This window comes from Amycolatopsis sp. cmx-4-61 (assembly GCF_046548775.1).
GTDB lineage: Bacteria > Actinomycetota > Actinomycetes > Mycobacteriales > Pseudonocardiaceae > Amycolatopsis.
On sequence record NZ_JAEBEI010000001.1, the window covers coordinates 560,887 to 1,455,260 of the forward strand.

Annotated in this window: 860 protein-coding genes, 10 tRNA genes, 1 other RNA gene, 7 pseudogenes and 3 riboswitches (2 of these 881 only partly in view); of the genes and pseudogenes, 459 read left to right on the top strand and 419 right to left on the bottom strand. The window is 71.2% G+C overall.

Going from position 1 to position 894,374, the window contains the following annotated elements:
• The 3 genes in view from ACLJOU_RS02785 to ACLJOU_RS02795 are tightly spaced (each overlapping or abutting the next) and all read right to left on the bottom strand, a layout consistent with a single transcriptional unit that may run on beyond the window.
• Positions 1-460, bottom strand: partial view of a hypothetical protein gene (locus tag ACLJOU_RS02785; RefSeq protein ID WP_410562753.1) — the 5' portion only. The gene continues 182 nt to the left of window position 1, outside the view; only the first 460 of its 642 coding nucleotides appear in the window; its start codon is at positions 458-460; its stop codon lies off the left edge, out of view.
• Positions 448-1,239 (bottom strand): ATP-binding cassette domain-containing protein, encoded by a 792-nt coding sequence (locus tag ACLJOU_RS02790; RefSeq protein ID WP_410562755.1) that lies wholly within the window; start codon positions 1,237-1,239, stop codon positions 448-450. The genes ACLJOU_RS02785 and ACLJOU_RS02790 overlap by 13 nt, the downstream gene beginning before the upstream one ends.
• Positions 1,236-1,880, bottom strand: coding sequence for an aminodeoxychorismate/anthranilate synthase component II (locus ACLJOU_RS02795; RefSeq protein ID WP_410562758.1), 645 nt, complete (start codon positions 1,878-1,880; stop codon positions 1,236-1,238). The genes ACLJOU_RS02790 and ACLJOU_RS02795 overlap by 4 nt, the downstream gene beginning before the upstream one ends.
• Before the next feature lie 112 nt (positions 1,881-1,992).
• Here ACLJOU_RS02795 and ACLJOU_RS02800 point away from each other — a divergent pair, with 112 nt between their 5' ends.
• Positions 1,993-3,321, top strand: coding sequence for a pyridine nucleotide-disulfide oxidoreductase (locus ACLJOU_RS02800; RefSeq protein WP_410564682.1), 1,329 nt, complete (start codon positions 1,993-1,995; stop codon positions 3,319-3,321).
• Here ACLJOU_RS02800 and ACLJOU_RS02805 read toward each other — a convergent pair.
• Together ACLJOU_RS02805 and ACLJOU_RS02810 are read right to left on the bottom strand one after the other, a co-directional pair.
• Complete coding sequence (locus tag ACLJOU_RS02805; RefSeq protein WP_410564683.1) at positions 3,318-3,920, bottom strand: LuxR C-terminal-related transcriptional regulator; 603 nt, start codon at positions 3,918-3,920, stop codon at positions 3,318-3,320. The two genes, ACLJOU_RS02800 and ACLJOU_RS02805, sit on opposite strands and share 4 nt — an antisense overlap.
• Positions 3,917-5,797, bottom strand: coding sequence for a histidine kinase (locus ACLJOU_RS02810; RefSeq protein WP_410562761.1), 1,881 nt, complete (start codon positions 5,795-5,797; stop codon positions 3,917-3,919). Before ACLJOU_RS02810 ends, ACLJOU_RS02805 begins: the two co-directional genes overlap by 4 nt.
• Positions 5,798-5,989: 192 nt before the next feature.
• On the opposite strand from ACLJOU_RS02810, the gene ACLJOU_RS02815 reads away from it, so the two are divergent.
• The 3 genes from ACLJOU_RS02815 to ACLJOU_RS02825 all read left to right on the top strand — a co-directional run bounded on the left by ACLJOU_RS02815 (position 5,990) and on the right by ACLJOU_RS02825 (position 7,932).
• A complete protein-coding gene (locus ACLJOU_RS02815; protein ID WP_410562763.1) occupies positions 5,990-6,703 on the top strand; it encodes an ABC transporter ATP-binding protein in 714 nt (237 codons plus the stop codon).
• Positions 6,700-7,434, top strand: a complete 735-nt coding sequence (locus ACLJOU_RS02820) for an ABC transporter permease (RefSeq protein ID WP_410562766.1) — start codon at positions 6,700-6,702, stop codon at positions 7,432-7,434. Before ACLJOU_RS02815 ends, ACLJOU_RS02820 begins: the two co-directional genes overlap by 4 nt.
• Positions 7,435-7,530: 96 nt before the next feature.
• On the top strand, positions 7,531-7,932 hold the full coding sequence (locus ACLJOU_RS02825) for an SCO5389 family protein (RefSeq protein ID WP_410562768.1): 402 nt from the start codon (positions 7,531-7,533) through the stop codon (positions 7,930-7,932).
• On the opposite strand, the gene ACLJOU_RS02830 is transcribed toward ACLJOU_RS02825, so the two are convergent.
• The 4 genes from ACLJOU_RS02830 to ACLJOU_RS02845 are packed head-to-tail and all read right to left on the bottom strand — an operon-like array spanning position 7,901 to position 10,603.
• Positions 7,901-8,890, bottom strand: coding sequence for an LLM class flavin-dependent oxidoreductase (locus ACLJOU_RS02830; protein WP_410562770.1), 990 nt, complete (start codon positions 8,888-8,890; stop codon positions 7,901-7,903). The genes ACLJOU_RS02825 and ACLJOU_RS02830 overlap by 32 nt on opposite strands.
• Entirely contained in the window at positions 8,887-9,381 is a 495-nt protein-coding gene (locus ACLJOU_RS02835; RefSeq protein ID WP_410562772.1) for a protein phosphatase, read from the bottom strand. The genes ACLJOU_RS02830 and ACLJOU_RS02835 overlap by 4 nt, the downstream gene beginning before the upstream one ends.
• A 53-nt stretch (positions 9,382-9,434) precedes the next feature.
• Entirely contained in the window at positions 9,435-9,590 is a 156-nt protein-coding gene (locus tag ACLJOU_RS02840; RefSeq protein WP_103338171.1) for a hypothetical protein, read from the bottom strand.
• The gene (locus ACLJOU_RS02845) at positions 9,590-10,603 is read right to left on the bottom strand and encodes a class E sortase (protein ID WP_410562774.1); all 1,014 of its coding nucleotides are present in this window, start codon (positions 10,601-10,603) and stop codon (positions 9,590-9,592) included. Before ACLJOU_RS02845 ends, ACLJOU_RS02840 begins: the two co-directional genes overlap by 1 nt.
• Before the next feature lie 240 nt (positions 10,604-10,843).
• Here ACLJOU_RS02845 and crgA point away from each other — a divergent pair, with 240 nt between their 5' ends.
• Together crgA and ACLJOU_RS02855 are read left to right on the top strand one after the other, a co-directional pair.
• On the top strand, positions 10,844-11,110 hold the full coding sequence (gene crgA / locus ACLJOU_RS02850) for a cell division protein CrgA (RefSeq protein WP_043787021.1): 267 nt from the start codon (positions 10,844-10,846) through the stop codon (positions 11,108-11,110).
• Positions 11,111-11,180: 70 nt separating this feature from the next.
• Positions 11,181-11,600 carry a PH domain-containing protein gene (locus ACLJOU_RS02855; protein WP_410562778.1) on the top strand — a complete coding sequence of 140 codons (420 nt, stop codon included), beginning with the start codon at positions 11,181-11,183 and terminating at the stop codon, positions 11,598-11,600.
• On the opposite strand, the gene ACLJOU_RS02860 is transcribed toward ACLJOU_RS02855, so the two are convergent.
• Both ACLJOU_RS02860 and ACLJOU_RS02865 read right to left on the bottom strand, forming a co-directional pair.
• On the bottom strand, positions 11,597-12,550 hold the full coding sequence (locus tag ACLJOU_RS02860; protein WP_410562780.1) for a rhomboid family intramembrane serine protease: 954 nt from the start codon (positions 12,548-12,550) through the stop codon (positions 11,597-11,599). The genes ACLJOU_RS02855 and ACLJOU_RS02860 overlap by 4 nt on opposite strands.
• Positions 12,551-12,588: 38 nt before the next feature.
• Positions 12,589-13,107, bottom strand: a complete 519-nt coding sequence (locus tag ACLJOU_RS02865; RefSeq protein WP_051736233.1) for a peptidylprolyl isomerase — start codon at positions 13,105-13,107, stop codon at positions 12,589-12,591.
• 90 nt (positions 13,108-13,197) lie between these two features.
• On the opposite strand from ACLJOU_RS02865, the gene ACLJOU_RS02870 reads away from it, so the two are divergent.
• Complete coding sequence (locus tag ACLJOU_RS02870; protein WP_410562784.1) at positions 13,198-13,734, top strand: hypothetical protein; 537 nt, start codon at positions 13,198-13,200, stop codon at positions 13,732-13,734.
• A gap of 79 nt (positions 13,735-13,813) precedes the next feature.
• On the opposite strand, the gene ACLJOU_RS02875 is transcribed toward ACLJOU_RS02870, so the two are convergent.
• Complete coding sequence (locus ACLJOU_RS02875) at positions 13,814-14,266, bottom strand: DUF6918 family protein (RefSeq protein WP_176173818.1); 453 nt, start codon at positions 14,264-14,266, stop codon at positions 13,814-13,816.
• Between the two features lie 147 nt (positions 14,267-14,413).
• Positions 14,414-14,950 carry a DUF2020 domain-containing protein gene (locus tag ACLJOU_RS02880; protein WP_410562787.1) on the bottom strand — a complete coding sequence of 179 codons (537 nt, stop codon included), beginning with the start codon at positions 14,948-14,950 and terminating at the stop codon, positions 14,414-14,416.
• A gap of 69 nt (positions 14,951-15,019) precedes the next feature.
• Between ACLJOU_RS02880 and ACLJOU_RS02885 the strand changes: the two genes are divergently transcribed.
• The 3 genes from ACLJOU_RS02885 to ACLJOU_RS02895 are packed head-to-tail and all read left to right on the top strand — an operon-like array spanning position 15,020 to position 17,748.
• Entirely contained in the window at positions 15,020-15,667 is a 648-nt protein-coding gene (locus tag ACLJOU_RS02885) for a hypothetical protein (RefSeq protein WP_410562789.1), read from the top strand.
• 1 nt (position 15,668) lies between these two features.
• A complete protein-coding gene (locus ACLJOU_RS02890; RefSeq protein WP_410562792.1) occupies positions 15,669-16,307 on the top strand; it encodes a pyridoxal 5'-phosphate synthase in 639 nt (212 codons plus the stop codon).
• 52 nt (positions 16,308-16,359) lie between these two features.
• Positions 16,360-17,748: an alpha/beta fold hydrolase gene (locus ACLJOU_RS02895; protein WP_410562794.1), complete on the top strand. Its 1,389-nt coding sequence runs from the start codon at positions 16,360-16,362 to the stop codon at positions 17,746-17,748.
• On the opposite strand, the gene ACLJOU_RS02900 is transcribed toward ACLJOU_RS02895, so the two are convergent.
• A complete protein-coding gene (locus ACLJOU_RS02900; RefSeq protein ID WP_410562796.1) occupies positions 17,726-18,943 on the bottom strand; it encodes a cytochrome P450 in 1,218 nt (405 codons plus the stop codon). The two genes, ACLJOU_RS02895 and ACLJOU_RS02900, sit on opposite strands and share 23 nt — an antisense overlap.
• Positions 18,944-19,042: 99 nt before the next feature.
• On the opposite strand from ACLJOU_RS02900, the gene ACLJOU_RS02905 reads away from it, so the two are divergent.
• A complete protein-coding gene (locus ACLJOU_RS02905; protein ID WP_410562799.1) occupies positions 19,043-22,138 on the top strand; it encodes a BTAD domain-containing putative transcriptional regulator in 3,096 nt (1,031 codons plus the stop codon).
• Here the strand turns inward: ACLJOU_RS02905 and ACLJOU_RS02910 are convergent.
• From ACLJOU_RS02910 to ACLJOU_RS02920, 3 genes are all read right to left on the bottom strand, one after another.
• Positions 22,122-22,865: an ABC transporter permease gene (locus tag ACLJOU_RS02910; protein ID WP_410562802.1), complete on the bottom strand. Its 744-nt coding sequence runs from the start codon at positions 22,863-22,865 to the stop codon at positions 22,122-22,124. The two genes, ACLJOU_RS02905 and ACLJOU_RS02910, sit on opposite strands and share 17 nt — an antisense overlap.
• Positions 22,862-23,794: an ATP-binding cassette domain-containing protein gene (locus ACLJOU_RS02915; RefSeq protein WP_410562804.1), complete on the bottom strand. Its 933-nt coding sequence runs from the start codon at positions 23,792-23,794 to the stop codon at positions 22,862-22,864. Before ACLJOU_RS02915 ends, ACLJOU_RS02910 begins: the two co-directional genes overlap by 4 nt.
• 355 nt (positions 23,795-24,149) lie before the next feature.
• A complete protein-coding gene (locus ACLJOU_RS02920; RefSeq protein WP_410562807.1) occupies positions 24,150-24,419 on the bottom strand; it encodes a hypothetical protein in 270 nt (89 codons plus the stop codon).
• 99 nt (positions 24,420-24,518) lie between these two features.
• Here ACLJOU_RS02920 and ACLJOU_RS02925 point away from each other — a divergent pair, with 99 nt between their 5' ends.
• The gene (locus ACLJOU_RS02925) at positions 24,519-25,556 is read left to right on the top strand and encodes a hypothetical protein (protein ID WP_410562809.1); all 1,038 of its coding nucleotides are present in this window, start codon (positions 24,519-24,521) and stop codon (positions 25,554-25,556) included.
• A gap of 129 nt (positions 25,557-25,685) precedes the next feature.
• Positions 25,686-26,651: a tyrosine-type recombinase/integrase gene (locus tag ACLJOU_RS02930; RefSeq protein WP_410562811.1), complete on the top strand. Its 966-nt coding sequence runs from the start codon at positions 25,686-25,688 to the stop codon at positions 26,649-26,651.
• Positions 26,652-26,716: 65 nt separating this feature from the next.
• On the opposite strand, the gene ACLJOU_RS02935 is transcribed toward ACLJOU_RS02930, so the two are convergent.
• A tRNA-Ala gene (locus ACLJOU_RS02935) sits at positions 26,717-26,789 on the bottom strand.
• Between the two features lie 31 nt (positions 26,790-26,820).
• Entirely contained in the window at positions 26,821-26,988 is a 168-nt protein-coding gene (locus ACLJOU_RS02940) for a DLW-39 family protein (protein WP_003100602.1), read from the bottom strand.
• A gap of 432 nt (positions 26,989-27,420) precedes the next feature.
• On the opposite strand from ACLJOU_RS02940, the gene ACLJOU_RS02945 reads away from it, so the two are divergent.
• The 3 genes from ACLJOU_RS02945 to ACLJOU_RS02955 all read left to right on the top strand — a co-directional run bounded on the left by ACLJOU_RS02945 (position 27,421) and on the right by ACLJOU_RS02955 (position 30,356).
• Entirely contained in the window at positions 27,421-28,578 is a 1,158-nt protein-coding gene (locus tag ACLJOU_RS02945) for an oxygenase MpaB family protein (protein ID WP_410564684.1), read from the top strand.
• A 70-nt stretch (positions 28,579-28,648) separates the two neighbouring features.
• The gene (locus ACLJOU_RS02950; RefSeq protein WP_410562813.1) at positions 28,649-29,425 is read left to right on the top strand and encodes an SDR family oxidoreductase; all 777 of its coding nucleotides are present in this window, start codon (positions 28,649-28,651) and stop codon (positions 29,423-29,425) included.
• Between the two features lie 58 nt (positions 29,426-29,483).
• A complete protein-coding gene (locus ACLJOU_RS02955; RefSeq protein WP_410562815.1) occupies positions 29,484-30,356 on the top strand; it encodes a helix-turn-helix domain-containing protein in 873 nt (290 codons plus the stop codon).
• A 67-nt stretch (positions 30,357-30,423) separates the two neighbouring features.
• Here the strand turns inward: ACLJOU_RS02955 and ACLJOU_RS02960 are convergent.
• The 9 genes from ACLJOU_RS02960 to dnaA all read right to left on the bottom strand — a co-directional run bounded on the left by ACLJOU_RS02960 (position 30,424) and on the right by dnaA (position 42,580).
• Positions 30,424-30,497 (bottom strand) — tRNA-Ile (locus ACLJOU_RS02960).
• A gap of 49 nt (positions 30,498-30,546) precedes the next feature.
• Positions 30,547-31,188 (bottom strand): DUF3566 domain-containing protein, encoded by a 642-nt coding sequence (locus tag ACLJOU_RS02965; protein ID WP_410562816.1) that lies wholly within the window; start codon positions 31,186-31,188, stop codon positions 30,547-30,549.
• A gap of 52 nt (positions 31,189-31,240) precedes the next feature.
• Positions 31,241-33,841 carry a DNA gyrase subunit A gene (gyrA, locus tag ACLJOU_RS02970; protein WP_410562818.1) on the bottom strand — a complete coding sequence of 867 codons (2,601 nt, stop codon included), beginning with the start codon at positions 33,839-33,841 and terminating at the stop codon, positions 31,241-31,243.
• A 52-nt stretch (positions 33,842-33,893) separates the two neighbouring features.
• Positions 33,894-35,861: a DNA topoisomerase (ATP-hydrolyzing) subunit B gene (gyrB, locus tag ACLJOU_RS02975; protein WP_410562820.1), complete on the bottom strand. Its 1,968-nt coding sequence runs from the start codon at positions 35,859-35,861 to the stop codon at positions 33,894-33,896.
• Positions 35,862-36,058: 197 nt separating this feature from the next.
• Positions 36,059-36,667, bottom strand: a complete 609-nt coding sequence (locus ACLJOU_RS02980; protein WP_410564686.1) for a DciA family protein — start codon at positions 36,665-36,667, stop codon at positions 36,059-36,061.
• A 106-nt stretch (positions 36,668-36,773) separates the two neighbouring features.
• Positions 36,774-37,928 carry a DNA replication/repair protein RecF gene (gene recF / locus ACLJOU_RS02985; protein ID WP_410562824.1) on the bottom strand — a complete coding sequence of 385 codons (1,155 nt, stop codon included), beginning with the start codon at positions 37,926-37,928 and terminating at the stop codon, positions 36,774-36,776.
• Between the two features lie 24 nt (positions 37,929-37,952).
• A complete protein-coding gene (gene gnd / locus ACLJOU_RS02990; protein WP_410562826.1) occupies positions 37,953-38,843 on the bottom strand; it encodes a phosphogluconate dehydrogenase (NAD(+)-dependent, decarboxylating) in 891 nt (296 codons plus the stop codon).
• 90 nt (positions 38,844-38,933) lie between these two features.
• Complete coding sequence (gene dnaN, locus ACLJOU_RS02995) at positions 38,934-40,067, bottom strand: DNA polymerase III subunit beta (protein WP_191308555.1); 1,134 nt, start codon at positions 40,065-40,067, stop codon at positions 38,934-38,936.
• Between the two features lie 878 nt (positions 40,068-40,945).
• On the bottom strand, positions 40,946-42,580 hold the full coding sequence (gene dnaA, locus ACLJOU_RS03000) for a chromosomal replication initiator protein DnaA (RefSeq protein WP_410562828.1): 1,635 nt from the start codon (positions 42,578-42,580) through the stop codon (positions 40,946-40,948).
• Between the two features lie 608 nt (positions 42,581-43,188).
• Between dnaA and rpmH the strand changes: the two genes are divergently transcribed.
• From rpmH to ACLJOU_RS03040, 8 genes are all read left to right on the top strand, one after another.
• Complete coding sequence (gene rpmH, locus ACLJOU_RS03005) at positions 43,189-43,332, top strand: 50S ribosomal protein L34 (RefSeq protein ID WP_091288857.1); 144 nt, start codon at positions 43,189-43,191, stop codon at positions 43,330-43,332.
• Positions 43,333-43,352: 20 nt separating this feature from the next.
• The gene (rnpA, locus tag ACLJOU_RS03010) at positions 43,353-43,862 is read left to right on the top strand and encodes a ribonuclease P protein component (protein ID WP_410562831.1); all 510 of its coding nucleotides are present in this window, start codon (positions 43,353-43,355) and stop codon (positions 43,860-43,862) included.
• Positions 43,863-43,867: 5 nt separating this feature from the next.
• Positions 43,868-44,185 (top strand): membrane protein insertion efficiency factor YidD, encoded by a 318-nt coding sequence (gene yidD / locus ACLJOU_RS03015; RefSeq protein WP_410564688.1) that lies wholly within the window; start codon positions 43,868-43,870, stop codon positions 44,183-44,185.
• A gap of 5 nt (positions 44,186-44,190) precedes the next feature.
• Positions 44,191-45,348, top strand: a complete 1,158-nt coding sequence (gene yidC / locus ACLJOU_RS03020) for a membrane protein insertase YidC (RefSeq protein WP_410562834.1) — start codon at positions 44,191-44,193, stop codon at positions 45,346-45,348.
• Between the two features lie 30 nt (positions 45,349-45,378).
• Positions 45,379-45,939 (top strand): protein jag, encoded by a 561-nt coding sequence (locus ACLJOU_RS03025; RefSeq protein ID WP_410562836.1) that lies wholly within the window; start codon positions 45,379-45,381, stop codon positions 45,937-45,939.
• Positions 45,940-46,192: 253 nt separating this feature from the next.
• Positions 46,193-46,876, top strand: coding sequence for a 16S rRNA (guanine(527)-N(7))-methyltransferase RsmG (gene rsmG / locus ACLJOU_RS03030; protein ID WP_410562838.1), 684 nt, complete (start codon positions 46,193-46,195; stop codon positions 46,874-46,876).
• Between the two features lie 77 nt (positions 46,877-46,953).
• Positions 46,954-47,880 (top strand): ParA family protein, encoded by a 927-nt coding sequence (locus tag ACLJOU_RS03035; RefSeq protein ID WP_410562840.1) that lies wholly within the window; start codon positions 46,954-46,956, stop codon positions 47,878-47,880.
• A complete protein-coding gene (locus ACLJOU_RS03040; RefSeq protein ID WP_410562841.1) occupies positions 47,877-48,878 on the top strand; it encodes a ParB/RepB/Spo0J family partition protein in 1,002 nt (333 codons plus the stop codon). Before ACLJOU_RS03035 ends, ACLJOU_RS03040 begins: the two co-directional genes overlap by 4 nt.
• A gap of 167 nt (positions 48,879-49,045) precedes the next feature.
• On the opposite strand, the gene ACLJOU_RS03045 is transcribed toward ACLJOU_RS03040, so the two are convergent.
• Both ACLJOU_RS03045 and ACLJOU_RS03050 read right to left on the bottom strand, forming a co-directional pair.
• Positions 49,046-49,990: a D-alanine--D-alanine ligase gene (locus ACLJOU_RS03045; RefSeq protein ID WP_410562844.1), complete on the bottom strand. Its 945-nt coding sequence runs from the start codon at positions 49,988-49,990 to the stop codon at positions 49,046-49,048.
• A 22-nt stretch (positions 49,991-50,012) separates the two neighbouring features.
• A complete protein-coding gene (locus ACLJOU_RS03050) occupies positions 50,013-51,350 on the bottom strand; it encodes a PLP-dependent aminotransferase family protein (protein WP_410562846.1) in 1,338 nt (445 codons plus the stop codon).
• A gap of 211 nt (positions 51,351-51,561) precedes the next feature.
• On the opposite strand from ACLJOU_RS03050, the gene ACLJOU_RS03055 reads away from it, so the two are divergent.
• A complete protein-coding gene (locus ACLJOU_RS03055; protein ID WP_410562848.1) occupies positions 51,562-52,206 on the top strand; it encodes a GNAT family N-acetyltransferase in 645 nt (214 codons plus the stop codon).
• 210 nt (positions 52,207-52,416) lie between these two features.
• Here the strand turns inward: ACLJOU_RS03055 and ACLJOU_RS03060 are convergent, their stop codons facing one another.
• The 7 genes from ACLJOU_RS03060 to murJ all read right to left on the bottom strand — a co-directional run bounded on the left by ACLJOU_RS03060 (position 52,417) and on the right by murJ (position 60,249).
• Positions 52,417-53,568 (bottom strand): N-acetylmuramoyl-L-alanine amidase, encoded by a 1,152-nt coding sequence (locus tag ACLJOU_RS03060; RefSeq protein WP_410562850.1) that lies wholly within the window; start codon positions 53,566-53,568, stop codon positions 52,417-52,419.
• Between the two features lie 272 nt (positions 53,569-53,840).
• A complete protein-coding gene (gene trxA / locus ACLJOU_RS03065) occupies positions 53,841-54,164 on the bottom strand; it encodes a thioredoxin (protein WP_072475336.1) in 324 nt (107 codons plus the stop codon).
• A 36-nt stretch (positions 54,165-54,200) separates the two neighbouring features.
• A complete protein-coding gene (gene trxB, locus ACLJOU_RS03070) occupies positions 54,201-55,193 on the bottom strand; it encodes a thioredoxin-disulfide reductase (protein WP_410562853.1) in 993 nt (330 codons plus the stop codon).
• 78 nt (positions 55,194-55,271) lie between these two features.
• Positions 55,272-56,108, bottom strand: coding sequence for a hypothetical protein (locus tag ACLJOU_RS03075; RefSeq protein ID WP_410562855.1), 837 nt, complete (start codon positions 56,106-56,108; stop codon positions 55,272-55,274).
• Positions 56,105-56,728 carry an RNA polymerase sigma factor SigM gene (sigM, locus tag ACLJOU_RS03080; RefSeq protein WP_410562857.1) on the bottom strand — a complete coding sequence of 208 codons (624 nt, stop codon included), beginning with the start codon at positions 56,726-56,728 and terminating at the stop codon, positions 56,105-56,107. The genes ACLJOU_RS03075 and sigM overlap by 4 nt, the downstream gene beginning before the upstream one ends.
• 31 nt (positions 56,729-56,759) lie before the next feature.
• Entirely contained in the window at positions 56,760-58,352 is a 1,593-nt protein-coding gene (locus tag ACLJOU_RS03085; protein ID WP_410562859.1) for a hypothetical protein, read from the bottom strand.
• A gap of 79 nt (positions 58,353-58,431) precedes the next feature.
• A complete protein-coding gene (murJ, locus tag ACLJOU_RS03090) occupies positions 58,432-60,249 on the bottom strand; it encodes a murein biosynthesis integral membrane protein MurJ (protein WP_410564690.1) in 1,818 nt (605 codons plus the stop codon).
• Positions 60,250-60,684: 435 nt separating this feature from the next.
• Here murJ and ACLJOU_RS03095 point away from each other — a divergent pair, with 435 nt between their 5' ends.
• A complete protein-coding gene (locus ACLJOU_RS03095) occupies positions 60,685-61,764 on the top strand; it encodes a hypothetical protein (protein WP_410562861.1) in 1,080 nt (359 codons plus the stop codon).
• A gap of 125 nt (positions 61,765-61,889) precedes the next feature.
• Here the strand turns inward: ACLJOU_RS03095 and ACLJOU_RS03100 are convergent, their stop codons facing one another.
• Complete coding sequence (locus ACLJOU_RS03100) at positions 61,890-64,040, bottom strand: DUF6049 family protein (RefSeq protein WP_410562862.1); 2,151 nt, start codon at positions 64,038-64,040, stop codon at positions 61,890-61,892.
• Entirely contained in the window at positions 64,037-64,591 is a 555-nt protein-coding gene (locus tag ACLJOU_RS03105; protein ID WP_410562865.1) for an NUDIX hydrolase, read from the bottom strand. The genes ACLJOU_RS03100 and ACLJOU_RS03105 overlap by 4 nt, the downstream gene beginning before the upstream one ends.
• Before the next feature lie 101 nt (positions 64,592-64,692).
• Here ACLJOU_RS03105 and ACLJOU_RS03110 point away from each other — a divergent pair, with 101 nt between their 5' ends.
• The 3 genes from ACLJOU_RS03110 to ACLJOU_RS03120 are packed head-to-tail and all read left to right on the top strand — an operon-like array spanning position 64,693 to position 68,304.
• Positions 64,693-66,129 (top strand): CCA tRNA nucleotidyltransferase, encoded by a 1,437-nt coding sequence (locus ACLJOU_RS03110; protein WP_410562867.1) that lies wholly within the window; start codon positions 64,693-64,695, stop codon positions 66,127-66,129.
• 3 nt (positions 66,130-66,132) lie between these two features.
• Complete coding sequence (locus ACLJOU_RS03115) at positions 66,133-67,440, top strand: sensor histidine kinase (protein WP_410562868.1); 1,308 nt, start codon at positions 66,133-66,135, stop codon at positions 67,438-67,440.
• Between the two features lie 12 nt (positions 67,441-67,452).
• The gene (locus tag ACLJOU_RS03120) at positions 67,453-68,304 is read left to right on the top strand and encodes a class I SAM-dependent methyltransferase (protein WP_410562871.1); all 852 of its coding nucleotides are present in this window, start codon (positions 67,453-67,455) and stop codon (positions 68,302-68,304) included.
• Here the strand turns inward: ACLJOU_RS03120 and ACLJOU_RS03125 are convergent.
• From ACLJOU_RS03125 to ACLJOU_RS03150, 6 genes are read right to left on the bottom strand one after another with little or no spacing between them, the layout of a single operon-like run.
• Complete coding sequence (locus ACLJOU_RS03125; protein WP_410562873.1) at positions 68,291-70,198, bottom strand: TNT domain-containing protein; 1,908 nt, start codon at positions 70,196-70,198, stop codon at positions 68,291-68,293. The two genes, ACLJOU_RS03120 and ACLJOU_RS03125, sit on opposite strands and share 14 nt — an antisense overlap.
• 33 nt (positions 70,199-70,231) lie before the next feature.
• The gene (locus tag ACLJOU_RS03130) at positions 70,232-73,297 is read right to left on the bottom strand and encodes an ADP-ribosylglycohydrolase family protein (RefSeq protein WP_410562876.1); all 3,066 of its coding nucleotides are present in this window, start codon (positions 73,295-73,297) and stop codon (positions 70,232-70,234) included.
• Between the two features lie 16 nt (positions 73,298-73,313).
• Positions 73,314-75,557, bottom strand: coding sequence for an ADP-ribosylglycohydrolase family protein (locus tag ACLJOU_RS03135; RefSeq protein WP_410562879.1), 2,244 nt, complete (start codon positions 75,555-75,557; stop codon positions 73,314-73,316).
• Positions 75,558-76,973, bottom strand: a complete 1,416-nt coding sequence (locus ACLJOU_RS03140; protein ID WP_410562881.1) for a TNT domain-containing protein — start codon at positions 76,971-76,973, stop codon at positions 75,558-75,560.
• Positions 76,970-77,428 carry a hypothetical protein gene (locus tag ACLJOU_RS03145; protein WP_410562884.1) on the bottom strand — a complete coding sequence of 153 codons (459 nt, stop codon included), beginning with the start codon at positions 77,426-77,428 and terminating at the stop codon, positions 76,970-76,972. Before ACLJOU_RS03145 ends, ACLJOU_RS03140 begins: the two co-directional genes overlap by 4 nt.
• Positions 77,428-81,330, bottom strand: coding sequence for a toxin glutamine deamidase domain-containing protein (locus ACLJOU_RS03150; protein WP_410564691.1), 3,903 nt, complete (start codon positions 81,328-81,330; stop codon positions 77,428-77,430). Before ACLJOU_RS03150 ends, ACLJOU_RS03145 begins: the two co-directional genes overlap by 1 nt.
• Here ACLJOU_RS03150 and ACLJOU_RS03155 point away from each other — a divergent pair.
• Positions 81,262-81,525, top strand: coding sequence for a hypothetical protein (locus ACLJOU_RS03155; protein WP_410564802.1), 264 nt, complete (start codon positions 81,262-81,264; stop codon positions 81,523-81,525). The two genes, ACLJOU_RS03150 and ACLJOU_RS03155, sit on opposite strands and share 69 nt — an antisense overlap.
• Before the next feature lie 3,543 nt (positions 81,526-85,068).
• Here ACLJOU_RS03155 and ACLJOU_RS03160 read toward each other — a convergent pair.
• From ACLJOU_RS03160 to ACLJOU_RS03170, 3 genes are all read right to left on the bottom strand, one after another.
• Positions 85,069-85,392 carry a WXG100 family type VII secretion target gene (locus ACLJOU_RS03160; protein WP_410562886.1) on the bottom strand — a complete coding sequence of 108 codons (324 nt, stop codon included), beginning with the start codon at positions 85,390-85,392 and terminating at the stop codon, positions 85,069-85,071.
• Entirely contained in the window at positions 85,392-85,931 is a 540-nt protein-coding gene (locus tag ACLJOU_RS03165) for a YbaB/EbfC family nucleoid-associated protein (RefSeq protein WP_410562888.1), read from the bottom strand. Before ACLJOU_RS03165 ends, ACLJOU_RS03160 begins: the two co-directional genes overlap by 1 nt.
• A 142-nt stretch (positions 85,932-86,073) precedes the next feature.
• On the bottom strand, positions 86,074-87,366 hold the full coding sequence (locus ACLJOU_RS03170; RefSeq protein WP_410562890.1) for an MFS transporter: 1,293 nt from the start codon (positions 87,364-87,366) through the stop codon (positions 86,074-86,076).
• Between the two features lie 295 nt (positions 87,367-87,661).
• On the opposite strand from ACLJOU_RS03170, the gene ACLJOU_RS03175 reads away from it, so the two are divergent.
• Positions 87,662-88,243, top strand: a complete 582-nt coding sequence (locus ACLJOU_RS03175; RefSeq protein WP_410562893.1) for a YqgE/AlgH family protein — start codon at positions 87,662-87,664, stop codon at positions 88,241-88,243.
• A gap of 12 nt (positions 88,244-88,255) precedes the next feature.
• Here ACLJOU_RS03175 and ACLJOU_RS03180 read toward each other — a convergent pair whose 3' ends face one another.
• Complete coding sequence (locus ACLJOU_RS03180) at positions 88,256-88,675, bottom strand: SdpI family protein (protein ID WP_410562895.1); 420 nt, start codon at positions 88,673-88,675, stop codon at positions 88,256-88,258.
• Between the two features lie 65 nt (positions 88,676-88,740).
• Here ACLJOU_RS03180 and ACLJOU_RS03185 point away from each other — a divergent pair, with 65 nt between their 5' ends.
• The 3 genes from ACLJOU_RS03185 to ACLJOU_RS03195 all read left to right on the top strand — a co-directional run bounded on the left by ACLJOU_RS03185 (position 88,741) and on the right by ACLJOU_RS03195 (position 93,738).
• Positions 88,741-89,901 (top strand): esterase-like activity of phytase family protein, encoded by a 1,161-nt coding sequence (locus ACLJOU_RS03185; RefSeq protein ID WP_410562897.1) that lies wholly within the window; start codon positions 88,741-88,743, stop codon positions 89,899-89,901.
• Positions 89,902-90,070: 169 nt separating this feature from the next.
• Positions 90,071-92,911 carry a leucine--tRNA ligase gene (gene leuS, locus ACLJOU_RS03190; protein WP_410562899.1) on the top strand — a complete coding sequence of 947 codons (2,841 nt, stop codon included), beginning with the start codon at positions 90,071-90,073 and terminating at the stop codon, positions 92,909-92,911.
• Between the two features lie 89 nt (positions 92,912-93,000).
• Entirely contained in the window at positions 93,001-93,738 is a 738-nt protein-coding gene (locus ACLJOU_RS03195) for an SDR family oxidoreductase (protein ID WP_410562901.1), read from the top strand.
• Here the strand turns inward: ACLJOU_RS03195 and ACLJOU_RS03200 are convergent.
• Complete coding sequence (locus tag ACLJOU_RS03200; RefSeq protein WP_410562903.1) at positions 93,735-94,472, bottom strand: TetR/AcrR family transcriptional regulator; 738 nt, start codon at positions 94,470-94,472, stop codon at positions 93,735-93,737. The two genes, ACLJOU_RS03195 and ACLJOU_RS03200, sit on opposite strands and share 4 nt — an antisense overlap.
• Before the next feature lie 146 nt (positions 94,473-94,618).
• Here ACLJOU_RS03200 and ACLJOU_RS03205 point away from each other — a divergent pair, with 146 nt between their 5' ends.
• From ACLJOU_RS03205 to ACLJOU_RS03240, 8 genes are all read left to right on the top strand, one after another.
• Positions 94,619-95,140, top strand: a complete 522-nt coding sequence (locus ACLJOU_RS03205; protein WP_410562904.1) for a YbaB/EbfC family nucleoid-associated protein — start codon at positions 94,619-94,621, stop codon at positions 95,138-95,140.
• Positions 95,141-95,163: 23 nt separating this feature from the next.
• The gene (locus ACLJOU_RS03210) at positions 95,164-95,478 is read left to right on the top strand and encodes a hypothetical protein (protein ID WP_410562906.1); all 315 of its coding nucleotides are present in this window, start codon (positions 95,164-95,166) and stop codon (positions 95,476-95,478) included.
• A 3-nt stretch (positions 95,479-95,481) separates the two neighbouring features.
• Positions 95,482-96,636 carry a WXG100 family type VII secretion target gene (locus ACLJOU_RS03215; protein WP_410562907.1) on the top strand — a complete coding sequence of 385 codons (1,155 nt, stop codon included), beginning with the start codon at positions 95,482-95,484 and terminating at the stop codon, positions 96,634-96,636.
• Complete coding sequence (locus ACLJOU_RS03220) at positions 96,633-97,721, top strand: hypothetical protein (RefSeq protein ID WP_410562909.1); 1,089 nt, start codon at positions 96,633-96,635, stop codon at positions 97,719-97,721. The genes ACLJOU_RS03215 and ACLJOU_RS03220 overlap by 4 nt, the downstream gene beginning before the upstream one ends.
• A gap of 301 nt (positions 97,722-98,022) precedes the next feature.
• Positions 98,023-98,892 (top strand): ribokinase, encoded by an 870-nt coding sequence (locus ACLJOU_RS03225; protein ID WP_410562911.1) that lies wholly within the window; start codon positions 98,023-98,025, stop codon positions 98,890-98,892.
• A gap of 28 nt (positions 98,893-98,920) precedes the next feature.
• A complete protein-coding gene (locus tag ACLJOU_RS03230; protein WP_410562912.1) occupies positions 98,921-99,658 on the top strand; it encodes a hypothetical protein in 738 nt (245 codons plus the stop codon).
• A complete protein-coding gene (gene ptsP, locus ACLJOU_RS03235; protein WP_410562914.1) occupies positions 99,651-101,300 on the top strand; it encodes a phosphoenolpyruvate--protein phosphotransferase in 1,650 nt (549 codons plus the stop codon). Before ACLJOU_RS03230 ends, ptsP begins: the two co-directional genes overlap by 8 nt.
• A 461-nt stretch (positions 101,301-101,761) precedes the next feature.
• Positions 101,762-103,192: an MFS transporter gene (locus tag ACLJOU_RS03240; RefSeq protein ID WP_410562917.1), complete on the top strand. Its 1,431-nt coding sequence runs from the start codon at positions 101,762-101,764 to the stop codon at positions 103,190-103,192.
• A gap of 71 nt (positions 103,193-103,263) precedes the next feature.
• On the opposite strand, the gene ACLJOU_RS03245 is transcribed toward ACLJOU_RS03240, so the two are convergent.
• On the bottom strand, positions 103,264-103,929 hold the full coding sequence (locus ACLJOU_RS03245) for a DUF1707 domain-containing protein (protein WP_410562919.1): 666 nt from the start codon (positions 103,927-103,929) through the stop codon (positions 103,264-103,266).
• Between the two features lie 87 nt (positions 103,930-104,016).
• On the opposite strand from ACLJOU_RS03245, the gene ACLJOU_RS03250 reads away from it, so the two are divergent.
• Positions 104,017-105,024, top strand: a complete 1,008-nt coding sequence (locus ACLJOU_RS03250) for a hypothetical protein (RefSeq protein ID WP_410562920.1) — start codon at positions 104,017-104,019, stop codon at positions 105,022-105,024.
• 3 nt (positions 105,025-105,027) lie between these two features.
• Here ACLJOU_RS03250 and ACLJOU_RS03255 read toward each other — a convergent pair whose 3' ends face one another.
• The 3 genes from ACLJOU_RS03255 to ACLJOU_RS03265 are packed head-to-tail and all read right to left on the bottom strand — an operon-like array spanning position 105,028 to position 108,091.
• Entirely contained in the window at positions 105,028-105,696 is a 669-nt protein-coding gene (locus ACLJOU_RS03255; RefSeq protein WP_410564693.1) for a response regulator, read from the bottom strand.
• Positions 105,697-105,716: 20 nt separating this feature from the next.
• The gene (gene macS, locus ACLJOU_RS03260; RefSeq protein WP_410562923.1) at positions 105,717-106,853 is read right to left on the bottom strand and encodes a MacS family sensor histidine kinase; all 1,137 of its coding nucleotides are present in this window, start codon (positions 106,851-106,853) and stop codon (positions 105,717-105,719) included.
• Entirely contained in the window at positions 106,850-108,091 is a 1,242-nt protein-coding gene (locus ACLJOU_RS03265) for an AI-2E family transporter (RefSeq protein ID WP_410562924.1), read from the bottom strand. The genes macS and ACLJOU_RS03265 overlap by 4 nt, the downstream gene beginning before the upstream one ends.
• Before the next feature lie 218 nt (positions 108,092-108,309).
• Here ACLJOU_RS03265 and ACLJOU_RS03270 point away from each other — a divergent pair, with 218 nt between their 5' ends.
• Together ACLJOU_RS03270 and ACLJOU_RS03275 are read left to right on the top strand one after the other, a co-directional pair.
• Positions 108,310-109,296, top strand: a complete 987-nt coding sequence (locus tag ACLJOU_RS03270; RefSeq protein WP_410562926.1) for a hypothetical protein — start codon at positions 108,310-108,312, stop codon at positions 109,294-109,296.
• A 204-nt stretch (positions 109,297-109,500) separates the two neighbouring features.
• On the top strand, positions 109,501-113,100 hold the full coding sequence (locus ACLJOU_RS03275; protein ID WP_410562929.1) for a beta strand repeat-containing protein: 3,600 nt from the start codon (positions 109,501-109,503) through the stop codon (positions 113,098-113,100).
• Between the two features lie 225 nt (positions 113,101-113,325).
• Here ACLJOU_RS03275 and ACLJOU_RS03280 read toward each other — a convergent pair whose 3' ends face one another.
• Together ACLJOU_RS03280 and ACLJOU_RS03285 are read right to left on the bottom strand one after the other, a co-directional pair.
• A complete protein-coding gene (locus tag ACLJOU_RS03280) occupies positions 113,326-114,096 on the bottom strand; it encodes a dioxygenase (RefSeq protein ID WP_410562931.1) in 771 nt (256 codons plus the stop codon).
• Positions 114,097-114,160: 64 nt separating this feature from the next.
• Positions 114,161-114,553, bottom strand: coding sequence for a helix-turn-helix domain-containing protein (locus ACLJOU_RS03285; RefSeq protein WP_410562933.1), 393 nt, complete (start codon positions 114,551-114,553; stop codon positions 114,161-114,163).
• 66 nt (positions 114,554-114,619) lie between these two features.
• Here ACLJOU_RS03285 and ACLJOU_RS03290 point away from each other — a divergent pair, with 66 nt between their 5' ends.
• The gene (locus ACLJOU_RS03290) at positions 114,620-115,072 is read left to right on the top strand and encodes a MarR family winged helix-turn-helix transcriptional regulator (protein ID WP_410562935.1); all 453 of its coding nucleotides are present in this window, start codon (positions 114,620-114,622) and stop codon (positions 115,070-115,072) included.
• Here the strand turns inward: ACLJOU_RS03290 and dnaB are convergent.
• The 12 genes from dnaB to ACLJOU_RS03350 all read right to left on the bottom strand — a co-directional run bounded on the left by dnaB (position 115,069) and on the right by ACLJOU_RS03350 (position 124,945).
• The gene (gene dnaB, locus ACLJOU_RS03295; protein ID WP_410564694.1) at positions 115,069-116,481 is read right to left on the bottom strand and encodes a replicative DNA helicase; all 1,413 of its coding nucleotides are present in this window, start codon (positions 116,479-116,481) and stop codon (positions 115,069-115,071) included. The two genes, ACLJOU_RS03290 and dnaB, sit on opposite strands and share 4 nt — an antisense overlap.
• A gap of 506 nt (positions 116,482-116,987) precedes the next feature.
• On the bottom strand, positions 116,988-117,779 hold the full coding sequence (locus ACLJOU_RS03300; RefSeq protein WP_410562938.1) for an ESX secretion-associated protein EspG: 792 nt from the start codon (positions 117,777-117,779) through the stop codon (positions 116,988-116,990).
• Between the two features lie 131 nt (positions 117,780-117,910).
• Positions 117,911-119,284 carry a hypothetical protein gene (locus ACLJOU_RS03305; RefSeq protein WP_410562941.1) on the bottom strand — a complete coding sequence of 458 codons (1,374 nt, stop codon included), beginning with the start codon at positions 119,282-119,284 and terminating at the stop codon, positions 117,911-117,913.
• A gap of 1 nt (position 119,285) precedes the next feature.
• A complete protein-coding gene (locus tag ACLJOU_RS03310) occupies positions 119,286-119,882 on the bottom strand; it encodes a DUF3558 domain-containing protein (protein WP_410562943.1) in 597 nt (198 codons plus the stop codon).
• Complete coding sequence (locus ACLJOU_RS03315; RefSeq protein WP_410562945.1) at positions 119,879-120,235, bottom strand: hypothetical protein; 357 nt, start codon at positions 120,233-120,235, stop codon at positions 119,879-119,881. The genes ACLJOU_RS03310 and ACLJOU_RS03315 overlap by 4 nt, the downstream gene beginning before the upstream one ends.
• A 143-nt stretch (positions 120,236-120,378) precedes the next feature.
• The gene (rplI, locus tag ACLJOU_RS03320; RefSeq protein WP_410562947.1) at positions 120,379-120,840 is read right to left on the bottom strand and encodes a 50S ribosomal protein L9; all 462 of its coding nucleotides are present in this window, start codon (positions 120,838-120,840) and stop codon (positions 120,379-120,381) included.
• Positions 120,841-120,855: 15 nt separating this feature from the next.
• Entirely contained in the window at positions 120,856-121,104 is a 249-nt protein-coding gene (rpsR, locus tag ACLJOU_RS03325) for a 30S ribosomal protein S18 (protein WP_003098744.1), read from the bottom strand.
• 43 nt (positions 121,105-121,147) lie between these two features.
• Positions 121,148-121,663 (bottom strand): single-stranded DNA-binding protein, encoded by a 516-nt coding sequence (locus ACLJOU_RS03330; RefSeq protein WP_410562952.1) that lies wholly within the window; start codon positions 121,661-121,663, stop codon positions 121,148-121,150.
• A gap of 17 nt (positions 121,664-121,680) precedes the next feature.
• Positions 121,681-122,007 carry a 30S ribosomal protein S6 gene (gene rpsF / locus ACLJOU_RS03335; protein WP_200876551.1) on the bottom strand — a complete coding sequence of 109 codons (327 nt, stop codon included), beginning with the start codon at positions 122,005-122,007 and terminating at the stop codon, positions 121,681-121,683.
• Between the two features lie 115 nt (positions 122,008-122,122).
• Positions 122,123-122,980: a hypothetical protein gene (locus ACLJOU_RS03340; RefSeq protein WP_410564696.1), complete on the bottom strand. Its 858-nt coding sequence runs from the start codon at positions 122,978-122,980 to the stop codon at positions 122,123-122,125.
• Positions 122,981-123,082: 102 nt separating this feature from the next.
• Entirely contained in the window at positions 123,083-123,922 is an 840-nt protein-coding gene (locus ACLJOU_RS03345; RefSeq protein WP_410562955.1) for a hypothetical protein, read from the bottom strand.
• A gap of 183 nt (positions 123,923-124,105) precedes the next feature.
• Positions 124,106-124,945 (bottom strand): hypothetical protein, encoded by an 840-nt coding sequence (locus ACLJOU_RS03350; protein ID WP_410562956.1) that lies wholly within the window; start codon positions 124,943-124,945, stop codon positions 124,106-124,108.
• A gap of 114 nt (positions 124,946-125,059) precedes the next feature.
• Between ACLJOU_RS03350 and ACLJOU_RS03355 the strand changes: the two genes are divergently transcribed.
• Positions 125,060-125,833 carry a deoxyribonuclease IV gene (locus tag ACLJOU_RS03355; RefSeq protein WP_410562958.1) on the top strand — a complete coding sequence of 258 codons (774 nt, stop codon included), beginning with the start codon at positions 125,060-125,062 and terminating at the stop codon, positions 125,831-125,833.
• Here ACLJOU_RS03355 and ACLJOU_RS03360 read toward each other — a convergent pair.
• Both ACLJOU_RS03360 and ACLJOU_RS03365 read right to left on the bottom strand, forming a co-directional pair.
• Complete coding sequence (locus ACLJOU_RS03360; protein WP_410562960.1) at positions 125,830-127,392, bottom strand: glycosyltransferase family 87 protein; 1,563 nt, start codon at positions 127,390-127,392, stop codon at positions 125,830-125,832. The two genes, ACLJOU_RS03355 and ACLJOU_RS03360, sit on opposite strands and share 4 nt — an antisense overlap.
• Positions 127,393-127,440: 48 nt before the next feature.
• A complete protein-coding gene (locus tag ACLJOU_RS03365; protein WP_410562962.1) occupies positions 127,441-128,499 on the bottom strand; it encodes an ROK family transcriptional regulator in 1,059 nt (352 codons plus the stop codon).
• 54 nt (positions 128,500-128,553) lie between these two features.
• On the opposite strand from ACLJOU_RS03365, the gene ACLJOU_RS03370 reads away from it, so the two are divergent.
• Positions 128,554-129,600 (top strand): Gfo/Idh/MocA family oxidoreductase, encoded by a 1,047-nt coding sequence (locus ACLJOU_RS03370; protein ID WP_410562964.1) that lies wholly within the window; start codon positions 128,554-128,556, stop codon positions 129,598-129,600.
• Between the two features lie 76 nt (positions 129,601-129,676).
• On the opposite strand, the gene ACLJOU_RS03375 is transcribed toward ACLJOU_RS03370, so the two are convergent.
• From ACLJOU_RS03375 to ACLJOU_RS03385, 3 genes are all read right to left on the bottom strand, one after another.
• Entirely contained in the window at positions 129,677-132,028 is a 2,352-nt protein-coding gene (locus ACLJOU_RS03375; protein WP_410562967.1) for a transglycosylase domain-containing protein, read from the bottom strand.
• A 125-nt stretch (positions 132,029-132,153) separates the two neighbouring features.
• The gene (locus ACLJOU_RS03380; protein WP_410562969.1) at positions 132,154-134,787 is read right to left on the bottom strand and encodes a transglycosylase domain-containing protein; all 2,634 of its coding nucleotides are present in this window, start codon (positions 134,785-134,787) and stop codon (positions 132,154-132,156) included.
• Between the two features lie 67 nt (positions 134,788-134,854).
• On the bottom strand, positions 134,855-135,250 hold the full coding sequence (locus ACLJOU_RS03385; RefSeq protein ID WP_410562970.1) for a DUF5318 domain-containing protein: 396 nt from the start codon (positions 135,248-135,250) through the stop codon (positions 134,855-134,857).
• 245 nt (positions 135,251-135,495) lie between these two features.
• On the opposite strand from ACLJOU_RS03385, the gene ACLJOU_RS03390 reads away from it, so the two are divergent.
• From ACLJOU_RS03390 to ACLJOU_RS03405, 4 genes are all read left to right on the top strand, one after another.
• Positions 135,496-136,098, top strand: coding sequence for a PadR family transcriptional regulator (locus tag ACLJOU_RS03390; RefSeq protein WP_410562971.1), 603 nt, complete (start codon positions 135,496-135,498; stop codon positions 136,096-136,098).
• 13 nt (positions 136,099-136,111) lie between these two features.
• Positions 136,112-137,200, top strand: coding sequence for an inositol-3-phosphate synthase (locus ACLJOU_RS03395; protein WP_410562973.1), 1,089 nt, complete (start codon positions 136,112-136,114; stop codon positions 137,198-137,200).
• 89 nt (positions 137,201-137,289) lie between these two features.
• A complete protein-coding gene (locus tag ACLJOU_RS03400; protein WP_410562975.1) occupies positions 137,290-137,820 on the top strand; it encodes an RNA polymerase sigma factor in 531 nt (176 codons plus the stop codon).
• Entirely contained in the window at positions 137,817-138,515 is a 699-nt protein-coding gene (locus tag ACLJOU_RS03405) for a hypothetical protein (RefSeq protein WP_410562977.1), read from the top strand. Before ACLJOU_RS03400 ends, ACLJOU_RS03405 begins: the two co-directional genes overlap by 4 nt.
• On the opposite strand, the gene ACLJOU_RS03410 is transcribed toward ACLJOU_RS03405, so the two are convergent.
• A complete protein-coding gene (locus tag ACLJOU_RS03410; RefSeq protein ID WP_410562979.1) occupies positions 138,508-139,146 on the bottom strand; it encodes an HAD family hydrolase in 639 nt (212 codons plus the stop codon). The genes ACLJOU_RS03405 and ACLJOU_RS03410 overlap by 8 nt on opposite strands.
• A 66-nt stretch (positions 139,147-139,212) precedes the next feature.
• On the opposite strand from ACLJOU_RS03410, the gene ACLJOU_RS03415 reads away from it, so the two are divergent.
• The 5 genes from ACLJOU_RS03415 (at position 139,213) to ACLJOU_RS03435 (ending at position 145,439) form a co-directional block, all read left to right on the top strand.
• A complete protein-coding gene (locus ACLJOU_RS03415; RefSeq protein ID WP_410562982.1) occupies positions 139,213-139,671 on the top strand; it encodes a MarR family winged helix-turn-helix transcriptional regulator in 459 nt (152 codons plus the stop codon).
• On the top strand, positions 139,661-140,878 hold the full coding sequence (locus tag ACLJOU_RS03420; RefSeq protein WP_410562985.1) for an MFS transporter: 1,218 nt from the start codon (positions 139,661-139,663) through the stop codon (positions 140,876-140,878). Before ACLJOU_RS03415 ends, ACLJOU_RS03420 begins: the two co-directional genes overlap by 11 nt.
• A 98-nt stretch (positions 140,879-140,976) precedes the next feature.
• Positions 140,977-143,040 carry a PhoX family protein gene (locus ACLJOU_RS03425; RefSeq protein ID WP_410562987.1) on the top strand — a complete coding sequence of 688 codons (2,064 nt, stop codon included), beginning with the start codon at positions 140,977-140,979 and terminating at the stop codon, positions 143,038-143,040.
• A gap of 88 nt (positions 143,041-143,128) precedes the next feature.
• Complete coding sequence (locus ACLJOU_RS03430) at positions 143,129-144,748, top strand: SdrD B-like domain-containing protein (RefSeq protein WP_410562989.1); 1,620 nt, start codon at positions 143,129-143,131, stop codon at positions 144,746-144,748.
• Between the two features lie 13 nt (positions 144,749-144,761).
• Positions 144,762-145,439 (top strand): SDR family oxidoreductase, encoded by a 678-nt coding sequence (locus ACLJOU_RS03435; RefSeq protein WP_410562992.1) that lies wholly within the window; start codon positions 144,762-144,764, stop codon positions 145,437-145,439.
• Between the two features lie 121 nt (positions 145,440-145,560).
• Here ACLJOU_RS03435 and ACLJOU_RS03440 read toward each other — a convergent pair whose 3' ends face one another.
• The 3 genes from ACLJOU_RS03440 to ACLJOU_RS03450 are packed head-to-tail and all read right to left on the bottom strand — an operon-like array spanning position 145,561 to position 149,365.
• Complete coding sequence (locus ACLJOU_RS03440; protein ID WP_410562995.1) at positions 145,561-146,868, bottom strand: amidohydrolase family protein; 1,308 nt, start codon at positions 146,866-146,868, stop codon at positions 145,561-145,563.
• 23 nt (positions 146,869-146,891) lie between these two features.
• Entirely contained in the window at positions 146,892-147,545 is a 654-nt protein-coding gene (locus ACLJOU_RS03445) for a response regulator (protein WP_410562997.1), read from the bottom strand.
• Positions 147,542-149,365 (bottom strand): sensor histidine kinase, encoded by a 1,824-nt coding sequence (locus ACLJOU_RS03450; RefSeq protein ID WP_410562999.1) that lies wholly within the window; start codon positions 149,363-149,365, stop codon positions 147,542-147,544. The genes ACLJOU_RS03445 and ACLJOU_RS03450 overlap by 4 nt, the downstream gene beginning before the upstream one ends.
• Positions 149,366-149,538: 173 nt before the next feature.
• On the opposite strand from ACLJOU_RS03450, the gene ACLJOU_RS03455 reads away from it, so the two are divergent.
• Entirely contained in the window at positions 149,539-150,240 is a 702-nt protein-coding gene (locus ACLJOU_RS03455; protein ID WP_410563001.1) for an ABC transporter ATP-binding protein, read from the top strand.
• A complete protein-coding gene (locus ACLJOU_RS03460; RefSeq protein WP_410563003.1) occupies positions 150,237-152,480 on the top strand; it encodes an FtsX-like permease family protein in 2,244 nt (747 codons plus the stop codon). The genes ACLJOU_RS03455 and ACLJOU_RS03460 overlap by 4 nt, the downstream gene beginning before the upstream one ends.
• 105 nt (positions 152,481-152,585) lie before the next feature.
• Here the strand turns inward: ACLJOU_RS03460 and trmB are convergent, their stop codons facing one another.
• From trmB to ACLJOU_RS03490, 6 genes are all read right to left on the bottom strand, one after another.
• Positions 152,586-153,281 carry a tRNA (guanosine(46)-N7)-methyltransferase TrmB gene (trmB, locus tag ACLJOU_RS03465; protein ID WP_410563005.1) on the bottom strand — a complete coding sequence of 232 codons (696 nt, stop codon included), beginning with the start codon at positions 153,279-153,281 and terminating at the stop codon, positions 152,586-152,588.
• 62 nt (positions 153,282-153,343) lie between these two features.
• Positions 153,344-153,895, bottom strand: a complete 552-nt coding sequence (locus ACLJOU_RS03470) for a hypothetical protein (protein ID WP_410564698.1) — start codon at positions 153,893-153,895, stop codon at positions 153,344-153,346.
• Positions 153,896-154,068: 173 nt separating this feature from the next.
• On the bottom strand, positions 154,069-154,824 hold the full coding sequence (locus tag ACLJOU_RS03475; RefSeq protein WP_410563006.1) for a hypothetical protein: 756 nt from the start codon (positions 154,822-154,824) through the stop codon (positions 154,069-154,071).
• A complete protein-coding gene (locus tag ACLJOU_RS03480) occupies positions 154,821-155,735 on the bottom strand; it encodes an ABC transporter ATP-binding protein (RefSeq protein ID WP_410563007.1) in 915 nt (304 codons plus the stop codon). The genes ACLJOU_RS03475 and ACLJOU_RS03480 overlap by 4 nt, the downstream gene beginning before the upstream one ends.
• A gap of 97 nt (positions 155,736-155,832) precedes the next feature.
• Complete coding sequence (locus tag ACLJOU_RS03485) at positions 155,833-156,582, bottom strand: ABC transporter permease (protein WP_410563009.1); 750 nt, start codon at positions 156,580-156,582, stop codon at positions 155,833-155,835.
• 17 nt (positions 156,583-156,599) lie between these two features.
• Positions 156,600-157,538 (bottom strand): ABC transporter ATP-binding protein, encoded by a 939-nt coding sequence (locus ACLJOU_RS03490; RefSeq protein WP_410563011.1) that lies wholly within the window; start codon positions 157,536-157,538, stop codon positions 156,600-156,602.
• A gap of 198 nt (positions 157,539-157,736) precedes the next feature.
• Between ACLJOU_RS03490 and ACLJOU_RS03495 the strand changes: the two genes are divergently transcribed.
• The gene (locus ACLJOU_RS03495) at positions 157,737-158,324 is read left to right on the top strand and encodes a TetR/AcrR family transcriptional regulator (protein ID WP_410563013.1); all 588 of its coding nucleotides are present in this window, start codon (positions 157,737-157,739) and stop codon (positions 158,322-158,324) included.
• A complete protein-coding gene (locus ACLJOU_RS03500) occupies positions 158,321-159,265 on the top strand; it encodes an SDR family NAD(P)-dependent oxidoreductase (RefSeq protein ID WP_410563014.1) in 945 nt (314 codons plus the stop codon). The genes ACLJOU_RS03495 and ACLJOU_RS03500 overlap by 4 nt, the downstream gene beginning before the upstream one ends.
• Here the strand turns inward: ACLJOU_RS03500 and ACLJOU_RS03505 are convergent.
• Positions 159,262-159,918 (bottom strand): response regulator, encoded by a 657-nt coding sequence (locus tag ACLJOU_RS03505; protein ID WP_410563017.1) that lies wholly within the window; start codon positions 159,916-159,918, stop codon positions 159,262-159,264. The genes ACLJOU_RS03500 and ACLJOU_RS03505 overlap by 4 nt on opposite strands.
• On the bottom strand, positions 159,915-161,069 hold the full coding sequence (locus ACLJOU_RS03510; protein ID WP_410564699.1) for a sensor histidine kinase: 1,155 nt from the start codon (positions 161,067-161,069) through the stop codon (positions 159,915-159,917). Before ACLJOU_RS03510 ends, ACLJOU_RS03505 begins: the two co-directional genes overlap by 4 nt.
• A 219-nt stretch (positions 161,070-161,288) precedes the next feature.
• Between ACLJOU_RS03510 and ACLJOU_RS03515 the strand changes: the two genes are divergently transcribed.
• The 13 genes from ACLJOU_RS03515 (at position 161,289) to ACLJOU_RS03575 (ending at position 174,105) form a co-directional block, all read left to right on the top strand.
• Positions 161,289-162,803, top strand: a complete 1,515-nt coding sequence (locus tag ACLJOU_RS03515) for a dynamin family protein (protein ID WP_410564700.1) — start codon at positions 161,289-161,291, stop codon at positions 162,801-162,803.
• Between the two features lie 60 nt (positions 162,804-162,863).
• The gene (locus ACLJOU_RS03520) at positions 162,864-163,511 is read left to right on the top strand and encodes a hypothetical protein (protein WP_410563019.1); all 648 of its coding nucleotides are present in this window, start codon (positions 162,864-162,866) and stop codon (positions 163,509-163,511) included.
• Positions 163,512-163,555: 44 nt separating this feature from the next.
• Complete coding sequence (locus ACLJOU_RS03525) at positions 163,556-164,032, top strand: hypothetical protein (protein ID WP_410563021.1); 477 nt, start codon at positions 163,556-163,558, stop codon at positions 164,030-164,032.
• Positions 164,029-164,643: a TetR/AcrR family transcriptional regulator gene (locus tag ACLJOU_RS03530; protein ID WP_410563023.1), complete on the top strand. Its 615-nt coding sequence runs from the start codon at positions 164,029-164,031 to the stop codon at positions 164,641-164,643. Before ACLJOU_RS03525 ends, ACLJOU_RS03530 begins: the two co-directional genes overlap by 4 nt.
• A gap of 18 nt (positions 164,644-164,661) precedes the next feature.
• Positions 164,662-165,048, top strand: a complete 387-nt coding sequence (locus ACLJOU_RS03535; protein WP_410563024.1) for a nucleotide exchange factor GrpE — start codon at positions 164,662-164,664, stop codon at positions 165,046-165,048.
• Entirely contained in the window at positions 165,045-166,883 is a 1,839-nt protein-coding gene (locus ACLJOU_RS03540; RefSeq protein ID WP_410563026.1) for a dynamin family protein, read from the top strand. The genes ACLJOU_RS03535 and ACLJOU_RS03540 overlap by 4 nt, the downstream gene beginning before the upstream one ends.
• 100 nt (positions 166,884-166,983) lie before the next feature.
• Positions 166,984-167,679: a hypothetical protein gene (locus ACLJOU_RS03545; RefSeq protein WP_410563029.1), complete on the top strand. Its 696-nt coding sequence runs from the start codon at positions 166,984-166,986 to the stop codon at positions 167,677-167,679.
• A 293-nt stretch (positions 167,680-167,972) separates the two neighbouring features.
• On the top strand, positions 167,973-169,793 hold the full coding sequence (locus tag ACLJOU_RS03550; protein ID WP_410563030.1) for a phosphoenolpyruvate carboxykinase (GTP): 1,821 nt from the start codon (positions 167,973-167,975) through the stop codon (positions 169,791-169,793).
• Positions 169,794-169,872: 79 nt separating this feature from the next.
• The gene (locus tag ACLJOU_RS03555; protein ID WP_410563032.1) at positions 169,873-170,715 is read left to right on the top strand and encodes a TIGR03621 family F420-dependent LLM class oxidoreductase; all 843 of its coding nucleotides are present in this window, start codon (positions 169,873-169,875) and stop codon (positions 170,713-170,715) included.
• Positions 170,716-170,729: 14 nt separating this feature from the next.
• Positions 170,730-171,605 carry an LLM class F420-dependent oxidoreductase gene (locus ACLJOU_RS03560; RefSeq protein ID WP_410563034.1) on the top strand — a complete coding sequence of 292 codons (876 nt, stop codon included), beginning with the start codon at positions 170,730-170,732 and terminating at the stop codon, positions 171,603-171,605.
• A complete protein-coding gene (locus tag ACLJOU_RS03565) occupies positions 171,602-172,207 on the top strand; it encodes an ATP-binding cassette domain-containing protein (protein WP_410563035.1) in 606 nt (201 codons plus the stop codon). The genes ACLJOU_RS03560 and ACLJOU_RS03565 overlap by 4 nt, the downstream gene beginning before the upstream one ends.
• A 7-nt stretch (positions 172,208-172,214) precedes the next feature.
• A complete protein-coding gene (locus ACLJOU_RS03570; RefSeq protein ID WP_410563037.1) occupies positions 172,215-173,495 on the top strand; it encodes a hypothetical protein in 1,281 nt (426 codons plus the stop codon).
• A gap of 31 nt (positions 173,496-173,526) precedes the next feature.
• Complete coding sequence (locus ACLJOU_RS03575; RefSeq protein ID WP_410563040.1) at positions 173,527-174,105, top strand: EndoU domain-containing protein; 579 nt, start codon at positions 173,527-173,529, stop codon at positions 174,103-174,105.
• On the opposite strand, the gene ACLJOU_RS03580 is transcribed toward ACLJOU_RS03575, so the two are convergent.
• Positions 174,102-174,374 carry a helix-turn-helix domain-containing protein gene (locus tag ACLJOU_RS03580; RefSeq protein ID WP_410563043.1) on the bottom strand — a complete coding sequence of 91 codons (273 nt, stop codon included), beginning with the start codon at positions 174,372-174,374 and terminating at the stop codon, positions 174,102-174,104. The genes ACLJOU_RS03575 and ACLJOU_RS03580 overlap by 4 nt on opposite strands.
• Before the next feature lie 172 nt (positions 174,375-174,546).
• Positions 174,547-176,166, bottom strand: coding sequence for an alpha/beta hydrolase (locus ACLJOU_RS03585; RefSeq protein WP_410563046.1), 1,620 nt, complete (start codon positions 176,164-176,166; stop codon positions 174,547-174,549).
• A 189-nt stretch (positions 176,167-176,355) separates the two neighbouring features.
• Here ACLJOU_RS03585 and ACLJOU_RS03590 point away from each other — a divergent pair, with 189 nt between their 5' ends.
• Both ACLJOU_RS03590 and mctP read left to right on the top strand, forming a co-directional pair.
• A complete protein-coding gene (locus ACLJOU_RS03590; protein ID WP_410563047.1) occupies positions 176,356-176,634 on the top strand; it encodes a DUF3311 domain-containing protein in 279 nt (92 codons plus the stop codon).
• The gene (gene mctP, locus ACLJOU_RS03595) at positions 176,631-178,286 is read left to right on the top strand and encodes a monocarboxylate uptake permease MctP (protein ID WP_410563050.1); all 1,656 of its coding nucleotides are present in this window, start codon (positions 176,631-176,633) and stop codon (positions 178,284-178,286) included. The genes ACLJOU_RS03590 and mctP overlap by 4 nt, the downstream gene beginning before the upstream one ends.
• 4 nt (positions 178,287-178,290) lie before the next feature.
• On the opposite strand, the gene ACLJOU_RS03600 is transcribed toward mctP, so the two are convergent.
• Positions 178,291-178,890: a hypothetical protein gene (locus tag ACLJOU_RS03600; RefSeq protein ID WP_410563052.1), complete on the bottom strand. Its 600-nt coding sequence runs from the start codon at positions 178,888-178,890 to the stop codon at positions 178,291-178,293.
• 96 nt (positions 178,891-178,986) lie between these two features.
• Here ACLJOU_RS03600 and ACLJOU_RS03605 point away from each other — a divergent pair, with 96 nt between their 5' ends.
• The gene (locus ACLJOU_RS03605; protein WP_410563054.1) at positions 178,987-179,562 is read left to right on the top strand and encodes a peroxidase-related enzyme; all 576 of its coding nucleotides are present in this window, start codon (positions 178,987-178,989) and stop codon (positions 179,560-179,562) included.
• Here ACLJOU_RS03605 and ACLJOU_RS03610 read toward each other — a convergent pair.
• The 4 genes from ACLJOU_RS03610 to ACLJOU_RS03625 all read right to left on the bottom strand — a co-directional run bounded on the left by ACLJOU_RS03610 (position 179,559) and on the right by ACLJOU_RS03625 (position 183,200).
• Positions 179,559-180,461, bottom strand: coding sequence for a GNAT family N-acetyltransferase (locus ACLJOU_RS03610; protein ID WP_410563056.1), 903 nt, complete (start codon positions 180,459-180,461; stop codon positions 179,559-179,561). The two genes, ACLJOU_RS03605 and ACLJOU_RS03610, sit on opposite strands and share 4 nt — an antisense overlap.
• A 248-nt stretch (positions 180,462-180,709) precedes the next feature.
• Positions 180,710-180,871: a hypothetical protein gene (locus tag ACLJOU_RS03615; protein WP_364246035.1), complete on the bottom strand. Its 162-nt coding sequence runs from the start codon at positions 180,869-180,871 to the stop codon at positions 180,710-180,712.
• 249 nt (positions 180,872-181,120) lie between these two features.
• Entirely contained in the window at positions 181,121-182,311 is a 1,191-nt protein-coding gene (locus ACLJOU_RS03620; RefSeq protein ID WP_410563058.1) for an AAA family ATPase, read from the bottom strand.
• 154 nt (positions 182,312-182,465) lie between these two features.
• Positions 182,466-183,200: a MerR family transcriptional regulator gene (locus tag ACLJOU_RS03625; protein ID WP_410563061.1), complete on the bottom strand. Its 735-nt coding sequence runs from the start codon at positions 183,198-183,200 to the stop codon at positions 182,466-182,468.
• Positions 183,201-183,371: 171 nt separating this feature from the next.
• Here ACLJOU_RS03625 and ACLJOU_RS03630 point away from each other — a divergent pair, with 171 nt between their 5' ends.
• Positions 183,372-183,917: a DoxX family membrane protein gene (locus ACLJOU_RS03630; protein WP_410563062.1), complete on the top strand. Its 546-nt coding sequence runs from the start codon at positions 183,372-183,374 to the stop codon at positions 183,915-183,917.
• A gap of 45 nt (positions 183,918-183,962) precedes the next feature.
• On the opposite strand, the gene ACLJOU_RS03635 is transcribed toward ACLJOU_RS03630, so the two are convergent.
• Positions 183,963-185,252: an acetyl-CoA C-acetyltransferase gene (locus ACLJOU_RS03635; protein WP_410563065.1), complete on the bottom strand. Its 1,290-nt coding sequence runs from the start codon at positions 185,250-185,252 to the stop codon at positions 183,963-183,965.
• Positions 185,253-185,345: 93 nt separating this feature from the next.
• Here ACLJOU_RS03635 and ACLJOU_RS03640 point away from each other — a divergent pair, with 93 nt between their 5' ends.
• On the top strand, positions 185,346-186,680 hold the full coding sequence (locus ACLJOU_RS03640) for a 3-oxoacyl-ACP reductase (protein ID WP_410563067.1): 1,335 nt from the start codon (positions 185,346-185,348) through the stop codon (positions 186,678-186,680).
• A gap of 1 nt (position 186,681) precedes the next feature.
• Entirely contained in the window at positions 186,682-187,524 is an 843-nt protein-coding gene (locus tag ACLJOU_RS03645) for a MaoC family dehydratase (protein ID WP_410563068.1), read from the top strand.
• On the opposite strand, the gene ACLJOU_RS03650 is transcribed toward ACLJOU_RS03645, so the two are convergent.
• Positions 187,516-188,172: a TetR/AcrR family transcriptional regulator gene (locus ACLJOU_RS03650; protein WP_043787198.1), complete on the bottom strand. Its 657-nt coding sequence runs from the start codon at positions 188,170-188,172 to the stop codon at positions 187,516-187,518. The genes ACLJOU_RS03645 and ACLJOU_RS03650 overlap by 9 nt on opposite strands.
• Positions 188,173-188,298: 126 nt before the next feature.
• Here ACLJOU_RS03650 and ACLJOU_RS03655 point away from each other — a divergent pair, with 126 nt between their 5' ends.
• The 4 genes from ACLJOU_RS03655 (at position 188,299) to ACLJOU_RS03670 (ending at position 191,337) form a co-directional block, all read left to right on the top strand.
• Positions 188,299-188,961 (top strand): SCP2 sterol-binding domain-containing protein, encoded by a 663-nt coding sequence (locus ACLJOU_RS03655; RefSeq protein ID WP_410564701.1) that lies wholly within the window; start codon positions 188,299-188,301, stop codon positions 188,959-188,961.
• A gap of 61 nt (positions 188,962-189,022) precedes the next feature.
• Positions 189,023-189,574: an SCP2 sterol-binding domain-containing protein gene (locus ACLJOU_RS03660; protein ID WP_410563071.1), complete on the top strand. Its 552-nt coding sequence runs from the start codon at positions 189,023-189,025 to the stop codon at positions 189,572-189,574.
• A gap of 6 nt (positions 189,575-189,580) precedes the next feature.
• Positions 189,581-190,084, top strand: coding sequence for a SitI3 family protein (locus ACLJOU_RS03665; protein WP_410563073.1), 504 nt, complete (start codon positions 189,581-189,583; stop codon positions 190,082-190,084).
• Between the two features lie 53 nt (positions 190,085-190,137).
• A complete protein-coding gene (locus ACLJOU_RS03670) occupies positions 190,138-191,337 on the top strand; it encodes a YDG/SRA domain-containing protein (RefSeq protein ID WP_410563076.1) in 1,200 nt (399 codons plus the stop codon).
• Here the strand turns inward: ACLJOU_RS03670 and ACLJOU_RS03675 are convergent.
• Together ACLJOU_RS03675 and ACLJOU_RS03680 are read right to left on the bottom strand one after the other, a co-directional pair.
• On the bottom strand, positions 191,324-191,791 hold the full coding sequence (locus ACLJOU_RS03675; protein ID WP_410563078.1) for an FxsA family protein: 468 nt from the start codon (positions 191,789-191,791) through the stop codon (positions 191,324-191,326). The genes ACLJOU_RS03670 and ACLJOU_RS03675 overlap by 14 nt on opposite strands.
• 41 nt (positions 191,792-191,832) lie before the next feature.
• Entirely contained in the window at positions 191,833-192,384 is a 552-nt protein-coding gene (locus tag ACLJOU_RS03680; RefSeq protein ID WP_410563079.1) for a TetR/AcrR family transcriptional regulator, read from the bottom strand.
• 81 nt (positions 192,385-192,465) lie between these two features.
• Here ACLJOU_RS03680 and ACLJOU_RS03685 point away from each other — a divergent pair, with 81 nt between their 5' ends.
• Entirely contained in the window at positions 192,466-193,362 is an 897-nt protein-coding gene (locus ACLJOU_RS03685) for a quinone oxidoreductase family protein (protein WP_410563081.1), read from the top strand.
• Here the strand turns inward: ACLJOU_RS03685 and ACLJOU_RS03690 are convergent.
• From ACLJOU_RS03690 to pdhA, 5 genes are all read right to left on the bottom strand, one after another.
• On the bottom strand, positions 193,359-195,305 hold the full coding sequence (locus tag ACLJOU_RS03690; protein WP_410563083.1) for an ABC transporter ATP-binding protein: 1,947 nt from the start codon (positions 195,303-195,305) through the stop codon (positions 193,359-193,361). The two genes, ACLJOU_RS03685 and ACLJOU_RS03690, sit on opposite strands and share 4 nt — an antisense overlap.
• 20 nt (positions 195,306-195,325) lie before the next feature.
• Positions 195,326-195,910 (bottom strand): TetR/AcrR family transcriptional regulator, encoded by a 585-nt coding sequence (locus ACLJOU_RS03695; protein WP_410564703.1) that lies wholly within the window; start codon positions 195,908-195,910, stop codon positions 195,326-195,328.
• Between the two features lie 146 nt (positions 195,911-196,056).
• Complete coding sequence (locus ACLJOU_RS03700) at positions 196,057-197,466, bottom strand: dihydrolipoamide acetyltransferase family protein (protein ID WP_410563086.1); 1,410 nt, start codon at positions 197,464-197,466, stop codon at positions 196,057-196,059.
• A 16-nt stretch (positions 197,467-197,482) separates the two neighbouring features.
• Positions 197,483-198,475, bottom strand: coding sequence for an alpha-ketoacid dehydrogenase subunit beta (locus ACLJOU_RS03705; protein WP_410563088.1), 993 nt, complete (start codon positions 198,473-198,475; stop codon positions 197,483-197,485).
• On the bottom strand, positions 198,475-199,680 hold the full coding sequence (gene pdhA, locus ACLJOU_RS03710; protein ID WP_410563091.1) for a pyruvate dehydrogenase (acetyl-transferring) E1 component subunit alpha: 1,206 nt from the start codon (positions 199,678-199,680) through the stop codon (positions 198,475-198,477). The genes ACLJOU_RS03705 and pdhA overlap by 1 nt, the downstream gene beginning before the upstream one ends.
• Positions 199,681-200,096: 416 nt before the next feature.
• On the opposite strand from pdhA, the gene ACLJOU_RS03715 reads away from it, so the two are divergent.
• Complete coding sequence (locus tag ACLJOU_RS03715) at positions 200,097-201,515, top strand: M20/M25/M40 family metallo-hydrolase (RefSeq protein WP_410563093.1); 1,419 nt, start codon at positions 200,097-200,099, stop codon at positions 201,513-201,515.
• 9 nt (positions 201,516-201,524) lie between these two features.
• On the opposite strand, the gene ACLJOU_RS03720 is transcribed toward ACLJOU_RS03715, so the two are convergent.
• Positions 201,525-202,097, bottom strand: coding sequence for a TetR family transcriptional regulator (locus tag ACLJOU_RS03720; RefSeq protein WP_410563094.1), 573 nt, complete (start codon positions 202,095-202,097; stop codon positions 201,525-201,527).
• A gap of 80 nt (positions 202,098-202,177) precedes the next feature.
• On the opposite strand from ACLJOU_RS03720, the gene ACLJOU_RS03725 reads away from it, so the two are divergent.
• The 5 genes from ACLJOU_RS03725 to ACLJOU_RS03745 all read left to right on the top strand — a co-directional run bounded on the left by ACLJOU_RS03725 (position 202,178) and on the right by ACLJOU_RS03745 (position 208,421).
• The gene (locus tag ACLJOU_RS03725; RefSeq protein WP_410563097.1) at positions 202,178-203,179 is read left to right on the top strand and encodes a saccharopine dehydrogenase NADP-binding domain-containing protein; all 1,002 of its coding nucleotides are present in this window, start codon (positions 202,178-202,180) and stop codon (positions 203,177-203,179) included.
• 183 nt (positions 203,180-203,362) lie between these two features.
• The gene (locus tag ACLJOU_RS03730) at positions 203,363-204,304 is read left to right on the top strand and encodes an ABC transporter substrate-binding protein (RefSeq protein WP_410563099.1); all 942 of its coding nucleotides are present in this window, start codon (positions 203,363-203,365) and stop codon (positions 204,302-204,304) included.
• 59 nt (positions 204,305-204,363) lie between these two features.
• Positions 204,364-205,266 carry an amino acid ABC transporter permease gene (locus tag ACLJOU_RS03735; RefSeq protein WP_410563100.1) on the top strand — a complete coding sequence of 301 codons (903 nt, stop codon included), beginning with the start codon at positions 204,364-204,366 and terminating at the stop codon, positions 205,264-205,266.
• The gene (locus ACLJOU_RS03740; protein ID WP_410563102.1) at positions 205,263-206,036 is read left to right on the top strand and encodes an amino acid ABC transporter ATP-binding protein; all 774 of its coding nucleotides are present in this window, start codon (positions 205,263-205,265) and stop codon (positions 206,034-206,036) included. The genes ACLJOU_RS03735 and ACLJOU_RS03740 overlap by 4 nt, the downstream gene beginning before the upstream one ends.
• Positions 206,037-206,117: 81 nt before the next feature.
• On the top strand, positions 206,118-208,421 hold the full coding sequence (locus tag ACLJOU_RS03745; protein ID WP_410563105.1) for an oxidoreductase: 2,304 nt from the start codon (positions 206,118-206,120) through the stop codon (positions 208,419-208,421).
• 28 nt (positions 208,422-208,449) lie between these two features.
• Here the strand turns inward: ACLJOU_RS03745 and ACLJOU_RS03750 are convergent, their stop codons facing one another.
• On the bottom strand, positions 208,450-209,022 hold the full coding sequence (locus tag ACLJOU_RS03750; RefSeq protein WP_410563107.1) for a hypothetical protein: 573 nt from the start codon (positions 209,020-209,022) through the stop codon (positions 208,450-208,452).
• A gap of 163 nt (positions 209,023-209,185) precedes the next feature.
• Here ACLJOU_RS03750 and ACLJOU_RS03755 point away from each other — a divergent pair, with 163 nt between their 5' ends.
• The 3 genes from ACLJOU_RS03755 (at position 209,186) to ACLJOU_RS03765 (ending at position 213,669) form a co-directional block, all read left to right on the top strand.
• Positions 209,186-211,003, top strand: a complete 1,818-nt coding sequence (locus ACLJOU_RS03755; protein ID WP_410564705.1) for an NHL domain-containing thioredoxin family protein — start codon at positions 209,186-209,188, stop codon at positions 211,001-211,003.
• A 1-nt stretch (position 211,004) separates the two neighbouring features.
• Positions 211,005-211,337, top strand: coding sequence for a GroES family chaperonin (locus tag ACLJOU_RS03760; RefSeq protein WP_013230909.1), 333 nt, complete (start codon positions 211,005-211,007; stop codon positions 211,335-211,337).
• Positions 211,338-211,425: 88 nt separating this feature from the next.
• Positions 211,426-213,669 (top strand): VanW family protein, encoded by a 2,244-nt coding sequence (locus ACLJOU_RS03765; protein ID WP_410563110.1) that lies wholly within the window; start codon positions 211,426-211,428, stop codon positions 213,667-213,669.
• Between the two features lie 4 nt (positions 213,670-213,673).
• Here the strand turns inward: ACLJOU_RS03765 and ACLJOU_RS03770 are convergent, their stop codons facing one another.
• Both ACLJOU_RS03770 and ACLJOU_RS03775 read right to left on the bottom strand, forming a co-directional pair.
• Positions 213,674-214,381: a leucine-rich repeat domain-containing protein gene (locus ACLJOU_RS03770; protein WP_410563113.1), complete on the bottom strand. Its 708-nt coding sequence runs from the start codon at positions 214,379-214,381 to the stop codon at positions 213,674-213,676.
• Positions 214,378-215,217 (bottom strand): helix-turn-helix transcriptional regulator, encoded by an 840-nt coding sequence (locus tag ACLJOU_RS03775; protein ID WP_410563116.1) that lies wholly within the window; start codon positions 215,215-215,217, stop codon positions 214,378-214,380. Before ACLJOU_RS03775 ends, ACLJOU_RS03770 begins: the two co-directional genes overlap by 4 nt.
• A 111-nt stretch (positions 215,218-215,328) precedes the next feature.
• On the opposite strand from ACLJOU_RS03775, the gene ACLJOU_RS03780 reads away from it, so the two are divergent.
• Positions 215,329-216,744 carry an MFS transporter gene (locus tag ACLJOU_RS03780; protein WP_410563118.1) on the top strand — a complete coding sequence of 472 codons (1,416 nt, stop codon included), beginning with the start codon at positions 215,329-215,331 and terminating at the stop codon, positions 216,742-216,744.
• Positions 216,745-216,835: 91 nt separating this feature from the next.
• Here ACLJOU_RS03780 and ACLJOU_RS03785 read toward each other — a convergent pair whose 3' ends face one another.
• The 5 genes from ACLJOU_RS03785 to ACLJOU_RS03805 all read right to left on the bottom strand — a co-directional run bounded on the left by ACLJOU_RS03785 (position 216,836) and on the right by ACLJOU_RS03805 (position 221,714).
• Positions 216,836-217,111 carry a GlsB/YeaQ/YmgE family stress response membrane protein gene (locus tag ACLJOU_RS03785; RefSeq protein ID WP_410563120.1) on the bottom strand — a complete coding sequence of 92 codons (276 nt, stop codon included), beginning with the start codon at positions 217,109-217,111 and terminating at the stop codon, positions 216,836-216,838.
• A gap of 139 nt (positions 217,112-217,250) precedes the next feature.
• The gene (locus tag ACLJOU_RS03790) at positions 217,251-219,086 is read right to left on the bottom strand and encodes an acyl-CoA dehydrogenase (protein ID WP_410563122.1); all 1,836 of its coding nucleotides are present in this window, start codon (positions 219,084-219,086) and stop codon (positions 217,251-217,253) included.
• Positions 219,087-219,235: 149 nt separating this feature from the next.
• On the bottom strand, positions 219,236-220,021 hold the full coding sequence (locus ACLJOU_RS03795) for a response regulator transcription factor (protein ID WP_410563124.1): 786 nt from the start codon (positions 220,019-220,021) through the stop codon (positions 219,236-219,238).
• A 266-nt stretch (positions 220,022-220,287) separates the two neighbouring features.
• Positions 220,288-220,848, bottom strand: a complete 561-nt coding sequence (gene mug, locus ACLJOU_RS03800) for a G/U mismatch-specific DNA glycosylase (protein ID WP_410563126.1) — start codon at positions 220,846-220,848, stop codon at positions 220,288-220,290.
• Positions 220,849-221,087: 239 nt separating this feature from the next.
• Positions 221,088-221,714, bottom strand: coding sequence for a VanZ family protein (locus tag ACLJOU_RS03805; RefSeq protein WP_410563127.1), 627 nt, complete (start codon positions 221,712-221,714; stop codon positions 221,088-221,090).
• 369 nt (positions 221,715-222,083) lie between these two features.
• Here ACLJOU_RS03805 and ACLJOU_RS03810 point away from each other — a divergent pair, with 369 nt between their 5' ends.
• The 3 genes from ACLJOU_RS03810 (at position 222,084) to ACLJOU_RS03820 (ending at position 225,367) form a co-directional block, all read left to right on the top strand.
• The gene (locus tag ACLJOU_RS03810; RefSeq protein WP_410563129.1) at positions 222,084-223,163 is read left to right on the top strand and encodes a Gfo/Idh/MocA family protein; all 1,080 of its coding nucleotides are present in this window, start codon (positions 222,084-222,086) and stop codon (positions 223,161-223,163) included.
• Between the two features lie 147 nt (positions 223,164-223,310).
• Positions 223,311-225,002 (top strand): bifunctional metallophosphatase/5'-nucleotidase, encoded by a 1,692-nt coding sequence (locus tag ACLJOU_RS03815; protein ID WP_410563130.1) that lies wholly within the window; start codon positions 223,311-223,313, stop codon positions 225,000-225,002.
• Between the two features lie 38 nt (positions 225,003-225,040).
• Positions 225,041-225,367 carry an MmcQ/YjbR family DNA-binding protein gene (locus ACLJOU_RS03820; RefSeq protein ID WP_410563133.1) on the top strand — a complete coding sequence of 109 codons (327 nt, stop codon included), beginning with the start codon at positions 225,041-225,043 and terminating at the stop codon, positions 225,365-225,367.
• Here the strand turns inward: ACLJOU_RS03820 and ACLJOU_RS03825 are convergent.
• On the bottom strand, positions 225,357-225,893 hold the full coding sequence (locus tag ACLJOU_RS03825; protein WP_410563135.1) for a GNAT family N-acetyltransferase: 537 nt from the start codon (positions 225,891-225,893) through the stop codon (positions 225,357-225,359). The genes ACLJOU_RS03820 and ACLJOU_RS03825 overlap by 11 nt on opposite strands.
• Positions 225,894-225,901: 8 nt before the next feature.
• Positions 225,902-226,279: a nitroreductase family deazaflavin-dependent oxidoreductase gene (locus ACLJOU_RS03830; RefSeq protein WP_410563137.1), complete on the bottom strand. Its 378-nt coding sequence runs from the start codon at positions 226,277-226,279 to the stop codon at positions 225,902-225,904.
• 86 nt (positions 226,280-226,365) lie between these two features.
• On the opposite strand from ACLJOU_RS03830, the gene ACLJOU_RS03835 reads away from it, so the two are divergent.
• Positions 226,366-227,016, top strand: a complete 651-nt coding sequence (locus ACLJOU_RS03835) for a hypothetical protein (protein ID WP_410563140.1) — start codon at positions 226,366-226,368, stop codon at positions 227,014-227,016.
• Here the strand turns inward: ACLJOU_RS03835 and ACLJOU_RS03840 are convergent.
• Positions 226,968-228,212: a cytochrome P450 family protein gene (locus ACLJOU_RS03840; RefSeq protein ID WP_410563142.1), complete on the bottom strand. Its 1,245-nt coding sequence runs from the start codon at positions 228,210-228,212 to the stop codon at positions 226,968-226,970. The genes ACLJOU_RS03835 and ACLJOU_RS03840 overlap by 49 nt on opposite strands.
• A 119-nt stretch (positions 228,213-228,331) precedes the next feature.
• On the opposite strand from ACLJOU_RS03840, the gene ACLJOU_RS03845 reads away from it, so the two are divergent.
• Together ACLJOU_RS03845 and ACLJOU_RS03850 are read left to right on the top strand one after the other, a co-directional pair.
• Positions 228,332-228,682: a YciI family protein gene (locus ACLJOU_RS03845; RefSeq protein WP_410563143.1), complete on the top strand. Its 351-nt coding sequence runs from the start codon at positions 228,332-228,334 to the stop codon at positions 228,680-228,682.
• Positions 228,679-229,908 (top strand): RNA polymerase sigma factor, encoded by a 1,230-nt coding sequence (locus ACLJOU_RS03850; protein ID WP_410563145.1) that lies wholly within the window; start codon positions 228,679-228,681, stop codon positions 229,906-229,908. The genes ACLJOU_RS03845 and ACLJOU_RS03850 overlap by 4 nt, the downstream gene beginning before the upstream one ends.
• On the opposite strand, the gene ACLJOU_RS03855 is transcribed toward ACLJOU_RS03850, so the two are convergent.
• Positions 229,900-229,970, bottom strand: a tRNA-Gly gene (locus ACLJOU_RS03855). The genes ACLJOU_RS03850 and ACLJOU_RS03855 overlap by 9 nt on opposite strands.
• 111 nt (positions 229,971-230,081) lie before the next feature.
• On the opposite strand from ACLJOU_RS03855, the gene ACLJOU_RS03860 reads away from it, so the two are divergent.
• The gene (locus ACLJOU_RS03860) at positions 230,082-231,275 is read left to right on the top strand and encodes an oxygenase MpaB family protein (protein WP_410563147.1); all 1,194 of its coding nucleotides are present in this window, start codon (positions 230,082-230,084) and stop codon (positions 231,273-231,275) included.
• 22 nt (positions 231,276-231,297) lie between these two features.
• Positions 231,298-231,879, top strand: coding sequence for a dCTP deaminase (gene dcd / locus ACLJOU_RS03865; RefSeq protein ID WP_003058109.1), 582 nt, complete (start codon positions 231,298-231,300; stop codon positions 231,877-231,879).
• Positions 231,880-231,914: 35 nt separating this feature from the next.
• On the opposite strand, the gene ACLJOU_RS03870 is transcribed toward dcd, so the two are convergent.
• The gene (locus tag ACLJOU_RS03870; RefSeq protein WP_410563149.1) at positions 231,915-233,105 is read right to left on the bottom strand and encodes an FAD-dependent oxidoreductase; all 1,191 of its coding nucleotides are present in this window, start codon (positions 233,103-233,105) and stop codon (positions 231,915-231,917) included.
• A gap of 73 nt (positions 233,106-233,178) precedes the next feature.
• On the opposite strand from ACLJOU_RS03870, the gene ACLJOU_RS03875 reads away from it, so the two are divergent.
• Positions 233,179-233,646 carry a MarR family transcriptional regulator gene (locus ACLJOU_RS03875; RefSeq protein WP_410563151.1) on the top strand — a complete coding sequence of 156 codons (468 nt, stop codon included), beginning with the start codon at positions 233,179-233,181 and terminating at the stop codon, positions 233,644-233,646.
• A 205-nt stretch (positions 233,647-233,851) separates the two neighbouring features.
• Positions 233,852-234,556: a CAP domain-containing protein gene (locus tag ACLJOU_RS03880; protein WP_410563153.1), complete on the top strand. Its 705-nt coding sequence runs from the start codon at positions 233,852-233,854 to the stop codon at positions 234,554-234,556.
• Positions 234,557-234,559: 3 nt separating this feature from the next.
• Here the strand turns inward: ACLJOU_RS03880 and ACLJOU_RS03885 are convergent, their stop codons facing one another.
• The 3 genes from ACLJOU_RS03885 to ACLJOU_RS03895 all read right to left on the bottom strand — a co-directional run bounded on the left by ACLJOU_RS03885 (position 234,560) and on the right by ACLJOU_RS03895 (position 238,587).
• Entirely contained in the window at positions 234,560-235,564 is a 1,005-nt protein-coding gene (locus ACLJOU_RS03885) for a cation diffusion facilitator family transporter (RefSeq protein WP_410563155.1), read from the bottom strand.
• 17 nt (positions 235,565-235,581) lie between these two features.
• A complete protein-coding gene (locus ACLJOU_RS03890; RefSeq protein ID WP_410563157.1) occupies positions 235,582-235,908 on the bottom strand; it encodes a DUF742 domain-containing protein in 327 nt (108 codons plus the stop codon).
• Between the two features lie 465 nt (positions 235,909-236,373).
• Complete coding sequence (locus ACLJOU_RS03895) at positions 236,374-238,587, bottom strand: (Fe-S)-binding protein (RefSeq protein WP_410563159.1); 2,214 nt, start codon at positions 238,585-238,587, stop codon at positions 236,374-236,376.
• A 156-nt stretch (positions 238,588-238,743) separates the two neighbouring features.
• On the opposite strand from ACLJOU_RS03895, the gene ACLJOU_RS03900 reads away from it, so the two are divergent.
• Together ACLJOU_RS03900 and ACLJOU_RS03905 are read left to right on the top strand one after the other, a co-directional pair.
• Complete coding sequence (locus ACLJOU_RS03900; protein WP_410564706.1) at positions 238,744-239,304, top strand: TetR/AcrR family transcriptional regulator; 561 nt, start codon at positions 238,744-238,746, stop codon at positions 239,302-239,304.
• A 22-nt stretch (positions 239,305-239,326) separates the two neighbouring features.
• On the top strand, positions 239,327-239,764 hold the full coding sequence (locus ACLJOU_RS03905; RefSeq protein ID WP_410563161.1) for a GNAT family N-acetyltransferase: 438 nt from the start codon (positions 239,327-239,329) through the stop codon (positions 239,762-239,764).
• Here ACLJOU_RS03905 and ACLJOU_RS03910 read toward each other — a convergent pair.
• The 3 genes from ACLJOU_RS03910 to ACLJOU_RS03920 all read right to left on the bottom strand — a co-directional run bounded on the left by ACLJOU_RS03910 (position 239,761) and on the right by ACLJOU_RS03920 (position 241,402).
• The gene (locus ACLJOU_RS03910) at positions 239,761-239,919 is read right to left on the bottom strand and encodes a DUF397 domain-containing protein (RefSeq protein ID WP_410563164.1); all 159 of its coding nucleotides are present in this window, start codon (positions 239,917-239,919) and stop codon (positions 239,761-239,763) included. The genes ACLJOU_RS03905 and ACLJOU_RS03910 overlap by 4 nt on opposite strands.
• Position 239,920: 1 nt before the next feature.
• A complete protein-coding gene (locus tag ACLJOU_RS03915; RefSeq protein WP_410563166.1) occupies positions 239,921-240,760 on the bottom strand; it encodes a helix-turn-helix domain-containing protein in 840 nt (279 codons plus the stop codon).
• A 108-nt stretch (positions 240,761-240,868) separates the two neighbouring features.
• Positions 240,869-241,402 carry a YbhB/YbcL family Raf kinase inhibitor-like protein gene (locus tag ACLJOU_RS03920; RefSeq protein WP_410563168.1) on the bottom strand — a complete coding sequence of 178 codons (534 nt, stop codon included), beginning with the start codon at positions 241,400-241,402 and terminating at the stop codon, positions 240,869-240,871.
• Between the two features lie 205 nt (positions 241,403-241,607).
• On the opposite strand from ACLJOU_RS03920, the gene ACLJOU_RS03925 reads away from it, so the two are divergent.
• The 6 genes from ACLJOU_RS03925 (at position 241,608) to ACLJOU_RS03950 (ending at position 247,085) form a co-directional block, all read left to right on the top strand.
• Positions 241,608-242,378 carry a DUF4097 family beta strand repeat-containing protein gene (locus ACLJOU_RS03925; protein WP_410563170.1) on the top strand — a complete coding sequence of 257 codons (771 nt, stop codon included), beginning with the start codon at positions 241,608-241,610 and terminating at the stop codon, positions 242,376-242,378.
• A 27-nt stretch (positions 242,379-242,405) separates the two neighbouring features.
• Positions 242,406-242,639: a hypothetical protein gene (locus ACLJOU_RS03930; protein WP_410563172.1), complete on the top strand. Its 234-nt coding sequence runs from the start codon at positions 242,406-242,408 to the stop codon at positions 242,637-242,639.
• Between the two features lie 227 nt (positions 242,640-242,866).
• Positions 242,867-244,747, top strand: a complete 1,881-nt coding sequence (gene dnaK / locus ACLJOU_RS03935) for a molecular chaperone DnaK (RefSeq protein WP_410563174.1) — start codon at positions 242,867-242,869, stop codon at positions 244,745-244,747.
• Positions 244,744-245,451: a nucleotide exchange factor GrpE gene (gene grpE / locus ACLJOU_RS03940; protein ID WP_410563176.1), complete on the top strand. Its 708-nt coding sequence runs from the start codon at positions 244,744-244,746 to the stop codon at positions 245,449-245,451. The genes dnaK and grpE overlap by 4 nt, the downstream gene beginning before the upstream one ends.
• A 30-nt stretch (positions 245,452-245,481) precedes the next feature.
• A complete protein-coding gene (gene dnaJ / locus ACLJOU_RS03945) occupies positions 245,482-246,654 on the top strand; it encodes a molecular chaperone DnaJ (RefSeq protein WP_410563178.1) in 1,173 nt (390 codons plus the stop codon).
• Positions 246,655-246,659: 5 nt separating this feature from the next.
• Positions 246,660-247,085, top strand: coding sequence for a heat shock protein transcriptional repressor HspR (locus ACLJOU_RS03950; RefSeq protein ID WP_191315887.1), 426 nt, complete (start codon positions 246,660-246,662; stop codon positions 247,083-247,085).
• A gap of 205 nt (positions 247,086-247,290) precedes the next feature.
• Here ACLJOU_RS03950 and ACLJOU_RS03955 read toward each other — a convergent pair whose 3' ends face one another.
• The 4 genes from ACLJOU_RS03955 to ACLJOU_RS03970 form a co-directional block, all read right to left on the bottom strand.
• Complete coding sequence (locus ACLJOU_RS03955; RefSeq protein WP_410563179.1) at positions 247,291-247,830, bottom strand: DUF305 domain-containing protein; 540 nt, start codon at positions 247,828-247,830, stop codon at positions 247,291-247,293.
• Positions 247,827-248,588, bottom strand: a complete 762-nt coding sequence (locus ACLJOU_RS03960) for a lytic polysaccharide monooxygenase (RefSeq protein ID WP_410563180.1) — start codon at positions 248,586-248,588, stop codon at positions 247,827-247,829. Before ACLJOU_RS03960 ends, ACLJOU_RS03955 begins: the two co-directional genes overlap by 4 nt.
• 240 nt (positions 248,589-248,828) lie before the next feature.
• Entirely contained in the window at positions 248,829-249,932 is a 1,104-nt protein-coding gene (locus ACLJOU_RS03965) for a globin domain-containing protein (RefSeq protein ID WP_410564709.1), read from the bottom strand.
• Between the two features lie 340 nt (positions 249,933-250,272).
• A complete protein-coding gene (locus tag ACLJOU_RS03970; RefSeq protein ID WP_410563182.1) occupies positions 250,273-251,448 on the bottom strand; it encodes a globin domain-containing protein in 1,176 nt (391 codons plus the stop codon).
• Positions 251,449-251,714: 266 nt separating this feature from the next.
• Between ACLJOU_RS03970 and ACLJOU_RS03975 the strand changes: the two genes are divergently transcribed.
• The 4 genes from ACLJOU_RS03975 to ACLJOU_RS03990 all read left to right on the top strand — a co-directional run bounded on the left by ACLJOU_RS03975 (position 251,715) and on the right by ACLJOU_RS03990 (position 257,118).
• Positions 251,715-252,206 (top strand): MarR family winged helix-turn-helix transcriptional regulator, encoded by a 492-nt coding sequence (locus tag ACLJOU_RS03975; RefSeq protein WP_410564710.1) that lies wholly within the window; start codon positions 251,715-251,717, stop codon positions 252,204-252,206.
• Positions 252,207-252,306: 100 nt separating this feature from the next.
• On the top strand, positions 252,307-253,494 hold the full coding sequence (locus ACLJOU_RS03980) for an MFS transporter (RefSeq protein WP_410563183.1): 1,188 nt from the start codon (positions 252,307-252,309) through the stop codon (positions 253,492-253,494).
• Between the two features lie 95 nt (positions 253,495-253,589).
• Entirely contained in the window at positions 253,590-256,184 is a 2,595-nt protein-coding gene (gene clpB, locus ACLJOU_RS03985; RefSeq protein WP_410563185.1) for an ATP-dependent chaperone ClpB, read from the top strand.
• A 166-nt stretch (positions 256,185-256,350) separates the two neighbouring features.
• Positions 256,351-257,118, top strand: coding sequence for a hypothetical protein (locus tag ACLJOU_RS03990; protein WP_410563187.1), 768 nt, complete (start codon positions 256,351-256,353; stop codon positions 257,116-257,118).
• Here ACLJOU_RS03990 and ACLJOU_RS03995 read toward each other — a convergent pair.
• Entirely contained in the window at positions 257,115-258,056 is a 942-nt protein-coding gene (locus ACLJOU_RS03995) for a hypothetical protein (protein ID WP_410563189.1), read from the bottom strand. The genes ACLJOU_RS03990 and ACLJOU_RS03995 overlap by 4 nt on opposite strands.
• A gap of 69 nt (positions 258,057-258,125) precedes the next feature.
• Between ACLJOU_RS03995 and ACLJOU_RS04000 the strand changes: the two genes are divergently transcribed.
• The 10 genes from ACLJOU_RS04000 (at position 258,126) to ACLJOU_RS04045 (ending at position 266,220) form a co-directional block, all read left to right on the top strand.
• Positions 258,126-258,893 carry an SDR family NAD(P)-dependent oxidoreductase gene (locus ACLJOU_RS04000; protein WP_410563190.1) on the top strand — a complete coding sequence of 256 codons (768 nt, stop codon included), beginning with the start codon at positions 258,126-258,128 and terminating at the stop codon, positions 258,891-258,893.
• Positions 258,894-259,002: 109 nt separating this feature from the next.
• Positions 259,003-259,758 carry an ABC transporter ATP-binding protein gene (locus ACLJOU_RS04005; RefSeq protein WP_410563191.1) on the top strand — a complete coding sequence of 252 codons (756 nt, stop codon included), beginning with the start codon at positions 259,003-259,005 and terminating at the stop codon, positions 259,756-259,758.
• On the top strand, positions 259,758-262,205 hold the full coding sequence (locus ACLJOU_RS04010) for an FtsX-like permease family protein (RefSeq protein WP_410563193.1): 2,448 nt from the start codon (positions 259,758-259,760) through the stop codon (positions 262,203-262,205). The genes ACLJOU_RS04005 and ACLJOU_RS04010 overlap by 1 nt, the downstream gene beginning before the upstream one ends.
• Before the next feature lie 27 nt (positions 262,206-262,232).
• Positions 262,233-262,796: an orotate phosphoribosyltransferase gene (gene pyrE / locus ACLJOU_RS04015; RefSeq protein ID WP_410563194.1), complete on the top strand. Its 564-nt coding sequence runs from the start codon at positions 262,233-262,235 to the stop codon at positions 262,794-262,796.
• A 105-nt stretch (positions 262,797-262,901) separates the two neighbouring features.
• Positions 262,902-263,453, top strand: coding sequence for an RNA polymerase sigma factor (locus ACLJOU_RS04020; RefSeq protein ID WP_410563196.1), 552 nt, complete (start codon positions 262,902-262,904; stop codon positions 263,451-263,453).
• On the top strand, positions 263,444-263,998 hold the full coding sequence (locus ACLJOU_RS04025) for an Asp23/Gls24 family envelope stress response protein (protein WP_410563198.1): 555 nt from the start codon (positions 263,444-263,446) through the stop codon (positions 263,996-263,998). Before ACLJOU_RS04020 ends, ACLJOU_RS04025 begins: the two co-directional genes overlap by 10 nt.
• Positions 263,995-264,366, top strand: a complete 372-nt coding sequence (locus tag ACLJOU_RS04030) for an Asp23/Gls24 family envelope stress response protein (protein ID WP_410563199.1) — start codon at positions 263,995-263,997, stop codon at positions 264,364-264,366. Before ACLJOU_RS04025 ends, ACLJOU_RS04030 begins: the two co-directional genes overlap by 4 nt.
• On the top strand, positions 264,363-264,674 hold the full coding sequence (locus tag ACLJOU_RS04035; protein WP_410563200.1) for a hypothetical protein: 312 nt from the start codon (positions 264,363-264,365) through the stop codon (positions 264,672-264,674). Before ACLJOU_RS04030 ends, ACLJOU_RS04035 begins: the two co-directional genes overlap by 4 nt.
• Before the next feature lie 491 nt (positions 264,675-265,165).
• Positions 265,166-265,555, top strand: coding sequence for a DUF2784 domain-containing protein (locus tag ACLJOU_RS04040; RefSeq protein ID WP_410563202.1), 390 nt, complete (start codon positions 265,166-265,168; stop codon positions 265,553-265,555).
• A gap of 14 nt (positions 265,556-265,569) precedes the next feature.
• On the top strand, positions 265,570-266,220 hold the full coding sequence (locus tag ACLJOU_RS04045; protein WP_410563203.1) for a TrmH family RNA methyltransferase: 651 nt from the start codon (positions 265,570-265,572) through the stop codon (positions 266,218-266,220).
• A gap of 3 nt (positions 266,221-266,223) precedes the next feature.
• On the opposite strand, the gene ACLJOU_RS04050 is transcribed toward ACLJOU_RS04045, so the two are convergent.
• On the bottom strand, positions 266,224-267,192 hold the full coding sequence (locus ACLJOU_RS04050; RefSeq protein WP_410563205.1) for a cellulase family glycosylhydrolase: 969 nt from the start codon (positions 267,190-267,192) through the stop codon (positions 266,224-266,226).
• Between the two features lie 68 nt (positions 267,193-267,260).
• Entirely contained in the window at positions 267,261-269,399 is a 2,139-nt protein-coding gene (locus ACLJOU_RS04055) for a molybdopterin oxidoreductase family protein (RefSeq protein WP_410563206.1), read from the bottom strand.
• 51 nt (positions 269,400-269,450) lie between these two features.
• Between ACLJOU_RS04055 and ACLJOU_RS04060 the strand changes: the two genes are divergently transcribed.
• On the top strand, positions 269,451-270,440 hold the full coding sequence (locus ACLJOU_RS04060; protein WP_410563208.1) for a glycoside hydrolase family 76 protein: 990 nt from the start codon (positions 269,451-269,453) through the stop codon (positions 270,438-270,440).
• A gap of 1 nt (position 270,441) precedes the next feature.
• Here the strand turns inward: ACLJOU_RS04060 and ACLJOU_RS04065 are convergent, their stop codons facing one another.
• Together ACLJOU_RS04065 and ACLJOU_RS04070 are read right to left on the bottom strand one after the other, a co-directional pair.
• Positions 270,442-271,308, bottom strand: coding sequence for a LacI family DNA-binding transcriptional regulator (locus tag ACLJOU_RS04065; RefSeq protein WP_410563211.1), 867 nt, complete (start codon positions 271,306-271,308; stop codon positions 270,442-270,444).
• 70 nt (positions 271,309-271,378) lie between these two features.
• Entirely contained in the window at positions 271,379-272,416 is a 1,038-nt protein-coding gene (locus ACLJOU_RS04070) for a LacI family DNA-binding transcriptional regulator (protein WP_410563214.1), read from the bottom strand.
• Positions 272,417-272,523: 107 nt separating this feature from the next.
• On the opposite strand from ACLJOU_RS04070, the gene ACLJOU_RS04075 reads away from it, so the two are divergent.
• From ACLJOU_RS04075 to ACLJOU_RS04105, 7 genes are all read left to right on the top strand, one after another.
• Positions 272,524-273,540: a substrate-binding domain-containing protein gene (locus ACLJOU_RS04075; RefSeq protein ID WP_410563217.1), complete on the top strand. Its 1,017-nt coding sequence runs from the start codon at positions 272,524-272,526 to the stop codon at positions 273,538-273,540.
• Positions 273,537-274,532, top strand: a complete 996-nt coding sequence (locus tag ACLJOU_RS04080; protein WP_410563220.1) for an ABC transporter permease — start codon at positions 273,537-273,539, stop codon at positions 274,530-274,532. Before ACLJOU_RS04075 ends, ACLJOU_RS04080 begins: the two co-directional genes overlap by 4 nt.
• Positions 274,529-275,338, top strand: a complete 810-nt coding sequence (locus tag ACLJOU_RS04085) for an ATP-binding cassette domain-containing protein (protein ID WP_410563222.1) — start codon at positions 274,529-274,531, stop codon at positions 275,336-275,338. Before ACLJOU_RS04080 ends, ACLJOU_RS04085 begins: the two co-directional genes overlap by 4 nt.
• A gap of 42 nt (positions 275,339-275,380) precedes the next feature.
• The gene (locus ACLJOU_RS04090) at positions 275,381-276,208 is read left to right on the top strand and encodes a PfkB family carbohydrate kinase (RefSeq protein ID WP_410563224.1); all 828 of its coding nucleotides are present in this window, start codon (positions 275,381-275,383) and stop codon (positions 276,206-276,208) included.
• Positions 276,205-276,840 carry a nucleoside/nucleotide kinase family protein gene (locus ACLJOU_RS04095; RefSeq protein ID WP_043787338.1) on the top strand — a complete coding sequence of 212 codons (636 nt, stop codon included), beginning with the start codon at positions 276,205-276,207 and terminating at the stop codon, positions 276,838-276,840. Before ACLJOU_RS04090 ends, ACLJOU_RS04095 begins: the two co-directional genes overlap by 4 nt.
• Entirely contained in the window at positions 276,837-277,577 is a 741-nt protein-coding gene (locus ACLJOU_RS04100) for an SDR family oxidoreductase (protein ID WP_410563227.1), read from the top strand. Before ACLJOU_RS04095 ends, ACLJOU_RS04100 begins: the two co-directional genes overlap by 4 nt.
• Positions 277,578-277,779: 202 nt before the next feature.
• Complete coding sequence (locus tag ACLJOU_RS04105) at positions 277,780-278,193, top strand: VOC family protein (RefSeq protein WP_410563229.1); 414 nt, start codon at positions 277,780-277,782, stop codon at positions 278,191-278,193.
• A gap of 1 nt (position 278,194) precedes the next feature.
• Here the strand turns inward: ACLJOU_RS04105 and ACLJOU_RS04110 are convergent, their stop codons facing one another.
• From ACLJOU_RS04110 to ACLJOU_RS04125, 4 genes are all read right to left on the bottom strand, one after another.
• A complete protein-coding gene (locus ACLJOU_RS04110) occupies positions 278,195-278,863 on the bottom strand; it encodes a DedA family protein (protein ID WP_410563232.1) in 669 nt (222 codons plus the stop codon).
• A gap of 131 nt (positions 278,864-278,994) precedes the next feature.
• On the bottom strand, positions 278,995-279,816 hold the full coding sequence (locus ACLJOU_RS04115; RefSeq protein WP_410563235.1) for a YceI family protein: 822 nt from the start codon (positions 279,814-279,816) through the stop codon (positions 278,995-278,997).
• The gene (locus ACLJOU_RS04120) at positions 279,813-282,395 is read right to left on the bottom strand and encodes an MFS transporter (RefSeq protein WP_410563236.1); all 2,583 of its coding nucleotides are present in this window, start codon (positions 282,393-282,395) and stop codon (positions 279,813-279,815) included. Before ACLJOU_RS04120 ends, ACLJOU_RS04115 begins: the two co-directional genes overlap by 4 nt.
• Positions 282,392-282,922 carry a MarR family winged helix-turn-helix transcriptional regulator gene (locus ACLJOU_RS04125; protein ID WP_410563238.1) on the bottom strand — a complete coding sequence of 177 codons (531 nt, stop codon included), beginning with the start codon at positions 282,920-282,922 and terminating at the stop codon, positions 282,392-282,394. The genes ACLJOU_RS04120 and ACLJOU_RS04125 overlap by 4 nt, the downstream gene beginning before the upstream one ends.
• A gap of 187 nt (positions 282,923-283,109) precedes the next feature.
• Here ACLJOU_RS04125 and ACLJOU_RS04130 point away from each other — a divergent pair, with 187 nt between their 5' ends.
• Together ACLJOU_RS04130 and ACLJOU_RS04135 are read left to right on the top strand one after the other, a co-directional pair.
• Positions 283,110-283,535 carry a PPOX class F420-dependent oxidoreductase gene (locus ACLJOU_RS04130; RefSeq protein ID WP_410563241.1) on the top strand — a complete coding sequence of 142 codons (426 nt, stop codon included), beginning with the start codon at positions 283,110-283,112 and terminating at the stop codon, positions 283,533-283,535.
• Between the two features lie 85 nt (positions 283,536-283,620).
• Positions 283,621-285,012 (top strand): FAD-binding oxidoreductase, encoded by a 1,392-nt coding sequence (locus ACLJOU_RS04135; RefSeq protein ID WP_410563244.1) that lies wholly within the window; start codon positions 283,621-283,623, stop codon positions 285,010-285,012.
• A gap of 3 nt (positions 285,013-285,015) precedes the next feature.
• On the opposite strand, the gene ACLJOU_RS04140 is transcribed toward ACLJOU_RS04135, so the two are convergent.
• From ACLJOU_RS04140 to ACLJOU_RS04155, 4 genes are all read right to left on the bottom strand, one after another.
• Positions 285,016-285,717 (bottom strand): DedA family protein, encoded by a 702-nt coding sequence (locus ACLJOU_RS04140; protein ID WP_410563247.1) that lies wholly within the window; start codon positions 285,715-285,717, stop codon positions 285,016-285,018.
• Between the two features lie 57 nt (positions 285,718-285,774).
• Complete coding sequence (locus ACLJOU_RS04145) at positions 285,775-286,170, bottom strand: hypothetical protein (RefSeq protein ID WP_410563249.1); 396 nt, start codon at positions 286,168-286,170, stop codon at positions 285,775-285,777.
• 24 nt (positions 286,171-286,194) lie between these two features.
• Positions 286,195-287,346 (bottom strand): N-acetylglucosamine-6-phosphate deacetylase, encoded by a 1,152-nt coding sequence (gene nagA, locus ACLJOU_RS04150; RefSeq protein WP_410564712.1) that lies wholly within the window; start codon positions 287,344-287,346, stop codon positions 286,195-286,197.
• Between the two features lie 91 nt (positions 287,347-287,437).
• Positions 287,438-288,010 (bottom strand): RNA polymerase sigma factor, encoded by a 573-nt coding sequence (locus ACLJOU_RS04155; RefSeq protein ID WP_163046624.1) that lies wholly within the window; start codon positions 288,008-288,010, stop codon positions 287,438-287,440.
• Between the two features lie 201 nt (positions 288,011-288,211).
• Between ACLJOU_RS04155 and ACLJOU_RS04160 the strand changes: the two genes are divergently transcribed.
• Positions 288,212-288,490, top strand: coding sequence for a YciI family protein (locus ACLJOU_RS04160; RefSeq protein WP_410563251.1), 279 nt, complete (start codon positions 288,212-288,214; stop codon positions 288,488-288,490).
• A 63-nt stretch (positions 288,491-288,553) separates the two neighbouring features.
• Here the strand turns inward: ACLJOU_RS04160 and ACLJOU_RS04165 are convergent, their stop codons facing one another.
• The 4 genes from ACLJOU_RS04165 to ACLJOU_RS04180 all read right to left on the bottom strand — a co-directional run bounded on the left by ACLJOU_RS04165 (position 288,554) and on the right by ACLJOU_RS04180 (position 292,473).
• Positions 288,554-290,023 (bottom strand): flavin-containing monooxygenase, encoded by a 1,470-nt coding sequence (locus tag ACLJOU_RS04165; protein WP_410563252.1) that lies wholly within the window; start codon positions 290,021-290,023, stop codon positions 288,554-288,556.
• 80 nt (positions 290,024-290,103) lie between these two features.
• The gene (locus ACLJOU_RS04170; protein WP_410563254.1) at positions 290,104-290,577 is read right to left on the bottom strand and encodes a pyridoxamine 5'-phosphate oxidase family protein; all 474 of its coding nucleotides are present in this window, start codon (positions 290,575-290,577) and stop codon (positions 290,104-290,106) included.
• A gap of 2 nt (positions 290,578-290,579) precedes the next feature.
• A complete protein-coding gene (locus ACLJOU_RS04175; protein ID WP_410563257.1) occupies positions 290,580-291,491 on the bottom strand; it encodes an SDR family oxidoreductase in 912 nt (303 codons plus the stop codon).
• Between the two features lie 55 nt (positions 291,492-291,546).
• Positions 291,547-292,473: an aldo/keto reductase gene (locus ACLJOU_RS04180; protein ID WP_410563260.1), complete on the bottom strand. Its 927-nt coding sequence runs from the start codon at positions 292,471-292,473 to the stop codon at positions 291,547-291,549.
• Positions 292,474-292,546: 73 nt separating this feature from the next.
• On the opposite strand from ACLJOU_RS04180, the gene ACLJOU_RS04185 reads away from it, so the two are divergent.
• The gene (locus tag ACLJOU_RS04185; protein WP_410563261.1) at positions 292,547-293,371 is read left to right on the top strand and encodes an LLM class F420-dependent oxidoreductase; all 825 of its coding nucleotides are present in this window, start codon (positions 292,547-292,549) and stop codon (positions 293,369-293,371) included.
• 152 nt (positions 293,372-293,523) lie between these two features.
• Entirely contained in the window at positions 293,524-294,555 is a 1,032-nt protein-coding gene (gene fbaA, locus ACLJOU_RS04190) for a class II fructose-bisphosphate aldolase (RefSeq protein ID WP_410563263.1), read from the top strand.
• Positions 294,556-294,607: 52 nt separating this feature from the next.
• On the opposite strand, the gene ACLJOU_RS04195 is transcribed toward fbaA, so the two are convergent.
• Positions 294,608-295,789 carry a hypothetical protein gene (locus ACLJOU_RS04195; protein WP_410563264.1) on the bottom strand — a complete coding sequence of 394 codons (1,182 nt, stop codon included), beginning with the start codon at positions 295,787-295,789 and terminating at the stop codon, positions 294,608-294,610.
• A gap of 274 nt (positions 295,790-296,063) precedes the next feature.
• Here ACLJOU_RS04195 and ACLJOU_RS04200 point away from each other — a divergent pair, with 274 nt between their 5' ends.
• Entirely contained in the window at positions 296,064-296,474 is a 411-nt protein-coding gene (locus tag ACLJOU_RS04200) for a DUF3151 domain-containing protein (protein WP_176174069.1), read from the top strand.
• A gap of 42 nt (positions 296,475-296,516) precedes the next feature.
• On the opposite strand, the gene ACLJOU_RS04205 is transcribed toward ACLJOU_RS04200, so the two are convergent.
• Entirely contained in the window at positions 296,517-297,740 is a 1,224-nt protein-coding gene (locus ACLJOU_RS04205) for a lipase family protein (protein ID WP_410563267.1), read from the bottom strand.
• A gap of 87 nt (positions 297,741-297,827) precedes the next feature.
• Here ACLJOU_RS04205 and ACLJOU_RS04210 point away from each other — a divergent pair, with 87 nt between their 5' ends.
• Positions 297,828-298,472, top strand: a complete 645-nt coding sequence (locus ACLJOU_RS04210; protein WP_410563269.1) for a TetR/AcrR family transcriptional regulator — start codon at positions 297,828-297,830, stop codon at positions 298,470-298,472.
• 13 nt (positions 298,473-298,485) lie between these two features.
• Here the strand turns inward: ACLJOU_RS04210 and ACLJOU_RS04215 are convergent, their stop codons facing one another.
• The 3 genes from ACLJOU_RS04215 to ACLJOU_RS04225 all read right to left on the bottom strand — a co-directional run bounded on the left by ACLJOU_RS04215 (position 298,486) and on the right by ACLJOU_RS04225 (position 302,694).
• The gene (locus ACLJOU_RS04215; RefSeq protein ID WP_410564714.1) at positions 298,486-299,649 is read right to left on the bottom strand and encodes a GGDEF domain-containing protein; all 1,164 of its coding nucleotides are present in this window, start codon (positions 299,647-299,649) and stop codon (positions 298,486-298,488) included.
• Positions 299,650-299,971: 322 nt separating this feature from the next.
• The gene (locus ACLJOU_RS04220) at positions 299,972-301,231 is read right to left on the bottom strand and encodes an MFS transporter (protein ID WP_410563271.1); all 1,260 of its coding nucleotides are present in this window, start codon (positions 301,229-301,231) and stop codon (positions 299,972-299,974) included.
• A 317-nt stretch (positions 301,232-301,548) separates the two neighbouring features.
• Positions 301,549-302,694 carry an LLM class flavin-dependent oxidoreductase gene (locus tag ACLJOU_RS04225; RefSeq protein ID WP_410563274.1) on the bottom strand — a complete coding sequence of 382 codons (1,146 nt, stop codon included), beginning with the start codon at positions 302,692-302,694 and terminating at the stop codon, positions 301,549-301,551.
• A 157-nt stretch (positions 302,695-302,851) separates the two neighbouring features.
• On the opposite strand from ACLJOU_RS04225, the gene ACLJOU_RS04230 reads away from it, so the two are divergent.
• Positions 302,852-304,732: an FAD/NAD(P)-binding protein gene (locus ACLJOU_RS04230; protein ID WP_410563276.1), complete on the top strand. Its 1,881-nt coding sequence runs from the start codon at positions 302,852-302,854 to the stop codon at positions 304,730-304,732.
• 59 nt (positions 304,733-304,791) lie between these two features.
• On the opposite strand, the gene ACLJOU_RS04235 is transcribed toward ACLJOU_RS04230, so the two are convergent.
• Together ACLJOU_RS04235 and ACLJOU_RS04240 are read right to left on the bottom strand one after the other, a co-directional pair.
• Positions 304,792-305,430 (bottom strand): HNH endonuclease family protein, encoded by a 639-nt coding sequence (locus ACLJOU_RS04235; RefSeq protein WP_410563278.1) that lies wholly within the window; start codon positions 305,428-305,430, stop codon positions 304,792-304,794.
• A gap of 91 nt (positions 305,431-305,521) precedes the next feature.
• Complete coding sequence (locus ACLJOU_RS04240) at positions 305,522-306,166, bottom strand: hypothetical protein (protein WP_410564716.1); 645 nt, start codon at positions 306,164-306,166, stop codon at positions 305,522-305,524.
• A 112-nt stretch (positions 306,167-306,278) separates the two neighbouring features.
• Between ACLJOU_RS04240 and ACLJOU_RS04245 the strand changes: the two genes are divergently transcribed.
• Positions 306,279-307,565, top strand: coding sequence for an adenylosuccinate synthase (locus tag ACLJOU_RS04245; RefSeq protein WP_410563279.1), 1,287 nt, complete (start codon positions 306,279-306,281; stop codon positions 307,563-307,565).
• 11 nt (positions 307,566-307,576) lie between these two features.
• Here ACLJOU_RS04245 and ACLJOU_RS04250 read toward each other — a convergent pair whose 3' ends face one another.
• Positions 307,577-308,074 carry an OsmC family protein gene (locus ACLJOU_RS04250; RefSeq protein ID WP_410563280.1) on the bottom strand — a complete coding sequence of 166 codons (498 nt, stop codon included), beginning with the start codon at positions 308,072-308,074 and terminating at the stop codon, positions 307,577-307,579.
• A gap of 144 nt (positions 308,075-308,218) precedes the next feature.
• A complete protein-coding gene (locus tag ACLJOU_RS04255; RefSeq protein WP_410563282.1) occupies positions 308,219-311,134 on the bottom strand; it encodes a BTAD domain-containing putative transcriptional regulator in 2,916 nt (971 codons plus the stop codon).
• Between the two features lie 207 nt (positions 311,135-311,341).
• Between ACLJOU_RS04255 and ACLJOU_RS04260 the strand changes: the two genes are divergently transcribed.
• Positions 311,342-312,250, top strand: coding sequence for a TIGR03564 family F420-dependent LLM class oxidoreductase (locus ACLJOU_RS04260; RefSeq protein ID WP_410563283.1), 909 nt, complete (start codon positions 311,342-311,344; stop codon positions 312,248-312,250).
• On the opposite strand, the gene ACLJOU_RS04265 is transcribed toward ACLJOU_RS04260, so the two are convergent.
• On the bottom strand, positions 312,231-313,865 hold the full coding sequence (locus tag ACLJOU_RS04265; RefSeq protein WP_410563285.1) for a cation:proton antiporter: 1,635 nt from the start codon (positions 313,863-313,865) through the stop codon (positions 312,231-312,233). The genes ACLJOU_RS04260 and ACLJOU_RS04265 overlap by 20 nt on opposite strands.
• Positions 313,866-314,011: 146 nt before the next feature.
• On the opposite strand from ACLJOU_RS04265, the gene ACLJOU_RS04270 reads away from it, so the two are divergent.
• Complete coding sequence (locus tag ACLJOU_RS04270; protein WP_410563288.1) at positions 314,012-315,286, top strand: MFS transporter; 1,275 nt, start codon at positions 314,012-314,014, stop codon at positions 315,284-315,286.
• Here the strand turns inward: ACLJOU_RS04270 and ACLJOU_RS04275 are convergent.
• The 3 genes and pseudogenes from ACLJOU_RS04275 to ACLJOU_RS04285 form a co-directional block, all read right to left on the bottom strand.
• A complete protein-coding gene (locus tag ACLJOU_RS04275; RefSeq protein ID WP_410564718.1) occupies positions 315,213-316,658 on the bottom strand; it encodes an amino acid permease in 1,446 nt (481 codons plus the stop codon). The genes ACLJOU_RS04270 and ACLJOU_RS04275 overlap by 74 nt on opposite strands.
• Positions 316,574-317,140: pseudogene (locus ACLJOU_RS04280) on the bottom strand (serine hydrolase); the annotation flags it as partial. The gene ACLJOU_RS04275 and the pseudogene ACLJOU_RS04280, both read right to left, overlap by 85 nt.
• Positions 317,141-317,251: 111 nt before the next feature.
• Positions 317,252-318,388, bottom strand: coding sequence for a glycerophosphodiester phosphodiesterase (locus tag ACLJOU_RS04285; protein ID WP_410563290.1), 1,137 nt, complete (start codon positions 318,386-318,388; stop codon positions 317,252-317,254).
• 392 nt (positions 318,389-318,780) lie between these two features.
• Here ACLJOU_RS04285 and purD point away from each other — a divergent pair, with 392 nt between their 5' ends.
• From purD to ACLJOU_RS04330, 9 genes are all read left to right on the top strand, one after another.
• Entirely contained in the window at positions 318,781-320,055 is a 1,275-nt protein-coding gene (gene purD / locus ACLJOU_RS04290; RefSeq protein ID WP_410563292.1) for a phosphoribosylamine--glycine ligase, read from the top strand.
• A gap of 222 nt (positions 320,056-320,277) precedes the next feature.
• Positions 320,278-320,619 carry a hypothetical protein gene (locus ACLJOU_RS04295; RefSeq protein WP_410563293.1) on the top strand — a complete coding sequence of 114 codons (342 nt, stop codon included), beginning with the start codon at positions 320,278-320,280 and terminating at the stop codon, positions 320,617-320,619.
• Between the two features lie 16 nt (positions 320,620-320,635).
• Complete coding sequence (locus ACLJOU_RS04300) at positions 320,636-321,202, top strand: DUF3558 domain-containing protein (protein WP_410564720.1); 567 nt, start codon at positions 320,636-320,638, stop codon at positions 321,200-321,202.
• A gap of 9 nt (positions 321,203-321,211) precedes the next feature.
• Positions 321,212-322,822, top strand: coding sequence for a hypothetical protein (locus ACLJOU_RS04305; RefSeq protein ID WP_410563295.1), 1,611 nt, complete (start codon positions 321,212-321,214; stop codon positions 322,820-322,822).
• A 2-nt stretch (positions 322,823-322,824) separates the two neighbouring features.
• Complete coding sequence (locus ACLJOU_RS04310) at positions 322,825-323,583, top strand: ESX secretion-associated protein EspG (protein ID WP_410563298.1); 759 nt, start codon at positions 322,825-322,827, stop codon at positions 323,581-323,583.
• A 133-nt stretch (positions 323,584-323,716) separates the two neighbouring features.
• Entirely contained in the window at positions 323,717-324,028 is a 312-nt protein-coding gene (locus tag ACLJOU_RS04315; RefSeq protein ID WP_410563300.1) for a hypothetical protein, read from the top strand.
• Between the two features lie 13 nt (positions 324,029-324,041).
• Positions 324,042-325,181, top strand: coding sequence for a transglycosylase SLT domain-containing protein (locus tag ACLJOU_RS04320; RefSeq protein ID WP_410563302.1), 1,140 nt, complete (start codon positions 324,042-324,044; stop codon positions 325,179-325,181).
• A gap of 9 nt (positions 325,182-325,190) precedes the next feature.
• Entirely contained in the window at positions 325,191-326,372 is a 1,182-nt protein-coding gene (locus ACLJOU_RS04325) for a pyridoxal phosphate-dependent aminotransferase (protein ID WP_410563304.1), read from the top strand.
• Positions 326,373-326,469: 97 nt separating this feature from the next.
• Positions 326,470-326,661, top strand: coding sequence for a hypothetical protein (locus ACLJOU_RS04330; RefSeq protein WP_410563305.1), 192 nt, complete (start codon positions 326,470-326,472; stop codon positions 326,659-326,661).
• A 1-nt stretch (position 326,662) separates the two neighbouring features.
• On the opposite strand, the gene ACLJOU_RS04335 is transcribed toward ACLJOU_RS04330, so the two are convergent.
• The 3 genes from ACLJOU_RS04335 to ACLJOU_RS04345 all read right to left on the bottom strand — a co-directional run bounded on the left by ACLJOU_RS04335 (position 326,663) and on the right by ACLJOU_RS04345 (position 329,182).
• Positions 326,663-327,478 carry an SAM-dependent methyltransferase gene (locus ACLJOU_RS04335; protein ID WP_410563307.1) on the bottom strand — a complete coding sequence of 272 codons (816 nt, stop codon included), beginning with the start codon at positions 327,476-327,478 and terminating at the stop codon, positions 326,663-326,665.
• Positions 327,479-327,563: 85 nt separating this feature from the next.
• Positions 327,564-328,142, bottom strand: coding sequence for an HAD family hydrolase (locus ACLJOU_RS04340; RefSeq protein ID WP_410563309.1), 579 nt, complete (start codon positions 328,140-328,142; stop codon positions 327,564-327,566).
• A 17-nt stretch (positions 328,143-328,159) separates the two neighbouring features.
• Positions 328,160-329,182: a threonine aldolase family protein gene (locus ACLJOU_RS04345; RefSeq protein ID WP_410563310.1), complete on the bottom strand. Its 1,023-nt coding sequence runs from the start codon at positions 329,180-329,182 to the stop codon at positions 328,160-328,162.
• A 136-nt stretch (positions 329,183-329,318) separates the two neighbouring features.
• Between ACLJOU_RS04345 and ACLJOU_RS04350 the strand changes: the two genes are divergently transcribed.
• From ACLJOU_RS04350 to ACLJOU_RS04360, 3 genes are read left to right on the top strand one after another with little or no spacing between them, the layout of a single operon-like run.
• Complete coding sequence (locus ACLJOU_RS04350; RefSeq protein WP_410563313.1) at positions 329,319-329,828, top strand: SigE family RNA polymerase sigma factor; 510 nt, start codon at positions 329,319-329,321, stop codon at positions 329,826-329,828.
• On the top strand, positions 329,821-330,537 hold the full coding sequence (locus ACLJOU_RS04355) for a hypothetical protein (RefSeq protein ID WP_410563316.1): 717 nt from the start codon (positions 329,821-329,823) through the stop codon (positions 330,535-330,537). The genes ACLJOU_RS04350 and ACLJOU_RS04355 overlap by 8 nt, the downstream gene beginning before the upstream one ends.
• 34 nt (positions 330,538-330,571) lie before the next feature.
• On the top strand, positions 330,572-331,165 hold the full coding sequence (locus ACLJOU_RS04360; RefSeq protein WP_410563318.1) for a TetR/AcrR family transcriptional regulator: 594 nt from the start codon (positions 330,572-330,574) through the stop codon (positions 331,163-331,165).
• Positions 331,166-331,175: 10 nt separating this feature from the next.
• Here the strand turns inward: ACLJOU_RS04360 and ACLJOU_RS04365 are convergent, their stop codons facing one another.
• Genes ACLJOU_RS04365 through ACLJOU_RS04375 form a run of 3 tightly spaced genes read right to left on the bottom strand, consistent with a single transcriptional unit; the run spans position 331,176 to position 333,542 of the window.
• Positions 331,176-331,880 carry a FadR/GntR family transcriptional regulator gene (locus ACLJOU_RS04365; protein ID WP_410563320.1) on the bottom strand — a complete coding sequence of 235 codons (705 nt, stop codon included), beginning with the start codon at positions 331,878-331,880 and terminating at the stop codon, positions 331,176-331,178.
• A 47-nt stretch (positions 331,881-331,927) separates the two neighbouring features.
• Positions 331,928-332,932: a lactonase family protein gene (locus ACLJOU_RS04370; protein WP_410563322.1), complete on the bottom strand. Its 1,005-nt coding sequence runs from the start codon at positions 332,930-332,932 to the stop codon at positions 331,928-331,930.
• A complete protein-coding gene (locus tag ACLJOU_RS04375; protein WP_410563323.1) occupies positions 332,925-333,542 on the bottom strand; it encodes a bifunctional 4-hydroxy-2-oxoglutarate aldolase/2-dehydro-3-deoxy-phosphogluconate aldolase in 618 nt (205 codons plus the stop codon). The genes ACLJOU_RS04370 and ACLJOU_RS04375 overlap by 8 nt, the downstream gene beginning before the upstream one ends.
• Positions 333,543-333,608: 66 nt before the next feature.
• Here ACLJOU_RS04375 and ACLJOU_RS04380 point away from each other — a divergent pair, with 66 nt between their 5' ends.
• The 9 genes from ACLJOU_RS04380 to ACLJOU_RS04420 all read left to right on the top strand — a co-directional run bounded on the left by ACLJOU_RS04380 (position 333,609) and on the right by ACLJOU_RS04420 (position 341,940).
• Positions 333,609-334,286, top strand: coding sequence for an SDR family NAD(P)-dependent oxidoreductase (locus ACLJOU_RS04380; RefSeq protein WP_410563325.1), 678 nt, complete (start codon positions 333,609-333,611; stop codon positions 334,284-334,286).
• Between the two features lie 40 nt (positions 334,287-334,326).
• Positions 334,327-335,472: a galactonate dehydratase gene (dgoD, locus tag ACLJOU_RS04385; protein WP_410563328.1), complete on the top strand. Its 1,146-nt coding sequence runs from the start codon at positions 334,327-334,329 to the stop codon at positions 335,470-335,472.
• Positions 335,473-335,518: 46 nt separating this feature from the next.
• Positions 335,519-336,946, top strand: coding sequence for an adenylosuccinate lyase (gene purB / locus ACLJOU_RS04390; RefSeq protein WP_410563330.1), 1,428 nt, complete (start codon positions 335,519-335,521; stop codon positions 336,944-336,946).
• A gap of 150 nt (positions 336,947-337,096) precedes the next feature.
• A complete protein-coding gene (locus ACLJOU_RS04395; RefSeq protein WP_410563332.1) occupies positions 337,097-337,948 on the top strand; it encodes a transporter substrate-binding domain-containing protein in 852 nt (283 codons plus the stop codon).
• A 1-nt stretch (position 337,949) separates the two neighbouring features.
• The gene (locus ACLJOU_RS04400; protein WP_410563335.1) at positions 337,950-338,717 is read left to right on the top strand and encodes an ABC transporter substrate-binding protein; all 768 of its coding nucleotides are present in this window, start codon (positions 337,950-337,952) and stop codon (positions 338,715-338,717) included.
• Positions 338,718-338,724: 7 nt separating this feature from the next.
• On the top strand, positions 338,725-339,507 hold the full coding sequence (locus ACLJOU_RS04405) for an ABC transporter substrate-binding protein (RefSeq protein ID WP_410563337.1): 783 nt from the start codon (positions 338,725-338,727) through the stop codon (positions 339,505-339,507).
• A 6-nt stretch (positions 339,508-339,513) separates the two neighbouring features.
• Entirely contained in the window at positions 339,514-340,278 is a 765-nt protein-coding gene (locus tag ACLJOU_RS04410; protein ID WP_410563339.1) for an amino acid ABC transporter permease, read from the top strand.
• Complete coding sequence (locus ACLJOU_RS04415; protein ID WP_410563340.1) at positions 340,275-341,015, top strand: amino acid ABC transporter ATP-binding protein; 741 nt, start codon at positions 340,275-340,277, stop codon at positions 341,013-341,015. Before ACLJOU_RS04410 ends, ACLJOU_RS04415 begins: the two co-directional genes overlap by 4 nt.
• A gap of 43 nt (positions 341,016-341,058) precedes the next feature.
• Positions 341,059-341,940: an MOSC domain-containing protein gene (locus tag ACLJOU_RS04420; protein ID WP_410563342.1), complete on the top strand. Its 882-nt coding sequence runs from the start codon at positions 341,059-341,061 to the stop codon at positions 341,938-341,940.
• Here ACLJOU_RS04420 and ACLJOU_RS04425 read toward each other — a convergent pair.
• Positions 341,823-342,629, bottom strand: a complete 807-nt coding sequence (locus ACLJOU_RS04425) for an S-adenosyl-l-methionine hydroxide adenosyltransferase family protein (RefSeq protein ID WP_410564721.1) — start codon at positions 342,627-342,629, stop codon at positions 341,823-341,825. The genes ACLJOU_RS04420 and ACLJOU_RS04425 overlap by 118 nt on opposite strands.
• 47 nt (positions 342,630-342,676) lie before the next feature.
• Here ACLJOU_RS04425 and ACLJOU_RS04430 point away from each other — a divergent pair, with 47 nt between their 5' ends.
• From ACLJOU_RS04430 to ACLJOU_RS04440, 3 genes are all read left to right on the top strand, one after another.
• A complete protein-coding gene (locus ACLJOU_RS04430) occupies positions 342,677-343,681 on the top strand; it encodes a phosphoribosylaminoimidazolesuccinocarboxamide synthase (RefSeq protein ID WP_410563345.1) in 1,005 nt (334 codons plus the stop codon).
• The gene (locus ACLJOU_RS04435; protein ID WP_410563347.1) at positions 343,602-344,066 is read left to right on the top strand and encodes an NADPH-dependent FMN reductase; all 465 of its coding nucleotides are present in this window, start codon (positions 343,602-343,604) and stop codon (positions 344,064-344,066) included. The genes ACLJOU_RS04430 and ACLJOU_RS04435 overlap by 80 nt, the downstream gene beginning before the upstream one ends.
• 74 nt (positions 344,067-344,140) lie before the next feature.
• Positions 344,141-344,836: a DUF2334 domain-containing protein gene (locus tag ACLJOU_RS04440; RefSeq protein WP_410563349.1), complete on the top strand. Its 696-nt coding sequence runs from the start codon at positions 344,141-344,143 to the stop codon at positions 344,834-344,836.
• On the opposite strand, the gene ACLJOU_RS04445 is transcribed toward ACLJOU_RS04440, so the two are convergent.
• Positions 344,833-345,468 (bottom strand): MBL fold metallo-hydrolase, encoded by a 636-nt coding sequence (locus ACLJOU_RS04445; protein ID WP_410563351.1) that lies wholly within the window; start codon positions 345,466-345,468, stop codon positions 344,833-344,835. The genes ACLJOU_RS04440 and ACLJOU_RS04445 overlap by 4 nt on opposite strands.
• 75 nt (positions 345,469-345,543) lie before the next feature.
• On the bottom strand, positions 345,544-346,476 hold the full coding sequence (locus tag ACLJOU_RS04450) for a DUF5937 family protein (RefSeq protein WP_410563353.1): 933 nt from the start codon (positions 346,474-346,476) through the stop codon (positions 345,544-345,546).
• A gap of 61 nt (positions 346,477-346,537) precedes the next feature.
• On the opposite strand from ACLJOU_RS04450, the gene ACLJOU_RS04455 reads away from it, so the two are divergent.
• Together ACLJOU_RS04455 and ACLJOU_RS04460 are read left to right on the top strand one after the other, a co-directional pair.
• Complete coding sequence (locus ACLJOU_RS04455) at positions 346,538-347,683, top strand: MFS transporter (RefSeq protein WP_410563356.1); 1,146 nt, start codon at positions 346,538-346,540, stop codon at positions 347,681-347,683.
• Positions 347,684-347,716: 33 nt separating this feature from the next.
• Positions 347,717-349,213 (top strand): aldehyde dehydrogenase family protein, encoded by a 1,497-nt coding sequence (locus tag ACLJOU_RS04460; protein ID WP_410563358.1) that lies wholly within the window; start codon positions 347,717-347,719, stop codon positions 349,211-349,213.
• A gap of 129 nt (positions 349,214-349,342) precedes the next feature.
• Here the strand turns inward: ACLJOU_RS04460 and ACLJOU_RS04465 are convergent, their stop codons facing one another.
• On the bottom strand, positions 349,343-350,917 hold the full coding sequence (locus ACLJOU_RS04465; RefSeq protein ID WP_410563361.1) for a GMC family oxidoreductase: 1,575 nt from the start codon (positions 350,915-350,917) through the stop codon (positions 349,343-349,345).
• A 155-nt stretch (positions 350,918-351,072) separates the two neighbouring features.
• Here ACLJOU_RS04465 and purS point away from each other — a divergent pair, with 155 nt between their 5' ends.
• Both purS and purQ read left to right on the top strand, forming a co-directional pair.
• Positions 351,073-351,312: a phosphoribosylformylglycinamidine synthase subunit PurS gene (gene purS, locus ACLJOU_RS04470; RefSeq protein ID WP_003056885.1), complete on the top strand. Its 240-nt coding sequence runs from the start codon at positions 351,073-351,075 to the stop codon at positions 351,310-351,312.
• Positions 351,309-351,986: a phosphoribosylformylglycinamidine synthase subunit PurQ gene (gene purQ / locus ACLJOU_RS04475; RefSeq protein WP_410563364.1), complete on the top strand. Its 678-nt coding sequence runs from the start codon at positions 351,309-351,311 to the stop codon at positions 351,984-351,986. The genes purS and purQ overlap by 4 nt, the downstream gene beginning before the upstream one ends.
• 91 nt (positions 351,987-352,077) lie before the next feature.
• Here purQ and ACLJOU_RS04480 read toward each other — a convergent pair whose 3' ends face one another.
• The 3 genes from ACLJOU_RS04480 to ACLJOU_RS04490 form a co-directional block, all read right to left on the bottom strand.
• The gene (locus ACLJOU_RS04480; RefSeq protein WP_410563366.1) at positions 352,078-352,506 is read right to left on the bottom strand and encodes a pyridoxamine 5'-phosphate oxidase family protein; all 429 of its coding nucleotides are present in this window, start codon (positions 352,504-352,506) and stop codon (positions 352,078-352,080) included.
• Between the two features lie 223 nt (positions 352,507-352,729).
• Positions 352,730-354,472, bottom strand: a complete 1,743-nt coding sequence (locus ACLJOU_RS04485; RefSeq protein WP_410563369.1) for an ABC transporter ATP-binding protein — start codon at positions 354,470-354,472, stop codon at positions 352,730-352,732.
• Positions 354,469-356,103 (bottom strand): ABC transporter ATP-binding protein, encoded by a 1,635-nt coding sequence (locus tag ACLJOU_RS04490; protein ID WP_410563372.1) that lies wholly within the window; start codon positions 356,101-356,103, stop codon positions 354,469-354,471. Before ACLJOU_RS04490 ends, ACLJOU_RS04485 begins: the two co-directional genes overlap by 4 nt.
• Before the next feature lie 389 nt (positions 356,104-356,492).
• On the opposite strand from ACLJOU_RS04490, the gene purL reads away from it, so the two are divergent.
• Complete coding sequence (gene purL / locus ACLJOU_RS04495; protein ID WP_410563375.1) at positions 356,493-358,799, top strand: phosphoribosylformylglycinamidine synthase subunit PurL; 2,307 nt, start codon at positions 356,493-356,495, stop codon at positions 358,797-358,799.
• Between the two features lie 35 nt (positions 358,800-358,834).
• Here the strand turns inward: purL and ACLJOU_RS04500 are convergent, their stop codons facing one another.
• From ACLJOU_RS04500 to ACLJOU_RS04535, 8 genes are all read right to left on the bottom strand, one after another.
• Positions 358,835-359,443, bottom strand: a complete 609-nt coding sequence (locus tag ACLJOU_RS04500; protein WP_410563377.1) for a response regulator — start codon at positions 359,441-359,443, stop codon at positions 358,835-358,837.
• Entirely contained in the window at positions 359,440-360,534 is a 1,095-nt protein-coding gene (locus ACLJOU_RS04505) for a sensor histidine kinase (RefSeq protein ID WP_410563380.1), read from the bottom strand. Before ACLJOU_RS04505 ends, ACLJOU_RS04500 begins: the two co-directional genes overlap by 4 nt.
• A gap of 47 nt (positions 360,535-360,581) precedes the next feature.
• The gene (locus tag ACLJOU_RS04510) at positions 360,582-361,010 is read right to left on the bottom strand and encodes a hypothetical protein (protein ID WP_410563382.1); all 429 of its coding nucleotides are present in this window, start codon (positions 361,008-361,010) and stop codon (positions 360,582-360,584) included.
• A gap of 141 nt (positions 361,011-361,151) precedes the next feature.
• Positions 361,152-362,237: a pentapeptide repeat-containing protein gene (locus ACLJOU_RS04515; protein ID WP_410563385.1), complete on the bottom strand. Its 1,086-nt coding sequence runs from the start codon at positions 362,235-362,237 to the stop codon at positions 361,152-361,154.
• A gap of 4 nt (positions 362,238-362,241) precedes the next feature.
• On the bottom strand, positions 362,242-363,207 hold the full coding sequence (locus tag ACLJOU_RS04520; protein WP_410563387.1) for a hypothetical protein: 966 nt from the start codon (positions 363,205-363,207) through the stop codon (positions 362,242-362,244).
• A 174-nt stretch (positions 363,208-363,381) separates the two neighbouring features.
• On the bottom strand, positions 363,382-364,251 hold the full coding sequence (locus ACLJOU_RS04525; protein ID WP_410563389.1) for a lysozyme: 870 nt from the start codon (positions 364,249-364,251) through the stop codon (positions 363,382-363,384).
• Between the two features lie 192 nt (positions 364,252-364,443).
• Positions 364,444-365,244 carry a lysozyme gene (locus ACLJOU_RS04530; RefSeq protein ID WP_410563390.1) on the bottom strand — a complete coding sequence of 267 codons (801 nt, stop codon included), beginning with the start codon at positions 365,242-365,244 and terminating at the stop codon, positions 364,444-364,446.
• 104 nt (positions 365,245-365,348) lie between these two features.
• Positions 365,349-366,053, bottom strand: coding sequence for a type VII secretion system-associated protein (locus ACLJOU_RS04535; protein ID WP_410564722.1), 705 nt, complete (start codon positions 366,051-366,053; stop codon positions 365,349-365,351).
• Positions 366,054-366,109: 56 nt separating this feature from the next.
• Between ACLJOU_RS04535 and ACLJOU_RS04540 the strand changes: the two genes are divergently transcribed.
• Complete coding sequence (locus ACLJOU_RS04540) at positions 366,110-366,490, top strand: sterol carrier family protein (RefSeq protein WP_410563392.1); 381 nt, start codon at positions 366,110-366,112, stop codon at positions 366,488-366,490.
• Positions 366,491-366,506: 16 nt separating this feature from the next.
• On the opposite strand, the gene ACLJOU_RS04545 is transcribed toward ACLJOU_RS04540, so the two are convergent.
• Positions 366,507-367,337 (bottom strand): SAM-dependent methyltransferase, encoded by an 831-nt coding sequence (locus ACLJOU_RS04545; protein ID WP_410563394.1) that lies wholly within the window; start codon positions 367,335-367,337, stop codon positions 366,507-366,509.
• 164 nt (positions 367,338-367,501) lie between these two features.
• Between ACLJOU_RS04545 and ACLJOU_RS04550 the strand changes: the two genes are divergently transcribed.
• From ACLJOU_RS04550 to arfB, 6 genes are all read left to right on the top strand, one after another.
• Positions 367,502-368,380 (top strand): helix-turn-helix domain-containing protein, encoded by an 879-nt coding sequence (locus tag ACLJOU_RS04550; RefSeq protein WP_410563396.1) that lies wholly within the window; start codon positions 367,502-367,504, stop codon positions 368,378-368,380.
• Between the two features lie 260 nt (positions 368,381-368,640).
• A complete protein-coding gene (locus ACLJOU_RS04555) occupies positions 368,641-368,880 on the top strand; it encodes a DUF397 domain-containing protein (protein ID WP_360272055.1) in 240 nt (79 codons plus the stop codon).
• On the top strand, positions 368,867-369,172 hold the full coding sequence (locus ACLJOU_RS04560) for a hypothetical protein (protein WP_410563399.1): 306 nt from the start codon (positions 368,867-368,869) through the stop codon (positions 369,170-369,172). The genes ACLJOU_RS04555 and ACLJOU_RS04560 overlap by 14 nt, the downstream gene beginning before the upstream one ends.
• Positions 369,173-369,290: 118 nt before the next feature.
• Positions 369,291-370,817, top strand: a complete 1,527-nt coding sequence (gene purF, locus ACLJOU_RS04565; RefSeq protein ID WP_410563400.1) for an amidophosphoribosyltransferase — start codon at positions 369,291-369,293, stop codon at positions 370,815-370,817.
• A 29-nt stretch (positions 370,818-370,846) separates the two neighbouring features.
• Positions 370,847-371,917, top strand: coding sequence for a phosphoribosylformylglycinamidine cyclo-ligase (gene purM, locus ACLJOU_RS04570; RefSeq protein WP_410563403.1), 1,071 nt, complete (start codon positions 370,847-370,849; stop codon positions 371,915-371,917).
• Between the two features lie 48 nt (positions 371,918-371,965).
• Positions 371,966-372,382 carry an alternative ribosome rescue aminoacyl-tRNA hydrolase ArfB gene (arfB, locus tag ACLJOU_RS04575; RefSeq protein ID WP_410564723.1) on the top strand — a complete coding sequence of 139 codons (417 nt, stop codon included), beginning with the start codon at positions 371,966-371,968 and terminating at the stop codon, positions 372,380-372,382.
• Here arfB and ACLJOU_RS04580 read toward each other — a convergent pair.
• Both ACLJOU_RS04580 and ACLJOU_RS04585 read right to left on the bottom strand, forming a co-directional pair.
• A complete protein-coding gene (locus ACLJOU_RS04580) occupies positions 372,379-373,128 on the bottom strand; it encodes a GNAT family N-acetyltransferase (RefSeq protein ID WP_410563404.1) in 750 nt (249 codons plus the stop codon). The genes arfB and ACLJOU_RS04580 overlap by 4 nt on opposite strands.
• Before the next feature lie 365 nt (positions 373,129-373,493).
• The gene (locus ACLJOU_RS04585; protein WP_410563405.1) at positions 373,494-374,402 is read right to left on the bottom strand and encodes a Gfo/Idh/MocA family protein; all 909 of its coding nucleotides are present in this window, start codon (positions 374,400-374,402) and stop codon (positions 373,494-373,496) included.
• A gap of 76 nt (positions 374,403-374,478) precedes the next feature.
• Between ACLJOU_RS04585 and ACLJOU_RS04590 the strand changes: the two genes are divergently transcribed.
• The 4 genes from ACLJOU_RS04590 to ACLJOU_RS04605 all read left to right on the top strand — a co-directional run bounded on the left by ACLJOU_RS04590 (position 374,479) and on the right by ACLJOU_RS04605 (position 379,038).
• Positions 374,479-375,105, top strand: a complete 627-nt coding sequence (locus ACLJOU_RS04590) for a hypothetical protein (protein ID WP_410563407.1) — start codon at positions 374,479-374,481, stop codon at positions 375,103-375,105.
• Positions 375,095-376,156: a CbiQ family ECF transporter T component gene (locus tag ACLJOU_RS04595; protein ID WP_410563408.1), complete on the top strand. Its 1,062-nt coding sequence runs from the start codon at positions 375,095-375,097 to the stop codon at positions 376,154-376,156. Before ACLJOU_RS04590 ends, ACLJOU_RS04595 begins: the two co-directional genes overlap by 11 nt.
• Positions 376,153-377,751, top strand: coding sequence for an ABC transporter ATP-binding protein (locus ACLJOU_RS04600; protein WP_410563410.1), 1,599 nt, complete (start codon positions 376,153-376,155; stop codon positions 377,749-377,751). Before ACLJOU_RS04595 ends, ACLJOU_RS04600 begins: the two co-directional genes overlap by 4 nt.
• Before the next feature lie 465 nt (positions 377,752-378,216).
• Positions 378,217-379,038, top strand: coding sequence for an ECF transporter S component (locus ACLJOU_RS04605; protein ID WP_410563412.1), 822 nt, complete (start codon positions 378,217-378,219; stop codon positions 379,036-379,038).
• On the opposite strand, the gene ACLJOU_RS04610 is transcribed toward ACLJOU_RS04605, so the two are convergent.
• Both ACLJOU_RS04610 and ACLJOU_RS04615 read right to left on the bottom strand, forming a co-directional pair.
• The gene (locus tag ACLJOU_RS04610; RefSeq protein ID WP_410563413.1) at positions 379,029-379,883 is read right to left on the bottom strand and encodes a 3-hydroxybutyryl-CoA dehydrogenase; all 855 of its coding nucleotides are present in this window, start codon (positions 379,881-379,883) and stop codon (positions 379,029-379,031) included. The genes ACLJOU_RS04605 and ACLJOU_RS04610 overlap by 10 nt on opposite strands.
• Before the next feature lie 123 nt (positions 379,884-380,006).
• Complete coding sequence (locus ACLJOU_RS04615; protein WP_308674317.1) at positions 380,007-380,195, bottom strand: DUF3073 domain-containing protein; 189 nt, start codon at positions 380,193-380,195, stop codon at positions 380,007-380,009.
• A 207-nt stretch (positions 380,196-380,402) separates the two neighbouring features.
• Here ACLJOU_RS04615 and ACLJOU_RS04620 point away from each other — a divergent pair, with 207 nt between their 5' ends.
• Positions 380,403-381,299: a hypothetical protein gene (locus ACLJOU_RS04620; RefSeq protein ID WP_410563416.1), complete on the top strand. Its 897-nt coding sequence runs from the start codon at positions 380,403-380,405 to the stop codon at positions 381,297-381,299.
• Between the two features lie 245 nt (positions 381,300-381,544).
• Here the strand turns inward: ACLJOU_RS04620 and ACLJOU_RS04625 are convergent, their stop codons facing one another.
• From ACLJOU_RS04625 to ACLJOU_RS04635, 3 genes are read right to left on the bottom strand one after another with little or no spacing between them, the layout of a single operon-like run.
• Positions 381,545-382,474 (bottom strand): asparaginase, encoded by a 930-nt coding sequence (locus ACLJOU_RS04625; protein WP_410563418.1) that lies wholly within the window; start codon positions 382,472-382,474, stop codon positions 381,545-381,547.
• Complete coding sequence (locus ACLJOU_RS04630) at positions 382,471-383,034, bottom strand: aerial mycelium formation protein (RefSeq protein ID WP_191315250.1); 564 nt, start codon at positions 383,032-383,034, stop codon at positions 382,471-382,473. The genes ACLJOU_RS04625 and ACLJOU_RS04630 overlap by 4 nt, the downstream gene beginning before the upstream one ends.
• A gap of 49 nt (positions 383,035-383,083) precedes the next feature.
• A complete protein-coding gene (locus ACLJOU_RS04635) occupies positions 383,084-384,223 on the bottom strand; it encodes a YgfZ/GcvT domain-containing protein (RefSeq protein WP_410563419.1) in 1,140 nt (379 codons plus the stop codon).
• A 133-nt stretch (positions 384,224-384,356) separates the two neighbouring features.
• On the opposite strand from ACLJOU_RS04635, the gene ACLJOU_RS04640 reads away from it, so the two are divergent.
• Positions 384,357-385,205: an aminodeoxychorismate lyase gene (locus tag ACLJOU_RS04640; RefSeq protein WP_410563421.1), complete on the top strand. Its 849-nt coding sequence runs from the start codon at positions 384,357-384,359 to the stop codon at positions 385,203-385,205.
• Here the strand turns inward: ACLJOU_RS04640 and ACLJOU_RS04645 are convergent.
• The 9 genes from ACLJOU_RS04645 to ACLJOU_RS04685 form a co-directional block, all read right to left on the bottom strand.
• Entirely contained in the window at positions 385,184-385,609 is a 426-nt protein-coding gene (locus ACLJOU_RS04645) for a hypothetical protein (protein ID WP_410563422.1), read from the bottom strand. The two genes, ACLJOU_RS04640 and ACLJOU_RS04645, sit on opposite strands and share 22 nt — an antisense overlap.
• A 97-nt stretch (positions 385,610-385,706) precedes the next feature.
• Positions 385,707-386,552: a biotin-dependent carboxyltransferase family protein gene (locus ACLJOU_RS04650; protein WP_410563424.1), complete on the bottom strand. Its 846-nt coding sequence runs from the start codon at positions 386,550-386,552 to the stop codon at positions 385,707-385,709.
• Complete coding sequence (gene pxpB, locus ACLJOU_RS04655) at positions 386,549-387,145, bottom strand: 5-oxoprolinase subunit PxpB (protein WP_410563427.1); 597 nt, start codon at positions 387,143-387,145, stop codon at positions 386,549-386,551. The genes ACLJOU_RS04650 and pxpB overlap by 4 nt, the downstream gene beginning before the upstream one ends.
• Positions 387,146-387,149: 4 nt before the next feature.
• A complete protein-coding gene (locus ACLJOU_RS04660) occupies positions 387,150-387,764 on the bottom strand; it encodes an FABP family protein (protein ID WP_410563429.1) in 615 nt (204 codons plus the stop codon).
• A 232-nt stretch (positions 387,765-387,996) separates the two neighbouring features.
• Entirely contained in the window at positions 387,997-388,308 is a 312-nt protein-coding gene (locus tag ACLJOU_RS04665) for a DUF1416 domain-containing protein (protein WP_410563432.1), read from the bottom strand.
• Positions 388,308-389,144: a sulfurtransferase gene (locus ACLJOU_RS04670; RefSeq protein WP_410563434.1), complete on the bottom strand. Its 837-nt coding sequence runs from the start codon at positions 389,142-389,144 to the stop codon at positions 388,308-388,310. Before ACLJOU_RS04670 ends, ACLJOU_RS04665 begins: the two co-directional genes overlap by 1 nt.
• A gap of 30 nt (positions 389,145-389,174) precedes the next feature.
• The gene (locus ACLJOU_RS04675; protein WP_410564724.1) at positions 389,175-389,606 is read right to left on the bottom strand and encodes a DUF4395 domain-containing protein; all 432 of its coding nucleotides are present in this window, start codon (positions 389,604-389,606) and stop codon (positions 389,175-389,177) included.
• A gap of 268 nt (positions 389,607-389,874) precedes the next feature.
• Positions 389,875-390,300 (bottom strand): TlpA family protein disulfide reductase, encoded by a 426-nt coding sequence (locus ACLJOU_RS04680; protein ID WP_410563436.1) that lies wholly within the window; start codon positions 390,298-390,300, stop codon positions 389,875-389,877.
• A gap of 11 nt (positions 390,301-390,311) precedes the next feature.
• Positions 390,312-391,211, bottom strand: coding sequence for a DUF2993 domain-containing protein (locus ACLJOU_RS04685; protein WP_410563437.1), 900 nt, complete (start codon positions 391,209-391,211; stop codon positions 390,312-390,314).
• A 152-nt stretch (positions 391,212-391,363) separates the two neighbouring features.
• Here ACLJOU_RS04685 and ACLJOU_RS04690 point away from each other — a divergent pair, with 152 nt between their 5' ends.
• From ACLJOU_RS04690 to pstB, 6 genes are all read left to right on the top strand, one after another.
• Positions 391,364-392,113 carry a winged-helix domain-containing protein gene (locus ACLJOU_RS04690; protein WP_410563439.1) on the top strand — a complete coding sequence of 250 codons (750 nt, stop codon included), beginning with the start codon at positions 391,364-391,366 and terminating at the stop codon, positions 392,111-392,113.
• Between the two features lie 69 nt (positions 392,114-392,182).
• On the top strand, positions 392,183-393,082 hold the full coding sequence (gene mshD, locus ACLJOU_RS04695) for a mycothiol synthase (RefSeq protein WP_410563440.1): 900 nt from the start codon (positions 392,183-392,185) through the stop codon (positions 393,080-393,082).
• Between the two features lie 226 nt (positions 393,083-393,308).
• Positions 393,309-394,439, top strand: coding sequence for a phosphate ABC transporter substrate-binding protein PstS (gene pstS / locus ACLJOU_RS04700; protein WP_410563442.1), 1,131 nt, complete (start codon positions 393,309-393,311; stop codon positions 394,437-394,439).
• Positions 394,440-394,634: 195 nt separating this feature from the next.
• Positions 394,635-395,558 (top strand): phosphate ABC transporter permease subunit PstC, encoded by a 924-nt coding sequence (gene pstC, locus ACLJOU_RS04705; RefSeq protein ID WP_410564725.1) that lies wholly within the window; start codon positions 394,635-394,637, stop codon positions 395,556-395,558.
• 2 nt (positions 395,559-395,560) lie between these two features.
• Complete coding sequence (gene pstA / locus ACLJOU_RS04710; RefSeq protein ID WP_410563443.1) at positions 395,561-396,481, top strand: phosphate ABC transporter permease PstA; 921 nt, start codon at positions 395,561-395,563, stop codon at positions 396,479-396,481.
• Between the two features lie 10 nt (positions 396,482-396,491).
• The gene (gene pstB, locus ACLJOU_RS04715) at positions 396,492-397,268 is read left to right on the top strand and encodes a phosphate ABC transporter ATP-binding protein PstB (RefSeq protein ID WP_410563445.1); all 777 of its coding nucleotides are present in this window, start codon (positions 396,492-396,494) and stop codon (positions 397,266-397,268) included.
• A 125-nt stretch (positions 397,269-397,393) separates the two neighbouring features.
• On the opposite strand, the gene phoU is transcribed toward pstB, so the two are convergent.
• Together phoU and ACLJOU_RS04725 are read right to left on the bottom strand one after the other, a co-directional pair.
• Complete coding sequence (gene phoU / locus ACLJOU_RS04720; protein WP_410563448.1) at positions 397,394-398,059, bottom strand: phosphate signaling complex protein PhoU; 666 nt, start codon at positions 398,057-398,059, stop codon at positions 397,394-397,396.
• 83 nt (positions 398,060-398,142) lie between these two features.
• Positions 398,143-399,525, bottom strand: coding sequence for an LCP family protein (locus ACLJOU_RS04725; protein ID WP_410563450.1), 1,383 nt, complete (start codon positions 399,523-399,525; stop codon positions 398,143-398,145).
• A gap of 1,437 nt (positions 399,526-400,962) precedes the next feature.
• On the opposite strand from ACLJOU_RS04725, the gene ACLJOU_RS04730 reads away from it, so the two are divergent.
• On the top strand, positions 400,963-401,289 hold the full coding sequence (locus tag ACLJOU_RS04730) for a hypothetical protein (protein ID WP_410563453.1): 327 nt from the start codon (positions 400,963-400,965) through the stop codon (positions 401,287-401,289).
• Between the two features lie 155 nt (positions 401,290-401,444).
• Here the strand turns inward: ACLJOU_RS04730 and ACLJOU_RS04735 are convergent, their stop codons facing one another.
• The 10 genes from ACLJOU_RS04735 to dusB all read right to left on the bottom strand — a co-directional run bounded on the left by ACLJOU_RS04735 (position 401,445) and on the right by dusB (position 410,168).
• Positions 401,445-402,119: a GGDEF domain-containing protein gene (locus tag ACLJOU_RS04735; protein WP_410564726.1), complete on the bottom strand. Its 675-nt coding sequence runs from the start codon at positions 402,117-402,119 to the stop codon at positions 401,445-401,447.
• Positions 402,120-402,239: 120 nt separating this feature from the next.
• A complete protein-coding gene (gene idi / locus ACLJOU_RS04740; protein WP_410563454.1) occupies positions 402,240-402,803 on the bottom strand; it encodes an isopentenyl-diphosphate Delta-isomerase in 564 nt (187 codons plus the stop codon).
• Positions 402,804-402,889: 86 nt separating this feature from the next.
• A complete protein-coding gene (locus ACLJOU_RS04745; protein ID WP_410563457.1) occupies positions 402,890-403,723 on the bottom strand; it encodes an alpha/beta fold hydrolase in 834 nt (277 codons plus the stop codon).
• 10 nt (positions 403,724-403,733) lie between these two features.
• A complete protein-coding gene (locus ACLJOU_RS04750; RefSeq protein WP_410563459.1) occupies positions 403,734-404,264 on the bottom strand; it encodes a cysteine hydrolase family protein in 531 nt (176 codons plus the stop codon).
• The gene (locus ACLJOU_RS04755; protein WP_410563461.1) at positions 404,261-405,694 is read right to left on the bottom strand and encodes a purine-cytosine permease family protein; all 1,434 of its coding nucleotides are present in this window, start codon (positions 405,692-405,694) and stop codon (positions 404,261-404,263) included. Before ACLJOU_RS04755 ends, ACLJOU_RS04750 begins: the two co-directional genes overlap by 4 nt.
• Positions 405,691-406,566: a PfkB family carbohydrate kinase gene (locus tag ACLJOU_RS04760; protein ID WP_410563463.1), complete on the bottom strand. Its 876-nt coding sequence runs from the start codon at positions 406,564-406,566 to the stop codon at positions 405,691-405,693. Before ACLJOU_RS04760 ends, ACLJOU_RS04755 begins: the two co-directional genes overlap by 4 nt.
• A complete protein-coding gene (locus ACLJOU_RS04765; RefSeq protein ID WP_410563465.1) occupies positions 406,563-407,558 on the bottom strand; it encodes an ADP-ribosylglycohydrolase family protein in 996 nt (331 codons plus the stop codon). The genes ACLJOU_RS04760 and ACLJOU_RS04765 overlap by 4 nt, the downstream gene beginning before the upstream one ends.
• Positions 407,555-408,247, bottom strand: a complete 693-nt coding sequence (locus tag ACLJOU_RS04770) for a GntR family transcriptional regulator (protein ID WP_410563468.1) — start codon at positions 408,245-408,247, stop codon at positions 407,555-407,557. The genes ACLJOU_RS04765 and ACLJOU_RS04770 overlap by 4 nt, the downstream gene beginning before the upstream one ends.
• A 32-nt stretch (positions 408,248-408,279) precedes the next feature.
• Positions 408,280-408,933, bottom strand: coding sequence for a VC0807 family protein (locus tag ACLJOU_RS04775; protein WP_410563469.1), 654 nt, complete (start codon positions 408,931-408,933; stop codon positions 408,280-408,282).
• A gap of 95 nt (positions 408,934-409,028) precedes the next feature.
• Entirely contained in the window at positions 409,029-410,168 is a 1,140-nt protein-coding gene (gene dusB / locus ACLJOU_RS04780; RefSeq protein WP_410563470.1) for a tRNA dihydrouridine synthase DusB, read from the bottom strand.
• Between the two features lie 162 nt (positions 410,169-410,330).
• On the opposite strand from dusB, the gene ACLJOU_RS04785 reads away from it, so the two are divergent.
• From ACLJOU_RS04785 to ACLJOU_RS04795, 3 genes are all read left to right on the top strand, one after another.
• A complete protein-coding gene (locus ACLJOU_RS04785; RefSeq protein ID WP_410563473.1) occupies positions 410,331-411,296 on the top strand; it encodes a Gfo/Idh/MocA family protein in 966 nt (321 codons plus the stop codon).
• 60 nt (positions 411,297-411,356) lie between these two features.
• Positions 411,357-413,207, top strand: coding sequence for a DUF2339 domain-containing protein (locus ACLJOU_RS04790; RefSeq protein WP_410563475.1), 1,851 nt, complete (start codon positions 411,357-411,359; stop codon positions 413,205-413,207).
• 182 nt (positions 413,208-413,389) lie between these two features.
• Complete coding sequence (locus ACLJOU_RS04795; RefSeq protein ID WP_410563476.1) at positions 413,390-413,872, top strand: DUF6328 family protein; 483 nt, start codon at positions 413,390-413,392, stop codon at positions 413,870-413,872.
• Here ACLJOU_RS04795 and ACLJOU_RS04800 read toward each other — a convergent pair.
• Positions 413,848-414,240 carry a VOC family protein gene (locus ACLJOU_RS04800; protein WP_410563479.1) on the bottom strand — a complete coding sequence of 131 codons (393 nt, stop codon included), beginning with the start codon at positions 414,238-414,240 and terminating at the stop codon, positions 413,848-413,850. The genes ACLJOU_RS04795 and ACLJOU_RS04800 overlap by 25 nt on opposite strands.
• Before the next feature lie 79 nt (positions 414,241-414,319).
• Between ACLJOU_RS04800 and ACLJOU_RS04805 the strand changes: the two genes are divergently transcribed.
• The gene (locus ACLJOU_RS04805; RefSeq protein WP_410563480.1) at positions 414,320-416,137 is read left to right on the top strand and encodes a LamG-like jellyroll fold domain-containing protein; all 1,818 of its coding nucleotides are present in this window, start codon (positions 414,320-414,322) and stop codon (positions 416,135-416,137) included.
• Between the two features lie 101 nt (positions 416,138-416,238).
• Entirely contained in the window at positions 416,239-418,443 is a 2,205-nt protein-coding gene (gene helR, locus ACLJOU_RS04810; RefSeq protein WP_410563481.1) for an RNA polymerase recycling motor ATPase HelR, read from the top strand.
• A gap of 44 nt (positions 418,444-418,487) precedes the next feature.
• On the opposite strand, the gene ACLJOU_RS04815 is transcribed toward helR, so the two are convergent.
• Entirely contained in the window at positions 418,488-418,964 is a 477-nt protein-coding gene (locus tag ACLJOU_RS04815) for an Lrp/AsnC family transcriptional regulator (protein ID WP_410563482.1), read from the bottom strand.
• Between the two features lie 262 nt (positions 418,965-419,226).
• Here ACLJOU_RS04815 and ACLJOU_RS04820 point away from each other — a divergent pair, with 262 nt between their 5' ends.
• Positions 419,227-420,774 (top strand): APC family permease, encoded by a 1,548-nt coding sequence (locus ACLJOU_RS04820; RefSeq protein ID WP_410563485.1) that lies wholly within the window; start codon positions 419,227-419,229, stop codon positions 420,772-420,774.
• Here ACLJOU_RS04820 and lysA read toward each other — a convergent pair.
• The 3 genes from lysA to ACLJOU_RS04835 all read right to left on the bottom strand — a co-directional run bounded on the left by lysA (position 420,752) and on the right by ACLJOU_RS04835 (position 423,837).
• Complete coding sequence (lysA, locus tag ACLJOU_RS04825; RefSeq protein ID WP_410563488.1) at positions 420,752-422,095, bottom strand: diaminopimelate decarboxylase; 1,344 nt, start codon at positions 422,093-422,095, stop codon at positions 420,752-420,754. The two genes, ACLJOU_RS04820 and lysA, sit on opposite strands and share 23 nt — an antisense overlap.
• A gap of 105 nt (positions 422,096-422,200) precedes the next feature.
• Positions 422,201-423,136, bottom strand: a complete 936-nt coding sequence (locus ACLJOU_RS04830; protein ID WP_410563491.1) for a dihydrodipicolinate synthase family protein — start codon at positions 423,134-423,136, stop codon at positions 422,201-422,203.
• Positions 423,133-423,837, bottom strand: coding sequence for a GntR family transcriptional regulator (locus ACLJOU_RS04835; protein WP_410564728.1), 705 nt, complete (start codon positions 423,835-423,837; stop codon positions 423,133-423,135). Before ACLJOU_RS04835 ends, ACLJOU_RS04830 begins: the two co-directional genes overlap by 4 nt.
• A gap of 62 nt (positions 423,838-423,899) precedes the next feature.
• Between ACLJOU_RS04835 and ACLJOU_RS04840 the strand changes: the two genes are divergently transcribed.
• The 5 genes from ACLJOU_RS04840 to ACLJOU_RS04860 all read left to right on the top strand — a co-directional run bounded on the left by ACLJOU_RS04840 (position 423,900) and on the right by ACLJOU_RS04860 (position 428,948).
• Positions 423,900-425,126 carry an extracellular solute-binding protein gene (locus ACLJOU_RS04840; RefSeq protein WP_410563493.1) on the top strand — a complete coding sequence of 409 codons (1,227 nt, stop codon included), beginning with the start codon at positions 423,900-423,902 and terminating at the stop codon, positions 425,124-425,126.
• Complete coding sequence (locus tag ACLJOU_RS04845; RefSeq protein WP_410563495.1) at positions 425,123-426,166, top strand: ABC transporter ATP-binding protein; 1,044 nt, start codon at positions 425,123-425,125, stop codon at positions 426,164-426,166. Before ACLJOU_RS04840 ends, ACLJOU_RS04845 begins: the two co-directional genes overlap by 4 nt.
• Positions 426,167-426,275: 109 nt before the next feature.
• A complete protein-coding gene (locus ACLJOU_RS04850) occupies positions 426,276-427,169 on the top strand; it encodes an ABC transporter permease (RefSeq protein ID WP_410563498.1) in 894 nt (297 codons plus the stop codon).
• Positions 427,166-427,993, top strand: a complete 828-nt coding sequence (locus tag ACLJOU_RS04855) for an ABC transporter permease (protein WP_410563501.1) — start codon at positions 427,166-427,168, stop codon at positions 427,991-427,993. The genes ACLJOU_RS04850 and ACLJOU_RS04855 overlap by 4 nt, the downstream gene beginning before the upstream one ends.
• Before the next feature lie 112 nt (positions 427,994-428,105).
• A complete protein-coding gene (locus ACLJOU_RS04860) occupies positions 428,106-428,948 on the top strand; it encodes a MerR family transcriptional regulator (RefSeq protein ID WP_410563503.1) in 843 nt (280 codons plus the stop codon).
• Here ACLJOU_RS04860 and thrS read toward each other — a convergent pair.
• Complete coding sequence (gene thrS, locus ACLJOU_RS04865) at positions 428,935-430,146, bottom strand: threonine--tRNA ligase (protein ID WP_410563506.1); 1,212 nt, start codon at positions 430,144-430,146, stop codon at positions 428,935-428,937. The two genes, ACLJOU_RS04860 and thrS, sit on opposite strands and share 14 nt — an antisense overlap.
• Positions 430,147-430,270: 124 nt before the next feature.
• Positions 430,271-430,738 (bottom strand): heme-degrading domain-containing protein, encoded by a 468-nt coding sequence (locus tag ACLJOU_RS04870; RefSeq protein WP_410563508.1) that lies wholly within the window; start codon positions 430,736-430,738, stop codon positions 430,271-430,273.
• Between the two features lie 87 nt (positions 430,739-430,825).
• Between ACLJOU_RS04870 and ACLJOU_RS04875 the strand changes: the two genes are divergently transcribed.
• A complete protein-coding gene (locus tag ACLJOU_RS04875) occupies positions 430,826-432,775 on the top strand; it encodes a phosphocholine-specific phospholipase C (protein ID WP_410563511.1) in 1,950 nt (649 codons plus the stop codon).
• Here ACLJOU_RS04875 and ACLJOU_RS04880 read toward each other — a convergent pair.
• Positions 432,736-434,001, bottom strand: coding sequence for a M20 metallopeptidase family protein (locus tag ACLJOU_RS04880; protein ID WP_410563513.1), 1,266 nt, complete (start codon positions 433,999-434,001; stop codon positions 432,736-432,738). The two genes, ACLJOU_RS04875 and ACLJOU_RS04880, sit on opposite strands and share 40 nt — an antisense overlap.
• A gap of 77 nt (positions 434,002-434,078) precedes the next feature.
• Here ACLJOU_RS04880 and ACLJOU_RS04885 point away from each other — a divergent pair, with 77 nt between their 5' ends.
• The 4 genes from ACLJOU_RS04885 (at position 434,079) to ACLJOU_RS04900 (ending at position 436,075) form a co-directional block, all read left to right on the top strand.
• Positions 434,079-434,561 carry a tRNA adenosine deaminase-associated protein gene (locus ACLJOU_RS04885; protein WP_410563516.1) on the top strand — a complete coding sequence of 161 codons (483 nt, stop codon included), beginning with the start codon at positions 434,079-434,081 and terminating at the stop codon, positions 434,559-434,561.
• 23 nt (positions 434,562-434,584) lie between these two features.
• A complete protein-coding gene (locus ACLJOU_RS04890; protein WP_410563519.1) occupies positions 434,585-435,013 on the top strand; it encodes a nucleoside deaminase in 429 nt (142 codons plus the stop codon).
• 66 nt (positions 435,014-435,079) lie between these two features.
• A tRNA-Ser gene (locus ACLJOU_RS04895) sits at positions 435,080-435,167 on the top strand.
• Positions 435,168-435,292: 125 nt separating this feature from the next.
• Positions 435,293-436,075, top strand: a complete 783-nt coding sequence (locus ACLJOU_RS04900; protein ID WP_410563521.1) for an NAD(P)H-binding protein — start codon at positions 435,293-435,295, stop codon at positions 436,073-436,075.
• Here the strand turns inward: ACLJOU_RS04900 and ACLJOU_RS04905 are convergent.
• Both ACLJOU_RS04905 and ACLJOU_RS04910 read right to left on the bottom strand, forming a co-directional pair.
• On the bottom strand, positions 436,068-436,640 hold the full coding sequence (locus ACLJOU_RS04905; RefSeq protein WP_410563523.1) for a hypothetical protein: 573 nt from the start codon (positions 436,638-436,640) through the stop codon (positions 436,068-436,070). The two genes, ACLJOU_RS04900 and ACLJOU_RS04905, sit on opposite strands and share 8 nt — an antisense overlap.
• Positions 436,637-437,011, bottom strand: coding sequence for a hypothetical protein (locus tag ACLJOU_RS04910; protein WP_410563526.1), 375 nt, complete (start codon positions 437,009-437,011; stop codon positions 436,637-436,639). Before ACLJOU_RS04910 ends, ACLJOU_RS04905 begins: the two co-directional genes overlap by 4 nt.
• Positions 437,012-437,320: 309 nt before the next feature.
• Between ACLJOU_RS04910 and ACLJOU_RS04915 the strand changes: the two are divergent.
• Positions 437,321-438,240 (top strand): annotated as a pseudogene (locus ACLJOU_RS04915) (TauD/TfdA dioxygenase family protein).
• Positions 438,241-438,256: 16 nt separating this feature from the next.
• A complete protein-coding gene (locus tag ACLJOU_RS04920; RefSeq protein ID WP_410563529.1) occupies positions 438,257-438,703 on the top strand; it encodes a limonene-1,2-epoxide hydrolase family protein in 447 nt (148 codons plus the stop codon).
• Positions 438,704-438,994: 291 nt separating this feature from the next.
• On the opposite strand, the gene ACLJOU_RS04925 is transcribed toward ACLJOU_RS04920, so the two are convergent.
• On the bottom strand, positions 438,995-439,933 hold the full coding sequence (locus ACLJOU_RS04925; RefSeq protein ID WP_410563531.1) for a CapA family protein: 939 nt from the start codon (positions 439,931-439,933) through the stop codon (positions 438,995-438,997).
• Positions 439,934-440,059: 126 nt separating this feature from the next.
• On the opposite strand from ACLJOU_RS04925, the gene ACLJOU_RS04930 reads away from it, so the two are divergent.
• From ACLJOU_RS04930 to ACLJOU_RS04950, 5 genes are all read left to right on the top strand, one after another.
• On the top strand, positions 440,060-442,519 hold the full coding sequence (locus ACLJOU_RS04930; RefSeq protein ID WP_410563534.1) for an endonuclease/exonuclease/phosphatase family protein: 2,460 nt from the start codon (positions 440,060-440,062) through the stop codon (positions 442,517-442,519).
• A 139-nt stretch (positions 442,520-442,658) separates the two neighbouring features.
• Positions 442,659-443,390, top strand: a complete 732-nt coding sequence (locus ACLJOU_RS04935) for a hypothetical protein (RefSeq protein ID WP_410563536.1) — start codon at positions 442,659-442,661, stop codon at positions 443,388-443,390.
• A complete protein-coding gene (locus ACLJOU_RS04940) occupies positions 443,387-444,589 on the top strand; it encodes a putative T7SS-secreted protein (RefSeq protein ID WP_410563537.1) in 1,203 nt (400 codons plus the stop codon). Before ACLJOU_RS04935 ends, ACLJOU_RS04940 begins: the two co-directional genes overlap by 4 nt.
• Positions 444,589-445,158 (top strand): hypothetical protein, encoded by a 570-nt coding sequence (locus ACLJOU_RS04945; protein ID WP_410563539.1) that lies wholly within the window; start codon positions 444,589-444,591, stop codon positions 445,156-445,158. Before ACLJOU_RS04940 ends, ACLJOU_RS04945 begins: the two co-directional genes overlap by 1 nt.
• A complete protein-coding gene (locus ACLJOU_RS04950; RefSeq protein ID WP_410563540.1) occupies positions 445,155-445,520 on the top strand; it encodes a YbaB/EbfC family DNA-binding protein in 366 nt (121 codons plus the stop codon). Before ACLJOU_RS04945 ends, ACLJOU_RS04950 begins: the two co-directional genes overlap by 4 nt.
• Here ACLJOU_RS04950 and ACLJOU_RS04955 read toward each other — a convergent pair.
• The 6 genes from ACLJOU_RS04955 to ACLJOU_RS04980 all read right to left on the bottom strand — a co-directional run bounded on the left by ACLJOU_RS04955 (position 445,517) and on the right by ACLJOU_RS04980 (position 450,600).
• Positions 445,517-445,924, bottom strand: a complete 408-nt coding sequence (locus ACLJOU_RS04955; RefSeq protein WP_410563542.1) for a hypothetical protein — start codon at positions 445,922-445,924, stop codon at positions 445,517-445,519. The genes ACLJOU_RS04950 and ACLJOU_RS04955 overlap by 4 nt on opposite strands.
• The gene (locus ACLJOU_RS04960; protein ID WP_410563544.1) at positions 445,921-448,650 is read right to left on the bottom strand and encodes an FtsK/SpoIIIE domain-containing protein; all 2,730 of its coding nucleotides are present in this window, start codon (positions 448,648-448,650) and stop codon (positions 445,921-445,923) included. Before ACLJOU_RS04960 ends, ACLJOU_RS04955 begins: the two co-directional genes overlap by 4 nt.
• Before the next feature lie 35 nt (positions 448,651-448,685).
• The gene (locus tag ACLJOU_RS04965) at positions 448,686-448,931 is read right to left on the bottom strand and encodes a hypothetical protein (RefSeq protein WP_003056173.1); all 246 of its coding nucleotides are present in this window, start codon (positions 448,929-448,931) and stop codon (positions 448,686-448,688) included.
• A 5-nt stretch (positions 448,932-448,936) separates the two neighbouring features.
• The gene (locus tag ACLJOU_RS04970; RefSeq protein WP_003056176.1) at positions 448,937-449,197 is read right to left on the bottom strand and encodes a hypothetical protein; all 261 of its coding nucleotides are present in this window, start codon (positions 449,195-449,197) and stop codon (positions 448,937-448,939) included.
• A gap of 530 nt (positions 449,198-449,727) precedes the next feature.
• Positions 449,728-449,812, bottom strand: a tRNA-Ser gene (locus ACLJOU_RS04975).
• A gap of 44 nt (positions 449,813-449,856) precedes the next feature.
• On the bottom strand, positions 449,857-450,600 hold the full coding sequence (locus ACLJOU_RS04980) for a PP2C family protein-serine/threonine phosphatase (RefSeq protein WP_410563548.1): 744 nt from the start codon (positions 450,598-450,600) through the stop codon (positions 449,857-449,859).
• A 77-nt stretch (positions 450,601-450,677) separates the two neighbouring features.
• On the opposite strand from ACLJOU_RS04980, the gene ACLJOU_RS04985 reads away from it, so the two are divergent.
• Both ACLJOU_RS04985 and ACLJOU_RS04990 read left to right on the top strand, forming a co-directional pair.
• A complete protein-coding gene (locus tag ACLJOU_RS04985) occupies positions 450,678-452,372 on the top strand; it encodes a class I SAM-dependent DNA methyltransferase (protein WP_410563550.1) in 1,695 nt (564 codons plus the stop codon).
• 8 nt (positions 452,373-452,380) lie between these two features.
• Positions 452,381-453,271, top strand: coding sequence for a serine/threonine-protein kinase (locus tag ACLJOU_RS04990; protein ID WP_410563551.1), 891 nt, complete (start codon positions 452,381-452,383; stop codon positions 453,269-453,271).
• On the opposite strand, the gene ACLJOU_RS04995 is transcribed toward ACLJOU_RS04990, so the two are convergent.
• A complete protein-coding gene (locus ACLJOU_RS04995; protein ID WP_410563552.1) occupies positions 453,261-453,758 on the bottom strand; it encodes a hypothetical protein in 498 nt (165 codons plus the stop codon). The two genes, ACLJOU_RS04990 and ACLJOU_RS04995, sit on opposite strands and share 11 nt — an antisense overlap.
• Positions 453,759-453,978: 220 nt before the next feature.
• Between ACLJOU_RS04995 and ACLJOU_RS05000 the strand changes: the two genes are divergently transcribed.
• A complete protein-coding gene (locus tag ACLJOU_RS05000; RefSeq protein ID WP_410563554.1) occupies positions 453,979-454,650 on the top strand; it encodes a L,D-transpeptidase in 672 nt (223 codons plus the stop codon).
• A 9-nt stretch (positions 454,651-454,659) separates the two neighbouring features.
• Here the strand turns inward: ACLJOU_RS05000 and ACLJOU_RS05005 are convergent, their stop codons facing one another.
• Both ACLJOU_RS05005 and ACLJOU_RS05010 read right to left on the bottom strand, forming a co-directional pair.
• Positions 454,660-456,189, bottom strand: coding sequence for a 3-hydroxyacyl-CoA dehydrogenase (locus ACLJOU_RS05005; RefSeq protein WP_410563555.1), 1,530 nt, complete (start codon positions 456,187-456,189; stop codon positions 454,660-454,662).
• 38 nt (positions 456,190-456,227) lie between these two features.
• On the bottom strand, positions 456,228-456,899 hold the full coding sequence (locus tag ACLJOU_RS05010) for a TetR/AcrR family transcriptional regulator (protein ID WP_410563557.1): 672 nt from the start codon (positions 456,897-456,899) through the stop codon (positions 456,228-456,230).
• Positions 456,900-457,025: 126 nt separating this feature from the next.
• Between ACLJOU_RS05010 and ACLJOU_RS05015 the strand changes: the two genes are divergently transcribed.
• A complete protein-coding gene (locus ACLJOU_RS05015) occupies positions 457,026-457,472 on the top strand; it encodes a nitroreductase family deazaflavin-dependent oxidoreductase (RefSeq protein ID WP_410563560.1) in 447 nt (148 codons plus the stop codon).
• Here ACLJOU_RS05015 and ACLJOU_RS05020 read toward each other — a convergent pair.
• The 4 genes from ACLJOU_RS05020 to ACLJOU_RS05035 form a co-directional block, all read right to left on the bottom strand.
• Positions 457,462-457,659: a hypothetical protein gene (locus ACLJOU_RS05020; RefSeq protein WP_410563562.1), complete on the bottom strand. Its 198-nt coding sequence runs from the start codon at positions 457,657-457,659 to the stop codon at positions 457,462-457,464. The two genes, ACLJOU_RS05015 and ACLJOU_RS05020, sit on opposite strands and share 11 nt — an antisense overlap.
• A 9-nt stretch (positions 457,660-457,668) precedes the next feature.
• The gene (locus ACLJOU_RS05025) at positions 457,669-458,334 is read right to left on the bottom strand and encodes a response regulator (protein ID WP_410563564.1); all 666 of its coding nucleotides are present in this window, start codon (positions 458,332-458,334) and stop codon (positions 457,669-457,671) included.
• Positions 458,331-459,485 (bottom strand): sensor histidine kinase, encoded by a 1,155-nt coding sequence (locus ACLJOU_RS05030; RefSeq protein WP_410563567.1) that lies wholly within the window; start codon positions 459,483-459,485, stop codon positions 458,331-458,333. Before ACLJOU_RS05030 ends, ACLJOU_RS05025 begins: the two co-directional genes overlap by 4 nt.
• A gap of 233 nt (positions 459,486-459,718) precedes the next feature.
• Complete coding sequence (locus ACLJOU_RS05035; RefSeq protein WP_410563570.1) at positions 459,719-460,333, bottom strand: hypothetical protein; 615 nt, start codon at positions 460,331-460,333, stop codon at positions 459,719-459,721.
• A 165-nt stretch (positions 460,334-460,498) separates the two neighbouring features.
• Between ACLJOU_RS05035 and ACLJOU_RS05040 the strand changes: the two genes are divergently transcribed.
• From ACLJOU_RS05040 to ffs, 11 genes are all read left to right on the top strand, one after another.
• Positions 460,499-461,248 (top strand): response regulator transcription factor, encoded by a 750-nt coding sequence (locus ACLJOU_RS05040; protein WP_410563573.1) that lies wholly within the window; start codon positions 460,499-460,501, stop codon positions 461,246-461,248.
• Complete coding sequence (locus tag ACLJOU_RS05045) at positions 461,226-462,731, top strand: sensor histidine kinase (RefSeq protein ID WP_410563575.1); 1,506 nt, start codon at positions 461,226-461,228, stop codon at positions 462,729-462,731. Before ACLJOU_RS05040 ends, ACLJOU_RS05045 begins: the two co-directional genes overlap by 23 nt.
• Before the next feature lie 81 nt (positions 462,732-462,812).
• Positions 462,813-464,699, top strand: coding sequence for a glycosyltransferase family 39 protein (locus ACLJOU_RS05050; RefSeq protein ID WP_410563576.1), 1,887 nt, complete (start codon positions 462,813-462,815; stop codon positions 464,697-464,699).
• Between the two features lie 367 nt (positions 464,700-465,066).
• Positions 465,067-466,080: an ABC transporter substrate-binding protein gene (locus ACLJOU_RS05055; RefSeq protein ID WP_410563578.1), complete on the top strand. Its 1,014-nt coding sequence runs from the start codon at positions 465,067-465,069 to the stop codon at positions 466,078-466,080.
• Positions 466,077-466,952: an ABC transporter permease gene (locus ACLJOU_RS05060; RefSeq protein WP_410563581.1), complete on the top strand. Its 876-nt coding sequence runs from the start codon at positions 466,077-466,079 to the stop codon at positions 466,950-466,952. Before ACLJOU_RS05055 ends, ACLJOU_RS05060 begins: the two co-directional genes overlap by 4 nt.
• The gene (locus ACLJOU_RS05065; protein WP_410563583.1) at positions 466,949-467,737 is read left to right on the top strand and encodes an ABC transporter ATP-binding protein; all 789 of its coding nucleotides are present in this window, start codon (positions 466,949-466,951) and stop codon (positions 467,735-467,737) included. The genes ACLJOU_RS05060 and ACLJOU_RS05065 overlap by 4 nt, the downstream gene beginning before the upstream one ends.
• Before the next feature lie 25 nt (positions 467,738-467,762).
• Positions 467,763-470,507 carry a nitrate- and nitrite sensing domain-containing protein gene (locus ACLJOU_RS05070; protein WP_410563585.1) on the top strand — a complete coding sequence of 915 codons (2,745 nt, stop codon included), beginning with the start codon at positions 467,763-467,765 and terminating at the stop codon, positions 470,505-470,507.
• A complete protein-coding gene (locus tag ACLJOU_RS05075; RefSeq protein WP_003061341.1) occupies positions 470,504-470,938 on the top strand; it encodes a roadblock/LC7 domain-containing protein in 435 nt (144 codons plus the stop codon). The genes ACLJOU_RS05070 and ACLJOU_RS05075 overlap by 4 nt, the downstream gene beginning before the upstream one ends.
• On the top strand, positions 470,938-471,291 hold the full coding sequence (locus ACLJOU_RS05080; protein WP_410564729.1) for a DUF742 domain-containing protein: 354 nt from the start codon (positions 470,938-470,940) through the stop codon (positions 471,289-471,291). The genes ACLJOU_RS05075 and ACLJOU_RS05080 overlap by 1 nt, the downstream gene beginning before the upstream one ends.
• A complete protein-coding gene (locus ACLJOU_RS05085; RefSeq protein WP_410563586.1) occupies positions 471,269-471,868 on the top strand; it encodes a GTP-binding protein in 600 nt (199 codons plus the stop codon). The genes ACLJOU_RS05080 and ACLJOU_RS05085 overlap by 23 nt, the downstream gene beginning before the upstream one ends.
• Before the next feature lie 65 nt (positions 471,869-471,933).
• Positions 471,934-472,028, top strand: an RNA gene (ffs, locus tag ACLJOU_RS05090) — signal recognition particle sRNA small type.
• A gap of 154 nt (positions 472,029-472,182) precedes the next feature.
• On the opposite strand, the gene ACLJOU_RS05095 is transcribed toward ffs, so the two are convergent.
• A complete protein-coding gene (locus tag ACLJOU_RS05095; protein WP_410563589.1) occupies positions 472,183-473,088 on the bottom strand; it encodes a spermidine synthase in 906 nt (301 codons plus the stop codon).
• 58 nt (positions 473,089-473,146) lie between these two features.
• Between ACLJOU_RS05095 and ACLJOU_RS05100 the strand changes: the two genes are divergently transcribed.
• Complete coding sequence (locus tag ACLJOU_RS05100; RefSeq protein ID WP_410563591.1) at positions 473,147-475,375, top strand: DNA polymerase III subunit gamma and tau; 2,229 nt, start codon at positions 473,147-473,149, stop codon at positions 475,373-475,375.
• Between the two features lie 112 nt (positions 475,376-475,487).
• On the opposite strand, the gene ACLJOU_RS05105 is transcribed toward ACLJOU_RS05100, so the two are convergent.
• A complete protein-coding gene (locus ACLJOU_RS05105) occupies positions 475,488-475,919 on the bottom strand; it encodes a TIGR03618 family F420-dependent PPOX class oxidoreductase (RefSeq protein WP_410563594.1) in 432 nt (143 codons plus the stop codon).
• Positions 475,920-475,968: 49 nt separating this feature from the next.
• Here ACLJOU_RS05105 and ACLJOU_RS05110 point away from each other — a divergent pair, with 49 nt between their 5' ends.
• On the top strand, positions 475,969-476,322 hold the full coding sequence (locus ACLJOU_RS05110; protein WP_410563596.1) for a winged helix-turn-helix transcriptional regulator: 354 nt from the start codon (positions 475,969-475,971) through the stop codon (positions 476,320-476,322).
• On the opposite strand, the gene ACLJOU_RS05115 is transcribed toward ACLJOU_RS05110, so the two are convergent.
• Positions 476,307-477,155 carry an N-acetylmuramoyl-L-alanine amidase gene (locus tag ACLJOU_RS05115; protein WP_410563598.1) on the bottom strand — a complete coding sequence of 283 codons (849 nt, stop codon included), beginning with the start codon at positions 477,153-477,155 and terminating at the stop codon, positions 476,307-476,309. The two genes, ACLJOU_RS05110 and ACLJOU_RS05115, sit on opposite strands and share 16 nt — an antisense overlap.
• A 78-nt stretch (positions 477,156-477,233) precedes the next feature.
• On the opposite strand from ACLJOU_RS05115, the gene ACLJOU_RS05120 reads away from it, so the two are divergent.
• Entirely contained in the window at positions 477,234-477,593 is a 360-nt protein-coding gene (locus ACLJOU_RS05120) for a YbaB/EbfC family nucleoid-associated protein (RefSeq protein ID WP_013230627.1), read from the top strand.
• Between the two features lie 5 nt (positions 477,594-477,598).
• The gene (recR, locus tag ACLJOU_RS05125; protein WP_191312794.1) at positions 477,599-478,195 is read left to right on the top strand and encodes a recombination mediator RecR; all 597 of its coding nucleotides are present in this window, start codon (positions 477,599-477,601) and stop codon (positions 478,193-478,195) included.
• Between the two features lie 211 nt (positions 478,196-478,406).
• Here recR and ACLJOU_RS05130 read toward each other — a convergent pair whose 3' ends face one another.
• Both ACLJOU_RS05130 and ACLJOU_RS05135 read right to left on the bottom strand, forming a co-directional pair.
• Entirely contained in the window at positions 478,407-478,961 is a 555-nt protein-coding gene (locus tag ACLJOU_RS05130; protein WP_410563602.1) for a glucosaminidase domain-containing protein, read from the bottom strand.
• Positions 478,962-479,017: 56 nt separating this feature from the next.
• Positions 479,018-480,115, bottom strand: coding sequence for a UDP-N-acetylglucosamine 2-epimerase (locus tag ACLJOU_RS05135; RefSeq protein WP_410563604.1), 1,098 nt, complete (start codon positions 480,113-480,115; stop codon positions 479,018-479,020).
• 85 nt (positions 480,116-480,200) lie between these two features.
• Between ACLJOU_RS05135 and ACLJOU_RS05140 the strand changes: the two genes are divergently transcribed.
• Entirely contained in the window at positions 480,201-481,220 is a 1,020-nt protein-coding gene (locus ACLJOU_RS05140) for a glycosyltransferase family 2 protein (RefSeq protein WP_410563606.1), read from the top strand.
• Positions 481,217-482,506 carry a lipopolysaccharide biosynthesis protein gene (locus ACLJOU_RS05145; protein ID WP_410563608.1) on the top strand — a complete coding sequence of 430 codons (1,290 nt, stop codon included), beginning with the start codon at positions 481,217-481,219 and terminating at the stop codon, positions 482,504-482,506. The genes ACLJOU_RS05140 and ACLJOU_RS05145 overlap by 4 nt, the downstream gene beginning before the upstream one ends.
• 50 nt (positions 482,507-482,556) lie before the next feature.
• Here the strand turns inward: ACLJOU_RS05145 and ACLJOU_RS05150 are convergent, their stop codons facing one another.
• On the bottom strand, positions 482,557-484,617 hold the full coding sequence (locus ACLJOU_RS05150; protein WP_410563610.1) for a DUF6541 family protein: 2,061 nt from the start codon (positions 484,615-484,617) through the stop codon (positions 482,557-482,559).
• 323 nt (positions 484,618-484,940) lie between these two features.
• Between ACLJOU_RS05150 and ACLJOU_RS05155 the strand changes: the two genes are divergently transcribed.
• The 8 genes from ACLJOU_RS05155 (at position 484,941) to ACLJOU_RS05190 (ending at position 492,764) form a co-directional block, all read left to right on the top strand.
• Positions 484,941-485,642, top strand: a complete 702-nt coding sequence (locus tag ACLJOU_RS05155; protein WP_410564731.1) for a glycosyltransferase family 2 protein — start codon at positions 484,941-484,943, stop codon at positions 485,640-485,642.
• 13 nt (positions 485,643-485,655) lie between these two features.
• The gene (locus ACLJOU_RS05160) at positions 485,656-486,090 is read left to right on the top strand and encodes a DUF2304 domain-containing protein (RefSeq protein ID WP_410563613.1); all 435 of its coding nucleotides are present in this window, start codon (positions 485,656-485,658) and stop codon (positions 486,088-486,090) included.
• Positions 486,091-486,142: 52 nt separating this feature from the next.
• Complete coding sequence (locus ACLJOU_RS05165) at positions 486,143-486,631, top strand: uridine kinase (RefSeq protein ID WP_410564733.1); 489 nt, start codon at positions 486,143-486,145, stop codon at positions 486,629-486,631.
• Between the two features lie 460 nt (positions 486,632-487,091).
• On the top strand, positions 487,092-488,639 hold the full coding sequence (locus tag ACLJOU_RS05170) for an ABC transporter substrate-binding protein (protein WP_410564734.1): 1,548 nt from the start codon (positions 487,092-487,094) through the stop codon (positions 488,637-488,639).
• Between the two features lie 86 nt (positions 488,640-488,725).
• Entirely contained in the window at positions 488,726-489,727 is a 1,002-nt protein-coding gene (locus ACLJOU_RS05175) for an ABC transporter permease (protein WP_410563614.1), read from the top strand.
• Positions 489,724-490,653 carry an ABC transporter permease gene (locus tag ACLJOU_RS05180; RefSeq protein ID WP_410563616.1) on the top strand — a complete coding sequence of 310 codons (930 nt, stop codon included), beginning with the start codon at positions 489,724-489,726 and terminating at the stop codon, positions 490,651-490,653. The genes ACLJOU_RS05175 and ACLJOU_RS05180 overlap by 4 nt, the downstream gene beginning before the upstream one ends.
• A 6-nt stretch (positions 490,654-490,659) precedes the next feature.
• On the top strand, positions 490,660-491,655 hold the full coding sequence (locus tag ACLJOU_RS05185; protein ID WP_410563619.1) for an ABC transporter ATP-binding protein: 996 nt from the start codon (positions 490,660-490,662) through the stop codon (positions 491,653-491,655).
• Positions 491,652-492,764, top strand: a complete 1,113-nt coding sequence (locus ACLJOU_RS05190) for an ABC transporter ATP-binding protein (protein ID WP_410563621.1) — start codon at positions 491,652-491,654, stop codon at positions 492,762-492,764. The genes ACLJOU_RS05185 and ACLJOU_RS05190 overlap by 4 nt, the downstream gene beginning before the upstream one ends.
• Before the next feature lie 48 nt (positions 492,765-492,812).
• Here the strand turns inward: ACLJOU_RS05190 and ACLJOU_RS05195 are convergent, their stop codons facing one another.
• Together ACLJOU_RS05195 and ACLJOU_RS05200 are read right to left on the bottom strand one after the other, a co-directional pair.
• Positions 492,813-494,009, bottom strand: a complete 1,197-nt coding sequence (locus tag ACLJOU_RS05195; protein ID WP_410563624.1) for an RNA polymerase sigma factor — start codon at positions 494,007-494,009, stop codon at positions 492,813-492,815.
• Positions 494,006-494,365: a YciI family protein gene (locus tag ACLJOU_RS05200; protein ID WP_410563626.1), complete on the bottom strand. Its 360-nt coding sequence runs from the start codon at positions 494,363-494,365 to the stop codon at positions 494,006-494,008. Before ACLJOU_RS05200 ends, ACLJOU_RS05195 begins: the two co-directional genes overlap by 4 nt.
• Positions 494,366-494,972: 607 nt before the next feature.
• Here ACLJOU_RS05200 and ACLJOU_RS05205 point away from each other — a divergent pair.
• The gene (locus ACLJOU_RS05205; protein WP_410563629.1) at positions 494,973-495,620 is read left to right on the top strand and encodes a DedA family protein; all 648 of its coding nucleotides are present in this window, start codon (positions 494,973-494,975) and stop codon (positions 495,618-495,620) included.
• On the opposite strand, the gene ACLJOU_RS05210 is transcribed toward ACLJOU_RS05205, so the two are convergent.
• The gene (locus tag ACLJOU_RS05210) at positions 495,617-496,507 is read right to left on the bottom strand and encodes an EamA family transporter (protein WP_410563631.1); all 891 of its coding nucleotides are present in this window, start codon (positions 496,505-496,507) and stop codon (positions 495,617-495,619) included. The two genes, ACLJOU_RS05205 and ACLJOU_RS05210, sit on opposite strands and share 4 nt — an antisense overlap.
• Positions 496,508-496,593: 86 nt before the next feature.
• Between ACLJOU_RS05210 and ACLJOU_RS05215 the strand changes: the two genes are divergently transcribed.
• Entirely contained in the window at positions 496,594-497,499 is a 906-nt protein-coding gene (locus tag ACLJOU_RS05215; RefSeq protein WP_410563634.1) for a LysR family transcriptional regulator, read from the top strand.
• Here the strand turns inward: ACLJOU_RS05215 and ACLJOU_RS05220 are convergent.
• Positions 497,489-498,091: a TetR/AcrR family transcriptional regulator gene (locus ACLJOU_RS05220; RefSeq protein WP_410563637.1), complete on the bottom strand. Its 603-nt coding sequence runs from the start codon at positions 498,089-498,091 to the stop codon at positions 497,489-497,491. The two genes, ACLJOU_RS05215 and ACLJOU_RS05220, sit on opposite strands and share 11 nt — an antisense overlap.
• Positions 498,092-498,149: 58 nt before the next feature.
• Here ACLJOU_RS05220 and ACLJOU_RS05225 point away from each other — a divergent pair, with 58 nt between their 5' ends.
• Both ACLJOU_RS05225 and ACLJOU_RS05230 read left to right on the top strand, forming a co-directional pair.
• On the top strand, positions 498,150-498,770 hold the full coding sequence (locus ACLJOU_RS05225) for a peroxiredoxin-like family protein (protein ID WP_410563638.1): 621 nt from the start codon (positions 498,150-498,152) through the stop codon (positions 498,768-498,770).
• Between the two features lie 86 nt (positions 498,771-498,856).
• Positions 498,857-499,759, top strand: a complete 903-nt coding sequence (locus tag ACLJOU_RS05230; RefSeq protein WP_410563640.1) for an SDR family oxidoreductase — start codon at positions 498,857-498,859, stop codon at positions 499,757-499,759.
• A gap of 107 nt (positions 499,760-499,866) precedes the next feature.
• Here ACLJOU_RS05230 and ACLJOU_RS05235 read toward each other — a convergent pair whose 3' ends face one another.
• Entirely contained in the window at positions 499,867-500,838 is a 972-nt protein-coding gene (locus tag ACLJOU_RS05235; protein ID WP_410563641.1) for a helix-turn-helix transcriptional regulator, read from the bottom strand.
• Positions 500,835-502,595 carry a 2-isopropylmalate synthase gene (gene leuA / locus ACLJOU_RS05240; protein ID WP_410563643.1) on the bottom strand — a complete coding sequence of 587 codons (1,761 nt, stop codon included), beginning with the start codon at positions 502,593-502,595 and terminating at the stop codon, positions 500,835-500,837. Before leuA ends, ACLJOU_RS05235 begins: the two co-directional genes overlap by 4 nt.
• Before the next feature lie 228 nt (positions 502,596-502,823).
• Between leuA and ACLJOU_RS05245 the strand changes: the two genes are divergently transcribed.
• Positions 502,824-503,192 (top strand): hypothetical protein, encoded by a 369-nt coding sequence (locus ACLJOU_RS05245; protein WP_410563644.1) that lies wholly within the window; start codon positions 502,824-502,826, stop codon positions 503,190-503,192.
• On the opposite strand, the gene ACLJOU_RS05250 is transcribed toward ACLJOU_RS05245, so the two are convergent.
• Complete coding sequence (locus ACLJOU_RS05250) at positions 503,187-503,777, bottom strand: nitroreductase family protein (RefSeq protein ID WP_410563645.1); 591 nt, start codon at positions 503,775-503,777, stop codon at positions 503,187-503,189. The genes ACLJOU_RS05245 and ACLJOU_RS05250 overlap by 6 nt on opposite strands.
• Positions 503,778-504,005: 228 nt before the next feature.
• On the opposite strand from ACLJOU_RS05250, the gene ACLJOU_RS05255 reads away from it, so the two are divergent.
• A complete protein-coding gene (locus ACLJOU_RS05255) occupies positions 504,006-505,271 on the top strand; it encodes an aspartate kinase (RefSeq protein ID WP_410563647.1) in 1,266 nt (421 codons plus the stop codon).
• A complete protein-coding gene (locus ACLJOU_RS05260; protein ID WP_410563649.1) occupies positions 505,271-506,311 on the top strand; it encodes an aspartate-semialdehyde dehydrogenase in 1,041 nt (346 codons plus the stop codon). The genes ACLJOU_RS05255 and ACLJOU_RS05260 overlap by 1 nt, the downstream gene beginning before the upstream one ends.
• A gap of 42 nt (positions 506,312-506,353) precedes the next feature.
• Here the strand turns inward: ACLJOU_RS05260 and ACLJOU_RS05265 are convergent, their stop codons facing one another.
• Positions 506,354-507,337, bottom strand: a complete 984-nt coding sequence (locus ACLJOU_RS05265) for a DUF4034 domain-containing protein (protein WP_410563651.1) — start codon at positions 507,335-507,337, stop codon at positions 506,354-506,356.
• A 98-nt stretch (positions 507,338-507,435) separates the two neighbouring features.
• Here ACLJOU_RS05265 and ACLJOU_RS05270 point away from each other — a divergent pair, with 98 nt between their 5' ends.
• Positions 507,436-508,614 (top strand): RtcB family protein, encoded by a 1,179-nt coding sequence (locus ACLJOU_RS05270; protein ID WP_410563653.1) that lies wholly within the window; start codon positions 507,436-507,438, stop codon positions 508,612-508,614.
• 15 nt (positions 508,615-508,629) lie between these two features.
• Complete coding sequence (locus ACLJOU_RS05275; RefSeq protein WP_410563655.1) at positions 508,630-509,019, top strand: hypothetical protein; 390 nt, start codon at positions 508,630-508,632, stop codon at positions 509,017-509,019.
• Positions 509,020-509,151: 132 nt separating this feature from the next.
• Here ACLJOU_RS05275 and ACLJOU_RS05280 read toward each other — a convergent pair whose 3' ends face one another.
• Positions 509,152-510,300 (bottom strand): MFS transporter, encoded by a 1,149-nt coding sequence (locus tag ACLJOU_RS05280; protein WP_410564735.1) that lies wholly within the window; start codon positions 510,298-510,300, stop codon positions 509,152-509,154.
• A 173-nt stretch (positions 510,301-510,473) separates the two neighbouring features.
• Between ACLJOU_RS05280 and ACLJOU_RS05285 the strand changes: the two genes are divergently transcribed.
• Both ACLJOU_RS05285 and ACLJOU_RS05290 read left to right on the top strand, forming a co-directional pair.
• Positions 510,474-512,000 carry a DHA2 family efflux MFS transporter permease subunit gene (locus ACLJOU_RS05285; protein WP_410563658.1) on the top strand — a complete coding sequence of 509 codons (1,527 nt, stop codon included), beginning with the start codon at positions 510,474-510,476 and terminating at the stop codon, positions 511,998-512,000.
• A complete protein-coding gene (locus tag ACLJOU_RS05290) occupies positions 511,981-512,580 on the top strand; it encodes a TetR family transcriptional regulator (RefSeq protein WP_410563660.1) in 600 nt (199 codons plus the stop codon). Before ACLJOU_RS05285 ends, ACLJOU_RS05290 begins: the two co-directional genes overlap by 20 nt.
• Before the next feature lie 40 nt (positions 512,581-512,620).
• Here the strand turns inward: ACLJOU_RS05290 and ACLJOU_RS05295 are convergent, their stop codons facing one another.
• Positions 512,621-513,673: an alpha/beta hydrolase gene (locus ACLJOU_RS05295; protein WP_410563662.1), complete on the bottom strand. Its 1,053-nt coding sequence runs from the start codon at positions 513,671-513,673 to the stop codon at positions 512,621-512,623.
• 150 nt (positions 513,674-513,823) lie between these two features.
• On the opposite strand from ACLJOU_RS05295, the gene ACLJOU_RS05300 reads away from it, so the two are divergent.
• The 4 genes from ACLJOU_RS05300 (at position 513,824) to ACLJOU_RS05315 (ending at position 516,914) form a co-directional block, all read left to right on the top strand.
• Positions 513,824-514,372 (top strand): NADPH-dependent FMN reductase, encoded by a 549-nt coding sequence (locus tag ACLJOU_RS05300; RefSeq protein WP_410564736.1) that lies wholly within the window; start codon positions 513,824-513,826, stop codon positions 514,370-514,372.
• 134 nt (positions 514,373-514,506) lie between these two features.
• Positions 514,507-514,929 carry an organic hydroperoxide resistance protein gene (locus ACLJOU_RS05305; protein WP_410563664.1) on the top strand — a complete coding sequence of 141 codons (423 nt, stop codon included), beginning with the start codon at positions 514,507-514,509 and terminating at the stop codon, positions 514,927-514,929.
• Between the two features lie 46 nt (positions 514,930-514,975).
• A complete protein-coding gene (locus ACLJOU_RS05310) occupies positions 514,976-515,452 on the top strand; it encodes a Dps family protein (protein ID WP_091389379.1) in 477 nt (158 codons plus the stop codon).
• 73 nt (positions 515,453-515,525) lie between these two features.
• Complete coding sequence (locus tag ACLJOU_RS05315; protein ID WP_410563667.1) at positions 515,526-516,914, top strand: glutamate decarboxylase; 1,389 nt, start codon at positions 515,526-515,528, stop codon at positions 516,912-516,914.
• Positions 516,915-516,924: 10 nt separating this feature from the next.
• On the opposite strand, the gene ACLJOU_RS05320 is transcribed toward ACLJOU_RS05315, so the two are convergent.
• On the bottom strand, positions 516,925-517,986 hold the full coding sequence (locus ACLJOU_RS05320; protein ID WP_410563669.1) for an NADH:flavin oxidoreductase/NADH oxidase: 1,062 nt from the start codon (positions 517,984-517,986) through the stop codon (positions 516,925-516,927).
• A gap of 73 nt (positions 517,987-518,059) precedes the next feature.
• On the opposite strand from ACLJOU_RS05320, the gene ACLJOU_RS05325 reads away from it, so the two are divergent.
• Both ACLJOU_RS05325 and ACLJOU_RS05330 read left to right on the top strand, forming a co-directional pair.
• Positions 518,060-518,686, top strand: a complete 627-nt coding sequence (locus ACLJOU_RS05325; RefSeq protein ID WP_410563671.1) for a TIGR03085 family metal-binding protein — start codon at positions 518,060-518,062, stop codon at positions 518,684-518,686.
• Positions 518,687-518,696: 10 nt separating this feature from the next.
• Positions 518,697-518,882 carry a tautomerase family protein gene (locus tag ACLJOU_RS05330; protein ID WP_176174273.1) on the top strand — a complete coding sequence of 62 codons (186 nt, stop codon included), beginning with the start codon at positions 518,697-518,699 and terminating at the stop codon, positions 518,880-518,882.
• A 39-nt stretch (positions 518,883-518,921) separates the two neighbouring features.
• Here the strand turns inward: ACLJOU_RS05330 and ACLJOU_RS05335 are convergent, their stop codons facing one another.
• The gene (locus ACLJOU_RS05335; RefSeq protein WP_410563673.1) at positions 518,922-520,772 is read right to left on the bottom strand and encodes a prolyl oligopeptidase family serine peptidase; all 1,851 of its coding nucleotides are present in this window, start codon (positions 520,770-520,772) and stop codon (positions 518,922-518,924) included.
• Between the two features lie 39 nt (positions 520,773-520,811).
• Here ACLJOU_RS05335 and ACLJOU_RS05340 point away from each other — a divergent pair, with 39 nt between their 5' ends.
• Positions 520,812-521,585, top strand: a complete 774-nt coding sequence (locus ACLJOU_RS05340) for a methyltransferase domain-containing protein (RefSeq protein ID WP_410563674.1) — start codon at positions 520,812-520,814, stop codon at positions 521,583-521,585.
• A gap of 41 nt (positions 521,586-521,626) precedes the next feature.
• Here the strand turns inward: ACLJOU_RS05340 and ACLJOU_RS05345 are convergent.
• Positions 521,627-521,700 (bottom strand) — tRNA-Pro (locus tag ACLJOU_RS05345).
• Between the two features lie 29 nt (positions 521,701-521,729).
• A complete protein-coding gene (locus ACLJOU_RS05350) occupies positions 521,730-522,710 on the bottom strand; it encodes a metallophosphoesterase (RefSeq protein WP_410563676.1) in 981 nt (326 codons plus the stop codon).
• Positions 522,711-522,892: 182 nt separating this feature from the next.
• On the opposite strand from ACLJOU_RS05350, the gene ACLJOU_RS05355 reads away from it, so the two are divergent.
• Positions 522,893-524,686 carry a protein kinase domain-containing protein gene (locus ACLJOU_RS05355; RefSeq protein ID WP_410563679.1) on the top strand — a complete coding sequence of 598 codons (1,794 nt, stop codon included), beginning with the start codon at positions 522,893-522,895 and terminating at the stop codon, positions 524,684-524,686.
• A gap of 79 nt (positions 524,687-524,765) precedes the next feature.
• Here ACLJOU_RS05355 and ACLJOU_RS05360 read toward each other — a convergent pair whose 3' ends face one another.
• Positions 524,766-526,940, bottom strand: coding sequence for a transglycosylase domain-containing protein (locus ACLJOU_RS05360; RefSeq protein ID WP_410563681.1), 2,175 nt, complete (start codon positions 526,938-526,940; stop codon positions 524,766-524,768).
• Positions 526,941-527,284: 344 nt separating this feature from the next.
• Between ACLJOU_RS05360 and ACLJOU_RS05365 the strand changes: the two genes are divergently transcribed.
• Positions 527,285-527,581 (top strand): WhiB family transcriptional regulator, encoded by a 297-nt coding sequence (locus ACLJOU_RS05365; RefSeq protein ID WP_410563684.1) that lies wholly within the window; start codon positions 527,285-527,287, stop codon positions 527,579-527,581.
• A gap of 77 nt (positions 527,582-527,658) precedes the next feature.
• Here ACLJOU_RS05365 and ACLJOU_RS05370 read toward each other — a convergent pair whose 3' ends face one another.
• The 3 genes from ACLJOU_RS05370 to ACLJOU_RS05380 are packed head-to-tail and all read right to left on the bottom strand — an operon-like array spanning position 527,659 to position 529,985.
• A complete protein-coding gene (locus tag ACLJOU_RS05370; RefSeq protein ID WP_410563686.1) occupies positions 527,659-528,780 on the bottom strand; it encodes an ArsA family ATPase in 1,122 nt (373 codons plus the stop codon).
• Positions 528,777-529,784, bottom strand: coding sequence for an ArsA-related P-loop ATPase (locus tag ACLJOU_RS05375; RefSeq protein ID WP_410563687.1), 1,008 nt, complete (start codon positions 529,782-529,784; stop codon positions 528,777-528,779). Before ACLJOU_RS05375 ends, ACLJOU_RS05370 begins: the two co-directional genes overlap by 4 nt.
• Before the next feature lie 21 nt (positions 529,785-529,805).
• Positions 529,806-529,985 (bottom strand): hypothetical protein, encoded by a 180-nt coding sequence (locus ACLJOU_RS05380; RefSeq protein WP_410564738.1) that lies wholly within the window; start codon positions 529,983-529,985, stop codon positions 529,806-529,808.
• Between the two features lie 277 nt (positions 529,986-530,262).
• Between ACLJOU_RS05380 and ACLJOU_RS05385 the strand changes: the two genes are divergently transcribed.
• The 8 genes from ACLJOU_RS05385 (at position 530,263) to ACLJOU_RS05420 (ending at position 535,721) form a co-directional block, all read left to right on the top strand.
• Complete coding sequence (locus ACLJOU_RS05385) at positions 530,263-530,424, top strand: DUF4177 domain-containing protein (protein WP_003068074.1); 162 nt, start codon at positions 530,263-530,265, stop codon at positions 530,422-530,424.
• Positions 530,425-530,428: 4 nt separating this feature from the next.
• Complete coding sequence (locus tag ACLJOU_RS05390) at positions 530,429-530,884, top strand: RidA family protein (RefSeq protein WP_410563689.1); 456 nt, start codon at positions 530,429-530,431, stop codon at positions 530,882-530,884.
• Positions 530,884-531,510, top strand: coding sequence for a hypothetical protein (locus ACLJOU_RS05395; protein WP_410563691.1), 627 nt, complete (start codon positions 530,884-530,886; stop codon positions 531,508-531,510). Before ACLJOU_RS05390 ends, ACLJOU_RS05395 begins: the two co-directional genes overlap by 1 nt.
• A 36-nt stretch (positions 531,511-531,546) precedes the next feature.
• Positions 531,547-532,671: a hypothetical protein gene (locus tag ACLJOU_RS05400; protein WP_410563694.1), complete on the top strand. Its 1,125-nt coding sequence runs from the start codon at positions 531,547-531,549 to the stop codon at positions 532,669-532,671.
• Positions 532,672-532,783: 112 nt separating this feature from the next.
• Positions 532,784-533,602, top strand: coding sequence for an NUDIX hydrolase (locus ACLJOU_RS05405; RefSeq protein ID WP_410563695.1), 819 nt, complete (start codon positions 532,784-532,786; stop codon positions 533,600-533,602).
• Positions 533,599-534,369 (top strand): MBL fold metallo-hydrolase, encoded by a 771-nt coding sequence (locus ACLJOU_RS05410; RefSeq protein WP_410563697.1) that lies wholly within the window; start codon positions 533,599-533,601, stop codon positions 534,367-534,369. The genes ACLJOU_RS05405 and ACLJOU_RS05410 overlap by 4 nt, the downstream gene beginning before the upstream one ends.
• Positions 534,366-534,617, top strand: coding sequence for a glutaredoxin family protein (locus ACLJOU_RS05415; protein WP_364278840.1), 252 nt, complete (start codon positions 534,366-534,368; stop codon positions 534,615-534,617). The genes ACLJOU_RS05410 and ACLJOU_RS05415 overlap by 4 nt, the downstream gene beginning before the upstream one ends.
• Before the next feature lie 141 nt (positions 534,618-534,758).
• Positions 534,759-535,721 carry a hypothetical protein gene (locus tag ACLJOU_RS05420; protein WP_410563700.1) on the top strand — a complete coding sequence of 321 codons (963 nt, stop codon included), beginning with the start codon at positions 534,759-534,761 and terminating at the stop codon, positions 535,719-535,721.
• Here ACLJOU_RS05420 and ACLJOU_RS05425 read toward each other — a convergent pair.
• From ACLJOU_RS05425 to ACLJOU_RS05440, 4 genes are all read right to left on the bottom strand, one after another.
• On the bottom strand, positions 535,711-536,772 hold the full coding sequence (locus tag ACLJOU_RS05425) for a DNA polymerase III subunit beta (protein WP_410563701.1): 1,062 nt from the start codon (positions 536,770-536,772) through the stop codon (positions 535,711-535,713). The two genes, ACLJOU_RS05420 and ACLJOU_RS05425, sit on opposite strands and share 11 nt — an antisense overlap.
• Positions 536,773-536,812: 40 nt before the next feature.
• Positions 536,813-538,066 (bottom strand): MFS transporter, encoded by a 1,254-nt coding sequence (locus ACLJOU_RS05430; protein WP_410563704.1) that lies wholly within the window; start codon positions 538,064-538,066, stop codon positions 536,813-536,815.
• A gap of 431 nt (positions 538,067-538,497) precedes the next feature.
• Positions 538,498-539,172: a Crp/Fnr family transcriptional regulator gene (locus ACLJOU_RS05435; RefSeq protein WP_003081747.1), complete on the bottom strand. Its 675-nt coding sequence runs from the start codon at positions 539,170-539,172 to the stop codon at positions 538,498-538,500.
• 149 nt (positions 539,173-539,321) lie between these two features.
• Positions 539,322-539,573 (bottom strand): hypothetical protein, encoded by a 252-nt coding sequence (locus tag ACLJOU_RS05440; RefSeq protein WP_003081722.1) that lies wholly within the window; start codon positions 539,571-539,573, stop codon positions 539,322-539,324.
• Positions 539,574-539,799: 226 nt separating this feature from the next.
• On the opposite strand from ACLJOU_RS05440, the gene nth reads away from it, so the two are divergent.
• From nth to ACLJOU_RS05460, 4 genes are read left to right on the top strand one after another with little or no spacing between them, the layout of a single operon-like run.
• The gene (gene nth / locus ACLJOU_RS05445) at positions 539,800-540,483 is read left to right on the top strand and encodes an endonuclease III (protein ID WP_410564740.1); all 684 of its coding nucleotides are present in this window, start codon (positions 539,800-539,802) and stop codon (positions 540,481-540,483) included.
• Entirely contained in the window at positions 540,480-541,079 is a 600-nt protein-coding gene (locus ACLJOU_RS05450; RefSeq protein WP_410563706.1) for a TlpA family protein disulfide reductase, read from the top strand. The genes nth and ACLJOU_RS05450 overlap by 4 nt, the downstream gene beginning before the upstream one ends.
• The gene (locus tag ACLJOU_RS05455) at positions 541,076-541,768 is read left to right on the top strand and encodes an NUDIX hydrolase (protein ID WP_410563709.1); all 693 of its coding nucleotides are present in this window, start codon (positions 541,076-541,078) and stop codon (positions 541,766-541,768) included. Before ACLJOU_RS05450 ends, ACLJOU_RS05455 begins: the two co-directional genes overlap by 4 nt.
• 4 nt (positions 541,769-541,772) lie before the next feature.
• Positions 541,773-542,957 carry a MarP family serine protease gene (locus tag ACLJOU_RS05460; protein ID WP_410563711.1) on the top strand — a complete coding sequence of 395 codons (1,185 nt, stop codon included), beginning with the start codon at positions 541,773-541,775 and terminating at the stop codon, positions 542,955-542,957.
• Here ACLJOU_RS05460 and ACLJOU_RS05465 read toward each other — a convergent pair.
• Positions 542,954-543,835, bottom strand: coding sequence for a GntR family transcriptional regulator (locus ACLJOU_RS05465; RefSeq protein WP_410563714.1), 882 nt, complete (start codon positions 543,833-543,835; stop codon positions 542,954-542,956). The genes ACLJOU_RS05460 and ACLJOU_RS05465 overlap by 4 nt on opposite strands.
• Before the next feature lie 110 nt (positions 543,836-543,945).
• Between ACLJOU_RS05465 and ACLJOU_RS05470 the strand changes: the two genes are divergently transcribed.
• The gene (locus tag ACLJOU_RS05470; RefSeq protein ID WP_410563716.1) at positions 543,946-545,034 is read left to right on the top strand and encodes an FAD-dependent monooxygenase; all 1,089 of its coding nucleotides are present in this window, start codon (positions 543,946-543,948) and stop codon (positions 545,032-545,034) included.
• On the opposite strand, the gene ACLJOU_RS05475 is transcribed toward ACLJOU_RS05470, so the two are convergent.
• Genes ACLJOU_RS05475 through nhaA form a run of 3 tightly spaced genes read right to left on the bottom strand, consistent with a single transcriptional unit; the run spans position 545,021 to position 547,736 of the window.
• Positions 545,021-545,947 (bottom strand): alpha/beta fold hydrolase, encoded by a 927-nt coding sequence (locus tag ACLJOU_RS05475; protein ID WP_410563718.1) that lies wholly within the window; start codon positions 545,945-545,947, stop codon positions 545,021-545,023. The two genes, ACLJOU_RS05470 and ACLJOU_RS05475, sit on opposite strands and share 14 nt — an antisense overlap.
• A 4-nt stretch (positions 545,948-545,951) precedes the next feature.
• The gene (locus ACLJOU_RS05480; RefSeq protein ID WP_410563721.1) at positions 545,952-546,437 is read right to left on the bottom strand and encodes a phage holin family protein; all 486 of its coding nucleotides are present in this window, start codon (positions 546,435-546,437) and stop codon (positions 545,952-545,954) included.
• A gap of 42 nt (positions 546,438-546,479) precedes the next feature.
• Positions 546,480-547,736, bottom strand: coding sequence for a Na+/H+ antiporter NhaA (gene nhaA, locus ACLJOU_RS05485; protein ID WP_410563722.1), 1,257 nt, complete (start codon positions 547,734-547,736; stop codon positions 546,480-546,482).
• 189 nt (positions 547,737-547,925) lie between these two features.
• On the opposite strand from nhaA, the gene ACLJOU_RS05490 reads away from it, so the two are divergent.
• Entirely contained in the window at positions 547,926-549,383 is a 1,458-nt protein-coding gene (locus ACLJOU_RS05490; protein WP_410563725.1) for a peptide MFS transporter, read from the top strand.
• On the opposite strand, the gene ACLJOU_RS05495 is transcribed toward ACLJOU_RS05490, so the two are convergent.
• Entirely contained in the window at positions 549,380-550,096 is a 717-nt protein-coding gene (locus ACLJOU_RS05495; protein WP_410563726.1) for a VIT family protein, read from the bottom strand. The two genes, ACLJOU_RS05490 and ACLJOU_RS05495, sit on opposite strands and share 4 nt — an antisense overlap.
• A gap of 118 nt (positions 550,097-550,214) precedes the next feature.
• Here ACLJOU_RS05495 and ACLJOU_RS05500 point away from each other — a divergent pair, with 118 nt between their 5' ends.
• Both ACLJOU_RS05500 and ACLJOU_RS05505 read left to right on the top strand, forming a co-directional pair.
• On the top strand, positions 550,215-550,568 hold the full coding sequence (locus ACLJOU_RS05500) for a cupin domain-containing protein (protein ID WP_410564742.1): 354 nt from the start codon (positions 550,215-550,217) through the stop codon (positions 550,566-550,568).
• Positions 550,569-550,587: 19 nt separating this feature from the next.
• Positions 550,588-550,857: a hypothetical protein gene (locus ACLJOU_RS05505; protein ID WP_410563729.1), complete on the top strand. Its 270-nt coding sequence runs from the start codon at positions 550,588-550,590 to the stop codon at positions 550,855-550,857.
• Positions 550,858-550,915: 58 nt separating this feature from the next.
• Here the strand turns inward: ACLJOU_RS05505 and ACLJOU_RS05510 are convergent, their stop codons facing one another.
• From ACLJOU_RS05510 to ACLJOU_RS05520, 3 genes are all read right to left on the bottom strand, one after another.
• A complete protein-coding gene (locus ACLJOU_RS05510; RefSeq protein ID WP_410563732.1) occupies positions 550,916-551,431 on the bottom strand; it encodes a DUF6319 family protein in 516 nt (171 codons plus the stop codon).
• A 143-nt stretch (positions 551,432-551,574) separates the two neighbouring features.
• Positions 551,575-553,557, bottom strand: a complete 1,983-nt coding sequence (gene acs, locus ACLJOU_RS05515; RefSeq protein WP_410563734.1) for an acetate--CoA ligase — start codon at positions 553,555-553,557, stop codon at positions 551,575-551,577.
• A gap of 100 nt (positions 553,558-553,657) precedes the next feature.
• Positions 553,658-554,260 (bottom strand): GNAT family N-acetyltransferase, encoded by a 603-nt coding sequence (locus tag ACLJOU_RS05520; protein ID WP_410563736.1) that lies wholly within the window; start codon positions 554,258-554,260, stop codon positions 553,658-553,660.
• 112 nt (positions 554,261-554,372) lie between these two features.
• Here ACLJOU_RS05520 and ACLJOU_RS05525 point away from each other — a divergent pair, with 112 nt between their 5' ends.
• The gene (locus tag ACLJOU_RS05525; protein ID WP_410563738.1) at positions 554,373-554,870 is read left to right on the top strand and encodes a phosphoribosyltransferase; all 498 of its coding nucleotides are present in this window, start codon (positions 554,373-554,375) and stop codon (positions 554,868-554,870) included.
• The gene (locus tag ACLJOU_RS05530; protein WP_410563741.1) at positions 554,863-555,585 is read left to right on the top strand and encodes an oxidoreductase; all 723 of its coding nucleotides are present in this window, start codon (positions 554,863-554,865) and stop codon (positions 555,583-555,585) included. The genes ACLJOU_RS05525 and ACLJOU_RS05530 overlap by 8 nt, the downstream gene beginning before the upstream one ends.
• Here ACLJOU_RS05530 and ACLJOU_RS05535 read toward each other — a convergent pair.
• Positions 555,582-555,887 (bottom strand): ArsR/SmtB family transcription factor, encoded by a 306-nt coding sequence (locus ACLJOU_RS05535; RefSeq protein ID WP_410563744.1) that lies wholly within the window; start codon positions 555,885-555,887, stop codon positions 555,582-555,584. The two genes, ACLJOU_RS05530 and ACLJOU_RS05535, sit on opposite strands and share 4 nt — an antisense overlap.
• Positions 555,888-555,948: 61 nt before the next feature.
• On the opposite strand from ACLJOU_RS05535, the gene ACLJOU_RS05540 reads away from it, so the two are divergent.
• Positions 555,949-557,142, top strand: coding sequence for an MFS transporter (locus ACLJOU_RS05540; protein ID WP_410563745.1), 1,194 nt, complete (start codon positions 555,949-555,951; stop codon positions 557,140-557,142).
• Here ACLJOU_RS05540 and ACLJOU_RS05545 read toward each other — a convergent pair.
• The 7 genes from ACLJOU_RS05545 to ACLJOU_RS05575 form a co-directional block, all read right to left on the bottom strand.
• On the bottom strand, positions 557,078-558,166 hold the full coding sequence (locus ACLJOU_RS05545) for a HoxN/HupN/NixA family nickel/cobalt transporter (RefSeq protein WP_410563747.1): 1,089 nt from the start codon (positions 558,164-558,166) through the stop codon (positions 557,078-557,080). The genes ACLJOU_RS05540 and ACLJOU_RS05545 overlap by 65 nt on opposite strands.
• A 108-nt stretch (positions 558,167-558,274) precedes the next feature.
• Positions 558,275-559,204 (bottom strand): N-acetylmuramic acid 6-phosphate etherase, encoded by a 930-nt coding sequence (locus ACLJOU_RS05550; RefSeq protein ID WP_410563749.1) that lies wholly within the window; start codon positions 559,202-559,204, stop codon positions 558,275-558,277.
• A gap of 23 nt (positions 559,205-559,227) precedes the next feature.
• Complete coding sequence (locus tag ACLJOU_RS05555; RefSeq protein WP_410563751.1) at positions 559,228-560,229, bottom strand: MurR/RpiR family transcriptional regulator; 1,002 nt, start codon at positions 560,227-560,229, stop codon at positions 559,228-559,230.
• 211 nt (positions 560,230-560,440) lie between these two features.
• The gene (locus ACLJOU_RS05560; protein WP_410564744.1) at positions 560,441-562,171 is read right to left on the bottom strand and encodes a serine hydrolase; all 1,731 of its coding nucleotides are present in this window, start codon (positions 562,169-562,171) and stop codon (positions 560,441-560,443) included.
• A 46-nt stretch (positions 562,172-562,217) separates the two neighbouring features.
• Complete coding sequence (locus ACLJOU_RS05565) at positions 562,218-563,474, bottom strand: exo-beta-N-acetylmuramidase NamZ domain-containing protein (protein ID WP_410563754.1); 1,257 nt, start codon at positions 563,472-563,474, stop codon at positions 562,218-562,220.
• Positions 563,471-565,228, bottom strand: a complete 1,758-nt coding sequence (locus ACLJOU_RS05570) for a glycoside hydrolase family 3 protein (protein WP_410564746.1) — start codon at positions 565,226-565,228, stop codon at positions 563,471-563,473. The genes ACLJOU_RS05565 and ACLJOU_RS05570 overlap by 4 nt, the downstream gene beginning before the upstream one ends.
• An 847-nt stretch (positions 565,229-566,075) precedes the next feature.
• Positions 566,076-566,906, bottom strand: coding sequence for an HAD family hydrolase (locus tag ACLJOU_RS05575; protein WP_410563757.1), 831 nt, complete (start codon positions 566,904-566,906; stop codon positions 566,076-566,078).
• A gap of 592 nt (positions 566,907-567,498) precedes the next feature.
• On the opposite strand from ACLJOU_RS05575, the gene ssd reads away from it, so the two are divergent.
• The 8 genes from ssd to ACLJOU_RS05615 all read left to right on the top strand — a co-directional run bounded on the left by ssd (position 567,499) and on the right by ACLJOU_RS05615 (position 574,084).
• The gene (gene ssd / locus ACLJOU_RS05580) at positions 567,499-568,566 is read left to right on the top strand and encodes a septum site-determining protein Ssd (protein ID WP_410563759.1); all 1,068 of its coding nucleotides are present in this window, start codon (positions 567,499-567,501) and stop codon (positions 568,564-568,566) included.
• Between the two features lie 277 nt (positions 568,567-568,843).
• The gene (locus tag ACLJOU_RS05585; protein ID WP_410563761.1) at positions 568,844-569,995 is read left to right on the top strand and encodes a TadA family conjugal transfer-associated ATPase; all 1,152 of its coding nucleotides are present in this window, start codon (positions 568,844-568,846) and stop codon (positions 569,993-569,995) included.
• A 64-nt stretch (positions 569,996-570,059) separates the two neighbouring features.
• Positions 570,060-570,818, top strand: a complete 759-nt coding sequence (locus ACLJOU_RS05590) for a type II secretion system F family protein (RefSeq protein ID WP_410563763.1) — start codon at positions 570,060-570,062, stop codon at positions 570,816-570,818.
• Positions 570,815-571,531, top strand: a complete 717-nt coding sequence (locus ACLJOU_RS05595) for a type II secretion system F family protein (RefSeq protein ID WP_410563764.1) — start codon at positions 570,815-570,817, stop codon at positions 571,529-571,531. Before ACLJOU_RS05590 ends, ACLJOU_RS05595 begins: the two co-directional genes overlap by 4 nt.
• Positions 571,532-571,559: 28 nt before the next feature.
• Positions 571,560-571,736 carry a DUF4244 domain-containing protein gene (locus ACLJOU_RS05600; protein WP_410563766.1) on the top strand — a complete coding sequence of 59 codons (177 nt, stop codon included), beginning with the start codon at positions 571,560-571,562 and terminating at the stop codon, positions 571,734-571,736.
• On the top strand, positions 571,733-572,092 hold the full coding sequence (locus ACLJOU_RS05605; RefSeq protein ID WP_410563768.1) for a TadE family type IV pilus minor pilin: 360 nt from the start codon (positions 571,733-571,735) through the stop codon (positions 572,090-572,092). The genes ACLJOU_RS05600 and ACLJOU_RS05605 overlap by 4 nt, the downstream gene beginning before the upstream one ends.
• The gene (locus tag ACLJOU_RS05610; protein ID WP_410563769.1) at positions 572,079-572,519 is read left to right on the top strand and encodes an Rv3654c family TadE-like protein; all 441 of its coding nucleotides are present in this window, start codon (positions 572,079-572,081) and stop codon (positions 572,517-572,519) included. Before ACLJOU_RS05605 ends, ACLJOU_RS05610 begins: the two co-directional genes overlap by 14 nt.
• A gap of 947 nt (positions 572,520-573,466) precedes the next feature.
• Complete coding sequence (locus ACLJOU_RS05615; protein WP_410563771.1) at positions 573,467-574,084, top strand: bifunctional DNA primase/polymerase; 618 nt, start codon at positions 573,467-573,469, stop codon at positions 574,082-574,084.
• Positions 574,085-574,182: 98 nt separating this feature from the next.
• Here the strand turns inward: ACLJOU_RS05615 and ACLJOU_RS05620 are convergent, their stop codons facing one another.
• Positions 574,183-576,597: a DEAD/DEAH box helicase gene (locus ACLJOU_RS05620; RefSeq protein ID WP_410564747.1), complete on the bottom strand. Its 2,415-nt coding sequence runs from the start codon at positions 576,595-576,597 to the stop codon at positions 574,183-574,185.
• Positions 576,598-576,946: 349 nt separating this feature from the next.
• On the opposite strand from ACLJOU_RS05620, the gene ACLJOU_RS05625 reads away from it, so the two are divergent.
• From ACLJOU_RS05625 to ACLJOU_RS05635, 3 genes are all read left to right on the top strand, one after another.
• Positions 576,947-579,247, top strand: a complete 2,301-nt coding sequence (locus ACLJOU_RS05625; protein ID WP_410563773.1) for a sodium-translocating pyrophosphatase — start codon at positions 576,947-576,949, stop codon at positions 579,245-579,247.
• Positions 579,248-579,393: 146 nt separating this feature from the next.
• Positions 579,394-579,984 carry a hypothetical protein gene (locus ACLJOU_RS05630; protein ID WP_410563775.1) on the top strand — a complete coding sequence of 197 codons (591 nt, stop codon included), beginning with the start codon at positions 579,394-579,396 and terminating at the stop codon, positions 579,982-579,984.
• A 51-nt stretch (positions 579,985-580,035) separates the two neighbouring features.
• Complete coding sequence (locus ACLJOU_RS05635; protein ID WP_410563778.1) at positions 580,036-580,686, top strand: hypothetical protein; 651 nt, start codon at positions 580,036-580,038, stop codon at positions 580,684-580,686.
• An 18-nt stretch (positions 580,687-580,704) separates the two neighbouring features.
• On the opposite strand, the gene ACLJOU_RS05640 is transcribed toward ACLJOU_RS05635, so the two are convergent.
• Positions 580,705-581,511 (bottom strand): serine protease, encoded by an 807-nt coding sequence (locus ACLJOU_RS05640; RefSeq protein ID WP_410563780.1) that lies wholly within the window; start codon positions 581,509-581,511, stop codon positions 580,705-580,707.
• A gap of 296 nt (positions 581,512-581,807) precedes the next feature.
• On the opposite strand from ACLJOU_RS05640, the gene topA reads away from it, so the two are divergent.
• From topA to ACLJOU_RS05680, 8 genes are all read left to right on the top strand, one after another.
• Complete coding sequence (topA, locus tag ACLJOU_RS05645; RefSeq protein ID WP_410563782.1) at positions 581,808-584,684, top strand: type I DNA topoisomerase; 2,877 nt, start codon at positions 581,808-581,810, stop codon at positions 584,682-584,684.
• Between the two features lie 118 nt (positions 584,685-584,802).
• Positions 584,803-585,411 carry a hypothetical protein gene (locus ACLJOU_RS05650; RefSeq protein ID WP_410563784.1) on the top strand — a complete coding sequence of 203 codons (609 nt, stop codon included), beginning with the start codon at positions 584,803-584,805 and terminating at the stop codon, positions 585,409-585,411.
• Between the two features lie 86 nt (positions 585,412-585,497).
• Positions 585,498-586,289, top strand: coding sequence for an ESX secretion-associated protein EspG (locus ACLJOU_RS05655; RefSeq protein WP_410563787.1), 792 nt, complete (start codon positions 585,498-585,500; stop codon positions 586,287-586,289).
• The gene (locus tag ACLJOU_RS05660; RefSeq protein WP_410563789.1) at positions 586,282-586,482 is read left to right on the top strand and encodes a hypothetical protein; all 201 of its coding nucleotides are present in this window, start codon (positions 586,282-586,284) and stop codon (positions 586,480-586,482) included. Before ACLJOU_RS05655 ends, ACLJOU_RS05660 begins: the two co-directional genes overlap by 8 nt.
• Entirely contained in the window at positions 586,475-587,269 is a 795-nt protein-coding gene (locus ACLJOU_RS05665; protein ID WP_410563791.1) for a hypothetical protein, read from the top strand. Before ACLJOU_RS05660 ends, ACLJOU_RS05665 begins: the two co-directional genes overlap by 8 nt.
• 304 nt (positions 587,270-587,573) lie before the next feature.
• Positions 587,574-588,173: a hypothetical protein gene (locus ACLJOU_RS05670; RefSeq protein WP_410563794.1), complete on the top strand. Its 600-nt coding sequence runs from the start codon at positions 587,574-587,576 to the stop codon at positions 588,171-588,173.
• Positions 588,174-588,321: 148 nt separating this feature from the next.
• Positions 588,322-590,460 (top strand): bifunctional MFS transporter/dTMP kinase, encoded by a 2,139-nt coding sequence (locus ACLJOU_RS05675; protein ID WP_410563795.1) that lies wholly within the window; start codon positions 588,322-588,324, stop codon positions 590,458-590,460.
• A complete protein-coding gene (locus ACLJOU_RS05680; protein ID WP_410563796.1) occupies positions 590,457-591,662 on the top strand; it encodes a DNA polymerase III subunit delta' in 1,206 nt (401 codons plus the stop codon). The genes ACLJOU_RS05675 and ACLJOU_RS05680 overlap by 4 nt, the downstream gene beginning before the upstream one ends.
• 52 nt (positions 591,663-591,714) lie before the next feature.
• On the opposite strand, the gene ACLJOU_RS05685 is transcribed toward ACLJOU_RS05680, so the two are convergent.
• Positions 591,715-593,382 (bottom strand): hypothetical protein, encoded by a 1,668-nt coding sequence (locus ACLJOU_RS05685; protein WP_410563799.1) that lies wholly within the window; start codon positions 593,380-593,382, stop codon positions 591,715-591,717.
• Positions 593,383-593,515: 133 nt separating this feature from the next.
• Here ACLJOU_RS05685 and ACLJOU_RS05690 point away from each other — a divergent pair.
• Both ACLJOU_RS05690 and ACLJOU_RS05695 read left to right on the top strand, forming a co-directional pair.
• Positions 593,516-593,589: transfer RNA gene (locus tag ACLJOU_RS05690), tRNA-Thr, on the top strand.
• 744 nt (positions 593,590-594,333) lie between these two features.
• On the top strand, positions 594,334-595,713 hold the full coding sequence (locus ACLJOU_RS05695) for a hypothetical protein (protein WP_410563801.1): 1,380 nt from the start codon (positions 594,334-594,336) through the stop codon (positions 595,711-595,713).
• Between the two features lie 471 nt (positions 595,714-596,184).
• Here the strand turns inward: ACLJOU_RS05695 and xerC are convergent, their stop codons facing one another.
• The 8 genes from xerC to ACLJOU_RS05735 all read right to left on the bottom strand — a co-directional run bounded on the left by xerC (position 596,185) and on the right by ACLJOU_RS05735 (position 603,413).
• Positions 596,185-597,390 carry a tyrosine recombinase XerC gene (gene xerC / locus ACLJOU_RS05700; protein ID WP_410563803.1) on the bottom strand — a complete coding sequence of 402 codons (1,206 nt, stop codon included), beginning with the start codon at positions 597,388-597,390 and terminating at the stop codon, positions 596,185-596,187.
• Positions 597,374-597,604 (bottom strand): helix-turn-helix domain-containing protein, encoded by a 231-nt coding sequence (locus tag ACLJOU_RS05705; RefSeq protein ID WP_410563805.1) that lies wholly within the window; start codon positions 597,602-597,604, stop codon positions 597,374-597,376. The genes xerC and ACLJOU_RS05705 overlap by 17 nt, the downstream gene beginning before the upstream one ends.
• On the bottom strand, positions 597,601-599,160 hold the full coding sequence (locus ACLJOU_RS05710; RefSeq protein ID WP_410563808.1) for a DUF3631 domain-containing protein: 1,560 nt from the start codon (positions 599,158-599,160) through the stop codon (positions 597,601-597,603). The genes ACLJOU_RS05705 and ACLJOU_RS05710 overlap by 4 nt, the downstream gene beginning before the upstream one ends.
• Positions 599,160-599,690, bottom strand: coding sequence for a hypothetical protein (locus ACLJOU_RS05715; protein ID WP_410563809.1), 531 nt, complete (start codon positions 599,688-599,690; stop codon positions 599,160-599,162). The genes ACLJOU_RS05710 and ACLJOU_RS05715 overlap by 1 nt, the downstream gene beginning before the upstream one ends.
• 27 nt (positions 599,691-599,717) lie before the next feature.
• Positions 599,718-600,002, bottom strand: coding sequence for a hypothetical protein (locus ACLJOU_RS05720; RefSeq protein WP_410563811.1), 285 nt, complete (start codon positions 600,000-600,002; stop codon positions 599,718-599,720).
• A gap of 138 nt (positions 600,003-600,140) precedes the next feature.
• Positions 600,141-602,300, bottom strand: coding sequence for a cell division protein FtsK (locus tag ACLJOU_RS05725; RefSeq protein WP_410563813.1), 2,160 nt, complete (start codon positions 602,298-602,300; stop codon positions 600,141-600,143).
• Entirely contained in the window at positions 602,300-603,088 is a 789-nt protein-coding gene (locus ACLJOU_RS05730; RefSeq protein ID WP_410563815.1) for an ABC transporter permease, read from the bottom strand. The genes ACLJOU_RS05725 and ACLJOU_RS05730 overlap by 1 nt, the downstream gene beginning before the upstream one ends.
• Before the next feature lie 91 nt (positions 603,089-603,179).
• The gene (locus ACLJOU_RS05735; RefSeq protein ID WP_410563818.1) at positions 603,180-603,413 is read right to left on the bottom strand and encodes a hypothetical protein; all 234 of its coding nucleotides are present in this window, start codon (positions 603,411-603,413) and stop codon (positions 603,180-603,182) included.
• Between the two features lie 143 nt (positions 603,414-603,556).
• Between ACLJOU_RS05735 and ACLJOU_RS05740 the strand changes: the two genes are divergently transcribed.
• Positions 603,557-603,910, top strand: a complete 354-nt coding sequence (locus ACLJOU_RS05740; RefSeq protein ID WP_410563821.1) for a GntR family transcriptional regulator — start codon at positions 603,557-603,559, stop codon at positions 603,908-603,910.
• Here ACLJOU_RS05740 and ACLJOU_RS05745 read toward each other — a convergent pair.
• Complete coding sequence (locus tag ACLJOU_RS05745) at positions 603,907-604,107, bottom strand: hypothetical protein (RefSeq protein WP_410563824.1); 201 nt, start codon at positions 604,105-604,107, stop codon at positions 603,907-603,909. The two genes, ACLJOU_RS05740 and ACLJOU_RS05745, sit on opposite strands and share 4 nt — an antisense overlap.
• A gap of 185 nt (positions 604,108-604,292) precedes the next feature.
• Here ACLJOU_RS05745 and ACLJOU_RS05750 point away from each other — a divergent pair, with 185 nt between their 5' ends.
• Complete coding sequence (locus tag ACLJOU_RS05750) at positions 604,293-605,708, top strand: hypothetical protein (protein ID WP_410563826.1); 1,416 nt, start codon at positions 604,293-604,295, stop codon at positions 605,706-605,708.
• Here ACLJOU_RS05750 and ACLJOU_RS05755 read toward each other — a convergent pair.
• The 5 genes from ACLJOU_RS05755 to ACLJOU_RS05775 all read right to left on the bottom strand — a co-directional run bounded on the left by ACLJOU_RS05755 (position 605,667) and on the right by ACLJOU_RS05775 (position 608,239).
• A complete protein-coding gene (locus ACLJOU_RS05755; protein WP_410563828.1) occupies positions 605,667-606,563 on the bottom strand; it encodes a phosphotransferase enzyme family protein in 897 nt (298 codons plus the stop codon). The genes ACLJOU_RS05750 and ACLJOU_RS05755 overlap by 42 nt on opposite strands.
• A 126-nt stretch (positions 606,564-606,689) precedes the next feature.
• Positions 606,690-607,484, bottom strand: a complete 795-nt coding sequence (locus tag ACLJOU_RS05760; RefSeq protein WP_410563831.1) for a Scr1 family TA system antitoxin-like transcriptional regulator — start codon at positions 607,482-607,484, stop codon at positions 606,690-606,692.
• The gene (locus tag ACLJOU_RS05765; RefSeq protein ID WP_410563832.1) at positions 607,481-607,747 is read right to left on the bottom strand and encodes a hypothetical protein; all 267 of its coding nucleotides are present in this window, start codon (positions 607,745-607,747) and stop codon (positions 607,481-607,483) included. The genes ACLJOU_RS05760 and ACLJOU_RS05765 overlap by 4 nt, the downstream gene beginning before the upstream one ends.
• The gene (locus tag ACLJOU_RS05770) at positions 607,734-608,030 is read right to left on the bottom strand and encodes a hypothetical protein (RefSeq protein ID WP_410563835.1); all 297 of its coding nucleotides are present in this window, start codon (positions 608,028-608,030) and stop codon (positions 607,734-607,736) included. Before ACLJOU_RS05770 ends, ACLJOU_RS05765 begins: the two co-directional genes overlap by 14 nt.
• On the bottom strand, positions 608,027-608,239 hold the full coding sequence (locus tag ACLJOU_RS05775) for a hypothetical protein (RefSeq protein WP_410563838.1): 213 nt from the start codon (positions 608,237-608,239) through the stop codon (positions 608,027-608,029). The genes ACLJOU_RS05770 and ACLJOU_RS05775 overlap by 4 nt, the downstream gene beginning before the upstream one ends.
• Before the next feature lie 133 nt (positions 608,240-608,372).
• Here ACLJOU_RS05775 and ACLJOU_RS05780 point away from each other — a divergent pair, with 133 nt between their 5' ends.
• Both ACLJOU_RS05780 and ACLJOU_RS05785 read left to right on the top strand, forming a co-directional pair.
• Positions 608,373-608,861 carry an NUDIX domain-containing protein gene (locus ACLJOU_RS05780; RefSeq protein WP_410563840.1) on the top strand — a complete coding sequence of 163 codons (489 nt, stop codon included), beginning with the start codon at positions 608,373-608,375 and terminating at the stop codon, positions 608,859-608,861.
• A 33-nt stretch (positions 608,862-608,894) separates the two neighbouring features.
• A complete protein-coding gene (locus ACLJOU_RS05785; protein WP_410563842.1) occupies positions 608,895-610,112 on the top strand; it encodes a helix-turn-helix domain-containing protein in 1,218 nt (405 codons plus the stop codon).
• A 77-nt stretch (positions 610,113-610,189) separates the two neighbouring features.
• On the opposite strand, the gene ACLJOU_RS05790 is transcribed toward ACLJOU_RS05785, so the two are convergent.
• From ACLJOU_RS05790 to ACLJOU_RS05805, 4 genes are all read right to left on the bottom strand, one after another.
• Positions 610,190-610,960 carry a DUF1828 domain-containing protein gene (locus ACLJOU_RS05790; RefSeq protein ID WP_410563844.1) on the bottom strand — a complete coding sequence of 257 codons (771 nt, stop codon included), beginning with the start codon at positions 610,958-610,960 and terminating at the stop codon, positions 610,190-610,192.
• On the bottom strand, positions 610,957-611,367 hold the full coding sequence (locus ACLJOU_RS05795) for a DUF6978 family protein (RefSeq protein ID WP_410563846.1): 411 nt from the start codon (positions 611,365-611,367) through the stop codon (positions 610,957-610,959). Before ACLJOU_RS05795 ends, ACLJOU_RS05790 begins: the two co-directional genes overlap by 4 nt.
• Before the next feature lie 168 nt (positions 611,368-611,535).
• A complete protein-coding gene (locus ACLJOU_RS05800) occupies positions 611,536-612,429 on the bottom strand; it encodes a hypothetical protein (protein WP_410563847.1) in 894 nt (297 codons plus the stop codon).
• A gap of 692 nt (positions 612,430-613,121) precedes the next feature.
• Positions 613,122-613,577 carry a GreA/GreB family elongation factor gene (locus ACLJOU_RS05805; protein WP_410563849.1) on the bottom strand — a complete coding sequence of 152 codons (456 nt, stop codon included), beginning with the start codon at positions 613,575-613,577 and terminating at the stop codon, positions 613,122-613,124.
• Between the two features lie 124 nt (positions 613,578-613,701).
• Between ACLJOU_RS05805 and ACLJOU_RS05810 the strand changes: the two genes are divergently transcribed.
• The 7 genes from ACLJOU_RS05810 (at position 613,702) to ACLJOU_RS05840 (ending at position 620,272) form a co-directional block, all read left to right on the top strand.
• Positions 613,702-614,289, top strand: coding sequence for a TetR/AcrR family transcriptional regulator (locus ACLJOU_RS05810; protein ID WP_013230483.1), 588 nt, complete (start codon positions 613,702-613,704; stop codon positions 614,287-614,289).
• A 106-nt stretch (positions 614,290-614,395) separates the two neighbouring features.
• The gene (locus ACLJOU_RS05815) at positions 614,396-615,601 is read left to right on the top strand and encodes a M14 family metallopeptidase (protein ID WP_410564749.1); all 1,206 of its coding nucleotides are present in this window, start codon (positions 614,396-614,398) and stop codon (positions 615,599-615,601) included.
• Positions 615,602-615,684: 83 nt separating this feature from the next.
• Positions 615,685-616,203 carry a gamma carbonic anhydrase family protein gene (locus ACLJOU_RS05820; RefSeq protein WP_410563851.1) on the top strand — a complete coding sequence of 173 codons (519 nt, stop codon included), beginning with the start codon at positions 615,685-615,687 and terminating at the stop codon, positions 616,201-616,203.
• 33 nt (positions 616,204-616,236) lie between these two features.
• Complete coding sequence (rplK, locus tag ACLJOU_RS05825; RefSeq protein ID WP_410563854.1) at positions 616,237-616,662, top strand: 50S ribosomal protein L11; 426 nt, start codon at positions 616,237-616,239, stop codon at positions 616,660-616,662.
• Between the two features lies 1 nt (position 616,663).
• Positions 616,664-617,068, top strand: coding sequence for a hypothetical protein (locus ACLJOU_RS05830; RefSeq protein ID WP_410563857.1), 405 nt, complete (start codon positions 616,664-616,666; stop codon positions 617,066-617,068).
• Positions 617,069-617,180: 112 nt separating this feature from the next.
• On the top strand, positions 617,181-618,449 hold the full coding sequence (gene glyA / locus ACLJOU_RS05835) for a serine hydroxymethyltransferase (protein ID WP_410563859.1): 1,269 nt from the start codon (positions 617,181-617,183) through the stop codon (positions 618,447-618,449).
• Between the two features lie 173 nt (positions 618,450-618,622).
• A complete protein-coding gene (locus ACLJOU_RS05840) occupies positions 618,623-620,272 on the top strand; it encodes an MDR family MFS transporter (RefSeq protein ID WP_410563861.1) in 1,650 nt (549 codons plus the stop codon).
• A gap of 52 nt (positions 620,273-620,324) precedes the next feature.
• Here ACLJOU_RS05840 and ACLJOU_RS05845 read toward each other — a convergent pair whose 3' ends face one another.
• Positions 620,325-620,837, bottom strand: a complete 513-nt coding sequence (locus ACLJOU_RS05845; protein ID WP_410563863.1) for an inorganic diphosphatase — start codon at positions 620,835-620,837, stop codon at positions 620,325-620,327.
• A 173-nt stretch (positions 620,838-621,010) separates the two neighbouring features.
• Here ACLJOU_RS05845 and dacB point away from each other — a divergent pair, with 173 nt between their 5' ends.
• The 13 genes from dacB (at position 621,011) to folK (ending at position 634,893) form a co-directional block, all read left to right on the top strand.
• Positions 621,011-623,668 carry a D-alanyl-D-alanine carboxypeptidase/D-alanyl-D-alanine-endopeptidase gene (gene dacB, locus ACLJOU_RS05850; protein WP_410563865.1) on the top strand — a complete coding sequence of 886 codons (2,658 nt, stop codon included), beginning with the start codon at positions 621,011-621,013 and terminating at the stop codon, positions 623,666-623,668.
• 91 nt (positions 623,669-623,759) lie between these two features.
• Complete coding sequence (locus ACLJOU_RS05855) at positions 623,760-624,770, top strand: zinc-dependent metalloprotease (RefSeq protein WP_410564750.1); 1,011 nt, start codon at positions 623,760-623,762, stop codon at positions 624,768-624,770.
• Complete coding sequence (gene tilS, locus ACLJOU_RS05860) at positions 624,767-625,744, top strand: tRNA lysidine(34) synthetase TilS (protein WP_410563868.1); 978 nt, start codon at positions 624,767-624,769, stop codon at positions 625,742-625,744. Before ACLJOU_RS05855 ends, tilS begins: the two co-directional genes overlap by 4 nt.
• 3 nt (positions 625,745-625,747) lie before the next feature.
• Positions 625,748-626,299, top strand: a complete 552-nt coding sequence (gene hpt / locus ACLJOU_RS05865) for a hypoxanthine phosphoribosyltransferase (protein ID WP_285986975.1) — start codon at positions 625,748-625,750, stop codon at positions 626,297-626,299.
• Between the two features lie 185 nt (positions 626,300-626,484).
• Complete coding sequence (locus ACLJOU_RS05870; RefSeq protein WP_364248485.1) at positions 626,485-626,850, top strand: hypothetical protein; 366 nt, start codon at positions 626,485-626,487, stop codon at positions 626,848-626,850.
• A 23-nt stretch (positions 626,851-626,873) separates the two neighbouring features.
• Positions 626,874-628,283, top strand: coding sequence for a hypothetical protein (locus ACLJOU_RS05875; RefSeq protein ID WP_410563871.1), 1,410 nt, complete (start codon positions 626,874-626,876; stop codon positions 628,281-628,283).
• A gap of 57 nt (positions 628,284-628,340) precedes the next feature.
• Entirely contained in the window at positions 628,341-629,117 is a 777-nt protein-coding gene (locus ACLJOU_RS05880; protein WP_410563873.1) for an ESX secretion-associated protein EspG, read from the top strand.
• A gap of 100 nt (positions 629,118-629,217) precedes the next feature.
• Positions 629,218-630,042: an ESX secretion-associated protein EspG gene (locus tag ACLJOU_RS05885; RefSeq protein ID WP_410563875.1), complete on the top strand. Its 825-nt coding sequence runs from the start codon at positions 629,218-629,220 to the stop codon at positions 630,040-630,042.
• Between the two features lie 201 nt (positions 630,043-630,243).
• A complete protein-coding gene (ftsH, locus tag ACLJOU_RS05890) occupies positions 630,244-632,637 on the top strand; it encodes an ATP-dependent zinc metalloprotease FtsH (RefSeq protein ID WP_410563877.1) in 2,394 nt (797 codons plus the stop codon).
• A complete protein-coding gene (gene folE, locus ACLJOU_RS05895; protein ID WP_410564752.1) occupies positions 632,615-633,220 on the top strand; it encodes a GTP cyclohydrolase I FolE in 606 nt (201 codons plus the stop codon). Before ftsH ends, folE begins: the two co-directional genes overlap by 23 nt.
• Before the next feature lie 35 nt (positions 633,221-633,255).
• Entirely contained in the window at positions 633,256-634,053 is a 798-nt protein-coding gene (gene folP / locus ACLJOU_RS05900) for a dihydropteroate synthase (protein ID WP_410564754.1), read from the top strand.
• Positions 634,046-634,405 carry a dihydroneopterin aldolase gene (gene folB / locus ACLJOU_RS05905; RefSeq protein WP_410563880.1) on the top strand — a complete coding sequence of 120 codons (360 nt, stop codon included), beginning with the start codon at positions 634,046-634,048 and terminating at the stop codon, positions 634,403-634,405. The genes folP and folB overlap by 8 nt, the downstream gene beginning before the upstream one ends.
• Entirely contained in the window at positions 634,402-634,893 is a 492-nt protein-coding gene (gene folK, locus ACLJOU_RS05910) for a 2-amino-4-hydroxy-6-hydroxymethyldihydropteridine diphosphokinase (RefSeq protein WP_410563882.1), read from the top strand. The genes folB and folK overlap by 4 nt, the downstream gene beginning before the upstream one ends.
• Before the next feature lie 284 nt (positions 634,894-635,177).
• On the opposite strand, the gene ACLJOU_RS05915 is transcribed toward folK, so the two are convergent.
• Entirely contained in the window at positions 635,178-636,113 is a 936-nt protein-coding gene (locus ACLJOU_RS05915; RefSeq protein WP_410563884.1) for a MerR family transcriptional regulator, read from the bottom strand.
• A 61-nt stretch (positions 636,114-636,174) separates the two neighbouring features.
• Here ACLJOU_RS05915 and ACLJOU_RS05920 point away from each other — a divergent pair, with 61 nt between their 5' ends.
• From ACLJOU_RS05920 to ACLJOU_RS05950, 7 genes and pseudogenes are all read left to right on the top strand, one after another.
• Complete coding sequence (locus tag ACLJOU_RS05920; protein WP_410563886.1) at positions 636,175-636,636, top strand: DUF3180 domain-containing protein; 462 nt, start codon at positions 636,175-636,177, stop codon at positions 636,634-636,636.
• A 69-nt stretch (positions 636,637-636,705) separates the two neighbouring features.
• Positions 636,706-638,985, top strand: a complete 2,280-nt coding sequence (locus ACLJOU_RS05925; protein ID WP_410563888.1) for a DUF6779 domain-containing protein — start codon at positions 636,706-636,708, stop codon at positions 638,983-638,985.
• Positions 638,986-639,409: 424 nt separating this feature from the next.
• Positions 639,410-640,513: a PrsW family intramembrane metalloprotease gene (locus ACLJOU_RS05930; protein WP_410564756.1), complete on the top strand. Its 1,104-nt coding sequence runs from the start codon at positions 639,410-639,412 to the stop codon at positions 640,511-640,513.
• A gap of 131 nt (positions 640,514-640,644) precedes the next feature.
• A pseudogene (locus tag ACLJOU_RS05935) lies at positions 640,645-641,562 on the top strand (Rossmann-like and DUF2520 domain-containing protein); the annotation flags it as partial.
• Positions 641,559-642,464 carry a pantoate--beta-alanine ligase gene (panC, locus tag ACLJOU_RS05940; RefSeq protein ID WP_410563891.1) on the top strand — a complete coding sequence of 302 codons (906 nt, stop codon included), beginning with the start codon at positions 641,559-641,561 and terminating at the stop codon, positions 642,462-642,464. The pseudogene ACLJOU_RS05935 and the gene panC, both read left to right, overlap by 4 nt.
• A gap of 9 nt (positions 642,465-642,473) precedes the next feature.
• Positions 642,474-642,971, top strand: coding sequence for an aspartate 1-decarboxylase (panD, locus tag ACLJOU_RS05945; protein WP_410563893.1), 498 nt, complete (start codon positions 642,474-642,476; stop codon positions 642,969-642,971).
• Positions 642,972-642,976: 5 nt separating this feature from the next.
• The gene (locus ACLJOU_RS05950; RefSeq protein ID WP_410563895.1) at positions 642,977-643,753 is read left to right on the top strand and encodes a type III pantothenate kinase; all 777 of its coding nucleotides are present in this window, start codon (positions 642,977-642,979) and stop codon (positions 643,751-643,753) included.
• 7 nt (positions 643,754-643,760) lie between these two features.
• Here ACLJOU_RS05950 and ACLJOU_RS05955 read toward each other — a convergent pair whose 3' ends face one another.
• Together ACLJOU_RS05955 and ACLJOU_RS05960 are read right to left on the bottom strand one after the other, a co-directional pair.
• A complete protein-coding gene (locus tag ACLJOU_RS05955; RefSeq protein WP_410563896.1) occupies positions 643,761-644,162 on the bottom strand; it encodes a DUF6640 family protein in 402 nt (133 codons plus the stop codon).
• An 83-nt stretch (positions 644,163-644,245) separates the two neighbouring features.
• Positions 644,246-644,308: riboswitch (guanidine-III (ykkC-III) riboswitch) on the bottom strand.
• 25 nt (positions 644,309-644,333) lie between these two features.
• Entirely contained in the window at positions 644,334-645,086 is a 753-nt protein-coding gene (locus ACLJOU_RS05960; RefSeq protein WP_410563898.1) for a methyltransferase domain-containing protein, read from the bottom strand.
• A 77-nt stretch (positions 645,087-645,163) separates the two neighbouring features.
• Between ACLJOU_RS05960 and lysS the strand changes: the two genes are divergently transcribed.
• Together lysS and ACLJOU_RS05970 are read left to right on the top strand one after the other, a co-directional pair.
• Positions 645,164-646,675, top strand: coding sequence for a lysine--tRNA ligase (lysS, locus tag ACLJOU_RS05965; protein WP_410563899.1), 1,512 nt, complete (start codon positions 645,164-645,166; stop codon positions 646,673-646,675).
• Between the two features lie 145 nt (positions 646,676-646,820).
• Positions 646,821-647,171, top strand: a complete 351-nt coding sequence (locus ACLJOU_RS05970) for a histone-like nucleoid-structuring protein Lsr2 (RefSeq protein WP_020641935.1) — start codon at positions 646,821-646,823, stop codon at positions 647,169-647,171.
• Positions 647,172-647,302: 131 nt separating this feature from the next.
• Here the strand turns inward: ACLJOU_RS05970 and ACLJOU_RS05975 are convergent, their stop codons facing one another.
• Positions 647,303-648,160, bottom strand: a complete 858-nt coding sequence (locus tag ACLJOU_RS05975) for a DUF6597 domain-containing transcriptional factor (protein ID WP_410563900.1) — start codon at positions 648,158-648,160, stop codon at positions 647,303-647,305.
• A gap of 34 nt (positions 648,161-648,194) precedes the next feature.
• Between ACLJOU_RS05975 and ACLJOU_RS05980 the strand changes: the two genes are divergently transcribed.
• The gene (locus tag ACLJOU_RS05980) at positions 648,195-648,776 is read left to right on the top strand and encodes a TIGR03086 family metal-binding protein (protein ID WP_410563903.1); all 582 of its coding nucleotides are present in this window, start codon (positions 648,195-648,197) and stop codon (positions 648,774-648,776) included.
• Positions 648,777-649,056: 280 nt separating this feature from the next.
• Here the strand turns inward: ACLJOU_RS05980 and ACLJOU_RS05985 are convergent, their stop codons facing one another.
• Complete coding sequence (locus tag ACLJOU_RS05985) at positions 649,057-649,881, bottom strand: (2Fe-2S)-binding protein (protein ID WP_410563906.1); 825 nt, start codon at positions 649,879-649,881, stop codon at positions 649,057-649,059.
• A 411-nt stretch (positions 649,882-650,292) separates the two neighbouring features.
• Here ACLJOU_RS05985 and ACLJOU_RS05990 point away from each other — a divergent pair, with 411 nt between their 5' ends.
• Together ACLJOU_RS05990 and ACLJOU_RS05995 are read left to right on the top strand one after the other, a co-directional pair.
• On the top strand, positions 650,293-652,851 hold the full coding sequence (locus ACLJOU_RS05990; protein ID WP_364278627.1) for an ATP-dependent Clp protease ATP-binding subunit: 2,559 nt from the start codon (positions 650,293-650,295) through the stop codon (positions 652,849-652,851).
• A 105-nt stretch (positions 652,852-652,956) separates the two neighbouring features.
• Complete coding sequence (locus tag ACLJOU_RS05995; RefSeq protein WP_410563909.1) at positions 652,957-654,639, top strand: Hsp70 family protein; 1,683 nt, start codon at positions 652,957-652,959, stop codon at positions 654,637-654,639.
• 1 nt (position 654,640) lies between these two features.
• Here the strand turns inward: ACLJOU_RS05995 and ACLJOU_RS06000 are convergent, their stop codons facing one another.
• The 4 genes from ACLJOU_RS06000 to ACLJOU_RS06015 all read right to left on the bottom strand — a co-directional run bounded on the left by ACLJOU_RS06000 (position 654,641) and on the right by ACLJOU_RS06015 (position 657,565).
• Positions 654,641-654,847, bottom strand: coding sequence for a hypothetical protein (locus ACLJOU_RS06000; RefSeq protein ID WP_410563910.1), 207 nt, complete (start codon positions 654,845-654,847; stop codon positions 654,641-654,643).
• 176 nt (positions 654,848-655,023) lie between these two features.
• Entirely contained in the window at positions 655,024-655,428 is a 405-nt protein-coding gene (locus tag ACLJOU_RS06005) for a hypothetical protein (RefSeq protein WP_410563911.1), read from the bottom strand.
• Entirely contained in the window at positions 655,425-656,066 is a 642-nt protein-coding gene (pcp, locus tag ACLJOU_RS06010) for a pyroglutamyl-peptidase I (RefSeq protein WP_410563912.1), read from the bottom strand. Before pcp ends, ACLJOU_RS06005 begins: the two co-directional genes overlap by 4 nt.
• Before the next feature lie 65 nt (positions 656,067-656,131).
• Positions 656,132-657,565: a M1 family metallopeptidase gene (locus ACLJOU_RS06015; RefSeq protein WP_410563915.1), complete on the bottom strand. Its 1,434-nt coding sequence runs from the start codon at positions 657,563-657,565 to the stop codon at positions 656,132-656,134.
• Between the two features lie 146 nt (positions 657,566-657,711).
• On the opposite strand from ACLJOU_RS06015, the gene ACLJOU_RS06020 reads away from it, so the two are divergent.
• Complete coding sequence (locus ACLJOU_RS06020) at positions 657,712-660,879, top strand: BTAD domain-containing putative transcriptional regulator (RefSeq protein ID WP_410563916.1); 3,168 nt, start codon at positions 657,712-657,714, stop codon at positions 660,877-660,879.
• 82 nt (positions 660,880-660,961) lie between these two features.
• Here the strand turns inward: ACLJOU_RS06020 and ACLJOU_RS06025 are convergent, their stop codons facing one another.
• Together ACLJOU_RS06025 and ACLJOU_RS06030 are read right to left on the bottom strand one after the other, a co-directional pair.
• Entirely contained in the window at positions 660,962-661,768 is an 807-nt protein-coding gene (locus ACLJOU_RS06025) for an ABC transporter permease (RefSeq protein ID WP_410563919.1), read from the bottom strand.
• Complete coding sequence (locus tag ACLJOU_RS06030) at positions 661,765-662,754, bottom strand: ATP-binding cassette domain-containing protein (protein WP_410563921.1); 990 nt, start codon at positions 662,752-662,754, stop codon at positions 661,765-661,767. The genes ACLJOU_RS06025 and ACLJOU_RS06030 overlap by 4 nt, the downstream gene beginning before the upstream one ends.
• Positions 662,755-662,858: 104 nt before the next feature.
• Between ACLJOU_RS06030 and ACLJOU_RS06035 the strand changes: the two genes are divergently transcribed.
• Positions 662,859-663,875, top strand: a complete 1,017-nt coding sequence (locus ACLJOU_RS06035; protein ID WP_410563923.1) for an endonuclease/exonuclease/phosphatase family protein — start codon at positions 662,859-662,861, stop codon at positions 663,873-663,875.
• On the opposite strand, the gene ACLJOU_RS06040 is transcribed toward ACLJOU_RS06035, so the two are convergent.
• The 3 genes from ACLJOU_RS06040 to ACLJOU_RS06050 all read right to left on the bottom strand — a co-directional run bounded on the left by ACLJOU_RS06040 (position 663,876) and on the right by ACLJOU_RS06050 (position 666,467).
• Positions 663,876-664,673 (bottom strand): SIR2 family NAD-dependent protein deacylase, encoded by a 798-nt coding sequence (locus ACLJOU_RS06040; RefSeq protein ID WP_410563925.1) that lies wholly within the window; start codon positions 664,671-664,673, stop codon positions 663,876-663,878.
• On the bottom strand, positions 664,666-664,977 hold the full coding sequence (locus tag ACLJOU_RS06045; RefSeq protein ID WP_410563926.1) for an antibiotic biosynthesis monooxygenase family protein: 312 nt from the start codon (positions 664,975-664,977) through the stop codon (positions 664,666-664,668). The genes ACLJOU_RS06040 and ACLJOU_RS06045 overlap by 8 nt, the downstream gene beginning before the upstream one ends.
• A gap of 83 nt (positions 664,978-665,060) precedes the next feature.
• Positions 665,061-666,467 (bottom strand): M1 family metallopeptidase, encoded by a 1,407-nt coding sequence (locus ACLJOU_RS06050; RefSeq protein ID WP_410563928.1) that lies wholly within the window; start codon positions 666,465-666,467, stop codon positions 665,061-665,063.
• Between the two features lie 75 nt (positions 666,468-666,542).
• Between ACLJOU_RS06050 and ACLJOU_RS06055 the strand changes: the two genes are divergently transcribed.
• On the top strand, positions 666,543-667,289 hold the full coding sequence (locus ACLJOU_RS06055) for an alpha/beta fold hydrolase (RefSeq protein ID WP_410563930.1): 747 nt from the start codon (positions 666,543-666,545) through the stop codon (positions 667,287-667,289).
• A 190-nt stretch (positions 667,290-667,479) separates the two neighbouring features.
• Here the strand turns inward: ACLJOU_RS06055 and ACLJOU_RS06060 are convergent, their stop codons facing one another.
• From ACLJOU_RS06060 to ACLJOU_RS06080, 5 genes are all read right to left on the bottom strand, one after another.
• Positions 667,480-668,436, bottom strand: a complete 957-nt coding sequence (locus ACLJOU_RS06060) for an N-acetylmuramoyl-L-alanine amidase (protein ID WP_410563931.1) — start codon at positions 668,434-668,436, stop codon at positions 667,480-667,482.
• A gap of 63 nt (positions 668,437-668,499) precedes the next feature.
• The gene (locus ACLJOU_RS06065; RefSeq protein ID WP_410563932.1) at positions 668,500-669,375 is read right to left on the bottom strand and encodes an A/G-specific adenine glycosylase; all 876 of its coding nucleotides are present in this window, start codon (positions 669,373-669,375) and stop codon (positions 668,500-668,502) included.
• 10 nt (positions 669,376-669,385) lie between these two features.
• Positions 669,386-670,327 carry a glycosyltransferase gene (locus ACLJOU_RS06070; protein WP_410563934.1) on the bottom strand — a complete coding sequence of 314 codons (942 nt, stop codon included), beginning with the start codon at positions 670,325-670,327 and terminating at the stop codon, positions 669,386-669,388.
• 45 nt (positions 670,328-670,372) lie between these two features.
• Positions 670,373-670,864, bottom strand: a complete 492-nt coding sequence (locus ACLJOU_RS06075; protein ID WP_378200233.1) for a beta-class carbonic anhydrase — start codon at positions 670,862-670,864, stop codon at positions 670,373-670,375.
• Positions 670,865-670,964: 100 nt separating this feature from the next.
• Positions 670,965-672,065: a LacI family DNA-binding transcriptional regulator gene (locus ACLJOU_RS06080; protein ID WP_410563935.1), complete on the bottom strand. Its 1,101-nt coding sequence runs from the start codon at positions 672,063-672,065 to the stop codon at positions 670,965-670,967.
• Between the two features lie 186 nt (positions 672,066-672,251).
• On the opposite strand from ACLJOU_RS06080, the gene ACLJOU_RS06085 reads away from it, so the two are divergent.
• Genes ACLJOU_RS06085 through ACLJOU_RS06095 form a run of 3 tightly spaced genes read left to right on the top strand, consistent with a single transcriptional unit; the run spans position 672,252 to position 674,890 of the window.
• Entirely contained in the window at positions 672,252-673,157 is a 906-nt protein-coding gene (locus tag ACLJOU_RS06085; protein ID WP_410563936.1) for a metal ABC transporter solute-binding protein, Zn/Mn family, read from the top strand.
• 2 nt (positions 673,158-673,159) lie between these two features.
• Entirely contained in the window at positions 673,160-674,005 is an 846-nt protein-coding gene (locus ACLJOU_RS06090) for a metal ABC transporter ATP-binding protein (RefSeq protein ID WP_410563938.1), read from the top strand.
• A 3-nt stretch (positions 674,006-674,008) separates the two neighbouring features.
• Positions 674,009-674,890 carry a metal ABC transporter permease gene (locus ACLJOU_RS06095; RefSeq protein ID WP_410563940.1) on the top strand — a complete coding sequence of 294 codons (882 nt, stop codon included), beginning with the start codon at positions 674,009-674,011 and terminating at the stop codon, positions 674,888-674,890.
• A gap of 34 nt (positions 674,891-674,924) precedes the next feature.
• On the opposite strand, the gene ACLJOU_RS06100 is transcribed toward ACLJOU_RS06095, so the two are convergent.
• Both ACLJOU_RS06100 and ACLJOU_RS06105 read right to left on the bottom strand, forming a co-directional pair.
• On the bottom strand, positions 674,925-676,133 hold the full coding sequence (locus ACLJOU_RS06100) for a DUF445 domain-containing protein (RefSeq protein ID WP_410563943.1): 1,209 nt from the start codon (positions 676,131-676,133) through the stop codon (positions 674,925-674,927).
• Positions 676,134-676,172: 39 nt separating this feature from the next.
• A complete protein-coding gene (locus tag ACLJOU_RS06105) occupies positions 676,173-677,345 on the bottom strand; it encodes a DUF445 domain-containing protein (RefSeq protein ID WP_410564757.1) in 1,173 nt (390 codons plus the stop codon).
• Positions 677,346-677,508: 163 nt separating this feature from the next.
• Between ACLJOU_RS06105 and ACLJOU_RS06110 the strand changes: the two genes are divergently transcribed.
• Entirely contained in the window at positions 677,509-678,468 is a 960-nt protein-coding gene (locus tag ACLJOU_RS06110; RefSeq protein WP_410563945.1) for a hypothetical protein, read from the top strand.
• A gap of 346 nt (positions 678,469-678,814) precedes the next feature.
• A complete protein-coding gene (locus tag ACLJOU_RS06115; protein ID WP_410563947.1) occupies positions 678,815-679,465 on the top strand; it encodes a class II aldolase/adducin family protein in 651 nt (216 codons plus the stop codon).
• Here ACLJOU_RS06115 and ACLJOU_RS06120 read toward each other — a convergent pair.
• From ACLJOU_RS06120 to ACLJOU_RS06185, 14 genes are all read right to left on the bottom strand, one after another.
• Positions 679,462-680,115: an HD family phosphohydrolase gene (locus ACLJOU_RS06120; protein WP_410563949.1), complete on the bottom strand. Its 654-nt coding sequence runs from the start codon at positions 680,113-680,115 to the stop codon at positions 679,462-679,464. The two genes, ACLJOU_RS06115 and ACLJOU_RS06120, sit on opposite strands and share 4 nt — an antisense overlap.
• A 73-nt stretch (positions 680,116-680,188) precedes the next feature.
• Positions 680,189-680,827, bottom strand: coding sequence for a hypothetical protein (locus ACLJOU_RS06125; protein WP_410563950.1), 639 nt, complete (start codon positions 680,825-680,827; stop codon positions 680,189-680,191).
• A gap of 2 nt (positions 680,828-680,829) precedes the next feature.
• Entirely contained in the window at positions 680,830-681,843 is a 1,014-nt protein-coding gene (locus ACLJOU_RS06130) for a hypothetical protein (RefSeq protein WP_410563953.1), read from the bottom strand.
• 183 nt (positions 681,844-682,026) lie between these two features.
• Positions 682,027-682,608: a transglutaminase-like domain-containing protein gene (locus ACLJOU_RS06135; RefSeq protein WP_410563955.1), complete on the bottom strand. Its 582-nt coding sequence runs from the start codon at positions 682,606-682,608 to the stop codon at positions 682,027-682,029.
• A 73-nt stretch (positions 682,609-682,681) separates the two neighbouring features.
• Positions 682,682-683,287 (bottom strand): histidine phosphatase family protein, encoded by a 606-nt coding sequence (locus tag ACLJOU_RS06140; protein WP_410563956.1) that lies wholly within the window; start codon positions 683,285-683,287, stop codon positions 682,682-682,684.
• A gap of 108 nt (positions 683,288-683,395) precedes the next feature.
• Entirely contained in the window at positions 683,396-683,749 is a 354-nt protein-coding gene (locus tag ACLJOU_RS06145; RefSeq protein WP_410563958.1) for a hypothetical protein, read from the bottom strand.
• Positions 683,750-683,775: 26 nt separating this feature from the next.
• Positions 683,776-685,209: an MBOAT family O-acyltransferase gene (locus tag ACLJOU_RS06150; protein ID WP_410563959.1), complete on the bottom strand. Its 1,434-nt coding sequence runs from the start codon at positions 685,207-685,209 to the stop codon at positions 683,776-683,778.
• Between the two features lie 52 nt (positions 685,210-685,261).
• Positions 685,262-686,218, bottom strand: a complete 957-nt coding sequence (gene rlmB / locus ACLJOU_RS06155; RefSeq protein WP_086848935.1) for a 23S rRNA (guanosine(2251)-2'-O)-methyltransferase RlmB — start codon at positions 686,216-686,218, stop codon at positions 685,262-685,264.
• A 28-nt stretch (positions 686,219-686,246) separates the two neighbouring features.
• A complete protein-coding gene (gene cysS, locus ACLJOU_RS06160) occupies positions 686,247-687,635 on the bottom strand; it encodes a cysteine--tRNA ligase (RefSeq protein ID WP_410563960.1) in 1,389 nt (462 codons plus the stop codon).
• A gap of 43 nt (positions 687,636-687,678) precedes the next feature.
• Positions 687,679-688,365, bottom strand: coding sequence for an HAD family hydrolase (locus ACLJOU_RS06165; protein WP_410563961.1), 687 nt, complete (start codon positions 688,363-688,365; stop codon positions 687,679-687,681).
• Positions 688,366-688,387: 22 nt separating this feature from the next.
• Complete coding sequence (locus ACLJOU_RS06170; protein WP_410563962.1) at positions 688,388-688,783, bottom strand: PPOX class F420-dependent oxidoreductase; 396 nt, start codon at positions 688,781-688,783, stop codon at positions 688,388-688,390.
• 330 nt (positions 688,784-689,113) lie between these two features.
• Positions 689,114-689,581 (bottom strand): 2-C-methyl-D-erythritol 2,4-cyclodiphosphate synthase, encoded by a 468-nt coding sequence (ispF, locus tag ACLJOU_RS06175; RefSeq protein ID WP_410563964.1) that lies wholly within the window; start codon positions 689,579-689,581, stop codon positions 689,114-689,116.
• The gene (locus tag ACLJOU_RS06180; RefSeq protein WP_410563967.1) at positions 689,578-690,192 is read right to left on the bottom strand and encodes a 2-C-methyl-D-erythritol 4-phosphate cytidylyltransferase; all 615 of its coding nucleotides are present in this window, start codon (positions 690,190-690,192) and stop codon (positions 689,578-689,580) included. Before ACLJOU_RS06180 ends, ispF begins: the two co-directional genes overlap by 4 nt.
• Before the next feature lie 53 nt (positions 690,193-690,245).
• Entirely contained in the window at positions 690,246-690,737 is a 492-nt protein-coding gene (locus ACLJOU_RS06185; protein ID WP_004559016.1) for a CarD family transcriptional regulator, read from the bottom strand.
• A gap of 287 nt (positions 690,738-691,024) precedes the next feature.
• On the opposite strand from ACLJOU_RS06185, the gene ACLJOU_RS06190 reads away from it, so the two are divergent.
• Entirely contained in the window at positions 691,025-691,744 is a 720-nt protein-coding gene (locus tag ACLJOU_RS06190) for a hypothetical protein (RefSeq protein ID WP_410563970.1), read from the top strand.
• Between the two features lie 39 nt (positions 691,745-691,783).
• On the top strand, positions 691,784-693,142 hold the full coding sequence (gene radA / locus ACLJOU_RS06195) for a DNA repair protein RadA (protein ID WP_410563973.1): 1,359 nt from the start codon (positions 691,784-691,786) through the stop codon (positions 693,140-693,142).
• On the opposite strand, the gene ACLJOU_RS06200 is transcribed toward radA, so the two are convergent.
• Together ACLJOU_RS06200 and ACLJOU_RS06205 are read right to left on the bottom strand one after the other, a co-directional pair.
• Positions 693,143-694,216, bottom strand: a complete 1,074-nt coding sequence (locus ACLJOU_RS06200; RefSeq protein ID WP_410563975.1) for a hypothetical protein — start codon at positions 694,214-694,216, stop codon at positions 693,143-693,145.
• On the bottom strand, positions 694,209-694,802 hold the full coding sequence (locus ACLJOU_RS06205; protein ID WP_410563977.1) for an RNA polymerase sigma factor: 594 nt from the start codon (positions 694,800-694,802) through the stop codon (positions 694,209-694,211). The genes ACLJOU_RS06200 and ACLJOU_RS06205 overlap by 8 nt, the downstream gene beginning before the upstream one ends.
• Positions 694,803-694,960: 158 nt before the next feature.
• On the opposite strand from ACLJOU_RS06205, the gene ACLJOU_RS06210 reads away from it, so the two are divergent.
• The gene (locus ACLJOU_RS06210) at positions 694,961-695,554 is read left to right on the top strand and encodes a C39 family peptidase (protein ID WP_410563980.1); all 594 of its coding nucleotides are present in this window, start codon (positions 694,961-694,963) and stop codon (positions 695,552-695,554) included.
• On the opposite strand, the gene ACLJOU_RS06215 is transcribed toward ACLJOU_RS06210, so the two are convergent.
• The 6 genes from ACLJOU_RS06215 to ACLJOU_RS06240 all read right to left on the bottom strand — a co-directional run bounded on the left by ACLJOU_RS06215 (position 695,551) and on the right by ACLJOU_RS06240 (position 703,744).
• Positions 695,551-696,828, bottom strand: a complete 1,278-nt coding sequence (locus ACLJOU_RS06215) for an alpha/beta hydrolase family protein (RefSeq protein ID WP_410564759.1) — start codon at positions 696,826-696,828, stop codon at positions 695,551-695,553. The genes ACLJOU_RS06210 and ACLJOU_RS06215 overlap by 4 nt on opposite strands.
• Before the next feature lie 48 nt (positions 696,829-696,876).
• Positions 696,877-697,443, bottom strand: coding sequence for an ArsR/SmtB family transcription factor (locus ACLJOU_RS06220; protein WP_410563983.1), 567 nt, complete (start codon positions 697,441-697,443; stop codon positions 696,877-696,879).
• Between the two features lie 93 nt (positions 697,444-697,536).
• Positions 697,537-698,064 (bottom strand): hypothetical protein, encoded by a 528-nt coding sequence (locus ACLJOU_RS06225; protein ID WP_410563985.1) that lies wholly within the window; start codon positions 698,062-698,064, stop codon positions 697,537-697,539.
• 87 nt (positions 698,065-698,151) lie between these two features.
• Entirely contained in the window at positions 698,152-700,686 is a 2,535-nt protein-coding gene (gene otsB, locus ACLJOU_RS06230; protein WP_410563987.1) for a trehalose-phosphatase, read from the bottom strand.
• A 33-nt stretch (positions 700,687-700,719) separates the two neighbouring features.
• Positions 700,720-702,162: a trehalose-6-phosphate synthase gene (locus tag ACLJOU_RS06235; RefSeq protein ID WP_410563989.1), complete on the bottom strand. Its 1,443-nt coding sequence runs from the start codon at positions 702,160-702,162 to the stop codon at positions 700,720-700,722.
• A gap of 82 nt (positions 702,163-702,244) precedes the next feature.
• Complete coding sequence (locus tag ACLJOU_RS06240) at positions 702,245-703,744, bottom strand: threonine/serine exporter ThrE family protein (protein WP_410563991.1); 1,500 nt, start codon at positions 703,742-703,744, stop codon at positions 702,245-702,247.
• 180 nt (positions 703,745-703,924) lie between these two features.
• Between ACLJOU_RS06240 and ACLJOU_RS06245 the strand changes: the two genes are divergently transcribed.
• The 6 genes from ACLJOU_RS06245 to ACLJOU_RS06270 all read left to right on the top strand — a co-directional run bounded on the left by ACLJOU_RS06245 (position 703,925) and on the right by ACLJOU_RS06270 (position 707,745).
• Positions 703,925-703,997 (top strand) — tRNA-Thr (locus ACLJOU_RS06245).
• A 252-nt stretch (positions 703,998-704,249) separates the two neighbouring features.
• Positions 704,250-704,318: transfer RNA gene (locus ACLJOU_RS06250), tRNA-Trp, on the top strand.
• Between the two features lie 56 nt (positions 704,319-704,374).
• Positions 704,375-704,446: transfer RNA gene (locus tag ACLJOU_RS06255), tRNA-Glu, on the top strand.
• A 277-nt stretch (positions 704,447-704,723) separates the two neighbouring features.
• Positions 704,724-705,590 carry an alpha/beta fold hydrolase gene (locus ACLJOU_RS06260; RefSeq protein ID WP_410563994.1) on the top strand — a complete coding sequence of 289 codons (867 nt, stop codon included), beginning with the start codon at positions 704,724-704,726 and terminating at the stop codon, positions 705,588-705,590.
• Positions 705,591-705,700: 110 nt separating this feature from the next.
• Positions 705,701-707,098: an MFS transporter gene (locus ACLJOU_RS06265; protein WP_410563996.1), complete on the top strand. Its 1,398-nt coding sequence runs from the start codon at positions 705,701-705,703 to the stop codon at positions 707,096-707,098.
• Between the two features lie 14 nt (positions 707,099-707,112).
• A complete protein-coding gene (locus ACLJOU_RS06270; RefSeq protein WP_410563999.1) occupies positions 707,113-707,745 on the top strand; it encodes a TetR/AcrR family transcriptional regulator in 633 nt (210 codons plus the stop codon).
• Between the two features lie 90 nt (positions 707,746-707,835).
• On the opposite strand, the gene ACLJOU_RS06275 is transcribed toward ACLJOU_RS06270, so the two are convergent.
• The 3 genes from ACLJOU_RS06275 to ACLJOU_RS06285 form a co-directional block, all read right to left on the bottom strand.
• Entirely contained in the window at positions 707,836-708,012 is a 177-nt protein-coding gene (locus ACLJOU_RS06275; RefSeq protein WP_410564000.1) for a hypothetical protein, read from the bottom strand.
• Between the two features lie 199 nt (positions 708,013-708,211).
• Entirely contained in the window at positions 708,212-709,918 is a 1,707-nt protein-coding gene (locus ACLJOU_RS06280) for an SMI1/KNR4 family protein (RefSeq protein ID WP_410564002.1), read from the bottom strand.
• Positions 709,919-709,977: 59 nt separating this feature from the next.
• Positions 709,978-712,176: a tetratricopeptide repeat protein gene (locus tag ACLJOU_RS06285; protein ID WP_410564005.1), complete on the bottom strand. Its 2,199-nt coding sequence runs from the start codon at positions 712,174-712,176 to the stop codon at positions 709,978-709,980.
• Positions 712,177-712,556: 380 nt separating this feature from the next.
• Here ACLJOU_RS06285 and ACLJOU_RS06290 point away from each other — a divergent pair, with 380 nt between their 5' ends.
• Both ACLJOU_RS06290 and ACLJOU_RS06295 read left to right on the top strand, forming a co-directional pair.
• On the top strand, positions 712,557-713,543 hold the full coding sequence (locus ACLJOU_RS06290; RefSeq protein ID WP_410564007.1) for a hypothetical protein: 987 nt from the start codon (positions 712,557-712,559) through the stop codon (positions 713,541-713,543).
• Positions 713,544-713,741: 198 nt separating this feature from the next.
• A complete protein-coding gene (locus tag ACLJOU_RS06295; protein WP_410564009.1) occupies positions 713,742-714,584 on the top strand; it encodes an ion transporter in 843 nt (280 codons plus the stop codon).
• Here the strand turns inward: ACLJOU_RS06295 and ACLJOU_RS06300 are convergent.
• Positions 714,573-715,274, bottom strand: a complete 702-nt coding sequence (locus tag ACLJOU_RS06300; protein WP_410564011.1) for a TioE family transcriptional regulator — start codon at positions 715,272-715,274, stop codon at positions 714,573-714,575. The two genes, ACLJOU_RS06295 and ACLJOU_RS06300, sit on opposite strands and share 12 nt — an antisense overlap.
• A 17-nt stretch (positions 715,275-715,291) precedes the next feature.
• Between ACLJOU_RS06300 and ACLJOU_RS06305 the strand changes: the two genes are divergently transcribed.
• The gene (locus tag ACLJOU_RS06305) at positions 715,292-716,284 is read left to right on the top strand and encodes an erythromycin esterase family protein (RefSeq protein WP_410564014.1); all 993 of its coding nucleotides are present in this window, start codon (positions 715,292-715,294) and stop codon (positions 716,282-716,284) included.
• A 116-nt stretch (positions 716,285-716,400) separates the two neighbouring features.
• Here the strand turns inward: ACLJOU_RS06305 and ACLJOU_RS06310 are convergent, their stop codons facing one another.
• Positions 716,401-718,728 (bottom strand): chitobiase/beta-hexosaminidase C-terminal domain-containing protein, encoded by a 2,328-nt coding sequence (locus ACLJOU_RS06310; RefSeq protein ID WP_410564016.1) that lies wholly within the window; start codon positions 718,726-718,728, stop codon positions 716,401-716,403.
• 259 nt (positions 718,729-718,987) lie between these two features.
• Here ACLJOU_RS06310 and ACLJOU_RS06315 point away from each other — a divergent pair, with 259 nt between their 5' ends.
• Positions 718,988-719,611, top strand: coding sequence for a hypothetical protein (locus ACLJOU_RS06315; RefSeq protein ID WP_410564018.1), 624 nt, complete (start codon positions 718,988-718,990; stop codon positions 719,609-719,611).
• Here ACLJOU_RS06315 and ACLJOU_RS06320 read toward each other — a convergent pair.
• Positions 719,600-722,404: an alpha-L-fucosidase gene (locus ACLJOU_RS06320; protein WP_410564019.1), complete on the bottom strand. Its 2,805-nt coding sequence runs from the start codon at positions 722,402-722,404 to the stop codon at positions 719,600-719,602. The genes ACLJOU_RS06315 and ACLJOU_RS06320 overlap by 12 nt on opposite strands.
• A gap of 441 nt (positions 722,405-722,845) precedes the next feature.
• Complete coding sequence (locus tag ACLJOU_RS06325) at positions 722,846-723,727, bottom strand: hypothetical protein (protein WP_410564021.1); 882 nt, start codon at positions 723,725-723,727, stop codon at positions 722,846-722,848.
• Positions 723,728-724,068: 341 nt separating this feature from the next.
• Here ACLJOU_RS06325 and ACLJOU_RS06330 point away from each other — a divergent pair, with 341 nt between their 5' ends.
• Positions 724,069-724,944, top strand: a complete 876-nt coding sequence (locus ACLJOU_RS06330) for a sigma-70 family RNA polymerase sigma factor (RefSeq protein ID WP_410564023.1) — start codon at positions 724,069-724,071, stop codon at positions 724,942-724,944.
• Here the strand turns inward: ACLJOU_RS06330 and ACLJOU_RS06335 are convergent.
• Entirely contained in the window at positions 724,913-728,020 is a 3,108-nt protein-coding gene (locus ACLJOU_RS06335; protein WP_410564024.1) for an RHS repeat domain-containing protein, read from the bottom strand. The two genes, ACLJOU_RS06330 and ACLJOU_RS06335, sit on opposite strands and share 32 nt — an antisense overlap.
• A gap of 199 nt (positions 728,021-728,219) precedes the next feature.
• On the opposite strand from ACLJOU_RS06335, the gene ACLJOU_RS06340 reads away from it, so the two are divergent.
• The 4 genes from ACLJOU_RS06340 (at position 728,220) to ACLJOU_RS06355 (ending at position 733,697) form a co-directional block, all read left to right on the top strand.
• Positions 728,220-729,845: a S8 family serine peptidase gene (locus ACLJOU_RS06340; RefSeq protein WP_410564026.1), complete on the top strand. Its 1,626-nt coding sequence runs from the start codon at positions 728,220-728,222 to the stop codon at positions 729,843-729,845.
• The gene (locus ACLJOU_RS06345; protein WP_410564029.1) at positions 729,842-730,417 is read left to right on the top strand and encodes an RNA polymerase sigma factor; all 576 of its coding nucleotides are present in this window, start codon (positions 729,842-729,844) and stop codon (positions 730,415-730,417) included. The genes ACLJOU_RS06340 and ACLJOU_RS06345 overlap by 4 nt, the downstream gene beginning before the upstream one ends.
• Positions 730,414-730,899, top strand: coding sequence for a hypothetical protein (locus ACLJOU_RS06350; protein WP_410564031.1), 486 nt, complete (start codon positions 730,414-730,416; stop codon positions 730,897-730,899). Before ACLJOU_RS06345 ends, ACLJOU_RS06350 begins: the two co-directional genes overlap by 4 nt.
• A 251-nt stretch (positions 730,900-731,150) precedes the next feature.
• On the top strand, positions 731,151-733,697 hold the full coding sequence (locus tag ACLJOU_RS06355) for a CHAT domain-containing protein (RefSeq protein WP_410564033.1): 2,547 nt from the start codon (positions 731,151-731,153) through the stop codon (positions 733,695-733,697).
• 267 nt (positions 733,698-733,964) lie between these two features.
• Here the strand turns inward: ACLJOU_RS06355 and ACLJOU_RS06360 are convergent, their stop codons facing one another.
• The gene (locus ACLJOU_RS06360) at positions 733,965-734,948 is read right to left on the bottom strand and encodes a small ribosomal subunit Rsm22 family protein (RefSeq protein ID WP_410564035.1); all 984 of its coding nucleotides are present in this window, start codon (positions 734,946-734,948) and stop codon (positions 733,965-733,967) included.
• Positions 734,949-735,096: 148 nt separating this feature from the next.
• Between ACLJOU_RS06360 and ACLJOU_RS06365 the strand changes: the two genes are divergently transcribed.
• Genes ACLJOU_RS06365 through ACLJOU_RS06375 form a run of 3 tightly spaced genes read left to right on the top strand, consistent with a single transcriptional unit; the run spans position 735,097 to position 737,177 of the window.
• Complete coding sequence (locus ACLJOU_RS06365; protein ID WP_410564038.1) at positions 735,097-735,522, top strand: YciI family protein; 426 nt, start codon at positions 735,097-735,099, stop codon at positions 735,520-735,522.
• Entirely contained in the window at positions 735,522-735,872 is a 351-nt protein-coding gene (locus ACLJOU_RS06370) for a YciI family protein (protein ID WP_410564040.1), read from the top strand. The genes ACLJOU_RS06365 and ACLJOU_RS06370 overlap by 1 nt, the downstream gene beginning before the upstream one ends.
• A 39-nt stretch (positions 735,873-735,911) precedes the next feature.
• Positions 735,912-737,177 (top strand): RNA polymerase sigma factor, encoded by a 1,266-nt coding sequence (locus tag ACLJOU_RS06375; RefSeq protein WP_410564042.1) that lies wholly within the window; start codon positions 735,912-735,914, stop codon positions 737,175-737,177.
• On the opposite strand, the gene ACLJOU_RS06380 is transcribed toward ACLJOU_RS06375, so the two are convergent.
• The 4 genes from ACLJOU_RS06380 to ACLJOU_RS06395 all read right to left on the bottom strand — a co-directional run bounded on the left by ACLJOU_RS06380 (position 737,174) and on the right by ACLJOU_RS06395 (position 741,320).
• Positions 737,174-737,725, bottom strand: coding sequence for an HD domain-containing protein (locus ACLJOU_RS06380; protein WP_410564045.1), 552 nt, complete (start codon positions 737,723-737,725; stop codon positions 737,174-737,176). The genes ACLJOU_RS06375 and ACLJOU_RS06380 overlap by 4 nt on opposite strands.
• A gap of 10 nt (positions 737,726-737,735) precedes the next feature.
• The gene (locus tag ACLJOU_RS06385; RefSeq protein ID WP_410564048.1) at positions 737,736-739,421 is read right to left on the bottom strand and encodes an L-lactate permease; all 1,686 of its coding nucleotides are present in this window, start codon (positions 739,419-739,421) and stop codon (positions 737,736-737,738) included.
• A gap of 23 nt (positions 739,422-739,444) precedes the next feature.
• Positions 739,445-740,227 (bottom strand): IclR family transcriptional regulator, encoded by a 783-nt coding sequence (locus tag ACLJOU_RS06390; protein WP_410564050.1) that lies wholly within the window; start codon positions 740,225-740,227, stop codon positions 739,445-739,447.
• A gap of 529 nt (positions 740,228-740,756) precedes the next feature.
• Entirely contained in the window at positions 740,757-741,320 is a 564-nt protein-coding gene (locus tag ACLJOU_RS06395) for a helix-turn-helix domain-containing protein (RefSeq protein ID WP_410564052.1), read from the bottom strand.
• A 77-nt stretch (positions 741,321-741,397) separates the two neighbouring features.
• On the opposite strand from ACLJOU_RS06395, the gene ACLJOU_RS06400 reads away from it, so the two are divergent.
• The 7 genes from ACLJOU_RS06400 to ACLJOU_RS06430 all read left to right on the top strand — a co-directional run bounded on the left by ACLJOU_RS06400 (position 741,398) and on the right by ACLJOU_RS06430 (position 747,999).
• Positions 741,398-742,291, top strand: a complete 894-nt coding sequence (locus tag ACLJOU_RS06400) for an NADP-dependent oxidoreductase (protein WP_410564054.1) — start codon at positions 741,398-741,400, stop codon at positions 742,289-742,291.
• A 104-nt stretch (positions 742,292-742,395) separates the two neighbouring features.
• Complete coding sequence (locus ACLJOU_RS06405) at positions 742,396-743,589, top strand: MurT ligase domain-containing protein (protein ID WP_410564761.1); 1,194 nt, start codon at positions 742,396-742,398, stop codon at positions 743,587-743,589.
• A complete protein-coding gene (locus ACLJOU_RS06410) occupies positions 743,582-744,304 on the top strand; it encodes a type 1 glutamine amidotransferase (protein WP_410564056.1) in 723 nt (240 codons plus the stop codon). Before ACLJOU_RS06405 ends, ACLJOU_RS06410 begins: the two co-directional genes overlap by 8 nt.
• Before the next feature lie 69 nt (positions 744,305-744,373).
• Positions 744,374-745,762, top strand: a complete 1,389-nt coding sequence (locus ACLJOU_RS06415; protein ID WP_410564059.1) for a sensor histidine kinase — start codon at positions 744,374-744,376, stop codon at positions 745,760-745,762.
• Positions 745,762-746,442 carry a response regulator transcription factor gene (locus ACLJOU_RS06420; RefSeq protein ID WP_354824604.1) on the top strand — a complete coding sequence of 227 codons (681 nt, stop codon included), beginning with the start codon at positions 745,762-745,764 and terminating at the stop codon, positions 746,440-746,442. Before ACLJOU_RS06415 ends, ACLJOU_RS06420 begins: the two co-directional genes overlap by 1 nt.
• Before the next feature lie 394 nt (positions 746,443-746,836).
• Positions 746,837-747,397 carry a GvpL/GvpF family gas vesicle protein gene (locus tag ACLJOU_RS06425; RefSeq protein WP_410564061.1) on the top strand — a complete coding sequence of 187 codons (561 nt, stop codon included), beginning with the start codon at positions 746,837-746,839 and terminating at the stop codon, positions 747,395-747,397.
• 74 nt (positions 747,398-747,471) lie between these two features.
• Positions 747,472-747,999 (top strand): NHL repeat-containing protein, encoded by a 528-nt coding sequence (locus tag ACLJOU_RS06430; RefSeq protein ID WP_410564064.1) that lies wholly within the window; start codon positions 747,472-747,474, stop codon positions 747,997-747,999.
• Here ACLJOU_RS06430 and ACLJOU_RS06435 read toward each other — a convergent pair.
• From ACLJOU_RS06435 to ACLJOU_RS06445, 3 genes are read right to left on the bottom strand one after another with little or no spacing between them, the layout of a single operon-like run.
• Complete coding sequence (locus tag ACLJOU_RS06435; RefSeq protein ID WP_410564066.1) at positions 747,996-748,397, bottom strand: CoA-binding protein; 402 nt, start codon at positions 748,395-748,397, stop codon at positions 747,996-747,998. The two genes, ACLJOU_RS06430 and ACLJOU_RS06435, sit on opposite strands and share 4 nt — an antisense overlap.
• Before the next feature lie 23 nt (positions 748,398-748,420).
• A complete protein-coding gene (locus tag ACLJOU_RS06440; protein ID WP_410564069.1) occupies positions 748,421-748,993 on the bottom strand; it encodes a hypothetical protein in 573 nt (190 codons plus the stop codon).
• 56 nt (positions 748,994-749,049) lie between these two features.
• Entirely contained in the window at positions 749,050-749,553 is a 504-nt protein-coding gene (locus ACLJOU_RS06445) for a VOC family protein (protein ID WP_410564072.1), read from the bottom strand.
• 139 nt (positions 749,554-749,692) lie between these two features.
• On the opposite strand from ACLJOU_RS06445, the gene ACLJOU_RS06450 reads away from it, so the two are divergent.
• Both ACLJOU_RS06450 and ACLJOU_RS06455 read left to right on the top strand, forming a co-directional pair.
• Positions 749,693-750,499, top strand: a complete 807-nt coding sequence (locus tag ACLJOU_RS06450; protein ID WP_410564074.1) for a 2-keto-4-pentenoate hydratase — start codon at positions 749,693-749,695, stop codon at positions 750,497-750,499.
• Positions 750,496-751,251 carry a 2-keto-4-pentenoate hydratase gene (locus ACLJOU_RS06455; RefSeq protein ID WP_410564076.1) on the top strand — a complete coding sequence of 252 codons (756 nt, stop codon included), beginning with the start codon at positions 750,496-750,498 and terminating at the stop codon, positions 751,249-751,251. The genes ACLJOU_RS06450 and ACLJOU_RS06455 overlap by 4 nt, the downstream gene beginning before the upstream one ends.
• 240 nt (positions 751,252-751,491) lie before the next feature.
• Here the strand turns inward: ACLJOU_RS06455 and ACLJOU_RS06460 are convergent, their stop codons facing one another.
• Together ACLJOU_RS06460 and ACLJOU_RS06465 are read right to left on the bottom strand one after the other, a co-directional pair.
• The gene (locus ACLJOU_RS06460) at positions 751,492-753,405 is read right to left on the bottom strand and encodes an ABC transporter ATP-binding protein (protein WP_410564079.1); all 1,914 of its coding nucleotides are present in this window, start codon (positions 753,403-753,405) and stop codon (positions 751,492-751,494) included.
• A gap of 41 nt (positions 753,406-753,446) precedes the next feature.
• On the bottom strand, positions 753,447-753,914 hold the full coding sequence (locus ACLJOU_RS06465) for a DUF1579 family protein (RefSeq protein ID WP_410564082.1): 468 nt from the start codon (positions 753,912-753,914) through the stop codon (positions 753,447-753,449).
• Between the two features lie 49 nt (positions 753,915-753,963).
• Here ACLJOU_RS06465 and ACLJOU_RS06470 point away from each other — a divergent pair, with 49 nt between their 5' ends.
• Positions 753,964-754,410, top strand: coding sequence for a MarR family winged helix-turn-helix transcriptional regulator (locus ACLJOU_RS06470; protein ID WP_410564084.1), 447 nt, complete (start codon positions 753,964-753,966; stop codon positions 754,408-754,410).
• A 1-nt stretch (position 754,411) separates the two neighbouring features.
• On the opposite strand, the gene ACLJOU_RS06475 is transcribed toward ACLJOU_RS06470, so the two are convergent.
• A complete protein-coding gene (locus ACLJOU_RS06475; RefSeq protein WP_410564087.1) occupies positions 754,412-754,867 on the bottom strand; it encodes a winged helix-turn-helix transcriptional regulator in 456 nt (151 codons plus the stop codon).
• A gap of 90 nt (positions 754,868-754,957) precedes the next feature.
• On the opposite strand from ACLJOU_RS06475, the gene ACLJOU_RS06480 reads away from it, so the two are divergent.
• Together ACLJOU_RS06480 and ACLJOU_RS06485 are read left to right on the top strand one after the other, a co-directional pair.
• On the top strand, positions 754,958-755,545 hold the full coding sequence (locus tag ACLJOU_RS06480) for a dihydrofolate reductase family protein (RefSeq protein ID WP_410564090.1): 588 nt from the start codon (positions 754,958-754,960) through the stop codon (positions 755,543-755,545).
• 18 nt (positions 755,546-755,563) lie between these two features.
• Positions 755,564-755,947 (top strand): PPOX class F420-dependent oxidoreductase, encoded by a 384-nt coding sequence (locus tag ACLJOU_RS06485; protein ID WP_410564093.1) that lies wholly within the window; start codon positions 755,564-755,566, stop codon positions 755,945-755,947.
• A 2-nt stretch (positions 755,948-755,949) separates the two neighbouring features.
• Here ACLJOU_RS06485 and ACLJOU_RS06490 read toward each other — a convergent pair whose 3' ends face one another.
• The gene (locus ACLJOU_RS06490; protein WP_410564095.1) at positions 755,950-756,519 is read right to left on the bottom strand and encodes a TetR/AcrR family transcriptional regulator; all 570 of its coding nucleotides are present in this window, start codon (positions 756,517-756,519) and stop codon (positions 755,950-755,952) included.
• A gap of 95 nt (positions 756,520-756,614) precedes the next feature.
• On the opposite strand from ACLJOU_RS06490, the pseudogene ACLJOU_RS06495 reads away from it, so the two are divergent.
• The 8 genes and pseudogenes from ACLJOU_RS06495 to ACLJOU_RS06530 form a co-directional block, all read left to right on the top strand.
• Positions 756,615-758,572 (top strand): annotated as a pseudogene (locus ACLJOU_RS06495) (glycoside hydrolase family 3 protein); the annotation flags it as partial.
• Positions 758,573-758,578: 6 nt separating this feature from the next.
• Positions 758,579-759,040 (top strand): fibronectin type III-like domain-contianing protein, encoded by a 462-nt coding sequence (locus ACLJOU_RS06500; protein WP_410564762.1) that lies wholly within the window; start codon positions 758,579-758,581, stop codon positions 759,038-759,040.
• 152 nt (positions 759,041-759,192) lie between these two features.
• Positions 759,193-760,095, top strand: coding sequence for a GNAT family N-acetyltransferase (locus ACLJOU_RS06505; RefSeq protein WP_410564096.1), 903 nt, complete (start codon positions 759,193-759,195; stop codon positions 760,093-760,095).
• A 98-nt stretch (positions 760,096-760,193) separates the two neighbouring features.
• Positions 760,194-760,619: a hypothetical protein gene (locus ACLJOU_RS06510; RefSeq protein ID WP_410564099.1), complete on the top strand. Its 426-nt coding sequence runs from the start codon at positions 760,194-760,196 to the stop codon at positions 760,617-760,619.
• A gap of 31 nt (positions 760,620-760,650) precedes the next feature.
• The gene (gene boxC / locus ACLJOU_RS06515; protein WP_410564101.1) at positions 760,651-762,270 is read left to right on the top strand and encodes a 2,3-epoxybenzoyl-CoA dihydrolase; all 1,620 of its coding nucleotides are present in this window, start codon (positions 760,651-760,653) and stop codon (positions 762,268-762,270) included.
• Positions 762,271-762,275: 5 nt separating this feature from the next.
• Positions 762,276-763,697, top strand: coding sequence for a benzoyl-CoA 2,3-epoxidase subunit BoxB (gene boxB / locus ACLJOU_RS06520; protein WP_410564104.1), 1,422 nt, complete (start codon positions 762,276-762,278; stop codon positions 763,695-763,697).
• Positions 763,698-763,705: 8 nt separating this feature from the next.
• Positions 763,706-765,253: a benzoate-CoA ligase family protein gene (locus tag ACLJOU_RS06525; protein WP_410564106.1), complete on the top strand. Its 1,548-nt coding sequence runs from the start codon at positions 763,706-763,708 to the stop codon at positions 765,251-765,253.
• Positions 765,250-766,103 (top strand): annotated as a pseudogene (locus ACLJOU_RS06530) (amidohydrolase family protein). The gene ACLJOU_RS06525 and the pseudogene ACLJOU_RS06530 overlap by 4 nt, the downstream one beginning before the upstream one ends.
• Before the next feature lie 112 nt (positions 766,104-766,215).
• Here ACLJOU_RS06530 and ACLJOU_RS06535 read toward each other — a convergent pair.
• Positions 766,216-766,662, bottom strand: a complete 447-nt coding sequence (locus ACLJOU_RS06535) for a MarR family winged helix-turn-helix transcriptional regulator (RefSeq protein ID WP_410564108.1) — start codon at positions 766,660-766,662, stop codon at positions 766,216-766,218.
• 100 nt (positions 766,663-766,762) lie between these two features.
• Between ACLJOU_RS06535 and ACLJOU_RS06540 the strand changes: the two genes are divergently transcribed.
• Positions 766,763-767,902: a dipeptidase gene (locus tag ACLJOU_RS06540; RefSeq protein WP_410564110.1), complete on the top strand. Its 1,140-nt coding sequence runs from the start codon at positions 766,763-766,765 to the stop codon at positions 767,900-767,902.
• 46 nt (positions 767,903-767,948) lie between these two features.
• Positions 767,949-768,380: a lipopolysaccharide assembly LapA domain-containing protein gene (locus tag ACLJOU_RS06545; protein WP_410564113.1), complete on the top strand. Its 432-nt coding sequence runs from the start codon at positions 767,949-767,951 to the stop codon at positions 768,378-768,380.
• Positions 768,381-768,427: 47 nt separating this feature from the next.
• Here the strand turns inward: ACLJOU_RS06545 and ACLJOU_RS06550 are convergent, their stop codons facing one another.
• On the bottom strand, positions 768,428-769,249 hold the full coding sequence (locus ACLJOU_RS06550) for a maleylpyruvate isomerase family mycothiol-dependent enzyme (protein WP_410564115.1): 822 nt from the start codon (positions 769,247-769,249) through the stop codon (positions 768,428-768,430).
• An 83-nt stretch (positions 769,250-769,332) separates the two neighbouring features.
• Between ACLJOU_RS06550 and ACLJOU_RS06555 the strand changes: the two genes are divergently transcribed.
• Together ACLJOU_RS06555 and ACLJOU_RS06560 are read left to right on the top strand one after the other, a co-directional pair.
• Positions 769,333-770,124, top strand: a complete 792-nt coding sequence (locus ACLJOU_RS06555) for an Abi-alpha family protein (protein WP_410564118.1) — start codon at positions 769,333-769,335, stop codon at positions 770,122-770,124.
• A gap of 4 nt (positions 770,125-770,128) precedes the next feature.
• Positions 770,129-771,365 (top strand): annotated as a pseudogene (locus ACLJOU_RS06560) (DUF445 domain-containing protein).
• Here ACLJOU_RS06560 and ACLJOU_RS06565 read toward each other — a convergent pair.
• Positions 771,362-771,472, bottom strand: a complete 111-nt coding sequence (locus ACLJOU_RS06565; protein WP_410564119.1) for a hypothetical protein — start codon at positions 771,470-771,472, stop codon at positions 771,362-771,364. The pseudogene ACLJOU_RS06560 and the gene ACLJOU_RS06565 overlap by 4 nt on opposite strands.
• 105 nt (positions 771,473-771,577) lie before the next feature.
• On the opposite strand from ACLJOU_RS06565, the gene ACLJOU_RS06570 reads away from it, so the two are divergent.
• From ACLJOU_RS06570 to ACLJOU_RS06605, 8 genes and pseudogenes are all read left to right on the top strand, one after another.
• Positions 771,578-771,862, top strand: coding sequence for an alcohol dehydrogenase catalytic domain-containing protein (locus tag ACLJOU_RS06570; RefSeq protein WP_410564121.1), 285 nt, complete (start codon positions 771,578-771,580; stop codon positions 771,860-771,862).
• Positions 771,863-771,928: 66 nt separating this feature from the next.
• A pseudogene (locus tag ACLJOU_RS06575) lies at positions 771,929-772,042 on the top strand (zinc-binding dehydrogenase); the annotation flags it as partial.
• Positions 772,043-772,135: 93 nt separating this feature from the next.
• Positions 772,136-775,195, top strand: coding sequence for a patatin-like protein (locus tag ACLJOU_RS06580; RefSeq protein ID WP_410564123.1), 3,060 nt, complete (start codon positions 772,136-772,138; stop codon positions 775,193-775,195).
• Positions 775,196-775,417: 222 nt separating this feature from the next.
• Positions 775,418-775,927 (top strand): diaminobutyrate acetyltransferase, encoded by a 510-nt coding sequence (gene ectA / locus ACLJOU_RS06585; RefSeq protein WP_410564764.1) that lies wholly within the window; start codon positions 775,418-775,420, stop codon positions 775,925-775,927.
• Between the two features lie 15 nt (positions 775,928-775,942).
• The gene (gene ectB / locus ACLJOU_RS06590; RefSeq protein ID WP_410564124.1) at positions 775,943-777,196 is read left to right on the top strand and encodes a diaminobutyrate--2-oxoglutarate transaminase; all 1,254 of its coding nucleotides are present in this window, start codon (positions 775,943-775,945) and stop codon (positions 777,194-777,196) included.
• Positions 777,197-777,207: 11 nt separating this feature from the next.
• Positions 777,208-777,594 (top strand): ectoine synthase, encoded by a 387-nt coding sequence (locus tag ACLJOU_RS06595; RefSeq protein WP_410564126.1) that lies wholly within the window; start codon positions 777,208-777,210, stop codon positions 777,592-777,594.
• A 30-nt stretch (positions 777,595-777,624) separates the two neighbouring features.
• Positions 777,625-778,527 carry an ectoine hydroxylase gene (gene thpD, locus ACLJOU_RS06600; RefSeq protein ID WP_410564129.1) on the top strand — a complete coding sequence of 301 codons (903 nt, stop codon included), beginning with the start codon at positions 777,625-777,627 and terminating at the stop codon, positions 778,525-778,527.
• Positions 778,528-779,054: 527 nt separating this feature from the next.
• The gene (locus ACLJOU_RS06605; RefSeq protein ID WP_410564131.1) at positions 779,055-781,802 is read left to right on the top strand and encodes a BTAD domain-containing putative transcriptional regulator; all 2,748 of its coding nucleotides are present in this window, start codon (positions 779,055-779,057) and stop codon (positions 781,800-781,802) included.
• A 283-nt stretch (positions 781,803-782,085) separates the two neighbouring features.
• Here ACLJOU_RS06605 and ACLJOU_RS06610 read toward each other — a convergent pair whose 3' ends face one another.
• From ACLJOU_RS06610 to ACLJOU_RS06635, 6 genes are all read right to left on the bottom strand, one after another.
• Positions 782,086-782,751: a DUF4190 domain-containing protein gene (locus ACLJOU_RS06610; RefSeq protein WP_410564132.1), complete on the bottom strand. Its 666-nt coding sequence runs from the start codon at positions 782,749-782,751 to the stop codon at positions 782,086-782,088.
• A gap of 306 nt (positions 782,752-783,057) precedes the next feature.
• Positions 783,058-783,939, bottom strand: a complete 882-nt coding sequence (locus ACLJOU_RS06615; RefSeq protein ID WP_086852001.1) for a hypothetical protein — start codon at positions 783,937-783,939, stop codon at positions 783,058-783,060.
• Positions 783,936-784,412: a DUF6932 family protein gene (locus ACLJOU_RS06620; RefSeq protein WP_410564135.1), complete on the bottom strand. Its 477-nt coding sequence runs from the start codon at positions 784,410-784,412 to the stop codon at positions 783,936-783,938. Before ACLJOU_RS06620 ends, ACLJOU_RS06615 begins: the two co-directional genes overlap by 4 nt.
• A gap of 57 nt (positions 784,413-784,469) precedes the next feature.
• On the bottom strand, positions 784,470-784,874 hold the full coding sequence (locus ACLJOU_RS06625) for a hypothetical protein (RefSeq protein WP_410564137.1): 405 nt from the start codon (positions 784,872-784,874) through the stop codon (positions 784,470-784,472).
• A 14-nt stretch (positions 784,875-784,888) separates the two neighbouring features.
• Positions 784,889-785,629: an OmpA family protein gene (locus tag ACLJOU_RS06630; RefSeq protein WP_410564766.1), complete on the bottom strand. Its 741-nt coding sequence runs from the start codon at positions 785,627-785,629 to the stop codon at positions 784,889-784,891.
• Positions 785,630-785,975: 346 nt separating this feature from the next.
• Complete coding sequence (locus ACLJOU_RS06635) at positions 785,976-786,791, bottom strand: SGNH/GDSL hydrolase family protein (protein WP_410564140.1); 816 nt, start codon at positions 786,789-786,791, stop codon at positions 785,976-785,978.
• A gap of 267 nt (positions 786,792-787,058) precedes the next feature.
• Between ACLJOU_RS06635 and ACLJOU_RS06640 the strand changes: the two genes are divergently transcribed.
• Entirely contained in the window at positions 787,059-787,718 is a 660-nt protein-coding gene (locus ACLJOU_RS06640; protein ID WP_410564142.1) for a DUF3159 domain-containing protein, read from the top strand.
• 110 nt (positions 787,719-787,828) lie between these two features.
• On the opposite strand, the gene ACLJOU_RS06645 is transcribed toward ACLJOU_RS06640, so the two are convergent.
• A complete protein-coding gene (locus ACLJOU_RS06645) occupies positions 787,829-788,800 on the bottom strand; it encodes an N-acetylglucosamine kinase (RefSeq protein WP_410564144.1) in 972 nt (323 codons plus the stop codon).
• On the bottom strand, positions 788,797-789,843 hold the full coding sequence (locus ACLJOU_RS06650) for an SIS domain-containing protein (protein ID WP_410564146.1): 1,047 nt from the start codon (positions 789,841-789,843) through the stop codon (positions 788,797-788,799). The genes ACLJOU_RS06645 and ACLJOU_RS06650 overlap by 4 nt, the downstream gene beginning before the upstream one ends.
• A gap of 148 nt (positions 789,844-789,991) precedes the next feature.
• Between ACLJOU_RS06650 and ACLJOU_RS06655 the strand changes: the two genes are divergently transcribed.
• Together ACLJOU_RS06655 and ACLJOU_RS06660 are read left to right on the top strand one after the other, a co-directional pair.
• A complete protein-coding gene (locus ACLJOU_RS06655) occupies positions 789,992-790,747 on the top strand; it encodes a GntR family transcriptional regulator (RefSeq protein ID WP_086846871.1) in 756 nt (251 codons plus the stop codon).
• A gap of 132 nt (positions 790,748-790,879) precedes the next feature.
• Positions 790,880-792,418, top strand: coding sequence for an MFS transporter (locus ACLJOU_RS06660; RefSeq protein WP_410564149.1), 1,539 nt, complete (start codon positions 790,880-790,882; stop codon positions 792,416-792,418).
• A 102-nt stretch (positions 792,419-792,520) separates the two neighbouring features.
• On the opposite strand, the gene ACLJOU_RS06665 is transcribed toward ACLJOU_RS06660, so the two are convergent.
• Positions 792,521-793,471, bottom strand: coding sequence for a threonine/serine dehydratase (locus ACLJOU_RS06665; RefSeq protein WP_410564150.1), 951 nt, complete (start codon positions 793,469-793,471; stop codon positions 792,521-792,523).
• Between the two features lie 147 nt (positions 793,472-793,618).
• On the opposite strand from ACLJOU_RS06665, the gene ACLJOU_RS06670 reads away from it, so the two are divergent.
• Positions 793,619-794,365, top strand: a complete 747-nt coding sequence (locus tag ACLJOU_RS06670) for a hypothetical protein (protein WP_410564153.1) — start codon at positions 793,619-793,621, stop codon at positions 794,363-794,365.
• A gap of 1 nt (position 794,366) precedes the next feature.
• Here ACLJOU_RS06670 and thiE read toward each other — a convergent pair whose 3' ends face one another.
• Positions 794,367-795,026: a thiamine phosphate synthase gene (gene thiE, locus ACLJOU_RS06675; RefSeq protein WP_410564156.1), complete on the bottom strand. Its 660-nt coding sequence runs from the start codon at positions 795,024-795,026 to the stop codon at positions 794,367-794,369.
• A gap of 31 nt (positions 795,027-795,057) precedes the next feature.
• A riboswitch (TPP riboswitch) is annotated at positions 795,058-795,163 on the top strand.
• On the opposite strand from thiE, the gene thiO reads away from it, so the two are divergent.
• The 4 genes from thiO to ACLJOU_RS06695 all read left to right on the top strand — a co-directional run bounded on the left by thiO (position 795,157) and on the right by ACLJOU_RS06695 (position 797,776).
• The gene (gene thiO / locus ACLJOU_RS06680) at positions 795,157-796,230 is read left to right on the top strand and encodes a glycine oxidase ThiO (protein ID WP_410564157.1); all 1,074 of its coding nucleotides are present in this window, start codon (positions 795,157-795,159) and stop codon (positions 796,228-796,230) included. (Overlaps the previous riboswitch by 7 nt.)
• Positions 796,230-796,430 carry a sulfur carrier protein ThiS gene (thiS, locus tag ACLJOU_RS06685; protein WP_410564159.1) on the top strand — a complete coding sequence of 67 codons (201 nt, stop codon included), beginning with the start codon at positions 796,230-796,232 and terminating at the stop codon, positions 796,428-796,430. The genes thiO and thiS overlap by 1 nt, the downstream gene beginning before the upstream one ends.
• Position 796,431: 1 nt before the next feature.
• Positions 796,432-797,190, top strand: a complete 759-nt coding sequence (locus tag ACLJOU_RS06690; protein WP_410564160.1) for a thiazole synthase — start codon at positions 796,432-796,434, stop codon at positions 797,188-797,190.
• A 160-nt stretch (positions 797,191-797,350) separates the two neighbouring features.
• Positions 797,351-797,776 carry a MarR family winged helix-turn-helix transcriptional regulator gene (locus tag ACLJOU_RS06695; protein WP_103351229.1) on the top strand — a complete coding sequence of 142 codons (426 nt, stop codon included), beginning with the start codon at positions 797,351-797,353 and terminating at the stop codon, positions 797,774-797,776.
• 107 nt (positions 797,777-797,883) lie between these two features.
• Here ACLJOU_RS06695 and thiD (ACLJOU_RS06700) read toward each other — a convergent pair whose 3' ends face one another.
• A complete protein-coding gene (thiD, locus tag ACLJOU_RS06700; RefSeq protein ID WP_410564161.1) occupies positions 797,884-798,711 on the bottom strand; it encodes a bifunctional hydroxymethylpyrimidine kinase/phosphomethylpyrimidine kinase in 828 nt (275 codons plus the stop codon).
• A gap of 105 nt (positions 798,712-798,816) precedes the next feature.
• Here thiD (ACLJOU_RS06700) and ACLJOU_RS06705 point away from each other — a divergent pair, with 105 nt between their 5' ends.
• Positions 798,817-799,827 carry a phosphatidylinositol-specific phospholipase C domain-containing protein gene (locus ACLJOU_RS06705; protein ID WP_410564162.1) on the top strand — a complete coding sequence of 337 codons (1,011 nt, stop codon included), beginning with the start codon at positions 798,817-798,819 and terminating at the stop codon, positions 799,825-799,827.
• Here ACLJOU_RS06705 and ACLJOU_RS06710 read toward each other — a convergent pair.
• Positions 799,824-800,747 carry an NADP-dependent oxidoreductase gene (locus ACLJOU_RS06710; protein WP_410564164.1) on the bottom strand — a complete coding sequence of 308 codons (924 nt, stop codon included), beginning with the start codon at positions 800,745-800,747 and terminating at the stop codon, positions 799,824-799,826. The genes ACLJOU_RS06705 and ACLJOU_RS06710 overlap by 4 nt on opposite strands.
• Positions 800,748-800,838: 91 nt before the next feature.
• Here ACLJOU_RS06710 and ACLJOU_RS06715 point away from each other — a divergent pair, with 91 nt between their 5' ends.
• Entirely contained in the window at positions 800,839-801,234 is a 396-nt protein-coding gene (locus ACLJOU_RS06715; protein WP_410564166.1) for a winged helix-turn-helix transcriptional regulator, read from the top strand.
• Here the strand turns inward: ACLJOU_RS06715 and thiD (ACLJOU_RS06720) are convergent.
• The 3 genes from thiD (ACLJOU_RS06720) to ACLJOU_RS06730 all read right to left on the bottom strand — a co-directional run bounded on the left by thiD (ACLJOU_RS06720) (position 801,231) and on the right by ACLJOU_RS06730 (position 804,754).
• Positions 801,231-802,034, bottom strand: a complete 804-nt coding sequence (gene thiD, locus ACLJOU_RS06720) for a bifunctional hydroxymethylpyrimidine kinase/phosphomethylpyrimidine kinase (RefSeq protein WP_410564167.1) — start codon at positions 802,032-802,034, stop codon at positions 801,231-801,233. The genes ACLJOU_RS06715 and thiD (ACLJOU_RS06720) overlap by 4 nt on opposite strands.
• A complete protein-coding gene (thiC, locus tag ACLJOU_RS06725; protein ID WP_410564169.1) occupies positions 802,031-803,680 on the bottom strand; it encodes a phosphomethylpyrimidine synthase ThiC in 1,650 nt (549 codons plus the stop codon). Before thiC ends, thiD (ACLJOU_RS06720) begins: the two co-directional genes overlap by 4 nt.
• Positions 803,674-803,795: riboswitch (TPP riboswitch) on the bottom strand. Its footprint overlaps the gene before it by 7 nt.
• Before the next feature lie 47 nt (positions 803,796-803,842).
• A complete protein-coding gene (locus ACLJOU_RS06730; protein ID WP_410564171.1) occupies positions 803,843-804,754 on the bottom strand; it encodes a S1C family serine protease in 912 nt (303 codons plus the stop codon).
• A 201-nt stretch (positions 804,755-804,955) separates the two neighbouring features.
• Between ACLJOU_RS06730 and ACLJOU_RS06735 the strand changes: the two genes are divergently transcribed.
• Positions 804,956-807,121: a glycoside hydrolase family 15 protein gene (locus ACLJOU_RS06735; protein WP_410564172.1), complete on the top strand. Its 2,166-nt coding sequence runs from the start codon at positions 804,956-804,958 to the stop codon at positions 807,119-807,121.
• 106 nt (positions 807,122-807,227) lie between these two features.
• Here ACLJOU_RS06735 and ACLJOU_RS06740 read toward each other — a convergent pair whose 3' ends face one another.
• Positions 807,228-807,806 (bottom strand): peptide deformylase, encoded by a 579-nt coding sequence (locus ACLJOU_RS06740; protein WP_410564174.1) that lies wholly within the window; start codon positions 807,804-807,806, stop codon positions 807,228-807,230.
• Positions 807,807-807,961: 155 nt separating this feature from the next.
• Between ACLJOU_RS06740 and ACLJOU_RS06745 the strand changes: the two genes are divergently transcribed.
• The gene (locus ACLJOU_RS06745; protein WP_003101701.1) at positions 807,962-808,270 is read left to right on the top strand and encodes a DUF3263 domain-containing protein; all 309 of its coding nucleotides are present in this window, start codon (positions 807,962-807,964) and stop codon (positions 808,268-808,270) included.
• A complete protein-coding gene (locus tag ACLJOU_RS06750; RefSeq protein WP_410564176.1) occupies positions 808,267-808,935 on the top strand; it encodes a LytR C-terminal domain-containing protein in 669 nt (222 codons plus the stop codon). The genes ACLJOU_RS06745 and ACLJOU_RS06750 overlap by 4 nt, the downstream gene beginning before the upstream one ends.
• Positions 808,936-808,984: 49 nt before the next feature.
• Here ACLJOU_RS06750 and ACLJOU_RS06755 read toward each other — a convergent pair whose 3' ends face one another.
• The 3 genes from ACLJOU_RS06755 to ACLJOU_RS06765 form a co-directional block, all read right to left on the bottom strand.
• Positions 808,985-811,249 carry an AAA family ATPase gene (locus ACLJOU_RS06755; RefSeq protein ID WP_410564178.1) on the bottom strand — a complete coding sequence of 755 codons (2,265 nt, stop codon included), beginning with the start codon at positions 811,247-811,249 and terminating at the stop codon, positions 808,985-808,987.
• Positions 811,250-811,552: 303 nt separating this feature from the next.
• Positions 811,553-812,506 carry a CDP-diacylglycerol--serine O-phosphatidyltransferase gene (gene pssA, locus ACLJOU_RS06760; RefSeq protein ID WP_410564180.1) on the bottom strand — a complete coding sequence of 318 codons (954 nt, stop codon included), beginning with the start codon at positions 812,504-812,506 and terminating at the stop codon, positions 811,553-811,555.
• Positions 812,507-812,509: 3 nt separating this feature from the next.
• Complete coding sequence (locus tag ACLJOU_RS06765; RefSeq protein ID WP_410564182.1) at positions 812,510-813,235, bottom strand: phosphatidylserine decarboxylase; 726 nt, start codon at positions 813,233-813,235, stop codon at positions 812,510-812,512.
• Positions 813,236-813,482: 247 nt separating this feature from the next.
• On the opposite strand from ACLJOU_RS06765, the gene ACLJOU_RS06770 reads away from it, so the two are divergent.
• Entirely contained in the window at positions 813,483-813,713 is a 231-nt protein-coding gene (locus ACLJOU_RS06770; RefSeq protein ID WP_410564184.1) for a hypothetical protein, read from the top strand.
• A gap of 39 nt (positions 813,714-813,752) precedes the next feature.
• Here ACLJOU_RS06770 and ACLJOU_RS06775 read toward each other — a convergent pair whose 3' ends face one another.
• Positions 813,753-814,037 carry a GlsB/YeaQ/YmgE family stress response membrane protein gene (locus ACLJOU_RS06775; RefSeq protein WP_410564186.1) on the bottom strand — a complete coding sequence of 95 codons (285 nt, stop codon included), beginning with the start codon at positions 814,035-814,037 and terminating at the stop codon, positions 813,753-813,755.
• A 73-nt stretch (positions 814,038-814,110) separates the two neighbouring features.
• Between ACLJOU_RS06775 and ACLJOU_RS06780 the strand changes: the two genes are divergently transcribed.
• Together ACLJOU_RS06780 and ACLJOU_RS06785 are read left to right on the top strand one after the other, a co-directional pair.
• Positions 814,111-814,671 (top strand): helix-turn-helix domain-containing protein, encoded by a 561-nt coding sequence (locus ACLJOU_RS06780; RefSeq protein WP_410564188.1) that lies wholly within the window; start codon positions 814,111-814,113, stop codon positions 814,669-814,671.
• Positions 814,668-815,921 (top strand): MFS transporter, encoded by a 1,254-nt coding sequence (locus ACLJOU_RS06785; protein WP_410564190.1) that lies wholly within the window; start codon positions 814,668-814,670, stop codon positions 815,919-815,921. Before ACLJOU_RS06780 ends, ACLJOU_RS06785 begins: the two co-directional genes overlap by 4 nt.
• Here ACLJOU_RS06785 and glp read toward each other — a convergent pair.
• Positions 815,875-817,065 carry a gephyrin-like molybdotransferase Glp gene (glp, locus tag ACLJOU_RS06790; RefSeq protein ID WP_410564191.1) on the bottom strand — a complete coding sequence of 397 codons (1,191 nt, stop codon included), beginning with the start codon at positions 817,063-817,065 and terminating at the stop codon, positions 815,875-815,877. The two genes, ACLJOU_RS06785 and glp, sit on opposite strands and share 47 nt — an antisense overlap.
• Positions 817,066-817,138: 73 nt before the next feature.
• Between glp and ACLJOU_RS06795 the strand changes: the two genes are divergently transcribed.
• The 5 genes from ACLJOU_RS06795 (at position 817,139) to groL (ending at position 822,169) form a co-directional block, all read left to right on the top strand.
• Entirely contained in the window at positions 817,139-817,816 is a 678-nt protein-coding gene (locus tag ACLJOU_RS06795) for a TIGR00266 family protein (protein WP_361103170.1), read from the top strand.
• A complete protein-coding gene (locus ACLJOU_RS06800) occupies positions 817,816-818,439 on the top strand; it encodes an AIM24 family protein (RefSeq protein ID WP_410564192.1) in 624 nt (207 codons plus the stop codon). Before ACLJOU_RS06795 ends, ACLJOU_RS06800 begins: the two co-directional genes overlap by 1 nt.
• Before the next feature lie 111 nt (positions 818,440-818,550).
• Positions 818,551-818,757 (top strand): cold-shock protein, encoded by a 207-nt coding sequence (locus ACLJOU_RS06805; protein ID WP_003085446.1) that lies wholly within the window; start codon positions 818,551-818,553, stop codon positions 818,755-818,757.
• Between the two features lie 64 nt (positions 818,758-818,821).
• Positions 818,822-820,297, top strand: a complete 1,476-nt coding sequence (locus ACLJOU_RS06810) for a serine/threonine-protein kinase (protein WP_410564194.1) — start codon at positions 818,822-818,824, stop codon at positions 820,295-820,297.
• A 243-nt stretch (positions 820,298-820,540) separates the two neighbouring features.
• Positions 820,541-822,169, top strand: coding sequence for a chaperonin GroEL (gene groL / locus ACLJOU_RS06815; RefSeq protein ID WP_043776303.1), 1,629 nt, complete (start codon positions 820,541-820,543; stop codon positions 822,167-822,169).
• 64 nt (positions 822,170-822,233) lie between these two features.
• On the opposite strand, the gene ACLJOU_RS06820 is transcribed toward groL, so the two are convergent.
• From ACLJOU_RS06820 to ACLJOU_RS06845, 6 genes are all read right to left on the bottom strand, one after another.
• Positions 822,234-822,554 carry a hypothetical protein gene (locus ACLJOU_RS06820; RefSeq protein ID WP_410564196.1) on the bottom strand — a complete coding sequence of 107 codons (321 nt, stop codon included), beginning with the start codon at positions 822,552-822,554 and terminating at the stop codon, positions 822,234-822,236.
• Positions 822,555-822,793: 239 nt separating this feature from the next.
• A complete protein-coding gene (locus tag ACLJOU_RS06825; protein ID WP_410564197.1) occupies positions 822,794-823,012 on the bottom strand; it encodes a PspC domain-containing protein in 219 nt (72 codons plus the stop codon).
• Positions 823,013-823,137: 125 nt separating this feature from the next.
• On the bottom strand, positions 823,138-824,067 hold the full coding sequence (locus ACLJOU_RS06830; protein ID WP_410564199.1) for an o-succinylbenzoate synthase: 930 nt from the start codon (positions 824,065-824,067) through the stop codon (positions 823,138-823,140).
• A gap of 56 nt (positions 824,068-824,123) precedes the next feature.
• Positions 824,124-824,969, bottom strand: coding sequence for a DUF72 domain-containing protein (locus tag ACLJOU_RS06835; RefSeq protein ID WP_410564200.1), 846 nt, complete (start codon positions 824,967-824,969; stop codon positions 824,124-824,126).
• A gap of 643 nt (positions 824,970-825,612) precedes the next feature.
• A complete protein-coding gene (locus ACLJOU_RS06840; protein ID WP_410564201.1) occupies positions 825,613-826,374 on the bottom strand; it encodes a DUF4253 domain-containing protein in 762 nt (253 codons plus the stop codon).
• Positions 826,375-826,574: 200 nt separating this feature from the next.
• Positions 826,575-828,221: a DNA repair helicase XPB gene (locus ACLJOU_RS06845; protein WP_410564203.1), complete on the bottom strand. Its 1,647-nt coding sequence runs from the start codon at positions 828,219-828,221 to the stop codon at positions 826,575-826,577.
• A gap of 72 nt (positions 828,222-828,293) precedes the next feature.
• Between ACLJOU_RS06845 and ACLJOU_RS06850 the strand changes: the two genes are divergently transcribed.
• Positions 828,294-828,905, top strand: a complete 612-nt coding sequence (locus tag ACLJOU_RS06850) for a hypothetical protein (RefSeq protein WP_410564205.1) — start codon at positions 828,294-828,296, stop codon at positions 828,903-828,905.
• A gap of 223 nt (positions 828,906-829,128) precedes the next feature.
• On the opposite strand, the gene ACLJOU_RS06855 is transcribed toward ACLJOU_RS06850, so the two are convergent.
• Positions 829,129-830,094: an ABC transporter substrate-binding protein gene (locus ACLJOU_RS06855; protein WP_410564206.1), complete on the bottom strand. Its 966-nt coding sequence runs from the start codon at positions 830,092-830,094 to the stop codon at positions 829,129-829,131.
• A 187-nt stretch (positions 830,095-830,281) separates the two neighbouring features.
• Between ACLJOU_RS06855 and ACLJOU_RS06860 the strand changes: the two genes are divergently transcribed.
• The 8 genes from ACLJOU_RS06860 to mdlC all read left to right on the top strand — a co-directional run bounded on the left by ACLJOU_RS06860 (position 830,282) and on the right by mdlC (position 840,405).
• Positions 830,282-833,578 carry a nitrate- and nitrite sensing domain-containing protein gene (locus ACLJOU_RS06860; protein WP_410564208.1) on the top strand — a complete coding sequence of 1,099 codons (3,297 nt, stop codon included), beginning with the start codon at positions 830,282-830,284 and terminating at the stop codon, positions 833,576-833,578.
• Positions 833,579-833,591: 13 nt separating this feature from the next.
• On the top strand, positions 833,592-834,269 hold the full coding sequence (locus ACLJOU_RS06865) for a copper homeostasis protein CutC (protein ID WP_410564209.1): 678 nt from the start codon (positions 833,592-833,594) through the stop codon (positions 834,267-834,269).
• 417 nt (positions 834,270-834,686) lie between these two features.
• Positions 834,687-834,899, top strand: coding sequence for a hypothetical protein (locus ACLJOU_RS06870; RefSeq protein ID WP_410564211.1), 213 nt, complete (start codon positions 834,687-834,689; stop codon positions 834,897-834,899).
• A gap of 44 nt (positions 834,900-834,943) precedes the next feature.
• A complete protein-coding gene (locus ACLJOU_RS06875) occupies positions 834,944-835,906 on the top strand; it encodes a hypothetical protein (RefSeq protein WP_410564213.1) in 963 nt (320 codons plus the stop codon).
• 167 nt (positions 835,907-836,073) lie between these two features.
• Positions 836,074-837,723 carry a protease pro-enzyme activation domain-containing protein gene (locus ACLJOU_RS06880; protein WP_410564214.1) on the top strand — a complete coding sequence of 550 codons (1,650 nt, stop codon included), beginning with the start codon at positions 836,074-836,076 and terminating at the stop codon, positions 837,721-837,723.
• Positions 837,724-837,803: 80 nt separating this feature from the next.
• A complete protein-coding gene (locus ACLJOU_RS06885; RefSeq protein WP_410564216.1) occupies positions 837,804-838,646 on the top strand; it encodes a helix-turn-helix domain-containing protein in 843 nt (280 codons plus the stop codon).
• Position 838,647: 1 nt separating this feature from the next.
• On the top strand, positions 838,648-838,809 hold the full coding sequence (locus ACLJOU_RS06890; RefSeq protein WP_410564218.1) for a DUF397 domain-containing protein: 162 nt from the start codon (positions 838,648-838,650) through the stop codon (positions 838,807-838,809).
• A 9-nt stretch (positions 838,810-838,818) separates the two neighbouring features.
• Positions 838,819-840,405, top strand: coding sequence for a benzoylformate decarboxylase (gene mdlC / locus ACLJOU_RS06895; RefSeq protein ID WP_410564220.1), 1,587 nt, complete (start codon positions 838,819-838,821; stop codon positions 840,403-840,405).
• Positions 840,406-840,416: 11 nt separating this feature from the next.
• Here mdlC and ACLJOU_RS06900 read toward each other — a convergent pair whose 3' ends face one another.
• From ACLJOU_RS06900 to ACLJOU_RS06920, 5 genes are all read right to left on the bottom strand, one after another.
• The gene (locus tag ACLJOU_RS06900; protein WP_410564221.1) at positions 840,417-840,992 is read right to left on the bottom strand and encodes a dihydrofolate reductase family protein; all 576 of its coding nucleotides are present in this window, start codon (positions 840,990-840,992) and stop codon (positions 840,417-840,419) included.
• Between the two features lie 112 nt (positions 840,993-841,104).
• Complete coding sequence (locus ACLJOU_RS06905) at positions 841,105-841,965, bottom strand: ABC transporter ATP-binding protein (RefSeq protein WP_410564223.1); 861 nt, start codon at positions 841,963-841,965, stop codon at positions 841,105-841,107.
• 21 nt (positions 841,966-841,986) lie between these two features.
• On the bottom strand, positions 841,987-842,820 hold the full coding sequence (locus tag ACLJOU_RS06910; protein ID WP_410564225.1) for an ABC transporter permease: 834 nt from the start codon (positions 842,818-842,820) through the stop codon (positions 841,987-841,989).
• Entirely contained in the window at positions 842,817-843,587 is a 771-nt protein-coding gene (locus ACLJOU_RS06915) for an ABC transporter permease (RefSeq protein WP_410564227.1), read from the bottom strand. Before ACLJOU_RS06915 ends, ACLJOU_RS06910 begins: the two co-directional genes overlap by 4 nt.
• A gap of 1 nt (position 843,588) precedes the next feature.
• Entirely contained in the window at positions 843,589-844,596 is a 1,008-nt protein-coding gene (locus ACLJOU_RS06920) for an ABC transporter substrate-binding protein (RefSeq protein ID WP_410564228.1), read from the bottom strand.
• A 725-nt stretch (positions 844,597-845,321) separates the two neighbouring features.
• On the opposite strand from ACLJOU_RS06920, the gene ACLJOU_RS06925 reads away from it, so the two are divergent.
• From ACLJOU_RS06925 to ACLJOU_RS06950, 6 genes are all read left to right on the top strand, one after another.
• Complete coding sequence (locus tag ACLJOU_RS06925; protein WP_410564230.1) at positions 845,322-848,474, top strand: nitrate- and nitrite sensing domain-containing protein; 3,153 nt, start codon at positions 845,322-845,324, stop codon at positions 848,472-848,474.
• Between the two features lie 20 nt (positions 848,475-848,494).
• Positions 848,495-848,956, top strand: coding sequence for a roadblock/LC7 domain-containing protein (locus ACLJOU_RS06930; protein WP_003085376.1), 462 nt, complete (start codon positions 848,495-848,497; stop codon positions 848,954-848,956).
• A 25-nt stretch (positions 848,957-848,981) separates the two neighbouring features.
• A complete protein-coding gene (locus ACLJOU_RS06935) occupies positions 848,982-849,761 on the top strand; it encodes a DUF742 domain-containing protein (RefSeq protein WP_410564232.1) in 780 nt (259 codons plus the stop codon).
• Positions 849,742-850,350: a GTP-binding protein gene (locus ACLJOU_RS06940; RefSeq protein WP_043776338.1), complete on the top strand. Its 609-nt coding sequence runs from the start codon at positions 849,742-849,744 to the stop codon at positions 850,348-850,350. Before ACLJOU_RS06935 ends, ACLJOU_RS06940 begins: the two co-directional genes overlap by 20 nt.
• A gap of 377 nt (positions 850,351-850,727) precedes the next feature.
• The gene (locus ACLJOU_RS06945; RefSeq protein ID WP_072476021.1) at positions 850,728-851,144 is read left to right on the top strand and encodes a roadblock/LC7 domain-containing protein; all 417 of its coding nucleotides are present in this window, start codon (positions 850,728-850,730) and stop codon (positions 851,142-851,144) included.
• 447 nt (positions 851,145-851,591) lie between these two features.
• Entirely contained in the window at positions 851,592-852,254 is a 663-nt protein-coding gene (locus ACLJOU_RS06950) for a DUF742 domain-containing protein (RefSeq protein WP_410564768.1), read from the top strand.
• Here the strand turns inward: ACLJOU_RS06950 and ACLJOU_RS06955 are convergent.
• The gene (locus ACLJOU_RS06955) at positions 852,251-852,835 is read right to left on the bottom strand and encodes a hypothetical protein (RefSeq protein ID WP_410564234.1); all 585 of its coding nucleotides are present in this window, start codon (positions 852,833-852,835) and stop codon (positions 852,251-852,253) included. The two genes, ACLJOU_RS06950 and ACLJOU_RS06955, sit on opposite strands and share 4 nt — an antisense overlap.
• A 55-nt stretch (positions 852,836-852,890) precedes the next feature.
• A complete protein-coding gene (locus tag ACLJOU_RS06960) occupies positions 852,891-855,128 on the bottom strand; it encodes a helicase-associated domain-containing protein (RefSeq protein ID WP_410564235.1) in 2,238 nt (745 codons plus the stop codon).
• Between the two features lie 90 nt (positions 855,129-855,218).
• Here ACLJOU_RS06960 and ACLJOU_RS06965 point away from each other — a divergent pair, with 90 nt between their 5' ends.
• The 5 genes from ACLJOU_RS06965 to ACLJOU_RS06985 all read left to right on the top strand — a co-directional run bounded on the left by ACLJOU_RS06965 (position 855,219) and on the right by ACLJOU_RS06985 (position 858,927).
• Positions 855,219-855,398: a hypothetical protein gene (locus ACLJOU_RS06965; RefSeq protein ID WP_191315889.1), complete on the top strand. Its 180-nt coding sequence runs from the start codon at positions 855,219-855,221 to the stop codon at positions 855,396-855,398.
• Positions 855,399-855,502: 104 nt separating this feature from the next.
• Complete coding sequence (locus ACLJOU_RS06970) at positions 855,503-856,891, top strand: NAD-dependent malic enzyme (RefSeq protein WP_410564237.1); 1,389 nt, start codon at positions 855,503-855,505, stop codon at positions 856,889-856,891.
• Between the two features lie 23 nt (positions 856,892-856,914).
• Positions 856,915-857,547, top strand: coding sequence for a hypothetical protein (locus ACLJOU_RS06975; RefSeq protein ID WP_410564238.1), 633 nt, complete (start codon positions 856,915-856,917; stop codon positions 857,545-857,547).
• A complete protein-coding gene (moaC, locus tag ACLJOU_RS06980) occupies positions 857,540-858,010 on the top strand; it encodes a cyclic pyranopterin monophosphate synthase MoaC (protein WP_086852742.1) in 471 nt (156 codons plus the stop codon). The genes ACLJOU_RS06975 and moaC overlap by 8 nt, the downstream gene beginning before the upstream one ends.
• Positions 858,007-858,927, top strand: a complete 921-nt coding sequence (locus ACLJOU_RS06985; protein ID WP_410564239.1) for a molybdenum cofactor biosynthesis protein MoaE — start codon at positions 858,007-858,009, stop codon at positions 858,925-858,927. Before moaC ends, ACLJOU_RS06985 begins: the two co-directional genes overlap by 4 nt.
• A gap of 196 nt (positions 858,928-859,123) precedes the next feature.
• On the opposite strand, the gene ACLJOU_RS06990 is transcribed toward ACLJOU_RS06985, so the two are convergent.
• From ACLJOU_RS06990 to moaA, 3 genes are all read right to left on the bottom strand, one after another.
• Entirely contained in the window at positions 859,124-859,777 is a 654-nt protein-coding gene (locus ACLJOU_RS06990) for a transglycosylase family protein (RefSeq protein WP_410564241.1), read from the bottom strand.
• Between the two features lie 1,027 nt (positions 859,778-860,804).
• A complete protein-coding gene (locus ACLJOU_RS06995; RefSeq protein ID WP_410564243.1) occupies positions 860,805-861,056 on the bottom strand; it encodes a MoaD/ThiS family protein in 252 nt (83 codons plus the stop codon).
• A gap of 10 nt (positions 861,057-861,066) precedes the next feature.
• On the bottom strand, positions 861,067-862,131 hold the full coding sequence (gene moaA / locus ACLJOU_RS07000; protein WP_410564245.1) for a GTP 3',8-cyclase MoaA: 1,065 nt from the start codon (positions 862,129-862,131) through the stop codon (positions 861,067-861,069).
• Between the two features lie 93 nt (positions 862,132-862,224).
• Here moaA and ACLJOU_RS07005 point away from each other — a divergent pair, with 93 nt between their 5' ends.
• The 5 genes from ACLJOU_RS07005 to ACLJOU_RS07025 all read left to right on the top strand — a co-directional run bounded on the left by ACLJOU_RS07005 (position 862,225) and on the right by ACLJOU_RS07025 (position 865,961).
• Positions 862,225-862,704: a MarR family winged helix-turn-helix transcriptional regulator gene (locus ACLJOU_RS07005; protein WP_410564246.1), complete on the top strand. Its 480-nt coding sequence runs from the start codon at positions 862,225-862,227 to the stop codon at positions 862,702-862,704.
• 33 nt (positions 862,705-862,737) lie between these two features.
• Positions 862,738-863,142: a molybdopterin-binding protein gene (locus ACLJOU_RS07010; RefSeq protein WP_310968721.1), complete on the top strand. Its 405-nt coding sequence runs from the start codon at positions 862,738-862,740 to the stop codon at positions 863,140-863,142.
• 122 nt (positions 863,143-863,264) lie between these two features.
• A complete protein-coding gene (gene modA, locus ACLJOU_RS07015; protein WP_410564248.1) occupies positions 863,265-864,071 on the top strand; it encodes a molybdate ABC transporter substrate-binding protein in 807 nt (268 codons plus the stop codon).
• Positions 864,072-864,132: 61 nt separating this feature from the next.
• Entirely contained in the window at positions 864,133-864,897 is a 765-nt protein-coding gene (locus tag ACLJOU_RS07020) for an ABC transporter permease (RefSeq protein ID WP_410564769.1), read from the top strand.
• Complete coding sequence (locus ACLJOU_RS07025; protein ID WP_410564250.1) at positions 864,894-865,961, top strand: sulfate/molybdate ABC transporter ATP-binding protein; 1,068 nt, start codon at positions 864,894-864,896, stop codon at positions 865,959-865,961. Before ACLJOU_RS07020 ends, ACLJOU_RS07025 begins: the two co-directional genes overlap by 4 nt.
• A gap of 73 nt (positions 865,962-866,034) precedes the next feature.
• Here ACLJOU_RS07025 and ACLJOU_RS07030 read toward each other — a convergent pair whose 3' ends face one another.
• Positions 866,035-867,810: a multicopper oxidase family protein gene (locus ACLJOU_RS07030; RefSeq protein ID WP_410564251.1), complete on the bottom strand. Its 1,776-nt coding sequence runs from the start codon at positions 867,808-867,810 to the stop codon at positions 866,035-866,037.
• Positions 867,811-867,999: 189 nt separating this feature from the next.
• Between ACLJOU_RS07030 and ACLJOU_RS07035 the strand changes: the two genes are divergently transcribed.
• Together ACLJOU_RS07035 and ACLJOU_RS07040 are read left to right on the top strand one after the other, a co-directional pair.
• Positions 868,000-868,794: an HAD-IIA family hydrolase gene (locus tag ACLJOU_RS07035; protein ID WP_410564253.1), complete on the top strand. Its 795-nt coding sequence runs from the start codon at positions 868,000-868,002 to the stop codon at positions 868,792-868,794.
• Positions 868,795-868,831: 37 nt separating this feature from the next.
• Positions 868,832-869,632 carry a metallophosphoesterase family protein gene (locus tag ACLJOU_RS07040; protein WP_410564255.1) on the top strand — a complete coding sequence of 267 codons (801 nt, stop codon included), beginning with the start codon at positions 868,832-868,834 and terminating at the stop codon, positions 869,630-869,632.
• Here the strand turns inward: ACLJOU_RS07040 and ACLJOU_RS07045 are convergent.
• The 11 genes from ACLJOU_RS07045 to ACLJOU_RS07095 all read right to left on the bottom strand — a co-directional run bounded on the left by ACLJOU_RS07045 (position 869,629) and on the right by ACLJOU_RS07095 (position 878,479).
• Positions 869,629-870,003 carry a YccF domain-containing protein gene (locus tag ACLJOU_RS07045; protein WP_410564257.1) on the bottom strand — a complete coding sequence of 125 codons (375 nt, stop codon included), beginning with the start codon at positions 870,001-870,003 and terminating at the stop codon, positions 869,629-869,631. The genes ACLJOU_RS07040 and ACLJOU_RS07045 overlap by 4 nt on opposite strands.
• A 105-nt stretch (positions 870,004-870,108) precedes the next feature.
• Positions 870,109-871,590 (bottom strand): hypothetical protein, encoded by a 1,482-nt coding sequence (locus ACLJOU_RS07050; protein WP_410564259.1) that lies wholly within the window; start codon positions 871,588-871,590, stop codon positions 870,109-870,111.
• Positions 871,591-871,592: 2 nt separating this feature from the next.
• Positions 871,593-872,075 (bottom strand): hypothetical protein, encoded by a 483-nt coding sequence (locus ACLJOU_RS07055; protein ID WP_410564260.1) that lies wholly within the window; start codon positions 872,073-872,075, stop codon positions 871,593-871,595.
• Positions 872,076-872,170: 95 nt separating this feature from the next.
• Positions 872,171-872,731, bottom strand: a complete 561-nt coding sequence (locus ACLJOU_RS07060; protein WP_410564262.1) for a DUF3558 family protein — start codon at positions 872,729-872,731, stop codon at positions 872,171-872,173.
• Between the two features lie 46 nt (positions 872,732-872,777).
• The gene (locus ACLJOU_RS07065) at positions 872,778-873,491 is read right to left on the bottom strand and encodes an ESX secretion-associated protein EspG (RefSeq protein ID WP_410564264.1); all 714 of its coding nucleotides are present in this window, start codon (positions 873,489-873,491) and stop codon (positions 872,778-872,780) included.
• Between the two features lie 23 nt (positions 873,492-873,514).
• Positions 873,515-874,720 carry a hypothetical protein gene (locus ACLJOU_RS07070; RefSeq protein WP_410564266.1) on the bottom strand — a complete coding sequence of 402 codons (1,206 nt, stop codon included), beginning with the start codon at positions 874,718-874,720 and terminating at the stop codon, positions 873,515-873,517.
• A complete protein-coding gene (locus ACLJOU_RS07075; RefSeq protein ID WP_410564268.1) occupies positions 874,717-875,160 on the bottom strand; it encodes a hypothetical protein in 444 nt (147 codons plus the stop codon). Before ACLJOU_RS07075 ends, ACLJOU_RS07070 begins: the two co-directional genes overlap by 4 nt.
• A complete protein-coding gene (locus ACLJOU_RS07080) occupies positions 875,157-875,732 on the bottom strand; it encodes a 4Fe-4S single cluster domain-containing protein (protein WP_410564269.1) in 576 nt (191 codons plus the stop codon). Before ACLJOU_RS07080 ends, ACLJOU_RS07075 begins: the two co-directional genes overlap by 4 nt.
• A complete protein-coding gene (locus ACLJOU_RS07085; RefSeq protein ID WP_410564271.1) occupies positions 875,720-875,917 on the bottom strand; it encodes a DUF2997 domain-containing protein in 198 nt (65 codons plus the stop codon). Before ACLJOU_RS07085 ends, ACLJOU_RS07080 begins: the two co-directional genes overlap by 13 nt.
• 8 nt (positions 875,918-875,925) lie before the next feature.
• Entirely contained in the window at positions 875,926-877,542 is a 1,617-nt protein-coding gene (locus tag ACLJOU_RS07090; protein WP_410564273.1) for an AAA family ATPase, read from the bottom strand.
• A gap of 37 nt (positions 877,543-877,579) precedes the next feature.
• On the bottom strand, positions 877,580-878,479 hold the full coding sequence (locus tag ACLJOU_RS07095) for a hypothetical protein (RefSeq protein ID WP_410564275.1): 900 nt from the start codon (positions 878,477-878,479) through the stop codon (positions 877,580-877,582).
• 103 nt (positions 878,480-878,582) lie between these two features.
• On the opposite strand from ACLJOU_RS07095, the gene ACLJOU_RS07100 reads away from it, so the two are divergent.
• Positions 878,583-880,241 (top strand): AMP-binding protein, encoded by a 1,659-nt coding sequence (locus ACLJOU_RS07100; RefSeq protein WP_410564276.1) that lies wholly within the window; start codon positions 878,583-878,585, stop codon positions 880,239-880,241.
• Positions 880,242-880,367: 126 nt separating this feature from the next.
• Here the strand turns inward: ACLJOU_RS07100 and ACLJOU_RS07105 are convergent, their stop codons facing one another.
• Positions 880,368-881,336: a R2-like ligand-binding oxidase gene (locus ACLJOU_RS07105; RefSeq protein ID WP_410564277.1), complete on the bottom strand. Its 969-nt coding sequence runs from the start codon at positions 881,334-881,336 to the stop codon at positions 880,368-880,370.
• Positions 881,333-881,932, bottom strand: a complete 600-nt coding sequence (locus tag ACLJOU_RS07110; RefSeq protein ID WP_410564279.1) for a TetR/AcrR family transcriptional regulator — start codon at positions 881,930-881,932, stop codon at positions 881,333-881,335. Before ACLJOU_RS07110 ends, ACLJOU_RS07105 begins: the two co-directional genes overlap by 4 nt.
• Positions 881,933-882,077: 145 nt before the next feature.
• Between ACLJOU_RS07110 and ACLJOU_RS07115 the strand changes: the two genes are divergently transcribed.
• On the top strand, positions 882,078-882,698 hold the full coding sequence (locus ACLJOU_RS07115; protein WP_410564281.1) for an HAD family hydrolase: 621 nt from the start codon (positions 882,078-882,080) through the stop codon (positions 882,696-882,698).
• Here the strand turns inward: ACLJOU_RS07115 and ACLJOU_RS07120 are convergent.
• Positions 882,695-882,931 carry a hypothetical protein gene (locus tag ACLJOU_RS07120; RefSeq protein ID WP_410564283.1) on the bottom strand — a complete coding sequence of 79 codons (237 nt, stop codon included), beginning with the start codon at positions 882,929-882,931 and terminating at the stop codon, positions 882,695-882,697. The two genes, ACLJOU_RS07115 and ACLJOU_RS07120, sit on opposite strands and share 4 nt — an antisense overlap.
• Positions 882,932-883,062: 131 nt before the next feature.
• On the opposite strand from ACLJOU_RS07120, the gene ACLJOU_RS07125 reads away from it, so the two are divergent.
• Positions 883,063-883,449: a cold-shock protein gene (locus ACLJOU_RS07125; RefSeq protein ID WP_086861937.1), complete on the top strand. Its 387-nt coding sequence runs from the start codon at positions 883,063-883,065 to the stop codon at positions 883,447-883,449.
• A gap of 20 nt (positions 883,450-883,469) precedes the next feature.
• On the opposite strand, the gene ACLJOU_RS07130 is transcribed toward ACLJOU_RS07125, so the two are convergent.
• From ACLJOU_RS07130 to ACLJOU_RS07140, 3 genes are read right to left on the bottom strand one after another with little or no spacing between them, the layout of a single operon-like run.
• Positions 883,470-883,946 carry a DUF2771 family protein gene (locus tag ACLJOU_RS07130; RefSeq protein ID WP_410564284.1) on the bottom strand — a complete coding sequence of 159 codons (477 nt, stop codon included), beginning with the start codon at positions 883,944-883,946 and terminating at the stop codon, positions 883,470-883,472.
• A gap of 11 nt (positions 883,947-883,957) precedes the next feature.
• A complete protein-coding gene (locus ACLJOU_RS07135) occupies positions 883,958-885,916 on the bottom strand; it encodes an MFS transporter (RefSeq protein WP_410564286.1) in 1,959 nt (652 codons plus the stop codon).
• 50 nt (positions 885,917-885,966) lie between these two features.
• Positions 885,967-886,734 (bottom strand): glutaminyl-peptide cyclotransferase, encoded by a 768-nt coding sequence (locus ACLJOU_RS07140; protein ID WP_410564287.1) that lies wholly within the window; start codon positions 886,732-886,734, stop codon positions 885,967-885,969.
• 51 nt (positions 886,735-886,785) lie between these two features.
• On the opposite strand from ACLJOU_RS07140, the gene ACLJOU_RS07145 reads away from it, so the two are divergent.
• Together ACLJOU_RS07145 and ACLJOU_RS07150 are read left to right on the top strand one after the other, a co-directional pair.
• The gene (locus tag ACLJOU_RS07145) at positions 886,786-888,723 is read left to right on the top strand and encodes a DUF3027 domain-containing protein (RefSeq protein ID WP_410564289.1); all 1,938 of its coding nucleotides are present in this window, start codon (positions 886,786-886,788) and stop codon (positions 888,721-888,723) included.
• A complete protein-coding gene (locus ACLJOU_RS07150) occupies positions 888,720-891,527 on the top strand; it encodes a sacsin N-terminal ATP-binding-like domain-containing protein (protein ID WP_410564290.1) in 2,808 nt (935 codons plus the stop codon). Before ACLJOU_RS07145 ends, ACLJOU_RS07150 begins: the two co-directional genes overlap by 4 nt.
• A gap of 33 nt (positions 891,528-891,560) precedes the next feature.
• Here the strand turns inward: ACLJOU_RS07150 and ACLJOU_RS07155 are convergent, their stop codons facing one another.
• Positions 891,561-891,788 (bottom strand): DUF2530 domain-containing protein, encoded by a 228-nt coding sequence (locus tag ACLJOU_RS07155; protein WP_410564771.1) that lies wholly within the window; start codon positions 891,786-891,788, stop codon positions 891,561-891,563.
• Between the two features lie 82 nt (positions 891,789-891,870).
• Between ACLJOU_RS07155 and ACLJOU_RS07160 the strand changes: the two genes are divergently transcribed.
• Positions 891,871-893,340 (top strand): NCS2 family permease, encoded by a 1,470-nt coding sequence (locus tag ACLJOU_RS07160; RefSeq protein WP_410564772.1) that lies wholly within the window; start codon positions 891,871-891,873, stop codon positions 893,338-893,340.
• Here the strand turns inward: ACLJOU_RS07160 and ACLJOU_RS07165 are convergent, their stop codons facing one another.
• A complete protein-coding gene (locus ACLJOU_RS07165; protein WP_410564291.1) occupies positions 893,341-893,934 on the bottom strand; it encodes a hypothetical protein in 594 nt (197 codons plus the stop codon).
• A gap of 107 nt (positions 893,935-894,041) precedes the next feature.
• Here ACLJOU_RS07165 and ACLJOU_RS07170 point away from each other — a divergent pair, with 107 nt between their 5' ends.
• Positions 894,042-894,374: the 5' portion of a MarR family winged helix-turn-helix transcriptional regulator gene (locus tag ACLJOU_RS07170; protein ID WP_410564292.1), read on the top strand. Its footprint extends 99 nt past the window's final position; 333 of the gene's 432 nt are visible here — the first part of the coding sequence; its start codon is at positions 894,042-894,044; its stop codon lies beyond the right edge, outside the window.

Here is an 894,374-nt window from a genome sequence, read left to right on the forward strand (position 1 = left end):
CGAGGACCGTCCAGCCGATGCGGTGAACCAGCAGCCGCGAGCACGGGAGCGCGATCGCGATGCCCAGCAGCGCGCACGCGAGATGGGCCAGCAGCCCGATGCCGAGCGCCGCCGGCTGGACCTTGACCGACTTGATCGCCGACCACACCTCGGTGATCACGGTCAGGACGAGCGAGCAGGCCAGCACGGTGCCGATCGCCCCGGTGATCATCCGCCGCCACTGGCGCGCGTGGCTCAACGTCACCAGGCGCTGCACCGGGTCTTCGATGTCGAGCAGGGCGATCGTCAGCCAGCACGACACGACCAGCAACCCGCCGGCGCTGACGCCGAACAGCGGCAGCGGCGGCGAATGCGGGTCGGCGTAGAGGATCACGCACAGCGCGAGGTAGGCCAGCAACGCCGGCAGGTACCGCTGGGAATGGCCGAGCAGCGCCAGGTAGTACCGCGTCAGGGCGAGCACGGCGCCACCTCCCGCACCGACCAGCCGTCTTCGAGCGCCCGCCGCAGCACCGCGTCGACGCTCGCGACTTCGACCGTGAGCACCACCTGCGGTCCTTCGGTGACGGCGTGCCGCACGCCGGGCTCGTCCGCCCAGCCGCGTTCGCCGCCGCGCAGCACGATCCGCGTGGTCGGTTCCGTGCTTTCCGCCGTCAGCCGGCCCTCGGCCATCAGGTGGACGACGTCGGCGTGGTCGTGCACCACCTGCGGCCGGTGGTCGGTGAACACGACGCTCGCCCCGCGCGCCCGCGTCTCGGCGACGAGCTCGCCGAGGATGGCGTGCGTACCGACGTCCAGCCCGGACCACGGCTCGTCGAGGATCAGCAGGTCGGGCCGGACCAGCACGGCCTGCGCGAGCCCGACCTTCTGCGCGTTGCCCTTGGACAGGGTGCGCAGCGGCGCCGTCGGACCGCCGACGAGGGCGAGCCGGTCGAGCAGCGGGTCGATGCCCGAGAGGTCGGTGAGCCCGCGGATGCGGGCCATGTGCCGCAGGTAGGCGCGGGCGCCCATGCGCTGGGCCGCCGGGAAGCGGTCCGGCAGGTAGCCGATCCGCGGGGTGCCGGTGCGGGTGCCGGTGGTCGCGTGCGAGACCCCGGCCATGATCCGCAGCAGCGTCGACTTGCCGGAGCCGTTGCTGCCGAGGATGCCGACGACGTGCCCCGGCTCGACGGTCAGGTCGACGTCACGGAGGACGAAGTCACCGCGCCCGTACCGCTTGCCGACCCCCGCGAGCCGGATCACGCAACAGCGGCCTTCTGGAGCGCCTTGGTCGCGCGCTCGAGCTCGTCGACCCGCGCCGGGTCGACGGGGTGGCCGGCCGCGGCCAGCCAGTTCGCCAGCATCCGGTGCCCGCCCTCGGTGAGCACGGACTCCGGGTGGAACTGGACGCCTTCCAGCGGCAGCTCGCGGTGGCGCATGCCCATCACGATGCCGGACTCGGTGCGCCCGGTGATCTCGAAGACGTCGTCGGAGATCGTGTCCGGCACCACGGTCAGGGAGTGGTACCGGGTGGCGGTGAACTCCTCGGGCAGGTCGGCGAGGATGCCGGCGCCGTCGTGGCGGACCTGGCTCGTCTTGCCGTGGAGCAGCTCGGGCGCGCGGTCGACGGTCGCGCCGTAGACCACGCCGAGCGCCTGGTGGCCGAGGCAGACGCCGAGCATCGGGGTGCGCGTCTCGGCGCACTTGCGGATGACGTCCATGCTCTGACCGGCGCGTTCCGGCGTTCCCGGGCCGGGCGAGACGAGCACGGCGTCGAACTCGGGCACGCGGTCGAGGTCCACGACGTCGTTGCGCCAGACCGTGCAGTCGGCGCCGAGCTGGGCCAGGTACTGGACCAGGTTGTAGACGAAGCTGTCGTAGTTGTCGACGACGAGAACGCGCATGGCGCCGAGCTTACCGGCTCCCAGTCCGTGGACCGTACGCCAAATCACATTTCGAGTAAGGTCACCCTAACTTACCGTGGAGGGGGTGAGCCGTTCTCTTCGTGTAGCCGTCGTGGGCGCCGGTCCCGCCGGGATCTACGCCGCCGACATCCTGGACAAGTCCTCCGACAGCGCTGGATCCGTCACGATCGACCTGTTCGAGCGGATGCCCGCGCCGTTCGGGCTGATCCGCTACGGCGTCGCGCCCGACCACCCGCGGATCAAGGGCATCGTGACGGCACTGGAGAAGGTGCTCGCGAAGCCGAACATCCGGCTGCTCGGCAACATCGACTACGGCACCGACATCAAGCTCGACGAGCTGCGCGAGTTCTACGACGCGGTGATCTTCTCCACGGGTGCGTCCGCCGACCGCGCGCTCGACATCCCGGGCATCGACCTCGACGGCAGCTACGGCGCCGCGGACTTCGTCTCCTGGTACGACGGCCACCCCGACGTGCCCCGCACCTGGCCGCTGACCGCCACTTCGGTCGCGGTCCTCGGCGTCGGGAACGTCGCTCTCGACGTGGCGCGGATCCTGGCCAAGACGGCGGACGAGCTGCTGACCACCGACATCCCGGACAACGTCTACCAGGGTCTTCGCACGAGCCCGGTGACGGACGTGCACGTGTTCGGCCGCCGCGGGCCGGCGCAGGCGAAGTTCACGCCGCTGGAGCTGCGGGAGCTGGACCACTCGCCGAACGTCGAGGTCATCGTGTACCCCGAGGACATCGAGTTCGACGAGGGCAGCATCGCCGCGCTGCGGGCGTCGAAGCAGATCGACATGGTCGTGAAGACGCTGCAGGAGTGGGCGATCCGCGAGCCGGGCACCCGGCCGCGCCGGCTGCACCTGCACTTCTTCCACTCCCCGGCCGAGATCCTCGGCGAGGACGGTCGCGTCACCGGCCTACGCACCGAGCGGACCGAGCTGACCGGCGACGGGAACGTCCGCGGCACCGGCGAATTCCACGACTGGGACGTCCAGGCGGTGTACCGCGCGGTCGGCTACCTGTCGTCGCACCTGCCGGAACTGTCGTTCGACCACGTGGCCGGCGTGGTGCCCAACCAGGCGGGCCGCGTGCTGGACCTGGACGAGAACCAGCTGCCGGGCGTGTACGTGACGGGCTGGATCAAGCGCGGCCCGATCGGCCTGATCGGCCACACGAAGGGCGACGCGGCGGAGACCATCGCGAGCCTCCTGGCGGACGCTTCCACCTTGGCGACCCCGAAGTACGCGTCACCGGACGCGATCCTCGACTTCCTGGCGGCCCGCGGCATCCCCTTCACGAACTGGGACGGCTGGGGCCGCCTGGACGCCCACGAGAAGGCGCTCGGCTCGGCGTCGGGTCGCGAGCGCGTCAAGGTGGTCGAGCGCGAGGAGATGACCCGGATCTCGCGCGGCTAGGTTCCCGCGCCGAGGTAGGTCAGCACGGCCAGCACGCGGCGGTTCGTGTCGTCCGACGCCGTGATGTCGAGCTTCGCGAAGATGTTCGCCGTGTGCTTGCCGACCGCTCCTTCGCTGAAGTGCAGCCGGGACGCGATCGCCGCGTTGGAGCAGCCTTCCGCCATCAGCGCGAGGACTTCGCGCTCGCGCGCGGTCAACGCGGCCAGCGGGTCCGAGGCGTTGCCCGCCACGAGTTTCGCGATGACTTCGGGGTCCATCACGGTGCCACCGGCGGCGACCCGGCGGACGGCGTCGATGAACTGCTCGGCGTTGAACACGCGGTCCTTCAGCAGGTAGCCGATCGCGCCGGTGCCGTCGGCGAGCAGTTCGCGCGCGTAGAGCTGCTCGACGTGCTGGGAGAGCACGAGGATCGGCAGGCCGGGGACCTCCCGACGGGCGGCCAGCGCGGCCTGCAGGCCCTCGTCGGTGTTGGTCGGCGGCATCCGGACGTCCACAATGGACACCTCGGGCCGGTGCTCGCGCAGGGCCGCCACCAGTTCCGGGCCGCTGCCGACCGCGGCGACGACGTCGAAGCCGTGCGCGGTCAGCAGGTGGGTCAGGCCGTCTCGGAGGAGGTACTGGTCTTCGGCGACGAGGGTTCGAGGTCGCCCACCTCGGGGGGTCCGGGTGGCGAAGCCCCCGGCTCGGGGCGAAGCCCCGGATGTATCTGACACGGGATCTCCAGGGTCGCCTTCGTCGGGCCGCCGATCGGGCTGGTCAGCGTCAACCTACCGTCGAAGCCGCCCAGCCGGCGCTCGATTCCCCGCAGTCCCGAACCCCGGGCCGGGTTGGCGCCGCCCGGGCCGTCGTCGGTCACGACCACCGTCAGCGACCCGTCGTCGAACCCCACGTCGATCGACACCCGTTTCGCGCCGTGCTTCGCCGCGTTGCCGAGCAGTTCGGACACCGCGAAGTACACGCACGCCTCCACCGGCTCCTCGACGCGTCCCGGCAGCGAGCCCGTGACCTCGGACTTCAGCGGGCTGTCCAGCGCCTGCGCGCGGATGGCGTCCAGCAGCCCGCGTTCGGACAGCACCGGCGGGTGGATGCCGCGGATCAGCACCCGCAGCTCCGTGAGCGCCTCCGACGACGCCGCGCGCAGCTCCGCCGCGAGCCGTTTCGCCGCTGCCGGATCGGTGTCGACCAGCGCCTCGACCGCCCCGAGCTTCATGCCCATGGCGACGAGCCGGGACTGGATGCCGTCGTGCAGGTCGCGCTCGATCCGGCGCAGCTCGGCGGCCTGCGTCACCGTGACGTCGGAGCGGGTCTGCTTCAGCCGTTCGACGCGCTGGGCCAGCCGCGTCGACTCGGTCGGCCCGAACCACACGCGGGCGAACCGGGCTTGCTGCCGCGCGAGCCACGGCGCCGCCGCCAGGCCGACGAACACCATCGCCAGCAGCACCGGGGTCTGCACGATGGCGCCCAGGTGCGTCGACACCGCGGGGAACGGGGCCCAGTCGATGCGCGGCGACACGAACAGCCGCCAGATCCAGAGCGCCCCGAGACCGCCGGCTCCCCGGCCGACCAACACCACCGTCGGCAGGATCATGACGAACGAGACCAGCGGGGAGAGCAGGCTGCCGGCGAGGTCGCGCCAGGTGGCTCGATCGCGGTAGACCCACCGCGTGCGAGCGTGCTGGACCGGCCAGAACGGCTCTTCGTACAACTGCCTGCCGACCTGGTAGAGCCCGTCGGCGCGGGGCACCGGCAGCCTGGGCGGCGGCAGGTACGGCCGCGCGATCCGCACCCCGGTCCACTTCCCGACCTCGCGGCGCAGGGTGTCGGTGATCGTCCGGTTCGCCAGCACGACTGGGGTGGCCAGCGGCCTGAAGAAGATCATGACGACCAGCTGGAAGGTCGAGAAGACCAGCTGCACCACCGAAACCGCGAACAGGCCGGCCTGGTGGCCCAGCGCTTCGGTGTGCCGGTGCAGCCAGTTCTTGCGCGTCGGATCGGCGGGCGGGCGGGGGCCGATCCACCAGCGCGTCCACCGGCCGTAGCCGCGCAGCGCCACCGGACCGCCGAGGAGGACGGCGACCGGCAGCAGCAGCGTGCACAGCGGGTTCACCAGCTGCCAGAGGAATTCCCGGCCCGCGGCCGGGTCTTCCAGCGCCCAGGTGAGCCGATGCTGCCAGCTGATCCAGAACGCCCGCTTGTAGAGCTGGTTGCCGTCGCGGTACCAGCCGTCGCGCTCGCGCACCGGCTCCGGCGGCTCGGGCCGGTACGGCGCCTCGATCTCGACCCCGCACCAGCGTGCGGCCAGCGCCCGGGCGACCGTCGAGCGACCACGCGCCCATTCGACCGCGGGGCCGAGGAAGAACACCAGCCCGACGCACAGCAGCGCGAACGCGATCAGCTCGACCAGGACGTCGAGCCAGCTGAGCAACGAAAACGCGGCCAGCGCCAGCGCCCGGCCCAGCGCACGCAGGTACGTCATGCGGCACCTCCTTTCCCCGAGCTTTCCCCCGAGCTTCCCCCGAGATCCTCGCCGACCGGCGCCGGACCGCGCACTGCCCCAAGCCCCCCGACCGGGGTGGGCCTACCCCCACCCCGGCTTCAGCAAAACGCTACCTGAGCTGGGGTTTCAGCGTCATTACGGACGCGGCCGCCGGTTCGTAGCTTTGTCGCCATGCCCCTCATCGAAGTCACCGACCTCCGCAAGCGCTACGGCACCCGGGTCGCGGTCGACGGCGTTTCGTTCACCGTCGAGCGCGGCGAGATCTTCGGCATCCTCGGCACGAACGGTGCCGGGAAGACCACCACCGTCGAATGCCTCCAGGGCCTGCGCCGGGCCGACGGCGGCACGATCTCCGTGCTCGGCCTCGACCCCGCGGCCGACCACGCGGCGCTGACCCGCCGCGTCGGCGTCCAGTTGCAGGAAAGCCAGTTGCCCGCGAAGCTGCGGGTGCGCGAAGCACTCGAGCTGTTCGCGTCCTTCTACCCCGACCCCGCCGACGTCGACGTCCTGCTCGACCAGCTGGGCCTGCGCGAGCACGCCCGCAGCTACTTCGGGAAGCTCTCGGGCGGCCAGAAGCAGCGCGTGTCGATCGCTCTGGCGCTGGTGGGACAACCCGAGCTGGCCATCCTCGACGAGCTGACCACCGGGCTGGACCCGCACGCCCGCCGCGAAACGTGGCAGCTCGTCGAAGGCGTCCGCGCCACCGGCGTCACCGTCCTGCTCGTCACCCACTTCATGGACGAGGCCGAGCGGCTCTGCGACCGCGTCGCGATCTTCGACGCCGGGCGCGTGGTCGCCACCGGCACCCCCGCCGAGCTCCGCGCCACCGCCGGAGCCTCCACTTTGGACGACGCGTTCGTCTCGCTGACCAGGAGCGCCCGATGAGCACCTTGACCAAGATCACCGCGACCGAAGCGAAGGTCTTCCTCCGGTCGCCGGTCATGGCGCTCGCCGGCGTCCTGCTGCCGCCGGTCCTGCTGCTGACGATCGGCGCGATCCCCGGCATGACCGAGCCCAGCGACAAGGCGGGCGGCTACCGGTTCATCGACGCCTGGGTGCCGTCACTGGTCGTCATCAGCCTCGCGATGCTGGCCCTGCAGTCGATCCCGGCCGCCGTCGCGACCTACCGCGAGCAGGGCGTGCTGCGGCGGCTGGCCACGACCCCGGTGCATCCGGCGAACCTGCTGGTGGCCCAGCTGGTGATCCACGTCGTGGTCGCGCTGGCCGGGATCGCGCTCGTGCTCGGCCTGGCCAACGCCGTCTACGACGTCCCGCTGCCGAAGCACCCGCTGACGTTCGCCGTGACGCTGCTCCTGGGCGTGCTCTCGACGTTCTCCCTCGGGTTGATCACGGCGTCGATCGCGCGCACGGCCAAGAGCGCCGGCGCGCTGGCGATGATCCTGTTCGTCCCGATCATGTTCTTCGGTGGCGTGTACCTGCCGCGGCCGCTGCTGCCGTCCGTGCTGCAGCGGATCGGCGACTACGTACCGCCGGGCTCGCAGCCGCTGCAGGACGCCTGGGTCGGCACCGGCGTCCAGCCGCTGCAGCTGGCCGCTCTCGCCGCCTTCGCGGTCCTCGGCACCGCACTCGCGGCCCGGTTGTTCCGCTGGCAGTGAGCCTTCCGCCAAAGTGGTGATGATCATCGTTTTCTCTTGTGGCCGGGCCACCCGGCCGGTAGCCAAGAGGGTGGCCCTGCTCAAACTGGAGGTTCGATGTCCCTGGACGTGTCACCCGCGTTGCTGGAGAAGGCCGAGCGCGGGGAGGTCACCGACGCCGAGTTCGTCACCTGCGTCAAGGAATCCCTGCCGTACGCCTGGGAGGTCATCACCGGCGTCATCGCCGACGCCGAGGGTGCGGCGGACGGGTTCGCCGACAACGAGACACCGCCGCCGAGCGAGGCCGCCCGCGGCCAGCTGCTGCGGGCCCTGGCCTCCGACGCCATCCGCGGCGGCCTCGAACGCCACTTCGGCGTCAAGCTGGCGTTCCAGAACTGCCACCGGGTGGCGGTGTTCCGGCAGTCCGACGACGGCACGGTGGACAGTGACCGCTACCGCGCGTTCGTCTCGCCGCGAGGCCAGCTGCTCAACCAGAGCCCGGAGCTGCGGGACTGCTAGCCCGCAGCGCGGGCAGCACCTCGGTGCCGATCCGCGCGATGTTCGCGAACGTGCCCTCCGGCGTACCCGACGCTTCCACGAGCATGAGCACTTGGGAGACGCCGGTGCGCCGGAGGCTCGTTTCCAGCGTCCGGACGCAGTGGGCCGCGTCGCCGACGGGGTGGATGGCGCACAGCCGTTCGGTGTACTCCGCCGGATCCCGGGACGGCCCCGGCCGCCCGTCGACGGTGACGTGCGCACCGAGCCCGTCCGCGAGCCACCCGGGCAGGGCTCGGCGCACCACGCCGGCGTCCCCCACCTGGCAGAGCACGGTCGAGACGTGGTCCGCGGGCTTCCCGTACGCCGCGACGGTCCCGGCTTTCTCCTCGTCGTCGGCGTGCAGGCCGAGCAGCAGCGGCAGGTCCCGCTCGGCGGCCTGCCGGACGGCGGCCGACTTCGGGCCACCGCACGCCACGACGACGTCCGGCCGCCGTTCCGGGGACGGCACCACGGGTACCTCCCGGAAGCCGAAGTGCCTTCCGCGAGCTCCGACGCGGCCGGTGGTCGCGCGCAGGAAGACGTCGAGGGTTTCCTCGAAGCCGCTCTCGTACCGCTCCAGCCCGGTCCCGAAGACCTCGAGGTCCTGCCACGGCCCGCCGCGACCGAGACCGAGCCGCAGCCGTCCCCCGGAGACGGCGTCGAGCATCGCCCACTGCTCGGCCAGTGCGACCGGGTGCGTGGTCGAGAGGACACTGACGGCGGTCCCGACCTTGATCCGCTCGGTACGCCCGAGCACGTGTGCGGCGAGGGTGATCGCGGACGGGCAGACGCCGTAGGGCACGAAGTGGTGCTCGGCGAACCAGACGTCGTCGAACCCGGCCGCTTCGGCCAGCTCGGCGGCCCGGACGGACCGGCGGAGGACGTCGCCGTCCCGTTGTCCCGGGAAACGGCCGCTGACCAGGAAGACGCCGAACCTCACGAACCGAGGCCCGCCAGCAGCCGCGCGGTCGGGAGCCCACTCTCGAGGTACTGCACGAAGAGCTCGTTGCTCAACGCCCACGGCGAGCGCCGCTGCCGGACCCGCTCGATCGCCGCCGGCACGCCGAGCCCGAGCTCGACCAGCGCCTGCGCGGCGACCAGCCCGGAGCGGTTGAGCCCGGCGTGGCAGCGCACGAGCGTCAACCGGCCCGCGCGGACCGCCTCGGCCGCCAGCACGGCGAACCGCTCGACGTCGGCGAGCTGCGCCGCCGTCAGCGGCCCGTCCGGCATCTCGGCGAAGTGGTGCTCGACACCGGGCGCCGGACCGTGGCCCTCGCACTGGTAGAGGCTCAGTACGAGGTCGAATTCGCGCCCGACGACGACCGGTTCCGCGCCCGCGCGGACGTGCCCACCCATCCACAGCCGGGGCCCGACCTCGTTCCATGGGTCTTCCGGCGGCCGGTTCTCCCGGTCCCTTTGACGTGTCTTCACGGCGTCCCCTCTCCCGAGAGGGGCAACGGCCCGCACGTCCGCCGGGTTCCGGCTCAGTTGACCGCGACCTCGTTGAACCACAGCCGCGGCTCCAGCCAGGGGAAGACCACGAACATCAGCAGCGCGATCACGCCGAGCGCCAGGACGACCGCGATCGTCAGCTTCGCCGCGAACGGACCGGGCAGCTTCCGCCAGATCCAGGCGTACATCAGGCCTCCCCGATCTTCGACAGCAGGTCGCCGTAGCTCTTGACCTGGTTCTTCGGCACCTGCTGGGTCAGCACCGACGTGATGATGAGCCGCTCGCGGGCGGAGAACTGCGGGTGGCAGGTGGTGAGCGTGAGCAGCGCGGCCTGCTGGGCCTTCGGCAGCACCTCCGGGCCCTTGTACGGGACCGGGTTCACCGCGGTGCCCTGGCTGGGCAGCACGACCTTGCGGCCGAACGTCTCGCTGTAGGCGCCACCGCCCTCGGCGTTCGTGTCACGGAGGGTCGAGACGCCCTTGCACTTCGGGTCGGCACCCTTGCCGGTGGCCCAGTCCTTCATCTCGTCGTCGTAGGGCAGGACCTTGTAGATGTAGAAGTCGGTGGAGGTTTCGATCACGATCTGGTCACAGGAGGAGAGGTTGTCCAGGTCGTTGAACGGGGCACCCTTGCCGACGCGGTGGCCGGCCACGGCGAAGTTGCCGGGCTCGCCGGGCAGCGCCGTGCCCTTGTAGTGGCCGGGGCCGACTTCGAGGGCGGCGTCGTCCGTGCCCTCCTGGATGGTGAAGTTGTAGTCGACGCCGAAGGTGGGGATGTGGATGCGGGCGAACGCCTTGCCGTCGACCAGCTCGGGGTGCAGCGTGCGGTCGTGCGCCCACTCGCCGTCGAGCTGGTCGCTCGCCTCGGACTGCTTGCCCGCCGAGAACAGGTCGGTCACGTACAGCTCGTAGACCATGAACAGCAGCACGACCAGGCCGAGCGTGATGAGGATTTCGCCGGCCGTCCGGATCGCGACGCCGCCCTTGCCGAGCGGGGCCGGGGCGGGCTTCTCCGCGGTCGCCGTGCCGCCCTTCCCGACCGGGGCGAAGACGACGGTCTCCTCGGCCGCCCCGGGTGGCGGGGGCGGGCTGGTGTAGCGGCGGGGCGGCGGGCCCGGCGACCGCCGCGGCGGCTGGCCCTGGGGGCCGCGCGGGGGCGGCAGCTGGCCGCGCGGAGGCGGGCCGGGACGACGGTGCGGCATGGGTTGACCGGGGTTCCTGCGCCGGTCGTCATCCGGTCCTTCGCGCGTAGCCACGCAAGCTCCTCTCAAGCCGCGTCGAACCCTGGGTGACGCCGTTGTCACGGTCCGGGAAATCCGACCACTCCTGGCCGCTGCTTTCCTGCGGTCGTTTACGTTAACGTGTGCACGTGGCGCTGGTTGCGCACCCTCAGCGGGACATCGCCACCAGACGAGCCCGAAGAGCACCGCGAGGAACACACGATGCCCAAGTCCAAGGTCCGCAAGAAGACGGCGTACACCCCGCCCGCCGACCGGCGCACGCCGGTGAAGGTGCGGGCGGCAGGCCCGACCGGCCTCGCCTGGAAGATCCCGATGTTCGGGCTGATGCTGCTCGGCCTGGTGTGGCTGCTGGTCAACTACATCGCCGGGGACAAGATCTCCTGGATGGCCGACCTGGGCAACTGGAACTTCGCCGGCGGGTTCGCGCTGATGATCGCCGGTCTGCTCATGACTATGCGGTGGCGCTGATCTTTACTCCGTTCGGCGGCTTGACGTCGAATTACAGCGGTGTGACTCATCCCCAGTGTGGATAACCCCTGTGGATAACTACCCCACCTCCTGGGCGCCCCGGCCGGCCGTTGTGGTATCGGCCTGGGCGGTCACCGCGTTGCTGCTGGCCGGGGTGGTGACCGACGCGCTGACCGGCGACCGCGGTGGGCTGGTGCTGTTCGCCCTGGCGGCCGTCGCGGCCGGCGCGTTCGCCGCCCACGCCACGCTCGTCCGCCCTCGGCTGGCCGCCGGCACCGAAGGCCTCGAGGCCCGGACGCTCGGCGGCACGCACCGGCTGCCGTGGGCGCAGACGCGCACCCGGCTCCGCACCACGCGGCGGATGGGCCGCGACGGCGTCACGCTCGAGGTCGAGCACGACGACCAGCTGTACGTCTTCGGCTGGCTCGACCTCGGCGAGGACCCGCGGGACGTCCTGGACGTCCTCAGCACGCTGCGGGCCCGCGGTTAGGCGCAGAAGTAGGTCGGGACGCCCCGGTACGGGACGAAGCCGCAGCTGACCGTCCCGAACCGGCTCGCCTGGTACGCGAGCAGGCCAACGATGGCGAGGGTGATGATCGTGAGGCCGATCGCCTGCCACCGCGCCTGGTTGACCTGCGGGGCGTAGAGCAGCGCGACGGTGACCAGCGCCCCGGTCACCAGGCCGCCGACGTGCGCCCAGATCGAAATGCCCGAGATGCCGAACGTGATGAAGGCGTTCAGCGCGAGGGTGATGATCAGCCCGGTCGGGTTCAGCCGCAGCTTCAGCACGAGCACCGCATAGGCACCCATCAGGCCGAACAGCGCGCCGGACGCCCCGACCGTCGGCGGGCTGTCCTGGTCGAAGACCAGCACCGCGGCGGACGCGCCGAGCATCGAGACGAAGTAGAGCGCGAGGTAGCGGCCCCGGCCGCAGACCTGCTCCAGCGCCCGGCCCATCATCCACAGCGAGAACATGTTGACCGCGATGTGGATCGGCCCGTAGTGCAGGAACCCGCTGGTCAGCACCCGCCACCACTCGTCGTGGCCCAGGGTGGCGCTGACGTAGAGGCTGCCGCGCTGGAAGGCGTTCGAGGCGTCGTTGTCGTTGAGGCTCTGCGCCTGGAAGACGGTGAAGAGGTAGACCAGGACGTTCACCGCGAGGATGACCTGGGTGACGAGCACCGACTGCGAGAGCCGGGCCCCGAAGACGGTCCGCTGACCGAAGCCGGCTTCCTGGTGGCTGCGGTGCTGACGGCGCTGCTCCTGGCCGCCGGCGTGCACGCAGTCGGTGCACTGGAAGCCGACGGGGGCTTCGCGGAGGCAGTCCGGGCACGCCGGACGCCCGCACCGGGAACAGCTCAGTCCGGTCGGGCGGTTCGGGTGCCACCAGCACCCGGGCAAGGCGGCTTGTTCGGCGGCGGGGTTCGGCGGTTGGTTCACGATGAGACCAACCTACCGAAACCCGCGCCGGCCAGCCGTCAGTGTTCGATGGTGACCTTCTCGATCACGATGTCGGTCAGCGGGCGGTCCGCCGGTCCGGTGGAGGTGCGCGCGATCGCGTCGACGACGGTGCGCGACTCCTGGTCGGCCACCTCGCCGAAGATCGTGTGCCGGAAGTTCAGGTGGGTGGTCGGCGCCACGGTGATGAAGAACTGCGAGCCGTTGGTGCCCGGCCCGGCGTTCGCCATGGCCAGCAGGTACGGCTTGCTGAACTGCAGTTCCGGGTGGAACTCGTCGCCGAACTTGTAGCCGGGGCCGCCGCGGCCGGTGCCGGTCGGGTCGCCGCCCTGCAGCATGAAGCCGTCGATGACCCGGTGGAAGATCGAGCCGTCGTAGAACGGGCCGGAGTTCGTCCCCGCCGCGTTCGGCTGGGTGTACTCCTTGGTGCCCTCCGCGAGCCCCACGAAGTTCGCCACCGTCTTCGGCGCGTGGTCCGGGAACAGGTTCAGGTGGATGTCACCCTGGTTGGTGTGCAGCGTAGCTTTCACGGACCTCATCGTGCCATCTGCGGGCGGGCGAGCGGAAAAAGGGGCACGATAGGTTACGGGTAACAGAGCAGTGCCAAAACGAATGATGAGGTGAAGCCCATGTCCCGGGCGACAGCCCAGGCCGTCGAGACCGCCGACAAACTCGTCACCGAGGGTGTCAAGCAGGGGCGGCGCGCGCAGCAGCAGCTCGCGAAGAAGACGGAACTGACCCGCAAGGAGCTCAAGAAGAGCTCGAAGGCCGCTCGCCAGGAGGCGCTCGCGCGCCTGTCCGAGCTGCGCAAGCCGGGTCGCAAGGCGAAGAAGGCCGCCATCAAGGCCGCGAAGGCGGCCGGCGACTCGAAGCGTCGCGGCAAGAAGGACTTCAAGGCGGCGAAGAAGGACTTCTACGCCGCTCTGTCCGAGGCCAAGTCGGCCGCCAAGGGCACGCGCAGCCGTCGCAAGTGGCCGTGGCTGCTGGGCCTGGTCGTGGTCGGCGCCGGCGCTGCCTACGCCCTCCGCTCGAAGCAGGAGCCGCCGGTCGCGCCCGCGCCGCCGAAGGCCACCCCGCCCGCGCCGAAGCCGGCCGAAGCGGCGAAGCCTGCTCCGCAGGCGAACGGCAAGGCGCCCTCTCCGGCGCCCGCCGAGAAGAAGAACTGAACCAGACGCGAAGAGGCCCCCGGGGGTGCAGCCGGGGGCCTCTTCAGTCGTGCTCGAAAGCAGTCGTGCCTGAACCCGATCAGACGGCAGCGGCGTGCTTGTCGATCAGCTGGCCGAGCCGCGGCAGCGCCTCTTCGACGTTCTTCTTGCCGTTCGGGCGCAGCTTCGAGTAGACCTTCTTGATGCTGTCGCGGCTGCTCTTCTCCGCGCGCGAGTCGGTGACGCTCAGCAGCGCGTCGGAAGCCTCGTCCGAGCGGCTGGACAGGTAGGCACCGAAGTCGTTGCCGCCCTTGGCGCGGTAGTCGCCGTAGAACGGCTCGAGCGCGGACGCGAAGTCCGGCAGCAGGGTGTCGACGGCCGAGGGGATGATGCCCGGCTTGATCTTCTTGACCGCGGCGAAGCCGGTCTTCACAACGGCACCCGAAACGCCGCCCTTGTCCGAGACCTCGGCGTCCACGAGGGTCTCGAAGTCGGAAACGACAGCCGGGCGACGGCTGGAGTCGAGCAGGATTTCCTTGAGGGTGTCAGCCACGAATCTTGTCCTTTGTCCTTGCAGAGTTGGTGCCCCGCCCCGGGGTGGGGGTTCCCCGGTGGCTGCGGTGCGCGAGTCCACGAAGCCTGCGCGTGACGCACAGGGTAATACAAGATCAACATCACTCACCCGTGTGGAGGTCGCTACCTAGAGCTTCAGGGCGGAGATAGTCTTCTTGACCACTGTGCGTGCCTTCACGCTCTGCTTCTGGTTCGTCGTCGCGATGACCGCCGTACCGCCCTTCGCGACCGCGTAGACGGCGCCCGTGTCGGCCGACAAATAGCCGCCCTTCCAGCCGGAAGGGTCGCTCGCCGGGTTCGAGGAATCCAGCGGCGCCGCCTTGTTGACCAGCGCTGTCGCCGTCTTCGCGTCCCCGACGTACACACGGACGGTGAGCTGGACCTTCCCGTCCGGGCGATAGAAGAAGCACGCAGGGTGCGGCTGGTCCGCGGACACGCGCACCTTCGACACGTGCTGGCCGTTCGAGTCGGCCACGAACTCGCTGTCGAGGTACGGGCAGTCCGCCGTCGCGCCCGGCTGGGGGTCCGGGGGCAGGCCGCCGGACGCCGTGCCCGCGGCGGTGGACGCGGACGGCGGGCTGGGCGTCGCGGTGCCGGTCACGATGGTGGCGCCGCAGCCGGCCAGCAGGGCCACGGCGGGCGCGAGAAGTACGAGTCGTCGCATAGCGCGGACAGTCAACCACGAAGCATGTGTGAAAACCGCTGGCTGACGGCGGCGTGAGACGATGGCCGCGTGCTCACCCCCGAGCAGTACCTCGGCGCGATGGCCGAGCGCATCCAGCGGTCCGGCGGCCGGCTGCACACCGTGCCGATCGGCCCCGCCACCGCCGTCGTCGGGTTGTTCACCGAGTCGGTCATGCTCTCGACGTTGAACTACTGCGTGGTCGCGGCCGCCGTTCCGGAGGTCAGCGCGGCCGCGCTGTACGACTTCACCGGCCGCGCCACGCAGCACGCCCGCGCGAACCTGGTCGGCACCATGGGCTGGACCGCGACTTCGGTGGTCATCGCCGGGCTCGTCGGCCAGCGGGTCTACCCGGACGCCGCGCAGGCCGCGTCGGCGAAGTCGGGCAACCAGTTCGGCGGCGAGACGCGGATGGTCGCGGTGGACCTTTCGGCCGGGCAGCTGCACGCGTTCGTCGGCGGCAAGTTCTGGGGCGCCGCGATGCACGGTTCGATCAACGCCAAGCTGACCTACTGCTTCCCGCAGCCCGCCGAGGTCTACCAGCAGGTCCAGTGGCAGCAGGCGCAGTGGCAGCAGACGCAGCAGCAACCGCCGATGCCGCAGGTACCGCCGCCGCCGGTCGTCGGCCCCGGCGGCCCCCAGCCGCCGGTGTACCCACCGCCCGGGCACCAGCCCCACCAGGGCCCGTACGGTTACTGACATGGTGCAGTTGCGCGGCTGGCCGTCGTTCCCCGAAGAACTTCCCGTGTTCACGCCGGAAACGGCGCCGGCGGACCCGCAGGCGTTGTTCCTCGAGTGGCTGACCGAGGCCGGCGAGCACGTGCTGGCACCGCACGCCGTCATCCTGTCCACAGTGGACGCCGATGGGGCGCCGGACGCGCGGGTGGTGATCCTCAAGGACGTCGGCCCGGCGGGCTGGGCCGTCGCGACCAGTTCGGAAAGCCCGAAGGGCATGCAGCTGCGCAAGGACCCGCGGGCCGCGCTGACGTTCTTCTGGCCCGGCCGCGGCCGCCAGGTCCGGCTGCGCGGCCCGGTCTCCCCCGCCGCGCCCGAGGTGTCCGCGGCGGACTTCCTCGCCCGGCCGCCGGCGTCGCGCGTCGAGGCGTTCATCGGGCACCAGTCGCAGGTGCTGCACGACCCGGCGGACCTCGACGCGGCGGCCGCGGAGGCGGAGCGCTGGGTCGCGGAGAACCCGGAAGCGGCCCCGGAAACCTGGACCCGCTACCTCGTCGACCCGGACGAGGCCGAGTTCTGGCAGGCCAGCCACGACCGGCGGCACGTCCGCCTGCGGTACCGGAAGTCGAGCGAAGGCTGGGTCCGCGAGCGCCTCTGGCCGTGACGAGCCGTTCGGGGGTATGCGAGCCCGGCCCGCGTGTGCGCATGATGCAGGTATGCGCTCGAAGATCCTGACCGCCGGGCTGGTTCTGACGCTTACCGCCGCCCTCGGGGGCGTGGCCGACGCGCGTCCCGGCCGGCCGCAGCTGGCCGACCCCCACCCGTGCCCGGGTCAGCCGGGGTTCACGTGCTCGACCCTGACCGTCCCGCTCGACCACACCGGCCGCGTACCGGGCACGCTCGCCCTGCCGGTGGCGACCGCGGACAACGTGACCGCGCCCAAGGGCGTGCTGTTGTTCCTCACCGGCGGGCCCGGCCAGGGCGGCGTCCGGACGATCACGCGGATCGCGACACAGCGGCTGCCGGAGGTCGCGAAGGACTACCGGATCGTCATGCTCGACCAGCGCGGCACCGGCCCGTCGGGGGCGCTGCAGTGTCCCGGCCTGCAGGCGGAGATGGGCAGTTCGGACATCGCCACGCCGTCACCCGACGCGGTCCGGGAGTGCGCGCGCATCCTCGGCGACACGGCACCGCTGTACTCGACCGACCAGACGGTGGCCGACTTCGACCAGCTCCGCCAGGCGCTGGGCGCGCCGAAGCTGGTCGTCGACGGCGTCTCGTACGGTTCCTTCACCGCGGCCCGGTACGCGATCGCGCACCCGGACCACGTCAGCAAGGTCATCCTCGATTCGGTGCTCCCGCACCACGCGACGGCGTCGGCTTCGCTGTACCTGACGGGCATGACGGCCGAAGCCCGAGTGCTGCGCGCGGCCTGCGCGGTGGCCCCGGCCTGCGGTTACGACCCGGCCGAGGACCTGGCGTGGGTGGTCCGCCACCGCGGCACCGCCGACGGCGTGCGGATCTTCGACACCGTGGTGTCGTACGAATTCTCGGACCCGACGTACCGCAACCCGGAAGCGGGCGACCTCATCGGCGCCCTGCACGAAGCCCGCACCGGCGCCCCGGCCCGGCTCGACGCGCTGCTGGAGGCGTACAAGTCCGGCGGGGACGACCCGGCGTCGTTCAGCGCCGGCCTCCACGCGGCGGCGCTGTGCGCGGACCAGCGCTTCCCGTGGGGCTCGGCGGCCACGCCGCTCCCGCTCCGGCAGCCGTTGCTGTCCCTGACGGCCCACACGCTGCCGGAGTCGGCGACGTGGCCGTACACGACGGGAGTCGCGACGCAGCAGGGGTTCATCCAGAGCTGCCTGCCGTGGCCGGCGGAACGCCCGGCTTCCAACCCCGCCGGCTCGCTGCCGAACGTCCCGGTCCTGCTGCTCAACGGCGACCGGGACCTGTCGACGCCGTTGGAGTGGGCCCGCGAGGAAGCGGCCAGGGCCCCGCGCGGCAAGCTGGTGATCGTGCCGGGCGAGTCGCACTCGATCCAGAACCGCGAGCGCGGCCACGCGGGCCGGGACGCGGTGCTCAGCTTCCTGTCGGCCACGTGACCGGGAGCTCGTGGACGCCGTAGATGTTCATGTCCGTGCGCAGCTTCACCTCCTCGGCCGGAACCGCCAGCGCCAGGGCCGGGAAGCGGCGCAGCAGGCCTTCGAACCCGGCGCGCATCTCGATGCGGGCCAGTTGCTGCCCGAGGCACTGGTGCACGCCGTGGCCGAAGGACAGCAGGCCGCGGGCGTTGCGGCGGATGTCGAGCGTGTCCGGGTTTTCGAAGCGCCGGGGGTCGTGGTTGGCCGCGAGCAGGGAAACGACGACCGTCGAGCCCTTGGCGATCGTTTCGCCGCCGAGCTCGAGGTCTTCGGTGGCGTAGCGGAAGAAGATGTCCGCCACGGACAGGTAGCGCAGCAGCTCTTCGACGGCGCCCGGCAGCAGGTCCGCGTCGGCGCGGAGTTCGGCCGCCTGCTCGGGGTGCGCCAGCAGCGCGAAGGTGCCCAGAGACAGCATGTTGGCCGTGGTCTCGTGGCCGGCGAGCAGGAGCAGGAACGCCGCGCCGGTCAGCTCCTCGATCGTCAGGTCGTCGTGGCGGGCGAGGTCGGAGAGGATGTCTTCGCCCGGCTCGGCGCGCTTCTTCGTGACCAGCTCGGTGAGGTAGGAGTTGAGCGCGAGGTACGCGCCCATCTTCTCCTCGATGGTCTGCTCGCGGACCATGAACTGCGCCGAATTCGCCTGGAAGCTCTCGCGGTCGGCGTACGGCACGCCGAGCAGTTCGCAGATCACCAGCGACGGCACCGGGAGCGCGAACTCCTTGACCAGGTCGACCGGCGGGGCCAGCCGCGCCAGGTGGTCCAGCTGCCGCTCGACGACGTCGGCGATGTGCTCCTCCAGTTGCTGCATCCGCTTGACGGTGAAGGCGCCGGTGAGCTTGCGGCGCAGCCGGCTGTGGTCCGGCGGGTCCATCGCGATGAACATGCCCGGCAGCTGCGGGGACGGCTCGGTGGCGGCGGGCATGCCCGTCTCGTACGGCACGTGGACGACGTCGAGGTCGAGGCGCGAGCTGAACCGCGTGTCGGCCATCAGCTGCCGGACCTCGTCGTAGCCGGTGACGAGCCAGCCCTCGTGGCCGTCGGGGAACACCAGCGGGCTGACCGGGCGGGCGTCGCGCAGCCGGGTGAGCGCGCTCGGCGGGTCGAAGGGGCCCGCGTCGCGGTCCATGGGGAGTCCGTGCGGGACGTCGGCCTGGCTCATCGGCGTTCCTTTCGTGGTGGGTGCCGACGACGATCGCCGAGCGGGCTGACACGGGCCTGACACGCCTCGGACACCGCCGATCGTGGCAAGATCGGCCGGGTGCAGATCGGGATCCTGGGGCCCTTCGAAGTGCGCACGGACGACGGCGCGCTCGCCGATGTGCCGGGTGCCCGGTTGCGCGGACTGCTGGTCGCCCTCGCGCTCGAGCCGGGCCAGGTGGTCCCGAAAGGCACGCTCGTCGACTGGATCTGGGGTGAGCAGCCGCCCGCCGAAGCGCCGAACGCGTTGCAGCGCCTGGTTTCCCGGCTGCGCAAGGCACTGCCCGAGGGATCGGTCGACGGACGGCCGACCGGCTACCGGCTGGTGGTGGCGCCCGACAACGTCGACGCCGTGCGGTTCGAACGCCTCGTCGGGCAGGCCCGCAAGGAGGAGGATCCGCGACGGTTGCGCGAGGCACTCGCCCTCTGGCGCGGGTCGGCGATGCAGGACGTCGAGCTGCCGGAAAGCGCGGCGTTCGCGGCCGCGGCCACCCGGCTCGAAGGGCTGCGCCTGGCCGCGCTGGAGGACCGGTTCGACGCGGAGGCCCGGCTCGGTCACGGCGCGGAGCTGGTCACCGAGCTGACCGACCTGGTCGCCGCGCACCCGATGCGGGAACGGCTGGTCGCCGCGTTGATGCGCGCACTGGTCGCCACCGGCCGCGACACCGAAGCGCTGCTCGTGTACGAGCGCACGCGGGAAACCCTGGCCGACACCCTCGGCGTCGACCCCTCACCGGAGCTGTCCGAAGTGCACGTCGCGCTGCTGCGCGGCGAACTGGGCCGGCGGGAAGAGACGCGGAAGACCAACCTGCGGGCGGAGCTGACCAGCTTCGTCGGCAAGGACGCCGACGTCGCCGCGGTCCGGGAGCTCGTCGGCGGGCACCGGCTCACCACCCTGATCGGGCCGGGTGGTTCGGGAAAGACCCGGCAGGCCACGGAAACCGCGCGCACGCTGCTCGGCGACTTCCCGGACGGCGTGTGGCTGGTCGAGCTGGCGGGGATCGGCACCGGCGACGACGTCGCCCAGGCCACGCTGGGCGCGCTCAAGCTGCGGGACGCGCTCGTCGGCGAGGCACCGGACGCCGAGCCGGTGGACCGGGTCGTCGCCGCTCTGCGCGAGCGGTCGATGCTGCTGGTCCTGGACAACTGCGAACACGTCATCGAGGCCGCGGCGGCCTTCGCGCACCGGGTGCTCGGTGAATGCCGGCGGCTGCGGATCCTCGCGACGAGCCGGGAACCGCTCGGCATCACCGGGGAGGCGCTCTGGCAGGTCGCGCCCCTGGTCCTGCCCGCCGAGGACGCGGATCCCGCGGAAATCGAGGCTGCCCCGGCGGTCCGGCTGCTGCGGGACCGGGCCGGTGCGGTGCGCACGGACCTCACGGTGGACGCCCGCACCCTGGCGCGCGTCTGCCGGGCGCTGGACGGGATGCCGCTGGCCATCGAACTCGCGGCGGCTCGCCTGCGCACGATGTCGCTCGACCAGCTCGCGCACCGGCTCGACGACCGGTTCCGCCTGCTGACCGGCGGCAGCCGGACCGCGCTCCCGCGGCACCGGACGCTGCGCGCGGTGATCGACTGGAGCTGGGAGCTGCTGTCCGGCGCCGAACGCGTGGTGCTGCGCCGGCTTTCCGTGTTCTCCGGCGGGGCGAGCCTGGACGCGGCCGAGCACGTGTGCGGCGGCGACGCGCTCGACCTGCTGACCGCGTTGACGGAGAAGTCGCTCGTCGTCATCGTCGGCGAGCGGTACCGCATGCTCGGGACCATCAAGGAGTACGCCGCACAGCGGCTCGCGGAGGCGGGCGAGACGGATGTCGCCCGGCGCGCCCACCTCGCGTACTTCACCGAGCTCGTCGAAACCGCGGAGCCGCACCTGCGTCGCGCCGAGCAGCTGACGTGGCTCGCCGCGCTCGAGGTGGAGCACGACAACATCACCGCGGCGATGCGCGGGGCACTCGCGGCGGGCGAAGCGGCCGAGGCGATGCGGCTCGCGGCGACCGCCGGCTGGTACTGGTGGCTCGGCGGGCACCGGGCGGAGGGCAACGAGCTGGTCATGGCGGCCACGGCCGTGCCCGGCGAAGTGCCGGACGAGATCCGCGGCGTGGTCTACACCTTCGTCGTCCAGTTCGTGGCGGCCGGCCAGCAGGGCGACGAATACCGGGCGGAGGAGTGGATTCGCAAGGCGCACGAAATCAGCCTGCGGGTGGACCGGCCCCGGCTGGCGTTGCGGTTCGCCGCCGCGCTGGAACGCTTGCTGCACGGACCGGACGCGGCGCTGTCGGCGTTCGAACCGCTGCTCGCCGACGAGGATCCGTGGGTGCGGGCGGTGGCCCGGCTGCAGCTGGGCAAGATGCGCGTCCAGACCGGCCACGGCGACCAGGCCGCGGACGCGCTCCTCGAGACGGCCGTCGCCGAGTTCCGCGCGCTCGGCGAACGGTGGGGCACTTCGTTCGCCCTGACCGAGCTGGCGGACCGCGTCGCCGTGCGCGGCCGGTTCGCCGAGGCGTGCGCGTCCTACGAGCAGGCGATCGAAGTCGTGACCGAGGTCGGCGCCATCGAGGACGTCGTCCGGATGCGGTCACGGCAGGCCCAGCTGTACTGGCTGCTGGCCGACGAAAAAGCGAGTGAAACGGCGTTGGCCGAGGCCCAGCGCGCCGCGGAGCGCGTCGCCTGGCCGAACGCACTGGCCGAGCTGGCGCTGGCGAAGGCGGAACTCGCGCGGTGGCGCGGCGACACCGCGGAAGCGCGGCGCCAGCTCGACGTCGTGGCGGTGACGATGGGCGACGACGCCCGGCGCGCGAGCGTGCAGGCGGTCGTCCGGGACCTGCTCGGTTACCTCACCGACGACCTCGCCGGGTCCCGCGCCCACCGCGCGGCGGCGTTCGACGCGGCGACCGAGGCGGGACACCCACTGACGATCGCGCAGGTCCTCATCGGACTGGCGGAGTTGGCGCTGCGCGGGGGAAACGACGAGCAGGCCGCGCGGCTGCTCGGAGCGGGCGCGGGTGTCCGGGGCCTGCCCGACCGGTCGCACCCGGACGCCGCCCGGATCGAGGAGACCGCACGGCGTCGCCTCGGTGACGAGCGGTTCACCGAGGCGACGCGGGAAGGGGCGCAGGCGAGCTGGCCCGAGCTGGCCGCGGTCACGCTCGCTTCTTGAAGGTGGACGAGGCCCACAGGTAGCCGACGACGGCGATCCCGGTGCACCACGCGAGGGCCGCGAGCAGGGTGCCGGTGGCCGGGGTTCCGTTGAGCAGCCCGCGCAGGGTTTCGATGATCGGCGTGAACGGCTGGTACTCCGCGAACTGCTTGAGGCCGGGCCCCATCTTGTCCGCCGGCACGATCGCGCTGCTGAAGAACGGCAGCATGACCAGCGGCACCGACGCCATGCCCGCCGTTTCCGGGGACTTCGCCGCCAGGCCCAGCGCTATCGTGAGCCAGCCGGTCGCGAACCCGAGCAGCACGACGACGCCGACCGCGCCGAGCCAGCCGAGGAAGCCCGCCGCCGGGTGGAACCCGAGCAGGAAGGCGACGCCGAGCAGGGCCGCGATGGCGATCAGGTTGGTCAGCACGCTGGCGACGACGTGCCCGGTCAGCACCGCGCCGCGCGAGACGTCCATGACCTTGAAGCGGTTGATGATGCCCTTGGTCATGTCGGAGCTCACCGCGATCGCGGTGGCGCCCAGGCCGTAGCAGACGGCCAGCAGCATCAGCCCCGGCGTCGCGTAGTCGACGTAGTCGACGCCGACGTTGAACGCGTCGCCGAACATGTAGACGAACATCAGCATGATGACGACGGGCATCAGGATCGCGTTGAACACCGACATCGGGTTCCGGGCGATGTGCTTGAAGTTGCGGCGCAGCATCACGATCGAGTGGGCGCTCATTTTGCGGGAACCTCCGAGGCGTGGCCCGTCAGGGCGAGGAAGACGTCGTCGAGATCGGGCGTGTGGACGGAAAGCTCTTCGGCACCGAGCGCGTATTCGTCGAGCCGGTCCAAAAGGGACCGGAGTGACTTCGTGCCGCCGTCACCGGGAACGCGCAGAGCCAGGGCTTCTTCGTCCCGCGTGGCATCGGTGAGCACCCGCGCGGCGGCGTCGAGCTCGGCGGCGGTGGTGAACCGGAGCCGGACGTGGGTGCCGGGGATCCGGCGCTTGAGTTCGTCGGCGGTGCCCTGGGCGACCAGGCGGCCCTGGTCGAGCACGGCGATGCGGTCGGCGAGCTGGTCGGCTTCCTCGAGGTACTGGGTGGTGAGGAAGATGGTCACGCCGTCGGCGACGAGCTCGCGGATGCTGCCCCACATGGTGCGGCGGCTGCGCGGATCCAGGCCGGTGGTCGGCTCGTCGAGGAAGATGACCCGCGGGCGGCCGACGAGGGTCATGGCGAGGTCGAGCTTCCGGCGCATGCCGCCGGAGTAGGTCGAGGCGGGTTTGTGCGCGGCCTCGGTGAGCTCGAACCGCTCCAGTAGTTCGGAAACGGCCCGCTTGCCGGCCCTCCGGTTGAGGTCGACCATGAGCTGCAGGTTTTCCTGCCCGCTGAGCAGCTCATCGACGGCGGCGAACTGCCCGGTGACTCCGATCGCGGCCCGCACGGCCTTGGCTTCGGTGACGACGTCATGCCCGGCCACGCGGACGCTGCCGGCGTCGGCCCGGATAAGCGTGGTGAGGACGTTGACGGTGGTGGTCTTGCCGGCACCGTTCGGCCCGAGCAGGGCGAAGATGCTGCCGGCTCGGACTTCGAGGTCCACACCGTCGAGGACGGTTTTGCCTTGGTAGGCCTTCCGCAGTCCGGAGGCCGTGATCGCCAGGTCTGTCATGGCCACGACTGTCGGGGGACGGCCTGACACCACCCTGACACGGACCTGACTCGGCAGAAACGGCCCGCACCCTGCGCGGGTGCGGGCCGTTCGGCGCTGTGGAGCTGAGGGGAATCGAACCCCTGACCCCCGCCTTGCAAATGTCCGTCGGCAGACCCCGGCCGACCTGCCGAGATCTCACGACGCATCTACCTGGGGTTTTGCGACACTGTTCCCCGTGAGTCCCCGCGTGCGCCCCGTTGATCGGGCACGTGAGGGGCACACGAGTGTCCGCTGGCGTCCGGCAGGGCGAAATCATCGCGTTGCTGCGGATACACGGCATCGGTGAGGCCTGTCTCCGCAGCAACGACACGCGCTAGAGAATGCCCAGCGCGACCAGCAGCCCAATACCGAGGGTCGCCACACCACCGAAAGCGGCTCCGCCGCGAAGTGCAGCGTTGGCAGGATTGGACCCACCCACCCAGCTCAGGAATCCGGTGATCAAGGCGCAGATGATCCCCACCGCGGCTACGAGAGCAAGGGCGAGCATTGTGATGGTCGGTGAACGCGACATGGTTTCGCTTTCCTGCCGTGGCTTACGACCGTGACGGTCGAGCCGATGGATCTGACTCAAACGACTCAACACGACAGCACGACATCTAAGCATCCGAGAATGGATCTATACGTCGGCCAGCACCAAGTTGCGTTCAAGGATCTAAGTCTGGACACTTAGACGTCGGACGACGTGGATAATGCCGTCAAACTTGACGTCGGGAGCGAACTGAAGATGAGTACTATTCTCTGGAACGGTAACCCGCCTCAGCCGGACCCCTTCGGCGGCGATGACATGCGATCGCGACTTGTTCGCGCACTGCGACGCACACTGGAAGAAGCCTTACCGGACGGCTTCGGTCCGAACTCCATGTCTCGTAGCTTCGTTTACGATCGACTCCTTGAACAGCCGGGCATTGGGCCGCGACTTCCAGCGCGGGCCAGCTTCTACAATGCTTTTGAACTGAGAACACGCGGAAAGACGGTCGCCCAGTGCTTGGAAGCCGCAGGGGTGGACCCCGACGTCGCGGACGCGCTAGGTCAGCAGGTCGACGAGGTCCGCAGAGGCAGCGGAATTTCTACGAATGTAGACAGCAAGAAACATTTTGCGGAAATCACAAAGAAGGTCCGCGAAGCGTATTGCAAGTGGGACACAGCCGAACCAAATGACGTGTCTTACCGCGATCCGGAGCTTGCTCTGGCGCCCGAGGATTTATCGACTGCCTATGAAGCGGCCTTGGCCGGAAGTCTCACAGCTGACGAGGTCGCATATTGCCTCTACTCGGCCATCAAACACTCTAAAAACTATAAGGCATGGGTTGAACTTTGCCCAGGTAGCGAATCTGCGGCCGAAGCGATGCTCGACCTGATCCTAATCCCGAAGGCTGGCCAGCAAGTTCGGCCTGTCCATCGAGCGGCGTGGACGATGCAGCAACTTGACCCCGTAATCCGCACAGCGGCAGCGGAGGTCGGCGCTTGCTTAGCGCACGGGCGACATGACGGAGTGCTGACCTTGCTTGAGGCGGCGAAAAACAGTCAAGTGGAGCAGTTGCTACAGACACGCCTTGAAATCGGATACTACTCGGCCGACGACGCTGGCAAGATACGAGCCCTCTTGGAGCAGGAGTGGGCGGACGTACAGCCCCGGCGCGGAGCGCGCGGAGTGGTCCGTGCTTTTCTGGAGAACAACACGGTTCGCGAATTAGAAGATGTTGGCTCAGACCAGAGCTGACCGCCCCGAGAAGGGTGGTTCAGCGCTTTCGGCGAATTCGAATCATGACGTCCGCTGGATCGCGCGCAGCTGGTCCAGGTACTCGGTCGCTTCGAGTTCGCCGGCGTACCGCTCTCGGAGCACTGCCGCGTGGCGGAACGGAAGCTCGCCGACTCGACGCGCGAGCGCTACGAGGGGATCGTGCGCAACCACTTCGCGACGACGCGGCTTGACGGCCTTTCGCTGGCCAAGGTCAAGGAAGCCACGGTGCGGAAGTGGCGAAGCGAATTGCTGGCGGCACAGGTCGGTGAGCCGACCGTGGCGAAGGCGTACCGCCTGTTGCGGGCGATCTTCAACACGGCCGTGGATGAGGACCGGATCGTGAAACGCAATCCGTGCCGGATCAAGGGCGCGGGCGAGGACAACTCGCCCGAACGTCCGGTGCTCACAATCGGCCAGGTCTACAAGCTCGCCGACGCAATGCAGCCGCGGTATCGGACGCTCGTGCTACTGGCGACGTTCGCGTCACCGCGTTTCGGTGAACTGGCCGCGCTGCGACGGCGTGACGTCGATTTGAAGCGCCGGGAAATTCGCGTGCTGCGCTCGCAGGCGGAAGTGAAGGGCGGACCGAAGCTGAAGGGGCCGAAGAGTGAGGCAGGGAAACGGCGCATCGCGATTCCCCGCGTGATCGTGGCGGACCTGCGCGAGCACATCGAGAAGTACGCCGAACCAGGCGCGGACGGCCTGGTGTTCGTCGGCCCCCAGGGTGGCCGGCTACGTCGGCACAACTTCCGGCGGCTGTGGGTGAAGGCGAAGAAGGCTGCGGGGATCCCGGACGACGTGCACTTCCACGACCTCCGCCACACCGGGAACGAGATGGCCGCGGAGGGTGGCGCGACGACGCGTGAGCTGATGGCTCGGATGGGCCAGTCCACCACCCGGGCTGCCCTGATCTACCAGCGGGCGCGGCGCGAACGTGACCACACGATCGCCGATTCAATGAGCCACAACATCGAGTCAGCCCGTCGGCGACCGCAGGGCAAGCGCACCCGTCGGCGGGCACGCGGCCGGGGCGAGGGGCACGCAGGGGGCACGGCGGGAGGTACGGCCGCCTGATACGACGAAGGCCAGGTGAGAGGAAATACCCCTCTGACCTGGCCTTCGTCGCGTCTACTGCGGTGTGGAGCTGAGGGGAATCGAACCCCTGACCCCCGCCTTGCAAAGGCGGTGCTCTACCAATTGAGCTACAGCCCCGGACGCGGGCGGCGGACCGCCCGCGTGGAGATCAGTTGTGGGAAGCGCCCGCCGGCTTGGCCGGGGTGGTGCCGTTGGTGGAGGGGACCGGAGCGGTCGCCTCGCGCCAGAGGTCGGCTTCGGCCTTGGCCGCCTTGTTGCGCTTGACGACGAACAGGACGCCGCCCGCGATGACGGCGAGTGCCAGCAGCTTCTTCACCGAAGCCCCCTTCTCAGCTTGCTTCCCTTACCCGGCGATGTTACTGCACCGCTGCGACGCGGGTGGCGGGTACTCGTGGTTCCACGTGGAACCACCGGTAACGCACGTCACAGACACGGGGAAATACCGCACCGGGTTGTTCGGTTGTACCCAGTGGTCGGAGTGCCCACCGTGTCCCCCGGGCCTCACCCATCGCCTTCGCGGAATACCGTTCGGCCGGAGCCGCGATGAGCCACCTCGCCGAGAGGCGACCGTGCGGCGCGCCGACCGTAACTGCTCAGCCCTGCCGGCCTTCTCTTCCCGGCAGGGCTGACCCGTATCCGCCTTCGTCACGCACTGTGCCCGTACAGATCATCCCGTAGTGGCGCTGACGTGCACGAACAGCGCTAGCGCGGGGTTCGCGGTCCGGCTGAGGCTGAGCGCGTGCCAGAAATGCAGAAGACGCAGTCCGCGATCGAAGCGCTGAAGTACCAGGGCGACCCACTCGCCGACGCCGTGATCGCCGATCTCGTGTCCAGCGGAACGACCCGCGCGGTCAACGAGGTGCTGGCCCGGTTCCGAGAGAACGACCAGGCCATTCCCGACGATCTGCCGGAGCCCGTGCGCCGCTATCTCATCGCCACGGACGCCCCACCGGCCTGGACCGACCTCGACCGGGTCGCCGGCGCGTACGAATTCTTCGTGGACGACGGCGTGCACGTGGCCTCGGTCCTGTCGTTCGGCGCGATGGTCAACTGCTACGCCCAGCCGCGGCCGTCGCGGATCCTTTCGCTGACGCACCGGCTCAACCAGCCTCACCGCCGTCTGTCGGAAACGTCGCAGTTCGTCCTGAACCTGATGGGCTGCAACCCGTTCGGGTCCGGCGGCAGTTTCGTGCCCACGATCCAGAAGACCCGGCTGATCCACGCGGCGGTCCGCTATTTCATCACACGTTCCGGCGAATGGGACGAGGCCGCGGACGGCGTGCCGTTGTGCCAGCAGGACATGCTGGGTGCGTTGCTGATCTTTTCCGTCCAGGTGATCGACGGAATGCGCCGGATCGGCATCTCGGTCACCGACCGCGAAGCCGAGGACTACTACTACGTGTGGCGGGTGACGGGCGCCCTGCTCGGCATCCCGGCCGAGGCCATGCCCGAGACGCTCGGCGAGGCCCAGGCGCTGAACGCCCAGCTGGTCGAGGCGAGTTACGGCCCCTCCGCCGAGGGGATCGAGCTGACCCGCAACCTGCTGCGCCTGTACGAGGATCTGGTCCCGGGCAAGGCTTTCGACGGCGTGGTCGCGGCGATGGTCCGCCAGGTGGTGACCCCGCAGGTCGCCGACTGGCTGGAGGTGCCGCGCTCCCGCGGCTGGACCCGCGCGGTGGACGCCGGCGTACGCGCGATGCGCCTGCTCGAGCGATCGGAGGACCGAAGCCGCCTGGCCACGGCCGTCCTCGACAAGGCAGGGAGCCTCCTGCTGGGCGGAAGCGTCCGGACGCTGACGAACGGCCAGCCGACCACGCTGACCATTCCCTCGGACCTGCGGGAGAAATGGCTCGCCGGCGGAGTCTGCCCGGTGGCCCCGCCACCCGCCGCGCGAAACGGCAGTTGAAGGGAGGCTCTCCCGGTACCTGTTTCACCAAGATCTCCCCGGCGTCTCGCATGCCTGCGAACCTTTTCCAGTGAACCTTTTCGATTTGAACGGGAAATACGCACTCGTCACCGGCGGTACCCAGGGCATCGGGATGATGATCGCGCGCGGCCTCCTGCAGGCGGGCGCCCGCGTGATCATCAGCTCGCGCAACGCGGACACGTGCGCGGAGGCAGCGCAGCAGCTGTCCGAATTCGGCGATGTTCGAGCAATTCCCGCCGATCTGTCCAGGCGCGACGAGTGCCGGCGCCTCGCTGAGCTCGTCGTGAACGGGTCGGAACGCCTGGACATCCTCGTCAACAACGCGGGAGCGATGTGGCGCGAGCCACTGGAGACGTTCCCGGACGAGGCCTGGGACAGCGTGCTCGACCTCAACCTCAAGGCGCCGTTCTGGCTGGTGCAGGCGCTGCTTCCCGCGCTTCGCAAGGCGGGCACCGCGGACGATCCCGCGCGGATCATCAACATCGGCAGTATCGCCGCGATCCACGTCGCCGAGTCGCCCAACTACTCCTACGCCAGCAGCAAAGCAGGACTCCACCAGCTCACCCGGGTGCTGGCCAGAGAACTAGGCCCCCAGCACGTCACGGTGAACGCGGTGGCGCCCGGGCCGTTCCCGTCGCGGATGATGGCGTCCACGCTCGACGCCGTCGGCGACACGATCGCGGCGAAGGCGCCGCTGCGCCGGCTCGGCCGCGACGACGACATGGCCGGTGTCGCCGTGTTCCTCGCCAGCCGGGCCGGGTCCTACCTCACGGGCACCGTCATCCCGGTCGACGGCGGCATCGCCACGACCGCAACAGGTACGTAAACGCCGGGGGTACCTGCAGTACCTCCCTTGGATTGCGGACACCGCCTACGGTGACGAGGTGGCCTCGACCGATCTGCGCACCGAGATCAAGGAATTCCTGAGTTCCCGTCGCGCGCGGATCACGCCCGAACAGGCCGGGCTGCCCGCCTACGGCGGCAATCGCCGGGTCAAAGGCTTACGTCGCGAAGAGGTAGCGCTCCTGGCCGGGGTATCGGTCGACTACTACGTGCGCATCGAGCGCGGCAGCCTCACCGGCACCTCCGACGGGGTGCTCGACGCGTTGGCCGCGGCCTTGCAACTCGACGAGGCCGAGCGCGATCACCTGTTCCACCTCGCGCGCCGGTCCCGGGCGCCCGGCGGTCCACGCCGCCGGCGCCCCGCCGTGACGGTGCGTCCGGCCCTCCAGCAGGTGCTCGACGCCATGACCGACGCACCGGCCTGGATTTGCAACGGCCGCTACGACGTCCTGGCCACGAACCAACTCGCCCGCGCGCTGTATTCACCGATGCCGGCCGACCCGCAACGCCCGGCGAACACCGCGCGGTTCGTGTATCTGCACCCGGAAGCGGCAGAAACGTTCTTCGTCGACTACGCCCGAATCGCCGGCGACGTGGCGGCCAAGCTGCGCATGGAAGCCGGCCGCAATCCGCACGATGAGGACCTGATCGCCCTGGTCGGCGAGCTGTCGACACGCAGCGAACCGTTCCGGCAGCGGTGGGCGTCCCAGGACGTCCGGCTCCACCGATCCGGCCGCAAGCGCCTGCGCCACCCGGCAGTGGGCCGGCTCGACCTGGACGTCGAGTCGATGGAGCTGCCAGCCGAACCCGGCCTGCTGCTGACCGTCTACACCGCGCCCCCTGGCACACCGACCGCGGACGGCCTGGCCCTGTTGGCGTCGTGGGCGGCCAGCCAGGAGAACCTGGTGCGCTGACCTCATGATGAGCACCCAAGTCACGCAAAAGCCCGGTCCGCGAAAAGCGGACCGGGCTTGATCTGCGTGGGCCTACCAGGACTTGAACCTGGGACCTCTTCGTTATCAGCGAAGCGCTCTAACCGCCTGAGCTATAGGCCCTCGAACGAGGAGAACTTTACAGGACCCCCGAAGGGGTCCTGCAACCGGGTCACTCTCGTTCGGACAGGGTGACTTCCAGGCCACCGGCCAGGTCCGCCGAGACGTTGTAGATGAACGCGCTCACCGTGGCCAGGGCCGAGACCAGGACGATGTTGATCGCGCCCAGGATCGCCGCGATGCCGAACACGCGGCCCGCGCTGATCAGGGGTTCCGAGGACGCGTTCGCGCCTTCGCCGCCGACCAGGGACGAGTACGTTCCGTTCAGCTTGTCCCAGACGCCCATTCCGTCGAGGACCGTGTACAGGACGCCGACCGCCACCAGCCAGACGAAGAACATCGCCACGCCCAGTACCAGGGACAGCTTGAGGACCGACCACGGGTCGAACCGCTTCACCTGCAGCGATGCCCGGCGCGGGCCGCGGCCGGGGCGGCGCAGCGCGCTCGGGCGGGCTCGCTGGGCCGACGCCGGGGGCACTGCCTCGCCGCTCGGTGGGGTGTCGCCCGATCCGCCGAACAGGCGGGGGGCGGCGCTGCCCGTCACCACCGGACGTTCGGCGGCGGCGGGCTGCGCCTCCTCCGTGGCCAGCTTGACTGTCGCTTCGGCGTCGCCTTCCTTGTCGACCCGCTGCCACGGCGGGCTGGCCGGCGTTCCGTTCGAACCCGCTGCCTCGGGATTCTCGGTCGGTGTCACGAAGAGTCAGTCCTTACCCGTGCCGTGGGGCGCTGTCCGTAGGGGTGAAAAGTTACTGCGCCGTCGTCTCGTCAGTCGCTTCCGGCGCTTCCGGCGCCTCGCCGGGAGCGACGTCCGGAGCTTCGCCGGTGGCGACGTCCGGAGCATCACCGTCGGCGACGTCCGGGGTGTCACCATTGGCGACGTCCGAGGGCTCGTCCGCGTTGCGTGCGACCGCGAGAAGAGTGGTGCCTTCGCCGAGGTTCATCAGCCGGACCCCCTTCGTCTGCCGCCCTGCCTTGCGCACGTCGCCCGCCGGTGTGCGGATCACGCCGCCGCTCGAGGTGATGGCGTAGAGCTCGTCCTCGGCGTCGACGATGAGTGCACCCACCAGCCTGCCACGTTTGCGGTCGTGCTGAATGGTGAGCACGCCCTTGCCGCCGCGGCCCTGGACCGGGTAGTCCTCGATCGCCGTCCGCTTGGCGTACCCGCCGTCGGTCGCGACCAGCAGGAACTTGCCCTCCTTGACGACGCTGATGCCGAGCAGCTCGTCGCCGTCGTTGAAGCGCATGCCCATCACGCCAGACGTCGGGCGGCCCATCGGCCGCAGCGCCTCGTCCGTCGCGTGGAAGCGGATGGACTGGCCCTCCGCCGACACCAGCAGCAGGTCGTCCTCGGCCGCCGCCAGCACCGCGCCGACCAGCTCGTCGCCCTCACGCAGGTTGATCGCGATCAGGCCGCCGGAGCGGTTGGAGTCGAAGTCGGTGAGCTTGGTCTTCTTCACGAGGCCGCGCTTGGTGGCGAGCACCAGGTACGGCGCGACCTCGTAGTTCTTGATCTCGATGACCTGGGCGATCTGCTCGTCCGGCTGGAACGCCATCAGGTTCGCCACGTGCTGGCCACGCGCGTTGCGGTTGGCCTCGGGCAGCTCGTACGCCTTGGTCCGGTAGACGCGGCCCTTGTTCGTGAAGAACAGGATCCAGTCGTGCGTCGAGCAGACGAAGAAGTGCTGGACGATGTCGTCCTGCTTCAGGGTCGCGCCCTGCACGCCCTTCCCGCCGCGCTTCTGCGAGCGGTACAGATCCGTTTTCGTCCGCTTGGCGTACCCCGTGCGGGTGATGGTGACGACGACGTCCTCGACCGCGATCAGTTCCTCGTCGGTGACGTCGCCGCTGAAGCCGATGATCTTCGTGCGCCGGTCGTCGCCGTACTTGTCGACGATCGCCATCAGCTCGTCGCGGATCAGCGCGCGCTGCCGCTCCGGCTTCTCGAGGATGTCCTTCAGGTCGGCGATCTCGAGCTCGATCTCGGCCAGCTGGTCGATGATCCGCTGGCGCTCCAGGGCGGCCAGCCGGCGCAGCTGCATGTCGAGGATCGCGGTGGCCTGGATCTCGTCGACGTCCAGCAGCTCCATCAGGGCCGGCCGGGCTTCGTCCGCCGAAGGCGACCGCCGGATGAGGGCGATGACCTCGTCGAGCATGTCGAGCGCCTTGACGTACCCACGCAGGATGTGGGCCCGCTCTTCGGCCTTCCTCAGGCGGAACTTGGTCCGCCGGACGATCACCTCGACCTGGTGCTTCACGTAGTGGCGGATGATCTGGTCGAGCCGCAGCGTGCGCGGCACGCCGTCGACCAGCGCCAGCATGTTGACCCCGAAGTTCTGCTGCAGCTGGGTGTGCTTGAACAGGTTGTTCAGCACGACCTTCGCGACCGCGTCCCGCTTGATCGTGACGACGATCCGCATGCCCGAGCGGCTGTTGGACTCGTCGGCGATGTCGGCGATGCCGGTGAGCTTGCCGTCGCGGACCAGGTTCGCGATGTTCTCGACCAGGTTGTCCGGGTTGACCTGGTACGGCAGCTCCGAGACGACCAGGATCGTGCGGCCCTTCGCGTCCTCCTCGACCTCGACGACCGCGCGCATCCGGACCGAGCCGCGGCCGGTGCGGTAGGCGTCCTCGATGCCGGACGTGCCGAGGATCATCGCCTTGGTCGGGAAGTCCGGGCCCTTGATCCGCACCAGCAGCGCGGCCAGCAGCTCGTCGTCGGTCGCGTCCGGGTTCTCCAGCGCCCAGACGACGCCCTCGGAGACCTCGCGCAGGTTGTGCGGCGGGATGTTCGTCGCCATCCCGACCGCGATCCCGGAACCGCCGTTGACCAGCAGGTTCGGGAACCGCGACGGCAGGACGTCGGGCTCCTGCGTGCGGCCGTCGTAGTTGTCCGAGAAGTCGACGGTGTCTTCTTCGATGTCGGCCAGCATCTGCATGGCCAGCGGCGCGAGCCGGGACTCGGTGTACCGCATGGCGGCCGCGGGGTCGTTGCCCGGCGAGCCGAAGTTGCCCTGCCCGTCGATCAGCGGGTACCGCATCGACCACGGCTGGGCGAGCCGCACCAGCGCGTCGTAGATCGCCGAGTCACCGTGCGGGTGGTAGTTGCCCATGACGTCGCCGACGACGCGCGAGCACTTGTTGTACCCGCGGTCCGGCCGGAAGCCGGAGTCGAACATCGAGTACAGGACCCGCCGGTGCACCGGCTTGAGCCCGTCCCGGACGTCCGGCAGCGCGCGCGACACGATGACGCTCATCGCGTAGTCGATGTAGGAGCGCTGCATCTCCTGCTGGATGTCGACCGGTTCGATCCGGTCGTGGTCCGGCGCCGGCGGCAGAGTTTCCGTCATGAGGTCCTTCTCGGGTGCAGGGGCCTAGCGGGGGCGAAGAACGGGGGGACGCTCAGACGTCCAGGAAGCGCACGTCCTTGGCGTTGCGCGTGATGAACGAGCGGCGGGCCTCGACGTCCTCGCCCATCAGGACCGAGAACAGCTCGTCGGCCTGGGCGGCGTCGTCGAGGGTGACCTGACCCAGCAGCCGGTTGGCCGGGTCCATCGTGGTCTCCCACAGCTCTTCGGCGTTCATCTCGCCGAGACCCTTGTAGCGCTGGATCGCGTCGTCCTTCGGCAGCCGCTTGCCCGCCTCGACACCGGCCTGGATGACGGCGTCGCGCTCGCGGTCGGAGTAGGCGTACTCCGGCTCGGACCGCGGCCACTTGATCTTGTACAGCGGCGGCCGCGACAGGAAGACGTGGCCGTGCTCGATCAGCGGCGTCATGAACCGGAACAGCAGGGTGAGCAGCAGCGTGGTGATGTGCTGGCCGTCGACGTCGGCGTCGGCCATCAGCACGATCTTGTGGTAGCGCAGCTTCGAGATGTCGAACTCGTCGTGGATGCCGGTGCCGAGCGCGGTGATCAGCGACTGGACCTCGGTGTTCTTGAGGACGCGGTCGATGCGGGCCTTCTCGACGTTGATGATCTTGCCGCGGATCGGCAGGATCGCCTGGTACATCGAGTCCCGGCCCTCCTTGGCCGAGCCGCCCGCCGAGTCACCCTCGACGATGTAAAGCTCGCACTCCTCCGGGTTGGTCGACCGGCAGTCCTTCAGCTTGCCCGGCAGGCCGCCGATCTCCAGCGCGCCCTTGCGGCGGACCAGGTCACGCGCCTTGCGCGCGGCCATCCGGGCCTGCGCCGAAGAGATCGACTTGTTGATGATCGTCTTCGCCTCGGTGGGGTTGCGCTCGAACCAGTCGGCCAGCCACTCGTTCGACGTCTGCTGCACGAACGTCTTGGCCTCGCTGTTGCCCAGCTTGGTCTTGGTCTGGCCCTCGAACTGCGGCTCGGACAGCTTGATCGAGACGATCGCGGCGAGCCCCTCGCGCACGTCGTCGCCGGTCAGGTTGGCGTCCTTCTCCTTGAGCAGCTTCTTGTCGCGCGCGTAGGAGTTGACGACCCGGGTCAGCGCGGCGCGGAAGCCCTCCTCGTGGGTGCCGCCCTCGTGGGTGTTGATCGTGTTGGCGAACGTGTACACCGACGGCGTGAACCCGGTGTTCCACTGCATGGCGACCTCGACCTCGAGGCCGGTGCCCTTGGCGTCGAAGGAGATGACGCTGGGGTGGATCGGGTCCTTGCTGCCGTTGATGTGCTTGACGAAGTCTTCGAGCCCACCCGGGTAGCAGTAGGTCTTCTCCTTGATCCGCGCGACCTTGCCCTCGGCGTCCGCTTCGGTCTCTTCCTCGGTGACGCGCTCGTCGCGCAGGGACAGCGTCAGCCCCTTGTTGAGGAACGCCATCTCCTGCAGCCGGCGGGAGATGGTCTCGAAGTTGTACGTCGTGGTCTCGAAGATGTCGCCGTCGGCCCAGAAGGTGATCGTGGTGCCGGTCTCCGACGCGGGGCCGAGGTCCTCGAGCGGGCCCGGCACCTGGTCCGTGTACTCCTGGCGCCAGCTGCGGCCGCCGTACTTCACTTCGGCGAGCAGCTTCTTCGACAGCGCGTTCACCACGGAGACGCCGACGCCGTGCAGGCCGCCGGACACCGCGTAGGAGTCGCTGTCGAACTTGCCGCCCGCGTGGAGCACGGTGAGCACGACCTCGAGGGTCGGCTTCTGCTCCTTGGGGTGCATGTCGACCGGGATGCCGCGGCCGTCGTCGACGACCCGGACCCCGCCGTCGGCGAGGAGGGTAACCTCGACCTTGGTGGCGTACCCGGCCATCGCCTCGTCGACGGAGTTGTCGACGACCTCCTGGACGAGGTGGTGCAGGCCGCGTTCACCGGTGGAACCGATGTACATGCCGGGGCGCTTGCGGACCGCTTCGAGGCCTTCGAGCACCGTGATCGATGACGCGTTGTACTCGTGCTGGTTCTCGGTCACAGGCGTTGTTTCTCCTCGTCTCGCCCGAGCGGACGCTCGCTCCCTCCCAGTGTACTTGGCCGCGTCCGCTGACATGCGGCAAGGACACCCCTGAACGCGTCACAGACGCACGAAATCGGTTCTGGCCGAGTCTTGACGTATCTCGGGAGGTCTGGGTGCGTTCTCGGCGCATTCAACCGAGCATCACGCAACCCGGTTCAGCCGTACGTGTCACGGGGTCCGCGGCCCGGCACGTGCCGGGGCCCTTTCCGCCAGCTCGGGGCGGTCGGGCCCTGGATCCGCATCCGCTTGACGACGCCGTTGCCGACCCCCGCCGCGATCTTGGCCAGCAGCTTTCCCTGCAGCAACCGCAGCTGGGTCGCCCACGCCGTCGAGCTCGCGCGCACGGTGAGCTCGCCGTCCTTCAGCGCGACCGGCTGCGCGTGCTCGGCGACGTCTTCGCCGACCAGCCGCGCCCACTGCGCGAAGACGCGGGCGCTGGTGACGCTCTCGTTCCAGCCGCGGTCGCTGACCAGCCGGGAGACCAGCCGGCCGAGCGGCTGCGGGTCACGCGCGTCAGCACCCGGTCCCGACCAGCGGCGACGCCGGGGGTTCTGGCCACCGCCCCCGGCCGACGGGCGACGGCGGCCCGGCGGGCCCCCCCGCTCCTTCGCCTTGGCCTTCGCGGCTTCGAGCGCGGCGTGCGCGAGGTCGCGCCCGGACGGCGGAGCCTCGTTCGGCCCAACGTCACTGTCACGGTCCGTACCGGCCGCTGGTTCGGCGCGGTCACCGGGCGTTTTGCGCCACCCATCCGGCCGCAGGGTCACGGGCAGCGATAACTCATTCACCGTGTTATCCACACTGTCCACAGGTTTGTCCCCAGATCGGGTGCGGTTTGTGGCGCCCGTCACCCGGGGTGTCCGGTCGCTCTGCTCAGCCACGCGTGATCTCACCGTCCGCCACCACGAACCGGCGGCCGGCCAGCTCTTCGGGCACGTCTTCGTCGACCGCGGCGGTCACCAGCACCTGTTCGGCGCTCGCGGCCACCTCGGCCAGCCGGGCCCGGCGCTTGCGGTCGAGCTCGGCGAACACGTCGTCGAGCAGCAGCACCGGCTCGCCCGCCTCCGCGCGCAGCAGCTCGTAGCTGCCGAGCCGGAGGGCGAGCGCGAACGACCACGACTCGCCGTGGCTCGCGTACCCCTTGGCCGGCGCCTGGCCCAGGATCAGCTCCAGCTCGTCCCGGTGCGGGCCGACCAGGCTGATCCCGCGCTCGAGCTCCGCCTTGCGGGCTTCACCCAGCGCCTTGAGGAGGACGTCCTTGAGGACGCCGGGTTGCGCCCGTTCGCCATCCGGTACGCCGTACGTTTCCGGCAGGGCGGCACCCAGCGACGACCGGTAGGCGATCTTCGCCGGCCGCGAGTCGGGCGCGACCCCCATGTACGCCGCAGCCGCGTACGGCGCGAGGTCGGCGACGAGGTTCAGGCGCGCGGCCAGCAGCTCCGCGCCCGCCACCGCAAGGTGGTCGTCCCAGACCTCGAGCGTCGACAGCGCGTACGGGTCTTCACGACCCGTACGCCGCTTCCCGGCCGTCTTGAGCAGGGCGTTCCGCTGCTTCAGCACCTTCTCGTAGTCCGCCCGCACCCCCGCGTACCGCGGCGCGCGCAGCACCAGGAGCTCGTCGAGGAACCGGCGCCGCTCGCCCGGGTCACCCCGCACGAGCGCGAGGTCCTCCGGGGAGAACAGCACCGTGCGCAGGATCCCGAGCACGTCCCGCGGACGGCCGACCGCACCGCGGTTGACCCGGGCGCGGTTCGCCCGGCCGGCGGTGATCTCGAGCTCGACGGTCAGTTCGCGGTCCTCGTTGACCACCGCGACCCGCACCAGCGCGCGCTCACAACCGTGCCGGATCAGCGGCGCGTCCGTCGCGACGCGGTGCGAGCCCAGCGTCGCGACGTACCCGATCGCCTCCAGCAGGTTGGTCTTGCCGCGGCCGTTCTGGCCGACCAGCACGGCCGGCCCCGGTTCGAGGGCGAGATCAGCCTGCGGCCAGGAGCGGAAGTCGGTGACCTGCAGGTGACGCAGATACACGGTGTTTGCCTTCGGGGGCCGTCCTCACCCGCCGACCTTCTTCACGGCGTGCCCGCCGAACTGGTTGCGCAGCGCGGCGACCGCGCGCATCGCGGCGGAGTGCTCCTGCCGCGAGGCGAACCGCGCGAACAGCGCGGCCGAGATGACCGGCGCCGGGACCGCGTTGTTGATCGCCTCTTCCAGCGTCCAGCGGCCTTCGCCGGAGTCCTCGACGTAACCCTCGAGGTCGTCCAGCTCCGGGTCCTCGTCGAGCGCGCGCACCAGCAGGTCGAGCAGCCAGGACCGGACGACCGTGCCACGCTGCCAGCCCTTGATCACCGCGGGGACGTCCTTGACGACCTTCGCGGCCTCGAGCAGCTCGAAGCCCTCGGCGAAGGCCTGCATCATGCCGTACTCGATGCCGTTGTGGATCATCTTCGCGTAGTGGCCGGCGCCGACGTCGCCCGCGTGCGAGAAGCCTTCCTCGCGCGGGCCTTCCGGACGCAGGGCGTCGAAGATCGGCATGGCCCGCTCGACGTCGGCGGCCGTGCCGCCCACCATGAGGCCGTAGCCGTTGTCCTTGCCCCACACGCCGCCGGACACGCCGCAGTCGACGTAGCCGATGTTCTTCGCCGCGAGCAGGTCGGCGTTCAGCTTGTCGTCGGTGTACTTCGAGTTGCCGCCGTCGATCACCATGTCGCCGTCGGCGAGCAGGTTGCTCAGCTCGGTGACGGTCTGCCGGGTCGGCTCGCCGGCCGGGACCATGATCCAGACGATCCGCGGAGCGTCCAGTTTGGACACCAGGTCCTCGAGCGACGTCGTGTCGCTGACGTCCGGGTTGCGGTCGTAGCCGACCACCTCGTGACCGGCCGCGCGCAGCCGCTCACGCATGTTGAAGCCCATCTTGCCCAGGCCGATCAGACCGAGCTGAACCATCGAGATCCCCTTACGTGCTCAGGCAGTGTCTTACGGGGCTTCGCCCCGGCCGGGGGCTCCGCCACCCGGAACCCCCATGGAGTGGGCGGGTCAGCCCGGGAGGCGGACCGGCATCAGGAGGTAGAGGTAACCGGGGACGACGTTGCCCTCGGCGTCGGCGGGCTTGATGAGCGCGGGCCGGTTCGGCGTGGTGAAGGTGAGCTCCGCGCGGTCGCTGTGCAGCGCGCCCAGGCCGTCGACGAGGTAACCCGGGTTGAACGCGATCGTCACCGGCTCACCTTCGTACTCGACCTGCAGTTCCTCTTCGGCGCTGCCCTCGTCGTCGCCACCCGCGGACAACCGCAGCGTGTTGTCCCCGAATTCCAGTCGTACCTGAGTCCCCCGCTCGGCCACCAGCGAAACGCGCTTGATGGACTCGGTGAGCGCGGACACGTCGATCACCGCACGCGAGGTGTGCGACGCGGGCAGCAGCTGCCGGTACGGCGGGAACTCGGCGTCGAGCAGGCGGGTCGTCGTGTAGCGCCCGGAGCCGGACAGGCCGAGCAGGCCCTCGCCGCTGGCGAGGGCGAGGCGGATCGTGGCGCCGCTCGCGCCGAGCGTCTTGGCCGCTTCGGCGAGGGTCCGCGCGGGGACGAGCACGGCGGCGTCGGCCAGGCCCTCGGCCGGCTGCCAGGTGAACTCGCGCATGGCGAGCCGGAACCGGTCGGTCGCGACCAGGGTCAGCGAGCTGCCGGAGATCTCGAGCCGCATGCCGGTGAGCATCGGCAGCGTGTCGTCCTTGCCCGCGGCGACGACGACCTGGGTGACGGCCTGGCCGAACGCGTCACCGGCGAGCTCGCCCGCGAAGGCGGGCTGGGACGGCAGCTGCGGGTAGTCCTCGACCGGCATGGTCGGCAGGGAGAACCGCGCGCTGCCGCACGTGATGGTGGCGCGCGCGCCGTCGACGGAGATCTCGACCGGCTGCGCGGGCAGCGCCTTGGTGATGTCGGCGAGCAGGCGCCCGGACACCAGCAGGCGGCCGCCGTCGGCGATCGTCGCGGGGACCCCGACCGTGGCGGAGACCTCGTAGTCGAAGCCGGAGACCGTCAGCGCGTCGGTTTCGCCGTCCGAACCGGCGTCGAGGAGGACACCGCCCAGCACCGGCACCGGAGGCCGGGAGGGGAGGCTTCTGGCCACCCACGCGACGGCGTCGGCGAGCCCGTCACGCTCGACGCGGATCTTCATGCGCGCATCCTTTCGACGATCGAGCCCCGTGCGGGCTCGGGCCAGGCCTCGTTCTCGCGGGGCAGTGACCGGCTGCCCCCTCCGGCCGGTCCGCCCTCCGCGTGAGCGGCCGGAGCGCGGACCAGGTGCAGGCGTCCACGTTAGGCCGTCGCGGGCGCCGCCGTCACCTCGGCCTCCCCTTGCCTTTGTCGACATGACGACTCGATCTCGCGGCTGTCCCCAACTTCGTCCGCCGCCTGTTTTTATCTTTTTCTCTCTTAGAAGAGATCTAAAGGCAGTAGCAGTAGTAAGCGTTGTGGATTGTGTGGATTGAGCTCGTTCGCGCAGGTCGGACGGCTCGCGGGCGTGTGGAGAACCCTGGTGGCGGACCTGTGGGCAGATCGGGGCGTCCGTGGATGGTTTCGGGCGTCCCCGGAACCATCCACAGTTGTCCCCGGTTGTCCCCACGGTTGTCCCCAGGTGTGGGGTGATTTGTACCCAGGGTCTGGGGGTGCCGGACGGGGTCCGAACCCCTCTTCCGAGTGATCGGGCCCGCCTGTGCACAGCATGTGGGCAACCTGTGGAATCAGCGTGGACAAGGGTGTGGATTCCCTGTGGACCGGCTGTGGGCGGGGTGTGGAGGAAATCCGGGTCGTCGCTGGTGGGAGATCCGTTGCCACTGTGGGCAATCCGCCCACACGGTGGGGAAAACCCCTTGTGTACAAACAATTTTCGCGAGTTTGGCGAAGCACGCGTACGCGCGCGAAGCAGCGAAGGCGCGTACGCGTGCTTAGGACACTCCAAAGACGACTGTGCCCATGAGGGGCTCCGCGCAAAGACGACGAAGGGGCGTCCACATTGAGCGGACGCCCCGAAGTCGTTGGGAGGTAAGGGATGTGCTACTGGCGGGCGCGCTGCTTGATGCGCGACGTCAGCTCCTGCACCTGGTCGTAGATCCGCCGGCGCTCGGCCATCTCCTTGCGGATCTTCTTGTCCGCGTGCATGACCGTCGTGTGGTCGCGGCCGCCGAACGTCTGCCCGATCTTCGGCAGCGACATGTCGGTCAGCTCGCGGCAGAGGTACATCGCGATCTGGCGGGCTGTGGCGAGCGCCTTCGTCTTGCCGGGGCCGCACAGGTCGTCGAGCGTGACGTCGAAGAACTCGGACGTGACGCCCATGATGGTCGGCGCGGTGATCTCCGGCGCGTGCGAGTCGGGGATCAGGTCGCGCAGCACGATCTCGGCGAGCGCGCTGTCGACCGGCTGCTGGTTCAGCGACGCGAACGCCGTGACGCGGATCAGCGCGCCTTCCAGTTCCCGGATGTTCGCCTCGACGCGCGAAGCGATGAATTCGAGGACTTCGCCCGGCACCGCCAGCCTGTCCTGCGCCGCCTTCTTGCGGAGGATCGCGATGCGCGTCTCGAGCTCGGGGGGCTGGATGTCGGTGATCAGGCCCCACTCGAACCGCGTCCGCAGCCGGTCCTCCAGCGTTTCGAGGCGCTTCGGCGGGCGGTCGGAGCTGACGACGATCTGCTTGTTCGCGTTGTGGAGGGTGTTGAAGGTGTGGAAGAACTCTTCCTGCGTCCCTTCCTTGCCCTCCAGGAACTGGATGTCGTCGACGAGCAGGATGTCGATGTCGCGGTAGCGCCGCTGGAAGGCGACCTTGCGGTCGTCGCGCAGCGAGTTGATGAAGTCGTTCGTGAACTCTTCGGTCGAGACGTACCGGACGCGCATGCCCGGGAAGAGCCGTTGCGCGTAGTGACCGACCGCGTGCAGCAGGTGCGTCTTGCCGAGCCCGGACTCACCCCAGATGAAAAGGGGGTTGTAGGCGCGGGCGGGCGCTTCGGCGACGGCGACCGCGGCCGCGTGCGCGAAGCGGTTGGACGCGCCGATGACGAACGTGTCGAAGGTGTACTTCTCGTTCAGCTTCGTCTTCGACGTCTGCGGCTGCGCCGGCGCGGTGTACGGCTGGCCGGCGATCGGCTGGCCGGAGAACGTCGGCCAGATCTCGTGGACCGCGGCGAGCGCCTCGCCCTCTTCGTCGACTTCCTCGTCGGTGTCGTCGCCCTCGTCCGGCTTGGCCGCGACGGCCTGGTGCGCCGGCATCGGCATCGGCGGCATCGGCGGCCGCGGCTGCGCGGGTTCGGGCCGCGGGGGCGGCATCATCGGCGCGCCGTTGGCCGGCATCGGCGGGGCCGGTTCGGCGCTCGCACCGTTTTCCACCCGGCCGGGTGACGGGGCGTAGCGGGGGACGGGCGACGGGACGACGGCTTCGGCGCTGTCGACCTTCACCGCGAGCGAGATGGCCCGGCCGAGCCGCCGGGAAAGCGCGTCGGTGATCGCGCCGCGCAGCCCGCGCTCGATCGCTTCCTTCGCGAAGTCGCTGGGCGCGGCGAGCAGCGCCGTGCCGTCGAGCAGGCCGATCGGCCGGGTCACGCGCATCCAGGCGCGCTGCTGCGGAGAGAGGGTCCCGTCGGACAGTTCGCGTACCACCTGTTCCCAGATGACACCCAGATTGTGCTGGTGATCCGACACCTGTCTGGCTCCCCTCCCCTCGTCGGCGTGGACGGCCGAGCCGGCCCCGGGAACACCCGGTCACTCCACCCGGCGATCACAGGAGACCTGTCGGCGCACCGGCACAGCGAATATCCACATAGTTGTCCACAGCTGTGCACTAATGTACGGCGGCCCGCGGGGTCGCCACCTGCGGGCTCGTCGTACGCCGGTGGGCACTCCACCACCTGGATACTCGTGCACCTGGAACCGGTGACCCGAGAGAGGCACGCTAACAAGCCCCGCTCGCGGCCACAAGGCATCCTGGGCGGCCAGCATTTCACGGTGCACGGCGAGTTGCCATTCGGTGCCGCCGCGTCGAACTCCCCAGGGGCGCCGGCCGGTCGCGTACCGTGGCCGAGGGGGTGCTTACCGACCGCCCGACGGGGGTGCGTACCCTCGTAAGGTCTCCCGTATGCGACGGGTGCGTTTCGCGTGCCCACGTTGTCGTTGCTCGTCGTGACGAGGCCACACGTTGGTAGGAGACACCAGAGACTGCCGTGCGCCCGCACGACACGCCAGGCGGAGGGAAACCTCTCCTCCTCAGGGCGGGTCAGGGGCAGACGACACAGCGACACACAGGAGAAGCAGTGAGCAAGGGTAAGCGCACCTTCCAGCCGAACAACCGCCGCCGCGCGAAGACCCACGGGTTCCGCCTGCGCATGCGGACCCGCGCCGGCCGGGCCATCCTGGCGGCCCGCCGTCGCAAGGGCCGCGAAGCGCTGTCCGCCTGATCTCACGATCGGGGCGCGCCGTGCTGCCGGCTGCCGCACGACTGCGGCGGAGTGAGGATTTCCGCGTGGTTCTCCGTCGCGGGTCCCGGGCAGGCAGGCGCCGCCTCGTCGTCCACGCGCTGACCACGGACCCGTCCGCGGCCGCCGACACGGTGCAGTCAAGCACTGCGCAGTCAAACGCTGTGCAGTCGAACACTGCGCAGCCCGAGACTGTGCAGTCAAACACCGTGTCGACGGCCAGGGCGGGTTTTGTGGTGAGCAAGGCCGTCGGCAATTCGGTGGTCCGCCACCGCGTCAGCCGCCGGTTGCGTCATCTCGTTTCGGCCAGGCTCGGAACACTGCCCGCCGGCACTGCGTTGGTCGTACGGGCATTGCCGCCGTCGTCGACCGCGTCCAGCGCCGAGCTCGGGTCCGATCTCGACGCCGCGTTGCGTCGGCTGGGGCTTCTGTCGTCGCGCCGTCCGGCCGGGGATGTCCCCCGCCCGACGCGTCCCGCGGACGCGGCCCCCGACCACGGATCAGCGGTGTGACCGGCATGCGAGCCACCCCCGAGCACGACCACGACGTAGCGCCCGAGCCGCCGAGGCCCGGTCCCGTCGCCTGGGTCCTCCTGCTCCCCGTCAAGCTCTACCGCAAGGCGATCTCGCCTTTCCTCCCACCGGCTTGCCGGTTCTACCCGAGCTGCAGCGCGTACGCAGTCGAAGCCCTCACCCGGCACGGTGCCGGCCGGGGCTCCTACCTCGCGCTGCGCCGGCTGCTGCGCTGCGGCCCGTGGACACCGCCCGGCCGCGACCCCGTGCCCGAGGAGTTCTCGTGGCGCCACCGACGACCTGAAACACCGATCGAGGAGTAGCAGCAGTGCTCGATTTCATCTACTACCCCGTGTCCTTCATCCTCTGGTGTTGGCACAAGGTCTTCGGGTTCGTCTTCGGCGAGTCGACGGCCATCTCCTGGATCCTCGGCATCATCTTCCTGACGTTCACCGTCCGCGGCATCATGTTCAAGCCGTTCGTGAACCAGGTCCGGTCGATGAAGAAGATGCAGGACTTCGCGCCGGAGATGAAGAAGCTCCAGAAGAAGTACGCGAACGACCGGCAGCGCCAGGCCGCGGAGATGCAGAAGCTCCAGAAGGAGCACGGCGTCAACCCGCTCGGCAGCTGCCTGCCGATGCTGCTGCAGATCCCGGTGTTCATCGGCCTGAACTGGGTCCTCCGCGCGTTCACGAACAAGCCGCTCGAGCAGAAGACCGAGAACTACTTCTTCAGCAAGCACGACGTCGAGTCGTACGTCAACGCGAAGCTGTTCGGCGTCAACCTCGGTGACGCCATCCACAACAGCATCACGGCGATCGGTGGCAGTGGCCAGAGCGGCTGGCACTGGAACGTGCTCCCGGTCGCGCTGCCCCTGATGATCGTCGCGTCGATCGCCACGCACCTCACCGCGCGTCACTCGGTGGCCCGGCAGAACGCCGCGTCGGCCACCCCGCAGACCGCGATCATGAACAAGCTGACGATGTACATCTTCCCGCTCGGTGTCCTCGTCTTCGGTGCGCTGTTCCCGCTCGGCCTCCTCTTCTACTGGCTGGCGAACAACGGCTGGACCCTGATGCAGCAGCGCCTCGTCTACACGAAGATCGACAAGGAAGAGGCGGCCCGCAAGGCGGAGGCCGCGGAGAAGCGCGCGTCGCTCGGCCCGAAGCCCGGGCAGAAGCCGACCGCGCCGAAGGTCGGCCAGAAGCCGGTTCAGCAGAAGAAGAACCAGCCCGCGCAGACCGGCGCGGCGAAGAAGGTCACGAAGGCGGGCTCGGCCCACGGCTTCGCCCAGACCACTTCGGCCGCCTCCGGTGCCACTGCCGCCTCCGGTGCCACTGCCGCATCCGCCGCCGCGGCCGCGTCCGTCGACGGCGACCAGACCCCGGCCGACACGAACGGCCAGAACGGTTCGAAGGACAACGGCACCGGCGTGCCGGGCCTTCTCAAAGACTCGACCAGGAAGTCGGGCCGGAAGCGCCGCTGAGGCGCGACCGGTTCGGAGAGGAGACGAATGATGTCGGAGACGATCGACACGATCGACGCCGATCAGGACGACGTGACCCCGGAGCCGGCCGCCGCCGAGGCGGGCGAGCAGAAGGCGGGCGGTGGCGACGACATCCTCGTGCAGGAGGGTGACATCGCCGGCGACTACCTCGAGCGCCTGCTCGACCTGCTCGACTACGACGGCGACATCGACCTGGACGTCGAAGCGGGCCGCGCGATCGTGAGCATCGACGGCGGCGAGGACCTCGAGAAGCTCGTCGGCCCGCGCGGCACGGTGCTCGAGGCGCTGCAGGAGCTGACCCGCTTGGCGGTCCAGCAGGAGACGGGCTCCCGCAGCCGCCTGATGCTGGACATCGCGGGCTGGCGCGCGGACCGCCGCGAGGAGCTCAAGGAGCTCGGCCGCTCGACGGCGGAGTCGGTCCTCAAGAGCGGCGAGCGGGTGCGGCTGCAGCCGATGAGCCCGTTCGAGCGCAAGGTGGTCCACGACGCGGTGGCGACCGTCTCGGGCGTCACGAGCGAGAGCGAGGGCGAGGACCCGAAGCGCCGCGTGGTGATCTTCCCGGAGTCCTGAGACCCAGTTCGCGTCAAGAGCGGCCCCATCCGACTGGTTCGGGTGGGGCCGCTTCGTTTTGCCCAGCGTCCGCACAAGGGGGCGCGGCGAACCGAATTACACGCTTGATGTTTCACGTGGAACCGGCCGCAGCGACGACTGGCCGAGTGGAGTTGTCCACATCTTCGGACTGTCGGCTCGTCTTCTCCGGTTCATCGGGGACAATCGAACGAGTGCGGTTTCACGTGAAACCGGCGGACGAGGAGTAGACGGAGTGAGCTTGGAGCAAGCCGCGGAGACGGTGCGGGCCGCGGCGGAGCGAGTGTTCGGTGCGCGCGTCGACCAAGCCGCCGGGTACGTCGAACTCCTGGAGCGCCACGGCGTGGAGCGCGGGCTCATCGGCCCGCGGGAAGTCGAACGGCTGTGGGAGCGGCACGTCCTGAACTCGGCGGTGATCGGTGAGCAGATGCCCGACGGCGCCCGGGTCGTCGACGTCGGGTCGGGCGCCGGGCTTCCGGGTGTACCGCTGGCGATCGCGCGACCGGACCTCGATATCGTCTTGCTCGAACCGATGGCCCGCCGGGTGGACTGGCTGGCCGAGATGGCCGAGAAGCTGGAACTCCCGATCACCGTCGTCCGTGGACGCGCGGAGGAGCGGCCTGTGCGTGAGCAGCTCGGTGGCGCCGACATCGTCACCGCTCGCGCGGTCGCCCCGCTCGCTCGTCTCGCGGACTGGTGCCTGCCGCTGGTCCGTCCCGACGGCTTCCTGGTCGCCCTCAAGGGCGCCAGCGCGGCGGACGAGATCGACCGGGACGGTGCCGCCATCCGCAAGGCCGGCGGGGCCGACCCCCTGATCGTCGAGTGCGGTGCGGCGGTTCTCGAGGTGCCCAGCACGGTCGTGAAGATCCGTCGCCTCCCACCGGCCAGCAAGCCGAAGGCGCGGAGCAGGAAGCGTTAACGGGCCGCCATGTTCCACGTGAAACGTAGCGACTCGACCACCGACCAGACGTCTAGATGGAGGAGGTGTCGAGACCGGTGAATCCCCCGCCGTCCGACTCCACGGAGACCAGCCACGACGTGGGCTGGACGCCGATCGCCGAAGAAGCCGCCCGCGCCGCGCGTCTGCTGCACCCGAAGGAGGGGGAACTCCCCCGCCCGGGCCGCCGTCGGGTGCTGACCGTCGCCAACCAGAAGGGCGGCGTCGGCAAGACCACGAGCACGGTCAACCTCGCCGCCGCGCTCGCCGTCCACGGGCTCAAGACGCTCGTCGTCGACCTGGACCCGCAGGGCAACGCGAGCACCGCGCTCGACGTCGACCACCGGTCCGGGACGCCGTCCATCTACGAGGTGCTTATCGGCGAGGTGACGCTCGCCGAGGCGGCCCAGCCGACCGAGCAGTCCCCCAACCTCTTCTGCGTCCCCGCGACGATCGACCTCGCCGGTGCCGAGATCGAGCTCGTCTCCATGGCGTCCCGTGAGTCCCGGCTCAAGGAGGCCATCTCCTCCGAGATCCTCGACGAGATCGGTGTCGACTACGTCCTCATCGACTGCCCGCCGTCGCTGGGCCTGCTGACGGTCAACGCGATGGTCGCCGCGCAGGAGGTGCTCATCCCGATCCAGTGCGAGTACTACGCGCTCGAAGGGCTCGGGCAGCTGCTGAGCAACATCGAGCTCGTGCAGCAGCACCTGAACCGCGAACTCCGCGTCTCGACGATCCTCCTCACCATGTACGACGGCCGCACCAAGCTGGCGGACCAGGTGACGAACGAGGTGCGGAACCACTTCGGCGACACCGTGCTCAAGACGGTCATCCCCCGCAGCGTGAAGGTGTCCGAGGCGCCCGGGTACGGCCAGACCGTGCTCGCCTACGACCCCGGTTCGCGCGGGGCGATGAGCTACGTCGACGCGGCCAAGGAGATCGCCGAGCGCGGCGCTCGGATGGAGAAGGGTAGTTCGACATGACGGAGCGTCGAGGAGGGCTGGGGCGCGGCCTCGCCGCCCTGATCCCGACCGGACCCACCGGCGGTGGTCCGCTGCCCGCGCCCACCGAGGGGGCAACGGCGGACAAGAAGGCGGCCGAGGACAAGGGATGGTTCGCGGCGAACGGACAGGCGCAGCAGCACGCCGGCGAAGTCGCCGGCGCCGTCTACCGCGAGATCCCGGTCGGCTCGATCAAGCCGAACCCGAAGCAGCCGCGCCAGGTCTTCGACGAAGACGCGCTCGCCGAACTCGAGCACTCGATCCGCGAGTTCGGGCTCATGCAGCCCATCGTCGTCCGCGAGCTCGGCAACGACGAGTACGAGCTCGTCATGGGCGAGCGGCGGCTGCGCGCGTCGCAGCAAGCCGAACTCGACGCGATTCCGGCGATCGTCCGGCAGACCGCCGACGAGTCGATGCTGCGCGACGCGCTCCTGGAGAACATCCACCGCGTCCAGCTGAACCCGCTCGAGGAGGCGGCGGCGTACCAGCAGCTGCTCGACGAGTTCGCGGTCACCCACGAAGAACTGGCCGGCCGGATCGGCCGCAGCCGCCCGGTCATCACCAACACGATCCGGCTCCTCAAGCTCCCCCTGCCGGTGCAGCGCCGGGTGGCCGCGGGTGTCCTGTCCGCCGGGCACGCGCGCGCGTTGCTGTCGCTGGAGGACGCCGAAAGCCAAGAGGAGCTCGCCGCGCGGATCGTCGCGGAGGGCATGTCGGTGCGGGCCACCGAGGAAGCCGTCACGCTCAAGAAGAGCGAGAAGCCGGCCAAGCCGAAGCCCGCGCCGCGCAAGCCGATCCAGGCGCCGGGGTTGCAGGAACTCGCGAACCGGCTCTCGGACCGCTTCGACACCCGGGTGAAGGTCGACCTCGGCCGTCGCAAGGGCCGGATCACGCTCGAGTTCGGGTCGGTCGACGACCTCGAGCGGATCGTCGCGCTCATCGACCCGAACGGGACGAATCAGACACCGAAAACCGATTAGGGATCACCCCAGGGTGTTTCGTCACGGTGATGATTGCTCCGCGCAGCTGTGACAAGCACAGTTAGTGATCAGATGAAAAAGGCTGTCTTGCGGGCTTCGCTCCCCCGCAGCCGCCGCAAAAAGGCCGCCACGGACGATCCGAGGCGGCCTTTCGCGTAGGTGAAGAGTCAGCGAGCGACGGCCCGCGCGATCAGTTCGGCGAACACCGCGCCGAGCGACTTGCCCGCCGCCTCGATCGCCATCGGCACCGTCGACGTCTCGGTGAGACCGGGCGACGGGTTCACTTCGAGGAAGTGAACCGTGCCGTCGGCCGCGACGACCGCGTCGGTCCGGGAGATGTCCCGCAGCCCGAGCACGCGGTGGGCGGCGACGGCCAGCTCGGCCACCGCCTTGGCCGCGGTGTCGTCGAGCCGGGCCGGGGTGAAGAAGTCAGTCAGGCCGGCCGTGTAGCGGGCCGTGTAGTCGTACACGCCGCTCTCCGGGACGATCTCGACCGCAGGCAGGGCCTCGGGCCCGTTCTCGCCCTCGATGACCGTCACGGCCACCTCGACGCCGTCCACGAAGCGCTCGGCGAGAACCGTGTCCCCGTAGGCGAAGCAGCCGACCATCGCCGCCGGCAGTTCCGCCGCCTCGCGCACTACCTGCGTGCCGAGCGCCGAGCCGCCCTGGTCGGGCTTGAGGATCAACGGCAGGCCGAGGCGCTCCACCATCGCGTCGAGCACCGCCTGGGCCCCGAGCTCGCGGAACGTGCTGTGCGGCAGGACAACCCACTCCGGCGTCACGAATCCGGCGTTCTGCAGCAGCGCCTTCGCGGTCGGCTTGTCCCACGCGCGGCGGCAGCCCTGGGAGCCGGTGCCGACGAACGGCACGCCCAGCATCTCCAGCACCGTCTGCACCGAGCCGTTCTCGCCCTCGCCGCCGTGCAGCGCGACGACCACCGCGTCCGGGCGCTGCGTGCGCAGCCGCTCCAGGAGGCCCGCGTCGGTGTCCCACTCCTCGATGCCCAAGTCCTCCGACTTCAGCGCCGCGGAGAGCCGCCGCCCGGACCTGAGGGAGACGTCGCGCTCGTGCGAAAGCCCGCCGGCGAGCACGGCAACGGTACGGTCGACCACCGTGGGAACTCCTTAAGAAGGTTTAAACCGTGTCCGGGGACGGGTTCTGCGGTCCCTGGATCTGGCGCGAGGTCACGCTACCGAAAGTGCGGGCGAGGTCCATTTCGGACTCCAGCACGGCCGCCAGCCGCCGGACGCCCTCGCGGATGCGTTCCGGCGTCGGGTAGCAGTAGGACAGCCGCATCTGGCGGCTGCCGAAGCCGTCGGCGTAGAACCCGGTGCCGGACGCGTACGCCACCCGCGCGGTCACCGCGCGCGGCAGCATCGCCTTCGTGTCGACACCCTCCGGGACCGTCACCCAGACGTAGAAACCGCCGTCCGGCTTGGTCCACGAGCAGCCCGGGGGCAGGTACTGGTCGAGCGCGGACAGGATCGCGTCCCGCCGGTCGCGGTAGTTCTCGCGGAACTTCTTGATCTGGCCCTTCCAGTCGTGCGTGGCCAGGTAGCGCGAGACGATCATCTGGTTGAACGTCGGCGGGCACAGCGTCGCCGACTCCGCGGCGAGCACGAGCTTCTCGCGCACGGCGTGCGGCGCGAGCACCCAGCCGACGCGCAGGCCGGAAGCGAACGTCTTGGAGAACGAGCCGAGGTACACGACGTTCTCGGGATCGGTCGAGCGCAGCGCCGGGTACGTCTGCCCGTCGAAGCCGAGCAACCCGTACGGGTTGTCTTCGACGACCAGGACGCCGTGCTCCCGGCAGATCTCCAGGATCTCCGCGCGGCGCTCGACGGCCAGCGTGACGCCGGCGGGGTTGTGGAAGTTCGGGATCGTGTACAGGAACTTGACCCGGCGGCCGGCCTTCTCCGTCCGGACCAGCGCCTCCCGCAGCAGCTCCGGCACCAGGCCGTTGTCGTCCATCGCCACGTGCACGACCTGCGCCTGGTAGGCGGCGAACGAGCCGAGCGCACCGACGTACGAAGGACCTTCGGCGATCACGACGTCACCCGGGTCGCAGAACAGCCGCGTGACCATGTCCAGGCCCATCTGGGAGCCGACGGTCACCACGACGTCGTCCGGGTGCGCCTTGATGCCCTCCAGGGCCATGATTTCGCAGATCTGCTCGCGCAGCACCGGGATGCCGTGCGCCGAGCCGTACTGCAGCGCGACGAGGCCGTCTTCGGCGATGATCTCGCCCACCTGGGCGGACAGCGTGTCGAGCGGGAGCGCGGCCAGGTTGGGCATGCCGCCGGCCAGGGAAACCACCTCGGGCCGGCTGGCCACCGCGAACAGCGCCCGGATCTCGGAGGCGGTCATCCCCGCGGTGCGGGCGGCGTACCGCTCGAGGTGCGGGTCGAGGTTCTGGCGGCCGCTGTGTTTCTGAAGACCACTCTGCGGCTTGCTGGGGCGGTTCTCGGTCATCGACGATTCACCCGGGGCTCGGTGGACACGGTCACTCCCGCGGGAGCAGGTAGATCCCATCGAGTGTAACCGGGCACCCATCAGGACCCCCTGGCCTTCCGGTGCTCGTCACATCGGCCTATCCTCGACCCTGGCTCCCGTTCGTGCCGTGGTTCTCGCGCGGCTTGACGACCGGGCCGCCGGTCGGGAGCGCAGGTCAGGGAGGTCGCGGGTGTCGCGTCGCGTCGTGGGCGTCACACTGGACAACCTCGAGCACCTGCCGAAGAGCTGCCGCAGGTGCGTGTACTGGGAGCTGGCCCCGCACCTCAAGCACCAGGCCGAGGAGTTCGGCGCGACCGAGGTCGAGAAGGAAGCCTGGGTGTCGAGCGTGCTGCTCGAGTGGGGTTCCTGCGGCCGCATCGTCTACAGCGACACGCTGCCGGTCGGGTTCGTGCTGTACGCCCCGCCGAACGCCGTCCCGCGCGCACTGGCCTTCCCGACCTCGCCGCCGAGCGCGGACGCCGTCCTGCTGACCGCGTTCCAGGTCCTCCCCGAGTTCCGCGGTGGCGGGCTCGGCCGGATGCTGGTCCAAGCGGTCGCCAAGGACCTGACCAAGCGCGGCGTCCGAGCGATCGAGGCGTTCGGCGACGCCCGCCCCGAAGAGGCCGACCCGGACGGCGGGCACAGCTGCGTGCTGCCGGCGGCGTTCCTGCAGAGCGTGGGCTTCAAGACCGTCCGCCCGCACCAGAAGTGGCCCCGCCTGCGCCTCGAGCTGCGCTCAGCGATCACCTGGAAGGAAGACGTCGAGGCGGCGCTGGAACGCCTGCTCGGCCAGGTGACGATCACGACGGCCGAGCCGAGCCTCGGCCGCGCCTGATTCCGCATCCGCAAACGTTTGCGGCACGGCTTTGGCGCGCCTGAAAGCACGTGTGCACAACTGTGGAAGAAGTGCCGAGTTATCCACAGAGCGCTGCTAGGAGCGGTGGACAAGCTGTGGAGAACTGCCCCAAAACCTGGGGACGCGCCGACCGCGTCCCCAGGTGTGGTGGGGTAGGTGAAGGAGAGCCGCTAGGGGTTGTGGTCGACCCTATTCAGCCTTGGCGAGCTCGTGCGCGAGGACGTCGGCGAACGTGAACGTTCCCGTCGGCTGGTCGCCTTCGCCGAGGAGGTACAGGCGCTTGACGGCGATCAGGATGCCCTCCGCGACGATGTCGCGGAACGCCGGGTCACCGAGCTTGCGGGCGTCGTCGGGGTTCGTCAGGTAGCCGATCTCGACCCGGACCGCCGGGCAGCGGGTGCGGGTGAAGATGTCCCACGACTTGTAGTGCGTGCGGCAGTCGAGCATGCCCGTGCGGGCCGCGACCTCGCGCTGGATGAAGCCGGCCAGCAGCTCGCCCACCGTGGACGTGGTGCCGTTACCGTTGCCGAAGTGGAAGCTCGCGACCCCCTGCGCGCGCGGCGAGGGGTTCTTGTCGCTGTGCAGCGAGAGGAACAGGTCCGCGCCCGCGTCGTTGGCGAACTTGGCGCGCTCCAGCTCGGTGGGGCTGTGGTTCGGGCCGCGCGAGATCAGCGCCTCCATGCCCGTGGCCTTCATCCGGCCTTCGAGCCGGCGGGCGAGGTCCCAGGCGATGTCGGCTTCGCGCAGGCCGCCGGCGACCACGCCGAGGTCGTCGCCGCCATGGCCGGGGTCGATCACGATGCGCTTGCCGCGCAGGCGCGGGCCGGCCTGGCGCACCTGCTCCTGTTCGCGCAGGAACACGGGGCGCCCGCCCCGGGCCCGCGGCGAGGACAGGCGGTGCAGCTCGCGGATGGTCGCCGGGCCGCACATGCCGTCCGGCGTCAGGCGCATGTCGCGCTGGAACGTCTTGAGCGCGCGCTCGGTCTGGGGCCCGAAGTAGCCGTCGGGGCGGCCGGCGTCGAAGCCGAGCTCGGTCAGCCGCTCCTGCAGCGTGAAGACGTCGTCGCCGTGGACCGGCGAGGCGATCATGTACGACAGCGGGCGGCTGCCCAGGTGGTAGCTGGCGCCCTTGAGCGCCTGGAACGTCGCCGGACCCACGATGCCGTCGGTCATCAGCCCACGACGCTGCTGGAAGGCACGAACGGCGTGCTCGACGGCGACGTCGAACGTGCCGTACTCCTCGTCGGTACCGGTGACCGGCGGGAGCAGGTCCATCCCGGCCAGGATGGACCTGATCTCGGCGACGTCCGGACCGGCGTCACCGCGGCGGAGTACCCGCATGCACTCCTCGCTCTTCCTAAGGCACCGATGGGGAGCTCGGTGCGTGGCAAGAAAACCTTCGCTGGGACGCGCCCAGGCCTTCTATTGTGCCTTGCCAACTCTCGGTGACAGCGTAGGCCCGGTAGGTCCGTCAAGGACCCGTTCGTGGAGTACCCAGGACGGCCGCCGTCACGCTCGATCAACTCACATCGGTGAGATTCGCCCGAACGCGCGCGAACCCGGGACCCGCAAGAGGATTCCTGCAGGCCCCGGGTTCGGCGAGGTGGTTCGATTCAGAGGACGTCGGCGAGGTCCGACAGCAGCGCGGCCTTCGGCTTCGCGCCCACGATCTGCTTCACCGGCTTGCCGCCCTGGAACAGGATCAGCGTCGGGATGGACATCACCTGGTAGTCACGCGGCGTGTTCGGGTTCTCGTCGATGTCGATCTTGGCGATCGTCAGCTTGTCGCCCTTCTCGGCCGCGATCTCCTCGAGCACCGGGGCGACCATCTTGCACGGGCCGCACCAGGTGGCCCAGAAGTCGACCAGAACGGGCTTCTCGCTGGTCAGGACCTCGTCGACGAACGTCGCGTCGGTCACCTTGACGGTGTTGGCCATGATTTCTCCTCCAAGGGGTGGTTGAACGCCGGAAAGTCAGTTGGTGCCCGCGCCGTAGCCGCCGCCGACGAGCTCGGCCGCTTCGTGCGCGTCCGATTCGCCGTGCTCCGCGAGCCATCGTTCCGCGTCGATCGCGGCGCTGCACCCGGAGCCGGCCGCGGTGATCGCCTGCCGGTAGGTGCGGTCCACCAGGTCACCGGCCGCGAAGACGCCGTCGAGGTTGGTGAAGGACGTCTTGCCCTTCGTCACCACGTAGCCGTCCTCGTCCAGGTCGACCTGCCCCTTCACCAGCTGGCTGCGGGGGTCGTGGCCGATGGCGACGAAGAAGCCCGACACGTCCAGCGTCGATTCGGAGCCGTCCTTGGTGTCCTTCAGCTGCAGGGCCTCGACCTTGCCGTCGCCCAGGACACCGGTGATCTGCGAGTTCAGCTTCCACTTGATCTTCTCGTTCGCGCGGGCGCGCTCGACCATGATCTTGGAGGCGCGGAACTCGTCGCGCCGGTGGACGATCGTGACGGACTTCGCGAACTTCGTCAGGAAGGTCGCCTCCTCCATCGCCGAGTCGCCACCGCCGGCGACCACGATGTCGTGGTCGCGGAAGAAGAAGCCGTCACAGGTCGCACAGGCGGACACACCACGGCCGAGCAGTTCCTGCTCGCCCGGCACGTTGAGGTACCGCGCCGCGGCCCCCATGGCGAGGATGACCGCGCGGGCGGCGTAGCGCTTGCCGTTCGCGACGACGTACTTGACGTCCCCGGTCAGCTCCAGCGACTCGACGTCCTCCGCGCGCAGCTCGGCGCCGAAGCGCTCGGCCTGCTTGCGCATCTCCTCCATCAGGTCCGGACCCATGATGCCGTCGCGGAACCCGGGGAAGTTCTCGACCTCGGTCGTCGTCATCAGCGCGCCGCCGAACTGCGTGCCCTCGAACACCAGCGGTTCCAGCTGGGCCCGCGCCGCGTAAACGGCAGCGGTGTATCCGGCAGGACCCGACCCGACGATGATCAGGTTCCTGATTTCCTCGGCAGCCACCCGTTGACCTCCGCTCGTAGTGACCTGTACCAGGCTCAACACGATCGTAGGTGGCCATGTTCCCAGCCGTGACAGCCGCTACTTCTCCCCGACGACCTTGTCGAACAGCACCGCCGGATTTCCCGGTCCGCAGTCCGCGCCGAAGGCCACCAGCCGGAACTGGGCCAGCTTGCCGGTGGTCAGGATGATCATCACCCCGGCCTTGCCGCCGACGTTGACCGGGCGGATGCCTTCCGGGCGCACCTTCGGGTCGAGGCCGGCGGCCGCGATGCACGCGTCGAGGCGGTCCTCGTTCTGCAGCGGGCCGAAGTCGCGGACGCCGATCGCCTTCCCGACCAGCGCCTGGGCGCCGGCGCCGTCGTTGCCGACCGAAGGGCCGGTCGGGGCGGGGGCGGCGACGTTCGGGGTGCCGGACTGCGGCGAGGTGTTCGGGATGGCGAGGGTCACGGCGACGACCGCCGCCGCGGCCGCGGTCAGGACGCCGGCGGCCCAGCCGAGCCGCTTGTTCCGCTTCCGCCGGGCCGCCGCGAGGTCCACCACCTGGGCGCCCTGCTGTGCGCTCGGCTGCGGACGTTCGGGCTGTACGGGTTCAGCCTGTGTTCGTTCGGCCTGTGCCCGTTCAGGCTGTGCCCGTTCAGGAAAGCGGGCCGCTGCTTCGGCGGCCAGCGCCGCGTCCAGCCGGGCGGCGAACTCCGCGGGCATCCGCGGGGCCGGTGCGTGGGCGAGCGCGGCCAGGTCGGCCTGCGTGGCGTCGAGGGCGTTCAGGATCGCCCGGGCCTCCGGGTCGGCGTTCACCAGCGGCCAGAGCTCGGCCGCCCGCGTGTCGTCCAGGACACCGGCGTGGAGGTCGGCGAGCACGTCGACAGACCAGGGCGGACCGATGGTCCCCCCGATCCCCCGGCTTTCGTCCGTCATCGTCCCTCCCCGCTACCCGGCTGCCGCCCGGCCCGTTTGCTTTCGTGAGTTGGGACGTTCGCAATCGCATCGGGGTTCCGCAGGTGCCCGAGAACCTTCGCGAGTTTCCCGCGGCCCCGCGCGCACCGGCTCTTGACCGTGCCTTCGGCGATGCCCAGCAGCTTGGCCGTCTCGGCGACCGAGTATCCCTCGACGTCGACCAGCACGATCGGGGCACGCTGCTCTTCGGGCAGCTGATCGAGGGCTTCGCGCACCAGCAGGCTGGTCTCCCGCTCGGCCATCGAGTCGCGGGGCGTGGCGGGCTCGTTGAACCCGGTCTCCGGCAGCGGCACGGTCGGGCGCGCCTGGCGACGGCGGATCCGGTCGAGGCAGGCGTTCACCACGATCCGGTGCAGCCACGTCGTGACCTGCGACTCCGCCCGGAAGTTCCCGGCCGCGCGGAACGCCGAGATGAACGCGTCCTGCAACGCGTCGGCGGCCTCCTCCGGGTCGCGGACCGTGCGCAGCGCCACCGCCCACATGCGGTCGCGATGTCGCTGGACGAGTTCGCTGAACGCATGGGGGTCCCCCGCGGCGTGAGCCGCTATCAGATCCGCATCCGTGGGAGCTGCAGCTGTCACCCGGCAGAGCCTACTGACCTCCCCGGGTGCGTCACCCCGCAGGCAGGAAGCTCAGATCACCGATCTGGGTGAGGAACGCACCGTCACCGCCACCCAGCTGGGTGATCCAGACGATGAAGTACTGACCCTGGGCCGGCTGCGCCAGCTGGATCGTCGTGTCGCCGTCCTGGAGGTCGCCGTTGCCGACCACCTTCGTGTCCGCGAGGTCGGGGTCCTTCTCCGTCGCCGAGCGGATCTCGACCTTCGTGCCCGCGGTACCGCCGCTGACCTTGACCTGGCTCAGGTTGATCGGGTCGTCGAACGTCGCGACCAGCCCGACACCCGGCTTGATGGTGGGGAACTGCTGCTTGTACTGCTCGGTCTTCCACACCGTGCCGGGGTCGCCGTCGATCGCGTTCTTCGCGCGACCGGGGTTGTCGCCCTTGCCCTCGGGGTTGTAGACCGTGATCGCCCGCGGCTTCACCGGCGCGCCCACGGTGGGCGACGGCGGCGGGGCCGGAGCCGACGACGAGCTGGGCGGCTGGCTCGCGGACTGGCTGGACGCCGGCGGCGCGGCGACGTTGATCGACGGCCCGCTCGCCTTGGAGTCACCCTGGAAGACGTTGATCAGCATCAGGCCGCCCCAGGCGAGGATGACGACCGTCGCGACCACCAGCACCGTGACGCCGAGGGCGAGCTTGCGCCGCCGGGCGACGTCCTTGACCGGCTTCTTCGTCGTCCAGATCGTGCCGTCGGGCTCGGCGACCTCGCCGCCGACGGCCTTGATCAGCTGGGTGCGCTCCTCTTCCTCGGCCACCTGGTCGAGGACGCGGAGGATGGCCGCGCTGGTGCGGATGCCGCCGTTGCCGCCGTCCTCGATCGTGCGTACGGCCAGCGACGAGAGGTCGGCCGGCACGGCAGGCACCAGCTGGCGCGGCGGGACGATCCGGCCCTGCGGCGTCATCGGGGCCGCCGGGATCGCGGGCGGGCCGCCGGGCAGTGCCCAGCGGCCGGTCAGCAGCAGGTACAGGACGGCGCCGAGAGCCTTGACGTCGTCGCGCAGCGTCGCCTCCGGCAGCGGGCCGGGGAACGCGAGCTTGAGCGCGCCGTTCGGCGTCAGCCGCAGGCGCTGGGGGTGGTCGAGGCCGAGGACGAGCCCGTTCTGGTGCGCCTGCTCGACGGCTTCGGCGAGCGCCTGCACCATCCGCGCGGCCGCGGCGGGGGCCACCGGCCGCTGCGCGACGAGGTCGACCAGGTCGCTGCCCTTGGTCCACTCGGCGACGACGACACCGAGCAGGCCTTCGCCCGAGGTGATGCCGCTGCCGAGGGCGAGCACGTCCAGCACGCGGGCGACGCCGCCGTGGCCGAACTTCGACGCGTGCGTCGCGCGCTCGAGCGTCCGCCGGGCCAGCCGGGCGGCTTCGGGATCCGCCGGGTCGCCGACCAGCAGCGTCAGCGCGACGTCCCGCTTCAGCTGCCCGTCCCGGGCACGCCAAAGGTGCGCATCGCCCCGCTCGTCCACGCCGAACTGCGCGAGGAGGCGGTACCGGCCGTCGCCGACCACACGCCCGGGGGCCAACGATCCGACCTGGGTCTTGCCCACGTGGTTCGCACCCCCCGCCTGTTCGCTCCGCCTCGTGTCCACGCGCCCTCTCCCGCTAGCTCCCCGCACCGAGGGTACCCAGAATACGACGCGGGAGTCGTCGCTTTCCGTACCGCAATCGTTACCCGCGCTTGATCAACCGGGTGAACCTGGAAGTGGCCGGCCTCAGCTCCTCCACCTTGAGCGCCACCAGCACGCCGAACGAGACGACGATGCCGACGGTGCTCTGCAGCAGAAGCTTCACCCAGGCACCGAAAGTGGGCCCGAACGAGTCCGGCACGAGCTTGCCGACGACCCACGCGGCGGCGACGCCGAGGACGCTCGCGACGACCGTGAACAGGATCACGCCGATGACCCGCTTGCTGCGCAGGTTGCCCAGCGTCACCCACAGCCAGACCTGGCCGAGGATCGCGCCGACCACGAACGTCAGCGCGTTGACCATCATCACGCCGAGCACGATGTTGTCCGGCGACAGCACGACCGGGCACAGGTACAGCAACGGCACCTTGACCAGCGTCATCACGATCATGATCAACGTCGGCGTGCGCGCGTCCTTCATGGCGTAGAACACGCGCATCTGCAGCATGACCAGCGCGTACGGCAGCAGCGCGAACGCCGAGATCGCGAGCGCGTCGCCGAGCCGCTCGGCCGTTTCGACGGTGCCCTTGCCGAAGGTGAACAGCGCGATGCCGATCGAGCCGCCGACCACGGTCATCACCGCGGAGATCGGCACGAGCATCACCGTGGAGATCCGGGACGCGTAGGAGAGGTCGCCGATCAGCTTCTTGTGGTCGCCGTCGGCGGCGGCGCGGCTCATCCGCGGCATGATCGCCGTCAGCAGCGAGACGCCGATGACGCCGTACGGCAGCTGGAAGAGCAGCCAGGCGTTGCTGTAGGCCGTTACCCCACCGGGCGAACCGCTGGTCAGCACGCGCGTGTTGATCGTGTAGCCGATCTGGCTCACCGCGACGTAGCCGAGGATCCACAGGGCGAGGCCGCCGAACTCCTTCATCTGCTTGTCGATGCCCCAGCGCCACTTGAACCGGAAGCCGGACCGCAGCAGCGGCGGGACCAGCAGCAGCGCCTGGGCGACGATGCCGCCGGTGACGCCGATGCCCAGCGTCAGCACCTTGGGGTCGGTGATCGAGACGTGCCCGGTGTCGATGTCGCCCGGCATGATCCAGACGACCAGGATCGTGAAGATCACGACCAGGTTGTTGATCACCGGCGCCCAGGCCGTCGGGCCGAAGATCTGCTTCGCGTTGAGCACGGCCGAAAGCAGCGCGAACACGCCGTAGAAGAAGATCTCGGGCAGGAGCAGGTAGGCGAACGCCGTGGTCAGCGCGGGGCTGGCCTTGCCGGACGAGTCGACGTAGAGGCTCGTGAACGCCGGCGCCGCGATCACCGCGACCACCGTCCCGACCAGCAGCAGCGTGAACGCCACCGTGATGAGCCGTTGCGTGTAGGCCGCGCCGCCGTCGGCGTCGTCCTGCGACCGCACCAGCAGCGGCACCACCACGCTCGCGAGCACGCCACCCATCAGCAGCTCGAAGATGATGTTCGGCATCGTGTTGGCGACGTTGAACGAGTCGTTCGCGATGCCCTGGCCGATCGCGCCGACCAGCAGCAGCTTCCACAGGAAGCCGGTGATCCGGCTGATCAGCGACGCGATGGCCATCCGCCCGGACGCCTTGGCCAGCGACGGCGCCTTGGCGGGGGCCTCCTCCAGCGCCTCGCCGTCCGGGCGCGGCTTGACCAGCGGGCCCTTGAGGGCGGGCATGACCTGCGTGGCCAGCGCGTCGTACGGCCGCATGACGTCGGGGTCGGCGACCGGCCAGCGCGAGTTCATCGGGACGCCGGCGGTGCGCGGGATGAACCGCGTCGCCTCCGGGTCCGGCGGGCGCTGGACCTGGGTGGCCTCCTCCTGCCACGGCCGCACGGGCGTCGGCCGCCGCGAGCCGCGCCCGCGAGGCGGAACGGGCGTGCCCGGCGGCGGGGTGCCGGGGCCGAGCGCCGGGTTGCCGGGTGGCGGGGTCAGGGGCGGGCTGGTGGGTTGCGGCAGCCGCCCCTGGGGCGGAGCCGCGCCCGGCTGCGCGCCGCCCTGCGGCGGCAGGCCCGGCGGGTTGCCCGGCGGTGCGACCGGCTGCGCGCCACTCTGCGGCGGCGAACCCGGCTGCGGCTTGCCCGGCGATACGACCGGCTGCGCGCCGCTCAGCGGCGTGCCCGGCGGCGGCACGGCCGGCTGCGCCCCGCTGTGCGGCGGGCCCGGCTGCGGGTGACCGGGCGGTACGACGGGCTGGGCGCCGCTCGGCGGCAGGTTGGGCGGGAGGTTGCCCGGCTGTGCCCCGTTCTGCGGCGGCGGGCCCGGTTGAGGGTGGCCTGGCGATACGACCGGCTGGGCGCCGCTCAGTGGCAGGCCCGGGGGCGGTACGGCCGGCTGCGCCCCGCCGTGCGGCGGCGGGCTGCCCTGGGGTGCGACAGGCTGCGCGCCGCCCTGCGGCGGCACGGGCTGGACCCGCGTGGGTGCCGGCCCCGCGTTGCGCGGCCGGCCACCCTGCGGCGGCGGAACCCGGCGCGGGGGCTGGTCATCCCGGAGGGCGCGGTCGTCGTAGGGGCCGCGGTCGTCCGGGGGCCAGTCGTCGCGCGGCCGTTCGCCACGGGGACCGCCCTCGTGGGCCGGGAAGTCCTCGGCCGCCGGGCGGTCGCCGCGTGCGGCGCGCTGGTCGCGGACCCGGCGGTCGTCGCCGGCGCCGCGGTCCGGGAAGTCCTCCCCGGCCGGGCGGTCACCGCGCGGGCCGCGGGGCGCGTGGTCGTCCGGGACGGGCCGTCCGCCGCGGACCGGGAAGTCTTCCCCGGCTGGCCGCGGGCCGCGAGGCGCGCGGTCCTCTGCCGCGGGCCGTTCGCCGCGGGAGGCGCTGCGGTCCGGGAAGTCCTCCCCGGCCGGGCGGTCGCCGCGTGGGCCGCGGGGCGCGTGGTCCTCCGGGACGGGCCGTTCGCCGCGGGCCGGGCGGTCTGCGTGGGGCGGGATGTCGCCGCGAGCGGGCCGCTCGCCCGGGGCCGGGCGGCCGCCCCGGGAGGCGCGCTTGTCGCGGGCCGGGCGGTCGTCCGGGGCCTGGCCGCCGCCGCGGGGAGCGCGGTCGTCGCGGGCCGGGCGTTCACCGCGGGGTGCACGGCCGTCCTGGGGTGCGCGGCCGTCCTGGGGTGCCTGGTCGCCGCGGCGGGGCCGGGCCGGGCCGTCGTCGCGGATCGGGCGCTGGTCGCGGACCGTTGCGTCGTCCGGGGGCGGCAGCTGCCGCGTGTGGCCGTTGCGGGGCGGCTGGCGGCGGCCACGCTCCGGGGGCGGAGGCGGCGGCTGCTGACGGCGGGCCGGCTGCGACGCCCGCGGGGGCCCGTCAGCCCGTTGCGGGGGCGGGGCGCCTTCGCGCCGAGGACGACCCGCACGCTCGGGTGGTAAGCCCGGCTCTCTCTCCAACGCGTGCCCAATCCTCGGTGCTCGTCTGACGGTGCCGCGGCCGGGTGCCGCGCACGTGCGGACCAAGGGTAATCGCGAACCGTCCGGAACACTCAGAGGCCGACTGATCAGCCCACGACGTCGCGGCCCGCGCGGGCGTCCTTCACCCGCCGGTAGATCCGCCGGGAAGCCAGCAGAAGCAGGGCCACACCTGCGGCGACGGTGGCGATGATGGTGATCGCGCCGTACTCGGTGGACGTCAGTTCGAACCGGGCGGATGACCCGAGCGGGGTATCGGTGGGCGTGCTCAACGACACATCGACGCTGAACCGGCCGGCCCGCAGCGCCTCCACCGGGAGGAAGTAGTTCTTGCCGCCGCTGGCCGGGAAGTACCAGTCCTTCGCGCCCTCGAGGCGCAGGCCGGTGTTGTTGTTCAGGGTGAACCGGGCGTTGATCCCGACCGGCAGGTCGTTGCTGACGTACACCGGCAGCGGCGAGTTGCCGGACGCCAGCGCGATCGTCTGCTTCGGCTGCGAGACGGTCACCCGCCCGCTGATCGCCGCCAGTTCGGCCTGGGCGTTCGTGGTCGCCGCGTCCGCGGGCAGCCCCCGCCACGCCGTCGAGGCACCCCGCAGCTCGGCCAGCCGGACCGGCTCGACGACGGCGTCCGGTTTCACCCGTTTGGTCGGGTCGAGCTGCATCGCGGACGCCAGCCCGGTGGCCTGGTCGTCGAGCCCGGCCAGCGTCGAGACGACGCCGGCGTCGACGCCGGTGGCCGCCTGCGGGCCGCCGTCACCGACCGAACCGGACGCCTCGGGGCTGGCGGCGAGCAGCGTCGGGAGGCTTGTCGCGGTGACCAGGCCCGCGTTCAGGAACTCGCCGACCTGCTGCAGGTACGTGGTGAACTCCTCGGCCGAGGCGTCCCAGCGCCGCGGCGGCGCGACCAGCAGGTGGTCCGGCCGCTGCTGCCCGGCGGCCAGGCCCAGCCCGGCGCGGAAGGCGAGGGCGCCGAGGCCGTTCTGGCTCGCGATCGCCCGCTCGGTCGTGGCGGCCACCGTGACCGAGCCGGGCGCGGCCGGGACGCCGGTCATCGCCGCGGAGATCAGCGAGTCGGTCGGCTGCACGCGCACGGTGCTGCCCTGCACGGTGACGCCGCCGCCGGCCGCGGCGGGCGCGAGCTTGCCCGCGTCGGTCAGCACGGTCCGCACGCCGGCCTCGGTCAACGCGGCGAGCACCGGCGCGCTCGGCGTGCCGTCCGGCCAGAGCACGCCGGTCTGCGGGGTGACGTCGGTCAGCTGCTGGATGGTCGCGGCGCCGCCCGCCGCCCGGGTGACCAGGCCGGTGTCGCCGGGCCGGATGCGGGTCAGCCCGTCGAGGTCGGCGTCGGCGAACGGCAGCGCCACCACGCAGCGGCCGCCGACCAGCGCGCGTACCTCGGTCAGCCACGTCTTCGCGGCCTCGACGCCCTTGCCGTCGACGTTCCCCGAGTCGGTGTGGACCTGGTAGCCGCGGGTCATCGCGTCGACCGTGGCGAGCAGGTCCGGGTCGAGCGCGAAGCACATCGACTTCGCGAGGTTCGAGCTGTCCCGCACGGCCGCCGCCGCCGACGTGACCAGCGCGTTCAGCCGGCCGTCCCCGCTGATCTCGGCGGCCAGCCGGTCGTCGGCCAGCACCATCGGGCTCCCGTACGGCGCCGCGTAGACGTGCGGGACGTTGCCGGTCAGCGGCCACAGCAGGGTCATGCTCGGCGCACCCGACCGGCCGGTGGACTGCTTGCCCGGCCCGGCCAGCACCGGCATCAGCATGCTCACCGCGCCCAGCCGCGCGGGGCCGCCGAACTCCGGGATGCCGTTGACGTTCACCAGCAGCGGGTAGACACCGGGGCGGAACCGGTCCGCCCGCGTGCCGGTCAGCGGCACGGTGATGTTCAGCGGCGCGCTCTGGCCCGGCTCCAGCACCTCGGCGACCGGCGCGAACTCGGTGAGCGGGGTGTCCTTGACCACCGCGCCGGACAGCACGTCACCGACCCCGCGCTCGGTCGTCGCCCGGTCCCCGACCTGCAGCCGGACCTGCGGCTTGGCGACCCGGCGGTCGCCGGTGTTGGTCACCGTGCCGGTGACCGTCAGCGTGGTCGTCGAGGTCGTGATCACCCGGGGGCTGAGCCCGGCCAGGTCGATGCGCAGGCGCGCGCCTTCCTGCGCCTGGGCCACCGAGGCGCCGGCGAGGGCGGGGACCGCCAGGAAGAGGACGGAAAGGAAGGTTGCGGCGAACCGCTTCACTCGGGGGCTCCCTCAGGGGCGTGCTCGTCTCGTCCGTGGACGTCCGGGCGCGCGAAAAGTTCCGTGAACAGCTGACTGGCCTTCCGGACGAGCTTGCGCTCGTCGGAGTAGGCGAGTTTGGTCTCCAGCTCGGCCAGCGGGACCCAGGCCACCTCGGTGACCTCGACGTCCTCGTCGGACAGCTCACCGCCGAGCGCTTCGAGCAGGAAGTGGTGCACGGTCTTGTGGATGCGCCGCTTCTCGGCCACGAACCAGTAGTCGATGGTGCCCAGTGGCTGCAGGACGCGCGCGGAGATGCCCGTTTCCTCCTTCACCTCGCGCACGGCCGTCTCTTCCACCGTTTCCCCGTCCTCGATGTGGCCCTTGGGCAGCGACCACAGCAGTCTGCCGTGCCGGTCGAGCCGGCCGATCAGCACCGCCTGTTCGCGCTCGGCGTCCACGACGAGGCCACCGGCCGACGTCTCGTCGACCGTGGTCAGGCGCCGGCCGCGCTGGCGCCTGCGCCGCCTGCGCGGCTTCGAGGCGCCGGGGCGGCCGGCTGATCCGGACATGCTGCGATGCTAGAGCAAACGGTTGCCCCGGTAGGCTGGCTCTCCGTGTCCGTGTCCGGCGGTGCCTAGAGCAATCGCACCTGGAACGTAGTGGGATTTTCGTGAACGACGTGGTCGACAAGCAGGTGGTGGAGCTCATGCAGGTCTCCCCACTGGCGGAGGAGCTGGCGGAACGGTTCGCCAGGGCGGGGCACCGCCTGTACCTCGTGGGCGGCAGCGTCCGCGACATGCTGCTCGGCCGCGACTCCGGCGACCTCGACTTCACCACCGACGCGCGGCCCGACCGGGTGCTGAAGATCGTCAGCGGCTGGGGTGACGCGGTCTGGGACGTCGGGATCGCCTTCGGCACGGTCGGCGTGACGAAGAAGGGCATGCAGCTCGAGATCACGACGTTCCGCGCCGACAGCTACGACCGCGTCGGCCGCAACCCGGAGGTCACCTTCGGCGACAGCATCGAGGGCGACCTGCTGCGCCGCGACTTCACGGTCAACGCGATGGCCGTCGAGCTGGCGTCGAAGACGTTCATCGACCCGCACGACGGGTTGAGCGCCCTGCGCGAGAAGGTCCTGGACACGCCGGCGACGCCGCAGGAGTCGTTCGCCGACGACCCGCTGCGGATGCTGCGCGCCGCCCGGTTCGCCGCGCAGCTGGGGTTCGCCGCCGCGCCGCGGGTGGTCGACGCGATGACGTCGATGGCCGAGGAGATCGACCGGATCACTGCCGAGCGGGTGCAGGCCGAGCTGTCGAAGCTGCTGCTGGCGGCCGACCCGCGGCCGGCCCTGGAGCTGCTGGTCGGCACCGGGCTGGCCGACCGGGTGCTGCCCGAGGTGTCCGGCATGCGGCTGGCGATCGACGAGCACCACCAGCACAAGGACGTCTACCAGCACTCCCTCACCGTGCTCGCCCAGGCGATCGACCTGGAGAAGACGCACGAGCCGACGTCGGGGCCGGACCTGATCCTGCGGCTGGCGGCGTTGCTGCACGACGTCGGCAAGCCGGCGACCCGGGAGTTCCAGCCGGGCGGCGGGGTGAGCTTCCACCACCACGAAGTGGTCGGTGCGCGGATGGCCCGCAAACGTTTGCGGGCGCTGAAGTTCTCGAAGGAGGTCATCGACGACGTCTCCCAGCTCGTGTTCCTCCACCTGCGGTTCCACGGCTACGGCAAGGGCGAGTGGACGGATTCGGCGGTCCGCCGGTACGTCACCGACGCCGGGCCGCTGCTGACCCGGCTGCACAAGCTGGTCCGCGCCGACTGCACCACCCGCAACCGCCGGAAGGCGGCCGCGCTGCAGGCGACCTACGACGACCTCGAAGCCCGCATCGCCGCGCTCAAGGCCAAGGAGGACCTCGACCGCGTGCGGCCGGACCTCAACGGCGAGCAGATCATGGCGCTGCTCGGCCTCAAGCCGGGGCCGGACGTCGGGAAGGCGTGGAAGTTCCTGAAGGAGCTGCGCCTGGACCGCGGGCCGCTGGAGCACGACGAAGCCGTCGCCGAGCTGAAGAAGTGGGCCGCGGAAAACGGCGTCGGGGACGTGTGAGCCGTGGCGGGCGGGGGCAGCTTCCTGGTCGCGCTGCTGCGGCGCGGCGCCCCCGCGATCGCCACCGCCACGAGTGAGCTGCCCGCCGAGATCGCCGACCCGGCGCCGATGCACGCGCTGCGGCGGATCTCGCGGATGTCGGGGCCGATCGACCCCACCGAGCGCGACGGTCTCCTGCTGCGCGCGACCCGGTACGTCGTGCTCATCCCGCTGGCGTACCGGCTGCTCGCGGTGCCGGGCCAGTTCGGCGTGTACGTCCTCCAGCAGGGCACGAGCGGGCTGCTGCCGGTCGGGCTCTTCACGCTCCTGTCGGTCGCGCTGAACGTCGTCGGCCTGCGCTGGATGTTCCGCTCGGCGCCGTTCCGCGGCCGGGACGCCGGCAAGCTGCTGGCCGTCGACCTGGCCTTCACGGTGCTTTCGCCGCTGGTCATCGCGCTGACCGTGCCGACGCCGGCGTACTTCGACGCGCTCGCGGTCACCAGCGTCCACCTCTACGGCGAGATCGGGCTGCTGACCCTCGCGCTGGGCCTGCCGAGCGGCGTGGTGTTCGGGCTGATCGGCTTCCCGCTGCGGATGCTGGCGAACTGGCTGAACACCGGCGAGTTCCGCGTCGGGGCCGCGTTCTCGACGTACTCCGTGCTGCTCGCGGAGCTGTTCCTGGCCACCGCCGCGCTGGTGCTGACCGGCCTCGGCACGCGCCTGGCGCTGGCCTACGGCACCCGCAACGGACGGCTGGCCGAGCGCGCCCAGCAGCACCGCAGGCTGCACGACACCGTGCTCCAGACGCTGGAGGCGATGGCGCTGTCCGGTCCCGGCGACCCCGAGGAACGGCTGGTGGAGATCCAGCGGCTGGCGCGGGCGCAGGCGATGGAGATCCGGCACACGATCGAGTCGGCGGCGTCCGAGCGGGCCGAAGCCGGCGCGCGGCCGCTGGGCGAGAAGCTCGCCGCGCTCGCCGCCGAGATGGCCCGCGACGGCCTGCGCGCGCAGCTCGTGGTGGCCGAACTGGACGACGACACGCTCTCGGAGGTCCGCCAGATCGCCATCCGCGACGCCGTGCGCGAGGCGATGCGCAACACCATGAAGCACTCCGGCACCGACCGGGTGGTGGTCCGCGTCGAGGAGCGCGACGGCGGCATCGCGGTGATCACCCGCGATCACGGGAGCGGTTTCAGCGCGGCCGATCACCCGGCCGGGTTCGGCATCAGCGAGTCCATCACCGCGCGGCTGGCCGAGGTCGGCGGGACGTCGCTGGTGGAGTCGGGACTCGCCGGGGGCGGCACGCGAGTGACGTTGTGGGTCCCGTTCTGATATTCCCTGAACATGACCTCGATCGAGCTGCTCGCCGACGCTCTCGCCGCCTACCGCTCCGGCGACCGTGAACAGGCCGCCGAACTCGCGGCACAAGCCGGGCGGGCCGGCTCCACGCTGGCCGACGAACTGCGGGCCTACCTGGGCGGCGACGGCTCGGCGCCGGTGTACGACCAGCCGAGCGCGTTCACCGCGTTCATCCGCGGCGGCGGCAACGTCGAGCTTTACCGGGCGCTGAGCGCCGAGCTGGCCGCCCGCTACGACGCCGCGAAGCCGGAATCCCTGCTCGACCTCGGCTGCGGGGACGGCCTCGCCGTCGTGCCCGCGCTGGAGCAGGCGGCCCACCTCCCGCCGCGGATCGACCTGGTCGAGCCGTCGGCCGCGCTGCTCGAAGGCGTCCACGAGCGGGTGCCGTCGGCGCAGTGCTGGCAGTCGACGGCCCAGGACTTCCTGGCCCGCGACGACCTCGGCTGGGACTTCGTCCAGTCGACCTTCGCGCTGCAGTCCATCGAGCCGGAGCAGCGCGCCGACGTGCTGCGGACGCTGCAGCCGCGCACCGGGACGCTGGTGCTCGCCGAATTCGACGTCCCCGAGTTCGAGGAGGGCTCGCCGGAGCACCTCCGCTCGCTCGTCGAGCGCTACGAGCGTGGCGTGGCCGAGTACGGCGAAGACGCCACCCTGGTCGCGCAGGGTTTCCTGCTGCCGGTGCTGCTCGGGATCGTCTCCGGGCAGCAGCGGACCAACTGGGAGCACCCGGCCGCGGGCTGGGCCGACCAGCTCAAGACGGCGGGCTTCACCGAGGTCGACGTCACGCCGCTCGCCGACTACTGGTGGTCGCCCGCCGTCCTGATCACTGCCTGCTGAGCGAGCCCGTCTCGAGGTGCTGGGCGAGCGGCCGGGGCAGCAGGTAGGCGACCGCGCCGCCGGGCAGCCCGCCCCACGGCACCGTCACGCCGGTCAGCACCCGCACCGCGCGCTGCACCCGGTAGAGCCGCTTCTCGCGTTCGCGCTCGAACGCCAGCGCCGTCTCGACGAACCGCGAGCCGTCGGCGTGCACCAGGTTGCCGGTCTCGTTGCCGAACCGGACGACCGTCGTCCCCGGCGGGAGCACGATCACGCGCTTGCCGCGGTAGAAGTTCAACGGCGGTTCGCCGCGCATCGGCAGGATCGGCCAGTCGGCGGGCTGGTCGGACTCCTCCGCGGGCCGCGGCGGCAGCATCAGCAGCACGCCGAGCAGGAACCGGGCCGCGTCGGCGAGCGAGCCGAACGCCACCGGCTCGTCGGACGGCGGCCGCGAGACCTCCCAGCCGTTCTCGGCGCGGCGCAGCGTCCAGACGCCCTCGGCCGGGATCTCCTTGGCGCCGATCCGGTACGCCGCCGCCGGGATGCCGTGCTCGGCGAGCCGCTGGTGGAGCAGCTCCAGGGTCTCCGCGCCCTTCAGGTTTCGCACCTGCTCACCGCGGGCGACCCGGGTGAGCGCGCGCTCGTCCGGCAGGTCGGCGGTCGTCTGCGGGGGCCGCGGCTGCCCGAGGACCTCCGCCTCCGCCGTCGCGCGGACCAGCTCCCCGACGAACGGCGGCCGGAACCCGGCCGCCCGGATGTGCTCGACCAGCTCCGGCTCCGGCGGGACCCCGTACTTGCGCAGGTAGTGCGGCACGGCGGCGGGCCAGATCCACGTCCCGTCGGTGTGGAACGCGTTGGGCACGTCCGGCTTCGCGCCCGGCGCGCCGAAGATGTCCGGCAGCGGCGCGGGCCGGTGCAGCGCCACCGACGCCCGGAACAGGTAGTCGAGCAGGCCGCGGACCTGGTCCGGCGGCACCGGCGGCCGGTTGACCACCGGGCGCTCCCCCTCGACGTGCGAGTCGGCGACCCGCGCCTGCCGGAACACGACGTCCAGCGGCAGTCCCGCCTTCGCCGTCAGCCACGCCGGCAGGTGCTTCGACGTCCGCGGGAAGTTCGCCAGCTCCAGCTCGTAGGCGGCGGTCGACGGGCGGCCGCCCTCGTTGGGCGGCACCCGCCAGTCCGGCTCCCGGTCGGCGTCGAAGTCGAAGTCGAACTGCGACTGCGCGTCGAGGGTGAACGTGCCCTGGAACCAGGTACCGGCCTCGGCCTGGTACATCGCCGCGCGCAGCCGCGCGAAGAGGCCGCCGAGCCGGGGCACCGCGGGCAGCGACACCGAGACCGGGCCGTCTTCGTCGCCGACCGCGCGAACCTCGATCTCGGCGTAGTCCCCGACCTGCCGGAACTGCGCGCCGACGCGGGTCCAGCCGCCGGGCACGGTGTGCAGCAGCGTCCGGCCGATGGCGCGCAGCAGCGCGTTCTGGTCGCCGGTGCCCGGCTGCGGCCGCGCCTGGAGCGTTTCGGTGAAGTCCAGCCGCGTCTGCCACAGCGCCGTGACCTGCTTGGCCGGCACGGTGACCGAGAAGTCGGTCAGGCCCAGCTGGGCCGCGCGGGCGGCGTCGTCGCGGACCCAGCGCAGGGTCAGCTCCGGCCGGTCGCCCGGCGCGACCTCGAAGACCTCGCCGTCGTACTCGGCGAAGGTCCGCAGCGTGAACGTCGACGGCACTTCGCTCGCCGGCACGACCTTCGCCGGGCGGCCCGCGAACTCCTTGTCGAAGCCCTCCGGCGCCTCTTCCTCCGGCAGCACCGACAGCAGCACCGTGCCGTCCGTGGTCGACCGCTGCGCGCGGAAGGTCCCCTCGCCCCAAGTCGCATAAAGGCCGTCCGGGCGTTCGGCCACCTCTACCCGGTAACGCACGTTTGTCCTCCCCGTCCCCAGTACACCGGAAACCTAGTCGACCGGGTACCGAGCGAACCACCGGTCGTCGTCCGGCGCATCCGGCCCGAACTCGGTGAGCGCGTCGTCCGCCAGGCCGACGATCACCCCGCGCAGTTCCAGCCGGTCCAGCCAGCTCGGCCGCAGGGCTTCCTCGCCGTACATGGCGCCGACGAGGTTGCCGCAGACCGAGCCGGTCGAGTCGCTGTCACCGCTGTGGTTGACCGCCGCGAGCAGCGCCGAGTCGGCGTCGGTGGTGGTGAGCGCGACGTACACCGACATCGACAACGCCGTCTCGCCGACGTTGCCCTGGCCCAGCGACGCCAGCTTCTCCGGCGTCGGCGGCCCGTCCAGCGCCAAGGCCGCGTCGAGGGCCGCGCTCTGCTCTTCGTGGCCGGGATGCTTCACGAGCTCGGCCCGCGCGGTCGCGACCGCGTCGAGCAGCGCTTTTCCGTGCAGCAGCTCGTGCACGACCACCGCGAAGCAGCCGGACGAGAGGTACCCGCTCGGGTGGCCGTGGGTCAGCGCCGCGCTTTCGGCGCCGAGCCGGAACACCTCGGCGAGGTCGTCCGACCACAGCGCGATCGGCGCCGCGCGCATCACCCCGCCGCAGCCCTTGGAGTTGTTCACCGGCCGCTCGATGGTGCCCCGCACGCCCGACCGGCCGTACGCCTCCAGCTCGCCGAAGCAGGTCAGCCCGGGTGCGCGGCGGCTGAACAGCTCCTGGTGGGTGATCAGCCAGCCGTCCGCCGCCTCGACCGCCGACTGCGGACCCCGGGCCCGGTCCCACGTGACACCCTGGGTGTGCAGCCAGCGCTGGTAGGCCAGCTGCAGCGAGTGCACGACGTCCGCCGAGCCGGTTTTGCGCCGCTGGGCGTGCGCCCGGATCAGTGCTTCGAGCGTGAAGAGCGTCATCTGCGTGTCGTCGGTGATCCGGCCGACGCCGCCGTACGCGGGGATGAAGTCGGTGATGCCGTCCGGCCCGGCGATCTCGCGGATCCGGTCGATCGAGTCGAACTCCGTCTTCGCGCCCAGCGCGTCGCCGATCGCCCCGGCCAGCAGGCTGCCCCGCAGTCGCGATCGCAAGTCGGGTCCCTTCGGTTGCGGGGCGAACCGGCCACTCGGGTACCGGCGCTCCCATCGGGCGTGTTCCGCGGTCTCCACCTGGAGGCCGTTGCGGTTGAAGTACCAGAAGGCGTCGCCGGCGACGTCTTCGACGAGGCCGAGGTCGGGCAGCGCCGACACCCAGGGCAGGCCGGGGACGCCGACGCGGGCGCCGACCAGCGCGCCGGCGATCGCCCCCGCCACCGGACCGGACCGGGCGGCCAGCCGGATCGCCGCCTCCGGGTCGTGGCCGCGCTTGGCCGCGGCGAACAACGCGCGGCCGAGCACCGACCGGACGCTCCGGCCGTCGCCGATCGTCTCCAGCTGCGTCACGTCGTCGGCGTCGCGGTCCGCGCGCAGCGCCAGCGTCGACGCCGCCAGGTCGCCGCCGACCTCGTGCAGGCGGACGTGCACCGGCAGCGCGAACGGTTCTCGCGTCAGCAGGGCCTGGAACAGGGAAACCAGCAGCTCGGTGACCTCGGTGACCTCGGTGACTTCGGTGCCGGCCGCGCTGCCGGTCAACTCGCGGGCGACGTCCTTGGCGTACTGCTCGCCGTCGACGTCCGCCAGCGCCACCGCGCTCGCGGGCGTGGCGGCCAGTGCCGTGGCCAGCAGCGCGGAGAACTCGGCGGGCGCGGGGCCCGCGTGCCGCGTGGCGACGGCGAGCCAGCCGGCCGGGTCCGGCTCGGGCAGCGTCGCCGGGACTTCGCCCGTCGGCACCGGTGGCAGGCCGCGCAGCACGGTTTCGGTGTGGAACAACAGGTGCCGCGTCAGGCCGCCGAGGGGCAGCGGACCCGCCGGGTCCGCGCCGCCACCCAGGGCGTCACCGATCGCGAAGCCGACATACGCGCCGACGATCCGGTGCCACGCGAAGCGGTCGGCCGGCGTTCCGAAGAACTTCCCGAACGTCCACGGCACCGGCCGCGGCCGGCCGTCCTCGCCGACGTGCGCGATCAGGCCGTTCGCGCCCAGGTCGGCCGGCCATTCCGGCGCCTGGCCGGCCCGGCGGCGGACGCCGTTGCGGTACTGCCAGGCGAACCCGCGCAGGTACCGGACGCACTCCTCCGGCGTCAGCTCGAAGTGCTGGTCGCGGGCCTGGCCGACGGCGTACCGCAGGTGCCGTTCCAGCAGGTCGGGTGGCTCGCCGCCGAACTCCGCGAATTCCGCGACCAGCGCGGGCAGCGCCGCGGCGACCTCGGGCCCGGCTTCCGGCGCGGGCTCCTCGACCGGGGCGCGCGGAGTGGTCTCGGCGCCGCGAACGGCGGCCAGCTCCGCCGCGGTGAGGCTGCGGACCAGCTCGGTGCCGGGGTCGAGCGTCAGCCCCGACGACGGCGGCAGCTCCCGCACCGGTGCCCGCCACCGGCGCGGGTACCGGCCGGGCACCTTCGCCGACGAGCTGTAGGCGATGACTTCGCGCCCGCCCGTGCCGGGGACCGGCCGCAGCAGCGGCTGACCCGTGTCGAGCAGCGGAACGAGCACTTCGCAGTCCAGCAGGGCACGGACGAACTCGGCGCGGCTGATCCAGTTGGCGGCCAGGTAGTTCAGCAGCTTCTCGGCGTCGGTCGACGGCACCGGGAACCCGCGCCAGACCGGGCCGGCGGTGTACTGCTCGTTGACGCGGTACTCGCCGTCCGCCCGGGTCCAGCCGCGGATCGCGCGCACGGGGAGGTCCAGCTCGGGGAACGCCTTCTCGTCGAACTCGGGGTCGACGTCCGGCCGCCACTCGGCCTCGGCGGGCGGACTCGCCATCGCCGCCTGGTCGTACCCGATTTCGCCGTCGTCCGGCACGACGACCACCGGGCTGGGGAACAGGCCGGCGCCGATGTCGGTGCCGTCCAGGTAGGCGGCGGTGTTGACCGGGAAGCTCCAGCCGTCCGGGCGGCGCGCGGCGAACTCCGGCCGGATCCGCAGCCGGTCGCCGCCGGGCCGCGTGCGCAGCCACTCCCGCGCGCGGGCGACGGCTTCCTCTTCGTCCATTCTCCCCATCCTCGCGCTAATGCCGCGGGTACCGCTCGATCCAGGCGTCGCCGAGCGCGCTCAGCGCCGAGTGCCGGTCGAAGTGCCAGTAAGCGTCCGAAGCGACCTGCTCGACGAGGTACCGCAGCTCCAGCTGATCGACCCACTTCTGCGGCAGCCCGGGGATCCCGGTGCGCGCGCCGAGGAGGGCCCCGGCGATCGCCCCGGTGAGCGCGCTGCGGCCGGAGTGGTTGACGGCGCGCAGCAGCGCCTGCTCCGGGTAGTTCTCGAAGCCCGACAACGCGGCGAAGGCGCGGCCGAGCACCGAAAGCGTCGTCTTGCCGTCGCCGATCAGCTCGGGAATCCGCAGGTCGGGCAGCCCGTGCTCGCCGAAGAACGGCACCGACTCGGCGACCATGTCCGCGATCGCCGTCCACTCCGGGCCCTGCTGGAACCGGTTGTCCGGGTTGAGCACCTCGCGGCTGGTGTTCCAGATCGGGAAGCTGAACGCGTCCTTGGTCAGCGCGTGCTCGAACAGCCAGGTCAGGTAGGTCGCGGCGGCCAGGTCGGACTCGTCCGGGTGCGTCACGCCGGCCAGCTCGCGCACCGCCTGCCGCGCCCCGCCGCTCAACCCGCTGCCGGGCCCGGCCATGGTGAGCGCGGCGGGCAGCGCGGGGATCAGCGCGGCCGGGCCGGTCATCGGCGGCGCCCCGGCGGCCCCGGTCACGAGCTGGTGGTAGGCGTTGAGCTCGGCGTCGTCGGCGTCGCGCCGGGCGTGCAGGTCCGGGACCTGCACGAGCCAGCCGTCCACGGCGTCCATCGGCGCGCCCTGCGTGCGCAGCCAGCGCTGCAGCGCCCCGCGGACGACGTCGGGGAAGAGCTGCTCGGCTTCGCGGGATTCGGGCTGCTCGCGGTGCGGGCTGCGGATCACGGCCTCGGTGTAGAACAGCAGCCGCTGCGTCAGCGAACCGATCCGGCCGGGCTGGTCGAACGCCGGGACGAGGTCGGTGACGCCTTCGATGCCGAACTTCGCGTGGATGTCGTGCAGCATCATCCGGTCGACGGCGGCACCGAGCGCCTCGCCGAGCGCGAAGCCGACGTACGCGCCCGTGACGCGCTGCCAGCCGTAGCGGAAGCCGTCGAGGTCCCGCTCGAAGTACTTGCCGAACGTGTCGAGCCGCGGCACCGGGCGGCCGGCGTTGTCGTACGCCGGGGCGAGGCCGTTCGCGCGCAGGTCGTTGGGCTTGCTGCGCGGCGGCTCCGGCATGCTCAGCCGCTTCACCCAGGACTCGCCGAGCACGGTCTTCGCACACTCCTCGGCCGTCAGCTCGAAGCCGCGCCGTCGCGCCTTCTCGGCCGCCAGGAGCGGCGGCTTCACCGGATCCGGCAGGCCCATCCGGGCCGCGGTCTCGGTGGCCACCCGGATCAGGTCCTCCTCCGCCTCCGGGCAGCGGCCGTGCACGTCGATGCGCGGCTCGTGGCGCGGGAAGCGCTGGACGATCTCGGCGAGCTCGCCGCTGGAGACGTCCTCGATGGTCGTCGGGCCGCCGTTGATGACCAGGTTCGGCGGATGCTCGAACTCGGCGAGCGTGGCGACGTCGACCTTCCACCAGCCGTGCTCGCGCGCGGGCAGGTGCCGGGTCGAGCTGAACACCTTGAGCTCGTTGCGCTCCTCGGCGAAGTAGAACCGGTCGGTCTTGCCGGTCTCCAGGTCGAGCGGGACGTAGACCTCGCACCGGATCAGCCCGATGAGCAGCAGCTCCCGGGTCAGCCAGCCGACGCTGCCGAACGACAGGAGCGTCTCCAGCGTGTTCTCCGGCTTCGGGTAGCCGCGGCGGATCGGGCCGGCCTTGTACTCGGGGTTCTCCCGCTCTTCGCCGGTCTGGTTGCCCTCGGCGTCGACCTTCACCCAGCCCGCGACGGCCTGCAGCGGCACGCCCAGCTCACCGAGCCCGGCCTTGACGTACTCGGGGTCGACGACCTCGCGCCAGTTCTCCTGGCCGGGGAAGGCCACCGGCACCGAGAGCCCGCCGGGGTGCGGGTGCGCCTGCCGCAGCTCGCCGTCCGGCTCGCGGACGACGACCGACGGCGGCGGGAAGATCTCCTTCTCCGGCCGGCCCTCGTCGAGGAACGCGATGGTGTTGTAGGGCACCGACCAGCCCTCGGGGATGCGCAGCACCTTCTCGGTGTCCACCCGCAGGCCCGCCGGGCCGGAGACGTCCGGACCGTGCACCGCGCGCAGCCACTGGCCGACCTTGGCAATCGCTTCCGCCGCTTCCACCTACTCGATCCTCTCCAGGCTTCCGTCGGACTCGTGCTCGGCGATCGTCTTCGGCAGCACGAAGGCCACCGCACCACCCGGCAGGTTCGCCCACGGAACCGTGATGCCGGTGATCACGTGCAGGGGGCGTCTGAGCCGGTAGCTCCGCCGCACCCGCTCCCGTTCGAGCGGCAGCGACGTCGTGGCGAACCGTACCTCGCCGTGGTGAACGAGGTTGCCGGGTTCCTCGCCGAAGCGCAGCACGACCGTACCCGCCACCAGCCTGGTGATGCGCTTGTTGCGGAGCAGGGTGAGGGGAGGCTCACCCGCCGCCGGGTGCACCGGCCAGTCGTCGAGCTCCTTCGCCGTTTCCCGCGGGGTTTCGTGCCCGGCGGTCATCCGGGCGGGGTGCAGCAGCAACGCGCCGAGCAGCTGCTGCGCGGCGTCCTCGAGCCGGGCGAAGTACTTCGGCGCGCGGGGCTTCCCCCCGGCGTGCGCGGCGACTTCCCAGCCGTCGGCGGTGTAGTTGAGGCACCAGGCGCCGTCCGCGCGTTCGCCGACCCGGTAGGCCTCGGGCCACACCCCGTGCTCGCCGAGCCGCTGCACCAGCACGATCAGCAGCTCTTCGTCACCGAGCCGCGGATCCGGCGTGGTCTCCAGCTCGGCGGCGACGTCCCCGGACGTCTTCTTGACGTCGGCGCGGCCCGGCTTCGGCCGCGGCCTGCCCAGCAGGTCGGCCTCCGCGGTCCGCCGGACGAGCGGCTCGACGTACGGCGGCTGGAAGTGGTGGCGGCGGATGTGCGCGACCAGGTCGGGCTCCGGCGGCACGCCGTGCTCCGCGAGCAGCAGCGGAACGGCGTCGGACCAGATCCACGTGCCGTCGGTGTGGAAGCGCTCGTCGCCGTCTTCGTGCACGACGGCCTCGCGCTCGAGGTACTGCAGCACGAGCGGCACCTCGGTGTCGGTCAGCGGCGGCCGCTCGACGTCCGGGCCGCCGACGTCGGCGTGCCGGAACACCACGCCCAGCGGCAGCTGCGCGCGCAGCCGCCACCAGTCCGGGATGTGCTCGTCGGCCCGCGGGAAGGTGGCGAGTTCCTCCGGGTAGGCGGCCGGCTCGGGTGCCTCGGTCCACAGCGGGTCGTCGTCGAGCGCGAAGTCGAAGTCGAAGCTGCCGTCGGGATTCAGGGCGAACCGGGCCTGCAGCCAGGTGCCGCGGCCCTCGGCGTACATGCCGGCCCGCAGCTCGGCGAAGAGGTCGGCCACCTCGTCCGGCACGGCCGTGTTGTGGCCCGCGGTCTCGGTGTGCTTCCCGACCTGCCGGAAGTCGGCGACGGCGGGCACGCCGGCGTTGACGCGGTGCTCGCGCACGAGCTTTCCCAGCCGCACCAGGAGAGTGCGCTGCTCGTCGGGCGAAAGTCGATGTTCCACGTGAATCATTGCCCCGCGTTGAACCGGCTCGTCACCGTGAACGACGGCGGCTCGCCGGCGTCGATCCGGGCAGCTTCGTCTTCCCACATCTTGAAGGTGCGAGTCTGGAGCGCGCGGACCAGCGCGGTCTCCTGAGGAGTCCGGCGGCGGCCCTCCCGGAACGCTGTGCCGTTGATCCCGTTGATCGTCTCGTAGAGCGCGAAGATCGGGCCGTCGCCGGACAGGTAGTGGTTCCGCTCGATTTCGGTCTCCTGGACGAACTTCTCTTCGCCGAACGGACCTCGGATGTTCGACTCCGTGGTCGACCAGATGAGCTCGCGGATGTGGCTGCTGCCGTCCTGGTCTTGCTCGAAGAACCCCGTCTGAAGATTGAGGATGGTGCCTTTCAATCCGCCATCGGGCGTCGAGTCGATCCGGTAGGTCTGGGCGTAGTACTTGTAGAACATGGGGGTTCGGAAGGCCATCAGCCGCTCTCCTCGGATGTCAGTCCCCGCCGGAACGCTTCCTCGAACCGACCTCGGACCTGTTCGGTCAGCGCCGCGGTGAGAGCTGCCTCCTCCGGCGAAGGGAGGCCTTCACGCCCGTCTTTCCTGCTGAGGGTCTCGAAGTCGCGGCGCACTTCGTAGAGGGCGTGCTCGTACGACGCCACCTCGTCGATGTGCGTCAGGTGGAGCCGCAGTTCGGCCACATGTCCGTTCGGCAGCCGCACGTTGAGCTGCAGGTCCCGGTAACCGCTGCCCTTCGGTCCGGCCAGACGGTCGGTGAAGTCGACGATCGTGAGCTCGGGATCGTTGCGCACCGCGTCCAGCGCGCGGTACATGTCCGCCACCCGCTCGAATTGGATCTTGGAGCCGACGAGGTCGTGCAGCAGGGAACCATCCCAACCGTACTTCGCGATCTTCGCCAGGGCCCGGACGTCGTCCTTGGGCTCCGGCCGGAATCCCGCATGGCCATCAGTCTCTCCGGCGATCCGCTCGGTGATGCGGTTCAGCGTCCCCTGCGTCTCGGGCCAGCGCTCGCGTTCCTCGGCAACCCATTGCCTGCAGTAATCCGGATCACCGGCTCGTGCCGGGTCGAAGCTGCCGTGCCGCAGCGCTTCAGGCGCGGCTTCGCCGGCGATCAGCGCCACGTCCGCGGAGATCTCCGCCTGCTCCGGAGTCGGGTCGAACGGCTCGACGCCCTGGTTCTCGACGTCGTCGATCACGCGGTAGCCGCGCTCGTTCACCTCGTGGACCGCGTCCTCGAGGATCGGGATCGCTTCGGGGTGCCTGAGCAGGCTGGCCAGCGTCTTCGGGTTGTCCAGCAGCGAGCGCGTCAGGTAGTCGTTGCCCGGGTCGGACAGCGCGCGCACCAGGCCGGGGTGTTCTCCCAGGTGCGCGCGGATGTAGTCGGCGTCCGCGTGCCCGTCGAGCGCCGCGGCGACGTCGTCCCTGGCCAGGAAGGCGTCGTGCGGTGCCGCCGTGCCGTAGCCGCCGTGGCTTTCCCCGGTGCCGTGCTCGGTGCCGACGTGCACCTCGTCCGGGGTGCCGACGTGCATCAGCTTGAGGCTCTTCGGCGGCTGCGGCAGGTGCATGAGGTCACCGGACTGCGGGTCGATGAACGCGACACCTTCGCGGGTGTGCACGACCATCGCCACGTGCCCGTACTCGACCCCGTTCGGGCCTTCGTACTTCACCGCGACCACGGCGTGGTGGTCCAGCGGCCGCTCCCGCATCTCGCGGATGACGTCGTCGTAGCTGCCGCGCGCGGAGAACGTCTCCCCGAACCGGCCCTCGAGGTGTTCGAGCGTGCCGCGGCTGCCCATCTCGTGCGGCAGGATCGGCTCGGCCGTCATGTCGCCGCCGCGCAGCCGGTCCAGGTAGGCCTCCGGACCGCGCGTGCAGTTCGTCACGTACCCGTTCTCGAACGCGCCCGGCTCGCGGAAGCCCGGGTTGACCTCGCGCAGGTGCGGGTGGCGGTCGTGCACGTAGGCCGCGCGCTCGGACGGCGTCGTCCCGCCGGCGTGGATGGCCGGTTCGGCGGGCGGGTTCGTCGCCCGGGCCAGCCGCGAGTAGTCGTGCACCGAGACCGGGGCCGGTGCTGCCGCGGGCGGCTCGGGCAGGTCGTGGACCGACGGCTGGTGCGACGTGACGTGCTCCGCCTCGCCGAGGCCGCCGAGCCGTTCCATGATCGCGGCCTGCTTGCGCCGTTCGAACTCGGCCGCGTTGTGCTCGTTTTCGGCGCGGCGCTCGGCCATCTTCTGCCGCGCGGCGTCGGGCTCGAGGTAGCGCGGGTGGCCGGGCCCGATCTCCTCGGCCTCGATGACCCACTTGCGGCGGCCCTCGGGCGTGAGCTCCAGCCGCTTCTCGTACACCAGGAGCTGGGTGCCGGGCGGTGAAAGGGATTCCCGCTCGCCCGGGTTCTCGGCGAGCTTCGAGATGTCGCGGACGTTGTCCGACCGGACGTGCAGCTCGACGTCGTCGCCGAACTTCGACGACGAGAACTCGCCGGTCTTGATCGAAGCGCTGGAGAACGCGGGCTCGACGACCACCGCACCCGGCTCGTACGGCGCGGCGACCAGCTCGGCCAGCCGCGGGTCGCCGCCGACGTCGTAGGCGCGGATGGTCTCGCCGGACTGGCGCGGGACCTGGTTGAGGCCGTCCGTGATCGCGCGGGTGTTGTGCTGCGCGAGGTCGAAGCCGGGGTGGCCGGGGCCGCGGCGCAGGGCTTCGTTGACGTCGTAGGCGTACTCGCCGCGGGTGTAGCCGTGCAGCGCGACGGCGCCTTCGTCGCTGATCGGCAGCCCGGCGGCGTCCCGGCGAGCCAGCGCGCGGTCGTGAATCTGCTGGTAGATCTCCTCGTTGCCGACCGCGTGGCGGATGCTTTCGTGGTCGGCCGGGGTGCCGCGGTGCTCGCCGTCGAAGAGGTAGCCCTCGTCGTGCCCGACGTGCTCGGCCGGCGGGTTGAGCCGGTCGCCGATCGGCGGATGTTCGACGTGCGGCGCGTCCCCGCCGCCGAGCGGCAGGGTGTGGATGCCGGTGGCGTCGTGCGGCAGCTCGGCGAGCCGCCCGGTGACGGGATCGGCGAACAGGACCCCGTGCTCGGTGTGCACGGCGGCGACCAGCCGCGACTCGCCGGTGGGCGTCTCGAAGGCGACGGCCGCCCGCGCGCCGACGGGCCGTTCGCCGAGGTCACGGGCGACGCCGTCGAAGCTGTCCCGGCTGTTCCACGTCCCACCGAGCTGCTCGCGGACGCTCTGCTGCCGAGCCGGCCCGGCAACGACGTCCTCCCCGTTCATCCGCCGCTCGAAGGCGGCCATCGACTCGGCGGCATTGGTCCGGTAGCCCTGCTCGAGGCCGTCCGGGCGGTAGTGGTTGCGGGTGTTGACCCCGCTGAGCTCGGGAAGAGCGTCCCGCACCAGGCGTGCGTGCTGCTGCGGCGTCTCGACGGACCCGGCGTGCAGGACCGGCGGGCCACCCGGCACGAGCGGCTCGGCAAGCTGCGCCCAGCCACCCTCCGGTTTCCCGGTGGCGGGCGGCCGCCGTTCGGGCGCGGGTGGCGCGTCGGGATCGTCGAAGGCGTTGAGCAGGGACGCCAGGTTGTTGGACGGCTTGTATTGCGGGTGCTCGGCGTAGAACTTCTCGAGCTCTTCGTCGGCTTCGCGCTGGAACCGGTCCTCGTCGGCGCGCTCACTGGCCCGGCGCCGCTCGACGGCATCGCGGGCATCGGACCCGCCGAGGTGCCCCGGCTCCCCGGGAGCAACCTCTTCGTCGTGCACGACGTAGTGCGGCTCGCCGGGCCGGCGCGGGTTGGCGTTCGGGTGCCCGGGCCCCTCCTCGATGCCGGTGATCTTGAACTGCGTCCCGGCCTTGAAGAGGACCTCCCGCTCGTGCCCGATGCTGGCCAGCGCTTCGACGTCCCGCCCGGTCTTGGACCGGATCCGCATCTCGACTTCGCCGGGGAAGTTGCTGCGCGGGTGCTGCGCGTCGACCTTGGAGGAGCTGAGGAACGACGGTTCGGTGATGTGCGCACCGTCGTGGAACCGCGCGAGGAAGGCCTGCAGCCGCCCGCCATCACCCTTGAAGTCCACCCTCCGCGAAACAACGCCTTCGTGCGGCGGCAGTTCGTTCAGACCGGAGACGAGCGCCGCGGCCTGCGGAGCGAGGTGCGGGAGTTCGGGACCACCGAGCCGAAGGGCGTGGTTGAGCGGCCCGACCAGCTCGTAACGGGTGTAGGCGTGCACGGCGACGGCTCCGGCATCGGACATGCCGGGGTGCGCCAGGTCCCGCCTCTCGAGCGCCTCCCGCCGGACTTGTTCGTGCCGCCACTCGCCATCGACCGGGCTGTGGTGCCCGGAGTCCAGGAAAGTGTCCTCGATCCGCTGGATGCCGAGTGGATCCTCGGTGTGGAAGCGCGGATCGGTGAGGTAGGGCTCGTCGTGGCCGGATGTCCCCGGCTCGGCCGGATGCTCGCCCGGGTGGTCGCGGCCGAAAGTGTGCTGATCGAGCTGCTCACCGGAACGGTCCTGGGCAGCCGAGTGTTCGTCGGGCGTTCGCTGTTCGGCGGAGTGCTCCTCGGATGAGACTTGCTCGTCGAGGCGTTCTTGGGTGCGCTCGGCCGAGTCCTCACTCGCCGGGCGTCCGTCCGCGGGCGTTGCCTGCTCGGCTGGGCGGTCCTGGGCAGGCTCGCTCCCGGCCGTGGGCGAACTCGCTTCGGATGGCGTTCGCCGGTCGTTGCCGAGCGCGCCCTGTTCCGCCGGGTGCGGCTCGGTGGGTGCAGGCGACCGCTCCGCACGGGGCTGCTCGGCCGCCGGCTGCCGCGGGGATTCGGCGGCCGGCGTGGGCTCCTCGAACGGGCGCGGCTGCTCCGGCCCACGGTCCCCCGGCCGCGGCGGCTCGAACAATCCGCGCGGCGGCAGCTGCTCCTGCGGCGGCCCGAACCGCGGCGGCGGAACCTGCGTGGGCCCGGCAGGCCGAGGCGGTCCCAGTCGCGGATCGTGCGGCGGCATGGGCGGCCGTCCACCCGGCGGAGGCGGCATCGGCGGCCGTCCACCGGGGTGCGGGCCGGGACCCTGGGGACCACGAGGCTGGTTCGGATACCCGGCCGGACGCTGCCCACCACCCATCGGCGCCCGCGGCGGACCCTGCGGAGGCACTCCCGAATGAGGCGCCATCCGTCGCGGATCCTGCGGAGGCAACCCACCCGGCGGCGGCTGGCCGTCAGCCGGGCCACCGTGCGGAGACCGCCCACCATGCGGACCCGGCCCCCCAACCTGCCCAGCATTCCCGCCCTGCGTCGGCTGCGCGCCGGCCGGGCCACCATGCGGAGCCGGTCCGCCGACCTGCCTGGGAGGCCCACCCTGCGGCGGCAACCCACCTTGCGGCAGCTGCCCGTCAGCCGGGCCACCATGCGGAGCCGGTCCGCCGACCTGCCTGGGAGGCCCACCCTGCGGCGGCAACCCACCTTGCGTCGGCTGCCCGCTGGTCGGGGCACCGTGCGGAGGCTGCCCACCATGCGGAGCCGGTCCGCCGACCTGCGCAGGATGACCGCCCTGCAGCGGTAACCCGCCAGGCTGAATCGGCGGTCCCCCCATCGGCGGCTGACCGGACGGAAGGGACCGCCCACCGTCCTGCGGCAGGTGGCCGCCGAGCTGCGGGCCGCTTGGCTGCCCTGGGCGGGCGCCGTGCGGTGGCCGGCCGCCCGGATGCGCAAGTGGCGCTCCCTGAGCGGGTTGGCCGCCAGCCTGGGGCGGCTGCCCGTTGTGTGGCAGCCAGTCGCCTGGCTGTGCACCGTGCGGTAGCTGTCTGGTGGGCGGCTGGGCGCTTGGCTGTCCACCGTGCGGAGGTTGCCCACCGGGTTGAGCCGGGTTTCCGGTGGGCAGCTGTCCGGCGTGCGGCAGAGCGCCTGGCCCACCGTGCAGCGGAAGCCCGCCGGGTTGAGCTGGGCTTCCGGCGGTCGGCTGCCCGCCAGGCTGTCCACCGTGCTGGGGACGGCCGCCAGCCGGGCCTCCCGGGCGATAGCCGCTCGGCGGCAGGGGCGGCTGACCGCCGTGCAGCATTCGGCGGGGGTCCTGCCGGGGGACTTGTCGCGGCTGCTCCGGCGTCGGGGGTTGGCCGCCCGTTCGTCCCGGGGCGCCGCCGGTCGATGGGCCGCTCTGGGGTGGGGGCGGGAACCCGCCCGGGGGTGGCGTCTGCGGTGACGGTCCGTTCTGGAACCCCGCCGATCCCGCGTCCGCCGCGAACGCCTGGCTCGGGCCGCCCGTGAAGCCCGCCGCTCCGACGTTGTCCTGGGGGCGTCCGCCGCCGCGGCCCGGTTCCGGGGCGAATCCCGGGGTTGGGGCCATACCGTAGCCGCCCTGGGGTGCGCCGCCCGGCGATGATGAATGGCTTGGTGCTGCGGCCGGCTGCGGGACCTGGTTCGTGCCTGGCCGTGGTGCCTCGGCGACCGGCTGCGAACGCTGCTCCGTCTCGGGCTCTCGCCGGGCCTCCGGTGCGGAGCTGCGTGATTCGGAGGCCGGTTCGCGACGCGGCTCCGGCTCGGACAAGGCTTCGCGTTGCTGCTCGGGCGCCGAGGAAGCCTCGTGACGAGGCTGTTTGCCCGCGGAAGATCCTTCGCCGCGTGATTCGGGTACGGAGGCCGGCTCGCGACGTGGCTCTTCACCTCGAGACTCCGGTTCGGAGGACGTCTCACGGCGCGGCTCTTCGTCCCGCGACGCCGACTCCGAGGAGGACTCACGACGAGCCTCCGGCTCCGGCGACGATTCCCGGCGGGACTCCGGAGACGACTCGGTTCGAGCCTCGGACTCCGGCGAGGACTCCCGGCGGAACTCCGGCTCCGGAGACGACTCAGCTCGAGCCTCGGATTCCGGCGAAGGCTCGCGGCGAGCCCCGGGCTCAGACGGAGACTCGCTCCGCGCCTCGGGCTCCGGCGAGGACTCACGACGTGACTCCGGCTCCGAAGCTGACTCAGCCCGAGACTCCGGCTCCGAAGCTGACTCTGCCCGAGACTCCGGCTCCGAAGCTGACTCTGCCCGAGACTCTGGCTCCGACGAGGGATCAGCCCGCGACCCAGGCTCGGAGCCCGCCCTGGACTCCCCCGCCCCAGCGGACTCACCGGCTCCACCTGACCCGCCATCCGAGTCAGCCCGCGGAATGTTCGCCTCGTGAACCGAGTGCAGCTGCTCCTTCGCACCCCCGACCGCACCCCCGGCTGCCCCGCTGGACGCTCCCATCAGCAGCTGCTCCGGCGTCAACGACCCCAGGTCCCCGGTCACCGCCGCCTGGGCGACCGTCTGTGCGACCCCCTCGACCGCTCCGCGCGCCCCCGCCCGCATTGCCGCGTCCGCGATCTGGCCGCCCGCGCTGTGCGAGAGTCCCTCGGTCGCCCCGCGGCCGATCGAGCCCGAAGCCGCCCCCACGACTCCGCCCACCGCGCCCGAGATCGCTGCGTCCGAGGTCTTCGACCAGTCCCAGTCCTTCCGGTCGCCCTTCGCCATCTGCAGGCCCTGGATGCCCGCGTCCATGCCGAGGTTGATCGCCTCGTTCTTGAGGACCTCCATGCCGATCTTCTTGATGCCCTGCTTGAGCAGCCTCTCCAGCAGCTCCTTCGCGACCTGCTTGAACCCCTGCTGAGCCAACTTCTCGAGCAGCTGCCGGAACAGCATCTGCACGGTCATCCGGGTCGCGATCTGGGCCGGCGCGATCCCCGCCGTCGAGCCGCCGAACGTCACCGCCGCCGCCGCGATCATCGCCGCGATCTGAGCCGCCAGGATGATCAGCGAGATGATGATCATGTACTTCGTGTACTCGACGTCCAATGCCGTCTGGTCACACGAATCGCCCAGAGCCTGAGCCGCGTCGGCCAGCTGCTTGAAGTACGCCTCGTCGCCCTCGACGAACTTCTTCCACTGCCCCGCGAACGCGTCGGCGCCGTCACCCGTCCAGTTGTCGCGGATGCCGGACGCCGCCTGGTTGCCCGTCTCCGAGACCGGTCCGATCGCCGAAGACGCCGTGTGCCACGCGTCGCGCAGCGCGCGCAGCTTGGTCTCGTCGCCCTCGGGCCAGCTCTCCCCGACGACGATCGGCAGCAGCCACTTGACCGCGTCGGGCATCTCCATACCCACGCGTCATTGCCCCTTGCCGAGCTGGGACGTCACGTCTTCGTCGGCGCCCGTAAGGGCCTTCATCGACTTGGCGACGTTCTGCTGCATGCCCCGCAACCCCTCGACGAGGTTGGTGAAGCCTTCGACGGCGCCCTGCGCGCCCGGGACGTAGTCCTTCGCGAACTCCTTGCCGGAGTCGTCGCCGCCCCAGCACTCACCCTGCGCCGCGAGCGCCGCCTGCAGGGCCTTCGCCGCGTTGTCGAGCGCGTCGGCCGCCATCACCAGGCCGTTCGACGCGCGCAGGACCGCGTCCGGCTCCGCGGTGAACCCGGAACCCTCGTCCGGCATCAGTCGCCCCTCGTCATCCAGGACGACGGCGGCTCTTCGTCCTCCTCACGCGGCGGGCGGACGCGCTTGGGGGTGGGCTTGGGGGCGGGCAGCGGCGCCTGCTCGTTGCGCAGGATCGAACCGCTCTCTTCGAAGGACTCGGGCCGCGGCGCGGGCGGCACCTCGGCGAAGTCGTCGAACGTGGGGATCGGCGGCACCAGCCCGGCCAGCGAAGGCGCGCCCTCGACCAGGTCGGCGAGGTCGGGCAGGCCTTCGGTGATCGGCGCCATGAGAGCGGCGATCTTCTGCTTGACCTGCAGCGATCCCTGGCGCACCAGCGACTGGACGGTGTCCGCGAGCTGCGCCGGCGTCGTGCGCTCGAAGGTGTTCAGGGCGAATTCGAGCTTCGCGAGGCTGCCGCCGGCGTCGATGGTCGCGCGGACCAGTCCGTCCGGTGAGCTCACCTGGGCCGTGGTTCCGGCGGCCGCGGCCTGGGCGTCGCGCAGCTGCGCCGTCTGCCGCTCGAAGTTCTCCAGGAGGGTGTCCATCTGGTCCTTCATCGCGGCATTCCGTGCTTCGAGCCGTGCACGGTCGTCGCCCGCGGTGGTCACAGGTGCCCCCGGTGTCCCTCGAACCTACTAATGCTTTCCGGTCACCCTAATGCCAATGGAGCAGTCATCGTGACCGGTTCGGGTGTTTGCGTCAGCGAAGCGTCCGGCGCCGGGCGAGCGCGTACCCGGCCCCGCCGACGAGGTAGCAGACCGTCGCGGCGATGAGCAGCCCCGGCGACCGGCCGTCGTCCGGGACGACCAGCGCGCCCAGCGAAACCGCCGCCACCTGCGTGATGTTGAACAGCGTGTCGTACAGCGCGAACACCCGGCCGCGGGCCTCGTCGGCGACGTCTAGCTGGATCGACGAATCGACGCACAGCTTCAGCACCTGCCCCGCGCCGGTGATGACGAACGACGCGAGCAGCGCGAGTGGCAGCACCATCGGCAGGCCGAACGCGGACTGCGCGATCGCCGCCAGCAGCAGTGAGCCGAGTACCGCCCGCAGCCGCCCGAACTTGCGGACGATCCGCGCGGTCAGCAGCCCGGCCAGGAGCAGCCCGGCTCCGGCGAGCACCGCCATCTGCCCCAGCCCGGGCAGGCCCGCGCGGAAGACGCCGTGGTCGGTGAAGTAATTGCGCATCAGCAGCACGGTGACCAGCAGCGACACTCCGAACGACGCCCGGTGCGCGAAGAGCGCGACGAACCCGGCGGTGACGCTGGGCGCGCGCCAGGCGTGGCGCGCGCCGTCCGCCAGCCCGCGCGCGACGGCCAGCACCGGGTTCGGCGGCTCGTCGACCACCGTCGGCCCGAGCACGCCGCGGGCGAAGCCGCGCGCGATGAACGCCGAGACCAGGGTCCCGAGCACCGCGAAGGCCGTGGTCTCGGCCGAGCCGACGTCGTTGCTGCCGAACAGCGCCCGCAACCCGATCGCGCAGCCACCGCCGACGACGGCGACGACCGAGCCGAGCGTCGTGGCGAAGGCGTTGGCCGTCACGACGCTTTCTTCCTCGACGACGTGCGGCAGCGACGCCGAGAGCCCCGAGCCGATGAAGCGGGAGATGCCTTCCGCGGCCAGGGCCAGCGAGAACAGGCCGATTCCGCCGAACCCGAGCCCCACGGCGGCGGACGCGCACACGATCGCCAGCCCGCGCAGGAGGTTCGCGAAGATGAGCACGCGACGGCGGTCCCAGCGGTCCAGCAGGGCGCCCGCGAAGGGACCGACCACGGAGTACGGCAGCAGCAGGGCGGCGAACCCGCCCGCGATGGCCAGCGGGTCGGCCGCGCGCTCGGGGTTGAACAGGACGGCTCCGGCGAGGCCCGCGCGGAAGACGCCGTCGCCCCAGCTGGCGGCGAAGCGCGTGAAGAGCAGGCGCCGGAAGTCGGGGTCCTTGAGCAGCTCCCGAGGGCCTCTGCGCGCGGTCGTCGACTGGGAGCTGATCACCATGTCAGCGTAGTGGGTGGCCGACGCACTCCGGGGGTTCCAGGGGGCTTGCCCCCTGGTCGGACACCCTCAGGGCGAGCGGGCGAAGGTGGCGCAGCCACCGAGCAGTGGGTGGCCGACGCACTGAGGTCGCCTCTCGGCGGCTATGCGCAGTGTGGCTCCAGCCGGACGGTATTCCACAAAGGCGGTTCTTCAGTGAGCCCGGGGGACACGGAGTGCGCCGGCCACATGTTTCAAACGAGGCTGTTGGGGCGATTGTTCCCGAGCCGAAGTCATTCGCCGGGCCAAGGGTGGGATCATGGGTCGCGTGCCAGCGGACGCCGAGGTTGAACCGGGAACGCTCCTGGTCGCCGCCCCCACGATGGTCGACCCCAATTTCCGCCGGACCGTGGTGTTCGTCATCGATCACCGGGAAGAGGGCACGCTCGGCGTGGTCCTGAACCGGCCGAGTGACGTCGCCGTGCACGACGTGCTGCCCAACTGGGGTGGGCACGTCGCCGAGCCGCAGGCGGTGTTCGTCGGCGGGCCGGTCGAGAAGAAGACCGCGTTGTGCCTGGCGGCGCTGCGCACCGGCGAGACGGCGGCGAGCGTGCCGGGCGTGATCGCGGTCCGCGGCCCCGTCGCGCTGGTCGACCTGGACACCGATCCCGAGGCGCTCGTGCCGAAGGTCCGCGGGGTGCGCGTGTTCGCCGGGTACGCGGGCTGGGACTCGGGGCAGCTGGCCGGCGAGATCGAGCGGGAAGACTGGGTCATCGTGCCCGCCCTGCCGAGCGACATCCTGGCCTCACCGGACGGCGACCTATGGAGCCAGGTGCTGCGCCGCCAGGGCATCCCGCTCGCGCTACTGGCCACCCATCCGGGTGACCTCCAGCGGAACTGAGACGACCGGAAACTAGGCCTCTTCCTTCTTGAAGACACCGCAGCCGCCGGCGCCGCACGCGCAGCCGCTGCAGCCGGCCGGTGCCGCCGGAGCCGGGGCGGGCACGGTCAGCGCGGCCCGGTTGCCGAGCACGCCGCCGCCCATGACCAGCACGAGCATCGCGAGCACGCCCGCGACCGCGGCCGAGACGAGACCGGCGGTCGTCGGCATGGCCAGCCCTGCCAGCCCGGTGAGCACGGAGATCGCGCCCCCGGCCATGGTCGGCAGGCCCGCGACGCGGTTGGCCAGCTTGAAGGCTTCTTCGCTGCGCAACGCCGCTTCCGTGCGCACCCCGGTGCCGCCTTCGCGCGTCAAGCGCTCACGGAACCCGAGGAACCCACCAAAACCGACGAGGAGACCCAGCACGACCGGAACCAGCGCGATAGCGAACACGGGTCAAGGATAAGCGTGACGTCCCGGCAACCTGCCGGATACCCTGATCGACTGTGCTACAGGCCATGTCACCGCGTGTACTGCCCACCGTCCTGACCGCTGCCCTGATCGGGGGAATCCTCGCCGCTACCCCGGCGAGCGCCACCGAGAGTCACCAGCGGCCGATCCGGCTGCTCGGCGAGAAGATCGTCCCCAACGCCCTGCAGTTCCAGGGCACGACGGTCGGCGGCCTGTCCAGCATCGACTACGACCCCCGGACCGGCGGGTACGCGCTGATCTGCGACGACCGCTCCGCGATCAACCCCGCCCGGTTCTACACGGCGACCTTCCCGGTCACCGCCCGCGGCGTCGGCGACGTCACCTTCACCGGCACGAAGCCGCTCCTGCGCCCGGACGGCACGCCGTACCCGCCGCTCGCGCAGAACGACCCCGCCAAGCCGCAGAACGAGCAGACGATCGACCCCGAAGAGCTGCGCGTCGACCCGTGGACCGGCGACTACTACTGGTCGCAGGAGGGCGAGCGGACGGCGACGACGTTGATCGATCCGTCCGTCCGCGAGGCCCGCCGCGACGGAAAGTACGTCCGTGACCTGCCGATCCCCGCGAACGAGAAGATGACGCCGACGGCCGGTCCGCGGCAGAACCTGGTCCTCGAGGGCATCACGTTCACCGGCTTCGGCTCGCTGCTGGCCAGCGAGGTCGAGGGCCCGCTGCTGCAGGACGGCCCCGAGGCGACCACGACGTCCGGTGCGCTCTCCCGGATCACGCTGCAGGCGCGGTTCGGGCCGGTCCTGGCCCAGTACGCCTACCCGCAGGAGCCGCTGTTCGCCGCGCCGGTGCCGCCGACGGCGTTCGCCACCACCGGCGTCTCCTCGATGCTGGCCGTCGACCAGGCCGACCCCACGAAGTTCCTCATGATGGAGCGCTCGTTCAGCACCGGTGTCGGCAACAAGGTGCGCGTCTACGAGATCGACACGAGCGGGGCGACGAACGTCCTGAACGTGCCGTCACTCGCCGGCGCCAAGCACGTCAAGCCGGTGCAGAAGCGGTTCCTCTTCGACGCGGCCGACCTCGGCTTGTCCACTGTGGACAACCTGGAGGGCATGACGTGGGGGCCGAAGCTGCCGGACGGCGAGCGCAGCTTGATCTTGGTCAGCGACAACAATTTCTCGGCGACGCAGGTCACGCAGCTCGTCGCACTGGCGGTCCCCTCCGAACGGCTTTGACCAGCAAGTTACGATGTGCACATGAACACGGCTCGGCTGATCCCGTTTTTCAAGGGTCTTAGCCTGCCGCGCTGACCGGGCCCGGCCCGGCCGGCGCGGCGACCCCTCATGCCCTGGTGGCTGAGGGGTCGAGTTGTTTCTGGAGTAGCTCCCACGGAGGAAGACGGCGATGACCGAGACAACAGGGACCGACGTCCCGGCGCACCGGTACACGGCCGCGCTGGCGGGTCAGATCGAGCAGCGCTGGCAGGACCACTGGGCCGACCAGGGCACCTTCCACGCGCCCAACCCCGTCGGGCCGCTCGCCGTCGAGGGGCAGTCCGTGCCCAGCGACAAGCTGTTCGTCCAGGACATGTTCCCGTACCCGTCGGGCTCCGGCCTGCACGTCGGGCATCCGCTGGGCTTCATCAGCACGGACGTCTTCGCCCGGTACCACCGGATGATCGGGCGCAACGTGCTGCACACGATGGGCTTCGACGCGTTCGGCCTGCCGGCCGAGCAGTACGCCGTCCAGACCGGGCAGCACCCGCGCAAGACGACCGAGGAGAACATCCGGACCTACCTGCGCCAGATCCGGCGCCTGGGCCTGGGCCACGACGAACGCCGGCGCATCTCCACGATCGACCCCGAGTACTACCGCTGGACGCAGTGGATCTTCCTGCAGATCTTCAACTCCTGGTACGACACCGACGCCGGCAAGGCGCGCCCGATCGCCGAGCTGGAGGCCGCGTTCGCGGACGGCTCGCGCCCGACGCCGGACGGCCGTGCCTGGGCGGCGCTGAGCGCGTCCGAGCGGAAGAAGGTGATCGACGACCACCGGCTGGTGTACATCTCCGAAGCGCCGGTCAACTGGTGCCCGGGCCTGGGCACCGTGCTGTCGAACGAAGAGGTCACCGCCGACGGCCGCAGCGAGCGCGGCAACTTCCCCGTCTTCCGCCGCAACCTGCGCCAGTGGATGATGCGGATCACCGCGTACGCCGACCGCCTGGTCGACGACCTGGACCTGCTGGACTGGCCGGAGAAGGTCAAGTCCATGCAGCGGAACTGGATCGGCCGCTCGCACGGCGCCCGCGTCATGTTCGCCGCCGGTGACCACGGCATCGAGGTCTTCACGACCCGGCCGGACACGCTGTTCGGCGCCACATACATGGTGCTGGCCCCGGAACACCCGCTGGTCGACGAGCTGGTCACCGAGAAGTGGCCCGAGGGGATCGACGAGCGCTGGACCGGGGGTGCGGCGACGCCCGCCGAGGCGATCAAGGAGTACCGCGTCGCCGCGTCGCGGAAGTCCGAGCTGGACCGGCAGGAGAACAAGGAGAAGACCGGCGTCTTCACCGGCGCGTACGCGACGAACCCGGTCAACGACAAGCAGATCCCGGTCTTCGTCGCCGACTACGTGCTGATGGGCTACGGCACCGGCGCGATCATGGCCGTGCCCGGCCAGGACGTCCGCGACTGGGAGTTCGCCGAGAAGTTCGGCCTGGAGATCGTCCGGACCGTGCAGCCGTCGGAGGGCTTCGACGGCAAGGCGTACACGGGTGACGGCCCGGCGATCAACTCGGGCTTCCTGGACGGGATGGACGTCGCCGAGGCCAAGAAGACGATCATCGACTGGCTGGCCGAGAAGGGTGCCGGCACCGGGACAGTCCAGTACAAGCTGCGCGACTGGCTGTTCTCCCGGCAGCGCTACTGGGGCGAGCCGTTCCCGGTGGTCTACGACGAGAGCGGTGAAGTGCACGCCGTTCCCGAGTCGATGCTGCCGATCGAGCTGCCCGAAGTCGCCGACTACTCGCCGGTGACGTTCGACCCGGAGGACCGCGACTCGATGCCGTCGTCGCCGCTGGCGCGCGCGACGGACTGGGTCGAGGTCGAGCTGGACCTGGGCGACGGCCCGAAGAAGTACCGCCGCGACATCAACACGATGCCGAACTGGGCGGGCTCGTGCTGGTACCAGCTGCGCTACCTGGACCCGACGAACGCCGAGACGTTCTGCGCGCCGGAGAACGAGCAGTACTGGATGGGCCCGCGCCCGGGCGAGTACGGCGCGGACGACACCGGCGGCGTCGACCTGTACGTCGGCGGCGTCGAGCACGCGGTCCTGCACCTGCTGTACTCGCGGTTCTGGCACAAGGTGCTGTTCGACCTGGGCCACGTGACGTCCAAGGAGCCGTACCGGAAGCTGTTCAACCAGGGCTACATCGAGGCGTACGCGTACACGGACGCGCGCGGCGTCTACGTCCCGGCCGAGCAGGTCGAGGAGCGCGATGGGAAGTACTTCTTCGAGGGCGAAGAGGTCACCCAGGAGTACGGCAAGATGGGCAAGAGCCTGAAGAACGTCGTCACGCCGGACGAGATGGCCGAGAACTACGGCGCCGACACGTTCCGGTTCTACGAGATGGCGATGGGCCCGCTGGCCATGTCCCGCCCCTGGGCGACCAAGGACGTCGTGGGCGCGCACCGGTTCCTGCAGCGGCTGTGGCGCCTGGTGGTCGACGAGACGACCGGCGAGCTGCGGGTGTCCGATGAGGACGCCTCCGAGGCGGACCGGAAGGTACTGCACAAGACCATCGCGGGCGTCCGCGAGGACTACGCGGAGATGCGGTTCAACACGGCCGGCGCGAAGCTGATCGAGCTGAACAACCACGTCACCAAGGTGTACGGCGCGGCCGCGTCGACGCCGCGTGAGCTGGCCGAGCCGCTGGTGCTGATGCTGGCCCCGCTGGCCCCGCACATGGCCGAGGAGCTGTGGCGCCGGCTGGGTCACGTGGATTCCCTGGTGCAGGGCCCGTTCCCGGTGGTGGACGAGAAGTACCTGGTCGAGGACTCGGTCGAGTACCCGATCCAGGTCAACGGCAAGGTCCGGTCCCGGGTGACGGTCGCGGCCTCCGCGTCGCAGGACGAGGTGCAGGCGGCGGCGCTGGCGGACGAGAAGGTCGCGGCGCTGGTCGGCGACGGCTCGCCCCGCAAGGTGATCGTGGTGCCCGGGCGGCTGGTCAACATCGTCCTCTAACGCGACGGCGAAAAGGCGCCAGTGTTCGGCGGCCATCCCCGATTTGATTGAACGGTCAAGGAATCCGTTCGATCGAAGGAGAACCGGGAATGACCCTCGACGGCAAGGTGGCGCTGGTGACGGGCGGCAGCCGGGGTATCGGCGCGGCCACCGCCCGGCGGCTCGCCGAGGACGGCGCGGACGTCGCACTGACGTACCAGCACAACGCCGCGCGCGCGGCCGAGGTGGTCGAGCAGATCAAGAACCTCGGCCGTCGCGCGCTGGCGATCCGGGCGGACTCGGCGGACGCGGCCGCGGTGTCGGCGGCGGTCCGGGCGGCGGTCGGCGAGTTCGGCCGGCTGGACGTCCTCGTGAACAACGCGGGGGTCGGCTTCGTCGGCGCGTTCACCGAGACGGCGATCGAGGACGTCGACCGCGTGCTGGCGGTGAACGTCCGCGGCGTGTTCGCCGCGACGCAGGCCGCGGCCGGCGTGCTGGCCGACGGCGGCCGCGTGATCACGATCGGCAGCTGCGTCACCGATCGCGTGCCCGGCCCGGGGATGGCGCTGTACGCGACGAGCAAGGCGGCGATGGTCGGCCTGACCAAGGCGCTGGCGCGTGAACTGGGCCCGCGCGGCATCACGGTCAACCTCGTCCACCCCGGCCCGACCGACACGGACATGAACCCGGCCGACGGCCCGTACGCGGCCGACCAGGCCGCCATGACGGCGTTCGACCGCTACGGCAAGCCGTCCGAAGTCGCGGCGGCGGTGTCCTACCTGGCTTCCCCGGCCGGCGCGTACGTCACCGCGGCGACGCTGTCGGTCGACGGCGGCCACGCGGCCTAGCCGGAGTAGAGCCCGATCTCCCTGGCCAGGTCGATGAGCATCGCCTCGAACAGGACGTCCGGTTTGGACATCGGGATCGGGTAGTTGCCGAAGACCTCGAGCGTGACGTGCCCGTAGAGCCGGGCCCAGAACTGGATCATCAGGTACGTCACGCCGAGGTCGATCTTCTCCACCGGCACGCCCTGGTCGGACTCGACGAGCACGGCGACCAGCGACTCCTGGAAGGTCTTCAGGTCGTCCCGCAGCTCGTCGGGTACGCCGCTGGCCGGCGGCAGCACGATGTCGTGCCGCGCGAGCACCCGCCCGGCGGCGGCCAGGAAGATCCGCCCGAACGGCTCGTCGACCCGGCTCAGCGCGCTGCCCGACGTCGACCCGACCCCGCCGGTCGGCGACGCGAAGACCAGCGTGAACTCCTTCGTGTGGGTGAGCGCCCACCGCCGGAAACCCTTGCAGATGGCGAACAGCTGCAGCACGCCGTCGTCCGGCAGCTCCGCGATCTCCTCGGCCAGCTCGTCGGCCAGGTCGGCGCAGACGTCCAGCCGCAGATTCTCGACGAGGTCGTCCCGCGACTCGTAGTACCGGTACAGCGCGGGCGCGGTGATCCCCAGCTCCCGCGCGATGGCGCGCAGCGTGACCGCCTCCGGCCCCTGCTCGACGAGCAGTTTCCGGGCGGTCCGCCGGATGTCCTGTTCGGTAGCCGCACGCGCGCGACCCCTCCGCGTGGGGTGGCTCATCCGGACAGTCTAGGTGCTCGGTACGACGGATCTTGCCGCAACGCGAATCCCCTGACGTGGGAAAACCGGAACTCCGCCGAAACTGTCGGACCCGTGTGCCACACTCGGTCGTCGTACGGTTACCGACGTGAACAGGGGAGGTTCGCGTGTCGAATCCCGAGCAGCTCATCGCGGGTTTCGAGGCTCGGATGGCGGAGTCGCAGCGCAAAGCCGATCGGATGGTCAGCGAGATCGAAGCGGTTTCGGTGACCGAGCGCAGCAAGGACGGCCAGATCGGGGTGCGGGTCGACCACGCAGGCAACCTCGTCGGCCTGGAGATCGGCCTGAGCGTTCGGGAGAAACCGGATCTCGCCGAGGAGATCCTCCGCACCGTCAAGTCCGCCCAGAGCAAGCTGGCCGGGGCGATGCGGGCGGGGGTCACCGACCCGGTCGGGCCCGAGGTGATGGACCAGCTGGTCAGCCGGCTCGAGCAGGCGTTCCCGGCGCCCGGGCCGGAGGGGTTCGCCCCGCCGGCGTCACCCCGCAACGAGGGTGACCGGTTCGTCCCGGAAGAGGAGCGGCAGCTGCCTTCCGCGCCGAAACCCCCGGAGCCGCCACGCGCGCCGCGGCCGTCGTCGGACGAGGGCCACGACGACGACTACTTCAGCGACGGTGACTACCTGCGCTGACGCGCGGGCGAGGGAGGAGAACCATGACCGGACCAGGCGGCCCGGGCTTCGCGGTCGACCCGCAGGAGCTGCAGCGGCACCGCGAGCACATCGAGGCGATCACCGACCGGCTCGGCCAGTGCAAGGAAGCCGCCCGCGCGACCGAGCACCCCGAGGCGTTCGGGCTGCTCGGCGTCCCGCTCGCGGCGATCTGCGCTGTTGCCCAGCAGGTGGCGGAGATCGCGATCGAATCGGCCTCGACGTCGTCGTACGACCACTCGACCCGGATCCAGCTCTGGCAGCAGCTGAAGGAAGCCGACGAGGCCGGGTTCGCGGACCTGTTCAAGGTGGCGGACTGAGCCGTGGCCGAAAACCCCTTGATCAAGACGGACGCGGCGGACGACCGCAGCGCACTCGAAGGCGCCGGCCTCTTCCAGGACTTCTGGGACGCGGGTGCCGCCGTCGCCGACGGCAACTGGACCGAAGGCCTGCTGAACGCCGCGTTCGGCGCCGGTGGCCTCCCGGAACTCGTCGCGGACCCGATCGGGACACTCGCTTCGGCCGCCGTCGGCTGGGCGATGGAGTTCTTCCCGTGGCTGTGCGAGCCGCTCGACTGGCTCACCGGCGACCAGACGGCCCTGGAGAACATGGTCGGGACCTGGGAGAACGTCGGCAAGGAACTGGAGAAGATCGGCACCGACCTCCAGGACACCGTCAAGAAGGACAGCGCCGCCTGGGAAGGCGCCTCCGCGGACGCCTATCGCGCCTTCGCCGAAGACCGCGCGGCCACGTACGCGGGGGTCGCGACCGGGGCCAACGCGATCGCGAAGCTGGTCGACATCTGCAAGACGATCCTGAGCGTCGTGCGCTCGATCGTGCGTGACCTGATCTCCGAATGCGTCGGCAAGCTGATCAGCATCGCGTGCCGGTACGTGGGTCCGGCGCTGCCGGTCGGCATGGCCACCGAGGGCACTGCGGAAGCCGTCAAGACCGGCAGCAAGTGCATGGAGTGGATCAAGAAGCTGGTCCGGGCGTTCAAGAAGGCCCAGGAGCTGTTCCACCGCATCACCGACATCTTCGGGCGGGTCAAGGGCGCGCTGAAGCGTGGCGCGGAAAGCCTGCCCGGTCCGCTGAAGAAGGTCGGCAAACTGATCAAGGACGAACCGCGCGACACGCGGACGTTCCTCGAGAAGGTCCGCGACGAACGTCCTGTTCGGAAGAAGCTGAGGGACACCGTCTCGTCGGACAAGTCGCTCGGCGAGAACCTGAAGGATGTCGGCACGGAGATCCGGAAGGACGCCCGGAAGGAGTTCGGCGAGAAGTTCGGGGAGGACTTCGGCAAGGAACTGTGGGACGACGCCAAGAAGGAGTGGCGCAAGGAGTCCCGGAAGAAGAAGGCCGAAGGGGTCGACGACTGGCTGGGTGGCGACGACGGTGAGGCCCCGGACGAGGAGAGCGGCCCGCCGCCGGTGTTCGAGCAACCGGGCACGCAGCGGATTTCGGGGTCGATCGAGTGACCGAGCCGCAGGGCGATCGGTTCGTCGTTTCGCGGACCGACGGGCCGCACTGGATCCAAGCCGGCTTTCTCCTGTGCGTGGCCGGCGGATTCGTCTGGGTGGCGTTGGCGGCCACGCAGGAGAGTCCGCGCGTGATGGGGTGGGTCTTCGGCGGCGCCGTCGGGCTGTTCGGGTTGTACCTGGTCGTGCGCTCGCTGCGGAAGCCGGTTCGCAACGAGCTCCTCATCGAACCCACCGGGCTGACGCGGGTGATCGGCGGCGTCGCGTGGGTGTTGCGATGGGGCGAGCTGCGGGCGGCTTCGGTCGTCCGGGGCACGCAGAAGAACGCCCGGCACCAGATCGTGCTCTGGCCGGCCGACGACCGGTTCGAAAGCCCGGGCCGGAGCCTCGTCCACGTCGGCGACGGGTTCCTGGTGGCCTGGCTGGAGCTGTACGAAACCGAAGTTCCGCGCGTGCGGGAGCTGCTGGCAAAGCACGTCGGGACCACGCCTGACCGGGTCCGCGAAACGCCGGTTCCCGGCCCGCCGCTGCCGGTCCGGCCGGCGCGGGCGGAGTGGGTGCCGCCGCCGGTGGAGCCGTCGGGTTCCGTCACGATCCATGTCAACGGCTGGAACCGGATGCTGCTGCGGTGGGTGCGGTTCTTCGCCCTCCTGATCGAGGTCGGGCTCGGGGCCGTGATCGAGTTCGGCCCGCACACCGGGTTCCGGACCGCCTGCGTCGTCGGGTTCATCGCCGTCTTCGTCGGCGTGTCCTGGTGGGCGGTGCTCGAACAGCAAAGCCGGTCCCGGAAGTCGCGGGTCCGGCTGGAGCTGTCGGCGGCCGGCCTCCGGTGGCGGACGTACTACCGCGAGTTCACGGTTTCCTGGCCGGAGATCGCCGAGCTCCGGCTCCCGTCCGGCCACCTCGAGTTCCGGCCCGCCGCCGACCGCTTCCCGCTCGACCGGCCGGACTTCGGCCCGCTGCGGCTGGGCGACGGCTGGTACCGGATGCCACGGGTGCTGAGCGCGACGGCGGTGCGGCAGTTCGAGTCGCACATCCGGAGCGTCCTGCCGGCCGGGGTGCCCCTGGCGCTCGGCCGAGGGTGAAGGGGGCGCCGCCGACGCCGATCACTCGGGGGGCTACGTGATCGACGCCGGCGACCCGATGCCCTGCCCGGCTCGCGCCGGTTGGGGCAACGCCACCACGTCGAGCGTGATGACGCACCAGGAGAGCGGGACCGGGGCCACGAAGTGACGGCCGGGGGACGGACATCCCCCGATCGAGTGACAGGCTTCCGCTGCTCGCATGATTGTCGCACTCAGCCCCGGATAAGTTACAAAAACCTTCACTTTCCTCTTCTTACCGGTGCTGACCTGGTCCGGACGGCATTCGTGACACAGTGCGGGCATGAACTCTGACGTGCTCGTTGTGGGATCCGCCAACGCCGACCTCGTCGTCGCGGTGGACCGGCGCCCGGGCGGCGGGGAGACGGTGCTGGGCGGCGACACCGTGCTCTCGCCGGGTGGGAAGGGCGCCAACACCGCGGTCGCGGCGGGCCGGCTCGGGGCCGACGTCGCGCTGCTCGGCGCGGTCGGCGACGACCCCTACGGCCGGCTGCTGCTGGACTCGCTGCGCGCCGCCGGTGTCGACACCGGGCTCGTGCGCACCAGCGACCGCCCGACCGGCATCGCCTACATCACCGTCACCCCGGACGGCGAGAACTCGATCCTCGTCTCCCCCGGCGCCAACTCCAGCCTCGAGCCCGCCGACGTCGACGCCGTCTTCGACGGGGTCGAGGTCATGGTCGTCTCGCTGGAGGTGCCGCTGCCGACCGTCGAGCACGCCGTCGCGCGGGCCGCCGAGAAGGGCGTGAAGGTGCTGCTGAACCTGTCGCCGGCGGCAAAGCTCTCCCCCGCCACCTTGGCCCGGCTCGACGTCCTGCTGGTCAACGAGCACGAGGCCGCCTGGCTCACCGGGCCCGGCGCGGACTTCCGGAAGCTGCTCGACCTGGGACCGCGGGCGGCCGTCGTCACCCTCGGTGCGGCCGGGGCCGTCGTCGTCGAAGCCGGTTCGGTGCGCCGGGTCGAGTCGCCGAAGGTCGAGGCCGTGGACACCACCGGCGCCGGTGACGCCTTCGCGGGCGCGCTCGCCGCATCGCTCGCCGATGGCACCGAACTGGTCTCCGCGGCGGAGCGGGCGGTGCGCGTCGCGGCGTTCAGCGTGACGCGGCCCGGCGCCCAGCCGTCCTACCCGACCGCGGCCGACCTCGGGGAATGATCACCCGGCAGGCCGTGTTGCAGCTCACATGGGCGATTCGTTCGACTCGGCCTGGTGGCGCGGCTACGCGGCTCAGCTGCGGGCGATCGCGGACGCCCGGCGTCCCGACCGGCTCGCGATCATGCCGCTCGACGAGACCCTCAAGGCGCTCGGCAAGCAGACCGAGCTGGACGAAGGCGTCTACGAGGTGCCGCTGGACGGCGTCGTCGGGACGGTCGCCCGGGCCGGGGACTTCGACCGCGAGTTCCGGCCGCGCAACCGCGCGCTGCGCGAGCGTTGGGAGTACCTGACGCGGACGTCGGCGGACCTGCCGCCGGTGCGGCTCGTGCGGCTCTCCGAGATGTTCTTCGTCGAGGACGGCCACCACCGAGTCGGCATCGCCCGCGCCCGCGGCGCCCGGACCATCCGCGCGCGGGTCCGCTGGATCGGCACGGTCGCCTGCGCGCTGCGCTGCCTCACGCTCGCGGACCTGCCGTCGAAGACCGCCGAGCGGATGTTCCTCGAGCGGGTGCCGCTGCCGGACGACGTGCGCCTCGGGCTGTGGCTCGACGACCCGGCCGACTGGTTCCGGCTCGCCGATTCGGCCGAGGCCTGGGGTTTCCGCCGTATGCTGGCCGGACGGCCCGTGCGCAGCCGCGACGAACTGGCCGGCTCCTGGTGGCACGAGGAGGTCCGGCCGGTGCTCGAACGGGTACGGCAACGCGGTTTGTGCCCGCCACCACGAGATATCCAGGCCTACCTGAGCTATGGTCTAGACCATGCCTGAGTTTGATGCCGCCGCCGCGGAGTCCCTGTCCGGGGTCGCCGTCAGCCCCGGCCGCGCGAGTGGTCCCGTCGTCCGTGTCGCGGAGCCGCTCGGCGAGCCCGCCGCCACCCCCGCCCCGGCCGATCCGGCCGCCGAGGCCGCCCGGATCGCGCCCGCGGCCTCTGCGGTCGCCGGCCGGCTGGAAAAGCAGGCCGAGACGGCCACCGGCGAGGCCGCGACGATCCTCATCACGACCGCGGCGATGGCGGCCGACCCAGCGCTCGCGTCACAGGCCGAAGCGTTGGTCAAGACGCAGGGACTGCCCGCCGCGCGTGCGGTCCACCAGGCCGCGGAAGGCTTCGCCGAGGCGCTGGCCGCGGCCGGCGGGTACATGGCCGAGCGCGTCCGCGACGTCCGCGACGTGCGGGACCGGCTGATCGCCGAGCTGCTCGGCATCGCGCCGCCGGGGGTGCCCGAGCTGGCCTCGCCGAGCGTGCTCGTCGCCCGCGACCTCGCCCCGGCCGACACCGCGGGCCTCGACCCGGCGAAGGTCCTCGCCCTGGTCACCGAGGAGGGCGGCCCCACCAGCCACACGGCGATCCTGGCGCGGGCGCTCGGCATCCCGGCCGTCGTCGCGGTGCGCGGCCTGCTGGCCCTGGACGCGCAAGCGCTTGCGGTCGACGGCGACACGGGCACGGTCGAGGTCGCGGACCCGGCCGCCCCGGTGGTCACGGCGACGGTGACGCAGCTCGCCGAGTGGAACGGCACGGGCGCGACGGCCGACGGCCACCGCGTGAAGGTCTACGGCAACGTCGGTTCGCCGGCCGACGCCCAGGCCGCGGCCGAGGCGGGCGCCGAAGGGGTCGGCCTGTTCCGCACGGAGTTCTGCTACCTGGACGCCTCGGACGAGCCGTCGGTGGCCGACCAGCGCGCCGCGTACACGGCGGTGCTCGCGCCCTTCCGCGGCAAGCCGGTGATCGTGCGGACGCTCGACGCGGGCGCCGACAAGCCCCTCGCGTTCCTGTCCCCCGAGGCCGAGCCGAACCCCGCGCTCGGCGTGCGCGGGCTGCGCGTGGCGTTCGACCGGCCGGAGGTGCTGGACCGCCAGCTCGAGGCCATCGCGGGCGCGGCGGAGGATTCGGGCGCGGAGGTCTCGGTGATGGCCCCGATGGTCGCCACGGTCGAGGAAGCCGCCTGGTTCGCGGAGCGGGTCCGCGCGGCGGGCATTGCCCGCGCGGGCGTGATGATCGAGATCCCGGCGGCGGCCCTGACCGCCCGCGAGATCCTCGACGCCGTCGACTTCGTCTCGGTGGGCACGAACGACCTGGCCCAGTACACGTTCGCGGCGGACCGCCAGCTGGGCGCGGTGGCGAAGCTCAACGACCCGTGGCAGCCGGGCCTCCTGCGCCTCCTGAAGCTGATCGGCGACGCGGCGAAGGCCACGGGCAAACCGGCAGGCGTCTGCGGCGAAGCGGCGGCGGACCCGCGCCTGGCCTTGGTCCTGGCCGGTCTCGGCCTGACGAGCCTGTCGATGAACGCCCCGGCCATCCGTGCGGTGGGCGCAAGCCTGGCGGCCACGACGCTGGCGGAGTGCGAAGCCCTGGCGGAAGCCACCCTGGCCACAGCGGACCCGGCAGCCGCCCGCGCGGCCGCTCGCCTCTGACCCGGACGTCGGCGTCGGCCAAGCCGGTCGACGCCGGCGCACTGGTTCGCGAGAGTCCCGCGGCGGCCGGGACATCGGGATCAGCCCTTCGGCACCTCGACGCGGTAGCGCGCCCTCGACGGGCGGCCTGCCCTTCGACGAGCGGCTGGCTTTCGACGGGCGGCCTGCCCTTTGACGATCGGCCCAGCGCGAATCACTCCGCCGCCGCAGGGGCGCCCCCCCACTTTCAGTCTATCGGTCATCACCGACAGTGCCTCCCTGTGCGAACCTGGTTCGGCGTGGTTGTCCACATTGATCGAGGGGTGTGGGCAACCCGCCCCGCGTCCGTGAAGGCCGTCCCGGCGAGCCCGGGGTGGCCTTCACGGACTTCGGCGGAAAACCTTCCGGGCCGGTGTCGATCCGGGCCTCGGCCGCTCGACGAAGAGGTGAGAACGGAACCAACCCGTCGAGAGGACCTCGCCATGACCGCCACCACCTCCGCCCCGGCCGAAGCCGGCGGCGTCGTATCCGGCGGAACAGGGAGCGTCCGGGCCGGGCGCCGGGCGTGGATCGGGCTCGCCGTGCTCGCGCTGCCCACCCTGCTCGTCTCGCTGGACGTCTTCGTCCTCGTGCTCGCCCTGCCGAAGCTCGCCGCCGGCCTGCACGCCGACGGCACCGAGCAGCTCTGGATCATGGACACCTACGGCTTCATGGTCGCCGGGTTCATGGTCACCATGGGAACCCTCGGCGACCGCATCGGGCGGCGGAAACTGCTGCTCATCGGGGCCGCCGCGTTCGGGGCCGCCTCCGTGGTCGCCGCCTTCTCCACCAGTGCCGGCATGCTCATCGCCGCGCGGGCCGCGCTCGGCATCGCCGGGGCCACGCTCGGTCCCTCCACCCTCTCGCTCATCGGCACCATGTTCGAGAACCCGCGGCAGCGGGCCGAAGCGATCGGGATCTGGGCCGGCTGCTTCACCGTCGGCGCCATCATCGGTCCGGTGGTCGGCGGGTTCATGCTCGAGCACTTCTGGTGGGGCTCGGTCTTCCTGCTCGGCGTCCCCGCCATGGTCCTGCTGCTGATCATCGGCCCGAAGCTGCTGCCCGAGTACCGCGACGAGACCGCCGGGCGCCTCGACCTGCCCAGTGTCGCCCTTTCCCTCGGCGCGATCCTGCCCGTCGTCTACGGCGTCAAGGAACTCGCCCGCGACGGCTTCCGCACCGTTCCGGTGCTCGCTCTCGCAGCCGGCCTGCTCATCGGCCACGTCTTCGTGAAGCGGCAGCGCACGCTCGCCGATCCGCTCGTCGACCTCAGCCTGTTCGCCGTCAAGGCGCTGCGGACCACCCTCGGCGGGATGCTGCTGTTCAGCATGCTCGGCGGCACGACCATGCTGTTCACCGCGCAGTTCTTCCAGCTCGCGCAGCACCTCTCGCCGGTCGGGGCCGCGCTCGGCCTGCTGCCGGGGATGGCCACCTCCACCGTCAGCTTCCTCGCCGCGCCCGTGCTCGCCCGGCGCGTCCGGCCGGGTGCGCTGATCACGGGCGGGGTCCTGCTCGCCGCGGCCGGCATGGCGATCCTCGTCTTCGCCGACTCCGCCGCCGGCCCGCTGTGGCCGGCCATCGGGCTGGCCGTGACGTCGGCGGGGGTCGGCCCGATGGTCGCGCTGGGCACCGACCTCGTCGTCGGCTCGGTGCCGGTGCGCAAGGCGGGCGCCGCCGCTTCGCTGGCCCAGACCGTCAACGAGTTCGGCTACTCCTTCGGCCTCGCCACCGTGGGCACGCTGGGCAACGCCGTCGCCCGCTCCTACGGCCTGCCCGCCGGGCTGCACGTCGTCGCCGGGCTCGCCGCCGTCGCGTTCGCCGTCCTGGCCTGGTTCGCCGCCCGGCACCTGCGGTCGATCCGGCCGACGGCCTGACGAGCGAAGGCCTCCCCACCCGATGCCTGGGTGGGGAGGCCTTCTTGACGCCGGGGGCAGAGGGGCCCCGGCTAGCCGAAGAGCCCGCGCCGCGGGTGCCGGATGACCAGCGACCCGCCGTGCACGCGCCCGCTCAGCACGTACCGAGGGTTGCCCAGCCGGCCGTTGCTGCGCGTCTTGTCCTCCATCGCGCCGAACTTGACGTCACTGATCGCGTTCAGGTCCACCGAGGCGTGCTCGGGGATGATGATCTCGACCGAGCCCCACTTGGCGTCCAGTTCGATGTGCACCACCGGCGACTGCACCTGGGCCTCGGTGAAGTCCAGCTTCGTCGAGCCGTACTTGTTGCGCACGACCAGCTCGGACGGCACCACCCACGGCCCCCCGCGGTGCAGCGACGAGTACTTCGCGTTGAGCTCGAAGCGCTGCCCGGTCGAGTAGCCGCCGCCGTAGCCCACCGGCGGCGCGTACGCCGGAGCGGCGGCCGGGGCCGCGGCCGGGTGGTAGAGGCCGGCGAGGTCGGCCAGCACCGCGTTCAGCTCGCCACGCGTCCTCGACGCGAGCGCGCGGTCGGTGCGCTCGGTGAACTCGTCGAGGTCGATCATCCCGCGGCCGATCGCCTTCTGCAGCACGCCGACGACGTGTTCGCGCTCGTCGTCCGACACCCGGAGATCGCGCTCGCTCAACGGCTTGGTTTCGGTCACCGGTTCCGCCGTCGCAGTCTCTTCCTCGCCCATGTCCACGATGGTAGAACTGGATTCCACCAGGGAGATCGGGGGAAAACCCTGAACACACCCGTAGTCCGCCTCGCCGTCGCCGTCGCCGTGGCCGCCGTCCTGGTCGCCGGCTGCACCGCCGAACCCCCGCCCCCGCCGCCCGCTCCGCTGACGGAACTCTCCGGCATCCGGGCGACCGGCGGCATCGGCGTCACCGCGCTGCTGCCGACCGCCGGACCCACGCTGTTCGACGCCGACCGCGGCCCCGCCGCCACGCCGCCCGGTTACCCCGGCGGGGAGGCCCAGCTGTCCGTCGTGCGGGCCGGGAAGCACGTCGTCCTGACGGTCGTCCCGCCGTACTCCCGGGACGCCCAGCCCCTCGAAATCCTCGAGTACACCGGGCCGTCGAGCCCGCCGCGGTCCCTCGGCCGCGCCTGGTCGGCGGGTCCGGACGCCGGCGGCGAAGGCGTCTGGCTGATCCGGCAGGACGGGCCGGACGACTGCCGGCTCCAGCACGTCTCGTTCGACGCGGGCGAGCTCGGCCGCGGCCAGCCCGCCAGCTGCCGCACCCAGGTGCGGACCGAGACCGCGCACGGCCTGCTGATCACGATCAACGCCGGCGCCGCCGAATCGACCGACGCCCTGATCGACCCGGCGACCGGCCGCACGATCCGGCAGGCGCCCCGCATCCTCGGCGTCGCCGGCGACTGGATGCTGCTCGACGGCCTGACCGACCTGACCCTGGTCGACCTGCGGGACAACAGCAGCAAGAAGCTCAGCAGGCCTTCGATCGGCGCGGCGCCGACCGTGGTGCCCTCGCGCGAAGGGACCCTTTGGGCCGTCGACTTCGCGAACCCCGCCTACCGCAACACCGCCACGCAGACGCGGGACATCTGGCTGCTGCGCCCGGACGGACCGACCTGGGACCACGCCCCGGGGATGCCGTTCGTCACCGAGCACCTCAAGCGAGGTGGCGGCTTCGACTGGTCGGACGCCGGTGACCTGGTGCTCGCCGACCGCGTCCTCGCCGCCTGGCACCCCGGCGAACCGCAGTGGCGGCTGAGCCAGGCCCCCTTGCCCGCCGGCACCTGGTCGGGCTTCGCGGTCCTGCCCTGAGGGTCACTCCCCGTCGAGGCCGTGCTCGATCGCGTACCGGGCCAGCTCGACGCGGTTGTGCAGCTGCAGCTTCCGCAGCGTCGACTGCACGTGGTTCTCCACCGTGCGGTGGGAGAGCACGAGCCGCTCGGCGATCTGCCGTGCGGTGAGGCCCTTCGCGACCAGGCGCAGGACGTCGGTTTCGCGCTCGGTCAGCCGCGGCGGCTCGGCGCCCGCGGTGCCCTCGGCGGACGCGTCGGCCATCCGCCGGTATTCGCCGAGCACCAGCCCGGCCAGGCCGGCGGTGAACACCGGGTCGCCGGCGGCGGTCCGGCGAACGGCGTCGACCAGCTCCACCGCGGACGCCGACTTGACCAGGTAGCCCGACGCGCCGGCCTTCACCGCCTCGAGGACGTCCTTGTGCTCGCCGCTCGCCGACAGCACGAGGACCTTCGTCGACGGCAGCGCCGTGGTGATTTCGCGGGTGGCGTCGACGCCGGACGTGCTGCCGAGGTTGAGGTCCATGAGGACGACGTCCGGCTGCACGGTCCGCGCGATCCGCACCGCCGCGTCGGCGTCCGGCGCCGTCGCCCGCACGTCGAAGCCGTGTTCGGTGAGGTCACGGGCCACCCCGTCGCGCCAGATCGGGTGGTCGTCGACCACCATCACCGAAATCCGCGGTTCCCTGTTCATCTCCTGGCTCATCTCGCGGCTCATCTCGCACCCCTCGTGCTCGGCACCCTGACCTCCCACTCCGTGCCCCGGCCGGGCCCGGTGTCGAGGGTCGCGCTCCCCCCGAGGTCGCGGACCCGCCCCCGGATGGATTCCACCACGCCGAGGTGCCCTTCGGCGGCGGCTTGCTCGAGAACGCCGTCCGGTATGCCCGGTCCGTCGTCGCGGATGCTGACCACGACCTCGTCGCCGAGGTCCTCCAGCAGCACCCACGCGTGCGCGTCCGGGCCCGCGTGCTTCTCGACGTTGGACAGGGCCTCGCGGGTCACGGCGACCAGTTCGCCGGTGACGTGCGCCGGCAGCTCGACGTCGTCTGCCGGGGCCGAGACCTGCACCGACGGCGTCGCGAGCACCTGCAAGGCGGCGCGCAGGCTCATCGTGCCGCTGTCGGAGGGCTGCACCGGCTCGGTCGTCACCAGCGACCGCAGCGCGATCTCCTGCTCGCCGGCCAGCCGGGCCAGCTCCGCCGCTTCGCCGCCGACCTCGTTGCCGCGCTTGCGGACCCGCGCGAGCACCTGCAGCACGCTGTCGTGGATCGACCGCGCCAGCCGCTCCCGCTCGGCCGTCGCCGCTTCCTTCCGCAGCGCCTGCTCCAGCCGCGCCGCGGATCGCCGCGCCATCGTCGAAGCCATGCCGACGAGCAGGCCGGCGGCGGCGAGCAGGACGCCGTCGCGGGCGACGTCGAGGTCGAACTTCTCCCGCGCCAGCCCGGTCGCCACCCCGACGACCAGCCCGGCGAGCACCCCGCCCACCGCGCCGAACCGCGCACCCGCGGCGACCGGCGCCACGGCCGCCCACACGGTGGTGATCAGCGGGACGTTCTGCGCGAACTGGGCGTCGCTGAGCACCCACGGCGAAGTCAGCAGCAGCCCGGTGCTCAGCACGACGTCGAAGATGACCAGCGACGGCGGCCGCGTCCGCTCACGCAGGTAGAGGAAGCTGCTCAGGGCCGACCACCCGGCCATCACGCCGAGGATTGCCCAGGCCAGCCACTCGCGCCGGTACTGCCCGCTCTGCACGATCACCGTGCCGCAGGCGAACGCCCAGGTGAGCACGCGGAACGCCAGCACACCCCGCCACATCGGCGTGACGGGGTCCGGCGTCCTCCTGACGGTCACGGCCTTTCGTCGCGCTTCGGCGGCTCCGCCGTGGAGGAGTCGGCTTCGGCCTCGGCGACCGTCGCGATCTCGGCCTTCGGCGACCCGGGCTCGGCGTCGTTCGGCTGCGCGGCCTGGTCCTTGAGGACGTCCACCTCGGCCGGGTCGGGGTCGGTTTCGTGCAGCAGCGACCGGACCCCGGCGTTCAGCACGGCCAGCAGCGGCACGGCCAGCAGCGCGCCGGCGATCCCGCCCGCGACCAGGCCGGCGGTGATGGCCAGGACGACGGCGAGCGGGTGCAGCTTCACCGCCCGCCCGAGCAGCAGCGGCTGCAGGATGTGGCTTTCCAGCTGCATCACGCCGATCACGATGGCCAGCACGATCACCGCGCCGATGAAGCCGTTCGTCACCAGCGCGATCAGCACGGCGACGCCGCCGGTGAGGACCGCGCCGATGATCGGGATGAACGCGCCGATGAACACCAGCGTCGCCAGCGGGATCACCAGCGGCACACCCATGATCCACAGGCCGACGCCGATGCCGACGGCGTCGACCACGGCGACCGCGGCCGTCGCCCGCACGTAGCTCACCAGCGACGCGAACCCGCGGCGCCCGGCGACGTCGACGCGGTTGCGGACCCGCTTCGGCACGGCGCGCACGAGGAACGACCAGATGCCCTCGCCGCCGCTGAGGAAGAAGATCGTGACGAACAGCGTCAGCAGGAAACCGGTGAGGATCTCGCCGACGGTGCTCGCCGTGGTCAGCGCGGTCGTCGTGAGGGACGCCTGGTTGTTCTGGATGAACCCGATCGCCTGGTTGATGAAGTCCTGGATCTGCTCCTGGCGCAGGTGCGGCGGGCCGTTGAGCAGCCAGTTCTTGATCTGGTCGAGGCTCGCGTTCACCTGCTGCTGCAGCTGCGGCAGGCCGGAGGAGAACTGCGTGATGACGAACGTCAGCAGCCCGCCCAGCACGGCCAGGCCGGCGATCAGCACGATCGCCGTCGCCAGTCCCCGCGGGAACTTCACCGCCACCAGCTTCTGCACCGCCGGCGCGAGCAGCGCGGACAGCAGCAGGGCGATGGACAGCGGGATGACGACCACGGAGAGGTAGCCGATCACCCAGACCACCGCGTACAACGCGGCGACCACCACGATGAACCGCCACGCCAGTGCCGCGCTGATGCGCAGACCCCGGGGGATCAGCCCGGTGACGTCCTCGTGCACCGGCAGGAACGGGTCTTCGCGTCGCGCGTGGGTCACCGGCTCACCGTAGCGGCTGGACTGCCCGATTCGGCCGTATTCCGGCCGCCGAATCCGACACGCGTGGCGGCCAGGCATGATCACCGACCGTCAAACCGGGCTACACGGGTTGTCTTTCACACGATGGGGGCATCAAGCCGTGTCGAGGGTGCGCGGCGCGGCGCCGGTTTGATTAGGTCGCTTCCGCAACGACCGGATCACGAACCAGGAGACGACGAGTGGCGAACACCGCGGCGAACGAGGGGCAGGGTGCCAAGCGCGCCGGCCGTCTCGTGTCGCGTGCGCTGCTCGTGCTCGGTGGCGTGGTGGCGGGTACTGCCGCCGCGTGGCTCGTCTCCGGTGCCACGGCTTCCGCGGACACCGCCACCGTCGAGGTGGGCACGGCCTCCGTCACCCCGGTCACCGACGCCACGGCGGCGGGGATCGGCGACGTGAACCACGGCACCGGCCACTTCGCGGGCGGAGTCGCCGGCGGAGCGGTCGACGCGGTCTGCCACCAGGACGCGACGACGTGGAGTGAGCCGCAGGTCCCGCGTCCGTGCGACCACACCGACACCCGCACCGTCGGCCAGGAGGTCTCCGAGCGCGTCAGCGACTCGGTGACGGGCCTCGCCGACGACGCGGTGCTGAGCCCGGCCCAGCGCACCCTCGGCGCGTTCGAGCACATCGCGCGCAAGCCGGAGGACACCCGCCAGGTCATCGAGCAGACCATGACCCCCGCGCCGGACGCGGACTTCGGCCGCCACGTGTGGCAGCTGCTCGACCCGGCCGGGCACGGCGACCTGGTCCCGCTCCCCGGCCTCCCGGGCCTCGCCCCGGTCGAGGACCACCCGGTGACCGGGGCCGGCCAGGCGGCGGGCACGCCCGCCGGTCCGGCCGCCGAACTTCCCGTCACGTCGCAAGCTGCGCTCGCGACCCTGGCGGGCGACCAGCACGACAACGGCACCGGTGCCGCGGGTCACTCCCGCGACGGGCACCGCGACCTGCCGTTGCCGCTGACCCCGGCGCAGCTTCCGATCGCGCCGGCCGTCCCCACCGCCCCGGGTGGCACCTCGGCCCCCGGTGGACACCTCGACGGCTTCAACTTCGGCGTCCCGTTCTGGACCACCGAAGCCGTCGACAACGCCGTCGCGGCGATGAGCCGCGCCGGCCTGCGCCACTCGCTGCGCACCCCGGGCGAGCAGCCCGGCGTCACTCCTGACTGAACACCTCCCGCCACGGGTCGCTGACGCGTCCACGTCCGTCGTTCGCTGACGGCTTCGCGTCCGCTCCGCACCCGTGACCCGGCGGTGCGCTTTCTCGCGCCCGCAAGAAGTCCACCCCTTCCCGGTGCGCTCGGACACATCCCTCTTCGACGGGCGCGCCCCCATGAACCCGCAAGGGAACCCGAAATAAAGGAGAAAAACCCCATGCAGACGTGGGCAAAGCGCGGACTCCAGACCGCATTTGTCACGGGTGGGTTGCTGATGCTGGGCACCGGCATCGCCTCGGCTGACGAGAACGTCAACCCCGACACCCCTGCCTCGCCGCTCGACCTCAACGCCACGGTTCCGTTCCAGCAAGCCAACAACGCGGTCGGCACCCCCTTCGGCCAGCTGGACCTGCCCGCCGGGCAGACGGAGCTGAGCACCAAGCCGGTCAGCCAGGCCGCGAACGAAGCTGCCAAGCAGTTCGACGACGCGAGCCCGATCAACGAGACCGCGTTCGGCGGCAGCAAGGCCGACGGCGCGGGCGGCTTCACCCCGAGCCACGACAACCTCAAGCGCAACAAGGTCACGGGCGACGTCGTCGTCCCGATCCAGATCGTCGACAACGCGATCGGCGCCGCCGGCGACGCGCACGTCGTCGGCGGCCACCACTCGCAGAACTGGACGCACGAGCAGGACGTCAAGACGGCCGGCAACGACTCCAGCCTCGCCGGCAACGCCGTCGTCCTCGACTGGGCGCTCCCCGTCCAGATCGCCGGCAACGGCGGCGGGGTCGCCGGCGGCACCGGCCGCGTGACCGGTGGGTCGGCCAGCCAGAGCACGACCGAGACCGGCGACGTCGACACCAGCGGCGACGGCTCCCCGCTCTCCGGCAACGTGGTGGCGGGCCAGTTCGCCACCCCGGTGCAGGTCACCGGCAACGCCGCTTCCTACCTGCTCGGCAACGGGCAGAGCCACGGCTACTCCGCCGACACCGTCGCCACCTCCGGCGGCTCGCTGCTGAGCTCCGGCGACCAGGCCGCCGAGGCGGGCAACGTGATCGGCGTGCCGATCGCCGTGCCGGTCAAGTTCAACTGCAACTCCGGTGCCGTGTGGGGCTCGCTGTCGAACTCCGACGGCTGCCACACCTCCGCTGACGCCAAGGCCGGGGACACCCGCAAGGGCAGCCTCGGCGGCATCCCGACCTACCTCGAGACCAGCGGCGACAACTCGTTCCTTTCGGGCAACGGCGGGGCCGCCGCGCTGTCCCCGATCGCGAACGTCGCGGGTGTCGCGGGCTCGTGGATCGGCAACGCCTCGGCGGGCGTCCCCTTCGCCGGCAGTTCCTCCAGCACTGCCGACTCGGGTGGCTTCGTCAAGACGACCGGTGACCACTCGAGCGGGTCGGGCAACGTCCTCAACCCGTCGGTCGCGCTGCCGGTCGAGGCCTTCGGCATCGGTGGCACCTACCTCGGCCAGGCCAACGCCGTCCACGACAACACGACCGACGCCAATGCCGGCAACGGCAGCTACACCAAGGGCAACGACGCCTTCCTTGGCGGCAACATCGCCAACACCCAGGCCGCGGGCGCGCCCGAGGTCTTCGGCATCGGCGGCAGCCACCTCGGCAACGCGACCGGCAAGGCGACCGAGGACAAGACGGTCACCGCCGGGGCGTACGACGGCACCCAGGGCGCCGACTCGTCCGGCTCGGGCAACCTCGTCCAGGTGCCGGTCGGCCTCCCCGCCGAGATCTTCGGCATCGGCGGCTCGGTCGTCGGCCAGGGCTCCGGCGCGGCCGACGAAACCAAGGTCGTCTCCGGCGGCGGCGGTGGCAGCACCGTGGACGACGGCGGCTTCCTCAGCTCCAACCTGGGCACCGTGCCGGCGTCCGTGCCGGTGCAGGCGGCCAACATCGGTGGCGCGCTCGTCGGCCAGGGCCACGGCAAGGGCTCGACCGACACGACGTCCAACGCGGGCGGCGCCGTCAAGGCCCAGGGTCCCGGCGGGGCCGGCGCGGGCAACATCGTCGAGGCCCCGGTCGCGCTGCCGCTGCAGGCGATGGGCGCCGGTGGCGCGCTCGGCGGCATCGGCACCGGCGAGAACAACAACATCACCGACGCGACGGCGGGCGGCAACGCCGTGACCGACGGCCGCGACGGTGCGGCGACCGGCAACATCGTCAAGGCCCCGATCGCGGGGGCCGGCTCGGTCTTCGGCGACGGGATCGCCGGGGCGGCGCTGGGCAGCGGCGTGGGCAGCAACGACGTCGAGTCCGTCGCGGGCGGCGACGCCACCACCAGCGGTGACCGCGGCAGCGTGGCCGGCAACATCGTCGGCGTGGACGCGCTGCCGGTGGCGCAGGTCTTCGGGGACGCCGTCAGCGCGGCGGGTGTCGCCAAGGGCGCCGGCGTCAACATGACCGACGTGACGAACTCGGGCAACGACACCACCTCCGGTGTCGAGGGCGCGATCTCGGGCAACATCCTCGACCTGCCCGTCACCGCGATCGCGCAGATGTTCGGCGACGCGGTGACCGCGGGCGGCGTGGCGAACGGCGTCGGCCAGAACACGCTGACCACGGAGAACGGCGGCAAGTCCCTCACCTCGGGTGACCGGACAGCGCTGTCGGGCGTCAACGGCTACCACGCGTTCGCGCTGCCGGTGCAGATCTTCGGCGTGCCGCTCGAGCTGCTCGGGACGGCCACCGCCCGCGCGACCGACGCGACGAGCATCGACGACGACGCCCTGGACCCGATCGCGTTCCCGGAGGAGGGTTCGGAGCTGGCGGCCGACGAGCTGCCGTCGCTGGTCGCGCTCCGCACCAACCTGCCCGTCCGGGCCGGCGTGCCGTCGGTGGACGGCCTGACCGGCAAGCTGCCGGCCGCCGGGCTGCTGCCGTCGCTGCACGGCCTGACCGGCGGGCTGCAGGACGGCCTGCTGCCCCTGCGGGTGCCGTCGCTGACGGGGCTGGCGAGCGCTCTGCCGGCCGCCGACCTGCCCACCGAGGTCCTGCCGGTGGTGCCGGTCGCGGCTCCGCTGGCCACCCAGCGCGCGGACGCGCCGGCGGCCGGCCTGCCCGCCGCGATGCCGGCGCTGCCGAAGGCGGGCCTGCCCGCGGTGAACAGCCTGTCGGGGCTGGGCTCCCTGGGTCACGGCGCCGAGCGTGCGGACGTGCCGGCTGCGGGCCTGCCCGCGTTGAACGGTCTGTCGGCGCTGGGTTCGCTGGGCTCGCTGGGTCACGGCGCCGAGCGTGCGGACGTGCCGGCCGCGGGCCTGCCCGCGTTGAACGGTCTGTCGGCGCTGGGTTCGCTGGGCTCGCTGGGTCACGGCACCGAGCGTGCGGACGTGCCGGCCGCGGGCCTGCCCGTCGCCGCCCCGGCGCTGCCGAAGCCGGCGCTGCCGGCGCTGCCGAAGGCGGCCCTGCCCGCGGCGAACGGTCTGTCGGCGCTGGGCACGCTGGGTTCGCTGGGCTCCCTGGGTCACGGCACCGAGCGTGCGGACGTGCCGGCCGCCGGCCTGCCCGTCGCGGTTCCGTCCCTGGGTGGCGTCCCGGCCCTGCCTAAGCCGGTCCTGCCGAAGCCGGCCCTGCCGGCTCTGCCGTCGGCGCTGCCCGCGGTGGACGGTCTGTCGGCGCTGGGCACGCTGGGTTCGCTGGGCTCCCTGGGGCACGGCACCGAGCGTGCGGACCTGCCGGCCGCCGGCCTGCCGGTGAACGCCAAGCTGCCGATGCTGGACGGCGTCCCGCAGGTGCCGGCGCTGTCGGGCCTGGACTCCACCAGCTTCCTCGGCAAGCTGGTGGGCCTGCTCAAGCGCAAGTAAGGCGGTGAAGCCGGCGGGTGCTCCGCAACCGGAGACCCCGCCGGCCCACGAACCCCGCTGTCACGGCGGCAGCGCTCCACCGCGCCGCGAGGGCGACCTCGCACGGAGCGCACCGCCGGCGTGACCGCGGATGCGGGACCCCCCGCAACACGGAAAGACCCTCCTTCCCTGGAGACGACGAGCCCCAGGAGCCACTCGGCTCCTGGGGCTCGTTCGCGTCCCGGATCAGGCGAACTGGAGGGAGCGTTTCGCCAGGCCGTGCCAGAAGCCGTCGATCACCGTGCGGCCGGATCCCTCGTCCGAGGTGGCGCCGAGGGACACGAACAGCGGCGCGAAGTGCTCGATGCGCGGGTGCGCGAGCGTCGCCGCCGGCGCCTTGTGGCGGAAGTCGAGCAGCGTGTCGACGTCGCCGCCGCGCAGGACCTCGGCACCCCAGTGGTCGAACTCGGCCGACCACGCCGGCGGTGTCCCGTCGGTGGCGCGGGCCATGCCGCTCAGGTTGTGGGTGAAGAAGCCGCTGCCGATGATCAGTACGCCTTCGTCGCGCAACGGCGCCAGCTTGCGGCCGAGGTCGAACAGCTCCTGCGGGTCGAGCGACGGCATCGAAACCTGCAGCACCGGGACGTCGGCGGCCGGGAACATCTCGACCAGCGGCACGTAGGCGCCGTGGTCGAGGCCGCGCTCCGGCGCGTCGTGCACCGGCGTCTGCGTCGAGCGGAGCAGCTTCCGCACCTTCGCCGCCAGCTCCGGAGCTCCCGGTGCGGCGTACTTCACCTGGTAGTAGCGCTCGGGGAACCCCCAGAAGTCGTACACGAGCGGCACGGTCGTCGTCGCCCCGATGGTCAGCGGCGCCTCCTCCCAGTGCGCCGACACGACGAGGATCGCGCGAGGCTTCGGCAGGTCGGCCGACCAGGCGGCGAGCTGGCGGGTCCACGTGGTGTCGTCGGCGAGCGGCGGCGCTCCGTGGCTGAGGTAGAGGACCGGGGTGCGGGTCATCGACGGCTCCAGTGATTGAAAGTTCAACAACTAGAGTGGACGCCGGCGTGCCCCGGGATATTCCTCAGGCGGCTTCGAGGTTCGCGGCGCAGCGGGCCAGCGTCCGGATCGTCGTGCGGTAGTCCTCGTCGCTGATGCCCTCGACGGCCTTCGCGCGGAACTGCTTGATCTGCTCTTCCACGCGCGCGTGGGCTTCACGGCCGTCGGCCGTCAAGGTGCCGTCCTCGGTGAGCCAGCCGCGGGCGCGCAGGTCGGCCACCTTCGGGGCCATGGAGCCCTCGCCGGTGACGAACGGGGCCATCGCCGCGTCGACCTCCTCCGGCGTGCGGGCGCCGAGGGCGATCGTGTTGAGTACCTGCCAGTGCCGGCGGGTCAGCGACTGCGCGTCGAGGGTCCCGGCCATGGAGGATTCGAGGAGCTCGTGGAGGTGGCGAAGCCACCAGCCGAGGGGTTTCATGAGTACTCCGATTTGTCCGTGAACAACTGCATGTAAAAGTACATGTAGTTCGGAGGTGGAGCAACCATGACCGACGCCGTGGCCGACGTCGAGCGCGCCATGATCGCGATCCGCCGCAGCCAGCAGCGGCGAGCTCTCAGCCGGATCGGCAAGGCGCGGGGACGTGGTGCGCACGACCCGGTGTTCGAGCTGCTCGACGTCGTCGAAGAGCTCGCCGAGCGCGGCGAGCCCAGCACCGTGACGGCCTTGAGCGCGGCCATGGGCGTCGACCAGCCCCGCGCCAGCCGGCTCGTGGCGCGCGCGGTCGAGCAAGGGCTGCTGCGGCGCGAAGCCGATCAGCGCGACGGACGGCGTGCGGTGCTCGTGCCGACTCCGGCCGGCCAGGCGCACCTCGACGAGCTGCACGCCTTCCGCCGCGGGGTGTTCGCGGAGGTCATGGCGGACTGGCCGGAGGAGGACCGCGAAACCTTCGGCAGGCTCCTCACGGCGTTCGTCCGCGGGTACAGCGCTCTCGGCTAGTCGTGCGAGAGGTCGACGAAGCGGCTGTAGTGCAGCTGGTGGGCGACGGTGATGGTCGCCGTCGGCCCGGCGCGGTGCTTCGCGATGATCAGGTCGGCCTCGCCCGCGCGCGGGTCGTCCCGCTCCCAGGCGTCGGGGCGGTTGACCAGGATGACGAGGTCGGCGTCCTGCTCCAGCGAGCCGGACTCACGCAGGTCGGACAGCATCGGGCGCTTGTCCGTGCGCTGCTCCGGACCACGGTTCAGCTGGCTGATCGCGATCACCGGGACCTCGATCTCCTTGGCCAGCAGCTTCATCTGCCGGGAGAACTCCGAGACTTCCTGCTGCCGCGACTCGACGCGCTTGCCCGACGTCATCAGCTGGAGGTAGTCGAGGACGACGAGCTTGAGGTCGTGCCGCTGCTTCAGCCGCCGTGCCTTCGCGCGGATCTCCATCATCGTCATGTTCGGCGAGTCGTCGACGAACAGCGGTGCCTCGGACACCTCGCTCATCCGGCGGGCCAGGCGCGTCCAGTCGTCGTCGGACATCTTGCCGCCGCGCATGTCGGCGAGGCGGATCTTGGCCTCGGCCGACAGCATGCGCATGACGATCTCGGTGCGGCTCATTTCCAGCGAGAAGATGACGCTGGTCATGCCGTGCCGGATCGACGCCGAACGCGCGAAGTCCAGGCCGAGTGTCGACTTGCCGACACCGGGGCGCGCCGCGACGATGATCATCTGGCCGGGGTGCAGGCCGTTGGTCAGCTCGTCGAAGTCGGCGAACCCGGTCGGGATGCCCTGGGACTGGCCGCCGCGTGAGGCGATGGCGTCGATCTCGTCCATCGTCGGCTGCAGCAGTTCTTCCAGCGCGACGTAGTCCTCGCTGGTCCGGCGCTCGGTGACGTCGTAGATCGCGGCCTGCGCGCGGTCGACGACCTCGTCGATGTTCGCGCCGTCGCCGGCCGCCGCGCCGTAGCCGTACTGCACGATCCGGGTACCGGCCTCGACGAGCCGGCGCAGCACCGCCTTCTCCGAGACGATCTCCGCGTAGTAACCCGCGTTCGCCGCCGTCGGCACCGTCGCGATCAGCGTGTGCAGGTACGGGGCGCCGCCGACGCGGCCCAGTTCCCCGCGCCGCTCGAGCTCGGCCGACACCGTGATCGGGTCGGCGGGCTCGCCACGGCCGTAGAGGTCGAGGATGCAGTCGTAGATCGCCTGGTGCGCGGGCCGGTAGAAGTCGTCGGGGCCGAGCGCCTCGATGACGTCGGCGACCGCGTCCTTGGACAGCAGCATGCCCCCGAGCACCGACTGCTCGGCCGCGATGTCCTGCGGCGGCTGGCGGTCGAACCCGCCGCCCCCGCCAGGGCCGGGGTCGCTCGGACCCGGGTCGGACTCCGCGTACATCGGACTGCGGTCGTCGGTCAGCGCCACCGCCCCGGACACCTCCTCATTGTGTCGAACACCCGTTCGATTATGCCGGATCTTCGCTCTCGAAGCACGCGGCCGGTGCTCGTGCACCCGGCCACCCGGACCTCGTCCCCCGATGATCGGCGACAACGCCGGCCAGCTGCCGCAGACACGCGGAGCGCCACCGTGAGTACAGGCCCGACCGGGCACGCTAGATCCCCCGGAAGGCCGATGGCAATTCAGGGTGGGGACCCTTCTGTGGACAACCTGGGGATGAACGGGGGTAACCAATCACAGGTGCCGCGAGAGCTGTGGACAAGCTGGGGACAAACCGGATCGGCTCTGCTGAATCCGCAGGTCAAAGCCTGTGTACAAGGTGTGGAGAACTTGCGGAAAACTCGTCCGGCGTGTCGCGGGAAGTCCGTTCTTCGGCGTGTCGTGGACCAGCTCGAACCCATTGGACCGCGCGGCCTGTGGATGGATATCACGGAGGGTAGACGCGGTTACCCGGTGGGCTGAACGGCCCGCGATCAGGCCGCGGTGAGCCGGCCCTGTGCGCTGCGTAACCGTTCGGCGAGAACGCGCTGGTCGGCCGGGGTGAAGGCGATCCGGTTCTCACCGCGCCCCGGAACCTCCTCGGTCAGCCACCGGCCTTCCGCCGTATCGATGTAGTTCACGGGGCGTTCGATCCGGTGCCGCGCACCGGTGCGGCCGCGGGCGGCGACGTAGAGGCTGCCGCTCCCGATCCGGCGCAACGCGAGGATCCGGCGGAGCTCTTCGACCTCCTGGGCACCCTCGGCCGGGCGGTCGCCGCGGAGCACCGCGAACCCACCCCCGTCATCGCCGCGGGCGGTCCCCTCGAGCTGGCTCTTCGGCACCGCGAGCGGCGTTCCGCGCCCGGGCGCGAGCTTCGGGATCTGGCCGAGGAAGTTGTCGAGCAGCTCACCCGGCCGCGAGGAGCCCAGCACGACGACGTCGAGCTCCTCGTGCTTGGCCAGCACGAACGCCTCGCCCCCGGCGCTGCCGCCGAGCAGCCGGTAGCTCACCGGCTTGCCCTGGAACCCGCCGTCGATCCAGCCGTAGTACTCCAGCTGCGGCCGCGCGATCGCCTCGATCGTCGCGACGAACCCGGGGTGCATGCCGCGCGGGCCGAACAGCCCGGCCTTGGCGAGCTCGGCGTTGGTCCGCTCGTCCTCGGCGCGCTGGGCTTCGTCGCTGTACCAGGTCGGCTTCTCGGCCAGCACCGTGTGCGGCTCGCCGCCTCGGCGCCGGACGAGGTTGATCAGGGTGCCGGTCGTGATGGTGACCTGCCTGTCCAGCACCGCTCTTCCCCCAGAAAAAGTCGAACGCGAAATCGAACATCCAAATCGAACAGCGAAATCGAACAGCGAAGATCGAACCGGCACGAGCCGGGCGCGCCCATCTTGGCACGCGCCCGGCGCTGCGGCGTGCGCTACTCGCCGATGACTGGCGGCGCGGTCAGCTCGTCGGTCCCGAAGATGTCGTTCGGGTCGTCGCCGAGCAGGTACTTCGAGGAACGTTCCTCGTCGCCGCCGCCCTGGCCCTTGGCGCCGTGGCCCATGCCGCCCATGCCACCCATCCCGGTGGCCCCGCCGCGGCCCGCCGCCGCGCCGCCCGCCGCCGCTCCGCCGGCACCCGCGCCGCCACGGCCGGCGCCGGCACCGGCCGCGTCGCCGGCACCGGGCAGGCCCGTGCCGGTCGAGCCGCCGGGCCCGAACCCGGCGCCGCCCGGTCCGAAGCCTCCCGACGGGTCGCCGATCCCGCCCGCGCCGCCCGGCCCGAAACCGCCGCCCGGGATGGAGAAGTCGCCCGCGCCGCCGGAGCCGCCGGGCCCGAAGCCACCGGCTCCGGGAATCTTCGGCGGGGTGAACCCGGACGAGTGGGTGCCATCGCCGAAGTTCGGCGGGGTGAAGCTGCCCGGGCCGGGGATCTTCGCCGGGTCGTAGCTGCCGCCCGGGACCTTCGCGGGGTCGAAGTTCGGCGGCCTCGACGGGTCGAAGCCCGGCACCTTGCCCGGGTCGAAGCTGCCACCGGGAACGTTCGGCTGGCCGGGGATCGACGGCACGCCGCCCGGACCGGGCAGGTTCACCCCCGGCACCGAGCCGGTTCCGGTGCCGGTTCCAGTTCCGGTCCCATTGCCATTGCCATTGCCGTTGCCCGAGCCGTCCTGGTCGCCCGGCTTCTTCTTGCCGTCCTGGCCGCCGTCGACGTTGACGTTCTCCTGCTGGCCCTTGAGCGCGGAGTACGTCGGCATCTTCTGGCCGTTGTCGTTGCTCGCCTTGTAGTAGGTGTTGAAGGCGTCGACGTTGGCCTGGCCCTTGGCGTTGTAGTCGCGGATCGCCCGGTCGGTGTCGGTCGTCCACGGCGTGACCGCGTTGAGCAGGTTGTTCTTCGGCGGGTCCTTCGGCACCTGCTGGACCTGCGCGTGCACCGTGGTGAAGGCGGTGTGCTGCTCGCCGAGGTACTTGTCGGAGTCGGTGAGCTTGGTGCCGGAGTCCTCCATCCACACCCGCAGCGGGTGGGCGCCGGCGTTCTGCGCCGCGTCGGCTCCGCCGCCCGTCCAGGCCGCGTCCATCTCCCTGGCCAGCTCGTCGATCGTGCCGAGGCGTTCCTGGTAGGCGCCCCTCAGCCGGCTCGCCGCCGCCTGCCCGTTTTCGATCGAACCGGCGCCGGGGCCGGTGGTGATCTTCTCCCAGATGTCGTAGCAGTCGATCTTGCGGTCGCCCTGCACCGACGTGTGGTCGTCGGAATGCGTGGTCGCCATGTTGTAGGCGGCGAAGCCGCCCAGGAGCACCAGTTCGAGCACGTCAGCCCTCCTTCAGCGTCTGCACCATCGCCTCGCCGAACTTCTGCGCCACCGGGCAGGGGTCCGACGCGCCGGCGCCGTGGTCGTACTGCACGAGGATGTTGACCGCCAGCTCGTCGGTCACCCCGACGAACAGGCCGCACTTGCCGCTCTTGCGCCCGTCCACCGCCGCGGCGTACACGCCCGGGTAGCCGCTGACCTGGGTTTCTTCCCAGTAGGCGTCGTTGGCCTTCGTGTCGTAGACGTCGCTGAGGCCGTTCTTGTTCGCCGTCACCGTCGTCACGTCGATCTGGTTGCCGGGGTCGGCGGCTTCCTGGAAGGTGCAGCTCGGGCCGTTGCCCGTGCTGCGGGAGGCGCCTTCGCCGAGGCTGAGCGAGGAGCGCGCGGACGCCGACAGCGTCGCGCAGGCGTCCGAGGTGATCGACGCGGTGTTCAGCGGGCTCGCCACCTTGGGCGCGGAGCCGCCGCCGGCCGCCTCGCTGCTCGATTCGGCCGTGGACGGCGCGGGGTTCGCGGTGCCGCGGGTCTGGCCGGCGCAGCCGGTGAGCGCGAGCGCGGCGAAGGCCAGCGCGGGAACGGCGATGAAACGTCGGTTCACGTGGCCTGGTTCCCCGTCTTCGAAAGGTCGGAGTAGGCCTCCGACTCCTTGGTGGTGATCTTCTGCTTCGCGGCGGTGAGGGCGTCGATGTAGTTCTTGACGTAGTCCTGCATCTTCTGGTTCTGCTCGAGGAACGCCTTGCCGGACGGGTTCGCGAGCTTCTCCCAGTCGCCGCTCGCGAACTCCTTGCCGGGCGCCTTCACGTTCGCCATCAGGTTGGCGTCGTCGTAGTCGCGCTTCAGGTCGGCCTGCAGGTCCTGCCACTTCTTGATGACGCCGTCGATCTTGTCGGCGTCGAAGGTGAAGCCGCCGCCACCGCCGGCCGGCGCGGACATGTTGACCTCGTTACCCATCCCGATCCACCCCTTCGCATCCGGCGCCCATTCTCCTCCGACGCCGCCGCGCTGTCCGGGGTTCCCCGGAAAGCGTGAAGGCGGGCCGCCCACCAGGGACGGCCCGCCTTCTCACGGTGTTGCTGCCTTGAAGTGTTGCTGCCTTACGGCGCGACGGCCTTGACCTCGAGCCGCACGTCGACCTTGACGTCCGGGTGCAGCCGGGCGCCGACCGAGTGCTTGCCCACGGTCTTGATGTGGTCGCGCAGCTCGATGACGCGCTTGTCGAGCAGCGGGCCACCGGCCGCCTTGATCGCGTCGACGATCTCGCCGGCGGTGATCGAACCGAAGAGCTTCTTCGAGCCCTCGGCCGCCTTGCCGGTGAGCTGGATGGCGCCGAGGCCCTCCAGCGTCGCCTTGATCTCCTTGGCGTGGTCGAGGTCGCGGATGCGACGGCTCTCCTGCGCGCGCTGGATGGTGCGCACGTTCTTCTCCGCGCCCTTGGAGGCCGCGATCGCGTAGCCCCGCGGGAGCAGGTAGTTGCGCGCGTAGCCGTCCTTGACCTCGACGATGTCGCCGGGGCCGCCGAGGTTGGCCACGTCCGTGGTGAGGATGATCTTCGCCATGTCTCCTGCCCTCCCTTAGCGCGCGGTCGAGGTGTAGGGCAGCAGCGCCATCTCGCGGGAGTTCTTGACCGCGATGGCGATGTCACGCTGGTGCTGGCTGCAGTTGCCGGTGACGCGACGGGCACGGATCTTGCCGCGGTCGGAGATGTACTTCCGCAGCAGGTTGGTGTCCTTGTAGTCGATCAGTTCCGGGCGGCCCTTCTTCTCGGCCTTGCAGAACACGCAGACCTTCTTCTTGGGCTTGCGGATGGGTGGCTTGGCCACTGGTCTACTCCTGGAATTTCAAATCTTGTGGATGTGTACGAGATCAGAACGGGGGCTCGTCCGAGAAGCCGCCGCCACCGCTGCTCGCGGCCGGGGCGGAACCCCACGGGTCGTCGGCCGGCATTCCGCCGCCACCGCCGCCGCCGCGGTTCCCACCGCCGCCACCGCCGCCGCCGAAGTCACCGCCGCCACCGCGGCTGACCTTGTTGACCTTGGCCGTGGCGTAGCGCAGCGAGGGCCCGATCTCGTCGACCTCGAGCTCGACGACGGTGCGCTTCTCGCCTTCCTTCGTCTCGAACGACCGCTGCTTCAGGCGGCCCTGCACGACGACGCGGGCGCCGCGGGTCAGGGACTCGGCGACGTTCTCCGCCGCCTGCCGCCAGATGTTGCAGCGCAGGAACAGCGCCTCGCCGTCCTTCCACTCACCCGACTGCTTGTCGAGCGTGCGCGGGGTGGACGCGACGGTGAAGTTCGCGACCGCCGCACCGGACGGGGTGAAGCGCAGTTCCGGGTCGGACGTCAGGTTGCCGACCACCGTGATGACGGTGTCTCCAGCCATCGGGGTTCCCCTCGGGCTCAGGCCTTGGCGGCAGCGGGCTTGGCCGCGGCGCGCTTGACCTCGCGACGCATGACCTTGGTGCGGAGCACGGTCTCCTGCAGCGACAGCTGCCGGTCGAGCTCCTTGACCGCGTCGGCCGAGGAGTTCAGGTCGAGCAGCGCGTAGATGCCCTCGGCGTGCTTCTTGATCTCGTACGAAAGGCGGCGGCGGCCCCAGACGTCGACCTTCTCCACGGAACCGCCCGAAGTGCGGATCACGTTGAGGAAGTTGTCCAGCGTGGGGGCGACCGTGCGCTCGTCGAGCGTGGGGTCCAGGATGACCATTACCTCGTAATGGCGTGACACAACCACTCACCTCCTATGGGCTCGCGGCCACGGACTGTCCGTGGCAGGAGGGTTTGTCCAGGTAAGGCTACCTGGGGGTACCGACAGGACCGGACAGTGGGTCTCTTCTCGGGGGTCAGGCAGCCCGGCGCAGCACCCAGGTGCGGACGAGCCCGGCGGTCACCCCGGCGAGCACGATCACCGCGAGCAGCATGGGCAGCTGCACGTCGCTCGACGCGCTGTTCGAAGCCAGCGACTGCGCGTTGCCGGCGTCGCGGACGTCCGCGCTCTGGCCGTTCTGGTCGCCCGCACCCGCCTGCGGGGCGGAGGCGTCACCGGGCAGGGTGCCGTTGGCCGGGTAGCGCACGCCGGGGGCGACGGCGGTGCCCGCGGTCGCCGCCGGGATGCCGCTGTAGTCGCGCATCGGGGCGCTGCCGCCCGTGCCGCCGGCGGTGCCGGGGTTCAGGTTCGAGAGGTTGCCCGACACGCCGGGGGCGGTGCCGGTGCCGCCCTGCTGGGTGCCCGGACCGCTCGCACCCGGCTGGCCCGGGGTGCTCGGCGCCACGTAGTTGCTCGCGAGCAACGTGAGACCGCAGCCCTTGGCGACCGTGCTCTCCACGCTGTTCAGCGTCTTGTTCCAGTCGAGGCCGAGGCCCCAGGTGCCGGAGTTGGCCAGCGCGGTGCGCACCGCCTTGCCGATCGCGGCACCGGTCGCCTCACCGCCCGCGGCGTCCGGCACCTGGCCGACCGGGATCGAGTGGATCTTGGCGACGGAATCGCCCGCCCAGCTGCCGACCGCGAGCGTGCCGGCGTTGTTGGCGCCGTTGGTGACGAGCGTCTTGACCGAAGCGCCGTCGATCGCGACCTGGTCACCCACCTGCCCGGTGACCGAGCCCGTGCAGCTGTTGCTGACCAGGGTCGTCGTGGCGGAGGCAGTGCCCGCGGAGAGGAACGCGCCCCCGGCCATGAACGCGGCAATGGCGGTGACGGTCATGATCTTCCGCACGAGCACAGTCCTCCAGCAGTCACGGGGGCGTCGGTCTAGGCGACACCAGGATGAACGAGGGAGATACGCGAAAGATACTCGGCAGTTGGCTCAATTCGCCGCGGCCATCCGGCGGATCACCCACGTGCGGACGAGCCCCGCGCTGACGCCGGAGAGCGCCAGGACCGCGAGCAGCAGCGGCAGGTTCGACCCGTTCGTGAAGCCGTCCGACGCAGAGGGTAGCGCTTCGGCCTGGCCCGCGGTCTGCACACCGGGATTGCCGTCGGCAGCGCCATCCGGACCGGTGAGGCCGTACTGCGGGGCGTAACCCGGGATCTGGCTGCCGTACCGGATGGCCGGCGAGGGCGTGAAGAGCCCGGCCGTGGCGAACGGGATGCCGCTGTAGTCGCGCATCGGGGCGTACCCCGTGCCGAGGGTGAACGGGAAGCCGCCGAACACGGGGGTGCTCGAGAAACCGGGCAGGAGCGGGCTGTTCGCGTCCGGGATCGGCGTGGTGCCCGCCGGGGTGCCGCCCTGCTGCGGCGCGCCCCCGGTCCCGCCCTGGGCGGGCGGCTGCTGCGGGCTGCCGCCCGTGCCGCCGGGCTGCTGCGGCGCGGGCTGGCCGCCGCCGCTGAGCGAGCGGAGGCCCTGCTGGGCGCCGCTGGTCACGCCCTGGACGCCCTGGTTGATCGCGCTCGCCGCGGGCGCACCGACGCCCGGGAGGGGCGCGACGACGGTGTCCACGACCTTCACGGTGACCGAGCAGACGGTCTTGAGCAGTCCGCCCACGGTGGCGGTCAGCACCGTGGTCGCCTGGGTGACGATGCCCAGGTCGATGAGCGGCAGGCCGAGCAGTGAGCCCTGGATGTGGTCGCCCGGTGCGGCCGAAACGGTGCTGCCGCAGGGCACGGTCTTCGTGTCCGCCGAGGCCGTGCCGGGCAGGCCGAGCACGGCCGAACCCGCGAGAACGACCGCCGCCGCACCGACCGCTGTAGCCCTCCGTGTCCGTTCTTGCATGCTCGCCGCCCCTGCTGTCGTCGCCTACTTAGCAGTACAACGACGCTAAGGCAGCCGGGTGACGCCCGCTGGCTCAGAAATGTCCGGCATTCGGGTGGAAGCGGACGTCACCGTGCGTCAGGCGGGGCTGCGGCGGATCCAGGCCCGGACGAGCGCGGCCGCGACGATCGCCAGCGCCAGCACCGCGAGCAGCATCGGCAGCTTCGCCGGCGGGGTGACACCGGGCAGCGCCTCCGCGGTGCCGGACCGCTGGGCGTCCACGGTCGGCGGCGGGACCTGCTGCCCGGGGATGATCTGGGCGATCACCGGCGCCTGCACCAGGGTGCCCGGCAGCAGGGCGGCGTTGGTGAAGATGCCCGAGATCGCGTCGCCCGGCAGGCTCGCGTTCCCCGGGCTGGTGACGATCGGGCCGGTGCTCGAGCCGGGCGGGTTCGGAACCGGCCCGGGCCCCGGACCGGGGCCCGGACCTGGCCCGGGGCTCGGCGGAGTCGGCGCGGGCGGGGCGGGCTGCGGCGGGTGGGGCCCCGGGGGGAGGGGCAGCGGCGGCAGGGGCAGTTGCGGCAGGTCACCGGCCACGCCCTGGGTCAGGTTGCCGACCGCGTTGACCGTGCTCTGGGCGGCCGGGCACACGCCCTTGGCCGCCGCGTCGCCGACCAGCGGCACCCGGCCGATGCCCAGGGCCTTGACGGTGTCGCCGACGGGCAGCGTGAGCAGGGGCGCCGACCCGTCCGTGTTCCGCGAACCCGAGTCGAGGCCCACCGTGAGCCGGTTCGGGGCGTTCAGCGGGGCGCCGGCGTCGAGCACCAGGCCGTTCGAACTCCCCTGCTGGAGGGTGGCTTCGCAGCTCCCGCCGAGCGTGGGGCTGGTGCCGGCGCTCGCCACGCCCGGCGCGCCCAGCGCCGCCGACGCCGCGAAGGTGAAGGCCAGTGCGGCGATCCGCGCGACGTGCTTCCCCATCGTTGCCCTCCGGCATTCGGACCAATATGGATCACGGAACGCGCTCACGGTACTCCACTTGCGTCACCAACCGGTCCCACAGGGGAAAGAAGCACCCGGAGTAGCGTGCTCGGCATGCTGATTGGCGCCCATGTCCGTGACGACGACCCGTTGACCGCGGTCGCCGACCGCAAAGCCGACGTCGTCCAGTTCTTCCTCTCCGACCCGCAGGGCTGGAAGGCCCCCAAGCCGCACCCGCACGGCGAGGCCATCGCGGCCGACCCGGTCGAGGTGTTCATCCATTCGCCGTACCTGATCAACGTGGCTTCGCTGAACAACCGGATCCGGATCCCGTCCCGGAAGAACGTCACGCAGCACGCGGACGGCGCCGCCGCGATCGGCGCGAAGGGCCTGATCGTGCACGGCGGGCACGTCGGCGACAACGACGACGTCGAGGCCGGCCTCGACAACTGGCGCAAGCTCTTCGAGCGCGAGCAGGAAAAGGGCGGCTTCAAGGTCCCGATCCTGATCGAGAACACCGCCGGCGGCGAGAACGCGATCACCCGCGACCTCGACGTCATCGCCCGGCTGTGGGACAAGGTCGGCGAGTTCGGCGCCGGGTTCTGCCTGGACACCTGCCACGCGTTCGCCGCGGGCTGGGACCTGGCGACCGCCGTCGAAAAGGTCAAGGCCATCACCGGCCGGATCGACCTGGTGCACCTCAACAACTCCCGCGACGAGTTCGGCTCGACCCGCGACCGGCACGCCAACGTCGTGCGGGGCGAAGGGACGATCGATCCCGAGGTCCTGGTCGCCGTCGCCCGCGAGGCGGGCGCCCCGGTCGTCGTCGAGACGCCTCCCGACGGGCAGGCCGCCGACATCGCCTACCTGCGGGAACAGCTGGGTTAGCCGGCTGGGTCGGCGGCGACGGCCGTCGGGCGGCGCCGGGTGGCGTTCGGGATGATCACGTCACGGGCGCCGTCCAGGAAGCCGCCGGCGGGGTCGTCGTCGCCGTCCATCCGCACCAGGTCGGTCGCCGGCCGGTAGATCTCCCGGACCACCAGCACGCACAGCGCGGCGACGGCCAGGTCGCGGACCACGACCGTGCCGAGGAACCAGCCCTCGGGCAGGCCCTTGTGATCGACGCCGAGGTAGTAGAACATCCGCGGCACCCAGACGACGGCGTCGAGCACCATCCAGCCGAGCAGCAGCCGCCACCGGGGGATCGCCAGCACCGCCAGCGGGACCAGCCACAGCGAGTACTGCGGGCTCCACACCTTGTTCGTCAGCAGGAACGCGGCCACCACGAGGAACGCGAGCTGGCCGACGCGCGGCCGGCGCGGCGCGGCGAGCGCGAGGTAGGCGATCCCGGCGCAGCAGGCCAGGAACAGCACCGCCACCGTGATGTTCAGGTACGTCGGCGTCTGGTTCTTCTCCAGCACACCGTCGAACCCGGCCCAGCCGGTGGTGTACGAGAAGACGTTGTACAGCGAATCCGGGTCCATCGGCCGCAGGGTGCTCATCCGGAAGAACTCCCACCAGCCGCGGGGCGCGGTGAGGACGAACGGTGCGTTGACCGCCAGCCACGTCACGACGGTGGCGCCCGCGGTCTTCCAGAACGGCGTCAGCTTGCCCGCGCGCAGGCACAGGACGAACAGCACGCCGAGCAGGAAGAGCGGGTAGAGCTTTGCCGTCGCCCCGAGCCCGAGCAGGACGCCGGCCAGCGCCGGGCGTTTGCGCGCCCAGGCGAGCAGGCCGGTGGCGGTGAACGCGGTCGCGATCGCGTCGAAGTTGGTGAAGGCGTGCACGAGCACCAGGGGCGAGACCGCCACCAGGACCATGTCCCACGGGCGGCGCCGGATCGTCCGGCCGGTCGCCCACACGGTGACCAGCCACGCGGCCGACAGGAAGAACGCCGTGATGTCGAAGTAGACCGCCACGGGCAGCGCACCCGGCAGCCAGCCGGACTGGGCGACGTTCAACCACCCCGCCGTGAGCTTCGCGTTGACCCACTGGAAGAGGCCGGTGAACACCGGGTACTCCATGTACCGGGTGTTGTCCTCGGCGGTCTGCGAGCTTTCCTGCCACGACGTGTAGTACGGGAAGGTGCCCGGCCGGTCGAGCCGTTCGGCGCCGTAGAGCGGCACGATGTCGGAGTAGCACATGGCGACGAACGGGCGGCCCGCGCGCCAGTCGAGCTGGGTGTTGCCGTTGGCGTCCTGGTACTGCTGGACGCACGAGCCCTTGCCGAACCAGCAGAGCATCAGCGCCAGCGTGGCCAGCAGCAGCCCGACGCGCTGGGGCGACCAGAACCAGTGCCTGCCGACCGCCGCGTGCTCACCGAGCGGGCCGCCCAGCGGTCTGGTGACCGCCGCCGCGAGGGGCTCGTTCCAGCTCGGGACGACCCGTTCCGCCCGGGTCAGCGTCACGGGGCCCGGTTCCGCCTCCCGCGTGGTCTCCTCTGGCACGAGGCGGATCGTATCGGTGATCGGGGTCCGCGGCGGTGAAGCCGGTGATCATGCCGGATTCGCGTAGTACGAGGCCAATACCTCCGCGGCCGCGCCGCGGGTGACGATCTCCTCGCCCGAGGCGTCTTCGACGACCTCGATGCGCTGCCAGTGCGGCAGCGGGAGCAGGTCCTCGAGCCGTTCGGAGACGGCTTCGCGGTGGAGGTCCGGCTCGTCCTGCACGGCCCGCCCGGCCAGCACGATCCGTTCCAGGTCGAGCACCTGGACGAGGTCGGCCAGCCCGATGCCGAGGAAGCCGGCGGCGGTCCGCGTGTCCGGCGCCTGCTTGGCCAGGATCTCGACGCAGCCGCGCCGCCCGCAGGCGCAGCGCGGCCCGTCGTAGGCGATGGTCGTGTGCCCGAACTCACCCGCGTTGGTTCGCGGGCCGCGGTAGAGGCGCCCGTCGATCACCAGCCCGACACCGATGCCGGTGCCGACGAGCACCACCGCGGTCGCCGTCGGCTCGCCGTGCGGCCAGAGCCGGGCGAACGCGGCGGCGTTGGTGTTCTTGTCGAGCGTCACCGGCAGCCCGGTGCGCTCCCGGAGCAGGTCGCGCAGGGGCACGTCGTGCCAGCCGGGCATGTTCGTCGCGTCGCGGACCAGGCCGGCGCGGTGGTCCAGCGGGCCGACCGCGCCCAGGCCGAGGCCGAGGACGTCGAAGCCGTCGGCGAGTTCGAGCGCGGTGGCCCCGATCGCGGCGACGGCCTGCTCGGGCGTGAAGCCGCGCGGCAGCGGACCGCCCGCCGTCTCCTCGACCTCGCCGAGGAGGTTCGTGCGCAGCACGTGGTACTCGTCCCGGTCGAGGCGCGCGCCGAGCGCGTGCTTGGCACCGGCCCGGATGCGCAGCGACGTGCGGGGCTTGCCCACCCCGGCCGACGGCTGCCGCTGCTCGTCGAGCAGGCCCGTGTCGAGGAGCTCGGGCACGATCTTCGAGACCGCCTGCTGGGTGAGCCCGGTGCGTTCGGCCAGCTCGACCCGGCTGAGGCCGCCGGCGCGCAGGATGTGCGAAAGCAGCAGGGCGCGGTTGTGCGCGCGCACGTCGCGCAGGTTCACCCCGGTGTCCGCCATGGACGGATCTTCGCACGTCTGGCCAATTAGGCAACACTGTTGTTTAATAGCGGCATGGCGGACGACTTGCGCGTGGGCATCCTCGGGTACGGCATCGGGGGCCGCGTCTTCCACGCACCCTTGGTGGCGGCGACACCCGGGCTCACCCCCGCGGTGATCACGACGTCCGGCAGCGCCGCGCAGGCACGCACCGACCACCCGGGCGCGGAGATCGTGCCCGACGCCGACGCGTTCTTCGAGCGGGCGGGCGACCTCGACCTCGTCGTCGTCAGCACGCCGAACCGCACGCACGTGCCGCTCGCGCTGCGGGCGATCGAAGCCGGCCTGCCCGTGGTCGTCGACAAGCCGTTCGCGCCGACCGCCGCCGAAGCCCAGCGGGTCGTCGACGCGGCGAAGGCCGCGGGTGTCGGCCTGACGGTCTTCCAGAACCGGCGGCTCGACTCCGACTTCCTCACCGTGCGGAAGGTCCTCGAGTCCGGGCGGCTCGGCGAGGTGTTCCGCTTCGAGTCCCGCTACGACCGCTGGGTGCCGAAGCCCAAGGACAACTGGCGCGAGTTCGGCGACCCGGCCGAAGCCGGCGGCCTGCTCTACGACCTCGGCGCGCACATCGTCGACCAGGCGCTGCAGTTGTTCGGCCCGGTCACGCGCGTCTACGCGGAACTGGACCGCCGCCGGGCCGGCGTCCAGGTGGACGACGACGTCTTCGTCGCCCTGCACCACGCGAACGGCGTCCGCTCGCACCTGTGGGCGACGGCCCTCGCGGCCACCCTCAACCCCCGGTTCCGGGTTCTCGGCGACCGCGCGACGTTCACCAAGTACGGCCTCGACGTGCAGGAACCGCAGATCAAGGCGGGCCTGCGGCCCGGCGACGCGGGCTGGGCCACCGAGCCCGCCGGGGACGCCGGCAAGCTCGGCGTCGGCCCGGAAATCGAGACCGTGCCGACCGAGGCCGGTCGCTACGAGCAGTTCTACGCCCAGGTGCGCGACGCGCTGCGCGGCGAGGGCGAGTTCCCGGTCGACCCCGCGTCCTCGGTCGAGGCCCTGCGCGTGATCGAGGCCGCCCACCGCTCCGGCGTCGAGGGAACCGTGGTCGAGCTCTGACCCCCTGAACCGGCCGTGACCTCGGTGACCCCCAGCTCCGAGGTCACGGCCACCTCCCCCGGCCGGACCGGCGCCGTCACGGGCCGAAGTTCGCCTGGCCGGTGTCGTTCCCGTTCCCGTTGCCGCGGCCGGGACCCCGGCCGTCGCGCCGCACGCGGTTCTGTTGCTGTTGCTGCTGTTTCTGCTGGTCCGGGTGGTCGCCGCGGCCGATGGTGAAGCGCTGCTCCTGCTGTTGCTGTTGCTCCTGCTGTTGTTGCTGGAACTGCTGCTGTTGCTGTTCTTGCTGGAGCTGCTGCTGGAGCTGGTCGTCCTGCGGCGAGGTGATCGCCTGCACCCGGTCGAAGCGCTCGGCCGGTTTCCCGGCCAGGTAGAGCTGCATGAACCGCTGCCACATCGGACCGGCCACGACCGACGGCGTCAGCGGCGCGCCGGTCGGGCCGCGCAGCGCCTTGTCGCCGTCGCTGCCCACCCAGACCGCGGCGGACACCGAAGGCGTGTAGCCCACCATCCACGTCTGCGAGTTCGTGTTCGCGGCGGACGCGGGTTCGCCGTCGCCGGGCGTGTGCTGCTGGGTGCCCGTCTTGCCGGCGCACTCGTGCCCGGGCGGGCAGGTCAACCGGGAGAACGGGATCACCGGTGCCAGTGCGGCGGTGACGTTCCCGGCGATCTGCCTGCTCTTGCCGCGGTCGTTGTCCGCGAACGCGTCCGTCGGGCGCGTGTCGGCCTCGTAGGCGGTTTCGCCCTGGGAATTCGTCACCTTCTGCACGAAGTGGCGCCCGCGCTGGACGCCGCCGGCCGCGAAGGTCGCGTACGCCGCGGCCATGTCCGCCGGTGTGACCGCGGTCTGGCCGCCGCCGATCGAGATGTTGTTGTCCCCGGTGAACAGCACGCTGCGGCCGCCGTTGTCCTTCGTGCGGATGCCGGCTTCCTGCGCGGCTTCGGCCACTCCGCCCGGCTTGGTCACGTTGAGCACCATGTCGTAGAAGACGGTGTTGGTGGACCGCTGCATCGCCTCCGCCACCGTGCACTGCTCGGAGCAGCTGCTGCTGGCACCGGCGTTGCGCACCGGCAGTGGCACGTCGGGGAACGTTCGCGGCGAACGGCCGTCGAAGACCGCGTTCAGCCCGCGGCCGCCCTTGAGGAACGCGGTGAGGTCGAACGGTTTCATCGACGACCCGGGGTTGTGCGGTTCGTCCGCCCAGTCGCGCCCGGCCTGGTCCTCGCCGTTCGGGCCCTTCACGATCGCCGCGCCGCCGTAGTAGGCGAGCACCCCGCCGGACTTCGGGTCGACGGCGACCAGCGCGTCGAGGATGCGGTCGTCGGTCTGCCCGGCCATGCCCTCGGCCACGGCCTTTTCGGCGGCGTCCTGCGCTCTCGAATCGATCGTCGTGAACACCTGGAACCCGCCCGAGTAGTACTTCTCCTCGGGGATCCCGGCCGCGGCGAGCTCGCCCTTCACCTGCTTCTTGACGAACGGGTTGATTTTGGTGCCCTGCCGCGATTCGACGAGCGGGACCGGCGTCGGGAACTTCGCCGCCTTCCGGTCGGCGGCGGTGAGGTAACCGGTGCGCTGCATGCGGTCCAGGGCCGTGCTCCACCGGTCGCGGGCCACCGCCGCGTTCTCCGACCGGCCCGGCTGCTGGATCAGCCCGGCGAGCAGGGCGGCCTCGGAGTAGTCCAGCTGGGCGGCGTCCTTGCCGAAGTACGCCTGCGCCGCCGCCTGGATGCCGTACGCGCCGCGGCCGAAGTAGATGATGTTGAGGTAGGCGGTGATGATGTCCGCCTTCTCGTAGGTCTGGTTCATCTTCAACGACTTCGCGAGCTCGACCCACTTGCGGGTCAGCGTCGGCGCGTCGTCGCCGGAGGAGACCTTGATGTACTGCTGCGAAATGGTCGACCCGCCGCCGGACCCGCCGGTGGCCTGGTGGTAGGCGGCCCGCGCGATGCCGGCGAGGTCGAAGCCGGAGTTGGTCTCGAAGGACGCGTCCTCGGTGGCGATCACGGCCTTCTTCACGACGTCCGGGATCTGCGCCGGGCCGAGGATCTGCCGGTTCCCGCCGGCGGGCACGTCCTTGCCCATCTCGGTGCCGTCGGCGTAGAGGTAGGTGACCGCCTGGCCCTGCGACTGCGCGACCTTGTCCGGCGAAGGCACGTCGACGGCGAAGTACGTGATCACGAAGGCGACCGCGGGGACGAGGAAGAACAGGCCGGACAGCACGTACAGCACCCGGCGGACCGTCTTCCAGCGACGTCTGCGGAGTTCGGCCCGCGGGTTCGCGGCGACGTCGTTGGTGGCGGGGTCGTTGGTGGCGGGGTCGGTGGCGGGGCCGTCCGGTTCGGCCGGCCGCGGGAGGGGCCGGCGTGGCTGGTAGCGACCACGCGGAACCGGCCGCCGGCCGGACCTCGAGCGATTTCGGTCGGTGTACACGGGCCGTCCTCCGGTACGCCGGTGGGCTGCGGGCGCAGACCCCTCGACACTCCACACGGACCACGGACGGCTGTGGTTCACCAGACGGCGAAGGCCCCACACCGGGAGCGGTGCGGGGCCTTCGGTCAGCCTTCTTCCGAGCCGGGTGGCCTGGCGAACCCGTCGCCCCCGGGCAGCGGCGGCGTGGACCCGCCCGGACCCGGCCGCGGCGTCCGGGTCGGCTTGGTCGAGGACGACTCCGTTTCGGTGGGCGTCGAGGTCGTCGTCTCCGGCGGCGTCGGGGTCGGCGTCTCCGACGGGGTCGGCGTGCTCGGAGGCTTCGACGGGGTCGTCGTGACCTCGTTGACGTCCTTGCCGATCGGGTCGACCTTGGCGAACTTCTCCGGCGGGGTCCCGTCCAAGTAGTCCTTCATGAACTTTTCCCAGATGGGCCCGGAGATCGTGCTACCGAAGATCGGCTTGTTCTTGTTGTCGTGCAGCGGGACGTTGCCGTCGCCGCCGACCCAGGCCGCGGCCGAGACCGACGGCGTGTAGCCGACCATCCAGGTCTGGGCGTTGCGGTCCCGGTACGCCGCGGGGTCGCCGTCGCGCGGGTCGTACTGCTGCGTACCGGTCTTGCCGGCGCACTGGTGACCGGGAGGGCAGTCCAGCTTGGAGTGGGCGATGACCGGGCCCAGCGCCGTGGTCACGTTGCCGGCGATCTGCGCGGTCTTCTGCGCGTCGCTGTCGAACGCGGGCTTGGCCTGGTACTTGCTCTCGTCGAACTCGACCTCGTCCTGGCCGTTGGTCAGCTTGGCGACGAAGTGGGCCTGACGCTGCATGCCTTCGGCGGCGAAGGTGGCGTACCCCGCGGCCATGGCCTCCGGCGTGGCCACGGTGGCGCCACCGCCGAGCGCGATGTTGATGTCCTGGCTCATCTGCGGCGACGTCGGCACGCCCGCTTCGTTGGCGGCCTGGGCCACCCGCGCCGGCTTCGTTATGTTGAAGACCATGTCGTAGAAGACGGTGTTCGCCGAAATCTCCATCGCCGTGGCGACGGTGCACTCGGTGGTGCAGCTGGAACTCTCGCCCGCGTTGCGGATCGTCTTCGGCGGGTTGCCGAACTTCCGGTTGTTGGTCCCGTCGAAGGTGTCGCCGAGGCCCTTGCCCATCTTGAGGTACGCGGTGAGGTCGAACGCCTTGAACGACGAACCCGGGTTCTGCGGAATGCTGGCCCAGTCCTCGGCGACCTTGTCCTTGCCGTTGGCGTCCTTCACCGTGTCCGGCCCGCCGTAGTACGCGAGGATGCCGCCGGTCTTCGGGTTCACCGCGACCAGCGCGCTCTTCAGCCGGTCGTCGCTCTGGCCCTTCATCTTGTCCGCGACCGCGTCCTCGGCCGCCTTCTGGGCCTTGGGGTCGATGGTGGTGTAAACCTTGGCGCCGCTCGAGTGCAGCTTGGTGCTGTCGTAGCCCTCGGCCGCCAGCTCGTCGTCGATCCGCTGCTGGATGTGGTACGGCATCGACTGGCCGGTGTCCTTGGCCTGCTTCGGGATCGGCGTCGGGAACTGCGCGGTCGCGCGTTCGTCGGCCCGCAGCCACTTGTTGGCCACCATCTGGTCCATCACGTACGTCCAGCGCTGCTGGGCGTACTTCTGGTTCTCCGAGCGGCTCGGCCCCTGGATCAGGCCGGCCAGCAGCGCGGCTTCGGAGGCGCTGAGGTCCTTGGCGTCCTTGTTGAAGTAGGCCTTCGCGGCCGCCTGGATGCCGTTCGCGCTGCGGCCGAAGTAGATGATGTTCAGGTAGCCCGTGATGATCTCTTCCTTGGACTCCTGGTTGTTCATCTTGAACGACTTGGCCAGCTCGGTCCACTTGCGGGTCAGCGTCGGGGCGTCGTTCTCGGTGGCCTTCTTGATGTACTGCTGGGAGATGGTCGAACCACCGCCCTGGCCACCGGTGGCCTGGTTGAAGACCGCGCGCAGGATGCCGGTGACGTCGAAGCCGGAGTTCGTCTCGAAGGTCGCGTCCTCGGCCGAGTACACGGCGTGCTTGACGACGTCGGGGATCTCGCCCGGCTTGAGCAGCTGGCGGTCGCCGCCCTTGGGCAGCGACTTGCCCATCACCGTCTTACCGTCGGCGTAGTAGTACGTGACCGGCTGGCTCTGCAGGGCCGCGACGCTTTCCGGTGTCGGCACGTCGACCAGGAAGTACGTGATCACGAACGCGATCGCCGGGACGATGAAGAAGACACCGACGCACGCGTACGCGACCCGCCGGATGATCTTCCAGCGGCGCTTCTTCCGCTGCGCCGGCGTGAGGACCTTCCGGCCCTTCTCGTCGAGCTCCTGCTGGGGCTCGACGTCGTCGGCGAACTCGTCGAACCGGTCGTCGTACGGCTCGTAGGCGTCCTCGGTCCCGTTGTGCACGTGGTGGGTGATGAGATCAGGCTCACGCGCGGGCTCCGGTTCCGGACGGCGCCCGCCGGGCGCCGGCTGCCGGAAGCCCTGCGGCGGCGAACCGGGCGGACCGCCGGGACGGCGGCCGGGAGGCGGCGGCTGGCGACGACCGCCCGCACCGTTGCCCTGCGGACGTTGTGGCTGGTCACCGGGCCACTGCTGGCCACCTTCGTCGCCGCTGGGCCAGGCCGGGCCGCCCTGCCGGGCCGGGTTGGCGCGCCGGGGCGACTCACCGGGCCACGCCGGGCCCGCCTCTTCACCCGGCCACTGGGCACGGCGAGGTGCGTCTGGCTCCTGGTTCGGCCAGGAGCGGTTGTCGTCGGTCACGGATGGGCCTCCCGGGTCGGCACCCGCAGGGGTGCTGACCTGCGTGTTTCGGTGGTCGTGCGGTGGCTCACCGGCCCGCGGTCCTTCGCGGACCCGCCGGTTCCCCTGTGCCCAGGACGTATGACCGGACCAAGTGGTTCCAGTGGCACGCCCGGCACACTTCGACGTCGTACACGGTGAACTCGGCGAACGAGCCGGCCATCCTGGCCAGCTCTTCGGGCGTCCTCGCCGAGCCCGCGACGTGCTTGAGTTCGTCGCCGTAGACCCAGGACACCAGGGTCAGCGGCTCCTGGCGGCAGATCGGGCAGGGCAGATCGCCGTCCCGGCCGTGGAACTTCGCCGCCCGCAGCAGGTACGGGCTCGCGTCGCAGGCTTCGTAGCTGCCGACGCGCCCGGAGCGGACTTCGGCCAGCAGCGCACGGCGCTGCAGCGCGTAATCCACGACCTGCCGCTGGTTAATCACGAGGACAGAGTACGGGCTCTTCCTGTGGCTTCAACGCCCCCTAGCGCCCGCAAGCCCCGGACCGGCGCGGACACGCCGGATGTTCGATAACTCTCCGGTGAATTTCGGCCTCGGTGGGTATCGGGTGGAGGTTACCTTCGCCACTTCGATGTATCGGCCCGATATAGTGGCTGAGTAGGTTGGATCGAGGCGCTCGTTCGGAGCAACGCGGGTCGTCTCGGTTTGTTCCCGGAAGGGGGTGCGGTGTGCTGGAGTTCGCGATCCTCGGTCTTCTGCACGAAGCGCCCATGCACGGGTACGTGCTGCGCAAGCGGCTGCACGAGACGCTCGGCACGTTCCGGACGTTCTCGTACGGCTCGCTGTACCCGACCCTGCGGAAGCTGCTGCGGGCCGGGTACCTGGTCGAGGAGCTGGACGAGGCCGACGACCGGGCGTGGTCCCGGCGCGGACGGCGGGTCTACAAGCTCACCGCGGAGGGCAAGGAGCGCTTCGGGGAGCTGCTCGGCGACGCCGGGCCGCAGACCTGGGACGACGAAGGTTTCGGCGTCCACCTGGCCTTCTTCTCGCGGACCCCGGCCGACGTGCGGCTGCGGATCCTCGAGGGTCGCCGCCGTCGCGTCGAAGAGCGCCGTGAGGGCATGCGGGCGGCACTGGCCAGGGCCGAGGAGAAGATCGATCGCTACACCCGCGAGCTGCACCGGCTGGGGCTGGAGACCAGCGAGCGGGAGGTGCGCTGGCTCAACGAGCTGATCGCGCACGAACAAGCCGAACGGCAGGGTCCGCCGGACCCGAGCCGGCCGGCCGGGCCGCAGCGTCGCGGCACCAGACCTACTGAACAGACGGATTGAAGGAGAAACCCCCATGGGCGAGAACCGCCGCGTACGGGTGGCCATCGTGGGCGTCGGCAACTGTGCGGCGTCGCTGGTCCAGGGTGTCCAGTACTACCGCGACGCGGACCCGGCCACCCGCGTCCCCGGTCTGATGCACGTCGACTTCGGCGGGTACCACGTCCGCGACATCGAGTTCGTCGCCGCGTTCGACGTGGACGCCAAGAAGGTCAGCCGCGACCTGTCCGAGGCGATCTTCGCCTCCGAGAACAACACGATCAAGATCGCCGACGTGCCGCCGCTCGGCGTCACCGTCCAGCGCGGTCACACCCACGACGGCCTCGGCCGCTTCTACCGCGAGACGATCGAGGAGTCCGACGAGACCCCGGTCGACATCGTCGCCGCGCTGCGCGAGGCGCAGGCCGACGTGCTCGTGTCGTACCTGCCGGTGGGCTCCGAGGTCGCCGACAAGTTCTACGCCCAGGCCGCGATCGACGCCGGTGTGGCGTTCGTCAACGCGCTGCCGGTGTTCATCGCCTCCGACCCCGAGTGGGCCAAGAAGTTCACCGACGCCGGCGTCCCGATCGTCGGTGACGACATCAAGTCCCAGGTCGGCGCCACCATCACGCACCGCGTGCTGGCGAAGCTGTTCGAGGACCGCGGCGTCCAGCTCGACCGGACGATGCAGCTCAACGTGGGCGGGAACATGGACTTCCTGAACATGAAGGAGCTCGAGCGGCTCGAGTCGAAGAAGATCTCGAAGACCCAGTCGGTGACGTCGCAGGTCGACCGCGACCTCGGCAAGGGCAACGTCCACATCGGGCCGTCCGACTACGTCCAGTGGCTCGACGACCGCAAGTGGGCCTACGTCCGGCTCGAGGGCCGCGCGTTCGGCGACGTGCCGCTGAACCTGGAGTACAAGCTCGAGGTGTGGGACTCGCCGAACTCGGCGGGCATCATCATCGACGCCGTGCGCGCCGCGAAGATCGCGAAGGACCGCGGCATCGGCGGCCCGATCCTGTCGGCCTCGTCGTACTTCATGAAGTCGCCGCCGGAGCAGTACGACGACGCGACCGCCCGCGACGCCGTCGAGGAGTTCATCCGCGGCGAAGTCGAGCGGTAAGCAGCCTTTCGAGGAGGCCGTCACCCCTGGTGGCGGCCTTTCTCGCGTGTTGCACTAAACCGGTGGGGCGGGGTGGGCGTTGGCGGGGCGTGAGTGCGAGTGTGGGCGAAAGCGCGCCGGGGGACCTGGGCGCGCCGACCTTCCACGACCTCTTCCGCGAGTACTTCGGCCAGATGACCCGGCTGGCCCACCTGCTCGGGGCGGACGACGCGGAGAACATCGCGCAGGAGGCCTTCGTCAAGCTCCACCAGCGCTGGGACTCCCTGTCGGACCACACCCGGGTGGTCGGCTACCTGCGCACGACCGTGGTGAACATGTCCCGGTCCCGCACGCGGCACCTGCGCGTGGTCCGGCGCGCCCCGCAGGATCGGCCGCCCGACGAGCTGTCGGCCGAGGTCAGGGCGGTGGCCAACTGGGAACACCAGCGGCTGCGCGGGGTGCTGACGAGGCTGTCCCGGCGCCAGCGCGAGGTGCTGGTGCTGCGGTACTGGCTCGACCTGAGCACGGCGGCCATCGCGGAAACGCTGGGGATCTCGCAGGGCACGGTGAAGGCGACCACGCACCACGCGATGGAGAATCTGCGCAAGCACCTGGGGGACGACCTGGGAGGTGAGCGATGACCGACTTCGAACGCAAGCTGGCCGAAGCACTGCACGAGCAGGCGGAAGAGGTCACGCCCAACCTCGACGCGGCCTGGGCGGAACAGCAGCGCAGGCAGCAGCGGCCCCCGAGACGGCGCCGGGCCGCGGTGTGGATCGCGCCACTGGCCGCGGTCCTGGTGGTGCTGACGAGCGTGCTCCTGGCGACCCGGCTGCACACAGCCCCCCCGGTGCAGCCCGGCCAAGAGTTGGTGCTCGCCAAGCCGGAGCACTTGGAGATGGCGGAGTTGCTCATGGTCGGCTCGCAGGTGGCGCTCACGGAGTTCCCCGGCCAAACCCACCGCTGGCGGGGGTGGGCTTTCTCGACCCAACTGAGGCAGGTGCCCGATGAGCCGCTGTTCTGCGTGGCCGCCATGCCCGCGGACCAGCCGTTCGACCGCGCCGCCTCCCAGTTCGGGATGTCCCCGCAGTGCGTCCCGTTCGCGTCGGCGGAGGGGAAGGCCGTCTTGGCCGGCTATGTCGGTGAGGCTCTGGGGCCGCTGCCGCCCGGCCAGGCGGTTTACCTGCTCAGTGCCACGGCGAACCAGTTGCGGCTCTACAGCGCGAAGGGCGATCTGAGCTTGGGCCGCTGGGTGGGCAGGCTGGCGAACTCCTACCAGGTGTTCCTCGCCGACGTGACCCCCGGCTCTCCGCCCGTGCGCGCCGAGGTCAGCTGAGCCCCAACGCCCCCGGCAGGTCGGTGATCTTCTCCACCACCGCCGTCGCCTTCCCCAGCACCTCGGGGTCCGGCGGGAAGTGCGGGTTCGGCACCGCGTACACCGCCATCCCCGCCGCCAGAGCCGACCGCAGCCCGTTCGTCGTGTCCTCCACCGCCCCGCACTCCGACGGCGCCACCCCCAGCAGCTCCGCCGCCCGCAGGTACACGTCCGGCGCCGGTTTCCCCGCGCCGACCTGCTCCGATGACACCGCCGCCCCGACCGGCAGGCCGGTCACGTCCAAGAAGCCCTTGATCAGGATCACCGGCGACGAGCTCGCGATCGCCACCGGCCACCGCGCCGACACTTGCCGGACGACGTCCACCGCGCCTGGGATCAGCGGCGGTTCGGCCGCGTACCGCGCCGCCATGCGCTTGACCACGCGCGTGGCGATCTCCGGTGGCGACAGCTTCGTGCCCAGCTCCTCCACCAGGTAGCGAGCCCACTCGGGGGTGCTCATCCCCTGCAGGGCCCGGGTCGCTTCCTCGCGCCACCTGCCGCCGTGCTCGGCGACGACCGCTCGCCGCACTTCGTCCCAGCTGCGCTCCGAGTCCACCAAGACGCCGTCGAGGTCGAAGATCACCGCTTCCATGCCTCGAGCCTAACCTGTGAGCGGAGTTACTTAGCTACCCTTACTAAATTTTGTTAGCCTAGCTAAGTGACTTCCGCGATCACCGATCTCGCCCACCGGCTGCGGCCGCTGGTCTTCCGGCTCTACCACCAGGTGCGCCGCCAGACCCCGCAGCTGACGCTGACCCTCACCCAGGGTTCCGTGCTGAGTGAGCTGGTCAACGGCGGTCCGCGGCGGATGAGTGCGCTGGCCGAGTTCGAAGGGGTCAAGCTGCCGTCGATGACCGACGTCGTCGGCCGGCTCGAACGGCTCGGGCTCGCGACACGCCGTCCGGATCCCGCCGACGGCCGGGCCGTGCTGGTCGAAGTCACCGACGAGGGCCTGCGTTTTTACGCCGAACTGGTGACGGCTCGCGAGGAGTTCCTCCGCGAGCGGCTCATCGCCATGGACGAAGCCGACCGCGCCGCGATCGAAGCCGCCTTGCCCGCTCTCGCCAAGTTGCTCGTTGACACGAAGAAGGAGGAACTGATCAGCGATGAGCGCTGAACACCACTCGAGCCTGCTGGACGCCGTCAAGGGCCAGCCCAAGCAGGTGTGGATCACCGCGTTCGCCGCGGTCATCGCCTTCATGGGAATCGGCCTGGTCGACCCCATCCTGCTGTCCATCGCCAAGGGGCTCGACGCGACGCCGTCCCAGGTCACCCTGCTGTTCTCGTCCTACCTCGGCGTCCAGGTCGTCGCGATGCTGGTCACCGGGGCGGCGAGCGCGAGGTTCGGCGCCAAGCGGACCGTGCTGGTCGGGCTGACGCTGATCGTCGCGGCCACCGCCCTCTGCGCGGCCGCCGGGTCGATCGAGCAGCTCGTCGGGCTGCGCGCGGTCTGGGGCCTCGGCAACGCGTTCTTCATCGCGACGGCGCTCTCCGTCATCGTCGGCGCCGCGACCGGCGGGCAGTCCGGCGCGATCCTGCTCTACGAGGCCGCGCTCGGCGTCGGCCTGTCGGTCGGCCCGCTGCTGGGCGCGCTGCTCGGCAGCATCTCGTGGCGGGGCCCGTTCCTCGGCACCGCGATCCTGATGGCCGGCGCGCTCGTGCTCTGCGCGGTGTTCCTCAAGAGCGACAAGGACGAACCGCGGACGCCGATCAAGCTGCTCGACCCGCTGCGCGCGCTGAAGCACAAGGGCTTGCTGCGCACGTCCGTCGCCTCGGCGCTGTACACCGCCGCGTTCTTCGCGGTGCTCGCCTGGTCGCCGTTCGTCCTCGGCTGGAGCGCCATCGCCGTCGGGCTCGTGTTCTGCGGCTGGGGCCTGTGCGTCGCCGTCGCCGGGGTCGCCCTCGCGCCGCGGCTGGCCGCCCGGCTCGGCGAGCGGCACGCCGCCGCGGCCGCCGTCTTCGGGTACGCCGTGCTGATGCTGGTCCTCGCCGTGCCGAGCAAGCCGGTGCTGGTCGCCGGGATCGTCGTCTCCGGGCTCGTGTCCGGCCTGCTGAACACGCTGTTCACCGGCACCGCGATGTCGATCAGCGACGCGCCGCGCCCGGTCGCCAGCGCGGGGTACAACTTCTGCCGCTGGCTCGGTGGCGCGGTCGCCGCGACGCTGGTCGGGCACGTCGCCGAGTGGTTCGGTTCGCCGCAGGCGCCGTTCCTGGCCTCGGCCGTGCTGTGCGTGATCGCCGGCGTGCTGCTCTCCCTGCGGGAAAAGAAGGCCGACCCGCACACCCTGCCGAAGGAAGCGGTGCTCGTCGGCGAAGAGTTCTGACCGGCGCCAGTACACCAGACGTTCACCTGAATGTCCGGAAAGGCTGGTTTTGGGAGTTTACGGTCGGTTCGTTCCCGAACTCCCCACCTGGAGGCCTCGTGCCCGACCGTCTGCTCCCGCTCTTCCCCGCCCACCCGGGCGGTCGCTCCCCGGTCACCTGCGAATACCGCTGCGGCAACGCGTGCGCCCACCCCGAGGCCAACGAGTCCGGCAACGCGTACTTCGGCGACGTCGTCAAGGACATCTCCCGCCGCCGGGTCTTCAAGGCGGGCGCCGTGATGGCCGCCGCCGCGGGCGGGTTCGCCGCGCTTTCCCCGGGCACCGCGGCCGCCGAGCCACTGCGGAAGCCGCGTCCCCGTCCGGTTCCCGGCACCGGCTTCACGCCGGTCCCGCCGAACAAGCTCGACGCGGTCAGCATCCCGGACGGCTACGCCCAGCGGGTCGTCGTCCGCTGGGGCGACCCGGTCGTCGCGGGAGCGCCGAAGTTCGACTTCGCCAAGCAGACCGCGGCCGCGCAGGCCCGGCAGTTCGGCTACAACAACGACTTCGTCGGCCTGATTCCGCAGGACCCGCTGGGGTGGTCGAACCTGCTCGTGGTCAACCACGAGTACACGACCGAGGTCCACATGTTCCCGGCCGGCCAGTACGACCCGGCCAACCCGACCGAAGAGCAGGCGAAGATCGCCTGGGCGGCGCACGGCCTCTCGGTGCTGCAGGCCCGCCGCGACCCGGTCCACGGCGGCCTCGAGGTCGTCCCGAGCCGGTACGGCCGCCGGATCACCCTCGACACGATCTTCGAGGTCCGCGGCCCGGCCGCCGGTTCGAAGTTCCTGAAGACGTCGGCCGACCCGAGTGGGCGCAAGGTCCGCGGCACGCAGAACAACTGCTCCGGCGGCGTGACGCCGTGGGGCACGGTGCTCTCCGGCGAGGAGAACTTCGACCAGTACTTCGCGAACTCCGACAAGGTCACCGACCCGGTCGCGGCGGCGCGGCTCAAGCGCTACTCCGTCGGGGCCAGCGCGAGCACCCGCAAGTGGGAGCGGTTCGACAAGCGCTGGGACGTCGCCCAGGAACCGAACGAGCCGAACCGGTTCGGCTGGGTCGTCGAGATCGATCCGCACGACCCGGACTCGACGCCGGTCAAGCACACCGCGCTCGGCCGCTTCAAGCACGAGGCCGCGAACATCAAGATCGCCGCCGACGGCCGGGTCGCCGTCTACTCCGGCGATGACAGCCGGTTCGAGTACATCTACAAGTTCGTCTCGAAGGGCAAGTACAAGCCCGGCAACAGCGCGCACGCCCGGCGTCACAACTCGGCGCTGCTCGACGAGGGCACGCTGTACGTGGGCCGCTTCACCGGCGACAGCCCGGCCGCGGAGATCGACGGCACCGGCAAGCTGCCCGCCGACGGCGAGTTCGACGGCCGCGGCGAGTGGATCCCGCTGGCCAGCGGCGACAAGTCCTTTGTGGACGGGTTCACCGCCGAAGAGGTCTACGTCTTCACGCGCCAGGCCGCGGACAAGGTCGCCGCCACGAAGATGGACCGGCCGGAGGACATCGAGCCGAACCCGGTCAACGGCCGGATCTACGCGGCCCTGACCAACAACAGCGACCGCGGCGCGGCGGGCAAGGCCGGCGTCGACGAGGCCAACCCGCGGGTGGGCAACAAGAACGGCCACATCCTGGAGTGGGAAGAGGACCGCGGTGACGCGGCCTCGACCCGGTTCTCCTGGCGGCTGCTGCTGGTCTGCGGCGACCCGAAGGCGGCGGACACCTACTTCGGCGGCTTCCCGAAGGACCAGGTCAGCCCGATCTCCTGCCCGGACAACGTGGCCTTCGACCGGCACGGCAACCTGTGGATCTCCACCGACGGCAACGCGCTCGGCGCGAACGACGGCCTGTTCTCGGTGCCGGTCACCGGGCCGGAACGCGGGCACGTCAAGCAGTTCCTCTCGGTGCCGGTCGGCGCCGAGACCTGCGGCCCGGTCGTGACCGACGACCTGGTGCTCGTCGCGGTCCAGCACCCGGGGGAGAACGCGGCGAGCTCGGCGAACCCGACGTCGCACTGGCCGGACGGCGGCACCGCGCAGCCGCGGCCGGCGATCGTCTCGGTGTGGAAGCAGGGCCGCTTCGGGCGGCCCGGCCGCATCGGCGAACGCTGACGCAACCGGGCCCGCACCGGCCGAGGTTCACTCTTAAGTGGACGGTTCTCGGCCGGTGCGGGCCCGTGCCGCGCGCCATAGTCGAAGGGTGACCTTCTCGCGACGGGCGACGGCGGTGGTGGTGGCGGTGATCGCCGCGGCCGTGGTGCCCGCGTCCGCGTCCGTCGCCGACGACGCGGCGCCGGTCTGCGGCGGGCTGGCGGCGAACCCGAGCGTCGAGCTGACCGCGCGCAACGGCGCCCCGGACGGGTACCTGTTCGCCCCCGCCGCCCCGGTCCCGCCCGGGACACCGGCCGCGAAGGTGCCCAAGCTGCTGACCGAGCAGGAGTACGCCGTCGACGGCCAGCGGGCGGCGGTCATCCAGACGCCGGACGGCAAGACGAGCACCGCCTACCAGACCGAGCGGTTCGTCCCCGGCGGCGTCTACACCCTCAGCGTCTGGACCGCCTCGCGCGCGCCGCGCTACGAACCGGCCACCGGCCTGCGGTTCTACGACGCCACCGGCACGCAGATCCAGGAGACGAAGCTCGTCGCCGACCACTTCGCCGGCGACGGCACCCTCGCCGAGCAGCACTTCCCGGCGGCGACGGCGCCGGCGAAGGCGGCCGCGGTGAAGTTCTTCGCCACGACCACCCTCGACCGGCTGCACTGGGACTGCGTCGACCTCCAGCTCGCGGCGTATTCGGTGAAGAAGGAAGTGCAGAACCCGGCGACCGGCGCATGGGCGTCGTTCGCGACGGTCACCGCGGGCGAAACCGCGCACTACCGCGTCACCGTGACCAACGAGGGCACGCAGGACCTCACCGGGATCACGGTGACCGATCCGTGGTGCGCCGGGTCGTTCGAGCCGTTCGCGCTGGCCGCGGGCGCGAACCGGCAGCTGACCTGCGACCACCCGGACCTCACGGTGGCCGACAGCGGGCACGTCAACACCGCGAAGGTGACCGGCGTGCACTACCCGGGCGGCACGCTGGGCGACAAAACGGCGTCGGCGACGATTACCGTCGACCCGCCGCCCGCGATCGCGAAGATGGGCGACTTCGTCTGGGCGGACCGCAACCGCGACGGCCTGCAGGACCCGGACGAGCCGGGCGTCGCGGGCGTCAAGGTGACGCTGAAGGACGGCGCGGGCGGCACGGTCGGCACCACGACGACCGACGACAAGGGCAAGTACGGCTTCGAGAAGCTGAAGGACGGCACGTACCAGGTCTGCTTCGCCGTCCCGGCGGACTTCACCGCGACCCGCCGGAACGCCGGCAGCGACGACCGCGACTCGGACGCCGGCGCGGACGGCTGCACCGCGCCGCGCACGGTGGGCGGCCCGTCCCACGAGGACCTGGCGGCGGACCTCGGGCTCCTCTCCCCGACGAACCGGATCGGCGACTTCGTCTGGACCGACACCGACGGCAACGGCCTGCAGGACCCGGGCGAACCGGGCCTCGCCGGCGTCAAGGCGGTGCTGAAGGACGCCGGCGGCAAGGAGGTGGCGAGCGCCGTCACGGGCCCCGACGGCTCGTACGGCTTCGACGGCCTCGAGGACGGCACGTACCAGGTCTGCTTCACCCTGGAGGAGCACCACCCGACGGCCCGCCACGCCGGCGACGACACCCGCGACTCCGACGCGGACCCGGCGTCCGGCTGCGCCGACCCGCGCACCCTCGGCCCCGGCAAGCGCGAAGACCGCACGGTGGACGTGGGCTTCGCGTAGTTACGGTGTGACCATGACGGATCTCCCCTTCGCCCTGGTGACCGGCGCCTCCCGCGGTATCGGCGCGGCCATCGCCCACCAGCTGGCCCCGACGCACCGCCTCCTCCTCGGCGGCCGCGACACCGAAGCGCTGGCCGCGCTGGCGAAGGAGCTGCCGGGTGCGAAACCGTGGCCGGTGGACGTGACGAACCCGGCGTCCCTCGCCTCGGCGGTCGCGGACATCTCGTCCCTGGACGTCCTGGTCCACTCGGCGGGCGTGGCGCGCCTGGGCCGCATCGAGGACGCCGGTGCCGAGGCGTGGCGCGACAACTTCGAGGTCAACACCCTGGCGGTGGTCGAGCTGACCCGCCTCCTGCTCCCGGCGTTGCGCGCGGCCCGCGGCCACGTGGTGGTGCTCAACTCCGGAGCGGGCCGCACCGCCCGCCCGGGCTGGTCCCCGTACGCGGCGAGCAAGTTCGCGGTCCGCGCGTTCGCCGACGCCCTCCGCGAGGAGGAGCCGGAGATCCGCGTGACATCGGTCTACCCGGGCCGCACGGACACGGAGATGCAGCAGGAGATCTTCGCGGGCGAAGGCCGCGAGTACGACACTTCGCACCTGCTGAGGGCGGACTCGGTGGCCACCGCGGTGGTGACGGCGGTGTCAGCCACCGCGGACGCCCACCCGACGGAGATCATCCTCCGCCCGCGCTGACCAAGGCGACCCCCACCCTCTCCGGGGGGCGTCCCAAGTCCAGTCTATCGGCCCCCACCGACGAACCGGCCGAATCGGCCCCGCGCGCCCGGAGTTGTCCACAACCTCGTGCCCCTGTGGATCAAGCCCGCAGCCGGGCCGCCGTCTCGGCCACCCCGGCCTGCACCTTCGCCCGGTCCACCTTCGTCGACTCCCCGTCCGCCACCACCTGCTCGCCGGCGACCCACACGTCCCGCACCCGCCGGGATCCCGCCGCCCACACCAGGTTCGACAGCAGCTGCACGTCCGGCACGTCCAGCCCGCACGCGAACGCCGGGTCGTCCAGGTCGACGTGCACCAGGTCGGCCCACCGGCCCGGCTCCAGCGCCCCGATGTCCGGCCGCCCGAGTGCGGACGCCCCGCCGCGTGTGGCCAGGAGGAACACGTCCGCCGCCGTCAGGATCGTCGAGTCGCCCGTGGCCAGGCGGGCGAACATGGCCGCGAGCTGGAGTTCTTCCCACAGGTCGATGTCGTCGTTGGACGCCGGGCCGTCGGTGCCCAGCCCGACGGCGACCCCCGCGGCCCGCAGGTCCGCGATCCGGGCGATGCCCGAGGCCAGCTTCGCGTTCGAGCCCGGGCAGTGCGCCATGCCGACGCCGTGGGCCGCGAACAGCGCGATGTCCGCATCCGACAGGTGGATCGCGTGCGCCGCCAGCACCCGGCCGTCCAGCATGCCCAGCTCGCGAAGAAGCGCCGGCACCGAACCGTGGGAAGCACGCACCGCAGTGTCTTCCGCGGCCGCCTCGGCCACGTGGATCTGCACCAGCGCACCGCGTGCGGCCGCCGACTCCGCCGTGGCGCGCAACCCGGCGGACGAGAGCATGTACGCCGAGTGCGGGCCGTAGCCCAGCTCGATGCGGTCGCCGTGGCCGAAGCGGAGGCCGTCCGTGTCGATCCAGCGCTCGATCGCCGCCAGCTGGGTCTTCCAGTCCAGGCCCGGCAGCTCCATCACCGGCGGCGCGACCAGTACGCGGCCGCCCGTCGTGAGGACCGCGTCGACCAGCTGCTCGCCTTCGAAGTACATCTCGGCACTGGTCGTGACGCCGTGGCGGAGCATCTCGACCGAGCCCAGCAGCATGCCGGTGCGGACGTCCTCCGGGCGCAGCTTCGCCTCGGCGGGCCAGATGATCTCGTTCAGCCAGGGCAGCAGCGGCAGGTCGCCGCCCATGCCGCGCAGCAGCGTCATCGGGCTGTGCGCGTGCGTGTTGACCAGGCCGGGGAGCAGGATGCCGGTCAGGGTGGTGACCGGTGCGGCGGATTCGGGGGCGGTGGCCGCCGGTCCGCAGTACGAAATGCGCCCATCGGCGTCGACATCGACGACCGCGTCACGAAGAAGGGAACAGGACGGGTCGGCGGGGAGAACGACAGGGGCGTGGAAACGGCGTTGCATCTCTGGATACTACGCACCCGAAATCACGAAACGACTCCGCTCCGCCACGCCCACGCGGCGGTCTCCACGCGGTTCCGCGCGCCGATCTTGCTCTGCACCGACGCCAGGTGCGTCTTGACCGTCGACAGCGACATGAACAGCTCCGCGCCGATCTCCGTGTTCGTCAGCCCGCGGGCGGCTGCCTTGACGACGTCCAGCTCCCGGGCCGTCAGCGGCTCGGACGGCGGCGGCACCTTCGCCTTCACCGCGCCCGAGCCGTCGAAGTGCTTGAGCAGCCGCACGGTGATCTGCGGCGACACCAGCGCGTCGCCGCGGTCGGCCGCGCGGACCGCTTCGATCAGCAGCGCCGGGCCCGCGTCTTTCAGCAGGAAGCCGGACGCGCCGTTGCGCAGCGCCGTGTGGACGTACTCGTCGAGGTCGAACGTCGTGACGACGACCACCTTCAGCGGGTCGGTCACGTCCGGCCCGGCCAGCTGCCGGGTGACCTCCAGGCCGTCGAGCCCGGGCATGCGGATGTCGAGCAGGCAGACGTCCGGGCGCAGTTCGCGGGCCTTCGAGACCGCCGAAACGCCGTCCGCGACGTCGGCGACGACCTCGATGTCGTCCTGGGCGTCCAGGATCATGCGGAAGCCCATCCGCACCATCTCCTGGTCGTCGGCGATCAGTACCCGGATCACTCGTCCCCTTCTCCGGCGGCCAGCGGCAGCCAAGCTTCGACGCGCCAGCCGCCGTCCGGGCCCCGCCCGGCCGACAACCGGCCCTTGAGCAGCGCGACGCGTTCGCGCATGCCGACCAGACCGTAGCCGCCCGAGCCGCCGGCCGGCCGGTGCGCCGTCTCGCGCCCGTTGTCCGTCACCCGGAGGTGCAGCTGGGAGCCCGCCGACGCACTCCCTCCCGCGGAGGCGGCATCGGACACGACCTCGGCGACGACGAACGCCTCGGTCGCACCCGAGGCGTGCTTGCCGACGTTCGTCAGCGACTCCTGCACCAGCCGCAGCGCCGAGCGGCCGACCTCGTGCGGCAGGTCCGGCGGCAGGTCCAGGTGCATCGACGTCGGCACGCCGTGGTTGGCCGACTCGACCAGTTTCCGCAGATCGGCGCCGAGGTCGGTGGTGGCCTGCTCGCTGAACTCGCTCATCCCGGCCGGTGCGTCGCCGCGCATCGAGCGGACCAGCCGCCGCATCGCCGCGAGCGCCTCGACACCGGCGTTCTCGATCCGGGCCATCGCCTCGACCGCGATCTCGGGCTTCTGCTCGGCCATCATCCGCGCGGCCTGCGCCTGCACGACGATCCCGGTGACGTGGTGGGCGACGACGTCGTGCAGCTCGCGGGCCAGCGCCATCCGCTCGGCGGTCTGCGCGTCGGCCACCGCCGACTGGACGACCGTCGTGCGCTCGGAGTCGCGCGACCGCAGCATCATGCCGATCGCGATGGAGACGCCCAGCAGCAGCGCCGCGGTGAACGCCAGGACGGAGAGGATTTGCGGATCGGTCGTCAGGCCGGAGGGCTTGTTCGAGTTGACGATCGCGCCGAACGCCACGACGGCCGACAGGACGCCGATCCGCGGCCACGACTGGCTCAGCCCGCGGGCCCGGGTCACGTTCACCACCACGCCCATCCCGGCGATGACCTGCACCGCCGGGATGCCGCCGGGCATCGGGTAGTCGTAGCGGAGCTGCAGGAACGGCGTCACGGCCGCGGACACCAGCATGATCCCCGCGACGCCGAGGAGCGCGTCGGCGGGCCGCCGCGGGGAGAGCACCGCGATCACGGCGGCGACGAGCGAGCAGAACAGGATCGGGAACCCGCGGGCGTTGCTTGAGTACGTGTAGCCGAACTCGAACAGCAGCGCGAACCCGAGCAGCCCGACCAGCGGCCACTGCCCCATGGCCAGCTCGTTCACCCGCTGCAGCGTCCGCGTCCGCGGGTCGGCCCTCGGGCGGCGGTCCCGCAGCGTGATGGCCGGCACCAGCGGGCCGGCGAGCAGCAGCAGGCCGAACAGCAGCGCCTGCGAGCCGGTGCCGCCGTCGATGTCGCCGACACCCGCGTACCGGCCGAACACGGCGACGAGCCCCGCGACGACCAGGAAGCCGACCACGCAGAAGGCCACGCCCGCCCGCGCCCGGCGGGCCACGTAGTAGACCATCAGCACCCCGGCCACGACCTCGGTGATCGTCACCTTCGGCAGCACGCTCGAGTACGGCGGGATGTGGAACGCGTGGATGAAGAGGGTGGAGAAGATCAGCACCCCGCCGCCGGCCACCCCGGCGACGGCGGCCCGCTTCTGGGCCCACACCGCGCAGGCGGTCATCGCGAAGATGCCCGGCAGCAGGCCGAAGTCGACGAAGCGGGGGCCGTGCTCGTCGAGCGCCGCCTGCGTCGTGAAGACGACGTCGAACAGCAGCGCGGCGAACAGGACGGCCAAGGGCACGCCGATGCGCCGCACCAGGGCGCTGGTGCGGGTGTAGAGCGTTTTCGGCAGGGGCGTGGCAGGCACGATGTGACGTTACGTGATTCCCCGGCACCGGCACCTTGGCCGAGTGGCCCGCGCTCCCTCGGCCGATCGGCCGAGGCCGGCCGGGGTGTGACTGGCCGTCTGCCCGAAGTGGCCGGCCCCCGGTCTCGGCGAAGCTCGTCGGCGGCAAGATCCGAACCGAGAGGGAGAACCTCGTGGACCCGAACACTCCACACGCGACGAACGGCCCGGTGCTCTCCGGCCGCGGGCTGGTGAAGCGCTACGGCAGCCAGTTCGCCCTGGCCGGCATCGACATCGACATCCAGCCGCGGGACGCCGTCGCCATCGTCGGGCCGTCCGGCTCGGGCAAGACGTCGCTGCTGCACGTCCTGGCCGGGATCCTGCGGGCCGACGACGGGCAGATCTTCCTGGCCGGGCAGCGGATCGACCACCTCGGCGAGAAGAAGCGCAGCGAGCTGCGCCGGACCGAGTTCGGGTTCGTCTTCCAGTCCGGGATGCTGGTTGCGGAGCTGTCGGCCGAGGAGAACGTCGCGCTGCCGTCGCTGCTGGCGGGGCTCGGGCGCAAGGAGGCCATCGACGCCGGCCGCGGCTGGCTTGCGCGCCTCGGCCTGGCCGGCAAGGAGAAGCGCCGTCCCGGTGAGCTCTCCGGCGGCGAGGCCCAGCGCGTCGCGATCGCGCGGGCGCTGACCCACCGGCCGAAGGTGATCTTCGCCGACGAGCCGACCGGCGCGCTCGACACGCGCACCGGCCGCGAGACGATGGACGCCCTCCTCGGCGCCGCCCACGAAACCGGCGCCGCGGTGATCGTGGTGACCCACGACCGCGAGCTGGCCGAGTCGATGCCGAAGACCGTGGCCATCCGCGACGGCCTGATCGCGACGAGGCTGGCGGCGTGAACTCCCTCCAGATCGCCCTGCGGGTGCTGCGGGTGGACCGGCGGACCCGGACGTCGGCGATCCTCACCGCGATCGGGGTGGCCGTCGCGACCGGGCTGGTGCTGCTGCTGGCGACGCTGCCGTTCGCCACCCAGAACCGCGAACAGCGCGCTCTTTGGCAGGGCGAACACCACGTCGGCTACCAGCTCGACGGCCCGCAGAAGCTGCTGTTCAACTCCGCCACGGACTATTTCGACGGGCAGCAGATCGTCCGCGTCGACATCGCGCCGGTCGCCGGTGCAGGGTCGATCGCCCTGCCGCCGGGCGTGCCGCAGCTGCCGGGGCCGGGCGAGACCGTCGTGTCCCCCGCGCTCGGCCGGCTCCTGCAGGCCAGCCCGGCCGCGCAGCTCGGGGACCGGTTCGGCAAGCCCGTCGGTGCCCTCGGCGAGGGTGCCCTCCGCTTCCCGGAACAGCTCGTCGCGCTCGTCGGGCACACGCCGGACGCGATGCCGGAGAACGCCTACCCGCTGACGGCTTTCCCCAGCGGCAAGGCGAGCCCGGACCCGCTGCTCATGCTGCTGTCCTGGGTCGGGATCATCGTGCTGCTGGTGCCGAGCCTGGTGCTGGTCGCGTCCTCGGCGCGGCTGACCGCCGCCCGCCGCGAACGGCGGCTCGCCGCGATCCGGCTGGCCGGCGCGACCCCCGGGCAGGTCACGAACATGGTGGCCGCCGAGACGACGTTGTCGGCGGGGATCGGGGCGCTGCTCGGCCTGCTGCTCAGCCCGGCGCTGCACGGCCTCGCGTCGTTCGTGCCGTGGGCGGGCGGCACCTGGCTCGCGTCCGACTTCGCGCTGCCGGTGGGCCTGACGGTGGCCGTCGTCGTGGCCATCCCGGTGCTCGTGGTGCTGGCCGGTGTCCTCGGGCTGCGCCGCGTCCTCAAGAACCCGCTGTTCGCCACCGGCGGCCACACGAAGAAGCCGCTGCACTGGTGGCGGCTGCTGGCCCTGCCCGCGGCCGGGGCGTTCTTCCTCGTCGCGGTGACGACGGCGAAGGAGTACGGCGGCATCGGGTTCGTCATGGCCGGCCTGTTCTTCCTGGTCGGCTCGGCCGCGATCGTCGGACCGTGGGTGACGTCGGCGGTCGGCGGCACGTTCGTCCGGGTCTGGCGGCGGCCGTCCGCGCTGCTCGCCGGCCGCCGCCTGCGTGACGACCCGAAGGGCGCCTACCGCTCGTCCGCCGGGATCGTGCTCGCGGTGTTCGCCGGGTCGATGGCGCTGACGCTGCTGCCGACGTTCGAATCGATGGCCGGCGGCGGGCGGTCCTTCACCGACTCCGTCCTCTACGTCGACGCCGACAGCCGGCACGCGAGCGCCATCGTCGAGCAGGCCAACGCCTCCCTGCAGAAGTACGGCCAGCAGGAGAAGGCGGTCGCCGTCGGCGAGGTCTACCTCGTCAAGGGCACGGGCAACGACCGCCACGGCCACCGCGCCCTGGTGATGACCTGCGCCGACGCCGTCAAGCTGACCCGCTTCGGCCTCACGCCGGAGAACTGCGCGGGCGGCCCCGCCGTCTTCGGCGACTCGGCCATCGACCTGGCGCAGTACCGGCTCGCGGACAACTGGGAGGGCCCGGCGGTGGCGGTCCGGTCGGGGACGCGGGCGGAAGTCGTCCACCCCGCCGACGCGGACCTGTCGAGCACGTCGATCGTCGACCCGGCCGCGCTGCCGGACGGATTCACGCCGAAGTACGTCACGGTCGTCGCGCCGACCACCGACGCGAACCGTGAAATCGTCCGGACGGCGCTCGCCGCGCCGGCCGCGGGCGTGGAGATCGGCAGCCGTGACCAGTACCTGTTCAACCAGCAGACCGAGCTCGGCGACCTGCGCCGGGTCACGGTGATCGGGCTGCTCGCGGCGGGGATCCTGGCCGGCTGCAGCGCCGCGGTCGCGACCGCGGGCTCGGTGATGGACCGCCGCCGCACGTTCGGGGCGCTGATGGCCGCGGGCACGCCGGTGCGGGTGCTGGCGAGGGCGTTGCGGATGGAGGCCGCGCTGCCCGCGCTGGTCGCGACCATCGGCGCGGGAATCGTCGGGGTACTGGTCGGTGTTGGGCTCTACAGCATGGTCGACGAGCGCGGCATCGTGCTCAGCCCGTGGCTGCTGGCGCCGGTGGTGCTCGGGGTCGGGGTGGCCCTGCTCGGCGCGTCGGTCTGCACGCCCGCCCTCAAGCGGGTCCAGGCGGAGCCGCTGGCCGACGAATAGGCGTTCGCCTCCCTGTCGGGGGAGGGGCGGACACCGGGGGTAGTGAGCTGAAGGGGACTTTCTCCGCAGGGGATCCGGGGAGAGTCCCCTTCAGCGCTTCTCGAATCAGCGCCGTTCGAAGATGAGGTCGTGCGAGACGCGGCCTTCGACGTCGGCGCGCTGCTCGAACTTCGTCACCGGCCGCCACTCGGGCCGCGGCGCCCAGCCTTCGTACCGGTTTTTCAACGCCGGCTCGGCGGAGCAGACCTCGAGCATCTGCTCGGCGTAGTTCTCCCAGTCGGTCGCCATGTGGAAGGTGCCGCCGGGCGCGAGCCGCGACGCCACGAGCGCGGCGAACGACGGCGACACGATCCGCCGCTTGTGGTGCTTCTTCTTCGGCCAGGGGTCCGGGAAGAACAGCCGGACGCCGTGCAGCGAGTCCGGCTCGACGTGCTCGGTCAGCAGCACGACGGCGTCGCCGTGCAGCAGCCGCAGGTTCTCGACGCCCAGCTTTTCGGCGCGCAGCATCAGCTGGCCGAGGCCCGGGTCGTAGACCTCGGCCGCGACGTAGTTCAGCTCCGGCGCGGCGGCGGCCAGCTGCGAGGTCGTCTCGCCCATGCCGGAGCCGACCTCCAGCATCACCGGCGCTTCGCGGCCGAACCACTCGGTGAAGTCCAGCGTCCCGGCGGGCAGCTCACCGACGGTGCGACCCAGTTTCGGCCACAGTTCGTCCCACGCGCGTTGCTGCCCGACGGTCATCCGGCCGCCGCGCTTGACGTAGCTGACCACGCTGCGCAGCCGGGGCTGGTCTTCGTTCTCCACCCATGGAATGTAGCTGGGCGCGCCGCGCCTCCGTCGAGGGTGGTGGCGGGGGCATGGATGGACTAACGAACGGCTTCGAACACCCCGAGCCGAGATCGCAGGCCCGCCAGCCCGGCGACCGGGATCGGGTCCGGCGTCCGGCCCGTGTGCGCGGGGAGGACGTCGATCCAGCCGGTGTGCCGGTCGGTGTTCATCACCGTCGTGGGAATCGCGTGCCCCGATTTCCCGCGTTCGGACGGCATGAACTCCCAGTAGCCGGATTCGCCGTCCGCGGCCCACGGGACGAATTCCCACCCCGGGCGCCGGCCGAGCAGTTGCGCGATCCGGTCCTCGACGCGGAAACCCTGTTCCCGCGAATCGAGCTTGCCGTCGGCGACCGCGCGCAGCCACCACGGCGCGGGGATCGGGCCCGCCATCCCGGCCGAAGCGCGGAACAGGGCCAGGACGCTGTCTTCGGGTGCGCGGTGCACCCACGCCCGCCGGAGCTCGGCGGGTGTCGCCGCCGTCATGGCGGCCTGCGGGAGTTCGATCGCCCGCGACCATTCGAGGTCCAGCATGGGTTCCAGCCGGGGAGCGTCGTCTTCGACGCGGGCCCGGGGAATCGTGCCGCCCAATTCTTGCCCGGTGTCCACCGTCAAGATTCACCTCCAGGGGAGCTCAGACGGTTCCGGTGCTCACTTCGAATATTGCCTGGTCGTAGCAGTATGTCCGGCCCCTGTGAGAGAAGCCACAGGTGTTTCACCTTTTGTTAACAAGGATTTGTGGAGTAATGAGACCGCGGTCACGCTCAGGCGTCGCGCCGAGCCGTCACGAGCACACCGGCCACGAACAGGGCCACGGCGATCGCGGCGAAGTAGCCGAGGTACCCCCAGGGGCCGAGCGGCGCGGCGGGCAGCTGGAACGCGCCGCCGGTGAACCCGCCCGCGCCGACGAACTGGTCGGCCGCGTGGAAGGGCATCCACTGGTAGATGTGCTTGCCGATGCCGGGGACGAAGACGAGGACGCCTTCCAGCACCTGCGTCCACACGAGGACCACCGTCAGCGCGAAGGCGACGCTGCGCAGCAGGAGGGCGACGCCGACCCCGGCGACCGCGGTGAACAGGAAGACCACGCTCTGGCCCAGCACCGAACGCCAGGCGGCGGCCGAATGCAGCGCGAGGTCGGCGTCCGGCTGCACCAGCGACGCCAGCCCCCAGGAACCGAAGCCGACGAGCAGCCCGAGCACCGCGCCCAGCACGCCGACGACCGCGACCTTGGCCACCAGCGCGGGCACCCGGCTCGGCACCGCCTGGAACGTCAGCCGCATGGTGCCCCAGTTGAACTCCGACGCGGTCGCGAGCACCGCGAGGACGAGCAGCACGGTCCGGCCGTTGCCGCTGGCGAGCTGGGTGTTGCCGACGGTCGCCGGGATCTCCGGGCCGGCCAGCGCGAAGAACAGCGCGGTGAAGCCGAGCGGCGCGGCGAGCGCGATGGCCAGGCACCACCACGGCGCCCGGGTGCTGAAGAGCTTGATGCGCTCGGCGCGGAGGAGGTTGGTGATCATCGGGAGGCCTCCGGGGACGACACCGCGAACTCGACGGCGTCACGGGTGAGGTCGAGGTACGCCTGCTCGAGCGAGCCGGTGATCGGGCTCAGCTCGTGCAGCGTCGCGCCGGCGTCGAAGGCGAGCTGCCCGATCCGGTCACTGTCCACTCCGGACACCACGAACGCGCCGCCGGTTTCGGTGAACTCGGCCTGCCCGGTCAGCGCCGTCCGCAGCCGGTCGGCGTGCGGGGTGCGGACGCGCACGCCGTGTGCACTCGTCTGCGCGACGAAGTCGGCCATCGTGCCCTGGTAGATCAGCCGGCCGCGGCCGATGACGACGAGGTCCTGCGCGGTCTGCGCCATCTCGGGCAGCAGGTGGCTGGACACGAACACCGTCCGGCCTTCGGCGGCCAGCGAGTGCAGCAGCTGCCGGATCCAGGCCATGCCCTCGGGGTCGAGGCCGTTGACCGGCTCGTCGAACAGCAGCACGCGGGGGTCGCCGAGCATGGCGGCGGCGATCCCGAGCCGCTGCTGCATGCCGAGGGAGTACTGCAGGACGCGCGTCTTGGCGACGCTGGTCAGGCCGACCAGCGCGAGCACCTCTTCGACGCGCTTGTCCGGGATGCCGTTGGTCGCGGCCAGCCAGCGCAGGTGGTCGCGCCCGCTGCGGCCGGGGTGGCGCCAGGTGGCGTCCAGCATCGCGCCGACCGTCCTCAGTGGATCTTTCAGCTGCCGGTACGGGACGCCGTCGACGAGCACCCGGCCCGCGTCCGGGGTGTCGAGGCCGAGGATCAGCCGCATGGTCGTGGACTTGCCGGCGCCGTTCGGGCCGAGGAACCCGGTGACGCGCCCCGACCGCGCGGTGAACGTCAGTCCGTCGACCGCGGTGGTGGCGCCGTACCGCTTGGTCAGTGCGCTGGCTTCGATCATGGGGCTCCCCGTCCGTCGGGGGAAGCCTACTGCGAAACGGGAATCCGGGTCGCCCCCCGACAGCGCGACCCGGATTCCCGTTTTCCCCTTTATCCCCTCAAGCGTCCCGCTTCTTCGCGACCCCGAGCGCGACGAGCAGGAACACGATCGCGATGCCGGCGAAGTACGCCAGCGCCCAGCCGGGGCTCAGCGGCGAGTCCGACGGCGCCGGGCCGTCGACGACCGCCGAGCCGCGCAGGAACTTGTTCGCCACGTTGAACGGCAGCCACTCGTGGATGTGGCTCCCGACCTTCGGGATCAGCTGCACCAGCTGCTCGGCGGCCAAGTAGTAGATGAGCAGCAGGGCGATGGCGCCGGCGCTGTGCCGGATCAGGACGCCCAGCGCGACCGCGAGCACCGCGCTGATCGCGAACACCGGCCCGAGCCCGGCGACGTTCAGCCAGTCCTGCGTGGTGTGCAGGCCGAGGTGGTCGTTCGGCCGCATGAGCATGGCCAGGCCCAGCGCGCCGAACGCGCCGATCTCGCCGATCACCAGTGCCATCAGCGCGACGACGACGGCCTTGGCGATCAGCGCCGGCGAGCGGTGCGGCACCGCCTGGAACGTCGTGCGGATGGTGTTGAAGCGGTATTCGGTGGTCACCGCGAGCGCGGCGAGCACCATGACGACGGCGATGCCGAACTGGGAGCCGCCGAACTGCGTGGCCGACACCGCGATGGGCGAGTCGGCGGGCGACGCGCCGGCCAGGATGGCCGCGAAGCCGATGGTCAGGGCCAGGGTGATGAGCGCGCACCACCACGGCGAGCGGGTGCTGAACAGTTTGATGCGTTCGACCGCGAGCAGGTTCATGATCTTGGTTTCCCCGGTTACTTGGCGGACTCGAGCACGTGCTGCGCCTCGGCGTCGAGGCCGGTGTGGTACTCGACGGAGTCGCCGGTGATCTGCATGAAGGCCTGCTCGAGCGAGCCGGTCTGCGGGCTCAGCTCGTGCAGCACGATCCGGTTCGCGGCGGCGATCTCGCCGATCTTGTCGCTGTCCATCCCGGACACCACGAGCGCCTTCTCGTCCCCGGTGACGCCGGCGCTGGCGCGCTGCAGCGCCTCGCGGAGCTCGGCCAGCTGCGGCGAGCGCACCTTGACCGTGTTCTCCGCCGCGCGGGCGACGAAGTCTTCGGTCGACGACTGTGAAATCAGCTGTCCGCGCCCGATCACGACGAGGTTGCTCGCCGTCAGCGCCATCTCCGAAAGCAGGTGGCTCGAGACGAAGACCGTGCGGCCTTCCTCGGCCAGCCGGTGCATGAACTTCCGGATCCAGAGGATGCCCTCGGGGTCGAGGCCGTTCACCGGCTCGTCGAAGAGCAGCACCTCCGGGTCGCCGAGCAGGGCGGCGGCGATGCCGAGCCGCTGCGACATGCCGAGCGAGAACCCACCGGCGCGCTTGTTCGCGACGCTGGTCAGGCCGACGATCTCGAGCACCTCGTCGACGCGGGCGGCCGGGATGCGGTTCGACTTGGCCATCCACAGCAGGTGGGCGCGCGCCGAGCGGTTCGGGTGCACCCACTTCGCGTCGAGCAGCGCACCGACGGTGCGCAGCGGCTCCTTGAGGTCGTGGTACTTCTTGCCCCCGATGGTGACCTGGCCGCCGGTCGGGTTGTCCAGGCCCAGGATCATCCGCATGGTGGTGGACTTGCCCGCGCCGTTCGGACCGAGGAAGCCGGTGACCTGGCCCGCGGCCACGGAGAACGAAAGGTTGTTCACCGCCAGCGTCTTTCCGTACCGTTTGGTGAGGCCGGTTGCCTCGATCATGACTGCTCCTCTTCCGCCCCTCGCTTACGACGCGTTCATCGTCGCGGGTCGAGGCCGGTTCGCGCGTCACCCTGTAGGCCGAACCGTTCCCCCTACCTGAGTAGTACCTTGCTGGCTCTTCGGCCGATGCGCGATCCGTGATGACCCTGAGCCGACCCTGATTCGCCACCCATTAATGAACTGTGGTTCAATAATGGCGTGGCCCGGCCGAGGAGCATCACCGACGACCGGCTGCTGAGTGCGGCCGAGACCGTGATCGGCCGGTTCGGCCCCGGGTTCACGCTCGCGCAGGTGGCTGCCGAAGCGGGCGTCTCGGTCGGCACGGTCGCGCAGCGGTTCGGCTCCAAGAGCGGCCTGCTGCAGGCGATGAGCCGGCGGGCCACGCGGCGGGCGGTCGAGCAGATGCGGGAGTGCGCCGAGCGGGCGGACGACCCGGTCGACGGCCTGCGCGCCGCGGCCGTGTCGGTCTACGCGGTGCTCGGCGACGCCGAAGAAGCGGCGAACCACCTGGGCCAGCTCGGCGTGGACATCGGCGACCCGGTGCTGCGGTCGCTGCTGGGCGAGCACTTCACGGCGGTGGAAGAAGAGCTGCGGCGGCTCGTGCGGGCGGCGGCTTCGTCGTTGCCGCACGCGCCGAGCGTGCCGCGCGCGGCCCGTGCGGTGCTCGGGGTGATCAACGGGGTGTCGTTCGACTGGTCGATCCGGCCGCACGGACGGCTCGCCGACCGGCTGGCGGAGGACGTCGACGCGGTGCTGTCCGCGTGGCGGGGACGGGAGGACGCATGAGTGAGCTCGCGAACGAAGCGAATCGGGCACTGAGCTTGGCAGGCAAGGTCGCGGTGGTCACCGGGGCGACGCGCGGGTGTGGCCGGGCGATCGCGGTGGAGCTGGGCCGCGCGGGCGCGACGGTGTACGTCACCGGCCGCACGACGCGCGAAACGGTGTCACCGATGCGGCGCCCGGAGACGATCGAGGAGACGGGCGAACTGGTCGAGGCGGCGGGCGGCAAGGCCGTCGTCGTCCGCTGCGACTTCACCTCGGTGTCCGATGTGGACGCGCTACGAGCGCGGATCGAGTCCGAAGTGGACGGCATCGACATCCTGGTCGACGACGTCTGGGGCGGCGACATGTACTTCCACTTCGACGCGCCGTTCTGGGAGACGCCCCTGGAAGACGCGCTCACCCTGACGCACAACGCCCTCGACACGCACTTGATCGCGTTGCACCGGCTCCTCCCGCTGGTGGTCGCGCGCCGGGGCCTGGTGCTGGAGGTGACCGACGGCGACAACGACGACTACGTCGGTGCGGGCCTCCCCTACTACCTGGCGAAGTGCGGCATCCGCGCCCTCGGCCGCGCGCTCGGCGTCGAGCTGAAGAAGAACGACTGCGTCGGCCTAGCCGTGACGCCGGGCTTCCTGCGCTCGGAATCGATGCTCGACCACTTCGAGGTGACCGAAGACAACTGGCGAGACGCGGTCGGCAAGCTGGCGCCGGTGGACTTCAAGATCTCCGAGACGCCGTACCTCCTGGCGCGCGGCGTCGCGGCCCTGGCCCAGGACCCGCAGGTCGCCCGCTTCGCGGGCCGGACGCTGGCGTCCTGGACGCTGATGAAGGAGTACGGCTACACCGACATCGACGGCGACCGCCCGGACTTCGGCCGCTGGCTCACCGAAGTCCGCAACGCGGGCAAGGACCCGGCCACCACCCCACCGGACGGCTACCGCTAAGCCAGGCCGGGGCGGGCGAGACCGGTTTCGTAGGCCAGCACCACCGCCTGCACCCGGTCCCGCAGCTCCAGCTTCGCCAGGATCCGCCCGACGTGCGTCTTCACCGTCGCCTCCGACAGGAAGAGGGCCTCGGCGATCTCCAGGTTCGACATGCCCTTGGCGATCAGGACCAGCACTTCGCGCTCGCGGTCGGTCAGCACGTCCAGCTCGGCCGTGTCGCGCATCGGTGAGCCGCCGGTGCCGACGAACCGGTCCAGGAGGCGGCGCGTCACCGACGGCGACACCACCGCGTCGCCCGAAGCCACCGCGCGCAACGCCGACACGAGGTGGTCGGGCTGGGTGTCCTTCAGCAGGAACCCGCTCGCCCCGCCCTGCAGTGCCGCGTAGACGTACTCGTCGAGGTCGAACGTCGTCATCACCAGCACCCGCGCGGTGCCGTCGGCGACGATCCGCTTCGTCGCCTCGACGCCGTCCAGCACCGGCATCCGGACATCCATCAACACGACGTCGGGCCGCAGCTGCGACGCCAGCTCGATGGCCTGCGCGCCGTCGCCCGCTTCGCCGACGACGTCGATGTCGGCCTGCGCGCCCAGCACCATGCGGAACCCGACGCGCATCAGTTCCTGGTCGTCGACGACCACCACCCGGATCACTTGTCCAACCTAACCGGCAGGGCCGCGCGGACCTGCCACCCACCGCCCGGAGCGGGGCCCACGTCCAACGTGCCGCCGTACAGGTGGGCGCGCTCGCGCATGCCGATCAGGCCGTTCCCGCCCGGCAGCCGTGGTTCGCGGCCGGCCGGGACCAGCTGCGGGACGCGGCCGGCGCCGTCGTCGGACACGAGCACCTCGACCAGGTCGCCGGTGCGCTGCACCCGCACCGACGCGGTCGCGCCGCGCCCGGCGTGCTTGAGCGTGTTCGTCAGCGACTCCTGCACGATCCGGTAGATGCCCAGCGAGACGCCGGCCGGCAGGTCGCCGAGGTCGCCGAGTTCCAGGTCCACCGGCACCCCGGCGGCGCGCATCCGGTCGGCCAGCTCGGCGACGGCGTGCGCGTCCGGCTGCGGCACCCGGGGTTCGCCGTCGGCGTCGTCGCTGCGCAGCACGTCCAGCAGGCGCCGCAGCTCGCCGAGCGCGCCGCGGCCGGTCTCGGAAATCGTTTGCAGGGCCCGCTGGGCGAGCTCGGGGTTGCTCTGGAGCGCGTAGGACGCGCCGTCGGCCTGCACCACCATGACGCTCACCGCGTGTGCGACGACGTCGTGCAGCTCGCGGGCGATCCGCCCGCGCTCCTCGGCCACCGCGATCCGGGTGGCCTGGTCCCGTTCGGTCTCGAGCAGGTGCAACCGGGCCTCCACTTCCACGTCGTAGGCACGCCGGGCCCCGACGAACTCGCCGAGGGTCCAGCACAGCGCGATCCCGAACGCGAGGAACAGCACCGAGACGACGAGTTCGTCCGCCGGGCCCAGCGCAAGCTGCACGGCCGACCCGGCGACGACGGCACCGACGTACACCAGCCCCTGCCGCCGCCCCGCGTAGACGACGACCGAGTAGATGCTCATCGCCAGGCCGGCGACGCTCGAGATGCCGAGCTGGAGCGTGCCGTGCACGACGCTGATCACCAGCACGACGTACGCCGACCACAGCGGCGACTTCCGCCGGAACACCAGCGGCGCCACCATGGCGAGGTTCACCGGCACGGCGATGTACCAGGGCGGCATTTCGGCGAATTCGGCGAAACCGTCGGCGACGAACAGCAGCAGGTCGACCAGGCCGAGCAGGACGGCGAGCACCGTGTCGCCCGCCATGGGGTGGGCACGCATCCAGAGGCTCAGCCGTCGCACCCTCCCAACAGTAGGTCGCGCGGCCGGGAGCGCGCGTCGGTCGCCGGTACCACCTTCGGTGCGACCTGGGGATGAGGCGCATGGCACGATTCAGGAGTTGTCCGCACGGGTTGTCCGCATGTCGGGGGAGGGCTGGGGGCCGTGACGTCACCGGAGCAGGGCCGGCTCGCCGGTCCGCTGTCGATGTCGGTGGCCAACCTGTGCCACCGCCTGCAGCCGCAGGTCTCCGCGCGCACCGCCGCCGGGTTCGCCGAGGTGCTGCGCCGGCTCGGGGCGCCGCTGCAGGTGGCCGTCGCCGGCCGGATCAAGTCGGGCAAGTCGACGCTGGTCAACGCGCTGATCGGGCGCCGGGTCGCGCCGACCGACATCGGCGAGTGCACCCGGCTGGTGACCCGGTTCCAGTACGGCACGGTGGACCGCGTCGAAATCGTCTTCACCGACGGCCGCAAGCAGGTGCTCCCGTTCGCCGCCGACGGCATGATCCCCGCCGAGCTGGGCGTCGACATCGAGCGGGTGTCGCACATCGAGGCGTACCTGACCAACGCCGTCCTGCAGGGCATGACGGTGATCGACACCCCGGGCCTCGGCTCGCTCGACGCCGCTTCGGTGTCCCGCACCGAGCAGCTGCTGGGCGCGGCGAAGCACCGCAAGGAAGCGGACGAAGAAGGCTCGGACGAGCTGGACGACACCTCGCGCAACGCCGTCGCCGGCGCGGAAGCCGTGCTGTACGTCGTCACCCAGGGCGTCCGCGCGGACGACCAGCAGGCCCTCGCCGCCTTCACCGCGGCCACGGCGAGCCGCGAGGCGGGCCCGGTCAACGCGATCGCCGTGCTCAACAAGGCCGACACCATCGCGCCGGAGTCGGTCGAGGGCTCCGGCGGCGACGTCTGGAAGGCCGCGACGCTGCTGGCCGAGAAGCAGGCGTCGACGCTGAAACCGCGGGTGGCCGACGTGCTGCCGGTGATCGGGCTGATCGCCGAGTCCGCCGAGTCCGGCGGGTTCACCTCCGCCGACGCCGAGGCGCTGCGGCAGCTCGCCGGCCTCGACGACGACGTCCTGCAGACCATGCTGATCTCGGCCGACATCTTCACCAGCTGGGAGTGCGACGTCCCGGCCGGCACCCGGCTGCGGCTGCTGGAGAAGCTCGACCTCTTCGGGATCTCGCACGCCGTCGACGCCATCCGCAAGGAACCCGAGATCACGGCGGGCGCGCTGCGGCGGGCGCTGCTCGACGCGTCCGGCCTGGAAGCGGTCCGCCAGCGGCTGGCGGTGGTGTTCGCCGCGCGCGCCGACGGCATCAAGGCGGCCGCGGCGCTGGCGTCGGTGACGGCGCTCGCGCACGCCTCGGCCGACCCGGCGGAACGCCAGCGCGTCCACGACGCCATCGAGGTGCTGCTCGCCAAGCCCGAGGCCCACCAGCTGCGGCTGCTCGAGGCGCTGACGCTGGTCGCCTCCGGCGCGGTCGACATGCCGGAGGACCTGTCGGAAGAGGTGCTGCGGGTCGGCAGCAACGCCGACATCGGCGCCCAGCTCGGCAAGCCCGGCGCCCGGCGGCCGGAACTGGCCGCGCACGCGCTCGAGCGCGCGGGCTGGTGGCGTTCCTTCGCCTCCTTCGGGGCGACACCCGCCCAGAGCCGCGTCGCGCACGTCGTGCACCGCGCGTACTTCTTGATCTGGCAACAGCTCCGGGAAGCTTGAGTTTGTCTCTCCTTGCCCGACTTCGCCTGGTGAGCGCCTTATCCCGCGTACTGTGAAAACGTGCGACTGGAAAACACGACATCGTGGCGAGCGGGTTGGAGCAGCGAGAACGAGATCGACGCCGCGCTGTACATCCGTGACGCCCTCGCGCTGTCCGTTTCCGAAGGACAGGTGCTGCCGCCCGTGGAGCCGCAGGTCCCGGTGCACGTCCCGGCCGGGATCGACCGCGCGGCCGTCCAGGCGCAGTGGGCCGACTGGTGGGTCGACCTGCTGGCCTTCCTGCGCAACCGCGAGGACCCGGATCCGCGCAGTTCGCGCTCCCGCTACGGCAGGCCCGCGCTCGCGGCGGGTTCGGCGATCCGGCAGGCCCTCGACTTCTTCGGTCCGGCCGCGGCCCGCCACTTCGCGAACGCGCGGGGCCCGGCCCTGCGCGGCGCGGGCGAGCCGTCGGGCGGCACCCCGTGGGCCCCCGGTTTCTACCGCCGCCAGATCGTCGCCGGCGAGCGGCTCGGCCAGCTGGTCCGCGAGGCCGAGGTCCGGCTGGGCCGGCGCGCGTACCCCTTCCGCCTCAACGTCATCGAGATCTCGGTCGCCGGTTCGATCTGGCTGCGCACGGCCGAAGACCAGCTGCTCGTCTCCTCCCGCCTCGCCGAAAACGGCCCGAACCTCGAAGCCGTGCTCCGCGAGGTGATCGACCAGCTCGCCTGACCCCGGCTTTCATAAACCGAGCGCGCGGTCTGATAATGAGCGGCATGGAGACGACCGTCGACGAGCCGTCGTGGCTGCGCACCGGGTCCTGGGTCGGCTGCCCGCTCATCGGGGGCGCGCTGGGCGTGGGGGTCTGGGCCATCGCGGCCTGGGTCAGCGACCTGCCCGCGTTCCCGTTCCAGGGCGTGTTCAAGGTGCTCACGAAGCTGCCGCAGCCGTGGGCGACGCTGGCCGCGGTCGCCGGCGGCCTCGGGCTCGGCCTGGTGTTCGCCGCGATCTGGGCCCACGATCGGCTCGTCGTCCGGGTGTCGCCGACCCGGGTCACGCTGGTCCGCGGCGACAAGACCCGGCGCATCGAGGCCGAGCTCGCGGCCGTCTACCTCGACGGCAAGGAGCTCGTCCTGCGCACCACCGACGGCCGGGAGATCGCCCGCGAGAAGACCGACCTCACCGGCCGCGAGCTGGCGCCCGCCTTCGCCGAGCACGGCTACCCCTGGCAGGACGAGCCGGTCGAGCGATGAGGACCGTCGACCCGGCCAAGCACGCGGCCAAGCGCCGCGCGATCGTCGACGCCGCCGCCGGCTGTTTCGCCGGGAAGGGGTTCGAGCGGACGACGACGGCGGACATCTGCCGTGCCGCGGGCATCAGCTCCGGCAGCCTCTTCCACTACTTCCCGAACAAGCGCGCGGTGTTCACGGCGATCTTCACCGACGACGCCACCGAGACGGCCGCGCGCCTCGAAACCGCCGCCGAGGCCGGCGACCCGCTGGCCGCGCTGCTCGACGTCGTCGCGGAACTGGCGGGCCAGGTCGCGCAGCCGGGGGTCGTCCGGATCGTGCTGGAAGCCGCCGCGCAGGCCGCCCGCGACGAGGAGTTCGCCCAGCTGATCCACCGCAACGACGCTGCCCTCCGCGACGGTCTGGCGGTGCTGGTCCAGCGAGCCGTCGACGCCGGGTCGATCGACCCCGGCGTCGCACCGCGGGCGGCCGCGGGCTGGGTCGCCGGGCTGGTCGACGCGATGATTTCGCGGGCCAGTCTCGACCCCGGCCTCGATCTGGCCGCCGAACAGGCGATCCTCCGGACGATCCTGATCCGGTTCCTCCGCCCGGTTGCGCTCCCGGACGGCGGCTGAGTCCGCCAGACTGTGGTCATGGCGTGGTTTCGCAAGGACGGAACCGACCGCGGCTCCGCCGCGTCGGACACCGATGTGCACCCCTTGCAGCAGGTGAGCGAGCTCGAGCGGGCCCTCGCCGATCGCCAAGCGCTGATCCGGATGTGCTTGTACGCCCTGGACCGCGCCCGCAGCGGCGGCGTGGTCGAACGCCTCGAAGAGGGGCTCGCCGCGATCGGCGTCCAGGCCCTGCGGCCCGACGGCGAGCGGTTCGACCCGGCCCGCCACGAAGCCGGCGGTGCGGTGCCGACCGAAGACCCGGCGCTCGACGGCATCGTCGCGGAAACTGAAGTCACCGGCTTCGCCGACCACGACCGGCTGCTGCGCGCCCCGATCGTCACCGTCTACGCGAAGAAGAACCCGTGAGCGCGCCGACCGCGCCGAGCCTGCCCGCGCAGGTCGCCGCCGCCCGGGACCAGCTGCTGACCGTCGTCCGCGACGCGGATCCGGCGGCCGCCAAGTGGGTCGAGGACATCCGGAAGACCCGGCCGAAGAAGCCGGCCGTCGTGGTCGTCGGCGAGACGAACCGCGGCAAGAGCTCCCTGGTCAACGCGCTGCTGGCGATGCCGGGACTGTCCCCGGTGGACGCCGACGTGGCCACCGCCACCTACCTGGTGTTCGACCACGCCCCGGCGTGGGGCGCGCAGGCCTGCTACCCCGGCCAGTTCGCGTCCGTGCCGATCGACCTCGGCCAGCTGATCCACTGGGTGTCCGCCGCGCACGAGCTGCCACCGGGCCAGCTCCCGCCGCGGTACGTCGAGGTCACCGGGCCGGTGCCGCTGCTCGAACGGCTTTCGCTGGTCGACACGCCCGGTGTCGGCGGGCTCGACTCGCTGCACGGCGAGCTCGCCAAGGAAGCCGCCGCGGGCGCCACCGCGCTCCTGTTCGTCGTCGACGCGTCGGCGCCGTTCACCGCCACCGAGCTGCAGTTCCTGCGTGACGTCGGCGAGCGCGTCGAGACCGTCGTGTTCGCGCTGACCAAGGTGGACATGTTCCGCGGCTGGCGCCAGGTCATGGAGGCCGACCGGCAGCTGCTGCGCGAGCACGCGCCGCGCTTCGCCGACGCCGTGTTCCACCCCGTGTCGGCGCGGTTGTTCGAGACCGCGGCGAAGGCGCCGAACGAGCAGATGGCCGCCATGCTGCGGGAGAAGTCGGGGGTCGCGGCGATCCAGACGGCGCTGCAGGAGCTGCTCGTCGGCCGCTCGGCCATGCTCGGCGAGGCGAACACGCTGCGCGCGCTCTCGACCGCGTTGGCCGAGCTCAAGGCGAAGCTGCAGGCCGAGAGCCGCGCGCTGTCCGCGGGCGAGGCCGAGGCCGAGCAGCTGCGCGAACGCCGTGACCGCCTGCAGGCGGAACGCCGGACGTCCACCCGCGGCTGGCAGCTGAAGCTGCGCGGCGAGGTGCAACGCACCCGCGTCGAGATCGGGCACGAGAGCGCCCGGCAGATGCGGGACGCGCAGACCCACTTCCGCCAGCTGATCGACGCCGCCAAGCGTGACGAGCTGGCCGCGCTGCCGCAGCAGGTCGACATCGCGCTGCAGACGACGTCGCAGCGGATTTCGATGCTGCTTTCGCAACGCCTGAACCAGGTCACCAACGTTTCGCTTTCCGAGCTGTTCTCGCCCGAAGAACTCGACGTCATCCGCGCGCAGTTCGCCCGGGCCGGCGGGCCGCCGGTGGTGCTGCGCCCGCCGGACAAGAAGCCGCCGACGGCCGAGGACAAGCTGCTCGTCTTCATGGGCATCTCCGGCGGTGTCGGCGCCGGGAAGGTGGCCGCGCTGCCGCTGGCGGGCGTCGCGATCCTGAACCCGGTCGTGCTGCCCGCGACGATCATCATCGGCCTCGGCGCCGGCTGGTGGATGGCCCGCACGCGCAAGCACGCGGCCGACAAGCAGCACATGAAGCAGTGGCTCGTGGAGGCCATCGCGGACGCCCGGTCCACGCTCGACCAGCTCGTCGCCGAGCAGCTCATCGAGGCCGAGCAGCAGCTGTCGATGGCCCTCGACGAGGCACTCGGCCGGCGCATCGACGCGATCGAGGCCGAGCTGAAGGAAGTCGACAAGACGATCAAGATGGGGGCGCAGGAACGCGCCAAGAAGATCGCCGTCGTGTCGAAGCGGCTCAAGGAGGTCAGCGACGGCCGCGAGCGCGCCGAAGCGTTCCTGACGCGGATCCGGGCGCTGCGGGACAAAACCGCCTGAGCACCCGTCCGGTTGTGGAGCGGAACCGAACGGGCCTACGGTGAGTCATACCCTCAGACAGCAGGTCGGAGCGTGTTACCCGGTTCGAAGGGGGAGTCCCATGTGGGTCGACGAGAGCGGCGGCAGCGACACCGACGCGAGCAGCCCGGACGCGATGACCGTCCACGTCGACGGCCAGGAGTACCAGGCCGAGGTCAACTACGACGTGAACGAAGACGGGGTGAACGACACCGCGATCATCGAGCACGACGACGGCACCGCCCAGGCCTTCATCGACACGAACCACGACGGCGAGGCCGACCACTACGCCGTGCTGGACGAGACCGGGCACGTCGTGCAGCAGGCCGTGTACGACGAGGCCAGCGGCCAGTGGGTCCAGGACGGCTCCGGCGGCCACGACGACCACTCCGACACCGGCGGCCGCGACGACAACTCCGGCGGCCACATCCACGCGGACCTGCCGGACGGCGAGGTGGACGCGGGGGTCGCGACCATCGACACCGACCACGACGGCCACAACGACACCGTCATCGTCGAGACGAAGAGCGGCGGCACCATCGCCTTCACGGACAAGGACGGCGACGGCGAAGCGGACATCGCGGTGCAGACCGAATCCGACGGCACGACCACGACGTTCGAGCACTCCGGCCCGGGCCAGTGGACGGAAGTTTCCAGTGGACTGAGGGACGAAGGCGACCCGGCCGCCGACGCCGCGTGGGGCGAAGCCGGCACGCAGACGCTGGAAGGCGTCGCGCGCATCGACTCCGGCACGGGGCAGTGGATTTCGCCGAACTAGGGGTGACCCAAGTCATAGTTTGAAAGCCCGGGGCTCTCGCCTCGGGCTTTCTTCATGTCGTCAATGAAAAGAAAGCCGGCTTCTGAATCGATTCCCTTATCGGTCCTGTGAGAGAACGTACACGTCAGCTCTCTGTTACCTGCCGGTCATGCGGTTACTCTCGAAGAATCCCAAATCCGCACACCGGTTCGCCAGCCGGTGTGCGAAGCCATTCGGTCGCCGGCAAAGACGCCCGCACCGGGACAACGTCGTTCCGGTGCGGGCGCATTTGTCGTCGGAAGTCAGGAGTAGAGATGACCGCAGTCGCCATCCCCGGACTGGACACCGCGCCGACGACGCACAGTGGCGTGCTGTCCTTCGTCCGGGAGGTCGCCGAACTGACCACCCCGGACCGCGTGGTGTGGGTCGACGGGTCTGACGAAGAAGCCGCCCGGATCAACCAGGAACTGGTCGAAGCGGGCACGTTCGTGCAGCTCAAGTCGAAGCCGAACTCCTTCTGGGCCACTTCCGACCCGAACGACGTCGCCCGCGTCGAAGACCGGACCTTCATCTGCTCGGAGCGTCCCGAGGACGCCGGCCCCACCAACAACTGGATGGATCCGGCCGAGATGAAGGCCACCATGACCGAGCTGTTCCGCGGCTCGATGCGTGGCCGCACGATGTACGTCATCCCGTTCTGCATGGGCCCGCTCGGTGACGACAATCCCAAGCTGGGTATCGAAATCACCGATTTCGCGTACGTTGTCGCCTCGATGCGCGTGATGACCCGCGCCGGCAAGGCGGCCCTCGAGAAGTTCGTCGCGCCGGACGGCAGCGAGCGCGAATTCGTGCCCGCGCTGCACTCGGTCGGCAAGCCGCTCGAGCCGGGCGAGAAGGACGTTTCCTGGCCCTGCAACGAAACGAAGTACATTTCGCACTTCCCCGAGGAGCGCGCGATCTGGAGCTACGGCTCGGGTTACGGCGGCAACTCCCTGCTGGGCAAGAAGTGCTACTCGCTGCGCATCGCTTCGGTGATGGCGCGTGACGAGGGCTGGCTCGCCGAGCACATGCTGATCCTCAAGCTGATCTCGCCTTCAGCCAAGGTCCACTACGTTGCGGCCGCGTTCCCGAGCGCCTGCGGCAAGACCAACCTCGCCATGCTGCAGCCGACCATCCCGGGCTGGCGCGCCGAGACCCTGGGCGACGACATCGCCTGGATGCGCTTCGGCGAGGACGGCCGGCTGTACGCGGTGAACCCCGAGTTCGGCTTCTTCGGCGTCGCGCCGGGCACCGACTGGCACACCAACCCGAACGCCATGCGCACGATCGAGAAGGGCAACACGGTCTTCACCAACGTCGCCCTGACCGACGACGGTGACGTCTGGTGGGAGGGCATGGAGAACCGGCCCGAGCACGCGACCTCGTGGAAGCACCAGGACTGGACGCCGGACTCGGCCGAGAAGGCCGCCCACCCGAACTCGCGCTACTGCACGCCGATGTCGCAGTGCCCGATCCTCGCGCCGGAGTGGGACGACCCGAAGGGCGTGCCGATCTCGGCGATCCTGTTCGGCGGCCGCCGCAAGACCACGGTCCCGCTGGTGAACGAGGCCCGCGACTGGCAGCACGGCGTGTTCATGGGCGCCACGATGTCGTCGGAAACCACCGCCGCGGCGGCGGGCGCGGTCGGCAACGTGCGCCGCGACCCGATGGCGATGCTGCCGTTCCTCGGCTACCACGCCGGTGACTACTTCAAGCACTGGCTGAACCTGGGCAAGAACGCCGACGCGACCAAGCTGCCGAAGATCTTCTACGTCAACTGGTTCCGCCGCGGCGACGACGGCCGGTTCCTGTGGCCGGGCTTCGGCGAGAACTCGCGGATCCTGAAGTGGGTCGTCGAGCGCGTCGAGGGCAAGGGCAACGCCGTCGAGACGCCGGTCGGGTTCGTGCCGCGCGCCGAGGACCTCGACACCGAGGGCCTCACCGAGCCGCTCGAGGACATCCAGGCCGCCCTGGACGTCAAGCCCGAGGAGTGGCGCGACGAGCTGCCGCTGATCGAGGAGTGGTTCGAAAAGATCGGCAAGGTCCCGACCTCGCTGCGTGACGAGCTCGACGCGCTGGCCCAGCGCCTGAGCTAGTCCCTCCGGCGAACGGGGACGCCTTCCGGCCGCATCCGGCAGGCGTCCCCGTTCTGTCTTTCCCGGTAGTTTCGCGGCCATGAGACCGTTCCGCTTCGGCGTTGCGATGTACGAGCCCGGCTCGCGGGCCGAGTGGGTGGCGAAGTGCCGCCGGGCCGAGGACCTCGGCTACGACGTCGTCGGCGTGGTGGACCACCTCGGGCGGGTCGCGCCGGTGCCCGCCCTGCTCCTCGCGGCCGAGGCCACCGAACGGATCCGGCTGAACACCTACGTGCTCAACGCGAGCTTCCACAACCCGGTGCTCCTGGCCCGCGACCTCGCCGCGCTCGACAAGTTCACCGGCGGCCGGGTGGAGATCGGGATCGGCGCGGGGTACGTCCGCGCGGAGTTCGAAGCCGCCGGGATCGACTGGGGGACGCCCGGCCGCCGGTTCGGCCGGCTCGTCGACGTGGTCGGCGAGATCGAGCGCGCGTTCGCCGACCGGCCGCGGCCGCCGCTGCTGCTCGGCGGCCGCGGCGACCGGATGCTGACCTTCGCCGCCGCGCACGCCGACACCATCGCCCTCACCGGCACGGCGCCCGGCGCGGCCGAAGGGCGGCTGGCCCTGGCGAGTTCCGCCGCGCTGGCCGAACGCGCCGCCTTCGCGCGGCGGGTGCTCGACGGCCGGGACACCGAGCTGAACCTGATGGTCCACTTCGTCCGGATCACCGGCGACCGGCGGGCGGCCCTGGAGGCGGCCCACGAGCTCGTGCCGCACCTCGGCGTCGACGAGCTCGGCGCGCTGGCCACGGTCCTCGCCGGCTCGGCGGACGCGGTGGCCGAGCAGCTGCAGGGCACCCGCGAAACCCTCGGTACCAGCTACTTCACCGTGCTCGAAGACGACCTGACCACCCTCGCCCCGGTGATCGAAAAGCTCCGCTGAGTACCTTGGGCAGCATGACTGGGGATTTCCGCTTCGGGGTCAACATGATCGTGCCGGACAGCCGCGCCGCCTGGGTCGAGAAGTGCCGCAAGGTCGAGGACCTCGGCTTCGACGTGCTGTCGGCGGCCGACCACCTGGGGATGGCGCCGCCGTTCCCGGCGCTCGTGCTGGCCGGCGAAGTCACCTCGCGCGTCAAGCTGAACACGTTCGTGCTCAACACGCCGTTCTACAACCCGGTGCTCCTCGCCCGGGACGTCACGGGCACCGACCAGTTCACCGGCGGGCGCCTCGAGCTAGGGCTCGGCGCGGGGTACGTCAAGGAGGAGTTCGAGGCCGCCGGGATGCCGTTCCCGTCCGCCCGCGAGCGCGTCGACCACCTCGAGCGGACGATCCTCGAGCTCAAGCGGTTGTACGCCGACCCGGAGCACAAGCCCGCGCCGGTCCGCCCGGAGGGGCCCCCGCTGCTGCTCGCCGGCCGCGGCGACCGGATCCTGACGCTCGCCGCCGAGCACGCCGACATCATCGGTTTCACCGGGACGACGAAGACGCCGGACGGCGCCGCGCTGGCCCCGGCGAGCGCCGAGGAGATCGAGGAACGCGTCAAGTTCGTCCGGGGGAAACTCGGCGACCGCGAAGCCGAGTTCAACCTGCTCTGCCACTTCGTGAGCATCACCGACGACCGCGCGGGAGCGCTCGAGGAGCTCGCCAAGCTGACCCAGGGCCTGCTGAGCGTCGACCAGCTGGCCGAGCTCCCGACCGCGCTCGTCGGCTCGCCCGCCGCGGTCGCCGAGCAGCTCCACGCGCACCGCGAGCGGTTCGGCCTGACCTACTACACCGTCCTGGAGCACAACGTGGACCAGTTCGCCCCGGTGCTCGAAGCCCTCCGATGATCGACGCGAAGGCGCTCGGCGTCCGGGCCGGCGAGCTGTGGCTGTTCGACGACCTCGACTTCTCCGTCGACCCCGGGGAGTGCGCGGCGATCGTCGGGCCCAACGGCGTCGGCAAGTCGACCCTGATGCGCTGCTTCTACGGCATGCAGAAGCCCCAGCGCGGCCGCGTGCTGGTCGACGGCAAGGTGCCGGACGAGCGGGACGTCGAGTTCCGGCGCAAGGTGTCGGTGCTCTTCGACGACTCCGACTTCTTCGCGGAGTTGACGCCGGTGCAGCACCTCGAGCTGCTGTCCGGGTCGTTCGGCGCCGATCTGGGCGACCACGAGGAACTGCTGCGCGACGCGGGGCTCGGTGAACGCATGCGCGTCACGGCCGGCCACTTCTCCGCGGGTCAGCGCCGTCGGCTGCTGCTGCTCGGCGTCACCGCGCGGCCGCACCGGGTGCTCCTGCTGGACGAGCCGGAACGGGCGCTGGACACCGCGGGCAAGGAGTGGCTGGTCGAGGTGATCGCCCGGTCGACGGCGGCCGGCGCGGCGGTCGTGGTGGCCACCCACCACCCGCCGCTGCTGGAGGCGGCGGACAGCGTGCTCGAACTGTGGTGACCGCGCTTTGATGACACTGGCACCGAGGCGGATGCGGATCCCGGGCCGCAAGCGGTTCGGCGGGATCTTCAGCGGCGACACCGCCACGTTCGTCTTCCTCTTCGGCTTCGGGTTCCTGTTCACCGCGTTCTTCCACGTCGACGGCTGGCGCCCCGCGCTCTACGGCTCGTCCGTCGTGGACTTCCCGGCGGTGCTGGGCCTGCTGACGCTCTGCTGCGCGGTGGGCTGGCGCGGCCTGCTGCGGCGCGGTTTCGCGTGGGTCGAACCGGCGGAGCTGACCTGGCTGGACTTCGCGCCGGTGGACCGCGGCCGAGTCGTCACCCTGCGGCTGCTCGGCGCGTGGACCGGCGTGGTCGCGGTGACCGGCTACCTGGCCGCGCTGCTGCTCGCCGTCGGCGGCGCCGGGCTGGACCAGTGGCGGGCGGCCGTCGCGATCGTCGCGGCGACCGGGGTGGCGGCCTTCGCGACGGCGAGGCGGACGTCGGTGCGCGTCGACGCGCTCGGTCCGCTCGTGCTCGCGGTACTGGGCCTGGGCATCGCCGCGCTCCGGCTCGGCCCGGCGACGGTCCAGTTCGTCGCGGCCGGGGTGCTGGCCGCGGCCTTGCCGCTGGCCTTCGGCGGCGAACCGGTCTCGCGCGCGGGCCGGGTGACGCTCCTGGCCGGGTGGGACGGGCGGGTGCTGCGCTCGGTCGCCGTCACCTTCCTCGACCCGATGATGCTGCTCCCGCCGTCCGCGCCGGTCGGCGGGCCTTCGCTGCGGCGCCCGACGCCGTTGCGGCTGGCCTGGGCGGGCACGCTCGGCCGGTCGCGGTACGCGGGCGCCGCGCTGCTGGTCGGTCTCGCGGTCGTCGTCGCGCACATCGCGGTGCCGACCGTGCCGGGCGCGGTCCTGATCGGCATCGGTGCGTACGTCGCGCTGACGCCGTTCGGCGCCGGGCTGGGCGAGCTCTGGCGCAACCCGGGACGCCGGCGGTGGCTCGGCTCGGCGGACCGCGAGCTCGTGCTGACCCACGGCCTGGTGCTCGCCGGAGCAGGATTGCTCTGGGCAGCGGTGCTGTTCGTGGTCACCCTCGCGGGTGGGACGTCGTTCCCCGCGAGCGCGTGGCTCGCCGTGCCGTTGTCGGTCCTCTCGATCGTGCGCACGGTGACCCGGACCGCCGTTGACTACGCGAATCCCGGGTTCGTCGACACCCCGGTCGGGCCGATGCCCGCCAACCTGACCCGCCAGCTCTTCCGCGGTCTCGACCTCCAGGTCCTCGGCATGGTGGTGCTCGCCGCCGCCGTTTGACCTACCCTCGTTGCGACGAAGGGAGCAGCGAGTGGGCGGCGGGCACGCACCGGGCGCCGGGCGCAGGGCGACCAGCGAGTTCCCGGCCGGCTGGACCGACGAGCAGATCATCGGCGTGGTCAAGGACGTCGCCAACGACCCCAGCGAGGCCCCGCGGCAGCAGCGCAACGGCCGGTGGCGCTGTGCCGGCGAGCGGTTCAACGTCCACCTGATCGTGCTGGTCGAAGAGAACGGGCACGTGCACACCGCGTACCCGGTGGCCGGGCCGGGCGTGGTCCGCAACCCGGACACCGCACGCGACCCGGCGAACCCGACGGTCGCCGACCTCAAGGGCAACCGGATCAGCTTCTTCGCCGACAGCGTGCTGACCACGATCGGCAACCGGCTCTCCCCGGAGGACTACACGCACTACCGCACGCTGCTGTGGGCCGGGGAGTGGGAGGAACTGGCCGACGTGCTGGCCGCGCACGCGTACCGGGTCGGCTTCGGCTTCTCCGCCGACGAGTTCTCCGACTTCGAGAAGCTGCTCAACAGCTACGACCTGCCGGTGCCCGGCTGCGTGTTCCTCAACGACCGCGAGCACATCCTGAAACAGCTGCGGCCGCTCTAACTCGCCTGGGAAAGCGAAGGTGACGCGGCGGGCGTGACGGCCGCGCGCAGCTCTTCCAGCGGCAGGCCGACGGCGTCGGCGATGGCCGCGACCGTGAAGAACGCCGGTGTCGGGATTCGGCCGGTTTCGATCTTCCGGAGCGTCTCGACCGAGATCCCGGCCTCCGTGGCGACGTCGACCATGCTCCGGCCGGCCCGTGCCGCCCGCAGCGCCTGGCCGAGGCGTTCGCCCCGTTCGCGCTCTTCGTCTGTCAGCGGCACTCGCACCATGAGTGGGATTCTAATACCACTGCGGCGCGTCGTGTCTCCGTTGCGGGTGGTGGCGGGGACATGGACGGAACACTCATCCAGTTGTCCACTGCCTGTGGACAACTCTGTGCACAGGTGTGGAAAAGGCCCCGCCGAACCGGAGTTCGGCGGGGCCCCACCACATCTAGTGCCCTCAGGCGCCCGCGGGCACCGGAAGTGGCATGCCGGACAGGCTCTGGTCGTTCGGCACGACGCCGTCGACCAGGTAGGCCTCCACGACCTTGTCCACACCCGCGTTGCCGCCCGCGTAGATGCCGTGGTCACCCTCGCCGGTGATCGTCAGCATCCGCGAGTTCTCGAACGCCTTGTGCGCGCGCCGCGCACCCTCGATCGGCGTCGCCGGGTCGTGCTCCGACTCGACGATCAGCACCGGCGGGACACCCTTGCCGTCCAGGACGGGCAGCGGGGACGGCGGCTTCTTCCAGAACAGGCACGGCTGGATGAACCAGCCCGCGCCGAGCAGGGGCAGCTGCTGGTCGATCAGCTTCTGCGACTGCTTGATGGCGCTCTGGGTGGAGCCGGTCCACGGACCCTCGTTGCACGGGATGGTCCAGAAGCTGGCGTCGTAGGCGTCGCCGTCGGTCGGGACCATCAGCGGCTGCGCGCCGGAGGTCTCGGTGCTCTTGTCCGCGGCCTTGACCTTCTGCGCGGCCGACGACTTGGCCTGCGCCGACGCGGTGCCCTGGGTCAGCGTGCGGACGCTGACCAGGTAGTCGGCCAGGCCCGGGAAGGACCGCTTCGAGTAGATGTTCGACGCGATGAAGGAGTCCAGGCCGTTCGCCGAGACGCTCGAACCGTCGGGCAGGGTGACCGCGCCCTGGGTCAGGGCGTAGCGGACCTGCTCGTAGGTCTGGCGGGCCGCCTCGCCGGTGGTGCCGAAGTGGTAGAGCTTGTCGTACTTCGCCACCCACGGGAGGAAGTCCTGGCGGAAGCGGCGCTCGAAGCCGAGCGGCTGCCAGTCGAACGACTTCTGCCAGGTCGTGGTGAACTCCGTCGAGGAGTCGAGGACGAACCGGCCGGTGCGCGTCGGGTAGGCCTGCGCGTAGTGCGCCCCCATCCACGTGCCCGCCGAGTAGCCGACCCAGTTGATCTTGTCGCGGCCGAGCAGCACGCGCAGCAGGTCGATGTCCTTGACCGTCTGGTCGGTGTTGATCAGCGGGCCCAGCTCGCCGGACTTCTGCTGGCAGGACAGCGCCGCGTACTTCGTCGCCTGGAGGATCAGGTTCAGGTTCTGCTTGCTGCGGTCGCGCGGGTCGAGGTCCGAGCCGGTGCCGATGGCGCCGCCGCAGGTGATGTTGGTGCTCTTGCCGGTGCCGCGCGGGTCGAACCCGACGATCTCCTGGTGCTCACGCAGCTTCGGCTGGTTGCGCAGGCGGGCCGGGAAGTTCCGCCCGGGCGCCCCCGGGCCGCCCGGGTTGGTGACGACGCTGGCCGTCGCGTCCTTGGTCGCCTTCAGCCGGCTGACGGCGATGGTGAGGTCGATCTGGGCGTTCGCCTGGTACCAGTTGCGCGGCGTCTTGTAGGTCGCGCACTCCATGTCCTCGGCGCCCGCGGGCGGAGCCGTCGGCAGCTCGGCGGGGACGGCGCACTTGTGCCAGTCCAGCTTCTGGTTCGCGTACTGCGACGGGATGTTCGTGGAGTTCAGCGGCTGCTTACCGGCCGCGACCTCCGGACCGGCGAAGGCAGGAGTGAACCCGGCCAGCAGGGTGCCCGCGATCGCCGGGATCACCACCGCGTAGCGGAGTCGTGTCATACAGTTGCCCCTTTTGGGTTTTGCGCGTGCGGAGTCGGGCTATTGATATCGGGCCGGTGGGGGCGGGGCAACCGACCTTGGTCGGCATCGCGGACCGTGGCGATCAAATCGATATCGGACAGACGTGACTCGCTGTCACCCAGGTTCTAAGGTCAGGCGGTCGGTTACGGGAGTGTTAGGTGAGGTCCGATGTCGACTGCGAAGCACGACGGAAAGGTGCGCGGGTTTCGATTCAGCCCGTGGAACCTGCTTCTGCTCGTCCCGCTGCTGGTCCTGGTCACGCCACTGTTCAACATGGACGGTCCGCGGCTGTTCGGGATGCCGTTCTTCTACTGGTTCCAGTTTCTGATGGTGGCGGTCGGGGTGCTGAGCACCTGGATCGTCTACCTGATGACGCGGGAGAAGCCGACCGTTGACGCACCGGACCGGCTGAGCGTCGACGACCTGGACGAGGGGAACGCTCGATGAGCAACCTGCAGTGGCCCGAGCTGATCATCTTCACGGTCCTGTTCGCCCTGGTCACCGTGCTCGGCTTCATGGCTTCGCGCTGGCAACGCGGCAGCACGCTGGACCACCTGGACGAATGGGGTCTCGGCGGCCGCAAGTTCGGCTCGTGGATCACCTGGTTCCTGCTCGGTGGCGACCTCTACACGGCGTACACGTTCGTCGCGGTGCCCGCGCTGGTGTTCAGCGCCGGCGCGCTCGGCCTGTACGCGCTGCCGTACACGATCGTCGTCTACCCGATCGTGCTGCTCCCGGCGCTGCGGATGTGGTCGGTCTCGCGGGTGCGCGGCTACGTCACCCCGGCCGACTTCGTGCGCGGCCGCTTCGGCTCGCCGATCCTGGCGCTGCTGGTGGCGATCACCGGCATCGTCGCGACCATGCCGTACATCGCGCTGCAGCTGGTCGGCCTCGAAGCCGTGCTGCGGACGATGGGCATCAACGGCGGCGGCATCGTCGGGCACCTGCCGCTGCTGGTGGCCTTCGTCATCCTGGCCTTCTACACCTACCAGTCCGGTCTGCGGGCGCCCGCGCTGATCGCGTTCGTCAAGGACATCCTGATCTACATCGTGATCCTGGTGGCGATCATCTACCTGCCCTCGAAGCTGGGCGGCTGGTCGCACATCTTCGACGCGGCGGCGAAGAAGCTCGGCACGCCGAGCCCGGCCACGGGCAAGCCGGCCGGCTCGATCCTGTTGACGGCCAACAACCAGCTGCAATACGCGACGCTGGCCCTGGGTTCGGCGCTCGCGCTGTTCCTGTACCCGCACTCGCTGACCAGCGTGCTGGCCTCGCGCGGCCGCAACGTCATCAAGCGGAACATGGTCGCGCTGCCGGCGTACTCGCTGGTGCTCGGTCTCCTGGCGCTCCTCGGGTACGTCGCGATCACGGCGGGCGTCAAGCCGCTGACGAACGCGGCGACCGGCAAGGCGGACGGCAACACGATCGTCCCGGTGCTGTTCGACAGCCAGTTCTCGTCGTGGTTCGCCGGCATCGCGTTCGCCGCGATCGGCATCGGCGCCCTGGTGCCGGCGGCGATCATGTCGATCGCCGCGGCGAACCTGTGGACCCGCAACATCTACAAGGAGTACATCCGCAAGAACGCGACTCCGCAGGAAGAGGCGAAGCAGGCGAAGCTGGCTTCGCTGGTCGTGAAGCTCGGCGCGGTGGCCGTGATCATCCTGATCGACCCGCAGTTCTCGATCGACCTCCAGCTCATCGGCGGCGTGCTGATCCTGCAGACTCTGCCGGCCGTGGCGCTCGCGCTGTACACGCGCTGGTTCCACCGCTGGGGCCTGATCGCGGGTTGGGTCGTCGGCATCGGCTGGGGCCTGATCATGCTGTACGGCATCCCCAACCCGGCCAACGGCAAGCAGCACTTCGGCGGCTCGGCGCTGTCGCTGGGCAACCTGTCGATCTTCGGCTGGCACCCGTTCGCGGGCTCGGCGGTCCAGATCTACGTCGGTTTCGTGGCCCTGATCGGCAACCTGGTGATCGCGGCCATCGTCACGGTGATCGCCCGCCGGCTGAAGGTGTTCAACGGCACGGACGACACCAACCCCGCGGACTACCACGCCGACGAGCACGACAAGGACCTCCGCCCGATCGGCGTCCACTAGTCCATCAAGGACGGTGGCGGAGGAGTGCCCGCGAAACGAGGTAGAGCACCACGCCGTTGAGCAGGTGCCAGAGGAAGTGCGTGCCGGCCGGGACGTAGTCGCACACGTCCCGGTCGAGCGCACGCAAGCTCAGCGAGAGCGCGAAGAGGGCGCCGGCGACGGCGAAGTGCGTCCAGAGGGCGTCACGCCGGAAGGCGAGCACCGCGGCGAAGACGCCGAAGCCGATGAGAGCGGCCAGGTAGAGCCCGCCGCCCAGCAACGCCGTGCCGGCGGTGAGCGCGAGAAACGCCGGCGCGGCCACCCACGCCCACCGCCGGCTCCAGTGCTCGCGCACGAACAACACCACGTACGCGAGTACGAAAACGAGAATGCTCACCGAGTCCGCGACGGCGGCCCAGCGCGTCGCGAGCAGGTGAAAAGCGGTGCCGGCGAGAAAGACGAGCCCGATCAGCCCGGCCAGCAACCGCCCGACGCGGTCCCCCGCGGCCAGGCGCCACACCAGCACCGCGGCGAGGAGAAAGGCGAGGTTGCTGAGGCTGTTGAGCGGCTCACCCCAGAGCCCGGGAGCGACGCGTTCGCAGTACCCGTCGACGTAGTCCGTCACGCAACCACCCAACCACGGCTAGCGTGAAGCGCAGCAACAACCGTGGCTTCGCCCCGGGCCGGGGGCGCCGCCACCCGGACCCCCGAAGGGGATGCGATGAGCGACGCGGTGAGCCGGTTCCCGGTCACGGAACTCGAAGACCTGCCCGAAGACCTGCGCGCGCGGGTCGGTGCGATCGCGGAGAAGTCCGGGTTCGTGCCCAACATCTTCCGCGCCCTCGGCCACCGCCCGGCCGAGCTGCGCGCGTTCCTCGACTACCACGACGCCCTGATGGAACGCGGCGACGGGCTCAGCAAGGCCGAGCGTGAGCTGGTTGTCGTCGCGACCTCCGGCGCCAACCACTGCACGTACTGCGTGGTCGCGCACGGCGCCATCCTGCGCATCCGCGCCAAGGACCCCGAGCTGGCCGACCGCGTGTCCAGCAATCCGTGGCAGGTGGAGCTGGACGAACGCGGCCGCGCGATCGTCGACCTCGCGCTGGCCCTCGCCCAGGACTCCGCCCTGTTCGGCGAAGGCGACCTCGAAGCCGCGCGCAACGCCGGCCTCACCGACGACGAAATCTGGGACGTCGGCGCGATCACCGCGTTGTTCGCGATGTCGAACCGCCTCGCCCACCTCACCGCGCTCCGGCCGAACCCGGAGTTCTTCCTGCTCGGCCGGGTGCCGCGCTAGAACTCCAGGCGCCAGGTCTCGTCGGTCAGCTTCGGCCCCCAGTCGGCGAAGTCGGCTTCGGCGACCAGTTCGAACCCGGCCGCGCGGTAGATCGACCGCGCGGCGTCGAGGATGGACACCGTCGACAGCTCCATCGCGCGGTAGCCGTGCGCCTTGGCGAACGAAACGCACTCGGTCACCAGCCGCTTGCCGACGCCGTGCCCGCGCGCCGACGGCTCGAGCAGCAGCAGCCGGAGCTTCGCGGTGTCGGCGTCCGGCCCGCGACCGCAGCCGATGCTGCCCACCCGCTCGCCGTCGAGCTCGGCGATCCAGAACGCCTGCCGCGGGTTGTCGCTGTTGTCGAGGAAGTCCGCGGCCAGCCGGGCGACGAGCGCCTCGAAGGCGGCACCGAAGCCGTACTCCCGCGCGTAGAGCGCACCGTGGCGTTCCACCACCCATCCGAGGTCGCCCGGTCGTGGCGGGCGCAGGACGAGGGCCGGGTCGCGACGGCGGTCGCCCACCAGGTCGCCGATCGTGCGCATCGCCGTCAGCAGGCGCTGCTGGTCTTCGTCGGCGAAGCGGCGGAGCAGGTCGCCGATCTGGTCGGTCGACCGGCGGTTCAGCACGGCGAAAGCCGCCCGCCCCGCCGCGGTCGGCCGCACGAGCTGGCGGCGGGCGTCTTCGTCCGAGCGTTCGCGCACGATCAGCCCGCGCGACTCGAGGCGGGCGAGCAGCCTGCTGGCGTAGCCGGCGTCGAGTTCAAGGCGTTTCCGCAGGTCGGTGACCGGAAGCGGGTCCTGGTGGGCGAGCTCGAACAGGACGCGGGCTTCCGGCAGGGAGTACTCGGCGTCCGCCGGTCCTTCGTCGAGCACGCCGATGACCGACGTGTAGAGCCGGTTGAAAGCGCGTACTGCGGCCACCGATCGGCCAGCTGAGCCTCGTTCATTGACCACCTCAACAAGTTCGTTGACGAAGTCAAAGATTACTGCGGAACGCGGCGCCGGCAAGGGGTTTTCCGGGAAATGGGAAACCCCGCGATGCTGCCAGGTCGGGGGTCCGCCAGCATCACGGGGTCGTACTGGGTATCGACGCCCCTCCGGGCGGCGTTACACCGCGAGCACGATGTGGCCTAGGTCACTCGAATGGGCGACCGCCACGGGGTGAGAGATCAGCGCATGTAGCCCGAGCGAGCCTGCGAGATCGCGATGAGTTCCTGACGGACCGTCGCGGTGGCGGCGGTGTCGATCGCCCGGTTCAGCGCCCGGCGAGTGCGAGCCTCGGCGCGACGGGCACGGAGCTTGGCGGCGATGTTGTTCATCGGTTTCTGCATCCCCTTCGAGGGTCTTGGTGGCTTGTGCCTCTAGTATGCGCCTTTTTTCACAAGGAAGCCAATGAATATCCGGTGACTTGGCGCACTAGCCGATGAATCATCGGCAAACGGGGGTATGCGCCGGAGAGATCTGGGGTGGCGGCGGTCACCAGGGAGCAACCCGGCTAGGGCTGTATTTGGTCGTCTAGCAGACGAGCTAGAAAGCCTTAGCGACGCTCATAGAGTGCGAGACGACGGGAAAACCGCAGGTCAGTCGCGTCCGAGCAGGTAGTGGCCGAAGTGCGGCACGGTGAAGGCGATCTGCCCCCGCTCGGCGGAGTACACGAGACCCTTCTTCATGAGGCTGTCGCGCGCCGGCGACAGTGACGACGGCTTCCGGCCGAGGAACACGGCGACGTCGGCGGTGCCGGCGGGCTCGTCGCGGCCTTGGGTCAGCGACGCCATCGCCTGCAGGTACTCCCGCTCGGCCGGCGTGGCCCGCTCGTAGCGCGAGCCGAAGAAGCCGACCGCCAGCTCCGATTCCGCCTCGGGCGCCGCGACCTGGACGTCCTTGACCGTGATCGGGTCGGACGGCGCCGCGTCCCAGGCCGCCTTGCCGTACGCCTGGATGAAGTAGGGGTAGCCGCCGGACGCGTCGAACAGCGCGTCGAGGGCTTCGGGCTCGATACCCGCGTCCTCGCGCTCGATCGGCGCCATCACGGCGAAGTCGGCGTCCTCGCGGCTGAGCCGATCGATGCGCGCGTACCGGAAGAGCCGCTCGGAGTAGGACTTCGACGCCGAGAGCACGGCGGGCACGTGCGGCAGCCCGGCCCCGACGACCACCAGCGGCGCGCCGGACTGCGAGAGCTCGTGGCAGGCGGCGCACAACGCCGAGACGTCGTCCGGCTGCAGGTCCTGGATCTCGTCGATGAGCAGCGCGACGCCGGTGCCGACGTCCGCGGCCAGCTCGGCGACGTCGGTGAACAGCTCGACGAGGTCGATCTCGATGTCCCCGGAGTCCGCGCGGCCTTGGGCGGCGGGCACGTCGATGCCGGGCTGCCACCGCTCGCGGAGCTTGGCGTCGGGTTTGTTGGACCGCAGTGCGAAGGCCTTGAGGACGCCGAGCACCTCTTCGACGCGGTCGGGCGCCCGGTGCCGCACGGCGAGGTCCCGGATGGCCCGGTGCAGCGCGGCCGACAGCGGCCGCCGCAGCTCGGCGTCCGGCCGCGCTTCGATCTTGCCTGCGCCCCACTTGTGCCGCACGGCCATCGCCCGCAGCTCCCCGAGCAGGACGGTCTTCCCGACCCCGCGCAGCCCGGTGAGCACGAGACTGCGTTCGGGTCTCCCCCGCGCGACCCGCTCCAGCACCACTTCGAACGCCTTGAGCTCACGCTCGCGCCCGGCCAGCTCGGGCGGCCGCTGGCCGGCGCCCGGTGCGAAGGGGTTGCGGATGGGGTCCACTCTGCCAAGCTATCGGCGTTTCTAGCGTGAGCCCGATATTCCGCCATAGACGCTTAGCGCGTGTCGCCCAGGTTCGACCGGATGGCCGTACATAGAGCCGAACAGGTCTGCAGCCCTGCTCGGCTCTACCCCCAGCGCGCACTACGACGCGCCACTACTCGCTCAGGTTCCGTTCCGCGTAGATCTTCATCGCGTCCCGGACGAAGTCCGCCGTCGTCCCCGCGAACCCGTAGCGCGGGTCGTCGACGTACAGCTGCCCGAGTCCCGCGAAGTAACCCGCCGACACCGACGCCACCGCCGGCCGGAGCCACTCGTGCAGCCGGCGCGTGATCGCCTGGACCTCGTCGGAGTCGGCGGCGAGCCCGGACTCGCGAGCCGCACCGAACGCCGCCGCGATGTCACGCTGCTCCTGCTGGTGCGCCTGCTTTTCTTCCGCCGACAACGACGACCACCACTGGTCACCACGCCGGTACGCGTCGGCGCCCCACCGCGAAGTCACCTCCTTCTCGTACTTCGTGTGGTCGAAGCCGTCGAAGACTTCTTCTGCCATCAGTCGTTCACCTCCCTTCAGTTTCCGGAGCGTCGTGCGGACCGACTCGATCTGCCGCCCGATCCGCCGCTGCTCCTGTTCGAGCAGCTCCAGGTGGGTTTCCAGCGCCGCGGCGCGGTCACGCTGCCCGTCGAGGACCTCGGCGATCGCCGGCAGGCCGAGACCGAGTTCGCGCAGCAGCAGGATCCGCTGCAGCCGGACGAGCGCCTGCTCGTCGTAGTAGCGGTAGCCGTTGCCGCCGATCCGGCTGGGCTCGAGCAGGCCGACCGCGCCGTAGTGGCGCAGCGTCCGGCTCGTGGTCCCCGCCGTGCGGGCCAGGTCCTGGATCGACCACTCCATGACTTCGACGATAGAAGTTGACGCAACGTCAAGGTCAACCGCTAAGTCTTTATAGGTCTATCTAGCGTTAGGACAATAAACAGCCAGAAAGACCGATGAGGATTCGAGGCCGAGCCGAGCGGGCACCCCGGGAGTAGGTTCGACCAGGCACCGGCCCGTACGAGGAAGGCTATGACCGTGATACTCCGTCGAGTGGCACGTCCCCTGCTCGCCACGATCTTCGTGACGGGCGGGATCAATGCGCTGAGGCAGGCCGAGGGCCACGCCAAGGCGGCGGAACCGTTCCTCAACAACGCGTTCGACAAGTTCGGCGACAAAGTCCCGGAGCAGGTCCCGCGGGACGCGGTGACGCTCGTCCGGATCGACGCCGCGGTTAAGGTCGGTGCCGGTCTCGCGCTGGCGGCCGGCAAGGCGCCGCGGCTCGCGGCGGGGCTGCTCCTCGGCAGCCTGGTGCCGACGACGCTGGCGACGCACAGCTTCTGGACCCTGAAGGACCCGGGCGAGCACCAGCAGCAGCAGATCCAGTTCTTCAAGAACGCGAGCCTGGCCGGTGGCCTGCTCCTCGCGGTCAGCGACACGCACGGGAAGCCGTCCGCGGCTTGGCGCGCGCGGCACGCCGCGAAAGACGTCAGCGCCGCGGCCGGGAAGCTGAGCCGCAAGGGCCAGAAGCGGGCCAACAAGCTCGCGAAGCGGGCCCAGAAGGCCCTCCCCAACTGACCGAAAAGGGCCGTCCCTCGCGAGGGACGGCCCTTCTTCGTGCGGTTACTTCTCCAGGATCGCGGTGACGCCCTGGCCGCCGGCCGCGCAGATGGAGATCAGGCCGCGGCCGGACCCCTTCTCGTGCAGCAGCTTCGCCAGCGTCGCGACGATCCGGCCACCGGTCGCGGCGAACGGGTGCCCGGCCGCCAGCGAGGAGCCGTTGACGTTCAGCTTCGCCCGGTCGATCGAGCCGAGCGGCTCGTCCAGGTCCAGCTTCTCCTTGGCGAACGCCGGATCCTCCCACGCCTTGAGCGTGGCCAGCACCTGCGACGCGAACGCCTCGTGGATCTCGTAGAAGTCGAAGTCCTGCAGGGAAAGCCCGGCGCGGGCGAGCATCCGCGGCACGGCGTAGGCGGGTGCCATGAGCAAGCCCTCGTCGCCGTGGACGTAGTCGACGGCCGCCGTCTCCGAGAACGTCAGGTACGCCTGCACCGGCAGCTTGTGCGCCTTGGCCCACTCTTCGGTGGCCAGCAGGACGGTCGACGCGCCGTCGGTCAGCGGCGTCGAATTGCCCGCGGTCATCGTGCCGTCCGGGCCGCCGAAGGCCGGCTTCAGCTTGGCCAGCTTCTCCGCGGTCGAGTCCGGCCGCAGGTTCTGGTCACGCGTGAGCTTGAGGAACGGCGTCACGAGGTCGTCGAAGAACCCGCGGTCGTAGGCGGCGGCGAGCTTCTGGTGGCTGCTCGCGGCCAGCTCGTCCTGCGCCTCGCGGGTGATCTCCCAGACCTTCGCCGTCAACGCGGCGTGCTCACCCATCGACAGGCCGGTGCGCGGCTCCTCGTTGCGCGGGATCGCCGGGACGATGTGCCCGGGCCGGATCTTCGCGACGAGCTTCAGGCGGTCGCCGAGCGTCTTGGTCGCGTTGAGCTGGATCAGGATCTGGCGCAGGTCTTCGTTGACGGCGAGCGGCGCGTCGCTGGTCGTGTCGACACCGCCGGCGATGGCCGAGTCGATCTGGCCGAGCGCGATCTTGTTGGCGACGTTGATGATGGCCTGCAGACCGGTGCCGCACGCCATCTGGACGTCGGAGGCGGGTGTCGCGGGCGACAGCTTGCTGCCCAGCACGCTCTCGCGGGCCAGGTTGAAGTCCTTCGAGTGCTTGAGCACCGCGCCGGCGGCGACCTCGCCGATCACCTCGCCCTGCAGCGAGAACCGGCTGACCAGGCCGTCGAGCGCCGCGGTGAACATGTCCTGGTTGGCGGCTTTCGCGTACGGGCCGTTGGACCGCGCGAACGGGATCCGGTTGCCGCCGATGATCGCGACCTTGCGCACGGCGGGCGTTTTCTTCGGCGGCATGAACTCCACCTCTCTGGTCGGCTCCTGCACACTGTAACCTACTCAGGAGTAGGTTAGACTGCGACGTGACGCAGACGGCACGGGAGGCAACCGATGGCTGACAGGTACCAGCAGTTCACGAAAACCCCGCTGGGGAAGTTCGTGGTGCCGAAGCTCGGCCTGCCCGATCCCGCGACGCTGCGCCGGTACCAGCCCGGGCAGCCCGCCCTCGAGGGTCCCGCACTTCTCGGCGCCGCGCCCGGCGGGCGGCTGGAGAAGACCCTGCGCGACCAGCTGGCCGACGCGGGCATCGAGGTGATCGCCACCCCGGCCGACCGGCACGCGGCGTTGGTCTTCGACGCCACCGGCGTCACCGACCCCGCCCGCCTGCGCGAGGTCTACGACTTCTTCCACCCGGTGATCCGCAGCGTCGGCCCCTCCGGCCGGGTCGTCGTGCTGGGCACCCCGCCCGAGCAGGTCGAGGGCCGCGAGCGGATCGCGCAGCGCGCTCTCGAAGGGTTCGTCCGTTCGGTGGGCAAGGAGCTGAAGCGCGGCGCGACCGCCCAGCTCGTGTACGTCGCCGACGGTGCCGAAGAGGCGACGGAGTCGACGCTGCGGTTCCTGCTCTCGGCGAAGTCGGCCTTCGTCGACGCGCAGGTGATCCGGATCGGCACCGAGGGCAGGACGGCGTCCGCGCCCGCCAGCTGGGAGAAGCCCCTGGCCGGCAAGGTCGCGCTGGTCACCGGCGCGTCCCGCGGCATCGGCGCGGCGATCGCCGAGGTGCTGGCCCGCGACGGCGCGCACGTCGTCGCCCTCGACATCCCCGCCCAGGGCGGTGACCTGTCGAAGGTCGCCAACCAGGTCGGCGGGTCGTCCCTGCAGCTCGACATCACTTCGCCGAGCGCACCCGCGAAGCTCGCGGAGTACCTGAAGGAGCGGCACGGCGGCGTCGACATCGTCGTGCACAACGCGGGCATCACGCGCGACAAGACGCTGGGCAACATGAGCGAGAGCGCGTGGGACTCGGTGATCGCCGTCAACCTGGCCTCGCAGCTCGCGGTGAACGACAAGCTCCTCGCCGATCGCGTGCTGAACGAGAACGGGCGCATCATCGGCGTCTCGTCGATCGCGGGTATCGCCGGCAACGTCGGCCAGACGAACTACGCGACGTCGAAGGCGGGCGTGATCGGCATGGTGAACGTCGGCGCGCCGCAGCTGGCGGCGTACGGCGGCACGATCAACGCCGTCGCGCCCGGGTTCATCGAGACCAAGATGACGGCCGCGGTGCCGCTGTTCATCCGGGAAGCCGGGCGGCGGCTGTCCAGCCTCGGCCAGGGCGGCCTGCCGGTCGACGTCGCCGAGACGATCGCCTGGTACGCGAACCCGGCGTCGGCCGCGGTCAACGGCAACGTGGTCCGCGTCTGCGGCCAGGCCCTGCTGGGGGCGTGACGTGGCGATCCGCGAACTCGACAGCACGCCGAGCCTGGCCACGCTGTACCCGAAGGCGCTGCTCGGTGGCGTGCTGCGCAAGCCGTCCGGCTCTTCGCTGCCCGACACGGAGCTGGTGCGCACGGGTGTCGTCGTCGACCCGGCCCACCTCGCCGCGTACAACACGGTGTGCGGCTTCCGGCTGAGCGACGAGCTGCCGGCGACCTACCCGCACATGCTGGCGTTCCCGCTGCAGATGGCGCTGATGACCGAGCCCGGGTTCCCGTTCCCGCTGCTCGGCATGGTGCACGTGGCCAACCGGATCACCCAGCACCGCGCGCTGCGGGTGAGCGAGCCCCTGACCGTGCGCGTGCGAGCGGAAAACCTGCGCCCGCACGAGAAGGGGCGTCAGTTCGACGTCGTCAGCGAAGCTTGGGCGGGGGACGACCGGGTCTGGGTCGACGTCAGCACGTACCTGCGTCGCGGCTCGTCTTCGGGCCCGGCCGGCCGTCGTGACCAGCTGGCCCCGCCGACGCCGGACGCGCTCTGGCGCGTCCCGGGCGACATCGGGCGGCGCTACGCGGAGGTCTCGGGCGACCGCAACCCGATCCACCTGCACCCGCTCACGGCCCGCCTGTTCGGCTTCCCCCGCGCGATCGCCCACGGCATGTGGACGAAGGCCCACGCGCTGGCGGCGTTCGAAGGGCGGCTGCCGGAGGCGTTCACGGTCGACGTCCGCTTCAAGCAGCCGGTGCTGCTGCCGGCCAAGGCGGCCTTCACGTCCTGGGCGGTGGACGACGGCTGGGCGTTCGAGCTGTGGAGCGGGTCGAAGCCGCACCTGGAGGGGACGATCAGCTCACTCTGACGGCTTCCAGACCGCGCCCTCGATGAGGTCGTTGAAGCCGAGCCAGACGAGGTTCATCAGCCAGGAAGCCAGCACGCCGTCGGAGATGTCGGGGTGGTCCAGGGCCCAGTCGGCCAGCGACTCGGCCCCGCCGACCAGGGAGGCGGCCAGGCCTTCGCCGGAGAACTCGGCCTGCTCGCCGACGCCCTTGCGGGTGCCCGCGGACACCACGAGTGCGGCGACGAGCTGGATCGCGCGCGCCCGCATGTCGGTGATCTCCGCGGCGAAGGCCCCGCCGACGGTGAGGGCCTGGCGGTGCAGGACCGTCCACGACTCGCGGTACTCGGCGACGAAGCGGTAGAAGGACCGCAGGCCGTGCCAGAGCTGCATGTCCGGCGGCAGGTCGGGCTGCACGCCGGCCTGGATGGCCTCGAGCAGGCGCGTCGCCTCGCGGCGGATGCACGCGCCGAAGAGGTCTTCCTTCGAGCCGAGGTAGGTGTAGATCATCGGCTTCGAGACGCCGGCGACGTCGGAGATCTCGTCCATCGACGCGGCGTGGTAGCCGTGCCGCGAGAAGACCTGGACGGCCGCGTCCAGGATCTGCCGCTCACGTACCGCACGCGGCAGCCGCCTGGCCCGTTCGGGCGGACGCTGATCTTCCTCTGACACGCTGGACCTCCTCGTTGCTGCCCGGAGACGGTACCGGGCGTTGCCCCGCGCGGGTGATTTCGGCACGCTTGCCCGCCTACCTACTGGCGGGTAGCCTTACGCATGAGTAACCGGAGAGGGGTGACCATGGCCGAAAACGCCGGGATGACCAGCGCCGATCGGATCGCGGACCTCCGCGGAGCGGCGCTGCTCGACGCATTGGAGCGGCTCGACCCGCTGGGCTCGGAAGCCCACGCCCTCGACGTAAATGCCCTCGCGGAGGCCCTCGACCCCGCCGAGCTCCGCAAGGACGACTTCCGCCGCCTGCTGAACGCCCTCCTGCGGCTGACCGCGCAGGCCCCGGCGTTCGACCTGAGCAAGGTGGAGCCGGCCCGGTTCGCGTCCCTGGTGGCCTCGGCGTCGCGCGCGCAGCTGGAGAGCGTGGTGGCGGACCGCCCGCTGCGCGAGTGCGTGCTGGACGAGATCTTCGCCCGCATGGGCGCGCACATCAGGCCGGACCGAGCCCGCGACCTGCAGGCGGTGGTCCACTGGCGCTTGTCGGGCGGCGCCGGCGAAGGCGGCTACGACCGCTACGAGACGGCGATCTCGCACGGGGCGTGCACGGTGAGCCGCGAGATGCACTCGTCGGCGCGAGTCACCATCACGATCGCTCCCGTCGACTTCTTCCGGCTCATCACGCACCAGGCAACCCCGGCGGTGTTGTTCGTGACGGGCCGGATCAAGGTCAAGGGCGACCTGGCCTTCGCGGCGGGTCTGATCGGGTACTTCGACCTCCCCCACCCCGTATAGTCCGCCCGTGTCCCGGAAGGCCAGATGGCGCCGCCCCCGCACCCTTCGCGGCGGTCACGTGGTGAACGCGTTCGCGGAAAAGCTGGTCCTCGACCGCCTGACGCCCGCGCAGTTCGTCCAGGTGCTGGAAACCCTGCACATGCTGGGTTCGGCCGGAGCGGGCATCGAGCTGAGCTCCCTGTCGACGGACGTCCTGGTGGACGTGGTCCGCCGAGCGTCCCGCGACCAGCTGAAGGCGATCGCCGACCACCCGGAGCTGCGCCCGGTGTTCCTGGACGAGATATTCCGTCGAATGTCAGACCATTTCTCCCCGGCGCGCGCCCGCCACGTGGACTGCGTCGTTTCTTGGCGGTTTTCGGAAGGCTCAGGCGAAGACGGCTACGACCGTTTCCAGACGGTGATCGAGGACGGGATGTGCGTGTCATCGCCCGACCTGACCCGAACCCCGGACACAACGATCACCCTGTCCGTGGACGACTTCATCAGGATGGCGACGGGTAACGCCGCGGCGGCAGCGATGTTCGTGACGGGCCGGGTGAAGGTAAAGGGCGAGTACGCCCCGGCGGTGCGGTTCACCAGCTACTTCGACATCCCCAAGCCGTCGGTGGACTAGTTTCGAATGGCCATCTCTTACGACCTGGAAATAGCGACATCGTCGTCGCTGGAGCAAGTCGCACGCGCATTGCTCGACGTCGCCCGTCCGCTGGAGCTTTTCGAAGACTCGGTCACGCCTGAGCAGGTAGTACGTGACGGAGCGGCGACCGCACTTCGCACGTGGGTTCGAGTTTATGAACGCAGCTCGGCGCCTTGGTCACCACTGGTCACGGACTTCGGAATCACCCCGACGGTGGCCATCGGCTTCAGCATCTACAAGCACGACCGCATCCCCGAACAACAGGACGACCTGGTTCGGCTGTCCGCCGGCCTGTTGGCCGGAATCGCCGGCGACGCGATGCTTTCGGGCCTGGACACGATCTGGCTCATGCGCCGCGGCGATCAGTTGATCGTGAACGAGCGGGACGACATCTGGTCCGAGCACCGCCTCGCCGCGCTGCCCCAGCCCTACCGACACGAGGTCCTTGCGTTCTCCGAAGGCGCGTCCCCTGCTCCAACCGTGGACTAGCTGTTCCAGCCCGGTGACACCAAACTGTCGGTGTCCACCTTTAGTGTGGATCCATGAGTCTGACCGACGTCCACCAGGAGCACGTCCTCAAAGCCATCGAGGAGTTTGACGTCCTCGGCCGTGAGGCCTTTCTGGGCAGGTATGGGTCCGCAGCGGCGTCGCGGTATGTCGTCGTGTACCGCGGCGAGGTGTACGACTCAGACGCCTTGGCTAATTCGGCTCACGGATTTGCGCTGGCGCATTCGCCCCGACCGCCCGCACTCACCGACGTAAGCCGCGATGTCGCGGCGTATCTGGCCGAACTCGGCTTCTTCTTCCGTGAAGCTCTGGGTAAGCCGGCGAGCAATGCGCGTGTCTACGGCGAAGTCGCTGGATGTCCGGAAGGCACCACATTCGCGAGTCGGGCCGAGGTGGCGGCGAGTGGCGTGCACCGCGCCCTGCAAGCTGGCATCACCGGAACCCGTGCGCGGGGTGCTGAGTCGATCGTGTCGTCAGGCGGCTATGAAGACGATGATGACCGCGGGGATGAACTGATCTACACCGGTCACGGAGGGCGGAACAACAGCGGTCGGCAGAACGCCGACCAAACGTTCGCAGATTCCGGTAACGCTGCCCTTTTGACGAGCAGGGAGATCGGTGCGCTAGTCCGAGTGGTGCGCGGCGCGGACACCAAGTCTCCCCACGCGCCCAATCAGGGTTACCGCTACGACGGTCTGTTTCGGGTCGAGGACGCCGCGCTGGTGCCCGGCCAAGGCGACTACCTCGTGTGCCGGTTCCAATTGATCAAGGCCAGTAGTGCTGTTGATGTGAACTTCCCCGTCGGTGACTACTTGCTATCGTCGGAACCCAGTCATTCCGCAGGCAACGCCCAACCTGGGCGCAAGGCCGTCACAACGCAACGCATAGTCCGTTCCACGAAGGTCGCCGAGGACATCAAGAAGGCTTACGACCACACGTGTCAACTCTGCGGCACCAGGTTGTCCCTCGGGGATGGCCAGGGCTATTCAGAAGGCGCGCACATCCAGGCTCTCGGTGGCTTGCACCGCGGCCCTGACCTCACGTCCAACGTGCTCTGCCTTTGCCCCAACTGCCACGTGCAGTTCGACCGCGGGGCGGTGGTGATTGCGGCGGACCGCACCGTGCTGCGTGAGGGTGTTCCAGCCGGCAAGTTGCGCGAACGTCCGGGGCATGGGATCGAAGAGGAATACCTGGCGTACCACCGGGATTTGCATTCCCGGGTCAGCCTTCGATGATTCGACCCTCGATGACCGTCGGGGGGTCGCGCCGCGGTTCCTCCGGGGACACCACCTCGCTGTCCACCACCATCGCCGGCCCTCGGCGGCGGTTGGCGAACCGGACCGCCCTCTTCTCCATTCGCTTCAGCCACCACCGCCGGGCCACCGCGCGGGATGGCGGGAGGATCAGCAGCAGCCCGAGCACGTCGCTGATGAACCCGGGCACCAGGATCAGCACCCCGCCCAACCCGACCAGCATGCCGTCGGTGAGCTCCTTCTCCGCCGGCCTCCCCGATCGGGCCGCCGAGGTGAACGCCCGCATCGCCTTGCCGCCCTCGCGGCGGGCCAGCCAGGACCCGAGGAACGCGCCGGCCAGCAGGAGGCCCAGCGTGCCGAGGACGCCGACAGCCGAGCCCACCGCCCAGATCGCGGCGATCTCGGCGAAGACGTAAAGCAGGAACGCGACAGCCATACCCCGACAACGAACGGCCTGTCCGTTTTGCTCCCGGCCGCTCAGCGCAGCAACGTGGCCACCATCGACCGCAGGCCCGCGGCCATCCGGTCGGTCTCGCCCGTCTCCAGGAACCGCCGCATCAAGTCGCTGTGCAACGATCCCAGCAGCAAGTGGGCCGTCAGGTCGGCATCCAGAGAAGAGGACGCCGCAGCGATCAGGCCCGACACGTGCGCGTGCCACGCCACGTACACCGGGCTGCTCAGCCGGTCCGCCGACGCCTGCTCGAACGCCGCCATCACCTTGACGTTCTTCGAAGCCAGCTCCACCACCGCGTCGAAAAACGCTGCCAAGCGCGAAGCGGGGGGTGCGGCCGGGCCGAGCGGGGGCGGGCCCGACGAAATCGCCGTGGTCAACGACTGGACGCGGGACTCCACCAGCGCCCGCATCAGGCCTTCGCGGTTGCCGAAGCGGTGGAACACCGTTCCCTTGCCCACGCCGGCCGCGGCGGCGACTCGGTCCATCGACACCTCGGCCAGGTCGTGGGCCGCCAGCAGTTCCTCGGCCGCGTGGAGGATCGCGCGGCGGTTGCGGGCCGCGTCGGCGCGTTCCATGGGGACTCCCTCGACAAGTTGACCGTCGGTCCATATAGTAGGCGACCGTAAGTTGACCGCTGGTCCAGTTAGGGGTGGCAGATGCGCGCGGTGGTGCAACACGGCACGGGTGGCCCGGATGTGCTCCAGGTCGAAGACCGGCCCGAACCGACGCGGGAACCGGGGGAAGTGCTGGTCCGGACCGAGGCGATCGCGGTGCCGTTCTACGAGACGCAGCTGCGGTCCGGTCTGATCCCGGCCGGGCCGCCGTCGATCTTCGGGCACGAGGCCGCCGGCATCGTCCTCGAGGCCGACGATCCGAACCTGCGTGGCCGGAGAGTCGTCACCATGTCCTACACCGGGGGCGCGTACGCCGAGGTCGTCGCCGCGAGCCAGTACACCCTCGTGCCCGGCGACCTCACGCCCGAGGTGGCCGTCGCCGCCGCCGTTCCGGCCTCGGTTGCGCTCACCCTGATGACCGCGGCGGACGTCAAAGAAGGCGAGACCGTGCTGGTCGAAGCCGCGTCCGGGGCCATCGGCGGCTATCTCGCCCGGCTGGCCGAACGAAAGGGCGCCCGAGTCGTGACGACCGCGGGCAAGGGCAAAGCCGACATCGACCACAACGACCCCGACTGGCGGCAGAAGGTGCCCGAAGGTATCGACGTGGTCTTCGAGTCCATCGGCGGTCCGCGCGCCGCCGAACTCACCCCGAAACTCGCGCCTTTCGGGCGGATCCTCGCCTACGGCATGCTCAGCGGGGACTTCCCGGCCTTCCCCGTCGCCGGTCTTCTCGCGCGCGGCCTCACCCTGATCGGCTTCGGCGGGCCGGACGCCTACGGGAAGCGGATCGCGGCCGTCCGCGCCGAGGCGCTCGGCCTCGTCGCGGACGGCACGCTGACCCCCGTGCTCGACCGGACCTACCCCCTCGCGGACGTCGCCGCCGCGCACGCGCGCGTCGAGAGCCGCGAAGGTGTCGGCAAGGTCGTGCTCGTCCCTTAGCTCGGCAACTCGTCGAGGTACGCCTGCGCCTGCAACGTGAACAACTCCGCGTACCCCGCCTTCGCCGCCATCAGCTCCTCGTGCGTGCCGTACTCCGCGACCTTCCCGCGGTCCAGCAGCAGGATCCGCTCCGCCTGCCGCACGGTCGAGAACCGGTGCGAGATGTACAGCGTCGTGCGGCCCTCGGACAACGAACGCAGGCGCGAGAACAGGTCGTGCTCGGCCTGCGCGTCCAAGGAAGACGTCGGCTCGTCGAGGATCAGGATCGGCGCCTCCCGCTGGAACGCCCGTGCCAGCGCGATCTTCTGCCACTCGCCGCCGGACAGCGAAACGCCCTGGTCGAACCACCGTCCCAGCGGGCTGTCGTAGCCGGACGGCAGCCGCTCGATGCGCTCGTCCGCGCCCGCCCGGTGGGCCGAGTCCTCGATGTGCGGGCGGTCTTCCAGCCGGGTCAGGTCACCCAGGCCGATGTTCTCCGCCGCCGTTCCCTGGTACGTGACGTAGTCCTGGAACATCGCGCTGATCCGCGTGCGCAGCTCGTCCGGGTCGTACTCGCGGATGTCGACGCCGTCGAGCAGGATGCGGCCGGCCGTCGGGTCGTACAGCCGGCAGAGGAGCTTGAACAGCGTCGACTTGCCCGCGCCGTTGCGGCCCACCACCGCGACCGTCTCGCCCGGGCGGATCTCGAAGCTGACGTCCTCCAGCGCCGGCTCCTCCGAACCCGGGTACGCGAACGTCACGGAGTCGAACTCGATGTGACCCTCCACTGTGGACGGGAACGGCCGGGGTGCCGGTGGGGCCGTGATCTCCGGCTCGGTGTCCAGGAACCGGTAGAGCGTGTCGAGGTACAGGTTGTTCTCGTACATCCCCGAAAACGCCGTGAACAGCCCGGACACCGACGTCTGCACGGACGTCGCCGCGGCCGTGTACAGCGCCAGGTCACCCAGGGTGAGCCGCCCGCCGACCGCCTCCAGCGCGATGTACAGCGCGATCGCCGAGCCCGCGAACGTGCTCAGCAGCCCCCAGGCCGTCGAGCTGACGTTGCGGTTGATCGTCAGCTTCCGCTGCCGCTCGTACGACACCACGCCGAGCCGGCGGAACCGGTCGACGAAGTACGGGCCGAGCCCGAACAGCTTCGTCTCCTTGGCGTAGGTGTCCGTGGTGACCAGCGACGACAGGTAGTCCATCCGCCGCTTGATCGGCGACATCAGGAACGTCAGCCAGAACGCGCGCGAGCCGTACTTGGACTGCGAGATGAACGCCGGGATCGGCGCCACCAGCGCGACCAGCGCCAGCAGGGGGCTGATCGAGACGAGCAGCGCGATCATGCTGCCGAACGTGATCAGCGTCCGCACGAGCCCCAGCGCGGAGTTCATCATCGACAGCGGCCGCGTCGGCGCCTCCTGCGCGGCCTGGCGCAGCATGTCGTAGGACGCCGAACCCTCGAAGTACGCGAGGTGCAGTTCGCTCGCGTGGGCCATCACCTGGTGGCGGATGGTCAGCGTCATGCGTTCCTGCAGCAGCGACTGCGCGATCGACGTCAGCGCGCTGCTGATCGCGGTCGCGGCGAGCACGCCGAACTGGAACAGTGCGACGTTCACGATGTCGCCGGTGGTGCCCTTGTGCTGGATCGCCGCGACGACGGAGTCCAGCAGCAGCTTCGCGATGTACGCGGTCACGGTCGGCAGCAGGCCGGACAGCAGCGTGATCAGCGCCAGGAGGATCGTCAGGACCGGGCTGGCCTGCCACGTCAGCTTGACGACCTTGGGCAGGCCGCGGACCGTGCCCGCCACGGAGGTCTTCGCGCCCCCCAGCCGGGAGCGCAGGTCTTTCGGCTGGTCGTCCTGCGTCGGTTCGGGAATGTCGACGGGCCCGGTGAGCCCGCTCTCCGGCACCGTGACGGCGTGCCGCCGTCTTCCGCGCCGAGCCAGCATGAACTCCATGCCGCCCCCACCGCCCGGGATCACTGAGCCTCCACCGCGCCGTGCAGGAAGACGTCGACCACCTGGCGCGTGGTGGCGGCGTTGTCGTCCGGCGCCATCCGCCGGCCGCCGAACAGCAGGGTGAGGAACAGCGCGGCCAGCTGCTCCGGGGCCAGCCGCAGCCGGTCCTTCTCGGGTTCGAACAATTCGGTGATCGCGCCGCGCATGGCGGCCATCGACTCGCTGCGGCCGCCCTTCATCGTGCGGTTCTTCAGGCGCTGCTCGGGGTCGCGCTGCTTGTGCCTGCCGGACGCGTGCAGCGCGCCCATCAGCGCACCCATCCGCTCGAAGTGCGCACCGAGTGCTTCGGCGGCCTCGACGAGCCGATCCGCGAGGGGCTGCTCGATGGGGATTTCGGCGATCGCGTCGAGGACGTGGTCGGGGCGCAGCACCTCGGCGGTGCAGGCGTCGATCAGCTCGTCCTTGTCCTTGAACGCGCGGAAGATGGTGCCCTCGCCGATGCCGGCGGCGCGGGCGATCTGGCTGGTCGTGACGCCGGTGCCGTGCTCCATCAGGAGCGGCAGCACCGCGTGCACGATCATGGCGCGCCGGTCTTCGGCGCTCATGCTCGGCGCTCTGCGCCGGGTGTCGGGTGCTGGTGTCATGCCACCAGTGTGCGGAGTGAGTGCTCACTCCGTCAAACGAGTATGCCGAGGGCGAAACCGGCGAGGGCCGCCCCGGTTCTCCGGGGCGGCCCGCTACCTGGGGAAACTCAGTACGTCATGGCCATCGCCGGGTCGGCCAGGAGCGCGCCGACGTCGGCCAGGAACTCCGAGCCCTGCTGGCCGTCGACCACACGGTGGTCGAAGCTCAGCGACAGCTGGAGGACCTTGCGGACCTTGATCTCGCCGTCGACCACCCACGGCTGGTCCTTGATCGCGCCGAGGCACAGGATCGCGGACTCGCCCGGGTTGATGATCGGCGTGCCGGTGTCGACGCCGAACACGCCCACGTTGGTGATCGTGAACGTGCCGTTCGCCATGTCGGCCGGCGACGTCTTGCCCTCGCGGGCGACGTCGGTGAGGGTCGTCAGCGCCTGGGCCAGCTCCTTCAGCGACATCGAATCGGCGTCGCGGACCTTCGGCACGATCAGGCCCCGCGGCGTGGCCGCGGCGATCCCGAGGTGGACGTAGTCCTTGTAGACGATCTCCTGCGCCTGCTCGTCCCAGACCGCGTTGACGTCCGGCGTCCGCTTCGCCGCCAGGCACACGGCCTTCGCCGCGAACGTCAGCGGCGTGACCTTCACCCCGGCGAACTCACGCGACTTCTTGAGCTTCTCGCGGAACTCCATCATCGGCGTGACGTCGATGGTCAGGAACTCCGTGACGTGCGGAGCGGTGTACGCGCTCTGCACCATCGCGGCCGCGGTCATCTTCCGGACACCCTTGATCGGCACGCGCCGCTCGCGGGTGGCCGGGTCGTAGCCACTGTCCACAGGGGACGCGGCTGCGGCCGGGGCGGCCGGGCCGTTGGCCGCCCGCTCGACGTCTTCACGGGTGATGACGCCACCGTCCGCAGTGCCGGTCAAGGCGTGCAGGTCGACGCCGAGGTCCTTCGCCAGCTTCCGGACCGGCGGCTTCGCCAGCGGGACATACCCACCACGCGGCCTGACCGGTTCAGCCGCGGGCTGCGCGGTGGGCTGAGGCGAGCGCCCCAAGGCGGCCTTGGGTGCGTCAGACGCACCGAAGGCCGCCTTGGGTGCGTCAGACGCAACCAAGGCCACATTGGGGCTCTTGCGGGCGCGCCGCTGGGTGACCACGGCCTTCGAGCCGTACCCGACCAGCGGTTTCATCTCCTCTTCCGCCTCGGCGGGAGGGGGGACGGGGGCAGAAGCGGCAGCGGCAGCAGCGGCCGGAGCGGGCGCGGCCGCACCGCCGGGGTCGACGTCGATGGTGAGGATCGGCGTGCCGACCTCCACCGTCTGCCCCGGCTCGACGTGCAGTTCCGTGACGACCCCGGCCCACGGGATCGGCAGCTCGACGGCGGCCTTCGCGGTCTCGATCTCGACCACGATCTGGTTCACCGTCACGGTGTCGCCCGGCTTGACGTGCCAGGACAGGATGTCGGCTTCGGTCAGCCCCTCCGCCGTGTCGGCCAGGGGAAATTGTTTGTACGTGGGCATTGCGCGGAAATCCCCCTTACCAGGCGAGCGAGCGGTCGACGGCGTGCAGCACCCGGTCCAGGTCGGGGAGGTAGTGCTCCTCGAGCTTGGCCGGCGGGTACGGCGTGTCGAACCCGGTCACCCGGAGGACGGGCGCTTCCAGCGAGTAGAAGCACTCCTGCTGGACGCGCGCGGCGATCTCCGACGTCAGCGACGACTCCGACGGCGCCTCCGACAGCGCGATCAGCCGGCCGGTCTTGCGGACCGACTCGAACACGGGGCCGAGGTCCAGCGGCGAGAGCGTGCGCAGGTCGATGACCTCGAGGGACTTGCCTTCGTCCTCGGCCGCGGCGGCCGCGTCGAGGGCGACCTTCACCGAAGGCCCGTACGCGACGACCGTCGCCGTCGTGCCTTCGCGGACGACGTGGGACGAGAACACCTCCGACGGCGTCCCGGCGACGTCGATCTCCGCCCGCAGCGCACCCGAGTGGTACAGCCGCTTGGGCTCGAAGAACAGGACCGGGTCGTCGGACCTGACCGCCTGCTGGATGCCCCAGTAGGCGTCGACGGCGTTGGAGATCGAGACGACTTTCAGGCCCGGGATGTGCGCGAACAGCGACTCCGGCGACTCGGAGTGGTGCTCGACCGCGCCGATCCCGCCGCCGAACGGCACCCGGATCACGACCGGCATCTTGATCTTGCCCTGCGTCCGGTAGTGCAGCTTCGCCAGCTGCGAGGAGATCTGGTCGAAGCCGGGGAAGATGAAGCCCTCGAACTGGATCTCGCACACCGGCCGGAAGCCGCGCACGGCCAGGCCGACCGCGGTGCCGATGATGCCCGACTCCGCCAGCGGCGTGTCCAGCACGCGCTGCTCGCCGAAGTCCTTCTGCAGCCCGTCGGTGATCCGGAAGACGCCGCCGAGCTTGCCGACGTCCTCTCCCATGATCAGGACCTTCGGGTCTTCTTCCATCGCGCGGCGCAGGCCGAGGTTGAGAGCCTTGCCGATGGTGAGTTTCTGGAGGTCCGACATCAGTGCTCACCCGCCGAAACGAAGCCGTCGAGGTAGGACAGGAACTCTTCGCGCTGCGCGTCCAGCACCGGGTTGCCCTCGGCGTAGACGTTGCTGAAGATCCGCTCCGGCGGTGGCTCCGGCATGTTGAACGTGTATTCGCGCAGGTCCGCCGCGAACGCGTCGGCCTCGGCCTGGACGCTGTCGAAGAAGGCCTGGTCGGCGCCGCCGCCGCGGGCCAGGTACGCGCGGACGCGCTCGATCGGGTCCTTGAGCTTCCACTCCTCCAGCTCGTCGGAGAGCCGGTAGCGGGTGGGGTCGTCGGTCGTCGTGTGGGCGTCCATCCGGTAGGTGAACGCCTCGATCAGGACGGGTCCGTTGCCGTGCCGGCACTCGTCGAGCGCCCAGCGGGACACCGCGAGGCAGGCCAGGACGTCGTTGCCGTCGACGCGGATGCCGGGGAAGCCGTAGCCGCGGGCGCGCTGGTACAGCGGCAGGCGCGACTGGCGCTCGGTCGGCTCGGAGATCGCCCACTGGTTGTTCTGGCAGAAGAAGACGAGCGGCGCGTCGTAGACGGCGGCCCAGACGAATCCTTCGTGGACATCGCCCTGCGAAGTGGCGCCGTCACCGAAGTAGCAGATCGTCGCTTCGCCGTCGTCGTCCCCGACCTTGCCCTCGAACTTCTGGCCCATCGCGTAGCCGGCGGCGTTCAGCACCTGGTTGCCGATCACGATGGTGTACGGGTGGAAGCCGGTGGCCCGGTAGTCCCAGCCACTGTGGTCGGTGCACCGGAAGATGCCCAGCAGGTCCTTCATGTCGACCCCGCGCGCGTACGCGACGCCGTGTTCGCGGTAGCTGGGGAACGCCATGTCGTTCGCCTTGAGGGCGCGGCCGGAGCCGATCTGCGCGGCCTCCTGGCCGAGCAGCGGGACCCAGATGCCGAGCTGGCCCTGGCGCTGCATGGCGTTCGCCTCGCGGTCGGCCCGCCGGACGAGCACCATGTCGCGGTACAGGCCGCGGAGTGCTTCGGCGTCGATGTCGTCGACGTACTTGTCGAACTGGGGCGACGGAACCCGTTCGCCTTCGGGGGTGAGCAGCTGAGTCAGCTCAGCGCCACCTTCGCTCGTCGCTCGCAACCCGGCGATCACCTGCTCGGGGGACGGCTGGGCCGCGACGGCGGCCGGCCCGTCTCCCGGTTCCGGGTGCGTCCACTGTTCGGACGGCATGCGCAGTACTCCTCGTGTCGGTGCCTCTGGCGGCCGCTTGTGGCGACCACAGCGACTGCACCGGCGGGGACCAGCGCATCGGGTCCGAAGCGCTCGGTCACCGTCGGCGTTGACGGTTCACGCCGACATCCTGGCACGAAGGTCCGCGCTTTGGTCAGCCGCGGTTGCTCATTTGTTGCTGAGAAACCCGCCCTGAACAGGGAAAACGTTAGGACGCCCGAGCATCGGACCTACGAGAGTAGGGAATCGACCCGAGCGTTCACCAGGCGTGGTGCGGCCGGGTGATCACGTGATCACCCGTCTCCGGGGGACCGTTGTGATGTGCGGCACTGTCGGACCCTCGCTTTTCGGGGGTCGGGTGGCGGAGCCCCCGGTTCGAGGCAGAGCCCCGTCGGTCACAGTGGCACGATGGCGACGTGGAGCAGAAATCCGTACGTGAATCCGTTGTGACGTCGTGGACCGACGACGTCATCCCGAGCCTGTCCGGGCTGGTGGCGATCCCCGCCTTGTCCCCGGCCTTCGACGCCGAGTGGGCGAAGAGCGGGCACCTCGCCGCCGCCGTCGAGCACGTCCGCGAGTGGATCGCCGGGCGTGACCTGTCCGGCGCGGCCCTCGAGGTCGTGCAGCTCGAAGACCGGACCCCCGTCCTGCTCGTCGACGTCCCGGCGACCCCGGGCGCGGCGGACAGGGGCACCGTCCTGATGTACGGCCACCTCGACAAGCAGCCCCCGGTCGGCGGCTGGTCCGAGGGCCTCGGCCCGTGGACCCCGGTGATCCGCGACGGCCGGCTGTACGGCCGCGGGTCCGTCGACGACGGCTACTCCGGCTACGCGGCGACCACGGCGATCGAAGCCGTCCACGCGGCCGGCGGCGAGCACGCCCGCATCGTGCTGCTGCTGGAGACCGGCGAGGAGTCCGGCAGCCCCGACCTGCCCGCCTACGTCGAGCACCTGGCCGACCGCATCGGCGACGTCTCGCTGGTGGTCTGCCTCGACGCCGGCGGCAGCGACTACGAGCGGTTGTGGCTGGTCACGAGCCTGCGCGGGATGCTGCACCTCGACGTCACGGTGCAGCTGCTGGGCTCGGCGCAGCACTCCGGCGTCGCGAGTGGCGTCGTCGCGAGCTCGTTCCGGATCCTGCGGCGCCTGCTCGAACGCCTCGAGGACAGCGCGACCGGCGAACTGCTGCTCGACGAGCTCAAGGTCGACGTCCCGGCGGACCGGCTCGCGGAGCTCAAGGCCGTCTCGCAGGACTTCCCGGAGGCGCTGTCGAAGGCGTTCCCGCTGGTCGAAGGCGGGCGCGTGATGACGGAAGACGCGCTGGAGCTGATGCTCAACAACGCGTGGCGCCCGACGCTGTCGGTGATCGGCGCCGACGGCTTCCCGAAGCCCGCCGACGCCGGGAACGTCCTGCGCGAGAGCACCACGCTCACCCTGAGCTTCCGCCTCCCGCCGACGGCCGACGCCGAGAAGGCCCTCGAAGCCGTGAAGCGCGTCCTGACCACCGACGTCCCGTACGGCGCGAAGGTGACGCTCGGCGCGCCGCAGGCGGAGAACGGCTGGAACGCGCCGACCGAATCGCCGTGGCTGACGACGGCCCTGCGCACGGTCAGCGACGAGGTCTTCGGCCGGCCCCACCGCGCGACCGGCATGGGCGGCTCGATCCCGTTCATGGGCCTGCTCTCGCGCAAGTTCCCGGAGGCGCAGTTCCTGGTCACCGGCGCGTGCGGGGCCGACTCGAACATCCACGTGCCGGACGAGTGGCTGCACCTGGACTACGCGCAGCAGGTCACCGAGGCCGTGGCGCACATCCTGGACGCGCACGCCCGCGGCTGACAACCGCTTTCACGGGAAAGCGACGCCGCAGGCCTCGCGGAACGCCGAGGTGGCCGCGGCGAGGTACGCCGGGAAATCCTCGGCGCCGTCGTCGTCGATCCAGCGGTCGAAGGCGTCGCCGAGGATGTTCGCCGCGGCCTGCGCCGCGGGTTTCGCCAGCTCGGGATCTGTTCCCCGGCGCTCGAGGGCGTCCCGGATCGCGGCCGTGATCGCCGCGGCCTTGCTCCGCTCGCGTTCGCGGAGCTCGGCGCTCGAGGCGATCACGGCCCGGCGTTCCGGCGACGGATCGACGAGCCGCGTGACCTGCGTGCCGACCTCGACGAGCGCGCCGAGAGCCGTGCGAAGCGGCGTCTCCCCTTCTTCGGCCGCGAGAACGGCTTCGCCGACCGCCGGCGGTAGCTGTTCCGCGCCCGCGAAGAGGACTTCGCGCTTGTCGGGGAAGTAACGGAAGTACGAGCGCCGGGTGATCCCGGCGCGCTCGGCGATCTGCGTGATCGTCACGGCGTCGTAGCCGTGCTCGGCGTACAGCTCCAGCGCGGCTTTCCGCAGCCGGTCCGCGGTCCCGGGATCCCATCTGGCCACGGCTCACCCTAACCGACGTCTCAGTGTGTCATCACATGCTAGCCTCGATGACGACACACTGAGACATCACGGGAGTCGACATGGAGATCTGGGTACTCGGCGCTCTGGGCCGCACCGGCCGGGCCATCACCGCCGAACTGACCGCGCGCGACCTGCCCGCCGTGCTCGTCGGACGCGACCGGGAGCGGCTGGCGGAGACCGGCTCGAAGTACGTCGTCGCCGACGGCGTCGAGGCGATCGCGGCGGAGATCCGGCGGCAGCGGCCGGCGGTCGTCATCAACACCATCGGCGAGTACGCCGCCACGGCTCCGGCGATCGCGCGGGCGTGCCTGCCTGGCGGCCACTACGTCGACCTGGCCGCGGACAGCGTCGCCGTCCAGCGGCTGCTCGACCTGCACGAAGAGGCCCAGGCCGGCGGCAGCACCTTCCTCACCGGCGTCGGCTTCGGCGTCCTGGCCACCGAGGCCGTCGTGGTGAAGCTGTGCGAAGGACAGCCGATGCCCGAAGCCGTGCGCGTCGACGCGCTGGCGTCGGTCGCCGTCGAAGAAGGCGCGGTGGGGGTCGCGTTGGCGGCCACCATCGTCGACGCCTTGACGACGGCCGGGCTGGGGGCGAACCCGCGAACCGTCACCCTCCCCGACGGCGAGACGGTGCGGGCCGCGACCGTTCCCTCGGGGGAGCTGATCGCCGCCCAGCGCGCGAGCGGTGCGCCGGACGTCGTGGTGTCGTCCGCGCTGGCGCCGACCTCGCCGGTGACACGGGCGCTCGTGCCGCTGCTCGGCCGGCTGGTGTCGATCCCGGCCGTGCGCCGGTTCGCCGTCCGGCGCCTCGCCGCGATCCGCACGAAGGCCGCACCCCGCCCGCGCACGCACTCCTGGGGCCATGCGGTCGTGACCTGGCCGGACGGCACCACGCGCGAAGGCTGGCTCCGCGCGGGCGAAGGCATGGACTTCACCGCAGCGGTCGTGGCCGAGACCGCGGCCCGCCTCGCCCGCGGCGAGGGCAAGCCGGGCGCGGACACACCGGCGGCGGCGTTCGGCGCCGGCCTGGCCGAAGCGGCGGGCGGCACCTTCCTGCTCTGAGCCGGCCGGGGCAGGTGCACCGAGACGTCCGAAGTGGACTGCGTTGCCGGGTGAAGACGGCCCTCGGCGGCGACAGTCGCGCGCCGCTCTAAACATCGCTGTAACTTCACGGTGCTGTGCTTTGGTATGGATGAGTGGCAATATGCGTGCTCTCAGAACCTGAGAACTACGAGGAGTGACGACGTGGCCCGAGGAACCCAGCTGAAGGCGATCGCCCTGCTGCCGGCGTTCGCCCTGGTCGGCTTGACCGTGGCGTGCGGAGCGGGAGGCAGTGGCGCGGGCGACGCCGGCTCCAGCTCCGCGGCCGCCCCGGGCACCGCATCGGGTGACATCGGCACGGTCGCCAAGGACGACAAGCTGGCGGCCATGGTCCCGGACGCGGTCAAGGCCGACGGCAAGATCCTGGTCGGCCAGGACCAGAGCTACCCGCCGAACGAGTTCCAGGACGCGAGCGGCAAGGTCACCGGCTTCGACGTCGACCTCGGCACCGCGATCGGGCAGAAGCTGGGCCTGAAGATGGAGTTCCAGAACTCCGCCTTCGACGGGATCATCCCGGGCATCCAGGCCGGCAAGTACGAGCTCGCGATGTCGTCGTTCAGCGTCAACGCCGAACGGCTCCAGATCGTCGACATGGTCGGCTACTACAAGGCGGGGACGTCGCTCGGCGTGCTCAAGGGCAACCCCGACAAGCTGAACGTCGACGACCTGTGCGGCAAGAAGATGGGCGTCCAGAAGGGCACCACGCAGGTCGACGACCTGCAGACCCGCTCGCAGAAGTGCACCTCGGCGGGCAAGCCGGCGATCGACGTCACCCAGCTGCAGGCCCAGACCGACGTGAACCTCGCGCTGACCGCGAAGCGGGTGCAGGGCGAGCTGGCCGACTCCCCGGTCGTCGACTACGCGGTCAAGCAGACCAACGGGCAGCTCGAGGTCGTCGGCGACCCGTACGACACGGCGCCCTACGGCATCATCCTGAAGAAGGGCAGCGGCGACTACGCCAAGGCGGTCCAGAGCGCCGTCCAGGCCCTGATCGACGACGGCACCTACAAGAAGATCCTCGACAAGTGGGGCCTGTCGGCGGCCGGCGCGGTCACCAAGTCGGAACTCAACCCGGCGGCCTCCTGAGCCGGGCAGAGAGGGCTCAGCAAGTGTCCAGCTCCCCCGACGCGCCACCCGGTGAACGGGTGCCCGTCGACACCGAACCCATCAAGGCCGTCCCGGTGCGCCACTACGGGCGCTGGGCGGCCGGGGTGGTCGTCCTCTTCATCGCCTTCATCGTCGTCCGCAGCATCGTCACGAACGACAACCTCGGCTGGCCGGTCGTCTGGGACTACATGTTCAACGACCGCGTGCTGCGCGGTCTGCAGAACACCCTGATCCTGACCGTGATCTCGATGCTCATCGGCATCGTGGGCGGTGTCCTGCTGGCGGTGATGCGGCTGTCGCCGAACCCGCTGACCAAGGGCGCCGCCGGCATCTACATCTGGCTGTTCCGCGGCACCCCGCTGATCACCCAGCTCGTGTTCTGGAACTTCCTCGCGTTCGCCTACCCGCGGCTCGGCCTCGGGATCCCGTTCGGGCCGGAGTTCGTCTCGTGGGACACGAACACGCTGATCAACCAGTTCACGGCGTCGCTGCTCGGCCTCGGGCTCAACGAGGCCGCGTACATGGCGGAAATCGTGCGCGGCGGCATCCAGTCGATCGACAGCGGTCAGCTGGAGGCGGCGTCCGCGCTCGGCATGAAGCGGACGACCACGCTGCGGCGCATCATCCTGCCGCAGGCGATGCGGGTGATCGTGCCGCCCACCGGCAACGAGACGATCGCGATGCTGAAGACCACGTCGCTGGTGGTCGCGATCGGCTACTTCGAGCTGATGGTCGCCGTCCAGACCATCTACGCACAGAACTTCAAGACGATCCCGCTGCTGCTCACCGCGGTGATCTGGTACCTGTTCATGACGTCGATCCTGACGCTCGTCCAGATCCAGATCGAGAAGTACTTCGCCCGGGGTACCGCCCGCGACGTCACCCCGCGGACCGGCCTGCGCAGCCGGTTGTTCGGCCGGGGCGGAGGAGGCCGCGCATGACCCCCGTCGTTTCCGCGCAGAAGATCTGCAAGAGCTTCGGCAGCGTCGACGTCCTCAAGGGCATCGACCTCGAGGTGCACGAACGCGAGGTGCTCTGCCTGATCGGGCCGTCCGGCTCGGGCAAGTCGACGCTGCTGCGCTGCATCAACCACCTCGAGAAGATCGACGCCGGCCGGCTCTACGTCGACGGCGTGCTGGTCGGCTACAAGCAGCGCGGCGACAAGCTGCACGAGCTGCGCGAGAAGGAGGTAGCGCTCCAGCGCAAGGACATCGGCATGGTGTTCCAGCGCTTCAACCTCTTCCCGCACATGACGGCGCTCGAGAACGTCATGGAGGCGCCGATCCAGGTCCGGCGCGAGCCGAAGGCCCAGGTCCGGCAGCGCGCGCTCGAGCTGCTGGAGCGCGTCGGCCTCGCCGACAAGGCGAAGAACTACCCGGCGCAGCTGTCCGGCGGGCAGCAGCAGCGCGTCGCGATCGCGCGGGCGCTGGCGATGCAGCCGAAGCTGATGCTGTTCGACGAGCCGACGTCCGCGCTGGACCCCGAGCTCGTCGGCGACGTCCTGGGCGTGATGAAGCAGCTCGCCAAGGACGGCATGACCATGGTCGTCGTCACGCACGAGATGCAGTTCGCGCGCGAGGTGGCGGACAAGGTCCTGTTCATGGACGGCGGCGTCGTCGTCGAGGAGGGACCGCCCGACCAGGTCATCGGGGACCCGCGGGAGGAGCGGACCAAGTCGTTCCTCGCCCGGGTGCTCAATCCCAACGCCTGAGGGATCGTGCGGCGGAAACGGTGTTCCGGCACCGTTTCCGCCGTTTTTTCGCTACCTTGATGGCGGGGTGAGGGAGGGGTCATGTCGACGGAAAGCGCGCTGCCGCCGCTCGACCCCTTCGCGGGCATCCCGGACCGCCGCTACGAGGTCAAGGCGTCCGAACTGCTGAAACCCGGCAACGCGGGCCTGATGCGCTGGCGGCGTCAGGCCACCAACGCCCCGATCGTCTACGTCGAGGACGCCTACATCACCGGGACGCTCGACCTGCGGGCCGCCGACCTGAAGTACCTGTTCCGGTTCGAGCGCTGCCGGTTCGAGCAGCCGCCGGACGTGCGCGAGGCGAACCTGCTCGGGCTCGTGTTCCGCAAGTGCTGGCTGCCGGGGCTCAAGGCCCGCAACATGCGCAGCCGCAACGACGTCCGGCTGATCCGCAGCGTCGTGCAGGTCGACGGGGACCGGCGGGAGATCGAAGAGACGACCGTCCAGCGCGGCGACGACCGCGAGCGCGGCATGCCGAACGCCGCGGTCAACCTGACCGACGCGGTGATCGAGGGGTCGATGGTGCTGACCCGCACGGTGATCTCGCACCCGCACGGCAAGGCGATCCAGGCCGACCGGCTGGTGCTGACCGGCGCGCTGCTGGCCTACCGGATGGTCGCGAACGGCGAAGTCCGGCTCCCGGGCGTGCGGACCGGCGGTAACGTCAACTTTTCGGGTGCGACGTTGAACAACCCGGACGGCTTCGCGCTCAACGGCAACGGCCTGCACATCGGCGGCAGCCTGCTCTGCGAGGTGGACAACTACGGGCCGGCCAGCCAGCGCAAGCGCTTCTCCGCCACCGGGATCATGTACCTGCCGAGCGCGACGGTGGACAGCGACATTTCGCTGCGCGAGGCGAAGCTGACGGTGTCCCAGCACGGCCCGATCGCCGTCGACGCCTGGAAGTCCAACGACCCGTACCTGGACCCGCGCCCGGCGCTGGTCGCCGACCGGATGCGCGTCGACGGCAACGTCGAACTGTCCGACGGCCTGCAGGCGCTGGGCACGCTGCGCATGGTCAACGCCCGCGTCGGCGGCTCCCTGCGGCTGGCCGGCGCGGAGGTCCGGGTCGAGCGCGGCAAGACCGTGCCGTACTACGACCGCGCCCTGCACCTGGACGGCACCGAGATCGGCGGCGACATCGAGGCGACGAGCCTGCGCGTCCCGGCCGGCCAGCTGCGCCTGGCCGACGTCACGATCGGCGGCAACTTCCTGGCCTGGAACTCGATGTTCCGCCACCCCGGCCGCGACGTGTTCTCGGCGCGCCGGTCGAAGATCGCGGGCAACTTCCAGCTGACGGACGCCACGATCCACGGCACGCTGCGCCTGCAGGGCGTGGACGTCGGCGGCAGCATCAACCTGGCGGGCACCCGCCTGACCGACCCGGGCCGCCGCGCGACCAGCAGTTACTCCCTCGACGTCCGGACCGGCCGCGTCGGCCGCGACCTGACCCTGCGGGACAACAACGGCCGCCCGTTCGTGGCGGAGGGCGGCGTCAACCTCGACGGCGCCCAGGTGGCCCGGCGCGTGGACCTGCGCGGCTCCCAGCTGGGCTCGCTCCCGCCGTTCGGCGTGGCCTTGGACGCGGGCGACGTCGCCTCGGACGAGTTCGTCCTGACCCCGAGCTCCCCACCGGCCGGCCGTGTGGTGCTGCGCCGAGCCCACTGCGGAACCCTGAGCGACAACAACCAGTTCTGGGCGGCGTCCGAGGGCATCGAGCTGGAGGACTTCCGCTACGACGCGTTGAAGAAGGGCATCCCCCTCGACGACGACAGGGCCCTGGACGAGCGAATAGAGCTGCTGCGCAAGGCGATGCGCGGTTACCGCCCGGGCCCGTACGACCAGCTGGCCCACATGCTCCGCGCGGCGGGAAACGAAGAGCACGCGTCGACGGTGGCGCTGCGCAAGCAGCAGTTCCGCTACGAGGCACTGGCCCGCGGCTTCAAGTTCTTCGGCCCGGGAGTCCGGCTGTGGAGCTGGCTCCAGCGTTCGATGGTGGGCTACGGCTACCGCCCGGTGCGAGCGCTCGGCTGGCTGCTGGCGTTGCTGGTGCTGGGCAGCCTCTGGTTCGGGTTGGGAACGGACGACTGCATCCACGACAAGTCCGGCCGCGTCGTCGCCAACGGCGAGCGTTGCGTGGTGAACCAGCAGGACACGGGCCTGCAGTGGAACCCGGTGATCTACACAGCGGATCTCTTGGTCCCGATCGTGGACTTCGGCAACAAGTCGAGGTGGTACATGCACGGAACGGACAACTGGGTAGCGGCGGGCTTCACGGCATCGGGCTGGATCCTGGCCACCACGGTCGCGGCGGGTGTGAGCCGCATGCTGCGTAGGGAAAGCTAACGCTTTATAGCGTCAGCTCTAGAAGTGGTCAGTCGATGAAGCGCGACCAGAACGGGATGTACCTGGGGCCGTCCGGTGGGGCCGTGCTGATGCCCGCCGCGAACTCGCGGTGCAGGTAATCCCGCAGGTCACAGCCGTAGACGATGATGTCCGTCTGGTACACCGACAGCACCGGGTAGCCCACCGTGCCCGGCAGGCCCGGCAGGTATCGGTGGCCGCACACCGGCACCAGCTGCGGCACGTCGGCCAGGCGCCGCCGGGCCTCGCGGACCGCGTCCTCCGGGCCGACCGGGCGCGTGCCCCACTCCGGCAGCCAGAAGCCGTTGTGCTCGACGTCGTACAGCACCCCGTCGACCGGCCATGCCAACCGTTTGCGCAGCTGCTCGGCGTTGCCGCAGCGCCAATCCGGCCAGCGGTCGCCGATCGGGACGCCGGCGGACAGGAACGTCCGGTGGTCGGCGGCGAAGCGGAAGCCGAACCGGCGTTCGACGTCGTCGAGCTCGGTTTCGCTCAGCCCGGGACGCACGGGTTCCCGGAGGTTCTCCTGCAGGTGCCGCGCCTCCTCCGGAGTGAGGGCGCCGGCCGGCTGGACGGGGGTCATGACCCGAGCCTAAGCGGCGGCTCACCCGCCCGCGCGTCCTTTTTCGCGCTTTCCCAGGTGCCACGGCCGGGTGAGTTTGTTCTCTCATCGGGCGGACCGTGGAACAGAGCGTGAACGCGTGTAGTTCACTCATGCCGTGACTTCTCCACGACCGCAGAGCCGCGTGCGCGCCCCCGAGCTGCGCGGCGACGTCTGGCTGAACACCGGCGGCCGCCCGCTGACCCTGGCCGAGCTGCGCGGCCGTGTCGTGCTGCTGGACTTCTGGACCAGCGGCTGCATCAACTGCCTCCACGTGCTCGACGAGCTGCGGCCGCTGGAGGCCGAGTTCGCGGACGTGCTGGTCACCATCGGTGTCCACTCCCCGAAGTTCCTGCACGAGGGCGAGCGCGCCTCCATCGAGGCCGCCGTCCGCCGCTACGACGTGCACCACCCGGTGGTCAACGACCCCAAGATGGACCTGTGGTCGCAGTACGCGGTCCGCGCGTGGCCCACGCTGGTCGTCGTCGACCCCGAGGGGTACGTGGTGCACGTCGCCGCGGGCGAAGGGCACGAAGAGGCGCTTCGCCGCGTCATCGCGGACCTCGTGACGAAGCACGAGGCGAAGGGGACGCTGCGGCGCGGCGGCAGCCCGTACGTGCCGGTCGAGGAGCAGACCGGGGAGCTGCGGTTCCCGAGCAAGGCCGTCGCCACCGCAGAGGGACGCGTCCTGGTCGCCGACACCGGGCACCACGCGATCGTCGAGTTCGCTTCCGACGGCGAGACCGTCATCCGCCGCTTCGGCAGCGGCGCCCGCGGGAGCCAGGACGGGCCGTTCGACATCGCGACCTTCACCGAGCCGTCGGGCATCGCGCTCCTGCCGTACGACATCGCCGAGCGCGTCGGCTACCACGCCGTCGTCGCCGACACGGCCGGGCACCGGCTGCGCGGCCTCGACCTCATCACCGGCGAGGTGACGACGGTCGCCGGCACGGGCGCGCAGTGGCGCACCGGCGCGGATTCCGGCAGAGCCACCGAAGTCGACCTCACGAGCCCGTGGGACGTCGCCTGGTGGGGCCCGGCCGGCGGGGTCGTCGTCGCGATGGCGGGCAACCACACGCTGAGCGTGTTCGACCCGGTCGGCGGCACGATCCGCCGTTTCGCCGGGACGACCGTCGAAGGCCTTCGCGACGGCGATGTCGGCGAAGCGTTCTTCGCGCAGACGTCCGGCCTCGCCGTCGACGGCGACAAGCTGTGGCTCGTCGACGCGGAGACGTCTGCGCTGCGCTGGATCGAGCCCGACGGCGAGTCGTTCACGGTGCAGACCGCGATCGGCGTCGACCTGTTCTCCTTCGGCCACACCGACGGGCCGGCCGACAAGGCGCTGCTCCAGCACCCGCTCGGCCTCGCCGTGCTGCCCGGCGACAAGATCGCGATCGCCGACACCTACAACGGCGCGGTTCGCCGCTTCGACGTCTTCACCCGCGAAGTCACCACGATCGCCACCGGGCTCACCGAGCCGCAGGGCCTGCTGCTGCACGACGGCGAACTGCTGGTCGTCGAGTCGGCGGGCAACCGCATCGGCCCGCTCCCGGCAGCCGAGCCGACGCACGTCACCGGCGACGCGCACGCCGTGCCCCGCCCGCCGACGGTGCTCGCGCCGGGCGAGATCGACTTTTCGGTGGTGTTCACGGCCCCGCCCGGCGAAAAGCTGGACGACCGCTTCGGCCCGTCGACGCGGCTCGAGATCAGCGCGTCGCCGCCTTCCCTGCTGGCCGACGGCGGCGGGACGGGCACGGACCTGGCCCGCAAGATCCGCTTGGCGCCGGGCGTCACCGAAGGCGTGCTGCAGGTCGTCGCGCAGGCGGCGAGCTGCGACGACGGAGGTGACCACCCCGCCTGCCGGATCACCCGGCAGGACTGGGGCGTCCCGGTGCGGATCGAGGACGGCGGGGTGCGCGAGCTGAGCCTGGTCATGGCCGGGGAGCCCAGGACCGGCGAGTAACATGCAGGCCGTGTCTGACGGGCCGAAACTCGAAATCCAGATGCTGCACGACCGGGTACTCGTGCGGCTGTCGCCGGAAGAGGGCGAGCGTCGCAGCAGCGGCGGCATCGTGATCCCCGCGACCGCGCAGGTCGCGCGCAGGCTGGCGTGGGGTGATGTACTGGGCGTAGGCAACAGCGTGCGAAACGTCAAGACCGGCGACCGCGTGCTCTTCAACCCGGAGGACCAGCTCGAGGTCGAGATCCAGGGCGAGGGGCACCTGGTGATGCGCGAACGCGACATCCACGCGGTGGCGACCGAGCGCACCGAGCACGGGACGGGGCTCTACCTGTAGGTCGGGTCCCGCGGAAGGCAGGCGCGTGGCAGACGAAGAGGCAACCGGGGGCGCGAACGCAGGCGCACCCGCAACAGCGACGACGGAGTTGCCCGCTGCGGAGGCGCCGGAGCCGACGATCGAGCCGGCGAGCGCGGGAACGCCCGAGCCGCCCGCCCCCCCGCCCGAGCCGACCACGGCCGAGTTCCCCGCGGTCGCCCAGCCGCCTGCGGCGGTCGGCGGTGCTGCCGCCGAAGTCTCGCCCGAGTGGCCGGGGGCGGCCGGAGTCGCTGAGCCGGCTGCGACTGCCGAGCTCCCCGCGGTCGCCGAGCCGCCTGCGGCGGTCGGGGGCGCTGCCGCCGGGGTTCCGCCCGAGTGGCCGGGGGCGGCCGAGGCGCCGACCGTCGTCGAGGTGCCTGCGACCGAAGCCACGCCTGAGTGGCCGGGCGCGGCCGAGGCGCCGACCGTCGTCGAGGCACCCGCCTCCGAAGTCAAGCCCGAGTGGCCTCCGGTCGTCGCCGCGCCTGCCGGTGGCCGGCCTTCCGGCGACGGCGCCGCGACTACCGATCTCCTCTCCGACGACCTGCTGGGCGAGCTCCTCGAAAACCCCGCGCCACCGCCTGCTCCGGAGACACCCGCCCGGAAGCTGCGCAAGGGCCTGGCCCGGGCCATGATGGCCATCGGGCTCGCGCTCGGGATCTTCGTCATCCTCTACGCCATCGATCTCGTCGTCAGCGCCGGGGATGTGCCGCGCGGGGTGACCGTGGCCGGGATCGATGTCGGGGGGCTGTCCCATGCCGAGGCCGAGGCCAGGCTGCGCCGCGAACTCGAGCCGCGGCTGATCCGGCCCGTTGTCGTGCACGGTGGGGACGTGCAGGCCCAGCTCCTGCCCTCGCAGTCCGGGCTCGGGCTCGACTGGCCCAACACCCTCGGGCTCGCCGGGCACCAGCCGCTCAGTCCGATCACGCGGATCATGTCCTTCTTCACCAGCCGCGAGGTCGGGGTGGCCACCCGCACCGACCCGAACCGGCTCGCGCAGGCCGTTCAGGAACTCGCCCAGGGCAAGCTGAACCACCCCGCGACCGAAGGCTCGGTCGGGTTCACGCCGATCGCGGGCAGCGACGGCGGGGTCACCGCCTACCCGGTCCTGCCGCGGCAGGGCCAGCAGCTGACCGACGTCGGCGGCGCCGTTCACACCGTCACCGACCACTGGCTCGACCCCGGCGGGGTCAAGCTCGCCATGGCGATCACGCCCGTGCGCGCGACCGCGGCCGGCGTGCAGGCCGCCTGGCAACAGATCGTCGTGCCCGCCGTCGCCGAACCCGTCGTCGTGCACGGCGAAGGCAAGGACGTTCCGCTGAAGCCCGCCACGATCGCGTCGGCGTTCCAGTTCGCGCCCGTCGAAGGCGGGGCCCTCGAGGTCCGGATCGACCAGGGCAAGCTGCAGGCCGCCCTCAAGGACGACCTCGCGAGCACCGAGACCGACGGCAAGGACGCGCAGATCGTCTTCACCGGTGACCAGCCGACGGTCGAGCCCTCCGAGGACGCCCGCAAGGTGGACTGGGAGAAGACCTTCCGCCCCTTGATCGACGTGCTCAAGAAGACCGACGGGCGGGATCTCCCCGTCGTCTACAGCGCGTCGGCGCCCACCGTGACCACCGACGCCGCCCGTGCGCTCGGCATCAAGGAGGTGATCGGCGAGTTCACCACCGCCGGCCTCTCCGGCCCGGCCGCGACGAACAACCGGACGCTCGCCGCCCGCGTGTCCGGCACGATCGTCAAGCCCGGCGAGACGTTCAGCCTCGGCGGCCGCTCCGGCCCGCGCACCGCCGACGCCGGCTACGTGCCCGCCCCGGTCGACGAGGACGGCACCGGCCCGGACGTCGTCGGTGGTGGCGTCTCCCAGCTGGCGTCCACTTTGTACAACGCCGCCTACCTCGCCGGCCTGGCCGACGCCGGCCACCTGGACCACGACCACTACCTCGACCGCTACCCCGCCGGCCGGGACGCCAAGGCCGTCAACGCCGACGGCAGCCCCGTCGAGCTCAAGGTGACCAACGACGCGGCGACCGGCATCGCCATCCAGGCCTCCGTTTCCGGCGGCTCGGTGACCGTCCGGATCTGGGGCACCCGGCACTTCCGCGTCGAGGGCCAGACCGGGGCGCAGACACCCGGCGACCCGCCGCCGATCCAGTTCGGCTCCGGTGGGAGCGGGTCGTGCCGGCCCTCGATCGGTACGTCCGGTTTCAGCGTCACCGACACGCGCGTGCTCTACGACGTCGCGAGTGGCGCCGAGGTCCGGCGGACGTCGCACACCGCGACCTACGGTCCGCGTCCGACCGTTCTCTGTTGAGTTGTCAGCGAAGGACCATGCACCCCGCCTCCTCGAAGTCGCGCAGCCACGCCGGCTCCCGCAGCTGCTTGTTCCACCGCAGATCCAGCTTGTCCAGTTTGGACAGCCGAGCCAGTGACGCGGGCAGGGTGGTCAGGGAGTTCTCCCGCAGGTCCAGCTGACGGAGCTCAGTCAGCAAACCGATCGACGACGGCAGCGAAGTCAGCCGGTTACCGCGCAAGTGCAGCTCCCGCAACGCCCTCAGCGCGCCGATCGACTCCGGCAGCGCGCTCAACTCGTTGCGGTACAGCCGGAGTTCGCGCAGCGCCGCGAACCCCGACAGGTCCGAGGGCAGCGCGGTGAGCCGGTTGTCCGTGCACCCCAGGTACCGCAGCCGGCTCAGCCGGCACCAGGCGTCCGGGAACTTCGTCAGCCGGTTGTCGCTGAGGTACAGGTACTCGGTCAGCCCGGCCAGGTCACCCAGCTCCTCCGGCAGCGACTCGAACCGGTTGTGCGCCAGGTCGAGCGTGTGCAACGACGTCAGCGCCGAAATACCCGGCGGCAGCGAGGAGATCCGGTTCGCCGCGAGGTTCAGCACCCGCAGCCCGGTCCGGGACCACAGCGACGCGGGCACCTCCGAGATCGAGTTCCGGTACAGGTCCAGCCGGGTGACGCCGGGTGGCACCGAGGGCACCGACGTCAGCCCCTGATCGCTCAGGTCCAGTGCCGTCATGACGACCGCCTGGTGCGGGGCAGCAGCGTCCAGGTCTCCGCGTTGTCCGGAGTGGACACCTGGATCCGCAGGCCGGGAGCCTCCGACACGGCCAGCTCGGTCAGCCGGAAGCTCATCCGGCCCGCCCGCGGGTGCTCGAACTCCCGCACCCTCGGCCGCGGTTCCGCCACCTCGTGCCGCGCCCACAGCCCGGCGAACTCGGGGCTCAGCGCGGACAGCCGCCGGATGTCCTCCTCCCACGCCGGGTCCCCGACGTGGTTGCCGTACTCGGCGCGCATCCGCGCGACCATGTGCGGCACCTCCTCGTCGTAGTTCAGCAGGAACCGCCGCGCGTTCGGCTCGGTCACGCAGCACCACAGCAGGTTCTTGTGCAGGCACGGCAGGCTGTGCCACTCCCAGAACAGCTCCTCCTGCGCCGCGTTCGACTCCAGCACGTCGAACCGGCCGTTGACGACCGTGGCGGGCAGCGGATCCAGCGCGCGCAGCACCTCGCGCACCGCCCCCGGCACCACCTCAACCGACGACGGCAGCCGCGACGGCGTCAGCTCCGCCAGCCGGTACAGGTGCTCCCGCTCGGGGTGGTCCATCCGGAGTGTGCGCGCCACCGCGTCGAGCACCTGCGCGCTGGCGTTGATCGGCCGCCCCTGCTCCAGCCACGTGTACCAGGTGACGCCGACGCCGGCGAGCAGCGCGACCTCCTCCCGCCGCAACCCGCTCGTGCGACGCCGCACGCCGGGGGGCAGCCCGACCTCCTCCGGGCCGATCCGCGCGCGGCACGCCTTGAGGAACTGGCCGAGTTCCTCCCGGCGGCTGGTGTGGACCTGCGTCGACGTCATGCGGACCATGGTGCCCGAGGGGTACGACAATTTCCGGCGAGACGGGTGCTGCCAGTACCAGCACCACCAGGCTCTCTCCGCCCGCAACGGGCGAACCCCAAGGTCGGAGGCATGACTCTGACCACCGATGCCCCGGCCACCCCAGACCGGGCCGCTCGGCCGGACAGGCGGCCGTGGTTGATGCTGGCCGTCCTGCTGCTCGGCCAGTTCATGGCGCTGCTCGACGTCACCGTCGTGAACGTCGCCATGACCGACATCCGCACCGACCTGCACGCGTCCGGCGCCGCCCTGCAGCTCGTCGTTTCCGGCTACACCGTGGGCTACGCGATGCTGCTGATCACCGGCGCCCGCCTCGGCGAGTTGTTCGGGCGGCGGCGGCTGTTCGTCACCGGCGTCGTCGCCTTCACCGTCTGCTCGCTGCTCTGCGGCCTGGCCCCCGGCGCCGGCCTGCTGATCGTCGCGCGGATCGCCCAGGGTGCCGGCGCCGCGCTGATGATGCCGCAGGTCATCAGCGTGATCCAGGCGCAGTTCAGCGGCCCCGCGCGGGCCAAGGCGCTCAGCGCGTACACCGCGGTCATCTCGGTCGCGTTCGTGGCCGGCCAGGTCCTCGGCGGGGTGCTCGTCGGCGCCGACCTCTTCGGTGCCGGCTGGCGGCCGATCTTCCTGGTGAACGTGCCGATCGGCGTGGTCGTCGCGGCGCTGGCCCTGCGGCTGGTGCCCGGCGGCGCGGCGAAGGCGGGCCGCCGGCTCGACCTCGCCGGCCTCGCGATCGCCGTGCCCGCGGTGGTGCTCGTCGTGCTGCCGCTGGTCCTCGGGCACGAAACGGGCTGGCCGGCGTGGACGTTCGTCTCGCTCGCGGCCGGCGGGCTGCTGGCGGTGCTGTTCGTGGTCGTGGAACGCCGGGTGCGTGACCCGCTGGTGAACCTCGGCGTCCTCAAGGTCCGCGGGGTCGCACCGGGACTGGCCGCGCTGGCCACCGGCGTGGCGTCCTACGGCGGGTTCCTCTTCTGCGTGGCGCTGCACCTGCAGACGGGCCTCGGCGAGACGGCGCTGGCCGCCGGCCTCTCCATGGCGCCCGGCGGCGTGGTCTTCGGCATCTGCGGCTTCTTCTGGCACAAGCTGCCCGAACGCGTCCACGCCGCGCTGACGCCGTGTGGTTACGTGGGGTCAGCGATCGCCTACGCGTTGCTGGGGCTCAGCCTGGCGGACGGCGGAAACGGCGGCGCGCTGTTCTTCGCCGCCCTCCTGCTCTTCGGTCTCTCGATGGGCCTGGCGTTCGGGTCTCTGATGGCGCACGCGCTGACCCACGTCCCGCTCGCCGGCGCGGCGGACGCCAGCGGCCTGCTCACGACGACGTTGCAGCTCGGCCAGGTCATCGGGGTGGCCACGTTCGGGAGCCTGTTCCTGACCCTCGCCGCCGGTTCCTCCGCGCACGCCATCACCACGACGATGACCTGGGCTGCGGCCCTGCTGGTGGTGGGCGCCGGGTTCGCCGTGGTGCTCGCCCGCGCTTCGGCCAAGCCGTAAACACGGAAAAGTTAGACACAGAAAAGCTGGACACGGAAAAGCCCGGCCGGTTCACCCGAAGGTGGACCGGCCGGGCCGAGGCTCCGGGGGGTTACCGGGTTACACCACGACGGCCATACGCGCCCGCAGCGATGCTGACACCGATCGCGGCCAGGACGACCTGGGTCAGGATCTCCAGCCAGTCGATGCCGTTGGTGTCCGCGTAGCCGAGACCGCGCGCGATCGCCGTGCCGATGAAGGCGGCGATGATACCGATCACGATGGTCAGCCAGACCGGGATGTTCTGCTTGCCGGGAGCGACCAGCCGGCCCAGAACACCGATGATCAGCCCGACGATGATGGCGCTGATGATGCCGGCGATAGTCATCAACTTTCTCCTCTCGGTGATCGCGGGTCCGGCCACTCGGTCCCGCGACTCTCGGAGACGGAATGCCCCGGCGGTATCGCCTCGAAACGCCAAAGGGCCCCTTCCGTTCCGGAAGGGGCCCTTCGGCGGAATGCGTTGATCAGAACGCGGCTTCGTCCAGCTCCATGAGCGCGTTGTCGGCGGCCTCCACGATGGCGCGGCGGGCGGTCAGCTCCGGCAGCACCTGCTTCGTGAAGAACGAGGCCACGGCGATCTTGCCCTCGTAGAACGGGGTGTCCTTGGCGGACGCGCCCGCGTCGAGCTTGCCGATGGCGACCTCGGCGTGCTTGAGCAGCTGCCAGCCGATGAGCAGGTCGCCGACCGACATCAGCAGGCGGACCGTGTGCTGGCCCACCTTGTTGATGTTCTGCGGGTCCTCCTGCGACGCGGTCAGGTAGCCGATCAGCGAGCCGAGCATGCCCTGGGTGTCCTCGAGGGCCTGCTTGAGCAGCGCACGCTCGTTCTTGAGCCGGCCGTTACCCGCCTCGGACTCGATGAACTTCGTGATCTCCCCGGCCACGTACGCGAGCGACTGGCCCTTGTCGCGGACGATCTTCCGGAAGAAGAAGTCCAGCGACTGGATGGCCGTGGTGCCCTCGTACAGCGAGTCGATCTTGGCGTCGCGGATGTACTGCTCGATCGGGTAGTCCTGCAGGAACCCGGAGCCGCCCAGGGTCTGCAGCGACTGCACGAGCTGCTCGGTGGCGCGCTCGGAGCCCACACCCTTGACGATCGGCAGCAGGAGGTCGTTGACGCCGTGCGCGAGCTTCTGGTCACCCTCGCCGGTCCACAGCTGGTCCTGGAACGACGCGGTGTAGAGGTACACCGCGCGGAGGCCCTCGGCGTACGCCTTCTGGAGCATCAGCGAGCGGCGCACGTCCGGGTGGTGGGTGATGGTGACGCGCGGGGCGGTCTTGTTCAGCATGTTCGGCAGGTCGGCGCCCTGGACGCGCTCCTTGGCGTACTCGAGCGCGTTGAGGTAACCCGTCGACAGCGTCGCGATGGCCTTCGTGCCGACCATCATCCGGGCGTACTCGATGACCTGGAACATCTGCGCGATGCCGTCGTGCACCTCGCCGAGCAGCCAGCCCTTGGCCGGGGTGCCGTGCTGGCCGAAGGTCAGCTCGCACGTCGTCGAGGCCTTGATGCCCATCTTGTGCTCGACTCCTGTGACGAAGGCGCCGTTGCGCTCGCCCAGCTCACCGGTCTTGGAATCGAAGTGGAACTTCGGCACGAGGAAGAGCGACAGGCCCTTGGTGCCCGGCCTGGTCTCGATGCCGGGACCCTCGGGGCGCGCCAGCACGAGGTGCATGATGTTTTCGCTCATGTCGTGCTCGGCCGAGGTGATGAACCGCTTGACGCCGTCGATGTGCCAGGAGCCGTCCTCCTGCTTGGTGGCCTTGGTGCGGCCCGCGCCGACGTCGGAGCCGGCGTCCGGCTCGGTCAGCACCATCGTGGCGCCCCAGGCCCGGTCGATCATGATCCGGGCCCAGTTCTTCTGCTCTTCGGTGCCGTTCTTGTCGACGATCATCGCGAAGTTCGGGCCCGCCATGTACATGAACAGCGGGGCGTTCGCGCCGAGGATGAGCTCGGACGCGGCCCACTGGACCGTGGGGGGCAGGCCGAAGCCGCCGAGGTCGTTGGTCAGGCCGAGACGCCACCACTCACCCTCGATGAGCTGCTGGTAGCTCTTCTTGAAGGACTCGGGGATCTTGACGCTGAACGTCTTCGGGTCGTACACGGGCGGGTTGCGGTCGGCGTCGGCGAAGGACTCGGCGAGCGGGCCGGTCGCGAGCTTGTTCAGCTCGGACAGCACACCGCGAGCGGTTTCTTCGTCGGATTCGGCGAGTACGCCCTTGCCCAGGCGCTCCTGCACGCCGAGTACCTCGAAGAGGTTGAACTCCAGGTCTCGGACGTTGCTCTTGTAGTGGCCCATGTCGTCACTCCAATGTGTTCGGCTCCCCGGCCGGGCACATGTTCGCCTTACTCGCCGGTAACATCAGGATATTACCTGTGGGTAACCAGGGCAAGCAGATCCGCACTTCCGAGTACCGGATTTCTTGGCTCCGGCCACGGGAAACGGGCTCAGCGCTGCCCCGGGAGGGCCGTTGTGTCGGCAGTCACCGGAAGGTGGCCGTCCTCCGCCCGGGTGACCAGGATGCCGCTGCGGAAGGCGATCGTCACCGCGTGTGTCCGGTCCCGGGCGGAAAGCTTGCGCAGGATGCTCTTCACGTGGGTCCGGACGGTTTCGACGGAGAGAAAGAGCAGCTTCGCGATCGCCGAGTTCTCCAGCCCTTCGGCGACCAGCTGGAGCACTTGGTACTCACGCCTGGACAGCGGCATCCCGCCGCGCGGCGACGGCGGGCTGTCGTGGGCGAGGTCGCCCTTCGGGGCGGCCGTGCGCTTGGGCCGGGCGGTCAGCGCGGCCAGCGCCGGGTCGATGTAACGGCGTTCGCTGTGCGCCCGCCGGATCGCTTCGGCGAGCCGTCGTGAATCGATCGATCGCGGCACGATCGCGTGCGCGCCCGCGGCGATCGCGGCCGCCAGGTACTGCTGCGTGCGGTTGCTGTCCCGGATCAGCGTGACCAGGAGCAGCGCCGGGTCGCCGGCGTTGAGCAGCTTGGTCAGGTGGCAGTTCGGGTCGAGCGCGGAGTCGAGCACGACGACGTCCGGTTTGACCTGTTCGCAGAGCTGCAGGGCCGCGTGGTGGCTGGCGGCCTGGCCGGCCCAGTGCAGCCCCTGACTGCGGTGCACGAGCGCGGCGAGGCCGTCGCGGAAGATCGGGACCGGGTCGACGACCGCCACGCCGAGACTGCGCCCCCCGGGTCCGGCCGGCCCCGCGGACCTGCGGGTGGGCTCGATGCCGTGCATCGCGGGCCTCCGTCTCTGCGCCGTCGCTCCTGGGGTGCCGGACGTCTCCGGTGCCATCCGGTCGCCCTGCGTGGACCGGCAGAAGTGACTCCTCCTGCTTGGTACGAGTCGCGATTGCGCAGCTCATGACGCCAAATCCCCCTCATGGCCCAATCCGCTGGTCACAGCAAACTTTCAGTAGAAGTCGATCTTGGGTGGACGGCTCGGCGGGGCGGGGAGGGACCTGAAGGGGCAGTCGGCGCTACTGAGGGTGGCCCGCAGCCCGTTCAACGATTTCGACGGTCTTCGGATGCGGCCCGCAGGAGGGCGAACTCGCCCGCCAGCCCGGCCGGCGTCCAGTGGGCGTTGAGCCCGCTGGGGTTCGGCAGCACCCACACGCGGGTGTCGCCGATGCGGTGGTCCTGCTCCCCGACCCGCGCCTTCGGGAAGCCGAACGCGGTCCGGTAGGCGGTGATCCCGACGATGGCCAGCCAGTTCGGCCGGTACTCGAGCACCTTCGCGACCAGCAGTTTCCCGCCTTCGCGGAGTTCGTCGTCGGTGAGCTCGTCGGCGCGGGCGGTGGTCCGGGCGACGACGTTCGTGATGCCGAGACGGAGGTCGAGGAGGCTTTCCTGCTCGCTGGGCGAGTACCGCCGCGGGGTGAAGCCGCCGGCGTGGAGGGCGGGCCAGAAGCGGTTGCCGGGACGGGCGAAGTGCTGCCCGAGGGCGCCGGAGTAGAGGCCGGGGTTGATGCCGCAGAAGAGGACGTCGAGGCCGGGGGCGATGACGTCGGGGATGGTCGCGTTGTGCGCGGCGGCCAGCTGGTCCTTGGTGGGTCGGGTACTCACCCGTCCAGTTTCCGGCACTTTCGGGCGGTTGGCGGCGCGGTGAGCGCGGGGGGTAGCGGATTCACCACTTACCTGCGTAACCTGTGTGATCTCCCGCACAGCGCCGTACCGAGGAGGATTTCGTGCAGCTTCCGATCGTCCTCGGGCTGGTTGCGCTGGTGCTCGCCGTCGCCGCTCTCGTTGTCCTCTTGGAAGACCGGCGGGCCGCCAAGCGGGCCGCCTTGCAGCGGAAAGCCCGGTTAGCGCGTCTCGGCGAGGTGGATCCGCTCGCGCCGGGCCGGCTGCACGTCGACCGTTGAACGCCGGAGCAGCAGCAGCAGCGCCCCGAACACCCAGCCGGCCATCGCGCCGACCGTGTTGTTCATGAGGTCGTCCACGTCGAAGATGCGGTAGACGTGCGGTGCCGTGCCGAAGTTCGCCGTGAGCTGTGTGAGCTCGATGAGCAGTGACGCCGTGAAGCCGATCAGCGCGGTGCCGGTCAGGCCGCGGCGCCACAGGATCCGCGCGAACACCCCGAGCGGGACGAACAGCATGACGTTCAGGCACGCCTGCTGGAACGTCTGCGTCAGGAACCAGGCGCCGCCGTGCTTGAGCAGCTCCGTGTGGATGTCGGCGATCCACTGGAACGGGTGCAGCTGCACGGTCTGCACCAGCCGGCGGGTGCCGGGGCCCGGCAGCGGCAGCAGCACGACCGCGAGCGTCAGGCAGCCGTAGAGCAGCACCGCCGCCGTCGTGACCATGCCGCGCAGCCGCAGGCCGCCGTGGCGGGCGAGCTGGGTGATCAGCTGCGGCACGAGCACCACGACCCACAGCGCGAGGAACCCGGTGAAGCCGTACTGCAGGGCCGTGAGCTGTGCGTTCGTCATGCCACCGACGCTATGGATCAGGCCGCCGGTGCCGCTTCGGTCGAACAGCTCGCCCCCATCGGCCACTCGGCCGACCGGCGGCGGGCCGATCGGTCAGGGCCGCGGTTCGTCGTCGCGCTCGTCGCTGCGCTCGGCATGCCAGGCGCTGAACACCGTGCCCCCGATGAGCAGGACGACGACCGCCAGCACGATGAGGACGACCTCGATGCCCATCTTTCCCCCACATGTCGGAACGTCCGCCACATCGGTGCCGCCGGGCCGGGTGTTACCGAAGTCATGGCGACATAACCGGATGCTGCTTGCGCCGACCCGGGAATGACTACGACGCTCGGCACGTCGGAGTCTGTGCAGGCGACGAAGGGAACGCTCATGGCACCGGTCCGGGTCGGCATCGTCGGGCTCAGCGCGAACGGCGGCTGGGCCGCGACCGCGCACGTGCCCGCGCTGGCCGCGGTGGACGGCTACGAACTCCGCGCGCTCGCCGGCAGCAGTGCCGAGTCGGCGCGGGTGGCCGGGGAGAAGTACGGCGTGCCGCTGACCTTCGGGGACGCCGGCGAGCTGGCGCGGCACCCGGAGGTCGACCTCGTCGTGGTCGCCGTCAAGGTGCCGCAGCACCGGGCGCTGATCGAGCCCGCGCTGGCCGCGGGCAAGCAGGTGCTGAGCGAGTGGCCGCTGGGCGTGAGCCTGGCCGAAACCGAGGCCCTGGCCGCGGCCGCCCGGGACAGGACGACCGCCGTCGGCCTGCAGGGGCGGTCGGCGCCCGCGTTGCGCTACCTGCGTGACCTCATCAAGGACGGCTACGTCGGCCGCGTGCTTTCGACGTCGCTGATCGCCTCCGGCGCCAACTGGGGGCCGAGCGTGCGCGCCGGCCGCGACTACCAGCTGCACCCCGCGGGTGGGGCGACGATGCTGACCATCCCGTTCGCGCACACCGTCGACGCACTGGCCATGGTCCTCGGCGGCTTCGGCGAGCTCTCGGCGACGATGGCCACCGTCCGGCCGCGGGTGCGCGACGAGGTCACCGGCGAGTCCGTCGAGATGACCGCGCCGGACCAGATCGCCGTCACCGGCGTCCTCACCGGCGGTGCCGTCGCGTCGGTGCACCTGCGGGGCGGGACGTCGCCGGCCACGGACTTCCACTGGGAGATCAACGGCACCGAAGGCACGCTGGTCGTCGAGGCCGCGGACCCGCTGTTCTGGATCGCGAAGCTGACCCTGCGCGGCAGCCGGACCGGCACGCTGGAGAAGCTCACCGTGCCCGCCCGGTACGAGCTGCCGCAGCTGGCCGGCCGCAGCGCCGAGCCGTCGTACAACGTGGCGCACGCCTACGCCCGGCACCTGAAGGGCGACCTGCCCGACTTCGCGCACGCCCTGGGTGTGCACCGGTTGCTCGACGCCGTCCAGCGGTCGGCGGACGGCGGAACCCGGGTCGGGCTGGACGGAGAGTGACCGAGCGGATGCGCCGGAACGGAACCGTTGGGTGACATTCGCTTTACGTCCCTCTTTTGACCCTGGTAGGTGACTGCTTCGCGAGGCAGAATCCTCCGCCGTGCGCCCGTTCGGGGACCCTGGGCGCGAATCGGAGGAAGAACACTCATGAGGCTTTCGACCCGGCTCGCGGTGTTGGCCGCGGCCGCGCTGGCGACCACGGCGGTGACCACCGCACCCGCGTCCGCGGGCCAGCGCCCGGACCCCACGACCGACGTCCGGATCATCGGGTTCAACGACCTGCACGGCAACCTGGAGCCGCCGTCCGGCTCCAGCGGGCGCGTGGTGCAGTCGGACGGGACCACTGTGGACGCCGGCGGGGCCGCCTACCTGGCCACGCACGTGCAGCAGCTGCGGGCGCAGGTGCGCAACTCGTTCGTCGTGTCCGCCGGTGACAACATCGGCGCGTCGCCGTTGACCTCGGCGCTGTTCCACGACGAGCCGACCATCGACTTCCTGAACATGCTCGGCGTCAACGCGTCCGTCGTCGGCAACCACGAGTTCGACGAGGGCTACAAGGAACTGCAGCGCATGCAGTTCGGCGGCTGCCACCCGACGGACGGCTGCCAGTTCCAGAGCACCTTCGACGGGGCGAAGTTCCCGTTCCTCGGATCCAATGTGTACTTCACCAACGGCCTGCCCGCGCTGTTGCCGTTCACCGTGAAGTTCGAGGGCGGCGTGCCGGTCGGCGTCATCGGCGCGACGCTGAAGGACCTACCGACCGTCGTCACGCCGGAGGCCATCAAGGGCCTGAAGTTCGGCGACGAGGTCGAGGCCATCAACCGGACCGCCAACCTGCTCGACTACTTCGGCGTCAAGGCCCAGGTCGTGCTGCTGCACCAGGGCGACGGCACCGAGGTCGAGGGACCGAACGACTGCAAGCTGCGCCCCGGGCCGGCCGCCGCGATCGCGGCCGCGGTGACGCCGAAGGTCGACGCCTTCTTCACCGGGCACAGCCACCAGCAGTACAACTGCGTGATCAACGACCCGGCGGGCCAGCCGCGGCCGGTCATCCAGGGCTCGTCGTTCGGCCGGCTGCTGTCGGTGGTGGACCTGAAGATCAGCCTGAAGACGCGGGACGTCGTGCGCTCGCAGACCAAGGCGTTCAACGAGATCGTCACCCGCACGGTCACCCCGGACCCGGCCGTGGCCGCGCTGGTCGCCGAGGCGAAGACCAAGTCGGCGCCGATCGCGAACAAGCCGGTCGGCACCATCGCCGCCGACCTGCCGGCGGCGGGCAACGCGGCCGGTGAGTCGCCGCTCGGCGACGTCATCGCCGACGCGCAGCTCGCGGGCACGCAGTCGAACAACGCGGTCGTCGCGATCACCAACCCGGGCGGCATCCGCGCCGACCTGACGTACAAGTCCTCGCCGAACGGCGAGGGCGACGGCGTGGTGACCTACGGCGAGGCGTTCACCGTCCAGCCGTTCTCGAACATCATGCAGACGATCACCCTGACCGGCGCGAACCTGAAGAACGTGCTGGAACAGCAGTGGACCGCGAGCGGCACGAAGATCCTGCAGATCTCGAGCTCGCTGCACTACTCGTATTCGGCGTCGGCGCCGATCGGCTCGCGGGTCTCGAACATCACGATCAACGGCACGCCGGTCGACCCGGCGGCGTCGTACCGCGTGTCGGTGAACAACTTCCTCGCCGCCGGCGGGGACGGCTTCACCGAGTTCACCAAGGGCACCAACCTGTCGGGCGGCCCGGTGGACCTGGACGCCCTGGTCGCGTACCTGGGTGCCCACCCGAACCTGGCCCCGCCCGCGGCGGACCGGATCACCCGCCTGCCGTAGTTCCCGTTTTTGCAAGACACCGGGCCGACAATGGACCCATGACGACCTGGGAAGACGTCGTGCACCTCGCCTCCGGGCTGCCGGAGGTCGAGGTCTCGACGTGGTACCGCACGCCCGCGCTGAAGGTGGCGGGCAAGGGGTTCGCGCGCCTGCGCACCGAGGCCGAAGGCGGCCTGGTGGTGCTGTGCGGGCTCGACGAGAAGGCCGCGTTGCTGGATTCCGGCGACGCGGCCTTCTTCACGACCCCGCACTACGACGGCCACGGCATGGTCATCGTCGACCTCGAGCGCGTCGACGCCGGTCAGCTCCGTGAGCTGCTGGAAGAGGCGTGGCGGCTGCGGGCGCCACGCCGGCTCACCACTTGAGCTCGCCCTTGAGCATGCTCATCAGGATCATGTCGTGGCGCTGCCCGTCGAGGCCGACGAACGCCTCGCGGTGCCGGCCCTCCTCGACGAACCCGATCTTGCGGTAGACGTGCCGGGCGACCTCGTTTTCCGCGACGACCCACAACGTGACCTGGTGCAGCCGCATGTTGTTGAAGCCGTACCGGCACATCAGGCGCAGCGCTTCGGTGCCGTAGCCGCCGCCCGCGCGGTATTCGGCGTCGCCGATGTAGACGTCGAGGTAGGCCTCGCCGACTTCGGGCTCGGCGTCCCGCAGGTCGATGACGCCGATGAGCTTGCGCTCGGCTTTCGCTTCGATGCCGAGGACGACCTTCTCGTAGGTGTTGACCGCGCGCTCTTCGCACCGCTTGCGCACCTGGGCCAGCGAAAGCGGGTGGCCGTTCTCCATCCAGCGGCCGACCTCGGGGTCGGTCACGAACGCGTGGATCCGCTCGGCGTCCTCCGGTTCCAGCGCGCGCAACCGGACGAGCTCCCCCTCGAGCAGCATCTTTCCCCCTAGTCCCGCTTCAGCAGCAGGAAGTCGTGGACATTCAGCAGGCCGAGGAACTGGCGCACGGGCGTCGGCATCGCTCGGCGAGACTCATCATGCACGAGCTCGGGCGAGTGCACGCGGTAATTTTTCCGCTGGGTGATGAGGGTGCAACTCTCCGCGGCCAGCACGTTCTTCACCCAGTCCGTGTCCGGGCCGTAGGTGAGGGCGACGACGAAGCCGTCGTCGGTGCGGAAGACGTTGAGCGGCGTGCGGTACTCCTTGCCGGACTTTCGTCCTTTGTGGACGAGCAGGCCGAAGCCCGGCGCCCAGTTCACGACGTACTTGTTGATCCGGTTCGTCACCACGCGGTTGAAGCGGGCGAGTCCTTTGGGCAGCACCATGACCCGATAATATCAACGTCCGATGAATTAATCGAGCGGTGACCCCGGCTCGCGGCCCGAGGTCGCCCGATGGTGGGATATGGCGCATGTCGACCGAATGGCCGCTGCGCCAGGACCCGGAAGGGCCGGTCATCATCGCGCTGGCCCTGGTGAACGACCCCGACGCGCTGGGCTTCGTCGTGCTGGACGACGAGGACGACTGGTTCATCAGCGACGGCACCGAGCTGTCCGACGACGTGCTGGTCAACCGCGAAAGCTTCGGCAAGATGTCGCTGCGCGAGGCCGTCGAACTGCTGCCGCAGCTGGGCGCGCTGGCCGGCCTGCCGACCGGGATGGCCGCCGACTGGGACCCCGAGCGCCGCACGTGGCTGCTCTCGTCGGTGACCGGCTCCGACGACGAGGACGAAGACGTCCGGCTGCTCGCGCAGCGCCGGGCGAACTGGAAGTACGAGGGCTCGCCGGACGACGAGGCCCAGATCAGCACCGGCCTGACCGAGATCCCGACGGGTCCGCAGCAGCCGGTGCGCGCGGTGCGCCAGGTGGTGCGCGAGCAGGACGGCACCTGGCTGTTCGTCGGCTTCGAGGTGCCCGAGGCGGAGGACTTCGAGGTCGAGGGCCTGGAGCTGGAGCACGTGGCGAACCTGTACCCGGACGTGCGCACGGTACTGAAGGCGGCGCCGGGCCAGGTCTACGACCGCGCGACGCCCGACTCCGACTGGGAGCTCGTCGAGGGCTGAACCTCGATCGGCAGGTGGTAGAGCCCGCGCGTGATCGGGCTCGGCCACCAGGTCAGTTCCGCTTCCGGCACCGAGAGCCGGGCCGTCGGCAGGCGGCGGAGCAGCGTCTCGAAGGCGACGTCGGCCTGCAGCCGGGCCAAGGCCGCGCCGATGCACAGGTGCGGGCCCGCGCCGAAGGCGATGTGCCGTCGTTCCGCCGTCCGCTGTCCCGGCCGGAAGGCGTCCGGATCCGCGAAGACCGCGGGATCGCGGTCGGCGGCCAGCACGGAGACGAGGATCGGATCGCCCGGCCGCATGAGCCGGCCGCCGATCTCGACGTCCTCGGCGGGGAACCGCCAGGTCGCGTTCTGCAGCGGCGCGTGCAGCCGGAGCGTCTCCTCGATGACGGCGGCGCGGTGCGCGGGGTCGGTGCGCGCTTTCGCGGCTTCGTCCGGGTGGGTCAGCAGCGCCAGCGCGCCGGTCCCGATCAGCCCGACGGTCGTCTCGTGGCCGCCGATGAGGATCAGGAACGCCGTCGACGTCACCTCGTCCGCGGAGAGCGTGCCGGTGGCCTCCTGGGCGACGAGGTCGCTGATCAGGTCGCGGCCCCGGGTCTCGCGCTTGGCCTCGACGACCTCGGTGACCAGCCGTTCCAGCACGTCGGTGGCTTCGCGGACCTTCGAACCGTCGGTGTCGTCGGCCGAATCGATGACGAGCGACCACTCGTGGACGTCGTCGCGGTAGGACTCGGGTACGCCGAGCAGGTCGCAGATGATCGCGATCGGCAGCGGGTAGGCCAGGTCGGTGACGAGGTCGCCGTGCCCGCGCGCTTCGACGGCGTCGAGCAGCCCGTCGGTCACCTGCTGGGCGCGTTCGCGCAGGTTCTGCATCCGGCGCGGGCCGAACGCACCGGCGCAGGCGCGCCGCAACCGGGTGTGCTCCGGCGGGTCGGTGTTGATCATGCTGGAAGCGAGCGACGGCCGGTGGTCCAGCGGCAGGCCCATGCCCGAGCGTTGCCACTCCTCGTTGCCGGCGGACGGGCTCTTGACCAGGGCGGGGTGGTTGAGCGCGGTGACGGCGTCGGCGTACCGGGTGATCAGCCACGCCCAGGTGCCGGTCGGGAAGCCGAGCCGGTGCGGCGGGCGTTCGCGCAGCCAGGCGTAGGCGGGCGAGGGGTCGCGATCGAAGTCCGGACCGAACAGCGCGGGCTCTCCCATGGCTCTCACCCTGCCCGCCGGGCTTTCTTCCCGACAAGTGTCCCGGCGCGGCTTCGCCCGTTCGTCCTTACAGTGAGACCCGGCGATCGGCGCCGGTCAGGACCCGCGAGGAGCACCTCATGCCCAAGTACGCCGCGATCATCTACGCCACCGACATCGACCCGACCACGCCCGAGGCCACGGACATGATGAAGGACTACGACGAGTTCGGCGCGGGCGCGGCCGCGGTGATCCGCGGCGGCGCGGCGCTGTACCCGACGGCGACCGCGACGACGGTCCGCGTCACCGGCGGCAAGGGCGGCGACATCGTCACCAGCGACGGCCCGTACGCGGAGACGAAGGAAGCGCTCACCGGCTTCTACCTGCTCGAATGCGCGGATCTCGACGAAGCGGTCCAGGTCGCGGCCCGGATCCCGGGCGCCTGGGACGGCGCGATCGAGGTCCGCCCGGTCGTCGACTTCGGCAAGTGACCGGCGCCGGGGACGCGGTCGCGCGGCTGGTCCGGGACGAGGGCACCCGGGTACTGGCCACGCTGGTCCGCGTCACCGGCAGCGTCGACCTGGCCGAAGACGCGGTGCAGGACGCCGTCGTGCGCGCGCTGGAGACGTGGCCACGCGACGGCGTCCCGGCCAACCCCCGCGGCTGGCTGCTGGTCGCGGCCCGCCACCGCGCGGTGGACGTGCTCCGCCGCGAGGCGAAGCGGCTCGGGAAGGAGGTGGTCGCGATGCCGTCGGTCGACCCGTCCCCGGACCCGGTCGCGGTCCGCGACGACCTCCTGCGGCTGGTGTTCACCTGTTGCCACCCGGCGTTGTCCCTGGACGCGCAGGTGGCTTTGGCGCTTCGGACACTGGGCGGTTTGTCGACCGCGGAGGTCGCCCGCGGGTTGCTGGTCCCCGAAGCGACGATGGCGAAGCGCCTGACGCGGGCGAAGCAGAAGATCGCCGCTGCGCACATCCCGTACCGGGTGCCTTCGCCGGAGGAACTCCCGGCTCGCTTGGCCGGGGTGGCGTCAACGGTGTACTTGATCTTCAACGAGGGCTACACGGGCCGGGTCTCACTGCTCGCCGAGGGCGTCCGGTTGGCGCGCCTGCTGGTGTCCTTGATGCCGGACGAGCCAACGGCGCTGGGATTGCTGGCGTTGGTGCTGCTGCAGGACGCCCGCCGCGCGGCCCGGTTCCGTCCGGACGGCTCGCCGGTGTTGCTCGCTTCGCAGGATCGTTCGTCGTGGGACTTCGCGCTGATCAAGGAGGGCGTCGAGCTGGTGGGCCGGGGCCTGCGCCGGACGCCGACGGTCCCGAACGCGTACGTCGTCCAGGCGGCCATCGCGGCGTGCCACGACTTGGCGCCTTCGTACGCCGAGACTCCGTGGGACGCGGTGATCTCCTGGTACGACGTGCTGTTGACGGTCGCAGACACCCCGGTGGTGAGGCTGAACCGCGCGGCGGCGGTGGCGGAGCGGGACGGGCCTGCTGTGGCATTGGCCCTGGTGGACGCGTTGACGGGGCTGGATGACTACCCGTGGTGGCACGCGTCGAGGGCGGAGTTGTTGCACCGCCTGGATTCGGCGGCGGCCGTCGAGGCGCTGGTGCGGGCGGAGGAGACGGGATTGCCGGCCGCGCACGTGGCGCATTTGCGAGCCAGAATGAAAAGCGAAAACCCCGGACAGAATGCCCGGGGTTTCGGTGAGAGCGGATGACGGGAATCGAACCCGCGTATTCAGCTTGGGAAGCTGATGTTCTACCATTGAACTACATCCGCAGTGCGCCGTCAGCATACACGGCACCGTGATCCCCTTGTCCAGGACCCTCCTCCTTGACTCTCGCTCCTCAAGTGACAACACTTGTTGTCGACTGGCGGAGGTGAGCTGGCATGGACGAGCCAGAGCTGTTCCGGCAAGGCGGGTTCCGGCTGGCGCAACGGCTGTTCATCGAGGGTGACATCCGCGGCGACGAGCGTCAGGTCGCCCGGATCCGGGAGTTCGCGCAGGTGCAGGACAGGCTCGCGGACGACGTCGTCGCCTGGATGGCGCAGCAGCCCAAGGGGCAGGGCCGAGCCCTCTTCGAAGAGGCCCTGACCGACCGGTCGAAGGCGAGCGGGCCGCTCGAGGACTTCTTCGAGCAGGTCGACGCCAAGCCCTACTGGGTCGATGACGAGCGGATCGAGCGCGGTGCGAAAGCCATCACCCGGGCCGGGCTGCTGGGGCTCTTCCCGCTCGGGGACATGTCGCTGATGGGCGGCTACCTCGCCTCGCGCGCCACGAAGTCGCTGGTCGGGACCGGTGAGATCGAATACAAGGCCACGCGGCGGCTCGTCGAGACCGCCGCCTGGTGGATCGACGTCACCACGCCCGGCGCCCTCAAGCACGGTGGGAAGGGGTACGCCTCCGCGCTGCGGATCCGGCTCGTGCACGCCCACGTGCGCGCCGCCATGAACCGGCGGGACGACTGGGACTACGCCGCCTGGGACCGGCCCGTCAACCAGGTGCAGACCGCCGGGACGCTGCTGCTCTTCTCGCTCGTCTACGTCTTCGGCACGCAGCTGCTCGGTCTCCGCTACTCCGCGCGCGAACGCGGTGACATCCTGCACCTCTGGCGGTACATCGGCTGGCTCATGGGCGTCGACGACGAGCTGCTGCCCACCTCCGAAGAGGACGCCTGGCGCCTGCTGTGGCTGCTCGCCGCCACCGAATTCATCCCGGACGACGACTCCAAGCGGCTCGCGAAGGCGCTGATCGAGGCCAACGCCGCCGTCGGCGAGGGGCGTGGAGCCGTCGGGAAGGTGCTTTCGCACGTCTCCGTCGCCGTGCACTCGTCGATCAGCCGGCTCGTGCTCGGGAAGACCAACGCCGACTTCCTCGGGCTGCCCAACGACCCGGTCGCGCAGGCGGCGATCGTCGCCGTCGCGGGGGTGAACTTCGCCGCCGAGACCGTGCGGCGGTTCATCCCCGGCGCCACCGCGCTGCAGGAACGCCTCGGCGAGGCCGGGCGGCGCGGGTACGTGAAGCGGCTGGAGAAGATCTTCGCGCCCGACACCACCTACGCGCAGCACATGCGGGCGGCCTGAGCCCACCGGATAGGCTTCCGCCGTGCTGCTCAGTGACCGTGACCTCCGCAAAGAGCTCGACGCCGGCCGGCTCGGCATCGACCCCTTCGATGCCGGCATGGTCCAGCCGTCCAGCATCGACGTCCGGCTCGACCGGTTCTTCCGCGTCTTCGACAACAGCAAGTACACCCACATCGACCCGCAGCTGCAGCAGGACGAGCTCACCTCCCTGGTCGAGAAGGAGGGCGACGAGCCCTTCGTGCTGCACCCCGGCGAGTTCGTGCTCGGGTCGACGTTCGAGCTCGTCACCCTGGCCGACGACCTGGCCGGCCGGCTCGAAGGCAAGTCGTCGCTCGGCCGCCTCGGGCTGCTCACGCACTCGACCGCCGGGTTCATCGACCCCGGCTTCTCCGGGCACATCACGCTCGAGCTGTCGAACGTGGCGAACCTGCCGATCACGCTCTGGCCCGGCATGAAGATCGGCCAGCTGTGCATCTTCCGGCTCTCCAGCTCCGCCGAGCACCCGTACGGCTCCAGCGAGGCCGGGTCCCGCTACCAGGGGCAGCGCGGTCCGACCCCGAGCCGGGCGTACAAGAACTTCCACCGCGTCGACACCTGGCGGTAGTGAATCCGCCTCGGCGGGGACTTGTGCCTCGGACGCTAAGCAGCGACCTTTTCGTCCCAGTCGATGCGGTGGTTCCACATGAAGGCGTTCGGGTCCTCCTCGAACGGCTTCGCGAACGCCCGCTTGATGAAGAAATCGCGGACGACGCGCCCGACCGGGCCGATCACCTTCTGTTCGCCGTTGCGCTTGCCGGCCGCGACCACGGCCTCCACGCGCTCGCGGCGCAGCCGCTCGTACGCGGTCAGCGCGCGCTCGACGTCGGGCACGTCACGGAGGCATTTGCCCAGCGTGACGGCGTCTTCGATGGCCATCGAGGCGCCCTGGCCCGCCGCCGGTGACGTCGCGTGCGCCGCGTCGCCGATGATCACCATGCGGCCGCGGTGCCAGACCGGCACCGTCGGGAAGTCGTACGTCGGCCACGCCGGGTAGATCTCCCGCGTCGCGCGGATGATCTCGGTGGCCGGCGTCCGGTCGCGGGCCACCAGCTGCAGCAGCTCGGCGCGCAGCTTTTCGCCGGCGAGCGTGGCGAGTTCGGACGCCGTCGGTTCGGTCTTGCGGGGCGGGTTCGCGAACCACCAGACGCGGCCGTCCGAGCTGACGACGTGGCAGAAGAACACGCGCTTGCCGAACACCATGTGCAGCACGCCCGGCTCGTCGGGCAGGTCCAGTCCTTCGGCGAACCCGCCGGTGTTCAGGAGCGGGACGTACCGCGGTGCCGGCGCGTCCGGGTCGATGATCGTGCGGACCCGGGAGCGGAGGCCGTCGGCGCCGATCAGCAGGTCGCCGTCGGTGTGCGAGCCGTCGGCGAAGTCCGCTCTGACGTGCGTGCCCGGCTGGCTCGCACCGATCAGGCGCTTCCCGTACTCGATGCGGATACCGCGCCGCGCAGCCTCCTCGCGCAACGCGACGTAGAGGTCGGAGCGCAGGACGGTCCGGCTCACCGTGCCGTCCGGGAGGGCGCCGCCGGTCAGTTCGGCCAGCCGGGTGCCGTTGCTGAGGGCGATGGACATCCGCGGCGAGTCGAAGCCCAGGCCGCGGACCACGTCCTTGAGGCCCAGCGGGGCCAGCGCCTCCAGGCCGTTCACCGCCAGCGTGAGGAACGCGCCGACGCCCTCGGCGCCGCGGTCGTACGCCTCGAACAGCAGTGGTTCGTGCCCGGCTTCGTGCAGGGCGATGGCCGTGATCGTGCCCGCCACGCCGCCCCCGATGATCAGTGCCCGTGTCATGTAGTTCGTCCCCTCGAAACTCTTAGAAAGTAATTCGTTCTATCGAACTAAAGAGTGGGCTAGGGTGGTCGTCGTGTCAAGCGAGCGCGCGAAACTGGTGGAAGAGGTCCTGCTCAGGTCGCGGGAGCTGTCGACGGAGACGGTCATGTTCCACACCGCGATCGCCGAGACGCGGGGGCTGTCGGCGGTGGAGACCAAGGTCCTGGACTACCTCGCGCGGTTCGGCTCGCAGACGCCGAAGGACCTGGCGCGGCTGTCGGGCCTCGCGCCCGCGTCGGTGACGGCGATGATCGACCGGCTGGAGCGCAAGGGCATCGTCAACCGCGAGCGGCACCCCGACGACCGGCGGAAGGTCCTCATCGCCCTGGACCTGCAGTCCCTCGCGAGCGGCGTGCACCTGTGGGACCACCTCGTGAAGGGCATGCACGAGCTCTGCGACCGCTACACCGAAGAGGAACTGCGGGCGATCATCGGGTTCGTCCAGGGGGCCACTGTCCTGACCCACGAGTCCACGGCGAAGCTGACCGCCGGTGCGGACTGACCGCACTGTCCGTTGTGGACACGCACACACGCGGAAAGCGAATTCGCATCAATGGTCTGAATGGAGTAACGAGGTAGCGTCCGATTGCCTCGAATTACTTACCTGTCGCCGACGAGAAATGTGACCAGTGCGTTCGTAGGGTTCTCGTCGTAATTGTCCCGTGATACGTTCCTGCGCCGTGTCCCCCATTGGTGAACGTGCTCGCGTGGTGATGGTGTCACTCAGTGTGCTGCTCGGCGTTTTTTCCGCCGCCGCCGGCACCTGGATGGCCACCGCGGAAGGAAACACCGCCGAGCTCGGCGCCGCGGCGCTGGTCCTGCCGAACGCGCCCGCCGGTGCCGGTGCCGGCAGCGGAACCGACCTCGCCGGCGGCAAGGTCCAGACCACCACCCCCGGTCAGCCCGCCGCCCCCACGACCTCGGCCGCCGCCCCGGCGACGACGTCCAGCGCGACGCCCACGCCGACCGAGACTTCCGCCGCCCCGCAGCCGACGACGTCCGCAGCCCCGCCGCCGAGCACCAAGGCCGCGGCCCGCGTCGCGCCCTCGGCCGCGGCCCAGGTCCTTTCGCTGGTCAACGACGAGCGGGCGAAGGCCGGCTGTGACCCGCTCACCGAGGAATCGCACCTCACGAAGGCCGCGCAGGACTACAGCGACCAGATGTCGGCCGGGAACTTCTTCTCCCACACCAGCCCCGACGGCACGACGTTCGACCAGCGCATCAAGCAGGCCGGCTACCCGAAGCCGGGCGCGGAGAACATCGCGAAGGGGCAGACGTCCGCGGCGCAGGTGATGGACTCGTGGATGAACTCCGAGGGCCACCGCGCCAACATCCTGAACTGCTCGCTCAAGAAGCTCGGCGTCGGCGTCACCACCGCGGGCTGGTACTGGGTCCAGGACTTCGGCTACTAGCGGCTAGGGACTCTTGCTCCACCGCTCGGCGATGTCGCCGTACCGCGCCAGCACTGTCGCCCGCAGGTCGGGATCGGACCGCGGCACCGGCTCGATGAACACCTCGGTCACGTCGTGGAACGTCTCCGCGAGCTCGGACGCGAGCCGCACGCAGGCGCGCTCCAGGTCGGCGGCGCCTAGCGAGTCGTCGAAGTCGACGCGGGTGCAGACGAGCACCTGGTCGGTGCCCATCAGCATGGTCTGCAGGTCGACGACGGCCTCGATCTCCGGTGCGCCGGCGAGGTGCTCGCGGATCTCGCGCACCAGCCGCGGGTGGGCCTGCCGCCCGACGAGCAGGCCGCGGTTGGTCCGGCCGAGCAGGTAGGCGACGCAGGCGAGCAGCAGGCCGATGGCGATCGACGCGATGCCGTCCCAGATCTCCGAGCCGGTGAGCTGGTGCAGCCCGATGCCGCCGAACGCGAGCAGCAGGCCGATCAGCGCGGCCGAATCCTCGAACAGGACGGTCTTCGGCGTCGGGTCGTCGATCAGCCGCAGGTACGTCCCCAGTGACTGGTTCTCGGCCTTCGACTCGCGGACGACCTGGCGCACGGCCTGCACCCACGACGTGCCTTCGAGCACGAACGCCACGGCCAGCACGATGTAGCTGAGCAGGGACGTGCTCTGCGCTTCGCCGTGTCCGAACAGCGTCGAGACGCCCTCGTAGAGCGCGAACATCGCGCCCGAGGCGAAGATCGAGACGGCGGCGAGGAGCGACCAGAAGTAGCGCTCCTTGCCGTAGCCGAAGGGGTGGACGCGGTCGGCCGGGCGCGCCGAGCGTTTCAGCGCCGTCAGCAGCAGGACCTCGGTGATCGTGTCGGCCACCGAGTGTGCTGCTTCGGACAGCATCGCGCCCGAGCCGGTGATGATGCCCGCGATCAGCTTCATCACGGCGATCGCCAGGTTCACCCCACCGGCGAGCAGGACGGTCAGGGTGCTTTCGCCGCCGGAGTTGCCGGATTCCTCGCTCACCCTCGTGAGCGTAATGCTCAGAGGCGGCGCAGGCCGTGCAGAACGCGTTCCATGAGCGCCATCGCGGGACGGCCGTCGGCGCCGGTGCGGCTGTCGTGGATGGTGACGAGCCCCTGCTCGGCCATGTCGTCCAGCAGGACGCGCGCGACGCCGAGCGGCACGCTCAGCGTGGCCGCGACTTCGGCGACCGAACGCGGGTGCAGGCAGAGCGAGTGCACCGAGCGGAACTCCCCGGTCACCCGGGCGCCGTCCCAGTGCGCGCCGGCCCGCGTCGAAACCATCGCTTCGATCGCGAGGTGCCGCTTGGACTGCGTCCGGCCGCGCGTGAGGACGTACGGGCGCACGAGGGTGCGCTGGATGGGGACGTAGTCCGAGATGGGCCTGTCCGAGATGGGTCTGTCCGAGACGGGCCTGTCCGAGGCGGGCCTGTCGACGGGTATGGGGTGGAGAGCGTGTCGGCCGGTCGTCGTGGTCCGCCGGTCCTCGGCCATCCGTGCCGCCCCCTGATTCCGTGATCGACAATAGTGCCCTCGCTGGCAACGGCGGCGGCGAGGAAAGGCCAGGATACGCCGCTTGTCCAGGGTTCAGGCCGTCGTTTCTCCTTAACCTGATGGGCCATTTCAGTGATTATCATGAACATTTTTCAAGAAAACGATTACTGCGACGAATCCCCAGCTAGCGCGCGTGTCGGACAGGACAAAGTTGTGACAACGCGTAGTGGAATGGTCACGTGCTCACCGATCTTCGTGATCACGAAAACGGCCCCGGTCAGCAGGGCTGACCGGGGCCGTGCGTTCTCCGGAAATGTGTCACTCCTCCGCGAGTGACGGCGCTCCGAGGGCGATCGGTTTCGGTTCCGGCTTGCGCTTGACCGACTCCAGCAGCATCTGCGCGACGTCGACGATCTCGACCTTCTCGCTCGCGGCACCGTCGCTCTGGCGGGCGGTGAGGCCGTCGTTCAGCATCACCTTGCAGAACGGGCAGCCGGTGGCGATCTTCGACGGCGCGGTGCCGAGCGCCTCGTCGACGCGCTCGATGTTGATCCGCTTGCCGATCTTCTCTTCCATCCACATCCGCGCGCCGCCGGCGCCGCAGCACATCGACTTGTCGCCGTGCCGCGGCATCTCGCGTAGCCGCGCGCCGGTCGCGCCGACCAGTTCACGCGGCGCTTCGTACACCTTGTTGTGGCGGCCGAGGTAGCACGGGTCGTGGTAGGTGACGTCCTCGGCGACCGGCGCCACCGGCACCAGCTGCTTCTCCCGCACCAGGCGGTTCAGCAGCTGCGTGTGGTGCACGACGTCGAACTGGCCGCCCAGCTCCGGGTACTCGTTGGCGAGGGTGTTGAAGCAGTGCGCGCAGGTCACGACGACCTTGCGGGCCTTGCGCTCGCGGCCCTCGAACACCGAGTTCAGCACCTCGACGTTCTGCTGGGCCAGCATCTGGAACAGGAACTCGTTGCCCGCGCGGCGGGCCGGGTCGCCGGTGCAGGACTCCTCCGAGCCGAGCACGGTGTACTTGACGCCCGCCATGTGCAGCAGTTCCGCGACCGCCCGGGTCGTCTTCTTCGCCCGGTCCTCGAACGCGCCGGCGCAGCCGACCCAGAACAGGTATTCGGCGTCGCCCAAGTCGCCGTCGAACACCGGCACCTCGAAGTCCAGGTCCTCGGTCCAGGCGAGCCGGTCCTTGGCGTTCTGGCCCCACGGGTTGCCCTTGTTCTCCAGGTTCTTGAACATGCCGTTCAGCTCGCTGGGGAACGCCGACTCGATCATCACCTGGTAGCGGCGCATGTCGACGATGTGGTCGACGTGCTCGATGTCCACCGGGCACTGCTCGACGCAGGCGCCACAGCTGGTGCAGGACCACAGGACGTCGGGGTCGATGACGCCGCCGTCGTCGCCCACCAGGGCCTTCTGCGACTCGGCGATCGCGAGGACGTCGATCCCGGCGTACATGTTGTCGCCGGACAGGCCGACCTCGTCGCCCGCCATGTCCCGCTTGCCGCCGGCCATCAGGTACGGCGCCTTCGCGTAGGCGTGGTCACGCAGCTGCGTGATGACCAGCTTCGGCGACAGCGGCTTGCCCGTGTTCCACGCGGGGCACTGCTCCTGGCAGCGGCCGCACTCGGTGCAGGTGGAGAAGTCCAGCCAGCCCTTCCAGCTGAAGTCCTCGATCTTGCCGACGCCGAAGGTGTCCTCGTCGGGGTCGGCTTCCTCGAGGTCGAGGACCTTGCCGCCGCTCATCATCGGCTTGAGCGCGCCCAGTGCGACGCCGCCGTCGTCCTCGCGCTTGAAGTAGATGTTGAAGAACGCGCTGAACCGGTGCCACGCGATGCCCATGGTCATGGTGCGGGCGACGACGATCAGCCAGACCGTGGCGCTCATCAGCTTGACGAACGCGAAGACCGTCACCAGGTTCGGGCTGGGCGGCAGCAGTTGGCCGATCGGGTTCGAGACGAAGGACGCCCACATCGGGCCTTCGTGGGTGTTCAGCGCGGACTTCGCGGCGCGGACGCCGATGATCCCGATGCCCTCGATCAGGACGACGGCCTCGACGAAGTACGCCCACTTGAAGTTGGAGCCGGCGAAGCGCGACTGGCGGTCGGCCCGGCGCGGGTGGTTGCGCTGCCGGATCGCCATCAGCACCAGGACGCCGACGATCGTGCCGAGCCCGAGCAGCTCCATGAGCAGCTGGAACGGCGGGAAGTCGTCGAGGTACGGCCAGCCCCACGTCGGGACGAAGACCTCGCCGTAGGCCTCGAACAGGGCCAGCGAGCCGATCAGGAAGCCCCACATGACCAGCCAGTGGGCCGGGCCGACGCTGCGCTTGCGGTTCATCCGCGTGTGCGCGGCGAACTCCTTGATCAGCGTCTTCATGCGCGGCAGGAACGGCCCGTTGCGCGTCGAGTCGGGCTGGCCGAGGCGGATCACCCGTACGAAACGGGCGATCGTCGCGGCGAACATGCCCCAGGCGACGAGGCCGAGCACGACGGAGATCCCGCCGAGCGTCAGTTGCAGAGCGCCCATCGTTCGGGTGCCTTTCGTCCGGGAAAAACTGTGGTGGTGCCGGGAGACTAACCTTCCTTACTGATGAGTAACCCGTTGAGTGGCCTTAAGTCCCACCGATGTGGTGTACGTCGCTCTTTGTTTTGGGACGATCGTTCAGGTAGTTTTCACCCTATGGTGAAGCTCCAAGTCGACGGCCGGAAGGCGCGCGGCGACAAGCGGCGGGCCGAACTCATCGAGGCCACGCTGCGCATCATCGAGCGCGACGGCGTCGCGGGCGTCACCCACCGGACGGTCGCGGCCGAGGCCGGCGTGCCCACGACGTCGACGACCTACCACTTCTCCTCGCTGGACGACCTCCTGATCGCGACCCTCATCTCGTGCGCCCGCGACATGGCGACCGAGGTCTACTGGATGATCGACCGCGCCCGCTCCCGCGGCTCACGCGGAGCCGAGGAGGTCGCGGGCCTGCTCGCCGAGGCGCTGGGGCCGCGGCGCGGGCGGACGATGGCGGAGTACGAGCTGTACCTCCTGGCCGCGCGCAAGCCGGAGCTGCGGCCGGCCGCCCGGCGCTGGCTCGACGTCCTGACGTCGATGGTCCGCCACGACGACGAAGTGTCCTTCCGGGTGTTCCTCGCGGGCATCGACGGGCTGCTCATCCAAGGCCTGATCGACGACGAGCCGCCGTCGGCCGAGGAGCTGCGCCCGGTGGTGGACTACCTGCTGAAACCGCGTTGACGGCTGCCTTAGGTTTCGGATCATGCGGACTTTTGGCGACTACGAACTCGACGACGACCGCGCGCGGCTGGACCTCGACCTCGTGTGGAAGTTCCTCTCCACCGAGGCCTACTGGGGCCGCTGGCGCACGCGTGAACAGGTCGAAGCCGCGATCGCCGGTTCGTGGCGGATCGTCGGCGCCTACCGCGGCGGTTCGATGGTGGGCTTCGCCCGCGCCTTCTCGGACGGTGTCTCGTCCGCCTACCTCGCGGACGTCTTCGTGGTCGACTCCGCCCGCGGCAGCGGTCTCGGCAAGGAGATCGTGCGGGAGATGATCGACAACGGTCCCGGCGCGCAGTTCCGCTGGATGCTCCACACCGCCGACGCGCACGGCCTGTACCGGCAGTTCGGCTTCGCCGAGCACACTCGCGGGCACTACCTGGAGCGCGAAGGACCCAACTCGGCGAACTTCGTCGGCTAACGCAGGTCAGTGAGCAGGGCGTCCCACGATCGGGTGGTGATCTCGAGCGTTCCGCCTGGGCGGTCCTTCGTGTCGCGGATCCGCACCACCTGGGCGAGGGCCACCTCGACGCACTCGGCCTCTTGCCCGCTGTAGGTCGACTTCCGCCAGGTCACGTCAGGCCTCCAGTTCGGCGATCACCCCCTCGATGAACGCGCGCGATGCGTCCACGTCCAGGGCGAGGGATGCCATGGTCTTCGCGGCAGACTTGTAGTCCGCCACCTGATCCTCATCGTAGATGTAGGCGCTCCCGCGATGCTGGTCCAAGAAGACGATGGCGGGCAGGTCGGCGTACTCGAAAACGCTGAAGGAACCGTTGAGCCCGGGATGGAAGTCGCCGCCGGACGGCACCACCCGGACCGCGAGCCGCCGCGGAAGGTCGACGAGGTGACGGAGCTGGCTCACCAGCGTCTCCGTGCCGCCGATCTGCTGCCGGAGCGCGACCTCGCCGAGCACGATCGAGCATTCCGGCGCGCGGTGCTCGCGCAGGGCCGCCTGTCGGACCATGCGCACCCGCAACCGCTGCTCGACCAGCTGTGGGGGAGAACCGCCGTAGGACAGGATCGCCCGGGCGTAGTCGGGCGTCTGCAGCAGGCCGTGCACCAGCATCGGCTGCCAGCTGAAGATCGCGGCCGCGGTGCGCTCGTACTCGGCCAGTGTCGTCAGGATCGCGGGCGCGTCCGGCATCTCCTTCTCGGCCCAGTTCGGCTCGCGGGCCGTGCGGACCAGCTCGAAGAGCCGGGCGCGTTCCGCGGCAGGCACCCGGAGCTGACCGAGCAGGACCGCGACGTCCTCGATCCGCGGCACCCGCAGGCCGAGCTCCCAATTGGACAGTTCGGCCGCGTGCACGCCGGTGGCGCGGGCCAGCTCGCGCAGCCCGTACCCGCGTGCCTTCCGCGCTTTCCGCAGTCCGAACCCCAGCGCTCTCGACCGGGGTGTCGCTATCGGTGGTGGCATGACCGCAGTGTGTCAGCGGAGTCCGGCAGAACCGGGCCCGGCTCCGTTGCCGATCGGCAACGGAGCCGGGCCCCGAAAAACGCGGAAACGCCGAAAACGCCGGAGAACTCAGCCCTTGTTCTCGTACACCGGTGTGAGGACCGCGCGGGCCAGCGTGTGCCCGAACATGTTGAAGCCGAGGAACGCCGGCGTCGCGTCTTCCGGCACGTCGAGCTGGTCGACGTCGAGAGCGTGCACCGCGAAGTAGTAGCGGTGCGGGCCGTGCCCGGGCGGGGGCGCCGCGCCGAGGAACTGCTTGACCCCGCCGTCGCCCTTCAGCGTCACCGCGCCTTCCGGGAGTCCGGAGCCGTCTCCCGCCCCGGACGCCAGCTCCGTCACCGAAACCGGGACGTTGAACACCGCCCAGTGCCAGAACCCGCTGCCGGTCGGGGCGTCCGGGTCGTAGCAGGTGATCGCGAAGCTCTTCGTCTCCGCCGGGAAGCCTTCCCACGCCAGGTGCGGCGACCGGTCCTCGCCGCCGGCGCCGAAGATGCCGGACAAGTGGGGCGTGGCCAGGGTTTCGCCGTCGGCGACGTCGTTGCTGCGGAGGGTGAAGGACGGCACGTCGGGCAGGGATTCGTACGGGCCGGGTGCTTGCGGCATGGATCCTCCTGATCATGGAACTGGAGACTTTCGCCAGGCTAGGCCCCGTGCCCCGCCCGCGCGTCTCAGGGAGGGATCTCAGGGTCTTTCGGGGGGTTACCCCCATGTACGGCCCGTGCACCCGGCCATAACGTTTCTCGCGCAGAGTAAACACCGCGCAGGGGAAACACCGCGCAGAGGAAACACACTGAGGGGACCAACGAGCATGGCGCGCCCGCTTCTGGCTGTGGGAGGCATCGTCCTGATCGGCGTCGGCCTGGCGACCGCGTTCGGGTGGGGCTGGGGTTCGGACTTCCGGAACACCGACACCCTCTCGCAGACCATCCGAAGCGTGAAGCTGGAGGCCGACTCGGGATCGGTGAAGATCCGCGCCGGCTCCGGGCCGTCGACGGTGCGCCAGGAGGTCGGCTACCACTGGCGCAGCAAGCCGACCGGGCCGTTCTACCGCGTCGAGGGCGATCAGCTGGTGCTCGGCTCGTGCGGGATGAACTGCACGGTGGACTTCGAGGTCGTCGTGCCCGCGGGCGTGCCGGTCACGGGGGACATCGACTCCGGCGGGCTGGACGTCGCCGGGGCGTCGAGTGTGGACGTGCACGTCGATTCCGGGCACGCGCGGGTCGAGGACGTGACGGGCGCGGTGAAGCTGCGGATGGACAGCGGCTCGATCGACCTGGCCGACGTCGGGCCGGTCCAGGTGCAGAGCGAGTCCGGTGGCATCACCGGCAGCGAGGTGCACGGGCCGGTCGACGTGACGTCGTCCAGCGGCAGTGTCGAGTTCACGCTGGTGCAGGCGAACGACGTCAAGGTGCACGCGGAGAGCGGCAGCATCGCCCTGACCGTGCCGAGTGGGCCGTACCGCATCGAGGGCGGCAGCGACAGCGGGCGCCGCGACATCGCCGTCCAGACCGACGGTTCGGCCCAGCACCTGCTGGACCTGACGACCGAAAGCGGCAGCGTCACGGTCCGCGCGGCCTGACTTTCACTTACTACGGGGGCATTTCCGATGGGCAGGATCGAACGGCGCGTGCTGGTGGCCGCGCTGCTGGGGGCGGTCGCGATGTTCGGGGCCGTGGGTTTCACGCGGGGGGAACCGGCGGAGAGCCCGGCGCAGGGGGTACCCGTCGCCGTGGATTCCCACTACCGCGTGACTTCCTGGGTGGGTACGTCGGCGGAAGTCGTCGCGCAGCCGGGAACTCCGGATTTCTTCTTCTCTTCCTGGACCGGCCGCCGCTCCTGAAGCGCAGGTGAGCGGCGTCACACCCCATCAGCGCCGGATCGATCGGCGGACCCGGGAACAAGAACCCGGATCCCCTCGTTAGGCTGGGTACAGAGGTTGAGCGCAGTCGACTCAAGTCCGGCTTGACGGAGTGCGCGAAGGCCGGATAGAACTTGACAGGGCCTCGCTCAAGGCGGGAACGAACCTGCAGGTCACGAACATAGCAGCCGTACACAGGAGGAAGCACCATGGCGCGAGCGGTCGGCATCGACCTCGGCACGACCAACTCGGTCGTCGCCGTCCTTGAGGGCGGCGAGCCGACGGTCATCGCCAACTCGGAAGGCTCCCGGACCACCCCTTCGATCGTCGCCTTCGCCAAGAACGGCGAAGTGCTGACCGGCCAGCCGGCGAAGAATCAGGCCGTCACGAACGTCGACCGGACGATCCGGTCCGTGAAGCGGCACATCGGCACCGACTGGAAGACCGAGATCGACGGGAAGAACTACACCTCCCAGGAAATCAGCGCGCGCGTGCTGATGAAGCTGAAGCGCGACGCCGAGGCGTACCTGGGTGAGACGATCACCGACGCGGTCATCACCGTCCCGGCGTACTTCGAGGACGCCCAGCGGCAGGCCACCAAGGAAGCCGGCCAGATCGCCGGCCTCAACGTGCTCCGCATCGTCAACGAGCCGACCGCCGCCGCGCTGGCGTACGGCCTGGACAAGGACGAGAAGGAGCAGACCATCCTGGTCTTCGACCTCGGTGGTGGCACCTTCGACGTCTCGCTGCTGGAGATCGGCGAGGGCGTCGTCGAGGTCCGCGCCACCTCCGGTGACAACCACCTCGGTGGTGACGACTGGGACGAGCGCATCGTCAAGTGGCTGGTCGACAAGTTCAAGGCCACGAACGGCATCGACCTGACCAAGGACAAGATGGCGCTGCAGCGCATCCGCGAGGCGGCGGAGAAGGCGAAGATCGAGCTGTCCAGCTCGAACTCGGCCAGCATCAACCTGCCGTACATCACCGTGGACGCGGATAAGAACCCGCTGTTCCTCGACGAGACGCTCTCGCGCGCCGAGTTCCAGAAGATCACCGCGGACCTGCTCGAGCGCACCCGGAACCCGTTCAACAACGTCATCCGGGACGCGGGCATCGCCGTCGGCGACATCGACCACGTCGTGCTCGTCGGTGGTTCCACCCGCATGCCGGCCGTGTCGGACCTGGTCAAGGAGCTGACCGGCGGCCGCGAGCCGAACAAGGGCGTGAACCCGGACGAGGTCGTCGCGGTCGGCGCCGCCCTGCAGGCCGGTGTGCTGAAGGGCGAGGTCAAGGACGTCCTGCTGCTGGACGTCACGCCGCTGTCGCTCGGCATCGAGACCAAGGGTGGCGTCTTCACCAAGCTCATCGAGCGCAACACCACGATCCCGACCAAGCGCTCGGAGATCTTCTCCACCGCGGACGACAACCAGCCGTCGGTGCAGATCCAGGTGTTCCAGGGTGAGCGCGAGATCGCCGCGCACAACAAGAAGCTCGGCATGTTCGAGCTGACCGGTCTCCCGCCGGCCCCGCGTGGCGTGCCGCAGATCGAGGTCACCTTCGACATCGACGCCAACGGCATCGTGCACGTGACCGCGAAGGACCTGGGCACGAACAAGGAACAGTCGATGACGATCACCGGTGGCTCCGCGCTGCCGAAGGACGACATCGAGCGCATGGTCAAGGACGCCGAGGCCCACGCCGAGGAAGACAAGAAGCGCCGCGAGGAAGCGGAAACCCGCAACCAGGCGGAGACGCTGGTCTACCAGACCGAGAAGTTCGTCAAGGACAACGACGACAAGCTGCCCGAGGACCTCAAGGCCAAGGTCAAGTCCGCGATCGACGAGGCCAACGAGTCGCTGAAGGGCACGGACTCGACCAAGATCCGCGAGGCGATCGAGAAGCTGAACACCGCTTCGCAGGAACTGGGCACCGCCCTGTACGCCAACGCGAACGCCGACGCCGCGGCCGGTGCCGCGGGCGGCGCGGGTGCGGGTGCGGGTGCGACCGGGGACGCCGGTGCGGCCGGCGGCCAGGCCAAGGCGGATGACGTGGTGGACGCCGAAATCGTCGAAGAGGACGAGAAGAAGTGACCCACAGCTACGACGAATCCGAGAACCAGGGCCGAGGCCCCGAGGAGCCGGTGGTCGTGCGGGACCGACGTCGGGTGGACCCCCAGACCGGGCAGGTTCGCCCGCCCGGTCCGGCCCACGCGGCGCCGGAGCCGGAGGAGGCGCCCGTGGAGCATGCGGGCCCCTCGCTCGGCGACACGATCATGGACGACGCGGTGTCGGTCGTCTCCGACGTGGAGAAGGAACTGTCGGAGCGCACCGCCGACCTCCAGCGCCTGCAGGCCGAGTACGCCAACTACCGCAAGCGGGTCGAGCGTGACCGCGAGGCGGTCGTGATCGGCGCGAAGGCGACCGTGGTGAACGACCTGCTGCCGCTGCTCGACGACCTCGAGCGGGCCGAGCAGCACGGCGACCTCACCGGCGCGTTCAAGGCCGTCGGCGACAAGCTGATCAGCGGCCTGCAGCGCGCGGGCCTGGAGTCGTTCGGCACCGAGGGCGAGCCCTTCGACCCGAGCGTGCACGAAGCCGTGCAGCACAACACCTCGCCGGACGTGGCGGGCCCGACGGTCACCGTGGTCATGCGCCGCGGATACCGCTTCGGGGACCGCGTACTGCGGGCGGCGCTGGTCGGCGTGACCGACCACGAGCCCGGTGCGGCCCCGGGGGACCCGTCCGTCGGTGGCGAGCTGCCACTCGACGGCGGAGTCGATGAACAGCAGCAGTAAGAGGAACCAAGTGGGAGGAGGAGACGCCCGATGAGCGCACGGGAATGGATCGGTAAGGACTTCTACCGTGAGCTGGGCGTCTCCTCCGACGCCACCGCGGACGAAATCAAGAAGGCCTACCGGAAGCTGGCCAAGGAGAACCACCCGGACGCGAACGCCGGCAACGCGCAGGCGGAGCAGAAGTTCAAGGCGGTCTCCGAGGCGTACGGCGTGCTCTCCGACGCGAGCAAGCGCAAGGAGTACGACGAGGCACGGCGGCTGTTCGGCGGTGCGGGCGGGTTCAACTTCCCGGGAAGCGGAAGTGGCACCGGCAGCTTCGACATGGGCGACATCTTCGGCCAGGCCGGCGCCGGTCAGCAGGGCGGTTTCGGCGGGCTCGGCGACATCCTCGGCGGGATCTTCGGCCGCGGCCGGTCGTCGGCGGGCGCGACGGCGAACCGGCCGCAGCGCGGCGCCGACGTCGAGACGGACGTCCGGATCGACTTCACCGAGGCGGTCAAGGGCGCGACCCTGCCGCTGCGGCTGTCGAGCCCGGCGACGTGTGCGACGTGCGGCGGCAACGGCGCGCGGCCGGGGACGTCGCCGCGGACCTGCCCGACCTGCTCCGGTTCGGGGCTGGTCAGCCGCAGCCAGGGCGCGTTCGCGTTCTCGGAGCCGTGCCGCGACTGCCGCGGCCGCGGGCAGATCATCGACGACCCGTGCCCGGAGTGCGGCGGCGAAGGCATCAGCACGCGGACCCGCACGCTGACCGTCCGGATCCCGCCGGGCGTCGACGACGACCAGCGCATCCGGCTGGCCGGCCAGGGCGAGCCGGGCCGGGGCGGGGCGCAGGCGGGTGACCTGTACGTCCGGGTCCACGTGGCTCCGCACGCGCTGTTCGGGCGCAAGGGGCTCGACCTGACGATCACCGTGCCGGTGGACTTCACGGAGCTGGCGCTCGGCACCACCGTCACGGTGCCGACGCTGGAAGGCAAGGTCTCGCTCAAGGTACCGCCGGGCACCGCGAGCGGACGGGTGCTGCGCGTGCGCGGCAAGGGCATCGCCAAGCGCGACGGTTCGCAAGGTGACCTGCTCGTCACCCTCCAGGCGGCGATTCCCGCCAAACTGGACGACAAGGCGCGCGAAGCACTGCAGGCGTACGCCGAGGCGATGGCCGGGCACGACCCCCGGCCCGAGATCACCGAGCTGCTGCAAGGTAGGTGAGAGTGGTGTTCGGCGGGATTCCCCAGGAAGGGGACGAGGAAACCCCGGTGTTCGTCATCTCGGTGGCGGCCCAGCTGGCCGGGATGCACGCGCAGACGTTGCGCACGTACGACCGGCAGGGCCTGGTTTCACCGGGCCGCACCCCCGGCGGCGGCCGGCGCTACTCGATGCGGGACATCGCGCTGCTGCGCGAGGTCCAGCGTCTGTCGCAAGAGGACGGCGTGAACCTCGCGGGCATCAAGCGCATCATCGAGCTGGAGAACCAGGTCGACGCGCTCCGGGCCCGGATCACCGAGCTGACGGAGGAACTGACCGCGGCCTACATGGCGGCGGAGCAGGCGGCCGCGGCGGCGCACGCGTCCTACCGCCGGGACCTGGTGCCGCTCAACCAGCAAACCGCGATGGTGGTCTGGCGCCCCAAGCGCCGTTGACGACCAGCGCCGTTGACGACCAGCGCCGTTGACGACCAGCGCCGTTGACGACCAGCGCCGTTGACGACCAGCGCCGTTGACGACCAGCGCCGTTGACGACCAGCGCCGGTAACGACCGAGCGAAGTAAGGGCCTCCCCGGGTGACCGGGGAGGCCCTTCGCGCGCGAGCAGTCCCTCCCCGGCTGCTCGCGGTCGCGCCGCGGGATCACGTCTTCGTGTTCAGCAACTGCTTGACCTCGCCCGTCCGGGACTCGATCACGCGCCGAGCGAGGTCGCGCGCCTGGGCGTTGACCCCGCCTGCCGGTCCGTTCTCCGTCCGGGCCAGCTCGACCGCTCCCTGCTGCTGTCCCGTCAGGACGTCCAGGAACCGCCGGGTGAACTCGCCGTCCGGGACCGCCCGCAACGCGCCCACCAGGTCCGGCGAGGTCATCTTCATGCCGCCGTGGCCCGCGTGGGCCTGGGGGTTCATGTCCATCGTCTCGGGCTGGTCCCAGTCGTGGAGCCAGCGCCGCATGTCCGCGACCTCCGTCTGCTGCGTCAGCTCGATCGCCTTCGCCAGTTCTTTCAGCGACGCCGGCACCGGGCGGCCCGCTGCCAGGCGGACGATCTCGATCCCCTGCTCGTTCTGGGGGATCAGCATCTGCAGGAACATCACGTCGGCCGCGTTGTACTGCGGGGCGGCCGACGTCGCGCCGCTGCCGCATCCGGTCAGCAGCAGCGCGACGACGACCAGGACCACTCTCACTGACGCTGCCACAGCGCCGGGGTGTTCGGCGGCTCCCAGCCGGCGATCGCCGTGTGCGGCTGGAGGCAGCGGTAGCTCACGCCGCTGTACGTCACGACATCGCCCGCCTTGTACGCCGTGCCCGCCGACCACGTCCCGCTGGACGGCGGGGTGGTCGTGGTGGGCGGCGGCGGGGTCGTCGTGGTCGGGGGCGGCGGCGTGGTGGTGGTCGGCGGCGGCGGGGTCGTGGTGCCGCCCCCGCCCACCTGCAGGTCGATGCAGCTGTAGAACGCGTTGGCCGTGTCCGAGATGTTCCAGATGGCCAGCACCTTGATCCGGCCCGAGTACCCGGCCAGGTTCACCGTGTGCGACAGCGTCGACGGCGGCTGCTGGTTGTTGCCGTTGAACACCGCGACGCGCGTGTTGCCGACGTAGTACTCGTAGCTCGACGTCGAGTGCCGGGCGGTGAAGACCCAGTTGAACGTCACCGTGGTGCCCACCGACTTCGCGGGCCACGGCTTCGATTCGTCGGCCAGTTCGGCGAACTGGGACAGGCCGGCGTTGCAGCTGCGCAGCCCCTTCGGGCCTTCCACGCTCTGCGGTTCGTAGACGATCTGCCCGCAGTTGGGGACCTTCCCGGCCGCGCAGTTGGCCTGCCGGCTGGGCGGATCCGAGACGTAACCGTGGGCACTCGCGCTGGTGGCGGGGAGGGCGACGACCAGCACCGGGGCGAGCAACGCACCGGACGCGGCCGCGAAGAGCTTTCGTTTCCAGGTCATTTTCCGGCTCCTCGAAGGGGAACAGCGTCGTTCCGCCAGGAAGGACGAACGAGCACATCCGGGGGAGATGTGGTCTAGACCATAAGTCGATTCGGGCACAACGGTCAACGAACTACCGCCGTTCGACGAATCCGCTGCTCCACTCGGCTCAGTGCGAAGGTCGGGCCGGCTGCTGCAGGTGTCCGCCGAAGAATGCGGTCACCCGGCGCCACGCGTGACGCCGCGCATTCCGGACAGGTCTCAGTCCAGGGTGAACGGGTCGTAGGAGATCCGGTTCAGCTCGATTCCCTTGGCCAGCAACTTGGCGACGGTCGCCTGGATCATCGGCGGGGAGCCGGAAACGAGGACGTCGTGGTTCTGCCACGAGCCGCGCTGCGTGACGGCGTGGGCGAGCGTCCCGCGGTCGCCGCCGGCCAGTGCGCCCTCCTCGGTGACCGGGGTGACCGTCAGCCACTTCGACGTCGCGGCCAGCCGGCGCAGCTCTTCCAGGGCGTACAGGTCTTCCGGCCGCTTGCCCCCGAAGAACAGGTGCACGGGCGGGTTCCGCTTCCAGCGCGAGAGGTCGTCGAGGATCGCCAGCAGCGGCGTGATCCCGGTGCCGCCGCCGATCATCAGCAGCCGCCGTTTCGCCGAGGTCGGACGCACGTTCAGCACGCCCATCGACGGCCCGAGCCGCCAGACGTCCCCCGGCTTGGTGTGGCTGACGATGCTCCCGCTGACCCAGCCGCCGGGCACCGCGCGCACGTGGAAGGTGAGCTGCCCGTCGCCGCGCGGCGCGTTCGCCGGGGACAGGTACCGCCAGAACCGGGGCCGCTGCGGCACTTCCACGCTGACGTACCCGCCGGCGCGGTAGGGCAGCAGGCCTTCGGTGCGCACCTTCACCAGTGCGACGTCACGGCCGAGCTTCCGGTGCTCGAGCACGGTCGCCGACCACGCCGCCGGTCCCGTCTCCGCCTGGGCGGCCTCGCGCATCGTCTTGGCGATGAGCCCGTAGGCCGACGTCCACGCGGATTCGACTTCGGTGGTCCATTTCTCCTTGAGGAACCGTTTCAGCGCGGCGATCAAGGCGACGCCGACGGCGTCGTAGTGGCGGGAAACGACGGCGAACTTCCGGTGGTCGCGGCCCAGTTGCCCCAGGAACGTGACCAGCTCGTCGGGCCGGTCGACCATTTGCACCACGTACACCAGCGCGCGCAGCAGCCTGCTCCGCTGCGTCGTCATGGTGACCGGGAACAGATCCCGGCAATCGGGGGCGACCACGAACAACGCGCCGTAGAAGTACTGTGCCAGTTCGTCTGCTTTCGGTTCGACCTCCGCAAAACTCGCACGAATCAACCGGGCCATCTCTCGACCTGCCACGGCCGAAACGGGAAGCGTCTCGGGCACGGTGGAGATCTTCACGGATTCAGCACTCATCGGGAACGGTATTCTCCAGTCGGGCAATGCTTTCGCGCCGTGCGTGCGGCGTCACTGTGGCGGTGCCGCCCCCGAGGGTTCCCGACTGTAGGCGAATTCCCGTGCAGATGCGCGTGATTCCGCGCGTTCCCGCTCGAACGGAGCAATTCGGCCACGTGCGGTCAACCCCGCCTGGCATAGCGTAAAAATGATCACGCCGCGGATTGATCCGTTACCCGTTACTGATTCTTCGGACGTAACAAAAGGCGCCGCCGGAGCGACCGGTGCGCTAGTCGATCGTGAACGGGTCGTACTGGATCTGGTCCAGCGCGCTGCCCGCGACCAGCATCCGCGACACCGTCGCGCGGATCATCGCCGGCGAGCCGGACACGAGGATGTCGTGGCCGGGCCAGGAGCCGTACCGCGTGACGGCCTCGGCCAGCGTCCCCTGCTCGAACCCGGGAACGTCGCCGCCGCGCTCCACCACCGGCGTCACGGTCAGCCAGGGGTTCGTCGCGGCGAGCGCGCGCAGCTCTTCGAGGTCGTACAGGTCTTCGCGCGCCGGGCCCCCGTAGAACAGGCGGGTCTTCGGGTTCTCGCCCCACAGCGCGAGGTGGTCGAGGATCGCCCGCAGCGGCGCGACACCCGTGCCGCCGGCGACCATCAGCACGCCCCGCGACGTTTCGCGGTCGACCGTCATCCGGCCCAGCGGCGGCCCGAGCCGCCAGACGTCCCCGGGCTGGGTGTGGCTGACGATGGCGCGGGACACCCAGCCGCCGTCGATCGCCCGGACGTGGAACTCGATGCCGCCGTCCTCGCGCGGTGCGTTCGCCGGCGAGAGGTACCGCCAGAGCCGCGGCCGCTGCGGGACTTCGACGCTCACGTACTGGCCCGGGTGGTACGGCACCGGCTGGTCGGGCACCAGCCGCACCAGGGCGAGGTCCCAGGTCAGCCGCCGGTGCTCGACCACGGTGGCCGACCACGACGGCGGGTTCGTGTCCGCCGCGGCGGCGTCCTGCATGGCGCGCGCGGCGATGGTGAACGCCTCCGCCCACGCCCGTTCGACCTCGGGGGTCCACGCCGGGCCCAGGTGGTTCTTGAGCGCCGCCAGCAGGGCGGTCCCGACGGCTTCGTAGTGCCGTGGCACCACGCCGAACTTGCGGTGGTCGCGGCCGAGCTGGCGCAGGAACGGCGCCAGGTCGTCGGGCCGGTCGACCATCTGCACGATGTGCACCAGCGCGCGCACCAGCCTGCCGCGCTGGATCTCCATGTTGATCGGGAAGAAGTCACGCGTGGTCGGGGCGAGGGTGAACAGCATCCCGTAGAAGAACTGCGAGATCTCCGCGATGTACGGCTCGGACCTGGCCCAGCTGTCCCGGATGAGCCGGACCATCGCGGTCACGGCCGCGGGGGCTTCACGCGGGGCCGACGACCTGGGGAGCGGGCTGACGGAATCGGCTGTCATGGGAGGTTGTTCACGGGTCGGGGACCGCCTCCGGGGTCCTTCGCCACTGCTGCCACCTCGTCACTCAACGTCACTGGAAGGCGCTGCACGCACCGCCCGTCCGCAGGGTATCCGGCGAGCGCCCTTTTGCCCGCATTGTTGCTCCGACCGGGTGTATTCGGCCCGGTCAGGCGTGGGGGACCTCACCGGCGAGATGGTTGTCGCGAGCAAGCGTCCGATCATATACTTGTATGGCACAACTAAGGGAGGTGTCAGAAGTGTCTGAGATGTCCACGGACTTCGACAACACCGACGACGACGTCCGCGTCGAGCTCATGCGCGAGCTGAAGACCGCTTCCCAGCTCCAGCACGCCTGGATCATGCAGGCCTGGCAGAGCGAACCGGGGCTGCACCCGGCGGCCGCGATGCTGCTGTCCGACCTGGCGAAGAACGGCGAGACGCGGCCGTCCGAACTGGCCAAACGCCGGTTCGTCGACCTCTCGGTCGTCAGCAGGCAGATCACCCAGCTTTCCGCGGCCGGCCTGGTCGACCGCCGTCCCGCGCCCGAAGACGGCCGGGCGTCCCTGGTCAGCGTGTCCGAGAAGGGCCGGGCCGAGCTCGCCCGCTGGCGCGCCAACTACATCGAGTTCATGGAGAAGGCGCTCGGCGATTGGGACGACGAGCGCGTCACCGACCTCACCGCGCGGCTCGCGGAGATGAACACCGCGCTCCGCCGCGCCCTGGGCAGCGACGCCTGCCTGGCTGACACGAACAAGTGACACCGGAGCGCGAAGGCACACCCGAAGTGTCCCTTCGCCCTGCGGAAAGTGTCCGTTCGGTCCTGACTTCGCGGCATTCGCCGGGGTTAACGTCGGTGGGGTGACGCGTGACCGGGTCGCACTGCTGTGCGCGCTGGGGATCGACAACTTCGGCTCAGGTCTGTTCCTCCCGTTGGGGCTGGTCTACGTGACGCAGGTGCTCGGGGTGCCGCTGGCCGTGGCCGGCACCGCCGTCACCCTCGGCGCCGTCGGCGGGCTCGTCGTGCCGCCGCTCGCGGGCCGGCTCGTCGACCGCGTCGGGCCACGCACCGTGGTCGTCGGCGCCCAGCTGCTGCAAGCCGCGGGCGCCGCGGCGTACCTGCTCGCCGGGGGCGCAGGCGCGGTGGTGGCCGCCGCCGTCCTGCTCTCCGCCGGGCAGCAGCTGTTCTACAGCTCCTTGTTCGTGCTCATCGCCGACGTCGCGGGCGACGGCCCGAAGGACCGGCCGTTCGCCGAAGCGGGGATGGTGCGGGCCGCCTGCTTCGGGCTGGGCGGCCTGGCGGCGGGGGCGCTCCTGACCTGCCTGGGGAACGCCGGGTACCGCATCGCGCTCGTCGCGGACGCCCTGACGTTCTTCGTGGCCGCGGCGATCCTCGTCTTCTTCGTCCGCCTCGTGCCGCCGCACCCGCCCGTGCGCGAACGGTCGGTCCGGGTGCTACGCGACCGGCCGTACCTCGCCCTGATCCTCTTCAGCGGGCTCTTCGGGCTTTCGCTGGACTTCTTCCTGATCGGCACGCCGGTGTTCGTGCTCGACCGGCTGCACGGGCCCGCCTGGCTCCCGGGCGCGATCCTCGCGTTGCTGACCGTGCTGACCAGCGTCGGCGGCACGCTCGCGCTGCGGCTCACCGCCCGGCTGACGCGGATCGCGGCGATGCGCGTCGGTTCGGCGCTGTTCTCCGCGTGGTGCCTGGTCAGCCTGGGCGTGCTGCTCGTGCCCGACGGCTGGCAGGTGGCCTACCTGCTCGGTTCGACGCTGGTGTTCGCCGCCGGCGACCTGGTGTTCGGCCCCCGATCGGGGGCGCTCGCCGAAGCCGCGGCACCTCCGGTGGCCCGCGGCCGTTATCTGGCTGCCTACCAGTACGCGTTCACCGTGGCGCAGGTGATCGCGCCGGCCGTGGTCGCGTTGTTCTCGGTCGCCGACTGGTTACCCTGGGTGCTGGTGGGGGTGTGCGCGGGCGTCGCCGTGGCCGGGCTGGGCACCCTCGGCTCGCGGTTGCCGGCGAGCGCGGTCGCACCCGGGCAGAGTTGAGCGGAACAGACTCAAGTTTTCGTGCGTTAGGGATGGTGACGGGTCTCGGTCAGACCTGTCACCAGGACTTCGCAGTACCGAGCATGAGGTGAGGGATGGACGCTTTCAACCCGACCACGAAGACCCAGCAGGCGATCTCGTCCGCGGCGCAGGCGGCCACCATGGCCGGCAATCCGCACGTGTCGGCGCCCCACCTGCTGGGCGCCCTGCTGGCGCAGGGTGAGGGGCTGACCGCACCGCTGCTGACCGCGGTCGGGGCCGACCCGGAGGTGGTGCACAAGGAGCTCGAGCCGCTCATCGCGGCGCTGCCGTCCGCGACCGGCGCCACCGTGTCGAGCCCGCAGTTCGACACCTACGCGGTCAAGTCGCTGACGCGCGCCCAAAAGCTCGCCACCGAACTGGGCGACGAGTACGTCTCGACCGAGCACCTGCTCGTCGGGCTCGCGACCGAGGGCGGGCAGGTCGCCGACCTGCTCAAGCGCCACGGCGCGACGCCGGACGCGCTGCAGGAGGCGTTCGCCAAGGTCCGCGGCTCGGCCCGGATCACCAGCGCGGACCCCGAGAGCACGTTCAAGGCGCTCGAGAAGTACGGCGTCGACCTCACCGAGCGCGCCCGCGCCGGCGAGCTCGACCCGGTCATCGGGCGGGACACCGAGATCCGCCGCGTCGTGCAGGTGCTGTCGCGGCGCACGAAGAACAACCCGGTCCTGATCGGCGAGCCGGGCGTCGGCAAGACGGCCATCGTCGAGGGCCTGGCCCAGCGCATCGTCGCCGGGGACGTGCCCGAGTCGCTGCGCGGCAAGCGCGTCGTCGCCCTCGACCTCGGGTCGATGGTGGCCGGCGCGAAGTACCGCGGCGAGTTCGAAGAGCGGCTGAAGGCCGTGCTCAAGGAGATCACCGACTCCGCGGGCGAGGTCATCACCTTCATCGACGAGCTGCACACGATCGTCGGCGCCGGTGCCACCGGCGAGGGCGCGATGGACGCGGGCAACATGATCAAGCCGATGCTCGCCCGCGGCGAGCTGCGGATGGTCGGCGCGACCACCCTCGACGAGTACCGCCAGCACATCGAGAAGGACGCCGCCCTGGAGCGGCGCTTCCAGCAGGTGCTCGTCGGCGAGCCGTCGCCGGAGGACACCATCGCGATCCTGCGCGGGCTGAAGGAGCGCTACGAGGTGCACCACGGTGTCCGGATCACGGACGCCGCGCTGGTCGCCGCCGCGACGCTGTCCGACCGCTACATCACCGCGCGCTTCCTGCCGGACAAGGCCATCGACCTGGTCGACGAGGCCGCGTCGAAGCTGCGCATGGAGATCGACTCGCGGCCGGTGGAGATCGACGAGGTCGAGCGGGCCGTGCGCCGGCTCGAGATCGAGGAGATGGCGCTCGCGAAGGAGAGCGACGCCGCTTCGAAGGAGCGTCTCAACAACCTGCGAGCCGAGCTGGCCGAGAAGCGCGAGACGCTGACGGCCCTGACCGCACGCTGGCAGAACGAGAAGGGCTCGATCGAGCGCGTCCGCGAGCTCAAGGAGCAGCTCGAGCAGCTGCGCGGTGAGTCGGAGCGCGCCGAGCGCGACGGTGACCTGGGCAAGGCCGCCGAGCTGCGCTACGGCCGGATCCCCGCCCTGGAGAAGGAGTTCGAAGCGGCCACCGCGGCGAGCGAGGCCAGCCAGCAGAACGTCATGCTCAAGGAGGAGGTCGGCGCGGACGACGTCGCCGACGTCGTGAGCGCGTGGACCGGCATCCCGGCGGGCCGGCTGCTGGAGGGCGAGACGGGCAAGCTGCTCCGGATGGAGGAGGAGCTGACCCGGCGGGTCATCGGGCAGGCCGAGGCCGTGCAGGTCGTCGCGGACGCCGTCCGCCGCAGCCGGGCCGGCGTCGCCGACCCCGACCGGCCGACCGGTTCGTTCCTGTTCCTCGGCCCGACCGGCGTCGGCAAGACCGAGCTGGCGAAGGCGCTGGCCGAGTTCCTGTTCGACGACGAGCGCGCGATGCAGCGCATCGACATGAGCGAGTACGCCGAGAAGCACTCGGTGGCGCGCCTGGTCGGTGCCCCGCCGGGGTACGTCGGCTACGACCAGGGCGGCCAGCTGACCGAAGCCGTGCGGCGCCGCCCGTACTCGGTGGTGCTGCTGGACGAGGTCGAGAAGGCCCACCCGGACGTCTTCGACGTGCTCCTGCAGGTCCTCGACGACGGGCGGCTGACCGACGGGCAGGGCCGGACGGTGGACTTCCGGAACACCATCCTGATCCTGACCTCGAACCTCGGTTCGCAGGCCATCGCCGACCCGGGCCTCGACGAGCGGCAGCGGCGGGACGCGGTCCTGGACGTGGTGCAGCGGCAGTTCAAGCCGGAGTTCCTCAACCGGCTCGACGACATCGTCGTGTTCCACTCGCTCGGCACCGAGCAGCTGACGTCCATTGTGGACATCCAGGTCGCCCGGCTGGCCAAGCGGCTGGCCCAGCGGCGGCTGCACCTGGACGTCACCGACGGCGCCCGCGAGTGGCTTGCGCTCAACGGCTTCGACCCGATCTACGGCGCCCGCCCGCTGCGGCGGCTGGTCCAGTCGGCGATCGGCGACAAGCTGGCGAAGGCGCTGCTCTCGGGCGAGGTCCGGGACGGCGACACCGTGCGCGTCGACAGCCCGGAACTCGAAGCCGGTGACTCGCTGACCGTCACCCGCGTCTGACCGTTCGTGAAGGCCACCTCCCCCGGAGGAGGTGGCCTTCACGGCTGTCCACAGTGGCTCGTGGCGATTTGTCGACCCGCCGGCGCCGGAAAATGCTCCGAATGGGCCCGGCGACACGGGGACCGGCGATCATCCCTCCGGCGTAACAGGCGATACCCTGGCCGTCGTGGGTATTCCGGCGTGGATCTGGTTCGTCATCGCGGCCGTCGCCCTGGTGGCGGGGCTGGGGCTGCTCGCGGCCGACCGGGCGAAGGAGGGCTCGCGCAACCGCGAGCGAATGCGCTGGGCACAGTTGCGCGGCTGGCAGTTCGTCGAGGAGGACGAGCGCCTGCCGCAGCAGTGGTCGAACGGCGCCATCGGCTACTTCGGCGCGGACGCCGCCGTGAACGTCGTCGCGGGCTCGACCTTCACCTCCGACGGCCGCCGCCCGGTGTTCATCTTCGACATCGAGACCGAGGGCCAGATTCCCGCGGTCGTGGTCGCGGTGCGCTGCAACAAGAAGCACCGCATCCCGATCGAGATGTGGCTGTCCAGCGTCCCGTTCCAGCGCGCGGACATGCCCGAAATGCTCGGCCCGATCGGCGCGCGGTACGCGTTCGCCGACGACGCGGAGGGCGCCCGCGTGGTGATCACGCAGGAGCTCGTCGACGCGGCGGACCAGCTCGGCGGCGACGTCGGCGTGGCCTGGCTGGAGAACGAGTGGGTGCTGGCCAGCGTGGTCCCGACCGCGGGACCGTCCCGGCTCGAGCGCCTGCTGCGCGACCTGGGCGAGATCGCGGACATCGTCGACCCGTTCGACGAGGACTACGACGCCGGCCGCCACCAGGCGAGCGCCCCGGTGCCGTCCGAAGCCACGGCGCCGGCCGCCCCGGCGGCGGGGACGCCGGTCCAGCAGCCGCCCGCGGACGCGGAACCGAAGCCGAGCGAGAACTAGAAGCCGAGCAGCGGGTGGTCGAGCGCGCTCAGGGACGCCGACCGGCCGAGCCGGCCGCGTACCGAGGTCACGCCGCCTTCGGCGTGGACCACGCGATCCACACCGAGGTCGCCGCGGATCGAGCCCGCCGGGCCCGCCGGGCCGAGGGACTGACTCGTTCCCGCCAAGCCCCAGCCCGGGCCCAGCTGGCCGCCTGCTTCGTGCTCCTGTCCCAGGTCGAGGACGCCGGCGAGCCGGCCGGTGGCGTAGTGCTCGGACGTCGCGCCGACTCCGCCCAGGCGGCCCAGGTCGACCGCCTGGCCGGATGACCGGCGCGCCGACAGCGCGCCCTGGAGGTCCCCGGCGAAGATGCCGTACAGGCCCGTGTCGAGCTGCTCGTCGTTCTGGCTCAGCACGTCGACGCCCTCGGGCAGCCAGACCCCGTGGCTCGTGCCTTCGCCGAGACCGGCCCGGCGCTCGGTGTAGCCGCCGAGCGGCGAGACCGCCAGGTTGCGGTCCGCGCCCTGGCCGAGACGCTGGTTGTTCGCCGTCACCGCGCGGACCTCGCCGAGGCGCAGGGTGTGCCGGCCGCTGCGGCCGAGCGAGTCGATCTCCCGCGACGCGGCCGACGTCTCCGTCTGGCCCTCTTCGCGGTGGGCCGTCGCCCACTCCGCGAAGTCGCTGGTGAGCACCGCGCCGGCGATGTCCTTCGCGAGGAAGTCGTGGCGCGTCGCGCTCACGGTCTCGCGCACCACCGACGAGCCGTCCTCGCCGGACGTCGAGACGTCACGCCCGAACGTGCCGTAGTCGCGGTGGTCGAGCGGGAGGGTCACCTCGGCCGGGGTCGGGAGCGGGGTCGCCAGCGCCGTGGCGGGAGCCGCGAAGAGCAGCGCGACGGGCGCCGCGCCCACGGCGACTTTGGGCAGGTAGCCGCTTTTGCGCCTGCTGTGCTTACCCATGCGGCGGACGATACTTCCCCGCCGAATCGAACGCACGTCCGCCCGTGACCAGCGAGTATGTTCACCCACATGACCACCACCACCCTCATCACCGGCGCCACCGCGGGGATCGGCGCCCAGTTCGCGCGCACCCTCGCCGCCCAAAAACACGATCTGGTGCTCGTGGCCAGGGACGCTGCTCGGCTCGAGGCCTACGCCGCTGAGCTGCGGGAAAAGCACGGGGTGGCGGTCGAGGTGCTGCCCGCGGACTTGTCCGAAGTGGACGGGCGAGCGGCGGTCGAAGAGCGGCTCGCCGCCGGCCCGGTCGACCTCCTGGTCAACAACGCCGGCTTCGGGCTGAACGGCGACTTCTGGACCATCCCGCCGGACGCGCTGCAGCGCCAGCTCGACGTCAACGTCACCGCGGTGCTGCGGCTCACCCGGGCCGTGCTGCCCGGCATGATCGAGCGCGGCCACGGCGAAATCATCCAGGTCAGCAGCGTGGCCGGCTTCTTCAGCGGCCGCGGCTCGACGTACACGGCCAGCAAGAACTGGGTCACGTCCTTCACCGAAGGGATCGCCGCGTCGCTGCCGAAGGGCGTGCGGATGATGGCCCTCTGCCCCGGCTTCACGGCGACCGAGTTCCACGACCGGGCCGGCATCGGGAAACCGGGCCCGAAAATCGCCTGGTTGGGTGTCGAACAGGTGGTCAACGAGGCGCTCGCGGACCTGCGCCGCGGCAAGGTGATCTCCGTGCCGAGCCTGCAGTACAAGGCCGTCGTCGCGCTCGGCGGCCTGCTGCCGCGCGCGGTGCTGCGCCGGATCGGCGGCGGCTTCGGCGGCAAGGGCCGCACCTGACGCCGCCGGGGCACTTTCCCGTGTAGGTGCCCCGGTAGGGCTGTCCCTACCCCGAAGACGCGCGTGCGCACCAGGGTGGTCCGGGGGCCGGCTCAATAGCGTTTTCCCCATGACAACTGGGTGGCACGAGGCAGCCGACGCGGTCCGGCTGGAGGCCGTGCGCAAGGAGTACGGCGACGGTGTGGTCGCGCTGGACGGGGTTTCGATCGCGTTCCCGCGCGGCGGCTTCACCGCGGTGATGGGCCCGTCCGGGTCCGGCAAGAGCACCTTCCTGCACTGCGCGGCCGGCCTCGACCGGCCCACGTCCGGCCGGGTCGTGCTCGACGGCCAGGACCTCGACGGCAAGAACGAGACCTACCTGACGAAGCTGCGGCGCGACCGCGTCGGCTTCGTCTTCCAGGCGTTCAACCTGCTCCCGGCGCTGACGGTCGAGCAGAACGTCGTGCTGCCGCTGCAACTGGCCGGCAAGCGCGCGGACAAGCGGCTGGTGGAACGGATCCTCGCGCACGTCGGGCTCGACGGACGCCGCAAGCACCTGCCCGGCCAGCTGTCCGGCGGCCAGCAGCAGCGCGTCGCGATCGCCCGCGCCCTGGTCACCCACCCCGCCGTGCTCTTCGCCGACGAGCCGACCGGCGCCCTCGACACGCGCACCGCCGCCGAGGTCCTCGGCCTGCTGCGCGGCTCCGTCCGCTCGTCGGGCCAGACGGTGATCATGGTGACGCACGACCCGGTCGCCGCGTCCTACGCCGACGAGGTCGTGTTCCTGGCCGACGGCCGGATCGCCGGGCGGCTGGCCCGGCCGACCGCGGAAGCCGTCGCCGAGCGGATGACCCACCTGGGCGAATGGGGCCGGGTGGCGGCCTGATGCTGAAGCTCGCACTGCGAACCCTCCGCCTGCGCAAGGGCGGCTTCCTGGCGACGTTCGTCGCCGTGTTCTTCGGCGCGCTCGTCGTCTCGGCGTGCGGTGGCCTGATGGAGACCGGCATCCGCTCCGAGACGCCGGTGCAGCGGCTGGCCGCGGCGCCGATCGTCGTCGGCGGGCAGCAGACCTTCGAGCAGCCGCGCGAAGACCCGGCGACCCTCGGTCCCGAGGACAAGCACAAGTCCGAGACCGCGACCCTGCCCGAGCGCGTCCGGCTGGACGCGGCGCTCGCGGACCGCCTGCGCGCGGTCCCGGGCGTGACGAACGTGGTCGGCGAGGTCACCTTCCCCGCGCAGGTCGGCGCCGGAAGCGTGCTCGGCCACGCCTGGGACTCCGCCGTCCTGACGCCGTACACGCTGAAGGGTGAGGCCCCGAAGCCGGGCGAAGTCGTCGTCGACGCCGGGCTCGGGCTCGCCGTCGGGGACACCCTGCCGGTCGCCGCGCACGGCCGCGTCGGCCAGTACCGGGTCTCCGGGATCGCCGAGGCGCCGCAGGTCATGCGGGACTCCGCGCTGTTCTTCGCGCCTTCGGACGCCGAGAAGCTCTCCGGGCACCCGGGCCGCTTCGACACCATCGGGGTCTTCGGCGGCGACGTCGCCGCGGTGTCGGCGGCGGTCGGGGACGCCGGGGTGGTGACGACCGGCATCGACCGCGGTGCCCTGGAGTTCCCCGAGACCGGCAAGAGCGGCGAGAACCTGATCGTGCTCGCCGCCGTGTCCGGTGGGCTGTCGGCGCTGGTCATGGTGTTCGTCGTGGCCGGCACGCTCACGCTGTCGACGCAGCAGCGCCAGCGCGAACTCGCGCTGCTGCGCGCGGTCGGCACGACCCCGCGCCAGCTGCGGCGGATGGTGCTCGGCGAGGCGTTCGTCGTCGGGCTGCTCGCCGTCGGCGCGGCGGTGGTGCTCGGCCCGGTGCTCGGCAACTGGCTGTTCGGGCAGCTCACGACCCACCACGTCGTGCCCGACGTCCTGCGGTTCGAGCAGGGCTGGGTCCCGGCGACGGTCGCCGCGGGCGCGTCGCTGCTGGCGGTCCTCGCCGCTTCCTTCGTGGCCGGGCGCCGCGCTTCCCGGGTGCGCCCGACCGAGGCGCTCGCCGAAGCCGCCGTCGAGCGGCGCTGGCTCACGCCGATCCGGCTGATCACCGCGATCCTCTGCTTCGGCGGCGGGACGGCGCTGGCGATCGTGACGGTCGCCGTGATGACCGGGCCGGTCGCGGCCAGCACGGCCGGCCCGGCGGTGATGCTGTGGGCGTTCGGCCTCGCGGCGATCAGCCCCGGCGTGACGAAGCTGATGGCGACGCTGCTGCGCTGGCCGGTGGAGGCGCTGACCGGCGTCAACGGCCGGGTCGCGCTGCGCAACACCCGCGTCGGCGCGGTGCGGGCGGCCGGCGCGGTCACCCCGATCATGCTCGCGGTCGGCATCGCGACCGCCAACATCTACCTGCAGACGACCCAGGAAGCGGCGTCGAACCAGGCCTTCACCGAGGACCTGCGCGCGGACGCCGTCGTGGGCGCGCCGGGCGGGCTCGACCCGGCGGTCCTGGACCGGGTGCGCGCGGTGCCGGGCGTCGCCGGCGCGTCGGAGTACGTGACCAGCACGGTGTTCGTCGAGAAGCCGTTCGACTCGGGCCAGAACGACGACGGACGGCCCGCGCTGGGTGTCAGCGAGCTGACCGGAAACGTCGTCGAGGTGCCGGCGACGCTCGGCCACCACGTCGGCGACACGCTGTCGCTCAAGCTCGGCGACGGCACGCCGGTGGACGTCCGCGTGACCGCGATCGTCGCCCAGCGCCCCGGGTTCGAACGGCTCGTGCTGCCCGCCGGCCTGCTGGCCCCGCACACGACGCTCGGGCTCGCCCCGCAGCTGCTGGTCCGCGCCGCACCCGGCGTCGACCCGGCGACGCTGACCGCCCGCCTCCGCGAGGCGACCGCCGGGCTGCCGGTGTCCGTCGGTGACCGGGAGGCGCTCATCGCGGCGCACGCCAAGGGCAATGAAGTCGGCGCCTGGGTCAACTACCTGCTCGTCGGGATGATCCTCGCCTACACGATCATCTCCGTGGTGAACACGCTGGTGACGGCGACCGCGCGGCGGCGCCGCGAGTTCGGGGTCCAGCGGCTGAGCGGCTTCACCCGCGGCCAGGTGCTGCGCATGGCCGGCGTCGAAGGCGGCCTGATCGCGACCATCGCGGTGCTGCTGGGGACGCTGACCGCGGCGGGCGCGATCGTGCCGTTCTGCCTGGTGGTCACCGGATCGCTGCTGCCGTCGGGCCCGGTGACGATCTACCTCGCCGTGCTCGCCATCGCCGTGGTGCTCTCGCTCCTGGCGATCCTGGTCCCGGCCTGGGCCGCGACGCGCGGGCGTGCGGTCGACGCCACATCCGTCGGTGAGTGAGCCCGGCCGTGTGTAAGACTCACGGCCGTGGCGAACCCCGGGTTGGATCAAGCGGCGAAACTCGAACTGGCCAGGCTGGTCACCGATCTTTCCGTGGTGCACGGAAAAGTGACCCTGGCCTCCGGCAAGGAAGCCGACTACTACATCGACCTCCGGCGGGCGACCCTGCACCACGCGGCCGCGCCGCTGATCGGCAAGCTCCTGCGCCAGCTCACGGCGGACTGGGACTACGTGGCGGCCGGCGGCCTGACCCTCGGCGCCGACCCGGTCGCACTGGCGATGCTGCACTCGGCGGCCAACGACGGGGTCGTGCTGGACGCGTTCGTGGTCCGGAAGGCCGTCAAGGAGCACGGCATGCAGCGGCGCATCGAGGGCATGGAGGTCCGCGGCCAGCGCGTCCTGGCCGTCGAGGACACGTCCACGACGGGCGGCAGCGTGCTGACGGCGGTCGAGGCGCTGCGCGAAGCGGGCGCGGACGTCGTGGGCGTCGCGACGGTCGTCGACCGCGACACCGGGGCGCGCGAGGCGATCGAGAAGGAAGGTCTGGAGTACCGGTACGTCCTCGGCAAGGACGACCTGGGCCTGGACTGACCACCACCGGGGCGGATCTCGTGGATTCGCCCCGGTGACCGCCGTCACCCAGAATCGGTGCGTGACGATTTCCGCCCGCCGGTGTCCTCCCCGTAAGGAGGTGCCGTGACGACGACTACGCCGCTGGACGACGTGACCCTCGTCGGCCGGGCGCGCGACGGCGACGTCCGGGCGTACGAGCAGCTCGTGCTCCGCTACCAGGGGCCGATGTTCCGGCTCGCCGTCAAGATGCTCGCCCACCGCGGCGACGCCGAGGACGTCGTGCAGGAGGTGTTCCTCAACGCCTGGCGCAAGCTCGGCCAGCTCGGCGAGGACGCCGCGTTCGTCGGCTGGCTCTACCGGGCCACGACGAACCGCTGCCTGAACGCGATCCGCGCGAGGCGGCCTCAGGCCGACGTCGACCTCGACACGGCCGAGTCGCCGCGGACCGACCTGCAGCCGGAGCGGGCCGCCCAGGTGAGCGGCCAGTTGACGGCGTTGAACGCGGCGCTGGCGCAGCTGACGCCCGAGCAGCGGGCGTGCTGGCTGCTGCGCGAAGTGCACGGCCGGTCCTACGGAGAGATCGGCGAAATCGTCGGCGTGAACGCGACCGCGGTCCGCGGCCGGATCGCGCGCGCCCGGGCCCAGCTGGCGGAGGTGATGAAGCCATGGCGATGACGGAGTACGAGCTGCCCTGCGAGCGCGATGTCGAGCAGGTGTGGGAGCGGCTCGACGCGGTCGGCGCCGGGCTGGCCGACGAACACGAACTGACCTGCCCGCACTGCCGGGCCGCGCGCGAGAGCCTGCTGGCGTTGCGGGAAGCCACTTCGGAGCTGGCCGCCGAGGAGGAAGCGCCGTCGCCGGACCTGTTCGCGCGGATCATGTCGGCGGTGCGCGCCGAGGTGCGGCGGGGCTCGATGGTGCCGCTGCCGACACCGGAACCCGGATTCGTCGAGGTGAGCGAGCAGGCCGTGGCGGCGGTGCTGCGGTACGCGGCCGACACCGTCGACGGCGTCCGGGCGCGGCGCTGCCGGGTGCGGACCGTCGACGGCGGGATCGAGGTGGACCTCACCGTCGCGGTGAGCCAGCGCCTCGTCGCCGGCGGCGAGGCGCTGGCGAAGGTGCGGGAGCGGGTGACGGCGGCGGCCGCGGCCCGGGTGGGCCTGACGCTGGTGAAGCTCGACGTGTTTGTGGACGACGTTTACGGGGAGCCGGGGGGATGAGCGTGGACAGCGCCGACTACGTCATCGCCGACCCGGTGATCGCCAGCGTGGCGGCGCGGGCGGCGATCGCCACGCCGGGGGTGGTGCGGCTCGAGCCGGGCCTGCGCGGCCTGGTGACGGCGTGGACGCGGGCGGCCCGTCAGTGGTGGAAGGGTCTCGACCCGGCTCCGGCCGACGGCGTCCGGGTCCGGACCGCGGACGGCCGGGTCAGCGTCCACATCGACCTCGTCACGGCGGCGGCCGACCAGGCCGCCGCGGTGGGCCGGGCGGTCCAGCGCGCGGTGACGCGGTTCGTGGCCGAGCAGACCGGCCTGGTCGTCGACGAAGTTTCGGTGTCCATCATGGACATCGAGCCGGAACCCCGGTGACCGCCGGCGAAGCCGTCGAGAAGATCGTCGGCGCTCTCTCGACGGTGGACGGCCTGCGCCCGGCGACCCCGGCCGCCCCGGAAACCTCGTGGCTGCCGGTGGACTGGGACGGCATGGCGGTGGAGCTGAGCCCGGACGTCGTCCGGATCCGCCTGATCGCGACCCGGCTGCCGATCCCGCCGTTGCTGGACCGGGCGGCCGCCGCCGTGCGCCCGGTACTGGCGGGCACGGCGTGGGAGAACGCGCGGCTGAGCCTGGTGGTCACCGACCTCGACGGCGCGGCGTTCGCGAGACCCGCGTCACAGTGACGGCGTCCCGTCCTTGGCGTCCATAGCTGCGAACAGGGCGCAAAGCCTTGTTCCGCAGGACATCCAGCCGCCCGGGATGCGGTCGCGGATGGCGCTCGGCGCCCCGGGCCGTCCCGCCGCCGAGATCGACATCCACATCGCCGGGGACGACGAGCCGGCGGCCGGTGATCGCCTCGGGTGAAATCCGGCTGCCGGGACCGCGGGCCGGGCGTACCGTCGGGGCATGGAGGAGCCGCCGGAACCGCAGCGACCAGCCGATCCGAACCGGAAGAAACCGGACGGCGCGCCCGACCAGTACCCGCACGAAGAGCCGACGCAGTACCCGGCCAAGCGGCCGCCGGAATTCCCACCCGGTGTAACGCCTCCGTCACCGCGGAGGTGAACAGGTTGCTCCGCTTGGTTAAACATCACACGGATGGGCATCCATAAAGGCGAACGGCCCTGGCCCGCGGAGTAAAGTCGCTGGTAGGGGGATCGGTGGAGGGGGTGCGATGGCGAAGTTCCTGGCCGACGTGACCGTCGTGGTGCACATCCTGGCCTTGCTGCTCATCGGCTTCGGCGGGTTCGTCGCCTGGCGCTGGCCGAAACTGATCTTCATCCACCTGCTCGGGCTGGCCTGGGGCATCCTGGTCAACGTGGCACCGGTCGCGTGCCCGTTCACCGCGCTGGAGAACTACTTCCGGCACCAGCAGGGCCTCGGCGACCTCCCCGGCGGGTTCAACGCCTACTACCTGTACGGCACGGTGTTCCCGCAGTCGTGGCTGCCGGCGATCGGCATCGGCGCGATCGCGGTGGTCGCCTACTCCTACGTCGGCGTGTACCACCGCTGGCGCCACCGCCACGACGAGGAAACCCAGGTGCGCCCGGTCCCCCTGGGCTGAGCGAGAATCACCGGGTGAACACAACACCCGGACCCACCGAGTGGGTGAGCCGCGAAGAGGTCGGCGTCGGCCCGTGGCCGGGTGCGTGGCCCGCGGACGAGCGGTACGACCCCGAGCTGCTGCGCGACGGCGACCGCCGCAACGTCGTCGACGCCTACCGCTACTGGCGCCGCGAGGCGATCGTGTCCGATGTGGACAGCCGGCGGCACCCGTTCCACGTCGCGATCGAAAACTTCCAGCACGACCACAACATCGGCACCGTGGTCCGCACCGCCAACGCCTTCGCCGCGGCCGAGGTGCACATCGTCGGCCGCCGCCGCTGGAACCGGCGCGGCGCCATGGTGACCGACCGCTACCAGCACCTGCGTCACCACGACGACGTCGACGGCCTGATCGCCTTCGCGGGCGAGCACGGCCTCGCCGTCGTCGCGGTGGACAACACGCCGGGGTCGCAGCCGGTCGAGACGGCGGAAATCCCGCGCGAGTGCGTCCTGTTGTTCGGCCAGGAAGGGCCCGGGCTTTCGCAGCCGGCGCAGGAAGCGGCGTCGCTGGTGGTGTCGATCGCCCAGTTCGGCACGACCCGGTCGATCAACGCCGGGGTCGCCGCCGGAATCGTCATGCACGCCTGGATCCGGCAGCACGCCGACCTCGGCCGCGCCTGGTGACGCCTACAGGCCCCAGCCCCAGCGCAGCTGGGCCACGCCCGTCGCGTTGTTGGTCTCCAGGCCGCTGCCGCTCTGCCGCGTGATCGAGTACGTGTCCCCGGACCGCAGGCCGGGCCAGTAGACGACCCCCAGCTGCCGCGACCGCGCCAGGTCCGTGGTGGCGGCGAAGTACGCGGTGAAGTTGTTGCCGTCCTGGTGGCCGGCGGAGTAGTTCAGGCCGGTCGTCATCGGGGCGCCGGCCTCGTCGATGATCGTGCGGCCGGAGTACGACCCGAGCCGGTTGCTCAGGTTCGCGGTCCACGCCGAGCGGGTCGTGTCGGAGGCCCAGAAGCCGTAGAAGTGCAGCGACAGCAGCGTGCCGTCCAGCGCGCTCGCGGCGCCGACGCCGGTCACGTTGTCGTTGTAGCCGGTACCGCTGACCAGCACCCGGCCGCGCGGGATGGTCGAGTGCCGGGACAGCCAGGTCGAGCAGAGCGAAACCCAGGCGGTCAGGCTGTAGCCGAACGGCTCGTTCATCGGCTCGAAGTACACGTTGCCGTTGCCGCCGTAGTCGGCGGTCACCTTGTCCCACATGGTGTTCCAGGCGTTCGTGTCGTCGACGAAGCCGTCCTTGTTCGCTTCCCAGTAGCCGAAGATGACCTTCATGCCGTGGGACAGGGCCGAGTCGGCCGCGCCCTTGTACCGCCCCCACCAGTCCGAGTTGACGCTCTGCGGGTTGATGGGCAGCCGCACGGTGTTGGCGCCGAGCTTCTGCTGGAAGCCGGTGATGATGCCGTCCGCCTTGCTGCGGACGCTGTCGTAGCTGTCCCCGGCGGTGAGGCCGGTCGGGATCACCCAGCCGTCGACGTAGTTGTCGCGGGCGTCCGCCCAGTTCACGCCGCGGAACGCGTTGGTGGCGGCGGCCGCGGTCGGCGGGACGGCGAGCAGGGGAACGAGCAGGACGGCGAGCAGGCAGTGACGAAGGCGAGCCATGCGAACTCCGATGTTCACGTAAACATGCCGGGTCGAGAATCCCGGACGGCTCGCCGCGGCGTCAAGGGTCAGACGGGGGTGACCTCGACCGGAATACCGTTCAACACCGACGTTCCGGACGGAACGTCCAGCAGCGTCTCGTCGGCGACCAGGTTCGAGTTGACGCCGGGGTTCGCGCGCGCCACCCGCGTCCGGGCGCCCTCGACGTCGTGGCCCCAGCCGTGCGGGATGCTGACCACACCGGGACGGACCTCGTCGGTGACCTCGACGGGGACTTCGAGCTTGCCCGCGCGGGACGTCACCGAGGCGAGGGCGCCGTCGGTGAGGCCCAGCCGGGCGGCGTCTTCGGGGTGCACCTGGGCCGTGCAGCGGTTGCCGCCGCGGACCAGCGGCGTGAGGTTGTGCATCCACGAGTTGTTCGAGCTCAGGTGCCGTCGCCCGATCAGCACCAGCCCGGCTTCCGCGGCCTTCGCGAGTTCTTCCCGCAGCCGCGGGACGTCCGCGACGACCGGCTCGGGGGCCAGCTCGATCCGCCCGGACGCGGTGCACAGCACCTCCGGGATCCGCGGCTTCAGCGGCCCGAAGTCCACGCCGTGCGGCGCGGCTTCGAGGTCGGCGAGCGTGACGTCGTACGGCCCCGCGCGCAGCATCAGGTCGACCAGGCGCGCGGGCCCGGTCCGGTCGTGGGTGACTTCCAGCCCGGCTCGGCGGGCGACGTCGGCGGCGACGAAGTCGTCGAGCGCCGCGACGTCGGCCTCGGGACCCTGACCGGCGACGATGCCGGTGAGCCGGAGCATGGTCTCCCACTCCTGCGGCAGGGCCGACGGCAGCGTCGCCGGCGTCCAGTTGGCGATGTTGCGGACGGACAGCTGGTAGAAGGCCAGGTCGAAGTGCGGGCGCTCCAGCGGTGACGGGCCGGGCAGGATGACGTCGGCGTGGCGGGACGTCTCGTTGAGGTAGACGTCGACGGAGATCATGAAGTCGAGGCCTTCGAGGGCCGCGGCGAGCCGCCCGGCGTTCGGCGTGCTGAGGCAGGGGTTGCCGCTGACCGTGATCAGCGCGCGGACCTGGCCCTCGCCCGGGGTTTCGATCTCGTCGGCGAGCGTCGCGACCGGCAGTTCACCGACGACCTCGGGCAGGCCGCGCACGCGGCTGCGCCACCGGCCGACGGCGAACGGCCGCCGGTTCCCGGTGGGCTGGCACGCGGCCAGCGGGAACATCGCGCCGCCCGGGGTGTCGAGGTGGCCGGTGAGCACGTTGAGGACGTCGACCAGCCAGCTGGCGATGGTGCCGAACGCCTGGGTCGTGGTGCCGATCCGGCCGTAAACCACGGCGTTCCCGGCGGCGGCCAGCTCGCGCGCGAGCCGGCGGATCTCCTCGGCGGCGATGCCGGTGCGCGGCGCGACGGCTTCCGGCGTGAACGGCTCGGCCAGCTCCCGGACGTCGTCGAGGCCGTTGAGGTGGTCGGCGAGCCGTCCCGGCTTAACGCGGTCTTCGGCGAATAGGACGTTGACCAGCGCGAACAGTAGCAGCGCGTCGGTGCCGGGCCGGATGGCGTGGTGCTCGTCGGCGAACTCGGCCGTGCGGGTGCGGCGCGGGTCGACGACGACGATCTTGCCGCCGCGCGCGCGGATCCCGCGCAGCCGGCCGCGGATGTCCGGCGCGGTCATCAGGCTGCCGTTGGAGACGAGCGGGTTGGCGCCGAGGATCAGCAGGTGCCGCGTCCGGTCGAGGTCGGGCACCGGGATGGCGAGCGGGTCGCCGAACATCGTGCCGGCGGAGTAGTGCTTCGGCAGCTGGTCGACCGACGTCGCGCTGTAGAAGTTCTTGGTGCCCAGGGCTTTGTAGAGGACGCGGCCGTAGAGCGTCAGCGCGATGTTGTGCACGCCGGGGTTGCCCGCGTACACCGCGACGGCGTCCCGGCCGTGCTGCTCGAGGATCGGCGGGAGGCGGCGGGCGATCTCGTCGTAGGCCTCCTGCCAGCTGACTTCGACGAACTCGCCGTCGCGCTTGAGCAGCGGGGCGGTCAGCCGGTCGGGGTCGTGGTGCAGCGCGCCGAGCGACGCGCCCTTGGGGCAGATGTACCCCTTCGAGAAGACGTCCTTCTCGTCACCTTTGACGCGCGTGACCTGCTGGTTCGCGTCGAGCGTCACTTCCAGGCCGCAGGTGGCTTCGCACAGCGGGCAGGTGACGTGGGCCGTCGTCATGACCACCGAACATACCGAGCGGTATGTCGATGGGCAAGGCACGATTGCGACATGGACGTTTCGGCCGCCGAACGCGCGGTGACCTCGCGGCACCTCCGGCGGGTCTGGGCGCTGCCCGGCACGGTGCTCGGCCGCAGCGGCTGGCCCCCGTCGGCGGAGCAGCGGCTGCACTGGCACTGGAACTACTGGTGGCAGGCGCACCTGCTGGACACGCTGGTCGACGCCCAGCTGCGGGCCCCTTCGGCGGCGCGCCTGGCCTCGATCCGGTCCTTCGTCCGCTCGGTGCGGCTGCGCAACTTCGGCCGCTGGACCAACGACTACTACGACGACATCGCGTGGCTCGGCCTTGCGCTGCAACGGTTATCGGCGCTCGGCATCGACGTGGGCCCGGCGCTGGCGGCGATCGACACGCAGCTGCTGTCGGGCTGGACGTCGGCGGCGGGCGGCGGCATCTGGTGGCGCCGCGGCGACGACTTCAAGAACGCCCCGGCCAACGGCCCGGCGGCGATCTTCCACGCCCGGTCCGGAAACCTGGCCCGCGCCCGGGCCATGACGGACTGGCTGACGTCCACTTTGGTCGATCCCGATTCCGGTTTGGTCTGGGACGGGATCCGCGCGGGCACGGGCGAGCTGGTGAAGCACATTTACACGTACTGCCAAGGGGTTTACCTCGGTGCCTGCCTTGAGCTGTCCTTGATGGACGACGCTGCCCGGACTGTGTGCGCGGTGGCCGAGCACTGCGCGCCGGGCGGGGTGATCCGCGGCCAGGGCGGCGGCGACGGCGGGTTGTTCGCGGCGATCCTGGCCCGGTACCTGGCCTTGGCGGCTCGCGCGTTGCCAGGACCGGAAGCCGCGGTGGCGCGATCGCTGGTACTGACGTCGGCGGAGGCCTGCTGGTCGGGCGCGGCGCCGGGCCCGGTGTTCAGCGCGTACTGGGACCGCCCGGCACCCTGGCCGTTGCCGGAGGACGCCCCGGAACGGGACATGTCGGTCCAGGTGGGCGGCTGGATGCTCCTCGAAGCCGCAGCAACGCTGGATTAGTTCAGCAGCCGCAGGAAGCGCCGTGGAGGAACCTCGGCGTCAGCCACACCGACTCCGGGGGCCGATCGGGATCCGCCATGCGGGACATCAGCAGCTGAACCGCCCGCCGCCCCAGGTCCGCGACCGGCTGGACCAGGGTCGTCACCGCCGGGCTCACCCGGCGGGCCCAGTCCATGTCGCCGTAGCCGACCACCGCCAGCTCCGAGCCGATGCGGATACCCCTTCGGTGGGCCTCGTACTGGACGCCCACCAGCATCGACTCGTCGGCCACCACCAGGGCCGTCGGGGAGGGCCAGCCGTCCAGGAGCTTGGCCGTGGCCCGGGTTGCGCCGCCCGCGTTCGAAAAACCGCTCTCCACCAGCTCGCGGTTGAACCGCAGCCCCGCCTGCTCCAGCCCCAGCCGGTAGCCCCGGACGCGCTCGCGGCTGATCTCCAGGCCCTCGTCGCCCGAAACCAGGCCGATCTTCCGGTGGCGCCGGTCGGTCAGGTGCCGGACCAGGGAGGCCACCGCGTGCACGTTCTCGGTACCGACCTGGTCGACGTCGTTGCGCGCGGCCACCCGGTCCACCAGCACCGTCGGGACGCCCATCCGCACCAGGCCGTTGACCACTGCTTCGTCGCCGGCCGAGGGAACCAGCAGCACGCCGTCCACCAGGTCCGCGCGCAGCGCGCGCACCACCTCGGCCTCTTCGCCGACGGCGTCCCCGGTGTCGGCCAGCACGACGTCACACCCCGCCTGTGCGGCGGCCGCCCTGATGGCGCGCAGCAGCTGGTCCGCGTACGGGTTCGCGGAAACCCCCATGGCGACGCCGATCCGGTAGGTGACCGGGGGGTCCCACAACCGGAGGTCCGGCGAAAGTGCGGTCATCAAGCCCTCGCAGACGCTCAGCGGAAAGGTATCCGCTGAACGGCCGCAGGACGGCGTCCTTTCCCCAGAATCACCGAAGTGAGTGAACCGGGGGGCAGCCACACGACTCACGGTGACGGAGAGTGGGTGCCAGCCGTACCGTTTCGGCCTTGCGGGCCGGGTCGTTGATCCGGGCCAGCAGCAGCCGCACCGCCTGCCGGCCGATCTCCTCGATCGGCTGCGCCATCGTCGTCAGCGGCGGGTCGACCAGGTCCGCCCACTCGACGTCGTCGTAGACGACCACCGGCAGATCACGGCCGATGCGCAGGCCGCGCCGGCGGGCCTCGTGCAGCACGCCGACCATCATGCTGTCGTTGCCGACCACCAGCGCCGTCGGCGGCTCGGGCAGCGCCAGCAGCGTGCTCAACGCCAGCGCGCCGCCATCGCGCGAAGAGTTTCCGCAGGCCACGAGGTCGGACGCCCACGTCAGTCCGGAGCGGCCGAGCCCCAGCCGGTAGCCGAGCACGCGCTCCTCGCTGGTCGACAACCCGGGTACGCCGCTGATCATCCCGATCCGCCGGTGCCCGAGCGTGGCCAGGTGCGCGGTCAGCGCCGACGTCGCCTGGATGTTCTCCGAGCCGACCTGGTCGACGTCGGTGCGGGTGGACAACCGGTCGATCAGGACCGTCGGCACGTCCAGGGAGACGAGCTCGCCGATCACCGGCCCGTCGCCGGGGGCCGGGGTGATGAGCAGGCCGTCGACGCGACGGGAACGCAGCGCCCGCACGGTGTCACGTTCCGTGTCCGCCGCGTCGTGCGTGTCGGCCAGCAGGACGGTGTACCCGTGGGCCGACGCCTCCCGCTCGATCGCCTGCATCAGCGTCGCGAAGTACGGGTTGGCCACCAGGGAGACCGCCATCCCGATCGAGCGCGTGCCGCCCGTGACCAGCGAACGTGCGATGGCGTCGCCGGTGTAGCCGGTCGTCTCGATCGCCCGCAGCACCGCCGCCTTGGTCTCCTCGGCGACCGCGCGGGTCCCGTTCACCACGTGCGAGACGGTCGTGATCGATACGCCGGCGAGCTCGGCGATGTCGCGCTGGGTGGGGCGCGACGACCTCGGCTGGGGCATGCCAATCCTTTCCGGCAAGCGTTTGCGCAAACGCTTGCGTCCACCGAGCAGTCTGTCTACCTTCCGGTCCATCGGCAAGCCTCGAACCCAGCAAAGGGTGGATACCCATGAGACAGCGAAGTCTCACCGCAGCCGTGCTGGCCGCCGTCCTCGCCGCGACGACCGGGTGCACGGTCGAACGCCACTGGGGCGGCAACACGAACACCGGCGGCAGCGGCAAGGCGAAGGTCGGCCTGGTTACCAAGACCGACACCAACCCCTACTTCGTGGAACTGCGCAACGCCGCGAGAGCGGCCGCGCAGGCCAACGGAGCTGACTTCAGCGCGCTCGCCGGCCAGTTCGACGGCGACAACGACGGCCAGGTCCGCGCCATCGAGAACCTCCGCCAGCAGGGCGCGAACACGATCCTGATCACGCCCAGCTCGTCCACCGGCGTGCTCAAGGCGATCAAGGACGCGCGTGACGCCGGGGTCCTGGTCATCGCCCTCGACACCGCGACCGAACCGCCGGACGCCGTCGACGCCACCTTCGCCACCGACAACTTCGCGGCCGGCGAGCAGCAGGGCGCCTACGTCAAGGCCGCGCTCAAGGGCGTCCCGCCGAAGCTGCTGATGGTCGACGGGACCGCGGGCAGCTCGGTCGACACGCAGCGGCACGGCGGGTTCCTCAAGGGCATCGGGCTGACCGACGGCTCGCCGGAGATCAAGGGCCACACCGCGGCCAACGGCGACCAGAGCCTCGCCCAGCAGGGCATGGAGAACCTGCTGCAGCGCAGCACCGACATCAACGCCGTCTACTCGATGAACGAGCCGATGGGCCGCGGCGCGTACGCGGCGCTGAAGGCCCGCGGGCTGACGAACCAGGTCGTCATGGGTTCGATCGACGGCGGCTGCGAAGGCGTCCGGAACGTCAAGGACGGCCAGTTCGCCGCCACCGTCATGCAGTTCCCGAAGAAGATGGCCGAGCAGGGCGTGCTCGCCGCCGTCGAATACGCGAAGACCGGCAAGAAGCCGTCCGGCTTCGTGAACACCGGCTCCGCCGTGATCACCGACAAGCCCCTGCCCGGCATCGAGAGCCACGATTCCGCCTGGGGCCTGCAGAACTGCTGGGGAGGCCAGAAATGACGACCGCCACCGCAGTGTCCACAAAGGATCGCGAGTCACTCGGCGACTTCCTGGTCCGCGCCCCGGCGGTCGGCCCCGCGCTTGCGCTGATCGTCGCGATCGTGGTGTTCTCGCTGGCCACGGACACGTTCTTCGACCTCGACAACCTGTCCACCGTGGTCCAGCAGTCCCTGGTCGTCGGGACGCTGGCGCTGGGCCAGACGCTCGTCATCCTGATCGCGGGCATCGACCTGTCCAACGCGGCCTCGATGGTCGTCGCGACGCTGATCATGGCGAAACTCGCCGCGGCCGGGACCAACGGCTTCGTCGCGCTGCTCGCCGGCATCGTGCTGACGGTCGTCGTCGGCCTCTTCATCGGCGGGCTCACCACGCGGATCAAGCTGCCGGCGTTCATCATCACGCTCGGCACGTTCACCATGCTCACCGCGGTGTCGAAGCTGATCGCCGGCGGTCAGGCCGTACCGGTGACCGACGGGCTGCTGCAGTGGCTCGGCACCAAGCGCTACCTCTTCGGCGGCATCCCGATCACCTACGGCATGACGCTGGCGCTGCTGATGTACCTCGGGATCTGGTACGCGCTGACGAAAACGGCGTGGGGCAAGCACGTCTACGCGGTCGGCAACGCGCCGGAGTCCGCGCGGCTGTCCGGCATCAAGGTCAACCGCACGGTGCTGTCGGTGTACATCGTCGCCGGGCTGACCTTCGGCATCGCCGCGTGGCAGGCGCTCGGCCGGACGCCGAACGCCGACCCGAACCAGTTCCAGCTCGGCAACCTCGACTCGATCACCGCCGTCGTCCTCGGCGGGACGAGCCTGTTCGGCGGCCGCGGTTCGGTGCTCGGGACGCTGATGGGTGCGCTGGTCGTGGCCGTGCTGCGGTCGGGCCTCACGCAGATGAACGTCGACGGCAACTACCAGGACCTGGCCACCGGTGCCCTGCTCATCGCCGCCGTCGTGGTGGACCGGATCGCGAGGAGGCAGCAGCAGTCATGACCGAACCGATCCTCCAGGCCCGGGGCCTGGTCAAGCGCTACGGCCGCGTCACCGCCATCGACGGCGCCGACTTCGACCTGCTCCCCGGCGAGGTGCTCGCCGTCGTCGGCGACAACGGCGCCGGGAAGTCGTCGCTCATCAAAACCCTGTCCGGCGCGGTGATCCCGGACGAGGGCGAGATCAAAGTGGACGGGAAGACCGTCCACTTCAAGTCCCCGTTGGACGCTCGCCACTACGGCATCGAGACGGTGTACCAGGACCTCGCCGTCGCGCCCGCGCTCGACATCGCGTCGAACATGTTCCTGGGCCGGGAGAAGCGGCTCAAGGGACCGTTCGGGCTGTTCCGCAAGCTCGACACCGCGACCATGCGGGCCGAGGCGCAGCGGATCCTCGACGAACTGGGCATCAACATCAAGTCGATCAGCCAGCCCGTCGAGACGCTCTCCGGCGGCCAGCGCCAGGGTGTCGCGGTGGCCCGCGCGGCCGCGTTCGGCACCAAGGCGGTGATCATGGACGAACCCACGGCCGCGCTCGGCGTCGCCGAGTCCGGCAAGGTGCTCGACCTGATCGGCCGGATCCGCGACCGCGGCCTGCCGGTGGTGCTGATCAGCCACAACATGCCGCACGTGTTCGACATCGCCGACCGCATCCACGTGCACCGCCTCGGCAAGCGCGTCGCGGTCGTCTCGCCGAAGACGCACTCGATGAACCAGGTCGTCGGCCTGCTCACCGGGGCGCTGCGGCTCAACGAGAACGGCGAGGTCGAAGAGGCCGCGGCCGCGACCCACGTGGCCGGGCTCAGCTGAATGGGCCCTCGGCGGGAACGAGTGCCTCAGGCCGGAGTGAGGGTGCTGCTGGCGGGCTTGTGCACCGTGGACGTGGTCCAGCGGGTCGAGGAGCTGCCGGCGCCGGGTGAGAAGGTGCAGTCGCTGCAGGTGGACGTCGCCGCGGGTGGGCCCGCGACGAACGCCGCGGTGACGGCGGCCGCGCTCGGCGCCGAGACGACCCTGCTGACCGTCCTCGGCGCACACCCGCTGGCGGCCCTCGCCCGCGCCGACCTGGAGGCCCACGGCGTCCGGCTGATCGACCTCGCCCCCGGCCTGCCCGACCCGCCCCCGGTCAGCGCGGCCGCCGTCCGGCACCGCGACGGCGAGCGCACGGTCGTCTCCCGCAACGCCGGAGGGCGGCACTTTCGCGTGAAAGTGCCGCCACTGGCAGCTGATGTCATTTTGCTCGACGGGCATTACCCGGAGCTTGCGCTGGCGGTGGCGCGGGATGCCGAGGCGCCGGTGGTGCTGGACGCCGGGAGCTGGAAACCCGTGTTCGACGAGCTGCTGCCGCTGGTGGACGTGGCCGCGTGCTCCGCGCACTTCACCGCGCCGGAGCCCGGCCTGCACCAGCGTGGCGTCCCGACCGTGATCACCACCGCGGGACCGCGGCCGGTGCGCTGGTCCACTGCGGACGGCGGCTCGGGTGAGGTGCCTGTGCCCGCCGTCCAAGCGCGGGACACACTAGGTGCGGGCGACGTCTGGCACGGCGCGCTCGCCGTGGCCGTGACGCGCGAACGGACGGTGCCGGACCGGATCCGCTTCGCCAACGAGGTGGCCGCCGAACGGGTGCGGCATGTGGGACCGCGGTCGTGGACGACCGCGATCGCAGGAAGGAACAGGACATGACGGCGTTCGACGACCTGCTGGCCCGGGCCGAGGGCCTGACCGTGCGCGGGCAGCGCAACGTGCTCGGCATCGTGGGTGCGCCCGCGTCCGGCAAGACCACGCTCGCCTGGGCGCTGGCCAACGCGCTCGGCTCGCGCGCGGCGGTGGTCGGCATGGACGGCTTCCACCTCGCCCAGGTCGAGCTGCGGCGGCTGGGCCGCACCGAGCGCAAGGGCGCCCCGGACACCTTCGACGCGGCGGGCTACTACCACCTCATCCGCCGCCTGGCCGAAGGCCGCGAGACGGTGTACGCGCCGGAGTTCCGCCGCGAGATCGAGGAGCCGATCGCCGGGGCCGTCGCCGTGCCGCCGGAGGTCCAGCTCGTCATCACCGAGGGCAACTACCTGCTGCTGCCGGACGACCCGTGGAGCGCGATCCGGCCGCTGCTCACCGAGGCCTGGTTCCTGGCGCCGGACGAGCCCGAGCGGATCGAACGGCTCGTGTCGCGCCACCGCCGGTACGGCCGTTCCCTGGTCGAAGCCCGGCAGCGCGCGCTCGGCTCGGACCAGCGCAACGCCGACCTGATCTCGCAGACGCGCGACCGCGCCGACCTGGTGCTGGAGAACCTGCCGCTGGCGAACTTCGCGATTTGACCCTCATCGTCACCGGCGGCAGCCGCGGGATCGGCGCGGTGATCTGCGCGCTGGCCGCCGCCCGCGGCCACGACGTCGTCGTCAACTACTCCGGTGATCCCGCGCCCGCCGAGGCCGTCGCTTCGCAGGTGCGGGACCACGGCCGGCAGGCGCTGGCGGTCCGCGCGGACGTCTCGGCCGAGGACGACGTCCGGGCGCTGTTCGACGCGGCCGCGGAGCTGGGCGCGGTGACCGGCCTGGTCAACAACGCGGCCATCGTCGGCAACACCCCGGGCCGGCTCGAGGACTACGACGTCCACGTCGTCCGGCGCACCCTCGACGTCAACGTGACGGGGGTGTTCCTGTGCTGCCGGGAGGCGGTCCGCCGGATGTCCACGCGCCACGGCGGCGACGGCGGGGCGATCGTCAACATCTCCTCGACGGCCGCGCGCACCGGCTCGGCCGGCGAGTGGGTGCACTACGCCGCGTCGAAGGCCGCGGTCGACACGCTGACGTTCGGCCTGGCGCAGGAGGTCGCGGCGGACGGCATCCGGGTCAACGCGGTCCGGCCGGGCATGGTCGAAACCGGGCTGCACGCGGCCGCGGGCCTGCCGGACCGGCTGGCGAAGTACGCGCCGCAGATCCCGCTGGGCCGGCCCGGGCAGCCGGCGGAGATCGCCGAAGCGGTGCTGTTCCTGCTGTCGCCGGCTTCGTCGTTCACCACCGGCGCGCTGCTCGACGTCGGCGGCGGCCGCTGATCCGGGTGAATCAGGCCGTACTGGATCGTGTCCGTTGCCCGCTGTGAGGGGTCGAGCGCGCTGAGTGCGTTCTGTCCGCCTGCTGGGACGGCCGGAGACGGCGAGATCACGATCGGACCGGGAACTTGGTCACTCGCGTTTTCCGTGCCGAACGCTGTGCAACTCTGGGAAGCCGCCACGCGAAAGGACGGCTTCGGAAGCCATGGCCAAACTCATGTCCGTGCACCACCTCGCGCTCACCGTGACCGACGTGGACCGCAGCGTGCCGTGGTACGTGCGCGTCCTGGACCTCGAGGAGGTCACCCGGCGCGAAGAGCCGGACACGGGACTGCGCAAGGTCGTGCTGCGCTCGGCCGGGGACGAGTTCTCCGTGGTCCTGGTGCAGCACGCGGACACCGGGCGCCGCGGGTTCGACGAACGCCGCACCGGGCTGGACCACGTCGCCTTCCGGGTGCATTCCGCCGCCGAGCTGGCCGAATGGGAGAGCCGGCTCCAGGAGTTCGGCGTCTCCTACGTGCCGGCGGCGCCGTCACGCACCTTCGAAGGTTCGCGCGTGATCGTGTTCCGCGACCCGGACGGCATCCAGCTCGAGATCTGGACCGACCCGGAGCTCTGACTCAGGCGCGGGCGTCGTCGCGTTCGTCCACCGGGCGGCGCATCTCCTGGCGGTAGCGCAGCACGCCGTACCCGGTCCCGACCACGAAGAACGCGATGCTGATCCACAGCGCCGCCGTCTTCAGCCACGGCAGGGCGTCCAGCAGGCCGGCGCCGTAGTAGCCGAGCAGCACCAGCGTCGGCACCCACAGCAGCCCGCCCAGCGTCGTCGCCACCAGGAACCGGCGGGGGTCCATCCGGGCCGCGCCCGCGATCAGCGGGGCCAGCGTGCGGATCCACGGGATCCAGCGGGCCGCCACGATCGCGAAGAAACCCCGGCGGTCGAGGAACCGCTGCGCCCGCTCCAGGGCCTGCCGGTTCAGCACCTTGCCGTCGCGCCGGGCAATCAGCTTCGTCCCGCTGGTCCGGCCGATGTAGTAGCCGATCTGGTTGCCCAGGACCGCGACGATCAGCGCGGCCCCCGACAGGAACCACGCGTTGGCGTCCGAACCGTGCTGCGCCAGCACCACACCGGCGCCGAACAGGAGCGAATCACCGGGCAGGAACAGCCCGATGATCAGCGCGCACTCGACCAGCACGAAGCTCAGCACGATCACCCAGACGAGCAGCGGTCCGGCGGTGTCCAGCCAGCTCACGCCGACGCCCGCGGCCTCGATGCTCACGACGTTCACCCCGCGAGCCTACGTGGCCCGGGTGAACGGCCTGCGGCGAACGGTCAAATCGCGCACTCCGAAAGTTTCCGTTCTCACGAACGGTGAAGGCCCCCTCACCCACGGGTGAGAGGGCCTCCGGCCGGTGAAGCTCAGAACTGCGGCAGCGTCTCGCCCTGCACCGCTTCGATGTCGAGCTCGACCTTCACGGTCGTGCCGACCGCCGCGACCCCGGCGCGGACCATCGCGTTGTAGTTGATCGCGAAGTCGTTCCGGTGCAGCGTCGTCTCGGCGTGGAACGCGACGCGCACGCCGCCCCACGGGTCCGGGCCCCAGCCGCCGTAGGTCAGCTCGAGCTCGATCTCGCGGCGCTCGCCGTGCAGCGTCAGCTCGCCCAGCAGCGTCCACGAGTCCGCGCCGCGCCGGCGCAGCCCGGTGCTGGTGAACGTGATCACCGGGTGCACGTCGACGTCGAGGAAGTCCGGCGAGCGCAGGTGGTCGTCGCGCATCTTGATGCCGGTTTCGATGCTCGCCGCCTTGATCTCGGCGTGCACCGAAGACCGCTCGGCCGGGCGGCCGATCTCGATCCGGCCCGAGACGTCCGGGAACCGCGCCTTGATGCTCGCGATGCCCAGGTGCCGGGCGGTCGCGACCACCGACGAGTGGATCGGGTCGATCACCCACGGCCCGGCGGGCGGCAGCTCGATCGCCTCGGCGACCGGGGCCAGCACGACATCGCCGAGCGAGCCGCTGCCGTCCGAGGCGATCTGGGCCGTCCGGGCGACCGGGGTGTACCCGGCCGCCGTGACGACGGCGGTGTAGACCCCCGGGGCGAGGCCGTCGGTGACGACCTCGCCGCGGACGTCCGCCGCCTGCCGGGCGACCTGCCGCCCGGCCGGGTCGGTGACGGTGAGCACCGCGTGCTCCACCACCCAGCCCTCGGCCGTGCGGAGGGTCGCGCGCAACCCGGTCATGACCGGTCGACCAGCTCGTCGAGGGCCTGGTCGTAGCTCAGCCGGACGTCGTGGTCCGCCTCGCCGCCGGTCAGCTCCACCTGGCTGGTCGCCGGCGGGTAGCCGCTCGCGACCACGGTGTACGCGCCCGCGGGCAGGTCGCTGACCACGTACCGGCCTTCACCATCGGTCCGCGCGACCGCGGCCACGTTGCCTTCGGCGTCGAGCACGGTGATCCGCGCGTCCGGCACGATCCGGTCGCCCTCGGTCCGCGCGGTGCCGGTGAGCAGCACCGAGCTGGCGAGCTCGACGTCGTGGCGCAGCACGCCGCTGTCGGGCACGGTGAGCGTCAGCGCGACGGGCCGGTAGCCCGCACCGCTGGCGACCAGGGTGTACGCCCCGGCGCCGACCCCGACGAAGGCGTAGGTGCCGTCCGTGGTCGTGATGAACGCGCCGTTGACCTCGCCGCGGCCGTCGGTCAGCGTCATGGTCACGTTCGGCAGCGGCTGGCCGGTCGCGGCCGCCCGCACGGTGCCGGTCAGCTCGCCGGACCCGGTGAGCGTGACGTCGACCGTCGCCGGCCCGTTGCTGATCACGACGCTGGAGGCCTGCGGCTGGTGGCCGTGGGCCGACACGATGAGGACGTACTGGCCGGGGCCCTGGCTGGGCACCGAGTAGCTGCCGTCGGCGGCCCCGGTCGCCCGCGCCACCTGGCGGCCGCGCTGGTCGATCAGGGTCAGTGCCGCGCCGGAGACGTGGCTGCCGTCCTGGCGGCGCACGTGCCCGGTGACCGGCAGCCCGCCCGTGCCGACCCGCGGCGTGTCGAGTTCGGCGTCGGCCAGCGAGTTCGTGATCGGCAGCGCCCCGGAAACGGCCTGGTAGTCACCGTGCCCGTTGCTCAGGGCGTGCTTGCCACCGCTGCCGACGAGGGCGGGCTCGCGGTCGACCGGGCGCACCGGCTCGACGATCTCGGTCGGCTCGTCGGCGTGGTCGTCCGCCTCCAGCAGCGCCTCGCCGCCCTCCACGGCCGCCGCGGCCGGGGCCGCGTTGACCAGCGGGATCTCCTTCATGAACAGCAGCACCACGGTCGCCAGCAGCGCCACCGCACCCGCGATGTAGAACACCGTGGTGATCGACTCGGTGAAGCCGACCAGCACCGGGGTCCTGATCGCCTCGGGCAGGTTCTGGATGCCGCTGGTGTTCTCCGAGAGGTTCCCGATGCCCGCGCCGGCGCCGGCCGGCAGCCGGCCGCCGAACGCCTTGGTGATGTTCGGCAGCAGGGTGTTGAACAGGACGGTCAGGAAGATCGCGACACCGGCGGTACCACCGATCTGGCGGAAGAACGTCGCCGACGCGGTCGAGACGCCCATGTCGCTGCGCGGGCCCGCGTTCTGCACCGCGATGATCAGCGTCTGCATGCACTGGCCGAGGCCGAGGCCGATGATGGCCGCCGCGACCAGCGGGTGCCACAGCGCCGAGTCGTACTTGACCTGGGCGAAGAAGAACGCGCCGCCGGCGATCAGGATGGTGCCGATGATCGGGAAGATCTTGTAGCGCCCGGTCTTCCCGGTCAGCCGGCCGGACACGATCGAGCTGAGCATGATGCCCGCCATCAGCGGCAGCATCAGCAGCCCGGACTCGGTCGGCGTGTAGCCCTGCACGACCTGCATGAACTGCGGGATCATGGTGATCGCGCCGAACATCGCGACACCGACGATGACACCGCCGATGATCGCCACGGTGAACGTCGAGTTCTTGAACAGCCGCAGCGGGATCAGCGCGGCGTCCTTCATCAGCTTTTCGACCGCGATGAACGCGATCACGCCGACGCCGCCGACGACGTAGCACCAGATGGCCTTCTGGTCGCCCCAGCCCCACTTCTGGCCCTGCTCGGCGACGATCAGGAACGGCACGACCGCGACGATCATCGTCAGCGCGCCCCACCAGTCGATCTTGTGCTTGTGCGGCGTGTGCGGCACGTTCAGCACCTTCGCCACGACGAACAGCGCGAGCACGCCGACCGGGACGTTGATCAGGAAGACCCAGCGCCAGCCGCTGATGCCGCCGAGAGAGTCGATGCCGGCGAAGAGGCCGCCCAGCACCGGGCCGAGCACGGTCGACAGGCCGAACACGGCCAGGATGTAACCCTGGTACTTGGCCCGCTCACGCGGCGGCACGATGTCGCCGAGGATGGTCATGGCCAGCGACATCAGGCCGCCGGCGCCGAGGCCCTGCACCGCGCGGAACGCGGCCAGCTCGTACATCGACTGCGCGAAGGTGGAGGCCAGCGAACCGGCGACGAAGATGCCGATCGCGGTCAGGTAGAACGGCTTGCGGCCGTAGATGTCGGAGAGCTTGCCGTAGATCGGCGTGACGATCGTCGAGGTGATCAGGTACGCCGTGGTCGCCCAGGCCTGCAGGTCGAAGCCGTGCAGGTCGTTGGCGATCTTGACGATCGACGTGCCGACGATCGTCTGGTCGAGCGCGGCGAGGAACATGCCGCACATCAGGCCGCTCAGGATCGTGACGATCTGGCGGTGGCTCAGCCGTGGTGGTTGTTTCGCCTCGGGCTGGGCCGGGGCTTCGGTGGTGGAACTCATGCGTTGGCCCCCTTGGCCGGTGCACCGGCGGACGCGTGTGCGTCGGCCAGCTGTGGAGAGTGGTTCTCGATACCTGTGTTGAGCCGGCCGAAGAGGCGGTTCAGGGTCTGGATTTCCCCGTCCGTCCAGTCCCCGAGCACTTCGGCCAGCCACTGGTTGCGCTGCTTGCGGTTCTCTTCGAACACCCGCATGCCCTCGGTCGTCGGCGCGAGCAGGCAGGCCCGGCCGTCCTCGGGATCGGCTTGGCGCTCGACCAGGCCGTGCTGCACGAGTGAGCTCGACTGCCTGCTGATCGTGGAGATCTCCGAGTGGAGCGACTCGGCGAGCCGGCTGGTGCGCTGCGGGCCCTCGTGGATGAGGGTGAAGAGGATCGCGTATGCCGCTCGCTCGATGCCGTCCGGACCCTGCTTGGAGACCTGCGACTTCGCCTTGTTGACCAGCCGGACCAGGCGCACGAGTTCGTGCCCGAGCTGGTCGGCGAGGTCCAGCTCGGCCGGCGGCCGGGTGGCGGAGTGGTTCGGTGCCATGGTGATCCTTCGAGCCGTTAATTGGCGGCTGCAACTAGTTGCCTCAGGCAAGGATGTGCCTCAGCCGGCCGTTGTGCAAGCCGAGTACCTCGCGATGTGGCGGAACACACTTTAGTTGTCGTATGCAAGCACATTTCTCTCAGGCTGCTTCCGGAACAACGGCGGCCGTGATCGGCTTGCACGGGGTATGACCGACGACACAGCTCTCCAGGACTTTCTGGCCGCCCGCCGCCACGGGGTGCTCGCCACGATCCGCCGCGACGGCCGCCCGCAGCTGTCCACGATCACCTACCTGTACGACCCCGCGCAGGCGGCGTTCATCGCGTCGGTCACCGAGACCCGCGCGAAGACGAAGAACATGCGCCGCGACCCGCGGGTGACCTTCCACGTGAGCAGCGAGGACGGCTGGAGCTACGTCGTCGTGGAGGGCCGGGCGTCGCTGACCGCACCGGCGGCCGCGCCGGACGACGCGACGGTCGAGGCGCTCGTCGACTACTACCGGCGGGCGTCCGGCGAGCACCCGGACTGGGCCGAGTACCGCCAGGCCATGGTCACCGACCAGCGGGTGCTGCTGACCGTCCACGTCGAAAAGCTGCTCGGGCTGGTCCGCTGACCCGCTTCCGATCACGCTGCTCCGATCCGGCTCGTTTCGAAACAAAATTTCCGCACTGCGGACTGGACGGGCTTACCATGAGGTCATGAGCGACGAAGCTTTGGTCACCCGGCTCCGCGACCTGCTCGGCAAGAGCGCCGTGCTCACCGACTCCGACGTCACCGCTTCCTACGCGCGGGACATGATGCCGCTGGCGCCGTCGGGCACGCCGCTCGCCGTGGTGCTGCCCGCGAACACCGAGCAGGTGCAGGCCGTGGTCAAGGCGTGCGCCGAGGCGAAGGTGCCGATCGTGCCGCGCGGGGCGGGCAGCGGCCTGTCCGGCGCGGCGAACGCCATCGACGGGTGCGTCACGCTGTCGCTGACCAAGCTGAACGAGATCGTCGAGATCGACGCGGGCAACCGGCTCGCGGTCGTCCAGCCGGGCGTGGTCAACCTGGACTTCCGCACCGCCGTGGAAAAGCACGGGCTGTTCTACCCGCCGGACCCGTCGAGCTACGACTGGTGCACGATCGGCGGCAACCTGTCGACCAACGCGGGCGGGCTCTGCTGCGTGAAGTACGGCGTGACGACGGACTCGGTGCTCGGCCTGGAGGTCGTCCTGGCCGACGGGTCCCTGCTGAAGACCGGACGGCGCACGGTGAAGGGCGTCGCGGGCTACGACCTGGCCCGGCTGTTCGTGGGCAGCGAGGGCACGCTCGGGGTGATCACGCAGGCGACGGTCCAGCTCAAGCCCCTGCCCCAGGCCCCGGCAACACTCGTCGCGGGCTTCAGCACCACCGAAGCGGCCGGGGAGGCCGTGGCGCGGGTGGTCCGCGAAGGCCTGGTGCCGTCACTGCTGGAGATCATGGACGCGTCGTCGATCAAGGCGTCCGAGGCGTACCTGAAGACGGACCTCGGCGCGGGTTCGGACTGCCAGGCGTTGCTCCTGGGCCAGTCCGACGCGGGCGGCGAGGTGGCCCGCCGCGAGCTGGCGGCCCTGGAGCAGATCTGCGTCGACTGCGGAGCGGACCTGGCGTACACGACGGAGGACCTCGAGGAGGGCCGCATGTTGCTGCAGGCCCGCCGCGTGGTGCTGACGGCACTGGAGACGTACGGGCTGTGGCTGACCGACGACGTGTGCGTGCCGCGGACGCGGATCGCCGAGCTGATCCGGGGCTGCGAGAAGATCAGCGCGGAAGTGGGTCTCCGGATCGCGGTGGTGGGCCACGCCGGCGACGGCAACATGCACCCGACGATCGTTTACCAGCCGGACGATGAGGACGAGTTCGCCAGGGCGCAGCGGGCGTTCGACGAGATCCTCGAGGTGGGGCTGTCGCTCGGCGGGACGGTGACCGGGGAGCACGGGGTCGGGAAGATCAAGCGCGAGTGGCTGGCCCGGGAGATCGGGCCCGTGGGGCTGCGGGTGCACCAGGAGATCAAGCGGGCGCTGGACCCGGAGAACCTCTTCAACCCGGGATCGATGTTCTCGATGACCTGATGATCAGTCCTTGATGCGCGGGATCCGCTGCGTGACCTCGGGGTCGGCCTCCGCCAGCGCCTTCTTCTCGCGCCGCGACTTCAGGTACTCCAGGCCGATCGGCACCACCGACACGAGCACGATCAGCACGAAGATCGCGTCGACGTTGTTGCGGATGAACGAGATGTTGCCCAGCAGTGAGCCCAGGATGGTGATGCCCGCGGCCCACAGGATGCCGCCGATCACCGTGTAGGTGAAGTAGCGCTTCGGGTCCATGCGGCCGACGCCCGCAATCCACGTGATGAACGTGCGGACGAACGGGACGAACCGGGCCAGGACGACCGCCTTCGGGCCGTGCTTCTCCAGGAACTCGTGCGTTTTGTCCACGTACTCGCGCTTGAAGAACTTCGAGTCCGGGCGGTTGAACAGCTTCGGCCCGGCGAAGTACCCCAGGTAGTAGCCGGCCACGTTGCCGAGCAGGGCCGCCGCCGTCACCAGGACGCAGACCAGCCACAGCGGCGCGTTCAGCGTGCCGTTCGCGATGAACAGGCCCGCCGTGAACAGCAGGGAATCACCCGGCAGCACCGGGAAGATGCTGCTCTCGATGAAGATGATCAGGCACAGCACCGCGATGACCGGTGTCGTCAGCCCGCTCAGCAGGTGCTGCGGGTCCAGCCATGACGGCAGCAGCGACATCGTGTTGACCGTGCTCTGGGCGAGAATCACCTCGAAAACGGTACAGGGTCACCCTGAGTCGTGACTGAGACCCGCCTCAGACCCGCCTCAGACCAGTGTCAGCAGGCCCACCACGGATCCCGCCGCCAGGCCCAGCAGCACCGCCAGCATCAGGATCCAGTACGCCGGCAGCTGCGCGGACTGACGCGGGGGTGGCGGCGGCGAGTACGCCGTCGGCGCCTGCGAAGCCGCGTCCAAGGCCGCGCGCTCGCGCTCCAGTGAGCCCGCGCCGGCGCCCGACAGCAGGCCGTACGCCGACGGCAGCTCGTTGATCGCGCTGGTCGGGACGGCCTCGGTGCTCGGCTCGGTGTCAGGCGCAGGCGCCGCAGGAGACGTAGGCGCGGGCGCCGGTGCAGGTGCCGGTGGTGACGCCTGCGGGGCGAAGACGGCTTGCGCGCGAAGGGCGTCCGCCAGCAGCTGCTCGGGGTCCTTCGGCTCGCTCATCTCCGCCCGTCCGCTCCCTTTCGACTACGTGCTCAAGGTAGCCGTTCCCACCTCGGCGACCCATTCTCCCCGGCGCAGCACCTTCGCCGGCCGCAAGCCCTCGTCGAGGACCACGATGTCGGCCTGGTACCCGGCGCACAGCATCCCCGTGCGGTCGGCGATGCCGAGCAGCTCCGCGGGCCGTTGCGACGTCGCGTGCACCGCGTCGAGGATGCCGAGTTTCGCACCCCGGACCAGATTGCGGAAGGCGGTGTCCATCGTCAGGGTGCTGCCGGCCAGGGAGCCGTTGTCGGCGAGGGTGGCGACGCCGTCGTGGACGTCGACCTCCAGGCGGCCCAGCGTGTAGCGGCCGTCCGCCGCGTCGGTCGCCGACATCGCGTCGGTGATCAGCACCGTCCGGTTGCGGCCCGCGTGCTTCGCCGCCAGGCGCACCACGGTCGGGTGCAGGTGGACGAGGTCGCAGATGAGCTCGATCGTGATCCGCTCGTCGTCCAGCAGCGCCCCGATCGGGCCGGGCTCGCGGTGGTGCAGCGGCCGCATGCCGTTGAACAGGTGGGTCGCCACCGTCGCGCCCGCGTCGATCGCCGGCAGCAGCTGCTCCTCGACGCCGTCCGTGTGGCCGATCGCGGCGATGACGCCGGACTCGGCCAGCTGCCGGACGGCCTTCACGCCGCCGTGCAGCTCGGGAGCGATCGTGACCATCCGGATCGCGCCCTGGCCCGCGCGCAGGAGCTTCTCGACCGTGCTCGTGTCCGGTTCGAGCAGGGTTTCCGGGTCGTGTGCACCGCAGCGGGCCTTCGAGATGAACGGGCCCTCCAGGTGGATGCCCGCGACCTCGCCGTCCTGGACGAGCTCACGCAGCGCCGCGACCTGCTCACGCAGGATGTCCACGGGGTCGGACACCAGGCTGGCCAGCATGGTCGTGGTGCCGTGACGGCGGTGCGCCCGCACCGCCGTCACCAGTTCCTCCGGATCGAGGGAAGTGAACGACGCACCTCCCCCGCCGTGGCAGTGGGTGTCGACGAAACCAGGCACGACCAGTGCCCCGCCGACGTCCACGTGCTCGCCGGACGGCGGGGTCCCGGAACCCACGCCGGCGATCCGCCCGTCGGAGACGGCTACCCAGCCGTCGTCGAGTACACGGTCCGGGGCGGCGACCCGGCCGCCCATGATCACGAAATCTCCGGCGCCTCTCACGCACCCCAGCATATATTGGTCTGGACCAAGCATGGTGATACGACTCAGTGATCGGAATGGTCCACCCGGGTCACTGTGGGGCTTGCATGGCCTTCTGGAGTGCCTCGAGCGCCCGGCTGGCGGTCGATTTAACGGTACCCTTGGAGATACCTGCGGCCTCAGAGATCTCGGCCTCGCTCAGCCCGCCGTAGTAGCGCAGCACGAGCACTTCGCGCTGGCGGGGCGGCAGCTTGGACAGCGCGCTGACCACGGCCTGGTGCTCGCTGGAGAGCATCGCGAGGCTCTCGGCGGATCGCGCGTTCACCGCGTGCGGCGGCACGTACTCCCGGGCGGTCTTGCGGCGGCGCAGCACGCTGCGTGACCCGTTGACCACGGCGGTGCGCAGGTAGCCGACCGCGGCGGCAGCGTCCCGGAGCCTGCCCCAGTTGCGGTGCAGGCCGGTGAAGGCCTCCTGGACCACGTCTTCCGCCGTCGCGGGCTCGTCGACCAGCAGAATCGCCAGCCGGACCAGCCGCATGCGGTGCTGGCGGTAGAGGTCTTCGAGGGTCAGCGGCGCGGCCGTCTGCGCCGGGGCCGGACCGTCCATGACCCGCAGGTGGCCGAGGGTCGCCTCGACACTGCGTTCCGCATTGCCCTCGAGCATGAACCCCTGCCTGTCCTCGACCCCGGTTTGCACGGTGTGCCGCGTCAGCAGGTTCACGGTGTTCACAGCGCTCACACAGGTACTGACGCGTGCCCAGCCTATCGGGTTGGGATGCCGGTGCCACAGATCGGCTGCTGGTACAGAACCGTGACACGGGTAGCGTCGGCAGTGCCCCGTCCGCGCCGACCCCCGGAGATCCACATGGCCTGGTTCCTCGTCGAAATCACCTACGTCCAGGAGAAGATGCCGGACGTCCGGCCGCGGCACCGCGAGTTCCTGGGCAAGCTGGCCGAGGAGGGCCGGGTTGCGGTCGCCGGGCCGCTCGGCGACGGCACCGGCGGCGTCACGCTGTACCAGGCCGACGACGAGGCCCACCTCAAGGAGACGATCGACCGGGACCCGTACTTCCTGGAGGGCGTCATCGCCGAGCGCAGCGTCCGCGAGTTCAAGCCGGTCATCGGCGCCTGGCTGCCGGCCTAGGCTCCCCGCCCGACGTTTCGGCGCGCGGCGAAAGGTCGCGCCGCCGGGCGGCCGCTCCGCGGGTCAGGCCCGGCCGGACAGCTCGTAGTCGGCCGGGTCGACCTTGCGGGTCTCCAGCCAGTAGCGCCAGGTGAAGCCGGGCCAGATCGTGCGGTTCACGCCCTGGGCGTCGAGGTACCAGCTCTTGCAGCCGCCCTGGGTCCAGACGCCCTTGACCAGTTTGTCCTGGATTTCCCGCTGGAACTCGTCCTGCACGCCCGGCCGGACGTCGAGCGCCGCGGCGCCGCGCGAGTCGGCGAGCTTGATCGCGTCGACGACGTACCGCGCCTGCGACTCGATCATGAACACCACGGAGTTGTGGCCCAGCGCGGTGTTCGGGCCGAGCAGGAAGAACAGGTTCGGGAAGCCGGACACCGTGATCCCCTTGTGCGTCCGCATGCCCTCGGTCGCCCACTCCTTGGCGAGGTTGCGGCCGTCGACGCCGGTGATGTCCAGGTACTCCAGCGCGTCGGTCACCTTGAAGCCGGTGCCGTAGACGATCGCGTCCACCTCGTGCTCGACACCCGCGGAGTCGACGATGGAGTGCGCCTTGACCTCCCGGATGCCGTCGGTGACGACGTCGACGTTCGGCCGGGCCAGCGCCGGGTAGTAGTCGTTGGAGATCAGGACGCGCTTGCAGCCCATCGTGTAGTCCGGCGTGACCTTCTTGCGCAGCGCGCGGTCCTGGATGCCCTTCGCGATGTTCCGCTTCGCGATCAGCTCGCCGGCCTTCATCAGCGCCGGGTGGCCGTTGAAGCCGATGGCCCGCGCCTCGAGCAGCCAGTACAGCGCGTTGCGGTAGAGGCGCTGGGTGCCGGGCACGCGCTTGAACAGCGTCTGCGCCCACGACGGCATCGCGTGGTCGGGCTTGGGCATGATCCACGGCGGCGTGCGCTGGAACAGGGTCAGCTCGGCGACCTCGGGGGCGATCTTCGGGACGAACTGGACGGCGCTGGCGCCCGTGCCGACCACCGCGACCCGCTTGCCGCGCAGGTCGTACTCGTGGTTCCAGCGCGCGGAGTGCCAGGTCTGCCCCTTGAACTCGGCGATCCCGGGCAGCTCGGGGACCTGCGGGATGTGCAGGCCGCCGACCCCGGAGACGAGGAACTGCGCGACGAACTCGCGGCCGTCCTTCGTGGTCGCCGTCCAGCGGCGCTCCCGCTCGTCCCAGTGGGCGCCGGTCAGTTCGACGCCGAAGCGGATCTTCTCGCGCAGCCGGTACTTGTCCGCGACCCCCTTGAGGTACTCGAAGATCTCCGGCTGCGGCGAGAACGACCGCGACCAGCCCGGGTTCTGCTCGTACGAGAACGAGTACATGTGCGACTGCACGTCGCACGCGCACCCGGGGTAGGAGTTGTCGCGCCAGGTGCCGCCCACCTCGGTGGCCTTCTCCAGGAGCACGTAGTCCCGGATGCCGGCCTTTTCGAGCTGGATCGCCTGGCCGAGCCCGGAGAACCCGGTGCCCACGATCACGACCTTGAACCGCTCGGTCATCTGTCGGCCTCCGCTGCGTCGAGTTGGTGCCCAGATGACGTTACCTCAGGTAACAGTTACTTGGAAGTACCGGCTACTGATCAGTACGTCCCGCCGAGCTTGGTGTGGTCCCAGCTGGCGACCTTGGTCGGCCGGAAGATCAGCCCGACGCGTTTCGGGGCCTGACCGGCGATGAAGGCGCCCAGCTCGGCGGGCGCCGGGTCGCCCGGCTTGGCGCCCGAGTACCGCTGCATCAGCGCGGTGCCCATCCGGGTGACCTCGGCGGTGTCCTCGACGATCTCGACGTCGGCCTCGAACGAGACGCCGCGGAGCTTCTCGTAGCTGTCCCCGTCCTCGACGAGCACGGTGGCCTCCGGCAGCCGCCGGAGGTTCTTCGCCTTCTGCGACGTGCCGTACGTCCAGGTCGCGACGCCGTCTTCGTGCGGGAAGTACCAGAGCGGCGCCAGGTGCGGGCGGCCGTTCGGGCCGATGCTGGCGACGTTGATGACCTTCTGCTCCGCGAGGTACGCGCGCAGTTCGTCCTCGGTCATCCGGATCTGGTCACGACGGGACATCTTCACCCCTTGGTGGCGGCCCGGCCGCCGTGGCCGGTGACCGCCGACTCGAACGCGCCGCGCGCCTCGATGTCGGCCAGCGCGGCCTTGTCCGCCGAAGGTACCCGGCTGCGTGAGCCGATTTCGATGATCGGCGGCAGGAACGCGCGGAGCAGCTTGAGCCCGCCGACCCAGCGCGGCACGTGGATGGTCCGGGCGCGCTTGAGGATGCCGGCTTCGAGATCGTCCAGGGCGACGTCCAGCGGGTAGGTCTTGCCGATCAGGCCCGGCATGGACGCGCGGAGCTTGCCGAACACCGGGTGCGCGTCGGCGCTTTCGACCAGGTCGGTGCGGATCCACGTCGGGTGCGCGACGCCGACCTTGACGCCCAGGTGGGCGACCTCGGCGCGGAGGCTGTTGGAGAACGCTTCGACGCCGGCCTTGGCGGCGGCGTAGTTGGCCATGCCGGGCGCGTGCGTGATCGCGGCGAGGCTGGAGATGGCGAGCAGGTAGCCCTTGCGCTCGATGACGTGCGGGAGCGTGACGCGGAACGTTCGCCAGACGCCGAGCAGGTCGACCTCGATGACCTTCTCGAACGCGGCCCGGTCGACCGAGCGGACGAAGCCCGCGGTCGCGATGCCGGCGTTCGCGATGACGATGTCGATCCCGCCGAAGTGCTCGACGACGCCCTTCGTGGCCTGCTCGAGCGCGTCCCAGCTGGTGACGTCGGCTTCCCAGGATTTCGCGTTCGGCCCGATCCGGTCGGCGACCTTCTGCTGCTCTTCGGCTTCGAGGCCGACGAGCGCGACCTTGGCGCCGCGGGCGGCCAGCCGCTCGGCGAGCCCGGCGCCGATGCCGCGGGCCGCGCCGGTGATCAGCACGACCTTGCCGTCGACCTTCTTGGTGCCGCTCAGCAGCGAAAACGGGTTGGCCACGGTGCCCTCCTAGACGTCACTTGAGGGCACCGTACCTCAACTTACCCGCAGTAAGCTACTCAGAAGTAGGGGCGCTCTCCCGGGAAAGCGCTTCTACTTCGTCGGGGGTCAGGTCGAGGGTGACCGACGCGATCAGGTCCGTCAGCTGCTCCGGGGTGCGGGCGCTGGCGATCGGGGCGGCCACCGTCGGCTGCTGCCGCAGCCAGGCCAGCGACACCGTGGCGACCGAGACGCCGTGCGCGGCGGCCACTTCGTCCAGTGCGGCGAGGACGCGCCCACCACCGTTGTCCAAATAGGACTCGGCGCGGGTGGCGCGCGGGCTGTCGCTCGTCGCGCCCTTCGTGCGGTACTTGCCGGTGAGGAAGCCCTTGGCCAGAGCGAAGTACGGCAGCGTCGCCAGACCCTCGCGCGCCACGAGCGGGGCGAGGTCGCGCTCGTAGTCCCGCTCGACGAGGTTGTAGTGCGGCTGCAGCACGGCGTACCGCGCGAAGCCGTTCTGGTCCGAAATGGACAGTGCGTCGGCGAGCCGGTCGGCGCGGTAGTTGGACGCGCCGAGGTAGCGGACCTTGCCCGCGCGGACCAGCGCGTCGAACGCCTCCAGGGTTTCCTCGAGCGGGGTGTCCGGGTCGTCGCGGTGGGCGTAGTAGAGGTCGATGTGGTCGGTTTTGAGGCGGCGCAGCGAGTCTTCGGCCGCGGCCTCGATGTTCTTCGCCGAGAGGCCGGGCCGTCCGTCCCACAGGCCGACCTTGGTCGCGACGACGACGTCGTCCCGGTTGCCGCGGGCGGCGAGCCAGTTGCCGAGGATCTCCTCGGAGCCGCCCCCGCCGCCGTAGAGGTCGGCGGTGTCCACGAAGTTGCCGCCCGCCGCCGTGTAGGCGTCGAGGACGGCGAAGGACCGCGGCTCGTCGGCCGTCCACCCGAAGACGTTGCCACCGAGGTTGAGGCCGTACACGTCGAGGTCGGTGCTGCCCAGCTTGGTCATGTCTCCGACGTTAGTCCTTCCCGGGATGTGGAACCCGGGAGGAAAACAGGCGTCTCCCGCGTTGGAGTGTTCCATGGCTATCGAACTGGGCAAGCTCGGGATCTGGCGGTACCACGCGAACGTGGACGCGAAGTTCGCAGCGGAAGCGGAGAAGCTCGGCTACAGCGCGATCTGGCTGGGCGGCTCGCCGGGCGCCGGCGACCTCGCGTCCGTGGACGGCATCCTGGAAGCGACGGACTCGCTGGTCATCGCGACCGGCATCGTGAACATCTGGCAGGACGAGCCCGCGGACATCGCCCGGGTCTACGAGCGGGTCGCGGGCAAGTACCCGGACCGGTTCCTCCTGGGCGTCGGCGCGGGACACCGCGAAGCGACGAAGGAGTACAAGAAGCCGTACGCGGCCCTGGTCGACTACCTCGACGGCTTGGACGCGGCCGGCGTCCCGGTCGCGGGCCGGGCCCTGGCGGCGCTGGGCCCGAAGGTGGTGGCGCTGTCGGGTGAGCGCACCGCCGGGGCGCACCCGTACCTGACGACGCCGGAACACACCCGCGGCGCGCGCGAAATCCTGGGGGCGGGGCCGCTGCTGGCGCCGGAACACAAGGTCGTCCTGTCGACCGACGCCGACGAGGCCCGCGCGATCGGGCGCACCACCGTCAAGTACTACCTCGGGCTGTCCAACTACGTTGCCAACCTGCGGAAACTCGGCTTCACGGACGCCGATCTCGAGGGCGAGGGCAGCGACCGCCTGATCGACGCGCTGGCCCTGCACGGCGACGCGGCGACGATCGCCCCCGGCCTGGCGGCCCACCTCGAAGCGGGCGCGGACCAGGTGGTCGTCCAGGTGCTGAACGAGGACCCGTGGCCGGCGTACCGCGCGCTGGCTTCCGAACTGCTGTGATCCTCGTCCGGCCGCCGGGCGAACCGGCGGCCGGGCGCATCCTTCTGAACCGATCCGACGTGCGGGAAAGTTTCTGCGCGGGGACCGGTGTGCGGCGGCGGTACACCTCGTACGATGCGGTCGGGACCACCCTGTGCCAAGGAGGAGTAACGATGCCCATCGCCACCCCCGAGGTCTACGCGGAGATGCTCGACCGGGCCAAGGCGAACGAGTTCGCCTACCCGGCCATCAACGTGACCTCGTCCGAGACCGTGAACGCCGCCATCCGCGGCTTCGCCGAGGCGGAGAGCGACGGCATCATCCAGTTCTCCACCGGCGGTGCGGAGTTCGCGTCCGGCCAGAAGGTCAAGGACATGGTGACCGGCGCGACCGCGCTCGCGGAGTTCGCCCAGGTCGTCGCGGCGAAGTACGACGTCAACGTCGCGCTGCACACCGACCACTGCCCGAAGGACAAGCTGGACGGCTTCGTCCGCCCGTTGATCGAGATCTCGGCCGAGCGCGTCAAGAACGGCCAGAACCCGCTGTTCCAGTCCCACATGTGGGACGGCTCGGCCATCGACCTCGACGAGAACCTCGAGATCGCCGCGGAGCTGCTGGCCAAGACGGCGGCCGCCAAGATCATCCTCGAGGTCGAGATCGGCGTCGTCGGCGGCGAAGAGGACGGCGTCGAGGCGGAGATCAACGAGAAGCTGTACACCGCCGAAGGCGACTTCCTGAAGACGATCGACGCGCTGGGCGCCGGCGAGAAGGGCCGCTACCTGCTGGCGGCCACGTTCGGCAACGTCCACGGCGTGTACAAGCCGGGCAACGTGAAGCTGCGCCCGGACGTGCTGAAGGGCGGCCAGGAGGCGGCGGCGAAGAAGCTCGGCCTGGACAGCGGTTCGAAGCCGTTCGAGCTGGTCTTCCACGGTGGCTCGGGCTCGCTCCCGGAGGAGATCCGCGAGGCGGTGTCGTACGGCGTCGTGAAGATGAACGTCGACACGGACACGCAGTACGCGTTCACCCGCCCGATCGTGGACCACTTCTTCAAGAACTACGACGGCGTCCTGAAGATCGACGGCGAGGTCGGCAACAAGAAGGTCTACGACCCGCGCTCGTACCTGAAGGCCGCGGAGGCCGGCATGGCCCAGCGCGTGGTCGAGGCCTGCCAGGCCCTCGGCTCGGCGGGCACGAAGCTCAAGTAGTCCCGCGCGAAGGGGCGGCACTACCACGGGGAAGTGCCGCCCCTTCCGCTGTTCAGATCGTTTCGGGCACCGCTCGCCGGGCGGTCCACCGCCGTGTCACCTGGCCGGTCGCCGCCCAGAGGACGAACACCCCGGCCAGCACCACGGCCGCCGTCCAGTAGGCCGCCGGTGGGGCCGACTCCGTGTGCGCGTCCCCCAGCACCCACGGCCGGAACTGCGACTGCAGCCAGAACGCCCCGTACCCGAACGCCGTCACCAGCAGCGCCCCCGCGGCCGCGCGCACGACGCCGTTGCTCATCGCGAACGCCAGGTCCACCGCCAGTCCCACGAAGAGCAGGTAGAACGGCACCGTCGACACCGGGAAGCCCAGCCCGAGCAGCAGCGGCCACATCACCGACCGGTAGGCCACGTACGCGAGCGCCACCGACGTAGCCGCCCAGCGGAAGCCCAGCGTGCGGCGCGCCAGGACCAGGATCAACGCCATCACCCCGATGCCCCACAGCGGGTACACCCACTCCGGGATCGGCATCGTGAAGTGCAGCACCGCCGTCCGGTCGACCGGGTGGCCGATCTGGTTGGCCGCGAAGTCCAGCAGCGACTTCTCCGCCTCCGGCGCCCCGCGCTCCCAGGCGCGCAGGCCGAGGATGCCGTACTCCTGCTGGCCGTTCGGGAAGAACGTGTTCTCCAGGAAGAACGCCCACAGCGCGAGCAGCACGCCCGTCCGGAACCGGCCCGGCGGAGCCAGCCGCAGCCAGCCGAGCAGCACGCCCGCCTGCATGATCCCCGTGCCCAGGTAGAGCATCATGTGGGACGGGCTCCACGCGGTCAGGTCGAGGCCGTTGACGCGGTGGTTGATGACGTCCAGCGGGGCCGCGACCAGGAACGTCAGCAGGCCGATCTGCATCAGCCGCAGCGAGCGCCTGTCGCAGCCCAGGCCGGTGTAGCTGTGGATCGCCACCAGCACCACGATGATCACCGTGCCGACGGTGTTGATCAGGTGCGGCGGCGCCAGGTCGTCGCGCAGCCAGCGGAAGTGCCACGACATGTCCCACGACGAGCCGAGCAGCTTGAACGCGAACGCCGCCAGCCACATCCCGTAGCAGAACCGGAGCACCCAGTCCGGCGTCGGCTGCCCGGGGGCGCCGCGGTGCCAGTGCCGCGTGAAGAACAGCCGCGTCTTGCCGACGGGGCTGCGCGGGATCACGTCCACCGGGACGTCGACTGCCTTGGCCATGCCGGACATCATGGCCGGTCATGGTCACGAGCGGGCTAAGACCTCGAAAAACCCGGGTTCCCCCGACCTTCTTCGCCGCCGCCACCCTCAACGGAGGCGCTTCGCGCCAGGGTTCACCCGTAGGGGTCACGAACTTGCTTCCCCCGCGCCCGGCTTGGCATGGTGTCGCGCCATGATGCCGAAACGAGTTGTCGCGGGCGTGCTCGTCGCCGCCCTGGTGCTGGCCGGAGCCGGGGTGCTCGGGAGCCTCTTCCTCTAGAGGCAGAATGGGCGCATGACGCACAACCTGCTCGGCCCCGAGCCGACGCTGCTGCCCGAGCACACCGCCGCCCAGGCCGCGCTCGACGCCGGAACCGACCCGGCCACCGTCGCGGCCGAACACCCCGACTACAGCGAAGCGTGGGCTTCGCTGGCGGAGAAGGCCCTGGACGCGGGCGAGACCGTCGCCGCGTACGCGTACGCCCGCACCGGCTACCACCGCGGGCTCGACCAGCTGCGCCGCGCGGGCTGGAAGGGCTTCGGCCCGGTGCCGTGGTCGCACCGCCCGAACCAGGGCTTCCTGCGCGCCCTCGCCGTCCTGGGCAAGGCCGCCGGCAAGATCGGCGAGACCGAGGAGTTCGAGCGCTGCCGGACCTTCCTCGCCGATTCCGACCCCGCCGCTGCCGAAGCCACCGGCCTGAAGTGACGCCGTGGGCCCGGGACCGCGCGGTCCCGGGCCCGTCCGGCGTCAGAACCAGCCGCAGTTGACCGGCGCCGGGAGACCGGCGAAGCGGCCCTCGAGCCAAGCGAACGCCTCCGGGTACGCCCGCACCGCGCCGAGCACGTGCGTCGGCACCAGCGACGTGCTGAACTGCACCCGCACGCCCTTGCCGCACCACGTCCGGCCCAGGTCGCGGTCCTGGGCGTAGGGCACGATGTCGTCGAGCGCGCTGTGGACGATCAGCACCGGCGCCGTCGGCTTGAGCGTCCCGATCTTCTGCTCGGCCACCCGTGACGCGTACGGCTCTTCGCCGAGGTACGCGGTGAGCGAGCGGCCGTCGGTGGTCAGCGTCGAGGACTGCGTGAACGCGTGCGCGGCGATCGCCTCCACCGTGCACTCGGTCCGGACCTGCTCGAACAGCTGCTTCCCGCGCGCGTTCAGCAGCGCCGGGATGTTCAGCTCCGGGTACGCGTAGTTCATGCTCACGAGCGCGAAGCCGAGGAACCCGACCGCGTAGTGGCCGTCGAGGTTCTTGGCGACCTCGGCGAGGTCCGCCGGCACTGCCCCCGCGTACGCGCCCTTCAGCTTCAGTTCGGGCGCGTAGCTCGGCTGCAGCTCCGCCGCCGCGGCCGAAGCGCCGCCGCCCTGGGAATAGCCCGCGATGGCGACCGGGCCGTCGTCCGGCAGCCCCGCCTCCGGCAGCCGCTGGGCCGCTCGGATCGCGTCGAGCACCGCGTGGCCTTCCGAAGCGCGGTTGACGTAGGTGTGGTCCCCAGGCGTGCCGAGCCCTTCGTAGTCGGTGACGACGACGCCGTAGCCGCGGGTCAGCAGCCCGGCGATGAACGGGCCCTCGTACTCGAAGCCCGCGGCAAGCGCTTTCGACGGGGCGCAGTCGTCGCCCTCGCCCTGGGTGCCGACGGCGTAGGAGACGATCGGGCGCACCCCGCTGCCGTGCCACGCCGAGGTCGGCGTCAGCACCGTGCCCGTGACGGCGATCGGCGAGCCGTGCGTGTCGGTGCTGCGGTACATGATCCGCTGCACGCTCGCGTCGGCCTTGATCAGCTTGACCGGATCGATGTAGAACGCCGACGCCTCGTGGCGGATGACGTCGCCGTTGCCGCCGGCGGGCAGCGGGGACGGCGGATCGTAGAAGGACGCGGCCGAAGCGGCGGGCGGGCCCAGCGTCGCCAGCGCCAGGACGGAAAGCGTGGCGACGGCCGCGGAGAGGGCGCGGCGGGGGAAGATACGCATGCTTGCTCCTCGTCGAGCAGGTCGAGTGCGCGGGGGACACCTTTTTTGACAGAGGTGTCGGAAAAAGAATCACGTGAGGTGGACCACATGTCAAGCCCGGCTCCGCGTGGGCGGCCGCGCAAGCTCCCGCTCCCGGAGCAGCGTGCCCGCGTGCTGCAGGCGACCGCGCGGGTCGTCGCGCAGCACGGGATGCAGGGCGCGACGATCGAGCAGATCGCGCGCGAGGCGGGCGTCTCGCGCCAGGCCGTGTACGAGCAGTTCGGGGACCGGGCGACGCTGTTCGCCGAGGTCGTGGCCGAAACCGAGGAGCGGGCCTTCACGGCCATCGCGGGGCCGTCGGTGGCCGACGAGCAGCCCGGTCTGCGGGCCTGGGCGCGGGCCAACTACGCCAACATGGTCACCTTCGTCGCCGACCACCCCGAGGGCTACGGCGTGCTCCGGGCGGCCGAGCGCGCGGGCGACCCCGCTCTCACCCGCTTGAGGGAGAGGTTGGCCGTCGTCTACGCCGAAGCCAGCCGCAAGCGGTGGGCCGCGCACGGCATCGACTCCGGCCGTGCGGACCGCGCGCTCGTCACGCTCTTCTTCGCGATGACCGAGTCACTGGTCCAGGCCACCTGGGACGGCGAGCCGCCGGACCAGGACGCGCTGATCGACCTGCTCACCGAATTCACTGTCGGCGGCGTCGCCCGCCTCCAGACCAAGGCGAGCGACGTCATCGAGCGGCTGCGCTGAGGCGGTGAGGGCGCTAAGCCGCGGCCAGTGCCGCCGCGACCGAGCCCACCACCCGGTTGCGCCCGCCGTGCTTGGCCGCGTACACGGCCGCGTCGGCGGACGCCATCACCTCCTCGATGGACGAGCCGTCGAGCGGGTAGGCGGCGACGCCGATGGACGCGGTCTGCCGTTCGATGTCGACGGCCCTGCCCTCGTTGGTCGTGGTGCTGATGATCAGCTCGCTGACCCGCTGCCGGATCCGTTCCGCCGTGACGATCGCGTCTTCTTTGGACGTCGAGGGCAGCAGGGCGACGAACTCTTCGCCGCCGAACCGGCCGACCAGGTCGTGTGCCCTGGTCTCCTGCTTGACCACGGCCGCGACCGCCTTGAGCACGTCGTCCCCCGCGAGGTGCCCGTAGGTGTCGTTGATCCGCTTGAAGTGGTCGAGGTCGATCATCATGGCGCCGAAGCTGCCGTTCTCCCGCTCCGCCCGCGAGATCTCGCGCTGCGCGCCGTCCTGCCAGGTGGTGGCGTTGAGCAGCTGCGTCTTCTGGTCGGTGGTGGCCAGCTCTTCCAGCCGCTTGATCAGCACGGACCGCTGCAGCACGTACAGCGGCAGGATGACCAGCACCGACAGCAGCGGCTCCTCGTTGAGCACCATCACCAGCAGCGCGCCGACGCACAGGGTGGACAGCTCGAGCAGGTTGTCGTCCATGGTGCCGAGGCACGACACCGGGGTCGCGCTCTTCGGGTCGGCCAGGTAGAGGCCGAGGCCGGTCAGCGCGGTGTTGACCGTGAAGAAGGCCAGTCCGGCCAGCGTCACGGTGGCGACGCCGCTGCCGATGGTCATGTGACCGACGACACTCGCGGAGAAGGCCGACAGGATCATCGTGGTCGCGTTCGCGGCCACGCGGTGAAATTCACCCGGACGGGTGCCGGACCAGCTGCGGAACGCCAAGTAGACGTACAGGACGACGCCGAGCGCGGCGATCAGCTGGGCCGGTAGCAGGAGGCCGGCGGGCAGCAGCCACACCGAAGTCATCGAAATGTACGGCCCGTTGCTGAGGATGCGGCGCTCCCGCTCGAGCCGCCTGCTGACCTCGGTTTGCGCCACGGCCAGGCCCGTGAGCAGCGAAAACGTGCCCAGCTGGGCGACGGTGACCGGCACGGTCAACAGTGAGACGGCCGTCCAGCTCAGCATGACCGTGATGGCGGTGAGCGTCGCGATAATCCAGTCGCGGGGGCGGGTCCACAGTGCCCAGCCCCGCACGCGAGAAATCAAGTCTTGGCCGCTCTGTTCCCCCGATGTGACCATTTTTCCCCCAGACCCTTGCGCAGATGTACGGTGACAAAGTACTCACGGACAGTTTCAGACCGTTCGCCCGCTGTCCACAAGGGCTTTCGGTGTGTACTTTTTCTTTTGACACCGGAACGAGAGGTGGCCAGCGATGCGCGGCAAAGAACAGTGACCGCACAGCGCACCGCAAGGTCGCGCAGGTCGAGCCCACGCGCGGGGCATGTCAAGCATGTTCGGCGCGTGCGGCTTCTTTGTCGTTCCATCGTCCGGGGTCGCCCGCCACGGCCCGCGCCCACAGCGCCGCCAGCGGGAGCGTGAGCACGACCCCGACGACGCCGAAGATCCCGACGGTGCTGTGCGGAGAGAGCTGGTCCGCGAGCACCCCGCCGATCAGCGGGCTGATACCCATCATCGTGGTCAGGCCCGTGTTGGACAGGCCCATCACCTGCGCCCGCTGCTCGTCCGGCACGGCCAGGGTCAGTGACGCCGTCGCCTGCAGCAGGCAGACCGTGCCCAGTCCGCCGGAGACGATGAACAACACGATCGACGAGACGGGTCCGGGGTTCAGGAAGCAGAGCACCAGCGGCACGGCGCACAGCGCCGAGAGCGGGCCGATCAGCTTCGGCCGCAGCCGGGCCGGCACCCAGCGCGTGTAGGCGAAGGTCGCGATGACGCTGCCGATCGGGTCGGCCGCCAGCAGCAGGCCGATCGCTTCGGGGCCGCCACCCGCCGCCGAGACGTACGGTGCCGCGATGCCCTCGTAGACCGGGAGCAGGCCCATCAGCCAGGTGAACAGCACCAGCGTCCGCAGCGGGGAGCTCGCGAACGCCGTCCGGCCGCCGCCGCCGAGCGTCGCGAAGAACGACTTGCGCTGCTCGCCGGTCGCCGCGGCCGGCCGGGCGTGGACGCCGAAGCGCACGAACAGGGCCGACAGCACGAACGTGGCGGCGTCGACGACCAGCGCCACGTGCGGGTCGAGGGCGATCAGCAGCGCGCCGCCGCCGGCGAAGCCGACCAGCTGGGCGCTCTGCACGGTCATGCTCCGGATGCCCATCCCGACGACGAACCGGTCGCCTTCGAGCACCTGCGGCAGCAGGGCCAGCTGGGACGCCTTGAACGGCGGGTTGACCAGGGAGACCCCGCCGACGAGCACGCACATCAGCCAGAACGGCATGCCGGGGAGCGCGACCAGCAGGATCAGGCCGGCCCGCAGCAGGTCGACGAGCACCATCACGTTGCGGCGGGGGAAGCGGTCGGCGAAGCCGGTCAGGAAGATGCCGCCCAGCAGTGACGGCGCGTAGGTCAGGGCGTAGGTGAGGCCCGTCAGCGTCGCCGAGTTCGTCCCGGTGAACACGAGGATGGACAGCGCGACCCTGGCCAGCTGGTCGCCGGCGATCGAGAGCAGCTCGCCGAACCAGAGCGCCCGGAACTCGGCGATCCCGAACACCTCGCGGAACGTGACGCGATCCGGCGGTGCTGCCATGCGTTTTCTCCCGACCTCTTGTGCAGACCGAGTCCGTCGCATGACCTCCGGTGACGAGACGACCAGTCGGTCATGAGGCGATCACGGTACGTGAGTTACCTCAGCCAGTGTCCCGTGACTGTTGGTAAATCTCTAGGTTCTTTCGCTGGTATCGAAGTGTCACGGAGCTTTCCCGAACGGGTCAGACGATAGCCCGCAGTGTCTGACCGGTGGCTCAGGAGTCACCAATCGATCATTCCGTACCGCTTGGTCGGTCGCCAGGGGCAAAAGTAGCCACCTCGCGGCCGCGAGGTGGCTACCGGGGAAAGCGGAAAAGGTCAGCCGTCGACGGCCAGCGCGTCCTCCGCGGGGGTCCGGGCCGCCTCCGCGGCGCGGACGGCGTCCCGCTTGGCGACCTCTTCGCGGACGATGGGGATGACGTACCGGCCGAAGTCGATCGTGTCGCCGAGCATGTCGTAGCCGCGGGCGGACAGGATTTCCACGCCGAGGTCGTAGTAGTCGAGCAGGGCCTGCGCGACCGTCTCCGGCGTCCCGACCAGCGCGTTCGAGTTGCCGGCGCCGCCGGTCGCGGCCGCGGTCGGCGTCCACAGCGCGCGGTCGAAGCGCTCGCCGCTCGCCGCGATCTCCAGCAGCCGCTGCGACCCGGTGTTCTCCGGCTCGGTGAGCTTGTGCCGCCGGGTCAGCGGCTGCCCGCCCCTGGTCCGGTCCTTGATCGCCCCCACCGTGGCGTACGCCTTTTCCCACGCCAGCTCTTCGGTCGGCGCGATGATGGGCCGGAACGCCACCTGGATCCGCGGCACGTCGGAGCGGCCGGCGGCCTTCGCGGCCGCCTTGACCCAGTCGATCTGTTCGGCGGTCTGGGCCAGCGGCTCGCCCCAAAGGCAGTAGATGTCCGCTTCGGCGCCTCCGGCGGCGTACGCGGCGGGCGACGAGCCGCCGAAGGAGACCTTCGGCCGCGGCTGCTGCACCGGTTTGACGTCGCTGACGTAGTCGGCGAAGCGGTAGTACTCGCCCTCGAAGTCGAACGGCTCGTCCGACGTCCACGCCCGCTTGATGATCTGGATGGCTTCGCGGGTGCGCCCGTAGCGCTCGTCCTTCGTCAGGAAGTCGCCTTCGCGCTGCTGCTCGTGGTCGTTGCCGCCGGTGATGAAGTGCACCGTCAGCCGTCCGCCGGAGATCTGGTCGAGCGTCGCGAACGTCTTCGCCGCGAAGGTCGGGTACGAGACGTTCGGGCGGTGCGCGAGCAGGATCTGCAGCTTGTCGAGCTTCGTGGCAACGTACGCGGCCGCCTGTGCCGGGTCGGGCGAGCCGGAGCCGTAGGCGAACAGCACCCGGTCCCAGCCGAAGTCTTCGTGCGCGCGGGCCAAGCGCAGCGTGTACTCCTTGTCGAACACCCCGCCGGAGCGGGCGTGCGTCTCCGACCCGTCGTGCGTGCCCCCGATGCCCAGGAACTCCACCGGCATGCCGTCACCTTCTCTCCCGTCAGTACCCCACGGCTACGCCTGAGGCGTGGTGGGCGGCAACGGAGTCCGCAGGGTGGAACCAGCGGCGGCCGCGGGGGTGGGTTCCGCTCTGTGAGAAGGGCTTCCGGCGCCGAAACCGCGGCGTAGCTTCGGATCCGTGACCGATCTCCCGCCGTTCACCCTGGCTGTCGTGGGTGCCGGACCCCGCGGGGTCGGCGTCCTCGAACGGCTCGGCGCGAACGCCGGGGAACTGCTCGGCGGACGGCGGCTCGAGGTGCACCTGATCGACCCGTTCCCGCCGGGGCCCGGCCGGGTCTGGCGCTACGACCAGTCGCCGCTGCTGCGGATGAACTCCATGCCCGAGGACGTCACGATGTTCACCGACGACTCGGTGCGGATGGCGGGCCCGGTGCGGCCGGGGCCGTCCCTGCTGGAGTGGGCGCGGAAGGTGCGTGACGGCGCGCTCGACGCCGACGTGCCGCCCGACGTCGTCGCCGAGCTGACGGCCCTCGACCCCTTCCACTTCCCGACCCGGCGCCTGCAGAGCGCCTACCTGACCTGGGTGTACCGCAAGGTCGTGGCCGACCTGCCGGACGGCGTCGACGTCCGCGAGCACGCGGCCCGCGCGGTCGCGGTCGACGGCCGGACGGTCCGCCTCGCCGACGGGTCGGCGATCGTCGCGGACGCCGTCGTGTTCACCGTCGGGCACCTCGACGCGGAACCCGACGAACGGGAGCGCGAGCTGGTGGCGTTCGCCGCGCGGCACGGGCTGGCCTACTACCCGGCCGGCTACACCGCCGACGTCGACTACGCGGGGATCGAGCCGGGGGAAACCGTGCTGGTGCGCGGGTTCGGGCTGGCGTTCGTCGACCTGATGCTGCTGCTGACCGAGGGCCGCGGCGGCCGGTTCGAGGACCTCCCGTGCGGCGGCCTGCGCTACCACCCGAGCGGCGCCGAGCCGGTGCTGCACGTCGGCTCCCGGCGCGGGGTGCCCTACCACGGGAAGATCGGCTACCGGCTGCGCGGGAAACCGTTGCGGCTGCCCCGGTTCTTCGACGCCTACGCGATCGACGAGCTCGGCGGCGACGTGCTCGACTTCCGCGCGGACGTCTGGCCGCTGATCGCGAAGGAACTCGCGTGGGGCTACTACAGCGAGCTGTTCACCGGCCACCCGGACCGCGTCAACCTGGATTTCGCGGTGTTCGCCGACGCCTTCGCCGACCTGGCCTGGGATTCGCCCGCCATGCGCGAGCTCGTCGCGCGCGCCGTGCCCGCCGAGGCCGACCGGCTCGACCTCGACCGGCTGGACCGGCCGATGGCGGGCCGGGCCTTCGGCACGGCGGAGGAGTTCGGCAAGGAACTGCGCAAGTACGTCGAGGCCGACCTGGCGCGCCGGGCGGACCAGGAGTTCAGCGCCGACCTGGGCGCCTTCATGGCGCTGCTGTCGGTGTACGGCCAGCTGCCCACGTTGGTCCAAAAAGGACGGCTGGCGGCCGCGTCCCAGGTGTCCGACATGGACGGCTGGTTCCACGGCTTCTTCTCCTACTACGCCAGCGGGCCGCCCCCGCGCCGCCTGGAGGAGCTGCTGGCGCTGCACGAAGCGGGGCTGGTTTCCTTCGCGGGCGCGGACATGCGGGTGACGGCGGAACGCGGCGTCTTCGCGGCGACGTCGGCTAGCCACCCGGAGACGGTCGAGGCCCGCACGCTGATCGAAGCGCGGCTGCCGGGCCCGAGCGTGACCCGCGCGGCCGACGGCCTGCTCCGGCAGCTGCGCGACGCGGGCGAACTGGCGGAGGAGACGGTGGCGGACCCGCTGACGGGCGCGTTGCTGCCGTCCGGCCGCATCCACACCCGGGTATCGGACTCCCGCGTCCTCGACGGCACCGGACAGCCCCACCCGCACCGGTTCGCGGTGGGCCCCCACACGAGCGCCCGCTCGGCGGCGGCGTTCACCCGACCGCGGACGAACGCGTTGTCGTTCCGCCAGAACGACGCGGTGGCGCGGGAGATCCTCGCGCTGGCGAGCCCGCCCGGCTGACGAGGGCCGTACCCCGGGCGGCACGGACGGAGATCCGCGCCGCCCGGGCGGCGCCGGCGTCAGCAGCGGTTGAGCATGTCCGTCAGCGCGGTCTTCTCGGCGGAGTTGACCGTCAGCTTGAACTTGTACTTCACCGCGACCCACATCTCCGCGTACGTGCACCAGTAGCTGACCAGCGGCGGCTTCCACGCGTCGGGCGACTTGTCGCCCTTCTCCTGGTTGACGTTGTCGGTCACGGCGATCAGCTGCGGGTCGGTGAGGTCGTTCGCGAACGCCTGCCGCTGCGCGGTCGTCCACGACGACGCGCCGGTGCGCCACGCGTCGGCCAGCGGCACGACGTGGTCGATGTCCACATCGGACGCCGCGGTCCAGGTCGCGCCGTCGTACGGGCTGAACCACCTGCCGGAGGTCGCGGCGCAGCTGGAGTCGGTCACCACGTTCGTGCCGTCGCGCTTGAGCACCACTTCACGGGTGTTGCAGCTGTTGCCCTGGTCGATCCAGTGCGGGAACTTGTCGCGGCTGTAGCCGGTCTGCGAGCCGTCGGCCTTGACGGTCAGCGCCGCGAGCTCGGACTTCGCCGTCGTGGCCGACGGGATGCCCGGCGGGGTCGCGTCCGCGACGCCGGCCAGCGTGCCCGACAGCACCGCGGTGACCGCGAGAACGGTGAACGAATGACGAACAGCACGCCTGGTTGGCATCTGGCTGCCTCCGGGTCCAGAAGTGGGGACAGCCAACCCTGAGGCACCGGAGTGGCGAGTACAACACGTATAGGTGACGTCTTGCTGTCCGTCAGACGGCGCCCCGGACCAGCCGCAGGTCCTCGGTGTGCCGGTACCAGGTCCACTTGTTCACCGCGCGCTCGTGGACGACGTCGTCGAGGACCGGCCGGGTCGGGATGCAGCCGATCTGGAACGCCCGCGAGTACAGCGTCGTCGGCCGCTTGAAGACCGTGCCCTTCACGACGCGCACGGCGAGGCCGGGGCCGCCCGGGTCCGGCGTCACCTCGATCGACGCGGCGGGCCCCCGCAGCGCCACCTGCTCGTCGGCGTAGGCCACGCCGCGGACCATCCGCAGCTGCCCCCGCCCGACGAGCACCCCGCCGACGTCGTCGCGGATCAGGGGCACCGGGTCGACCTCGCCGCGCAACGCCAGCGCGAGCGCCCGCAGCGGCGTCTTCGGCAGGCCCCAGAGCGCGCCGACGACCGAGTCCGGCGACGACGGCACGAACCCGACCGACACGCCGGAGAGCGCGTTCTTGCGGAGCAGGCGCAGCACGACCGCGGCGAGGTCGGCGTCCGTGCCCGAGACGACCAGGTGATCGTGTTCGCCCAGCAAGGGGTCGATTTCCGCCTTGCCGGGCCGGCTCGGGACGCGGATCGACTCGACGTCGTCGACCTCTTCGAAGCCGGCCGCGTCGTCGCCACAAGCCACCACTATTCCGCGCACCCGCGGGTCCTCCGTTACGCTCATGCACCGGCATTTAGCAGCGCCACCGGTGTCCGTCCGGGACACTAAACCTCACGTCGTCGAACACCTGGAGTGTCACATGCCGGCCATCGTGCTCATCGGTGCCCAATGGGGAGACGAAGGCAAGGGCAAGGCCACCGACCTGATGGGTGACCGCGTCCAGTGGGTCGTCCGCTACCAGGGTGGCAACAACGCCGGTCACACGGTCGTCCTGCCGAACGGCGAGAACTTCGCCCTGCACCTCATCCCGTCCGGCATCCTGACCCCGGGCGTGACGAACGTCATCGGCAACGGCGTGGTGGTGGACCCGGGCGTGCTGCTCGAGGAGCTCTCCGGTCTCGAAGCGCGGGACGTCGACACGTCCAAGCTGCTGATCTCGGCCGACGCGCACCTGATCATGCCGTACCACGTGGCCATCGACAAAGTCACCGAGCGGTACCTCGGCAGCCGCAAGATCGGCACCACCGGCCGCGGCATCGGGCCGTGCTACCAGGACAAGATCGCCCGCGTCGGCGTCCGCGTGCAGGACCTGCTCGACGAGAAGATCTTCCGCCAGAAGGTCGAAGCCGCGCTGGAGTTCAAGAACCAGGTGCTGGTGAAGGTCTACAACCGCAAGGCCCTCGACGCCGACCAGGTCGCCGACGAGGTGCTGGCCGCGGGCGAGAAGTTCGCGCACCGCATCGCCGACACGCGCCTGCAGCTCAACCAGGCCCTGGAGCGCGGCGAAACCGTGCTGCTGGAGGGCTCACAGGGCACGCTGCTGGACGTCGACCACGGCACGTACCCGTTCGTGACGTCGTCGAACCCGACGTCCGGCGGCGCGAGCGCGGGCTCGGGCATCGGGCCGGGCCGCATCACGACGGTGCTCGGCATCCTCAAGGCCTACACCACGCGCGTCGGCTCCGGCCCGTTCCCGACCGAGCTGCACGACGAATCCGGCGAGTACCTGCGCAAGCAGGGCGGCGAGTTCGGCGTGACGACGGGCCGCTCCCGCCGCACCGGCTGGTTCGACGCGGTGATCGCGCGGTACGCGGTGCGCGTCAACGGCATCACCGACTACTTCCTCACGAAGCTGGACGTGTTGTCGGGCCTGGAGAAGGTTCCGGTGTGCGTCGGCTACGAAGTCGACGGATTCCGCACGCCGGACATGCCGATGACGCAGACCGACGTGCACCACGCGATCCCGATCTACGAAGAGCACCCGGGCTGGTTCGAGGACATTTCGGGGTGCCGCACGTTCGAAGAGCTCCCGGCGAACGCCCGCGCGTACGTCGAGCGCCTGGAAGAGCTGTCGGGCGCCCGCATTTCGGCGATCGGCGTCGGCCCGGGCCGCGACCAGACGATCGTGCGGCACACGTTCGTGTAAGGCGCTGTCGGCTAGGTCAGCTTGGTGCTGACCGGGGTTTCGTTCCGGAAGAGGTCGAGCACCGGGCAGTGCTCGTCGACCTCGCGCTTGAGGTCTTCGTAGCGCTCCCGGCTCGCCGGCCCTTCGAGTTCGACCGACACCCGGACGTCCCCGAACCCGGGGCGGGTGTTGAAGGAGAAGCCGAAGAAGCCGTGCAGGTCGAGGTCCCCGTCCACGGTGACCTTGATGGAGTCGACCGGGATCCCGCGCTTCGCCGCCCAGAACTGGTAGGTGATGACCTGGCAGGACCCGAGCGCGGCCAGCGCGTACTCGACGGGGTTGGCGGCCTGGTCGGTCCCGCCGAGCGCGGCGGGTTCGTCGACGGTGAAGGCGTGGTCCCGCACCTTGACCTCGACCTCGGTCTTGGTACCGGGCTTGAGAACGTGGCCGACGCTGAAGGAGACGGCAGCGTTGTGCGGATCGGCGTCGACGGCCTTGCGGGTGCCTTCGATGACTTCGGTCAGCGACATGGGGCTCTCCTGGGTGATCGGGTTTCGCCACAGCGTGGGCGAATCCCGGGTCTCCCGCTCGGGTTCTCATGCGTTGGGAGAGCCGGTGTCCGCGATGCGGAAGCGCTTGCCCGGTGGGGCGCAAGCGGATATCCGCCCCGGGATTCACGCTTCTCCGGCGACCGCGGCGAGTCCGTGGTAGCCGTGGGTTTTCGCCAGCTGTCGTGCGGCACCCAGGTAGTGGCCGGCCTGGTCGGGTGAACCGGCCGCCCGGTGGATGTGCCCGATGGCGATGAGCGCTTCGCATTCGTCGAACCGGATGCCGGTCCGGCGGGCGAGGCGGAGTGCGTGGTGGCCGCTGAGCAGGGCGTGCTCGTGGTGCCCGTCGGCGAGCCTGCTCACCGCGAGCGCGGTGAGCCCGGCGATCTCGGCGCCGGTGTCCCCGACCCCACGCCCCGCGTCGAGCGCCTCCTCCGCGAGGCGGATGGCCCGTGTGGAGTCGCCGGTGGCGGCGTGGATCCTGCTGAGCACCGCGAAGGCGTAGGCCTCGGTGCACCGGTCGTTGGCGCGCCGGGCGAGCTCGGCGGCTTCTTCGGCGACGGAACGGGCCGTGCCGTAGTCGGCCGCGCGGGCGCGCACGCGGGCGAGCAGGAGCAGGTCGTCCGGGCAGCGTGTGTCCGCGGCCAGCGCGGCGTGCATCGCGGTCGCCTCCGGCAACCGGCCGCGGTGTTCGTGGAGGATGCCGAGATTGCGGCGGCAGACCGGGTTCCGCTCCGGGTCGAGCGCGGCGGCTTCGGCGAACAGCGTGCCCGCCCGGTCGAGCTCGCCGGTGACGAGGTGGACGGTGGCCAGGTTTTCCAGCACCCCGACCACGCCCCGCCGGAACCCGAGTTCGCGGTAGAGCCGGAGAGCGGCTCGGAAGTGGGTGATGGCGGGCTCGAAGTCGTAGCGGAGTGCGCACGTGGCCGCGAGGTTGTTGTGCGCGGCCGCCCGCGGGCCGGCCTCGCCGGTGGCGTCCGCGGCGGCGAGGCCGATCCGGGCGAGTTCCGGACCTTCCGCGAGCCACGTCATCATGCTGTGGCCGCGCAGGGCGTCGACGAGCTGCCAGGCCGGCTCGTGGTACCGGTGGGCGTGGGCGTGGCGGATCGCCGCGACGAGGTTGGGGACTTCGTCGTCGAGCCACGTCCGGGCGGCTTCCTCGCTGTCGAACGGACACCGCGGCCGCGGTGCAGACTGTCGCAGCACGGCCGGGTACAGCAGGTCGGCGGCCGCGCTGGTGTGGGCGAGGTAGTGGTCGAGCAGCGCGCGCGTCGCCGTGTCGCGGTCCTTTTCGGAGCATTCGATGGCCGCGCGTTCGGCGGCGTACCGGCGGAGGAGCTCGTGCAGCCGGTAGCGGCCCGGCGCGTGCTCCTGAACGAGGTGGGCCGAAGCCAGTCGTTCGAGGTGGCGGGCCACCGTCGTGGCCGGAGCACCGGTCAGCGCGGTGACCGCCGCCGGGGTCGTGTCCGGACCCGGCACCAGGCCGAGCAACCGGAACGTGCGGCGGGTCGCGGTGTCGAGCGCGGAGTAGGAGAGGTCGTACGCGCCCCGGACCGCGCTGGTTTCGCCGTCGGTCGTCAGGCTGTCCAGCACACCGTGGGCGCGCAGGTCGGCGAGGTGATCGGCAATCCGGCGGCCGGCCCGGTGCCGGAGCTGGGCACCGGTGATGCGCAAGGCGATGGGCAGCCGCGCGCACGTCTCGGCCAGTTCGGCGGTGGCCGCCGGCTCGCGGGCCGCTCGCTCGGGCCCGATCGCGGCCGCGAGCACGGCCACCGCGTCGGCCGCGTCCAGGACGTCCAGCGTGACGCGCTGGGCGCCGTCGAGGGCGACCAGGCCATCGAAGCGGTGGCGACTGGTCACCAGGACCACGCAATCCGGTGCCGCGGGCAGCAGCGGCCGGACGTGCCCGGGATCGAGGGCGTCGTCGAGCACGCAGAGCACGGATTTGCCCGTCAGCGCGGATCGGTACAACGCCGCGGCTTCGTCGACGTCCTCGGGGATCTGCCGCGCCGGGACGCCCAACGCCCGCAGGAACCGCCCGAGAACCGGTCCCGGCCGGGCCGAGCGGCGGAGGTCGGCGTACAGCTGCCCGTCGGGGAAGCGGTCGCGGACCCGGTGCGCCCACTGCGTCGCGAGGTCCGATTTGCCGACCCCGGCGGTGCCGACGACGACGCCGAGGCTCGGGCCGTCGCCTCCGGGCAGCAGCCGGTCGAGGGCCAGCAGTTCGGTGCGCCGTCCGCGAAAGCCCGCCGCGGCCCGGGGCAGCTGCGCGGGGCGCAGCGGCGAAGGAGCGGAGACGGTCTGGTGCCGCAACACGGCCAGATGCGCCTCCCGCAGGTCGGCACCCGGTTCGGCACCCAGGTCACCGGCGAGCCTGCTGGTGATCGTGTCGAAGGCGTCGAGCGCCGCTGCCGGCTGCCCGGCGGCGGCCAGCGCGAGCATCAGCAGCGCCCAGAGCCGTTCGTGCAGCGGGTGGTCGGCCACGAGCCGGTGCAGTTCGGCGGCCACTTCCCCGCAGGCACCCAGGTTGAGCCGCGCGCGGCAGTGGTGTTCGACGGCGGCGAGCCGGGCCTCGAGCAGCCGGCGCGCCTCGCCCTCGACCGCGGCGGTCGGGGCGAGGTTGCCCAGCGGATGTCCCCGCCACAGCGCCAGTGCCCGCCCGAGCGTCTCCGCGGCGCCCTCGTCGTCGCCGGTGAGGAGCGCCCGGTGCCCCGCCGCGGCGAGGCGCTCGAACCGCTCGGCGTCCAGTTCGTCCGGCCGGACTTCGAGCAGGTAGCCGCCGGCCCGGGCGTGGATCCGCCGGGCGCCGTCGTCCAGCGTGGCGAGCTGCCGGCGCAACTGGGCGACGTGGGTGCGCAGGTTCGCGGTCGCCGACGGCGGCGCCGCCTCACCCCAGATCACCTCGATCAGCCGGTGCGGCGGAACCACCACACCGGGCGTCATCAGCAGGGCGGCGAGCAGCGCGCGTTGCCGTTGCGAGGCCAGCTGGAGGTGCACGGTTCCCGACCGGACCTCGACCGGGCCGAGGAGCAGGAACTCCACGGCATCCCTCCCCGTGAGCGCGGCGTGACCAGTCGATGTTCGCCGGATGTGCCGATCCTGTACAGCCTCTCTGCCACGGTCGGTGTCGCGGGGGGTGCCGGCGGCGCGCACGGAGGGGCGAGGGGGCTCGCCGTGCGCGCGTCGGCCCCCCGTTTCCCGGCACCTGGGAAGCCGGAAATCGCTCGCGCCGCTGGCTAGCTTGGGATCATGACCATCGGAGTCACACTGCCCGCGGGGGACACCGGAACCGCGGCCAACCTCGTCGACGAGCTGATCACCCAGACCCGTCAAGCCGCCGGAGCCGGGCTGAAGTCCGTCTGGTTCTCGCAGCTGCCGTTGACCCCGGACGCCATCGCGGTCGCCGCGCTCGCCGGGCGGGAGGTGCCGGGGATCGAGGTCGGGACGTCGGTCGTGCCCACCTACCCGCGGCACCCCTTTTTGGTCGCGAGCGCGGCGCAGACCGCGCAGGCGGCGACCGGGGGCCGGTTCACGCTCGGGATCGGGCTCGGGTCGAAGGGTTTTCTCGGGCCGGTCTACGGCGTCGAGTACCCGCCGCCGATCCGGCACCTGCGCGAATACCTGACCGTCCTGCGGCAGGTCTTCGCCGGTGAGACCGTCGAGTTCGAAGGCGAGACGCTCGCCGCCCGGGCGCTCGGACCGTCCACTGTGTCCGGTGGGGACGACGTCCCGATCGTCGTCGCGGCGATGGGGCCGCAGGCGCTGCGCGTCACCGGTGAGCTCGCCGACGGCACGCTGCCGTTCCTCGCCGGGCCGAGAGCGCTTTCCCAGGAGATCGTCCCGGCCCTGCCGGACGGCAAGCGGATCATCGCCGCCGTCCCGGCGGTCGTCACCGACGATCCCGACGCGGTCCGGGCGCTGGCCGTCGAGCAGATGGCCATCTACGGGCAGATCCCGTCGTACCGGCGGATCCTCGAGGTCGAGGGCGTCGACCACCCGGCGGACCTGGCGATCATCGGCGACGAGAAGACCGTCGTCGAAGGGCTCCGGCGGTACTACGACGCCGGCGCGACGGACGTGCTCGTCTCGCAGACCGGCATCCGCTCCGCCGAAGAGCGGCTCCGGACGTGGGAGGTCGTCAGCTCATCCGGTTCGTGAGGGTCGCCGTCACCGACATCTCCTCCAGGTCCAGTTCGCGCATGACCTTCCGCAGCACTTCGTCGTCGAGCCGGCCGGCGCGGTTCTCCTCGATCATCGCCTTGCGCTGGGTGATCAGCAGCTCGCGCCGGGCCTTCGCGAACTGGGCCTGCGGGCTGCCGGACCGGTCTTCGCCGGACAGCGTGATCGCGGCCTTGGCGAAGCGGTAACGCGTGTCGATCAACCGCTGGAGCCGTTCCTTCAGCCGGTCGACCTTCTCCTGGGGCAGATCCAGCGACGCCAGCCGCTCGCGGCTGATCTCGCGCAGCCGCTCCTGCGCGGCCTGCTTCGCGACTTCGCGCGCGGCCAGCTCTTCGGCCTCGTCTTGGGCGGCCTCGGCCGGGTCCTCGACCTTCAGGAGGCGGATCAGCGGCGGCAGCGTCAGTCCCTGCAGCAGCACCGTGCCGATGGCCACGGTGAACGCGAACAGCTGGATCTCCGCGCGCCCCGGGGTGTCCGCCGGGACGCCGGCCGCCGCGGCGAGCGTCACCACGCCGCGCATGCCGGTCCACGAGACCACCACCAGCGTCCGCCACGACGGCGCCGCGCGGTCACGGCCGAAGAGCCGGACCGTCTGCGGCAGGTAGGCCGACACGAACACCGCGGGGATCCGCACCAGCATCGTCACCGCCAGCACGGCCGCCGCGACCAGCGCGAGCGTGCCGTTGTCGCGGGCCGCGTCCCGGGCGCCGTCCAGCACGACCGGCAGTTGCAGCCCCATCAGCGCGAACACCAGCGCTTCCAGCAGGACGTCGATCGACGCCCACACCGATCTGTCCTGCATGCGGGTCGCCGGTGAGGCGTACAGCGCGCGGTGGCCCAGCAGCAGGCCCGCGGCGACGACGGCGAGCACACCGGACCCGCTGAAGTCCTCGCTGAAGGGGTGCAGGTGCTCGGCGGTGACGTAGGCGGCGAACGGCACGATGATCCCGAACGCCGACTCCATCAGCGGGTCGTCGAGCTGCCGCCGGATGAGCACCACGGCCGCGCCGATGGCCAGGCCGACGCCGATGCCCAGCACGGTCGCCACCCCGAACACGGCGAACCCGTGCCCGGCCGAGCCCGCGGTGCCCGCGACGGCGGCGAGCGCGACCTTGTACAGCGTCAGCGCGGCGGCGTCGTTCACCAGGCTTTCCCCGGTCAGCACGGTCATCACCCGCCGGGGCAGGCCGAGCTTGCGGCCGATCGCCACCGCGGTCACCGCGTCCGGCGGCGCCACCACCGCGCCGAGCACCAGCGCGGACGCGAACGGCACGTCCGGCAGCAGCAGGTGCACGACGACGGCGACGACCACGGCGGTCAGCGCGACCAGCACCACGCCCAACGCGACGATCGGCCGCAGCGCCCGCTTGAAGTGCGTCAGCGAGCTCTCGAGCGACGTCGAGTAGAGCAGCGGCGGCAGCACGGTGGTGAGCACCAGCTCGGGCTCCAGCTCGAACCGCGGCACGCCGGGGATCAGCGCGACGCCGAGCGCGACGACCACCACCAGCAGCGGCGCGGAGAGGTTGCAGCGCCGCGCGATCGCCGTCAGCGCCAGCGAACCGGCCAGCACGCCCATCAGCGTCAGAATTTCCACGAGCCTGATCTTTCCGCAGGTCGCGGGCCTCTGCTCGACTTCCGTTCAGCGGAACGGGCTGGATTCTGTCGGACCCCCGTTGCATACTTGTGCGCAATCCGCACATGTGTGCGGAGAACGTGCACCGACGCACCCCGGAGGTTCTGATGTCCCCTGGCACCCGCGGCTGGGTCGTGCCCCTGGCCTGGACCGCCGTCCTGCTCGACGGGTTCGACCTCGTCGTGCTCGGCACCGTGCTGCCCGTGCTGCTGCGCGGCCACGTCTGGGGCCTGACCCCGGCGACGGCGTCGGTCGTCTCGACCGTCGGGCTGGCCGGGATGATGCTGGGCGGGCTGGCGATCGGCACGGTCACCGACGTCATCGGCCGCCGGAAGTCCCTGATCATCTCCGTGACGCTGTTCTCCCTGTGCACGCTGCTGTGCGCGTTCGCGCCGTCGGCGTTCGTCTTCGGGCTGCTGCGGTTCGTCGCCGGGCTCGGCCTCGGCGGCTGCCTGCCGACGGCGATCACGCTGGTCACGGAGTACGCGCGCCACGGCAAGGCCGGCAGCGCGACGACCACGGTGATGACCGGCTACCACGTCGGCGCGGTGCTGACCGCCCTGCTGGGCATCGTGCTGATCTCGCCGCTGGGCTGGCGGGCGATGTTCGTCGCCGGCGCGGTGCCCGCACTGGTCCTGGTCCCGCTGATGCTGAAGTTCCTGCCGGAGTCGGAGTCGTTCCAGCGGGTCCGCGGGACCGAGCGGTCGGCCGGGCACGCCGTCGCCGGGCTGTTCCGCGGCGGCCTGCTGCGCGCGACGATCGCGTTCTGGGTGACGTCGTTCATGGGCCTGCTGCTGGTGTACGGCTTGAACACGTGGCTGCCGGAGATCATGCGCCAGGCCGGGTACCCGCTCGGCGCGGCGCTGAGCCTGCTGCTGACCCTGAACGTCGGAGGCATCGCGGGCCTGCTCGTCGCGGGCCGGGTCGCCGACCGCGTCGGCATCCGGCCGTCGGCCGTCGCCTGGTTCTGCGCGGGCGCGGTCTTCTTGGCGCTGCTGAGCGTGAAGCTGCCCGCGGTCGGGCTGTACGCGGCGGTGTTCCTGACGGGCTGTTTCGTGTTCAGCGCCCAGGTGCTGGTGTACGCCTACATCGGCCGGATCTACCCGGACGCGATCCGCGCGACGGGCCTCGGCTGGTCGGCGGGCATCGGCCGCCTCGGCGCGATCTCGGGCCCCCTCCTCGGCGGCGCCCTGCTGACGGTGGGAATCGCGTACCCGTGGGGGTTCTACGCCTTCGCCGGGGTCGGCGCGCTGGGCGCGGCGGCCGTGACGGTGGTCCGCCCCGGCCGCCACTCCCCGGCGCCGAGCGTCAGCCCAGCTCCTTCAGTTCCTGCTCCACCGCAGCCAGTTCCGCCTCGGAACCCTGGACCTTCGGTCCCGTGAACCACTTCCGGGCCGAAAGCACCCACCACAGGGCCGCCCCGCCCAGGACCACGAGGAAGGCGATCGGCGTGTAGTTGAACGAATCGGCCGTCACCGGTGAGACCTGCGGCAGCATGAAGAGCACGAAGATCAGCGCGACCCACACCGTCGCGATGATGCCGACCGGCTTGCCCCAGCGGCCGAGCGTCCACGGGCCCGGCTCGAACGAGTCGCCGCGGCGGACGCGCAGGAACACCGGGATCACGTACGCCACATACAACCCGACCACGGCGATCGAGGTCACCGCGGCGTAGGCGGTCGCGCTCCACAGGTACGGCAGGGCCAGCACCAGCGCGCCGCCCGCGGCGAGCCACACGGCGTTGGTCGGCGTCTGCGTGCGCTTGTTGATCCGGTGCCAGAGGCCCGAGCCCGGGATCGCGCCGTCCCGGGCGAAGGCGTAGATCATCCGGGAGTTCGCGGTCACCGAAGCCATACCGCAGAACAGCTGGGCGCCGATGCAGATCAGCAGCAGGAACTTGCCGGTGACCGCGCCGGTGGCGTCGATGAAGATCTGCGCGGGCGGGACGCCGGTCGCGGAGCCCACCGCGCCGTCGTAGTCCTGGATGGCGAACGTCAGGCCGACCAGCAGGACCCAGCCGGCGACGAGGGAGACGACGATGGACATGACGATGCCGCGCGGCCCGGCCGTCGCCGCGCTCTTCGTCTCCTCGGTCATGTGCGCGGACGCGTCGTAACCGGTGAGCGTGTACTGCGCGACCAGCAAGCCGAGCGCGAAGACGTAGAACGTGGAGCCCCAGCCCGTCTGGTTGACGAAGCTGCCGAAGACGAACGACGCGTCCTGGTGCTTGGCCGGCACGAAGACCAGCACGCCGACGATCACCAGCACGCCGATCAGGTGCCACCACACGCTGACGTTGTTGAGGATGGCCACGATCCGGACGCCGAAGGTGTTCAGCAGCCCGTGCACCACGAGGATGATCGCCAGCAGCAGGATCGTGTGCCCCGGCGTCGCCTCGAAACCGAACTGCAGGTCGAGGAACGCGTTGAGGAACAGCGCCGCGCCGAAGTCGATGCCCGCGGTCACCGCGATCTGGCCGATGAGGTTGAACCAGCCGGTGAACCACGACCACGCGGGGCCGTTCTTCGGGGCCAGTTTCGCGGCCCAGTAGTACAGCCCGCCGGCGGTCGGGTAGCTGGAGCAGACCTCGGCCATGCCGAGCCCGACCAGGATCACGAACAGCCCGACCAGCGGCCAGCCCCAGATCATCGCGGCCGGGCCGCCGGTCTTCATGCCGAAGCCGTAGAGCGTGAGGCAGCCGGAGAGGATCGAAATGATCGTGAAGGAGACGGCGAAGTTCGAGAACGCCGACATCGTCCGTTTGAGCTCCTGCGCGTACCCCAGCTGGTGCAGGCGGGCGCTGTCTTCGTCGGCGTGGTCGGGGGTGGTCTGCTGGTCGGAAACGTCCATCGGGCACCTCTTGAAAGGTATGCGGCCAGACCAATGAATTCGCCGAAGGTAGCCCCGGCCCCCGAGGGTGTCAAGCCTCCGTCAAGAACTCGTCCAGCCGGCGCAGCAGGGGCCTCTTCCAGGTAATCGGTGGCGGTCCGGCCGGGCAGGGCGTCGGAGCGGAGGAACGCGGTGCCGGCCATCCCGGCGGGCCCGGTGACCCTCGTCCGCACGAGGTCGGTAAAAGGTACGCCGGCGATCCGTTCCGCGATCAGGCCGAGGACGACGAACGCGCTGTTCTTGTAGCGGAACCGGTCGCCGGGCGGGAACCGCTGCGGGAAGCCGCCGAGCGCGGCGAGGTGGTCGGCCGACGACTTCGCGGGCCGTCGTGGTGAGCTCCAGGCGGCCGTCGGCGACCAGGCCGACCACGGCCGGCGCCGCGGCTGACCAGCACGGCACCGGAAAAGGGCGCTCCCATGGACTCGGCGTCCGCGGGAGCGCCCTGAAAGGCAAAGCGATTACCGGCCCAGGAACGCGTGCAGCGACTCGAGCGCGGTGTCGGGCTGGTCGGCGAAGAAGCCGTCGACGCCGGCCTGGAGGAACGCCGCTTCTTCGGTGAACACGTCACCGTAGGCGTCCGGCTCGGCCGAGGACCGCAGGTTCGCGGGCAGGAACGGGTTCTCGTTCCGGAACGTGTACGGCTGGACCTTCAGGCCGGCCCGGTGCGCGTCCGCGACGAGCGTGGTCGGCGTGCCCAGGTTGTCGTTCTTGTCCCGCGGGATGACCTGCGCCTTGTCCGGCCCGAGGTACTTCGCGTACTTCGCGACTTCGCGCAGCCCCTGCGGCGTGACGAGGTCCGCGTACGTCCGCTTGTCGCCCTTCGCGACGAAGTCCGCCGGAGCACCGCTCGCCGACGTCAGCTGCAGCAGCGGCGTGCGGAGCTGCTTGTGCAGCGCGATCAGGTTCGACACCTCGAACGACTGGATGATCGCGGGCGCGTCCGGCCGGTCGAGGCCGTTGCGCTTGAGGATCGCGACCAGCTTCGGCTCGGTCGGGTTGCCGATGGACTGGAAGAACGTCGAGTGCTTGACCTCGGGGTAGGTGCCCAGCGTCCGGTGCAGCTCGCGGCCGAGGCGCCGGGTCAGGTCGAGGACCTCCTGGTAGGAGGCGATCTGGTAGCGGCCGTTGTACAGCGTGTTGTGCGGCCGGTTCTGCGGGATGCGCTCGACCGCGCGCAGCGTCTTCAGCTCGGCCAGCGTGAAGTCCTGGGTGAACCACCCGGTGGTGGTGACCCCGTCGAGCACGACGGTCTTCTTCCGGCTCGCGAACTCGGGGTGCTTCGCGACATCGGTGGTGCCGCCGATCTCGGGCTCGTGCCGGGCGACGAGCTGCCCGTCCTTGGTGGGCACGAGGTCGACGTCGACCCAGTCGACACCCATCCGGAAGGCGAGCTCGTAGGAGGCGAGGGTGTGCTCCGGCCGGTACCCGGGCGCGCCGCGGTGTCCGATGATCACGGGCTCATCGTGGCCCCGCCCCCGCGCGGCGGCATCGCCGGACCCGCTTTCGGCGGCACTCGCCGACCCGACGGCAACTCCGGTGACGCTCAGCAACGCCAGCCCCGCCAAAGCGAGGATGCCGACACGTTTGCGCTTCATCTGGTGACCTCTTTTCCCACAGGGTGTGCCCTGACTACCCGCGCCACCCTCGATGTCGCAAGCATCCGAAGTACGTACCTGGGCAGGCGACGCGGTAAACGGCGCGTGGACTCCTGTTCGCGTAGTTGTGGCGTTACGTGCGGCTTTGGCGGTTCCTCCACCCCGAAGCCCGATTGTCACTACGGACGGTCCGTGTTTCGGCTTCTCATCGGGGTGACGGGGAGGTCTGGATGGGGCGCCGGTGAGGCCTCGACCTGCCGGGCTGTCGCCGGCCCGCCGCACCAGGCCGACCCCGGCGGGCGCACCTGACCACGGCGGACCCTCAACGACTCTCCGCTGCCCCGGTGATGGGGCGATGTGCCCCGCCGACCCGGCCGGATACGCTGTGCGGCGTGCGCGTACTGGTAATCGGCTCCGGCGCCCGGGAGCATGCACTCGTCCTCGCGGCGTCCGGTGATCCCGCCGTCACCGCCCTGGCCTGTGCCCCCGGCAATGCCGGGACCGCGGCCGTCGCCGAGCAGCTCGGTGTGGAAGCCGCCGATCCCGATGCGGTCGCCGGGCTCGCGAAGAGCTGGCAGGCCGACCTCGTCGTCGTCGGGCCCGAGGTGCCGCTCGTCGCCGGCGTCGCCGATGCCGTCCGGAAGGCCGGCATCGCCTGCTTCGGTCCGTCGGCCGCCGCCGCGCGGATCGAAGGCTCGAAGGCCTTCGCGAAGGACGTCATGGCCGCCGCGAACGTGCCCACCGCGCGCTGCGAGGTCGTCGACAACCCGGCGCGCCTCGACGCCGCGCTCGGCCGGTTCGGCCCCACCTGGGTCGTCAAGGACGACGGGCTCGCCGCCGGCAAGGGCGTCGTCGTCACGACCGACTACGACGTCGCTCGCAAACACGCCATCATGCTGCTCGACGGCGGCCACCCGGTGCTCCTGGAGTCCTATTTGGACGGACCGGAAGCCTCGCTCTTCTGCTTCGTCGACGGCAACACCGTCGTCCCGCTGCTGCCCGCGCAGGACTTCAAGCGCGTCGGCGACGGCGACGCGGGCCCGAACACCGGCGGCATGGGTGCGTACGCGCCGCTGCCGTGGGCGCCGGAAAACCTGGTCGACGAGCTGGTCGAAACGGTCGTCCAGCCGGTCGCCGACGAGCTGGTGAACCGCGGGGCGCCGTTCTCCGGCCTGCTCTACGCCGGCCTCGCGCTGACCTCCGAAGGTCCGCAGGTCATCGAGTTCAACTGCCGCTTCGGCGACCCGGAGACGCAGGTCGTGCTGGCCCTCCTGCGCACGCCGATCGCCGGCCTCATGCACGCCACCGCCACCGGCAAGCTCGCCGAGCACCCGCCGCTGGAGTGGTCGGGCGGCGCCGCGGTCACCGTGGTGATCGCCGCCGACGGCTACCCGGGCAAGCCGCGCACCGGTGACGTCATCACCGGGGCCGAGCTGGAAGGCGTCCTGCACGCCGGCACCCGCCGCCGTGACGACGGCGCCGTCGTCTCCTCCGGCGGCCGCGTGCTCTCGGTCGTCGGCACCGGCAAGACGCTGAAGTCGGCGCGCAAGCACGCCTACGAAACCGTCGAAAAGGTCCACCTCGCGGGCTCGCACCACCGCACGGACATCGCGCTGAAGGCGGCGAACGGCGAGATCAGCGCCCCGACGGCGAAACAGCGCGCCTGATTCCACGGATCGGGGGAACCGGCCGGGCGCACTCTTCGTCCAAACTCAGGCTCACCAGCCCACCACGTTGGTAGCCTCGACGGGAGCCGGCCGGTCACTGTCCGTATGACGTCAGGGGAGAGCATGTCAGGACCCTCGTACGACAGCGTTGGTCCGGGGCTTCGCCCCGGGCCGGGGACTTCGCCACCCGGACCCCCGCAAGATTTCAGCTCGGCCGTTCCGGTGGCGCCGGCGGCCGCGGACGTCCTGGTCCACCCGGACAAGCTGCTCGACGTCGCCCGGATCGTCGAAGAGCAGGCCAACGCCCTCGAAGACCAGCTGCTGACCCGGCTGGGCCAGCTGCGGATCGACGCGCCGTCGGCCGACGTGATCAGCACGCAGTCGGTCCAGGCGTGGAACACCCTGATCGCCGACGGCGACCGCTCCTACGCCGGACAGGTCCGCGAGTACGTCGCCGGCCTCAAGCGCCTGGTCTCCCAGCTGCGCGACGCCGCGAAGGACTACAAGGTCAGCGACGAGGAGAAGGCGGCGGCATTCGGTGACCGCGGCAAGCACGGTGCGTAAGCGGATCGCCGGCGGCGTGCTCGCGACGGCGGCGCTCGCCGGCTGCTCCGCGGGCACCGACGGCACGCCGTACCCGGTCGAAACGGCCGCCACGGCGGCGTCGCAGAGCGCCAAGGCCGCCCAGCTGCCGAAGCGCCCGGCCGACCTGTCCCTGCAGGGCGTCGACCTGTGCGAAATCTTCCCTCAGGTCCAGCTAGACGCCCTCAAGATCAACAGCACGCCGCGGCCGGCCACGGAGCCGGACGGCCCGGCGTGCGTGTTCGACGCCGACGGCGCCGAACCGGTGCACTCCTACCACGTCCGGGCCGTGCAAGCCGACCTCGACCAGTGGATCACCGGCAACCGCAAGAAAAACAGCATGACCACCGAGCCGAAGGCCATCGGTGGTTACCCGGCGCTGACGAACTACCGCGCGGCCGGCGACCCGGCCGACTGCGAGACCCTCGTCGGCGTCGCGAAGGGGCAGACGCTCGCCGTCCAGACCTTCGCCATCACCCGCGGCCGGCTCACGCAGCCGCAGCTGTGCGACATGTCGGCCCACGCCGCCGACCTGGCGTTGCAGACCCTGAAAGCACGCAACTAGGGAGGGCGCGTGGAATTCTCCGAGCTCGCGGCCGGCATCCAGAACCACCGGTTCGACGGCTGGACCAACACCGCGATCGCCGACCAGATCACGCGGATGATCAACGGCGACGGCACCGGCAGCATCGGCACCGCCGTCGACGCGCTGAAGGCCGTCGCGACCGCGCTCGCCCACACCGACCAGACGCTGCGCGCGCAGCTGCTCAAGCTCGGCGTCGAGTGGCAGAGCCAGGCGGGGGGCGCGGCGAGCCAGGTGTTCACCGAGCAGGCCGGCTTCTCCCAGGACGCCACGACGAAGGTCGCGCACGCCGCGGAAATGGTCTTCGAGCAGGGTGAGGCGTTCAACCGGACGAAGTACAAGCTGCCGGACGCCGAAACGGTCCGGAAGGGCGCGGGCGGCTTCACCCTCACCGACAGCGTGGTGCTGAGCCTCATCGGCTTCGAGACCGACCACGCTCGCCAGGTCGAGGCCGCGAACGACGCCAAGGCCCAGGCGCAGCAGGCGCTGAACGAGTACGCGCAGCAGAGCGGCACGAACCTGCTGTCGACGCAGACGCTGTCCGACCCCGAGTCGCTGAAGCTCGCCGCCCCCGGTGTCGCGCCGGGCGTGCTGGACGTCGCCGGCGCCGCGGTCGCGGTGACGCCGGACGGCGGCGTGAAACCGGCCTCGGACCGGGTCCGGTCGGTGCACGTCGATCCGCCGGTCGTGCAGCCGGTGTCCCACACCGTCCACGCCGACCCGCCGACCCCGGTGTACGGCGTCGCGGCGCAGCAGCCCGCCCGTCCGGCTCAGCAGCAGCCGTCGCGGCAGACCGGCTCGTCGGGCACGGCCGGCGCGCCGGCCGCCGCCCAGCACACGACACCGAGCTCGGTGACGACGCCGTCGGGTGCGAAGCCGCCGACGTCGGCGCCCGCGCCGGGCTGGGTCCACACCCCGGGCCGCGGCTCGTCCGGCGATCCGTCCGGCCGCTTCACCCCGGGCCCGCTGACCGCGGGCCAGGGGGACCAGTTCGTCCCGCCGGGGGCGCCCGGGGCGCTGCCGCCCGGCACGCTGCCGCCCGGCTCGGCCCCGGCGACGGCGCCGATCAAGTCGCTCGGCGGAAGCGGCGGGGGCGCGCCCGGCGGTTCGGCGGGCATCGACAGCTCGGCCGCCGGCCGCGGCCCGGACGGCCTGCTGGGCAAGGGCCGCACGGTCGGCGCGATCCCGCAGGCCCCGCTCCAGCCCGGCCAGTACACGGCCGAACGCGGGTTCGTGGTGAAGCCCGGGGCGACCCCCGGCGAAATCGGTGCCGGTGCGGCGGCGATCGGCGCGGGTGCGGCCGGCGGCGCGCTGAGCGGTGACAAGGAGCGTCAGCGGCGCGAGAAGGGCCAGCCGAAGGGCCCGGTGCGGCCGCTGCCGGTCGGCGAGCTGCCCGAAGAGGAAGCCGTCGCGCTGCGCAAGTCCGAGCAGATCAGCCCCAAGCAGAAGCCGGGCGAGGCGCGGTTCCTGGCCGAGGCGGCCCCGCAGGAGGAAGACGCCGAGCACGTCCGCCGCTACGGCGTCGACGACCAGGACCTGTTCGCCGACCAGCGGATGGTGTCCCCCGACGTGCTGGGCGACCACAGCGGGGACGGGCGCTGACCGTGTCGCTCGTCCTGTCGGCCCTCGAGTTCGACGTGCTCTGGGAATCCCTCGAGCTGCCCCGGCGGCACGTCGCGCTGGACGTGCCGAGCGAAGGAGCCACCCGCACCGAGCGGCTGGAACTGGTGGAGTCGGCGTGGGCGTCGCTGAGCGAGCGGCGCCTGGCCCGCAACCGGCGCGTGTCCGGCGAGCTGGCCGACCTGCTGCACCTGCTCGCCCGCCCGCAGTTCGGCATCGACGTGTGGGTGTGGGCGGAACGCGAGATCCGTGGCCGCGCGGTCAGCCTGCGCAGCCAGGCGGTGCTCGCGGTGGTCGACCACGGCGAGGTCTGGCTGATCCCGGCGACCGAGGACGGCCTGGCGGAGGCGGCGGTCTCGGTGGCGGGCGAGCTGGGCCCGGGCATCGGCCAGACGGTCAGCCTCCCGTACGACGTCGTGAAAGCCGCCGACGCGGCCGCGAAGGGCGACGCGAAAGCGCTGGTCACGGCGTTGGAGGACCGCGGGATACCGCTGTTCCAGGCCCAGGAGCTCGCCGGCATGCTGCTCGGCCAGGAGGCCCGCGGCCAGTTCGGCGCGGAACGCACCACGCGCGACGGCGTGGTGCACCGGGCGGGCCGGGTGGTGGCGTTCTTCGACACGGACTCGGGCCGCTACCTGTTCCAGGTGAGCCGCGACGGCGACGGCCGCGAGTGGGCCACCGTCACCCCGGCGGACAACACGCTGCTCGCCACGCGGATCCGTGAACTGGTGGCGGAGGCCTGAGCCCCGCCGGGTGGAAGTTCACGGAGAGCCGTACCGGCGCCCCGGGCGAAGTCATAAGGTAAGCGCGGGAACCGTCCTGGTCGTGACGACGTCCGATCGGGCGGAGACAAGTTTCCGAAGGGGATGACGAACCGTGCCTGTCTACGACCCGGACTCGATGGCCATCGCGGCCCGCCAGGTGGAGAAGCTGAAGGACGAGTTCGAAAAGTCCAAGCAGAAGGTCACGGGCCTGGACCACGAGAAGGAAAGCCCCTTCGGCGGGATGGACGAAACGGGCGACGCGCACGGCGCGGTCGGCAAGTTCAAGGACGGCGTGCACAGCCAGTTCGACGCCGCGGGCAAGCACATGGAGGCGCTGGGGTTCGCCATGCGCAAGGCCGCCGGCCTGATCGCCGAGACCGACCAGGTCGGGGCGAGCGACCTCAAACTGCACGTCGACAAGTAAACAGGGGGCACGGGTGGGGTTGAACGCGGTCGGCGCCGGAACGCCGGACAACTGGGACGCCTTCATGAAGAAGGTGGACCAGGTCGAGAAGGTCGACCTGGAAAAGATTTCGGCGGCGGCGACGCAGTTCCGTGAAGCCGGCAAGAACGCCGGCGACCACAACGCGTCCCTGAAGAACTCGACCGACGCGCTCAACGGCAGCGTGTGGGCCGGCCCGGCGGCGGACCAGTTCTTCCAGTACGTCCGCCAGGTCCGCGACGCCGGCACCAAGGTGCAGACCCACCTCGAGGACGTCGCCAAGGACCTCGACGACCTGCAGTCGAGCCTGGCGCAGATCAAGAAGACGGTGCAGGACAAGCAGCTGGCCGCGGAGAAGGCGGTCAACGAGCGCAACGCCAAGGCCGAGACCGACATCAACAACGCACTGGCCGCGGCGAGGAAGGCCCACGACGAAGGCAAGCCGGGCCCGAGCCCCAGCGCCGACGAGATCCTGGCCACCGCGAAGACGGACATCCACACGATCACCGCCGGCTTCGACGGCGACGTGACGGGCCTGCAGACCCAGGCGGACACGGCGATCAAGGCTTCGCAGAAGCTGATGTCCCAGCAGATCGAGGGCGGCTACGACCAGGTCCCCCTGCCGAGCAGCTCGGCCGCGGCCCCCAAGAGCACGGGCGGCATCCACAGCAACGGCGCCTCCCACCACGGCGGCGGCGGTGGTGGCGGCGGCGGAGGAGGTGGCGGCGGTGGCGGCGGCCTCGGGCCGAGCGGCGGCCCGCCTTCCTCACCGCCGCCGGGGAACGTCCAGCAGTGGATCCAGGAGGCCATGAAGGCGCTGCAGGCCGCGGGCATTCCGGTGACCGATGCGGACATCCCGAAGATCTGGGCGATCATCCAGCACGAATCCGGCGGCAATCCCAACGCCATCAACAACTGGGATTCCAACGCCGCCGCGGGGCACCCGTCCAAGGGGCTCATGCAGTGCATCGACTCCACGTTCAACGCCCACAAGCTCCCCGGGCACGACAACATCTACAACCCGGTCGACAACATCATCGCCGGTGTCCGGTACTCCTTCGACCGGTACGGCAGCCTCGACAACGTGCCCGGCATCAAGGCCATGGCCCACGGGGGTGCCTACCGCGGCTACTAGCCTGGCCCCATGGCCGACCTCGGAGCTTTCGCCGGGCCCGCGCTGCGGGCCGGTGTGCCGCCCTTCCACGTCATGGACGTCCTCTCCGCGGCGGGGGCCCGGCAGCGCAGTCACGGGGACCTCGTGTCACTCGCCGCCGGGCAGCCGTCCGCGCCCGCGCCGAAGCCCGTGCTCGAGGCCGCGCGAAACGCCCTGGGCAACAGCACCCTCGGGTACACCGAGCAGCTCGGCGTCCCCGAACTGCGGGAGGCCGTGGCCGGGCACTACCGGAAGCGGTACGACGTCGACGTCCAGGCGCACGACGTCGTCCTGACCACCGGCTCCTCCGGCGGTTTCCTGCTCGCCTTCCTCAGCGCCTTCGACCCCGGGGCCAAGGTCGCCATGGCGCGGCCCGGTTACCCCGCCTACCGCAACCTGCTCTCCGTCCTGGGCTGCGAGGTCGTCGAGTTCGCCACCACCGCCGAGACGAACTTCCAGCCGACCGTCGCGCTCCTCGACGAGCTGGGGCCGATCGACGGCCTGATCGTCGCCAGCCCGAGCAACCCCACCGGGACCGTGCTGCCGCCCGGGGAGCTCGCCGCGATCACCGGCTGGTGCGCGTCGCACGGTGTCCAGCTGATCAGCGACGAGATCTACCACGGCATCTCCTACGGCGCCGAGCTCGACTGCGCGTGGCAGTACGGCCGCGAGCCGATCGTCCTCGGCAGCTTCTCGAAGTACTTCGCGATGACCGGCTGGCGGCTCGGCTGGATGATCGTGCCGCAGCGCCTGCACCGCGCCGTCGACGTCCTGACCGGCAACTTCACCATCTGCCCGCCCGCGGTTTCGCAGTACGCGGCCCTCGCCGCCTTCACGCCCGAGGCGTACGCGGAAGCCGACGCGCACGTCGAGCGGTACCGCGCCAACCGCGATCGGCTCTTCGCCGGCCTGCAGCGCATCGGCCTCGACAAGCTCGCGCCGGCGGACGGCGCCTTCTACGCGTACGCCGACGTCAGCGCGTACACCGAAGACAGCCTGAGCTGGTGCCAGCGGCTGCTCGCCGACACCGGGCTCGCCATCACCCCGGGCGTCGACTTCGACCCGGTCGACGGCGGCAAGTACGTCCGGTTCTCCTTCGCCGGCAGCGCCGGGGACATCGACGAGGCGGTCCGGCGCCTGGGGGCGTGGCTGCCCAGGGGGAACCCTGAATAAACCCCGAACGTTGGCCGTCCGAGGGGAGTTTCACCGCGCCAGGTGGCACTGTGGGGTCATCGGGCCGGTGGGGCCACGGGGAAACATCGGAGGAACCATGTTCTGGAAGATCGTCGGCGGCCTGATCGTCGCCTGGGTGGCGTTCATGGTGCTGGGCGCCGTGATCGGCTTCGTGTTCAAGGCGGTTCTGTGGATCGCCATCATCGGTGGCATCGCGTTCCTGGGCGCCGCCGGCTACAAGGCGGTCACCGGTGGCCGCAAGGACCCGCGGCGCATCAACCGCTACTGACTCAGGGGATCCGCGCCACGCCGCCGAGCGCCGTCCAGTTGACCGGCGTCAGCGGCGCCAGGCGCGGGCCGTCCGGCCACCACTCGTGCGGTGCGGTCAGCCCGGGTTCGAGCAGGTCGAGGCCGTCGAAGAACGACATGATCTCGGGCCGCGCCCGGTAACACGTGTCGAGGCCGGTGCGGCCGAAGCGGTCCTGCAGGGACGCCGCGACGGCGGCCGCCTCGGAGCCGTCGGCCGGGTCGTGCTGGTGCAGCAGGAGCAGGTACGAGCCCGGCGCCAGCGCGCCGACGTAGGACTTGACCACCTGCTGCGCCTGCTGAAGGTCGGCGATGTGGTCGACGACCCCGCAGAGCACGAGCCCGGCGGGCCGGTCGAAGTCGATGAACTGCGCGACCCCGGCGAGCGTCTCGCCGGGGTTCAGCGGGTCGGTGCCGCAGATGTGCGTGAAGTCGTTGTCCACGAGCAGCGCCCGGCCGTGCGCTTCCACCACCGGGTCGTCGCCGACGTAGACGACGTGGGCTTCCGGGTTGTACTTCTGCGCCACCTGGTGGGTGTTCTCCGCCGTCGGGAAGCCGGACCCGAGGTCGAGGAACTGGTCGACGGCCAGCCGCTCGGTCAGGTAGCGGACGGCGCGGACCAGCCACTGCCGCACTTCCCGCGCCATGGCCGGTGCTTCCGGAGCGATGGCCGTCAGCTGCCGCAGGACAGCGCGGTCGGGCTCGTAGTGGTTCTGCCCGCCCAGCAGCGCGTCGGTGACGCGCGCGATGCTCGGCCGCTCGAAGTCGACGTGGGCCGACGGTCGTTCGCTCGTCGCCATGCGCACCTACCGGGGAGTCGGGGACGCCTCAGCCTAGGACATGGAGATCACGTCCGGTAGGCGGCCGTGCGGTGCCCGTGAGTGGTCAGTCCAGCCAGGCGCGGGCCGCGTCGGCGCCGTTCCACACGTGGGCCCGCAGCCCCACCGCGCGCGCTCCCTCCACATTGGACTCGCGGTCGTCGAAGAACAGGCAGTCGGCCGGTTCGGCGCCGAGTTCGTCGAGCAGCAGGCGGAAGATCTTCGCGTCCGGCTTGACGCACCGGACGTCACCCGAGAACAGCGTCACGCGGAAGTGCCGCGCCCAGTCCTGCGCGCGGGCCCACTCGCCGAACGCGATCGGCGCGTTCGACAGCAGCGCCAGGTTCGCGCCGGCCTCGGAGAGGGCCTCGAGCAGCGCCTTCGACGAGGGCTCCAGGTGACCCCAGCCCTCGACGTCGATGCGGGTCAGCTCGGCCGAGAGCGCCTCGTCCACCGGCGCTCCCACGGCATCGCCGACCGCCTGCCAGTACTCGAGCGGCGTGCTGCCGGCGTCGAAGGGAATGCGGTACTCCCAGTACGCCTCGAGGAACTCCGGCAGCGGCGCGGCCATCTCCGCGGCGAGGTCCGGGAGGGCGGCGCTCGGCTTGCTGAGCACGTCGCCGTAGTCGAACACGATCCAGTTCACGATGTCCCCCGGGGAGATCAGGCGCCGGTCTTGATCCGGCGCAGGGCTTCTTCGACGTCGGTCGCGCTCAGGTCCCGGTGCGTGACGAACCGGACCTTGCCCGCCATCGGCACCGCGCGGATGCCGAGCGAGTCGAGCCAGGCCAGCGCGGTCGGGATGTCCGGGACTTCGGCGAGCACGATGTTGGTGTCGGGCCGGTTGGTCGGCCAGCCGTGCTCGCGCAGGCCCTCGGCGAGCCGCCGGGCGTTCTCGTGCGATTCGGCCAGCTCCGGGAGGCGGTCCAGCGCGATCAGGCAGGCCGCGGCCAGCACGCCGCCCTGCCGGACGCCGCCGCCGAGCATCTGCCGCATCCGGCGCGCCCGCTCGACGAACGCCGCGCTGCCGGCGACGACCGAGCCGACCGGCGCACCGAGGCCCTTGCTGAAGCAGGCGGACACGGTGTCGACGCCGACGGTCAGCGCGGCCGGCGGCACCTCGAGCGCGACCGCGGCCTGCCACAGCCGGGCGCCGTCGAGGTGCACGGTCAGGCCCGCTTCCTTCGCGACGGACAGCAGCTGGGCGTGCTCGTCCGGGGGCGTGACCGCCCCACCGGCCGCGTTGTGCGTGTTCTCGAGACAGAGCAGCGTTGTCCGTAATGTGAAGTACGGCCCGGGTTGCCCGATCGCGGCTGCGAGGGCGTCGGGCGATGGGCGGCCCGGGCCGCCGTCGTGCTCGAGGATGTCCGGCATGCCGCCGGCCAGCCACGCCGCCGAACCCAGCTCGTTGGCCAGCACGTGCGCGCCGCGGGTGGCGAGGAACCGGTCACCGCGCTGCAGGTGCAGGCTCAGCGCGATGAGGTTGGCCATCGTGCCGCTCGGGACCCAGAGCGCGGCGGGCATGCCCAGAACGTGCGCCGCCCGCTCCTCCAGCACCGCGATGGTCGGGTCGCGCTCGAGGACGTTGTCCCCGACCTCGGCGGAGGCCATCGCCGCCCGCATCGCGTCATCCGGCCGGGTGACAGTGTCGGAGCGGAAGTCCAGTACGGGCGGGGTGAAGGTCACGGACCGATCACATCACACCCACGTCGTGGGGATCAATCAGCCCTCGGGTGGTCGAACCCGCCCGGTCCGTGCAACCGTGGACGCCCCTGATTCCGTCCTCCCGGGCGAACGACGAACGAGCGGAGCACGACTGCGCGTGGACCAGCGCGACGAGCAGGAGTTCGCGGAGTACTTCGCCGCCAGGCGGGACGCCGTGCGCCGGACCGCGTACATGCTCTGCGGCGACTGGCACCGGGCGGACGACCTCGCGCAGACGGCGTTCGTGGCACTGCACCGGAGGTGGAAGAAGATCAGGGATCGCGCGGCGACCGACGCGTACGTCCGCAAGACGCTCGTCCGGGCGTCGATCGACGAATCGCGGCGGCCGTGGCGGCGGGAGTGGCAGACCGAGACGCTGCCGGAGCCGTCCGACGACACACCCGGCCTCGACGACCTCGTCGCGACCAGGGAAGACCTGCTCGCGGCGCTGAAGGAGGTGCCGCCCAAGCAGCGCGCGGTGCTGGTCATGCGGTTCTTCGAAGGACTCGACGTGACCAGCGCGGCGAAGGCGCTGGGCTGCAGCGAAGGCAACGTGAAGAGCCAGACCGCCCGCGGGCTGGCGAACCTGAGGCAGGTCCTCGAACGGGAGGTGGAGACCAATGGATGAGCAGGAGCTGCGTTCGCTGTTCTCCGCCGCGCCGCCGGACGCGCCGTCGCCGACGTTCACCCGCGACGACGTCGTCCGAGAGTCCCGCCGCCAGACCGTGCGGCGCCGGAACCGGATCACCGCCGGGGTGAGCGCCGCCGCGCTGGTGGTCGCCGGGTTCGGTGCGTACGGGCTCACCTCCGGGGGTACTCCCGGCTCGCTCACCGCTGCGAAGGACAACGCCGCGCCCGCGCGATCCGGACCGGGCTCCGCGCAACCGGGAGACGGCCCGCTGCGTCCTGAAGTCGGTGGGGAGTCACCGAACTTCTCGTCCCAGGCACCCCAGCAGGGGGGTGTCGGGGAGGAGAAGACCGGCCAGTCGGCCGAAGGCGCCTCCGGGTGCGAACAGGTGGACGGGGAGCTCGCCATCGCCCTCGCTGGCGAGCTCCCCGGCCACGTCGACACCGCCCGAGCCGTTCCGGGCGGCGCCTGTTCGACGGTGTCGCGGTCCGCTGGGTTCCCGGTCGAGGGCGGCGAAGTCGCCGCGGCGGTGTACCCGAAGGGCATCCCGGAGGTCTTCAAGTCCCAGCCGGCCGGCACGGTCACGGCGCGGGCCGGTACCGCGTCCGGTGGGGTGCTGGTGCTGGTCAGCGTGCCTGCCGCGGGGGCGGCGGCGCCGTACGCGGGCGAGGTCGACCGGTTCGCCCGGCGTCTCGCGCCCCGCTTCTGAGCCCGGGTCCGCCCGGTTGGCAGAATGACCGGCCATGACCGCTGCGACCACCCCGAAGGGGGAACGACGGCGCGCCGCGCTCGTCGAGGCCGCCGCGAAGCTGCTCGTCGAGGGCGGGTTCGACGCCGTCCGGCACCGGGCGGTCGCCGAGCGGGCCGGCTTGCCGCTCGCGTCGACGACGTACTACTTCGACTCGCTGGAAGACCTGGTCACGGCGGCCGTCGAGCACCATTCGAACGCCGAGCTGGCGACCGGCCGCGCCCGGCTGGACGAGCTCGCGACCCGCAACCGCGGGGTGCAGGCGACCGTCGACCTGGTGCTGGACATGCTGCTCGGCCCGGAGAGCGGTGACCCGGCGGCCGACGCCGAAGCCGTCCTCCTGCGGTACGAACGGCTGGTCGCGACCGGCCGCCGCCCGTACCTGCGGCCGTTGATGCGGACGCTGTCGGCCCAGCTCAACGAGCTGCTGACGGAAATCTTCGCCCGCTCGGGCACCCCGGTCACCGCGACCGAGCTGGAGCGGCTGGTGGCGCTGGTCGACGGCGCGGTCGTCAACGCGCTGATCGCGGTCGACCCGGAACCCCGCGCGGCGGCGGCCCGGATGCTCCAGGCGGCCCTCGCCGGCTGAGCGGCGCCGCTCACGACCCCGTGCGCTGGGCCTTCTCCAGGTCCTCCCGGGCCTTCGCGACGAGGGCGAGCATCGCCTGTTCGGCCGCGGCGGGGTCGCCGGCGACGATGGCGTCGAAGACCTTCCGGTGGTTCGGCACGGGGTCTTCCGCTTCCGCGGAGCCGTGCACGACCTTGTCCCGCTCGGCCAGCCCGATCGCGATGATCCGTTCCACCCGGACCAGGAAGTTGTTGTGCGTGGCGGCCATCAGCCGCCGGTGGAACGCCAGATCGGCCTGGACGCTCGCCTCCGGGTCACTGCCGGCTGCGGCCATGTCGGCCAGCGCTTCCCGCAGCCCTTCCAGGTCTTCGTCCGTGGCGCGCCCGGCGGCGATGCGGGCGGCGGCGGGTTCGACGACCGACCGCACTTCGCTGAGCTCGTCAAGCAGCCCCGGGTCGTCGGCGGCCGCGGTCTGCCAGCGCATGACGTCGGCGTCGAGCATGTTCCACTTCTCGCGCGGCTGCACGAAGGTGCCCCGCTTCTGCCGGGCGTCGATCATCCCCTTGGCGGCCAGTACCTTCAGCGCCTCCCGCAACGCGGTCAGGCTGATGTCGAGCTCTTCGCGCAGGGCGGGCAGGTCGAGCACGGTGCCCTCGCCCCACTCGTCGGAGAGGATCCGGCTGGCCAGGGTCTCCACGGTCTGGCCGTGCAACCCGCGTGGCCGGTGTTCGCTCAATGGAGGCCCTCTCAGCCGGCCGGTCGTGACCGCTGCATCCTACGTAGTCAGGGCAGGGAAACCGGCAGGACGAACGTCGGTGAGCCCGTCGGGTGGTACCGCAGCTCGGCCTCGCCGGACGCGGTCAGCGTGAACGCCGTGATGGCGTCCTCCGACTGCGCGGCCACGTAACACGTGCCGTCCACCAGCGCGAAGTGCCGCGGGTTGGCGCCGCACGGCTGGTCCGCCACCGCGGCCGCGTCGTCCAGCGCGAACTCCGTCACGCAGTCCGGGCCGCGGTTCGACACGTAGAGGCGGGATTCGGCCAGTTCCAGGTGGGCCACCAGGTTCGGCTTCACCGGGGACAGGGTCGACGGCGTCGACGACACCACCTCGAACGCGCCCGGCGCCTGCTCGCGGACCGTCACGAGCGTCCCGGCCAGCTCGCCGACGACGTACGCCAGGTCCGTGCCCGGACGGCGCACCAGCTGACGCGGCCCGGTGCCCGGCGGCAGCGAAGACACCGCCAGTGGTTCCAGCGCACCCGACGACGTCAGGGTGTAGCTGCGGATCTCGTCGGTGCCCAGGTCGACCGCGCTCACGATCGAGCCGTCCGGCGACGGGACCGCCATGTGGACGTGCGCCGCCTCCTGCCGGTCGGCCACCGGGCCGCGGCCGCTGTGCTGGACCAAGGCCGTCCGGGTGACCACCTCGCCGGTGCCGGACAGGGCGAACACCGCCACGCTGCCGCCGGAGTAGTTGGCGCACAACAGGAACTTCCCGTCCGGGGTCACCGCCAGGTGGCACGGGTGTGCCCCGCCCGTCTCCGCCGTGCCCAGCACCGACAGCTCACCCGAGGGAGAGATGGCCAACGCCGTGACGCCGCCCTCCGCGGTCTCGTTGGCCGCGTACAGCACCGGCAACGACGGGTGGCGCGCGAGCCACGACGGCGACTCCAGCGGCAGCGAAGCCACTTCGCGCAGCGCGCCGGACGACGACCGCGAGAGCGTCGTGATCCCGGTGCCGTTCCCCGCGTCCCCCGTGTAGCACCCGACGAAGACCAGCTCAGCCATGCGCGCTCCTCAACAGCGTCCCGACCCGGGCGGCGATCTCCGCGGCGGTGCCGCGGGTCAGCGCCGAGCCGATCCCGCAGGCGACCGCACCCGCCGAGAGCCAGCCTGGCACGTCTTCGGGGCCGATGCCGCCGGTGGGTACCAGCGGGGCCTGCGGCAGCGCCGCCCGCACGTCGGAAATCCACGACGGGCCCAGCGCCGACGCCGGGAACACCTTCACCGCGTCGGCCCCTTCCTCCAGTGCCCGCACGATTTCGGTCACCGAGCCGGCGCCGGGCAGGGCGGCCGCGCCGTACCGGTGCGCGGTCCGGATCACCGCGGTGTCCACCGACGGTGACACCAGGAACCGCGCCCCCGCGCGGATCGCGAGCACCGCGGACGTCTCGTCGAGCACCGTGCCCGCGCCGATCGTCGCGTCCGGGTAGGCGGCGGCGAGCCCGGAGATCGCCTCCAGCGCGCCGGGGTTGGTCAGCGGCAGCTCGATCGAGCGCAGCCCGGCTTCGAGCGCCGCGCGGGCCGCCGCCACCGCGGACTCCGCGTCGCGGGTGCGCACGATTCCGACGACCCCTTGGCGCACTGTGTCCGCCATGATCTCCCACCGGTAACCCATGCCGGCAGATTACCTTGTGAAACCCTAAATTAGGATTTATTCTCGGATTTCGAGTAAGGAGCGGCGATGCCCACAGCGGTGGTGACCGGAGCGGCGTCCGGGATCGGGGCGGCGACCGCGCGGAAACTCCTGGACGACGGCTACCGCGTGCTCGGCGTGGACGTCGCCGAGCTGCCCGGCGGCGTCACGCCGATCCGCGGTTCGGTGGCCGACGAGACGACGTGGGCGGCCGTCGGCGAGGTGGACGCGCTGGTCAGCAACGCCTACGTGCCGAGCACCGGGCCGCTGCACGAGATCGGCCGGGCCGAGTGGCAGCGCCAGCTCGACGTCAACCTGACCGGCACCTACCTCGCCGTGAAGGCGTGCCTGCCGTCGCTGCGGGACCGGCGTGGCGCCATCGTGCTGGTGTCCTCGGTGCACGCGCACTTCGGCCTGCCGGGGCACCCCGCGTACGCCGCGAGCAAGGGCGCGCTCGTCGCCCTCGCCCGGCAGCTGGCCGTCGAATACGCCCCCGAGGTGCGGGTCAACTCCGTGCTGCCGGGGCCGGTGCTCACCGAGGCCTGGAGCCGCATCTCGCCCGAGGACCGCGAACGCAGCGCGCGGGCGACGCCGGCCGGCCGGCTCGGCCGCCCGGAGGAGGTCGCGGACGTGATCGCGTTCCTGCTCTCGCCGGCCGCGTCGTTCGTCACCGGGGCCGAGCTGACCGTCGACGGCGGCTGGTCCGCCGCCAAGGATTCCGCGTAGGAACTCCGCGTGGAAACTCCGTGCAGAAACGAGGACCCGGGTGAAGATCACCGCCGTCGAGACGTTCCTGGTCGCGCCGCGCTGGCTGTTCCTCAAGGTCAGCACGGACGAGGGCATCAGCGGCTGGGGCGAGCCCGTGGTCGAGGGCCGTGCGGGAACCGTCCGCGCGGCCGTGCACGAGCTGTCCGAGCTGCTGCTCGGCCAGGACCCGTTGCGCATCGAAGACCACTGGCAGGTGTTGCGGCGCGGCGGTTTCTACCGCGGCGGCCCGGTGCTCTCCAGTGCGCTCTCCGGGTTCGACCAGGCGCTGTGGGACATCGCGGGCAAGGTGCGCGACGCGCCGGTGCACGAACTGCTCGGCGGCCCGGTCCGCGACCGCGTCCGGGTCTACAGCTGGGTCGGCGGCGACCGGCCGTCCGGGATCCGCGAAGCCGTGGCGGCGCAGGTCGAAGCCGGCTTCACGGCGGTGAAGATGAACGTCGCCGGCCCCTTGACGGCGATCGCGTCGCCGGCCGAGGCCGACGCGGCGGTGGCCCGCGCGTGGGAAGCGCGGGAGGCGCTCGGCCCGCACCGCGACCTCGCCATCGACTTCCACGGCCGCGTCTCGCCCGCGATGGCGCGCCGGCTGGTGCGGCTGCTGGAGGACGTCCAGCCGATGTTCGTCGAGGAGCCGGTGCTGCCGGAAATCCAGGGCGACGCGCTGCGCTCGGTCGTCGAGGCGTCCTCGGTGCCGATCGCGCTCGGCGAGCGGCTCTACTCGCGCTGGGAGTTCAAGCCGGTGCTCGACGCCGGTGTCGCGGTGGTCCAGCCGGATCCCTCGCACGCCGGCGGCATCTCCGAGCTGCGGCGGATCGGGGCCCTGGCCGAGATGTACGGCGCTTCGCTGGCGCCGCACTGCCCGCTCGGGCCCATTTCGCTGGCGGCGTCGCTGCAGGTGGCGTTCGCGACGCCGAACTTCCTGATCCAGGAACAAAGTCTGGGCCTGCACTACCACGAGGGCCGCGAGCCCGGCTACCTCGCCGATCCGTCGGTCTTCGCCTTCCAGGACGGTTACGCGGCCCGCCCGCTGAAGCCCGGTCTGGGCATCGAAGTGGACGAAGCCGCGGTGCGCCGCGCGGACGAAACCGGGCACGCGTGGCGCTCACCGGTGTGGCGCCACGACGACGGGGGCTTCGCCGAGTGGTGAAACCCCGGCCCGTCACCGCGCTGACCAGCGCAGGTATCGTGAGGGCGTGACGGACAAGCCCCGCATTCCGAACGTGCTCGCCGCCCGCTACGCCTCGGCGGAGCTGGTCTCGCTCTGGTCCCCGGAGCAGAAGGTCGTCCTGGAACGGCAGCTCTGGCTGGCCGTCCTCAAGGCGCAGCGGGACCTCGGCGTCGAGGTGCCGGACGGCGTCGTCGAGGCCTACGAGCGGGTGCTGGGCCACGTCGACCTCGAGTCGATCGCCGCCCGCGAGCGCGTCACCCGCCACGACGTCAAAGCGCGGATCGAGGAGTTCAGCGACCTCGCCGGGCAGGAGCACATCCACAAGGGCATGACCTCGCGCGACCTCACCGAGAACGTCGAGCAGCTGCAGCTGCTCCGCTCGCTGGAGCTCGTGCGCACCCGCGTCGCCACCGTCCTGGCGCGGCTGGCCGCACTGGCCGTCGAGCACGCCGACACCGTGATGGCCGGCCGCTCGCACAACGTCGCCGCGCAGGCCACCACCCTCGGCAAGCGGTTCGCGACCGCGGCCGACGAGCTGCTGGTCGCCTTCGAGCGGCTCGACAACCTCATCGAGCGCTACCCGCTGCGCGGCATCAAGGGCCCGGTCGGCACCGCGCAGGACATGCTGGACCTGCTCGGTGACGAGTCCACTTTGGACCAGCTCGAGGACCGCGTCATGCAGCACCTCGGCTTCAACCGGCGGTTCGTCAGCGTCGGCCAGGTGTACCCGCGTTCCCTCGACTTCGACGTGCTGTCCACTGTGGTCCAGCTCGCCGCCGCGCCGTCCAGCCTGGCCAAGACGATCCGGCTGATGGCGGGCCACGAGCTCGTCACCGAAGGCTTCAAGCCCGGCCAGGTCGGCTCGTCCGCCATGCCGCACAAGATGAACACCCGCTCGTGCGAGCGGGTCAACGGCCTCGCCGTCGTGCTGCGCGGCTACCTGTCCATGATCGGCGAACTGGCCGGCGACCAGTGGAACGAGGGTGACGTCTCCGACTCGGTCGTCCGCCGCGTCGCGTTGCCGGACGCCTTCTTCGCGCTCGACGGCCTGCTGGAGACGTTCCTCACGGTGCTGACGGAGTTCGGCGCCTTCCCGGCGGTCATCGAGCGTGAGCTGGATCGCTATCTGCCCTTCCTCACCACGACGAAGGTGCTCATGGCTTCGGTCCGCGCCGGCGTCGGGCGCGAGACCGCCCACGAAGCCATCAAGGAGCACGCGGTCGCCGTCGCGCTCGAGATGCGCGAAGGCCGCGCCGAGAACGACCTGCTCGACCGGTTCGCCGCCGACGAGCGCATCCCGCTCGACCGCGGTGAACTGGACAAACTCCTCGCCGACCGGATCTCGTTCACCGGCACGGCGGGGCGGCAGGTCACGCAGGTGGCCGAGCGCGTCGCCCGCGTCCTCGAACGGTTCCCCGAGGCGGCGGGCTACGTCCCGCAGCCGATCCTGTGAGCTGACGCACGAGTCCACGGACTGGAACGAATCCACTCGAACGGGCGAAAACTCTAATCTCGATCGCACGAAACCGGAGCGTCAGGGCGTTTACCCAGTGACCTGACGTGCTTTCCTCGCGCCTTGGCGCGCCAACCTCTGGAAGAAGCGATGAGATCCACGCTGTCGAGAATCGCCGCGGTCGTCACCGCGGGCGCGCTGACCCTGACCCTGGCCGCCTGCGGTGGCTCGGGCAGCTCGGGTACCTCGGGCACTTCGGGTACTTCGGCCGCGGGGCAGACCCTCCGCGTCGGGACGCTGAGCGACGCCCCGCCGTCGATCTACCTGGAGAACGGCCGGTTCACCGGCTACGACAACGAACTGCTGCGCGACATCGCCAAGCGCGAGGGCTTCGAGGTCGAGTTCGTCGGCACCGAGTTCTCCAGCCTGCTCGCCGGTGTCGCGGGCGGCAAGTTCGACATCGGCAGCTCGACGATCTCCAGCACCGAGGCGCGCAAGAAGACCGTCGCCTTCTCCAACGGCTACAACACCGGCTTCACCACGGTCGTCACGGCGAAGGGCGCCAACCTCAAGGAGGTCGGCGCGCTGGGCGGGAAGCGCCTCGGCGTGGTCCAGGGTTCGGTGCAGGACGAGTTCGCGGGCAAGGTCGCCGGGGCCCAGGTCGTCCGCTTCCCCGACTACAACGCCGGCTTCGCGCAGCTGAAGAACGGCACGCTCGACGGCTGGGTCGTGCCGCAGGACATCGGGCAGAAGTACCTGGACCAGAACCCGGGTGTGCCGCTGGAGCTCGGCTACACCGTCGAGGACAAGGACACGCCGTCGGCGTTCGCGGTGGCGAGGAAGAACACCGACCTGCTGAACAAGCTCAACGACGGGCTCGCGAAGGCGGTCGCGGACGGCACGGTCGCCCGCATCTACGCGCAGTTCTACAAGAACACCCCGCTGTCGAAAGAACTCCGGCAGGGCGGTCCCGGCCTGCCCGTGAAGAACCTGGGGGCGTGACATGAAGAAGCTGATCGTCACCGTGCTGGCCGCCGTCCTCACGCTCACCGCCTGCGGCGGCGGCTCGGACAGCGCTTCCTCGACGCTGCACGTGGGCACGCTGAGCGACGCGCCGCCGAACATCTACCTCAAGGACGGCAACTACACCGGCTTCGACAACGAGCTGCTCAAGGCCATCGCGGCCAAGCAGAACCTGAAGCTGGAGTTCGCCGCCACCGACTTCTCGGCGCTGCTCGGGCAGGTCGCGTCCGGCCGCTACGACATCGCCAGCTCGGCGATCGCGCAGACCGACGAGCGCAAGAAGACGGTCGACTTCTCCGCGGCCTACGACTTCGAGACGATGAGCATCCAGGCCAAGCAGGGCACGCCGGTCACCGACGAGAAGGGGCTGGCCGGCAAGCGCGTCGCCGTCATCCAGGCGACCGTCGGCGACCACTGGCTGACGAGCACGGTCCCGACCGCCCAGGCCGTGCGGTTCCCCGACTACGCCGCCGCGCTGACCGCGTTGAAGAGCGGCGCGGTCGACGCGTACATCCTGGACCAGTCCATCGCCGAGAAGAACGTCACCGACAACCCGGACGCCAAGCTGGTCGTCGTGAAGAGCTTCGTCACGGACGTACCGCACGGTTTCGCCGTGAAGAAGGGCAACGCCGAGCTCCTCGGCAAGATCAACGACGGGCTCAAGCAGGTGATCTCCGACGGCACCTGGCTTAAGCTGCACCAGCAGTTCCTGCCGACCGCTCCGGTGCCGGCCGGGTTCCAGGGTTAGGAGAAGCATGAGGAAGACACTGGTCACGGCCCTGACCGTGACCCTGCTGGCTGCGCTCACGGCGTGTGGCGGCGGCTCGGACAGCGGCGACGGGAAGACCCTGCGGGTCGGCACGCTCAGCGACTCGAAGCCGAACGCCTACCAGGAGAACGGCAACTACACCGGCTTCGACAACGAGCTGCTGAAGGCCATCGCGGCCAAGGAAGGCCTGAAGCTCGAATTCGCCGCGACGGAGTTCTCGGCGCTGCTCGGCCAGGTCGCGAACGGCACCTTCGACATCGGCAGCTCGGCCATCTCGCAGACCGACGCCCGCAAGAAGACGGTCGACTTCTCGGCGCCGTACAACTACCAGGCCCTCGGCATCGAGGCCAAGGAGACCGCCGGCATCACCGACGAGAACTCCCTGTCCGGTAAGCGGATCGGCGTCGTCCAGGGCACGGTCTCGGACACGTGGCTCGGCTCGAACGCGCCGGCCGCGCAGGCCGTCCGGTTCCCCAACGACGCCGCCGCGCTCAACGCCCTCAAGACCGGCGCGATCGACGGCGCGGTCTTCGACCAGGCGACCGCCGAGGACTACGCGAAGAACAACGCGGACGCGAAGCTCAAGGTGACCAAGGCGATCACCACGACCATCCCGCACGGGTTCGCCTTCAAGAAGGGCAACACGGACCTGATCGACAAGATCAACGACGGCCTGAAGAAGGTCATCGCGGACGGCACCTGGGTGAAGGTGCACGACCAGTTCGAGCCCACCGCGCCGGTGCCCGCCGAGTTCAAGCCGGGGCAGTAGTCCACTGTGAACGATTTCATCAACACGTTCCTCGACTGGGACTACATTTCCCAGGTCCTGCCGGACCTGCTGAAGACCGGGCTGCTGAACACGCTGATCCTGTCGGTGTCCTCGGCGCTGATCGGCACGGTCATCGGCATGCTGCTGGCCGTGATGGGCCTGTCCACCAAGTGGTGGCTGCGCTGGCCGGCGCGGGTGTACACCGACATCTTCCGCGGGTTGCCGGCGATCCTGACGATCCTGCTGATCGGCCAGGGTCTCGGCACGCTCGCGCGGGACGTCGTCGGCACGAACCCGTACCCGATGGGCATCCTGGCGCTGTCGCTGATCGCCGCCGCCTACATCGGCGAGATCTTCCGGTCCGGCATCCAGAGCGTCGACAAGGGCCAGCTGGAGGCCAGCCGGGCCCTCGGGATGAGCTACACCAAGTCGATGCTGCTGGTGATCATCCCGCAGGGCGTCCGGCGGGTGCTGCCCGCGCTGGTGAACCAGTTCATCGCGCTGGTCAAGGACTCCAGCCTCGTCTACGTGCTCGGGCTGCTGTCCGGCCAGCGCGAGCTGTTCCGGATCGGCCAGGACCTCGCGGCGAACACCGGCAACCTGTCGCCGCTGGTCGCCGCGGGCGTGTTCTTCCTGGTGATCACCGTGCCGCTGACGCACCTGGTCAACTACATCGACAAGAAGCTCCGGACCGGCCGCAAGGTGCGCGCGGGCGAGCCGGGCGACGGAGACGAGCTGGACCTGGTCGCCAGCGGGAAGGTCAGCTCGTGACGACGGCGGTGCGTTCGTCCAGTGTGGAGCTGCGGGACATCCACGTCAGCTTCGGCACGCTGGAAGTCCTGCGCGGAGTGGACCTCCGCGTGGAGAGCGGCAAGACGACGTGCGTCATCGGCCCGTCCGGCTCCGGCAAGTCGACGCTGCTGCGCTGCGTGAACCGCCTGCAGGAGCCCGACTCCGGCGACCTCCTGCTCGACGGCGAGTCGGTGATCAAGTCGGACCCGGACAAGCTGCGCCAGCGCGTCGGCATGGTGTTCCAGCACTTCAACCTCTTCGGCCACCGGAGCGTGCTGGACAACATCGTGCTCCCCCTGCGCAGCGTGAAGAAGCTGAGCAAGGAGGAAGCGGCCGCGATCGCCCGGGCGCGTCTGGCCGAAGTCGGTTTGGCGGACAAGGCCCCGTACCGCCCCAGCGCCCTGTCCGGCGGCCAGCAGCAGCGGGTGGCCATCGCCCGCGCGCTGGCCATGGACCCCGAGGTGATGCTCTTCGACGAGGCGACGAGCGCCCTGGACCCGGAACTGGTCAAGGGCGTGCTGAACCTGATGGCCGGCCTGGCTTCGCGGGGGCTGACCCTGATCGTGGTGACGCACGAGATGGGGTTCGCCCGCAGCGTCGCGGACGAGGTGGCCTTCATGGACGCGGGCCGCATCGTGGAACAGGGCGCCCCGGCGGAGATCTTCGACGAGCCGCAGAGTCCCCGGCTGCAGCGGTTCCTCTCGCAGGTCCTCTGAAAACGTCGCGCTTCATCGCCGTGCCCGCGGGTAGCCTGCGGGCATGGCGAAGATCGCGCGGTTGACGTACTACCCGGTCAAAGGGTGTGCCGGCACCGACGTCCCGTCGGCCGAAATCACCCCGGCCGGGCTGGCGTACGACCGCGTCTTCCAGGTCGTCGCGCCCGACGGCGACTTCCGAAGCCAGCGCCGTCATCCCGTCCTGGCGTCGGTCCGCCCGCGGGTGCTCGGTGAGCGGCTTGCGCTGTCCGCGCCGGGCCGGGGCGAGCTCGTCCTCGACATCCGGCGGGACGGCCCGCGGCACCCCGGTTCGACGTTCTCCTGGCACGGCGAAGGCATCCACCAGGGCACCGAGGCCGCCGAGTGGTTCTCGGACCTGCTCGGCCTCCCGTCCGTCCTCATCGGCGTCGCTCCGGACCACGAGCGCGTGACCGGTGGCGAGACCCCCGGCACGGCCGCTTTCGCCGACGGGCACGCGCTGCTCGTCGCCTCCGAGTCCTCTTTGGACGGACTGAACGACCGCATCCTCGAACGCGGCGGCGAACCCGTGCCGATGGATCGCTTCCGCCCCAACGTCGTCATCTCCGGCTGGCTCGAACCGCACCGGGAAGACGAAGTCCGCGCGATGCGCGCGGGCACGGCGGAGTTCGGCTACGCCAAGCAGTGCGTGCGCTGCACCGTCCCGATGGTCGACCAGGAGACCGGCGAGAAAGCCGGCCCGGAGCCGATCCGCACGCTCGCCACCTACCGCCGTCACGCGGAAGGCGGGGTCACGTTCGGCATGAAGGCCGCCGTGCTGCGGCCGGGTCAGGTCGCCGTCGGTGACGAGGTGATCGTGCACTCCTGGGCCGGCCCGAGCCCGAGCACGGCCGCCGCCGAACCGCCGTTCACCGCCACCGCGAGCCGGCCCGCCGAGTCGGTGTAGAGCACCGAAGCGCCGGCGGGGACGTCGGCGAACGTCCGGCCGAGCACCGTCGTCACCGCCACCCGCTCGCTGTGCACGGTGACCGCGCCGGACAGGCCGGACAGCTCGAGGTCCGCCGGGGTCGCGGCCAGCTGGACGTTGCCGAAGTGGTCGACCGTCAGCACCTCCGACACGAGCTTGCCGGGAAACGCGGCCACGAACGGCTCGGGCATCGCCACCAGGTCGTCGACCGGGTCGCCGAAGTCCGCCGGCGCCACCCCGAGCGCCAGGTGGGCGGCCGCCGGCGCGAAGACGTCCCGGCCGTGGAACGTGGCCGACGTCGCCGGCAGCCGCAGCGACGGCTCCGCCAGCTCGTACGCCGCCCGGACCCCGCCCAGGGCGTGCGCGGCCGGCAGCAGGAGGCCGTTGTCCGGCCCGACCAGCAGCCCGTCCTCCGCCACGACCACCACGCCGAGCCGGTCGGTGCCGACCCCGGGGTCGACCACGGCGACGTGCACCGATGTGGGCAGGTAGGGGACGGTCTGGGCCAGTGCCATCGCCCCGTGCCGGATGTCCTGGGGTGGCACTTCGTGCGTCACGTCGAGCACCCGCACCGCGGGCGCGAGCCGCGCGATCACGCCGTGGCAGGCCGCCACGAAGCCGTCGCGCAGGCCGTAGTCGGTGGTCACCGAGATCCAGTCGTACGCCATGCGAGCATCATCCATGGTGGCGGAGGGTGCCCGTTAGGGTTCAGCGCGTGACACCCCTCCCCGCCCCCGAGCGGCTCGCCACGGGCAAGGTCCGCGACCTCTACGCCGTGGGCGACGACCACCTCCTGGTCGTCGCCTCCGACCGCATCTCCGCCTTCGAGCGCGTCTTCCCCACCTCGGTGCCCGGCAAGGGCCGCGTGCTCACCGCGATGAGCGTGTTCTGGTTCCGCGAGCTCGCCGACGTCCTGCCGAACCACCTCGTGGCCTGGGACGGCCCGCTCGTCCCCGAGGCGGTCCGCGGGCGCGCGCTGCTGGTCGAGCGGCTCGAGATGCTGCCGGTGGAGGCGGTCGTCCGCGGCTACCTCACCGGGCGCGGGTACGCGGACTACCGCAGGTCGGGGGCGGTGTGCGGGCTGGCCCTGCCGCCCGGCCTCGCCGAGTCGGTGCGGCTGCCCGAGCCGATCTTCACCCCGTCCACCAAGGCGCGCCCGGGGGAGAAGGACGAGAACATCGACTTCGACACGTTCGTCTCCGTGCTCGGGCGCGCGCTCGCCGAGGAGGTCAGGGAGGCTTCGCTCGAGCTGTACCGCCGCGGTGCCGCGCGCGCCGCGGAGCAGGGCCTGCTGCTGGCCGACACGAAGTTCGAATTCGGCATCGGCGCCGACGGCGGCCTCGTGCTCGCCGACGAGCTGCTGACGCCGGATTCGGCGCGCTACTGGCTCGCCGACGGCCACCAGCCCGGCGTCGGGCGGCCGTCGTTCGACAAGCAGCACGTGCGGGACTGGCTGGTCGACCCGGCGTCCGGCTGGGACTGCGTGTCCCCGCTGCCGCCGTTGCCGCCCGAAGTGGTGACGGCGACACGCGACCGGTACGTCGAGGCGTACCAGCGCATCACCGGGCTTTCGCTGGCAGACTGGCCTCGTGATCCTGCTGATCTGCGGCAGCCTGCGAGCCGGCTCGGGCAATGCGGCGGTGCTGGGGACCGTCGCGACCCTCACCGCGAGCAAGACGTACACCGGCCTTGCCGATCTGCCGCACTTCAACCCCGATGACGACCGCGAACCCCTGCACCCGGAGGTCGCCGGGCTGCGGGCCGCGCTGAAGGAGGCCGACGCGGTCCTGATCTGCACGCCGGAGTACGCGGGCGGGCTGCCGGGCTCGTTCAAGAACCTGCTCGACTGGACGGTCGGCGGCGGCGAGATGTACGGCAAGCCGGTGGCCTGGATCAACGCGTCCTCGGTCGCGGCCCCGACCGGCGGCCGGGACGCGCACGACTCGCTGCGCAAGGTCCTGACGTACGCGGGCGCGAAGATCGTCGAGGAGGCGTGCGCGCGGATCCCGGTCTCGCGGGCGGACGTCGACGGCGGTCAGGTCGCCGACCCGGACCTGCGTGGCCGGATCGCGATGGCCGTGCAGCTGCTGCGCGAGGGCGCCTGACCCTTCCGGCAACGGTCGCCCGCCCGTTCTGCGCAGTTCACGGGAGTTTCAGCCGCGTGCGTCCCAATGGGGGTGTGGAAGCTCGCTTGCTGGTTTCGCTGTCGGGAATCACCCCGCGCACGCTGCACCGGTGCGCCGACCTCGCGGCCGAGCTCGACCGCCGCAAAGTGCCGCTCTCGGTGCTGTACGCCGCCCGCACCGGCGAAGGCCCGGTGACGGAGTGGGTGCGCACCCGCGCCCGTGGCGGTGATTCCGTGCTGCTGCACGGCTACGACCACACCGTCACGCCGACGCACCGCACGGTGTACCTGGGCAAGCGCGCGGAGTTCGCGACCTTGCCGGCGCACGAGGCCCGCCTGCGGCTGATCGCGGCGAAGGCGGCGTTGGAGAACGCGGGCCTGGCCGTCGACGGCTTCGCGCCGCCGCGCTGGATCGCGTCCCAGGGCACCCTGCAGGCACTGGCCGAGCACGGTTTCCGGTTGTGCGCGGACCTCGGCGCGGTCCGGGACCTCGTCACCGGCGAAGTGCGCCGCGCCCGCGTCCAGGAGTTCACGAGCCAGTCGCACCGCACGGAGACGGTGCGCTGCTTCGCCCTGGTGCTGGCGGCGGCGCGCGCGGCCCGCCGGGGCGGGCTGGTCCGGCTGGGGGTGGCCGCCGCGGACCTGACCCGCCCCGGCCTCCGCCAGGCCCTGCTGGACGCGGTGGACGTGGCCCTGGAGAACCGGGCGTTCGGCGCGACCTACGGTTCGCTGCGCGCCGTGGCGGCCTAGAACTTCGCGGGTTCGCCCCGGTCGAGCACCTTGACCTCGGTGCCTTCGGGCGCGAGGTTCCCGAACAGGCCGTAGTGCATGGCGGGGTTGGCGAGCACCGCTTCGTGGATGGGCACGGCGACCCGCGGAGCCACGGCCCGCAGGTAGTCGACGGCTTCCCCGGCCTTGAGCCACGGCGCCCCGGTGGGCAGGCCGAGGACGTCGATCCGCTGTTCGGGCACGAAGAACGAGTCGCCGGGGTGGAAGAAGGCGCCGTCGTCGAAGACGTACCCGATGTTCGGGATGACCGGGATGTCAGCGTGGATGACGGCGTGCTGCCCGCCGACGGCCTTGATCGAGGTCTCGCCGACGGCGAAGGCGTCTCCGACGTCGGCGACTTCGAACTCGAGGCCGAGCTTCTCGGCTTCGGGAGCCGATCCGGGGTCGACGATCAGCTTGGCCCCGGGGTTGGCCTCGAGCACCTTGGGCAGCCGTTCGACGTCGAGGTGGTCGAAGTGCTGGTGCGTGACCAGCACGGCGGACAGCTCCCGCTCGCCCTCGAAGCCGGTGGAGAAGACGCCGGGGTCGATCAGGATCCGCTCGGAACCGGTCTCCAGCAACAGGCAGGCGTGTCCGAAATGGACGATACGCATCGATGGTTCTCCTTCACGGGTGGACGATCCCAGCCTAGTCCCGCGGCGCGGGCCGGCGCCGGTGCTGCTCACCCGTCACAGTCTCCCCGCCAGCACCGCATCACCCAGTTCGGTGCGCCGGTACAGCACCCGGTGCCCGCGCCGTTCCGAAGCCAGCAGCCCCGCTCCGCGCAACGCCGTGAGGTGGGCCGAAACCGTCGCTGCCGCCAGGCCGTGGCGGCGGGCCAGCTCGGTCGTCGCCGCCGGGCGGTCGAGCGTGGTCAGCAACAACGCGCGGGTCCGGCCGAGCACCTCCGCCAGCGGCTCCGGCGGCGAAGGTGCCGAAGTCCACAGCGAAGCGACGCCCCGGGCGGGGTACAGCAGCGACACCTGCCACGGCGGCACCGTCACCACGCCGACGTTCGGCCACGCGAACACCGCCGGGAGCAACAGCAGCCCGCGGGAGTCGATCGCCAGCCGCTCGCGGGCCCGGACGTCGACGAGCACCGACGTCCCCGAAAGGCGGACGCGCGGGTGGAGTTCCGCCAGCATCGCGGCGAGGCCACCCGAACCCAGTCGCCGCGTCCGGTGCGCGATGTCCGCCGCGAGCAGCTCGCGCAGGCGCGGCCACTGCGGCGCCAACAGCGCGCGCCACACCGTCTCCAGCTGGCCGGCGAGCAGGTCACGGGCGGCCGCCGGGTCGGACGGCAGGCCGGACAGGTCCGCGTCGACCATGCCCAGCTCCAGCGCGACTTGTGCAGGCGGCGTCGCGCGAACCACCGCGAGCTGTGCTTCGGCGGTCGTCTCGGGCCCGTCGGGCGGCGGGCTCAGGAACTCGGTGATGTAGTGCCGGGCGCTCAGCACCGCGGTCAGCTCGGGCACGTCGGGAAGGCCGGAGAGCCAGGGCGGGGGCGCCGGGTGCCGCCGGATGCCGAGCACCGTCTGGACCGCGCCCAGGACCTCCTCCAGCGGCGAGATCGCGAAGCGGACGCGTTGGCTCCCGGCCGCGGTCAGGGCCAGCTCGATCACGGCTGATTCGCTCTCACCCGAATCAGTGTGCCGCACGAGACCGCCGCGAGAGCGTGCCGGCATGTCGTTGTTCACCCATCGCGCGTACTGGCGCTGGTCGGCGGGCGTCCAGTTCGCCCGGCTGCCGTCGACCATGGCGCCGCTCGCGTTCACCCTGCTGACCACGGCCACGACCGGGTCGTACCGGCTGGGCGGGGTGCTGATGTCGGTCTTCGTCGCCGCCGAGATGGCCGGTGCGGTGCCGGTCGGGCGGCTGCTCGACCGCATCGGACCGGCCCGCGGCCTGCCCGCACTGCTGGTCCTGACCGCAGCCGGGTATGTCGTCTTGACCGCGGTCGCCGCGGCGGGCGCGTCGGCCTCGCTGCTGCTCACGGTCGCGGTGCTGCCCGGCATCACGGGCGGGGCGTTGTCGGGCGGGTTCCGGACGCTCCTCGCCGACACGATCGACGACGAACTGCTTCCCCGGGCGGTCTCCGTCGACGCGATGCTCCTCGACGGCGTGCTCGTCGGCGGTCCGGCGCTGGTTGCGCTGCTCGGCTTGGCCGGTGGGCTCGTGCCGTTGGGGGCGATGGCCGCCGCGTGCGTGGCCTCCGCGCTGCTCGTCCCGCGTCGCACGAGTTCGCTCGATCAGGGGGAAACCGGGCGCGATGATCCGCCCGTGCGGCTGATCGACTGCCTGCCGTGGCTTTGCTGCACCTTCACCATCGGCTTGCTGACGTCCGCGATCGAGGTCGCGCCGTTGCCGCTGGTCCAGCGCCTGGGCGCGCCCGCGGCGGCCGCGCCGGTGGTGATCGCCGTGCTGACCGGGGCGAGCATCGCGGGCAGCGCGCTCTACGCGTGGCGGGGGAAGACCGGCGACCCACGGCTGTTCCTCGGCGGGTTCGTCGTCGGCGGCCTGGTGCTCGCCGCGGACCTCGGCTGGCCGGGGCTGGTCGCGTCGGTGGCCCTGATCGGTGCGTGCGGGGGGCCGCTGGTCGCGGCGACCTCGGTGAACCTGCAGCGCGTGCTGCCGAAGAACCGCAGGTCGGCGGGGTTCTCCTTGAGCTTCACGGTCCAGGCGGCCGGCTTCGGGCTCGGGTCACTCGCGGTCGGCGTGCTGCCGCTGTGGGTCACCCCGTTGTTCGGTGTCTTTGCCGCGGCGATCGCCGGTGGAATGCTGGTGCGGAAGCCCGCACGAGCTATTGGCGCCGCGTCAGTAACGTCGTAACCTGGGCTGACCCTCGACCTACGGGAGACGCCGATGACTGCCGTCCAGCCGAAGCCGACGACGGTCGGCGAGACCTTCGACTCGCTCAGCCCGGCGACCGACGAGGTGGTCGGGACGTACCCGATCCACACGGCCGAGGAAGTCGAAGCGGCCGTCGAGCGGGCGCGCGTCGCGGCGGAGTGGTGGGCGGGACTCGGCTTCGCCGGGCGCGCCGAGCGGCTCCGCGGCTGGAAGGGCGTGCTGACGCGGCGGCTGCCGCAGCTGTGCCAGGTGGTCCGCGACGAGACCGGCAAGCCGATCGCCGACGCGCAGCTGGAGAGCATCCTGGCCATCGAGCACATCGCGTGGGCCGGCAAGCACGCTCGCAAGGTCCTCGGCAAGCAGAAGCGGTCGGCCGGGCTGCTGATGTCGAACCAGGCGGCGACGGTGGAGTACCAGCCGCTGGGCGTGGTCGGCGTGATCGGCCCGTGGAACTACCCGGTGTTCACCCCGCTGGGCTCGATCGCGTACGCGCTCGCGGCGGGCAACGCCGTGGTGTTCAAGCCGAGCGAGTACACGCCGGGCGTCGGGAAGTGGCTGGTCGACGCGTTCGCCGAGATCGTGCCGGAGCAGCCGGTGCTGCAGCTGGTCACGGGCTTCGGCGAGACGGGCGCGGCGCTGGTGCGGGCTGGTGTCGACAAGATCGCCTTCACCGGCTCGACGGCGACGGGCAAGCGCATCATGGCCGCGGCCGCCGAGACGCTGACCCCGGTGGTCATCGAGGCGGGCGGCAAGGACCCGGTGCTGGTCGACGCGGACGCCGACCTCGACGCGGCCGCCGACGCCACGGTGTGGGGCGCGTTCTCCAACTCCGGCCAGACCTGCATCGGCGTCGAGCGCGTGTACGTCCACGAGAAGGTCCACGACGCGTTCGTGGCGAAGGTGGTCGAGAAGTCGAAGGACGTCCGCGCGGGCTCGGACGAGGCGGCTCAGTACGGCCCGGTGACGATGCCGTCCCAGCTGGGCGTGATCAAGCGCCACATCCAGGACGCGCTGGCCCGCGGCGGCAAGGCGGTCCTGGGCGGCGAAGCGGCGGTCGGCGACCGCTACGCGCAGCCGACGGTGCTGGTCGACGTCCCGGAGGATTCCGAGGCGGTGACGGAGGAGACGTTCGGCCCCACGGTGACGATCGCCAAGGTCCGCGACATGGACGAAGCGGTCGAGCACGCGAACAACACGAAGTACGGCCTGGGTTCGACGGTGTTTTCCAAGGCCCGAGGCATGGAGCTGGCCGAGAAGCTGCGCACGGGCATGACGTCGATCAACGCCCCGCTGTCCTTCGCCGGAATCGCCTCACTCCCGTTCGGCGGCGTGGGCGACTCGGGTTTCGGCCGCATCCACGGCCCGGAGGGCCTGCGCGAATTCGCCCGCACGAAGGCGATCGCCCGCCAGCGCTTCACGGCCCCGTTGACGTTGACGTCGTTCAACCGCAAGGACTCGACGGACGCACTGGTGGCAAAGCTGGTGACGATCCTCCACGGCAAGCGCTGAGCGGCTCCGGGGTTGTGGACAGGTCGAGTCCACAACCCCGGAACGCCCCGGAACTGTCGGTGGGCGCCGGTAAACTGGATACCGGGGGGCCGAGGGCCGCCCTTCCCACCGCCGCAGCCGCAGCCGCGGCTAAGCCGACCGCCCCCGGATCAGATCCGCCGCCTTCTCCGCCACCATGACCGTCGGCGCGTTCGTGTTCCCCCGCGGCACCACCGGCATCACGGACGCGTCCACCACCCGCAGCCCCTCCACCCCCCGCACCCGCAGCTGCGGATCGACCACCGACCCGATCGCGCACGTCCCCACCGGGTGGTACAGCGTCTGCGTGTTCTCCCGGACGTGCTCGGCCAGCTCGGAATCGCTCAGGTCGTGCCGCGCCGGCAGGAACGGCTTGTCCAGGAACCGCCGCAACGGCCCCGCCTGCCCGATCTCGATCAGCGCCCGCAGGCCCGCGATCATCGTCTCCATGTCCCGCGGGTCCGCGTAGTAGGCCGGGTCGATTTCCGGCTTCCACAACGGGTTCGCGGACTTCAGCCGCAGCCGTCCACGGCTCGCGACGTCCACCACCGTCGCCGCCGACGTGAACCCCGGTGTGGTCCATTCGCGCATCGCGTTGTCGTAGAACAACGTCGGCACCACGTGGATCTGCATGTCCGGCGCCGGCAGGCCGTCCGTAGTCGGGTAGAAGGCGCCCGCTTCGCCCACATTGGACGTCAGCGGCCCCCGCTTGGTCAGCTGGTAGCGCAGCAGGCCGCGCGGGGTGGCGGATTCGACCAGGTCGGTCGTGTCCCGCGTCGTCCAGATGATCCCGCACGCCGGGTGGTCGTGCAGGTTCTCGCCGACGCCGGGCAGCGCGGCGACGACGTCGATCCCGTGCTCGCGCAGGTGCTCGGCCGGCCCGACCCCGGAAACCATCAGCAGCTGCGGCGAATTGACCGCGCCGCCGCTCAGCAGCACCTCCGTCGACGCGTGCGCCGTGCGCTCGACCCCACCCTCCAAATAGGACACACCTACCGCGCGCGTGCCCTCGAAGACGACCCGGGTGGCCGGCGTGCACGTCTTCACCGTCAGGTTCGGCCGCGAGAGCGCGGGGCGCAGGTAGGCGTCCGCCGTGGACCAGCGGCGGCCCTTCTTGCACGTCACCTGGTAGACGCCGGCGCCTTCCTGGCTCTCGCCGTTGAAGTCGTCGGTGCGCTTCAGCCCCCACGCGACGGCGGAATCGACCCAGGCGGTCGACAGCTCGTGGGTGAACCGGCGGTCCTCGACGTGCAGCGGACCGTCGGTGCCGTGCAGGGGGCCGCCGAGGCGCTGGTTTCCCTCGGCGCGCTTGAAGTACGGCAGGACGTCGTCCCAGCCCCAGCCTTCGGCGCCGTGGGAATCGCGCCAGCCGTCGTAGTCGGCGCGGTTGCCGCGGATGTAGATCATCGCGTTGATCGACGAGCAGCCGCCGAGCATCTTGCCGCGCGGCCAGTAGGACGTCTTGCCCGTGTGCTTCTGCTCGACGGTCTCGTAGTTCCAGTCCCACTTGGTCTTGAACAGCGACGCGAAGGCGGCCGGGATGTGAATCTCGTCCGCGGTGTCCTCCGCGCCCGCTTCGAGGAGCAGGACCTGGGCGGACGGGTCTTCGGTGAGGCGGTTGGCGAGGACGCACCCCGCGCTGCCGGCACCGACGATGACGTAGTCGTAAGACTCCTGGGCGGCCACGGTGCCTCCTGTTGGCGAGATGTCAACGACTCATCATGGCGCAGCGTCGCGCCCTCGGCCAGTCTAGGTTTCCCGGTGGGCCCCGCCAGGGGTTCGAGAGGGTGAACTATGCTCGGAGGGTACCCACGACCTGCGTGAATAAGGAGCAGCCTGCCGTGGCCCGAGTCGTCGTCGACGTCATGCCGAAGCCCGAAATCCTCGACCCGCAGGGACAGGCCGCGCTCGGCGCCGCCGGCCGCCTGGGGTTCACCGGGATCACCGAGATCCGCCAGGGCAAGCACTTCGAGATCGAGGTCGACGACACGGTCGACGACGCCACGCTGGAGAAGATCGCCGAAGGCTTCCTCGCCAACCCGGTCATCGAGCAGTGGACGATCAAGCGGGTGGACGCGTGAGCGCGCGCATCGGGGTCATCACCTTCCCGGGCACGCTCGACGACGGCGACGCCGCCCGTGCGGTCCGCTACGCCGGCGGCGAGGCCGTGCCGCTGTGGCACGCGGACGAGGACCTGCGCCAGGTCGACGCCGTCGTCGTCCCGGGCGGCTTCTCCTACGGCGACTACCTGCGCGCGGGCGTGATCGCCCGGTTCGCGCCGGTCATGACGCCGGTGATCGAGGCGGCGCGCGCGGGCATGCCGGTGCTCGGCATCTGCAACGGGTTCCAGATCCTGTGCGAGGCCGGCCTGCTGCCCGGCGCGATGATCCGCAACCAGGGCCTGCACTTCATCTGCCGCGACCAGTGGCTGCGGGTGGAGAACACCAACACGGCGTGGACCACCCGCTACGAAACCGGCGCGGAAATCCTCATCCCGATGAAGAACATCGACGGCTGCTACGTCGCCGAGCAGTCCACTTTGGACGAGCTCGAGGGCGAAGGCCGCGTGGTGTTCCGGTACGTCGGCGGGAACCCGAACGGCTCGCGCAACGACATCGCCGGCATCCGCAGCGAGAACGGCCGGGTCGTGGGCCTGATGCCGCATCCGGAGCACGCGATCGACGCGTTGACCGGCCCTTCGGACGACGGCTTGGGCATGTTCTTCAGCGCGGTCGACGCGCTCGTCAAGGCGTGAGGGCGGGCCGCGCCCCCCGGTGACCATGCTACCGGCGGGCACCGACAGTTCCGGGGCTGCGGACGCGAGTTGTCCACAGCCCCGGACCACGTCAGCTCTTGCTCTGGTCGTTCGACAGCCACTTCTCGGGCCGGACCCGGACCAGCACCGACCGTTCACCGAGCGCTGAGTCGACGTACGCCGCGGCCTGGTCGTCCGGCCAGTACCGCTTCGCGATCCGCAACGCCTGCTCGCGCGTCGGCGGCTCGTCGTTCGCCACCACCGGGCCCTCGACTGTCACGTACTTGTACGGCGGGTTCTCGTCCTGCGCGACCAGGCTCAGCCGCCCGGCCGCGCGGATCGACCGGTCCTTGACCGTGTCGCGCTCCATCCAGATCAGCAGCTCACCGCCCGGTTCGTAGTCGTACCAGACCGGCACCGCCAGCGGCGCCCGCCCGGCCCGCTCCACGGCGAGCACGCCCACGTGCACCCCGCTCAGGAACGCTTCCCGCTCGGCCACGCTCATCACGAACGACGACATGTCACTCCCCAGTCAGATGGTCATCCTCCGGGGAGCAACACGTCGACGGCTCCGGACATTCCGGACCAACCAGCTGTCGGCCGGGCGATCAGCGGCAGCTCGGGTCCACCAGCAGCACCACGCGGTCCGCGCCGCGATCGAACCCGCTCCTCGACAGTCGGGCGGAAGATCGCCGGTACGCCCGGGGCGGGCCGGCTCCGCATCCGTCCTCCCCGAGCCGGGGTCAGGTCGCCGCCGCCACCAGGCGGGCGTACGAGCCGCCCGCCGACAGCAGTTCCTCGTGCGGGCCCAGCTCCGTGATCCTTCCGCCCTCGACCACCGCGACGCGGTCGGCCGCCGCCGCCGTGTGGAGGCGGTGGGCGATCGCGATCACCGTGCGGCCCTCGAGCACGCTGTTCAGCGAGCGCTCCAGGTCCCGCGCCGAGCCCGTGTCCAGCAGCGACGTCGCTTCGTCGAGCACCAGCGTGTGCGGGTCCGCCAGCACCACGCGGGCCAGCGCCAGCTGCTGCGCGATCGCCGCCGGCACCGGGTGCTCGCCCGGTCCGAGCTTCGTGTCCAGCCCGGACGGCAGGGTCGCGACCCAGTCCGACGCGCCCGCCGACGCGCACGCCGCCGTCAGCTCCTCGTCCGTCCAGTCGCCGCCCGCGCGGCGGGCCGGCAGGGCCAGGTTCTGCCGCAGGGTCCCGGAGAACACGTGGTGCTCCTGGGTCAGCAGCAGCACCTCGCCGCGCAGCACGTCGTCGGCCAGCGCCGAGACGTCCTGGCCGCCGATGCGCACCGAGCCCGCCGACGGCGCCGCGATGCCGGCCAGCAGCCGGCCGAGCGTCGACTTGCCCGCGCCCGACGGCCCGACGATCGCCAGCCGCTCGCCGCGCGGGACCCGCAGGTCGATGCCGTGCAGCACCTCGCGGTCGGCGGTGTAGCCGAACCGGACGCCGTGGACGTCGATGTCACGCCCGCGCGGCACCTCGGCCACGCGCGCAGAGTTGTCGGCTACCGACCGGATGCCGAGGATCCGGCGCGCCGCGGCCGCCGCGACCTGCAGGTCCTCCAGCCAGAACAGGGCTTCGTTCAGCGGCGCCGCCATCCCCTGCACGTACAGCAGCATCGTGGTGATCTCACCGAGCCCGGCCCACCCCTGCGCGTACGCGAGCAGGCCCAGCAGCAGCATCACCGCCAGCGGCAGCACGTAGCTGATCTCCAGCGACGGCAGCCAGCGCAGCTGCAGCGCCCGCATCCGGCGTTCGCCGTGGATGCTCCGGTCCAGCGCGTCGTACGCGGCGCCGATCCGCCGCTCGGTCAGCCCGAGCGCCTCGGTCGTGCGCGCGCCCTCCGCGGTCTCGTGGACGCTGGTGGTCAGGTCGGCCCAGCGGTCGAGCATCCACTGCATGACCGGCGGGATCCGCCGCTGGTACCAGACGGTCACCGGCACCAGCAGCGGCAGCGCGACCAGCAGGCCCAGCGACAGCAGGGGCGACGTCACCACCATCGCGACGACGGTGAACACCACGGTCACCGCCGCGACCAGGATCTCCGGTGCCGCGAACCGCGCGGCGTGGTCGATCCGGCCGAGGTCGGTGGTGGCCCGGCTGAGCAGGTCGCCGGTGCCCGCCGCCTCGACCGTGCCGAGCGGCAGCTGCAGCGCCGTTCCGACGAACTCCTCGCGTGTCTCGGCCAGCACGAGCTCGCCGAACACCGCGCCGCGCATCCGCGCGATCTTCCGCGCCAGCGCCTGCAGCAGCAGGATGCCGACGAACGCCACCGCGAGCAGGTCGACGTGCCCGGTCGTGGTGCCGGCCGCGACGTCGTCGACGAGCGAGCCGAGCAGCTGCGGCCCGGCCAGGCCGATCAGCGTGGCCACGGCCAGCGAGCCCAGCAGCAGGCCGAACTCGCGCCTGTGGACCCGCGCCGTCCGCAGGGTCCAGCGGCGCACGTCCCGCCGGTCCGCCGTGGGGAGCCGCTTCATACCGTCACCGCCTTCGCCGTGAAGACTTCATCCGCCACATGTGTCCACAGAGGACTTTGGCTGAACACCACCGTCGTCCGGCCGCGCCGCAGCGCGGCGACGCGTTCGGTGATGCGGGCCTCCGTGTGCGCGTCCACCGCCGACGTCGGCTCGTCGAGCACCAGGACGTCGGCGTCGGTCGCCAGCGCGCGGGCCAGGTTCAGCCGCTGCCGCTGGCCGCCGGACACCTCGCGGCCGCGCTCGCCGATCACCTCGTCGACGCCGTCGGGCAGCGCCTCGACGATGTCGTCGGCGTCGGCCGCGTAGAGCGCTTCGGTGATGCTGACGCCGCCCGGCCGCGCCGGCGCGAGCTGCTCGCGCAGCACGCCCGAGAACCAGATGTCCTGGTTGTGCGCGTAGACGATCCGCCGCCGCAGCTCCGCGAGCGCCACTTGGTCCGCCCGGACCCCGCCGACCAGCACCGCTTCGCCCTCGGCCGGATCGGCGAACCGCGCCAGCCGGTCGGCCACCGCTTCGCCGCCGGCGCCGAAGTCCACGACCGTAAGCCGGCCGGGCGCGACGCGCACGCCGGACTCGGTGTCCACCAGCTCCAGCGGTCCGCCGGGCAGCGGCACCGGCGTCTCCGGGTCCGCCAGCTTCGGGCGGATCGCCAGCAGCGCCACGACCTTCCGCGAGGCGACCAGGCCCGACGTGATCGACCCGACGGCCTCCGTCGCGGCGTTGACCGGCCAGATGAGGAACGCCGAAACGCCGTAAAAGGCCACCAGCTGCCCGACGTCGATCGAGCCGGCCACGGCCAGCCGCGCGCCGAGCCAGGTGATCACCACGGTGACCAGGCCCGGCAGCGCGATCTCCGCCGCGGCCAGCCACGCCTCGGCCTTGCCGACCTCGACGCCGGCCCGCCGCACCCGCTGGCTCGTTTCGCGGAACCGGGCGAAGAACCGCCGCTCGCCGCCGATGCCGCGCAGGATCCGCAGGCCGGACACGATGTCGGCGCCGAGCGCGTTGACGTCGCCACGCTTCTCGCGCTGCTTCGCCTTGCGCTTCTGCAGGGGGGCCAGCAGCGGCCCGATGCCGAGCACCGCGACCGGCACGCCGACCAGCGCGACCACGCCGAGCAGCGGTGACGTCGAGATCAGCCACGCCGCCACCACGACGAACGCGAGCAGCGAGCCGACCGCGCGGCCGGTCATCTCAACGGTGTTGCCGATGTGGTTGATGTCCGTCGTGGCGATCGCGACGAGGTTGCCGGTGGTGGTCCGTTGACGCAGCCCGGCGCCGACGCGCGTGGTGTGCGCCGACACGATCCGCTGGGTCGAGCCGGCGCCGTGCAGCCACAGGCCGTAGTTGAGGAAGTGCAGCCAGGTCCCGAAGAGGGTTTGCACGAGCCCCAGAGCGGCCGCGACCAGCGCCCACCGCACGACGGCGGCGCCGTCGTGCGCGCCGATGGCACCGATGCCCTGGCCGACGACCAGCGGCAACAGCGCACCGGGCAGCGCCCAGACGACACCGATCGCGGCCGCCCCGAGCACCGTGCCGAGCCGGGCCCGGAACACGGCGAGCAGGAAGCGGCCCGCGGTCGGCCGCGCGGGCAGCCGCAGCGGCGGAAAGGGATAGGTGGCGGAAAGCACGATTTCCGACGGTAAGCCGCCAACCAGCCGAAGGCGACCGATTTTCCGGCCCACGCACCCCGCTGCCGGCGGCCGCCGCCCTCGGGGGACCCCCGGTTTCAACGTTACTCGCGACCACCGACAATTCCCGCCCCTCGCCCAAGCCACACCCCGAGTTGTCCACAACGCGCGCCCACTCCCCGAGTTGTCCCCAGCCACCCAAGCGCCCCAAGGCGGCCTTGGTTGCGTCAGACGCACCGAAGGCCGCCTTGGGTGCGTCTGACGCACCGAAGGCCACATTGGGGCGCTTGCGGCCGTCCGATGTCGCGCCGGTCACACCCGCGCGGGCTCGTCCGTCTTCGGCGGCCCACCGTCCGGCCCACCACCGGGCGGCACGTATCCTGACGGCCGTGGCGAACCCTGACACGGACACCGTGACCAGCACCGTTGACACCACCGAGCGCGCCGGGGCGACCCCGGACCACACCCAGCCCTACCGCGAACTGGGCCTCGCCGACGACGAGTACGCCCGCATCCGGGAGATCCTCGGCCGCCGGCCCACCGACGCGGAGCTGGCGATGTACTCGGTCATGTGGAGCGAGCACTGCTCGTACAAGTCCTCCAAGAAGCACCTGCGCTACTTCGGGGAGACCGCCACCGACGAGATGAAGGCCAAGATGCTGGCCGGCATCGGCGAGAACGCCGGCGTCGTCGACATCGGCGAGGGCTGGGCCGTCACCTTCAAGGTCGAAAGCCACAACCACCCGTCCTATGTGGAGCCGTACCAGGGCGCCGCGACCGGCGTCGGCGGCATCGTCCGCGACATCATGGCCATGGGCGCGCGGCCCCTCGCCGTCGCCGATGCGCTGCGCTTCGGCCCGGCCGACGCCCCCGACACCAAGCGCGTGCTGCCCGGTGTCGTGGCCGGCGTCGGCGGCTACGGCAACTGCCTCGGCCTGCCGAACATCGGCGGCGAGCTGGTGTTCGACCCGTCGTACTCCGGCAACCCGCTGGTCAACGCCCTGTGCGTCGGCGCGATGCGCGTCGAGGACCTGCACCTGGCGTTCGCCTCCGGCACCGGCAACAAGATCATCCTGTTCGGCGCGCGCACCGGCCTCGACGGCATCGGCGGCGTTTCCGTCCTGGCGAGTGACACCTTTTCGGGTGACGAGTCGGCGTCCGGCCGCAAGAAGCTGCCGAGCGTCCAGGTGGGCGACCCGTTCACCGAGAAGGTGCTCATCGAGTGCTGCCTCGAGCTGTTCGCGCAGAAGCTGGTCGTCGGCATCCAAGACCTCGGCGGCGCCGGGCTGTCCTGCGCGACGTCCGAGCTCGCCGCCGCCGGCGACGGCGGCATGCACATCTACCTCGACCGCGTTCCGTTGCGCGCCACGGGGATGACGCCCGCCGAGGTGCTCTCCAGCGAGTCGCAGGAGCGCATGTGCGCGGTCGTCTCGCCGGAGAACGTCGAGGCGTTCATGGCGGTCTGCCGCAAGTGGGACGTGATCGCGACCGACATCGGCGAGGTCACCGACGGCGAGCACCTGGTCATCACCTGGCACGACGAGGTCGTCGTCGACGTCCCGGCGCACACGGTCGCCCACCAGGGCCCGGTGTACGACCGGCCGATCGAGCGTCCGTCCACTCAGGACGCACTGATCGCGGACACCTCGGCGAAGCTGCCGCGTCCGTCCACTCCGGACGAACTGCGCGCGGACGTCCTCAAGCTCATCTCCGCGCCGAACCAGGCGTCGAAGGAATGGGTGACCTCGCAGTACGACCGGTACGTGCGCGGGAACTCCGTGCTGGCGCAGCCGTCGGACTCGGGCATGATCCGGATCGACGAGTCGAGCGGCCGCGGCGTCTCGGTGGCGACGGACTGCAACAGCAAGTTCGTGTACCTCGACCCGTACCGCGGCGCGCAGCTGGCGCTGGCCGAGGCGTACCGCAACGTGGCGACGGGCGGCGCGACGCCGGTCGCGGTGTCGGACTGCCTGAACTTCGGCGCCCCGACCGACCCGGGCGTGATGTGGCAGTTCGAGCAGGCGGTGCACGGCCTGGCGGACGGCTGCGTCGAGCTGGGCATCCCGGTCACCGGCGGCAACGTCAGCTTCTTCAACCAGACCGGTGACACGGCGATCCTGCCCACCCCGGTGATCGGCGTCCTCGGCGTGATCGACGACGTCACCCGCCGCATCCCGACGGGCATCGGCGCCGAAGCCGGCGAAACCCTGCTGCTGCTGGGCGAAACGCACGACGAGCTGGACGGCTCGGCCTGGGCCCGCGAGCTGCACGGCCACCTCGGCGGCGTGCCGCCGCGCGTGGACCTGGCCCGCGAGAAACTCCTCGGCGAGATCCTGGTGGCGGGCTCCCGCGACGGGATGATCTCCGCGGCCCACGACCTCTCCGACGGCGGCCTCGTCCAGACGCTGGTGGAGACCGTCCTCATCGGACAGTGCGGCGCCCGGGTGTTCCTGGACGCGGACCAGGACCCCTTCGTCCAGCTGTTCTCCGAGTCGGCGGGCCGGGTGCTGGTGGCGGTCCCGCGCACCGAAGAACTCCGCTTCACCGAGATGTGCACCGCGCGCGGCCTGCCGTGGCGCAAAACCGGCGTGGTGGACCCGGAGTCGGGCACGCTGGAGCTGCAGGGCATCACGGAGTTCACGCTCGACGAGCTGCGCGCGGCCTGGGAGAGCACCCTCCCGGCCCTGTTCGACTGACGGCGGACCCCGGCCCTGCCGAAGCAGGGCCGGGGTCACAGCCAGCCGCGCTCGTCGGCCACCCGCAGGGCTTCCATCCGGTTGCGGGTGCCGGTCTTGGTCGTGGCCCCGGACAGGTAGTTCCGCACGGTGCCTTCGGCGAGGTACAGCCGGGCCGCGATCTCGGCCACGGTGGCGCCGGAACGAGCCGCGATCAGGACGTCGCGTTCGCGGGCGGTGAGCGGCGACTCGCCCGCCGCCAGCGTCGCCGCGGCCAGTGCCGGGTCCACCACCCGCTCGCCGGCCGCCACCCGCCGGACGGCGTCGGCGAGGGTGTCGGCCGGGGCGTCCTTGACGACGAACCCGACGGCGCCCGCTTCCATGGCCCGGCGGAGGTAGCCGGTGCGGCCGAAGGTGGTCAGGATGATCACGCGGCAGCCGGGCGCCTGTGCGGTGAGCACCGCGGCCGCGGCCAAGCCGTCCAGCCCCGGCATGTCGATGTCCAGCAGCGCCACGTCCGGGTGGTGGGCCAGGGCCGCGGCCGTGACCTCGTCACCGCGGCCGACCGAGGCCACCACCTCGAAGTCCGGTTCGAGGTCGAGCAGGGCGCGCAGGGCCTGCCGGATCAGCGCCTGGTCGTCGGCGAGCAGCAGCCGGATCGTCATGCCGGCGCCTCCGCCCGCAGCGACCACCCGCGGGGCTGCGCGGGGCCGGCGGTCAGCACGCCACCGGCCGCGGCCACCCTGGCGCGCAGACCGTCCAACCCGGACCCGGCGCCCGCCGGGCCGCCCGTCCCGTCGTCACGCACCTCCACCGAGGACGCGGTGAGCTCCACCGTGCACCGGCCGGCGCGTGCGTGTCGCACCACGTTCGTCAACCCCTCCCGGACCACCCAGCCGAACAGTTCCTGCCGCTCCTGCGGCACCCCCTCGTAGGCGGTGGGCAGGTCGGCGACCACCCCCGCCGCGCGCAGCAGTTCCCGGCCACGGGCGAGCTCGCCGGCGAGCGTGACTTCCCGGTAGCCGGACACCGCCGCCCGCACGTCCGCCAGGGCCTGCCGGGAGAGTTGCTCCACCGACTCCATCTCGGCCAGCGCCGCCGGCGGTGCGCCCGCGGCCAGCTTCCGGGCCAGAGTGCTCTTCACGGTGATGGCGGTGAGCGAATGGCCGAGCAGGTCGTGCAGGTCGCGGGCGATCCGGTTGCGCTCGGCCTCGGAAGCCAGCCTGGCCACTTCGGCCCGCGCCTCGCGCAGCTGCTGGTTGGCCGTGGCCGTGCGGCTGAAGGCGTGGACCAGCAGCGTGGTGAACACCACGGCCACCGCGTAGTACCAGCTCGGGCCGGTGCTCCAGCCGGGCACCACCAGCGGTACGACCACGCACGCCGCGGCGCCCAGCACCACGAGCACCGCCGCCGCCCGGACGCCGACCCGCGTCGCCGCCGACGGCACGATCACCGCGACGAGGATGAGCACGTACTCGTGGGCCAGCGGCGCGACCAGCACGGCCAGCGCCGTCAGCACCCCCAGCAGCCACCAGTAGCGCCGCCACGCCGAGCGCATCGCGGCCACCACGATGGCCAGGTAGCACCCGGAGATGCCGGCCAGCAGCAGGTACCCGGCGACGAGGCCGGGGCCGCGCGTGTACTGCGCGAGGCCGGCGCCGGCCAGGAACGGGTAGCAGAGCATCCCCAGGGAGAGCAGCAGCCGGCGTCGCTCGTCCAGGCCGCGCAGGTCCGCGGCTTCCCGCCCCTCGTCCACGTCGGTGACCGTACCGCCACCCGGGTGCGGCCGGCCGGACGCCGAGGTCACCGGGCGGCGAAGGTGGCGCGCACGGACGGGGCGAAGGTCAGCAGGACGACGATGATCAGCAGCGCGGCGCAGACCCCGTTCTCGATCTTGAACCAGATCGGGAAGGAGCCGGGGATGGCCTCGATCACGAGGATCGCCACCACCTGGACGGCCGTGATGATCCGCACCCGGCGGTGGTTGTTGCGCGAGCCCTTGGCCATGGACACCCCGAGCGCGAACGTGATCGGCGCGGCGATGGCGAGGATCAAGCCGCGGACCCACACGGCATCGGTCACGAGATCGGGATGGCCGCTGAGCACCACGATCGCCACGAGGGTCAGCACGCTCACGGTGGCGTAGCCACCGAGCAGCACCTTGGCGATGTGCAGCTTCTCGCGGGCGTCGGAGTCGGTCACGGTCACGGTCGGGCCGGTCTGCTTCGTCATGCCCCGAATCCTGCAGGCCAGGCGTTTCCGCTGGTAGCGACGTTGTCCACCGGCTCGTCGTGACATCTGTCAGAAGCCGGACATCGGCCGCCGCCGCCGGAAACCGTCAGCCCCCTCCGCTGCGGTGGGAATCGGGGCTGCTCAGCCCGCCTTGGCCACCACCCGCGCGTCCCCGTCGCGCAGTTCCTCGACGACCCAAGCCGCCGGCAGCCGCACCTCTTTTTCGCTGCGCACCAACGTGTTGTACAGCGAAACTGACTCCGGCAGCGAGGCGAACCGCAGGTCGGTCTGCCCGCTGAACCGCGCCCGCCGCAGGTCCAGCGAGTCCCGCACGTGCACCCCGGTGAACTCGACGTCGCCCCCGAAGTTCGCGTCCTTGAAGTTGGCCGGCCCGGCGAACGTCGTCTCCGTGAAGTCCGCCGCCTCGGCGAACTTCGTCCCGCTGAACCACGCGCGGTCTTCGAAAACCGCGCCACGGCAACGGAAGTAGCCCACTTGGCGACCGGATTCGGTGCCCGCGGCGGTGAAGTACACCGGGCCGGTGAAGCGGCAGCCACTGAGGTTGGTGCTGCTGTGCAGGGACGCGTACCGCAGCAGCAGGCCGCCGACCAGCTTGCCCGAAAGGTCGAGGTACTGCAGCCGGGCGCCGGTCAGGTCCAGGTCGTGGGCCGGCCCCGGTGCGTCGCGGGCGGGGAGCAGCTCCCCGATCAGCCGTTGCGCGGTGAGCCGGACCGTGAGCTCGCGCTCCTCGTCCGGGTCGGATTCCGTTTTCGGGTCGGCATCCGAAGGCGGGGTGCGGGAAAACGGGCGCCGCAGGTAGGAACAGAGCACGTCCAGCACCGTCTGCGTGTACTCCGGCCGGCTCCGCGCCAGCCCCGCCAGCGCGTGCAACGCCCCCACCCGCACCTGATCGGCCGCGTGCCCCAGCAGCTCGACCGACTTCGCGAACCGCTCGTCGGCGACCCGCTCGCGGTCCTGTTCCGCGCGCTGTGCCTCGAGTTCGTGCCGCTGCCGCTCGATGTCCTGGCGGCGCTCCTCGACCCGGCGCCGCCGGTCGTTCAGCCACAGGGCGTACAGCGCCACGACCGCGCCGCCCGCGAGGCCGCCGGTCTTCAGCGCGTCACTGCGGCTGGTGGCGGGGTCGGTCAGCAGCCAGCCGCCGACCCCGAGCAGCAGCACCACCGACGCGAGGAACGTCCACGCCAGCGGTGATCGCCACGGCTTCACCGGCTCAGGACACCAGCATCGTGCTGACGCAGAAGCCCTTTTTGTCGAAGTTGGTCGCGCTCAGCGTGCCCTTGACCGGCTTGCCGGCGGACGTGCCGGTGACCTCGCCCTCGACCAGGTACTTGTCGGCGGGCACGTCGCCGAGCTGCAGCTTCAGCGGCGGCTTGAGGAACGTGTCGAGCCAGGAGCTGAGCAGGTCCTTCGAGTCCGCGCAGCCCAGGGCCACGGCGCCGGCGTTGTCGCCCGCGTTCAGCTTGTCGATGAAGCCCTGCAGCACGGTCTTGGCGTCCGCGCCGCCGCCCCCGCCACCGTCGGACGTCGGCGGCGGCGGGGCCGGGATCGTCGACTTCTTGGCCGTCGGCCTCGACGTCGACGGCTTGGCCGACGTGCTCGACGACGGGGCCGCGGCCGTGTTCGTGTCGTCCTTCGAGAGGAAGAACCCGGGCGCGACGAACCCCGTGATGCCCACCAGGGCGAGGAGCACGACCACGGCGGCGCCGATGGCGATCCACATCCCGGTCCTGCTCTTCTTGGGCGGCGCGGGCGGCCCGCCGAAGCCCTGCGTGTAGCCGCCGGTCGCCGGGTCCCAGCCGGACACCTGGCCGCCCGCGTTCGGGTCCCAGGCCTGGTGGCCGTACTGCTGCGCGTTCGGGTCCGCCCACGCCGACTGCTGCTGCGCGTTGGGGTCCGTCCACGCCTGCTGCGTGGCGGGGTCGCCCCACGCCTGCTGGTGCTGTTGCTGCGCGTACGGGTCACCCCACGCCGGCTGCGGGTTCGCCGGGAAGCCGCCCGAGGCCGGCGGGTAACCCTGCTGGTTCGGGTCCCAGCCCTGCTGCGGGTACTGCTGGGTCGGGTACGGCTGTTGCTGCTGGTTGGGGTCCCACCCGCCCTGCTGCTGGAAGCCACCGGACTGCGGCTGGCCGTACGGGTCGGGCTGGCCGGGCTGGCCCGGCTGAGGCGGGTAGGTCATCTCTCGTGCCTTCCGGGCGCTGGAGGTTCGTGCGCTTCCGACGTCCGGTGGGCGCGTGCGGTTCCCCCATGACGTGGCTGCAGCAATTCTGCAAGCTCGGACGGTACGGCATGAAACCGGCTCCCGGTCGTGTCGGCGCGAAGCGGGCACGAACCGGGAGCCGGGCAGGGTGGCTCAGCCGTTGGCGAGGGCCTGGAGCCGGTCGTAGGCACCGTTGAAGGTGTCCTGGTCGAGCGGGCTCGAGGTGTACTGCCAGACGGTGTAGAAGCCCCAGTTGTAGGGCAGGGTGCCCACCGACGACGCGTACCGCGCGATCCACAGCGGTGCCGTGCTGGAGAAGTCACCGCTCACGCAGGTGCTCCACCAGTTCGTCGACGTGTAGATCACCGGGTAGCGGCCGGTCAGGGCGTGGTAGGTGTCGTGGAAGTCGAGGATCCACGACGTCATCCCGGCCTTGCTGAACCCGTAGCAGGTCGCGCCGTACGGGTTGTACTCCATGTCCAGTGCCCCGGGCAGCGTCCTGCCGTCCTTCGACCAGCCGCCGCCGTGGGCGACGAAGTACTGGGCCTGCGCCGCGCCGCTCGAGGTGTTCGGGGTGGCGAAGTGGTAGGCGCCGCGGATGAAGCCCTGGTTGTAGGAGCCGTTGTACTGCTGGGCGAAGTACGGGTTGGTGTAGTTGGTGCTCTCCGTGGCCTTGGTCCAGACGAACCGCTTGCCCTGGTTCCACCAGTTCGCCCAGTCGACGTTGCCCTGGTAGCCGGCGACGTCCATGCCGGCCACCGTGGCCAGCACCTGGCCCGGCATGGCCTGGCCCGGCTGCGGCAGCTGCGCCGCCTTCTGCGAGTCCGGAGTCGACTTGTCGCCCTCGACGCGCCGGATCTGCGACCCCAGCTCGTGGTTGTGCTGTGCGATGTCCGCGTTGATCGCGGCCACGGGGTCGACTTCGGGGGAGAACGTCGTCGCCTGCGCCGTGCTGCCGAGCAGGAGCAGCGTGGCCGGGACGACCAAGGCAGCGAACAGCCGCCCTCTTCGGGGAGTGGACATCGTTGGATCCCTTCACAGATACCCTCGCGACGAGCGGCTTACTGCAGGTAGCCGCCCGAGCACGATTGTTGAGGACGAAGTGGCGTTTGTCACTCAGTTCCGTGAAATTGGGTATACGTGTGGGTGATTTTCTCCGGAAGATGATCGTTAATTGGTGACGAGTTAACACCTATTATTCGACGGTTAGGCCGTTCAGCCCAGCGCCAGCGCCAGCAGCTCCGCCGCCGGGCCGTTGAACCAGTTCTGGTCGCCGGGCAGGGTGCCGCGGTCGGCGAACTGCCAGATCGCGTGCGTGCCCCAGCCGGAGGGCAGCTCGCCGATGAAGGTGTTGTAGCGGGCGATCCAGAGCGGGTTGGCGCCGAAGCCGCCGTTGTTCGCGGTGCACCGCTTCCACCAGCTCGTCGACGTGTAGATCGTCGGGTACCGCCCGGTCGCCGCGCGGTAGGTGTCGGAGAAGGCACGGATCCAGGCGACCATGCCGGCGGCGTCCTTGCCGTAACACGTCTCGCCGTACGGGTTGTACTCCGCGTCGAGCGCGCCGGGCAGGGTCTTGCCGTCGGCCGACCAGCCGCCGCCGTGGGCGAGGAAGTACCGCGCCTGCGCAGCGCCGTCGGAGATGTCCGGCCGGGCGAAGTGGTAGGCGCCGCGGATCAAGCCGACGCGGTAGGAGCCGTTGTACTGCTGGGCGAACTGCGGGTTGACGAAGCCCGTGCCTTCGGTCGCCTTCACGTAGACGAACTTGGCGCCCGACCCCGCCGCGCCGGGCCAGTCGACCGGGCCCTGGTGCCCGCTGACGTCGTGCCCGAGCTGCTGGTCGTCCCCGCCGTACATGACGTCGGGAGCCTCGCCGACGCCCTCGACCTTGGCGATCTGCGAACCCGCGTAGTGGTCCTCGGCGCCGGCGTAGCTGTCGACGGCCTTCGCCGGCGCCTGCCCGGTCACGAGGAGGGCGGACGCGAGGACGGCGGCGAAGGGCAGCGAACGTCGTTTCACCCTCTTGCTCCCCACCGGTCTCGTCAGACTGCTTCAGCCTCACGATGCACCGGCGCCGCCGGATCGGCGACTCGGTGATCACTCGATGGGGTGGGAGCCGCAGGTCAGCGCCGTTCGTCGGCGAGGGCCTTCAGCAGGTGCTCCGCCGGCACGACGGCCGTGATGAGGTCGTGCGGGTTGATCGCCACTGGGTGCCCGCCGAGCAGGTCGACGATGTCGCGGCCGACCACGGCCCGCGCGTGCGGCCACTCGCGCGGCACGAGCGACTTGCGGGTGTAGGCGGGCACCATGACCCGGCCGTCGGTGTTGTGGAACCCGATGACGGTCCGCTGCACCGGCGACATCGCGTAGACGAACAGCGTCGCGTCCAGGACGACCTTCGGCAGGTCCGACGGCGGCCGGTGCTCGGTGCGGACCAGCTGCAGCAGGTGCTCGAGGTCGTTCGCCGGGTCCGGGAAGCCGAGCGCCTTGGGCGAGGGCCGGTAGCGGTCGTTGGGGTGGAAGTCGGCGACGACGTCACCGGCGCCGTTCACCGGGTACGCGCCGACGACCGCCCACGACGGCACCGGGCCGTTCGGGTCGAAGGCCTCGTCGATGACGTAGAGCCAGCTGTTGGGGTTGGCGCGGGCGTTCGCGCGCATCTCCGCGGTGATCTCCGGCGTCCCGTGCTTGCCGGAGCGGCGGGCCTGCTGGCCTTCGCGCCGCGCGGCCCGGTTGTGCTTGCCGTGCCTGCCGGGGCGATCGGCTCCGCTTCCGGTGGGCTGCTGCGAAACCATCCGATCCGCCTCGTCCCGCTGCGCCATCGTCATCCCCACGTTCTCGGGTGTACCTGCCAAGTCTTGGTGCGCCACTCTACTGTTTGCCCATGGCCTCTTCGCGTTCGGTCGACCCCGGACAGTTACGTGCGGCGGTGCTGGCGATTTCCCCGTGGTTGCAGGGCGACGCGCCCGCTCCGGCGCGTCCGGAACTGGCCGCGGCGGTGCGGCTGTCCCTGCGCGCGCTGGCGGCGGACGCGCCGGGCCGGACGGTCGAGGTGCGGGTGCCGCCCTTCGCCGCGGTGCAGTGCGTGGAGGGCCCGCGGCACACCCGCGGCACCCCGCCGAACGTGATCGAGACCGACCCGCGCACCTGGCTCGAACTGGCCACCGGGCGGCTGGACTGGACCACGGCCGTGGCGGACGGCCGGGTGTCCGCATCGGGCACCCGGGCCGACCTGTCCCACTGGCTCCCGCTGCTCCGCGTCTGACGGACGGGGGCGCGGGCTACGGCTTGCGGCCGACGCCGCCGGCGATGGTCCGCTGCGCGACGTTGAGCTCCTTGAGCCGCGGGCCGTCCGGCCACCAGTCGGCGCACCGCACCACGCCCGGGGGCACCATCTCGAGCCCGGGGAACAGCTCCTCGATCTCCTTCTGCGTCCGGAAGGAGCCCGAGCCCATCGGGCTGTGCACGAAGAAGTCCTCCATGCGGCGCGCGGTCGCCGAGTCCTCGTTCTCCGGGTCGAAGAAGTGGCTGAGGCCGACGAACGAGCCGGACGGCAGCGCGTCGACGTACTCCCGCATGATCTCGGCCGGCCGGGCGTGGTCGCCGTTGAAGTGGTGCAGGGTGCCCATCTGCAGCAGGACGAGCGGCTGGCTGAAGTCGATGTGCTCGCGGACGATCTCGTTCTCGAGGATCTTCTGCGGGTCGAAGATGTCTTCGGCGACGAAGTGGGTGTGCTCGTTCTCCTCGAGCAGCGCCCGGCCGTGCGCCAGGACCACCGGGTCGTTGTCGACGTACACGACCTTCGTCTCCGGGTTGATCCGCTGGACGACCTGGTGGGTGTTCTCGGCGGTCGGCAGGCCGGAGCCGAGGTCCAGGAACTGGGTGATCCCGGTCTGGCCGGCGAGGAACCGGCAGACGCGGATGAGGAAGCCGCGGTTCTCGAACGCGAGGTCCTGGGCTTCCGGCGCGGCTTTCTGCACCTGCTTGAGGACCTGACGATCGATTTCGTAGTTGTCCTTGCCCAGCAGGAAGGCGTCGTAGACGCGCGCGATGCTCGCCCGGGTCGGGTCGACCCCGACGGGCACTCGTTCGGTGGTCGCGGCGTCCGGCATGATGAACCTCGCAATTTGTGTGTTGTAAGTCTCGTGCTCTACGTACAGTAGGACGACGCGCGCATGGGGTAAACCGGGTCACCCCTTTGCGCAAGACGGCTTAACGTGTACTTTCGGTAGTCGGGCTAGAACCCCCTGGTGACGTGAGCGCGGAAGGTCCGGGAATGAACGCGGTGAACGCGTCCGCAGGTGAACAGAACATCGGCCCCACGGCGCGCCGCATGATCCTGGGCTCGCAGCTGCGGCGGCTCCGTGAAGAGGCCGGCATCACCCGTCAGCAGGCCGGTTACAACATCCGCGGCTCGGAGTCCAAGATCAGCCGGCTCGAGCTGGGCCGGGTCGGGTTCAAGGAACGCGACGTCACCGATCTGCTGACGATGTACGGCGTCGACGACCCGACCGAGCGCAAGACGTTCCTTGACATGGTCAAGCAGTCGAACGAGCCGGGCTGGTGGCGGCGCTTCGGCGACACCATGCCGAACTGGTTCACCGACCTCGTCGGCCTCGAAGAAGCCGCCGCGCGAATCCAGATCTGGGAGCCGATCTACGTGTCGGGGCTCCTGCAGATCGAGCCGTACGCGCGGGCGATCTTCAGCCACGGCCGCCCGGAGATGGCCGACGAGCGGGTCGACCAGCTCGTCGCGCTGCGGATGCGGCGGCAGAAGATGTTCAGCAGGCCGGACGCGCCCCGCGTGTGGATGGTCCTCGACGAGTCGGTGCTCCACCGCCCGATCGGCGGGATGAAGGTGCTCAAGCAGCAGATCGAATACCTGCTGGAGATGAGCGCGCTGCCGCACGTGTCGATCCAGGTGCTGCCGTTCTCGCGCAGCGGGCTGTCGGCGGAACACGCGTTTTCGCTGCTGCGGTTCGGCGAACCGGAACTGCCGAACATCGCCTACGTCGAATACCTGACCGGCGCGCACTACATCGAGAAGCGCGAAGAGATCGAAAAGTACAGCCGTGCGCTCGACATGCTGGCCGTCGACGCGGAGACGCCGGAGCGGAGCCGCTCGATGCTCGCCAAGCGTCGTCAGGAAATCTGAAACCCTTCCCCCCGTCGGCACGAGGGCACCGTTATGTCCCAGTGATTGGTGACTCAAAGTGATGATTACGCCGAACGGGTGGCTATCTCTCGCTCAATAGGTTAACGAGCACCGTCGTTTCCTTTACCGTCTGCAAACTTTGCAAAAAATTCTGCACGTGCATTTACCGCTGCAGGCGAACGTGCTAGCCTCCGATACGCGGGCAAATGCACATGCAGATGCATCGGCCTCAATGATCTTCCACATCGAGAGGTGGGACCATGGCTGAGCGATTCGAGAACGGCATCCCGGCCGATCGGCTGTCCGATGCGCAGTGGCGCAAGGCCAGCTACAGCGGTGCCGTCGGCAACTGCGTGGAAGTCGCGCCGCTGTCCAACGGCGAGATCGCGATGCGCAACTCGCGCTTCCCGACCGGCCCGGCGCTCGTCTACACGCGCGCCGAGATGGCGGCGTTCCTGGCGGGCGCGAAGGACGGTGAATTCGACGATGTCCTCGGCTGAGGCCGTCGCCCCCGTCCTCGACATCGAGACCGGACTGCAGGAGCTGGTGGCTCGCGGCTACCAGTTCGTCCACCCCGCCGACGAGCGCGGCGAGGTCCTCGCCGTCGTCGGCGTGCGGGTGCACGATGACGTGGTCGACGTCGTCCGGCTCAACGCCGAGGACGACGTCGTGGCGACCAGGATGCCCGGCTCCGAAGAGAACATCTTCGAGCCGGAGCGGTGGCTGTGGCGCCGCCGCGGAGAAGGTGCGCAGGTGCTGACGGAGATCCTCGCCCTGCCGGATGCGTGTTAGACGTGCAGCTCGCGGGCCCCGTCCGAAGTGGTCAGAACCACGTCGGGCGGGGCCTGACGCATGTCTGCACCGTCTACACTGAAAACCGGCCTGACCACGTCTTCCCAGGAGCTCCTCGGTGGTTTCCGACCCGCAGCTCGTGTCCGACCAGCCCGAACCGGAACCCCGTGAGGAGTGTGGCGTCTTCGGCGTCTGGGCTCCCGGGGAAGAAGTTGCGAAGCTGACCTACTACGGCCTCTACGCCCTGCAGCACCGGGGGCAGGAGGCGGCCGGCATCTCCGTCTCCGACGGCTCGCAGATCGTGGTCTTCAAGGACCTCGGCCTGGTCAGCCAGGTGTTCGACGAGCAGATCCTGCAGTCCCTGCAGGGGCACATCGCCGTCGGGCACTGCCGGTACTCGACGACCGGCGCGACCATCTGGGAGAACGCCCAGCCGATCTTCCGCACCACCGCGACCGGCAGCGGCCTCTCCTTCGCGCACAACGGCAACCTCGTCAACACGGCGGAGCTGCGCGAACGCACCATCGAGGCGGGTCTCAAGCCGCACGCGGGCCTGACCGGCTCGTCCAGCGACTCGGACCTGATCTGCGGCCTGCTGGCCGCGAACGCCGCCGACCGGGGCATCGAGGCCGCGGCGATGGAGCTGCTGCCCACCCTGAAGGGCGCGTTCTGCCTCGTGTTCGCCGACGAGAACACGCTCTATGCGGCGCGTGACCCGCACGGCGTCCACCCGCTGGTCCTCGGCCGGCTCGAGCGCGGCTGGGTCGTCTCGAGCGAGACGGCGGGTCTCGACATCGTCGGCGCGTCCTTCGTCCGCGAAGTCGAGCCCGGCGAGCTCATCGCGATCGACGCCGCCGGCCTGCGCTCGTCGCGGTTCGCGAACCCGGACCCCAAGGGCTGCGTCTTCGAGTACGTCTACCTCGCCCGCCCCGACACCACGATCGCCGGCCGCGGCGTGCACGCCACCCGCGTCGAGATCGGCCGCCGGCTCGCCAAGGAGCAGCCGGTCGAGGCCGACCTGGTCATGCCGGTGCCGGAGTCGGGCACCCCGGCCGCGATCGGCTACGCGCAGGGCTCCGGCATCCCCTACGGCACCGGCCTGGTGAAGAACGCCTACGTCGGGCGCACGTTCATCCAGCCTTCGCAGACCATCCGCCAGCTGGGCATCCGGCTCAAGCTGAACCCGCTGCGCGACGTCATCCGCGGCAAGCGCCTGGTCGTGGTGGACGACTCGATCGTCCGCGGCAACACCCAGCGCGCGCTGGTCCGGATGCTGCGCGAGGCCGGCGCGCTCGAGGTGCACGTCCGGATCGCGTCGCCGCCGGTGCGGTGGCCGTGCTTCTACGGCATCGACTTCGCCTCGCGTGCCGAGCTCGTCGCGAACGGCGTCGACCTCGACGGCATCCGGCGTTCGATCGGGGCCGACTCCCTGGGCTACATTTCGCTGGACGGCCTGGTCGCGGCCACGGAACAGCCGAAGTCGCGGCTGTGCACGGCGTGCTTCTCCGGCGAGTACCCGATCCCGCTGCCGGAGGACGCGCTGATCGGGAAGCACCTGCTCGAAAGCCTCGACTCGGTCAATGGCGCGGCGACCCCGGTCAGCCCCGCCGGGTACGGTGCCGAAGACGCCGTCCGGCGTCCCTAGCAGTTCCTTCCAGAGGGAGTCCTTCCACCGTGAGCGAGTCCACGAGCGCCACGTACGCCGCCGCCGGGGTCAGCATCGACGCCGGCGACCAAGCCGTCGAGCTGCTCAAGCCACACGCCGCGCGGGCCAGCCGCCCCGAGGTCCTGGGCGGCGTCGGCGGTTTCGCCGGGCTCTTCTCCCTGAAGCTCGACAAGTGGAAGGAGCCGGTGCTCGCGTCGTCGACCGACGGCGTCGGCACCAAGATCGCGGTCGCGCAGGCGCTGGACAAGCACGACACGGTCGGCATCGACCTGGTCGCCATGGTGGTCGACGACCTGGTCGTGACCGGCGCCGAGCCGCTGTTCCTGCAGGACTACATCGCCGTCGGCAAGGTGCACCCGGAGAAGATCGCCGCGCTGGTCGGCGGCATCGCCGAAGGCTGCGTCCAGGCCGGCTGCGCGCTGCTGGGCGGCGAGACCGCCGAGCACCCCGGCCTGATGGGCGAGCACGACTACGACATGTCGGCCACCGGTGTCGGCGTGGTCGAGGCGTCGCAGCTCCTCTCGCCGGAAAAGGTCCGTCCGGGTGACGTCGTGCTCGCGCTCGGCTCGTCCGGACTGCACTCGAACGGGTACTCGCTGGCCCGGCGCGTGCTGCTGGACATCGCGCGGATGCCGCTCGACGGGCACGTCGAGGAGTTCGGCCGCACCCTCGGCGAGGAGATGCTGGAGCCGACGCGGATCTACGCCAAGGACTGCCTGGCGCTGGCCGCCGAGACCGAGGTCCGGACGTTCGCGCACATCACCGGCGGCGGCCTGGAGGCCAACCTGGCCCGGGTCATGCCGCGCGGCCTGGTCGCCCGGCTCGACCGCGGCACCTGGAACCCGGCGCCGGTGTTCGCGCTGATCGGCCACCGCGGCAAGGTCGAGCGCGCGGAGCTGGAGAAGACGTTCAACATGGGTGTCGGCATGGTGGCGATCGTCGGCGCCGAGGACGTCGACCGGGCGCTGGCCATGCTGACCGCGCGGCACGTCCCGGCGTGGGTGCTGGGCGACGTCCAGCCCGCCGACGACGTCGACGGGCCGCGCGCGGTGCTCTCGGGCGACCACCCGCGGTTCTGATATCCGATTGGCCGGGCTGTCACACTTGACCCTGTGGCAGCCGAAGACGTGGTGGTCGGCTCCCGGTTCACGATCCCGGGAGCCGAGTTGAGCGAGCGCTTTTCGCGCTCGTCCGGCCCGGGCGGCCAGGGCGTGAACACCACGGATTCGCGCGTCGAGCTGTCCTTCGACGTGGCTGGGTCACCGTCGATCCCCGAGCACCTGCGCGACCGGGTCCTGGCCGGGCTGGGCTCCCGGCTGGTCGACGGCGTCCTGACGATCGCCGCCAGCGAACACCGGTCGCAGCTGCAGAACCGCGAGGCCGCGCGCGGCCGGCTGGCGAACCTCCTGCTCGACGCCTCGGCCCCGCCGCCCGCCAAGCGGCGTCCCACGAAGCCGTCCCGCGGTTCGAAGGAGCGCCGCCTGGCGTCGAAGAAGCGCCGGAGCGACGTGAAGAAGGGCCGCTCCGGCCGCTTCGACGACTAACGCAGGGACAGGTGCACGCACTCGCCCGCCGGCCGGTAGCCGACGCGGGCGTAGACGTGCCCGATGCCCAGGTCACCGGGGGTGAGGAACGCCGTGTGCGCCCCGGCCTCGTGCACTTCGCGGGTGAGCCGGGCGGTGAGCGCCGCGGCGATCCCGCGCCCGCGGTACGGCTCGAGCACGGCGATCCCGGCGATCTCGGTGGTGCCGTCGACGATCTCGAGCGCGACCCCGCCGCCGACAACCCCGCTACCGACAACCCCGCCGTCGGCTTCCGCGAGCAGGTGCCGTCCGCCGGCCTTCAGCTGCTGCACCTCGTCGTCGCTGATCTCCGCGGGTTCGCCGAACGCCGTGCTCTGCGCTGCCCGCATCCGCCGCAGGTCGTCATCGGACTCCGGCACGCGCAGCCGGATGCCCGCCGGCGCCGGCCGGTCGACCCGCGCGGCCGGCGCGCAGGTCATCAACGGCACCCGCCGTTCGAGCTCGTACCCCGCTCCGACCAGCAGTTTCTCCAGGTCGGGAGCGACGTCGGTGAAGTACTCGAGCCGCGGGAGCAGGTCCCGCCGCCGGTAGGCCGCGGTCAGCGCGGCGATCTCGGCCGCCGTCGGCTGCGCGCCGTCGTCCGGGATCGCGTAGTTGAGCATCGGGTGGGGTGTGCCCGGCGAGTAGGTGGCGAGGAACGGGCCGACCCGCTCGGTCTCGCGGCCGCGCGGCGCGGTCGTGCGGACATAGGCCTGGATGGCAGACATGTGAGCCTTTCGAAGAACACGTCAAGGAACCGCAGCCGCGGAACGGCCTGCGGGCGGGGCGCTGGGCGTCGGGCCTAGCGGGGGCCGACGCCGGTGACGGCGTCAGGCATAGGCAGTCATTCCTTGAAGTCGGACGGGCTCTTCCGGGCCATGATCGCACGGCGGGCAAGCGGTTTACCGGCGTCGCGGGTAGGGCGGCTGCGCGGTCCGGTGATCTTTCCGGTGGCGCCGTTTGTTCTCCCGTGGTTCGGTCAGCGGACACATACTGTCCACAGTGGATGCTGTGGACAACCCTGTGGATGAATTTCGACGACAGGCGGAAAAGCGTTGCGGCGCAACCGAAAGCTGCGAAGCAGGCCTGTGTACTACTTCCCGGCCAGTTCGCGTGCCTGCTCGAGCAACTCCTGCAGGCGCAGACCGCGCCGGACGTCGCAGGGGTGCGTCGTCGTGCCGCTCGCGATCATCGCCGCGAAGTCGTCCAGCAGCGCGGTGTAGGACTCCTGCGCCGAGCCCGGTTTGCGCCCGAGCGTCCGGTAGCCGTGCTCGCCCCAGACCGTGACCTCGACGACGGTCGGCTGCACCGGCAACCGCAGCGAGAGCGTGGCCGTGCTGACCACGCCGTCCTCGTGGGCCAGCATCAGGTGCCAGAGGTCGCCGGGGCTCTGCCGCGCCGCCACCACCTCCGTGATCGGGCCGAGCGCCGCGTCCAGCATGTCGAGGGCGTGCGGGCCGATGTCGAAAAGCGCGCCGCCGTCGTCCTGGCGCCACGCCGAGCCGGCGTACTGCCCGCCGAGCAGGGCGCCGGACAGCCAGCGCGCCCCGCCGCCCGCCCAGCCGCCCGCCTGGGCGAGGCCGGCCAGCCACTCCTGCGTCTGGGCGGAGTAGCGCAGGGTCAGCACGACCAGCGCGGCCACGTCGGCCGCGGCGACGGCGTCGGCCAGCCGCCGCGCGCCGGCGAGGTCGGCGGCGATCGGCTTCTCCAGGATCAGGTGCTTCCCGGCTTCGGCCGCGCGCACGCCCAGCTCGGCCTGGATCGACGGCGGCACGGCGAGTGCCACCGCGTCGACCTGCTCGAACAGCTCCTCGACGCTGCTGGCGGTGGCCGCGCAGTGCGTCTCCGCAAGCGCTTGCGCCGCCTCCGGCCGCCGGGCCCAGACCGCGGTCAGGGCGGTGCCGGGGTGATCCGCCAGTCCGGGCGCGTGGATCGTCGTCGCCCACGGGCCGGCGCCGATCAGGCCGACGCGCAGCTGTCCGTCCGCGATGAGCTGTCCCACGCCCGCAGTCTAGGTGTGTCCCGCGTCGCGCCGGAACCGCACCTTCGGCGGGGGCCGTCCTGGTTAAAGTGCCTGCATGCTCGCCTCCCGCTTCGCCGTCGTCTGCGCACTCCTGTTCGGCGCCGCCTTCGTGGGCGCCGCGCCCGCGTCGGCGGCGGGCACGGACGGGCCCTGCCCCGACGGCGGCGGCGTGACGGTGGTCGTCGACTTCGGCGACCTGGGTCCCGCGCCGTTGATCCGCTGTGCCGCGGGCACGCCCGCGAACGGCATCGCCGCCCTGCAGGAGGCCGGGATCGAGGTGGCGGGCTCGCAGAAGTACGGCCTCGCCGTCGCCTGCCGGATCAACGGCAAGCCGGGTCCCGACGTCGAGTCCTGCGCGGGGATGCCGTCGGCGACGGCGTACTGGAGCTACTGGCACGCCCCCGCCGCCGGGGGTACCTGGACGTCGAGCCAGGAAGGCGCCCAGACGGCGAAGCCGGCCCCTGGCGGGTTCGAGGGGTGGGCGTTCGCTCGTCCCAAGTCGGCGAACGACCTGCCGGCGCCGCCGCGGGTGCCGCCGGTGCGCCAGGCCGCTTCGCCGGCCCCCGCCGCCCCCGCTGACCAGGGCAGTTCGTTCCCGTGGGGCGCGGTGCTCGGAGCCGTCGTGATCTTGCTGGTCGCGGGCGCGGGGATCGTCGTCGCCCGGCGCCGGCGTGCGCAGTAGGGCGCTGCACCCCGGTGCCTGGTGGGCCTGGGCGCTCGCGCTGGCCGTCGCGGCCAGCCGGACCACGAACCCGGTGCTGCTCGGCCTGATCATCGCCGTCGCCGGGTTCGTCGTCGCGAACCGGCGCAGCGACGCGCCCTGGGCGCTGGCGTTCCGGATGTACGGCTACGTCGGCGCGCTGATCGTCGCCTCGCGTGTGCTGTTCCGGATCCTGCTCGGCGGCGAAGACGGCGGCCACGTGCTGTTCACCCTGCCCCGCATCCCGCTCGCCGCCGGGCTGGCCCTGTTCGGGCCGACGTCGGCGGAGGCGCTGCTCGGCGGCTTCTACGACGGCCTCCGGCTGGCGACGATGGTCGTCTGCGTCGGCGCGGCGAACGCCCTGGCCAACCCGAAACGCCTGCTCAAGGCCGTTCCGGGAGCGTTGTCCGAGGTGGGGACGGCGGTGACGGTCGCGTTGACGGTCGCCCCGCAGCTCGTCGAGAGCGTGCAGCGCGTGCGACGGGCCCGCCGGCTGCGGGCCGGGCCCGGGCGCGGGCTGCGGGCGGTGAAGGGCATCGTGGTGCCGGTGCTGGAGGACGCGATGGAGCGATCGCTGCGGCTGGCGGCCGCGATGGACTCCCGGGGCTACGGCCGCCGGGCCCACCTCGACGTGCGGCTGCGGGTGCTGGTCGCTTCCTGCGTCCTGGGCGGGCTGGTCGGCGTGTGCGTCGGCGTCTACGGCGTGCTCGACGGGACGTCGTCCTGGCTCGGGCTGCCGTTGCTGGCCGCGGGGCTGGCCGTGGCCGTCACGGGGTTCGTCCTCGGCGGCCGCCAGGTGCGGCGGACGGCGTACCGGCCGGACCCGTGGGGGTGGCCCGAGACGCTGGTCGTCGCGGCCGGCGTCGGCGCGTGCGTGCTGCTGTTCGCGACGGCCCGGGTCGACCCGGGCCGGTTGTTCCCTTCGCTGAGTCCCTTGCGCTGGCCGGAGGTTTCCTGGGTGCACGCGGTGTCGTTGCTGGTCGGGGCGCTGCCCGCGGTCGTCGCACCCCCGGTTCCGGAGGTCGTCCGGTGATCGAGTTCTCGCGTGTCACGGTGACCTACCCGGACGCCTCGCGGCCGGTGCTGTCGGACGTGTCGCTGCTGGTCGAAGAGGGCGAGTTGTGCCTGGTCGCGGGCCCGACGGGGGCGGGCAAGTCGACGTTCCTCGGCGCGATCAACGGGCTCGTCCCGCACTTCACCGGCGGCCGGCTGGCCGGCCGGGTCGTCGTCGCCGGCCTCGACACGTCGCTTCACCCACCGCGCGAGCTGGCGTCGGTCGTCGGCGTCGTCGGGCAGGACCCGCTCGCCGGGTTCGTGACGGACACCGTCGAAGAGGAGCTCGCGTACGCGATGGAACAGCTGGCGGTGCCGCCGGCCGTCATGCGCAAGCGCGTCGAGGAGACGTTGGACCTGCTGGGCATCGCGGACCTGCGCAGTCGTCCACTTCGGACACTGTCGGGCGGCCAGCAGCAGCGCGTCGCGATCGGCTCGGTGCTGACGGCGCACCCGTCCGTGGTCGTGCTGGACGAGCCGACGTCCGCGCTGGACCCGACGGCGGCCGAGGACGTGCTCGCGGCGATCACCCGCCTGGTGCACGACCTGGGGACGACGGTGATCGTGGCGGAGCACCGCATGGAGCGGGTGGCGCAGTACGCGGACCGGCTGCTGTACCTGCCGGGCGACGGCTCGGTCCGCTCCGGACCGCCGGCGGAAATCCTGGCGACGTCGTCGATCGCCCCGCCGATCGCCGAGCTGGGGCGGCTGGCGGGCTGGTCACCACTGCCCCTGTCGGTCCGCGACGCGCGGCGCCTCGCGGGGCCGCTGCGTTCGCGGCTCCGGAAATTGTCGGTGGTGGGTCGTAGTCTCTCGGTGACCGGTTCGGCACTGAATGTGAGAGGGGTGGTGGTCCGGTACGGAGATGTCCTGGCGGTGCGCGGGGTCGACCTGCGTGTCGGACCGGGAGAGGTGGTCGCGCTGATGGGACGCAACGGCTCCGGCAAGTCGTCGCTTCTCTGGGCGGTGCAGGGCAGCGGCCCGAGGTCGGCGGGGAAGGTCGACGTCGGCGGCGCGGACCCGGCGTCGCTCAAGCCACGGGTGGCCCGTCAGCGCGTGGGTCTGGTCCCGCAGACCCCGGCCGACCTGCTGTACCTGGATTCGGTGGACGCCGAGTGCGCACAGGCGGACACCGAGTCCCAGGTACCGGCCGGAACGGCCCGGGCCTTGCTGGACCGCCTCGCCCCGGGAATCGCCGGTGAAGCGCACCCCGGCGACCTCTCGGAAGGGCAGCGACTGGCGTTGGTGCTGGCGGTCCAGCTGGCGTCGGCCCCACCGGTGATCCTGCTCGACGAGCCGACCCGCGGCCTCGACTACCACGCAAAACGGCGCTTCGCCACGGCCCTGCGAGAGCTGGCCTCGCAGGGCCGGGCGATAGTGCTGGCCACCCACGACGTCGAGTTCGTGGCCACGGTGGCCACCCGCGTGGTGGTACTGGCCGACGGCGAAGTGGTGGCGGACGGCCCGACGAAGGAGGTGGTCGTCGCATCGCCGGCATTCGCCCCGCAGGTCGCGAAGATCCTGGCCCCGGAGCGCTGGCTGACGGTGGACGAGGTAGCGGAAGCGTTGGCATGAGGAGGGTAGGCGGAGGGGGAGGGCGGGGGGCGGGGCGGGGGCGGGGCCCAGGGAGACGGGCGCTGGCCGACAAGACCCGCTCGGCACCCTTCGCAGACGTTTGCGCGCCGGCCCCACCTCTCGATCGGTGGTGCCGGGCGGGCACGCAGCAGCGCCTCGGGCTGTCGGGTGCCGGGCGGGTGTGCCGCAGCGCCTTGGGCCTGCGGCCCGCGGTTGGCGGTGCTCACCAGGGTGCGGCGTCTGCGACCCGCGGTTGGCTCAGCGGAGCGTTCGGCGGCTCGCGCTCGGCGACGTCGGGTGGGTGCGCAACTGCGCTGGCTGCGGCGCAGCGGGACCTGCGTTGGTCCAGCTCGCGGTCGGCAGGTCCGCAACCCTTCCGGCGCGCCCCAGCCATCGCGGGCACCAGCTCCGCGAAGCGGCCCGCACCGCACACCCACCAGACCTTGAACCGGCGGTGATCCCGGCATGACCGATTTCCTCAGCCCATCGTCCCGCCCCATCCGGCTGACTGCGCGGCCCGCGCTCGTCCTCACCGTCGCGAGCCTGCTCGGGCTGGCCATGTTCTGCTGGCCCCTCTTCGCCCACCCCCAGCCGACCGCGGCCGCGCACACCGGCGATGCGCCCTTCGTCTTCATGGCGACCCTGCCCGTGCTGATCCTCGTCGTGCTCGCCGAACTGTCGCGCGGGGGCATCGATGCCAAGGCGCTCGCTCTGCTCGGCGTCCTCTCGGCCGTCAACGCCGGGCTGCGGCCGCTCGGGGCCGGCACCGGGGGCGTCGAGCTGGTCTTCTTCCTGCTCGTCCTCGCCGGCCGCGTCTTCGGGCCCGGGTTCGGGTTCGTGCTCGGCTCCACGTCGCTGTTCACCAGCGCGCTGCTCACCGCCGGGGTGGGGCCGTGGCTGCCGTTCCAGATGCTCGCGTCTTCGCTGATCGGGCTGGGGGCCGGGCTGCTGCCGCGGAAACCGCGGGGGAAAGGCGAGATCGCCCTGCTCGTCGGCTACGGCGTCTTCGCGGCCTACTTCTTCGGGCTGCTCATGAGCCTGTGGTCGTGGCCGTTCCTCGCCGGGGACAGCACGCAACTCGGCTTCGTGCCGGGCGCGCCGCTCCTCGAGAACCTCCGGCGGTTCGGCGCGTACACCGTCCTGACCTCGACCCTCGGGTGGGACACCGGCCGCGCGATCACCAACGCCGTCGCCATCGTCCTGCTCGGGCCGGCCATTCTCGGAGTGCTGCGGCGGGCCGCCCGGCGCGCCGCCTTCGACGCGCCGGTGACCTTCGATCAGCTGTAGGAGTAGAAGCCGCGGCCGGTCTTCTTGCCGAGGAGGCCCGCGTCCACCATGCGCAGCAGCAGCGGCGGCGACGAGTACAGCGGCTCCTTGAACTCCGCGTACATCGAGTCCGCGATGGCCTTGATCGTGTCCAGTCCGATCAGGTCGGACAGCCGCAGCGGGCCCATCGGGTGGGCGGTGCCCAGCTCCATGCCGCGGTCGATGTCCTCCGCCGACGCGAAGCCGGACTCGATCATCCGGATCGCCGAGAGCAGGTACGGCACCAGCAGCGAGTTCACGATGAACCCGGCGCGGTCCTGGGAGCGGATCACGGTCTTGCCCAGCGCCGTCGTCGCGTGCTCCTCCGCGCGGCGGGCGGTCTCCTTGCTGGTCAGCAGCGAGGGCACCAGCTCCACCAGCGGCAGCACCGGCACCGGGTTGAAGAAGTGGATGCCGACCACCTGCTGCGGACGGCTCGTCGCCATGCCCAGCTTCATGATCGGGATCGACGACGTGTTGGACGCGAACAGCGCGTCCTCGGCCTCGACGATCTTGTCCAGCTGGCGGAAGACCTCGACCTTCGCCTGCTCCTGCTCGAGGATCGCCTCGATGACCAGTTCGCGGTCGGCGAACTCGGCGATGTCCGTCGTGAACCGGAGCCTGCCGAGGGAGGCGTCGGCGTCTTCGGGGCTCAGCTTGCCGTTCTTGACGCCGCGTTGCAGCGACTTCTCGATGCGCGCCTTGCCCGCGTCGAGCGCCGGCTGGTTCACCTCGGTGATCACGACGTCCAATCCGGACCGTGCGTGCACCTCGGCGATGCCGGACCCCATGAGGCCCGCCCCGACGACTCCAACCCGACTTACCACCGGTTCACTCCTTCGTCGCTTCGCAGCCCAACGCGTCTGTTTGACACGAATGCGGGCAGCACGCGACGCGCGAGGGCGGTTGCCGGACGTGGCCCGGCTTCGCCCTCGCGCGTCTACGCGTGCTCAACGACGGTACTCGTCGTACCCGTCGTCGTACGGGTCTTGATCATCGCTGTCGGACTCCTCGTAATGACTACTGGAGGAGTTACTCGACAGCTCGCGCTGCAAAGCATCGAAGTCGGTCTCGTGCGAGCTGTATTTGAGCTCACGCGCCACCTTCGTCTGCTTGGCCTTAGCCCGGCCGCGCCCCATGGCTCGACCCCCTCGCACAGGGGCGGGGCGGCCGGGGGAATCGGCGGCCCCGCATCGTCTCGACAATTCTTTCCTGCTCACACCGTACCGTGTCCGGGGGGTTCGATGCGACGTGGCACGGTGTGCCGGTCGTGACAGTGTCCGCCGGACACCGGTTACCGGCCGGTCGGTGGCGATCGGCGCAGGTAGACGTGCCACGATCTACCCGTGCTCCGTCCCTTCGTGGCTTACCTGCGGGTGTACGAACCCCTGCTCGCCCTGGGCGATCCGCCGGACGTGCGGCTGCGTGCGGCCGTCGCGGCGGCGAAGCTGCAGCGGACGGACGCCGGGGCGCGCGAGCAGGCCATGTGGCTCAAGTCACAGGTGGCCGCCCCGCGGCGGCTGCTGCCCGCCGAACTCGCCGACGGCCGGCCCGCGCCGAGCCTGCTGACCGACGTCCTGGTGCTCGACCCGGCGGAAGTACCGGGCGGCAAGGCCGAGCACGGCCCGCTCGTCTGCCCGCTGGAGCTGCGGGCCCGCTCGGCGGCCGCGCTGGTCACCTTCCTCGGCGACGCGCACCCGGCGCTGAAGAACGTCGTCCTCGACGAGGGCGGCTTCACGCAGGAGACGATCCGCGCCCGGACGAAGTCGGCGATGGCGGACCTGAGCACGTCGGCGGCGCACACGTTGTCGACGACCTGGACCGTCCCGCTGCCGTGGTTCGTGCTGATCGAGCCGGAAGAGCGGCGGCTGGTGCTCGGCGAGGGCCGCGCGGATTCCCGGCGCGAGCTGTCCTGGCGCGCCACCCTGGCCGACGCGCAGCACCGCGCCCGCGAGGCGGGCGAGCTCCTGGAGCAGACGTTCGGCGACTCGGGACCGGGCCGCGTGCTGTTCGAGACGCGCCGCTGGCTGGACAACTTCCACCCGGACTCGGTGGTCGAACTCGACTACGGCGGCCTGGTGCAGCTGTTCACGGACCCCGTCCTGGAGGCCGACAACACGGCCGACGAAGTCCACGACATCCTGGACGCCCTGCGCTCGGGCAACGTCGAGGAGCTGGCCGAACTGTTCTCCGACCTGCGCGAGTTCTGGGGCGACGTGGCCGCCCGCGAGCGCGCGAACTAGTTGCGCCGGCAACCGGACGCCCCGGCGGCCTTCCGCCCGGAACTGTCGGTGCCTCCCGGTAGCGTGGAAAACGGGGGCTGCTCACGCACGCCGCGCTCGCGCGCGAGGTTCGCCGAGCAGGCATCGCGGGTCGGCAACCGCGGTTCCATCCGCAGGTGGGGCCGCCGACGGGGGTGACCGGGCGGCCCAAATCGCCGTTCACCGCAAAGGCCGCGCGAAGTCCGCGCACCGCCGCCCCGACCGCCTCAGCGCAGCTCCGGGACCCGGATCTCCCCGACCGGCCGCCCACCGCCCGACACGATCGGCCGCCGCAGCTCCGCCAGCCGCGACACATCGACCCCCAGGTACCGCAGCGCCTCCACCGCCAGCGGGGCGCACGCCCGCTTCGCGCCGTCATCCATCTTCAGCGCCACCGCGAACCCGTCCGGGAGGGCGAACGCCTGGACGCCCTCCGCGCCCGCCTTCGCCAGCAGACCCTCCACACCGGACATCAGCGCCGTGTCCTCGCGGCCCGTGCCCGCCACCAGCCACGGGTGCGACCGCATCGCCGAGGCCACCTCCGCGCACGGGCCACCAGAAGTCGAAACGCGGCCGAACGCCCGAGCCAGCCCCGTCAGGGAAAACGCGAACAGCGGCGCGCCGCACCCGTCGACACCCGTGTGGGCGATCGGCTCACCCGTCAGCGAGGAAACGGCGTCGGCGAGCGCCTGCTGCAGCGGGTGGTCCGGCGCCGCGTAGCCCGACACCGGCCAGCCCGCGCGGACGCACGTCGTCAGCATCGCCGTGTGCTTGCCCGAACAGTTCATCGTCACGCGCCGCGGCTCGGCCGCGTCGCGCATGCTCGGCTCGTGCAGCGGGAAGTCCGGCGGGCACGCCAAATCCTCTTCGCGAAGGCCGGCCGCCTCCAGCAGCTCCAGCACCCGCTTCACGTGCCCCGGCTCACCCGAGTGGGACGCGCACGCCAGCGCCAGGTCCTCGCCCGTGAAGTCCAGCCCCGCCCGCAGCATCCCGACCGCCTGCAGCGGCTTGTTCGACGACCGCGGGTACACCGGCGAGGCCACGTCGCCCAGGGCCAGCCGAACCGCCCCTTCCGGGCCGGTGATCACCAGCGCGCCGCGGTGGACGCTTTCGACGAAACCGGACCGGACGACTTCGGCCAGCACGGGGTTGGTCACTCGCCGCGGCCGCCCTCGTTCTCCAGCAGCTCGTCCACTGTGGCCGAGCCCTGCTGGTAGCGCTTCGCGATCTCCGCGTTCAGCGTGTCCATCACACCTTGGACCTCGCGGCGGAACGACGACACCGAAAGTTCTTCGCGCGCGTACGTGTCCAAAGCGGAGGCGAGCTTCTCGTCCGACAGGGACCCGACGTCGGTCAGGTCCGTGTCGCCGATCAGGGCCTCCGCGTGCCGCCGGTGCTCGCCCGCGCGGGACGGCTCCAGCTGCTGGTGACGTCCCGAACCCGCCGCCGGGCCCAGCGCGTTGTCGGCCAGGATCGTGGCCAGCTGGTCGACGATGCTCGCTTCGCCGCCGGAACTGCGCCGCGCCTGCTCCGCGCGCACGATGTCGATCCGGGCGTGCAGGAGACGGCGCAGGTAGGACAGGTCGGTCTCTTCCTGCGCGGCTTCGTCACGCCGCTCGCGCAGCACGTTCAGCGGCAGTTCACCCAGGCCGCTGAGGTACCCCGGGCCGAGCACGCGGTCGATCCGCCGCCTGCCACCGGGCCGCACTTCGATCACAGCGCAGTTTATCCCCCTCACGCGTGATCTCGCTGTCAGACCCGGGAGTTCAGCCGCGGAGTTGGGCGGCCGCCGCCCGGCCCGGCGCCGGCTGCTCCGCGGGCACCGAATCCGGGTCGATCGCCGCCTGGACGAGGTTGTCCTCCGACCCCGTCAGCAGCTCCGCGCCCACCGGTGTCGACCGCTTGACCAGCGCCAACGCGATCGGGCCGAGCTCGTGGTGCTGGATCACCGTGCCGATCCGGCCGACCGTCCGGCCGTCGAGCAGCACCGGGTCGCCGGTCTCCGGGGTGACCTCGGGCGAGCCGTCGAGGTGCAGCAGGAGCAGGTTCCGCGGCGGACGTCCCACGTTGTGGACCTTCGACACGGTTTCCTGGCCGCGGTAGCAGCCCTTCGCCACGTGCGCGGCCGAGCCGACCCAGCCCACCTCGTGCGGGATCGTGCGGTCGTCGGTGTCGACGCCCAGCCGCGGCCGCACCGACTCGACGCGCAGGGCGTCGAACACCCAGCTGCCCGCCGCCCGCGCGCCCGCGTCGGTCAGCCGCTTCCACCAGTCCAGCAGCGCCGCGCGCGGCACCGCCAGGTCGACGCTGGAGCGGCCCGGCCACGGCATCCGCCGCGCGAAGCCGCCGCCCGGCAACGCCGCCACCGCGTACGGCTCCGGGCCGACCTCGGCGCCCACCGCGCTCAGCACGCGCTCGGCGTCCGGGCCCAGCACGGTGAGCAGCGCGAGCTCGCCGGTCGCGTCGCGGATGTCCACCTTGGCCCAGAACTTCATCGCCTCGAGGTACTCGCGCAGCGTCTGGGGGCCGCCCTTGGGCAGCGCGCTGGTCACCCGCGGATCCGGATCCGCGTCGAGGTACACCGTGCCGTCGAGGTGCGCGAGCACCATGTGCGCTTCGACGCGGCCCTGGCTGTCCAGCACCAGCGCCTCGGTGCCGGAGCCCTCGGCCAGCCCGGTCACGTGCTGCGAGATCACCAGGTGCAGCCACGACAGCCGCTCTTCGCCGCTGACGGCGAGGAACTCGCGGTGCGAGCGGTCGATCACGACCACGCTGCGCGAGGCCGTGCGCTGCTCGGCGAAGGGGTCTCCCCAGTGCCAGGGCACTCCGGCTTCGGGATGCACAGCGTCTGACTCGGGAGGAGGGATCGATCCGGGCACGTCCAGCAGCGGCGAGCGGTACGGCATACCACCCAGCCTAGGTGAGTACCAATCCGGCCGACAGCAGGCCGACACCCGCGCGGTACGCGACCGTTGCCGCGAAGCCGTTCGGCCGTGGCTGTGATCGGATCGGTGCCGGTCGGCACAGTACGGTGTCCGCATGCGCGTGCTCGTCTTCCTCGACGGAACCCCGGCCGACCCCGACGTGGCCCAGATCAAGGTCGACGACCTCGGGCTGATGCGCGGCGACGGCGTCTTCGAGACGATCCTCGTCGTCGACGGCAAGCCCCGGGAACTGCGGCCGCACCTCGAGCGGCTGGCCCGGTCGGCAGCCATGCTCGACCTGCCCGAGCCCGACCTCGCGGCCTGGGACCGGGTCGTCTCGCAGGTGCTCGAGAGGTGGGCCGGCGGACCGGAAATGGTGCTGAAACTGGTGTACACGCGGGGATCCGAGGGTGACCCGGCCGCGGTGCCGACCGGTTTCGCGCTCGGTTCGGAAGTCGCGCCGTCGACGCTGAAAGCGCGAGCCGACGGCGTCGCGGCGATCACCCTCGAGCGCGGTTTCCCACCGGATCTCGCCGAGCGCGCGCCGTGGCTGCTGCTGGGGGCGAAGCCGCTGTCGTACGCGATGAACATGGCCGCGGTCCGCGAGGCGGGCCGCCGCGGCGCCGAAGACGTGATCTTCACCGCGGCCGACGGATCGGTGTTCGAAGGCCCGACGTCCACCGTGGTGCTCGCGAAGGGCCGCACGCTCTACACGCCGCCGCCGAGCATCGGGATCCTGCCGGGCACCACCCAGGCCGCGGTGTTCCGCGGCGCCGAGAAGGCCGGCTGGGCGGTCAAGGTGGAACCGCTGACCGTGCGCGACCTCGTCGAGGGCGACGGCGTCTTCATGGCCTCCAGCGTCCGCAAGCTCACCCGGGTGCACACGCTGGACGGCGAGCGGCTGCCGGATTCGGCGGCGGTGTACGCCGAGCTGCTCGCGGCCTACGAGGGCGAATACGCCTGACCCTGGGTGATCCGGACGACGGCGGGAGCCACCTCTTCGGCGCGGTAGGCGGCGATCTTGTGGTGGCCGTCGAGGATCAGCTCGCGTTCGCCGTCGGCCAGCACCACCGCCACCGGCCGGTGCCCGCTGCGGATGGCCGTCCGGTAGTAGCCGACGCGGGCCTCGTCCGACGGTGGCCAGGCGTCGGTCGGGGTGAGCTCCTGCTCCGCCGGCAGCCGTTCCGGGCCGCTCACCCGGTAGTCGCCGTCGACGAGCAGGTCGAGGACCGGCCCGAGCGTGGTGGCCAGCGGACGGCGCAGCTGCCCGGTGGCCAGGGCGATCCGCAGCGACTGCGGCAGCTCCGCCCGCGCCCGCGCGTTCACGTCGAGGAAACCCGTGCCGCCGCTGATCCTCACCTGTTCCACGTCTATCAGGACGGGTGGCGGCTCGACATGGTTCCGGCCGCTACCCGGACGGGTGCACCCGTGACCGCGGTCTCACCCGCGTGGCGGTACGCCTTGCTCAGGAAGGCCGGAACCGGATTCGAATACCCGGACGAGCCTGCGCGAGGGCAGGCAATGCCGCCGTTTTCACGACGGCGGCGACCGGATAGCCGCCGGTGGTCGGGTGGTCGGCGAGGAACACGACCGGCAGCCCGCTCGGCGGCACCTGGATCGAGCCGGTGACGACACCTTCGCTGGGCAGCTCGCCGTCGACGGCCCGGCGCAGCGGCGTCCCGTCGAGGCGCAGGCCGACGCGGTTCGACTCGGCGGTCACCGTCCACCCGGCCGCGAGCCCGCCCGCCGGGTCGGCGAACCAGTCGTCGCGGGGCCCGAGCGTCACGGGCACCACGAGCTCGGCCGGCGCTCGCACGGGCACGACGACGTCCGCGCCGGCGGGAATCCCGGGGTGGCCCAGCGGCAGGACGTCTCCGGCGCGCAACGGCTCGGGTCCGATGCCCGACAGGACGTCCCGGGACCGGCTGCCCAGCACCGGCTCCACCGCGATCCCGCCGGAGACGGCCAGGTAGCAGCGAAGGCCCGTCGACGGCGTGCCCACGGTCAACGTCTGCCCGGCGCGCACCGCCAAGGCCGCGTGGGAACCGGCGGGACGGCCGTCGAGCCGGACGTCGACCGCCGGGCCGGTGACCGCCGCCGTCACCGCGGCGGTGAACCGCACGGAGAGGCCGCCGAGCAGGGCCTCGATCCCGGCGGCGGCCTCGGGGTTGCCGACGAGCCGGTTGGCCAGCCGCAGCGACGCCTGGTCGAGAGCGCCCGACGGCGCGACCCCCAGGTGGGCGTAACCGGGCCGGCCGAGGTCCTCGACCAGCGCGTGCCGCCCGGGATCGAGCACCTCCAGTGCCCTCACCGCACGCTCCGGAAGCGGACGCGGTCGCCCGGCGCGAACAGCGCGGGCGGGTCGGCGTGGGGGTCGAACAGCGTCGCCGACGTGTGCCCGAGCAGCCGCCAGCCGCCCGGTGACTCACGCGGGTAGACGCCGGTGAACTCGCCGGCGAGCCCAACCGACCCGGCCGGGACGCGGGTGCGCGGGGACTCGAGGCGAGGCTGCCGGAGCTGCGAGGGAAGCCCGGTCAGGTAACCGAAGCCGGGCGCGAACCCGGTGAACGCCACGGTGTAGACGGCTTCGGTGTGGAGCTCGACGACGGCGTCCGGGGAAAGCCCGGCGTCCGAAGCGACCAGGGCCAGGTCCTCGCCGTCGTAGCGGACGTCGAGAGTCACTTCGCGGGGCTCGGCCGACGGCGGGTACGCGAGGTCGGCGTCTTCGAGCAGGGCCCGGACGGCCGCGACCCCGCCGACGACGAGCAGGCTGCGCGCGCCGGGCACGAGGTCGACGACCCCGGGCGGCCGCCCGGCCAGCACGGTGGCGTGGGCGGCCCGCATCTGCTCCAGCGAGTCGCAGTCGAGCAGGGCGGCGTCCTCGCCACACCGCCGCCAGCGCACGGTGTCAGCCGACGACGCGGTGCAGCAGCGCCGAGGTGTGCGGCTGCATCTCCTGGCCCGCCATCGCCCGCTCCTCGACGTAGCCGAGGGAGCCTTCGATCAGGCCGTACAGGCGCTGGGCCGCGGTGACGTCCTTGGCCGTGGCCGTGCGGATCACCGCGTCCGTGCCGAGCTCCCAGGACGTCTGGTTGCGCGGCTTGCCGTAGTACAGCTCGACGATGCCGGTGTTGTGCGTGAGCAGCAGCTCGATCGTGTCGTCCGCCTGGGGGCGCCAGAACCCGGACTCGCGGGCGGCGGGGCGGATGACGTTGCCGTCGTCGTCCAGCAGCCACGAGCGCGACTCGTGGATCAGGAACGGGCGGCCGTCGTGGGAGATCGTCAGCTGCTGCGCGAACTTGTACGGGCCCTCGATGGTCGGGTAGTCGACCTCGCCCTCACCGCGCCAGACGCCGACGAGCGGCAGCAGCGCGAGGCAGGCGTCGTTGAGGTTCGGCCCCTCGCGCAGGTTCGCGGTGTCGTTCGGGATGGGCAGGTCGTCCCACAGCGGGAGGTTGCGCGAGCGGGTGCTCTCCGCGCGCTTCTCCGCTGCCACGATGGCTTCGTCGCCGCTGGCGGTCATGGGTCAGCGCTGGTCCGCGTACAGCCGGTAGACGACGTACACGGCGAACCAGGTGATCGCGATGCCGGCGAGGACCAGCAGAGTCGTAAAGAAGGCTTCCACGCCCCGCAGAATAGTCCGCCCGGCTCCCGACGGCCCTGCGCAGGGTCGCCGCGGTGAGCACGGTCACCCGGCCGGAAACGCCGCGAGGGCCTCCCTGCCTCGAGCAGGAAGGCCCTCGCGGGATCGAGACTCAGGCGACCGAGATGGCCAGCTGGTGCAGGCCCGGGCCCTCGGCCTTGACCGAGGCTTCGCCGTTGCCGGTGCGGTGCAGGGCGCGAACCGTCCACTCGCCCGGCGCCGCGTAGAAGCGGAAGTCACCGTCGGCCGAGGAGACGACCTCGCCGGTGAAGTCGCCGCCGCCGTCCAGCAGCCGGACGAACGCGCCGCCGACCGGCCCGTTCGCGCCCGTCACCTTGCCGGCGAGCACGACCTGCCCGCGCGTGTCGAAGTCCGCCGGCGTGGCCTCCTGGGCCGGTGCGCCGCAGCTGTCGTCGACCGCCATCACTTGGCTCCCAACTCGACCGGCACGCCGACGAGCGAGCCGTATTCCGTCCACGAACCGTCGTAGTTCTTCACGTCCTGGTAACCCAGCAGCTCGTGGAGCGCGAACCACGCGATGGAGGAGCGCTCGCCGATGCGGCAGTAGGCGATGGTGCCCTTGTTCTCGTCGATGCCCTCGTCCTTGTAGAGCTCGCGGATCTCGTCCTCGGTCTTGAAGGTGCCGTCCTCGTTGGCGACCTTCGCCCACGGCACGTTCAGCGCGCCCGGGATGTGCCCGGGGACCTGGGACTGCTCCTGCGGCAGGTGCGCCGGGGCGAGCAGCTTGCCGGAGAACTCGTCGGGCGAGCGGACGTCGACGAAGTTCTTCGACCCGATCGACTGGACGACCTCGTCGCGGAACGCGCGCAGCGAGAGGTCCTGGTCCTGCGCCCGGTACTCGGTGCGGTCGCGCTTGACCTCGTCGGAGTTCAGCTCACGGCCGTCGAGCTCCCACTTCTTGCGGCCGCCGTCGAGGAGCTTGACCTTCTCGTGGCCGTACAGCTTGAAGTACCAGTACGCGTACGCGGCGAACCAGTTGTTGTTGCCGCCGTAGAGGATCACGAGGTCGTCGTTGGAGATGCCCTTCTCCGAAAGGAGCTTCTCGAAGCCCTCCTTGGAGACGAAGTCGCGGCGCACCCCGTCCTGCAGGTCGTTCCGCCAGTCGAACTTCACCGCGCCCCGGATGTGGCCGGCGTCGTAGGCGGTGGTGTCCTCGTCGACCTCGGCGAACACGACGCCGGGGGTGTCCAGGTTCTCCTCGGCCCACTGGGTGGTGACCAGGACGTCTTCACGGCTCATGAACAGAACTCTCTTTCTGGGGTTGACTCTCTAGGACGCGCGGGCGGGGCTGAAGCGTTTGATGAGCAGGTACATTTCGCAGCCCAGGCAGAAGTTGAAGGCCGCGTTGAGGAAGGCGGCGAACAGCGCGAACGCCGTCGCGACGATGCCGAGCGGGGTCACGTCCAGTGCGAAGCCGATCGTGCCGACCAGTGCGAACACGAACCCGACGGCCTGGGCGAACCGCAGCGGCGCCGCGTCCTCGCGCTCGGACGTCGGGCCGAGGCGCGGAGCCACCAGCGCGCGGTAGAGGATCGAGTACGGCGCCGGCTTGAGGCCGACGAAGGCGCCGATGGCGAACACGACGGTCTGGACCGCCAGCAGCGGCCACCACTGGGTGACCAGCACGACCGCGAGCACGATCGTGGTCAGGATGGCGGCGAACCGCGGTCCTCGCGGGTCGACGGCCGGTCCGGCGGGCATTCGTTCCTCCAGCTGGAGCTCCAGGGGGTGCGTGCGAACGGCACGCGTCAGCGGCATCGGGGCTGGCTGTCTCCGGACGTCGTTCAGCGCCGGACGGGGTGAACGCGACACAGGCTGCTGCGGACGCGGCAGAGGTCCACTGCGCGCCGCTGCGTCAAGAAGAAGCTGGTCAGCCCGGTCACGGGTGCGAGGGTACCCAGTGCTCCCTCAGAGTGGGAACCACGTTCATACCTTGGGACGATTCCCGTTTTCTGGGACGATGCCCAGGTCAGGACGTCCGAGTCGTGAGATGGGGCCGCAGCGCGTCCAGTAGCTCGGGGCCCTTGGGGACGCCGCCGACGCGCAGGAGCTCCCGGCCGTCCGGGGTCAGCGCGATCGTGGTCGGCGTCCGCAGCACGGACAGCGACTGCGCGACCTCCGGCTGGTTCGTGACGTCGAGTTCGACGTGGTGCAGGCCGTCGGTCCGCTCGGCCAGCGGCGCGAGCACGGCCTTCGCGTGCCGGCAGGGCGCGCAGAAGGTGGTCGAGATCTGGACCAGCGTCACCGCGGACGCCGGGTCGAGCACGGCGGTGACGGGAGCGGGCAGCTCGCGCGCCGGTTTGGCGTCGCGCACCCGGCCGTTGCGGGCCTTGAGCAGCGCGCCGACGGCGCCGGCGGCCACCAGCGTCGCCACGAGCACCCAGAGTCCCGTCACCGCACCGCTCCCTACTTGCTCAGGTCGGCGAACGACACGTTCGCCGCCTTGCCCTTGATCGTCACCGATCCGCTCTGCACCCGCACGCCGGTCGGGGTGACCGACAGCGGCAGGTCCTTCGTGCTGATCGAGGCGTTGAAGTTCGGCATCAGCACCTTCTGCACCGCCTGCGGGACGACCGTCGTCTCCTTGTCGTTGCCGAACTGCAGCCGCTTGGGCAGGAAGTTGATCGTGCCCTTGGCCGAGTCCGCCTCGATCATCGCGAAACAGAAGATTTCCAGATCCTTGCCCGCGAACTGAAGGTGTCCCGAAATGCGGACACCGGTGCTCGACTCGTCTTGGTCGGCCTGGCCTTCGGTGGTCTTCGTCGTGGTCGGCGCCGGCTCGCTCTGCTCGCTGTCGCCGTTCTGGACGTACTCGGTGGTCGACGGCTCGATCCGCAGGTCCTTGATCTTGTCCAGCGGCGAGACGCGGGCGAGGTCGGCGGCCTTGATGGTGACCGAGCCGGTCAGCTGCCCGATGGTGATCGTCTTCGTGTTGCCGTTCGTGAGGTCGGACAGCGGCGCCTTGACGTCCTCGAGTTCGGCGTTCACCGCGACGTCCTGCAGCTTGTCGCCGACCGGGACGCCGGCCGCGGCGATGCTGATGTGACTGTAGTCACCGCCCAGGGCCTGCGTGAGGAACGGGAAACCGTGGATCGTCACCGACGGGTCGTCGTTCAGCTGCAGCTGGGTGCGGGCCTTCTGCGAAATCATGTGCTCGGCGTACGCGGCGGCTCCGAAATCGGCGCCGACCAGCAGCAGCACCAGGACGATCAGCGCGATCACCCAGCGCCGGGCCCGGCGGCCGCGGCGTCGTGCGCCGGGCCTCGGTGCGGGTCGGTCGTCCCGGGTCACGGGCCTGCTCACCATCGCGTCCGTACTCCTGTTCGTCGGGGACACCCGGATTCCCCCAGGTGTGATCGATCCAGCAAGGGTTAGGTGCCCGGCCGTTCAGCCGCTATTCTCACTTAGCACCGACCAACGCCGCTGTGCGGCGACGACTCGAGAGGGCGGTGCGGCTGATGAGCCTGGACCTTCTGGTACTCACTGCGGAGGCCGACGCCACCTCGGTGCTTCCCGCGCTGGACCTGCTGCCGCACACCGTACGCGTCCGCGCTCCCGAAGTGACGGCCCTGCTCGACGCGGGCCACCGCGACGTGATCCTCCTCGACGCCCGCAGCGACCTGGCCTCGGCGAAGAGCCTCTGCCGCCTGCTCAAGGGCACCGGCGAGGACGAGGCGGCCACCCCGATCATCGCCGTCGTCGGCGAAGGCGGGCTCGTCGCCGTGAGCGCCGAGTGGCGCACCGACGACATCCTGCTGCCCACCGCGGGCCCGGCCGAGGTCGACGCCCGGCTGCGACTGGTGACGACCCGCGACGGGGGTTCCGCGCAGGTCGACGCCGAGCTGCGGGTCGGCGAGCTGGTCATCGACGAGGCCACCTACACCGCTCGCCTGCGCAAGCGCACCCTCGAGCTCACCTACAAGGAGTTCGAGCTGCTCAAGTACCTCGCGCAGCACGCGGGCCGGGTGTTCACCCGCGCCCAGCTGCTGCAGGAGGTCTGGGGCTACGACTTCTTCGGCGGCACCCGCACGGTCGACGTGCACGTCCGGCGGCTGCGCGCCAAGCTCGGCCCCGAGCACGAGCAGATGATCGGCACCGTGCGCAACGTCGGCTACAAGTTCGAGCGGCCGGCCAAGAGCGGCGGCCCGCGGCCGGGCGTGCCCGCGCAGGCCGAGGCACCCGCCGAGACTCCCGAACTCGCTCGCTGACGTCCCCACGTTCACCTGGACGCGGTGACATCCATCGCGTTGCCTTCCGGCGCGGGTACGGTCGCAGGGGTGACCGGAGAGTGGCGCCAGGAACTGGACGAAAAGCAGCTCGAGCACGTGCGGGGGCTGCTGCTGGCCGTGCGTGAGGCGGACGGGCGGCCCGAGGTCGAGCCCGACGGCCCGTTGCCCGGCGAGTTCGACGGCGGTGAGCACCTCGTCGCCTGCATCGAGGGCGAAGTCGTCGGCTACGCGCACCTCGACACGACCGGCGACTCCTTCGACCACCAGGTCGCCGAGCTGTTCGTGCACCCCGCACACCGCAACCGCGGTTACGGCGCGAAGCTGCTGCAGGCGCTCGACGAGCGGGCCGCCGTCGGGTTCCGCGTCTGGGCCCACGGTGACCACCCGGCCGCGCAGAAGCTGGCGGTGAAGACCGGGCTGGAGCGCAAGCGCGAGCTGCTGATCCTGCACGTCGACGTCGAACGCGCGGACTGGCCGGAGCCGATCCTGCGCGAGGGCGTCTCGCTGCGGACGTTCGTACCGGGCCAGGACGAGGACGCCGTCGTGCGGGTCAACGCGCGGGCGTTCGACTGGCACCCCGAACAGGGCGCCCTGACCGCCGACGACGTCCGCGCCGACGAAGCCCGGCCGTGGTTCGACGCCGACGGCTTCTTCCTCGCCGAAGAGAACGGTGAGGTCATCGGCTTCCACTGGACGAAGGTGCACGAGCCGACGCCGGGCCGGTTCGGCGGCGAGCGCGTCGGCGAGGTCTACGTCGTCGGCGTCGACCCGGCCGCGCAGGGTGGCGGGCTCGGGCGGGCGCTCACGCTCGCCGGGCTGCGGTACCTCGCGAGCCGGGGGCTGCGGCAGATCATCCTGTACGTCGAGGGGGACAACGCACCGGCGCTGGCGGTCTACACCAAGCTCGGGTTCACGCGTCACGAAACCGACGTCCAGTACGGTCGGTGACCACGGTCGACACCGTGCGAGCACGTCGTCACGGACGGCAAACGCGCAGGTCACGACCCGGACACGGCGGCCTCTCCGGGTAGTAGCACTGCTCACACGGGCGGCCTTGTTCACTTTGCGTTCATCTGGAGAGGGGCGAGCGTCCACCAGGGCTGCCTAATGTCCGGATCCGGCGCGGCAGCACAGCCGCGACGACCCGGTCAAGCTCCTGATGGAGGAAACAGCAGTGAAGATCATGCGGCCCCTGAGCGCGGTGGGCATCGTCGCGAGCGCCGCCCTCGTGCTCGCCGCCTGTGGTTCCGACCCCGCGGCGACCAACAGCAGCAGCTCGAACTCGGCTTCGGCGCCCGCTGCGACCGGCACCGCCGACGTGGAGTGCGGTGGCAAGAGCCCGCTCTCCGCCGAAGGTTCGTCGGCCCAGAAGAACGCCATCGACATCTTCACGCAGCAGTACGGCAAGAAGTGCTCCGGCCAGCAGGTCAACTACAACCCGAGCGGTTCGGGTGCGGGCGTCAAGCAGTTCAACGCCAACCAGATCGACTTCGGCGGCTCGGACTCGCCGATCAAGGACGCCGACGCCGCGGCCGCCAAGGCCCGCTGCGCCAGCAACGCCTGGAACATCCCGCTGGTCGTCGGCCCAATCGCGGTCGCCTACAAGCTGTCCGGTGTGGACAAGCTGACGCTGACCCCGTCGGTGACCGCCAAGATCTTCAGCGGTGCCATCACCAAGTGGAACGACCCCGCCATCAAGGGGGTCAAGGGCAACGAGAGCCTGAACCTGCCGGACAAGGCCATCCAGGTCGTCTCCCGCGCCGACGAGTCGGGCACCACCGACAACTTCCAGAAGTACCTGGGCGCGGCGGCGAAGACCGACTGGACCAAGGGCGCCGGCAAGAAGTTCAACGGTGGCGTCGGCAACGGTGCGCAGGGCTCCAACGGTGTCGCGACCGCGGTGAAGGCCTCTGACGGTGGCATCACCTACGTCGAGGGCGCGTTCGCCAAGGACGGCCTGACCGCGGCCCTGATCGACAGCGGCTCCGGCGGTGTCGAGCTCAACGCGGCGAACGTGGCCAAGTCCCTGGACGCGGCGAAGTTCCTCCACGAGGGCTCGAACGACCTCGCGCTCGACCTGAACGGCATCTACGCCAGCAACACCCCGGGTGCCTACCCCCTGCTGCTGACGACCTACGAGATCGTTTGCTCGAAGTACGCGGACCCGAACGTCGCGAAGGCCGTCAAGGCGTTCCTGACGGTGGCGGCCACCGACGGCCAGCAGCCGCTGTCCGCGAAGGGCTACGTGCCGATCCCGCAGTCGCTGCAGACCAAGGTCCTGGCCGCGGTCAAGGCCATTTCCTGACCCATTGCGACTGACACCCGAGTGATAGAGGCTGGTCAGAAGTAGCTGATGAGCGAGTCATCCTCGACGCGAACGCCCACCGGCGACCCCGGTGGGCGTTCGTCGTCCGTCACGACGCCCCCGGAGGTCCCGATTTCGGAGCAGCAAGCCCCGCCGGCGGAGAAGCAACCGCCCGCGGCCGAGAAACCGAAGAAGGTGCGCCCCGGTGACCGCATCTTCCAGAACCTGACCACCGGGGCCGGGATCTTCGTCGTCGCCCTGATCGGCCTGATCGGGCTCTTCCTGCTCATCCAGGCGATCCCGGCGCTGCAGGCCAACAAGGCCAGCTTCCTGACGAACCACGGCTGGTCGACCGGCGACCCCGCGAACATGTCGTTCGGCATCCTCGACCTGCTCGAGGTCACCGTGGCGACGTCGGTCGTGGCGCTGATCATCGCCATGCCGGTTTCGCTGGGCATCGCCCTGTTCCTGACGCAGTACGCGCCGGCGCGGCTCGCGCGGCCGTTCGCGTACGTGATCGACCTGCTCGCCGCGGTGCCGTCGATCATCTTCGGCCTGTGGGGCATCCTGGTCTTCGCCCCGGCGATCGAGCCGTTCTCGCAGTGGATCAACGACACGTTCTCGTGGTTTCCCCTGCTGGCGCCGGGCAACGTCGCGCCGAGCGTGCGCGGCACGATCTTCACCGCCGGCATCGTGCTGGCCGTGATGATCCTGCCGATCATCACGTCGCTCTCGCGCGAGGTCTTCGAACGCACGCCGACGCCGCACATCGAAGGCGCGCTGGCGCTCGGTGCCACCCGCTGGGAGGTCATCCGCACCACGGTGCTGCCGTTCGGCAAGGCCGGCTACGTCGGCGCCTCGATGCTCGGCCTCGGCCGCGCGCTCGGTGAAACGATCGCGCTGGCCGTCATCCTGCTCATCCCGCAGGGCAAGAACTTCGACTGGAGCCTCTTCGACGGTGGTGCCACCTTCGCCTCGAAGATCGCCGCCAACTACAGCGAATTCAACAACGAGGTTTCGGCCGGTGCGTACATCGCGGCCGGCCTGGTGCTGTTCGTGCTCACCTTCGTCGTGAACTTCGCCGCGCGGTCCATCATCGGCGACAAGAAGGGGGACTGAGCATGTCCACCTCAACGCTCGAAGCACCCGCGACGACCCCGGCGTTCCAGCAGGTCAGCATGGGGCGCAAGGTCAAGAACGGGCTGGCGACCACGCTGGTCTGGCTGTCGTTCCTGGTCGCCGTCGTCCCGCTGGTGTGGGTGCTCTACACGGTGATCGCGTACGGCATCAAGCGCATCCCCTACAGCAACTGGTGGGCCGAGGACTTCGGTGACGTCCTGTCGGACGAGGTCGGCGGCGGCGTGCTGCACGCCATCATCGGCACGCTGCTGCAGGGCCTGGTCTGCGCGGTCATCGCGGTGCCGATCGGCTTGCTCGTCGCGATCTACCTCGTCGAGTACGGCCGCAACGGCAAGCTCGCCAAGGCGACCACGTTCATGGTGGACATCCTCTCCGGTGTCCCGTCGATCGTGGCCGCGCTGTTCATCTACGCGCTGTGGATCACCACGCTCGGCCTGCCGCGCAGCGGTTTCGCCGTCTCGCTGGCCCTGGTGCTGCTGATGATCCCGGTCGTCGTCCGCTCGTCGGAGGAGATGCTGCGGATCGTCCCGGACGACCTGCGCGAGGCGTCGTACGCGCTGGGTGTGCCGAAGTGGAAGACGATCATGAAGATCGTGCTCCCGACGGCGCTGTCCGGCATCGTCGGCGGCGTCATGATGGCGCTCGCCCGCGTGATGGGCGAAACCGCGCCGCTGCTGGTCCTCGTCGGCTACTCGGCCTACACGAACTGGGACATCTTCCACGGCGAGCAGGCCGCGCTGCCGCTGCTGATGAACAACGAGCGCGTCAGCAACCCGATGGACCCGGGCTCGGTCGGCTTCGACCGGATCTGGGGCGCGGCGCTGACCCTGGTGCTCATCATCGCGCTGATCAACCTCCTCGCCACCGTGTTCGCGCGCCTCGTCGCCCCGAAGAAGAAGTGAGCTGTTCCTGATGGCCAAGCGAATCGATGTCAAGGACGTCGACATCTACTACGGCAAGTTCCACGCCGTGGACGGCGTCACCCTGTCCGTGCCGCCGCGCAACGTCACCGCGTTCATCGGCCCGTCGGGCTGCGGCAAGTCGACGGTGCTGCGCACGCTCAACCGCATGCACGAAGTGATCCCCGGCGCCCGCGTGGACGGCCAGGTGCTCCTCGACGGCGAGGACATCTACGCGTCGGCGGTCGACCCGGTCCAGGTGCGCCGCACGATCGGCATGGTGTTCCAGCGCCCCAACCCGTTCCCGACGATGTCCATCAAGGACAACGTCGTCGCGGGCCTGAAGCTGGGCGGCACCAAGGGCAAGAAGACCCTCGACGAGATCGCCGAGCGCGCCCTGCGCGGCGCGAACCTGTGGAACGAGGTCAAGGACCGCCTCAACAAGCCGGGCGGCGGCCTCTCGGGCGGTCAGCAGCAGCGGCTGTGCATCGCCCGCGCGATCGCGGTCCAGCCGGACGTCCTGCTGATGGACGAGCCGTGCTCGGCCCTGGACCCGATTTCCACGCTGGCGATCGAGGACCTGATCGGCGAGCTGAAGAAGGACTACACGATCGTCATCGTGACGCACAACATGCAGCAGGCGGCCCGGGTTTCCGACCAGACGGCGTTCTTCAACCTCGCCGGCGTCGGTCAGCCGGGCCGGCTGGTGGAGCTGAACGACACGGAGAAGATCTTCTCGAACCCGGACCAGAAGGCCACGGAAGACTACATTTCCGGCCGGTTCGGCTGAGTTCTCCTTGTGGGCAAGGCCTTTCTCGCCGGCGCTGGGGGCCGGCGGGGAAGGCCTTTCTTCGTCCAAAGTGGAGTAACGAGAAAGGCCCCCGGCACGCCGGGGGCCTTTCTCGTTGGTGTGGCTCAGATGTCTTCGTCCACGCCGTAGCCCGGCATCTTGCCGGTGACCACGAAGATCATCCGCTTCGCCACCGACACCGCGTGGTCGGCGTAGCGCTCGTAAAAGCGGCCCAGCAGCGTCACGTCGACCGCCGCGGCCACGCCGTGGGGCCACTCGCGGTCCATCAGGACCGTGAACAGGTGGCGGTGGATGTCGTCGACCTGGTCGTCGTCGGACTCGATCGTCTTCGCCGCTTCGATGTCCTTGGAGTGGATGACCTGCTCGACCTGGCGGGCCAGCTTGACCGCGATCTCGCCCATCTCGGCGAAGTACGGCCGCACCGCCTCGGGCAGCACCGGGTCGGGGTGGCGGCGCCGCGCGGCCTTCGCCACGTGCAGCGCCAGGTCGCCCATCCGCTCCAGGCTTTCGGCGGCGTGGATCGCCGCGAGCACCGTGCGCAGGTCGGTCGCCACCGGCGCCTGCAGGGCCAGCAGGGCGTACGCCTGTTCTTCGCACTGGGCGCGGGCGTCGTCGACCTTGGCGTCGTCGCTGATGACCTGCTCGGCGAGGCTCAGATCGGCCTCCAGCAGTGCCCGCGTGGCGCGCTCCATCGCCTCGGCGACCTGGACCGACATCGCGGCCAGGTGGTCGGCGAGCTGTTCGAGTTCGACATGGTAAGCCTCACGCATGGCCCAACCCTACGGCCAACCGTGACCAAATACCGCATCGCCGGGTGAACCGCACGTGAACCCGGACTAACGATCCTCGCGGATCAGCCCGTGCTGGTGCTCTTGCGGGTGGTGGTCGACTTCGGCGTGCCGGTGCTCTTCGGCTTCGACGTGCTGCTGGGCGGCGGAGCCTGCTCGTTCACCGGAACCGGCGCGTTCGGGTCGGGCAGCGGCGTGTTGTTGCGCAGCGCGTCGAAGAGGGCCTTCGTCTTGCTGAGGACGAGGACCTCGTTGCCGCGGGTGTTGGCCATGCCGACCGTCGGAACGGTGAGGAACGAGATCTTCGACGGGTCCAGGCCCTTCATCGACTGCGCCAGCGTCATCATCTGCTTGACGCCGAGGTTGTCGCCGAAGGTGGCTTTCGCGAAGGCGGTGATGAAGTCGCTGAGCTTGCCGGGGTCGAGCACGACGTCGGAGGACATGACCTTCTTCAGCAGCGCCCCGATGAACTCCTGCTGCCGCTTGATCCGGCCGTAGTCGGACGTCGGGTCGCCCTTGACGTGCCGCGCACGGACGAAGTTCAGCGCCTGGTCGCCGGAGATGGTGACGTCACCGGTCTGCAGCAGCACCTTGCCGAGGATGCTGTCGTCGATCGGGATGTCGGTGTGGATGGTGACGCCGTGCACCGCGTCGACCATCTCCTTGAAGCCGTTGAAGTCGATGCCGACGAAGTGGTTGATCCGCAGCCCGGTGATCTGCTGGATCACCTTGGTGACGCACGCCGGGCCGCCGACCGCGTACGCGGTGTTGAGCTTGGCGAACTTCGCGCCCTTGTAGACCTCGTCGGTCGTCTTGTTCTGCGCCGGGTCCCACTTCTGGCAGTCCGGGCGGTTGACTTCGAGGTCGCGCGGGAACGACGTGACGACGACCCGCTTCCGGTCGGCCGGGATGTGCGCGACCATCACGGTGTCGCTGCGGGCCCCGGGGGTGCTGTCGGCGGTGCCGACGCCTTCCTCGGCGGACGCGCCGTCCCGCGTGTCGGAGCCGACCATCAAGAAGTTCTCGTCGTTGGCCTGCGCGTCGGCGTCCTGGATGTCGGCGGAGTTCTCGTCGAGCGCGGAGACCTGGGTGAACTTGGCGTCGAAGTAGGTCTGCGCGCCCCAGGCGCCCCCGATGCCGAGGAAGACGAGCCCGGCCACGACGGCGGCGGCGATCCGCCCGAACTGCGCCGAGCGCCGCTTCGTGTCCGTCAGCTGGACGGGTTCGGCGTCGGTTTCCTCGGCCGCGGGCGCCGGCGCGACGACGCGCTGCAGGGCGGTGCGGGTGCTTTCGATCAGTGAGGTGGGCGAGAGGCGGTCCCGGCGTTCACGCCGCTTGGCTTCCTCGGCTTCCATCTCGTCGTGCGCGGCGGAGAACCGGGCGAGGGTGTGGTCGATCTTGCGCCGGTACTGGGTGGCCTCGTCGATCGCTTCCATCTCATCGGTCATGGTGAGCGGATCGAGCGCGGCACGAGGCGGAACGGCGGCCGCGCTGTCGGCGCGCGAAGGTGCGACTTCGGTCGAAGCCGCGGCACGACGCGGGGCGGGGTTATCGGTGGCGCGGCGGGGCGTGTGCCCGTCTGCGGCGGGGCGCGCGGCTTCTTCGGGGGAAGTGGCGGGGCGGCCTGCCGGGCCTTCGGCGGCACGCCGGGGTGCGTGCCCGTCTGCGGCGGGGCGCGCGGCTTCCTCGGGGGAAGTCGTGGTGCGGCGGCCTGCCGGGCCTTCGGCGGCACGCCGGGGTGCATGCCCGTCTGTCCCGGGGAGCGCGGCTTCCTCGGGGGAGGCCGTGGTGCGACGGCCTGCCGGGCCTTCGGCGGCGCGGCGGGGCGCGGCGGCGTCGGGCCCGGGGCGCTGAGGGACTTCTTCGGGAGAAGTGGCGATGCGGCGGCCTGCGGGACCATCGGCGGAGGTTGTGCGGCGGCCCGCAGGGCCGTCCGCACCGGGGCCCTGAGGTGCGGCGGCACCGGCCGGCGAGGCGGGGCGGCGGCCCACGGGACCGTCCCCGGCGGCTCGCGGAGCCGCGGCGCGACGGGGCGCCGGGCCGTCCGGCGCAGCTCCGTCGACTGGAGCCGGCGGGCGCCGGGATGCCGGGTCTGCGGTGCGGCGAGGCGCCGGGCTGTCCGGCGTGGAACGCGACGCAGTGGCCTCGCCCGAAGCTGCCGGGCGACCGACGGGACCATCCCCTGCTGCTCGCCGAGCTCCGGTGCGGCGGGGCGCCGGGCTGTCCGGTGTGGCTACCTCGCCTGGAGTCGACGGGCGCCGGGATGCCGGATCTGCGGTGCGGCGAGGCGCGGGGCTGTCCGGGGTAGCTGCCTCGCCCGGAGCAGCCGGGCGCCGGGAGGCGGGGGCCTCTGCGGTGCGGCGGGGTGCCGGACCGTCCGCGGCGGCGCGACGGGGCGACGGGCTGTCCGGCGTGGAACGCGGCGCAGCGGGCTCGCCCGAAGCTGCCGGGCGGCGGCTTCCGGGACCATCCACTGCTGGTCGCTGAGCCGCAGTTCGGCGGGGCGTCGGGCTGTCCGGCGTAACTCCGTCGGCCGGACCAGTCGGGCGCCGGGAGGCGGGGCCCTCTGCCGTGCGGCGGGGTGGCGGGCCGTCCGCGGCGGGACGGCGGCCTGCCGGGCCGTCGGTGGCTGCTCGACCTGCGGGCCCATCCGGCGCGCGGCGGGGGGCCGGGCTGTCCGGGGTCGGTCGCTGGGATGCGTGGCGGGGCGCCGCGCCCTCGGCCGGCTCCGTCGCCGGGCGCCGGAGCCGCCGGGGCGGCTGGGGCGCGGCCGACGTCTGCTGCGGGCCCGGGTTCGCCGCCGGGGGGCGGCGCTGGAGCGGGGCCTCCGGCAGCGGGGCCGCCGCCGTCGTGCGGCGGGGCTGGCGCGGGCGCGGGGTGCGTGATTGACGGTTGGCGTCCGTGGGTACTGGGTCTTCGGCAGCGCTCTGCCTCGAGGCACGCGGCTCGGCGTCATGGGCCGCCCGGTGGCCCGGCTGGTCCTGCTGGTCGCGGGACGGCAGGGGGCGGACGCCGGTGGTCTTGGCGACGACGTCGGAGACGCTGATCCCGCCCTGGTCCTCCATCGACCGGCGCCGTCCGGGCCGGGGGCGCGCGGGACCGTCGAGGTGGCGACCGGTTCCCGGGCTGTCGAGCTCGTCCGGCACTCGGTCTCCTTTCGCGCGATCGAAGGGGGTGGCTTCGACTTGGCCGTCTTCCCCCGCAGGAGGTGATCGTTCCCCCGGAGGTTTTCGTTATCGTACGGATACCCCCCGTTCGTGACGACACCCTCCCGGAATTTTCTTCACCTTGAGTCGACGAGCGGCCGGTGAGCGTCGACAAACGGGTGATAACGCTTGTCGACAGACGGAGTAATGCCGCCTTTGCGTCACTCAGAGTGGGTTATTAACTCTGTCGTTTGCGGGTCGTGATAGGCCACTTTGTTGCGGCCCGCGCGTTTCGCCGCATAAAGGAGGGCGTCCGCCTGACGCAGCTGGCGCTCGGGCGACGCCGGCGCTCCCGGCTCGTGCGCCAAGCCGGCGCTGATGGTCACCCGCAGGCCCGGTTGCAGGTCTGACCAGGGATGACGCTCGACGCGCAGTCGTGCTTCTTCGACGACGTGGACGGCCCGCCCGGCGTCGACTCCCGGCAGCCACAGCACGAACTCCTCGCCGCCGTAGCGGGCGCAGAAGGCATCGGGCGGCAGATTCTCCTGGAGGAGATCGGCGACCCGGCGCAGAACGCGGTCACCGACGAGGTGACCGTACGTGTCGTTCACGCTCTTGAAGCGGTCGAGATCGATCAGCGCAAGTCCGAACGGCGGACGGTCGGTGAACGGTCCGTACAACCGCTCGTCGAAGTAGCGGCGGTTGTAGCTGGACGTCAGCGGGTCGCGGAGACTTCCGTCACGGGCGATGTCCAGTGCGGATCGCAGGTGCTGGTAGGCGCGCCGCCAGTCGCCCTGGGTGGCGAAGAGCCCGGCGACGGCCTCGTGCAGGCGGAGCAGGTCCGGCGGCCGCGGGCCCGCCGTCCGGCTCGGCGTCCCTTCGCCCTCGGCGACCATCCCGACCTCGACCACCCCTTGGTTGTCGTCGTGGGGGCGGCCGCGCTTGAGGCGCCGGTGCGGGGGAAAGTGAATTTCGCTCAAACGGGACTACGCCGGTTACTCAGTGGAGTTGACGGATCAGAGCCCGGTGAACGGTTCGATGCTCTTGAGCTGGGCATACTGGTCTTTCGCCCAGTAACTCACATTGGCCGTCGGATCGTTCAGTAACTCTTTGTACTCATTCCAGGGCACCCAGCGCCAGCCGCCGACCTCCTCCGGGTTCGGTGCCGGCTCGGCGTCGGCCCACGCGGTGAAGACCGGGCAGAACTCGTTCTCGACGATCCCCTGGAACGGCGGCGTCCGGTAGCGGTAGTTCGGCAGCACGCAGTGCAGCCCGGACAGCGACGGCAGCCCGAGTTCGTAGTCCGCGCGGCGCCGGACGGCGTCCTCCAGTGCTTCGCCGGGCGCGGGGTGGCCGCAGACGCTGTTGGTCCAGACCCCCGGCCACACCTTCTTGTGAAGGGCACGCTGGGTGATCAGCAGGGCGTGATCGCTGCGCCGCAGGACATAGCACGAAAACGCCAGGTGCAGCCGGGTGTGCTCGTGGTGGCTGGCCAGCTTGGGGCCGGTTTCGCCGGTGGGCACGCCGTCTTCGGTGACGAAGACGACCTGTTCGGTCTCGGGTTCGATCGCGGTGTCCACATCCCCAGTGAACACGACGGCCCGCGGGCTGCCGTACCGCGAGGCGGGTGGGTTACGCCCGGTCCGCCCGGCGGGGTGACGGGCGATCACCGTGCGTTGAGGTGCTCCACGAGCAACGTGGTGACGGCTTCGGGCGCCTCCTCGGGCACCCAGTGCGAGACGTCTTCGAGCATCTCGAACCGATACGGCCCGGTGACCCGGTTGGCGGTGTCGAGCGCGGCGGTGGAGCCGAACGAGACGTCCTCGGTGCTCCAGATGTACAGGGTCGGCACGGTGATCTTGCCGATCTTCCCGCCCGGCCGTCCGGCCCGGTACCAGTTGAGGGCGGCGGTGAGCGCGCCCGGCTCGGACAGCCGCTGGACGTAGTCGTCGACCTTCGACGGCGACACGCGCCGCTCGAACATCTCGCGCAGCGCGTGGGCGCCGTTTTCCAGCATCCGCCGCTCGGTGACGCGGGTCTGGCGCCACTCGGTCATGTAGCGGGTCCGCAGGTACTGGTCTTCGTCGGTCTTCATGGCGTCGGCGAGCGCGCCGGGGTGCGGCGTGGAGACGACGGTGAGGCTGCGCAGCCGCTCGGGGTGCGCGTCGGCCGTCCACCAGGCGACGGCACCGCCCCAGTCATGCCCGACGAGGTCGAACTTCGGCCAGCCCAGCGCTTCGGTGATCGCGACGACGTCCCCGACGAGGTGATCGATGGAGTAGTCGCCGGCCTGCTCCAGCCGCACCCCGGGTGAGTAGCCGCGCTGGTCCGGCGCGACGGCCCGGAACCCGAGCACACCGAGGGTGGCGACCTGGTGCTCCCATTCGGTCGCGGCCTCGGGGAAGCCGTGCAGCAGCAGCACGGGCCGCCCGTCCTCGGGCCCGGCGGCGATGGCGTCGAAGGTGCCGGCTTCGGTGGGGATGCTGATGTGGTCGATCACGCAGGCGAATCTACTTCGCGAGCACCTCCTCCGTCGTGGCCACCTGCACGAGGGGTCCGTACAGGCGCATGATGTCCAACGCCTTCGCGTGGCTCTCGTCGTCCGCGCCCGCGCAGGCGTCGGAGACCACCGTGACCGCGACGCCCGCGTCCGCGGCCGCCAGGGCTGTCGACAGCACGCAGCAGTCCGTCGAGACGCCTGCCAGCACCAGGCCCGCGCCGCCCACTCGGGTGGCCATCCGCGGGTTCCACTTGCCGAACGTTGTCGCGTCCACTGTGGAGGGTGGCTGGAACGCGTCGACCACCTGGTACAGCGGTGCATCCGGCGGTTGCCGGGCGAACGGCCACTGCTCGTAGTACCGGCGCCAGGCTCCTTCCGGCTGCGCCGGCGCCACGAACCGGGTGAACACGACGTCGTTGCCGAACGCCGTCACCAGCCGGCGGATCGGCTCGACCACCTCGGCGAAGCGGGGCGTGAACCACGGGCTCGCCGGGTCGGCGAACACGTTCTGCAGGTCGATGACCGCCAGGATGCTCCTCACACCGCCTCCTGCTCGCGGACCCGCCGCCGCGTCGACAACGTCACCAGGAAGCCCAGGGCCAGCGCCACCAGCACGCCGAGGTTCGCGAAGGCCCACGCGCCTTCGCGGCCGCCCAGGCCGAGCGGTTCCAGCAGGTAGCCCTGCCACTTCAGCCAGTCCGCGGACGTGTTCGTCACCAGGCCCCAGCCGAGCACCGTCGCCACCAGTACCAGGGCGATCGGGCCGACGCGGACGTCGCCGTAGCGGCCGGCCGGGTCGAACAGCTCCCGCTCGGCGTAGTCGCGCCGCCGCAGCAGGACGTCCGCGAGCATCACCCCGCACCAGGCCGCGACCGGCACGCCCAGCGTCACCAGGAAACCCTGGAACTGGCCGAGGAACTCGCCGCCGAAGAAGACGATGTAGATCGTGCCGAGGACCATGATCACACCGTCGACCAGCGCCGCCGCGGGTCGCGGGATGCGCACGCCCGCCGAGAGCAGCGCCAGTCCCGACGAGTAGATGTCCAGCACCGCGCCGCCGACGAGGCCGAGCACCGCGACGATCGCGAACGGCACCAGGAACCACAGCGGCAGCAACGTCGTCAGCGCGCCGATCGGGTCGGCCGCGACGGCCTTGTTCAGGTCCGGCGACGAGCCGGCCAGCAGCAGCCCGAACACGAGCAGCACCACCGGCGCCACCGACGCACCGAACGTCGTCCAGCCGACCACGCCGCGGCTCGACGACGACCGCGGCAGGTAGCGCGAGTAGTCCGCGGCCGCGTTGACCCAGCCGAGGCCGAAGCCGGTCATCAGGAACACCAGCGCCCCGACCCACTGCTGCGCCGAGCCGGACGGCAGCGCGCGCACCGCGTCCCAGTGCACGTCTCCGACCACCAGGACCACGTAGACGACGGTGAGCACGCCGGTGATCCAGGTGATCCACGTCTGCAGCCGCATGATCGCGTCGAAGCCGAGGACGCCGGCGGCCACGGTCAGCGCCGCCACCACGACCAGCGCGACCACCTTCGTCGGGGTGCCGCCGCCCCAGCCGAGGCGTTCGAAGACGGTCGCCGTGGCCAGCGTCGCCAGCGCGGCGAGCACGGTTTCCCAGCCGACCGTCAGCAGCCACGAGATCGCCGACGGCAGCCGGTTGCCGCGCACGCCGAACGCCGCCCGCGACAGCAGCATCGTCGGCGCCGACCCGCGTTTGCCCGCGATGGCGATGAACCCGCACAGCAGGAACGAAAAGAGGATGCCGACGACGCCGGCGACCAGCGCCTGCCCGAACGAGATGCCGAAGCCGAGGGTGAACGAGCCGTAGCTCAGCCCCAGTACCGACACGTTCGCGCCGAACCACGGCCAGAACAGCTGCCGCGGCCGGCCACGCCGTTCGGCGTCGTCGATCACGTCGAGGCCGTTGGTCTCCACCTCGAGCCTGCGGGAACCGGTCATCGCGTCGCCTCCACCAGCTGGTCGATCTCTGCCCGGCCGGGCGCGGTCGCCGGCCCGCGCCGGGTCACCGAAAGCGCGGCCGCCGCGTTGGCGCGCACCGCGGCGTCGAGGACGGTACTGCCGCGCAACAGCTCCGCGGCCAGCACGCCGCAGTGCGTGTCGCCGGCGCCCGTGGTGTCCACGACGTCGACCGGAAACCCGGGAACGTCGGTGATCCGGCCGTTTTCGTGGACACGACAGCCTTTTGCGCCTTCGCGGACGACGGCGACCGGCGGCAGTTCGCCCAGTACCTCGGCTTCGCGGGCGGTGCAGCTCAATATGTCTATTGTGGACAATAAGTCATGCAGGTCTCCAGGGTTGATGTCGCCGATGAGCGGGCCAGGATCGAACAGGATCCTCGAGCCGGGAAGACGGGGCAGCCACTCGACGAGGGCCGCGCGATTGATCTCGTGCAACCAACTGTATCCGCTCACGTACACCACGTCGTCAGTCTTTGGGGTGATCCGGTCGAGCAGTTCCGCGCGCAGCCGTCCCTCGGCGCCGGTGCCGGTCGCGAAGGTGCGTTCGCCGGTGTCATCGACGAGCACGACGACGACGCCGGTGTCCACTTCGGACGTTGGTGCGTGCGCCAGTTCCACCCCTTCGGCCGCGAGCGCGGCGCGGGCGAGATCGCCGAAGGCACCTGTGCCATGGCTGCCCGCGTAAAGCACCTGGGCGCCGGAGCGCGCGGCGGCGGCCATGACGTTGAAACCGCCGCCCGGCAACAGTTTCGTCGACGAAGCCAGGACGTCGCCGCCGGCCGGTGGCAGGCTCGGCACCGTCATGACCAGGTCGACGACGACCTGCCCGGTGTGCACCAGCCGCCCGGTCATCGCCGGCGCAGCTTCAGCAGTTCGTCGACCAGCGGCCCGAATTCGAGCCGGTTGACGGCGAGCACGGTCTCGACGACGTCGGGGCGGAAGGCGCCGACGCCGTGCGCCGCGCCGAGCATCGCCCCGCAGATCGCGGCGACGGTGTCGGTGTCGCCGCCGAGCCCGGCGGCCAGGCGCAGCGCCGACGGCGGGTCGTCGCCCATGGCCTCCGCCAGCGCGAACGCGGCCACGACGGATTCCTGCGACAGCACGGACGTGCCGATGACCTGCGCGACCGCGTCGGCGACGGCGGGTGGTGCCATGCCCCGCACCCAGTCGCGCGCCCAGCGGATCCGGGCGGCGATCTCCCCGCCGGGCGCCCAGTGCCCGCGTTCCCCGCCGACGACCGCCGCCCGCTCGCCCGCGTCGAGTGCTTCGGCCAGGGTCGCGCCGTCTACGCCGGCGGAGACGGCGGCCGCGACCGCGGCGGCCGACGCGATGCCGAGGCTGGTGTTGTGCGTGACCCGCGCGGTCGCGACGACGGCGTCGACCAGGCGGTGCAGATCGTCCGACGGCGTCGCGATGCCGACCGGCGTGACGCGCATGGCGGCGCCGTTGGTGGTGCCCGTGCGGCCGGCTTCGTCGGCCGGGACGCCGTCCTGCAGCCGGGCGAGCGCGCGTTTGGTGGACGGCCCGAGCAGGTCCGCGGAACCGCGGCGGACCATGTCGGCCTCCCAGATCAGCAGGGCGTCGGCGAAGACGTGCGGCTCGACCGTGCCGCGGCCGTCGATCAGCAGCCGGGCCAGCAGGACGGCCTGCTCGGTGTCGTCGGTGACCGAGCCGGCGGGCATCGACGGCGCGACCGGCTGCTCGGCGACGGCGGTGAGCAGCCCGGTGACCGGCCCGTAGGTGGCGGCGATGGCGGCGCGGGACATCGACTGCGTCGGCATGCCGAGCGCGTCGCCGACGGCCAGCCCGGTGAACGCGCCGAGCGCCCGGTCCCGCGCGGTCACCGGTGTCCGAACGTGAGGTGGAACTGGAACCGGACCGGGTCCAGCAGGCTGACGACCCGCTCCACGAGCCGGCCTTCGGCGTCGACCGACGTGCGCTCGGCGCGCAGGAAGAGCTCGCCGATGCTCCGGCCGAGCAGTTCGGCGGCGCAGGCGTCGAGGCGTTCGGTGCTGATCCACTGGTCGCCGCCGACGGAGATCCGGCCGGCCGCTTCGAGGGTCTTGGTGAGGGAGCCGTCCTGCAGCCCGGTTTCGGGAAGGTCGGCGAGCGGCCCGACGGCGGGCACGGTGGCGGTCTCGAACGAGATTCCGCGGTCGTGTTCCCGTCGCAGCCGCCGCACGGCGACGTAGGTGGGCTCGCCGAATTCTTCTTGCAGCGCAACGTCTTCGACGGTTTCGATGCCGAGCAGTTCGGTGGTGACCGGCGCGCCGGCGTCGGCGAGCGCACGCGCCCAGCCGATCCGCTGGTCGAGCTGCACGCCGTCGAAGGTGACGAACGAGCCGACGCCGGCCTGGGTGGAGATGAGCTCGAGCTGCTGGAGTTCGGACAGGGCGCTGCGGACGGTGCCGCGGCTGACCTGGTACTGCAGGGCGAGCTGGTTCTCGCCGGGCAGGCGTTCGCCGTTGGCGAGGCGCCCGGAGCGGATCAGGTCGGTGAGGTCGCCGACCAGCTGCTGCCGCTTGCTGTACATGTCCACACCTGTACACCCAGCGTTGCCGCAGGTCAAGCGGCTACGAGCGGACGGGCTTCCGCGTCGGCGGCGAGCATCTTGCCCGCCTGCTCGGCCACCTTGCCGGAGACGACCATCATGACCGCGAAGGCGCCCGCGAAGATGGTGGTGCTCAGCCAGACCATGGTCGACACCGGCAGCGTGAACGCGCCGGCGATGCGAGCCGCGCTTTCCAGCGCGAAGCCGATGCCCCAGATCACGCTGCACCGGCGCAGGACGGCGTCGAAGGTGGCGTTTCCGCTGAGCCGTTCCCACGCGGCTTCCCGTGCGGCCTGGCCGCGGGTGAGGAAGGGCCGCATGGTCTTGGTCATGATCGGGGCCGCGGTGAAGGTGGAGGCCAGGATGACGAGCCCGGTGATCCCGCTGCCGAGCGAATCCTTGGCGATCATCATCCGGGCGTCACCGGTGACGAAGGTGAGCAGCATGCCGACGACGTTCGTGGTCAGCACGACGAGGGCGAGACCGTTGAGCGTGCGGTCCTTGGCGAACTGGTACAGGGTCCGGACCAGCGGGAAGACGCCGGCGGCGGCGAGGGCGGCGAAGTCGCTCGCGCCGAGCGAGTGGAGCGCGTAGTAGACGCCGGTGGGGACGGCGATCTCGATCGCGAGGGTCTTGAGGAGGGCGCTTCCGGGCTGGTTCGTCGTCATGCCGGAAGCTTGTCGCGACGAGGGGTCCGGGAAGGATGCCGTCCGCCACGACTTCGGGCTGACAGATGTCACGGCTGCCGGCCGAGCAACGAGGTTCAGCCGCCGGAGTGCATGTCTTCCGCCTCGGGGACGCAGTCGTCGTCCGGGTCGTCGAGCCAGCCGTGGGGCAGCGTCACCTTGCCCGGGGAGCCCTGACGTCCTCGCGGCCCGGTGGCGGCTTCGGGGAAGGGCGCGGAGTGGTCGAGCTGGGCGATCAGGTCGTCGAGCTGGTCCATCGACGAGAGCATCGCGAAGCCGCGGCGGAGTTCGGAGCCGACCGGGAAGCCCATCAGGTACCAGGCCATGTGCTTGCGGATGTCGCGCATGGCCTTGTCGTGGCCGTCGTGCTCGATGAGCAGTTCGGTGTGGCGGCGGAGCACCTTCGCGACTTCGCCGAGGTTCGGCGGGGTGGGGAGTTCGCGGCCTTGGAAAGCGGCCTCCAGCTCGCCGAACAGCCAGGGGCGGCCGAGGCAGCCGCGGCCGACGACGACGCCGTCGCAGCCGGTCTCGTCGACCATGCGCAGGGCGTCGTCGGCGCTGAAGATGTCGCCGTTGCCGAGCACCGGGATGCTGGTCACGGCTTCCTTGAGGGCGGCGATCCTGGTCCAGTCGGCCTGGCCGGAGTAGCGCTGGGCGGCGGTCCGGGCGTGCAGGCTGACAGCGGCGGCACCCTCGGCTTCGGCGATGCGGCCGGCGTCGAGGAAGGTGTGGTGGTCGTCGTCGATGCCGATGCGGAACTTCACCGTGAACGGCGTGTCCCCGGCCGCCTTGACGGACTCGCGCACGATGGCTTCGAACAGCTTGCGCTTGAACGGCAGCGCGGCCCCGCCGCCCTTGCGCGTCACCTTCGCGACCGGGCAGCCGAAGTTGGAGTCGACGTGGTCGGCGAGCCCCTCGCCGACGATGATCCGGACGGCTTCGGCCATGGTCTTCGGGTCGACGCCGTAGAGCTGCATGGACCGGGGCTTTTCGTTCGCGCCGAAGGTCATCATGTGCATGGTGCCGGGGTGCCGTTCGACGACGGCGCGCGCGGTGATCATCTCGCACACGTAGATGCCGGCGCCGTACTCGGCGCACAGCTGCCGGAAGGCGACGTTGGTGATCCCCGCCATGGGCGCGAGCACGACCGGCGGATCGACCTCGTAGGGGCCGATCTTCAGGGCGGGCTTGCTCAGGGTCGCGGTCACGCTCTCCATTGTCGCCTGTGGTGTCGGTCACGCCCAGCCAGGGGGCTCGCCGGTCACTTGCTCCAGACCGTGGCCTGCGGGCGGACGGTGTTGCCCGTCGAGGTCACGTCTGTCCGCTCGACGTGATCGCGGCGACACTTCACGGGTGCGGCCCGGCATAGGGTGCGGGGTATGACCGACAAGCCCCTGCGCTGGGGAATCATGGGTACCGGCGGGATCGCCGGCGCCTTCGCCCAGGACCTGCTGCTCACCGAGTCCGGAGTGGTTGCCGCGGTCGGGTCGCGCAGCGATGACAGTGCCGGGCGGTTCGCCGACGAACACCGCATCGAGACGCGCCACGGCAGTTACGAAGCCCTCGCGAACGATCCGGACGTCGACGTCGTCTACGTCGCCACCCCGCATCCCATGCACCACGCCAACGCCCGGCTCGCGCTCGAGGCCGGGAAACCCGTGCTCGTCGAGAAGCCGTTCACGATGACCGCCGGGGAAGCCCGCGATCTCGTCGAGCTGGCGCGGGCCAAGAACCTCTTCCTCATGGAAGCCATGTGGACGCGGTTCCTGCCGCACATCCGGCACGTCCGTGAACTCCTGCCGCAGCTCGGGGCCGTCGTCACCGTCACCGCCGACCACGGGCAGTGGTTCGCCGAAGACCCCGCCTTCCGGCTCTTCGCCCCCGAACTCGGCGGGGGCGCCCTGCTCGACCTCGGGATCTACCCCGTCTCGTTCGCGTCGATGGTGCTCGGACGGCCCGAGCGCGTGGCCGCCATGGCCACGCCCGCCTTCACCGGCGTCGACGCGCAGATGTCGATGCTGTTCGGCTACGCCGGCGGCGCGCAGGCCGTCCTGACCTGCACCTTGAGTGCGGTTTCGCCGACCACCGCGGCGATCGTCGGCACCGACGGGCGGATCGAAATCGACGGGCCCTTCTACGCTCCCGCCTCCTTCACCCTCATCCCGCGCGAAGGCGAGCGGAGCCGCTTCGACTACGTCGACGAGGGCCGTGGCCTGCGGCACCAGGCCGACGAGGTGGCGCTCCGGCTGGCCGCCGGGGACACCGAGAGCCCGCTCATGCCGCTGGACGAAACCGTCTCGATCATGACCACCATGGACGAGGTGCTCGCCGCGACCAGGACGTGACCGCGGATTGAGTAGTGCTACGGATCCGCAGGTGGCCGCCGGTGCGTGACCCTGTCCGGTATGACCACCGAAGCAGATGTGCTCCTCCGGCTCGCCGGCGAGATCGACGACCTGGGGCGTCGTCTCGCCGTGGTGGGCTCCGAACTGCGGACCGTCCGGGACGGGCAGCCCGAACCGGCCGAGCAGCCCGAGCAGCCCGAGCAGCCTGAACCGGCCGGAGAGCCCGAGCCGGTCGAACAACCGCAACCCCGCCCGCAACGGCCCGAGCCGAACCCGTGGCCGCAGTCCCAGTGGCAGCCGCCGCGGCAGCAGTACGTCCCGCCGCAACAGCAGTACGTCCCGCCACAGCAGTACCCGCAGCCGCCCTACCAGCCCGTTCCGCGGCCGACGCTGGGCGAAAAGCTCGGCAAGGAAGGCGCCGGCAGCCGCGTGCTCGCCTGGGTCGGCGGGGCCGTGACGCTGCTCGGCGTCGTGCTGCTGCTCGTGCTGGCCGTGCAGCGGGGCTGGCTCGGGCCGCTGCCGCGGGTGCTCGTCGGCGCCGGGTTCGGGCTGGCGCTCACCGGCACCGGCGTGTGGCTGCACCGCAAGCCCGCCGGCCGCACCGGCGCGTTCGCGCTGGCCGCCACCGGCATCGCGACGCTCTACCTGGACGTCGTCGCCGCGACGTCGCTGTACGAGTTCCTGCCGGTGCTCGCCGGGCTCGTGGCCGGGCTGGCGGTCGCCGTTGGCGGGCTGCTCGTGGCCGTGCGCTGGGCGTCGCCGCTGCTGGCCGCCGCCGTCGTCGTCGGCTGTGTCGTGTGCGCGCCGATGACGGTCGGCGGGTTCACCCCCGAACTGGTCACCTTCCTGCTGATGGTCCAGCTCGCGACGGTGCCGGTGCAGCTGCGCCGCGACTGGTCGTCGCTGACGCTGGCCGCCGGTGTCCCGCCGCTGCTCGCCTCCGTGATCAGCACGGCGTGGCTCGCCGGGGGCGGCAGCTGGGCCAACACCGCCGCGGCTGGCGGCGCCGGGCTCGTCGGGGTCGTGCTCGCGCTGATCGTGCTGCGCCGTCGCCGGAACGACCCCGCGGCGCTCTCGCTGCTGGCGACCGCCGTGCTGCCGACGCTCATCGCGGCGGTGCTGCTGCCGAAGGCGCAGGCCGTGCCGATCACGGCGGGAGCCGGTGCCCTGTTGCTCGCCGTCTGGGCGGCGCGCCGCTGGTGGCCCGGGTTCGCCGGGCAGGTGGCCGGGCTGGCCGGCCTGCTCGCGATCCTGCAGGCGACGGTCACCCAGTTCGACGGCCCGGCACGCTCGGGCGTGCTGCTCGGCGAGGCGCTGCTGCTCGTCGTGGCCGCCGTGGGCGGGCGCAGCCGGGGCGCGCTCGCCGCCGCGCTCGGGTTCGCGTCGATCGGCGGGCTGCTCGGCGTGGTCTTCGACGTCACGCCCGCGCTGCTGATCGTGCCGCGCAGCCACCCGGTCGCGGAGCTCGCCGGGGCGCTCGCGGTCGCCGCGCTCATCCTCGCCGTGTCGGTCGCCCTGCCGTGGGCCGCGGTGCGCCTGGCGGTGTTCCGCGGGCCGGCCGAGGACCTGCCGATCTGGCTGCTCGCCGGGGTTTCGGCGCTCTACGGCGCCGCCGGGGTCGTGCTGTGCGGCGCGCTGCTCGCCGCACCCGGCCGGCCGGGGTTCCTGCTGGGCCACGCGCTGATCACGGTCTCCTGGACGGTCGCGGCGCTCGTGCTGCTCCTGCGCGGCATCGACGTCGCCGCGCTGCGGGTGACCGGGCTGATCCTGGTCGGGGCCGCGGTGCTCAAGCTGGTCCTGTTCGACCTGTCGGCGCTGGACGGGCTGGCCCGGGTCGGCGCGTTCCTCGGCGCCGGCCTGGTGCTGCTGGCGGCGGGAACGCGGTACGCGCGGCGGGTCGCGTCGCGCTAGCCGGGAAGACCCGGACCGCGGACGGTTCGACGCCGAGTGCTCCGTCCGCATCCGCGTGGTGCCCGAGCGCTTCCGGGGGGTGCTGACCTAGTCCACTTCGGACGGTCGAAAGCCGGGAGTTCGTGAGGAAGTCACGGATTCGTCGCCGTGTGGACACCTCGTTGTCCGGTTATTGTGCATTCGTGCCCGAACAAACCGGCGAAACCCGCAACGAGAAGCTGCAGCGCAACCTCGGCGAGCTGCTGCAGGAACTGCGGGTCGCGCAGGCCGGGGTGCAGATCCTCTTCGGCTTCCTGCTGTCGGTCGTGTTCACCGACCGGTTCCACGACGCCAGCGGGTTCGAGAAGTCGCTGCACCTGTCCGCGGTGACGCTCGCGGTCGCGGCCACGGCGCTGCTCACCGCGCCCGCGGCGTGGCACCGGCTGCTGTTCCGCACCGGCAGCCGCGAGCGGATCCTGACCGTCGGCAACCGGCTGGTGCTGGTCGGGCTGGTCTGCCTGGCGCTGGCCATCACCTCGACGGTCGCGCTGATCGCCAAGGTGGTCTACGGCGGGATCGCCATGCTCGTGATGGCCGTGCTGTGCCTGCTGATCTTCGGGCTGCTCTGGTTCGTCATGCCCTTCCGGCTGAACCCGGCCGGTCAGCCGACCGGGCCGCCCAAGTAGCGCGTGTCCTCCTGGACGAAGCAGAGCGGGTTGCCGGACGGGTCGTCGGCGTAGAACGACCGTTCGCCCCAGAACTGCGTCTCGATGGCGTCGTCGAGCCAGCGCGGTCCGGCCGCCTGGACCCGCCGGAACGTCTCTTCGACGTCGTCGACCGCGAGGTAGACGATCCGCGGGTCCTTCCGCGGCCGGGGCTCGCGGTGCTCGGGCGGGGCCTCGACGCAGGCGAGCACGACCCCGCCGCAGGTGAAGTAGTGCCGGTTGACGGCGATGCGCTCACCGGGGTCGGCGAAGACGGCGGCGTAGAAGGCGACGGCGACCTCGATGTCGTCGACGGGCTGGATCAGCCGGAACACCCGCGCGCCGCTCATGCGGGCACAGTACCGCTGTTCATCCCGTGTTCGGCAGCAGTTGCCGGGGTGGTCGGAAGCCGCCCGTAGCTTCCGGCCCGTGACTGACACTTCTCGCCGGACCTTCCTCCTCGGCGCCCCGGCCGTCGCCGCCGCGGCGACCCTGCCGAACGTCCTCGGCGCCCCGGCCGCCGAAGCCACCGGCCGGCACCGCCCGGACACCGAAGATCCGCGCTTCACGCTCGTGGTCATGCCCGACACGCAGTACCTGTTCGACGAGGACCGCGGTGACGCGGCCCCGCTCGACGCCTCGCTGCGCTACGTCCTCGACGAGGCCGACGACAACGTTGTCTTCCTCGCCCACCTCGGCGATCTCACCCAGAACGGCCGGGCGGACGAGTTCGCCCGCATCAGCCGGTCGTTCCAGGCCCTCGACCGTCGCCGGTTCCCGTACAGCACGCTCGCGGGCAACCACGACATCGACGGCTCGAAGGACGACCAGCGCGGCCCGTCGCCGTACCTCGACGCCTTCGGCCCGCAGCGCCAGCGCACTTCGCCGACGTTCCGCGGCGCGTCGAAGGACGGCTACAACACCTTCCACGTCTTCCGCGGCGGCGGCCGCGAGTGGCTGCTGCTGGCCCTCGACTGGCGGCCCTCGGCGGGCGGGCTGAACTGGGCGAAGCAGGTGCTCGCGCAGCACCCGACGCTGCCGGCCATCCTGACCATCCACGAGCTGGTCTGGGCCGACGACGACCACCAGGCCCAGTTCTCGACGTTCGGCGAGCACGTCTGGCAGGAGCTCGTCCAGGGCAACGACCAGATCTTCCTCACGCTCAACGGCCACTACTGGCCGACCGGGCGCACCGTCCGCAAGAACGCCGCCGGCCACGACGTGCACGTTCACCTCGCCAACTACCAGGACCGCTACTACGGCGGCAGCGCGATGGTGCGGCTCTACCAGTTCGACCTCGCGCGCGGCGTGATCGACGTCCGGACGTTCTCGCCGTGGCTCGCCGCGCAGGACCACCTGAGCGAGCTGCAGCAGGTGGAGGTCGAACGCAGCGGCGCGGCCGACTACTTCAGCCTGGAGATCGACTTCGCCGAGCGTTTCCAGGGCTTCGCGCCGGCGCCGGTCCCGCCCGGACGGCCGGCGAAGCAGCTCCTGATCCCCGGAACCGTCGCGTACTGGCGGTTCGAGGGTGGCCAGGACGGCAAGGTGGTGCCGGACGACGTCGTCGTGCGCGACCGGACCGGCCGCGGCAACGACCTCACCCGCGTCACCACGCCCGGGAGCGGCCCGGATGCGCTGAAGTACTCGAGCGAGTTCTCCCCGCGGCAGCCGTCGCGGGCGAGCCTGCGGTTCGACGGCGGGCGCGATCCGAGCCGGGGCGCCTACCTGCGCACGGTCGACGCGGCACCGATCAACAAGCTGACGTTCGAACGGGGTTACACCGTCGAGGCGTTCTTCCGGCTGCCGGCGAACTTCAAGGACGGCCACCACGGCTGGTGCGGCCTGTTCGCCCGGCAGGGCAGCGGCGCGGCCGCGGGCAAGACCGGTGACGACCCGCAGGAGTCCGCGGCCACACTGTCCCTTTCGGACAGTGGCGAGCTGCAGTGGGCGGTGTACCCGCTGAACCAGAACCGGACGTCGACGAACTGGGGCCACGAACTGCCCGTGGAGAAGTGGTGGCACGTCGCCGTCGTCAACGACGGCCGGCGCACGACGATGTTCGTCGACGGCTGCCCGGTGGTCCGGAACCCGGCCACGCCCGCCGTCGGGCTCGCCGATCCGGGCGGCCCGTGGCTCGTCGGGGCGTCGTCCTACGGGGGCAAGGTCGACCGCAGTTTCGCGGGGCTGCTGGGCGACGTGCGGGTGGTGGACCGGCCGCTGAACCCGCGTGAATTCATGCTGGGCTGAGGCCCTTGACAGCGGGTGGACAATAAAAAATCGGCGTGTCCTCCGGGGACAACAGGAGAACTCGCCGAACTTGAATACAGTCTAACCGCTGTGAGGGGAACTTGTCAAATCAGGGGTACGACGAGGAATTGCGGGAAGAAGGGGCCTACGTCGCCGCGCTGTACGAGCGGCTCGACCGCGAACGCGCGGCGGCGCAGGCCCGGTACCGCGGCGCACTCGGGCGAACCGACGTGCCGCCGGGGGAACGGGAGACCGACGTCCGGTGCCGGTCGCGGGAGGCGGCCCGGCTGGACGTCGCCGACAACGGCCTTTGTTTCGGCCGGTTGGACGCCCGTTCGGGCGAAACCAGCTACATCGGCCGAATCGGGCTGTTCGACGCGGAAAACGACTACGAACCGTTCCTGCTGGATTGGCGGGCGCCGGCGGCGCGGCCGTTCTACGTCGCCACGGCGGCGCGACCGGAAAACATGCGCCGCCGCCGTCAGTTCCACACGATGGGCCGCCGGGTCCTCGATTTCACCGACGAGATCTTCGGCCGCCCCGAGGGTGCCGAACGGGGGGACGCGGCCCTGCTGGCCGCGGTCAACGCGCCGCGCGGCGAAGGCATGCGGGACATCGTCGCCACGATCCAGGCCGAGCAGGACGAGATCATCCGCCTCGATCACCCGGGGGTGCTGGTCGTCGAAGGCGGCCCCGGCACCGGGAAGACGGCCGTCGCCCTGCACCGGGTGGCGTACCTGCTCTACACGCGGCGGGAGCGGCTGTCGCGCAGCGGCGTGCTCGTGGTGGGGCCGAGCCCGCTGTTCCTCGACCACATCGCCCGCGTGCTGCCGTCGCTCGGCGAGTCGGACGTGGTCTTCACGACCACTGGCGGCCTCTTCCCCGGCCTGCGCACCACCGCCGAGGACGCGCCGGAGGTGGCGCGGCGCAAGGGATCGCTGGCGATCCTCGACGTGCTGGCCGCGGCGGTCGCCGACCGGCAGCAGGTGCCGGACGAGCCGGTGCCGGTCGAGCTGTCCGACGTCACCGTGCACCTCGACGCCGATCTCGCGGCCGAGGCCCGGCTCGCAGCGCGCCGGGCCGCGTTGCCGCACAACGAGGCCCGTGCGATCTTCCGCGAGCGTGTCCTGGCCCTGCTCGCCGAGCGCGCGGCGGCGAAGATCGGCGAGGCCTGGCTGACCGCGGAAGACCGGGGCGCGTGGGCCGGTCTCCGCGCCGACGTCCTGGCCGAGCTGCGGCAGCACGAAGAGCTGGAAGCCGCCCTCGAGGGGCTGTGGCCGTACCTGACGCCGGAGACGCTGCTGGCCCCGCTGTACTCGTCGCCGCGCCGGCTCGAGGCCGCCGGGGCCGATCCGGCGCTGTTCCGCGCGGACGGCACGGCGTGGACGGTGTCCGACGTGCCGTTGCTCGACGAACTGGTCGACCTGCTCGGCCGGGACGACACGGCCGAACGCGCCGCCGCGCACCGGCGGGCGGAAGCGGAGGCCGAGTACGCCTCCGGGGTCATGGAACTGCTGAAACTGGACGCCGAGGAGCTCGACGAAGACGTCCAGCTGGTCGCCGAGGACCTCCTCGGCGCCGAAGACCTGGCCGAGCGGTTCACCGAGCGCGATCCACGCGACCTCGCCGAGCGGGCCGCCGCGGACCGGGACTGGACGTACGGGCACGTCGTCGTCGACGAGGCGCAGGAACTGTCCGAAATGGACTGGCGAGTGCTGATGCGGCGGTGCCCCAGCCGGTCGTTCACGATCGTCGGCGACCTCGCCCAGCGCCGTTCCGCAGCGGGAGCGAGCGACTGGGCCACGATGCTCACGCCGTACGTCGGCGACCGCTGGCAGTACCGCGAACTGACGGTCAACTACCGCACTCCGGCGGAGATCATGGCGATCGCCGGCGCGCTCCTGGCGCGGTTCGCACCGGCCGCGCGGCCGCCGGAATCGGTGCGCGCGTGCGGGGTGCGGCCGTGGTCCAGACGGGTGGACGGCGAGGAGCTGGCGGAGGCCATCGACGACTTCGTCCGCGACGAGGCCGGTCGCGCGGGCACCAGCGTCGTGCTCGGGCCGCCGGGCCTGCCGGGAACGATCCCGGCCGCCGCCGCCAAGGGACTGGAGTTCGACGCCGTGCTCGTCGTCGAACCGGAGCGGATCCTGGCCGCGGGCCCGCGCGGCGCGGCCGAGCTCTACGTCGCGCTCACCCGCGCCACGCAGCGCCTCGGGGTGCTGCACCGGGATCCGCTCCCGGCGGAGCTGACCGGCCTCGCCGAGGCCGGGGTGCCCGCGAAGTCCGGGCACCGGCGGTTCCTGTAGCGAACGGGGGTGGCGGGCCGTTGGCGCCCGTCATCCCCGCACCGCTAGGCCGTGAGCCGGCCCCAGGAGTAGTTCTGCTTGGCCAGCTTGAGGTACACGAAGAGCTCGGTCCCGGACACGCCCGGGATCTTGCGGACCTCTTCGCCGAGCACCTCGAGCATGTGGTCGTCGTCCCGGCAGACCAGCTCCGCCAGCAGGTCGTACCGCCCGGCGCACAGCACGACGTAGTGCACGTTCGTCAGCTCGGACAGCTTGTCGGCGACGTCGCGGGGATCGACGCCGTCGACGTTGATGCCGACCATGGCCTGGCGCGTCAGATCGACGTTGACCGGGTCGGTCACCGCGACGATCTGCATCAGGTCGTCGCGCAGCAGCCGCTGCACCCGTTGGCGGACCGCTCCCTCCGAAAGCCCGACCGCCTTGGCGAGCGCGGTGAACGAGGCCCGGCCGTCCTTCTGGAGCAGGTCGATCAGTGATCTGTCCGTATTGTCCAGCGCGCGCGCACGTGTTTCGTCACCCATGCCGTCCCTCCCTGTGTTTCGGCATGTGATTTGTCAAGTGCGCAGCGTATCGAGACCTGCGGAGAAAGCGAGCCCTCCGCGCCAGCTTCGCGCGATTCGACGTACACGCCGTGCTCAGCCGAGGAATCGGTGGCCAGAGGCGAAACTCACGAGGCTTTCCGAGGCGGTTTTGTGCGCCCGCGCACAGCGGGACGCGCGTACCGCACCGCGGCAGGTACCGTCTGGCGGCTCGGTCGGACCATCACCCCAGGAGGACCAACGCATGTCGGAGGCCGTGGCGCTCGGCGTCGCCCCCGCCGTTCCCGCGAAGGGACTGCGCGGCGGCGCGCTGGGCATGGTGTCGTCGATGGTCATCGGGATGTCGTCGACCGCGCCGGCCTACTCGATTGCGGCCACCCTCGGGCTGATCGTGCTGGCGGGCACCGGGTTCCAGGCGGCCGCGTTCGTGCTGCTCTCGTTCGTGCCGGTGCTGTTCGTCGCGTTCGCCTTCCGCGAGCTGAACACGGCGGAACCCGACTGCGGCACCAACTTCACGTGGGCGACGCGGGCGTTCGGCCCGCACGCCGGGTGGTTCACCGGCTGGGTCGTCACGGTCGCGCAGCTGCTGGTGATGAGCAGCCAGTCCGCGCTCACCGGCCGGTACACGCTGCTGCTGTTCGGTGCGTCCGACGCCGCGGGCAACCGGTGGCTGACGACGGCGATCGGGGCCGCCTGGCTGCTGGCGCTGTGCTGGCTCTGCTACCGCGGGATCGAGGTGTCCGCGCGGGCGCAGTGGGTCCTGCTGGGCGTGGAACTCGCCGTCCTGGTGCTCTTTTCGGTCGTGGCGCTGGTCCGCGTCTTCGACGGCACCGCCGGGCCGCAGGCGTCCGTGCCGCGGCCGGACTGGCTGTGGCCGGGCGGCGTCTCCGCCGGCGCCGCGGTTTCGGCGGTGCTGCTGGCCGTGTTCATCTACTGGGGCTGGGAAAGCTCGCTGTCGGTCAACGAGGAGTCCGCCGACCCGCGCCGCGCACCGGGGCGCGCCGCGGTGTTGTCGACGGTGCTGCTGGTGCTGAACTACCTGCTCGTGACGGTCGCCGCGCTGGCCTTCGCCGGGATCGGCAGCGAGGGGATCGGCCTGGGCAACGAGGCCAACTCCGAGGACGTCCTCGCCGGCCTGGGTGGCGCGGTGTTCGGCGACGGGACGACGGGCAAGATCCTCGGCGTGCTGCTGATCGTTTCCGTGCTGACCAGCGGCGCGGCCACCAGCCAGGCGACGATCATGCCGGCGGCGCGCACGACGTTGTCGATGGCCAGCCACGGCGCGCTGCCGAAGGTGTTCGGGCGCGTGCACCCGCGGTTCCGGACGCCGACCGTCGCGACCTGGGCCTTCGGGCTGGTTTCGCTGGCGGTGTACGCGCTCCTGGCGCTGATCAGCGACAACGTCCTGGCCGATTCGGTCGACGCGGTGGGCCTGACCATCGCCATCGAGTACACGATGACGGCGCTGGCCTGCGTCTGGGTGTTCCGCCGGACGCTCTTCGCGAGCGTGCGCAACTTCGTGCTGCGCGGGCTGCTGCCGTTCGTCGGCGGCGTGTTCTTCCTCGCCGTGCTGGTGTTCGCGCTGATCGAGTACGCGCGGCCGGACGCGGGCGAGACGACGGTGTTCGGCATCGGCGGCGTCGCGGTGATCGGCGTGGTGTCGATCGTGCTCGGGGTGCCACTGATGTTCGCCGTCCACCGCGCCTGCCGCGACTTCTTCGCCGGACGCCGCCTGTCGCGCGGGTTCGTGCCGCGCGGCGGCGACAGCATCAGCCCAAGTCGCGTCGGCTGAGGTCCTCCTCGGTCTCGCGGCGCACCAGCAGCGTGGCGACGCCGTCCCGCACGCCGACCAGCGGCGGCCGGCCGACCTGGTTGTAGTTCGACGCCAGCGAGTGGTGGTACGCGCCGGTGCACGGCACGGCCAGGAGGTCGCCCGCGTGCAGGTCGGCGGGCAGGCTGATGCCCTCGGCGAGGACGTCACCGGCCTCGCAGTGCCTGCCGACCACGGTCATCGGGATGCGCTGCGCCTTCGACCGGCGGCCGACCAGGCGGGTGGTGTAGCGGGCGCCGTAGAGGGACGGGCGCGCGTTGTCGCTCATGCCGCCGTCGACCGCGACGAACGTGCGGCTGCCGCGCTTGACCGCGCACACGCGGTAGACCGTGATCCCGGCGGGCCCGACGATCGCCCGGCCGGGTTCGATCGTCAAGCGGGGCACCGGGAAGCCGTGCGCCGCGCATTCGTAGGCGAGCGCCACGCGCAGGCGCCGCGAGTAGCCGCCGAGGTCGAACGCGGGCTCGCCGCCGACGTACGGCACCGCGTGCCCGCCGCCGAGGTCGAGCTCCCGCAGCGTGACGCCGTGGGTGTCGCGGATCCGCACGAGGACTTCGGCCATCCGGCGCGCGGCGGCCTCGTACCGGTCGATTCTGGTCACCTGGGAGCCGATGTGGCAGTGCAGCCCCTGAAGCCGCAACCCGGGTTGTTTCTTCACGGCTTCGACGGCGGCGTCGACGTTGTCGGGTACGCCGTCGAGGAGCGAGAAGCCGAACTTCTGGCCTTCGGTGCCGGTGCTGATGGCGGTGTGCGCCCCGGCGGCGACCCCCGGCGTCACGCGGATCATCACCTGCTGGGCGGCGTGGGCGAGCGCGCCCAGCTGCTCGATCTCGTCGAGGGAGTCGACCACGATCCGCCGGACGCCGTAACCGAGTGCGGCCTTCAGGTCTTCGGGCGTCTTCGCGTTGCCGTGCAGCAGCATGCGCTCCGCGGGGAAGCCGATCGAGCGCGCGACGGCGATCTCGCCCGCGGAGCAGGTGTCGAGCGACAACCCCTCTTCGGCGACCCAGCGCAGTACGGCCCGCGTACACAGCGCCTTGCTCGCGTACGCGACTTCGACGTCCGGCAGCGCTTCACGGTACTCGCGCGCGGTGTCGCGGACCTGCTGTTCGTCGAGGAGGTAGGACGGCGTCCCGAAGCGCGCGGCGAGGTGGCTGACGGGCGCGCCGGCGAAGAGCAGTTCGCCGTCTTCGCCGAGTCGGGTGCTTCGCGGCCAGATTCCTGGCTCGAGGTGATCGGCGGCTTCACAGCCGAGGCTGGGAAGAAGCTCGCTGAGCGTCACGGGTGCCTCCGGGCATGACGGCGGATCGGACCCCGTCAGGACACCCCTGCCGGTCCGCCCGGAGATCACCCGTGAACGCCGTCCTGACGCCGCCGGTTTGCCCGCTTACTCCTTATTAACGCCCGAGTAACTTGCGTCACCGCCGGCCCAGGCGGACAGCAGCCCGGCGAGCTGTTCGTCTTCGGCCGGGGTGAGCAGGCGGCTGGGCGGCCGGACGTCGGGGCGGCACAGGCCGAGCCGGCCCAGCGCGGCCTTGACCACGCTGACGTTGTTGGCGTTCCCGTTCGCCGCCCGGAGTTCCTCGAATGGCCGGATCCGCTCCCAGACGGTCATCGCGGCCGGATAGTCCCCTGTGGACAGTGCGCGGAACATCGCCAGCGAGATCGCCGGGTCGACGTTCACCAGCCCGGACGTGAAGCCGGTGGCGCCGACGGCGAAGTAGCCGGGGGCCGAGAGTTCCGCCAGGCCCGCGATCCAGACGAACCGGTCGAAGCCCGCGTCCCGGGCGACCGAGCCGAACCGAACGGGGTCCGCCACCGCGTACTTGACGCCGATGACGTTCGGCGCCGCTTCCCCGAGCGCGCGCAGCTGCTCGCCGGTGATCGCCGGGTTGCGGACGTAGAGCACGACGCCGAGTTCCGGCACCTCGGCGGCGATCGCCGCGTGGTAGTCGACCCAGCCGTCGCCGGAGATGTACGGGTGCACCGGCTGGTGGATCATGATCATCTCGGCACCGGCCGCCCGCGCGTGCCCCGCGGCCCGCCGCGCCGACGCGACGTCGTGCCCTACGCCGGCGAGGACGCTCGCCCGGCCGGCCGCGGCCTCGACGGTGACCTCCAGGCACTGGCGCGCCTCGGCCGCGTCGAGCGCGTAGAACTCGCCCGTGTTGCCGTTCGGCGTCACGACCTCGATGCCGCCGGTGATCAGCCGGTCCACCAGCTTCGCGTACGTCTGGGTGTCGACGGCGCCCTCGGCGTCGAACGGCGTGACGGGGATGGCCACCACCCCGGAAAGCCGCCGCCTCTGCTCCTCGAACGTCATCGGGCCCCCTTCGGATCGCCGGTCTCGGTCGTGCGTTCGCCGGGCAGCCCGAAGGCGACCCGGTCGAGGAAATCGGTGATGTGCTTGCGCAGCAGGTGTTCGGCCTGCCGGGCGTTGCCGCTCTCGGCGGCGTTCAGGATCGCCCGGTGCTCGGCCGCTTCGCCCTGCCAGGTCGGGCTGATGCCCCAGCCGGTGACGGTGATCAGCGCGGCCTGGTCGCGCAGCCCGTCCAGGGCCTCGACCAGCAGCGGGTTGCCGCACCCGGCGTAGAGCGCGCGGTGGAACAGCCGGTTGGCCAGGCTGGCCTTCGCGCGGTCGGTCGCCGCCGTGCCGGTCTCGACGCCGGCCAGCGCCTGTCGCGCGTCCCGGAAGTCCGCGCCTCGCTCGACGGCCCGCCGGACCGCCTCGGGTTCGAGCAGCGCGCGCAGGTCGTACACCGCGGACGCGCTCTCGGCGTCCATGACCCGGACCGCGGCTCCCTTGTACGTGCTCATCGTGACCAAACCGGAACCGGCCAGGATCCGCAGGGCCTCGCGCACCGGCGTCTTCGACACCCCGAGCAGGGTGCCGACCTCGGCTTCCACGAGCGTTTCCCCGGGCGCGAACTCCCCGCTCAAGATCGCTTCCTTGATCGCGTCACGCACGAAATCCGTCCGCGAGACGGGCGGCGGCGGCCTCCGGGCCGACGAAGTGCTCGCCACTGGCATGTCCGATCTGATATACGATGCGACATACAACATTATCACGGACCGAGGGAGCAGCCATGCAGCGTTGCACCGGCTTCCGATTCCGACGACTGTTGCTGGCGGCGGCCCTCGCCACCGGTCTGGCGGCCTGCGGCGCACCCGGCGGCGACGGCGGTCAGGCGGCGGATCCCCGGGCCGTGCCCGAGAAGCCGGGCAAACCGGTCGAGCTCAACATCCTCGACGTCGCCGGCAACCTGCAGCTCACCAAGCAGATGATCGAGAACTTCAAGGCCGCCCACCCGGACGTGCTGGCGAAGGTCACGTATTCGACCGCGCCCGCGCCGAGCATGGCGGGCAAGCTGAAGGCCGAGCAGGACGGCGGCGTCGCCCAGACCCACCTGGTCCTCAGCGGGACCGACGGCCTCTCCGCCGGCATCGCGAACGGCACCCTCGCCAAGGTGCTGCCGGACTTCTCGAGCCGGTTCCCGAACCTGATGCAGAACTACCTCGAGCCCGCGGCGAAGATGCAGGAGCTGGCCAACGGCTACGGCATCGAGGTCGTCTACTACCCGTCGGGCCCGCTGCTGGAGTTCAACCCCGCCGCGGTGACCGCCGCCCCGGCGTCCCCGCAGGAGCTGCTCGACTGGGCGAAGGCGCACCCGGACAAGTTCCAGTACGCCCAGCCGTCGAACTCCGGCCCGGGCCGCACGTTCCTGATGGGCCTGCCGTACCTGCTCGGCGACAAGGACCCGAAGGACCCGGACAAGGGCTGGGACAAGACCTGGGCGTTCCTGCAGGAGCTCGGCAAGTACGTGAAGTACTACCCGTCGGGCACCACGGAGACGATGAAGAACCTCGCGTCCGGGTCGGTGGACATGGTCATGTCGACCACGGGCTGGGACATCAACCCCCGCAAGCTCGGCACCGTGCCGAACACGGTCAAGACGGCGATCATGCAGCCGATGCACTGGGTCACCGACGCCCAGTACGCCCTGATCCCCAAGGGGCTTTCGCCCGACCAGGAGTCGGCGATCCTGCAGCTGGTCGCGTGGATGCTCAAGCCGGACCAGCAGGCGATCGCCTACGACGACGGGTACTTCTACCCCGGCCCGGCGGTCAAGGACGTCACCCTGCGGATGGCGCCGCAGAAGAGCCAGGACACCCTCCGGCAGTTCGGGCGCCCGGAGTACGACCAGTGGATCGCGCAGTACCCCAAGGAGACCTCGCTGCCCGCCGAGCAGCAGGTCAAGGCGTTCGACAAGTGGAACCAGCTGGTCGGCGGCGCGAAGGTCGGCAAGAAGTGACGTTCGAGCAGCTGCGGCTGGAGGGCGTCTCCCGCAGCTTCGGCACGGCGAACGCCCTGCGCGACCTCGACCTCGCCATCGCCCGCGGCGAGTTCGTGGCCCTGCTCGGCCCGTCCGGCTGCGGCAAGTCGACGGCGTTGAACTGCCTGGCCGGCCTGCTCCCCCTGACGGCGGGCAGCATCCGGCTCGACGACACCCGCATCGACGGCCGGCCGCCGGAGCAGCGCGGGTTCGGGATGGTGTTCCAGAACTACGCGCTGTTCCCGCACATGTCCGTCCGCGCCAACGTCGGCTTCGGCCTCAAGATGCGCAAGGTGGCCCGCGCCGAGGCCCGCCGGCGCGTCGACGAAGCGCTCCGGCTGGTCCAGCTCACCGAGCACGCGGCGAAGTTCCCCGCGCAACTCTCCGGCGGGCAGCAGCAGCGCGTCGCCATCGCCCGCGCGGTCGTGCTGGAGCCGCCGGTGGTGCTGATGGACGAGCCGTTGTCCAACTTGGACGCCAAGCTCCGGCTCGAGATGCGGATGGAGATCCGCCGCCTCCACCAGACGCTCGGCCTGACGACGGTGTACGTGACGCACGACCAGGAGGAGGCGTTGTCGCTCGCGGACCGCCTGGTGGTGCTGCGCGAGGGCACCGTCCAGCAGATCGGCACGCCGGAGGAGGTGTACGCCCAGCCGGTGAACAGTTATGTGGCCTCCTTCATGGGCTACCGCAACCTCCTCGACGTGACGGTGACCTCCGCGGCGGCCTCGTCGGTCACCGTGGAAGCCGCGGGAGTCCGCCTCACCGGCCGCGGTTCGCTTACGGAGGGCCCGGCGAAGGTGGCGATCCGCCCAGAGGACTTCGTGGTCGGCGACGGCATCGAGAACGCCCTCGACGTGACGGTCGAGATCGTCGAGTACCACGGCCGCGAGCTGTCGATCTCCGCCCGGCTGGCGACCGGCCTGCCGGTGTACTTCCGGACGGACAAGCGCCTTGCCCCGGGAGACACGGTGAAGATCGGTGTCCCGGCCGAGCGGGTCCTGGTGTTCGCGCCATGACCCCGCCGATGGTCGACGTCGCTCGCGCCGAAGTGGCCGAAGTGGCCGAAGTGGCCGCCGTGGTCCGGGCCGCGTCGGGGGCCGGGGTCCGCGGTGGAGAGGTGGCGTCATGACCGCCGTCGCGAGCGCTCGCCCCGCCCTGCGGCACCGTCTTGCCGAACGCGGCATCGACCGCACCCTGCTGCTCCTGGTGCCCGGCCTCCTGGTCACCGCCTGCCTGTTCCTGTACCCCTTCCTCTACGGCCTCCAACTGTCCCTCGCGCCCCGCAAGGGCGGCGTCTTCGCCAACTACGCGCGGTTCTTCGCCGACCCCTACCTGCGTGACACCATCTGGACGACGCTTGACATCGCCCTGCCCGCCACCCTCATCAACGTGCTCGCCAGCATCCCGATCGCCTACGTGATGCGCGGCCTCGTGCGCGGCAAGCGCCTCCTGACGACGATCCTCGTCGTGCCGATCACGCTCGGCACGGTGCTCACCGCGCAGGGCCTGATCATGTACGGCGGGCCGGCGGGCTGGCTGAACAAGGTGCTCACCGTCCTCGGCGGCACCGACCAGCCGCTCCCGCTGATCCACAACTACACCGGCGTGCTGCTCTCCCTGGTGATCACCGGCTTCCCGTTCTCCTTCCTGCTGACGTTGTCCTACCTTTCGGGCATCGACCCCTCCCTGGAGAAGGCGGCCGCGACGCTCGGCGCCAACGGCGTCCAGCGCTTCCGGCGGATCACCCTGCCCCTGCTGGCGCCCGGCCTGGCGATCACCTTCTGCCTCTCCTTCGTCATGGCGTTCTCGGTCTTCCCGAGCGCGCAGCTCGTCGGCGACCCGGCGAACGAGACCCGCGTCATCTCGATCGCCGCCTACCACGCCGCGTTCGAGGAGTACGACTACTCGATGGGCTCGGCCGTCGCGATGCTCATGGCGGTGGTCATGCTCATCGTGATCGGCCTGGTCATGGCGTGGCGGGGCACCCTGTACCGCGGAGCGACCGGAGGCAAGGGATGACCGGTTGGGTCGCGCGTCCCGGACGTTGGGTCGTCTGGGCCGTCGTCGGGTTCTTCTTCGTCAACCTCGCGGGCGTGGTGCTCTCGGTGGTCGTCGACTCGTTCGGCACCCAGTGGTTCGGCACCTGGCTCCCGGACGGCTTCACCACCCACTGGTACGCCGACGCCTGGCGCGAGTTCGGCCTCTCGGACGTCCTCCTGACGACGGCGGTCGTCGCGCTGGTCGTGATCGCCGTCTCGGTGGCGGTCGGCGTCCCGGCCGCCTACGCACTCGCCCGCCGCTCGTTTCCCGGCAAACGCCTGGTGATGCTCCTGTTCGTGCTGCCGATCCTGATCCCTCCCATCACCTACGGCATCCCGCTCGCCACCGTCCTCTACAAGTTCCACCTGGCCGGCACGACCACCGGTGTCATCCTGGCCAACCTCGTGCCGTCGGTGCCGTTCGTCGTGCTGACGATGACGCCGTTCATCGAGCAGATCGACCCGAAGATCGAGGCCGCGGCCCGCATGTCCGGCGCGCGGACCGCCTCGGTGTTCACCCGCATCCTCGGCCCGCTGCTGCTGCCGGGCATCCTGGCCGCGTCGATCCTCGTGCTGGTGCGCACGGTGGGCATGTTCGAGCTGACGTTCCTCACCGCCGGCCCGGACTCGACCACCCTCGTGGTGGCGCTCTACAACTCCGTGTTCGCCGCCGGCATCCGCGCCAACCAGTCCGTCGACGCCATGGCGACCATCTACACCGCCTCCATGCTCGTGCTCCTTCTCGTCGCGTTGCGGTTCGTGAACCCGACCCAGCTGGTGACCCGGATCCGCGAGGAAACCTGACCGGCTCGCTCACAGGTCGACTTTACCGCGAGAAGTCGAACATATGATCGACACGATCGAGCGAATCCGCTGGTCTTGCGCCTCCCCCGAGGGGAGCTGCCAAGCTGGCGGCATGCGGTATTCGATCGGCGAACTCGCCCACCGGACCGGGCTGACGGTCAAGGCCGTCCGGTTCTACTCGGATCGCGGCCTCGTGCCGCCGTCCGGGCGCAACACCGCGGGCCAGCGCCGTTACGACGACGCCGCGCTCGCCCGGCTCGACGTCATCCGCGTCCTCCGCGACCTCGGCATCGACCTCGCCACGATCCGGCGGGTGATCGACGGCGAGACCACCGTCGCGGAGGTGGCGGCGGAGCACGCGGCCGCGGTGGAGGTGCAGATCGGCGTGCTGCGCCGGCGCAGTGCGGTGCTGAACGCAGTGGCGAACCGAAGCCCGCGCCCCGAGGAGGCGAGCCTCGTGCACCAGCGGGCCCTGCTGTCCGAAGTGGAACGGCAGTGCCTGGTCGGCGACTTCCTCGCCGACGCACTGGGCGATCGTCCCGAGCTGGCCGGGATCGCGTGCACGTTGACCCCGCACCTGCCCGACGACCCCAGCCCCGAGCAGGCCGAGGCGTGGATCGAGCTGGCCGCCCTGATGCGGGACACGGAGTTCCGCGCGAACCTGCGCCGGCTCGCGGACCGTCACGAACCCGGTTTGCGCCGTGACCTGGCGGCCGAGGTGCGGGACGCCGTCACCCCGGCCGTCGTGGCCGGCATCGTGCCGAAGTCGCCGGCGGCGAAGGCGATCGTCGACGGTCTGGGGCGTGATCCCGCGGAACTGCGGGAATGGCTCCGCGCCGTCAACGACCCACGCCGCGAGCGCTATGTGGAGTTATTGGGGGTGATAAACGGCTGGGCGGCACCGGAAAGCCTGGCTCCCGCCTTCGACTGGCTGGCTGAGGTCATGGCAGCTTGACCGCCTCCCGGATCGATGCCAGCGCGTCGTCCACCGGTCGGGCGTCGAGACGGCGTCCGTCGCGCAACCGCACGGAAAGCCGGCCCGCGGCCACTTCCTGCGGCCCGAGGACGGCTTGGTACGGCGCCAACCGCCCGTCCCGGATTCGCGCGCCGAGGCTGCCTTCCGAGGCGATCTCGGCCCGCAGGCCGCCGCACCGGTCCAGGAGTTCCCGCGCGTAGGGCAACTCCGCGGCGGACACCGGCAGCAGCCGGAGCTGCACCGGCGCCAGCCAGGCCGGGAACGCACCGCCGTGGACCTCGATCAGCTGGGCGACCGCGCGCTCGACGCTGCCGATGATGCTCCGGTGCACCATGACCGGCCGGTGCTTCGCGCCGTCGGCCCCGACGTACTCGAGGCCGAACTGCGCGGGTTGGTGGAAGTCGACCTGCACGGTGGACAGGGTGGATTCGCGGCCGGCGCCGTCGGCGATCTGGACGTCGATCTTCGGCCCGTAGAACGCCGCTTCGCCCTCGACAGCGTCGTACGGGAGGTCGCCGAGGACCGACCGCAGGATGGCCACGGCGGCGTCCCAGTTCCCGGACACGTACTTCCCGCCGGGACCGGGCAGGGAGAGCCGGTAGCGCGCCGGGCGGATGCCGAGCGCGTCGTAGGCCCGCCGGATCAGCGCCAGCGCGTCCGCGGCCTCGGCCTCGACCTGCTCGAGGGTGCAGAACACGTGCGCGTCGTTGAGCTGGATCGCCCGCACCCGGCTCAGGCCGCCGAGCACGCCGGACAGTTCGCTGCGGTACATCCCGCCCATTTCAGCGAGCCGCAGCGGCAGCTCGCGGTAGCTGCGGCCCTTCGAGCGGTAGATCAGCGCGTGGTGCGGGCACAGGCTCGGCCGAAGCACGAGCTGTTCGCCGCCGACGTCCATCGGCGGGTACATGTCGTCGCGGTAGAGCGACCAGTGCCCGGAAATCTCGTACAGCTCGCGTTTGCCCAGCACCGGCGAGTGGACGTGCCGGTACCCGGCCCGCCGTTCGAGGCCCCGGACGTACTCCTCCAGGCTGTGGCGGACGATCGCGCCGTCGGGCAGCCAGTAGGGCAGGCCGGCGCCGATCAGCGGGTCGGTGCCGAACAGGCCGAGTTCGCGGCCGAGCTTGCGGTGGTCGTGCATGGTGGACTCCCTGGTGGACGGCGGGGCGGGAGACCACAAGACGAAGCCCGGGGCACCCGCCCCGGGCTCGAAACGTCGTTCAGCGCGCCGGGACACTCTCCGGCGTCGTCGTCTGTCCAGCGCGCTTCATGGAATCGACGGTAGCAGCGCCCGCCAGCCGTTTTCAGGCGTTCAGGAACAGCTCCAGCTGCTCGACGACGAACGCGTGGTCGTCGGCCTGCGGCAACCCGGACACGCCGACCGTGCCGACCGGCCCGACCCCGCGCACCAGCACCGGGAAGACGCCACCGTGGGCCGCGTACAGGTCCAGGTCGAGGCGGGAGTGCTCCTCGAACGAGCCGCCCTTCGCGCGGAACTGCGTCCCGATCAGGAACGAGCTGTGCCCGTAGCGGTCGACGACGCGGCTCTTGCGGTCGATCCAAGCGTCGTTGTCGGCCGATGTCCCGGGCAACGCGGCGTGGAAGAGCCGCTGGCCGTTGCGCCGGACGGAGATCGTGACCGGGAGCCCGCGTTCCCTGGCGGCCGTCAGCAGTTGCTGGCCGAGGGCGAGAGCGGTCTCGTTGTCGAACTTCGTGAACTGGAGGCGTTCCTCCTGCTCGGCGAGCTGGGCGAGGCGGTGGGCTTCGGTCATGGAAACATTAAATCAACACTGTTGTGTAATCACCAGTGGTGAACTGGAGGTCCACCACGTCCGTACAACAGGCGAGGAGGTTGGGGCATGGGCCGGATCCGTCGTCGCACGGTGCTGGGCGGCGCGGCCGCGGCCACGGTCGCCGGCGCGCTGCCGGTGGCCTGCGCCCCCGTGCCGAGGAAGGGCACGATCGACGACGTCCGCCACGTCGTCGTCCTCATGCAGGAGAACCGGTCGTTCGACCACTACTACGGCACCATGGCGGGCGTCCGCGGCTTCGGCGACCGCGCGGCCCTGCGTGACGTCTTCCGCCAGCGCGGCGACCGGGGCGGTCCGGTGCTGCCGTTCCGGATCGACACGTCCGTTGTGGACGGTCAGGACCTCGGCGAGCTGCCGCACGACTGGAACAGCACCCACCGCGCGTGGAACGACGGCGGGTACGACCGCTGGATCGCGGCGAAGAGCCCCATGACGATGGGGTATTTCACGCGCGAGGACATCCCGTTCCAGCACGCGCTGGCGAGCGCGTTCACCCTGTGCGACCACTACTTCTGCTCCATCCAGGGCCCGACCCACCCGAACCGGCTCTACCACTGGACGGGCACCATCGACCCCGACGGCGTCGCCGGCGGCCCCGCGACGCACAACGCGCCGGACTACCAGCCCTCGTTCCGCTGGACGACGTACCCGGAGCGGCTCGAGGCGGCGGGCATCTCCTGGCGGGTCTACGCGAACGACGAGGAGCGCGGCGTCCCCGAGCACTTCGTCGGCGACTACGGCGACAACCCGCTCTGGATGTTCCAGAACTTCCACGACGCGCTGTACTCGATGGACCCGGTGAAACGCCGGCTGGCCGAGCGCGCGAACCTCCGCAAGCAGTTCGAGCCCGATTCGGGGAAGGGCAAGGACCTCGACCACGTGCTGGCCGGCTTCCTTGCCGACTGCGCGGCCGGCACGCTGCCCGCCGTCTCGTGGGTCGTGGCGCCGTACGGCTACTGCGAGCACCCGGCGGCGCGGCCGGTCGACGGCGCCGCCTACGTCCAGCGCATGCTGAAGGCGCTGTGGGACGAACCCGGCCTGTGGGAGTCGACCGTCGTCTTCGTCAACTACGACGAAAACGACGGGTTCTTCGACCACGTCGTCCCGCCGACCCCGCCGCCCGGCACGCCCGGCGAGTACCTGCCGGGCCACCGGCCGGAGAAGGGCGGGGCGTCCGGGTCGCCCGTCCCGATCGGGCTGGGGCCGCGCGTGCCGATGACCGTCGTTTCGCCGTGGAGCCGCGGCGGCTGGGTGAACTCGCAGGTCTTCGACCACACGTCGGTACTGCGGTTCCTCGAAACCTGGACCGGCGTGCGCGAGCCGAACATCTCGGCCTGGCGCCGGGCCATCTGCGGCGACCTGACCAGCTGTTTCGACTTCCGCGCGCCCGACACGACCATCCCGCTGCTGCCCGACGCGAACGCGTTGCGCACCGAAGCCGACCGGACGCAGCGACGGCTGCCGAAGCCGGGACTGGGGCCGGGCGCGCTGGTGCAGGACCCCGGCACGGCGAAGGCGCGTCCGCTGCCGTACCAGCCGGTCGCCTGGGTCTCGGCCGATCCGCAGACCTTGCACCTGCACCTGGCCAACCACGGAACGCACGCGCTGCAGCTGGCCGCCTACGCCTACCACGCGGGCGGGACGTCGCAGCGCTTCGACGTCGGCCCGAAGAGCGAGCTGACCGGCGAAATCGCGCACGGCGGGGCCTACGACGTCGCCATCCACGGCCCGAACGGATTCGTCGTCGAGGCCTCCGGCGGCCTGGGTCTCGACGCCGTCGTCACGTTCGCCGGAACGCCCGCACTGAGCGTCAAGGTGACCAACAGCGGGCCGTCACCGGTCACGCTGAACGACGTCACGCTCCCACCGGGTGGCGCGCACGACTTCCCGGTGCCGACGAGCCACGGCTGGTACGACGTCACGTTCGAGGCGCCGGGGTGGCGCCGCCGCTTCGCCGGTCACCTCGAGGACGGGCGCCCGTCGCGGACCGGGCCCTGACGCAGGGCGTCGAGCGCGAAGGCCGCGAGCATGGCGACGCCGTGGGGCATCGCGTCCTCGTCGAAGAGCACCCGGTTGGAGTGGTTCGCGGCCGCTTCGGCCGGATCGACGCCGGGCGGGCACGCGCCGAGGAACGCGTAGGCGCCGGGAACCCGTTGCAGGACGTAGGAAAAGTCCTCGGCGCCCATCAGCGGGTCGGCGAGCAGCTCGACGTGGTCCGGCCCAAGGACTTCCGCGCCCAGCCGCAGCACCTCGGCCGCGATCCGGTCGTCGTTCACCGTCACCGGGTAGCCCGGTTCGACGTCGGCGACCACGCGGCAGCCGTAGGCCGCGCCGACCTGCTCGCACACCTTGGGCAGCTCGGCGCGGACCAGCGCGCGCGTCTGCTCCGACAGCGTGCGGATCGTGCCTTCGAGCTCGGCGGTCTCCGGGATGATGTTGGACGTCGTGCCGGCCTGGATCCGGGTCACCGAGAGCACCGCGGGGTCGAACACGCTGACCCGCCGCGTGATCATCGTGTGCAGCGCCCCGACCATGGCCGCGGCCGCCGGCACCGGGTCGATCGTGTGCTGCGGCGCCGAGCCGTGGCCGCCCTTGCCGGTGACGCGCACGTGGAACGAGTCCGCCGACGCCATCAGCGGGCCGAGCCGCAGCTGCAGCAGCCCGCTGGGCGCGTTGGCGAGGATGTGCACGCCGAACGCGCGCTCGACCCGCGTGCCCGCCGCGTCCAGCACGCCCTCGTGGATCATGAACCGGGCGCCGTGGTGCCCCTCCTCGCCGGGCTGGAACATGAACACGACCGACCCGGCCAGCTGGTCCCGGCGCCCGGCGAGCAGCCGCGCCGCCGAAGCCAGCATCGCCACGTGCGTGTCGTGCCCGCACGCGTGCATCGACTCCGGGTCCTCCGACGCGAAGTCGAGGCCGGTCTCCTCGGTCAGCGGCAGCGCGTCCATGTCGCCGCGCAGCAGCACCGCGGGGCCGGGCCGTCCGCCGCGCAGGACCGCCGTCAGCGACGTCGTGGCCTTGCCTTCGGTGATCTCCAGGGGCAGGCCGTCGAGCGCCTCCCGGATCGCCGCCTGCGTCCGCGGCAGGTGGAGGCCCTGTTCCGGGTGGCGGTGCACGGCCCGCCGGAGGGCGACCGTGCGGCCTTGCAGCGCCCGCGCGTCGTCGAGGAGCCCGGCGAACGGCGTGCCGGGCAAGGTGGGCAGGTCAGTGGGGCCGGTCATGGTCCCGATAGTGCCCCATGCGGCGGTTCGGGCGCACCGTGCGTGCGCCGGAACGACGGGCGGAATACGGTGTGCGCATGGCGGTGGATGAGCCGGTCACGGGCTTCGCGGTGGCAGTGGTCCGGGAAGACGGTCGGTGGCGGTGCAGTGCGCTCGACCCGGGGGCGCTGACCGAGCTGGACGCAGCGATCACTGAACTGGGCAAACTACGTTCCACCGGGGCGAGCTTCGGGCTGCTGGCGGTCGACGACGAGTTCTTCGTCATCGTCCGGCCGAGCCCGCGGGGGCCGTCGCTGCTGCTCTCGGACGCGGCGGCGGCGCTGGACTACGACATCGCGGCCGACGTCCTCGACGTCCTGCGCGTCGACCCGCCGGACGAGGAGGACGACGCCGTCTGGCCCGAGGGCGACCTGGAGATCCTGGCCGATCTCGGGCTGCCCGGGCCGGAGCTGGAGGTCATCGTCGGCGAGGTCGACCTGTACCCGGACGAGCAGCTGCAGATGGTCGCGCAGCGCTGCGGGTTCGGCAGCGAGTTCGCCAAGCTCCTGGACGAGCTCTGAGACGCCCGTCCGACACCGAGGCCGTGGAGGCGGCGCTGGAAGCGGCGCGCGCCCCCGGCTCGGACGTGCCGATCGGCGCGGTGGTGTTCGGCCCCGACGGCGTGCCGCTGGCCGCGGCCCGCAACGCCCGCACCGAGCTGGGCGACCCGACAGCGCACGCGGAGATCCTGGCCCTGCGCGCGGCGGCCCGCGTGGTGGGCGACGGCTGGCGGCTCGAGGGCTGCACGCTGGCGGTGACGCTGGAGCCGTGCACGATGTGCGCGGGCGCGCTGGTGCTGGCCCGCATCGCGCGGCTGGTGTTCGGGGCGTGGGAGCCGAAGACGGGCGCGGTGGGCTCGCTGTGGGACGTCGTCCGCGACCGGCGGCTCAACCACCGCCCGGAGGTCCACGGCGGCGTCTTGGTGGACGACTGCGCGGCGGTCCTGGAAACGTACTTCGCGACGCGCCGCTGACCTGCTCGAAGCGGCGAGAGCCACCCCTGGTTCGGGGCGCCGGAGGGTTCCGGTATTGTTCTCGGCGGTGGCGTGTCCGAGCGGCCGAAGGAGCACGACTCGAAATCGTGTGACGGCTAATCCCCGTCCGTGGGTTCAAATCCCACCGCCACCGCTCATCCGGACCCCCGGTCAGCTCAGCTGGCCGGGGGTCCGTGGCGTTCGGGGGTGGTTCGCTTGACTTGAAGGGCCCTTCAAGTGTGAGCGTGGTCGGCACAAGCTGATCACCAGGAGCGCACCATGACCGTTCTCGTCACCGGGGCCACCGGCCACACCGGACGTCACGTCGTCGCCGGCCTGCGGGCCGCGGGCGTCCACACGAGAGTTCTCGTGCGGGACAAGGCCAAAGCCCCGGACGGCGTCGACGTCGTCCAGGGCGACATCACCGATACCGCCGAAGCCGCCGAGGGGGTCGAGGCCGCGTACCTCCTCTGGCCCTTCGCCACCGCCGACGGTGTCGAGAAGGCCCTGAAACCCCTTGCGGGCAGGAAAATCGTCTACCTCTCCGCCATGTCCGCCGAGCACGGGGGTGTCTGGGGCGGCGTCGAAGCCGCCGTTCGCCGGGTCACCGGCGACTGGACCTTCCTCCGCGTCACCGGCCTCGCCACCAACGCCCTCGCCTGGGCGGAGCAAGCCCGGACCGGCGTCGTCCGGGCACCCCACGGCCAGGCGAAACGCTCTGTCGTCCACGAGCGTGACGTCGCCGACGTGGCGGTCAAGGCGCTCACCGAAGACCACAAAGGACAGAGCTACCTCGTCACCGGCCCGGAATCCGTGGCCCAGGCGGAACAGGCGCGGCTCATCGGGGACGCGCTCGGCCGGCCGGTCAGGTGGGAGGGGCAGCCGCCGGAAGAGGCGAAAGCGCAGATGAGTGCCTATCTCGGTGCGGAATTCGCGGCCGGTGCGGTGGACTACTGGGCGTCGCTGGTCGAGCATCCGGAACCCGTGTCACCGGACGTCGCCCGGGTCACCGGGCATCCCGCGCGGCCCTTCGCGGAGTGGGCCCGCGAGCACTTCAGCTGAGCTCGACCGCCGGGGTCGTCAACGGCTCCACCTCGGCCAGCAGCGATGACAAGGAGGCGATCTTCGCGGACACGGCCCGGACCACCGCCGTGCAGGCGGCGCCGACCTCGCTCACCACCTCGGCCGAGCGGTCGCCCGCCAGCACCGCCGACACCGGGTCCGCCGCGGCGGCAGCGAGGGCGCAGACCTCGGCGGCCGCGGCCTCCGCCAGCTCGTCCAGCCGGTCGGCGATGCGGGCACCCAGCGCCGCCGTCGCCGCGGCCGCGCGGGCCGCCGCGGCGTACTGACTGTCCACTGTGTCCGCCCAGGTCCCGAAACTTTCGGCACTGCCACCGTTCTCGGCGCGTTCGACGCCGGCGCGGAACTCCGTCTGCGCCGAGGTCACCCCGAGCGCTCCGGCGTCGACCGCCGAGGCGGACGTGCGGATCGACGCCGGGGAGCAGTCGAGGTGCCGCAGCGCCGCCACCGGGTCGGGGACGCCGAGCCGGCCGGCCGCCGCGCGCAACGCGGACAGCTGCGCCGCGGCCGACGACAGTGCCGGGTGTTCGAAGACCTCGGCGGTCACGGCGCCACCGCTAACCGCCCCCGGAAACCGGTGCTCCGGGTGCTCACCGCCACCATGCGCAGCCGTCCCGCCAGGTCGGACGTCGCGTCGCCGAGGACGCGCGCGTCCGCCTCGCGCGCCGCCAGCGTCGCCGCCCAGCGCGCCGCGAGTTCGCGCGCCTGCGGCGAGATGCCGAACGGCGTCGAATCGACGCGGGCCTCCGCGAACCTGCCCGCCGCTTTGTCGTCGGCGGCGGCCGCCTGGTCCAGCTGGTCGGCCGCCGTCCGCAGCCGCTCGGAACTCTTCGCGGCGTTCCGGGCGGCGAAACCCCCGGCCCCGGGGCGAAGCTCCGGGTTGTCACTGTCGATCCGCGAGCCTCTGCCTTCCGGCATGGGGACCTCCGTCGTCAAGGGCGCTCACCCGATCGGGGAAGATCTTGCCTCATGCTCCCGAGCCGCCCGCATCGCGGTGACCTGCGGCGTTGCCGGCGTTCCACCAAGTGGACGGCTTGACCGCGCCTCGGGAAGAAAGCGACCATGGACACATGCCCGCCACCTCGGAAAGCACGCCGATCCGGGCCTCCGTGCGGTCGATCGGGGAGGGCGTCGTGGAGCTCCTGCTGCGCCGCGGCCGCCTGGGTTCGCCGCCCGCCTGACGCGAACCCGGCGTCCCGATTCCCCGAAAACCCTTGGAGCACAACCATGTCCGTAGATCTTCCTGCCCGGATTCAGCTGCGCGGAGCTGTGACGCCCGCGGATGGCATCGTCGAAGGCCCCCGGATCCTCCGTGACCGCAGCGGAGGCCGTACGCGCTGTTCACCCTCCGCCCGCTGGGCCGGGTGATCGGCGCCGAGGTCGACGGCGTCGACCTGGGCGCGCCGGTGTCCGCTGACCTGCGCGAAGAGCTGAACCACGCCCTGCTGGAGTGGAAGGTGCTCTTCTTCCGCGACCAGCGGATCACCTCGGCGCAGCAGCGGGCCTTCGCCGCGAACTGGGGCGAGCTGGAGACGAACCCGTTCATCCCGAAGGGCGACGACGACGCCGTCACGCGCTTCGAACGCACCGCGGCCATGCCCGGTTACGAGAACATCTGGCACACCGACGTCACCTGGCGGCCCGACCCGGCCCTCGGTTCGGTGCTGCGGCTGATCGAGGTCCCGCCCGTCGGCGGCGACACGATGTGGGCCGACATGGCCGCCGCCTACGACAACCTGCCCGAAGCCGTCCGCGCCCGCATCGACGGGCTCACCGCGGTGCACGACTACCTCCCCGGCTTCGACCGGTTCTCCGATCCCGCGCTGCTGGCGCGCTGGCAGGACCGCTTCCCGCCGGTCGAGCACCCGGTCGTCCGGACGCACCCGGAGACCGGGCGGCGCACCCTGTTCGTCAACCAGGCGTTCACCACGCACATCGTCGGCCTGGACCGCGCCGAGAGCGACCGGCTGCTGCGGTACCTGTTCCTCCAGGCTCACACGCCCGAATTCCAGGTCCGGTTCAGCTGGCGGCCGGACTCGGTCGCGTTCTGGGACAACCGCGCGACCCAGCACTACGCGGTCAACGACTACCACCCGCACGTCCGGATCGCCGAGCGCGTCGCCATCGCGGGCGATCGGCCGTTCTGAGCCTTAACCTGGGGTCATGACCGATGAACCCAAAGCGGTGGTGACCGGTTTCCTCAACGCCCTCGAAGCCCTCGACGTCGACCGCGCGCTGACGTTCGTGGCGAGCGACATCGTGTACCAGAACGTGCCGTTGCCGCCCGCCCGCGGCGTCGCGGCGGTCGAGAAGCAGCTGCGCGTCATGGCCAAGTACGGCTCCGGGTTCGAGGCGCGCACGCACCACATCGCCGCGGACGGCAACGTCGTGCTCACCGAACGCACCGACGTCCTGCGCCGCGGCGCGTGGGAAGCGGAGTTCTGGGTGTGCGGCACGTTCGAGGTCGAGGCGGGCCGGATCGTGCTCTGGCGCGACTACTTCGACTGGACGACGGTGCTGGCCGCGAGCGCGAAGGGTGCCGGGCGGGTCGCGCTGGCCGGCGCGCGCACGCTGCTCGGCCGCTACAAGGGGCGGCAGGCGGTGCGCTAGACGCGGTGCTCGCCGCGGTCGTGGTCCCGAAGGTCCACGACCGCGGCTATCCCCAGCACCAGCACGAACACGCAGCTGAGAACAATCAGCCCCCACATGATCGTTCTCCCTCCCCCCGTGTCGTGCCGACAGCGAGCTGTCGGGGAGTGGTCTGTGCCACTTTTCCGGCGGCTCACGCAGACCGTACCGCCGCTTCACGCCGGTTGTTCCGGCCCTTGACCTTCATTTAAGGCAGATGCGCCGGATGGGTGACAAGGCCGTGTCCGGCTGTCACAGAACGGGCGCGATCCGTTACGCGCCAACGGCTATCGATGCGATTCCGCTCTGGACGGTCACCTTCGCCGACCGCGCGGCCGAGACCTCCGCGACGTAGCGCAGCACCTGGTCCGCCTCGGCTCCGGCGAGGGGCTCGCACTCGCCGTCCGCGTTCCGTCGCACCGGGATGAGCTCGATCCGTGGTTCGTCGCCCAGCATGCACCCGGCCAGCAGCCCGTCCGGCCGGTCGGAGACGAGGTTGCCGAGGCTGTGGAGGATCGGACGGCCGCGGTACACCTCGACGGCCTGGATGGTCTGCGGCCCGTGCCCGGCGACGAGATCGGCGCCGGCGTCGATCGCCGCGCGGCCGTAGGTGATCTGGTACTCGGTGAGCTCGGGCCCCGGCAGGCCCCAGTGCATCGAGACGACGACGTGGTCGTGGGCGCTCTTCGCCCGCCGGACGTCGGCGACGAGCCGGTCGAGGTGCTCGGGGACCGGCGCCGTCCGGACGAGCGGCGGGCGGCCCGGGATCTCCGCGACGCGGGGGTCGGGCTGATAAGCCGTGGTCGCAAACGCTTGCGCGACGCCCGGAGCGTCCGGCTGCGCGGCTTGGCCAGGCGAGCGGAGCGAGGTGTACGCGAGGAAAGCGACGGTTTCGCCGGACCGCTCGAGGACCGCGGGTGCGTGCGCGGCGTCGAGGTTGGCCCCCGCGCCGCAGTGCGCGATCCCGACGTGGTCGAGGACGCCGAGGGTCGCCATCGCGGCGGCCGGGGCCTGGGGCGCGTCGTTGGCGACCGCGACGACATCGATGCCGGTCGACTTCAGCGCTTCGGCCGCCGCCGCGTCGATGGGGCCTTCGAGGTTCGCGAAGCGGACATCGGCGCCTTCGAGCAGCGGGGTCAGCCGGCCGAAGGCCGCCGGGGGGAGGGTGCGGGCGTGCACCGTGACGTCTCCGCCGAGGACAAGCGTGATCACGAAACCTGCTCTGCCGAGTGAGTGACGACGAAAGTAGTTGTTACGAATCGTTGCACCTTTGTCTTCCTCCTCCTCACTTGTTCGGGGGACTATGCCACGACTGTTCAAGCACAAAGGGGACTCAGGGTGATCAAGACCCACAGATCCAAGGCGGCCTTCACGGTGGCCGTCGCGTCGGGCCTGGTGCTCGGCGGCGTGGCCGCACCGGCCGCGCTCGCCACACCCAGCACCGACGCGGTCATCGCCGAGGTCTACGGCGGTGGTGGCAACTCCGGAGCGACGCTCACCAGCGACTTCGTCGAGCTCGCCAACCGCGGCGCGGCCGCCGCGAGCCTGGCCGGCTTCAGCGTCCAGTACCTGCCCGGGTCGGCGAGCCCGTCGAGCACGTGGCAGGTGACGCCGCTGACCGGCAGCGTCGCGCCGGGCGGCCGCTACCTCGTCGCCGAGGGCAAGGGCTCCGGCGGCACCGTCGCGCTGCCCACACCGGACGCGACCGGCACGATCGCGCTGTCGGCCACCGCCGGCACGATCGCCCTCGTCTCCGGCACGACCGCGCTGACCTGCAAGACCGCCGCCGACTGCGCGGCCGACGCGCGGATCAAGGATCTCGTCGGCTTCGGCTCGGCGACCGTGCGCGAGGGCAACCCGGCCGCGGCGCCGTCGAACACGACGTCCGTCGCGCGCGGCACGGCACTGGCCGACACCGACGACAACGCGGCCGACTTCGCCGCCGGCGAGCCGACCCCGACCAACACCGCGGGCGAGTCGACGGGCGGGGACACCGGCCCGGCGCCGACCCCGGCGAAGATCCACGACATCCAGGGCACCACGCGCATTTCGCCGTTCAAGGACAAGAAGGTCGGCGACGTCACCGGCGTCGTCACCGCCACCCGGACCTTCGGTTCGTCACGGGGTTTCTGGCTCACCGACCCGAACCCGGACAACGACCCGCGCACCAGCGAAGGCCTGTTCGTCTTCACCGGCTCGACGAGCCCGGCCGTCGCGGTCGGCGACGCGGTGACCGCGACCGGCACCGTCCGCGAGTTCTACCCGGACGCGCCGGCGACGTCGAACTACCAGTCGCTCACCGAGCTGAGCAGTGCACAGTGGACGGTCGGCTCGCACGGGAACGCACTCCCGGCGCCGACGGTGCTGAACCCGGACACCGTGCCGGAGACGTACGCGCCGTCGCCCGGCGGGAACATCGAGCCGCTCACCCTCGAGCCGTCGAAGTACGCGCTCGACTTCTGGGAGGCGCACGAGAGCGAGATCGTCTCGATCAGCGACGCGCGGGTCGTGGGCCCGACGAACACGTTCAACGAGCTGTACGTGACGTCGAAGCCGGACCAGCACCGGTCCGTGCGCGGCGGCAGCGTCTACCTCGGGTACGACCAGCTCAACAGCGGCGTGATGAAGGTTTCGTCGCTGATCCCGTTCGCCGAGCGGCCGTTCCCGAAGCTCAACGTCGGTGACGTGCTGACCGGCACCACGTCCGGGCCGGTCGAATACAGCAACTTCGGCGGCTACACGCTGTTCGCCAGCGTGCTCGGGACCGAAAAGGACAACGGGCTGCAGGGCGAAACCACGCGCAAGCAGCGGACCGGCGAGCTCGCGGTGGCGACGTACAACGTCGAGAACCTGGCGCCGGGCGACCCGCAGGCGAAGTACGACCGGCTCGGCGAGGCGATCGTGACGCACCTGGCGACGCCGGACATCGTGAACCTGGAGGAGATCCAGGACAACACGGGCGCGACCGACGACGGAACTGTCGCGGCCGACCAGACGCTGCAGAAGTTCACCGACGCCATCGTGGCCAAGGGCGGCCCGCGCTACCAGTGGCGCGAGATCGACCCGGTGAACGACTCCGACGGCGGCCAGCCGGGCGGCAACATCCGCGTGGCGTTCCTGTTCAACCCGGCGCGCGTCTCCTTTGTGGACCGTCCGGGTGGGACGCCGACGTCCGCGGTGGGCGTCGTCCGCGAGCACGGCAAGGTGCACCTGACGACGTCGCCGGGCCGGGTCGACCCGGCGAACGAAGCCTGGACGACGAGCCGCAAGCCGCTGGCGGGCGAGTTCGTCTTCAAGGGCCGCACGGTTTTCGTCATCGCCAACCACTTCAACTCCAAGGGCGGCGACCAGCCGACGCACGGCCGGTTCCAGCCGCCGGCCCGGAGTTCCGAGGTGCAGCGGGCGAAGCAGGCGACGGTGCTGCGCGGGTTCGTGGATTCGGTGCTGGCCGCCGATCGCAGCGCGAACATCATCGTGGCGGGTGACCTGAACGACTACCCGTTCTCGCCGGCGGTCCAGACGCTCACCGCGGGTGGCGCGCTGAAGGACCTGATCGCGTCGGTGCCCGAAGCCGAGCGGTACAGCTACGTCTTCGAGGGCCAGTCCCAGGTGCTGGACCACATCCTGGCGTCGAAGGCGCCGCGCGGGGTGGACTACGACGTCGTCCACATCAACGCGGAGTTCGCCGACCAGGCCAGCGACCACGACCCGCAGGTGGTCCGGTTCCGGCCGGGCGCGGGCAACCCGGTCGAGGACGCGCTCTACGACTTCCTCGACTGGCTGGACCGGATCTTCTAGATCTCACTGCTGTGGAGCCACCTCCGGGCACCTCGCCCGGAGGTGGCTTTTTTTGGTGGTGACACCTTCGGGTGACGACGAAACCGCGGAGCGTCGGCGGCCGTCTTACGGTGTGATGGGACCACACGGGGAGGGTGGCGTGGACGGGTACGCGGTGAAGATCGACGAGCTGGGCAAGCTCATCGACGACCTCGGCACGGCGGCGGACCGCATGACCGAGGCCAACAAGAAGCTCGGCGGCGGCGGTGCGTTCGGCTCGCTGGGGACGGCGGAGCTGGGCAAGGCCGGCGGCGAGTTCGAGGAGGCCTGGGGCTTCGGCATCGACCGCTTGGGCAAGGCGGCTTCGGGCGTGACGGAGCGGCTGAAGGCGGCGAAGCAGAAGTACGAGCAGATCGAGGCCCAGTTCGGCGACGAGCTGGGGAGGTTCGGCTCGGCGGTGCTGGGTGATCCTTCGGGCGAGGGGCGCACGGGGGCGGCTCGGGGGCAGTATCCCGAGGTCGGGCCGCCTGCCGGGGGTGCGGTTGGGGGCGACCCCGGTGGGGTGCCGGGTATCGGCGGGCCGGTGGAGCCGGGCGCGGGGCCGGTGGGTGGTGGGTATACCGGTGGAGTGCCGGGTATCGGGAGGTTGGCCGAGCCGGGCGCGGATCCGGACGAGGGGCCGGTGGGCGGCGGATATACCGGCGGGGTGCCGGGTATCGGGAGGCTGGCCGAGCCGAGCGTGGACCGCGGTGACGGCCCGGTCGGTGGTGGTTACACCGGTGGGGTGCCGGGCATCGATGGGCTGGCCGAGCGCGAGAACTCGGGCGACCGGCCGGTCGGCGGCGGCGCCACCGGCGGCATCACCGACCTGTTGAACGGTCTCGACCGGTGACCGCCCGCGATTTCCCGGCCCTGGGCTTCGACCCGGCGCCCGGTGACCTCGACGGCATCACCGACCTGGCCGGCAAGTACCGGGCCGTCGGCGACGACCTCACCGAAGCCGACGATTCGCTCCGCCGGATCGTCCGGAAGCAGGGCGTCTGGCAAGGCGAGGCGAGCGAAGCCTTCGCCCGCCGCGTCGGGCCGCTGCCGGACTACCTCGATGGTGCCGCCAAGTCGATGAGCCGAGCCGCCGAGGCGCTCGATGGCTGGGCTCACGCCCTCGGCGACCTGCAGAAACGCGCGGCCGAGCTGGAGGCGCGCGCGGAAGCGGCCGCCCAGGCGGCCGAGCAGGCGCGGGCGAACCCGGACCTGGCGCTAGCCAACCGGACGTTCCCGGACCAGCAGTCCCTCCAGCTCGCCCAGCGCCTCCTCGACAACGCGGGCCGGCAGCTCCAGGCGGCCATCGACGGCTGCCAGAACGTCCAGGACGCGGCGAAGCAGCTGCAGCAGGAGCACACGGAAGCCGCGGCCCGGGTCGCCGAAGAGCTGCGGAAGGCGAAGGAACCGGCCCCGGACGAGCCGGACCTGCTCGACAAACTCGACGACGCCGTCGGCGGGGCACTTGTCGACTTGTCGAACACCCTCGCCGACGGGGTCGACGAGGCGTGGAACTTCGTCCAGGACCACGCGGAGGTGGTCGCCAAGGTCTCGGACGTGCTCGGTGACATCGGCAACGGCCTCGGCGTCCTGAGCGACTTCCTGCCACCGCCGGTCGGCGAAGTGGCGAGCGGCGTGGCCACCGGGCTGGGGCTCGCGGCGCTCAGCGGGCACGCGCTGGCCAAGGAGGCCGGAGCCGACGTGTCGACGGAAACGCTGATCTTCGACGTGGCGGGCGCGGTCACGTCGCTGGCCGGGGCCGCGGACGTGGTGCCCGATGCCGCGATCAAGGTCGCGACCTATGGTTTCCTCGTGAACCAGGGGATCGGCGAAGTGGCCGGCCGCAAGAACTTCGAGAGCCCGTGGGACGACTTCCAGAACTACTGGGTACCGAAGGACATGGGCCAGGCGGCCGTCGTCGCCGGAACGCTCGTCGCGGGTCCGGCTCCGTGGGCCGTGGTCGCCGGGGTCAACGCCGTCGACGCCGGGATGCAGGCCGACAACGCGCCGGAGCGCCGCCGTGCGCGGGCGGAAGACGAGGTGTGGAACTGATGCCTCTGGAAATCGACCTGCCGCCCGGGTTCGCGGGCATGCCGGTGGGCACCGACGACAAGCTGAACCGCGGCCACGCCTGGATGGTGGCCGAAACCGTCGCGTCCACCGCCAGCGTCGAACAGTTCGGCAGCTACCTGATGGCCCTGGTGCCCACCATGCAGGCCAACGGCATCCGCGTGTTCGGCAAGTTCGCCGTCGGCCCGCGGAAGGGTGACGTCGCCACCTTGACGCTCGGCGTGGCGCAGTGGCCGGAGACCGCGCCCGGCAGCCGGGACGCCCTGGTCGCCGCCATGGCCGAGGAGTACCGCGGCCGGCACAAACGCGCGGTGGTGCAGCCGGTCCGGCTGCCGATCGGCCCGGCGATCGTCGCCATCAGCGGCGGGGAGTTCCACCTGCCCGAGCGGGACGTCCGGACGCAGATCAAGGCGGAGTACCAGATCCCGCTGCCGGACGGCCGGTCCGTGGTGATCCTCTCGGTCGTCGCGGAATCGGAGGACGCCTGGCCGGCGGTCGCCGAGGCGACGGCGAGGGTCGCCTGGAGCCTCCGCAGCGGGGAGATCGCATGAACAACGCACAGCTCATCGACGAAATGCGCTGGCAGCTCAAGCAGATCGAAGACCGCAAGGCGGAGAACCAGCGCCTCCTCGCCGGGATCGCCGGCCACGGGCACACGACCGTCGTCTCGCCGGACCGGAGCGTCACCGTGCTCGCCGAGCCGGACGGAATCGTCAGCGAAGTGCGGCTCGCGCCCGAAGCCCTGCGGTTCGACGCCGTCACGCTCAGCCGCATGATCACCGCTGCCATCCGGGAAGCCGTGGCCGCCGGGGTGAAACCCAGCGCTCCGCCACCCAAGCAAGCGCCGCCACCACCGCGAAGGCGAGCCCCCGCGGAGGACGACGATCCCTACGACACCGTCTTCGACGTCTAGGCCGGCGGCGGCTGCTCGCCCCGCTTCGCGGCCGCGCGCTTGGCCCGCCAGCCCAGGCCCAGGACCGCCTGCACCAGCTCCTGGTAACTGGGCTTGACCTCCTCGAGGTACCGCTCGAGGTAGGCCGCGCGCGCGGTGGGGACCGGGCGTGGGGCGTCGCCCGGGGCGAGCCAGGGCAGGCCCTGGATGTTGTGCAGCGCCATCTTCCACCAGCGCGTTGCGCGTTCGGCTGCCCGAGTCTCGCGCTCGACCGCCACCTCGATCGCGGCCGTCGCGGCCTCGATCTCCTTCTCGAGGGCTTCGGCGCGCGCCAGTTCCCACTCGCGCAGGTTCTCCGCCGAACCCCGGGAGAGGGCGATGATCTCCTTGTACCGCATGGCCGCGGTGGCGCCGTCGTCGGTCATTGCGCGTTCTCCGGACGCTGGAACGGGATGATCACTTCGGGTGCACCGTGGGTGGTGCGGTCGAAGAACAGCGCGCGGCCCGGCCGCGGCGACCAGTGCACGACCTGGCCCGCCGCGAACGGCGACAGCTCGTTGCCCTGGACGTCGAGCGCCGCCCACGTGCCGATGTCGTCGGTGCCGGCGAAGCCCAGCGTGTCCTTGAGCCGGGCGATGCTGCGCCACCAGCCGATCGTGTGGATGCCGTGGCCGGGCCCCTGCTTGAGCACCACACGCAGGTGGTCGAGACCGCTCTTGAGCTGGCCGACCGCCTTGGCCTCCAACGCGGGCAGTGCCGCGTCGACGCCGTACAGCAGCAGCACCTTCGCGCCGCCGGACATCGAGCCGGTCATCGACTCGAGGACGCCGGTCAGGTCGTCGACCAGCGTCGCCGCGTGACCGTCCGCGCGCAATCGCGAAGCCAGCTCCATCGCCGCATCAGCGCACGACTCGATCGGGCAGTTCAGCAGGAACTCGACCTCGCCGGATTCGTACTGCCGGGACAGCGACCGCGCCGCCGAGTCCATGATGGACAGCGCCTCGGCGGTCGCCGAGCCGAGCACCGCGACGTTGCGCCCCGGGGCGCGCGGGAGGTCGACGCCGCACGCCGTCTCCGTCACGTCGATCGACTGGCCGAGCAGGGCCCGCGGCTTCGAGTTCGGCTTCAGGTCCAGGTAGGCCGGGAACTGTTCCAGGACCGGCGAATGCGCGCCGTCGAACAGGCGCGGCCGCGGGAAGTGGCCCGCGTACTCCTCCCACAGCCGGTGCTGCAGCCGGACGAACACGTTCTTGCTGCTGGCGTCCGGGATGTGGGCCAGCTGGTTGCCGTGCGCGACACCGGAGTCGTGGTTGATCACCCCGTGCCACTTCGGGGCCGACACCGCCGCGTTGTTCGTCTCGGCCAGCACGCGTCGCGCCTTCGGCATCGCGATCCGCAGCGTGCACTGCTCGAACACCGCCGGCTTGCCCCAGAACGCCTCGATGCCGGCGACGTCCTGACTGGCCAGCACCATGTGGATGCCCTGCGACCGGCCGCGCCGCGCGATGTCCTCCAGCAGCTGCGTCGCGGTGTTGGTGACCTGGTCGCGGCCCGCGAACAGGTACTGGAACTCGTCGATCACCGCGACGATCCGCGGCCAGTGCCCGCCCGGGTCGGCTTCGCGGAGGTCGGCGAGGTTGGTGACCTCGTGTTCCTTCGCGGCCGCGGACCGGCGGCGCAGCTCGTCGGCCAGGAACCTCAGCAGCGCCAGGCCGAACTCGCGGTCGGTGTTGACGTTGACGCCGACCAGCCGCGCGTGCGGCAGCCAGCTCGCGTCCTTGCGTCCCGGCGCCAGCCCGGCGAACGAGACGCCTTCCTTGAAGTCCAGCAGGTACAGCGCCAGCTCCCCCGGGTCGTACCGGGCGGCGAGGCTGCCGAGCAGTGCGTAGAGAAAGTTCGTCTTGCCCGAGCCGGACGGGCCGCCGATCAGCGCGTGCGGGCTCGCGTCGCCGATCACGACCTCGATCGGCTCGCCCTCGTAGAACCCGACGGGGGCGCGCAGTTCCCGCGCGGAGTTTTCCCGGCCCAGCTCCGCGGGCAGCAGGTCGTCGAACGACCGCGGCCCGCCCTGCTTGGCGATCAGCGCCTTGGCGATCTTGTCGACGGCGCGGATCACCTGCGCGGACGGCATCGCGGGATCGAGGTCGACGACCAGGTCGGTGCCGGTCATGCTGCTGACCGCGTGCCGGTCGTCGAGCAGGCTCAGCGTTTCGACGGGCGCGCTCACCGCCGTCGGCACGTCGACCATGATCAGGCAGATGCCGGCGGCCAGCGCACCGCTCGCGACGCGCTTGAGATCGCGGGCGCGTTCGGGCTCCAGGGTCTCGCCGTTGCCGTAGAGCACGACGATGCGGTACGGCTCGCCGCGCTGCCCGGTCTCCTTCCGCATCTCCCGCAACGACGTGTAGCCGGCGGACATGCAGCTGGCGTGGATGCGCCGGATGTGGCCGGCCAGCTCGTCGAGGAGGTCCTCCAGCCGGCCGGGGTCGTACAGCGAAAGCGCGCTGGTGTGGCTGAGCGGGTACAGGTCGGGCAGGATCGCGGTCAGCTGCCCGATGTCCCACAGGTGCACGCGCACCGCGCCGGGTTCGAACGTCGAGAGCACGCGGACCAGCAGGTTCTGCACGATGCCGTCGATCACCGGCCGCGTCTTCGGCGCCGACGTGATCGCCAGGTGCGACTCGTCGAGCAACGGGACGGCGACGTCGAACGTGCGGGTCGCGTCACCCCCGGCGGCGGTCGCGGAGCCGACGCGCCACAGCCCCGGCGACGTCAGTCCCGCGTGGTGCCCGACCGTCCCGAGCCAGTCGCCCGGTGGCAGCCCGGCGGGGCCGGGTGCGTTCTGCGCGACCAGTTCCCGCAGGGTGGCGGGCCCCTGGCTCCAGTCGGTGTAGAAAGCGCTTCGCACGCTGCCGAGGGCGGCGAACACTTCGTGCGCGGCGGGGTGGCGGGACCACTCGTTCTGCTGCTCGGCACTGGCGTGGTTCATGCCGACCTTGACGATGTCCCGCTCCAGCTGGAGCTTGGCGAGGTCGGCTTCCGCGGCTTGGCGTGCCCCGGCCGCCGCGCCCAGCACCAGTCCGATCTGATGGCGGACCCGGTCGAGTGCGGTTTCGACGCGGTTGCGTTGCTCGGCTGATCTGTTGGCCATCGGCGTCCCCAAGAAAAGGTGGTCCCCTAGAAGGATTACAGGCGCGACCGGTATCCGCTCACCAGATCCTCGGCGGCGTGCAGGCGGACGAGGAGCTGGTCCAGCCCCTCGCCGGCCTGTGCGTACTGCGAAGGAAGCCAGGGATCGGCCTTGGCCTGGGCATCCACGAGAGCTTGCCGTGCTTCTCCGAGCAGGCTCGTGGCCCGTTCGGAGTGGGCGCGCGCGTCGGCGAGCCCGGTGACGGCAGCGGTGAGCAGCTGGTGGAGTTCGGCGAGCGTCATCCGGCTTACAGACGCGCCGAGTAGGAGTCGGCGGAGGAAATGCTTGCTTGGACGGTGCTCTGCAAGCCGTTGATGCCTTGCAGGGCTTCCGCCAGGAGTCCGTGCGCCTGGCTCACTTCGTGCTGGCTGCTCCCTTGGGTCGCCTGTGCGAGCGACTGCTGGGCTTCTTCGAGAGACTGCGCTGCCTGCTGCAGGGCGGCGATGCTCGCGGACGCCTTCTCGTTGGCGAGCGCGATGCCAGCGCGGATCTCTTCGACTCCGGCCATCGGGCCTCTACTCCTCGAAATCTGGGTGTCGTACGGGGACGGATTCCATTGAAACAGATCCAGCGACTCAGCGTGATCATCAGACTTTGCGGAGTGATCGCGGGCCCGCAATCAGCAAGGCCCCGGACGTGGGAACGTCCGGGGCCGAGCCAATCACGGTCTGTGCGGGGGTCGTCCCGGCACCAGTACCGCACACTGAAGTCGCCGGCCAGCGCTACCCCAGGTCAGAGCGGTTGTCGTGCCACTACTGGCCTTTCTCGACAGGGGGCGGGCGAGGTGCTGGTGAGACTAGCGCGACCGGAGTAACAGCCTTCGATCAGCCCTGTTCGTAACTCCCTGTACAGGCAAAGAATTCCGCAGCGCCGAAGGCATTTCATGTTCGAGTGGGCCGAAAGTGCCGCGCAACCGTATCCGGCTCATACCGACGGTGGGTCGCGCCGCGACGGCGGACTCAGCGAGCGAAGGGGAGGAAGACGACGAAACGCCGGGCGGCCCGCGAAGGCTGCCCGGCGTCTCGTCTGCTTCAAGCGCGGAGGATACAGGATTCGAACCTGCGAGGGCGTGAACCCAACACGCTTTCCAAGCGTGCGCCTTAGGCCGCTCGGCCAATCCTCCGCCGGAGACTTTACCGGATGGCCTCCGGCGCCCCCGAAGGTGGGTCAGGCCGTGACGTCGGCGACCACGCACGTGATGTTGTCCGGGCCGCCGCCTTCGTTGGCCAGGCGGATCAGTTCCGGGATTACCTCGGTCGGCTCCGCGCCGTCCGCCAGGACGTCGCGCAGGGTCGCTTCGGAGACCGGGCCGCTCAAACCGTCCGAACAGAGCAGGTAGCGGTCGCCGGGCTGCGCCTGGAACGTCCAGATGTCCGGGTCGCCCGAGCCCGCCGTCTGCAGCGCTTTCATCAGCAGCGAACGCCGGGGGTGCGACTCCGCGTCCTCCGCGGCGACGCGGCCGTCCTCGACCAGGGCCTGCACCAGCGTGTGGTCGCGGGTCAGGCGGCGCAGGGTGCCGTCGCGCAGGAGGTAGCCGCGGGAATCGCCGATGTGCGCCGCCGCGAACTCGACACCGTCGAACAGCAGAGCCGTCAGCGTGGTGCCCATGCCTTCGGTCGACGGCTCCTGCGAGGCCACCTCGTGCAGCCGTTCGTCGATCGACTTGACCACGCCGGCCAGGGTGGCGGCCAGGTCCACGTTCGTCAGATCGACCCGCCGGAGGTCGATCTCGAGCTCCCGCAGCACGTCGACCGCCGTCGCGCTGGCGACCTCGCCGTGCGGCTGGCCGCCGATGCCGTCGGCGACGGCGAGCAGGCGGGAACTCGCGTACACCGCGTCCTCGTTGACCCGGCGACGCTTGCCGACGTCCGACCCCGCGGCGTACCGCAGGACGTACCGATCGTGTGTCATGCCCCCATGAAAGCATTGGTTGACTGAGTTCACAAGCGTCTCGGCTGAATGGAGCATCCTCCGATAGAGTCCTCGCCATGGACGACGATGCCACGGTCAGCGCGGCCGACATCGCGCGGCTGGCCGGGGTCGGCCGCGCCGCGGTCAGCAACTGGCGCCGCCGGTACCCCGACTTCCCGCAGCCGGTCGGTGGCACGGCGTCGAGCCCGCTGTTCGGCCTCTCCGCCGTCGCCGGCTGGTTCCGCGCCCGCGGCAAGAAGTTCGAGCTGAGCGCCGGCGAACGCGCGTGGCAGCGCTTGCGCGCCCTCGGCGACGACCTGGACCTCGCCGAGCGGGTCAGCCGCGCCGGCGGCTTCTTCGCCTACCAGGCCGGCCTTTCCGACACCTTCGACAGCGAACTCGGCGACCCGGAACTGCTCACCCTGCTCGGCGAGCTGACGCACCAGGCCGGACCGGTCGAGGCGTTCGAGCTGGTGTGCCGCCGGTACTTCGAGGCGCATTCACGGCGGTTGTCGGCCACACCGGAACCGGTCGCCGAGCTGATGGCCCGGCTCGCCGGCCCGGTGTCCACCGTCCTCGACCCCGCGTGCGGCTTCGGCGCGCTCGCGCTGGCGAGCGGCGCGAAAACCGTGCTGGCCCAGGACAGCGACCCGATGACGGCGTCGATCGCGGCCCTGCGGCTGAAGTTGCGCGGCATCGAGACCGAGGTCCACGCGGTCGACGCGCTGCGCGAAGACGCCTTCGCCGGCCGGACCGCCGAAGCCGTGTTGTGCGATCCGCCGTTCAACGAGCGGGCCTGGGGTCACGACGAGCTGGTCGGCGACGAGCGCTGGGAATTCGGCCTTCCCCCGCGCGGCGAACCCGAGCTCGCCTGGGTGCAGCACTGCCTCGCCCACGTCGAACCCGGTGGCCCGGTGGCGATCCTGATGCCGGGCGCGGCGGCCGGCCGGCGCAGCGGCAAGCGCATCCGCGGCAACCTGCTGCGCGCGGGCGCGGTCCGCGCGGTCGTCACGCTGACCCCCGCGGGCCCCGACCTCTGGCTGCTGCGGCGGCCGGCGCCCGGGGAGCGTGCACCGTCCACCGTGCTACTCGGCGAAGCGGGCGACGACCTGTCCACAGTGGACGAAATGTGGCAGGAGTTCCGCGCGCGCCCGGAATCCGGCGTCCGCATCATCGACCTGCTCGACGACGACGTCGACCTCACGCCGGCCCGCCGCCGCGCCCGGGACGAGGACCCCGGGCAGGCCTTCCAGGCCGTGCGGGCCCGGTTCGCGGAACTGGCCCCGCAGCTGCCCCCGCTCGCGGCGGCGGACGCCGAACCGGCGTTCACCACGATCGGCGAGCTGGTCAAGGCCGGGGTCGTCGAGGTCAGGTACGCGCCGGTGCGCGCGGACGCCGAGCACCCGCTCGCCGAGCCGGGGGACGTCGTCGCGTCGGTGACCGGCATCGCGTACGTCCACAGTGGACCACCGCGGCCGGTGGGCGCCGGGCTCACGGTGTACCGCGTCGACGCCGGCCGGCTGGACGCGGACTTCCTCGCCGGCTGCCTGCGCGCGGCCGACCTGCCCGCCGCGTCGGCGTCCACCCGGATCGACGGCAGGCGCGTGCGGATCCCGCGGCTCCCGCTCGCCGTCCAGCGCGAGTACGGCGGGGTCTTCAAGGAACTCGCGGAGTTCGACGACGTCCTTCGCCAGGCGGCGGAAACGGGCCGTGAGCTGGTCCGGCTAGGCTTCGCGGGACTTGTCGGAGGACGGCTCAGGCCGGGCCACTAGGGGAACGGATGCTGATCGCCGACCGCTACGAGCTCGACGAGCTGCCGCTCGGCCGCGGCGGGATGGGCGCGGTGCACGGCGGGTACGACCGCAGGCTGGGCCGCCGCGTGGCGATCAAGCTGCTCAGGCTGCCGGGCCGGGACGAAGAACTGGAAGCCCGCTTCGCGCGGGAAGCGCGCATCCTGGCGACGCTCGACCACCCCGGCGTCCCGACGCTGTACGACTACGGCACCCACGACGACCGGTTGTTCCAGGTCATGCAGTTCGTCGACGGTGTCACGGTGGCCGACCTGCTCGCCGAGCACGGGCCGCTGCCGGTGCCGTGGGCCGCGGCGATCGCGGCGCAGGCGTGCGCGGTGCTGACCGCCGCCCACGCGCTCGCCGTCTGCCACCGCGACCTCAAGCCGTCCAACCTGATGCTGGGCCCCGACGGCGGCGTGAAGGTGATGGACTTCGGGCTGGCCGTGCTCCGCGAAGCCGACGCGGCCCAGTTCACGCGGGCCGGGCAGCTGCTGGGCACGCCGTCGTACATGGCACCCGAGCAGATCCAGCGCGGCGGCGCCGAACCGCGCAGCGACCTCTATGCGCTGGGCTGTGTGCTGCACGAGATGCTCACCGGGCGGCGGCTGTTCGACGGGCCGACCGCGTACGCGGTGTTCGAGCGGCAGGTCAAGGAACTGCCGCCGCCGGTGCCGGGCGTCCCGAAACCCCTGAACGCGCTGCTCGCCGAGATGCTGGCGAAGGATCCGGAAGGCCGCCCGGCCGGCGCCGCCGTGCTGTACGAACGGCTCGGCGCGTTCGTCGGCGGGCTGCCGCCGCTGCCGGGGTTCCTGGTCCCGCCGTCGGTGCCCAGCCCGGGCCGGATGTACGCGCGGATGCTGGGCCGCGTCAGCGGCTGAACGCGGGGCGCCGGTCGGCGAGCGGCAGGCCGCCGCGCCGGATGCGCCGGTAGGTCGTCGCGTTCTGCACCGCGATGCTCAGGCCGAGGCTGAGCGCGACCGACGCCGACGTCAGCGGCCCCGTGACGCCGAGGGCGGTACCCAGCGCGACGACGCCGATCCGGACCGCGACCGTCAGCGCCCACAACCCGATCGTGACGACCGAACCCTTCTGGAACGTCGAGCCGTCACGCGCGGTCAGCGTGGTCGTGGTGCTGCGCAGCACACCGAGCCCGGCGAGCAGCAGCAGGTCGGCGGCGAGCAGGCCCAGCTCGGCCGCGGACGCGCCGGGCAGCGCTTCCAGCGCCAGGAACCCGCCCACCGCCACGAGCAGCAGCGGCATCGTGACCAGCGCCCTTCGGCTGAGCAACGTGCCTCTGACCTGCTGGTAGACGACCCGGTACAGGACGAGGGCGGTGATGGCGGCGTAGAGCAGGACGCTGGACATTCCGGGGCTCCCCTGGGTTTCGAAGGTCGCTCCCAGCGTCGGCGAACGGCGCCCGGAACGCGTCGGCCCGCGGATCGGACCCGGGTGGATCCGCCGGTTCCACCCCCGGGTGGAGGCCGGCTGGCCAAATCGTGACCTTCGCCGACGAACCTCGAACGGGTGACGATCGTCTTTACCGGTGTCCAAACGCGATGATCGAGACAGCTGGGGGTACCGGATCGTGAAGAGGCTTCTGGCGGGAGCGGCCGCGCTGGCCACCGCGTTCGTGCTGGCCGCCTGCTCCGGCGGGGGCTCGGCCGGCGGGGCGAACGCGGGCGGCGGAGCCGTCGCCGCGGCGGGGACCGGCGGCGGGACGCCGACGACCTCGAGCACCACCTCCACGCCGGTCAGCACCGTCACGGTGCCGTCGTCGACGCCCACCCCGGCGTCCACGACGCCGAAGCCGGCGCCGACCAGTACTTCGGCCAAGCCGAAGCCGACCCCGAAACCGCAGCCGAAACCGCAGCCGCAGCCCGCGGCGAACCCGGACGTCCCGTGCGCGGCGGCGGCCGCGGCGCCGGGCACCGCGGCCTGCGTCGACATCTCGGCGCACAAGGCGTGGATCCTGCAGGCGGGCAAGGTCGTCTACGGACCGGTGCCGATGCTGCCGGGCCGCAAGAGCAACCCGACCCCGACCGGCACGTTCCACGTGCTGTCGAAGGAAAAGATGCACCTGTCGAAGGAATTCGACAACGCGGAGATGCCGAACTCGGTGTTTTTCTACCCGGGCGACGCCTTCCACACGGGCAGCCTCTCGGTGTACTCCCACGGCTGCATCCACCTGTCGGCGGGCGCGTCCCTGAAGTTCTTCAACACGCTGCACATCGGCGACGTCGTGCAGGTCGTCCCGTAACCCGCCCGCTCACTCCGCGGCCGAACGCAGGTCCGAGGGTGTCGTCCCGGCCGCCGTCAGCGGCTGGCCGAGGGCGACGCGCTCGGTCAGCCACGGGCTCGGCCGGTAGCGGGGGTCGCCGGTCGCCGCGGTGAGGCCGCGCAGGATGCGCAGCACCACGTCGCCGCCGACGAGGTCGCCCCAGGCCAGCGGGCCGCGCGGGTAGCCGAGGCCGAGGCGGACGGCCGTGTCGATGTCCGCCGGGGTGGCCAGGTGCTGGCCCGCGATGAAGCAGGCCGTGTTGACGATCGACGCGAGCAGGCGCTGGGCGACCGGGGCGGGTCCGTCGCGGACGACCGTCACGGGGTGGCCCGTCGCGGCCAGCGCACCCCAGGCGGCGCGGCCCACGGCGGGGTCGAGGCCGGGGTGCACCGACATCGTCAGCCGTCGTTCGTAGCCGCCCAGCGGGTCGACACCGGCGACCCGGTCCAGCGGCAGCCCGGCGCGGGTCGCGGCGTCCACTGTGGATTCCCCGTAGAGCGGCACCAGCAGGACGGCGTCCGGGTAGGCGTCGGACACCACCTGCACACCCGCGGCCGACAGCGCGCGGGCGAGGTGCTCGTCCGCGGTGAACACCGGGCTCGACGGCTTCGGCGGGGCGGCGGCCTCGTCCGCCACCTGCTGCTTGCCCTCGGCGTAGGCGTAGAAGCCCTCGCCGTTCTTGCGCCCGAACAACCCGGCGGCCACGCGTGGGCGGGTCAGCCACGACGGCCGCAGCCGCGGGTCGCCGTGGAAGCCACTCCAGATGCTTTCGAGCACGGCGTGCGAGACGTCGAGGCCGGTCAGGTCGAGCAGCTCGAACGGGCCGAGCTTCAGGCCGAGCACGTCCCGGGCGATGCGGTCGACGTCGGCGGGCTCGGCCAGCGCCTCGGCGAGGATCTGCAGCGCCTCGGTGTTCAGGCCGCGGCCGGCGTGGTTGACCAGGAACCCGGGGGCGTCCTTGGCCAGCACCGGCTCGTGGCCCCAGATCTTGACCAGTTCGAGCGCTTCGCCCGGCAGCCAGGCGTGCGTGCGCGCGCCGGGGACCACCTCGACCAGGCGCATCAGCGGTACGGGGTTGAAGAAGTGCAGCCCGACGAGCCGGCCGGGCTCGCCCAGCTCGGCGGCGATCTCGGTGACCGACAGCGAACTCGTGTTCGTGGCGAACACCGTCTCTTGAGGACAGACGCGCTCGAGGCCCGCGAAGAGGGCACGCTTCGTCGCGAGGTCTTCCCGGACGGCTTCGACCACGAGGTCGACCCCGTCGGCGGGCGCGTCGGGGGCGTCCACCGGCACCAGCCGGTCCTTCACCGCCTGCGGGTCACCGGTGAGCTTGCCCTTGGCGGCGAGCTTGTCGATCATCCCGCCGACGTACTCGATCGCCTCGGTGACGGCCTCGCGCCGGACGTCGGCCAGCTCGACGGTCACCCCCGCGGTCGCGGCCAGCTGGACGATCCCGCGGCCCATCACCCCGGTGCCGACCACCCGGATCCTGCCGACCTTCCCGGCCCACCCCGTCACGTCGTGCCGCCTTCCGCCGTTGGACTTCCCGCCCCAGCCTAGAGGCCGACGAACTCCGCCATCCGCCTCGCCGAGTGGGCGAAGAACACGTCGGCCGGGTCGACACTGCCGACGTACTGGCCGAACAGGTCGAAGCTGATCGCGCCGAACAGCTGGGTCCACGCGATGAGCAGCCGGGTCACGGTTTCCGGGCCGGCGATGATCCCGAGGGCCTTCGTGAGCGTCTCGGCCTGGGCGCGCAGCTCGGGCGGGACCTCGCCGTCGATGTCGCGCAGCTCGGTGTGGGTGAGCACCTTGACCAGGGCGAGCGCGACGCGGGAGGCGGGCACGACGGTGTCCTGCGGCGCCGCGTACCCGGGGATCGGCGAGCCGTAGATCAGCGCGTACTCGTGGGGGTGGGCGCGGGCCCAGTCGCGCGTGCCCTGCCAGATCGCCACCCAACGCTCGCGGGGGGTGCCCTCGCCCGGGTCCGCCTGCTCGGCCGCTTCGCCGATCGCGTTGTAGGCGTCGACGATCAGGTCGGTCAGCAGCCGGTCGCGGCTCGGGAAGTACCGGTAGATCGCGGACGAGACCATGCCGAGCTCCCGGGCCACCGCGCGCAGCGAGAGCCCCTGCGCGCCGACCTCGGCGAGCTGGCGGCGGGCCTCGTCCTTGATCTCCTGGGTCAGTTCGGCGCGGGCACGTTCGCGTGCGGTGCGGGAGACGGTCATGGAGATCAGTGTGCCACGACGAGAGCACCGCACAAAATAGAGAGCACTGCTCTTGACACGGTGCAGCGCTCTCGTGTTCACTGCTCTTAACCGAGAGCACTGCTCTCCCAAACCGCGGAGGACACCATGACCGGCACCCGCTACATCAAGCCGAAGAAGTCGACCAACGCGTTCAACGAGCTGGTCGCGAAGCTGACCAACCTGGGCGTGAGCGTCTGGGGCAGCCGGGTGCTGACCGTCGTCGGCCGCAAGAGCGGCGAGCCGCGCTCGGTGCCGGTCAACCTGCTGACCGTCGACGGCGTGCGCTACCTCGTCGCCCCGCGCGGCGAGACGCAGTGGGTGCGCAACCTGCGCGCGGCTGGCCAGGGGACCCTGCGCGTCGGGCGCCGCGTCGAGACGTTCACCTTCCGCGAGCTGGGCCACGACGAAAAGCCGGGCATCCTGCGCGCCTACCTCAAGCGCTGGAAGTTCGAGGTCGGCGTGTTCTTCGACGGCGTCGACGCCAAGGCCTCGGACGAGAAGCTGCGCGAGATCGCGCCGGGCTACCCGATCTTCGAGATCTTCACGAAGTAGGTTTGCGCCGCGTGAAGTTGGCCGCGATCAGGACCACGCCGACCAGGACCGCGGCGAGCCCGATCAGGAACCACAGCTTCTGGCCGGTCATGAAGCTGCCGGTGATGACGCCGATGCCCTGCAGCACCCAGACGGCGCCGACGAGCACGAGCACGACCCCGGCCGCAAGGGTGATCCACCGCCTCATGGGGCCAGTTTAGGCGGGCCGCTCGTCCGGCACGAGCTTGTGGCGGTAGGCGTAGACGACGGCGTGCACCCGGTCGGGCAGCCCGAGCTTGCCGAGCACGCGGGACACGTGCGTCTTGACCGTCTCCTCGCCGACGTGCAGCTTCCGCGCGATCTCGGCGTTGCTGCACGCGCCGGCGAGCAGCAGCAGCACCTCGCGTTCGCGGGACGTCAGCCGGGCCAGCTCCGGGGGTTCGGCGGCCGCGGGTTCGAGGACCGTCGCGAACTTCGCCACCAGCCGGCGCGTCACGGAGGGGTCGATCAGCGCGTCCCCGCGCGCGGCCACCCGGATCGCCGCGACGAGCTCCTCCGGCGCCAGGCTCTTCAGCAGGAACCCGCTCGCGCCGGCCCGCAGCGCGCGGTAGACGTACTCGTCGGCGTCATAGGTGGTGAGCACGAGGACGCGCGTGTCGTTGCCCGGCGCGGCGAGGATCGCCTCGGTCGCGGCGAGGCCGTCGAGGCGGGGCATCCGGACGTCGAGGACCGCCACGTCCGGGCGCAGGCGGGCGGTCTCGGAGACGGCTTCGCGGCCGTCGGAGGCCTCGCCGACGCAGGTGAAGTCGGCCTGGGTGTCGAGCAGCGCGCGCATCCCGGACCGGAACATCGCGTGGTCGTCGGCCAGCAGGACGCGGATCATGTGCTCTCCACCGGGAAGGTCGTGCGCAGCTGCCAGAGCCCGCCGGTCTCGCCGTAGGACACCTGGCCGCCGAACAGGGTGACACGCCGGCGGATACCGGCCAGCCCGCGGTGCGCGTGCTGTTTCTCCTCGCCGCGGCCGGGGCGCAGGCCGTTGGTCACCGTGAGCACGACCTCGGTGCGGCCGTGGTTCAGCTCGACCTCGACCGGGCCCCGGCCGTGGCGCAGGGCGTTGGTCAGGGCTTCCTGGGCGATCCGGTAGAGGGCGACGTCGAGGGAGCCGGGCAGTTCGCGGGGTTCGCCGCGCAGCGTCAGCCGGGTCGGCAGGCCGGCCGCGCGGACGGTCTCGACCAGCTCGTCGAGGTTGTCCAGGCCGGGTTGTTCGGCGCCGGGTTCGGCGTGCAGGAGGTCGAGCAGCCGGCGCAGGTCGGCCATCGCCGAGCGGCTCGCGGATTCGACGGCGCCGAGCGATTTCCGCACCGGCCCGTCGCCCTCGGGCAGGCCGAGCCGGGCGGCGCCGGCGTGCACGCCGATGGCGCTGACGTGGTGGGAGATGACGTCGTGCAGGTCGCGCGCGATGGTCGTGCGTTCTTCGAGGACGGCCCGCCGGACGGCTTCTTCCTCGTGCTGGCGGCGTTCGTCGGCTTCGCGTTCGAGGTCGGCGATGTAGGCGCGCCGGGCGGTCGTGTACCGGCCGACCAGCCACGGCAGCAGCGCGGAGACGCCGACGTTGATGGCGATGAGCCGCCAGTCGTGCGCGACGCGCCCGCCGCCTTCGAGACAGCCGGCGACGACCCCGAGGAGGAGCGCGCCGAGAGCGAGCACGGCCGGTTTCGTCCGCAGCCAGGCCCCGGCCCGGTAGCCGGCGATGAGGATGCCGGCGTTGTTCCCGGTGACGTACCACTGGCAGGTGCAGAGCAGCAGCGGCGCCCCGGCGAAGAGCACGGCGTGGGCGAGGGCCACCCACCCGGAGTACCGCGCGGCCCCGGCCAGTGCGGCGTTGACGGCCACCCCGCCGAGCAGCACGACCCAGGCCTGCCACCCGCCTGCGGGAAGGGGCCCGCGAAGGGTGAAGAGGGCGGCGTCGCAGACAACGCAGACGAGCGCGACGAGGAGGGACTGCCGTCTCAGCGACCCCCGGATGTCCTGCACACACGCAACTGTGCCCTAACCGAGGATCGGGAGGAACGGGAGCGCCCCGATGCGGCGGGAGGGGACACCGCACCGGGACGTTCCCTGGCTCCGGGGCACCGGTCGCGCAGGCCCCGAGCGCCCCAATGTGGCCTTCGGTGCGTGTGACGCACCCAATGTGGCCTTCGGTGCGTCAGACGCACCCAAGGCCGCCTTGGGGCGCTCGGGACCCGCGGTCGGACAGCGGTGGAGTGTCAGCTGGTCGGGCGGGTCGGATAGCCGCCGCGGCGCTGGCCCGGCTGGCGCTGGCCCGGCTCGAAGCCCTTGCCCAGCGACGTTGCCGTGGCCGTCTGGCCCTCGACCTTGGCCACCACCGTCACGTTCGTGTCGCCCTGCTTCACCTCGCCCGTCTTCTGGGTCGACGAGTCCAGCGCGTACGTCTGCTTGTAGCCGTCCTTGCTGGTCAGCGTCACCGACGTCGCGCTCAGCTCCGTCACGTCGCCCGTCTGCAGCCGCTCGGTCGTATAGCCGCCGCTGCCGTTCGACACCACGAAGTCGCCGTGCAGGGCTTCCCTCAGCGCCGCCATTCCGCCGCCGAAGCCGCCTCCCGGCACGCCCTGGCCGCGGAACTGGCCGCCACCCGGGCCGCCGCCGGGGCCGCCGAAGCCGCCGGGGCCCTGCGATGTGTTGTCGGCGTTGCTCGTGCCCGCCCAGATCGCCGCGCCGCCGCCCGCCGCGATCACCACGGCGATGCCGGCCGCGATCGCCGTCTTCTTGCCGGACCAGCCCTTCTTCGGCGCGGCCGGGACCGGGTCGCCCCAGTTGGCGCCCTCGGGCGGGGTGTTCGGCATCGGCTCGGTCGTCATCATGTCCTCCGGTGGTGCCCACACTGGTCCCGGTCAGGTTCGCCGCCGCGGCTGTGTTTGAGCTGTGCGGAGCGTCAGCGGGCGCTGTGCCTCGAACGCGCGAACCTTCACAGGAAACGCACAGCGACCGCACAGCGAACACCGACACCGGGCCGGGAAGGTGGCACCATGACCGCTATGAACGCCACGTCACCCGGCCCCGGCAAGGCCGACCTGCGCCGCGCCGACGGGAGCCCGGTGCGGGTGCTCGTCGTCGACGACGAGGCGACGCTGGCCGAGCTCGTGTCGATGGCCCTGCGGATGGAGGGCTGGGAGGTGCGCAGCGCGGGCGACGGCACCGAAGCCGTCCGGATCGCGCGCGACTTCCGCCCCGACGCCGTCGTCCTCGACGTCATGCTCCCCGACTTCAGCGGCCTGGAAGCCCTGCGCCGGATGCGGTCCGAGGCGCCGAACCTGCCCGTCCTCTTCCTCACGGCGAAGGACGCGGTCGAGGACCGCATCGCCGGGCTCACCGCCGGCGGCGACGACTACGTCACCAAGCCGTTCAGCCTCGAAGAAGTCGCGCTGCGCCTGCGTGCGCTGCTGCGCCGGGCGGGCGGCGTCACCGGCGCGAGCGGGTCGACGCTCGTCGTCGGCGACCTCACGCTGGACGAGGACAGCCGCGAGGTGCACCGCGGCGGCGACCTGGTGCCGCTGACCGCGACCGAGTTCGAGCTCCTGCGCTACCTCATGCGCAACCCCAAGCGCGTGCTGTCGAAGGCCCAGATCCTGGACCGCGTGTGGAGCTACGACTTCGGCGGCCAGGCCAACATCGTCGAGCTCTACATCTCCTACCTGCGCAAGAAGATCGACGCCGACCGCGAGCCGATGATCCACACCATGCGGGGCGCCGGGTATGTCCTCAAACCCGCCGGCTGAACCGAAGCGCACCCGCCGGCCGTGGTCGCTGCGCCGGCGGCTGATCGTGCAGCTGGCGGCGCTGCTCGCGCTCGTCTGCCTGGTCGTCGGCGTGGTCACGGAGTTCGCGCTGAGCGAGTTCCTCGTCGGCCAGCAGGACAAGCGGCTGGCCGCGGCGAGCGACCGCGCCGCGCACGCCGGGGAACGGCCGTCGCCGTGGCCCTACGGCGAAGCGCCGCCGCCGGACCCGCTGCGCGTGCTCGGCCAGGGCGAGGGCACGCTCGCCGTCGTCCAGATCGGCTCGCAGGTCTCCGCCGGGGTCCTCGACTCGAGTGCGGCGGGCGCGTCGAGGCGCAAAGCGCCGTTCAAGGACATTCCGCGAAGTCAGGTGCTGGCCCTGCTCGCCCTGCCGTCGGACGGGAAGCAGCGCAGCATCGACCTCGGCGGCAACCTCGGGGAGTACCGCGTCGTCTCGACGACGTCGCCCCGCGGCGAGAAGACGGTCATCGGCCTGCCGCTCAAGGACGTCAACGAGACGCTCTGGCAGCTCGGGTTCATCCTCGGCGGCGTCGCGCTCGCCGGGATCCTGGTGGCGGGCGCGGTCGGCGCGGCGACGATCCGGCGCACGATGCAGCCGCTCGACCGGCTGGCCGCGACCGCGACCCGCGTCTCCGAGCTGCCGCTGGACCGCGGCGAAGTGGCGCTGTCCGAACGCGTTCCCGAGGCCGACACCGACCCGAACACCGAGGTCGGCAAGGTCGGCTCGGCGCTGAACCGGATGCTGCAGCACGTCGCCAACGCGCTGTCCGCCCGGCACGCGAGCGAGAACCGCGTCCGCCAGTTCGTCGCGGACGCCAGCCACGAACTCCGGACGCCGCTGGCGGCGATCCGCGGGTACGCGGAACTCACCCGCCGCGGCGGCGAGCAGGTGCCACCGGACGTGGCGTTCGCGATGAGCCGCGTCGAGTCGGAGTCGCGCCGGATGACGACGCTGGTGGAGGACCTGCTGCTGCTCGCCCGGCTCGATTCGGGCCGTCCGGTGGTGCCGGAGTGGGTGGACCTGTGCCGCCTGGTGGCCGACGCGGTCGCGGACGCGCACGTCGCGGGCCCGGACCACAAGTGGCTGATGGACGTCCCGGGCGAGCCGATCGGCGTCCTCGGCGACGCGGGCCAGCTGCACCAGGTGGTGATCAACGTGCTCGCGAACGCCCGCACGCACACCCCACCGGGCACGACGGTGACCACCACGTTGTCCACTTCGGACGGAATTGTCCGGCTCCGGGTCGCCGACGACGGCCCGGGCATCCCGCCGGAGATCCTCCCGGACATCTTCGAGCGCTTCGCCCGCGGCGACAATTCGCGCTCGCGCGCGGCCGGGAGCACGGGGCTGGGGCTGGCGATCGTGGCGGCGGTGGTGGGTGCGCACGGCGGCCGGGTCGCGGTGCAGAGCCGGCCCGGGCGGACGGAGTTCGAGATCACCTTCGCGGCGGCCGCGCCGCAGTGAGCACCCGGTCGGCGCCGATGCACAGCTGACGCACAGCTTCGGCACAAGTTCACCACATCCGGCGCCGACACGGTGAACGCCATGACGACCACGCTGTCGGCGCCCGGACACGCCCAGCCCCAGCCGCCCGCCGCCGCCCGGAAACCCCGGTGGGTCAAGCCGTCGGTGGCCGCGCTGCTGCTCGGAACCGGCCTGCTGTACCTGTGGGACCTGGCGAAGACCGGCTGGGGCAACGACTTCTACGCCATGGCCGTGCAGGCCGGCACGTGGAGCTGGAAGGCCCTGTTCTTCGGCTCGCTCGACCCGGGCAACGTCGTCACCGTCGACAAACCGCCTTTCTCGCTGTGGATCATGGGACTGTCCGGACGGCTCTTCGGCTTTTCGAGCTGGAGCCTGCTGGTGCCCGACGCGCTCGCCGGCGTCGCGTCGGTCGGCCTGCTCTACCTCGCCGTGCGCCGGCTTTCCGGGCCGGGTGCCGGGCTGCTCGCCGGGGCCGGGCTCGCGCTGACGCCGGTCGCCGCGCTGATGTTCCGCTACGACAACCCCGACGCCTTCCTGGTCCTGCTCCTCGTCGCGGGCGGCTACTGCGTGGTGCGCGCGCTGGAACACGCGAGCACGAAGTGGCTGGTCCTGGCCGGGGTCGCGATCGGGTTCGGCTTCCTCGACAAGATGCTGCAGGCCTTCCTCGTGCTGCCCGCCTTCGTGCTGACGTACGCCGTCGCGGCGCCGACCTCGCTCGGCCGCCGGATCGGGCAGCTGTTCGCCGCCGCGGGCGCGGTCCTCGTCTCCGCCGGCTGGTGGATCGCGGCCGTCGCGCTCTGGCCGGTCGCGGACCGGCCCTACATCAGCGGTTCGACCGACAACACCGTGCTGGAACTGGCCTTCGGCTACAACGGCCTCGGCCGGATCTTCGGCGAAGGACGCGGCGGCGGGGGCACCGGCCGGACGTTCACCCCGCCGGCCGGGGTGGAGCTGCCCGCCGGCGGGCGAGGCTTCGGTGGGTTCGGCGGCCAGGCCGGCCTGACCCGGTTGTTCTCCGGCGAGTTCGGCGGCGAGGCGTCGTGGCTGCTGCCGGCCGCGGTCATCGGCCTGGTGGCGGGCCTGTGGTTCACGCGCCGCGCGCCGCGCACCGACCGCACGCGGGCGGCGCTGCTGCTGTGGGGCGGCTGGCTGGTGGTCTCCGCACTGGTGTTCAGCTACATGAGCGGCATCATCCACCCGTACTACACGGTCGCGCTGGCCCCCGGGACCGCCGCCACGCTGGCGATCTCCGCGCGCGAACTCTGGCGCGGCCGGGCGAACTTCGCGGCTCGCGCGGTGCTCGCCGTCATGGTCGCGGTGACGGCGGTCTGGGCGTTCGTCCTCCTCGCGCGGACACCGGAGTGGCAGCCGTGGATCCGCTACGCGCTGCTCGTCTCCGGCGCCGCCGCCGTCGCCGGCCTGCTCTTCGGGGCCGACCGGTTCCGGCGGCTCGGCCCGGTCGTGGCCGTGCTCGGCCTGTGCGGCGCGCTGCTCGGGACGACGTCCTACACGCTGGCCACGGCGGCGAACGCGCACTCCGGGGGCACGCCGTCGTCCGGGCCGTCCGTCGCGAGTGGACGCGGCGGCCCGCGCGGCTTCGGCGCGGGGCAGGCCGACACCGCGGTGATCGACCTGCTGAAGGGCACGACGACGAAGTGGGCCGCGGCGCAGAGCGGGGCGATGCAGTCGGCGGGCCTGGCGCTGGCGAGCGGGCGGCCGGTGCTCGCGATCGGCGGGTTCAGCGGCAGCGACCCGGCGCCGACGCCGGCGCAGTTCCGGCAGTACGTCGCCGACGGGGACATCGGCTACTACGTCGCCGGTGGCCGCGGCGGCTTCGGCGGCGGCCGCGGGACCGCCGGGGAGATCGAGGCGTGGGTCGAGCAGAACTTCGCCCCGCTCACCGTCGGCGGCACGACCGTTTACGACCTCACCAAATCTGTCAATTGATCGAAATATGAATTGTTTCGGGCGTGTTAACAGTCGGGGAATCGTCCGGCGTATTCCAGACCCGTGCGGTATCGGCGGAGCCGGACAGGTGTTCGATTTCCCCGAGGGCGGTCGGCTTCGGCGCGTGCGTTCAGCCGGAATCCCGCGGGCTGAACTCGGGTGAGGGTCACTCGTTCGGCTGCAAAGGGCGAACGTTGTGGGGATCTTGTGCTAGTCGCTAGGCTCTCCGCCGGGAGAAGGACAGGGGTGGCTGATCCGGCGCGCTGAGCGCTGGGAAATCACTGGGGTAGGCGCCTCCTGTCCCGTTCTCCCGCGATGACCCGATCAGGTGCCACCACTCCACTTCCCCCGCACCCTGGAGTTCGCTGTGATTTCCCGTTCCCGCCCCCGTCTGCTGCCGGTGCTCCTGACTTTGCTGACCCTCGCCGGGGTCACCGCGCTTTCCGGATGCAGCGACAGCGCCGCCTCGGGCAGCGGCAGCAAGATCACCATCGGGTTCAGCGCCTGGCCGGGCTGGTTCCCCTGGCAGGTGGCGCAGGAACAGGGCCTGTTCGCCAAGAACGGCGTCAACGTCGACCTCAAGTACTTCGACAACTACACCGACAGCATCAACGCGCTCTCGAGCGGCGCCATCGACGCCAACAGCCAGACCCTCAACGACACGCTGTCGTCGGCCTCCGGCGGCGCCAAGCTGTCGATCGTGCTGGTGAACGACAACTCCACCGGCAACGACAAGATCATCGCGCGGGACGGCATCACGAGCATCGCCGACCTCAAGGGCAAGAAGGTCGCCGTCGAGCAGGGCGCGGTCGACCACTACCTGCTGCTGCTGGCGCTGCAGTCGGCGAAACTGACCGAAAAGGACATCCAGCTGGTCAACCTCCCGACCGACGCCGCCGCGGCCGCGTTCGCCGGCAGCCAGGTCGACGCGGTCGCCGCCTTCGCGCCGTTCACCTCGAAGGCCCTGGAGCGGCCGGGCAGCCGCGCGATCTCGTCGTCGGCCGAGTTCCCCGGCGCGATCCCGGACCACCTCGTCACGTCGCAGAAGCTGGTCAAGGACCACCCGAAGGACGTGCAGGCGCTGGTGAACACCTGGTTCGAGACGCTGGCCTGGATCAAGGGCAACAAGGACGCGGCCGTGCAGATCATGGCCAAGCGCGGCGGCGTGTCCGATGCGGACTACAAGTCCTACGACGCCGGCACCACCATCTTCACGCGGCAGCAGAACATCGACGCGTTCACCCCGGGGGTCACCCCGCAGCACCTGGACTTCCAGGCGAACAAGATCATCGACTTCATCGTCGGCACCGGCCTCGCCCAGCAGCGGCCCTCGCTCGACGGGCTGTTCGACGACCGGTTCGTCAAGGCCGCGCCCCAGTGACCGGTCCGACCCAGCAGCTGGCCGAACGCCGGGAGTCCGGCCGCCCGGCCTGGGCGCCGCTGCCTCGCCGGGCCGGGCTCAACCCGTCCGCTTCACCGCTGTTCTCCCTGCGGACGCCCATTTCCGCGTCGGCCCGCTGGACGCTGGCGGTGCTGTCGTTCGCCATCCCGCTCCTGGTGTGGGTCGGGCTGAGCTTCAGCGGGGCCGTCAACCCGACGTTGCTGCCGTCCCCGGTCGCGGTGGTCAAGGCCGGTGTCGACATGGCGAGCACGGGCGAGCTCTTCGACGACCTCTGGGCGACGACCCAGCGCGTGCTCGAAGGGTTCGGCCTCGCCGTGCTCGTCTCGGTCCCGCTGGGCATCCTGATGGCCGGCTTCGCCGCCGGGCAGGCGTTCTTCGAGCCGCTGCTCGGCCTGCTGCGCTACCTGCCGGCGAGCGCGTTCATCTCGCTGCTGATCATCTGGCTCGGCATCGGCGAGCCGTCGAAGATCGCCTTGCTCTTCATCGGCACGGTCTTCTTCAACACGCTGATGACCGCCGACGTCGTCCGCGGCGTGCCGACCGCGCTCATCGACGTCTCCTACACCCTCGGCGCGCGCCGGGGCGAAGTGCTGCGCAAGATCATCGTGCCGCACTCGCTGCCGGGCATGCTCGACGCGATCCGCGTCAACGCCGCCGCGGCGTGGAACTTCGTGGTCGTCGCCGAGCTGATCAACGCCTCGGCGGGGCTCGGCTACCGGATCGCCCGCTCGCAGCGGTTCCTGCAGACGGACAAGATCTTCGCGGTGCTCGTGGTCATCGGGCTCGCCGGGCTCCTCATCGACGTCCTGCTGCGCCTGCTGCGCACGCGGGTCGGGAAGTGGACGGCATGACGCTGGAACTGCGGAACGTGGCCAAGGACTACACCGTCCGCGGCCGGGTCACGCGCGCCCTCGACGGCTTCGACCTCGAAGTGCGGCGCGGCGAGTTCGTCTGCGTCGTCGGCGCGAGCGGTTCGGGCAAGTCGACGCTGTTGTCGCTGGTCGCCGGGCTCAGCAAGCCGACCGAAGGGGAGATCTTCCTCGACGGCGTCCCGGTGACCGGGCCCGGGCCCGACCGCGGGCTCGTCTTCCAGGCCGGTGCGCTCTACCCGTGGCGCAGCGTCGAGAAGAACGTCGCGTTCGGACTCGAGCTGCTCTCGCTCGACCCGGCCGACCGCGCCGAGCGGGTGGACTGGTACCTCGCCGAGACCGGCCTCGACGGCGTGCGCAAGTCGCTGCCGAAGCAGCTCTCCGGTGGCCAGAAGCAACGGGTCGCGATCGCCCGCGCCCTGGCTTGCGAACCGGAAGTCCTGCTCCTGGACGAACCCTTCGGCGCCCTGGACGTCCAGACCAAAGAGGACATGCAGGTGCTGATCCGCCAGGTGCACGCCGACACCGGCACCACGGTGCTGATGGTGACCCACGACGTCGAGGAAGCGGTCTTCCTCGGCGGCCGGGTGGTGGTGCTCGCCTCCGACCCGGGCCGGATCGCCGCCGACGTCGAGGTGGCGCTGCCCGCCGAGCGCGGCCTGGCGGTGAAGCGCGAACCGCGGTTCCTCGCGCTGCGCGCCCGGATCGAGGACCTGGTCCGGGAGCAGCACCGCGGGCACGTGAGCCGGGTGGCCGCGGACGGGTGAGAACGGAGAACGGGAAGGTGGCGGGATGAGACACGGCAGGTCGACCGCGAAACGGGCCGCCGGCGGGGGTTTTCTCGCCCGGCTCGGCATTCGCGGCAAGCTGAACCTGCTGCTCCTGCCCCCGCTGGTCGCGGTGGTGCTGGTGTCCGTGCCGTTCGTGCTGACGCAGGCGAACAGCGCCGGTGACGCGGCGCAGTCGGCGACGGTGGCGCGGTACACCCAGCAGCTCGGCGGGCTGGTCTGGCAGCTGCAGCGCGAGCGGCTGCTGACGGGCGCGTTCGTCGCCACGCCGTCGATGGCCGCCGACCAGATGCTCCAGCAGCAGAAGGCGGTGGACACCGCGGTCGAGGCGGTGCGGAAGTCGCTCGACGCCGACGCGCCGGACGAGCTGTCCGCGGCGCTGACCCGGATCGGCTCGCTCGCCGAGCTGCGGCAGAACGCGCAGCGCCGCGGGGTCGCGCTCGACAGCGTCGCCCGCACCTACCACGCGGTGATCGGGGCCGTGATCGACTCGCTGCGGCTGGTCCCGCAGCTCACCGACGACGCCGAGGGCACCCGGGAGCTGTCGGCACTGGAGGCCCTGCTGCGCGCGAACGAGGAGAACTCGCTGCGCGGCATGGCCCTGATCGTGACCGCGGTTTCGCCGGAGGCCGGCCGGTCCATCCTGGACGACGCCACCCAGCAGGCGCCGATCTTCACCGACCGGTTCGTCCAGCAGGCCGACGACGAAACCGACAGCGAGCAGGCCGAGCTGGTCGTCAACGTCGAGGCGAGCGAAGCGGGCCGCCGGATCGAGGAGCTCGCCGCCCAGATCGGCAACCCGCGAGACGCGGCCGGCACCACCCAGTACGTCACCGACGTCCTCACGGCGTCGGAAAGCCAAGCGGGCCAGCGGAAGCTGGTGCAGGAACGGGTCGTCGGCGAGATCGCCGACTCGGCGAACGGCCGGGCCGGCGCGGCGACCCGGCTGGCCTGGACGGTCGGTCTCGGCGCGGGCGGGCTGTTCCTGCTGGTCGCCTTCCTCGCCGTCGCGGTGTCCCGCTCGATCGCCGGGCCGCTGCGCCAGCTGACCACCGCGGCGACGTCGGTCGCCGACCTGGCCGGCACCGAACTCGTCCGCGTGACCGACACCGAAGAGGCCGAGGAGCAGGTTCCGCGCCTGGCCACGATCGACGTCGTCTCCGGCGACGAGCTCGGCCAGCTGGCCGCCGCGTTCAACCGCGTCCAGACCACGGCGGCCGAGCTGGTCGAACGCCAGGCGCTCACCCGGCGCAACACGAGCCTGATGTTCGCGAACGTCGCGAAGCGCACGCAGAACCTCGTCGGCCGCCAGCTGGCGCTGATCGACGAAGTCGAGCGCAACGAGCAGGACACGCGGCTGCTGGCCAGCCTCTACCGGCTCGACCACCTTTCGACCCGCCTGCGCCGGAACGCGGACAACCTGCTCGTGGTGTCCGGCACCCGCGACGAAACCCGGATCGCCGGCCCGATCGAGCTGGCCACGGCCCTGCGCTCGGCGCTCGCCGAGATCGAGGACTACCAGCGCGTCAAGCTCGGGGTCGTCGCCGAAATCCTGCTGTCCTCGGCCCTCGGTGCCGACCTGGTGCTCGTCTTCGCCGAGCTGCTGGAGAACGCGACGTCGTTCTCGCCGCCGGGTTCGCTGGTCGAGGTGGACACCATGTTCCTCGCCGACGGCGCCTGCCTGGTCAGCATCGTCGACCACGGCATCGGCATGACCGCGGAGAAGCTGGCCGAGGAGAACCAGCGGCTCGTCGAACGCGAACGCCTGGAGCTCGCGCCGACGAGCGTGCTCGGCCTCTTCGTGGTCGGCCGCCTGGCGCGGCGCCACGAACTCGGCGTCGAGCTGCTCGCGACGCCGACGACCGGCGGTGTCACCGCGCGGCTGACCATCCCGGCGTCGCTGTTCACCCACCGCACCGGGCTGCGGCCGCCGAAGGAGACGCTGCCGGCGCCGGCGCCCACGCTGGCCCAGGCCCGGCCCGCGGAAGCCGTCGCGGTGTCCACTTCGGACGATCCGCGGCCGGTCGAGCCGTTGCCGGCGCCGGCCATCCCGGCGCTGCTGGTTTCCGGGCACGGCAACGGGTTCCGCTGGTTCAACCAGCTGGAACCGGTGTGGCCGGACACCGAACCCGCCGAGCCGGCCGCGCCGGCGCCCGAGCCGGACGCCGAGACCCGCGGTGGCCTGCGGCGTCGCGTACGCGGCGCCCAGCTGCCCGGCCCGGGCACGACCGCGCCGGTGGCCGACGGCAAGCCGCGTCACGACCCGGAAGCGACGAAGGCCGCGATGGACGGCTTCGAGAGCGCGTTCGCGAAGGCCGCCGAGGTCAGCGCGATGGCGACCGAGCCGCCGTCCGCGCCGCCGACCGTCGTGACGGCGCCGGTGACCGCGCCGGTACCTTCGCCGGGCGACGGCGCGTCGCTGCCGGTGCGCGTCCCCGGGGACTCGGCGATGCCCGCGGGCCGTGCGCGAGCCGCGGCGCCCGCCGCCGCGACCCCACCGTCGCGGGACGGCCTGGTCCGCCGCGTCCCCGGCGCCCAGCTCGCCCCCGGCCTGCGTCAGCAGCCCGCGGGGCGGCCGATCGCCCGAGCCGTCGCCAACCGCACCCGGCGGGACCCGGCGGCCGAGCGGGCGGCGTTCGACGGGTTCGCCGCCGGCCTGGCGAAGGCGGAGGACATCACGGCAGGCAGCCCGCCCCAAGGCGTGGTCGCCGGTCGTGTGATGGAACGAGGAGAAGAGAGCAGGAAATGAGCATCCCCGCACCTGGTGTCAGTGTCGAAGCCCAGAACTTCAACTGGCTGGTGAGCCGCTTCGCGCAGCACACCGCGGGCGCGATAGCCGCCATCGCCGTCTCGGCCGACGGCCTGCTGATCGCGATGTCGACGGAGCTCGAGCGCTCCAACGCCGACCGCCTCGCGGCGATCTCCTCCGCGATGCTCGGCCTCGCCCACGGCGTCTCCGAAAGCCACCCGCTGGGCTCGCCGGACAAGGTGATCATCGAGCTGGAGCACGGCTACCTGCTCGTCTGCACGATCAGCATCGGCTGCTCCCTGGGCGTGCTGGCCAACAAGCAGGCCAGCCTCGGCACGATCGCCTACGAAATGGCGATGTTCGCCAACCGCGCCACCGAAGTGCTGACGCCCGGCCTGATCGAGGAGCTCAAGAACACCGTGGGGTCGTGATGCCCGAGGAACCGGACATCTCCCTGCTGCGGCCGTACCTGATGACCTCGGGGCGCGCCCAGCCGGTCGACCAGACGCTCGAAATCGAAGCGCAGGTCATGACGTCCCGCCTCGGCGCGGCGTCGCACCCGAAGCTCACCTTCGAGCGCCAGGAAATCGTTTCCCTCTGCCGGACCACGATGTCGGTCGCCGAGGTGGCCGCCATGCTCGGGCTGCACATCGGTGTGGCCCGGGTGCTGGTGGCCGACCTCGCCGAGCTGGGGTACGTCGTCGTCCGCCGTCCGGGCAGCCACCACTCGCACGACCTCGGCATGATCGAAAGGGTCATTCGTGGACTCGAAGCCATTCACTGAGCCGGGCACCCGGCCGCCGGCCCCGGTCAAGATCGTCATCGCGGGCGGCTTCGGCGTCGGCAAGACGACGGCGGTGTCGTCCATCTCGGAGATCAAGCCCCTGACGACCGAAGCGGCGATCACGTCGGCGGCGGCGTCGGTGGACAGCACCGGCCACGTCCCGGCCAAGACCACGACGACGGTGGCACTGGACTTCGGCTGCATCACGATCGACGAAGAGGTCAAGCTGTACCTGTTCGGCACGCCCGGCCAGGACCGCTTCGGCTTCATGTGGCAGGACCTGGTCCACGGCGCACTGGGCGCACTGGTGATCGTGGACACCCGCCGCATGGACGACTGCTACCCGGCGGTCGACTACTTCGAGAACGCGGGCCTCCCGTTCGTGGTGGCGGTGAACATGTTCGACGGCTCGCTCGGCCACAACCTGGAGGACGTGCGGTGGGCGCTGGCGGTGAGCGACGACGTCCCGCTGATCACGTTCGACGCGCGGAAGAAGCTTTCGGTCCGGGACGCCCTGCTGGCGGTCCTGCACAACACGTTCAAGAAGGCCCGGGCCCAGGCGGGCGCGGGGGCTTGAGCAGGCCTCGGATGTGTCTGGAGGGGTTCCCGAGACGCCTCCGGATGTATCCGACTACACTGATCCACGGACCCCGCGCGGCGTCCACCCTGTGAACCTCCCCAGGGCCGGAAGGCAGCAAGGATAAGCAGGCTCTGACGGGTGCGCGGGGTCCCCTTCTTTTCGGCTCCGGGCTCTGGGCTTCGCCCCTCGCCGGGCCTTCTCTTCGTCCTCTCACCCGGGGGCCGAGCCCCCGGACCCCCACGGTGCCTCTCTCGCGGCCTGGGAGCTCTGCCGCGGCTGGGCTCTGCCGGGGGATACGCTGCCGGGTGCGGCTAGAACAGGCCCAGGACGTCGTTCGGGGGGCTTGGGGGCCGTGGGGCGTCCGCGTCCGTGATCGGGGCTGCCTTTCCCGCCAGTTTTCGCAGCTCCGTGCCGTGTACGCACCTTGCCGGGAACGCCGCCGAGGCCGTTCGCTGGGCTATCTCCGCCGTCGGGAGCTCGGTTGCCGAGGCCGCCAGGACCAGGTTGCCGAAGCGGCGGCCGCGCAGGACTCCCGGGTCCGCCAGCAGCAGGACCTCCGGGAACACCTCGAGCAGCGTCGCCAGGAAACGGCGGGCGAACGGCAGACCCGAGCCGTCCGTGATGTTCGCCAGGTAGACCCCCGGGGCCCGGAGGATGCTCGCGATCGCCGTCGTCGCCTCCAGGGTCGCCAGGCCGCCCGCCAGCGTGGCCCGCTCGAACGCGTCGACCACCACCAGGTCCGCGGACCCCTCCCGGCGCGTCGCCAGGCCCTCGCGGCCGTCCGTCACCCGGACGCGCAGGCCCGGCACCCGCAGCCCCAGCTGCGCGCGGACCAGCTCCACCAGCTCGCCGTCGGCGTCGAACACCAGCTGCCGCGAGCCCGGCCGCGACGCCGCGACGTACCTCGGCAGCGTGCACGCCGCTCCGCCGATGTGCAGCGCGTCCAGGGGGCCCGGCGGCAGCCGGTCCACCACGTCCCCGAACCGGCGGACGTAGTCGAACTCCAGGTGGTTCGGGTCGTCGAGGTCGACGTACGACTGCGCGACGCCGTCCACCGACACCAGCCAGGCGTTGCCGCGGTCGGCGTCGCGGGCCAGCTCCGCCGTGCCGAACCGCACCGGGTAGCGCCCGGGCGTCGGCTCGGGCTTGCGCGTGCGGCTCACAGGCGCCGAGGTTATCCCGTCCCGCGAGGTTGCCGGTGGCCCCCGGTAGTCCATCGATGCCCCCACCACCGCCCTCAACGGAGACGCTTCGCGTCGCGGTAGATTCACGAGCGTGGCTCTCGCGCTGTACCGCAAGTACCGTCCGGCGACCTTCGCCGAGGTCGTCGGTCAGGAGCATGTGACCGAACCCCTCCGCACGGCGCTGTCCGCCGGGCGGATCAACCACGCCTACCTCTTCTCCGGCCCGCGCGGCTGCGGCAAGACGTCCAGCGCGCGCATCATGGCGCGCTCGCTGAACTGCGCCAAGGGCCCGACGCCGGACCCGTGCGGCGAGTGCAACTCGTGTCGCGCGTTGGCGCCGGAGGGCCCGGGCAGCGTCGACGTCACCGAGCTCGACGCGGCCAGCCACGGTGGTGTCGACGACGCCCGGGAGCTGCGCGACAAGGCGTTCTACGCCCCGGCCGAGTCGCGCTACCGCGTGTTCATCATCGACGAGGCGCACATGGTCACCACGCAGGGCTTCAACGCCCTGCTGAAGATCGTCGAAGAGCCGCCCGAGCACGTCATCTTCATCTTCGCGACCACCGAGCCGGACAAGGTGCTGACCACCATCCGCTCGCGTACGCACCACTACCCGTTCCGGCTGATCCCGCCGAGCTCGATGCGCAACCTGCTGGAGCGCAACATCGCGGCCGAGGGCGTCGAGGTCGAGCCGGCGGTGTACCCGCTGGTCATCCGCGCGGGCGGCGGGTCGGCGCGTGACACGCAGTCGGTGCTCGACCAGCTGCTCGCCGGGGCGGGGCCGGAAGGCGTCTCCTACTCGCGGGCGGTCGCGCTGCTGGGCGTCACCGACGTGGCGCTGATCGACGACATGGTCGACGCGCTCTCGACCGAGGACGCCGCGACGGTGTTCGGCACGGTCGAGAAGCTCACCGAGGCGGGCCACGACCCGCGCCGCTTCGCGACCGACCTGCTCGACCGGCTGCGCGACCTGGTGCTGCTGCGCGCGGTGCCGGAATCCGCGGGCGGGCTGGTGTCCGCGCCGGAGGAGGAGCTGTCGCGGATGGTCGCGCAGGCCGAGCGGATCGGCCTCGCCACCCTCTCGCGCTACGCCGACATCGTCCACAGTGGACTTCTGGAGATGCGCGGCGCGACCTCGCCCCGGCTCGTGCTCGAGCTGCTGTGCGCGCGGATGCTGCTGCCTTCGGTGACCGACGCGGAAAAGGCCCTCCTGGCGCGGATCGAGCGCCTGGAGCGGCGCGCGACGCTGGCCGGCGGCGGTGGCGCGCCGGCCGAGGGCGGGGTGGAGCCGCCGGTGCGCGCGGCTCCGGAGCGCGAGTTCTCCCGGCCTTCGCAGCGCACGGCGCCGCCGGGCCCGCCCCCGCTGCCGGAGCCGGTCAAGCCGCCGGGCCGGCCGGCCGCCGCCGACCCCGCGCCCGCCCCGGTCGCGGCGGCTCCGGTTGCCGCGCCGGCCGCGGTCGCGGCGGCTCCGGCTCGCCCGGCCGATGGCGGCGGTGCCGCCGCTGCCCCGGCGGCCGCGGCCCCGTCCGGCGACGGCGGCTGGGGAACCCCCCGCACCCCGGGTGGCGGCACGCCCGCTCCGGCTCCGGCTCAGTCCGGCGACGGTGGCTGGGGTGCGGTGCGCACGCCGGGTGGCGGCACGCCCGCTCCGGCGGCGGCGGCCGGCGCTCCGGCGCCTGCCGATGCCGGCACGCCCGCGCCGGAGACCGCGGCGCCGGGCGGGATGGACGCCGCCGCGATCCGCAACGTCTGGCCGCAGCTGATGACGGCGCTGCGCAAGTTCACCGGCGGTCGCAGCCTGGAAGCGATGCTGACGCAGGCCACCGTGGCGAGCGTCGAGGGCAACGCCGTCACGCTCACCCACAAGTCCGAGCCACTGGCCCGCCGGCTCTCCGACCAGGACAACGCCCGCAAGATCGCCGGCGCCCTGACCGACGTCCTGGGCGGCGACTGGCAGGTCCGCTGCGTCCACGGCAACGCCCCGGCGGCCCCCGCCGCCCGCCCGCAACCGGCGGCACCGGCGCCGGAACGGTCGTTCACTCGCCAGTCGGCGGCCGCGGCGCCCGCCGAGCCGGCCGCGCGCCCCGCGACTCCGCCATCGTCGCCGTCGCCGTCATCGTCGCCGTCGCGGCCCAAGGTCACCACGACCGAGCCGGACATCCCGCTGCCTCCGGAACCCTCGGACGAGGACGACGAGGACCTCTACAACGAGGACGCCAGCCCGGCCCCGCCGCCGCCCCCACCCCCGCCGGACAAGGACCCGGACGAGGTGGCCCGCAAGCTCCTCTCCGAGCACCTCGGCGCCCGCCCCCTGGACTGAACCCAGGGAGCCGCCCGCGTACCCCGGCGGTCGGCTCACCAGCCGCCCCCCAGGTACGCAGGCCGGCGTTCTGAGCACGCCCGCCGGTCCTCCAGGTACGCGGGCCGGTGGGTCAGGAAGCCCAGGGGCCGATGCCGGTCACCCGGTCGGCCGTGATCCGCACGATCACGGCCGTCGGCGAGCCCTGGTTGCCCAGCTCGTACTTCTCGACGCCGAGGTACCGCCGGGCCTGGCGGTCCATCAGCGCGGTGAACTCGTCGGCGATGTCCGGCCCGGTCACCCGGGCGGTGCCCCGGACCAGCAGGTACTGCGGCAGCCCCCGCGCGTCCCGCTCGTCGTGGTCCTCGATCAGCACGGTGACGCGCGGGTCGGTGCGGATGTTGCGCACCTTCGGCCGCCTGCCCTCCATGCCCATCACGATCTCGTCGCCCTCCCGGCTGGCCCAGACCAGCGAGGTCTGCGGCGAGCCGTCGGGGTTGATCGTCGTGAGCACGGCGTTGAACGGCCGTTCGAACAGGCGGTGGCAGCTTTCGGGAAGTTCCATGCTCCCGAGATTAGGAAGCCGACAGGTACCGCTCGGTACCTTTGTTCCCATGGGTGACTTCTCCGGCGACGTCTTCCTCGCGGACTGCCCGGCCCGGCTGGCGATCGAGATGATCGCCGACAAGTGGGCGGTCGTCGTCGTGTTCGCGCTCAGCCGCGGCCCGCGGCGGCACGGCGAGCTGGTCGGCCTCATCGGCGGCATTTCGCGCAAGGTCCTCACCCAGACGCTGCGGAAACTGCAGGGCTACGGCCTGGTCGACCGCCACGCGTACGCCGAGGCGCCGCCGCGCGTCGAGTACTGCCTGACCGAGCTCGGGCGGACCCTCGTCGAGCCGATCGGCGTCCTGACGAAGTGGGCGACGCAGCACGGCGAGGCCGTCATCGAGGCTCAGGAGGCCAGGTAGGCCTCGATCGCCGCCGCGATGGCCGCGGCGAACTGGCGGCGCCCGTCCGCGCTCGTCATCCGGGCCGCTTCGGTGGCGTTGCGCATGTTGCCGCACTCCACCAGCGCCGCCGGGCGCGTCGAGAGGTTGAGGCCGGCCAGGTCCGCGCGGGCCGACAGCCCGTTCGTGCCGATGTAGTTCGCCGTGCTGAAGCCGTTCGCGCGCATCGTGTCGCGCAGCGTCTGGGCCAGCCGCGTCGACGGCGCACCCTGCGCGGCGTTCAGCGCCGGTGACGAGTACGCCACGTGGAAGCCGTTCGCCCCGGCCGCCTCCGAGCCGTCGGCGTGGATGGAGACGACCGCGTCGGCGTTCGCCTCGTTGCCGATCGCCGCGCGGCGATCCACGCAGGGGCCGACGCCGGTGTCGTTCTCGCGCGTGTAGACCACCCGGATTCCCTTGTCCGCCAACGCTTTCCCGACCCGCTGGGCGACGTCGAAGGTGAACGCGTGCTCGGGGTAGCCGGCGTTGGTCGCGGTGCCGGTGGTGTTGCACGGCTTGGTCTGCCCGCGCCCGGCGGGCACCTGGCGGTTGATCTCCGCCGGGTGGGCGCCGTTCCCGCCGTTGTGCCCGGGGTCCAGCACGACGACCTTCCCGGCCGTCGGCGTGGGCGTGGGCGTGACCGGCGGCGACGGCGTGACCGACGGCGACAGCGGCGGGGGCGAAGACGGCGGGGGCGAGGAGGTCGTCCGCGTGGTCACCGGCGCGGGCGCCGCCGGAACGTCGCCGGAGCAGCCGGTGAGCAGCAGGGCACCGGCCAGCAGCAGGGGGGCAGTCGCGCGTCGCACGGCGACCACGGTGCCACAGCCCGGCCCTCCGCGTGGCGCGACTACCCTGGTGGGGACACAAACGTGCAGAGAGGACCGAGTGCGATCATGGCCCAACCCGGCGGCGGCTTCGACCTTTCCCAGCTGATGCAGCAGGCGCAGCAGATGCAGCAGAAGCTCGTCGAGGCCCAGGAAGAGCTGGCCAACACCGAGGTCACCGGCACCGCCGGCGGCGGACTGGTCACCGCGACCGTGTCCGGTGACAGCCAGCTGAAGAGCCTGCAGATCGACCCGAAGGTGGTCGACCCGGACGACGTCGAGACGCTGTCCGACCTGATCGTCGCGGCGGTCCGCGACGCCTCGGCGAGCGCGCAGAAGCTCACCGAGCAGAAGCTCGGCCCGCTGGCCGGCGGGCTCGGCGGCGGTGGCGGCATGCCGGACCTCGGCAGCCTCGGCTTCGGCGGCTGACGAACTTGTACGAAGGTGTCGTCCAGGACCTGATCGACGAGCTCGGGCGGTTGCCGGGGGTCGGGCCGAAGAGCGCCCAGCGGATCGCGTTCCACCTGCTGGCCACCGACCCGGCCGACATCGCGCGGCTGCAGGACGTGCTCGGCAAGGTCAAGGAGGGCGTGCAGTTCTGCGAGGTCTGCGGCAACGTCTCCGAGCACCCGAAGTGCCGCATCTGCCGCGACGAGCGCCGGGACCTGACGGTCATCTGCGTGGTCGAGGAGCCGAAGGACGTCCTGGCGGTCGAGCGCACGCGCGAGTTCAAGGGCCGCTACCACGTCCTGGGCGGCGCGCTCGACCCGCTGTCGGGCATCGGCCCGGAGCAGCTGCGGATGCGCGAGCTGCTCAAGCGCATCGGCGAAGCGGACATCAAGGAGATCATCATCGCCACGGACCCCAACACGGAGGGCGAGGCGACGGCGACGTACTTGGTCCGAATGCTGCGCGACTTCCCGGGGCTGAGCGTGACGCGCCTGGCCTCGGGCCTCCCGATGGGCGGCGACCTGGAGTTCGCCGACGAGCTCACCCTGGGCCGCGCGCTCTCGGGCCGTCGGGCGCTCTGACGGGCTGCCGGTCCCGCTGGTCCGGACGTTCCTGCTCACCGCGGCGCGCCGGGAGGCCGCGTACGTCGACATCGCCGATTGCGCCGAGCCGCCTCGGTCGCGGCGGTTCGACCCGATGGACGGCGTGCTCGAGCTGACATCGGCGGGGTCGGGTTCTTCGAGAAGCTCGGCGCGCTGACCCAGGGCTGCTACGACCGGAAGATCGAGCAGCTCACCGGTCGAAGCGGCGCAGGTCGTAGGAGTCCATCAGCTTGATGACCTTGTTCGCGTACTCCGGGTCGGTGGCGTACTTCTTCGCCACCGCCCGGATGAACGCGTCCGGGTCCGTGCGCACCGGCAGCGCCGCCGCGTAGTTCGGCGACGTCGTCAGCAGCCGGCCGTAGTCGCGGAACGAGTCGTCGGTCGACGCGTACGAGCGGAAATACGCGTCCACCGGGTGGCACGGCGCCGGAACGCACTCCGTCGTCGGGTACTGCGCGCAGCGCACCGCCAACGGCCCCGGGCTCGTCGGCGTGACGCACTTGAAGCCGAAGTAGTTGCGCTCGGCCGTCGACAGCTTGCTGCGGCCCCAGTTCGACTCCAGGATCGACTGCGCCACCGTCACCGACGCCGGGACGTCGTACTCCGCGTGGATCGTGCGCGCGATCGGGCTCACCGCGCCGACGTAGGCCTCTTGGAAGCCCGACGCCAGCGCGGCGTCGCGAACAGCACCCTGGTCGATGGGCGGGACCACCAGCAGCACGGCCGCCAGTCCGATGTGGATCATGGCGACACTTTGCCCGGTTCACCGCCGGGAAAACCGGCGGTCACCCGGACGAGGACTCAGCAGTAGCCGAGCTGCGCGAGCGTGTCCACGATGATCTCGGACGGGTGGTACTTGTCCATCCAGGACTCGCCGCGCCGGTTCTGGTACGTGTCGAGGAAGTTCTGCAGCTTGTCGCCGCGCATTTCCGTCAGCACCACCGTCTCGCCGAGGTGCTGCGGGGTCTCCGTGCGCTCGCGGTGCACCGCGCACGGCAGGCCGAGGTAGTAGCACTCCGCCGAAAGACCACCCGAATCGGTGACGACGTACTCGGCGCGCGCCACCAGCGGCAGGAACTTCAGGTACCGCATCTTCGGCTGGACGATGAACTGGTCGTCGAAGATGTTGCCGATGCCCAGCGCGCGGATCTTCTCGCGCTCCGGCGCGCCCGCCATGTACAGGATCGGCATCTTGCGGCTCTGCTCGCGCAGGATCTCCAGCGCCTCGCGGTACTTGTCCGGGCGCGAGACCAGCTCGAAGCGGTGCAGCGTGGCCAGGCCGAACTTCTCCGGCAGGTTCGGCACGTCCAGCGGTTGGTTGATCGCCAGCCGCATCGCGTCGATCGCCGTGTTCGCCTCGGTGTCGACGACGACGCCGCGGGCGTTGCGCAGGTTGTTGACCTCGCGGATGCTCGGCGCGAAGTGGATGTCGACGATCTTCGCCGCGATCTTGCGGTTCAGCTCCTCCGGCAGCGGCGAGAGGATGCTGCCCGACCGGGCGCCCGCCTCGACGTGCCCGACGCGCGACTTGAGGATGCGCTTGCCGATCAGCGAGCCGTACGGCGTGGTGAACGTGTCGCCGTGCACCAGCACCAGCGGGGGACGGCCGTCCTCGGTCAGCGCGGCGCGCAGCTCTTGGCGGCGGCTCCACGCCGTCCGCAGCACCTGCGCGGCCCAGCCCGGGACCTGGGCCGGCGACTCGAGGTTGTGCGCCTTGTCCTCCGGCACCAGCCAGACGTCCGGCTCGGGCATGTTCAGGTCGGCGAGGACGTCGGCGACCTCGTCGACGTGCTGGGCGGTGAACCAGATCTTCGGCCGCATCCCGCGCTCGCGGATCCCGTGGTAGACGGGCGCGATCTTGATCAGTTCCGCGGTGGTGCCGAGAATGAAGGAAATCACCAGAAGAGCCCATTTCCGAATCGGGTGCGGTGGCGTAAGGATACTGGCCGACCCGGCGCGCGGGCCGCCGGGTAGCCTCGGCACGGTGAGTGCGAACCCGCTCCTCCCCTCGCTCAGCGTCGTGATCCCGGTCTACAACGAGCAGGACTGGATCGAACGCAGTGTCGGCGCCCTGCTCGCTTCGGCGTCGGCCGCGAGCTGGCCGATCGAGGTCGTCGTGGTCGACGACGGCAGCACCGACGCCACGCCGTCCCGGCTCGACGACCTGCGCGAACGCCACGGCATCACCGTCCTGAGCCAGGCCAACTCCGGCCGGTTCGAGGCCCGGCGCGCGGGCATCGCCAAGTCGTCCGGTGAGTGGGTCGCGCTGCTCGACAGCCGCGTCATCGTCGACGAGCACACCCTGACGTTCCTGCGCGACCAGCTCGTGGAGCACCCCGAGCGCGCGGTCTGGAACGGCCACATCAACGTCGCGTCCGAGCACAACCCGTACGCCGGGTTCATGGCCGGCCTGGTCAAGGTGCCCTGGCGCAAGTACTGCGCGAACCCGCGGCTGATGTCCTACGGCATCGAGGAGTTCGACGTCTACCCGAAGGGGACGACGTTCTTCTGCGCCCGCCGCGGCCTCCTCGAGGGCTCGGTGACGGCGTTCGCGTCGCTGTTCGACGACCTCCGCTTCGCCAGCGACGACACGCGCATGCTGCGCTGGATCGCCGAGCGCGAGCGGATCTGGCTGGCCCCCGAGCTGTCGGCGACCTACAACGGGCGCGACTCGTTCAAGAAGTTCACGCAGCAGGCCTACTTCCGCGGCACGACGTACGTGGACTCCTACATCGCCTCGCCCGGCCCGGCCCGCAACGCCCTGTTCGGCGCGCTCGCGGCCGGCGTCATCGGCCTGGTGTTCACCGCGAAGAAGCCGAAGACGACGCTGGCCGCCGGCGTCCTCGGGGCGGTCGCGGCGGGCGAAGTCGTCAAGAAGTGCGGCGCGACCGGCCCCGAGGCCCGCGCGGTCACCAAGCTGCTGCCGGTGTTCGCCGGCGGGTTCGGTGCCGGTGTCCTGCGCGGCCTGGCCATGGCCGTGCGGGCCAAGCTCCGCCGCCGATGAGCGCCGAAGTGGACACCCCGGCCGCCGCGCGCAGCGGGCGCACGACCGCGGGCAGTCTCGGCGGCTCGCTGATCGTGTCCATCGGCCTGGGTTACGTGCTCACGGTCGCCTGCCAGCGGCTGCTGCCGCCCCAGGAATACGCGATCTTCGTGACGTTCTGGGGCCTGGTGATGGGCCTCGGCAGCACGCTGTCGCCGCTCGAGCAGGAGCTCTCGCGCCAGTCCGCGGTGGCCGCGCTCACCGGCGGCAAGGCCGGCCGCCCGGCGCTGCGGGCGGTCGCGGTCGGCGTGGTCGTCGCGGCCGCGTTTTCGCTCGCGCTGCTGATCCCGCCGATCAACGAGAAGCTCTTCCGCGGCGACTGGTCGCTGGCGGTCATCGTGCTGGCCGGCGGCGTCGCGTTCGCCTGCCAGTTCGGCACGCGCGGGCTGCTCATCGGGCAGCACAAGGTGAAGGCGTTTTCGCTGCTCGTGGTGGCCGAACCGGCGGTGCGGGCCCTGATCCTGGGCGTCCTGTTCGTTTCGGTCGCCTACAACGTCGTCTCGCTGGCGATCGCGGTCGCGGCCGGGTCGTTCGCCTGGCTCCTGTTCGCGCGCCCGGCCCGGCGGCTGCTCGACTTCCGCGTCGAGGGCGACGGCTGGGGCGTCACCTCGCGCCGGATGGGCCTGCTCCTGGTCGGCGCGGCCCTGACCGCGGCGGTCATCACGGGCTATCCGGCCCTGGTCGGCCTGCTCGCCCCGGGCGGCGACGGCGACCGCGTCGGCGCCCTGTTCGCGGCGCTGGTCATCGCCCGGCTGCCGCTCACGCTGATCGGGCCGGTGCAGTCACTGGCGGTCCCGTTCGTCGTCCGGCTCTCGGTGACGGAGGAGGGCCGCCACCGGCTGCGCCGCGTGCTCGCGCTGGGCGCGGCGGCGTCTCTGGCCCTGGCTGCGCTGGGTGCGCTGGTGGGGCTGTGGCTCGGCCCGTGGGCGGTCCGGTTCGTCAGCGGCCCGAAGTACGCCATCGACGGCTGGTCGGTGGCGGGGCTGGTGTGGTCTTCGGTGCTGCTGGTGCCGATGCAGCTGCTCACGGCGGTCCTGGTGGCCCGCACGCAGGCGAAGCTGGTGCTGGCGACCTGGGCGGTGGTGACGGGCACGGCGTCCCTGGTGCTGCTGTTCCTGCCGGGCGACACGGTGTTCCGCGCGGTGATCGCCCTGGCGGTGGCGCCGGCGCTGGGGCTGGCGGTGGTGCTCGCGTTCGTGTTGCGGCGGGCACCCGAGCCGGTCGAGGCGGACGCGGAAGCCGCCTGAGGGACTCCCGCACTGCCGGACTCCCGCACTGCCGGAGTCCCGGGTGACCGTCAGCCTCGCGGCGGGGTCTGCGGCAGGTCCAGCCGGTACACGCTCACCGTTCCCGAGCTGAACACCTTCGTCAGGCCCGGCAGGCCGGCGAGCTTGCTCAACCCCGGCGCCAGGCTGTACGTCAGCTTGCCCGTCCAGTGGTGGCCGTCCGTGCCGACCGTCGGGGCCGAGGAATCCACGTACACCCAGCGGACGTTCTTCTCGCGCAGGATGTTCTGGACCTGCGGGTCCGCCGGGAAGTAGTTGAACATCGCCAGCAGGGTGATGTTGTCCTGGATCGGGCTGTGGCCGTCCGGGACGATGTTGAGGATCGGCAGGTCGTAGTCGACGTACAGCAGCGTCGACCCGTCGTTCGCGTTGTTGAGGATCGTCTCGCCCGGCGCCGCGTGCTCGTGCAGCCACTTCGCCGCCGCGTCGTCCGAAGCGTCGTAGCGGACGAACTGCGGGGCCGCGTAACGCTGGCTCAGCGACAGCGCGCCGGTGTTCATGTAACCGCGGAACGACGTCACCGTCAGCGCGCCGAGCAGGACCACGATCAGCCCGTACGCCACGGCCGGCCGGAACCGCTCCGGGACCGGGTTGCGCCTCCTGACCCCGACGACCAGCAGGCCGAGCGCCACGAACAACACCCCCGCCAGGGGCGGGATCAGCAGGTAGACGTGGGTGTCGAGGCGGTTGGCGACCCGGTAGTAGTAGCGGCCGATCATCGCGCCGAAGCCCGAGTTGGGCGAGTAGTGGAAGCTCACCATGACCGTCGCCCAGAACAGCCAGGCCGTCAGCAGCGGCCAGGCCCGGCGCGAAAGCACCGTGGCGACGACGCCGGCCAGGCCCAGCAGGCCGAGCACCAGCTGGCCCATCGTGCCGCTCGGGTCGAACCAGCCGCCGTAGGGCAGCCGGGCGACCAGCTCGAACGACGTGTCCAGCGGCGAGCCGGGGATGTTCGCCGGCGCGTCGACCACCGAGCCGTTGCCGAGCCGCAGCAGCGCCAGCACGTCCGGGACGATGAGGACGACGGCGACCACGCCCGCCAGCACCAGCGGCAGCAGCGCGCGGACGAAGGCGAGCCGGCCGGCCTTGGTGAACAGCAGGCCGATCATGGCCGCGACCGTGGTCAGCGCGATCGAGGTCAGCGCGCTCGGGTGCAGGTTGAACGCCCCGGCGGCGGCGACGCCGACCAGCACCGCGCGGCCCCAGTTGCGCTTGCCGAGCACCAGCATCACGGCGACGAGCCCGGGCATGAGCGACATCGCGGCCGCGTTCGGCAGGACCCCGCCGTCGTGGGCCAGGGCGATGCCGGGCCGGTACAGCTGCACGGAGACCAGCGCGGCCACCCCGGCGGCGAGTTCGACCCAGCCGCGGCCGACCCGGCCGTGTCGGAGCACCGCCGCGGTGAGGGCGGCCACCGACAGCGGGAGCACGACCACCGCGAACACGACGGTCACCAGGTTCAGCGACAGCATCGTGTCCCCGAAGACGTCGGTGAGCAGCGCGCTGATGTCGGTGAAGCCGGGCGGGTAGAACTGGACGTTCGTGTCGTGGACGACGTCGATGGGCAGGATCTGCCACGGCGCGGCCTTGCCGGTGAAGTGGGTGAAGGCGGTGAGCACGGCGTGCGTGACGGTGTCGTGCTCCTGCGTCGGCGTCCGCCACGACCCGAGGCCCTTGTGCCAGACGCGGATGCCGAGGCCGACACCGCCGACGGCGATGAGCGCGCCCAGTACCCGGGCGATCGTCCCGGCCCGGCCGGTCAGCGCGCGCAGCCGCGGGTCTTCGGCGGGCTCGACCGGCTCCGCGGCCGGGCGGCGGCGGCGGACCAGCCACCGCACCCCGCCGAGCAGGAGCAGGACGACCACGAGCGAGACGGCCGCGGTCAGCAGGCCGAAGCGGAGTCCGGTGACGCCGGTGAACAGGGACACCAGCAGCACGAACCCCGTGGTCAACGGCGCCGAAAGGCCCGCGAGCCACAGTCGTTCGCGTACGCCGGTGACCAGGAGGATCGAGAACCCGGGGAGCAACACCACCAGGATTCCCACAGTCAGCCGGACAGCTTCGGACAGCATGCCTTCTCCGATCAACAAAGCCGCCAACGCCCGGAGTCTAGGGGTGACCGCGGTGTGCTCCGGATGTGGGTGACAGGGAGGTGACGTGCGCGGTTGCCGGACCGCCAGCTCGGCGAACGGTGTTCACCCCGGCCGCGGCCACGTCCGGCGGAAAACGGGGTGGGAGACTGGGTTTCCTGCTCGTTCCGGCGGCGGGACGCGGTTTCGCCGCGACCGGCCGCCGCACCCGGGTCCACGGCCGGTGACAGCAAGTGAAGGGCTAAGGTGATCGCGTGTCTGTGACCTCGGCGACCTCGGTGACCAGCCGCCGCGTGCTCATCGTGATGCCCGCCCTCAACGAGTCGGCGAGCGTCGCGTCCGTCATCGAGCAGGTGAAGCGCGCCCTGCCGACCGCCGACCTGCTGGTGGTCGACGACGGCTCGGTGGACGACACCGCCAAGCTGGCCAGGGCCGCGGGCGCCGAGGTGGCCCGGCTCGCCGTGAACCTCGGGGTCGGCGGGGCCATGCGCACCGGCTTCCGCTACGCCGCCGCCCGCGGCTACGACGTCGTCGTGCAGGTGGACGCCGACGGCCAGCACGACCCGGACGAACTCGACGCGCTGCTGCGCGGCCTCGACGACGCCGACATCGTGATCGGCTCCCGGTTCGCCGGCAAGGGCGCGTACAAGGCCAGCGGGCCGCGCAAGTACGCCATGGTCGCGCTGTCCATCGTGTTCTCGCGGCTGGCGAAGACGCGGCTCACCGACGTCACGTCGGGCTTCAAGGCGATGGGGCCGCGCGCGATCCGGCTGTTCGCCGGCTACTACCCGGCCGAGTACCTCGGCGACACGGTCGAATCGCTGGTCATGGCCATCCGGGCCAAGCTGACCATCAAGGAGATCCCGGTCATCATGCGCGAGCGCGCGGGCGGCACGCCCAGCCACTCGCCCGTCAAGTCGGCGGTCTACCTGGGCCGCGCCGGACTCGCGCTGCTGCTCGCGCTGGTCCGCCGCCGTCCCGCGGTCGACTCCTCGGATTCGGCTTAAGGAGCTTGGGAAGATGGCCGGTTGGCGCATCCTCAGCATCGTCATCGCCTGCTTGGTGCTCTTCGTCGTCATCGAGATGATGCGGCGGCGCAAGCTGCGGGAGAAGTACGCGGGCGTGTGGCTGGTCGTCGCCATCGGCGTCGTGGTGCTCGCCGCGATCCCGGCGGCCGCGCAGTTCCTGGCCCGGCTGACCGGGGTGGAAACCCCGTCGAACTTCGTCTTCCTCCTGGCCGGCGTCGTCCTGGCGCTCGTGTCGCTGCACCTGTCCACCGAGACCGGGCACCTCGAGGAAGAGGTGCGCACGTCGGTCGAGGAGATCGCGCTGCTGCGCTGCGAACTCGAGGACACCCGCCGCGAGCTGGCGAGCCGGATCGCCGAGCTCGAAGCGAAGACGGCGGCTCCCGACGACGTCAAAGGGCTCCCGGAGGTCGAGCGCGTCAGCAAGTGACGCGCTGATCGACGCCCTGCTCGCCGCGCCCGCGCGGCTGGGATCGGTGCGCGTGCTGGCCATCGACGGCCCGTCGGGCGCCGGGAAGTCCACGCTGGCCGCCGACGTCGTCGCCCGGCTGACGGCCCGCGGGTGCCGGACGGCCCTGGTCAGCACCGACGCCTTCGCGACCTGGGATCACCCGGTCGCGTGGTGGCCCCAGCTCCTCGACGGCGTCCTGCGTCCGCTGGCCGCCGGCGTGGCGGGGGCGTACCGGCGAATGGACTGGTCCACCGGGGCACCCCGGCCCGGCGAGCTCGTCCGGGTGCCCGTGCCGGACGTGCTGGTGCTGGAGGGCGTTTCGAGCGGCCGGGCTTCGGCGAGGCCCCTGCTCTCCCACCTCTGCTGGCTCTCCGGTGGCTCGGAGGCCGAGCGGCTGGCCAGGGCCGTCGAGCGCGACGGCGCGGCCGCGCGGGCGGATTTGGCGCGGTGGCAACGGTTCGAGCGCGGCTGGTTCGCCGTCGACGGCACCCCCGAAGCCGCCGGAACCCGACTTTCGTAGGGGACGAAGTGGTCACGCAGCGTGTGCGAAAGGTTCCGGATCGATCCAGCGGTGCGTAGCCGGATACACGTCCGGACCAATGTTGGTACCGCCATCTGTGTCAGTGATCGGACACCGGACGCAGCCGAAGACGGCAAATGGTCACATTCTGTCGCGATTTACGGACACATTGCGGTCAAATCGACGTCCACGTAGCGCGATCGTAACCTCACGTGCTTAAGTGCGGGCCGAGTTCCCGCTAGTGTCGGCGAGCACACCGATCGTCCGTCGAGTTCCTGACCGACCGGACGGTGACTTTGAACCCGAAACATCTCCCAAGGGGTGCCAGATGCAGCAATTGCGGCTGACCCGGACACGCCGCGTGGCCCTGATCGGGCTCGCCGGCGCGCTCGCGGTCTCGCTGTCCGCGTGTGCGGAATCCAAGCGTGACGAAGGCGCGGGGGGTGGTTCCGGGGGCACCATGATCTTCGGCGCGGCCGGCAACCCGAAGTTGTTCGACCCGATCTTCAACGACGAGGGCGAGACCTTCCGGATCACCCGGCAGATCTTCGACACGCTGATCCAGAACAAGCCGGGCACCGCCGACCTCGAGGCCTCCCTGGCCGAGAAGTGGGAGCCGAGCAACGACGGCAAGACGTGGACCTTCTCCCTCAAGCAGGGCGTGAAGTTCTCCGACGGCACCCCGTTCGACGCGACCGCGGTCTGCTTCAACTTCGACCGCTGGTACAACATGAAGGGCGCCGCCGCCCAGAGCCAGATGATCTACTACGCCGACGTCTTCGGCGGCTTCGCCAAGAACGAGAGCGACGAGTACGGCGACCCGGTCTACAAGAGCTGCGAAGCCAAGGACCCGGCGACCGCGGTCGTGAACCTGAACAAGGCGAAGGGCGCGTTCCCGGCGGCCTTCACCCTGCCTTCGTTCGCGATGCAGAGCCCGACCGCGCTCAAGCAGTACAAGTCCGACGAGGTCACCCAGTCCGGCGACTCGTTCACCTACAGCGAGTACGCGAACAAGCACCCGGTCGGCACCGGGCCGTTCAAGTTCGACAGCTGGGACCAGGGCAAGGGTGAGATCACCCTGTCCAAGAACGACACCAGCCCGACCCAGACGGCCAAGCTCGACAAGCTCATCTTCAAGGTGATCCCGGACGAGAACGCCCGCAAGCAGGCGCTCAAGGCCGGCGACATCCAGGGTTACGACTACCCGGCGCCCGCGGACTACGGCCTGCTGCGCAACGAGGGCGAGCAGGTGCTGGTGCGCCCGCCGTTCAACGTGCTCTACCTGGGCATCAACCAGTCCGGCCCGGCCGGTGAGAAGCTGAAGGACGTCAAGGTCCGCCAGGCGCTGGCCTACGGCATCAACCGCGAGCAGTTCGTCAAGAGCAAGCTGCCCGAGGGCGCCGAGGTGGCCACCGAGTTCGTGCCCAAGACGATCTCCGGCTACACCGACGAGGTCACGAAGTACCCGTACAACCCGGAGAAGGCCAAGCAGCTGCTCTCCGAGGCCGGGGCGTCGAACCTGACGCTGAAGTTCTACTACCCGACCGAGGTCACCCGGCCGTACATGCCGAACCCGGCGGACGTCTTCACCTCGATCTCGGAGGACCTGAAGGCCATCGGCGTCAAGGTCGAGGCCGTCGCCAAGCCGTGGAACGGCGGTTACAAGGACGACGTGCAGAAGTTCGGCAAGCAGGACCTGCACCTGCTCGGCTGGACCGGTGACTACAACGACGCCGGGAACTTCGTCGGCACCTTCTTCGGCCGCAAGAAGCCGGAGTTCGGGTTCGACAACCCGCAGCTGTTCCAGGCGCTGGCCGCCGCGGACGCTTCGCCCGCCGGCGACGCCCACGCCAAGGCGTACCAGGACGTCAACAAGCAGATCATGGACTACCTGCCCGCCATCCCGATCTCCTACGGCCCGCCCGCCATCGTGGTCGGCCCGAAGGTCAAGGGCCTGGTCGCCAGCCCGCTGACCGACGAGCGGTTCAACACCGTGACCGTGAACTGACGGTTCCACGCGCCGCGAGGCATGGGGTGGGCGCTACCGCGCCCACCCCATGTCCGTAAGCAACGGGCTGCCCCTAAGGACTGCAAGTGCTCCGTTTTCTCGTGCGTCGGCTGCTACAAGCGATTCCGACGCTCCTCATCCTGTCCATCCTGGTCTTCGCCTGGCTGCGGTCGCTGCCCGGAGGGCCCGCGGCCGCCCTCCTCGGCGACAAGGCCACGCCGGAGAAGATCGCCAACCTCAACCACGTGCTGGGGCTCGACCAGCCGGTCATCATCCAGTACTTCAAGTTCCTCGGCCGCGCGATCACCGGTGACTTCGGTGCTTCGCTGGTCTCCACCCAGCCCGTGATGTCGGAGATCGGCACGTTCCTGCCGGCCACCATCGAGCTGGGAATCTCCGCGATGATCGTTGCGGTGCTGATCGGCATCCCGGCGGGCTACCTCTCGGCCCGCTACCGCGGCGGGGCCGCCGACAACGTGATCATCGTGCTGACGCTGATCGGCGTCGCGGTCCCGGTCTTCTTCCTCGGCTACATGATGCAGGACCTGCTGGCCGGGCCGCTGGGCCTGCCGTCGCAGGGCCGGCAGACCGCGGGCCTGGACGCCACCGCCGTCACCAACTTCGCCGTCCTCGACGGCATCATGACGAGCGAGTGGGACGCCGTCTGGGACGCGATCAAGCACCTGATCCTCCCGGCGTTCGCGCTCGCGACCATCCCGCTCGCGGTGATCACCCGGATCACCCGCGCGTCGGTGCTCGAAGTGCTCAACGAGGACTTCATCCGCACCGCCAACTCGAAGGGCCTCACGCAGCCCGTCGTCCGGCGGCGGCACGTCCTGCGCAACGGCCTGCTCCCGGTGGTCACCACCATCGGCCTGCAGACCGGCGCGCTGCTCGGCGGCGCGGTGCTGACCGAGCGCGTCTTCAACTTCCGCGGCCTCGGGTTCCTGCTGGCCGAAGGCATCGAACGGCGTGACTACCCCCGGCTCCAGGCGCTGCTGCTCTTCGGCGCGCTGGTGTACGTGCTGGTGAACATGCTGGTCGACGTCTCGTACGGGATCATCGACCCGAGGGTGCGTGTGCGATGAACACTCTGCTGAACAAGAAGAAGGAGCCGATCGACAAGCTGGCCGCGGCGAGCGGGCACAGCCTCGGCGGCGAAGCCCTGCGGCGCATGCTGCGCAGCCCGGTCGCCATCACCGGTGCCGTGATCACCGGCCTGTTCGTGCTGCTGGCGATCTTCGCGCCGCTGGTCGAGCCGAAGGACCCCTTCGAGCGGTACCTGCAGGACAAGGTCGCACTCGGCCAGGGGATCATCCCCGGCTCGCAGCCGGGTTTCCCGCTCGGTGTGGACGACTTCGGCCGCGACGAGCTGTCGCGGCTGATCGCCGGCGCGCAGAACACCCTCCTCGTCGGTGTGCTGGCAACGGTGATCGGCGTGCTCCTCGGCGTCATCATCGGCGGGCTGGCCGGCGCCTTCGGCGGCTGGGTCGACACCGTCCTCATGCGACTCGTCGACGTCATGCTGTCGGTGCCGTCGCTGCTGCTGGCCATCTCGGTGGCGGCGCTGTTCGCCAAGCCCAGCCAGTGGACGGTGATCCTCGCGGTGTCGCTGATCGGCGTGCCGATCTTCGCGCGGCTGCTGCGCGGCTCGATGCTGGTGCAGCGCGGCAGCGACCACGTCCTCGCAGCGACCTCGCTGGGTGTCAAGCGCGGCGCGATCGTGTTCCGGCACATGCTGCCGAACTCGCTCGGCCCGGTCATCGTGCAGGCCACGCTGACCCTGGCGACCGCCATCCTCGAGGCCGCGGCGCTGTCGTTCCTCGGGCTGGGCGACCCGGACCCGAACCGGGCGGAGTGGGGCATCATGCTGAGCAAGGGTGCCCGGCAGTTCCTCGACGTCCGGCCCGAGCTGGCGTACTACCCGGCGATCGCGATCATCATCGTCGCGCTCGGGTTCACGCTGCTCGGCGAGTCCCTCCGCGAAGCCCTCGACCCGAAGAACAGGCGGTGAACCCCCATGGCACTCCTTGAGGTCCGTGATCTCACGGTCCAGTTCGTCCGCCGTGGCGAGCAGTCGTTCACCGCGGTGGACAACGTCAGCTTCGACGTCGAGCCGGGCCAGACGGTCGGCCTGGTCGGCGAGTCCGGCTGCGGCAAGTCCGTGACGTCCCTGGCGATCATGCGGTTGCTGGCCAAGCGCGGCAACAAGGTCAGCGGTTCGGTGCGCTTCGAAGGCACGGACCTGCTTCGCCTGTCCGACCGGGAAATGCGCGACCGTCGCGGCCGCGACCTCGGCATGGTGTTCCAGGACCCGTTGTCCTCGCTGAACCCGGTCATCCCGATCGGGCTGCAGATCACCGAGGTGCTGGAGCGCCACCGCGGGATGTCGCGCAAGGCGGCGTCCGCCGAAGCGGTTGACCTGCTCGACAAGGTCGGCATCCCGGACCCGTCCCGGCGGCTTTCCGAGTACCCGCACCAGCTTTCGGGCGGGATGCGGCAGCGCGCGCTGATCGCGATCGCGCTGGCGTGCCGTCCGCGGCTGCTCATCGCCGACGAGCCGACGACCGCGCTCGACGTCACCATTCAGGCGCAGATCCTGGCCCTGCTGCGGGAACTGGTGCAGGACACCGGCACCGCGCTGATCATGATCACCCACGACCTCGGCGTCGTCGCCGGGCTGTGCGACGAGGTGAACGTGCTCTACGGCGGCAAGATCGTCGAGCGCGCGCAGCGGCACCAGCTCTTCGCCGAGCCGCGGCACCCGTACACGCACGGCCTGCTCGCCTCGATCCCGCGCCTGGACGCCGGCCGCGGCGAGAAGCTGATCCCCATCCGGGGCTCGGTGTCCGACAACATCCCGTGGGAGCACGCGTGCGCGTTCGCGCCGCGCTGCCCCAACGCGCTGCCGGTCTGCCGCGAGGTCCAGCCGCAGCTGGCGCCCGACCAGGGCGGACTGCTGCGCTGTCACAACCCCGTGCGGCCGCCGGTCGCCGCGGGAGGAGGAGCCCGATGACCCGTCCTGCTGGTGACGTGCTGCTCGAGGTCACCGACCTCAAGGTGCACTTCCCGATCAAGCGCGGCATCGTGTTCGACCGGACGGTCGGGCACGTGTACGCGGTCGACGGTGTCGACCTGGCCATCCGCCGCGGTGAAACCTACGGCCTGGTGGGCGAATCCGGCTGCGGCAAGTCCACGCTGGGCCGGGCGATCCTGCGGCTCAACGAGCCCACCGCCGGTTCGGTGAAGTTCGACGGCACCGACGTCGCCCAGCTCAAGGGCGAGGAACTGCGGAAGGCCCGGCGCCGGATGCAGATGGTCTTCCAGGACCCGATGTCCAGTTTGGACCCTCGCCAGTCCGTGGAGTCCATCCTGCTCGAGGGCATGCACGCGCACGGCCTCGACAAGGACAAGGAAGCCACCCAGCGGCGGCTGCGGCAGCTGCTGGCCGCGGTCGGCCTCCCGGAGACGTCGCTGCGGAAGTACCCGCACGAGTTCTCGGGCGGTCAGCGCCAGCGCATCGGCATCGCGCGGGCGCTGGCGGTGGAGCCGGACCTGATCGTCGCCGACGAGCCGGTGTCCGCATTGGACGTTTCGGTGCAGGCCCAGGTGGTCAACCTGCTGGAGGACCTGCAGGACCAGCTCGGGCTCACCTACGTGGTGATCGCGCACGACCTCGCGGTGGTGCGGCACATCTCCGACCGCATCGGCGTGATGTACCTCGGCGCGCTGGTGGAGGAGACCGACGCGGACTCGCTGTACCGGGACCCGCTGCACCCGTACACGCGGGCGCTGCTGTCGGCCATCCCGGTGCCGGACCCGGTGGTCGAGGACACCCGCGAGCAGATCCTGCTGGCCGGCGACCTGCCCTCGCCGGCGAACCCGCCGTCGGGCTGCCGCTTCCACACGCGCTGCCCGTGGCGGCAGGCGAGCCTGTGCGACACCGACCGCCCGCAGCTGCGCGAAATCGGCGGCGGGCACCGGGTGGCGTGCCACTACGCGGAGGACATCCGCGACGGGCGCATCCAGCCGCACGAGGTCGAGCCGGAGCTGGTGGAGCTCACCGGGGCGCTGAACCCCGACCTGGGCCCGCCGGATGTCGGCACCTCCGCCGAGATCCTCTGAAGTTCCGTTGAAGTCACGGCCGGCCGGGCGTTGCCCGGCCGGCCGTTTTCACGTCGCCAGCTCGGCGGCCCGCGACTGCAGGTACGCCTGTTCCGGCAGGCTCAGCGTCCGCCGCGCGGCGGCCAGGTACGCCTCGCGGGCGCCGGGCGCGTCCCCGGACAGCTCCAGCAGGTGCGCGCGGATCGCGTCGACGCGGTGGTGCTGCGCCAGCGCGGAGTCCTGCGCGGCTTCCGCCAGCTCCGCGAGCCCGGCTTCGGGGCCGTGGACCTGCGCGAACGCCACCACCCGGTTCAGCGTCACCATCGGCCCGGGCGCCACGACCCGCAGCAGGTCGTAGAGGGTGAGGATCTCGGTCCAGCCGGTCTCCGCGGCGGTGGCGGCCTCGTCGTGCACCGCGGCGATCGCCGCCTGCAGCTGGTAGGGGCCGACGGGCGCGGTCGCCAGCGCCCGGGTGATCAGGGCGACGCCTTCGTCGATGAACGCCCGGTTCCAGCGCGTGCGGTCCTGCTCGGCCAGCGGGACGAGCGCGCCGGCCGCGTCCGTCCGCGCCGGGCGGCGGGCCTCGGTCAGGAGCATCAGCGCCAGCAGGCCGGTGACCTCGCCGTCGTCCGGCAGTTCCGCGCGCAGCTGCCGGGTCAGCCGGATCGCCTCGGTCGTCAGGTCGACGCGGCTGAGTGCGTCGCCCGAGCTGGCGGTGTGGCCCTCGGTGAAGATCAGGTAGAGCACCTGGAGCACCGCGGCCAGCCGTTCGGGGCGCCGGTCGCCGGTGAGCCGCTCGCTGCGCAGCTTCTGTTTCGCGCGGCTGATCCGCTGGCCGATGGTGGCCTCGGGGACGAGGAAGGCCCGGGCGATCTCGGCCGTCGTCAGTCCGCCGACCGCCCGCAAGGTCAAGGCGACCTGCGACGGCGTCGTCAACGAGGGGTGGCAGCAGAGCAGGAGCAGGGTCAGGGTGTCGTCGACCCCGCTGACCGGCTCCGGATCGGGCGGCTCGGCCAGCGCGACGGTCACTTCCCGCCGTTGCCGCGCGGTCTCACTGCGCCACTGCTCGATCCGCCGCCGGGCCGCGGTCGTGATCAGCCACCCTTTCGGGTGATCCGGAACGCCATCGGCGGGCCACTGCCGAGCCGCGGCGACCAGCGCCTCCTGGACGGCGTCTTCGCAGGCATCGAAGTCGCCGTACCGCCGGACCACCGCGCCGAGCACCTGCGGCGCGAGCTCCCGGAGCAGGCGTTCGACGTCGGTCACAGCTCCGGCCCGGCCAACCCCATCACCGGCCGCACTTCGACGGCACCGAAGGAGGCTTCCGGAAGCTTTGCGGCGATCTCGAGGGCGCGGTCTTCGATGTCGCAGTCGAGGAGGTAGAAGCCGGCGAGGAACTCCTTGGCCTCGGCGAAGGGCCCGTCGGTCGTGATCCCGCCGCTGACCCGCTTGGCGAGCTCGGGAAAGGCGAGCCGTTCGGAGACGATGCGCTCACCGGAGGCATCGAGCTCGTCGTTGAGCCGCCGGTAGTGGGCGAGCCCGGCGGCCCGCTGGTCGTCGCTCATCCCTTCCCAGGCCGCGCGCGAGTCGGGGTTGCCGTAGATCAGGACCACGTATTTCACGGGAGCCTCCTCGAGGACGTCCGGATCCACCCGGCTGAAGCCCCCTGGCCGCGCCCCCACCCTCCCTGGGGGGCGTGCCCAAGTCCAGTCTATCGGCGCCCACCGACGGAACTGGCTGATCGGGGAGTTTTGGGGAGAGTTGTCCACATGGGGGTGGAGGCTGTGGACAACTCGGTGGATAGCTTGAGTCAGGCCCTTCCACCGACCCGAACGCCGGATTGTTCAACGGCCGTCGCGCCGCGTCAAGGCGGGAAAGCGTGCCTTGACCCGGCGCGACGGCCGCTGATGCGGCTGCGTATCGGGTCGGCAGGGGGGTGTGCTCGCTGGGGTGCCGATGGTGCCGGGTTGGAGAGGCGCGTGCCCGCTGGGTGGGCCCATAGCGTCGGGTTGGAAAAGCCCGTGCCCGCTCACGTCGGGTGAAAAAACGCCTTCCCGCCGAGCGCTCCCGCGAGCTCCTTTCCGGCCCCTGTGCTGGAGCAAGCCGCGCCGACCCCGACCAAAGTCGTACCCCGGGCAATACCTGAGGATGCCGCCCCGCCCGCACCACCCCCGGTACTCTTCGGAAAGCGAACACCAATCCGGACGTAGGTACCAGGGGGTACGGGCTGTGCACATCGACCAGTGGCTGGCGTCGATCCCGGCGATCTCGGTGTACCTGATCGTCGGCGGGGTCATCATGATCGAAAGCCTCGGCATTCCCCTGCCCGGCGAGGTCGTGCTGGTCAGCGCCGCCTTGCTCACCCTGAGCCACCCGAGCCTGAGCCCGTTGTGGGTCGGGGTCGTGGCCAGTGCCGGCGCCATCGTCGGGGACAGCATCGGCTACCTGATCGGGAAGACCGGCGGGCAGCGGCTGTTCGCCTGGGCCGGCCGGAAGTTCCCGAAGCACTTCGGGCCGACGCACATCGCCAACGCCGAACGGATCTTCAACAAGCGTGGCATGTGGGCCGTGTTCTTCGGCCGGTTCATCGCGTTCCTGCGCATCCTCGCCGGCCCGCTCGCCGGGTCGCTGCGCATGCACTACCCGAAGTTCCTGATCGCCAACGCGCTCGGCGGCATCGCCTGGGCAGGCGGCACCACCGCCCTCATCTACTACGTCGGCGAGGCCGCCGAGAAGTGGCTCGGCGACTTCTCCAAGTACGGCCTGGTGGCGGCCATCGTGATCGGTGCGGTTGTCTTCGTCGTCATGAAGAAGCGCCTCGGCCGCGAGCACAAGAGCGACGCGGAAGCCCCGAAGCAGGAAGAGACCGCCGCCTAGACCGCGACGAGCTCGCGCTTGGGCGCGATCCGCAGCGACCCGAGCAGGACCCCGGCGATCACGACGACCGCGGCGCCGACCTCCAGCCAGGTCGGCCGCTCGCCCAGCAGCAGGAACGACGCCGTCAGCCCGACCACCGGCACCAGCAGCGAGAACGGCGACACCACGCCCGCCGGGTTGCGCCGCATCAACGTCGTCCAGAGGCCCGAGCCGACCACCGTCCCGATCAGCACCACGTAGGCCAGCCCGCCCAGCGCGGTCAGGCCGGTCGGGGTGCCGAGCGTCGTCAGCGACCGCCACTGCGCGGCCGGGCCCTCCATGACCAGCGACAGCGCGAACATCGGCAGCGGCGGCACCACCGACATCCACAGCGTGAAGTGCAGCGGGTTGTCCGGCTCGGCCTTGCGCGTGCTCAGGTTGCCGAACGCCCAGCTCAGCGCGGCCAGCAGCGTCAGGATCATCGGCAGCAGGGCGGCGTGGCCGGACTGCTGCCACGCGATCGCGGCCATCCCGGCCACCGCCAGCGCGATGCCGGCCAGCTGGTACCCGGTGACGCGCTCGCGCAGGAAGACCGCGCCGAGCAGCACCGTGAACGGCGCCGACGCCTGCAGCACCAGCGACGCGAGCCCGGTCGGCATCCCGGTGTCCATCGCGATGAACAGGAACGCGAACTGCCCGGTGCCGAAGCCCAGGCCGTAGCCGAGCAGGTGCCGCACCTTCACCTTCGGCCACGGCACGAACAGGATCGTCGGCACGGCGATGACGGCGAACCGCAGGGCGCCCGCGAACACCGGCGGGAACTGGCCGAGCGTGGCGTGGATGGCCAGGAAGTTGAGGCCCCAGAGGACGGCGACGAGCACGGCGAGCAGGCGATCACGAGCGGGCATGCCTCCACTCTGACAACGCTGATCGTGAAGGACCAGCGAGAATATCTGCAGGGACCTTGTAGCTGTGCTTCAAGTACAGTGGGCGCGTGGATCTGGGCCGGTTGCGCACCCTGCGCGAGTTCGCCGACCGCGGCAGCGTGACGGCGGCCGCGCGGGCGCTGCACTGCACGCCGTCCGCCGTCTCGCAGCAGCTGCGCGCGTTGCAGGGCGAAGTCGGCCTGCCGCTCACGGAGCCGGCCGGGCGAGGGCTGCGGCTGACCGACGCGGGCCGCGCCCTGGTCGCCCGCGCCGACGAGGTGCTCGCCGCGCTCGAGCGGGCCGAGTCCGAACTGGACACCTACCGCAGCGCGCCGCGCGGGCGGGTGCGGATCGCGATCTTCCAGTCGGCCGGGCTGATGCTGCTGCCGGGGCTGCTGACCCGCGTCGCCGGGTACGACGGCCTGGAGGTCGACGTCCGGGACGTCGACATGACGCCGCCGGAGGTGCCGGGCCTGGTCGCGGACTACGACATCGTCGTGGCCCACCGCGACGAGCACGCGCCCGAGTTCGACTCCGGGCGGCTCGACGTGGTGCCGCTGCTGCGCGAGCCGCTCGACGTCGCGCTGCCGGTCGGGCACCGGCTGGCGAACCGGCGCCGCGTCGAGCTGTCGGAGCTGGCGGACGAACGCTGGATCAGCGTCGAATTCGGCTTCCCGGTCGACGACGTGCTGCGCTCGCTGACCATCCGCACCGGTGTGCGGCCGGTCGTGGTGCAGCGGATCAACGACTTCCGGATCACCGAACGGCTGGTCGCGGCCGGGCACGGGATCGCGCTGCTGCCGCGGTACACGATGCACACCGGCCGCGGCAGCGGCCTGGTCGCCCGGCCGCTGGCCGGGATCCGGGCGGCAAGGCTGGTGGAGGCGGTCTGCCGCACCGGCGCGCGCCAGCGGCCGGCCGTGGCCCAGGTGATCGAAGAACTGCGCGCCGAAGTCGGTCAGCTCACCGCTTGAAGCCGCGCAGGTGGGCCAGCGCGATGCCGAGCGCGTCCTCCAGCGCCGTGAGGTCGTGCCGGATGTGGGCGAGCAGCAGTCCACCTTGGACGGACGTCATCGCCGCCTGCGCGAGCCGCGCCGGGTCGGCGTCGGGCGCGAGCTCCCCCTTGTCCTGCAGTGTTTTCAGCCCGCGCTCCAGGTGCGACTCCCACGTCCGGTAGGCCTGGTCGACCATCGGCGCGAGCTTCGGGTTGTCGCCCACTTCGCCGGCGAGGTTGCCCAGCGGGCAGGCGATCGGCCCGCCCGCGCGGCGGTGGACGTCCAGCAGCTGCTCGGTCCACGTCTCGAGATCGGCCCAGGAGGACAGCGTGAAGATCGCCGGCTGGTTGCCGAGTATCTGCTCGAGGTACCGGTCGATCACGGCGCCGACCAGCTGTTCCTTGTTCTTGAAGTAGTGGTACATCTGCGATTTCCCGGCCCCGCTCGCGGCGAGCACCTTGTCGACGCTGGTGCCCGCGACCCCGTCGACGTACATCAGCGCCGCGGCCGCGTCGACGATCGCGTCGCGCGTCCGCTTGCCGCGCGGGGTCGAAGCCGCTTGCGTCTCCATGTACCGGATAGTACAGTTCGGCCACTGTACCGATCAGTACATTCGATGGGGGTTCACAGTGGGAACGGACTTGGCCGGCGCACTCGGCGGCCTCAACGACCAGCTCCGGAGCGCGCTGCCGCCGGAGATCGCCGAGGTCCTCGAAGCGGACCGGCGCCGCGCGGCCGGGACGGAGGTCGCCGCGGAAGGCGACAAGCTCGCGGACTTCACGCTTCCGGGGGCCGGCGGGACGCCGACGAGCCTGGCCGAGCTCGTCGCCGACGGGCCGGCGGTGCTCGTCTTCTACCGCGGCCAGTGGTGCCCGTACTGCAACCTGACCCTGCGCACGTACCAGCAGGAACTGCTGCCCGAGCTGGCGCGCTTCGGGGCGAGACTGGTCGCGATCAGCCCGCAGCGGCCGGACGGCCCGGTGCCGGACCTGGCGTTCCCCGTGCTTTCGGACGCCGGCAGCACGGTCGCACGGCGGCTCGGGCTGAGCTACCCGGTGTCCGCTCCGGTGCAAGCCGCGATGGTGACCCTCGGCACCGACCTCGAGCGGGTCAACGGCACCTGGGAACTGGTCCACCCGGCGGTCGTGGTGGTCGACCGGGACCGGGTGATCCGGTTCGTCGACGTCCACCCCGACTTCGTCACGCGCACCGAGCCGGCGGCGATCCTGGAGGCGGTCAAGTCTCTTTGAGTGGCTGATTCCGGCGTTCGGTGACGATCCGAAGCCCCGGCGAAACCATGACAGGAGCTGTCATGGTTCGCCGTGAGGCTGGGCGCATGGACACACTTTCCGGAAAAGTCGCCCTGGTGGCGGGCGGCACGCGCGGCGCGAGCCGGGCGATCGCCGTCGAGCTGGGCCGCGCGGGCGCCTTCGTGTACGTGACCGGCCGGACGACGCGCGCGGGACGGTCCGAAGTGGACCGCCCGGAGACGATCGAGGAGACGGCCGAGCTGATCGAGCGGGCGGGCGGGCAGGCGGAAGCGATCCGCGTCGACCACCTGGTGCCCGAGGAGGTCGAGGCGCTGGCCAAGCGGATCGACCACCTGGACATCCTGATCGACGGCCTCTGGGGCGGCGACAAGCACCTCGGCTGGGCCAAGCCGGTGTGGGAGCACGACCTGGACGCGGGCCTGCGGATGATCCGCCTCGGCATCGACGCGCACCTGATCACCAGCCACTTCCTGCTCCCGCGCCTGATCGACCGCCCGGGCGGCCTGGTCGTGGAGCTGACCGACGGCACGGCCGAGTACAACGCGAAGTACCGCGAAGGCACTTCGCTGCCGTTCTACGTGGCGAAGGCGTCAGCGCACCTGCTGGCGATCGGGCAAGCGGCGGAGCTGGCCGCTTTCGGCGCGACGGCGGTGGCGTTCACCCCGGGCTACCTGCGGTCGGAGGCGATGCTGGAGCACTACGGGGTGACGGAGGCCAACTGGCGCGACGCATGCGAGCGCGTGCCGCACTTCGCGATCTCGGAGACACCGACGTTCTGCGGCCGGACGGTGGTGGCCCTGGCGGCGGATCCCGCGCGCGACCGGTGGAGCGGGCAGACGGTGAGCAGCGGACAGCTGGCGAAGGAGTACAAAGTGGACGACGTGGACGGCAGCCGGCCGGACGCTTGGCGGTACATGCGGGAGGTGGCGCACGCGGGGAAGGCGGCGGACACGACCGGCTACCGCTGAGCGGCCCCCACCCTCTCCGGGGGGCGTCCCCAGTTCCATCCTGTCGGCGGGCGGTGACAAACCCGCCCACGCCACCGAGGTTGTCCACAACCGCCGGCCCCGGTGGATCAGCCGTTGCGGGCGGCCAGTTCCGCGCCGATCGTGGCCAGCGCCGCGCGCAGCGAAGCCGGCTCCAGGACCTCCACCCCGGGGCTCAACGCCACCAGCTGGCCGAGGCCGATCTCGTCCCCTTCCAGGGCGAGCTCGGCCTCGGCCCAGCCGTCCGCGTCCGGCGTCCCGAGGGCAACCACCGTGTCCGCCAGGTGCTCCCCGCCGAAGACCCGGCGCAGCTCCCGCACCGCCGTCCGGTTCAGCCGGGCGCGGACCCGCACCGGCCGGGTCACCTGCTCGAACGCCGCCGACGACGATTCCCACCACCGGGCCAGGTCGAAGTCCGGTGGCCGCTCGAACGCGGCCTCCAGCCGGGTGGCCGAGAGGATCCGCGAAACCCGGTAGGTCCGCAGCACGTCGTCCGGAACCACCCGCGCCACCAGGTACCAGACGCCCGCCTTCAGCACGAGCCCCAGCGGCTCCAGCTCGCGCGAAGCCACCTTGTCCCGGCGGCGATACGTCACCGCGATACGTCGTTGCGTCCACACCGCCTGGACCACCGTGGCCAGGGCCGGCGGCTCGTCGGCCGACCCGAACCAGCCCGGGGCGTCCAGGTGGAACCGGCCCGCCACCAGCGCCGCGTGTTCGCGCAGCTCGGCGGGCATGCCCGCGGACACCTTCGCCCGCGCCGCGCTGACCGCGGTGTCCAACCCGAGTCCCGCCAGCGCGGACGGCACTCCCAGCGCGAACAGCGCGACGGCCTCCCGCGCGGTGAGGCCGTCGGGCCCGGCGCGCCAGCCGTCGACCAGGCGGAACCCGCCGTGGCGGCCCGGCTCCGTCCACAGGGGAACGCCCGCGTCACGCAGGGCCGCGAGGTCGCGGTGCATCGTGCGCTCCGACACACCCAGTTCCGCGGCGAGCTCGGCGGCGGTCGCGCTGCGGCGGCGTTGCAGCGTGAACAACAGCGCGACCAACCGCTCCGCTTTCACCGGTTGGCGCGGTTCACCGCCGAGACGACCGCACGCAGCGACGCCGTGACGATCGACGGGTCGATGCCGATGCCCCAGAACACCCGGTCGGAAATCGCGCACTCGATGTAGGACGCGGCGCGCGCGTCGTCGCCCGGCGAGAGCGTGTGCTCGCTGTAGTCCAGCAGGCGCAGGTCGAACCCGACCGTCGACAGCGCGTCGAAGAACGCCGCGATCGGGCCGTTGCCGCGGCCGGTGACCTCGTGCTCGTCACCCTCCACGCGCACGGTGGCGGTGATGTCGTACTCGCCGTCGCCGTTGTCGCGCACGTGCTGGCGGACCAGCTCCAGCGGCGTCTTCAGCTCCAGGTACTCGGCCGAGAAGGCGTTGTACATCGTCGCCGGGTCGACCTCGCCGCCCGCGGCGTCGGTGTAGCGCTGGATGACCTTCGAGAACTCGATCTGCAGCCGCCGCGGCAGGTCGAGCTGGTGCTCGGCCTTCATGATGTAGGCGACGCCGCCCTTGCCGGACTGCGAGTTCACCCGGATGACGGCCTCGTACGTGCGGCCGACGTCCTTCGGGTCGATCGGCAGGTACGGGACCTCCCACGGGTGCTCGTCGATCGGTACGCCGGCCTTGTCGGCGGCGTCCTTCAGCGCGTCGAGGCCCTTGTTGATCGCGTCCTGGTGGCTGCCCGAGAACGCGGTGAACACCAGGTCACCGCCCCACGGCGAGCGCTCGCCGACCGGCAGCTGGTTGCAGTACTCGACCGTCCGCTTGATCTCGTCCATGTCCGAGAAGTCGATCTGCGGGTCGATGCCCTGGCTGTAGAGGTTCATGCCCAGCGCGACCAGGTCGACGTTGCCGGTGCGCTCGCCGTTGCCGAACAGGCAGCCCTCGATCCGGTCCGCGCCGGCCTGGTAGCCCAGCTCGGCGGCGGCGATGCCGGTGCCGCGGTCGTTGTGCGGGTGCAGCGAGAGGATCACCGAGTCGCGGCGGCCCAGGTTCCGGCTCATCCACTCGATCGAGTCGGCGTACACGTTCGGCGTCGCCATCTCGACGGTCGCCGGCAGGTTCAGGATCACCGGCTTCTCCGGCGTCGGCTGCCAGATGTCGGTGACGGCGTTGCAGACCTCGAGCGCGTAGGACAGCTCGGTGCCGGTGTACGACTCCGGCGAGTACTGGAACCGGAAGTCCGTGTCCGGTTGCTTCGCGGCCAGCTCGACGACCAGCTCCGCGGCCTGCGTGGCGATCTTCTTGATGCCTTCGCGCTCCTCGCGGAAGACGACGCGACGCTGCAGGATCGACGTCGAGTTGTAGATGTGGACGATCGCGCGCGGCGCGCCTTCGAGGGCCTGGAAGGTCCGCTCGATCAGCTCGTGGCGGCACTGGGTCAGCACCTGGATGCTGACGTCGTCCGGGATGGCGTGGTCTTCGATGATTTCGCGGACGAAGTCGAAGTCCGTCTGGGACGCGGCCGGGAAGCCGACCTCGATCTCCTTGTAACCCATCCGGACCAGCAGGTCGAAGAACTTGCGCTTGCGCGCGGGCGACATCGGGTCGATCAGGGCCTGGTTGCCGTCACGCAGGTCGACGGCGCACCACAGCGGCGCGCGGTCGATGCGCTTGTCGGGCCAGGTGCGGTCGGGCAGGTCGATGTTCTCGACCAGGTCGTACCAGGGGCGGTAGCGGTGGACCGGCATGGAGGTGCCGCGCTGGGTGTTCCAGGCGGGCTGGCCGGCGGGCGCGGGACGAGAAGGCTTGCGGATCTTGCTCATGGGATTTGGGGTGTCTCCAGCTCGACGGGTGCGACCGGCACCACGAAGCCCCGCGACGGGGAGCCGGTCCGGTCAGGCCCCGTCGCGGCAGCGAAGCAGGAGAGCACGCGCCACGGCCCCACCATAGCCAGCGAAGGTGCGCGGAGGGAAGCCGGGCCGCGACGGATTCGTGACCTGGACGGTTACTTGTGGGTAGCAATCGGCGTGCCACCGTGCGAAACTGCGGGCATGGGTGAGCACGCAGAGTCGTCGTCGGAGGAGACGCGCGTCTCCCGCCGCGCGGCCGTCGACTGGCGCCAGACCGGGGGCCGGGTGGCCTCGCTGGTGGCGTCGATCGTCCGCTGGCTGGGATTGATCTTCGCCGCCTTCCTGGTGATCCACGTGATCTTCACGGTGGGCTCGGCCAACCCGGCGAACGGCATCGTCTCGTTCGTGAAGTCCTGGGCGGACAGTCTGGCGCTGGGGTTCAGCGACCTGTTCACGCCGAGTGACGGGAAGCTGCGCGTGCTGGTGAACTACGGGATCGCGGCCATCTTCTGGATGGTCGTGTCGGGCATCCTCGCCAAGGTCATCCGCCGCGTGGGCGGGGCGTCATAGCGCCGGCTTGCCCCACTGGCCGGTGAACGCGAACTCCTCCAGCGGCAACCGCACCCGCTCGGCCTTCTCGCGCTCGATCCGCCAGTCCTCCTCAAGCACGTCCGGGGACGCCGGCGACCCCACCGCGATCGCCACCTTCGGCACCGCGTCCTCCGGAAGGGCGAACGACGTGCGCACCGCGTCCGGCGAGAAGCCCGCCATCTGGTGGGCGACCAGCCCCAGCTCCACCGCCTGCAGCACGAGGTTCTCCGACGCCAGCCCGAGCCCGTACTCCGCGTAGGGGACGTCCCCCTTCTCGTTGGTCGTCACCATCACGCCGACCAAGAGCAGGCTCGCGCGGCGCGCCCAGGCTTGGTTGCCCGAGTTGAGCGTCCCCAGGATCGCGTCGAACGACGGCGTTCCGCGGACGCCCACCAGGTAACGGGCCGGCTGGGTGTTGCCGAACGACGGCGCCCAGCGGGCCGCCTCCAGCAGGGCCCGCACCTGCTCCGGGCTGACCGTAGCGGAAGAGTCGTACGCCCGTGGGCTCCACCGTTCCGCCATCAGGGTCGCGATCGGGATGCTCGTCACAGCTGGTTTCCGCACCCCGCCGAGACTACCCACGAGTGCTGTGCGTCACTCGGGAGGAAGGACTCCGCGCATTGCGTTGGTGTTGCGGAAGATTTACATCCGAGGCCGCCGCCGGACGGGTGCGCCCCACGTCAAGAGGGTGGCAGGCCGCCGAAGCCCCGGTAGGCTCCAGTTCAAATCATGGGACGCGGGGGCTCTCCGGTGCCCACCAGGGAGCCGCCCGGCCCGCGAGGAGGTTCGGGCGTGGCCCTCGTGGTCCAGAAGTACGGCGGATCGTCGCTGGAAAGTGCCGACCGGATCAAGCGCGTGGCGGAGCGGATCGTCGCGACGAAGAAGGCGGGCAACGACGTCGTCGTCGTCTGCTCGGCGATGGGTGACACCACCGACGAGCTGCTCGAGCTGGCGCAGCAGGTCAACCCGGCGCCGCCGGAGCGGGAGATGGACATGCTGCTCACCGCCGGTGAGCGCATCTCGAACTCGCTCGTCGCGATGGCGATCGCGGCGCAGGGCGCCGAGGCGTGGTCGTTCACCGGTTCGCAGGCCGGCGTCGTCACGACGTCGGTGCACGGCAACGCGCGCATCATCGACGTCACCCCGAGCCGGGTCACCGACGCGCTCGAGCAGGGCTACATCGCGCTGGTGGCCGGCTTCCAGGGCGTCGCGCAGGACACGAAGGACATCACCACGCTGGGCCGCGGCGGCTCGGACACCACCGCCGTCGCGCTGGCCGCCGCGCTGAACGCCGACGTCTGCGAGATCTACTCCGATGTGGACGGTGTGTACACGGCCGACCCGCGGGTGGTGCCGGACGCGAAGAAGCTCGACACCGTCACGTACGAGGAGATGCTCGAGCTCGCCGCGAGCGGGTCGAAGATCCTGCACCTGCGCTCGGTCGAGTACGCGCGCCGCTACGGCGTTCCCATCCGAGTCCGTTCTTCCTACAGCGACAAGCCGGGCACGACGGTGACCGGTTCTATCGAGGAGATCCCCGTGGAACAAGCCCTGATCACCGGTGTGGCGCACGACCGCTCCGAAGCCAAGATCACGGTGACCGGGGTGCCGGACCACACCGGCGCCGCGGCCCGGATCTTCCGCGTGATCGCCGACGCCGAGATCGACATCGACATGGTGCTGCAGAACGTGTCCAGCACCGTCTCCGGCCGCACGGACATCACGTTCACGCTGTCGAAGGCCAACGGCGCCAAGGCCGTCAAGGAGCTCGAGAAGGTCAAGGCGGAGATCGGCTTCGAGTCGGTCCTCTACGACGACCACGTCGGCAAGGTGTCGCTGGTCGGCGCCGGGATGCGCTCGCACCCGGGTGTCACGGCGACGTTCTGCGAAGCGCTGGCCGAGGCCGGCGTCAACATCGAAATCATCAACACCTCGGAGATCCGCATCTCGGTGCTGATCCGGGACGCGCAGCTCGACGACGCCGTGCGCGCGATCCACGAGGCGTTCGAACTCGGCGGCGACGAAGAAGCCGTCGTCTACGCGGGGAGTGGTCGCTGATGGCGGACGGGCTGCGGGTCGGGGTGGTCGGCGCGACCGGCCAGGTCGGTGCGGTGATGCGCAAGCTGCTGGCGGAGCGGGAGTTCCCGATCGCCGAGCTGCGCTACTTCGCTTCGGCGCGCTCGGCGGGATCGAAGCTTCCCTGGCGTGACACCGAAATCACGGTCGAGGACGCCGCGACGGCGGATCTGTCCGGATTGGACATCGCGCTGTTCTCCGCGGGCGGGTCGACGTCGAAGGCGCAGGCCCCGCGCTTCGCGGCGGCCGGGGCCACGGTGATCGACAACTCCTCGGCGTTCCGGATGGACCCGGACGTGCCGCTGGTCGTCAGTGAGGTCAACCCCCAGGCGATCAAGGAAGCGCGCAAGGGGATCATCGCGAACCCCAACTGCACCACCATGGCCGCGATGCCGGTGCTGAAGCCGCTGCACGACGAGGCCGGGCTGGTCCGGCTGGTCGCGTCGACGTACCAGGCGGTGTCCGGCAGCGGGCTGGCCGGCGTCGACGAGCTGGCGGGGCAGGTTCGCGCCGCCGCCGAGCACGCGTCGCTGCTGACCCACGACGGCACGGCGATCGAGTTCCCGAAGCCGGAGAAGTACGTCCGCCCGATCGCCTTCAACGTCCTGCCGATGGCCGGGTCCATTGTGGACGACGGCGAGCTGGAGACGGACGAGGAGAAGAAGTTCCGCAATGAGAGCCGCAAGATCCTGAGCATCCCGGGCCTCCGCGTAGCGTGCACCTGCGTGCGCGTGCCGGTGTTCTCGGGGCACTCGATCTCGGTGAACGCGGAGTTCTCGCAGCCGTTGTCCGTCGAGCGCGCGACGGAGCTCCTGGCGCACGCGCCGGGTGTCGAGCTCTCGGAGATCCCGACCCCGCTGCAGGCGGCGGGCCAGGACCCGAGCTTCGTCGGCCGCATCCGTGTCGATCAGGGCGTCGAGGGCGGCCGCGGCCTGGCCCTGTTCATCTCGAACGACAACCTGCGCAAGGGCGCGGCGCTCAACGCCGTGCAGATCGCGGAGCTGGTGGCGCAGCAGCTCTGACGACGTTTTGGAAGGCCCCTCACCGAGCGCGGTGAGGGGCCTTCACGCGTTCCGGCCCGCTTTGCGGCAGGACTGCGCGCGCAGGGCCCCGAACTGTTTCCGGGGATCCGCCGATCGTGTGACGTCGGTCGTGAAGTTCCAGACGTAGCCGTCGGCGTGACCGCCGAGCCGCCGGAACTGGGCGACGGCTTCGTCGTGGCGGCCGTTGTGGTGCAGTGCGTAGATCGCGTAGCCGCGGTCTTCCCGGGTGGCGGGGTGTTCGGCGCCTTCGCCGTCCAACCAGGGCAAAGCCGTGTCGAGGGCCTCTTTGACGTACCGGCTGCGCCAGATCGGGCTGCCCTCCATGGCCATTTCGAAGGCTGCCTGCAGGGGCAGTGGCGTCAGCGACGGCGCGATGGCCGCGGCGCCGGACGCGAAGTCGAGCAGGCGCTCTTCGGTGCCGTGCCACTTCGGGCACCAGTACTGCAGGGCGCGGTTGTGGCCGGGGCGGTGGGCAGGCGCGCGGACGAGCAGACCCGACCAGATCCCGTCGAACGGCTGGTACCGGACTTCGAGCCCCTTGCAGACGGTGACGAGGGTCGCCCACGGCGTCGGGTCCGCTCCGGCCAGTTCGGCCGCCTTCCAGGCGGTGTCACGGGCGTATTCCAGCAACTGGAAGAAGGGCCCGAACTGCTGGCGGCTGGTGTGCCGGGCGCGCGCGTCGCCCCGCCGCTGCCAGGCCAGGGCCACGAAGGTCTCCGCTTGCACAACGGTGGCGTCGGGATCGCCGTCCCGCTCGGCGAGCCAGTCCCGCAGCCACTGGCGTTCGGTGGTGGCTGCGGTCGCAAGTGCGGCGATGGCGGCGGTGCGCCGGTCCCAGTCGCCGTGCAGGGACGCGACGAGGGCGGCCGCGGGGTGCCAGTCGCCGGCCAGCGCGGCCGAGACGGCGGCGGCGAGACCGGGGTCGTCGAAGTGCGGATCGGCGCTGAGCTCCGCGTCCGGGACCATCCCCCGGGCCGCGGCCGAAGGGCCGGGTAGCAGGGCCATTTCCGTTCTCCTCCACAGTGGACGATCGGAAATCGCCTTGTCCGATTCCCCGCCAAGAGGGATCCTAGGCTCCGCGAGCAAGTCCAGGGGAGGAAATCATGTACACCGCTGTCGAAGGGGCCCGCGTCCCGATCCGGATGTGGGCGGATCCCGCGTCGGTCGAAGACCAGGCCATGCGGCAGCTGCACAACGTCGCGAACCTGCCGTGGGTGCACGGTGTCGCCGTGATGCCCGACGTCCACTACGGCAAGGGCGCCACCGTCGGCAGCGTCATCGCCATGCGCGATGCCGTCTCGCCGGCCGCCGTCGGGGTCGACATCGGGTGCGGCATGAGCGCCGTCCGGACGTCGTTGACGGCGAAGGACCTGCCGGACGACCTCGGGAAGCTGCGCCGGCGCATCGAAAGCGCCGTGCCGGTCGGGTTCGGGCTGCACAAGACGCCCGTGAACCCGGCGAAGGTGCACGGCGTCGGCGGCTGGGACGCGTTCTGGAAGCAGTTCGGCGAGCTGCACACCGGGGTCCGGGACCTGCACGACCGGGCCGCGCGGCAGATCGGGAGCCTTGGCGGCGGCAACCACTTCATCGAGGTCTGCCTCGACGACGAGGGCCGCGTCTGGCTGATGCTGCACTCGGGTTCGCGCAACATCGGCAAGGAGCTGGCCGAGCGGCACATGGCCGTCGCGCGCAAGCTCCCGCACAACGCCGACCTGCCCGACCCGGACCTCGCGGTGTTCGTCGCCGGCACGCCGGAGATGCAGGCGTACCGGCGCGACCTGTTCTGGGCGCAGGACTACGCGGCGCGCAACCGCGCCACGATGGTCGCCCTGGTCAAGCAGGCGGTGCGCGACGAGCTCCCGCAGGTGACCTTCGACGACGCGATCTCCTGCCACCACAACTACGTCGCGGAGGAGACGTACGACGGCGTCGAGCTGCTCGTCACCCGGAAGGGCGCGATCCGCGCCGGATCGGGTGACCTCGGGATCATCCCGGGCAGCATGGGGACCGGTTCGTACATCGTCCGCGGGCTGGGCAACGCCTCGTCGTTCCAGTCGGCTTCGCACGGCGCGGGCCGCCGGATGTCGCGGAACAAGGCCAAGAAGCTGTTCACCGCCGAGGACCTGGCGGCGCAGACGGCCGGCGTCGAGTGCCGCAAGGACTCCGGCGTGGTCGACGAGATCCCGGCGGCCTACAAGGACATCGAAACGGTGATCCGCGCGCAGACGGACCTGGTCGAGGTGGTGGCGCACCTCAAGCAGGTGGTCTGCGTCAAGGGCTGACGGTACGTTGGCGCCATGACGAGGGGTGGGATTCCGGCCGCGTTGCCGGCCGCGGTGGCGCTGCTGGCCTTGCTGCTGGGCGGCTGCACCGAGGTCGGCAACGCGGTCGACCAGGGGAGCAGGACGGCGGACAAGGTCGCGGCGTGCACCGAGGCGCTCGGGCTCGCCGACCTGAACCCGCTGGTCGACCCGGCGAAGTTCAAGGCACGCGCCGAGGACAAGGAGAAGCGGCTGCGCGAGCTCGCGGGTGACGTCCAGGACCAGGACGTCAAGAACGCGCTGCTCGGCATGGCCGACTCGTACGTCCAGGTGCAGCGGGAACGCATCGAGGACGCCGGCGTGGTGGCCGGGTGGGTGCAGCGCAACGTCAAGAAGCTCGACGCGCTCCGCGCCGCCTGCTCCTAGCGGCCCGGCTCCCGAGCGCCCCAATGTGGCCTTCGGTGCGTGTGACGCAACCAAGGCCGCCTTGGGGCGCTTGCGTCAGGGCCTCCGGTGAGGGGCGGAGGAAGGCCGTCGGGGTACTCGGGCCGGGAAGCGCTAGCCGGTTCCGCCGGGGCCGGAACCGGCGATCGCCGGTTCCGGGGCGGCCGAGGGCGACCGGCGGCGGAGCAGGCCGGCCGCGGCGATCACCAGGCCGCCGAGCCCGGCCGCCGCGAACCCCCACTCGGGGCTCGAGTGGTCGATCGCGAAGCCGACCACCGGGCTGCCCAGCGCCAGGCCGAGGCGCGTCGAGGCGTCCTGCAGCCCCATCGCCTCGCCGCGGACCTGCGGCGGGGCGATCCGGCTGACCGTCTCGGTCGTGGCCGCCAGCGTCGGCGCACACAGCAGGTTGGTCGGGATCAGCACCAGCATCAGCAGCCACCACGGGTGGTCCGCCAGACCGACCGGGATCACCAGCAGCGCGAGCAGCAGCATCAGCAGGCCCTGCGGCAGCGACTTCTTGACCGCGCCGTGCACGACACCGCCGGCCATCGACGCCGTGCACATGACCGCGATCACCAGCCCCGTCACGCCGATGTCGCCGTGCGCGCGCAGGGTCGCGAGCGTCGCCAGCTCGGTGCCGACGAGCACGAACAACGTGCCGGCGGCGATCAGCAGCGTCGCCACGAGCTTGCCGGACAGCCAGCTCCGCAGCGGCGGCCGGGTGGTGGACGCGCCCGGCTCGGCCGACTCGCGGATCGGCGGGTCGATGAGCCAGATCAGGAACGCCGTGCCGCCGAACAGCGCGCCGAGCGCGCTGAGGGTGAAGGTCGGCGAGAGCGTCGTGATCGCCGCGATGCCGATCGCGGGACCGATCATGAACGTCGCTTCGACCGAGATCGTGTCGAGCGAGTACGCCGCGCGCAGCTCTTCGTCCGGGACGAGCGCCGCCAGGACCTGCCGGGCCAGCGACCCCGCCGGCACCGAAAGCATCCCGGCCGGCACCGCGACCGCGGCGAGCGCCTCGAAGGGCAGGTGGGGCGCGGCGAACCAGAACACCGTCGTGCCGATGCCGCAGACGGCGACGACCGGGCGCAGGCCGTAGCGGTCGAACGAGCGGCCCAGCAGCGGCGCGCCGAGGGCCATGCCGAGCGTGACGCCCGCGCCGACCAGGCCGGCGGCGCCGTAGCCGCGGCCCAGGCCGGTGACGACGTACAGCGTCATCAGCACGCCGTTCATGGTCATCGGCAGCCGCGCCAGGAACATCAGCGCCATCGTCGACGGGACGTGGGGGACGGACAGGACCCGGCGGTACGGCTGGAACGGCACGTACCCGATGAGAACCCAAGGTGGTACGCGCGTGCAAGTTATTTCGGGGTGGTGCTCCACAATTGTGAGAGCTACTCTCAGTTGGTAGTTGCTACCAATTGGGGGTCACTATGACTGAACCGCAGCCACGCAGGTGGTGGGCGCTGGGCGCGCTCGCCGTGAGCCTGCTGACCATCGGGCTCGACCTGACCGTGCTCAACGTCGCCGTGCCGACGCTGGCCGTCGACCTCGGCGCCACGACCACGCAGCTGCAGTGGTTCGGCAACGCCTACACGCTGGCGCTGGCCGCCCTGCTGCTGCCGGCCGGCCTGCTCGGTGACCGGTTCGGCCCGAAGAACCTGCTGCTCGGCGCGCTCGCCGAATTCGGGCTGGCCTCGCTGTGGTGCGCCCACGCCGGTTCGCCGGGCGAGCTGATCGCCGCCCGGGCCGGCCTCGGCGTCGGCGCCGCGTTCCTCATCCCGCTCTCGCTTTCGCTGCTGAACGTCCTGTTCCCGCCGGAGGAGCGGGCGAAGGCGCTGACGACGTGGGTGCTGGCGATGTTCGCCGGCATCCCGCTCGGGCCGCTGCTCGGCGGCTGGCTGCTCGACCACTTCGCCTGGGGATCGGTGTTCCTCATCAACGTTCCGCTGACGGCGGTCGGCGTGGTCGCGGTGCTGTTCCTGCTGCCGCGCACGCCGGGCTCCGGCCGCGGAGCGATCGACTTCACCGGCATCGCGCTCTCGGCGGCCGGGCTGGTCGCGCTCACCTACGGCTTCGTCAACGCCGCGGTGCACGGCTGGGGCGACCCGGCGACGTACGGCCTGATCGCCTTCGGTGCCGTGCTGGTGGCGGTGTTCTGCTGGGCGCAGACGCGGGTGGCCGCGCCCCTCACCGACCTGGCGTTGTTCCGCGAGCCGCGGTTCGTCTGGGGAGCGGTGCTGGCCACGGTGGCGTCCTTCGCGTTGATGGGCCTGCTGTTCGTGTTGCCGCAGCTCTTCCAGGCGGTGCAGGGCGCCGACGCGCTGCAGACCGGCGTGCGGCTGCTGCCGCTGATCGGCGGGATGCTGGTGTCGGCGAAGGTGGCCGAGCGGCTGGTCGCCGCCCTGGGCGTGCGTGCGGTCGTCGCGGGCGGGTTCGTGCTGCTCGCGGCCGGATTGGCGTGGGGTTCGACGACCTCGCCGTCGAGCGGCTACGGCGCCACCGTTGGCTGGGAGATCGTGATCGGCCTGGGCACCGGCGCCACGCTGCCGCCGCTGATGACGATGGCGATGGGCGCGCTCACCGAAGGCCGCTCCGGCGCCGGTTCGGCGCTGATCCAGGTGCTGCGCCAGGTCGGCGGCACGATCGGGGTGGCGGTGCTGGGCACGGTGCTCAACGGCGTCTACCGGGACGGTGTGGCCACCGATGGCCTGCCCCTGCCGGTCGCGGCCGCGGTCCGGGGCAGCGCGTCGGCCGCGGTCGCCGTCGCGGAGAAGCTCCACCTGCCGTCGCTGGCCGGCTCGGCGCGGGCCGCGTTCACCGACGGCATGGCCGCGACGCTGTGGGTGTGCGCCGGTCTCGGCGTCGCCGGCGCGCTGCTCGCGCTGCTGTTCCTGCCCGGCCGGTCGGCGGCGGGAGCGCAGCCGCGAGAATCGGAGCATGACGTCGTCGCCATCTGAGCCAGCGGGACTGCGGGAACGGAAGAAGGCCCGGACGCGCGCCGCGATCCAGCGGCACGCGTTGCGGCTGTTCCACGAGCAGGGCTACGGCGCCACGACGGTGGACCAGATCGCGGCCGCGGCGGAGATCTCGCCGAGCACCTTCTTCCGGTACTTCCCGACGAAGGAGGCGACCGTCCTGTACGACCCGTTCGACCCGGTGCTCATCGAGGCGGCGCTCGCCCAGGATCCCGAGCTGAGCCCGATCGGCGCGCTGCGGGCGACGATGGACGTCATCCGCGAGCAGATCCCGCCGGACGAGTGGGCGAACGAACGCCGGCGGCAGCTGCTGGTGTTCCGGGAGCCGGAGCTGCGCACGGCGGTGATGGACAAGTTCGCCGAGGGGATCGACCTCCTGGCGAGCCTGGCCGCCCGCCGCACGGGCCGCTCGGCCGACGACTTCGAGACCCGCAACTGGGCGGGCGCGGTGGTGGGCGTGGTGATGGCGGCGTTCCTGGGGGCGGCCGCGGATCCGGAGGCCGACCCGTTGGTGGTGGTCGACCGGGCCGTCGCCCACCTGGAGGCCGGGCTGCCGCTCTGACGGTGCGCCGATTCCGGGATCGAGTGCGCCCGGCCGGCCCTCAGTTCACTTTGGACAGACCCTGCCGCAGCGCGCCCGCCGTCTCCGCCAACGCTTCCCGGAACCGCGTACCGACGCCGGTGAAGTTGATGAACCCGTGGATCAGGTCCTCGTGCCGCCGCAACGCCACCTCGACCCCCGCCTCGCGCAGCTTCTCCGCGTACGCCTCGCCTTCGTCACGCAGCGGGTCGAAGCCCGCCGTCACGACCAACGCCGGCGGCAGGCCGCTCAAGTCCGCCGCGTGCAGCGGCGAAAGCCGCGGGTCGGCCGGGTCCGTGCCCTTCGGCACGTAATGCCCTTCGAACCACTTCATGTGCACGTCCGTCAGGAACAGGTTCTCGGCGAACAGGTCCTGCGAGCGGTAGCGCCGTGCGAAGTCCGTCGCCGGGTAGATCAGCAGCTGGAACGCCGGTACCGGGCCGCCCCGGCGCACGGCCTGCTGGGCCGTCACGGCGGCCAGGTTGCCGCCCGCGCTGTCGCCGCCCACAGCGATCCGCGCCGGGTCGGCGCCGAGGTCGCTCGCCTTCGCCACCGCGTACTCGAACGCCGCCAGTGCGTCCTCCGTCGCCGCCGGGAACGGGAACTCCGGGGCCAGCCGGTACTCGATCGACAGCACCCGGACCCCGGCGTGCTTGGCCAGGAACCGGACGGCGTTGTCGTGGCTCGACCGGGTGCCGACCACCCAGCCGCCGCCGTGGAAGAACACCAGCAGCGGCGACGGCTCCGGCAGCCCGACCGGGGTGTACAGCGTCGCCGGCAAGTCGCCATCGGGCGTCGGCACCGCGATCTCGCGCACCGAAACCGGCTCGATCGGCTTGCCGCTCACCAGGTGCCTGCCCTGGTCGAGCAGGGCCCGCGACTGCTCGACCGAGCCGCGCACCAGCTCCGCCCGCGCGATCTGCTGCAGCCGGAGGAGCAGCTGGGCGTCGAGCGCGAGCTCCTGGCCGTCGATGCGGACGGTCCGGCCCGCGATCGCCCGCCGCACCGGCGCGGGCAGCCAGAAGGCGAGCTGGGACGCGGCCGCCTGGGCGCGGACCGGGAGCGGGATCGCCATGGTTCCTCCTCGACGTCGGGGCTGCAGGGGAGGTTACTTGCCAGTAGGTACCAGGTCCAGCTGTGACCGGCACCTCGGTCCCAGAGTCTGGTCCTCCAGTTAAGTGGAGGGGTTAGCCTGGAAAACGTGACTTCAGCCAGGACGATCAACGTGCTCGGGATCGGCGGCTCGCTGCGCGAGGGCTCCCAGTCCGAACGCGCGCTGCAGATCGCGCTCGACGGCGCCGCGGAAGCCGGCGTCCGCACCCGGCTGCTCACCGGCCCGGAACTCGTGCTGCCGTTTTACGACGCCGGTGGCCTGGAGCGCGACGAGCGCGCGACCCGGCTGGTGGAGGCCATCCGGGAGGCCGACGGGCTCATCGTCGTCTCGCCCGGCTACCACGGCGCGCTGTCCGGCCTGGTCAAGAACGCCCTGGACTACGTCGAAGACCTGCGCGGGGACAGCCGGCCGTACCTGGACGGCCGCGCGGTCGGCCTCGCCGCCGTCGCCTACGGCTGGCAGGCCGCGGTGACCACGCTCGAGCAGCTCCGCACGATCACGCACGCGCTGCGCGGCTGGGCCACCCCGCTGGGCGGCTCGATCAACTCGGCCGAAACCAAGTTCGACGAAGCCGGCGGCGCGTCGGACGAGAAGACCGTCCGCACCCTTCGCCTGATCGGGCGGCAGGTCGCCGAATTCGCCGTGAGCCGCGCCGCATGACGTTTCGCCCGGTGGGCCCCGGGTAACAACCAGAAGTGATGCCTGCCATGTGGGGGCACCGTTCCGCGGGTGCGGGATGTTGTGCCCAGTGAGACGCTCGCTGTGGAGCGTCCGCGACAGAAGGCAGGCTGAGCATGGGTCAGGCGATCTACACGGCGGTGGCGACGGCGCGTGGCGACGGGCGGAACGGCGAAGTGACGTCGTCCGACGGCGTGATCGACGAGTCGCTGGCCATCCCGAAGGAGATGGGCGGCCCGGGCGGGGACAAGACCAACCCCGAGCAGCTCTTCGCCGCCGGTTACTCGGCCTGCTTCCACAGCGCGCTGCAGCTCGTCGCGCGCCAGGCGAAGGTGCCGCTGAACGACTCGACCGTCACCGCGGAGGTCAGCGTGCTCAAGCAGGAGGCCGGGTTCGGCCTCGGCGTCGCGCTGAACGTCTCCCTGCCGGGCCTCGACCAGGCCCAGGCCGACCAGCTGGTCGAGCAGGCCCACCAGGTGTGCCCGTACTCCAACGCGACCCGGGGCAACATCGAGGTCGCGCTCTCCGCCACCGTCTGACCCGGCCCACCAAGCCCGCACGAGTCCGAGGAAGGGATAACCAGAGATGAGCAAGTCTCCGATCAAGAGCCCGCTTTCCGAGGCCGACAAGGAGATCACCGGCAACGCCCTGCAGGCGACGCTGGTCGACCTGGTCGACCTGTCCCTCATCGCGAAGCAGGCGCACTGGAACGTCGTCGGCTCGAACTTCCGCAGCGCGCACCTGCAGCTCGACGAGCTCGTGAACACCGCGCGCCAGTACGTCGACGAGGTGGCCGAGCGCGCCAACGCCATCGGCATCTCGCCGAACGGCAAGGCGAAGACCGTCGTCGAGAGCTCGGGCGTGCCCGAGTACCCGGACAACTGGCAGTCGGTCGAGTCCACGGTCGCCGCGATCGTCGAGATCCTCGCGGCGCTCATCGAGCGGCTGCGCCAGCGCATCGACGAGACCGACAAGAGCGACCTCGTCACGCAGGACCTGCTGATCGAGATCACCCGGGCGCTCGAAGAGGCGCACTGGATGTGGCAGGCCCAGCAGGCCTGACCTTCCGCCACGAAAGGGCCGTTCCGGAGGGAACGGCCCTTTTCCGTCGGCGGGGATGAGTACGTTCGGTGGCATGGTTCTGCACGAGGGGAACGCCGACCGCCCGGACCGGACGGCAGGGACGAATCCGATGTACGCCGGGGCGAACCCGGCACTGGCGGCCGACTTCGTCATGCCGCACGACGAGCTGCGCGAAGATCCGCTGCCACCGGACACCGCGCTGCAGCTCGTGCGCGACGAGCTGATGCTGGACGGCAACGCGCGGCTCAACCTCGCCACGTTCGTCACGACGTGGATGGAGCCGCAGGCGCGCGAGCTGATGGCCGAGTGCGTCGACAAGAACATGATCGACAAGGACGAGTACCCGCAGACCGCCGAGCTCGAGCGGCGCTGCGTGAACATCCTCGCCCACCTCTGGCACGCGCCCGATCCCGCGGACATCATGGGCTGCTCCACGACGGGGTCATCGGAGGCGTGCATGCTCGCCGGGATGGCGCTGAAGCGGCGCTGGTCCCGCCTGGGCCGCGGCGGCAGGCCGAACCTGGTCATGGGCGCGAACGTCCAGGTCTGCTGGGAAAAGTTCTGCGAGTACTGGGAAGTCGAGCCGCGCCTGGTCCCGATGGACGGCGACCGCTACCACCTGACCGCCGAAGAGGCGGTGGCCCGCTGCGACGAGAACACGATCGGCGTGGTGGCGATCCTGGGCTCGACGTTCGACGGCAGCTACGAACCGGTCGCGGAAATCACCGCGGCCCTGGACGCGCTCGCCGAGCGCACGGGCTGGGACATCCCGGTGCACGTCGACGGCGCCTCGGGCGCGATGATCGCCCCGTTCCTCGACCCGGACCTGCAGTGGGACTTCCGCCTGCCGCGCGTGGCGTCGATCAACACGTCGGGCCACAAGTACGGGCTCGTGTACCCGGGTGTGGGCTGGGTGATCTGGCGCGACAAGGCCGCGTTGCCGGCCGAGCTGGTGTTCAACGTGAACTACCTGGGCGGTGACATGCCGACGTTCGCGCTGAACTTCTCCCGCCCGGGCGCGGAGGTCGCGGCCCAGTACTACACGTTCGTGCGCCTGGGCCGGGAAGGCTTCCGCGCGGTGCAGCAGGCGTCCCGGGACGTCGCCGTGCACCTGTCGTCGGGCATCGCCGAGCTCGGCCCGTTCGAGCTGCTGACCCGCGGTGACCAGCTCCCGGTGTTCGCGTTCACGACCCGCCCGGACGCCGGGTTCGACGTCTTCGACGTGTCACGCCGGCTGCGCGAGCGGGGCTGGCTGGTGCCGGCGTACACGTTCCCGGAAAACCGGACGGACCTGGCGGTGCTGCGGATCGTCGTCCGCAACGGCTTCACCCACGACCTGGCCGACCTGCTGCTGGCCGACCTGCAGCGGGTGCTCCCGGAGCTGGAACAGCTGGGCGGCCGCCCGAAGGACCCCGCGAAGGCGACCGCGTTCCACCACTAGAAAGCCACGGTCAGTGCCAGGACTTGGCTCGGGCGTACTGGTCGGGCCAGCGCACGTCCGCGCCGAGCGCGTTCGCCGCGCGCAGCGGCCAGTGCGGGTCGCGCAGCAGGGCCCGGCCGAGGAAGACGGCGTCCGCCTGCTCGCTTTCGAGGATCTCCTCGGCCTGCCGGGGGTCGGTGATCATGCCGACCGCTCCGGTGGGCAGGCCCGCCTCGGTGCGGATGCGCTCGGCCAAGGGCACCTGGTAACCGGGGCCGACGGGGATGTCCGGGTGCGGCGTGTTGCCGCCGCTGGAGGCGTCGATCAGGTCGACACCGCGTTCGGCGAGCAGTTTCGCCAGGCGGACGGAGTCCTCGAGCGTCCAGCCGCCGTCGGTCCAGTCGGTGGCGCTCAGCCGGGCGAACAGCGGGACGCCGGTGCGTGCGCGGACGGCGTCGGCGATCTCGAGCGCCAGCCGCGTGCGGCCGTCGAAGTCACCGCCGTAGCGGTCGGCGCGGCTGTTCGACAGCGGGGAGAGGAACTGGTGCACCAGGTAGCCGTGGGCGAAGTGCAGCTCGAGCAGGTCGAACCCGGCGTCGACGGCCCGCTGGGCGGCGTCCGCGAACGTCTCGGGGAGCGCGGCGACCTCGTCGGTGCTCAGGGGCCGGGCCGGCGCGTAGCTGCCGAACGGCTGCGCGTCGGCGCCGACGCTCGGCCAGCCGCCGTCCCCGGGCGGGACGCTGCCCGAGCCCTCCCACGGCCGCCGGGTCGAACCCTTCCGCCCGGCGTGGGCGAGCTGCAGGCCGATCGCCGTGCCCTGGCCGTGGACGAACCCGGTGATCCGGCGCCAGGCTTCGGCCTGCTCGCCGTTCCAGATACCGGTGTCCTGCGGGCTGATCCGGCCTTCGGGGGTCACGGCGGTGGCTTCGGTCATGACGAGCCCCGCGCCCCCGGCGGCGAACTGGCCGAGGTGGACGAGGTGCCAGTCACCCGGGACGCCGTCGGCGGCGGAGTACTGGCACATCGGCGACACCCAGGCGCGGTTCGGCAGGGTCAGGCCGCGGACGGTGATCGGGCTGAAGAGTCGGCTCACCTCTGCGTCAACGACACGTGCCCGGCGTCTCTTCCCGTCGCCACGGCGTCTACCGGCGGGTAACCTCGCTCACATGGGTGTCGCAGCTGACGAACGCCGGGCGCTGAGCGCGCTTTTCGAAGACCTCGGGCCGGATGCGCCCACGTTGTGCGAAGGCTGGACGACCCGGGATCTCGCCGCGCACCTCATCGTGCGGGAACACCGGCCCGATGCCGCGCCCGGGATCCTCGTGCCCGCACTGGCCGGGTACACGCAGAAGGTTCAGGACCGCTACGCCGCCAAGCCCTGGGCGAGCCTCGTCGAGCAGGTACGGCAGGGGCCGTCGAAGTTCTGGCCCACCGCGATCGGCCCGCTCGACGAACTCACCAACACCGCCGAGTTCCTCGTCCACCACGAGGACGTCCGGCGCGCGCAGGACGGCTGGGCGCCGCGGCCCGCCGACCCCACCCGGGACGCGGCCGCCTGGAAGTCCGCGAAACAGGCCGCGAAGCTGAACCTCCGCAAGTCGCCCGTCGGGGTGACGCTGCGCACGACGGACGGCCGCCAGGCCGCCGTCAAGACCGGGCCCGATCCGGTGACCGTCGTGGGGGAGCCCGTCGACCTGCTGCTGTTCGTCTTCGGGCGGGACGCGGTCCGCCTCGAATTCGAGGGCGACGCCGCCGCCGTCACCAAGCTTCAGTCGGTGAACCGGGGGCTCTAGGCTGCGCCTCATGCCGATGATCAGCGTTGCCATGTTCCCCGGGCGCACCCCGGCCCAGAAGAGCGCCCTCGTCCGGGAGCTGACGGACGCCTTCATCCGCACCTGCGGCGGCAAGCCCGAGGGTGTCCAGGTGACGCTCGTCGAGATCGGCGCCGACCACTGGGCGACCGGCGGCGTCCTGCACTCCGAACGCTGACCCCGCCGGGAGACCGGTCCGGCCTCCCGGCGGAGCGCGTCAGCGCAGGCCGAGGGCCCGCAGCGCGAAGTGGACCTCGATCGACGTCTGCTTGATCGTCTCGGCGATCACCAGCGAGCCGTGGCCGGCGTCGTAGCGGTAGAACTCGTGGTGCAGGTCGCGGCCGCCGAGGCGGTCGAGGTAGTTCTCGATCTGGCGGATCGGGCAGCGCGGGTCGTTGTCGCCGGCCAGCACGAGCACGGGCGCCGTGACCGCGTCGACGTACGTGATCGGCGAGCACTCCCGGTACACCGCCGGCACCTCCTCCGGCGAGCCGCCGAAGAGCGCGCGGTCGAACGAGCGCAGCTGCTCCATCTCGTCCTCGTACGCGGCGACGTAGTCGGCCACCGGCACCCCGGCGACGCCCGCCGCCCACCGCGCCGGCTGCGTGCCGAGCGCGAGCAGGGACAGGTAGCCGCCCCACGAAGCGCCGTTCACGACGCACTTCGCCGGGTCGCTGAGTCCACTTCGGACGGCCCAGTCGTGTACCGCGGCGACGTCCTCCAGCTCGGTCAGGCCGGGACGGCCCTCGATGGCGTCGCGCCAGGCCGAGCCGTAGCCGGTCGAGCCGCGGTAGTTCACCTCGACCACGGCGAACCCGGCGTCGAGCCAGGTCGCGCGGTAGGCGGAGAAGCGGTCCTCGTCCGCCGCGTGCGGGCCGCCGTGCAGGGAGAACACCGTCGGCAGCGGCCCCTCCGGCGCGTCCGAAGGCCGCGAGACGAGCGCGTGGATCCGGCCGCCCACGCCTTCGACGAACGCGTCGGTCACCGGCTCCGACCCCGGCGACCGCTCACCCGGCGGCTCGAGCAGGATCGCGTCGGTGCCGTCGGTGGTCCGCGCCCGCACGGCGGCCGGCTCCGCGGCGCTGGACCACGAGTACTCGATCGTGCCGTCGGGACGGACGCCCGCCCCGCCGATCCGGCCGGCCGGAGTGTCCACTGAGGACAACTCGGCCGTGTCGAAGTCGTAGCGGTACAACGAACTGCGGCCCTCGTGGAAGTGGACGACGAGCAGGGCGCGCGCGTCCGGGTACCAGCCCGCGACGACCTCGCCGGGCAGGTCGAGCTCGATCTCCGTCTCGGTGCCGGCCCGGACGTCCCAGACCAGCAGCTCCTCGCGGCCGCGGCGCTCGTGGAGCACCAGCAGGCGCTGGTCGCCGGGCAGCGGGGAGAACTCGAGCGCGGACAGGCCCTTGCCTTCACCGTCCCACTTGTCGGCGACCGTGGCGAACCCGTCGGTCGCGAGCACCCGCAGCGCCGGGTGGCGCGAGTCGCCGTGCTCGGAGTGCGAGATCGCGATCAGGCTCTCGTCGCGCGAAAGGGCCGCGATCCCGGCGTCGTCCGGGTGGCTGTAGAAGCGGCGCGTTTCGCCGCCGATCCGGGCGAACAGCTCGCTGCCGTCGTCGGTCGAGACACCGACCGCGACGAGCCCGGTGCCGATCTCGAGTCCGGCCGGGTAGCCGTCGTGGACGTCCGGGACGGCCTTCTCCGGCTCGCTGCCCTCGGTCGCCGCGAACGGCTCGCGGACCCAGGAGCCGAACTCGTCGCCGTCGGTGTCGTCGAACCACCAGATCCACTCGCCGTCCGGGGACGGCGTCGCGTGCAGGGTGCCGTTGGGCCGGTCGGTGACGCGGCGGTGTTCGTCCGTCGCGCGGTTCCAGGCGTAGACCTCCCAGACGCCGCTGGCGTTGGAGACGTACACGTTGGCGTCGGGTGCGTCGCGGGCCCACTCGGGCACGGAGATGCGCGGGGCGTGGAAGCGGGCGCGCCAGCGGGCTTCGGCTTCGGCGTCGTCGAACAGCCGGTCCGGGACCACCGCGGGCGGATATTGCTTGGCTGACTGCGTGCTCACCCCTCGATCCTGCCACCTTCTGGCCGTACTGTGTGCGGGGTGCTGGAGGGTTACGCGCCGGGCTACGGTGCAGACGCGGTGTCGATGATGTCCGCGCGCACGGCGGTGGAGCGCGCGACCTTCGCCCAGCCGCTGTTCCGGCCGGGCACGTGGGTGGTCGACCTGGGCTGCGGCCCCGGCTCGATCACCCTGGGCCTGGCCGCGGAGTCCCGGGTGACGGGCGTCGACCGCGACGCGGGCCAGGTGGTCCTCGCCCGCGAGGCGGCCCGCCGCGCCGGAAGGTCCACAGTGGACTTCGTGGTCGGGTCGGCGTACGACCTGCCGTTCGCGTCCGGCAGCGTGGACGTGGCGTTCTCGCACGCGCTGTTCGAGCACCTTTCCGCGCCGGCGGACGCCTTGGCGGAGCTGCACCGGGTGCTCCGCCCCGGCGGGCGGCTGGCGCTGTCCACATCGGACTGGAGCAAGGCGCGCCTGCGGCCGAAGACGGCGAACGTGGACGCGGCCCTGCGCGGCCACTACCTCCTGCGCCGCCGCGCGGGCGGCGACCCGTTCGCCGGCCGGCACATCGTGGAGCAGTGCGTCCGGGCGGGGTTCACGGAGGTGGCTTCGCGGGCGAAGTACCGCGAGGACATGAGTTACCGCGACTTGGCGAAGTACGTGGAGTCGAGGCTCGACGCGGCGGTCGCAGATCCGGCGTACGCGCGCGACCGCGACCAGCTGGCGAGCGCGGCCCGGTCGGCCGTGGTGTGGACCCGCGGTGGCGACGGAGACTTCAGCCAATGCTGGGTGGAGGTGACGGCGACCCGGCCGTGAAACCAGAAGAGCCGGTGTCCGAAGACACCGGCTCTTACTCGTCGGGGTGGCGGGATTCGAACCCACGACCTCCTCGACCCGAACGAGGCACGCTACCAAGCTGCGCCACACCCCGAGGTACTGCTTAACGGGTCGTGGAGAAGTCTAGCGGACGCTGTCTCGGGCTTTTCGGGGGGCCGACTTATGCGGATCGTCGGCGCCCGACCCGCGCGGGACCAGGGTCAACAGGCTCGCCTCCGGCGGGCACGCGAACCGCGCCGGGGCCCACGGCGACGTCCCCAAGCCGGCCGAGACGTGCAGCCACATGTGCGCGCCCCAGCGCGACGCGCCCCGCGCCCGGCTGCGATCCAGGTCACAGTTCGTGACGATGGCGCCGTAGCCCGGAAGCCGGAGCTGGCCGCCGTGGGTGTGGCCCGCCAGGACCAGGTCGTAACCGTCCGTGGCGAACGTGTCCAGTACCCGCGGCTCCGGCGAGTGCGTCACGCCGATGCGGACCGCCGCGCCGCTGTCGGCCGGGCCCGCGATGTCGGCGTAGCGGTCGCGGCGCAGGTGCGGGTCGTCGACACCGGCCGCGAACACCCGCTGCCCGCCGACGTCGATCGTGCGGCGGACGTGCGTCAGGTCGGTCCAGCCGTGCTCGACGAACGCCGCGCGCAGGTCGCGCCAGGGCAGCTGGACGCCGTGGATGCGCTTCTTCTTGCCCCGGGGCATCAGGTAGCGGGCCGGGTTCTTCGGCTTGGGCGCGTAGTAGTCGTTGCTGCCGAAGACGAACACGCCGGGCCGGTCGAGCAGGGGGCCCAGCGCGCGCAGCACGGCTGGGACGGCCGTCCGGTGCGAGAGGTTGTCGCCGGTGTTGACGACGAGGTCCGGGTCCAGCTCGTCGAGCGCGGCGACCCAGCGCTGCTTGCTGTGGTGGCCGGGCAGCATGTGCAGGTCCGAGACGTGCAGGACGGTGAACGGCCGCGACCCGGGCGCCAGCACCGGGAGTTCGGCGGTGCGGAGGGTCCAGCGGCGCCGTTCGATCCCGACGGCGTAACCGAGGGTCGCGACGCCGAGCGCCACCGTCCCCGCGGCGAGGCGTGCGGCTGTCGCCCCCGACGTGCTTGTGTTACTGAGCGTGCTCACGAAGTCCAGGATACGTGCTCAACAGTTGGATGACTTCGCCGCCGTTACGGGGAACCTGCCACTTAGCATTTGCGTCGGCCCGTTGGGCATCTTTCGGGGGTTCCGGGTGGCGGAGCTCCCGGCCCGGGGCGAAGCCCCGGTTGTCGCAGACGGGAAACAGGCCGGGGGGCTTGGGGAGAACGATGGAGCAGTTCGGGCCGTACCGGATCGAGGGCCTGCTGGGCCGCGGCGGCATGGGCGAGGTTCACCGCGCCTACGACACGGCGCACGACCGCGTCGTCGCGCTGAAGCTGTTGTCCGACCCGTTCGTCGCCGACGACGCCTTCCGCGCGCGCTTCCGCCGCGAGTCGCAGATCGTCGCGCGGCTGCGGGAACCGCACGTCATCCCGATCCACGCCTACGGCGAGATCGACGGCCGCCTCTACCTCGACATGCGGCTCGTCGAAGGCCGTGACCTGAAGGAAGTGCTCCAGGACGGGCCGCTGGACCCGGCGCGCGCCGCGGGCATCGTCGAGCAGGTCGCCGGCGCGCTCGACGCCGCCCACGCCGACGGCCTGGTGCACCGGGACGTCAAGCCGTCGAACGTGCTCGTGACGAGCGCGGACTTCGTGTACCTGGTCGACTTCGGCATCGCGCGGTCGATGACCGCCGAGGGGACGTCGATCACCGGCACCGGCAACGTGATCGGCACGCTCGACTACATGGCGCCGGAACGCTTCGGCGACGCCCCGATCACCGGCCTCGTCGACGTCTACGCGCTCGCGTGCGTGTTCTTCGAGTGCCTCACCGGGCGCCGCCCGTTCCCGGCGGAGGGCGCGGCCGCGCAGATGGGCGCGCACCTGACCGCGCCGCCGCCGGTGCTTTCCCAGGCGCGCCCGGGTCTTCCGGCGGCCCTGGACGCCGTGGTGGCGCGCGGCATGGCGAAGAACCCGGCCGACCGCTACCCGACGGCGGGGGCGTTCGCCGCGGCCGTCCGCGCGGCGGTGACCGCCCCGGCGCCGGCGATGCCGCCGATGCCGCCGATGCCGACGTGGCAGAAGACGCTGCCGGGTCCGGTACCGCCGCCGCCCACCCGGTCCGGGCCGATCCCGATCGGGCCACCGACCGGGCCACTGACCGGGCCACTGACCGGGCCACTGACCGGGCCACTGACCGGGCCGCCGACCGGATTTCACCCCGGCCCGCCGCCGCCCACCCGGTTCACCGGGCCGTCGGGCAAGGTCGGCGCGGCCGGCGCTGGGCCGCCGAAGTCGCAGCGCAACCGGTGGATCGCGTTGTGCGCCGCGCTGGCCGGCGTGGTCGTGGTCGCGCTGGTGATCACCTACGTCATGACGCGGGACAGGACCCAGACGGCCGGTCCGGGCCCGACGAACCCGCCGGTCTCCGGGAGCGAAACCCCCGCACCGGCCACGGAAACCTCATCCCGGCAGCCGTCCACTTCGGAATCTCCCGCGCCGCCGAAGTCTTCGGACGCGAAGCCGGCGCACGACGAGCGCCTGGCCGCCGCGGTGCCGCCGATCTACCGCACGTGCAGCGACGTCGCGGCTCCCGCCGGAGCGGCCGCGGCGGTGGAGTGCGGCGCTTCGACGGTCGGCGACGTCAAGATCGGCAACGTCTGGTTCGCGGAGCCGACCGGCGCGCGGTTCCTCCGCTTCGCCGACGCCGGGGCGATGGACGCGTTCTTCCAGAACATCGTGAAGACGCAGGGTCTCACCCGCAACGACGCCCAAGGTGCGTGCCGCCCGGAGAAGTACCCCAAGATCTGGGGTACGTACTACCGGGCGGAGGTCCGCAACCCGGTCCCGGGCGAGTACCTGACGTGCTACCTCGGTGACCCGGCCCAGCTGGTGTGGACGGAGAAGAAGGACCTGGTGGCGGGCATCCTGCTGTCCACGAAGGTCACCACGAACGACGATCTGGACAAGCTCTACCAATGGTGGAACTCGTTGATCCTGTCGGACATGGGCAGCAGCTGACGGAGCCGGATTCGACCGGCGACCGCCGTCGGAGCCGGGACGGGAGGTGGCGAACCTCCCGCCCCCGCTCCGGGCGAACTCAGCGGGGCGCGCCGCCCATGTACTGCGGGTCCGGCTGCGGAAGGTCCGACGGCGGTTGTCCGTCCATGATGTTCTTCATCGCGCCGAACCAGGTCCGCGCCGGGGCCTTGCCACCGAAGATGTTCCCGTTCGGACACACGCGGACGTTGCCGGCACCGGCGTCGCAGATACCGCCCTGGCCGCCGCCGAACTTGAACGTCATCGCCGCGCCCGCCAGCTGCGGGGTGCCGCCGACGAACGTCGCCGAGACGTTGCCCTGCGTCGTGCCCGTCTTGCCGATCATCGGCCGGTTCCAGCCGACGTCGGCGGCCGCCCGGGCCGAGGTACCGCCCGGCTGGTCGTCCTTCGACATCCCGACGGCGAGCGTGTTCGCCAAGCCTTCGGGCACCACCTGCTCGCACGGCGCTTCCTTGATCGCCACCGGCTTGCCGTTGCGGTCGGTCACCCCGGCGATCGGCGTCGGCGGGCACCAGACGCCGCCGGAGAGGATCGTCGCCGCGACGTTGCCGAGCTCGAGACCGCTCAGGGGGCTGAAGCCCAGGGTGAACGCGCCGAAGCCCGGCCAGTTGCCCTTGGGGCCGTAGTACTCGGCCTGGGTCTCCCGCTTCTCCGGCTTGTCCGCCTTCGGGTCGGCCGTTCCGCCGCCGATGTTGCTCGCCATCGTGTCGCGCATGCCGAGCCGCTTGGCCATGTCGATGCCCGGAGCCGTGCTGCCGAGCCGGTCCTCGAGTTCGACGAACGTGGTGTTCGGCGACGTCGCGAGCGCGGTCTGGATCGTCGCGCCCTGGGCGATGCGGCTGTAGTCACCGGCGTTGCCGACGCAGTACCAGCGGGAGCGCAGCGGCGGCCCGGTCGGCGGGCAGTTCTCGCCACCACCGGAGTACACGTGTGAGACGTAGGTGTCCGGCACCTGCACCGGCGTGAAGATCCCGGCGACACCCTTGTCCAATGCCGCCGCCGTGGTGAAGATCTTGTACGTCGACCCCGCGCCACCGGTGTTGTAGACCCCCGTGGGCAGCGCGTACGTCGTCTGGCCGGCGTCCTGGTTCTGCCCGTAGTCGCGGTTCGCCGCCAAGGCGACCACTTCGTGCCGGTTCTTGCCCGGCTTGACCAGCGACAGCGTGTTCGCCACGTACTGCTGCGTCTTGTCGACCTGCGCCTCCGCCGAGACCTTCGCCTCGTGGTTGGCGCGCTCGTCCAGCGTGCTCTTGATCGTGAAGCCACCGGAGTAGAGCTGGTCCTTCGTCAGCCCGCTGGCCTTGAGCAGGTAGTCCTCGACGTACTGGCAGAAGAACCCGGCCTCCGGACCGGCACCGATGCAGTTGGCCGGCGGCTTCTTCGGGCCGTCCGGGACCACGCCCAGCGGCTCGGCCTTGAAGCGGTCCGCGTCGGCCTTCGCCAGCTTCTTGTTGTCGACCATCCGGTCGAGCACCAGGTTGCGGCGCGCGGTGGCCTTGTCCGGGTGGTTCCACGGGTCGTTGTTGATCGGGTTGTTCACCAGGCCGGCCAGCAGCGCGGCCTGCGGCACGGTGAGCTTCTCCGGGGTCGTGTCGAAGTACGCGTGCGCCGCCGCGCCGATGCCGAAGATCTGGCGGGAGAACTCGACGATGTTGAGGTAGTTGGCCAGGATCTGCTGCTTGGTCAGCTTCGTCTCGAGGTTGATCGCGATCCGCGCTTCCTTCAGCTTGCGCGAGATCGACTGCTCCTGCGCCTTCTTCTGGCCGATCGGGTCGGTCCGGTAGACGACGTTGATCAGGTAGTTCTTGGTGAGCTGCTGGGTCAGCGTCGAGGCACCCTGGGTGTCCGCGCCGGTGCTGTTGCTGACGGCCGCGCGCAGCGTGCCCTGCCAGTCGACGCCGTGGTGCTCGTAGAAGCGCTTGTCCTCGACCGAGACCAGGGCCCACTTCATGGCCTCGTTGATCTGGTCCGGGTTGATCGGCAGCCGGTACTGGCTGTAGAGGGTCGCGATCGGCTTGCCGGTGCTGTCGGTGACCGTCGTCACCAGCGGCGGCGGGATGTCGGCGAGGTCGGAGGAGGTCTTCTCCACGGTCTCGCTCGCCTGGTTGGACATGACGCCGGCGGCCCCCACCACCGGGAAGAGCATGCCGGCGACCAGCACCCCGGCGAGCAGGCAGAGGCCGATGAGCTTGAACAAACCATCCGCTTTTCGCACGAGGGCCAGGCTACCCGGACCGGCTCGGGGACCGGTGACGCCGTGTCTCCATCGGTGTGAATTCAGTGACAAAACAGCCCCCCTTCGGTGACAACTGGTAACGGAAGGCATTCTGGGTCTCGACGGGGGGAACCGAGGGCCCCTACAGTCCGTCAACGTCTCACGAAGAAAAGCCGACGGATGGATCAACGCGGGTGGGAGCTCGCCTGGTCCGGATGGCGGCACCGGCGCCGGGGAGGTGCCCGGGTAACCGACGTGAGCAGAGGGAGACACGCTCGCGGGGGCAGGGCGCGCAGTGCCTTTCCCCGCTGGTGCGTCGATCACCAGGGTAGGGAGCTGGGGGTATGGAAACCAACCAGTCGAGCTGGCGAATCAACGCGTCCTGCCGGGACGCCGATCCGGACGGCCTGTTCGTCCGGGGTGCGGAGCAGAACCGGGCCAAAGCGGTCTGCCTGGGCTGCCCGGTCCGCACCGAATGCCTCGCCGAAGCGCTCGACGGCCGGATCAATTTCGGCGTCTGGGGCGGCATGACCGAACGCGAGCGGCGGGCGTTGCTGCGCCGCCGTCCGGACGTGGTGAGCTGGGCCGAGCTGCTCGAGGCGGCCAAGCGGGACGCGGAGGAACGGGTCAAGGTCGGCTGACGAAGCCGCCGCTTCCCGGGGCAAAGTGCGGCTCCGGCCGCTCGCCGGACGCGGCTTTCCCCGGGAGAGCGGCGTCCTCAGCCGGCGAGCCGGGTGCCGATGTCGCGCAGGCCGTCGAGGTCGTGGACGTCGCCGGCCAGCGCGGGCACGCGGGCCAGCGCCACCTCCGGGTGCGCGCGGGTGAACCGGGCCAGCAGCCGCTCCTCGCGGGCCGCGAGCCCGACGCGGTCGGCGTGCAGGCGCAGCACCGCCTCGGCCAGCGGCGCGTTCGTGTCGCCCTCTTCCAGCGACTCGGCCGCCGCCAGCGCCTCCGAGCCGGACAGCTTCGCCAGCACCGGGTGCGTCCGGTTGGCGATCAGCCCGGCCAGCGGCATCGACTCGGCCGAGAGCCGTTCGACGAAGTAGGACGCCTCGCGCAGCGCGTCCGGCTCCGGCGCGGCCACCACGAGGAACGACGTCCCGGACGAGCGCAGCAGCTCCGCGGTCTTGCGGGCGCGCTCGCGGAAACCGCCGAACATGCTGTCGAAGGCCTGCATGAACGCCGACGCGTCGGTCAGCAGCTGGCCGCCGATGATCGTCGACACGGCCTTGGCGAACATCGAGAACCCGGCGTTGACGACCTTGCGCAGGCCCCAGCCGCCGGCCTTCGCCGGGGCGGTCAGCAGCCGGATCATCCGGCCGTCCAACGCGGACGACAGCCGGGTCGGCGCGTCGAGGAAGTCCAGCGCGGACCGGCTCGGCGGGGTGTCGACGATGATCAGGTCCCACTCGCCGGTGGCGGCGAGCTGACCCAGCTTCTCCATCGCCATGTACTCCTGCGTGCCGGAGAACGACGTGGAAATCGTCTGGTAGAAGGGGTTCTGGAGCAGCTGCTCGGCGCGTTCCGGGCCGGCGTGCACGCGCACCATGTCGTCGAACGTGCGGCGCATGTCCAGCATCATCGCCCAGAGCTCGCCCTTGGGCTCGAACCCGTCCACCTGCACCTGCCTCGGGTGGTTGCCGAGTTCGCGCAGGCCGAGCGCCTGCGCCAGCCGCCGGGCGGGGTCGATGGTCAGCACGACGGTCTGCCGGCCGCGCTCGGCCGCGCGCAGGGCCAGCGCGGCCGCGGTCGTCGTCTTGCCGACGCCGCCGGAACCGCAGCAGACGATCACGCGGCTTTCCGGGTCGTCGAGCAGTGCGTCGATGTCGATGGTGGTCACAACCGCACCCCCTGGTCGGTCAGGGCTTCGGCCAGGTCGTAGAGGGCGGCGACGTCGATGCCGTCGGTCAGGTCCGGCAGCTCGAGGGTCGGAAGGTCGGCTTCGGCCAGTTGCTCGCGCGCCCGCTGCTCGGCGGCCACCCGGACGGCGTGTTCGACAGTTTCTTCCACCAACGCGTCCAAAGTGTCCTGCGGCAGCTTCAGTCCCACCGCCGCGAGCCCGGTGCGCACGCGCGAGGCGTCGACGTGCCCGTCCGCGGCCGCGGTGATCGAGCGGGCGGGCAGCCGCTCCGGCCGGACCCGGTTGACCAGCACCGCGCCCGGGCGCAGGTCCGCGCCGTCCAGCTCGGCCACCGCCTCGACGGTCTCGCGGACCGGCATCTCCTCCAGCAGCGTGGCGAGGTGCACCACGGTCTGGCCGGAGTGCAGCAGCCGCACGACGCCCTCGGCCTGGCCGCGGATCGGGCCGGTCTTCGCGAGGTCGGTCAGTGCCTTGGTGACGTCGAGGAACTTGACGACCCGGCCGGTCGGCGGCGAGTCGACGACGACGGCGTCGTAGGTGTGCCGCCCGTCGGACTCGGTGCGGCCGACGCACTCCTTGATCTTCCCGGTGAGCAGGACGTCCCGGAGCCCGGGCGCGAGGGTGGTCGCGAACTCGATCGCGCCCATCCGCCGCAGCGTCCGGCCGGCGAAGCCGAGGTTGTAGAACATCTCGAAGTACTCGAGCAGCGCGGCTTCGACGTCGATGTGCAGCGCCCGCAGCTCGCCCCCGCCGGGGACGGACGCGATGCGCTGCTCGGCGTAGGGCAGCGGCTCGGTGTCGAAGAGCTGGGCGATGCCCTGCCGGCCTTCGACCTCGATGAGCAGCACGCGACGGCCCTGCCGGGCGAGCGCGAGGCCGAGCGCGGCGGCCAGCGTCGTCTTGCCGGTCCCGCCCTTGCCGGTGACGAAGTGCAGCCGGGCGCGGGCAAGCTCGTCGGTCCAGCCGGCATGGGAAGTGGTCACTTCTTCACCCTAAACCGGCGTTCAGCTGGCCAGCAGCATGACGCTGACCGCAGCGGCGACCCCCGCCACGAGCACCCAGCTCACGAGGCCGGGCAGCACGGTGAGAGTGAGCACGCCCACCACGACCAGCAGGGTGAAGGTGATCACCCCGCCGAGGGCGACCTGGCCGGAACTCTGCGTCCGGTCGCGCACCTTGGCCATGACGACGAGCACCAACGGCAGCCCGGCCACGGCGAGCAGCGTCGTCGCGATCACCCGCCAGGGTTTCCACGCCCTCACGCTAGCGCCCCCAAAGCGCCCCAAGGCGGCCTTGGTTGCGTCTCACGCACCGAAGGCCGCCTTGGTTGCGTCTGACGCACCGAAGGCCACATTGGGGCGCTTGGGTCCGACGTGAGATGGAACACAGTCCGGCGCGTCGTCACCCGTTTTCCGGCGGTGGGCCGCGGCGGTCTTGCCCGCTTGGCTACGCTCCCGGTTCATGAGCGCCACCAAGTGGGAGTACGCCACCGTCCCTCTGCTGATCCACGCCACGAAGCAGATCCTCGACCAGTGGGGCGAGGACGGCTGGGAGCTGGTCACCGTGCTGCCGAACCCGAGCGGCGAGCAGCACGTCGCCTACCTGAAGCGTCCGAAGGGCTGACCCGGTGAGCTGGAGCGAACGGCTGAAGGAGCTCGACATCGAGCTGCCCGGCGTCGCGGCCCCGCTGGCCGCGTACGTGCCCGCCGTGCAGAGCGGGAAGCACGTGTACACCTCCGGCCAGCTGCCCTTCGTCGACGGCGTGCTCGCCGCGACCGGCAAGGTCGGCGCGGAGATCAGCCCCGAAGAGGCGAAGGGCCACGCCCGCACCTCCGCCCTCAACGCGCTCGCGGCCGTGCACGCGCTGGTCGGCATTGACAACGTCGTGCGGATCGTCAAGGTTGTCGGCTTCGTGGCTTCCGCGGAGGGCTTCACCGGCCAGCCCGCGGTCGTCAACGGCGCGTCCGAGCTGCTCGGCGAGGTCTTCGGGGACGCGGGCATCCACGCCCGCTCGGCCGTCGGCGTCGCGGAGCTCCCCATCGGCTCGCCGGTGGAGGTCGAACTGATCGTGGAGGTGCAGTGATGGACCCGGACATCGAGCAGTCCACCCACGAACTGCTGATCCGGCTGGCCGGGCGGCTGCCCGACCAGCTGCTGTGGCGGTTCCGCGACTGGCTCGGCGAAGGTGCCATGGGCACCCTCGCCCGCACCCTGCCGAGGTCTTTGCTTAAGCACAGGATCGACCTCGACCAAACGGAGTACCGGCTGCTCGTGGCCGGTCTCATCCCGCACGGCGCCGACTGGCACCAGGTCAGTTCGACGCTGGGGGTAGACGACGTCACCGAGAACCGGTACACATTCACGTCGAGTGCGCCCGAATGGGTTAACTCGGTCGACTCCGTGTCCGTGTTGATCCACGCAACGTTGCGCGGACGCCCGGACGTGGGGGAAGTGCGGCAGAGCTGGCGACACGTCGGTGTGGTCGGGCAGGGCACCGCCAAGCGCGTCCTGCTGATCACCGCGCAGGCGGGGCTGCCGAGGTTGACCGGCGAACTGCAGCGGGTGCTGCGGGTCCTGGGCGACGAAGAGCCCAGCGTCGAGGTCATCCCGCCGCGCTTCGACCTACCGGGCTACCACCGGGCCGCGCTGGCCGACTCAGAGCTGGTCTGCGTGGGTGCCGCGGCGGGGACCCGGCTAGTAGCCGCATAACGCTCGCCCGCCAGCGAGCTGGGAGGGAGCAAGGCAATGGTGGAGGTCCACGACGGCCCGCCCATGGACGGGTTCTCGGTGCCCCTGCGCCTGCACAACCTGTTGCTGGCCCTGGCGGGCCGGATCGACGACAGCGCGCTCACCGAAGCGCGTGAGCTGATCGCCCGGGCCCACATCGACAAGGCGGTCGAGCTGACCACCGGCACGCTCATCGCGGGCCGGATCCCGGTCAGTTCCGCCGAGCAGCGCGAACTGGCGCTGGTCCTCGAGATGAGCCGGTCGGACGCGACGCTGGCGAACGACCTGCTGGTCGACGAGACCGAGCCGGTCAACACGCACCGGTTCAGCGGCGAGAACGCCCCGGAGTTCGGCATCGCCGAGGCGCTCGACCGCACGCTGCAGGTGCTGCCGGACGTCCGCTCGGTGCACGCGGTGTGGCGCAACACCCCGGCCGGCAGCGTGCCGGGCGCGCTGCCGCAGCGCGTGGTGCTCGTCGAGCTGGGGCCGGAGGGCAACCCGCCGGCCGTGGCGTTCCGCGTCGACACGGCGTTGCGCCGGGCCGGGATCCACTCCGTCGTCGAGGTCAGCGGCCCCGGCGTCGCGCACTCCGAGTACCACCAGGCCGCTTCGGCGGCCGCATCGCCGGCCTGGGTGACCGGGAGCACGACGTCGAGCTCGTCGTCGTACCGCCCGGAGCCCGCCAAGCCGGCGCCCCCGGTGACGCCGGAGCCGGTCGCGGAGTCGGGCAGCAGGCACAGCATGCGGTCGAGCAGCACCACGACGGCGCCGGCCGAGCCGGTCGCCCCGGTGGTGCCGATCGTGTCGCCGCCCGCCCCCGAGCCGCCCCGCAAGGCGCGCGCGGAGACCCGGGCGGAGCGCACGGCCGACCTGACCCCGGCCGAGGTGGCGCAGCTGCGGCAGGCGCTGGCCGAGGACCCGGAGAAGGGCCGCGAGATCGCCGCGGGCAAGCCGTCGATGCACGAGGTCGTCGAGCTGCCGGCGCTGGACCTGGACGACCCGAGCTTGAGCGAGCGCGACCGCGCGTTGCTGCGTGAGCTGCACGCGGAGCTGGCCGAGCGCGAGCGGGCCGAGGCGGCGAAGATGCGCCTCAACGGCGCTTCCCGCTCCGGTGGCGACCAGCGCGGCTGGACGGCCCCGTAGGACTCCGATCACGAGAAGGCGGCGCTTCCCCTCCGGGAGGTGCCGCCTTTTCCGTGTCCGGCGTGCCACAACTGCGCGACGGGACGTCGGGTACCGGAGGTATGTTGCCCGGGTGGAGCAGCCAAAGGAGTTCGTCTTCGACATCCCGGTCGGCGCCGGGGTCGCCACCCGCGCGAACGCCGACGGCCCGCCGGCGACGCCGAAGGACGCGGCCACCGTCATCCTGGTCCGGGACGGCGCCGACGGCGTCGAGGTCTTCCTCCAGCACCGGGTCAAGGGCATGCCGTTCGCGGGCGGGATGACCGTCTTCCCCGGCGGCGGGGTCGACCGGCGCGACGCCGACACGTCGGTGGCGTGGGCCGGGCCCGAGCCGTCGTGGTGGGCCGCGCGGTTCGGCTGCGACGAAGCCCTCGCGCGGGCGCTGACCTGCGCGGCCGTGCGCGAGACGTTCGAGGAGTCCGGCGTGCTGCTCGCGGGCGGCGCGGACGCGGTGCTCACCGACGTCACGCCGTACGCGGCCGCCCGCCAGGCCCTGGAGACGCGCGAGGTGTCGCTGGCCGGGTTCCTCGCCGACGCCGGCCTGACGCTGCGGGCCGACCTGCTGCGCCCGTGGGCGCACTGGATCACGCCCGAGCAGGAGCCGCGCCGGTACGACACCCGGTTCTACGTCGCGAAGCTGCCCGAAGGCCAGGAAGCCGACGGGGCGACGTCGGAGGCGTCGAGCTCCGGCTGGCAGCGTCCCGAAGAAGCCATCGCCGACGCGCGCGAAGGCCGCCGGATGCTGATGCCGCCGACGTGGCTGACGCTGAGCGAGCTGGCGGAGTTCGCCACCGCCGACGACGTGCTGGCCGCGCCGCGAGAGATCGTCCGGATCGCACCGACGCTGGTGCGCGAGAACGGCCACGTCCGAGTCGTCCTGGAGCAGCGATGACCGCCCCGGCCTACGGCGTGCTGCGCCAGGTGTCCGAGACCGCTTCGGTGCTGCTGGAGAACAACCCGTCGTCGATGACGCTCGAAGGCACCAACAGCTGGGTGCTGCGGGCGACGCCGTCGAGCCCGGCCGTCGTCGTCGACCCGGGCTACCGCGACCTCGAGCACCTCGAGCGGCTGGCCGGGGTCGGCGAGGTGGAGCTCGTCCTGCTCACGCACCACCACCCCGACCACGCCGAGGGCGCGCCCTGGTTCGCCGAGCGCACCGGCGCGCCGGTCCGGGCGTTCGACCCCGCGCTGTGCCTCGGCGCTTCGTCCGTTGTGGACGGTGAGGTGGTCGAGGCGGGCGGCCTGGCCATCCGCGTGCTGCACACGCCGGGCCACACCGGCGACTCCGTGTCGCTGGTCCTCGACGGCCAGGTGCTGACCGGCGACACGATCCTCGGCCGCGGCACGACGGTGCTGCACGACCTCGGCGACTACCTGCGGTCGCTGCGGAAGCTGATCGAGCTCCCGGCCGGGACGGCCGGCCTCCCGGGCCACGGTCCGGAGCTCCCCGATCTGCCCGCGACCGCGCGCGAGTACCTTGCTCACCGGGAACAGCGGCTCGACCAGGTGCGTTCGGCCTTGAAGAAGCTCGGGGCGGACGCCACCCCGCGCCAGGTCGTCGAAGTCGTGTACGCCGACGTCGACCGGGCGCTCTGGGCGCCCGCCGAGTGGAGCGTGCAGGCGCAGCTGGACTACTTGCGGTCGGAGGAGAACGGATGAGCAACGTCGAGGTCGAGTTCTACTGGCGGCCGGGGTGCGGGTTCTGCGCCGCGCTGGAGCGGCCGCTGTCGAAGAGCGGCTTCAACGTCCGCGCGATCAACATCTGGGAGGACCCGGCGGCGGCCGCGCGGGTGCGCGAGGTCGCGAACGGCAACGAGACCGTCCCGACGGTGATCGTCGGCTCGAAGGCGATGGTGAACCCGTCGTTCGCCGAGGTCGAGGCGGCGGTCAAGGCCGCATCGGCCTGATCGCGTCCACCGCGCGGGGCCGGTCCACGACGCTCCGGCCGGCTTGTCGACTCGGCTGGGGCCGGTGGCGGTCCGGGGTGACGGCCACGCCGATCACCCGGACGCTGTAGCGCGCGAAGGTGTCCGGGCGACTCAGAGCCTATGGACGACGAGCGTGCGATCGACTTCATCCTCAACGGCGAGCAGCACCGCTTGAGCCGGACCCAGGTCCTGCGCGCGGCGGGGCTGGGCGGCCCCGAGCCGATCCGCACGCACTGGGTGGCGGTCGGGGAGCAGCGGTGGCCGCCGAGGCAGATCTTCGAACGTGCCGTCGGGGTGCCGCGGACCGACTTCATCTCGCACTACGCGATCCGGCAGCTCCGGCGGCTCGGCTTCGAGACGAGCCCGCTGCCCTACGAGCCCGCCGGACCGGCCGCCGCCGGACCGGCCGCCGAGCCGTCGCCGAGCAAGACCGACCTCGGCTCGGCGATCAAGTCGTTCATCGACCTGCACGAGTTCTTCGGCGAGGAGGACCTCACCAGCCGGGTGAGCCGCCTGGAAGACCGCCTGGAGGGCGCCGACAGCGAGACCGTCCAGGAGCGGGTGGCCCCCGAAGGCCTCACCCGGGACCTGCTCCACGGCGCGCTGCTCGTGCGGCAGCACGCCGGCCACGTCAACGACCTCATCCACGCCGCGATGATCGTCCGGGCGCTGCCGAAGATCCTCGAGCCCGGCGAACGCATCGTCCGGCGCCCGTCGCTGGCCTCCGGGAACGACGGCAGCCGCAGGTTCGACCTCGAGACCGACCGCCGCGTGGCCGAGTTCAAAGCCGCCCAGTGGAAGGGCTGCGACACGTTGCGCAAGCGCCTGCTCGTCGCCGACCTGGTCAGCCTCGTCCTCGAACGCGGGGATCGCCGTGCCGAGCTGTACGTGCTCGGCTCCCGGCCCATCGAGTACCTGCACACCAGCACGTCGACGGTCGCGTGGGCGCTCGGCCGCTCGTCACCGCGCCTGCGGCAGGCCTACGAGGACCGCTTCGGCAGTGCCGTGCTGACCGTCGGCCAGTTCACCGCCGGGCCGGCGGCCGACGTCGTCCTCCGTGACCTGTCCGAGCTCATCGGCTGAGCATGGGCATCAGGTAGTACGTCAGCTCCACCTCCCCGGGCTCGGCCGCCCGCAGGATGCACGCCCGCATCCCCGGCTGGATCGACAGCACCACCCGCTCGCCCGCGAAGGCCGCCAGCGCGTCGAGCAGGTACCGCGCCTGGAACGACGGCGACGTCCGGCCGCCGCCGACGTCCGCCTTCAGCACTTCCTCCGCCTCGCCCGTGTCCTGGCGGGCGCTGGCCAGGCGGACCTGGGCGTCACCGACCTCCAGGGTGAGCACCCGCCTGTCCTCCGCGTACACGCCCACGCGGCGGACCGCGGCCGCCAGTGCGTCCGCGTCCACGGACACCGTCGTGTCCACCGTGCCCGCCGGGATCGACTCCGCCGACAGGAAGCCGGCGTCGAGCACCGCCGTCGCGACCAGGCCACCCGCCCAGCTCACCCCGAACCGGCCCCGCCCCACGTGCAGGCCGACCCGGCCGCGGGCCTGCCGGGCCGCTTCCGACAGCAGCGCCGCCGGCACCAGGACGTCCAGGTCGCCCGGGGAAACCAGCGGCAGCCGGGCCACCGCCATCCGGTAGCGGTCGGACGCCGTCAGCGTCAGCCGGGCGCCGTCCGCCTGCAGCCGGACGCCGGTGAACAGCGGCAGCGGGTCGTCCTTCGCCGCCGTGCCCGCGACGATCCGCAACGCCGACGCGAACGCTGCTCCGTCCACTTCGGACACTCGGGCCGGCGCCTCCGGCGGGACGGCGGACTCCGGCAGCAGGGGCAGCGCGAACCGGGCGTTGTCCAGCCGCAACGCCAGCCGCGTGCCTTCGACGACCAGGCGCACCAGTTCCGTGTCGAGCACCTTCAGCGTCTCCGCCAGCGGGGCCGCGGGGACGACGACCGAGCCGTCGGTGTGCGTGGTCGCCGGGCAGCCGAACCGGACGGCGAGGTCCGGGTCGCTCCCGGCGACGGTCAGCCCCGCCGCGCCGGCCGCCAGGCGGAGCCCGGCGCGGGCCGGCAGCAGGCGCGACGCGGCGGAAACGGCCGCCGAGAGGCGGTGGGCAGGCGCGGTGACGTCCATCCCCGCAAGCTAGCGGCAGGCACCGACAAAAACCGCCGGACTACGCGTTGACCAGCGAAGGAGCCGGAGCGGGCTGCGCCGAGCGGACCGTGCCGCGCAGGAGCCACACGACCGCCGCGAGCGCCAGCCCGGCGACGCTCGCCGCCAGGAACGCCGCACCCGGGCCGGCGTGCTCGACGACGTACCCGCTGATCGACTGGCCGGCCGCCAGCCCCAGCGTCACGGCGGTGAGCACCCAGCCGAACGCCTCCGCCGCCGTCCCGGAGGGCGCGACGACCTCGATCGTGGTCGAGTGGGCGGTGGACTGCGGGGTGATCAACGCGCCCGCCAGCAGCATCATCAGGGCCAGGCCCCACAGCGACGACGGCCACGCGAGCAGCGCGACCAGCGCGCCGAACCCGCCGAGCAGGACCGGCAGCCGCAGGCCCAGCTGCCGGGGCCACGGCCGCAGGCTGTAGGCGACGCCGAAGGCGACCGAGCTCAGCGACCACGCCGACAGCAGCAGGCCACCGACGGACGCGTGGCCCGCTTCGGTGGCGGCCGCCGGCACGGCCACCTCGACGAACCCGATCACCACGCCGAAGCCCAGCGCGGCGATGGCCAGCGTGCGCATGCCCGGGCTCGCCAGTGCGCCCAGTAGCGACCCCTGCGAACCGGCGGACGGCCCCCACTGCCGCACGGCCGGGCTCAGCGCGAACAGGACCGCGCCGGTGACCTGCAGCGCGACGCCCAGCACCAGGCCGGTCCCCGCCCACGGCGCCATGACCAGCAGCCCGGCCACGCCCGGGCCGAGGATGAAGAAGACCTCCATGCTGATCGCCTCGTAGGAGAACGCGGCGTTGCGCGCGCCTCCCGGCGGCAGCAGCCGTCCCCACAGCGCCCGCGACGCCGACCCGACCATCGGCTCGGACAGCCCGGTGAGGGCGCCCAGCGCGACGAGCGCGGCCGTCGCGGCGTGCGACTCGATGGCCGTCACCAGCGCACTCATCGCCAGCGCGAGCAGGACCGAGACGACGAGCAGCGGCCGTGTCGGCCCGAACCGGTCGATCAGCCTGCCCTGCACGACCGCACCCACCGACACCCCGACGAGCGAACCGGCCGACACGAGCCCCGCGACGGCGAAGGAACCCGTCTCGCGCTGGACGTAGAGCAGGGCCGAGATGCCGATCATCGCGATCGGCAGGCGCGCGAGCACGGACGCGACAGCGGGCCGCCGGGCGGCGCGGGTCGTCAGCGCGGTGCGGTAGTCGGCGAGGGACGTGCGGCTTTCGTGGTTCGAGACAGACTGGGACACGCGTACAAGTATGCCGCAGACTGGTACGTCAGTACCAGTTATTTACCGGTCACGTGCGTCACCGCCGCACCGGGAGTGGATCTTGAAGTGGGGACGACCGGTCTCGATCGGGTAACACTGACGATATTCTCCGTGGAATCCTGCAACGAAACGTCCCGGACAGCGTCCTTGAGAGTGAATGGCCTTGAATTCGTGGGTATGGGCCGTGATGGTTGAACAACAGCACAGAAAAACCCAGCTCCCTCCGGCACACGGGTCGGGGCCTGGCCCGGAGGGCGGGGAGCGCGGATCGTCGGGGGATGGTCCGCGCGACAACGAAGAGCCGGTGCGCCACGTCGGGGGTGGCGCCCGGCTCTTTGTCATGGACCATCAAGACACGAAGAAGGCCCCTCGGCAACTCGAGGGGCCTTCTTCGTGAGAGATCCGGGTACTCAGCGGGCCCGGCGGGCCAGCCGCTCCGGGTCCAGGATCAGCACGCTCTTGCCCTCGAGCCGCAGCCAGCCGCGGTGGGCGAAGTCGGCCAGCGCCTTGTTGACCGTCTCGCGCGACGCGCCGACGTACTGGGCGATCTCTTCCTGCGTCAGGTCGTGCGTGACCCGCAGCAGGCCCGCCTCCTGGCTGCCGAACCGCTGCGCGAGCTGCAGCAGCGCCCGCGCCACGCGGCCCGGGACGTCGGTGAAGATCAGTTCCGCGACCATGTTGTTCGTCCGGCGCAGGCGGCGCGCGACCACGCGCAGCAGCTGCTCGGCGATCTCCGGGCGGGTCGAGATCCACTGGCGCAGGGCCGGGCGGTCCATGGTGACCGCGCGGACCTCGGTGACCGTGGTCGCGCTCGACGTCCGGGGGCCGGGGTCGAAGATGGACAGCTCGCCGAACATGTCGGACGGGCCGAAGATGCCCAGCAGGTTCTCGCGGCCGTCCGGGGACTTGCGGCCGATCTTCACCTTGCCGGACTGGATGATGTACAGCTTGTCGCCGGGCTCGCCCTCGTTGAAGATGACATGGCCGCGGGGGAACTCCACGGATTCCAAGGTCTGGGCCAGCGCCTCCGCCGCTGCCGGCTCCACACCCTGGAAAATGCCCGCACGGGCCAGGGTTTCGTCCACCTCGGGTGCCTCCTCGTCGAGAAACGTGCGCGCTCCCCCGGGGCTGGAGGAGCGTGACGCCGATCACTTGCGCGTCAGTCTAGGGCGTACTCCCGAGATCGCCCGTCGGACGCGCGGCCCGGCGAAACGATCTCGTTCGAACGTGGAGCCTAACTCCGCACGCGACGCGCGCGTAGCCTGGCTGCCCGTCCGCCCAGCCTACGCAACCGGAAAAGCTCCAGCGCACGCCCGATCCCGTGCCCGTAGAGCGCCCTGACCTCGTTGGGCTGCGCCTGCTCGAGGAACTCTTCGACCTCGTTCTCCTGCACCGCGACGTGCTTCAGCCTGCTCTCGACGCGCTCCATGCCCAGCGCGAAGAACATGATCACCAGGGGGACCAGGATGACGAACCAGACGGTCATGACCGGACCCCGAAACACTCGATGGAAAGCATCTACTCCAGATCCTCGCTCATGGCGGCCGGAAAACGCGCCGAGGTGGTGCTCTGGCGTGTCGGTCGTCCACCGGTGCAGTCACCGGCTCGTCCGACGGCGCCCGTAGGCTATCGGGGTGCCACCTGCCACCACGAACGCCCCCCGTGAGGGCGCTGGTGAAAGCCGATTGGCTCTGGTGAGACGCGCCAGGCGGATGAAGCGTTGCCTCGACGACGTGTATCCGGGCGCCCACTGCGAGCTCGACTTCACCACGCCGCTGGAACTGCTGGTCGCGGTCGTGCTGTCCGCACAGACCACCGACGTCCGGGTGAACCTCGTCACCCCCGCGCTGTTCAAGCGCTACCGGACCGCCGCCGACTACGCGGGCGCCGACCGCGCCGAGCTGGAGGAGTACCTCCGGAGCACCGGCTTCTACCGGGCCAAGGCGAACTCCGTCATGGGCCTCGGCGCGGCGCTGGTCGAGCGCTTCGGCGGCGAGGTCCCGGGCAAGCTCGAAGACCTGGTCACCCTGCCCGGCGTCGGCCGCAAGACGGCCAACGTCGTCCTCGGCAACGCCTTCGACGTCCCGGGCATCACCGTCGACACGCACTTCGGCCGCCTGGTCCGGCGCTGGGGCTGGACGGCGGAGGAGGACCCGGTCAAGGTCGAGTTCGCGGTCGGCGAGCTGATCCTCCGCAAGGAGTGGACGATGCTCTCCCACCGGGTGATCTTCCACGGCCGCCGCGTCTGCCACGCCAAGAAGCCGGCCTGCGGCGCCTGCCCGCTGGCCAAGGACTGCCCGTCGTACGGCACCGGCCCGACCGGGTTCGAGGAAGCCGCGAAGCTGGTCAAAGGCGAGGAAAAGGACCACATCCTGGCGCTGGCGGCGCCCCGGTGACAAGCGTCACCAAGTGGGCCGTCGCCGCCGCCGTGCTGGTGGGGGCGTTGATCGTCGCGTTGCTGCCGCGCGGGGGTGACGACTCCGCCGCGAAGCCGGTCGGTGACCTGGGGGCCGCCCGGTCCGCGGCGGCGCTCCAGCCGTGCCCGGCGCCGGGCGCGGCGCAGCCGGTGAAGCAGCTCGAAGGCGTCACGGCGGACTGCCTCGGCGACGGCGTGCGCGTCGACGTCGGCAAGGCCCTCGCGGGGGCTCCGGTGCTGGTCAACGTGTGGGCGTCGTGGTGCGAGCCGTGCCGGACCGAGCTGCCCGTGCTCCAGGAGTACGCGAAGCAGCCGGGCGCCGTGCGGGTCCTCGGCGTCCAGGTGCAGAGCCCGGCGAAGGACGGCCTGGACCTGCTGGCGAAGCTGGGCGTGCACCTGCCGTCGGTCTACGACGGCAACGGGCAGACCGGTCCGGTCCGGACCGCGCTGAAGGTGCCGCCGAGGCTCCCCGCGTCCTACCTCGTCACCGCGGCCGGCGAGATCCGGTTCATCGCGAATCCACCCACCTTCGTGAACACTGATCAGGTGCGCGCGGCAGTCGAGGGGGCATCGTGATCGGACCACTTGTCGAACCCGAGTCGGTGCCCGAGTGGCTCCGGCCGCTGGTCAAGGTGAGCGGCGAGGTCGATTCGAAGACGTTCACCCGGTTCAGCCCGCCCGAGAACGCTTACACGCGCCCGGCCGCCGTCCTCGTCCTCTTCGGTGAGCGTGAGGCCGACGGCGAGCCGGACGTGCTCCTGCAGCGCCGCGCCGACACGCTGGGCTCGCACGCCGGGCAGGTCGCCTTCCCGGGCGGCGGCGCCGAAGACGGCGACGGCGGCCCGATCGGCACCGCGCTGCGCGAGGCCGAGGAGGAGACCGGCGTGGTCCCGTCCGGTGTCCGGCCGGTCGCGGTGCTGCCGGAGCTGTTCGTCCCGGTGTCCGGGTTCGCCGTGACGCCGGTGCTGGCGCACTGGGCGGAGCCGTCACCGGTGCACGCGGTCGACCCGGCCGAGACGGCGTCGGTCGCGCGCGTTGCCGTCGCCGACCTGGTCGACCCGGCCAACCGGTTCATGGTGCAGAAGAAGGGTGCGCCGTGGAAGGGACCTGCCTTCGAGGTCGGCGGCCTGTTCGTGTGGGGGTTCACCGCCGGGTTGCTGTCGGTCCTCCTCGGCCTGGGAGGCTGGGAGCGCGAATGGGACTCGGGTGACGTCCGCGACCTCGACGAGGCGATGGCCGCGTTCGATGCCCGGGTGAAGGAGTGACGCCGTGAACTGGGTCGACGTGCTGGTGCTCCTGCTGGCGCTGCTGGCGGCGGTGTCCGGCGCATACCAGGGCGTGATCATCGCGCTGCCGTCGCTCGTCGGTGTGATCCTCGGCGCGGTCGCCGGGATCAAGCTCGCGCCGGTCGTCGTCGCCTTCTTCGACGACCCCGTCTGGAAGGTCGCGTTCGCGGTGGCCACCGTGGTCTTCCTGGTCGCCTTCGGCGAGGCGATCGGCGTCTACGTCGGCCGGCGGCTGCGGCAGAAGATCAACCCGGACAGGCTCTCGGGCATCGACAAGACGCTCGGCGCGGTGGTGCAGGCCGTGGTCGTGTTCGTGGTGGCCTGGCTGATCGCCACGCCGCTGACGACCGTGTCCGGTCTGCCCGGGCTGGCCAAGGCGATCAACGGCTCGGTGGTGCTCGGCAAGGTCAACGACACGATGCCGGAGGCCGCCCAGGGCTTCCCGAGCCAGCTGCGCAAGCTGCTCGACGCGTCCGGCTTCCCGTCCATCGTGGACCCGTTCCAGAAGGCGCCGACGGCGGACACCTCGCCGCCGGACCCCAAGCTGCAGAGCAGCGCGACGGTCCAGCAGCTGCACGGCAGCGTGGTCAAGATCCGCGGCACCGCCAGTTCGTGCTCCCGCTCGCTGGAAGGCAGCGGGTTCGTGATCGCCCCGCAGCGGGTGATGACGAACGCGCACGTCGTCGCGGGCACCGACACCGTCGGCATCGAGACGACCCAGGGTGACTACCCGGCCCGCGTCGTCTACTTCGACCCGGAGGTCGACATCGCGGTGCTCGCGGTGCCCCGGCTGCGGGCCGAGCCGCTGTCGTTCGCCCCGGAGACCGCGGGCGCGGGCGACAGCGCGATCGTGCTGGGCTACCCCCTCGACGGCCCGTACCGGGCGACGCCGGCGCGCGTGCGCGGCCGGATCAACCTGCGGGGCCCGGACATCTACGAGGCCAACACCGTGCAGCGTGACGTCTTCACGGTCCGCGCCGAGATCCGCAGCGGCAACTCCGGCGGCCCGATGGTGACCCCGGACGGCAAGGTCATCGGCGTCGTCTTCGGCGCGGCGGTGGAGGACCCGGAAACGGGGTTCACGCTCACCGCCGAGCAGGTGCGCGCCGAGGTCGACGCGGCGCCGTCGCAGACGGCGAACGTGTCCACCGGCTCCTGCGCGGCCTAGCGTCCGTACCGCAGCGCGAGGCCGTCGAGCAGGGCGCGCGTGCCCGACTCGAAGATGTCGTCCAGCACCAGGTCGTAGCCGGTTTCGGTGAGGTCGGCGAGCATCTTGGCGAACGTCGGGTGCCCGGCGGCCATGGCGGCGACCGCGGGGCCCTGGTGGTCCATCCAGCCGTCCTCGGTCAGCCCGGAGGACGCCAGCGCGCTCTGCTCACGTTCCAGGTGGACGGCCAGGCCCTGGACGTGGCTGAAGAACACGACGTGCAGGTCGCACAGCGTGGCGGCGTCGACGCCCAGTTCGGCCAGCGCCGACAGGGCCCACTCGCCGTGCACCGCGAGGTTGCGCAGCGGCAGCGGTCGGGTGATCGGCCCCAGCTGGGCCAGCCACGGGTGCCGGCGGAAGAGCGACCAGAGCGTGCGGCCGGCGAGCGTCAGCCGTTCGCGCCAGTCGCCCGACGGCTCCGCCGGGTAGCCGAGCTCGCCGAACGCGGTGTCGGCCATGAGCAGCACCAGCTCGTCCTTGCCCCGCACGTACCGGTACGGCGCCATCGCCGCGACTCCGAGGCGGGCCGCGACCCCGCGCATGGACAGCGCGCCGAGGCCCTCGGCGTCCGCGATGGCGATGGCCGTCCGCACGAGCCGGTCGCGGGTCAGCCCGCGGTGCCCGCCGCGGCGGTCCCGGTCGGCGACGACCGTGCCGGACCGCGGCTCCGCGCGCACGAGCCCTTCGTGGCTCAGCTGGGCCAGCGCCTTCGCCGCGGTGGCCATCGCGACGCCGTGGTCGGCCGCGAGCCGCCGGGTCGAGGGCACCCGCGCGCCCGGCGGCAGCTCGCCGCGCGTGATCCGCTCCCGCAGTTCGTCGGCGATGGCCACGTACTTCACGTCGGCTCCTGACCTAGGACAGAACACCATCTGTACTAGTACGGAAATGGCTCTGGAACTGGCTGTTCTCCATGATCGAGCGTACAAGCGTACGACTCTCGGAGGAAACCATGCGGAACGTCCTGATCTCCGGCGCCGGTGTCGCCGGCGGCGCACTGGCCCGCTTCCTGGCCCGCGACGGCTGGGCGGTGACCGTGGTGGAGCGCGCACCCGGGCCGCGCACCGGCGGCCAGGCGATCGACGTGCGCGGGGTCGCCCTCGACGTCGTCGACGAGCTGGGCCTCGGCGACCGGATGCGCACGCTGCGGACCCGGATGCGCGGGATGTCCGTGGTGGACGGGACGGGGAACGAGCTGTACCGGTCGGAGGAACACACCTACAGCAGCGGACGGCTCGACAGCGCCGACATCGAGCTGCTGCGTGACGACGTCGTCGCCATGCTGCTCGAAGCGTCCGGCGTCGAGTACGTCTTCGGCGACTCGATCACGGCCCTGACCGAAGAGCCGCAGGGCGTGCGGGTCGGGTTCTCCGGCGGGGAGGCCCGGACGTTCGACCTGGTCGTCGGGGCCGACGGCCTGCACTCGGCGGTGCGGCGGCTGGCCTTCGGCCCGGAGGAGGACTGCATCCGGCACCTGGGGCAGTACCTGGCGATCTTCCCGGCGGCCAACTTCCTCGGCCTCGAGGACTGGCAGGTCTGGTTCCGGCACGAGCACACCGGCGGCGCCGTCTACCCGGTGCGGGACAACACCGAACTCCGCGTGACCCTCGGCTTCGGCTCGGAACCGCTGCCGCGGATGACCGTCCCGGAGCAGAAGCGACTGATCGCTGAGCGGCTCGCCGGGGTGGGCTGGGAGGTGCCGAAGCTGCTCGAAGCGATGGCGGCCGCCGACGTCTTCTACTTCGACGCGATGGCCCAGATCCACCTGGACCGCTGGTCGGCGGGCCGGGTGGTGCTGGTCGGCGACGCCGGCTACTGCGCGTCGGCGCTGTCCGGCCAGGGGACGAGCCTGGCGTTGGTCGGCGCGTATGTCCTCGCGCAGGAACTCGGCCGCGCCGGGCACGAGGAGGCCTTCGCGGCCTACGAACGCCGGATGCGGCCCTTCGTCGCGCTGAACCAGGCGCTGGCCACCGAGAACGCCGAAGGACCGGCGGCGGAGGAGTCGGTGGAGCGGGCGAAGAACGCCATCAGCCTTGCTTGAGGAAGTCCACCAGGGTCGCCGACGTGCGGTCCGGCTCCTCGAGGTGGGGGAAGTGCCCGACGTCCGGCCAGATCTCCGGCTCGGCGTGCGGGCCCGCCCACTGGGTCGACGACGTCGCGGTTTCGGGCAGGATGCAGGTGTCTTCGGCGCCGTGCAGCTGCAGCGTCGGCGCCGTGATCCGGGAGCCGACGGCGTCGGTGAACCGGCGGCCTTCGCCGCGGAACTGCGCGCGGAACGCCCACCGGTAGTACTCGAGCGCGCTGTGCGCGACCCCCGGCACGAGCATCGCCTGCCGGAACGCCTCGACGCTGCCGGTGAAGTCCGATGTGGACCGCCAGCGGCGGCCGGCCCAGCCGCCGAAGAGGTCCGCGACGGCCTGGGCGTCGTCCTTCACGAGCCACTTCTCCGGTGCCATCGGCACCTGGAAGCGGAAGAGGTGCCCGGCCGCGCGGCCCTGGCCGCGCCACGGGCGGGCCGCGCCCGAGCGCAGGGCGAGCGGGTGGGCCGCGCCGATCGCCGACATCGAGGACACCAGCCGCGGGTGCAGCGACGCGACCGTCCAGGCCAGCATGCCGCCCCAGGCGTGTCCGACCAGGTGCGCGCGCCGCGCCCCGAGCGACTTGATCAGCCCGCCGACGTCACCGGCGAGGGTCCACGCGTCGTAGCCGCGGGGCGGCTTGTCGGAGTCGCCGTAGCCGCGCAGGTCGACGGCGACGGCCCGGAACCCGGCGCCGGCCAGGGCCCGCAGCTGGTGGTGCCACGTCCACCAGAATTCGGCGAACCCGTGCAGCAGCACCACGACGGGACCGTCGCCCAGCTCGGCGACGTGCAGGCGGATGCCGTTCGCGGACACGTCGCGGTGGACCCACGGGCCGTCGAGCCGGACGATCGACGGGTCGGGGGACGCGTGCAACGACTCAGTCGCGCGGGCCGGCTTCGGGAGCGCGCTGCGGCTTGAGCGCGGCGGCGGTCTCCTTGACGCTGGCGATGGTCCGTTCCGGTGCCTTGAACTTCTTCACCTTGCGGTAGCCGAGGAACCCGGCCGCGCCCGCGACGAGCAGCATCAGGACGAACACGATGCCGAACGCGAGCCAGCGGTACCGCAGCCACTCGGCCAGCCCCTCGGCCGCGAAGAAGAACAGGAAGAACGTGCTGTACAGGAAGACCGTCAGCGCGATCAGGAAGAAGACGGCGCCCTTGAGGCCCTTCTTCACCTCGCCGACCAGCTCGGACTTCGCCAGCTCCATCTCGGCCCTGACCAGGGTGGAGATGTGCTGGGTCGCGTCGCCGACCAGGCGGCCGATGGACTGGTCGCCGGGAACGTCGGCGGCGGAGGACAGCGGGAGGTAAGGCACGGCCCCCACGCCGTCGGGACCGGTGCGCTCGTGCTTGGGGCTGCTCACCGGGTCATCGTGCCATGTGTCTCGAAACCGGGCGCGGCGGAGTCACCGCGTGTCGGGGTTCGGGGGTCCAGGGGGCTTGCCCCCGGCTGGGGTCTGGGGCTCGGCCCCAGAAGACACAGTGTCGGACATTTGCGCGTGAACCTTGCTACGACGGAGTAGCAAGGCCGCCGCCAGCAGCGACGCCGTCGCCGACGCGATCAGCACCGCGGCCTTGGCCAGTTCGCTCTGACCTTCGGGCAGCGACAGCTCCGCGATCAGCAGGCTCACGGTGAACCCGACCCCGCCCAGCACGGACAACGCGGCCATGTCCCGCCAGCCCATCCCGCGCGGCTTCTCCGCCACCCGCAGCTTCACCGCGAGCAGGCTGGCTCCGAGGATGCCCACGACCTTGCCGCCGAGCAGCCCGGCGAGCACCGCGAGCGGCAACGCCGTCGTGAACACCGCGCCGAGCGCGTCGGCGTTCACCGAAATCCCGGCCGCGAACAACGCGAACACCGGCACGGCGACGGCCGCCGACCACGGCTGGAGCCGGTGCTCCAGTCGCAGGGCGGGCGCCTCCGCCTCGCCTTCGTCGGCGCGGACGCGGGTGAGCAGGCCCAGCGCGACGCCGGCGATCGTGGCGTGGATGCCCGCCGAGTGCACCGCGACCCAGGTGACCAGCGCCAAGGGGACGTACAGCCACGGCGTCCGGACGCGGCGGTGCTGGAGGAACGCGTAGAGGGCGAGCGCGGCGACGGCGACGGCCACCGCGACCAGGTCGAACCCGGTCGTGAACAGCAGGGCGATCACGATGATCGCGCCGAGGTCGTCCACCACGGCCAGGGAAAGCAGGAACACCCGGGCGCTCGAGGGCAGGTTCGACGCCGTCAGCGCCAGTACACCGAGGGCGAACGCGATGTCCGTGGCGACCGGGATCGCCCAGGCCCGCTCGATGCCCGGCGTCCCCCAGCCGACGGCGAGGGCGACGAGCGCGGGCACGACCATGCCGCCGATCGCCGCGACGACCGGCAGGACGGCCTGCTTGAACCGGGACAGCTCGCCGATGACGAGTTCGCGCTTCAGCTCCAGCCCGGCGACGAAGAAGAACAGGGCGAGGAGGCCGTCCTTGGCCCAGTCGCCGACCGTCAGGCTCAGGTGCAGGAACTCCGGGCCGAGCCGGAAGTCACGCAGAGCGTGGTAGCTGTCCCGCAGCGGCGAGTTGGCCCAGAGCAGCGCGATCGCGGTCGCGCCGAGCAGGATGAGCCCACCGGTCGTCTCGGTGCGCAGGTAACGGGCGAATTCGCTGAACGGGCGGGTCATCGGGGCGGCTCCAGGGGTCGCTGATCACTGTTGCCGACCAGACTTCCCGGCGCACCTCTCGGGCAGTTTACCCGTTCTTTGTCACGCATTGTCATGACGGCCGCCACACGGGGTGTCGGTGGTGGGTCACCGGCTGGGCTCCTAGCATGCCAACCGACAACGAAGTCCCTAGACAAAGGAAGACGAGTTGTGAGCACCTCAACCGAGGTCCAGCAGGACACGAGGTTCTTCGGGCACCCACGAGGACTGGCGAACCTCTTCGGGGTCGAGTTGTGGGAGCGGTTTTCCTACTACGGAATGCTCGGCATCCTCGCGCTCTACCTCTACCGGACCGCGGCCGACGGCGGTCTCGGCCTGCCGCAGGAAGACGCCCTCGGCATCGTCGGCGCGTACGGCGGGCTGGTGTACCTGTTCGCCGTGGCCGGTGCCTGGGTCGCCGACCGGCTCCTGGGCTCCGAGCGGACCCTGTTCTACAGCGCCGTGCTGATCATGATCGGCCACATCAGCCTGGCGGTGCTGCCGGGCTTCGCCGGCGTGGGCGTCGGCCTCGCCTGCGTCGCGGTCGGCTCCGGCGGGCTCAAGGCCAACGCGACCGCGATCGTCGGCACCCTCTACGCCGAAGGCGACGAGCGGCGCGACGCCGGTTTCACGATCTTCTACATGGGCGTCAACCTCGGTGCGTTCGTCGGCCCGCTGCTGACCGGGTGGGCGCAGCAGGACGTCGGCTTCCACCTGGGCTTCGGCCTGGCCGCGATCGGCATGGCCCTCGGCCTGGTGCAGTACACGCTCGGCCGCAAGAACCTCGGCGAGCGGGCGAAGGCGGTGCCCGACCCGCTGCCCGCGTCCCGGCGGCTGCTCGCCGTCGGTGTCGCGCTGGTGCTGGTCGCCGTCGTGCTCGTCCTGCTGCTGACCGGGGTCGTCAACCCCGGCAACCTCGCCGACGTCGTCGTCTGGGTGGTCGGCGTCATCTCGGTGGTCTACTTCGTGATCATCCTGGTCAGCCGCAAGATCACCGCGGACGAGCGCAGCCGGGTGTTTTCGTTCATCCCGATGTGGATCGCCAGCGCGGTGTTCTTCTCGCTGTACCAGCAGCAGTTCACCGTGGTGACGGTGTACGCCGACCAGCGGCTGAACCGGGACCTGTTCGGCTGGCAGATGCCGGTGTCCTGGGTCAACTCGGTCAACCCGGTGTTCATCATCGTGTTCGCGCCGCTGCTGGCCGCGCTGTGGACCAAGCTGGGTGAGCGCCAGCCGTCGACGCCGATGAAGTTCGTCATCGGCACGGTGCTGATGGGCGTGGCGTTCCTGCTGTTCCTGCCCATGGTGGGCAGCGGCAGGAACGCGAGCCCGCTGCTGGCCCTGGTGGGCATCCTCTTCGTCTTCACGATGGCCGAGCTGTGCCTGTCACCGGTGGGGCTGTCGCTGTCGACGAAACTCGCGCCGGCGGCGTTCCCGACGCAGATGGTGGCGCTGAACTTCCTGTCGGTCTCGTTCGGCACCGCGATGTCCGGCAAGCTCGCCGAGTACTACTCCGTCGACGACGAAGCGCCGTACTTCGGCACGGTCGGCGGAGTCGCGGTCGCGGTCGGCGTGCTGCTGTTCCTGGGCATCCCCTTCATCCGCAAGCTGATGAAGGGCGTGCACTAACCGACGGTGACCCCGAAGATCACCCCGACGAAGTAGGTCACCACCATCGTGAGGGCGCCGACGCCGACGTTGCGGACGATCGCGCGCCCCACGTTCGCGTCGCCGAGCCTCGCGCTGATCCACCCGGTCAGCGTGAGGCCGACGACGACCGCGGCCGCGCACGCCCACACCCGCAGGGAGACGCCGGCCCAGGCGATGGACAGGATCGGCAGCAGCGCGCCGACCGAGAACGCGACCAGCGACGCCCACGCGGCCTGCCACGGGCTGGTGAGGTTGCCGGGGTCGATGCCGAGCTCGGCCTCCGCGTGCGCCTGCAGGGCGTCCTTTTCGGTCAGTTCGCGCGCGACCCGGGTGGCCAGGTCCGGCGACAGGCCCTTCGCCTCGTAGATCTCGGCGAGTTCGCGCTCCTCGGCCTCCGGCATGGTCTTGAGCTCCTGCTTTTCGAGCCGGAGCAAGGCCTGTTCGGTGTCGCGCTGGGTGCTCACGGAGACGTATTCCCCGCCGGCCATGGAAAAGGCACCGGCGACGAGCCCGGCGATCCCCGCGGTCAGGATGGTGGTGTTTTCCGTGGTCGCCCCGGCGACGCCGACGACGATGCCGGCGACCGACACGATGCCGTCGTTGGCCCCGAGCACCCCGGCCCGCAGCCAGTTCAGCTTCCCGCCCAGTCCCTGGTGCGGTTCGTGCGCGTGCTCAACGGCCGTATCGGTCACCGGACAAGTGAAACACGGAAGCGGAATCGTGGCGAGACCAGGGTTTTCGGTCAGGGACGCCTAAATAACGGCTGCCTTACCTAAGTGGTCCTGTGTGGACTCTCAGGTGCCGTGGGTGATGATGGTCGGCATGGAAGAGCAGGTGTGGCAGCCGCTGACGACGGTCGAGGGACTGCCGCTGCTCGGCGGCGAGGGCCGGTTCCGGCTGCTGGAGCAGGCGGCGAGCGGACTGGCGTACGTGATCCACTACCCCGCCGGAGTGGCCTCCCCGACCCACGCCCACGACCACGACTCGATCGTCTACGTCCTGTCGGGCCGCCTGCGCGGCGCGGTCGACGGCGTGGAGGCCGTCCTCGAGCCCGGGAATTCGGTGGTGCACCCCCGCGGAGTGCCCCACCACGTGACGGCGTTGACGGACGCGATGTGGGTGGAGTTCAAGTCCCCGCTCCCGGCCCGCCCACCCATCGCCTGAGCGCTCGAAGGAGCCGAAAGTGCAGCTCGACGGTCCGGAGCCCACCCGTGGCGAGGTGCGGAAGCAACTCCAAGACCTCGTCGCGGGGACGCTGACCCCCGGCGAAGCATCCGATTGGGCCGGCCCGTGGATCACCGAAGAAGCAGGCGAGGTCCAGGACGAATTGGTCTGGGAGGCGCTGCAGAACCTGTGGGGCGCCGACATGCTCACCGGGCCGGGCAAGTTCCTGTACGGGCCGCTCGACTTCCAGGCCTGGCTGGCCGACTTCGAGGCGCGGCTGAAGCCCTGAAAGAGCGGAAACGCCCGGCCCCGCTCGAAGCGGAACCGGGCGTTTCCCGGAATGAAGCTCAGGCGTCCAGTTCGGCCAGGGCCTGCTTGGCCTTCTCGAGCTCGGCCTCCAGCGCGGCGACCTTCGCGGCCTGCGCCTCGCGGGCCTGGTTGATCACCTCGTCGATCGGGCCGGAGAGGTCGCTGTGCAGCTCCTTCGCCGCGCGCGAGACCGCCGCGGCGGGGATCTCGAGGCCCTTCGCGACCCACTTCGAGCCGTTCTTCAGCTCGGCCTGCCACTCGCCGTCGGCGGTGCCGGTGACCGTCAGGATCAGCTCGACCGTGCGGGTCTTCTTCGCCGTCGACGCCGTCGCCGCACCCTTCGGGCGGCCGCGCTTCGGCTTGGGGGCCTCTTCCTCGGCGGGCTCGGGGGAGCCCTCCGAAGAGGCCGGGGACGCGGACTCGGTGACGGCCGCCTCGTCGGTGGAATCCTTCGAAGCCGAAACCTCCGAAGCCGAAACCTCCGGGGTCGAAGCCGGAGCGGAAACCGGGGCCTCGGCCGTTTCCTCGTCGTGCGTCAGGACATCCACGGTCATCGTCGTGTCGTCTCCTTGCCCGGGAAGTGGGTGTGGTTCGCGGCACAGCGTAGAACATGCGTTCGACTCGTGCCACACGGGGTGTCATGACAGAGCCCTCCCGGCGCGAAGCCGGAAGGGCTCTGACTCCGGGAGACGCTAGCTCACTCCTCGGACTTGCCCGACTTCAGGCCCGACGAGATCAGGTCCATCACCGACGAGTCGGCCAGCGTGGTGACGTCCCCGACCTGCCGGTTCTCCGCGACGTCCCGCAGCAGGCGGCGCATGATCTTGCCCGAGCGCGTCTTCGGCAGCTCCGGCACCACTATGATCTGCCGCGGCTTCGCGATCGGCCCGATCTCCTTCGCGACGTGGTTGCGCAGCGCCTGGATGGCCTCCTCGCCCCCGTCCACCGCGTTGCCGCGCAGGATCACGAACGCCACGATGCCCTGGCCGGTCGTCGGGTCGGTCGCGCCGACGACCGCGGCCTCGGCCACCGTCGGGTGCGACACGAGCGCCGACTCGACCTCGGTCGTCGAGATGCGGTGGCCGGACACGTTCATCACGTCGTCGACGCGGCCCAGCAGCCAGACGTCACCGTCGTTGTCGTACTTCGCGCCGTCGCCGGCGAAGTAGAAGCCCTGTTCCTTGAAGCGCGACCAGTACGTGTCCTTGAACCGCTCCTCGTCGCCCCAGACGCCCCGCAGCATCGACGGCCACGGCTTGTCGAGCACCAGGTACCCGCCACCGCCCGGGCCGACCTCGTTGGCCTGGTCGTCGACGACCTTCGCCGAGATGCCCGGCAGCGCCTTCTGCGCCGAGCCCGGCTTCGCGGCGGTGACGCCCGGCAGCGGCGAGATCATGATCGCGCCGGTCTCGGTCTGCCACCACGTGTCGACGACCGGGGCCTTGCCCGCGCCGATGTTCTCGCGGTACCAGATCCACGCCTCGGGGTTGATCGGCTCGCCGACCGAACCCAGCACGCGCAGCGACGACAGGTCGTACTTCTCGGGGATTTCCGCGCCCCACTTCATGAACGTGCGGATCAGCGTCGGCGCCGTGTAGTAGATGGAGACCTTGTACTTCTGGATGATCTCCCAGTGCCGCCCCTCGTGCGGGGTGTTCGGCGTGCCCTCGTAGACGACCTGCGTGACGCGGTTCGCGAGCGGGCCGTAGACGATGTAGCTGTGGCCGGTGATCCAGCCGATGTCCGCGGTGCACCAGTAGACGTCTTCGCCGGCCTTGTGGTCGAAGACGTTGTGGTGCGTGTACGCGGTCTGCGTCAGGTAGCCGCCCGACGTGTGGAGAATGCCCTTCGGCTTCCCGGTCGTCCCGGACGTGTACAGGATGAACAGCGGGTGCTCGCTGTCGAACGCTTCGGGAGTGTGCTCTTCGGACTGTCCGTCGACGAGGTCGTGCCACCAGATGTCCCGCGAATCCGTCCACGGCACTTCACCCTCGAGCTGGTCGCCCGTGCGCTTCACGACGATGACCTTCTCGACGGTTTCGGCGCCTTCGAGCGCTTCGTCGACGTTGGCCTTCATCGGCGCGGCCTTGCCGCGGCGGAACTGGCCGTCGGAGGTGATGACGACCTTCGCGGCGGCGTCGTCGACGCGGGCCCGCAGCGCCGTCGGGGAGAAGCCGCCGAAGACGACGTTGTGCAGCGCGCCGATCCGAGCGCACGCGAGCATCGCGAAGATGGCCTCGGGGACCATCTGCAGCTGGATCGCCACGACGTCGCCCGCGGTGACCCCCAGTGACGCGAGTGCGTTGGCGGCCTTGGAAACCTCGGTCTTCAGCTCGGCGTAGGTGATGTCCCGCGTGTCACCCGGCTCGCCGACCCAGTGGATCGCGACCTGGTCGCCGTGGCCGGACTCGACGTGCCGGTCGACGCAGTTGTAGGCGACGTTCAGCTTGCCGCCGACGAACCACTTCGCGAAGGGCGCATTGGTCCAGTCCAGTACCGTGGTCCACTTCGTGTCCCACGTGAGCCGCTCCGCCTGCTTGGCCCAGAACGCTTCGCGGTCGGCATCCGCCTCGGCGTACAGATCGGCCTTGGCATTGGCCTGAGCAGCGAATTCTTCGCTGGGCGGGAAGGTGCGGCTCTCGGTGAGCAGGTTGTCCAGGGCGGGGGACTGCTCGGTCATGGTTGCAAGGCCTCCTGTAGTGCGCCGATCCGACGGCTAGCGGCACGCTAGCGACGTTAGTCCGCCTTGTAAAAGGTTGCACCCACGTGGCCCGTTCGTTTCACCGCGGCAGGCGAGCCCCGGTGACTGAGCGTTCGTTCAGCCGGGCCTTCGCGGCGGGCCACTCCGGCGCGAGCATCGAATACAGGACGGTGTCGCGCGACGACCCGTCCGGCCGGATCCGGTGTGCTCGCAGGATGCCTTCGCGAAGCGCGCCAAGTCGTTCGATGGCGCGTTGCGACCGGAGGTTGCGGATGTCCGTCTCCCACGCGACCCGTTGCGCGCCAAGGGTTTCGAACGCGTGCGTCAGCAGGAGCAGCTTCGACTCGGTGTTGAGCCCGGTGCGCTGCCAGTCCGCGCCGATCCACGTGTGCCCGATGGACAGGATCCGGTGCTGCTCGACGACCTGGTAGTACGACGTCGTCCCGGCGACGCGGCCGGAGGCGACGTCGATCTGCGCGAACGGGCGGCGGTCGGGGTCGGCGAGCGCCTGTTCGACCATGCGCTCGGCGGCGGGAAGATCCCCCGGCTGACGGATGCTCAGCCACGCCCAGATGCCCGGGTCGGCGCCGGCCTCCAGCAGCCCCTTGGCGTGCTCGGGGGTCAGCGGCTCCAGGCGGACGTGCTCGCCGGAGAGGGTCGGTTGCGTGGTCCAGTCGCTCACGCGCTCACCGTAGGGCGGTCAGTGGCTGCTCAGGATAGCCAATTTTTGATCATTTCCAGAGGCCACTTGCGGGTTGCCTATGCTCGGACGACCACGACGAAGGGCAGGCTCGATGGCCGAAGAGCGGGAAGAGCTGAGCTGGGAGCTGTTCGGCACGGCCAGCCGTGAACTGGCGCACACCATCGCCGGCGACGGCTTCGCGCCGGACCTCATCCTCTCCATCGCGCGCGGCGGCCTTTTCGTCGCCGGAGCGCTCGGCTACGCGCTCGACGTGAAGAACCTGCACGTGATGAACGTCGAGTTCTACACCGGCGTCGACCAGCGCCTCGACCTGCCGGTGATGCTCCCGCCGGTGCCCAACGTCGTCGACCTGACGAGCAAGAAGGTGCTGATCGCCGACGACGTCGCCGACACCGGCGCCACGCTCAAGCTGGTCCGCGACTTCTGCCTCGAGCACGTCGCCGAGGTGCGCTCGGCCGTCGTCTACGAGAAACCGCACTCGACGGTGAAGTGCGAGTACGTCTGGCGCCACACGGACAAGTGGATCAACTTCCCGTGGTCGGTCCTGCCGCCCGTGGTCTCCCGCGAAGGCCAGGTGCTCGATGCCTGATCCGCTGAAGCCCCTCCTCGACCTCGAAGGCGTCGCCGCGGCGGCGAAGTCCGCTCAGGACGCGGTCTTCGCCGTCCACCGCCTCCCGGCGAACCTGCGCGGCGGCGCGGCGACAGCGGCCGAAGCGTCGGTCCGCGCGGCCCGCGCGTCGGCGGGCATCGAGGGCGCGAACCCCGAGCTGCCCGCCGATGGCGCGGTCGCCGACCCGGTGCTGGCCGGCGCCCTGCGCGTCGCGGAAACGCTGGAGTCGCTGCTGCCGACGTGGCGCCGCGCGCCGCTGCAGGCGTTGGCGCGCCTGCACGTCCTCGCCGCCGCGGACCTGGTCGATGACCTGGACGCCCTGGGGCGCCCGCACTCCGGCGGCGGCCGTCTCGAGCTGCTCGCCCAGCTGGTGACCGGAGCGACGTCGGTGCCGGGCCCGGTGCTGACGGCGGTCGTGCACGGGGAACTGCTGGCGCTCAAGCCGTTCGGCAGCGCGGACGGCGTCGTGGCCCGGGCGGCCGCCCGGCTGACGATGGTCGCCACGGGCCTCGACCCGAAGTCGTTGAGCGTGCCCGAAGTGGCGTTCTTCCGCCGGGTGCCTCGCTATCTCGAAGCGGCCGAAGGCTTCGCGAGCGGAACGCCCGAGGGCGTCCGCGCGTGGCTGCTCTTCTGCTGCGAAGCGTTCGAAGCCGGCGCGCGCGAGGCGAAGAGTATTTCGGACGCGGCTTCCTAGGCGAGCACGGCGTCCAACAGGCCGGGGAACCGCTTCTGCAGATCGTCGCGCCGCAGCACGATCCACCGCCGCCGGCCTTCCACGGTCGTCGTCGTCAAACCGGCTTCGCGTAGCACGCGCCAGTGGTGCGAAAGTGTCGCGGCGCTGATGTCGACGTCGTACTCCTCGAGCGCGCAGCTGCGCGGCTCGGTTTCCTGCGACAGTTCGCGGACGATCTCGAGACGCACGGGATCGGCGAGCGCCTGCAGCACCGTCACGATCTCGATCGCGTCGCACGACGGCTGGGGCAGCGTCCTGGCCACCATGGCCTCCCAACACTTGGATCGTTTGACAACAATCGAAGTGTAGCTCCATCATGACCGTATGACGATTCGACGATCATCTAATGATCGGCTGGGGGTCCTGCTCGTCCTCGCGGTGGGCACGTTCACCGTCGGCACCGACGGGTTCGTGCTCAACGGCCTGCTGCCCGCCATCGCCGCCGACCTGCACGTGACGGAGTCCGCCGCGGGCCAGCTGACCACGGTCTTCGCCCTGACGTACGCGATCGCGTCCCCGCTCATCGCCGCGTTCACCGGCGGCTGGGACCGCCGGTGGCTGCTGGCCGGCGGCATGGTCCTGTTCACCGCCGGCATGGCGGGCCAGGCGCTCGGCACGTCGTTCGCCGTGGTCGCCGTAGCGCGGCTGCTCGCCGCGGTCGGCGCGGCCGCCTTCCAGTCCAACGCCTACGTCCTGGCCGGCGCCCTCTCCTCCGCGGAACGCCGGGGCCGCGCGCTCGCGACCGTCGCCGCCGGGATGAGCGTGTCGATGGTGCTCGGGGTGCCGATCGGCGTGCTGGCGGGCACCTGGTTCGGCTGGCGGGCGGTGATGTGGGGGATCGGGGCGGCCGCCGTGCTCGTCGCGGTGCTGATCCCGCTCATCCCCGAGGTCCGCGTGCCCGCGGCCGGGCTGCGCGCGCGGCTCGAGGTCGTCGTCCGGCGCCCGGTCGCCCGGGTGCTGCTCGTAACGGTCTTCGGCACCCTTGCCGGCTTCACCGTCTTCGTCTACCTGCCCGTGCTGGTCGCACCGGTCGCGAGCGGGGCGGTGCTGTCGTGGGTGCTGGTCGGGTCCGGGCTCGGCCAGGTGATCGGGACGACGGTCACCGGCCGGGCCACCGACCGCTTCGGGCCGGCCCGCGTTCTCGCCGTTTCGCTCGGCGGCACCGCCGCCGTGCTCGCCGTCCTGGACCTCGCCGTGCGGTCGCTGCCCGGCGCGATGCTGCTCGCGCTCTTCTCCGGTGTCTTCGTCGGCATGCTGATGGTGCCGCAGCAGCACCGGCTCTTCACGCTCGCGCCGGACGCCCCGACCGTCGCGCTGGGGATGAACGGCTCGGCGATCTACGTCGGCGGCGCACTCGGCTCGGCGCTGGGCGGCCTCGTGCTCGCGGCCGCCGGGCCGGCCTGGGTCGGTCCGGCCGGCGCACTGGCCGGGCTCGCGGCGCTGGGCGTCGCGGTCAGGAGAGCTTCGCCGACCACTTCTCTTCGATCCGCCCGAACCGCCACACCGCCAGTGCGATGACCCACGTCAGCACGAACAGCCCGACGATTCCGAAGCCGACGTAATCGAGGTTGACCGAGGCGATCGCGGCCAGCGGCCCGCTCGTGATGGCCAGCTTCTCGGCGAGGATCGACACGAGCTCGATGGTCCCGATGAGCAGCGCGACCGCGACCGACAGCGCCGTCACCGTGATGTTGTAGAAGATCTTGCGCACCGGCTTCGCGAACGCCCAGCCGTAGGCGAAGTTCATGAAGCAGCCGTCCACGGTGTCGAACAGGCTCATCCCGGCCGCGAACAGGATCGGCAGCACCAGGATCGCGTACCACGGCAGCGCGAACGTCGCCGCGCCCGCGGCCAGCACGAGCAGCCCGATCTCGGTCGCGGTGTCGAAGCCGAGGCCGAACAGCAGCCCGACCGGGTAGATGTGCCACGGCTTGCGCACGGCCTTCGTCGCGCCACGCAGCAGCCGGTTCAGCACGCCGCGGTTGTCCAGCTGGCGTTCGAGCGCGGCTTCGTCGAATTCGCCGCGGCGCATCCGCCGGAACACGCGCAGGATCCCGACGAGCACGACCAGGTTCAGGATCGCGATCACGTACAGGAACGCCCCGGAGACGGACGTCCCGATCACGCCGGCGGCCTGGTGCAGCGCCGACGAGCCATTCTCGACCTGCCCGGCCAGCGCCCGGACGCCGAGGGAGAGCAGCAGGCACAGCACGAACACGATCGTCGAGTGCCCGAGGGAGAACCAGAAGCCGACCGAAAGCGGCCGCTGGCCGTCGCCCATCAGCTTGCGGGTGGTGTTGTCGATCGCCGCGATGTGGTCGGCGTCGAACGCGTGCCGCATGCCGAGCGTAAACGCCGTGACGCCCAGCCCGATCCCGAACACGCCGGACGTGCCCAGCGCGTAGTGCCGGGGGACGACGAAGGCCGCCAGCACCACCCAGCCCACGACGTTGAGCAGCAGGATGAACCCGGCCATCCCGCCGATCGAGACCCACTCGCGGCGCGTCAGCCCGCGCCACGAGCCCTCCGTCGTGTCCGCCATGGCCACCCGCCCTTCCTCATCTGAGAGGTTAGACAGGTGAACAGATGAAGGACAGTGACCGCCGGGGCTTCGCGCCGGGGGCTCCGCACCCGGAGCCCCCGAAAGCCATCAGCTCGCGCGCACCCGGAGAGTGTCCAACGCCTTCCGCACGTGCCCGCCGGACGCGTGCAGCGCCTGGGCGGCGTTCGGCACGTCCTCGCCGGAAAGCAGGTGCACCAGCGCCACCTTGAGGTCGCCCCCGGCCTCGGTGAGCGCGTCCGAGCAGTCCGCCATCGTCATACCGGTGGCTTCCTGCAGGATCCGGATGGTCCGGCCGCGCAGCTTGGCGTTAGTGGCCCGCATGCTGACCATCAGGTTGGAGTAGGTCCGGCCCAGCTTGATCATCGTCGCGGTGGAGAACGACGTCAGGATCATCTTCTGCGCCGTGCCCGCCTTCATCCGGGTCGAGCCGGCGATCGCCTCCGGGCCGGTGTCGACGGCGATGAGCACGTCGACGCCCGCCGGCTTGGCGGCCTTCGGGTTGCCCGACACCAGGCCGGTGCGGGCGCCCAGGCGCGACGCGGCCAGCAGCGCGCCCAGCACGTAGGGCGTCCTGCCCGACGCCGTCAGCCCCAGCACGAAGTCGCCCGGCTGGACCATCGCGGCCATCTCCGCGGCCCCCGCCGCCGAGTCGTCCTCCGCGTTTTCGACGGCGTGCCGCAACGCGCGCTCGCCGCCGGCGTGGTGCGCGATGAACCAGTCGCCCGGCACGTTGAACGTCGGCACCAGCTCGGCCGCGTCCAGGGTCGCCAGGCGCCCGGACGTGCCCGCGCCGACGTAGTGCACCCGGCCGCCGGCCCGCAGGGCGTCCACCGCGTAGTCGACCGCGCGCGCCACCTGGGGCAGCACCGCGGCCACGGCACCGGGGACCGTGCGGTCCTCGGCGTTGATCGCGCCCAGGATCCCCGCGGTGGACATCAGGTCGATGTCCTGGGTGCGGGGATTGCGGGTCTCGGTCGGCGAATCGACGTGCACCGCCTGCACGGGGACGGTCATCATGCGCCTCACATTTTCTCCGGCCATTACTTGCCGGTTTCCCGCGGACGGCGACGACCGTCCGGCCTGACCCCCAAGCGGTGGGAGCCCACTGCGTCCCGGGTCGCGTCCAGTGCGCTGACCGACGCGTCCATGTGCCGCTGCGCGACGCCGATGAACAGGCAGTCGATGACGGTGAGCTGGGCGATGCGGCTCGCCGTGGCGCCCGATCGGAACGTGGTTTCCCGGGCCGCGGTCGTCAAAACGTGGTCGGAGACCTCGGTGATCGGCGAGCGCGGGAAGTTCGTCACGGCGATGGTGATCGCGCCGTGCTCGCGGGCCACGCGCAGCGCCTCGACAGTGTCGGTGGTCGCGCCGGTGTGCGAGACGCCGATCGCGACGTCACCGGGGCTCAGCACCGCGGCCGAGGTGAGCATGATGTGCGTGTCCGACCACGCGAAGCACACGCGGCCGATGCGGTGCAGCTTCTGCTGCAGGTCGGCGGCGACGAACGCGCTGGCGCCCACGCCGTAGACGTCCACGCGGCCGGCGCTCGCGACGACCTCGATCACCTTCTGCAGCGTGGCGACTTCGAGCTGGTCGGCCGTCTCCTCGACGGCGCGCGCGTCGGCGAAGCTGACCTTGCCGATCACGGCGGCCAGGTCGTCCTCCGGGCCGATCTCGCCGCCGAGGTTGCGCGTGGTGCGCGCCTCGGTGCGGGCGGTGTCCGCGGCCAGCGCGATGCGCAGCTGCGGGTAGCCGCCGACCCCGACGGCCTTGCAGAACCGCGTCACCGTGGTCTCGCTCGTGTTGGCGGCCAGGGCCACCTCGGTGATGCTGCGCCGCGCGACGGACGCGGGGTCTTCCAGCACCACCTTGGCCACGCGCTGCTCGGCGCGGGCCAGGCCGGGGAGCAGCGACCGGATCCGCACCAGCGGGCTGGAGTCGGCGTCCCGCACGGCCGGTTGGACCGATACGGCCTCGGACGGTGCCGAGTCGACTACGGATTCGGTATCACTCACCGTCGGAAAGTTACTAACCGTTGGCATCTGTGACAAGGCTACCCACACCCTTCGGTCGGATCGCAACCCGTCCGTGTCTGCGGATCTGGATTTGCGATTAATCACTGACCAGAAAGTCGCCAACCAGGTCGACCTTGTTAACGAGGTCAAGCTAACGACTTGGCAACTTAGTGTCGCGGTGCAAGCAGCAAGCGGACGGTAAATTCGGCCGCGCGGTCGACGGTGGGCGACCGATCGGTCACCGAGAGCTCAGCTGCCAACCCTCTGCGACGAAAATTGCCGGGTCCCGTTCACCGTCGAGAAGTGATCGGCCGCCCTCGGTGACTTTCACACCGTCCACCGAAACGCCTCTTCCGGTGTAACTCGGGTCGGTGCTGTAACGCCAGCGGAGGCTGACCGTCGCGCCCTGCGGCAGCGTGCCCACCGCCCGCCACCAGGCGCGGTGCCCGTGTCCGGAGAGCGACGTCACGGTTCCGGAGGGTGCCCCCGGTCCGGAAACCGCCAGAGCGACCGGTTGCCAGTTAACGCCGTCGGTGCTGGCCTGCAGCTGAAGTGGATCACTGCTGCCCTCGGTGTCCACGAAGGCAGCGAACGAGACGCGCGCTTGATCACTATGCGTAGTGAACGGCCGGGTGCTCAGCGTGGCCACGCTGGCGTTACCCAGTGTGCTCGTCCAAGCGTCCTTCCCGGCCACCGGCCGCACCGCCATGGCCCGGGCCAGCGACGTCGCCCAGACCTGGCGGGCGGTGTTGATCGAGCCCCAGTTCCGGGTCGGGTGCACCCGGTTGGTCAGCAGGATCGCGAACGAGCGCGATTCCGGGTCGATGACCAGCGTCGTTCCGGTGTAGCCGGTGTGCCCGGCGGTGACCGGCGACGCCAGCGCGCCCATGTACCAGGGCTGGTCGAGCTCGAAGCCGAGGCCGTGCGAGTTGTCCGGGAACTGCTGGTTGTAGTTCGTCAGCAGCTGCCGGACGGTCTCCTGCCGCAGGATCCGGTGCCCGCGGTAGCTGCCGCCGTTGAGGATCGTCTGGGCCAGGGTGGCCATGTCGCCCGCCGTGCTGAACACGCCGGCGTGCCCGGCGACGCCGCCGAGCGACCAGGCGTTCTCGTCGTGCACGCTGCCGCGCACCAGCCCGCGCGGCGGGTTCGCCTCGAACTCCGTCGCGGCGATCCGGTTCAGCTTCGCGGCGGGCGGGTTGTACCCGGTGTCGGCCATGCCGAGCGGCGCGGTGATCCGGTCGTGCACGACCTTGTCGAGGGACTGCCCGGTCAGCTTCTCGACGATGAAGCCCAGCGTCAGCAGGTTGATGTCCGAGTAGAGGTACGTCGTCCCGGGCTTGTTCTTCAGCGGGCTGTCCAGCACCGCCTGCCGGCGCGACGGGATGTCCGGGTAGCCGGCCCACAGCGACGGGATCGGGTCCGCATCGAAGCCGGAGGTGTGCGTGAGCAGCATCTTGACCGTGATGGCGGCCTTGTCGCCGGTCGCGAACTCGGGGAAGAAGCGGCTGACCGGCGTGTCGATGGTGAACTGGCCGCGCTCGACGAGCTGGAGCACGGCGATCGAGGTGAACAGCTTCGAGATCGAAGCCATGTCGAAGATCGTGTCGTTCTTCATCGGGACCTGCTGGTCCGCGGGCAGCTCGGTGCCCTGGGCGTCGGCGTACCGCAGCGCCCCGCCGACCGCGTACCGGTCGACGACGACGCCGTCGTGCGCGAGCAGGCCCACCGCCCCGGAGAAGTGCGGGTGCCCGGAAGTGTCCGGCCGGGTCCAGCTCGCCAGGAAGTCCTCGGCCGCCTTGATCGGCGCCGGGTCCAGGTGGACGTCCCGCGGTGGTCCGTCGCGCAGCGTCGTCCACGGCGGGGCGAACCCCTGCTGCGGCCGGTCGAAGCGGCCGGCCGCCGGATCGTGGCTGGTGATGGCGCTGGCTCCAGAGTCGGACACGGTCAATGTGGTCAGGGCGACCAGCACTCCGGTGGCCGCGACGAGGACCTTCCTAGCACGCACGAGTTCCCCCTCAGCGGTAGAGCAGGTAGTGGCGACGTCTCCGGTCGAACTCGGCCAGCTCGGCCCGCCAGGCGCCGGTGACCTCGTCGACGCCCGCGCCGGCGTCGACCATGGTCCGGAGCCGGTCGGACCCGGACAGCTTGTCGATGTAGTTGTCCGGCCGCCAGGCGAACACGTCGGGGTGCAGCGCCTTCGCCGTGACGAGCATGGCGACCGCGGTCCGGATCGCGTCGAAGGCCCGCGGGTCCTCGACGCTCACCTGCACGCCCCCGCACGTCTGGTTGACGAACTTGCTGAACGTGGGGACGAAGTACGTCTCGCGGAACCGGGCGCCCGGCAGGGCGAGGTCCTCGAGCTTCTCCCGCCAGCGCCAGTCGAGCCCGGGCGCGCCGATGATCTCGAACGGCCGGGTCGTGCCCCGGCCCTCGGAGAACACCGTGCCCTCGAACATCCCGGTGCCCGGGTAGACGAGCGCGGTGTCCGGCGTCGGCATGTTCGGGCTCGGCAGCACCCAGTTCAGCCCGGTCCGCGCGAAGAGCGTGTCGCGCTGCCAGCCGCGGACCCGGACGACGTCGAGCTTCCCTGCTTCGTCCGGCAAGAACTCTCCGGCGAAGAAGCGGGCGAGCTCGCCGACGGTCATGCCGTGCTGCTGGGCGATCGGCTGCCGCCCGATCCCGGAAGCGAACTTCGGGTCGAGCACCGGCCCGGCCGCCCGGCCGCCCAGCGGGTTGGGCCGGTCCAGCACGACGAGGGCGGCGTTCGCCTTCGCGGCGGCCGCCATCGCGGTGTAGAGCGACCAGATGTAGGTGTAGAAGCGGGCGCCGACGTCGGCGATGTCGAACACGACCGTGTCGACGCCGGCCTTGGTGAACAGCGAAGCGAGCTTCGTCGCGTCGGCGCCGTACGCGTCGTAGACGGGTATGCCGGTGCGAGGGTCGGTGTAGTCGCCTTCGGAGCCGCCGGCCTGCGCGCTGCCGCGGAAGCCGTGCTCGGGGCCGAAGGCGGCCACCGGTTTCACCCCGGCGGCCACCATCGAGTCGACGATGTGGTCGCCGTTCAGCAGGACGCCGGTCGGGTTGGACAGCACGCCCAGCTTGCGGCCCTTGAGCGGCTGCCAGCCCTGCGCGGCCAGCTGCTCCGCGCCGGTGAGCACGCGGCCGTGGCCTTCGGCCTGCTCCGGTTGCGCCCCGGCCACGGCGGAGCCGCCCGCCAGCGCCGGGACGGCGAGCGCGCTCGCGCCGAGGAAGTGGCGCCGGTTGAGGTTCACCAGGTCAGCCCGTGGCCGAAGGGGTACTTCACGGTCTGCACGTCCGCGCCCGCCGGGATGTCGACCGGCAGTTTCCCGACCGGCTTCGTCTCGCCGAGGATCACCTTGGCCAGCGCTTCCAGGGTCGGCCCGATGTAGCCGTAGGTCGCGAGCCAGGTCCGCACGGCGCTCGGGTAACCGGCGTCGTACGGGATCTGCGCGGCGACCGCGACGACCGGCTTCCCGGTGGCCTGCAGCGCGTCGAGCAACTTCGTCTGCAGGGGGTAGGTGGCGATGTTGTTCGTCAGCACGACGACGAGGTCCGCGCTCTGCGCCTGAGCGACGGCCTGTGCGATCTGGGCGTCCGTCGGCGTCTGGCCCGTTTGGTAGGCCGTCGCGGCGGTGCCGTGGGCCGTCAGCTTCTGCGCGAGGGTCGCCGTCGTCGAGACGCCCCAGCCGGTGACGAGCGTCGTCGCGGGCTTCTGCTTCAGGGGCAGGAGCCCGGCGTCGTTCGAGATGGCGGTGATGCCGCGGTCGGCGATGTCCTGCGCGGTCGCGAGGCTCGACGGGATGCCGACGGTCTGCATGACCTTGCCCGGGTCCACGAACGGCGAGAACAGGATCCCGCGCTTGAACTTGAGCGTGAGCACGCGCAGCACGCTCTGGTCGATCCGCCGCATCGGGATGTCCCCGGACTTAACGGCGGCGAGGACCGAGTTGATGGCGACGTCCAGGTGCACCGGCATGAGCAGCTGGTCGACGCCCGCCTTGAGCGCGAGCACCGGGATTTCGGCGTCGGTGTGCAGCTTGCGCACCCCCTCCATCTCGAGGGAGTCGGTGATCACGACGCCGTGGTAGCCGAGCTCGTTGCGCAGGCGGTCGGTGATGATCGGCTTCGACAGCGTCGCGGGTTCGAGCGACGGGTCGAGGCTCGGGAACTGGATGTGCGCGCTCATGATCGAGTCGACGCCGGCCGCGATCGCGGCCTTGAACGGCGGCACGTCGGTGGCCCGCCACTGCGCCTCGGTGCTGTCGATCCGCGGCAGCCCGGTGTGGCTGTCGGTCGGCGCGGCGCCGTGCCCGGGGAAGTGCTTGGCCGTCGCCGCCACGGTCTTCGTCGGGAAGCCGGAGTCCTGGAAGCCCCGGACCTCGGCCCGGACGAAGTCGCTGGCCAGGCCCGGTTGCCCGGAGAAGGACCGCACGCCGATGACCGGGTTGACGGGGTTGGAGTTGACGTCCGAATCGGGCGCGAAGTCCTGGTTGATGCCGACGGCCCGCAGTTCGCGGCCGAGGATGGTCGCGGCCTGCGTCGCGCGGCCGGTGTCCCGGCCGGCGGAGATGGCCATGGCGTTCGGGAACTCGGTGGCCGGCGCCCCCATCCGCGTGACCGTGCCGCCTTCCTGGTCGGCGGCGATCTGCAGCGGGATGTGCGCCCCGCTGGTGACGGCGGCTCTCTGGAGGCCGTTGGACAGCTTCGCGACCTGCACGGGGTCGTCGAAGTTGTCGCGCGTGGCGTTGTTGAAGTAGATGACGCCGCCGAGGTGGTACTTCTCGATGACCTGCGCGGGGGTGTCGACGCCGAAGTCGCTCTGGTTCTTCGGGTTGACCTCGTCGGCGGTCTTGCCGTTCACCCAGGTGACGAACAGCTGTCCCACCTTCTGCTCGAGCGTCAGCCCCCGCAGCGCCTGCGTCGCCGCGGCCTCGGCTTGTGCGTCCGCGCTCACCCGCGGTGCGCTCGCCGCGGTCGCGACACCCACACCGGTGAAGGCGAGCATCCCCGCGACGGGCAGGGCGAGCGCATGGAACCTCCGATTTCGGGTCGTCACGACCAGCCTCCCAGAAGTAGCGGGCGCCGGTCGGGACGTCAGAAGTCCACTCGGAGGCGCCAGTATCGGGAAGCTACTCACCGAATCCGGTGATGTCCATCGACCGACCGCACGAACGGCCCAGTCGTACCCGGATCGGTAAGAAAGCCCCCCGTTCGCCGCCCGCCCCCAGGTCCGAACGGGTGGCCCCACCCCCGCGAGTCCCGTCCCCAGTCACGCGAGTCCCGTCCCAGTCACGGGAGTTCCGTCCCCGCTCACGCGAGATCCGCTCCCGATCACATGAGATGACCCTCTGATCACGCGTGATGGCCCGCCAATCACACGTGATGGCTCTTCAATCACGCGTAATGCCTCTTCGATCACGCGTGAAGCCCGGCGTACCCCCACATGGACGAGGCGGCGCCCGTGACCGAAGGGTCACGGGCGCCGCCTGCAAGCGCGAACATCTCGGGCGACCAAGCGTGCAACTCTGGTCGTACCTACATGGACTCGGCGTGTGGCGTCCCACTACGCAGTCCCTAGACGACGAGCCTCCCGCGGCGCGCTGCGCGTGGGTACCCGGAGTCCGCGCACGGAGGTTTGCCGGGGTGGAACAGGCTTCTCTTCTACCTGTTCCCTGGCCGACCGAACGTCCGCACCTACTTTCTACGCCGTGAGCCGGGTCACTTCAAGTGCGCGGACGGGTGCACCGGTACAGAGGCTGGATCGGGTGACACCGGCACCCTGCGCGACGGACAATTCGGGGCTGGGCCAAGCAAAGATGAGGTCGTACGGCCGTGTGGGTGGTGGTCGACGGCTACCGGGACCGACGGCGGCGGTTGAGGCCGTACCAGGTCGCCCCGGCGGCCACCGCGCCGACGCCGAGCGCGACCATCCCGGCCGACCGCGTCGGGATCCGGGTGCGCAGCGACATCGGGCGGTCGAAGGCCAGGATCGGCCAGCCGCGGTCGAGCGCTTCGCGCCGCAGGAGCTTGTCCGGGTTGACCGCGTGCGGGTGCCCGACGACCTCGAGCAGCGGGATGTCGGTGCTCGAATCCGTGTACGCGAAGCACTCCGCGAGGTCGTAACCGTGGGTCGCGGCGAGCTGCTTCGCGGCGACGGCTTTGTTGGCCCCGTAGCAGTAGAAGTCGACTTCGCCGGAGTAGCGGCCGTCGACGATCTGCATCCGCGTGGCGACGCTGCGGGTCGCGCCGAGCATCTCCGCCACCGGTGCGACGACCTCTTCGCCGGTCGCCGACAGCACGATCACGTCGTGGCCGTCCTCGCGGTGGCGGGCGATCAGCTCGGCCGCCTCGGCGTACACGAGCGGGTCGACGACGTCGTGCAGGGTTTCGCGGACGATCGCCGACACCTGGGCGACGTCCCAGCCGGCGCACAACGCGGAAACTTCGGCGCGCAGCCGCTCGGTTTTGTTCTCGTCCGCACCCGAGAGTGAGAACACCAGCTGGGCGTAGGCGCTTCGCAACGCCGCGCGACGATTGATCAATCCTTCTTTCAAGAGGGGCTTGCTGAACGCCAGTGCGCTCGAGGAAGCGATGATCGTCTTGTCCAGGTCGAAGAACGCGGCCACCGCGTGCTCCGGGCCCGGCTTCCGGATGCGCGACGGGGCGCTGCTCGGTTCGGCCACCCGCCCAGGATAGGAGCTTGATCGAGGCGCGTCCCGTTGATCCACCACGCGCGCCCCGCGCCGGGCGGAAAATCCATTACAGGCAGGCACTTCGGGCGCGCTGTGCCGTTACCGAACTGTGTGCCTCATCCGGTGCGCGAACCGGCGCCGGGCGGAGTTACAGTGAGGGAGCCCGGTGTCCAACCGGGCCGGTTCAGTCCGACCCCCCGGGGCTGAACCCACGGCGGCCCCCGTCCCTCCCCCCTGGCGGGGGCCGCCCTCTTACCTTCCGTTTGCCTTTTCCGGCTTTCGCGCCGGGTGGATTCCGCTTTCGCGCCGGCGTTCTTACCTTCCGCTTACCTTCGCCGATTTCCGGAATCACGTCGTGCGGATATCGGTGCCCATTTTCCGCCGCAGATGCGTCGCGGGCGGGCCGGGATCCTGCCACACCCCACCGACGGAACCGTCCGCGAGCCGGTCCGTGCGCGGCAGTTGTCCACAACACCCCGGTTGTCCACAGCCGGCCTCCCGCCCCGTTGTGCCCCACCGCCCCCGCCCGCGACGGTGGAAGCCGGGCCACCCACGGCCCGCACCGACGACGGGGGAGGAACGCATGACGGGGCAACGACCGCTGGTGATCGCCGCGGACGAAACCGTGCTCGACGAGATACTGCGGGTGGCCGCGGTCGCGGGCTGCGAACTCGACCGGGCCCCGGACCTGATCGCGGCGGGCGGGCACTGGGCCCGCGCGCCGCTGGTGGTCCTCGACGAAGAAACCGCGCGGCTGCCACCCGTACTGCCGCGGCGCGGCGGGATCGTCCTGGTCTGCAAGGGCAGCCCGGGCCCGGAGACGTGGGAGCACGCGTTCCGCGTCGGCGCCGAGCGCGTGATCTCGTTGCCCGACGAAGAGACCGCGCTCGCCGGCGCGTTCGCCGACGTCGTCGAGACACCGGCGGAGCAACCGGGTCTGGTGCTCGGCGTGGTCGGCGGCCGGGGCGGTGCGGGCGCGTCCGTGTTCGCGGCGACGTTGGCGCTGACGGCCGACTGCGACCCGGGTGGCGCGCTGCTGGTCGACTGCGACCCGCTCAGCGGCGGCCTGGACGTGTTGCTCAGTCTGGAAAAGACACCCGGAGCGCGCTGGCCGGACGTACGGCTGAGCGGCCGCGCGTCGGTGTCGTCACTGGCCGCGTCCCTGCCGCAGCGAAGGCACCGCGGCGGCAGCCTGCCGGTGCTGACGTGCGCGCCCGAAGGCGAAGGCCCGGCGGCCGAGTCGCTGTCGGCGATCCTGTCGGCCGGTCGCCGGTCGGGCCGCACGGTGGTGTGCGACCTCCCGCGCACCCTCGGCGAGGCGGCCGAGGAGGTGGTGCTGCGGGCGGACCTGGTGCTGCTGGTGGTGCCGCTGGAGATCCGGGCGTGCCTGGCGGCGAAGAAGGTGCTGAACCGGCTGTCGAAACTGACGGCCCGCATCGGCGTGGTCACTTGTGGACACTCGAAGGATCCGGCCGTCCGCACGGCCGCGCTCCTCGGGCCGCCCCTGATGGCCGCCATGCCTCCGGAGCGCGGCTTGTGGGCCGCGCTGGAGCGCGGCGAGTTCCCGGTGAAGCGCAAGGGGCCGTTGGCCAAGGCGGCGACCGACATCCTGGCGATCGCCCGCCGCGAAGCTCAGGCGGCCACCCGATGACGCCCGGCGACCTCCGCCCCACGAGCGCTCCGACCAGAGTGGCCGAGCTGCTGCTGCCGACGGTGCTGACCCTCCTGAGCCGCGGCCCGGGCACCGCGGCGAGCTTTTCGACATTGCTTCCGCCCGAGCCGCCGGGGCCCGGAACCCGCCTCGCGCAGCGGGGCACCGATCCTTCGCGGCCGCATCCGGAGCCACCTCCCCAGCCGTCCTCGGGCACCCGCGTCACCGCGGCAAGCGGTCACCACCCCGGCAGCTGTCGAGCAAGGCAGGTGAATCCATGACCATCGACTTCGTGGACCGCGTCCGCAACCGCCTCGCCGGCGACCGCCGTCAGGCCGATCCGGTCGCCGTCGCAACCGCCGTCCGTGCCGAAGCAGGCGGCGTCCTCGGCCACGACGCCGTCCTCGACGCGGCCCGCCGGGCCCGTGACGAGTTCGTCGGCGCCGGCCCCTTGGCGCCGCTCCTCGAGGATCCGGCTACCACCGACGTGCTCGTCACCGGCCCACATGAAGTCTGGACGGACGGCCCGCAAGGCCTCGTCCGCACCGGCATCCACTTCACCGGCGAAGAGTCCGTCCGCCGCCTGGCCCAGCGCCTCGCCCTCGCGGCCGGACGGCGCCTCGACGACGCGCAGCCCTACGTCGACGGCTGGCTGCCCGGCGCCGGTCCCCACGGCCGGATCCGCGTGCACGCCGTCCTCCCGCCGATCGCGGCCGCCGGCACCTGCCTGTCCCTCCGCGTCCTCCGGCCGGCGACGCACGACCTCGCCACCCTGGAGAAGCTCGGCGCGTTCGACGAAGCCGGCGCGAAACTCCTCCGCACCGTCGTCTCGAGGCGGATGGCGTTCCTCGTCACCGGCGGCACGGGCGCGGGCAAGACCACGCTCCTCGCCGCCCTGCTCGGCGCGGTCGATCCGGGTGAACGGATCGTCTGCGTCGAGGACGCCGGCGAGCTGCAGCCCGCGCACCCGCAGTTCGTCGGTCTCGTCGCCCGTCCGCCCAATGTGGAGGGTGCCGGGACGGTCGGCCTGCCCGAGCTCGTGCGCCAGGCGCTGCGCATGCGTCCCGACCGGCTGGTGGTCGGCGAGGTCCGCGGCGCCGAGGTCGGCGCGCTCCTCACGGCGCTGAACACCGGCCACGACGGTGGCGCTTGCACCGTGCACGCCAACTCCCCGGCCGAGGTGCCCGCCCGCATCGAGGCACTGGCCGCGCTCGGCGGCCTCGGCCGTGAAGCCGTGCACAGCCAGCTCGTCGCCGCGATCCGCGTGGTGCTGCACATGCGGCGCGAGCCAGGCGGCCGCCGGCGGCTCGCCGAGGTCGGCGTGCTCCGCGCCGAACACGGCCGGGCCCGGGTCGTGCCGGTGTGGCGCGCGGGCCGGTGGACGGTCGATCGCCACCTCTTCGCGACGTCGGGGGCGATCGCGTGCTGAGCCTCTTGCTGGTGCGGATTTCGGTGCTGCTGAACGCTTTCCCGCGCCTCCGAAGGAGGCGGCCGTGATCGCCCCGTGGTCCTTGCTCTGCGCCGGCGCGGCTCTGGCGTGCTGGCCCGCCGCGCCGAACCGGCTCCAGGTGGCGGTCGAGCCACCGGCCACCGTCCGCATCCCCGAGGTGTGGCGCATCTTTCGCTGGCTGCTCCCGGCCGCTTTTGCCGGCTTGCTCGCGGGAGTCGGCGGCGCGCTCGCCGCCGTCGCGCTGACACTGGCGTGGCACCAGGAGTGGCGAGCCCACCGCCGGGCCACCGCGGAGCTCGCGCTGGCCGCGCACACCGCGACCGCGTTGCGGACCATGGTGGCCGAGCTCCGATCCGGTGCGCACCCGGTCACGGCGGCGGAGGCCGCCGCGGACGTGGTCCCGGCCGTCGCGGGCGAACTCCGCGCCCTGGCGACGGCGGCCCGGCTCGACACCGAGTTGCGCGCACCGGCTCTGCCTCAGCTGGCTGCGGCCTGGACGCTGGGCAAGCGGCACGGCCTCCCGATGGCCGACGTCCTCGACTCGGCCCGTCGCGACGCCGAGGCCGGTCTGGCGTTCGGCCGCCGGATGCGCACCAAGCTGGCCGGGCCACGGGCGAGCGCGGCGGTGCTCACCGGGCTCCCGGTGCTGTGCGTGCTGCTCGGCCAGGCCATGGGCGCGGCTCCACTGCCCGTGCTGATCGGCAGCCCAACCGGTCAAGTGCTGCTGGTCGCCGGGTGCGTCCTGCTCTGGGCGGGAACGGCCTGGTGCCGGGCCCTGACCGGACGGGTGCGGATCCGGTGACCGCCATCGCGCTCCTGCTCTTCGCCGGGGCGGTGCTGAGTTGGCCGGACGAAGCCATCGCACGGCGTTTCGACCGGCTTTTCGGCGACCCGCAGCCCGTCCGCAAGGTGTACCGCGCGATCCCGCACATCGCGGCGACGGTGGGTGGCGTCTCGGCGGCGGTGCTGGTCGGCGGGTTCGCCGGGGTGGTGGCCGGCACAATCGTGACGGCGACCGGGTGGTGGGCGATCCGCCGTGGCCGCCGTCCGCGCCCGGCGGTCGTGGACATCGCGGCCAAGCTGCGGCTGGCGGGAACGCTCGACCTCCTCGCCGCCTGCCTGCGCGCCGGGCTGCCGGTGCCCTCGGCCCTGGAGGCCGTGGCCGGCACGGCGCCCGCGGTCGCGAGGGCGGCGCTGAGCTCGACGGCCGGGTTGCTCGCCTTCGGCTCCCGGCCGGACGAGGCCTGGGCGCCGGTGCAAGCCGTCCCGGGCCTGGGGGAGCTGGCAGCCGCGGCGATCCGGACGTCCCGGTCGGGCGCGGCGTTCGCCACGGCGGCGGGCGACCTCGCCGGACGCTTCCGCGACGAGCTGGCCACCGAAGCCGAGGAACGCGCGGAACGGGCCGGCGTGGCGCTCGCTCTACCGGTCGGGCTGTGCTTCCTGCCCGCCTTCTTCTGCCTCGGCGTGCTGCCGGTCGTCCTCGGCCTCGCGGGACGGCTCGGTCCGCTCTTCTGACCCAGAACTCCTATCGAAGGGAAACCCCATGCGCGCGTTCCGCCGACGGCCCCGTTCGGACGACGGTTCCACGACGGTCGAGTACGCCATCGTCACGGTCGCCGTCGCGGCCTTCGCTGCCGTCCTCTACTCCTTGCTCACCGGGGACTCGGTCGTCTCGTGGCTGACGAACCTGGTCATGAAGGCCCTGTCGGTGCCGTCATGAGACGCCGGGACGAAGGTTCGGTGACGGTCGAGGCCGCGCTCGGCTTGGCCGGCTTGACGGTGGTGACGGTCCTGCTCGTCGCGGGCCTCATGGCCGTGACGAGCCAGCTGCGCTGCACGGACGCGGCCCGCGAAGCAGCACGGCTGCTGGCGAGAGGCCAGCCCGAGCAGGCAGCGGCCGCGGTCCACGAGGTAGGTCCGCCGGACGCGAAGCTGGCCTTCGAGCGAACCGGCGACACGATCACGGCGAAGGTGACGGCCCACCCGGCGGCAGGCTTTCTCCCGGCCATCCACCTGGCCGCCACGGCCTACGCGGTGGCGGAGCCGGGCACGGAGGTGACCGATGCCCCGGGCTGACGGACGAGGCGATGACACCGGAGCGGCCACGATCTGGACGGCAATGGCGGTGGCGGCCCTGACCGGAGTGGCGACGCTCGCGCTGTGGCTGGGCGCAACGCTGGCGGCTCGCCACCGGGCGGAGTCAGCAGCGGACCTGGGTGCGTTGGCCGCGGCTTCCCACGCGAGCGAAGGACAGGCCCAGGCATGCGAACGCGCGAGATGGGTGGCTGACCGGATGGGAGTGACGCTCCGAACGTGCCGCTGGCAAGGACCCGACGCCTTGGTCGAGGTCGAAGCGCACGGCCCGGCTTTCGCAGGCCTGCCGAACCCATCCGCCCACGCCCGCGCCGGCCCGGCGGCCGACCTGACGCCACCGCCAGCGACGCCGGTGCCGTGGGGAGGCCTCGGCGATACGCCCACGAGCCCGCTGCGCACCCACGGATGAACCCCGCTCGCAACACGGTGAGCCCGCAAACACAGGCGAATCTGGCTCCGCATCGATGGGCCCTGCCGCGCGCCGGAGTGCGGTGGGTGGACCGCCATCAGCGCGGCTTCCTCGGCGTGCTCCACCGCCGACTTCGCGGCGGCCCTGTGGACGAGCCCTCGTGCCCACCTCCGGGCGATCGCGCAGCTCGGCATGCGACTGGCGCTGAGTCACGTCCAGCATCGGACCGGCGTTCGCGGCTGCGCCCGACCCTGTCCGGCGCACCATCGCGGCCTCCGGTGGCGCTCGTCGAGCAGGCCGCCCTCCCGCGGCCGACCGTGTCGCGCTTCTGCGACACACCGCCCGCCAGCGCCGCCCGCCAGCGCGCCCGTCCGCCCGGCCCGCCAGCGCCGCCCGGCCCGCCAGCGCCGCCCGGCCCGCCAGCGCCGCCCGGCCGCGCCGCCCGCCAGCGCCGCTCGGCCGCGCCGGTCGGCCGCGCTGTCCGGCCGTGTCGCACTTCTGCGACAGCTCGACCGGTCGCGCCGCCTGGCCGTGCCGCCCGGCGGACGCCGACCGGTCGGTATGGGGCGATGACCGGCTGATCCGCCGGGCCGGGCGATGAGCGGCTGATTGTCACGGGCAGCGGTCGTTGGTGCACGGCGAGCGGTCGAATTCGCTGCTCACCTGCGCCGAAGCGGTGCGCCGAAGCCGTCGAACCGGCGTCCGGAACGCCGCGGATCCTGGGCTTTCGCACGACGAACGGTCCGTGTGCGGTCGCCGTTCACCGTTCAGGCGCGCCCGGGGATTCGGTCGGGCCGTAGGGGTCACTGGGCGTTCATCGCCTCGTAACCACCGGTTGTCGCGTGGGGGTTCCGGGCAATGTGCAACTTGCCGTTAAGTGAGATGTGCGACACCACGACCGGGTTTAGCGGGTCGCTGAGAACCGGAACTTGAAGGCAGGAAACACAATGTTGGACGCGAATTGGCCGGACAGCTGGCGCGGTGCCTTCCGCATCGAACTGCGGGCGGAGGCGATCGGTCTCGCCTGGCGCGGCTGGCCGGTGCTCCCGGGCGTCAACCCCGCTCCGCTCACCGACGGCGACGACCTCGCCTGGCGCCGTCCGGTTCCGGCCAGTGAAGCCTGGCGCGAGCAGCTCGGCACCCACGCCCACGAGGTCGCCACCTGGTTCTCCGACCGCACCCACAGCCTGCTCGTCGCCACCGGCACCGTGCTCGACGCCATCGAGGTCGACGACGAACTCGGCAAGCGCGCCTGCCGCCTCCTCCGCGCCCTCGGCCACCCCGCGCCCATCATCGCGCTGCCGAACGGCCGCTGGCTCTTCCTCACCACCGTCGCCGACCGCGTTCCGGCCGAGCTGGCCACCCGCGCCGCCATCCAGTGGCACGGCAAGGACAGCTACATCCCGCTGCCGCCGTCGCCGTTCCAGCACGGTGTCGTGCACTGGCGCGTCAAGCCCGAGGTCTGCGGCTGGCAGCTGCCGGACGCCGCCGAGGTGCACGACGTCCTCGTCCGCGCGCTGGCCGGCGCCGCAGCCCCGCAGCTGGTCCAGACCAGCGCCGCCTGACGCGGCGGTCTGAACCAACTCGAACCACCGCCGACGGCCGGTCCCAGCCCGGCCGAGGCGGAGCACGACACAACTCCATGGACCACCAAGTGGCCGTTCTAAGCACCGTGTTGACGCAACGCCCCGAGCACGGCGCCCAGCACGGCCACCGCCCCCGCCTTGTCCAGCGGTTCGTTGCCGTTCCCGCACTTCGGCGACTGAACGCAGGACGGGCACCCCGTCGGGCACTCGCAGGAGACGATCGCCTCCCGCGTTGCGGCCAGCCACGGGACAATCGCGGCATAACCGCGTTCGGCAAATCCCGCACCCCCGGGATGCCCGTCATGCACGAACACCGTCGCCTCCCCGGTGTCTTCGTGCCACGCGGTACTCACCCCGCCGATGTCCCAACGGTCGCACGTAGCGAACAGCGGTAGCAGGCCGATCGCCGCGTGCTCGGCGGCATGCAGGGCACCGGGGACCCGTGCCGGAACCAATCCGGCACCCCCCGGTGTCCTGCCACCCTCGTGAACGGGCCCCCGACCGTTCGCCAGGGGTTCCTCCCCGGTCCCCACCGGCCCCGCAGATTCGGTCCCCACCCGATGGCCCCCGGTCCCCGCCTCGCCATCGGCCGTGCAGTTCCCGAGCAGTTCCGCGGACACCGTGTACCAGACCGCGCGCGTGCGCAGGCTCTGCTCCGGCAGGTCGAGCGGCGTGTGGTCCAGCACCTCCCCGGACGGCCGCCGCCGCAGGTAGCCGACCACCTGCGACGTCACGGCCACCTCGCCGAGGCAGACGCTCACCCCGCCGTGGTCCTGCTTCTCCTGGGTGCTCAGCACCGAGATGTCGACGATCTCGCGCGGGGTCGTCGTCCAGTCCGGGTTCTCCGCGTGGACCAGCGCCAGCCCCTGGTCCAGGTCCAGCTCGTCGACGACGTACGACGCGCCCTGGTGCAGGTACACCGCGCCCGGGTGCACGGCGAAACAGGCCGAGCCCGGGTCGACCGTCCCGAGCATCCGGCCGGAATCCGATTCGACGACCGCGATCTGCTCCCCGCCGGTGCCGCGGATGCCGACCTCGGCGTGCGGCCGGTCCCGCGAAGTCCAGTACCAGCCGCTCGACCGGCGCCGCACCAGCTTCTGCTCCGCCAGCTCGGCCAGCACTTCCTGGGCCGCCGCCCCGCCGAACACCTCCAGCTCGGGCAGCGTCAGCGGCAGCTCGGCCACAGCGCACGCGAGCTGCGGCGCGAGCACGTACGGGTTCGCCGGGTCGAGCACCGCCGTCTCGACCGGCCGCGAAAGCAGCGCCGCCGGGTGGTGCACCAGGTACGTGTCGAGCGGGTCGTCCCGCGCGACGAACACCACCAGCGCCGAATCGCCGGAACGGCCCGCCCGGCCGGCCTGCTGCCAGAACGACGCGAGCGTGCCCGGGTAGCCGGCCAGCACCACCGCGTCCAGGCCCGCGATGTCGACGCCGAGCTCCAGGGCGTTCGTCGTCGCGACGCCCAGCAGCCGCCCCGACAGCAGTGCGGCCTCCAGGGCGCGGCGCTCCTCCGGCAGGTAACCGGACCGGTACGCCGCAACGGTTTCCGTCAACGACGAGTCCACTTCGGACAGTATGCGACGGGCCCCCAGCGCGGCCAGCTCCGCGCCCCGCCGCGACCGGATGAATGCCAGCGACCGCGCGCCCTCCAGCACCAGGTCGGCGAGGATCCGCGACGTCTCCGCGCCGGCCGACCGCCGGACCGGTGCGCCGTTCTCCCCGGTCAGCTCCTCCAACAGCGGCGGCTCCCACAACGCGACCGTCCGGGCGCCGCGAGGAGAAGCGTCCTCCGTCACGGCGACACACGACACCCCCGTCAACCGCGAAGCGAACGAAGCAGGCGAAGCCGTCGTCGCCGAAGCGAGCACGAAGACCGGCGAAGCGCCGTAGTGCTCGGCCACCCGCCGGAGCCGGCGAAGCAGCAGAGCGACGTGCGAGCCGAAGACGCCGCGGTAGCTGTGGCACTCGTCGACCACCACGCAGCTGAGCCGCCGGAAGAACGTCGCCCACCGGCCGTGCGCCGAGAGGATCCCGCGGTGCAGCATGTCCGGGTTGGTGAACACCCAGTTCGCGTGCGCGCGCACCCAGTCGCGCTCCGCCATCGGCGTGTCCCCGTCGAAGGAGGCCGCCCGCACCCCCGGCACGTCCAAAGAGGACACCGACCGCAGCTGGTCCGCCCCGAGCGCCTTGGTCGGCGACAGGTAGAGCGCGTTCGCCTTTTCGCCCGCCGCGAGCCGGGACAGCACCGGCAGCTGGTAGGCGAGCGACTTGCCCGACGCCGTCCCCGTCGAAATCACGACGTGCCGGCCCTCGTACGCGTGCGACGCCGCCTCCGCCTGGTGCGTCCAAGGCGCCGAGACGCCGCAGTCACGCAACGCAGCGACAACCGCCGGATCCGCCCACGACGGCCACTCTGCGTAGCGCGCGGCGCGGCCCGGCAGGTCCGCGACGTGCGTGACCGGGTGCTCGCGCGACGGGACGCCGGCGGTCACCCGCCTCAGCAGCCGCTGCCCACGTGATTCGTCCACCCGCCGAGCTTGGCACAGGGGTACGACACTTCTGGCATCCCCAGCTGCGCCAACGGATCGGCGGCAGGGTGATCGATCAAGTGAGGAGACTCACAAGGTAACGGAATGTACCGTCACCGGGACGGCGTGAAGACGCTGGTTGCGATACCAATACACTCCCGCAATCCACACCCTCTGTGGTGAGCGTCATGTGAGACGTGCATTGCTGCCCGGCTAGCGTGTCGCTCGGTACAGGGTCCATGCCAGCGCCGGCCGTGTCGAACCCTCGGCTTGCCGTCGACGCTGGCGATCGGCGACGTCTCATGGAGGACGAATGTCACGGCAGTTCCTCGCGGAGGGCGGCGGAAAAATCGCCCTCTCCGGAGGTGGCTACACGATTGTCGGTGTAGTCGCCGTGGTCGCGCTTGCCGCACTCGTCATCGGCTACGTCTTGCTCAAGGAGGTGCTGGCCGCAGGCCAGGGCACCGCCAAGATGCAGGACATCGCCAAGGCGGTGCAGGAAGGCGCGGCCGCGTACCTCAAGCGGCAGCGGAACACCCTCGCCATCTTCGGCGTGATCGTGTTCCTCCTGCTCTTCATCCTTCCCGCGGACGACTGGAACGAGAAGATCGGCCGCTCGATCTTCTTCCTGGTCGGTGCGGGGTTCTCGTTCGCCATCGGCTACCTCGGCATGTGGCTGGCGACGCAGGCGAACCTGCGCGTCGCGGCCGCGTCGCGTGAGGAAGGCGGCCGCGAGAAGGCGATGCGCGTCGCGTTCCGCACCGGTGGCGTGGTCGGCATGATCACCGTCGGCCTCGGCCTGTTCGGTGCCGCGGTCGTCGTGCTGGTCTACGCCGGCCAGGCGCCCAAGGTGCTCGAGGGCTTCGGCTTCGGCGCCGCCCTGATCGCGATGTTCATGCGTGTCGGCGGCGGTATCTTCACCAAGGCCGCCGACGTCGGCGCGGACCTGGTCGGCAAGGTCGAGCAGGGCATCCCGGAGGACGACCCCCGCAACGCCGCGACCATCGCGGACAACGTGGGCGACAACGTCGGTGACTGCGCCGGCATGGCCGCGGACCTCTTCGAGTCCTACGCCGTCATGCTGGTCGCCGCGCTGATCCTGGGCAGCACCGCCTTCGGCGTGCACGGCCTGATCTTCCCGCTGATCGTGCCGGCCATCGGCGTGGTCACCGCCGTCATCGGTGTCTACATCACCAAGGCGCGCGCGGGCGAAGGCGGTCTGGTCACGATCAACCGCTCCTTCTACATCTCCGCGGTGATTTCCGCGGTGCTGTCGGCGATCGCGGCGTTCGTGTACCTGCCGAGCAGCTTCTCCGACTTCGGCGCGGACTTCGCCCAGACCACCGGCAACCCGGCGGTCATCGCGACCGTCGCGGTGATCATCGGCATCGTGCTCGCGGCGATCATCCTGAAGCTGACCGGGTACTACACCGGCACCGAGTACAAGCCGGTCAAGGACGTCGGCCGCACCTCGGAAACCGGCCCGGCGACGGTCATCCTGTCCGGCATCTCGGTCGGGTTCGAGTCCGCTGTGTACACCGCCCTCGTGATCGCCGCCGCCGTGTTCGGTGCCTACCTGCTGGGCGGCGGCATCGCGCTGTTCGCCGTGGCGCTGGCCGGCACCGGCCTGCTCACCACGGTCGGCGTCATCGTCGCGATGGACACCTTCGGCCCGGTTTCGGACAACGCGCAGGGCATCGCCGAGATGTCCGGTGACGTCGACGAGAAGGCCGCGCAGATCCTCACCGAGCTGGACGCGGTCGGCAACACCACCAAGGCGATCACCAAGGGCATCGCGATCGCCACCGCGGTCCTCGCGGCGACGGCGCTGTTCGGGTCCTACTCGGACGCGATCACCAAGACGCTGTCGGGCATGGGCAACGGCGTGGTCACCGGTCTCGACGCGGCCAAGTCGTTCGTCAACGAGATCGTCAGCCCGAACACGCTCGTCGGCGTGATCATCGGTGCGGCCGTGGTGTTCCTCTTCTCCGGCCTCGCGGTGAACGCGGTCTCCCGCGCCGCCGGTGCGGTCGTCTTCGAGGTCCGTCGCCAGTTCCGCGACATCCCGGGGATCATGGAGGGCACCACCCGTCCCGAGTACGGCAAGGTCGTCGACATCGTCACGCGCGACTCGCTGCGTGAGCTGACGACGCCGGGTCTGCTGGCGGTCTTCGCCCCGATCGCGGTCGGCTTCGGCCTGGGCACCGGCGCGCTCGCCGGCTACCTGGCCGGCGCGATCGCCTGCGGCACCCTGATGGCGATCTTCCTCGCCAACTCCGGTGGCGCGTGGGACAACGCGAAGAAGCTGGTCGAGGACGGCAACCACGGTGGCAAGGGCTCGCCCTCGCACGAGGCCACCATCATCGGTGACACCGTCGGTGACCCGTTCAAGGACACCGCCGGCCCGGCGATCAACCCGCTGATCAAGGTGATGAACCTGGTCTCCGTGCTGATCGCGCCGGCCGTCGTGCAGTTCTCGATCGGTCCCGACGAGAACGCCGCGGTCCGCATCATCATCTCGCTCGTCGCGGTCGCCGTGATCGTGGCGGCGATCGTGGTGTCGAAGCGGCGGGGCACCGTCATCTCCGACACCCCGGCCGAGATCAAGGCCTGAGTTCCACGATGACCCCCGGGCCCGGTGCGCAGCGACGCGTGCCGGGCCCGGGGCCTGCCATCCCAGAAAGGCCCGGCGACTTGCGAAGCACCACCGAGTCGGTACCGTCGGGCCTGCCGGGACGCCGTCGGGCAGGAGGTACGCGGGTGCGGCAGCGCTCGACCGTCTTCGCCGCCCTCGCCACGACGATCACCATCGGACTCGCCGGGTGCGGGCAGCCCGCCCCGGCGCCGTCGCCGCCGCGGGACCAGGACCTGCCGGTGACGACCGTGGTGCCCCGAGCCGATCCCGCGGCGAGGTGGGCGGGCGGCTACTGCGACGCGGTGACGCACCTGGTCCGCGCGCTCGCGGCCCTGCCCGCCGTCGACCCGAGCACCCCGCAGAACGCGTCCCGGACGTCCAGTGACCTCCTTTCGTCGGTCGTCGCCGGCCTCGACGAGAGCTTGGCCGGGCTGAAGGCGCTCGGGGCGCCGCCGGTGGCGTCGGCGGACGGCGGCCGCAAGGACGTCATCGCGCAGTTCGCCGGCATCCGCGCGGAGGCCGAGAACGCGCGACGGCGCATCGAAGCGGCCCGCGGGAACGCAGCGGCGACGAAGGACGCTCTCGGCCAGGCCAGGGCGACGCTCGACCGCATCGACGCGCTCGACTACCTCAAGGGCCTCAAGGACGTGCCGGCCCTGGCGGCGGCCCAGCAGCGCGCGCCGTCCTGCCGCCGGCTGGATCAGCCTGCCGGCTGAAGATCCGCGCGGGACCTGCCGCGAATCGAACTTGTGTTCTAGTATGGCGCGGTGGATCGGACGATCTCGCTCTTTTCCGCCGAGGCCAGCGGGCCGGGTCTGGGCGACCTGGCCGGCCTGTTGTGCTGCCACGGCCAGATCACCGGTTTCGGGCGCACGGCCGCCCGGCTGTCGGTGGTCGTCGAGGAGCCGTGGCGGGCCCACGTCCTGGCCGGCGAGTTCCGTTGCCGCGGCGCGGACGCCCAGGTGTCGAAGGCGGACTGCGGCCGTCCACAGGTGCGCACGTCGTTCCGGGTCGACCTGCTGCCGCTCGCGGTGCGGTGGCTGCGTGCGGGCTGCGCGGGCCCGGCCGAGGACGATTCGGGCAAGGCGGTGCCGGACGGCTTCCGGCTGAGCGGCGCGATGCTGCGGATGTGGGCGCTCGCCGGCGGCCGTCCCGGGACGCAGGGCTACCTGCTGGGCGTCGACCCGCTCGCCCCCGGCATGCACGAGCGGCTGGTCGAAGCGCTGACGCCGTTGGGCGTCACGGCGAAGCTGACCGGCCCGAAAGCCGAGGTCCCGGCGGTCAGGGTCACCGGGAAACGCCGGTTGGAGGCGCTGCTGGAGCTGATCGGGGAGCCGCCGCCGGGCGCCGAGGCGGCGTGGCCGGGTGCGGCGCCGCAACCCGTCCCGCACCCGGAGGCCGTGACGAGCACGGCCTGACCGGGTGCGAGAGCGGCGTCAGGGCCGGGGCAGCGTGCAGCCGGCCTGCGTGAGCGCGATTTCGTTGGCCGCGGTGAGGCAGGCGGGAATGCCGTAGGTCTCCTCGCCGTAGTTCGTCTTGTAGTGCACGGTGACGTTGCCGGCCTGGTCGACCTCGCACGGGTTGTTCTCCGTGCAGCGCTCGCCGTCCTCGTTGCCGGTGTTGTTCACGCCGACGACCTTGCCGCCGGAGATGATCGGGGAGCCGGAAGTACCGCCGATGGTCTGGCAGGCGGAGGTGTAGCGGATCGAGTCCTTCCAGGTCCAGCTGCCCTCCTTCAGCCGGTAGACGAACCCGTCGATGTTGCAGGAGTAGATGCGCTTCCAGTAACCGGAGACGACGTCGATCGGCGCGCCGGCCGCCGGGTGCGCGTTCGACAGCTCCAGCGGCGAGATCCCGTAACTCGCTTTGATCTGCGCGTAGGTGGTGGTGAGCTGGTAGAGCGAGACGTCGGTGTCGGTCATCGTGCCGTAGACGATCTTCTTGGCCCGGAGCGTGGCCTTGTTGCTGCCGCTGGCGGTGAGCAGCGTGAACGTCCGGCTGGAGGCGCGGTTGGTGATCACCTCACCCGGGCCGGGGAAGCCGGTCTCGAGGCAGTGCCCGTTGGACATGACGAGCGCGGGCGCGGTGTCCGGCGTCGCGGCGGGCTTGACGACCGACCCCGAGCAGTTGGACAGCGCCACCGTGCCGGCGAAGTTCGCCGCGGCCGCACTCGCCGGAGTGGTGCCCAGTAATACTGTGGCGGTCGCGGCGGTGAAGAGGGCGCCGAGCAGGCGTCGGGTCATGGCGGATCCTTTCGGCTGGGCGGGGAACCCAGTGAAGCGGTGACGTCCCGGCGCCCACCACCGTCGAACGGAGGGTATCCGGACGGTCACGCGCTAGGCTGCGCAGGACGTGGCCGAAATCACGTGGCAGGTACGTTGGGGAAACATCGTCGAGGTCAGCGGCGATGCGCTGGGCACAGGACCGGCGGCGTGTTGGGCCACCTCCACGCCGTCCGGCCGGGAACAGCGTGCACACTGGCAGGTCGAGACACGGGCCCTGGCAGGGACGTGGTGCAGTCCCGCGGCGGCGGGACGAGATGAGCGGAGAGCAGGACAGCGTGGCAGGAGCACGGACCAAGAAGAACGGAGCCGCGGCGGGCAACGGCGCCGGGCACCGGCGGCTGGTCATCGTCGAGTCGCCGACGAAGGCCCGCAAGATCGCGCCCTACCTCGGCGGCGGTTACGTCGTCGAGTCCTCCGTCGGGCACATCCGCGACCTGCCGCGCGGTGCCGCCGACGTGCCCGCCCAGTACAAGGGCGAGGCCTGGGCGCGGCTCGGCGTCGACGTCGACAACGGCTTCAAGGCCCTTTACGTGGTGACCCCGGACAAGAAGTCCAAGGTCACCGAGCTCAAGGGCCTGCTGAAGGACGTCGACGAGCTCTACCTCGCCACGGACCCCGACCGCGAGGGCGAGGCCATCGCGTGGCACCTGCTCGAGACGCTGAAGCCGAAGGTCCCGGTCCGCCGGATGGTCTTCCACGAGGTCACCGAGCAGGCCATCCGCGCGGCCGCCGACTCGACCCGCGAGCTCGACGCCGACCTCGTCGACGCCCAGGAAACCCGCCGCATCCTCGACCGCCTCTACGGCTACGAGGTCTCGCCGGTGCTGTGGAAGAAGGTCATGCCGAAACTTTCGGCGGGCCGCGTGCAGTCCGTGGCGACGCGGATCGTGGTCGAGCGCGAACGCGAGCGCATGCGCTTCACCTCGGCGTCCTACTGGGACATCTCGGCGACCATGGACGCCGGCGAAGAAGCTTCGCCGCGGAACTTCCCCGCGCGGCTCGTCGCCGTCGACGGCGCGCGCCTGGCCACCGGCCGCGACTTCGGCTCGGACGGGCAGCTCAAGGCGTCGAACCACGAAGTCCGCGTGCTCGCCGAAGCCGACGCGCGGCGCCTCGCCGACGCGCTGAAGCAGCGTGACTTCAAGGTCGCGAGCGTCGAGGAGAAGCCGTACACGCGCAAGCCGTACGCCCCCTTCATGACGTCGACGCTGCAGCAGGAGGCGGGCCGCAAGATGCGGTTCACCTCGGAGCGCACCATGCGGATCGCGCAGAAGCTGTACGAAAACGGCTACATCACTTATATGCGTACCGACTCCACGACGTTGTCGGAGTCGGCGATCTCGGCCGCGCGCAGCCAGGCCACGCAGCTGTACGGCAAGGAGTACGTCTCGCCGACGCCGCGCCAGTACACGCGCAAGGTGAAGAACGCGCAGGAGGCCCACGAGGCGATCCGGCCGTCGGGCGAGGTCTTCCGCACGCCGGGCCAGGTCGCGGGCGAGCTGGACACCGACGAGTTCCGGCTCTACGAGATGATCTGGCAGCGCACGATCGCGTCGCAGATGGCGGACGCCAAGGGCACCACGATGTCCGTGCGCATCGTCGGCAACGCGACCTCGGGCGAGGAGTGCACCTTCGCGGCTTCGGGGCGCACGATCACCTTCGCGGGCTTCCTGAAGGCGTACGTCGAGGCGGTCGACACCGAGACCGGCGGCGAGGCCGACGACAAGCAGAGCCGCCTGCCGGTGCTGGAGAAGGACCAGGCGCTCACCGCGGCCGAGCTGAGCCCGGACGGGCACACCACGTCGCCGCCGGCCCGGTACTCCGAGCCGAGCCTGGTGAGCAAGCTGGAAGAGCTGGGCATCGGCCGCCCGTCGACGTACGCGTCGATCATCAAGACGATCCAGGACCGCGGCTACGTCTGGAAGAAGGGCGCCGCGCTCGTCCCGTCGTGGGTCGCGTTCGCCGTGATCGGCCTGATGGAACGGCACTTCGAGCGGCTCGTCGACTACGACTTCACCGCCGGCATGGAGGACGAGCTCGACCGCATCGCGGCCGGCGACGAGCAGCGCGCGCAGTGGCTGTCGAAGTTCTACTTCGGCGGCGACATGGGCGTCGACGGCTCGATCGGCCGCCTGGGCGGGCTGAAGAAGCTGGTCGAGGGCAGCGTCGAGGACATCGACGCGCGGGAGATCAACTCGATCCCGCTGTTCAGCGACGAGAACGGGCACACCGTCGTGGTCCGCGTCGGCCGCTACGGGCCGTACCTGGAGCGCGAGGTCGACGGGAACTCGCAGCGCGCGAACCTGCCGGAGGACCTGCCGCCGGACGAGCTCACGCAGGAGATCGCGGAGAAGCTGTTCGCGACCCCGCAGGAGGGCCGCACGCTGGGCACCGACCCGGTGAGCGGGCACGAGATCGTCGCGAAGGAAGGCCGCTTCGGGCCGTACGTGACCGAGGTGCTGCCGGAGATCGAGATCCCCGAGGACGCCACGGCCGCGCAGAAGAAGGCCGCGAAGGCGAAGGCGCCGAAGCCGCGGACGGGCTCGCTGTTCAAATCGATGGACATCGAGACGATCACGCTGGACGACGCGCTGAAGCTGCTGTCGCTGCCGCGCGTGGTCGGCAAGGACCCGGAGTCCGGCGACGAGATCACCGCCCAGAACGGGCGCTACGGGCCGTACCTGAAGAAGGGCACGGACTCGCGTTCGCTTTCGACCGAGGACCAGCTCTTCTCGATCACCCTCGACGAAGCCCTGAAGATCTACGCCGAGCCGAAGCAGCGTGGGCGGTCGGCGACGGCGAAGCCGCCGCTCAAGGAGCTCGGCGACGACCCGGTGTCGGGCAAGCCGATGGTGGTCAAGGACGGCCGGTTCGGCCCGTACGTGACCGACGGCGAGTACAACGCGACGCTGCGGAAGGGCGACGAAATCGAGTCGCTGACCGCGGAGCGGGCGGCCGAGCTGCTGGCGGAGAAGCGGGCCAAGGGCCCGGCGCCGAAGCGGAAGGCACCGGCGCGCAAGCCGGCGTCGACCACGGCGAAGACGGTCAAGGCGGGCACGACCAAGAAGGCCGCCGCCGCGAAGTCGACCACGGCCAAGCGCTCGAGCTCGACCGCGACGAAGGCTAAGTAAGTCCTCATCTCGAAGGCCTCCCCGCCGGCCGGTGGGGAGGCCTTCGGCGTCACACCTTCAGGTGACACCTCGAACGCATGTTCGAGAAATTGTCGGTGGTGCCGGGTTCCATGGACGCGTGACCAAAACACCACGCACTGTGCACGCACTGACCACGAAGATCCTGAAGCCGGTCCGGGTGGCGGCCGCCGGCAGTGCCACCGCTGCGGACCTGATGGAGTCGCTGGACGGCTTCGCCGGCAGCGGCGGCGTCTGTGGCGTCGCCGTCGCGCTGTCCGGTGAGCCGTGGACCTCGGCGTTCTACGACGACCGGATCAGGTTCGCGATCGCCGGAGACGGCCTGAGACTGTCCGGACCTTCGCCGGGCGGTGTCGCGGAGCTGCTCCGGCTCGCGTTGACGCGCCTGCCTCAGCTGCCGCCGGTACCGGGCGAGGGCCTGTACCTCGACGCCGACGAACGTGGCGTGCTGGAGCCGGAGCAGGAGTGCCTGGTTCTGGATCTGGTGGACGACCTGCGGCGGACCCGGCGCGGCACCGTCCAGTTCGACATCGCGCTCGACGGCTCGCCGTCCCGGTGGGAGATGCTGGCGTTTGTCGACGACGACCGCGGGCGGCACCTGGCGGCCTTGGGCAGACCGCGGGGCGGCCACCGCCGGCTCTGGTGGCTGCCCGGGACCGTGGCGCGGCTCGCGGAGTTCGTCGAAGGGCGGGTGCCGGAGCATGGCTGAGCCGCTCGGCGACCGCTCGCCGACCGATGTCACCCGCTCGAACACCTGTGCGAGAAATTGTCGGTGCCAGGGTGTTCAATCAAGGGGTGAGCAACGCAGTCGCCGTCTTCGACGTCATCGACGAGGTCATCGCCCCGCTGTCGGCCGAGGTGCCGGAGCGGCCCTCGGTGATGGAGTTCTACGACCCCGAGTTCGAGATCCCGCCGGTGCTGGCGGCCACCGAGCCGCTGCCGGGCCGTCGCCCCTCGCCGGCGTCGAGCCTCGCGGACGAGGTGGAGCAGTACACGCGGTTCGTCGCCGGAATGGCCGCGCTCGGCCTCGCGCCTGGTGGCGAGGTCACGGCGGAAGCCGTCGGGCTGTACCGGGCGCTGCGCGGCGGTTTCATCCGCGGCGTGGTCACCGGGGTCTTCCCGGCCCGGGCCAAGCCGTGGGAGGTGCGGTTCTTCGGCGACGAGGACTACACCACGGTCCTGCACAAGCTGGGCAACCGTGCGCGACTGCGGTCGGGCTTCCTCAGCGAGCTGCCGGGCTGGGTGTTCGACGGCCTGCCCGACCGGCCGCCGGGGCCGGGCGAGCACCTGCGCATCGAGACCGACGAGCGTGGGCTGATTCCCCTTGGCTGCGAGCGGGCGATCGAGCTGATCCGGGAGTGCGCGGCCCGGCCGCGGCTGGGCACCGTGCTGGTCGACCTCGCGGTGCGCGACGCGATCTTGGCCGAGTACCCGCACGGCGCGTTCGGGCTGGTGGACAACGACCTTGGCCGGTACCAGTTCAGCGCCGCGGTGGCCCGGAGCGGGCGCTGGACGGTCACCTGGGGTCCCGCGTCGCGGAGCACGGCCGAGCAGTGGATCGTCGAGGCGGTGCAGAGCCATGCGTGAGGACGTGGAGGTGCGGAAGACGGCCGGTGAGGGCGTGGACAGGGTGGTCGCGGCGGCCCCTCGGGATTTGACCGTGCGTGAAGCGATCCTGGCGGCCGCCGAGCTGAACAACGACGTCCCGGAGCCGAGGCAGGCGGCCGCCGGTGACCCGGCGGCCGGGCCCGGTCCGGAGGAGAGGCGGCGGCATGGCTGACCGCACGGCGGCGAGGGAACTGCTCGAGCTGGCCGCGGGTCCGGTGCTGGCGGCGATGCCGGACCGCGAGCCGGTCGACCGGCTGTACAACCCGGACGTGAGCGACCACGACATCCTGGTCCACGGCCCGGTGTCGGACGACCCGGCGGACCTGGTGGCCGAGGTCGAGCGGCACGTGGCGTGGGCCGCCTGGATCGACGGCACCCCGTTCGGCGAGGACGGCGAGCTGAACGAGGTCGGCTTCGAGGTGGTGTCGCTGATGCTGCGCGGTTCGGTCCGGGCGGCGCTGTGCGGCGTCTTCGACCAAGGGCCGGAGGTGGCGGACATCCGCTGCTACGCCGACGGCGAGCGGGCGTTCATGATGGGCTCCCTCCCCGGCCGCACGGCGATCCACCTGGCCGACTTCGAGGAGCTGCCGGAAATGCTGGTGGCCGAGCTGCCGGAGGTCCCGTTCGGCGCCTCGGCCCGGGCGATCTGGGTCTCGGTGGACGACGACGGCCTGGTCCACGACGGCCAGGACGACGACGTGGGGGCCATGCGCGAGCTGCTGGCCCGCCCGAGGTCCGGAACGGCGGTCCTGGACATGCTGGCCTTCGGTGGTCTGTGCGCGGAGTTCCCGGACCACGGCTTCGTCCTGGTCGACACGGACCTGGGCCGCTTCGCCCTGGCCGCACTGGACCGCGGGGACGGCCGCCGCCAGCTGGTGCTGAGCCCCTTCAGCCGCGGGATGCTCCGCGACTGGTGCCGCAAGATGATCGACCTCGGACAGGAGGAGGAGATGCCCTGAGCGAAGGGAGCCGCGCGCCCAGCCGGCAGCGGACTCCGGCCCGCTCGAGCCACCGCCGAACTGGCCACCCGCGGCCAGTCACTGGCCACCCGCCGGCCAGCGCCGTTGTGATCGGACTCACTACAATCCGTCACGATCGGCGGTCGACCCGGCCACCGGCGGACTGGACACTGCAGGGGGTTCGAGTGCGGGCTTGCGCTCCGTGACGGACCAGCCGATCGAGACAGAGCCATTGGGCGGATGCGTTATCCGCCGACGTCGCTACCCTGGAAAGGCGAGGACATTCAGTAGTGAGGTGGTCACCATGAGCGCGAACGGTGAGGCTCCCTTCTTCAATGCCCCCGAGCTCACTCAGCGCGACGGCACTCTGTCCGAAGCACCAGCCGAGATGTTCGCGGATCCGGTTTCGGGCCTGGTCACCGCGGCGCCCGAGCCGCGCACCGCGGTCCCGGATGGCCAAGAGCCCGCCGCCGTCCCGGTGGCCGGGCCGGTCAAGCCGGACGAGGAAGCCGTGCGCCGGATGGTCGAGGAGACCCTCCGCGAGGAACAGGCGAAGGCTCCCCAGGCCATCCCGCCGGCGGGCACCCTGAACCAGGGCCAGCCGATGGGCCTGCTGCCCCGGCAGCGGAACCGGCGCCGCACGTGGCCGACCCGGCCGCCGCAGATCATGCGGTCCGTGCGGCAGGATCCGCTCGCCGAAGGCGATGCCGACGACGTCGAATTCGTCCCCGTCAAGCGGCGGCGGTTGCCGAAGGTGCCGTCGATGTCGATGCCGGCGTTCAACCGGCCGTCGTCGAGTGCGGCGGGGGTCATGCTCGCCGTGGTGTTGCTGATCGTGTTCGGTTTCGTCGCCATCGAGATGGTGTCCAGCCTGGTCAGCAGCGTGACCGGGCTGTTCGACTAGCGTCCCTCCGCCGGTCACCGCGGGCCTCGCACCACGGGGCCGTCCCCCGCGCCAGGGGCCGATCGGGCTACCCTGGCTTCATGGTCGGGTCCCTCACCGGGGCGTCCGGCACCGCGGTGACTAGTGGGGTGGGCGTATCAGCGAGGGCGTGCGATCGGTACCCGGGGCCGGCCCGGGTGCGTCGTCGGGCGCCGAGGCGTCCACGATCAGCCGGGTCCGGCGGGTACTGGCGATCAAACCTTTCCGGCGCCTCTGGGGCGTCACGTACCTGTGCAGCGTGGCCGACTGGCTGAACATCCTGGCCCTCACCGGCCTGGCCACGAAACTCACGGACAACTACTTCGCGCAGAACTTCGCCTTCGTCGGCGTGGTCCTGACCGGCCTGGCCCCGGGGCTGCTGTTCGCCCCGGTCGGCGGGCTGCTCGCGGACCGGTTCGACCGCCGCAAGGTCATGGTCGTCGCCGACCTGCTGCGGTGCGGGTTCCTGCTGTCCATCGCCATCGTCAGCGCGCCCTGGTGGCTGCTCGCCGGCAACTTCCTCGTCGGCAGCGCGTCGAGCATGTGGATCCCCTCGAAAGAGGCCGCGGTCCCGAACCTGCTCCGCCGTCCCGACCAGGTCGAAACGGCCAACCAGCTCGGCATGGTGATGACCTACGGCCTCGCCGTCATCACCGCGGCCGGCGCGAACGCGGTCATCACCGGCGTCAACACGACCTTCCACCTCTTCCCCGGTGACCCGAGCCTCAACATCGCGAAGCTGGTCGTCATCATCACCGGCCTGCTCTACCTGGCCAGCGCGATCCTCATCGCCACCCGGATTCCCGAGCTCTCGCTGCGCAACGTCCACGCGCTGCCGGAACAGAAGGTCAAGCCGGCCGACGAGGAGAAGTTCGGCGTCGGCCAGATGATCGCCGACGGCTTCCGGTTCATCCGCAGCACGCCGCTCGTGCGGGGCCTGCTCGTCGGCGCGTTCGGCGCGTTCGCGGCCGGCGGCGCGGTGATCGGCTCGGCCAAGCCTTACTCCTCGAGCCTGGGCGCCGGTGACTCGGCGTTCAACCTGCTGGTGCTGGCCGTCTTCCTCGGTCTGGCCACCGGCATGGCCACCGCCCCGAAGCTCGCCCGGCGGCTCGCGCACGACCGCCTGTTCGGCATCTCCATCGTCGCCGCCGCGCTTTCGCTGCTGGTGGTGGCCCTGTCGCCGCACCTGGCGTTCTCCCTGGTCGCGGTGTTCTTCGTCGGCATCTGGGCGGGGACGGCGTTCCTCACCGGTGTCACGATCATCGGCTCGCGGGTCGAGGACGCCATCCGCGGCCGGATCAACGCGATCTACCAGCTGATGATGAAGCTGGTGCTGTTCGGCACCACCGTCACCGTGCCGTTGCTGGTCGGCCTGGTGCACCAGCGCAACGTCAGCGTCTGGGGCAGCGAGCTCAGGATCGACGGCACCCGCCCGGTGATGCTCGGCGGCGCCGCGATCGCGCTGGTCGCCGGCCTCTTCGCCTACCGGCAGATGGACGACAAGCGCACCGAGCCGATCCTCGCCGACCTGCGCAACGCGCTGCGCCGCACGCCGCGGCGCGTGAACGGCTTCCTCATCGCCGTCGAGGGCACCACCGCGATCAACACCGCCATCCAGGCCGTCAACCTCGCCGACTGGCTGCGCGGCGGCACCCGGCCGGTCGTCGTCGCGGCGGATCCCGCGCTCGACGACCACCGGCTCGCCGCGCTCGTCTCCGGCGCCTCGCTCACCGGGGCGCGGGCCCAGGCGCTGGCCGCCGCCGCGGTGCGGGCCGACATCGTCGAGCGGCACGTCCAGCCGGCGCTGGACGCCGGTTCGGTGGTCGTCATGGAGCGGTTCGTCGACTCGCCGCTGGCGCACCTGTCCGCCGTCGCCGGGCTGGACAGCGACGAGCTCGAAGGCCTCGCCGACTGGGCGACCGGCCGCCTGCGCCCGGACCTGACCATCCTGCTGGACGCGGCCCCGAACGGGGCCCCGCGGGACAAGTCGGCCGCGATGAACGACCAGTGGCGCGTCCAGCACCTGCTCACCGAGATGGCCGCGGCCGACCCGGACCGCTACGTCGTGATCGACGCCGATGGCACGGACGCCGAGGTCGCCGAGCGCATCCGCACCGCGCTGCGGGCCGTGTTCGTCGGACGGCTGGCCGCGCTGGCGCCGACGACGAACAAGCCGGTGCCGCTCCCGCTGGACACGCTGCCCGTCGAAACCGTCGAAGCCGTCGAAGCCATCGAGACCCCGGAAGAGCCTCGCGTGGAGGCGAAGTGACGACGACCGAACGCATCGGCGTCTGGAACCAGCTGGTCGGCCAGGAGCCCGCGGTCGAGACGTTGGGCTCGGCCGCTTCGGCCGCCGCCAAGATCGTCGCCGGCGAGCCCGCGCCGCCCGGCGCGATGACGCACGCCTGGCTGCTCACCGGCCCGCCCGGCTCCGGCCGTTCGGTGGCCGCCCGGGCCTTCGCCGCGGCCCTGCAGTGCAGCACCGGCACCGGCTGCGACGCCTGCCCGGGCTGCCACACGACGATGGCGGGCACGCACGCCGACGTCCGGCTCGTCGTGCCGGAGGGCCTGTCGATCTCGGTGGCCGAGATGCGCGCGCTGGTGCAGGCCGCCGCGCGCCGCCCGACGACCGGCAACTGGCAGGTCGTGATCATCGAGGACGCCGACAGGCTCACCGAAGGCGCGTCGAACGCCCTGCTGAAGGCCGTCGAGGAGCCACCGGACCGCACGGTGTTCCTGCTCTGCGCGCCGTCGGACCACCCCGAGGACGTCTCCGTGACGATCCGGTCGCGCTGCCGCCTGGTGACGCTGCGGACGCCACCGCCGGAGGCGATCGCCGACGTCCTGATGCGCCGCGACCACGTCGACGCCGAACGCGCGCAGTGGGCGGCGTCCGTGTGCGGCGGCCACGTCGGCCGCGCGCGCCGGCTCGCCACCGACGAGGCCGCGCGGCAGCGCCGGGCCACCGTGCTGCGGATCCCGCTCGGCCTCCGCCGGATCGGCGACGTCTTCACCTGCGCCGACCAGCTGATCAGCGCGGCCGAGGCGGACGCGGGCGAGGCCAGCAAGGCCCGCGACGAAGACGAGCGCAACGAGCTGCGGACGGCGATGGGCGGTGACGGCGTCGGCAAAGGCGTCGCCGGAGCCAAAAGAGCCGCCGAAGCCGCGGTCAAGCAGCTCGAGAAGAAGCAGAAGTCCCGTGCGACCCGCACCCAGCGCGACACGCTCGACCTGGCGCTGGTCGACCTCGTGGGCTTCTACCGCGACGTCCTGGTGACCGCGACCCGCTCCGGCGCGACGCTCAACCACCCCGACCACGCCGACGAGATCCGCGAGGCGGCGGCGTCGTGGACGACGGAGTCGACGCTGCGGCGGCTCGAAGCGGTGCTGGAGTGCCGCGAGGCGATCGAGCTCAACGTGAAGCCGCGCATCGCCGTCGAGGCGATGGTCATGACGCTGCGCCAAGGCTGAACGTGAAGGAGCCCGCCAGGCGAACCCGGCGGGCTCCTTCACACCCCTCGGGTCACTCGCGCGGACGAGGTGAGGGCTTGAACGGCTTCTCCTCGACGGCCACGGCCAGCGGACGCCGCCGCCCGCCCGGCATCGCGGCCACCATCACCACGCCGAGCAGCAGCATCGCCGTACCCGTCCAGAACAGCGGCACGGTGTCGTATGCCCCACTGGTGTAGGCCAGGTTCTTCACCGGGCCCTTCGGCGCCTCACCACCGGCGGGCGGCGGCGTCGACGTCGTCCCGCAGACCACGCCGCCGGTCGGTGCGTACGCGCGGGCGATCTGCTCACCCAGCGACAGCTGGGCCAGCGACGACGGCAGGTTCTTCGCCTGGTCGTCCGGCAGCAGGCTCTTGAGCTTGGTCGTCGGCAGCAGCTGCAGGTCGAACATCCGCGCCGACGCGCCCAGCTGGTAACCGGCGAACGGCGTGGTCATGTTCGCCGACTTCTGGTCGAGCCCGGCGATGCTCAGCCGCAGCACACCGAGGTCCAGCACGGTGCCCGCGGTGTTGCCGACCTGCTGGAGGCCCTTGGTGAGCGTCGAGACCAGCCCACCGACCACCGGGATGTCGTCGACCTGCCCGAACTGGTCGCTGAGCCCCTTCAGCGGCAGCCCGATCGGGATGTCCTTCGTCGGGTGCGCGGCATCCAGCGTGTAAAGCGTCTTCCCGCCGGCGGCGATGGTCAGCACCGGCGCGGTGTACTCGACCTTGGACGTCTTCGCGTCGCCGGTGGAGGTCACCTTGAGCGTCGGCTGGCTGGCCACCTTGATGCTCAGCGCCAGCGGCGTGCCCTTGAGGATCTCGATGTCCGCGGCCTGCATCGTCGACGTCGACTGCACGGCCTTGTTCTTCGACCCCGGCATGTCGACCAGCTTGACCTGCGACCGCGACGAGAGCGTGTTCGGCAGGCTCAGCAGCGAGCCGGTGCCGTCCGCGGCGGTCTGCCCGCCGCCCTGCAGCAGCCCGCCGAGGCTCTGCAGGCCCTTGGTCAGGTCGAACCCGCTCGCCAGCGAACTCGGGTCGAGCTTCGGCTGCAGCGCGTCCAGCTTCAGGTTCGGCATCGACGGCACGACGTTCAGCAGCGACAGGCTCGCCACGGACGTGCTGGCGTCGGCGATGGTGTCGACGCACGGACCGAGCGTCTCACTCCACCGCGCGTGCGCGCTCCCGTTGAGCAGGCCGACGTTGAGCAGCGGGTTCGACGGCGCGTTCAGCCCACCGCTGATCGGCTGCGGGTTGTCCGGCAACGCGGTCTGCACGACACTGCCGGGCGTCTGCGGCGCGTTCCCGCCGACGGACAGCCCGAACGGCGACGCCTGCGCGATCGCCTTCTCGTAGTTCAGGTAGGCGTCGGAGTTCGCCGACGCGCTCGACAGGCCCATCCCGGCCTCGAGCGCCGACTGCTTCGGCAGCGTCTGCCCGAACCCCGGCAGGATCGTGTTGGTCGGCACGGCGTTCGGCAGCAACCGGATGATCCCCAGCGCGGTCCCGGCATCCCCGACGGCCTGCCCCAGCGGCTGCGGCCCGTTCGGCGCGGAGATCGGCGCCTGCCCGGGATGCGCCGGCTGCGGAATCGGCGTGGTCGGATAGGTCGTATCGGCAGTCGCCGGCGCCGCGCTGAGCAGGAGCAACGCCGCAGCCGCGGGCAAGGCCGCCGAGCGGGCCAGTCTTCGCCGCATGTGCCAGAGCCTCCATGGTGGGTCGGCCGGCATGACACCGGCGTCATAGGGCCATAACGACGGTCCCCCCGGAAAGTGACGCGCACAGCGTCCGCTAGACTTGCTATCGTCGCGAGCGCAAGCGAGACGACACGCCGCCTTAGCTCAGTCGGCCAGAGCGATTCACTCGTAATGAATAGGTCAGGGGTTCGATTCCCCTAGGCGGCTCCGCAGGTCAGGCCCCATCCGAGAGTCTTCGGATGGGGCCTGACCTGTCTGGTGAGTGACAAACTGAGTGACATAGGCGCCTGGACCGGTGGGCGGAGAAAGTTCCACAGTTCACCCGTCGCGGGGAAGGTCAGTCCATCGCGACCGTGCTGAGGGCCGCCTCCGCGGCGTCAGCGGGCACCAAGCTTCGAGGGTGCGGTCGGTCAGCGATGGACCCGAGGACGCTGAAGCTGGCCCCCCGCAGACGCCGTTCGTTCGGCAAGTTTCGCTCTCAGGAGCTGCGCGCCGCTGAGGTCGCCGGACTCATCTAGGCCGACGTCGTCAAGACGCTTCAGCGTATGCGCAGCGTGGTGAGGAAGTACCTCAGCGTGGCGCGCCTGTCCAGTCCTTCGCCCGGCTAAGCCGTCGCGGAGTGTGCGGCCTGGCGGTCGATCCCGCGAGTCGGCTGGGGACGAGTGGGGGTGATGGGCGAGGGAAGCCGCGGATGTGCGAGAGGATGTCGTCGCCGGACGGGCAGGCTTCGGGATGCCCCAGGAACTTCGAGCCGATCATCAAGAGGCTTGTGGTCACAGCTGGTCATCCCGTCGCAGACCCGATGGCTATCACGCCGTATCGGGCCGCAAGCCTGGCATCTTCGGTCGGTCGTCCGACGCGGTCGCGGCCTCGACACGGAGTGTTAAGGACGCCGTCAAGCCGCAGGACGACCAGCCGACTTTGTACCTAATCGACAGGAGGGCTAACTGAATGGCCACTAATAACAAGCCTTCCAGCAATACAGTTATCGATCTACTCAAAGACTGCACTCAATACGTTAGAGTCGTCAAGCTAGGAGAGTCCTGGTCGATTGGCTGGAGCGTGGAAGAATACCGCAGAGGAAAGCCGATAATCGACGGGCCAGGCGACGTGCTAATGACGATAACCAGTGACGGCATCGAACCATTCGAAGGGGCCGTGGGGTCGCTGCTCAAGGAGCAGCAAATTGCCAGTCGCTGGAAGGAAGAGGACTTCTGGGGGATGATAGCCGCCCTGACTTGCCGTGCGTCAACTGCGAGCAACCCGCTAAGCATTTTGGATAATGGAATAGCAAAGCTACGGTCATCTCCAAAGGCTCTCACCTGCTTCGGCTTGGCAAATGTTGACTGGAAAGGTAAGCCAAGTTGGATTGACGACATTGTCGTCGGAAATTTCGGTGATGATTGGATTGAGCTAGTCGAGAGCCGCCATCATATTCCAAACAGCTTGCATGGATTGGCATCTGCCAGATGGATCGGGCTCGCCGAACTTCAAGCCAAGGCGCTAGCGCTTGTCGAAGCGCGCCCCTTGACGGTCGCAGCCTTCTGGACGGTCGGGCAAGGAATGCTTTCGCATGACCAGGCCGTCGAGAAGTTCAATAGCCTTATTGGCCTCTGTCTTCTTCTTGGTAGGATACCAAGAAGAGTAGCTGGTCATCGTGCCGACTTTACTCAACAGGCTGGCCCTGTCAATCGACCTGGACCGCGTGGGCTCTCCGTAGACCGCGAGGCGATCACTCGACATCTGCGGGACTCGCAGGGTACTGATGAGCTCGGGTCGCCTTCTTACATATCGTCGATAACCAACACTGGCATGAGTATGCACTGGTACAGTGCAGATCCATTTCCGTTGAGTGACATAGTAAGCGACCGTCAAATCAAGGGAGAAATCTCATCGATCATGGCTGAGAGGGACCCCGTTTCCCGGCGGATACTGGTGGCAAGTCGTTGGTACGCAGCCTACTATTGGTCGACGGAAGTCGACGATGGCGCACTGGCACTCGGGGTAGCACTCGATTCATTGATTGGCTCAAAATCAGGTCTTCCAGGGCGAGTTATGGCTGAGCGTTATGGCATGTTAGAAAGCGATGTCATGCTCCGATCTGAGCGAGCTCGGAGATATAGTGACTTGTATGAGGTTCGAAGCTCTGTTGCTCATGGTCGTCGCGATAGGCGGCTAGACGAGCGAGGGTTCCTACCGTCGATGGCATCCGACGTCCGGTGGGTTGCAGCTCGCATGATGAGAATGAAAAAGGAATTTGAGCCGGACTCTGAAAAGGAGATTGAAAAGGTCTTTGAAGACCTAAAATGGGGAGTCTTGAACTGGCCCTAAAGTGTTCCGCGTGCCCACTGGTCACGTAAAGTTCGGGTGCAATCCGGCACGGACGACACTGATGAGCGACGACCGCCAATGCGTCGAGAAAGCCTGGATTCTCGCTCGGCTAGGTATGCGCTGCCAGCTTCCCAGAGCAGCTATGGCAACTTTGACCGAAGGAGAATGCCTCGAAGGTCAATTCGGGGAACATGTGCAGAGAGTCAGCAGGGAGACCGCAAAGCGTAACATCGGCGCCCGGTGCAATAGCATGGGAGGTGCCAGCTGGCACCCTGCGGGTGTTTCGAACTGTCTTGGCCGCACGCGTGCTGTTGCTATGCGTCTCGCTCACCCGCTCAGAAGCTACGGTGTAACTCATGTCATACAGCTTAGATCTAATCTAAACGGACCACGTGGAAGCCGGGGCAGTCGTACAACGAGGGCAGGCCCTCACCGACAGTTCGGGCGGGGCCGGCCTCGTTGGGTAGGTGGCTAAGACGCCTGATCAGTGGTCGGAGGAAGTCCCGCAGGTTCGTCCGTCGCGGGGAAAAGCCGGTCCATTGCGGTAGCCCCGGACTCCACCACCGGCCGGATCTGCTTCCGGTAGACCAGCTCCGTGACGGCGGTGCTGCTGTGTCCGACCAGCCGCGAGATCTCCTCGATCGGCATTCCGCCGTCCGAGAGGATCGAGACGAAGCTGTGCCGCAGCTCGCGGGGCGTCCACTGCGCCGGGTTGAGCCCGGCCGCCTTGATCACTCGGCGGAAGTCTCGCCGGACGTTGTTGACGTTCTGCTCGGTGCCGACGTTGGTTGCGAACACGAGTGCCTGTTCGTGCCAGTCGTCGCCCGCGGCTGCTTTTACTGCCTGCTGTGCCATCCAGTGAGCCTCCAGCGCCTTCACGGCCCGGTTGGGCAGTGCGAGCGTCCGTCGGGACTTCCGCGTCTTCGTCTCGCCCCTGGCGCGGACCGAACGCCACACCTTGACGTTTGGCGGGATCGCCGGCGACGCGTCCGGCTTGCCCACCAGGTCCACGTGATCCCACGTCAGCGGGCGCATCTCCTCGGTCCGCGCGCCGGTCAGCAGCGACACCACGATGTAGGCGCGCATCGGCGACGACTCCGCCGCCGCGAGCACCGCTTCGGCCTGAGCGAGCGTGAGCGCCTTCGAGGGACGCCCGGCTCCCTTGCCGGCGGGCAGCTCGTCGCATAGCAGCACCACGTTGTATCGGACTCGCTTGCGCACCTGTGCGCGGTTGATCGCTCGGCGGAGGATCGAGCGGAGGTTGCGCAAGGTCGAGGTCACCAGCACTTCGGCCTTCTCCGCGAGCCAGTCTTCGACGTCGTCGACTTCGAGCTTGACCAGCGGCCGGGCGCCGATCGCGGGCACGATGTGGTTGTTCACCAGTGACCGCACGGCCTTCACGGTGTTGGGGTCCCGCTCTCCGCGCTCGTAGCTCACCAGCCAGTCGTTTACAGCCTGCTCAACCGTGTATGCGGTCGACGCTTCAACGGCGCCCTCTTCGAGGTTGCGAGCCAACTCCTTGAGCTTGTTCTTGGCTTCGGTTTTGGTCTTGCCGCTGGCCTTGCGGACGATACGCTTTCCGTTCGGCCGCCACCCGACCGTCAGCTCGGCGATCCATCGCTGGCGCGCTTCGGACCAGTAGAGGCCGCCGTCTCCGTTGCTACGCGTTTTCGGCATAGCTGACCCCCGCTTCCTTCATGAGCAGCTCGACGTACTGCTGGATGGCGACGGCCGGGACGAGCCGGGCGCGTCCTTGCTTGACCGAGCGCAGGCGGCCGGAGCGGAGCTGTTCGTAGATGACCGAGCGGCTCATCGAGAGCAGTCGCATGGCTTCGGTGATCCGGTAGAGGTGCCGTTCGGGCACGGCGACGGGTATGGGTGCGGCGTTCATCGGTCCCCCTCGGTGTCGTGGTCTGGCTTGGTGGGCGCGACGTCCGCGACCTCCGCGACCGGGCTGGTCAACGTAGGTGCGAGCGGCTGTTGGGTGCCGCGACCGTCCGCGACCCGGGTTGCGGAGGTCGCGGCCGAGCCCGGCGACTCCGCGACCCCGGATGTGGCATTGACCAGCAGGGTCGCGCTGGTCGCGGAGGTCGCGCTGGATTCGAGCGGCGGGAGGTAGCGGCTCCAGGCGTCGGCGAGTCCTCCGTCGCCGTCGATGCGGTAGCCCTTGAGCGTCTTGCCGCTGACCTTGAGGTCCTTCGGCCGGACCAAATACCGGTCGAGTTCCTTCGCCAAGCGGCGGCTATCGAGGGGCTTGCCCTGGACGTCGGTCCATGGTCCGTCTTCGATGGCGTGCAGTTCGCGGATCAGCTCGGCGGTGACCATGCGGTCGGTCTTCTCCGCGGCGAAGATCTGCCGGACGTCGGCCAGCAGCCGCACACCGATCGAGGCCGGTTGCGCCGTGGCTTCGAGCACGAAGTGACGGCAGGCCCGCCGCGCAGTCTCTGGCCAGTGCCCGCCGGCCGCGTCCGCGATGGCGAGCAGCGGGCGCCAGATCTCGGCCGCCCGGTCGCGTACGCCGTCCGGGCGTTCCGGTCGCGCGCGGCTCACCTCGTCACCGACGCGACCGACCCATGCCGCCAGCTCGGAGCGCACCGGCGCGGACTCGCGTTCGACATCCTCTTCGATGAACTCCTCGACCACTTCGTCGAACCGACGCTTGCGCATGTGCACGGTGATCGCCCGCGTGGTGATCGTGTCCGGCATGCCGCCGGCGATCCCGGCGAGCGCGACCGGCGCGTAGACCGGGAACCGTGTCACGTTCATGCTCTTGGCGTCGCCGACGCACCGCGTCACCGTCGCCGATCGCTTGTAGCCCGCGTTCAGCAGCGCGCGCAGATCCTCGTTGTTCCCTCCCGTCTTCGGGTTGAATACCGCGTCAATCTCGTCGAACAGCAGCGTCATCGGCCCGTCGGCGAGCATCCGGAAGATCGCGGCCGGCGTGATGCTGATCGTCATCTCCGGCTTGGCCACGAGGTACTGCGCGACCTCCAGCACGCGCGTCTTGCCGCTCCCCGGCTCCGCCGAGTCGAGGATCAACCTCGGCGTCACGTAGAGCCGCTCGGCTACGTGGGTGTGGGCGTACCAAAGCGCGAGCGTCGGCGCGGCGTGCTCGTTGGCGAAGGCGGAGAAGCGCGACACGAACGTCACGACCGCGTCGAGAACCTCGTGACCCGGCTTCACGAAGACACCGGCGGGGGCTGGACCGAGCCACGTGAGCGGCGTGACCGGCGCAGCCTCCGGCAGGGAGCCGCTCGGCTGGGCGCCACCGTCCTCAGCCGGTTGGGCCGCGATGTGGCGGGCGCGCCAGACGCGCTGGCAGTTCTCCGAGCAGAAGTCACCGGACGGCGAGTCACCGCGCGGTCGGCCGCACTGCTGGCAGTTCGGCGCCGGCTCGTCGGAGATCACGAAGTCGATCACGGACAGGGTGTCGTCGAATCCGGACATCAGGCGGCCACCTCCAGGCGTGCGGTCGGTTCGTCGTCGCCTCCGGCTTCGCGGTAGCGCCGCCACAGGTCGTCAAGGCGCTCGGTGTCGTTGAGTTGGTGGCGGAGGACGTCCGTCGGTGAGTCGTCTTCGACGGCCTGCACCAGGCGGGCCGCATGCTCCCGGACGGCGCGGCGGTAGGCGTTCTTCAGCACGACGGCCTTGAGCCAGGCGCCGTAGTACGGCGGCGGCAGGATCGGGCCGTCGGTATACGTCTCGACGATCCAGAGGCCGAGGCTGTGCAGGCGGTGCGCGCCGCCGGACCGCGGCTCGGTCGCCGTCCTCTCGCGGGCGTGGTCCATCACGGCCATCGGGGTCGGTGCGTGGCCTGCGCCGGTCAGCTCGATGACCAGTTGGAGAACGCGTACGGCGATCGGCGAGCCGAAGTCGTCGGCGCGCATGCCGGCGAGCAGCCGACGGGCCCCGGTCAGCCGGACCTGCATCACGCAGCCCAGGAACTGACGCTCGGGGTCGAGCAATGTGGTCTTCATGGGGTGGCCTTTCGATTGAGCTGCGCGTCAGCGGCTGTTGTCGCGGCGGTCGCGGTCGCGAAGATCGCGGTACGACCGGCGAGCGCGGAGGCAGGAGTTGTAGGCGCGGCGGCCGGCGCGGAGCGTGCGGCCGGTGCCGTCGCACCGGCGGCAGAGCCGGATCGCGCGGAGCAACGGCGAGCGGAAAGCGCCGAAGCCCCGGCAGGAGCGGCACGGCTTGTAGGGGTAGACCGCGCACGACCATGAGTAGCCGAGAGTGACGATCGCGAGAACGAGTAGGAGCAGGACGGTCGGGTTGCTGAGGGGGTTCAACGGAGCCTCCGGGGCTGTTTTTGGCCGCACTCGGCCCGCGCCTCTAGGTACTAGGGCGCTGATCAGCGGTGTTGTAGTGGTCTAGGGAGGGTTCTAGGTCTAGAGGGACGAGGCTCTAGACCTAGAGCCCTGCGGGAGCTAGCCGCTCTTGCGGTTCCCATTACGCTCGGTCAGCGCGTCGGCGATCCATTCGCGCTTGACGCCCATCCGGTTGGCGCCCTTGCCGGTGTCGACGTCGGTGCCCCACACCTGCTTCGTGGTGATCCCGAGCGGCTTCAGCGCGGTCGAGAGCTGGGTTGCCTTCGCGGCTCCGGTCGGCAGTTCGGCCCATGGGCCGTAGACCGCCGGCCGCAGCTCGGCGAGCCGGTCAACGATCCGCTCCGACCACGCCTTCTCGGCGTCGCCGATCGCGGTCAGCACGTCGGAGAGCAAGGTGCTCGTGTCCTCGTCGTCCTCGGGCGTGAGGTCGAGGCCGGCGGCGTAGCCGGTCAGCCGTCCGGCCGCCAGCCGCGCTGTTCGTGCGCGGGCGGCGATCTTCTCGGCGTCCGGGCCGTCGATGTACACGCCGCGGGTGATGCGCGGCTCGTCGCCTTCGCCGGCCAGGTACCCGATGCCCTTGTCCCGAAAGGACAGCGTCGTGGCCCGGATGCCGTTCCGGTACGACGAGGTCCCGAGCACCATGTCGTTGGCCTGCTGGCCGGTGACCTTGAGGCAGAACCGCATCACCGCGTTGTCGCTGATCGCGGTCGGGATGCTCTTCGCGTCCGGCCGCTGAGTCGCCAGGATGATGACGATGCCCAGTGCCGGGCCGCGCTTCACGAGGTCGGTGCAGACCTCCTCGATCTCCGCGCCGTAGTCGGGATGCTCGAACCACTTCTGGCACTCGTCGACACCGATCACGATCGGGTGCAGGCCAAGGGACTTCTTGCCGGCCAGTTCCGGCGTGACCTTGTTCTCCGGGCACAGGTCCTTCGGCAGTTCCCTGATCACCTTCGCGCGCCGACGCAACTCGTCGGCGAGCGCCCGCAGATCGGCGACGGCGTACGCGATGTCCTCCGGCTCGTCGCCGGCGCGGTACCGGTGCGACACCGGCGCCAGCGGCGAGAGGTCGCCCGTTCCCTTGAGGTCGAACGAGTGCAGCTCGGCCCTCGGGTCCAGCGCGGCGATCAGCAGCAGCTCTCGCAGCGTGAACGTCTTGCCCATCCGCGGGATCGCGCCGATGACCATCGAGATGAACATCAGGGTGATGTCCACCCACCGGCCGCGCTGGTCGGTGCCGAACGGTTGCGGCTTGAACAGGTCGACGGTGCCGGGCTTTCGCAGCGGCCAGGCTGCCTGGCGCGACTTGGACAGGTCCTGATCGCCGACCCAGAGGACCATCCGCCCGGGGTGAACCTCGGCGTTGCCCTCCGGCCAGACGCACCCGAGGGGGCGGCCGAGGCCGGACGCGAGCTTCGCGCGCCGCTCGACCACTTCGGACACTGTGACGCCCGGCGGAAGGTCGACGTCGGCACGCCAGCCGGGGCCGTCGCGGGTGATCGGTGCCGTGAACCCGATCGCGTTCGGGTTCTTGGCGAGGGCCTGGTTGATGCCGGCGATGCCGAGCACCGACAGCGCCTGAACGACGTTGTCACTCGTGAGCTTTTGGACCTGCGTGGACAGGATGGCGCGAGACGACACCACCGGGTTGTCTCGGGTGGAGCCGAGCTTTCCGAGCAGTCCTACCGCGATGGCGCCGCAGGTCCAGATCACCCACTCCGGCAGGACGTTCGGCAGCGTGAACACCAGGACCAGGCCGACCGTCGACACGAGACCGAGCTGAATCAGGCGGAGGACGACCCGCCGGTCTCGCTGCTGCGACAGCTTCAGATAGAGATCAGCTTTGTCTGCCGTGGCCGTCTCCGAGCGGGCCGGACGCCCCTCGGCGTCGGTCACGTACCGGCCGGTCGCTGCGAGCAGGAGGAGAAGGCCACGAGGGGAGCGCACGGCGAGTCGAAGCGCGTAGAGCGGTGACCGGGCCGCGTGGTAGCCAGCCTTGTGCGCGTAGTGCTTCCCCACCCACTTCGCGGCGTCCTTCGCGTCGGCCGTCGACTTGAGGTAGCTGGGGATGATCGCCTGGCGGTTCTGCGAGCGGAGGCGGTCCAGCCACGACGAGCCGTCCGTGACCGGGCGGTCCACCGGCACGGTCGGCGACTGCTCCGCGGCCTCGGCGTCGATGACGAACGGGTCGGCCTCGACGGGCGCCGTACTGGGGAACGCGATCACGCGGCCGCTTTGCGATTCGTTGGTGGTGCTCATCAGTCGTTCACCTCCTGGTCGGTGGTGTCGCGTACGAGGTGCGCAAGGGCAGCGCCGCAGCCGAGCACGGCGACGGGCAGGCAGGACACCAGCGTGGTGACACCCCAGGGCGCCCGTTCGACGTTCGCGGCGGACATCAGGTGATAAGCGACCTGGCCGACCATCCCGAGGACGAGCGAGCCCAGGGCCGACCACTTCGCGAAGCTGCGGACTCGGTGGGTCCGGGTCGCCGGGGACAGCCAGACCCGCAGGGCGAACGCCGCGTAGGTCTCGACCCCGATCGGGAGCGTGATCGCCGAGTTGATCGTCAGGTGGTCCCAGATGCCCGGAAGGAGCTGAATCGGGCCGAATCCGGTCAGCCTGCCGAGACCGACCCAGCCGCTCCAGACGGCGACGAACGCCGGCAGGGCCAGGAGGAGCACCGGCCACAGCTTGATCCGCCGCACCTTCTCCGGCGTCGCGCCCGGGTCTGCGGTGACGCTGACCTGCGGCTCCGCGTCATCCGAGGCCGGTCCTTCCGGAATCTCGGACTCCTGATCCGGTTCCTCGACCTCGGCGGGTTCCGTCACCGCGTGCAGCTTCCGCACGGGCTTGGTGTCAGCCTCCTCGTTCAGCGCGGCCAAGATGGCGCGCGCCTTCGGCGCACCCACCTTGAACTCGGTCATGATCCGGTTCCGGGAGGGGCACTCGCCCAGGTCCGCGGCGAACTCACGGACGCGGGGCAGCAGGTCGGTGACCGAAGGCGGGTACGCACTTCGGGTGTTCGTGGGCGTGTCGAGCCCTACCATGGGTGTTCTCCTGACTGGCTTGGAAGTGGTTGGGAGAAGCCCGGTCCGGCGGGTGGTTCTTGGCGGTTCCGTGCGCCGGGCCGGGGCGGCTTCAAGCGGCCGCGCCGGGGCTGTCCGACCGGCCCCGGAGAACCGAGTTGACGGTCTGGCGGCTGATGCGCCGGACGTGTCGATGCGTCGCGGCCCGGTCCGTGCTCGGCGCCAGGCTGGTGCTCACCGCTTCCTGGTCGTGAGCCGTCACGAAGTACTCGGCGATCATCGCGTCGATGTCCGGCTCGGTCAGTCCGTCCGGCGCGTAGCTGGGCAAAGGGATGAGGTCATCCATTGGTGTGAACTCCAACGACTTGTAGGTCTCCCGCTCGGGAGCGGCCGGTGGCGACCGGAACTCAACGTAAGTCCTGTCTATTAACTCTGTCAACTGACATGGGAGAACTGACTTAGCCAACTGACTTGGCCTACGCTGTTGGCATGGCATCCCTGGACCCGGACGACCCACGTGCGCCGTTCTTGCAAGTAGCCGGCGGTCTTCGGGCCGCGATCCTGTCGGGGGAGTACGCCCCCGGGGCGAAGCTGCCGACCCTTCAGGAACTCGCTGAGTCTTGGGGAGTCGCGGTGAACACGGCCAAGAGCGCCGTTGCTCACCTCAGGGAAGAGGGCCTGGTGGTGATCCGGCACGGCAAGGGCTCGTTCGTTCGCACCCAGCCGGCCGAAGGTGACTCCGTGACTCGTCCTGAGGCCTCAGGGGACGAGCGGGTCTGGCAGGCCATTGCCGAGATCAGGAAGCGTCTCGGCGAAATCGAGCGGAAGCTGGGGGAGAACTAGCCGAACAGGGCGCGGAGGAACTGGACGACGCCGTCGATCACCGCGCCGATGCCATGAGCGGCTCCGCTGGCCCACGTCGCCGAATCGGCTGGGTACTTGACGATCAGCACGACGATCGCGAGTCCGATGACCAGGCCGATCGCCTTGCCGATCAGGCCGCCCCCGCTCTTCATAACCGGGAAGTTGTTCTTCGCCATCACGGTCTCCTTTCGTTCTGCGACGGGCCTGGAGGCCGGTCCGGATCGGGGTTTTCGATCCGGCGTTGTCGCTGATGAATTCAGGAAACCGCGCAGGGGCGGGGGTGCAGCAGTGTGCACGTGGGGGTGCGTTTTTGCACGTGGGGGGTGCACGGGGGGTGCTTTAATGACCTTCGGAGGTACCGGTGGTCGACAAGGGGAAGCAGCCGAACGCACTTCTAGCTGCGGTTATGCGACAGGCGGGGGCGACGAACAAGGGCTTCGCCCGCCGGGTGCGCGAACGCAGCCAGAGAGACGGCGGCGAGCTGGTCAGCGCGGACCACGTGTCGGTCAAGCGCTGGCTCGACGGCACGAAGCCGCACCCGCGCACCTGTCAGCTGATCGCCGGCGTCCTCGGCGAATTGCTCGGCCGGCCTGTCGGCCTCGAAGAGATCGGCTTCGCCGCACCGTCCGAGACCACCTCGGATGACGTCGGCCTGGAGTACCCGGAGGAGATCGCTCACAGCCTGGTCGCGCTGGGCGCGATCACCGAACTTGAGCTGCGGACGCCGAAGCGGGTTGGCCCGCTGTCCGTCGTGCCGGAGGCGTGGAGCGGTCTGGTCATCCGGTGGCTGACCGACTCGGACACCGAAGGATCGCGGCCGCCGACCGAACCGCGCTCGATCACCGTCGTGGACGTCGAGGCGGTTCGCGAGGCAACCGCGATGTTCAGCAGCTTCGACTACAAGTACGGCGGCGGCCGGCCGAAGTCGCTCGTCGCCTCGTTCCTTGACCAGGAGATCTTGCCGAACATCAGGCACGTGTCCCCACACGACCCGATCGGACGGGAGTACTTCCGGGAGGTCGCTGCCCTGACGCGGCTCGCCGGCTGGACGGCCTACGACACGGGCGCGCACGGACTCGCGCAGCGGTACCTGACACAGGCGTTCCGCCTGGCGAAGGCGGCCGGCGACAAGGCGCTATGCGGTCGAATCCTCGCTGGCATGTCGCACCAGGCGAACTTCCTCGGGCACTTCCAGCGGGCTGTCGACCTGGCCCGAGCTGCGTACAAGGGCGCGAACGGCTACGCCACTCCGACGACGATGGCGCTGTTCCACGCGATGGAAGCGAGAGCGCTTGCCTCGCTCGGCAGGGCAGAGGACGTCACGGCCGCGCTGCTCACGGCTGAGCGGTGGCACTGCCAGGGCATCCGGGAGAACGACCCCGAGTGGATCCACTACTTCGACGAGGCCGAGCTACACGCCGAGTTCGCGCACTGCTTCCGCGACATCGGGAACGCCGAGCTGGCGAACCACCACGCGGCCGCGTCGATCGCCGCCTCGGAGTCGACCTACGTCCGCAGCCTCTCGTTCTGCCGAACCGTGCTGGCCACGTCTCACCTGCAAGGCGGGAACCTGGAAGAGGCGTTGGACGTGGCCAGGTCGGTCGTGGAGACTGCGGCGAAGCTGAAGTCGTTCCGGGTGATCTCGTATCTCGACGACTTCCGCGGACGACTGGGCGGCCATGCCGGCGACCCGTTGGTGAAGGAGTTCCTCGACTTCGCCAACATCCACCTGCCGTCAGAAAACCTTCCAGTGTCGGGGCGCCTGGTCGTCGCGTAGGTCACTGATCCGCTTCTCGACCTCGGCTTTGACCTCGGCGGACTCGTCGACGGTCTGCGAGAGCCACATCGTCATGTTCAACTCTCGTGTTGCTCTGAGCACGGGGAAGCCCGGCCAGTCGATCGGGTCGAACCCGTAGGCCGCGGTGTACGAGTCGTACTCGGCTTCGGAAGCCCAGCCGAACGCCTGGTGGCGGACCGAGAGGACGGCCGCGTCCCACTCGCGCGGTCCGTAGGCGAAGTCCTCGAAGTCGATCAGGTTCAGCGTCCCGTCCGGGGAGCGCATGACGTTTCCGGGGTGTGCGTCGCCGTGCACCGGGCCGGCGGGGAGCGGGAACTCAAGGTCTTGGAACTTCTCGGAGAGTTCCTCGTACCGGTCGCGCAGGAAGTCGAGGTCCGCCTCGGGCAGTTTGCCCTTCAGGGCTTGTAGGCGCGGCTCGACCTTCGGCATCGGGGAGAAGGCCGGCAAGCGGAAGTCTGTCGGGTGGGGGAGCGCGTGGAGGTCGTGCAGCAGCTTCCCGAACTCGGCCGGGGTGATCGGTGTGTCGTCTTCTTCCAGGCAGTTCCAGAAGGTGACGGGTAGCCCGTCTTCGACGAAGGGCTGTTCGTTGCCGTCGAGCACCGTCGCGGCGGGGAACCGGTGCTCGGCAAGCCACCCGGCGACGAGCACTTCCTTCGTGGCGGCCGGGATGGAGCGGCCGACGCGGACCACGGCGGAGTCGTCGGCCAGGCGGTAGATGGCGTTCTCCCCGAACCGGACTCGTTTCGCGTCGGTCGCGTCCAGCCCGGCGAAGGCGCACGCTGCCTCGAAGACAGCTTGTGTCCGCTCCGTCGTGAAAGCCTTCGTCGATGTCATCAGACTCCTCTATCGGGGTGCCTCGGCCAGGCTAGAGCTTCGGCAGGAACGTGTCCTCGGCGAATCGGGCGTGAGGCCCAGCCGGCGCGCCGCCTGGAGGGAGGTCAGGACGCGCCGACCGGGGGCTTAGAGCCACGCGTTCTCTGCGGAGTGGCGTCGTAGTGCTCGGGCGGCCTTCTCGTAGGTCGTCAAGGCGGCCTGGTGGGTGGAGTACACGGCGCCGTGCTGGTGGCGCAGTGCGACAGCGAGGGCGCCGGCGCGGCGTTCGTAGAGGGTGAACGGTTCGACCAGGCCGGGCGGGCAGTCGGCGGCGGGGACGATCCGCACGCCGATCCGCGCCCTTCTCGCCCAGGCGCGCAGTTGGTCGAGCTGGTCGCGGAGGACATCTGCGGTGCAAGCGTCGGGGCGCGTGGCAGCCTCGCCGACCAGGAAGGTGTGCGGCGGGCCCGGCTCGTCGGATAGGGCGAGCTGGCGTGCGGTCCGGAGAAGACAGCCCACGTCGGCGGCCTCCGGGTCGAGCAGGCCGGTGTCCCGCAAGGCGCGGGCGTACTCGGCGGTCTGCAGCGCCTCGGGGATGAGCGTCGGCGACCACTCGGTGACGCGGGTGGATCGCTGTTCGAAGGCGGTGCGCAAGTAGTTCTCGGCGCGTCCGGTGCGGTCGATCAAGTCGCGGTCGTGCGACCGGCGGGCCAGGTCGATGAGGTGTTCGCGCACGCTTTGCGGTGCTCGCAGGACCCCAAGGATGTGGGCCACGATCGTGTCCTGTGGCGCGCGGTGGCCGAGTTCAAAGCTCGATAGCACGGCGGGGTAGATGCCGATCATGTCGGCGAGCCGGCGCAGGCCGATGCCGCGCTCTTTGCGGGCTTCGCGCAGGCCGCCCGCCAGGGCGATAACGGCTGGTCGGAGTGCAGTTTCGGTCACGGTTCAGACCGCTCCGTTCGGTCGTGGGGTTCTATGTCGGGTGCGGTGAACAGGGCAAATAGATCGAGTTCGGTGCCATCGAGTTCGCCGGCTCGGCGAGTGAGGGCGACGCCGATGTGGACGAGCTGGCGGCCGAGGGTGCGCAAACCCGCGGCGTAGGCTGCATCGTCCGGCTGGAGGGTCAGCAGCTCGACCGTCACGCTTCCGATCGTGGAGTTGACCTTCGAGAGCGCGGCGAGCAGTTCGCGGTCACGAGCGTGCACGCGGCACTCCGATCCGCCGGTGCTCGTTCTGGGCCGCACAGACCGGGCACACCCGGCCCGGCCTCGGGATGATCCGGCGGCGGCTGATGCTGGGCCGGTCATGTTCCAGCGGGAAGCGGACGTCGGTCAGGCACCAGGGCAGCAGCATGAACAGTCGCGGGTTGGCCATCTGGGAGTGCAGGTAGAGGTGAGCCCACCCGTCGCCCCCGGTGAACTCGTGCCACTCCCAGAAGTCCTGGCATGAGTCGGCGTCGGTCATCGGCCAGTCGTCCAACGCGGTCATCGAAGCCCCCGCTCGGCCTCGAACGCCCGGACTGCGGCGGCGGCCTGCTCCCAGTCGGCGTCGGTCATGTCCGCGTGCTTCTGCGGATGCCGGTAGGTGTCGAGGTCGATTTCGTTGAGCCGCTGACCACCGGAGTTGAACAGCGACGCACCGCACCGGAACGTCGGCCGGTCATCGCGCCCGGTCGATCCCCCGTCTTGTGCCGTCACCTGATCAACTGTCGTCGAACGCGGACACTCAAAACACAGCCAGTAACCATGATTTCGGCTGGTCAAAGCCCATGAACTAGGCGTGAAAGGCATAGATCAGCGGGGCTTCGCTCGCCGCCGGTAGCCTCGCCTGGTGGACTTGCTCCCGTTCGACGACTACGTGCGCTCGCTAAACCGCAAGCGCATGTCCGCCGGCGTGCTGTTCCGTGACGAGGCCGACCGCGTGCTGTTCGTCGAGCCGTCGTACAAGTCGCACTGGGACATCCCGGGCGGCGCCTGTGAAGCGGGCGAACCGCCCTGGCGTACCGCGGCCCGCGAGACCTCCGAGGAAGTCGGCATTGACCGCCCGATCGGCAACCTGCTGGTGATCGACTACATCCCGGACGACTCACGGATGCCGGAGGGGATCGCGTTCGTCTTCGACGGTGGCCTCGTTACCGAGGCCGAGATCAAAGCACTGCCAATCACGGACCCCGAGATCCTGTCGGTGGCGCTGCTGCCACTCGACACCGCAGCGCCGCGACTCAAGCCGATCCTCGCCCGGCGGATGGCGTCTGCGCTCCACGCTGCACACGCCGGTGAGTTGCTGATCTGCGAAGACGGTAGGCGCATAGCGCGATAGCCTGGTTACTGGGCGCACACAGTCGGAGGACGGATGACCGCTCACAACCCGCTCGCCGAGAACCTGACGCGCATCCGCAAGGCCCGCGACTTCTCGCAGGAAGGGCTCGCCGAGGCCGCCTCAGTCGGTGTTGACACTGTGGCGCGCATCGAACAGGGCACTCGAACGACCAGCCGCCCCGCCACTCTCCGGAAGCTCGCAGCCGCACTCGGCGTCTCGGTCGATGCCCTGCTCGGCACGATGCCGGCACCCCACTCCCGCGACGTAGACATTGCCCCGCTCCGCCGGGCGATCACCGCGGACGCGTCCATCCCCGGCCTTGAGGACCTGGCCGACACCCGCGAGCTGCTGCCGCTCCCGGAACTCACAGCCAGTGCACACGCGGCCTGGCGGGCGTACGTCGACGGCCGGCACACTGAGCTGCTGCACGCACTGCCGGTCGTCCTCGCCGATGCTCGCCGGGGCGTTCGCGACACCCGCGACGAGGAGCGCGCCGGAGCGCATCGCGTCCTGTCGACCGCGTACAGGCTCGGCGCCGGCATCGCCGGTCGGCTCGGCTTCGACGACTTGGCCTACACCTCTGCTGCTCGGGCGATCGAGGCTGCGGCCGAGTCGGACGCTCCCGAGGTCGAGGCCTCAATCTCGCTGCGCTACCTCGCGTGGACGCTGGTCCGTCAAGGTCGAGCAGAGGACGCTGAGCGCGTCGCTACGCAGGCGGCCGCCGCGATTGAACCGCGGATGCTCGACCGGGACCCGGTGCGCGCTGGTGTGTTCGGCAACCTGCTCTTCAACGCCGCAACCGCCGCCCTACGCACTGGTAGCGCCGGCCGCGCAGAGGACCTCCTTGCCGCCGCTCACGCGGCTGCGATCCGGTCACGAGGCGACACGGCTACTGAGGCCGCGATTTTCGGCCCCCGCGTCGCTGCACTCCAGAACGTCGAGCTTGCTGCCCGTGCCGGCGACCCCGAACAAGCGCTTCGCCTGGCGGTCACCGTGCCAGACACCGCGGGCGACGTGCCAGCTTTCTGGGAGGCTGGCCACCGGCTGTTGCTTGCGGCCGCAGCAACCGACCTGCACCACGATCGAGACGCGTTGGCCTGGCTCGCAGAGGCGCGAGACCTGGCGCCGGACTGGGTGCGCTATCAACCGCTCGGTAAGAACACTATGCGCCGTCTTGTCGATCGGGCCACCCGGCGCCGCGGCCGGGAGTTTGCAGCGCTCGCCACTCACTATGGTGTGGTGGAAGTTTGAGAGACGTCAGTCATTCAGTTCAATTAGATGTCAGTATCTGTTGTCCTTGAGCTTGCGGTGAGAGTTTATTTGCGCACTTAAGCAGCTAGTGTCTCAACGAGTTCTTCCCTGTCGGACCAAGGTTGCGCTACAACGTCATAACGCTTAAACGCTTCGATTGTTTCGGTTGAAACTTCGCGCTTCGTATCGTTTATAAGTGCGAGGCTACTTGTGTCGCCACGCCGTGCTTCTCGTGTGTCGTTTATGGCGAAGAGGATATTCTCAATCCTGTCTCGACGAGGACTGTTGACCACGTGTAAGAAGCGTTCAGGGGCGGTCTTTGACTTGGGAATGACGAAGTCAACAAGATGGTCGAGTCCGCTCTTTCCGGCAAACTTCGCCGCAGGAGTGTAGCGAATATCGCAGTCATCTAAGAACTTTGCCACGTCCTCAATGAACAATTTTTCGATTGTGGGCTGCGAAAGTACAAACATGTCGTCAATGCTCAGCATTGCCTGTATGAGGCTATGTAGGCGCTGCCCTAGGTCATTATTTGTTGCGCGAGTTTGCAGTTCGGACCCCTTGAGGGTGATCCCGTAGCCCGCAAGTAAGCGGTGGAATAGTTCTTCGCGCCGCGTCCCGCGACTCTCTACTCCGCTGGAGCGAAGTTCGGAGATTATATAACCGTCATCAGTTAAAAGATAACTACCAGATGATTCTTGCTCGGCATAGACTTGAATGTAGTCATTGTGCCGATCTAGGAATGGAGTTGTAAGCTCAGTTGTTCGATTGTCCATGACTTCTGTTGATACGCGCTCTCGGAGCCATGTGTGGTAGGAGCTAATTAGAAGGTCTTGACTGTCGTTCATATCAGACCTCCTTGAATGTCCGGTGAAGGCAGGTTGATTGTCTTGCAAAACCTGTCCATCGCGCTCATTATGTCCGACACCTCGGGCAGCTCCTCTGCCCATTTATCGTCGTATCCTTCACGATAAATATGCAGGTGTGGGAAGCCAATCTGTTCGCCGTCAGGGTTGCCGTGTGGTACGGCGGTACACAGTCGCGCTAACACGATGTCGCGCCTGTATCGGAGCTGGAAGCGTACTTTGCGCTTGTTGCGTAGGGGGCGACGTACGTCCAGCAGGAAGTGCTCACTACCGTCTTCACTTTCGATTTGGTAGTCATTATCAGCTCCCTGGGCCATGTCGACTTGGGTCGACAAGCTGTACACCTTGGGCAGGCGGAGAAGGTGGTCCGCCTCCCATTGCTCCAGCATCCAGCCTCCCATCGACCACGGCACCTGGAGCCTACGCGGTGCGAGATCGAACAGCGAGACATGCGTCACATGCTGGGCGTCGGCGCCTTAGGTGGGTAGCCCACGTAGCCGTCGCCGTCGCGATAGATCAGGGCAATTCCGACGCTGGCTATGAGGTCTTGCAGGTCGTCATGTGGCCTCGTGGGTAGCAGGATCGCGATGGCGGGGTTTGGTGGCGTCACATGGCGGCGGTAGTCCAGCAGTTGACCGATGGCTTCGCGTACGGCCTTCCGAGAGACGCTGCCCTTTGCTTCGTGTAGGACCTGCGTGGTCTGGTCGTACAGGTCGGTGAGCAGGGTGGAAGTTGGTTCCCTTGACCTTGATCTGAAATCGCGCAAAGACGTGGCCTTGCTCCTTCAGGAAGGCCTCATAGTGGTCTGTGAGCTCAGTCTCTCGTCGTTCAGCGACGGTGGCCGCAGAACCGGAGCGCTTGCTCGACTTCGTCTTCGAGTGCTCCGTCGGAACGATGGAACTGGTGGTCACGTCCGCCGGTACCAGCACAGCTGTGGTCGTAGGAGCTGGCGGGATCCTGTCTTCGGCTTTGGGTTCGCGGCCGTCAGCGGCTCGCATGCGAAAGACGATGACCTTGCGTTGGTTGCCGGCCTCATCGGGAGAACGTCGAACGTAGTACGGCCGGGCCGCGTCGAGAGCCATCTCGCCGACGTACCGATGCGTCTTGGTGCCCGTCCTCGGTATCTTGCCTACCGCCTTGAAGACGTGCAGGGCGCGACCCGCAACTGCGTGGTTGAGGACGGCCTTGTTCTTGGCACCGTCCAGGCCGTCGAAGGTCTGGTCGCCGTCGTTGCCGGCGCCTGTGTACTCGAAGATCACACCGTCGGCGTCCTCCTCGTCCAGCCATCCGTCAACGTAGCCGTACCGTTTGCCGGCTTCGTCGTCGGAGTAAATCAGGATGGCGTTCGAGCTGGTAGAAGGGACGATGCCACCCTGCCCTGAGCCGCCCATCAGCGTCCGAACCTCGTCGCGAGTGTAGATCTCATCCGGCTTGAGTTGCTCCACTGACATGCTGCCCCCCTGTTCGTTGGCCCTTGGTCCTGAGTCTGGCACTCACCCCTGACAGTTTCGTGGACGTCGGTCCACGGCTGCGCTTGGTAGGCCAACGGCTGCTCATTGGAGCTCGCGCGTGCTCGTGTGCCGGTGTGCCCACTCTCGACGGGTAAACAGGGGAGGGGGATCTTCACGTAGATGCCGCCCTAGGAGGCTTGCTGGCCTGCATCCCTGAGGTCGACTGGGGTCTCTGTGCGACTGCCCACGGTCGTCAACGACGGGCGTGACACCGGCGGTCATCCGTGTCAGTTCACCTGCCTGACCTGTGGCCCATGGGTGTCATAGTGAGTGACAACCGGAGGGGCTGAGCGTGGACGTTCACGGACCTTGCTGGACTGTGCTCCCGCAGGTCAGGGCCCTGCGACCAAGGTCAACAAGTGACGAATTCCGCTCGTAATGAATAGGTCAGGGGTTCGATTCCCCTAGGCGGCTCGACAAGTGGTTGGCCCCTGCCCCTCGAGGGCAGGGGCCTTTCTTGTCCGCGTGTCTTGCGGGGCTCCGCCCGCGCCCCGCCCGGAGGGCTCCGCCCCCGGCCCCCCGTCATGGTTGCGTGCGCTCGAACCCTTGCGATTCGTTCGAGGGGAACCACTCTTCCGGGTCGAGGCATGCGTAGGGCCCCGCCTGGAGGCAGGGCCCTACGTTTGAAAGAGCTACTTCGGCGGGGTCACCTTCACCACCGTGGCCTTGGCGTCACCTCGGGGAGTTCGGTAGGTGATCTCGTCGCCCGCCGCCGCTCCCACCAGAGCCAGGCCCAGGGGGCTGTCCGAGGTGATCGCGTCCGCGTCCTCGCCCGGGACCGTCACCACCTGGAACGTCTCTTCGTCTCCGTCCGGGAAGCGGAGGCTGACCACCGTGCCGTCCGGGAGCTGGCTGTTGCCGTAGCCGCCGTGCTCCATCTTGGCCGCGAGGTCGGCGATCTGGCGGTCGAGGCGGGCCGCGGCTTCCGCCCGGTCGATCACGTCCGCCTGGTCCGCCGCGTCCCCGGTGCGTTCCTGCTCGCCGGGTTGCGGCGCGAGGGCTTCCCGCTGCGCGCGCAAGTTCGCGATTTCCTTCTCCAGCTGGCTGCGCGCAGCCGGGCTGAGCCCCTTGTCCCCTGAGATCACCATGCCGGGCATTGTCCGCTGCGCGGAGCGGGGTGGCCAATCCGGTTTTTCACCCGAAAGCCGCCGACAGGACGTCTGCCCTAGGGTTTGGGGTCCGGCGTCCAGGAAGAAGGTAACGAGAATCACCGTGAGCGCAGTCCCCGGCCGCAGCGAGCGGCTCTCGCCGAACCAGCTGGCCAAGCAGGAACAGATCGTCGAAGCCGCCCGGGTCGTCCTCGCCCGCGACGGCCTCGCCGGGTGCACCGTCCGGGCCATCGCCGACGCCGGCCCGCTCACCAAGAGCGCGATCCACTACTACTTCGCCGACATCGACGTCCTCATCGACCGGGCGATGGCCGCGCACATCACCGCCTTCGCCGCCGGCCTGCGCGAGGTCGCCGCGAAGCACGACGAACCCCGCGAGCGGCTCTTCGCCGTCCTCGAGGAGTACCTGAGCGTCTTCGCCGCGAACCCGAACGCCGCCTTCCTCTGGTTCGAGTACTGGATCGCCGCCGGGCGCGCGCAGCACCCGCAGGCCATCGACGTCATGCTCACCTCGCTCACCGAGCTGCTGGCCGAGCTCCTCGCCCCGCTCGACGTCGACGACCCGCGGGCCCGCGCTCGGGCACTGCTGTCGTACCTGCTGGGCACGGTCGTCCAGCAGCGGGTGCGCCCGCGGCCGTTCGCCACGCTGCGTGCCGACATCGAGGCGCTCTGCTTCGCGAACTACGGGTAGAAACCGCCAATAGATCCGTACTGCTCCGGATTGCGCCCTCCGTCCGGCTCCGGCCAAGGTCGAGGAACCCCCGAGAGCAGGAGACGTGATGCGCACACGAACGTGCATGGCAGCGGCCGCGGCCGCCCTCTTGGTGCTCACCAGCGGTGGCCCGGCCGGAGCCGCCCAGCCCGACGGTCCGCAGGTGTACGAGGTGACCGGCGCCGCCACCGCCCAGCAGCGCACCCAGGTCGCCCGCACCGGCGCGGACATCCTCGACGCCGAAGGCGCGACGACCACCGTCATCGCCAACCCCGGCGAAGCGGCCCAGCTGCGCGCGCAGGGCTTCGGCGTCAAGGCGCTCGGCAAGGTCGACCGCTCGCAGGGCGCGGCGGCCGCCGCGGACTTCCCGGCCGGCTACACCGGCTACCACACCTACGCCGAGACCCAGACCGAGCTGCAGAAGACCGTCGCGAACTACCCGACGCTCGCCAAGCTCGGCAGCGCCGGCACCTCGTACGAAGGCCGGGCGTTGTCACTGATCAAGATCAGCGACAACGCCGCCACCGACGAGAACGAGCCCGAGGTCCTCTTCACCTGCAACCAGCACGCGCGCGAGCACCTCACCACCGAGATGTGCCTCCACATCGTGCAGCGCCTGACCAGCGGCTACGCCACCGATCCCGCGATCAAGCGGCTCGTCGACAGCACCGAGATCTGGGTGATCCCCAGCGTCAACCCGGACGGCTCCGAGTACGACATCTCCGGCGGCACGTTCCACAGCTGGCGCAAGAACCGCCAGGGCCCCGGCACCGACACCAACCGCAACTGGGGCTACCAGTGGGGCTGCTGCGGCGGCTCGTCGGGCTCGACGTCGAGTGAGACCTACCGCGGCACGGCGGCGTTCTCCGCGCCCGAGACCCGGGCCGTCTCGAACTGGGTGAACTCGCGGGTCGTCGGCGGCGTCCAGCAGATCAAGACGCACATCGACTTCCACACCTACTCCGAGCTGGTGCTCTGGCCGTTCGGGTACACCTACGCCGACACCGCCCCTGGCATGACCGCGGCCGAGGCGCAGAAGTTCCAGTCGCTCGGCAAGCAGATGGCCGCGACCAACGGCTACACGCCGGAGCAGTCCAGCGACCTCTACATCACCGACGGCAGCGTCAACGACTGGATGTGGGCGACGCACAAGATCTGGAGCTTCACCTTCGAGATGTACCCGAAGGGCAGCAGCCCGGGCTTCTACCCGCGCGACACCCAGATCGTCCCGCAGACCACGCGCAACGACCAGGCGGTCGACATCCTGATCAACGCCGCGATCACCGGTTGACCCCCAGCGACCGGCGCGGCCTGCGGATGGCCGCCTTCCCCGCTCGGCCGGGGAAGGCGGCCCTCGCGGTTTAGGGTGCGGGCATGCCTCTGTTCTCGTTCGAAGGGCTCAGCCCGCAGGTCCACCCGGACGCCTGGATCGCGCCCACCGCCACCCTCATCGGCGACGTCGTCGTGGAGAAGGACGCCTCGGTCTGGTTCGGCGCGGTGATCAGGGCCGACTTCGGCCGGATCGTCATCCGCGAGGGCGCCAACATCCAGGACAACTCGGTGATCCACGTCAACGACGGCGTCTGCGAGGTCGGCAGGAACGTCACCGTGGGCCACCAGTGCCTGGTGCACGACTGCACGATCGGGGAGCAGGCGCTGATCGGCAACGGCTCGACGGTGCTCGACAAGGCGAAGATCGGCGCGCGGGCGCTGGTCGCGGCCGGGGCCACCGTCACGCCGGCGACGGAGGTGCCGACGGAGGTGATCGCAATGGGCAGCCCGGCGAAGAAGTTCGTCCCGCTGACCGACTCGGCCCGGATGTGGGTCGAGCACAACGCGGCGATCTACCAGGAGCTGGCCCGCCGGCACCGGGCGGGCACCAAACCGGTTTGACTCTCCAGTAACTGGAGACCCTAGCTTCGGGGCATGGCTCCGAAGAAGAAACTCACCCACCAGGTCACCCTGGAACTCACCGCGGGCAACGCCCCGGTCGTCGACCTCGGCAAGATGCTGGGCCAGACCGGGGTCAACCTCGTCGAAATCAAGAAGGCCTACGACGCGGCGACGGCGGCCCAGCGCGGCGACATCGTCCCGGTCGTCGTCTCAGTGTTCGAGGACCGCTCGTTCGCGCTGCGGCTCAAGACGCCCCCGACGTCGTTCCTCATCAAGAAGGCGCTGGGGGACAAGGGTTCCGCGCGGCCGGGGCACGAGGTCGCCGGGAAGCTGACCGAACAGCAGCTGCGCGAGATCGCCGAGCGCAAGCTACCGGACCTGAACACCTCCGACGTCGAGGCGGCGATGCGCACGATCGCGGGCACGGCCCGGTCCATGGGCGTCGTGGTGGTGCCCTGACGTGCGCAAGCACGCGGTCGTGCCGCCGTTCCACGCGCTGGACCCCGAGCTCGGGGTCGCGGAACGGTTGCTGCGCCAGGGAAACCGTCACCTGTGCGGGATCGTGGCGCAGCTGCCCGATGAACACGCGGCCGCGCGCCGCCTCAACGCCGTGCTGGCCGGGGCGGGAGCGCGGCCGCGGCTCGTCGACACCGGCGTGACGTGGCGGATCGTGTACGTGACGCCGCACGCGGAGACCGGCGAGCTGGCCGCGGGCGCGGCGGGCCTGGCGGAACTGGTGACCGTCGGCGGCTGGCGGCGCGTCAAGCGCTGCGCGACCTGCGCTCGTCCGTTCTGCGACCGGACCTCCGGCTGCACCCGCAAGTGGTGCCCCGAACACCGTCGGGCTTCCAGCGCCGTGGACTAGGCTCTTACGCGCAGCAGCGACTGGCGCCATCGAGGTGGAGCACCACCGGGAAGCGACGACGAGGCCGGCACCGCGCGCCTGGGTGAAGGCCACTCCAGAGCCGGAGTACGCCATGACACACCAGCCGAAACTGACCGCACTCGCCGCCGCCGATCCCGCCATCGCCGGGCTCGTCGAGGACGAAGCCAAGCGGCAGCACGACAAGATCCGCCTGATCGCGTCGGAGAACTACGTCTCGCAGGCCGTGCTCGAAGCCACCGGCAGCGTGCTCACCAACAAGTACTCCGAGGGTTACGCGGGCAAGCGCTACTACGAGGGCCAGCAGTTCATCGACCAGGTCGAGCAGCTCGCGATCGACCGGGCGAAGGCCGTGTTCGGCGCCGAGCACGCGAACGTCCAGCCGTACTCCGGCTCTCCGGCGAACCTGGCGGTGTACCTCGCCTTCGCCCAGCCGGGCGACACCGTGCTCGGCATGGCGCTGCCGGACGGCGGCCACCTCACGCACGGCTGGAGCGTGTCGGCGACCGGCAAGTGGTTCAACCCGGTGCGCTACGGCGTCGCGAAGGAGACCGGCCGCGTCGATCTCGACCAGGTGCGCGACCTGGCCCGCCAGCACCGGCCGAAGCTGATCTTCGCCGGCGGTACGGCGATCCCGCGGACGATCGACTTCCCGGCGTTCGCCGAGATCGCCCGCGAGGTCGACGCGGTGCTGGTCGCCGACATCGCCCACATCGCCGGCCTGGTCGCGGGCGGCGCGCACCCGTCGCCGGTGGGGCACGCCCAGGTGATCACGACGACGACGCACAAGACCCTGCGCGGCCCGCGCGGCGCCATGATCCTTTCCGACGCCGACCACGCGAAGGCCGTCGACAAGGCCGTGTTCCCCGGCCTGCAGGGCGGCCCGCACAACCACACGACCGCGGCGATCGCCGTCGCGCTCGGGGAGGCGCAGCAGCCGTCGTTCAGCGACTACGCGCACACGATCGTCGCGAACGCCCGCGCGCTGGCCGACGCGCTGCTGGCCTGCGGTTACGACCTAGTGTCCGGTGGCACCGACAACCACCTGCTGCTGATCGACCTGACGAACAAGGGGGTCGCGGGCAAGCCGGCCGCGCAGGCCCTCGACCGCGCGGGCATCGAGCTGAACTACAACACGGTGCCGTTCGACCCGCGCAAGCCGTTCGACCCGTCCGGCATCCGCCTCGGCACGTCCGCGATCACCACCCGCGGCCTGCGGCCGGAGCACCAGGTCGAGGTGGCGGCGTGGATCGACCGCACGATCACCGCGGCGGCCGCGGCCGACGAGTCCGCGCTGGACACGATCGCCGCGGAGATCCGCGAGTTCCTGGCGCCGTTCCCGATCCCCGGCTACACCGCCTGAGCCCAGCTGACCGAAGGCCGTCTCCGGAGCCCGGAGGCGGCCTTCGGCGTGTCCGAGACCGGGGTCACAAAATATTTGGTTGCACGATACAAGCGTCCCGGGGAATACTTGGCTCAGACAAGTAGTTGACAGGTACAAGCAACTACGAAGAAGGCTTTCCGAGGGAGACCACCATGAGCGAGACCACCACGGCGGAAGGAGCAGCCGCTACGAACGGCAAACTGACTCACCGCCAGATCCTGACCGTGCTGTCCGGGCTGATGCTCGGCATGTTCCTCGCCGCGCTCGACCAGACCATCGTGTCGAGCTCCATGCGCACCATCGCCGACGAGCTCCACGGCCTGTCCCTGCAGGCCTGGGCCACCACCGCGTACCTCATCACCGCGACGCTCTCGACGCCGCTGTACGGCAAGCTGTCCGACCTCTACGGCCGCAAGCCCATGTACCTGACGGCGATCTCGCTGTTCCTGGTCGGTTCGCTGGCGAGCGGCATGGCGTCGTCGATGTACGAGCTCGCCGCGTTCCGCGCCTTCCAGGGCCTCGGGGCCGGTGGCCTGATGTCGCTGGCGCTGGCGATCATCACCGACATCACCGCGCCGCGCGAGCGCAGCAAGTACCAGGGCTACTTCATGGCCGTCTTCGGCATCTCGAGCGTGGCCGGGCCGGTCGTCGGCGGGTTCTTCGCCGGCATCGACACCTTCGCCGGCATCACCGGCTGGCGCTGGGTCTTCCTGGTCAACGTCCCGATCGCGCTCGCCGCGCTGGTCGTCGTCTCCAAGGTGCTGAACCTCCCGCACACCCGCGTGGACCAGAAGGTCGACTACTGGGGCGCCGTGGCGCTGGCCACCGGCCTGGTGCCGCTGCTGATCGTCGCCGAGCAGGGCCGCGAGTGGGGCTGGGGCTCCGCCGCTTCGATCGCGATGTACGTCGTCGGCGCGCTGGGTGTCTCGGCCTTCGTCTGGATCGAACGCCGGATGGGCGACGCCGCCCTGCTGCCGCTGCGCCTGTTCCGCCGTCCGGTGTTCCGGATGTCGACCATCGTCACCGTGGTGCAGGGCGCCGGGATGTTCGGGGCGATGATGTCGCTGCCGCTGTACCTGCAGATCGTCAAGGGCGCGACGCCGACCCAGGCCGGCCTGCAGATGCTGCCGCTGACGCTCGGCATCATGGTCGCCAGCCTGACCAGCGGCCGGATCATCGCGGCCACCGGCCGGTACAAGATGTTCGCGGTGGCCGGGATCGGCCTGATGGCGGCGGCGCTGTTCGCGCTCTCGACGATCACCGTCGACAGCTCGCTCGCCCTGGTCATGGTGATCGCCTTCGTGATCGGCCTCGGCCTCGGCGCCTCGATGCAGACGCTGGTGCTGGCCGCGACCAACGACGTCCGCCCGCAGGACATCGGCGTCGCCACTTCGGCGGCGACCTTCTTCCGGCAGATCGGCGGCACGGCGGGCACCGCGGTGTTCCTGTCGATCCTGTTCGGCACGGTCGGCGACCGGATCGCGAACGCCATCCGCTCGGCGCTGACCACGCCGGCCTACACGACGGCGCTGGCGCAGCACCCCGAGTTCGCGAAGCAGATGCAGAGCGGCCTCGACGTCAACGACACGTCGTTCCTCTCGACGCTCGACCCGACGCTGGCCCGGCCGATCCTGCAGGGCTTCGCCGAGTCGATGAGCACGGTGTTCCTGGTCGGCGGGATCGTGCTGACCGTGGGCTTCGCGCTCGTGTGGTTCCTCAAGGAGAAGCCGCTGTCGGACAAGTCGGCGATGGAGCAGCGCGCGGAGGCCGAGGACGCCCCGGCACTCGCCCTGGCGCACTGACCGCGTGAAAAAGGCCCCCTCGGGATCTCCCGAGGGGGCCTTTTCCGTGGGCTCAGTGGCCGCCGTCGGCTTCTTCCTTGGCCAGGCGGTCGGTCTCGCGCTCGTAGGAGCGGGCGATCTCGCTCTCGGCCTCGGTGCGGCCGACCCAGCTCGAGCCCTCGACGCTCTTGCCCGGCTCGAGGTCCTTGTAGACCTCGAAGAAGTGCTGGATCTCCAGCTTGTGGAACTCGTTCAGGTGGTGGATGTCGCGCAGGTGCTCCAGGCGCGGGTCGTTCGTCGGGACCGCGAGGACCTTGTCGTCCGGGCCCTTCTCGTCGGTCATCCGGAACATGCCGATCGCGCGGCAGCGGATCAGGCAGCCGGGGAACGTCGGCTCCTGCACGAGGACGAGCACGTCGAGCGGGTCGCCGTCCTGGCCGAGCGTGTCGTCGATGAACCCGTAGTCGGCCGGGTACTGCGTGGCCGTGAACAGGGTCCGGTCCAGCTTGATGCGGCCGGTCTTGTGGTCGACCTCGTACTTGTTGCGCTCCCCTTTGGGGATTTCGATCGTGACGTCGAACTCCACGGCGTCCTCGCTGCTTCTTGTAGATCCGGGCACCACACGTCGTGGGCGGCAACCTTCATGACTGTCTTGACGTCTCCTAGTGTGGACTACGCCCTGCCGGGGAGCCGCATCGATGTCGGCCACGCGGCATGTGAGCTTGGCCCCTCCCCGGGGCAGCTGAGAAGGAGTGGTGGGTGCCGGAAAACGACCAGCCGATGTGGCCTTCGTCGGACGAAGACCGCTCGTCGTCCGGCGCGCGGGAGACCACTCCGATGGCGCTGCCGGACGCCCCGGAAAGCGGCGGCGACCGCCCCGGCGTGCCCAAGGTCACAGGCAGTGAGGCCCCGAAGGGCTCGTGGTTCGCGCCGAACGTCCCGCCGGAGCCGATCCCCGGGCTGAACGCCCCCGCGGTGGAGCCGCCGCCTCCGCCGACGCCGGCCAAGCAGGACCTGGCCGACCGCCTCGGCCGCCGCGCGCCGAAGCAGCCACCCGCGGCCGAGCAATCGCCCGCGGCCGAGCAACTGCCCGCCGAGCAGGCTCCGAAGCAGCTCTCTTCGGCGGCCAAGCCGGCCGAAGAGAGCACCCAGTACATCCGGGTCGAGCAGTCCGAGCTGGAGCTCCCCGAGGCGTCGGCTGGAGAGAGTGCCCAGCACGCCAACCCGCTCGAGCCGAAGGCCGCTGCGCCCGGGTCGGTGGCGGAGAGCACTCAGTACGTCGAACAGCCCAAGCCCGCGGCGACGGCATCGGCTGGGGAGAGCACCCAGCACGCCAACCCGCCCGAGCCGAAGGCCGCTGCGCCCGGGTCGGTGGCGGAGCGCACTCAGTACGTCGAGCAGCCCAAGCCCGCCGCGACGGCATCGGCCGGGGAGAGCACTCAGCACGCCGAGCAGCCCAAGGCGGCGTCGGCCGCGGAGAGCACCCAGTACATCGAGGTGCAGCCGTCCGGGCCGGTGCCGGTGGTGCCGATCGAGCGCCACGTCCCGCCCCGCCAGGAGCCGAAACCGGAGGAGTCGCCGCAGCAGTGGCGGGAAGAGCTGCAGCACTGGCGCGAGGAGCAGCAGCGCCGTGAGGAGCAGCTGAGCCGCGGGCCCGCACAGCAGCGCGAAGAAGCCTCGGCCCAGCCCGCCGCGCCCTGGAGCCAGCGCATCGAACTGCGGGAGGACCGCACCGGTGACCGGCCCGCCGAACCGGGCGAGCGCCGTCCGGTGCTGCCGGAACCCCCGCGCGGGGTGGTGCCCTCGGCGTCCGCCGGCACGCTGGCGCGGCCGCAGCGGATCGAACCGGACGGGCAGCGGTTCGACGCCGAGGCCACCGTCGGCATCGAACGCCCCAGCCAGTTCCCCGGCGTCTTCCGGCAGCAGCCCCAGCAGCGCGCCGAGCCGCCACGGACCCCGGAGCCGCCCGCCGAGCCGCCGTCGCCGTCCGCGGCCGAGGCGTCGTCCGCCGGTGAGCCGCCGAAGAAGAAGCGGAAGGGCAAGCTGATCGCGCTCGTCGTGGTCGTCCTCCTGGTGCTGGCCGGCGCCGGGGTCGCCGCGGCTTCGCCGAAGGTGGCGAACCGGCTGGCCCTGCCCTGGGCGCCGAACGCGCCCAAGGGAGAGGCGCCGCCGCCGTCCGCGGCCACGCGTCAGCTGCAGGGGCCGGCCACGTCCGGCGCGACGCCGACCGCGAACGGCGTCAAGTCCGCGCTGGCTTCGGCCGCCGGCAACGGCGCACTCGGGCAGCTCACCGGCAGCGTGATCGACCCGGTGTCCGGGACCGTGCTGTGGGACCACAGCTCGTCGACCCCGGTGACCCCCGCGTCCACGACGAAGGTGCTCACGTCCGCGGCCGCGCTGCTCTCGCTGGACCACAACCTGCGCCTGTCGACCAAGATCGTGCAGGGTCCGGAGCCGGGCACGGTGATCCTGGTCGGCGGCGGCGACACCACGCTCACCAACCTGCCGCTGGGCACCGACTCCCCGCTGTACCCGGGAGCCGCGCACGTCGACGACCTCGTCGCGCAGGTCAAGAAGGCGGTGCCGGGCGTCAAGAAGGTGCAGGTCGACCTGACCCTGTTCAAGGGGGCGACGACCGCGCCGGGCTGGGAGGCGGGCGACGCGCCGTCGACCTACGCGACGCAGATGGCGCCCGTGATGGCCGACGGCGGCCGCATCAACCCCAAGGACAACAACTCGCAGCGCACGGCGAACGCGGGCAGTGCGCTCGCGTCGTCGATCGCCTCGAAGCTGGGGGCCTCGGCGGCCGGCCAGGCGACCGCGCCCAAGGACGCGAAGGTGGTCGCCGAGGTCAACTCGGCTCCGCTGACCGAGCTGGTGTCCGACCTGATGGAGCTGTCCGACGACGTGCTCGCCGAGGCCGTCGCCCGGCAGGTCGCGCTCGCGAACGGCGAGGAAGCCAGCTACGCCGGCGGGGCCAAGGCGACCATCAAGGTCCTGAAGGACCACGGGTTCGACGTCGGCGGGGTCGTGCTCTCCGACGGCAGCGGCATCTCGGCGCAGAACCGCATCCCGGCCCGGCTGCTGACGCAGCTCCTGGCGGCCGCGGCGGCGCCGGAGGGCAAGAACCCGAACACGGCGAAGCTGCGCCCCGTGCTGGCCGGCCTCCCGGTCGCCGGCGGCTCCGGCACCCTCGCCGACAAGCGGTTCGACACCGCGGCGTCGCAGGCGGGCCGCGGCTGGGTGCGGGCCAAGACGGGCACGCTCACCGGCGTGAACACCCTCGCCGGGCTCGTCCTCGACCAGGACGGCCGGGTACTGGTGTTCGCGTTCATGTCGAACGGCTCCGACACCGAACCCGGCCGCGACGCCATCGACGCCCTCGCGACGAGCCTCCGCAAGTGCGGCTGCGCCTAGCGGACGCCGAACCGTACGAAGATCGTGGCCGGAAACCCGCGCCGGGCCAGGTAGCGTCGGAAGGGTGAGTCAGGAAACGCAGACCCGGCCCATGGTCGACTGGGCGATCGCCGCGCAGACCGGCGCGTTGCTGGTGCGCGGCGGCCCCCAGGTGCCGCGGGAACGGGCCGAGGAGGCCGTCACCGACCTGCGCGAGCTGACCGCCGAGGCCGAGGGGCACGTGCGGCAGCTGACGAACCTGGGGCTCGACCTGCCGTTGCTGCCCGGCGAGGTCGTCGACCGGCCGGGCTGGGTCCGCTCGGCCGCGGCCGGGCTGGACGCGCTGACCGGGCGGGCGCTGCCGCAGCAGGGCGGTCCGCTGGGGCCGATCCTGGCCGGCGGCGCCGGCGTGCAGACGGGGTTGGTGCTGGCCTTCCTCGCCAGCCGCGTCCTCGGCCAGTACGACCCCTTCGGCGGCCCCGACAAGGAAGGCCGGCTGCTGCTGGTCGCCCCGAACGTCGTCGCCGCCGAGCAGGCGATGGACGTGCCCGGCCGCGACTTCCGGCTCTGGGTCTGCCTGCACGAATGCACCCACCGGCTCCAGTTCACCGCGGTCCGCTGGCTGCGCGACTACTTCGCCGACGAGGTCGAACGGCTGGTCTCCGGCCTCGCGGGCGGCGCGACCGACGGCCTGTCCGACCTGTTCGGCCGGCTGCCCGAGGCGATCAAGCAGGGCCCGAAGCTCAACCTGGCGGAACTGATCCAGTCGCCGAAGGAACGCGCGGTGTTCGACCGGCTGCTGGCGCTTTCGACGCTCCTGGAGGGGCACGCCGACTACGTGATGGACGCCGTCGGGCCGCAGGTCGTGCCGAGCGTGGACACGATCCGCGCGCGGTTCACTGCCCGGCGCAAGGGCGGCGGCGTCTTCGACCGGCTGCTGCGCGCGCTGCTCGGCGTCGACGCGAAGATCCGTCAGTACGAAGAAGGCGCGAAGTTCACCAAGCACGTCGTGGACGCCGTGGGCATGGACGGCTTCAACGCCGTCTGGCGGTCGCCGAACACCCTGCCCTCGCGGGCCGAGATCTCCGACCCGGCGGCGTGGGTCCGGCGCCTGCACGGATGACCGGGCCGGCGGTCGCGGCCGTCCGGGGGGCCGTCCGCGCCTTCCTGGAGGGCATGGAGGGCATGGAGAGCACCGCAGCGCCGTCTGAAATCTGCGTCGCGGTGTCCGGCGGCGCCGACTCCCTCGCGCTGGCCGAGGCCACGGCGTACGTCGGGCACCACCGCGGGCACGCCGTCCGCGCGCTGGTCGTCGACCACGGCCTGCAGGAGGGCTCGGCGAAGGTCGCGGCGGACGCGGCGGCCGCGGCGAAGGCGCTGGGCGTCGACGAAACCGAGGTGCGCCGGGTCGAGGTGACCGGATCCGGCGGCCCGGAAGCCGCCGCGCGCAAGGCCCGCTACCGGGCGCTGGGCGGCCACGACCTCGTGCTGCTCGGCCACACCCTCGACGACCAGGCCGAGACGGTCCTGCTCGGGCTCGGCCGCGGGTCCGGCCCGCGCAGCGTCGCCGGGATGCGCCCGTACGACCCGCCGTGGGGACGGCCGCTGCTCGCCGTCGCCCGGGCCACCACCCGGGCCGCGTGCGCCGAGCTCGGCGTCGAGCCGTGGGACGACCCGCACAACGCCGAGCCGCGCTTCACCCGCGTCCGGCTGCGCACCGAAGTCCTGCCGCTGCTGGAAGACGTCCTCAACGGCGGAGTCGCCGCCGCGCTCGCCCGGACGGCGGCGCAACTGCGTGACGACAATGAGGCGCTGGACACAATGGCGGACATGATCTTCACCCGCGCGGGCGGCTCCGATGGGCTGGATGTGGGTGCGTTCGCGGCGGAGCCCGCGGCACTCCGGCGCCGGGTTCTCCGCAGGTGGCTGCGGCAATCGGGTGTGCGCGAGCTCACCGACGCCCACCTGCGCGCGGTCGACGCGCTGGTCGCCCGGTGGCGTGGTCAAGGCGGCGTGTGGCTGCCGGGCAACTTGGAGGTGCGCCGGTGCCGTGGCAGGCTCTGCCTCACCTCCCAACCCACCACCCGAGGAGAATGACCCGTGTACGAGGGCGAAATCGCCTCCGTGCTCGTCACCGAGCAGCAGATCAAGGACAAGATCGCGGAGCTGTCGGAGCAGATCGCCGCCGACTATCCGGCCAACGGGCAGGGCGAACTCCTGCTGGTGGGCGTCCTGAAGGGCGCGGTCATGTTCATGACCGACTTCGCCCGCGCGCTGCCGCTGCCGACGCAGCTGGAATTCATGGCCGTGTCCTCCTACGGCTCGGCGACTTCGTCGTCGGGTGTCGTGCGGATCCTCAAGGACCTCGACCGCGACATCGCGGGCCGGGACGTCCTGATCGTCGAGGACATCGTCGACTCCGGCCTGACGCTGTCGTGGCTGCTGAAGAACCTCGCCAGCCGCAACCCCGCGTCGCTCGAAGTCGTTTCGCTGCTGCGCAAGCCGGAAGCTGTAAAGGTGGACGTGCCGGTGAAGTACATCGGCTTCGACATCCCGAACGAGTTCGTCGTCGGCTACGGCCTCGACTACGCCGAGCGGTACCGGGACCTGCCCTACATCGGCACCCTGGACCCGAAGGTCTACTCGGCGTAGTGCATCGGAGTAGTGCCACCGGCAGAGTGCCACCGGCGGAGTTCACCGACCGTTCACCGCAACTACCGGATTCGCGGAACCCCGGGCACGAAGTTTGCGTCATAGGCTCTGATCACGTGCGTTAACCTATGCGAAGACCATTCGTGCCCGCGGTGTCCGGGTCGGGGGAACGGGAGAGAGTGCAGATGGGGAACAGCAGCGCTGCCGACGCGAACGCCTTCAAGGCCGCGGCCGCGGCGGGTCAGGTCGGGATCGACCCCGACGCCGCGCAGACCGTGCTGAACAAGATCCGCACCGGCAAGGACGCGGTGGAGGCCCTGCTCGCCGGGGCGGGCGCGCTCGCCCAGCCGCCGAAGCTCGGTGACAACCCGGTCGGCAACGCGATGGCCGCGAAGTTCGTGCAGCGTGCGGACGGTGGGGGCGACTCCTACGCCGCCGCCCTGCAGAACCTGCTCGACCAGTACTCCGCCGCCGAGGAGGGCATCGTCACGGCGATGTCCCGGTACCACGAGATCGACCAGGCCGCCGCCGATCCGTTCCGCAACGCCTGAGTCCAGAGGGGGAACTCGTAGTCATGGCTCCGAACCACACCGGCCAGCCGGCCTCGACCACTCCGGGCTCTGCCGACCAGGGCTCGCTCGTGCCGCTCGGCGACAACGCGGCTTCGCAGAACATCGTCGAAAGCGCCCGCGGCAGTGCCGGCGGCTTCGACATGGGCAGCGACCGCGCGATCGCCAACCCGCCGAACTGGAACGCGCAGGAAAGCCAGCAGCTCTACGCCGGCGCGGTCAACAACAACGACCCCGGCACCGCCGAAGCGACCGGGCAGGCCTGGGCGCACCACGGCAGCGAGCTGAAGCAGGCGTCCGACCACCTGTACAACGCGATCGCCGAGCTGGGCAACGCCTGGGTCGGCCGCGGCGCCGCGGGTGCGCAGGGCGCGCTGGTGGCCATCGCGAACTCCGGTTCGCAGGCCTCCGACGCCGCGCACACGATGTCCGACCGGCTCGCCCGGCAGGCCGCCGCGGCCGCCGAGGTCAAGAAGATGCCCGCCCCGAAGGACTACGACCCCAAGCAGGCCATGGCGGCCGCGCTGGCCGGCGGTCCGGCGGCGCTGATCGCCGACCAGAAGGCGCAGGCGGACGCGGCCAACGACGTCAAGGCGCAGCAGGTCGCGTTCTTCAACGCCTACACGCAGGCGATGAAGGAGGTCGACAACTCGACCCCGAGCTTCGGCCCCGAGTCGCTCGGCATGCAGCCGACGGCGTCGCACAACTCCTTCTCGTTCAACGCCGTGAACACCGTCGGCAGCACCGGTCCGGTCGAGGGCCTCTCCGGTGCGGGCGGCGCGCTCTTCACGGCCGGCGGCACGGGCTTCGGCGGCCACGGCGGCGCGATCGCGGCGCAGCACGCCGGCGTCACCGGGCCGAACGGGACCCACGGCAGCGTCCCGGCGGCCGGCTTCGGCCAGGACGCGGCCACGCTCGGCAGCGACGGCGCCGGTGGCTCGGTCACCGGGGCGGGCTCCGGCACGGGTGCGGGCACGGTCGGCTCGGGCAGCGCCCACACGGGTGGCAGCAACCCGCTCGGCAAGGTCGGCATGGGCCTCGGCATCGGCGGGGTCGCCGGCGGTCTCGGCGCGCTGGCGTCGCGGGTGCTGGGCGCGGGCAGCAAGTCCGGCGCGAAGTCCGAGAACGACACGAGGCTGGCGGCGGCCCAGGGCCAGGGCCAGAGCGCCGCTTCGGCCCAGGCGCCGCAGCAGGGGCTCGTCTCGTCCGCGGGCACGATCGGCGGGCAGACCCCGCCGCCGATGAGCCCCGGCATGGGCGGCATGGCCCCGCACGGCGCCCAGGGCGAGCAGGACGAGGAGCACACGCACGCGTCCTTCCTCATCGAGGCGGACCCGGACGAGGCCTTCGGTGCGAACCAGGCGACCCCGCCGCCGGTCATCGGCGCGTGGTCCGAGGACGACGAAGACCGCTGATCCTTCTCGGGCCGGGCACGCCGACGTGTGCCCGGCCCGGCATCTTCGGGGGGCTCGATGCCGAACGCCGAGCTGCTCACCCCGGTCGAGGTGGACTTCCTGTGGGAGTCGGCCGGGCTGGGCGAGCCGCCGTACCCACTGCGCATCCGTTCGCACGGCGCGACCGTCGACGAGCGGGAGCTGCTGCGCCGCCGCACGCTGGAGGGGCTCACCGCGCGCGGGCTCGCCGACGGCCGCGGCCGGCCCGAGCCGCACGTCGAGGACTACTTCGGCGTGCTGGCAAGCCCGGAACTGAGCCTGGACGCCGTCCAGCTGATCGCCCCGGACGCCGAACCGCTGCTCGCGGTCGCCGGTGTGCTGGGCGGTCGGGGCCTGCTGGCCGTGCAGGACACCCGCGGCCTGCACCTGCAGCCGTGCCCGCCCGACGGGCTCGCCGGCGCGATCGTGTCGCTGCTGCCGGGCGCGCCGCGCGGCAGCGAGAAGTCGATCACCGTCCCGCTGGACCAGCTGACCGGCGGCGACTTCCCGCAGCGCCGCGGTAACGGCGACGAGCGCGCGTCGGCCGACGAGGACCGCAAGGCACTGGCGAAGCTGCAGGCCCAGCCCCGGCTGCGCGGCGGCCAGATCGGCGCCAACGCCCGCAGCCGCGTGGGCAGCCGCACCCGGACACCGGTGCTGAGCTGGTTCGACACCGAGACGGGCCGGTACTTCACGCAGGCCACGCGTGGCCGTGACGGCCGGGACTGGGTCTCGATCGCTCCCGCCGACGCCGCCACGCTGCGCCACCGCCTCGGTGAGATGCTGGCCGGAGCCGCGACGACCAGCGCAGTGTGATCGGCCCGGATTCTTCGGCCGTGCCCTGCTCGCCACCGGAGCGATCCGGTTTTGTCGGTGGTGCGGGCTACGCTGAGCAAGAGTCCGATCCGGGAGAGTGATGATGCAAGAGTTCTTCTCGCCACTGGCGTTCGACTTTCTCTGGGAGTCCGCGCAGGTCGGGGAGCTGCCGTACCCGCTGATCGTCCGGTCGCACGGCGCGACCGAGGACGAGCGCGTGTCGCTGCGTCACCGCGTCGACGTCGAGCTGAAGGCGCGGGGCATCCGTGACCCGCGCGGCCGGCTCGCGCCACCGATCGAAGACGCCCTGCACCTGCTGGCCTTCGCCCCGCTGACCATCGACGCGCTGCACATCCCGCAGTTCGAAGCCCCCACCGTCGGCGTGCTCGCGGCGGCCGACGAGACCACCGGCGTGCTCGCCGTCCAGGACGCCGACGGGATCTGGCTGCGGGACATCCCGGCGGACGGCTTGGTCTCCGCCGTCGTCGGGGTGTTGCCGGCCGGGCCGCGCGGCACCGAGGCGTCGGTCACACTTCCACTGGACGACGCCCTGCGCACCGCGCCGATCCGGGTGCCGGTGCCGCTGCCGTCCGCGGGTGAGGAAGAAGACAGCCGCCGGGGCAAGGCGCGCCGGACACCGCTGAGCGAACGGCTCACGGCCGACCCGCGCGAGGCCTACGGCCGCATCGCCGGGCAGCCGCGGCAGCGCGGCGGTCAGCTGGCCGCGAACAGCCGTTCGCAGGTCGGAGCCAAGCAGCGGTCCCGCGTGCTGGCCTGGTTCGACACCGCGACCGGGCGCTACCTGAGTCTCTCCCGCGCAGGTACGGACGGCCGCGAATGGGTCACCGTGGCCCCCGCGGACCCGGCCACGCTGCGCACCCGGCTGGGCGAGATGGTGGGCAGTGTGTCGGACAGCACGCGCTAGCGTGGCGGTCGTGGACACCGGCCGGGAACCCGGGCGCGGTATCGCCCGTTGACCTGCGAGAGGCTCACAGGGGATGAACGCGGCGGCGGACGGTACCCTGATGGGCAGGTGCCCAGGCACCACGGGTTGTCAAGATCGTGATGGCGGGTATCACAGGAGCCGCCCAACCAGGGAGGGTCGAGGCCACCAGGGCCGAGTCGTATGAACCGGAAGAGCGTGCTCAGGAACCCACTGCTGTGGATCGTCGCGGGGTTGCTGGCGTTGTTCGCGTACAACACGATCTTCGACAGTGATCGTGGGTACACCCAGGCACCCATCTCGGTGGCGAACTCCCAGATCACCTCGAACAACGTCAAGGAAGTCAGCCTCGAAGACAAGGAGCAGCAGCTCAAGCTGCTGCTGAACAAACCTGTCGACGTCGACGGCCAGCAGGTCACCCAGATCATTTCGCAGTACCCGGCGGACGCCACCCGCCCGATCTACGACTCGTTGATCGCGGCGAAGAACGGCGGCCAGCCGATCAAGTTCACCACCAAGGTGACCCAGCAGGGCGTGCTGACGCAGATCCTCATCTTCGCCATCCCGCTCGCCCTCGTGCTGGGCCTGCTGATGTGGATGATGAACAACGCGCAGGGCGGCGGCAACCGCGTCCTCAACTTCGGCAAGTCCAAGGCCAAGCAGCTGAACAAGGACATGCCCAAGACGACCTTCGGGGACGTCGCGGGTGCCGACGAGGCCGTCGAAGAGCTGTACGAGATCAAGGACTTCCTGCAGAACCCGGCGCGCTACCAGGCACTCGGCGCGAAGATCCCGAAGGGCGTGCTGCTCTACGGGCCGCCGGGTACCGGCAAGACGCTGCTCGCGCGGGCCGTCGCCGGCGAAGCGGGCGTGCCGTTCTACACGATCTCCGGCTCGGACTTCGTCGAGATGTTCGTCGGTGTCGGCGCCTCCCGCGTCCGTGACCTGTTCGAGCAGGCCAAGCAGAACGCGCCGTGCATCATCTTCGTCGACGAGATCGACGCGGTCGGCCGCCAGCGCGGCGCCGGTCTCGGCGGCGGGCACGACGAGCGTGAGCAGACCCTGAACCAGCTGCTCGTCGAGATGGACGGCTTCGACGCCCGCGGCGGCATCATCCTGATCGCGGCCACCAACCGGCCCGACATCCTCGACCCGGCGCTGCTGCGCCCCGGCCGGTTCGACCGGCAGATCCCGGTGTCCGCGCCCGACCTGCGCGGCCGCAAGGCGATCCTCGAGGTGCACGCCAAGGGCAAGCCGATCGCCCAGGGCACCGACCTGACCAGCCTGGCCAAGCGGACCGTCGGCATGTCCGGCGCCGACCTGGCTAACGTGCTGAACGAGGCCGCGCTGCTCACCGCCCGCCAGAACGGGCACGTGATCACCGACGCGGCGCTGGAGGAGTCGGTCGACCGCGTCGTCGGCGGCCCGGCCCGCAAGAGCCGGATCATCTCCGAGAAGGAGAAGAAGATCACGGCCTACCACGAGGGCGGGCACGCGCTCGCCGCGTGGGCGATGCCGGACATCGAGCCGGTCTACAAGCTGACGATCCTGCCGCGCGGCCGCACGGGCGGGCACGCCCTGCTCGTCCCCGAGGACGACAAGGACCTGATGACCCGCTCCGAGATGATCGGGCGGCTGGTCTTCGCGATGGGTGGCCGCACGGCGGAGGAGCTCGTCTTCCACGAGCCCACCACCGGCGCGTCCTCGGACATCGAGCAGGCGACGAAGATCGCCCGCGCGATGGTCACCGAGTACGGCATGAGCGCCCGCCTGGGCGCGGTCAAGTACGGCCAGGAGCAGGGCGACCCGTTCCTCGGCCGGTCGGCGGGCCGGCAGGCGGACTACTCGCTGGAAGTGGCGCACGAGATCGACGAGGAGGTGCGCAAGCTCATCGAGACGGCGCACACCGAGGCGTGGCACGTGCTGAACACCTACCGCGACGTGCTCGACGAGCTGGTCATCGAGCTCCTGGAGAAGGAGACGCTGACCCGCAAGGACCTGGAGCGGATCTTCGCGACGGTCGAGAAGCGCCCGCACATCACCGTGTTCAACGAGTTCGGTGAGCGGACGCCGTCGGACAAGCCGCCGATCAAGACCCCGGGCGAGCTGGCGATGGAGCGCGGCGAGCCGTGGCCGCCGCCGGAGAAGGAGAAGCCGGTCCTGAAGCCGGAGCCGACCCCGGTCGGCACCGCCCAGGGTGCGGGCGACCTGCCCGGCGGGCCGCCGTACCCGTCGCCGGTCGACCCGAACGCGAACCCGTACGCCCCGCCGGGTGCCTACCCGAACGGCGGCCGTCCTTACGGCGGCCCGAACGGCGGTCCCAACGGCACGGCGCACTGGCCGCAGGCGTACGGCGGCCAGCCGGGCGGCCCGGCCGGCCAGAGCGGCCCGCCGAACTACGGTGCCCCTCCGGGCTGGACGCCCGCGACCTCGCCGGGCGGTCAGCCGGGCCAGTCGTGGCGACCCGGTGGTGAAGAACGCCCTCGTGAGCACGGCTGGTTCGCCGACCAAGCCGGCAACCAGCAAAGCGAGGGGGAGCAGCGTCGTGACGTGGATGGACCCGAAAAGTCCCAGTGACGCCCTCCGCCCGGTCTTCGACCACGACCGGGCGGAGAAGGCGATCCGCGAGCTCCTCCTGGCGTGCGGCGAAGACCCGGAACGGGATGGCCTGAAGGACACCCCGGCCCGGGTCGCCCGTGCGTACCGCGAGATGTTCGCCGGCCTGTACACCGAGCCGGACGCGGTCCTGGACAAGACGTTCGACGAGTCCCACGAAGAGCTGGTGCTGGTCACGGACATCCCGATGTACAGCAGCTGCGAGCACCACCTGGTGCCGTTCCACGGCGTCGCGCACGTCGGGTACATCCCGAACGCCGCCGGGAAGGTCACCGGGCTCTCGAAGCTCGCCCGGGTCGTCGACCTCTACGCCAAGCGGCCGCAGGTCCAGGAGCGGCTGACGTCGCAGGTGGCCGACGCGATCGTGCGGAAGCTCGAGCCGCGCGGGGTGATCGTGGTGATCGAGGCCGAGCACCTCTGCATGGCCATGCGCGGGATCCGCAAGCCCGGCGCACGCACCACGACCTCCGCCGTGCGGGGGCAGTTCAAGACCTCCGCCACTTCGCGGGCGGAGGCGCTCGACCTCATCAAGGCGCGCCGGTGAGCGTGGGGCTCCCCGCGCCCGGCCGGTGCGTCGTGATGGGCGTGCTGAACGTGACGCCGGATTCCTTTTCCGACGGTGGCCGGTACCTCGGGCTCGAGCAGGCGCTGGAGCACGCCCGCGAGATGTGGGCGCGCGGAGCCGACCTGATCGACGTCGGCGGCGAGTCGACGCGGCCGGGGGCGTCCCGGGTGGACGCCGAGACGGAGCTGCAGCGCATCCTGCCGGTGATCAAGACGCTCGCCGGCGAAGGGGTGGCGCTGTCGGTCGACACCACGCGGGCCACCGTCGCCGCGGCGGCGCTCGAAGCCGGCGCGCACGTCATCAACGACGTCTCCGGCGGGCTGGCCGACCCGGACATGGCGCGCGTCGCGGCCGAGACCGGCGTGCCGTGGGTGCTGATGCACTGGCGCGGGCACAGCAAGGACATGCAGGCGCTCGCGAAGTACGAAGACGTGGTGGCCGACGTCCGCGCCGAGTTGCTGTCCAGAGTGGACGAAGCGCTCGCGGCCGGGGTGGCCGAAAGCGCGATCGTGCTGGACCCCGGGCTCGGTTTCGCGAAGAACGCCGAGCACGACTGGGCGTTGCTGCGCGGGTTGGATTCATTGCTCTCACTGGGTTTCCCGGTGCTCGTCGGGGCCTCGCGCAAGCGGTTCCTCGGCCGCCTGCTGTCCGGGAAGGACGGCACCCCGCGCCCGCCGGACGGCCGGGAGGACGCCACCGCCGCGATCTCCGCGCTCGCCGCGGCGGCCGGGGCGTGGGGCGTGCGCGTGCACGAGGTGGGGGCATCGTTGGACGCGGTCGCCGTGGCCGCCGCTTGGAGGACGAATGGCTGACCGGATCACGCTGACCGGCTTGCGCGTGTTCGGGCGCCACGGCGTGTTCGAGCACGAAAAGCGGGACGGCCAGGAGTTCCTCGTCGACATCACGGCGTGGCTCGACCTCGGGCCGGCCGCCGCGTCGGACGACCTGACCAAGACCCTGCACTACGGCGAGCTGGCCGAGCTGGCGGCCGGGATCGTCGCGGGCGAGCCGTACGACCTCATCGAGAGCGTCGCCGGCAAGATCGCCGACGAGGTCATGCGCGACGAGCGCCTGAGCGCGGTCGAGGTGACGGTGCACAAGCCGTCGGCCCCGATCCCGCTGACGTTCGACGACGTGGCCGTCACGGTCCGGCGCGACCGGTGACCCGGGCGGTCCTCTCACTCGGCTCCAACCTGGGCGACCGGCTGGGCTTCCTGCGGCTGGCGCTGGACGCGGTCCGGCCGGCGCTGGTCGCGGTGTCGAGCGTGTACGAGACGAAGGCGTGGGGCGTCGAGGACCAGCCGGACTTCCTCAACGCGGTCTGCATCGTCGACGACCCGGCGCGCGACCACTGGGTGTGGCTGCGCACGGGCCAGGCCGCCGAGCAGGCGGCGGGCCGCGTCCGCGAGCTGCGCTGGGGCCCGCGCACCCTGGACGTGGACGTGGTCACGGTGGACGGTGTGACGTCGGACGACCCGGAGCTGCTGTTGCCACACCCGGGGACGCCGGACCGCGCGAGCGTGCTGGTGCCGTGGGTGGAGATCGACCCGGACGCGGTCCTGCCGGGCCACGGCCCGATCGCGGAGCTGCTGAAGGCCCGCCCGGCGGAAGAAGTGGGTACGGTCCGCCGGACGGACCTCGAGCTGAGCTGACACCAGGCCGGACCGGTGCACCCTCGAGGTGGCTGGGCGGCGGCTTCACTGCCGATTCCGGGCCGATTCCGAGCCGAGCGCGGGCCCTGTGGACAACCCAGGCAAGAAGCCGAGTCCTGTGGACAACTCCCGTGCGCGGCCCCGGAACTGTCGGTCCCCGCGAGTAACGTTGAAACCGGGGGTCCCCCAAGCGGCCCGGGGCCGGAAAGGTGGCTCATCGGTGAACCGGGGGTGACCGTTACCGATCACGCCCGGGCCGTCGCCGAGTTGTCCTCTCCGTGCGCTCAGCCGCGCAGGGCCGCGATCATGAAACCGACCGCGGGCTGCGTCGTCGCCACCGGGGACCAGTCGTTGATGATCGCGAGCAACTGCCAGTAGCGCTCGGCGCGGGCGTCGCCGCTCGACGCGAAGCGGTCCGCCAGCTCGCGGCGGAACCCGGCCGATGCCGCGTCCTGTTCCGGTCGCGCGGAGGCCGCCGCGATGTCGGCCGCAAGCGTTTGCCCCGCCTCCGACGTCGGGCTTTCTCCGGCGTCGACGGCTTCCTGGGCGCGGGCCATCCACTCGTTCCAGTGCGTGCGCCAGGCGTCCGCCGGCTGCTGGAAGTCGCCGTCCTTGATCTGCTGGGCCTGGGTTTCGCTCATCCGGCGGATCACGGCCCGGAAGTCCGGGTCCTGGACCAGCTCGGCAAACTCGATCCAGGCCTCGAGCTGCTCGGGCGACGGGTCGTCGGACAGCTCGGGCTTGCCCGAGCGCATCCGGCGGTAGAACTCCTGGTCGATGTCGAGCCCGGCGACCATTTCGTCCCAGAACTCGTCGACCAGTTGCTTGCGCTCTTCGTCGGACATCGACGCGAGACGGTTCATCAGGTTCACTTCCTCCAGTTCGGAATTGCGCTTGGCCACCGCGCGCAGCACCGCCCGGCGCAGCCGCAGCCGCCGGATCTGCTCGTCGAGCGCCTCGACGTGCCGCGTCGCCAGCTCGCCGACGGTTGTCGGCTGGCTCAGGGCGGCCGAGACGTCGGCGAGGCCGAGCCCCAGCTCCCGCAGCGTGCGGACCAGCTCCAGGCGGGCCATCGCCGCCGCGTCGTAGAGCCGGTAGCCGGCGTCGGTCCGCTCGGTCGGTGGCAGGAGGCCCTCGTCCGAGTAGAAGCGGATCGTCTTGACCGGCAGGCCGGTCCGCCGGGACAGCTCGCCGATGGTGAAGGTCGCGGTGGTGCCCACAAGACGCATGATGAACTCTCCAGTCGGTGGAGAGTCAACTCTGTCACGGTACGGTTGAGGCATGCACTTCACCCGGCCCCGTGACCTCGTGGTCGCCGGGCTGCTCGGCCTGGGCCTCGGTTACCTGCTCTTCCAGACGGCGTACGGCTCGCTGCCGCAGCTGCCGCTGCTCGCCGGCGTCACCTTCGCCGTGCTCGCCGTGATCGAACTCGTGCTGGCCTTCTCGATCCGGTCGCGGATCCGGAACGGCCGGATCGCCGGCGCGATCGGGGTCGCCCGATCGGTGGCGCTGGCGAAGGCTTCGTCACTCGCCGGAGCCTTCATGGCGGGCGCCTGGCTGGCTGCGCTCGCCTATCTTTTTCCCCGACGTGACGAACTCGTCGCGGCGGTGCTCGACACGCGTGCCGCGGTGGTCGGTGCGGCCTCCGCCGCAGCCCTGGTAGCAGCGGCTTTGTGGCTCGAACACTGCTGCCGGACCCCGAACGACCACGATCGTGAGCGCACCCGCGGAACGACCGGTTAGCGCTCGAATCCCACCGCTCGCTGGACGGAGTAGGTCTCGTTCGGATTACGAGCAGGTACGGTGTCAGACATGACCGGCGTGGGTGACGACTCGCGCGGCCGCCTCTTGGGCAGGCCGTGGCTCGTCGTCGGCTTTGTCCTCGCCATCGGAGCCACCCTCGCACTGGTGCTCAGCGACGATCTCCGCTACCTCAGGCTCGGGATCGTCGCGGCCCTCTGGGCCGCCCTGATCGGCGCGTTCCTCGCCGTGAAGTACCGCAAGCACGCGGCACAGAGCGAGGACGCGGTCGCCGAGGCGCAGGCTGTGTACGAACTGGAGCTGGAACGCGAGATCGCGGCCCGGCGCGAATTCGAGCTGGAGGTGGAGGCGGAGAAGAGCTCGGTCGCCGACTCCAAGGGCCGCGAAGAGCTGGAGGCGCTGCGCGCCGAGGTGTCCGCGCTGCGCGACAGCCTCCAGTCGCTGTTCGGCGGCGAGGTGCTGCTCGAACGCGTCGCGCTGACCGCCCAGGCGACCCGGATGCGCAAGGTGTCCGACGAGAACCGCATGATCCCCGACAGCGCGCCGAAGAAGAAGCCCGCCCAGCTGATGGCCGGGAAGAAGCCGGTCGAGGGCGGCGAGCGGCCGACCGAGCTGATCGACCGCGTCCTCGACGAGCGCCGTTGCAAGGCGTCGAACGGCAAGCCCGCGAACGGCAAGGGCCTCGGCAAGGGCAAGGGGTTCGGCGGCAAGCCCGCCCCGAAGGTCCCGGCGAACGTCTCCGTGCAGAGCACCCAGCAGCTCGCCCGGCCGAAGCCGTTGAGCGAGCGCCGTCCGCCGGTGCCGCCGGTCGACCCGGCGCTGAACGCGGCGCAGCGTGAGCTGAAGGCCGCCGAGCTGCGCGCCGAGGCGGCGCGTCGCCAGGCCGAGTCGCAGCCGATGCGGCTGCCGAAGCCGGACGAAGTCGCGAAGCAGTCCGAGCGCCGTCCCGAGGTCGCCGCCGAGCCGCCGCGCCGGGACGTGCCGCCGCGGCCCGCCGACCCCAAGACCGAGATCCGCCGCCCGCCGGAGCCGAAGACCGAGATCCGCCGCCCGCAGCCGCCGGAACCGAAGACGGAGATCCGCCGTCCCGAGCCGCCGCCCGCGCGCCGGGCCGAGATGTCCCGGTCGGACATCCGGCCGGTCGAGGTGTCGCGTTCGGACATCCCGCGGGTGGAGATGTCGCGCCCGGACCTCCCGCGCGTCGAGGCCCCACGGCCGGAGAAGCCGCAGATACCGCAGATGCCGCGCGTCGAGGCGCCGCGGCCGAGCGTTCCGCGGGCTGAAGCGTCGCGTTCGGATATCCCGCGGGTGGAGATGTCGCGTCCGGACATCCCGCGTGTCGAAATGTCGCGGCCGGACATTCCTCGCGTGGAAATGTCGCGGCCTGACATCCCGCGTGTCGAGATGTCCCGGCCGGACCTTCCCCGCGTGGGGGGCCAGCCGAACGGCGTGCGTCCCGAGCCGCGCAAGGCGCCCGAGCCGCCGCGGGCGGTGCCGGGGCGTCCGGCGGCGAGCGTGCCGCCCGCGAAGCCGTCCGAGATGTCGCGTTCGGACATCCGGCCGGTCAAGGACCTGAGCGCGGCCTTCCAGAACCGCGACGACTTCGCCGAGCGCCAGCGGCCGAACCGGCCGAAGCCGCCCGAGCCGAAGGCGCCGATGCCGCGGGACGCCGCGGCCTCGCGCACCGACATCCCGCCGGTGGTCCCGCCGACGACGCCGGTGCCGAGCAAGAGCCCGTCGCCGCGGCAGCCGTCGCGCACGGACCTGCCGCCGGTGGTGCCGCCGACCACGCCGGTCCCGGCCGCCGACGGCCGCCGCCCGTCGCGGTTGGAGCAGTTCTCGCGGGCGGACATGTCGCCGATCCTGGAGGAGCCGCCGTCCCGCCACGGTGGTTCGCATCGCGCGCCGGCGGAGGCGGCCAAGGCCGAGACGCCGATGGCGAACCCGACGTTGCCGGAGTCGGTCCGCAACTTCCAGGGCCGCTCGGGCGGCCGCCGCCGCAAGCCGGAGGACTCGCAGCAGCTGCCGGCCGTGCCCGCGGCGCCGGAGCCGCCGGGCGGAGGCCGCCGCCGCCGTCCGGACGGCGAGCCCCCGGCCTGGGAGGGCATGGTCGCCGAGCGCGCTTCGATGTCCCGCCGCGGAATGACCCCGGTCGACCCGGCCGAGGTCGAGCAGAACGGCCACAACGGCTCCCGCAACGGCCACCGCGCGGCCCCGGAGCCGGCCCCGGGAAGCGGCTCCCACGCGGCGGGCCGTTCGGTGAGCGAGCTCCTCGCGGCCAACGGCGGAACGGGCTCGACGCCCCGTCGCCGCCGGCGCGCGGAGGACTGAGGCTTCGCCTCCCTGACCCAAGCGCCCCAATGTGGCCTTCGGTGCGTGAGACGCACCGAAGGCCGCCTTGGGTGCGCCAGACGCAACCAAGGCCGCCTTGGGGCGCATGTCACGCGACGAAGGCCGTGGCTGTGCGCGGTGCAGGCCGCCTTGGGTGCGCGGGACGCGCGAAGGCCGCGCCCGGAGGTAAGCGCCTCAAGGTAGGCCTCGGAGGCGCCGCACACGCGAAGGTCGCCCCCACGACCCAAGCGCCCCGAGGTGGCCTTCGGGGCGTGGTCCGCCGTGGCCGACGGGCCGGACCTCTCGCTTCTGTGCCAGGTGGCGTTGGTGTTCCCGTCCAGTCTGCGTAGGGTGACCCGCTGTGAGCGGAACCCTCTCGCCTGCGACCGGACTTGATCGCGGACGGCGGCCTCGCCGGGTCACCGTGCTGCTGCCGGTGTTCGGGCTGATCGTGGTGGCCCTGTGCGGCCTCTTCCTGTTCGGGCTCGCCACCACGCGGGTGGGCCCGCTCGCCGTCACCATCGGTGTCCTCGCCGCGCTCGTGCCCGTCGCCGGTGTCGTCGCCGGGTTCCTCTGGGTCGACCGGTGGGAGCCCGAACCCGCCAAGTTCCTGCTGCTCGCCTTCGCGTGGGGCGCCTGCATCGCCACCATCACCGCGCTGCTCATCAACACCACCGCCGAGGCCGTCGGGGATCAGCTGCTCGGGCAGGGCAGCGGCAACACCGTCGCCGCGCTCGTCTCGGCCCCGGTCGTCGAGGAGGCCGCGAAGGCCCTCTTCGTCGTGCTCATCCTCTGGCGGCGGTCCAGCGAGTTCGACGGTGTCGTGGACGGCGTCGTCTACGCCGGGTTCAGCGCCGCCGGGTTCGCCTTCACCGAGAACATCTACTACTTCGGGCGCGCCTTCGCCGACTACGGCTTCGGGGACGGGCACAGCCAGGGCGTCATCACCGCGTTCTTCCTCCGCGGGGTGCTCGCTCCCTTCACGCACCCGCTGTTCGCCGTGCTCACCGGCATCGGGATCGGCATCGCCGCCCGGACGACCACCAAGGCCCTCAAGATCGTCGCGCCGATCGCCGGCTACCTCGCCGCCGTCTGCCTGCACGCCCTGTGGAACAGCGCGGCGCTGCTCGGCGGGTCGAAGTTCCTCACCGTCTACTTCCTGATCATGCTGCCGCTCTTCGTCGGCGTGCTCTACCTCGTCGTCCTGCAGCGGAAACGCGAACAGCGGATCATCGCCGCCGCGCTGCCGCACATGGCCGCCGCGCGGTGGATCGCGCCCTCGGAGGTCGAGCTGCTGGCCAGCCTGCCCGGCCGCCGCGCCTGGCGCCGGCAGGCGAAACGGCAGTCCGGAAAACGCGCTGCCCGCGCCGTCGCCGTGTACCAGGCCAGCGTGACGGAGCTCGCGTTCCTCGACCGGCACCCGCTCACCAGCGACGCCGACCGGAAGCGCCAGCAGGAACTGCTGCACACCCTCAAGGCCGCCCGCGCGGAGGCGACGCGCCTCGCCGACGAGGCCGCCCGCGGGTGAACCGGTCCGGGTGAAGCTGGTCACCCGGGCTCAACGGCGCCTGCTCGCCCGAGTTAGTCTCGCGCCGTCGTCCGGTACCCGGAAAAGGGACTGGAACGAGAGCAGAGGGAGTCTGCCAGCATGAGCGTCCACAGGCGCACGCCATGATGCGGCCCGCCCGCCTCGCGGTCGGCGTCGTTTCCGCCGGCCGGGTGGGCAGCGTGCTCGGCGCCGCGCTGGCCCGGGCGGGGCACACCGTGGTCGCCGCGTCGGGCCTGTCCGCTGCGTCGCTGGCCCGTGCCGAACGCCTCCTCCCCGACGTGCCCCTTCTGCCGCCCGACGAGACCGTCCGCCGGGCGGACCTGGTGCTGCTCGCCCTGCCCGACGACGCGCTGGCCGGGATGGTCCGCGGGCTCGTCGCCACCGGGTCGCTGCGGCCCGGACAGATCGTCGTGCACACCTCCGGCGCGCACGGCGTCGGCGTCCTGGCCCCCGCGGCCGAAGCCGGGGCCCTGCCGCTCGCCCTGCACCCGGTGATGACGTTCACCGGCCGCGAGGAGGACCTCGAGCGGCTGGCGGCGTGCAGCATCGGCGTCACGGCCGCCGAGGACGACGAAGCGGCGTGGCACGTCGGCGAAGCGCTGACCGTCGAGATGGGTGCCGAGCCGGTGCGGATCCCCGACTCCGCGCGAGCGCTTTATCACGCTGCGTTGGCCCACGGCGCAAACCACCTGATGACGCTGGTCGCCGACTGCGCGGACCTGTTGCGCCAAGCCGGAATCGGGCAATCCGAACGCCTGGTCGCACCACTGCTCTCGGCGGCGTTGGATAATGTGCTGCGACACGGCGACCGCGCCCTCACCGGCCCGGTCGCGCGTGGCGACGCCGGCACCGTCCGCAAGCACCTCGAGGTGCTCGCGGACCGGGCGCCGGACGTGGCGCCGGCCTACCGCGCGCTGGCCAGACGCACGGTGGCGCGTTCGTCGGCAGCCGGGCTGCTGGACACCGCGGCCGCCAAAGACCTCACCGAACTCCTCGACGATCCCGCCGAAGGGCACCAAGACCAGTGACCACACCGAAATTCAACCGCGGCAGCCTGAACACGTTCGCGTCGCCCGAGCACGTGAGCCAGGTCAGCCGGGCGCTGCACGGCGTCGGCCGCAAGCTGGCGCTCGTGCCGACCATGGGCGCGCTGCACGCCGGGCACCGTGAGCTCATCCGCCGCGCGAAGCGGCTGCCGAACACCGTCGTGGCCACCTCGATCTTCGTGAACCCGCTGCAGTTCGGCGCGGGCGAGGACTTCGAGGCCTACCCCCGGCCGCTCGAAGCCGACCTCGACGTCCTGCGCGAAGACCGCATCGAAATCGCGTTCACGCCGAGCGCGGACGCCCTCTACGCCGACGGTGCCGTGGTGACCGTGCACCCGGGTCCGCTCGGCGACGAGCTCGAAGGCGCCGCGCGCCCCGGCCACTTCGCCGGTGTGCTCACCGTCGTGGCGAAGCTGTTCAACCTGCTCCGTCCGGACTACGCCTTCTTCGGCGAAAAGGACTACCAGCAGCTGGTGCTGATCAAGCGGATGGTGCGCGACCTGAACATCGACACGCGCGTGATCGGCGTGCCGACCGTGCGCGAGCGCGACGGGCTCGCGTTGTCCTCGCGCAACGTCTACCTGACGCCTGAACAGCGCGAAGACGCCATCGTCCTGTCGGCCGCCCTCACCGCGGGGGCTTTCGTCGGCCGGGACGGGGCGGACGCGGTCCTCGAGACCGCGTGGAAGACCCTCGCCGCGCGGCCCGCGGTCGAGGTGGATTACCTGGAATTGCGGGGAACCGACCTGGGTCCCGCGCCCGTCGATGGGGAAGCACGCTTGTTGATCGCGGCCCGGGTGGGGAGTACCCGGCTGATCGACAACGTTCCGGTGTTGCTCGGCGCCGCCGTCGAGCACCCGGAGCGGCTGGACGCAGGGGAATAGGAGTCCACGATGTACCGCACGATGCTCAAGTCGAAGATCCACCGGGTGACCGTGACCCAGGCCGACCTGCACTACGTCGGTTCGGTGACGGTCGACGAGGACCTGATGGAGGCCGCGGACCTGCTGCCGGGGGAACAGGTGTCCATTGTGGACGTCACGAACGGGGCGCGGCTGGAGACCTACGTCATCAAGGGGGAACGCGGCAGCGGGGTGCTCGGCATCAACGGCGCCGCGGCGCACCTGGTGCACCCGGGTGACCTGGTCATCCTCATTTCGTACGGCCAGATGGACGACGCCGAAGCGGCGACGTACCAGCCGCGCGTGGTGTTCGTCGACGCCGACAACCGGATCGTCCACCGGCACACCGATCCCGGCCACGCGCCGGAAGGATCGGGCCTGCTGTCGGGCACGGTGACGCTGCCGCCGGACGACGAGACGGCGGTCTTCCCGGTCGCCGAGACGGCGGACGCCCGCCGGCTCGACGCGTTGCTGCACGCGGAAAGCTGACCCGCTTGCTGCTCACCGTCGACGTCGGCAACACGAACATCGTGCTGGGCCTGTGGTCCGGGCCGGAGCTCGTGGGCGACTGGCGCATGCGCACGGACGCGCGCATGACGGCCGACGAGCTGGCGTTGACGGTCCGCGGGCTGCTCGGCCCGCACGCGGACGCGGTGTCCGGGATCAGCGCGTTGTCGACGGTGCCGGCGGTGCTGCGCGAGCTGCGGGTGATGCTCGGGCGGTACTACGCCGGGGTCCCGAAGATCGTGGTCGAGCCGGGCGTGCGCACGGGCGTGGCGCTGCTGGTGGACAACCCGAAGGAGGTGGGCGCGGACCGGCTGGTGAACACGCTGGCCGCGCACCACCTCCACAACACCGCGTGCGTGGTGGTCGACTTCGGCACGTCGACCAACGTCGACGCGATCTCGGCCCGCGGCGAGTTCCTGGGCGGCGCGTTCGCCCCGGGCATCGAGATCTCGGTCGACGCGCTGGCGTTGCGCGCGGCGGCCCTGCGGAAGGTCGAGCTGGTCCCGCCGCGGTCGGTGATCGGCAAGAACACCGTGGAGTGCCTGCAGTCCGGAATCCTGTACGGCTTCGCGGGCCAGGTGGACGGCCTGGTCCGCCGGATCGTCCGCGAGCTCTCCCCGGGCGGCGCGGAACCGGTGGCGGTGCTGGCCACGGGCGGCCTCGCACCACTGGTCCTCGGCGAGTCGGAGACGATCACCGACCACGTCCCGGAGCTGACGCTGCTCGGCCTCCGGCTGGCCTACGAGCGCAACATCCGGCCCTGACCAGCCGTCAGCCGCGAGCCAGGCGACGGCGCTCCAGCACGTACCCCAGCGCCGTCACCGCCAGCGCCGGGAAGGCGATCTTCGCCTGCGGGAACCGGTCGGCCCCCGGCGGATCCACCGCGCGGGACCCCGGGTAGGCCAGCGCCGAAATCTGCGTCAGCCAGTACAGCGACGCCAGCACGGCCCCGGCGTCGAGACCCGCCCGGGTCGGCCGCCGCCAGAGCTGCCACAAGCTCGTCGCCCCCAGCGCGAGCCCCAGGCTCATCGTCTGGCCGTTGTGGAACTTCGCGTGCGGCGGCCAGTGCGGGTTGTACACGTGCGTTTCGTTCCAGTCCGCCTTGTACGGGCCCACGGCCGTCACCAACGAGGTCAGCGAGATCAAGGCCCGTCCCAGTGATTTCCTGCGCATCCCCGCAGTATCGAACCTCCACCTCGATCGAGGTCAAGGCAGCAGTTTCAACATGAGCGGGACCTTTCGCAGTGTTTTCAGGCACTGCGCCGTCTTGTCCTGACCGGGTACGACGCGCTCGTCCGGGACCCGGGATCGGTCACTCCCGAAACCAGCACGCCGGAAATGTCCTCATCGCCGTCGCGCGCGCAGTGCCGTCGTGATCAGCGGCAGGTCGAACTCGCCGTGTGCCGTCGCCGGATTCCCCGCCAGGAACTGCCGGAGCCGGCCCAGCAGGGCCGCGGACTCCGCCGGCGCCGAGACGATCACCTGCGAATACGTCGCGATCGTTTCCAGCAGGCTCTCGGCCGTGCGTCGTTGCGCGTGGCGGAACCGGCCGCTTTCGAACGGCTCGAACCGCGGGTGCGTCACCTCGCGCATGTCTTCGATGCTCGTGGGGCGGGGGGCGCCGTCGCGGCCGACTGCGGTGAACTCGGCGACCCACGGCACCGATTCGTCTTCGTAGTTCCACAGCGGCACGCACACGCCGCCCGGGCGCAGCACGCGGCCGATCTCCGTCAACGCGACCGGCACGTCGAACCAATGGAACGCCTGGCCGACGAACACCGCGTCGACGGCCCCGTCGGGGAGCGGAATCCGTTCCGCCTGCCCGGCCAGCGACGTCACCGACGGCACGGCCCGCTCGAGTTGCGCGCGCATTTCCGCATCGGGTTCGACCGCGGTGACGTCGAGCCCGAGCGCGGCCAGGCCAAGCGTGAGTTTGCCGGTTCCGGCGCCGAGATCGAGCACTCTGCGCGGCGTTCCGCTCGCTCCGGAAAGGCCCCACTCGATGGCTTCCCGGGGGTAATCGGGCCGGTGCTGGGCGTACTCGGCGGCGCGGACGCCGAAGGAAGAAGCGCGCTGACCTCGGGTGGGATCACTCACCCTGCCCAGGCTAATGGCGGGAAAGGTAAAGGTAATCCGGTTGGCGTAGCGGACTGCGGGGTTCGTACCCTATGGCCATGACCGAAAACCCCGCTTCCACCAGCGAGCCCGCCGAAGACGAACTGCCCGAGCAGATGCGGGTGCGCCGGGAGAAGCGCGACCGGATCCTCGCCGAGGGTATCGATCCCTACCCGGTCGAGGTGCCCCGGACGCATTCGCTCGCCGAGGTGCGCGCGGCCCATGCCGGACTGCCCGCCGACACCGCCACGGGCGAGGTCGTCGGCATCACCGGCCGGGTGATGTTCCTGCGCAACACGGGCAAGCTGTGCTTCGCGAGCCTGCGCGAGGGCGACGGCGCCGAGCTGCAGGCGATGATCAGCCTGGCGAAGGTCGGCGAGGACGCGCTGGCGGCGTGGAAGTCCGACGTCGACCTGGGCGACCACGTGTTCGTGCACGGTGAGGTCATCACGTCCAAGCGCGGCGAGCTTTCGGTGATGGCCGACTCCTGGCGCATCACCTCGAAGGCGCTGCGGCCGCTGCCGACCGCGCACAAGGAGCTGGCCGAGGAAACGCGGATCCGCCAGCGTTACGTCGACCTCATCATGCGCCCCCGCGCGCGCGACGTCGTGCGCACGCGCGCCGGCGTGGTCCGGTCGCTGCGGGAGTCGTTCCACCGCCGCGGGTTCACCGAGGTCGAGACGCCGATGCTGCAGACGCTGCACGGCGGCGCGGCGGCCCGCCCCTTCGTCACGCATTCCAACGCGTTCGACATGGAGCTGTTCCTGCGCATCGCGCCGGAGCTCTACCTCAAGCGCTGCGTCGTCGGCGGCATCGAAAAGGTCTTCGAGATCAACCGCAACTTCCGGAACGAGGGCAGCGACTCGTCGCACTCGCCGGAGTTCGCGATGCTCGAGTACTACGAGGCCTACGCCACGTACGACACGAATGCGGTGATGACCCGCGAGCTGATCCAGGAGGCCGCGCAGGCGGTGCTGGACACCCAGGTCGTCACGCTGCCCGACGGTTCGGAGTACGACCTCTCCGGCGAATGGACCACACTCGGAATGTACGAGTCGTTGTCCGATTCCCTCGGCGAAGAGGTGACACCGGAGACGCCCGCCGCCAAACTGCTCGGATTCGCGCAGGCCAGGGGCCTGGAAGTGGACCCGAAGCTCGGGCACGGGAAGCTCGTCGAGGAACTGTGGGAACACCTCGTCGGAGATCACCTGCACGCACCGACGTTTGTCCGTGATTTTCCGCTGGAGACGTCGCCATTGACCAGGCAGCACCGGTCCCGGCCGGGCGTAGCCGAGAAGTGGGACCTCTACGTGCGCGGATTCGAACTCGCCACCGGATACTCCGAGCTGGTCGATCCGGTCGTCGAACGGGAACGCCTCACCGAACAGTCACTGCTGGCCGCGCAGGGCGATAGCGAAGCCATGCGGCTCGACGAGGATTTCCTGCGGGCCCTGGAGTACGGAATGCCGCCGAGCGGCGGCGTCGGAATGGGTATCGACCGGCTCCTCATGGCGCTGACCGGTCTCGGTATCCGGGAGACGATCCTCTTCCCGCTGGTACGACCCGAATAACCCGGGCGTGTGAGGATAGCTGCCAGTTATCCCAATGAGATTTGCGCTGCACCGCGGAAGCGGGTACTAATGATCTGGACAAAGTCTTCTGTCCCGGGGCTTGCCCCGTACCAGATCATTGAGTAAGCCCCGCAGGAGGAATCGGATGGCACAGAAGGTGCTCGTCTCGCTGGTCGACGACCTCGACGGCAGTGAGGCGGAAGAGACCGTCGAGTTCGGTTTGGACGGGGTCAGCTACCAGATCGATCTCTCCTCGGAAAACGCCGAGGAGTTGCGGGACGCGCTCGCTCAGTATGTCGAGCACGCGCGTCGCGCGGGCGGTCGCAAGCGCGCCTCGGTTCGCCCCGTCGCCGGTAAGGGTTCGGCTCGTCCGGCCGCCGTCGACCGTGAACAGAACCAGGCCATCCGCTCTTGGGCACGCAAGAACGGGTACGCCGTTTCCGACCGCGGCCGCATCCCCTCCGAGGTCGTCGAGGCCTACCACAAGAAGAACTGAAGATTGTTCAGGCCGCACGGGCGCGGAGTGGCTGCGAGTCGTTGACCAGCAGTTATCCGCACGCCGGTGGTGGCGTGACCAATCATCGACGCGGGGTGGCCGCCGGGTGGAATTCCGCCCGGCGGCTTTCTTCATGTCCGATCGCTGTCCGGTTCCCGATCGGCGGGGCGCGCGGTTCGGGCGTACTCGCCAGGCGACTGGCCGGTCACCGTCCGGAAATCGCGGATGAAGTGCGACTGGTCGCTATAGCCCAGCCGAACCGCCAGACCGGCGTAATCGACTTCTCCTTCGGTGACGAGCCGCTGCGCTGCGTCATTGAGGCGGTAAATCCGGATCGCCCACTTGGGCGGGCAGCCGACGTGTTCGGCGAACATGCGCTGGACAGAGCGGGTGGTTAGTCCAGTATCCGCGCACAGTTGCGCCACCCGGGTAATTCCCGGATCCCGTGCGATTGATTCCACCGCCTGTGCCGCCTCGCGCGCGGCCGGGGACAGCCGCACAGGATTTGCGATCAGCAAGTTGTCGATCGCACCCACCATTTGCGTGTCATCGCCCGCCGTGCGCACCGATTCGGCGGCCGCCGCGGCCGCCGGCCCGAATACGCGGGTGAGTGGGACGGCCCGGTCGGCGATGTCACGCACCGGGCCGCCGAGGAACGCACGGAAGGTGCCCGGGCGGAATCGGACGCCCAGGCCCTGCACCCGGCCGGCCAAGCGGTGCGAAAAGACGTCGCGGGCCGGGCCGTGGACGCCGGAGGCGCCGGGGAAGAACGTCACGTGGACCGAGAGGTTCGGCAGCACGCGCTGCTCGTACGGCGGTTTCCTGCGCCGATCCCAGCGCAGGACCCAGTGGTATTCGACGAATTCGGCGAGTTCCGGCGCGGGCCGGTGCCGGGTCAGCGTGAACATCGTGCGCGCGGTGGCCTCGGCCACGATGCCGCGCGGGATCCGGTGCGTCACACGGTCACGGTAGCTGTCGCGTTCGTTCAAGACGTCCCGGTCACCGGGGGTTTGGATCCCCGGCATGACTGCTTCGCTGCTGCGCCCGGCCGCGGCCGAATTCCTCCGGATCGCGAGCGCGGTCCCGGACCTGACTGCCCCGACGCCGTGCACCGGGTACGACGTCCGCGGACTGCTCAACCACCTCCTGTACTGGGGGCCGTGGCTGATCGCCGCCGGCCGCCGGTCGTCCCCGCCCACCCCGGCGACCGGGGAGGCGGAGGCGGCGCTGGTGACGGAGGACTGGCGCGCGGACCTGGAGAAGCAGACCGAGACGCTGGTTTCGGTGTTCGGGATGCCGTCGGCGTGGACGGGTACGACGGCACTGGGCTCGGCACCGATGCCATCGGCGGCGGTGGGCGCGATGGTGCTGGGCGAGTTCGTCCTCCACGGCTGGGACCTGGCCCGGGCGAGCGGCCAGTCGTGCGCGTACGCGCCGGAGGCGGCGACGGCGGTGTACGAGTCCGCGGTGGCCATGGGCGAGCAGGCGCGGGCGATGGGGGTGTACGGGCCGGCGGTGGCGGTGCCTGCGGAGGCGTCGCCGCTGGAGCGGGCACTGGGGGCGGCTGGGCGGGACCCGGGGTGGAGTTGTCCACAAGTGGGTTGAGCTGTGGACAGGTCGGGTTGAGCGGCGGGTTTTGTCGGGGGGTGGCGATAGACTGGACCGGGGACGCCCCCCAGGGAGCGGCGGGGGCTGTCTGGTGGGGCTGGATGGCCGGTGGAGCCCGCAATAGGCCGCCCGGCTGCGGCCGCGATGTCGGGGTGACTGTGCAACGCCACCTTGGGATTGGGCGGCCCCGATGGTGATGATCAGCGGCCACCCCGAGGGCGGTCCGATCAGGTTGGGCATCCGGTCTGGTGATCGGCTCGCCGCCGCCGGACCTGACCTACCGCGGACAGGTGCGCGGGCAGCCGTCGCACTCCGGTGACGACGGCAGCAGGTACGAGAAACAGCAGCTCTCGCGCCGCCGCGTCCACGAACGGTGGCCGTCCGGGCCCTCCGCCAGCCGCAGCGTCGATGCCGATGTCAGCGGCGGGTAGCGCTCGTCCAGCACCAGGGCCGCGTCCGCCACGCCCGCGCCCTCCGCCTCCGGCGTGCCGCCCTGCAGGCCCGCCCACCACAGTGAGTTCTCCAGCGCGTCCGTCGCCGCCGCCCACAGCGTTCGGCGGCCCAGTCTGCTCGCCGGTGCGTACGCCCGGACGAACTGGGCCGCGTGGGCCAGGTAGCGCGCCCGCAGGACCGCCGCCAACGCGCGCTCGTCGCGGACCACCGTGGCCTCCGGGCGGGCGGACCCCGGGTCCGTCGGGAGGCAGTGGAACGCGTCACCCAGCACCGCCATGCCGTCCGGGTGGGGGCGGTCGTCGGCCAGCCGGAAGGCCAGCTCGGACGGCTTCAGGGACGGCACCCGGCGCTCGTGGTGCCACAACAGCGCGCCGACGTACGCCGGGACGTGCAGGTACCACGTCATGACCCAGCTGGCCGTGGTCTGCGCCGGCGTCGCGTTGTGCTCGCGCAGCAGCCAGTCGCCGAGGAGGCCGCGCCACTCGCCGAAGTACGCGGGCGTCTCCAGCAGCTCCGAGCAGCGGATCCAGCCCGCGGGGACGTCCCGGCGGAGTTCGCTGCGTTCCTGCAGGCCGGAGACCCGCCGCAACGACGACGCGAGGCCGTCGCCGACCTCGCGTGCGTCACGGAAGGACCGCTGCTGGTTCAACCGCGGCCCTCCTCGAAGCGCCGTAGTGGATGCCGTTAGTGGATGCCGTTAGTGGATGCCGTAGTGGATTAGGCGTGCCTAACCTTACAGGCTGGCGAGAGCTGCGCCAATCGGGTGGCGACGTGATCCGGGCCTCCCAGGTTGCGGACTGTTCGCGGTGAGCGGACAGCGCGCGGATGGCGGAATCCGAATGGCCGTCCGCACGTTGGGCTTGACGTAAAGGTGCAGGGCAACCTGATGATGGGAGTACCCGGGAGATGCCACGTCCGGGTGCGGAAACGACCGCCGAGAGCCGTAGTGGTACGCCAGCGCGACGACTTGGCTACTAGAGTGGTCTCACGGTGCTGAATCCATCGTGGTGAAAGCACGCGATGGAAACGGGCCGCCGGCGCAGCAGTCGAGGGAGTGCACATGTTTGAGAGGTTCACCGACCGCGCGAGGCGGGTGGTCGTCCTGGCTCAAGAAGAGGCCAGGATGCTCAACCACAACTACATCGGCACCGAGCACATCCTCCTGGGTCTGATCCACGAGGGTGAGGGTGTCGCCGCCAAGGCGCTGGAGTCGCTGGGCATCGCCCTGGAGGGCGTGCGCCAGCAGGTCGAGGAGATCATCGGCCAGGGCCAGCAGGCGCCGAGCGGGCACATCCCGTTCACGCCGCGCGCCAAGAAGGTGCTGGAGCTGTCGCTGCGCGAAGCGCTGCAGCTCGGCCACAACTACATCGGCACCGAGCACATCCTGCTCGGCCTGATCCGCGAGGGCGAGGGCGTCGCCGCGCAGGTCCTGGTCAAGCTGGGTGCGGACCTCAACCGGGTCCGCCAGCAGGTGCTGCAGCTGCTCTCGGGCTACCAGGGCGGCAAGGAGTCCACCGAAACCGGTTCCGGCCGCGGTGAGGGCACCCCGTCGTCGTCGCTGGTGCTGGACCAGTTCGGCCGCAACATGACCGTGCTCGCCCGCGAGGGCAAGCTCGACCCGGTCATCGGGCGCGGCAAGGAGATCGAGCGGGTCATGCAGGTGCTGTCCCGCCGGACCAAGAACAACCCGGTGCTCATCGGCGAGCCCGGCGTCGGCAAGACCGCCGTCGTCGAGGGCCTCGCGCAGAGCATCGTCAAGGGCGAGGTGCCCGAGACGCTCAAGGACAAGCAGCTCTACACGCTGGACCTGGGCTCCCTGGTCGCCGGTTCCCGCTACCGCGGTGACTTCGAAGAGCGCCTGAAGAAGGTGCTCAAGGAGATCAAGACCCGCGGCGACATCATCCTGTTCATCGACGAGCTGCACACGCTGGTCGGGGCGGGTGCCGCCGAGGGCGCGATCGACGCGGCTTCGATCCTGAAGCCGATGCTCGCCCGCGGTGAGCTGCAGACGATCGGCGCGACCACGCTCGAGGAGTACCGCAAGTACATCGAGAAGGACGCCGCTCTCGAGCGCCGGTTCCAGCCGATCCAGGTCGGCGAGCCGTCGCTGGAGCACACGATCGAGATCCTCAAGGGCCTGCGCGACCGGTACGAGGCGCACCACCGCGTCTCGATCACCGACTCGGCGCTGGTCGCCGCCGCGACCCTGGCGGACCGGTACATCAACGACCGGTTCCTCCCGGACAAGGCGATCGACCTGATCGACGAGGCCGGCGCGCGGATGCGCATCCGCCGGATGACCGCGCCGCCGGACCTGCGCGAGTTCGACGAGAAGATCGCGAACGTCCGCCGCGACAAGGAGTCCGCGATCGACGCGCAGGACTTCGAGCGGGCCGCCCGCCTGCGTGACGAGGAGAAGACCCTCCTCGGCCAGAAGGGCGAGCGGGAGAAGCAGTGGAAGGACGGCGACCTCGACGTCGTCGCCGAGGTCGACGACGAGCAGATCGCGGAGGTGCTGGCCAACTGGACCGGCATCCCGGTGTTCAAGCTGACCGAGGAGGAGACCACCCGGCTGCTGCGCATGGAGGACGAGCTCCACAAGCGCATCATCGGCCAGGAGGACGCGGTCAAGGCCGTCTCGCAGGCGATCCGCCGTACGCGGGCCGGTCTGAAGGACCCGAAGCGCCCGTCGGGCTCGTTCATCTTCGCCGGCCCGTCCGGTGTCGGTAAGACCGAGCTGTCCAAGGCGCTGGCCTCGTTCCTGTTCGGCGAGGACGACGCGCTCATCCAGATCGACATGGGTGAGTTCCACGACCGCTACACCGCTTCGCGGCTCTTCGGTGCCCCTCCGGGCTACGTCGGCTACGAAGAGGGCGGCCAGCTGACCGAGAAGGTGCGGCGCAAGCCGTTCTCGGTGGTCCTGTTCGACGAGATCGAGAAGGCACACCAGGAGATCTACAACACGCTCCTGCAGGTGCTGGAGGACGGCCGCCTGACCGACGGTCAGGGCCGCACGGTCGACTTCAAGAACACGGTCCTCATCTTCACGTCCAACCTGGGCACCTCGGACATCTCGAAGTCCGTCTCGCTCGGGTTCGCCGGGTCCAACGACACCGGCACCCGGTACGAGAAGATGAAGCAGAAGGTCAACGAGGAAATGAAGAAGCATTTCCGCCCGGAGTTCCTGAACCGGATCGATGACATCATCGTGTTCCACCAGCTGACGCAGGAACAGATCATCATGATGGTCGACCTGATGATCGGCCGGGTCGAGACCCAGCTCAAGGCCAAGGACATGGAGCTGGAGCTCACGGCGAAGGCCAAGTCGCTGCTGGCCAAGCGCGGCTTCGACCCCGTGCTGGGTGCGCGGCCGCTGCGCCGCACGATCCAGCGCGAGATCGAGGACCAGCTGTCGGAGAAGATCCTCTTCGGCGAAGTCGAGCCCGGCCAGATCATCCTGGTCGACGTCGAAGGCTGGAGCGGCAACCCGGAGGACAAGGACGACCAGGCGCGGTTCACGTTCCGCGGCGAGCGCCGTCCGTCGTCGATCCCGGACGCCCCGCCGGTCAGCATCGGCGCGGGCCACGAGGAGCAGGGCGGCGAAGCCGAAGGCGAGTGATCGCCGAGTAGTACGCCAGAAGGGCGGTTCCCCCGGTTCGGGGGAGCCGCCCTTCGGCTTTCCGGGCGTGAGACGATGCCCGCGGACCTTGGGAGGGGAATCCGCGTGGACGTGCTGGCGATCGACTTCGGCACCTCCAGCACCGTCGCCGTCCTCGCCGCCTTCGGACGCGGGGCGCGGGCCGTCGAGGTCGATGGGTCCGTCACCGTGTCCTCCGCCGTCTACCTCAACGACGATGGCCTGCTCGTCGTCGGGCAGGACGCCGAACGGCGGGCGCGGCTCGATCCCAGCCGGTTCGAACCCCACCCCAAGCGGCGGATCGACGAGGGCACGATCCGGCTCGGGGACACCGAGGTCGGCATCGAAGACGCCTTCGCCGCCGTCCTGCGCCGGGTCGGGGAGGAGGCCGAACGGCAGCTCGGACGGCCGCCCGCGCAGACCCGGATCTCGCACCCCGCCGGCTGGGGTGCCCCGCGGCAGGACGTCCTGCGGGACGCCGCCGCGAAAGCCCGGCTCGCCGAGGTCCGGCTCGTCCCCGAACCCGTGGCCGCCGCCGCGCACTACGCCAGCCTGGGCAGCCGGACCCCGGGCCCCATCGGGGTCTACGACCTCGGGGCCGGCACCTTCGACTGCGCCGTCGTCGGGGTCACCCGGCAGGGGTTCACCGTGCTCGCCGAGGACGGCCTGCCCGACCTCGGCAGCCTCGACATCGACCAGGCCCTGCTCGTCCACATCGGCCGCTCGGTCTCGCACGCCGATCCGGCGCAGTGGCAACGCCTCCTGCGCCCGCAGACCACCGCCGACCGCCGGACGCGGCGGGCGCTGCTGCAGGACGTCCGCGACGCCAAGGAAAGCCTTTCGCGGCACGCGCAGACCCACGTGCCGCTGCCCGAGCCGTTCGGGGACGTCCTGGTCAGCCGGGACGAACTCGAGGCGCTCGTGCGGCCCAGCCTGCTGCGCAGTGCCGAACTGCTCGCCGCCACGATCGCTCGCGCCGGGCTGACCCCCGCGCAGCTCGGCGGCGTCTACCTCGTCGGCGGGCCGAGCCGGATGCCGCTGCTGGCCGCTCTCCTGGGACGGCAGCTCGGCGTCACGCCGACCACGCAGGACCAGCCCGAGACGGCCGTCGCGTTCGGGCTGCACCACGTGCCGCTCGACGCCTCCGACCTGACCGTGCCCGCCTTCGCGCCCGTCCCCCCGCCGGTGCGGCCGCCGCGGCCGCAACCCTGGCAGCCGGCTCCTCCACCGCCGGAACCGCGCCGGAAACCCAAGCCGTGGTTCCTCGCGCTCGCCGTGCTCTTGGTCGCCGCCGTCGTGGCTACGGTGGTCGTCTTCGTCCTCCGCGACCAGGCCGCGCGGGTCGCAGCGGACTGCACGCAGACGGCGCAGCGCGACCGGGCCGGGTTCACCCCGTGCCTGCGCCTGCTGGCCGGGTCGGTCGCGGACCGGGGCACCTGCAAGGAAAGCGACCACTTCGCCCAGCTACTGGGCGGTCAGCTCTCGGTCGTCTGCGACTTCACGGGCGGCAGCGTCCGATACTTCCAAGGCTTGACCACCGAATACATCGAGGTGAACGCGAAGCCGGCGTCCCCCGGCAGCGCCGTCGGCCGCGGCACCTGGGACGGCGGCGGGCTGCACGGTGAGTACCTCGCCAGTGCCGGCAAGAAGTCGTCGATCGTGCTTTTCGGCGTGCACGAGCGCCGGGTGGCCGCGATCTACCTCACGGAGGAACCCCACCGCCTCGAGGAGCTGATCGCCGGTTTCACCCGCGAAATCAAGCCGGCCTGACTCACCAGGCCCGGTGGAGCCGCATGCCGCGGCCGTACCAGTCGTCGGCGGCCGGCCCGGGCGGCGCCTCGGCCGGGTGTCCGCCGACCGGTCCTTCGGCACCTTCCCGCCCGGCTCGGCGGCCGGAACCGCGGGTGCGGGCGCCCGGCGAGTTCCCCGAGGTGCCGGTGGCCGCGGAACCGCGGGTGATCGTCCCGGAGTCGGTCACGTGCGGTACGACACCTGTGCACACGGCGGCGACCTGGCGTGGTGGCGGTCTGCAGCGTCAGCGCGAGCGCGCTGCCGTTCACGCCGGCCGGGGGCGGCGACCCGCGTCGCGGATCTGACGGTTCATCACAACGTTCCGGGTCCGGCGGCGTTCGTCGAGCTCACCAGCTGCGGCGGTCAGCGGACGCGGATCCGGGCGGCCGTGGCCACGAGGATGTGCAGGAGTGCGGAGACGGCGGCCAGCAGCAGGATCCGGAAGGCGCCGATGGCCCCGCTGATGTTGTAGACGATCACCAGCGCCGCGGGGGCCAGCAATGCGGTCAGCACGATCGGCGCTTTCCGCGACATCCGGGTCATCTTCACCGCGAGCAGCGTGAGCAGCGCCGATCCGGCGGCGGTCGCGAAGAAGACGACCAGGCCGAGGAGCACCACGCCGAGCCCGCACGTTTCTTCGCCGCCATCGCACACGTGGTGGTAGCGGCCGCCCATGGCGACCCAGAAAACGCCGGTGCCGGCGCCGAGGAGCGCGCCCAGCGTTCCCACGGCGGCGAGTACCCGTGGGTCGCTCCGCTGCGTGGTCAATGCTCCGCGCCCGCGGGGACCGCCAAGTCCTCGGTGACCCGCAACGCCGTGTCCACCAGCGCTTCCAGCGCGCCGGCGATGCAGTCCACGCTCAACGAGGGTTCCGGCTTGCCCGAAGCCGCGACCTGGTCCGGGCTGAACGGCACGTGCACGAAACCGCCGCGGAGGCCCGGGAATTCCGTGGCCAGCAGGTGCATCAGGCCGTAGAACACCTGGTTGCACACGTACGTCCCGGCGGTGTGGGAGACCGACGCCGGGACGCCGGTCGCGCGGATCGCCGCCACGCCCGCCTTCACCGGCAGCGTCGTGAAGTAGGCCGCCGGGCCGTCCGGGACCACCGGGACGTCGATCGGCTGCGCGCCCGCGTTGTCCGGGATGCGGGCGTCGATCAGGTTGATCGCCACCCGCTCGGGTGTCACGCCGGCTCGGCCGCCCGCCTGGCCGGTGCAGACCACCAGCGACGGCCGGTGCTCCTCGAGAGCCCGCCGCAGCGCGGGCAGTGACGCCGCGAACTCGCACGGCAGCTCCACCGCCGCGACGTCGTCCCGGCGCGCGGCCACCCGCGAAACCGCCTGCCACGACGGGTTCACCGCCTCGCCGCCGAACGGCGCGAACCCCGTCATCAGCACCGTCGTCATGCGCCCTCCCGATGCGAATGCGTCGAGGCCACCCTACGTCCGCGGGGTGGCCTCGACGACCGCGTTCAGGCGGCGGGCTTCAGGCCGCCGGGGAAGAGGTACTGGTCGGCCGGCTTGCCGGTGCCGTACACCCAGGCGTCGAAGAAGCCCTGGAGGTTCCGGTGCGCGACGAGTTCGGTGAACCGCTGGAACTCCGGCATGCTCGCGTTCCCGTCCCGGTGCAGCGACGGCCACGTCTTGAGCACGAAGTCGAACGCCGGCTGCCCGATGTAGTGGCGCAGGGCGTGCAGCATCAGCGGACCCTTCGAGTACACGTACGTGAACTCGTTGCCCGCGCCCATGTCGTAGAGCTTGCCGTCCCAGAACCGCGCCGAGGCCTTCTTGACGTCGTCGGCGTACTGCTTGTCCAGGTCGACGCCTTCCTTGGCCTCGTCCCAGAGCCACTCGGCGTAGGAGGCGAAGCACTCGTTGAGGCAGACGTCCCGCCAGTGCGCGACCGCCACCGAGTCGCCGTACCACTGGTGGGCGTTTTCGTGGACGATCGTCGGCACCGTGCCGGCCCAGCCCGCGGAGTAGATCGGGCGGCTCATCGTCTCCAGCGAGAAGCCGATCTCCTCGTTGAGGAAGATGCCGCCGGCCGCGTCGATCGGGTACGGGCCGAACTTCGACTCCAGGAAGTCGAGGATCTCCGGCAGCCGCGCCTCGGCCTGTTTCGTCGAGTCGGGGACGCCGGGGGCGAACGCGCTGACGACCGGTGTGCCGTCCTTGCGCCGCTGGCGGTCGAAGGTCCACTTGTCGATCGCCACCGTCGTCATGTACGGGACGATCGGCGTCTCTTCGGCCCAGAAGTGCGTGGTGCCGCCCGGAGCCTTGGCCGAGCCGCGTTCGCGGCCGTTGGCGATCACGCCCCACTCGTCGGGCACGGTGATGGCCAGGTGGAACGTGGCCTTGTCGAGCGGGGTGTCGTTGACCGGGTACCAGGTGGTGGCCGACTTCGGCTCACCGGCGACGAACGCGCCGCCCGCCTTGGCGTACTGCCAGCCGTTGTCGCCGAGCGACGGGTCGCTGATCGGTGCCGGCACGCCGTGGTAGGCGATCTTGACGTGGAAGCTCTGGCCCCGCCACAGCGGCCGCGACGGCGTGATGACGAGTTCGTGGTCCCCGGTCCGGCCGAATCCCGCGGCCCGGCCGTCCACCTGCACCGAGTCGACGGTCAGGCCGTGCAGGTCGAGGTCGAACGAGCTCAGCGACTGCGTGGCCCGGGCGGAGATGTCCTGGACGCCGGTGAGCTGGTGCGCCGCCGGGTCGTAGCCCACCTTGAGGTTGTAGTCGGCGACGTCGTAGCCGCCGTTGCCGTCCTGCGGGTAGTAGCTGTCGCCCGCGCCGTCGCTGCCGGGCTTGGCCGGGCCCCGGCCGTCGCCCGCCGCGGCGACGCCGGTGCCGAGGCAGAGACTGGCGACCACGGCGGCCGCCACCACGACCGGTTTCTGTCCCCTCATGAACGCTCCTGTCCGTGTCGGTGGACCTCGCCGGCAACGTATCGCCACGAACGGGTGACCCTGCCGGTCTCGTCTTTTTTGTCCGGATAATCAGCACTTACGTCGGCCCGCCCCGGCGGCGGGCGTGCGTCTGGAAAGCTGGACGCATGCGCGTTGCGCTGCTGGGCCCGCTGCGGGCGGCGGAAGACGACGGCACGCCGATCGACATCGGCGGCGCCCGCCTCCGCATGCTCCTGGCCAGGCTCGCGCTGGACGCCGGGCGCGCGGTTCCCGCCGACGTGCTGGTGGACGGCCTCTGGGGCGCCGGGCCGCCGTCCGACGCGGCCAACGCCCTGCAGTCGCTGGTCTCGCGGCTGCGGAAGGTGCTTCCGGTGGCCGTCGAGTCCGGTCCGGGCGGCTACCGGCTCGCGGTGGCGGCCGCCGACGTCGACGCCGAGCGGTTCGAACGGCTCGCCGCCGAGGGTCGCCGCGAGCTGGCCGCAGGCCACGACGCCCGCGCCGCCGACCTGCTCACCGAGGCTCTCGCGCTGTGGCAGGGCGCCGCGCTCGCCGACGTCCTCGACGCGCCGTTCGCCCCGGCGCCGGCCCGGCGGCTCACCGAGCTGCGCACCGAGGCGGCCGAGGACCGGTTCGAGGCCCTGATCCGGCTGGGCAGGCACGCCGGGGTGCTGGCCGACCTGACCGCGGCGGCCGACGCCGACCCGCTGCGCGAGCGGCTCGCGGGGCTGCGGATCCGCGCGCTGTGCGCGGCCGGGCGGCAGTCGGAAGCGCTGGCCGTCTACACCGGGATCCGCCGCACGCTGGCCGACCAGCTCGGCGTCGACCCCTCGGCCGAGCTGCAGGAGATCCACCTCGCCGCACTGCGCGGCGAGTTCGCGCCGCCGTCGCCGGTGGCCGACCGGCTGCCGACCCGGCTGACCACGTTCGTCGGCCGCGACGACGAGCTCAAGCTGCTGGCCGAGCTGCTGGCCGGCGCCCGGCTGGTCACCCTGGCCGGGCCGGGCGGGGCGGGCAAGACCCGGCTGGCCACCGAAGCGGCGTCGCGGCACCCCGCGCACCAGCGGGGCCGGGTCTGGTTCGCCGCGCTCGCCGGTGTCCGTGACCCCGAGGACGTCCCCGGTGCGCTGCTGGGCGCGCTCGAAGTCCGGGAGATACGCACGGAGACCGAAATCAACCGCCGCCAGCAGGGCCCGGTGGAACAGGCGGTCGAGGTGCTCGGCGGCGAGGAAGCGCTGCTGGTGCTGGACAACTGCGAGCACGTCGTCGACGCCGCCGCGCGGCTGGCCGACGAGCTGCTGCACCGGGCGCCGAAGCTGCGGATCCTGGCCACCAGCCGCGAACCGCTGGCGATCACCGGGGAGGCGCTGTGCCCGCTGGGTCCGCTGCCGGTGCCCGCCGAACGCGCCGCACCCGCGGAGGCCGCCGAGCTCGACTCGACGCGGCTGTTCCTCGACCGGGCGGCCGCGGTGCGGCCGGACTTCCTGCTCGACGAGTCCACTGTGGACCAGGTCGGGGAGATCTGCCGCCGGCTCGACGGGATGCCGCTGGCGCTGGAGCTGGCCGCGGCGCGCCTGCGGTCGATGACCGTGGCCCAGATCGCCGCCCGCCTCGGCGACCGGTTCCGCCTGCTCACCTCGGGCAGCCGGACGGCGCTGCCGCGGCAGCGCACCCTGCGCGCGGTCGTCGAGTGGAGCTGGGAACTGCTGACCGAGCCGGAACTGGTGCTGGCCCGGCGCTTCGCGGTGTTCGCCGGCGGGGCCGAGCTGGCCTCCATCGAAGCCGTGTGCGCCGACGAGCTGCTGCCCGCCGCCGACGTGCCGTACGTGCTCGGCAGCCTGGTCGAAAAGTCGATAGTGGACACAGTGGACACTGTGGACACCGGCGGTGAGCCGCGGTACCGGATGCTGGAGACGCTGCGCGCGTACGCGACCGAGCGGCTGGTGGAGTCGGGTGAGCACGACCGGACGCGCCGGGTCGTGGCGGCCTACTACGCCGAGTTCGCCCAGCGGCTGGAGCCGACGCTGCGCACCGCCGACCAGCTGGCCGCGATCGACGCGTTCGAAGCCGAGAACGCGAACATGATCGCGGCCCTGCGCGGCGCGATCGAGATGTCCGATGTGGACAACGCGGTCGCGTTGCTGGACGGGATGTTCTGGTACTTCACGATCCTGGGCCAGGGCGGCCGGGTCGGCAGCCTGATCCGCGACACCCTGGCGTTCGGTGATCGCCTGCCCGAGCCGGTCTCGGCCGCCTACCGGGCGCTCGTCTACCTCATGGACGAGATCCCGGTGCGCTCGGAGCGGACCGAGATCGTGGCGCTGGTCGACGACTGCGTCCGCACCGGTGCGGTGGACCACTACCCCGGCCTCGCGGTGGCGCTGCCGATGCTGGCCTTCCTGGGCGGCGACCGCGAAGTCGCGGTCCGGGAGGTGCGCCGCGCCCAGCAGCACGCCGATCCGTGGACCCGCGCGGGCGGGTACTGGGTGGACAGCTTCCTGCTCGACGACGCCGGTGACGTCGAGGGCGCGGACCGTGCGCGCGACCAGGCCCACGCCGGGTTCGAGGCGGTCGGCGACCGCTGGGGCATCGCGATGACGCTGAGCTTCAAGGGTTTCGCGTTGTCCCAGGACGGCGAGAGCGCGAAAGCGATCGAGACCTACCAGCGGGGCCTGGCGCTTTCGATGGAGCTGCGGTCGCACGAGGACGCCGTGCAGCACTGGTGGCGGCTGGCCGTGGAGCGGGCGCGGGCCGGGGACTTCGCCGGAGCCTGGCGCGATCAGGAGGCGGCCGAGCGCTACGGCCGGGAGATCACGAACCCGCAGCAGCGCGCCGTCCTGATGTTCGGCCGGCTCGAGCTGCTGCTGCGCACGGGCGAGGTGGCCGAAGCGCGGGCACTGCTCGACCGGGTCGCCACGCTCGGCGGCGAAGACTGGTTCCCTGGCGGGATCGGCGACGAGTGGATCCACGCCTTCGAGGCGCGGATCCTGCTGGCCCAGGACCGCCCCGACGAGGCGGAACCGCACATCGCCCTCTCCATCCGGGCGACGAACCAGCGCGGGGACATGCCGGACATGGCGGGCGCGGTGGAACTGCTCGCGATGATCCGCGCGCGGCAGGGCCGGTACGAGCGGGCAGCGCGGGTCCTCGCCGCGTCGGCCGTCGTGCGCGGGCGGCTCGACCTCGGCAGCCCCGAGGTCCGAGCACTCATCGCCGAGCTCCGCACGGTGCTGCCGGACTACGACACCATCCACGGTGACGTCCGCCGCCAGTCCAAAAAGGATGTCATCGGCTGGCTGCTGGCCGAGCTGGGTTAGCGCACGCCGGAGGGGACGGCCGCCCCCGCGACCGTCCCCTCCGGCTTCCCCTGGCGCTACTCACCCCCGTGTGTGCGCCTTCTCAGACCCGCCGGCGGTAGGCCCAGGTGGCCAGCGGGAAGAACACGACGACGGCGCCGGCCATCCAGGCCAGCGCCCCGGTCAGCGGACCGGCCACCGCGCCGCCGTTCATCAGGCCGCGCAGGGCGTTCGCCATCAGGCTGACCGGGCTGATGTCCGCCCACGCCCGCAGCCAGCCCGGCATGGTGGACGTCTGCACGAACACGTTGCTGCCGAACGTCAGCGGCATGATGAAGACGAACATCAGCGCCTGCGCCGAGCCCGGCGTCTTCATCAGCATGCCGACGAAGACCGAGCCCCAGCAGAAGCTCAGCCCGAACGCCAGCGCGAGCAGGATCGCCACCGCGAACTCGCCCGGGCTGGTCGCGATCCGGTAGCCCATGATCGTCGCCACGACCATCAGCACGGTCAGGCACACCACGTACCGCACGACGTCGGCGAGCACCGCGCCGATCAGCGGGGCCGAGCGGGCGATCGGCATGCTGCGGAACCGGTCGAACACGCCCTTGGTGACGTCGGTGTTGAGCTGCACGCCGACGGTCAGGCAGGCCTGCAGGATGTTCATCACGATGATGCCGGGCACGACCATCTGCAGGTAGGCGTCGGTCGAGCCGGACAGCGCGCCGCCGAACAGGTAGACGAAGATCACCAGGAAGACGATCGGCATCAAGGTGACGTCGGCGAGCTGCTCGGGGTTCTTGCGGATCTTCAGGATGCCGCGCCAGGCCAGCGAAAGCGCGTGCTGGAGCCCCTTGCCGGGACTGATGTGCCGCGGCGGGGCCGGGCGGTCGAGGGCCAGCGTCGTCATGCCAGGCTCCCTTCCAGGGTCTTGTCTTCAGTGGGCTCTTCACTGGGCTCTTCGGCGGTGTGCCCGGTCAGTGCGAGGAACACCTCGTCGAGGCTGGGCAGCCGCAGCGCCAGCTCGTCCGCGGTGATCCCGGCCTCGTCCAGCTTGCGGACCAGGGTGGACAGCAGCACCGGGTCGTTGACCGGCGCGGTGAGCAGGCCGGTCGCGTCGTCGCGCGTCGGCCGGACGCCGGAGAGGTCACCGAGGATCCGGCCGGCGGCGTCCATGTCGGACAGCTGGGTCGGGCGGACCTGCAGCGTCTGCCCGCCGACGCGGCGCTTGAGCTCGTCCGCCCGGCCGTCGGCGACGACCCGGCCGTGGTCGAACACGGTGATCTTGTCGGCCAATTGGTCGGCCTCCTCCAGGTACTGCGTGGTCAGCAGCACCGTGGCGCCCTCGGCGACGAGGCCGCGGACGACGTCCCAGACCTCGTTGCGGGCGTGCGGGTCGAGGCCGGTGGTCGGCTCGTCGAGGTAGAGCACCTCGGGCCGGCCGACGAGGCTGGCCGCCAGGTCCAGCCGCCGCCGCATGCCGCCCGAGTAGGTGCGGATCGGCCGCTTGGCCGCCTTGGTCAGCTCGAACCGGTCGATCAGCTCGGTGGCGCGGGCTTTCGAGTCGCCGCGCGAGTAGCCGTACAACCGGCCGATCAGGACCAGGTTCTCGATGCCGTTCAGGTCCTCGTCCACCGACGCGTACTGCCCGGTCAGCCCGATCATGCCGCGGACGCGGACCGGGTCGGCGACCACGTCGTAGCCGCCGACCGTGGCTCTGCCGGCGTCCGGTTTCATCAGGGTCGCCAGGATTCGGACGGCGGTCGTCTTGCCGGCGCCGTTCGGCCCGAGCACCCCCACGACCTGCCCGAACGGGACTTCGAGGTCCACCCCGTCCAGCGCCTTCGTCTCCCCGAACCGCTTGACCAGGCCCTCGGCTTGGATTGCGTGCGACATGGGCGTCCTCCTTCACTGTCGCTGTGGGAGCCACTCTGGACGGCCGCGCTGGTAGCCCGCGCACAGCGCGCTGGCAGCGGCTGGCAGGCGCTGGTGGAGATCTTGTGGAGGAGTTGTCGCCGCCCGCGCCGCCCGGCGCCGGCCTCGGCATACTCGGCAGCATGGTGGTTGCGGAACGGACGCGGTTGCGGCGGAAGAAACCGCTGGTCACGGGCCTGGTTGCGGTGCTGGTGGTGCCGCTGGCCGTGCTGGCGGCCCTGCGCCTGGTCGGGTACGACGGCGGCTGGTACACGCTCGTCGCGCTGTCGCTGACGCCGTACGCGGCGGCCGCGGGCGTGCTGCTCGGCGGCCTCGCGCTGGCGTTGCGGCGGTGGTGGACCGGCGGGGTCGCCCTGGTGCTGGCGCTCGCGCTGACCCTCCTCGTCCTCCCGCGGATGTCGGTGAGCGAGCAGCGCGACCTGCACGGCAAGACCCTGCGGGTGCTCTCGTCGAACCTGCTCTACGGCCAGGCGGACCCGAAGGCCGTCGTCGACCTGGTGCGCACGCAGCGGATCGACGTGCTGAACCTGGTCGAGATGACCCCGCGGGTGGTCGACGGGCTCACCGCGGCGGGGCTGTTCGAGACGCTGCCGTACCGGGTGCTGCACCCCGCGCCCGGGGCGTTCGGCTCGGGGATCGTCTCGCGCTTCCCGCTGAAGGAGGTCAACCTGACCGGCGACTCGGCGGCCAAGCAGCCGGGCGCGGAGGCCGACCTCGGCGACGGCGTGGTGGCCGAGATCGTCGCCGTCCACCCGATCTCCCCGGACGTCGACACGCCGCAGTGGGAGCGCGAGATCAAGGACCTTTCGCAGCCGGCGGGCGAGCACGGCCTGCGCATCCTGGCCGGCGACTTCAACGCGACGCTGGACCACGCGGCCTACCGCACGATCCTGGCCCGCGGCTACCACGACGCGGGCGAGGAACGCGGCGCGGGACTGATCCCGACGTGGCCGTCGTCGCTGCCGGTGGTGACGATCGACCACGTGGCGGTGGACAACCGCGCGGCGGTGCTGGACTACCGCGTGTTCGACGTCCCCGGCAGCGATCACCGGGCGGTGTTCGCCGAGGTCCGGCTGCCGTGATCAGCGCGGCAGGAACCGCTTCAGCGTTTCCAGGGCGCCGGCCGCGATCGAGACGCCGCGGCCGTGGCGGATCTGCGGTTCCCGCGGGTTGATGCGGATCAATGCGCCCGTCGCCGCGCTCGCCAGCTCGGCGTAGCGGCGGACGGTCGGGACCGCCTGGCCCGCGCCCAGCTCCACCACGACGAGGTCCCGGGCCGTCCGGCGCCACGCCGTCAGCTCGTCCAGCTGGGCCTGGCTGCGGTCCGGGACCCACGAGTAGTCGCCGAACATCAGGATGTTGGGCCGGGCGAGGCCGCCGCAGCGGGGGCACGACGGCAGCGGCGGCACCGCGCGCATGGTGTCCTCGTCGATGACGACTGCCACGTCCGCGGGCCAGATGTCGTCGGTGCACCCGGCGAGGCACTGCAGGTGGTGGATCGAGCCGTGCGCCTCGGCGACGGACGCGAAGCCCGCCGCCTGGAACTGCCCGTCCACATTGGACGTGAACACGCGCAGGCCGTGCGGCAGCTTCTCGCCGAACTCGCGCAGCAGCCGGAAGCCGTCGTGCGGCACGGTCCGGCGGTAGAGCTCCAGCCGGTGACCGTAGAAACCCCAGGCGAGCTCGGGATCCTCGGCGAAGTGCCGCGGGTCGGCGAGCTCTTCGAACTGCAACCCCAGCCGGGCATACGGCGGGTAAGCGCGCCAGAAGCCTTCGCCGCCGCGGAAGTCCGGCAGCCCGGAGTCGACGCCCATGCCGGCGCCGGCGCAGATCAGCAGCGCGCCGGCGCCGTCCAGGAGCTTCGCGGCGTCGTCACGCACCCGGCTGCGAACCGAGGACGACCTCGAACTCCAGCAGGTTCGCCCCGGTGGAGACGGGCTTGGCGCGCTCGCCGGCGTGCGCCGCGGCGGCCGGGCCGCCCTTCGCCCACGCCTGGTAGTGCTCCTCGGTCTCCCACTTCGTGTAGACGAAGTAGCGCGTCTCGCCGGAAACCGGCCGGAGCAGCTCGAAGCCGAGGAAGCCGGGCTGCTCGTCGACGGAGTGCATGCGCGCGGCGAACCGCTTCTCCAGCTCGGGGCCGGCGCCCTCGGGAACCTCGATCGCGTTGATCTTCACGACACTCATGCCTCCCACCCTAGTTGAGGCCCAAGCGCCCCAATGTGGCCTTCGGTGCGTGAGACGCACCGAAGGCCACATTGGGGCGCTGGTCAGCTGCGCAGTGAGCCGGGGAACAGGTCGGCGTCCGCGGGGAGCTTCGTGCCGCGGAACCACGTGTCGAAGAACTCCCGCAGGTCCTTGCCGCCGGCCCGCGTCGCCATCGCCTCGAAGTCGGCCCAGTTCGCGTTGCCGTGGCGGTAGCGGGCGGGCCACTCGTGCAGCAACCGGGCGAACGCCGGGTCGCCGATTTCGCGGCGCAGGGCGTGCAGCGCCAGGATGCCCTTGTTGTAGACGCCCTCGAACTCGTGACCCTGGCCCATGCCGACCAGCTTCTGCGCCCAGAAGTCCGTGCTGCCGTGGGTGATCTCGATGGCCGCGCGGTAGCGGTCGTCCAGGTTCTGGCCCTCGCGCTCGGCCCACAGCCACTGCGAGTACGACGCGAAGCACTCGTTCAGGCAGACGTCGGACCAGTTGCGCACCGAAACCGAGTCGCCGAACCACTGGTGGGCGTTCTCGTGGACCAGCGTCGGCAGGTCGGCCCACTTCGCGTACGTGGGCCGCGTCTGCGTCTCGAGCGAGAACGGGACGTTTTCGTTCAGGTAGATGCCGCCCGCCGCCGACTGCGGGTACGGGCCGAACTTGCTGCTCAGGAAGGCCAGCACCTCCGGCAGGCGGGCGCCGATCGCGCGGCGGCCCTCGGCGTCCGGCGCGTACGCCGAGACCACCGGGGTGCCGTCCGGCAACGTCGATCTGTCGACACCGAACTTGGCGATCGCGATCGTCGTCAGGTAGCTCGCCACCGGGTTCGGCTCGGTCCAGGTGCCGGGCGGGCCTTCGCGACCGTTCGACACCACAGTCCACCCGGCCGGGACGTGCGCGGTGAGCGTGAAGGTCGCCTTGTCGCGCGGGGTTTCGTTCACCGGGTACCAGAACGCCGCCGAGTGCGGCTCGCCGACCATGAACGCGCCGCCGTCGGCCGAGTGCTGCCAGCCGTTCTCGCTGCCGCCGGTGCGCGGGGTCTTGGCCGGGTCGCCGCCGTAGCGCACGCGGGTGCGGAACGTCGTCCCGGCGCGGATCGGGGCCGGCGGGGTGACCACCAGTTCGAACGCCTTCTCGCGGCGGAACGTCGCCGGTTTGCCGTCGACCTCGACGCTGTGCACGTCCAGCCCGCGCAGGTCGAGGTCGAACCGGCTCAGGTCCTCGGTCGCCTTCGCGGTCACCGTCGTGTCGCCGTCGAGGTGCCCGCTCGGCGGGTCGTACTTCACGTCGACCTGGTAGCCGAGCGCGTCGTACCCGCCGTTGCCGTCGTCCGGGTAGTACGGATCGCCCGCGCCGGACGCGCCCGGTACCGGGTGCATCGGCGGCGGCGGGGCGGCCACGGTGACGGCGTCGCCGCCGCACGCCGCGGCGAGCACCACCGCGGCGCAGACAGCCAGGGCGGTGAGTCGTCGGCGCACACCCACCACCATAGGTGATGCACTGCGATCGATTGGTCACGTTCTGCACCAGGGGTTTTGTGGTTAGGTGGCCGCGTGCTCTGTTTCGGCGGCAGCGGTGTGCCGATCGTTCTGCTCCACGGTCTGATGGGCCGGGCGCGGACGTGGTGGCGGGTCGCGGAGTGGCTTCGGCCCTACGGCGCGGTGTACGGCCTGGACGCCCGCGGCCACGGCAACGCCCCGCGCGTCGGGCCGTGGACGACCGAGCGCTTCGCCGACGACGTCGCCGAAGCGCTGCGGAACCTCGATGCCGGCCCCGCGGTGCTCATCGGGCACTCGATGGGCGGCCTGCACGCCTGGGCGACCGCCGCGCGGCACCCGGAGCTGGTGCGCGCGGTCGTGTCGGAGGACTTCCCGCCGGACCAGCGCGGCCGGACCGTCGAGGCCTGGCGCGGGTACTTCGAGAGCTGGCCGGTGCCCTTCGGATCGCTCGACCACGTCCGCGAGTTCTTCGGCGACGCCGGCGAGTACTTCACCGACTGCGTCGAGGAGCGCGACGACGGCTTCCACCTGGTCGCGGACCTCGAGGACCTGTACGTCATCGCCGCCGAATGGGGCCGCCGGGACTACTGGGACGTCGTCGCGGCGATCCGCTGCCCGCTGCTGCTGGTCGAGGGCGAGCACACGGCGATGCCACCCGGCCAGCAGGCCCTCGTCGCCGACCGCGTCCCGGGCGCGAAACACCTGGTGGTGCCGGGCTCGGCCCACCTGCCCCACGACGAGGCCCCGGAGACGTACCGAGGCGCGGTGGAGGCGTTCCTCAGTCAGGTCCTGGCCCGCTGAAGGGTCGACACGCGTGATTGCCGGGTCGACACGCGTGATTGAAGGGACGACACGCGTGATCAGAGGGACGACACGCGTGATCAGAGGGACGACACGCCGCACGCCGTTGTACCGCCGTGTCGACCCTCAAATCACGCGTGTCGACCTGCCGATCACGCGTGTCGGCCTCTCTATCACGCGTGTCGGCCGGTCAAGCCCGGGTGAGGTCCGCCCGCCAGGCCGCCGCCGACCGGTCCGCGGGCACGATCAGGGGCCAGACGTCCGCGCCGAGGAATCCCGTCTCGTCGGTCACCTTGGTCGCGGTGCACGTGTCCCGGGCCAAGCCCGCCTGAACGGACAAAGCGGCCACGGCGTCCTTTGTGGACTTTCCGAACACCCCGTCCGTCGGGACGCCGAAGCCGGACGCGCGCAGGAACTGCTGCGCCAGCTGGACCCGCCGGCCCGTGTCACCCGGCTTCAGCAGCGGCCACTCGGCCTCCGCCCGCGCCACCGCGACCCCCAGGACCTGCCCCACGGCCGTCCGCAGCTCGGGCAGCCGGTTGTAGAGCACCTGACCAGGGCATTCGGTGGAGTTGAAGTCGCGGTGGCCCTTGATGAATTCGGGCGAAATGCCGTACTGGTGGGCGATGTAGGCGACCAGCGAGACCAGCGAGTTCCACAGCGCCGGCGGGACGTCCACCGTGCTGTAGAGGCCCTCGTTCTCGATGCCGATGACCTCGCTGTTGTGGTTGCCGACGTTCGCGCCCTGCACGTGCTGCGTGCCGCCGCGCAGGATCTCCAGGCTGCGGTGCCTGCCCTCGGTGATGAACCCGCCGCGGCTGTTCGTGAACTGCTGGCCGCTGTCGATCCAGCCGTTCTTGTCCATGTGCAGGTTCTGGATGAACCGCGAGACGTAGTACGCGCGGGCCAGCGAGAAGTCGTCGTTCATCGGCGGGTCGACCGCGTGGTGCACGACGATGTACGTCGGCTTGTGGTTCTCCACCACGATGGTCCCGCTGGCCGGCCGGGCGCCCCAGTCGGAGGTCGGGTGGATCGTCGATGTCGGCACGGCCGCGGCGGCCGTGCCGGTGGTCGTCATCCCCAGTGCGCCGGCCGCGGTCGCGGTCACCCCCGCTTTCAGCAGGGTCCGGCGGTCAACAGTGACCATGCGGAAAACGGTAACTCCGCATCGCGCCATTGACAACTATTGACCAACTTTGGTTGTAGCGCGTTAGTGTTCACCCGGTAGGGCGAAGAGGCCGTCCCGGGTCTGCTCCAGCAGGCCGTCGACCAGCAGGGAGTCCAGGCAGCGGTCGCGCTGCCCGCCGTCGTGCCACACCAGGTCGAGGCGGGCCTTCTCGACCGGTCCTTCGCTGCCGCGCAATACGTCGAGCAGGCGCCCGCGGACGTACCGGTCGGTGCCCGCGTACCGCTGCACCGGCTTGGCCGGGCCGGTGTACTCCGGGCGCCCCGCCAGCTGCCACGCGCATTCGTCGTAGATCGGGCAGTCCGCGCACTTGGGCGCCCGCGCGGTGCAGATCAGCGCACCCAGTTCCATGATCGCCGCCGAAAACCGGGCGGCGGGTGCGTCCTCGGCCGGCAGCAGCGCCTCGACGTCGTTCATGTCCCGGGTGTTGGACGCCGGTCCGGCGTCCCCGGCCCCGTGCACCGCCCGCGCGACGACTCGCCGGACGTTCGTGTCGACCACCGGCGCCCGCCGCCCGTAGGCGAACGCGGCGACGGCCCGCGCCGTGTAGGCGCCGATCCCGGGCAGGGCGAGCAGGGTGTCCACATCGGACGGAACGACGTCCCCGTGCTCCTTCGCGATGACGCCGGCGGCCTCGTGCAGCCGCAGCGCCCGGCGCGGGTAGCCGAGCTTGCCCCACGCCCGCACGACTTCGCCCTGCGCCGACGCCGCCAGTGCCGACGGCACCGGCCAGCGCGCCATCCACTCGTGCCAGATGGGCAGCACGCGGACGACCGGCGTCTGCTGCAGCATGATTTCGCTGACCAGGACACCCCAGGCCGAGCAGCTCGGCTCGCGCCACGGGAGATCCCGGCCGTGCGCGGAGAACCAGTCGAGCAGTACGTCAGCGTCCACAGCCACGCCGGGGAGGCTACTTCGCGTGCTTCGGCAGCTCGCGAGCGACCTCGTCCGGCGACGGCATGGCGGCGATCTCGCCGGCGATCGCCCGGGCGGCGTCCCGGCAGGAGGCCGCCTTCCGGGCCTGTTCGGCGACGGCCTCGGCGCTCAGTTCACCGGGCAGGAGGCGCACCGCGGCACCCGCGGCGAGGAGTGCTTCGGCGTTGGCGAACTGGTCGGCGCCCTGCGGCAGGACGAGCTGCGGAACGCCGGCGGCGAGCGCGCCCAGCGTGGTGCCGCTGCCGCCGTGGTGCACGACCAGGTCGGCGTGCGCGATCGCCACTGCCTGCGGTACCCAGGCCTGGGCGGTCACGTGGGCCGGCTGCGGCCCGAGGGGCACCCCGCCGGTGGCCACCACGACGTGCGTGCCGAGCGTGACCAGGCCCTCGATCGCCGTCTCGAGCACCCTCGGGGTGCCGAAGGCGGTGCCGAGGGTCAGGTAGATCAGCGGCCGCCGGAAGTCGCCGGGCTCGGCGAAGGCCACGGGCCGCAACGGAATGCGCGCGGCGCTCGCGACGAAGTCCGTGTCCTGCAGGGACGGCGGGCAGATGTCGAGGTGCACGCCGCCGGAGGGGCGGTCGAACCCGATGCCGTCGGGGATCATCCGGCCGAACCCGTGCCAGAGCGCCGGGATCCCGGCGCGCCGCGCGGCCACGGCCACCTCGGGGACGCCCCACCCGTGCACGACCAGGTCCGGCCGCAGCCGCTCCAGGTCCGGTTCGAGGTCCTCGGCGTAGATCTCGTAGAACGAGTCCGCCGGCCGGAACGGGTTCAGGCCGAACCGGCGCAGGGCCGCGTGGACGTGTTCGCCGGCGGCGAAGTGCACCTCGTGCCCGACGTCCCGCGCCGCGACCGCGAGCGGGACCATCGGGTACGTGTGCCCGGCCGACGCCAGGCCGGCGAAGAGAATACGCATGTCGCTCCCATTCGGATGTTCACAACATCCGGAGGTTAGCGGCTGCTATTTGACCTCGGTGAGCTTTCCGGTCTTAACGTCGTAGACGAAGCCGCGGACGTTGTCCGTGTGCGGCAGGTACGCGCTCCGCCGGACGCGCTCCACCGACGTCCGGACGCTGTTCTCGACGTTGCGGAACGCCTCGACCGCCCACGTCGGGCGCAGCCCGGTGGCTTCCTCGAGCTCGTCCTTGAAGTCGTCCTCGGTGACCATCGAAAGGCCGCACTCGGTGTGCTGCACGATCAGCACCTCGCGGGTGCCGAGCTTGCGCTGCGACAGGGCCAGCGAGCGGATCATGTCGTCGGTCACCACGCCACCCGCGTTGCGGAGGACGTGCGACTCGCCTTGCAGCAGACCGAACAGCTCGAAGACGCGGATCCGGGCGTCCATGCAGGTCAGGACGGCCACCTGCAGCGAGGGCTTCGGGGACGACCGGTCACCCGGCGTCACCTCGCCGAGCTCTTGGTTGCGCTTGAGCAGTACGTCGATCGAGGTCATCGGTCACCTTCCGGCCAGTGGCCCCGCGGCGCGGGCTTGCCACTCCATTTGACCGGGTGACTACCCGGCTGGGCAATGCGTTAAGAGCAATGTCACCAGCTCAGCCCCCGAACCAGGGCTCCTCGACGGTCCGCGGCGGTGCCGACGTCCGGCCGACGCGCAGCTCGGTCGGCAGGGTGATCACCTTCGGCGCGCTCCGCTCGCCCGAGCTGAGCAGCAGCCGCCCGGCCGTTTTGCCCTTTTCCAGCACCGGCTGGTGGACCGTGGTGAGGCCGATGCGCTCGGCTTCGGCGATGCCGTCGAAGCCGGTCACCGTCAGGTCCTGCGGCACCCGCAGCCCGCGCCGCTCGGCCTCGGCCATGGCGCCGAGCGCGAGGATGTCCGAAGTGCAGATCACCGCCGTGATCTGCGGGTACGCGTCCAGCAGCTGCCGGGCCGCGGACGCGCCGTCGTCCACCGTGTGGTCGAAGCGCTCGACCACCGGGACGCCGGCCCAGTCGACGCCCGCCGCCGAGAACGCGGCGGCCAGCGCCTCCAGCCGGGTGCGCTGGACGTGGAAGTGCGCGCCGCTCTGCCGGGTCGCCGACACGAAGTCGTCGTTGCGCTCGCGGGCCAGCCGCATGCAGATCACGCCGACCTGTCGGTGGCCCAGCGTCACCAGGTGCTCGGCGATCTTGCCGACCGCGGCGGCGTCGTCCGGGCCGACGCGGTCGATGCCTTCGAGGCTCGGCTGGTCGATGATCACCGTCGGCACCGGCCGCTCGAGCACGGCGGCCAGGTGCGGGTCGTCGTCCGGCACGGAGTAGACGACGAAGCCGTCGACACCCGCGCGGTGCACCGCGGCGACGTCTTCGCGGCCGGGGCTGGCGGGCACCAGGTGCAGGCCGACGCCGGCGTCTTCGCAGGCCAGCGCCAGTCCTTCGAGGACACCGACGGCGGCGGGGTCGCGGAAGGCGTAGGAGAGGTTCTCGGTGAGCAGCAGGCCGACCGCGCCCGCCTTGCGCGTGCGCAGGGAGCGGGCGACCGGGTCGGGACCGGGGTAGCCGAGGCGCCGCGCGGTCTCGAGGACGCGTCGGCGCAGTTCCGGGGACAGCTGGTCCGGCCGGTTGTAGGCGTTGGACACCGTGGTCCTGGACACACCGAGCTCCGCCGCGAGCGACGCCAGTGTCGCCTGCCTCCGGGTGCGAATAGGACGGCCCATCAGCAAACCGTAACGGTTCAGATCGGTTTCCTGAAGAGACACCCCGCGTGGTCGATGTCTCGATCCGCATGCGCGAAGACGCATACACCAAAGCAGGATCTGATGGCCAGAAAGTCATCCGGATGGGGTAAGGTGAATCTGACAACGGTTTCCATTAGCGTCTGTGTTCGACCCAGGAGTTCCTCGATGAGTTCTCGCCGCACCAGGAGCGTGCTCGCCGCCGCTTCGGCCCTGTCCGTGTTCGCCTTGACCGCGTGCTCCGGCGGGACGTCCTCCGACGGCGGCGCGCAGGGCGGCGACGGCAAGGTGAAGGTCGTCGCCTCGACCGATGTCTGGGGCAGTGTCGTGACCGCCGTCGGCGGCCAGGACGTCGAGGTCAAGTCGGTCATCCACGACCCGTCGGCCGACCCGCACTCCTACGAGACGACCGCGGACGACGCCCTCGCGGCGAAGGGCGCGCAGCTGCTGCTGTCCAACGGCGGCGGGTACGACGAGTTCTTCGGCAAGCTCACCGAGCAGGCGAGCAGCGCGAAGCAGCTCGTCGCCTACGACATCGCCGCGACCGGCGACGAGAACGAGCACGTCTGGTACGACCTGCCGGGCGTCGGCGAGGTCGCCGACCGGCTCGCCGCGCAGTTGGGCGAGCTCAAGCCGGCGGCCAAGCAGCGGTTCGCCGACAACGCGACCGCCTTCAAGGCGAAGGTCGGCACGCTCGAGAAACGGCTGGAAGAACTCGGCACCACCCACCCCGGTACGAAGGTCGTCGTCACCGAGCCGGTCGCCCACTACCTGCTGACCGGCGCGAAGATCACCGACGCGACGCCCAAGGCGTTCTCGGACGCGGTGGAGAACGACACCGACGTCCCGGCCGACGCCGTCAGCGCCTACAAGCAGCTCCTGGCCACCAAGCAGGTGAAGGCGCTGATCGACAACGAGCAGACGGTGACGCCGCTGACCCAGGACGTCGTCAAGCAGGCGAAGGAAGCGGGGATCGGCGTGGTCGGCGTGACCGAAACGCTCCCCGCGGGTGTGACGGACTACATTGGCTGGATGACCGGGGAAGTCGACGAGCTGGCTGGGGCGTTGAAGTAGCCATGGCGCTCGTATCCGACGACTTACGTCCCGCGGTCCGGGTCCGCGGGGCGGGCCTGGCGTTCGGCACCCGCACCCTCTGGTCCGGGCTGGACCTCGTCGTCGAGCCGGGCGAGTTCCTCGCCGTGCTCGGCCCCAACGGCTCCGGCAAGAGCAGCTTCCTCAAGGCGCTGCTCGGCATGCAGGACCTGTCGGCGGGCTCGGTCGAGATCGCCGGCGGCCGTCCGGGCGGCGCGAACCGCAAGATCGGCTACATCCCGCAGCAGCGCGCGATCGACGAGTCGCTGACGCTGCGCGGCGTCGACCTGGTCGGGCTCGGTCTCGACGGGCACCGCTGGGGTCCCGGCCTGTTCGGCATGGCGGCCCGGCGCCGCCTGGTGGCCGAAGCGGTCGAAGCCGTGGGCGCGACCCGGTACGCGAAGCAGCCCGTCGGCCGGTTGTCCGGCGGTGAGCAGCAGCGGCTGCGGGTGGCGCAGGCCCTGGTCGGCGACCCCGAGGTGCTGCTCTGCGACGAGCCGCTGCTGTCGCTCGACCTGGCCCACCAGCGCGCGATCAGCGAGCTGATCGACCGGCGGCGGCGCACGGCGGGCACGGCGGTGCTGTTCGTGACCCACGAGATCAACCCGGTGCTGCCCTTCGTCGACCGGGTGTTGTACCTGGTCAACGGCCAGTTCCGGATCGGCAAGCCGGACGAGGTCATGACGACCGGGACGCTGTCGCAGCTGTACGGGACCCGCGTCGAGGTGCTCAAGGTCGGCGGCCAGATCCACATCGCGGGCGCGCAGAGCGCGTTGTGCGAGGCGGAGCCGCACCACCACGAACACGACGTCGAAGAGCAAGTGGGCTGAGTCTTGAACCTGTTCGACTTCGGCAAGACCTGGGAGCTGATCACCGAGCTCGACGGCGTCCGGACGGCGCTGCTGGCGGCCGCGATCCTCGGCCTGGTGGCGGGCGTGCTGGGTCCGCTGATCGTGATGCGGCGGATGTCGTTCGCGGTGCACGGGACGTCCGAGCTGGCCTTCACCGGCGGCGCGGCGGCCCTGCTGCTCGGGATCGGCGTCGAGTACGGCGCGCTGATCGGCGCGGTGGTGGCGGCGCTCCTGCTGGGCATCCTGGGTGCCCGCGACGCCGACCGCGACTCGGTGATCGGCGTGATCCTGTCCTTCGGACTGGGCATGGGCGTGCTGTTCCTGTCCTTCTACAAGGGACGGTCCGGGAACAAGTTCGGGATCCTCACCGGCCAGATCATCACGATCGATTCGACGAACCTGACGTTGTTCGTGGTGTCGTCGGTGGTGGTGCTGGCGGTGCTGGCGCTGGTGTACCGGCCGTTGCTGTTCGCTTCGGTGGACCGGAACGTGGCCGTGGCGCGCGGGGTCCCGGTGAAGACGCTGACGGTGGTGTTCGCGTTGCTGGTGGGCGTCTCGACGGCGTTGAGCGTGAAGGTCGTCGGGTCGCTGCTGGTGGTGGCGCTGATGGTGACGCCCGCCGCGGCCGCGGCCCGCGTGACGGCGTCCCCCTGGAAGGCGACGGTGCTGTCGGTGGTGTTCGCCGAGGTGGCGGCGATCGGCGGGATCGTGCTGTCCCTGGCGCCGGGGCTGCCGGTGAGCGCCTTCGTGACGGCGATTTCGTTCCTGATCTACGTGGTCTGCCGCGTGCTCGCCTGGCAGCGCGACCGCCGGAGCCGGGTCCGCTCGGTGGACCCGGCCCCGGACCTGGTCGCGGCGGCCTGACCCAGGCGCCCCAAGGCCACATCGGGGGCGCTTGTCAGCCGAGCATCAGCAGGACCTGCAGCTCACCGACCACGAACCCGATCACCCCGCCGACCGCGATGAGCTTCCACTCGTCCTGGCGGAACGCCGGCCGCAGCAGGCCCTCGAACTCGAGCGGGGTCAGCGCCAGCATCCGCTGCTCGATCACCTTCGCCACGTCCATCGCCTCGGTGAGGTACCCCTCGGCGTAGCGGGCGGTAACCGGCAGCTGCTCCAGGGCCTTCCGGGCCGCGGCCTGCTTCATCTCGCGCAGGCGCGTGCCGCCCACCGTCCAGGCCAGTGGCATCTGCGTGTCGACCGTTTCCGACACCAGGTTCTCCACCAAGGCCGCCAGCCGGTCGGCCCGGGGGCCGCGCAGGATCGCGTCCAGCAGGTTCTGGACGGTCAGGACTTCCTTGGCGATCAGTTCGCCGTACTGCCGCGCCACCTCGGCCCGGCGGCGCTGGAACTTGCCCTGGAAGATCACCCGGCCCACGCGCACCGGCTCGCGGGGGACGAAGATCAGCTTGATCGCCAGCCAGTCGGTGCACAGGCCGATGACCCCGCCGAAGACCGGCAGGATCCACGGCTCGCGCGTGACCGCCCACACGAGCGTCTGCACCAGACCCAGGCCGAACCCGAAGTAGATTCCCATCCGGGCGATGAACGCCATCTCCGGGCGGGACGTTTCGCGGATCAGCCGGACCAGCAGCTTCTTGTCCCGCGTCAGGCGCTGGACCGTCATGTGCTGGACGTCGAGGACGTCCTCGAGGTTCTCCCGGACGTCGTCGAGGAACTCCCGCACCAGCCGTGGCGCCGCCGCCTGGACCTGCTTGATCAGCATCTCCTGCGCCAGCGTCGGGAGGATCTCCCACAGCCGCGGGTGGTGCTCGGCCAGCACCTCGCGCGCGGTGTGGTCGACCGCGCGCAGCAGCGGCTGCTCCAGCTCGCTGGTGATGATCACCGGGTCGATCCGGTCGAGTACTTCGCGGAGGTCGAGCAGGTTGGCCGTCAGCAGCTCGGTCGCGACCGCGGCCATCCGGCCGCCGTGCTTCGGCACGACACCCTGCCAGCCGAGCAGCGGCGGGATCCCGACGAACTCCAGCGGCCGGAACATCATCTCGATGGCGACGCGCTTGGTCACGTACCCGATCAGCGCGGCGATGAACGGCATTGCCGCATACAGCGGCCAGTGCAGGGCGAGGTCGTGCAGGACAGTGTCCATTCCGGCCTCCTCGCGATCCCGAGATCGAAACCGTACCGGCTATCCGAGCAGGGCGAGCACCTGCAGCTCACCGACGAGCCCGCCGATCACCGCGCCGACGGCGATGAGTTTCCACTCGTCCTGGCGGAACGCCGGCCGCAGCAGCTGCTCGAACTCCAGCGCGCTCAGCTGCTTCATCCGGTCCACGATCGTGTTGCGCACGTCGAGGGCGTTGACCGCGTAGTCCTCGGCGTACCGGATCGTCTCCGGGACGCGCTCCGCGGCCTTCGCCGCCGCCGTCTGCTTCATCTCCTGGAACCGTCTCGTGCCGACGGCCATGGCGACGAACGGCTTGACGACGCTCGCCTGCGCGTCGATCGTCTTCTGCACCTCGCGGGTGATCATCGCGAACAGCCGGTCCGACTTCGGGCCGCGCAGCACCGCTTCCAGGAGGTTGGGGATGGTGATGATCTCGCGCGCGATCATGTCGCCGTAGTCGGCGGCCACCTGGTCGCGGCGTTTCTGGAAGATGCCCTGCCAGGTGCAGAGGCCGAAGAACCGGCGCGGTTCGCGGGGCAGGAAGATCATCTTGAGGGCGAGCCAGTCGGTGAACCAGCCGATGCCCAGGCCGAACAGCGGCAGCACGATCGGCGACTTCGTCAGTGCCCACACGACGAGCTGCACGCAGCCGAGGACGAACCCGAAGGCGACGCCGGACCGGGCGATGAACCGCATTTCGGGCCGCGAGATGTCCCGGATCAGGCGGTTGAGCAGGGCTTTGTCGCGAACGAGGTTGGTCACGACCATGTGCTTGAGGTCGAGGACGTCCTCGATGTCGCCGGCGATCTCCCGCATGATCTTGGTGATCGCCTTCGGCGCCTCGGCCTGGACGCGCTTGAGCAGCAGCTGCTGGGCGCTGTTCGGCAGGACCTCCCACAGCCGCGGCTGGTAGGTCTCCATCACCTCGCGGGTGACGTCCTCGACGACCCGCAGCAGCGGCTCCTCGATCTCCTTCGCCACCTCCGCCGGGTCGAGCCGGGCGAAGATCTCCTTCGGGTCGACGAGGTTGGTGGTCAGCATTTCGGTGGCGGTGGCCGCCATGCGTTCGGCGTTCGCCGGCAGGACGCCCTGCCAGCCGAACGGCTTGACGCCGACGAACTCCAGGGGCCGGAACATCATCTCGATGGCGACGCGCTTGGTGACGTAGCCGATGAGGGCCGCGATGAACGGCATGCTGACGTACACCTGCCAGTGCGCGCCGAAGTCCACGCGGCGAACGTTAGCGGCTCGGGCCTCCACCAGCGCGGAATGCCATGCGTCACGGGGGGTTGCCGAAATCGTGATGCATCCGTTTGGCGGTACGTCTTCACGGACCCCTGCTCATTAAGGTGGCCCGATGGTCGCGCCTGAGAAGCCCCCGTCCGCCCCGAAGACCGCCCAGTTCGCCGTGGGTGTCCGCGGCTACAACCAGCGTCAGGTCGACGAACGCCTCGCCGAGCTGAACAAGGACCTGCGCGAGACGTCCCGCAGCCGCGACGAAGCCGTCGCGACGTCCGCGGACCTCACGAAGGCCCTCGCGTACGCGCAGAAGGAGCTGGCCGAGACGAAGGCCGCGCTGGCGCGGATGAGCTCGAGCCCGTCCGGCGCGGGCGCGATGGCCGAGCGCGTCCGGATGATGATGCAGCTCGCCGAGGAGGAGATCGCGGACCTGCGGTCGGCGGCCGAGGCCGACGCGGCATCGACCCGCGACCAGGCGGACAAGTACGCGCACGAGACCCGCCGCACGGCCGACAAGCTGGCGAAGGACGCGGAGGAGGACCGCGCGCGGCTGCTGTCGGAGGCGAGGGCCGAGATCGAGAAGCTGAACGCGGCGGCGGGCGCGAAGCGGGTCGAGCAGGCAGCGGCGGCCGAGCGCGCCCGCAAGGAAGCGGACGCGGCGGCGGAGGCGGCAGCGGCGGCGGTGCGGGAGGAAGCGGACCGCAAGGCCGCGGAGGAGCTGGCGGCGCGGAAGAAGGCGTTCGAGGAGGAATTCGCCCGCAAGAAGGCCGAGACGGAAGCGGCGCTGGAGTCGGCCCGGTCGCAGCAGGCCGCGGCTGATCAGGCGCGGAAGCTGGCGTTCGAGTTGAGGTCGAAGGTGGCCGAGCGGATCGCGGCGACGGATGAGGCGGTCAAGGAGGCGATGAGGCTGCTGGCGCCGGTTGAGGGGGACGCTCCCGCTGCTCCTTCGGAGAAGGCCGGTGCTTCGGGCGCGAAGGAAGCCGCTCCGGCGAACGGTGACCGCAAGCCGGCCCCGGGGCCGAAGTCCCCGGCTGGTCCTGCCGCTCCTGCTGCTCCTCCTGCTTCGGCGAAGGCGTAGTTATCCACATCGGGTTGGGTTGTCCACAGATTTCCGCCGTCACCCTTTTGTGCAGCCCACTCCCGATACGCTGGGACAGGGGACGCCCCCCGGAGAGGGTGGGGGCCGCCCTTGTGCCTTGACCCGGCGCCACCGCCCGTGTTTCCGGCTTCGTATCGGGGTGGCGGGGGGAGGTCCGGGTGGGGGCGCCGGTCCTGCTTCAGCGTGCCGTTTCGGCGCGCCGCTTGTCCTGACCCGGTCGGTGCACTGCTCCCGAAGATCCCCCGGTCGGGGAGGTGGCCGACACTCGGGGGTGGCTGGCAATCTGCACAGCAGTTGCCGATCACCCACGAGATGGGACCTGTGCATGATCCTCGAGACCGAGCGGGCCGCAGTCTGCGCCTACGCGCGCCGGATGGTGGGGGATGGCCTTGTCGTCGGTACCTCCGGCAACGTCTCCGTGCGGGGTGGGGACCTCGTTGCCGTCACCCCTACGGGGGTCGCCTACTCGAGTCTCACCCCCGCCGACATCCCCGTCGTCGATCTCGGCGGGCAGGTTGTCGACGGCTCGCTCAAGCCGACCAGTGAACTGCCGGTTCACCTGTCCGTGTACTGGGACGTTCGTGACCCGGACGGGGAGCCCGTGACCGCCGTCGTGCACACGCACTCGCCGCACGCCACCGCCGTCTCGACGCTCGTTCGGGAAGTTCCGCCGATCCACTACATCGTCGCCACCATCGGGCCCTCCGTGCGCGTCGCGCGCTACGCCACCTATGGCACGCCGGAGCTCGCCGCCGCCGTGCTGGAAGCCCTCGAAGGGCGCCGCGGCTGCCTCATGGCCAACCACGGCACCCTCACCTACGGCGACGGCCTCGAGGCCGCCTACCACCGCGCCCAGCAGCTCGAATGGGCCTGCCGCGTGTGGCTGCTCGCGCAGAGCGCCGGCCGGCCCAGCCTGCTGCCGCCGCCCGAGGTCGCCAACGTCGTCGAGCGGCTTCGCGGCTACGGGCAGGGCTAGGACGCGACCGCGTCCAGCAGCTCGACCACCGTCGGGTCGTCGACCGCCTCCTTGATGCACTGCCACAGCTGCAGGTTCGCCGTCGCCCAGCGCGAGTACGTCGCCGCCGCCTCGGGGTTGTAGAAGTAGTACCCCTCGTCGTGGACGTCGCACTGCTCGCCGACGATCTTGTCCGCCAGCTCGCGCAGGCTCAGGCCGTTCTCGCGCAGGTACCGGTGCGCCAGCACCACCGGCGTCACCGGCAGCGCCTTGAACAACGTGTCCGCGTCGCTCAACGCCTGCGCTTCCAGCGAAATGTCGCGGCCACGCGTGGCCATTTCCGCCTCGTCGACGATTTCGTCGATCCACTGCGCGATCCGCGCCGGAACGCCGCACTCGGCGAGGATTTCCCGCCGCAGACCGCTCCCCGCCGCGGCGGGGGAGTTCCGGAGCACCAGGTAGTTGACGTCGTGCACCAGCGCGGCCGTTTCCACCACCGCTTCGTCGGCCCCGTTGTGCCGGGCGAAACCGACCGCCTTCGCGCGGACGAAACTCACGTGGTGCCAGCCGTGGAACTGCAGCCGATCGGCGTACTGCCGGCAGAGCCGGTGGACCCGGTTCTCAACGGCGTCGACGATCACGTGGTCGATCGTGCTTTCCTGCGTGCGCATACACCTCTCCCATCCCGGCCGTGGTGTTCAGACGGGTGGAGTAATGGTAAGCGCCGCTGACGCCGGTGTGTAGCTAGATGCGGTCGGCCAAGTCCCCCAATCGGACCTCCACCGGAACGTGACGATGCCCGATTCCGCTGGCCGGGTCGAAAGACAGGCTGAAACTGCTCACCGGGCGTGATTTAACGAGGAAAGTCATCGTGCCGGTGCCCGCTTCGGGGATCCGGTGGAATTCGTCGGCCAGCATGGTGGCGCAGGCCCCTGCCGCGCACCGCGTCCGGCGGCGCAGCCGCGCGGACGAGATCAGCCCGGTGCCGGCGTCGATCGTCGTCTCGTACCTTTCGTGCAGGTAGTCACCACGGAGGATCGTGGTGCAGAAGTGGTACCTGTGGTTGTGCACGGAATCCGCGTACCCTTCCCGCCAGTCCTGCTGCGCCTTGTATTCGTGCAGCCAGAAGGAAAACGGGTCGCACGGCGAATCGAGCAGGCACCAGGCGAAGTGGGTGGTCGTTTCCCGGGACGAGCGCAGGACTTTGGTGGCCTGCGCGGCCGACAGGGCGCGCAGCTGCGTGCGCAGTTCCTCCCGCAGGCCGGGCTGGGCGGCCCACGGCCGGAACCAGCCGTCGACCGCGCGCCAGTCCGCGGCGAGCGGGAAACCGGCCGTGCGCAGGCGGGTGGCCAGTTCGGAAAGGGGGGACAGGCGGGTGAGCAAGGTCAGCTCCCTAGCTCGGCGACTGCGGAGAACTCCGCGCGGAAGGCGTGGAACTTGCCCTCCAGTTCGCGGAACTGCTCCTCGGACAACGGGGATCCGGTGATCTTCTCGAACAGCGCCAGGAAATCCGTCCGCGTCGTCGCGGACGTGATGCGGAAGTGGCGGCCGGTCCGGGACTGCGAGACGCGCAGGAATTCGGCGCGTTCCATGTTGTACAGGAAGGAACCTTCGGTGAACCGCAGAGATCGCGGGTACAGCTTCGTGGCGCCGCGGACGTCGCTGTAGAGCGACACCCAGACGCTGTCGTCGAACAGTTCGAGCCGGTCCAGCGGCGGGTCGGCGACCACGGTGATGTCGACCGACGCGCACCGGCTGCGCGCCAGGAAGAGGCCGACGAGCCCGATCCGGATCTCTTCTTCGAGCCGGGTCTGGATCTGCTCGTAGTCGACGTCGGCGGCCTCACGGCGCAACAGGTAGCGGGCGCGCCCGCTGATCGAGTTCGCGTCGCGCGGATCCGCGATGACGGCCCGCAGTTCCCGTTCGGTGCGGGAAAGCAGGAGGCGGGCGGCCGCGTGCCGCCCGGAGAAGCCGCGGAAGAAGTACTGCCGGGTCGCGTCGAGGTCGGCCATCAGCGCGCGGTTGAACGCGGGGTCGGGATCGGTCGTCGCCTCGAACACGTCGGTGGGGAAGAACTCCTTATTCAGCGCGCGGTATTCGGCGCTCAGGTCCTCCAGCGCGCGCCGGCTTTCCTCGATCACCGGGGTCACGAGCGCCTGCTGCGAGGCGCTGGCGGTGATCAAGGTCTGGCCGAACCCGACGATCGCGGAGATCAGCGTGCCGGTGCCCAGCGACGTCACCAGGTTCTTCCCGGTGCCGGGGTCCATCAGACCGGCGATCCACAGGCTCAGGCCGGCGACCACGACGAGCACCGTGAGGAGCAGGCTCGTCCTGGTCCAGAAGATCTCCTGCAGTGGGGTACGGCGGAGGCGTCCGCCAGCCGCGGCCACGTGCTTCACCTCCCTCGAACCACCCGAACGGACGAACGCGTAAAGTGTCTGTTCGAGCGCGGGGAGTCACTTTACGCGCCTCGCAGGGTGTGCGAAATAAGAAGTTCGGGGGACAGGACTGACGGACAGACGTCACTCTCGGCAATAATTCACCGGGTCCACCGGTTTTACGAAAATACCGGAAAACCATGATCAAAGTGTGCGCGGCAGCCCCTTTTCGTACCAGCCGGGGCCCGGCTCGGCCGTCATCAGGAAATCCACGACGACCGGGGCCGGCGCGGGATGGATCTCCGGGTGATCGCGTTCGCCGCGGGCCGGGTCGACCGGCCAGGCCGGTTTCTCCGCGTCGAGCGAAAACTCCCCGCCGGCGCCCGTGCGGTTGCCGCGGGCGTCCAGCCGCGACCACTTGCCGTGCAGGTACACGGCATTCAGCCCGTGCAGCGCGGAGAGTTCCTGGTAGCAGAACCCGGCGGGAATCCCTTGCGCCCGCAGCAAAGCAGCGAGCAGGTGCGCCTTCGCGTGGCAGATGCCGACGCGCTCGCGCAGAACGTCCGACGCCCGCCAGGTGACCCGCGGATCACCGGCGTCCATGACGTGTTCGACCTCGTCCCGCACGAAGAGGAACGCGGTTTTCGCACCCGCCACGGGATCCCCGCCGTCGCGGCGCCAGGCGTCGGCCAGCGCGCGGATCGACGGGTGCCGGTGATCGACGACGGCGTCGGCGACGAGGTAGTCGCTCAGCCGATCGGAGGTGGGCGTTGGGCCGGAGTTCATCCACGCATCCTGACAGGTACGGCCATTCGGGCGAGACCGGTTTTCCGGCGTCGCAACGCTCCGCGTTCGTCGATTACGGAATGTAGAAATCCGGTGGGAAGCCGGTCCAGCGCAGCTCGGCGGGCAGGTGGCTGAGGTCGTTGTAGGTCAGCAGCGCGGCGGGCCGTCCCGGCGAGTACCGGACAACGGTGAGCCCGGCGTTGGCGTGGCTGAAGGTGAGCCACCGCCACGGCGGCGCGTCCTGCGCGGCGCGCACGAGCCACCCGACGAGGAAGTTGTGCGTGACGAGCACCTGATAGCGCGGCTCGGACCCCGGCACGGGCCCGCTGAACCGCCGTTCGGCCTCGGCGGCGAGCTCTTCGTCGGCGGGCGGGAACTGGCGGGCGAAGGCGAGCAGGAGGTCGCCGGAGGTCTCGGGGAGCTCCTCCCGCATCGGCAGGTAGGGGACGAAGTCGCCGGCCGATTCGTCGACGTAGGTGGGCACACCGGGCAGCTGCGCGGCGATGAGCTGGGCGGTCTCGGCGGCGCGCGGGAGGGGACCGTGGTGGATCGAGGTGACGGGGACGTCGCGCAGGCGCAGCCCGAGCAGGATGGCTTGCCGCTGGCCGGCTTCGGTGAGTCTCCCGTCCGGACCCGCTTCACCGTGGCGGGTGAGGAAGAGGTACCGCGTGGTCAGCACGGGGCCAGGCTTTCACGGTTGAGCCGTTCGGGTGAGCGGGTTGAGCATACTGAACGGGTGAGCGAACCCGGTCGAGAGCGACCACGAGACCGGATCGCTGCGGCGGAGTCAGCCGACGGGAACGAGGACACCCTCGGGCCGCTGGCTGGGCGCGAACTGGGCGACCAGGCGCACCGGCGCGGGGTGCGGTGACAGGACGATCGAGGCGAACGGGGTGATCGTGTGGTCGTGGCCGCTGTTCGTCTGGAGGTGGACGCTCACGTGGACGTTGCGGTCGGCCGGGATCTCGAAGGAGACCGAACCCCAGGTGACGATGTACTGGCGGCCGTCGACGCTCGCGATGGGGGCGTAGGCGCGGACCGTGTGGCCGAGGTGGGGGATTTCCACGGTGAGGAGGCGGCGCGGGCCGTTGTGGTGGTCCACGTACGGGATCACGCCCGGGGTGCTGGACAGGTCGGTCACGTTCTCGCGTTCCTCGGGGCCGTTGCTCAGAACTGGTAGTACAAAAAGGGGCTGAACGTTCCCGTGGCGATCAGGATGGCCGCGTACAGCAGCCCCACCGTCATCACGCCGATGCGCAACGCCGTTGCCGGGCGGCTTCGGGACGACTCCAGCAGGGGGCCGGTCACCGGGTGGGCCGGGAGCAGGAACACCGCCAGTGCCGCCAGCAGCAGGACCAGGCGCTGGTTCGTGAACGCCTGCTCGACCCCCGAGCCGAGGCCGTCGAAGTCGGGGATCAGCATGTGGCCGAGCATCGACAGCGCGTGGCCCAGGTCCGGGGACCTGAAGAACACCCAGCCGAACACCACCAGGAGCATCGTCAGCGCCCGGCGGAGGTGGCGCTTCCAGGGCTGGGGTGGGTCCAGGTCCAGCGCGAAGCGGCGCTCGATCACCAGCAGCGCTCCGTGGTAGCAGCCCCACACCAGGAACGTCCACTGCGCTCCGTGCCAGAAACCCGTCAGCACGAACACTGTGCACAGGTTGCGGTACGTCTTCGCCGCTCCCCGGCGGTTGCCGCCCAGGGGGATGTACACGTAGTCGCGGAACCAGCGGCTCAGGCTCATGTGCCAGCGGCGCCAGAACTCCGTGATCGTCACCGACGAGTACGGCCGGGCGAAGTTCTCCGGCAGCCGGAAGCCCAGCATCCGGCCCAGGCCGATCGCCATGTCCGAATAGCCGGAGAAGTCGAAGAACAGCTGGAGCGTGTAGCCGATCGCGCCGAGCCACGCCGTCGCGAACGTCATCTGGTCCGATGGCACCTTGAAGCATGCCTCGACCAGCGGGCTCAGGGAGTCCGCGATGATCGTCTTCTTGCACAGGCCCAGCGCGAACCGGGGGAAGCCCGCCGCTATGTCGTCGAGGCGGTGGGACCTCAGCTGGGGAAGCTGGTCGGCGATCTCCCGGTAGCGCACGATCGGGCCCGCCACCAGCTGCGGGAACATCGCGATGTACGCCGCGAACGACACCGGGTTGCGCAGCGCTTGGCGCTCACCGCGGTAGATGTCCACCACGTAGGAGATGTGGTGGAACGTGTAGAACGAGATGCCGATCGGCACGACCAGGCTCGCGACCGGCACGCTGCCGCCGAACCAGTGCGCCACCGCCGCGATCTGCTGCGTCGCGAACCCCGCGTACTTCCAGATCAGCAGCACCGCGACGTCGAGCGACACCACCGCGATGAGGATGCGCCGGCGCCGGACGCCGTGGACGTCCCACGGGCTCGGGGCCAGCAGCGGCCCGGCCAGGAAGTTGACGACCATGCAGCCCAACAGCAGGAACACGAACGCGCCGGCGCCGATCGTGTAGAACAGCAGGCTGCCGACCGCGATGATGCCGTTGCGCCACGTCCGCGGGCACACCAGCACGGCGATGAGCACCGCCGGCATGAAGTACCACAGGAAGAGCGGCGAAACGAACGACATCGGGTCCCCTCGATCTGGTCCGAGGGGACCTTAACCCGACTGGGTGGCGGTGTCAGACCCGCCCGGCGGCACGGCGGCGCCGCGCCACTTCCGCGAGGAGCACCCCCGCCGCCACGGACGCGTTCAGCGACTCGACGCCCGCCGCCATCGGGATCGACACCGTCGCGTCGCACGTCTCGCGCACCAGGCGGGACAGGCCGCGGCCCTCCGAGCCCAGCACGATGACCAGCGGGTCGGCCGCCAGCTCCAGCTCGTCGATGTCCACCGAGCCGTCGGCGTCCAGGCCGACCAGCATCAGGCCGTCGTTCGCCCACGCCTTGAGCTGACGGGTCAGGTTCGTCGCCACCGCGATCGGCAGCTTCGCCGCCGTGCCGGCGCTCGTCCGCCACGCCACCGCCGTCATGCCCGCGCTGCGCCGCTCCGGCAGCAGGACGCCGTGCGCGCCGAAGGCGGCCGCCGACCGGATCACCGCGCCCAGGTTGCGCGGGTCGGTGACGCCGTCGAGCGCGACGAACAGCGGGACCTCGCCCGAGTTGCGGGCCACCGCCATCAGGTCGTCCGGGTGGGCGTACTCGAACGGCGGGACCTGCAGGCCCAGGCCCTGGTGCACGGCCCGGTTGGTCTTGCGGTCCAGCTCCTCGCGCGGGATCTCCAGGATCGAGATGCCCTTGTCGCCGGCCAGCCGGACGGCGTCGTTGACGCGGTCGTCGATCTCGATGTTCAGCGCGACGTACAGCGCCGTCGCCGGGACGCCGGCGCGCAGCGCCTCGACCACCGGGTTGCGCCCGGCGATCAGCTCCGGCTTGTCGGCCTTCTTCTGCCGGGCCTGGTCGCGCTTGGTCTGGGCGTTCGCCTGGCGGTAGGCCTTGTGCCCGGGGCGGTCCTCCGCCTTCGGGGTCGGGCCCTTGCCTTCGAGGGCCTTGCGGCGCTGACCGCCCGAGCCGACGACGGCACCCTTCTTGGTGCCCGTCTTGCGGATCGCGCCCTGGCGCCGCGAGTTGCCTGCCATGGTGAAAGTTCCTTGCTGTCTAACGAGATCAGTCGGACTTCACAGTCCACTGAGGACCGTTGGGGGTGTCCTCCACCACGATGCCCGCCTGGGAGAGGCGGTCACGGGCGGCGTCCGCGCGGGCGAAGTCCTTCTCGGCGCGGGCCTGCTGGCGCTCGGCCAGCAGCCCTTCGACGATCCGGGCCAGCGCTTCTTTGGTGGGCGTTTCGGAGCCGCCCGCCTCGGACCAGCGCGCGGACAGCGGGTCGAGGCCGAGCACGTCGGTCATCGCGCGGACGGCCGCGGCGAATCCGAGTGCCTTGGAGGTGTCGCCCGCGTCGAGGGCGGCGTTACCGTCCCGGACCGTGGTGTGGACCACGGCGAGCGCCTGCGGGGTGGCGAGGTCGTCGTCGAGCGCGTTCGCGAACGCTTCGGGGATCGTGCCCAGCACGACCTCTCCCGACTGCGCGGCGCGGCGCAGGAACGTTTCGATCCGCCGGTAGCCCTGCGCGGCCTCGGAGACCGCGGCGTCGGAGTACTCGATGGTCGACCGGTAGTGCGGCTGGACCAGGTAGTACCGCAGCTCCGGCGCCCGGTAGCGCTCCAGCATCGCCGGGATCGACACGGTGTTGCCGAGCGACTTCGACATCTTCTCGCCGGACATGGTCACCCAGGCGTTGTGCAGCCAGAACCGCGCGAACGCGTCGCCGGCCGCGTTGGACTGGGCGCGCTCGTTCTCGTGGTGCGGGAACACCAGGTCGATGCCGCCGCCGTGGATGTCGAACTCCGCGCCGAGGTACGCCGTCGCCATCGCCGAGCACTCCAGGTGCCAGCCCGGCCGGCCGTGCCCCCACGGTGTGGGCCACGACGGCTCGCCCGGCTTCGCGCTCTTCCACATGGTGAAGTCGCGCGGGTCGCGCTTGCCGCGGGTCGGCGTCTCACCCTGCTGGACGTCCTCCAGGACCTGGCCGGAGAGCTTGCCGTACTCGTCGAACGACTTCACCGAGAAGTAGACGTCGCCGTCCGCGACGTAGCCGTGGCCGCGCTCGATGAGGCGTTCCATCAGCTCGACCATCTGGGTGACGTGCCCGGTCGCGCGCGGGTTGATCGACGGCGGCAGGCAGCCGAGCTGCTCGTACGCGGTCTCGAAGGCGCGCTCGTGCGTCGCGCCCCACTCCCACCAGGGCCGCTCGTGCTCGGCGGCCTTCGTGAGGATCTTGTCGTCGATGTCCGTGACGTTGCGGACCAGCAGCACGTCCAGTCCACTGTGGACGAGCCAGCGGCGCAGGACGTCGTAGTTCAGGACACCGCGGACGTGCCCGATGTGCGGCACGCCCTGCACGGTGGCCCCACACACGTAGATCGACGCCGTTCCGCTACGGACGGGGTGGAACTCCCGTACGCTCCGGGTCGCTGTGTCGAAAAGGTGAAGGGCCACCCTCGAAGGGTACGGGGTCGGGCGTGAGCGACGTCGCAGGCCCTCAGCCCACGCCGTGCGCGCGCAACGCCGTGAGCAGGGCGTCCGGCCGGTCGGCCGTGGGCAGCGGGTCGACCAGCGCGAACTCGCAGCCGAGCGCACGGGCGCCGCCGTCGGCTTCCTCGCTGTCGCCGACCATCAGCGTCTCGGTGGCCGGGACACCGAGCGCGCCGACGGCCTTGCGGAAGATCTCCAGCTCCGGCTTGATGGCCCCGACCTCGAAGGACAGCACGAACTCGTCGACGTAGGCGTCCCACCCGCGCGCGGTGAAGGCCGGCCGGATGTCGAAGGCGATGTTGCTGAGCACCCCGACCTTGAGGCCCCGCTCGGCGGCGGCCTTCAGCGCGGCTTCGGTGTCCGGGTACGGGGTCCACTGGCTGGGGTCGATGAGCCGGTCGTACAGCGCCTTCGCCTGGTCGGCGTGCGGGACGCCGGACTTCTTGAGCACCTCGAGGTACACCTTCCGGTGCAGCGCGGGGTCGCGGTCCCGGTGGTGCCAGGCGTGCACGTGCTCGGCGTCGAGCTCGACGACCTGCCCGACCGGGGCGGTCATCCGGCGCATGAGCTCGGCCTGCGCCTCGATGTCGAGCGGGTCGCCGCGGTGGTCGGTCAGCTCGGTGAGCCACGACTCGTCCTGCTCGAGCCGGAACAACGTGCCGGAAAAGTCGAACAACACCGCACTGATCGTCATGGGTTTCAGCCTAACGGGACCCTCAGGCCGAATGCCCTGTGATGTGTTCGGGGACCACGCGCACGAGCACGCGCACGACGTCGGCCGGCTCGGGCGGGAAGTCCTGGCCGACGTACTTGTGGGAGAGCTCGTCGATCAGCTCGCGGCCGCCTTCGACGGTGACCTCGGCGCGCCCGCGGATCTCGACGTAGTTCTCCGGATCGGCCAGGTCGAAGACGGAGACGGACACCCGCGGGTCGCGCCGGATGTTGCGCTCCTTGCGCCGGCCCTGCACGGTGGCGAAGACCACGGTGTCGCCGTCCCGGCGCGCCCAGACGACGGAGCTCTGCGGCGAGCCGTCGGCGTTGGTGGTGGCGACGACGGGGTAGTTCGTGCCGTCGAGCAGGGCCTTGGTGGCTTCGTTGAAGGTCGCGGTCATGGTCTGGACCCTATTTGACGTTCCCGGCGATGTGCTCGGTTTTCGGGCGCACGACCACCCGCTGGACATCGGCCCCCTCGGGCGGCGGGTCCTGGGCGAGGTGCTTGTGGCTGGGCATCGGCCGCCGATCGCCGCCCCGGAACAGACCCCCACCCTCTCCGGGGGACCGGCCCCGCTCCAGCGTATCGGGCCGGTCTGACAAAAAGCGGGAAAGCTCACATCCTGCGCCGGGCCTGTCCACATTCGCGGCGGCCTGTGGACAACTCGGCAGCCTGGTCGCCGCGGCACGGGACCGCGTGCCGGGTGCGATACTCGCCACAGAGGCGGGATCTACTCCGCCGCCAGCAGCAGGGCGGTCGCGAAGGCGGCGATGCCCTCCCCGCGCCCCGTCAGCCCCAAGCCGTCCGACGTCGTGCCCGACACGCTCACCGGGCCGCCCACCGCTTCCGACAGCACCTTCTGGGCCTCCTCGCGCCGCTTGCCCACCCGGGGCGCGTTGCCCACGATCTGGACCGTGGCGTTCCCCACCCGCCAGCCCGCCGCCTCGATCAGGGCCCTGACCTCGGCCAGCATGTCCGTGCCGTGGGCGCCGTCCATGCGGGGGTCGCCCGTGCCGAACACCGCGCCCAGGTCGCCGAGGCCGGCCGCCGACAACAGGGCGTCGCACAGGGCGTGAGCTGCGACGTCGCCGTCCGAGTGGCCCGCGCAGCCGTCCACGCCCGGCCACTGCAGGCCCGCCATCCAGCACTCGCGGCCCGGCTCGACCGGGTGGACGTCGACCCCGTTGCCGATCCTCACAGCGTCTCCTCGTTCTTCGGTGCCGCCGCGATCGCCTCGGCCAGTGACAGTTCGAACTCGCTGGTCACGCGCATCGCGTCCGGGTGGCCCGGGACCGTCGCCGCGCCGGTGGGTGCGAGGTCCGGCCGGAACGCTTCCAGCGCGTAGCCGACCGGCGTCTGGAGCGTGCGCAGCCGCGTGCGGTCCTCCGTGCCGACGATCAGCGAAGCCGCGTCGGTCACCTTCACGGTGTCGGCCATCGGCAGCACCGGGACCACCACCGGCGAGCCGTCGCGGACCGCGCCGATCACATCACTCACCGTTTGCGCAGGAATTAAGGCACGCAGCGCGTCGTGGAGGAGTACAACTGAGTCACGGGAAAGTTCGGGCTCGACGGCGGCGAAGGCCTGCCGGAGCGAGCCGGGCACGACCCGGCAGCCGAGGCCGCCGACCGCCTCGGAAAACGACGACGCACACCGCTGGGGGGCCGCCACGAGCACCAGATCGATCTCCGGTACGCCGAGCAGCCCCCGCACGGTGTGCGTGAGTAGCGCCTCACCATGGACCGGCGTGAGAGCGGACTCTCCGTCGGAGGCATGATGTGCGACGGTCACGATCGCGACGACGTTCATCGGTACGCGATCGTAGAGGCACCCACCCGCCCGTCGGGCAGGACGCCTTGGGCTCAGACCGTCGCGGTTTCCAGAACTTCGTCGAGGAGGACCTCAGCCTTGTCCTCGTCGGTGCCCTCCGCGAGCGCGAGCTCGCTGACCAGAATTTGCCGCGCCTTCGCCAGCATGCGCTTCTCACCGGCTGAAAGTCCGCGGTCCTTCTCTCGCCGCCAGAGGTCGCGCACCACTTCGGCCACCTTGTTCACGTCGCCGGAGGCGAGCTTCTCGAGGTTGGCCTTGTACCGACGAGACCAGTTGGTGGGCTCCTCGGTGTGCGGAGCACGCAGAACGTCGAAGACCTTGTCCAGTCCTTCTTGCCCGACGACATCGCGGACGCCGACGATTTCGGCGTTGTCTGCGGGCACGCGAACCGTGAGATCCCCTTGCGCGACCTTGAGGACGAGGTACTTCTTTTCCTCGCCCTTGATCACGCGGGTCTCGATGGCTTCGATGAGTGCGGCACCGTGGTGCGGGTAGACGACGGTCTCTCCGACCTTGAAAACCATGTGTCCTCTGCCCCTTTCGCTGACTCCATCCTAGCACGGGCCGCCAGTGCCCACCTAGCGGGCCGGACTCGTCCTCGCAGGTCAGCGGCCTGGCCGGGGGTTGACAAACGTCGGACCCCCGTGCTCACGCAGGTAGCGGGGAAGCGTTTCGTCACAGGCTGGGAATTCCTTTGTGGACGGTTGATCTTGGTCGCCGGGTCCCGGCAACGCACACCCGTTCCGCGGCGGAGATCGACCCCGGCTAGTCTTCGGGGCGACGAGGCCGTTGAAAAGGGAAGGACTGCGACGTGAGGCTGCAGAATCGTCGCGTGCTCGGTGCGGGCGTGCTGGCGCTCGGTGCCGCGCTCGCGCTCGCCGGGTGCGGGGCAGGCCAGATCACCCAGACCTCGACGCAGCAGGCCGCGGTCAACGGGACGCACGCCCAGGTCAAGAACATCGACCTGCGCAACGCCGCCGTCCAGTACCCGACGTCCGGACCGGGCTACGCGGCCGGCGCGACCCCCGCACTGACCCTGACGATCGTGAACCGGGGCGCCCAGGACGACTCCCTCGTTTCGGTGACCACCGAAGGTGGCGGGCAGGCGACCATCGACGGCTCGAAGACCGTCGTCGCGGCGCACTCACTGGTGATCGGTCCCGACGCCGCCGCCGAGTCCACGAACGAGGTGCAGCCCACGTCCTCGGGCGCGCCGACCGCGCCGACCGCGCCGACCTCGTCGTCGAGTGCCCCGTCGAGTGCCCCGTCCAGCGCCACCCCGCCCGGCAGCAGCTCGGCGAGCAACAGCCCGGGCCACCTGACGGCGACGGCCACCTCCGAGGTCCCGTCGTCCGGCCCGGCCGCGACGCCGACCGCGCCCGAGAAGGTCGGCCAGGCCACCGTGACGCTGGCGGCGCTGAAGCAGCCGCTTTGGCCGGGTCAGGTCATCAAGGTCACCTTCGTCTTCCAGAACGCCGGGCCGGTCACGGTCGAGCTGCCGGTGGCGGCTCCGGCGCACGTCAAGGAGTAGGTCCCCGGTTTTGTCGGTGGTCGCCGATAGCCTCGCGGGGTGAAGAAGGGGACCACCTACCGCTGCGGGAGCTGCGGGTACGAAGCGGCCAAGTGGCTGGGCCGGTGTCCGGAGTGCCAGGAATGGGGCTCGTTCGAGGAGCGCGGGGCGCCGGTCAAGCCGGCCATCCAGCGCGTCGCGGCGGGGGCGCCCAGTGCACCCGCGCGGCCGATCGGCGAGGTCGACGTCGAAGCCGCGCGCGCCCGCCGCACCGGGGTGCCGGAACTCGACCGGGTGCTCGGCGGTGGCCTGGTGCCAGGCGCCGTGGTGCTGCTCGCCGGTGAACCGGGCGTCGGCAAGTCGACCCTGCTGCTCGAGGTCGCCTACCAGTGGGCGAAGACGGTCGACCGCTCCCTGTACGTCACGGGCGAGGAGTCCGCGGGGCAGGTCCGGTTGCGCGCGGAGCGGACGGGCAACGTCCACGACCGGATGTACCTGGCCGCCGAAAGCGACCTTTCGGCCATCCTCGGGCACGTCGACGACGTCAAGCCGGGCGTGTTGATCGTCGACTCGGTGCAGACCATGGCGTCGCCGCAGGTCGACGGGTCGCCCGGCGGGGTGACACAGGTGCGCGCGGTGACGTCCGGGCTGGTCGCGCTGGCCAAGGAGCGCGGGCTGCCGGTGGTGCTGGTGGGGCACGTCACGAAGGACGGCTCGGTGGCCGGCCCGCGCGTGCTGGAGCACCTGGTGGACGTCGTGCTGCAGTTCGAGGGCGACAAGCACTCGACGCTGCGCATGGTCCGCGGCATCAAGAACCGCTTCGGCGCGGCCGACGAGATCGGCTGCTTCGAGCTGCAGGAAGAAGGCATCGTCGGGGTGCCGGACCCGTCGGGGCTGTTCATGAGCCACACGGCCGAGCCGGTGTCGGGCACGGCCATCACCGTCTCGCTGGAGGGCAAGCGGCCCCTCCTGGGCGAGGTGCAGGCGCTGGTGTCGTCGACGGCGGCGCCCCAGCCGCGGCGCGCGGTGAGCGGCCTCGACTCCGCGCGGGTGGCGATGGTGCTGGCGGTGCTGGAGAAGCGCGGCGGGCTGAAGCTCGGCGACAAGGACGTCTACGCGGCCACCGTCGGCGGCATGAAGATCACCGAACCGGGTATCGACCTGGCGCTGGTGCTGGCGCTGACGTCTTCGTTCGAAGACGTGGCCCTGTCGCCCCGGCTGGTGTCGGTGGGCGAGGTCGGGCTGGCCGGCGAGATCCGGCGCGTGCCGAGCGTGAGCCGCCGCCTGGCGGAGGCGGCCCGGCTCGGGTTCACGCACGCCCTGGTCCCGCCGGACTCGGGCAAGCCGCCCGCCGGCATCCGGGTCCTGGAGGTGGCGAACGTCGCGGACGCGCTGAACGCCGCCAACCACGCCCGTTGATCACCCCGGCGTCTGCGTGATGGCGAACGAGTACACCGACGTCGGGTCACCGGGCCGCCGCTGCGGCTTCTGCCGTTCCGTCGTCGTCCGCGAGGGCGTGGAGTTCGGCGTGGAGGTGATCGCCGGGGCCGGCTGCCCCGCGTCCCAGGCGAGCAGCCGAGCCGTCGCCGGGTCGAGGTACAGCCGCTGGTCCGAGTCCTTGGCGCCGAGGATGCTGGCGGGCCGGCCGTCCGGGGTGTGCCCCGGCACCACGAACCCGCCGGAGACGCGGCCGAAGGCGTCGGACAGCGCGAACCGGACGTTCTTGGGGGCCAGTCCCAGTTCCAGCACGCTGCGCACCATGGTGAGCGCCTCGGTGGCGGAGTGCTCCCGGCCGTTGTAGAAGTTGTTGAGGGGGTCGTACTTCAGCCGCGTGGCCAGGTTCGACCGGTCCGGGACGAGCGAGGCCACGAACGCGGCGTCGGGCTGCAGCCACTGCTGCGGGGGCGTCCTCCCGGGCGGCGTGCTCGCGCCGGGCGCCGGCAAATCGCCGGGGAACACGCCGCCCGGGCCGAACTCGTCCTTGGGTGGCAGGTCCACCTGGACGTGCTGGGCGTCGGCCGGGCTGAGGCCCTGCACGACACCCGTCCACATCGTCCGCCGGTGCCAGACGCCGGCGGGATCGGCCGGGATCCACAGCTCCACCTTCTGCTGGACCCAGACCGCCTGCTGGTACCGGATCTGGAGCTCCCAGCCGAGCTTCTGCGCGTAGCGGAACTCGCCGGGCGCGAGCGGGCGGTCGAGGTCGACCGGCACGGCGGGCCGGGAGATCTCCGGCGGGTCCGGCGTCCACAGGGCGGTGGCGACGCCGAGCCCGCCGACCAGGGTGACGACGGCCGCGGCCACCGCGAGCCACCGCCACGCCCCGCTCCGGCGCGGCCCGGCGGGCGGCGCTTCTTCGACGCCGGCCGCCGCGAGCAGGGACGCGCGGGCGAAGGCGAGCCCGTCGTCCTCCTCGAAGTCGCTGTTCAAGTCCGCCAGCGCCGAGTCGAGTTCGGCTTCGGACCAGATCTTCCGGACGTTGTCTTCACGCAAGGTCCTGCACCTCCTCCGGGGCCGGGGCGTTCGTCCTGAGCCAGCGTCTGATCCGGTGCAACCGCGACCGGACGGTACCGGGCGGGATCCCGAGGGCCTCGGCGACCTCGGCCGGCTCCAGTCCGGCCCACGACACGAGCAGCAGCGTGTCGCGGTCGGCCGGGCTGAGCCGGGCGAGCGCACCGGCCAGTTGCGCGGCGCGCACCTGGGCGTCGACCTGCTCGGCGACGCGGCCGTCGTGCCCCGCGTGGCTCGCTTCGCCGGTCCGCGCCAGCCGCGCGGTGGCCTGCAGCCCGCGCAGTTCGGACCGCACGTGGTGGCGCAGCAGGTTGGTGGCGATGCCGTAGAGCCACGACCGCGCGGTGCCCAGCTCGGGCCGGTAGGTCTCCCGGCGGCGCAGGGCGACCAGGAACGTCTCGGCGACGAGGTCGTTCGCCGGTTCGGTGCCGACCCGCCGGGCCAGGTACCGCCGCAGCGGGGCGGCGTGGACGTCGAAGAGCCGGCCGAACGCCGGCCCGGGCTCGGGTCCGCCCAGGTCGGGCCGGTCGTGCCCCCAGAGCTCCGGATCCTCGTGGATCACCTGCATGCCCCCAGTTGCCCGCAGCCTTCGCGAGCGTTCACGGGGGGAACCTACCTTCGTCGTGATCCGTCCGGGGGCGGGTGAGGGACAACCGGCGAGTTCTGCCGAGATCATCCCGAGGTGAGGTGCTGGCCAGCCGGTGCCACAACTGGGGAAGGATTGTCATGCGCAGATTCCGCCTGGGCTTCGTCGCGCTCGTGGCCGCCATGGGGCTGGTCGCCCTGCCCGCCGTGGCCGAGGCCGCCACCGAAGCCGTGCTCAACGTCCAGTACCAGGTGCAGCAAACCGGCTACTGGTGCGGGCCGGCCGCCACGCGGATCGCCCTGTCCGCGCGTACCTCGAACCTGCCGAGCCAAGCCACCCTGGCCGCCCAGCTCGGCACCACCACCAACGGCACCGACTGGGTCGGGCAGGTCACCGGCGTCCTCAACCGGGACCTCGGCACCTCCTGGTACGAAACCAAGGAGATGCCGAACGACCCGCCCACCCAAGCCCAGCGCGATCTCCTGTGGCGCGACATCGTGCTCGACATCGACAACGGCTACCCGATCGTCGCGAACATCGTCGCGCCCGCGAACAACCACCCGCCGGGCTACCCGAACTACACGGTCTACCACTACTTCACCGTCATCGGGTACGACAGCTCCCACATGACCGTCAAGATCGCCGACCCGGCGAGCTTCGGCGGGAACCAGCTCTACTGGCTGACCTTCAACCAGCTGGCGACGCTGATCCCGCCGAAGGGCTACTCCGCCTAGACACCCAGCAGTCCCCAGTAGACCGCCCACGGGACGAACACCGCACCGCCGGCCAGCAGGACGCCGAGCCGGACACCACGGGTCCGCCACCACGCCACCGCCGTGCCGATGGTGGCGGCCACCGTGCCCAGCGACAGCAGCTGCAGCGCCAGCCACGGCAGCGGGCGCCCGAGGACCACCGGGCCGAGTCCCTTGCCCATGCTCAGCTGGATCAGGACGTCGAGGACCACGAAGCCGAGCACGGACAGCAAGCCGAGGACCGACAGCCAGCGGGCCGGGCGCGCGATCCGGCGGACCAGGCCCGAGCCGAACGCCGCCAGCAGCAACACCAGCACGGCGAGCTGCAGCCACAGGGGTTCGTACCAGGCTAGCGGCGTCACGTCGGTGCTCGGCCGGTCCTGCGCCGGTGGTGCGTCGGCCGTCGACGCGGTGGGCTGGTCGTGCACCCAGGTGCCCACCAGCTCGAGGTAGCCGGGCGCGTACCCGGGCAGCTTGTCGAAGCCGTCGGTGGTGCGGCGGAGCTGGTGCTGCGCGTCCGGGAAGACCCGCAACGTGTGGTGCGCCAACGACTCCCGGAAGATCCGGACGGCTTCACCCGGCGGCGTCAGGACGTCCTTCGCGCCCCACAGCCCGAGTACCGGCTGGCGCAGGCTCTTCAGCACCGGCACCGGGTCGTAGTGCGCCTCCGGGAACACGCCGCCGCCGACGAGCTGGCGCATCATCGTCGACGACGCCATCCGCACGATCGACCCGTCCATTCCCAAGCGCCGCAACTGGTTCTCCACCGCCCACGCCTGCTGCCGCGACGGCTCGACGCCGTTCGCGCCCAGCGTCACGACGAAGGCGACGTCCGAAGAGCGCGAAGCCGCCAGCGGCGCCACCCAGCCGCCTTCGCTCAGCCCCCAGACGCCGACGCGAGCCGGGTCGACGTCCGGTCGCTTCCGCAGCGCCGCCACGGCGGCGAGCGCGTCGTCGGCCAGCGTCGAGTACGACCGCGAGAACTGCGAGTAGCCTTCGGTGCGCTTGTCGTAGATGAGGGTCGCGATGCCTTGCCGCGCAAAGGCTTCCGCCTGGTCGCGGTAGTCCTCCCGGCTGTGCGGCCCCGACCCGTGGACCATCACCAGGCCCGGCAGTTTCGACCCGCCCGGTGGGGCGACGACGGTGCCGTGCAAGGTCACGCCGCCGTTCGTGAACGTCACTTCGCCCGCCCCCGCCCCCGCCGACGCCGCCGATGCCGACGCCGGCGGCGCCAACGCCGTGACGGCCAGGATCACCCCGGCCAGTAGTGCCCCTCTTCGCATGGAAAACCCCCTGGTGTCATGTCATTCCCCTGGATCCGGGAACGCGAGCCAGCGCACGAGCACGCGCCGCGCTTCCGGTGACCGGTCGTCCTCGCTCCGCCAGTACCGGCGGTACAGCTCCATGTAGTCGTCCCAGAACTGCTTGAGCTCCTCCGTGGTGAGCCACGTGCCGCCGCGCGCGTGGAGCAGCGCGTCCGGCCAGTCGCCCGGCAGTTCGTCGCGCTGTTCGGCGAACCGGTTGAGCTTTTCGAGGTCGTCCTCGAACCCCTGGCGCTGCATGTCGTCGAACAGCACCCGGGATTCGGCGCTCTGGGCACTGCGGCGCGGCCAGCGGATGTCCCGCGGCCGCGTCCGCCACCACCGTTCCTTGCCCCGCGCGAGCTCCGGGGCGTCCTCGACGAACCCGAAGCGGGCCAGTTCCCGCAGGTGGTAACTGGTCGCGCCGGTGTTCTCGCCCAGTGCCTTGGCGAGCTTCGTGGCCGTCGCCGGGCCCGCCGACAACACGCCGAGGATCCGGCGGCGCAGCGGGTGCGCGACGGCCTTGAGAGCGTCCGGATCGAGCTCTTCCGGTGGTGGAGCGCTGGTCATGGCCCCACTGTAGCCATGCAAAGAAAAATGTGCAAAGAAATCTCTGCAAGTTGGCGCAGACGTCGGCCACGAAGCGGCCTGTCTAAAGTGGACTTACCAGATGGGGTGGTCGCTGTACTTCCGCAGTGTCTGCACCGACGGCCGCACGTAGCTCATCCCGGCCACCAGCCCCAGGGTGGCGAAGGCGAGCGTCGAAACCGTCGTCAGCAGGTCGGGGGCCTGCAGCTCCGGGGTCTCGTGCCAGACCCGGAAGACGATCGGCACCGCGAACGAGCCGAGGATCAGCAGCAGCGTCAGGAAGTAGGTGAACAGCAGGGCCCCGCGGGTGGCGGCGGCGCTGGCCACCACCAGGTAGTCACCGCGGAGGCAGCGGCGGCACGTCAGCACCAGGACGGCGAGCGCGAGCACGCCCAGCGGCGGGAGCACTGCCGCGGCCTTGCCGAGGAGCGTGTCGGGGAAGGCGCGGCCGTGCACGATGCCCTGCAGGTAGGTCGTGAGCCCGAACAGGAGCACCATCCCGGCGATCATCGAGCAGCCGACGACCACCGAGCCCCAGCGCACCCGGTCGGCGAACCGCGGGGGCAGCGGCACGAATTCGACCTGGCCGAAGGTCCCCTGCACCCGTCTCACCTCCGAACGCCGTGAAGGCCACAGTAAGGGACTAACCGTCCCCCAACGTGGCCTTCACGGACTTTCGGACCGAAAGGGCTAACTGGCCGCCAGCAAGTTGGCGCACCGGATGAGCCCGATGTGCGAATACGCCTGCGGGTGGTTGCCGAGGGACCGTTCCGCGATCGGGTCGTACTGCTCCGGCAGCAGGCCGGTCGGGCCGGCCGCCGCGACGATCTGGTCGAACAGCTCCTGGGCCTCGGTGCGCCGCCCGGTGAGCAGGTACGCCTCGATCAGCCACGCCGCGCAGATGTGGAACCCGCCCTCGCCGCCCGGCAGGCCGTCGTCGCGGCGGTAGCGGTACACAGTGGACCCGCTGCGCAGCTCCGCCTCGATCGCCGTCACCGTCTGCTGGAACCGCTCGTCGGCCGGGTCGATCAGGCCGGTGAGCCCGACGAACAGGGAGGCCGCGTCCAGGTCGGTGCCGTCGTAGGCCGTGGTGAAGGCCTGGACTTCGTCGTTCCAGCCGTGCGTGAGGACGTCGGACTTGATCTCCTCGCGCAGGCCGGGCCAGTTGCCGGGGATCTCGCGGCCGTACTGCTCGCCCAGCTTGATGGCGCGGTCGATGGTCACCCAGCACATCACGCGGGAGTAGACCCGGTGGCGCGGCACGTGCCGCTCCTCCCAGATCCCGTGGTCCGGCTCGTGCCAGCGCCGCGTCACGGCTTCCGCCATCGCGCGCACCATCTGCCAGTCCTCGTCGCGCAGCTCGCCGCGCGCCGACGCCAGCGTCTGCACGAGCTCGACGACCGGGCCGAAGACGTCCAGCTGCACCTGGTGGTTCGCCAGGTTGCCGACCCGGACCGGGCGGGACCCGGCGTAACCGGGCAGCGATTCGATGACCGCCTCGGCGCCGATGACGCTGCCGGCCAGGGTGTACAGCGGGTGCAGGCGCTCCGGGCCGGCCAGCGTGGCGAGCACGCCGTGCAGCCACCGCAGGTAGCCCTCGGCCTCCTCGATCGAGCCCAGGTGCACGAGTTCCCGCACGGTCATCGCGGCGTCGCGGATCCAGCAGTAGCGGTAGTCCCAGTTGCGGACGCCGCCGATCTCCTCCGGCAGCGACGACGTCGCCGCGGCCAGCACGCCGCCGGTGTCGGTGTTGACCAGCCCGCGCAGCGTCAGCGCCGAACGCAGCACCAGGTCGGTCTGCACCGTCGGCAGCTGCAGCTTCGACGTCCACTCGCTCCAGTAGCGGCCCGCGCGGTCCCGGCGTTCCACTTCGGACAGTTCGTGCGCGCCGAGGTCCGTGGTGCCGCAGCGCAGCTCCAGCACGACCGGCTGGGTCGGCGTCGGCTGCACGAGCGCGGTCGCGGTGTCGTGCAGGCCGTCGGAGGTGATGGTCCACTCGACGCCGGGCGAGTACAGCACGAACGGCTCCGACGTGCCGAGCACCCGCACGCCGCCTTCGGTGATCTCCAGCTTCACCGGCACGCCGCCGAATTCGGGCCGCGGCGCGAACTTGACGCTGGCCGCCGCCTCGCCCGAGATCACGCGCACGAGGTCCGTGCGGTGCGGCGCGCTCTCCGGCTCGAGGTAGTCGGTGACGAGCAGGCGCGACCAGCGCGTCTCGACCGTCATCGTGTTCGGCAGGTAGCGCTGGCCGAGCGGGAGGCCGTTGCGGTGGGGCTTGATGGAGAAGTGGCCGGCCCCCTCGCCGCCGAGCAGGTCGGCGAACACCGCGGGTGCGTCCGGCCCGGGGTGGCACAGCCAGGTCAGCTTGGCGTCCGGCGTCAGCAGCGCGACCGAGCGCTCGTTGGCCAGCATCGACAGCCGCTCGATCGGCGGGGCGGACTCGCCGTACAGCCAGTTGCGGCGTTCCTCGAGGAGGAAGCCGAGGACGAGGGCGACGTCCACGGTGTCGGGCACGCGGAACCCGGCGAGGGTCTCGCCGTCGCCGACCTTGATGCCCAGGTCCGGCCCGGACAGCCGGGCGAACGCCTTCTCGTCGGTGACGTCGTCACCGAGGAAGATCGCCGCCGTGGCGCCGACCTGGTGGCGGAGGATGTCCAGTGCGCGGCCTTTGTCCGTTTGAACGACCGCCAGCTCGACCACCTCCTTGCCGTCGGTGGTCGACACGCCCTCCCAGGTGGACGGTCCCGAGTGCACGGCGGCCAGCACGCGGCGGCCCGCCTCGTGCTCGGCTCGGCGTACGTGCACCGCGATGCTCGCCGGCTTGACCTCGAGCGACACGCCCGGGACGTCCAGGACGAGTTGTTCGAGCTCGGACTCCAGCCGCCGGTGCAGCTCCCGCGCCTTCTCGTCGAGGGCGTGGATGAAGCCGATGTCGAACTCGGAGCCGTGGCTGCCGACGAGGTTCACCTCGGACGGCAGCCGCGAGAGCGTGGCCAGGTCGCGCAGCGCGCGGCCGGAGATGACCGCCGTGGTGGTCTCGTGCAGACCGGCGAGCGATCTGAGGGCCCCGACGGACTCGGGCAGCGGGCGGGCCTCGTCCGGGTTGAGCGTGATGGGTGCCAGCGTGCCGTCGTAATCGCAGGCGACCAGCAGACGCGGCGTACGGGCGATCTGGACGATCGCGCGCCGCAGCTCGGCGGGCAGGGCCTCGGCAGTCAACACTCCTCCTCAGGAGCTCGTGCGTGGTCGTTCGGGTCAATCGACCGCTTCGGCACCCAGAGCCTGTAGGAAAGAGCGCGCCCAACGATCGACATCGTGCGTGAGGACCTGGCGACGCATGGCGCGCATCCGGCGACGGCCCTCAGCCGGGTCGAGCGTAATGGCAGCCACTAGGGCGTCCTTCACCCCGTCCAGGTCGTGGGGGTTGACGAGGAATGCGCTAGAGAGCTCGGCGGCCGCGCCCGCGAACTCCGAAAGCACCAGCGCTCCGCCCAGGTCGTGCCGGGCGGCGACGTACTCCTTGCAGACCAGGTTCATGCCGTCACGCAGCGGCGTCACCACCATGACGTCGGCCGCGGCGAAGAAACCGGCCAGTTCCGTGCGGTCCACGGACTGGTGCAAATAGTGCACGACCGGGTGGCCGACGCGGGAGAACTCGCCGTTGATCCGGCCCACCATCTGCTCGATCTCGCCGCGCATCCGCTGGTAGTGCTCGACGCGCTCGCGGCTCGGGGTGGCCAGCTGGACGAACGTGACGTCGTCCGGCTGCAGCCTGCCCTCGTGCAGCAGCTCGTGCAGCGCCTGCAGCCGCAGGTCGATGCCCTTGGTGTAGTCGAGCCGGTCGACGCCGAGCAGGACGGTCTTGGGGTTGCCCAGGTCGCGCCGCAGCTGCGCGGCCCGCTCCTGGACGCCCTTGGTGCGCGCGAGGCTGTCGAGACCCGCCGCGTCGATGGAGATCGGGAACGCACCGACCCGCACGGTCCGGTCGCCGACCTGCATGGTGCCCGGCCGCGACCGGACGCCGACCGCACCGCGCGTCGACTCGAGGCCGATCAGCTGGCGGCACAGCCACAGGAAGTTCTGCGCCCCGCCGGGGCGGTGGAAGCCGACCAGGTCGGCGCCGGTGAGGCCGCGGATGATCGCGGCGCGCCACGGCATCTGCATGAACAGCTCGACCGGCGGGAACGGGATGTGCAGGAAGAAGCCGATGCGCAGGTCGGGGCGCAGTTCGCGCAGCATCGCCGGCACCAGCTGGAGCTGGTAGTCCTGGATCCACACGGTCGCGCCCGGGGCGGCCACCTCGGCGCTGGCCTGGGCGAACCGGCGGTTCACCTTGACGTAGCTGTTCCACCACGCGCGGTCGAAGACCGGGCGCTCGACGACGTCGTGGTAGAGCGGCCACAGCGTCGCGTTGGAGAAACCTTCGTAGTAGTCGCGCACTTCGTCGGCGCTCAACGAAACCGGGTGCAGCACCAGGCCGTCGTCGTCGAATTCCTCGACGTCGACGTCCGGGATGCCCGGCCACCCCACCCAGGCGCCCTTCCTCGACCGGAGGAACGGCTCCAGCGCCGAAACCAGGCCACCCGGGCTGGCCGTCCAGCGGCGCTCGCCTTCGGCCGTGCGTTCCAGGTCCACCGGTAGCCGGTTCGCCACCACGACGAAATCGGCCTGGTTCGAGTTCTCCTTCTGGTCACTCACGTCGCCTGCTCCTCGCGTTCTGGGTCGCGGCCCCAGAGTGAAACCCTATCGCGTGAGCGATGAACATTCGGTGACCGCGGTATTACTCCAAGCTTCGTTCGGTCGGTTCGAGCGGACCAGCCATGCGCGGTCCGGCGAACCGCCGCTCGAGCCGGCCCAGTCCGGTGCGCACCGGCTGGGCCAGCCATTCCCCGAGTACCACGCCCGCGGCCAGCGCAAGCCCGATTGCGACGGCCGTCATGAGCGTCGAGATGTCGCCGCTCGGCTCCACCCCCATCTGGTACAGACCACGGTAGGTCGAAAGGCCGGGAAGCAGCGGAGTGATCCCGGACACGGCTACGACCAGTGGAGTAACGCCGAGCCGCCGCGCGAGCACCCCACCGCAGAACCCGACCAGCGTGGCGGCCACCGCGGACGAGCTGACGCCGTCCAGCTTGGCCAGCGTCAGCGAGCCGTAGACGGCGGCGCCGATGCCGCCCGCGGCCGCCGCGACCAGCATGGCGCGCACCTTGGCGTAGCTCGCGAGCGCGAAGCAGGCGGAGGCGCCCGCCCCGCCGAGCACCACGAGCGGCAGCTGCTGCGGCGTCGACCCGGTGACCTCGGGCAGCGGCGTGCGCGGCAGCCCGAGCATGACGGCGATCCGCAGGGCGAGCACGACCCCGGAGATCAGGCCGGCCGACATGAGCACGGTCTCCATCGTGCGGCCGGCCGCGGTGACGTTGTAGCCGGTGATGGCGTCCTGCACGGCCGACACGGTGGAGAGCCCGGACAGCAGCACGGTGACCGCGGCCGCGACGACCAGCGTCGGCTTGTCGGTGGTCAGGACGTTGCTGCTGACGATGACCATGGCCGACAGCGTCGCGACGAGGCCGCCGATCACCTGCTGGAAGAAGAACGGCAGCCCGTAGCGGTTCACCACCCGGCCGACCCGGTCGATGACGCCGCTGATGACGAACGCGACGAGCGCGATGTCGAAGCCGCCGCCGAGCAGGATTGTGACGAACGCGGCGACCCCGCCCCAGGACAGCGTCGCGACCCAGCGCGGGTACGGGTGCGGCGCGGAGGTGATCCGCTCCAGCTCGGTCTGCGCCTGTTCGGCCCCCATGTGCCCGCGGACGATCTTGCGGACGAGCTTCTCGGTCTCGGTCAGCCGCGTGTAGTCGAGGCTCCGGCTCCGCACGACCCGCAGCGCGGTGATCGGCGTCAGGTCCGTGCCGCGGTGACAGGTCACGGTGATCGAGGTGAAGATGACGTCGACCTCGCAGTGCGGCAGCCCGAGCGCGCCGGCGATGGAGAGGATCGTCGCGGTGACGTCCGACGCGCCGGCGCCGCTGGCCATCTGGACCTCGCCGATGCGCAGGCTCAGGTCGAGCACGAAGTTGACGGTGGCCTCGTCGGGCAGCTGCGGCCCCATCGCCTCGGCGGCGTCGACGGCGGGGAACTCCCCGGTCGGCGCCTCGAGGACGTGCCACGGGCGGCGCTTGAGCAGGTTCGGGTGGTGGGCCCGGGGGCGTTGAGCGGGAGGTTCCAGGACGGGCCATCTGGTCACCCGGCCCCCGTTGGCGCGCTCGTTGATCTTCATGATCCATCCACCTCCTCGCTCGTTCCCCGATGACCATCGACGGCTACCCACCGGCCGTTGCACGGATCATGGAGTGGCGTCCGCCACGTCGCTCCATAGTGGCGGCGCCCTGCGGCGGCTGCCTCCCGAACCGATCACGACGGGCGGCTCGGTACACTGTGTCCGGCGCCTCGGCGCCAGGCCGGTATAGCTCAGCTGGTAGAGCATCTGTCTTGTAAACAGAAGGTCAGGGGTTCGAGCCCCCTTGCCGGCTCCCTGGAAATGCGGTTGCCCGATGTCTACGGGTGCGTGATGATGGCTCCACACCACAGAAACATCGGGAGTGATCATGACGCACGCGGGGATGCGAGAGGCGTGGCGCGCCGAAGCCGTCGCCTGTGCGATGCCTGCGCGTCACCAGCGGTGGCATGGTCTTCCCGGCTCCTCGCCATGACGTAGTCCGCGTCGTGGTCCGGAGCCGCCCGTCGGGGGAACCGACTCGGGCGGCTTTCTCTTTTGTTCTTTTATCGGCGTGCTTCGGAAGCGGCGCGGTTTCCAAAACCGCGGCCCGAGGGTTCGACTCCTTCCGCCGGTGCCCTTTTTTCCTGCGCTCGTCTCGGCCGCAACAGTGCGGGCGACGCGAGCGCGCTCGGCGCGTTGGTCCAGCGGTACGGATCCCTGGTTCTCACCCGGGAGACCCGGGTTCGACTCCCGGACGCGCTACTCGGGAGACGCGCCGGAGCGCGGGTGATCCTTCGATCGCCCCGGTGGGTTCGACACCCACGTCTTCCACCGTGGCCGATGCCGAAGGAGACGAGGCCCCAGGCTGTGGCCCCGGGCGAAGCCGGTGCGAGTCCGGTCGGCCACTCACGCGCGCGGCTCGGCAGCCAGCGGGGCCTCATAAGCCCCGCTGACGTGGATCGACACCACGGCGCGCGACCGGAATTGTCGGTACCCCCGGCTAACGTCCTCGGCAACAGCTGAACCAGGGGAGGAAGCCATGAGCACCACGTACACACTGGAAACACCCGAAGCCGACATCGTCTACGACGTCCACGGCCCGGCGCCCGACGAGAGCCCGCGGCCACCGCTGCTCATGATCGGGCAGCCGATGACCGCCGAGGGGTTCGGTGCGCTCGCGTCGCACTTCGCCGACCGCACAGTGGTCACCTACGACCCGCGGGGCCTCGGGCGCAGCGTCCGCAAGGACGGCCGCGAGGACCACGTGCCCGCCGTGCAGGCGGAGGACATCCACGCCGTGGTCCAGGCGCTCGGGGCCGGTGCCGTCGAGGTGTTCGGCAGCAGCGGCGGTGCGGTCGCCGCGCTCGCGCTCGTCACCGCCCACCCCGGGGACGTCCGCACCCTGGTCGCCCACGAGCCGCCGCTCGTGCGGACGCTGCCGGACGCCGCCGCGGCCGAACGGGCCTGGCAAGCCGTGCGGGACGCCTACCAGGCCAAGGGGTTCGGCGCCGGGATGGCGGCGTTCTTCGCGATGACGTCGTGGCCGGGCGAGTTCACCGACGCCTACTTCGCGCTCCCGCCCGCGGATCCGGCCCAGTTCGGCCTGCCCACCGACGACGACGGCCGTCGTAACGACCCGTTGCTCACCGACCGCACCCTCCCGGTGACCACCTACCGGCTCGACGTCGAAGCGCTGGCCGCGGCGCCGACGCGCATCGTCATCGCCGTCGGCGAGGAGTCGCGGGAGGTCTTCACCGGGCGTGCCGCGGTCGGGACGGCGGCGCTGCTCGGACAGGAGGCCACCGTCTTCCCCAGCCACCACGGCGGTTTCCTGAGCGGCGAGTTCGGCTACGCCGGCCAGCCCGAGGCGTTCGCCAAGAAGCTGCGGGAGGTGCTCGAAGGCTGAGCCCGCTCTTTCCGGCACCCGGAGGACTCAATCAAACGTCTGGTTGACAGAGTCCTTCGGGTGGTTGACCATGGCTGCGTCACGGTCACTGCGGGGAGAAGAGGTACGGCGTGGAGAAGCACGCGCTCAGGTGGTGGGCACTGGCGGTCGCGGTGCTCGCCGTGCTGGTGGACATGATCGACAACCAGATCGTCGCGGTGGCCCTGCCGACCATCCGGCGGCAGCTCGGCACCGGCGAGTCCGCCCTGCAGTGGATCTCGGCCGGGTACGCGCTGGGGTTCGCGCTCACGCTGATCACCGGCGGCCGGCTGGGTGACCGCCACGGGACGAAGAAGCTGTTCGTCGCGGGCATGCTCGTGTTCACCGGCGCCTCGCTCGCCGCCGGTCTCGCCGGGCACGCCGGGGTGCTGATCGCCGCGCGGGTGGTGCAGGGCGTCGGCTCGGGCTTGATGGTGCCGCAGGTGCTGTCCTTCATCCACGCGGAGTTCGGCGAGCAGGAGCGTCCGAAGGCGATGACGTGGTACGCGGCCGCGTTCCCGGTCGGCGGGCTCGCCGGGCCGCTGCTGGGCGGCGCGCTGACCGAGGCCGACCTGTTCGGCACCGGCTGGCGGGCGATCTTCCTGGTGAACCTGCCCATCGGGGTGCTCGCCCTGGCCGGTGCCGTGATCACCATGCCGGGCCGGCCGGGGTTCGTCCGGCACCGCATGGATCCCGTCGGGCTGGCGTTGCTGACCGCCGCGTTGTTCGCGGTGTTCTACCCGCTGGTGCAGGGGCGCGAGCTGGGCTGGCCGGTCTGGTCGATCGTGCTGCCGGCCGCCGCCGTCCCGCTGGCCGGCGTGTTCGCGTGGCACCAGCGGCGCCTGTTCCGCCGCGGCGGAGAGCCGCTGCTCCCGCCGGACCTGCTGCGGCACGTCGCCGGCAGCCAGGCCGTCCTGCTCTGCGTCGACACCGGCGTCGGGGTCTTCTTCGTCCTGACGCTGCACCTGCAACTCGGGCTCGGGTTCTCACCGTGGGAGGCGGCGTTGACGTTCGCGCCCTCGACGCTCGGCATCGTCGCGGGCAACGTCCTCGCCATGCGCTTCGCGCCGAAACTCGGGCGGGCGTTCACCGCCGGTGCCGTCGCGGTGTTGCTCGCCGGGCTCGTGCTGCTCGCGGTGCTGGTGTCCCAGTTGGACACCGCGTTGAGCGGATGGGCCTTGCTGGTGCCCGTGCTCGCCGTCGGCCTCGGGATGGGTGCGGTGCTGAACGCGTTGTTCGCCGCGTCGATGGCGGGGATCCGGCCCGAGCGGGCCGGTGCGGCGTCCGGCGTCGTGAACACCACCGTCCAGCTCGGCACGGCGACCGGGATCGCCTTGTTCGGCACGGTTTTCTTCGCCCGGCTGGACAGCGGGTCCGTCTCCGCGACGGTGGGCGCGCTCGCGGTCAGCGCCGGCGTGCTCCTGCTGGCTCTCGTGCTGACGGCCACCCTGCCTCAACCGGCTGTTCCGCAGAGTCAAGCGGTTGGTTGACGTATAGTCGCCGCGTGACCGCGCCGAAGCCCCGCCGTTCGCCGAAACCGCAGGAGCGCCGACGGGACCCCGAGCGCACCCGCCGGCTGATCCTGGAGGCGGCCGGCGCGGAGTTCGCGGCGAAGGGCTACGCCGGGGCGCGGATCGCGGCGATCGCGGCGCGCGCCGGGGTGAACCAGCAGCTGATCTCGTACTACTTCGACGGCAAGGAAGGCTTGTACCGGGCGCTGTCGGAGGGGTGGGGCCAGCGGCAGGGGGAGCTGGCGGCGCCGGACCTGCCGCTGTCGGAGCTGGTGCGGCGGTTCGCGCTGGAGGCACTGACCAGCCGCGACGGCGTGAAGCTGCTGGCGTGGTCGGGCCTGGAGTACGCGGGCCCGGACACCGACCCCGACCACGGGCCGCGAACCCGGCGCCTGACGGGGACGGTGGAGCAGATCGCGGCGCTGAAGGCCGAAGGCCGCCTGCCGGAGTGGGTGGATCCGGCGAGCCTGACGGTGCTGCTGATGGCGGCGGCGATGGCCCCGGTGACGCTGCCGCACGTGGTGGACGGCCTGACCGGGAAGCCGGGCGACTCGCCCGAGTTCGTCCGGCAGTACGCCGACCAGCTGGCCAGGCTGATCGAGCACCTGGCGGCGGAAACGCCCTGACCCGCCGCGGGAGAACGCGCGGCCGCGAGCCTCGTCCGAGTGGCCCTGGCGTGCACCCACCCACGACCACCGGCACCGCGGCCAGGAAGCTCAGTGCGCAACGGGTTCGGCGGAGGCGGAGGCGGTGGCGGCCGGAACGGCCGCGCCGGAGCCGGGCGTCGTCGCCGGTGCGGCGGGCCCGGCCAGCGCCAGCCCGGCGACCAGCGCCAGCATGACGATGAACAGGGCCGTGCGGATGAGGGCGGAAACGGAACAGACGACCATCATGGCAGGCTCCTCGTGATTTCCCCGAATCACCGGGGTTCGATTCATTTCGCGGTCCGCTGCGAAATTCGGTCTGCATTGATGGTGCGCCTCCGAAGCCGGGTGCGACAAGGCGTTTCCCGTTGCCGGAAACAGCTCTGCCTCGGGAAACCCCGGCCAACGGCACAGGCGGCGGGCTCGGCCCCCGAAGCTCAATGGGTAGTCATGGCGGCCACCTCACGACGAATTGGGCTTTCCCGGCGTTGATCGCCGCGGCGGGCACCTTCGCTACCTCCCGACACGCGGTGGCCGGTAAGTGTCCAGCTTTTGACCCGTTTCCACGCGGTGTCAGGCCAGGACGCCGGAGAACTCGGTCACCGTTCCCTCGGGAGCGCGCTCGTCGAAGGCGGCGCGCAGTTCGTGCATCTCCCGCAGCGTCGTGCGGCCCGCCACGAACAACGCCGCCAGGCGCGGCAGCGGCCGGCCCGAGGCGAGCAGGTCGCGCACCTGGTCCGTGTCCAGTTTCAGCACGCGCAGGGCCGGCAGGTCGCAGACCGGCCCCCAGTCCGGCACCGCGCACCTCTCCAGGCCGAGCCGGGTCAGGCGCGGCAGGGTTGCGCAGCACCGTGAGGTCGAGCGGCGCGCCGACGCCCGTCAGCTGGAGGTCCCAGAGCGCCGGGTGCCCGGCGACCGCGGCGAGGTCGACCCGGTCCGCGGTGATCTGCAGCGACTCCAGCACTTCGAGCCCGCGGATCGCCGGAGTCACCGCCCGGGCGCGGTTGACGTGCAGCGAGCGCAACGACACCAGGGGTTCGAACACGGTGAGATCGACGTCGCCGGCGTCGTTGAGGTAGACCTCCTGGACCAGGTCGCGCTCGGGGAGCCCGGCCACGGTCGCCGTCAGGTCGATGTCGGCCGCGTTCGAGATCACCTCGTCGTACGACCGCGCCGGATCGCCGCGGAGCTCGGTTTCCGGGGCCACGGAGGGTACGTCCCAGTCCTCGTACCGGCCGGCTCGCAGCGCCTCGACGACCTCGGTGAGCATGGTGGTGACCGACGGCGACACGTACCGCAGCGGGCCGTAGATGTCCCGGCCGTACTCGAGGACCTGGCCGGGCCGCCCCCGCTCGGCGGGGTCGAGGTCGGCCGCGAGGTAGTTGCCCGAGCGGTCGCTGCCGAAGGTGACCCACCAGTCGTTGCGGGACAGGCGTTTCACGTGTCCGGCGGGTGCGGTCTCGAACACCACGCCGTCGTCGTCCGGTTCGTCTTCCCAGCCGTAGGAGCCGGGATCGCCCTCCAGGTAGCGGTCGACGAGCACCGTGAGGGAATCGTGGGAGTAGGGGCCGAGCAGGCCGCTTTCCTCCGGGTCGCCGTCCGCCACGAGGTACAGGGCGCGCAGGTCCTCCGGCAGCCGCACGCCGATCCGGGCTTCGGCGGCCGCCAGGTCGGCCTCGGTCCGCCCGGCGGGCCACGGCGGCGGACCGCCCTTGATCGCGGTGTACCGCTCGGCGAACTCGCCGGTCAGCCGGGTCACCTCGGCGCGCACGGCCGGATCGGTCGGTGCTCCGGTCGGCTCGGCGGCCGCGGGCCGGGGCAGGCCGGGCCGCGGGTGCCCGGGGTAGCGGAACCCGGCGTCGAAGACGAGCCGCCCGGGGGACACGGCCGCGACATCCGGCCGCGCGGTGAACGTGTAGCCGCCGTCGGCGTCCAGCCGCACCTCCAGCGCGGAGGGTGGACGGTCCCGCAGAAGTTCGGCAATCGCCAGGAAGTCGACGGAGAGGTTTCCCCGCCGTTCGCTCCAGGCGCAGCTCGAAACCACGCCGCCCGTGTGCCGCAGTTGCAGGGTGGCCGGCGCGGTACCCGCGCTGTTGCGCAGCGCTTCGGCCATGGCTCTCGCGATTTCGCCGAACCCGGCGCCCCCGGTGATCATGTCGTGGAGCCTAGCGACGGGGTCCGACAAAAACCGGAGGCCGGAGGATCACCCGCCGGTCACTCCGCGAAGGCCGGCCGGTTCCGGTACTCCGCCTCGCCGAGCACCGCCGGGTTGAGCGTGACCCGGTACTCGGCGGCCTCCGCCCACCAGCGGGACGCCGTCGCGCGGTCGCCGCGGGCGGCCGCGGTGTTTCCCAAGCCCGTCAAGGCGCGGGCCCGCTCGTACTCGCTGCCCGCGTCGTCGGCGACCTCGGCCGCCCGGTGGTAGCAGCGTTCGGCGTCCGCCGAGTGGCCGGCGCGGAAGTGCACCCAGGCCTCGCAGTTGGCCGACATCGCGCGGTCCACCGGCAGCTGGGCGAGCGCGGCCGCCTCCGCCGCGGCGGCCAGCGCCTCGGGGAACCGGTCCAGCGCCGCCGAAGCGAGCGCGATGCCGCGCAGCGCGATCACCACGTTGCGGGTGCGGCCGGTCCGGCGGTAGACGGTCAGCACCGTCGCCAGGTCCGCCAGCGCCGGCTCGGCTTCGCCGCGGTACAGGCGCGCCCACGCCAGGCTGGACAGCGCGTCGATCGTGCCGCGGTCGTCGCGGGCCAGCGCGAACTGCTCCTGGGCCTGCTGGTGGAGGCGGACCGCGTCGTCGGGACGGCCCGCCTCGAGGTGCGCCATGCCCAGGTTGTTGAGGATCATGCCCGTCGCGCTCGGGTCGCCGGCCGCCCGCGCCGCGGCCAGCGCGCACTCGTGCGTGCGGATCCAGGGCTCGAACAGCTTCTCGCGGAAGAAGAACGCGCGGAGCACGAAGGCGAGCTGCCAGCAGCGGTCGTACAGCTCGTGCCGGGCCGCGGTGCCGACGATGTCGGCGAGCGCCGGCCACTGCGCGCCCAGCCAGGTGAGCGCGCCCTCGGCGTCGGAGAACGGCACGCCCGACGGCGCCGGCAGGCCGGTGGCCGGGCGGAACCGGTAGGGCTCGGCGAGTTCGTCGGCCGCCACCGTCATCGCGACGAGGTGCTCGACCAGCCGCCGCACGGCGACGTCGCGCTCGCCCGGCGCCACCTGGGGAAGCGCGTGCCTCGCCGCGAAGGTCCGCATGAGGTCGTGGAGTTCGACGTACCCGCGTTCGTCGCGGACCACCAGGTGGGCGTCGTGCAGCCGGTCCACCAGCCGGTCGACCTCGCCCGCCTCGAGCCCGGCGAGCGCCTCGACGGTGCCGGTTTCCGCGGCGGCCGCGGGGTGCAGGGCGAGCAGCCCCAGCAGCCGCCGCTGGTCGCCGGGCAGTGCTTCGTAGGAGACGGCGAACGCGGTCGCGACGCTCCGCTCGCCGTCCTCCAGCGCGCCGAGCCGGGTGGTCTCGTCGGCCAGGCGGTCACGCAGTCTCGCCGCCGTCCAGCCGCCGGCGACGAACCGGGCGGCCACGATCCGCACCGCGAGGGGCAGCTGCCCGCAGTGCCGGACGATCTCGGTCGCCACCGTTTCGTCTTCGGGTGCGCGGTCGCCCGCGACGGACCGCAACAGCCGCACGGCGTCCGCGGCCGGCAGCACCCCGACCGGGAAGTGCCAGGCGTCGTCGAGCGCGGGCAGCCGGCCCCGGCTGGTCACCAGGATCCGGGACGGCGTCTCGCCGTCGACGATGCCGCGGATCTGTTCGGCGGAACGGACGTTGTCGAGCACGAGGATCATCCGCCGCCCGCGCAGCTGGTCGCGGACCAGGTTGGCCAGGCCGTCGTCGTCGGCCGGGAGCTGGTCGGCCGGCACGTCCAGCAGCCGCAGCAGCCGGTGCAGGGCCTCGCCGGGCGAGAGTTCGACGGCGCCGGGCGTGTGGCCACGGAGGTCGAAGAACAGGCAGCCGTCGGGGAAGGAGTCCGCGACCCGGCGGGCGGCGGCGACGGCCAGTGCCGTCTTGCCGGCTCCGGCCATCCCGTGCACCACGCCGACCCGGCCGTCGTCCCGCCCCCGGAGCAGCGCGGAAAGCGCTTCGAGTTCGGTGTCGCGGCCGACGAAGTACCGGCCGCTGTCCGGCAGCCCGACGATCCCGCCCGCGCTGCGGCGGCCGGTGAATGTGGTTTCCGCGACCAGGGCGAGCAGTTCTCCGCCCGCGCCCAGCGCCTGGTCGCAGGCCTTGGCGAGGTCCCGGTTCACGCGGACCTTGCCGTTCTCCACCTTGCTGAGGTAGCCCTTGGTGAAATGCACGGACGCCGCTAGTCCGGTCAGTGACATGCCGACCGACAACCGTCGACGCTTCAATTCAGCTCCAAAGTCCGGCATGGGTCGATCATCCTGTAATCGGCGAACGGGGGGAAGGTCTGCCGGCGGCCCGGGCCCGCCGGCGACTCGCTGGTCAGCCCAGGAGGGACACCAGCTGGCCGAGCACGATGACGAGGTGCGTGTGCATCGCGTTCCCCTTTCCGGATCGCCGTCGCCGCGCTTTTCCGTGCGGCGACTTCCTTGGTTGCCGAAGGATTTCGACGACACAAGCTTGACCCGGCGAATTGCCCGGCGACAGACGTTTCCCGTTGCCTGTCGGGGGAAACCGTGGACCTGCGCTGTTTCCCGCATCCGGAAACAACCGGAAACAGGTGACGCCGTCGTGGTGGACGGCGAAGATGGGTAGACTTCCCCGCAACGACCAAGACGGAGGTGGCGGCTTGGCTCAGGAGGCGGCCGAAGCGAAGATCATCGCTCTCTCAACGGAGCTGAAACTGCTTCGCAAGGGGCTCGGCATCCAAGCGAAGACCCTGCCTGCGCTCGTCGGCGAACAGTTGCGCGAAGTGTGCGGTGTCGGTGAGGACGACAACCCGGGAACGGTGCGCGGCAAGGTGGTGGAAACGCTGCGCCGGCTGATCGAGAAGCTGCCCGATTCGCAGCGGTCGACGGCGCGGATCGTGCTGGGTTTCGGTACCGGCGCGAACGAGCGCTACACGCAGCGTCTGGAGCGGCTGGGTTCGGGCGCGGACCGGAACGTGCGGACGATGCAGCGGCGTGCCGACGACGTGATCTACCTGCTGGCGGAGGCTGCGTATGGGGCGCCGTCGCCGTATCGGGGTTTCTCGGACCTGAGCCAGGACGGTCCGTGGCACACCTCGGCGCTGGCGGTGCGGCTGACCTTGACCGGCGTGGCGGCGGCGGAGGTGTTCGAGACGCGCCGGGTGGTCAGTCACGTCGCGGGGCTGGCCGAGGTGGAGCACGCGATTTCCCTGGCCCGGCCGGCGAGCACGGCGGGGCAGCCGGATCTTTCGGGTCTGGGGATCGACGTGGTCGCCGGGGGCGAGGTGCATTCGGTGCGCATGGTGAGTTCGTCGCGGGTGGCGTTCACGCTGCGGCCGCCGCAGCCGCTGGACGCCGGGGACGAGCACGAGTTCTTCTTCCGGATCCGGGTGGCCGAGTTGCCGTCGCCGTTCTACTGCTGCACGCCGGAGTTCCCGTGTGAGAGTTTCGACCTCAACGTCCGGTTCGATCGGGCGAAGCCGCCGCAGCGGGTGTGGCGGATCGACGGGGAGTTCTCCAAGGACGCCCAGGATCCGCTGACCGCGCGCAAGCCGTTGTTCCTCGACAACGCGGGCGAGGTGCGCACGGGTTTCCACAACCTGCGGCCCGCGCGGTCGTACGGCGTGGGCTGGCAGCCCGCTTCTTGAACCACCAGCCGCCGCATCCCCGGGAGCCGGAGCGGGCCGGCTGTGCGGTGTGCGCTCCATGCTCCTCCTCGCCGTGACCGCCACCGTCCACGATGCCCTATCAGGAGGGGTCGCAACGCGACGAAAAGCGGACAAAAACCGGACAGCGGGACCGCGGTCCTACCCGGCTGATCAGCGGTGCCCGTGCCATCATCGGGCATGGTCACTCGTGAACCCGAGCTCAACAGCGGCATCCTGCCCGGGAACGTGCGCGCCGACGACTGGATCATGCTCCTGCTCGCCGCCGGTTCCGCCGGGTTGCTGGGGTTCATGGTCCTGAGCCCGCCGTCCCGGGACGCGGGCCTGGTGATCTTCTTCGTCGACTGCGGGATCTGCGCGGTCTTCCTGCTCGAGTTCCTGTGGCGGTGGCGGAAACGGCGGTGGGCGAAGAAGTTCCTCGTGCGCAACTGGTACGAGCTGTTCGCGATGATCCCGGTCGCGCACCCCGCGATGGCCGCGCACAAGTTCGTCAGCGTCGTGCTGCTGCTGGTCCGGATCGGACGGGCGGCGGACCGGGCCGTCGGCGAGCAGTTCACCTACCGGCTCGTGGACAAGCTGTCCGAGCCGATCGTCAAGGCGATCAAGAAGCCGGTGACGATCGCGGTGCTCGACGAAGTCGTCAAGGTGCTGGAAACCGGCAACTACCCGGAGAACCTGGCGAAGTCGCTGGGCGCCCACAAGGACGAGCTGCGTTCGATCATCGCCGAGAAGATCGCCGTGGATCCGCAGCTCGGGAAGCTCAAGCGGCTGCCCTTCCACGACGAAATCGTGCGGGCCTGCGTCGACACCTCCTTCCGCGTGCTGCTCGAAGTCCTCCTCGACCCGCGGATCGACGACTTCTTCTCCGCCGTGGTCCGCGAAAACCGCGAGCAGATCCGGTTCGCCGTGCAGCTCGGGCTCAACGAGACCGACGACGAGGACGAGGAGAAGCTGCTGCCGGCGCGCACCCAGCGCTCGGCCGCGCACGAGTACGACCGGCTGCACCCGGGCTCACGACCGTGACGCCAGGTACGCGCCGAGCCGGGCGGCGGCGTCCAGCATCGCCAGGCCACGCGCGGTCAGCTTGTCCTGCCAGGTTTCGAGCGCCCGGGCCAGCGATTCCGTGCCGCCCGCGGTGCGGACCTGCTCGACGACCGTCGCGATGCGGGTGAGCGGGTAGCCGCCGCGGCGGAGGAGGTGGGCCAGCTCGGCGTCGCGGACGTCGGCCGCGCGGAACACCCGGTAGCCGGTGGCCCGGTCGCGCGCGGGGACCAGGATGCCCGCGCGTTCCCACGCGCGGATCGTCGCCGCGGTGACGCCGACGCGGTGCGCCAGCTCGCCGACGGTCCGCGCACCCCCGGCCGGTTCCGGGACCGCCCCGATCGGCAGGGAGCCGATGGCCGCGCGGACCGTGTTGAGGGTTTCGCGATCCCGCAGCAGCTGCTCGTGGCCGCGGTCGACGAGCGTCAGCGCACGCTCGACGTCGGCGGTGTTGACGGCGTGCATGATTCCGCCCGCCGTCGCGTGCCCGTACGCCTTGACCAGCGCGAGGAACGCCCGCAGCGCCGCCGCGTGGACCTCGGTGTAGACCCGGTAGCCGCTCGGTGTGCGCGAGGCGGGCGGGAGGAAACCGTCGCGCTCGTAGTTCCGGACCGCCTGCGTGGAGAGGCCGTGTTCGCGCGCGAGATCAGCGGGTCTCAATCGGGAGTTCAAGGATACGATTCAACCACATGGACATCGCCGACTTCACCGCCGAACTGCTCGCACTGGGCGAGCCCACCCACTTCGAACCGGCCTTCGCGCGCCTGCGCAACGACCTGTTCGCCCGGCTCGCCGCGCACGGATTCCGGTCGATCGCCCTGGAGACCGACCGGGTGGCCGCGCTCGACGGCGGCTTCTCGCACGACCTGGGCGAAGTGGCGGCCAACCGGGAGTTGCTGCAGTGGTTGCGCGAGTACAACGAGACCGCGGACGAGCCGCTGGCCTGCCACGGCTTCGACGCGCCGATGGAGATGTTCAGCGCCCCCAGCCCGCGCGCCTACCTCGAACACGCCCGCGACTACCTCGGCCTCGACGTCGACATCGCGGCCTTGGCCGGCGACGACGAGCGGTGGAGCCGCTCCGAGGCGATCCTGGACCCGGCGGCTTCGCCGGGCGCGTCGCCCGAGGCCCGCGAGCTGCGGGTGCTCGCCGACGATCTGCTCGTCGCCCTCCGCGCCCGGGCCCCACGGCTGGACGCTGCCTGGCGGCGAGCCGAGGTGCACGCCATCGCGGGACGCGGCCTGCTGCGCTACCACGCGGCGTCGGCCGAACCCGGGGACCGGGACACGAGGATCGCGCGCCTCGCGGGCCTGCGCGCGGTGCTCATGGCGGAGAACCTCTTGGACATCCGGGCCATCGAGGCCGGCCGCGGCCCGACGCTGGTGTTCGCGCACAACGGCCACCTGCAGCGCTCGGGCTCCGGCGCGGGCGCGATCGTCGGGGCGCTGCTCGGCGACCGGTACGCCTTCGTCGCCGGCAGCCTCGGCCACAGCGAAGCGCTCGGCCTCGGCGAACCGGCGCCGGACACGTACGAAGGCCGGCTGCAGCCGGGCACGAAGACCTGGCGGCTGGCCGAAGTCCCGGCCGGCCGGAAGCGCACCGACACCAAACCGGAGCGGGGCTACTTCGGGCTCGACCAGGACGTGCTCGACGGCGCCGCCGCGGTGTGGCACCTCGCCTGACACCGCGGCGGCCGGCCGTCCCGAGCGCCCCAATGTGGCCTTCGGTGCGTGAGACGCAACCAAGGCGGCCTTCGGTGCGTGGGACGCACCGAAGGCCGCCTTGGGGCGCTTGGAGCTTACGGGTAGCTGACCACGTTCACCGGCACCGTGCCCGACGGCGTCACGCCGCCGGTGTCGTTGATGACGTGCGTGATCGTGCCCCGGTAGTTGAGCGAAACCGTCAGCAGGCTGTGGAACCGGACGCCGCTCGTGTTCGGGACCTCGAACGCGTGGTAGCTGGACACCGCCGGGTTCGTGTCGAAGAAGCAGTAACTCCCGAGGCCCCAGGCCTCATGGGACGTCACGTTCGACGCGACCTTGTACGCGGCGTACCCGGCGACCCCCGACGGCGCGTTCCACGACGCCTGGTTCGGCACGTCGTAGGGCATCTCGTTCTGGAAGAAGATCGTCCGCCCGCCCTGGCCGTTCCAGATCACCTGGTACTTCTGGTAGTGCTCGACGAACAGGCCGGTGGCCAGCACGTTCGCGCCGTTCACCACGAGGCCGGTGTCCGCGGTGTTCGTGGTCCAGCCGACCGTGCCCGCGTTGCCGTGGTCGGCCCGCCACGCCCAGATGTGGTCGATGATCGTGTCGGAGCTGTTGACGACCAGGCTGTTCGTCGCCTTGCCGGCGATCTCGCCGCCGATCCGGAAGAAGACGTCCTGGACGGTCGTCGGGTTCGACGCGTGCGATGCCGACGAGCCGGACTGCCCGACGGTGAGCAGCGCCTGCGAGTTCGTCGTGCCCGCGTCGAACAGCAGGCCCTTGAGCCGGACGCCGTCCACATCGGACACCTGCATCGCGTTGACGCCGTTGTCGGGCACCAGCGTCGGGTAGCCGATGCCGAGGATCGTCGTGTTCGCGCGGGTCACGTTGAGCGTCTGGTTCAGGTGGTAGATGCCCGGCGTGAAGAACAGGTTGCAGCCGGCGGCGAGCGCGTTGTTGATCGACGCGGCCGTGTCACCGGACTTCACGACGTAGAACTGGCTCATCGGCACCGACGACCCCGGGGTGCTGCCGTTCGCCCAGCTCGGGCCGGACGCGTTGGTGCGCAGCGAAGGCAGGAACACGCGGTACTTGCCGGTGGCGTCGACGTAGAGGTAGGGCACGTCCCGCGAAACCGGCGTGGTCGCCAGCGTCGTCTCGGGCGGGTTCGGGAACGTGGTCGCCGGCGCGCCGCTGGTGCCGGAGAAGACCATGTTCCACACGCCGCCGTTCCAGCTGCCGAGCGCCGAGTCGCGGGTGTACCACTGCTGCTGCGACACCGACGCGGCCTGGCCGGCCACCTTCGTGTCGGCGATGTAGCCGCCGCTGGCGTAGCCGTAGCTCGCCGGGTACAGCTGCAGCCCGCCGCGGACGTCCATCCGGCGGAACGGCGCGGCCTGCGCCACCGCCCAGCGCTCGTTGCCGCCGGACGGGTTGACCGCCATGTTCTCCGCCGAGCGCCAGAAGTTCTGCAGCGCCACGCCGTTGTCGGAGGCGTTGAAGGCGTCGACGGTGACGTCCCCGTTGATCAGCACGTCGCCCGGGTTCTGGCCGAGACCGGCCACCGAGGTGTAGAAGCCGACGTTGTCGTGCACGTTGTTGTACGTGCCCGGCTTGAACAGGTGGGCGACGCGGCGCTCGGCGAACTGCGCGGTGAGCGTGTCCTTCTGGTTGTTGAAGTCCGTGTCGAGCTGCGCCTGGATCGTCGCCGCCGACATGCCGGGGTCGAAGATCCGCACGTTCGACCCGAAGTTCGGGGTGTCCGACTGCGTCGGGCAGCCCGCCTGGGTGCCGATCGTGTAGGTCGCGCTCGACACCGGGGACGTCGTCGACCCGGACTTGAGCGCGATCGCGTTGACCGTCCGGGAGTTCGGGACGCTGATCGGTCCGCTGTAGAGGGTCGAGGACGCTGTCGGCGTCGAGCCGTCCACCGTGTACCGGATGGTCGCGCCGGAGGTGGCGCTGCTGATCGTCACCGTCTGGGCGGTCGAATACGTGCCGCCGGGCGGGCTGAACGTCGGCGCCGCGACCGTCGTCGTGCCCCCGCCGCCGACGGTGTAGCTGAAGTGCGGGGTGTCGTACTGCGGGCCGCTCTTCTCGTAGGTGAACCAGTAGTCGAGGACGTTCCCGCTGCTCAGGCCGCCGACGGTGGTGCGCCAGGTGCCGGAGCCGTTGGTCATCCGGACGTTCTGCTGGCCGAGGCCGGGAACGCCGGTGTAGTGGACGTCCACGTACAGCGCCGGGGTCGTCGGGGTGAAGTTGAGCTGCACCTGCGTCGAGCTGAGCTGCGTGACGCTCTGGGTGTAGTCGTCCGCAGCGAGCGCCGCCGGGGCGCTGAGCCCGGCTGCCACTAACAGTGCCGAGGCGACGAGCGCGAGCCCCGGGCCGCGTCGTCGTAACTTGTCCAAGGTCCGGTTCACGCCGTGACACCTCCGCCGTTGGGGATCCACGAGGTATTTGTTGCCAGTCGCAACAAAGTAGCTCCCAGTCAGCGGTGCTTCGGTCACGGTTCGATAACACTTGTCTGGACCAATACACGACTGGTGAGGTGGTTCGTCACTTTTGGCAATTGGCCGCCACGTGGAGTGAATGACTGAAGCTTCTCCGGCCGGGTCCCCGGTCGGGTGACGTTCGCGCGGCGCGTTTTCGCCGCTCCCGCGGTGGGGCCAGGATGTCTGCATGCTGGACACCGAAGTCCTGTCGCGGACGGTTCCGCGGGCGCTCGACGTCGTCACCCCGCTCGGCGAGGTGCGGTTCGCCGTCCGCGTCGGGGGCTGGGACGTGCCCGCGAGACCCGAGCTGACCTGGGGCCTCGCGTCCGGCGCGCGGCTGTGCCGGTGGCGGCACGACTCCGTGCGGCTCGACGTGCTGTGCGGGGCCACCGCGTCCGGGCTGCCGGGCGTCACCCGCGAGACCGCCATCTTCCGGGTGCTGGCCCGGGAAGACGTCGGCGAGTTCGTCGTCCGGGCCGAACTGGCCGGTGCGCCCGACGAGGACCGCATCTGGGAAAGCGCATTCACGGCCGAGACCGCCGACGCCGCGGTGAGCGTCGGCGGGCCGGGGGCCGACCTGCTGCGGCGGTGTTCGCTGGCCGGGCAGCACGTGCCGCCGTACTGGTCGCGGCTGGTCGGCGGCGACGTCGTCGAGCGGACCGGCGGCCGGCTCACCTGGCGGCTGCCCCGCGTCGATCGCGGGGACTACGCGGAGCTGTGGGTCACCGTGGCCTGGAGCGAGCGGGGCGGGGACCCGGGCCGCGCCGTCGACATCGACGCGGCCCGGGTGCGGCGGGAGCTAACCCAGTGAAATCCGGTCCAGATCCGGTGCCCCGGCGCGGTCGTTGCCGATCCGGATCGTGTTGGCGCCCGCGGTCAGCGTCACCGGGACCGAAGTGGTGTACGGCGTGTTGTTCCCGGCGCCACTGACCTTGACCTCCGTCGGCGCGCCGCCGTTGACCGACACGAAGTACGACCGGTCGCCGTTGACGGTGCAGTCGAGGAACAGCGGATACTGCCCCGCCGCGGGCACCGGCACGCCGGGGAAAGTCACCGCCGCGCCGGGACCGATGTTGCGCACCTTCTGCCCGCCGGAGCACGCCGAGCAGCTGGTGACGCCGGCGTCGCCGATGTCGTTGGCCGAGTCCTCCGCCTCGCGCATGAACACCCGGTCCGCCGGCCGCGGCCTGACCTGCACCGGCTTGCTGACCGACTTCGCGCGTCCGAGCGTCCGGAACGACGCCGTCACCGGGATGCTCACGTCCTGGGCCGTCGGCGCGGTCACCGTCCACGCTCCACTGAGGACCTGGCCGAGGCCCAGGTTCGGCGCCGTCACGGCGTCGCCTTGCACGGTCCAGCCGGCCGGGACGACCGGCGCCAGCGACACCTGGTCGATCGGGTCGTCGACGTCCAGCCGCAGCGACGCGGTGATCCGCAGCGCCTGCTGACCGGGCGAAACCCACTGCACGCCGGCGGGTTGCACGGTCAAGGTCGTCTTCGGCGTGTACGACTCGGGTGGCAGGGGCGCCACCGCGATCCGGTCGAGGCCGGTGGTCCCGGAGACCTTGATCGTGTTGGCCCCGGCGGTCAGCGACACCGGGATCGCCCCCGGTGCGGCGACCGCGATCGGCGCGGCGCCGTTGACGCTCACCGAAAGCGTCCCCGGGCCCGTCGTGTCCAGCTGGAGCCGGGACGGCCCCGTGGCCCGGACGTCCCGGAAGACGACCGCGCCGCGGTCGAGGCCGGTCACCGCGTTCGTGCCGGAGCAGGCCTCGCACCACACCGGCGTCGCCTTGCCCTCGAAGCCGTTGCGCCATGACTCCGCTTCCAGCGGCACCTCGCCACGCGGGTCGGGGTAGCCGTAGGCGACGTCGACCTCGTCGAGCGCGAGCTGCCGGTGGAACGCCTTGGCCTGCGGGCCGGCCCACGTGTTCAGCACCTCGAGCTTCAGGTACCGCGCGTGCACTTCGCCGACGTCGATGAACTGGACGCCGCGGGCGCTGGGCAGGGCGCCGGTGCGTACCGTGCGCCAGTTCTTCCCGTCGTCACTGGCGTGGACGCGGTAGTCCTTGATCCGCGCGGAGTCTTCGGCGCGGCCGAAGGACTCCCGGGCGTAGGTCGGCGACGACTCTCGTTCGTGCACCGCGAGGTAGGCCGTCGACCGCTTCCGGCCCAGGTCCAGCGTCACGGACACCGGGAGCCGGCCGCCGGCGTCCCAGTAGTTCAGGTAGCTGCCGTCGACGAGGTTCGCCGCTTCGGAACCGTTGGCCGACGCGGTCGCCCTGATCGTGTTCTTGTCGTAGAAGTACTGCTGCCCGGCGGTGTCCACTTTGAACACGGTGTCGTAGGTGTCCCAGTCTGTTATGTCCAGAATGGACAGGTAGCCGCCGGACTGGGCGAACCGCATCGGCTTGCCGGTGCGCAGATCGAACACGCCGGTGACGCGGTAGCCGTTGTCCCGGAGCCGGACCAGGTCGGTCGACGGCCGCGTGACGACGTGCACGTACTGCGTCTTCGCGCCCGGTTTGACCGTGATCACGCCGTGCGCGCCGTCGTTCCAGAAGCCGGGCTGCAGGCCGCCGTACATGTACCCGCCGCCTTCGGTGCCGGTCAGCGATTCCTCGATCGGCTGCGTCCAGGACGCCATGAAGTTGTTGAACGCCTCCTGCTGCGGCGGGAACCTGCCGTTCAGCATGGCGGTTTCGGCCATCAGCGACTTGATCGACGAGCCCGCGTTCGTGATGTACCGGCCGATGGAGAGCCGGAAGTCGACGGCCTGGTCGCCGCCGCTGTACCACCAGTCGCCGTTGGTCGGCAGCTTGTAGTCGGCTTCGGTGAGCCGCGGCATCGGCGTGTAGACCGCCTGCGGGTAGTCGTAGGACGGCGTCATGCCGGTCTTCTGCTCGTTGCTGACGGTGTCCATGATCGGGGTGTCTTCGTTGTTGTTGCTCAGCAACATCGCCGGCCGCTTCTCGCGGATGTGCTCGTAGAGCCCGTGCTGCTCCCAGTACTCGTTGTCGTTGTCGATCCAGAACCCGGCGAGGCCGGGGTAGCGGTCCATGACCTCGTCGAACAGGTCGTAGCCGAACTCGCCGAAGCCGGGCCGGGTGGTCAGGTCGACCGGCTTGCCCTTGTAGGCGGAGTAGGCGGCCGAGTCGAGCGATTCGTGGCCGGTTTCGTTGTGCCACTGCGGGTCGTCGGTCAGGTAGAGCAGGACGCGCACACCCTTGGCGTGGCCCGCGGCGATCAGCTCGCCGAGGAAGTCCCGCTGGGTCGAGCAGCTGCCGGGAACCTTCGACGGCCACGGCCGCGCGTACCCCAGCCGGCTGTGGAAGGTGGTGAGGACGACGTAGGACGCCCCCAGTTTCCCGGCCTCGTCGATCCAGTAGCCCGGCGTCCACCCGCCATCGGTGACGTCCCGCTCCCAAGCGGCACAATCGGTGTGCCGCGGCGCGGTGAACATGCCCCAGTGCAGGAACAGCCCGGCGGTCGAGGCCCGCAGCCAGTCCTGGCGCGGGTGGTGGAGCTCGGCGTGCGCGGGAGTGACCAGCCCCGCCACCAGCGCGACGGCGGCGGCGAGGCAGGCGAGCAGTCGGATTCTCAAGGGACCTCCTCGTCCGGAGAGATCCGATGATTGGATGCTCGTGTTCGGTACGTCAAGGGAAGATGCCGCTCATCGGCACGCAGTCGTCTGATCTGTGCCCTTGTAACAATCGTGCGTTCCGGACGACTAATCGAGATGGCCCGGCGATCGGCGACGCCGGGCTCGCGGCAGCGGGGTGGAGGCATGGGTCAGCGTCAAGATCACCTGAACCGGGGACACTTCACTGTGGACGGTTCGGCCGACCATGCGCTAGCGTCGCCGCGTGCCGCACTCGGGCTTCTTCCCCTGCGGCACGCCACAACAGGTATTCCTCGCAATTCACGGCCGTCCGGTTCCCCGGCGGGCGTGAACCCGGCACGCGACACGAAAGTGACTTCTCCCATGGGTGGTTCCGAAGGCGGCGACTGACTGCCGGGGTAGCCCGCGCCGCCCGCGGACGGGCTACCCCAAGTCCAGCTTCAGGCCGTACTTGGCGTCGACGGGCACGTGGTCGATGTGCAGGGTGACGACCGTGCGGCCGTCGGCGTCGGTGTCCGACGTGATGAAGGTGCCGGTCGCCGGGTCGTCCCGGAACCCGATGGCGTCGTAGGAGACGGTGAACTCGTCCGGGAAGACGACCCGGTGGGTCACCTTGTCGATCTGCAGGACCTTGCCCGAGTGGAAGTAGAAGTCCTCGGCTTGCCCGTCGCACATGATCGGCTTGCACTTCTTCGGCCAGAACCGCTCTATGTCGAGACGGATTTCCTCGCCCTGCCGGATGGGTTCGTGCAGGTGGACGATCATCGCCATCTGCCGGCTGGTCAACCAGGACTTCGTGACGTTCCAGTGCGGTCCGGGCTTGCCGTTCACCTTCAGGCTCCGGGCGTTGATCGCGACCTTGTCCCGGTACTTCTCCGGCTGGTCCCAGCCACTGCCGGCGTAGAACCTGATGAAGTGGACTTCTTCGCGCAGCGCCACGGCCCTGATGATCAACCTCTCGCGCACGTCACCGTTGCGCTGGACGAACACCGTCTGGTCCCAGTCGTTCACCAGGACCAGCGGCTCGGGCCGGTGGTCGATGATGAAGTCGCAGTACTGGGCGAGCAGCTCGCGGTACACGGCATAGTCCCGCCGCAGCCGCCGGTTGCCGGCCAGGACGAACAGGATCCCGACGATCACGAGCAGTGCCGCCGCCAGGAACGCTCCCGCGCGGACCAGCTGGCTGCCGAACAGCGTCCCCAGGAGGCCCGCGAAACTCAGCACCCCGACCAGGTCGCCGATCACCCCCGGCGCTCCTCGCTGAGAGGTGTACGAGTCGAGCCAGGAGACGAAGCTCTTCAACATTTGCTCCGCCTCCTCCCGCGCGACCGAAACGAGTGGGCGACGCCGGGTTCGCTGTTCACCTTCGCGTCGATCATCAGAGTAAGGGCAGGTCAGACTGTGTCAGCTAGGGCAACGGGGTGAAGTTTCGCTCATGCTGGGCAGTTCTTCGTGACGCTCGGGAGCTTCGCCCAGCCGTTATCCACCCGTGCCGGAGAAGCGCCGAAGCTCATTCATACTGGAATTCCGTTTGTCGTGAAAACAGGGCAGCAAGTGGACACGGCGAACCGGATCTCGTCAGGCCTGTCACAAACCCGTGCCCGCGTCCGTCAAGGTGGTGATCGCCCCCGCGAAAGGACCGGCCCGTGAACGACGAGCTCCTCGCCCGCAGCTTCGAAACCCACCGCGACCACCTGCGGTCCGTCGCCTACCGGATGCTCGGCTCGCTGACCGAGGCCGAGGACGCCGTCCAGGAGGCGTGGCTGAAGCTGAGCCGGAGTGACTCCGCGGCCGTCGAGAACCTCGGGGGCTGGCTCACCACCGTCGTCGGGCGGGTCTGCCTCGACATGCTTCGCTCCCGCAAGGCCCGGCGCGAAGAGCCGTGGGAGATTCCCGATCCCATCGTCAGCCGCGACGACGATGGCCCCGAACACCAAGCGGTGCTGGCGGATTCGGTCGGCCTTGCGCTGCTCGTCGTGCTCGACACGCTTTCCCCGGCCGAGCGGCTGGCCTTCGTGCTGCGGGACATGTTCGCGCTGCCGTTCCAGGAGATCGCGCCGATCGTCGGCCGGACCGAGGCCGCCACGCGGCAGCTCGCCAGCCGGGCGCGGCGGCGGGTCCAGGGTGCCCCCGTCGCGCCGGATCCCGATCTCGGCCGCCAGCGCGAAGTCGTCGACGCCTTCCTCGCGGCCGCTCGCGGCGGGGACTTCGATGCGCTCGTCTCGGTCCTCGACTCCGACGTCGTGCTGCGCGCCGACCGTGGGGCGGCCCTGGGCGGCTCTTCCGAGGTTCGCGGCGCGGCGGCGGTGGCGAACCAGGCCCTGACGTTCTCGCGCCTGGGCGCCGGCGGTGGCGTGGTGCACCGCGCGCTGGTCAACGGCGCGGCGGGCGTGGTCGCGACCCGCGACGGCCGGCCGTTCTCCGTGCTCGGCTTCACGGTCTCGGGCGGCCGGATCGTCGAGATCGACATCCTCGCCGATCCCGCGCGCCTCAGCCGGCTGGACCTGGCCGTGCTCGACTGATCGCGCCGGCGTCGTCGACGACGGCCCCCGTTTCGTCCGTCACCAGCGCGATTCCGCCGGCGTCGTCGAAGTGCAGGTACCGCCGCCGCCCGTCCGCGTACTGCCGCACCGCGTCCGCCACGACGATCACCAGCTCGCCGTCTTCGATGGCGTAGTGGTCGTCCGGGGTGAGGACTTCGTGGATGCGCGAGCCGTCGGTGACCAGGGTGCGGACGCGGCGGCCGGAGTGGTCGTAGCTGTAGAGGGCGTTGACGCCGTCGTCGCCGTGCACCCCGCGCAACCGGCCGAACGCGTCCCGGATTTCGCTGCCGGTCAGCGGCTCCGGGACGTGCACGGGCTCGATCTCCCGCACCAGCCCGCCCGGCCCGGTGAGCAGGTGCCGCCCGCCGGCCCAGTGCTCGCTGACGCCGTTCGCGTAGTGCACCGCGGTGCGGCGGCCGCTCAGGTCGTGGCCGACGGCGTCGACGAACCCCGGCACGCTGACCAGCCTGCCGACCTCGTCGTACTGGTGGTGCACGGTCAGCCGCCCGTCACCGGCGTCGGGGTGGACGACCTCCGAAACCCGGCCGTCGGCCCGGCGCTTCACGTCGAGCCGGTACTCGACGGCGACGTGCGCCGGGCGCCAGCGCGTCTCGGCCGGGTGACCGAGCGCGTCGTAACCGAACTGCGTCACGCCGCATTCGTCGGTGACGCGCACCAGGCGCCCGCAGCTGTGCGGCCCCGCGCCGAGCGGGACGGCGAGGCCGCCGTCGTGGTGGGTGAACGTCGTGACCGGCGTGCCGCGCGGGTCGTCGACCAGCACCGCGACCACCCGGCCGGCCGCGTCCCGGACGCGGAACACCGTGTGGCCGCCCGGAGTCCGCGACTCGACGACGTTCCCGGCCGCGTCCCGGACGTGCACGGTGCCGTCCGCGGCGCGCAGCTCCCGCCCGAGCAGGTCGGGTACGGCCCCCTCGCCGGGGTCCGCGTCCCGCCGGGCCACGGGGAGCGGACGGCCCAGTGCGTCGTACCGGAACTCGGCCGGCGGCGGCAGGGGATCGCCGTCGCGGAAGGCCCGGCTCGTGCGGCACACCAGGCCCCGCGCGCAGTACTCGTGGTGTTCGTCGACGACGTCGCCGAGCAGCTCCGCGTGCCGCCGCTCCAGCAGCCGCCCGGCGCCGTCGTGCAGCTCGGCGGTCACCAGCACCTCCGCCTCGCCGGACACCGCACGCTGCTCGGTCGTGACGCGCGTGCCGTCGTAGCGGTACCGGACGGTCGGCAGGCCGGCGGAGTCACCCGGCCGCACCACGGTTTCCGGCCGCCCCAGCGGGTCGTGCGTCACCGTGGTCACCGCGCCCGCCGGGTCGGTCACCTCGCACACCTGCGCCGTGCGGACGTCGTGGCGCGTGATCGTCACGTTCCCGAGCGGGTCGGTGGCCAGCTCGGGGAAGCAGCGGTCGGCCGAATACCGGACCTCCCGGGTGTGGCCGAGCGGATCGGTCGTCGTGGTCCGCAGCCCGGTGACGGTGGCGAGCCGTCCGTGGAACGTCGTGACCCACCAGCCGTCCTCCCCGGCACGGCGGTGGTAGCCGTGGTGCCGCAGGTCCGGCGGGACCGGGCCGTAGACGTCGGCGACGAGCGCGTCGGTGAGCACCAGTTCTTCCTGGGCGGTGCGGAAGCCGTGGGAGCCGGCCGAGCCGTCGGGCTCCTCGTCGTACCGGAAGATCCGGTCGGACAGCACCTTCCCGGTGCCGTCGACCTCGCGGACGCGGGCCGGGAGTGCGGTGAACCGGCGTTCGGGGTCGGTGGCGTACGCGGTCCGGGTCTCGCGCACGACGGGCGCGCGCCCGGGCCGTTCGGTCGTCTCCACCTCCCGGGCCGGGTTCCCGGCCGCGTCCAGGACCGTCTCCTTCGTGGTGACCGAAACCGGTGCCTCGCGGCGTTCGAACTCCGTCGTCACCGTCTTCGTCCACTGTGGACGACGGAAGTGCTCGACGCGGCGGTAGGGCCGGTCGGCCTCGGGCGATCCGTCGAGCCCGTAGGTTTCCTCCTTGTCCAGGCCGCCCTCGCCGTACCAGCGCACGGTCCGCAGGGTGGGCGCGTACTCGTCGCCGAGGTCGTCCTGGACGACGCGGCCGAAACCCGGCGGCCGGCTGTCGTGGTAGGCGAACTCGGTCACACCGGCGTGGCCGGTGGCCGATTCGCGCCGTGAGACGCGCCGGACCACCGGCACCGAGGCGACGGTCGCGTACTCGATGGCGGTGCGCAGCCCGGCCCCGTTGTCGATCTCGGTCAGCCGTCCGGTGCGGGGCGGGTCGTCGAGGGCGTGGTACGGCACGGCGTCGAGCACGGACACCCCGCCGGAGCGCGCCCGCGCGGTCAGCCGGACCCGCCGCGGCGCCGGGGCTTCGACGGCGGCGTACGCCAGGCGCAGGACCGGCGCGGCGGTTTCGGCGCCGTGGGTGCCGAACCCGGTGAGCGCCACCGACGTCAGCAGGGACGCGCCGGTCACGTCGTCGGCGTCGTAGCCGAGGGCCCACCGCCGCACGAGCGGCCGCGCCGAGCCCGGCACCCGCAGGTCGATCCGCGCGCACCGCAGCGCCGTCGTGACGAGGGTGCCGTCGCGGCCCCGGCGCAGCACGTCCGGCCGGGGCTCGTAGCCGAACTCGACTTCGTACGGGCCGTAGGAGACGCGCGTGAGGTAGGCCTGGCCGCTGTGGTGCGCCCAGCCGAACGTCGCGGCCGTGCCGAAGGCGTCCTCGGTCCGGTCGAGGTACCAGGTGGCGCCGCCGCCCGGGGCGAGGAAGTGCCGGAGGCCCGCGGCCGTGGTGAGCAGGAAACCGTCGCCGTGGCGGACGAGCCGGCCCGCCGCCTCGGACGGCGCGGGGTCCCCGACCGCGCCGACGTGCGGCAGCGGGACGGTGAAGCCGCTGCCGAACGGGCTGTCCGGCGCGCCGGTCGTGTAGCGCAGCGCGAGCGCCGGCGCGCTGCCGCCGGGACCCGGCGGCAGGTCGAGTGGCACCGAGAAGCAGCCACCGCCGGTCGCCGGTTCCGGTGTGAAGGCCGCCTCCTGCGTGCTCGGCCGGAGCACAACCATGTGATCTCCCCGCGTGAAACCCGTGACTTCCGGAGGGCCAAGTGGGTGATCTGGGCCCGCCAGATACGTCGTCACCCGTTTGCCGTCGCCGTTATGCATTCGTGACGCGCATGTCGTATCCCGGTCTCGGCCCGCGGGTCTTTCCCGGGTGCCGGCGGTGATCAATGGCGGGGGCAGAGGCAGCAGGAGGGTGGACCCGATGGTCGTCAGGTTCTTGCGGGACGAGACCGCGGAAGCAGCGACGGAGGACGCGAGCACGCTCAACGAGCTCCCGGTCCCGCCGAGGCAGGTGCTCGACCGGCACGGCGCACGCGTGCTGGACCCGGCGACGGCCGTCGTCGCGGCCGGGCAGCCGGCTCCGCGCACGACCGTGTACCGGCCCGGCACGTTCCTCGTCCCGCAGAAGTACGTCCGCGACGAGCAGACGCTGACCACGATCAACGGCGTGCTGGCCCGCATCGGCGTGTCCGCCACACCGGCCGGCCGCGACGGCGACGAGGACGCCCGGCACCGGCAGCTCGACGAACTGCCCGTGCGCGTCCTGCTGCGCGTCCGCGAAGACGCCGACCCGGTCGTCCTCGACTGCTGGAAGGCCCTCCAGCTGCTGCGGTCCGCCGCGTCGGGGGAGCGGCCCGAGCTCGACCCGGACATGGTCGCGCGCATCTCGCCGGAGCACCTGCTGTTCACGACGCCGGTGTTCGGCGGGGTGCCGTGGGAGACCAGCGGCCTCGGCGGCACGCCGTGGGAGACCAGCGGGTTCGGCGCGGGCAGCTCCTACGGGCGCACCCGCGGCGCCAACCGGATCCCGGTGACGCTGGCCGCGGCCCCGCCGTACCGCAGCGAGAAACCGGCGCACCGGCGGCCGGTGATCGCCGTGCTGGACACCGGCATCGGCCCGCACCCGTGGTTCGGGCTGGCCGACCGCTCCGCGCCGCCGGCCGCCGGCGCCGGGCTCGCCGTCGCGCCCGGCATCCAGGCGGCGATCCGGCAGGGCGAGCTCGACGCCGGCACCACCCTGCCCACCCAGCTGCTCCGGGACTACTGGGACGCGCCGACGACCGGGCAGCCGCTGATCGGCGACGTCGACACCGACACCGGGCACGGCCTGTTCATCGCCGGGATCATCCGGCAGGCCTGCCCCGAAGCCGACACCCTCGCGATCCGCGTGGTGCACAGCGACGGCGTCGCCTACGAAGCCGACGTCCTGCTGGCCCTGCACCTGCTCGCCGACCGCGTCCGCGCCGCGCAGGCGGACAACCGGCCCGAGGACATGGTCGACATCGTCTCGCTGTCGCTGGGCTACTACGAGGAAAACCCGGTGGACGTGGCCTACACCGGCCTGTTCGGCGCGGCCGTCGCCGAGCTGCTGAACCTCGGCGTGCTCGTCGTCGCCGCGGCGGGCAACGACGCCACCACGCGCCGGTTCTACCCGGCGGCCTTCGCCGACCAGCCGCTCGGCGGCGGCAGCGGCCCGCAGGTGATCAGCGTGGGGGCGCTCAACCCCGACGTCACGACGAGCAAGGCGCTGTTCTCCAACGAAGGTCCGTGGGTGCGCTGCTGGGCGACCGGCGCGGGCGTCGTCAGCACCTACCCGACCGACGTCCGCGGCACCGCGGCCGCCGACCACGAGGTACCCGGCTTCGGCCGCAGCTCCTTCGACCCGGACGACTACAGCGCCGGCTTCGCGGTCTGGGACGGCACGTCGTTCGCCGCGCCGCTCGCCGCCGCCGAACTCGGCAAGGCCCTGCTCCAGTCCGGCGACCTCGCCACGGTGGACCGCGAAACCGTCGTCAAGCGCGCTTGGACCGCGCTGAGCTCGCTGTGAACGTGGCCAAGACCGACCACGCTCGCGTGGCGACCCTGTTCGACGCCGCGCGGGCGGGCGACCGCGCGGCGCTGGACGAGCTGGTTTCCCTGCTCACGCCGTTGCTCTGGCAGGTGGCGCGTGACCAGGGACTCGACCCCGAGCACGCGGCCGACGTCGTGCAGACGACGTGGCTGCGGCTGCTCGGCTCGTTCGCGGAGATCCGCTCGCCGGTCGCGCTGACCGGCTGGCTGATCACCGTGACCAAACGGGAGGCCTGGCGCACGGGGGAACGGCGCCAGGTCGAGCGGCCGCTGCCGGAGCTCCCGGAGCGGCTTTCCGAAGCGTCACCGGCACCCGAGGAGGGGGTGCTGCGCGAGGACCAGCGCGTGCGCTTGTGGCGCGCGGTGGACAACCTGCCCGAGCGCTGCCGCAGCCTGCTGCGGATCGTGGCGTTCGTGCACCGGCCGGACTACGCCGAAGTCGGCGCCCGGCTGGGCATGCCGAGGGGGAGTATCGGCCCGACCAGGGGACGCTGCCTCGCGCGCCTGCGCGAGCAGCTACTCGCCAACGGCGAAGGAGATTGGCTGTGACCACCGTCGAACCACCCGGCGCGAACGAGCCCCTGGACGAGCTCGACTTCCGGCTGCTGGCCGGCGTGCGCGAGCTGTGGGAAGACGCCGACCCGATGCCCGCCACGCTGCTGGACCAGATCCGGTTCGCGATCCAGCTGGAGGACGTCGACCTGGAGGTGATGCGCGTCCGCGACCAGGAGCAGCTCGCGGACGCGCGCAGTTCCGCCGAGCAGGGCAGGCTCATCACGTTCGACAGCGAAAGCCTGACGATCATGGTGAACGTGAGCCCGGAGGCGGGCGGGACGATCCGCCTGGACGGCTGGCTGACCCCGCCGGCCGAGCACCCGATCGAAGTCCGCACCGCGAACGGCCCGCTGACCACGGCGTCCGACGCGGAGGGCCGGTTCGCGGTCGGCGGCGTGCCGCACGGGATGGTCCAGGTCCTGGTGCGCACGGTCGGCCGGGCGAGGACGGTGAGCACCCCGGCCATCGAACTCTGATTGCCGGGAGGCCGACACGTGTGATCGGGAGGTCGACACGCGTGATGGGAGGGTCGACACGCGTGATCAGGAGGTCGACACGCGTGATCGGGAGGCCGACACGTGAACGGGAGGTCGACACGCGTGATGGGAGGGTCGACACGGCGGTGGGGGCGCACCTCGGCGTCGAGCGCGGAACTCGAGAAGCTGCCTGATACCTCCGGCTCGGAGGTACGATCCGGGGCGTCCTTCCCCGGCCGAAAGGGCAGCCCGTGGTCGCGTCGCCGAGGGTCGAAGACCGGGTTCGCGACCTGCACCGGCGGGCGGTCGCGGCGACCAACGACGGCCAGCCGGTCGTCGGCGGGCGGCTGATCCGGTCCGCCGCGCGGCTGCTCGGCCTGCCCGCCACCGAACCACCAGAAGGGTGGCCGGCCTGGCCGGATCTCGCCACCCGCGTGCTCGGCACGTACGCGGCCGTCGAAACCGCGCTCGGCCACAGCGCGCGCGGGCTCGCGCTGCTCGACGAGGCCGACGTGCTCGTGTCGGACGCCGGGCGCGGGATCCTGCGCCAGCAACGCGGTCTCGTGCTCATCCTCATCGGCCGGCTGGACGAGGCACTGGCCTGCTTCGACGAGGCCATCCCGCTGCTGCGGCAGGCCGGTGAGTTCGTCGTGCTCGCCCGGACGCTGCTCAACCGCGCGATGCTGCACCAGTACGCCGGGCGCGTCCGGCTCGCGCTCGCCGACCTCGACCAGTGCGAGCAGATCGGCGCGAGCCGGCCCGAAGAAGAAGGCCTGGCCCGGATCTTCGCCAAAGCCGCGCACGGCCGCGGCCAGGCGCGGGTGCTCACCGGCGACATCCCGGGTGCCCTGCGGGACTTCGACGCGGCGAGCGGCTTCTACGCCGAGCAGAGCGTCGGGATGCTGCCGGTGCTGGCCGTCGACAAGGCGCGGGCGCTGCTGGCCGCCGGGCTGCCCCACGAAGCCGCCGCCGAACTGGACGCGGCGCTCGAGCAGTTCCCGCGGCTGCGGATGAACCAGGAACACGCCGAGGCCGAGCTGACCAGGGCGCTGGCCGCGCTGGCGAGCGGCGACCCGGCCGCCGCGCGTGGCTGGGCGGGCCGGGCCGAACGCCGGTTTCGCCGCCGCGGCAACGAAACCTGGGCGGCGGTCGCGCGGCTGACCGTACTGCGCGCGGACTTCGCGGCCGGGCGGCGGATCTCCCGCGTCGGTGCCGAGGCGACCGCGCTGGCCGGCCGGCTCACCGGCCTCGGCCTGCGCAACGACGCGGAAATCGCCGCGCTGCTGGCCGCGCGGGCCCGGATCGCGCTCGGCGACCTCGACGCCGCCCGCGCCGGGATCGCCCCGCGCGACCGCCGGACCGCACCGCTGGAAAACCGCCTGGTGCGGCGGCTCGCGCTGGCCGAACTCGGGGCCGCGAGCGGGCACCGGCGGGTGACGTTCGCGAACGCGCGGGCCGGCCTGGCGCAGCTGCAGCGGCACCGCAGCCGCTTCGGCAGCGTCGACCTGCAGACCGGGACGACGTCACTGGGCAAGGAACTCGCCACCGCCGGCCTCGCCGCCGCGCTCGCCCAGCGCTCGCCGGGCGTCGTCTTCCGCTGGCTCGACCGCTCGCGCGCGCAGGCGTTCCGGTTCCGGCCGGTGCGCCCGCCCGCGCACCCGGAGACCGTCGACGCCGTCGCCGAGCTGCGGTTCCTCTCGATGCAGATCCGGGCGGGCGAGCTCGCCGGGAAGCCGGACACCCAGGCCGTCAAGCGGTGTGCCGCGCTGGAACGGGAGATCCGCGCCAAGGGCTGGCAGGCCGAGGGCGCCGACGCCGGCCACGCCGAGGCGAAGCTGCGCGAGATCGGCGACGAGCTCGCGGCGACCGGCAGCGCGATGGTGTGCTTCCTCGCCGACCGCGGCGCGCTGTGCGCGCAGGTGATCGCGAACCACCGGGTGGCGCTGGTCGAGCTCGGCCCGGTGGCGGCCGTCGCCGAGCCGGTCGCCCGGCTGCACAGCGACCTGGACGCGTTGTGCGGGCGCCGGCTGCCGCCGCAGCTGGACCAGGTGATCCGCCGCTCGGTGCGGACGCAGGTCACCGCGCTGGACGCGGTCCTGCTGGCCCCGCTGGCCGCCCGGCTCGGCGACCTCGACGTCGTCGTCGTGCCGACGGGTGCGCTTTCGGCGGTCCCGTGGGGGCTGCTGCCGACGTTGCGCGGCCGGCCGGTGACGGTCACGCCGTCGTCGTCGACCTGGTTCGACGCCGGCCGCCGGTCCGGCCGCGCGACCGGCCCGCCGCTGCTCGTCGCGGGCTCCGACCTGACCCACGCGGAGGCGGAGGTCGCCCGGCTCGCGCCGCTGTACCCGGACGCGGAGGTGCTGACCGGCCCGGACGCGACGGTCGCGGCGACGCTCAAGGCGTTCGACGGCTGCCGCCTGGCCCACTTCGCCGCGCACGGCCACCACGAGCAGGAAAACGTGCTGTTCTCCCGGCTCAACCTGGCCGACGGGCCGTTGATGGCCTACGACGTCCAGCAGCTGGCGACGGCGCCGGAGCAGGTGGTGCTGTCCTCGTGCGACGTCGGCCAGACGGTGGTGCGCGCGGGCGACGAGGTCCTGGGCTTCACGGCGGCGCTGCTCTACGGCGGCAGCCGCACGGTGGTCTCGAGCGTGGCCCGCGTCGACGACCGCACCGCGGGCGGCGTGATGCTGGCGTTCCACAAAGCCCTGGCGGTCGGCACGCCGCCGGCGCGGGCTCTCGCGGACGCGGCGCAGGCGGAACCGCTGATGCCGTTCGTCTGCTTCGGCCGCAGCTGACTCCCGTCCCGATCACCCACCGGGCGCGGATGTCAACGGTTCCCCGGCCGATCCGGCCCGACGTCACTCGATCGAGTGAAGCGCGGAGCCGCGCGTCATTCCTGGAGCAGGGTTCCCTCTTCCTCGGTGCGGCGGTAACCGGCCGGCACGCCCCCCGACTGGCCGGTTACCGCTGCGAGTTCCCTACTCACGGTGGCGCGCTCCGGCTTACGTGCCGCTTCGCCCCGGCCGCGGGTTCCGCACCGAGGGCCGCACCTCGCCACCGGCTCAGGCGGAAGACCAGCCGTCGCCCCATTCGGCGTCGCGGGCGGCGCGGTAGCGCGGACCCTGCTTCTTCGAGACGGCAACCGCGGGCTTCAGCCCTTCGGAGGCCGTGCACAGGTCGAGCGCGACCCAGCCCTTGTGCTTCTTCGGGTGCCGGATGATCCGCGCGTCCGGCCGTTCGGGCTCGAGCCGGGACGCGACGACGTATGCGTACTTCTCGTCCTCGAACCCGAGCGTGCCCGCCTTGAGCTTCCGGTGCAGTCCCGAGCGCGGGAGCCGCGCGGCGAAGTGGCACCAGTCCGCACCGGGCGCGATCGGGCACGCGCCGTCGTGCGGGCACGGCGCGACGACGTGCAGGCCGAGCTCGATCAGCTGGGCGCGGGCGGCGCGGATCCGCTCGTAGCCCGCCGGTGTGCCGGGCTCGATCAAGGCGACCGCGCCGGCTTCGGCGGCCAGCCAGCGCACGACGTCGGCCCGGCCGGCCTCCGGGAGCTCGCCGAGCACGTAGGACAGCGTGACGAGGTCCGCCGCGGGGGCGGGCGCGGCGGGGTCGACGAGCCCGCGCCGCCATTCGGCGTCCCGGACCGCGGCTCGCCCGGCGCCCGCGGCGAGCCGCTTGCCGAGCCCGATGGCCCCGGCGACCTGCTCCAGCACGGTGCACTTGGCCAGCGAAGGCCACACGGCCGCGGCCGCCCACACGGCGGCGCCGGTGCCGCCGCCGACGTCGATCTGCGTACGCGGTTCGAAGCCGGGAGCGCGTGACGCGGCTTCGGCGAGCACAGCGTGTACGGCGGCGTACGTCGCCGGCATGCGGTAACCGGCGTAGGCGGCGATGTCGGCTTCGGAGCTGAGGATCGGCGAAGTCGCCGCGTCACCTTGGCGGTAGCGCGCGCTGAGCCGGTCGACGGACTGCGTCAGCCGGGCCACGGGGTGCCGGGCCAGCTCGTCGTCGAGCGCGGAGGAGAGGTCGTCGGGGAGTACCGCCACGGCTCAAGATTCTCCCCTGTCCGGTTTGTCCGCCCGTCCCCCGGGCCCTGAGCTGCTAGCTTTCCCGCGCAAAACTTTTTCGGTGGACGCTGTCGATCCGGCGTCCGGCCGTTCGACGCGTGGGCAACGGCAACGAAGGGAGACCGCAGTGCGGTTCATGGTGATCGTCAAGGCGAACGAGGAGTCCGAGGCGGGCCGGGGCCCCAGCGCCGAGTTGCTGGCCGAGATGGGAAAGTTCAACGAAGAGCTGGTCAAGGCCGGCATCCTGCTCGCCGGCGAGGGGCTCACGCCGAGCTCGCAGGGCGCACGGGTCGTCTTCTCCGGCAGCGAAGAGCCCAAGGTCGTCGACGGCCCGTTCGCCGAGACCAAGGAGCTCGTCGGCGGCTTCTGGATACTGCAGTGCCGCGACCGCGAAGAGTGCATCGAGTGGATCAAGCGGATGCCCAACCCCGACGGCCACGCCGGCGAGGTCGAGATCCGGCGCGTCGCCGAGGCGGCCGACTTCGAGAACATGACGCCCGAGGTCGAAGCGCTCGAAGGCCGGCTGCGCGCGCAGAGCACCGGGAACGCGTGATGCGTTTCCTGGTGATGGTCAAGGCCGCACCCGAGACCGACGCGCCCGGCTTCCAGCCCACCGCCGCGGAACTGGCCGAGATGGCGCAGTTCAACGACCGGCTGTTCAAGGAGGGCCGCATCGAGTACGCCGAGGGCCTGACGTCCAGCGCGGAAGGCGCGCGCATCCTCTTCCAGGGCGAGACAGAGCCGAAGGTCGTCGACGGGCCGTTCGCGGAGACGAAGGAACTGATCGCCGGGTTCTGGGTGCTGAACGGCGAGTCGCTCGAGGACGTCGTGGCGCTGATGAAACAGGCGCCCGGCACCGAGGCGCGGACGGGGGTGCTGGAGATCCGCCCGATCAGCGAGTAGCGGGTTGCACCCCGCCGCCGCACCCTGTCTGATGGCCGGGTGACGGTTGCGGAGGCCCGGAGAACGGTCGAAACGGTCTGGCGGATCGAGTCGCCGCGGCTCATCGCGGGCCTGGCCCGGATGGCCCGTGGTGACGTCGGCCTGGCCGAGGAACTGGCGCAGGACGCGCTGGTCGCGGCGCTGGAGCAGTGGCCGGAGTCCGGCGTGCCCCGCAATCCCGGCGCCTGGCTGATGACCATCGCCAAGCGCCGCGCGATCGACCAGTTCCGCCGCAACGAGCGGTACGCGGAGAAGCTCGAAGAAGTCGGGCGCGACCAGCGGCTCGGCGAGGGCGTCCTGCCCGACTTCGACACCGCGCTCGACGACCACATCGAAGACGACGTCCTGCGCCTGCTGTTCGTCGCCTGCCACCCGGTGCTGAACACCCAGGCCCGGGTCGCGCTGACGCTGCGCATGCTCGGCGGCCTGACCACCGACGAGATCGCGCGGGCCTTCCTGGTCCGCGAATCGACGATCGCCCAGCGGATCGTGCGCGCGAAGAAGGCCCTGACCGCGGCGAAGGTGCCTTTCGAGGTGCCGGAGGGCGAGGAGCGCGTCGCCCGGCTTTCGTCCGTGCTCGAAGTGATCTACCTCGTGTTCAACGAGGGTTACTCGGCCACCCGCGGCGACGACTGGATGCGGCCGGCGCTGTGCGAGGAGGCGATGCGGCTCGGCCGCGTGCTCGCCGGCCTGATGCCGGGTGAGTCGGAGGTCCACGGCCTGGTCGCGCTGATGGAGCTGCAGGCGTCCCGCGCGAAGGCCCGCACCGGCCCGAACGGCGAACCCGTGCTGCTGCTGGACCAGGACCGCTCCCGGTGGGACCGGTTCCTGATCCAGCACGGCCTCGCGGCGCTGGCGTTGTCGGAGGAGATCGCCGAAGGCGCGTACGGCCCGTACTCGGCCCAGGCGGCGATCGCGGCCTGCCACGCGCGCGCCCGGACGGCCGAAGAGACGGACTGGACGCGCATCGCGGCGCTCTACGAAGGCCTCGGCAAGCTCCAGCCGTCCCCGGTGATCGAGCTGAACCGCGGGGTGGCGGTGGCGATGGCGTACGGACCCGAGGCGGGCCTGGCGGTCGTCGACGCCGTCGCCGGGGAGGCGGCGCTGAAGGACTACCACCTGCTGCCCAGCGTCCGGGGCGACCTGCTGGAGAAGCTCGGGCGGCTGCCGGAAGCCGAGCAGGAGTACCGGCGGGCGGCGGAGATGACGGAGAACTCCCGCGAGCGGGAGCTGCTCCTCAACCGCGCGAAGGCCGTCAGCGCCTAACGGCCCCGCCACGCGAGCGGTGACAGCGTCAACGCCGCTTCCGCGACCTTCCGGGCTGTCTCCGTCTTGAGGCCCTTCCGCGCGGACGCGATCCACTCGTCGACCGGCCGGACGCCGATGTCGCGGTACTCCAGGGCCTGCAGCAGCATCTCCAGCTTGTCCGCGTCCTTGGCGCACAGCGCTTCCGCGGATTCCCGGGTCTCGTACTCCTCCACCGCCGCGCGGACGAGCTCGCGCGAGCGCTCCGGCAGCGACGCCGTCTGGTCGGCGGTGATGTCCCGTGGTTCCGGCTTGCGCAGGTATTCGGTGGCGGTCAGCGGCAGGTCGCCGGTGCGCGTCTCCTGCGTGTCGTGCCACAGCGCGAGGAACGCGGCCCGCTCCGGCGACGCGCCTTCCTCCACCGCGATCAGCGCCGCGAGCTGGGCGGCGCGCAGGCTGTGCTCGCCGACCGATTCCGGGTCGCGGACGCCGGCGTGCCACCAGCCGGACCTCCTGATGCGCTTCAGGAGCCCGAGCTCGTAACCGAAGGACGCCAGCGGCTCACTCATGCCGCCCAGCCTAGGGCGACGGGATCATCGCCGTCAGGATCGTCGCCTGGAGGAGCGAAATCACGCCGACGACCGCGGTGAGCAGCAGCGACCACAGGAACGTCTGCCGCAGCAGCGAGCCCTCCCTGCCGCTCTGCCCGATCGCCGTCGCGCCGATCGACAGGTTCTGCGGCGAGATCATCTTGCCCATCACGCCGCCCGAGGTGTTCGTCGCGCCGGCCAGGACCGGGTTGAGGTCCAGCTGCTGGGCCGAGATCACCTGCATCGGGCCGAACAGGCTGTTCGTCGACGCGTCCGAGCCGGTCAGGAACACACCCAGCCAGCCGATGTAGGCCGAGAACAGCGGGAACACCGCGCCGGTCGTCGCCAGGGCCAGGCCCAGGGTCTGCGTCGCGCCCGAGTAGTTCATCACGAACGCGATCGCCAGGATCACGAAGATCGTCGCCAGGGCCCAGCGCATCTGGACCAGCGTCTTCCGGTACGTCGTCAGCAGCAGTTTCGGCCGGGCGCCCATCGCGAACCCGGCGATCACCGCCGCGACGAGGGCGACCGTGCCGGGCGAGAACAGGAAGTCGATGGTCAGCGTCGCCGCGTACGGCGTGTTCTTCGCGGTGATCGGCGGGTGCTGGACGACGTGGTTGTGCAGCCCCGGCCACGCGAAGACCCAGTCCGCCCGGTGCAGCAGCTTGGTCAGGTCGAGCCACGCGGGGAGGTTCTTGAAGATCGTGCCGATCCGCGACAGGAAGATCGCCAGGACCAGGACGATGTAGGGCATCCACGCGTAGAGCGCGCCGCGCTCGCTCCGGGCCGCACCGAGGCTTTTGACAGCGCTTTCTTCGCCGTCGAACCGCCAGACGGCCGCCGGTTGCCAGAACCGCGTCAGGATCCACAGCGCGGCCATCGCCGTCAGTGCGGCGAGGACGTCGACCAGGCTGGCGCTGATGTAGTTGGACGCGGCGAACTGCATGGCCGCGAACGCGAGCCCGGCGGTGAGCACCGCGGGCCACACCTCGAGCATGCGCTGCCAGCCGGCCAGGACGACGACCAGGAACGCCGGGATGATCAGGGCCAGCACCGGGACCTGGCGGCCGACCGCCGCCGAGAACAGCTCGGTCGCCTGGTCCGGCTTGAGGTGCATGATCGGCGCGGTCAGCCGGCCGAGCACGATCAGCGGGTTGCCCAGCCCGCCGAACGCGACCGGCGCGGTGTTCGCCAGCAGCGCCAGCACGACGGCCTTCACCGGCGGGAACCCCAGCGCGGCCAGCATCGCCGCGGTGATCGCGATCGGGGACCCGCCGCCGGCGACGCCTTCCAGCAGCGCGCCGAAGCCGAACGCGATCAGCAGCGCCTGCAGCCGCCGGTCCTCGCTGAACCCGGCGAGGACGCGCTTGATGGCGTCGAAGCGGCCGGTGGCGACGGTGACGTTGTGGAAGTACACGGCGTGGAAGGCGATCCAGGCCACCGACCACACCCCGAACACGACACCCATCGCGGCGGAGTCGAACGCGAGTGCGGCGGGCATGCGGTAGCGCAGCAGGGCGACGCCGAGCGCGGTGACCAGCGCGAGCGCGGCGGAAAGGTGCGCGGAGAAGCGGACCACCCCGAGCGCGACGAGCAGCACGATGATCGGGAGGGCGGCGAGCAGCGCGGAGACCCACAGCCCGCCCGCCGGCTGGTAGTCCTGGATCCAGGTCACGATCGGCTCCTTGTCCGGGTCGGTCAGGCCGGCCGGCTCCGGACGTACCCGAGCCGCAGGGAGAGGGCGGCGGCGGTCCCGGCGACGGAGGCCCCGAGCTCGTCGAGGCGGCGCAGCACGCGCGGCGCGGGCCCGGCGATGCTGATGGCGGCGATCGGCCGTCCCGAGTGGTCCCGCACGGCGGCGGCGACGCACCCGACGTCCGGCTCGTTCTCGACCTCGTCGACGGCCCAGCCGCGGCGGCTGGTCTTCGCGAGCTCGTCGAGCAGCCGGTGCGGATCGCTGATCGTCTTGAGGGTGAGCGGATCGAGCTTCATCCGGCGCACGCGTTCGAGCCGGTCGGCCTCGGGCAGCGCGGCGAGCCAGGCCTTCCCGAGCGAGGTGGCGTGCTGCGGCCGCCGCGTGCCGAGCCGGCACGCGAGGGTGACGGCACTGGCACTGCGTTCGGTGGCGACGTAGACCATGGTGTCGTTGTCCGGCACGGCGAGGTAGGTGGTCTCCCCGGACCGTTCGGCGAGCGAGGCGAGGTACCGCGGAGCGCACCGGTGCAGATCGGTGGCGGCCATGGCCCGCGCGCCGAGTTCGACGAGCCGCGTGCCGAGCCGCACCCGCCCGGTGACCTGGTCGGCTTCGAGGTACTCGAGGTTCTTCAGGGTCCCGACGATCCGGTAGGCGGCGCTGCGGGAAAGCCCCAGTTGCCGCGCGATCGCATTGGTGGAAATCTCCTGGTGCCGCCCGACGTGCTCCAGCACGGCGAGCCCGCGTTCGAGGGTTCCGCTTTGTTCCAGCCCGCGTTCCGGTCCCACGCTGCCCTCCGTTGGACGTTTTCCCGCTCAGCGGCACGCCTTTCCGCTGGCTGGGGTTGGACGGTAACACCTCCGATGTATCTGCGGTAGATCTTGGAATAAGTCGGAACAATGCGGGTGGTTGTGGATGCTAATTGGTTCAACATCCGATGGTTAAGTTTCCTACCTATGGCGGTTGTGCTGGTCTTGACGGGCGCGTTCGACGGGTTCGACGGGCGGTTTTGTTCATGTCCGTGAATGGGTGGGGGGTTATCTACAGGGGGAGCGCAATGTGGACAAACCGGCTCGAGTGCGGGTTCTTCAGCGGTTGTTGTCGGCCCGCGCCGATACGCTGGACCCGGGGGGCGCCCCCGCGGGGAGGGGTGGGTTTCCGGCTCGCGCGGCGCAGTGGGCGGGGCGGGTTTGACCGGGACGGGCTTGCGGGCCCGAACCGCGGTGACCTGTCGCCGCGGGCCCGGGTGCAGCGCTGGCGGCAGGCAGCCAACCGCGGAACCCGCGAGGGGCAAAGAGTGCAAGCCGCTCGGTCCCCTCAGGAAGTGACCGCGGCCCGAACCTCCTCGAGCGCCACCCGTGCCGCCTCGCCGAACTCCCCGGCCTCCCCGGCACTCCACCGCTCATAGGCGATCTTCATCGCCAGCGCCCCCAGCTCCGCCGCGACCCGCGCCGGCAACTCCGCCACCCCTCGCCCGCGCAACGCTTCGACCATCGCCGCCGTCAGCGCCAGGCCCTTCAGTGCCTCACGCTCCCGCAGCTCCGGATGCGCCTCGATCACCGACCGCCGGCGGGCGCTGAACTCCCGCCGCGATGCCGTGAACGCCTCGCGGCCCATTGCCTCCATGGCGCACGCCACCGCCTCGAACGGGCCGGCCGTCGAAGGAGCGGCGGCAACGGCCGCGCCCAGTATCGAGGTGAGCGTGCCGCCTCCGAAGAGCACCTCCCGCTTGTCCTGGAAGTGCCGGAAGAACGTGCTCTTCGTCAACCCCGCGCGCTGGGCGATGTCGATCACCGTCGTGTTCTCGTAGCCCCGCTCCGCGAACAGCTCGAGCGCCGCCCTGCTCAGCCGCTCCGGGGCGTTCGGTTCCCAGCGAGCCATGTCCGCCAGCTTACGGCACCAAGTCCCGTCGGACCGTGTACGGTGATGAGACCAAGTCCCATCGCAAGGAGGTTCCCATGAGCCGAGCCGTCGTCTACGAGAAGTTCGGTGGCCCCGAGGTGCTCGACCTGCGCGAAGTCCCCGAGCCGCACGCCGGCCCCGGTGAGGTGCGCGTGCGCGTCACCGCCGCCGGGCTGAACCCCATGGACTGGGCCCTCGCCGCCCGGCCCGAAGCCGCCGCGCGGTTCGGTGTCACCCTGCCGTCCGGCTTCGGGTACGACTTCGCCGGCGTGGTCGACGAAGGCGGGCCGCGAGCCGCCGCCGGCGATCGGGTCTACGGCGGGGCGCTCGGGCGGGCCGTCGCCGACTTCGTCGTCGTCAAAGCGGAAGACTCGCTCTTCCCCACCCCGGACGGCGTCAGCGACGAAGTCGCGAGCACCCTCCCCGTGGCCGGGGCCTCCGCGGCCGCCGCGCTGGCCGCCGTCGGCCTGCGGGCCGGGGACACCGTCCTGATCGGCGGGGCCGCCGGTGGGGTCGGCATCTTCGCCGTCCAGCTCGCGAGGCTGGCCGGCGCCACCGTCATCGGCACCGCCTCCGAAGCCACCTTCCCGTTCCTGCGCGAGCTCGGCGCCGAGCCCGTCGCCTACGGACCCGGACTGGCCGGCCGGGCCGGCAAACCGACCGCGGCCATCGACCTCTTCGGCACGGAGACCGCGGAGGCCGCGCTCGAACTCGGGGTCCCGCCCGAGCGCATCGCCACGATCGCCGCCGGGCCCAACCCGCCGGGCGGCGTGCGCGCCACCGGGGGCTACGACGCCGAACCCGGGGCCGTCGAGCGGATCGCCGACGCCGTCGCCGCCGGGCGGCTCACCGTGCCCACAGCCGCCGTCTTCCCGGTCGACCGGATCCGCGACGCCGTCGCGCTGCAGGCGGGGCGGCACGTCCACGGCAAGGTCGTCGTGACGCTGTAAGGAACGCACTGGAGAGCGGGGTCACGGACTCAGGAAAATCACAGCGCCCGGCGGGCACCATCCAGCCGGTGTCCGTCCGAAGTCCCCTCCGCACCCGCGCGTCCGTGGCCGCCGGGCGGCTGACCGCCTGGCTGTCACGCAGCTCGGGGCTCGGCCGCGGCGGCATGATCGGTGGCCGCGTCACGCTGGCCCTCGACCCGGCCGCCCTCCGCCGCCTCGGCCGCGAACGCACCGTCGTGCTCGTCACCGGCACCAACGGCAAGACGACGACGTCGCTGATGCTCACCCGCGCGCTGGAAACGCTGGCCGAGGTCGCCGCCAACAGCGACGGCTCGAACATGCCCGACGGCGTCCTCGCCGCGCTGACCGCCCGCCCCGACGCGCCCTACGCGGTGCTCGAGGTCGACGAGACCTACGTGCCGTGGGTGGCCGACCAGGTCCGCCCCGCCGTGCTGGTGCTGCTCAACCTGAGCCGCGACCAGCTGGATCGGGTCGGGGAAGTCCGGGCCATGGAACGCGACCTGCGGGCCGCCATCGCCGGGCTGCCCGGCACGGTGGTCGTCGCGAACTGCGACGACGTCCTGGTGACGTCGGCGGCGAGCGCGGCCGCGAAGCTCGTGTGGGTGAGCACGGGCCGCCGCTGGACCGGCGACTCGACGGCGTGCCCGCGCTGCGACGGCCGCGTCGAAACCCACGACCGGCACTGGAGCTGCGAGTGCGGGCTCGCCCGGCCGGAACCCGGCTGGACGCTCGACGGCGAACTCGTCCGCACCCCCGGCGGCCGCGAGGTCGACCTCGACCTGCGGCTGCCCGGCGAGGTCAACCGGGCGAACGCCGCGCTCGCGCTCGCCGCGGCGCACCGGCTCGGCGTCCCGCCGCACACCGCCGCGGCGCGGCTGCGGACCATCACCGACATCGGCGGCCGCTACCGGACGATCCGCCGGTCGCGGCACTCCGTGCGGCTGATGCTGGCGAAGAACCCGGCCGGCTGGGTGGAGACGCTGCGCGTGCTGGACGAGGACACCCCGGTCGTCGTCGCGGTCAACGCGCAGGAAGCCGACGGCCGGGACCTGTCCTGGCTGTGGGACGTGCACTTCGAGCGGCTCCGCGGGCGTCAGGTGGTCGTCACCGGCGAGCGCGGCGCCGACCTTTCCGTGCGGCTCTGCTACGCCGAAGTCGCGCACTGGGCCGAGCCGGACCCGGTCGCCGCGATCGACGCGCTGCCGCCCGGTGCCGTCGAGCTCGTCGCCAACTACACCGCGTTCCGCGACCTGGTGGGCAGGCTGCCCAGTGGCTGATTCCACCGTCCACATCGGACTTCTGTTGCCGGAGGTGCTCGGCACCTACGGCGACACCGGCAACGCCCAGGTGCTGAGCAAGCGGCTGCACTGGCGCGGGCTCGACGCCGAGGTGGTCCCGGTCGGGCTCGGCGAGCCGGTGCCGTCCACTTTGGACCTGTACCTGCTCGGCGGCGGCGAGGACGGCGCCCAGGCGCTGGCCGCCGCGCACCTGCGCAAGTACCCGGGCCTGCGGCGGGCGGTCGCGGGCGGCGCGGTGGTGTTCGGCGTGTGCGCCGGCCTGCAGGTGCTGGGTACCCGCTTCCGCGGCCTCGACGGCGTCGACCACGACGGGCTCGGCCTGCTCGACCTCACCACCGAACCCGGCGAGCAGCGCGCGGTCGCCGAGCTGGTGGCCACGCCGTCCCGGCTGCTGGACGGGCAGGCCCTGACCGGGTTCGAGAACCACCTCGGCGTCAGCAAGCTCGGCGCCGACAGTGAGCCGCTCGGGCGGGTCGTGCGCGGCACCGGCAACGGCGACGGCACCGAGGGCGCGGTGACCGACCGGGTCGTCGGCACCTACCTGCACGGCCCGGCGCTGGCCCGCAACCCCGCGCTGGCCGACCTGCTGCTGACCTGGACGGTCGGGCACCCCCTGGGGCCGCTGGAGCTGCCCGAGGTCGGACGCCTGCGCGCGGAACGGCTCGCCGTCCCGCGCCGCCGCCGGGGCGCGTGACGGGTGGCCGCGAGCGCCCCGCCGCTGGTCCGCCCGCGCGGGGGGCTCGCTCGTGGTTACGCTGCGTTGGTGAGACTGGGCAGGGTGATCGCCGCGACCGGCGTCCGGATGCGCACCACCGCGGTGGCGGTGTTCGCGCTCGCGCTGGCCATCGCCGCCGCGGGCGTGGTCGTGGTGTTCCTGCTGGAGGAGTCGCTCGACCGCAGTGTCACCGAGAGTGCCCGCAGCACCGGGCGGCAGGTCGCCATCCAGCTCATCCGCGAAGGGGCGCGTGACCTGAGCGCCAGCGACGTCGCCAGCACCGGGGACACCGAAGCCGTCACGCAGGTCCTGGACGCGCGGGGGACGCCGATCGCGAGCGACCCGGCGATCGTCGGGCACCCGCCGCTGACCGCGGCCCGCCCGGCCGTCGGGCTCGAGATCGTCGAAACGCTGCCGCTCGGGCTGAACGGCGACAACGACGACTACCGCGTGGTGTCCCAGGAGGTGAACGGGCCGGGCGGGCCGTTCACCGTGATTTCCGCGCGTTCGCTGGAGCCGGTGACGGAGGCGTCGACGCGGTTGACCCTGCTGCTCGGCCTGATCGCCGTGCCGCTGCTGGCGATCGCCGGGCTCGCCGTGTACCGCGCGGTCGGCTCGGCGCTGCGGCCGGTGGAACGGATGCGCCGGACCGTCGCGGAGATCTCGACGCGCGACCTCGCCGCGCGCGTGCCCCTGCCGCCGGGCGGCGACGAGGTGCACCGCCTGGCCGTGACGCTCAACGAAATGCTGTCCCGGCTCGCGTCGGCCCAGGCCGCGCAACGCCGGTTCGTCGCCGACGCCAGCCACGAACTGCGCTCGCCGCTGTCGACGATCAGCACTGCACTCGACGTCTCCGGGCGGCACCCGGAGAGCACCGGGGACCTGGTGCCGGTGATCGCCCGGGAGACCGCGCGGCTGCGGGAGCTCGTCGACGACCTGCTCATGCTGGCCCGCACCGACGACGCGACCGACCGGCCGCAGCGCACCGAAGTCGACCTCGACGACATCGTCCGCGCCGAGGCCGAGCGGCTCCGCGGCGAAAGCACGGTCGACGTCGAGGTCCGGGCCGGGCCGGCGAAGGTGCACGGCAGCGAGGCCCAGCTGCGCCGGGCGGTGCGGAACCTGGTCGACAACGCGCGCGGGCACGCGCGCTCGCGGATCCGCGTCAGCAGCGCGGTGCGCGGCGACCTCGCCGTCGTCGAGGTGAGCGACGACGGCCCCGGCGTCGGGGAAGCGGACCGGGAACGGATCTTCGAGCGGTTCGTCCGGCTCGACGCGTCACGGCAGCGCGGGCACGGCGGGACCGGCCTTGGCCTGCCGATCGTGGCCGGCATCGCGGCGCGTCACGGCGGCCGGGCGCGCTACGCCGAGTCCGACGAGCCGGGCGCGCGGTTCGTGATCGAGCTGCCGGTGATCGACCTGCCGAAGGAGGAGTAGTGCGCCTGCTGATCGTGGAGGACGAACGCGAGTTCGCGGAGACGCTGCGGCGGGGGCTGGTCGCGGAGGGGTTCACCGCCGACGTCGCGCACACCGGTCGCGAGGGTCTCTGGCGGGCGACCGAGCACGCCTACGACGTCGTGGTGCTCGACATCATGCTGCCCGAGCTGTCCGGCTACGAGGTGCTCAAACGCCTGCGGGCGGCCGAAAACTGGACGCCGGTGCTGATGCTGACGGCGAAGGACGGCGAATACGACGAAGCCGACGCGTTCGACCTCGGCGCCGACGACTACCTGTCCAAGCCGTTTTCCTTCGTCGTGCTCATCGCCCGGCTGCGGGCGTTGCTGCGGCGCGGCGCCCCGGCCCGGCCGGCCGTGCTGGAGGCGGGCGACCTGCGGCTCGACCCCTCCGCCCGGACCGTCCACAGGGGACAAAAGCGGATCGAGCTCACCGCGCGGGAGTTCGGGTTGCTGGAGTTCCTGCTGCGGCGGGCGGGCACGGCGCTGTCGAAGAACGAGATCCTGAGCCACGTCTGGGACGCGCACTACGACGGAGACGAGAACGTCGTCGAGGTGTACATCGGCTACTTGCGCCGCAAGATCGATGCGCCGTTCGGCACGCACACCATCGAGACGGTCCGCGGAGTGGGCTACCGGCTCGTGGACGTTACTCGATCGTAATCGAACAGGCGTTTCCGGGAATTGGTTCCGCCGGCCGTCCGCGAGTTGCGCCATTTGCTCCCGCCGGTTGGCGCGGACCGCCCAATCGTTCCGGCGAACCGGTGAAAAAAGCCGTGATCCGGCGCTCATACGTGCGATTGTCCCGGTTGCTACGGTGAGCATCCACCGGCGAGGAAAGCGATGACGGAATCGCCGACCCTGCTCCGCGCCGGAAACACGTGAATCGCAAGTCCGGCGAGAAATCCGTTTCCCGCCACGGAGCACCACCGGTTCCGGAAAGGAAGGTCGACACATTGGCTGTTTCGCCCGGTTCTTCGGCGGACATTGCGGCGGGTGTGCCGGCCAGGGTGGTGGACGACCGGATGCGCGGCGGCGGCGACCCGGACGGCCGGCCGTGACGCTGCAGCTCTACGGCGTCGTGCGGGCCGGGCACCCGCGGGCGCCGCGGACGGTGTGCTGGGAGGACCTCGCGATGGTCGTCGGCGAGCCCGAGCCCGATCCGGCGGCGCACCTGGCCGTGGTGTCCGCGCTCGTCGAAGGCGGCCCGGTGCTGCCGGCCCGGTTCGGCACCGTGGCCGCGGACGAAGACGCCGTCCGCACCGAAGTGCTCGCTCCGGCCGCCGCCACCTACCGCGCCGACCTCGACCGGCTCGACGGACTGGCCGAGGTGCACGTCTGCCTCCGGTTCACCGAACCGGGGTCGGCGTGGCGGGCGGCCCGCTCGGACGTCCTGCTCGCGCGGGTCGCCGAACGGGCCCGCGATTCCGTGGCGCTGCCCGCGGGGGAGAGCGCCGACGAGCGGTGGGCGTTCCTGGTCGGACTGGGCGACCTGCTCGTCGTGCGGGACACCGTGGCCGGGCTCGGCCGTGACGACGGCGTGCAGGCCGACTGGCTCGGGCCGCTGCCGGCGTACAGCTTCCTCGACCGGCGGACGTGCTCGCGGTGGAGCTGGTGAGCGGGGGCGGAACAGTCGCTGAACACTCGTCCCGGCGCTGGCCACCATGGCTCGCGGCCGGTGATCCTGGTGCCGTGACCAGCAGTGAAGTCGCCGCGCTCCCGCGTGCGTTCGGCGGGCCCGGCGCCGGGCCGGGGCAGTTCCGCGCGCCGTCGGGGATCGCCGTCGACCCGCGCGGCCGCGTGTGGGTGGCCGACACCGGCAACGACCGGGTCCAGGCGTTCGCCCGCGACGGCGCGCTCGTGCGTGTCCTGGCCGGGCGGCTCAAGGCGCCGGAAGGCGTGGCGATCGACGCGGGCGGCAACGTCTACGTCGCCGACACCGGGAACCGCCGGGTGGTCCAGTTTTCGTGGTGGGGCGGGTTCGTGCGCGAGTACGGCGGCCTGGCCCGGCCCCGCGCGGTCGCGCTCGACCACGCCGGGCGGCTGCTGGTGGACGACACCGGGCGCGTGGCCCGCTTCGACACCCGCACGGGCGCCGCGTTGTCCGACACGGCCGAGCCGATCGGCTCACCGCGGGACATGGCCGACGACGGCACGGGCGGTGTCTGGGTCGCCGAAACCGGCAACCACCGCATCGTCCACTTCGGAGCGGCCGGCTAGCTCTTCGAGATCGAGGCGGTCGCCCGGACGACGGCGGTGCACCGGTTTTCGACGTAGGCGAGGCCGCCTTCTTCGGCGATGCGGCGCGCTTCGGCGGAGACGATGCCCTGCTGCAGCCACAGCGCCTTGGCGCCGATCTCGACGGCGTCCCGCGCGATGCCCGCAGCTTCGGGCGACGGCCGGAAGACGTCGACGAGGTCCACGGGCTCGGGGATGTCCTTCAGCGACCGGTACACCTTCTCGCCGAGCAGCTCGGTCGCGGTCGGGTGCACCGGGATGATCCGGAAGCCGTGCGCCTGCAGGACCGCCGGGACGCCGTGCGCGGCCTTGGCCGGATCGCGGCTCAGCCCGACGACGGCGATGGTGTTCGCACCGGCGAGGATTTCTTCTGCGTTCATACCGGGGGAACGCGCGATCGGCGTCAAAGCTTCCAGACCCGCAGGCCGCGGACCCGGTAGACCGGCCACACGACGTGCCACGGCTTGCGGCGGGCGAAGGTCGCGGCGCAGGTCAGGATGTTGCGGGCGGACGTCGTGGCGACTTCGTGGCGGTCGGCCCAGGTCGCGCCCCTGGCGCCGACGGCGATCCGGAACACGGTCAGCAGGCCGCGGCCCTGCAGGTCGTACTTCGCGCCGGTGTCCCCGGAGCCGGGGGCCAGCTCCGCGATCTCGGCGCCGAACGCGCGGGCCGCCTGCGGTGCGATTTCGGCCGGCACCGCGCCGACGCTGCGGGTGATCGCCTTGCCGTGCATGCGCCGCGCGTAGCGGAACAGCAGCGTGCGCTCCCACCACGGCAGCAGGCGGTGGTGGGCCAGCAGGGCGGCGCATTCGCCGTGCCCGATGGCGAAGATGCTGGTCAGCTCGTCGTAGGCGCCGTTCGTGCCGGGCTCGTTCAGGTGCAGCCGCACCTCGAAGCGGGTGCGCGCGGTGAGTTCGTCGAGCTGCTCACGGCGATCGAGCCGCGCCTTCGCGCGGGAGAGCGACCAATCGGACATCGGGCCTCCAGACGTCGCGCACAGGGTATGCGGCGCGCGACGCCCGGACCACGCTTTCAGCCGATCTTCTCGCCGTACATCTCGCCGAGCGGGTCGGAGATCAGCTCGACGCGGGCTCCGTCCGGGTCGGACAGGTAGATGGACGTCTGGCTCTCCAGCAGGTACTGGACGCCGGCTTCGTCGAGCTTGTCCTTGATGGCGGCCCAGCGTTCCGGCTCGACCGACAGGGCCAGGTGGTGCAGTCCACCGAGGACTTCCGCGTACGGGCCGAGGTCCAGACCGGGCAGGTCGAAGAAGGCGACCGCGTTGCCGTTGCCGACGTCGAAGAAGAAGTGGCTGGAGCCGGGGTAGTCGCGGTTCTCGATCAGCTCGGTGAGCGGGAAGCCGAGGATGTCCTGGTAGAACTCGATGGTCCGCTCGACGTCGCTGGAGATCAGCGCGGTGTGGTGGATGCCGCGGCCGTTCGTCGCCGGGCGGTCGGCGGCCGGGCGCAGGTGGCGCTCGCGCAGTGCGTCGCGGGCTTCGGCGAGCTGGGTGACCTCGGCCTCGGTCGGTGCCATGTCCCTCACGTCCCTTCCTGGTGGTGTTCTTCACGGTACGCCGGATATATCTCGCACGCAAGATGTTGTCTGGCGAGAGTTCCGCTGAGCGGAACGTGGTCGCTTGTGCGGGTTCGCCGCGCACGGCAGAGTCGCGAGGGTGGATGTCAGCGAGGTGCAGGAGGCCGCATCGGCGCTGGCGCGGGCTTACGCCACGCGCGAGCCGATCGAGCCGCTGATCGAGGCGTACGCGGGCGCGGGCGTCGAGGACGCGTACCGGATCCAGCAGGAGCAGGTGCGGCAGTGGGTCGACGGCGGTGACGCCGTCCGCGGGCACAAGGTCGGCCTCGCGTCGGCGGCGATGCAGCGGCAGATGGGCGTCGACCAGCCCGACTACGGGCACCTCACCGGCAGCATGTTCCACCTGGAGCACCAGCCGATCCCGACGTCGGCGTTCCTGCAGCCGCGGATCGAGCCGGAGATCGCGTTCGTGCTCGGCTCGGCCCTGCGCGGCCCGGGCGTGACGGTCGCCGACGCCGTCCGGGCGGTCGACTTCGTGCTGCCGTCGCTGGAGATCGTCGACTCCCGCATCCGGGACTGGCGGATCTCGCTGTTCGACACGATCGCGGACAACGCGTCCTCGGGCGGGGTGGTGCTGGGGAGCAGCCCGACGTCGCTTTCCGCGGCCGACCTGCGGCTGGCGGGCTGCGTGCTGTACCGGAACGGCGAGGTGGCGGCGACGGGCGCGGGCGGCGCGGTGCTGGGTTCGCCGGTGAACTCGCTGGTGTGGCTGGCGAACACGGTCGGGCCGCTGGGCGTCACCCTCGAGCCGGGGCACGTCGTGCTGCCGGGCTCGATGACCCGGGCGATCCCGGTGTCGCCGGGCGACACGATCGTCACCACCATCGCCGGCGTCGGCAGTGTCACCGCGGTCTTCGCTCCGGCTCCGTCCTCGGAGGACGCATGAACGTGCGAGAAGCAGCTGCTTCGTTGTTGGCAACGGTTTCGGAGCGCGCGCCGCTCTCGGCCGACTGGCCGGACCTGGACGTCGACACGGCGTACGCGATCCAGGACGAGGCACTGCGGCAGCGCCGGGCCCGCGGCGAGACGTTGATCGGGGTGAAGCTGGGGCTGACGTCCCGGGCGAAGCAGCAGCGGATGGGCATCGACGCACCGCTGCTGGCCTGGCTGACGGACGCGATGGTGCTGCCGGCGGGTGTCCCCGTGCCGTCGCTGATCCACCCGCGCGCGGAGCCGGAACTCGTGTTCGTGCTGGGCCGCCGTCTCGCGGGCCCGGGCGTGACGGCGGCGACGGCGCTGGCCGCGGTCGACCGCGTGTACGGCGGCATCGAGGTGATCGACAGCCGGTACGCGGACTACCGGTTCACGCTCCCGGACGCGGTGGCGGACAACGGCTCGTCGGCGTACTTCAGCGTGGGCCCGGTGGGGCTGCCGCCTGCCGCGCTGGACCTGTCCCTGGAGGCGGCGCTGCTGGAGGTCGACGGCCAGATAGTGGACACGGCAACGGGCGCGGCGGTTCTGGGCCACCCGGCGGAGGCCCTGGCTCTGGCCGCGAACACCCTGGCGGCGCGAGGCCTGGCCCTGGAGGAGGGCTGGCTGGTCCTGACGGGCGGGATGACGGACGCGGTCCCCCTCCACCCGGCTTCCCGAGTCGCGGCCCACTTCTCCCACCTGGGCTCCCTGACGCTCGCCACCTGACCCGTGTCGTCCCCCCAATCACGAGTGATGCCTCTTCAATCACGAGTGATGCACGCTCAATCACGCGAGTGACGCGGACCGGAGCGGCGAACTCGCGTACCCGCAGGGCCGGAGCGCGTAGCTGGAGGGTGGGATCGCGTAGGTGGAGGGTGGGATCGCGTAGGTGGAGGGTGGGATCGCGTAGTTGGAGGTCGATCGCGTAGCTGGAGGGTCGGATCGCGTAACTGGAGGGTCGGGCGGTCATGGGGGGTCCGTGCGGTAGGCGCGGGCCTGGATTTCGTACAGCTCGTGGTAGACCCCGCCCGCGCGGATGAGGTCGTCGTGGGTGCCTTGCTCGATCAGCCTTCCCTTCTCCAGCACCAGGATCCGGTCGGCCGAGCGGATGTTGGCCAGCCGGTGGGTCACCAGGACCGTCGTGCGGCGGCCGCGGCCCGAGCGGCTCGCGTGCTGGAGGCCGGCGAACACGCGGGCCTCCGCGCGGGCGTCGAGCGCCGCCGTCGGTTCGTCGGCCACCAGGACCGAGGCGTCGCGGTAGATGCCGCGGGCGATGCCCATGCGCTGCCACTGGCCACCGGACAGGTCGTGGCCCTCGTCGAACTTCTTCGACAACACCGTGTTCTCGCGCGCGGGCAGGGAAGCGATCACCTCGTCCGCGCCCGAGCAATCGACCGCTTCGCGCCACGCCCGCCGATCCGGGTCCGGGCGGCCGAGGCGCCCGACCGTGATGTTGTTCGCCGCCGTCATCGGCCACTCCGCCGGCTCCTGCGCGATCACCGCGATGTTCGCGTGCACCGACGCCGGGTCGGCGCGCGCGAGGTCGACGTCGTCCCAGCGGACCGTGCCCTCGTCCGGCGGGTACAGCCCGGTGAGCAGCTTGCCGAGGGTGGTCTTGCCCGAGCCGTTTTCGCCGACGAGCGCGACCACTTCGCCGCGCCGGATCGTCACCGAGACGTCCCGCAGCGCCGGGCTCTCCCGGCCGGGGTAGGTGAACGTGACGCCCTCCAGCCGGATCTCGGCCGGGTCGGCGGGCGCCGTCACCGACGTCGGCGGTGGTCGCCGCTTGCGCGACTCGGCGAGCAGCTCGTTGTAGAACCCGATGTAGAAAGAGTCTTCGTACAGCGAGTTGACCGCGCGCATGGTGTTCGACAGCGCTGTCGACGCCGTGCGCATCGCGAGCACCGCCGTGCCGGCCAGCGCCAGCTCCATGCCGCCGGTGTAGAGCAGCCAGCCGAGCACGAGGTACGCGACGGCCGTGCCGAAACCCGCGGCCGCCCGCCCGCTGGTGCGCACCAGGTTGCTCCGGTGCGCCAGCCGGATCTCCTCGCGCGTGAGGCTGCGCGAGATCCGCCGGTACTCGCCGAGCAGCGGCTCCTGCAACGTCAGGGCGTGCCGCTCGAGGGCCATCGAACGCCAGGTGGCGACCTCCTCGACGACCGACTTGCGGATGTTGCGCCCGACGGTGTCCAGGAAGTGCCGGTAGTTCAGCTTCGCGACGCGCGCGGCCGCCCAGCCGTCGGCCGCCGCGGCGAGCAGCAGCACCGGGGCCAGCCACGGGTTCAGCAGCCCGGCCGTGAGCATCGCTGCCGCCAGCGAGATCACCGACGACGTCAGGTCGGCCAGCCGCCGCAGGCTTGTTTCGATGGCCCGCACCCCGAACCGCGCGCCCTGCCGCGCCAGCTCGCGGAAGTCCGCGTCCTCGAACGCGATCAGCGCGACGCGCACGACCGCGCCCGTCACGGCGTCGTCCGCCGCGGCGGTGACCCGTGGCCGCAGTGCTCCTTCGACGGCGGCGACGGCCGCGTCCAGCAGTGCCCGTGCCGCGTAGGACCCGGTGACGACCGCGATCGCCGGCAGTGACTGCAGCACCCGCTCCGGCGTCGGGCCCTGCTCGAGCAGCGCGGTGAAGACGTTCGCGGTGGCGAGCAGCCCGAACGCCGTGACGCAGCCGGAGACGACGTGCACGACGGCGGCCAGCAGCGTCAGCCGCCGCGACGTCCGCCACGCCAGCCGCAGCACGACCGAGATCGCGGTGGGCAGCGCGCGGACGGCTTGGCCGAAGCCCGCCGCGGCCACGCGTTCGTCGACGCGGGCCCACTCGGGCATCTTGACGTTCTCGACCCCGATCAGCGGGGGCGGGCCGGCGGTTCTGGTCACGCCTCCATCTGTACTCCGGGGGTCCGACAGTTTCTGGTCCGCTACTGGCCCTTCCGGGTGTACCGCGCGCGCAAAAACGGGCTGTACTCCAAGTTTTCACCCATCCGGACGTCGATTTCGTGCGTCAGCGTTCCGCCGTCCGGGGTGAGCCGGTGCCGGGCCACGCCGCGCGCCGTCTTCTTTTCCAGCGTCAGCGTCGCGCCGGTCCAGGTGCCGCGCGCGGCCGACTCGGGCGGGAAACCGTAGCTGTCGAAGCCGTACCAAAGCGTCTCGCCGGTGACCGGATCGGCGGTGAAGACGTTGTGCCCGAGGAACTCGGACCCGTCGTCGCGGCGCTGCCGGTAGTGCTGGACCACGGCGAACCCGTTGAGCGCCAAGCGGTATTCGCAGTCCGCGTGCGCGGTCGAGGCCGGCGCCCACGGCGAGGCGGCGAGTTCTTCGGTGCCGGTCCAGTCGCCGACGAACGCCTTCAGCGCTTCGTGCGCGGGACCGAGGCGGGGCATGTCCATGGTCGTCTCCATTTCGACAGGTGCCTGTCGATGTGCGAGACTAGCACGCATGCGGTCGCCCCGAGCCGAAACGTTCACCCGCGTGATCGACGCCGTCTTCGCGTGCAACGGCGGGTTCCTCGCCGTGGGGGACGCGCTCACCGAGCCGGTCGGGCTGACGGCGGCGCAGTGGCAGGTCCTCGGCTTCCTCGAGGACGGCCCGGCCACCGCCGCGGAGGTGGCCCGCCGCCGCGGGCTGCGCCGGCAGAGCGTGCAGGAGACGGTGAACCGCCTGCTGCGCAACGGAATGCTCGACCGGCGGCCGAACCCGGCCGACGCGCGGGCGCCGTTGCTGTCGTTGACGCGGCGGGCGCGCGCGGCGATGCGGGCCTTGGGGGAGGCTCAGGTCGAGTGGGCGGAAGAGATGGCGGCCGAGGTTTCGCCGGCGGATCTGGAGACGACGTTGCGCACGCTGCAGCGGTTGCGTGAAGTCGTGACCCGGCCGCCGCTTCGGTAGCTCAGCGGGACGCGCCCGGCCCGGCCAGCAAGTCGACGTCGTTGGCGTGCATCGGCTCGCCGCAGTGGGCGCAGCGCAGGTCGACGCTGCTGATTTCGCCGCACGCGTGGTGGCGGTAGAGCACCGGCGGGCCTGCCGGGCCCGCCAGCCACTTGTCGCCCCACCGGGTCATCGCCATCAGCATGTCGACCAGTTCGGTGCCCTTTTCGGTCAGGACGTATTCGTGGCGCGGCCGCCGGTCGTACGGCCGTCGCTCGAGGACGCCCGCCTCGACCAGGTGGTTCAGCCGTTCGGTGAGCACCTTGCGCGAGATGCCGAGGTCCGCCTGGAGCTGCTCGAACCGGCTGATGCCCGCCCAGACGTCCCGCAGGATCAGCGGTGACCACGGTTCGCCGATGACGTCGAGCGTGCGCGCGATCGAGCACGCGGCCAGCTCGCTGAAGTTGGTGCGCTGCATGAGCCGAGGTTAGCACTTGGGGTTCCCTCAGGGAACTCAACCTGCTACGGTTCTGGAGTCTCCTGAAGGAACCCAGAAGGGAACGTCCCGATGAGCAAGGTGTTCAGCGCCCACGCCGTGTCGGTCGACGGCTACATCACCGGTCGCGGCGCCCGTCCGGGCCACGGCCTCGGCGACGGCGGAATGCTCTTCGACTGGTACACCGACGGGGACACCCGCAGCGAGGTCTTCGACTCCTTCACCCTCAGCGAGCCGAGCGCCCGCGTTTTCGACGCCTTGGCGGGCCGGGTGGGCGCGGTCGTGGCGGGCCGCAACACCTACGAGGATTCGGCGCACTTCGGCGGGGGCAGCCCGCACCCGGGCGCACCGCTGTTCCTGGTCAGCACCCGGCCGGCGCCGGAGCTGACCGAGCGGCAGACGCTCGTCGGCAACGTCGAGGACGCGATCGCGGCGGCCCGCGAGGCGGCCGGCGGCAAGGACGTCGGTCTCATGGGCGGCGGCGTCCTGGCTTCGGCGCTGCAGGCCGGCCTGGTCGACGAGGTCGTGCTCCACCAGGTCCCGGTCCTGCTCGGCGGCGGCCGGTCCTTCTTCCGGGAACTGCCCTCGCAGGTGCGGCTCCGCCTCGTCGAGGCCGTCGCCGCGCCCGGCGTCACCCACCTCCACTACGCAGTCGCCTGACCCCAAGAGAGGATCACCATGCTTGAAACCGACGTCCGCCGCATCCTCGCCACCACCGCGATCGGCCACCTCGCGACCGTCCTGCCCGACGGCGCGCCCCACGTCGTCCCGGTCTGGGTCGACCCGGAGGGCGACCGCATCGCCATCCTGACCGGGCCGGGCTCGCAGAAGGCCCGCAACCTGCGGCGCGACCCGAGGGTGGCGCTTTCGCTGACGCCGCCGGACAACCCGTTCGAGCCGGTGGTCATCCGCGGGCGCGTGACCGAGTGGGTCGAGGGCGACGCCGCCTGGGCGATCGTGGACCGGATCGCGACCAAGTACATCGGGGGGCCGTACTCGCGGGAGCAGGAGCGGGTGGTCGCGCTGATCGAGGTGGACCGGCAGAGCGTGGGGATGGGCTGACGTCAGTCCGGCTTCACCCCCAGCAGGGTCAGGAACATCCGGAACCCGGCGGACATGTCGACTTCCTCCGGGTCGAGCAGCCACTGCAGCTGCAGGCCGTCCAGGATGGCGATCGCCAAGGGAGCCAGCTGTTCCGGCGTCGTTCCCGGGGGCAGCTCGTCGCGGTGGCGCTCCAGCATCTGCGTCATGCCCGCCCGGACGCGGGCGTACCGGTCCTGGAAGTACTTGCGCGCCGGGTGGTCCTCCGTGACGCTGTCCGCCGACAGCACCGTGTACGTCTGGACGATGCCCGGCCGCGTTGCGTTGTAGTCGACCAGGTCCGCCAGCTGGTTCACCGTCATCGCCGAGCGGTCGTGGCCGAAGTGCAGCAGGTCCCACTCGTCGCGGGTCTCCAGCACCGCTGTCAGCAGGTCCTCCTTGGTCGGGAAGTAGTGCATCAGCCCCTGCTGGGTCAGCCCCACGCGCTCGGCGACCGCGGCCAGTGACGTGCCGCGGTAACCCCGCTCGGCGATCACCTCGAACGCCGCTCGGACGATGCTGGCTCGGCGGTCGGCGCCCCTGGCCCGGGTCATGAGCCCGAGCCTACGGGAGAAAGTGTCACGGAATTATAACGTTCACTACTCTTCGCCAGGTAGGGTGACGGCAGGACTGACCGCGGAGGATGCCCATGAGCTTCGACGTCGAAGCGCTGCTGGCCCAACTCGATCTGGACGCCAAAGCGAGCCTGCTCGCCGGCCAGGACGTCTGGTCCCTGCCCGCGCTGCCGCGGATCGGGCTGGCCTCGCTGGTCCTCTCCGACGGCCCGGTCGGCGTCCGCGGGACGCGCTGGAGCCCGGACGACCCCTCGGTCACCCTGCCCAGCCCGACGGCGCTCGCGGCCGGCTGGGACCCGCGCCTGGCCGTCAAGGCCGGCCGGCTGCTCGCCCAGGAGGCCCGGCGCAAGGGCGTGCACGTGCTGCTCGCCCCCACGGTCAACCTCCACCGCTCGCCGCTGGGCGGCCGGCACTTCGAGTGCTACTCCGAAGATCCCCTCCTCACCGGGATGGTCGGCGCCGGCTACGTCACCGGCGTGCAGGACGGCGGGGTCGCCGTCACGGTCAAGCACTTCGTCGCCAACGACTTCGAGACCGAACGCTTCACCGCCGACGTGCGCGTCGGCGAACGCGCCCTGCGCGAGCTCTACCTCGCGCCGTTCGAGCTCATCGTCCGGCGGGCGAAGCCGTGGGGAATCATGGCCGCCTACAACAGCGTCAACGGCGTCACGATGACCCAGCACGCCGAGCTGCTCAACGGCGTGCTGCGAGACGAATGGGGCTTCGACGGCTTCGTGGTCTCCGACTGGCTGGCCGCGCGCGACACCGTCGCCTCCGCCAACGGCGGCCTCGACGTCGCCATGCCCGGCCCTCGCACGGTCTTCGGCGAACGGCTCGCCGAAGCGGTCCGCGGCGGCGAAGTCGACGAAGCCGTCGTCGACGCCATGGTCCGCCGCGTGCTTCTGCTCGCCCACCGGACCGGCGCGCTCGGCGGGAGTCCCGCGCCGGAAAAGTCCTATGTGGACGGCGACGCGGTCGCGCGCGAGGTCGCGCACCGGTCGTTCGTGCTGCTCCGCAACGAAACCGGGCTGCTGCCGCTGCGGGAGCCGCAGAGCATCGCGCTCATCGGCGCGCTCGCCGCGGACCCGAAGATCCTCGGCGGTGGCAGTGCCACCGTGTTCCCCGACCACGTCGTCTCCCCCCTCGACGGCCTGAGGGCCGCCGTTCCCGCGGGCACCGAACTCGGTTACGCACCCGGTGCCGATCCGCGCACGACGTTACCGGCCGCCACCGACAGTTTCCGGCTCCGCGCGACCGCCCGCGCCGCCGACGGCACCGAACTCGCGGAATTTCCCTTGCGCAGCGCCAGGATCGACTGGATCGGCGAACTGCCCGCCGGCCTCGACATCGGCACGCTCGCCTCGGTCGAGATCGCCGGCACGTTCCTCCCGGAGCGCAGCGGCACCCACACCTTCGGCATCACCGGACCCGGCGACCTCCGCCTCACCGTCGCCGGCCAGACCCTCTTCGACGGCGTGAACCTGCCGGAGGGCGGGGACATCTTCACGTCCATCATGCAGGTCCACGAGCAGCGGCGTGACACCGAGCTGACCGCGGGCGAGCCGGTGGACGTCAGCCTGACCTACTGGATCCCCTCGGAGATGGCGGAGTTCGCCAGGGGCACCTTCGCCTGGGTCACCTTCGCGCTCGGCCACCGCGGCCCGGTCCTCGACCCGGACGCGAGCCTCGAGGAAGCCGTGGCCCTGGCGGCGAAGTCGGAGGTCGCCGTCGTCGTGGTCGGCACGACCGCCGAGGTCGAGAGCGAAGGCTTCGACCGCACCTCCCTCGCCTGCCCGGGCGGCAGGACGAGCTCGTCGCCCGGGTCGCCGAAGCGAACCGGAACACCGTCGTGGTCGTCAACGCCGGCTCCCCGGTGGAGCTGCCGTGGCGCGACGACGTCGCCGCGGTACTGCTCACCTGGTTCCCCGGCCAGTCCGGCGGCGACGCGCTCGCCGACGTCCTCTTCGGCCGCGAAGAGCCCGGCGGCCGCCTGCCCACGACGTGGCCGGCGAAGCTGGAAGACGCGCCCGTCACCGACGTGACACCGGAAGGGGGCGTACTCGAGTACCGCGAAGGCGTGTACATCGGGTACAGCGCCTGGACCCGCGAAGGACGGCAACCCGCGTACTGGTTCGGCCACGGCCTGGGCTACACGACGTGGGAGTACGAAGAACTCGACGCATACCCGGACGACGAAGGCGGCGCGCGCGTCCGGGTCCGCGTACGCAACACGGGAACGCGTACCGGGCGCGAAGTCGTCCAGCTCTACCTGGCGCCGACCGAACGCGGCGACCGGCCGCACCGCTGGCTGGCCGGGTTCGCGAGCGTCGAAGCCGGGCCGGGCGAGACCGCGGAGGCCGACATCGTCATCGCGCCGCGGTCCGCCGAGGTCTGGCGCGACGGCTGGCAGCACATCGCGGGCGAGTACGTCGTGGCGGCGTCGCACTCCTACGCCGAACCGCGGCTGAGCACGCGCGTGGTGCTGCAGAAAATCCGTTGATCACCGCGGGCGGACGCCCTAGGGTCGCGAACGCACCCTCGACCAGGCGAAAGGAGGTGGGACCGATGATCACCCACTCGATCACGCGCTCCCACCCCGGTATGAGGGTGCCGGGTACCTGACCCCGGGAGCGCGCTCCCGGAAGGATCACCATGACCGATCTGGTCGTTCGCCCGCTCGAAGCGGGCGAAGAAGCACTCTTCACCTCCCTGCCCGACCGCGGTCTCGTCGGCCGCGCGCTGCTCGGCGACGACTTCGCCGAGATGGCGAAGCAGGGCGAGTACCGGCCCGAGTGGACCTGGGTCGCCCTGCGCGACGACGTCGTCGTGGCCCGCGCGGCCTGGTGGGCCAAGCCCGGCGACGAGACCCCGGTCGCGCTGGACTGGTTCGACTTCACCGACTTCGACGCGGCCGTCCGGCTGCTGAAGGCCGCGCCGCTGCGGGCCGAATACGCCCTGCACACGCCACCGGCGTGGCCGGACGATCCGGACGTCGCGCGCGAAGTCAACGGGCGGGTCGAAGCGGCCGAGCAGGCGGGCTACCGCAAGCTCGTCGAGCGCTACCGCTTCCGCTGGACCCCGGAGGACGGCCTGCCGGACAAGCCCGGCCGGCTCGAGTTCCGGCCGGAGCCGGACGACGACGTCATCCTCGGCGTCTTCAAGCGGGCGCACGTCGGCAGTCTCGACGCGCACGTGCGGAAAACCGTCGAAGAGCACGGCCTCGGCGCGGCCGCGCAGGAGGACCTGGCCATCATGAAGTGGATGCCGGCGCCGCGAGAGTGGTGGCGGCTGGCGTACACGCCCGAAGGCGAGCTCGTCGGCCTCACCCTGCCGAGCCGCAACGTCCACGACCGGGTGATCGGCTACATCGCCGTGGTGCCGGAGCAGCGGGGCCGCGGTTACGCCTACGACCTGCTGGCCGAGGCCACGCACGACCTCGTCGGGTACGGCGCGGACCGGATCGTCGCGGGCACCGACGTCGGCAACGTCCCGATGGCCAAGGCGTTCGCGAAGGCGGGCTACCCGGTGGTCCAGCACCGCATCGATCTCGTCTGATCGCCGCTTCCAGGGGAAAGTGCCGCCCGGGCACTTTCGCGTGAAAGCGCCCGGGCGGTAGCCTCGCTAGAGCGATCTATCAAATCTGGGGGGCTGGGATGGACAAGGGACTGGCACCGCTTCGGGTGATCCTCGGCTTTTCGCTGCTCAGCACGACGCTGCACTACACGCACAACACCGTCCGGTACGCCGACTACCCGCAGCTGCGGGGAGTCTCTCCGCTCGCCGGCGGCATCGCGGTCGCCCTGGCCTGGGTGGTGCTCACGACGTTCGGCTGGTTCGGCTACCGGGCGTACACGCACGGCCGGTACCACCGGGCGCTGGCGTTCCTCCTGGTCTATTCGCTGAGCGGAATGCTCACGCTGGGCCACTTCCTGACCGGCGTGCCGCGGCTCCCGGCCTTTTGGTTCGCGACGATCTTCACCGACGCCGCGGCGGGGCTGGCCCTGTGGGTTTTCCTGACCTGGGCGTGGGCCAGGTTCAACCGGGTGACCACCCGAGATCAAGTTTCTACACTACATTGACGTTCGTCTGACTAATGTAGACAATCGGGTGGTGACCACCACCACACCGGTTGCCTTCGACCGCCGTCCGGACGAGTACCGCCACTGGCGGCTGCGGGTCGACGGGGAGGTGGCCTGGCTGGAGCTCGACGTCGACGAGCGGGGCGGCCTGGTCCCGGGGTACGAGCTCAAGCTCAACTCCTACGATCTCGGCGTCGACATCGAGCTCTACGACGCCACGCAGCGGCTGCGGTTCGAGCACCCCGAGGTCCGCGTGGTCATCGTGACCAGCGCCAAGGAGAAGGTGTTCTGCGCCGGCGCGAACATCCGCATGCTCGCCGCGGCGGAGCACCACTGGAAGGTCAACTTCTGCAAGTTCACCAACGAGACCCGCAACGGCATGGAGGACGCCACCGAGCACTCCGGCCAGACGTACGTGGCCGCGGTGAACGGCACCTGCGCCGGCGGTGGCTACGAGATCGCGCTGGCCTGCGAAAAGATCTTCCTGATCGACGACAACTCCTCGACCGTCGCGCTGCCGGAGGTGCCGTTGCTCGGCGTGCTGCCCGGCACCGGCGGCCTCACCCGGGTCGTCGACAAGCGCCGGGTGCGCCGGGACCTCGCGGACGTCTTCGCCACCCGCCCGGACGGTGTCAAGGGCAAGACGGCGGTCGACTGGCGCCTGGTCGACGAACTGGTGCCGCGGCAGGACTTCCGGGAGCGGGTCCTCGAAAAGGCGCGGGAGCTCGCCCGCGCGTCCGGGAAGCAGGCGGACCACGGCATCGAGCTGACGCCGCTGAGTCATCGATATGTCGACATCGAGGTCGAGCGGCACCAGGCGACCATCACCGTCAAGGGACCCGAGAACGACCCGGGTGACCTGCACGAAGAGGGCGCGGACGGCTGGTTCCTCGCCATGACCCGCGAGCTGGACGACGCCATCCTGCGGCTGCGCACCAACGAGGTCGAGGCCGGGACGTGGATCCTGCGCACCCAGGGCGATCCGGCGAAGGTCCGGGCGCACGAGCAGGCCGTCCTCGGGCAGAAGGACTGGCTGGCCAACGAGATCACGCACTACTTCAAGCGCACCCTCAAGCGCCTCGACGTCACCAGCCGCAGCCTGATCGCGCTCATCGAACCGGGCAGCTGCTTCACCGGCGCCCTGCTGGAGATCGCGCTGGCCGCGGACCGCCAGTACATCCTGGACGGCCCGCCCATCGACGACGAAGACTCCGAAGACCGCGCCTCGATCGAGCTGACCGACGCCAACTTCGGGGCCTTCCCGATGGGCAACGGCCTGACCCGCCTCGAAGCGCGCTTCTACGGCGACGACGACCACCTCGCCTGGCTCGCGCGCGAGAAGAACCGCGAGCTGAGCGCCGCCGAAGCCCTCGAACTCGGCCTGGTCACCGACGCCCCGGACGACCTCGACTGGGAGGACGAGATCCGCATCGCCCTCGAAGGCCGGGCGTCGCTCTCGCCGGACGCGCTCACCGGAATGGAGGCCAACCACCGGTTCGTCGGCCCCGAGACCATCGAGACCAAGATCTTCGGCCGGCTGGCGGCTTGGCAGAACTGGATTTTCACCCGGCCGAACGCATCCGGCCCGGAAGGCGCGCTGCGCCGCTACGGTACGGGACAGAAGGCCGTCTTCGACAGGAAGCGGGTCTAGCGCAGATGCCCGAGAAGATCGACTACGACGCCAAGATCCCCAACAACGTCAACCTCGCCGAGGACCGCAGGCTGCAGCGGGCGCTGGAGGGCTGGCAGCCGAAGTTCCTGCACTGGTGGGGCGAGATGGGGCCGACGCTGGAGACGCACGGGGTCTACCTGCGCACCGCCGTCAGCGTGGGCCGCGAAGGCTGGGCGCACTTCGACCACGTCAACGTGCCCGACTACCGCTGGGGCATCTTCCTCGCCGAGCGCGACCCGGACCGCCGGATCGCCTTCGGCGAGCACCTGGGCGAGCCGGTGTGGCAGCAGGTGCCCGGCGAGTACCGCGCCGACCTGCAGCGGCTGATCGTCATCCAGGGCGACACCGAACCGGCGTCGGTCGAGCAGCAGAAACTCCTCGGCCTGACCGCGCCGAGCCTCTACGACCTGCGGAACCTCTTCCAGGTCAATGTCGAAGAAGGCCGTCACCTGTGGGCGATGGTGTACCTGCTGCACGCCTACTTCGGCCGCGAGGGCCGGGACGAGGCCGAGGGGCTGCTGCTGCGCAACTCCGGCAGCCCGGACGCGCCCCGCATCCTCGGCGCGTTCAACGAGGAAACCGCCGACTGGCTGGCCTTCTACATGTTCACCTACTTCACCGACCGCGACGGGAAGTACCAGCTCGGCACGCTCAAGGAGTCCTCCTTCGACCCGCTTTCGCGCACCTGCGAATTCATGCTGAAGGAGGAAGCGCACCACATGATGGTCGGCACCACCGGGGTCGACCGCGTGGTGACCCGCAGCGCCGAGCTGATCCGCGAGCACGACACGTACGACATCGGCCCGCACGGCGGTATCCCGCTCGACATCATCCAGAAGTACCTCAACTTCCACTACACCGTGTCCCTGGACCTGTTCGGCAGCGAGACGTCGACGAACGCGGCGAACTACTACACCGCCGGGCTCAAGGGCCGCTGGCAGGAGACCCGCCGCAAGGACGACCACAAGCTCACCGAAGACGCCCGCACGCTGGAGCGCCCGACCGGCGACGGCACCTGGACCACCGAGGAGATGCAGGCGATCCTGTTGCTGAACCTCGACCTGCGCAGCGAGTACGTGGCCGACTGCCAGACCGGCGTGAAGCGCTGGAACAAGATCCTCGCCGAGGCGGGCATCGACTTCACCTTCCGCTTGCCGCACCCTGGCTTCAACCGCGAAGTGGGCATAAACTCCGGCCACCACGTCACTCCCGACGGCACCATCGTCGACGAAGCGACCTGGGAGGCGGGCAAACGCAAGTGGCTGCCCACGACCGAGGACCTCACGTTCGTCCGCTCGCTGATGCAGCCGGTGTACGAACGCGGGAAGATCGCGAGCTGGGTGGCGCCGCCGCGGCAGGGCATCAACGGCAAGCCCGTCGACTACGAGTACGTCCACCTCACGTAGGAGGCCTGGTGGCGACAGGGTTCAACGCCGCGGAGTACCTGCTGCAGGCCGGGCACCCGGACGCGACCGCGGTCGTGTCGCCCCGGCGGTCCCTCACCTACGCCGAACTCGCGGAGGAGTCGCGGCGCGTCGCCGGCGGGCTCGCCGAACTGGGCGTGCGGCCCGAAGAACGGGTCATGTTCTGCATGGTCGACGACGTCGAGCTGCTCACCGGCATCCTCGGCGCGATGCTCGCCGGTGCGGTCGCCGTCCCGGTGTCGACCATGGTCACCGGGCCGGAGCTGGGCCAGGTGCTGGCCGACTCGCGGGCGCGCGTGCTCTGCGTGTCGGGGGAGTTCGCCGGGCAGGCGCTGACGGCTTTGGCACTGGCTCCCGAGGTCACCGACGTCGTGCTCGACCGCTGCGACGCGGCCGGGTTCGGCGTCCGGACGCACGACTGGCCGTCGCTGGCCGGCCCGGTCCCGAAGGGACGGACGTGGGCGGACTCACCCGCGCTGTGGCTGTACACGTCGGGGACGACGGGACAGCCGAAGGGCGCGATGCACCGGCACGCGAGCATCCGCGCGGTCTGCGAGACGTACGCCCGCGGCGTGCTGGCGACGACGTCGGCGGACCGGTTTCTTTCGGTACCGAAGCTCTTTTTCGCCTACGGCCTGGGGAACTCGTGCTTCTTCCCGCTCGGTGCGGGCGGGACAACGCTGCTGGAGCCTTCGCGGCCGACACCCGCGTTGTTCGCGACACGCGCGCGCGAGGAGCGGCCGTCGCTGTTCTTCGCGGTCCCGACGTTCTACGCGGCCTTGCTCGCCAGCGACGTCCCGGACGACTCGTTTTCGTCGGTGCGGTACGCCGTTTCGGCCGGCGAACCGCTGCCCGCGTCGTTGTTCGAACGGTTCCGGGCGCGCTTCGGGCTGGAGATCCTCGACGGCATCGGGTCGACCGAGGCGCTGCACATCTTCCTGTCGAACCAGCCGGGTTCGGTGCGGCCGGGCAGCACCGGCGTCCCCGTGCCCGGCTATGCGGTGCAGATTCGCGACGAAGCCGGGGCGGTGATCGACGTCGCCGGGAAGCCGGGCGAGCTGTTCGTGGCCGGACCGTCGACGGCGACCGGGTACTGGGCCCGTTACGAGGCCACGAAGCTCGTCTTCCAGGGTGAGTGGCTGCGGACCGGCGACAGTTACGTCCGGAACGAGGACGGGACGTTCTCGTGCCTGGGCCGGTTCGGTGACATGCTGAAGGCTGGCGGGATCTGGGTGTCACCGTCCGAAGTGGAGGAACGGCTGCGGCAGCACCCGGCGGTGGCGGAGGTCGCGGTCGTCGCCGCACCGGACGCCGACGGCCTCGACAAGCCGGTCGCGTGCGTGGTGCCCGCCCCGGGGTTCGCCCTGGACCCGGACGAGCTGATCGAGTTCTGCCGCGAAGGGCTGGCGGCGTTCAAACGCCCGCGCGGGGTGGTCGAACTGGCCGAGCTGCCGAAGACGGCGACCGGCAAGATCCGCCGCAACGTGATCCGCGAGCAGGTCCGCGACGTGCTGCGGGCGGTGGCGCCGCACCCATGATCGACGGTCGGTTCGTGGTCGACGCGCACGTCCACACGCCGCGGCTGCCGACGCTCAAACCGGCGTGGCTGCAGTGGGCGCACGACTTCGCGGGCGCGTACCCCTGGCGTTCGGTGTATTCGCCTTCGGGGGAGGTGGTCCCGGCGGCGATGGACGAGCTGATGGAGTCCGAAGGCGTCGACCGGGTGCTGCTGTTCTGCGAGTACAGCCCGCGGGCGACCGGGATCCAGCCGATCGAGGACAACCTCCCGCTGGTCGCCTTCAACCCCGCGAGGTTCCGGCTGGTGGCGAACGTCAACCCGTACGTCCACCACCCGGCGGCGGCGGAGGTCGCGCGGCAGCTCGACCTGGGCGCGGTGGCGCTGAAGATCCACCCGGTGCACGGCGCGTTCTCGCCGGCGGACAAGGAGCTGTACCCGGTCTACCAGCTGTGCCTCGAGCGCGGGGTGCCGGTGATCATCCACTCGGGAACGTCGAGCTTCCCGGTTCCCGCACGAGTTTCGGCAACCCGGAGCTGCTGTCCGATGTGGTCGAGGACTTCCCGGCCCTGCAGTTCGTCTTCGCCCACGGCGGCCGCGGGTGGTGGTACGACGTGGCGGCGTTCCTGGCGCTGGCCCGGGACAACGTGTGGCTGGATCTGGCCGGGCTGCCGCCGAAGAAGCTCCCGGAGTACTACCGGCGCTTCGACTTGACCCGGCTGGCGGGGAAGTTCGTGTTCGGAACGGACTGGCCGGGCGTGCCTTCGGTGGCCGCGAACGTCCGGGCGTTGGCGGGGCTGGGATGGCCGGAGGACGTGCTGAGCGGGGTGCTGTCGGGGAACGCGGTCAAGCTGATGCCGTCGCTGGCTTAGCGGGTGCGCACGCGGGGGTGCCGGTAACCGGGCCCGGCACCCCCGCGCCCCCAGCAGGTCGGCCTGTCTCCCATGGTGCGCCCGCAAGCGCACCGCGGTGACCTCGACTTTTTCAACGGTCGGCGTTGAACGCGCGCAGTGTCCGCATCGCTTCCGCGAGTGCCGGGGCGTCCTCGCCGAGCGGCGTCAGCACGATGCGGCGCAGGATGCCGGCCGCCGCCGCGCGGGCTTTGTTCGCCACGTCGAGGCCGTGGTCGGTCAGCGACGCGAACGTGACGCGGCGGTCGTCGGGGCTCGGGATGCGGCAGATCAGGTCGGCCGCCACCAGCCGGTCCGCCACCTTCGTGAACCCGCCGCTGGACAGCGCCGCCTCGGTGGCCAGGCGGGTCATCGGCATCCGGTGCTCGGGGGAGCGCACGAGCCGCAGCAGGATGTCGAACGACGCGGGCGCGAGCCCGAATCGGTCGGCGATCTCGCCCATCAGCCTGTCCTGGGTGGCCAGGTAGCCTTCGATCACCAGGCCCCACCAGGTGACGATCTCGTCGTCGTCGGTGTCCACGGCGGGGATTCTACCGCAACACCTCGCCGGATTACTTCTTCCGGGAAAGATGTCAGGGCGTTTGTACGAGGTGTATATCCGGCGTCCCTACGATCGGCCGATGACTAACGAGGCACTACAGCGTGCTACCAAACTGCTGGACGCCGTCATCCTCGCCGACGGGCACAACGACCTGCCGTGGGAGCTGCGGCAGCACGGTGGCCCGAACCCGGTCGAGGCGGCCGCGTCGCTCGACCTGACCGTGCGGCAGCCCGCCCTCCACACCGACTTCCCGAAGCTCGCCGACGGGAAGCTGGGCATGCAGTTCTGGTCGGTGTACGTGCCCTGTGAGTTCGCGGGCGACAGCGCCGTGACCGCCGTCCTGGAACAGGTCGAAGTCGTCCACCAGCTGGTGGAGCGCTACCCCGACCGGCTGCGGCTCGTCACCACCGCGGACGAGGCCGAGGCCGCGTTCGCCGACGGCCGGATCGCGTCGCTGCTCGGCGCCGAGGGCGGGCACAGCATCGCCGAGTCCCTCGGTGTGCTGCGGATCCTGCGCCGCCTCGGCGTCCGCTACATGACGCTGACGCACAACTTCAACACCACGTGGGCCGACTCCGGCACCGACGAGCCGGCCCACGGCGGCCTCACCGAGTTCGGCCGGGACGTCGTCCGCGAGATGAACAAGATCGGCATGATGGTCGACCTTTCGCACGTCGCGCCGTCGACGATGCGGGCGGCGATGGAGGTCAGCTCGGTGCCGGTGATCTTCAGCCACTCCTCCTGCACCGCGGTCAACGACCACCCGCGCAACATCCCCGACGACGTCCTGGCGAACCTGCCCGGCAACGGCGGCGTCGCGATGATCACCTTCGTGCCGGCGTTCGTCTCGCCGAAGGTCGCCGCCTGGAACGAGCAGCTCGAGGCCGCGATGGCCGAAGCCGGGCTGGAGTACCGCAACCTGGCGTTGCGGGGCAAGTTCATGAAGGAGTGGGACGGCCCGCCCAAGCCGCTCGCGACCGTCGAGGACGTCGTCGCGCACGTCGAGCACGCCCGCGAGGTCGCCGGGATCGACCACATCGGCCTCGGCGGCGACTACGACGGCGTCGGCTCGCTGCCGGAGGGGCTGGAGGACACGTCCAAGTACCCGGTGCTGTTCGCGGCGCTGCTCGAGCGCGGGTGGAGTGAGGACGACTGCGCGAAGCTGGCCGGCCGGAACACCCTCCGTGTCCTGCGGGAGGTCGACGGTTTCGCCCGTTAGGGGGTTTGAGTCAGCGGCCTCCGCGCGCCGGACGGACACTGAAGGCATGACGCACGCGCGCGGGGGCGCGGCCGACCGCCCCACCGGTCCCACCCACCACGACCTGCCGGGCACCGAGGTGCCCGAAGGCGCCCTGGAACCAGCCGAGCTGCGCGCCGGCGACGTCCGGCCGGGCGCGGAGGAGGCGACGCCGGTGCGCCCGGCGCCGGCCAGACCCGCGTCCGCGCCCGCGAAGATCAAGCGGACCCGGATCAGCGGCACCTGGGTCGCGGTCATCGCCGGCCTGCTCGTGCTGGTCCTGCTGCTGATCTTCATCCTGCAGAACCTGGACTCGGTGACCGTGCACTTCTTCGGTGGCGAGGGCAGCCTGCCGCTGGCCATCGCGATGCTGTTCTCGGCCATCGGCGGGGCGGCACTGGTCGCCCTCATCGGCGGCGCCCGGATCCTGCAGCTGCGGAAGCAGGCGCGCGGCCGCTAGACCGGAGCTCCACCCGCAGGAAGGGCACCTTCACCTGGAAGCGCCCTTCAGACGATGATCGACGTCATCGTCAGGACCTGCGCGCAAACGCTTTCGTCGCCGGTCGTCCGGACGCCGTCGAGGTTCGCGGCATTGCGGGTGCAGAGCCGCCAGAACGTGTCCAGGTCCGTCGTCACGGTGGCCAGCGGGGTGCGCGACGGCGGCGCGCCGCGGTCCAGCGTCCAGCCGTCGCGCTCGCGGCGCGCGTACCACTTGCCCTGGCCGGTCACGGTGTAGCCGACCTGCTTGCCGACGCGGGCGTCGACGTCACGCAGGGTGTACGGCAGCGCGCGGACGAACGTGTCGGCGATCGGTTCGGCGTACTCCGCGTCGAGCGGCGTGTGCTCCAGCGCTTCGCGGATCTGCACGTGGTGGACCCAGAACTCCGAATAGTCGCGAGCCGCGTCCAGCCAGCGCGGCGCGGGCTCGTCGCCGGCCCAGGACACCGGGATGCCGGGCGCATCGAGGTCGAGTTGCGCCCAGTACTCGGTCGTCTGGCCCATGAACTCGTAGAGCATCGTCAGCAGGACGTCCGTCGAGAGCCGACGGCACGCGACGACCCACTCCTCGTTGATCCGGTCGATGAACCGCGGGAAGGCCTCACCCGGACGGGGGCCTTCCGCCGCGTGCCCGTCCCGGCCGTGGGACAGCCGGCCGACCTTGTCCCCCAGCAGGTGGGCGGCGACGTCCTTGACCGTCCAGCCGGCGCACATCGTCGGCCGCGTCCAGTCCTCTTCGGTGAGGGCGCCGAGCAGCGTCAGCAGCGCCTGTTCTTCCTTCGAGAAGTACGGGAGGACGTCGATCGGCGGGCCCCAGCGCGTCGGACTCATGCGTCCATCCAACACGCAAGTCACACCTCCGTTCGGCCTACCCGCAGGTAGCATCACCCGCGTACGCAGAGGGGAGCCCACCCGTGAACGCACAGCGACCGAACGGCCGGGGCGCCGCCGACGACGGGGCCGGCCTGGCCCGCCGGGCCGGTCAGCTGGCGGGCTGGGCCGCGCGCACCGGCTTCGCGCTCGGCCGCAAGCTGCCCGGCGTCGAGACCGCGGAACGCGGCGTGCGGCAGGTGGAGCGCCAGGTGCTGACCGAGCTGCGCCGCCGGCTCGACGAGGTCGACGACCCGTACCACGCGGCGCTCACCGCGGCGTCGGCGATGAACCGCCCGGCGGCACCGGGCCGGCTCGAAGCCGCCGTCTCGCTCGTGCCGGCGCGCGACAACCACGCCGAGCCGCTGCGCGCGGCGATGGCCGAGCTGCTCAACCACTCCATCGGCTTCGGCCGCGAGCGCGCCCGCGAGTACTTCTACGCGATCATCCTGCGCCAGCTGACGCCGGACGAGGCCCGCATCCTCTCGGCGTTGTCCGACGGCTCGCCGTTCCCCGCCGTCGACGTCGTCGAGCGGACGAGTCTCGGCGGCAACGGCCGCGTCGTGCTGCGCAACGCCTCGACGGTCGGCAAGGCGGCCGGGGTGTCGCTGCCGGACCAGGTGCCCGGCTACGTGACCCGGCTGATCGGGCTGGGCCTGGTCGACCTCGACGAAGAGGTGCCGTCGCTGGAGACGCAGTACGAGATCCTGCTGGCCGACGAGACGGTGCGCGAGGCGGAGAAGCACGTCCGGCGCGCGAAGTTCGTCCGGCGGACGGTCCACGTGTCGCGCCTCGGCGCGCAGTTCTGGCAGGCCTGCGACCCGAGCCTGGGTTAGCGGGGTGGGGGCCTTCTTCGGCGGTGTCCTCGCGGACTTCGCGCGGCACTGGCCCCTCTACGTCTCGATCCCGGTCGTCGCGGCCCTGATCGGCTACGGCACGAAGCTCGTCGCGATCCGGATGATGTTCCAGCCCGTGGAGTTCATCGGCGTCAAACCGGTGCTGGGCTGGCAGGGCATCGTGCCGAAGCGCGCGGCGCGCATGGCGAGCATCGCCTGCGACACGATGACCGAGCAGCTGATCAAACCGGCCGAGGTCGTCGCGCGGCTGGACGCCGGGCGGATCGCGAAAGAGATCGAGAAGCCGCTGCTGGCCGGGGTCGAGGACATCGTCCGCGAGGTGGCGGGGCACTACCGGCCGGGACTCTGGGAGTCGCTGCCGGTCCGGGTCCGGCGGCTGGTGATCGAGCGCGTCCAGCACGAGTCGCCGCGGATGATCGCGGCCGTGCTCGACCTGATCAAGTCCGATGTGGACAGCGTGTTCGACCTCAAGGGCATGGTGGTCACCAGCCTGGTCAAGGACAAGCGCCTGCTGAACCGGATCTTCCAGGAGGCGGGCGCCCGCGAGTTCAAGTTCATCGCCCGGTCGGGCCTGGGTCTTCGGCGGCGCGATCGGCGTGGTCCAGATGGTGGCGTGGGTGCTGTTCAAGTTCCCGCCGATCATGCCGATCTTCGGCCTGTTCACGGGCTGGTTCACGGACTGGCTGGCGCTGTGGATGATCTTCTACCCGATCGAGCCGCGCCGGTACTTCGGAGTGGAGTGGCAGGGCTTGTTCCTGAAGCGGCGCGCGGAGGTCGCGGAGGCGTACGGGTCGTTGATCGCGAAGGAGATCATCACCCCGCACAACGTGATCGAGGCGATCCTGCACGGCCCGCTGTCGGACCGGGTGCTGGCCCTGATCCAGCGCCAGCTCGACCGCGAGCTGGGCAGCGTCGCGAAGCCCCTGCTGGTGTTCGCGGTGGGCAGCCGCAGGTACCAGGACATGAAGCTGGCGATCTCGTCCCGGATCATGTCGCGGCTGCCGGAAACCATGCGCTACATCGAGGACTACGCGGCCGACGCGATGGACATCCGGAACGTGCTGGTGTCGAAGATGAAGCAGCTGGCCCCGCGCGAGTTCGAGCGGCTGCTGCGCCCGGCCTTCGAGCAGGACGAGTGGATGTTGATCGCGACGGGCGCGGTGCTGGGGTTCGCGGTCGGTGAGGCGCAGGTCCTGCTGCTGGAGCACCTGGCGGCTTAGGCGAAGTCGAACGCCCGCCTCGCCTCGGCGACCTTCGAACGGTGTTTCGCCGCCCACGCCGAAAGGGCGTGCAGCGGCTCGTCCAGCTCCGCGGCGTGCGGGGTCATCGTGTACTCCACCCGCGGCGGGACCCCCGGGTACACCTTCGCGTCACCAACCCGTTCCGCTCCAGCCCCCGCGTCGAGGCGATCGGGCTCAACCGAGCCGAAGCGATGTTCCGCTCCGGCACCTACTTCGAACGACCCGGCGCGTTCCCCGCCAGACTGGGCTACTCCGCCTCCGGCATCGTCGAATCCCTCGGCGACGGTGTCACCGGGTTCGAGGTCGGCGACGCGGTCAGCACGGTCGCGGGCTTTTCGATGCGCAACTACGGTGTCTACGGCGAAGCGGCGATCGTTCCCGCGTCGGCCGTCCTCCGGCGCCCGGAGGGGCTCGGCGCCGCCGAGACCGTTGCGCTGTGGGGGCCGTTCCTCACCGCGTATGGCGCTCTCGTCTGACCTCACGCTGGACCCGGAACGGCTGGCCCGCGCGGAACACTTCGTCCGCGCCGGGTCCGGGCGGGTACGTTCCGGCCGCGGGTCGACCGGACCTTCGACCTCGCCGACATCGTCGACGCGCACCGCTACCTCGAGGCCAACGGCCAGTTCGGCAAGGTGGTGGTCACGGCAGGCGGCTGAGCGGGTGAACAAGTCCACCCGAACGGCCGTACCCCCGGACGTATCCCCGCGGTCACCTTCCGCCTCTACTCTCCGGGAAGACGGGAGACGCCCATGGACGGGACCGCGCAACCGTGGCAGCAGGAAATCCGGCTCGCGATGACCATGGTGGGCGGGGCCAGCCTGGCCATCTGGATGGGCGGGGTCGCCACCGAGACGTCGCAGCTGCTGCGGCAGTCGCGCCGGGACACCGCGCCGGGGCTGTACCGGAAACTGCTCGACCTGCTTCGCGCCAGCGTTTCGATCGACGTCCTGACCGGGACCAGTGCCGGCGGGATCAACGCCGCCTGCCTGGGCCTGGCCGAGGCCTTCGGGGCCACGCCGCAGGTCCTCCGCGACACCTGGATCACCACCGGCTCGCTGGAAAACCTCGTGCGGGACCCGAAAGAGGCGCAGCCGCGGTCGGTGCTCGACGGCGATCGCGTGCTGCTCGGGGACCTCGAACGGGCGCTGCGGCAGATCACCGCCGACGGGACTCCGCCCGCCGGCGAGCCCGACATCACCGTGCTGCTCACCGGCACCATGATCGACGGCGAGACCACCCGGTTCGACGACGCGCTCGGGAACCTGGTGCGCGACACCGAACACCGGATGCTGTTCCGCTTCTGTGGTCCACTGTGGACCATCGGGGTGGAGGGGCCGCTCGCGCTGGCGGCCCGCTCCACCGCGTCCTTCCCCGGCGCCTTCGAACTCTCGCGGATGCCGATCGGCGCCGACGGCACCGATCGGCTGCACCCCGACATGACCCCGTACACGGAACTGACCCGCTCGCACTGGCTCACCGACGGCGGGGTGCTGCTCAACAAGCCGCTGCGGCCCGCGCTGCGCGAGATCTTCGAACGCTCGTCGCACGCCGACGTCCGGCGGCTGCTGCTCTACGTCGTGCCGACCGGCGAACGCGAAACCGACGCCGTCGGCTGCGATCCGGCGGACCCGCCGCTGCTCTCCGGCGCGCTGGCCAAGGTCGTCAACACCGTGATGAGCCAGTCGATCAGCGCCGAGCTCGACGACCTGACCCGCCACAACGACGCCGTGCTCCGCGCCCGTGACACGCGCGTCTCGCTGGCCGCGCTCGGCCTGCGCGGCGGCCCCGGCTGCCTGGTCGACGCGCGGATCGCCGCCGCCTACCTCGAGCGCCGGACCGCCGAGGACGCCGCCGAGCTGGTGCGCGTCGCCGCCCGCCGGTACGCGCTGTCCGATGCCGACACCCCGGACCGCGACTGGGCGTCCGGGATGTCGCGGCAGCTGCGCGCGATCGCCGTGACCGGCCTGAGCACCGGCGTGCCCACCGGGCCGCCCCCGGCCGGCCTGGCGGTGGCGGACCTGGTCGGCTACCGGACGACCGCACTCGACGACGCCGTCGCCACCGGCCTGCAGCTGGTCAACGCCGGGTTCCGGCTCCGGCCGGACGCCGCGCAAGCGGGCACGCTCAACGACGCGCGCGCCCGGCTGCACGCGGCGCGCCGGACCGCCGGCCGCGGTGTGCGGCTCGCGCAGTGGGTGGCCGCGCACGCCGGGCCGGGCGCGAGCAGCACCCTCGAAACCTGGATCCGCGAGCTCGCCGAGGAGTGGGCCGGGCTGGGGCGCTCGGCCGCCGTCGCCGAGGCGTGGCCGAAGGTCGTCGCGGGCCTGCGGGCGGCCGCGCCGACGTTGCGGACCCTCGCCGACGCCGCGCCCGAGCAGTCCGCGACCGTCACGACCCTGCTGGACTGGCTGGCCCTCGGCCCGGAGGCGCCGGACGAGGCGAGCGGCGACGAGGTCGTCCAGGCCCGGCTGCTGACCCTGCACGTGGCGACGCGCGGGCTGCTCGCGCAGGCGCCCTCGGTCGACCAGCGGGTCGACCTCGTGCAGGTCAGCGCCGATTCGCGGACGCTGCTGGACATGACGCGCCGCCGGTCGTGGGACAAGCTGACCGGGATGCAGGCGAGCTACTTCGGCGCCTTCTACAAGGCGTCCTGGCGAGCCAACGACTGGATGTGGGGCCGCATCGACGGTGCCGGCTGGCTGGTCCAGTGCCTGCTCGACCCGGTCCGGCTCGAGACGCTCCGGGACGTCGTCGGGCCCGGGACGTTCCGCGACGAACTCGTCGCCGCGCTCAAGCCCGTCTGGCGCACCCCGGACGAGCGCGACCGCTGCACCCCGGCCGAGGCGGGACAGCTGCGCGACCAGCTGACGGCCGAGCTGGCCTTCCTCGGCCTCGACGCCGACCTGAACCCGGTGGACAAGCCGGGCGCGGCGCGCCCGGTCAGCCTGCCGGTGACGGCCATGGTGCTGGCCCGCGCCCGGCAGGCCGAGATCGCCGCGGCGGAGCTCCCGGTCGTCGCCCTCGCGTCGCGCTACGACGCCGACGACCGCCCCGGCATCGGGAAGGCACTGGCCGGCGACCTGCCTCGCGTCGACGTCGGCGCCGCGCAGGCCCAGTTCCAGGCCTGCCGCGTCTCGGCGGAGAAGATCGCCGGGGAGCAGGGCACCGCCCGGCTGACCCGGACGCTCGTCGCGCTCGGCGCCGCCGCCGTCAACGCCGGAACGGTCGCCTTCCGGCTGCCCGGTGGCTGGCCGCGGACGGTGGCGGGCGTGCTGCGGACGGTCGCCAGGAGCACGGCGAGGGTCTCCCAGGGCGCGTCCCGGCTCGGCACGGCGGGTTCGCTCGCCGCCGGGGTGCTGGCGCTGCTGGCCGGGCTGGTGCTCGGCAACAACGGCGGTGCGGTCCTGCAGTGGGTCGGCCTCCCGGTCCTCGCGGGCGCGGCCGTCTACCTCGCGACGGCGTTGCTGACGACCGGCCACCGGACGCGGTGGCTGCTCACGGCGCTGGGCACGCTGGTCGTGGCGGCACTGCTGCTGGCCGCGTTCCTGCCGCCGCTCGCCCGCCCGTTCTTCGGCTGGCTCGGCGACGTCGTGGCCGGCTGGCGCCGCGGCGAGGGTGCGGTGTGGTGGCTGGTCGTCTCCGGCCTGCTGGTCCTGCCCGCGGTGGTGACGCCGGTGGGTGCCCTCCGGCGCCGCCTCGGCCACCGCCGCGCCCGGTCCCGGGCGGCGAAGCCGGTCGTGCTCGAAGTGGCCGGGCGATCGGCCCGGAAGAAGGCGAAGGAGCGCACCCCGGCCACGAGTGCGCGCTGAGCGGTTTCGGCCCGTCGCTTGCGATCACGGGCGCGAAGGTTCATCGTGCGAAGACGTCGCGGGGAATGGTCCGCGACCCGGGCGCGCGTTTGCCCATGCTCCGGACGCACCAAACATGTTTGTGTGCCTGCTCACCGGGTACTTGGCGTCGTCGCAGGTCACCGCGGGGGTCGTGAGCTGCGTCGCTGGCACGCGGAAACTTCTCTGTTACGTTTCCTGAGTATGTTTGTAACGCACTTGATCGAATCCCCGACCAAGGCGGACGGCGCGCAGCTGTGGCGAATCGCGCGTGATTCCGTCAAGCTCGATCTCAACTCGCCGTACGCATACATGCTGTGGTGCCGCGATTTCGCCGAGTCTTCGGTCGTCGCGCGCGAGGACGGCGAGGCGGTCGGTTTCGTCATCGCCTACCGCAGACCGGACGAGCCGGAGACCGCGTTCGTCTGGCAGGTCGCGGTGGACGGTTCACAGCGCGGAAAGGGCCTGGCGGGCGCCCTTCTCGACGCGCTGTACACGCGCCTGGTCGGCCAGGGCGTGCGTTACCTCGAGACCACGATCACCCCGGACAACGAGGCGTCCATCCGGCTGTTCGCGTCGTTCGCGAAGCGGTGGAACGCCGCGACGGAAACCAGTGTGCTGTTCGACGGCGAGGATTTCCCCGAAGCCGGGCACCTGCCGGAAGAGCTTTACCGCATCGGTCTGCTGACGGCGCCGACGAATCCGGGCGATTAGGAGAGAAAGAAACACATGAGCATCTTCGAAGAGCTCGAATCCGAAGTACGCAGCTACAGCCGCGGCTGGCCGGTCGTGTTCGACCGAGCGCAGGGCAGCCACCTGTACGACGAAAACGGGAAACCCTATCTGGACTTCTTCGCCGGGGCCGGCGCGCTCAACTACGGGCACAACAACCCGCAGCTGAAGCAGGCCCTGATCGACTACATCCAGCGCGACGGCGTCACCCACGCCCTGGACATGTTCACCGTGGCCAAGCGCGACTTCCTGCAGACCTTCCGCGACAAGGTCCTCGACCCGCGCGGGCTCGGCTACAAGGTCGTGTTCCCCGGCCCGGGCGGCGCGAACGCCGTCGAGGCCGCGCTGAAGCTGGCGCGCAAGGTGACCGGCCGCGAATCGGTCATCAACTTCACCAACGCCTTCCACGGCATGACGCTGGGCGCGCTGTCGGTCACCGGCAACTCGATGAAGCGCGGCGCCGCGGGTGTCCCGCTGGTGCACGCCACTCCGATGCCGTACGACAAGTACTTCGACGGCGCGATGCCGGACTTCCTGTACTTCGAGAAGCTCCTCGAGGACTCCGGCAGCGGGCTCAACGAGCCGGCCGCGGTGATCGTCGAGGGCGTGCAGGGCGAGGGCGGGATCAACGCCGCGCGCCTGGAGTGGCTGAAGGGGCTCGACGACCTCTGCAAGCGCCACCACATCCTGCTGATCCTCGACGACGTCCAGATGGGCTGCGGCCGCACCGGCCCGTTCTTCAGCTTCGAGGACGCCGGGATCACGCCGGACATCGTCTGCCTGTCGAAGTCCATCAGCGGCTACGGCATCCCGATGGCGCTGACGCTCATCAAGCCGGAGCTCGACGTCTGGGAGCCGGGCGAGCACAACGGCACCTTCCGCGGGATCAGCCCGGCGTTCGTCACCGCGAAGGAAGCGATCGACCTCTACTGGAGCGACGACGCGCTCGAGAAGTCGACCAAGGCGAAGGGCGAGCGCATCGCCACCGCGTTCTCCGGCATCGTCGAGGCGTACCCGGAGGCGAAGCTGGTCGCCAAGGGCCGCGGCCTCGCGCGGGGCTTGGAGTTCGCCGACGGCGACCTCGCCGGCCGGGTCTGCGCGGAAGCGTTCGCGCGCGGCCTGCTGATGGAAACCTCCGGCCCCGACGGCGAAGTCATGAAGCTGCTGCCGCCGCTGACGCTGACCGACGACGAGCTGACCCAGGGCCTGTCGATCATCGACGAGTCCATCAAGGCCGTCCTGACCAAGTAAGGAGTTCCACCGTGCTCGTCCGCACGCTCGACGAGATCACCGACACCGACGCCGACATCAAGACCGAGAACTGGCGCAGCAAGCGGATCGTCCTCGCCAAGGAGGGCGTCGGCTTCTCGGTGCACGAGACCACGCTCTACGCGGGGACGGTCAACGACTTCTGGTACGCCAACCACATCGAGGCGGTGTTCATCACCTCCGGCGAGGGCGAGATCGAGGACCTGGCCACCGGCAAGGTCTACGAGCTCAAGCCCGGCACCCTCTACCTGCTCAACGACCACGACAAGCACCAGGTCCGGCCGAAGACCGAGATCAAGTGCGTGTGCGTGTTCAACCCGCCGGTGACCGGCCGCGAGGTGCACGACGAGAACGGCGTGTACCCGCTGATCACCGAGTAGGAACCGCCGAGGGATCAGGAGGCGAACCCCGTGACGCTGACGGACACCCGGGTCGAGGACGTGTACCCGACCCGGATCACCGGCACACCGGCCCACCTGCCCCGCGTGCACCCCACCGTGTGGGGTCCCGGAGCCGACGGCCCGATCGACGCCGCCACGCTGGCCCACCACGAGACCAAGGGTTACACCGTGGTCGACGGCCTGCTTTCGGTCGGCGAGGTGCAGACGTACTGGCAGGAGCTGGTGCGGCTGTCCGCCGACGAGGAGCTCGCCCGGGACGAGCGGGTGATCACCGAGGCGAAGACCGGTGAGGTCCGGTCGATCTTCGACGTCCACGAGATTTCGGCGCTGATCGCCGAGCTGGTGCGCGACCCGCGCGTGCTCGACCGGGCCCGGCAGCTGCTCGGCTCCGAGGTGTACGTCCACCAGAGCCGCATCGACTACATGCCGGGGTTCCGGGGCACCGGGTTCTACTGGCACTCGGACTTCGAGACCTGGCACGCGGAGGACGGCATGCCCGCGCCGCGGGCGGTCAGCTGCTGGATCGCCCTGACGGACAACCACCCGTTCAACGGCGGCCTGATGATCATGCCGGGCTCGCACCGTACGTTCGTCCAGTGCACCGGCGAGACGCCGGACGGCAACCACCAGAGCTCGCCCAAGGACCAGCGGGTGGTCGTGCCCAGCGAGGACGACATCACCAAGCTGGCGGCCGAGTACGGCATCGACCAGTTCACCGGCCAGGCGGGCTCGGCCCTGTGGGTCGACTCGAACACCATGCACGGCTCGGGCAACAACATCACGCCGTACCCGCGCTCGAACATCTTCCTGGTGTTCAACAGCGTGGAGAACGCGTTGCAGGAGCCGTTCGCGGCGAGCGCCCCGCGCCCCGCGTTCATCGCCGGCCGTGATTCGACGCCGATCACGCGCTGAAGCGGCTTTCCCAAGCCGGGGCTTGCCGCTCGGGCCCGGGAGGCAGCTGTGCTCGACGGTTTCGCACGGCGTTACCCGGGTTCCCACGCTCGAAACCCGGGGACGATAACGAATCGCCACCCGCCGGTGACCGGCCCGGTGCGCCCTGTTACCGTGTCGCCACCGCGCGAGTGTGTGGCTCGCGCAACACGTCTTCGTCGACGACCGGCGGCGGGTGCTTCGCTCGGGGTGAGCTCACCTGTCTGGTTGCCCTCGGTGGCGGACGGGCGGACCGGCCCCCTGGCGGCCCGGCCGGGAGTTTTGCCAGTGACCCCGCACCACCGGATCGGGACCGGTGGTGCGGGGTCCTGTCATGTCCGCGCCGTTCCGCAGGTCCTCCGCGCGGTGGCAGCGGATTCCGCAGCGGCGGGGAACGTCCTGGTCCCGGCCCGGTGGGGCGGTATTCGCCAGGCGGCGATCACGGTAGGTTGATTTTTCCGGCGGGGGCGCGCCGGGGGACACCGTGGACCCGGGAGGTGGGCGCGAACATGGCCCAGACCCGGCTCCAGCTGCTCGGGCCCGTCCAGCTCTTCCACGGTGACGAGCCCGTCCCGATCGGCGGCCCCGGCGTCCGCGGCCTGCTCGCGCTGCTGGCGCTGCGGCCCGGCAAGGTCGTCGGCCTCGACGAGATCATCGACGCCCTGTGGGGCCACGACCCGCCGGCGACCGCCCGGACCATCGTCCACGGCAACGTCTCCCACCTGCGGCGGGTCCTGCGCGACCTCGACGGCCCGCGCATCCTCACCACCCCGCCGGGCTACCGGCTGGACGTCGACCCCGAGCGGATCGACGTCCACCGGGCGCGCACGCTGCTGGATCGCGCGTCGGTGGCCACCCCGGAGGTCGCCGCCGTGCTGCTGGCCGAAGCGCTCGCGCTCTGGCAGGGCCCGGCGCTGGGCGGGGTGCCGGACTCCCTGCGGGCCCCGGAGCTGGAGGATCTCCGCCGCGCCGTGCACGGCGCCCGCGTCGACGCCGACCTCGAACTCGGCCGGCACGCGGAACTGATCGTCGAGCTCAGCCCGATCGTCCGGGCCGACCCGCTGGCCGAGCGGACCGCGGGCCAGCTGATGCGGGCGCTGTACCACGCCGGCCGCCGCGGGGACGCGCTCGAGCTGTACCGGACCGTCTCCCGCGCGACCCTGCGCACCCTCGGTGTCGAGCCCGGCGCGGAGCTGCGCTGGCTGCACGAGCGGGTGCTCAACGACGACCTTCCGGCGCGGGACGTCGTCGCCCCGGCCGGCGGCGGCGAGCCGGCGAAAGCGATTTCGCAGCTGCCCGCGGCGGTGCCGAGCCTGGCCGGACGCGCCGAGGAACTCGCGTGGCTCGACGGCCTGGTCACCCGGGCCGAAGCCGGGCAGACGACGATCGCCGTGGTCACCGGCACCGCCGGGGTCGGCAAGAGCACCCTCGTCGTGTGGTGGGCGCACCGGGTCGCGTCACGGTTCCCGGACGGCGTCCTGTTCGCGTCGCTGCGCGGTTTCGACGCGCACCACCCGCCGCTGGAGCCCGCCGAGTTGCTCACGCAGTTCCTGCTCGGCCTCGGCGTCGAGACCGCGAAGGTCCCGGAGCTGCTGCACGAGCGCGTCGCGCTCTACCGGTCGCTGATCGCCGGACGGCGGATGCTGGTGCTGCTCGACGACGCCCGGACCGCCGAGCAGGTGCGCCCGCTGCTGCCGCCGAGCGCGCGGACGATGACGGTGGTGACCAGCCGCTCGCGCCTCGACGGGCTCGCCGTGTCGAACGCCGCCCAGCAGCGCGTGCTGGGCACGCTCGCCCCGGACGACGCCGTGGCGCTCATCGAGGAGCTCGCCGGCCCGGCGAGCCTCAACCACGCCCTCGCGCGGCTCTGCGGGTACCTCCCGCTGGCGCTGCGGATCGCCGGCGCGCGGCTCTCGGCGGGTGCGCAGCGGACCGCCGAGGAGCTCGTCGACGAACTCGGCAACGAACGCACCCGGCTGGCGGGGCTGCAGGTCTACGGCGCCGACGACAGCGTCCGCGCGGCCTTCGACGTCTCCTTCCGCGGGTTGCCCGGCGAAGTCGCCGAGACGTTCCTGCAGCTGGGCGCGGTGCCCGGGGTGCTGGTCGGCCCGCACGTGATGGCCGCGGTCGGGCAGATCACCGTGGCCGAGGCCCGGCGGCGGCTGCGCGCGCTGGCCGCGCACAACCTCATCGCCGAGACCGAGCGGGACGTCTTCGTGCCGCACGACCTCGTCTGGCTGTACCTGCGGGAGCTCGCCGAACAGGAGCTTACGGACAAGGAACGCGACGAGGCGCTCGGCTGGACGGTCCGCTACTACCAGGCGGTGGCCGACCGGGCGCGGCGCCGGCTGGGCCGGGTCGCCGACCCGCTCGACTTCTCGGGCGTGCTCACCGAAGACGCCATGCCCCCGCTGCCCGGCTTCGCCGAGGCGCACGCCTGGTTCGCGGCGGAGTGGCCGAACCTGCTGGCCGTCCTGGACGCCGCGGATGCCGCGGGCCGCCACGACGACGTCTGGCGGCTGGCCCGGCTGGCGCACACCTACCGCGTCGCGTGCCCGCTGCTGGACGAGTGGACGCGGATGGCCGACCTCGGTGTCGCCGCCGCCGAAGCCGCGGGCGACGTCGCCGGGCAGTGCTGGCTGCGGCTCGCGCGGTGCGAAATCGCGTTGGCGTTCGAGCTGCCGGGGTTCGGGCTCGCCGACGCCGAACGAGCGGCGGAACTGTCCGCCGGCCGGCCCGACGGGTGGCTGCGCACGTCGGTGGACCTGCACCTGGGGCGCGCCCTGAGCCGGCTCGGCGAGCACGAGAAGGCCATCGAACGGCTGGCCGAGGCCGTCGCGAACGCCCCCGACGTCACCCTGCGCGGGCAGGCGCTCAGCAGCTGCGCGCAGGCGGAGAAGCGGGCGGGCCGGCTCGCCGACGCGATCGCCCACCAGCGCGCCGGCCTGCGGATCGACCGCGAGCTGGGCGACGACGACCAGGTCGTCGTCTCGCTGGACAAGCTGGCCGAGCTCAGCCTGCGCGCCGGGGACCTCGAGGCCGCCGAGCGGTACGCGTGGGAGGCGATCGACCTGGCGATCAGCCGGGAGTTCGTCGCACGGGAAGGGACGCTGCGGCTGACGCTGGGCCGCGTGCTGCGGGCCCGGGGCGACATCGACGGCGCCCGCGAACAACTGTCGTTGTCGGTGCGCATTTACGAGCGCGTGCACCCGAAGCTCGTCGGTGAGGTCCGCACCGAACTCGCCGATCTGCAGTGAAGGCTTTCCGACAGTTTCGCGGCGCGGGAATTTCGTTGCGAATGGGTCACGACCCCGCCCGCACGCTGAATCCTTAGTGGATTCTTAGTGCGCGCGGGCGGTGTCCGCGTAGGTTCGGCGGTGCCGGTTGAGCCCTAGGGGAGGGGCAGGCTGAGACGCCGGCGCCAGGTCCCGCGCGGGAAACCGCGACGGGGCCCGGAGCCGCCAGGAGCGGCTCGTGGCGGCCCGGCCGGCCGAAGTGGGGGTAGGCCGGCCGGTCGCCAGGCGGGGCCGGAGTCGCCGCTCAGCCGACGTTCGCCGTGCAGAGCGCGATGGTCGTGCCGCTGTTTTCCGCGACCTTCTTGCCGTCGACCAGAATGGCGCACCTGATTTCGTTGCTGACCGTCGCATTGCGGGTGTCCGCGGTGAGCGTCAGCAGGTAGGAGCCATTGTTGTAGGAGGCCTGGCCCTGCCACGCGTCGGTGCTCGCGGGCGCGTTCTCGGTGCGCTGGTCGCTGAGGCTGCCGTAGCGCACGGTCGCGCCGCCCGCGGAGGTGACCTGGAAGGTCACGGCGTGCTTGTCGCCGGCCACGGCGGGCATGTGCAGGCCGGTCTCGCCGCCGCCGAGGAAGGTCGAGTACAGCAGCGTCCCGGCCGTGGTGAGCAGTGCGGCGGTCGTGACGGCGGTGGCGGTGATCGCCAGCCCGCGGTCCCCCGCGGTGCCCTTCTTGACCTGCACGAGCCCGGCGATCGCCAGGACCAGCCCGATGCCGCCCAGCGGCCACGCGACGAACTCGACGCCGGGGACGAACGTGACGACCAGGGCGGCCACGCCGAGGAGCAGGCCGACGATCGCGAGGATGTTCCGTGCGGACTTCGCATTGGCTTGACGACGCTGCGTAGCCGTCACCGGCGGCGCGGGCCGTCCGTGGCGCGCGGTGGCCGGCGGGTACTGCGGGTCGGTCATCATGCGAACCCCTTCGGGTGGGAGTGCGACGACGTTAACCCATAAGTGTGGCCCAGGACGAAATTGTTACATTCCGGAAAAAGTCATTGTCCCACCATTTGGGGCCAGGTATCGATATTTCCTGACATCGTGGGCAGGCTGTGGCCCGGTGATCAATGGGAAGAATATCGGAGTTCCCACTGTTCGACGCGGTCTTTCGCGACCTCGCAGCGGGTATCGTAAATATCCGGCCGACCTCCGGGCACCGCCGTGAAGCCTACGACGGACGTCGGTACCGGCGTGCAAGCCGAAAGTCGCAGAACGGACTTCTCAGTCGAAAAGGCTTACTTCCGGGGTGATTTCGAGGAGTTCGAAGACGGGCCGGCCGCGGCGGCCGTCGATCGTCGTCGTGCGGACGACGCGTAGCCGGGCGGTCACCGGCCGGTCCAGGTTCTCCTTGATCTGGTCGAGCAGATCGGGGGCCACCGCACCCTGGATCGTGCCGCCCGACTCGCGGTCGAGGTAGAAGATCCGCCGCCGGGTGCGCACGCCGTCGAGCCGCCCGCGGACCGTCTCGTACCCGACTTCTTCCCGGGACTCGCGGAGGCTGCCCTGCAGGATCCGCGCCTGCTCGGTGGTCATGCTCCGGGTGACCTGCTCGCCCGCGGTCGGGGTCAGCGCCATCCCGATGCCGGCGTTCTTGGCGACGGCGTTGACGATGTCGCTGACGGCGTTGCGGACGGTGTCGCGCTGGAGCAGCACGGCGTCGAGCGCACCGTCGTCCGAGCCGTTCGCCGGGAGGAAGTCGCACAGCTCCTTCACCGCGCGCTCGGAGAGCGTCTCGATGCCGTCGACGATCAGGGCGTCGTCGGCCAGCGGTTCCGGGAAGCCGAAGAAGATCGCGTTGCCCGCCTGGCCGCGCTGGATCAGCGGCGCCTTGTCCCGGTCGGTCTGCTGGACCTGGGTGACCTCGCCGGACGGGTTCCGGATGATGTGCCCGATCTTCGCCGTCGCGTCCTGCAGGGCCCGGCTGATGTCGGAGAAGGTGTAGGCGTCGATGGTCTGCTCGCCGATCACCGAGACGTGCAGCAGCGGCGAGCGGGACGTCCGTTCGAACTTCGCGTTGGCCGCCATCGCCGAGGCGCGGGCCAGGTCGTCCAGCCAGGTGCCGCCGGGGATCTCGTCGGCGATGCGCCGGAACTCGTTCCTCACCAGATCATCTCCGGGTAGCCCCTGCCGCCTTCGCCCCAGACCTCGGCCCACACGTCCTCGTCGCCGGGGCGGCACAGGAAGCCGTCCAGCATCCCGCCGACCGGCTGCACCCGGTCCAGGTACATCGCGGGCTGCCCGACGATCACGCCCCGCAGGGTGAGCAGGCCGTACAGCGCGGAGCGGCCGGCGTCGTCGAGCCGCTTGAGCGCGCCCCACTCGTCCGGGATGAGGACGACGTCGAGGCTTTGCGGCGGGTGGGCGGTCCGGGTGATGAGCTCCCCGCCGATCCAGGCGCGGCCGGACGGGATGATCCGCCGGGCGACGCCGAGGTAGCTGTTGAGCGCGCTGAACAGGATCTCGCGGTCGTTCTGGTGCGGGGCGTCGAACACCAGGCGTTCGTAGACGTCGGCGAGGTCGCCCGCGTGCCGGCCCGGCGGCAGGACCTGCTGCGGCGTCCAATGGGGGAGCGCCACTCCACCCCCTCCTCAGCCCTCGCTCACAGTGCGTAGCCGAACTTACCAGGATGGGTGTCAGCCACCGCGCCCAGGCTGGTGCCACGGCCTCGGGGCGTTCTCGGGTTCTTCGGCCTGCGGCCAGGCGGGCTCGTCCTCGGTGGGCCAGTCTTCGGCCTGCGGGCCGCGCTGCGGCGGCAGCGGCAGGCGGCCTTCGCGGTGGCCGACGGGATCGGCTTCTTCGTCGTCGGCGACGGCCGGGCGCCGGTCGGACTCGTGCTGCGCCCAGGCGGCCGGGATGAACTGCGTCTGCTCGGTCGACAGCGGCGGTGGCGGCTCGTACGGCGGTTCTTCTTCGACGGGCTCTTCCACGGGCTCGGCCTGGGGCCGCGCGGCGGCGCGCAGCACGAGCCACGAGGTCAGCGCGCCGAGGGCGAAGGCGACGACCAGCCACAGCCAGATCTGCGCGAACAGCCAGAACATCAGTTCCTCACCCCTCAAACGACCGTGATCTCGACACGCCGGTCTTCTTCGCCGCCGGTGACCGGCCGCGTGTCGCCCAGCCCCCGGTAGGTCACGCGCCGCACCGCCAGCCCGTTGGCCGTCAGGATCCGCGCGACGGCCCGGGCCCGGGCCTGGGAGAGCCGCAGGGCGGCGTTCTCCCCGCCGGGCCCCCGCGCGACGTGCCCGGTGACGCGGTACCGGAAGCCGTCGGGCGCCTTGGCGAGGGCGATCGCGATGCTGCGCGCGGCCTGTTCGCCGTCGGGGGTGAGCTGCGCGGAGTCGGGCACGAAGGCGATCGGGGTCTCGGTGAGCATCCGATCGATCTCGGCCTGCACGCCGGCCTTGTCGGTGGGCGGCGGCGCGGTGGTGCTCGTGGTCGGCGGCGGGCTGCTGCTCGTCGTGGTGGTTTCCGCCGGCGGGCTCGTGGTGGTGGTGGCGGTGGCGGTGGCGGTGGCACTGCCGCTCGGCGCGACGGGGGTGACATCGCCGTTGACCTTGGCGGCCCGGACCCCGTCGACGTTCTGCACGATTTCGAGCGCGCGGAGCGCCAGCGTGGGCGGGAAGCCGCTGAGGGTGGCGTCCCGGCCGTCGAAGCGGACGTCCCCGGTGGGCAGCCCGGCCTGGAAGAGGGCGGTTTGGGCCCGGGCGGCCAGGTCGCGTTCCATGCTGCCCGACCGCGTCCAGGTGGCGACCCCCGCGAGCAGCGCTGTGACCAGCACCGCAACCGGGACCACGAGGATCCAGCGCCGACGCATAAGGGGACTGTAAGCCGGGTACCGCAGGTTGGCGAGCCGAATCCGGGTGACGATCCACAAGTTGTCCCCAGGTAAGTCGACATGTGGACAACTGGAGAGATCGTGATCGGTTGGGCACTTTCTGTCGGAGGTCGTGGGTAGGGTGGATGCGGGTGGTTCCCCCTGGGAGGGCGGGTCAGGTCCAGGGCGGGCCCTCCGCGGTCGCGAAGTGGCGGAATCCACCCGGAAGGGTGACCCCCGAGCGCCGGTCACTCAGCCCCCGCGAGTGCCCGGAAAGCCTGAAGCCCCCGAGAGCCAGAGCCCCGAAGGTCCCGTCGAGAAACCCTCAGCTGGCCTGTTGCTGCGGAGCGGTGTCCGGCACCTCGATCACTTCCAACGGCACCAGCGGCGCCAGCTGAGGCCGCTTCGGCGACAGCCCGTCCCCCATCGACTCCCCGCGCAGCTGGCGCCGGATCCACGGCAGCAGGTGCACCTTCGTCCACGTCAGGTCCGAGCGGCGCGAGTCGATCCAGCGGCTCGGCGTCTCCTCCAGCGGCCACGGCTCGCGCCAGTCGCTGTCGACCGGGATGCCCAGGACCTCCGCCGCCTTCAACGCGATGCGGTGGTGGGCCTCCGGGGAGAAGTGCAGCCGGTCGTCGCTCCAGGCTCGGCGGTCGTGCAGGGGGCCCATCGTCCAGAGGTCGACCATGCGGGCGCCGTAGCGTTCGGCGATCGCCCACAGGTTCGTGTTGTAGATCGCCACCTTGCCGCGCAGCACCGACATCACCGACAGCACCTTCGTGTCCGGGCCGTTGAACATCAGCACCGGGATGCCCGCCTCGCGCAGCTTCGCCACGCCCTCCTCCAGGCGCGCGGTGACCGCGTCCACGTCCGCGCCCGGGACGATGATGTCGTTGCCGCCCGCACACAGCGTGACCAGATCCGGCTTCAGCTCGAGCGCGATCGGCAGCTGCTCGTCCAGGATCTCGTCGAGCATCTTGCCCCGTAGGGCCAGGTTGGCGTACTGGAAGTCGCTGCGGCCACCCGCCAGGACCTCCGCCAGCCGGTCGGCCCACCCGCGGAAGGAGCCGTCCGGAAGGCCGTCGTTGAGTCCCTCGGTGAAGCTGTCACCAAGGGCTACGTAGCTGTCGAATCCGTACACGTGGGTCCCCTTCCCATCCCTGCGACCGACACACCCCGACATGTAGTTGTACACCTCAACTAACCGTCGACCGCAAACCCGCTCCACCCCCGGGCGTTCAGCCTGCGGTAACAGTGTCTTATCTTGTCGGCCTTCTCCGCCTCTCTATTACGCGGTCTTCACGGTCGGCGTGCCGTGAAACCGCACACTCGGAGGTAATCCGGACGCGGATGTGGCGAAGATCTCCCTGGCCGGGGCGCTGGGGACGCGATCCGGCAGGCTGGACACGTGTCCGGAGAACCCCGCGAATCGCTCGCGCAGATCCTCGGTGGCCGCCGGGGCGCGCTCGACGCCAGCATCCCGCCCGTCGGCTTCGTCGCCGGCTGGCTCGCCGCCGGCCAGTCCGTCGCCTGGGGTGCCGGCGCCGCCCTCGCGGTCGCCGTCGTGGTCGGGGGCTACCGGATCGCCCGGGGCGGCAAGGTCCGCGCGCTGGTCGTCAGCGTGGCCGCCGTCGTCGCGGCCGCGCTGATCGCCCTGCACACCGGCCGGGCCCAGGACTTCTTCCTGCTGCAGCTGATGTCCAATGTGGCCAGCGCACTGCTGTGGGCAGCCAGCATCGTCGTGCGGTGGCCGCTGCTCGGCGTCGTCGTCGGCCTGCTGCTGGGCCAGAAGACGCGCTGGCGCCGCGACGCCGTGCTGCTCAAGGCCTACTCGCGGGCCAGCTGGGTGTGGGTGCTCCAGTACACGGTGCGCGTGGTCGTCTACGGCCTGCTGTGGTGGGCCGGCCAGGTGATCGCGCTCGGTGTGGCCCGCACGGTGCTGTCGTGGCCGCTCGTCGCGCTGACCGTCGCGGTCAGCGGCTGGGTGCTCTACCGGGCGTTGCCGCCGGAGCACCCCGGCCTGCGCCTGGCGCCGGAAACCCGCTCGGACGACGTACCCGGGGCATAAGGCGGCCCCCGGCGAGGGGGGAGGGTCCGGGGGCCACTGCCTACGGTACCCGGACTACCCGGGTTCAGTCGACGTTTTCGCGTCTTTGCGCCGCGTTTTGCTCGATATCTCTACGGCCGGGGCCGCGGCGCGCCCTCGCCGAAGGCGTCCACAGCGGCCAGCCAGGCCGCCCCCAGCACCCCATCGGAGCTGGTCAGCACCTCGAGACCGGCCAGACGGCGGCGCACGAGCCCGCCGATCGGGCTCGTGCCGGTGAGCACCGAGCCGACGAGCACGACCGGGGTCGACTCGCCGGGCTCGCGCGCCGCGAGGGCGTTCTCGGCCAGGTGCCAGGCCGCGCGGGCGACGATCTCCCGGGCCGCGGGCTCGCCCGCGTCGTGCGCCGCGCTCACCAGCGGGGCGAACCGGGCGAGCCGGACGGGCGCCTCGGCGTTGGCCGCGGTGATCAGCGCCCGGGACGCCGCCAGCCGCCCGTCGTCGCCCCGGACGTCCACTGCTTGGACGTCCACTGGGGACAGTCCGAGCGCGGCGGTGAGCACCGCCGAGGGCAGCCCCGCCAGGGGCAGCCCTCGGCCCAGTGCCTCCAAAGTGGAGCGGACGGCTTCGCGGCCGAGCCAGAACGCCGACCCTTCGTCGCCGAGCAGCCAGCCGTAGCCGCCGGTCGTGCCGGCCAGCCGCCGGTTCCGGATGCGGCCCACGATCGAGCCGGTGCCGGCCACGACGACCGTCCCGTCGGGCGCCGCGGTCGCCGACGCGTACGCCACTTCGGCGTCGGCGACGGTCCGGACGCCGCAGACGAGGCCGATCCGCTTCCACGCGGCGTCGAAGACCGCCGCCACGCCCGGGTCGCTCAGCTTGCTGACCCCCGCCATGCCGACGACGCACGCCCGCACCGCGCCGGGGTCGCGGCCGCCGATCGCCGCGGTGATCGCGTCGGCGATCCGGCCCGCGGCGACCTCGGGCGCGTGCGCGTTGGGGTTGGCGCCCTCGCCCCGCCCGGTGCCCAGCACCGCACCGGCGGCGTCGACCAGGACGGCCCTGGTCGACGTGCCGCCGGCGTCGACGCCGATCGCGAAGCTCACCTCGTCTTGGTCACCTTCAGCAGGCCACGCGGGCTGTCCGGGTCGCCGCCGCGGGCCAGCGACAGGCCGAGCGCGATCCGCTGGATCGGCAGGATCTCCAGGATCGGTGCCAGTTCCTCGACGGTCTGCGGCACGTCGATGCGCAGCGCCGCCGGCGCCTGGGCCGACGCGGAGCCGACCGCGACGACGTCCGCGCCGCGCTTGCCGACGGCGTCGATGACCTCGCGCATCGCGTCGGCACCGTGCCCGGCGCTGGTCACCGCGAGGACCGCGGTCTGGTCGTCGACCGCCGCGACCGGCCCGTGGAGGAGGTCGGCGCCGCTGTACGCGCGGGCCGCGAGGTAGCTGGTTTCGGCGAGCTTGAGCGACGCCTCCAGCGCGGTCGCGTACGAGTAGCCCCGGGCCGCGGTGAGGACCCGGTTCACGAACCGGTAGCGGTCGACCGCGCGCTGCACGCCCTCGGTGGCGCCGTCGAGGGTCTGCTGCGCCAGCTCGCCGATCTTCTCGGCGTCGGCCGCCTTGCCGCCGCGCACCGCGTCGACGAGCAGGTACAGCGCCATCAGCGTCGCGGAGTACGTCTTGGTGGCCGCGACGGCCTTTTCGACACCGGCACCGATGTCGACGCCGAGCTCGGACGCCGCCCGCAGCGGCGAGTCCGGGGTGTTGGTGACGGACACCGTCAGCGCGCCCTGGCGCCGCGCCGTTTCGGTGACCTCGATCAGGTCGGGCGAGCCGCCGCTCTGGCTCACCGTGACGAACAGCACGTCCCGCAGATCCGGCCGCGCGCCGTACAGCGTGGCCGTCGACGGGGAAACCAGACCGGCCGGAAGGCCGAGGAGTACCTCGATCAGGTACTTCGCGTACAACGCTGCGTGGTCGCTTGATCCACGCGCCGCGAGCAAAGCGAACCGCGGGGGGCGTTGTGAGATCTTTTCCGCCACTTCGGCGATTTCCGCCTGACGCGCCACCAGTCCCGCCAAGACGTCCGGCTGCTGGGCGATCTCCGCGGCCATGTGCGCGCCGGGCCGTTGTTCGGTCATCATTTTCCTCTCCACCTCCGGCATTATGTACCGGACTCAGGCGGCGTCGGTCAGGTCTAGACCAATGTTATAGGGGCGGCGCGTTTGGGGAAAAGGGTACGTTTCTTACGGGGACGTGGCGTGCGATGAGGGAAGACATAGGGAGCCGGGCATGTTGGAGACCACCACCACGGGCGAGGCGGGCGCCGTCGCCGGGATGCGCGGGCAGCGCGAGCCCAAATACTGGGCGTTGAAACAGCACCTCCTCGACCTGCTCGACGTGCTGCCGCCGGGGTCGCCGATCCCGACCGAACGCGCGCTCGCCGGGGAGTTCACGGTCTCCCGCACCACCGTGCGCCAGGCGCTGGCCGACCTGACCGCCGAGGGCCGCCTGCACCGGGTGCAGGGGAAGGGCACGTTCGCGGCCGAGCCGAAGCTCGCCCAGCGGCTGCAGCTGTCCTCCTACACCGAAGACATGCGCAAGCAGGGCCTGAAGCCGTCGTCGAAGCTCCTCGAAGTCGAGGAAATGCCGGTCGAGGGCGATCTCGCCAAGCTGCTCGGAATCCGGACCGGCGCAAAAATCCTCCGCCTTCGCCGACTTCGGCTGGCGGACTCGCAGCCGATGGCGCTGGAGACGACCCACCTTCCCCTCGGCCGTTTCCGCGGGCTGCGCAAGCACGTCTCGGCGGGCGGTTCGTTGTACGCCGTTCTACGTGAACACTACGGCGTCGAACTCGAGCGTGCGGAAGAGACGATCGAAACGTCGCTCGCCGGGCCGCAGGAAGCGGAGATGCTCGGCGCGGACGTCGGCATGCCGGTGCTGATGCTGACCCGGCACTCGTTCGCCACGGACGGCAAGCCGGTCGAGTTCGCCCGCTCGGTCTACCGCGGCGACCGCTACAAGTTCGTGACGACGCTGCTGCCGTAAGCGCGCGGTTGACGACAGTCCCCGGTCGCGGTGGAGCGAGAACCTTGTTCGGGCTGGGTCGGTGCAACGCGCCGCAGGTCGCGCACCTGCGGTGACTGTTGCGCCGACCGACGGCTGAATAAGGTTCAGAGGGTGACTGCGACTGAAGACACCGGGATCCGGTGGGGCACCGGTGCCGCCCGCGGCGTGCTGGCCACCACCATCCTCGGCTCCGGCATGGCGATGCTCGACGGCACCATCGTCAACGTCGCGCTGCCCCGGATCGGCGCCGAGCTGAACGCGTCGGTGGCCGGGCTCCAGTGGATCCTCGACGGCTACCTGCTCGCGCTCGCCGCGCTCATCCTCGTCGCCGGTTCGCTCGGCGACCGGTACGGCCGGCGCCGCACGTACCTCGTCGGCGTCGTCTGGTTCGGCGTCGCGTCCGGGCTCTGCGCCGCCGCGACGTCCACCGAGATGCTCGTCGCGATGCGGATCCTGCAAGGCATCGGCGGCGCCCTCCTGACGCCCGGGTCGCTCGCGATCCTCCAGTCGTCCTTCGCGCACGACGCCCGCGCCCGCGCGATCGGGGCGTGGTCCGGCCTCGGCGGCATCGCGGCCGCCGCCGGGCCGCTGCTCGGCGGCTTCCTCGTGCAGGTGTGGTCCTGGCGGCTCGCGTTCCTCATCAACGTGCCGATCGCGGTCGCCGTCGTGCTCATGGCGCGGAAGTTCGTCCCCGAATCCCGCGACCCGGACGCCACCGGGCACCCGGACTTCGGCGCCGCCGCCCTCGGCGCCCTCGGCCTCGCCGGGGTGACCGGCGCGCTGGTGGAGGCGCCCGCCCGCGGCATCGGCGACCCGATCGTGCTGGTGGCGGGCCTGCTGGGGATCGCGGGGCTGGCCGCGTTCGTCGCCGTCCAGCACCGCTCGCACGAGCCGCTCGTGCCGCCGTCGCTGTTCCGCGACCGCACGTTCACGCTCTCGAACGCCCTGACCTTCGTCGTCTACGCGGCGCTCGGCGGGGTGATGATGCTGCTGGTGATGCAGCTGCAGGTGTCGCTCGGCTACTCGCCGACCGCGTCGGGGCTGGCCGGGCTGCCGCTGACGGTGATCATGCTGCTGCTCTCGGGCCGCTCCGGCGCGCTCGCGCAGCGCATCGGCCCGCGCACGCAGCTGGTGGTCGGGCCGATCGTGGTCGGCATCGGGATGCTGCTGATGCTCCGCATCGCGCCCGGTGCGTCCTACCTCGGCGCGGTGCTGCCCGCGGTGGTGGTGTTCGGGCTCGGCCTGGCGACGGTGGTGGCTCCGGTGACGGCGACGGTGCTCGCCGCGGCCCCGGACCGCTACGCCGGTGTCGCGTCCGGGGTGAACAACGCGATCGCTCGATCGGGTGGCCTGCTGGCGGTGGCGGTGCTGCCGGCGGCGGCCGGGCTGACCGGCGAGGCGTACGCGGATCCGGTGGCGCTGACGGCGGGCTGGCGGACGGCGCTGGTGATCTGCGCGGCCCTGGCGATCGCGGGCGGCCTGATCGCACTGGGCATCCACAACGGCGTCCTCGCACCGCCGTCCTCGCCGTCGGCGCCGTCGGCGCCCACGCCCGACGACGAGTGCCCGCACCTGGGCGAGTGCTACCACTGCGGCGTGGAGGGCCCGCCGACGCACATCCGCCGAGGCTCCTCCGTCGCCGGCTCCTAGCCCCGAGCGCCCCAAGGCGGCCTTGGTTGCGTCTGACGCACCCAAGGCGGCCTTCGGTGCGTCTCACGCACCGAAGGCCACATTGGGGCGCTTGGGGGCGGGTCAGCCTGCCAGGATCTCGGCGAACATCGCCGGGTCGGCGTTGCCGCCCGAGACGAGCGCGACCGTCTTCCCGGCCGGGAGCTCGTCGGCGTGGGACAAGTACGCCGCCGTCGTCACCGCGCCGCTCGGCTCAGCCACCAGCCGGGCCTTCGTCGCGAGGACGCGGACGGCCTCGCGGATTTCGTCCTCGGTCACCGTCACCATCTGGTCGACGACCTCCCGCAGGTGGGCGAAGGTCAGCTCCGACGGCTGCGAGCGCAGGCCGTCGGCGATCGTGCGGGCGCGGTCGGCCTGCGGCCACCGGACCAGCTCGCCCCGCCGGAGGCTGTCGGCGGCGTCCGCGGCCAGTGCGGGCTCGACACCGATCACGCGCGCCCGCGGGCAGCGGGCCCTGATCGCCGTGCCGACGCCGGCCGCCAGCCCGCCGCCGCTGATCGGGACCAGCACGACGTCGACGTCCGGCAGGTCCTCGGCGATCTCGAGGCCCGCGGTGCCCTGGCCGGCGATGATGGCCGCGTCGTCGAAGGGCGGGACGAGGGTCAGCCCGCGTTCGGCGGCCAGTTCGCGCGCTTTGGCCTCGTGCTCGCCGATCGGGACCTCGACGACCTCCGCGCCGTACGAGCGGGTGGCCTCGACCTTGATCCGCGGCGCGACGTCCGGCACGACGATCACCGCGGGCACGCCGTACCGCTGCGCGGCGTACGCGACTGCCTGCGCGTGGTTGCCGCTGGAGTAGGCGATGACGCCGCGGGCGCGGGCCGCGTCGTCGAGGCCGGCGATGGCGTTGAACGCGCCGCGCACCTTGAACGCTCCGACCGGCTGCAGGTTTTCGGGTTTGAGCCACAGGGTCCCGCGGGGATCCCACGTCTGGAGCAACAGGGGCGTGCGTACGGCGACATCGGCGACGCGCTTCGCGGCGGCCTCGATGTCAGAGATCGTCACCAGTTCCATGTGCCGAGTATGTCAAGAAAACGTTCGGTCTGGAGTGTCTATTATGGACAGACGGAGTGGTCCTCCTCACGCCGTGGCAACGAGGGGAGTTCCTCAGGCGCCTTAGACGTTGGACAGGGGAGAACACGGACTACGCAGATCGGGATCATGACCAAGGAGAAAACAGCGACAGCGGCAGTTGCATCGGAGGAGAAGGAAGAGAAGCCGGGCCTGCGGATCGCGCAGGTCCTGGCAGCGGCGTTGGCGGCGGTGACCGCGGCGCTGCTCGGTTCGACACTGGGCGTGGCGGGCACGGTGATCGGTGCCGGCGTCGCGAGCGTGGTGTCGACGGTCGGCAGTGAGCTGTACCTGCGCTCGCTGGAGCGCACGCGGCAGGCGGCGCTCAGAGCGCGCCAGCTGGCGACGTCGGGGATCCGGCGACGCGGGCCCGCGGAGGCGTTCCCCGAGATACCCATCACGGACCAGCCGACGGTCCCCCTGGCGAAGCCACCGGCGGCGTCCCGGCTGAAGAAGCTGCGCTGGCCGTTGCTCATCGGCACGAGCGTGGTGGCGTTCGCGGTGGCGATCCTGTCGATGATCGGCGTGGACGCGGCGACGGGCGGCAAGGTCGCGGGCGGCACCGGAGCGGGCGTCGGCAAGATCTTCGGCGGCAGCTCCGGCCAGCAGCGCGAGACGCCGTCGACGACCCCGCCGACCCCGCCGACCTCGGCGAACGACACCCAGGTGTCCCCCACGGAGACGACCCCGACGGAGACGTCGACGGCTCCGGCGACGTCGTCCCGGACGCCGACGCCGACCCCGAGCACCACGGCCGCGCTGCCGTCGACCTCGGCACCGGCCACGACGGCGACCCCGCCGACCAGCAAGGGCGCCGCGCCGACGCCGACGCCCTGACTCAGGGCAGGCGTGCCCGCAGCGCGCGCGCCGCCGCCTCGGGGTCCTCGGCCTCGGTGATCGCCCGGACCACCACGATCCGGGAGGCGCCGGCCTCCAGCACCGAAGGCAGCCGGTCGCCGTCGATGCCGCCGATCGCGAACCACGGGCGGTCCGGGGCCCAGGCCGCCGTCGCCCCGACCAGGTCCAGGCCCGGGGCGGGGCGGCCCGGCTTGGTCGGGGTCGGCCAGCACGGACCCGTGCAGAAGTAGTCCACCCCGGGCTCCGCGGCAGCGGCGAGCGCCTGGTCGAGCGAGTGCGTCGAGCGGCCGATCACGACGTCGTCGCCCAGGATGCGGCGGGCCAGCGGCACCGGGATGTCGTCCTGGCCCAGGTGGAGCACGTCCGCGCCGACCGCCAGCGCCACGTCCGCGCGGTCGTTCACCGACAGCAGGGCGCCGTGCCGGGCGCACGCTTCCGCGAGGACCTCCAGCGCCGCGATCTCGCCGGCCGCCTCCAGGGCGCCGGTCTTGTCGCGCAGCTGGATGATGTCGACGCCGCCGGCGAGGGCCGCGTCGGCGAAGGCGGCCAGGTCGCCGCGGTCCGTGCGGGCGTCCGTGCAGAGGTACAGGCGCGCCGCGTCGAGGCGGGCGCGGATCTTGTCACCGGAGAGGGCGGGCATAGCGGGGACCGTACCCCGCCGGTTAAGGTGGACGTGTCCGCACGGGAGCCCGAGGCACGGGCTGAGAGGGAGCTGCCGCTCCGACCGTGGAACCTGATCCGGGTCATGCCGGCGCAGGGAGCGTGATTCCATGACGAACCTGGCGGTGGTGGGCGGCGGCGTGATCGGCCTCGCCTGTGCGTGGCGCGCCGCCGCGCACGGTCACCACGTCACCCTCTACGACCCCGAACCCGCCCGCGGTGGCGCGTCCTGGCTGGCCGGCGGCATGCTCGCCCCCGTCACCGAGGCCTGGCCCGGCGAGGAGGACGTCCTCCGCCTCGGCGAAGAGTCGCTCAAGCGCTGGCCCGGCTTCGCGCGTGACCTGCAGGAAGAGGGTGTCGATCCCGGCCTGGCCGACCACGGGACGCTCGTCGTCGCCTTCGACAGCGCCGACGCCGGCTACCTGGAGATCCTGGCGGCCCACCTGCGCGACCTCGGCCGCGCGGCCGAGCGGCTCACCGGCCGGGCGGCCAAGCGGCTCGAACCCGGCATCGGATCCGTCCGAAGTGGACTCCACGTGCCCGGTGACCTGGCCGTGGACAACCGGAAACTGCTGCAAGCCCTGTACGACGCCTGCGTCAACCGCCAAGTCCGGTTCCAGCGAGAGCGCGTCGAAGATCTCCCGGACGCCGAAGCCGTCGTGCTCGCCGCCGGCGCCTGGACCGGACGGCTGCACCCGCAGCTCGCCGGCGCCGTCCGCCCGCTCAAGGGCGAGATCCTCCGGCTGAAGCCCCGCCGCGGCTGCCTGCCGCCGCCGCGGCACACCGTCCGGGCCGTGGTCGAGGGCCGCCCGATCTACCTGGTCCCGCGCGGGGACGCCGAAATCGTCCTCGGCGCCACCCAGTACGAGGCCGGCTTCGACCGGGCCGTCACCGCCCGCGGCGTGCGCGAGCTGCTCGACGGCGCCGAACGCGTCTTCCCCGCGATCACCGAGTACGAGCTCACCGAGACCGCCGCCGGCCTGCGCGCCGGCAGCCGGGACGCGCTGCCCTACCTCGGCCTCCTGGACGGCGGTGTCTTCGCCGCGACCGGCCACCACCGCAACGGCCTGTTGATGGCCCCGGTGACCGCGGACGCCGTGGTCGCCTGGCTCGAGGGCGACACGCCGCCGGAAGGCACCGCGGCCGCGTCCCCCGCCCGCCTGCACCAGAAGGAGCACGTGTGATGGAGATCAAGCTCAACGGCCAGTGGACGGCGGTCCCGGACGACGCCACCGTCGCCGACGTCCTCGACACGACCGGCGGCCCGCGGCCCGGGATCGCCGTCGCGGTCGACGGCGTCGTCGTCCGCCGCGCCGACTGGGCCACCACCGCGGTGCCCAAGGGCGCGGTCCTCGACGTGCTCACCGCGGTCCAGGGAGGCTGACGTGGACGAAGCACCGCTGGTCATCGGCACGACCAAGCTGACGTCCCGGCTGATCATCGGCACCGGCGGCGCGGCCAACCTCGCCGTGCTCGAACGCGCGCTGGTGGCGTCCGGCACCGAGCTGACCACCGTCGCCATGCGCCGCGCCGACGCCGAAGGCGGCTCCGGCGTCCTCGAGCTCCTCAAGCGGCTCGGCATCGAGCTGCTGCCGAACACCGCGGGCTGCCGGACGGCGGCCGAGGCCGTGCTCACCGCGCAGCTCGCGCGCGAGGCGCTGGAAACCGACCTGGTCAAGCTCGAGGTGCACGCCGACGACCGGACGCTGCTGCCGGAGCCGTTCGAGACCCTCGACGCCGCCGAACGGCTGGCCGCCGACGGGTTCACCGTGTTCGCCTACACGAACGACGACCCGGTGCTCGCGCTGCGCCTGGAGGAGGCCGGCTGCGCCGCGGTGATGCCGCTCGGGGCGCCCATCGGCACCGGCCTCGGCATTCGGAATCCGCACAACATCGAGCTGATCGTTTCGCGGGCGGGCGTCCCGGTGATCCTGGACGCCGGAATCGGCACGGCGTCGGACGCGACGCTGGCGATGGAGCTCGGCTGCGACGCCGTCCTGCTGTCCACGGCCGTCACCCGGGCGGCCGATCCGGAGCGGATGGCCGCGGCGATGCGGGCGGGTGTCGTCGCCGGCCGGTTGGCCCGCGAGGCCGGGCGCGTGCCGCAGCGCTTCTGGGCGCAGGCGTCGAGTCCACCGCGGTGAACTGCGGCTTTTCGGGGGCTCGGGGTGGCGCAGCTCCCGGTCCTGGGCGGAGCCCCGTTATAACGCAGTGTGGCTTAACGCCGAGTGTGCACCGCGAGCCCGTAAGGTGGACGGCACTTTCCGGCGCACCCGCGGCCGGGCAGGGCAGAAGGAGCCAGCCGTGACCACATCGGTTCAGGACACCTCGGGCAGGTTGTACCTCGCCGTCGGCAGGCTGTCCCGGTCCCTGCGCCAAGCCGGCGTGCCCGGGCCGGGCCACGGCGCCATCTCGGCGCTGGCGACGCTGGTACACGCCGGCCAGCTCCGGCTCGGCGACCTCGCGGCCAAGGAGGGCGTGGCCGCGGCGACGATGTCGCGGATCATCGCGTCGCTGGTCGAGGCCGGGTACGTCAGCCGGGAGTCCGACCCGGTCGACCGCCGCGCGTGGCTCGCGAAGGCGACCGAGGAGGGCGAGCGGCTGGTCTCCGGCGTCCGGTCGACGCGGGTCCAGGAGCTCAACCGGCGTCTCGACCGGCTCTCGCCGGAACACCGCGAAGCGCTGACGGCGGCGATCCCGGCGCTCGAGGCCCTGATCGCGGACGACTGAGCCGCCTGCTGCCGCAGTCCGGCGAGCTCAGCGCTCAGGGCGCGGAGCTCGTCGAGGATGCGCTGGTCAAGGAAAAATCGAACGCAGGGATGTAGCGCGACGCGTGGTCAGCGCTCCTCGGGAGCCAGCCGCCAGAAGGCCGAAACCGGGCCGACCTTCGCGCCCATCGGGTACGCGTGCTCGACGGCGTGGGAGACGAACCACTTGCCGTACCGCGCGGCCTCGACCACGGACATGCCCTTGGCCAGGCCCGCCGTGAGCGCCGACGCCATCGTGTCGCCCGCGCCGTGCGTGTGCGGGGTCGAGTACCGCTTGCCCGGCAGCTCCACGAACGTCGAGCCGTCGAACAGGAGGTCCACGCACTCCGGGTCGGCCTGCAGGTGGCCGCTCTTGACCAGGACGTACCGCGGGCCCATCCGGTGCAGCACCACCGCCGCGGTGTGCATGCCTTCGCGGTCGGTCACGGTCATCCCGGTCAGCAGCCGGACTTCGTCGAGGTTCGGCGTCAGCACCGTCGCGCGCGGCAGCAGCTCGTCGCGCAGGGCGTGGAGCCCCGCCTCGTCGAACAGCGGGTGCCCGTGCATCGACGCCGCGACCGGGTCGACGACGAACGGGATCTGTTCGTCCCGCCCGATGCCCGCCTTGTCGCACGCCGCGGCGACGGCGTGGATGATCTCGGCCGAGGCCAGCATGCCGGTCTTCGCCGCGCCGACGCCCATGTCCGCCGCCACGGCCTCGATCTGCCCGGCCACGATGTGCGGCGGCAGATCGGCGCGGTCGTGCACGCCCAGGGTGTTCTGCACGGTGACGGCGGTGACCGCGACGAGCCCGTGCACGCCGCAGGTCAGGAAGGTGCGCAGGTCCGCCTGCAGCCCGGCGGCGCCGCCGGAGTCCGACCCGGCGATGGTCAGCGCAGAGGGAGGGCTCGTGGTCATGGTGGTTTCCCGACTTCTGGTCTAGGCCAATCAGCCTCTTTTGCTTCATCAACAGTCAACCACGGTGGGACATTGTGAACGTTACTCACGTTCGAAGGAGCCTGGATGAAGCTCTTCTCGGTGGCACTCCTCACGGCCGCGCTTACGCTCTCCGGGGCGACCGCCGCCAACGCCGACAGTCCCAAGCTGTCCCACGTCACGACCGTCGGCGTGCACAACACCTACGACCCGGCGGCCTACGGCTACCTGGCCCAGGCGCTCGACGCCGGCTCGTCGCTGATCGAGCTCGACGTCTGGCCGGACTTCATCACCCACGAGTGGAAGGTCAGCCACTCGAACCCGTTGGGGAACAACAACAACTGCGTCGCCGCGACCTCGGCGTCGCAGCTGTACAGCGGGGGCAAGAACAAGAACCTGGAGTACTGCCTCGACGACATCCGGATCTGGCTGGCCGCCCACCCCGGCCACCCGCCGCTCACGCTCAAGATCGAGATGAAGACCGGCTTCTCCGACAACAACGGCCTCGGCCCGGACGAGCTGGACGCGACGTTCCGCGCGCACCTCGGCAGCGTCGCCTTCCGCCCCTCCGAGCTGCTCGGCGGGTACGCCACGCTCGACGACGCGGCCAAGGCGGACAACTGGCCGTCCGTGGACGCGCTGCGGGGCCGGGTGCTCACCGAGATCATCCCGGGCACGGTCGAGGAGCAGAACCCGACGGACACGCTGCACACCGACGTCGAGTACGCCCGGTACCTGGTGGGCCTGAAGAACGCGGGCAAGCTCGGCGACGCGAACATCTTCCCGACCGTGCACGGCGCGGCCGGCGGTGACCCGCGGGACAAGTACACCGCCGACCTCAAGCCGTGGTTCGTCGTCTTCGACGGCGACGCGAACGCGTGGGTGACCCAGACCGGGCCGTGGTGGTACGACGCCAACCACTACTACGTCGTGATGACCGACGGGCAGAACGTGGCGCCGGCCATCGACGCCCACAACCCGACGGTCGACCAGGCCAACCAGCGCGTCGCCGACCTGGCGAAGCAGCACGCGTCGGTGGTCACCGCGGACTGGACCGGGCTCACGACGGTGCTGCCCCAGGTGCTCGCGCGGGGCTAGACGGTCAGCACGAGCTTGCCGGACACCCGGCCCGCTTCGCCCAGCTCGTGCGCCTTGGCCACGTCCTCCAGCGGGAAGGTCCGCTCGACGCGGACCTTCAGCTGACCGGCCTCGACCAGCTCGACGAGGCCGGTCAGCCCGCCGAGGTCCGGTTCCACGAGGATCCGCCGAGTGCGCACGTTCCGCGCCTCGGCGGCCTTCTCGATCCGATCGCCGACCCCGCTGGGCACGCCGATGAGCAGGCCGCCCTCCTTGATCGCGGGCAGCCAGCGCAGGTCGCTGTCCTCGCCGACGAGTCCGAAGTAGACGTCCACATCGGACGCCGTCGCGGTTTCGTCGTGGTAGTCGATCGGCTCGTCGACGCCGAGCTCGCGCAGGAAGTCGTGCTTCTTCGCGCTGGCGGTGCCGATGACGTGCGCGCCGCGCGCCTTGGCGATCTGCACGGCGAGGTGCCCGACCCCGCCCGCGGCGGCGTCGACGAACACCCGCTGTCCCGCGTGGACGTTCGCGACGTCGACCAGGCCCTGCCAGGCGGTCAGCCCGGCCAGCGGCAACGCGGCGGCCTCGGCGAACGACAGCCCGGCGGGCTTGCGCACGAACTGGCGCGAGGGCGCGGTGACGTACTCGGCGTAGGCGTTGGCCGGGCGCGGGAACCACGGCATGCCGAGGACTTCGTCGCCCTTTTCGACACCGGTCGCGCCGAAGCCGGTCTCTTCGACGACGCCGGCGACGTCCCAGCCGACGGTGAACGGCGGCTCGCCGAGGAACCCGCCGCCACGCCGGACCTTCCAGTCGACCGGGTTGATCCCGGCGGCGTGTACCCGCACCAGGACCTCCGTCGGCCCGGGGTCGGGGCGCGGTGCCTCGGTCACGCGGAGCACCTCCGGTCCACCGAGGGCCTGCTGGGTCACGATGCGCATTGCTTCACTCCTTCGTCGTGGGGGGCGCCTCCATCCTCGGGTCGTTCGTCACTTTTCGCCAGAAGGCACTTTCCCGTAAAGTAGGTACCTGATGGATACCACCTGCGACCAGGGCGGACCCTGGGATGTGTACCTGCGCAACTGCCCGTGCCGGGACGTGCTGGACCTGCTGGCCAACAAGTGGACGGCCCTGGTCCTGGGCGCGCTGGCCCGCGGCCCGCACCGCTTCGGCGAGCTGCGCCGCGCGGTGGACGGCATCAGCCAGAAGATGCTGACCCAGAACCTCCGCCAGCTGGAGCGCGACGGCTTCGTGACGCGCACGGTGTACCCGACCACGCCGCCGACGGTGGAGTACGCGCTGACGGAGATGGGCGCCGAGGTGGGCGCGCACCTGATCGCGCTGAGCACGTGGTCGCAGGCGAACTTCGACCGCATCCGCACGGCCCGCGAGCAGTACGACGGCCGCGAGCTGCAGCCGGTCCGTTAGCTCTTGCCCAGCACCCAGAACGGCGAAACCGGCCCCACGCCAGCACCCAGCGGGTAAGCCTCCGCGACGCAGCGCTCGATGAACTTCTTCCCGGCCGCCACGGCGTCCGGGACCGAGGCGCCCTTCGCCAGGGCCGCCGTGATCGCCGAGGCCATGGTGTCGCCGCCGCCGTGGGTGTTGTCCGTCGCGTACCTCGGACCGGTCAGCTCGACGTAGGAACTGCCGTCCGTCAGCAGGTCGACGCACTCGGTCGTGCCCTGCATGTGGCCGCCCTTCACCAGGACCCACCGCGAGCCGAACTCCAGCAGCGCGTCGGCCGCCGCTCGCTGGGAAGCGGAATCGACCACCGAAACCCCGGTCAGCAAGCGGACCTCGTCCAGGTTCGGGGTGATCAGCGTCGCCCGCGGGAACAGCTCCGTGCGGATCGCCTCCAGGGCGTCCTCGCGCAGCAGCGAGTGGCCCGTCATCGACGCCGCCACCGGGTCGACCACCAGCGGGAAGCCGGACTCGAGCTCGTCCAGGGTCTTCGCCACCGCGCGGATGATCTCCGCCGTGGCCAGCATCCCCGTCTTCGCCGCGTCGACGCCCATGTCCGAGGCCACCGCCTTGATCTGCGCGGTGACCACGTCGGCCGGGATCTCGGTGAACCCCTGCACGCCCAGGGAGTTCTGCACGGTGACCGCCGTCAAGGCGACCAAACCGTGGACCCCGTTCGCGAAGAACGTGCGCAGGTCCGCCTGGATGCCCGCACCACCGCCGGAGTCGGACCCGGCGATGGTGAGGGCGGTCTTCGGTGTCACGGCCGGACCACCGGCAGGTAGACCTGGCCGCCGGACCCGGTGAACTCCGCCGACTTCGACGCCATGCCGGCCTCGATCGCTTCCACAGTGGACAGGCCGTGCTCCTCGGCGTACTTGCGGACGTCCTGAGTGATCCGCATCGAGCAGAACTTCGGGCCGCACATCGAGCAGAAGTGCGCGGTCTTGGCCGGCTCGGCGGGCAGGGTCTCGTCGTGGAACGAGCGCGCGGTGTCCGGGTCCAGCGAGAGGTTGAACTGGTCGTTCCAGCGGAACTCGAACCGCGCCTTCGACAGCTCGTCGTCCCACTCCTGCGCGTACTCGTGCCCCTTGGCCAGGTCCGCGGCGTGCGCGGCGATCTTGTACGTGATCACCCCGGTCTTGACGTCGTCTCGGTTCGGCAGCCCGAGGTGTTCCTTCGGCGTCACGTAACACAGCATCGCCGTGCCGTACCAGCCGATCTGCGCCGCGCCGATGGCCGACGTGATGTGGTCGTACGCCGGCGCGATGTCCGTCGCGAGTGGACCGAGGGTGTAGAACGGTGCCTCGCCGCAGAGCTTTTCCTCGAGCTCGACGTTCTCCTTGATCTTGTGCATGGGCACGTGACCCGGGCCCTCGATCATCACCTGGACGTCGTGCGAACGCGCGAGGTGCGTCAGCTCGCCGAGGGTTTCGAGCTCGGCGAACTGGGCGCGGTCGTTGGCGTCCGCAATGGACCCCGGGCGCAGGCCATCGCCGAGGGAGAACGTGACGTCGTACTGCCGCAGGATCTCGCAGAGTTCCTCGAAGTGCGTGTACAGAAAGGACTCCTGGTGGTGCGCGAGGCACCACGCGGCCATGATCGAGCCGCCGCGGCTGACGATGCCGGTGACGCGCCGGGCGGTCAGCGGGATGTAGCGCAGCAGCACGCCGGCGTGCACGGTGACGTAGTCGACGCCCTGTTCGCACTGCTCGACGATCGTGTCGCGGTAGACCTCCCACGACAGCTTTTCCGGCTCCCCGTTGACCTTCTCGAGCGCCTGGTAGATCGGCACGGTGCCGACCGGCACCGGCGAATTGCGAATGATCCACTCCCGCGTCTCGTGGATCCGCTTGCCGGTGGAGAGGTCCATGATCGTGTCGGCACCCCAGCGGGTGGCCCACACCATCTTGTCGACCTCTTCCTCGACCGACGACCAGACGGCCGAGTTGCCCATGTTGGCGTTGATCTTCACGAGGAAGTTCTTGCCGATGATCATCGGCTCGGACTCCGGGTGCTTGCGGTTGGCCGGGATCACCGCGCGGCCGCGGGCGACCTCGTCGCGCACGAACTCGGGAGAAACCCGCTCACGTGCGGCGACGTACTCCATTTCCCGCGTGATGACACCCTGTTTGGCCCAGCCGAGCTGGGTGTTGTGCTCGCGCCCGTCGGCCCAGCCGGTGCGCAGCCGGTGAAGTCCACTGTGGACGTCGATCGAAGCTTCGGGATCGGTGTACGGGCCCGAAGTGTCGTAGACGTCGAAGTGTTCACCGTTGGACAGCTCGATCCGGCGCGCGGGCACCCGCAGCCCCGATTCGGTCTGGTGGTACACCTTGCGCGAGCCGGTGATCGGCCCGGTCGTGACGGAGAGGTCTTGCTTTTGGGCAGCAGAGTTTTCCAGCGTCGTCAACGACTTTCACTCCCTACGCCGGCATTACCCGGTCAGGTTCATGCGGTCGGTGACGCCTGCGAAACGCAAGTCACCCTCTCAGCCCGCCATGGCGCGAGCTCCCGCGTTGGTGTTGTACCCCGACCATGCCACGCCGGAGCCGCAGACTCAAGTCCGCTCACCTCACCCGACCAATTCGGCCGGGGTGGCGTAGACGTCGACCATGGCTCCGTTGCGCAGCACGGTGATCGGCAGTGCGGTGCCGATCACTTCCGCGAACAGCTGCCGCTGGATGCCCTGGGCGTCCGAGACACGCGTGCGCCCGACAGTCAGCACGAGGTCACCGGCCCGCAGGCCGGCCCGGTCCGCGGGACCGCCGGACACGACTTCGTGCACCCGCAGCCCGGCGCTCTGCCCGGTGCGCCCGGCGACGTCGTCCGGCAGCGGCGCGGGCACGCCGACGACACCGAGGTACGCGCGCCGCACCCGGCCCTCGACGAGGAGTGTGTCGATGATCCGCCGCGTCGTCGTGTTGATCGGCACGGCAAGCCCGAGGCCGATCCCGGCGACGGCGGTGTTGACGCCGACGACCCGGCCGGCGGAGTCGGCGAGCGCGCCGCCGGAGTTGCCGGGGTTGAGCGCGGCGTCGGTCTGGATGACGTCCTCGATCACGCGAGTGGTGCGCCCCTGCCGCACCGGCAGCGCCCGCCCGAGCGCGCTGACGACCCCGGCGGTGACGGTCCCGGAGAAGCCGAGCGGGTTCCCGACGGCGACGACGAGCTGCCCGACGACGAGCCGGTCGGCGTCCCCGAGTTGGGCGGCCGCCGGCGTCCCGCCCCGGGCCCGCAGCACGGCGAGGTCGGACAGCGGATCGGCGCCGACGACGTCGAAGGGAACTTCGCTGCCGTCGGCGAAAGTGGCGACCCCGCGCCGGTGGTCGCTGACGACGTGGGCGTTGGTGAGCAGGTGCCCGTCGTCGGTGAAGACGACGGCTGAGCCGCTGCCGCGCGCGAGCTGCACCCCGGCGACGTGCGGGGTGACGGTCCGGGCGACCGTGCTCACCGCGCGCGAGTAGGCGTCCATCGCGTCGTCCATGCGTACCTCGATTACAGCTTTGCAGGTACTACAAGTGTGCGCCGGTCGACGGGGGAAGTCCGTTCGCTGTCCGTGAACCGGTTCACCGGACCAGTGACGGTCGGTGGTTCACCGGATCGGCTCATGCGCCGGTGAAGGATCGGCGGCAGACTCCCAAGTCGCTTCTGTAACGGTGCAGAAGCGATCTTCTGTGGGGTTGATATGCGAAAACTCATCTTCGGCGCCCTCGCCGGGCTGCTGGTCACCGGCCTGATCCCGGCGACCGCGGTGGCCCAGGGCGAGGCTCCCGGCGCGCCCGGGAGCCATCCCAGCTGGCTGCCCGCGAACAAGACCGGCTTCGGGACCGCGCACGACCGGTCGAGCAACGTCTGGTTCACCCTCCAGGGCGGCCAGCTGTCCGAGGTCTACTACCCGGACCTGTCGACGCCCAGCGTCCGCTCCCTGAACTTCGTCGTCACCGACGGCCGCAGCTTCGCCGTCGCGGACCACACGGCGAAGTCCCAGCAGGTCCGGCGGACCGACGACGACAGTCTCACCTACGAGCAGACCATCACCGACGACCAGCACCGCTGGCGCATCCGCAAGACCTACGTCACCGACCCGGCCGCCACGACCGTGCTGGTGGACGTCGACTTCCAGTCGCTCACCGGGCGCCCCTACCAGCTCTACGCGGTCGCCGACCCGGACCTCACCAACGACGGTTCCGACGACTCGGCCGCCCGCGCCGGTGACGCCGTCACCGCGCAGGACGCCGCGAACGCCGCCGCCCTCACCGCGCAACCCGCGTTCGCGAAGACGAGCGTCGGCTACGCGGGCGCGTCCGACGGGAACACGCAGCTCGCCAAGACCTTCAAGCTGACCTCCTACGACACCGCCGCCAAGGGCAACGTCGTGCTCACCGGGCAGACGACCGCCGACGGTCTCCGCGACCGGCACGTCACCCTCGCCCTCGGCATGGGCGCGAAGGCCGCCGACGCGCTGAAGAGCGCGCAGGCGTCACAGCGCCGCGGGGTCCGCGACATCACGCGCGCCTACGACCGCGGCTGGCGCCAGTACCTGCGCGGGATCGGCAAGCCGCCGGCGTCGCTGAAGACCGACGCCGAGCGCGACCTCTACAAGGCGTCGATGCTGACGCTCGCCGCGAGCGAGGACAAGCACCACCCGGGTGCCTTCATCGCGTCGCCGAGCATGCCGTGGCGGTTCGGCAACAACGACCCGGAGTGGTCGCCGTCCGGCACCTACCACCTCGTCTGGCCGCGTGATCTCTACCAGATCGCGACCGGCCTGGCCGCCGGCGGCGACAAGGCGGCCGCGAACCGGGCGGTGTCGTACATGTTCGGCACGCAGCAGCAGGCCGACGGGCACATGCCGCAGAACAGCCGGGTCGACGGCGTCCCGTACTGGACGTCGATCCAGCTCGACGAGACCGCGTTCCCGATCGTGCTGGCCCAGCAGCTCGGCCGCACCGACCTGTGGCCCGGCGTCCGGAAGGCCGCCGACTTCATCCTGGGTTACCGCGGGCCGAACGGGCAGCCGTCGCCGTACACCCAGCAGGAGCGCTGGGAGGAGCAGGACGGCTGGTCCCCGTCGACCATCGCCTCGGTGATCGCCGGGCTCGTCTGCGCCGCGGACATCGCCACGCACAACGGCGCCCCGGCCGACGCGGCCCGGTACCTCGCCGCGGCCGACAAGATGAAGGCCGACCTGCCCAAGCAGACGATCACCACGAACGGGCCGCTGTCGAAGGACCCGTACTTCGTCCGGCTGACCAAGGACGCGAACGCGAACAACGGGACGACGTACAACCTCGGCAACTCGAGCGTGACGATGGACCAGCGCGCGGTCACCGACGCGGGCTTCCTCGACCTGGTCCGGCTCGGCGTCTACCGCGCCGACGACCCGGTGATCCGCAACAGCATCCGGGTGACCGACTCCGACATCGCGTTCACCACGCCGACCGGCCAGTTCTGGCACCGCTACACCAAGGACGGCTACGGCGAGCAGGCCGACGGCTCGCCGTGGGACTACACGTTCCCGGCGGAGAGCCGCACGACGTTCGGCCGGCTGTGGCCGCTGCTCGCCGGCGAGCGCGGGGAGTACGAGCTGACGCTCGGCGATCCGGCGTCGGCCGCACGGCGGCTGCGTGACCTCGGCCGGGTGAGCAGCTCGGCGGAGACCATGCCGGAGCAGGTGTGGGACGAGAACCCGCCGTCGGGCCAGACCGGCTTCCCGGCCGGCACGCCGAACACGTCGGCGACCCCGCTGGCCTGGACGCACGCCCAGTACGTCCGCCTCGCCTGGGACGTCCAGGCGGGCTCGGTCCTGGAGACGCCGAAGGTGGTCCGCTGCCACTTCCTCGGCTGCTGAGTCCCAAGCGCCCCAATGTGGCCTTCGGTGCGTCAGACGCACCGAAGGCCGCCTTGGGTGCGTGAGACGCAACCAAGGCCGCCTTGGGGCGCTTGGGGACGGGCGGTCAGATGACGGCGCCGTCGTCCTCGGGGGTCTTCGGCGGGAGCCACGAGTTGCCCGGGACGCCCCACTTGTTGTGCTTCAACATCTTCTTCGCCGCGCGCGCGTGCCGGCCGACCAGGCGGTCCAGGTAGATGTACCCGTCCAGGTGATCGGTCTCGTGCTGCAGGCAGCGCGCGAAGTAGCCGGTGCCCTCGACCTCGATCGGGGTGCCGTCGACGTCGAAGCCGGTCACCTTCGCCCACTTGGCCCGGCCCGTCGGGTACGACTCGCCGGGCGCCGAGAGGCAGCCCTCCCAGTCGTCGTCCGGGTCCGGCATGGTCTCCGGGATCTCCGACGTCTCGAGCTTCGGATTGACGACGACGCCCTTGTGCCGCACGCCCTCGTCGTCCGGGCAGTCGTAGACGAACACGCGCAGGTCGAGGCCGATCTGGTTGGCCGCGAGGCCGACGCCCTCGGCGGCGTACATCGTCTCGAACATGTCGTCCACGAGCGTGCGCAGCTTCTCGTCGTACTCGGTGATCTCCCGAGTCGGCTGGTGCAGCACGGGCTCGCCGGCGATAACGATGGGGTGGATGGTCACGGCGAGCCAGTTTAGTCGGACCCCTCTGGTAGACCTGCATCAGACCGTGACGCGCCGACGTCGATGCCCACGTCGGCGGTGGCTTCCGTGGTTGAATGGCGCCCGCGGAAGAGCTAGGTCTGATTCGCCATGACGCCCGATTGAGAGGGACTCGGATGGACGCCGCGGAGTCGATGGCTGAGCCGCAGCCGTCGCCGCCGAAGCCCGTGCCCGGCCTGACCGAACGCGAGGTCGAGATCCTCGCCTTCGAGCGCCAGTGGTGGCGGCACGCCGGGGCGAAGGAGAACGCCATCCGCGAACGCTTCGACTTGTCTGCGACGCGCTACTACCAGCTGCTCAACAAGCTGCTGGAGAAGCCGGAGGCGATCGAAGCCGACCCGATGCTGGTGAAGCGGCTGCGCAAGACCCGCGCCGCCCGCCAGCGCAAGCGAGGCGCCCGGCGACTGGGGATCGAGCTGAAATGAGTGTGTTTTCCGGAATGTCCCGGCCGATGAAGGCCGCCGGCGTCGCGTTGATCGGGGTGGCGATCATCGCCGCCGTGATCGGCGGGATCACCGCGCTCGGCGGGGGCGAAGGATCGAACGAAGCCGGGCCGAGCGGCACGTCGACGCAGCCGGGGACGTCCTCGGCGCCGTCTTCGGGCAGTTCTTCGACGGCGCCGTCGTCGTCCTCGGCGTCGACGGGCGCTTCCTCGCCCGCGCCGCCGTCGCCGAGCTCACCGGCGCCCGGCCAGCCGACGTCGGCCGGCCCGGGGCAACCCGGTCAGCCGGGGCAGCCCGGTCAACCCGGGCAGCCCGGTCAGCCGGGCGGTGACCAGCAGGCGTCCAACAAGTGGGTGACCGTCCGGGTGTTCAACAACTCGACGATCAAGGGCCTGGCCGACCGGGCGGCCGATGACTTCCGCGGCGCCGGCTGGAACGTCAACGAGGTCGGCAACTACTCCCAGGGCATCATCCCGACGACGACGGCCTACTTCCGGCCGGGCACCGACGAGGAAGCCGCCGCCAAGCAGCTGGCGCAGGAGTTCGGCATCAAGGCCGAGCCGCGCTTCGAGGGCATCCAGAGCGCGAGCCCCGGCGTGATAGTGATCGTGACGAAGGAGTACCAGGGCGCCCACAAGGGCAGCTGAGCTCCGGACCGGAACGGCCGTCACCCCCCGCGGGGTGACGGCCGTTTTTTCATTCGCCGGTCTGGGTCTTCGCGTACGCCTCGAGCGCGGCCAGCTGGGCCGGGTCCAGGCTCGGCCGGACGGCCTTCCGGGCCGTCTCCAGGTGCGCCGCGGTGACTTCGCGGGCCTCCAGTGACTCGCGCATCGCCGTCAATGCCGCTTCGCGGATCAGCGCCGCGCAGTCGGCCGCCGAGTAACCGTCCAGAGTGGACGCGACCGCGGCGAGGTCGACGTCCTCGGCCAGCGGCGTGTTCTTCGAGCTCGCCGCGAGGATGGCCGCGCGGGCCTCGGCGTCCGGCGGCGGCACGTAGACGCGGCGCTCGAGCCGGCCCGGCCGCAGCAGCGCCGGGTCGACCAGCTCCGGCCGGTTCGTCGCCCCCAGGACGACGACCTCGCGCATCGGCTCGACGCCGTCGAGCTCGGTGAGCAGGGCCGCGACCACGCGGTCGGCGACGCCCGAGTCGGACGACTGGCCGCGGCGCGGGGCCAGCGCGTCGATCTCGTCCAGGAAGATCAGCGCGGGCGCGGCCTCGGCGGCCCGGCGGAACAGCTCGCGCACCGCGCGTTCGGACTCGCCGACCCACTTGTCCATCAGCTCGGCGCCCTTGACCGCGAAGACGTTCAGCGCGCCGGTGCCGGCCAGCGCCCGCACGAGGAAGGTCTTGCCGCCGCCGGGCGGCCCGTACAGGAGTACCCCGCGCGGCGGTTCGACGCCGAGCCGGGCGAACGAGTCGGGGTACCGCAGCGGCCAGAGCACGGCTTCGGTGAGCGACTGCTTGACGTCCACCATGTCGCCGACGTCGTCCAGGGTCAGCCCGCCGGTGGCCAGGTTGTCCGAAGTGGACATCGAGACCGGCCGGACGGTGGCCAGCGCGTCCAGCAGGTCCTGCTGCGAGATGCGCGGCTCGTCGGTGTCGCGCTGGCGCAGGGCCGCCCGCAGGGCCGCGTCCCGGCGCAGCGCGATGAGGTCCGCCGCGACGAAGCCCGGCGTCCGCTCGGCGAGGACGCCGCAGTCGATGCCCTGCTCGAGCGGGACGTCCCGGAGGAGGACGTTCAGCAGCTCCCGGCGGGTTTTCGCGTCCGGGAGGGCCAGGCCGAGCTCGCGGTCCAGCAGGTCGGCGGCGCGCAGCCGCGGGTCGGCGGACTCGGCACGGGCCGTCGTCGCGACGACGGCGAAGCTCTCGCGCCTGAGTGCCGTCCGCAGTTCCTCCAGCACCACCGTGGCCACCGGCGGGGGAGTCGTCGCCGGCAGCAGTGCGTCGACGTCGGTGAGCAGCAGGACCGAGGGGCCGTCGGCCTCGCGGATGGCCTCGCGCAGGCGGGTGACGGCGACGTTCGGGTCCAGCACCGCGAGGTTCGGCGCGGCGAGCGGGATGGTCTTGATCCCGGCGTCGTGGGCCACCGACCGCACGAGCGTCGCCTTGCCGACGCCTTCGGGGCCGGACAGCAGGACGCCGAGGTGGGCGGGGGCGCCCAGCCGGGCCAGCAGCTCGGGCCGATGGAAGGCGAGGTCGAACCACTCGGCGAGCTTGCGCGCGGCGGTCTCGGCGCCGATCAGGTCGGCCAGCGGGACGGCCGGCTCTTCTTGGGCGGTGACCTCGTCCTCGACGATCTCGGCGTCGATCCATTCCTCGGCCGCGGTCACCGCGGAGGTGCGGACCAGCGCGGTCGCCGTCCGTGGCGCGTCCTGCCCGGCGGGGCCCGGCCGGGCGCCGTCGCGCCAGGTGACCACTGTGGACGGTCCGACGGCGACGGTGCCGGCGGGCTCGGTGGCGGTGACGGTGAGCAGCTCGTTCGTCCAGGTCGCGCCGACCGCCCGCGACAGCTGGCCGCGCAGGCCGGCCGGGTCCGATCCCGGCGTCGGCGCGAGGTCCTGGGGCAGCAGCGAAACGGCGTCGCCGACGGTGAGCACCTTGCCGATCAGCGCGAGCCGCAGCATGTGCGGGCTGACCGAGACGCTGGCCAGCCGCGACCCCGCCACGGTCACCGTCTTGGCCGCCGCGACGTCGGCCGGCGCGACGACGACCTCCGAGCCCTCGGTGACGCCCAGGTTCGACATCGTGACGTCGTCGGTGAGCACCACCCCGGGCACGCCCGCCTCGTCGGCGGGCGCGGCGAGCGCGGCGCTGACCCGCGCCCCGGTGAGGTGGACGGCGTCCCAGGCCCGCAGGCCCAGCGCGTCGAGGACTTCGGGGTGCAGCCGGACGACGCCGCGGCGCGTGTCCAGCGCCGACGGCGTGTGCCGGACGGTCAGCGTGATCTGCGGGTGGCTCACGTCGTTCACCCTAGCGATCCCCCGCGTCCCCCGGGGCTCCCGGACGGCCACCCCGTGTCGACCCTCCAATCACGCGTGTCGACCTCCCAATCACGCGTGTCGACCCCTCAATCACGGGTGCCGACCTCTCAATCACGGGTGATGGCCGCCGGATCACGTCCGGACGGTCGGGTTCCCGGACCTGGAGGGTCGGTTCGCGTGCCTGGAAGGTCGGTTCGCGTGATTGGGGAGCCAACTCGCGTGATTAGGGAGTCGACTCGCGTGATTGGGGAGTCGACACGCGTGATTGGAGGGTCGACACGGCTACTTGCGGCGGAGGCCGATCTGGCGCCAGGTGCGGCGGCGGGGGCCCTGGCCGTTTTGGCTGCCGCGGGGGGTGCGGACCGTCTCGCCGGTGCGGGGGAGGCGGACCGCGCGCATGGCCGCGCCCGCGACGCGGCGGCGCAGCGGGGGACGCAGGCCGAGACGGCGGGAGGAGCGGGCCCGGCGGATCGCGCGGCGCTCGCTGGGCGGGACCGTCCACGCCTCCGGGTGGGCCGCCAGCCAGCGGTGCCGGTGGATCGAGTACGGGATGTGCGCCAGGTACAGCACCATCGCCGCGAGCAGGGCGACCAGCGGGAACTGGATGATCGCCGCGGCCAGCAGGGCGACGCCGAGCAGCAGCGGCGCGATCGCCCGGGGCGGCGCCTTGACCGTCTTCAGCGACAGCGTCGGGATGCGGCTGATCAGCAGGGCCGCGATGGCGACCGTCCACGCCCACACGACGTACTGCGACGACCACCAGCCCTCGCCCCACTGCAGGTACGCCACCAGCGGCAGCATCCCCAGCAGGCCGCCGGCGGGCGCCGGGACGCCGACGAAGAACTCGCTCGCGTACGGCGGCTGCTCGGTGTCGTCCAGCAGCGTGTTGAACCGGGCCAGCCGCAGGATCATGCAGACGGCGAAGATGAGCGACGCCACCCAGCCGATCCGGTCCGCGCCCGTCTGCCACACGTAGATCACCAGCGCCGGCGCGACGCCGAACGAGATGCCGTCGGACAGCGAGTCCAGCTCCGCGCCCATCTTCGACGTCGCGTCGAGCAGGCGGGCGATCCGGCCGTCCAGGCTGTCGAGCACCGCCGCGATGCCGATCGACGCGATGGCCATCGCGTAGTTCCTGGTCAGCGCGAACTGCACGGCCGACAGGCCCGCGCACAGCGCCAGCACGGTGATGGCGTTCGGCAGCAGCCGGACACCGGGGGTGGTCACGCGGACCATCGATCAGCCTTTCGCAGGCGCGGCAGGGAGTTCGGCGATGACCGTCTCGCCGCCGACCGTCCGCTGGCCCTTGCTGACCAGCACCGTCGAGCCCGGCGGCAGGTAGAGGTCGACCCGCGAGCCGAACCGGATGATCCCGTACGTCGACGCGGCAGCGACCTTGTCGCCCTCGCTGATCTCGCAGAGGATGCGGCGCGCGACCAGGCCGGCGATCTGCACGACGACGAGCTCGTGGCCGTCTTCGGTGCGCATGAGCACGGAGTTGCGTTCGTTGTCGTCGCTGGCCTTGTCCAGGTCCGCGGACAGGAACTTGCCCGGCCGGTAGGCCACGCGCTCGATCACGCCGTTCGCCGGCACGCGCTGGACGTGCACGTCGAACACCGAGAGGAACACCGACACGCGCATCCGCGGCTCGGCGGGCAGGCCGAGCTCGGCGGGCGGGACGGCTTCCTCGATCAGCGAGACGAGACCGTCGGCCGAGGCGAGCGCGACGCCGTCACGCGGCGGCGGGACGCGCTTCGGCTCGCGGAAGAACGCGGCCGTGGCCACGGTCGCCAGCGCACCGACGAGCCCGAGGCGCTTGGAGAACCGGCGGGCGAGCAGCGTCGCGGCGACGCCGCCTGCCACGAACGGGCGGCCGGCGGGGTGCATCGGCGGCAGCGTTTCGCGGGCGAGCTGGAGGGCGTGCGCGACTGGGTTGCCGGCGGGCTCCGGCCGGGTGCCGCTCATGGTCGGGTCCCCTGGTTTCGTGTCGGAAGAACGGTGGGCGCCGGGCGTCCGGCGGCCGCGTACGGGCGCCCCCACGCTACCGCTGCCCCAGGTGAGGGTGTCCCTGCGCCCCCGGCGGCTCCTCCGGGAGGGGGTCACCGCGGCGGGTGGGAATGATCGGCTCGTCGTAACGCAAAGTCGATTTCGCCGACGACACCGAGTAGTTGCCGCCGTTCGGGGCGCTGCCCCGCCTGACCTGTGAGGACCGATGAGCGACCGCCGAGATCCCGCCGAAGCCGAGCTTCGCGAGCTCTTGGGCGCGTGGCGTCTGGAGATCGACGAGGTGCCCGTGCCGTCGCTCGTCGACCCGCTGCGCGCGGTCGACGTCGTCATCGAAGCGAAGAAGGCGGCGAAGGTGAGGAACCGGGGCCGGGTGCATCCGCCCCCCGACGGCGCACGCACCCGGCCACCGGGAGATGCGCGTGAGGGAGCAGTCTAGCGCTGGACGGCCCGTTGATCACGGTTCGTCCGGCAAATGTTACGAACGGTCACTCGGATGCCGGGTCAAGCCGCCCGCGAGCCGCAGGATCGCCAGCAGCACGACCGCGCCGAGGATGGCCACGCCGAAGCTCGGGAAGTCGAAGTCGAACGTCCTCGCCTGGCCGGTGGCGAGCCGGTAGAGCAACCCGCCCAGGGCGGCGCCGACGATCCCGACGAGCACGCTGACCAGGCAACCCAGGCGCTGCCGCGCCCGTCCGCCGACGACCAGGTTCGCGATCCAGCCGACGATGGCGCCGAAGATCACCCATGCGACGAAACCCATGGCGGGAGTTTACGCGAGCGGGTTGCACAAGCGTCATTGCACAAGAGTTGTTGTACAACTACTCTTGTGCACCATGACCGAGGACATCCGGGAGATCCGGGATTCGAAGGTGCTGGCCGCCATGTCCCACCAGTTGCGGCGCCGGCTCCTGGAACTGCTCCACCTCGACGGCCCGGCGACGGCGTCGATGCTCGCCGCGAAGACCGGCCAGGCGGTCGGCAACATCAGCCACCACATGAAGGTCCTGGCCGCCGCGAAGCTGGTCGAGCAGGCCCCGGAACTGGCCCGCGACCAGCGGGAACGCTGGTGGAAGCGCAGTGCGAGGACGCTGCGGTGGGCCTCGGCCGACTTCCCCGGCGACCCGGTCGCCGAAGCCGCCGAGATCCTCGTGCTCGACCACCAGACGGCGGTCGCCCGCGAGTGGATCGCCAGCCGCGAGACCTACCCCGAGCAGTGGCGCGGAGGGCCGTTCAGCATCGACACGTGGGTGCGGCTGTCGCGCGAAGAACTGGACGAGCTCAACGAGCGGATCTTCCTGCTGATCAGCGAGTTCGAGAACCGCACCGAACCCGGCGACGGCGTCGAGCGTCGCCCGGTCTTCTTCGCCGCGCGAGCGTCGCTGGGCCAGCCGTGACGGGGCTCTGGGGGAACCGGGACTTCCGGCTGCTGTGGACCGGCGAGACCACGAGCATGCTCGGCAGCATGGTGGCGACCACGGCGTTGCCGCTGGTCGCGGTGGTCACGCTGCAGGCGAGCACGTTCGAAGTCGCCCTGCTGACCGCGGTCGCCTGGTTGCCGTGGCTGCTGATCGGACTGCCCGCCGGCGCGTGGGTCGACCGGCTGGCGAAGCGCCCGGTCATGCTGCTCTGCAACACGGTGTCGATGGCGGTGTTCGGCAGCGTCCCCGTCGTCGCCGCGTTCGGGGCGCTCACCATGGCCTACCTGCTGGCCGCCGCGTTGCTCGGCGGGGTCGCCAAGGTGTTCTTCACCCTCGCCTACCGCGCCTACCTCCCGGCGCTCGTCAGTGACGGCGAACTCCTCGAAGCGAACGCGAAGCTGCAGGGCAGCGAGTCCGCGACCCAGGTCGCCGGACCGGGCCTGGCCGGGCTGCTGGCCCAGGCGTTCGGGCCGGTCAGCGGCATCCTGGCGGACGCGGTCAGCTTCGGCGTCTCCGTGTTGTGCGTGCGGGCGATCCGGGCGCGCGAAACCGTCGACCCCGGCGAGCGCGCGCCGCTGCGCAGCCAGATCGCCGAGGGACTCCGGTTCGTCGCCGCCGACCGGTACCTGCGGTCGCTGATCACCTTCGGCGCCGTCTCGAACCTCGCGCTCACCGGCTACAGCGCCATCCAGATCGTGTTCCTGTCCCGGACGCTCGGGGCCGCGCCCGGCCTCGTGGGACTGGTCCTGGCGCTGGGTGCGTCCGGCGGGGTGGTGGGCGCGGCCGCGGCCGGACGGCTCGCCGCGCGCCTCGGCGCCGTGCGCGCGTGGCTGCTGTGCGAGGTCTCCGCGGCACCGACGCTGCTGCTCGGGCCGCTGAGCGGGCCCGGCTGGGGCCTGGTGCCGTTCGGGCTCGCGCTGTTCGGGGTGTGCGGCGGTGTCGTCGCCGGCAACGTGCTGGTGACGACGTTCCGGCAGCAGTACTGCCCGCCCGAGCTGTTCAGCCGGGTCAACTCCAGCATGTCGATCGTCAACTACGGGTCGATCCCGCTGGCCGGGGTCCTCGGCGGCCTGCTGGGCGAGGCGATCGGCATCCGCGAGACCCTCTGGGCGGCCGCGGGAGTGGCGATCCTCGCGCTGCCGCTGCTCGCGCCCTACCGGAAGCTGCGGGACTTCCCGGTCAGAGCAGCAGGACGTCCACCTCGTCCCCAACCGCAGCCGACGTGACGTCCTCCGGGAGCACGATCAGGCAGTTGGCCTGGGTGAACGCGGCCAGCAGGTGCGAGCCCGGCCCGCCGCGCGGCCCGACGATGCCGGTGACCTCCCGGTCGGACGGCGCGAACACACCCCGGCGGTACTGGCGGCGCCCGGCCGGGGAGCTCATCGCCTCGGTCAGCCGGGCGCGCACGCGGCGGCGGGAGACGTCGGTGTGGCCCAGCGCCGTCAGGATCGCCGGGCGCAGGAACGCCTCGAACGACACGAGCACGCTGACCGGGTTGCCGGGCAGCGCCACCACGGGCACGCCCTGCCAGCGCCCGCTGCCCTGCGGGCCACCCGGCTGCATCGCGATCTTCGCGAACTCGACGCCCTGACCGGTCAGCGCGTCCTTCACCACTTCGTACGCGCCCGCGCTGACGCCACCGGAGGTGACCAGCAGGTCGGCGCCGGCCAGCTTCGGCTCGATGACCTTCCGGAACTCCTCGACGTCGTCGACAACGCTGCGGACCACCTCGACCTCGCAGCCGAGATCGCGGATCGCCGCGGCGAGCATCACGCTGTTGGACTCGTAGATCTGGCCGTGGCGCAGCGGGGCCGGCGCGTCGATCAGCTCGGTGCCGGTCGAGGCGACCAGCACCCGCAGCGGCCGGTGCACCCGCACCTCGGCGAGCCCGACCGCGGCCGCCAGGCCCAGCTGGGAGTGACCCAGCACGGTGCCCGCGTGCAGGGCGATGCTGCCGCCGACGACGTCCTCGCCGGTCCGGCGGATGTGCGCGCCTTCGCGGGCGGGCGCGGAAATGGCCACGGTTTCCGTGCCGGCGTCGGTGTCCTCGACCATGACGACGGCGTCCGCGCCCGGCGGCAGCGGGGCCCCGGTCATGATCCGCTGCGCGGTGCCCGGTTCGAGCGGCCGGACGTCGACGCGGCCGGCCGGGATGTCGTCGGCGACCGGCAGGGTCACCGGCGCCGTGACGTCGGCCGCGCGCACCGCGTAGCCGTCCATCGCCGAGTTGTCGAAGGGCGGCAGGGACACGGTCGCCGTCACGTCATCGGCCAGGACGAGACCGGCCGCGGCGGCGAGGGGCAGGGCGGTCGCGGGGGAGGTGCCCAGTAGTGCGGCAACCCGGTCGCGGTAGTCGTCGACGGAGATCACCGGACCATCCTCCCCGTGTTCCGGGCGCGTGCAAGACTCTGCCCCGTCACAGGCACGCCGATGGGGAGCACGCATGCAGGTCGGAATCCGTCAACAGCCTTCGTTCGCCGTCGCCCGGCTGATGCTGGCGCCCGGGGAGCCGTGCCAGGTCGAGTCCGGCGCGATGATGGCCACCAGCTACGGCGTGCAGGTGCAGTCGCAGGCGCAGGGCGGGATCATGAAGGGCCTCGGCCGCGCGTTCCTCTCCGGCGAGTCCTTCTTCATCTCCACCTTCACCGCGCCGCCGAACGGCGGCTGGGTCGACGTCGCCGCGAACCTGCCCGGCGACATCCAGGTGATCACCCTCGACGGCCGCACCGGGTGGGCGGTCACCCGCGGTTGCTGGCTCGCGTCGTCGCACGGCGTGCAGACCGAGACCAAGTGGGGCGGGATGAAGAACCTGATGGGCGGCGAGGGCGGGTTCCTGACCCACGCCACCGGCCAGGGCCAGCTGCTCGTCAGCTGCTACGGCGCGGTCGAGACGATCACGTTGCAGCAGGGCGAGATGGTGACCATCGACACCGGGCACGTCGTCGCCTACGCCGACACCGTGCAGTACCAGATCCGGAAGGTCGCCCAAGGCATCATCCAGTCGATGAAGAGCGGCGAAGGCCTCGTCTTCGACTTCGTCGGCCCCGGCCAGATCATGACGCAGACGCGCAACCCGTCCGCGCTGATCAGCTGGCTCGTCTCCCACGTCCCGTCACGCTGATGCGCGTCCAGACCCGGCACACGCCCGCCTTCGGCGTCGCCCGCGTCCTGCTGGACCCGGGCGAGGCCGTGCGGGCCGCGCCGGAAACCCTGCTTGCCAGCCGGTTCGGGGTCACCGAGACGCCGGCGGGCCGCGGCGGCGTCCGCGCGGGCAAGAGCGCGGTCGCCGTCTACACCGCACCGTCCGACGGCGGCTGGATCGACTTCGCGCCGCTGCGCCCCGGCGACGTCTACCCGCTCGACGTCGGCGGGGGCACGGGCTGGTCGGTGCACCGCGACGCGGTGCTGGTGCAGCCTTCGTCCGTCCGGCACGACAGCGGGTGGGTGCCGCTGCAGCAGCTGTTCGGCGCCGATTCGGGATTCCTCGAGCACTACAGCGGCACCGGGCCGCTCGTGCTGGCCGCGCCGGGCCCGGTCGACGCCTTCGAACTCGGCAAGGGCGAGCTGGTCACGGTCCGGCCGGACTACCTGCTGGCCTATCCGGACACCGTCCAGTGCCGGTTGCGGGCCCTCGACCCGGGCGGCGCGCAGTCGCTGCGCACCGGCGAGGGACTCGCGGTCGACTTCGCGGGTCCCGGGACGGTGCTCGTGCACGCGCGGAACAGACGCCTTTCGGGTTCGTGATCTTCGGACGAATTGCCCATTGCCGCGGACAATAATTCCGGTAGCGTGATTGACACTCCGCCGCTGGCATCCGCTCGGGCCAGCGGATCCTTTGTGCTGAGGGAGGGCGCCGTGGCTGTCGGCACCGTCAAGTGGTTCAACTCGGAAAAGGGCTACGGGTTCATCGAATCCACGGAGGGCCCGGACGTGTTCGTCCACTATTCGGCCATCCAGTCCGAAGGATTCCGCACTCTGGACGAAGGCGACCGGGTCGAGTTCGAAGTGCAGTCCGGCCGCGATGGTCGTAGCCAGGCAGCCGACGTGCGCAAGGTTTCGTAACACGCCTGCCAGTTGATCGGTGAACCCCCGGCAGGCGCCGAACCAGGGGCGTTAGGCTGCGGGCGTGACAGGCGATGTGTCGGGGGACCTCACCGGTCGCCGGCTGGGCAACTACCGCATCGACGGGGTGCTCGGCAAGGGCGGCATGAGCGTGACCTACAAGGCCACCGACGTGCGGCTCGGCCGCAAGGTGGCCCTGAAGGTCATCGGTGACCACCTCGGGGCCGACGCCGAGTTCCGCGAACGGTTCGTCGACGAGGCGCGCAACACGTCGGCGATCGACCACGCCAACGTCGTGCCGCTGTACGACTTCGGCGAGCTCGACGGCATGCTTTACATCGCCATGCGCATGGTCGACGGCGGCGATCTCGCCGGGTTGATCTCCGGCGGTCCGATCGCGCCCGCGCGCGCCCTGACGATGCTCGACCAGGTTGCGGACGCGCTCGACACACTGCACAACCGTGGTCTGGTCCACCTCGACGTCAAGCCGGCGAACGTGCTCGTGACGAAGAAGGAGACGTCACGCGAGCACGTGTACGTCGCCGACTTCGGGCTGACCCGGCGCGGCGCGACGGGCCACCGGACACGCGGCGGCGACTTCCTCGGCTCGCCCACGTACGCGGCCCCCGAGCACCTGCGCGGGGAGCCGCTGGACGGGCGGACCGACCAGTACGCGCTGACGTGCGTCCTCTACGCCTGCCTCACCGGCAGCCCGCCGTTCAAGGGCGACGTCCCGACGGTGATCAAGGGGCACCTCAACGGCGAGCCGCCGGCGATCTCCCGCGCGGTCGCGCTGCCGCCGTCGATCGACGAGGTGATCCGGCGCGGCATGGCCAAGAACCCGGCCGACCGCTACCCCAGCTGCGTCGAGATGGTCGCGGCCGCGCGCCGCGCGCTCGGCCCCCTCGCCACGTCCGACACCCCGCCGGGCCCGCCCGGGTCCCATTCGGGCGGAATCCCCGCGCCGCAGCGTCCTGGTCAGGTACAACAGGGGCCGCACCAGAACAGCGCACCGCAGGGAGAGGGGGCCCCCGTGCACCCGTACGGAGGACAGCAGCAGCCCGGCTACGGTCCGGGGCCCGGACCGCAGGGCCCCGGTGTTCCGCAAGGCCCGCCGCCGGGGATGCCGCCGCAGGGCCCGCCGCCCGGGTACGGCTACCCGCCGCAGCAGGGCATGCCCCCGCAGGGCATGCCACCCCAGGGTTACGGCTACCCGCAGCAGCCGGGGATGCCCCCGCCGGGCTACGGCCAGGACCCGATGCGCCTGCGCCCGCCCATGCCCGCGGGCGGCGCGGGTGCGTTCCACCAGCCGAAGAGCGGCGGCGGCAAGAAGTGGCTCTTCGTCGTGCTCGGCCTGGTGGTCGTGGCCGGCCTGGTGGTGGGTGCGATCTTCCTGTTCGGCGACAGCGGCAGCGGAGGCGGCGGCGGTCAGACGACGGCCCCGAACATCCCGGTCGGCCCCGGCGGCGACTCGCAGGGCAAGCCGACGTCGTCGCTGAACGCACCCCCGCCGTCGATCAGCATCAAGCCGAGCTCCTGACGGGACCGTGCCTGATCGTGCGACGCTGAGCTGGGCTTCTTGCACTCTCCCCCCGAGAGTGCTAAACACGGACTTGGCACTCGACGCCGTCGAGTGCCAAAGGTCGGGACGGTGAGGCTGAACCCCCACCCGGGTCCAGTCGTCCGTCGCGGGCACCGAGCCTGGCCGAGGAAGAGTCCTGCTGCCGCCGCTGCAAGAACCACAGCGCGGCGGCTGCGCCCAATACCGGAGGACCACACCGCAATGGCCAAACTGATCGCGTTCGACGAGGACGCCCGCCGCGGTCTCGAGCGCGGCTTGAACACCCTCGCCGAAGCCGTCAAGGTGACCCTCGGCCCGCGGGGCCGGAACGTCGTGCTCGAAAAGAAGTGGGGCGCGCCGACCATCACCAACGACGGTGTCTCCATCGCCAAGGAGATCGAGCTCGAGGACCCGTGGGAGAAGATCGGGGCCGAGCTCGTCAAGGAAGTTGCCAAGAAGACCGACGACGTCGCGGGTGACGGCACCACCACCGCCACCGTGCTCGCCCAGGCCCTGGTCAAGGAAGGCCTGCGCAACGTCGCGGCCGGCGCCGACCCGATCAGCCTGAAGCGCGGCATCGAGGCGGCCGTCGAGGCCATCACCGAGCAGCTGCACAAGGCCGCCGTCCAGATCGAGACCAAGGAGCAGATCGCTGCTACCGCCTCGATCTCGGCCGCTGACCGCACCATCGGCGAGCTGATCGCCGAGGCGCTGGACAAGGTCGGCAAGGAAGGCGTCGTCACCGTCGAGGAGAGCAACACCTTCGGTCTCGAGCTCGAGCTCACCGAGGGCATGCGCTTCGACAAGGGCTACATCTCCGGTTACTTCGTGACCGACCCGGAGCGTCAGGAAGCCGAGCTCGAGGACCCGTACATCCTCCTCTTCGGCTCCAAGATCTCCACCGTCAAGGACGTGCTGCCGCTGCTGGAGAAGGTCATCCAGTCCGGCAAGCCGCTGCTGATCATCGCCGAGGACGTCGAGGGCGAGGCCCTGGCCACCCTCATCGTCAACAAGATGCGCGGCACCTTCAAGTCCGTCGCCGTCAAGGCGCCGGGCTTCGGTGACCGCCGCAAGGCGATCCTGCAGGACATCGCGATCCTGACCGGTGGCCAGGTCATCTCCGAGGACGTCGGCCTCAAGCTGGAGAACGCGGACCTGTCCCTGCTGGGCAAGGCCCGCAAGGCCGTCATCACCAAGGACGAGACGACCATCGTCGAGGGTGCGGGCGACGCCGACCAGATCCAGGGTCGCGTCAACCAGATCCGCGCCGAGATCGAGAACTCCGACTCGGACTACGACCGCGAGAAGCTGCAGGAGCGGCTCGCGAAGCTGGCCGGCGGCGTGGCCGTCATCAAGGCCGGCGCCGCGACCGAGGTCGAGCTCAAGGAGCGCAAGCACCGCATCGAGGACGCGGTGCGCAACGCGAAGGCCGCCGTGGAAGAGGGCATCGTCGCCGGTGGTGGCGTGGCCCTGATCCAGGCCGCCGAAGCCGCGTTCGCGGGCCTGAAGCTCGAGGGCGACGAGGCCACTGGCGCCAACATCGTCAAGGTGGCCGTCGAGGCCCCGCTCAAGCAGATCGCGATCAACGCCGGCCTCGAGGGCGGCGTCGTGGTGGAGAAGGTCAAGGGCCTGCCGCAGGGCCACGGCCTCAACGCCGCCACGGGTGTCTACGAGGACCTGCTCGCCGCCGGCGTGCCGGACCCGACGAAGGTCACCCGCTCCGCGCTGCAGAACGCCGCGTCCATCGCGGCGCTGTTCCTGACCACCGAGGCCGTCGTGGCGGACAAGCCGGAGAAGGCTTCGGCCGCTCCCGCCGACCCGTCCGGTGGCATGGGTGGCATGGACTTCTGAGTCCGGTCGCTTTCCGGGAAGGCCCGGTCCGCTTCGGCGGGCCGGGCCTTCTTTTGCGCACGTTCTACGGCTTGGTGAAGAACCAGACGGCGTAGGCGCCGACGATGACGACGCCGAGCGCGAGCACACCGAGGCCGCCGAGCCAGGCGGTGGTCTTCCGCTCGGCTTCCAGCCCGACGACGATGGCCCCGATGCCGGTGAGCAGGACCCAGATCGCCAGCGCCGCGGCGGTGTAGAGCACGGTCTTGGTGGCCTTGACCCCACCGGGGTCCCCGGCGGACAGCACGGCGTAGGCGGCGAAGGCGGTCAGCCCCAGCCCGGCGATCAGGTACAACCCGCCCAAGATCCCGACGACGACCTTCGGTGCGGTGTTTCCGTGATCCACGAGCGCGAACCCTAGCCCCTCGAACGGGTTCCGCGTCGCGGTTTTGGGCCACTCGGCCCAACGGCCACGACCGAACGGCCCGGACGTCCCCTGGCGTCCGGGCCGATCGTTTCGTGCCCCACCGCGTCCCCCGACGGCGGCGTCCCCCCGACCCACGCCCCCCGGCGCGGGTTGTCCTCAGTGCACCCCCGGCCCCCGGCGGGCCCCGGCTCCCCCTGCGAGCCGGAGCCCGCCCGCGTTCAGGAGTCCTCTTCCGGCGTCAGAATGGCGGCGGCGACGTAGATCGGGATGGCGATGCCGACGGAGAGGAACACGGCGGCGACGAGCCCGATGCGCAGGACGTTGGCATCGACGCCGAGGTAGGTGGCCCAGCCCCCGCAGACGCCGGTGAGCATCTTGTCGGTCCGGCTGCGGCGGAGCTTCTTGGTGGTTTCCGGGGTGTACACGCTGTTGGTCATGGCTCAATGGTGTCTTCCGAGGCCGTGGCCCGACATCGGGAACGGCCCGGACCCCGACCCTGAACTTCGCCTCGGGGAAAACCACGTGCTCCCCGGGCGTGGCCGGACGCCGGGGCCGATCGCGCTCAGCTCAGCGCGCGGACCCGGTTCAACCGGGCGGCCCAGGCCGCTGCCACCTCGGGTGTCGCCGCGTAGACCGGAGAAGGTTCCGGTGCCGTGCGCGGGACCGCCAGGTATCCGTCCACAGGGGACAGCGGTGCGGCGCAGACGTCCCCTTCCAGCAGCGAAAGCGTGCCGAGTCCACAAGCGAACTCCAGCGACGGCAGGGCACCCGCCAACGCCAGGCCCGCCGCCAGGCCCACGCTCGTCTCCACCGCCGACGACACCACGCACGGCAGCCCGCACGCCTCGGCCACCTCCAGGGCCCGCCGGACGCCGCCGAGGGGGGAGACCTTCAGGACCGCGATGTCGGCCGCTCCGGCGACCGCGACCTTCAGCGGGTCCTCGGCCCGGCGGATCGACTCGTCGGCCGCGATCCGGACGTCCACCCGGCGCCGCACCGCGGCCAGCTCCTCGATCGACGGGCACGGCTGCTCCGCGTACTCCAGGCCGCCCGCCGCCTTGTCGAGGTCCGCGAGCGCGCGCACCGCCGTGTCGACGTCCCACGCCGTGTTCGCGTCGACGCGGATCGCGCCGCCCGGGCCGAGCGCGTCGCGGACCGCCTCGACCCGCGCGCAGTCCTCGACGAGGGAGACGCGCGGGTCGGCGACCTTCACCTTCGCCGTCCGGCAGCCGGACGCGCGGACCAGTTCGTGCGCCTTCGCGGGCTCGACCACCGGGACCGTCGTGTTCACCTCGACCCGGTCGCGGATCGGGGCGGGCCAGCCGGCTTCGGTCGCTTCCACCGCCGCCCGCAGCCAGGGCACGCTCTCGGCGTCGGAGTAGTCGGCGAACGGGCAGAACTCGCCCCAGCCCGCCGGGCCGTGCAGCAGCACGCCCTCACGGACGGTGATGCCGCGGAACCGGGTGCGCAGGGGGATCGCGTAGACCTTCATCGAGCCCGATCATGCCACCGAGTGCCCGGCTTGCGTGCCCGCTCGAGCCGGCGCACTCACTGTCTCGTGACCGGTGCGACGCCGAGCAGGTCGGCGAGGCTTTCGGCGTTGCGCGGCGCCTCGACTTTGACGTCGTTGTCGAAGTAGACGTGCACGTCCCGCCGGCCGCCGTCGTGCCAGGTCCGGATCTTTTCGGCCCAGGTGCGCAGGGCTCGGTCGGAGTAGCCGCTGACGTAGAGCTCCTCGTCGCCGTGCAGCCGGACGTAGGCGAAGTCGGCCGTCTGGTGTTCGAGGAACGGCCATTTGCCGGCGGTATCGGCGACGACGAGGGCGATGTCGTGTTGTTCGAGCAGGTCGATGGCCGCGGGCTCGGCGAAGCTGGGGTGCCGGACTTCGAGGGCGTGCCGCAGGGGTCTCCTCGGGCCGGCTTCGAGGTACGGGGTGCCTTTCAGCTTGTCGTCGTGCTTCATCGCGAGCTGGGCGGCGTCGGTGGTGGTGCGCGGCAGCAGGGCGAAGAAGTTCTCGAGCCGTTCGGGGTCGAAGGAGAGCCTCGGCGGGAGCTGCCAGAGGAAGGGGCCCAGTTTCGCGCCGAGCGCGAGGACGCCGGAGGCGTAGAAGTTCGCGAGGGGGGTCTCGACGTCCCGGAGCTGCTTCATGTGCGTGATGAAGCGGCCGCCCTTGACGGCGAAGACGAAGTCGGCGGGGGTCTCGTCGAACCAGGCGCGGTACCGCTCGGGACGCTGGAGGGAGTAGAAGGACCCGTTGATTTCGACGGCGTTCATCCGCCGCGAGAGGTACTCGAGTTCCCGTCGCTGGGCGAGCTTGGGTGGGTAGAAGACCCCGCGCCACGGCGGGTACCGCCACCCTGAGGTCCCGATCCGGATCTCGGCGATCTCCCTCACCGCCTTTCCGGGAGGGGTGATTCCCGTTCGGTCGGGGGGTCAAACGCGGGGTGGGTTGGACGGGTGGACCGGGGGTTGGGACGGGTGACCTGACTTGGGGGCCGGTTGTCTTGGTGGACGCTTCCGCGGGTGGTTGTTATCTGCCGTCGGTGCGGGATTCGGTGCGGGATTCGGTGCGGTGTGAGGTCTTCCGGGGTGTAAAGACTGTCCTCGCCGGACGGGCAGGCTCCGGGATGGCCGGGGAACGCTGTTCTCCTGCTTTTTCGTGGGGGTCGCTGGGTGGTCATCCCGTCGCCTGGGTGAGGCCTATCACTTTGAGCCAGGCCCGCAAGGTTGCGTTGTTGGCTTGCGTGGGTTGGTGGGTTGCGGGCCTGGCTCAAAGTGATTTGACGGCCTCAGGCGACGGGATGACCACCCAGCTCTTTTGTTGGCGGCCTGGCGGCCGCCGCCGCTTGCTGCCGCTCGCGGTCCGGGTCCGCCCCGGGGATCTGGGTCCGCCCGGGGGTCTGGCCTGCCTCCCGCCTCCCGGCGGCCCCGGCTCTTTGCCCGGCCGGTCCTCCGCCTCCCGGCGGCCCCGGCTCTTGCCCCGGCCGGACCCTCCCGGCGGCTCGGTTCCCAGTCCAGCCAACCCCGGCGACCTCCCTCACGCCCAGGAAAACCGCCAGTGCCGGGACTGGACCAAGCCCGATGCGTACTCGCGCAGATTTCCCGGCTGCCCCGCGAACGTCGGCAAACTGAATGCGCGATGCTCTGCCGCCACCGTCAACGCGCGTGCCTGGTTCCTTGGGGGTGCCGCCACCGACAGCTCCATCGCGTCGAATCCCAGCACCACCAGCGTTGCGCCGAAGCGGTCCTCCCAGCTGCGCAGCACCGCCGACAGCTCGGCCACCTGGTCCGTGCACTTGATCATGCCCGTCCAGCCCAGGAGGGCCGGGATGTCGGCCGGCCGCTCTGTCTGGACCAGGCCCAGCCGGTGGGGGGCGCGTGTGGCCAGGATCGAGCCCGTGTTGCCCGCCTCCGCCAGTGGGTCGGACCGGCGCGGGCTGCGCTTGGCCAGACCCGGGAAGCGGGCGCCGAACGGCCGCAGGCAGGCGCCGTCGCAGCAGGATGTGTCCCACCAGCGGGACAGTGCTCCCGCCGGGTCGGCCGCCGCCACCCGGTGGCCGGCCGGGGCCAGGCGGCCGCGGTCGTCGATCCAGTCCTCGCCGTTCGCCGCGAAGCGCTGGTCGTGGGGGATCAGCACCGGCCACAGCCCGGACCGCTCGAACTCGGCCACGCAGCCGAGGTAGCGCTCGGGCCGGGTCAGCGGCAGGTCGGACACCCACAGCCGGCCGTGCCACGACCCCGGTGGCAGGGTCTGGACCGGCGGCGCGGGCGTACCGGGGCGGAGCGGTGCGATCGTCATGGAGCGTCCCCTCGAACTTGTGTTCGGCTGCTGCATGTCGAACAGTAGTTCGAGGGTCCGACAATTTCCAGCGGCGCAGCCGCTCATCCGTTCGAGTGAATCAGGAAAACCGCAGGTCAGCGCGCTGCGTGAGAGCAAAGTTGCGGAAGTTGCTCCTGTGACGATTCGCTAGGCCGAAGGGGTCACGGACGACCGGGGTGTCACAGCGGCCGCAGCAGGTCGTCCGCATCCACGATGTGGTACGCGTACCCCTGCTCCGCGAGGAACCTCTGCCGGTGCGCCGCGTACTCCGTGTCCACCGTGTCGCGCGAGACGATCGAGTAGAAGTGCGCCTGCCGGCCGTCGCCCTTCGGACGCAGGAGTCGGCCCAGCCGCTGCGCTTCCTCCTGCCGGGAGCCGAATGTGCCCGAAATCTGGATCGCCACCGAGGCCTCCGGCAGGTCGATCGAGAAGTTCGCGACCTTCGACACGACCAGCGTCCGGATCTCGCCGCGGCGGAACTTGTCGAACAGCTCCTCGCGCTCCTTGTTGCGGGTCGCGCCCTGGATCACCGGGGCGTCGAGCTCGTCGCCGAGCATCTCCAGCTGGTCCAGGTACGCCCCGATCACCAGCGTCGGCTCGCCCGCGTGCTTGGCCACGATCGACTTGATCACCGGCGTCTTCGTCAGCGCCGTCGCCGCCAGCTTGTACCGCTCGTCGGCTTCGGCCGTCGCGTACTCGAGCCGCTCGGCGTCGGTCAGCGTGACGCGGACCTCGGTGCACTCCGCCGGGGCGATCCAGCCCTGGGCCTCGATGTCGCGCCACGGCACGTCGTAGCGCTTCGGGCCGATCAGCGAGAAGACGTCGCCCTCGCGGCCGTCCTCGCGCACCAGCGTCGCCGTCAGGCCGAGGCGCCGGCGGGACTGCAGGTCCGCCGTCATCCGGAACACCGGCGCCGGCAGCAGGTGGACCTCGTCGTAGACGACCAGGCCCCAGTCGCGGGAGTCGAACAGCTCCAGGTGCTTGTACTCGCCCTTGGTCTTGCGGGTGATCACCTGGTAGGTGGCGATGGTGACCGGCCGGATCTCCTTCTTCTCGCCGGAGTACTCGCCGATCTCCTCCTCGGTCAGCGACGTCCGCGCGATCAGCTCGCGCTTCCACTGCCGCCCGGCGACCGTGTTCGTCACCAGGATCAGGGTCGTCGCCGCCGCCTTGGCCATCGCCGCCGCGCCGACCATCGTCTTGCCCGCGCCGCACGGCAGCACGACGACGCCGGAGCCGCCCGCCCAGAACGCCTCCGCGGCCTGCCGCTGGTAGTCGCGCAGCTGCCAGTCCGTCTCGTCCAACGCGATCGGGTGCGCCTCACCGTCGACGTACCCGGCCAGGTCCTCGGCCGGCCAGCCGACCTTCAGCAGCGCCTGCTTCAGCCGCCCGCGCTCGGACGGGTGGACGAGGACGGTGTCCTCGTCGATCCGGGCGCCCAGCATCGGGCTGATCTTCTTGTTCCGGACGACCTCGGTCAGCACCGCGCGGTCCGTGGTGGACATCACCAGCCCGTGCGCCGGGTGGTTGGCGATCTGCAGCCGCCCGAACCGGCCCATGACGTCGACGACGTCGATCAGCAGCGGCTGCGGTACCGGGAAGCGCGAGTACGTCGTCAGCGCGTCCACGACCTGCTCGGCGTCGTGGCCCGCGGCACGCGCGTTCCACAAGGCCAGCGGCGTGATCCGGTAGGTGTGCACGTGCTCCGGCGCCCGTTCCAGCTCCGCGAACGGCGCGATCGCGATGCGCGCGTCATCGGCCTGGGGGTGGTCGACCTCCAGGAGCACGGTCTTGTCGGACTGGACGATCAGTGGGCCATCAGTCACAACTACTGTTATACGTGGCTCGCTCCGGTCCACCGGTGGGACGGGGTGCCGAGGGGACCACTGGAGGGCACGTTGACCACACCACCGTTCGACGACAACCCGTTCCGGTCGCCGGGCTACGCACCGCCCGCGCCGATGCCGCCGGGGCCCGGGCACCAGCCGATCCCGCACTGGTTCACCACGAAGGTGAAGATCACGATGGCCGCGTGCGTCGTCGTCGCACTGGGCCTGGGGGCGCTGGGCGCGATGGGCGTCTACTGGATCAGCCGCAGCGGGCCGCCGTCGAACGGCGACTGCCTGTACCTGACGCGCGAAGGGGCGGGCAAGCTCGCCTACCACCGCGTCACGTGCAGTGCGAACAACGCGACGTACAAGGTCGAAAACACCTACCGCGGCGGCATTGCGTGCGCGTCCGGTGACTACGTGCGATTCCGGCTCGGCTCGGGCGCCGGGCAGACGCTGTGCCTGGCGCTGAACGTCAAGGCCGGTGACTGCCTGCGCGACGTCGATGACGAGAGCGCGATCGGCAAGGTTTCGTGCGCCGATCCGGCGGCGCAGGAGCGCGTCGAGATCCTCTCCGGCTTCGGTCGCGACGACAAGTGCGAAGGCGCCGACAAGGTCCTCAGCTACTCCGGCCCGCCGTCCCGCACGGTGTGCCTGATCAAGTCGGGCGAGAACATCTAGTTTCGCGCGTCCCAGGTTCGTTGACGCTCACCGAGCCGGGGATGGGTGCGGGTCCCGAGCGCCCCAATGTGGCCTTCGGTGCGTCAGACGCAACCAATGTGGCCTTCGGTGCTCCATCCATGCCCCCGCCACCACCCTCAACGGAGGCGCTCCGCGCCGCAGTGCTGATTCGACGCAACCAAGGCCGCCTTGGGGCGCTTGAGCCGGGCCGCCGTCAACGAAGCTAGTAGCCGGTCTGCTCGGGCAGCAGGCCCTGGACGTCGAGGCGGTTCGCCAGCAGGCCCGAGTTGTGCATCAGGTCGGCGACGCGCTGCAGCCGGATGCCGTTGAGCGACGGCGGGTAGGAGCCGAGCGAGATCAGCGCGGCCGTCGTCGCGTCGATGTCGGAGAACTTCGGCAGTGCGTCGCGCACGATCGCCGGGTCCGCCGCGCTCTGCTGGGCCGCGCCCAGCGCGGTGCGGAACGCCCGGAGGGTCCGGGGGTTGGCCTGCGCGAACGGCTTGGCGGCCGCGTAGCCGGAGAGCGGGAAGTCGAGCGTCGAACCGCGGGCGCCGTCGGCCAGGATGTGCGCGCCGAGGTCCTTCTCGGCGCGCGTGATGTACGGCTCGATCATCAGGGCGGCGTCGGCGTCGCCCGCCTGCAGGGCCTGCGGCATCCGGTCGAACGGCACCGCGGTGAACTTGATCTTCGCCTGGTCGACACCCGCGGTGACCAGCACCGAACGCGCGACGAGCGCGCCGACGTCGTCCAGCATGTTCACCGCGATCTTCGGCGAGCGCTTTCCGGTCGGCACGGTGTAGTCCGAGTCCGGCAGCGTCACCAGGGCCATCGTGTTGGGGCCGGACGTGTAGGCCTCGCCCTGCAGCTGCAACGCCGTCCCGCCGGCCGCCGCGCGGAACGTCGCGATGTCGGAAGCGAAGGTGACGTCGAGGTCGCCCGCGGCCAGCTTCGCCAGCCCGTCGTCGGCGCCGAGCTCGACGAGCTGCACGGTGAGCCCGGCGGCGCCGAACTTCCCGGCCGCGACGGCGATCCGCAGGGGGGCCGTGTCGATGGCGTTGCCCACACCGACGCGCAGGGTGCTGCGCTCAAGGGGCGGCGGGGCGGCGGGAGAGCCGGACGAGAACACGGAACAGCCCGCGGTCGCCAGGAGCGCCGCTACCAGCGGAATCAGCCGTCCGCGTCCGATCATGCACCTTCACCTACCGCGAGAATCTGGTTCTCGTGCTGGATCGTATGGTCCGCGCCCCATACGATCGCGGGCAGGGCCGTATCGTGCCAGCGCGGCTTTCGGATCTCCATGGGGCGGGCTACCGTTCAGTAGGTTCGATGTGTCGTTCGATCCGCGGGTTCCCGCCCGTGGCGGAAAAGGAAACCAGGTGACCCGTCGCGACAAGCGTCCCCGCAAGGGCGGCGACGCGGCGGATCCGCGTCCGGCGGGTGGCCGCTGGCGGCTGCGGAACTGGCGCCTGGGCACGAAGCTCTTCGCCGTCCTCCTCATCCCGGCACTGGCCGTGATCGCGCTCGTCGGCCTGCGGATCAGTTCCGACCTGCGTGACGCCCGGCAGCTGGCCGAGTTCGCCACGCGCGGCCGCGTCGACAGCACCGTCGCCGAAGCCTTGCACGAGCTGCAACGCGAGCGCGACCTCACCGTGCGGTTCGTCGCCCAGAACCGCCAGGGCGACACCGCCGACCTCACCGCCCAGCGCACCCGCGTCGACCGGGCCATCGGCGCCTTCGAGCGGACGCTGGCCGACAGCAAGCCGCGGCTCGACGCGAAGGCCGCGGAAAGCCTCCAGCAGACCGACGACCGGCTGCGCGTGCTCGGCGGCCTCCGGTTCTCCGCGGAGCACTCCGCCTTCCCGGCCGACGCCGTGCTGCGCTCCTACAGCGAGCTGATCTCCGGCCTGCTCGACATCAGCGACTCCGCGGCCGCCGACGTCTCCGACCCGGAGCTCGCGCGGATGCGGCTGGCGGGCAACGCACTCGCCCGGATCAAGGACCAGATGTCGGTCAAGCGGGCGGTGATGGCCGAGGCGCTCGCGGCGGGCAGCCTCAACCGCGACCGCACGCGCGCGCTGCTCGGCGCGGAAGCCGAACTCGAAGCCGCCCGCAGCGACTACCGCACCTTCGCCACCCCCGGCCAGCAGCGGATGTTCGACGACACGGTGATCGGCCTGGTCGTCGACATCGGCAACGACATGGTCGAATCCGCGCTCACCCGCACGGAAAACGGCCAGGACCTCTCCGGCCTCGACCCGAACCAGTGGGACACCTCGGCCACGCACACGGTCAACCTCGCCCACCAGGTGCAGCAGGCACTGCTGGTCCAGTTGCAGGAACGCACCGACGCGCTGGCGGCGCAGGCGCGCACGGCCGCGTTGTGGGACGGCGGCGTGGTGCTCGGCGTCCTGCTCGTCGCGGGCGTGCTGTCGGTGGTCATCGCGCGGTCCCTGTTGCGCCCCTTGCGGATCCTGCGCCGGACCGCGCTGGAAGTGGCCGAACACCGGCTGCCCGCCGCCGTGCAGAACCTGCTCACCGATCCCGAGCCCGCCCCCGAGAACCTGCGGAAACGGCTCGCCGTCGCGCCCGTGCCGGTGTTCACCCGCGAAGAGCTCGGCCAGGTGGCGCGCGCGTTCGACGCGGTGCACGGCGAGGCCGTCCGGCTCGCCGGCGAACAGGCGATGCTGCGCGAGAACGTCAACGCGATGTTCGTCAACCTGTCGCAGCGCAGCCAGGACCTCGTCGAACGGCAGCTTTCGGTGCTGGACCGGATGGAGGCCGACGAGCAGGACCCGGACACCCTCGCCGGGCTGTTCGAGCTCGACCACCTCGCCACGCGGATGCGGCGCAACAGCGAGAACCTGCTGGTGCTGTCCGGCCAGGACTCCGCGCGGGAGGACGCCGGGCCCGTCTCGGCCGACGAGATCATCGGCGCCGCGCTCTCGGAGGTCGAGCACTACCAGCGGATCGAACTCGGCCCGGCGCCGCAGGTGGCCGTCCGCGGCGAGGCCGTCAACGACCTCGTGCACGTCGTTTCGGAGCTGCTGGAGAACGCGACACGCTATTCCGGCGGCGAGACGGTCACCGTGGCGAGCGCCGAAACCCACGACGGCGACTGGCAGATCGAGATCATCGACCACGGCGCGGGCATGCCGCAGGCGGAGATCGACCGCACCAACGCGCGGCTCGCGCACCCGCCGGACGTCGACGTCGAGGTGTCCCGCCGGATGGGCCTGTTCGTCGTCGCGACGCTGGCCACGCGGCACCACATCGACGTCAGTCTCAGCGCGGGCGCGGAGTCCGGGCTGGTCGCGACGGTGCTGGTGCCGGCGGCGCTGATCGTCGAGCTCCCGCCGATGCCGGCCCCGCCCCCGCCCGCCGAGCCGCCCGCCGCGCCCGAGCCGGAGCTGCTGGCGCCGCTCGCCCCGCTGACACCGCCGGAGCCCGAACCCGAGCCGGAGCCGGAAGAGCTGACGCCGCCGTCGATCGAGGCCGGCCCGCCGCGCCGGGCGCCGGTGGTGGCCCGCGACCACGCGCCGGAGTGGCCGACCGCGGACGACGAAGCCCACCTCGACCTCGACGCCCCGACCGAGCGGATGCCCGCCTACCGCGACGTTCTGTCCCGCTGGTTCGACGCCGCGGCCGCGCCGGAACAGCCGCGGAAACCGGCGGAGCCGCGCCCGGTTGCCGAGGCGCCGCGCTCGGTTGGCGAGCACCCGCGCCCGGTCGCCGAGGTGCCGCGCTCGGTCACTGAGCAGTCGCGTCCGGTTGCCGAGGTGCCGCGCTCGGCTGCCGGGCACCCGCGCCCGCTTGCGGAGCAGTCGCGCTCGGTTGGCGAGGTGCCGCGCCCGGCCATTGAGCAGTCGCGCCCGGTTGGCGAGCAGCCGCGTCCGGCCATTGAGGAGTCGCGCCCGGTTGCCGAGGCGCCGCGCCCGGCTGCCGAGCAGTCGCGGCCCGTTGATTCCCAGCCGCGCCACGCTCTGGCCGCGCCGCCGCCACTCCCACCGCCTCCCGACGCCGGGGCGCCTTCACGTGAAAAAGCCCCCGCTCCCGTCCAGGCGGCACTTCCGCGGGAGAACTCCGCGCCGCTGCCTTCGCGGGACAGTTCGGCGTCGCGTCCGGCATTGCCGTCGCGGGAAGGTTCGGCCCCGCCGCTGCCGTCGCGGGAAAGATCCGCGCTGCCGTCGCGGGACAACTCCGCCCCGCCGCCGCTGCCTTCGCGGGACAGTTCGGCGTCGCGCCCGCCGCTGCCGTCGCGGGAGGGCTCCGCAGCGCCCCCGCCGCTGCCCTCGCGGGAAGGCTTCTGGCCGCCCCCGCCGCCGCGGGAGAACTCCGCTCCGCTCCCCGCCGAGGCGCCGCTTTCGCGTGAATCCGGCCGGCCGGGGCCGGACGACGAGGACACCGAACCGCGGCTGACGCCCGTCGCGCCGCCCGCCGCGATCGAGCCCTCCTACGACTGGCCCACCCCCGCCGAGCTGGAGCAGGAGGACGGCGCGGAGGACACCTGGCCGTTCCTGCAGCCGCTGGATTCGGCGGCCAGCCCGGGAGCGGTCCCCGAGCAGCGGCCGATACTCTCTCTTTCCCCGGAAGCGGTGCGCGAGCGGATGACGAGCCTTCAAGGCGGCTTCCGGCGAGGGCGGCATGCGAGGGGGGACGACACCCGGAACCAGTGAAACGGATTGAGGCATGAGCTCGAAGACGCCCCTGCTGGAAGTGATCGCGCTGGACGCGGCGGATGCCGAAGGCGCGCAGGCGGGCGGGGCCGACCGCCTCGAACTGGTTGCGGACATGGCCCAGGACGGCCTGACACCCTCGGTCGAAACACTGCGTGACGTGCTCTCGGCGACCGACCTGCCGGTGCGGGTCATGTTGCGGGACAACGGTTCCTTCGCCGTCGGCGACCTGGAGGGCCTGCGCGCGGACACCGCCCGGCTGATCGACGCGGGCGCGCGGGAGTTCGTCTTCGGCTTCCTCGACGTCGACAGCGAAATCGACCTCGACGCCTGTGAGGCGCTGATCAAGGAGGTCGACGGCCTGCCGTGGACGTTCCACCGCGCCATCGACCGCACGCGGGACCCGTTGCGCGCCTACGACCAGCTGGCCTCGCTCGGCTGTGACACCGTGCTCGCCGCCGGTCACCCGAACGGCGTGGCGAGCGGCCTTTCGGTGCTGCAGCGGCTCGCGCAGCGCGACAGCGGGCCGGAACTGCTCGTCGGCGGGGGCCTGCGCGCCCAGCAGGTCCACCTCCTGCGCGCGGGCGGCGTACGGGGATTCCACGTCGGCAGCGCCGTCCGGCCCGGCGGCTGGCAGGCGCCCGTGGACGCCGCAACCGTGCGTACCTGGGTCGACCTCGTCAAATCCTGATCGATTACGCGCATCTCACGGAGAATCGGCGGAGTGCAACGATTTCCGCCGATGTTTTCCCTGTCCGCGTCAATCTTTGGCCCGGCTGGTGAAATTGCATCCGCCCGTTCGGGTGGCGCGCGCGGCGTTGCGTGTGCGGCTGCACGGGCAGTTCCAGGTTTGACCTGGTTGGTGGCTGATTTTCCGGCGAGCGGCTGGCTACGGTTGTCCCGCATTTCGCGATCCGGCCGATCTTCAGGAATCGATCTGCAGTGCGGGAGGCGGCGCCGTGTGCGCGCGTATTCAGTTCGGGAACTCGTTGCGTGGACAGCAAGAAGTCAGGAGTTCGACGATCAGGTGGATATCCGTCACCTGGGGCAGGTTGATTCCCCGGGGATATCGCCCGGGTGCCACCCCGGGCCGCCGGAAGGCGGAATCGTGACCGGCACGATACCGCGACAACGCGGAACCGAGACCTCCGAAGACGAATTCGCGAAACTGGGACTCGGCGGCTCCCTCGTCCTCACCGGCCTGCTGGCCGCCGTCAAGATCGCGGAAACCGCCACGGGCGTGGTGCTGACCGCCACCGGGGTGCTGCCCGGTGCCAATCCCTCGAAGGAGCGGGCTCCGGCCTGGCCCGGCGGGGAATGAGCGGAGCTGCCCGATCGGCAGCTCTCTACGGACGGAGGGCTGCCATGACCGGCAGCGACGGGCGCGAAGAACGGAGTGGCACGCGCGTGGGCCTGGCCGACGTGCGGCGGCTCGAAGACAGCGTTGCGGAGCTCAGGGCGCTGGACTACCGCTACGGCGGCGGCTCGTGCCGGGTCGCCGTCGAGACGAGACTGCCTGCCGCGGTGGCCTTGCTGGACGGCGTGACGAAGACGGTGGTCCTGGCGAGGCTGTACACCGCGGTCGCCGACCTGTACAACCTCGCCGGCTGGACGAACTTCGACCAGGACCGCCCGGCCGCCGCGCTGGAGGCGTTCGGACGGGCCCTCGAGCTGGCCATCGAAGCGGGCAACGACGACCTCCAGGCCAACATCCGGTACCGCATCGGGCGGCTCCACCTGCACTACGAAGCGGTCGATGCGGCGCTGGTGGAGTTCGCACACGGCCGGGAGGCGGCGTTGGCGGCGCACTCCAAGCTCGCGCAGGCGATCCTGTCGGCCAACCAGGCGTGGGCGCACGCCAAGAAGGCCGACGTCACCGGCGCGCTGACCTACCTGCGCCGCGCCCGGCAGGAGTTCGCGGAGGCCGAGGGGCGCGAACCGTCACCGTGGGCGGCGTTCTTCGGGGCCACCGACATGGCGGCCATGGTCGGCACGGTGCACGGCGAACTGGCGCAGACGGTCGACATCCGCCACGGGCGGGACGGGATTCCCGCACTCGCCGAGGCGATCGAGGGGTACCCGCGGAGCATGACGCGCAGCCGCTCGCTGACCTTGATCTGGCTGGCCACCGTGCACGCGCTGGACGGCGACCTCGACGTCGCCACCACGGTCGGCGAAGAGGCGGTCGAGCTGGCCGGCGCGCTGCGGTCCCCGCGGGTGCGCCAGCGGCTGCACTCGCTGTCGGCGGCGGCCGGCCGGTTCGACGGCAACGCCGCGGCCCGGGAGCTCATCGAACGCATCGAAACGGTCGGGCAATCCGGACAATAATCGGTTTGCCATGAGGAGGTAAACCGCCCGGAAAATGAAAATGGGATTCGCGGAAGGACAGACAAAAGTAGGTTCCTCCGCGTGATCACGGCTTCTTATGCTTCTCGGCAACCTGCGGCGAGCATTCCGCGCAGGCCCGGTCCCCACCGCCGAGAGGAAATTCCCCCATGCGCTTGCGCAAGCTCGTCGCGGCCGCTGTGCCGCTGCCGGCGTTGCTCGGCCTCGCTGTGGCCGTCCCGGCCGCAGCCGCGCCGGAACCGCTGGTCACGCTGGCCGATAACGCCGCGCCGCTGGTCGGCAGCGCCCGCACCGGCGACGTCGCGCCCGACCGGCCGATCACCGCCGCGCTGTCGCTGAAACTGCACAACCAGCAGGCGCTGGAAAAGTTCCTCGCCGACGTGCAAAATCCGGCCTCGCCGCAATACCACCGGTTCCTGACCCCGGCGCAGTTCAATGCCGAGTTCGGCCCGACGCAGGCCGACGTCGACAAGGCTGTCTCATTTCTCGGGAAAGCGGGCGTGTCCGGGATCGAGGTTTCCGGCAACCGGCAGGCCATCACGTTCACCGGCTCGGCGGCGCAGCTCGAGTCGGCCTTCCGGACCGGGATCGGGACCTACCACGACCGGGTGTCGGGCCGGGACTTCTTCGCCAACGACGCCGTGCCGGCCGTGCCCGCGAGCGTCTCGGACGTCGTGGGCGGCGTCGTCGGCCTCGACGACCACGCCGTGCGGACGCACGCGTCGAAGCCGCTCGCGCAGCCGAACGTCGTCAAGTCCGTCACCCCGCCGGTGCTCAAGACCGCTTACAACACCAGCGACCTGTCGGCGACCGGCCGCGGGGTGAACGTCGGTTTCGTGGAGTTCGACGGCTACCAGAAGGCCAACATCACCAAGTACGACAGCACGTACGGCTTGTCGGCGGGCTCGGTGACGACGGTCGGGGTCAGCGGCGCCAACTACGACTCCGCGCCGGGCGACGGCCAGATCGAGGTCGAACTCGACATCGAGGTCGTGCACGCAGTGGCCGCGGCGGCCAACGACTACGTCTACGAGGCCCCGAACACGAGCGCGGGCGAACTGGCGATGTACCAGAAGATCGCCTCGGACGCGAAGGTCAACGTCGTCTCGATCTCCTGGGGCGCTTGCGAAGCGGCCGAAGGTTCGAGCGCGGCGAAGAGCGTGAGCAGCGCGATCGCGACCGGCACGGCGGAGGGCATTTCGTACTTCGCGGCGGCGGGCGACGACGGCACGACCGACTGCTACCGCCAGACCGGTTCGGCGGCCCGCGGCGTCGACTTCCCGGCGTCGAGCCCGAACGTGTCGGGCGTCGGCGGCACGAAGCTGAGCGTGACGTCGTCGAACGGCTACAGCAGCGAAGTGGTTTGGAACGACGGCAGCAGCGGCGGATCGACGGGCGGCGGCATCTCGACGGTGTTCACGGCGCCGTCGTGGCAGTCCTCGCAGAGCACGACGTACCGCAAGGTCCCGGACGTGGCGGCGGACGCTTCGCCGACATCGGGGTACTACATCTACAGCGCGGGCACGTGGGAGACGGTGGGCGGCACGTCGGGCGCCACGCCGCTGTGGGCGGCTTTCGCGGCCCTGCAGAACCAGGTGCACGGTGGCGGGCTGGGCAACCTGAACCCGAAGTTCTACGCGATCGGCAACGAGTCGTCGTACGGCACGGGCTTCCACGACGTGACGTCGGGCAACAACACCCTGCACGGGACGACGGGGTACAGCGCCGGGACGGGGTATGACCAGGTCACGGGCTGGGGATCGTTCAAGGCGAGCGGGCTGTCCGGCCTGATCGGCTGATGGTGTGAAGACGGGGCCGTAGCGGATTCGCTACGGCCCCGTCTGCCGTTTTTGCCGGTCCCCGGTGACAGACTGCGTAGATGGCGACACTGGTAGCAACACCGCGGTCCCGCGCACTGGGCTTCGGCATCCGCGCGGCGCGGAAGTCCCGCAGCCTGGGTGTGCGCGAACTGGCGCGGTTGGCCGAGGTGAGCGCGCAGGAGCTTTCCCACTGGGAGAGCGGGACGCGCGTGCCCCAGATCGAGCAGGTGGCGCTCCTGCTGGGTGCGTTGCGGCTGGAGCCGATCGAGCGCGAAAGGCTGCTGGAGCTGGCGAGAAACGCCCGCGAGCCCAATTGGCTCGAGCGCACCGTGCCGGGGATCTCGCCTGCGGTTTCGACCTACGCCGAGTACGAGCGCACGGCCACGGAGATGGTGAACTGGGAGCCTTTCGTGGTGCCCGGGCTCCTGCAGACCCCCGGCTACGCCGAGGCGATCCTGACCGCCAACCGGCTTCCGCCCGGGGTGGTCGAGCAGCAGGTGGCGGTCCGGCTGCGGAAGCGGGAGTTGCTCACCCGCCGCAATCCGCTGGTGCTCAAGCTCTTCCTCGGCGAAGAGGCTTTTCGCCGCCCCATTGCCGGACCTGCCGTGCTGGCCGAGCAGTTCCGGTGGTTGTTGCGCGCGGCGCAGCCGCGCAACATCACTATCCGGGTGGTGCCCGCCGGTGCCGGGTACCACCCCGGTCTGTACGGGCACTTCGTGATCTTCGACTTCGCCCACCTGCCGTCCGTGGTGCACATCGAGCACATCCGCGGGAGCGCCCATGTCTACGATGGGGATCACGTGGCCGCCTACCGTGCGGCGGCGGATGCCCTGTCGGCCCTGGCACTGGACGAGCAGGAATCGTTCGCTTTCATCCAGGGGGTCATCACCGAACTGGAGTGAGATGCGCGAGTGGCGTAAGTCAAGCTACACCGACGAGACCAACTGCGTCGAGGTGAATCTCGGGCGGGTGTCACAGATCCGCGACACCAAGGACCGCTCCGGGGGCACCCTCACCATCAGTTCGGCCGCTTGGCGGGCTTTCCTTCGCAAGGCTAAGCGTTAACCTGTCCGCATGATCAAGCGCACGGTGCTGGACGCCACCCGCGAACTCCTCCGCGAACTCGGCCTCACCACGGTGTTCGGCAACCCGGGCACCACCGAGGTGCCGTTCCTCACCGACTGGCCCGACGACTTCGACTACGTCCTGGGCCTGCAGGAATCCGCCGTCGTGGCGATGGCCGATGCCTACGCGCAGGCCACGCGGCAAGCCGTGCTCGTCAACCTGCACTCCGCCGGTGGGGTGGGGCACGGGCTCGGCAGCGTCTTCAACGCCTACCGGAACCGCACGCCGATGATCGTCGTCGCCGGGCAGCAGATCCGGGCGCTCATGCCGCACGATCCCTTCCTCGGGGCCGTGGAAGCGCCCGAGTTCCCGAAGCCGTACGTGAAGTGGTCGATCGAACCCGCCTCCGCCGAAGACGTTCCGGCCGCGCTGGCCCGGGCGTACCACATCGCCACGCAGGCGCCGTCCGGTCCGGTTTTCGTTTCCGTTCCGGCCGACGACTGGTCGGCCACCACCGAACGGCCCATCGTGTCGCGGCCGCGGATCCGCGGGTTCGCCCCGGATCCCGAGGCCGTCGACGAACTCGTCGCCGCGCTGGAAGCCGCCGAGCGGCCGGCGCTCGTCGTCGGGGGCGCCGTCGACCAGGACGGGGCCGTCGTCGAAACCGTCGCGCTCGCCGAACGGCTCAACGCCGGCGTGTGGGTGGCGCCGATGTCCTACCGCTGCTCGTTCCCCGAGGACCACCCGCTGTTCCAAGGGTTCCTCGATCCCGAACGCGGAGCCGTCGCCGACGCGCTCGCGCGGCACGACCTCGTCGTCGTGCTCGGGGCGCCCGCTTTCACCTACCACGTCGACCGCGGACGCGGGCAAACCCCGCTGCCGCCGCTGTTCATCGTCAGCGACGACGAGCAGGTCCTCGCCCGCGCCTTCGAAGGCACCGGCATCCGCGCGACGCCGAAGCTGGGCATCCGGGCGCTGCTCAACGTCGTCGAGCGCAGCACCCGGCCCGCGCCGGCCCCGCGGACGCGGCCCGCGAAACCGAGCGACGAGAAGCTGACCGCCGAGTTCGTCTACTCGACGCTCGCGGATGTGTTGCCCGACAACGCTCTCGTCGTCGAAGAGGCGCCCAGCCACCGCGGGATCCTGCACGAGCACCTGCCGATCACGGCCACCGACACCGGCTTCCTCACGATGGCCAGCGGCACGCTCGGCTACGGCGTCCCCGGCGTGGTCGGCGCCGCGCTCGCCCGGCCGGACCGCAAGGTCGTCGGCGTCATCGGCGACGGCTCGAGCATGTACGGCATCCAGGCCCTCTGGACGGCGGCCCGCCACGAACTGCCGGTCACGTTCGTGATCCTCGACAACTCCGAGTACGCGGCGGTCCGCATCCTCGGCGACGCGATCGGCGGCGAGAAGCTGCCGGGCACCGAACTGGGCGGCATCGGCTTCGCGGCGCTGGCGCAGAGCATGGGCTGCCACGGCGTGACGATCACCGAGCCGGACGGTCTGGTCCCCGGCCTCACCGAGGCCTTGGCCGACCCGCGCCCGACGCTCGTCCACGTCCGGGTGGCCGCGTCGTCGAAGACGCTGTACTGACGCCGAACCGCTCAACCGTGCCGGGCCGGCCGGTAGGTCAGCACCTGGGTGTGACCGTCGAAGGTCCGGGCTTCGAGCAGTTCGAGGTCGAAGTCGGCCACGCTGTCGAAGACCCGGGCCACGCCGGTCTTCCCGGTGAGCACCGGGAAGACCGTCAGCTCGATGGTGTCGACCAGGCCCGCGTCCAGCAGCGCCCGGTTGAGCGTCAGGCTTCCGTGGGACCGCAGCGGCACGTCGGATCCGGCCTTGAGGCGCTCGACCACCTCGACGGGATCGCCGGGCTCGATGGTCGTGCCCGGCCAGTCGAGCGGCTCGGTCAGCCGGCTGGAGAGCACCGTGACGGGGGAGCCGAACATGCGCGTGATCCACTCGTCGAACCGGCTGCGGTCGACGCCCGGGCTCAGGAAGGGCGCGTTGGACGTGTAGGTATGGGCCCCGAGCACCATGCGCAGAGGGTCGCGGTAGGTGGCGGCGCGGTGGGCGAGGAATTCGGGGCCCTGCTTGCCCCAGTAGCCGCCCCAGTCGCCGCTGTGGTTGGCGAAGCCGTCGAGCGAGGAGAAGACGTCGAAGGTGTAGGTGGCGGTCATCGGGACTCCTTGCGGGAAGCGGGCCGAGCTTGTGCCCGGCCTCACCCCGGCCACGAACGCCGCCGCCACGATCCGACAGGCCGCCCGGAATTTCTCCCGGGCGGCCCGGGGATCAGCTCCGCGTCTTGGTTTCCGAGACGTCCGGAGTCCGCTCGGCCAGCTCCCACTCGGCGGCGTCGGACGCGGCCGTGGCGGCCTCTTCCGACGTGCCGCCGTGCAGCAGGCGCGCCACTTCACCGCGCAGGGTCACGAATTCCGCCGACTCGCGCGTGGTGATCTGGTCGCGCGAAGCGGGCAGGCCTACCGGCAGGTCCGCCACGATCGACGCCGGTGACTTCGACAGCACCAGCACCCGGTCGGACAGGTACACGCTCTCGTCGATGTCGTGCGTGACGACCAGGACCGTGCTGCCCTGTTCGCGCTGCACGCGCCGGGTCAGGTCCTCGAGCTCGAAGCGCGTCTGGGCGTCGACCGAGGCGAACGGCTCGTCCATCAGCAGCAGGGCCGGGCGGCTGGCCAGCGCGCGGGCGATCGACACCCGCTGCTGCATGCCGCCGGACAGCTGCCACGGGTACTTGCCGCCGACGCCGGACAGACCGACCTGCTCGAGCGCCTCGGCCGCGCGCTGACGGCGTTCGGCCTTCGGGATCGGCCGCCACCGCAAGGGGAACTCGACGTTCTTCTGCACCGAAAGCCAGGGGAACAGCGACCGGCTGTAGTCCTGGAACACCACGGCCAGGTCGTCCGGCACCCCGGAGACGCGGTCGCCGTGCAGGTTGACCGTGCCGCCGGTCGGCGGCGTCAGCCCGGCGATGCAGCGCAGCAGCGTCGACTTCCCGCAGCCCGACGGGCCGACGATGCTGGCCAGCTGACCGGCTTCGACGGTGAACGAAAGGTCGGTCACGGCGGTGTGCGCCTTCGCGCCGGCGCCGTAGGTGTGGCTGAGGCCGGACACTTCGAGCATGGTGGACATGGGGAGAGGCCTTTCGAAGCGTCAGTCGCGGCCGAGGCGGGTCGGCTGCCAGGCCAGCACCCGCCGCTCCGCGGCCAGGAAGATCGTGTTGAAGACGTAGCCGAGGATGCCCAGCAGTACCAGCCACGACCACATGGTCGGGAAGTCGAAGTCCTGCTGGGCGTTCAGCAGCGACCGCCCGATGCCGTTGTACGCGCCCACGAGCTCGGAGACGACCATCAGCAGCAGCGAGATCGACAGGCTGACCCGCAGCCCGGCGAAGATCTTCGGGGCCGCCGCCGGCAGCACGACCATGCCGAGCCAGTACGCCTTGGGCGTGCGGAACGACCGTGCCGTCTCCACCTTCACCTGGTCGACCGAGCGGACGCCGTCGACCGCGTTGAGCAGCACCGGCCACACCACGCCGAAGATGATCGACCCGACCTGCATGCCCGAGCTCAGCCCGAACAGCACCGCGAACACCGGGATCAGCGTGGGCGGCGGGATCGAGCGGAAGAACGCGAACAGCGGGCCGAGGTAGTCCATCGCCGTCGCGGACCGGCCGAACAGCACGCCGAGGACGATGCCGACGACCGCGGCCAGCGCCCAGCCGCCGAGCGTCCGGGCGAGGCTGGGGAACACGTTGTCGAACACCGCGTCGGTGAGGAACAGGTGCGACGCGGGCCCGGTGAACCACAGCTTGGCGGCGGTGACCGCGATCTCCGTCGGCGGCGGGAAGTACTTGCTGCCGGCGGCCTGGGCGGCGAACTCCCAGCCGACCACCATGAGCGCGAACAGCAGCCAGTTGCGCAGGACCGCGGCGGCACCGCGCGCGGCGCGCCGGCCCACCCGGCCCGAAAGGGTCGCCGCCGTCACGCGATCGCCTCCCGGTCCACCGTGCTCCACCGGAACAGCCGCTTGCCGAGCTGTTCGAGCCCTTCGTTGATCAGGTAGCCCAGCGTCCCGGCGACCACCGTGCCCGCCAGGACCAGGTCGAACCGCGTCGAACCCGTGCTGGCGACGATGATGAAGCTGCCGAGGCCGAGCTGGGAACCGGCCAGGAACTCGACGCTGACGACGGCGATCAGCGCGATGGTCGCCGACAGCCGGACGCCGGTGAAGACGAACGGCGCGGTCTGCGGCAGCGCGACCGACGACAGGATGCGGAACCGGCTTGTCCCGCACGCACGGGCGGTCTCCATCAGCACCGGGTCGATCTCGCCCATGCCGTAGATCGTGTTGAACATGATCGGCCACAGCGAGGCGTAGACGGCGAGGGTGATCTTCGCGTCCGGGCCCGAACCGATCACCAGCAGCACCAGCGGAACGAGCGCGGTGACCGGGATGGGGCGGAGGAACTCCACGATCGCGGCGGTGGCCGTGCGCAACGCCGGGACGCTGCCGAGCAGCAGCCCGGCGGGTACGCCGATCGCGATCGCGACGATGATCGCGATCAGCCAGGCCAGCATCGTCGCGACGATGTCCCGGATGAACTCGGGGTCGCCCAGCAGGTCCCCGACGGTGACCAGGACGACGCTCGGCGGCGGGGTGAACGTCTTACTGACCAGGCCGACCTGGACGACGACCTCCCAGAAGAGGAGGAAGCCGACCAGGCCGGCCAGGCCGCGGAGCAGTTTCTTCACGTTAGTTGGTCGCCTGCGGGGCGATCATCGGCGCGGCGTCGACCTTGGTGGTGATGACGCCCATCTGCAGCAGCAGGTCGGGCACCCGCTGCAGGCGCCGGGGGTCCAGGACGGAGCCGTAGCCGGGCAGGGTGAGCAGCTTGGCCGTGTCCTCGTCGATCTTCGCGTACTTGACCAGCAGCGGTTCGACCTTCGAGCGGTCGTTGATCGCGTCGCTCGTCGCCTTCTTCATCGCCCGCTGGAAGGCCGAGAGGGTCTTCGGGTTCGCCTGCACCCACTTCGTCGCCGCGCCGTAGCCGGTCAGCGGGAAGTCCTGGCTGGCACCGGTGTTGATGTCGATGACCGGCGTCGCACCGACGGTCTTCGCCGCCTGCGTGAGCATCGGCTCCGGCATGTAGGCCGCGTCCACCTGGTTGTCCTTCAGCGCCGCCGCCATGTTCGGCAGCGGGATCAGCACCCAGTTGACGCCGTTGAAGTCGACGCCGTGGTCCTTCATGACCGACTTGGTGAGGATGTCGGACGCGGTGTTCTTGGCCGTGATCGCGATCCGCTTGCCGGCCAGGTCGTTCACGGTCTTCACGTTCGAGTTCGGCACCGTGACGATCGCGTTGCTCTTCGCGTTCACGGACGTGCCGTCCGCGACGAGCTGCACGTCCGCGGCGCCCTTGCTCTTCGCGACGAAGAACGGCGTGTAGGTCGAGAGGGCGATGTCCGCTTCGCCGGAGATCGCTTTCTGCATCGACTCCTGGCCGCTCTTGGCGACGATCTGTTCGACCTCGAGACCCTCGGCCTTGAAGTAGCCGCCGTCCTGGGCGAGCCAGAACGGCCCGAGGTCCGTGGTCGGCATGATGGAGACCTTGATCTTCGACTTCTCCAGGCCGCCCCCGTTCGACGAGGCGTTCGAGTCGTCCGAGCCGAGCGCACTGCAGCCGGTGAGGGCCGTGGCGGCTGCGACGGTGAGGGCGAGCCCGAGCGCGGCGCGGCGAGTGCGAACCCGGCCACTGCTCATGGCGTTTCCAAGCAAGGCCTGCTCCTTGAAGAAAGTGACGGTTCGGGAACCGAATCCAGTGGAAGTGCGTGACTCATTCTCGGAAGTCACGCGGGCCACTGTAGAGAACGTGACAGCTCGCTCACAATGGGTGGAATGACTACCGGACCGAGTGGTACACGTCACTCTTTCGGCCTCTGGTCTAGACCCACTGCTCCACTCGCAGTAACGGTTTACCCAGCGTAGGGTGAGGTTCCTGAATCAGCGACGTCTGCTGTGCGTCGACTGAGCGAACGCTGTGCAAGATTGAGCGGGTCCTGTCGGGAGGGTTACATCTTCCCCTGCCGTTCGCTACCCTCTGCACCTGCGGGGAGGTATCAACCTCCGATGTAGTGAGAGAGAGTGCCTGGATGGCCGATCAAGAAGTCCCCCTTCGGTGTACCAGCACACACTGTGCTTTTCCTGAGAGAATCTTCCCCGCGAAGACCACTGCCTGGCCGGGCACGACCGCCGCGCCGGTGGGTTAGGCCGAATCAACAGACCGATGCAGGACCAGCGCAGGGACCCGACCGTGATGCTCGAGCTGAACCGATTCCGTCCGGCTGGACGGGGTTCAGGCACCCCCAGTGCCGACACTGGAGACGATCTTTTCACCCGTACGGGTAGCGTCTTGCGCTGGGCTCCTTCCGATGGGCCGGAGCGCCGGAACGCCGGGAGCGTGCAGACGAGTGGCTGAGGAGAACGCGATGCGCCCTGGCGGGCGCTGGACCGACCAGGGTTTCCCGAGCACGAACGATGATGGTGGAGCGGCGGTGCCGAACGAAGACGCCGCGGGGGTGGGAGGGACCCCTGCGCAGTCACCCGGAGCGGATCCGGGCCGGAAAGCCGGGCTGTTCTCCGGCATGCGCGACTGGCGGCTGCGGTCCAAGCTGGCCGCGGTCCTGATCATCCCCACCCTGACCGCCCTCGCACTGGGCGCGCTGCGCGTGATCGACGACGCCCGCGAGGCGGCCGAGTTCCAGCGCACCGCCGACCAGGTCGCGTTCGCCGTCAAGGTCACCACAGTGGTGCACGAGCTGCAGAACGAGCGGTCGCTGGCCGTCGCCCGGATCGCCTCGAACAACCCGCTGCTGCAGACCGGGCTCGACTCGCAGATCGCCAAGGTCGACCGCGAGGTCGCCGACCTGCGCGGCTCGGCGAGCAACCTCCAGTACGACGACCAGGCGACGAAGGACCGCTACACCCGCGGTCTCCAGCGCCTCGACGCGCTGCGTCCGCTGCGGGCGGCGTTCAACACGCAGAACAGCCTGCCGGACATCACGGTGCTCACCGCCTACTCGGGCGTCCTGGACTCGCTCATCGAGCTGGGCCGCGAGGTGACCACCGCGGTCACCGACCGGGACGTGCTGCGCCTCGGCACGAGCACGCAGGCGATCAGCGAGGCCAAGGAGTTCACCACCCGCTCCGACGCCGAACTGCAGATCGCCGCGTTCCGCGGGAGTTTCCCCGGCGACCTGCTGGACCAGACGCGCGCGTCGGCCTCCAGCGCGGACGCCTCCGTCGCGGCATTCCTCGCGAACGCCGACGACGACCAGCGGCAGCTCTACAACGACACCTACTCCGGCCCGGAGGTCGACGACCGCCGCCGGATCCAGACCGCGGCGTTCTCCTTCGCCCAGCTGGGTGACCCGCCGAACATCGACACCACCGCGCTCGGCAAGGACAGCACGGTGTCGGCCGACAAGCTGCACGCGGTCGAGTCGAACCTGCTGGCCCAGCTGAAGACCCGCGCCGACGACCTCGCCACGGCGGCGGTCAACTCCGCGTGGGTCGGCGGTGCCGTGGTGCTCCTCGCGCTGGCCGCCGCGATCGCGCTCATGCTCGTCGTCGCCCGCCTGATGCTGCGCCCGCTGCGGGTGCTGCGGAAGAGCGCGCTGGATGTCGCCTACACCCGGCTGCCGGAAACCGTGCAGGCAATCCTCGACGACCCGGACCCGGTCGGCGCCTCGAAGAAGGCCGTCCAGCCGGTGCCCGTCACCTCCCGCGACGAGATCGGCGAGGTCGCGCGGTCGTTCGACATCGTCCACGAACAGGCCGTCAAGATGGCCGCCGAGCAGGCCCTCCTGCGCGAGAACGTCAACGGCATCTTCGTGAACCTGTCCCGGCGCTCGCAGCGGCTGGTGGAACGCCAGCTCGGCGTCATCGACCGGCTCGAGGCCGACGAGCAGGACCCGGACCACTTGGCCAGCCTGTTCGAGCTCGACCACCTCGCGACGCGGCTGCGGCGCAACGGTGAGTCCCTGCTGGTGCTCTCCGGCGCCGGCCTGGCGAAGTCGGTGCCCAAGCCGGTGCCCGCCGCCGACGTCATCGGCGCCGCGGTGTCGGAGATCGAGCAGTACGCCCGGATCGAGGTCGGCATCGTGCCCGACGTCGCGGTCCAGGGCCTGGCGATCCACGACCTCGTGCACGTCCTCGCCGAGCTGCTCGACAACGCGACCTACTTCTCCGAGCCGGAGACGAAGGTCATCGTGCGGGCCGTGGTCACCCGCCGCAAGGCGCTGGCCATCCAGGTCACCGACCACGGTGTCGGCATGAGCGAGGAGCGGCTGGCCGAGGTCAACGCCCGCCTGGCCGACCCGCCGGACCTGGACGTGTCGGTGACCCGGCGCATGGGTCTGTACGTGGTCTCGCGGCTGGCGAAGCGCCACGGCATCGAGGTCCGCCTGCGCGAGAACGAGGACATCGAAGGCGGCGTGATCGCCCGGGTCGTCGTCCCGGCCGAGCTGCTGACCCAGCTCCGCCCGGGCATGCAGCGGCAGACCCCGCCGCCGGCGAACCGGTCCGAGACGTCGATGTCGCTGCCGAGCATCCCGCCGATCCCGGCGGCGCGCTCGGACTTCGACCAGACGCAGTCGTTCGCGCAGACGCCGCCGTCGAAGCCGACACCCACGCCGCCACCGGCCCCGCCGGCGCACGACCCCGTGCCGAGCCAGGGCGGGCTGGTGCCGCTCGACCAGCCGATCAGCCTGGACGACCTGGTCAGCGGCGGCCGCGCGGCGGGCCCGTTCCTCTCGCCGGAGCTGCCGAAGTCCGAGACGCCGGCCTGGCCGACCGCCGAGGACCTGGCGCCGCTGACGCCGTCGCAGAACGGCGACGGCGCGAGCTCGCGGGCCGGCGACACGCAGTTCGCGCCGCTGGTGCTGCCCAAGCGCGAGCCCAAGTTCGTGCCGCCGGAGGAGCCGCCCCCGGCGCCGCCGCCCGCGAACGAGGTCGGCTCGGCCGCGCTCGAGGACGACGTACCCACCCGGCGGTTGCCGATCTACCAGTCGGTGCTGTCACGCTGGTTCAGTGAGGGTGACGACTCGGCCGCCGACCCGGTGCCGCCGCAGAGCGAGGGCGAAGACCCCAACCTGCCGCCGCTCACCGGCAACGGCGAGCAGCAGCAGCAGCCGCTGCCGCCCGCGCCCGAAGAGCCGTCCCGCGACGAGCTCCGCCCGACCGCGGCGACCCGGCACCCGCTGCTGCCCGCCGACGACGGCTGGCACAGCGCTTCCGACGACGGCTGGCAGGCGGCGCAGTCGCTGCTGGAGTCCAAGAACGAGGAGATCACCCCGGCCGGGCTGCCCAAGCGCGTCCCGAACCAGTACCTGGTGCCGGGGTCGATCAGCAGCCCTTCGGTCGACGCGCCGCCGCAGAACAGCTTCGCGGACAACACCGCGGGGATGCCCGGAACGGGTGCGATCACCCGCTCGGCGTCCGCGGCGCGGAGCCGGATGGCAAGCTTCCAACGGGGCTACACCTCGGGACGGCACGCCTTGAAGGAACTCCCGGCCGAAGAACAGCTGCAAGGCAGCAGGGTTCCGGGGCGTGGCAACACCACAGACAGCAGTGAGGAGTGAAAGTGACACGGGCGGGTGCAATGCAGCCGGGTGGCTCCGCGCAGCCGAACGGCCAGGCGCATGCCAAGGCGAACAATGCCGGCAGCTTCGCTTGGCTGATCACGGATTTCGTGCACCGGGTGCCCGGCGCGGCCCACGCGGTCGTGGTGTCGGCCGACGGCCTGCTCCTGGCGGCCTCACGGGGCTTGCCGAAGGACCGGGCGGACCAGCTGGCCGCGGTGGCGTCGGGGCTGACCAGCCTCGCGCGCGGCGCGGCCAAGGTGTTCGAGGGCGGCACGGTGGCGCAGACCGTGGTCGAGATGGCCAACGGTTTCCTCTTCCTCATGTCGGTTTCCGACGGTTCGTGTCTGGCGGTGCTGGGGTCGCCGGAGAGTGACATCGGCTTGGTCGTCTACGAGATGACCCTGCTGGTGGAGCGGGTCGGCCAGCAGCTGACTCCGGAGATGCGGGCGCAACTGCAGGGTGCGGCCGTCCGCCGCTGAGGACCTGGGAACCGAGGAGAGAGCCGTGGACGACGGGCGCTTGAGGGGTGATGGCCGGCTCGGTGACGACTTCTCCGGCGGGTGGTCCGATCAGTCGGACGAGGGCCGGGAGGACTGGCAGTCGTTCCGGGACCGCGTCGACCGCGAGTGGCGTGCCCGGCGGGTGCAGGCCTCCGACAGCGACCCCGTGCGGGAGCCGCCGAACTGGCTGACCGACAGCAACGCCGGGCAGGAACCGATCCGGCCGATCGCCGGCGGCACCGAGTACCGCGACCGCCTGCTCGGCGGTCCGGGCTCGGAGCTGTTCGGCGGCTCGAGCGGTCCGCTGTACGACGCGCGCGACTTCGCGGCGTACACGACCGAGCGTGACTTCGGCTCGGGACCGGACTCCGGTGAGTTCGCCGCGGCGCTGCCGAGGCAGGCCAGCCAGGAGTACGTCGACGAGCCGCCGCCGACCGAGATGGAGACCTCGGGACTGGTCCGGCCGTACTTCCGGACCCGGGGCCGGACGAAGGCGACTCTCGACCTGGCCATCGAGGCGTTGATCTCGACCAGCGAACAGGGCCGGATGCTCGACCGGGTCCGGGTGCCCGAGCACCGGTCGATCTGCGACCTGTGCCTCGACACCAGGTCGGTGGCCGAGGTGGCGGCGCTGCTGCGCCTGCCGCTCGGCGTGGTGCGCGTGTTGATTGGTGACGTGGCGGGCCTCGGGCTGGTGCTGGTGCACTCCAGCAGCCCGACCGTGGGCGACCGCCCGAGTATCGAGTTCATGGAAAGGGTGCTCAGTGGGCTTCGGAGAATTTGACTCCGACGCGAACGCGCCGCAGGTGACGGGTCCGACCTCGTCGGCCAAGATCGTGGTCGCCGGCGGGTTCGGTTCGGGGAAGACAACTTTGGTCGGGGCGATCTCCGAGATCGACCCGCTGACCACCGAGGCCATGATGACCGAGGCCAGCGTCGGGCACGACGACACCTCGGCCACGCCCAACAAGACCACCACCACCGTGGCGATGGACTTCGGGCGCATCTCGCTGGACTCGGACCTGGTGCTGTACGTGTTCGGCACCCCGGGTCAGCACCGGTTCTGGTTCATGTGGGACGACCTCGCGGTCGGCGCCATCGGCGCGGTCGTGCTGGTCGACACGCGGCGGCTGGCCGACGCGTTCCCGTCGATCGACTTCTTCGAGAACCGGAAGCTGCCCTACGTCGTGGCCATCAACTGCTTCGACCGCCTGCTGCACCACCAGATCGAGGACGTCCGGCACGCGCTCACCATCGCGCCGTCGGTCCCGATCATGGCGTGTGACGCGCGGGAACGCGAGTCCGCGAAGCAGGTGCTGATCTCGGTCGTCCAGCACGCGATCGCGCACGATTCGGCGTTGCGCGCGGGCTAGCCCATGTCACCCGATCCGGATGCGGCCGTTGGAGTGAACTCCACGTGCTTCACCCGCTTCGGGGAGTGCGGTCACCGTCCGGAGGTCCAGCCTGCCTGCCTGACCCGGCGGCCCCGGGTGCCTTCGGCGTCGGCACCCGGGCTGACCTGCGTGGACAACCCGCGGGTTCGTGCCGCGGGGTGTCCCCCGAATGGGGGAGGTGGGCCGGGTCGCGGCGGAGCTCGGCCGGGTGGGCCCGTAGGGTGCGCAGCGGCCGTCCGGTGGCGGACTCGACACCACCGGCGGTGCGAATACGCTTTACCTTGGCGTCGCCGACCGGCCGTGCCGGGCGCTCCGGGGTGCGGCGGGCGACGCCGCACGAGCAAGGAGGAGCAGGAGTGACGGCTTCCGGCCAGGGCACGTTCGGCTGGCTCATCACGGACTTCGTCCGCCGGGTACCCGGCGCCGCGCACGCGGTTCTGGTGTCCGCGGACGGGTTGCTGCTGGCGCCGTCGGAAGGGCTGCCCCAGGAACGCGCCGAGCAGCTGTCGGCGGTGGCGTCCGGGCTGATCAGCCTGACCCAGGGGGCGGCGCGCTGCTTCGAGGCGGGCGGCGTCAACCAGACCGTGGTGGAGATGGAGCGCGGCTACTTGTTCCTCATGTCCGTGTCCGACGGCTCGTCGCTCGCGGTGCTGGCCGCGCCGACGTGCGACATCGGCACGGTCGCGTACGAGATGACCCTGCTCGTCGAGCGGGTCGGCCAGCAGATCACCCCCGAACTGCGCGCCCAGCTGCAGGGCGGCGTGCGTGGGTAGGGCGAGATGAGGATTTCGGGATTCGACGATCCGGACTCCAGCGGCTGGGACGCACTGCACCGCGGCACCGAGCGCGAGGGTTTCGATTCGCCCAGCAAGTTCGACATGTCGACGCTGTCGATGATCATGCCCAAGCGCAAGCCGGCCCGCCCGCAGCCGGACGCGCAGGGCTACACCGACGAGGACACCCGAGAGTGGGGTTCTTCGACGGACGACGACGAGTACGCCGTTCCGGAGCCCGTCGAGGACTACGAAAGCTACGAGTCCACGGGCCGCCGGGCCAGGCGCGCGCCTGACCACGACCGTCCTGAGCCCGTGGGGTACCAGAGCAGCCCGGACCCGCTGGGCTTCCCGGGCACGCACTCGCCGGTGGTGGCCGACGACGGCTACGACCCCGTCGAGCCCGAGTGGCAGGACGAGGACCGGTACGAGCCGGAACCCCCGCCGCTGGAGCCGGAGTGGACCCCGCCGCGGGGGGCCCGGCCGCCCGCGCCGCCGTTCCGGCACCCGGCCGCCCCGCGCCCGCTCGCGCCCCGGCCACCGGCGCCCCGGCCACCCGCTCCGGTCTCACGGCCGCCGGCCCCGGCGGCCCCGCCGGCTCCGCCCGTGGCGCGGCCGGCCGCACCGCCGCCCGCCTGGGCCCCGCCGCCGCCCGCCGACTGGACACCGCCGCCGGACCCCGAGACCCGCTGGATCCCGAATCCGGAGCCGTGGGAAGACCCGGCCTGGAACGAGCCGGCCCGCGTGGCGAGCCCGGCCCCGGCCGCTTCGCCGGGGTCGCGGGTCCGCCCGTACACCCGCACGGGCGGCCGCACCCGTTCCGACCACAACCTGGCCCTGGAAGCGCTGGTCTCGACGTCCGACGACGGCCGCCGCTACCGCGGGGTCCGCTCGGTCGAGCACCGCCGGATCTGCGACCTGTGCCTCGACACCCGGTCCGTGGCGGAGATCGCCGCGCACCTGCGGCTGCCGCTGGGCGTGGTGAAGGTCCTGGTCGGCGACATGGCCGACATCGGTCTGGTGCTGATCCACCAGACCGAGCTGATCCTCGGCGACCGGTCGTCCCGCGAGTTCATGGAACGCGTCCTGGCCGGCCTGCGCGCGCTCTAGCCGGCCAGGTCGAGGGCCAGGGTGTTGCCGTCGCCCGGCACGAACCCGTTGATCAGCGGCGTCGCCGGACCGCAGTTCTCGAAGGCGCCGATCGCGTAGGTCGACTCGAGGTGGCCGCCCTTGCCCGTGGCGAAGTCGTCTGAAGTCAGCTCGGTCGTCACCGGCTCGGCCGTGCGGCACCCGTCACCGACGTCGAACGGCACGCCGTTGACCCGCACGCCGGAGATCGTCACCGGCCAGGTCGCCGAGCCGGAGAAGCCGCCGAACACCGAGCCCTCGGCGTGGCCGGGACCGAAGGTGACGGTGCCGCTGACCTTGCCGACCCCCGCCACGGCCCAGCTGACCTGCACCGGCGGCAGTGTGAACGTCCCGGTGTAGGTGTACGGCCCGATCAGCGTGTACATGTCGAACTGCCCGGGCCCCAGGGCGAGGTCGGCGTCCGGCTTCGCGATGTGCGTGGTCCCGGCGACGGTGTACTTCGAGTAGACCGGCGGCCCGGCGGCGTCGGCCGCCCCGGCGAAGGCACCCCCGCCCACGACCGCCGCGGCCGCGATCGCGGTCACGCGCGTTCCCCACTTCATGGCTCAGGCTTACCACCTGCCGGCGCGGTCCGCCGGTAATTCACCGAATCCGGCGTCAGTCCTCGACGAGGGCGGCGGAGGTGATGCGGTGCAGGGAGTACCGCTCGTTGTTGTCGCCTTCGAGCACGCCGCCGCCGACGCGCACGGGCCGGACGACGCGTTGGCTGGCGATGCCTTTCGAGTCGACGAAGCCGATCCAGACCTCACGGCGTTCGAGCGTCGCCCGGGACAGCAGCTCCAGCGTCGCCGACGTGTCCGCGCCGCCGCCGACCGGGGCGCGCACCGCCGAGCCCCGGCGGCGGGCCGATGCCGCGTCGCCCGCTCGGAGGTTGGAGACGATGCGGGCCGCCTGGTCCTCCGTCAGCACCGCCTGCTCGCCGGGGCTGCGGCGGGCCGCCCGCGCCTTGGCCGGCAGGCGGCGGCCGCCGGGCCGGATGTCGACCACCCGGCCGTCCGGGCCCTCCGCCGCGGGTGCGAACCCGGCCCCGCGCAGGGCCGCCAGGACCTCGTGCAGCGGATCCGGGCTGATCACGACCGTCGGCGCGATGAGCCGCAGCGCGTGCTCCGCCGCGACCGGGTGGGCCAGCACCTCCGCCAGCAGCGCCTCGTCGTCGCAGCGCAGGAACGACGCCGCGACGCCGCCGCGCAGCCGTCCGTGCCGCCGGGCGACGTCGTCGATCAGGTAGCTCAGCCCCTGCGGGACCGGGGTCGCCGACTTCGACTTGAACAGCGCGTGCAGTTCGTCGGCCGTGCGCCCCGTGTCCAGCGCGCGCCGGATCGAGGCCTCGGTGATCCGGTAGACCGTCGCGTGCCCCGCCGACTCGACGTCGGCGGCGGCGGAGATTTCCGCGGCCAGCTCCGGCTCCAGCGGCCCCGGCGCGACGACCGTCAGGTCGGCCTGCAGCAGCACGCGGTCCACCGGCGCGGGCAGCGCGTCCAGGATCGCCTCGACCGCGCCCGGCCGGTCGTCGGCGAGCAGCGCCCGCGTCGCCGTCGTGACGCCGCCGAGCCCGACGAGCCCCAGCGCGCTCGCCTCGGCCATCGTCCAGCGAACGGTCTCGTCGCGCAGCCGCCCGCCCCGCCTCGGCGCGCGCCAGGCCAGCACCGAGACGAGCTCGTCGACGCTCTTCACCCCGGCGCCCGGCGGCAGGTCGGCCAGCGCGGCGAGCACCCGCCGCCGCGCGACCGGCGCCAGCGGGCGGCGCAGGTCTTCCGACAGCGGCGCGATCGGCTTGTCCTTGGCGTCGCGGCCGCCGGCCAGCCCGGGCAGGCGCGGCAGCTCCAGCCACGCCTGGGCGAGCGTCATCCACCGCTGCGCGGTCGGCGACGCGAGCCACGTGTCGGTCAGCGTGGTCGGCACCCACTCGGGCACGCTCGCCTCGCTGTCGGCGACGAGCCCGGCGCCCACGGCCAGTTCGGCCAGCAGGATCGCCTGCGTGTCGTCGATCTCCAGGTCCTTCGCGAGCTTCTTCAGCTCCCGCACGCCGAGGCCGCCGGACTTGAGCACCGGCGGGGGCGCCGCCGACCACGCGCGCAGCAGAGATTCGGTGTGGCGCAGGAACTCCATCGCCTCACCGGCCGCCGCCTCGTCCAAAGTGGACGGCTGGTGCGGGTGGACCGGCAGCTCGGGCTCGGTGAGCGTCCCGGGCGGGAAGACCGCACCGCGGACCGCGACGCCGAGCTCGCGCGGCAGCTCGACGGTCTGGTCGTCGCGCCGCAGCAGCAGGCCGCGGGCCAGCAGCTTCTGCACCGGCGTCTCGGCCTTGTCGAGCGAGAGGTCGAGCCCCGCGTCGCGGGTGCGGCCGATCGGCGGCCCGGCGGCGAGGGCGGTCAGCACGCCGCGTTCGTCGTCGGAGAGCTCGGCCAGCCGCGCGCCGAGGTCTTCCCCGGCCAGCGACGGCGAAGACGCCCCCAGCCCGGCGGGGAACGGCCCGAGCGCCTCCCGGGCGGCGGGCGGGACGCGCAGGGCGTCGTCCGGGCCCCAGGTGAGCGCCCGTGCGCGGAGGCAGGTCAGCGGGGCGGCGATGTCGGCGCCGATCAGCTCGGCGACGTCGCCGACCGGCACGGGATCGCGGTCCGCGCCGGCCAGCAGGCACGCTTCGAGCACGGCCAGGGTGAAGGTGTCGAGGTCCTCGCAGGCGCGCGCGACCGAGCCCGGCGTGCCGGCCCGGGTGGCCAGCACCGTGCTGTCGGAGGGCGGGGGCGTGGACAGGTCGCGCCGCGTGCGGAGCAGCTCTGTGAGTGCGTCGTCGGACTCCGCACGCAGCCAGTCCGCCAAAGAGGTCGCGGGCATAGACGACCAGGGTACCGGGCGGTTGCGACAGGCTGTCCGGCCTCAGGCAGACTGTCCTTCGGAGACGTGAGACCGGCTGTGGAGGACGTTGTGGCCAAGGGTGAAAAGAAGCACAAGGGCATCGACCCGACCTGGCCGGGCGAGGCGGGCGAGCACCCCGTGACCGAGCTCGCGTCGGACCGCCAGGGCGCCCTGTCGCCGTTCGGCGACGTCACCTTCCCGCTCGACACCGTGCCCTACGTGCACCCCGAGACCGAGATCAACCGCTGACCGCATAGTTACTGGTCAGTACCGGTATCGGGGCCTGGTGAGGGCGGTCACGGGAGTAGGTTTCCTCCCGTCCCAGCCACCTTTCCCATGCGGGGGTAAGTGCCATGCCGGTTCCCGGTCCCGGATATTCGATCACCGTCCGGGTCGAGGCCCCGGCCTCGTCCACCGCGGCCGGTGACCTGACCACCGCCGTCGGGCGCGTCGGCGGCGTGCTGACCGCGTTCGACGTCGTCGAGTCGCACTCCGACGCGATCGTGGTCGACATCAGCGCCAACGCGCTGTCGGAGAACCACGCGAACGACATCACGCAGGCCCTCGACTCGCTGCCCGGCGTCAAGGTCCGCAAGGTCTCGGACCGGACGTTCCTGATCCACCTCGGCGGCAAGATCGAGGTGACGCCGAAGGTCGCGCTCCGCAACCGTGACGACCTCTCCCGCGCCTACACCCCGGGCGTCGCCCGCGTCTGCCAGGCGATCGCCGCGAACCCCGAGGACGCGCGCCGGCTGACCATCAAGCGCAACACCGTCGCGGTGCTGACCGACGGTTCCGCGGTGCTGGGCCTGGGCAACATCGGCCCCGCCGCCGCGCTGCCGGTGATGGAGGGCAAGGCGGCGCTGTTCAAGAAGTTCGCCGACGTCGACGCGTGGCCGGTCTGCCTGGACACCCAGGACACCGAAGAGATCATCATGATCGCCAAGGCGCTGGCCCCGGTGTACGCGGGCATCAACCTCGAGGACATCGCCGCACCGCGCTGCTTCGAGATCGAGAAGCGCCTGCGCGAGCAGCTGGACATCCCGGTGTTCCACGACGACCAGCACGGCACGGCGATCGTGGTCGTCGCGGCGCTGCGCAACGCCCTGCGCGTGGTCGGCAAGAACATCGAGGACTGCAAGATCGTGGTCAGCGGCGTCGGCGCGGCCGGATCGGCGATCATCCGCCTGCTGCTGCACAAGAACCCGGCCGACATCGTGGCCGCGGACATCGACGGCATCGTCCACTCCGCCCGCGGCAACCTCGACGACAACCTGACGTGGATCGCGTCGCACACGAACAAGGAGCAGGTCAGCGGCACCCTGCACGACGCGCTGGCCGGCGCGGACGTGTTCATCGGCGTCTCGGCGCCCAACCTGTTCGGCGCGGAGCAGGTGGCGACGATGAAGTCGGACGCGGTGGTCTTCGCGCTGGCCAACCCGGACCCGGAGATCGACCCGCTGGAGGCCCAGAAGCACGCCGCGGTGGTGGCGACGGGCCGCAGCGACTTCCCGAACCAGATCAACAACGTCCTGGCGTTCCCGGGCGTGTTCCGCGGCCTGCTCGACGCCCACGCCAACAACATCGACGACTCGATGCTCCTGGCCGCGGCCGACGCGATCGCGGACGTGGTGGACAACGGCATGCTGAACGCGTCGTTCATCGTGCCGAGCGTGTTCGACAGCGCCGTGGCCCCGGCGGTCGCGGAGGCGGTCCGGAAGGCTGTGGTCGCGGAGCGCTGAGCCGGCGGACCGAGAGTCGGCTCATGGACACTTGCGAGATTCTCCGGCGCGCCGCCGGCCTCGTCCCGGACGACGCCAGGAGCGACGCCGGTCTCGCGGCTGTCGACGTCCACGAGTGTCTTCGCGACGACGACTGGGAGGCCGCGCTCGACGTCCTCGTGGACTTCGACGGCGTCCAGTGGCAGACCGTCGAATACTGGGAGCTCCTCGAAGAGGCTGCCCGGCAGATGTACCTCGAACGCAAGGCCGCCTGGTGCCGGTGGCGGGGCTGGGAAACCCGCCACGGCATCATCAGAGCCGACCTCCGGCTGGTCGCCCCCGAAGCCGGCGGCCGTCGCACCCCGGTTCCGGGGGAGGGCCGGCTGCTGCCGATGTGGGCACTCGGCGGGTCTGCCTCCGGCGGGCCCGCCGACCTGCACGTCGCGAGGCTTTGGGTCGAGTCCGCGCCCGCCCTCGATCCCGGTGGGCGTGGCTCGGTCCGGCTCGTCCCGCTCGTGCCGGCGAGCTGGCGCCATCTCGCACCCGGTGACTCGATCATCATGCACGAACGATCGCCGATCGCGGGCACCGCGACGATCGTCGAGGTGCGGCACCCCCGGCCTGCCGGGCCGCATCGGCCCGGCCCGGCGCCGGAAGTAGCCTCGGGACGTGAGTGAACTCAGCCACGTCGACGAGACCGGTGCCGCCCGCATGGTCGACGTCTCCGGCAAGACCGCCACCGCGCGCACCGCGCTCGCCGCGGGGACCGTGCGGACCACCGCCGAGGTGCTGCGGCTGCTGGCCACCGACGGCCTCCCCAAGGGCGATGCCCTCGCCACCGCGCGGATCGCCGGGATCATGGGCGCCAAGCGCGTCCCCGAGCTGATCCCGCTGTGCCACCAGATCGCGCTGTCCGGGGTCAAGGTCGAGTTCACCCTCGGCGAGGCCGAGGTCGGCATCCGGGCGACCGCGAAGACCACCGACGTCACCGGCGTCGAGATGGAGGCGCTGACCGCGGTGGCGGTCGCCGGCCTGACGCTGCACGACATGATCAAGGCCGTCGACCCGGCGGCAACGCTGGACGAGGTCCGCCTGCTCCGCAAGGACGGCGGCAAGACCGGAACCTGGGAGCGGCCGTGAAGCGCAGTGCGCGGGTGATCGTGGCGTCCAACCGCGCCGCGAAGGGCGTCTACGAGGACAAGACCGGCCCGGTGATCGCCGCCTGGCTCGCCGGCCGGGGGTACGACGTGCCGGCGCCGGTCGTGGTCGAGGACGGCGACCCGGTGGGCGTCGCGCTGCGGGCCGCGCTGGCCGACGGCGTCGCCGTGGTCCTGACCACGGGCGGCACCGGCATCTCGCCGACCGACCGCACCCCCGACGTCACTCGCGGGGTCCTGGATCACGAGCTGCCGGGGGTCGCCGACGCCATCCGCGCGGCCGGGCTGCCGAAGGTGCCGACGGCGGTGCTGTCGCGCGGGGTGGCCGGCGTGGCGGGGCGGACCCTGGTCGTGAACCTCCCGGGCTCCACCGGCGGCGTCAAGGACGGCCTGGGCGTGCTGGACGGCATCCTCGAGCACGCGGTCGACCAGCTGGCCGGGGGCGACCACCCACGGCCGGCCGCCACCGGGCCCGCCGTGCGCGTGGCCCGGGCGCTGGTGACCGAGGAGGCGCTGTCGGTCGAGGAGCACGCCCGCCTGGTCGAGGACGACGCGGCGGGCGCGGTGGTGACCTTCGCCGGGGTGGTCCGCGACCACGACGGCGGCAAGGGCGTCCGCGACCTGACCTACGAAGGCCACCCGAGCGCGAGCCAGGTGATCGCGGACGTCGTCGCGGACCTGTCGGCGCGTTGGACGGGCGTCCGCGCGGTGGCCGTGAGCCACCGGCTGGGGGCCCTGACGATCGGCGACGTCGCCCTGGCGTGCGCCGTGGCGGCGGAACACCGCGGGCAGGCGTTCTCGGCGTGCGCGGAGCTCGTGGACGAGGTCAAGGCCCGGCTGCCGGTCTGGAAGCACCAGCACTTCACGGACGGCTCGGACGAATGGGTCAACTCGCCCTGATCCGGCACGCCTGAGCGCGCCGTACGCGCGTCCTGCGCGGGAGAGCCGGTCCGGAGGCCCGGAACCGGTCTCCGGCGCGTCACGGCGCGTTTGGCGGCCGAAAACGAGTGAAGGGCTCCCACCGCCCGGGGGATCGGCGGTGGGAGCCCGTTCAGGTCACGGCCCGAGGCCGGACCCGTGCATCACTGCGAGATCGTCACTTGGTGGCGATCTTCTGCCCGACGAGGATCAGGTCCTTGTTCGGGATGTACTTCGCGTTCAGGTCCTGCAGCTTCTGGTAGCCGCCCTGGACGTTGAACTGCTTGGCGATCTTGGACAGGGTGTCGCCCGCCACGACGGTGTAGTCACCGTTCGGGTTGGAGCTGTTCACACCGGTCGCCGCCGCCGCGGGGGCAGCCGGAGCAGCCGGGGCCGCCGCCTTCTTCGGGGCCGGCGCGGTCGTGCTCTTCTTCGGGGTCACCTTCTTGGTGGTGTGACCGGTGGCCTTGGGGGCCGACGAACCGCCGCCGCCCTTCTTGCCGCAGACCGGCCACGCGCCGATGCCCTGACCCTGCAGGACGCGCTCGGCCACGGCGATCTGCTCATCGCGGGAAGCGTTCGCCGCGCTGCCGGTACCGCCGTAGGCCTTCCAGGTGCTCTGCGTGAACTGCAGGCCGCCGTAGTAGCCGTTGCCGGTGTTGGTGTTCCAGTTGCCGCTGCTCTCGCACTGCGCAATGGCGTCCCAGTTGGTCGCCGACGCGGGGGTCGCGGCGATCGCGAGGGGAGCGCCGACCGCAATGCCCGCGATGGCGACGCGAGCGACGGTGCGGGTGGCAGCGGACATCTTGCGGTGCTTGCCTCGGTAAGACATTTGGATGCTTCTCGGCTTCCAGCGCCTACGAACCTGTGTTGAGGGTTCAGGATCGGGGTCCTGCGCCGGCCATCTCAGACCGGCAGACGAGTCCGACGCACGCCGCGTCTTCGTCGTCCCCTCGTCCCTGTCCGGAAATGCTTTCGCTCGGGGTATGGGTCCGGGGATCCGTTGGACAGGGCTAGGCGCTACGGATTCCCGGTGTTGCGTCGGTCGGTCGGGGCCAACCGAAAAGCGACGGTACGTAACGATGGCCGTGATCGGAAATTATTCGGGGCGTGACCTACGTCACAGTAACGGCACGCAACCCCGGTCGATACGGGTGTTTGCGCAGGTCAGAGGGCCGTTATCTGCCCGTTTCCTTGCCGAGATAAAACACGGATCGTGAGGCTTGCATCACGTGTTTCGCGCAGCGAATGGCCCATTCGTGCCGCCCGGATCGCGATTGGAGCGCGCATCTTATGACCGGTGCGGGGACCGCGCCAGACTTGACAATCCTGCCTCGGCTGCCCCACCAGTCACAAGAGCCTCACCTGTTCGTGGGTTTCCCGACCCGGTCGGAGCGACGCCGACCGCCCGTCCCGCGCACCGACGCCGACGCAGGGCGACGGACCAGGTGAAACGGGTCACCGGACGGGTGGCGGCCGGACGCGGTCAGCTTCCCGCGAACACCCGGATCCGGTGACGCGCCACGCCGAGGGGACGCAAGCCGGGTCGACGAGCGGTCGGCGGCGCCGCCCGAGCGGTCGCGCTTCTACAGGCCGGACGAACTTCCGAGCCCTCCGCCGGACGGCTCAACTCGACCCCGCACCTGGATGGTCAACCCACGTACCCGGAGGGTCGACCCACGTGCCTGAAGGGTCGACAGATGTGTCCGCAGGGTCGACACGTGTGATCAGGAGGTCGACACACGTGATCAGAGGGTCGACACGCTGCCGCGGCCTGCCCGCGCCGTGTCGACCCCTCCATCACGCGTGTCGACTCTTCAATCACGCGTGTCGACCGTTCGATCACGCGTGTCGGGTGGTCAGCCGCCGGCGAAGGGCGGGAGGACGTCCAGCTCGGCGCCGTCGCGCAGGGGCTTCGTGAGGTCGCGGACCGCGATGCCGTCCAGCAGGTAGCTGACCGCGGCCAGGAGGCGCGGCAGGTTCTCGGGGTGGAGGCGGCGCAGCTCGGCCACCGCGTCGGCGACCGTCGCGCCGTCCGGCAGCTGCACCTTCTCCTCGTCCACGCCCGCGGCGGCCCGCGCCGCCGCGAAGTACCGCACCACGATGGTCACCGTCGCCACCTCAACCGCCGATCGCGCTCATCGGCCGGATCGGCTGCGCGAACCCGGCGTCGTTGATCTCGTGGCCGGCGAGCTTGCCCCACATTGTCGCCCGCCAGGCGTCCGCCACCTCCTCATCGCGCGCGCCCGCGCGCACGAGGGACCGCAGATCCGTCTCGTCGTTGCTGAACAGGCAGGAGCGCACCGCGCCGTCGGCGGTCAGCCGCGTCCGCTCGCAGGCCGAGCAGAACGGCCGGGTCACCGACGCGATCACGCCGACGTCGCCCGGACCGCCGTCGACCAGCCAGCGCTCGGCCGGCGCGCCGCCGCGTGCCTCGGAAGCCGGCGTCAGCGTGAACGCCTCCCCGAGCATCCCGAGGATCTCGGCCGCGGTGATCATCTCGCCGCGGTTCCAGCCGTGCTGGGCGTCCAGCGGCATCTGCTCGATGAACCGCAGGTGGTAGCCCTCGGCGAGGCAGAACTTCAGCAGCGGCACGGCTTCGGACTCGTTGAGCCCGCGGATCAGCACGGCGTTGACCTTCACCGGCGACATCCCGGCGTCGCGCGCCGCGGCGAGCCCGGCCAGGACGTGCGAGAGCCGGTCGCGGCGGGTGATCGTCTTGAACAGCTCGGGGTCGACGGTGTCGAGCGAGACGTTGATGCGGGCCAGCCCGGCTTCGGCCAGCCCCGCGGCCCGGCGGGCCAGCCCGATCCCGTTGGTGGTCATGGACAGCCGCGGCCGGGGCGACAAGGCGGTGATCCGCGCGACGAGGTCCTCGAGGCCCGGCCGCAGGAGCGGTTCCCCGCCGGTGAGCCGGATGTCGGTGATCCCGAGCTGCTCGACGGCGATCCGCATCAGCCGGACCAGCTCGTCGTCGGTCAGCACCTGCTCGCCGGGCATCCAGTCGAGGCCCTCGGCGGGCATGCAGTAGGTGCAGCGCAGGTTGCACCGATCGGTCAGGGAGACCCGGAGATCGGTGGCCACCCGGCCGAAGGTGTCGATGAGGTGCGGGTTCTCGGGCCTGGGCGCGCGAGATGACCCTCGTGTGCCGGGGACGCGAGGAAACCCGAGATCCACTGCCGTCATTACGCACAGCGTAGCTCCGGAACGGACGGAGTGACTTGTTCTCTGGGATACTTTGCGCAGTGAGTGGTTCAGCGGCCGAACTAATGAGGGCTTGTGACGGAAAAGACTTACCCGGTCACGGAAGAGGAGCTCTTCCGGTTCGCGGAACTCGGGCGCGCGGGCAGCACGTTCACCGTCCTGCGGCACGCCAGGATCGCCGAGCGGATGGGCCTGTCCGGCACCGACCACAAGACGTTCGACCTGCTCGTGCAGGTCGGCGGCCCGCTCACCGCCGGCCGGATCGCCGGGCTGACGGGCCTGTCCACCGGCGCGGTCACCGGCGTCGTCGACCGGCTGGAGAAGGTCGGGCTGGTCCGCCGCGTGCGTGACCCCGAGGACCGGCGCAAGGTCCTCGTCGAGGTGGTGCCGGGGGCAGCCGACCGCTTCGCCCCCCTCTTCGAGTCGGCCTTCGGCGCCCTCCGCGACGTGCTCGCGCAGTTCTCCCCGGCCGATCGAAAAGTCATCGAGCGTTATCAGGATGTCATCCTCGAACAGCTGCGCGCCGAGGTCATGGGCAATTCGCGTCCCGCGTAGCTTTTCCTCAACTGCGGAGATAATGTCTGCGGCATGCCGCAATTTCGGTTGTCCGAGGCCGCACGCCTGCTCGGCGTCAGCGACGACACCGTCCGGAGGTGGGTGCGCGCGGGGCAGCTGACCGCGACCGACGACGCCGCCGGCCGCAAGGTCGTCGACGGCGCCCAGCTCGCCGGGTTCGCCCGGGCGCAGGCCGCCGCACCCGACGACCCGTCGGCGGTCGGCCGGTCCGCCCGCAATAGGTTCGTGGGGCTGGTCACCGAGGTCATCGCCGACAAGGTGATGGCGCAGGTGGAACTGCAGTGCGGGGCGCACCGCGTGGTGTCCCTGATGAGTACGGAAGCCGTCCGCGAGCTGGGCCTGCGCCCGGGGGTGCTCGCGGTCGCTGTGGTCAAGGCGACCACTGTTGTGGTGGAAACACCGGAAGGAAGTAGATGAACCAGCCCGCTTTTCGGGGGTCCGGGTGGCGGAGCCCCCGGCTCGGGGCGAAGCCCCGTTTGACACAGCCCGCTTTTCGGGGGTCCGGGTGGCGGAGCCCCCGGCTCGGGGCGAAGCCCCGTTTGACACAGCTCGCTCTCGTCGTGGCCGCCGTCGCCCTGCTCGCGGGCGCGTGCAGCAGCTCGGACGAGCCCAGCACGCAGCCCGGCGCGTCGGTCGCTGCGCCCGCGCCCAAGGGGGCTGGCGGCTCCGGCGGCGGCACGCTGACCGTGTTCGCCGCCGCGTCGCTCACCGAGTCGTTCACCGCGCTCGGCAAGGCGTTCGAGGCCCAGCACCCCGGCGTCACCGTGAAGTTCAGCTTCGCGGGCTCGTCCGGCCTGGTCCAGCAGCTGACCAACGGCGCCAAGGCCGACGTCTTCGCCTCGGCCGACCAGGCCAACATGGACAAGGCCGTCCAGGGCGGCGTGATCGACGGCCAGCCGGCGGTCTTCGCGACCAACAAGCTCGCCATCGCGGTCGCGCCCGGCAATCCCAAGGGGATCAAGTCCTTCGCGGACCTGAACAAGCCCGGCCTGACCGTGGTCACCTGCGCTCCGCAGGTGCCGTGCGGCTCGGCGGCGAAGAAGGTGGAGACGGCCACCGGCGTCACGCTCAAGCCGAAGAGCGAGGAGCAGGACGTCAAGCAGGTGCTGAACAAGGTCGCTTCCGGTGACGCCGACGCGGGTCTCGTCTACGTCACCGACGCCACCTCCGCCGCGGGCAAGGTGGACAAGGTCGACTTCCCCGAGGCGAGCGGCGCGGTCAACAGCTACCCGATCGCCGCGGTCAAGGGCGGCCAGGGTGCGCTGGCCAAGGAGTTCGACGACTTCGTCCTCGGCCCCCAGGGCAAGACCGAGCTGAGCAAGGTCGGGTTCGGCCCTGCGCAGTGAGCGCCTCGCGAACGGCCGGCCGGGATCCGTCCCGGCCGGCCGTTCGCGCGTCCCGTGGGTCCTGGGGATCCCCGCCGCCCTCGCGCTGGCCCTCGTCGTCCTCCCGGTCGTCGGGCTCCTGGTGCGCTCGGACCTCACGCGGCTGCCGTCGCTGATCGCCACGCCGTCGTCGTGGCACGCGCTGCGGCTGTCGCTGCTCACGGCGGCGCTGTCCACGCTGGCCTGCGTGCTGCTCGGCGTGCCGCTGGCCGTCGTCCTCGCGCGGGCCCGCTTCCGCGGGGTCCGGGTCCTGCGCTCGATCGTGCTGCTGCCGCTGGTGCTGCCGCCGGTCGTCGGCGGCCTGGCGCTGCTGTACCTGCTCGGCCGCAGGGGCTTCCTCGGCGCTCTGGTCACCGCGCTGACCGGGGAGTCCGTGCCGTTCACCACGACCGCGGTGGTCATCGCGCAGACGTTCGTCGCGATGCCGTTCCTGGTCGTCAGCCTCGAAGGCGCCCTGCGCGGCTCCGGCGACCGTTACGAGCAGGTCGCCGCCACCCTCGGTGCGCGGCCCTGGACGGTGTTCCGCCGGGTCACGCTGCCGCTGCTGCTGCCCGCGCTCGGCTCCGGCGTCGTCCTCAGCTTCGCCCGCGCGCTCGGCGAATTCGGCGCCACGATCACCTTCGCCGGCAGCCTCGAAGACGTCACCCGCACGCTGCCGCTCGAGGTCTACACCCAGGCCGAAGTGGACATCGACAGCGCCGTCGCGCTCTCGCTGCTGCTCATCGTCGTGGCGGTGCTCGTGATCGCCGTCGCGCGGCCGCGCTCGTGGGAAGGCGGCCTCCGGTGAGCCTCGCCGCCCGGATCACCGCCGTGCGGGGCTCGTTCGACCTGGACGTCGAGTTCGACGTGCCCGCCGGGCACGTGCTGGCCCTGCTCGGCCCGAACGGCTCGGGCAAGTCGACCGTGCTGGGCTGCCTGTCCGGGTTGGTCACGCCGAGGTCGGCGGAGATCACGGTGGCCGGGCGCGCGCTGGCCGGCGTCGCGCCGCACCGCCGGGGGATCGGCCTGCTGTCCCAGGACGCGCTGCTGTTCCCGCACCTGTCCGCGGTGGACAACGTGGCGTTCTCGCCCCGCTCGACCGGCGCCGGCCGCCGGGCCGCGCGCGAGCGGGCCTTCTACTGGCTGGCCGAAGTGGACGCCGTCGCGCTGGCCGACCGGCGGCCCGCGCAGCTGTCCGGCGGCCAGGCCCAGCGCGTCGCGATCGCGAGGGCCCTGGCCGCCGAACCGGACCTGCTGCTGCTCGACGAGCCGTTCGCCGCCCTCGACGTCGACGCCGCGCCCGCCATCCGCGGCCTGCTGCGGCGGGTGCTCAAGACCGGCCCGACCACCGTGCTCGTCACGCACGACCCGCTGGACGCGCTCGCGCTCGCCGACCACGTGGCGGTGCTGAACGGCGGCCGGATCGTCGAACGCGGCCCCACCCGAGAAGTCCTCTCGGCTCCCCGTACGGCGTTCACCGCGCGGATCGCCGGCCTCAACCTCGTCGCCGGCACCGCGGTCGCGCAGGGCCTGCGGACGGCGTCGGGTGAGGTGGTCAGCGGCCTCCCGGCGGACGACGTGGTGCCGGGGGAGCCCGCGGTGGCGGTGTTCCCGCCGAACGCGGTCGCCGTCTACGCCCGCGACGGCGAGCACCGCGGCAGCCCGCGCAACACGGCCGGCGCCGTCGTCGCGGCCCTGGAGCCGCACGGCCCGGTGATCCGCGTCCGCGCGGAGGCCGACGGCTGGGCCCACGGCCTCACCGCCGACCTCACCCCGGCCGCCGTCGCCGAGCTCGCCCTGGAACCCGGCTCGCCGGTGACGCTGTCGGTGAAGGCGGCGACCGTGGCGATCCACCCGGCCGCCGCCTCCTGACCCCAAGCGCCCCAAGGCCGCCTTCGGTGCGTGGGACGCACCCAAGGCCACATTGGGGCGCTCGAGAGCCGGGTCAGGCGCCGTCGTGGTGGTGGCCGCCGCCCGGGTGGACGTGGAACTTCGCCACCGCCGGCGGGTGCACGACGAACGGGCGCATCATGCCCTCGTCCTCGTGGTCGAGGATGTGGCAGTGGTACATGAACTCGCCGGTGCCGCCCCCGAACCGCCCGGCGACGCTCACCCACTGGCCCGGGTTCACGATGATCGTGTCCTTCCAGCCCTCCTCGTACTTCTCCAGCGGGACGTCGGTGAAGCCGTCGATCGGCGCCGTCGTCCGCTCGGTGGCCTGGTCGAACGTCGTGGTGAAGGCCCGCCGGAACAGCGCCTGGAACTCGGTCAGGTGGATGTGGATCGGGTGCGCCGGGCCGCCGTTCGCCACGTGCACGATGTTCCACACCGCCCACCGGTCGTGGTCGATGAAGACGCCGGTCGTGTCGTCGAAGATCCGCCCGATCATGCGGAACGTCTTCAGCCCGCCGTTCGGGTCCTGGAGCTGGATGACCCCTTCGCCGCCCGGGTCCGCCTCGACCTGCTCCAGGTCCCACAGTTCCGGGTGGCCCGCCTTGTTGAGCAGCAGCGCGATCCACACGTGGTCGTGGTCTTCGGGCAGTGTCGTGCCGTGCTGCAGCCGGACGTACGACGTCGAGACCTTCTCCGGCAGCGTGAAGGGGTCGTGTCCGGCCCGGCCCTCCACCCGGAACTCCATCAGGTCCGGTTCGACCACGCCCAGCCGCGGGTCGGCGTTGCGCAGCTTCAGCTTCTGCCCCGGGAAGCGGCTGAAGTCGATCAGGACGTCGAAGCGCTCGGCCGGGGCGACGGTCAGCCCGCCGGCCGGCAGCGGCGCCGGCGCGGGCAGGAGGCCGCCGTCGGTGCCGATCAGCCGGACGGCGTCGTTGACCGGCGCGTTGTCCTCGTCGACCAGGTCGAGCGTGTAGAACCGCGAGTTGGCCGCGTTGAGCAGCCGGAAGCGGTACCACCGCGCGTCGACGTCCAGGTGCGGCCAGATCACGCCGTTGACCAGGTTGAACGGCCCGGAGAACGGGATCGCGGGGCCGCCCGGGATGACCGGGAACTTGTAGAGCAGCTGCCCGGTCAGCGCGCCGGTTGCCGGGTCGACGTCCAGGTTCCGGTCGGTGATGATCAGCGGGATCTCGCGGTCGCCGTGCGGCAGGCCGAGCGCGTCCTCCTCGTCGTCGCGGAGGAGGTACATCCCCGCCAGGCCGGTGTGGACGTTGAAGCGGGTGATCGCCATGGCGTGGTCGTGGTACCAGAGCGGCATCGCCTGCTGGCGGTTCTGGTACTCCGCGAGCTGGGACGTCCCCGTGAGGCCCGCGTTGTGCGCCCAGCCGTCGTTGCCCGCGTTGGTGCGGGCGCCGTGCAGGTGGACGACGGTCCACGCCGGCAGGTCGGCGACGCCGTCGACGATCGAGTAGCCCGGCTTGTCCAGTTCGCGGCCCGGGCGGCTGGTCGGCGCGTCGGCGAGCGGCCCCTGAACGGCCACGAGCGGGAACTCGCCCTCGATTTCGTTCGACCACGAAATCCGCAGCTGCCGGCCGCTGCGCACTTCGATCGTCGGACCCGGGAAATGTCCCGCGTACGTCCACAACGTACTTTCGGGCAATTCCGAATGCAGCTGCTGGCGTTTCACGATCATCGGAATGGTGATCGTTTCCCGGCCACGCGGCCGGAACACCGGTGGCACCCGCAGCGGGTCGAGGAACTTGGTGAGTCCCCAGTTCGGCGCGGTGATCGGCCCGGTCGTCGCCGGGCGCTCGATGATTTCGGTCATGATTCTCCCCCTTCGGAACGGGGGCAGGAAGAATCGCGCGGCGGCGCGCACGCCGTCGACGTCGAAAAGTATTCCCCCGAACCCCCTCGGTGACCGGCCCGCGACTCCCCTCGCGTTACCGGCAATTCTCATGGTAACCCTTTTCGACGCGGCACGCAGGTGTCTCGCGCGCGTGATAGGTTTCGCACCATGAGCGAACGCCGGTGGACGTACCTCTCCGACATGGACGGCGTCCTGGTGAAGGAGGAGCACCTCGTCCCGGGGGCCGACGAGTTCCTCGGCGAGCTGAAGGCGAACGGCATCGGCTTCCTGGTGCTGACGAACAACTCGATCTACACCCCCCGCGACCTGCGGGCGCGGCTGGAGCGCACCGGGCTCGACATCCCCGAGGAGTCGATCTGGACCTCGGCGCTGGCGACCGCGAAGTTCCTCTCGTCGCAGCGGCCGAACGGCTCGGCGTACGTCATCGGCGAAGCGGGCCTCACGACGGCGCTGCACGAGGTCGGTTACGTGCTCACCGAGCGCGACCCCGACTACGTCGTCCTGGGCGAGACCCGCACGTACAGCTTCAGCGCCATCACGCGCGCGATCCGGCTGATCGAGGGCGGCGCGAAGTTCATCGCGACCAACCCCGACGCGACCGGCCCGAGCCTGGAGGGCTCGATGCCGGCGACCGGGTCCGTCGCGGCGCTGATCGAGAAGGCCACCGGGCGCTCGCCGTACTACGTCGGCAAGCCGAACCCGCTGATGATGCGCTCGGCGCTGCGGCGGCTCGGCGCGCACTCGGAGTCGACGCTGATGATCGGCGACCGGATGGACACCGACGTGCACTCCGGCATCGAGGCCGGGCTGCAGACCATCCTCGTCCTCACCGGCATCTCCACCCCGGAGTCGGCCGAACGCTATCCGTACCGGCCCACGATGGTGATCGACTCGGTCGCCGACCTGATCGGGCGAACCCTGGACCCGTTCGGCGAAGGCTGAGCGCGAGCCGGGCGGCCGGAGGGCATATCGTCAGCGGATGAGCAAGTCGACGTACGTGGTCGGCGACGTCCACGGCCACCGGGACGAACTCGCCGACGCACTGAGATCCGAAGGCCTGGTCGACGAGGACGACAACTGGTCCGGCGGCGAGGACCAGCTCTGGTTCCTCGGCGACTTCGTCGACCGCGGCCCGGACGGCGTCGGCGCGATCGACCTGGTCATGCGGCTCGAAGCGCAGGCGGCGGAGGCCGGCGGCCAGGTCCAGACCCTGCTGGGCAACCACGAGATCCTCGCGCTGGGGATGTACCACTTCGGCGACGAGCCGGTGCCGTCCGACTTCGGCCCGCGCAGCTTCGCCCGCAGCTGGGAGATCAACGGTGGCCTGCTGTCGGACCAGGACAGGCTGACCCCCGAGCACATCGAGTGGCTGACCGCGCGCCCGCTGGCCGCCGTCGCCGCCGATCACCTGCTGCTGCACTCGGACACGCTGGAGTACCTCGACTGGGGCTCGTCGGTCGACGAGATCAACGAGGCCGCCCGCGAGATCCTCGAAGGCAGCGACATCGAGGCGTGGTGGGACGTCTGGCGCCGGATGACGACGCGCTACGCCTTCCGCGGCCCGGACGGCGAGGAGAACGCGCAGAAGCTGATGGACGCACTCGGCGGGTCGCGGATCGTGCACGGGCACAGCGTCATCGCCGACCAGCTGGGCATCCACCCGACGCAGATCGAGGGCCCGTTCCTGTACGCGGGCGGCAAGGCCCTCGGCGTCGACGGCGGCCTGTTCGTGGGCGGGCCGTGCCTGGTGGTCCGGCTGCCGTTCTCACCGGAGTCCTAGGCGATCTCGACGATCTCCTTGCCCAGCGGCACGAGGGACACGGGGATCAGCTTGAAGTTCGCGATGCCGAGCGGGATGCCGACGATCGTGAGGCACAGCGCGATGCCCGTGAAGACGTGCCCGAGCGCCAGCCACCACCCGGCGAAGACGAACCAGACGACGTTGCCGAGGCAGGACGCGGCGCCCGCGTCCCGCCGGTCGACGACCGTGCGCCCGAACGGCCAGAACGCGTAGTGCGCGATCCGGAAGGACGCCAGCCCGAACGGGATGGTGACGATCAGGACGCAGCAGAGCACGCCGGCGATCAGGTAGCCCACGGCCATCCAGAAGCCGCACAGGACGAGCCAGATGATGTTCAGCAGTGTGCGCATCAGCGGTGCAGCTCCCCGCTCGGTACGGTGAAGAAGGGCATGAACCCAATGTAGCGGCGGGTTTTGCGCCTGAGCCGGGATCGAGCAGGATCCCAGGGATGCCCCCTAAGAGGTCTCCCCGATGGTCGGCTTCACGATCTTTTCCCCATCCGGGCCGCGCTCCGGCTTGAGATCGAAGACCTCTTCGTCGACGGCGTACTTGTTCTTGTGTTCTTTGTCGTCGTCTTTTTTCTTACCGGCCCCGGCGGGTCCGGCGGCGGCGCTACCGCCTTTACCCTTGGCCGCGGCGGCCGCGGTCGCCCCGCGTTCGAGCCGTTCGCCGGTCTTGCTCCCGGTTTTCCCGCCCTCGCCGGGGAGCTCCTTGGCGCCGGCGCCACCGGCACTGCCGGACACCCGCGACCCGGCGAACCCGGCGCCGGCCCGCCCGGACCCGATGCCCTTGCCGCGGGTGATGTCCCCGCCGCCCGAAGTGCCGCCGCCGCCGGTGGTCCCGGGCAGGGCGAGCCCATCGGGCGTGACACGCCCGAAGGAGGTGGCGGCGGGCGTGGCGCGGAAGTTGCTGTTGCCGCTGAAGGTGCCGGTGCCGCTGGTGGCGCCCGGGGGGACGTAGGTGGTCGTCCCGGGTGGGGTGATGCCGGGGCTTGTTCCCGGGGGTGTTCCCGTTCCGCCGATCCCGGTGCCACCGATGCCTGTTCCGCCGGTGCCGATGCCGGTGCCGATCCCGCCGGTGCCGGTGCCGGTTCCGCCTCCGCCGATGGCGGGGGTGCCGGTGAAGCCGGCGCTGCTGGTGCCGTGGAACCCGCTGGCAGAGGTGGAGTCACCCTGCCCCAGCTGCGGCGGCGGGGTGTAGGTGGGCTGGGTGCTGGCGGTCTCGTGGTAGGTGGAGTCGAGGTTCTGCAGGACCTGCACGGCCTGCTGATGAGCGGCATCGGCCTGCTGCTGCTTGGCGGCGACGTTGTTCATGGTCTGCGTCGCGCCGACGACATCGCCGGACTGGTATTGCTTGGTGGCCTTGGCGATTTCGGCTTGCTGGTCGAACCCGGTGGGTTCGGGCATGTTCTTCTGCGCATAGTCGGCGGCGGCCGCCTGCTGCGAGTACCGGTTCGAGCTGAGCTGGGCGGCATTGGCCGTCTCGGCGGTGTAGTTGGCGGTGTTCTGGAAGAACCCGTGCGCCTGCGCGGCACCGGAGCCCTGCCACTGGATTTCACTGGAGTTGACGGCGTCGTTCGCGGCGGTGGAGACATCGGCGAGCCAGTTGCCGAGCTTGTTGGCCACCCGGCCGCGATCATCGAGATCGCCGGGGTTCATGTTTTCGTGAACCATGCTGTAGAGGTCTTCGTGCGTGCTGGCCGCGTAGTTCTGACCAGGCGCGGGCGCATCGCCGCGGGTGGCCTGGTTGTGCAGCAGGACCTTCCCCTGCTCGACCGAGTATTGAGCGGCCTGGTTCTGCGTCTGCGGGGTGACTCCGTCGCGGGCGTCGCCCTGGTCTTCGGCACCGTAACGGTGCACGTTCTGCTGCAGCTTCTGTTGCGTCTGCGCGTAGAAGTCGGCTTCGTACTGGCGATGTTCTGCGTGCTCGTGAGCCATCGTCACTCACTCCCGCGAAGCTTGGCGAAGGTCTGGCTGTGCGCGTCCTCGGTTTCGCGGTAGTTCTTGCGGGCGATTTCGAGCGCTTCGCGAACCTGTTTGAAGCCGTCCGCGAGCAGTTCGAGGTTCGGGACGAGCGACTCGGGATCGCTGACAGCCACCTTGACGTTGAAGTTCGCTACCTGGTTGGCGTAGTCACTGCCGCCCATTTGTGCCGCATGGCCGAGAATGTACAGGTCACGCCTGATGTCGTCGTAGCCGTTGATGAAGGTGTCGCAGACCTTCTGGTAGTGCTGAAAGCCCGCTTCATTGATGGCGAACCCCCCGCCTTCGGCGAGTGTCTTGAACCGCTGAGCGCCTTCATTGACCCGCTTCGCTCCCTCCGCGTCCAGCGGGACGTCGAGGAGGCTGGACAGGAAGTTGTTTCCGGCGTCGCCGGCTGGTGGGGTGGGAGGTGGCCCCCCGAACTGCGCTCCTGTTGCCATCGATCCCCTCCTGCGCCTCGCGTGCGACGATCACCCTCTGTGTGGCACCAGTACTGTAGTAGTGACTGGTCCCCGTGTCACTGTTTACCAGGTCGCTATCGCGGCAAAAGCGGCTCAACCTTGGTCGCGATGTCGTTGACGTCCGTACACGCCTGATCTGTGGTGCCGAGGGTGAGCGTCACCGATACGAGCGCCCGTGACTTCGGCTTGACCTCCATGCCGACCGAGCATTGGCCCTTCGCGCCGATGGGCTCCCGCTCTTGCACGGCAGGGCGGTCGTTGACCGTACCGGTCGACGCCTTGCTGGGGTCGGCGATGTTCTCGTTGATCGTCTGACCTGCGTGCAGGGAGAGACTGATGAGGATTGAGTCGTTGCCGGTCTTCTTTTCGGTCGTGCAAGTGCGGGCGGAATCTGCCGTAGCCGGCACCGATGCCGGATAGCCCTGACCGTTGAGCGCCTGGTCGAGAGTGGCACACGGTTTCATGTTCCCGAACGGGTTGCCGCTCGTCGCGCTACTCGGTGTCGAGTTCGAGATGCTCGACGGAGTGTCCGCGGCCTGCGGCGTGCCGCCTACCTTGCTGTCACACGCACTCACTGCGAGCCCCAGGGTGGCCAAGGTCAGGACGGCGGCGCGAAAGCGAACTGCTCGGGTCACGACCTGAACACTACGGGTAGATCACGCCCTCGTGCGAGGACGCCGGTCACCGGTGGGTCGTCTCCGCGATGCGCTCGTGCAACCACCCTCGCAGGTGTCCCCCGTCCGAAGGGGTGAACCGCAGGCGGGATTCGCCGCCGGGGAGGGGGTCCGTGAACGTCAAGTAGCGGCCCGCGTCGGTGTCCACGAATGTCACCGTGCCCACCGGTCGCAGGGTGCCCTGGCCCGGGCGGGTCGACAGTTCGAACGTGCCGTGGCGGTGCGGTATCCACTGCGCGTACTCCCGCAGCGCTTCGGTGTCCGGTGGCCGGTTCGGGCCCTGCGTCGTCGTCACCGGGGCCACCGGTAACGGCCCGTAGCGGGGGAGGATGCCGACCAGGGCGTCGACCAGGTGGTCCGGGCGGACCTGGACGAAGTTGATCCCGTCCGGCACCCGCTCCGAGTACACACCCAAGCCGTGGGCGATGGTGGCTCGGTAGAACACCTGGCGGCCGTCCGCCACCTCCGCCGCCCGGACGATGATCAGCACCTCCGGCTGCGTCCACGACCTGAGCGTCTGCTCCACCTCGATGTCCAGCTTGTCCACGCCCGCCAGCCCCCGCGCGCGCAGTGCGTCCCATGCTGCCGTCAGGATGCGGTCGTTCTCCGCCAGCGTGTGGCCCGGGCTGGGGATCTCGAACGGGTGCCAGTGCGCCGGGAAGCCCGTGCGCCGGATCGCGGCGGCGACCTCCGTCAAGCCCAGCGAGAATTCCTCCGGCACAGTCCCGAGCGTAGCGGAATCCCTCAGATGTCCAGCTGACGAACGCCCGTCTCGGGCAACGCCACCCGGCCGGCCGTCGCCCGTCCGCGCAAGCGGACGATTTCGTGTGGCTGCAAGCCGATCGCCACGCCGAACGCCTCCACGTCCGGGAAGCCGCCCTGGCGCCGGCGCAGCTCCAACGCCGTGGCCACCCGTGGTGGCGTGAGGCCCGGCAGGGTCGCCAACGACTCTCCCGGAGCCGAGTTGACGTCGACCAGCGTCACCGGCGGCGCAGGCGGGGGCGCCAACGGAGCCAACGGCGCCAACGGCATCGGAACCCCCGGAACATAAGCCTCGAGCACGTCGTTCTGCCGCAGATCCCGCGTCCCCAGCCCGACCGTGAACACCCGCGATCCCGCGGAGCTCCGCACCGCGACCCCGCCGCGCGCCAGGGAAAGCACCGGCAGCCCCGCCGCGACGACCGTGTGGCGCTCGTTGAACGTCGTCCCGATCGGGCGCAGCACCCGGACGCTCACCCCCACCGTGAACGTCGCCGCCCGCCCCTCCGGCACCTCGACCGCCGCCACCACCGAACCGTTGCCGAGGTCGCTGACGCCGTGCACCACCGCCGTCCCGGCGCGCTGCTCCACCGATTCCGGCGAGGGGAACGCCGTCAGCACGTCCCCGGGCAGCGGCGGCACGTCGCACTGGAAGCCCAGCAACACCGTCCCCGCCTGGCCCCGCGGCCATTCCTCGTGCGGCCCGGCCAGCGCGAGCACCCGCATCGGCTGGCCGCCCCGCGACAGCGCGGCCAGCGCCCCGGACCGCAGGACGCCCTCCCGGACGTGCACCTGTGCGAAAAAGCCAGTCAGCGGGTCGAAACCCGGCGCCACCACCGAAGCGGCGCCCTCCTGGCGGGTCAGGTCCGGCCCCACCGCGTCGTCGGTGTAGAGCTCCAGCGCGTCGCCGTTGCCGAGGTCGCGCCGCCCGACGGCGACGTACACGTCCTTCAGGAAGCCGGCCTCCGTCACCGGCTCGACCTCGTTGGAAAAGTACTTCTTCCGCACCATGATCCCGAGGCGCAGGTTGTCCTCGACGATCCGGTCGCCCCGGCGCAGCCGCGCCCGGGCGCCGCGGACCGCGCGGCCCGCGCTCACCTGCCCGCCGGGCAGTTCCCCGAGGCCGGGGACGGTGACCGAGTCGTGGATCGCCTTGCCGAACTCGATCAGCCCGACCCGCGTCTCGGTCACGACGTGGCGGCCAGCGTGACGCTGATCGACTGGTCGGCGTTGACCCGCTCCGACTCGACGCGCATGCCGGCCCGGGCCGCCCGGTCCTTCAGCCGGGCCAGCACCGCCCGCTGCACTTCGGCCGCGTACGCCTCGTCGACCGACAGCACCAGCCGCGACGCTTCGGCCGGCACCAGGCCCGGGCCGTCGACGTGCGCCACCTGGACACCCTCGGGCCCGTAGCCGAACGTGATCCGCCGCCCTTCCCACGCGGCGACGACCGACGTGCCGTCGTCGGTGACCTGCGCACGCAGCCCGGCGAGCGCGCGGGCCAGCAGGTCGCGGTGCCGCATCCGCGTCCGCACGGTGACGACCCCCGGCCGGGCCTGCGCGTGCGCGGCGATCGTGGCGGCGTCGAGCTGGGCCAGCGCCTCGCTGCGCAGCTTGAGCGTGACACTCATCGGCGATCCCCTTCGAGCAGCGCTTCGAGTACTTCGGTGGTGGCGAACCCGTTCAGCTCGATCGCGCCGTCGCGGGCGATCGTCAGTTCCAGGCGGTTCGGCGTGGTGAAGATCGACTCGTCGTAGCGGCCGGTCAGGAAGTGGAACCGCTGGTTCGCCGAACCCACCCACGGCCGCGCGGTCTCCGGCCGATCGGCCAGGAACGGCCCGTCCACCAGCAAGTCCGTCGACGCCAGCAGTTCCGACGGCGGCAGGTCCGCCAGCACGTGCCCGGTGAACGTCATCACCGAAAGCCCTTCGGACCGGACGGCGGCGGCGAAGCGGCCCAGCGGCGCGGCCTGGTCGAACGGCTCGCCGCCGAGCAGCGTGACGCCTTCGATCCCGGAGACGGCGAGCACGCGCGAGACCAGGTCCTCCCACGACAGGGAAAACCCGCCGCGGGTCGTCCACGTCTGCGGGTTGAAGCACCCCGGGCAGCGCACCGAACACCCCTGCGTCCACACGGCACACCGCAGGCCCGGGCCCTCGGCCGCGGTGACGTCGACGATCCGGTGCAGGTTCAGCAGTTCCATTGCGACTGGTGCTGCGAAGCGGTGTCTGCCACGGAAGTGCGCCGGTAGTCCTCGGTGAACTCCGACGTCACGGTCTCCGCGCCGAGCAGGTCCTCCAGCAGCGGGATGTAGTCGAGGCACTTCGAGCCGGACACGCCGTGGGTCTCGGCGCTGATCGAGCCGTCCTTGCCGATGGTCACGGTCACGCGATGCGTCATACGTCGATCGTCCTTCCACCCGAAGAGGCCGATGCCGCCGGTGCCGCCGGCGGCGGCGCAACCGGCTCCGAAGTGTCCGTGGCGGCCACGGCCCTGGTCTCCGCCCAGTTCCGGATGGCCAGGATCTCGTCGGCCTGGGTCACCGACAGCGGCACGGTCGACTTCACCGCGCGCACGAGGTCGTCGCGGCGCAGCGGCCGCTTCTCGGCGAACGCGTCGACCAGCCCGGACAGCACCGCCTGCTCGATCTCGGCGCCGCTGTAGCCCGCGCTGACGTCGGCGAGCTCGGCGCACAAGGCGTCGTCCAGCCGCAGTTCGCTGCCCACGAACGGATCGGTGACGCGCTTGGCCAGGTGGATCCGCCAGATCGCGGCGCGCTCGGGCGCCGACGGCAGGTCGACGAAGAAGATCTCGTCGAACCGGCCCTTGCGCAGGAACTCCGGCGGCAGCGAGCCGACCTGGTTCGCCGTGGCCATCACGAACACCGGCGCCGACTTCTCCTGCATCCAGGACAGGAACGTGCCGAACACGCGCCGCGCGGTGCCACCGTCACCCCCGCCGCCCGCGCCCGCGAGGCCCTTCTCGATCTCGTCGACCCACAGCACGCACGGCGCGATGCCCTCCGCGGTGCGGATGACCGTGCGGATGTTCTTCTCGCTCGAGCCCACCAGCCCGGCGAAGACGCGCCCGAGGTCCAGCCGCAGCAGCGGCAGCCGCCACATGTTCGCGACGCACACCGCGGACAGGCTCTTGCCGCAGCCGGGGACGCCGGTGAGCAGCAGGCCCTTCGGCGCCGCGAGGTTGTACGCCGACGCGGCGGGCGTCCACGTTCCGGTGCGCTTGGTGAGCCACCGCTTGAGCCGGTCGAGGCCGCCGACGGCGTCGAAGCTCGTCTCCGCCGGCACGATGTCGAGCATCCCGGACCGGCGGACGGCCTGCCGCTTCTCGGCGAGGATGAGGTCGAGGTCGCTCGGGTCGAGCCCGCCGCCCTCGACCAGGGCCCTGGCGAACGCGTTCTCGGCTTCCGGCAGCGTGAGGCCGCGCGCGGCGGCGATGATCCGGTCGCGGTCCTCGCGGTCGATGCTGATCCGCACGTGCTGCCGGTGCGCGGCGACCATGCCGTCCAGCAGCTCGCCGATCTGGCGCCGGTCGGGCAGCGGGAAGTCGACGACGGTGGCGTCGTGCTCCAGTTCCGGCGGCACGGGCAGCGACGGCGACACGAGGATCAGGCTCAGCGGCACCGGCCGCGTCTTGACCGCCGCGGCCAGCTCACGCAGCCGCCGCACGACGTCGGGATCGGGCCGGTGCCCGCCCTCGGACACCAGCGAGGGGTGCAGGTCGGCGAAGACGAAGACGGCGGGCTCGCCCCAGCCGTGGATCCGTTCGAGGGCCGCGGCCGCGGTGCGGGTTTCGCTGATCGGTGGGCCGCCCGCGGGGGCGAGCCCGGTGGTGGACGACCAGACGTAGACCCGCCGCGGGGTGCGCAGCCGGCCGGCGTCCTCGGCGACCGCACGGATCTCCCGCAGCACCCGCTGCTCTTCGTGCGTCTCGACGACGAGCAGCGGGTAGCGCGCCTGCAGCAGCTGCGTCAGCTCGTCGCGGAACCCGGCCATCGATCGCCCCCTCGAACTCCGCTGCGACCTTACCAACTCACACGCCGACGACGAGGACCTCGTACGTCGGGCTGGTGGGCGGGTAACCGCTGTAGATGTGGGAGTTCACGACGGCGAGCCGGTTGCCGATCTTCGCCGCCGAGACGGGCTGGTCGAACAGTGGATCGGTGATCGTGCCGGCGGGAACGCCGTGGCTCAGGCCGCCGTCGAGGCACCACCGGGTGATCTTGTCGTCGAGCTGCACGGCCCAGAGCCGGTTGCCGTCGAGGACGAGGCTGGCCACGCTGGGCGCGTCCACCCCCGCGATTTCCGCGCTGACCCCGGTGCGCGGATCGATCGTGTACACCTTGCCCGGTATCGTCGCGGCCACCAGCAGCGTGCTGCCGGACGGCGTGGCGATGATGTCGTTCATGAAGAAGTCACCGGGGGAGCCGCCCGCGCCCGGTCCGCTCAGCGCCAGGGTGCGCGGGGTGCCGAGCCTGCCCGCCACGACCGGCACGAAGAACAGCTGCGGGTGATAGGAGTCAGTGAACCAGGCGCCCTGCGGGGTCACGACCACGTCGTTGACGTAGGACGTCTGCGGGTCGCCGAAGGTGTAGTCCGCGACCTTGGTCTTGGTGCGGACGTCGTAGACGTAGGCCTTGCCGCCGATCGCGCCGGCGACGAACAGCAGGTCGTGGCGCCGGTCGAAGTCGACACCGGCCGCCATGGTGCCGGGCGGCGCCTCGATGAACCGTTCGGCCGTGCCGCGCCGGACGTCCTCGCGGAAGATCGTGCCGGCGATCAGGTCGCCGGTGTAGTACTCGCCGCCGCCGGCCGCGGTGATGCCTTCGGCCGACCTGGCGCCGGGCAGCACGATCACGCGGGTCGCCGCGGACGCCGGTGCGGCCACCGCCAGCAGCAGGACGGCGGACGCCAGAGCCACGATTCTTCGCATCGGGTTCCCTCCCTCTTCCCGAGGGGATCCTGCCACCGTGCTGGCTGACCCGGCACCGGTTTCTTAGACTCGGCGCCAGTCACCGCCGACTTCAGGAGGCACCATGCCTGACGCGCCCGCCCCGCCGAGTTACGCCTCGGGGACCTCGGATGTCCCGCTGCTGGGGGACACCATCGGCGACAACTTCGACCGGACGGTGGCCGCGTTCGGTGATCGCGACGCGCTCGTGGACCGCGCGGCCGGCAAGCGGTGGACCTACCGGGAGCTGGCCGACGAGGTGAACGCGCTGGCGCTGGGCCTGGTCGCGCAGGGCCTCGGCAAGGGCGACCGGGTCGGGATCTGGTCGCCGAACCGGGCCGAGTGGACCTTCCTGCAGTACGCGACGGCCAAGATCGGGGCGATCCTGGTCAACATCAACCCGGCCTACCGCGCGCACGAGCTGGAGTACGTCCTCAACCAGGCCGGGATCCGGCTGCTGGTCGCGTCGGACAGGTTCAAGACGTCCGACTACCCGGCGATGGCCGACGAGGTGCGCGAGAAGTGCGCCGCCCTGGAGCAGGTCGTGATCCTGGGCAGTGAGCAGTGGCAGGCGCTGCTGGAGTCCGGCCGCGGAGGCGATCCGGCGCGGCTGGCGCACCTGCAGGCCGGGCTGTCGGCCGACGACCCGATCAACATCCAGTACACCTCCGGGACCACGGGCTTCCCCAAGGGCGCCACGCTGTCCCACCACAACATCCTCAACAACGGCTACTTCGTCGGCGAGCTCTGCGGCTACACCGAGCGGGACAAGGTGTGCATCCCGGTGCCCTTCTACCACTGCTTCGGCATGGTGATGGGCAACCTGGCCTGCACCAGCCACGGCGCCTGCATGGTCATCCCGGCGCCCGCGTTCGACCCGGAAGCCACCCTCGAAGCCGTCGCGGCCGAGCGGTGCACGTCGCTCTACGGCGTGCCGACGATGTTCATCGCCGAGCTGAACCACCCCGGCTTCGGCGAGTTCGACCTGTCGTCGCTGCGCACCGGGATCATGGCCGGCTCGCCGTGCCCGGTCGAGGTGATGAAGCAGGTCATCGACCGGATGGGGATGAGCGAGGTGTCCATCTGCTACGGCATGACCGAGACGTCCCCGGTGTCGACGCAGACCCGGTCCGACGACTCGATCGAGCGCCGCGTGTCGACGGTCGGGCGGGTCGGGCCGCACCTGGAGGTCAAGGTCGTCGACCCCGAAACCGGTCTCACGGTGCCGCGCGGCGAGCCGGGCGAGCTGTGCACGCGCGGCTATTCGGTGATGCTCGGGTACTGGGAACAGCCCGACAAGACGGCCGAGGCGATCGACGCGGCCCGCTGGATGCACACCGGCGACCTGGCGGTGATGGACGGCGACGGGTACGTCAACATCACCGGCCGGATCAAGGACATGGTCATCCGCGGCGGGGAAAACCTGTACCCGCGCGAGATCGAGGAGTTCCTCTACACGCACCCGGACATCCTCGACGCGCAGGTCATCGGCGTCCCGGACGAGAAGTACGGCGAAGAGCTGATGGCGTGGATCCGGATGCGGGAGGGCGCTTCGCCGCTGACCGCGGAAAAGGTCCGCGAGTTCTGCAGCGGGAAGCTGGCGCACTACAAGATCCCGCGGTACGTCCACGTCGTCGAGGAGTTCCCGATGACGGTGACCGGCAAGGTCCGCAAGGTCGAGATGCGCCAGAAGTCGATCACCCTGCTGGGGCTGGAGAACGCGGCCGCGACGAAGCACGCCTAAACCGATCGCCGCGGCCGGGCGTTGGTCCTTCGCGATTCCGCGAAGGGAGGCAAGTGATGATCATCCTCGGCTGGGAATGGTGAACGGCCGGGTGGGGCACCTCGTGGCGGTGCCCCACCCTGCGCCTCAGGAAACCGCGGCGGCCGCTTCCGCGATCGCCTTCGCGTCTTCCTCGCCGAAGGTTTCTTCGAGGTGTTCGGGCGAGTAGTCCAGGTCGATCTGCTCCACCGGCATCCCGCGCGCCGATTCGATCGCGCCCAGCCGCCGCTGCGCCCGGTCGGCCGCGTACTGGACGATCTCCTGCGGGTCGTTGTCGAACGGCAGTTCCTCGAACTGGTCCTGCACCCACTGGATCATGTTCAGCGCGTGCGGCAGCAGCTCGCCCATCCGCTGCTGGACGGCGTCCCAGAGCGAGTCGTCCGCGGCGACGTGCCGCCGGCACGTGAACGTGCCCCAGGCCATGTGGCGGCGCTCGTCGTCGCCGATGCGGCGGACCAGTTCCTGCATGCCCGGCAGGATGTCGTGCTGGGTGCAGATCAGCTGCCACGAGTAGTAGCCGGTCAGGGCGAGGCTGCCCTCGATGACGTGGTTGTACGTGACGCTCGCGCGGATCTGGTTGAGCGGGCTGGGATCGTCCTCCAGCGCCCGCAGCGACTGCGGCAGCTCTTCGTAGAACAGCTTGCGGTAGTGCGGGTTTTCGGCGACGAACGGGTGGAGGTCCTCCGTCAGCCCGACGGCGTCCATCCAGCGCCGGAACACCTCCGTGTGCTTGGCCTCCTCGAAGCAGAACTGCGTCAGGTACATCTCGTCGCCGAACCGGCCGGTCGCCGACATCGCGCGCATGAAGGGCTGGATGTCCTCGGTGACGGCTTCTTCGCCGGCGATGAACTGCGCGACCAGGTAGGTCGTGCTGCGCTGCTGCTCGGCGTTGAGCGTGTCCCAGCCTTCGCGCTCGCGGCTGAAGTCGATGTCGGCCGGGTTCCAGAACTTCTTGTTTCCCTTGGCGAACAGCCGCAGCGGGAACGAGTCCCAGTTCAGCCCGCCCTTGCGCAGTGAGGAGAAGCCGCTTCGGAGCTCCGGCAGCGTGTCGGTCATCGGTTCACTCCATCTTGGACGAATTGGCGGATGGCGGGTTCCAGGACCGCGGTGACGGCGTCGGCCGCTTCGGTCGCCGAATGCGTGGACAGCACCAGGTGCGACAGGGAAAGCCGGACGGCGGTCTCCGCGAGCAGGGCCGCGGCTTCGGCGGAGAGGCCGGGTTCCCGCTCGCGGTACTGCTCGGCGGCGAGGTCCGCGGCCGCGGTGAGGATCGGCTCGCCCCGGGTCGTGAGCAGCGGCAGCAGGTCCTCGGCCGCTTCGGTCCCGAGCGCCGCCGCGACCAGGCGGTTCTCCCGCGCGTGCTCGATCGTGTAGACGACGGCGTGGTGGATGCCCGCCAGGAGCCCGTCCGCCGTTTCGAACCGCTGCCGGATCCCGTCGAGGAACTCCGCCGCGGTGCGCAGCGCCACCGCCTGGGTCAGCGCCGCCTTGTTGCCGAACTCGTTGTAGACCGTCTGCCTGCTCACGCCCGCTTTAGCGGCGACGTCGGCCATCCGCAGCCCCGCGTGGCCGTGGTCCGGCAGCAGGTCGGCGGCGGCGTCGAGCAGGGCTTCGCGCAGGGACGCCTTCGTCCGCTCAGTGAAGCTGGTCACACCTCACCTTGACACAGATCATCCTGCTGTCAAGGCGCTGTACATGATCGGCTTCGGTGTAAAACTGTCGGTGCCGGGAGCTAACGTGTTGGGCGGAATCAGATCAGCGGCGCGAAGCGCCTCCGTTGAGGGTGGTGGTGGGGGCATGGGTGGAATCACCGTGGGGTTCGACCTCGACATGACACTGATCGACGCCCGGCCGGGCATGGCCGCGGCGATGAACGCGCTGGGTGTCGAATCCGGCCTGCCGCTGGACGGCGAGGCGTTCGCGGCCAATCTCGGGCCGCCGCTCGACGACATCCTGCGCGGCTTCGAAGCGCCCGAGGAACGCATCCCCGGGCTCGTCGACCGGTTCCGGGCGATCTACCCCGAGGTGGTCGTGCCGAGCACGGTCGCGCTGCCGGGCGCGGTCGAGTCGCTGCGCGCGGTCCACCAGGCGGGCGGGCGCACGCTCGTCGTCACCGGGAAGTACGGGCCCAACGCGCAACTGCACGTGGACGCGCTCGGGCTGGACGTCGACGAAGTCATCGGCGAGCTGTGGTCGACGCAGAAGGCCGAGGCGCTGCTGGCGCACGACGCGCGGGTGTATGTCGGAGATCACTCCGGTGACATCCGGGGTGCGCTCGCGGCCGGAGCGATCCCGGTCGGTGTCACGACCGGGCCGTGTGACCGCACACTCCTGCTGAGCGAGGGAGCGGAGGTGGTGTTCGAGTCGCTGACGGAGTTCCCGGCATGGTTCGAGAAGACGTTCGCAGCCGTGCCCTAATTCTTGGCGCGCGCCTCGAGGACCAGCGCGATCAAGCCCAGCAGCAGGCCCAGCGGGGTGATCACCCCGGCGGCGACCGAAAGCCAGATCGGCAGGTTCTCCAGGCCGGCGGCGAACATGATGAACACCGCCAGCACGGCGAGCATGCCGAGGCCGAACAAGCCGATGCCGACGCGCATCAGGAACGGTTTGCCGGGGGCGGACACAGCGGCCTCCTTCTTGGCGGTCTCCATGACGCAAGAGGGTATCCGGCGGTATCGACTTCTCCCCAGGGCCTGTGGCGAGATACCCTTTACCCAGCGCGCCCTGGGTACGCCCCGGGCGCGTTAGTCGTGAGCGGACAGCAGAAGGACTGGTGAGGGAAGTGCCGACCGGCAAGGTCAAGTGGTACGACGCGGAGAAGGGGTTCGGGTTCGTCACGCAGGACGGTGGCGCCGACGTCTACATCCGCAAGGCCGCGCTGCCGCAGGGCGTCGAGGGGCTCAAGGCCGGACAGCGGCTCGAATTCGGCGTCGCCGACGGCCGCCGTGGGCCGCAAGCGCTCTCCGTCCGGCTGCTCGACCCGCCGCCGTCCGTCGCCGAAGCGCGTCGCCGCCCGGCCGAGGAGCTGCACGGCCTGATCGAGGACATGATCAAGCTGCTCGAGCTCAAGGTGCAGCCGGACCTGCGGCGCAACCGCTACCCGGACCGCAAGCACACCAAGCAGATCGGCGAGATCATGCGCGCGGTCGCCCGGGACCTGGATCCCTGAAGCGATCCCTAACGCGACCCCTAAGCCTCCAGGCGCAGGCCCCAGACGTCGCTGGGCAGCAGGCCCGACTCGCCGGTTTCCGCGTTCAGCACGGCCGTGTACTTCTGCACGTCCACCGCGGAAATGCGGTCGGCGGGCGTCGGCGGCGTCACCGTGTAGGCGTAGCGGTCCAGCGAGGTGAACGGGATCGGGTCGCTCTGCTTGAACTCGCCCCGCGGGGTGACGTACTCGAAGACGATCTGCCACGGCGAGTCGGCGACCTCGCCGGGTACCGAGATCTGCACGGGCTTGCCCGGGCGGACCTTCAGCGTCCGCGTGTCGCCCTTGGCGCTGCACGGCTGCGCGAGCTTCTGCGAATAGTCGCAGCTGAGCACCGGTGTGGTGTTGATGGTGTGGCCGTCGGCGTAGAAGGTGACCTCGGCCGGGCCGGGGGCCGAGCAGCCGGCCACCGCGAACCCACCGGCCGCAAGCAGGGCCACCACCCGGGAACGTCGCATGGCTGAGGAGCCTACCGGCGGGGCGCGGGGTCCCTGGGCAGGCCCTGGGCCGGGAAGCTCCCGGTCGGCTCGGGGCGCAGCGGCCGGTCGCCGCCGAGGCCCGGCACGAGCGAGCCGCCGCGGCGCACCAGGTACGTCTGGGCCAGGCCGACCGCCAGCACGATCGTGATCACGAGGAACCCGATCCAGTACGTCGGCGGCAGCAGCAGGCCGACCGCGCCGCCGACGCACCAGGCCAGCTGCAGCACGGTTTCCGAGCGGCCGAACGCCGAGGCGCGCGACTCCTCGGGCAGGTCCTCCTGGATGACGGCGTCGAGGCTGATCTTCGCCAGCGCGCTGGCCGTCGCGCCGATCAGGCCGACGATCGCGGCCGTGGCCAGCCCGGGCAGGATCGTCGCGACCAGCGCGGCCAGTACGCAGCCCGCCACGCACCCGACGATCACCTGATCGGGGCTCCCGAAGTGCAGGCGCGAGCCCAGCGCGTTGCCGAGGAACCCACCGGCGCCCGCCGCGGCGCCGATCACCCCGAGCAGCAGCAGCTGCATGAACGGCGTCTGCCCGCTGCCCTCGGTCTGCGCCTTGACGGCGAACGCGGCGAACATCATGAGGAAGCCGGTGAGCACGCGCACCGAGCCGTTGCCCCACAGCGCGACGACGATGTGCCGGCCCATCGGCTGGCGGCGCTTCTTCTCCTTCGGGTGCGCCGAAAGCGACGTCGGCACCTCGCCCTCGGTCGCCTCCACCCAAGCCGGGATCCGCATGGACTGCACGGCCGCGGCGACGCAGATCAGCGCCGTGAACCACAACGCGCCCGCGGAGCCGGTGATCGCGTTGACCCCGCTGGCCAGCGCGCCGAAGACGCCCGCGGCGACCAGCCCGAACGTGGTCAGGCGCGCGTTGGTCTTGGAGAGCGTGATCTCCGAGGGCAGCACCCGCGGCGTCACCGCGGCCTTGAGCACGGTGAACGACTTCGACAGCACCATCATCCCGAGCGCGGCCGGGTACAGCAGCCAGTCGTCGAAGTGCAGCGCCATCACGACGGCCATCAGGCCCTGGCCGACCGAAGACGCGCACATCGCCAGCCGTCGGCCGCGCTGCACCTTGTCGAGCGCGGGCCCGATCACCGGCGCGACCAGCGCGAACGGCGCGATCGTGATGAGCAGGTAGAGCGCCACCTTGCCCTTGCTCTCGCCGCTGGTCGCGGCGAAGAAGAGCGTGTTGGCCAGCGCGATCGCCATCGCCGCGTCGCTGGCGTAGTTCAGCATCACGGCGTAGGTCAGCGAGGTGAGGCCGGACTTCTCGGCGCCGTCGGCCTTCGTTGCGCGCTGGAAGGCGTCGACGGCCTGGCCGGTCAGCTGCCGGCTGCGCATCGCCGCCACCCGGGTGACGGTGATCTTCTTCGGCAGCTTCGGCGCGCCGCCCGGCGTCCGCGGCTCTTCGCGCGGCGGCTCCTCGGGCTCCGGCGGCCGCGGCTCGCCCGCGTAACCGCCGGTGTCGTAGTGCTCGTACTCGCCGCTGCCGGGGTGGCGTTCACCCTGGTAGAAGCCACTGCCGGGCGGCTCGCGGCGCACCGGCTCGGTGCGGTGCGGGTCATACGGCCGGGCACCGCGCGGTGGCGGCGGCCGGCGGGTGGCGGCGGTGGGTGCCTCGTTCGCGTCCGGCGTCCAGCGTCCGGCCTCCTCCGGGGCCCGGCGACCGTTGTCTTCCGGGGTCCGGCGACCGGCGTCTTGGGGACGGCCGGCGCGCGGCGGCGCGGGCCGTTCGGCGCGGGTGGGCGGCTCGGCGCGGCCCGGCTGCGGGGCGACGCGGGTGGGGGGCGGCGGGCTTCCGTGCGCGGCGCGGGGCGCGGCCGCGTCCCGCCAGTCCCGCGCCTGCGCGGCGCCGGGCTCCGGCGTCCAGCGCCGCTTGGACTTCCGGCCGCGCGGCTGCCCCGGCGGGGTGCCGTCGGAGCGGGAGCCGAAGAGTGCCACGTGTCAATCCTGCCTTACCGGGGGCCGGTTCCGCCTGCTCATCCGTGCTTTCACGCCGGAGCCGGGACGAACCTCACCCGGAACGTGACCGGCCACTGCTTCCCGGTGAGCAGGAAATCGCCGGTGCCCGGGACGGCGGCGATCCCGTTGAGCACGTCCTCGGCGCCGGTCGCGTTCGCTTTCGCGCGCAGCTGACCTGCGTCGATGGTGCCGGTGACGCGTCCGGTCGCGGCGTCGATCCGCAGCACGGTGTCGGTGTGCCAAACGTTTGCGTAGACGTCGCCGCCGACGCATTCCAGCTCGTTGAGCTGGTCGCGGCCGACGTCGACGCTCCCGGTGACGGCGAAGGTCTTCGGGTCCCGGAAGGTCAGGCGAGAGGAGCCGTTGCTCATCACCAGGCGCCCGTCGGCCTGGTGGCACAGGCCCCAGCCTTCGCCCTGGAACGGGACGCGCCGCAGCTCGGCGAGGGTACCGGCGTCGCGTTCGATGGCGAAGCCGTCCTGCCAGGTGAGCTGCCACAGCGTCGGCCCGAGGACGGTGACGCCTTCGCCGAACAGCGGCGACGGCAGGGTGGCGGTGACCCGGGGCGGCCCGCCCGCCGGACCCGCGGTGAGGGTGGACTTCCCGGCGAGCCCGGTGCTCTCGTACAGCGTGTCGCCGGCGAACTCGAGGCCCTCGGTGAACGCGGCGGGGTCGTGCGGCAGGGTCCCGAGCACCTGGACGGTGAGCCGTTCGGGGCCGGCGGGTTGTTCTTGGGCACCGGCGCAGCCGCCGAGCGCGGCGGCCAGCAGCAGGACGGTGACGATCGGCGTGCGCACGATGAACAGCCTGGCACGGGCGCCGCGGATGCGTGCGGCACAATTGGCCGCATGACTTTGCTGCTGACCCTGGACGACGGTTCCGTGCAGCGCAAACTCGCCGATGCGGTGGAGTTCGCGCGAGCTGCGGTGCTGGAGGACGCACCCGAGGAGCAGCTCGGCGCGCACGTGGGGGTCACCCGCGAGGACGCGGTCACGGCGAGTCACCTGTTCGAGGCCCAGGTCCCGGGCTACGGAGGCTGGCGCTGGTCGGTGACGGTCGCCTTGGCGGGCGACGACGAGCCGGTGACGGTCAGTGAGGTCGTCCTGGTGCCGGGCCCGTCGGCGCTGGTGGCACCGGCGTGGGTGCCGTGGGAGCGCCGCGTCCGCGCGGGCGACCTGGGTGTGGGCGACATCTTCCCGACGCAGGAGAACGACCCCCGCCTGGCCCCGGCGTACGTCCAGTCGGACGACCCGGCGGTGGAGGAGGCCGCCCACGAGGTGGGCCTGGGCCGCATCCACGTGCTGTCCCGCTTCGGCCGCACCGAGGCGGCGAGCCGCTGGCACGCGGGCGAGTTCGGCCCGCGTTCGGACATGGCCCGCAGCGCGCCGGACGTGTGCGGGACGTGCGGGTTCTTCGTGCCGCTGGCGGGCTCGCTGCGCGGCGCGTTCGGGGTGTGCAGCAACGACATCGCCCCGGCGGACGGCCACGTGGTGGACGTGGAGTACGGCTGCGGAGCGCACTCCGAAGTCGAGGTCGAGGTGACATCCTCGATCCCGGTGGCCGAGCTGGTGTACGACGACTCGTTGTTGGACTTCGCGCCGGCCCCGGAGGTGGTGGAGACACCGGCGGCCGAGCCGGTGACGGCGGTGGCGGAGTCGGACGTGTCGTCGGCGGAGGTCGAGCCGGAGTTGGTGGCGGCCGAGCCGGTGGTCGCGGAGGCGGACGTGTCGTCGGCGGACGCGGCGGCTGAGCCGGTGGCCGGGGGTGCGGCCGGGCCGGAGGCTGACTCGGCGGAGACCGCGGCGCCCGAGGGCGCGGAGGCTGAGCCGGTGACTCCGGAGACCGCGGTGGCCGAGCCGGTGGTTTCGGAGGCCCCCGTGGCCGAGCCGGTGACTTCCCAGACGGCCGATCAGGCTGCAGCGGGGGTGGCTGAGCCATCGGCGCCGGTCGTGGCTGAGGAGGATTCCGAGCCGGGCGAAGCGGCGGTGGCCCAAGAGGTGGCCGAGCCGGGCGAGGGTGCGGCTGAGCCGGCGCCGGTGGAGGCGACCGGACCGGTCGCCGAGCCGACCGAGCCCGAAGGTGCGGCTGAGCCGGTCGAGCTGGAGACCGAGAGCGCGGCCGAACCGGTGGCACCGGAGGCGGCCGATGAAGGTGCCGCGCCTGCGCCAGTCGAGGGGACCGAGCCGGGCGGAGCTCCGGTGGCCGATGAGGTTGCCGAGCCGGTGGTGGCCGAGGTGCCGGAGCCCGCGGAAGCCGAGCCGACTCAGGCCGAGGTCACCGACGCGACCGTGCTGCCCGCCCCGCTGGAGCCGAAGGAAACACCGGCTGAGTCGGAGGCGGGGGAAATCCCGGTGGCTGCGGAGTCGGATGCGGCTGAGGTGGATCCGGTTCCGGTCGAGGTCGCCGATTCGTTGGCGGGCGGTGGCGAGGAGTCAGCTTCGGCTGAGGGGATTCCGGTGGCTGCGGAGTCGGATGCGGCTGAGGTGGATCCGGTTCCGGTCGAGGTCGCCGACTCGCTCGCGGGCGGTGGCGAGGAATCAACTCCGGCGGGGGAAATCCCGGTGGCTGCGGAGTCGGATGCCGCTGAGGTGGATCCGGTCCCGGCCGAGGTCGCCGAGCCGTTCTCCGGTGGTGGTGAGGAACCGGCCGCGGTGGCGGGGCCTGCCGAGGCCGAGCCGACTCCGGCCGAAGTCACCGACGCTACCGACCTTCCGGTCGCCCCGGCGGGGAGCCCGGAAGCCGCGGATGAGGCGCAAGCCCAGGTCGACCGCGCTCCCGAACGGTGATCGGCGACACCCCTCAGCCGGGCGATCCCTTCGGGACCGCCCGGCTCCGTGAGGCCACCCTGCGCTCCTGGCGGGACTCGCCCACCCGGCTCACCGAAGACACCAACGTCGAACGGGACCTGCGGGTCGGCGCCTACCGGGACCGGCTCTTCGTCGAGCTCGCGCAGAACGCCGCCGATGCCGCCATGGCCGCGGGCAGGCCCGGGCGGGTTCGGGTGTCCCTTGTGGACTCCGAACTCCGGTTCGCCAACACCGGCGCTCCGCTCGACGCGCGGGGGGTGGCCTCGCTCGCGTCGCTGCGGGCGTCCGGGAAATCCGGTGACACCGTCGGGCGCTTCGGGGTCGGGTTCGCCGCCGTGCGGACCGTCTCCGATGAACCCGTCGTCGTCTCCGCCACCGGTGGGGTTGCCTTCTCCGCCGAGCGCACCCGGCTCGCCGCGGGGATCGACGGCGACGTTCCCGTCCTGCGGCTGCCCTGGCCCGTACCCGCCGACGTGCCGGCCGGCTTCGACACCGAAGTGCGGCTGCCGCTGCGGGACGGCGTCGACGGGCGGGCGCTGCTCGACGAGCTCGCCCGGGACGTCGCCGATCTGCTGCTCGCCCTGCCCTGGCTCGCGGAATTCGACGTCGACGGTCGCGTTTGGACCCGGGAAACCGACGGTGACGTCGTCGCCATCCGCGGCCCGGAAACGGAAACGCGCTGGCTGACGCACCGCGGTGACGTCGTGTGGGCCGTCCCGGTCGACGCCGACGGCACGCCGCGGCCGCTCGAAGAGGACGTTCTGCGCGCCCCGACGCCGACCGATGACGGCCTTTCACTGCCCGCCCGGTTGATCGCCTCCGTTCCGGTCGAACCGTCGCGCCGCCGGGCGCTGCCCGGTCCGGAACTGGCGCAGGCACTCGAGGTGGCGGCGAAGGAGTACGTCGGGCTCGTGCGGCTGCTGCCGCCCGAGCAGCGGTTCGCGCTCGTTCCGGTGCCCGGGTTTCCGAAGTCGACTGTGGACAACAAGCTGCGCGACGAAGTCCTGGCGGCGCTCGGCGTGGAACCCTGGGTATCCACAAAGGATGGCGGCGAGGTCGCCGGTCGGCGGGCCCGGGTGCTGGACGTCGACGTGCCCGGGCTGTCCGCGCTCCTCGTCGATCTCGTGCCCGGTCTGGTCGAAGGGCCCACGCAGGTCATCAAGTCCGTTGCGGGGCAGGTAATCGGCATCGAAGAGGTGCTGGAAACGCTGACCGGTGTCACTCGCGATCCGGGCTGGTGGCGGGAGGTCTACGCGGCACTGACGATCGCTGTCGAGTCGCACGTGCTCGCCGCGGACCGGCTCGACGGGCTGCCGGTTCCCCTCTCGGACGGCCGGACGCTGCCGGGCGCCCGTGGCTGCCTGCTCGTCGAAGGCTCGGCCGAACTGCTCGACCTCCTGTCCGATGTGGACATTCCGGGCCTGCGGCTGGTGCACCCCGCGGCGTCGCACCCGCTCCTGGAACGCCTGGGCGCCAAGCACGCCGACGCCCGCGAGCTGCTCAACGCCGACCAGCTGCGTGACGCCGTGGAGCGCAGTGTCGAGGACGTCCGGTCCGGGTTGGACGGTACGACGCTCGCCGGCGCGGTGCTGCGGCTGATCGCCGACTGCGGGGACGACGCCCCGCGCTGGGTCGGCGCGCTCGCGCTGCCGGGCACCGACACCTGGCGCCGCGCCGACGAACTCGTGCTCCCGGCGTCGCCGCTGCTCGACATCTTCGACGAAGAGGTCTTCGAGGAAGACGGCGCGCTGGACGTCCTGGACGAGGACTTCGCCGGGGACTGGCCGCAGAGCACCCTCGAGGCCGCCGGCGTGCTCGACTCCTTCGCCGTGGTCGTCGACGACGAGCCGTTCGAACCCGACCACGACCTGCCCGACGAAGAAACCTGGTGGGACTCCCTGCCGGAACCGCCGTCGACGCTCGTCGCGATCCGGGACCTCGACCTCGTCGCCGACGACGCGTGGCCCGCGGCCATGAGGTTGCTCGCCGCGCGACCCGAGACCTGGCACGCCCTCCGCGCGCCGCACGGGCACGCCGCCTGGTGGATCGCCCAGTACGCCGTGCTCGAAGGGGCCGCGCCGAACGAGTGGCGGCTGCCGGACGCCGACCTGGCCGGGCTCTTCGACGAGGTCCCCGACGTCAGTCTCGGCGAAGAACTGCTCGAAATCGCGGGGGTGCGCAAAGACCTGAGCTTGTCCGGTGTGGACGAAGCACGGGACCTCCTCGACCGGCTGGCCGACCCGGACCGCGTGGTCTCACCCGGGCTGACCACCCGCGCCTACGCCGCCGTCGTCGAGTCCGGTGTGGAGCCGAGTGCGCCGCGGGCCGTGCGGGCCGCCGACGGGTCCGTTGTGGACGACGCCGTCGTCCTGGACGTGCCGTGGGTGGCCGGGGCGCTCGAGCCCGATCGGTACGTGGTCGCTCCCGAGGACCCGGAGCGGCTCGCGGACCTGCTCGACCTGCCGCTCGCGAGCACCGAGGAGGCACGGGTCGTCAGCGAAGGCGAGTACGCGCCCTGGGCCGAGCTCCCCGCGCTGAAGCTCGTCGCGGACCAGCTCGGCATCCGGCTCCCGGACGGCGGCGTCCTGGTGCACGACCCGCTCACCGTGCGCGTCGAGGGCGCCGAGCACGACGTCCAGTGGTGGTCCGACGACCGGCTGCACGCGGCCGACACGTCGGAGGGCCTGGCGCGCGCGTTCGCCTGGGCGGCCGGGCGCTGGCCGGACCGGCACCTGATCACCGCGCTGCTCGACGACCCGTCGCCGCGGACCCTGCTGAACTAGGCAAGGGCGCGAAGCGCCTCGCAGGAGTGACCCCTAGAGCCGCTGGGCCGACTTCGACCCGCGGCGGGCGGCGGCGCGCTGCCAGGCGATGATGGCCATGCCGACGAAGCCGAGCGCGAAACCGGACAGCGCCGTCTGCACCCACAGCCCCGAAGTCGTGAAGAAGAGCACCACCAGCGCGACAGCCCAGATCGAGGTGCCTACGATCACCACCGGCGTCAGGTCGGTCAGCTTCTTGGGCAGCTCCGGCGTGTGCCGCAACGAGCCCGTAACCTCCGGTGGATTGATCGGTTCACTCACGAGGTGCAGGGTACTCCGCAGCAGCGAGAGAATGGGCAGGCGAATGGCGGAGCAGGAGACGACCCGCACCGGGACGTCCACACTGGACCGGTTCTTCAAGATCACCGAGCGGGGGTCCACCGTGCCGCGCGAGCTGCGCGGCGGTCTGGTCACCTTCGTGACGATGGCCTACATCGTAGTGCTGAACCCGCTGATCATCGGCAGCTTCTCGGCCGACGACGCGGGCGCGCACAAGGACGTCCTCGGCGGCATCCTGCCGGTGCCGCAGGTCGCCGCGGTGACCGCGCTCGTCGCCGGCGTCATGACCATCCTCATGGGCCTGGTCGCGAACTACCCGTTCGCCATCGCGACCGGCCTCGGCATCAACAGCCTGGTCGCGGTCACCATCGCCCCGCAGATGACCTGGCCGGAGGCCATGGGCCTGGTCGTCATCGAGGGCGTGATCATCGTCCTGCTGGTGCTCACCGGGTTCCGGACCGCGGTGTTCCGGGCGGTGCCCGCCTCGCTGAAGTCCGCGATCGCGGTCGGCATCGGCGTGTTCATCTGCCTGATCGGCCTGGTCGACGCCGGGTTCGTGCGGCGGCTGCCGGACGCCGCGCACACGACCGTCCCGGTGGGCTTGGGCATCGGCGGGTCGATCGCCTCCTGGCCGACCGCGGTGTTCGTCGTCGGCCTCCTGGTCACCGGCATCCTGGTCGTCCGCAAGGTCAAGGGCGCGATCCTGATCGGTGTGCTGACCTCGACCGTGCTGGCCATCGTCGTCGAGGCGATCGTCAAGGCCGGGCCGTCGCAGGGCACGAACCCGAAGGGCTGGAACCTCGGCTACCCGGCGCTGCCCGACCAGGTCGTCGGCCTGCCGAGCCTCTCGCTGGTCGGCGACGTCTCGTTCGGCGCCTGGACGCGGCTGCCGATCATCACCGTCTGCCTGCTGGTGTTCACGCTGGTCCTGGCCGACTTCTTCGACGCGATGGGCACCATGACCGGCCTGGCGAAGGAGGCCGACCTGCTGCCGGCGGACGGCCAGCTGCCCAACGTCGGCAAGGCGCTGTTCGTCGAGGGCCTCGCGGGCGCGGCCGGCGGGTTCGGCTCGGCCAGCTCGAACACGGTGTTCGTCGAGTCGGCGTCGGGGATCGCCGAAGGCGCGCGGACGGGGCTGGCGAACGTCGTCACCGGCGTCCTGTTCATCGCCGCGATGTTCCTGACCCCGCTCTACCAGGTCGTGCCGGTCGAGGCGGCCGCGCCCGCGCTGGTCGTCGTCGGCGCGATGCTGATGGCGCAGGTCCGCGACATCGACTTCACCGACTACTCGATCGCGTTGCCGGCCTTCCTGACCATCGTCGTCATGCCGTTCACGTACTCGATCGCCAACGGCATCGGCGCCGGGTTCGTCAGCTACGTCGTGATCCGCGCGGCCACCGGCAAGGCCCGCCAGGTGCACCCGCTGATGTGGGTCATCGCGCTGGCCTTCGTGGCGTACTTCGCGGTCGGGCCGATCCAGGCGGCGTTCCGCTGATCAGCCGGCGTCGGAGGCCTTGAGCGCCTCGGTCAGGACGGACAGGTTCTCGGAGAAGCCGGCCTGCGGAGCGTCGTAGCGGATGGTGATCAGCACCTCCCCGACGCCGAGGCCGACCTCCCGGACCTGCCGCGGTTCGCCCTGCCGCTGGTAGGTGAAGTCCCATTCGGCGGCGTCGTAGGAGTCGATCTGGCCGTGCTCGGCGAAGGAGGTCAGCCGGTAACCCGGGTCGCGGTTCGTCTTCGCCAGGGCTTTCAGTCCGCTCAGCGGATCCTCCTGCTCGAGCGGTACGCGGTCGGTCTCGAGGACGAAGCGCCCGGTCGGGTCGGTGTAGGTCGCGTGGTCCCCGGCGTGGTCCGACGGCCAAGCCGGTACCGGGATCGAGATGGCCGACCCGCGGCCGCCGGCCGACTCCGGGAACCGGTAGACCTCGAGGTGCCCCACCTCGATGCGGGGCGTGGGCGTGGGCGTCACCGATGGCGACGGCGACGGTGCGGCCGCGGGTGCGTCCTCACCGCCACTTGCGAACTGCGCCACCACGATTGCCAGGGCCGCTACGCCGACCACGGCCGTGCCCACCAGCTTCTTGTTCATCCCGCTCCCCAGGTTGTGCCCCTGGTGAGGACGTGCGGGCCCGGTCCGGGTTGCCGGTTGACCGAGATCACCCGTGCGGCGGAAGTTTCGTAAGGTATGCTAACTATATGTCCGGCGACACGCACGAACGCTCGTTGGCGAGCCGGCTGCGTCTCGCGGTGGTCCGGCTCAACCGCCGGCTGCGGGCCCAGCGCGTCGGGGGCGACCTCAGTTTGACGCAGGTCGCGGCGCTGTCCACCTTGCACAAGTGCGGTGCGCTGACCCCGGGTCAGCTCGCCGCGAAGGAAGGCGTCCAGCCACCTTCGATGACGAGGGTGATCGCCGCGCTCGAGGAGCTGGGGTTCGTCGAGCGGCGCCCGCACCCGACCGATGGCAGGCAAGCCATCGTCGAGCTCTCCGAGAGCGGGCTGGCGTACGTGCTCAAGGCCATCTCCGTGCGG

What these genes read in the sequence shown, in the direction of transcription:
- ACLJOU_RS03615 (WP_364246035.1), bottom strand. Translation starts at nt 180,871, where the DNA reads ATGCAGAAACCGATGAACAACATCGCCGCCAAGCTCCGTGCCCGTCGC.
- ACLJOU_RS04580 (WP_410563404.1), bottom strand. Translation starts at nt 373,128, where the DNA reads ATGTCTGCCATCCAGGCCTATGTCCGCACGACCGCGCCGCGCGGCCGC.
- ACLJOU_RS05410 (WP_410563697.1), top strand. Translation starts at nt 533,599, where the DNA reads ATGACCGCCCCGGCCTACGGCGTGCTGCGCCAGGTGTCCGAGACCGCT.
- ACLJOU_RS04155 (WP_163046624.1), bottom strand. Translation starts at nt 288,010, where the DNA reads ATGCTCGAGGGCAATGCGGAACGCAGTGTCGAGGCGACCCTCGGCCAC.
- ACLJOU_RS07095 (WP_410564275.1), bottom strand. Translation starts at nt 878,479, where the DNA reads ATGCGAAGAATCGTGGCTCTGGCGTCCGCCGTCCTGCTGCTGGCGGTG.
- gyrA (WP_410562818.1), bottom strand. Translation starts at nt 33,841, where the DNA reads ATGACGGAAACTCTGCCGCCGGCGCCGGACCACGACCGGATCGAACCG.
- ACLJOU_RS05105 (WP_410563594.1), bottom strand. Translation starts at nt 475,919, where the DNA reads ATGGAACTTCCCGAAAGCTGCCACCGCCTGTTCGAACGGCCGTTCAAC.
- ACLJOU_RS06070 (WP_410563934.1), bottom strand. Translation starts at nt 670,327, where the DNA reads ATGCGTATTCTCTTCGCCGGCCTGGCGTCGGCCGGGCACACGTACCCG.
- ACLJOU_RS06605 (WP_410564131.1), top strand. Translation starts at nt 779,055, where the DNA reads ATGGCCCAGACCCGGCTCCAGCTGCTCGGGCCCGTCCAGCTCTTCCAC.
- ACLJOU_RS06485 (WP_410564093.1), top strand. Translation starts at nt 755,564, where the DNA reads ATGCTTGAAACCGACGTCCGCCGCATCCTCGCCACCACCGCGATCGGC.
- ACLJOU_RS06610 (WP_410564132.1), bottom strand. Translation starts at nt 782,751, where the DNA reads ATGATGACCGACCCGCAGTACCCGCCGGCCACCGCGCGCCACGGACGG.
- ACLJOU_RS04455 (WP_410563356.1), top strand. Translation starts at nt 346,538, where the DNA reads ATGTCGTTGTTCACCCATCGCGCGTACTGGCGCTGGTCGGCGGGCGTC.
- ACLJOU_RS06830 (WP_410564199.1), bottom strand. Translation starts at nt 824,067, where the DNA reads ATGAAGGTCTACGCGATCCCCCTGCGCACCCGGTTCCGCGGCATCACC.
- ACLJOU_RS05295 (WP_410563662.1), bottom strand. Translation starts at nt 513,673, where the DNA reads ATGGCGATCCCGCTCCCGGTCCGCGCCCAGGCGGCCGCGTCCCAGCTC.
- ACLJOU_RS05785 (WP_410563842.1), top strand. Translation starts at nt 608,895, where the DNA reads ATGACCGCTCACAACCCGCTCGCCGAGAACCTGACGCGCATCCGCAAG.
- ACLJOU_RS03625 (WP_410563061.1), bottom strand. Translation starts at nt 183,200, where the DNA reads ATGGAGTGGTCGATCCAGGACCTGGCCCGCACGGCGGGGACCACGAGC.
- ACLJOU_RS05395 (WP_410563691.1), top strand. Translation starts at nt 530,884, where the DNA reads ATGGACCCGGACATCGAGCAGTCCACCCACGAACTGCTGATCCGGCTG.
- ACLJOU_RS04330 (WP_410563305.1), top strand. Translation starts at nt 326,470, where the DNA reads ATGTTCTGGAAGATCGTCGGCGGCCTGATCGTCGCCTGGGTGGCGTTC.
- ACLJOU_RS05170 (WP_410564734.1), top strand. Translation starts at nt 487,092, where the DNA reads ATGATCTTCGGCGCGGCCGGCAACCCGAAGTTGTTCGACCCGATCTTC.
- phoU (WP_410563448.1), bottom strand. Translation starts at nt 398,059, where the DNA reads ATGCGTGAGGCTTACCATGTCGAACTCGAACAGCTCGCCGACCACCTG.
- ACLJOU_RS05230 (WP_410563640.1), top strand. Translation starts at nt 498,857, where the DNA reads ATGGACACACTTTCCGGAAAAGTCGCCCTGGTGGCGGGCGGCACGCGC.
- ACLJOU_RS04885 (WP_410563516.1), top strand. Translation starts at nt 434,079, where the DNA reads ATGGCGGTGGATGAGCCGGTCACGGGCTTCGCGGTGGCAGTGGTCCGG.
- ACLJOU_RS05770 (WP_410563835.1), bottom strand. Translation starts at nt 608,030, where the DNA reads ATGACCGCGTTGGACGACTGGCCGATGACCGACGCCGACTCATGCCAG.
- ACLJOU_RS06705 (WP_410564162.1), top strand. Translation starts at nt 798,817, where the DNA reads ATGAAGCTCTTCTCGGTGGCACTCCTCACGGCCGCGCTTACGCTCTCC.
- ACLJOU_RS05870 (WP_364248485.1), top strand. Translation starts at nt 626,485, where the DNA reads ATGGGGAACAGCAGCGCTGCCGACGCGAACGCCTTCAAGGCCGCGGCC.
- ACLJOU_RS06670 (WP_410564153.1), top strand. Translation starts at nt 793,619, where the DNA reads ATGACCAAGGAGAAAACAGCGACAGCGGCAGTTGCATCGGAGGAGAAG.
- ACLJOU_RS05385 (WP_003068074.1), top strand. Translation starts at nt 530,263, where the DNA reads ATGAGCGCCACCAAGTGGGAGTACGCCACCGTCCCTCTGCTGATCCAC.
- ACLJOU_RS06100 (WP_410563943.1), bottom strand. Translation starts at nt 676,133, where the DNA reads ATGGACACTGTCCTGCACGACCTCGCCCTGCACTGGCCGCTGTATGCG.
- ACLJOU_RS04050 (WP_410563205.1), bottom strand. Translation starts at nt 267,192, where the DNA reads ATGGCTCGCCTTCGTCACTGCCTGCTCGCCGTCCTGCTCGTTCCCCTG.
- ACLJOU_RS04995 (WP_410563552.1), bottom strand. Translation starts at nt 453,758, where the DNA reads ATGTCCAGCGTCCTGCTCTACGCCGCCATCACCGCCCTCGTCCTGTAC.
- ACLJOU_RS06890 (WP_410564218.1), top strand. Translation starts at nt 838,648, where the DNA reads ATGCGCGAGTGGCGTAAGTCAAGCTACACCGACGAGACCAACTGCGTC.
- ACLJOU_RS03435 (WP_410562992.1), top strand. Translation starts at nt 144,762, where the DNA reads ATGACGGATCTCCCCTTCGCCCTGGTGACCGGCGCCTCCCGCGGTATC.
- ACLJOU_RS06170 (WP_410563962.1), bottom strand. Translation starts at nt 688,783, where the DNA reads ATGACCGCGACCTTCAACGAAGCCACCAAGGCCCTGCTCGACGGCACG.
- ACLJOU_RS06465 (WP_410564082.1), bottom strand. Translation starts at nt 753,914, where the DNA reads ATGGACATGCCCCGCCTCGGTCCCGCGCACGAAGCGCTGAAGGCGTTC.
- ACLJOU_RS06105 (WP_410564757.1), bottom strand. Translation starts at nt 677,345, where the DNA reads ATGCCGTTCATCGCGGCCCTCATCGGCTACGTCACCAAGCGCGTCGCC.
- ACLJOU_RS04525 (WP_410563389.1), bottom strand. Translation starts at nt 364,251, where the DNA reads ATGTCCACTCCCCGAAGAGGGCGGCTGTTCGCTGCCTTGGTCGTCCCG.
- fbaA (WP_410563263.1), top strand. Translation starts at nt 293,524, where the DNA reads ATGCCCATCGCCACCCCCGAGGTCTACGCGGAGATGCTCGACCGGGCC.
- ACLJOU_RS03040 (WP_410562841.1), top strand. Translation starts at nt 47,877, where the DNA reads ATGACGGAGCGTCGAGGAGGGCTGGGGCGCGGCCTCGCCGCCCTGATC.
- ACLJOU_RS06080 (WP_410563935.1), bottom strand. Translation starts at nt 672,065, where the DNA reads ATGGGCCGTCCTATTCGCACCCGGAGGCAGGCGACACTGGCGTCGCTC.
- ACLJOU_RS07040 (WP_410564255.1), top strand. Translation starts at nt 868,832, where the DNA reads ATGAGCAAGTCGACGTACGTGGTCGGCGACGTCCACGGCCACCGGGAC.
- ACLJOU_RS06315 (WP_410564018.1), top strand. Translation starts at nt 718,988, where the DNA reads ATGCTGGACACCGAAGTCCTGTCGCGGACGGTTCCGCGGGCGCTCGAC.
- ACLJOU_RS04125 (WP_410563238.1), bottom strand. Translation starts at nt 282,922, where the DNA reads ATGGCACCGAACCACTCCGCCACCCGGCCGCCGGCCGAGCTGGACCTC.
- ACLJOU_RS04275 (WP_410564718.1), bottom strand. Translation starts at nt 316,658, where the DNA reads ATGTCGGCGTTCTCGAACTTCGCCGTCTCCTTCACGATCATTTCGATC.
- ACLJOU_RS06510 (WP_410564099.1), top strand. Translation starts at nt 760,194, where the DNA reads ATGGACAAGGGACTGGCACCGCTTCGGGTGATCCTCGGCTTTTCGCTG.
- ACLJOU_RS05110 (WP_410563596.1), top strand. Translation starts at nt 475,969, where the DNA reads ATGGGTGACTTCTCCGGCGACGTCTTCCTCGCGGACTGCCCGGCCCGG.
- ACLJOU_RS05745 (WP_410563824.1), bottom strand. Translation starts at nt 604,107, where the DNA reads ATGGCGAAGAACAACTTCCCGGTTATGAAGAGCGGGGGCGGCCTGATC.
- ACLJOU_RS03915 (WP_410563166.1), bottom strand. Translation starts at nt 240,760, where the DNA reads ATGCCACCACCGATAGCGACACCCCGGTCGAGAGCGCTGGGGTTCGGA.
- ACLJOU_RS06395 (WP_410564052.1), bottom strand. Translation starts at nt 741,320, where the DNA reads ATGGCTCGCTGGGAACCGAACGCCCCGGAGCGGCTGAGCAGGGCGGCG.
- ACLJOU_RS05075 (WP_003061341.1), top strand. Translation starts at nt 470,504, where the DNA reads ATGAGCATCCCCGCACCTGGTGTCAGTGTCGAAGCCCAGAACTTCAAC.
- ACLJOU_RS04545 (WP_410563394.1), bottom strand. Translation starts at nt 367,337, where the DNA reads ATGCCGGACGCCGCGACCACCGAACGAGTGCCCGTCGGGGTCGACCCG.
- ACLJOU_RS04420 (WP_410563342.1), top strand. Translation starts at nt 341,059, where the DNA reads ATGGCGAAGATCGCGCGGTTGACGTACTACCCGGTCAAAGGGTGTGCC.
- ACLJOU_RS05265 (WP_410563651.1), bottom strand. Translation starts at nt 507,337, where the DNA reads ATGGCCCTGCTACCCGGCCCTTCGGCCGCGGCCCGGGGGATGGTCCCG.
- ACLJOU_RS03330 (WP_410562952.1), bottom strand. Translation starts at nt 121,663, where the DNA reads ATGGCTGGAGACACCGTCATCACGGTGGTCGGCAACCTGACGTCCGAC.
- ssd (WP_410563759.1), top strand. Translation starts at nt 567,499, where the DNA reads ATGACGGGGCAACGACCGCTGGTGATCGCCGCGGACGAAACCGTGCTC.
- ACLJOU_RS05050 (WP_410563576.1), top strand. Translation starts at nt 462,813, where the DNA reads ATGACGACCACGCTGTCGGCGCCCGGACACGCCCAGCCCCAGCCGCCC.
- ACLJOU_RS02845 (WP_410562774.1), bottom strand. Translation starts at nt 10,603, where the DNA reads ATGCCGCACCGTCGTCCCGGCCCGCCTCCGCGCGGCCAGCTGCCGCCC.
- ACLJOU_RS03275 (WP_410562929.1), top strand. Translation starts at nt 109,501, where the DNA reads ATGCAGACGTGGGCAAAGCGCGGACTCCAGACCGCATTTGTCACGGGT.
- ACLJOU_RS05025 (WP_410563564.1), bottom strand. Translation starts at nt 458,334, where the DNA reads ATGATCCGCGTCCTGCTGGCCGACGACCACGCGATGTTCCGGTCCGGG.
- ACLJOU_RS05420 (WP_410563700.1), top strand. Translation starts at nt 534,759, where the DNA reads ATGGACGACGAGCGTGCGATCGACTTCATCCTCAACGGCGAGCAGCAC.
- ACLJOU_RS05045 (WP_410563575.1), top strand. Translation starts at nt 461,226, where the DNA reads ATGTCCTCAAACCCGCCGGCTGAACCGAAGCGCACCCGCCGGCCGTGG.
- ACLJOU_RS02945 (WP_410564684.1), top strand. Translation starts at nt 27,421, where the DNA reads ATGCAGAAGACGCAGTCCGCGATCGAAGCGCTGAAGTACCAGGGCGAC.
- pssA (WP_410564180.1), bottom strand. Translation starts at nt 812,506, where the DNA reads ATGGTCCGCGTGACCACCCCCGGTGTCCGGCTGCTGCCGAACGCCATC.
- ACLJOU_RS04815 (WP_410563482.1), bottom strand. Translation starts at nt 418,964, where the DNA reads ATGGGTGACGAAACACGTGCGCGCGCGCTGGACAATACGGACAGATCA.
- ACLJOU_RS03530 (WP_410563023.1), top strand. Translation starts at nt 164,029, where the DNA reads ATGAGGACCGTCGACCCGGCCAAGCACGCGGCCAAGCGCCGCGCGATC.
- ACLJOU_RS04860 (WP_410563503.1), top strand. Translation starts at nt 428,106, where the DNA reads ATGCGGTATTCGATCGGCGAACTCGCCCACCGGACCGGGCTGACGGTC.
- ACLJOU_RS02825 (WP_410562768.1), top strand. Translation starts at nt 7,531, where the DNA reads ATGTCCCTGGACGTGTCACCCGCGTTGCTGGAGAAGGCCGAGCGCGGG.
- ACLJOU_RS04270 (WP_410563288.1), top strand. Translation starts at nt 314,012, where the DNA reads ATGTCCCCTGGCACCCGCGGCTGGGTCGTGCCCCTGGCCTGGACCGCC.
- ACLJOU_RS04335 (WP_410563307.1), bottom strand. Translation starts at nt 327,478, where the DNA reads ATGGCGACGAGCGAACGACCGTCGGCCCACGTCGACTTCGAGCGGCCG.
- ACLJOU_RS05470 (WP_410563716.1), top strand. Translation starts at nt 543,946, where the DNA reads ATGCGGAACGTCCTGATCTCCGGCGCCGGTGTCGCCGGCGGCGCACTG.
- ACLJOU_RS07130 (WP_410564284.1), bottom strand. Translation starts at nt 883,946, where the DNA reads ATGCGACGTTCCCGGGTGGTGGCCCTGCTTGCGGCCGGTGGGTTCGCG.
- ACLJOU_RS03825 (WP_410563135.1), bottom strand. Translation starts at nt 225,893, where the DNA reads ATGCTGCTCGAGGGGGAGCTCGTCCGGTTGCGCGCGCTGGAACCGGAG.
- topA (WP_410563782.1), top strand. Translation starts at nt 581,808, where the DNA reads ATGAGCGGAGAGCAGGACAGCGTGGCAGGAGCACGGACCAAGAAGAAC.
- ACLJOU_RS06115 (WP_410563947.1), top strand. Translation starts at nt 678,815, where the DNA reads ATGATCCTCGAGACCGAGCGGGCCGCAGTCTGCGCCTACGCGCGCCGG.
- ACLJOU_RS05855 (WP_410564750.1), top strand. Translation starts at nt 623,760, where the DNA reads ATGGTCGACTGGGCGATCGCCGCGCAGACCGGCGCGTTGCTGGTGCGC.
- acs (WP_410563734.1), bottom strand. Translation starts at nt 553,557, where the DNA reads ATGACCGAGCAGTCCCCCGCCCTGGACAACCTGCTCACCGAGAGCCGC.
- ACLJOU_RS03405 (WP_410562977.1), top strand. Translation starts at nt 137,817, where the DNA reads ATGACCGACTTCGAACGCAAGCTGGCCGAAGCACTGCACGAGCAGGCG.
- ACLJOU_RS03560 (WP_410563034.1), top strand. Translation starts at nt 170,730, where the DNA reads ATGACTGGGGATTTCCGCTTCGGGGTCAACATGATCGTGCCGGACAGC.
- ACLJOU_RS06325 (WP_410564021.1), bottom strand. Translation starts at nt 723,727, where the DNA reads ATGTTGAAGAGCTTCGTCTCCTGGCTCGACTCGTACACCTCTCAGCGA.
- ACLJOU_RS03770 (WP_410563113.1), bottom strand. Translation starts at nt 214,381, where the DNA reads ATGACGGCACTGGACCTGAGCGATCAGGGGCTGACGTCGGTGCCCTCG.
- ACLJOU_RS03995 (WP_410563189.1), bottom strand. Translation starts at nt 258,056, where the DNA reads ATGGGTAAGCACAGCAGGCGCAAAAGCGGCTACCTGCCCAAAGTCGCC.
- ACLJOU_RS05120 (WP_013230627.1), top strand. Translation starts at nt 477,234, where the DNA reads ATGGCCCAACCCGGCGGCGGCTTCGACCTTTCCCAGCTGATGCAGCAG.
- thiS (WP_410564159.1), top strand. Translation starts at nt 796,230, where the DNA reads ATGGAGATCAAGCTCAACGGCCAGTGGACGGCGGTCCCGGACGACGCC.
- ACLJOU_RS05820 (WP_410563851.1), top strand. Translation starts at nt 615,685, where the DNA reads ATGCCTCTGTTCTCGTTCGAAGGGCTCAGCCCGCAGGTCCACCCGGAC.
- ACLJOU_RS03565 (WP_410563035.1), top strand. Translation starts at nt 171,602, where the DNA reads ATGATCGACGCGAAGGCGCTCGGCGTCCGGGCCGGCGAGCTGTGGCTG.
- ACLJOU_RS06280 (WP_410564002.1), bottom strand. Translation starts at nt 709,918, where the DNA reads ATGATCACCGGGGGCGCCGGGTTCGGCGAAATCGCGAGAGCCATGGCC.
- ACLJOU_RS03785 (WP_410563120.1), bottom strand. Translation starts at nt 217,111, where the DNA reads ATGACTATCGCCGGCATCATCAGCGCCATCATCGTCGGGCTGATCATC.
- ACLJOU_RS05315 (WP_410563667.1), top strand. Translation starts at nt 515,526, where the DNA reads ATGGTTCTGCACGAGGGGAACGCCGACCGCCCGGACCGGACGGCAGGG.
- ACLJOU_RS04130 (WP_410563241.1), top strand. Translation starts at nt 283,110, where the DNA reads ATGACCGACGACACAGCTCTCCAGGACTTTCTGGCCGCCCGCCGCCAC.
- ACLJOU_RS02820 (WP_410562766.1), top strand. Translation starts at nt 6,700, where the DNA reads ATGAGCACCTTGACCAAGATCACCGCGACCGAAGCGAAGGTCTTCCTC.
- dnaJ (WP_410563178.1), top strand. Translation starts at nt 245,482, where the DNA reads ATGAGCGCACGGGAATGGATCGGTAAGGACTTCTACCGTGAGCTGGGC.
- ACLJOU_RS03970 (WP_410563182.1), bottom strand. Translation starts at nt 251,448, where the DNA reads ATGACAGCCGATTCCGTCAGCCCGCTCCCCAGGTCGTCGGCCCCGCGT.
- ACLJOU_RS03120 (WP_410562871.1), top strand. Translation starts at nt 67,453, where the DNA reads ATGACCTCGATCGAGCTGCTCGCCGACGCTCTCGCCGCCTACCGCTCC.
- ACLJOU_RS03225 (WP_410562911.1), top strand. Translation starts at nt 98,023, where the DNA reads ATGAACTCTGACGTGCTCGTTGTGGGATCCGCCAACGCCGACCTCGTC.
- mctP (WP_410563050.1), top strand. Translation starts at nt 176,631, where the DNA reads ATGAGCAACCTGCAGTGGCCCGAGCTGATCATCTTCACGGTCCTGTTC.
- ACLJOU_RS05260 (WP_410563649.1), top strand. Translation starts at nt 505,271, where the DNA reads ATGGCGGACGGGCTGCGGGTCGGGGTGGTCGGCGCGACCGGCCAGGTC.
- ACLJOU_RS06285 (WP_410564005.1), bottom strand. Translation starts at nt 712,176, where the DNA reads ATGCCGGACTTTGGAGCTGAATTGAAGCGTCGACGGTTGTCGGTCGGC.
- ACLJOU_RS04520 (WP_410563387.1), bottom strand. Translation starts at nt 363,207, where the DNA reads ATGACCTACCCGCCTCAGCCGGGCCAGCCCGGCCAGCCCGACCCGTAC.
- rlmB (WP_086848935.1), bottom strand. Translation starts at nt 686,218, where the DNA reads ATGGCAGGCAACTCGCGGCGCCAGGGCGCGATCCGCAAGACGGGCACC.
- ACLJOU_RS05015 (WP_410563560.1), top strand. Translation starts at nt 457,026, where the DNA reads ATGACCGGCACCCGCTACATCAAGCCGAAGAAGTCGACCAACGCGTTC.
- ACLJOU_RS05035 (WP_410563570.1), bottom strand. Translation starts at nt 460,333, where the DNA reads ATGATGACGACCGAGCCGATGCCGAACACCCCGCCCGAGGGCGCCAAC.
- ACLJOU_RS04900 (WP_410563521.1), top strand. Translation starts at nt 435,293, where the DNA reads ATGACCGTTCTCGTCACCGGGGCCACCGGCCACACCGGACGTCACGTC.
- moaA (WP_410564245.1), bottom strand. Translation starts at nt 862,131, where the DNA reads ATGACGGCAGTGGATCTCGGGTTTCCTCGCGTCCCCGGCACACGAGGG.
- ACLJOU_RS04135 (WP_410563244.1), top strand. Translation starts at nt 283,621, where the DNA reads ATGAGCGACGAAGCTTTGGTCACCCGGCTCCGCGACCTGCTCGGCAAG.
- ACLJOU_RS05285 (WP_410563658.1), top strand. Translation starts at nt 510,474, where the DNA reads ATGACTGAACCGCAGCCACGCAGGTGGTGGGCGCTGGGCGCGCTCGCC.
- ACLJOU_RS06380 (WP_410564045.1), bottom strand. Translation starts at nt 737,725, where the DNA reads ATGAGTGAGCCGCTGGCGTCCTTCGGTTACGAGCTCGGGCTCCTGAAG.
- ACLJOU_RS04670 (WP_410563434.1), bottom strand. Translation starts at nt 389,144, where the DNA reads ATGAGCCGTGAAGACGTCCTGGTCACCACCCAGTGGGCCGAGGAGAAC.
- ACLJOU_RS06240 (WP_410563991.1), bottom strand. Translation starts at nt 703,744, where the DNA reads ATGAAGATCAACGAGCGCGCCAACGGGGGCCGGGTGACCAGATGGCCC.
- ACLJOU_RS06930 (WP_003085376.1), top strand. Translation starts at nt 848,495, where the DNA reads ATGCAGCCGGGTGGCTCCGCGCAGCCGAACGGCCAGGCGCATGCCAAG.
- ACLJOU_RS03630 (WP_410563062.1), top strand. Translation starts at nt 183,372, where the DNA reads ATGACCGTGATACTCCGTCGAGTGGCACGTCCCCTGCTCGCCACGATC.
- ACLJOU_RS05010 (WP_410563557.1), bottom strand. Translation starts at nt 456,899, where the DNA reads ATGACCGTCTCCCGCACCGCACGCGAACGTGCCCGCGCCGAACTGACC.
- ACLJOU_RS05875 (WP_410563871.1), top strand. Translation starts at nt 626,874, where the DNA reads ATGGCTCCGAACCACACCGGCCAGCCGGCCTCGACCACTCCGGGCTCT.
- ACLJOU_RS04560 (WP_410563399.1), top strand. Translation starts at nt 368,867, where the DNA reads ATGTCCTCGGCTGAGGCCGTCGCCCCCGTCCTCGACATCGAGACCGGA.
- ACLJOU_RS06970 (WP_410564237.1), top strand. Translation starts at nt 855,503, where the DNA reads ATGCCGGTTCCCGGTCCCGGATATTCGATCACCGTCCGGGTCGAGGCC.
- ACLJOU_RS04685 (WP_410563437.1), bottom strand. Translation starts at nt 391,211, where the DNA reads ATGGTGAGCAGGCCCGTGACCCGGGACGACCGACCCGCACCGAGGCCC.
- ACLJOU_RS03340 (WP_410564696.1), bottom strand. Translation starts at nt 122,980, where the DNA reads ATGACCGTCACCGCCATTGCCGCGTTCATGGCCGGGGGCGCGTTCCTC.
- ACLJOU_RS03705 (WP_410563088.1), bottom strand. Translation starts at nt 198,475, where the DNA reads ATGTCGGACCTCCAGAAACTCACCATCGGCAAGGCTCTCAACCTCGGC.
- ACLJOU_RS05615 (WP_410563771.1), top strand. Translation starts at nt 573,467, where the DNA reads ATGTTGGACGCGAATTGGCCGGACAGCTGGCGCGGTGCCTTCCGCATC.
- ACLJOU_RS03805 (WP_410563127.1), bottom strand. Translation starts at nt 221,714, where the DNA reads ATGACGAACGCACAGCTCACGGCCCTGCAGTACGGCTTCACCGGGTTC.
- ACLJOU_RS06855 (WP_410564206.1), bottom strand. Translation starts at nt 830,094, where the DNA reads ATGATCGGACGCGGACGGCTGATTCCGCTGGTAGCGGCGCTCCTGGCG.
- ACLJOU_RS03145 (WP_410562884.1), bottom strand. Translation starts at nt 77,428, where the DNA reads ATGGCCTTCCGAACCCCCATGTTCTACAAGTACTACGCCCAGACCTAC.
- ACLJOU_RS06840 (WP_410564201.1), bottom strand. Translation starts at nt 826,374, where the DNA reads ATGACGATCGCACCGCTCCGCCCCGGTACGCCCGCGCCGCCGGTCCAG.
- ACLJOU_RS05185 (WP_410563619.1), top strand. Translation starts at nt 490,660, where the DNA reads ATGGCACTCCTTGAGGTCCGTGATCTCACGGTCCAGTTCGTCCGCCGT.
- pstB (WP_410563445.1), top strand. Translation starts at nt 396,492, where the DNA reads ATGGCCAAGCGAATCGATGTCAAGGACGTCGACATCTACTACGGCAAG.
- ACLJOU_RS03760 (WP_013230909.1), top strand. Translation starts at nt 211,005, where the DNA reads ATGCAGGCCGTGTCTGACGGGCCGAAACTCGAAATCCAGATGCTGCAC.
- ACLJOU_RS05210 (WP_410563631.1), bottom strand. Translation starts at nt 496,507, where the DNA reads ATGCCCGCTCGTGATCGCCTGCTCGCCGTGCTCGTCGCCGTCCTCTGG.
- ACLJOU_RS06505 (WP_410564096.1), top strand. Translation starts at nt 759,193, where the DNA reads ATGACCGATCTGGTCGTTCGCCCGCTCGAAGCGGGCGAAGAAGCACTC.
- ACLJOU_RS05735 (WP_410563818.1), bottom strand. Translation starts at nt 603,413, where the DNA reads ATGGATGACCTCATCCCTTTGCCCAGCTACGCGCCGGACGGACTGACC.
- ACLJOU_RS07165 (WP_410564291.1), bottom strand. Translation starts at nt 893,934, where the DNA reads ATGAACAAGAAGCTGGTGGGCACGGCCGTGGTCGGCGTAGCGGCCCTG.
- ACLJOU_RS03050 (WP_410562846.1), bottom strand. Translation starts at nt 51,350, where the DNA reads ATGACCGAGAACCGCCCCAGCAAGCCGCAGAGTGGTCTTCAGAAACAC.
- ACLJOU_RS04375 (WP_410563323.1), bottom strand. Translation starts at nt 333,542, where the DNA reads ATGGGTTACCGGTGGGAGATCATGGCGGACACAGTGCGCCAAGGGGTC.
- ACLJOU_RS06445 (WP_410564072.1), bottom strand. Translation starts at nt 749,553, where the DNA reads ATGGCACCGACCGAGGCCGAGGTCACCCAGCTCGCCGAAGCCCGCGAC.
- ACLJOU_RS05730 (WP_410563815.1), bottom strand. Translation starts at nt 603,088, where the DNA reads ATGGTAGGGCTCGACACGCCCACGAACACCCGAAGTGCGTACCCGCCT.
- ACLJOU_RS04195 (WP_410563264.1), bottom strand. Translation starts at nt 295,789, where the DNA reads ATGGCCAAGGCAGTCGACGTCCCGGTGGACGTGATCCCGCGCAGCCCC.
- ACLJOU_RS04210 (WP_410563269.1), top strand. Translation starts at nt 297,828, where the DNA reads ATGTCAAGCCCGGCTCCGCGTGGGCGGCCGCGCAAGCTCCCGCTCCCG.
- ACLJOU_RS04185 (WP_410563261.1), top strand. Translation starts at nt 292,547, where the DNA reads ATGGCTATCGAACTGGGCAAGCTCGGGATCTGGCGGTACCACGCGAAC.
- ACLJOU_RS04640 (WP_410563421.1), top strand. Translation starts at nt 384,357, where the DNA reads ATGCGCGTGCTCGTCTTCCTCGACGGAACCCCGGCCGACCCCGACGTG.
- ACLJOU_RS06110 (WP_410563945.1), top strand. Translation starts at nt 677,509, where the DNA reads ATGGTCGCGCCTGAGAAGCCCCCGTCCGCCCCGAAGACCGCCCAGTTC.
- ACLJOU_RS05220 (WP_410563637.1), bottom strand. Translation starts at nt 498,091, where the DNA reads ATGGAGACGCAAGCGGCTTCGACCCCGCGCGGCAAGCGGACGCGCGAC.
- ACLJOU_RS04920 (WP_410563529.1), top strand. Translation starts at nt 438,257, where the DNA reads ATGACCGATGAACCCAAAGCGGTGGTGACCGGTTTCCTCAACGCCCTC.
- ACLJOU_RS03700 (WP_410563086.1), bottom strand. Translation starts at nt 197,466, where the DNA reads ATGCCCACGTACAAACAATTTCCCCTGGCCGACACGGCGGAGGGGCTG.
- ACLJOU_RS06865 (WP_410564209.1), top strand. Translation starts at nt 833,592, where the DNA reads ATGAGCTCGAAGACGCCCCTGCTGGAAGTGATCGCGCTGGACGCGGCG.
- ACLJOU_RS06775 (WP_410564186.1), bottom strand. Translation starts at nt 814,037, where the DNA reads ATGGGTTTCGTCGCATGGGTGATCTTCGGCGCCATCGTCGGCTGGATC.
- ACLJOU_RS07010 (WP_310968721.1), top strand. Translation starts at nt 862,738, where the DNA reads ATGCCGCAATTTCGGTTGTCCGAGGCCGCACGCCTGCTCGGCGTCAGC.
- ACLJOU_RS07055 (WP_410564260.1), bottom strand. Translation starts at nt 872,075, where the DNA reads ATGGCAACAGGAGCGCAGTTCGGGGGGCCACCTCCCACCCCACCAGCC.
- ACLJOU_RS07100 (WP_410564276.1), top strand. Translation starts at nt 878,583, where the DNA reads ATGCCTGACGCGCCCGCCCCGCCGAGTTACGCCTCGGGGACCTCGGAT.
- ACLJOU_RS06400 (WP_410564054.1), top strand. Translation starts at nt 741,398, where the DNA reads ATGAGCCGAGCCGTCGTCTACGAGAAGTTCGGTGGCCCCGAGGTGCTC.
- ACLJOU_RS04380 (WP_410563325.1), top strand. Translation starts at nt 333,609, where the DNA reads ATGCCCACAGCGGTGGTGACCGGAGCGGCGTCCGGGATCGGGGCGGCG.
- ACLJOU_RS03975 (WP_410564710.1), top strand. Translation starts at nt 251,715, where the DNA reads ATGTCCACGGACTTCGACAACACCGACGACGACGTCCGCGTCGAGCTC.
- yidD (WP_410564688.1), top strand. Translation starts at nt 43,868, where the DNA reads ATGCGAGCCACCCCCGAGCACGACCACGACGTAGCGCCCGAGCCGCCG.
- ACLJOU_RS03490 (WP_410563011.1), bottom strand. Translation starts at nt 157,538, where the DNA reads ATGATCGAGGCAACCGGCCTCACCAAACGGTACGGAAAGACGCTGGCG.
- ACLJOU_RS04060 (WP_410563208.1), top strand. Translation starts at nt 269,451, where the DNA reads ATGGACGTTTCGGCCGCCGAACGCGCGGTGACCTCGCGGCACCTCCGG.
- ACLJOU_RS04735 (WP_410564726.1), bottom strand. Translation starts at nt 402,119, where the DNA reads ATGGTCGCCGAGGGCGAAGGGACGCCGAGCCGGACGGCGGGCCCGCGG.
- ACLJOU_RS06435 (WP_410564066.1), bottom strand. Translation starts at nt 748,397, where the DNA reads ATGAACGCAGAAGAAATCCTCGCCGGTGCGAACACCATCGCCGTCGTC.
- ACLJOU_RS04220 (WP_410563271.1), bottom strand. Translation starts at nt 301,231, where the DNA reads ATGGCAGCACCGCCGGATCGCGTCACGTTCCGCGAGGTGTTCGGGATC.
- ACLJOU_RS03930 (WP_410563172.1), top strand. Translation starts at nt 242,406, where the DNA reads ATGGGCAGGATCGAACGGCGCGTGCTGGTGGCCGCGCTGCTGGGGGCG.
- ACLJOU_RS05425 (WP_410563701.1), bottom strand. Translation starts at nt 536,772, where the DNA reads ATGGACGTCACCGCGCCTGCCCACCGCCTCTCGGCGGCCGTTTCCGCC.
- ACLJOU_RS06205 (WP_410563977.1), bottom strand. Translation starts at nt 694,802, where the DNA reads ATGCAGGTGATCCACGAGGATCCGGAGCTCTGGGGGCACGACCGGCCC.
- ACLJOU_RS04550 (WP_410563396.1), top strand. Translation starts at nt 367,502, where the DNA reads ATGAACGCGGTGAACGCGTCCGCAGGTGAACAGAACATCGGCCCCACG.
- ACLJOU_RS03140 (WP_410562881.1), bottom strand. Translation starts at nt 76,973, where the DNA reads ATGATTCACGTGGAACATCGACTTTCGCCCGACGAGCAGCGCACTCTC.
- ACLJOU_RS05800 (WP_410563847.1), bottom strand. Translation starts at nt 612,429, where the DNA reads ATGTCAGTGGAGCAACTCAAGCCGGATGAGATCTACACTCGCGACGAG.
- ACLJOU_RS04165 (WP_410563252.1), bottom strand. Translation starts at nt 290,023, where the DNA reads ATGACCGAGCGGTTCAAGGTCGTGATCGTGGGCACCGGGTTCTCCGGG.
- ACLJOU_RS05840 (WP_410563861.1), top strand. Translation starts at nt 618,623, where the DNA reads ATGAGCGAGACCACCACGGCGGAAGGAGCAGCCGCTACGAACGGCAAA.
- ACLJOU_RS03365 (WP_410562962.1), bottom strand. Translation starts at nt 128,499, where the DNA reads ATGGCGGACACCGGGGTGAACCTGCGCGACGTGCGCGCGCACAACCGC.
- ACLJOU_RS06085 (WP_410563936.1), top strand. Translation starts at nt 672,252, where the DNA reads ATGAGTTCTCGCCGCACCAGGAGCGTGCTCGCCGCCGCTTCGGCCCTG.
- ACLJOU_RS05400 (WP_410563694.1), top strand. Translation starts at nt 531,547, where the DNA reads ATGGTGGAGGTCCACGACGGCCCGCCCATGGACGGGTTCTCGGTGCCC.
- ACLJOU_RS04880 (WP_410563513.1), bottom strand. Translation starts at nt 434,001, where the DNA reads ATGACCGGCCCCACTGACCTGCCCACCTTGCCCGGCACGCCGTTCGCC.
- ACLJOU_RS05500 (WP_410564742.1), top strand. Translation starts at nt 550,215, where the DNA reads ATGATGGTCGGCATGGAAGAGCAGGTGTGGCAGCCGCTGACGACGGTC.
- ACLJOU_RS06565 (WP_410564119.1), bottom strand. Translation starts at nt 771,472, where the DNA reads ATGACCCCGCACGCCGCGGAGCTGGACGAGCCGCTGCACGCCCTTTCG.
- ACLJOU_RS06545 (WP_410564113.1), top strand. Translation starts at nt 767,949, where the DNA reads ATGACGCACGCGCGCGGGGGCGCGGCCGACCGCCCCACCGGTCCCACC.
- ACLJOU_RS07105 (WP_410564277.1), bottom strand. Translation starts at nt 881,336, where the DNA reads ATGACCGACACGCTGCCGGAGCTCCGAAGCGGCTTCTCCTCACTGCGC.
- ACLJOU_RS05525 (WP_410563738.1), top strand. Translation starts at nt 554,373, where the DNA reads ATGGCCGAAGAGCGGGAAGAGCTGAGCTGGGAGCTGTTCGGCACGGCC.
- ACLJOU_RS04055 (WP_410563206.1), bottom strand. Translation starts at nt 269,399, where the DNA reads ATGACGACGGCCCACGTCACCTGCCCGCTGTGCGAAGCCACCTGCGGC.
- ACLJOU_RS07160 (WP_410564772.1), top strand. Translation starts at nt 891,871, where the DNA reads ATGGCGGAGCAGGAGACGACCCGCACCGGGACGTCCACACTGGACCGG.
- ACLJOU_RS03160 (WP_410562886.1), bottom strand. Translation starts at nt 85,392, where the DNA reads ATGCCGGACGAGGGTTCCGGGTTCACCGCGGAGCCGGACGCGGTCCTG.
- ACLJOU_RS05640 (WP_410563780.1), bottom strand. Translation starts at nt 581,511, where the DNA reads ATGACCCGACGCCTGCTCGGCGCCCTCTTCACCGCCGCGACCGCCACA.
- ACLJOU_RS04480 (WP_410563366.1), bottom strand. Translation starts at nt 352,506, where the DNA reads ATGTCGTCGTTCGTGATGAGCGTGGCCGAGCGGGAAGCGTTCCTGAGC.
- ACLJOU_RS03685 (WP_410563081.1), top strand. Translation starts at nt 192,466, where the DNA reads ATGCGCGCGGTGGTGCAACACGGCACGGGTGGCCCGGATGTGCTCCAG.
- ACLJOU_RS05610 (WP_410563769.1), top strand. Translation starts at nt 572,079, where the DNA reads ATGCCCCGGGCTGACGGACGAGGCGATGACACCGGAGCGGCCACGATC.
- ACLJOU_RS04080 (WP_410563220.1), top strand. Translation starts at nt 273,537, where the DNA reads ATGACGACCGCCACCGCAGTGTCCACAAAGGATCGCGAGTCACTCGGC.
- ectB (WP_410564124.1), top strand. Translation starts at nt 775,943, where the DNA reads ATGAGCATCTTCGAAGAGCTCGAATCCGAAGTACGCAGCTACAGCCGC.
- ACLJOU_RS03690 (WP_410563083.1), bottom strand. Translation starts at nt 195,305, where the DNA reads ATGGAGTTCATGCTGGCTCGGCGCGGAAGACGGCGGCACGCCGTCACG.
- ACLJOU_RS04370 (WP_410563322.1), bottom strand. Translation starts at nt 332,932, where the DNA reads ATGGCTGAGCTGGTCTTCGTCGGGTGCTACACGGGGGACGCGGGGAAC.
- ACLJOU_RS06305 (WP_410564014.1), top strand. Translation starts at nt 715,292, where the DNA reads ATGGACATCGCCGACTTCACCGCCGAACTGCTCGCACTGGGCGAGCCC.
- ACLJOU_RS06825 (WP_410564197.1), bottom strand. Translation starts at nt 823,012, where the DNA reads ATGACCAACAGCGTGTACACCCCGGAAACCACCAAGAAGCTCCGCCGC.
- ACLJOU_RS04590 (WP_410563407.1), top strand. Translation starts at nt 374,479, where the DNA reads ATGCTCGCCTCCCGCTTCGCCGTCGTCTGCGCACTCCTGTTCGGCGCC.
- mdlC (WP_410564220.1), top strand. Translation starts at nt 838,819, where the DNA reads ATGATCAAGCGCACGGTGCTGGACGCCACCCGCGAACTCCTCCGCGAA.
- ACLJOU_RS04770 (WP_410563468.1), bottom strand. Translation starts at nt 408,247, where the DNA reads ATGTACAGCAAGCGGCAGCAGCTGGTCGGCGACCTCACCGACCTGATC.
- ACLJOU_RS05970 (WP_020641935.1), top strand. Translation starts at nt 646,821, where the DNA reads ATGGCACAGAAGGTGCTCGTCTCGCTGGTCGACGACCTCGACGGCAGT.
- ACLJOU_RS06475 (WP_410564087.1), bottom strand. Translation starts at nt 754,867, where the DNA reads ATGCAGCGCACCAACTTCAGCGAGCTGGCCGCGTGCTCGATCGCGCGC.
- ACLJOU_RS06295 (WP_410564009.1), top strand. Translation starts at nt 713,742, where the DNA reads ATGGTCACTCGTGAACCCGAGCTCAACAGCGGCATCCTGCCCGGGAAC.
- ACLJOU_RS05955 (WP_410563896.1), bottom strand. Translation starts at nt 644,162, where the DNA reads ATGCGCAGGAAATCACTGGGACGGGCCTTGATCTCGCTGACCTCGTTG.
- ACLJOU_RS03840 (WP_410563142.1), bottom strand. Translation starts at nt 228,212, where the DNA reads ATGGGAGAGCCCGCGCTGTTCGGTCCGGACTTCGATCGCGACCCCTCG.
- ACLJOU_RS03605 (WP_410563054.1), top strand. Translation starts at nt 178,987, where the DNA reads ATGAGCGACGCGGTGAGCCGGTTCCCGGTCACGGAACTCGAAGACCTG.
- ACLJOU_RS03315 (WP_410562945.1), bottom strand. Translation starts at nt 120,235, where the DNA reads ATGGGTAACGAGGTCAACATGTCCGCGCCGGCCGGCGGTGGCGGCGGC.
- ACLJOU_RS05665 (WP_410563791.1), top strand. Translation starts at nt 586,475, where the DNA reads ATGGCTGACCGCACGGCGGCGAGGGAACTGCTCGAGCTGGCCGCGGGT.
- ACLJOU_RS04105 (WP_410563229.1), top strand. Translation starts at nt 277,780, where the DNA reads ATGGCCAAACTCATGTCCGTGCACCACCTCGCGCTCACCGTGACCGAC.
- leuA (WP_410563643.1), bottom strand. Translation starts at nt 502,595, where the DNA reads ATGAGCAAGATCCGCAAGCCTTCTCGTCCCGCGCCCGCCGGCCAGCCC.
- ACLJOU_RS06800 (WP_410564192.1), top strand. Translation starts at nt 817,816, where the DNA reads ATGCGCGTCCAGACCCGGCACACGCCCGCCTTCGGCGTCGCCCGCGTC.
- ACLJOU_RS04160 (WP_410563251.1), top strand. Translation starts at nt 288,212, where the DNA reads ATGGCCTGGTTCCTCGTCGAAATCACCTACGTCCAGGAGAAGATGCCG.
- ACLJOU_RS04485 (WP_410563369.1), bottom strand. Translation starts at nt 354,472, where the DNA reads ATGAAGCGGCTCCCCACGGCGGACCGGCGGGACGTGCGCCGCTGGACC.
- ACLJOU_RS03105 (WP_410562865.1), bottom strand. Translation starts at nt 64,591, where the DNA reads ATGTCCGGATCAGCCGGCCGCCCCGGCGCCTCGAAGCCGCGCAGGCGG.
- ACLJOU_RS04755 (WP_410563461.1), bottom strand. Translation starts at nt 405,694, where the DNA reads ATGACCGGTTCCCGCAGGCTCGAGGTGGAGACCAACGGCCTCGACGTG.
- ACLJOU_RS05570 (WP_410564746.1), bottom strand. Translation starts at nt 565,228, where the DNA reads ATGCTCGCCTTCACCGGTGTGGGTGTCGCGACCGCGGCGAGCGCACCG.
- ACLJOU_RS03525 (WP_410563021.1), top strand. Translation starts at nt 163,556, where the DNA reads ATGGAGACGACCGTCGACGAGCCGTCGTGGCTGCGCACCGGGTCCTGG.
- ACLJOU_RS03500 (WP_410563014.1), top strand. Translation starts at nt 158,321, where the DNA reads ATGAGTGAGCTCGCGAACGAAGCGAATCGGGCACTGAGCTTGGCAGGC.
- ACLJOU_RS04660 (WP_410563429.1), bottom strand. Translation starts at nt 387,764, where the DNA reads ATGACCGCCAGCGGCGACGAAGCCATCGTGGCAGCGGAGAAGCGCGCG.
- xerC (WP_410563803.1), bottom strand. Translation starts at nt 597,390, where the DNA reads ATGCCGAAAACGCGTAGCAACGGAGACGGCGGCCTCTACTGGTCCGAA.
- ACLJOU_RS05625 (WP_410563773.1), top strand. Translation starts at nt 576,947, where the DNA reads ATGTCACGGCAGTTCCTCGCGGAGGGCGGCGGAAAAATCGCCCTCTCC.
- ACLJOU_RS02810 (WP_410562761.1), bottom strand. Translation starts at nt 5,797, where the DNA reads ATGACGTACCTGCGTGCGCTGGGCCGGGCGCTGGCGCTGGCCGCGTTT.
- folB (WP_410563880.1), top strand. Translation starts at nt 634,046, where the DNA reads ATGGCTGACCGGATCACGCTGACCGGCTTGCGCGTGTTCGGGCGCCAC.
- ACLJOU_RS06745 (WP_003101701.1), top strand. Translation starts at nt 807,962, where the DNA reads ATGGACGCCGCGGAGTCGATGGCTGAGCCGCAGCCGTCGCCGCCGAAG.
- ACLJOU_RS04030 (WP_410563199.1), top strand. Translation starts at nt 263,995, where the DNA reads ATGAGCGTGGACAGCGCCGACTACGTCATCGCCGACCCGGTGATCGCC.
- ACLJOU_RS03165 (WP_410562888.1), bottom strand. Translation starts at nt 85,931, where the DNA reads ATGAAGGACCAGATGGACACCCTCCTGGAGAACTTCGAGCGGCAGACG.
- ACLJOU_RS04235 (WP_410563278.1), bottom strand. Translation starts at nt 305,430, where the DNA reads ATGCCAACCAGGCGTGCTGTTCGTCATTCGTTCACCGTTCTCGCGGTC.
- ACLJOU_RS06730 (WP_410564171.1), bottom strand. Translation starts at nt 804,754, where the DNA reads ATGGACGACGCGATGGACGCCTACTCGCGCGCGGTGAGCACGGTCGCC.
- ACLJOU_RS05740 (WP_410563821.1), top strand. Translation starts at nt 603,557, where the DNA reads ATGGCATCCCTGGACCCGGACGACCCACGTGCGCCGTTCTTGCAAGTA.
- ACLJOU_RS03580 (WP_410563043.1), bottom strand. Translation starts at nt 174,374, where the DNA reads ATGGTGCGAGTGCCGCTGACAGACGAAGAGCGCGAACGGGGCGAACGC.
- ACLJOU_RS06020 (WP_410563916.1), top strand. Translation starts at nt 657,712, where the DNA reads ATGCGCGTTGCGCTGCTGGGCCCGCTGCGGGCGGCGGAAGACGACGGC.
- ACLJOU_RS04830 (WP_410563491.1), bottom strand. Translation starts at nt 423,136, where the DNA reads ATGACGTTCGAGGAGCAGAGGCGGCGGCTTTCCGGGGTGGTGGCCATC.
- ACLJOU_RS06440 (WP_410564069.1), bottom strand. Translation starts at nt 748,993, where the DNA reads ATGTCCGATTGGTCGCTCTCCCGCGCGAAGGCGCGGCTCGATCGCCGT.
- ACLJOU_RS02880 (WP_410562787.1), bottom strand. Translation starts at nt 14,950, where the DNA reads ATGCGACGACTCGTACTTCTCGCGCCCGCCGTGGCCCTGCTGGCCGGC.
- ACLJOU_RS05605 (WP_410563768.1), top strand. Translation starts at nt 571,733, where the DNA reads ATGAGACGCCGGGACGAAGGTTCGGTGACGGTCGAGGCCGCGCTCGGC.
- ACLJOU_RS03230 (WP_410562912.1), top strand. Translation starts at nt 98,921, where the DNA reads ATGGGCGATTCGTTCGACTCGGCCTGGTGGCGCGGCTACGCGGCTCAG.
- ACLJOU_RS04460 (WP_410563358.1), top strand. Translation starts at nt 347,717, where the DNA reads ATGACTGCCGTCCAGCCGAAGCCGACGACGGTCGGCGAGACCTTCGAC.
- ACLJOU_RS05790 (WP_410563844.1), bottom strand. Translation starts at nt 610,960, where the DNA reads ATGAACGACAGTCAAGACCTTCTAATTAGCTCCTACCACACATGGCTC.
- ACLJOU_RS04245 (WP_410563279.1), top strand. Translation starts at nt 306,279, where the DNA reads ATGCCGGCCATCGTGCTCATCGGTGCCCAATGGGGAGACGAAGGCAAG.
- ACLJOU_RS07035 (WP_410564253.1), top strand. Translation starts at nt 868,000, where the DNA reads ATGAGCGAACGCCGGTGGACGTACCTCTCCGACATGGACGGCGTCCTG.
- ACLJOU_RS04790 (WP_410563475.1), top strand. Translation starts at nt 411,357, where the DNA reads ATGACCACCGAAGCAGATGTGCTCCTCCGGCTCGCCGGCGAGATCGAC.
- ACLJOU_RS04065 (WP_410563211.1), bottom strand. Translation starts at nt 271,308, where the DNA reads ATGACCGCACTTTCGCCGGACCTCCGGTTGTGGGACCCCCCGGTCACC.
- ACLJOU_RS04025 (WP_410563198.1), top strand. Translation starts at nt 263,444, where the DNA reads ATGGCGATGACGGAGTACGAGCTGCCCTGCGAGCGCGATGTCGAGCAG.
- ACLJOU_RS03510 (WP_410564699.1), bottom strand. Translation starts at nt 161,069, where the DNA reads ATGGCGGGCGACACGGTGCTCGCCGTCCTGCTCGGCCTGGTCGACCTG.
- ACLJOU_RS02815 (WP_410562763.1), top strand. Translation starts at nt 5,990, where the DNA reads ATGCCCCTCATCGAAGTCACCGACCTCCGCAAGCGCTACGGCACCCGG.
- ACLJOU_RS03370 (WP_410562964.1), top strand. Translation starts at nt 128,554, where the DNA reads ATGGCGGACGACTTGCGCGTGGGCATCCTCGGGTACGGCATCGGGGGC.
- ACLJOU_RS05795 (WP_410563846.1), bottom strand. Translation starts at nt 611,367, where the DNA reads ATGCTGGAGCAATGGGAGGCGGACCACCTTCTCCGCCTGCCCAAGGTG.
- clpB (WP_410563185.1), top strand. Translation starts at nt 253,590, where the DNA reads ATGGACGCTTTCAACCCGACCACGAAGACCCAGCAGGCGATCTCGTCC.
- ACLJOU_RS04725 (WP_410563450.1), bottom strand. Translation starts at nt 399,525, where the DNA reads ATGACCGATGAGATGGAAGCGATCGACGAGGCCACCCAGTACCGGCGC.
- ACLJOU_RS05670 (WP_410563794.1), top strand. Translation starts at nt 587,574, where the DNA reads ATGAGCGCGAACGGTGAGGCTCCCTTCTTCAATGCCCCCGAGCTCACT.
- ACLJOU_RS04985 (WP_410563550.1), top strand. Translation starts at nt 450,678, where the DNA reads ATGGACGACGATGCCACGGTCAGCGCGGCCGACATCGCGCGGCTGGCC.
- ACLJOU_RS07030 (WP_410564251.1), bottom strand. Translation starts at nt 867,810, where the DNA reads ATGACCGAAATCATCGAGCGCCCGGCGACGACCGGGCCGATCACCGCG.
- tilS (WP_410563868.1), top strand. Translation starts at nt 624,767, where the DNA reads ATGACCGGGCCGGCGGTCGCGGCCGTCCGGGGGGCCGTCCGCGCCTTC.
- ACLJOU_RS05715 (WP_410563809.1), bottom strand. Translation starts at nt 599,690, where the DNA reads ATGAAGACCACATTGCTCGACCCCGAGCGTCAGTTCCTGGGCTGCGTG.
- ACLJOU_RS06625 (WP_410564137.1), bottom strand. Translation starts at nt 784,874, where the DNA reads ATGTTCTGGCTGTTCGCGCAGATCTGGCTGTGGCTGGTCGTCGCCTTC.
- ACLJOU_RS03025 (WP_410562836.1), top strand. Translation starts at nt 45,379, where the DNA reads ATGTCGGAGACGATCGACACGATCGACGCCGATCAGGACGACGTGACC.
- leuS (WP_410562899.1), top strand. Translation starts at nt 90,071, where the DNA reads ATGACCGAGACAACAGGGACCGACGTCCCGGCGCACCGGTACACGGCC.
- ACLJOU_RS04325 (WP_410563304.1), top strand. Translation starts at nt 325,191, where the DNA reads ATGGCCGACCTCGGAGCTTTCGCCGGGCCCGCGCTGCGGGCCGGTGTG.
- ACLJOU_RS03475 (WP_410563006.1), bottom strand. Translation starts at nt 154,824, where the DNA reads ATGATCACCAACCTCCTCCGCGCCGAGCGCATCAAGCTCTTCAGCACC.
- ACLJOU_RS06165 (WP_410563961.1), bottom strand. Translation starts at nt 688,365, where the DNA reads ATGACGATCAGTGCGGTGTTGTTCGACTTTTCCGGCACGTTGTTCCGG.
- ACLJOU_RS05725 (WP_410563813.1), bottom strand. Translation starts at nt 602,300, where the DNA reads ATGAGCACCACCAACGAATCGCAAAGCGGCCGCGTGATCGCGTTCCCC.
- ACLJOU_RS04970 (WP_003056176.1), bottom strand. Translation starts at nt 449,197, where the DNA reads ATGGCCGGAGTCGAAGAGATCCGCGCTGGCATCGCGCTCGCCAACGAG.
- crgA (WP_043787021.1), top strand. Translation starts at nt 10,844, where the DNA reads ATGCCCAAGTCCAAGGTCCGCAAGAAGACGGCGTACACCCCGCCCGCC.
- folE (WP_410564752.1), top strand. Translation starts at nt 632,615, where the DNA reads ATGGACCCGAAAAGTCCCAGTGACGCCCTCCGCCCGGTCTTCGACCAC.
- ACLJOU_RS02910 (WP_410562802.1), bottom strand. Translation starts at nt 22,865, where the DNA reads ATGAGCGCCCACTCGATCGTGATGCTGCGCCGCAACTTCAAGCACATC.
- ACLJOU_RS04425 (WP_410564721.1), bottom strand. Translation starts at nt 342,629, where the DNA reads ATGGCGTACGACTGGATCTCGGTGACCACCGACTACGGCCTGCGCGAC.
- ACLJOU_RS06480 (WP_410564090.1), top strand. Translation starts at nt 754,958, where the DNA reads ATGAGCAAGGTGTTCAGCGCCCACGCCGTGTCGGTCGACGGCTACATC.
- ACLJOU_RS04000 (WP_410563190.1), top strand. Translation starts at nt 258,126, where the DNA reads ATGACCACCACCACCCTCATCACCGGCGCCACCGCGGGGATCGGCGCC.
- ACLJOU_RS04395 (WP_410563332.1), top strand. Translation starts at nt 337,097, where the DNA reads ATGAGATCCACGCTGTCGAGAATCGCCGCGGTCGTCACCGCGGGCGCG.
- ACLJOU_RS04875 (WP_410563511.1), top strand. Translation starts at nt 430,826, where the DNA reads ATGGGCCGGATCCGTCGTCGCACGGTGCTGGGCGGCGCGGCCGCGGCC.
- ACLJOU_RS06665 (WP_410564150.1), bottom strand. Translation starts at nt 793,471, where the DNA reads ATGGAACTGGTGACGATCTCTGACATCGAGGCCGCCGCGAAGCGCGTC.
- ACLJOU_RS06750 (WP_410564176.1), top strand. Translation starts at nt 808,267, where the DNA reads ATGAGTGTGTTTTCCGGAATGTCCCGGCCGATGAAGGCCGCCGGCGTC.
- ACLJOU_RS04945 (WP_410563539.1), top strand. Translation starts at nt 444,589, where the DNA reads ATGCCTCTGGAAATCGACCTGCCGCCCGGGTTCGCGGGCATGCCGGTG.
- ACLJOU_RS04820 (WP_410563485.1), top strand. Translation starts at nt 419,227, where the DNA reads ATGTCGGAGGCCGTGGCGCTCGGCGTCGCCCCCGCCGTTCCCGCGAAG.
- ACLJOU_RS04910 (WP_410563526.1), bottom strand. Translation starts at nt 437,011, where the DNA reads ATGCCGGAAGGCAGAGGCTCGCGGATCGACAGTGACAACCCGGAGCTT.
- ACLJOU_RS04605 (WP_410563412.1), top strand. Translation starts at nt 378,217, where the DNA reads ATGACCGATTTCCTCAGCCCATCGTCCCGCCCCATCCGGCTGACTGCG.
- ACLJOU_RS05880 (WP_410563873.1), top strand. Translation starts at nt 628,341, where the DNA reads ATGCCGAACGCCGAGCTGCTCACCCCGGTCGAGGTGGACTTCCTGTGG.
- ACLJOU_RS06220 (WP_410563983.1), bottom strand. Translation starts at nt 697,443, where the DNA reads ATGACCAGCGCTCCACCACCGGAAGAGCTCGATCCGGACGCTCTCAAG.
- ACLJOU_RS07080 (WP_410564269.1), bottom strand. Translation starts at nt 875,732, where the DNA reads ATGGAACTGCTGAACCTGCACCGGATCGTCGACGTCACCGCGGCCGAG.
- ACLJOU_RS02895 (WP_410562794.1), top strand. Translation starts at nt 16,360, where the DNA reads ATGCGCTCGAAGATCCTGACCGCCGGGCTGGTTCTGACGCTTACCGCC.
- ACLJOU_RS06960 (WP_410564235.1), bottom strand. Translation starts at nt 855,128, where the DNA reads ATGCCCGCGACCTCTTTGGCGGACTGGCTGCGTGCGGAGTCCGACGAC.
- ACLJOU_RS06655 (WP_086846871.1), top strand. Translation starts at nt 789,992, where the DNA reads ATGTTGGAGACCACCACCACGGGCGAGGCGGGCGCCGTCGCCGGGATG.
- pcp (WP_410563912.1), bottom strand. Translation starts at nt 656,066, where the DNA reads ATGACGACGGTGCTGATGACGGGGTTCGCGCCGTTCGGCGGCGAGGCG.
- ACLJOU_RS03695 (WP_410564703.1), bottom strand. Translation starts at nt 195,910, where the DNA reads ATGAGCGCCGAAGACCGGCGCGCCATGATCGTGCACGCGGTGCTGCCG.
- ACLJOU_RS04965 (WP_003056173.1), bottom strand. Translation starts at nt 448,931, where the DNA reads ATGACGCTCGCCGAACTCCACCAGCTGCTCACCGCTGCCGTCACCGGG.
- ACLJOU_RS07115 (WP_410564281.1), top strand. Translation starts at nt 882,078, where the DNA reads ATGGGTGGAATCACCGTGGGGTTCGACCTCGACATGACACTGATCGAC.
- ACLJOU_RS05270 (WP_410563653.1), top strand. Translation starts at nt 507,436, where the DNA reads ATGTACACCGCTGTCGAAGGGGCCCGCGTCCCGATCCGGATGTGGGCG.
- ACLJOU_RS03780 (WP_410563118.1), top strand. Translation starts at nt 215,329, where the DNA reads ATGACTCTGACCACCGATGCCCCGGCCACCCCAGACCGGGCCGCTCGG.
- ACLJOU_RS04615 (WP_308674317.1), bottom strand. Translation starts at nt 380,195, where the DNA reads ATGGGGCGCGGCCGGGCTAAGGCCAAGCAGACGAAGGTGGCGCGTGAG.
- ACLJOU_RS04070 (WP_410563214.1), bottom strand. Translation starts at nt 272,416, where the DNA reads ATGCCCCAGCCGAGGTCGTCGCGCCCCACCCAGCGCGACATCGCCGAG.
- ACLJOU_RS06955 (WP_410564234.1), bottom strand. Translation starts at nt 852,835, where the DNA reads ATGAAGTGGGGAACGCGCGTGACCGCGATCGCGGCCGCGGCGGTCGTG.
- ACLJOU_RS06015 (WP_410563915.1), bottom strand. Translation starts at nt 657,565, where the DNA reads ATGAGGGGACAGAAACCGGTCGTGGTGGCGGCCGCCGTGGTCGCCAGT.
- ACLJOU_RS03680 (WP_410563079.1), bottom strand. Translation starts at nt 192,384, where the DNA reads ATGGAACGCGCCGACGCGGCCCGCAACCGCCGCGCGATCCTCCACGCG.
- ACLJOU_RS03920 (WP_410563168.1), bottom strand. Translation starts at nt 241,402, where the DNA reads ATGCCGCAAGCACCCGGCCCGTACGAATCCCTGCCCGACGTGCCGTCC.
- dnaN (WP_191308555.1), bottom strand. Translation starts at nt 40,067, where the DNA reads ATGAAGATCCGCGTCGAGCGTGACGGGCTCGCCGACGCCGTCGCGTGG.
- ACLJOU_RS03200 (WP_410562903.1), bottom strand. Translation starts at nt 94,472, where the DNA reads ATGAGCCACCCCACGCGGAGGGGTCGCGCGCGTGCGGCTACCGAACAG.
- ACLJOU_RS03255 (WP_410564693.1), bottom strand. Translation starts at nt 105,696, where the DNA reads ATGAACAGGGAACCGCGGATTTCGGTGATGGTGGTCGACGACCACCCG.
- ACLJOU_RS06260 (WP_410563994.1), top strand. Translation starts at nt 704,724, where the DNA reads ATGAGCACCACGTACACACTGGAAACACCCGAAGCCGACATCGTCTAC.
- ACLJOU_RS03585 (WP_410563046.1), bottom strand. Translation starts at nt 176,166, where the DNA reads ATGACACGACTCCGCTACGCGGTGGTGATCCCGGCGATCGCGGGCACC.
- ACLJOU_RS06570 (WP_410564121.1), top strand. Translation starts at nt 771,578, where the DNA reads ATGTTCCGCTCCGGCACCTACTTCGAACGACCCGGCGCGTTCCCCGCC.
- ACLJOU_RS06905 (WP_410564223.1), bottom strand. Translation starts at nt 841,965, where the DNA reads ATGTCCACCATGCTCGAAGTGTCCGGCCTCAGCCACACCTACGGCGCC.
- ACLJOU_RS03835 (WP_410563140.1), top strand. Translation starts at nt 226,366, where the DNA reads ATGTCGACCGAATGGCCGCTGCGCCAGGACCCGGAAGGGCCGGTCATC.
- ACLJOU_RS04285 (WP_410563290.1), bottom strand. Translation starts at nt 318,388, where the DNA reads ATGAAGCGCAAACGTGTCGGCATCCTCGCTTTGGCGGGGCTGGCGTTG.
- ACLJOU_RS05545 (WP_410563747.1), bottom strand. Translation starts at nt 558,166, where the DNA reads ATGGCGGACACGACGGAGGGCTCGTGGCGCGGGCTGACGCGCCGCGAG.
- ACLJOU_RS05990 (WP_364278627.1), top strand. Translation starts at nt 650,293, where the DNA reads ATGTTTGAGAGGTTCACCGACCGCGCGAGGCGGGTGGTCGTCCTGGCT.
- ACLJOU_RS03820 (WP_410563133.1), top strand. Translation starts at nt 225,041, where the DNA reads ATGACGACCTGGGAAGACGTCGTGCACCTCGCCTCCGGGCTGCCGGAG.
- ACLJOU_RS04775 (WP_410563469.1), bottom strand. Translation starts at nt 408,933, where the DNA reads ATGACGACGAACCAGCCCGGAAGCGCCCTCCTCAAGACCCTCGCGATC.
- ACLJOU_RS05080 (WP_410564729.1), top strand. Translation starts at nt 470,938, where the DNA reads ATGCCCGAGGAACCGGACATCTCCCTGCTGCGGCCGTACCTGATGACC.
- ACLJOU_RS03640 (WP_410563067.1), top strand. Translation starts at nt 185,346, where the DNA reads ATGGCTGACAGGTACCAGCAGTTCACGAAAACCCCGCTGGGGAAGTTC.
- ACLJOU_RS06135 (WP_410563955.1), bottom strand. Translation starts at nt 682,608, where the DNA reads ATGAACTCCGGCCCAACGCCCACCTCCGATCGGCTGAGCGACTACCTC.
- ACLJOU_RS04555 (WP_360272055.1), top strand. Translation starts at nt 368,641, where the DNA reads ATGGCTGAGCGATTCGAGAACGGCATCCCGGCCGATCGGCTGTCCGAT.
- ACLJOU_RS02900 (WP_410562796.1), bottom strand. Translation starts at nt 18,943, where the DNA reads ATGAGCCAGGCCGACGTCCCGCACGGACTCCCCATGGACCGCGACGCG.
- ACLJOU_RS05065 (WP_410563583.1), top strand. Translation starts at nt 466,949, where the DNA reads ATGACGCTGGAACTGCGGAACGTGGCCAAGGACTACACCGTCCGCGGC.
- ACLJOU_RS06030 (WP_410563921.1), bottom strand. Translation starts at nt 662,754, where the DNA reads ATGTCGCACGCAATCCAAGCCGAGGGCCTGGTCAAGCGGTTCGGGGAG.
- ACLJOU_RS04225 (WP_410563274.1), bottom strand. Translation starts at nt 302,694, where the DNA reads ATGCCGGTGGAGTTCCTGGGCATCGGGGGCACGCACGACGGGTCGGAG.
- ACLJOU_RS05440 (WP_003081722.1), bottom strand. Translation starts at nt 539,573, where the DNA reads ATGACCGTCTGGTTCGTCATCCTGGTCCCCCTGGTGATCATGTTCTTC.
- dnaK (WP_410563174.1), top strand. Translation starts at nt 242,867, where the DNA reads ATGGCGCGAGCGGTCGGCATCGACCTCGGCACGACCAACTCGGTCGTC.
- ptsP (WP_410562914.1), top strand. Translation starts at nt 99,651, where the DNA reads ATGCCTGAGTTTGATGCCGCCGCCGCGGAGTCCCTGTCCGGGGTCGCC.
- ACLJOU_RS03870 (WP_410563149.1), bottom strand. Translation starts at nt 233,105, where the DNA reads ATGACACGGGCACTGATCATCGGGGGCGGCGTGGCGGGCACGATCACG.
- ACLJOU_RS06780 (WP_410564188.1), top strand. Translation starts at nt 814,111, where the DNA reads ATGACCGAGGACATCCGGGAGATCCGGGATTCGAAGGTGCTGGCCGCC.
- ACLJOU_RS06650 (WP_410564146.1), bottom strand. Translation starts at nt 789,843, where the DNA reads ATGATGACCGAACAACGGCCCGGCGCGCACATGGCCGCGGAGATCGCC.
- ACLJOU_RS06470 (WP_410564084.1), top strand. Translation starts at nt 753,964, where the DNA reads ATGCGGTCGCCCCGAGCCGAAACGTTCACCCGCGTGATCGACGCCGTC.
- ACLJOU_RS05160 (WP_410563613.1), top strand. Translation starts at nt 485,656, where the DNA reads ATGGCCGGTTGGCGCATCCTCAGCATCGTCATCGCCTGCTTGGTGCTC.
- ACLJOU_RS03240 (WP_410562917.1), top strand. Translation starts at nt 101,762, where the DNA reads ATGACCGCCACCACCTCCGCCCCGGCCGAAGCCGGCGGCGTCGTATCC.
- ACLJOU_RS06120 (WP_410563949.1), bottom strand. Translation starts at nt 680,115, where the DNA reads ATGCGCACGCAGGAAAGCACGATCGACCACGTGATCGTCGACGCCGTT.
- ACLJOU_RS03545 (WP_410563029.1), top strand. Translation starts at nt 166,984, where the DNA reads ATGTGGGTCGACGAGAGCGGCGGCAGCGACACCGACGCGAGCAGCCCG.
- ACLJOU_RS03745 (WP_410563105.1), top strand. Translation starts at nt 206,118, where the DNA reads ATGTCGACGGAAAGCGCGCTGCCGCCGCTCGACCCCTTCGCGGGCATC.
- ACLJOU_RS04085 (WP_410563222.1), top strand. Translation starts at nt 274,529, where the DNA reads ATGACCGAACCGATCCTCCAGGCCCGGGGCCTGGTCAAGCGCTACGGC.
- ACLJOU_RS03675 (WP_410563078.1), bottom strand. Translation starts at nt 191,791, where the DNA reads ATGGCTGTCGCGTTCCTGCTTTACGTCTTCGCCGAGATCGCCGCGATC.
- ACLJOU_RS03245 (WP_410562919.1), bottom strand. Translation starts at nt 103,929, where the DNA reads ATGGGCGAGGAAGAGACTGCGACGGCGGAACCGGTGACCGAAACCAAG.
- ACLJOU_RS06060 (WP_410563931.1), bottom strand. Translation starts at nt 668,436, where the DNA reads ATGGTCACTGTTGACCGCCGGACCCTGCTGAAAGCGGGGGTGACCGCG.
- ACLJOU_RS05280 (WP_410564735.1), bottom strand. Translation starts at nt 510,300, where the DNA reads ATGTTCCTGGCGCGGCTGCCGATGACCATGAACGGCGTGCTGATGACG.
- ACLJOU_RS03550 (WP_410563030.1), top strand. Translation starts at nt 167,973, where the DNA reads ATGACCGCAGTCGCCATCCCCGGACTGGACACCGCGCCGACGACGCAC.
- ACLJOU_RS04250 (WP_410563280.1), bottom strand. Translation starts at nt 308,074, where the DNA reads ATGTCGCTGACCGAAGTCATCGAAGGCACCCGCAAGGCCGTCGACGCC.
- ACLJOU_RS04040 (WP_410563202.1), top strand. Translation starts at nt 265,166, where the DNA reads ATGGCGAAGTTCCTGGCCGACGTGACCGTCGTGGTGCACATCCTGGCC.
- groL (WP_043776303.1), top strand. Translation starts at nt 820,541, where the DNA reads ATGGCCAAACTGATCGCGTTCGACGAGGACGCCCGCCGCGGTCTCGAG.
- gnd (WP_410562826.1), bottom strand. Translation starts at nt 38,843, where the DNA reads ATGGTTCAGCTCGGTCTGATCGGCCTGGGCAAGATGGGCTTCAACATG.
- ACLJOU_RS06900 (WP_410564221.1), bottom strand. Translation starts at nt 840,992, where the DNA reads ATGACCGCCACCTACACCTTCGACGTCTTCTCCTCGCTCGACGGCTTC.
- ACLJOU_RS05805 (WP_410563849.1), bottom strand. Translation starts at nt 613,577, where the DNA reads ATGGTGATCTCAGGGGACAAGGGGCTCAGCCCGGCTGCGCGCAGCCAG.
- ACLJOU_RS05980 (WP_410563903.1), top strand. Translation starts at nt 648,195, where the DNA reads ATGACTGCTTCGCTGCTGCGCCCGGCCGCGGCCGAATTCCTCCGGATC.
- ACLJOU_RS06090 (WP_410563938.1), top strand. Translation starts at nt 673,160, where the DNA reads ATGGCGCTCGTATCCGACGACTTACGTCCCGCGGTCCGGGTCCGCGGG.
- ACLJOU_RS05920 (WP_410563886.1), top strand. Translation starts at nt 636,175, where the DNA reads ATGCACTTCACCCGGCCCCGTGACCTCGTGGTCGCCGGGCTGCTCGGC.
- ACLJOU_RS03075 (WP_410562855.1), bottom strand. Translation starts at nt 56,108, where the DNA reads ATGACGGACGAAAGCCGGGGGATCGGGGGGACCATCGGTCCGCCCTGG.
- ACLJOU_RS06180 (WP_410563967.1), bottom strand. Translation starts at nt 690,192, where the DNA reads ATGAACGTCGTCGCGATCGTGACCGTCGCACATCATGCCTCCGACGGA.
- ACLJOU_RS03195 (WP_410562901.1), top strand. Translation starts at nt 93,001, where the DNA reads ATGACCCTCGACGGCAAGGTGGCGCTGGTGACGGGCGGCAGCCGGGGT.
- ACLJOU_RS04950 (WP_410563540.1), top strand. Translation starts at nt 445,155, where the DNA reads ATGAACAACGCACAGCTCATCGACGAAATGCGCTGGCAGCTCAAGCAG.
- ACLJOU_RS05585 (WP_410563761.1), top strand. Translation starts at nt 568,844, where the DNA reads ATGACCATCGACTTCGTGGACCGCGTCCGCAACCGCCTCGCCGGCGAC.
- ACLJOU_RS05365 (WP_410563684.1), top strand. Translation starts at nt 527,285, where the DNA reads ATGGAAACCAACCAGTCGAGCTGGCGAATCAACGCGTCCTGCCGGGAC.
- ACLJOU_RS06765 (WP_410564182.1), bottom strand. Translation starts at nt 813,235, where the DNA reads ATGAGCGGCACCCGGCCGGAGCCCGCCGGCAACCCAGTCGCGCACGCC.
- ACLJOU_RS04990 (WP_410563551.1), top strand. Translation starts at nt 452,381, where the DNA reads ATGCTGATCGCCGACCGCTACGAGCTCGACGAGCTGCCGCTCGGCCGC.
- ACLJOU_RS03815 (WP_410563130.1), top strand. Translation starts at nt 223,311, where the DNA reads ATGAGGCTTTCGACCCGGCTCGCGGTGTTGGCCGCGGCCGCGCTGGCG.
- ACLJOU_RS04170 (WP_410563254.1), bottom strand. Translation starts at nt 290,577, where the DNA reads ATGTCCCGTCGTGACCAGATCCGGATGACCGAGGACGAACTGCGCGCG.
- ACLJOU_RS05705 (WP_410563805.1), bottom strand. Translation starts at nt 597,604, where the DNA reads ATGAACGCCGCACCCATACCCGTCGCCGTGCCCGAACGGCACCTCTAC.
- ACLJOU_RS06925 (WP_410564230.1), top strand. Translation starts at nt 845,322, where the DNA reads ATGCGCCCTGGCGGGCGCTGGACCGACCAGGGTTTCCCGAGCACGAAC.
- ACLJOU_RS05305 (WP_410563664.1), top strand. Translation starts at nt 514,507, where the DNA reads ATGGGTCAGGCGATCTACACGGCGGTGGCGACGGCGCGTGGCGACGGG.
- ACLJOU_RS03440 (WP_410562995.1), bottom strand. Translation starts at nt 146,868, where the DNA reads ATGCAACGCCGTTTCCACGCCCCTGTCGTTCTCCCCGCCGACCCGTCC.
- ACLJOU_RS04200 (WP_176174069.1), top strand. Translation starts at nt 296,064, where the DNA reads ATGACGCACAACCTGCTCGGCCCCGAGCCGACGCTGCTGCCCGAGCAC.
- ACLJOU_RS03185 (WP_410562897.1), top strand. Translation starts at nt 88,741, where the DNA reads ATGTCACCGCGTGTACTGCCCACCGTCCTGACCGCTGCCCTGATCGGG.
- ACLJOU_RS05925 (WP_410563888.1), top strand. Translation starts at nt 636,706, where the DNA reads ATGACCGGCGTGGGTGACGACTCGCGCGGCCGCCTCTTGGGCAGGCCG.
- ACLJOU_RS05755 (WP_410563828.1), bottom strand. Translation starts at nt 606,563, where the DNA reads ATGACATCGACGAAGGCTTTCACGACGGAGCGGACACAAGCTGTCTTC.
- ACLJOU_RS03665 (WP_410563073.1), top strand. Translation starts at nt 189,581, where the DNA reads ATGGCCATCTCTTACGACCTGGAAATAGCGACATCGTCGTCGCTGGAG.
- glyA (WP_410563859.1), top strand. Translation starts at nt 617,181, where the DNA reads ATGACACACCAGCCGAAACTGACCGCACTCGCCGCCGCCGATCCCGCC.
- ACLJOU_RS06150 (WP_410563959.1), bottom strand. Translation starts at nt 685,209, where the DNA reads ATGTCGTTCGTTTCGCCGCTCTTCCTGTGGTACTTCATGCCGGCGGTG.
- ACLJOU_RS07090 (WP_410564273.1), bottom strand. Translation starts at nt 877,542, where the DNA reads ATGGCCGGGTTCCGCGACGAGCTGACGCAGCTGCTGCAGGCGCGCTAC.
- ACLJOU_RS03725 (WP_410563097.1), top strand. Translation starts at nt 202,178, where the DNA reads ATGGAGATCTGGGTACTCGGCGCTCTGGGCCGCACCGGCCGGGCCATC.
- ACLJOU_RS06025 (WP_410563919.1), bottom strand. Translation starts at nt 661,768, where the DNA reads ATGACGACGCTGGCCCTCGACCGCCCGGCCCCGCCGCGGCACATCAGT.
- thiE (WP_410564156.1), bottom strand. Translation starts at nt 795,026, where the DNA reads ATGCCCGCCCTCTCCGGTGACAAGATCCGCGCCCGCCTCGACGCGGCG.
- ACLJOU_RS03655 (WP_410564701.1), top strand. Translation starts at nt 188,299, where the DNA reads ATGGCCGAAAACGCCGGGATGACCAGCGCCGATCGGATCGCGGACCTC.
- ACLJOU_RS02840 (WP_103338171.1), bottom strand. Translation starts at nt 9,590, where the DNA reads ATGTACGCCTGGATCTGGCGGAAGCTGCCCGGTCCGTTCGCGGCGAAG.
- ACLJOU_RS05310 (WP_091389379.1), top strand. Translation starts at nt 514,976, where the DNA reads ATGAGCAAGTCTCCGATCAAGAGCCCGCTTTCCGAGGCCGACAAGGAG.
- ACLJOU_RS06455 (WP_410564076.1), top strand. Translation starts at nt 750,496, where the DNA reads ATGAACGTGCGAGAAGCAGCTGCTTCGTTGTTGGCAACGGTTTCGGAG.
- ACLJOU_RS04510 (WP_410563382.1), bottom strand. Translation starts at nt 361,010, where the DNA reads ATGACGAAGCAGACCGGCCCGACCGTGACCGTGACCGACTCCGACGCC.
- ACLJOU_RS06710 (WP_410564164.1), bottom strand. Translation starts at nt 800,747, where the DNA reads ATGCGCATCGTGACCCAGCAGGCCCTCGGTGGACCGGAGGTGCTCCGC.
- ACLJOU_RS03170 (WP_410562890.1), bottom strand. Translation starts at nt 87,366, where the DNA reads ATGGTGATCAGCTCCCAGTCGACGACCGCGCGCAGAGGCCCTCGGGAG.
- ACLJOU_RS05695 (WP_410563801.1), top strand. Translation starts at nt 594,334, where the DNA reads ATGGCCACTAATAACAAGCCTTCCAGCAATACAGTTATCGATCTACTC.
- ACLJOU_RS05190 (WP_410563621.1), top strand. Translation starts at nt 491,652, where the DNA reads ATGACCCGTCCTGCTGGTGACGTGCTGCTCGAGGTCACCGACCTCAAG.
- ACLJOU_RS03795 (WP_410563124.1), bottom strand. Translation starts at nt 220,021, where the DNA reads ATGCACGGCATCGAGCCCACCCGCAGGTCCGCGGGGCCGGCCGGACCC.
- ACLJOU_RS04675 (WP_410564724.1), bottom strand. Translation starts at nt 389,606, where the DNA reads ATGCCCGCCGGACCGGCCGTCGACCCGCGAGGACCGCGGTTCGCCGCC.
- ACLJOU_RS05555 (WP_410563751.1), bottom strand. Translation starts at nt 560,229, where the DNA reads ATGCCAACGGTTAGTAACTTTCCGACGGTGAGTGATACCGAATCCGTA.
- ACLJOU_RS02890 (WP_410562792.1), top strand. Translation starts at nt 15,669, where the DNA reads ATGGTGCAGTTGCGCGGCTGGCCGTCGTTCCCCGAAGAACTTCCCGTG.
- ACLJOU_RS05150 (WP_410563610.1), bottom strand. Translation starts at nt 484,617, where the DNA reads ATGCTGTCCGAAGCTGTCCGGCTGACTGTGGGAATCCTGGTGGTGTTG.
- ACLJOU_RS06335 (WP_410564024.1), bottom strand. Translation starts at nt 728,020, where the DNA reads ATGGTTGTGCTCCGGCCGAGCACGCAGGAGGCGGCCTTCACACCGGAA.
- ACLJOU_RS03670 (WP_410563076.1), top strand. Translation starts at nt 190,138, where the DNA reads ATGAGTCTGACCGACGTCCACCAGGAGCACGTCCTCAAAGCCATCGAG.
- ACLJOU_RS03830 (WP_410563137.1), bottom strand. Translation starts at nt 226,279, where the DNA reads ATGGTGCTGCCCAAAGGACTCGCCCGCTTCAACCGCGTGGTGACGAAC.
- ACLJOU_RS03965 (WP_410564709.1), bottom strand. Translation starts at nt 249,932, where the DNA reads ATGGCCCGGTTGATTCGTGCGAGTTTTGCGGAGGTCGAACCGAAAGCA.
- ACLJOU_RS03810 (WP_410563129.1), top strand. Translation starts at nt 222,084, where the DNA reads ATGGCACCGGTCCGGGTCGGCATCGTCGGGCTCAGCGCGAACGGCGGC.
- ACLJOU_RS03845 (WP_410563143.1), top strand. Translation starts at nt 228,332, where the DNA reads ATGCCCAAGTACGCCGCGATCATCTACGCCACCGACATCGACCCGACC.
- ACLJOU_RS04205 (WP_410563267.1), bottom strand. Translation starts at nt 297,740, where the DNA reads ATGCGTATCTTCCCCCGCCGCGCCCTCTCCGCGGCCGTCGCCACGCTT.
- ACLJOU_RS04850 (WP_410563498.1), top strand. Translation starts at nt 426,276, where the DNA reads ATGACCGCCGTCGCGAGCGCTCGCCCCGCCCTGCGGCACCGTCTTGCC.
- ACLJOU_RS04500 (WP_410563377.1), bottom strand. Translation starts at nt 359,443, where the DNA reads ATGACGATCCGGCTGCTGCTCGCCGACGACCAGGCGCTGATCCGGCAG.
- ACLJOU_RS04010 (WP_410563193.1), top strand. Translation starts at nt 259,758, where the DNA reads ATGCTGAAGCTCGCACTGCGAACCCTCCGCCTGCGCAAGGGCGGCTTC.
- ACLJOU_RS02795 (WP_410562758.1), bottom strand. Translation starts at nt 1,880, where the DNA reads ATGCGCGTTCTCGTCGTCGACAACTACGACAGCTTCGTCTACAACCTG.
- ACLJOU_RS04870 (WP_410563508.1), bottom strand. Translation starts at nt 430,738, where the DNA reads ATGACCGAAGCCCACCGCCTCGCCCAGCTCGCCGAGCAGGAGGAACGC.
- ectA (WP_410564764.1), top strand. Translation starts at nt 775,418, where the DNA reads ATGTTTGTAACGCACTTGATCGAATCCCCGACCAAGGCGGACGGCGCG.
- lysS (WP_410563899.1), top strand. Translation starts at nt 645,164, where the DNA reads ATGACCGAAAACCCCGCTTCCACCAGCGAGCCCGCCGAAGACGAACTG.
- ACLJOU_RS05155 (WP_410564731.1), top strand. Translation starts at nt 484,941, where the DNA reads ATGCCCGCCCTCAACGAGTCGGCGAGCGTCGCGTCCGTCATCGAGCAG.
- ACLJOU_RS05330 (WP_176174273.1), top strand. Translation starts at nt 518,697, where the DNA reads ATGCCGATGATCAGCGTTGCCATGTTCCCCGGGCGCACCCCGGCCCAG.
- ACLJOU_RS05275 (WP_410563655.1), top strand. Translation starts at nt 508,630, where the DNA reads ATGACGAGGGGTGGGATTCCGGCCGCGTTGCCGGCCGCGGTGGCGCTG.
- thiD (WP_410564161.1), bottom strand. Translation starts at nt 798,711, where the DNA reads ATGACCACGAGCCCTCCCTCTGCGCTGACCATCGCCGGGTCGGACTCC.
- ACLJOU_RS06210 (WP_410563980.1), top strand. Translation starts at nt 694,961, where the DNA reads ATGCGCAGATTCCGCCTGGGCTTCGTCGCGCTCGTGGCCGCCATGGGG.
- ACLJOU_RS04665 (WP_410563432.1), bottom strand. Translation starts at nt 388,308, where the DNA reads ATGGCGGTCGACGACAGCTGCGGCGCACCGGCCCAGGAGGCCACGCCG.
- ACLJOU_RS05540 (WP_410563745.1), top strand. Translation starts at nt 555,949, where the DNA reads ATGACGATTCGACGATCATCTAATGATCGGCTGGGGGTCCTGCTCGTC.
- ACLJOU_RS06275 (WP_410564000.1), bottom strand. Translation starts at nt 708,012, where the DNA reads ATGATGGTCGTCTGTTCCGTTTCCGCCCTCATCCGCACGGCCCTGTTC.
- ACLJOU_RS06990 (WP_410564241.1), bottom strand. Translation starts at nt 859,777, where the DNA reads ATGTCTTACCGAGGCAAGCACCGCAAGATGTCCGCTGCCACCCGCACC.
- ACLJOU_RS03210 (WP_410562906.1), top strand. Translation starts at nt 95,164, where the DNA reads ATGACCGGACCAGGCGGCCCGGGCTTCGCGGTCGACCCGCAGGAGCTG.
- ACLJOU_RS03280 (WP_410562931.1), bottom strand. Translation starts at nt 114,096, where the DNA reads ATGACCCGCACCCCGGTCCTCTACCTCAGCCACGGAGCGCCGCCGCTC.
- ACLJOU_RS03130 (WP_410562876.1), bottom strand. Translation starts at nt 73,297, where the DNA reads ATGGACGAAGAGGAAGCCGTCGCCCGCGCGCGGGAGTGGCTGCGCACG.
- ACLJOU_RS04800 (WP_410563479.1), bottom strand. Translation starts at nt 414,240, where the DNA reads ATGAGCGGCGCGCGGGTGTTCCGGCTGATCCAGCCCGTCGACGACATC.
- ACLJOU_RS06885 (WP_410564216.1), top strand. Translation starts at nt 837,804, where the DNA reads ATGGCGACACTGGTAGCAACACCGCGGTCCCGCGCACTGGGCTTCGGC.
- ACLJOU_RS04005 (WP_410563191.1), top strand. Translation starts at nt 259,003, where the DNA reads ATGACAACTGGGTGGCACGAGGCAGCCGACGCGGTCCGGCTGGAGGCC.
- ACLJOU_RS06550 (WP_410564115.1), bottom strand. Translation starts at nt 769,249, where the DNA reads ATGAGTCCGACGCGCTGGGGCCCGCCGATCGACGTCCTCCCGTACTTC.
- ACLJOU_RS04785 (WP_410563473.1), top strand. Translation starts at nt 410,331, where the DNA reads ATGACCGACAAGCCCCTGCGCTGGGGAATCATGGGTACCGGCGGGATC.
- ACLJOU_RS06340 (WP_410564026.1), top strand. Translation starts at nt 728,220, where the DNA reads ATGGTCGTCAGGTTCTTGCGGGACGAGACCGCGGAAGCAGCGACGGAG.
- nth (WP_410564740.1), top strand. Translation starts at nt 539,800, where the DNA reads ATGAAGCGTTGCCTCGACGACGTGTATCCGGGCGCCCACTGCGAGCTC.
- ACLJOU_RS04400 (WP_410563335.1), top strand. Translation starts at nt 337,950, where the DNA reads ATGAAGAAGCTGATCGTCACCGTGCTGGCCGCCGTCCTCACGCTCACC.
- ACLJOU_RS03860 (WP_410563147.1), top strand. Translation starts at nt 230,082, where the DNA reads ATGGACGAGCCAGAGCTGTTCCGGCAAGGCGGGTTCCGGCTGGCGCAA.
- ACLJOU_RS04180 (WP_410563260.1), bottom strand. Translation starts at nt 292,473, where the DNA reads ATGACCAAGCTGGGCAGCACCGACCTCGACGTGTACGGCCTCAACCTC.
- ACLJOU_RS05415 (WP_364278840.1), top strand. Translation starts at nt 534,366, where the DNA reads ATGAGCAACGTCGAGGTCGAGTTCTACTGGCGGCCGGGGTGCGGGTTC.
- ACLJOU_RS04840 (WP_410563493.1), top strand. Translation starts at nt 423,900, where the DNA reads ATGCAGCGTTGCACCGGCTTCCGATTCCGACGACTGTTGCTGGCGGCG.
- ACLJOU_RS05550 (WP_410563749.1), bottom strand. Translation starts at nt 559,204, where the DNA reads ATGATGACCGTCCCCGTGCAGGCGGTGCACGTCGATTCGCCGACCGAG.
- ACLJOU_RS05020 (WP_410563562.1), bottom strand. Translation starts at nt 457,659, where the DNA reads ATGAGGCGGTGGATCACCCTTGCGGCCGGGGTCGTGCTCGTGCTCGTC.
- ACLJOU_RS04760 (WP_410563463.1), bottom strand. Translation starts at nt 406,566, where the DNA reads ATGACCGGGCGGCTGGTGCACACCGGGCAGGTCGTCGTCGACCTGGTC.
- ACLJOU_RS06770 (WP_410564184.1), top strand. Translation starts at nt 813,483, where the DNA reads ATGAGCGACCGCCGAGATCCCGCCGAAGCCGAGCTTCGCGAGCTCTTG.
- ACLJOU_RS03960 (WP_410563180.1), bottom strand. Translation starts at nt 248,588, where the DNA reads ATGACCTGGAAACGAAAGCTCTTCGCGGCCGCGTCCGGTGCGTTGCTC.
- ACLJOU_RS03355 (WP_410562958.1), top strand. Translation starts at nt 125,060, where the DNA reads ATGCTGATTGGCGCCCATGTCCGTGACGACGACCCGTTGACCGCGGTC.
- ACLJOU_RS03350 (WP_410562956.1), bottom strand. Translation starts at nt 124,945, where the DNA reads ATGGGGAAGCACGTCGCGCGGATCGCCGCACTGGCCTTCACCTTCGCG.
- ACLJOU_RS05325 (WP_410563671.1), top strand. Translation starts at nt 518,060, where the DNA reads ATGGGTGTCGCAGCTGACGAACGCCGGGCGCTGAGCGCGCTTTTCGAA.
- ACLJOU_RS06875 (WP_410564213.1), top strand. Translation starts at nt 834,944, where the DNA reads ATGACCGGCAGCGACGGGCGCGAAGAACGGAGTGGCACGCGCGTGGGC.
- ACLJOU_RS03290 (WP_410562935.1), top strand. Translation starts at nt 114,620, where the DNA reads ATGACCGACGCCGTGGCCGACGTCGAGCGCGCCATGATCGCGATCCGC.
- ACLJOU_RS04690 (WP_410563439.1), top strand. Translation starts at nt 391,364, where the DNA reads ATGAGCCTGGACCTTCTGGTACTCACTGCGGAGGCCGACGCCACCTCG.
- ACLJOU_RS06185 (WP_004559016.1), bottom strand. Translation starts at nt 690,737, where the DNA reads ATGGTTTTCAAGGTCGGAGAGACCGTCGTCTACCCGCACCACGGTGCC.
- ACLJOU_RS04355 (WP_410563316.1), top strand. Translation starts at nt 329,821, where the DNA reads ATGGATGAGCAGGAGCTGCGTTCGCTGTTCTCCGCCGCGCCGCCGGAC.
- ACLJOU_RS06075 (WP_378200233.1), bottom strand. Translation starts at nt 670,864, where the DNA reads ATGACCTCGATCGACGTACTGCTCAAGCGCAACCAAGAGCTCGGCGAG.
- ACLJOU_RS04535 (WP_410564722.1), bottom strand. Translation starts at nt 366,053, where the DNA reads ATGACGATGGCGCAGCGGGACGAGGCGGATCGGATGGTTTCGCAGCAG.
- ACLJOU_RS06715 (WP_410564166.1), top strand. Translation starts at nt 800,839, where the DNA reads ATGGATACCACCTGCGACCAGGGCGGACCCTGGGATGTGTACCTGCGC.
- ACLJOU_RS04095 (WP_043787338.1), top strand. Translation starts at nt 276,205, where the DNA reads ATGACGGCGTTCGACGACCTGCTGGCCCGGGCCGAGGGCCTGACCGTG.
- ACLJOU_RS05600 (WP_410563766.1), top strand. Translation starts at nt 571,560, where the DNA reads ATGCGCGCGTTCCGCCGACGGCCCCGTTCGGACGACGGTTCCACGACG.
- pdhA (WP_410563091.1), bottom strand. Translation starts at nt 199,680, where the DNA reads ATGCCGTCCGAACAGTGGACGCACCCGGAACCGGGAGACGGGCCGGCC.
- ACLJOU_RS03480 (WP_410563007.1), bottom strand. Translation starts at nt 155,735, where the DNA reads ATGATCGAAGCCAGCGCACTGACCAAGCGGTACGGCGCCACCACCGCG.
- ACLJOU_RS06490 (WP_410564095.1), bottom strand. Translation starts at nt 756,519, where the DNA reads ATGACCCGGGCCAGGGGCGCCGACCGCCGAGCCAGCATCGTCCGAGCG.
- ACLJOU_RS05815 (WP_410564749.1), top strand. Translation starts at nt 614,396, where the DNA reads ATGGCAGCGGCCGCGGCCGCCCTCTTGGTGCTCACCAGCGGTGGCCCG.
- ACLJOU_RS04120 (WP_410563236.1), bottom strand. Translation starts at nt 282,395, where the DNA reads ATGAGTTCCACCACCGAAGCCCCGGCCCAGCCCGAGGCGAAACAACCA.
- ACLJOU_RS06045 (WP_410563926.1), bottom strand. Translation starts at nt 664,977, where the DNA reads ATGAGTGTCGTGAAGATCAACGCGATCGAGGTTCCCGAGGGCGCCGGC.
- ACLJOU_RS04405 (WP_410563337.1), top strand. Translation starts at nt 338,725, where the DNA reads ATGAGGAAGACACTGGTCACGGCCCTGACCGTGACCCTGCTGGCTGCG.
- ACLJOU_RS05290 (WP_410563660.1), top strand. Translation starts at nt 511,981, where the DNA reads ATGACGTCGTCGCCATCTGAGCCAGCGGGACTGCGGGAACGGAAGAAG.
- rplI (WP_410562947.1), bottom strand. Translation starts at nt 120,840, where the DNA reads ATGGCGAAGATCATCCTCACCACGGACGTGGCCAACCTCGGCGGCCCC.
- ACLJOU_RS03535 (WP_410563024.1), top strand. Translation starts at nt 164,662, where the DNA reads ATGGCGTGGTTTCGCAAGGACGGAACCGACCGCGGCTCCGCCGCGTCG.
- ACLJOU_RS04360 (WP_410563318.1), top strand. Translation starts at nt 330,572, where the DNA reads ATGACCGCTGCGACCACCCCGAAGGGGGAACGACGGCGCGCCGCGCTC.
- ACLJOU_RS03895 (WP_410563159.1), bottom strand. Translation starts at nt 238,587, where the DNA reads ATGGGCGCTCTGCAACTGACGCTCGGCGGGATCTCCGTCGTGCTCGGC.
- ACLJOU_RS06795 (WP_361103170.1), top strand. Translation starts at nt 817,139, where the DNA reads ATGCAGGTCGGAATCCGTCAACAGCCTTCGTTCGCCGTCGCCCGGCTG.
- ACLJOU_RS03485 (WP_410563009.1), bottom strand. Translation starts at nt 156,582, where the DNA reads ATGAACCTGCTCGCGGTCGAACGCATCAAACTGTTCAGCACCCGCTCG.
- ACLJOU_RS03420 (WP_410562985.1), top strand. Translation starts at nt 139,661, where the DNA reads ATGAGCGCTGAACACCACTCGAGCCTGCTGGACGCCGTCAAGGGCCAG.
- folP (WP_410564754.1), top strand. Translation starts at nt 633,256, where the DNA reads ATGGGCGTGCTGAACGTGACGCCGGATTCCTTTTCCGACGGTGGCCGG.
- dusB (WP_410563470.1), bottom strand. Translation starts at nt 410,168, where the DNA reads ATGGAGAGCGTGACCGCGACCCTGAGCAAGCCCGCCCTGAAGATCGGC.
- ACLJOU_RS05130 (WP_410563602.1), bottom strand. Translation starts at nt 478,961, where the DNA reads ATGATCCACATCGGACTGGCGGCCGTGCTGCTGGTGGTCCCGCCCATC.
- ACLJOU_RS05510 (WP_410563732.1), bottom strand. Translation starts at nt 551,431, where the DNA reads ATGACCGTGGATGTCCTGACGCACGACGAGGAAACGGCCGAGGCCCCG.
- ACLJOU_RS03175 (WP_410562893.1), top strand. Translation starts at nt 87,662, where the DNA reads ATGGGTCGCGTGCCAGCGGACGCCGAGGTTGAACCGGGAACGCTCCTG.
- ACLJOU_RS04115 (WP_410563235.1), bottom strand. Translation starts at nt 279,816, where the DNA reads ATGACCGGGTTGCGCGCGACCCTCCGCACGGCCGAGGGCTGGGTGGTG.
- ACLJOU_RS03775 (WP_410563116.1), bottom strand. Translation starts at nt 215,217, where the DNA reads ATGACGTCGACGCAGGTCCACACCAGCCGCCGGGAGGAACTCGGCCAG.
- ACLJOU_RS05180 (WP_410563616.1), top strand. Translation starts at nt 489,724, where the DNA reads ATGAACACTCTGCTGAACAAGAAGAAGGAGCCGATCGACAAGCTGGCC.
- ACLJOU_RS03750 (WP_410563107.1), bottom strand. Translation starts at nt 209,022, where the DNA reads ATGACCCCCGTCCAGCCGGCCGGCGCCCTCACTCCGGAGGAGGCGCGG.
- ACLJOU_RS07075 (WP_410564268.1), bottom strand. Translation starts at nt 875,160, where the DNA reads ATGAGTGTCACGCTCAAGCTGCGCAGCGAGGCGCTGGCCCAGCTCGAC.
- rplK (WP_410563854.1), top strand. Translation starts at nt 616,237, where the DNA reads ATGGCTCCGAAGAAGAAACTCACCCACCAGGTCACCCTGGAACTCACC.
- ACLJOU_RS06975 (WP_410564238.1), top strand. Translation starts at nt 856,915, where the DNA reads ATGGACACTTGCGAGATTCTCCGGCGCGCCGCCGGCCTCGTCCCGGAC.
- ACLJOU_RS03925 (WP_410563170.1), top strand. Translation starts at nt 241,608, where the DNA reads ATGGCGCGCCCGCTTCTGGCTGTGGGAGGCATCGTCCTGATCGGCGTC.
- pstA (WP_410563443.1), top strand. Translation starts at nt 395,561, where the DNA reads ATGTCCACCTCAACGCTCGAAGCACCCGCGACGACCCCGGCGTTCCAG.
- ACLJOU_RS05355 (WP_410563679.1), top strand. Translation starts at nt 522,893, where the DNA reads ATGGAGCAGTTCGGGCCGTACCGGATCGAGGGCCTGCTGGGCCGCGGC.
- ACLJOU_RS04145 (WP_410563249.1), bottom strand. Translation starts at nt 286,170, where the DNA reads ATGAGCGAGCCGAAGGACCCCGAGCAGCTGCTGGCGGACGCCCTTCGC.
- ACLJOU_RS05710 (WP_410563808.1), bottom strand. Translation starts at nt 599,160, where the DNA reads ATGTCCGGATTCGACGACACCCTGTCCGTGATCGACTTCGTGATCTCC.
- boxB (WP_410564104.1), top strand. Translation starts at nt 762,276, where the DNA reads ATGCCCGAGAAGATCGACTACGACGCCAAGATCCCCAACAACGTCAAC.
- ACLJOU_RS06920 (WP_410564228.1), bottom strand. Translation starts at nt 844,596, where the DNA reads ATGAGCAGTGGCCGGGTTCGCACTCGCCGCGCCGCGCTCGGGCTCGCC.
- ACLJOU_RS06735 (WP_410564172.1), top strand. Translation starts at nt 804,956, where the DNA reads ATGCGAAAACTCATCTTCGGCGCCCTCGCCGGGCTGCTGGTCACCGGC.
- ACLJOU_RS05530 (WP_410563741.1), top strand. Translation starts at nt 554,863, where the DNA reads ATGCCTGATCCGCTGAAGCCCCTCCTCGACCTCGAAGGCGTCGCCGCG.
- ACLJOU_RS03740 (WP_410563102.1), top strand. Translation starts at nt 205,263, where the DNA reads ATGACCCCCGTCGTTTCCGCGCAGAAGATCTGCAAGAGCTTCGGCAGC.
- ACLJOU_RS03635 (WP_410563065.1), bottom strand. Translation starts at nt 185,252, where the DNA reads ATGCCGCCGAAGAAAACGCCCGCCGTGCGCAAGGTCGCGATCATCGGC.
- trxA (WP_072475336.1), bottom strand. Translation starts at nt 54,164, where the DNA reads ATGGCCAACACCGTCAAGGTGACCGACGCGACGTTCGTCGACGAGGTC.
- ACLJOU_RS04960 (WP_410563544.1), bottom strand. Translation starts at nt 448,650, where the DNA reads ATGGCCAACAGATCAGCCGAGCAACGCAACCGCGTCGAAACCGCACTC.
- ACLJOU_RS06580 (WP_410564123.1), top strand. Translation starts at nt 772,136, where the DNA reads ATGGACGGGACCGCGCAACCGTGGCAGCAGGAAATCCGGCTCGCGATG.
- ACLJOU_RS05095 (WP_410563589.1), bottom strand. Translation starts at nt 473,088, where the DNA reads ATGGACTACCGGGGGCCACCGGCAACCTCGCGGGACGGGATAACCTCG.
- ACLJOU_RS04260 (WP_410563283.1), top strand. Translation starts at nt 311,342, where the DNA reads ATGACCATCGGAGTCACACTGCCCGCGGGGGACACCGGAACCGCGGCC.
- ACLJOU_RS03395 (WP_410562973.1), top strand. Translation starts at nt 136,112, where the DNA reads ATGGGCGAGAACCGCCGCGTACGGGTGGCCATCGTGGGCGTCGGCAAC.
- ACLJOU_RS02870 (WP_410562784.1), top strand. Translation starts at nt 13,198, where the DNA reads ATGTCCCGGGCGACAGCCCAGGCCGTCGAGACCGCCGACAAACTCGTC.
- ACLJOU_RS05660 (WP_410563789.1), top strand. Translation starts at nt 586,282, where the DNA reads ATGCGTGAGGACGTGGAGGTGCGGAAGACGGCCGGTGAGGGCGTGGAC.
- thiO (WP_410564157.1), top strand. Translation starts at nt 795,157, where the DNA reads ATGACGAACCTGGCGGTGGTGGGCGGCGGCGTGATCGGCCTCGCCTGT.
- ACLJOU_RS04445 (WP_410563351.1), bottom strand. Translation starts at nt 345,468, where the DNA reads ATGCGTATCGTCCATTTCGGACACGCCTGCCTGTTGCTGGAGACCGGT.
- ACLJOU_RS03905 (WP_410563161.1), top strand. Translation starts at nt 239,327, where the DNA reads ATGCGGACTTTTGGCGACTACGAACTCGACGACGACCGCGCGCGGCTG.
- ACLJOU_RS04635 (WP_410563419.1), bottom strand. Translation starts at nt 384,223, where the DNA reads ATGCCGTACCGCTCGCCGCTGCTGGACGTGCCCGGATCGATCCCTCCT.
- ACLJOU_RS04955 (WP_410563542.1), bottom strand. Translation starts at nt 445,924, where the DNA reads ATGACCGACGACGGCGCCACCGCGGCCATGCGGTACAAGGAGATCATC.
- ACLJOU_RS04855 (WP_410563501.1), top strand. Translation starts at nt 427,166, where the DNA reads ATGACCGGTTGGGTCGCGCGTCCCGGACGTTGGGTCGTCTGGGCCGTC.
- ACLJOU_RS05040 (WP_410563573.1), top strand. Translation starts at nt 460,499, where the DNA reads ATGACCGCTATGAACGCCACGTCACCCGGCCCCGGCAAGGCCGACCTG.
- ACLJOU_RS04540 (WP_410563392.1), top strand. Translation starts at nt 366,110, where the DNA reads ATGGCCTCTTCGCGTTCGGTCGACCCCGGACAGTTACGTGCGGCGGTG.
- ACLJOU_RS03515 (WP_410564700.1), top strand. Translation starts at nt 161,289, where the DNA reads ATGTCGGTGGCCAACCTGTGCCACCGCCTGCAGCCGCAGGTCTCCGCG.
- ACLJOU_RS03410 (WP_410562979.1), bottom strand. Translation starts at nt 139,146, where the DNA reads ATGGAAGCGGTGATCTTCGACCTCGACGGCGTCTTGGTGGACTCGGAG.
- ACLJOU_RS02865 (WP_051736233.1), bottom strand. Translation starts at nt 13,107, where the DNA reads ATGAGGTCCGTGAAAGCTACGCTGCACACCAACCAGGGTGACATCCAC.
- ACLJOU_RS07120 (WP_410564283.1), bottom strand. Translation starts at nt 882,931, where the DNA reads ATGGAGACCGCCAAGAAGGAGGCCGCTGTGTCCGCCCCCGGCAAACCG.
- ACLJOU_RS05380 (WP_410564738.1), bottom strand. Translation starts at nt 529,985, where the DNA reads ATGGCCAAGGTGCGCGACCGGACGCAGAGTTCCGGCCAGGTCGCCCTC.
- ACLJOU_RS03590 (WP_410563047.1), top strand. Translation starts at nt 176,356, where the DNA reads ATGTCGACTGCGAAGCACGACGGAAAGGTGCGCGGGTTTCGATTCAGC.
- ACLJOU_RS05145 (WP_410563608.1), top strand. Translation starts at nt 481,217, where the DNA reads ATGAGCGCCGAAGTGGACACCCCGGCCGCCGCGCGCAGCGGGCGCACG.
- ACLJOU_RS06540 (WP_410564110.1), top strand. Translation starts at nt 766,763, where the DNA reads ATGACTAACGAGGCACTACAGCGTGCTACCAAACTGCTGGACGCCGTC.
- ACLJOU_RS07050 (WP_410564259.1), bottom strand. Translation starts at nt 871,590, where the DNA reads ATGGCTCACGAGCACGCAGAACATCGCCAGTACGAAGCCGACTTCTAC.
- nhaA (WP_410563722.1), bottom strand. Translation starts at nt 547,736, where the DNA reads ATGACCCGCCCGTTCAGCGAATTCGCCCGTTACCTGCGCACCGAGACG.
- ACLJOU_RS03555 (WP_410563032.1), top strand. Translation starts at nt 169,873, where the DNA reads ATGAGACCGTTCCGCTTCGGCGTTGCGATGTACGAGCCCGGCTCGCGG.
- ACLJOU_RS04075 (WP_410563217.1), top strand. Translation starts at nt 272,524, where the DNA reads ATGAGACAGCGAAGTCTCACCGCAGCCGTGCTGGCCGCCGTCCTCGCC.
- ACLJOU_RS05685 (WP_410563799.1), bottom strand. Translation starts at nt 593,382, where the DNA reads ATGCGGCGAAGACTGGCCCGCTCGGCGGCCTTGCCCGCGGCTGCGGCG.
- ACLJOU_RS07145 (WP_410564289.1), top strand. Translation starts at nt 886,786, where the DNA reads ATGACTTTGCTGCTGACCCTGGACGACGGTTCCGTGCAGCGCAAACTC.
- ACLJOU_RS05245 (WP_410563644.1), top strand. Translation starts at nt 502,824, where the DNA reads ATGGGTGAGCACGCAGAGTCGTCGTCGGAGGAGACGCGCGTCTCCCGC.
- panD (WP_410563893.1), top strand. Translation starts at nt 642,474, where the DNA reads ATGTACCGCACGATGCTCAAGTCGAAGATCCACCGGGTGACCGTGACC.
- ACLJOU_RS03285 (WP_410562933.1), bottom strand. Translation starts at nt 114,553, where the DNA reads ATGAAACCCCTCGGCTGGTGGCTTCGCCACCTCCACGAGCTCCTCGAA.
- ACLJOU_RS05070 (WP_410563585.1), top strand. Translation starts at nt 467,763, where the DNA reads ATGAGACACGGCAGGTCGACCGCGAAACGGGCCGCCGGCGGGGGTTTT.
- ACLJOU_RS06880 (WP_410564214.1), top strand. Translation starts at nt 836,074, where the DNA reads ATGCGCTTGCGCAAGCTCGTCGCGGCCGCTGTGCCGCTGCCGGCGTTG.
- ACLJOU_RS05885 (WP_410563875.1), top strand. Translation starts at nt 629,218, where the DNA reads ATGATGCAAGAGTTCTTCTCGCCACTGGCGTTCGACTTTCTCTGGGAG.
- ACLJOU_RS03790 (WP_410563122.1), bottom strand. Translation starts at nt 219,086, where the DNA reads ATGGGCCACTACAAGAGCAACGTCCGAGACCTGGAGTTCAACCTCTTC.
- ACLJOU_RS07045 (WP_410564257.1), bottom strand. Translation starts at nt 870,003, where the DNA reads ATGCGCACACTGCTGAACATCATCTGGCTCGTCCTGTGCGGCTTCTGG.
- ACLJOU_RS03060 (WP_410562850.1), bottom strand. Translation starts at nt 53,568, where the DNA reads ATGCGGGTACTCCGCCGCGGTGACGCCGGTCCGGACGTCGCCGAGATC.
- ACLJOU_RS06370 (WP_410564040.1), top strand. Translation starts at nt 735,522, where the DNA reads ATGCGTTTCCTGGTGATGGTCAAGGCCGCACCCGAGACCGACGCGCCC.
- ACLJOU_RS02915 (WP_410562804.1), bottom strand. Translation starts at nt 23,794, where the DNA reads ATGACAGACCTGGCGATCACGGCCTCCGGACTGCGGAAGGCCTACCAA.
- ACLJOU_RS04980 (WP_410563548.1), bottom strand. Translation starts at nt 450,600, where the DNA reads ATGACACACGATCGGTACGTCCTGCGGTACGCCGCGGGGTCGGACGTC.
- ftsH (WP_410563877.1), top strand. Translation starts at nt 630,244, where the DNA reads ATGAACCGGAAGAGCGTGCTCAGGAACCCACTGCTGTGGATCGTCGCG.